This is a genomic window from Rosistilla oblonga (assembly GCF_007751715.1).
Taxonomy (GTDB): domain Bacteria; phylum Planctomycetota; class Planctomycetia; order Pirellulales; family Pirellulaceae; genus Rosistilla; species Rosistilla oblonga.
Window position 1 is genome coordinate 2,710,556 of sequence record NZ_CP036292.1, and the last position, 922,746, is coordinate 3,633,301.

684 protein-coding genes, 2 tRNA genes, 3 other RNA genes and 4 pseudogenes (2 of these 693 only partly in view) are annotated in these 922,746 nt (G+C 57.8%); 341 read left to right on the forward strand and 352 right to left on the reverse strand.

Annotated elements, in window-relative coordinates; all coding sequences use genetic code 11:
- The 4 genes from CA51_RS09535 to CA51_RS09550 form a co-directional block, all read right to left on the reverse strand.
- On the reverse strand, positions 1-817 hold the 5' end (the start) of the coding sequence (locus CA51_RS09535) for a biotin/lipoyl-binding protein (RefSeq protein ID WP_145119995.1). 1,310 nt of this gene lie to the left of the window's left edge; only the first 817 of its 2,127 coding nucleotides appear in the window; the start codon lies at positions 815-817; the stop codon falls past the left edge of the window.
- A gap of 1 nt (position 818) precedes the next feature.
- Positions 819-2,237, reverse strand: coding sequence for an efflux RND transporter periplasmic adaptor subunit (locus CA51_RS09540; protein WP_145119997.1), 1,419 nt, complete (start codon positions 2,235-2,237; stop codon positions 819-821).
- Positions 2,238-2,249: 12 nt separating this feature from the next.
- Entirely contained in the window at positions 2,250-3,149 is a 900-nt protein-coding gene (locus CA51_RS09545) for an efflux RND transporter periplasmic adaptor subunit (protein ID WP_145119999.1), read from the reverse strand.
- 174 nt (positions 3,150-3,323) lie between these two features.
- Positions 3,324-5,078: a TolC family protein gene (locus tag CA51_RS09550; protein ID WP_145120001.1), complete on the reverse strand. Its 1,755-nt coding sequence runs from the start codon at positions 5,076-5,078 to the stop codon at positions 3,324-3,326.
- 274 nt (positions 5,079-5,352) lie between these two features.
- On the opposite strand from CA51_RS09550, the gene CA51_RS09555 reads away from it, so the two are divergent.
- From CA51_RS09555 to aqpZ, 5 genes are all read left to right on the forward strand, one after another.
- Positions 5,353-12,093 carry a DUF4347 domain-containing protein gene (locus tag CA51_RS09555; RefSeq protein ID WP_145120003.1) on the forward strand — a complete coding sequence of 2,247 codons (6,741 nt, stop codon included), beginning with the start codon at positions 5,353-5,355 and terminating at the stop codon, positions 12,091-12,093.
- Positions 12,090-14,531, forward strand: a complete 2,442-nt coding sequence (locus CA51_RS09560) for a diguanylate cyclase (RefSeq protein WP_145120005.1) — start codon at positions 12,090-12,092, stop codon at positions 14,529-14,531. The genes CA51_RS09555 and CA51_RS09560 overlap by 4 nt, the downstream gene beginning before the upstream one ends.
- 695 nt (positions 14,532-15,226) lie before the next feature.
- Positions 15,227-16,711: a BBP7 family outer membrane beta-barrel protein gene (locus CA51_RS09565; RefSeq protein WP_145120007.1), complete on the forward strand. Its 1,485-nt coding sequence runs from the start codon at positions 15,227-15,229 to the stop codon at positions 16,709-16,711.
- Between the two features lie 496 nt (positions 16,712-17,207).
- Positions 17,208-22,139, forward strand: coding sequence for an Ig-like domain-containing protein (locus CA51_RS09570; RefSeq protein ID WP_145120009.1), 4,932 nt, complete (start codon positions 17,208-17,210; stop codon positions 22,137-22,139).
- Positions 22,140-22,370: 231 nt separating this feature from the next.
- On the forward strand, positions 22,371-23,117 hold the full coding sequence (gene aqpZ, locus CA51_RS09575; protein ID WP_145120011.1) for an aquaporin Z: 747 nt from the start codon (positions 22,371-22,373) through the stop codon (positions 23,115-23,117).
- Positions 23,118-23,186: 69 nt separating this feature from the next.
- Here aqpZ and CA51_RS09580 read toward each other — a convergent pair whose 3' ends face one another.
- Positions 23,187-26,144 (reverse strand): CHAT domain-containing protein, encoded by a 2,958-nt coding sequence (locus tag CA51_RS09580; RefSeq protein ID WP_145120013.1) that lies wholly within the window; start codon positions 26,142-26,144, stop codon positions 23,187-23,189.
- A gap of 406 nt (positions 26,145-26,550) precedes the next feature.
- Between CA51_RS09580 and CA51_RS09585 the strand changes: the two genes are divergently transcribed.
- Positions 26,551-27,528, forward strand: a complete 978-nt coding sequence (locus CA51_RS09585; RefSeq protein ID WP_145120015.1) for an AAA family ATPase — start codon at positions 26,551-26,553, stop codon at positions 27,526-27,528.
- Between the two features lie 310 nt (positions 27,529-27,838).
- Here the strand turns inward: CA51_RS09585 and CA51_RS09590 are convergent, their stop codons facing one another.
- Together CA51_RS09590 and CA51_RS09595 are read right to left on the reverse strand one after the other, a co-directional pair.
- Positions 27,839-28,717, reverse strand: coding sequence for a deoxyribonuclease IV (locus tag CA51_RS09590; RefSeq protein WP_231746093.1), 879 nt, complete (start codon positions 28,715-28,717; stop codon positions 27,839-27,841).
- Between the two features lie 102 nt (positions 28,718-28,819).
- Positions 28,820-29,413, reverse strand: a complete 594-nt coding sequence (locus CA51_RS09595; protein ID WP_145120017.1) for a thioredoxin family protein — start codon at positions 29,411-29,413, stop codon at positions 28,820-28,822.
- A 213-nt stretch (positions 29,414-29,626) separates the two neighbouring features.
- Between CA51_RS09595 and CA51_RS09600 the strand changes: the two genes are divergently transcribed.
- Positions 29,627-30,778, forward strand: coding sequence for a 3-dehydroquinate synthase (locus CA51_RS09600; RefSeq protein ID WP_231746094.1), 1,152 nt, complete (start codon positions 29,627-29,629; stop codon positions 30,776-30,778).
- Positions 30,779-31,151: 373 nt separating this feature from the next.
- Entirely contained in the window at positions 31,152-32,360 is a 1,209-nt protein-coding gene (locus CA51_RS09605; RefSeq protein ID WP_145120021.1) for a hypothetical protein, read from the forward strand.
- Positions 32,361-32,512: 152 nt separating this feature from the next.
- Here CA51_RS09605 and CA51_RS09610 read toward each other — a convergent pair whose 3' ends face one another.
- The 3 genes from CA51_RS09610 to CA51_RS09620 all read right to left on the reverse strand — a co-directional run bounded on the left by CA51_RS09610 (position 32,513) and on the right by CA51_RS09620 (position 35,413).
- On the reverse strand, positions 32,513-32,695 hold the full coding sequence (locus tag CA51_RS09610) for a hypothetical protein (RefSeq protein WP_145120022.1): 183 nt from the start codon (positions 32,693-32,695) through the stop codon (positions 32,513-32,515).
- Between the two features lie 197 nt (positions 32,696-32,892).
- A complete protein-coding gene (locus CA51_RS09615; protein WP_145120024.1) occupies positions 32,893-34,155 on the reverse strand; it encodes a beta-ketoacyl-[acyl-carrier-protein] synthase family protein in 1,263 nt (420 codons plus the stop codon).
- A 220-nt stretch (positions 34,156-34,375) separates the two neighbouring features.
- Positions 34,376-35,413 (reverse strand): acyl-CoA desaturase, encoded by a 1,038-nt coding sequence (locus CA51_RS09620; RefSeq protein ID WP_145120026.1) that lies wholly within the window; start codon positions 35,411-35,413, stop codon positions 34,376-34,378.
- A 138-nt stretch (positions 35,414-35,551) separates the two neighbouring features.
- On the opposite strand from CA51_RS09620, the gene CA51_RS09625 reads away from it, so the two are divergent.
- From CA51_RS09625 to CA51_RS09645, 5 genes are all read left to right on the forward strand, one after another.
- Positions 35,552-36,808, forward strand: a complete 1,257-nt coding sequence (locus tag CA51_RS09625; RefSeq protein WP_197451713.1) for a 3-hydroxyacyl-CoA dehydrogenase — start codon at positions 35,552-35,554, stop codon at positions 36,806-36,808.
- Between the two features lie 114 nt (positions 36,809-36,922).
- Complete coding sequence (locus CA51_RS09630) at positions 36,923-37,264, forward strand: phosphoribosyltransferase (protein ID WP_145120030.1); 342 nt, start codon at positions 36,923-36,925, stop codon at positions 37,262-37,264.
- Positions 37,265-37,583: 319 nt separating this feature from the next.
- Positions 37,584-39,209 carry a sigma-70 family RNA polymerase sigma factor gene (locus tag CA51_RS09635; RefSeq protein WP_145120032.1) on the forward strand — a complete coding sequence of 542 codons (1,626 nt, stop codon included), beginning with the start codon at positions 37,584-37,586 and terminating at the stop codon, positions 39,207-39,209.
- A gap of 446 nt (positions 39,210-39,655) precedes the next feature.
- The gene (locus CA51_RS09640; RefSeq protein WP_197451714.1) at positions 39,656-40,909 is read left to right on the forward strand and encodes a DUF1501 domain-containing protein; all 1,254 of its coding nucleotides are present in this window, start codon (positions 39,656-39,658) and stop codon (positions 40,907-40,909) included.
- A 262-nt stretch (positions 40,910-41,171) separates the two neighbouring features.
- Positions 41,172-41,471: a hypothetical protein gene (locus tag CA51_RS09645; RefSeq protein WP_145120036.1), complete on the forward strand. Its 300-nt coding sequence runs from the start codon at positions 41,172-41,174 to the stop codon at positions 41,469-41,471.
- A 100-nt stretch (positions 41,472-41,571) separates the two neighbouring features.
- Here the strand turns inward: CA51_RS09645 and CA51_RS09650 are convergent, their stop codons facing one another.
- The 4 genes from CA51_RS09650 to CA51_RS09665 form a co-directional block, all read right to left on the reverse strand.
- Positions 41,572-43,065, reverse strand: coding sequence for a DUF1501 domain-containing protein (locus CA51_RS09650; protein WP_145120037.1), 1,494 nt, complete (start codon positions 43,063-43,065; stop codon positions 41,572-41,574).
- Between the two features lie 10 nt (positions 43,066-43,075).
- Positions 43,076-45,910 (reverse strand): PSD1 and planctomycete cytochrome C domain-containing protein, encoded by a 2,835-nt coding sequence (locus CA51_RS09655; RefSeq protein WP_231746095.1) that lies wholly within the window; start codon positions 45,908-45,910, stop codon positions 43,076-43,078.
- Positions 45,911-46,028: 118 nt separating this feature from the next.
- Entirely contained in the window at positions 46,029-47,867 is a 1,839-nt protein-coding gene (locus CA51_RS09660) for a LamG domain-containing protein (protein WP_145120041.1), read from the reverse strand.
- Positions 47,864-48,412 carry a sigma-70 family RNA polymerase sigma factor gene (locus CA51_RS09665; RefSeq protein ID WP_145120043.1) on the reverse strand — a complete coding sequence of 183 codons (549 nt, stop codon included), beginning with the start codon at positions 48,410-48,412 and terminating at the stop codon, positions 47,864-47,866. The genes CA51_RS09660 and CA51_RS09665 overlap by 4 nt, the downstream gene beginning before the upstream one ends.
- A 378-nt stretch (positions 48,413-48,790) precedes the next feature.
- Between CA51_RS09665 and CA51_RS09670 the strand changes: the two genes are divergently transcribed.
- From CA51_RS09670 to CA51_RS09685, 4 genes are all read left to right on the forward strand, one after another.
- Positions 48,791-49,819, forward strand: coding sequence for a DUF1559 domain-containing protein (locus CA51_RS09670; RefSeq protein ID WP_145124096.1), 1,029 nt, complete (start codon positions 48,791-48,793; stop codon positions 49,817-49,819).
- Positions 49,820-49,905: 86 nt separating this feature from the next.
- Positions 49,906-50,379 (forward strand): carboxypeptidase-like regulatory domain-containing protein, encoded by a 474-nt coding sequence (locus tag CA51_RS09675; RefSeq protein WP_145120045.1) that lies wholly within the window; start codon positions 49,906-49,908, stop codon positions 50,377-50,379.
- A gap of 341 nt (positions 50,380-50,720) precedes the next feature.
- Complete coding sequence (locus tag CA51_RS09680; RefSeq protein WP_145120047.1) at positions 50,721-51,008, forward strand: hypothetical protein; 288 nt, start codon at positions 50,721-50,723, stop codon at positions 51,006-51,008.
- A 159-nt stretch (positions 51,009-51,167) separates the two neighbouring features.
- On the forward strand, positions 51,168-51,599 hold the full coding sequence (locus CA51_RS09685) for a hypothetical protein (protein ID WP_145120049.1): 432 nt from the start codon (positions 51,168-51,170) through the stop codon (positions 51,597-51,599).
- A 48-nt stretch (positions 51,600-51,647) separates the two neighbouring features.
- Here CA51_RS09685 and CA51_RS09690 read toward each other — a convergent pair whose 3' ends face one another.
- The 3 genes from CA51_RS09690 to greA are packed head-to-tail and all read right to left on the reverse strand — an operon-like array spanning position 51,648 to position 54,341.
- Entirely contained in the window at positions 51,648-53,162 is a 1,515-nt protein-coding gene (locus CA51_RS09690; RefSeq protein WP_145120051.1) for a serine/threonine-protein kinase, read from the reverse strand.
- Positions 53,163-53,170: 8 nt separating this feature from the next.
- The gene (locus CA51_RS09695; RefSeq protein ID WP_145120053.1) at positions 53,171-53,878 is read right to left on the reverse strand and encodes a hypothetical protein; all 708 of its coding nucleotides are present in this window, start codon (positions 53,876-53,878) and stop codon (positions 53,171-53,173) included.
- Positions 53,862-54,341, reverse strand: coding sequence for a transcription elongation factor GreA (gene greA, locus CA51_RS09700; protein ID WP_145124097.1), 480 nt, complete (start codon positions 54,339-54,341; stop codon positions 53,862-53,864). Before greA ends, CA51_RS09695 begins: the two co-directional genes overlap by 17 nt.
- 548 nt (positions 54,342-54,889) lie before the next feature.
- Here greA and typA point away from each other — a divergent pair.
- Positions 54,890-56,710, forward strand: coding sequence for a translational GTPase TypA (gene typA, locus CA51_RS09705; protein ID WP_145120055.1), 1,821 nt, complete (start codon positions 54,890-54,892; stop codon positions 56,708-56,710).
- 58 nt (positions 56,711-56,768) lie between these two features.
- Here typA and epmB read toward each other — a convergent pair whose 3' ends face one another.
- Positions 56,769-57,800 carry an EF-P beta-lysylation protein EpmB gene (gene epmB / locus CA51_RS09710; protein WP_145120057.1) on the reverse strand — a complete coding sequence of 344 codons (1,032 nt, stop codon included), beginning with the start codon at positions 57,798-57,800 and terminating at the stop codon, positions 56,769-56,771.
- Positions 57,801-57,923: 123 nt separating this feature from the next.
- On the opposite strand from epmB, the gene efp reads away from it, so the two are divergent.
- The 6 genes from efp to CA51_RS09740 all read left to right on the forward strand — a co-directional run bounded on the left by efp (position 57,924) and on the right by CA51_RS09740 (position 64,939).
- Positions 57,924-58,493, forward strand: a complete 570-nt coding sequence (gene efp / locus CA51_RS09715; RefSeq protein ID WP_145120059.1) for an elongation factor P — start codon at positions 57,924-57,926, stop codon at positions 58,491-58,493.
- A 52-nt stretch (positions 58,494-58,545) separates the two neighbouring features.
- Positions 58,546-59,160, forward strand: coding sequence for a dTMP kinase (gene tmk, locus CA51_RS09720; protein ID WP_145120061.1), 615 nt, complete (start codon positions 58,546-58,548; stop codon positions 59,158-59,160).
- A 43-nt stretch (positions 59,161-59,203) separates the two neighbouring features.
- A complete protein-coding gene (locus tag CA51_RS09725) occupies positions 59,204-60,214 on the forward strand; it encodes a DNA polymerase III subunit (protein WP_145120063.1) in 1,011 nt (336 codons plus the stop codon).
- 174 nt (positions 60,215-60,388) lie between these two features.
- Complete coding sequence (locus CA51_RS09730) at positions 60,389-61,729, forward strand: L,D-transpeptidase family protein (protein ID WP_145120065.1); 1,341 nt, start codon at positions 60,389-60,391, stop codon at positions 61,727-61,729.
- Between the two features lie 199 nt (positions 61,730-61,928).
- Positions 61,929-62,687 carry an ABC transporter ATP-binding protein gene (locus CA51_RS09735; protein WP_145120067.1) on the forward strand — a complete coding sequence of 253 codons (759 nt, stop codon included), beginning with the start codon at positions 61,929-61,931 and terminating at the stop codon, positions 62,685-62,687.
- The gene (locus CA51_RS09740) at positions 62,684-64,939 is read left to right on the forward strand and encodes an ABC transporter permease subunit/CPBP intramembrane protease (protein ID WP_197451715.1); all 2,256 of its coding nucleotides are present in this window, start codon (positions 62,684-62,686) and stop codon (positions 64,937-64,939) included. The genes CA51_RS09735 and CA51_RS09740 overlap by 4 nt, the downstream gene beginning before the upstream one ends.
- A 698-nt stretch (positions 64,940-65,637) precedes the next feature.
- Here CA51_RS09740 and CA51_RS09745 read toward each other — a convergent pair.
- From CA51_RS09745 to CA51_RS25770, 5 genes are read right to left on the reverse strand one after another with little or no spacing between them, the layout of a single operon-like run.
- Positions 65,638-66,606 (reverse strand): GDP-L-fucose synthase family protein, encoded by a 969-nt coding sequence (locus CA51_RS09745; protein WP_145120071.1) that lies wholly within the window; start codon positions 66,604-66,606, stop codon positions 65,638-65,640.
- A complete protein-coding gene (locus CA51_RS09750) occupies positions 66,603-67,145 on the reverse strand; it encodes a hypothetical protein (RefSeq protein ID WP_145120073.1) in 543 nt (180 codons plus the stop codon). The genes CA51_RS09745 and CA51_RS09750 overlap by 4 nt, the downstream gene beginning before the upstream one ends.
- A 33-nt stretch (positions 67,146-67,178) precedes the next feature.
- Positions 67,179-67,430: a hypothetical protein gene (locus CA51_RS09755; RefSeq protein ID WP_145120075.1), complete on the reverse strand. Its 252-nt coding sequence runs from the start codon at positions 67,428-67,430 to the stop codon at positions 67,179-67,181.
- A 5-nt stretch (positions 67,431-67,435) separates the two neighbouring features.
- A complete protein-coding gene (locus CA51_RS09760; protein WP_197451716.1) occupies positions 67,436-68,164 on the reverse strand; it encodes a YdcF family protein in 729 nt (242 codons plus the stop codon).
- Positions 68,164-68,904 (reverse strand): hypothetical protein, encoded by a 741-nt coding sequence (locus CA51_RS25770; protein WP_197451717.1) that lies wholly within the window; start codon positions 68,902-68,904, stop codon positions 68,164-68,166. The genes CA51_RS09760 and CA51_RS25770 overlap by 1 nt, the downstream gene beginning before the upstream one ends.
- A 226-nt stretch (positions 68,905-69,130) precedes the next feature.
- Here CA51_RS25770 and CA51_RS09765 point away from each other — a divergent pair, with 226 nt between their 5' ends.
- The 5 genes from CA51_RS09765 (at position 69,131) to CA51_RS09785 (ending at position 73,691) form a co-directional block, all read left to right on the forward strand.
- Complete coding sequence (locus CA51_RS09765) at positions 69,131-69,916, forward strand: SDR family NAD(P)-dependent oxidoreductase (RefSeq protein WP_145120078.1); 786 nt, start codon at positions 69,131-69,133, stop codon at positions 69,914-69,916.
- Between the two features lie 201 nt (positions 69,917-70,117).
- Positions 70,118-70,807, forward strand: a complete 690-nt coding sequence (locus tag CA51_RS09770; protein WP_145120080.1) for a class I SAM-dependent methyltransferase — start codon at positions 70,118-70,120, stop codon at positions 70,805-70,807.
- Positions 70,804-71,598 carry a thymidylate synthase gene (locus tag CA51_RS09775; protein WP_145120082.1) on the forward strand — a complete coding sequence of 265 codons (795 nt, stop codon included), beginning with the start codon at positions 70,804-70,806 and terminating at the stop codon, positions 71,596-71,598. Before CA51_RS09770 ends, CA51_RS09775 begins: the two co-directional genes overlap by 4 nt.
- Positions 71,599-71,647: 49 nt before the next feature.
- A complete protein-coding gene (locus CA51_RS09780; RefSeq protein ID WP_145120084.1) occupies positions 71,648-72,532 on the forward strand; it encodes a phytanoyl-CoA dioxygenase family protein in 885 nt (294 codons plus the stop codon).
- Positions 72,533-72,770: 238 nt separating this feature from the next.
- Complete coding sequence (locus CA51_RS09785) at positions 72,771-73,691, forward strand: hypothetical protein (protein ID WP_231746096.1); 921 nt, start codon at positions 72,771-72,773, stop codon at positions 73,689-73,691.
- A gap of 17 nt (positions 73,692-73,708) precedes the next feature.
- On the opposite strand, the gene CA51_RS09790 is transcribed toward CA51_RS09785, so the two are convergent.
- The gene (locus tag CA51_RS09790; RefSeq protein ID WP_145120086.1) at positions 73,709-74,233 is read right to left on the reverse strand and encodes a gamma carbonic anhydrase family protein; all 525 of its coding nucleotides are present in this window, start codon (positions 74,231-74,233) and stop codon (positions 73,709-73,711) included.
- A gap of 483 nt (positions 74,234-74,716) precedes the next feature.
- On the opposite strand from CA51_RS09790, the gene CA51_RS09795 reads away from it, so the two are divergent.
- On the forward strand, positions 74,717-76,387 hold the full coding sequence (locus CA51_RS09795) for an alpha/beta hydrolase (protein ID WP_145120088.1): 1,671 nt from the start codon (positions 74,717-74,719) through the stop codon (positions 76,385-76,387).
- An 11-nt stretch (positions 76,388-76,398) separates the two neighbouring features.
- Here the strand turns inward: CA51_RS09795 and CA51_RS09800 are convergent, their stop codons facing one another.
- The 6 genes from CA51_RS09800 to CA51_RS09825 form a co-directional block, all read right to left on the reverse strand.
- On the reverse strand, positions 76,399-76,962 hold the full coding sequence (locus CA51_RS09800) for an elongation factor P (RefSeq protein ID WP_145120090.1): 564 nt from the start codon (positions 76,960-76,962) through the stop codon (positions 76,399-76,401).
- An 87-nt stretch (positions 76,963-77,049) separates the two neighbouring features.
- A complete protein-coding gene (locus tag CA51_RS09805) occupies positions 77,050-77,292 on the reverse strand; it encodes a hypothetical protein (RefSeq protein ID WP_145120092.1) in 243 nt (80 codons plus the stop codon).
- 88 nt (positions 77,293-77,380) lie between these two features.
- Entirely contained in the window at positions 77,381-78,196 is an 816-nt protein-coding gene (gene proC / locus CA51_RS09810) for a pyrroline-5-carboxylate reductase (protein ID WP_145120094.1), read from the reverse strand.
- A gap of 109 nt (positions 78,197-78,305) precedes the next feature.
- On the reverse strand, positions 78,306-80,414 hold the full coding sequence (locus CA51_RS09815) for a LamG-like jellyroll fold domain-containing protein (RefSeq protein ID WP_197451718.1): 2,109 nt from the start codon (positions 80,412-80,414) through the stop codon (positions 78,306-78,308).
- A 493-nt stretch (positions 80,415-80,907) separates the two neighbouring features.
- Positions 80,908-82,935 (reverse strand): putative bifunctional diguanylate cyclase/phosphodiesterase, encoded by a 2,028-nt coding sequence (locus tag CA51_RS09820; RefSeq protein WP_145120100.1) that lies wholly within the window; start codon positions 82,933-82,935, stop codon positions 80,908-80,910.
- Position 82,936: 1 nt separating this feature from the next.
- Positions 82,937-84,844, reverse strand: a complete 1,908-nt coding sequence (locus CA51_RS09825) for a CHASE4 domain-containing protein (RefSeq protein WP_145120103.1) — start codon at positions 84,842-84,844, stop codon at positions 82,937-82,939.
- Positions 84,845-85,262: 418 nt separating this feature from the next.
- On the opposite strand from CA51_RS09825, the gene rlmN reads away from it, so the two are divergent.
- A complete protein-coding gene (rlmN, locus tag CA51_RS09830) occupies positions 85,263-86,360 on the forward strand; it encodes a dual-specificity RNA methyltransferase RlmN (RefSeq protein ID WP_145120105.1) in 1,098 nt (365 codons plus the stop codon).
- Here rlmN and CA51_RS09835 read toward each other — a convergent pair.
- Positions 86,357-86,854, reverse strand: coding sequence for a CinA family protein (locus CA51_RS09835; protein ID WP_197451719.1), 498 nt, complete (start codon positions 86,852-86,854; stop codon positions 86,357-86,359). The genes rlmN and CA51_RS09835 overlap by 4 nt on opposite strands.
- Before the next feature lie 178 nt (positions 86,855-87,032).
- Between CA51_RS09835 and CA51_RS09840 the strand changes: the two genes are divergently transcribed.
- Together CA51_RS09840 and CA51_RS09845 are read left to right on the forward strand one after the other, a co-directional pair.
- On the forward strand, positions 87,033-87,290 hold the full coding sequence (locus tag CA51_RS09840) for a DUF4404 family protein (protein ID WP_145120109.1): 258 nt from the start codon (positions 87,033-87,035) through the stop codon (positions 87,288-87,290).
- A 35-nt stretch (positions 87,291-87,325) separates the two neighbouring features.
- Complete coding sequence (locus CA51_RS09845) at positions 87,326-88,072, forward strand: class I SAM-dependent DNA methyltransferase (RefSeq protein ID WP_145120111.1); 747 nt, start codon at positions 87,326-87,328, stop codon at positions 88,070-88,072.
- Positions 88,073-88,087: 15 nt separating this feature from the next.
- Here CA51_RS09845 and CA51_RS09850 read toward each other — a convergent pair whose 3' ends face one another.
- The gene (locus tag CA51_RS09850) at positions 88,088-89,554 is read right to left on the reverse strand and encodes a sialidase family protein (RefSeq protein WP_231746097.1); all 1,467 of its coding nucleotides are present in this window, start codon (positions 89,552-89,554) and stop codon (positions 88,088-88,090) included.
- Between the two features lie 580 nt (positions 89,555-90,134).
- Positions 90,135-90,593 (reverse strand): annotated as a pseudogene (locus tag CA51_RS09855) (peroxiredoxin-like family protein); the annotation flags it as partial.
- 653 nt (positions 90,594-91,246) lie between these two features.
- Here CA51_RS09855 and CA51_RS09860 point away from each other — a divergent pair.
- Both CA51_RS09860 and CA51_RS09865 read left to right on the forward strand, forming a co-directional pair.
- Complete coding sequence (locus CA51_RS09860) at positions 91,247-92,320, forward strand: hypothetical protein (RefSeq protein ID WP_145120113.1); 1,074 nt, start codon at positions 91,247-91,249, stop codon at positions 92,318-92,320.
- A gap of 696 nt (positions 92,321-93,016) precedes the next feature.
- A complete protein-coding gene (locus CA51_RS09865; protein WP_145120115.1) occupies positions 93,017-94,093 on the forward strand; it encodes a hypothetical protein in 1,077 nt (358 codons plus the stop codon).
- Between the two features lie 308 nt (positions 94,094-94,401).
- On the opposite strand, the gene CA51_RS09870 is transcribed toward CA51_RS09865, so the two are convergent.
- From CA51_RS09870 to CA51_RS09880, 3 genes are all read right to left on the reverse strand, one after another.
- Positions 94,402-95,583: a sialidase family protein gene (locus CA51_RS09870; protein ID WP_197451720.1), complete on the reverse strand. Its 1,182-nt coding sequence runs from the start codon at positions 95,581-95,583 to the stop codon at positions 94,402-94,404.
- 67 nt (positions 95,584-95,650) lie between these two features.
- Positions 95,651-96,064, reverse strand: coding sequence for a hypothetical protein (locus CA51_RS09875; protein ID WP_145120119.1), 414 nt, complete (start codon positions 96,062-96,064; stop codon positions 95,651-95,653).
- 19 nt (positions 96,065-96,083) lie between these two features.
- Positions 96,084-96,968: a DUF1559 domain-containing protein gene (locus CA51_RS09880; protein WP_231746098.1), complete on the reverse strand. Its 885-nt coding sequence runs from the start codon at positions 96,966-96,968 to the stop codon at positions 96,084-96,086.
- Between the two features lie 374 nt (positions 96,969-97,342).
- Here CA51_RS09880 and CA51_RS09885 point away from each other — a divergent pair, with 374 nt between their 5' ends.
- On the forward strand, positions 97,343-98,527 hold the full coding sequence (locus CA51_RS09885) for an AraC family transcriptional regulator (RefSeq protein ID WP_145120123.1): 1,185 nt from the start codon (positions 97,343-97,345) through the stop codon (positions 98,525-98,527).
- Between the two features lie 267 nt (positions 98,528-98,794).
- On the opposite strand, the gene CA51_RS09890 is transcribed toward CA51_RS09885, so the two are convergent.
- The 6 genes from CA51_RS09890 to CA51_RS09915 all read right to left on the reverse strand — a co-directional run bounded on the left by CA51_RS09890 (position 98,795) and on the right by CA51_RS09915 (position 103,567).
- Positions 98,795-98,867: transfer RNA gene (locus CA51_RS09890), tRNA-Pro, on the reverse strand.
- A gap of 135 nt (positions 98,868-99,002) precedes the next feature.
- Positions 99,003-99,830, reverse strand: coding sequence for a 3'-5' exonuclease (locus CA51_RS09895; protein ID WP_145120125.1), 828 nt, complete (start codon positions 99,828-99,830; stop codon positions 99,003-99,005).
- Positions 99,831-99,887: 57 nt separating this feature from the next.
- Positions 99,888-101,498, reverse strand: coding sequence for an alkaline phosphatase (locus tag CA51_RS09900; protein ID WP_145120127.1), 1,611 nt, complete (start codon positions 101,496-101,498; stop codon positions 99,888-99,890).
- Between the two features lie 961 nt (positions 101,499-102,459).
- Positions 102,460-102,879: RNase P RNA component class A (gene rnpB / locus CA51_RS09905), an RNA gene on the reverse strand.
- A gap of 3 nt (positions 102,880-102,882) precedes the next feature.
- The gene (locus CA51_RS09910; RefSeq protein ID WP_145120129.1) at positions 102,883-103,128 is read right to left on the reverse strand and encodes a hypothetical protein; all 246 of its coding nucleotides are present in this window, start codon (positions 103,126-103,128) and stop codon (positions 102,883-102,885) included.
- A gap of 136 nt (positions 103,129-103,264) precedes the next feature.
- A complete protein-coding gene (locus CA51_RS09915) occupies positions 103,265-103,567 on the reverse strand; it encodes an RNA recognition motif domain-containing protein (protein WP_231746099.1) in 303 nt (100 codons plus the stop codon).
- A gap of 545 nt (positions 103,568-104,112) precedes the next feature.
- On the opposite strand from CA51_RS09915, the gene CA51_RS09920 reads away from it, so the two are divergent.
- From CA51_RS09920 to CA51_RS09935, 4 genes are all read left to right on the forward strand, one after another.
- A complete protein-coding gene (locus CA51_RS09920) occupies positions 104,113-105,540 on the forward strand; it encodes a sensor histidine kinase (RefSeq protein WP_145120133.1) in 1,428 nt (475 codons plus the stop codon).
- 56 nt (positions 105,541-105,596) lie between these two features.
- Positions 105,597-106,979, forward strand: coding sequence for a sigma-54-dependent transcriptional regulator (locus CA51_RS09925; protein ID WP_145120135.1), 1,383 nt, complete (start codon positions 105,597-105,599; stop codon positions 106,977-106,979).
- A gap of 419 nt (positions 106,980-107,398) precedes the next feature.
- Complete coding sequence (locus tag CA51_RS09930) at positions 107,399-108,916, forward strand: Do family serine endopeptidase (protein WP_145120137.1); 1,518 nt, start codon at positions 107,399-107,401, stop codon at positions 108,914-108,916.
- A gap of 155 nt (positions 108,917-109,071) precedes the next feature.
- A complete protein-coding gene (locus CA51_RS09935) occupies positions 109,072-110,388 on the forward strand; it encodes a sigma-70 family RNA polymerase sigma factor (protein WP_145120139.1) in 1,317 nt (438 codons plus the stop codon).
- A gap of 180 nt (positions 110,389-110,568) precedes the next feature.
- On the opposite strand, the gene CA51_RS09940 is transcribed toward CA51_RS09935, so the two are convergent.
- The 4 genes from CA51_RS09940 to CA51_RS09955 all read right to left on the reverse strand — a co-directional run bounded on the left by CA51_RS09940 (position 110,569) and on the right by CA51_RS09955 (position 115,309).
- The gene (locus CA51_RS09940) at positions 110,569-112,077 is read right to left on the reverse strand and encodes an alkaline phosphatase D family protein (protein ID WP_231746100.1); all 1,509 of its coding nucleotides are present in this window, start codon (positions 112,075-112,077) and stop codon (positions 110,569-110,571) included.
- A 185-nt stretch (positions 112,078-112,262) separates the two neighbouring features.
- Complete coding sequence (locus tag CA51_RS09945; RefSeq protein WP_145120141.1) at positions 112,263-112,676, reverse strand: hypothetical protein; 414 nt, start codon at positions 112,674-112,676, stop codon at positions 112,263-112,265.
- 260 nt (positions 112,677-112,936) lie between these two features.
- Positions 112,937-113,941, reverse strand: coding sequence for a CPBP family intramembrane glutamic endopeptidase (locus CA51_RS09950; protein WP_145120143.1), 1,005 nt, complete (start codon positions 113,939-113,941; stop codon positions 112,937-112,939).
- A gap of 81 nt (positions 113,942-114,022) precedes the next feature.
- The gene (locus tag CA51_RS09955) at positions 114,023-115,309 is read right to left on the reverse strand and encodes an APC family permease (RefSeq protein WP_145120145.1); all 1,287 of its coding nucleotides are present in this window, start codon (positions 115,307-115,309) and stop codon (positions 114,023-114,025) included.
- A 225-nt stretch (positions 115,310-115,534) separates the two neighbouring features.
- Here CA51_RS09955 and CA51_RS09960 point away from each other — a divergent pair, with 225 nt between their 5' ends.
- Positions 115,535-116,395: a hypothetical protein gene (locus tag CA51_RS09960; RefSeq protein WP_145120147.1), complete on the forward strand. Its 861-nt coding sequence runs from the start codon at positions 115,535-115,537 to the stop codon at positions 116,393-116,395.
- Positions 116,396-116,473: 78 nt separating this feature from the next.
- Positions 116,474-117,931: a DUF1501 domain-containing protein gene (locus CA51_RS09965; protein ID WP_145120149.1), complete on the forward strand. Its 1,458-nt coding sequence runs from the start codon at positions 116,474-116,476 to the stop codon at positions 117,929-117,931.
- Positions 117,932-117,964: 33 nt separating this feature from the next.
- On the opposite strand, the gene CA51_RS09970 is transcribed toward CA51_RS09965, so the two are convergent.
- Positions 117,965-118,426 carry an Mpo1 family 2-hydroxy fatty acid dioxygenase gene (locus CA51_RS09970; protein WP_145120151.1) on the reverse strand — a complete coding sequence of 154 codons (462 nt, stop codon included), beginning with the start codon at positions 118,424-118,426 and terminating at the stop codon, positions 117,965-117,967.
- Positions 118,427-118,991: 565 nt separating this feature from the next.
- On the opposite strand from CA51_RS09970, the gene CA51_RS09975 reads away from it, so the two are divergent.
- Positions 118,992-119,891: a sugar phosphate isomerase/epimerase family protein gene (locus CA51_RS09975; protein WP_145120153.1), complete on the forward strand. Its 900-nt coding sequence runs from the start codon at positions 118,992-118,994 to the stop codon at positions 119,889-119,891.
- An 86-nt stretch (positions 119,892-119,977) separates the two neighbouring features.
- On the opposite strand, the gene CA51_RS09980 is transcribed toward CA51_RS09975, so the two are convergent.
- Together CA51_RS09980 and CA51_RS09985 are read right to left on the reverse strand one after the other, a co-directional pair.
- Positions 119,978-120,889: an NAD(P)-dependent oxidoreductase gene (locus tag CA51_RS09980; protein ID WP_145120155.1), complete on the reverse strand. Its 912-nt coding sequence runs from the start codon at positions 120,887-120,889 to the stop codon at positions 119,978-119,980.
- A gap of 41 nt (positions 120,890-120,930) precedes the next feature.
- Positions 120,931-122,028: a hypothetical protein gene (locus CA51_RS09985; protein WP_145120157.1), complete on the reverse strand. Its 1,098-nt coding sequence runs from the start codon at positions 122,026-122,028 to the stop codon at positions 120,931-120,933.
- Between the two features lie 1,057 nt (positions 122,029-123,085).
- Between CA51_RS09985 and CA51_RS09990 the strand changes: the two genes are divergently transcribed.
- Together CA51_RS09990 and CA51_RS09995 are read left to right on the forward strand one after the other, a co-directional pair.
- Positions 123,086-124,003 carry an alpha/beta fold hydrolase gene (locus CA51_RS09990; protein ID WP_145120158.1) on the forward strand — a complete coding sequence of 306 codons (918 nt, stop codon included), beginning with the start codon at positions 123,086-123,088 and terminating at the stop codon, positions 124,001-124,003.
- 323 nt (positions 124,004-124,326) lie between these two features.
- The gene (locus CA51_RS09995; RefSeq protein WP_145120160.1) at positions 124,327-125,511 is read left to right on the forward strand and encodes a ribonuclease D; all 1,185 of its coding nucleotides are present in this window, start codon (positions 124,327-124,329) and stop codon (positions 125,509-125,511) included.
- An 85-nt stretch (positions 125,512-125,596) separates the two neighbouring features.
- Here the strand turns inward: CA51_RS09995 and CA51_RS10000 are convergent, their stop codons facing one another.
- Positions 125,597-126,154 (reverse strand): GNAT family N-acetyltransferase, encoded by a 558-nt coding sequence (locus CA51_RS10000; RefSeq protein ID WP_145120163.1) that lies wholly within the window; start codon positions 126,152-126,154, stop codon positions 125,597-125,599.
- A 292-nt stretch (positions 126,155-126,446) separates the two neighbouring features.
- On the opposite strand from CA51_RS10000, the gene CA51_RS10005 reads away from it, so the two are divergent.
- Entirely contained in the window at positions 126,447-127,256 is an 810-nt protein-coding gene (locus CA51_RS10005; protein WP_145120165.1) for an SDR family NAD(P)-dependent oxidoreductase, read from the forward strand.
- A 38-nt stretch (positions 127,257-127,294) separates the two neighbouring features.
- On the opposite strand, the gene CA51_RS10010 is transcribed toward CA51_RS10005, so the two are convergent.
- From CA51_RS10010 to CA51_RS10025, 4 genes are all read right to left on the reverse strand, one after another.
- The gene (locus tag CA51_RS10010; RefSeq protein ID WP_145120167.1) at positions 127,295-127,849 is read right to left on the reverse strand and encodes a hypothetical protein; all 555 of its coding nucleotides are present in this window, start codon (positions 127,847-127,849) and stop codon (positions 127,295-127,297) included.
- A 228-nt stretch (positions 127,850-128,077) separates the two neighbouring features.
- Positions 128,078-128,890, reverse strand: coding sequence for a hypothetical protein (locus tag CA51_RS10015; protein ID WP_145120169.1), 813 nt, complete (start codon positions 128,888-128,890; stop codon positions 128,078-128,080).
- Positions 128,880-130,064 carry a methionine adenosyltransferase gene (gene metK / locus CA51_RS10020; protein ID WP_197451722.1) on the reverse strand — a complete coding sequence of 395 codons (1,185 nt, stop codon included), beginning with the start codon at positions 130,062-130,064 and terminating at the stop codon, positions 128,880-128,882. The genes CA51_RS10015 and metK overlap by 11 nt, the downstream gene beginning before the upstream one ends.
- A complete protein-coding gene (locus tag CA51_RS10025) occupies positions 130,057-130,395 on the reverse strand; it encodes a hypothetical protein (RefSeq protein WP_145120173.1) in 339 nt (112 codons plus the stop codon). Before CA51_RS10025 ends, metK begins: the two co-directional genes overlap by 8 nt.
- Here CA51_RS10025 and CA51_RS10030 point away from each other — a divergent pair.
- The 7 genes from CA51_RS10030 to CA51_RS10065 all read left to right on the forward strand — a co-directional run bounded on the left by CA51_RS10030 (position 130,385) and on the right by CA51_RS10065 (position 135,912).
- A complete protein-coding gene (locus CA51_RS10030; RefSeq protein ID WP_145120175.1) occupies positions 130,385-130,789 on the forward strand; it encodes a hypothetical protein in 405 nt (134 codons plus the stop codon). The two genes, CA51_RS10025 and CA51_RS10030, sit on opposite strands and share 11 nt — an antisense overlap.
- Positions 130,790-131,023: 234 nt before the next feature.
- Positions 131,024-132,067 carry a 3-deoxy-7-phosphoheptulonate synthase gene (gene aroF, locus CA51_RS10035; protein ID WP_145120177.1) on the forward strand — a complete coding sequence of 348 codons (1,044 nt, stop codon included), beginning with the start codon at positions 131,024-131,026 and terminating at the stop codon, positions 132,065-132,067.
- Positions 132,068-132,180: 113 nt separating this feature from the next.
- Entirely contained in the window at positions 132,181-132,933 is a 753-nt protein-coding gene (gene tpiA / locus CA51_RS10040) for a triose-phosphate isomerase (RefSeq protein ID WP_145120179.1), read from the forward strand.
- 118 nt (positions 132,934-133,051) lie between these two features.
- Positions 133,052-133,723 carry a preprotein translocase subunit SecG gene (gene secG, locus CA51_RS25775; RefSeq protein ID WP_197451723.1) on the forward strand — a complete coding sequence of 224 codons (672 nt, stop codon included), beginning with the start codon at positions 133,052-133,054 and terminating at the stop codon, positions 133,721-133,723.
- Between the two features lie 389 nt (positions 133,724-134,112).
- Positions 134,113-134,997, forward strand: a complete 885-nt coding sequence (locus tag CA51_RS10055) for a YicC/YloC family endoribonuclease (RefSeq protein ID WP_231746101.1) — start codon at positions 134,113-134,115, stop codon at positions 134,995-134,997.
- Between the two features lie 64 nt (positions 134,998-135,061).
- Positions 135,062-135,664, forward strand: coding sequence for a guanylate kinase (gene gmk, locus CA51_RS10060; RefSeq protein WP_145120183.1), 603 nt, complete (start codon positions 135,062-135,064; stop codon positions 135,662-135,664).
- Positions 135,649-135,912, forward strand: a complete 264-nt coding sequence (locus CA51_RS10065; protein ID WP_145120185.1) for a DNA-directed RNA polymerase subunit omega — start codon at positions 135,649-135,651, stop codon at positions 135,910-135,912. Before gmk ends, CA51_RS10065 begins: the two co-directional genes overlap by 16 nt.
- Before the next feature lie 251 nt (positions 135,913-136,163).
- Here the strand turns inward: CA51_RS10065 and CA51_RS10070 are convergent, their stop codons facing one another.
- Positions 136,164-137,069 carry a hypothetical protein gene (locus CA51_RS10070; protein ID WP_145120187.1) on the reverse strand — a complete coding sequence of 302 codons (906 nt, stop codon included), beginning with the start codon at positions 137,067-137,069 and terminating at the stop codon, positions 136,164-136,166.
- A 147-nt stretch (positions 137,070-137,216) separates the two neighbouring features.
- Entirely contained in the window at positions 137,217-138,275 is a 1,059-nt protein-coding gene (locus CA51_RS10075) for a methyltransferase (protein ID WP_145120189.1), read from the reverse strand.
- 309 nt (positions 138,276-138,584) lie between these two features.
- Here CA51_RS10075 and CA51_RS10080 point away from each other — a divergent pair, with 309 nt between their 5' ends.
- On the forward strand, positions 138,585-140,156 hold the full coding sequence (locus tag CA51_RS10080; RefSeq protein ID WP_145120191.1) for a protein adenylyltransferase SelO: 1,572 nt from the start codon (positions 138,585-138,587) through the stop codon (positions 140,154-140,156).
- 24 nt (positions 140,157-140,180) lie between these two features.
- On the opposite strand, the gene msrA is transcribed toward CA51_RS10080, so the two are convergent.
- Both msrA and CA51_RS10090 read right to left on the reverse strand, forming a co-directional pair.
- On the reverse strand, positions 140,181-140,690 hold the full coding sequence (msrA, locus tag CA51_RS10085; protein ID WP_145120193.1) for a peptide-methionine (S)-S-oxide reductase MsrA: 510 nt from the start codon (positions 140,688-140,690) through the stop codon (positions 140,181-140,183).
- A 257-nt stretch (positions 140,691-140,947) separates the two neighbouring features.
- A complete protein-coding gene (locus tag CA51_RS10090) occupies positions 140,948-142,384 on the reverse strand; it encodes a porin (RefSeq protein WP_197451724.1) in 1,437 nt (478 codons plus the stop codon).
- Between the two features lie 330 nt (positions 142,385-142,714).
- Here CA51_RS10090 and CA51_RS10095 point away from each other — a divergent pair, with 330 nt between their 5' ends.
- Positions 142,715-144,661, forward strand: coding sequence for an esterase/lipase family protein (locus CA51_RS10095; protein WP_145120197.1), 1,947 nt, complete (start codon positions 142,715-142,717; stop codon positions 144,659-144,661).
- A 104-nt stretch (positions 144,662-144,765) separates the two neighbouring features.
- Here the strand turns inward: CA51_RS10095 and CA51_RS10100 are convergent, their stop codons facing one another.
- Positions 144,766-146,010, reverse strand: a complete 1,245-nt coding sequence (locus CA51_RS10100) for an outer membrane beta-barrel protein (RefSeq protein WP_145120199.1) — start codon at positions 146,008-146,010, stop codon at positions 144,766-144,768.
- 1,103 nt (positions 146,011-147,113) lie between these two features.
- On the opposite strand from CA51_RS10100, the gene rny reads away from it, so the two are divergent.
- Together rny and CA51_RS10110 are read left to right on the forward strand one after the other, a co-directional pair.
- Entirely contained in the window at positions 147,114-148,766 is a 1,653-nt protein-coding gene (rny, locus tag CA51_RS10105) for a ribonuclease Y (protein WP_145120201.1), read from the forward strand.
- Between the two features lie 665 nt (positions 148,767-149,431).
- Positions 149,432-149,710 (forward strand): hypothetical protein, encoded by a 279-nt coding sequence (locus CA51_RS10110; RefSeq protein ID WP_145120203.1) that lies wholly within the window; start codon positions 149,432-149,434, stop codon positions 149,708-149,710.
- Positions 149,711-149,820: 110 nt separating this feature from the next.
- Here CA51_RS10110 and CA51_RS10115 read toward each other — a convergent pair whose 3' ends face one another.
- Positions 149,821-150,984: a helix-turn-helix domain-containing protein gene (locus tag CA51_RS10115; RefSeq protein WP_145120205.1), complete on the reverse strand. Its 1,164-nt coding sequence runs from the start codon at positions 150,982-150,984 to the stop codon at positions 149,821-149,823.
- Positions 150,985-151,243: 259 nt separating this feature from the next.
- Positions 151,244-152,266 (reverse strand): ThiF family adenylyltransferase, encoded by a 1,023-nt coding sequence (locus CA51_RS10120; RefSeq protein WP_145120207.1) that lies wholly within the window; start codon positions 152,264-152,266, stop codon positions 151,244-151,246.
- A gap of 133 nt (positions 152,267-152,399) precedes the next feature.
- Here CA51_RS10120 and CA51_RS10125 point away from each other — a divergent pair, with 133 nt between their 5' ends.
- Positions 152,400-153,386, forward strand: coding sequence for a glycosyltransferase family 2 protein (locus tag CA51_RS10125; protein ID WP_197451725.1), 987 nt, complete (start codon positions 152,400-152,402; stop codon positions 153,384-153,386).
- Positions 153,387-153,391: 5 nt separating this feature from the next.
- Here CA51_RS10125 and CA51_RS10130 read toward each other — a convergent pair whose 3' ends face one another.
- The 3 genes from CA51_RS10130 to CA51_RS10140 all read right to left on the reverse strand — a co-directional run bounded on the left by CA51_RS10130 (position 153,392) and on the right by CA51_RS10140 (position 157,406).
- The gene (locus CA51_RS10130; RefSeq protein WP_145120209.1) at positions 153,392-154,351 is read right to left on the reverse strand and encodes a putative 2-dehydropantoate 2-reductase; all 960 of its coding nucleotides are present in this window, start codon (positions 154,349-154,351) and stop codon (positions 153,392-153,394) included.
- Positions 154,352-154,461: 110 nt separating this feature from the next.
- On the reverse strand, positions 154,462-155,700 hold the full coding sequence (locus tag CA51_RS10135) for a glucuronyl esterase domain-containing protein (RefSeq protein ID WP_145120211.1): 1,239 nt from the start codon (positions 155,698-155,700) through the stop codon (positions 154,462-154,464).
- A gap of 512 nt (positions 155,701-156,212) precedes the next feature.
- A complete protein-coding gene (locus tag CA51_RS10140; protein WP_231746179.1) occupies positions 156,213-157,406 on the reverse strand; it encodes an IS4 family transposase in 1,194 nt (397 codons plus the stop codon).
- Here CA51_RS10140 and CA51_RS26135 point away from each other — a divergent pair.
- Complete coding sequence (locus CA51_RS26135) at positions 157,290-157,760, forward strand: hypothetical protein (RefSeq protein WP_231746245.1); 471 nt, start codon at positions 157,290-157,292, stop codon at positions 157,758-157,760. The two genes, CA51_RS10140 and CA51_RS26135, sit on opposite strands and share 117 nt — an antisense overlap.
- Positions 157,761-157,953: 193 nt before the next feature.
- On the opposite strand, the gene CA51_RS10145 is transcribed toward CA51_RS26135, so the two are convergent.
- Both CA51_RS10145 and CA51_RS10150 read right to left on the reverse strand, forming a co-directional pair.
- Entirely contained in the window at positions 157,954-159,249 is a 1,296-nt protein-coding gene (locus tag CA51_RS10145) for a glucuronyl esterase domain-containing protein (protein ID WP_197451726.1), read from the reverse strand.
- Positions 159,250-159,447: 198 nt separating this feature from the next.
- Positions 159,448-159,804 carry a hypothetical protein gene (locus CA51_RS10150; protein ID WP_145120215.1) on the reverse strand — a complete coding sequence of 119 codons (357 nt, stop codon included), beginning with the start codon at positions 159,802-159,804 and terminating at the stop codon, positions 159,448-159,450.
- A gap of 267 nt (positions 159,805-160,071) precedes the next feature.
- Here CA51_RS10150 and CA51_RS10155 point away from each other — a divergent pair, with 267 nt between their 5' ends.
- On the forward strand, positions 160,072-160,908 hold the full coding sequence (locus CA51_RS10155) for a ThuA domain-containing protein (RefSeq protein ID WP_231746102.1): 837 nt from the start codon (positions 160,072-160,074) through the stop codon (positions 160,906-160,908).
- 15 nt (positions 160,909-160,923) lie between these two features.
- Here CA51_RS10155 and CA51_RS10160 read toward each other — a convergent pair whose 3' ends face one another.
- A complete protein-coding gene (locus CA51_RS10160; protein ID WP_145120218.1) occupies positions 160,924-162,444 on the reverse strand; it encodes a phytoene desaturase in 1,521 nt (506 codons plus the stop codon).
- A gap of 675 nt (positions 162,445-163,119) precedes the next feature.
- On the opposite strand from CA51_RS10160, the gene ssrA reads away from it, so the two are divergent.
- Positions 163,120-163,500: a transfer-messenger RNA gene (gene ssrA, locus CA51_RS10165) on the forward strand.
- A gap of 206 nt (positions 163,501-163,706) precedes the next feature.
- Entirely contained in the window at positions 163,707-165,401 is a 1,695-nt protein-coding gene (locus CA51_RS10170) for a helix-turn-helix domain-containing protein (RefSeq protein WP_145120219.1), read from the forward strand.
- Between the two features lie 186 nt (positions 165,402-165,587).
- Here the strand turns inward: CA51_RS10170 and CA51_RS25780 are convergent, their stop codons facing one another.
- The 12 genes from CA51_RS25780 to CA51_RS10225 all read right to left on the reverse strand — a co-directional run bounded on the left by CA51_RS25780 (position 165,588) and on the right by CA51_RS10225 (position 173,803).
- The gene (locus CA51_RS25780) at positions 165,588-165,728 is read right to left on the reverse strand and encodes a hypothetical protein (RefSeq protein WP_197451727.1); all 141 of its coding nucleotides are present in this window, start codon (positions 165,726-165,728) and stop codon (positions 165,588-165,590) included.
- Between the two features lie 15 nt (positions 165,729-165,743).
- The gene (locus tag CA51_RS10175; protein ID WP_197451728.1) at positions 165,744-166,640 is read right to left on the reverse strand and encodes an ArdC-like ssDNA-binding domain-containing protein; all 897 of its coding nucleotides are present in this window, start codon (positions 166,638-166,640) and stop codon (positions 165,744-165,746) included.
- A gap of 214 nt (positions 166,641-166,854) precedes the next feature.
- A complete protein-coding gene (locus CA51_RS10180; RefSeq protein WP_145120221.1) occupies positions 166,855-167,136 on the reverse strand; it encodes a hypothetical protein in 282 nt (93 codons plus the stop codon).
- 143 nt (positions 167,137-167,279) lie between these two features.
- Complete coding sequence (locus tag CA51_RS10185; RefSeq protein ID WP_145120222.1) at positions 167,280-168,254, reverse strand: DUF932 domain-containing protein; 975 nt, start codon at positions 168,252-168,254, stop codon at positions 167,280-167,282.
- Positions 168,255-168,345: 91 nt separating this feature from the next.
- Positions 168,346-169,041: a recombinase family protein gene (locus CA51_RS10190; protein ID WP_197451729.1), complete on the reverse strand. Its 696-nt coding sequence runs from the start codon at positions 169,039-169,041 to the stop codon at positions 168,346-168,348.
- 179 nt (positions 169,042-169,220) lie between these two features.
- Positions 169,221-169,673, reverse strand: a complete 453-nt coding sequence (locus CA51_RS10195) for a helix-turn-helix transcriptional regulator (protein WP_145120224.1) — start codon at positions 169,671-169,673, stop codon at positions 169,221-169,223.
- A gap of 47 nt (positions 169,674-169,720) precedes the next feature.
- Positions 169,721-170,758, reverse strand: coding sequence for a Holliday junction DNA helicase RuvB C-terminal domain-containing protein (locus CA51_RS10200; protein WP_145120225.1), 1,038 nt, complete (start codon positions 170,756-170,758; stop codon positions 169,721-169,723).
- Between the two features lie 31 nt (positions 170,759-170,789).
- Positions 170,790-171,377 carry a hypothetical protein gene (locus CA51_RS10205; protein ID WP_145120226.1) on the reverse strand — a complete coding sequence of 196 codons (588 nt, stop codon included), beginning with the start codon at positions 171,375-171,377 and terminating at the stop codon, positions 170,790-170,792.
- Positions 171,378-172,055 (reverse strand): hypothetical protein, encoded by a 678-nt coding sequence (locus tag CA51_RS10210; RefSeq protein ID WP_145120227.1) that lies wholly within the window; start codon positions 172,053-172,055, stop codon positions 171,378-171,380.
- A 124-nt stretch (positions 172,056-172,179) separates the two neighbouring features.
- Positions 172,180-172,935, reverse strand: coding sequence for an alpha/beta hydrolase family protein (locus tag CA51_RS10215; RefSeq protein ID WP_145120228.1), 756 nt, complete (start codon positions 172,933-172,935; stop codon positions 172,180-172,182).
- A complete protein-coding gene (locus tag CA51_RS10220; RefSeq protein WP_145120229.1) occupies positions 172,932-173,393 on the reverse strand; it encodes an alpha/beta hydrolase in 462 nt (153 codons plus the stop codon). Before CA51_RS10220 ends, CA51_RS10215 begins: the two co-directional genes overlap by 4 nt.
- Entirely contained in the window at positions 173,390-173,803 is a 414-nt protein-coding gene (locus CA51_RS10225) for a helix-turn-helix domain-containing protein (RefSeq protein ID WP_231746103.1), read from the reverse strand. Before CA51_RS10225 ends, CA51_RS10220 begins: the two co-directional genes overlap by 4 nt.
- A 25-nt stretch (positions 173,804-173,828) precedes the next feature.
- Between CA51_RS10225 and CA51_RS10230 the strand changes: the two genes are divergently transcribed.
- From CA51_RS10230 to CA51_RS10265, 8 genes are all read left to right on the forward strand, one after another.
- A complete protein-coding gene (locus CA51_RS10230) occupies positions 173,829-175,778 on the forward strand; it encodes an ATP-binding protein (protein ID WP_197451730.1) in 1,950 nt (649 codons plus the stop codon).
- A gap of 10 nt (positions 175,779-175,788) precedes the next feature.
- The gene (locus tag CA51_RS10235; protein WP_145120235.1) at positions 175,789-178,620 is read left to right on the forward strand and encodes a type I restriction endonuclease subunit R; all 2,832 of its coding nucleotides are present in this window, start codon (positions 175,789-175,791) and stop codon (positions 178,618-178,620) included.
- On the forward strand, positions 178,617-180,848 hold the full coding sequence (locus CA51_RS10240) for a restriction endonuclease subunit S (RefSeq protein WP_145120237.1): 2,232 nt from the start codon (positions 178,617-178,619) through the stop codon (positions 180,846-180,848). Before CA51_RS10235 ends, CA51_RS10240 begins: the two co-directional genes overlap by 4 nt.
- Positions 180,841-181,806 (forward strand): hypothetical protein, encoded by a 966-nt coding sequence (locus CA51_RS10245; protein WP_145120239.1) that lies wholly within the window; start codon positions 180,841-180,843, stop codon positions 181,804-181,806. Before CA51_RS10240 ends, CA51_RS10245 begins: the two co-directional genes overlap by 8 nt.
- A gap of 2 nt (positions 181,807-181,808) precedes the next feature.
- Positions 181,809-183,197, forward strand: coding sequence for a PDDEXK family nuclease (locus CA51_RS10250; RefSeq protein WP_145120241.1), 1,389 nt, complete (start codon positions 181,809-181,811; stop codon positions 183,195-183,197).
- Between the two features lie 8 nt (positions 183,198-183,205).
- On the forward strand, positions 183,206-184,702 hold the full coding sequence (locus tag CA51_RS10255) for a class I SAM-dependent DNA methyltransferase (protein ID WP_145120243.1): 1,497 nt from the start codon (positions 183,206-183,208) through the stop codon (positions 184,700-184,702).
- 62 nt (positions 184,703-184,764) lie between these two features.
- Positions 184,765-185,721: a hypothetical protein gene (locus CA51_RS10260; protein WP_145120245.1), complete on the forward strand. Its 957-nt coding sequence runs from the start codon at positions 184,765-184,767 to the stop codon at positions 185,719-185,721.
- 14 nt (positions 185,722-185,735) lie between these two features.
- Positions 185,736-186,299, forward strand: a complete 564-nt coding sequence (locus CA51_RS10265; protein ID WP_145120247.1) for a hypothetical protein — start codon at positions 185,736-185,738, stop codon at positions 186,297-186,299.
- A 1,176-nt stretch (positions 186,300-187,475) separates the two neighbouring features.
- Here CA51_RS10265 and CA51_RS10270 read toward each other — a convergent pair.
- A complete protein-coding gene (locus CA51_RS10270) occupies positions 187,476-188,330 on the reverse strand; it encodes a hypothetical protein (protein WP_145120249.1) in 855 nt (284 codons plus the stop codon).
- Between the two features lie 393 nt (positions 188,331-188,723).
- Here CA51_RS10270 and CA51_RS26350 point away from each other — a divergent pair, with 393 nt between their 5' ends.
- Both CA51_RS26350 and ltrA read left to right on the forward strand, forming a co-directional pair.
- Entirely contained in the window at positions 188,724-188,852 is a 129-nt protein-coding gene (locus tag CA51_RS26350) for a hypothetical protein (protein ID WP_261343076.1), read from the forward strand.
- A gap of 751 nt (positions 188,853-189,603) precedes the next feature.
- On the forward strand, positions 189,604-190,872 hold the full coding sequence (ltrA, locus tag CA51_RS10275) for a group II intron reverse transcriptase/maturase (RefSeq protein WP_145120251.1): 1,269 nt from the start codon (positions 189,604-189,606) through the stop codon (positions 190,870-190,872).
- Positions 190,873-191,295: 423 nt separating this feature from the next.
- Here the strand turns inward: ltrA and CA51_RS10280 are convergent, their stop codons facing one another.
- Positions 191,296-192,486: a cellulase family glycosylhydrolase gene (locus CA51_RS10280; protein WP_145120253.1), complete on the reverse strand. Its 1,191-nt coding sequence runs from the start codon at positions 192,484-192,486 to the stop codon at positions 191,296-191,298.
- Positions 192,487-192,749: 263 nt separating this feature from the next.
- Here CA51_RS10280 and CA51_RS10285 point away from each other — a divergent pair, with 263 nt between their 5' ends.
- The 3 genes from CA51_RS10285 (at position 192,750) to CA51_RS10295 (ending at position 197,128) form a co-directional block, all read left to right on the forward strand.
- Complete coding sequence (locus CA51_RS10285) at positions 192,750-194,174, forward strand: IS4 family transposase (protein WP_197451484.1); 1,425 nt, start codon at positions 192,750-192,752, stop codon at positions 194,172-194,174.
- Between the two features lie 343 nt (positions 194,175-194,517).
- Positions 194,518-195,618: a dihydrodipicolinate synthase family protein gene (locus tag CA51_RS10290; protein ID WP_145124103.1), complete on the forward strand. Its 1,101-nt coding sequence runs from the start codon at positions 194,518-194,520 to the stop codon at positions 195,616-195,618.
- 67 nt (positions 195,619-195,685) lie between these two features.
- A complete protein-coding gene (locus CA51_RS10295; RefSeq protein ID WP_231746104.1) occupies positions 195,686-197,128 on the forward strand; it encodes a Gfo/Idh/MocA family protein in 1,443 nt (480 codons plus the stop codon).
- A gap of 122 nt (positions 197,129-197,250) precedes the next feature.
- Here the strand turns inward: CA51_RS10295 and CA51_RS10300 are convergent, their stop codons facing one another.
- The 7 genes from CA51_RS10300 to speA form a co-directional block, all read right to left on the reverse strand.
- Positions 197,251-199,035, reverse strand: coding sequence for a TolC family protein (locus CA51_RS10300; RefSeq protein ID WP_231746105.1), 1,785 nt, complete (start codon positions 199,033-199,035; stop codon positions 197,251-197,253).
- Positions 199,022-199,216, reverse strand: coding sequence for a hypothetical protein (locus CA51_RS10305; RefSeq protein WP_145120257.1), 195 nt, complete (start codon positions 199,214-199,216; stop codon positions 199,022-199,024). Before CA51_RS10305 ends, CA51_RS10300 begins: the two co-directional genes overlap by 14 nt.
- A 251-nt stretch (positions 199,217-199,467) precedes the next feature.
- Complete coding sequence (locus CA51_RS10310; protein ID WP_145120259.1) at positions 199,468-202,929, reverse strand: efflux RND transporter permease subunit; 3,462 nt, start codon at positions 202,927-202,929, stop codon at positions 199,468-199,470.
- A gap of 138 nt (positions 202,930-203,067) precedes the next feature.
- Entirely contained in the window at positions 203,068-204,330 is a 1,263-nt protein-coding gene (locus tag CA51_RS10315) for an efflux RND transporter periplasmic adaptor subunit (protein ID WP_197451731.1), read from the reverse strand.
- 581 nt (positions 204,331-204,911) lie between these two features.
- Positions 204,912-207,371: a hybrid sensor histidine kinase/response regulator gene (locus tag CA51_RS10320; RefSeq protein WP_197451732.1), complete on the reverse strand. Its 2,460-nt coding sequence runs from the start codon at positions 207,369-207,371 to the stop codon at positions 204,912-204,914.
- A 762-nt stretch (positions 207,372-208,133) separates the two neighbouring features.
- Positions 208,134-209,498: an adenylosuccinate lyase gene (gene purB, locus CA51_RS10325; RefSeq protein WP_145120263.1), complete on the reverse strand. Its 1,365-nt coding sequence runs from the start codon at positions 209,496-209,498 to the stop codon at positions 208,134-208,136.
- 149 nt (positions 209,499-209,647) lie between these two features.
- Positions 209,648-211,555: a biosynthetic arginine decarboxylase gene (gene speA / locus CA51_RS10330; RefSeq protein ID WP_145120265.1), complete on the reverse strand. Its 1,908-nt coding sequence runs from the start codon at positions 211,553-211,555 to the stop codon at positions 209,648-209,650.
- A 331-nt stretch (positions 211,556-211,886) separates the two neighbouring features.
- Here speA and CA51_RS10335 point away from each other — a divergent pair, with 331 nt between their 5' ends.
- Entirely contained in the window at positions 211,887-213,212 is a 1,326-nt protein-coding gene (locus CA51_RS10335) for a DUF1501 domain-containing protein (protein WP_145120267.1), read from the forward strand.
- A gap of 245 nt (positions 213,213-213,457) precedes the next feature.
- Here the strand turns inward: CA51_RS10335 and CA51_RS10340 are convergent, their stop codons facing one another.
- Positions 213,458-214,399 carry an RluA family pseudouridine synthase gene (locus CA51_RS10340; RefSeq protein WP_231746106.1) on the reverse strand — a complete coding sequence of 314 codons (942 nt, stop codon included), beginning with the start codon at positions 214,397-214,399 and terminating at the stop codon, positions 213,458-213,460.
- Positions 214,400-214,744: 345 nt separating this feature from the next.
- Positions 214,745-219,004, reverse strand: coding sequence for a spondin domain-containing protein (locus tag CA51_RS10345; RefSeq protein ID WP_145120269.1), 4,260 nt, complete (start codon positions 219,002-219,004; stop codon positions 214,745-214,747).
- 196 nt (positions 219,005-219,200) lie between these two features.
- Here CA51_RS10345 and CA51_RS10350 point away from each other — a divergent pair, with 196 nt between their 5' ends.
- The 4 genes from CA51_RS10350 to CA51_RS10365 all read left to right on the forward strand — a co-directional run bounded on the left by CA51_RS10350 (position 219,201) and on the right by CA51_RS10365 (position 221,261).
- The gene (locus tag CA51_RS10350; protein ID WP_145120271.1) at positions 219,201-219,791 is read left to right on the forward strand and encodes a sigma-70 family RNA polymerase sigma factor; all 591 of its coding nucleotides are present in this window, start codon (positions 219,201-219,203) and stop codon (positions 219,789-219,791) included.
- A complete protein-coding gene (locus tag CA51_RS10355; RefSeq protein ID WP_261343077.1) occupies positions 219,788-220,072 on the forward strand; it encodes a zf-HC2 domain-containing protein in 285 nt (94 codons plus the stop codon). Before CA51_RS10350 ends, CA51_RS10355 begins: the two co-directional genes overlap by 4 nt.
- 59 nt (positions 220,073-220,131) lie before the next feature.
- A complete protein-coding gene (gene trhA / locus CA51_RS10360) occupies positions 220,132-220,821 on the forward strand; it encodes a PAQR family membrane homeostasis protein TrhA (RefSeq protein ID WP_197451733.1) in 690 nt (229 codons plus the stop codon).
- A gap of 107 nt (positions 220,822-220,928) precedes the next feature.
- Positions 220,929-221,261 carry a hypothetical protein gene (locus CA51_RS10365; protein WP_145120277.1) on the forward strand — a complete coding sequence of 111 codons (333 nt, stop codon included), beginning with the start codon at positions 220,929-220,931 and terminating at the stop codon, positions 221,259-221,261.
- Positions 221,262-221,571: 310 nt separating this feature from the next.
- Here CA51_RS10365 and CA51_RS10370 read toward each other — a convergent pair whose 3' ends face one another.
- Together CA51_RS10370 and CA51_RS10375 are read right to left on the reverse strand one after the other, a co-directional pair.
- On the reverse strand, positions 221,572-222,537 hold the full coding sequence (locus CA51_RS10370; protein WP_145120279.1) for an NAD-dependent epimerase/dehydratase family protein: 966 nt from the start codon (positions 222,535-222,537) through the stop codon (positions 221,572-221,574).
- Positions 222,538-222,617: 80 nt separating this feature from the next.
- The gene (locus tag CA51_RS10375) at positions 222,618-224,468 is read right to left on the reverse strand and encodes a polysaccharide biosynthesis protein (RefSeq protein WP_197451734.1); all 1,851 of its coding nucleotides are present in this window, start codon (positions 224,466-224,468) and stop codon (positions 222,618-222,620) included.
- Positions 224,469-224,913: 445 nt separating this feature from the next.
- On the opposite strand from CA51_RS10375, the gene CA51_RS10380 reads away from it, so the two are divergent.
- The 7 genes from CA51_RS10380 to CA51_RS10410 all read left to right on the forward strand — a co-directional run bounded on the left by CA51_RS10380 (position 224,914) and on the right by CA51_RS10410 (position 232,347).
- A complete protein-coding gene (locus CA51_RS10380) occupies positions 224,914-226,512 on the forward strand; it encodes a hypothetical protein (RefSeq protein ID WP_145120283.1) in 1,599 nt (532 codons plus the stop codon).
- Positions 226,513-226,592: 80 nt separating this feature from the next.
- An RNA gene (gene ffs, locus CA51_RS10385) (signal recognition particle sRNA small type) lies at positions 226,593-226,687 on the forward strand.
- 75 nt (positions 226,688-226,762) lie between these two features.
- Positions 226,763-228,757 carry a DNA polymerase III subunit gamma/tau gene (gene dnaX, locus CA51_RS10390; RefSeq protein ID WP_145120285.1) on the forward strand — a complete coding sequence of 665 codons (1,995 nt, stop codon included), beginning with the start codon at positions 226,763-226,765 and terminating at the stop codon, positions 228,755-228,757.
- 230 nt (positions 228,758-228,987) lie between these two features.
- On the forward strand, positions 228,988-229,353 hold the full coding sequence (locus tag CA51_RS10395; RefSeq protein WP_145120287.1) for a YbaB/EbfC family nucleoid-associated protein: 366 nt from the start codon (positions 228,988-228,990) through the stop codon (positions 229,351-229,353).
- Between the two features lies 1 nt (position 229,354).
- Positions 229,355-229,954: a recombination mediator RecR gene (gene recR, locus CA51_RS10400; protein ID WP_145120289.1), complete on the forward strand. Its 600-nt coding sequence runs from the start codon at positions 229,355-229,357 to the stop codon at positions 229,952-229,954.
- Positions 229,955-230,119: 165 nt separating this feature from the next.
- A complete protein-coding gene (rpoN, locus tag CA51_RS10405; protein ID WP_145120291.1) occupies positions 230,120-231,616 on the forward strand; it encodes an RNA polymerase factor sigma-54 in 1,497 nt (498 codons plus the stop codon).
- Positions 231,617-231,675: 59 nt separating this feature from the next.
- Positions 231,676-232,347, forward strand: coding sequence for a hypothetical protein (locus CA51_RS10410; protein WP_145120293.1), 672 nt, complete (start codon positions 231,676-231,678; stop codon positions 232,345-232,347).
- 43 nt (positions 232,348-232,390) lie between these two features.
- On the opposite strand, the gene CA51_RS10415 is transcribed toward CA51_RS10410, so the two are convergent.
- The 6 genes from CA51_RS10415 to CA51_RS10440 all read right to left on the reverse strand — a co-directional run bounded on the left by CA51_RS10415 (position 232,391) and on the right by CA51_RS10440 (position 239,897).
- On the reverse strand, positions 232,391-232,837 hold the full coding sequence (locus tag CA51_RS10415) for a response regulator (RefSeq protein WP_145120295.1): 447 nt from the start codon (positions 232,835-232,837) through the stop codon (positions 232,391-232,393).
- A gap of 82 nt (positions 232,838-232,919) precedes the next feature.
- Complete coding sequence (gene glyA / locus CA51_RS10420; RefSeq protein ID WP_145120297.1) at positions 232,920-234,182, reverse strand: serine hydroxymethyltransferase; 1,263 nt, start codon at positions 234,180-234,182, stop codon at positions 232,920-232,922.
- Positions 234,183-234,352: 170 nt separating this feature from the next.
- Positions 234,353-235,003 (reverse strand): RraA family protein, encoded by a 651-nt coding sequence (locus CA51_RS10425; protein ID WP_145120299.1) that lies wholly within the window; start codon positions 235,001-235,003, stop codon positions 234,353-234,355.
- 217 nt (positions 235,004-235,220) lie between these two features.
- The gene (locus tag CA51_RS10430) at positions 235,221-236,477 is read right to left on the reverse strand and encodes a hypothetical protein (RefSeq protein ID WP_145120301.1); all 1,257 of its coding nucleotides are present in this window, start codon (positions 236,475-236,477) and stop codon (positions 235,221-235,223) included.
- Positions 236,478-236,539: 62 nt separating this feature from the next.
- Entirely contained in the window at positions 236,540-238,990 is a 2,451-nt protein-coding gene (locus CA51_RS10435) for a DUF1549 domain-containing protein (RefSeq protein WP_145120303.1), read from the reverse strand.
- Between the two features lie 82 nt (positions 238,991-239,072).
- Positions 239,073-239,897, reverse strand: a complete 825-nt coding sequence (locus CA51_RS10440) for an enoyl-ACP reductase FabI (protein WP_145120305.1) — start codon at positions 239,895-239,897, stop codon at positions 239,073-239,075.
- A 214-nt stretch (positions 239,898-240,111) separates the two neighbouring features.
- On the opposite strand from CA51_RS10440, the gene CA51_RS10445 reads away from it, so the two are divergent.
- From CA51_RS10445 to CA51_RS10460, 4 genes are all read left to right on the forward strand, one after another.
- On the forward strand, positions 240,112-242,064 hold the full coding sequence (locus CA51_RS10445) for a sigma-54-dependent Fis family transcriptional regulator (RefSeq protein ID WP_145120307.1): 1,953 nt from the start codon (positions 240,112-240,114) through the stop codon (positions 242,062-242,064).
- Positions 242,065-242,422: 358 nt separating this feature from the next.
- Complete coding sequence (locus tag CA51_RS10450) at positions 242,423-243,811, forward strand: IS4 family transposase (RefSeq protein ID WP_231746107.1); 1,389 nt, start codon at positions 242,423-242,425, stop codon at positions 243,809-243,811.
- A 284-nt stretch (positions 243,812-244,095) separates the two neighbouring features.
- Complete coding sequence (locus tag CA51_RS10455; protein ID WP_145120311.1) at positions 244,096-244,527, forward strand: peptidylprolyl isomerase; 432 nt, start codon at positions 244,096-244,098, stop codon at positions 244,525-244,527.
- Positions 244,528-244,537: 10 nt separating this feature from the next.
- Positions 244,538-248,275 (forward strand): CRTAC1 family protein, encoded by a 3,738-nt coding sequence (locus tag CA51_RS10460; RefSeq protein ID WP_145120313.1) that lies wholly within the window; start codon positions 244,538-244,540, stop codon positions 248,273-248,275.
- A 131-nt stretch (positions 248,276-248,406) separates the two neighbouring features.
- Here the strand turns inward: CA51_RS10460 and argF are convergent, their stop codons facing one another.
- From argF to argB, 3 genes are all read right to left on the reverse strand, one after another.
- The gene (gene argF, locus CA51_RS10465; protein ID WP_145120315.1) at positions 248,407-249,342 is read right to left on the reverse strand and encodes an ornithine carbamoyltransferase; all 936 of its coding nucleotides are present in this window, start codon (positions 249,340-249,342) and stop codon (positions 248,407-248,409) included.
- A 36-nt stretch (positions 249,343-249,378) separates the two neighbouring features.
- Positions 249,379-250,590 (reverse strand): aspartate aminotransferase family protein, encoded by a 1,212-nt coding sequence (locus CA51_RS10470; RefSeq protein WP_231746108.1) that lies wholly within the window; start codon positions 250,588-250,590, stop codon positions 249,379-249,381.
- A gap of 86 nt (positions 250,591-250,676) precedes the next feature.
- Positions 250,677-251,558: an acetylglutamate kinase gene (gene argB, locus CA51_RS10475; RefSeq protein WP_145120317.1), complete on the reverse strand. Its 882-nt coding sequence runs from the start codon at positions 251,556-251,558 to the stop codon at positions 250,677-250,679.
- A gap of 456 nt (positions 251,559-252,014) precedes the next feature.
- Between argB and CA51_RS10480 the strand changes: the two genes are divergently transcribed.
- The 6 genes from CA51_RS10480 (at position 252,015) to CA51_RS10505 (ending at position 258,864) form a co-directional block, all read left to right on the forward strand.
- A complete protein-coding gene (locus CA51_RS10480) occupies positions 252,015-252,749 on the forward strand; it encodes an SDR family oxidoreductase (RefSeq protein ID WP_145120319.1) in 735 nt (244 codons plus the stop codon).
- A 116-nt stretch (positions 252,750-252,865) separates the two neighbouring features.
- On the forward strand, positions 252,866-253,819 hold the full coding sequence (gene scpB, locus CA51_RS10485; RefSeq protein WP_145120321.1) for an SMC-Scp complex subunit ScpB: 954 nt from the start codon (positions 252,866-252,868) through the stop codon (positions 253,817-253,819).
- 562 nt (positions 253,820-254,381) lie between these two features.
- Entirely contained in the window at positions 254,382-255,530 is a 1,149-nt protein-coding gene (locus CA51_RS10490; RefSeq protein WP_145120323.1) for a DUF1559 family PulG-like putative transporter, read from the forward strand.
- 283 nt (positions 255,531-255,813) lie between these two features.
- Positions 255,814-256,155 carry a HEAT repeat domain-containing protein gene (locus CA51_RS10495; protein ID WP_145120325.1) on the forward strand — a complete coding sequence of 114 codons (342 nt, stop codon included), beginning with the start codon at positions 255,814-255,816 and terminating at the stop codon, positions 256,153-256,155.
- 141 nt (positions 256,156-256,296) lie between these two features.
- Positions 256,297-257,535: a heparan-alpha-glucosaminide N-acetyltransferase domain-containing protein gene (locus CA51_RS10500; protein ID WP_145120327.1), complete on the forward strand. Its 1,239-nt coding sequence runs from the start codon at positions 256,297-256,299 to the stop codon at positions 257,533-257,535.
- Positions 257,536-257,592: 57 nt separating this feature from the next.
- Positions 257,593-258,864, forward strand: a complete 1,272-nt coding sequence (locus CA51_RS10505; protein WP_145120329.1) for a heparan-alpha-glucosaminide N-acetyltransferase domain-containing protein — start codon at positions 257,593-257,595, stop codon at positions 258,862-258,864.
- Positions 258,865-258,953: 89 nt separating this feature from the next.
- Here the strand turns inward: CA51_RS10505 and CA51_RS10510 are convergent, their stop codons facing one another.
- From CA51_RS10510 to gmd, 4 genes are all read right to left on the reverse strand, one after another.
- The gene (locus CA51_RS10510) at positions 258,954-259,901 is read right to left on the reverse strand and encodes a DUF1559 domain-containing protein (protein WP_145120331.1); all 948 of its coding nucleotides are present in this window, start codon (positions 259,899-259,901) and stop codon (positions 258,954-258,956) included.
- A gap of 178 nt (positions 259,902-260,079) precedes the next feature.
- Positions 260,080-260,463: a hypothetical protein gene (locus CA51_RS10515; protein WP_145120333.1), complete on the reverse strand. Its 384-nt coding sequence runs from the start codon at positions 260,461-260,463 to the stop codon at positions 260,080-260,082.
- Positions 260,464-260,741: 278 nt separating this feature from the next.
- On the reverse strand, positions 260,742-262,079 hold the full coding sequence (gene ahcY, locus CA51_RS10520; RefSeq protein ID WP_145120335.1) for an adenosylhomocysteinase: 1,338 nt from the start codon (positions 262,077-262,079) through the stop codon (positions 260,742-260,744).
- A gap of 329 nt (positions 262,080-262,408) precedes the next feature.
- Entirely contained in the window at positions 262,409-263,437 is a 1,029-nt protein-coding gene (gene gmd, locus CA51_RS10525) for a GDP-mannose 4,6-dehydratase (RefSeq protein ID WP_145120337.1), read from the reverse strand.
- A 296-nt stretch (positions 263,438-263,733) separates the two neighbouring features.
- Here gmd and CA51_RS10530 point away from each other — a divergent pair, with 296 nt between their 5' ends.
- Together CA51_RS10530 and CA51_RS10535 are read left to right on the forward strand one after the other, a co-directional pair.
- Entirely contained in the window at positions 263,734-264,471 is a 738-nt protein-coding gene (locus tag CA51_RS10530; RefSeq protein WP_145120339.1) for a 4'-phosphopantetheinyl transferase family protein, read from the forward strand.
- Positions 264,472-264,505: 34 nt separating this feature from the next.
- Positions 264,506-266,314 (forward strand): glycoside hydrolase family 2 TIM barrel-domain containing protein, encoded by a 1,809-nt coding sequence (locus CA51_RS10535; RefSeq protein ID WP_145120341.1) that lies wholly within the window; start codon positions 264,506-264,508, stop codon positions 266,312-266,314.
- Between the two features lie 149 nt (positions 266,315-266,463).
- On the opposite strand, the gene mgtE is transcribed toward CA51_RS10535, so the two are convergent.
- From mgtE to CA51_RS10555, 4 genes are all read right to left on the reverse strand, one after another.
- On the reverse strand, positions 266,464-267,825 hold the full coding sequence (gene mgtE, locus CA51_RS10540) for a magnesium transporter (RefSeq protein WP_145120343.1): 1,362 nt from the start codon (positions 267,823-267,825) through the stop codon (positions 266,464-266,466).
- Between the two features lie 113 nt (positions 267,826-267,938).
- A complete protein-coding gene (locus CA51_RS10545) occupies positions 267,939-269,084 on the reverse strand; it encodes a trans-sulfuration enzyme family protein (RefSeq protein WP_145120345.1) in 1,146 nt (381 codons plus the stop codon).
- A gap of 60 nt (positions 269,085-269,144) precedes the next feature.
- The gene (locus CA51_RS10550) at positions 269,145-270,383 is read right to left on the reverse strand and encodes a M16 family metallopeptidase (RefSeq protein WP_231746109.1); all 1,239 of its coding nucleotides are present in this window, start codon (positions 270,381-270,383) and stop codon (positions 269,145-269,147) included.
- A gap of 100 nt (positions 270,384-270,483) precedes the next feature.
- On the reverse strand, positions 270,484-271,656 hold the full coding sequence (locus CA51_RS10555) for a M16 family metallopeptidase (RefSeq protein WP_145120347.1): 1,173 nt from the start codon (positions 271,654-271,656) through the stop codon (positions 270,484-270,486).
- Between the two features lie 391 nt (positions 271,657-272,047).
- Here CA51_RS10555 and CA51_RS10560 point away from each other — a divergent pair, with 391 nt between their 5' ends.
- Positions 272,048-272,983 (forward strand): 2-hydroxyacid dehydrogenase, encoded by a 936-nt coding sequence (locus CA51_RS10560; protein ID WP_145120348.1) that lies wholly within the window; start codon positions 272,048-272,050, stop codon positions 272,981-272,983.
- A gap of 495 nt (positions 272,984-273,478) precedes the next feature.
- On the opposite strand, the gene CA51_RS26355 is transcribed toward CA51_RS10560, so the two are convergent.
- The gene (locus CA51_RS26355; protein WP_261343015.1) at positions 273,479-273,601 is read right to left on the reverse strand and encodes a hypothetical protein; all 123 of its coding nucleotides are present in this window, start codon (positions 273,599-273,601) and stop codon (positions 273,479-273,481) included.
- A gap of 53 nt (positions 273,602-273,654) precedes the next feature.
- Between CA51_RS26355 and CA51_RS10565 the strand changes: the two genes are divergently transcribed.
- The 4 genes from CA51_RS10565 (at position 273,655) to CA51_RS10580 (ending at position 277,071) form a co-directional block, all read left to right on the forward strand.
- Positions 273,655-274,635: a DUF1207 domain-containing protein gene (locus tag CA51_RS10565; RefSeq protein WP_231746110.1), complete on the forward strand. Its 981-nt coding sequence runs from the start codon at positions 273,655-273,657 to the stop codon at positions 274,633-274,635.
- 262 nt (positions 274,636-274,897) lie between these two features.
- A complete protein-coding gene (locus CA51_RS10570) occupies positions 274,898-275,809 on the forward strand; it encodes a sugar phosphate isomerase/epimerase family protein (protein ID WP_145120352.1) in 912 nt (303 codons plus the stop codon).
- Positions 275,810-275,821: 12 nt separating this feature from the next.
- The gene (locus CA51_RS10575; RefSeq protein WP_145120355.1) at positions 275,822-276,355 is read left to right on the forward strand and encodes a PH domain-containing protein; all 534 of its coding nucleotides are present in this window, start codon (positions 275,822-275,824) and stop codon (positions 276,353-276,355) included.
- Positions 276,352-277,071: a PH domain-containing protein gene (locus tag CA51_RS10580; protein ID WP_145120357.1), complete on the forward strand. Its 720-nt coding sequence runs from the start codon at positions 276,352-276,354 to the stop codon at positions 277,069-277,071. Before CA51_RS10575 ends, CA51_RS10580 begins: the two co-directional genes overlap by 4 nt.
- Before the next feature lie 76 nt (positions 277,072-277,147).
- Here the strand turns inward: CA51_RS10580 and CA51_RS10585 are convergent, their stop codons facing one another.
- From CA51_RS10585 to CA51_RS10615, 7 genes are all read right to left on the reverse strand, one after another.
- The gene (locus tag CA51_RS10585) at positions 277,148-278,515 is read right to left on the reverse strand and encodes an SGNH/GDSL hydrolase family protein (RefSeq protein WP_197451736.1); all 1,368 of its coding nucleotides are present in this window, start codon (positions 278,513-278,515) and stop codon (positions 277,148-277,150) included.
- 54 nt (positions 278,516-278,569) lie between these two features.
- A complete protein-coding gene (ilvE, locus tag CA51_RS10590) occupies positions 278,570-279,427 on the reverse strand; it encodes a branched-chain-amino-acid transaminase (protein ID WP_145120361.1) in 858 nt (285 codons plus the stop codon).
- Positions 279,428-279,698: 271 nt separating this feature from the next.
- Positions 279,699-281,309 (reverse strand): prenyltransferase/squalene oxidase repeat-containing protein, encoded by a 1,611-nt coding sequence (locus CA51_RS10595; RefSeq protein WP_145120363.1) that lies wholly within the window; start codon positions 281,307-281,309, stop codon positions 279,699-279,701.
- A 592-nt stretch (positions 281,310-281,901) separates the two neighbouring features.
- Entirely contained in the window at positions 281,902-283,686 is a 1,785-nt protein-coding gene (locus tag CA51_RS10600) for a prenyltransferase/squalene oxidase repeat-containing protein (protein WP_197451737.1), read from the reverse strand.
- A gap of 23 nt (positions 283,687-283,709) precedes the next feature.
- Positions 283,710-284,120 carry an ExbD/TolR family protein gene (locus tag CA51_RS10605; RefSeq protein ID WP_145120365.1) on the reverse strand — a complete coding sequence of 137 codons (411 nt, stop codon included), beginning with the start codon at positions 284,118-284,120 and terminating at the stop codon, positions 283,710-283,712.
- Entirely contained in the window at positions 284,120-285,175 is a 1,056-nt protein-coding gene (locus CA51_RS10610; protein ID WP_231746111.1) for a MotA/TolQ/ExbB proton channel family protein, read from the reverse strand. Before CA51_RS10610 ends, CA51_RS10605 begins: the two co-directional genes overlap by 1 nt.
- A complete protein-coding gene (locus CA51_RS10615; RefSeq protein ID WP_145120367.1) occupies positions 285,105-286,985 on the reverse strand; it encodes a tetratricopeptide repeat protein in 1,881 nt (626 codons plus the stop codon). The genes CA51_RS10610 and CA51_RS10615 overlap by 71 nt, the downstream gene beginning before the upstream one ends.
- 839 nt (positions 286,986-287,824) lie before the next feature.
- Between CA51_RS10615 and CA51_RS10620 the strand changes: the two genes are divergently transcribed.
- Positions 287,825-288,823 carry a hypothetical protein gene (locus CA51_RS10620; RefSeq protein WP_145120368.1) on the forward strand — a complete coding sequence of 333 codons (999 nt, stop codon included), beginning with the start codon at positions 287,825-287,827 and terminating at the stop codon, positions 288,821-288,823.
- 268 nt (positions 288,824-289,091) lie between these two features.
- Here CA51_RS10620 and CA51_RS10625 read toward each other — a convergent pair whose 3' ends face one another.
- The 9 genes from CA51_RS10625 to CA51_RS10665 all read right to left on the reverse strand — a co-directional run bounded on the left by CA51_RS10625 (position 289,092) and on the right by CA51_RS10665 (position 306,791).
- The gene (locus CA51_RS10625; RefSeq protein ID WP_145120371.1) at positions 289,092-292,793 is read right to left on the reverse strand and encodes a DEAD/DEAH box helicase family protein; all 3,702 of its coding nucleotides are present in this window, start codon (positions 292,791-292,793) and stop codon (positions 289,092-289,094) included.
- Positions 292,794-293,535: 742 nt separating this feature from the next.
- Positions 293,536-294,324 (reverse strand): SDR family NAD(P)-dependent oxidoreductase, encoded by a 789-nt coding sequence (locus tag CA51_RS10630; RefSeq protein WP_145120373.1) that lies wholly within the window; start codon positions 294,322-294,324, stop codon positions 293,536-293,538.
- Positions 294,325-294,578: 254 nt separating this feature from the next.
- Positions 294,579-295,232 carry a 3-keto-disaccharide hydrolase gene (locus CA51_RS10635; RefSeq protein ID WP_231746112.1) on the reverse strand — a complete coding sequence of 218 codons (654 nt, stop codon included), beginning with the start codon at positions 295,230-295,232 and terminating at the stop codon, positions 294,579-294,581.
- Between the two features lie 1,759 nt (positions 295,233-296,991).
- On the reverse strand, positions 296,992-297,528 hold the full coding sequence (locus tag CA51_RS10640; protein ID WP_145284706.1) for a carboxymuconolactone decarboxylase family protein: 537 nt from the start codon (positions 297,526-297,528) through the stop codon (positions 296,992-296,994).
- 330 nt (positions 297,529-297,858) lie between these two features.
- On the reverse strand, positions 297,859-298,716 hold the full coding sequence (locus CA51_RS10645) for an alpha/beta hydrolase (protein WP_145120377.1): 858 nt from the start codon (positions 298,714-298,716) through the stop codon (positions 297,859-297,861).
- A gap of 67 nt (positions 298,717-298,783) precedes the next feature.
- Complete coding sequence (locus CA51_RS10650; RefSeq protein ID WP_197451739.1) at positions 298,784-300,709, reverse strand: tetratricopeptide repeat protein; 1,926 nt, start codon at positions 300,707-300,709, stop codon at positions 298,784-298,786.
- A 49-nt stretch (positions 300,710-300,758) separates the two neighbouring features.
- Positions 300,759-301,589, reverse strand: a complete 831-nt coding sequence (locus CA51_RS10655) for a PP2C family protein-serine/threonine phosphatase (protein ID WP_145120381.1) — start codon at positions 301,587-301,589, stop codon at positions 300,759-300,761.
- Positions 301,590-301,613: 24 nt separating this feature from the next.
- Positions 301,614-302,903, reverse strand: a complete 1,290-nt coding sequence (locus tag CA51_RS10660) for a serine/threonine protein kinase (protein ID WP_145120383.1) — start codon at positions 302,901-302,903, stop codon at positions 301,614-301,616.
- A 276-nt stretch (positions 302,904-303,179) separates the two neighbouring features.
- Entirely contained in the window at positions 303,180-306,791 is a 3,612-nt protein-coding gene (locus CA51_RS10665; protein ID WP_145120385.1) for a hypothetical protein, read from the reverse strand.
- Positions 306,792-306,961: 170 nt separating this feature from the next.
- On the opposite strand from CA51_RS10665, the gene cutA reads away from it, so the two are divergent.
- The 3 genes from cutA to CA51_RS10685 all read left to right on the forward strand — a co-directional run bounded on the left by cutA (position 306,962) and on the right by CA51_RS10685 (position 310,248).
- Positions 306,962-307,288 carry a divalent-cation tolerance protein CutA gene (gene cutA / locus CA51_RS25785; protein WP_197451740.1) on the forward strand — a complete coding sequence of 109 codons (327 nt, stop codon included), beginning with the start codon at positions 306,962-306,964 and terminating at the stop codon, positions 307,286-307,288.
- Between the two features lie 116 nt (positions 307,289-307,404).
- Positions 307,405-308,613, forward strand: coding sequence for a GIY-YIG nuclease family protein (locus tag CA51_RS10675; protein ID WP_145120389.1), 1,209 nt, complete (start codon positions 307,405-307,407; stop codon positions 308,611-308,613).
- A 909-nt stretch (positions 308,614-309,522) separates the two neighbouring features.
- Positions 309,523-310,248 (forward strand): hypothetical protein, encoded by a 726-nt coding sequence (locus tag CA51_RS10685; protein ID WP_145120392.1) that lies wholly within the window; start codon positions 309,523-309,525, stop codon positions 310,246-310,248.
- Positions 310,249-310,300: 52 nt separating this feature from the next.
- On the opposite strand, the gene CA51_RS10690 is transcribed toward CA51_RS10685, so the two are convergent.
- Entirely contained in the window at positions 310,301-310,951 is a 651-nt protein-coding gene (locus CA51_RS10690; protein WP_145120394.1) for a DUF7691 family protein, read from the reverse strand.
- Between the two features lie 88 nt (positions 310,952-311,039).
- On the opposite strand from CA51_RS10690, the gene CA51_RS10695 reads away from it, so the two are divergent.
- The 5 genes from CA51_RS10695 (at position 311,040) to CA51_RS10710 (ending at position 317,916) form a co-directional block, all read left to right on the forward strand.
- Entirely contained in the window at positions 311,040-313,607 is a 2,568-nt protein-coding gene (locus CA51_RS10695; RefSeq protein ID WP_197451741.1) for an ankyrin repeat domain-containing protein, read from the forward strand.
- A 375-nt stretch (positions 313,608-313,982) separates the two neighbouring features.
- Complete coding sequence (locus CA51_RS10700; protein WP_231746181.1) at positions 313,983-315,437, forward strand: sulfatase family protein; 1,455 nt, start codon at positions 313,983-313,985, stop codon at positions 315,435-315,437.
- A 216-nt stretch (positions 315,438-315,653) separates the two neighbouring features.
- Positions 315,654-315,806 carry a hypothetical protein gene (locus tag CA51_RS25790; RefSeq protein WP_197451742.1) on the forward strand — a complete coding sequence of 51 codons (153 nt, stop codon included), beginning with the start codon at positions 315,654-315,656 and terminating at the stop codon, positions 315,804-315,806.
- 627 nt (positions 315,807-316,433) lie between these two features.
- Positions 316,434-317,603, forward strand: coding sequence for an Lpg1974 family pore-forming outer membrane protein (locus CA51_RS10705; RefSeq protein WP_145120400.1), 1,170 nt, complete (start codon positions 316,434-316,436; stop codon positions 317,601-317,603).
- Positions 317,604-317,661: 58 nt separating this feature from the next.
- On the forward strand, positions 317,662-317,916 hold the full coding sequence (locus tag CA51_RS10710; RefSeq protein WP_145120402.1) for a hypothetical protein: 255 nt from the start codon (positions 317,662-317,664) through the stop codon (positions 317,914-317,916).
- On the opposite strand, the gene CA51_RS25795 is transcribed toward CA51_RS10710, so the two are convergent.
- From CA51_RS25795 to CA51_RS10735, 6 genes are all read right to left on the reverse strand, one after another.
- Positions 317,913-318,074 carry a hypothetical protein gene (locus tag CA51_RS25795; protein WP_197451743.1) on the reverse strand — a complete coding sequence of 54 codons (162 nt, stop codon included), beginning with the start codon at positions 318,072-318,074 and terminating at the stop codon, positions 317,913-317,915. The genes CA51_RS10710 and CA51_RS25795 overlap by 4 nt on opposite strands.
- Positions 318,075-318,136: 62 nt before the next feature.
- Positions 318,137-319,213: a DUF1559 domain-containing protein gene (locus CA51_RS10715; protein WP_145120404.1), complete on the reverse strand. Its 1,077-nt coding sequence runs from the start codon at positions 319,211-319,213 to the stop codon at positions 318,137-318,139.
- Between the two features lie 591 nt (positions 319,214-319,804).
- Positions 319,805-322,108 carry a DUF2339 domain-containing protein gene (locus tag CA51_RS10720; RefSeq protein ID WP_145120405.1) on the reverse strand — a complete coding sequence of 768 codons (2,304 nt, stop codon included), beginning with the start codon at positions 322,106-322,108 and terminating at the stop codon, positions 319,805-319,807.
- On the reverse strand, positions 322,105-323,226 hold the full coding sequence (locus CA51_RS10725; RefSeq protein WP_145120406.1) for a multiheme c-type cytochrome: 1,122 nt from the start codon (positions 323,224-323,226) through the stop codon (positions 322,105-322,107). The genes CA51_RS10720 and CA51_RS10725 overlap by 4 nt, the downstream gene beginning before the upstream one ends.
- A 108-nt stretch (positions 323,227-323,334) precedes the next feature.
- Positions 323,335-325,548, reverse strand: coding sequence for a 1,4-alpha-glucan branching protein GlgB (gene glgB / locus CA51_RS10730; protein ID WP_145120407.1), 2,214 nt, complete (start codon positions 325,546-325,548; stop codon positions 323,335-323,337).
- 282 nt (positions 325,549-325,830) lie between these two features.
- Positions 325,831-326,343, reverse strand: coding sequence for a ribonuclease H family protein (locus CA51_RS10735; protein ID WP_145120408.1), 513 nt, complete (start codon positions 326,341-326,343; stop codon positions 325,831-325,833).
- 373 nt (positions 326,344-326,716) lie between these two features.
- Here CA51_RS10735 and radC point away from each other — a divergent pair, with 373 nt between their 5' ends.
- Positions 326,717-327,691, forward strand: a complete 975-nt coding sequence (radC, locus tag CA51_RS10740; RefSeq protein WP_145120409.1) for a RadC family protein — start codon at positions 326,717-326,719, stop codon at positions 327,689-327,691.
- Positions 327,692-327,840: 149 nt separating this feature from the next.
- On the opposite strand, the gene CA51_RS10745 is transcribed toward radC, so the two are convergent.
- The 3 genes from CA51_RS10745 to CA51_RS10755 all read right to left on the reverse strand — a co-directional run bounded on the left by CA51_RS10745 (position 327,841) and on the right by CA51_RS10755 (position 332,330).
- Positions 327,841-329,088 carry a transposase gene (locus CA51_RS10745; RefSeq protein WP_145120410.1) on the reverse strand — a complete coding sequence of 416 codons (1,248 nt, stop codon included), beginning with the start codon at positions 329,086-329,088 and terminating at the stop codon, positions 327,841-327,843.
- 655 nt (positions 329,089-329,743) lie between these two features.
- Positions 329,744-331,306: a sulfatase gene (locus CA51_RS10750; protein ID WP_145120412.1), complete on the reverse strand. Its 1,563-nt coding sequence runs from the start codon at positions 331,304-331,306 to the stop codon at positions 329,744-329,746.
- A gap of 166 nt (positions 331,307-331,472) precedes the next feature.
- On the reverse strand, positions 331,473-332,330 hold the full coding sequence (locus CA51_RS10755) for an NHL repeat-containing protein (RefSeq protein WP_145120414.1): 858 nt from the start codon (positions 332,328-332,330) through the stop codon (positions 331,473-331,475).
- 175 nt (positions 332,331-332,505) lie between these two features.
- Between CA51_RS10755 and CA51_RS10760 the strand changes: the two genes are divergently transcribed.
- Positions 332,506-333,963, forward strand: coding sequence for a DUF6666 family protein (locus CA51_RS10760; protein ID WP_145120416.1), 1,458 nt, complete (start codon positions 332,506-332,508; stop codon positions 333,961-333,963).
- A 202-nt stretch (positions 333,964-334,165) separates the two neighbouring features.
- On the opposite strand, the gene CA51_RS10765 is transcribed toward CA51_RS10760, so the two are convergent.
- Positions 334,166-334,381 carry a hypothetical protein gene (locus CA51_RS10765; RefSeq protein ID WP_145120418.1) on the reverse strand — a complete coding sequence of 72 codons (216 nt, stop codon included), beginning with the start codon at positions 334,379-334,381 and terminating at the stop codon, positions 334,166-334,168.
- A 504-nt stretch (positions 334,382-334,885) separates the two neighbouring features.
- On the opposite strand from CA51_RS10765, the gene CA51_RS10770 reads away from it, so the two are divergent.
- Both CA51_RS10770 and CA51_RS10775 read left to right on the forward strand, forming a co-directional pair.
- On the forward strand, positions 334,886-335,860 hold the full coding sequence (locus CA51_RS10770; RefSeq protein WP_145120420.1) for an aldo/keto reductase: 975 nt from the start codon (positions 334,886-334,888) through the stop codon (positions 335,858-335,860).
- A gap of 285 nt (positions 335,861-336,145) precedes the next feature.
- Positions 336,146-337,279 carry a cysteine desulfurase family protein gene (locus CA51_RS10775; RefSeq protein WP_231746113.1) on the forward strand — a complete coding sequence of 378 codons (1,134 nt, stop codon included), beginning with the start codon at positions 336,146-336,148 and terminating at the stop codon, positions 337,277-337,279.
- 14 nt (positions 337,280-337,293) lie between these two features.
- Here the strand turns inward: CA51_RS10775 and CA51_RS10780 are convergent, their stop codons facing one another.
- On the reverse strand, positions 337,294-338,268 hold the full coding sequence (locus CA51_RS10780) for a hypothetical protein (protein ID WP_145120422.1): 975 nt from the start codon (positions 338,266-338,268) through the stop codon (positions 337,294-337,296).
- Between the two features lie 675 nt (positions 338,269-338,943).
- Between CA51_RS10780 and CA51_RS10785 the strand changes: the two genes are divergently transcribed.
- The 3 genes from CA51_RS10785 (at position 338,944) to CA51_RS10795 (ending at position 341,264) form a co-directional block, all read left to right on the forward strand.
- Positions 338,944-339,792, forward strand: coding sequence for a glycosyltransferase family 2 protein (locus CA51_RS10785; protein WP_231746114.1), 849 nt, complete (start codon positions 338,944-338,946; stop codon positions 339,790-339,792).
- Positions 339,793-339,862: 70 nt separating this feature from the next.
- Complete coding sequence (locus tag CA51_RS10790) at positions 339,863-340,690, forward strand: alpha/beta hydrolase family protein (RefSeq protein WP_145120424.1); 828 nt, start codon at positions 339,863-339,865, stop codon at positions 340,688-340,690.
- Between the two features lie 501 nt (positions 340,691-341,191).
- Positions 341,192-341,264 (forward strand) — tRNA-Asn (locus tag CA51_RS10795).
- Positions 341,265-342,362: 1,098 nt separating this feature from the next.
- On the opposite strand, the gene CA51_RS10800 is transcribed toward CA51_RS10795, so the two are convergent.
- The 3 genes from CA51_RS10800 to CA51_RS10810 are packed head-to-tail and all read right to left on the reverse strand — an operon-like array spanning position 342,363 to position 344,016.
- On the reverse strand, positions 342,363-342,908 hold the full coding sequence (locus tag CA51_RS10800; protein WP_145120426.1) for a GNAT family N-acetyltransferase: 546 nt from the start codon (positions 342,906-342,908) through the stop codon (positions 342,363-342,365).
- Positions 342,905-343,543 carry a helix-turn-helix domain-containing protein gene (locus CA51_RS10805; protein ID WP_231746115.1) on the reverse strand — a complete coding sequence of 213 codons (639 nt, stop codon included), beginning with the start codon at positions 343,541-343,543 and terminating at the stop codon, positions 342,905-342,907. Before CA51_RS10805 ends, CA51_RS10800 begins: the two co-directional genes overlap by 4 nt.
- A 56-nt stretch (positions 343,544-343,599) precedes the next feature.
- On the reverse strand, positions 343,600-344,016 hold the full coding sequence (locus CA51_RS10810) for a hypothetical protein (protein ID WP_145120430.1): 417 nt from the start codon (positions 344,014-344,016) through the stop codon (positions 343,600-343,602).
- 538 nt (positions 344,017-344,554) lie between these two features.
- On the opposite strand from CA51_RS10810, the gene CA51_RS10820 reads away from it, so the two are divergent.
- From CA51_RS10820 to CA51_RS10845, 6 genes are all read left to right on the forward strand, one after another.
- A complete protein-coding gene (locus tag CA51_RS10820; protein ID WP_261343078.1) occupies positions 344,555-344,830 on the forward strand; it encodes a transposase in 276 nt (91 codons plus the stop codon).
- Between the two features lie 162 nt (positions 344,831-344,992).
- Positions 344,993-346,072: a hypothetical protein gene (locus CA51_RS10825; protein ID WP_231746116.1), complete on the forward strand. Its 1,080-nt coding sequence runs from the start codon at positions 344,993-344,995 to the stop codon at positions 346,070-346,072.
- Positions 346,073-347,057: 985 nt separating this feature from the next.
- A complete protein-coding gene (locus tag CA51_RS10830) occupies positions 347,058-347,363 on the forward strand; it encodes a type II toxin-antitoxin system CcdA family antitoxin (RefSeq protein ID WP_145120436.1) in 306 nt (101 codons plus the stop codon).
- A gap of 62 nt (positions 347,364-347,425) precedes the next feature.
- Positions 347,426-347,725, forward strand: coding sequence for a transposase (locus tag CA51_RS10835; RefSeq protein ID WP_231746117.1), 300 nt, complete (start codon positions 347,426-347,428; stop codon positions 347,723-347,725).
- Entirely contained in the window at positions 347,722-348,600 is an 879-nt protein-coding gene (locus tag CA51_RS10840; RefSeq protein ID WP_145120438.1) for an IS3 family transposase, read from the forward strand. The genes CA51_RS10835 and CA51_RS10840 overlap by 4 nt, the downstream gene beginning before the upstream one ends.
- Positions 348,601-349,170: 570 nt before the next feature.
- Positions 349,171-352,758: a PIN domain-containing protein gene (locus CA51_RS10845; RefSeq protein ID WP_197451745.1), complete on the forward strand. Its 3,588-nt coding sequence runs from the start codon at positions 349,171-349,173 to the stop codon at positions 352,756-352,758.
- A 212-nt stretch (positions 352,759-352,970) separates the two neighbouring features.
- On the opposite strand, the gene CA51_RS10850 is transcribed toward CA51_RS10845, so the two are convergent.
- Positions 352,971-354,227 carry an IS256 family transposase gene (locus tag CA51_RS10850; protein ID WP_145124115.1) on the reverse strand — a complete coding sequence of 419 codons (1,257 nt, stop codon included), beginning with the start codon at positions 354,225-354,227 and terminating at the stop codon, positions 352,971-352,973.
- An 804-nt stretch (positions 354,228-355,031) separates the two neighbouring features.
- On the opposite strand from CA51_RS10850, the gene CA51_RS10855 reads away from it, so the two are divergent.
- The 4 genes from CA51_RS10855 (at position 355,032) to CA51_RS10870 (ending at position 361,090) form a co-directional block, all read left to right on the forward strand.
- Complete coding sequence (locus CA51_RS10855; RefSeq protein WP_145120442.1) at positions 355,032-355,790, forward strand: hypothetical protein; 759 nt, start codon at positions 355,032-355,034, stop codon at positions 355,788-355,790.
- Between the two features lie 696 nt (positions 355,791-356,486).
- On the forward strand, positions 356,487-358,358 hold the full coding sequence (locus CA51_RS10860) for a sodium:solute symporter family protein (RefSeq protein ID WP_197451746.1): 1,872 nt from the start codon (positions 356,487-356,489) through the stop codon (positions 358,356-358,358).
- Between the two features lie 585 nt (positions 358,359-358,943).
- Complete coding sequence (locus tag CA51_RS10865; RefSeq protein ID WP_231746118.1) at positions 358,944-360,026, forward strand: AI-2E family transporter; 1,083 nt, start codon at positions 358,944-358,946, stop codon at positions 360,024-360,026.
- Between the two features lie 239 nt (positions 360,027-360,265).
- Positions 360,266-361,090: a methyltransferase domain-containing protein gene (locus CA51_RS10870; protein ID WP_145120447.1), complete on the forward strand. Its 825-nt coding sequence runs from the start codon at positions 360,266-360,268 to the stop codon at positions 361,088-361,090.
- 171 nt (positions 361,091-361,261) lie between these two features.
- Here the strand turns inward: CA51_RS10870 and hrpB are convergent, their stop codons facing one another.
- The 3 genes from hrpB to CA51_RS10885 form a co-directional block, all read right to left on the reverse strand.
- Positions 361,262-363,820 (reverse strand): ATP-dependent helicase HrpB, encoded by a 2,559-nt coding sequence (hrpB, locus tag CA51_RS10875; protein WP_197451747.1) that lies wholly within the window; start codon positions 363,818-363,820, stop codon positions 361,262-361,264.
- A 192-nt stretch (positions 363,821-364,012) separates the two neighbouring features.
- Positions 364,013-365,437, reverse strand: coding sequence for an IS4 family transposase (locus tag CA51_RS10880; protein ID WP_145120451.1), 1,425 nt, complete (start codon positions 365,435-365,437; stop codon positions 364,013-364,015).
- Positions 365,438-365,553: 116 nt separating this feature from the next.
- A complete protein-coding gene (locus CA51_RS10885) occupies positions 365,554-366,159 on the reverse strand; it encodes a sigma-70 family RNA polymerase sigma factor (RefSeq protein ID WP_145120453.1) in 606 nt (201 codons plus the stop codon).
- A gap of 171 nt (positions 366,160-366,330) precedes the next feature.
- Between CA51_RS10885 and CA51_RS10895 the strand changes: the two genes are divergently transcribed.
- The 4 genes from CA51_RS10895 (at position 366,331) to CA51_RS10910 (ending at position 373,060) form a co-directional block, all read left to right on the forward strand.
- A complete protein-coding gene (locus CA51_RS10895) occupies positions 366,331-369,543 on the forward strand; it encodes a sulfatase-like hydrolase/transferase (protein ID WP_231746119.1) in 3,213 nt (1,070 codons plus the stop codon).
- A gap of 472 nt (positions 369,544-370,015) precedes the next feature.
- Entirely contained in the window at positions 370,016-370,234 is a 219-nt protein-coding gene (locus tag CA51_RS10900) for a hypervirulence associated TUDOR domain-containing protein (protein ID WP_145120455.1), read from the forward strand.
- A gap of 97 nt (positions 370,235-370,331) precedes the next feature.
- Positions 370,332-371,585, forward strand: a complete 1,254-nt coding sequence (locus tag CA51_RS10905; RefSeq protein WP_145120457.1) for a putative DNA modification/repair radical SAM protein — start codon at positions 370,332-370,334, stop codon at positions 371,583-371,585.
- A 71-nt stretch (positions 371,586-371,656) separates the two neighbouring features.
- Positions 371,657-373,060 carry a UdgX family uracil-DNA binding protein gene (locus tag CA51_RS10910; RefSeq protein WP_145120459.1) on the forward strand — a complete coding sequence of 468 codons (1,404 nt, stop codon included), beginning with the start codon at positions 371,657-371,659 and terminating at the stop codon, positions 373,058-373,060.
- 79 nt (positions 373,061-373,139) lie between these two features.
- Here the strand turns inward: CA51_RS10910 and CA51_RS10915 are convergent, their stop codons facing one another.
- Both CA51_RS10915 and CA51_RS10920 read right to left on the reverse strand, forming a co-directional pair.
- The gene (locus CA51_RS10915; RefSeq protein WP_145120461.1) at positions 373,140-373,730 is read right to left on the reverse strand and encodes an N-acetylmuramoyl-L-alanine amidase family protein; all 591 of its coding nucleotides are present in this window, start codon (positions 373,728-373,730) and stop codon (positions 373,140-373,142) included.
- A gap of 86 nt (positions 373,731-373,816) precedes the next feature.
- Positions 373,817-374,116, reverse strand: coding sequence for an MTH1187 family thiamine-binding protein (locus tag CA51_RS10920; protein WP_145124117.1), 300 nt, complete (start codon positions 374,114-374,116; stop codon positions 373,817-373,819).
- Positions 374,117-374,644: 528 nt separating this feature from the next.
- Here CA51_RS10920 and CA51_RS10925 point away from each other — a divergent pair.
- Positions 374,645-375,583: a hypothetical protein gene (locus tag CA51_RS10925; protein WP_231746120.1), complete on the forward strand. Its 939-nt coding sequence runs from the start codon at positions 374,645-374,647 to the stop codon at positions 375,581-375,583.
- A gap of 177 nt (positions 375,584-375,760) precedes the next feature.
- Here the strand turns inward: CA51_RS10925 and CA51_RS10930 are convergent, their stop codons facing one another.
- The 5 genes from CA51_RS10930 to CA51_RS10950 all read right to left on the reverse strand — a co-directional run bounded on the left by CA51_RS10930 (position 375,761) and on the right by CA51_RS10950 (position 379,711).
- A complete protein-coding gene (locus tag CA51_RS10930) occupies positions 375,761-376,615 on the reverse strand; it encodes a M15 family metallopeptidase (RefSeq protein ID WP_145120465.1) in 855 nt (284 codons plus the stop codon).
- Positions 376,616-376,687: 72 nt separating this feature from the next.
- A complete protein-coding gene (locus CA51_RS10935) occupies positions 376,688-378,355 on the reverse strand; it encodes a LamG domain-containing protein (RefSeq protein ID WP_145120467.1) in 1,668 nt (555 codons plus the stop codon).
- 88 nt (positions 378,356-378,443) lie between these two features.
- Entirely contained in the window at positions 378,444-378,716 is a 273-nt protein-coding gene (locus CA51_RS10940) for a hypothetical protein (RefSeq protein WP_145120469.1), read from the reverse strand.
- Between the two features lie 236 nt (positions 378,717-378,952).
- Positions 378,953-379,237, reverse strand: coding sequence for a hypothetical protein (locus CA51_RS10945; protein WP_231746121.1), 285 nt, complete (start codon positions 379,235-379,237; stop codon positions 378,953-378,955).
- A 252-nt stretch (positions 379,238-379,489) separates the two neighbouring features.
- Complete coding sequence (locus CA51_RS10950; RefSeq protein ID WP_145120473.1) at positions 379,490-379,711, reverse strand: glycoside hydrolase domain-containing protein; 222 nt, start codon at positions 379,709-379,711, stop codon at positions 379,490-379,492.
- 746 nt (positions 379,712-380,457) lie between these two features.
- Here CA51_RS10950 and CA51_RS10955 point away from each other — a divergent pair.
- From CA51_RS10955 to CA51_RS10975, 5 genes are all read left to right on the forward strand, one after another.
- On the forward strand, positions 380,458-383,610 hold the full coding sequence (locus CA51_RS10955) for a DEAD/DEAH box helicase (RefSeq protein WP_231746122.1): 3,153 nt from the start codon (positions 380,458-380,460) through the stop codon (positions 383,608-383,610).
- The gene (locus CA51_RS10960) at positions 383,558-383,902 is read left to right on the forward strand and encodes a DUF4357 domain-containing protein (RefSeq protein WP_145120475.1); all 345 of its coding nucleotides are present in this window, start codon (positions 383,558-383,560) and stop codon (positions 383,900-383,902) included. Before CA51_RS10955 ends, CA51_RS10960 begins: the two co-directional genes overlap by 53 nt.
- Positions 383,889-384,110, forward strand: a complete 222-nt coding sequence (locus CA51_RS10965) for a cyclic-phosphate processing receiver domain-containing protein (RefSeq protein WP_197451880.1) — start codon at positions 383,889-383,891, stop codon at positions 384,108-384,110. The genes CA51_RS10960 and CA51_RS10965 overlap by 14 nt, the downstream gene beginning before the upstream one ends.
- Before the next feature lie 196 nt (positions 384,111-384,306).
- Positions 384,307-385,179, forward strand: coding sequence for a TIGR02452 family protein (locus CA51_RS10970; protein WP_145120477.1), 873 nt, complete (start codon positions 384,307-384,309; stop codon positions 385,177-385,179).
- Between the two features lie 233 nt (positions 385,180-385,412).
- Positions 385,413-385,883, forward strand: coding sequence for a rhodanese-like domain-containing protein (locus tag CA51_RS10975; RefSeq protein ID WP_145120479.1), 471 nt, complete (start codon positions 385,413-385,415; stop codon positions 385,881-385,883).
- A gap of 592 nt (positions 385,884-386,475) precedes the next feature.
- Here the strand turns inward: CA51_RS10975 and CA51_RS10980 are convergent.
- Positions 386,476-388,272, reverse strand: coding sequence for an exo-alpha-sialidase (locus tag CA51_RS10980; RefSeq protein ID WP_145120481.1), 1,797 nt, complete (start codon positions 388,270-388,272; stop codon positions 386,476-386,478).
- Between the two features lie 550 nt (positions 388,273-388,822).
- On the opposite strand from CA51_RS10980, the gene thiD reads away from it, so the two are divergent.
- Positions 388,823-389,587: a bifunctional hydroxymethylpyrimidine kinase/phosphomethylpyrimidine kinase gene (gene thiD / locus CA51_RS10985; RefSeq protein ID WP_231746123.1), complete on the forward strand. Its 765-nt coding sequence runs from the start codon at positions 388,823-388,825 to the stop codon at positions 389,585-389,587.
- A gap of 229 nt (positions 389,588-389,816) precedes the next feature.
- Positions 389,817-391,280, forward strand: a complete 1,464-nt coding sequence (locus tag CA51_RS10990; protein WP_145120487.1) for a sulfatase-like hydrolase/transferase — start codon at positions 389,817-389,819, stop codon at positions 391,278-391,280.
- Between the two features lie 32 nt (positions 391,281-391,312).
- Here the strand turns inward: CA51_RS10990 and CA51_RS10995 are convergent, their stop codons facing one another.
- Together CA51_RS10995 and CA51_RS26450 are read right to left on the reverse strand one after the other, a co-directional pair.
- Positions 391,313-392,212, reverse strand: a complete 900-nt coding sequence (locus CA51_RS10995) for a fructosamine kinase family protein (RefSeq protein ID WP_338052352.1) — start codon at positions 392,210-392,212, stop codon at positions 391,313-391,315.
- A 3-nt stretch (positions 392,213-392,215) separates the two neighbouring features.
- The gene (locus CA51_RS26450; RefSeq protein ID WP_145120491.1) at positions 392,216-392,908 is read right to left on the reverse strand and encodes a GTP cyclohydrolase, FolE2/MptA family; all 693 of its coding nucleotides are present in this window, start codon (positions 392,906-392,908) and stop codon (positions 392,216-392,218) included.
- A 110-nt stretch (positions 392,909-393,018) separates the two neighbouring features.
- On the opposite strand from CA51_RS26450, the gene CA51_RS11005 reads away from it, so the two are divergent.
- The gene (locus CA51_RS11005; RefSeq protein WP_145120493.1) at positions 393,019-393,819 is read left to right on the forward strand and encodes an endonuclease/exonuclease/phosphatase family protein; all 801 of its coding nucleotides are present in this window, start codon (positions 393,019-393,021) and stop codon (positions 393,817-393,819) included.
- Between the two features lie 234 nt (positions 393,820-394,053).
- Here the strand turns inward: CA51_RS11005 and CA51_RS11010 are convergent, their stop codons facing one another.
- A complete protein-coding gene (locus CA51_RS11010; RefSeq protein ID WP_145120495.1) occupies positions 394,054-395,154 on the reverse strand; it encodes a DUF1559 domain-containing protein in 1,101 nt (366 codons plus the stop codon).
- Between the two features lie 587 nt (positions 395,155-395,741).
- On the opposite strand from CA51_RS11010, the gene CA51_RS11015 reads away from it, so the two are divergent.
- Complete coding sequence (locus CA51_RS11015; protein ID WP_145120498.1) at positions 395,742-396,218, forward strand: hypothetical protein; 477 nt, start codon at positions 395,742-395,744, stop codon at positions 396,216-396,218.
- Entirely contained in the window at positions 396,215-396,952 is a 738-nt protein-coding gene (locus CA51_RS11020) for an SDR family oxidoreductase (RefSeq protein WP_145120500.1), read from the forward strand. The genes CA51_RS11015 and CA51_RS11020 overlap by 4 nt, the downstream gene beginning before the upstream one ends.
- A gap of 307 nt (positions 396,953-397,259) precedes the next feature.
- On the opposite strand, the gene CA51_RS11025 is transcribed toward CA51_RS11020, so the two are convergent.
- From CA51_RS11025 to CA51_RS11035, 3 genes are all read right to left on the reverse strand, one after another.
- Positions 397,260-398,042 carry a DJ-1/PfpI family protein gene (locus tag CA51_RS11025; protein ID WP_197451752.1) on the reverse strand — a complete coding sequence of 261 codons (783 nt, stop codon included), beginning with the start codon at positions 398,040-398,042 and terminating at the stop codon, positions 397,260-397,262.
- A gap of 33 nt (positions 398,043-398,075) precedes the next feature.
- Positions 398,076-398,840, reverse strand: coding sequence for a DUF1559 family PulG-like putative transporter (locus tag CA51_RS11030; RefSeq protein ID WP_197451753.1), 765 nt, complete (start codon positions 398,838-398,840; stop codon positions 398,076-398,078).
- Positions 398,841-399,035: 195 nt separating this feature from the next.
- Positions 399,036-399,848 (reverse strand): PEP-CTERM sorting domain-containing protein, encoded by an 813-nt coding sequence (locus tag CA51_RS11035; protein ID WP_197451754.1) that lies wholly within the window; start codon positions 399,846-399,848, stop codon positions 399,036-399,038.
- Positions 399,849-402,029: 2,181 nt separating this feature from the next.
- Between CA51_RS11035 and CA51_RS11040 the strand changes: the two genes are divergently transcribed.
- Positions 402,030-402,947 carry a DUF1559 family PulG-like putative transporter gene (locus CA51_RS11040; protein ID WP_145124120.1) on the forward strand — a complete coding sequence of 306 codons (918 nt, stop codon included), beginning with the start codon at positions 402,030-402,032 and terminating at the stop codon, positions 402,945-402,947.
- A 216-nt stretch (positions 402,948-403,163) separates the two neighbouring features.
- Here CA51_RS11040 and CA51_RS11045 read toward each other — a convergent pair whose 3' ends face one another.
- The 3 genes from CA51_RS11045 to CA51_RS11055 form a co-directional block, all read right to left on the reverse strand.
- Complete coding sequence (locus CA51_RS11045) at positions 403,164-404,429, reverse strand: LamG domain-containing protein (RefSeq protein WP_231746124.1); 1,266 nt, start codon at positions 404,427-404,429, stop codon at positions 403,164-403,166.
- A 137-nt stretch (positions 404,430-404,566) separates the two neighbouring features.
- Positions 404,567-407,911, reverse strand: coding sequence for a PVC-type heme-binding CxxCH protein (locus CA51_RS11050; protein WP_145120508.1), 3,345 nt, complete (start codon positions 407,909-407,911; stop codon positions 404,567-404,569).
- A gap of 97 nt (positions 407,912-408,008) precedes the next feature.
- Positions 408,009-409,141 (reverse strand): IS630 family transposase gene (locus tag CA51_RS11055; RefSeq protein WP_145124122.1). Its coding sequence is split into 2 segments (ribosomal slippage): positions 408,009-408,712 and positions 408,712-409,141, totalling 1,134 coding nucleotides; the frame shifts between segments, so codons are not numbered across the junction.
- A gap of 372 nt (positions 409,142-409,513) precedes the next feature.
- Here CA51_RS11055 and CA51_RS11060 point away from each other — a divergent pair.
- Positions 409,514-409,972 carry a hypothetical protein gene (locus CA51_RS11060; protein WP_145120511.1) on the forward strand — a complete coding sequence of 153 codons (459 nt, stop codon included), beginning with the start codon at positions 409,514-409,516 and terminating at the stop codon, positions 409,970-409,972.
- Between the two features lie 84 nt (positions 409,973-410,056).
- Here CA51_RS11060 and CA51_RS11065 read toward each other — a convergent pair whose 3' ends face one another.
- Positions 410,057-410,362, reverse strand: coding sequence for a VF530 family protein (locus CA51_RS11065; RefSeq protein WP_145120513.1), 306 nt, complete (start codon positions 410,360-410,362; stop codon positions 410,057-410,059).
- 443 nt (positions 410,363-410,805) lie between these two features.
- On the opposite strand from CA51_RS11065, the gene CA51_RS11070 reads away from it, so the two are divergent.
- Positions 410,806-412,194 (forward strand): IS4 family transposase, encoded by a 1,389-nt coding sequence (locus tag CA51_RS11070; protein WP_231745945.1) that lies wholly within the window; start codon positions 410,806-410,808, stop codon positions 412,192-412,194.
- Positions 412,195-412,335: 141 nt separating this feature from the next.
- Here CA51_RS11070 and CA51_RS11075 read toward each other — a convergent pair whose 3' ends face one another.
- A complete protein-coding gene (locus CA51_RS11075; RefSeq protein WP_231745712.1) occupies positions 412,336-413,640 on the reverse strand; it encodes an IS256 family transposase in 1,305 nt (434 codons plus the stop codon).
- A gap of 373 nt (positions 413,641-414,013) precedes the next feature.
- On the opposite strand from CA51_RS11075, the gene CA51_RS11080 reads away from it, so the two are divergent.
- Entirely contained in the window at positions 414,014-414,841 is an 828-nt protein-coding gene (locus tag CA51_RS11080) for a CvfB family protein (protein ID WP_145120515.1), read from the forward strand.
- Between the two features lie 128 nt (positions 414,842-414,969).
- Here the strand turns inward: CA51_RS11080 and CA51_RS11085 are convergent, their stop codons facing one another.
- A complete protein-coding gene (locus tag CA51_RS11085) occupies positions 414,970-415,818 on the reverse strand; it encodes an AraC family transcriptional regulator (protein ID WP_231746125.1) in 849 nt (282 codons plus the stop codon).
- 28 nt (positions 415,819-415,846) lie between these two features.
- Here CA51_RS11085 and CA51_RS11090 point away from each other — a divergent pair, with 28 nt between their 5' ends.
- From CA51_RS11090 to CA51_RS11130, 9 genes are all read left to right on the forward strand, one after another.
- Positions 415,847-419,026, forward strand: coding sequence for a DUF1553 domain-containing protein (locus CA51_RS11090; protein WP_145120520.1), 3,180 nt, complete (start codon positions 415,847-415,849; stop codon positions 419,024-419,026).
- 2 nt (positions 419,027-419,028) lie between these two features.
- Positions 419,029-420,477, forward strand: coding sequence for a DUF1501 domain-containing protein (locus tag CA51_RS11095; protein WP_145120522.1), 1,449 nt, complete (start codon positions 419,029-419,031; stop codon positions 420,475-420,477).
- A gap of 691 nt (positions 420,478-421,168) precedes the next feature.
- Positions 421,169-421,588 carry a hypothetical protein gene (locus CA51_RS11100; protein ID WP_231746126.1) on the forward strand — a complete coding sequence of 140 codons (420 nt, stop codon included), beginning with the start codon at positions 421,169-421,171 and terminating at the stop codon, positions 421,586-421,588.
- A gap of 1,117 nt (positions 421,589-422,705) precedes the next feature.
- Positions 422,706-424,307 carry a TolC family protein gene (locus CA51_RS11105; protein ID WP_197451755.1) on the forward strand — a complete coding sequence of 534 codons (1,602 nt, stop codon included), beginning with the start codon at positions 422,706-422,708 and terminating at the stop codon, positions 424,305-424,307.
- 49 nt (positions 424,308-424,356) lie between these two features.
- Positions 424,357-425,817 (forward strand): efflux RND transporter periplasmic adaptor subunit, encoded by a 1,461-nt coding sequence (locus tag CA51_RS11110; protein ID WP_231746127.1) that lies wholly within the window; start codon positions 424,357-424,359, stop codon positions 425,815-425,817.
- A gap of 83 nt (positions 425,818-425,900) precedes the next feature.
- The gene (locus CA51_RS11115) at positions 425,901-428,963 is read left to right on the forward strand and encodes an efflux RND transporter permease subunit (protein ID WP_145124125.1); all 3,063 of its coding nucleotides are present in this window, start codon (positions 425,901-425,903) and stop codon (positions 428,961-428,963) included.
- An 870-nt stretch (positions 428,964-429,833) separates the two neighbouring features.
- On the forward strand, positions 429,834-431,231 hold the full coding sequence (locus CA51_RS11120) for a DUF1254 domain-containing protein (protein WP_145120528.1): 1,398 nt from the start codon (positions 429,834-429,836) through the stop codon (positions 431,229-431,231).
- Positions 431,232-431,462: 231 nt separating this feature from the next.
- Positions 431,463-431,720, forward strand: a complete 258-nt coding sequence (locus CA51_RS11125; RefSeq protein WP_145120530.1) for a hypothetical protein — start codon at positions 431,463-431,465, stop codon at positions 431,718-431,720.
- The gene (locus CA51_RS11130) at positions 431,720-432,022 is read left to right on the forward strand and encodes a type II toxin-antitoxin system RelE/ParE family toxin (protein ID WP_145120532.1); all 303 of its coding nucleotides are present in this window, start codon (positions 431,720-431,722) and stop codon (positions 432,020-432,022) included. Before CA51_RS11125 ends, CA51_RS11130 begins: the two co-directional genes overlap by 1 nt.
- A gap of 283 nt (positions 432,023-432,305) precedes the next feature.
- On the opposite strand, the gene CA51_RS11135 is transcribed toward CA51_RS11130, so the two are convergent.
- Complete coding sequence (locus CA51_RS11135; protein WP_231746129.1) at positions 432,306-433,574, reverse strand: hypothetical protein; 1,269 nt, start codon at positions 433,572-433,574, stop codon at positions 432,306-432,308.
- Positions 433,575-433,962: 388 nt separating this feature from the next.
- On the opposite strand from CA51_RS11135, the gene CA51_RS11140 reads away from it, so the two are divergent.
- The 4 genes from CA51_RS11140 to CA51_RS11155 all read left to right on the forward strand — a co-directional run bounded on the left by CA51_RS11140 (position 433,963) and on the right by CA51_RS11155 (position 438,503).
- Positions 433,963-434,400 carry a RidA family protein gene (locus CA51_RS11140; protein ID WP_145120536.1) on the forward strand — a complete coding sequence of 146 codons (438 nt, stop codon included), beginning with the start codon at positions 433,963-433,965 and terminating at the stop codon, positions 434,398-434,400.
- 321 nt (positions 434,401-434,721) lie between these two features.
- Entirely contained in the window at positions 434,722-436,014 is a 1,293-nt protein-coding gene (locus CA51_RS11145; protein ID WP_145120538.1) for an MFS transporter, read from the forward strand.
- A gap of 155 nt (positions 436,015-436,169) precedes the next feature.
- Complete coding sequence (locus CA51_RS11150) at positions 436,170-437,681, forward strand: sodium:solute symporter family transporter (RefSeq protein ID WP_145120541.1); 1,512 nt, start codon at positions 436,170-436,172, stop codon at positions 437,679-437,681.
- A gap of 60 nt (positions 437,682-437,741) precedes the next feature.
- The gene (locus tag CA51_RS11155) at positions 437,742-438,503 is read left to right on the forward strand and encodes an HpcH/HpaI aldolase family protein (RefSeq protein WP_145120543.1); all 762 of its coding nucleotides are present in this window, start codon (positions 437,742-437,744) and stop codon (positions 438,501-438,503) included.
- 194 nt (positions 438,504-438,697) lie between these two features.
- Here CA51_RS11155 and CA51_RS11160 read toward each other — a convergent pair whose 3' ends face one another.
- A complete protein-coding gene (locus tag CA51_RS11160) occupies positions 438,698-439,543 on the reverse strand; it encodes an amidohydrolase family protein (RefSeq protein ID WP_145120545.1) in 846 nt (281 codons plus the stop codon).
- 244 nt (positions 439,544-439,787) lie between these two features.
- On the opposite strand from CA51_RS11160, the gene CA51_RS11165 reads away from it, so the two are divergent.
- The 6 genes from CA51_RS11165 (at position 439,788) to CA51_RS11190 (ending at position 444,542) form a co-directional block, all read left to right on the forward strand.
- On the forward strand, positions 439,788-440,801 hold the full coding sequence (locus CA51_RS11165) for a Gfo/Idh/MocA family protein (protein WP_145120547.1): 1,014 nt from the start codon (positions 439,788-439,790) through the stop codon (positions 440,799-440,801).
- On the forward strand, positions 440,798-441,592 hold the full coding sequence (locus CA51_RS11170) for an SDR family NAD(P)-dependent oxidoreductase (RefSeq protein ID WP_145120549.1): 795 nt from the start codon (positions 440,798-440,800) through the stop codon (positions 441,590-441,592). The genes CA51_RS11165 and CA51_RS11170 overlap by 4 nt, the downstream gene beginning before the upstream one ends.
- A gap of 189 nt (positions 441,593-441,781) precedes the next feature.
- Positions 441,782-442,648, forward strand: a complete 867-nt coding sequence (locus CA51_RS11175; protein ID WP_197451756.1) for a sugar phosphate isomerase/epimerase family protein — start codon at positions 441,782-441,784, stop codon at positions 442,646-442,648.
- Between the two features lie 324 nt (positions 442,649-442,972).
- The gene (locus CA51_RS11180) at positions 442,973-443,467 is read left to right on the forward strand and encodes a thioredoxin family protein (protein ID WP_231746130.1); all 495 of its coding nucleotides are present in this window, start codon (positions 442,973-442,975) and stop codon (positions 443,465-443,467) included.
- A gap of 104 nt (positions 443,468-443,571) precedes the next feature.
- Positions 443,572-444,102 (forward strand): hypothetical protein, encoded by a 531-nt coding sequence (locus CA51_RS11185; protein WP_145120555.1) that lies wholly within the window; start codon positions 443,572-443,574, stop codon positions 444,100-444,102.
- A 221-nt stretch (positions 444,103-444,323) separates the two neighbouring features.
- Positions 444,324-444,542, forward strand: coding sequence for an addiction module protein (locus CA51_RS11190; RefSeq protein WP_145120557.1), 219 nt, complete (start codon positions 444,324-444,326; stop codon positions 444,540-444,542).
- A gap of 194 nt (positions 444,543-444,736) precedes the next feature.
- Here the strand turns inward: CA51_RS11190 and CA51_RS11195 are convergent, their stop codons facing one another.
- Positions 444,737-447,730, reverse strand: coding sequence for an ABC transporter permease (locus tag CA51_RS11195; protein ID WP_145120559.1), 2,994 nt, complete (start codon positions 447,728-447,730; stop codon positions 444,737-444,739).
- Positions 447,731-448,156: 426 nt separating this feature from the next.
- Between CA51_RS11195 and CA51_RS11200 the strand changes: the two genes are divergently transcribed.
- Both CA51_RS11200 and CA51_RS11205 read left to right on the forward strand, forming a co-directional pair.
- Positions 448,157-448,930: an ABC transporter ATP-binding protein gene (locus CA51_RS11200; protein ID WP_231746131.1), complete on the forward strand. Its 774-nt coding sequence runs from the start codon at positions 448,157-448,159 to the stop codon at positions 448,928-448,930.
- Entirely contained in the window at positions 448,927-451,722 is a 2,796-nt protein-coding gene (locus CA51_RS11205) for an ABC transporter permease (protein WP_145120561.1), read from the forward strand. Before CA51_RS11200 ends, CA51_RS11205 begins: the two co-directional genes overlap by 4 nt.
- Before the next feature lie 117 nt (positions 451,723-451,839).
- Here the strand turns inward: CA51_RS11205 and CA51_RS11210 are convergent, their stop codons facing one another.
- Together CA51_RS11210 and CA51_RS11215 are read right to left on the reverse strand one after the other, a co-directional pair.
- Positions 451,840-452,595 (reverse strand): siderophore-interacting protein, encoded by a 756-nt coding sequence (locus tag CA51_RS11210; RefSeq protein ID WP_145120563.1) that lies wholly within the window; start codon positions 452,593-452,595, stop codon positions 451,840-451,842.
- Positions 452,588-453,049 carry a MarR family winged helix-turn-helix transcriptional regulator gene (locus tag CA51_RS11215; RefSeq protein ID WP_145120565.1) on the reverse strand — a complete coding sequence of 154 codons (462 nt, stop codon included), beginning with the start codon at positions 453,047-453,049 and terminating at the stop codon, positions 452,588-452,590. Before CA51_RS11215 ends, CA51_RS11210 begins: the two co-directional genes overlap by 8 nt.
- A gap of 216 nt (positions 453,050-453,265) precedes the next feature.
- Between CA51_RS11215 and CA51_RS11220 the strand changes: the two genes are divergently transcribed.
- From CA51_RS11220 to CA51_RS11230, 3 genes are all read left to right on the forward strand, one after another.
- Positions 453,266-454,474: an alpha/beta hydrolase fold domain-containing protein gene (locus tag CA51_RS11220; RefSeq protein ID WP_145120567.1), complete on the forward strand. Its 1,209-nt coding sequence runs from the start codon at positions 453,266-453,268 to the stop codon at positions 454,472-454,474.
- 332 nt (positions 454,475-454,806) lie between these two features.
- Complete coding sequence (locus CA51_RS11225; RefSeq protein WP_145120569.1) at positions 454,807-455,373, forward strand: ATPase; 567 nt, start codon at positions 454,807-454,809, stop codon at positions 455,371-455,373.
- Complete coding sequence (locus CA51_RS11230) at positions 455,370-455,570, forward strand: hypothetical protein (RefSeq protein WP_145120571.1); 201 nt, start codon at positions 455,370-455,372, stop codon at positions 455,568-455,570. The genes CA51_RS11225 and CA51_RS11230 overlap by 4 nt, the downstream gene beginning before the upstream one ends.
- A 128-nt stretch (positions 455,571-455,698) precedes the next feature.
- Here the strand turns inward: CA51_RS11230 and CA51_RS11235 are convergent, their stop codons facing one another.
- The 5 genes from CA51_RS11235 to CA51_RS11255 all read right to left on the reverse strand — a co-directional run bounded on the left by CA51_RS11235 (position 455,699) and on the right by CA51_RS11255 (position 462,449).
- Positions 455,699-457,237: a sensor histidine kinase gene (locus CA51_RS11235; RefSeq protein WP_145120573.1), complete on the reverse strand. Its 1,539-nt coding sequence runs from the start codon at positions 457,235-457,237 to the stop codon at positions 455,699-455,701.
- Positions 457,215-457,868: a response regulator transcription factor gene (locus tag CA51_RS11240; RefSeq protein WP_145120575.1), complete on the reverse strand. Its 654-nt coding sequence runs from the start codon at positions 457,866-457,868 to the stop codon at positions 457,215-457,217. The genes CA51_RS11235 and CA51_RS11240 overlap by 23 nt, the downstream gene beginning before the upstream one ends.
- A 3-nt stretch (positions 457,869-457,871) precedes the next feature.
- The gene (locus CA51_RS11245) at positions 457,872-459,032 is read right to left on the reverse strand and encodes a YHYH protein (protein WP_145120577.1); all 1,161 of its coding nucleotides are present in this window, start codon (positions 459,030-459,032) and stop codon (positions 457,872-457,874) included.
- Positions 459,033-459,139: 107 nt separating this feature from the next.
- On the reverse strand, positions 459,140-459,856 hold the full coding sequence (locus CA51_RS11250) for a hypothetical protein (RefSeq protein ID WP_197451757.1): 717 nt from the start codon (positions 459,854-459,856) through the stop codon (positions 459,140-459,142).
- A 172-nt stretch (positions 459,857-460,028) separates the two neighbouring features.
- Positions 460,029-462,449, reverse strand: coding sequence for an outer membrane protein assembly factor BamB family protein (locus CA51_RS11255; protein WP_145120579.1), 2,421 nt, complete (start codon positions 462,447-462,449; stop codon positions 460,029-460,031).
- Between the two features lie 632 nt (positions 462,450-463,081).
- Here CA51_RS11255 and CA51_RS11260 point away from each other — a divergent pair.
- The 5 genes from CA51_RS11260 to CA51_RS11280 all read left to right on the forward strand — a co-directional run bounded on the left by CA51_RS11260 (position 463,082) and on the right by CA51_RS11280 (position 468,520).
- On the forward strand, positions 463,082-463,699 hold the full coding sequence (locus CA51_RS11260; protein ID WP_145120581.1) for an SOUL family heme-binding protein: 618 nt from the start codon (positions 463,082-463,084) through the stop codon (positions 463,697-463,699).
- Positions 463,700-463,825: 126 nt separating this feature from the next.
- On the forward strand, positions 463,826-466,564 hold the full coding sequence (ppc, locus tag CA51_RS11265) for a phosphoenolpyruvate carboxylase (RefSeq protein WP_145120583.1): 2,739 nt from the start codon (positions 463,826-463,828) through the stop codon (positions 466,562-466,564).
- A gap of 32 nt (positions 466,565-466,596) precedes the next feature.
- A complete protein-coding gene (locus CA51_RS11270) occupies positions 466,597-466,830 on the forward strand; it encodes a TolC family protein (RefSeq protein ID WP_145120585.1) in 234 nt (77 codons plus the stop codon).
- A 177-nt stretch (positions 466,831-467,007) separates the two neighbouring features.
- Positions 467,008-468,027 (forward strand): SDR family NAD(P)-dependent oxidoreductase, encoded by a 1,020-nt coding sequence (locus CA51_RS11275; RefSeq protein ID WP_145120587.1) that lies wholly within the window; start codon positions 467,008-467,010, stop codon positions 468,025-468,027.
- 34 nt (positions 468,028-468,061) lie between these two features.
- Complete coding sequence (locus tag CA51_RS11280; RefSeq protein ID WP_145120589.1) at positions 468,062-468,520, forward strand: hypothetical protein; 459 nt, start codon at positions 468,062-468,064, stop codon at positions 468,518-468,520.
- Between the two features lie 85 nt (positions 468,521-468,605).
- Here CA51_RS11280 and CA51_RS11285 read toward each other — a convergent pair whose 3' ends face one another.
- From CA51_RS11285 to CA51_RS11295, 3 genes are all read right to left on the reverse strand, one after another.
- Complete coding sequence (locus CA51_RS11285; RefSeq protein ID WP_231746132.1) at positions 468,606-469,604, reverse strand: DUF1593 domain-containing protein; 999 nt, start codon at positions 469,602-469,604, stop codon at positions 468,606-468,608.
- Positions 469,605-469,913: 309 nt separating this feature from the next.
- Positions 469,914-471,362 (reverse strand): arylsulfatase, encoded by a 1,449-nt coding sequence (locus tag CA51_RS11290; RefSeq protein ID WP_145120591.1) that lies wholly within the window; start codon positions 471,360-471,362, stop codon positions 469,914-469,916.
- Positions 471,359-472,780: a sulfatase family protein gene (locus tag CA51_RS11295; RefSeq protein ID WP_145120593.1), complete on the reverse strand. Its 1,422-nt coding sequence runs from the start codon at positions 472,778-472,780 to the stop codon at positions 471,359-471,361. Before CA51_RS11295 ends, CA51_RS11290 begins: the two co-directional genes overlap by 4 nt.
- Positions 472,781-473,207: 427 nt before the next feature.
- Between CA51_RS11295 and CA51_RS11300 the strand changes: the two genes are divergently transcribed.
- Positions 473,208-474,545, forward strand: coding sequence for a sugar porter family MFS transporter (locus CA51_RS11300; protein ID WP_145120595.1), 1,338 nt, complete (start codon positions 473,208-473,210; stop codon positions 474,543-474,545).
- A 21-nt stretch (positions 474,546-474,566) separates the two neighbouring features.
- Here the strand turns inward: CA51_RS11300 and CA51_RS26470 are convergent, their stop codons facing one another.
- The 5 genes from CA51_RS26470 to groES form a co-directional block, all read right to left on the reverse strand.
- Positions 474,567-476,681: an ABC transporter permease gene (locus CA51_RS26470; protein WP_145120597.1), complete on the reverse strand. Its 2,115-nt coding sequence runs from the start codon at positions 476,679-476,681 to the stop codon at positions 474,567-474,569.
- Between the two features lie 25 nt (positions 476,682-476,706).
- Positions 476,707-478,158 (reverse strand): efflux RND transporter periplasmic adaptor subunit, encoded by a 1,452-nt coding sequence (locus CA51_RS11310; protein WP_145120599.1) that lies wholly within the window; start codon positions 478,156-478,158, stop codon positions 476,707-476,709.
- 631 nt (positions 478,159-478,789) lie between these two features.
- Positions 478,790-480,364 carry a TolC family protein gene (locus tag CA51_RS11315; protein ID WP_145120601.1) on the reverse strand — a complete coding sequence of 525 codons (1,575 nt, stop codon included), beginning with the start codon at positions 480,362-480,364 and terminating at the stop codon, positions 478,790-478,792.
- Between the two features lie 377 nt (positions 480,365-480,741).
- On the reverse strand, positions 480,742-482,358 hold the full coding sequence (groL, locus tag CA51_RS11320; protein ID WP_145120603.1) for a chaperonin GroEL: 1,617 nt from the start codon (positions 482,356-482,358) through the stop codon (positions 480,742-480,744).
- Between the two features lie 137 nt (positions 482,359-482,495).
- Positions 482,496-482,816: a co-chaperone GroES gene (gene groES / locus CA51_RS11325; RefSeq protein ID WP_145120605.1), complete on the reverse strand. Its 321-nt coding sequence runs from the start codon at positions 482,814-482,816 to the stop codon at positions 482,496-482,498.
- Between the two features lie 406 nt (positions 482,817-483,222).
- Here groES and CA51_RS11330 point away from each other — a divergent pair, with 406 nt between their 5' ends.
- Positions 483,223-484,131: an alpha/beta hydrolase gene (locus CA51_RS11330; protein WP_145120607.1), complete on the forward strand. Its 909-nt coding sequence runs from the start codon at positions 483,223-483,225 to the stop codon at positions 484,129-484,131.
- 32 nt (positions 484,132-484,163) lie between these two features.
- Here CA51_RS11330 and CA51_RS11335 read toward each other — a convergent pair whose 3' ends face one another.
- Positions 484,164-485,243 carry a DUF1559 domain-containing protein gene (locus CA51_RS11335; RefSeq protein WP_145120609.1) on the reverse strand — a complete coding sequence of 360 codons (1,080 nt, stop codon included), beginning with the start codon at positions 485,241-485,243 and terminating at the stop codon, positions 484,164-484,166.
- 722 nt (positions 485,244-485,965) lie between these two features.
- Between CA51_RS11335 and CA51_RS11340 the strand changes: the two genes are divergently transcribed.
- Positions 485,966-487,084: a hypothetical protein gene (locus CA51_RS11340; RefSeq protein ID WP_145120611.1), complete on the forward strand. Its 1,119-nt coding sequence runs from the start codon at positions 485,966-485,968 to the stop codon at positions 487,082-487,084.
- A 46-nt stretch (positions 487,085-487,130) separates the two neighbouring features.
- Positions 487,131-490,736 (forward strand): cytochrome c biogenesis protein, encoded by a 3,606-nt coding sequence (locus CA51_RS11345; RefSeq protein WP_145120613.1) that lies wholly within the window; start codon positions 487,131-487,133, stop codon positions 490,734-490,736.
- Between the two features lie 250 nt (positions 490,737-490,986).
- Here CA51_RS11345 and CA51_RS11350 read toward each other — a convergent pair whose 3' ends face one another.
- Positions 490,987-491,295: a hypothetical protein gene (locus CA51_RS11350; protein ID WP_145120615.1), complete on the reverse strand. Its 309-nt coding sequence runs from the start codon at positions 491,293-491,295 to the stop codon at positions 490,987-490,989.
- A gap of 409 nt (positions 491,296-491,704) precedes the next feature.
- Here CA51_RS11350 and CA51_RS26140 point away from each other — a divergent pair, with 409 nt between their 5' ends.
- The 5 genes from CA51_RS26140 to CA51_RS11375 all read left to right on the forward strand — a co-directional run bounded on the left by CA51_RS26140 (position 491,705) and on the right by CA51_RS11375 (position 498,584).
- Entirely contained in the window at positions 491,705-493,663 is a 1,959-nt protein-coding gene (locus CA51_RS26140) for a DNA methyltransferase (RefSeq protein ID WP_145120617.1), read from the forward strand.
- 195 nt (positions 493,664-493,858) lie between these two features.
- A complete protein-coding gene (locus tag CA51_RS11360) occupies positions 493,859-494,812 on the forward strand; it encodes a polysaccharide deacetylase family protein (RefSeq protein ID WP_145120619.1) in 954 nt (317 codons plus the stop codon).
- A gap of 112 nt (positions 494,813-494,924) precedes the next feature.
- Positions 494,925-496,286 (forward strand): serine/threonine protein kinase, encoded by a 1,362-nt coding sequence (locus CA51_RS11365; protein ID WP_145120621.1) that lies wholly within the window; start codon positions 494,925-494,927, stop codon positions 496,284-496,286.
- Positions 496,287-496,436: 150 nt separating this feature from the next.
- Entirely contained in the window at positions 496,437-497,201 is a 765-nt protein-coding gene (locus tag CA51_RS11370; protein ID WP_145120623.1) for a PIG-L deacetylase family protein, read from the forward strand.
- Between the two features lie 810 nt (positions 497,202-498,011).
- Positions 498,012-498,584: a helix-turn-helix domain-containing protein gene (locus tag CA51_RS11375; protein WP_145120627.1), complete on the forward strand. Its 573-nt coding sequence runs from the start codon at positions 498,012-498,014 to the stop codon at positions 498,582-498,584.
- A gap of 108 nt (positions 498,585-498,692) precedes the next feature.
- Here CA51_RS11375 and CA51_RS11380 read toward each other — a convergent pair whose 3' ends face one another.
- Together CA51_RS11380 and CA51_RS11385 are read right to left on the reverse strand one after the other, a co-directional pair.
- On the reverse strand, positions 498,693-499,097 hold the full coding sequence (locus CA51_RS11380; protein WP_145120630.1) for a DUF5615 family PIN-like protein: 405 nt from the start codon (positions 499,095-499,097) through the stop codon (positions 498,693-498,695).
- A complete protein-coding gene (locus CA51_RS11385) occupies positions 499,094-499,324 on the reverse strand; it encodes a DUF433 domain-containing protein (RefSeq protein ID WP_145120632.1) in 231 nt (76 codons plus the stop codon). Before CA51_RS11385 ends, CA51_RS11380 begins: the two co-directional genes overlap by 4 nt.
- 734 nt (positions 499,325-500,058) lie before the next feature.
- Between CA51_RS11385 and thiS the strand changes: the two genes are divergently transcribed.
- The 3 genes from thiS to CA51_RS11400 all read left to right on the forward strand — a co-directional run bounded on the left by thiS (position 500,059) and on the right by CA51_RS11400 (position 502,343).
- A complete protein-coding gene (gene thiS / locus CA51_RS11390; RefSeq protein WP_145120634.1) occupies positions 500,059-500,262 on the forward strand; it encodes a sulfur carrier protein ThiS in 204 nt (67 codons plus the stop codon).
- Positions 500,263-500,335: 73 nt separating this feature from the next.
- Complete coding sequence (locus CA51_RS11395) at positions 500,336-501,190, forward strand: thiazole synthase (RefSeq protein WP_145120636.1); 855 nt, start codon at positions 500,336-500,338, stop codon at positions 501,188-501,190.
- Between the two features lie 226 nt (positions 501,191-501,416).
- Positions 501,417-502,343 carry a metallophosphoesterase family protein gene (locus tag CA51_RS11400; RefSeq protein WP_145120639.1) on the forward strand — a complete coding sequence of 309 codons (927 nt, stop codon included), beginning with the start codon at positions 501,417-501,419 and terminating at the stop codon, positions 502,341-502,343.
- Positions 502,344-502,471: 128 nt separating this feature from the next.
- Here CA51_RS11400 and CA51_RS11405 read toward each other — a convergent pair whose 3' ends face one another.
- From CA51_RS11405 to CA51_RS11430, 7 genes are all read right to left on the reverse strand, one after another.
- Entirely contained in the window at positions 502,472-504,421 is a 1,950-nt protein-coding gene (locus CA51_RS11405) for a DUF4340 domain-containing protein (protein ID WP_145120641.1), read from the reverse strand.
- Positions 504,422-504,471: 50 nt separating this feature from the next.
- A complete protein-coding gene (locus CA51_RS11410) occupies positions 504,472-507,390 on the reverse strand; it encodes a Gldg family protein (protein ID WP_145120643.1) in 2,919 nt (972 codons plus the stop codon).
- Between the two features lie 107 nt (positions 507,391-507,497).
- Positions 507,498-508,241 carry an ABC transporter ATP-binding protein gene (locus tag CA51_RS11415; protein WP_231746133.1) on the reverse strand — a complete coding sequence of 248 codons (744 nt, stop codon included), beginning with the start codon at positions 508,239-508,241 and terminating at the stop codon, positions 507,498-507,500.
- Positions 508,242-508,268: 27 nt separating this feature from the next.
- A complete protein-coding gene (locus CA51_RS25820; RefSeq protein ID WP_197451758.1) occupies positions 508,269-508,409 on the reverse strand; it encodes a hypothetical protein in 141 nt (46 codons plus the stop codon).
- A 434-nt stretch (positions 508,410-508,843) separates the two neighbouring features.
- The gene (locus CA51_RS11420) at positions 508,844-510,988 is read right to left on the reverse strand and encodes a hypothetical protein (protein ID WP_145120645.1); all 2,145 of its coding nucleotides are present in this window, start codon (positions 510,986-510,988) and stop codon (positions 508,844-508,846) included.
- Between the two features lie 444 nt (positions 510,989-511,432).
- On the reverse strand, positions 511,433-514,399 hold the full coding sequence (locus CA51_RS11425; RefSeq protein WP_197451759.1) for a PVC-type heme-binding CxxCH protein: 2,967 nt from the start codon (positions 514,397-514,399) through the stop codon (positions 511,433-511,435).
- A gap of 63 nt (positions 514,400-514,462) precedes the next feature.
- Positions 514,463-514,966: a hypothetical protein gene (locus CA51_RS11430; protein WP_145120649.1), complete on the reverse strand. Its 504-nt coding sequence runs from the start codon at positions 514,964-514,966 to the stop codon at positions 514,463-514,465.
- A 476-nt stretch (positions 514,967-515,442) separates the two neighbouring features.
- Between CA51_RS11430 and CA51_RS11435 the strand changes: the two genes are divergently transcribed.
- The 7 genes from CA51_RS11435 (at position 515,443) to CA51_RS11465 (ending at position 524,782) form a co-directional block, all read left to right on the forward strand.
- Positions 515,443-516,429: an HD-GYP domain-containing protein gene (locus CA51_RS11435; protein WP_145120651.1), complete on the forward strand. Its 987-nt coding sequence runs from the start codon at positions 515,443-515,445 to the stop codon at positions 516,427-516,429.
- 697 nt (positions 516,430-517,126) lie between these two features.
- Positions 517,127-518,083, forward strand: a complete 957-nt coding sequence (locus tag CA51_RS11440; protein WP_145120653.1) for an HD-GYP domain-containing protein — start codon at positions 517,127-517,129, stop codon at positions 518,081-518,083.
- A complete protein-coding gene (locus CA51_RS11445; RefSeq protein ID WP_145120655.1) occupies positions 518,044-518,487 on the forward strand; it encodes a hypothetical protein in 444 nt (147 codons plus the stop codon). The genes CA51_RS11440 and CA51_RS11445 overlap by 40 nt, the downstream gene beginning before the upstream one ends.
- 236 nt (positions 518,488-518,723) lie before the next feature.
- Positions 518,724-519,914 carry a GTPase family protein gene (locus tag CA51_RS11450; RefSeq protein WP_145120657.1) on the forward strand — a complete coding sequence of 397 codons (1,191 nt, stop codon included), beginning with the start codon at positions 518,724-518,726 and terminating at the stop codon, positions 519,912-519,914.
- Complete coding sequence (locus tag CA51_RS11455; protein WP_145120659.1) at positions 519,911-521,500, forward strand: GTPase family protein; 1,590 nt, start codon at positions 519,911-519,913, stop codon at positions 521,498-521,500. The genes CA51_RS11450 and CA51_RS11455 overlap by 4 nt, the downstream gene beginning before the upstream one ends.
- A gap of 784 nt (positions 521,501-522,284) precedes the next feature.
- Entirely contained in the window at positions 522,285-523,610 is a 1,326-nt protein-coding gene (locus CA51_RS11460) for a dipeptidase (RefSeq protein WP_145120661.1), read from the forward strand.
- A gap of 263 nt (positions 523,611-523,873) precedes the next feature.
- On the forward strand, positions 523,874-524,782 hold the full coding sequence (locus tag CA51_RS11465) for a hypothetical protein (protein ID WP_231746134.1): 909 nt from the start codon (positions 523,874-523,876) through the stop codon (positions 524,780-524,782).
- Between the two features lie 65 nt (positions 524,783-524,847).
- Here the strand turns inward: CA51_RS11465 and CA51_RS11470 are convergent, their stop codons facing one another.
- From CA51_RS11470 to tilS, 9 genes are all read right to left on the reverse strand, one after another.
- Positions 524,848-525,678 (reverse strand): sulfite exporter TauE/SafE family protein, encoded by an 831-nt coding sequence (locus CA51_RS11470; RefSeq protein ID WP_145120663.1) that lies wholly within the window; start codon positions 525,676-525,678, stop codon positions 524,848-524,850.
- A 6-nt stretch (positions 525,679-525,684) separates the two neighbouring features.
- On the reverse strand, positions 525,685-526,215 hold the full coding sequence (locus CA51_RS11475; protein ID WP_145120665.1) for a FixH family protein: 531 nt from the start codon (positions 526,213-526,215) through the stop codon (positions 525,685-525,687).
- Positions 526,212-527,648 carry a cytochrome c oxidase accessory protein CcoG gene (ccoG, locus tag CA51_RS11480; RefSeq protein WP_145120667.1) on the reverse strand — a complete coding sequence of 479 codons (1,437 nt, stop codon included), beginning with the start codon at positions 527,646-527,648 and terminating at the stop codon, positions 526,212-526,214. The genes CA51_RS11475 and ccoG overlap by 4 nt, the downstream gene beginning before the upstream one ends.
- A gap of 114 nt (positions 527,649-527,762) precedes the next feature.
- Entirely contained in the window at positions 527,763-528,365 is a 603-nt protein-coding gene (locus tag CA51_RS11485) for a cbb3-type cytochrome c oxidase N-terminal domain-containing protein (protein ID WP_145120670.1), read from the reverse strand.
- Positions 528,355-528,537, reverse strand: coding sequence for a hypothetical protein (locus CA51_RS11490; RefSeq protein ID WP_145095039.1), 183 nt, complete (start codon positions 528,535-528,537; stop codon positions 528,355-528,357). The genes CA51_RS11485 and CA51_RS11490 overlap by 11 nt, the downstream gene beginning before the upstream one ends.
- Before the next feature lie 62 nt (positions 528,538-528,599).
- Entirely contained in the window at positions 528,600-530,963 is a 2,364-nt protein-coding gene (gene ccoN / locus CA51_RS11495) for a cytochrome-c oxidase, cbb3-type subunit I (RefSeq protein ID WP_145120672.1), read from the reverse strand.
- 501 nt (positions 530,964-531,464) lie between these two features.
- Positions 531,465-532,472, reverse strand: a complete 1,008-nt coding sequence (bioB, locus tag CA51_RS11500; protein ID WP_145120674.1) for a biotin synthase BioB — start codon at positions 532,470-532,472, stop codon at positions 531,465-531,467.
- A 195-nt stretch (positions 532,473-532,667) separates the two neighbouring features.
- Positions 532,668-533,165, reverse strand: a complete 498-nt coding sequence (locus tag CA51_RS11505) for a SixA phosphatase family protein (protein WP_197451760.1) — start codon at positions 533,163-533,165, stop codon at positions 532,668-532,670.
- Between the two features lie 112 nt (positions 533,166-533,277).
- Positions 533,278-534,282, reverse strand: a complete 1,005-nt coding sequence (tilS, locus tag CA51_RS11510; RefSeq protein WP_197451761.1) for a tRNA lysidine(34) synthetase TilS — start codon at positions 534,280-534,282, stop codon at positions 533,278-533,280.
- 201 nt (positions 534,283-534,483) lie between these two features.
- On the opposite strand from tilS, the gene CA51_RS11515 reads away from it, so the two are divergent.
- Together CA51_RS11515 and tnpA are read left to right on the forward strand one after the other, a co-directional pair.
- Positions 534,484-535,245 (forward strand): hypothetical protein, encoded by a 762-nt coding sequence (locus tag CA51_RS11515; RefSeq protein ID WP_145120680.1) that lies wholly within the window; start codon positions 534,484-534,486, stop codon positions 535,243-535,245.
- Positions 535,246-535,742: 497 nt separating this feature from the next.
- Complete coding sequence (tnpA, locus tag CA51_RS11520; RefSeq protein WP_231746135.1) at positions 535,743-536,273, forward strand: IS200/IS605 family transposase; 531 nt, start codon at positions 535,743-535,745, stop codon at positions 536,271-536,273.
- A 462-nt stretch (positions 536,274-536,735) separates the two neighbouring features.
- On the opposite strand, the gene CA51_RS11525 is transcribed toward tnpA, so the two are convergent.
- The 3 genes from CA51_RS11525 to queF are packed head-to-tail and all read right to left on the reverse strand — an operon-like array spanning position 536,736 to position 539,305.
- Positions 536,736-537,863 (reverse strand): hypothetical protein, encoded by a 1,128-nt coding sequence (locus tag CA51_RS11525; protein ID WP_145120685.1) that lies wholly within the window; start codon positions 537,861-537,863, stop codon positions 536,736-536,738.
- Between the two features lie 13 nt (positions 537,864-537,876).
- Positions 537,877-538,887, reverse strand: coding sequence for a sugar phosphate isomerase/epimerase family protein (locus tag CA51_RS11530; RefSeq protein WP_145095719.1), 1,011 nt, complete (start codon positions 538,885-538,887; stop codon positions 537,877-537,879).
- A 52-nt stretch (positions 538,888-538,939) separates the two neighbouring features.
- Positions 538,940-539,305 carry a preQ(1) synthase gene (queF, locus tag CA51_RS11535; RefSeq protein ID WP_231746136.1) on the reverse strand — a complete coding sequence of 122 codons (366 nt, stop codon included), beginning with the start codon at positions 539,303-539,305 and terminating at the stop codon, positions 538,940-538,942.
- Positions 539,306-539,369: 64 nt separating this feature from the next.
- On the opposite strand from queF, the gene CA51_RS11540 reads away from it, so the two are divergent.
- Positions 539,370-540,065 carry a 7-carboxy-7-deazaguanine synthase QueE gene (locus CA51_RS11540; RefSeq protein WP_145120689.1) on the forward strand — a complete coding sequence of 232 codons (696 nt, stop codon included), beginning with the start codon at positions 539,370-539,372 and terminating at the stop codon, positions 540,063-540,065.
- Positions 540,066-540,098: 33 nt separating this feature from the next.
- Here the strand turns inward: CA51_RS11540 and CA51_RS11545 are convergent, their stop codons facing one another.
- Positions 540,099-541,529, reverse strand: a complete 1,431-nt coding sequence (locus CA51_RS11545) for a DUF1501 domain-containing protein (RefSeq protein ID WP_145120691.1) — start codon at positions 541,527-541,529, stop codon at positions 540,099-540,101.
- A 6-nt stretch (positions 541,530-541,535) separates the two neighbouring features.
- On the reverse strand, positions 541,536-544,634 hold the full coding sequence (locus CA51_RS11550; protein ID WP_145120693.1) for a DUF1553 domain-containing protein: 3,099 nt from the start codon (positions 544,632-544,634) through the stop codon (positions 541,536-541,538).
- 291 nt (positions 544,635-544,925) lie between these two features.
- Here CA51_RS11550 and CA51_RS11555 point away from each other — a divergent pair, with 291 nt between their 5' ends.
- Positions 544,926-545,360 carry a hypothetical protein gene (locus tag CA51_RS11555; protein WP_145120695.1) on the forward strand — a complete coding sequence of 145 codons (435 nt, stop codon included), beginning with the start codon at positions 544,926-544,928 and terminating at the stop codon, positions 545,358-545,360.
- Between the two features lie 40 nt (positions 545,361-545,400).
- On the opposite strand, the gene CA51_RS11560 is transcribed toward CA51_RS11555, so the two are convergent.
- Positions 545,401-546,522 carry a saccharopine dehydrogenase family protein gene (locus CA51_RS11560; protein WP_145120697.1) on the reverse strand — a complete coding sequence of 374 codons (1,122 nt, stop codon included), beginning with the start codon at positions 546,520-546,522 and terminating at the stop codon, positions 545,401-545,403.
- Positions 546,523-546,606: 84 nt separating this feature from the next.
- Here CA51_RS11560 and CA51_RS11565 point away from each other — a divergent pair, with 84 nt between their 5' ends.
- The gene (locus CA51_RS11565; protein WP_145120699.1) at positions 546,607-547,983 is read left to right on the forward strand and encodes a hypothetical protein; all 1,377 of its coding nucleotides are present in this window, start codon (positions 546,607-546,609) and stop codon (positions 547,981-547,983) included.
- Positions 547,984-548,001: 18 nt separating this feature from the next.
- On the opposite strand, the gene CA51_RS11570 is transcribed toward CA51_RS11565, so the two are convergent.
- Positions 548,002-550,809: a hsp70 family protein gene (locus tag CA51_RS11570; protein ID WP_145120701.1), complete on the reverse strand. Its 2,808-nt coding sequence runs from the start codon at positions 550,807-550,809 to the stop codon at positions 548,002-548,004.
- A 321-nt stretch (positions 550,810-551,130) separates the two neighbouring features.
- Positions 551,131-551,682: a carboxypeptidase-like regulatory domain-containing protein gene (locus CA51_RS11575; RefSeq protein ID WP_145120703.1), complete on the reverse strand. Its 552-nt coding sequence runs from the start codon at positions 551,680-551,682 to the stop codon at positions 551,131-551,133.
- A gap of 344 nt (positions 551,683-552,026) precedes the next feature.
- On the opposite strand from CA51_RS11575, the gene CA51_RS11580 reads away from it, so the two are divergent.
- The 4 genes from CA51_RS11580 (at position 552,027) to CA51_RS11595 (ending at position 559,892) form a co-directional block, all read left to right on the forward strand.
- Complete coding sequence (locus CA51_RS11580) at positions 552,027-552,764, forward strand: 3-keto-disaccharide hydrolase (protein WP_145120705.1); 738 nt, start codon at positions 552,027-552,029, stop codon at positions 552,762-552,764.
- 188 nt (positions 552,765-552,952) lie between these two features.
- Positions 552,953-558,277, forward strand: a complete 5,325-nt coding sequence (locus CA51_RS11585) for a DUF7507 domain-containing protein (RefSeq protein WP_197451762.1) — start codon at positions 552,953-552,955, stop codon at positions 558,275-558,277.
- A 172-nt stretch (positions 558,278-558,449) separates the two neighbouring features.
- A complete protein-coding gene (locus CA51_RS11590; protein WP_231746137.1) occupies positions 558,450-559,436 on the forward strand; it encodes a DUF1559 domain-containing protein in 987 nt (328 codons plus the stop codon).
- 12 nt (positions 559,437-559,448) lie between these two features.
- On the forward strand, positions 559,449-559,892 hold the full coding sequence (locus CA51_RS11595; protein ID WP_145120711.1) for a DUF4198 domain-containing protein: 444 nt from the start codon (positions 559,449-559,451) through the stop codon (positions 559,890-559,892).
- Positions 559,893-559,946: 54 nt separating this feature from the next.
- Here CA51_RS11595 and CA51_RS11600 read toward each other — a convergent pair whose 3' ends face one another.
- Complete coding sequence (locus CA51_RS11600; protein ID WP_145120713.1) at positions 559,947-563,402, reverse strand: WD40 repeat domain-containing serine/threonine protein kinase; 3,456 nt, start codon at positions 563,400-563,402, stop codon at positions 559,947-559,949.
- A 635-nt stretch (positions 563,403-564,037) separates the two neighbouring features.
- Here CA51_RS11600 and CA51_RS11605 point away from each other — a divergent pair.
- The gene (locus CA51_RS11605) at positions 564,038-564,385 is read left to right on the forward strand and encodes an Hpt domain-containing protein (RefSeq protein ID WP_145120715.1); all 348 of its coding nucleotides are present in this window, start codon (positions 564,038-564,040) and stop codon (positions 564,383-564,385) included.
- Between the two features lie 58 nt (positions 564,386-564,443).
- Here CA51_RS11605 and CA51_RS11610 read toward each other — a convergent pair whose 3' ends face one another.
- From CA51_RS11610 to CA51_RS11640, 7 genes are all read right to left on the reverse strand, one after another.
- Positions 564,444-564,692, reverse strand: a complete 249-nt coding sequence (locus CA51_RS11610; protein ID WP_197451763.1) for a hypothetical protein — start codon at positions 564,690-564,692, stop codon at positions 564,444-564,446.
- A 6-nt stretch (positions 564,693-564,698) separates the two neighbouring features.
- On the reverse strand, positions 564,699-565,187 hold the full coding sequence (locus CA51_RS11615; RefSeq protein WP_145120717.1) for a phage holin family protein: 489 nt from the start codon (positions 565,185-565,187) through the stop codon (positions 564,699-564,701).
- Between the two features lie 88 nt (positions 565,188-565,275).
- On the reverse strand, positions 565,276-565,512 hold the full coding sequence (locus tag CA51_RS11620) for a hypothetical protein (protein WP_145120719.1): 237 nt from the start codon (positions 565,510-565,512) through the stop codon (positions 565,276-565,278).
- A gap of 9 nt (positions 565,513-565,521) precedes the next feature.
- A complete protein-coding gene (locus CA51_RS11625; RefSeq protein ID WP_145120721.1) occupies positions 565,522-565,941 on the reverse strand; it encodes a hypothetical protein in 420 nt (139 codons plus the stop codon).
- A 164-nt stretch (positions 565,942-566,105) separates the two neighbouring features.
- Positions 566,106-566,543: a CsbD family protein gene (locus tag CA51_RS11630; RefSeq protein WP_145120723.1), complete on the reverse strand. Its 438-nt coding sequence runs from the start codon at positions 566,541-566,543 to the stop codon at positions 566,106-566,108.
- A gap of 501 nt (positions 566,544-567,044) precedes the next feature.
- The gene (locus tag CA51_RS11635) at positions 567,045-567,614 is read right to left on the reverse strand and encodes a PRC-barrel domain-containing protein (RefSeq protein ID WP_145120725.1); all 570 of its coding nucleotides are present in this window, start codon (positions 567,612-567,614) and stop codon (positions 567,045-567,047) included.
- Between the two features lie 111 nt (positions 567,615-567,725).
- Positions 567,726-567,929, reverse strand: a complete 204-nt coding sequence (locus CA51_RS11640) for a CsbD family protein (RefSeq protein ID WP_145120727.1) — start codon at positions 567,927-567,929, stop codon at positions 567,726-567,728.
- A gap of 556 nt (positions 567,930-568,485) precedes the next feature.
- On the opposite strand from CA51_RS11640, the gene CA51_RS11645 reads away from it, so the two are divergent.
- The gene (locus tag CA51_RS11645; RefSeq protein WP_145120729.1) at positions 568,486-569,061 is read left to right on the forward strand and encodes a Dps family protein; all 576 of its coding nucleotides are present in this window, start codon (positions 568,486-568,488) and stop codon (positions 569,059-569,061) included.
- Between the two features lie 56 nt (positions 569,062-569,117).
- Positions 569,118-569,294, forward strand: a complete 177-nt coding sequence (locus tag CA51_RS25825; protein ID WP_197451764.1) for a hypothetical protein — start codon at positions 569,118-569,120, stop codon at positions 569,292-569,294.
- A 66-nt stretch (positions 569,295-569,360) separates the two neighbouring features.
- Here the strand turns inward: CA51_RS25825 and CA51_RS11650 are convergent, their stop codons facing one another.
- On the reverse strand, positions 569,361-570,518 hold the full coding sequence (locus tag CA51_RS11650) for a hypothetical protein (protein ID WP_145120731.1): 1,158 nt from the start codon (positions 570,516-570,518) through the stop codon (positions 569,361-569,363).
- A gap of 399 nt (positions 570,519-570,917) precedes the next feature.
- Here CA51_RS11650 and CA51_RS11655 point away from each other — a divergent pair, with 399 nt between their 5' ends.
- Entirely contained in the window at positions 570,918-571,868 is a 951-nt protein-coding gene (locus CA51_RS11655) for a ferredoxin--NADP reductase (RefSeq protein WP_231746138.1), read from the forward strand.
- Between the two features lie 5 nt (positions 571,869-571,873).
- On the forward strand, positions 571,874-572,188 hold the full coding sequence (locus tag CA51_RS11660) for a hypothetical protein (protein ID WP_145120733.1): 315 nt from the start codon (positions 571,874-571,876) through the stop codon (positions 572,186-572,188).
- Between the two features lie 27 nt (positions 572,189-572,215).
- Here the strand turns inward: CA51_RS11660 and CA51_RS11665 are convergent, their stop codons facing one another.
- From CA51_RS11665 to CA51_RS11675, 3 genes are all read right to left on the reverse strand, one after another.
- Positions 572,216-573,787 carry a sulfatase family protein gene (locus tag CA51_RS11665; protein WP_145120735.1) on the reverse strand — a complete coding sequence of 524 codons (1,572 nt, stop codon included), beginning with the start codon at positions 573,785-573,787 and terminating at the stop codon, positions 572,216-572,218.
- A gap of 64 nt (positions 573,788-573,851) precedes the next feature.
- On the reverse strand, positions 573,852-576,698 hold the full coding sequence (locus CA51_RS11670) for a c-type cytochrome domain-containing protein (RefSeq protein ID WP_197451765.1): 2,847 nt from the start codon (positions 576,696-576,698) through the stop codon (positions 573,852-573,854).
- Between the two features lie 160 nt (positions 576,699-576,858).
- A complete protein-coding gene (locus tag CA51_RS11675) occupies positions 576,859-577,755 on the reverse strand; it encodes an alpha/beta hydrolase (protein ID WP_145120739.1) in 897 nt (298 codons plus the stop codon).
- A 564-nt stretch (positions 577,756-578,319) separates the two neighbouring features.
- On the opposite strand from CA51_RS11675, the gene CA51_RS11680 reads away from it, so the two are divergent.
- A complete protein-coding gene (locus CA51_RS11680; protein ID WP_145120741.1) occupies positions 578,320-579,531 on the forward strand; it encodes an HD domain-containing phosphohydrolase in 1,212 nt (403 codons plus the stop codon).
- 42 nt (positions 579,532-579,573) lie between these two features.
- Here CA51_RS11680 and CA51_RS11685 read toward each other — a convergent pair whose 3' ends face one another.
- Positions 579,574-581,742, reverse strand: a complete 2,169-nt coding sequence (locus CA51_RS11685; RefSeq protein ID WP_145120743.1) for a tetratricopeptide repeat protein — start codon at positions 581,740-581,742, stop codon at positions 579,574-579,576.
- 422 nt (positions 581,743-582,164) lie between these two features.
- On the opposite strand from CA51_RS11685, the gene CA51_RS11690 reads away from it, so the two are divergent.
- The 3 genes from CA51_RS11690 (at position 582,165) to CA51_RS11700 (ending at position 585,309) form a co-directional block, all read left to right on the forward strand.
- The gene (locus CA51_RS11690; protein WP_145120745.1) at positions 582,165-582,791 is read left to right on the forward strand and encodes an FMN-dependent NADH-azoreductase; all 627 of its coding nucleotides are present in this window, start codon (positions 582,165-582,167) and stop codon (positions 582,789-582,791) included.
- Positions 582,792-582,811: 20 nt separating this feature from the next.
- Positions 582,812-583,723 carry a triphosphoribosyl-dephospho-CoA synthase gene (locus CA51_RS11695; protein WP_197451766.1) on the forward strand — a complete coding sequence of 304 codons (912 nt, stop codon included), beginning with the start codon at positions 582,812-582,814 and terminating at the stop codon, positions 583,721-583,723.
- 161 nt (positions 583,724-583,884) lie between these two features.
- Positions 583,885-585,309 (forward strand): IS4 family transposase, encoded by a 1,425-nt coding sequence (locus CA51_RS11700; RefSeq protein WP_145120749.1) that lies wholly within the window; start codon positions 583,885-583,887, stop codon positions 585,307-585,309.
- Positions 585,310-585,425: 116 nt separating this feature from the next.
- Here CA51_RS11700 and CA51_RS11705 read toward each other — a convergent pair whose 3' ends face one another.
- From CA51_RS11705 to CA51_RS11715, 3 genes are all read right to left on the reverse strand, one after another.
- Positions 585,426-588,509 (reverse strand): valine--tRNA ligase, encoded by a 3,084-nt coding sequence (locus CA51_RS11705; RefSeq protein WP_145120751.1) that lies wholly within the window; start codon positions 588,507-588,509, stop codon positions 585,426-585,428.
- 81 nt (positions 588,510-588,590) lie between these two features.
- Positions 588,591-590,171 (reverse strand): citramalate synthase, encoded by a 1,581-nt coding sequence (gene cimA / locus CA51_RS11710; protein ID WP_145120753.1) that lies wholly within the window; start codon positions 590,169-590,171, stop codon positions 588,591-588,593.
- A 447-nt stretch (positions 590,172-590,618) separates the two neighbouring features.
- A complete protein-coding gene (locus CA51_RS11715) occupies positions 590,619-590,933 on the reverse strand; it encodes a hypothetical protein (protein WP_145120755.1) in 315 nt (104 codons plus the stop codon).
- A gap of 398 nt (positions 590,934-591,331) precedes the next feature.
- Between CA51_RS11715 and CA51_RS11720 the strand changes: the two genes are divergently transcribed.
- Both CA51_RS11720 and CA51_RS11725 read left to right on the forward strand, forming a co-directional pair.
- Positions 591,332-592,015: a TIGR03546 family protein gene (locus CA51_RS11720; RefSeq protein ID WP_145120757.1), complete on the forward strand. Its 684-nt coding sequence runs from the start codon at positions 591,332-591,334 to the stop codon at positions 592,013-592,015.
- Positions 592,012-593,760 (forward strand): TIGR03545 family protein, encoded by a 1,749-nt coding sequence (locus CA51_RS11725; RefSeq protein WP_145120759.1) that lies wholly within the window; start codon positions 592,012-592,014, stop codon positions 593,758-593,760. Before CA51_RS11720 ends, CA51_RS11725 begins: the two co-directional genes overlap by 4 nt.
- Before the next feature lie 212 nt (positions 593,761-593,972).
- On the opposite strand, the gene CA51_RS11730 is transcribed toward CA51_RS11725, so the two are convergent.
- The 22 genes from CA51_RS11730 to rfbA all read right to left on the reverse strand — a co-directional run bounded on the left by CA51_RS11730 (position 593,973) and on the right by rfbA (position 622,298).
- On the reverse strand, positions 593,973-595,439 hold the full coding sequence (locus tag CA51_RS11730) for a tetratricopeptide repeat protein (RefSeq protein WP_145120761.1): 1,467 nt from the start codon (positions 595,437-595,439) through the stop codon (positions 593,973-593,975).
- Positions 595,436-597,157 (reverse strand): exosortase U, encoded by a 1,722-nt coding sequence (xrtU, locus tag CA51_RS11735; RefSeq protein WP_145120763.1) that lies wholly within the window; start codon positions 597,155-597,157, stop codon positions 595,436-595,438. Before xrtU ends, CA51_RS11730 begins: the two co-directional genes overlap by 4 nt.
- A 161-nt stretch (positions 597,158-597,318) precedes the next feature.
- Positions 597,319-598,047, reverse strand: a complete 729-nt coding sequence (locus CA51_RS11740; RefSeq protein ID WP_145120765.1) for a PEP-CTERM sorting domain-containing protein — start codon at positions 598,045-598,047, stop codon at positions 597,319-597,321.
- Between the two features lie 485 nt (positions 598,048-598,532).
- A complete protein-coding gene (locus CA51_RS11745) occupies positions 598,533-599,717 on the reverse strand; it encodes a glycosyltransferase family 4 protein (RefSeq protein WP_197451767.1) in 1,185 nt (394 codons plus the stop codon).
- Positions 599,718-599,752: 35 nt separating this feature from the next.
- Complete coding sequence (locus CA51_RS11750) at positions 599,753-600,916, reverse strand: glycosyltransferase family 4 protein (RefSeq protein WP_145120769.1); 1,164 nt, start codon at positions 600,914-600,916, stop codon at positions 599,753-599,755.
- The gene (locus tag CA51_RS11755; RefSeq protein WP_145120771.1) at positions 600,913-602,367 is read right to left on the reverse strand and encodes an O-antigen ligase family protein; all 1,455 of its coding nucleotides are present in this window, start codon (positions 602,365-602,367) and stop codon (positions 600,913-600,915) included. The genes CA51_RS11750 and CA51_RS11755 overlap by 4 nt, the downstream gene beginning before the upstream one ends.
- A gap of 137 nt (positions 602,368-602,504) precedes the next feature.
- Positions 602,505-603,398 carry a glycosyltransferase family 2 protein gene (locus CA51_RS11760; RefSeq protein WP_197451768.1) on the reverse strand — a complete coding sequence of 298 codons (894 nt, stop codon included), beginning with the start codon at positions 603,396-603,398 and terminating at the stop codon, positions 602,505-602,507.
- The gene (locus CA51_RS11765; protein ID WP_145120774.1) at positions 603,364-604,638 is read right to left on the reverse strand and encodes an acyltransferase family protein; all 1,275 of its coding nucleotides are present in this window, start codon (positions 604,636-604,638) and stop codon (positions 603,364-603,366) included. Before CA51_RS11765 ends, CA51_RS11760 begins: the two co-directional genes overlap by 35 nt.
- Before the next feature lie 180 nt (positions 604,639-604,818).
- The gene (locus CA51_RS11770; protein ID WP_231746185.1) at positions 604,819-605,742 is read right to left on the reverse strand and encodes an ISAzo13 family transposase; all 924 of its coding nucleotides are present in this window, start codon (positions 605,740-605,742) and stop codon (positions 604,819-604,821) included.
- Positions 605,743-606,084: 342 nt separating this feature from the next.
- The gene (locus CA51_RS26145) at positions 606,085-606,282 is read right to left on the reverse strand and encodes a hypothetical protein (RefSeq protein WP_231746139.1); all 198 of its coding nucleotides are present in this window, start codon (positions 606,280-606,282) and stop codon (positions 606,085-606,087) included.
- A 417-nt stretch (positions 606,283-606,699) separates the two neighbouring features.
- On the reverse strand, positions 606,700-607,572 hold the full coding sequence (locus tag CA51_RS11780; RefSeq protein WP_145120778.1) for a sulfotransferase family protein: 873 nt from the start codon (positions 607,570-607,572) through the stop codon (positions 606,700-606,702).
- A gap of 230 nt (positions 607,573-607,802) precedes the next feature.
- Positions 607,803-608,906, reverse strand: coding sequence for a glycosyltransferase family 4 protein (locus CA51_RS11785; RefSeq protein WP_197451769.1), 1,104 nt, complete (start codon positions 608,904-608,906; stop codon positions 607,803-607,805).
- Positions 608,907-608,961: 55 nt separating this feature from the next.
- Positions 608,962-609,276: an acyltransferase gene (locus CA51_RS25830; RefSeq protein ID WP_197451770.1), complete on the reverse strand. Its 315-nt coding sequence runs from the start codon at positions 609,274-609,276 to the stop codon at positions 608,962-608,964.
- A gap of 799 nt (positions 609,277-610,075) precedes the next feature.
- A complete protein-coding gene (gene wecB, locus CA51_RS11795; protein WP_145120784.1) occupies positions 610,076-611,200 on the reverse strand; it encodes a non-hydrolyzing UDP-N-acetylglucosamine 2-epimerase in 1,125 nt (374 codons plus the stop codon).
- Positions 611,201-611,331: 131 nt separating this feature from the next.
- A complete protein-coding gene (locus CA51_RS11800) occupies positions 611,332-612,444 on the reverse strand; it encodes a glycosyltransferase (RefSeq protein ID WP_197451771.1) in 1,113 nt (370 codons plus the stop codon).
- Between the two features lie 732 nt (positions 612,445-613,176).
- Positions 613,177-614,442, reverse strand: coding sequence for a glycosyltransferase family 4 protein (locus CA51_RS11805; protein ID WP_197451772.1), 1,266 nt, complete (start codon positions 614,440-614,442; stop codon positions 613,177-613,179).
- Between the two features lie 483 nt (positions 614,443-614,925).
- On the reverse strand, positions 614,926-616,434 hold the full coding sequence (locus CA51_RS11810; protein ID WP_145120790.1) for an O-antigen translocase: 1,509 nt from the start codon (positions 616,432-616,434) through the stop codon (positions 614,926-614,928).
- Between the two features lie 4 nt (positions 616,435-616,438).
- The gene (locus CA51_RS11815) at positions 616,439-617,317 is read right to left on the reverse strand and encodes a sulfotransferase domain-containing protein (protein WP_145120792.1); all 879 of its coding nucleotides are present in this window, start codon (positions 617,315-617,317) and stop codon (positions 616,439-616,441) included.
- Entirely contained in the window at positions 617,307-618,434 is a 1,128-nt protein-coding gene (locus CA51_RS11820) for a DegT/DnrJ/EryC1/StrS family aminotransferase (RefSeq protein WP_145120794.1), read from the reverse strand. Before CA51_RS11820 ends, CA51_RS11815 begins: the two co-directional genes overlap by 11 nt.
- The gene (locus tag CA51_RS26455) at positions 618,431-619,333 is read right to left on the reverse strand and encodes a WxcM-like domain-containing protein (RefSeq protein ID WP_276528649.1); all 903 of its coding nucleotides are present in this window, start codon (positions 619,331-619,333) and stop codon (positions 618,431-618,433) included. The genes CA51_RS11820 and CA51_RS26455 overlap by 4 nt, the downstream gene beginning before the upstream one ends.
- Positions 619,334-619,431: 98 nt before the next feature.
- Positions 619,432-621,390, reverse strand: a complete 1,959-nt coding sequence (locus CA51_RS11830) for an acyltransferase family protein (protein ID WP_197451773.1) — start codon at positions 621,388-621,390, stop codon at positions 619,432-619,434.
- A gap of 23 nt (positions 621,391-621,413) precedes the next feature.
- On the reverse strand, positions 621,414-622,298 hold the full coding sequence (rfbA, locus tag CA51_RS11835; RefSeq protein WP_338052353.1) for a glucose-1-phosphate thymidylyltransferase RfbA: 885 nt from the start codon (positions 622,296-622,298) through the stop codon (positions 621,414-621,416).
- Between the two features lie 1,550 nt (positions 622,299-623,848).
- On the opposite strand from rfbA, the gene CA51_RS11840 reads away from it, so the two are divergent.
- The 6 genes from CA51_RS11840 (at position 623,849) to CA51_RS11865 (ending at position 629,367) form a co-directional block, all read left to right on the forward strand.
- On the forward strand, positions 623,849-624,292 hold the full coding sequence (locus tag CA51_RS11840; RefSeq protein ID WP_145120800.1) for an Hsp20/alpha crystallin family protein: 444 nt from the start codon (positions 623,849-623,851) through the stop codon (positions 624,290-624,292).
- A 604-nt stretch (positions 624,293-624,896) separates the two neighbouring features.
- On the forward strand, positions 624,897-626,369 hold the full coding sequence (locus CA51_RS11845) for a cytochrome ubiquinol oxidase subunit I (RefSeq protein ID WP_145120802.1): 1,473 nt from the start codon (positions 624,897-624,899) through the stop codon (positions 626,367-626,369).
- A complete protein-coding gene (gene cydB, locus CA51_RS11850) occupies positions 626,366-627,394 on the forward strand; it encodes a cytochrome d ubiquinol oxidase subunit II (protein ID WP_145120804.1) in 1,029 nt (342 codons plus the stop codon). Before CA51_RS11845 ends, cydB begins: the two co-directional genes overlap by 4 nt.
- Before the next feature lie 121 nt (positions 627,395-627,515).
- Complete coding sequence (locus CA51_RS11855; protein ID WP_145120806.1) at positions 627,516-628,079, forward strand: RNA polymerase sigma factor; 564 nt, start codon at positions 627,516-627,518, stop codon at positions 628,077-628,079.
- Complete coding sequence (locus CA51_RS11860) at positions 628,076-628,471, forward strand: hypothetical protein (protein WP_145120808.1); 396 nt, start codon at positions 628,076-628,078, stop codon at positions 628,469-628,471. Before CA51_RS11855 ends, CA51_RS11860 begins: the two co-directional genes overlap by 4 nt.
- A gap of 380 nt (positions 628,472-628,851) precedes the next feature.
- Positions 628,852-629,367: a hypothetical protein gene (locus CA51_RS11865; RefSeq protein ID WP_145120810.1), complete on the forward strand. Its 516-nt coding sequence runs from the start codon at positions 628,852-628,854 to the stop codon at positions 629,365-629,367.
- A gap of 215 nt (positions 629,368-629,582) precedes the next feature.
- Here the strand turns inward: CA51_RS11865 and CA51_RS11870 are convergent, their stop codons facing one another.
- From CA51_RS11870 to ilvN, 3 genes are all read right to left on the reverse strand, one after another.
- Positions 629,583-630,578, reverse strand: coding sequence for a DUF1573 domain-containing protein (locus CA51_RS11870; RefSeq protein WP_197451774.1), 996 nt, complete (start codon positions 630,576-630,578; stop codon positions 629,583-629,585).
- Between the two features lie 530 nt (positions 630,579-631,108).
- Positions 631,109-632,113, reverse strand: coding sequence for a ketol-acid reductoisomerase (ilvC, locus tag CA51_RS11875; protein ID WP_145124131.1), 1,005 nt, complete (start codon positions 632,111-632,113; stop codon positions 631,109-631,111).
- A gap of 133 nt (positions 632,114-632,246) precedes the next feature.
- Positions 632,247-632,750: an acetolactate synthase small subunit gene (gene ilvN, locus CA51_RS11880; protein ID WP_145120814.1), complete on the reverse strand. Its 504-nt coding sequence runs from the start codon at positions 632,748-632,750 to the stop codon at positions 632,247-632,249.
- Between the two features lie 435 nt (positions 632,751-633,185).
- On the opposite strand from ilvN, the gene CA51_RS11885 reads away from it, so the two are divergent.
- From CA51_RS11885 to hemW, 3 genes are read left to right on the forward strand one after another with little or no spacing between them, the layout of a single operon-like run.
- Entirely contained in the window at positions 633,186-633,995 is an 810-nt protein-coding gene (locus CA51_RS11885) for a segregation and condensation protein A (protein WP_145120816.1), read from the forward strand.
- A gap of 8 nt (positions 633,996-634,003) precedes the next feature.
- Positions 634,004-634,843: an MBL fold metallo-hydrolase gene (locus CA51_RS11890; RefSeq protein ID WP_145120818.1), complete on the forward strand. Its 840-nt coding sequence runs from the start codon at positions 634,004-634,006 to the stop codon at positions 634,841-634,843.
- Positions 634,834-636,003 (forward strand): radical SAM family heme chaperone HemW, encoded by a 1,170-nt coding sequence (hemW, locus tag CA51_RS11895; RefSeq protein ID WP_231746140.1) that lies wholly within the window; start codon positions 634,834-634,836, stop codon positions 636,001-636,003. The genes CA51_RS11890 and hemW overlap by 10 nt, the downstream gene beginning before the upstream one ends.
- A gap of 22 nt (positions 636,004-636,025) precedes the next feature.
- Here hemW and CA51_RS11900 read toward each other — a convergent pair whose 3' ends face one another.
- The 6 genes from CA51_RS11900 to CA51_RS26365 form a co-directional block, all read right to left on the reverse strand.
- Positions 636,026-637,336 (reverse strand): HEAT repeat domain-containing protein, encoded by a 1,311-nt coding sequence (locus CA51_RS11900; RefSeq protein WP_145120819.1) that lies wholly within the window; start codon positions 637,334-637,336, stop codon positions 636,026-636,028.
- A gap of 69 nt (positions 637,337-637,405) precedes the next feature.
- The gene (locus tag CA51_RS11905) at positions 637,406-637,891 is read right to left on the reverse strand and encodes an FKBP-type peptidyl-prolyl cis-trans isomerase (RefSeq protein ID WP_145120821.1); all 486 of its coding nucleotides are present in this window, start codon (positions 637,889-637,891) and stop codon (positions 637,406-637,408) included.
- A gap of 270 nt (positions 637,892-638,161) precedes the next feature.
- The gene (ppdK, locus tag CA51_RS11910) at positions 638,162-640,822 is read right to left on the reverse strand and encodes a pyruvate, phosphate dikinase (protein WP_145120823.1); all 2,661 of its coding nucleotides are present in this window, start codon (positions 640,820-640,822) and stop codon (positions 638,162-638,164) included.
- 358 nt (positions 640,823-641,180) lie between these two features.
- On the reverse strand, positions 641,181-642,026 hold the full coding sequence (locus CA51_RS11915; RefSeq protein WP_145120825.1) for an NADP-dependent methylenetetrahydromethanopterin/methylenetetrahydrofolate dehydrogenase: 846 nt from the start codon (positions 642,024-642,026) through the stop codon (positions 641,181-641,183).
- A 246-nt stretch (positions 642,027-642,272) separates the two neighbouring features.
- On the reverse strand, positions 642,273-642,767 hold the full coding sequence (fae, locus tag CA51_RS11920) for a formaldehyde-activating enzyme (protein WP_145120827.1): 495 nt from the start codon (positions 642,765-642,767) through the stop codon (positions 642,273-642,275).
- A gap of 63 nt (positions 642,768-642,830) precedes the next feature.
- Positions 642,831-642,965: a hypothetical protein gene (locus CA51_RS26365; RefSeq protein WP_261342925.1), complete on the reverse strand. Its 135-nt coding sequence runs from the start codon at positions 642,963-642,965 to the stop codon at positions 642,831-642,833.
- 132 nt (positions 642,966-643,097) lie between these two features.
- On the opposite strand from CA51_RS26365, the gene CA51_RS11925 reads away from it, so the two are divergent.
- The gene (locus CA51_RS11925; RefSeq protein WP_197451775.1) at positions 643,098-644,216 is read left to right on the forward strand and encodes an ATP-grasp domain-containing protein; all 1,119 of its coding nucleotides are present in this window, start codon (positions 643,098-643,100) and stop codon (positions 644,214-644,216) included.
- Here CA51_RS11925 and CA51_RS11930 read toward each other — a convergent pair.
- The 9 genes from CA51_RS11930 to CA51_RS11970 all read right to left on the reverse strand — a co-directional run bounded on the left by CA51_RS11930 (position 644,213) and on the right by CA51_RS11970 (position 660,324).
- Positions 644,213-650,077: an Ig-like domain-containing protein gene (locus tag CA51_RS11930; protein ID WP_145120831.1), complete on the reverse strand. Its 5,865-nt coding sequence runs from the start codon at positions 650,075-650,077 to the stop codon at positions 644,213-644,215. The genes CA51_RS11925 and CA51_RS11930 overlap by 4 nt on opposite strands.
- Positions 650,078-650,338: 261 nt before the next feature.
- Positions 650,339-651,829 (reverse strand): arylsulfatase, encoded by a 1,491-nt coding sequence (locus CA51_RS11935; RefSeq protein ID WP_145120833.1) that lies wholly within the window; start codon positions 651,827-651,829, stop codon positions 650,339-650,341.
- A 351-nt stretch (positions 651,830-652,180) separates the two neighbouring features.
- Positions 652,181-652,609 carry a carboxypeptidase regulatory-like domain-containing protein gene (locus CA51_RS11940; protein WP_231746141.1) on the reverse strand — a complete coding sequence of 143 codons (429 nt, stop codon included), beginning with the start codon at positions 652,607-652,609 and terminating at the stop codon, positions 652,181-652,183.
- Positions 652,606-653,625, reverse strand: a complete 1,020-nt coding sequence (locus CA51_RS11945; protein WP_145120835.1) for a DUF1559 domain-containing protein — start codon at positions 653,623-653,625, stop codon at positions 652,606-652,608. The genes CA51_RS11940 and CA51_RS11945 overlap by 4 nt, the downstream gene beginning before the upstream one ends.
- Positions 653,626-653,897: 272 nt before the next feature.
- Entirely contained in the window at positions 653,898-655,466 is a 1,569-nt protein-coding gene (locus CA51_RS11950) for a permease (RefSeq protein WP_145120837.1), read from the reverse strand.
- On the reverse strand, positions 655,463-655,915 hold the full coding sequence (locus CA51_RS11955; protein WP_231746142.1) for a hypothetical protein: 453 nt from the start codon (positions 655,913-655,915) through the stop codon (positions 655,463-655,465). Before CA51_RS11955 ends, CA51_RS11950 begins: the two co-directional genes overlap by 4 nt.
- Complete coding sequence (locus CA51_RS11960; RefSeq protein ID WP_145120839.1) at positions 655,915-656,898, reverse strand: AAA family ATPase; 984 nt, start codon at positions 656,896-656,898, stop codon at positions 655,915-655,917. The genes CA51_RS11955 and CA51_RS11960 overlap by 1 nt, the downstream gene beginning before the upstream one ends.
- Positions 656,895-659,129, reverse strand: a complete 2,235-nt coding sequence (locus tag CA51_RS11965; protein ID WP_145120841.1) for a transglutaminase-like domain-containing protein — start codon at positions 659,127-659,129, stop codon at positions 656,895-656,897. The genes CA51_RS11960 and CA51_RS11965 overlap by 4 nt, the downstream gene beginning before the upstream one ends.
- Positions 659,110-660,324, reverse strand: a complete 1,215-nt coding sequence (locus CA51_RS11970; RefSeq protein WP_145120843.1) for a DUF58 domain-containing protein — start codon at positions 660,322-660,324, stop codon at positions 659,110-659,112. Before CA51_RS11970 ends, CA51_RS11965 begins: the two co-directional genes overlap by 20 nt.
- 939 nt (positions 660,325-661,263) lie before the next feature.
- Between CA51_RS11970 and CA51_RS11975 the strand changes: the two genes are divergently transcribed.
- The 17 genes from CA51_RS11975 to CA51_RS12055 all read left to right on the forward strand — a co-directional run bounded on the left by CA51_RS11975 (position 661,264) and on the right by CA51_RS12055 (position 678,193).
- Positions 661,264-661,596 carry a DUF2946 domain-containing protein gene (locus tag CA51_RS11975; RefSeq protein WP_197451776.1) on the forward strand — a complete coding sequence of 111 codons (333 nt, stop codon included), beginning with the start codon at positions 661,264-661,266 and terminating at the stop codon, positions 661,594-661,596.
- A gap of 430 nt (positions 661,597-662,026) precedes the next feature.
- Positions 662,027-662,347, forward strand: coding sequence for a Flp family type IVb pilin (locus CA51_RS11980; RefSeq protein WP_231746143.1), 321 nt, complete (start codon positions 662,027-662,029; stop codon positions 662,345-662,347).
- A gap of 191 nt (positions 662,348-662,538) precedes the next feature.
- On the forward strand, positions 662,539-662,985 hold the full coding sequence (locus tag CA51_RS11985; protein WP_145120847.1) for a prepilin peptidase: 447 nt from the start codon (positions 662,539-662,541) through the stop codon (positions 662,983-662,985).
- A gap of 126 nt (positions 662,986-663,111) precedes the next feature.
- Complete coding sequence (locus tag CA51_RS11990; protein WP_145120849.1) at positions 663,112-665,712, forward strand: CpaB family protein; 2,601 nt, start codon at positions 663,112-663,114, stop codon at positions 665,710-665,712.
- Positions 665,712-666,899: a CpaE/TadZ family protein gene (locus CA51_RS11995; protein WP_145120851.1), complete on the forward strand. Its 1,188-nt coding sequence runs from the start codon at positions 665,712-665,714 to the stop codon at positions 666,897-666,899. The genes CA51_RS11990 and CA51_RS11995 overlap by 1 nt, the downstream gene beginning before the upstream one ends.
- Complete coding sequence (locus tag CA51_RS12000; protein WP_145120853.1) at positions 666,896-668,329, forward strand: TadA family conjugal transfer-associated ATPase; 1,434 nt, start codon at positions 666,896-666,898, stop codon at positions 668,327-668,329. The genes CA51_RS11995 and CA51_RS12000 overlap by 4 nt, the downstream gene beginning before the upstream one ends.
- A gap of 2 nt (positions 668,330-668,331) precedes the next feature.
- Complete coding sequence (locus CA51_RS12005; RefSeq protein ID WP_145120855.1) at positions 668,332-669,222, forward strand: type II secretion system F family protein; 891 nt, start codon at positions 668,332-668,334, stop codon at positions 669,220-669,222.
- A 4-nt stretch (positions 669,223-669,226) separates the two neighbouring features.
- Entirely contained in the window at positions 669,227-670,153 is a 927-nt protein-coding gene (locus CA51_RS12010) for a type II secretion system F family protein (RefSeq protein ID WP_145120857.1), read from the forward strand.
- A 2-nt stretch (positions 670,154-670,155) separates the two neighbouring features.
- Entirely contained in the window at positions 670,156-670,584 is a 429-nt protein-coding gene (locus CA51_RS12015; protein WP_197451777.1) for a DUF192 domain-containing protein, read from the forward strand.
- Positions 670,585-670,751: 167 nt separating this feature from the next.
- Complete coding sequence (locus CA51_RS25835; protein WP_197451778.1) at positions 670,752-671,054, forward strand: Flp family type IVb pilin; 303 nt, start codon at positions 670,752-670,754, stop codon at positions 671,052-671,054.
- 276 nt (positions 671,055-671,330) lie between these two features.
- Positions 671,331-673,313 (forward strand): tetratricopeptide repeat protein, encoded by a 1,983-nt coding sequence (locus CA51_RS12025; protein ID WP_197451779.1) that lies wholly within the window; start codon positions 671,331-671,333, stop codon positions 673,311-673,313.
- Positions 673,310-674,002 (forward strand): glycosyltransferase family 2 protein, encoded by a 693-nt coding sequence (locus tag CA51_RS12030; protein ID WP_145120863.1) that lies wholly within the window; start codon positions 673,310-673,312, stop codon positions 674,000-674,002. Before CA51_RS12025 ends, CA51_RS12030 begins: the two co-directional genes overlap by 4 nt.
- A complete protein-coding gene (locus CA51_RS12035; protein ID WP_145120865.1) occupies positions 673,999-674,388 on the forward strand; it encodes a DUF2304 domain-containing protein in 390 nt (129 codons plus the stop codon). Before CA51_RS12030 ends, CA51_RS12035 begins: the two co-directional genes overlap by 4 nt.
- Positions 674,389-674,423: 35 nt before the next feature.
- Entirely contained in the window at positions 674,424-675,800 is a 1,377-nt protein-coding gene (locus CA51_RS12040) for a glycosyltransferase family 2 protein (RefSeq protein ID WP_197451780.1), read from the forward strand.
- Positions 675,790-676,785 carry a glycosyltransferase family 2 protein gene (locus CA51_RS12045; protein WP_145120868.1) on the forward strand — a complete coding sequence of 332 codons (996 nt, stop codon included), beginning with the start codon at positions 675,790-675,792 and terminating at the stop codon, positions 676,783-676,785. The genes CA51_RS12040 and CA51_RS12045 overlap by 11 nt, the downstream gene beginning before the upstream one ends.
- Positions 676,786-677,337: 552 nt before the next feature.
- Entirely contained in the window at positions 677,338-677,568 is a 231-nt protein-coding gene (locus CA51_RS26475) for a hypothetical protein (protein WP_231746144.1), read from the forward strand.
- Positions 677,558-678,193 (forward strand): hypothetical protein, encoded by a 636-nt coding sequence (locus CA51_RS12055; protein ID WP_197451781.1) that lies wholly within the window; start codon positions 677,558-677,560, stop codon positions 678,191-678,193. Before CA51_RS26475 ends, CA51_RS12055 begins: the two co-directional genes overlap by 11 nt.
- Here CA51_RS12055 and CA51_RS12060 read toward each other — a convergent pair.
- Positions 678,163-679,395 (reverse strand): lipopolysaccharide biosynthesis protein, encoded by a 1,233-nt coding sequence (locus tag CA51_RS12060; RefSeq protein ID WP_197451782.1) that lies wholly within the window; start codon positions 679,393-679,395, stop codon positions 678,163-678,165. The two genes, CA51_RS12055 and CA51_RS12060, sit on opposite strands and share 31 nt — an antisense overlap.
- Before the next feature lie 572 nt (positions 679,396-679,967).
- On the opposite strand from CA51_RS12060, the gene CA51_RS12065 reads away from it, so the two are divergent.
- Genes CA51_RS12065 through CA51_RS12075 form a run of 3 tightly spaced genes read left to right on the forward strand, consistent with a single transcriptional unit; the run spans position 679,968 to position 683,267 of the window.
- A complete protein-coding gene (locus CA51_RS12065) occupies positions 679,968-681,665 on the forward strand; it encodes a type II and III secretion system protein family protein (RefSeq protein ID WP_197451783.1) in 1,698 nt (565 codons plus the stop codon).
- Complete coding sequence (locus tag CA51_RS25840) at positions 681,665-682,504, forward strand: OmpA family protein (RefSeq protein ID WP_231746145.1); 840 nt, start codon at positions 681,665-681,667, stop codon at positions 682,502-682,504. Before CA51_RS12065 ends, CA51_RS25840 begins: the two co-directional genes overlap by 1 nt.
- A gap of 1 nt (position 682,505) precedes the next feature.
- The gene (locus CA51_RS12075; RefSeq protein WP_145120876.1) at positions 682,506-683,267 is read left to right on the forward strand and encodes a tetratricopeptide repeat protein; all 762 of its coding nucleotides are present in this window, start codon (positions 682,506-682,508) and stop codon (positions 683,265-683,267) included.
- A 599-nt stretch (positions 683,268-683,866) separates the two neighbouring features.
- Here the strand turns inward: CA51_RS12075 and CA51_RS12080 are convergent.
- Positions 683,867-684,220 (reverse strand): cation transporter, encoded by a 354-nt coding sequence (locus CA51_RS12080; protein WP_145120878.1) that lies wholly within the window; start codon positions 684,218-684,220, stop codon positions 683,867-683,869.
- 212 nt (positions 684,221-684,432) lie between these two features.
- Between CA51_RS12080 and CA51_RS12085 the strand changes: the two genes are divergently transcribed.
- Complete coding sequence (locus tag CA51_RS12085) at positions 684,433-685,803, forward strand: CobW family GTP-binding protein (RefSeq protein ID WP_145120880.1); 1,371 nt, start codon at positions 684,433-684,435, stop codon at positions 685,801-685,803.
- A 319-nt stretch (positions 685,804-686,122) separates the two neighbouring features.
- On the opposite strand, the gene CA51_RS12090 is transcribed toward CA51_RS12085, so the two are convergent.
- Entirely contained in the window at positions 686,123-687,547 is a 1,425-nt protein-coding gene (locus tag CA51_RS12090) for an IS4 family transposase (protein WP_145120749.1), read from the reverse strand.
- Positions 687,548-687,999: 452 nt separating this feature from the next.
- Here CA51_RS12090 and CA51_RS12095 point away from each other — a divergent pair, with 452 nt between their 5' ends.
- Both CA51_RS12095 and CA51_RS12100 read left to right on the forward strand, forming a co-directional pair.
- Positions 688,000-689,673 carry a pilus assembly protein gene (locus CA51_RS12095; RefSeq protein WP_145120882.1) on the forward strand — a complete coding sequence of 558 codons (1,674 nt, stop codon included), beginning with the start codon at positions 688,000-688,002 and terminating at the stop codon, positions 689,671-689,673.
- A gap of 194 nt (positions 689,674-689,867) precedes the next feature.
- Positions 689,868-690,575: a HoxN/HupN/NixA family nickel/cobalt transporter gene (locus CA51_RS12100; RefSeq protein ID WP_145120883.1), complete on the forward strand. Its 708-nt coding sequence runs from the start codon at positions 689,868-689,870 to the stop codon at positions 690,573-690,575.
- Between the two features lie 429 nt (positions 690,576-691,004).
- On the opposite strand, the gene CA51_RS12105 is transcribed toward CA51_RS12100, so the two are convergent.
- On the reverse strand, positions 691,005-691,973 hold the full coding sequence (locus CA51_RS12105; RefSeq protein WP_145120885.1) for a ZIP family metal transporter: 969 nt from the start codon (positions 691,971-691,973) through the stop codon (positions 691,005-691,007).
- A 287-nt stretch (positions 691,974-692,260) separates the two neighbouring features.
- Between CA51_RS12105 and CA51_RS25845 the strand changes: the two genes are divergently transcribed.
- The 3 genes from CA51_RS25845 to CA51_RS12115 all read left to right on the forward strand — a co-directional run bounded on the left by CA51_RS25845 (position 692,261) and on the right by CA51_RS12115 (position 693,503).
- On the forward strand, positions 692,261-692,632 hold the full coding sequence (locus tag CA51_RS25845) for an ArsR/SmtB family transcription factor (protein WP_197451785.1): 372 nt from the start codon (positions 692,261-692,263) through the stop codon (positions 692,630-692,632).
- A gap of 28 nt (positions 692,633-692,660) precedes the next feature.
- A complete protein-coding gene (locus tag CA51_RS25850; RefSeq protein WP_197451786.1) occupies positions 692,661-693,008 on the forward strand; it encodes a hypothetical protein in 348 nt (115 codons plus the stop codon).
- 63 nt (positions 693,009-693,071) lie between these two features.
- A complete protein-coding gene (locus CA51_RS12115) occupies positions 693,072-693,503 on the forward strand; it encodes a Fur family transcriptional regulator (protein ID WP_145120887.1) in 432 nt (143 codons plus the stop codon).
- Here the strand turns inward: CA51_RS12115 and CA51_RS12120 are convergent.
- The 3 genes from CA51_RS12120 to CA51_RS12130 form a co-directional block, all read right to left on the reverse strand.
- Positions 693,471-693,890, reverse strand: a complete 420-nt coding sequence (locus tag CA51_RS12120) for a thioredoxin domain-containing protein (RefSeq protein ID WP_197451787.1) — start codon at positions 693,888-693,890, stop codon at positions 693,471-693,473. The genes CA51_RS12115 and CA51_RS12120 overlap by 33 nt on opposite strands.
- A 132-nt stretch (positions 693,891-694,022) precedes the next feature.
- Positions 694,023-694,703, reverse strand: a complete 681-nt coding sequence (locus tag CA51_RS12125; protein ID WP_145120891.1) for a hypothetical protein — start codon at positions 694,701-694,703, stop codon at positions 694,023-694,025.
- A gap of 75 nt (positions 694,704-694,778) precedes the next feature.
- Complete coding sequence (locus CA51_RS12130) at positions 694,779-695,225, reverse strand: hypothetical protein (protein WP_145120893.1); 447 nt, start codon at positions 695,223-695,225, stop codon at positions 694,779-694,781.
- A 190-nt stretch (positions 695,226-695,415) separates the two neighbouring features.
- Between CA51_RS12130 and CA51_RS12135 the strand changes: the two genes are divergently transcribed.
- Complete coding sequence (locus CA51_RS12135) at positions 695,416-696,426, forward strand: CobW family GTP-binding protein (protein WP_145120895.1); 1,011 nt, start codon at positions 695,416-695,418, stop codon at positions 696,424-696,426.
- Positions 696,427-696,500: 74 nt separating this feature from the next.
- Here the strand turns inward: CA51_RS12135 and CA51_RS12140 are convergent, their stop codons facing one another.
- Positions 696,501-697,091: a MerC domain-containing protein gene (locus CA51_RS12140; protein WP_145120898.1), complete on the reverse strand. Its 591-nt coding sequence runs from the start codon at positions 697,089-697,091 to the stop codon at positions 696,501-696,503.
- Positions 697,092-698,161: 1,070 nt separating this feature from the next.
- Here CA51_RS12140 and CA51_RS12145 point away from each other — a divergent pair.
- From CA51_RS12145 to CA51_RS12160, 4 genes are all read left to right on the forward strand, one after another.
- A complete protein-coding gene (locus CA51_RS12145) occupies positions 698,162-699,097 on the forward strand; it encodes a cytochrome c (RefSeq protein WP_145120900.1) in 936 nt (311 codons plus the stop codon).
- A 60-nt stretch (positions 699,098-699,157) separates the two neighbouring features.
- Positions 699,158-700,099 (forward strand): DUF4339 domain-containing protein, encoded by a 942-nt coding sequence (locus CA51_RS12150; RefSeq protein WP_145120902.1) that lies wholly within the window; start codon positions 699,158-699,160, stop codon positions 700,097-700,099.
- A gap of 82 nt (positions 700,100-700,181) precedes the next feature.
- Positions 700,182-701,537: a hypothetical protein gene (locus CA51_RS12155; RefSeq protein ID WP_145120904.1), complete on the forward strand. Its 1,356-nt coding sequence runs from the start codon at positions 700,182-700,184 to the stop codon at positions 701,535-701,537.
- A 224-nt stretch (positions 701,538-701,761) separates the two neighbouring features.
- Positions 701,762-703,483 (forward strand): 30S ribosomal protein S1, encoded by a 1,722-nt coding sequence (locus tag CA51_RS12160; RefSeq protein WP_145120906.1) that lies wholly within the window; start codon positions 701,762-701,764, stop codon positions 703,481-703,483.
- A 38-nt stretch (positions 703,484-703,521) separates the two neighbouring features.
- Here the strand turns inward: CA51_RS12160 and pheA are convergent, their stop codons facing one another.
- On the reverse strand, positions 703,522-704,592 hold the full coding sequence (gene pheA / locus CA51_RS12165; protein ID WP_145120908.1) for a prephenate dehydratase: 1,071 nt from the start codon (positions 704,590-704,592) through the stop codon (positions 703,522-703,524).
- 405 nt (positions 704,593-704,997) lie between these two features.
- On the opposite strand from pheA, the gene dnaK reads away from it, so the two are divergent.
- The gene (gene dnaK, locus CA51_RS12170) at positions 704,998-706,929 is read left to right on the forward strand and encodes a molecular chaperone DnaK (protein ID WP_145120910.1); all 1,932 of its coding nucleotides are present in this window, start codon (positions 704,998-705,000) and stop codon (positions 706,927-706,929) included.
- Between the two features lie 205 nt (positions 706,930-707,134).
- A complete protein-coding gene (gene clpB / locus CA51_RS12175; protein WP_145120912.1) occupies positions 707,135-709,813 on the forward strand; it encodes an ATP-dependent chaperone ClpB in 2,679 nt (892 codons plus the stop codon).
- Between the two features lie 36 nt (positions 709,814-709,849).
- Here clpB and CA51_RS12180 read toward each other — a convergent pair whose 3' ends face one another.
- From CA51_RS12180 to pilM, 3 genes are all read right to left on the reverse strand, one after another.
- Positions 709,850-712,147, reverse strand: a complete 2,298-nt coding sequence (locus CA51_RS12180) for a hypothetical protein (RefSeq protein WP_145120914.1) — start codon at positions 712,145-712,147, stop codon at positions 709,850-709,852.
- Between the two features lie 95 nt (positions 712,148-712,242).
- Entirely contained in the window at positions 712,243-714,057 is a 1,815-nt protein-coding gene (locus CA51_RS25855) for a hypothetical protein (RefSeq protein WP_197451788.1), read from the reverse strand.
- 124 nt (positions 714,058-714,181) lie between these two features.
- Positions 714,182-716,419, reverse strand: a complete 2,238-nt coding sequence (gene pilM / locus CA51_RS12190) for a type IV pilus assembly protein PilM (RefSeq protein ID WP_145120916.1) — start codon at positions 716,417-716,419, stop codon at positions 714,182-714,184.
- A 189-nt stretch (positions 716,420-716,608) separates the two neighbouring features.
- Here pilM and CA51_RS12195 point away from each other — a divergent pair, with 189 nt between their 5' ends.
- Entirely contained in the window at positions 716,609-719,392 is a 2,784-nt protein-coding gene (locus CA51_RS12195) for a hypothetical protein (RefSeq protein WP_145120918.1), read from the forward strand.
- A 65-nt stretch (positions 719,393-719,457) separates the two neighbouring features.
- On the opposite strand, the gene CA51_RS12200 is transcribed toward CA51_RS12195, so the two are convergent.
- Both CA51_RS12200 and CA51_RS12205 read right to left on the reverse strand, forming a co-directional pair.
- Entirely contained in the window at positions 719,458-721,014 is a 1,557-nt protein-coding gene (locus CA51_RS12200) for a mercuric reductase (protein WP_231746146.1), read from the reverse strand.
- A 54-nt stretch (positions 721,015-721,068) separates the two neighbouring features.
- Entirely contained in the window at positions 721,069-721,842 is a 774-nt protein-coding gene (locus CA51_RS12205) for a TVP38/TMEM64 family protein (protein ID WP_145120920.1), read from the reverse strand.
- Positions 721,843-722,251: 409 nt separating this feature from the next.
- On the opposite strand from CA51_RS12205, the gene CA51_RS12210 reads away from it, so the two are divergent.
- Positions 722,252-723,082, forward strand: coding sequence for a DUF547 domain-containing protein (locus tag CA51_RS12210; RefSeq protein WP_145120923.1), 831 nt, complete (start codon positions 722,252-722,254; stop codon positions 723,080-723,082).
- A 121-nt stretch (positions 723,083-723,203) separates the two neighbouring features.
- Here the strand turns inward: CA51_RS12210 and ygfZ are convergent, their stop codons facing one another.
- Positions 723,204-724,145: a CAF17-like 4Fe-4S cluster assembly/insertion protein YgfZ gene (gene ygfZ / locus CA51_RS12215; protein ID WP_145120925.1), complete on the reverse strand. Its 942-nt coding sequence runs from the start codon at positions 724,143-724,145 to the stop codon at positions 723,204-723,206.
- A 16-nt stretch (positions 724,146-724,161) separates the two neighbouring features.
- Positions 724,162-725,391 (reverse strand): lactate racemase domain-containing protein, encoded by a 1,230-nt coding sequence (locus CA51_RS12220; protein WP_145120927.1) that lies wholly within the window; start codon positions 725,389-725,391, stop codon positions 724,162-724,164.
- A gap of 147 nt (positions 725,392-725,538) precedes the next feature.
- Here CA51_RS12220 and CA51_RS12225 point away from each other — a divergent pair, with 147 nt between their 5' ends.
- From CA51_RS12225 to dnaB, 4 genes are all read left to right on the forward strand, one after another.
- The gene (locus tag CA51_RS12225) at positions 725,539-726,969 is read left to right on the forward strand and encodes a hypothetical protein (protein WP_145120929.1); all 1,431 of its coding nucleotides are present in this window, start codon (positions 725,539-725,541) and stop codon (positions 726,967-726,969) included.
- 107 nt (positions 726,970-727,076) lie between these two features.
- The gene (locus CA51_RS12230; RefSeq protein ID WP_145120932.1) at positions 727,077-728,576 is read left to right on the forward strand and encodes a sulfatase family protein; all 1,500 of its coding nucleotides are present in this window, start codon (positions 727,077-727,079) and stop codon (positions 728,574-728,576) included.
- A gap of 6 nt (positions 728,577-728,582) precedes the next feature.
- Positions 728,583-729,455, forward strand: coding sequence for a DUF72 domain-containing protein (locus CA51_RS12235; RefSeq protein ID WP_145120934.1), 873 nt, complete (start codon positions 728,583-728,585; stop codon positions 729,453-729,455).
- 318 nt (positions 729,456-729,773) lie between these two features.
- Positions 729,774-731,234, forward strand: a complete 1,461-nt coding sequence (gene dnaB, locus CA51_RS12240; protein WP_145120936.1) for a replicative DNA helicase — start codon at positions 729,774-729,776, stop codon at positions 731,232-731,234.
- On the opposite strand, the gene CA51_RS12245 is transcribed toward dnaB, so the two are convergent.
- Genes CA51_RS12245 through hpt form a run of 3 tightly spaced genes read right to left on the reverse strand, consistent with a single transcriptional unit; the run spans position 731,228 to position 734,087 of the window.
- Positions 731,228-732,334: a glycosyltransferase gene (locus CA51_RS12245; RefSeq protein WP_145120938.1), complete on the reverse strand. Its 1,107-nt coding sequence runs from the start codon at positions 732,332-732,334 to the stop codon at positions 731,228-731,230. The genes dnaB and CA51_RS12245 overlap by 7 nt on opposite strands.
- On the reverse strand, positions 732,331-733,536 hold the full coding sequence (locus CA51_RS12250; RefSeq protein ID WP_145120940.1) for a glycosyltransferase family 4 protein: 1,206 nt from the start codon (positions 733,534-733,536) through the stop codon (positions 732,331-732,333). The genes CA51_RS12245 and CA51_RS12250 overlap by 4 nt, the downstream gene beginning before the upstream one ends.
- A complete protein-coding gene (gene hpt / locus CA51_RS12255) occupies positions 733,533-734,087 on the reverse strand; it encodes a hypoxanthine phosphoribosyltransferase (protein ID WP_145094715.1) in 555 nt (184 codons plus the stop codon). The genes CA51_RS12250 and hpt overlap by 4 nt, the downstream gene beginning before the upstream one ends.
- 201 nt (positions 734,088-734,288) lie before the next feature.
- Here hpt and CA51_RS12260 point away from each other — a divergent pair, with 201 nt between their 5' ends.
- The 15 genes from CA51_RS12260 (at position 734,289) to CA51_RS12330 (ending at position 753,943) form a co-directional block, all read left to right on the forward strand.
- Positions 734,289-735,653, forward strand: a complete 1,365-nt coding sequence (locus CA51_RS12260; protein WP_145120942.1) for a Gfo/Idh/MocA family protein — start codon at positions 734,289-734,291, stop codon at positions 735,651-735,653.
- 48 nt (positions 735,654-735,701) lie between these two features.
- A complete protein-coding gene (ligA, locus tag CA51_RS12265; RefSeq protein WP_197451789.1) occupies positions 735,702-737,864 on the forward strand; it encodes an NAD-dependent DNA ligase LigA in 2,163 nt (720 codons plus the stop codon).
- 155 nt (positions 737,865-738,019) lie between these two features.
- Positions 738,020-738,985 carry a metallophosphoesterase gene (locus CA51_RS12270; RefSeq protein ID WP_145120946.1) on the forward strand — a complete coding sequence of 322 codons (966 nt, stop codon included), beginning with the start codon at positions 738,020-738,022 and terminating at the stop codon, positions 738,983-738,985.
- Between the two features lie 477 nt (positions 738,986-739,462).
- Positions 739,463-740,422, forward strand: coding sequence for an AAA family ATPase (locus CA51_RS12275; protein ID WP_145120948.1), 960 nt, complete (start codon positions 739,463-739,465; stop codon positions 740,420-740,422).
- A gap of 8 nt (positions 740,423-740,430) precedes the next feature.
- Positions 740,431-741,366 (forward strand): DUF58 domain-containing protein, encoded by a 936-nt coding sequence (locus CA51_RS12280; RefSeq protein WP_145120950.1) that lies wholly within the window; start codon positions 740,431-740,433, stop codon positions 741,364-741,366.
- A gap of 2 nt (positions 741,367-741,368) precedes the next feature.
- Entirely contained in the window at positions 741,369-741,854 is a 486-nt protein-coding gene (locus CA51_RS12285) for a DUF4381 domain-containing protein (RefSeq protein ID WP_145120952.1), read from the forward strand.
- Entirely contained in the window at positions 741,848-742,885 is a 1,038-nt protein-coding gene (locus CA51_RS12290) for a vWA domain-containing protein (protein WP_145120954.1), read from the forward strand. The genes CA51_RS12285 and CA51_RS12290 overlap by 7 nt, the downstream gene beginning before the upstream one ends.
- Positions 742,882-743,814 (forward strand): vWA domain-containing protein, encoded by a 933-nt coding sequence (locus tag CA51_RS12295; protein WP_145120956.1) that lies wholly within the window; start codon positions 742,882-742,884, stop codon positions 743,812-743,814. Before CA51_RS12290 ends, CA51_RS12295 begins: the two co-directional genes overlap by 4 nt.
- A gap of 6 nt (positions 743,815-743,820) precedes the next feature.
- Positions 743,821-744,411: a tetratricopeptide repeat protein gene (locus CA51_RS12300; protein WP_145120958.1), complete on the forward strand. Its 591-nt coding sequence runs from the start codon at positions 743,821-743,823 to the stop codon at positions 744,409-744,411.
- Complete coding sequence (locus CA51_RS12305; protein WP_145120960.1) at positions 744,408-745,682, forward strand: BatD family protein; 1,275 nt, start codon at positions 744,408-744,410, stop codon at positions 745,680-745,682. The genes CA51_RS12300 and CA51_RS12305 overlap by 4 nt, the downstream gene beginning before the upstream one ends.
- A 162-nt stretch (positions 745,683-745,844) precedes the next feature.
- Positions 745,845-747,164, forward strand: coding sequence for an ergothioneine biosynthesis protein EgtB (gene egtB, locus CA51_RS12310; RefSeq protein WP_145120962.1), 1,320 nt, complete (start codon positions 745,845-745,847; stop codon positions 747,162-747,164).
- 141 nt (positions 747,165-747,305) lie between these two features.
- A complete protein-coding gene (locus CA51_RS12315; protein WP_197451790.1) occupies positions 747,306-750,404 on the forward strand; it encodes a c-type cytochrome in 3,099 nt (1,032 codons plus the stop codon).
- 17 nt (positions 750,405-750,421) lie between these two features.
- Positions 750,422-752,011, forward strand: coding sequence for a phosphoenolpyruvate carboxykinase (ATP) (gene pckA / locus CA51_RS12320; protein ID WP_145120966.1), 1,590 nt, complete (start codon positions 750,422-750,424; stop codon positions 752,009-752,011).
- A gap of 192 nt (positions 752,012-752,203) precedes the next feature.
- The gene (locus tag CA51_RS12325; RefSeq protein WP_145120969.1) at positions 752,204-753,310 is read left to right on the forward strand and encodes a hypothetical protein; all 1,107 of its coding nucleotides are present in this window, start codon (positions 752,204-752,206) and stop codon (positions 753,308-753,310) included.
- 246 nt (positions 753,311-753,556) lie between these two features.
- Positions 753,557-753,943, forward strand: coding sequence for a RidA family protein (locus CA51_RS12330; RefSeq protein WP_145120971.1), 387 nt, complete (start codon positions 753,557-753,559; stop codon positions 753,941-753,943).
- A 40-nt stretch (positions 753,944-753,983) separates the two neighbouring features.
- Here CA51_RS12330 and CA51_RS12335 read toward each other — a convergent pair whose 3' ends face one another.
- Positions 753,984-754,577, reverse strand: coding sequence for an HdeD family acid-resistance protein (locus tag CA51_RS12335; protein WP_145120973.1), 594 nt, complete (start codon positions 754,575-754,577; stop codon positions 753,984-753,986).
- Positions 754,578-755,039: 462 nt separating this feature from the next.
- Between CA51_RS12335 and CA51_RS12340 the strand changes: the two genes are divergently transcribed.
- The 3 genes from CA51_RS12340 to CA51_RS12350 all read left to right on the forward strand — a co-directional run bounded on the left by CA51_RS12340 (position 755,040) and on the right by CA51_RS12350 (position 761,710).
- Complete coding sequence (locus CA51_RS12340; protein ID WP_197451791.1) at positions 755,040-755,885, forward strand: glutaminyl-peptide cyclotransferase; 846 nt, start codon at positions 755,040-755,042, stop codon at positions 755,883-755,885.
- A gap of 361 nt (positions 755,886-756,246) precedes the next feature.
- Positions 756,247-760,302, forward strand: coding sequence for a DUF1553 domain-containing protein (locus CA51_RS12345; RefSeq protein WP_197451792.1), 4,056 nt, complete (start codon positions 756,247-756,249; stop codon positions 760,300-760,302).
- Positions 760,292-761,710 carry a DUF1501 domain-containing protein gene (locus CA51_RS12350; RefSeq protein ID WP_145120977.1) on the forward strand — a complete coding sequence of 473 codons (1,419 nt, stop codon included), beginning with the start codon at positions 760,292-760,294 and terminating at the stop codon, positions 761,708-761,710. Before CA51_RS12345 ends, CA51_RS12350 begins: the two co-directional genes overlap by 11 nt.
- Positions 761,711-761,835: 125 nt before the next feature.
- Here CA51_RS12350 and CA51_RS12355 read toward each other — a convergent pair whose 3' ends face one another.
- The 3 genes from CA51_RS12355 to trpC form a co-directional block, all read right to left on the reverse strand.
- Positions 761,836-763,680, reverse strand: coding sequence for an FAD-dependent oxidoreductase (locus tag CA51_RS12355; protein ID WP_231746147.1), 1,845 nt, complete (start codon positions 763,678-763,680; stop codon positions 761,836-761,838).
- Between the two features lie 90 nt (positions 763,681-763,770).
- The gene (locus CA51_RS12360) at positions 763,771-764,658 is read right to left on the reverse strand and encodes a sugar phosphate isomerase/epimerase family protein (protein ID WP_145120981.1); all 888 of its coding nucleotides are present in this window, start codon (positions 764,656-764,658) and stop codon (positions 763,771-763,773) included.
- Positions 764,659-764,716: 58 nt separating this feature from the next.
- Positions 764,717-765,502 carry an indole-3-glycerol phosphate synthase TrpC gene (gene trpC / locus CA51_RS12365; protein WP_145120983.1) on the reverse strand — a complete coding sequence of 262 codons (786 nt, stop codon included), beginning with the start codon at positions 765,500-765,502 and terminating at the stop codon, positions 764,717-764,719.
- Positions 765,503-765,677: 175 nt separating this feature from the next.
- Between trpC and CA51_RS12370 the strand changes: the two genes are divergently transcribed.
- The gene (locus CA51_RS12370) at positions 765,678-767,084 is read left to right on the forward strand and encodes a hypothetical protein (RefSeq protein ID WP_145120985.1); all 1,407 of its coding nucleotides are present in this window, start codon (positions 765,678-765,680) and stop codon (positions 767,082-767,084) included.
- Between the two features lie 129 nt (positions 767,085-767,213).
- Here CA51_RS12370 and CA51_RS12375 read toward each other — a convergent pair whose 3' ends face one another.
- From CA51_RS12375 to CA51_RS12390, 4 genes are all read right to left on the reverse strand, one after another.
- The gene (locus tag CA51_RS12375; RefSeq protein ID WP_145120987.1) at positions 767,214-767,738 is read right to left on the reverse strand and encodes a hypothetical protein; all 525 of its coding nucleotides are present in this window, start codon (positions 767,736-767,738) and stop codon (positions 767,214-767,216) included.
- A gap of 278 nt (positions 767,739-768,016) precedes the next feature.
- Positions 768,017-769,930 carry a hypothetical protein gene (locus CA51_RS12380; RefSeq protein WP_145120989.1) on the reverse strand — a complete coding sequence of 638 codons (1,914 nt, stop codon included), beginning with the start codon at positions 769,928-769,930 and terminating at the stop codon, positions 768,017-768,019.
- 109 nt (positions 769,931-770,039) lie between these two features.
- Positions 770,040-771,797 carry a hypothetical protein gene (locus tag CA51_RS12385; RefSeq protein ID WP_145120991.1) on the reverse strand — a complete coding sequence of 586 codons (1,758 nt, stop codon included), beginning with the start codon at positions 771,795-771,797 and terminating at the stop codon, positions 770,040-770,042.
- Between the two features lie 128 nt (positions 771,798-771,925).
- Positions 771,926-776,167 (reverse strand): serine/threonine-protein kinase, encoded by a 4,242-nt coding sequence (locus CA51_RS12390; RefSeq protein ID WP_197451793.1) that lies wholly within the window; start codon positions 776,165-776,167, stop codon positions 771,926-771,928.
- A gap of 489 nt (positions 776,168-776,656) precedes the next feature.
- Between CA51_RS12390 and CA51_RS12395 the strand changes: the two genes are divergently transcribed.
- The 3 genes from CA51_RS12395 to CA51_RS12405 all read left to right on the forward strand — a co-directional run bounded on the left by CA51_RS12395 (position 776,657) and on the right by CA51_RS12405 (position 780,234).
- A complete protein-coding gene (locus CA51_RS12395; RefSeq protein ID WP_145120995.1) occupies positions 776,657-777,436 on the forward strand; it encodes a class I SAM-dependent DNA methyltransferase in 780 nt (259 codons plus the stop codon).
- A 337-nt stretch (positions 777,437-777,773) separates the two neighbouring features.
- On the forward strand, positions 777,774-778,922 hold the full coding sequence (locus CA51_RS12400; RefSeq protein WP_145120997.1) for a sialidase family protein: 1,149 nt from the start codon (positions 777,774-777,776) through the stop codon (positions 778,920-778,922).
- A gap of 271 nt (positions 778,923-779,193) precedes the next feature.
- Positions 779,194-780,234: a linear amide C-N hydrolase gene (locus CA51_RS12405; RefSeq protein WP_231746148.1), complete on the forward strand. Its 1,041-nt coding sequence runs from the start codon at positions 779,194-779,196 to the stop codon at positions 780,232-780,234.
- 61 nt (positions 780,235-780,295) lie between these two features.
- On the opposite strand, the gene CA51_RS12410 is transcribed toward CA51_RS12405, so the two are convergent.
- Entirely contained in the window at positions 780,296-782,152 is a 1,857-nt protein-coding gene (locus CA51_RS12410; protein WP_145121001.1) for a transketolase, read from the reverse strand.
- Positions 782,153-782,385: 233 nt separating this feature from the next.
- Here CA51_RS12410 and CA51_RS12415 point away from each other — a divergent pair, with 233 nt between their 5' ends.
- Positions 782,386-782,628, forward strand: coding sequence for an acetyltransferase (locus tag CA51_RS12415; protein ID WP_145121003.1), 243 nt, complete (start codon positions 782,386-782,388; stop codon positions 782,626-782,628).
- Positions 782,629-782,639: 11 nt separating this feature from the next.
- Here CA51_RS12415 and CA51_RS12420 read toward each other — a convergent pair whose 3' ends face one another.
- From CA51_RS12420 to CA51_RS12435, 4 genes are all read right to left on the reverse strand, one after another.
- A complete protein-coding gene (locus CA51_RS12420) occupies positions 782,640-783,923 on the reverse strand; it encodes a transaldolase family protein (protein WP_145121005.1) in 1,284 nt (427 codons plus the stop codon).
- Between the two features lie 361 nt (positions 783,924-784,284).
- Positions 784,285-784,869, reverse strand: coding sequence for an exopolysaccharide biosynthesis protein (locus tag CA51_RS12425; RefSeq protein WP_231746149.1), 585 nt, complete (start codon positions 784,867-784,869; stop codon positions 784,285-784,287).
- A gap of 291 nt (positions 784,870-785,160) precedes the next feature.
- Positions 785,161-786,552: a hypothetical protein gene (locus CA51_RS12430; protein ID WP_231746150.1), complete on the reverse strand. Its 1,392-nt coding sequence runs from the start codon at positions 786,550-786,552 to the stop codon at positions 785,161-785,163.
- Positions 786,553-786,691: 139 nt separating this feature from the next.
- Positions 786,692-786,931 carry a hypothetical protein gene (locus CA51_RS12435; protein WP_145121009.1) on the reverse strand — a complete coding sequence of 80 codons (240 nt, stop codon included), beginning with the start codon at positions 786,929-786,931 and terminating at the stop codon, positions 786,692-786,694.
- Positions 786,932-788,008: 1,077 nt separating this feature from the next.
- Here CA51_RS12435 and CA51_RS12440 point away from each other — a divergent pair.
- From CA51_RS12440 to CA51_RS12450, 3 genes are all read left to right on the forward strand, one after another.
- Positions 788,009-788,974: a DUF1559 domain-containing protein gene (locus CA51_RS12440; RefSeq protein WP_145121011.1), complete on the forward strand. Its 966-nt coding sequence runs from the start codon at positions 788,009-788,011 to the stop codon at positions 788,972-788,974.
- Positions 788,975-789,196: 222 nt separating this feature from the next.
- Complete coding sequence (locus CA51_RS12445; RefSeq protein WP_145121013.1) at positions 789,197-789,700, forward strand: MarR family winged helix-turn-helix transcriptional regulator; 504 nt, start codon at positions 789,197-789,199, stop codon at positions 789,698-789,700.
- A 56-nt stretch (positions 789,701-789,756) separates the two neighbouring features.
- Positions 789,757-790,821, forward strand: coding sequence for a sulfite exporter TauE/SafE family protein (locus tag CA51_RS12450; protein WP_145121015.1), 1,065 nt, complete (start codon positions 789,757-789,759; stop codon positions 790,819-790,821).
- A gap of 105 nt (positions 790,822-790,926) precedes the next feature.
- Here the strand turns inward: CA51_RS12450 and CA51_RS12455 are convergent, their stop codons facing one another.
- Both CA51_RS12455 and CA51_RS12460 read right to left on the reverse strand, forming a co-directional pair.
- Entirely contained in the window at positions 790,927-792,180 is a 1,254-nt protein-coding gene (locus CA51_RS12455; RefSeq protein ID WP_145121017.1) for a RimK family alpha-L-glutamate ligase, read from the reverse strand.
- A gap of 64 nt (positions 792,181-792,244) precedes the next feature.
- Positions 792,245-792,712 (reverse strand): ATP-dependent zinc protease family protein, encoded by a 468-nt coding sequence (locus tag CA51_RS12460; RefSeq protein WP_145121019.1) that lies wholly within the window; start codon positions 792,710-792,712, stop codon positions 792,245-792,247.
- 309 nt (positions 792,713-793,021) lie between these two features.
- On the opposite strand from CA51_RS12460, the gene trpS reads away from it, so the two are divergent.
- From trpS to CA51_RS12475, 3 genes are all read left to right on the forward strand, one after another.
- The gene (gene trpS / locus CA51_RS12465; protein WP_145121021.1) at positions 793,022-793,984 is read left to right on the forward strand and encodes a tryptophan--tRNA ligase; all 963 of its coding nucleotides are present in this window, start codon (positions 793,022-793,024) and stop codon (positions 793,982-793,984) included.
- 38 nt (positions 793,985-794,022) lie between these two features.
- Entirely contained in the window at positions 794,023-794,406 is a 384-nt protein-coding gene (gene acpS / locus CA51_RS12470; protein ID WP_145121023.1) for a holo-ACP synthase, read from the forward strand.
- 575 nt (positions 794,407-794,981) lie between these two features.
- A complete protein-coding gene (locus tag CA51_RS12475) occupies positions 794,982-796,241 on the forward strand; it encodes a porin (RefSeq protein ID WP_145121025.1) in 1,260 nt (419 codons plus the stop codon).
- 129 nt (positions 796,242-796,370) lie between these two features.
- Here CA51_RS12475 and CA51_RS12480 read toward each other — a convergent pair whose 3' ends face one another.
- The gene (locus CA51_RS12480) at positions 796,371-797,138 is read right to left on the reverse strand and encodes a DeoR/GlpR family DNA-binding transcription regulator (RefSeq protein WP_145121027.1); all 768 of its coding nucleotides are present in this window, start codon (positions 797,136-797,138) and stop codon (positions 796,371-796,373) included.
- Positions 797,139-797,404: 266 nt separating this feature from the next.
- On the opposite strand from CA51_RS12480, the gene rpe reads away from it, so the two are divergent.
- The 7 genes from rpe (at position 797,405) to CA51_RS12515 (ending at position 806,100) form a co-directional block, all read left to right on the forward strand.
- Positions 797,405-799,060, forward strand: coding sequence for a ribulose-phosphate 3-epimerase (gene rpe, locus CA51_RS12485; protein WP_145121029.1), 1,656 nt, complete (start codon positions 797,405-797,407; stop codon positions 799,058-799,060).
- A 35-nt stretch (positions 799,061-799,095) separates the two neighbouring features.
- Positions 799,096-800,154 (forward strand): galactitol-1-phosphate 5-dehydrogenase, encoded by a 1,059-nt coding sequence (locus CA51_RS12490; RefSeq protein ID WP_145121031.1) that lies wholly within the window; start codon positions 799,096-799,098, stop codon positions 800,152-800,154.
- A 69-nt stretch (positions 800,155-800,223) separates the two neighbouring features.
- Complete coding sequence (locus tag CA51_RS12495; protein ID WP_145121033.1) at positions 800,224-801,330, forward strand: alcohol dehydrogenase catalytic domain-containing protein; 1,107 nt, start codon at positions 800,224-800,226, stop codon at positions 801,328-801,330.
- 124 nt (positions 801,331-801,454) lie between these two features.
- Entirely contained in the window at positions 801,455-802,615 is a 1,161-nt protein-coding gene (gene wecB / locus CA51_RS12500) for a non-hydrolyzing UDP-N-acetylglucosamine 2-epimerase (protein ID WP_145121035.1), read from the forward strand.
- Between the two features lie 223 nt (positions 802,616-802,838).
- The gene (gene rfbB, locus CA51_RS12505; RefSeq protein ID WP_338052348.1) at positions 802,839-803,897 is read left to right on the forward strand and encodes a dTDP-glucose 4,6-dehydratase; all 1,059 of its coding nucleotides are present in this window, start codon (positions 802,839-802,841) and stop codon (positions 803,895-803,897) included.
- Between the two features lie 121 nt (positions 803,898-804,018).
- On the forward strand, positions 804,019-804,996 hold the full coding sequence (locus CA51_RS12510) for a GDP-mannose 4,6-dehydratase (protein WP_145121039.1): 978 nt from the start codon (positions 804,019-804,021) through the stop codon (positions 804,994-804,996).
- Between the two features lie 54 nt (positions 804,997-805,050).
- The gene (locus CA51_RS12515; protein WP_145121041.1) at positions 805,051-806,100 is read left to right on the forward strand and encodes an NAD-dependent epimerase/dehydratase family protein; all 1,050 of its coding nucleotides are present in this window, start codon (positions 805,051-805,053) and stop codon (positions 806,098-806,100) included.
- 70 nt (positions 806,101-806,170) lie between these two features.
- Here CA51_RS12515 and CA51_RS12520 read toward each other — a convergent pair whose 3' ends face one another.
- The 5 genes from CA51_RS12520 to CA51_RS12540 all read right to left on the reverse strand — a co-directional run bounded on the left by CA51_RS12520 (position 806,171) and on the right by CA51_RS12540 (position 812,532).
- On the reverse strand, positions 806,171-807,781 hold the full coding sequence (locus CA51_RS12520) for a hypothetical protein (protein WP_145121043.1): 1,611 nt from the start codon (positions 807,779-807,781) through the stop codon (positions 806,171-806,173).
- On the reverse strand, positions 807,778-808,728 hold the full coding sequence (locus CA51_RS12525) for an ABC transporter ATP-binding protein (RefSeq protein ID WP_145121045.1): 951 nt from the start codon (positions 808,726-808,728) through the stop codon (positions 807,778-807,780). The genes CA51_RS12520 and CA51_RS12525 overlap by 4 nt, the downstream gene beginning before the upstream one ends.
- Positions 808,725-810,938, reverse strand: coding sequence for a hypothetical protein (locus tag CA51_RS12530; protein WP_145121047.1), 2,214 nt, complete (start codon positions 810,936-810,938; stop codon positions 808,725-808,727). Before CA51_RS12530 ends, CA51_RS12525 begins: the two co-directional genes overlap by 4 nt.
- Positions 810,935-811,255, reverse strand: coding sequence for a hypothetical protein (locus tag CA51_RS12535; RefSeq protein WP_145121049.1), 321 nt, complete (start codon positions 811,253-811,255; stop codon positions 810,935-810,937). Before CA51_RS12535 ends, CA51_RS12530 begins: the two co-directional genes overlap by 4 nt.
- Before the next feature lie 170 nt (positions 811,256-811,425).
- Entirely contained in the window at positions 811,426-812,532 is a 1,107-nt protein-coding gene (locus tag CA51_RS12540) for a hypothetical protein (RefSeq protein WP_197451795.1), read from the reverse strand.
- Between the two features lie 194 nt (positions 812,533-812,726).
- On the opposite strand from CA51_RS12540, the gene CA51_RS25860 reads away from it, so the two are divergent.
- The gene (locus CA51_RS25860) at positions 812,727-812,897 is read left to right on the forward strand and encodes a hypothetical protein (RefSeq protein ID WP_197451796.1); all 171 of its coding nucleotides are present in this window, start codon (positions 812,727-812,729) and stop codon (positions 812,895-812,897) included.
- 13 nt (positions 812,898-812,910) lie between these two features.
- Here the strand turns inward: CA51_RS25860 and CA51_RS12545 are convergent, their stop codons facing one another.
- Positions 812,911-813,630, reverse strand: coding sequence for a GDSL-type esterase/lipase family protein (locus CA51_RS12545; protein WP_197451797.1), 720 nt, complete (start codon positions 813,628-813,630; stop codon positions 812,911-812,913).
- A 17-nt stretch (positions 813,631-813,647) separates the two neighbouring features.
- Complete coding sequence (gene ispG / locus CA51_RS12550) at positions 813,648-814,790, reverse strand: (E)-4-hydroxy-3-methylbut-2-enyl-diphosphate synthase (RefSeq protein ID WP_145121054.1); 1,143 nt, start codon at positions 814,788-814,790, stop codon at positions 813,648-813,650.
- 179 nt (positions 814,791-814,969) lie between these two features.
- Here ispG and CA51_RS12555 point away from each other — a divergent pair, with 179 nt between their 5' ends.
- A complete protein-coding gene (locus CA51_RS12555) occupies positions 814,970-816,235 on the forward strand; it encodes a PQQ-binding-like beta-propeller repeat protein (RefSeq protein ID WP_197451798.1) in 1,266 nt (421 codons plus the stop codon).
- A 29-nt stretch (positions 816,236-816,264) separates the two neighbouring features.
- Here CA51_RS12555 and tsaE read toward each other — a convergent pair whose 3' ends face one another.
- Entirely contained in the window at positions 816,265-816,717 is a 453-nt protein-coding gene (gene tsaE / locus CA51_RS12560; RefSeq protein WP_197451799.1) for a tRNA (adenosine(37)-N6)-threonylcarbamoyltransferase complex ATPase subunit type 1 TsaE, read from the reverse strand.
- A 188-nt stretch (positions 816,718-816,905) separates the two neighbouring features.
- On the opposite strand from tsaE, the gene CA51_RS12565 reads away from it, so the two are divergent.
- Both CA51_RS12565 and CA51_RS12570 read left to right on the forward strand, forming a co-directional pair.
- On the forward strand, positions 816,906-817,610 hold the full coding sequence (locus CA51_RS12565) for a hypothetical protein (RefSeq protein ID WP_145121061.1): 705 nt from the start codon (positions 816,906-816,908) through the stop codon (positions 817,608-817,610).
- Entirely contained in the window at positions 817,607-817,804 is a 198-nt protein-coding gene (locus CA51_RS12570; protein ID WP_145121063.1) for a DNA gyrase inhibitor YacG, read from the forward strand. Before CA51_RS12565 ends, CA51_RS12570 begins: the two co-directional genes overlap by 4 nt.
- 84 nt (positions 817,805-817,888) lie before the next feature.
- Here the strand turns inward: CA51_RS12570 and ribD are convergent, their stop codons facing one another.
- Both ribD and CA51_RS12580 read right to left on the reverse strand, forming a co-directional pair.
- Positions 817,889-819,007 (reverse strand): bifunctional diaminohydroxyphosphoribosylaminopyrimidine deaminase/5-amino-6-(5-phosphoribosylamino)uracil reductase RibD, encoded by a 1,119-nt coding sequence (gene ribD, locus CA51_RS12575; RefSeq protein ID WP_145121065.1) that lies wholly within the window; start codon positions 819,005-819,007, stop codon positions 817,889-817,891.
- Complete coding sequence (locus tag CA51_RS12580; protein WP_231746151.1) at positions 819,004-820,404, reverse strand: DEAD/DEAH box helicase; 1,401 nt, start codon at positions 820,402-820,404, stop codon at positions 819,004-819,006. Before CA51_RS12580 ends, ribD begins: the two co-directional genes overlap by 4 nt.
- A gap of 884 nt (positions 820,405-821,288) precedes the next feature.
- Between CA51_RS12580 and CA51_RS12585 the strand changes: the two genes are divergently transcribed.
- The gene (locus CA51_RS12585; RefSeq protein ID WP_145121069.1) at positions 821,289-822,098 is read left to right on the forward strand and encodes a ParA family protein; all 810 of its coding nucleotides are present in this window, start codon (positions 821,289-821,291) and stop codon (positions 822,096-822,098) included.
- A gap of 127 nt (positions 822,099-822,225) precedes the next feature.
- Here the strand turns inward: CA51_RS12585 and CA51_RS12590 are convergent, their stop codons facing one another.
- On the reverse strand, positions 822,226-823,017 hold the full coding sequence (locus tag CA51_RS12590; protein ID WP_145121071.1) for a 3-keto-disaccharide hydrolase: 792 nt from the start codon (positions 823,015-823,017) through the stop codon (positions 822,226-822,228).
- Between the two features lie 134 nt (positions 823,018-823,151).
- On the opposite strand from CA51_RS12590, the gene CA51_RS12595 reads away from it, so the two are divergent.
- From CA51_RS12595 to CA51_RS12605, 3 genes are all read left to right on the forward strand, one after another.
- Positions 823,152-823,820 (forward strand): DUF2293 domain-containing protein, encoded by a 669-nt coding sequence (locus CA51_RS12595; protein WP_145121073.1) that lies wholly within the window; start codon positions 823,152-823,154, stop codon positions 823,818-823,820.
- A gap of 364 nt (positions 823,821-824,184) precedes the next feature.
- Positions 824,185-824,484, forward strand: a complete 300-nt coding sequence (locus CA51_RS12600; RefSeq protein ID WP_145121075.1) for an HPF/RaiA family ribosome-associated protein — start codon at positions 824,185-824,187, stop codon at positions 824,482-824,484.
- Positions 824,485-824,560: 76 nt separating this feature from the next.
- Positions 824,561-824,833, forward strand: a complete 273-nt coding sequence (locus CA51_RS12605) for a hypothetical protein (RefSeq protein ID WP_231746152.1) — start codon at positions 824,561-824,563, stop codon at positions 824,831-824,833.
- Between the two features lie 472 nt (positions 824,834-825,305).
- On the opposite strand, the gene acnA is transcribed toward CA51_RS12605, so the two are convergent.
- On the reverse strand, positions 825,306-828,011 hold the full coding sequence (acnA, locus tag CA51_RS12610) for an aconitate hydratase AcnA (protein WP_145121077.1): 2,706 nt from the start codon (positions 828,009-828,011) through the stop codon (positions 825,306-825,308).
- Positions 828,012-828,344: 333 nt separating this feature from the next.
- Between acnA and CA51_RS12615 the strand changes: the two genes are divergently transcribed.
- The gene (locus CA51_RS12615; protein ID WP_145121079.1) at positions 828,345-829,211 is read left to right on the forward strand and encodes a hypothetical protein; all 867 of its coding nucleotides are present in this window, start codon (positions 828,345-828,347) and stop codon (positions 829,209-829,211) included.
- A gap of 51 nt (positions 829,212-829,262) precedes the next feature.
- On the opposite strand, the gene CA51_RS12620 is transcribed toward CA51_RS12615, so the two are convergent.
- Together CA51_RS12620 and acs are read right to left on the reverse strand one after the other, a co-directional pair.
- The gene (locus CA51_RS12620; RefSeq protein ID WP_145121081.1) at positions 829,263-829,472 is read right to left on the reverse strand and encodes a hypothetical protein; all 210 of its coding nucleotides are present in this window, start codon (positions 829,470-829,472) and stop codon (positions 829,263-829,265) included.
- Positions 829,473-829,711: 239 nt separating this feature from the next.
- Positions 829,712-831,676 carry an acetate--CoA ligase gene (gene acs / locus CA51_RS12625; protein WP_145121083.1) on the reverse strand — a complete coding sequence of 655 codons (1,965 nt, stop codon included), beginning with the start codon at positions 831,674-831,676 and terminating at the stop codon, positions 829,712-829,714.
- Between the two features lie 282 nt (positions 831,677-831,958).
- On the opposite strand from acs, the gene CA51_RS12630 reads away from it, so the two are divergent.
- The 5 genes from CA51_RS12630 to CA51_RS12650 all read left to right on the forward strand — a co-directional run bounded on the left by CA51_RS12630 (position 831,959) and on the right by CA51_RS12650 (position 839,292).
- The gene (locus CA51_RS12630; RefSeq protein WP_145121085.1) at positions 831,959-834,400 is read left to right on the forward strand and encodes an ammonia-forming cytochrome c nitrite reductase subunit c552; all 2,442 of its coding nucleotides are present in this window, start codon (positions 831,959-831,961) and stop codon (positions 834,398-834,400) included.
- Between the two features lie 201 nt (positions 834,401-834,601).
- Positions 834,602-835,228, forward strand: coding sequence for a sigma-70 family RNA polymerase sigma factor (locus CA51_RS12635; protein ID WP_145121087.1), 627 nt, complete (start codon positions 834,602-834,604; stop codon positions 835,226-835,228).
- Positions 835,225-837,555 carry a serine/threonine protein kinase gene (locus CA51_RS12640; RefSeq protein ID WP_145121089.1) on the forward strand — a complete coding sequence of 777 codons (2,331 nt, stop codon included), beginning with the start codon at positions 835,225-835,227 and terminating at the stop codon, positions 837,553-837,555. Before CA51_RS12635 ends, CA51_RS12640 begins: the two co-directional genes overlap by 4 nt.
- On the forward strand, positions 837,552-838,811 hold the full coding sequence (locus CA51_RS12645; protein WP_145121091.1) for a hypothetical protein: 1,260 nt from the start codon (positions 837,552-837,554) through the stop codon (positions 838,809-838,811). The genes CA51_RS12640 and CA51_RS12645 overlap by 4 nt, the downstream gene beginning before the upstream one ends.
- Before the next feature lie 49 nt (positions 838,812-838,860).
- Complete coding sequence (locus CA51_RS12650; RefSeq protein WP_145121093.1) at positions 838,861-839,292, forward strand: gamma-glutamylcyclotransferase family protein; 432 nt, start codon at positions 838,861-838,863, stop codon at positions 839,290-839,292.
- On the opposite strand, the gene CA51_RS12655 is transcribed toward CA51_RS12650, so the two are convergent.
- The 3 genes from CA51_RS12655 to CA51_RS12665 form a co-directional block, all read right to left on the reverse strand.
- A complete protein-coding gene (locus CA51_RS12655; RefSeq protein WP_145121095.1) occupies positions 839,262-840,293 on the reverse strand; it encodes a helix-turn-helix transcriptional regulator in 1,032 nt (343 codons plus the stop codon). The genes CA51_RS12650 and CA51_RS12655 overlap by 31 nt on opposite strands.
- Before the next feature lie 238 nt (positions 840,294-840,531).
- Positions 840,532-840,945, reverse strand: coding sequence for a hypothetical protein (locus CA51_RS12660; RefSeq protein ID WP_145121097.1), 414 nt, complete (start codon positions 840,943-840,945; stop codon positions 840,532-840,534).
- Between the two features lie 17 nt (positions 840,946-840,962).
- Positions 840,963-842,873 (reverse strand): ArnT family glycosyltransferase, encoded by a 1,911-nt coding sequence (locus CA51_RS12665; protein WP_197451800.1) that lies wholly within the window; start codon positions 842,871-842,873, stop codon positions 840,963-840,965.
- Positions 842,874-843,065: 192 nt separating this feature from the next.
- On the opposite strand from CA51_RS12665, the gene CA51_RS12670 reads away from it, so the two are divergent.
- On the forward strand, positions 843,066-844,550 hold the full coding sequence (locus CA51_RS12670) for a sulfatase family protein (protein WP_145121101.1): 1,485 nt from the start codon (positions 843,066-843,068) through the stop codon (positions 844,548-844,550).
- A 350-nt stretch (positions 844,551-844,900) separates the two neighbouring features.
- Here CA51_RS12670 and CA51_RS12675 read toward each other — a convergent pair whose 3' ends face one another.
- Complete coding sequence (locus CA51_RS12675) at positions 844,901-845,308, reverse strand: globin (protein ID WP_145121103.1); 408 nt, start codon at positions 845,306-845,308, stop codon at positions 844,901-844,903.
- A gap of 444 nt (positions 845,309-845,752) precedes the next feature.
- Between CA51_RS12675 and CA51_RS12680 the strand changes: the two genes are divergently transcribed.
- Together CA51_RS12680 and CA51_RS12685 are read left to right on the forward strand one after the other, a co-directional pair.
- Positions 845,753-846,139, forward strand: a complete 387-nt coding sequence (locus CA51_RS12680) for a group II truncated hemoglobin (protein WP_145121105.1) — start codon at positions 845,753-845,755, stop codon at positions 846,137-846,139.
- Between the two features lie 88 nt (positions 846,140-846,227).
- Positions 846,228-847,094 (forward strand): alpha/beta hydrolase, encoded by an 867-nt coding sequence (locus CA51_RS12685; protein WP_145121107.1) that lies wholly within the window; start codon positions 846,228-846,230, stop codon positions 847,092-847,094.
- A 291-nt stretch (positions 847,095-847,385) separates the two neighbouring features.
- Here the strand turns inward: CA51_RS12685 and CA51_RS12690 are convergent, their stop codons facing one another.
- From CA51_RS12690 to CA51_RS12715, 6 genes are all read right to left on the reverse strand, one after another.
- Positions 847,386-848,237 (reverse strand): alpha/beta fold hydrolase, encoded by an 852-nt coding sequence (locus tag CA51_RS12690; RefSeq protein WP_145121109.1) that lies wholly within the window; start codon positions 848,235-848,237, stop codon positions 847,386-847,388.
- A 108-nt stretch (positions 848,238-848,345) separates the two neighbouring features.
- Entirely contained in the window at positions 848,346-849,167 is an 822-nt protein-coding gene (locus CA51_RS12695; RefSeq protein WP_145121111.1) for a haloacid dehalogenase type II, read from the reverse strand.
- Between the two features lie 92 nt (positions 849,168-849,259).
- Positions 849,260-850,006, reverse strand: coding sequence for an SDR family oxidoreductase (locus CA51_RS12700; protein ID WP_145121113.1), 747 nt, complete (start codon positions 850,004-850,006; stop codon positions 849,260-849,262).
- Positions 850,007-850,262: 256 nt separating this feature from the next.
- Complete coding sequence (locus CA51_RS12705) at positions 850,263-850,745, reverse strand: carboxymuconolactone decarboxylase family protein (RefSeq protein WP_231746153.1); 483 nt, start codon at positions 850,743-850,745, stop codon at positions 850,263-850,265.
- Between the two features lie 429 nt (positions 850,746-851,174).
- Positions 851,175-852,218 (reverse strand): zinc-dependent alcohol dehydrogenase family protein, encoded by a 1,044-nt coding sequence (locus CA51_RS12710; RefSeq protein WP_145121115.1) that lies wholly within the window; start codon positions 852,216-852,218, stop codon positions 851,175-851,177.
- A 215-nt stretch (positions 852,219-852,433) separates the two neighbouring features.
- Positions 852,434-852,688 (reverse strand): transposase family protein, encoded by a 255-nt coding sequence (locus CA51_RS12715; protein ID WP_197451801.1) that lies wholly within the window; start codon positions 852,686-852,688, stop codon positions 852,434-852,436.
- 182 nt (positions 852,689-852,870) lie between these two features.
- Here CA51_RS12715 and CA51_RS12720 point away from each other — a divergent pair, with 182 nt between their 5' ends.
- On the forward strand, positions 852,871-853,149 hold the full coding sequence (locus CA51_RS12720; RefSeq protein ID WP_145121120.1) for a metal-sensitive transcriptional regulator: 279 nt from the start codon (positions 852,871-852,873) through the stop codon (positions 853,147-853,149).
- Positions 853,150-853,311: 162 nt separating this feature from the next.
- Here CA51_RS12720 and CA51_RS26170 read toward each other — a convergent pair whose 3' ends face one another.
- The 4 genes from CA51_RS26170 to CA51_RS12740 form a co-directional block, all read right to left on the reverse strand.
- Positions 853,312-854,472 (reverse strand): hypothetical protein, encoded by a 1,161-nt coding sequence (locus CA51_RS26170; RefSeq protein WP_231746154.1) that lies wholly within the window; start codon positions 854,470-854,472, stop codon positions 853,312-853,314.
- Positions 854,473-854,582: 110 nt separating this feature from the next.
- Entirely contained in the window at positions 854,583-858,227 is a 3,645-nt protein-coding gene (locus CA51_RS12730) for an efflux RND transporter permease subunit (protein WP_145121122.1), read from the reverse strand.
- Positions 858,220-858,762, reverse strand: a complete 543-nt coding sequence (locus tag CA51_RS12735) for a four helix bundle protein (protein ID WP_145121124.1) — start codon at positions 858,760-858,762, stop codon at positions 858,220-858,222. Before CA51_RS12735 ends, CA51_RS12730 begins: the two co-directional genes overlap by 8 nt.
- Complete coding sequence (locus tag CA51_RS12740; RefSeq protein WP_197451836.1) at positions 858,755-860,728, reverse strand: heavy metal-binding domain-containing protein; 1,974 nt, start codon at positions 860,726-860,728, stop codon at positions 858,755-858,757. Before CA51_RS12740 ends, CA51_RS12735 begins: the two co-directional genes overlap by 8 nt.
- 1,292 nt (positions 860,729-862,020) lie before the next feature.
- Here CA51_RS12740 and CA51_RS12750 point away from each other — a divergent pair.
- Positions 862,021-863,556, forward strand: coding sequence for a TolC family protein (locus CA51_RS12750; RefSeq protein ID WP_338052349.1), 1,536 nt, complete (start codon positions 862,021-862,023; stop codon positions 863,554-863,556).
- Positions 863,557-863,662: 106 nt separating this feature from the next.
- Here the strand turns inward: CA51_RS12750 and CA51_RS12755 are convergent, their stop codons facing one another.
- From CA51_RS12755 to CA51_RS26375, 6 genes and pseudogenes are all read right to left on the reverse strand, one after another.
- The gene (locus tag CA51_RS12755; protein ID WP_231746155.1) at positions 863,663-864,223 is read right to left on the reverse strand and encodes an RNA polymerase sigma factor; all 561 of its coding nucleotides are present in this window, start codon (positions 864,221-864,223) and stop codon (positions 863,663-863,665) included.
- A gap of 67 nt (positions 864,224-864,290) precedes the next feature.
- On the reverse strand, positions 864,291-868,409 hold the full coding sequence (locus tag CA51_RS12760) for an efflux RND transporter permease subunit (RefSeq protein ID WP_145121134.1): 4,119 nt from the start codon (positions 868,407-868,409) through the stop codon (positions 864,291-864,293).
- 2 nt (positions 868,410-868,411) lie between these two features.
- Entirely contained in the window at positions 868,412-868,765 is a 354-nt protein-coding gene (locus tag CA51_RS12765; protein ID WP_145121136.1) for a four helix bundle protein, read from the reverse strand.
- A 9-nt stretch (positions 868,766-868,774) separates the two neighbouring features.
- Entirely contained in the window at positions 868,775-871,147 is a 2,373-nt protein-coding gene (locus CA51_RS12770) for a heavy metal-binding domain-containing protein (protein WP_145121138.1), read from the reverse strand.
- Between the two features lie 9 nt (positions 871,148-871,156).
- Positions 871,157-871,771 carry an anti-sigma factor gene (locus CA51_RS12775; protein ID WP_231746157.1) on the reverse strand — a complete coding sequence of 205 codons (615 nt, stop codon included), beginning with the start codon at positions 871,769-871,771 and terminating at the stop codon, positions 871,157-871,159.
- Positions 871,772-871,966: 195 nt separating this feature from the next.
- Positions 871,967-872,074 (reverse strand): annotated as a pseudogene (locus tag CA51_RS26375) (zf-HC2 domain-containing protein); the annotation flags it as partial.
- A gap of 184 nt (positions 872,075-872,258) precedes the next feature.
- Here CA51_RS26375 and CA51_RS12780 point away from each other — a divergent pair.
- From CA51_RS12780 to CA51_RS12795, 4 genes are all read left to right on the forward strand, one after another.
- Positions 872,259-872,624 carry a hypothetical protein gene (locus CA51_RS12780; protein ID WP_145121142.1) on the forward strand — a complete coding sequence of 122 codons (366 nt, stop codon included), beginning with the start codon at positions 872,259-872,261 and terminating at the stop codon, positions 872,622-872,624.
- 33 nt (positions 872,625-872,657) lie between these two features.
- Entirely contained in the window at positions 872,658-873,329 is a 672-nt protein-coding gene (locus tag CA51_RS12785) for a class I SAM-dependent methyltransferase (RefSeq protein WP_145121144.1), read from the forward strand.
- Between the two features lie 973 nt (positions 873,330-874,302).
- Entirely contained in the window at positions 874,303-876,369 is a 2,067-nt protein-coding gene (locus CA51_RS12790; protein ID WP_145121147.1) for a PSD1 and planctomycete cytochrome C domain-containing protein, read from the forward strand.
- A 72-nt stretch (positions 876,370-876,441) separates the two neighbouring features.
- A complete protein-coding gene (locus CA51_RS12795) occupies positions 876,442-877,905 on the forward strand; it encodes a DUF1501 domain-containing protein (RefSeq protein WP_145121149.1) in 1,464 nt (487 codons plus the stop codon).
- Between the two features lie 14 nt (positions 877,906-877,919).
- Here CA51_RS12795 and CA51_RS12800 read toward each other — a convergent pair whose 3' ends face one another.
- Positions 877,920-879,191, reverse strand: coding sequence for a lactonase family protein (locus tag CA51_RS12800; protein WP_145121151.1), 1,272 nt, complete (start codon positions 879,189-879,191; stop codon positions 877,920-877,922).
- 337 nt (positions 879,192-879,528) lie between these two features.
- Here CA51_RS12800 and CA51_RS12805 point away from each other — a divergent pair, with 337 nt between their 5' ends.
- The 5 genes from CA51_RS12805 to CA51_RS12825 are packed head-to-tail and all read left to right on the forward strand — an operon-like array spanning position 879,529 to position 889,612.
- Positions 879,529-881,367 carry an AAA family ATPase gene (locus tag CA51_RS12805; RefSeq protein WP_197451802.1) on the forward strand — a complete coding sequence of 613 codons (1,839 nt, stop codon included), beginning with the start codon at positions 879,529-879,531 and terminating at the stop codon, positions 881,365-881,367.
- A complete protein-coding gene (locus CA51_RS12810) occupies positions 881,364-882,002 on the forward strand; it encodes a 4Fe-4S single cluster domain-containing protein (protein ID WP_197451803.1) in 639 nt (212 codons plus the stop codon). The genes CA51_RS12805 and CA51_RS12810 overlap by 4 nt, the downstream gene beginning before the upstream one ends.
- Complete coding sequence (locus tag CA51_RS26380) at positions 881,999-882,898, forward strand: protein kinase domain-containing protein (protein ID WP_145121158.1); 900 nt, start codon at positions 881,999-882,001, stop codon at positions 882,896-882,898. Before CA51_RS12810 ends, CA51_RS26380 begins: the two co-directional genes overlap by 4 nt.
- Complete coding sequence (locus CA51_RS12820) at positions 882,849-888,260, forward strand: AAA domain-containing protein (protein WP_261343086.1); 5,412 nt, start codon at positions 882,849-882,851, stop codon at positions 888,258-888,260. Before CA51_RS26380 ends, CA51_RS12820 begins: the two co-directional genes overlap by 50 nt.
- On the forward strand, positions 888,257-889,612 hold the full coding sequence (locus CA51_RS12825; protein WP_145121162.1) for a coiled-coil domain-containing protein: 1,356 nt from the start codon (positions 888,257-888,259) through the stop codon (positions 889,610-889,612). The genes CA51_RS12820 and CA51_RS12825 overlap by 4 nt, the downstream gene beginning before the upstream one ends.
- A 322-nt stretch (positions 889,613-889,934) precedes the next feature.
- On the opposite strand, the gene CA51_RS12830 is transcribed toward CA51_RS12825, so the two are convergent.
- Positions 889,935-890,528, reverse strand: coding sequence for a peroxiredoxin family protein (locus CA51_RS12830; RefSeq protein ID WP_145121164.1), 594 nt, complete (start codon positions 890,526-890,528; stop codon positions 889,935-889,937).
- 410 nt (positions 890,529-890,938) lie between these two features.
- Between CA51_RS12830 and CA51_RS12835 the strand changes: the two genes are divergently transcribed.
- From CA51_RS12835 to CA51_RS12870, 8 genes and pseudogenes are all read left to right on the forward strand, one after another.
- Complete coding sequence (locus CA51_RS12835) at positions 890,939-891,421, forward strand: MarR family winged helix-turn-helix transcriptional regulator (RefSeq protein WP_145121166.1); 483 nt, start codon at positions 890,939-890,941, stop codon at positions 891,419-891,421.
- A 95-nt stretch (positions 891,422-891,516) separates the two neighbouring features.
- Positions 891,517-892,884, forward strand: coding sequence for an efflux RND transporter periplasmic adaptor subunit (locus tag CA51_RS12840; protein ID WP_145121168.1), 1,368 nt, complete (start codon positions 891,517-891,519; stop codon positions 892,882-892,884).
- Positions 892,881-894,830, forward strand: a pseudogene (locus CA51_RS12845) (efflux RND transporter permease subunit); the annotation flags it as partial. The gene CA51_RS12840 and the pseudogene CA51_RS12845, both read left to right, overlap by 4 nt.
- A gap of 86 nt (positions 894,831-894,916) precedes the next feature.
- Positions 894,917-896,305: an IS4 family transposase gene (locus tag CA51_RS12850; RefSeq protein WP_231745945.1), complete on the forward strand. Its 1,389-nt coding sequence runs from the start codon at positions 894,917-894,919 to the stop codon at positions 896,303-896,305.
- 13 nt (positions 896,306-896,318) lie between these two features.
- Positions 896,319-897,524: pseudogene (locus CA51_RS12855) on the forward strand (efflux RND transporter permease subunit); the annotation flags it as partial.
- A gap of 7 nt (positions 897,525-897,531) precedes the next feature.
- Positions 897,532-898,818 (forward strand): metallophosphoesterase family protein, encoded by a 1,287-nt coding sequence (locus tag CA51_RS12860; protein WP_145121170.1) that lies wholly within the window; start codon positions 897,532-897,534, stop codon positions 898,816-898,818.
- A gap of 80 nt (positions 898,819-898,898) precedes the next feature.
- Positions 898,899-900,398, forward strand: a complete 1,500-nt coding sequence (locus tag CA51_RS12865) for a sulfatase family protein (protein ID WP_145121172.1) — start codon at positions 898,899-898,901, stop codon at positions 900,396-900,398.
- Between the two features lie 218 nt (positions 900,399-900,616).
- Entirely contained in the window at positions 900,617-902,140 is a 1,524-nt protein-coding gene (locus CA51_RS12870; RefSeq protein ID WP_145121174.1) for a hypothetical protein, read from the forward strand.
- Positions 902,141-902,188: 48 nt separating this feature from the next.
- Here CA51_RS12870 and CA51_RS12875 read toward each other — a convergent pair whose 3' ends face one another.
- Positions 902,189-903,427, reverse strand: a complete 1,239-nt coding sequence (locus CA51_RS12875; RefSeq protein WP_145121176.1) for an acyltransferase family protein — start codon at positions 903,425-903,427, stop codon at positions 902,189-902,191.
- Between the two features lie 483 nt (positions 903,428-903,910).
- Here CA51_RS12875 and CA51_RS12880 point away from each other — a divergent pair, with 483 nt between their 5' ends.
- Positions 903,911-906,625 carry a PSD1 and planctomycete cytochrome C domain-containing protein gene (locus CA51_RS12880; RefSeq protein WP_231746159.1) on the forward strand — a complete coding sequence of 905 codons (2,715 nt, stop codon included), beginning with the start codon at positions 903,911-903,913 and terminating at the stop codon, positions 906,623-906,625.
- 26 nt (positions 906,626-906,651) lie between these two features.
- The gene (locus CA51_RS12885) at positions 906,652-908,004 is read left to right on the forward strand and encodes a DUF1501 domain-containing protein (RefSeq protein ID WP_145121181.1); all 1,353 of its coding nucleotides are present in this window, start codon (positions 906,652-906,654) and stop codon (positions 908,002-908,004) included.
- 283 nt (positions 908,005-908,287) lie between these two features.
- Here the strand turns inward: CA51_RS12885 and CA51_RS12890 are convergent, their stop codons facing one another.
- From CA51_RS12890 to CA51_RS12900, 3 genes are all read right to left on the reverse strand, one after another.
- Positions 908,288-908,665 carry a VOC family protein gene (locus tag CA51_RS12890; RefSeq protein WP_145121183.1) on the reverse strand — a complete coding sequence of 126 codons (378 nt, stop codon included), beginning with the start codon at positions 908,663-908,665 and terminating at the stop codon, positions 908,288-908,290.
- 153 nt (positions 908,666-908,818) lie between these two features.
- Complete coding sequence (locus CA51_RS12895; protein WP_145121185.1) at positions 908,819-909,346, reverse strand: hypothetical protein; 528 nt, start codon at positions 909,344-909,346, stop codon at positions 908,819-908,821.
- A gap of 294 nt (positions 909,347-909,640) precedes the next feature.
- Complete coding sequence (locus tag CA51_RS12900; protein WP_145121187.1) at positions 909,641-910,834, reverse strand: IS91 family transposase; 1,194 nt, start codon at positions 910,832-910,834, stop codon at positions 909,641-909,643.
- 360 nt (positions 910,835-911,194) lie between these two features.
- Here CA51_RS12900 and CA51_RS12905 point away from each other — a divergent pair, with 360 nt between their 5' ends.
- On the forward strand, positions 911,195-911,494 hold the full coding sequence (locus tag CA51_RS12905; RefSeq protein ID WP_145121189.1) for a hypothetical protein: 300 nt from the start codon (positions 911,195-911,197) through the stop codon (positions 911,492-911,494).
- 149 nt (positions 911,495-911,643) lie between these two features.
- Here CA51_RS12905 and CA51_RS12910 read toward each other — a convergent pair whose 3' ends face one another.
- From CA51_RS12910 to CA51_RS12955, 10 genes are all read right to left on the reverse strand, one after another.
- Positions 911,644-912,570 (reverse strand): DUF1559 domain-containing protein, encoded by a 927-nt coding sequence (locus CA51_RS12910; protein ID WP_145121191.1) that lies wholly within the window; start codon positions 912,568-912,570, stop codon positions 911,644-911,646.
- A 138-nt stretch (positions 912,571-912,708) separates the two neighbouring features.
- Entirely contained in the window at positions 912,709-913,128 is a 420-nt protein-coding gene (locus CA51_RS12915) for a peptidase associated/transthyretin-like domain-containing protein (RefSeq protein WP_145121193.1), read from the reverse strand.
- A gap of 895 nt (positions 913,129-914,023) precedes the next feature.
- Positions 914,024-914,329, reverse strand: a complete 306-nt coding sequence (locus tag CA51_RS12920; RefSeq protein WP_145121195.1) for a hypothetical protein — start codon at positions 914,327-914,329, stop codon at positions 914,024-914,026.
- Between the two features lie 118 nt (positions 914,330-914,447).
- Complete coding sequence (locus tag CA51_RS12925) at positions 914,448-914,723, reverse strand: hypothetical protein (protein ID WP_145121197.1); 276 nt, start codon at positions 914,721-914,723, stop codon at positions 914,448-914,450.
- Between the two features lie 246 nt (positions 914,724-914,969).
- Entirely contained in the window at positions 914,970-915,215 is a 246-nt protein-coding gene (locus CA51_RS12930) for a hypothetical protein (protein ID WP_145121199.1), read from the reverse strand.
- Positions 915,216-915,309: 94 nt separating this feature from the next.
- Entirely contained in the window at positions 915,310-915,891 is a 582-nt protein-coding gene (locus CA51_RS12935; protein ID WP_197451148.1) for a hypothetical protein, read from the reverse strand.
- Positions 915,892-916,718: 827 nt separating this feature from the next.
- Positions 916,719-917,582 (reverse strand): AbiTii domain-containing protein, encoded by an 864-nt coding sequence (locus tag CA51_RS12940; RefSeq protein WP_145121203.1) that lies wholly within the window; start codon positions 917,580-917,582, stop codon positions 916,719-916,721.
- Between the two features lie 308 nt (positions 917,583-917,890).
- A complete protein-coding gene (locus CA51_RS12945; protein WP_145121205.1) occupies positions 917,891-918,691 on the reverse strand; it encodes a GIY-YIG nuclease family protein in 801 nt (266 codons plus the stop codon).
- Positions 918,692-918,806: 115 nt separating this feature from the next.
- Positions 918,807-919,160, reverse strand: coding sequence for a hypothetical protein (locus CA51_RS12950; RefSeq protein ID WP_145121207.1), 354 nt, complete (start codon positions 919,158-919,160; stop codon positions 918,807-918,809).
- 1,007 nt (positions 919,161-920,167) lie between these two features.
- Positions 920,168-922,746: the end of a dockerin type I domain-containing protein gene (locus CA51_RS12955; protein WP_145121209.1), read on the reverse strand. The gene runs 16,849 nt beyond the window's last position; 2,579 of the gene's 19,428 nt are visible here — the last part of the coding sequence; the start codon falls outside the window, past its right edge; its stop codon occupies positions 920,168-920,170.

Here is a 922,746-nt window from a genome sequence, read left to right on the forward strand (position 1 = left end):
CCAGCAGTGCCAGACCGGCAACCGCCAACTCGACCGCCACGCCGGCAAGGGTTACATGCAACCGCTGCCACCGCGAACGAAACCTCCATGCCGAGGAGACGTCGACGTAGGCGATCGGCATCAGCAGGATGATCGCAAGTCCGGCATCGCGGACCGTACCGCCATACGACTTGCAGGTCCCAGCGTGCGCCGATTCGTGGACGATTTTTAGACCGACCCAAGCGATCGCTAGCCACAGTCCGCGCCAGGGCGTTAACAAGTTCTCGTAGCTGGCGAAGAAGTCGCTCCATTGCCCGGTCATCAACAGCAGACCAAAGACCAGAACCGCTAAACCGGACAACTGCGTCTGCCATGAAAAGAGCCAGCGGCAGCGAGGGACCCAGGCGGTCAGGATCCGATCGGGATCCAACAGCGAAGCTTTCCAAAAATAGCAGCGTCCCAGCAACGCGAGGCATCGCCCCGGCAGCGGTGTCGGGGCGACAGCAGCACCGCCGGTCGCGGCCGCCGTTCCGGTCAATTCATTTTTGATCAGCCACTGGCAAAACGCGGCGGCCGATTCGCGAGACCAATCGCTGGCCGGGCGATCGGCGGTATCGTGTTTCCTCGCATTCCAGACAGCTTCGGGAGTCGCACCGCCGGTCACTGCGGCAAGGAACGCTTGTTCGTCGGGCCCAAGTCGATAGAAGCGATGGTTGTGAGGATCTTCGAGGACACATCCGCCCGCGTCGTCGCTGCGCGGATGCAGGACGAGATCGTCGCGCAATCGCAGGCTCTCTGGCAGGGGCGTCTTCGCTGGCGCTTCGCCGTGGTTTGTCATCTCACCACCCAATCAAACCGCGGAGCGCGTCGTAGGGTCGATGAAACAACAACCAAGCGACCGATCGACGTCCGGCTTGGATACTGGCGGTGCCATGCATCCCGGGGCGAAGTGCAAGGTCTTGATTATCGATGGCAGCTTCGGCGATGAAGACGCTCGCCTCGTCGCGGATTTCGCTGCGTGGATGGATCTGCGTCAGGTGAGCCTGATGATACGCTCCGGCGACGGCGTCCAAGCGGATCGACGTCGGCATGCCGATCTGTACGTTGGCGATGTCCGATTCGGGGATCGCGATCTCGGCGACCAATCGATCCAACGGAGCGATCTCGAACAGATTTTCGCCGACCTGCAACGGGATCCCCTCGGCGCGTTCCAGATCGCCGCTGACGACAACACCTGCGATCGGCGAACGGATTTCGAGATTCTGTTCACGCGACTTGAGCATTTGGATCTCGCTGTGGAGATGTTGCACCTCCAGCCGCTCGAGCTGCGACTTGGAACCATCGCCGCTGGAGAGGGCGGCAGCACGGCGTTGGAGGGCTTGGTCGATCTTGGCTTGCAAGCTGGCGATCTGGGCCAGCAGGTCGCCGCCATCGAGAATCGCAAGGACCTGTCCGGCGTCGACGGAGTCTCCCGGACCAACAAGCGACTGCTGCAGCTTGCCATCAAACGGCGCAACGACAAAACGGCGCAGCGCCGGTTCACAGGTCACGGCGCACTGGATCGAATGCTGCCAAGGAATCGCACCGATCAACAGCGCGGCGAAGCCGATCGCAAGGATCCAGCGAGCGTCTTGCTTTTGCTTGGCAGCCCAGGTGCGAAGGCGTTCGACAAGAGCGAGGTTGGGGGCGGATGCGTTATCGCGCGGCGTGGGCTCGGTGGCGGTGGAGTCGCCCGTTTGCGATGGCGGCACGGATTCCAAGCGATGGATGATCGCTAGATGAGCCGCCGCCAGTTCGACTTCACGCGTCCGCGCTTCGAACCACTGGGCTGCATTGCCGCGGTTTTCACAGCCGAACAGGATCGAAATCGCTTCGGCATCGACGGTCGGCAGGACCGCCGCGACCAGGAACTGTTGCTGGCTGGAGGAGACGATCCGCGATTGAGTCTCGGCTGTCGTCATCGCTTGCAGCGCCAAGGCGGCTGCTTTTTGGCGGATCTCCGGCGAATTGTCGCCTCGCAACGATAGCCCTTTCAATTGCCCGTCGGAGGTCTGCGACCAATGCGTGACGCTGCTCGCGTCGTACCGGGCAAACAGCCGCTGGATCAACGACGCCATCAATTGAACGCTTACCGAACCGCTGGAAGTGCGAATCGGCTCGGGCTGTGGCAATGGCGGGTTCGCTGCGGTTGCGGCGCTACCCAAATTTGGAGTCCGGCGCGGCGCGGCGACGCTGGCTGCCGGGGAGTCGATGACCACGATCTGCCCCGCTTATTTCAGTTGCATGGTGAGTTGTGGCTGATCCGCTGCGTGGGCATTCGGATCCGCGTTGAGATCCAAAAGATGGCATCGCGAACCGGCATTCAGCAAGCGGTCGTCGTTGTCGACGCGAACCTTGACCGTATACGTATTCGTCTCGCCATCGGGGAAGGGAGAGACGAAGTAGATCGAACCTCTTGCCCGACGGTTCGCATCGACAAAGTGCACCGTCGCTTGGCTGCCAACTTGGATCTCGGGACGACGCTCGCGTGGCACCAGGAAATTGACTGACAAGACGTTCAACTGGGCCAGTTCGCAAACTTGAGGGTCGACCGGACCCACATATTCTCCCTCTTCTTTGAGAAATTGAACGATCACGCCATCGAAGGGAGCGGCGATGCAATATTGATCCGCTTCGGCTGTCAGCTTGTTGAACTCGGCCTTTCGTTGCAGCTGCTTCTCTTCCACTGTCAACACATTGGCTTCGGCCAAGGCAACCTGTTCGCGGGCTTGCAGCAGTTCGACGGGAGTGGCGTGCTGGCGATCGGCGAGGGTTTCGATCCGCTGCAGTCGGGTCTGCCGCGCGGCGAGTTCCGCTTGAGCTGTTGCCAATTCACCGCGAGCCTGCATTGCGGTGCGGCTGATTTGAATCAGCTTTTGGTGGACCGAAGAGTCTAGCTTTACCAGGCAGTCGCCCTTGGACACCTCGCTCCCTTCGGCGACGCTGCGGACGTCGACGATCCCGGTCACCGAAGCTGCGACGCGAGCCGATCGGAACGGCTGACTGAAGCCTTCGATCGGGGTGTATTCGTAATCGCTGGTGGTTGGTGGGAACTGCGCCACGGCAACTTGGCCATGGACGCTGACCAGACCGACCACGGCGACCAGGTAGAGGATAGACCTGTTGAACATGGCTCGTTTCGGGTTGGAGTGTTGGGACGGCAACCTTACAAAACGCTGTGTTTTGTTTGCTACCGAAACGTACCGCCCAAATTGGTGAGGACCCGATCGGTTCGCTTAAATGGAACGAAAGCGTGGCGGCTTGCGGCAACGAGTTTGCCGAATGCGCCGGATGTTCCGAACGTCCTAGTTTCCACCGGGGTGGGAGAAGGAGACGAGTGCTCCGGTCGCCCGTTGGACCTCGATCAAGCTGCGATTGTATTGCGTGATCGATTGCAGCAGCGCCAGTTCTTCGCGCAACAAACGGTCTTGGCCGTTGAGAAGATCGTCCAGCTGCAGTTGTCCCAGCCGTGGATCGTTGCCCAGCAGTTGCCAGCGATCCTCGAGGTATTTGATTTCGGCCTGGACCGCGGCAAGCGATTCGCGGCGGCTGATCGCGGCGGCGTGCGACGCGCGGAGATTGCGGATCGCGATCTCCACCTCGGCTCGAATGTTACCCGTCTTTTCGCGAATCAACATCGTCAATTGAGTTAATTCGTATTGCCGCTGACGGACCAAGCTGTGGGCGGTTCGGTTGCGGTAGGGAAGCAGGTATTGCAGCCCTCCGCCAAAACCGGGGCGGCCGTCGGTAAACTGGTTAGCCCAGGCGCCGGCGATATCAGACGATCCCTGCCGCCCGGCCAGCTGGCCTTGGAGGACAAGGTTCAATTGCGGCCTGGTTTGGTCTTGGGCGAGGTTCAAGCGGACCTGCGTCGCGTTGACCAGTTCGTGCAGTTCCAGGATCTCGGGCCGCCGCTGGATAGCCACCGCGACTTCGCTTTCGATGTTGAAGTCGACGGGAACGATCACCGCGGGCTGCGTCGGCAGTAATTCGGCCTGCCCCGATTCGCTGAACGATGGTGCGTTGACCAGCGACCGCAAGCGGGATTCTTGGTTTTTGATATTCGCTTCGGCCAGCGACAGTTCGGCTCTGCGGTTGGCGACCGCTGCTTGGGCTCGCAAAACCTGGCTGCGAACCGAATCGAGCGATTGCCGATGCTTCAATTGTTCGGCGATTCGTTGGGCGCGGTCGAGATGTCGCTGGCGAATCAGTAGATTGGCTCGCTCGACATACAGCGACCAGTAAGCGTTGGCGACATCAAATAACTGGGTCAGGATCGCGTCGGTATATTTGGCTTGGGCCGCGGCGGTGTCGAATTGAGCGGTCAGGATCAGGCTGCGATTGGCGTCGATATGGCGTCCCTGCAACAACGGCTGGCTCCAGTTGGCGAACAGCCCCGCGGAACCTTGGTTGTTGGGTAGGAAGAAGGTGGAATTGCTGTTCTTGTGGCCGATGCTTTGCCCGAAGCCATAGCTGCCGCCGGATTCGGTTTGCCCCCGCAGCCCCGCTTCGGTTCCCAGCAGTTCGTCTTCCAGTCGGGGCGGGCCACCGGTTGTCAGCGTATTTTCAACGGGATCGCTGGTGCTGTTGAGATCGCTGTCGCTGTAGATCAGGGGATCGTAGACGCCTCGCGCCTGTTCGATCTGAGTTCCGCTGATCCATGGCGTTTGCGCGACTGCTTGGACTCGCGCCGAGTGCTGCACGGTTAACGAAAACAGCATCATCAGATCGACTGGGATCGTGTGCGATGCGTGCCGCAGCGGGGTCGAGGTGGGGGCGACCCACCATTCGATCTGGCCGATGGGCGGGATTGCCGGGGCGACGGCAGGATGCGGCAGCGACGCGAGGGGACCGGTATCCGAGGCCCAGGCGGCGAGCATCTGCGATGTTGTGGCCGTGATCGGCTGTCGCGCCGGAGCTGCTGACAGCGTGTTCACCCGCGGCAGCAGCAAGCGAGTCGCCGGAGCATCGGTCTGCGCATTAACGATCCCGGTGCCGCTCACGAAGATCGCGAGCGTCACTATAAGGATGTGCAATTGCGGTAGGTGAACAGATGTCATCTGACTCAGCGGTTCTTGAATAAAAGGCGCGCATGTTCCCTCTTTATCGTCGGTCGAACTACTTCAACTGAGGTAAATGTGACATTCCTAAGAATCGGCTCGGCGAGAACGATCGCCTTAATCGCACCCCTTCCTTTTGAGGCAAGCCATATCCTGAAAAAACGGCAGTGGAACAGGCCGAGTGTCAGCCGCGGTTCGATACCGCGGGCTACGTTTTAACGGCCAAGATTGCGCGCGGTGGGCGATCGCAGGCTGTGCGAATTGGGGCGTTCACGTGCTTAAAAGACTTCTTGCCAATCTGGATCAACGCTTGCGGACCCAATCGGTGTCGGATGTGGATCATGGTGCGTCGCCGCTGATCGATGCGATGCGGTTGGAGGATCGGATCCTCTACAGCGCGGTGCCGATGGGCGATCCCGCACAGGTGCAGGCCGATCACGGAGGAGATGCTGGCGATTCGTTTGACGTTTCAGCGAGTCCCGAAGATTTTTCCGCGACGGCTGAGACCAGCGATTTGGGGGAGGACGTGGTTACGTTCGATGTCGGGACGCTCGCCGATGCGTCGGTCGATCCGACGGTCCGAAACGAGATCGTGTTTATCGATTCGTCGGTCGAAGATTTGGACACATTGTTGGCGGATCTGTTTTCGGATGATCCCGACCGCGACATCGAGGTCGTGTTGTTAGATGCTGGCGAGGACGGAGTCGATCGGATCAGCGAGCATCTGGATCGTCGATCGGGGATCGATGCGGTTCATATAATAAGTCACGGCGACGGCCTGGGAATTCAGTTGGGGGCCACGCGGCTCGATTCGCTGTCGGCGGCGGCTTATGCGGGGCAGATCGCTGGTTGGGCGGGAGCGTTGGATGTCGATGCGGATCTGATGATCTACGGTTGTGACTTGGCCAGCAGTACCGCCGGGCAGGACTTGCTGGCGTCGATCGCCGCGCTGTGCAATTGTGACGTCGCGGCTAGCGATGACGCTACGGGAAGCCGCGAACTTGGCGGCGACTGGGATTTGGAGTATCGCGACGGGGCGATCGAATCCGAGGTCGCGTTGTCGGCGATGGCCCAGGCTCAATGGCAACATACGCTCGATGCCTCCTCTCCCTCGGGCGGATCGATCTGGTTGTCGACCAAAGACGACGACAACGCTTCGGGCTTTGGCGGCAATCTGTTTGTCGACGAGAGCGAGTTTTTGGAGTTGGTCGATCCGGGAGTCCGATTTGGCGACGACTCTGGCGGTTCGGTCGACATTCGGTTGAACCTGAATGCGTTCAGCAGTGCGAAAGCGACGCTCAACGCGCTGCATGTCGTTGGAAGCGACCAGACCGTGGGAGGAACCTTTCATGCGGGGATCGATCTGAAAGCGGGAGATCTGCTGTTTTCGACCGAGGGATCGGTGACGTTGACCAGTCTGAATTCAGTGCATGTCAACGAACACGACCTCGTGCTCTTTTCCCCAACAACGCCGGGAGATTACAGCAGCGGAACGTTTACGATCGTGTTAGACGATTTGGTCGGCGGACCACTGCAAGGCATCACGCTGATCGAACACGAGACACTGATCGGCGATTACACCGTCAACGCGGGAGATTTTCTGTTTGTCAGCAGTCTCTCCGGCAAACAGATCAAGCTGTATCAGACCGAGGATGTCGGTGCCAACACCTCGGGAACCGTCAGCGTGTTGATGGATGTTCGCGATTCCAACGTCGCGATCGACAACGCGATCTACGGGATCGAACTGATCGAAACCGACACGCAAGTTGGCGGGTTCGAGCTCACTTCCGGTCAGATCCTGATGACGACTTTCGGCGAGGGGACGGTGGGGCAAAACGGGTTGGCGACGATGCGGCAGGACATCTTTGTCTTGGACGTTTCGCAGACGACGCTGGTTGCCGGAGTAGACGGCGCCGTGGCGACGGCCGCTCTGTTTTTTGATGGCAGCGATATGTTCCTCGATTCGATCTCCGAGAGTCTCGATGCGATCGCGCTGTTCAACTCCAGTTCGGCACCAACCGATATCGCACCCAACAGCGTGGCGGTCGACGAAAATATCGACACATCGAGCGGATACACCGTGGCGACGCTGACATCGACCGATCCCGATGTGGGCGATACGGCAACCTATTCGATTGTCGGCGGCGCCGATCAAGCGAAGTTCACGATCGGTGGCAGCGATCAATTGATCCTGACCGACGGGATTTTGGATTTCGAAAGCCAGTCGACTTACACGGTCACGGTGCGAGCTACCGATTCGGAGGGATTGTATACCGAGGAACTGCTGACGATCGATGTCAACGACATCCATGAAGCCCCTACGGTGACGACGATCGCCTCGGATTCCAACTTTGTTGAAAACGGAGCGGCGGTCGAGATCTTCGGATCGACAGCCATCGATCCGATCGATACGGGAGACCGTGTCAGCAGCCTGCATTTTTCCGTCGACGGACTGCAGAATGGCGATCGGGAACTCTTGCACGTCGATGGCGAAAGCATCGTCTTGATCGATGGGGGCAACGCGACCACGCTAGCCAACGGATACGACGTCGCGGTGAGTGTGATCGGCGGAACGGCTCAAGTGACGATTTCCAAGGCGGGTGGATTTACGGCGGCCGACGGAGAACAGTTGGTCGATGGATTGCGGTACGAGAACCTCAGCGAAACGCCTCGCGGCGCAACGCGAGCGATCGCATTGATCTATATCCAGGACGATGGTGGCACCGGCGATGGTGGAGACGACGACCGTGTTGTCGAGATCGTATCGACGGTGACTCTGACTGCCGTCAACGACGAACAAGTTCTGGCCACCAACGCTGTCGGTACGATCACCGAGGGATCGGGTGGCAATTCGATCACTCGACTGTTGCTGGAAACTACCGACGTCGATCATTCCGCGGCGGAATTAATCTACACGATCGTAGCCGATGTCGAACACGGAACGCTGTACCGCAGCGGCGTGGCGATCGGTGCTGGCGGCACCTTCTCGCAGGCTGATATCGATGCGGGCTGGATCCATTACGACCACGATGACAGCGAAACCACAGCCGATCATTTCACGTTCACCGTCGACGATGGCGCCGGCAGCGACACGGCATCTAGCTTTCATTGGTCGATCACGCTGGTCAACGACAACTCCGTCACCACGATCGTCGACGGCGATGCTAGCGCCGCGTTGGTTTACGAAGCCGCCGCCGCGGGGACTCCCGTCGGCATCACCGCGTTCGCCAGCGACGCCGATATCGGGGATACGGTAACGTACCGATTGGACGACGATGCGGGAGGGCGTTTTGAGATCGATTCGGCGACGGGAGAGATCACCGTCGCCGATGGCAGCTTGATCGATTTTGAAGTCGCTTCGTCTCACGATCTGCTGGTTCGAGCGACCTCCAGCGACGGATCGTTCGAAACGCAAACCTTCACGGTCGGAGTCCTGAACGTCAACGAATCGCCGCAGATCATGGGGCTCGACGGCGGATCGGTGTCGGCTGATAACAACGGCACGCCGACGCGACTGGACGCTCTGGGGAATGCGACTCTGCACGATCCCGACGGTGCCGCAGATTTCAGCGGTGCTGTGTTGTCGGTCCAGGGAATTGGATTCACGGCGAGCGATCTGTTAGGGTTCGATACCTCGGGAACTGTGTCGCTGTCGGCGGGAATCACCGACGGATCGACGCTTTCGGTCGACGGTATCGTGGTGGCAACGCTATCGGGAACGTCGAACCAGGGGCTGGAGTTGACCTTTGCTGGAACGGCAACGTCGGTTGAGGTCGAAACGGTTTTGCAGTCGTTGAGCTTCCAGTCGACCTCCGCTTCGTTGGGTAGCCGCCAGATTGAAATCGTGTTCGATGATGGCGACGGGACAGCCAACGGCGGCGATCCGGTTAGTTCCACCATCGCGGTCACCGTTTCGGTTGTGCAAGCTCCTCCCGAAGATCGCTTGGTGAGCACGCTTGAAGACGTCCCCTATACCTTCGCGATCGCCGACTTCGACCACACCAACCTCGTCGTCGACGGTAACGCGACGATTAAGATCACGCGATTGCCCGATGAGGGAACGCTGACCCTTGCGGGGAGCGCGGTTGTGTTGGGGGAACAGATCACACAAGCTGATCTAGCCGCGGGGCTGATGGAATTTGTTCCCGAACCCGATGCCAATGGCGCGTTGTACGCTTCGTTTGAATACGAGGTCCATTCCAGCACGACGTTGCTGAGGGTGCTGGTAGGGGAACCCGATGACTTGACGCCCGGTAGCGGATGGCTTGCACCGACCGACGCGATCTTGGCCAACCCGACAAACTTTGGTCCATCCGGGATCGCGGAGGTCAACGTTTCGGTTGTTCCCGCATCGCCGACGATCGACGCCGACTACCTGGCTGAGGGAGGTGTGTTGTTTAACGGTCATGTTGGCGATGCGGAGTGGACGCCCAGCGAGCTGGGAGCGTTGGACACATGGATTCAGGCTGGCGGGCTGTTGATTGCCAACAGCGACACGTCCTCGTTCGACAGCCTGAGCGAATATTTTGGCATGCCGATCGCCGGCGTTGGCAGTGCTAATTGGTACGTCAACGACGCCACGCATCCAATCATCGACGGACCATTTGGTGACGTTAGCAGTATCGGCGTGCCGATCCAAGCTTCCGGAGCGATTGGCTACTTCGACACCAACAGCCTTGCGGATGGCGACCAGGTGTTGGTGAGCGATTCGGGAACGGGGGAACCGACAATCGTTGTGCGCCAGCATGGTGCGGGATGGATTGTCTTCTCCGCCGACGAAGGCATCTTTCGGACAGGGATGACCGGCGATGGTTCGATCGCGACCGCCAACGATGTTCTGGTTGCCAACCTGTTTGCTTGGGTATCGGGACAAGTGCCCGATAAGGCGGCCTATCAAACAAACATCGAAGTCGAAGCCGTCAACGACGCTCCGCTGAATCTCGGCAGCCTGCCCGGTGTGCTTTTTGGCTGGGAAGATACCAGCATCGACGTCGACCTAAGCACTCTGTTGCTGACCGATATCGATTCGGCGGCGGATGAACTTACCCTTACGCTGTCGACTCAATCCGCCGGAACCTTGTCGGCGGTTTCTGGAGCGGGTGTGACAGTTGCCGGCAGCGGCGAGACATCGATTTCTTTGACCGGAACCGCCGCCGATTTAAACGCGTTTCTCGGAGACCTGTCGCGCGTTCAATTCACTGCAGCAAGAGACGCCGGAGGGATCAACGTCGATGCAATTCAGATCGCGTTGGTCGATCTCGGCGGGATGGGAGGCGGCGGAATTGTTTCTGTCGACTTGGGGACCATCGCGGTCGATGTCGAGGCGGTCAACGATGCACCGCAAATCATCACCAATCTCGGTGCCACGGTCGACGAGGGCGTGTTGGGGAGTTCGGTCTTGGTCTCGATGCTCGCCAGTAGCGACGTCGACAATCCCGATGAAGGGTTGGTCTATACAGTGACCACCGCGACGCAGCACGGCACCCTGACGCTGCTTGGATTTGGCGAACTGCAACTGATGGACACGTTCACGCAAGCCGACATCGCTGCGGGGTTGCTGTCCTACAGCCATGATGGCAGCGAGACGCTTGTCGATGTGTTTGAGTTCCTGTTGTCCGACGGTGGAGCCGATGGCGTGCTGCCATCGCTGGGGCAGTTTGTCTTCACGATCTTGCCGATCAACGATCACGCGACCTCGGCGATCACCGATCGCGACGGGTCGCTTGACCTCGTTCTGGAAAACGCTGCGATTGGCACCGAGATCGGTGTCCTGGCGGATGCGGAGGACGCCGATCTGTTGGACACGGTTCGTTATCGTTTGGACGACGACGATGGCGGGCGGTTTGAAATCGATACCTTCAGCGGCGTCGTCCGCGTTGCGGGGCCGATCGATCGCGAGAGCGATGGTGCCAGCCGCAGCATCACGATCCGCGCGACCAGCAGCGACGGTTCGTATCAAACACTGGATGTCGCGATCGCCATCATCGACGTCGATGAATTTGATGTCGGGGCGATCGCCGACATCGATCCCGCGGCCAATCGTGTCGAAGAAAATGCAGCCGGTGGGACGTTGGTCGGTATCACCGCCGCCGCATTGGATCTGGACGCCACCGACAACACGATCGTCTTCTCGTTGTCCAACGATGCTGGCGGGCGATTTGAGATCGATGCGGCGAGCGGAGAAATCAGCGTCGCCGCTGGGGCGGTGCTCGATTTCGAAGCGAGTGCACGTCACAGCGTAGTCGTTTTAGCACGCGGTTCCGATGGCAGCACCAGTTCGCAGACGCTGGTGATTGAGCTGGAGGATGTGGCGGAGCCTGTCGGCGGCTTGTTGACCGGAGACCCTAAATCGCCTGATGGAACCGGCGTGGGAACGGCAGGGGCCAACGGCGATGAGTCAACCGAGCCAACCGAAGGGGCTGGAGCGGAGACCGATGATGGTGGCGCTGTCGGCGACGGGACTTTGACGTCACCGCCGGCGGTCGATGAAGCCAACGATTTGAGGTCGCGTGCATTTCAGTTGCCTGTAGGATCCGAACCCGCAGTTCTATCGCTGGACGCCGCCGAAGACTCGCTGGAAAGCGAGGTGCACTTCCACGGCAACCTGCTGCCGGCAAACCGCTTTCTGGTCGGGCATGCTCTGCGGGAAATGCAACTGATGAACCTCGCCACTGGCGATCGGTTAGGGATTTACGAAACGTTCGACTTCAACCCCGCGTCGTTGACCGGGGCGTTGGATCGGTTTGCCGATCAGGTTGCCGACGACGACGCGACGCTGCAGTTCGTCGCTGGAACGGCAAGCTGTTTGTTTGCCGGAGCCAGCGTCGGGGTCGCTCTGTGGGTTGTCAATTCGACCGCGCTGGTCGGCTTGATGACCGTCACCACTCCCGCCTGGACTCGGTTCGACCCCATTTACATCGTGCAGGATGGAACCGTGTTGAAAGACGATGACGATCTTTCGATCGCTGGCATTATTACTCAAAACAGTCACGCCACGGGCGAGGCGAAAATATGAAAATCAGCACGAAGACCAAGTTGACCGCAAGCATCGTGCTGTTATGCGTGTCGGCGATTTTGTTGGCGAACCTCGCCGACCTGATTCCCGATGAACGCAAGCTGCGATCCAAAGGACGCATCGATCTTTGCGAGGCGTTGGCGACGAGCGTGACGTTTTTGGTCAGCAAACGGGAGTTCGAGCAGGTAGAAACTCAGCTGCAGTTGTTCGCAGATCGCTACGACGATGTTGTTTCGACCGGGCTGCGTTACAACAGCGGCGGCTTGGTGGCGCAGACGGGCGATCACGAACGCAACTGGCAACAGGGTGTGAGCAACCAGGACGATGGTTGTTATGTCGTCGCGATCGATGCGAACAAGGGACGTTGGGGAGCGTTGGAACTGCAATTCACGCCGCTATATGCGGGCATCAATCGCTATGTCAGCGGTTCGTTGATAAAGATGTTGGCGCTGTTGGTGCCGCTGCTGACCCTGGTTTGCTACTTTCACTTGAATCGCATCCTCCGTTTTTTAGATCCCCAGCGAGTTGTACCGAATCGCGTCCGGCAGACTCTCGACAGCTTTGCCGAAGGAGTCGTGTTGTTGGACGCCGAGGACAGGATCGTGCTCTCCAACGATGCGTTTGCCAGGCACCTGAAGGTTCCCGTCGATTCTTTGCTGGGGATTAAGTTTTCGGAACTGCCGTTCGAATCGACCGACGAGGGGAAACGTGGCATCGCGTCGCTGTGGCGCGAGGCCCGCGGCGAATCGGATCTGCGTGGCGTGACGACAAGATTGATCGATGGTGCAGGCAATGTGATCGCGAACTTCTCGGTCAATGTGACGCCCGTGATGGACGATGCGGGGAACTACCAAGGACTGATGGCGGCGTTTGCCGACGTGACGCCTTTGGAACGCAAACGGGCCCAGTTGGCGCTGACGCTAGAGGATCTGCATCGGTCCAAACAAGAGATCAGCATCCAGAACAAGGAATTACGTTATCTGGCGACGCGCGATCCGTTGACCACTTGTTTGAACCGGCGGACGTTTTTCGAACTGTTCGACGAACACTGGAACCGGGCCAAGACCGACGGCGTGCCGCTGTGCGCGATGATGGTCGATATCGATTTCTTCAAACCGATCAACGATAACTACGGTCACAGCATGGGAGATGAGGTGCTGCGGCAAACCGGCGCGCTGCTAAATTCTCTGGCGAGTGAAACCGATGTCGTCTGCCGTTATGGAGGCGAAGAGTTCAGCGTATTGATGCCTGGGGCGACGTTGGAGGAAGCCGAAGCGGCGGCCGAACGGATTCGGATCGGAATGAGCGAACTGCAGTTTCCCGAGTTTTCGATCACCGCCAGCCTGGGGCTGTCGGGCTTCGAACTGGGGGCCGACGATCCACAGGGAATGTTGGATCAAGCCGACAAATGTTTGTACGTCGCCAAACGCAATGGTCGCAATCAGGTCGTCCGCTTCGACACCGTCCCGGCGGACCTGGTTGTCGACGAGTCGAAGATCAGCCGCGAAAAGCAGACACCAGAAGAAACAGCGACACCGCCGGCGATCCCCTTCCCCGCCGTATCGGCTCTGCTGTCGGCGATGTCGTACCGCGACAACCAGACCGCTCAGCACTCGATCCGCGTTTCCAACTACGCCGCGTTGCTGGCCCAACGCGTGCTTGGTCCCAGCGACGTTTACATCGTCGAGATCGCGGCGTTGTTGCACGACATCGGCAAGATCGGCGTTCCCGATGCGATCCTGTTGAAGCCGGGCCCGCTGACGAAAGAGGAATGGCGGCAGATGGAGAAGCACGACCGGATCGGAGTCGAAATCATCAACAAGTCGTTCAAGCACCCTCGGCTAACCGATATCGTTCGGTTCCACCACGTTCGCTTCGACGGCAGCGGGGCGCTTCCCAATGCGCCGGTGGGCGAAGACCTTCCCATTGGAGCGCGGATCTTGACCATCGTCGATTCCTTCGATGCGATGATATCGGATCGTCCCTATCGCAAGGGGATGCCGGTAGCCGATGCGGTTGCGGAACTGCGCCGCTGTGCCGGTTCCCAATTCGATCCGCAATTGGTTGAAACGTTTGTCGACGTGATGTCGGCCGGCGGTTGGACGCTACCTGTCGCTTCGGAGGAAGCGCTGCCATCGGAACTGCTGTTGTCGATTGGCGAACAGGTGGAATGTTTGGTCGAAGCGGCCGATGCAGGGGACCGCAAAACGTTTGTCGCGCTCGCCGAACGGTTGCGGTTGACCGCCGAACACTCCGAAGTCGATTCGCTTGCACAAGCGGCGACCGATGCGATCCAGATCGCCAGCGAGGACGAGCAGCTGGAGCGATTGGTCCAACAGTCGTTTGAGCTGCTGACCGTATGTCGTTCGATGCGATCGAAAATCGCCGCCGACCCGGTCGACTGCAACGCCGCTTCGCTGCCACCAGTCAGCGGATAGGGCGTAATTGCCCATTGGCGGGGCATGATCGCAGCGATCATGCCGATTGGCGATCGCATCGGCAGAGAGTTCGCGATAGTTTTCCATGGGGAGCGGTCACAGTTCCCTTTGCCTGCGGGGCATTTCCGGTTACATTAACGATCCGTTTAGAACATTTGTCCGCATTCCGTTTTGTTGGAGCCAAGAATTGGGAACGAAGAAAACAGGTAAGGGTCGTCGCAAAGTGGGTCGAAAGAAACGGCGTATGCGCGCGAAAATCCGCCATCGCAAGAAGTAGAAATCTCGGTTTGCATGGGCGCATGCCCTTCTGAATAACTCGGCACCGCTGTCTCTTTCAAGGCGTGCCGTTTCTCATGTTAACGCGCTCGGTTATCTCTTTGGTAGCCGAACGGGTCTCGTTACGCACCCGCATGGGTTGCTAGCGTCGATGGAATCGTTCAACTTTTCCTGAGCCTAGCGACCGGAATATGCGAATACGCAAGGCCAATTGTGCCGATAAGTCGGGTGGAAGTGGTCCCAACGAATGCAACGGCGCGTTCTTCCGTCGATCCAATTCGGAACGAACGGCTGTGGGGCTGCAATGAGAACGGGGGGTGCGTTCAACACAATGCGTGTTCGTATTGTGCGCGGTGATCCTTTGCACCCCCGGAACCCCGGACGAGGCATGCAGCCTGGAAGCTGCGGAGAATCACGCGATGCAAATTCGAGCGTTGACGACAACAGGGTTGTGCTTAGGTCTCATATGGGGACTGCTTGCCACGACGACTCAAGGGCAGATGCCATCGATGCAGGGCTATCCTCCGATGGTGTCTCAAACCAGTTTTATGGTCCCTGAAAATATGCCGCCGGGTGTTTCACAGGCGATGTATGCACCGACAGGAGAGATGCCGCCCGGCGCCGTCGCTCAGGTCGGCTTCTGTAGTCCTTTAGGGGGCGGTTCATGTGACTCAGCCTGCGATGGCTACTGTGGCTGTGGAAACGGCGGCGGCAGTTGTGGCGGCGGCGGGTGTGGATGCACCGGTTGCGGCCCAGGCGGCTTGCTGGGGCAGATCTGCCAGGGAGGCAGCCTCAATGGCCTGCAAAACCTGTGTTTATTCTGTCGCGGATCGGGCTGTAGCGTCTGCCAAGCTCCAAGCAACGCAGCAAATATGCTCGGCTGCCTGGGGATGTTGGCTCCCTACACCGAAGCTGGCCTGTGTGCTCAGCGATGGTACGATTTCCAAGCCGAAGCGATCTTTCTGTCGATGAACGGATCGTCCGCAAACCAAGCTTTAACCAGCAGCGGTGTGGGGGCGACCAACATCTTGATGAGCACCGACGATGCGGAGTCGGACAACCTGGGGGCAGGTTTCCGTTTGACAGCCAGCATGATGTTTGGAGCCGGTGGAAATCTGGAAGCTACCTACTTCGGAACCAACCACTTCTCGCACAATCAGGAAGTTGTCGATCCGACCAATAGCCTCTACTCGGCGTTCAGCGACTTTGGCGTCGCGCCGCCCGGTGGCTACAACGAAACCGATCAATCGGCGGTTCATTCGCTGCGTTATTCGTCCGACATCCACAGTGGTGAAGCGAACTATCGCCGCCGCTGGGTCGGTCCCTACTGCCGCTTCCAAGGTTCGTGGTTGCTTGGTTTCCGCTACTTCGATCTCGACGAATCGCTTACCTTTGCAACTCGCAACGAACTGAACTTCTCCACAGCCACCTCGGAATTCCTGAACAGTACCACGCAAACGCGAAACGCGTTGGTGGGAGCTCAATTGGGCGGTGACTTGTGGTGGAACGTTCACCCGGGCATCAACTTCGGCGTCGGCTGGAAGGGAGCGATCTTCGGGAACCGTGCCGAACAGGATACTCACTTGTTCTACAGCGGCGAGACTCTCGTCGGCGGTGTTCCAACCCGAACTCTGATGAATCGCGACGAACAAGCCTCCGATTCGACGACCGCGTTGATGAGCGAATTGCAGGTCCGAATGGCCTACCGCCTGAGCTACTCCTGGACCTTCACCGCCGCGTATTGGTTCATCGGAATCGATGGTGTGGCGTTGGGAGCGGGCAATGTCAACACTTCGCAAGCCAACCGGTTGTTTAATACCAACACGGCTCGCGACGTCAGCATCAACATCGACGATTCGCTGACGATGCAAGGCTTCTCGGTCGGCTTGGAATACCTCTGGTAAAAATCGACTAGCCGACGGCAAACGCCGAAAACCGACTTACATTATTAATGAACGCCCAGGAATTTCCTGGGCGTTTTTTCGTTTGGTCGGTCGGCAGCGACGCTTGACGGTCGCGGCGAGAGATTCTTTATCGTAGGCAAATCGTTGTGTTTGACAGCAAATTCGGAAAATCGTGCGGGCTGGGAATCCGAAAATTCGGATCGATTGGAACTAACGTACAAGCCGCCGCGTCGTAAACCATGCGTTTTGTTGACAGCTGATAGGGCCGAATTAGAATCAAGTTCCCGGCTCATCGAAATCCACGTGAATAAACATCTTCTTGTCAATCACATGAAACCTTTTGGTTTCGATGCCCCCACCGGATCGTTGATCCGTGATTTTGAATAACTTTGGTTGTTGACCATCCGTGCGATGCGATCCGCATCCGTAAACAAAAACGTTTGATACGCTCGAGGTTTTGTCCGTGAAGGCAAAAAAGGCATTTTGGAGTCAGGCAATGCGACGTCGTTCGGATAAAAATCGCAAGCAACTGCGTCGGCGGCTGATTCAATGTGAGTCGCTTGAAGATCGTCGGTTGCTAGCTCCCGTGATCGTTTCCGAACTGGAGCCGAACAATTTTGTTCGCGACGCGCAGGTTCTGAACCTGGGGACGGCACCGGGCAAAACGCCCGAGGTGACAGTTTCGGCGACCTTCGATTCTGGATCGCCGGACTACTATAAATTCGACCTGACCGCGGGCGATGTGTTCAGCAGTCGAATCACCGTCGGCGGCACCAACACGTCGTTCAACGATCTGGACATCAGCTTAGGCAAGGTTAACGCGTCGGGGACGTCGTCGACCGAAGTCCGCGGCAATAACTCGATCGGCGACCTGAGTCTCGCGGGGCAACCGCTTGTTCCCGCTTCGTCTCCCGTACTGACCGGCGGCGATGTCTACTTCAATTACGTGATTACCGAGACCGGAACGTACAGCTTCCGCGTCGGCACGGGCAACTCGGGGGCCAACCCGAACATCACGCCTATCGGTTCCTACCAGATGGAGTTCCAAACGCTCCGTTCGCCTTTGGAAGCGGAACCGATCGGAACCCATCAGGTTCTGTTCCTTGATTTCGATGGTGGATTTGTCGATCTCAACGATCTCGACGACACCCAATTTGGTTCGGTTCGCTTGCCTTCGCTGGCCGAATCGCTGTTTGATCTCGGCTTCGAAGTCACCAACGAAGATCGTTTGATCGACGTGATCATCGCCGAGATGGAAGAGAACTATGGCGATGTCGCGACGTTTGGTGCCAACGGCGATTACGATGCGACTGGCATCCCCGGCCAATACAAGCTGGAAATTCTAAACAGCCGCGACCACGAAGATCCTTGGGGCCTGCCCAACGTCAGCCGCTTGATGATGACGGGTGCTGGAGCCGACATCAATATCGCGGGTGCCTTTGGTATCGCGTCGAGCTTGGACGTCGGAAACTTTGACACCGAAGAGACGGCGTTCATCTTTGCCGAAGAGTTCTTTGGTCTGACCAACGTCGGCGACGTCTTTGCCGTTCCGCATTCGATCAGCGTTTCGACCGTCGATATGCTTGGCAAAGCGATCGGACTTGTCGCGGCTCACGAATCGGGGCACTTCTTCGGTCTTCGCCACACCAACAATGGAAACGCCAGCGATCAGATCATGGATACCGGGGGCAATCTTCCCGGTTTGCTAGGCGTTGGTCCCGACGGAATCTTTGGCACCGTCGACGATGTCGACACCGATTTTGGTACCGATTCTTATACAGCCGGTGAACTCGACACGTTTGGCGTGCAGGATTCGATCAACGCATTGGCCTACAGTCTGGGGACTGGAACCGCCGGCGGATCGATCAGCGGATTTGTCTTCCGCGACTCCAACGGCGATGGCCGCAGCACATCCGATCTCGGATTGGCTGGCGTGACTGTCTTCGGCGATCTCGACAGCGATGGCGTCCTCGATTCGGGTGAACCGCGATCGGTCACCGACGCCAACGGAAATTACGCACTCTCCGCCGCGGCGGGAACGTTCAACATCATCGCTCAGGTTCCAAGTGGTTACGCCGCTACAACACCGACCTCGGTGTCGACGACAACCGGCAGCGGAGCTCTCACCGGGCCAAGCTTCGGATTTAAGAAGGTTGACTTCGACGTCACCGGCGTGAAGTGGAACGACATCAACGGCAATGGTGTTCGCGATGCCGGCGAACCTGGCATCGGGGGCGTTTACATCTACGTCGACATCGATGGCGATGATCGATTGGATCTGTTTGAACCCCAAGCGATCACAGCGGCCGACGGTACCTACAGCCTCGATTTCCCCGGAGCGGATACCTACACCGTTCGCGAAGTTGTGCAGCCTGGTTTCCGCCAGGTCTTCCCGGCTTCGGGTGAACACATCGTGGTGTTCGACGGCACGCAAATCGTTCCTAACCAGAACTTGAACTTCGGTAACCAAGCCGCTCGCGACTTTGGCGATCTGCCCGCACGGTACGGAACTCTCTTGAGTGCCGACGGTGCAAGCCACGGCTTCAGCAGCACGCTGGGGCTGGGAGCGTTGACCGACATCGAAGCCGACGGCGTTCCATCGACCGGCGCCGATGGCGACGACAACAATGGCAGCGATGACGAAGACGGCATCGTCCCTGTCTCGGCTATGGCTCCTGGAGCGACTGTCGATTTTGCTGTGACGGCCCGCAACGCTGGGCAAACGGCTTATCTGCAAGGCTGGATCGATTTCAATAACGACGGTGTCTTCAGTTCCAGCGAACAGGTGTTCAAAAACCAAACGCTGATCAACGGAACGCAGGTCCTGACCACGGACATCGCGGTTCCCGCGGGAACGACTGAAGGAGCGAAATATGCTCGCTTCCGTTATGGACCCGAATTGAACCTGGGGACGACCGGATTCTCGACCGCGGGTGAAGTCGAAGATTATGTCTTCACCGTGCAAACGACAACCGCTCTGGCTCAACCCGATCGCTACGACGATCTGACGCATCCAGCGGTGCAGGACTTCACCGTCACCCGCAACTCGCTCAATGCAGATCTTCGCGTGTTGGCGAACGATTCGATGTTCGACAGTTCGATTCGCGTGGCCCGTGTCGATCCGCTTGTTGGGACAACCGGCACGCTGAACATCGGCACCGGCGGCCAATCGGTCGTCTACACTCCACGCAGCGGTTTCACCGGCGAAGACACTTTCGAATACACCGTCGTCACCGACTCGGGGCTATCCTCGACCACAACAGTCACGGTTAATGTCGTTCCTTTGAACGATGCTCCGGTTGCCGTCGACGATCTGTTCCGAGTTCCTGGGAACTTGAGCACGTCGACCTCGCTATCGGTTCTGTCGAACGATTCGGCGAGCAACCAAGGCGGCTTGCAGATCGTGAGCGTCGGAACCACCGATTTTGGCGGCACCGTCAACTTCAACTCGCAATCGATCTCCTACCTGCCGGCTCCTGGATTCACGGGCACCGAACAGTTCACCTACACCGTTCGCGACAGTTCGGGCTTCTCGGACACCGCGACCGTAACGGTCCAGATCAATCCAAATTCGCTTGCCAACGAAGTTGAATATTCGGTTCGCACGCTCGATCTCAGCGGCAACGCGGTCACTGCGATCAACGTTGGCGACGAGTTCCAAGTTCAGGTGCTTGTCGACGACATCCGCGCCGGTGCTTCGGTCCTGGAACAGGGACTGGCCGCTGCTTATGTCGATCTGTTGTACAGCAAACTGGTCACCACCGTTGCTCCAACCGATCCTGGCAACACCTCATCGTTTGACATCACCTACGGCCCGTTGTTCAACCAATTGAACACCGGCGACGCGTTGGATCCCAACGTGATCAACGAAGTCGGTGGATCGCAGGCATCGATCGGAAACCAACAGGTCCACTCCGGTCCCGCCGTCTTGTTCACACTGACGATGCGAGCGATCGGCCCGGGAACCGCTCTCTTCCAGACCGACCCCGCCGATGCCATCCGCAGCGACGTTGTCTTCTTGAACGATCCATCGGAAGAGGTTCCGACGAATCGGCAGTTGTTTGGCGGTACGTCGTTGAACATCATCCCTGCCGGCTTGCCGATCCCAACGGCTGTCGATGATTCCTACCGCGTCGTTCAAGGCGTGATCGAATCGCCGATGCTTGTTTTGGGTAACGACATCCAAGGTGGTGCCGGTGCTTCGTCGATCGCCGAAATCGGAACTCCCGCACACGGTTCGGCTCGCGTTTCCGGAAATACGATCCTGTATACTCCGCAAGCTGCCTTCACCGGTGTCGATCAATTCACCTACACGATTCTGTCGCCCGATGGATTCCGTAGCACCGCCACGGTAACTGTCTTTGTTGGAACCGACGCTCAGGTCGACGCCAACGATCTGGTCGATTTGCCATTCCAGGTTTTTGACGCTTCGGGAAATGCAATTCTCGATGCCGCAGGCAATCAATTGCGAACCGTTCGCGTTGGCGACGTCTTGACCTTGCAGGTTAATGTCGACGATCTTCGCACCGGGGCGTTCTTGAACACCGGCGTCTTCTCGGCCTATCAGGACATCCTGTACAGTGCCAGCAACCTGTCGGTGGTACCACGCTCGGCGACGCAAACCAGCACGCTGGACTTCAGCGTCGAATTCGGCCAGTTCTACACCAACGTGCAACGCGGCACCGCGGGTACCGTTGGTATTATCAACGAAGTCGGAGCTACACAGACCACCAACAGCGATGGCTCGGGAGCTCCCTTGGGCAGCCAAGTACGAGACTTGATGGCGATCGAATTTGTCGCCACCGCAACCGGTACCGCTACCTTCATCGGCGACCCAGCGGATGTCTCGCCCGACCAAGACACTTTGTTGTTCGAAGCTGCGTCGAAGGTTGTGCCGATCGATCAGATCCGTTACGACCGCAAATCGATCACGATTTCGCCCGCGACGACTGCATCGGGCGAATCGGAGTTCCAGAATCCAGTCAATCGCTACGACGTCAACGACGATGGCAACGTGACGCCAATCGATGCGTTGAGCATCATCAACCAACTGAACTCGAGTGGTTCGGGACAGCTGGCCGCCGAAGGTGAATCGGCCTCCGAGATCCGCCGGTTTGTCGACGTCAACGGTGATCAATTTGTGACCCCAATCGACGCGTTGTTGGTGATCAATGCCCTGAACACGCAAAGTGTTTCGGGTGCCAGCGGTGAAGCTCCCGTTGCGGCAAACAACGCTGCTTCGGAGCCCGAAACGCAAGGCAGCGACGATTTCTTCGCCAGCTTGGGCGAAGAGAAGACATCGCAATTTGGTTCGGCCGCAACGCAAACCGGTTCGGCATCGCAGTGGTTCGACGCGTCGGACAACGATGACGAAGAGGATTCGATCGATACGATCGTCGACGATATCACTCAACAATGGGGGCTCTAAGACCGGCCGTTGCCACCAGCGTTTAACGCTGCCGGCGATGTTCGCTAGCTCTTGGAGCTGCAACCATCGATGAATTACGACCAAGGCGTTCTCGAAAGGGAACGCCTTGTTTCGTGCGCCCGGTGATAAAAATGGCTGTTTCCGCAATGCTGTGCGAGCGATATACTTGCGTGCACGAGCGATCATGTGCATCGCTTTTCTGTGGGAAGGTCCTCATTGTGAGAGTGCGAAATGGCTAGTATTGGTACCCGTTCAGCTGCGGAATTCTTTGGAACGTTTTGGCTGGTCTTCGGTGGATGTGGCAGTGCCGTGCTGGCCGCCAAGGTGATTACGCCCGAGGTCGATACGCCGATCAACATCGGCATCGGATTGGTTGGTGTTTCGTTAGCCTTCGGTTTGACGGTGCTGACGATGGCCTACGCGATCGGGCACATCTCCGGTTGCCATCTAAACCCCGCCGTGACCGTGGGGCTGACCGTTGGTGGGCGTTCCAAGGGGGCTGATCTGATCCCCTACGTGATCGCACAAGTTCTTGGCGCGATCGCCGGAGCCGGGACGCTGTACATGATCGCTTCGGGAAAAGAGGGCTTCGCCATCAACAACGCCGATGCGGGAGCGTTTGCGACCAACGGCTTTGGGGCAATCTCGCCCGGCGGCTATTCGATGCTCGCCTGCTTGGTCGCCGAGATCGTCTTAACCGCCTTCTTCCTGTTCATCATCATGGGAGCGACCGACAAGCGAGCGCCAGCCGGTTTCGCGCCCCTCGCGATCGGGCTGGGGCTGACCCTGATCCATCTGATCGGGATCCCCGTCACCAACCTATCGGTCAATCCGGCTCGCAGCACCGGTCCAGCGCTGTTTGTCGGCGGGATGCAGCTGACTCAGCTGTGGTTCTTCTGGCTCGCACCCATCGCTGGTGGAGTGCTTGGTGCGTTGATCTATCAGGCGATTGCGAAAGAGGAAACCGAGGCGGCTTAATCCGTCGCGGTCGTCGCCCGAAACAACTTGCCGCGGTTGCTGATCGAAGCAACCCGCCGCGGCTTCGCTTTAAGGGCGACGTTCGATGTCTGCCCCGATCATAAGATAACCCGACCAGAACAGCGGATTCGATCCGCTGGCGGGTCCCGCTTTGATATCGCCATCGCTGAGCAGCGGCTCGGTGCTCGGATCGAGCTCCTGATTTCGCAGCAGCACGACGCTTCGCCGCCAGCTGTCCAAGGGGCTCGAAAACTCGACCTCTCCGAGATACTCTCGCAATAGCGACGCGGTGCTCTGGCCACCGACGGCCCATCGCGACATCAGCACCTGTTTGGCTCCTGAAGCTTGCAAGCCACAGGCCATCATGAACATCTCGTCTCCATTGACGGCTCCTCCTGCGGTGCTGATCCCCGATTGAAAACCTGGCATCAGCAGTTCGCCGGGGCCTCCCCATGGGAAGCGGATCCAGCTGGCCAGATCGCCGCCGGGCTTCGATTGATCGTACGCAAAGGGGCTGACCGATAAAGGAGCTTTTGGGTTGGGTTTGATCGGTGCGGCGACCCAGACGCGGCCAAATCGCGGCGCGATCAGGGCTCCGGGCAGGTTCGCTTGGCCCGGCAAACGCTCGGTATCCGCGACTGCGTCGATCAGTTCTTGCGACAGTTGGTCGTTGAGTTCGGCATCGGTCGGCGACAGAAAGCGGCCGGCAATCGCGCCTGTCAGGATCTTGTTCTGCGACAGCGCGGGAGGATTGAGTGCCAAGCCGGGGGTTGGTGCGTAGCTGATCGAGATCGCGTCGCCCATCATCGGCCCCTTAGGATCTTCCGTCGGCAACAGCTCAAACGGCAGATACCAAAGCGTTCCATAGGGAACGATCACCAGCCGCTTGATCGATGTGAGCGTTTCTGGCGGGATGCCGGCGAAAACCTGCTGCCGCAGCGATTGAGCGATCGGTTGCCATTGGTCGGGCGTGGACAGCTGAGCTGCTCCGCCACGTCGCCGCACGACGCCAAGGGTTTTGACCCATTGGGAGATCTGTGGCAACAGGCTCGCAGGCCGCTGGACCGGCCAAGCGGTTACGTTGCCGTTGGTGTAAAGCATGCCGATCAGATCGGGGCCAGCAGGGCAAAACGTCACCACCGCGTGTCCCGGCGTCAGTTGCGGCCACATGCTCTTGTCGCCAATTGCAGGCGGGAAGACGCGTGGAAGTTTCATCCGCTGCACAGCGGCTTGGCCAACCAAGGTTTCGGCCCGATCGGCCGCCGTGGCGAGTTCGGTCCAGTTGGATTGCAGTTGCGTCGCTTGCGGAGCATCGGCAGCTTCGAATGGCATTCCAGCAAGAGTCGTTTGATGATCGGACATCAGCGTCGCGAGAGCGGATATCGCTTTCAGGGTAGCCGTCGGTTTGTCGCGGACCTCCAGGGCGGCTGCGGACAAATGATCTTTGGGAGCCGATAGCAACCATCGGACATCGAGCATCCGTCCGGACAGCGGCAGTTGGGCGCGGAAGCGGTTTCCCAGGACCTCGTCGGCGACCTGCAACGCTTCCTCGTATTTCCGGCGTTGGATCAAGCCCGAAAACCTCATCTGGTCGACCGCTTGATGTGGCCGCGTCGCCGACAACGCGTTGACGGGATCGATCAACCACTGCCCCAACGAAGGGCCGCTCGACAGGGCGGTCAGCAATTCGTCGGCTGTCCGGCCGCCGATCCCTCCACCGGCCATCGCGTTCTGCACGATGGTCAATTGGTACGTGTGGGGGCAGGTCGCCGGAGCGTCACTGAGCGCGAACACCATGACTTTGTCGAGTGCCACCGCAGCGGCTTTGGTGTCACCCTTCTGGAACGCCGTGAGCGCCAAGCAATAATTGGCGTAGGCTTCCAGCCGAGGCAGGACGGTGTTGCGGCGAGACAGGATCGATCGCGCGTCGGCGAGGCTGCGTTGGGCATCTTGCGGTTGGCCGGAATTGGCTGCCGATTCAGCCGCCACCAAATAACTGGTTGCCGCCATCAGCCGCGACTTGCGAGCCATTTGCAATCCGGCGGCGTTGGCTCGTCCAGTCAATGCGCCCGAGCCTTGGCTGGCTAGCGGGCCGACGGCGATTCGCATCGCTTCGGCGGCTATCTCGTATTGGCCAAAGGCAGACGCTGAAATAGCGGCTTCGACGTATTGGGTTGTCGCTTTCGGCTGACCATTGATCAACAGCAGATTTGCACCGACAAGAAGCGCGATCGGAGTCAGCTGATGGTCGAAGCCGCCCTGTAGCGTCGCAGAGCGATCGACCAGACCAACGGCTTGTTGAGGTTGGTTGTCGGCGATCAGGGCGATCGCGCGGATCAGGTCGATCCAGGCCGGACCTGGGCCCGCCGGCAGATTCGTTCGGCCCAGCGATGTGAGCAAGCTTTCGTTTAAAGGGTCGTCGATCGACAGCCCGCCGAGAACCTGGCTGCGGCGATAGACCGCCCACGCCATGCTGCGGACGATCTCAGTCACATCGACTTTCATCAGTTGCGCCGTCTGCAGCGTACCGCCGCTTTGGATCTGGCCGGCGACATCCTGACTGCCCATCATGATCTGCATCGTGTTGGGGATATTCGCCAGCGTCGTGCGACGTCCACTGGACGCCCAGGATCCGGCGTTCAGCGGGGCTTTGACGCCGGCCAAGGATTGCGGCCATTGGACCGATTCGAGCCAGCCCGAATGCCGCAGCATCAAACCGATTGCGGCGTCAAAATTCTGGTGTGCGAGGGGAAGATTCCCCAGCTGATAATTGCATTCTCCCAACATCGCGTAGGCGGGGATCGAATCGATCCACTTTCCCGATGGATCGGTGCGGCCGCTGCGTATCGCGCTTTCGAACAGATCGACCGCGTCGGGCAAGGCTCCTTCGCGGAGCGCCGCCAAGCCGACGTAATATTGTTGCGGGGGATAGGTCCGCGCCGAGTTTTGTGCACGTGCGGGGGTGAACATCGTCAGCAGCAAGCCGCCGCAGAGAACGGGGATCCATGGTCGCACGTTCGTCGTCATCGGGATTTTCCTCGGAATCCGCACTGATAGGCAGCTTCAACGCGAACCGCCTGAACTCAAACCTACCTCCTAATGATACGGCTTGTCAAAAGCTTGCCCAAATCACTGCTTCGATTTGATCTATCAACCGGCCCGCAATCGCGTTCGGTTTCTTTGGACAACGCCTTGCTGGTGCGTGGCGGTTAATATGTCTAAGCACAAACACTTAACAGCCCTGGGCTGCGGTCCACCGTCTACTTTCGACCCGCCCCAGCAAGCGATACGATAGAAAGCTTTGCTGGACTGCGTGCTGCCGGCGCCAGCCTTCGCCAAAGGCAACGCGTGATTGGGCTTCGCTTCGTAGGATTGGATCCGAAGCCCGCGTCACTCTCTCGCGATCACAAACGTCTGACCTTGGATTGAAAACATGAATGCTGAAGCCGCCAAAGGCTTTGTCGAAGTTGACGGCGTCCGATTGAAGCTCTCCGTTCCGCATCAATCGAAAACCCAGTGGATTGGTCAAGGCGAGATCCTGACCCAATTGCTGGCCTGCTGGTTGACTGTCGATCCGACGGACCTTCCGCTGACGCCGCGCTTGGTCGGACCGCCGGGCGTCGGCAAGACGCAGCTGGCGATCGCCGGAGCGCAGCACCGCGAACTGCCGATCTACATCTATCAATGCACCGCCGATACTCGCCCCGAAGATCTCTTGGTCACTCCGGTCTTGGCTCAAGACGGCAAGATCTCCTATCACGCTTCGCCGCTGGTGACAGCGATGCTGTGTGGCGGCGTCTGCATCTTGGACGAAGGCAACCGGATGAACGAGAAGTCGTGGGCTAGCCTTGCCCCGCTGTTCGATCAGCGACGGTATGTCGAATCGATTGTCGCGGGAATCACGATCGGGGCGCATGAAAATTTCCGCGCTGCGGTCACGATGAATCAGGATGAATCGACTTTCGAAATCCCCGACTACATCCTCAGCCGGTTGCAGCCGACGTTGGAAGTTGGTTTCCCCGATCCGCAGGATGAGATGGCGATCCTGCAGTACCATCTGCCGTTTGCCGAAGCCGAAATGCTGGCGTTGACCGTCGATTTCCTGCAACGCTCGCATCAGTTGAAGCTCGATTTTTCGCCGCGCGATGGGATCAACATGCTGCGGTACGCGCTCAAGCGGCTCTCGCAAGACGGCGCTCATCCGCTCAGCCGCGATCAAGCCTGGCACGAAGCGCTGCAGAACTGTCTGGGGCCAGATGCCTTGGATCTCGATTCGTTAGCCGAACGCAAGCAGCGGACGCTCGGTGGGAATTCGGTGCCGATGGGCCTAGCCGACTTCTTCTTCGATCCCAACGATCCACTGCATCCCGACCGCGATGACGAGGTCGATGAAGAGGATCTCGACCTGTAGCTTTGATTGGCGACGCGAGCGCCAGCAACAGTGATCAGCATCCCGGAAGCAAGCTGGGATCGTAGAGTTCCAATCCGATCGAGCGGTTGGACGAAATAGAGATTCTGTTTGCCGGGGGCGCAAAAAAAACGCGGCACTGCTCGGCTTCCACCAAACAGTGCCGCTGCCCCTGTCGTTAACGAGCCGCGGACTCGTTAACAGTCTTTTCGGGAGCCGGGTGCACTCTTGTCGACCCTTTATCCCAAGAAGTATCGAGTTGGCGGAAACTGACAAATCGACGGTGGTTTTCCGTCCCCGCATCTGGGGTTCGTCAGTTCACTGCTAGGCTGCGCAGGGTGTTTAGATTGTTAGTGTCCAAGTCCTCGCCTGTTTCGGGATCGGTTCCCTTGGGAGTCTCCAGATACATCGGACAGACGTTAAACACCGGGTCGGCGAGCACGCGGCGGAAGCCATCCAGAGTGATCATTCCTTGGCCGATATGGTCGTGCCGATCGACTCGCGATCCGCAACCTTTTTTGCTGTCGTTGATATGCACCGCTCGGATCGCTCCGTCCGGCAATTCGCTGTCGATCTCGGCGCTCATCGCTGCATATCCAGCATCGGTCGTGAGATCGTAACCGGCCGCAAAAGCATGGCAGGTGTCAAAACAGACACCAAGGTTTTCTGTGTTGTCGATGCCGCGGAACATCGTGCCCAAGTGAGAGATCGCGTGCCCCAAACAGGACCCTTGGCCGGCGGTGTTTTCTAGCAGCAACCGGCAGTGCTGAGGTTGCACGCGTTCGATGATTTCACGGACCGCGATGACGATCTTCTCCAGACCCTCCGCCTCGCTGCTGTCGGTGAAAGCCCCAGGATGGACGACCAATCCCTCCAACTGCAACTGCTCGGCTCGCTGCCATTCGACGACCAATGCTTCGATCGATTTACGAAACAGTTCGTCGTTGGGGGAAGCCATGTTGATCAGGTACGAAGCGTGCGCGATCGGAGCACCGATCGAATATTCCGCCAACGCCGCCCGCCAGGCTTCGATCGTCGCTTCGGTCAGCGGCTTGGCAGCCCATTGGTTGTTGTTCTTGGTGAAGATTTGCACGACATCGCAGGTCGCATCGTGGGCTCGCTGGACAGCTTTTTCCAGTCCACCGGCGATCGACATGTGAGCGCCTAGACGCAGCGAGGAGGCTTTGGGCATCGATTGCAATTTGGCTTGAGATTGAGAGGGAACAGATCCTGAGTCCCAGTCGCCAGCGCGGCGGACGACTGGGCAGAGATGCGTGTCGGTTGCGACCGGCGTCTAACCGATACCTGCGGAATTAAAGTAGTCGGGTTCGTTGCCCGGTTTCCATTTGATGTTGCAACCGATGCTCGGCTTCTGCGGCTCGGGAACCGCGGCGCTCGACAGGACGGCGTCCATCGCATCGCGAAGATCGCTGCCCGACAAGGGGATATCGTTCTTCGGACGACTGTCGTCCAACTGGCCACGGTAGGCCAACTTTAGCTCCCCATCGAAGAGGAAGAAATCGGGAGTGCAGGCGGCTCGGTACGCCTTGGCTGCCGCTTGGTCGGCATCGTACAAGTAGGGGAAGTCGTACCCCTGTGCCGCCTTCTCTTCGATCATTTTTTCAGGCGAATCGTCGGGGTAGTTTTCGACATCGTTGCTGCTGATCCCGACCGTCGCAATTCCTTTGGCTGCATATTCAGCCGTCAAGCGAGCGAGCTCGGGAGCGACGTGTTTTACGTAAGGGCAGTGATTGCAGAGGAAGATCACCAACAAACCTCGCGAGTTGGTGAAATCGCTGGGCGAAACCAAGTTGCCATCGGTATCGGGCAGCGAAAACGAAGGGGCTGGAGTTCCCAGCGGCAACATCGTGCTTGCGGTGCGGACCATCGCGTTAAATTCCTGTCGACTCGGGTGAATAGGGGGACCGTTGCTTGTCGCCCCTGGTTATCACCCACCCGTTAAATGCAATCAAGTGCCTTGCCGGGGCAGCGCAGCATTGCGCGTTGTTTTGGCGTACAATGGTCCCATGGCCAATCACCATCGGCCAGCTCCCCGTTTGCGATCCTATCCCACCCGCGCCGCACCTCTTCTGCCATGCTGATGAAGTCTTCGGATTCGATTGATATCTCTTTCTCGTTGCCATTGGTGCAGCGTTTGCGTTTCACCGCCGACGTCTTCGGCGATGATGCCCAAGTGCTGATCGACCTGATGGAGCCATCGGGAGACAGCCCCGCGCGAGCTCAAGTTTGGCTGGACCAACAGGTCGCCGATGCCAATCCGGGGATCGACCAGCGGATCGCAGCGACCTTGCAAGGAGCCGCGGATCATGTCTTGCTGACGCAGCCGCCGCAGACTTTGGTCGGAGGCGAAGCTTGCAAAAACGATCCGGCGATCATCGACAACCTGCTGCGTAACTTCAACGACCACGATCTCGATCGCCGCAGTTATGTGATCGTCATCGGTGGCGGTGCGGTCCTGGATACCGTGGGGTATGCGGCGTCGATCGCCCACCGCGGGATCCGCTTGATCCGCATCCCAACGACCACGCTTGCGCAAGCCGATTCGGGAGTTGGGGTCAAGAACGCGGTAAATTGGTTTGGCAAAAAGAACTGGAAGGGAACGTTTAACGTTCCGTGGGGCGTGATCAACGACGCCAAGATCTTGGAAACGCTGCCCGATCGCGATTTCCGCTGCGGGTTCAGCGAAGTGGTCAAGGTTTCGCTGCTGAAGCAAACCGAAGCGTTTGAGCAGGTTTGCCGCGACGCGGAGAAGATTTGCCAGCGTGAACCGCAAGCCGCTGGAGATGCGATTCGCGCCAGCGTGCAGATGCATTTGGATCACATCACGCGGGGCGGAGATCCGTTTGAAACCCGTGAGGCGCGGCCGTTGGACTTTGGCCATTGGTCGGCTCATCGACTCGAATCGCTCACCAACTACGAACTGCGTCATGGCGAAGCGGTCTCGATCGGCCTTGCTATCGATTGCCTGTATTCCGCCCGCGTCCTGGGGCTGCCACAAGCCGATTGCGATCGGATCCTGGATTGTCTGCAGCGGTTGGGCTTGCCGATCCATCACGCCGCACTGGCCGATACCGAGCCGCTGCTGCAGGGCTTGGAAGAGTTCCGCCAGCACTTGGGCGGACGGTTGACGATCACGCTGATCGACGCCATCGGCAGCCCTGTCGACGTCCACGAGATCGATCACGCTGCGATGCGCGAAGCGATCGACGCGACCGCCACTTACGCTCGCTAGGTCACTCGCTGGCATTTGGCTGACACTTCTTTTTCGCATGCGGTCCCGGCATGCGCAGCTAGCACGTCTGAACCTTAATCCCTGTCCAAAGTAGGTGTTTAGGAAATGGCGGATCGCACGCTCACCGCCGTCGATCCGGGGTTTTTGGGAGTGCTAGCAGGTGGGCATTGCGAGGTTTTGACGATTTTGACGCTAGTGCGGTCATTCTCGTTGGATTTTTGTCTCGATCCCAACCGATACTACCCGCACAACCAGAACTTTTGCGTTATACGACGGCGCATCAGCATGGGGCGTCAAATTGGGAACAGCAGCTGATATTGCTGCCGTGCGGATTAAAAAGCACCGCGTGCAAACATCACAAGTGGACAGAGACATGCCAGTACGTAAACTCGCCGCTTTCTTGGTCGCCGTTATTGCAACGGTGGCCGGAGGACATCAGGTCGGAGCTCAGGAGCAGCCACCTGGCACGTGGGGGGAACCCGACGGGATCTTGGAATTCGATACCGACTTTCGTTGGTTCGAAACGGCGTATAACGCAGACATCGAGGAATTAAGTCCTAAGCATCGGGCCAACCACGGTTGGTACGCGACGTTTGATCGGGCTTACATGATGGTCAACCGTTCGGAGACCGAAGCGTCTTATACTCAAGGCGACTACGGTTGGGGTAACCGCCTCGACTTCGGTTATATGGGTGACGATGATCGCGGATGGGCGATGACTTATTGGAGCCTGACGGGCCCCAACGTCTTCGACATCGACGTCGAATATCGGGCCAACGTGATCAACACCGAGGACCCGCAGCTTCCAAGTGCGGAAACGCCTGAAGTGTTCGACGAATATGGCCAGCTGTTGCCACGTCGCGATCGGGATAACCACGAGTATCTCGAGCGGATCTATGAGGTCAAAGACAGCTTAAACGTGATCGAGATGAAGGGCTTCGAGCTGAACCGAACCTGGCGTCTGGAATCGTATCGCAAGGGCGGACTGCTGGAACCAATGATTGGTTTGAAGTATGTCAAGATCCGCGACCATACCGAAAACGACACGTACAATGTTCAACCGGGACTGGCACAACAAGCCGACGGGACGTTTGCAGAATTGATCCAAGAGTCGTTCAACGAACAGATCGATCTCAACGAAAACGAAATGTACGGTGGGCAGTTCGGTTTCCGATACATCAAGTTCTACAATCGGTTCACTAACTCGTTGGATCTGCGAGCCTTTGCGATGCAAAACTTCCAGAACAACGCCTATATCAATCGTACCACCGACACCTACTATGACATCGCTTTGCAGGGAGAGATCGACGGCGAGATCGCCTTTGACGACTCGCGGCACGATACCGTCTACGCTCACGGCAGCGAGTTTGTGTTCGGCTTTGATGTGCGAGCTGAATCGTCTCTGCAACTGACGCGAGACATCAACTTGCGAGCGGGTGTGCAAGTCATCGACTTCGCTCAAGGTATCCTGCGGGGCCAGGTTCGTAATCCCAACGGAACCAGCTTGGTCGGATCGACGGCTGTCAACGATCAGAACGTATGGCTGGTCGGATACACCTTCGGTCTGACGATCAACCGCTAGTTCGATCTTCGAAATCGAACCTATGAAACGCTTCAGGGCGTCTACCATCGACCGATGGTAGACGCCCTGATTTCGTTTGCTGATGAACCGCTCGGCTGACAAACCGTGTGGTTGTCAGTCGATAGCGGAAGAGCGTTTTAATGAGGTGTCAGTTATTTGCTGCTGGCAGCCAAGGCTCGCAATTCATCCAACTCTTGCGACAAGCGATGTCGCAAGGGACTCTCTGGACGCAGTTCGTCCAGCATTTCTTCAACCCGATCAAAGGTCGCTTCGTTCTGTTCGCCGTCGCTTAAAATTCGACGGACGCTTGCTTCAACGGACGACTCAGATAACAACACACACCTCCCACAAAATAATTATTACGCCGACGCTCACACACGCAAAGAGCAACAGCGTGCCAGCGATCAGATCGATGGGCACGTGCTGGCGAGAACAAAACCATTTTATGCCAGCGAGGTTTTGCGCCAAGGCGAATAATCGCGCATTAGAACTTTGGCCGCCCGATTCTTCGATCGCGACGCCTCTGAAAACCCTAATCTTTCCGCAGTACAACGGCGATCGCGTTGCCCGTGGCGCTGTGGTTCGATTGAACTGCCAGGGTCGCATCGGTCGGCCGAGCGGTCGCCGCCAGGTCGATTCCGTATTGAGGTTCTTTCAAGTCTGCATTGACTGTAGGCGGAACAACGCCATGCTTCAGCGCCAAAGCAGCGGTGCACATCTCCATCACACCACATCCGGCTCCCGTGTGACCGGTCGCCCCTTTGGGAGCTGTCACGATCGCGTTGGGCACGATCGAGCCATGGACTTGGGCATCGATCTTGTCGAGCATCGGATCACCCATCGCATGGCTGATGGCGATCCCAATTTCTTCTGGCGTCGCGCCGGCCCGTTCGATCGCGTACTGGATTGCTTGCGTGAGCGCCGCCGCCGAACCACGCTCGCCCGGTGCGGGGGCACCATAATTGCAGGAGTATCCCGCGACTGTGGCGATCACGTTGGCGCCGCGCCGCTCGGCATGCTCGCGAGATTCCAGGATCACCGCCGCCGCACCCTCGCCGCCGATTAGACCATCTCGCTCCGAAGCGAACGGGCGGGAGCTCGACTCTAGCGGATCGCGACGCGAGCCGTAGGGAACGCTTCCTTGGTACAACAGGCGAGTGAGGCTGACTCGCGTTCCGGTCGAACAGGTGACGACGACATCGGCAGCGCCGCGTTGGATCACGCTGATCGATTCGGCGACCGCCGATAATCCCGACGTATCGCCCATTACAATTGTGTTATTGGGCCCCAGTGCACCGATCGCGATTCCGTAATGGCAAGCGGCCATGTTCGGCAGATACTTCAGCATCCACAGCGGAAAGATCTCTTTCATCGCCGATTGGCCCCACAGTTCCGGTTGGAACCGTCCGTCGGGACTGCTGCGAGCGACGGTTGGTTGAATCTCTTCGGGTTCGCCGTAAAGCATCTCTGAACCAAAGACGGTGCCGATTCGTTCTTTGGGAGTTCCGGCGGCGTCGAACCCGCTCTGCTGCGTTGCCATCACGCAAGCGGAGAAGGCTGTTTGCAGCTCGCGACTCATCACCTTCAGCGTTTTCCGCGGCCGCACGTAAGCCTTGGGATCGAAATCGTTTAACTGCCCCCCGTAGGTATAAGGCAGCATCTCGGGGGTGACATGCGTCAGCTCGCGAATCCCACTACGCCCCTCGACTAGACTCGACCAAAATCGATCGACTCCCGTTCCGATCGGCGAGACAACTCCGATTCCAGTGATAACAACGTCTTTGCGAAGAACCATCAGTGTTACGTGCGTAGGATTCGGCGTGGATGCGGACAGCAATAGCGGCTTGTTTGCGACGACAGCTCAGTTGTCAAAGCTCATCCATTCCTCATCGGACGCATCAAGCTGCTCCAACGCCGCTGCCCTAGTATGACCTTTGCTGGCGCATGGTGGCAAGCCGTTGAAGCCTTGGGGCAGCCATTGCCGCGTGAATTTATTCAATCTTTGGGGGATTAAATCACTTTATCGCATCGCTCGACTGGCGATCCGCCCCCGCGGTTGCCACGTTGCCCCGGCGTCGCTGGTGCATTGGCGGAACGATATTAGTCGCCAGCCCACAGATTCCGAACAGTTGGATCACGTAATAGTTGGGGTCCAGTTCCCACCAGCGATGCTGGACCGATGCCGAGGATTGATCGGCGTGGTGGTTGTTGTGCCACCCCTCGCCTCCGGTGATCAGCGAGACGAACCAGTTGTTGCGGCTGTCATCGCTGGTCGCATAATTTCGATATCCAAACATGTGCGACAGCGAATTAACGCTCCACGTGATGTGCCAAACCCAAACGGTTCGAACAAGAACCCCCCAGACGAACAGGCTAGCCGTCAACTGCAACGCTTGCATGTTCGCTCCGTAGATGCCGACCGAGATCGCATACGAGATCGCGAAATACAAGATCGCGTGTCCTATATAGAAGACCGTCATCGGGTAGGGGATCTTCTCCATCCACATGTAATAACGATCGCTGAGGATGTCGCGAGCGTATTTCTGATAGAGCGAGAAGTTTTGTGTGCTCTTGTTTCGGTAGACCAGCCAATTCACGTGGGCCCACAGGAAATTGACCAGTGGGCTGTGCATGTCCTCGCGATGATCGCTGTGCTGATGGTGGATCCGGTGCCAAGCGACCCAGCGAGCTGGCGTCTCTTGAGCGCTGCACAAAGCGAAGGTCACCAGCGTCCGCTCGAACCACTTGGGCGTCTTAAAACTGCGATGAGTCAACAGGCGGTGGTAGCAGATCGGAATCCCCAGTTGGCCGAAGATCACCGTCCCGGCGGCGAATGCGAACACGCCAGCCCAGGAAAAGAACCACGGCAGGAATGCCAGCAGAGCTGCCAAATGGATCACCAGGAACGAGATCGAGTAGCCCCATTGAATGTCTTTCAAGTCGACTCCGCTTGGATGTTCCAAGCGCAACTCGCTCTCCAGGCTGGGCGTATCGGGAGACTCGAGAGCTTCGTCGGCGGAGGGCGCGTCGGTCAGGGCTGGGGAACTGCTCATCGATAGCCTTGTGGTGGGCGAGTAGGAGAATCTAGCGATTGCGTCTAACCTATACAGTACGCGTAATCACAGACCAACACCATTGGCCGATAGAGACCCCGCAAGAGGTGCATGGCCCGCGATGGAGCATCGATTTTCTTGAACGCCCCAACTCATTGGAATATTTCGCTGATCGGAGCCGGAATCGTCGGCCGCGCGATCGCCTGGGATCACCTTCGCTGCAAGATTCCGATCCGCTTGATCGATTCGAATCCGCAGCAGCTTGCCGCAACCGTCGAGTCTCTGCTCGCCGAAACTGGCGGAACCAAGACGGATCCGATCCGCTGGGGCGACGAGGCCTGGGCGACGGAGTTGGTCCCCGCCGGTGCGATGGCACCGCAGCCGACGGATCAGGCGATTGTGATCGAGTCGATCGTCGAGCGACGCGAACCGAAGCAACGCGTCCTGGCGACCGCCGAACAACTCTCTGCCGCCGATACCATCCTCGCCACCAACACGTCGACAATCCCGCTTGCCGACGTAACCCAACAGGTGCAGCAACGCGGCCGCTGTTGCGGTCTGCACTTCTTCATGCCAGTCGACCAACGGCCGCTGATCGAAATCATCACGACCGAAGCGACGACCGACGCCACGGTTGCGATCGCCAAACGTTATGCGGCTGCATTGAACAAGCAGCATCTGATCGTCCGCGACGCGCCGGGCTTTGTCGTGAATCGGATGCTGGTTCCCTATCTCAACGAATCGGTCCAGTTGTTGTGTAGCGGGACCTCGCCGCTGCAGTTGGAACGCGTCGCGATCGATTGCGGGATGCCGATGTCGCCGCTGGAACTGATGGACTGGATCGGAATGGAGACCGGTTTTCATGCCGGCCGCGCGATCTGGCAAGCCTTTCCGAGTCGGATCGAGCCGTCGCCGCTGACCCCGGCAATGGTCAAAGCTAAGTTGATCGGCCGCGCTGGCGGCGAAGGCTTTTATAGTTATCACGACGGCAGTCGGTCGGGCGATCTCGGCCCGACCGCGCAGACTTTGGTCCAGCGTTACACTCGCGATGAGGTCTCGCTATCGGATTGGCAGGTCGCCGCACGGTTGTTTTTTCCGATGCTGATCGAAGCCGCTTGTATCTTGTTGCAAAACGTCGTTGGCGATCTCCAGTCGATCGAGCGGGCGATGGGGGGCGGGCTTGGGTTCCGCGATCCCGATGGTTTTCTCGCTCGCTTCGATCGCATCGGCCCCGAACAATGTCTCGCGGAACTGAATCATCTCGCAACTCTTGGGCGTCGCTTCGCCTCGCCTCCGGAACTGCTCGCCTCGCTGGAGTCCGCAGGTTCGGTCAGCGATGCGTTTGGGATGCTTTGCGGCGCAGACGCCGGTTCGTCGCCAAACGATTCGAAATAACGAACCGCATCCGGCGGAGCTCGTCTGCCTGGCTGTGCTGTATGGCGTGTCGTCGCTTTGCCGCGATCACGCCCGAACCGATCTCCTAACATTCTCTATCTGGAAACCCCAACGATGTCCAAAGCGTTACTGTTATCGACCGACCTGTTTTTCGCGAGCCGCATCAAATCGGCGGCCGTCGAAGCTGGCTATGAAATGTCGATGGGCAAATCGATCGAAAAGGTCACCTTGAAGGAGGGCCTGCAGGTGGTGATCGTCGACCTTTCAACGACTGGCAGCACGGTCGAAGCGATCGCCCAACATGTGCGTGAACAGGCGCCCTCGGCGAGGTTGGTAGCTTTTGGGCCGCACGTTCAGACCGGGCGGCTGGCAGCGGCGCGAGAGGCCGGGTTCGACGTAGTGTTAACTCGAGGCCAGCTGGATCATGGCTTGGGGCAACTGTTCTCGGAAGCTTAAGTGTCGACAAACCCTTCCGCCGGTAGATCGCACTCAGGAGTAAATGCTAGCGTGGTGGACTTGTTAAGCGTATCCGGTAGTTCGATTTGCAAGCATTGAATGAAAGTTTGCATTTTTGAGAAAAAGGACTCGGTTTAGGCGGAATCATGTCTAGTCTGCAAGAGAGATCTGGGTAGAATATTGCTCTTCAGTTCGCCAAGGAAGTGCGACCCGGCTGTTGTGGACTTGACCGCACAAGTCACAACTCAATCCCAATCCCGCAAGGGGCCGACACCCAATCCCGAATACGTGGTGTCGGTGACAAAAATGGAGGTTTGTCATGGAAGTGATGGAGAAGGAACTCGTCGATCTGATCGCCAAGGGGAAGTCCCAAGGTTATTTGACTTACGAAGAGGTCAATAACTATCTACCCGACGAGGACGCAAGCCCAGAAAAGCTGGACAATCTTCTGTTGGCGATCGAGGATCAAGGAATTGAGCTCGTCGATGAATCGCTTGCTGGTGGCATGTTGGCCAAGGGCAAGCTGACCGATGTCGATCCGTTTGTCCCTGCGTCGGAGCTGCCTAAAGCAAGCGACGATCCGATTCGGATGTATCTGAGTCAGATGGCAGAGATCCCGTTGCTGTCCCGCGAGGAAGAGATCAACCTCGCGAAGAAGATCGAAGTCACGCGTCGCCAATTCCGTCGTGCGATCCTCGAATCGGACTTCGCGTTGCGAGCCACTGTCGAAACGCTCCGCAATGTTCATGAGGGCAAGCTGCCGTTTGATCGCACGATCAAAGTCTCGTTGACCGAACGGTTGACCAAGGAACAGGTGAGCGCTCGGATGCCGCACAACCTGCGAACCGTTGGCATCTTGATGGACCAGAACAAGCAAGATTTTGATGTGATCGTGCGGAAGAGCAGCAGCGACGAGGCTCGCGCCGCCGCTCGCTGCAGCTTCATTCGCCGCCGCCGCAAATGTCTGCAGTTGGTTGAAGAGTTGAGCCTTCGCAGTCGTCGCGTGACGCCGCTGATGAAACAGTTGGAAAATTTCTCCTCGCGAATGGACTACATCAAGCAACGTATGACCCAACTGGGCAACGACGCTTTGTCCCGCGACGAAGATGCCGACCTGCGACAAGAACTGCGTGAACTGATCCGCGTAACGCAAGAGAGCCCGACCTCGCTACGCAATCGCGTCGCCAAGTTCCGCAAGCACTTCGAGGCTTACGAAAAAGTCAAACGCGAACTCTCCAGCGGCAACCTTCGTCTGGTCGTTTCGATCGCCAAGAAGTACCGCAACCGTGGGCTCAGCTTCTTGGACCTGATCCAAGAGGGGAACACCGGCCTGATGCGAGCCGTCGACAAATACGAATATCGCCGCGGCTTCAAGTTCAGCACTTACGCGACCTGGTGGATTCGCCAAGCGATCACCCGTGCGATCGCCGATCAAGCTCGCACGATCCGCATCCCGGTTCACATGATCGATGTGCTCAGCAAGCTGCGTCAGGTTCAAAAACGCATGCTGCAAGAATTGCGTCGCGAACCGACGATGGAAGAGATCGCGTTGGAGACCGAGATCCCGGTTGAGGAGGTTCGCCGCGTGATGGACATCGGTCGCCATCCGGTCAGCCTCGACCGTCCTGTTGGCGAAGGGGAAGACAGCAGCTTTGGCGAGTTCATCGAAGACAACGAGAGCGACAACCCGGTCCGCTGTGCCAGCAATGGTATTCTGCGACAGAAGATCGAAGACCTGTTGAAGACGTTGACTTATCGCGAGCGTGAGATCATCAAGCTGCGGTACGGTTTGGTCGATGGCTACAGCTACACGCTCGAAGAAGTCGGCAGGATCTTTAAGGTCACGCGTGAACGCGTTCGCCAAATCGAAGCGAAAGCTGTTCGCAAGCTGCAAAGCCCCAACCGCGCCGACCACTTGGAAGGCTTTTTGAAGACCGAGGTTTAGGCCACGGTTTGTGGAGGCTTGGGCGGCGAAACGCTTGGCTTTGCTGCAACGTGCTCGCCGTTGCGACGCTGTCGCTGGCGAGTCAATTGGCCTGAGCTTCCACCGTCTCGAACGGATCTGGCCGGAGCTAATCGCTGGCTAGGCAAATGCGTTAGGAATGTTGGACCACATCGGCTATAATGTCGCTTCGTAGATGAACGAAGGCGGTTCACCATTTTTGACGAGGTATTGAACGGATGCGCAGATCAGGCATTTGCGGCTCGGCACATGAACGCCATGCATTTGAGTCGTTTGGAGGGACAACCCACGAAGGCCTTTGTTTGGCCAGCCGTCGGAATTTTGTGAAGGCGAGTGCCGCGGGGATCGCTGGGCTCTCTCTGCCAGCGCTTCTGCAACAACGCGCTGCAGCGACACAATCCGGACGCAGTATCTCATCGAACAAGTCGGTGATTCTGCTGTGGATGACCGGTGGTCCCAGCCACATCGACATGTGGGACATGAAGCCCGATCGGCCGCTGAATAATCGCGGTCCCTTCTCGCCGATTCAGACGGCGATCCCGGGCGAATTCATCTGCGAACACCTGCCGCGACAAGCGGCGATGATGGATAAGTTTACGCTCATCCGTTCGGTCGATTGTCGCAGCAGCAGCCATGAACCGAACATGGTCATGCAGACCGGCAACCGCGACGCGGCGCCGCGAACGAATCGGCTCGGCGCCAACTATCCCTCGATCGCTTCGATCATCGCCAAGGAACGCGGGCCCAATCAACCGAACATGCCCGCTTACGTCGCCTTCCAGAAAGCTGCGGGGCACGTCGGGCACGCCGGTTATCTCGGCCACGCCTTCGACCCGTTCCAAGGGAACGCCGCGGCAAAACTGCCGATCTACGACACCGTGGGGAAGGACAGTGGCCGGATCTCCGACGCGCCGATGTTCAACTTCGCGAAGGATTTGAGCTTCGAACGGATCGAACAGCGTCAGCAATTGTTGAAGCAACTGGATCAGGTTCGGCGAAACCTCGACCACTCCCCCGCCGTGCAGACGTTGGATCAGTACCAACAGCAAGCGATCCAGACGCTGACCGGCAGCCATGTCCAGAAGGCATTCGATTTAGAGCAGGAGTCGCAGGCGACTCGCGATGCTTACGGCGATCACTTGTGGTGCCAACAGGCGTTGATGGCGCGGCGGTTAGTTGAATCGGGAGTCTCGTTTGTCACGATCGACCTCAGCTACCATCCCTCCTCGGGAACCTGGGACAACCACGGCGACAACATTCCGCCGTACGGTGGAATCGAACGCGGATTGAAGCCACTGCTGCCGCTGTTCGATCGTTTGATCACGACGCTAGTTTCGGATCTCGATCAGCGGAACATGCTGGACGATGTCTTAGTCGTTGCGATGGGAGAATTTGGCCGGACGCCGAACATGGGAACCCAGGGCAGCACCGATGGCCGCAACCACTGGCCGCAAGTGATGTCGATGTGTTTGGCCGGCGGCGGAATGCGACACGGCCAGATCATCGGCGCCACTGAAAAGGATGGGGGCCAGATCAAGAACCGTCCCGTGACGCCGGGCGACTTGGCGGCGACGATCTATCACCACATGGGCGTGCCGCAAAACGTGACCTACGAGGACACGCGCGGCCGGCCCCACTTTGCTGTCCAAGAGAACGGACGCCCGATCGCCGAACTGATTTAACGCTGCAAATCGGTTGGCGACAGCGGTCGTCGCAGCGGTTCCGGCTGGGATAAACAGCTTGCCTATGGCGGGACAACTGCGAATACTTTGCAGGGCAACAATTGGCGACGCGGCGGAAGCTCACTTGCTAGCGAAGCCGATTTTGGTGTATATCGAAATCGGCCTAACGTCGCAGCGTTGACTAACCGAATCGCGAGGAGTGCTTCGGTGCCCAGCGAAGCCGAAATTTTCGGCGGGGCTCACTGCTTGGAGGATGGAATCGATGGGACGCGTTGGATCATTTTTGTTAGGCGTTGCGGTTGGTGCCGGTACGCTGTATACCGCGATGAATTATCACGTCGTTCGCTCCGAAGGTGGCACTCACCTGGTCCGCAAGACCGAAGTCGGACTCAGCGGCACGTATGCCGATATCCGCCAATACAGCATCAGCGATTGGCGCCAGCGACCGCAGTTGACTCAAGCGATGCTGAAGGCGCAGCGTTCGGACCTGATGGCTGCATCTCCCACGCAGAACTTGCAACAGCGAGTTGGTTCGATCGTGGGAGGCGTCTTTGGGCGTTAAGCTTCGGTCGTCTCTTCGCCTTGCTCGGCGGGGCGGACGTGCAATTGCAAGCTAGTCGTTTTCGGGCGTTGACCTCAGGTCGTCTCTTCTTTAACGCCGGCTAAGCCAAAACGTCTTTGATTAGCGTTGCCGGTTTGACGCCAGTCAGCTTTTGATCGAGCCCCTGGAATGGGAAGCTGAATCGGTTGTGGTCGAAGCCCAACAGATGGAGCATCGTGGCGTGGAAATCGCGCAGCTGCACGGGGTTTATTGCGGCAGAGTAGCCAACGGCATCGGTCTCGCCGTAGGTCATCCCTGGTTTTGTTCCGCCCCCGGCCATCCATAACGTGAAGGCGCCGGGGTTGTGATCGCGTCCCACGAATCGCATTTCGGTGCCGCCGCGGTTCTCTCGCATCGGAGTTCGGCCGAACTCGCCGCTCCAAACTACCAATGTGTCTTTGAGCATGTCGCGTTGTTTTAGGTCGGCTAGCAAGGCGGCGATCGGACGATCGATCTGCTGGCACTTGCTCTTGAATCCTTCGTTGAGCGCTTCATCTTTGCCAGCGCCGTGCGAATCCCAGCCCCAGTCGAACAACTGGATAAAACGGACATCACGCTCGGCCAATCGCCGGGCCAGCAAACAATTGTTGGCAAACGATTCCTTCCCCGGCTGAGTTCCATACATCGCGTGCACGTGTGCCGGTTCGTCATCGATTCTCATCGCGTCGGGGACCGCGGTTTGCATGCGGAACGCCATTTCGTATTGCGCGATCCGGGTTAGAGTTTCGGGATCGCCAAACTCGACGCTAGTCCGCTGGTTCAGCTTGCTCAACGCATCGAGAACCTGGCGTCGTTGATCGCGGGAAACGCCAGCGGGGTTGGAGATGTCGAGGACGGGATCGCCCTGCGACCGACACTGCACTCCTTGGTAGACCGATGGCAGGAAACCGCCGCTCCAAAGAGCTTTGCCGACTCGCGGTTGGCGACCTCCGGAAAGCAGCACCATGAAGCCGGGAAGGTCCTCGTTTTCGGAGCCCAGTCCCCAGGTGGCCCACGAACCGATCGATGGACTTCCCATCCGAGCCTGTCCGGTATGAACCATCAACTGAGCCGGGCCGTGATTAAATTGGTCGGTTACCATCGTTTTGATGAAACAGACATCGTCGACATGTTTTGCGAAGTGGGGCATCCGGTCCGAGACCCACGCCCCACTCTCCCCGTGCTGTTCGAAAGGATATTGCGGCCCCAGCATCTTGGGAGTCCCCTGGATAAACGCAAATCGCTTGCCCTCCAAAAACGATTGGGGGCAATCGTGGCCGTCGAGTCGTTTGAGATCGGGTTTGTAGTCGAACAGCTCCAACTGACTTGGGGCGCCGATCATGTGAAGGAAGATCACACGCTTCGCCTTTGCCGGCAGCGGCGGCTGGATTGGGCTGAGCGGATTGTTGGCATCGTGCACCGGCAGAGCTTGGGAAGGGGCTGCGTATCCCGGTGAGTTCTGCATTGCCAACCACAACGCTCCCAGCCCGGTCGGGCAGCTGCGGAGAAAGTGGCGTCGGGTTTGGTGCTGTAACCTCAACCGTTGCAATTCGCTGGAGACAGATTCATTGTTCATCGAGATCACCCTACTTCATTACGACTTCGTCGAGGTTCAATAGCACCGCCGCTACCGACTGCAATCCGTCCGCTTCGCTGTCGGATCGGGTTTCATTTGCCAAGCTCACCAAAACCTGCACGTCTTCATCTGTTGCTGGCCGGCAGGTCACCAGCCGATACCCGTAACGAATCTGGTTGGCCAGTTCATCATCCGCATCTCGCATCCGCTGCGCCAGGGCATCGATGCACTCGGCAAACGTCTGATCGTTGAGCATCATCAGGGCTTGCAGGGGAGTGTTGGAACGCAAGCGACGCGGTGCACAGAATTCCCGCGACGGCGTGTCGAAGGCGGCAAACATCGGATACGGAATGCTGCGTTTGATATACGTATAGATCGATCGTCGATGGCGATCCGGGGAATCTTGTTTTGCGACCTCCCAGCGATCTCCCGATTGGAAGGGTTGCCAAACGCCAGCGGGAATCGGCGGGTGGACCGGCGGGCCAAACTGTTTGTCGCTCATCAGTCCCGCCAACGCCAATGCTTGGTCGCGGACCGTCTCCGATGGCAATCGATAGCGTGGGCCGCGAGCGAGCAAGCGATTTTCGGGGTCTCGCCGCAGCAGTTCCTCGCTGACATTGGCGGCTTGGCCATAGGTTCGCGATAAAACGATCTCGCGCAGCAACGCCTTCACGCTCCAACGATGTTCGGTCTGAAAACGGACGGCTAGATAATCGAGCAGCTCGGGATGGGAGGGCAATTCGCCCGAAGATCCAAAGTCCTCTTCGGTGGCGACGATTCCAATTCCAAACAACTGGGACCAGAATCGGTTCACCGCGACGCGTGCCGTCAGCGGATTGGTATCCGAGGCCAGCCATTTTGCCAGCGTCAATCGGTTTGCGGGGCCCTCGGGAAGTGGCGGTAACGACTGGGGCGTTCCGGCGGTGACCTGTTCTCCTTTGGTTAGAAACAAGCCGCGCTCGAAAACGTGGGTCGATCGCGAAAGGTGTTGCGGCAGTTCTTGCATCACCGGAACCGAGACCGAGCGGATCGCGGCTCGCTTCTTCTGTAGCGTGGCAAGTTCGTCTCGCCGCGCGGCGAGCGATTCCTCGTGAAGCGAGTTGGTGAACTGATCCGCGTCGGAGACCGCCAAGTCGCCGCGGCGAGTGATCAGCGAAAATGCGGCAAGCAGGTAGACGCGGTGCTTCAGCGTTACTTGCAGTTGTGCTCCCGGAGGAACCTTGGCTGGGGAGCTTAGGATCAACGCGGCTTGCCGAGGATGGTTGATTCGACTGTAGGCCGCAAACCCGCGGTTCGACTTTGGATCGAGACTCAATTGCGGATCGTAAAATGGATCGGGTTCATCGATCAGCAACGATTCGATTTTCAATTCTTCCGACAGCTTCCCCTCGCGATCGACAAGCCTCGCATCGATGCTTGAGATCACAAATCCCCATTCCGAATCGTCGATCGCTTTGGAGGGCTGCAGCGGCATGGCGGTCAATCGTATGGCCGTCAATTGTGTCATGTCATCGGGCAGCGACGCGGTTAGCGTGATGTCGGTGTTGCGGCTGACAGTTCCCACCGTTTGGAATTCGGCGAGATCGTCGAAGCGATTGACTTCCAATTGAGTCTGATTGTTGCTGGTCGCTGTCATCTCTACGATCGGCCGCCAAAGGCTCTTGTTCGACAGCAGTTGGAATTCTTGCTCCCATATCCGCTCTTTCAGCCGATCGATCTGCCGGTCTAAATCCGATGCCTGCGCATATTGCTGTTTATCCAATGGCGCCGCGGCGACGGGCCAATCCTCGTTCAGATCGCAATCGGTAGTGTTGTTGAAGAACGCTGCAAATTGGTAATATTCTTCGTGGCGAAACGGATCGTAGGGATGGCTGTGGCATTGCACACAACCAAACGTTACGCCCTGCCATGTTTGCCACGTCGTGTTGACGCGATCGAGCACAGCGGCGATGCGAAACTCCTCATCGTCGGTTCCACCTTCTTCATTGCTCTGCGTCAACCGATGGGCTGCTGTGGCGATTCGATCTTCCATCGTGGGATTTGGCAGCAAGTCGCCTGCGATCTGTTTGATCGTAAATTGATCGAAGGGGAGATCGCTATTCAGGGAATCGATGACCCAATCGCGATACTTCCAAACCGATCGACGCCCGTCGGCTCCCAGTCCCTTGGAGTCGGCATAGCGAACTTGGTCCAGCCAGACGCTCGCCCATCGTTCGCCAAACGCTGGCGATTGCAGCAATCGATCGACAGCCTCTTGCTTCGCCGTTTCGGGACTCTCCGCATAGCTGATGCAAAATGCATCGAGCTGTTCCAGGGTTGGTGGCAATCCAATCAGGTCCAACGACACCCGCCGCAACCACCGTTCGGGATCGGCGTCGGGGGATGGTTGAAGTCCGTCGGCGTCGAGTCGCGCCATCACAAAGCGATCGATCGGATCGCGAATCCAATTGGGATCCGAGACCTCTGGCAACGCAGGTGATGTTGGCGCTTCGTATGCCCAGTGGCTTGTCTGCCATTTTGCTCCCTCGTCGATCCATTGCGTCAAAAGATCGATCTCGTGCTGCGGCAATGCGGGACCGTGTTCTGCCGGCGGCATCCGCAGTTCCGGATCGCTCTCCAGCACACGTTCGATCAGCAGCGATTCATCCGAATTCCCCGGCTCGACAATCCAACCGTTTGGTGGCAAGACTTGGTCGCGATAGACAAACGAAATGTCGCCCGCTTGCTTGACTCCGCCGTGGCAGGATGTGCAGTGCTTTGCGAAGATCGGCCGAATGTCGTTGTTAAAATCAATCGTTGGCTGAGCGGTTGCCGGCGCATCGCCAAGGCACACAAGGAGAGCCAACGCTAGTAGTGGTTTGTAATGGTGATGCACTGGAACTCGAAGCGATTGAGGTGGGGTTCAAACTGGGGGAACTGCACGCGTCGGCCCGCGCGGCGCGTCGGGCGAAGGTGGCGAGTTGCTAAAACGAAACGGGAGCGAACAGATCGGTGTTTTCGCTGTACATCGTTTGGTAGTGCATCTGGATTTCTTCGGCCGACAATTGCTGTGCGTAGATCGCTAGCTCATCCATGCCGCCGGCGTACTGCCGCCATCCATCAAAGCCCAATTGGCCGACAAGCAGCTGCAGAACGGTGGGATGGTTTGCGTCTTCGATTGCGACCTGCTTGATCAGTTGGCCATTGCAATACATCTCCAACTGCCGGTCTCCTTTGGTCATGACCAAGTGTTGCCAGACCTCGGGAACGCAGATCCCGGGGCTGATCAGATTGGTTCCCTTTCCGTAGTTTTCCGCCGGAGGACTGCGGTGCAAAAAGCGAAACGCTCCCGGTTCATGAATCAAAAAAGTGTCGGTCAAGATCTCGAAGACGTTCAGGTATTGATGCCCGCCGGGGTCGGAGATCGGTGTCAAACCAAAACAGGTAGCGTGCTGTAGATCGTCCGGTTTGATCCAGCATTCGATCGTGTAGCTGCCTCGATTGATCCCTTCGATCGGATCGCGGCTGACCAAATATCGCGACGTGCCACCACGGCGGAACCTTGCGTATCCGTTGCGGATGCTGATCAATTGGTTCTCGGCGGTGCTTCCCACAATTTCCGCCGCCCATTGGTCGTGAAGCTCGTTTTTAACGATGTTGTTGTCCGCCTGTTCAAACCGCCAGTAGATGATCGGTTGTTGCCGCTTCACCATGTCGACATATCGCCGGCTGACGTTCAGACCTCGGTCGTCCGCCAACAGCATCGGAGGAACAATCGTCGAGGCGTTGACCGAATCACTAGCGTCGGCCGTTGGCGTGTTGGATGCCACCTGCGAATCGAACGGCAACAACGAATTGGTGTCGCGGTCGACGCGAACGTGAGACCCTTGTTTCAATCGTTGGCTGACGAGCGTGGTGCCATCATCGGCCAACAGCGAAAGCTCGACTTCGCCTTCGACGACGTCGACCTCGGATGTTTCTCCATTGTCGACTCGCATCGTGAACTCGGTCCCCAAATCAACGACGGCGGTGTCGGGGGCGTTTAATACGAAGCCGCGCGCCCGCTCGGGGACGTTGGCGCGTATCGCTCCGGAAACCAGCATGGCAAAGTCTTTGGATTCGATCTGCAGTTGAGCGGGCCCCGACAGCGCCAACACCGCCCCGCTCATAAATTCCAACTGCACAGTGCCTTGATCGATCGAGAGCATACCGGGGCGAAGGCGTCGGCCGACGGTCAGCCCCGGTTGGCGTACGTTGCGAACATTGACGATCACCGCGGCAACTTTCGCGAGGCTCGCCGCGGCGGCTTGTTCGACATAGACCTCATCGCTTGGTGGTGTCGACGGCGCGACCGTTGTCTCGGCGGGCGGTTCGTTGGACGCAATCATTGTCGCTCCTGGGACGTCTTCCCCAGGGCGATTGGCAACCATCCAAAAGACTCCGATAGCCAAGCACAACGCCGCCGCCCACGCGATTCCCCAATACGCCCGCCTCCGCTGCGACTTCGCCGGATTGCCGGCGACGGTTGAGCGGGAAGCCGAAAATATGCGTTTCAGTGGATTGGGACGCTCGCAAGCACTCGCGATCCCCTGGGATCCAAGATCGCAACTGGGCAGCTGTGGCAGGTTGACACCGCCCCATCGTTGAGTCAGTTCGGAGTGGATTTGGATGTAGCGCAGATAATATTCGCGCGCCGGTTCCGACTCCTGCATCTCCTCCGCCAGCTGACGCGATTCTTCCGGCGTCAACGTGTCGTCGACAAGCTTCTGGACAAGCAGCCGGAAGGCGCGAGGGACTTCGGATTCGTGTGTCGGTTCACTCATGATCGAATTTCACCTGATAGATTTTTCTCAATGCAGCCGAGCAACTGTTCCCGAATGCGGTGCAGTAGAAGGCTGATCGCGTTCACCGATTTCCCAAAGTCCGCTGCGATCGCTTTGACCGACAGCGATTCGGCGTACCGCTGCAGGAGCAGCCCCTGATGTTCCTCTCGCAGCTTTCCCATGCAGTCGCGAAGCGCGGTTTCGCGGCTGCGTTGGAGCTCCGGTTGGAACATCTGTTGATCCATTGCCTCGAGCGTATTGGCGAGGTCCTCGGGGAATACCAGCAGGTCGCGCGTCTGCCGCTTGCGAAAGGCCATGATTTGGAACCTCGCAATCGTAAAGGCCCAGGCCATGAAATTGGTGCCTGGCTGGTATTCGGCGGCGCGGCGACAAAGAACCAAGTTAACCTCCTGCAGAACCTCGTGAGCTTGGTCGGAATTGCCCAGTCGTTTCAGCAGAAAGCCCATTAACCGCGGCTGCGCATCGGTCAACAGCACTACCAATTCACCGTCTAGCTCGAATTTTGATTGTCTTTCGCTGTTCATACTAAGTGGATATAGCGCGGGGGGCGGAATCTTTCATCTTTAAGTCGCGACAAGGCTCCATTAAACGGGGCTTCGCGGGGCGTTATCTGCCTTTTTTCGATTGTTCCCGAAAGATCTTCCAAGTCGCGGCTATCTCCTAGGGCCTTTTCATAACCGTTGCATTGCAAGGAGCTAGCGATTTTGGGCCTCCAGTTGCACCACATGGCAAGTCGGTGGCTTGTCTCAAAGCGAACCGTGCTGTCCGCTTTTTTCTGTCCCAATTTTCGCACCTCCGGCAAACTTGCGATTTTATCCATCGCGGTTCGAAACTCCGGCTTCCGGATGGTTGATCTGCCGCGATGGTTCTCATCTTGTTTTCGTGTTGGGAGATTTTGAGACATGAGACGTCACGCTTTTACGCTCGTCGAGTTGTTGGTTGTCATCGCCATAATTGGGATCTTGGTGGGGCTGCTGCTACCAGCGGTTCAAGCCGCTCGCGAGGCAGCCCGGCGGATGGAGTGCAGTAACAATCTGAAACAGTTTGGGCTGGCTCTTCACAACTATCACGACACGTACCGCAAGTTTCCGGCGGGCGTATTCGCCAGCAACATCCCGCGTGGCGGAGGTCCGACGACAAGCTTTGGCCCTAGCTTTAATGCCGGCTTGCTGCAGTTCATCGAAGGAAACACGCTGTTCGATCAGATGTCTTGGGTCGGTCGGTCGCCAGGTTATGTCAACGAATCGAGCCCCAGCGCCGGACGCGATGTGAATAGCCCGCTGATGCGAAATGTCTTGCTTCCGCACATGCGATGCGCTTCGACAACGATCCCTGAATTCAACGGCTACGAAATGATCAGTTGTTATGTTGGAATCTCCGGCGCAGCATCCGAAGGTGCATCCGATCCGTTCCAAGGCAACCTGCAGCAAACCCGAAGCATCGGCGGATCCAACGGCATTTTGGCCTCAAACGGGATGCTTTCGATGAACGGTTGGTACGGTATGCGCGACTGTCTCGACGGATCTTCGAACGTCATCATCATGTCCGAGATGAGCGGCGTGATGCGGTACGCTGGGAGCGGTGGTTCGCTGGGGCAGATTGTTTTGCGCGGAGCCAGCGGGAGCGACCACGGTTGGCTGATGGGAACTTTGGAACCCAACCGGGCTCCCGGCTTTGTCAACGATGGGAACAACGCGCGTTGCTTCAACATCACAACCATTCGGTATCCCGTCAAAGCGGCTCCCTTTTCAAACACCGTTTATCCCGGGATGGCAAGCAATTACGGGCCTAACAATCCGTTGACCTCCAACCATCCCGGCGGTGCGATGTCGCTTCGGACCGACGGTTCGGTCCAGTTTCTTGCCGAAAGCACGCAGCTTTTGACGCTGAAACGACTAGCATCGCGAGACGATGGAAATCCCGTGAACTAGGTCTTGGCCTGTTCTTATCCTAAATTTTTCAAATCCAACTGTCGTCGCAAGCGGCAGTTTCTGCTTTGCCTAAGGGAGACTTCGTTGTGGTCGATGAAAAAAAGTTCCGCGTCCCATTTCTGCTCGTTCTGTTTCTGTCCGCTGTGCCGTTAGCAATGGGATGTTCATCGAGCGATACCTCCAACACGGGAACCGTCGCGGGAAGCGTCAACTACAACGGTAGCTCTCTCGGCGAGGGAGCGTCGGTCGTCTTCATGGACATGACAACGGGATTCACATGTGCTGGTGTGACCGATGCCGAAGGGAAGTTCCAATTGGAATCGATTAACGATGGCAATCTGCCAATCGGCAGTTACGGAGTAATGGTTCGGCCTGGCGGAACGATGGATATGGCGGCGATGGAACAAGCTTCCAGCGCCGAGGATGCGATGAACGATGCGGGGATCGCCAAGCCAGCGGCCGTGAAATTTCCCTCCAAGTACAATGATCTGGCGACTAGCGGGCTGTCGTTTGAGGTCCAGCAAGGGGCTAACGAAATGCAGATCGAACTCGTCGATTGAGATCAGTTTTGTGCAGCGGTCGGCGGCGGTGGGGCCGGCCATTGGTGTTGCTCGTATCCGGCGAGCGTTTCTCTTCAGCGTGCGATCTTGCGCGCGTCGACGCGTCACAGGGTGGCGCGATCGCTACCAGCGGCCCAAGCGTTATTTCTTAAACCACGTTACCGCGACGGTCGTTGTGATGCCGATGCTGTTAGTGCGAACGGTTTGCTAGCAAGCGGCTGTTCTTCGAGGCCCTTCCCGTCCCAGCGATTTTCGCCCAAGGGTTCATCGCGTGGTTTGATGCAGAGAGTTCCCAAGGCCCCGCCCCTTGGCACGGTTGCCGCAATGAGGTTTTTAGAACGATGAAATTCACACGAAACCACTACTTCCTGATCGGTATCCTGTTGATCTTGTTCGGAATTCAGTTTCGGTTAGTCGATTCGTTTGTGATCAACGAGCGATGCACTCGAGCCCTAGATCGCGTGATGCGGAAGACTCCCGTCGCAAGTAACGATGCGTTTTCGGCGTTTGCAATGCAGGTTCACCCCAACCCCACCAAACGCGTCCAACCGCCGCGCTGGATCGGCGCTGCGATGGTCGTCAGCGGAATCGTCGTCACGCTGCACAGCTTCGCCCTCCGCCGCAGCTGATACCCGCTACATCCGCCCCGCCGCCCCTGCCCCAATTCGCAGCAAGGATTGCTCGCCCACCAACCTACAGCTTCACGTGGCTTCGAAGGAACGAACCACCGACGGCAATCACGACGACCGAAGTTGTTGTGCGATTGATCATCGGAGCCCTTCAAAACCATGTTCTTGCTGCCAATCGTCATTCTGTTGTTTCGCGCTTCCCCAAGCGAACGCCGCTCGGTAGTGAGCCTGATGTTTGCCGCGTTGTTCCTGTTTGGAATCCCCACTTCGGTTGGCTGGGGAGCGGAATTTGAAGACAACAAAGCCGGGAGCCTGCGACGCGAGGGGTCGCAATTGACGGGAGTTGCCGGCGAAGTGATGCCGGTTGGCAATCGTTGGGTGTTTGTTGGCAGCGACCAACGCACCTATCGGCTGCACGAAAACTTGGCTCTGCAGCGAATCGTCCACTCGCTCCGCCGCGACCACGCCGATACGCACTGGACGGTCGACGGCACGATCACCGAGTTCATGGACGAAAACTTTTTGCAACTCTCGCGAGCCACACGAACGTCGCAATCGAAACGAACCGAAAAGAAAACTCCGAAGCCCTAATCGTCGACCGAATCGGCCGATGTCACCGGCAGTGCGATCCCTTCGCCGCTAAAGTTCCAGCCGATCCAAGACGCCTCGCGGAACAGCGATCCGAAACAGGCTTTGCCCTTCGGTCGAGAGTTCTTTCCATTTGCGATTCAACGAGTCGCCCAGTTGAGCCGCTTCGTCGTGCTTGTTCATTCCCCGCAGCGCATTTTCGCACTGCGCCATCGCAATCGCCGTCAGATGCGGCGGCAAGTCGGGATCGTTCATGACCTGCCGAGCGAGGCGTTCGGCGCTTTCGGGCAGGTTCTGTTGATCGTACAGCCGCGCCAGTTGGATGCGTGCTTTGGCTGCGTAGATCTTGTATTCGGCGCTCTCCGATTCGGGAAAGCTGACCCATACAGCTTGCCAGGCCGCCGGCGTGTTGATTCGCATCGCTTCGAAGAACTGCCGCTGGACCGATTCCTGCGGCTGGACCGTCGCCGCTTCGGTGCTCAACAGATCGGCGACATCGCTGCGATGCCTTGCCGAGACGATCCCCGCGGCAAGTCCCATCAGCGGCAGCGCGATCGCGGCCAGCCACAACAGCCGCCGGGCGGTGCTTGTCGGTTCCGACGACATCACGCTCTGCAGCGTCTTGGTCGCTGCCAAGCGGACCGGCAGCGTTCCGAGCGTCTCTTGCCCGCCGGATTGTTCGACTTTCTTGTGCAGGTAATCGACTAGACGTGACGGTGAATCGAATCGCTGTTTAGGATCTTTGGCCATCAATCGGGCGACCACTTCATCGACCCAATCGGGAACGTGGTCGTCCATCCGCATCGCACTGATCCGCGGCGGGGTTTCATGAAGATGACGGACCGCGATCGCCAGCGGCGTTTCGCCTTCGAACGGCGGTCGTCCCGTCAGCACGTGGAACATCGTCACGCCCAGCGAATAGAGATCGCTGCGGACGTCGACCGGTTTGCCTTGAACCTGTTCGGGGCTCATATACAGCGGCGTTCCCAGCGTCAGCCCGACCTGCGTCAGTTCGCTTTGGAAATCGGGATTGGCGATCCGAGCCAATCCAAAGTCGGCGACTTTAACATTCCCTTTGCTGCTGAGCATGATGTTTTCGGGCTTGATGTCACGATGCGTGATCCCTTGCTCCGAAGCGGCATCGAGCGCCGCGGCGACTCCCAGCATCACATCCAACGCCCGTTGCAGCGACAGCGGCCCCTCGCGGTCGACCTGCTCGCGGAGATTGCGGCCGTCGACAAATTCTTGGCTGATGTAATAGCGTCCATCGGAGCGACCGACGTCGTAGACCTGGACGATATTGGGGTGCGACAGTTTCGCTGCGGCGCGGGCTTCGCGACGGAAGCGTTCGACGTAGTTGTTGTCGTTGGCCAGCGAAGCGCGAAGGATCTTGACCGCCACCTGCCGTTCCAACGAAACCTGCTTGGCCAGATAGACGTCCGCCATTCCGCCGCGTCCCAATCGCCGCAGGATCTGCAGGTCGCCCAATTGGCCACCCGTCAAATCGTTGCCGATTTCGTGTGCCGCGAGCGAGTCACCAGGTGGAACGTTGGAGGTGTCGGTCATTGTGCAAGTTACTTCATGCCCGATTTAATACCGGCTTGGATCTGTCGTTGAATGATCGAAACCAGCTTCACATCGTACGTCTTCTCAGGCACCTCGGCGCGGTCGGCGACCAACCCCGCTCGAGCAATAAATTCACGGAGCGCTTCATCGGAAAACTCTTGGTTCAACGAATAGCCTGATTCGTGGTCGGCGGGGGACGAGATCGGTTCGAAGATGTCGGCCATGTCGAACTGAGTCACTTTGTCAAGTTCCGCGCCGCGCTGCAAACGGGACAGCTCGCCTAGAAACTCGACCTTTTCGTCATCGCTGAACGAATCTCGCTGTGCGATGACCGAGCCGACATACTGCAGGTCCCCCCAGCTGATGATCGGTGCACGAACCAATCGCTGCATCACTCCAGCGACCTGCCAGTCTTCGAGCTCTCCCGAACGGCCGCGCTTAATAAATTCGCGGAGCTGGGCGATCGTCGCCTGCTTTTCGTCCGGTTCCAGCCGCGATTGTTCGATCAACGGGATCAGAGTCCCGTCGATCGTCCGCAAGGCGAATTCGCCCCGCTGCTGAAATAGATAATAGGTACCGCCGGCGCAGCTGATAAAAAACAGCATCCCCAGCAGGGCAGCACCGGCGATCAGCGCCGGTGCCCAGGCGGCGCACCCCGAAGGCTCTGCGGGCGCCTGGGGTGCGTTTGTCGGGTCGGTATTATTCTGGGTGTTCAATCTTCACGACTTCAAATTTTTGAATTCCCGCGGGGACACTGATCTCCGCTGTCTGTCCGACCTTTTTGCCCAACAATCCTTGCCCGATGGGACTGGTTACCAGAATCTTACCGGCATCCAGATCATCGTCTCCCACCCCGACGAGCGTAAACTCCTCCTCGTCCTGATAGGTCAGGTCTTTGACTGTCACTTTGCACCCGAAAACAACCTCGTCCTTGGGCAATTGCGAGACATCGACGATGTCGGCCCGGGCGATCTTGCTTTTCAATTCGTTGATCTTCGCCTGCAGCAACCCTTGGTTTTCGCGTTGGGCGTGATATTCGGCGTTTTCCTTCAGGTCTCCCTCTTCTCGCGCGGCCGCCAATTTCTCAGTGATCTCGGGCATCAGCACCCCTTCCAGATGGGCAACCTCCGCTTTCAATCGATTATAACCTTCGCGGGTCATTGGTACCGATCCACTCATGGCACCTGTTCCTTCCTGCTTTAAGTTGGGTTCATTCAAAATTAAAGCGATCGACTCTTGAGTCAAGAAGTCGACCGCTCGATAGACGGAAACTGTCGTGTTCCACGCATTTTCAATGTTTTGTATCCATTGTGCAACCCGCTCGGATGCCAGAGGGACGCCAAAGCAGCGAATGACGCCGATGCAGCGACATGGCAGCGCGATTATCCGCCTTTGCCCGGTTGTTTGGGGCGTGCTTGCCATGCCGGTTAGGGGCTCCACCGGAGCCTCAGGCAGGCCGTTTTGCCGCGATGCTATCACCGCCCCAGCAATTCGGGCGGAACAAAACAGTTGGTCGGTCGGGGGCGGTTCAATCCCCTGAATCGTCTCCGCGCGATGGCAATTCTTGTGCCAAAGAATCGATCTGGCCTAGTCAGCGTCGAAGGGATATGCACAATTTCCTTCATAGGATTCGCGGTGATGTCGCCACCAAACTCGGTGTGCGAAACAGCGGATGCTTGCCGTTGATGCGTTCGCGGCGAACCAACCTTTCTGAAAGCACCTGTCTTATGCGTCGAAACGATCTACGCAACGTCGTCATTATCGCTCACGTGGATCACGGCAAAACGACGCTCGTCGATTGTTTGCTGCGGCAAAGTAGCGAACAACGTGAATCCGATCTCCGCGGTGAACGGATTCTCGATTCGAACGATCTCGAAAAAGAACGTGGGATCACGATCCTTTCGAAGAATATCGCGATCCCTTATCGCGGCGTGAAAATCAACGTCATCGATACCCCTGGTCACGCCGACTTTGGCGGCGAAGTCGAACGCGTCGTCCGGATGGCCGATGGTGCGTTGGTCCTGGTCGACGCTGCCGAAGGCCCAATGCCGCAAACACGCTTCGTGTTGGAGAAGGCGTTGGAGGCGGGAGTCAAGCCGATCGTCGTGATCAACAAGATCGATCGCCCCGACGCCCGTTCGATGGAGGTTCTCGACGAAGCTCTCGAATTGCTGGCTGAACTCGGCGGCGACCACTTTCTCGACGATGCTTCATATGTCTTCGCTTCCAGCAAAGAAGGCTACGCCACCGACGACCCGAGCAAACCGGGAACCGACATGACACCGCTGTTGGATCGTTTGGTCGACGATCTGCCAGGTCCCGATGTCGAAGTCGACGCGCCGTTGCAAATGTTGGTGACCACGCTCGATTGGTCCGAATACGTCGGCCGAATCGCGATCGGACGGATCACTTCGGGAACGATGTCGGCTGAACAGACCGTCGCCGTTCATCAATCGGGCGGCCGAATCGCACGCCGCAAGATCGGCGGACTGTATATCTTTGACAAGCTGGGCCGCGTCGAAGTCGAGAAAGCCTCGGCTGGCGAAGTTGTCGCGATCGTTGGTCTGGATGACGTCGAGATCGGCGATACGATCTGCCACCCCGATCACCCGATGCCGCTGGAGCGATTGAAAGTCGATGAACCGACGTTGGAGATGGTCTTCAGCATCAATTCATCTCCGATGGTTGGACGCGAAGGCAAATACGTCACCACGCGTCAATTGAAGACGCGTCTGGAAAAGGAACTCGAGCGGAACGTCGCCCTCCGCGTCGCACCGATCGAAGGAACGGAAGCTTACGCCGTGCGTGGCCGCGGTGTCTTGCACCTGTCGGTGTTGATCGAAACGATGCGTCGCGAAGGTTATGAATTGAGCGTCGGCAAGCCGCGTGTGGTCTTCCAAGAGATCGACGGCAAGAAGCACGAACCGTACGAAATCCTGAACGTCGAAGTCCCCGAAGAACGGATGGGACCCGTGATGGAATTGGTCGGCCACCGCCGCGGATTGTTGGAAGACATCTCGCCGCGCGGCAGCTACCAATTGTTGCGGTTCAACATCCCCGCTCGCGGTCTGATCGGTTTGCGAACCCGGTTGCTCAACGCAACGCAAGGGACCGCGATCATTCACCATCGCTTCGACAGCTACCGTCCCGTCGAAGGCGAAGTGCCCTCGCGTGGCAACGGCGTGTTGGTCTCGATGACCAGCGGCAAAGCGGTTCCGTTCTCGCTGTTTACGTTGCAAGATCGCAGCGAATTGTTCGTCCGCCCCGGCGACGAGATCTACGAGGGGATGATCGTTGGCGAAAATGTTCGCGACAACGATATGACCGTCAATCCGACCCGCGAGAAGAAGCTGACCAACATGCGAGCTTCGGGAAGCGATGACAACGTCGTCCTCAAACCGGCTCGCGAACTGTTCCTCGAAGCGGCTCTCGAATTCATCGAAGACGATGAACTGGTCGAGATCACTCCGTTGAGCATCCGGTTGCGTAAAGCGGTTTTGCGAGAATCCGATCGCCGTCGCATCGGCCGTTCGGGCTCCAAGGCTTAACGCGAACCGAAACGGAAGCCTCTGCCCGATCGCGGGCAGAGCAAATAGGACCGCCGGTCTAGACGATCGCGGTCTTGGACGGTTGATCGGGCTGTTCGATCACAAATCGCGGGACCGCATACCCGGGCAACCGCGTTCGCAAGCCTTCGATCAGCTCGCAACCTCGTTCTTTCGAGACGTCGAAGTGAGCCGCGCCGGCGACTTGGTCTAGCTTGTGCAGGTAATAAGGCGTCACGCGGAGATCGATCAGCCGCCGGCAGAGATTGGTCAGCGCGTCGAGGTCGTCGTTGACGCCGCGCAACAGAACCGCTTGGTTCAGCACCGGGATTCCCCGATCGATCAACCGCCCCAGTCCCTGCCCGACGGCTTCGTCGAGTTCGTTGGCGTGATTCGAATGCACGACCATCCAGACGGTCAGCCGCGAAGCGGTCAGCATCTCGACGAGGGCATCGTTGACGCGCGACGGCAACACGATCGGCAACCGGCTGTGAATCCTCAGCCGCCGCAGATGCGGAATCGACTGCAACGCGTCGATCAATCGAGCGAGCACCGGATCGGCCAGCATCAGCGGATCGCCGCCACTCAACAAGACTTCTTCGATCGAATCGTCGGCGGCAATTTCATCGAGCGCCGGTTGCCACTGGTCGATCGAGTGCGGAATGTCCGAATAGGGGAAGTGCCTGCGAAAACAATAGCGACAGTGGATCGCACAGGCTCCCGTCGTGACCAACAGCACACGACCTGCATATTTGTGGATCAGACCTCCGCAGCGCGTGAAGCTAGCTTCCTGGAGCGGGTCGCGGCCAAAGCCCTCGACCGCCGCGGTCTCGCTGGCCGCTGGAAAGACTTGTCGCAGCAGCGGATCGGCTGGATCGTCGGGCTGGATCCGCGAGAGAAACTCTCGCGTCACGAAGACGGGGAAATCGGTAGCTGCTTGCGCCGACGGCGCGAGCGTCTGTTGCAGCCCTAGCAACTGGACAAGTTCACGCCCCGATCGGATCGCTTCTTTTAGGCTCGTCTGCCAGCGTTCAGAACTCTCCGACCGGGCGCGGACAGGATTTGTCGGATTCGCTAGAATCGGGACCTTCATTTAGACAGTTCTCGTAGAAACTTGGTGCGGTGAGACTTGAAGCTCCCGCGTGGGAACTGAACGACGGGCTCGGAGGCGAGGCTTGCCGACCTGCATTCAAATCAATTTTGGAGCGTTAGACCAGTGGCAAACTACAATACAAGCGATTTTCGCAAGGGCCTGAAAGTACAGATCGACGGCGAACCCTACCTGATGACCGAAATGAATTTCGTCAAGCCAGGTAAGGGAAACGCGATGTATAAGTGCCGGCTGAAAAACCTCGTTCGAGGCACGTCGCTGGACCGCACCTACAAAGGAGGCGATTCGCTGGAATCGGCCGATGTCGAAGAAATCGACACCCAGTTCCTCTATCGCCAAGGCGATGGGTTTGTCTTCATGGATAGCAAGACCTACGAACAATATGAGCTGACGGCAGATCAGGTCGACGACGCCTGGAAGTACTTGAAGGATGGCATCACCTGCACCGTGACGCTCTACAACGGCAACCCGATCGTGATGAGTCCTCCCAATCACGTCGAGATGGAAATCATCGAGTGCCAACCGGGTGCCAAGGGTGATACCGCGACCAACGTCACCAAACCTGCCAAGGTCGAGACCGGCGCTGAGATCACCGTTCCTGGTTTCATCAAAGAAGGGAACGTGATCAAAATCGATACCCGCACCGGCGAGTATATCGAACGCGTCAGCAACTAAGCTCTCTCACTCTGGTTAACTTTTCTCCTCTGCAATAAGGCTTTGCCGACCCATGTTTTTGTCGATCGATGGCATCGATGGTGCCGGCAAAACGACGCAATTGGAGCGTCTGTGCCAGTGGCTGGAGGAGGCGGGCGAAGCGGTCGAATTCGTTCGCGATCCGGGCAGCACGCCCGCTGGCGAAGCGATTCGAGGGCTGTTGTTGGACAGCGACCTGGAGATGCATCGCCGCTGCGAAGCGCTGCTCTATATGGCGGCTCGGACTCAGTTGGTCGAAGCTCGGATTCGACCAGCGATCGCCGCTCGGAAAACCGTCGTCTCGGATCGATATCTGTTAGCCAACGTCGTCTACCAAAGTGTGGGTGGCGAAGCCGATCCCGAACTGCTGTGGGAACTGGGGCAGATTGCGACCGCGGGGGTCTATCCCGATCTTACGATCCTGTTGGATCTGCCAGCCGACGCGGCGGCGGAGCGGCGCAGCGGGCCGGCCGATCGCGTGGAACGCCGCGGCACCGAATACCTGGAACAGGTCCGGCAAGCGTTCCTGGAACAACTGCCCCGCTGCCAGGGTGCGACTGTGGTGATCGATGCCAGGCAGAACATCGATGCAGTCTGGGCCGATATTCGCAGCGCGGTCCAAGCGACGCTCGACCGACGCGACGTTTGAACCGCTCGGCACCAAATCTCAAGCCAAGGTTGAGGCAGCTTCGATGCAATGGAACGACTATATCGGCCACCAGCAACAGCGGGAGTGGTTTGCCACGGCGCTCCGCAATGGGCGTCTGGGGAGCACGTTTTTGTTTGTCGGTCCCGCTTCGATCGGCAAGCAAACCTTTGCCACGCTGTTGGCCAAAACGCTGCTTTGCGTGACCAATCCGCCGGAACAGATGAATCCCTGCGGGCACTGCGAAAGCTGTCTGTTGGTCGAGGCGGAAACGCATCCCGATCTGTTGCGGGTCGAAAAACCAGCTGACAAGTCGGTGATCCCTGTTGAAAAACTGGTCGGTCCCCGCGAGGCTCGGATGCAGGAGGGGCTGTGCCACGACATCCGCCTGCGAGCCTATTACGGACGCCGAAAAATTGCGATCCTCGACGATGCCGACCACCTCAACCAAGAAGGGGCGAATTGCCTGCTGAAGACGCTCGAAGAGCCGCCAGTCGGATCGATCGTGATCCTGATCGGAACCAGCCTGCAGCGGCAGCTACCCACGATCCGCAGCCGCGCCCAAGCGATTCGGTTTGCTGAACTAAAGCCCGCCGAAGCGAAACTGTTGCTGCAGCGCAGCGAGATCGAAGCGGATGAAGAGGCGATCGAGCAAGCGTTGCAACTTGCCGGCGGCGACCTTTCGCAAGCTGCAGAAATTTTAAATGAGGAATCGCGGCAGTTCCGCACCGCGCTGGCTGATTTGCTGAAACCACAGACGCCCGCGGCGATCGAACTGGCAACTCTCGTTTCCGATTATGTCAACGCAGCTGGACAGGATGCATCGGATCGCCGCAGCCGAATGCGTCAGGTTTTCCGAACGGTGATCGAATTCTATCGCACCCAGATGCGTCAGGCATGTTTGGCGGAACAGGCGGCCGATCCGACGATGGAGATGATGTTGTATCGGATGGATCGCTGCGTCGAAGCGATCAACCAGGTCGATCGCAACGCGAACCAGCAAACGCTTGTCGAAAGCTGGTCGTGGGACCTGCAACGAGGGAAACCGCTGATCTAATTTACTCCGCTTTACTCCGCCACGATCGGGTTGCTGGCGCCGACGGGACCAAGTTGGATCAGCTGTAATTTTTGCACTGGACGCAAACTCGCCGAATTGGCTACCGTTCTTGCTGGACGCTGCGTATCGTGTCCGTGATTTTTGAACCATTGCCGGGTGTCAGGGAGGACGCACGTGCAAACGATAAAAACTGCCGTCGTAACCGTTTTATTGCTTGTTGTCTTGTACGGAGCGTATGTTGCTATCAACACGCCTCCGGTGATGATGCCTGATGAATTGCAGGCATTGGTCGAACAGGATGGTTTGCAAATCGATGATGGTGCGATCGATGTCCCCGAGATCGAAGTGCCGCCGTTTGGCGATTCCTTCGGCGGAACGATCAGCTCCACGCAAAATGGCGTCGTCGCTTCGCTGTCGTCCGATTCCCCCGATTCAACGGGCGAGGATTCTTCGTCCGATTCCGACCCGCTTGCCGCGTTGCCGCCATTGAACTTCGGTTCGGATGATTCCGCGACGACTGAAAGTGAAAGCCGCGACGACGAGGTTTCGGCCGCGCCGTTGATGACTCAGGCTCTTCCCAAGCCGGCTGACAGCAGCCCCGCGATCGCGGCGGATCCCGATCAAACGTACCCCGAAACGCCGATGGCCGGTTTGTCCTTGAGCGGTCCTGCGGGGCCGGCGGGCGACGAAGCCGAATCGGTGCCGTCAGCCGAAGCCTCGCTCTCGGATTCCGGCTCGGGTTTCCAAATGCCTTCGGATCCCAACGCCGCTGCAGCTGAACAACCAGCCGCCGAGACGCCAAGTTCCGATTCGGCAGCAGGTATCGATAACGCAATCCAAACTGCCGATCGCCAAGTCGCCGCCGGTGAACTGCGAGAAGCTCTGTTCACGCTGAGTCTGTTTTATGGCAGCCCCGACCTCACCGATGAACAGGTCCAACAACTGATGCCTCGCCTGAACGCATTGGCTGGTGAAGTCGTTTATTCGCGTCGCCACTTGATCGAATCGGCCTACCGAGTCCAGCCGGGCGATACGCTGCAGTCGATCGCGGATGCTCGTCACGTGCCGGTCCAAGTTCTGGCGAATATCAACGGGATTACCGATCCAGCGAGCCTGGTTCCGGGCACCGAACTCAAAGTCTTTACCGGACCGTTTCGCGCCGAGATCGATCTTTCCAATTCGAAGCTGGCACTCTTCCTGGGCGATCTGTTCGCAGGTGCGTTTGCTGTGAAGACAGGCACCAGTCCGTCGCCTGTCGAGGGAACGTTTGCGATCCAGGCGAAGCAAAAAGCCCGCGCCTACTATGGAATGGACGGGACCACCTTCGCAGCTGGCGATCCACGCAATCCTTATGGAGAGTTTTGGATCGACTTGGGCGATCGGTTGAGCATTCACGGCAGCCCAAGCATGCAGCCAGGTGTCAGTGGACTTGGTTGTATTCAAATGAACACCGCCGACGCGCGGGATGTCTACGGCATCCTATCGGAAGGTTCTTCGGTGACGATCCGTCGCTAATGTGGTTTCGAAAGACTTGATGCATCAGCCGTTGCTGGTGCATTGGACGCTGGTCTCTGCTGAAGGCCAGCGGCAACGCTTCGGAAAATTCTCACAAATTGTCAGCTGTCGATCTCCGCGACCCCCGCGGATAGGATAGAATCGCGTCACGTTCGCCGCAGTGCGAGCGACCTTTTCTCCGCTTTTCCATCGACGCGTTTTGATCTCAGCAAATCAATTAACGAAGCGTTTTGATAACGGCAACCAACAGGTAACGGCCGTCGAGGATCTCTCTTTCGAGGTTCAGCCTGGTCACGTTTTTGGGCTCTTGGGCCCCAACGGCGCCGGTAAAACGACGACGTTACGGATGCTCTTGGGACTGATCGAACCGACCTCGGGCGACGCGCAGATCCATGGCTTTCAAGTCAGTCGCGATGCTGATGAAGTGAAGCGTCGGATCGGTTTTGTTTCAGCCAGCGTGGGGGTCTATCCGTGGCTGACGCCCCGCGAAGTGCTGCATTTTGTGGGCGAACTCTATGGTGTCCGGCACCAGGTTGCGAGCCAGCGAATCGAAGGGCTTTCCGATTTGCTGGGGCTTGGCGAAATTCTCGACCGGCGCTGTGCCGTGCTCAGCACCGGGCAACAGCAGCGAATGAATCTCGCCCGTGCATTGGTTCACGATCCGCCGGTGATGCTGATGGATGAACCGACTCGCGGCTTGGATATTGTCGGCAGCCAAGTTGTCTTCGACTACATCGTTCATTTGCGAAGCGTTGGCAAAGCGGTGATCGTTTGCACACACCGGCTCGATGAAGCCGAACGGTTTTGCGACTCGTTTGGCTTGCTCAATCACGGACAGTTGTGCCAACACGGAAACCTGCAAGATCTGCAATCTCGGACGGGGCGAACGACGTTGACCGAAATGTTTGTCGATCTTTTGGCAGCCGATTCTTCCCAGCCAACGGAGCAACCGACTTGAATTCTTCAGTCCAGGGGCCGGGCGATCGCGACGCGGAACTCGACCATTTGTCAGACCAAACCGCCGACGCGGGACGGTCATCGCGGCCGTCATCGATCCGCACGTCGCGGCTAGCGATCAAAGAGCTTCGCGAGATTCTCCGCGACCGCCGTACGATCATGACTCTGGTGTTGATGCCACTGCTGGTCTATCCGCTGCTTGGCGTGACGGTTCAGAAGTTTCTGCTGAACAGCCTGCAGCAGCAACAGACGACGGTTTACGACATCGGTGTCGCCAACGAACCCGACGGGCATTTGTTGCTGAGCCTGTTGCATCAGGGGAGGATGTTGATCGAGGCGGAGGAGCCGAAGCAGGATGCGGATGATCAAGCGGATCAGCCCGATCAGCTTGCATCGTTGTTGGGTGTCGACGGCGATTCGGCTGTCGATCTGAACATCATTCAACCGTTTGAACCTAGTGGCTCCCGCGACCAGTTGCAGCGATTGATCGCCGATCAGGTTTTGCAGGTGGGAGTCTTGCTGCATTGGTCTGGTGAGCAGGGCGATCCTCAGCGGCAACCGCGGTTTGAACTGATCTACGACAAGCGAATGGCTTCGGCGCGGGCGGCACGCGACGAATTGGTGCTTCGCTTACAAGCCGTCAACGATACCTGGACGCGAAATGTGCTGCGGCAGGCGAAGATCGCTAGCGACGTCCCCGCTCCTTATGACGAACACTTCATCGAATCGCGGGCTCAGTCCTTTTCGATGGTCACGTTTGTTCCGTTGATGCTTGTCTTGATGACGATTACCGGAGCGGTTTATCCGGCGATCGACCTGACCGCGGGGGAGCGTGAACGGGGGACGATGGAGATCTTGATCGCCGCTCCGGTGCCACGCATCTCGCTGCTGATCGGCAAATTTGTCGCCGTGCTGGCCGTCGCGATGCTGACCGCCGTGGTCAACCTGATTGCGATGTTGATCACCGTCTATACGCTGGGGATCGATGGCATGATCTTTGGCGAAGGAGGTGTCTCGGTTATTGTGGTCCTGCAGATCTTGCTGTTGTTGCTCGTCTTTGCGGCTTTCTTTTCGGCGATGATGCTGGGTCTGACCAGCTTCGCGCGATCGTTCAAAGAAGCGCAGGCCTATTTGATCCCGTTGATGCTCGTCGCGCTGGCACCGGGGTTGTTGAGCCTGATGCCCGAACTGAAGCTCAACGCGACGCTGGCGTTGGTACCGTTGGTGAATATTGTTTTGGCCGGACGCGACCTGTTGCAAGGGACTCTGGTACCCGCGCTGTTTGCAATCACGCTGATCTCGACTTCGCTGTACGGGCTGTTGGCGCTTACGCTTGCGGCGCGAGTCTTCGGGACCGATTCGATCCTCTACGGCAGTGGCGGTTCGTGGGCCGATCTGTTCCGCCGGCCCGCGGCGCTGCGGTCCGCTCCGACGATGCCGACAGCGATGTTCTGTCTGGCGGTGTTGTTCCCTGGATTTATCGTGATCGGTGGGATGTCGTCGCGGATTCAGGGGCCGATGAGCAACAAGCTGATCGCCAACGCAATCGTCACGATGCTGTTGTTTGTCGCGCTGCCGTGGCTCTTTGCGCGGCTGAGCCATGTGCGAATCAAGACGGCGTTTTTTCTGCAGCTGCCGCGGTGGTCGACCTTCCTGGCCGCCGTGCTGTTGGGGTGTTCGGTCTGGACGATGGCCTATGAGTTGGAGATTCTTACGCTTTCCTCGGGCCGGATCGAACTGCTCAAACAGATCTTCGAAGCGATGAAGTTCGATTTTGCCGCGATCCCCTGGCCGCTGAAGCTGTTGACGCTGGCGGTGGTCCCGGCGGTCTGTGAGGAGTTCTTTTTTCGCGGCTTCTTGCTCAGCGGCTTCTTGCGCAACGGCAAGCCTTGGGTTGCGATCGTCGCCACGGCTGGCCTGTTTGGCTTGTTTCACGTGATCGTTCGCGATTCTCTGTTGTTCGAACGCTTTCTGCCCAGCTCTCTGATGGGGTTAGTGTTGGGAATCGTTTGTTATCGCTGTGGTAGCCTCTATCCGGGAATCTTGCTGCACGCCTTGCACAATGGAATCCTGGTTTCGATGAGTCACTTCGAAAAGAGCCTTCTTGAACTTGGCGTCGGCGTCGAAGCGAAGTCGCATCTTCCATTGTTGGTCCTGCTCGCGGCAGTGCTTCTGATCGCTGCAGGAGCGGCTCTGCTGGGCTGGTCGACTCGCCAAACAGCCGCGCCTCAGCCCCTGCCAGCGAATTCCTAGCTATGCTTGCATGTGGGGGAGAACTCTCTCGGCTTCTTCTTGTTCATGGTAAATGACAGAATGGAGATGCCGCCTGACGTCATCGCGTGATACAGTGGAATTGTTCGGATGGGGAATCTTTGGGCGGCGAGGCGAGAATTTCCAAGTGTGGGGCGCAACGCTTGCAACGGTTCGGATTATGATTCGTCATCAAACGATTGAGCCCAAATGGTGTCGTCGCTGTCGTGACTTGACCAACCATGAGGTCTACGAAGTCATCCCGCCATGGCTTTTCTGGTCGGCGGTGATCGGGACTCTCGGGCTTGCGTACCCCTTGCTTGTCTCGATTCAGCGTCGCTCACCCAACCAGTGCACTCACTGCGATGCCTGCGACAATGGACGCTACTTTGACAAACTCCGCCGTGAGCGGGCTCACGGTTCAGGTTCCGGTAAAACCAGGCGGCGAGGCAAGCCGCGGCAAATACCAGCACGCAGCGCAAGCAAGTGATTTAAGCACTGCAGAGAATCGCCATACCAGCACGCAGCGCAATCTGCTGATTTAACCACAGCAGAGAATTGCGATACCAGCACGCAGCGCAAGCAAGTGATTGAAAAGCAGCAGCTCCAGTCCAGCGCTTCTTGAACTGGACTGGCATTGCCCCAACCTACTTTCCTCTAATCGCCTGCGGCACCGTTGGCGTGCCATCGCACGGCGCGGATCAGGCTTGCCGCAAACCGCTCTCGGCTTCCTCTTTCAGGAAGCTCGCGTACGTTTGCTTTAGTCCGCGCTCGAGATCGATCTCGTGTCGCCAGCCCATCTCATGCAAGCGGCTGACATCGGTCACCTTCCGCGGCGTTCCGTCGGGCTTGGAGGGATCGGTTTTGATCTCCCCTTCGAACCCGACCACGGCGGCGATCTTTTTCGCGAGCTCAAGAATCGTCAAGTCTTCTCCGGTTCCGACATTCACCCAGTCGGGCGGATGGGAGGCGGACATCAGATGCATCACCGCGTCAGCCAGATCATCGACGTGCAGAAATTCGCGACGCGGCGATCCGCTCCCCCAGATCGTCACGCTACCGCGTTGCTCCTCTTTAGCTTCGTGAAATCGACGCAGCAGCGCCGGCAGGACGTGGCTGTTTTCGGGGTGGTAGTTATCGCCAGGGCCATACAGATTTGTCGGCATCGCTGAATGGAACATCACGCCATACTGTTGCCGGTAAAACTGACACAGCTTTAATCCGGCGATCTTTGCGATCGCATACGCTTCGTTGGTCGATTCGAGCGGCCCCGACAAGAGCGCCGATTCAACCAACGGCTGCGGCGCATCGCGGGGATAGATACATGTGCTGCCGAGGAACAGCAACCGCCTGACGCCATGTTTGTAGGCCGCTTCGACGCAGTTCATCGCGATCTTCATGTTCTGCGACAAGAACTCGACAGGGTATTGGCTGTTCGCATAGATACCTCCCACCTTGGCCGCTGCTACAACAACTGCATTGGGACGGTTGTCGGCATAATATTGATCGACAGCTTCCGCATCGCAGAGGTCGACGACCTCGCGACCGGCGGTCAGGAGTTCGATCGATGGATCGTTGGCAACGCGTCGACAGATCGCGTCGCCAACCATGCCGCGGTGTCCGGCGACAAACAGGCGTTGGTTCGATGGAGCCGAGGTGTCAGCGTTCATTGCGTTTCCAAATAGGTTTCTGGTGTCGAGGAAGGCTGTTGATCGGAGCGATCGCAATCGCAAACCGAGTTCAAAACATCGGCGATTTGTTGAGATGCTATTCTACGTTCGTATTTCGCTTGTACCAGTCGGCGGGCAATTTCGCCACTGGCTTCTAGTCCATGCGGATGTTCGATGCCCCAACAAACATGCTCGACTACCTGCGAAACATTGCCCGGTTCTACCGCGCGACCGACTTGGTGCGATTCGAACTCGCTAGCTACCGAGAACGTATCGGGAGTGATCGCCATCACGGGCGTCCTCGATGCGAGGATGCCGTACAGTTTGCTGGGAGCAAGGCATTCGTGGATGTTGGCAGCCGGCGACTCGACGTGCAAGTCCGCCGCGGGCAAGCTATCGGTCAGGCGTTCGATCGGCTGGTATTCGGTAAAGTGAACGTGTTTGGCTCCCATCCGCCGCGCAATCGGGGCCGCAACGATCGGCAGAAAAAACGGATCCGATTCGCTTACGATTACGTCAAATGATTGAGCCGCTGGCACGCGGCGACCCCAGCGACGTGTTTGCGATGTGAACTACAACACAGTGATCAACCGACCGACCTTCGATCGTTTGGGGCGTGTCGTGGGGGGCAAGCGGTAGATCGTGACGCCATCACGCTTCTGTTGCCCGCGGCGGACAAACTCCTGCCCCGTAAGATTCTTGTTGGGCTGGCCGGCGACGACCGTGATATCCCAACGCTCGAGAGCGCACCGCACAACTGTTCCAACAACTGCCCTGTCGCTTGGACATCGGGACAATAGCAGCGGTTCAGAAATGCGATTCATTGAGATCAAGCTTGTTGTGCCTGCTCGCGATGTAAGTCAAAAATGCGTCGGCGTCGGCGAACCCACAAAACTGCCACTAACGTCGATCCCAACGCGGTTGCAACCACCGCCAAACGCTGCATCGACGTCGAATAGATCGCCATGTAATAACCTAGCTTCAGATATTCGGCTAGGATCTGTTCGAGTCCTTGCTGAGACTGCCACCAAGTCTCCCACACAAACGCGTCCGACGGAGCGCCAACAAAACGGAAGCGTTCCAGTTTTCCACCGTAGATGCGGGCGGCAGCCCAGCGGGCTCGTCGCGTGTGAAAGCGGTTGGTCACGATCGTGATCGTCGCATCGGGATCGGTCTCCAAGATCGATCCGATCAATTCCAAATCGCTGTGCGTCGTGCGAGACTCGCCATCGAGGAAAAACATCCGCTCCTCTGCGATCCCTCGCTCCTGAAAGATACGCTGAGTCATCTCGTGTGTTGGCAGACGCAGCCCCTCTTGGACCGCGTTCGTTTCGGGATTGCGGAGGATCGCCGTCCGTTTGGCAAGGCCCTCGCGGAGGATCACCACGGCGGCAAACGTCCTCGTCTCGGGACCGCCAGGCAAGACGACCACATAGTCGCTCGGCAAGATCGGCTCGCTGACATCTAAACCGTTCGCGACCGCTAGCAACAGTTGCGCATGGCTGGCCCACAGCAGTCCAAAAATCAACAGCATCGCAAACCCAACGCGTCGGATCATCAAGACGCTCCCTGCGGTGAGAGTTCCGGCTGCGGCGGTACGTCGGACAAACGAACGCCTAGCGAACGCAAACGTTGACGGAACGCGTCTTCGTATTCTTGGGGACTCATGTCGTCCGGACGCGGCGTCCCGTCGGGAGAGATCCAGTCGTAAAGCCAAGCGATCGATTGACCATAAAACTCTTTGCAGCCGGTCGTCGAACGCCACCAACGATCGGCGGAATGATCGATCGGATCCAATGGTTTGATTTTCAATCGGCTCGCCGCTTGGTCGGTAAATTTGCGATCGACGATCCGCCGCAGCCGCCCGCTCGCCAGAGCTTCTGCCAGAATACAAACCACGGCATCGGGATTTTGGTCCATCCATTGGCCGAGATATTCGATCCGCTCATAATCATCCCAAGCCGCCCCGGGAACGAGTTCCGTTTGCCCCGATGCCGCCCCTAGTTCCAACAACAACTGCGGCTTGACTTCGTCGGGAGAAGGGGCCGCGCCACACTGCACCGATCGCAAAGTTGCCTCTTGAGGGATCAAGATCGGTTTCCCATCGGACGCCATCGCAATTGCGGTTTCCAGCAGCCGATCGCCATCGAGCAGATACAGATGCGTGATCGAGGATTCATCGATCGCATCGCTGCTGCGGTAGCATCGTGTGACCGCAGAGAGGAGCGGTTGGTGCAGCAGAGCAGCCAAGATCGACGCCACGACCGCAAGAATCAGCCATATTCGTCGTCTCGGCAAATCAAACCCCTTCTTCTATTGTGTACGTTGTGCGAAGCCAAACCATCAAATACTGCGGCGTGAGTCGCCGCAATGCCCCCAGACATACGGGCCGTCCCCGCTTGCAGCTGTTGAGCGCAGGTCGACGACAGCCCGGTGGTTGCCCATCCTAATTGCTCGTTCCCACAACGCCAATCGCCAACCGGACGCGATCGCTCCCCCCACGATTTGAAAAGGAAATATACCCATGGTTCGATGGCGTCCCACGGATGCGACCACGATCGTTACCGGAGCGTCCAGCGGAATCGGCTGGGAAATCGCTCGCCAACTGGCCGATCGAGGTGCCAATGTCGTCGCGGTGGCGCGGCGAACCGAGCGGCTGGAGCAACTGCAGACAAGCGCGTCGGCCGCCCCCGGTGAGATCATCCCCATGGCGGGGGACCTTACCGACCCCGCGTTTCGCCAGCAGATCATCGATCGCGTCGCGGCGATATCGCCTCATCTGGATCTACTGGTCAACAACGCAGGGATCGGCGGGATCGGTCCATTCGCAGAGGCATCGCCGGAGCGTTTGCGTCGAATTATGGAGGTCAATTTCTTCGCCACCGTCGAATTGACGCGGCTCGCCCTGCCGATGCTGCAGGCCAGCGACAACGCGGTAATCTGCAACATCAGCAGCGTCTTGGGGCATCGCGGCGTGCCGGGCAAAAGTGAATATTGTGCTAGCAAGTTTGCGATCCATGGTTGGAGCGACTCGCTGCGGGCGGAACTGGCGCGATCGGGGATCCAGGTCACGCTTGTGAGTCCCAGCACGACGGCGAGCGAGTTTTTTGATGTGGCGATCGAAACCCAGGCGGCTCAGACACAGCACCGCCGCGGCGCGATGAGTCCCGCTCGTGTGGCTCAGTTGGCGATCGCAGCGATCGAAAAACGCCGCGACGAAATTGTGCTCAGCCCCGGCGGCAAGCTGCTCGTCTACCTCGACCGCTGCTGCCCCTGGCTCGCCAACCGCCTGATCGCCCGCTTCGGATAACCCCGATCGCCCGCGGCGTCGATGCTGGAGAATCCATCGCGCTGCCCAAGTCCTGGAACGTCGTGCTGCCCGTCGATGCTAATTACGGAACGCGAGGGCATCTGATATGATGGCCGGCGCCTCGGCCCCCCGTGGCGAACGTCGCGTCGACTCACTGTCGCCTGCTTACCGAACACTCCCGATCCCGCCGCCTGCAAATCCATGCTGCCACGCACGCTCGAACCCGAATCGATGGACGACCCGGCCGAAGCCGCTAGTTACGACGACATGAATCATTCGGCCGTCAACATTCGTTTCGTCGACGACCTGTTGGCGGGCGGATCGATCGGCAACGACATCTTGGACCTGGGGACCGGAACCGCGCAGATTCCGATCCTGTTGTGCGAACGGATGCCCGATATCCGGATCATGGCGCTCGATGCCGCCGCCAGCATGTTGGAACTGGCGATCTACAATATCGAGATCGCCAGCGCCATCGAACGCATCCAGTTGATGCAGGGTGACGCCAAAGCGATGGACGACTTTGAGGACGAGATGTTTGATTGCGTGATGTGCAACAGTCTGATCCATCATCTTCCCGAACCTCAGCCGACGTTTGCTGAGATCCATCGGTTGACTGCGATCGATGGGCGGATCTTCGTTCGCGACCTCTGCCGTCCCGATTCGGCCGACGCGGTGGAAGCGTTAGTCGCCCAATATGCGGGCAAGGAATCGGAAGTCGCGCAACAATTGTTTCGCCAATCGCTGCACGCTGCCCTGACGTTGGACGAAGTCAAGCAGATGGTTTCCGCTGCGGGCATGTCGCCCGACGCGGTGCAGATGACCAGCGACCGTCACTGGACGCTGGATGTTCGCAAGTCCGCCGCTTGCCAAGAAGGGACCGCGTCGTGAAAACCTATCTCGAACTGCTGAACCAGATCATCGAACATGGCACCGACCGGCCCGATCGGACCGGGACGGGGACGCGCAGCCAATTCGGAGCGCAGATGCGATTCGACCTGGCGGCCGGCTTTCCGCTGCTGACGACGAAGCGACTGCACCTGCGGTCCATCTTGTACGAATTGTTGTGGTTCTTGCGTGGCGACACGAATATCGCCTGGCTCAAAGAGAACGGCGTTTCGATTTGGGACGAATGGGCCGACGAGAACGGTGACTTGGGGCCAGTCTACGGACATCAATGGCGCAGCTGGCCTGCCCCCGATGGCGGCACGATCGACCAGATTGCGGAAGTCGAATCGCAGATCCGCGACAATCCCAACTCGCGGCGTTTGATCGTTTCAGCTTGGAACGTTGCCGAAGTCAACAACATGGCGCTGCCGCCGTGCCACTGCCTGTTCCAGTTTTATGTCGCCGACGGACGACTAAGTTGCCAACTGTATCAACGCAGCGCCGACTTCTTCCTCGGTGTTCCCTTCAACATCGCCAGCTACGCCTTGTTGACGATGATGATGGCCCGCGTAACGGGGCTGCAGCCGGGCGACTTTGTCCACACCCTGGGCGATGTGCATCTGTACCACAATCATTTTGAGCAGGCGCGATTGCAATTGAGCCGCGAGCCGCGACCGCTGCCAACGATGCAGATCAGCGGCGATCAGAAAAGTCTGCTCGACTTTAAATTTGAAGACTTCGAATTGATCGGTTACGATCCGCATCCGCACATCAAGGCAGCTGTGGCGGTATAACCATTCGTGATCGATTCTCCATCCCGTCATTCAAACCCTTGGGCAAAACATGGCGACCGATTATTCGACGTTCCACGAACCGACAAGCGACCTGTTCGAGCGGCTTGCCGCCGTCAGCGACCTCTCTCCATTTCGCTTGACCGACGAACAGATCGCTCACTATCACGAGTTTGGATATCTGGCTGGGGTTCGAATTCTCGACGATGCGCAGATCGAACACCTCCGCGCTGAATTGGCGGAATTGGTGCAGCCCGATCACGACGGCCGCTCGCTGTGGTACGAATACAACAGCAACGAATCATCCGATCCCGATCTGGTGTTGTTCCACGCTTTGGGTGCTTGGCGAACGCGGCCCGGTTTCCACGACATGTTGTGGAACCCTGCCTTCCTCGTCGCGGCCAGCCAGTTGTTGGGCGGAGCGGTTCGGTTTTGGCACGACCAACTCTTTTGCAAACCGGCTCACCACGGCGGCGTTGTCGCTTGGCACCAAGATTATTCCTATTGGACGCGGACCCAGCCGATGGCTCATCTGACCTGTTGGATCGGATTGGATGATGCCACCGCCGACAACGGTTGCTTGCAGTATGTGCCCGGCAGCCATCGTTGGCCCCTGCTGCCGATCACCGGGCTGGCCGGCGACATGCAAGCGATCGGGGAAGTGCTCAGCGAACAGCAGATGCATCAGTTGCAAAATCCCACAGCGATCGAGCTGAAGGCGGGAGAGTGCGCGTTCCATCATCCGTTGATGGTCCACGGATCGTTTGCCAATCGGACCGATCGGCCGCGGCGAGCCGCCGTGTTGAACGTGGTCCGCGACGGCGTCTGTTCCGCCGGCGACAAACCGTTGCTCGATGGTACCGATCCGGTCCCGGCGGGGCAGCCTCTTGCCGGCCGCTACTTTCCGCTGCTGTTCGACGGCGAACGATCGCTCTGATTTTGCCGTCCCACCCGCGACTCGATTGCCTAATCGCCAGTTCAACCTATCCGAACGTGACTTTCAGCCGCTTCCCTCGCCTGCTTTCGCTTTACGTTCGCCCGGCGGCGGCCTATCTTTAAAGAACAGGCTTGGCGTTGGGGGCGAAATCGAACGCTCCCCGACTGCCAAAAGCCTGCTCGCAAACGTTTATCAGAGGAAGAAGTAAATGCTCACGTTGCAATCTTGGTTGAAAACCATGTTGTTGGCCATCGGTCTGATCGTTGCATCGCTGGTCGGAGCGGTTGGTGCGTTTGCGCAAGCGGCGGTTGCGCCGGTTGACACCGCGGAACAGGAGAAGGAAGCCGACGCGAAGAAGGCGACCAGCGAATACCTGCGGATCACGAAACTGGACAATGGAAAGCCCGATTCGATGGAGACGTCGATCGTTCGCTTTGAAGGACCGGCGGGAAGCAAATACGCTGGACGCGTGGTCGATCTGATCGGCGTCGTTCACATCGGGCAGAAGGAATATTACGAACAATTGAATCAGCGGTTCGCCGACTACGACCGCGTGCTTTACGAATTGGTCGCTCCCGAAGGAACAACGGTCAGCAAAGAACAGGCGGGCGAAGTCCGCGGCCCGTTGGGAGCGATGCAGTTGGGGATGAAAGACATTCTGAATCTGGACTTCCAGTTGGAGCATATCGATTACGACGCGAAGAACTTCCGCCACGCCGATATGAGTCCCGAGGAATTTGCCGCTGACATGGCCGAGCGTGGGGACAGTGTCATGAAAATGGTGTTCCGCATGTTGGGGTCGGGGATGGCGACGCAAGCGGCCGCTGAACCAGCGGCTTCGGATACCGCGCTACTGTTTGCGTTGTTCGCTCCCGATCGCGCACGACGCATGAAACAGATCATGGCTTCGCAGTTCGAGGATATGGAAATCGCAACCGCTGCGATGGCCGATGCCACTGGCAAGAGCACGATCATCACCGAACGCAACGCAAAAGCGTTCAGCGTCCTGGCCGATGAACTGCAGCGGGGAAGCCGCAAGGTTGCCGTCTTCTATGGCGCCGGGCACCTGCCGGACATGGCCGATCGTTTGCGGGACGACTTCCAAATGAAGAAGACGCAAACCGAGTGGTTTCAAGCTTGGGATCTGCAGAAGAACTAAGGTCTCTGCGAACGGCGTTACGCCAGCCGAACTAGATTCTCGCGATAGTCGCGACTGCGGACGACGTATCGCTCCGCCGTCTTGGCGAGATTCTCGATCTCTTCTTCGGTCAGTTCGCGGACTCGCCGCGCCGGAGCGCCTAGGATTAGCGAGTTCTCCGGGAACGTTTTGCCTTCGGTGATCAGAGCCCCGGCGCCGACCAAAGAATTGCGGCCGATCACGGCGCGGTTGAGCACGATCGCCTGCATCCCGATCAGTGCTCCGTCTTCAATCGTGCAACCGTGCAGCGTCGCTTGGTGTCCGATCGTGACGCCTTCTCCCACGGTCAGCGGGCAGCCTGGGTCGGTGTGCATCACCGTCCCATCTTGGACGCTGCTGCGAGCCCCGATGTCGATCAATTCGATATCGCCTCGCAACACAGCGCTCGGCCAAACGCTCGCCTCCGATCCGATCGCAACCCGACCTATCAACGTCGCCTCCTCGGCAACAAAACAGTCGGGAGCCAGTTCAGGGGTGCGGTCGCCGAGTCGATAGATCGCCATGATTGGAAGGTTCCCAAAGAGTGGAGGTTCGTGGTGCAGAGTCGATGCGACCGCGATTGTACCGCAGTAGCTCAAATCGGGGACCGGTATGAAAAGGACTCGCGCCGACGCCACGCTAGCAATACCAGCACGAAGCGCCAGCGAGTGATTTTTCTTTTAGTCGCCTTTCGCTCTGCGAAAGTGCGTTTGCGGTGCGTTCTTTCGCGGAGCGAAAGACGACCAACCTTGGGACGCTAGCGATACTAGCACGACGCGCCAGCGAGTGATTTTTCTTTTGGAAGCTTCGTTGCGCGTTCACTCGCTTGCGCTTCGTGCTGGTATGGGGATTGTCGCCTTTCGCTCTGCGAAAGTGCGTTTGCGGTGCGTTCTTTCGCGGAGCGAAAGACGACCGAGTGGGATTTGCGGTCGACCTCTGCTGGGCTGGGGTGCTATAGGAGAGGCACGCTGTTTTGTCTCCGATTCGATTCCAGGGAACCTCCTCCGATGTTGCTCACTCACAATCTCCGGAAGACCACCGGTCACCGAGCCTTCGCATTCGCGCTGCTCGGATTGTTTGCGATCGCCAGCGGATGTTCCGAGCGTGCGGCCGAGGAGACGCCGCTGCGGTACGAAAATTACGAGAACCCCGAGGCGGATGCGGCTGCGATGCGGTCCCCCGCTGATTCGCAAGGTCTGCCCGCACCGTCACCAGCTCCATTGGACCCACCACAAATCGCGCGATCCGAATCGCTGCCGAAGTTCGCTCCTTCGGCCAAGGCGCCCACGATGACAAAGGCTCCGCAACCGCAAGCGATGAGAGTTCCCAAAGCGGGTTCTGCAGCCGCAAGTGCGGATGTCGTTACATCTCAGTCACAACGGATCGAATATTCGATAGCTCCAGCCGAGCAGGTGGCTGCCGAACCGAGCGCCCATCTACAGCGGCTGCCGGCGGGAGCGGAGCACGATGCCGAGGCCGGCTTTGCGACTGTCGAGGTCTTTTATGCAACCGATCGCAAACGCACCGACGTGCCTTTGTCGTCGTATCAGATCAGCGGACAGAAGACAGCGTTTATGATGTTCGCCGCAGTGGCGATCGGGTTGGCTCTGCTGGGGCTCTACCAATTGGTTCGCGGCCGCGGCCGGATGGCAGCCGTCTCGATGGTGGCTTCGTGTCTGGTCGGCGTATTGGCCAGTGGATGGATCGCGTTGGGACAAGCCAACATTGAAAAGCAGGGCGTCACGTACAGCGGCGATCGTGGCACGTTAGTTCGCGGAATCTGCGAAGTCACCGTGCCGGACACGCATCAACGCGGGCTGGTCGAACGTCCCAGTCTGTTGCGATTCGAGCTGCGCGAAGATCAGACCAAACACATGGTCCTGACCAGCGCCACCGAACTCGCAGCGGACGACTTTCGTCAGCGGTTGTCGGATCGCGTCGCCAGCGCTCCCGAGAGCGACCTGTTGGTCTTCATCCACGGCTACAACGTCGATTTCGAATCCGCGGTTCAACGGACCGCTCAGATCGCCGTCGATCTTCCCTTCGAAGGCGTTCCCGTTTGCTACAGCTGGCCCAGCCAAGCATCGTTGGTCGGCTACACCATCGACGAAAACAACTCCGAATGGACGATCGCCCACCTAAAAGAATTCCTGCTGGAATTGGTCCATGAAAGTGGTGCGAAGAGCGTCAACGTGGTCGCTCACAGCATGGGGAACCGCCCGATGACAGCGGTGATGCAGCAGATCGGTTGGGAGATGGCGCAGGCAACGGCTCTGTTTGATCGCATTGTGTTGGCCGCTCCCGACGTCGATGCCGATCGCTTCCGCCGCGATCTCGCTCCTTCGCTTTTAAAGGTGGCGAACCAGGTGACGTTGTATGCGTCGAGCGACGATCAAGCGTTGATCGCCAGCAAGAAGGTCCACGGTCATCCGCGAGCGGGAGAGAGTGGAGATCAGATCGTGGTGGTCCCGGGAATCGAGACGATCGACGTCAGCGGAATCGATCTAAGTCTGCTGGGCCACAGCTACTACGGCGATAACGAAACGATGCTTCGCGATCTGTATGAACTCGTCCGCCAACGTCTGCCAGCGCCGCAGCGCGCGATGTTGATCGCGCGGCAAGCTGGCGAACTGGTCTATTGGCAGTTGGCCCAGCAACAAGGTGCTGCGGTCCGCTAGAACGCGGATGCTTAGGCTCGCGAGAGGAACTCGCCGGTGCGTGTGTCGACTTTGATACGCTCGCCGTCTTTGATGTATTCCGGCACTTGGATCACCAGCCCGGTTTCCAGCGTCGCCGGTTTGCTGCGCGACGTGGCGGAATTGCCTTTGACCGCGGGGTCGCACTGCGTGATATCCATCTCGACCGACGCGGGCAATTCCAAGCCGACCGGACCGTCGTTGTAGATCAGAGCGCGGATCCCTTCGAGTCCTTCGGACAAGTAGAGCAATTGGTCGCCGACATCATCCAGGTTCATTGCGTACTGGTTATAGTTTTCGGTATCCATCAGATGGATCTGTTCGGCGTCGCGATACATCACCTGGACATCGCGTTTGTGGAAATCGGCCATCTCCAACGCGTCGGTCCCCTTGAGCGTGAGATCGACCTTCTGCCGGCTGACCAGATTGCGGCCGCGAAACTTGTACAGCGTTGCGGCTCCCCGCGCCGATGGCGTCTGCACCTGAATCCCCAGAATCAACAAAGGGTCGCCATTGTAAACGACGACCGTACCGGTTTTGATTTCTTTTGCTTGCATGTTCTGCTTAGGAAGTTGGAATGGGATCCGAGGGGGAGGGGCGCGTCGAGAACCAACATGTCGGCTATCGTGCTTGCAACGATGCGATTACCAAGGACCATCCTCTTCGCCGGGATCGACTCCGTCGCGCGAACCGTTGATCGATTCGAGCACGCTGTCGCGTTCGGCTCGCGAAGCCCAAACCGATTCGTCCAATTCGAGGCGGACTTCGTATTGGCCTTCGCGGGTGCAGTCCTCTTCGCCACAAAAGTGCGGCGTGTCAGCGACCCACATGATCCGATACAGCGGAACATGCTTGTCGTCGATCAAGATGGTGATTGAATTATTCATGACCGTAACACTCCCTAAAACAAGAATATCGCGTAGCCGAACGGAGTTCAGCAAGCCGCCATCGTCGATTGCGAGAAAAAAATTGCGATCAGCCCTTGCCCAGTTCTTCACCGCGAAGGGCGGCGGCTTGGACAGCGGAGATCAAGGTGTTTCGCAGGGCACCGCGTTCCAAGGCGGCGATCCCCGCGATCGTGGTCCCGCCGGGACTGGCGACAGCGTCTTTAAGGACTGCGGGGTGCGAACCGGTCTGTTGGATAAGGGTCGCGGTCCCTAGCACGGTCTGCGTCGCCAGCTGCATCGCCAGCTCGCGCGGCAGTCCCGACAACACGCCACCATCGGCCAAAGCTTCGATGATCATGCAGACATAGGCTGGCCCGCTGCCGCTGACTCCCGTGACCGCATCCATCAATTTGTCTTCCACGCGGAACGCCTTGCCGACCGAGGAGAGCATTCCGTCGACATAGGCTGCGTCTTCACTGCTGACATCGTCGCCACAGCAGTAGGCGCTGGCACCGGCACCGACCAGAGAAGGGGTGTTTGGCATCACGCGGACAACGCGGCTGCTGCCGAATTGGCGGACCAACGTCCCCAATTGAATCCCCGCCGCGACCGAAATCAGCAGCGACTTGCGGGCTGTTCGTTTTAATTCCGCCACGACCGCCGGAACGCCGTGCGGCTTGATCGCCAACAGGATGACATCGGCCGCTTCCACAGCGGTCTTGCTGTCGGCGGTGACCTTGGCCTGCGGAACGTTCTGTTTCCACCAAGCCTGCGAATCGGTGTTCCGATCTCCCACGGTGACCCGGTCGGCTGTCGTGAAACCGGCGTCGATCATCCCTTGTACCAACGCCCGCCCCATCTTTCCGCCACCAATCAATGCCAGTTGCGGTTTGGTACTTTCCATGGATCGCGATCTTTTTAGAGAGTGCAAGTAGGTTGCCGGCCGGTACATTCCAGGCTGCGCCTATAGCGTACCGGTTCATCGGCAACCGACTCAACACCCCTTGATCCAGCTATTGGACCGGTTCGACCAGCAGCGTTTCGAGCTGTGCCGGCTCGAGAGCCCGATCGAAGATAGCGACCTCGTCGATGCGGCCTTCGAAATTCGAGTCGTTGTCGCTGCGGCCCCCGATGAACAGGTCGCCGACTTGCGAAACGCTAGCCGCCGCTGCGGTGGTCTCGATCTCTGGCTGCTTCGATCCGTTCAGATAGACCCGCACCTTGTCGCCGCTGCGAGTCATCACGACATGGTTCCAACTCCAACGTTCAAGCGTCGTCTGCCCCGTCACCGGCTTGCCGTCGCCGTTGACGAAGATCAACTTGCCAGGATCGGTCGCGGTGCCGCCGATTCCTAGATGCTCGCCAAACGAACTCGTTTGATAGGGACGGTCGCGAGAGACGATCCAGCCGGTTGTCTCGCGGCCATCGTTGGGCATCCCGTTCCAAATCCACATCGCCACGCTGTAGTCGGCTTGGCCGCTTGGCAAACGCGTTTGCAGCCGTCCGCCCGCGAGGTGGATCGCGCGGTTGATCTCATCCGTTTCGCAGACGCCTGGCTGTGCTGGCCCTTCGAGAAACAACGCGTAGCCCGGCGAGACGCTGGCGTCGCGGTGATGCTTCGAACTGTCGATCGCGATCGATCCGTCCATATGATCCAATCGATAAAACGCAAATGGATCGGCCGCTTGGATCGCTTGGGTCAGCTCTCCAGCAGTCTGCACAAACGGACGTCGCGGTTTGCCCGCCAACTGTTCCAACAATTGCAGATTTGCTTCCGTGATCTTCGGCTCGGCCTGAACTTCCAAACCAGCCGAACGCGCTGCCCAGGTGTTGTATCCGCCCAAGTGATGCTGTTCGGGCGGCGGGATATAGCCGTCGCCACCGTTAGCCAATTCGATCACCATCTGTTTGGCAAACGGACTCTGCAGCTTCAACTTCAACCCGGTCAAAGCGTAGGTTTCGGTAGGCGTTGTCGAGATCCCGATGTCGCCGATTCGAATTCCCTGCACGACCACGTCGGTCGACTGCAATTCGTGAAGCAACACCTGTTCGCGAGCGTAGACCTCTTGGATCGTTTTGGGCAACTCGCCTTCCATCGAATCGACGATCTGCTGGGCCCACTGCAAGCGTTGGGCATCGGGCAGCCGGTACATCATCGGCAAGCGGTTTTCCGCCATCGCGATCGAATCGACTGGCTTGTGCTCGATCTTTTTATAGGCTCCGTAGATGAGGTCCAACAATTCGGTCGTGTAGTTTTCCAGCGTTGGGTTGTAGTTGCCATCAGGGCCAGCTGTGTAATCGCGGCGCCAGATATCGCCGCTGCATCCATGCGACATCATCGCGACCATCGACGGCGATGCCCCGGGCTCTTGTTCAGGGGATTTTTCCTTAGCCGCAGTTTCCGACTGAGCAACACGATCTTGGAACGCGTTGCACAACAGTCCGTAGTAGTCGGCGCTGATCTGTGAGTCGCCGAAGTAGTGCATCGAAAAGTTGGCCAACACGGCGATCGGTTGCCCATCGGGCGACGCGAACGAGATCAACGAAACCTCGGGATCTTCGGGGCCCGACGGACCTGTCACGTTTTCGGGGACACGAGCGGCGTGCATGTTGGCGCGAATCGTTGGGTTGCCGAACGGATCGTCATCGATTCGGTCGGGACGACGAATCCAACGCCGCAGCGCCGTGAACTTGTCTGCATCCACTGTTGTCCAGCCGACATGCGCCGGAGCCAAGTTGGCTTCCGCCGATGCGATCGCTTCAGCAAGCTTTTCTCGCAGATAGGGAACGTAGCGTGGATCGGGATCGGTTCCCAAAGCTCCCATCGCCGACGGCGCGGTGTGAGTGTGAGTTGCCGAGATCAGCATCCGATCGGGTTGGATCTTGGTGCGTTGGGAAGCGAGCGCTTTGGCATCATCCAAGAGGAACTGAGGCATCATGCAGCTGTCGACGACAACGATCGCGATCCGTTGGTCGCCATCGTCGATCACCATCGCTCGGGCGCTGATCGGCGTTTTCACTTTGTCGACAGTTCGGGACAAGATGCCGCCGTTGACAATCACGGGCATGTCGGGCGGAGTGACATCGACAACGACCGCACCAACACGCAGTTCAGCGGACACGGGAAGGGCTAGCAGAAGAGTTAAAACGGCAGGTGCAAACAGCGAGAGTGATCTCATGGGATTCCCGAAGCGACGGAGTGGAAGGAAGGAATAGGTGGGGACGGACTGGGCCAGTTTTACCCATGCGCCCCGGCGATTGCAACCAATTTTTGTCTTCGCTACGGCTCGGAGAACGTCTCGGTTTGCCAACCACCGCCGCCTTGACCACCGCTTGGTGCACGAAAGGAACGATTCCTATTTCCGATCGGCGCAGACGTTATGGAGTCGCGGTGGCGCGGACCGCTGAAATGAAAAAGGTCCCGATCCGACCGTAAGCCGAGAGGTGGAGGCTGGCAGTGGAACTTAGCCCGCCGCGATGGCGAATCGCTGCCGATCGTCTGAAAACACCGCGACCGCGGTGTCGTTGAACGGCAACCATCATCGCTGATGCAAGGCCGCTGAGTTTTGAACGCCGGGCGTGGCGACGGTTCGCTGCCAGCGAGCGCGATTGCGGTCAGCAGGACTCGATCGTCGAGTGTCCCGGAGCGTGGGGCGGACCGAGTAAAACGGTCGGAGCGGGCGTTTCGGCTTGTTCCAAACGGTTGATTAACGAGACGACTTCATCGAGCGTTTTGGGTTCAGAGAAATAGTAGCCCTGACCAAGATCACACTCCAGATCGCGGAGCCGCCCGAGTTGCCGCTGGGTCTCGATTCCTTCGGCGATCACGGTGACGCCCAGATTGTGCGCCAAGCTGATGATCGCGTGGATGATCGATTCGTAATCGACATTCGATTCCATCGTCGATACAAACGAGCGATCGATCTTCAGCACATCGATTGGAAACCGATGCAGGCAGCTGAGCGATGAGTGGCCGGTGCCGAAGTCGTCCATGTGCAGTTCGACGCCAAGGTTGCGGATCTCGTGCAAGCGATCGACGATATGTTCGGGGTTCTCCATGATCAACGACTCGGTGATTTCCAGATTGATCAGCTTTCTCGAGATGTCAAAACTCTCGAGGATCTTGCCGAGCATCAGGACAAAACCGGGATCGATGATCTGTCGCTTGGAGACGTTGACGCTTACCGAGATCGGCCGGCGACCCGGATCATGATTCAGTCGCTTGACGGTTCGACACGCCTCTTCGAGCACCCAGCGACCGATCGGGACGATCAACCCGGTCTCCTCGGCGACGGGAATAAAGTCGGCGGGACTGATCAGTCCGTTTTCGGGATGGTGCCATCGCAGCAGCGATTCGACTCCCGTAACCGTGCCGTCTTGGACGTTGAAGATCGGTTGATAGACCATCCGCAACGCGTTGTCCTGCAGCACGGTGCGGAGCGACGCTTCCATCTCCAACTGCTTGAGCACCGACGAATGCATGTTGCGATCGAACACCGCCAGGCAGCGTTTGCCGGAGAATTTGGCGCGGTACATCGCCAGGTCGGCGTTCCGCATCAGGTCTTCGGGCGTGGCGACATCGGCGTTGGCAAACGCGATTCCCAGGCTGGTGCCGACGCTCAATTCTTGGTTCGTCAAGACGTAAGAATTGATCAGGTCGTCGCGGATCGTTTCGGCGAACCGGATCGCCAACGCTTCGGACTCGACGTTGGCTAAGAAGACGACAAACTCATCGCCTCCCAATCGAGCGACCAAGCTGTGTGGCGTGTTCGAATCCTGCCCGATGTTCGCCGCGGAATCGCCACACATTGAAGCGAGCGAATCCTGCAAGCGGTTTGCGATTTGGACCAACAGTTCATCGCCAACGATATGTCCGAGGCTATCGTTGATCAGTTTGAAGTTGTCGAGATCCAAGAAGATCAACGCGTCGCACTTGTCGCTGTTCCGCTCGCGTCGCCGGAACTGTTCGGCCAAGACGGTTTTTAAGTAGTTGCGATTGGGCAGCTTGGTCAAGTGGTCGTGGGTCGCGGCATGCTGCAGTTCGGATTCAGCCGTCTTGCGTTGGCCGATCTCCTCCTGCAACTTGTCGTTGGCGCTTTGCAACTGCTGCAGCCGTAACTGGCTCGCCACGCTTGTGCGATGCTTCTGTGTCATCGCCATCGCCAGCTGCAACACCTCTTCGCTGGCGAACGGTTTTTTCACGAACAGCAAATTGTCGCGGTGCCCCAAGCGCTCGATGATCTGGGGCCAGGAGTAATCCGAAAACGCGGTGCAGATAATGACCTGCAGCATCGGATCGACCTGCCACAACCTGGCGATCGTCTCCAATCCGTCGATCCCCGGCGGCATTCGCATGTCGACAAACGCGACTTCAAACGGATTGTCCTGTTCGATCGCAGCGGTGGTCAGTTCGACAGCTTCCAGTCCCTGCAATGCGTGCGTCAATTCAAACGTCATCAAGCCTTGAGCGTTGCCGGGCGGGGCTGCCGGAGCGGCATCGCCAAACAATTCGGCTTCCAGATCTTGGAGATCGGAATCGTGGCGATTGTTGCTCAGCAACACCGTGCGATAGGCGTCGTGAATCGATTGCTGGTCGTCGACCAGCAGGATGCGACCCGGTCGGTTTGCGGTTTCGATGCTCATTCTACACCGCCTCTGGGACAGAGTTTTTCGGCAACGAAAGCACAAAAGAAGCCCCCAGCCCAGCCCCAGGACTGTGGACGGTCAGCGAGCCTTTCATCTGGCGAGCGGCGTTGGCACAGTAGTGCAGCCCGTGCCCATGTCCCAGCGGTTTCGTGGTGAAGCCACTGGAGAAGACCTTTTCCATATTCTCCGGCGTGATCCCACAGCCGTGATCGACGACTTCGATCCGCAGTTCCTCGGTCTCCGAAAGCGTGACGTCGATCTCGATCTCGCGATTCCTGGCGTCGATGTCTTTGATGGCATCCTTCGCATTGGCGATCAAATTGACCAACACCTGGATCACTTTGCCGCGATCCATGCGGACCTCGGGAAGGTTCCCGCAGCGGACGCTGACGGTCACGTCGTGGCTGTCGAGCGACGCTTGCAGCATCCCGATCGCATCGCTAATCAGTTTCTTTGGCCTCACCGATTCGATCACCTGCGCCCCGGTCGCCAGCTTCTGTTGCGATTCCAGGATTTGGCCGGCGTGCTGCAGATTGGTCGACATCGATTGCAGCTGTTGCAAAATCTCCAGGTGCTCCAGTTCCAAGTGGTCGGTGACTTGGCAGATGTAACCGGGCAGCTTTTGTCCACGAGGATCGGTGGCCAGAAACTCGCTCATCTGATGTTCGTTGGCTCGCAACAGATCGACTGATTTTTTCAGTCCCACCAGCTTCGACTGTTCCAGTCGGTTCGACATCGAACTCGACAGTACATTCACGTTGGTCATCACGTTGCCGACGTTATGCAGTACTCCGGTCGCGACGTCCGACATCCCGGCGCGACGTGAGAGTTCGATCAAGCGGCTTTGCGTATCGGCGAGGTTGTCGACCATTCCGTTGAAGTGCCGAGCGAGATTGCCAAATTCGTCCGATCGACGGACGTTGACGCGGACGCCCAAGTCGCCGGTTTCGCCGATATGACTGGCTCGATCCGAAAGATGGGTCAACGGGCTGATCACAATGCTCTGCAACAGGACCAACAGGATCGTCAGCACGACAAATGCGGCGACCAACAGCGATCCCAAGGCGTAACGCATTGCAACGCGTCCGGTTTGGGTGATGTTTCGATAGACCATCGCATGGGTTCGCAAGATCGGTTGCCCGGTGATGTCCAACAGCATCGATTCGACAGCTAATCGTTCGTCGTCGATCTCCGTGATGGCGATCGGGACGTCGCGATCTTGTGGCGTGATCGAGTCGCTGCTTTGAGGAGTCAGGTTCACGGACAGCGGAGTCACCGTGAATGCGACCGAACTCTGGTCGGCGATCGATTTGACCACCTTCTCATCCAGGAAACGCCCCATGATCAACGTTCCATTGATTGGCGGCAGACCGCCGGTCCGCAGAATCGGCCGCGAAGCGACTTGGATCGGTCCGTATTCGGTCATCAGCAATCCGCCGATCGACGAAGAGTGGGGAGGGCCGTCGGTGCTTTTGTGTTGTAACAACGGGTGCGTCAGCGGCCATTGAACCGCGGGGAAGACAACTGAATCGAGCGGTTCGCTATCGCCCACGTTGCGAAAACTGCGGTGCAGCACATTCCCGTCGGTATCGACGACAGCCAACAGATTCAGGTTCGTATCGCGAAACATCGTGTCGATGTACCGCTCTGCCCCGACGCGACGAGTCGGATCGGCGGTGAATTCATGCAGATCGTCCCACGCGGCGCAGTCGTGAACGAAGAAGTCGAGGTTCTCGATATCGCGTTGGATCGCTTGCTGACAGCGATACAGATTCTGGCTCGCTTCACGCTGCTCGAGCGAAACGAAGCGAGGGAAGATAACCAATTGCTGAATCGCAGCGTCGATCACTACATAGAGTGAAAAGACGGCGATCAGTGTTAATAAAATTTTTAAACGCAGATTCATATTTCAACGCTCGTCTCAAAGACGTCTGGCGATTCGGTGTTGTCCGCAGGGTAATTCGGTCTTTCCGGTTGAGGTCTCCGCCGCCATCGGAGGCCTTCTGGCGGTTGGATCCCCCGCCAGCTGACGCCGGGCGAACCCGCCGCCTGGACGCAGGATCGACTCCGCTCTGGTTCTCTTCTGGGAACTAGCGGTTCCGGAACTCCCACGACCCTCCGAAGACTAGGCCTCAAACCAGACCCTGCGACAGGCTTTCAGAGCAAATTGCGGGCTTTCAAAAGCCGGCTTCCGCAGCGCGCCGTCGCAACCCGAACCACCGTTTCAATCCGCTCTCGCCGCTGACCGCCGTTTGCGTCTTTTCCGACGTTCTGCTTTAATCGATCGGCTTGACGCAACCTTCTATAAAAGCCGACTCTTCCCCATGACTGATACCCCTGGCGACCTGGAAACATCTCCCCCACAACGGCGGAGTCTGTTGGATCTCCATCGCGACGAACTCGTCGGCTGGCTGGCTGAGCAGAAGCAGCCGAAGTTTCGTGCTGCACAGATCCTCCGCTGGGTCTACCAACAGCGGGCGATGTCGTTTGAAGAGATGACCGACCTGCCGGCGAAGCTTCGCCAGCGGTTGGCCGAAGATTTCGATCTGTTTACCGCGAGCGTCGAAGTCGAACAGGTCTCCCACGACGGGACGGAAAAGCTGTTGATCCGGCTCCGCGATGGAGGCGAGGTCGAATGCGTCTTGTTGCGCGATGGCCCGCGGCGCTCGATCTGCGTCAGCAGCCAGGTTGGGTGCGCGATGGGGTGCGTCTTCTGTGCCAGTGGACTCGATGGCGTCAAACGAAATTTGACCCACGGCGAGATCATGGAGCAGATGCTGCGGTTGCAGCGGCGTCTGCCCGCCGACGAACGACTCAGCCACATCGTGATGATGGGGATGGGCGAACCGTTGGCGAACCTCGACAACGTGCTTGCTACGCTCGATATCGCTCGCGATGCCGATGGATTGGGGATCAGTCCACGCCGGATCACGATCAGCACCGTCGGTCTGCCTCCGGCGATCGATCGGCTGGCCCGGCACGGCGTTCCCTACAACCTCGCCGTCAGCCTGCACGCTCCCAACGATGAACTGCGAAATCGCTTGGTCCCCGTCAACGTTAAGGTCGGGATCGACAAGATCCTCGCGTCGGCCGATCGCTATTTTGCCACCAGCGGTCGCCGGTTGACCTACGAATACGTGCTGCTGGGGGGCGTGAACGATTCGATTCAACAAGCCCATGAGCTCGTTCGCTTGTTGCGCGGCCGATCGGCGTTGTTGAACGTCATCCCCTACAATCCCGTGGCAGGCCTACCTTATAAGACGCCTTCAGCCGGCGCGGTCACTCAGTTTCGCGAAGCTCTTGAGCAAGGGGGCGTGAACGTCCAGTTCCGCACGCGGAAAGGGAGCGACATCGATGCGGCATGTGGCCAGTTGCGTCGCAATCGCGAACAGCTGACCGAATCGCAGCTGCCGTTGGCCTAGTCGTCCGCGTCTGCCAACGCGTTCAGCAACTCAGAAAAGACGCAATCGACAGCTTCCCGCTGCCGGTCGATTCTGCCGGTCGCTTCTATTTGATGCCGCGTCGATTGCACCGCCAGGGTTCCATCGGCAGCACGTCGGGCGATCGAGACAAAGACGGCTCCATCCAATTGCGGTGGTGCGTTGGGGCCCAGATGCCCCGTGACCGCTGCCGCGATGTCGGCGTCTTCGGTCCGCCGCAGCACGCCGTCGGCCATCTGATCGGTCACGGTCTGGCTGACGGCTGAAAAGCGTTGCAGGTCTGCGGGGGAAACACCCAACCAAGCGATCTTCATCGATTCGCGATAGGTGACGACCGATCCGCACAACCATTGGGAGATCCCTGGAATCGAGGCTAGCGACGCCGCGACGAGCCCCGCGGTGCAGCTTTCGGCAAACACGACCTTGGTTTGGCGTGCGGTCAGGCGGTCGGCAACTTGCTGGGCGATCTGGTTCATGCCTGTCATAATACCGCAGTGGCGGGCGGGTCGGAAGCGAGTCCCGGTCGCCTGCTTGAATCGCCTTGGGGACGGTGAGTGGTTTTGCTGTGTAGCGTAAAGTTCGCTTGCGGCGTAAACTAACCGAGTTCCCCTCAAATTCCCATCCACGAATTTTAGTCCGATTGAGAGACCACCGATGCCCGAGGATCAACTAGGTCAAGAGCTTGAACGCCTACACGCGATGCTGGCAGCTCAGGAAGAGCTGACCGACGAGCAGCGTGAGAAACTGCAGCAACTAGCCGACGACATCGAAGCGGCACTTGGCAAGTCCGAAGCGTCGAACGATTTCAGCGATCAGATCGACGAATTGATTCGGGACTTCGAAACCCACCATCCGACGGTCACCGATCTGCTGCGTCGCATCGTGGCTGGACTCGCCAATCTCGGCATTTAGTTTCCTCTCTAAATTCCCCCGTTCCATTTCCGACCATGCCGACCGACTGTCAAACCAACACGCTCTATGGTGACGATGTCGCCTACATCCATGACGTCGGTTACAGCGGGCTGTGCGAGAGTTGGGAGGATGGGCTGCTAGAGCTTTTTCGAGCGGCCGGAATCGCTGACGGCAAGATTGTCGATCTCGGTTGCGGTGGTGGCCGTTGGACTCAGCGACTCGCCGCCGCCGGCTACACGCCGGTGGGAGTCGACATTTCGGCGGCGATGATCGATCTGGCGACCAAGCGTTTGCCCTCGGCTGAGTTTCATGTCGCGTCGGTTTGGGATTACCAGTTCCCTCGCTGTCGCGCGGTGACGGCGCTCAGCGAGGTGCTCTGCTATCGATCGCCGACCTGCGACGATCCCGATCTTTCCGACTTGTTCAATCGCGTCTTCACTGCCCTGCAGCCGGGCGGCCTGTTCCTCTTTGACGTTACCGAAATTGGGCTCGATCAGGACGGCCAGCGGACGTTTTCCGAAGGCGATGACTGGGCTTGCTTGGTCCGCTACGAAAACGACGACGCGACTCGGCGGTTGCAGCGTCACATCACCTCGTTCCGCAAAGTGGGCAGCGACTACCGCCGCGCCGCCGAAACACACACGGCGCAGTTGTTTGACGCCGACGAGTTAACCGGCCTACTAAAGCAGGCCGGTTTCGAGGTTCGCATGACTCGAAAGTTTGGTGCCGCCGACCTGCTGCCGTACCGATGCGGGCTGATCGCTCGCAAGCCGCAGCTCTAAATAAGTTAGGTCCGTCTACTTAGGATCGGTTCCAGGACGCGAACCGCTGGAACGCGAGTTCGATGCCGTTGGCGCCGGGATCTCCGAAACGAGAACGGACGTGTCGGGAGCCTCGCCGGAATAGAAAGCGACGTAGTGGTCGCTTCCGATCACGGTGGCGTTTGCGTTCCCCGAATCCCACGTGACAGGACTGGCGATGGCGACTGCCTCCGAAGCTGGCCAGGCGAGCGGATGGTCGAACACGCTGTCCGGATCGACGACTCGCCGCCGCAGGATTCCTCTGCCACGTTCGTAATAATAATTGCTCAGCAAACCCGTTTCGGCGTCCAAGATCAAGCTGGGCGTGGAGGCGCGGACATCAAGGATGTTGGTTTGGGAACGTTTCCAAGTCGCTCCGTAATCGGTCGAGATCAGCTGGAATTGCCCCTGTGCGATCTCTGTCCGTGCGACGGCCAGGATTCTGCCGTCGCCCAGATAAACCGCCGAGGGTTCGGTCGGCCAGTTCGCTTTGGTCAATCCCGATTCGATGGTGTTCTGCGTCCACGTGACTCCGTCGTCGCGGCTGGTCATCGTGCCCCACGATTGCGTCGCATCGTCGCTGTAATTTCCGGCGAACCACAACGACATGAGCCCGACTGTCGGGACTGCGAAGACGTCCGTGATCTGCATCGGTTGAACGGCAAGTTCTGGCGTCGCGACGCGTTCGAACTTTACCCCATCGGTGGTTCGATAGAGGTCGTGATTCCATTGCTTCCCAATTCGCCGCACCCACAGCAGCATCGCCCCAGTGGAATCGAGCCCCTTGGCGACGGTGACCTCGCCATCTCCCGGCGTGTTGGCGACAGTTGTCTCCGCCGTCCAAGTTTTTCCGCCATCGTTGGAGGTGCGTGCGAAGACGGCGCGGGCATCCTCTTTGATCGAATGAGCTGTGCCTCGGCTGTAAACGCAGACAAGTTTCTCGCCGATCGCTTGGATCATCGGCCACGAGTTGTAGCCGCTTACGTCTTGCACAACGTGTGGCTCGGCAAGTGCCGTCAGCGGCGTCACCTTGACCATGGCCAGCCCTGCGGGCCGGGTGAACGAATCGTTAGGATCGCCCGGTTCCCGCTGGATTCGTACCGTCAACGGAGCTTGCGGATCGACTTCGTAATACGATTCCAGAACGATTGTTCGCGAGTAGAACGGCGCGGCGGGAAGCGCTGTTGGAACGGGCTTGCCCAAAAAATACTTGTCGGTGAACGGGGCATTCTCCACCATCTGCGACAGATGGACTCGGTAGACGTCGTTGTATTCGGGGCTGGTTTTTGGATCTGTCGTCGTGACAACGATCTCGACTTTCACCGCGACGCAGTCGTTCGGGAATCCGCTCACGACTCCAGCGACCGACTGCCCCGTTGTGCCACCCGAAAGCGACCAGATGGGAATGTGAGTGGATCCGCTGGACATCAGCACCAACGAGGGCTTGCCCGTCGCGATCGACATCTCGTTCGCCGACAGGTAGACAGGCGAGCCCGCTACCGCTTGATCGCCGGGGGATTTGTCCGGTTCACCTGCGAAGAGATGTGTCGCAAAACTGGCAAGCAGTGCTATAGAAAGGAGGAGGGGCTGTAGCTTTCTCGTAATTGTTGGCAACATCATTTCGTGTGTGTGAGTTGGTGGGCGGCGGGGCGACGGAGGTGTTAGCCATTCGAAGCCCCGTGAGTATCGCCGCGTCGTGATAGGGAGTTCGGTTTTGGTTGCGTTCGGACAACCACTGGATTGCGTATGAGTTGACCATTCTACTCGACGCTGCAGCGATCGTTTACCTTGAGGTTTCGACAGGTGACCGAAAAGGACTGCGGGTGCAAGTGCAGCGGCATTAGCAACCGGAGCTTCTCGTTTTGCGACCGCTTACAGATTCAAAGAACTGTAAAATTGGTTTAGCTCGCGATTGATAGTTGCCCCTGCGTCTCAAGTCGTCGGTTTGTTGAGTCAACTGGAAACCGGCGATAGAGAGTTTTCGGTGGACGACCTCGCCATGGTTGTCACACGCAAACCGCGGCTTGGTATTTTACGACGCGGTTCAGGCGAGTGCCTGCAGCGCGGCGACAATCTCATCGGGCTCGGCTCGTTGCCGATAATCCACGTCGACGAAACGCCAAGTCACGATTCCTTCGCGGTTTATCACGAATGTTGCAGGAATAGGCAACACGCTTCCGTTGCCGCCGTTAATTGTTGCCAGTTCGAGGTTTCGGTCATTCCGCATGTGATCGAGGATCAGTTCAGGGACCTTCCACGCGACGCCGTATTCGGCAGCGACGCGTGCGTCCTGATCCGAGAGGACTGGAAATTCCAGGCTCGCTTGCTCGATTTGTGTCAGTGATTCGGCGGGCAGCTGCGGAGTGATCGCGACCAGTTCGGCGCCAAGGCGACGAAGATCGGGCAGACGCTGCTGCATGGCTCGCAATTGCAAGTTACAGTACGGGCACCAGTTGCCGCGGTAGAAAGTTACGACAACCGGGCCCTTAGCCAACCAGCTTGAAAGCGAAACCGAATCGCCTTGCGGGTTAGGGAGTTCAAATTTGGGGGCCTGTTGTCCGACCTCAGAGCGTTGGCACCAGACTGGAAGACCTCGGCAGACGAAAGCAACGCGTCGACCCGTTTCGCAAACTCTGGATTGTTTTGGCGAGTGTTAGCCATCTTGGCTTCGGTCTGTTCACGAAGAGTGGTCATCTGGTGTCTCCAGGAAGTTTCGATTTCGAGCGAAAGTGTGCACGCTTACGCCCCGCCCAATACGTAATGACGAATCAAATTCTGTCTACATCGTTCGGCGAGATACACGACGCGCGAAGGTAAGCAGCCTTTATAGCACGTTCGTATATGTCCTCCTCCCCTCCCCAACACCCCGCTGCAAGTAGCAGCCCCATTTCCCCCACGTCAGATTCCGCACTCCCTCAGCCTCCATTTTTGTTTAGGACAGGGGTTTTGTTTAGGACAGGCACGTTCCCGTTTTGATTTAGCGTCTTGATTTAGGACAGGCACTTTTGCCGGCCCCCTCGGTGTCTGTAGGTTCGCATTCCCCGCTGGTAGCTCATTGCCGGTGGAACGCCCGTTGAGGACAGGCACGTTTCATTGCCACCAATCATGGTTCGAATACAATAGTTTTACTGGGGCAAAACGAGGAGGGCTTTTCTGATGACGATGGCTCGAAAGTATCTCGTCGATCCAGCGGTGACACGTTGGTATCACTGTATCTCTCGTTGCGTTCGCCAAGCGTTTCTTTTGCACGAGGATGGCAACGAAACGCAATGCGACTGGCGGCAATGGATCGAAGATCGGCTGCAGAAGCTCGATGCTAACTTTGCGATTTCTGTGGGCGGTTTTTCGGTCATGGACAACCATCTTCACGTGCTTTGCAGACTCGACTACGAGGTGGCGGACCGGTGGAGTCCCCAAGAAGTTGTGCGACGATGGATTGCTGTCTATCCGCCCAAGACTCTGAAGTCTAATGACGGAAACGTCGTTCGAAAGTGGATCGCGGATCATGCAAAGGATCAACGCCGCGTGACTCAACTACGCGATCGCCTGAAGAATCTCGGCTGGTTCATGAAATCGCTCAAGGAGCCTTTGGCGAGGCTCGCCAACAAGGCCGATGGCTGCCACGGAACATTCTGGGAGGCACGCTACAAGAGCATTGCGATACTCGACGACGCAGCATTGCTCTCGACGGGTGTTTACATCGACCTAAACCCGCTGGCCGCTGGGATTGCCTCGGCGCCGGAAGAGAGCCTGCACACATCGATTCGGAAACGTGTCCAGCACGTCTGTGAAAAAGGAGAAAAAGAAATCGAGCGGTTGAAGGCGGCCCGTCGGGGGAGTGTCGCGGCGAGCCTCGCTGCCGGTTCGATGGAACAAGATCTTTGGCTGGTTCCGATTGAAGATCGCCGAAACGTAGAGCTGGACGAAGCAGCTCGGAAATCCTGCCGTGAAGGCATGTTGGAATCGTTTCCGCTGGGGAGCTATCTCCTGCTGTTGGACTACACAGGACGTCTGTTCCACGAAGGTAAGGCAAATATGGAAGCGGGCGTGAAAGAGATCTTTGAGCGATTGTCGTCGTCGTTGGAAGCTTGGCAAACTCGAACCGACAGGATGCTCCATTCCAAGAGTCTCCGCGGAAGTTTTTCTGCGTCGAACAACGCGACCGTTGCGGCGATTGCCACCGCCCCTGGGCATCACTTCCGAAACCTCTCTCCACAGCCTCCTGACTAACCCCTTTTCCTGGGGCGTTCTAACGTGTTTTACAAACGACACTTCGATGTCAGTGTAGCCTGCCTCTGAAAACGAAGCTCGCAAACGGACGCGGGGGGCCGAAATTCGTCATCATTCGCGCCAAAGCCATCCCCGAAGCACAGATTAGCCAACCTCCGCACTCTCTGGCAGGATAGTGCGACCACCCGCCAGGTCCGAAATGCCCATTGGAAAAGAGCGTGTCCTTTTTGCGCCTTTTTGTCCTTTTTGCGTCCCTCGCAGTTCGCATTCTCCGTCTCGGACGCCTGCTCTGGAAATTGATTTGGTGTTCAGGCTCAAACTGCCCGTTGTCGTTGGTCTCGGGCCACCAGTGTCGGGGACGCATTCGCTTCGAAAGCCTAGTGAACGTGACAGCGATGTTGAATCACAGTAATATTGCTGTCCCCTAGCGATTCGGCCTCACCCTGGGTTGGTTTACAGTGCCCCTCCGATATGCGTCGGGGCGAGCACTCCATTGTTTGCCTTGAGACGAAGAGCAACTTTGGATTCAGCTTCCCGTAGTGGGACGATTGACTAGCGCCCCACCTTTGGCCAACTCCAGTCAGGGCACGCCCGAATAATGATCGGCATTAAAAATTAGCGCGTGCTGAGCAGGAAGCCGGTCGGTCGCTTGGAATGCCGCCGCTACCATTCGCCGAAGTTTCCGAGTCGTCCGTCTTGGATGGCGAAGAAATCGATGCCGGCGTTCGGGAACAGACGAATGCACACGTCTTGCGTTACCTCCGACCAGTCGAACTCGACCTTCCTCTCTTGAATCCCAGCATCACGTTCTATCAGCACATCATGGAATTGCGATTCACAGCATTGTTTATGGCAATCGTTTCCGGAATTGCCAGTATCACGAATTTCTCGTTGATCTATTTTCCCGAACTTGGAGCGCTAAGCTACGAAGTGTTCAAGAACCCGAGCGGAAAATGGGCGAAACACAAATGGCAGTTGGCTATGGTTCCCATGTTAACGGGGATCGTTGGTGCAGCATGTGCAATCTACTTGCCGTATGGATTCGCCTCCATGATCCTTTCAGTTGGTTTGTCGATCGCGATATTGATCGTTCTTCGGTCTCCGATCGCACCCGCGATTTCGGCAGGTTTCTTTCCCGTTGTCTTGGGAGTTGATACGTGGTGGTATCCTGTGGCGATCCTGGGCGGGACATCATCGCTTGCTTTGACTCGTTACGCGATGGATCGAGTTCAGCCCCCCTCTCCGCTCACGTTTGACCATTCCGAGGTCGAGCCAACAGATGACCAACGAAACAGCGCTCCCCATGTTGGCTCCGCAATCGTTCGGCTTTTGGTCTTCGGGCTGCTAACCATGGCGATAGCCAACTTGTTCGACAACAAGCTGATCCTCTTTCCGCCACTCATTGTGATCGCCTTTGAGTTGTTTCTGCATCCCATCGACTGCCCTTGGTCAACAAGCCTCTGGAAATTGCCAACCACATGCCTTGCGACGGCAACCATCGGCGTACTTGCAGTCGCCTTGCTGGGGCCAGGCGTCATTTCAACTGCGATCACAGTCGTCCTTGGGATCGTGTCACTCAAAGTAATTCGACTCCATATCCCACCAGCTATCGCCGTTGGGCTGATCCCTCAGATTCTGGAGGGCCCCATTCATTGGTATCCATTATCGGTCGGAGTCGGCACGTCCATCTTGGTGGCATATGAGTTGGCTTCTTCCGCCATGTTTCGAATCTACCTAAACAAGACGCGCGTTCAATTCGACTCGCCGCATTGAAGCGGTTTAGAGCTGTTTAGGACAGGCTCTTTGGCTTGCCAGCAGTTCCGGTGTCGATTCGATTGTTGTATAGCCTTCGTAGCGGAACTCTTCAACGGCCTATTGATTTAATCAGCCGTTTGGGCGTTAGCCCCGGTTCAAGCACCGCTAAACCGGGGCTAACGCCCAAACGGCTAATTCAAGAAGTTCGCACGCGATTAAATCAACAGGCCGTCGAGGGTTCCGGAGGGTGGAGACTAGCCGTGGATCGAAAGTCTTGAAGACTTCCGCTGCGCAATCGATCGATGTTCCAGGTCGGGCTACGCGCTCTACGTGTATAGCTGGTCGGTTTTATAGATTCGCAGCGCCACCTCGGAGCCGACTCTTCCCCTGGTGGGACGCGAGTAATAGGCGATCAACACTTCATCATCGACGAAAGTTGCCGAAGGATAAGCGACCTCGTAATTGGCGCGATTGTCGATGTCTTGAACATGCTTCCAAGTTTTCGCTTCATCGTCAGAAATGGCGACGCTGAGCGGATTTCTCGGCCAATTGGAACTCGATCTGACGTTGTTCCAGATCACCATCAAATCGCCGGTGCTGGGAATTCGCTTCAAGAGCGCGGGAGACTCGGGGGAGATCAACACCGTCGGCTCGGGGGTCGACCACGTTACGCCGCCGTCGGTCGAACGACTCGCATACTGTTTCTTGTTCGTATTCCGCATCAGGCAATACAGGCTTCCATCTTTCAGCTCGACGATGGTCGGTTCATGACATCCACGCCCTTGGGCCGTCATGCTGTTTTTGCTGGTCTTCCACGTTTGAAAGCCGTCATCCGAATAATAGACAAACGAATGCAAGTCGCCTCCTTTGTAACGCGTGCCGCCGATATAGCGAGGATCGTACGGACCATGCGCCGGCAAAAGGATCCGCCCCGTGCTCAAGCGAATCGCGCGGTCGGCGTTGTTACAGTACCAGCCCGGCTGTGAGACTTGCACTTGCGCGTCCCACGTTTGGCCATTGTCGAACGACCGCCGCCGAAAGACGTTGCGATCGATCGCCGAATCCCAGCCGACATAGAACATCAAAAGTTCGTTGTCGGAAAGCCGAACCAGATTGGACTGCTTGACGTTGTGTTTCCACTCATTCGGTTGCAGCACGCGTCGGTCGCCCCACGTGCGGCCGCGATCCGACGAAATCATGCTCGAGATCTGACACGAGACTTCGTCCCCGATCCTTGCATTTCCACCCCGCTGCGATGGTCGCGCCGTATTCAAGTAGTATTCCGACCAGACCAACATCAGGCGATCCGAATCCAAGGGCAGGATCGTTTGATGGTCGTTTCGCGGATGCTCCGCCGTCTCGGGACAAATCACCTGGTCGAAAACCGGGCGCAGCAAAGGACGATCTTCGCCATACGATTTTGCCCAGCTGTTCGCCGAAATGCCTGGCAGGGTGCACGCTCCGCCCCAACCTGCCGCCGCTTTGATGAGATTTCGTCGATTCAGCATGGTCGCCATGCCTCCGTTGTTAAAGAGGTAATCGTCTTTTCAGGACTTAGGGGAAAATCGCTCCGAACTAATTCGGCTGAGCGACTTCCAGAGGCAACGCGAACTCGATTTCATCTTGATCGTCGGCCAAGTCGAGCGTCGTTTCGTAGGCTTCAAACAATGCCTTCGGCGGCGCATCGGGGTTACTCGGATCTTTGATCCCGTCAAAGCCCGTGATCCGAACGGAAGTCGGCCCGCTGAGCGCCCCTCGGCCTCCATCAGCCGTATCGAACAGACCGTTTCGGATCGGAGCGAACCCGCCTCCGACACCCTTTTCGATCGGTTCGAATGAAACCATCCCCACTGGCACGGGAGCACCTTCAAAGGTGACGGTGCCAGAAAGATCGAGCCGCTCTACGCCGCTCTTGGGACCGCATCCCAGAGTTCCCAAAACCATCAACGCCATCGCGACCCGCAGGCCGAGTGAATGAAATCGCTTCATAACATTGCTCCAATTCATGTTAGTAGTCGCCGACTGGATTGCCGTCGTTCGGAATGAACAAGTTTTGCCAGACCCGATTGGCATCCGACGGTTGCGAGACGGCTTGGGCTGCCAGGCGGAAGAAGTTCGTGGAGGAACTCGACGGGTAGCTGGTGAGGCTATCGACGTTTTCGCTGACAAAGCTGACCGAGCCATCACAACGAGTGATATTAACGCCACCAGGATGCAAGCTGGTATAGGCGCTCCGCGTATTCAGCGGATCCGACGTGCCCGAGATGTCATCGAGATCGCCAGCATAGGGAGTGTTCGGCGGCCAAGCGGCACGGCCATGGGCCTGGACGTTGCCCCCGGTCCTGCTGCGTCCTGCCCAAATGCCTCCCACGCTACGAAATGGCGTCTCCCCCAGGAAACGCTCACCGTACAAGAGCGTATTGGAAAGGCCATCGGTGATATTGGCCAAGCGACACGCTTGGGTATAACCGCTGTCGTTATACGGCACCCAAAACACACCCTGGCTGGGCTGGTAGTTTGCTTTGCCATAATCGTTGAACGCGAAATTCACATCGGGGCCGGGGTCCGATGGACAGATAAACCCATCGATCCGCGTGGCCAGCAAAGGCTGGACACTCACGTTGGGAATCGCATCCCCTTGAGGATTCAACGCTTCGTGCAATGCCGATTGCTCGATAAATGGCATCAACAAAACGTTTGCTCCCCAGTTCGTCGTTCTACCGTTTTTCCAGACTTCCAGCGGCGGAATCACCTTGAACGTATCGGCATAGTTATGAACCGCCAGACCGAGCTGCTTGAGATTGTTTGTGCATTGCATCCGTCGGGCAGCTTCGCGAGCTGCTTGAACCGCAGGCAACAGCAGCCCAACCAAAATCCCGATGATCGCAATCACAACCAACAACTCAACAAGCGTAAAGCCCGTCGGGCGGACCCGCGTCCAATGATCATTCCGCCTGCGGCGCAGGGGGGGATTCGCAAAACAGTTTTGGTGTGGCATCGCCGGTATAGTCCTCAGAGATTTAAAACGGGAGCGAAAAATAAGCACCAACGCACAACGGCGCAGTCGCCGTGGTTCATAGCACCGCCACATCCTAGTTGCCCAGCGATCGATGGTTCAATTCAGTTTTGCGAATAACTTATTCGTTTTTGCGTCACTTGATGTTTGCCCGATTCACTCTCTCTCGCTAGTTTAGATGCGAGTATTTCAAGCAATCCGAGTTGCTTCGTCCCTGCCTCACGCAGCTTCCTTCCAAGGTGCTATCCGCTATGCAACCGACACCACGCGTCGCCTTGTTTGTCGAAACGTCGCGAGCCTACGGCCGAGGCGTGCTGAAGGGAATCTGGCAACATGTTCAAGAGCACGGTCGTTGGTCGATCTTGTTCCGTCCTCGCGGATTGGAAGAACCGACACCCGCCTGGATGGCTTCCTGGCAAGGCGATGGAATCATCGCGCATGTAACCAACCTGCGAACGGCGGCGGTTCTGAAACGTTCGGCGGCTCCCTGCGTCGACGTTCTTGGTGATATCCCCAACACGGGGTTCCCGGTGGTGAAGACCGATTGCCTGCGGATCGCCGAGTTGGCGTTTGGGCATCTCGCTGGCTTGGGGCTGAAAAACATCGGCATCTGCGGCATGCGCCGCGGCCATCGCCCGCGCCTCGACGAACGTTGTGATGCTTTTCAATCGCTGGCCGAAGAAGCTGGGTACGACGTCAACATTTTTCAGCCACGCGGCGGCGGTAAGTACGGACCGTCGTGGGCGAAAGAACAAAAGCAGTTGGTCGATTGGGTTCGCAGTTTGCCAAAGCCGATTGGGATCTTCGCCTGCAACGACATCCGTGGCCGAGAGACGCTCGATGCCTGCGCGACAGCCGATATTCCGGTTCCCGAACATGTCGCCGTGATCGGAGTCGGCAACGATGAATTGCTGTGCGAATTAAGCGACCAACGACTCACCAGCGTCGACGTCAATCCGATCCGCGTTGGCTACCAAGCCGCCGATCTGCTCAGTCGAATGATGCAGGGGCAAAACGTTCCAGCGAAGTTCAACGTCTCGCCGCGACGCGTTGTCGAAAGGCAATCGACCGACATGCTGGCGGTCGAGGATCCGGAGGTTGCCGATGCGGTGAAATATATTCGGCTGCATGCGTGTGATGCGATCGACGTCAACGATGTCGTGCAGGAAGTGGCCGTGGGCAGGCGCGTGCTGGAGCGTCGGTTCCGCGAGCTGCTGGGACGTTCGCTCAAATCCGAAATCGTTCGCGTCCGTCTGGCCCGGGCTCGAGAACTGTTGATCGAAACATCACTCTCGGCAACAACGATCTCCTACCGATGCGGGTTCAGCAGTCCCGCGTATTTCATGGACCACTTCCACAAGAAAGTCGGAGTGACCACCAAAGAGTTCCGCGAGTCCGCGCGGCGCGAAGAAGACCCGGACCCAGCTGAAGATTGAACCCCAACGATAGTGAAATCCCTCTCGCAATGTTTGAAGCATCGGGGAACAGCGATCGAGCCTGTGCAACCGAAAACGGTTTCATGTCGATTGCAGAAGCGAGAATTCGCTAATTGAACTGCCAATGATATGCAATCATTGGCCACCCCTGATCTCGCCCGGTCGGGCGTTCAGTCAAAGGCAACTGACTAGAGTTTTGCCCAGTTGATTACTTTCGTGATTACATCGCGATTTGGTCGACAGGAAAAAACGCAGTTTTCTTTATAGTCGGGCTGACAGGATTTGAACCTGCGACCTCTTGACCCCCAGTCAAGCGCGCTACCAACTGCGCTACAGCCCGTGTGGTCCATATCGTCGGCGGGAAGTCGCTTTTTGTCAAGCCGGGCTGGCTGTTGGTTTCGGCCGATTTTGCTCGATCAATGTCTGCCGGTTCGCGTCGCAGCGGTTGCACCAATCGTCGGATGGAACGCGGGATCTAGGTTCCCGCGGTCCAAGGGTTTTCCCACTCGCCCCAGCCTTCTAAATAGTCTGCGTAGGCCTGGCAGTCGTCGGCGCGTTCGACGATAAACTGCTTCGCTTTGGCAACCAATTCTTGCTCGCGAGTGACATCGATCCGCCCGCTGATCACGTTAAACCGCAGGAAGACAAAATAAGTATCCAAGACATCGCAGCGGCAATAATCGCTGATCGTCTGCAGTTCCCCCTGTTCGTACAGCCCTTGGACCATGTTCCCGGCAACAACCATCTTGCCCGGTTTGCCGACCAGGTTGGCCGCTAGGTTCAATCCGCCCCGAAACCATGTCGAACCGAAGTTTGTCAACACTTCGTGCAGATCGATGTGCGATTTCATGTTGTATCGGTTGCGGTTTTGGTCGTAGGTCCGCGCCGACATGTTGAACCATTCGGGCAGCTGGATGCCGTGCCGAAACGCCGCCAGTTCCATCAAGGGAATATCGAAACCGCGTCCGTTAAACGTGACCCACGTCGGCTGTTTATAAGCTTGCCAACCGCGCCAGAAATGTTGAGTGATCACGTGCGGTCGATGCAGCGGTTCGTCCAGCGAGACCAAATCCAATAGTTCCAAGTCGGCCGAGACCTTGGCGATCACGACGGCCACCGGCATCTGGAAGGTATAGGGAATGAAGTCCTTGCCCCCTTCGTTTACCAGATCGCTGCGGAACTCTTCGATCGCGTCCCCCGCCTGCATCGTGTCGCTCTTGTAGCGAGCACGGGCGATCAGGTCGCCGTCGGCGACACTCTCCACATCAAAAACCAGATAACGGACGTCGGTTGCAGCTGACATGGGGGCTCAATTCCTTGTTCGTCCGTGCGGTCGGCTGGCTTCGATGCCCGTCGCTCGCTATTGCTTTTTATGGATCAGCGCCTCGGGCTCGCGAAGCACAAAATGGTGCCCGTGATCCGAGGTGACGATCAGCGCGGTGTCGTCCCACGCATCGCGATCATCGATCCAATTGACTGATGCCTGAAACGCGTCTTCACCACTGAAGACGGCGCCGATCGAGCTGTCGATATTGTTGGCGTGGTTAGCCCAATCGATATCGCCCGCTTCGATCATCAACCAAAATCCCTTTTCGCTCGATTGCAGAACCTGCAACGCGGCTTCGGTCATTTCGGCGAGAGTTGGATTTTCGTTGATGTCGGCCGGTTCGTAAACCTCGGTTCCTTTAACATCCTCCGCTGGGTAATAGCGTCCGTCGGCGGTGCGGAAGGGGAGATGAGCTTGGTCGGTGCCAAAAAAGCCTAGCAAGCGACCGTTTTCAGCAACCGCGCGGCGAGCGGCATCGTCGAGCAACCGCGAACCGTTTTTCCCCGCGGTTCGTTGAGCGACGACATAACGGCCTCCGTTGTCGATGTCGCTGCGTCGCAGATCCTCTAGATCGGCGTAGATGTTCCCGGCGGCAAAGTTGCCGCCTTGCCCGGGAGCTTGATCCTGGTGAACGCCCCAACCGGCACCGATCACGACGTCGGCTCCTTCGAGCGGCATGCGATGGCTGGACGACGGCAGTCCCAACAGATCTCTTGTGATGTCCTGGTAGTCGTTGCGGCTGACATTGTTTGCGTAAGCAGCGGCCGGCGTCGCGTGGCTGATCGGAACGCTGGTCACCATCCCGATGCGGAAGCCGTGTTCGCGTTGCAGCCACCGCCCGATCGGTTCGACTTGCTTGCCGTCGACGGTCACGTTGATCGCCGCGTTATAGGTCTTGATGCCGCAGGTCATCGAGGTCGCCGACGATGCTGAATCGGTGACGCAATCGGGCTGTTGGCGATCCTTGCCGATCAGATAGTCGCGCGATTTAGCGGTTTCCCACGGAGCCCGGCCGCCACGCAACGGATCGTATCCCCCTGCGTCGCCCAGTTGGCCGTCGATCACCAGTTGAGCACTGACATCCGTCTTCGCATCGCTGTGATGAGCACTCGTGACGCAATATCCGTAATCCGATGGGACGTTGCGGTAATCAAGGAAAGCCAGCCCCGAACCGCGGCCCTCGGTGAAAGCGACATTTTGTTGCTTGTAGATCGCCGCGGCCTGCGTCGTGTTCCAGTCCATGCCGTCGAAGACCATCAAGATGATATTCTTTTTGCCCGCGGCAAACGCCAACTTCTGCAAGCGATAGATGTCGGTCTGATCGAAGTACTCGGCCTTGGGGTTCAGCGATCCGGTGGGGACGCGACCGTAAAGCTTCTGCAACGCATCGGATCGCCGATACAGGCTCCCTTCGTTTCGCAACACTTCCATATCGAGCCCGAAGGTGTAGATCGGGATCAAGCGATTGGAGTGGTTCGTCCAGGTCGAATAGCGACTTGGATCGGTTCCCCAATAGCCCCACGAAGCCGACTTGGAACGCATCGCATCAGCTTGCATCTGGCGGATCGGATCATCGGCCAAGACCGATGTCAAACTGAGCAACGAACCGAGGACGAGGGTCAAAAAGGCAATGCAGTGTTTCATGAGGGGAAAGGTCCGAGCAGAGTGAACGATCGCATCTGCAGCAGGCGATCGAAGAGCAAAATCTCACAGACCGTAAACGATAGTTATAGCGCGTCATCGCGACCAAGGGGGTAAGCTGCGAATGCCTGGCGTTTTCGCTCGACAAGTCAAATCTTAATATTTCGGCGGGGAGAAATCGCGCCAAACACGCCCCGGCAGGGTGGTTAAGAGGCTGTGTTTAGGCGAATCAGCGCTACCACGGCGTTGTCCAAGAGAACCGTGCGCTAACAGCTTGTCGGTTTAATCAGCCGATTGGGTGTTAGCCTCGGTTTCGCTGCCACTAAACCGGGGATGACGCCCAAACGGCTAACGCAACGAAGCTCGTTGTGACTAAACCGACAAGCCGCTAACGCGCGCCGGTTGATACCCTGTCACTTATACGCAAGTCGCAGACAACGGCGAAAGGGACAGGAACATTCCTCACAGGCCTGGCGCGGGCCGAAGGTCCAGCAATTTGCATAGCCCAGCCTGCAGGGCTGGGTATCAGCCGACGTCGCCCGGTTTCATTTCACAACGGGCGAAGGGGCAACGCCCCGGGGTAGGTGGTGACAATCGACCGGGCCTACAGCCCAACCATGTCAACCATCGCTACTAGACCCCAGGCCGATGGCCTGGGCTATGCAAATGGCCGAGCCTGCGGCCCGGACTCGGATGAATGCGATGTGGAACGGCCTGCGACGAACGAAAGACTTCTCACTAGACTGGCAAGCGTTCGGTCGCGACAACTCACAATGACTTACTTATAACTGCCAGGGTGTGATACACCAGATTCAAAACGCGATTTGCCGCTGGTCCGTTTCACGCCGCGCGATACAACCAGCCGAGATTGACGAAAGCGTTGGCTGGGGCATTTAGATTTGTCGCAGGAGATTCCTGCGACCAGCCAAGTTCTGCAGAAGAACTTGGTGAAGAAGAATGAAAAGATCGAAGCAGGCGTATAAGCCGGGTCCTGTGCAACGCCGAAGCGTCGGACGATCATTTATCTAGGACGGCGATTGCTCGCCGCCTCAAGCAACCTACCCGGAAGTCACAGCGATACGAACCGCATCGCGTCGCAGACCGCTGGCACTTTGCAGCGCTATCGATCTGCGAACGGCTTCCTGTTTGGTCTTGCTCCGGGTGGGGTTTACCAAGCCGCCGAAGTCACCTCCGACGCTGGTGAGCTCTTACCTCACCGTTTCACCCTTACCACGCACCTCTCCACGAGGGAGAGGCCGTTCGGCGGTCTGTTCTCTGCTGCACTTTCCCTAATCTCACGACCGGTCGGCGTTACCGACCACCCTGTCCTGCGGAGCCCGGACTTTCCTCTTGCCTTGCGACAAGCGATCGTCTTGCCCGCTTCGATCTATGCTAGATGTGGATGAACCATTCGCATCGCGGTAAAGCCTTCGCGAGTCAAGGAATAAGCTCCCTTGAAACGCTCTTTGACCAACAGTCCGCGTTCGGTCAATCCCTTCAGGGCGTTGCGGTATCTTTCCAGTTCCGGTCCGTAAAAGCACAGCATTTGGCCTGGGCTCATCAGAAACTCACGAAACGTTTTCAAGACACTCTGTTCCGATTTGGTAAAAGTTTGATCTCGAACGACAGGCATGTAAGTCTCCGTTGTGTAGTTGGCGAATGTTGAGGCGTCATAGACGCCCCACAAACGGTTTCTAAAAATCCTGACCTTCCTTAGTCACTCTGCAACCACGACCCTTTGGCTGAACCGATTCTCTTAATTGTAGATCCTAGTAGCGGCCGCCGCCTCCACCACGATAGCCACCTCCGCCACCACCACGATCTTCGCGTGGGCGGGCTTCGTTGACGACTAGCGATCGTCCTTCGAAGTCTTTTTCGTTGAGGCCTTCGATTGCAGCGGCTGCTTCTTCGGAGCTGGACATTTCAACAAATCCAAACCCCTTGCTGCGACCTGTCTCGCGATCGCTGATCACTTGAGCGCTTTCGACCACGCCAAACTGCCCAAACAACTGCTCTAAGTCGGAACTCGATGCACCAAAAACCAAGTTCCCGCAGTACAGTTTCTTACCCACCATTCGTCTCCTCGGACGCAAACTCGTCGCCCTGTCTCTCCCATAACCAAAGCTCACTGAAGCGAACCGTGGCGTGGAAAAACAGTACAAACACAAAAAAACACCAGCGCTCATCGGTCGATGAACACTGGCCAACGCTGTCGGGACACGAAGCAGATCCGGCGAGCGAAAATTGCTTTCTGCAGCCAAGCACTCACGCCCCAACCGAAAAGCAATATACCCCGTTTTACGGCAGATGTACAGTCCCTGAGCCCTCGGGGGCGGCGGATCTGCGGTGGCTTTAAGCCCCCCGCTGCCCTACAACCGCTTCGCCGCGAGCCGTCGCCACGCCGGTTTTTGCTTGTCCGCCAGCCTCCGCTGTGGCCGCGACTGGTTTTCCAACGGGGCTGCGACTTATCATGGAACCAGCGAACCGGCGGCAGCAGAATTGCCACGGTTTCGCTGCGACACCTCGGGATCGTATCCTCTGTCGATCGCATCCCGATCTGCGCACCCACCCTTTGGCCCCTCCCATTTTTCAGCTTCCCAACCGGTAGACAGCCTGGATGAAAATTGCGATCAAAATGATGTTGGTCTCGCTGTCGGTGATCGCCGCGGTGACCTGGATCCTGTCGTGGTTTTTGCTGCAGCAACAGGAAGACGTCTTCTTGGCGCGAGCCGAAGAGGTCGCCGGACGCTTTGCGATGGAGACGACTGGCACGCTGGCGGAGCGGCCGGCGTCGGAACGACTGAAGATCTGCAACGAATTGACTCGTATTCCCCCCGTCGCGTTCGAGTACCACGCTCGCTGGGTGTGGTTCGATGAGCAGTCCAGCAGCGGAGGGCCGCGGGTTGCTGTCGAGGTGCAATCGCTGCGTCGTCAGGAACTGCAAAGCGTTCCGATCCGTGGCCCCAACGGCCAACTGCATCTGTTCAGCTACATTCCCGTCGAAACCGATCAACAGCGTCCGGGCGGTTTGGAGTTTGTCCAGACGATGGACCAATTGACCCAAGCTCGCCACGATTCGATGCGGGCGATCTGGACGTTGGCCGCGGCCGTGATGATCTCATCGACGCTGGCCGTCGGGTTGGCGAGTATCTATTTCCTGGCCAGTCCGCTGCAGCGGTTGACCAACAAGGTGGCTCGGATTGCCGACGGCGATCTCTCCGCACCGTTGCAAGGACATGCCCGCGACGAACTGGGTGAACTTGCCGACGGGATCAACGCGATGTGCGAACGGTTGTCGGAAACGCAAGCTGCCGTCGACGCGGAAACGGCGGCCAAGGTCTCCGCGATCGAGCAGCTGCGACACGAGGATCGGTTGCGAACCGTCGGCCGCTTGGCTTCCGGGATCGCTCACGAATTGGGGACGCCGTTGAACGTGATCCAGGGCCGGGCTCAATTGATTAAGGGATCCAACGGCGATCCGCAGCGGATCGAGACGAGCGCCGATGAGATCATCAAAGAGAGCAAGCGGATGACGACGATCATTCGCCAGTTGCTCGATTTCGCGCGGCGCGACACACCGCGGCGCGTCGTCTGTTCGCTCAACCAAATCGCCGAGCAAACGATCGTGCTGCTGCAGACGCTCGCCGAGCGTCGCGGGGTTACGCTACGCTACGATCACAGCGACGATGTCGCGGGCGATGTCGATGCGAATCAGATCCAGCAAGTATTGACGAATCTGATCGTCAACGCGATCGATGCCTGCGACGATGGTGGGAATGTGATGGTGCAAGTCTCGCGTTGCGAAGAGACCGCCGTGATCGAAGTCATCGACGATGGGCAAGGGATCGACAACGAAGATATCCAGCAGGTGTTTGAGCCGTTTTATACGACCAAACAAGTTGGCGAGGGGACCGGGCTGGGGCTGTCGATCGTCAGCCGGATCGTGCAGGAGCACGGCGGGCAAATCGATGTCCAAAGCGAACCGGGCGTGCAGACCAAGTTTCGTATCACGCTGCCGATCGTCTCGACCGACGCCGCCGAATAGCCGCCAGCGGATCGAATTTCCATTACGCGTGTTTCATAAAAATCCAGCAACCTTCCATGACCGACAACCCTGCTAACAAGCCGCTGCCACGCGTGCTGGTCGTCGACGATCAGCAAAGTATGTGCGAACTGACCAAAGCCGCGATCGAGCCGTTGGGCTTTGATGTCGAATGGTTTACCGATCCGTTGGAGGCGTTTGCTGCGTTTGAGCGGAGCGAGTTCGACGTCGTGCTGACCGACATGCAGATGAAGGGGCTCAACGGGATCGACCTCTGCCAACGCATCGTCTCCAACCGCGCCGACGTTCCGGTAGTCGTGATGACAGCCTTTGGCAGCATGGAGACGGCGATCAGCGCGATCCGCGCCGGGGCTTACGATTTCGTGACCAAACCGTTGGACTTCGAGATGTTGGCGCTGACGCTGGGCCGTGCGGTCGAGCGTCGCGACATGCAACAACAGATCCGTCTGCTCAGCCAACAGGTGGCCGCGGCGCGACGCGGCAGCTTGGATCAGATCTTGGGCGAGAGCCCCGTGATGCTTCGCTTGGCCGACCAAGTCCGGCAGATCGCCGATTCCGAAGCGTCGGTGTTGATCACCGGCGAGAGTGGATCGGGCAAGGAGATGGCAGCTCAAGCGATCCATCGTTTGAGTCGTCGATCGCAACACGCCTTTGTCCCGCTGAACTGCGCCGCGCTTCCCGAATCGCTGTTGGAGAGCGAGCTGTTTGGGCATGTGAAAGGAGCGTTTACCGATGCGTCGACCGATCGCCAAGGGCTGTTTTTTCAAGCCGATGGCGGCACGATTTTCTTGGACGAATTGGGTGAGATGCCGCTGTCGATGCAGGCCAAGTTACTGCGTGCGCTCGAACAAGGAGCGGCGCGGCCGGTCGGCGGCAGCACCGAACGGGCGTTTGATGTCCGCTTGTTGACCGCCACCAACCGCGATTTGGAAGCAATGGTCGAAGCGGGCACCTTCCGGGAGGATCTGTTCTATCGGATCAACGTGATCCAGATCGAGATGCCGCCGCTGCGCAGTCGCGGAACCGACGTGCTGATTCTGGCTCAACACTTCATCGATCAATTTGCCCAGCAGGCGAACCGACCGATCGGCGGCCTGTCCGAAGCCGCGGCGCAAAAGCTTGTCGATTACAACTGGCCCGGCAACGTCCGCGAACTGCGAAACGTGATCCAACGCGCCGTCGCGCTGACCCGTTACGATCGCATCGCGCCGGAAGACCTTCCCGAAAAGATCCGCAGCCACCGCGGCAAACAAGTTTTGATCGGGGGCGAAGATCCCGCCGAACTGTTGCCGATGGAAGCTGTCGAAGCGCGTTACATCCAGCACGTGTTGGAAGCTGTCGACGGCAACAAGACGACCGCCGCGAAGATCCTCGGCTTCGATCGCAAAACGCTCTATCGCAAGCTCCGCGAAACGCCTTAGCCGCTCGCCAGTTCTCTCGCTGCAAGCATCTCTGGCGCGCCACCTTCTTCGCGCGTCGCACTCTCGCTGCACCGCCAGCTGAATCACCAACCTCCAGGGCTTCAAAGCGGTTGGGGCATTATGCCCCGGCGCTGCATCTTGCCCCGGGGCATCGGGGGGCTATCGCGGTCGCTATCGGTTGCCGCTGGAAACTGCTGCTTTTCTTTTGACCCTGCAAAATGCAGGGTTTTCTTGATGTTTGAGGCTGGTCGCCGGGGGGCAACAGGGGCCGCTGCGGAGGATTGGCACGATCTCTGCTTTAACCTCCTCGCAACAGCTCGCATCACTCAGGGAGTGGTGATTTCGGGCTGCCCCACGGCGACGTGGATTCATCGTTTGTCATAACCACTTTCGGGTGGGTTGAAATTGGAGCACAGAGTATGAGCATTACGAAATTCAGAAAGCACAAAGCGCCGTGGATCACCGGTTTCGCGATCGCGGCGATGATCGGTTCGACAGCGGCGGTTCACCTACAAGCCGAATCGAATCCGCCGCGGGTGACCGCAGCGGTTGCCAACGCAAACTCGTTGAGCGAAGCGTTTCGCGAAACCGCTCGGGTCGTGGCACCGTCGGTCGTCACGATCACGTCGGAGACCGAAGTCGCCAGCCCGGCACCGCGGCAAGGCCAACCGATGAACGACGAGATGATGAAGCGGTTCTTCGGCGAAGGGTCTCCTTTCGGTGAGATGTTCCGCGGTCAACCGCAGATGCAGCCGTTCCACAAGCCGTCGGCTGAATCGAACACTCGCACCGGGATCGGATCGGGAGTGATCATCGACGCTTCGGGGTTGATCCTGACGAACAACCACGTCGTCGCGGATGCTACCAACGTGATGGTGAAATTGGCCGATGGACGCGAGTTCCAAGCTTCGGAAGTCAAAACCGATCCGAAGACCGACCTGGCTGTCTTGAAGATCGATGGAGCCAGCGATTTGGTTGCCGCTCGACTTGGAAATAGCGATCGGATCGAGATCGGCGACTGGGTGTTGGCCTTGGGACAACCCTTCGGTCTCGAAGGAACGGTCACCGCTGGGATCATCAGCGCCAAGAGTCGTGGGATTGGAATCACGGCGCGGGAGAACTTCCTGCAAACCGATGCGGCGATCAACCCTGGAAACAGTGGTGGTCCGTTGGTGAACCTGGCGGGTGAAGTGATCGGTATCAACACCGCGATCTCGTCGCGCAGCGGCGGCAACAACGGTGTCGGATTTGCAATTCCGATCGACGAAGCCAAGTGGGTTAGCGATCAATTGATCAAAGACGGTGTCGTGCGTCGAGCGATGTTGGGCGTTGGAATCCAGAAGGTCAGTCACGAACTGGCTTCTTCGTTCGGCGTCGAATCGAATCACGGCGTGTTGGTTACCGAAGTTGTGAAAGGTTCGCCAGCCGAGAAGGCGGGCCTGAAGTCGGGCGATGTGATCCTGTCGTTCAGTGGACGCGAGGTTCACGATCCACGCGGTTTGCAGAACGTCGTTGAACAGTGTGCTGTCGGTTCGAAGCAGAAGGTCGAGATCATGCGTGACGGCAGCAAGATGACAATCGAAGCTGTCTGCGAAGTTCAGCCCGAAGCGGGATTGTCTAACAAAGCCAGCGAATCCGCTGCTTCGAAGATCGAATCGCTCGGGATGGAGGTCGGTAATTTGACCGAAGACCTGGCGCGGAAACTTGGTGTCAAGGAAGTTGCGGGGGTGGTTATCACCAACGTGGAACCTGGCAGCGTTGCCGACCGTGCGGGATTAAAAGCTGGGAACGTGATCACTCAAGTCGAACGTAAATCGGTCGACTCGGTCGATCAGTTCCAAGCGATGACCAAGGATCACGATCTGTCCGATGCCCTGCTGTTGCTGGTCAAGACGGATCAAGGTTCGCGGTACGTGATTCTGAAGTCGGGAAAATAAAACCGGCAGCTGACAAAGCGCTCCGCTAAGGAGCGCTTGCCGGATCGAAGTCGCAACGGATCGGGTTGCTCCAACCCGCCGTTGCGACTTACGCGATAAGAACTCATCAATTCGTTCAACGCTTGAACGCCCACATATACTGGAGAAGAACTTCCATGGTCCGCTTCGCTACAAAATCGCAATCCAATCGCTGGTTCAGTCAATCCGGCTCGCACAACTCCACGCAATCAAACAACGACAACGAAGGCCTGGAAGAATATTTTGCGGACATCTCCAAGACGCGGCTGCTGACGACTGCCGAAGAGATCGAAGCGACGCAGCGGATCAAAAAGGCGGGGATCGTTTATCGCCACTGCTTGCTGATGCATCCCGAGATCCTGCCACAGATTATCGATTCGTTGGCCACTGTCGACGCCCGCGACGTGCGGATCGACACGGTGGTCGAGGTCGCCCCGAACGATCTGCCGAGGATTCAGTTTTTACGCAAAGCGATCCCGCATGTGATCGAATCGCTGCAACGGATCGACGACGAAAACCGCCGCGATCGCAAGCAGATCGGGATGCGTCGCTGCTCGCAAGTCAAGCGCCAAGCGGCATTGGGCCGAATGCGTCGCCGACGCCACTCGGTTCGTAATCTGGTCAACGAACTACCGATCCGCGTCGCGGTCCTGGAGTCGTTGTTCGACGCTTCGGACGACCGCGTCGCTGCCGGCCAACTGGCTCGCGTCACCCGCCGAGCCGCCGCGTTGCGAGTGCACCTGACGTCGCTGAAGCAAGGATTTATCAGTCACCACCTGCGGTTGGTGATCCCGATCGCCAAACAGTATCGCGGCCGCGGGCTCGGTTTTCTCGACCTGGTTCAGGAGGGGAACGCCGTGCTGATGAAAGCGATCGAAAAATTTGATCCCGACCGCGGGTTCCGTTTCAGCACCTACGCGACCTGGTGGATTCGCCAAGCGATCAGCCGCGCCGTGGCCGTGCAAGGACGTTTGGTACGCGTTCCGCAAGCCGCGTTTTCGGGAGTTAAGCAGGTTCGTCAGACTCAGGAGAGCTTTTATCTACGCCATCGCCGCGATCCCGATCCTCAAGAAATCGCTCGCGACACGGGGATGTCGTTCGAATCGACCAAACGAGCGTTGGGAGCACTTCGCGAGGTCGTGTCGATCCACGACCGGACCGATGACGACCAGATGACTCTCGCCGAAACGCTGCCCGAGGTTTCGGAAACGTCCGACCCGGCGTTCCTCGAGGAACAGCAGAACCTGCGGCCGATGGTGCTGGGGATGCTGAGTCGCTTGGATCCGCGGGAGCGGCGGATCGTCGAGTTGCGGTTTGGAATTAAAGATGGCAAGCCGAGAACGTTGACCCAAGTCAGTTCGGCGATGTCGTTGTCGCGGGAACGGATTCGTCAGATCCAAACCCAAGCGATGTCGAAGCTGGAGGACATGTCCGAAGGGATGGACGACTTCTGATTCGATTCGATCGCGATGAAGGCCAGCCAAACGCGGCGGATTGGATGCCGCGTCGCTGGCCAAACCGTTAACCTCCCCGCGACGCGTGGGCTCTCGTCGGGCGGCTTGCATCGCAAGTCAAACGACGCGGGCCTCGCGTCGCGGTCCTTTTGGCTTAATGAGCCCGGCAAATTCGCTAGCTCATTGAGCCGACTTGCTGGTCTCGTGCAGCAGCACACCCTGTTCATCGCGCCAGCGGAAGTGCAGCGTTGCCGGTTGCGAATCGTCGGCGGCTGGAGTCAGATGGATTTCCAAAAAGCCGCCCGAACGCGGATCTTGCAGGTAGGGTTGTTTGATCAAACCTTCGGGATCGGTGGAAGCTGGATCGCCTGCTTTCCGACCGAGCCTGGAATTGGCGTCGACCAATGCACCACAGGAAAACTCTTCGAATCCCGAGGGATCGATCGCGTGGTATTGCCAATGGCGGTCGCCGCAGACGACAAAGAAGTTGCCTTGGTCGAGCTGCTTCGTTTTCAGCCAGGCAAAAAATTGGTCCCGTTCGGTCCGGAACCCGCCGATGTTGGCGTGGTTGTCGGTCTTGCGTTTGTCATCGGGGCCAACCATCGGCGTCGGCGAGATCAGCAACTTAAACGTCGCGTCGCTCGCTTCGAGAGTCTTCATCAACCACGCTTTCTGCTCGGCACCCCAGATCGTTTTGTCGGGGCCATCCTCGATTTTGTTATCGCTGCGATACATCCGGTTTTCGGTCATCCAGATCTGCAGGTCCTTGCCGATCCGAAACGTGCGGTACGTTTTTGCATCGGCATCGTCGGCTTGAGCGACCGGCAATTGCTCCAACATCAAGCGGCGGCCGAGGACGGGCGAGGGGCTGTAGTTGCCGGAGTTATCGCAATCGTCGCGGCGATAATCGTGATCGTCGATCATCCAATAGGTCGGCACCGCGGCAAACAGATCGCGGAACCGCGGTTGGACAAACTGCTCGTGCCATTTCTGGCGAAGCTCTTCAACGCTCTTCGCCCGCGGTTTATTGGGCGTGTCGTAATAGACGTTGTCGCCGGTGCCGACAAAAAAGTCGGGCTGCAGTTTTAGGATCGATGCCAGCGCGGGGTATCCCAGATGCTTGTCGACTCCTTCATAAGGTGCCGGCAGGTTGGTGTTGTTCTGCACCTTGTGCTGTTTCAAATCGATCCGTTGATCGCCATGGAACTTGGCGTAATTCATCCCCGTGACGACGACAAAACGCACCTCCGCGGGAGCTTCGGTCGCCGGCAGGGTCTTGAAACGAGCGACCGGTCCGGGTTGCGTGATCCCGGCGCTCGATGTGAGTTCGGTTTCGCAGCGGTAGCGAGTCGCGGGATCGAGCGATCGGAAGCTCGCTCGGGCAATAAAGTCTCGCTGCTGGCTGGCCTTTAAAATTTGTTTGCCAACAACCTGGGCACTCCCCTCCTTAAACAATTGAAAGGCAACCGTGCCTGCCAATCCTGGCAAATCGCGATCGACAAGGGTGTCGGTCGAGGTCAGTCGCACTTGGACGTTCGCCGACGCGCTGGTCAATTCGCCGACCATGATTCCCATCCCGGCCTTGGGGACCGCTTTCGGATTCGGCGGTTGAGCCGAGACCGCGACTGCGGAAGCTAACAGGACGATGAACGGAAACGACAGGCGGTTCGGGGTGGTAAGCGATAGCAAGTTAGAACCTCTTCGGATGCCATGCGGAGGAAGGTCACGGGGAAGTGAAACCATTCTAGCAAGTGATGCGACTGAAGCGGAGATCGCTCCAGAGAAAACCAATGCTTGCAGGCCATCGATCGGTTCAATTGAAAACGCGGCGATATCGAGGTGGGACGCCGTCGCTTTTGTCTGGGGTTGGTATATCAGTTGGCGAAGCTCAAGAAGGCGAGCACGCACAACTGAACCAACGCGACACCGCTGGCGGCGAGGTTGGCCAAGTGATGTTTCCAGTGGCTGATCATGAACAGCGATCCGATCGCCAGTACCGTGCCGCCGCACTTCAGGCCGATGAACCGCGCCAAGTGTTCGACGCCCATGCCTTGGATCGAATCGAGATTCAAGATCCCGCGAGCGACGGGGTTCTGTTCCAGGTAAGCCAACGAATCGGCATATTTAATTGTCAAGTAAATGTCGTAGGCCGACACGAGTCCGATCCAGATGGCCAACAGTGCGAGAATAGTTGGCGAGGTTTCGATTGCACGTGCCCAATTTTTTGGCACTTGGAAGAAGCTGTATTGTTCCCAATCCGCTTGCAGTTGGCCTGTTGCGTTACTCATCGGTCGATTTTCCCATGCAAATTTGAACGTGTGGCTTTCGGAGGGTGGTGACTTCCCACACCCCCTGTTCCATTCCGCTCTCAGACAATGCAATTGCCGTGCCGAGAACATCGGGCTCTACGGAGGATATCGCCCTTAAAGTTCAAAATGCATGATGAAAATAGCGTTAAGGTATTTAGTCCGCCGTTGTGCGAAGGGGCCTGGCGGCTACCCCAATCGGTTCAGCGGGATCGGATCACCCCGCTGCGGACCTCCCAACGCTACAATCCTTCCCCCACGACCATGCTGACCGCGGCGACGATCATCGTGATAGCATTCAAGCTAAAGTGCACAATTAGCGACGGCCAAATGCTATGAGTTTGTCGGTAGAGGTATCCGAGCCCTAGGGCGAGGAAGAAGAGGGTCACCGGAGCGGGCCCATGCCCTAGGTGGGCGAGCGCGAAAAATAGACTGCTGACCAAGATCGGCCAGTAGGGAACTCGGCGAGAATCCTCCGCTGCCGTCGTATCGGCGGCAGCTAGGACTGTTGAGGGAATCGCAGCCTCGGATTGCTGCCACTGCGGAGTCCCCTGCTCTGCCGCCGCGGACTGCGGCAGCTGGGAGTCGGTCGGTTGAGGGCCGCCCATCGCTTTGCTTTCCAGCCAGCCTTGCAGCACGACGCGAAACAGGAACTCTTCGGTTAGCGGAGCGACGATGACCGCCACGACGGCCATCGGCAACAGATAGATCGGATCGCCCGATTTCTGCAGCAGTTCCAAAACAGGGTGTTCATATTCGACCCACCAAGCGGTGAGGATCGCTTGCAGCAGATAGATTGGCGGCAGCAACGCGATGACTCCCAACAGCCCCGTCGCCATGTGCGACCAGCGGAGCGCAAAGCCTAGGTCGATCGAACTGGATCGATAGAGGGCAACCAACCAGACTATTAATAGTCCACACGCAACGATTCTCGAACCGCCTTCGATGCTCAACAGCGTCGACATATCCGACAGCGAGATCGGCGTCTGTTGGGGATCTTTGGGGAGTTCGAGCCAGCCGGCTCGCTGGGCGACAAAACTGGCCGCGTTCGCTAACAGGACCACCAACCCCAGGGCGACGATCACGCCATCGACGCCCCAGCCGACGGGAGTCCGGTATTCCAGCGGCAGGATGTCGCCGCCCTGCCAGACTCGTCGCAGTGCGATCGACCAAGCGATCAAACTGGCAGCGATCATCGCCAACACAAACAGGCCAAAGACAGCCGAGAAGATTTCCAGAGGGCTCATCAATAAAGTGCTACAGGTGGGAGTGAGTCGGCTGAGTGGTGTTCTCTGTAAAACTAATTCAAAGTCGCAGCGAAAAACAGGCTACCGCAAGCCCTCGCGTTTGGGCCGCAAGCTGTAGACCACGATCCCCGAAGCCACCACCGCGAGGCTCAACAGCAGGCTGGTCGGACTCTGTTGATAACGATACAGGCAACCGATGACCGCGATTCCCAGCGTCACCGTTCCGAAACTGGCGGGCAACAGCGGCCATAGGATCACTGGCCGTTTCCCCGGCACGCCGCGGAATCTGGGCAGCAACAGGCACAGCACCGTTGCCGCGGCGCTGACCGAGAGCAGAAAGCTTGTGTAGTCCAGCAGATCTTGGATCGAAGCCACGCAGACCAACAGCGTCGCCAATGCGGCTTGCACGAGGATCGCAGTCCGCGGCACGCCATCGCCCGGGATTAACCAGCTTGGCAACATCCCATCTTCCGCCATCTTCACATAGACGCGTGGGCCGGCTTGCAGCATTGCCGAAACGCTAGTCGCCAACGACAGCGCGACCAGCAATTGCACTGCCAATCCAAGCGATTCGCCCCCGAGGTGATCGGCTACGACGGCAGCGATATCGCCGCGACCGACGATCGCATCCGTTGCTGTCGCAAATAAGAAGATCGCGTTGATTAACAAGTAGAGGAGCGACACGCCGAGCGTGGCAAACAACATCGATCGGCGAACCGTTCTGCGTCCCAACTTGGCTTCGCCGGCGACGTAAATCGATGCGTTGAAGCCGGCAAAGCTGAACGAGATCCACATCAATTGGTTCGCGTAGGTAGAAATGCCCGGCCCCGGTGCTGCCGCCGATGCCGACGCCGCGAACTGCGCTGGCCAATCGATCGATGCGACGCCGATGGCGATGAACAGGCTGATCGCCACCAACTTGATGCCAACCAAGATGTTCTGGCCGATCGCGCCGGTGCCGGTTCGAAACAGATGCAGCAGAGCTGCACAGGCGATCAAAGCGACGGCGACGAGCATCTTCTCTTCGTCCGAATCGATCTTCAACTGAGCTGGCAGGTAGTTCACAAACGTGGTGGCGGCGAAGGCGATCGCGCCGGTAAATCCCGCGAGCAGCGAGATCCATCCGGCCATGAACCCGGCCAACGGATGAACGGCTCGCGAGAGGAACAGATATTCCCCGCCGCTGCGGACCAATTGCCGCGATAGCCCGCCGTAACAGATCGCTCCTGCGATGGCGATGATCGCCGCGATCGCCCACATCGCCAACACGCGGATCGGCGAACCCAAGGCCTGCAGCGAATATCCGCTGGTCGTGTATACGCCGGCGCCGATCATATTGGCGACTACCAAACAAACCAGCGACGTCATACCAATCGTTCGTTTGGGTTTTGTCGTGCTATTCAATCGATCGCCCAAAAGAGACTGCAAACCCGCAGTTTTAGGTTCGCCGGTGGGGCCCGTCCAGACCACGACGGGCAACAACGCGTCCGAGTGCGGGAAGATCCGTCGATCGACTACGTCGCCAGCTGAAAAGAGGTTAGTATAGATAGCTGGCGCCGGATGTCGCACCGCAATGGCCAAAGGAACGTGCTTGTGTTACCCAAAGAAGAACTCGTCGAACAGGCTTACTTTTTCCGTATCCTCAGTGAACGGATGGGGGAACGCTTGGCGATGCAAGACCTGCTCAAACAGGTCAAATTCGAATTGCTGACGAGCACCAAGCTGCCGATGGCTGTCGATTTCCTGCTGACCGAACTGCTGCACGGCGGAGCGATGGGGCCGGCGATGCGTCGGATGCAACACTACTTCACATCGTTCCAGACCTATCTGGTCGAGGAAGCTGAATTCGAACGCGGCCGATTTGGAATGCAGACCGCTGTCAAAGTGTTGCAGTTCGATGCCGAATATCGCAGCGGCCAGCCGAGTCGGCAGGGTTGCTTTCTGTACCAATTCGAAGCCCTTTGCCGGAACCGTCTGCGATACGATCAAGGGCTCAAGGCGATGAGCGAGGATCCGATCTACGACGCCGACTGGAAGCAGTGGCTGTTGGAGGTTCGCCATCAAATTGGCTTGGTCGACCTGGCCGATATGATCTTTCTTCGCAGCGAGGAATATGTCCAACGCAAGCGTGCGATCGAAGGCCCTGAATTCGAACCGAAGCTGCCGCCGCTGTTCGGTCAGCACGAGGGGCGGATGGCGATGGCCAATCATCGTAAAGATCCGCTGTTTCTGTTCGCCGCGATGCAGCGTCATCTCGGCTATCCCGCCGTCCCACGCTTGGCACCGCCCGACCCGACGGCGGAGATCGTTCCTCAGTTGCAGCGACGGATGGAGCGATTGGAAACGCGAATGAAGATCATGGAGGAAGAGCAGCGGCACGGGCTCGATATCACCAAGTTTTACGTCGACCCGCACAAACCGCCATCCGATCACGATTCGGACATCGACGATTGAAGCACTGCGGCGATGCGTCCCGTCTCGCAAATCGAGCCGCGTTCCGATTGATCCTTCCTACTGATACCGAACATCGAAATGAGTATCTTCGCCGACCCCACCGCTCCCCGATCGATAGTTCGTCGCGACTTCTTGCGTCAGTTGTCCGCTGCGGGAACCGCGGCGTTGGCGGCCGGTGCGCCGCGGGCTCTGGCGTCCGAAGCGGGCGGCGCGGTAGAGCATCCTCGCCCGACGGCAGACGCTTGTATTCTGTTGTGGATGGGGGGCGGCATGGCGGCGCCAGACACCTTCGATCCCAAACGCTACCTGCCGTACAAACCGGGGCTGAAGGTGGCCGACATGTTGAGCACCTTTCCGGCGATCGATACCGCTGTCGATTCGATCAAGATCTGCGAGGGGCTGGAGAACATCGCCGGCGTGCTGGACCAAGGGACCCTGATTCGATCGCACGTGCAACCCGATCTCGGCAGCATCTTGCACTCTCGCCATCAATACCATTGGCATACCGGCTACGTTCCGCCGCAAACCGTCGCGGCACCGCACATCGGTGCCTGGATGTCGCGGGTGCTGGGACCGCGGAATGACGTCATGCCGGCATTCATTAATATCGGTCAACGGCTGGAGGGAGTCGGGGAGAGCGAAGAGCTGAAGGCGTTCACGACGGCTGGTTTTTTTGGCAGCGAATTTGGCCCGATGAATCTTCCTTATCCCGACCAAGCTGCGGTCTCGGTGCGGCCGCCAAAAGGGATGCAGGCCCAGCGGTTTGCCGATCGCAACCGATTGTTCCGGCGACTTGTCGACGCCAGCCCCAACCGGGATTTCATGAGCGATTACCAGCAGGAATCGATGTTGCGATCGATGGATTCCGCCTATCGATTGTTGAGCAGCCGCGATCGCCAAGCGTTCGACATCACGCGAGAACCGAAGGAGAGCTTCGATCGGTACAACACCGGTCGCTTCGGGCAGGGATGTCTGTTGGCCCGGCGGTTGGTCGAATCGGGAGCTCGGTTTGTCGAAGTCACCACCGAATACGTTCCCTTCCTGCACTGGGACACGCACAACGATGGCCATGTCACACTGCAGCGGATGCATCGCGAGATCGATCGCCCGGTGGCTCAATTGATCACCGATCTGCAACAGCGCGGGCTGTTGGACCGAACGCTTGTGATCTTGGCTTCGGAATTCAGCCGGGATGCTTTGATGGAGGGCCAGCCGGGATCCAATGCCAACGATCAAGCGACCGCCAAAGTCGATGTGTTAAGCGAGTTGAAACACTATGGGTTGCACCGACACTTCACCGGCGGATCGAGCGTCTTGATGTTTGGTGGCGGTATGAAACAGGGCTTCCTGTATGGTGCCACCGCGCCGGAGCGACCGCTGATGGCGATCGAAAATCCCGTATCGATTGAAGATCTGCACGCGACGATCATGACCGCGATGGGGATCAGCCCGCAGACCGGTTTCGATATCGAAGGCCGCCCGTTTTATGTCACCGAAGATGGCAAGGGGCGTGCGGTCCAGGATCTGTTTGCTTGATCGATCGACCGGCGCCAGCTCGCTCGCCCGGATCTACCATCCCATCCGGCGGTAGAAATCTCTCAGCACCCATGCCGGCCCGATCAGTAGAAACTGAAGGTCTTGAAAAAAAGCCGGCTTCTTGCCTTCGATTTGGTGGCCGATGAATTGGCCGATCCAAGCGATCACAAACAGCGCCAGCGATGGGATCCAAAGAGGCGTGGCGAGCGTTTGGCGGTAGGCGATAAAGCCGCAGGCAAGCAGCGCGAAAGCGATCGCCATCCCGATCGCAAGGCGTAGCGACATGCGAATGTAGAAAGCAAAAGCGGCGAGCATCGCGACGATGCTCCAGTTGATCGTGATCCAGGATTGCCGCGGGGCGGGCAGCTCCCACAGCAACCCCAAGAACGCGGCGGCGATCACAGGGACGCAGATCCAATGGATCCGTTTGTTGACCGGGTTGCGGTGACTCAGCTCGTATTCCGCAAACCATTCGTCAGCCGATTTTCCCGCCATCGATTTTTCTCCCAACGACGCGTCATCGCGTGAACCTATTATATGTCAGCCGGCGTGGGGCCGAGGACGTTGGCGACACGTATCCCAGGGCAATTCAGCGTTTCAAACTGAAGCGTCACGCGAAACGGTAACCCGACTCGGGAGCGAGGAATTTGAATGGTGCCTTCTTACGCGTCGGGGTGCCTGTATCGCCAAAGCTCAAACCAGGGCTATTCAGTGTTTCAATTTGAGGTATCAGCCGCCACGCGTTAGCGTCCGGTTTACCTGGAGAACCGGACGCTAACGCGTGGCGGCTAATTTGCCTAAGCACAAACACTGATCAGCCCTGAAGCTCAAACCGTGATTTGCTCAGGCCCGGATCTCGGTGGACGTAAGTTCTCCGGCGGCCATGTCGGTTGGCGCGTCTGGTCGCCTGACCGATACGGGGGCGAAAACTCCCGGTCGGCAGAAGGGACGTTTCCTGCTGTCTGGAGGCCTGATTTTCAATTATCATGGGCGGAAGAAAAATGGCGCCGTTGCGTCTTTCCCGCCTCACGCTAATTAACACGCTCCACAGGATCCCACCATGAGTGCATCGTTTTCCTTTTCTCGTCGCGATCTTTTGCGGACCGCAGCTCCCGTTGCGACCGCTGCAATGTTCGCCCCTTCGGCTTTTGCTTGGCAGAGCAAATCGAAGATCCTCAACACCTTGAAGATCGGGATGGTCAAGATCGATGGGGCGTCGTTGGAAGAGCGTTTCCGCGTCGTCAAAGAAGTTGGATTCGACGGCATCGAGATGAACTCTCCCGGAATGGATGTCGCCGAAACCAAAGCCGCGATCAAAGCGACCGGTCTGGTTGTCGACGGCACCGTTTGCGCTGGTCATTGGGGAATTCGGCACACGAGCCCCGATGCAGCGACCCGCGCCAAGGCGCTCGAAAATTTGAAGATCGCACTTCGCGACACCAAAGCTGTCGGCGGCGACACGGTGCTGTTGGTTGTCGGTAAAGGCGAGGATGGCCCCGAGCAAGAGATCTGGGAGCGCTCGGTCGAGAACATCTCCAAAGCCGTTCCGTTGGCAGAAGAATTGAACATGAAGATCGCTATCGAAAACGTCTGGAATCAATTCCTGTACGATCACGAAGGCGATTCGAATCAATCGGCAGATAAGTTCGTGAAGTATGTCGATGAGTTCAACTCACCCGCCGTTGGCATGCAGTTCGACATCGGCAACCACTGGAAATACGGTAACACCGGCGATTGGATCCGCACGCTTGGCAAGCGGATCGTCAAGCTCGACTCCAAGGGGTTCTCGCGAGCCAACAACCGCTTCACCAAGATCGGCGAAGGCGACATCGATTGGAAAGACGTCCGCGCCGCGCTGACCGAGATCGGTTTCGAGGGTTGGTGTGCAGCCGAAGTTGGCGGTGGTGGAAAAGAGCGTTTGGCCGAGGTGCTGGCCAACATGAAACGAACGCTCGGTTAATCCGCAGCGCCCAAGTACACTCTTGCGGTCGAGGTCGCTATCGCGCCTCGGCCGCTTGCTTGCTTCGTAGAGGCTTGTCGATCGGGTTACCGATTCGACCAATCGATTCCCGACATTTGAGCAAGCGCTGCGATCAACGCTTGGGTGCCATCGCGGCCATGTCCTTGAGCCTTCAGCGCTTCGTACAATTGTTTGCCCAAGGCGAGGCCAGGCATCGAGAGTCCCATCCGATGCGATTCGTCCAACACGATCCCCATGTCTTTGATGAAGTGTTCGACGAAAAATCCGGGGTCGTAATCGTTGTCGATGATCTTCGGCCCAAGGTTGGTCAGCGACCAACTGCCCGCGGCTCCCGACCCTACCGATTTCAGCACGGTAGGCAGATCCAGCCCAGCCTTGTAGCCATACAGCAGGGCTTCGCAGACGCCGATCATACCGGTCGCGATCAACGTCTGGTTGACCATCTTGGTGTGTTGCCCCGAACCGGCTGGCCCTTGGTAGACGATGGTCTTTCCCATCGCGTCCCAGCAGGGTTGCAGCGCGTCGACGACTGGTTTGTCGCCACCGATCATGATCGATAGTCGCGCCTCGCGGGCTCCGATATCGCCACCGCTGACCGGCGCATCGACACTCTGCACGCCGCGCTCCTTCGCCGCCTGGTAGATCTCCACCGCTAGCGATGGTTGGCTGGTCGTCATGTCGATCAAGACGCTTCCAGCAGCCGCATTGGCCAAGGTCCCCTCGGGGCCAAAGGTGACCTGCCGCAGGTCGTCGGGAAAGCCGACGATCGTAAAGATGAGATCGCTCCGTTGGGCAACCTCTTTCGGGCTGCTGACCAAACTGGCTCCCTTGGCGACTAAGGAGCCCGCTTTTTCGGGCGAGCGATTGTAGATGGTCATCGGAAATCCAGCATCGATCAGATGGCCGCACATGCTGCGCCCCATCACTCCGGTTCCAATCCAGCCAATTCGCGTCTTGTTCGCTTCGATCGTGAGCATAAGTCGAGACTTCTTTAATTTGGTGGTGGTTTTTGTTTGTGTTAGGGGCGGTCGGCAACAACCGCTGTCGTCGCATCAAATCGAACCGTCAGTCCGGCTTGCGTGCAGATCGATTCGATGATCGCTGTCGCCAACTGGTCTTCGACCTTCAGGCCGACCGGCCTCTTCAGGTTCTCGGAACTGGCGGCGGAGGTATCCAACGTGAAACCGCTGGCGTTGCAAACGGCTTGCAAAATGGAGGCTGCTGGTTTCATGCCGGGGATTCGCAGCGTAAACCGCCGCATTCCCGGGGCGACGTCTGCCAAGCCGCCATTTTGTTTTGGTTTGGCGGCGGATCGATCGCTGCGAATCCGATGGTGAACCGCCGAGTTGCCGGTGACCCGAATCAACGCTCCCTTTTTTTCCAGCTTGACGTCGGGATCGATCTTTCTGAGTTCGCGAGCCATGCCCGCGGCGACTTTTGTGGAGGGATACTCTAACGCGACGCCGGCGCTCTTTTCAATCCGATCGAATCCAAACGTCGCCTGTTGCGGTTCGTAGTTTGGTGCCAAGTCAAACCCTGCGGCCAAGAGGACGAGTGCGTCGGCAGCATCGACGCCCTGCAACTTGCAGCGATCCCAGAGGTCGTGAGGTAGCGATTCGCCGGCGACGGAAACCTGCCACGCTGCGGCTATCTGTTGCGCGATTTCGGCGGGCGTGCTCAAGCGATCCCACGCGAGGTCTTGGGATTCCAACAGCCGCGTCGCCGCCGAGATCGGAAGCTGTTTCATTTCGGATCGGAGCTTCAGGATCCGCGTCGCCGTATCGATTGCCACGCCTTGCGGAGCGAGGATGACGACGGGGGAGGCGTACCCGACTTCCAGCTGCGATTTCGCGGCGATCGCTTCGAGCGTCTGCTGCAGCGATCCGGCAGCTGCCGACAGCGAAACCGGCGTCGAGGGATCGACGCGGCGATCGATCCAGACATTGATACCGTGAGCGTCGCCGATCCGCTGGGCCACCACGCGCAGCGGCAATTCGGTCCCGACCACGCGGCAGACCGAACGCAACTGGTCGTCAAACGAATCCGCCGCGCAGACCGCCGGCAAAATCGCGGCGGAGAACCAGGCGATCGAAAGCAGGACAGAACGTAGGTTCACCATCATCATGACCAGCGGGCAAAGTGGGCTCGACCTGCCGAACGCTTGGGCGGACACCATCGCCATCACTGCACGTGAAGGAAGCGAATCGCAGGGGATACCAGCTATCTTAAACTCCGCCGCGCTCGCGGTGGAGGGCGAGCATCCTTATATATGACGAACGACAGTAACCACGCCGCTTCATCCGGCCGACCAAGGGCGTTTGGCAAGTCACTTCACCCGCTCGGCGGCAGCCGGGAGGGTCGGAAAACGAGCGTTTAGCAAGTTTTTCGGGGATGGCTTACAGCGATGATCAATCGGCGTGGAATTACCTCTCGTACGTCCCTCCCCGAACCTCGCTTTGCTGGTTCGACCCTCCCTTGCAAACTGCGTTTGCGGGAGGGTGAAGCGAACACTTCACCCGCCCGGCGAAGCCGAGGGAGGGTCGGAAAACGAGCGTTTAGCAAGTTTTTCGGGGATGGCTTACAGCGATGATCAATCGGCGTGGAATTACCTCTCGTACGTCCCTCCCCGAACCTCGCTTCGCTGGTTCGACCCTCCCTTGCAAACTGCGTTTGCGGGCGGGTGAAGCGATCACTTCACCCGCCCGGCGAAGCCGAGGGAGGGTCGGAAAACGAGCGTTTAGCAAGTTTTTCGGGGATGGCTTACAGCGATGATCAATCGGCGTGGAATTACCTCTCGTACGTCCCTCCCCGAACTTCGCTTCGCTAGTTCGACCCTCCCTTGCAAACTGCGTTTGCGGGAGGGTGAAGCGAACACTTGACCCGCCCGGCGAAGCCGAGGGAGGGTCGGAAAACGAGCGTTTAGCAAGTTTTCCGGGGAGGGATGTCCGCGAGTCAAAACGCCCGGACAACGCGGTGCCGGAAAAACACCTCCCCGCTCGTTCGACCCTCCCCTTTAAGCTTCGCTTGGCGGAGGGTGAATTGTCGCGAAGCTGGTGCCGAGCGGGCTTGCGCGAGCGACGGAAATCGGCGCGATCGAGTCGTCACGGCGCATCGGGCGGTTCGTCGGTTTCAACGGCTGACGGATCGGGGATCGATCGCGTATACTTGCCGCGATGAACAGCGACGCAATCTGGCAAAACGAATATCCTTTTACTTCGCGATGGCACGAAGCCGACGGGCATCGTTACCATTTCATCAGCGAAGGGGCTGGCGATCAAACGATCCTAGCGGTTCACGGCAATCCGACGTGGAGCTTTTATTGGCGAAACGTCGTCCAGCGTTTCTCCGATTCGCGGCGCGTTGTGGCTGTCGACCACATCGGTTGCGGGATGAGCGACAAGCCGCAGGAATACGATTATTGCCTGGAAACCCATGCGGCGAACCTGGGCAGCTTGATCGAAGCAGAGGACCTGCGGCAGATCACGCTGCTGGCTCACGATTGGGGCGGTGCGATTGGCCTGTTGGCACTGACTAAGCACGTCGACCGATTCGAGCGGATCGTGTTGCTGAACACCGGCGCATTTCCTCCACCTTACGTCCCTTGGCGGATCGGAGTGCTGCGGTGCCCCGTGCTGGGGCCTTTGGCAATCCGTGGACTCAACGCTTTTGCGGGCCCCGCGGTGACGATGGCGATGTCGCGTCGATCGCTCAGCCCCGAGGCGCGAGCTGGTTTACTGGCCCCTTACAAAAATTGGGCCGATCGGGTGGCGATTGATCGCTTTGTGCAAGACATTCCAATGTCGCCGTCGCATCGCACCTGGCAACCGCTGGAACGTTTAGAGGCCGCGCTGCCGAGCCTCTCGCATCTCCCCACGATGTTAATTTGGGGGATGAAGGACTGGTGCTTCCGCCCCGAATGTATGGACCGAATTAAAAAGTCGATGCCACACGCCCAGACCGTCCCGATCGCGGATGCGGGGCACTATGTGATGGAGGATGCGACGGAAGAGGTGCTCGATTCGATCGGCAGTTTTTTCCAGTCGACCGACGCCCCGTCAGCGACTTCGGCAACGAGCCACCCGTCGACCTAGGATGCCGGCCGATGCGTCATCTCGAATCATCGATTTGAGCTGCGGGCCGCGTCGGACCCGCGTTTCACTACGCTGCCGGTTGGGGTATAATCGGCCGCTCTGGGCATGACAGGTTCACCTTTTACCACCGGTAGATAAGCGCCAGGTGATGCTCGCGTTAGGCTTTGCTGGGGGCCCAGCAGAATGCCTCGATTGACTGCAACCGAGGCGAATCTGTTATTTCCAGCGAAGTGCAATAAACCTTCAGCGGCCGCGGATGTTTCGGCAGACCCGGATGGCTGCCGAACGACGAACCATCGCCACCTTTTCCCACCGGACGCTCGTTGAAGAATCACGAAACAATAACCAGCCGCGAAGGGCTCGATGATTTTTGCCAACGGCTCGCCAAAGAGCCGTTGCTGGCTTTCGATACCGAATTCGTTTCGGAGGATCGCTACCGCCCCGAGCTCTGTTTGTTGCAGGTGGCCGCTGGCGATCTGTTGGCAATCATCGATCCGATCGCGATCGGGACCACTCAGCCCTTTTGGGATCTGATCTCCACTCCTGGCCGAACGGTGATCGTTCATGCGGGACGCGAAGAGATGAGATTTTGCTGGCGTTTTGCCGGCAAGCCGATCGCGGGTTGCTTCGACGTTCAAATGGCTGCCGGATTCGTCGGGATCGAATACCCGGCGTCGCTGGGAACGTTGGTCAAGACGATCTGCGGCAAGACGTTAGGCAAAGGGGAGACGCGGACCGATTGGCGTCGCCGCCCGTTGTCCGATGGCCAGATCGAATACGCGCTTCAGGATGTGATCGATCTCGCCACGCTGCATTCGACGATCGGCAAGATGGTCGACGATCTCGAGCGACGGACTTGGTTGGACGAAGAGATCGCGACGCTGCAAGCGACGATCGCCAACAATGAAGAGAGCGAAAACTGGCACCGCGTTTCGGGCAGCAGCAGCCTGCCGCCGCGTCAGATGGCGATCATCCGCGAACTGTGGCGATGGCGTGAAGCTCGGGCTCAGAAGATCGATCAACCGGCACGCCGCGTTTTGCGCGACGATCTAATCGTCGAACTGGCTCGCCGCGGCAGCCCCGATCCCAAGCGAATCAACAGCATCCGCGGGATGGAGCGTCGAAACTTGCAGCCGCATCACGAAGCGATAGCGCAAGCGATCGGCGTCGCGTTGGATCTGGACGACAGCGAATTGCCGGTCAAGCCGCGTGGCGAACGCCGCGCCAAGGTCCCGATGCTCAGCCAGTTTCTGTCGACTGCGATCGCCTGTGTCTCGCGAACTCACAAGATGGCTCCGGCGATCGTTGGCAACGCCGACGACGTCCGCGAACTGTTGACCTACGAGATGAGCGGCAATAAGAACGCTCCTAAACCGGCGCTGTTACGCGGCTGGCGAGGCGATGTTGTCGGCAAGGCGTTTCGCGACGTGTTGGATGGCAAGCTGGCGATCCGCGTCGCAAACCGGCAGGCGGAACAGCCGCTGGAATTCATCGAAGTCCAGCCCTAGCGGCAGTGACCTGCGGCGCAGCGTCAGTGCAATCAGGCTGCAGCAAAAAGCGACAGCCAAGGAGGCCGGGGCTTTGGTTGGCCGATCAAGCCATCGCGACGTCGGCTGCTTTAAAAACGGTTTTTGCGCGGCGGTAACCGAGTCGCTCGTACAGTCGTAGCGCGGCGGTGTTGTCGGTGGTGACTTCCAGATGCATCCGCGTGAGCCCAATCTTTTGGAAGCCCTGCGTGGCGAGGTTCAGCAGGATCGTCCCCAGTCCCAGACCGCGGTGTGGTTTTGCGATCCCCAAATTCTGTAGGGCTCCCCAGCCTTCGGACTGGATCCCCTGCACCGTTCCGACCGGTTGCGGCTTCCGCGAATCGGGTTCGCGAAACCTCAGTAGCCAGGTCGCTTCGGGGACAAAATTCGATCGGCCGGCGATCTCTTGCATCAACCGCAGGCAGCCATCGCGCTGTCCCAGGCAGGGGAAGACGTTGGCGTCGAGTTCCCACTGGAAGGCTTCGTGTTTCGCCAAGCCGTGCTGGCGGACCAGATCCTCCGACCAGGGAAGGACTTCGTAACCTTCGGGCAAGCGATATTCCGATGGGACAAACCGTTCCAGGTCCAGTTCCATGCGATATCGTTTGAAGTAGGTGATGCCCATCGGTCGCGGTCTCCCGTCGTGGCGGAATCGTAAATTACCGGTCTCCAATTTTACCCCATTTTTGCTGGCTGCCCATCGATAAATCACCGCGGGGAAATTTCGTTTTGATTTTGGGGAGGTGCTAGGAAATTTGAAGCGGTTGCGTCGGTCGACGGGCGGCGCCGCGGCGGGCTAGGCCGGCGCTTGATTGCTCCGGGTTGCATCGCCGGAATGCTTCGGCGACACTTGGAACGCATCCTCCTTCCGCATTTTCCTCTATCGCTTTCCCCCACCCACGACAGGAATTGCAGCCGTGCCATTTGATCTCACCGGTTCGACAACTTTGATCACCGGCGGCACCCAAGGTGTCGGTGCAGCGATCGCGATCGCGATCTCCGGGGCTGGCGGCAACGTGGTATTGCACGGACTGCACGACGACGATGCAGCTCAGCAAACGTTGGCTGCTTGCCGCGATCAGGGCGTGACTGCCGATCTGGTTCTCGGCGACCTCGCCGGCCCGAACGAGGCTTGCATCGAATCGCTGTTCACCGCCGCCACAACCGCTCATCCGCAGATCAACATGTTGGTCAACAACGCCGGGACTTACATCGATCTGCCGTTTTTGGAGATGGATTTCCAGCGGTACCAAAAGACGATGCAGTTGAACGTCGCGGCTGGATTCTTCTTAACCCAGGCCTTCGCGCGGCGATGGGTGGAACAGAAAACACGCGGCCGCGTGCTGTTCACTGGATCGATCAACGGCCAGTTGGCGGAACCCGATCACGTCGCTTACGACAGCAGCAAAGGAGCCGTCTTGGCGATGGTGAAGTCGATGTGCGTGGCGTTGGCTCCGCATGGGATTCGGGTCAACGGCATGGCTCCCGGGCTCGTTAAAACTCCTTTGACCGGCGTCTTGGAAACCGACAGCGACCTCGATGCCTGGATGCGTTTGCACACGCCGAACGGCCAGGTCCCGCAGGCTTCGGCGTGCGGTGGCGCAGCGGTCTTCTTGTTGAGCGACGAAGCGGAGCACGTCCACGGACAGATGCTGTTGGTCGATGGCGGGATGAGTGTCTGGCAACAACCCGATCTACCGTCGCAGCTGCGAGGCAAGCTGTCCTAAGCGTCGCTGCCGGGCGGTTCCGCTCAGTTCATCGCGGTTTAGATTGCTGGCGTGGCGGAGGGATTTTCTGCCAGCTGTGGCCCGGCGATCGCAGGGAAGATCGTCAGGTCGTGTCCCGCCGATGTCAGCGGGCGGCTGTTGGGGTAGAGTCGCTTGATGTAGTGCCGCCGCGAGCTGCTGAGCAGATGCCGCTGCCAGCCCCAACGATCCAACAATCGTTCGGAGATCCGGGCGTTGCTGGCTTCGCAAACGATCGCGTCGCTGCGTTTCAGGTCGGCGATCGCATCGAGTGCCTGCGCGGCGGCTCGCGCCGTCGCAAAGCTGGTTCCCGAGGAGGAGACGACGTATTTGAGGACCAGGAAATTTGGCTGCCGCCACAGTTGATCGTAATACAGTCGGCAGACGTCTTGTTGCGGTTCGGTCGCCCGGCGGCGAGTGTCTTGCCAGACGCGCAGCCGGGTGATCAACGACGGCCACGGACGCAAGCGAATCGAACTCAGGCGGCCGTCGCGAGCTTCGATCACGCCGTGATAACGACGGCGCACTGTCGCCGCATCGCGATCTAAATCCTGGACAGTCTCAAACAGCGGCATCACATCGTTCTCGCTAGAAGTTCCTCGGCAATCCCCCGGCTCCACTGATCGGCGTCGTTCCGCATCGATAGCGTTCGATGCAAACCGGCGCCGCTGGGCGCGGAGTTCTCGGCTTTAAAACATACGCCAGCGCAGCGCGCAGTGACGCCCCGAGGCATCGATTTGAGGCTGACGATCGGGCAGAGGCAAACGGTCGTGTCGATTGCAGCGATCGAGACCGTGCGGAAATTATTGTTGATCCGCAGCGCGAGCGTAGAACTCTACGATCGTCGACGTCTCGCCATCGTCGACCGAATCGCGACGCAGTTCCAGTTCGATCCCTTGGGCATGGATACCGGCGACCGAGACGGTTGCTTCGCTTCCCGCAACCGCTTCAGCTTCGGCGGTGGGAGCGGGCAGCAGCGGCGGTACAAAACCGGCGAACAGGCTGGCAACTCGCTGGCCCGGTTCGTAGCGAACTCGCAACAAACCATGCACTTCGTCGACACCATCGCGGACTCGGCGTTGGATTTGTTGGTCGACATCGTCTTCCAGCGGCGGAGCGTATTCGTCGGCAGCTTCGACCTCGGCAGCGGGCCCGCTAGCGGACAACCCAACGCGTTGTTGGACCGACGCAAGCAGGTCGGGGAAGGCCGATGCAAAGGGCCAATAGATCGCAAGGCAGGCGATTTCGCTGGTCGCCAACAGTAACCAGATGAAAAACGCGGCGATTCCGCTGGGGTGAAGTCCGGTCAGCCAGAGCGTCAGGATCACGGCGGCGGGAGTAAACACGAAGGGAAGCCAACGCGGTTGCGGCGACGCGGCGCCGCGAGAATTGCTGGTCGATCGGATCACCAGCCAACGCGCGGCGTTGGTGATCGCGATCAACAGCATCGCGACCAGCACGATCTGCCAACTGGGAACGTCGACCGATTCGCGTGCTAGGCCGCGGATAAACAAGATCACCGCCACGCCGTTCCAACCCGCCAGCCAGATTGGCCAGCGGGATTCAAGCAGCGTGTTGGCGAGCCGTTGCGGGTCGGTAAGTTTTTTAGACGGCAACGGAAGTGTTCTTGCAAACGGTAGCAAATTCTTCAGCGCGGTCGGTCTTTTCCCACGTGAAACCATCGCCGCTGCGACCGAAGTGGCCGCCTGCTGCGGTCGGACGGAAGATCGGACGACGGAGGTCCAAGTAATCGATGATGCCACCGGGGGTCAGTGGGAAGAACTCGCGGATCGCAGCGCAGATTTGATCGTCCGACAGCGTTCCGGTTCCCTGCGTGTCGACGTGAACGCTGACAGGTTCGGTGACACCGATCGCGTACGCCAATTGGACTTCGCAGCGTTCGGCAACGCCCGAAGCAACGATCGTCTTGGCGATGTGGCGAGCCATGTAGGCAGCGCTGCGATCGACCTTGGTCGCATCTTTACCGCTGAATGCACCGCCACCGTGACGGCCCCAGCCGCCGTAGGTGTCGACGATGATCTTGCGGCCGGTCAGGCCACAGTCGCCGTGAGGTCCGCCGACGACAAACTTGCCGGTCGGGTTGATGTGGTACTTGATGTCGCCCTTGTCCAGTTCGGCTGGCAGGCACGGAGCGATCACCTTCTCGGTAACCTCTTTGACGATCGTCGCGTGATCGACATCGGGGCTGTGTTGCGTCGAAACGACAACGGTATCGATACGGACTGGCTTGTTGCCTTCGTATTCGACGGTGACTTGAGCTTTGTTGTCGGGACGAATCCATCCGATCTCGCCACTCTGGCGGACTTCGGTGATCCGGTTGATGATGCGGTGCGACAGTGCGATCGGCAGCGGCATCAATTCGGGAGTGTCTTTGCAAGCGTAGCCGAACATCAGGCCTTGGTCGCCGGCACCGATCTCTTTTCCGCTGTCGGAGTTTTCGTCGACGCCTTGAGCGATGTCGGGGCTTTGCGCGTCCAGCGAGACCAACACGGCGCAGGTGCTGCCGTTGATGCCCATCTGGTCGTCGGTGTAACCAACTTCGTTGATCACTTGACGCACGACTTCGGAAAATTTGACGTTTGCTTTCGACGAGATCTCACCGGCGATGCAAGCCATTCCGGTGGTGACCATGGTTTCGCAAGCAACGCGGCTGTGGGGGTCTTGTTCCAGCAGCGCGTCGAGGATTCCGTCGGAGATCTGGTCCGCCAGTTTGTCGGGATGCCCCATGCTGACCGATTCACTGGTAAATAAGTATTTGCCACTAGACACGAACGAGACTCCTGAGATTGAGTTGCAAAACATTGAGTGGCTGCAATTCTAGCCAACCTCTGCGAGTTTGTGGAGCCGCGGAAAGATAGGATTTTCCGTGGCCGACGCTTTGCAGTTCCGCGGCGATCGCAATCGGCGAGCAGCGGGGCAGGCCGGCCAGCTGGCGGGAGCCGGAAAGAGGAAATGCTAGCGAAATGTTGATCTTCCCTAAATCTGTCATCTCGATAGAATCCTGCGTCGAAAGCGGATCGTGGCGATAGGATATCAGACCCACCGATTCCGCCCCCGTTACATTTGCATAGGTCAATGGAGAGGCAGCGATGCGGAACATCTTTATCTTGGGAATTCTTGTGGTCGGCGCGTTTATGGCCGGCTGGTTCACGATCGATCGCGACGGTGAACAGACGACGATCAAAATCAATCGCACCGAGATCCGTGAAGACGCCAAGCAGGCAATCGATCGGGGAAAAGAGTATCTAGAGCGTCAAAACTTGGGCGCTCCCCACGAAGAGGGACAGGTCAACGCTCTCTACAACACCGTCGAACAGGCAGCGTCGAAGCTGCGTTACGTTCAACAGGGGGGCGAATACGGGGCTCCCGCCGGTTACCAGCCGCCTGCTTATCAGCCAGCCGGTGCGCCGAACCAGCTGCAATATTCCTATCCCACCGCGAATCAGCCCCAGCCGGCGGGGAACCCCAGCGGATTCACGCCCGCTCGATATTAGCGATTCGGCCGGCAACCAGCCGAGGCTGCCGGTTGCGGGGACCATTCCGATCACCTGCCCTACAATCGATGCAGGCATTTTGATATTCTGTGGCCACACGGGGTGTTCCCCTGCGTGGTTGTAAACGGCCTGCTTCCCCCCGCCGGCGCATTGGGGAAGCGGTGTCACGATTCAACCGAGCGGGGGCGAACTGCCCTTCCCCGTTTCGTCTGTTCCGCGCCAACGGCTACCGTTTTGATTCTGATCCTGAAAAGCGACGCAACCGAACCGCAGATCCAACATGTCATCGAACGTGTCGAATCGCTAGGTTTTGGTGCGCACCTGAGTCGTGGAACGTTCCGTACGATCATCGGCCTAATCGGCGATGAACAGCGTCTGCAGGCTGAACCGCTGAGTGCGATTCCGGGAGTCGCTGAGGTTTTGCCGGTGATGCCCGCCTACAAGCTGGCTTCGCTCGACGCCCATCCGCTCCCCAGCGTGATCGATGTCGGTGGAGTCCCGGTTGGCGGGGGACAGCTTGCCATGATCGCCGGCCCTTGTGCCGTCGAGGAGCCCGATCGGATGCTGCGGATCGCCAAGGCGGTCAAAGCGGCTGGAGCCAATATTTTCCGCGGCGGCGCCTACAAACCACGCACCAGTCCCTACAGCTTCCAAGGTCTGGGAGAAGAGGGACTGAAGATTCTCCGCGACGTCGGCGATGAATGTGGGATGCCGATCGTGACCGAGGTGACCGATCCGCGGAACGTCGAAACCGTTGCCAAATACGCCGATCTGCTGCAGATCGGGGCTCGCAACATGCAGAACTTTGTCCTGCTGACCGAAGCGGGCCAGTCGAGCAAGCCGGTGCTGCTGAAGCGCGGGATGAGCGCGACGATCGTCGATTGGTTGATGAGTGCCGAATATGTGCTGGCACAAGGCAATCCGAACGTGATCCTTTGCGAACGCGGAATCAAAAGCTTCGACCCTTCGACGCGGAACCTGTTCGATGTCGCTGCGGTCCCCGTCGTCAAAGGCTTGAGCCATCTGCCGGTGATCGTCGACCCGAGCCATGCGACCGGCAAACCTGCGTTGATTCCGCCCTGTGCGTTGGCGGGAGTTGCTGCGGGTGCCGATGGGGTTCATATCGAAGTCCACGATCAACCGGAAGTCGCCAAGAGCGATGGACCGCAAGCGTTGCTGCCCGATCAATATGGCGAGGTGGCCCAGCAGATCGCCAAACTGGCGGCGCTGCTTGGCAAAACCATCGCCCCGCTGCCGGCTGGCAAATCCGCTAGCTAACGCGTCGGCGGGTGCGTGACTCAGCCAATTCGTGAGCCGCCGGCTAACAAAACACTGCTTAAAACGAATAACAAAACCTACTCGATACACAAACAACCGACAGAGAGATTGCGATGCGAAAGCCATTCATTTGTGGTAACTGGAAGATGAACACTCGCGGCGAGTGTGGCGTGGCGTTGGCGAAAGCTGTCGCCGCAGGGATTCCCGCCGGCAGCGAAGTGGAAGTCGGCGTTTGCCCTCCCGCCTGTTACCTCGGTGGCGTCGGCGCCGCGATCGCTGGATCGGCTGTCGGACTGGGCGCTCAAAACATGTTGGCTGAAGCCGACGGTGCGTTCACCGGTGAGATCAACCCCGCGATGTTGAACGACCTCGGGTGCCGCTACGTGATCCTCGGACACAGCGAACGCCGCCAGTTCTTCGGCGAAACCAACGAAGGCGTTTCCAAGAAGACCGGCGCCGCATTGGCTGCCGGTTTGGTGCCGATCGTTTGCGTTGGCGAAACGCTGGAACAACGCGAAGGGAATCAAACCGAAGCGGTTGTCGCCGAACAGATCGCCGGCTCGCTGGCTGGTATCTCGGCGGAACAACTGCCGACCGTCGTGATCGCATACGAGCCCGTTTGGGCGATCGGAACCGGTAAAGTCGCATCGCCCGAACAAGCCGAAGCCGTTCACGCTCACATCCGCAAGCTGTTGAGCGACAAGTTTGGTAGCGAAGCGGCTGAAAAAGTCCGCATCCAGTACGGCGGCAGCGTCAAGCCAGGCAATGCGGCGGAACTGTTGGGCCAGCCCAACATCGACGGAGCGTTGGTCGGCGGTGCGAGCCTGAAAGCGGAAGATTTTCTGGGTATTATCGCAGCAGCCTAAGGCGACAGAATCGATTGCTAGCAGGTTCTCGCAGCGAAAGGCTGCGAGATTGCCGCGATCGACGTCAATTCAATAGTGACGGCAAGCGTCAACCATTTCAAAAAACGGATTACTTACGATGACGGCATTGGTATTTGCAAGCATGGCGGGCGTTTTCTTTGGCTTGACGCTCTCGACTCTCTCCCTGTTCCTGATCCTGTTGGTCCTGGTTCAACGAGGCAAAGGGGGCGGTTTGACAGGAGCGTTGGGTGGACCCGGTGGCCAAAGTGCCTTCGGTACCAAAGCGGGCGACCTGTTTACCAAGATCACCTCGGTCGTCGCCTTGGTCTGGATCTTCTTGTGTGGTGCAAGCGTCTACGTCATGGGCAACGCCCTGCCACCTGTCGACAATGCCGTTGTCGTCGAATCGCCTTCTCTGGAAGGTCTCGATGCCGCCGGCGAAATGGTCGATGAATCGGCTGCTGTCGCTCTGCCTGGCGACGATGAAGAAGTTGTCTCGGAAGAACTCGTCGACCAGTCCGACGTCGCTGTTCCTGGCGATAGCGAAGAATCAGCGATGACCGAACAGCCAGCGGCCGAAGCGGCGAAGACTGAAGAACCTGCAGCCGAGGCTCCAAAGGCTGAAGAGCCAGCAGCGGAAGCTCCAAAAACCGAAGAGCCGAAGGCGGAAGCTCCTAAGACGGAAGAAGCCGCAGCCGAAGCAGCGAAGGCCGAAGAGCCAGCACCAGAAGCTCCTAAGGCTGAAGAGCCCAAGGCGGATGCTCCCGAGAGCGAAAAAGCTGGCGAGTAGTGCCGGTTTGGTCTCGAATGCCATTTGACGCGTCGGATTGTTCCGAAGGCTGCAGAAGTCTTCGGAACGTCTCTGACGCGTCGCCGCGGTGCGACGCGTTTTCCATCGCGCCCCGTCTCATTTAAAAGAAAATGTTCTGCCCCGTGGCAGCATTAAACTTCGGGGCGGCTCACATCCGCAACCGTCGATCGGTTGGCGGACGCCGGCGACTGGTTACGGTTTCCGGCGGTGCGACGAGCTAAAATCTTCAGGGCTGGCCCTCTGCCGAGCAAATGAGTCGGCGGCACCGCAATCGGTGGTCGGGCTCATGGGCTCCGTCTTTCGGCACCGTCTTGCGACACGAACGCGGGCCCACTTTTCGTCTCCACTCACAACAAAGCTGTCTACCAATGCTTCAAAGTATGACCGGCCAGGGGCAAGCTCAATCGACGGGCGACCTTGGAACCGTAAGCGTCGAGATTCGCACGGTGAACAACCGCGGCTTGAAGCTGTCTGCTCGGTTGGGAGACCAGTTGAATCGGCTCGAACCGCAGGTTGATGCCGTCGTACGCCAGCATTTGACGCGTGGATCCGTCAATCTAAACGCTCGCTGGCAGCGTGCTAGCGCCGCGTCGGCGTATCGGATCAACGAAGCGGCGCTGACCGAATATCACCGCAGCCTGTCGCAACTGCAAGCGAAGCTCGACGACACCGCGCCGATCGATTTGGCTCAACTGGCCGCCCTGCCTGGCGTGATCCAAGAGGCCGACGATCAGACGATCGACCCCAAGGAACTGTGGGCGCTGCTGCAACCGGTGCTGGTGGCGGCGTTGGAGAATCTGAACCAGATGCGAGCGGCCGAAGGGGCATCGATGCTGACCAGCTTGCAGACCGATCTCGCCCTGATCGCCGAGCATCTCGAAGCGATCTGCAAGTTGGCGCCGCGTGTCGTCGACGGCTATCGCGAGCGGCTGGAGTCGCGGATCGGCGACTTGCTGCGGGAGCGTGGGCTGGAGGTCGCCACCATCGATCTGCTAAAAGAACTGCAGGTATTCGCCGATCGGACCGACATCAGCGAAGAGATCACGCGTTTGCAGAGCCATCTGCAGATGTTCGACGAAACGGTCGCCAGCGAACAGGCCAGCGGGCGACGACTCGATTTTGTGATCCAGGAGATGTTTCGCGAAACGAATACGATCGGATCGAAGGCCAACGATGCCGAGATCGCGATGCACGTCGTCGATATGAAATGTGCTATCGAGCGGATGCGGGAACTGATTCAGAATATTGAGTGAGTTCCGGCGGAAACGCCAGCGAAACAATAATTATGATAGGGGCAAAGGCCAGCGAGGCAGCGGCATGAAAACGAATACCGAGGGACGTTTAGTCATCATTTCCGGTCCCAGCGGCGCCGGGAAATCTACCGTCGTGCAGTCGTTGATCCGGGAATGCCCACTGCCGTTGGTGCTGAGCGTCTCGGCGACCACGCGGCCTCCTCGCCCCAACGAACGCGACGGGCGGGAGTATTATTTCCTCTCGAACCAGCAGTTCGAAGACCTTCGCAAAGACGGGCAGTTCCTGGAGTGCGAAGAGGTGTTTGGGCGTGGTCATTGGTATGGGACGCTCCGTCCCCAAGTGACCACTGGCTTAAAACAGGGTCAATGGGTTATCTTAGAGATCGATGTTCACGGTGCGATGCGCGTGCTGGAGGACAAAGAACTGCAACCGATCACAATCTTTTTGCATCCCGGCGGGATCGAGGAATTGGAAAATCGGCTGCGGGCTCGGGGCACCGAAACGGAAGAGGCGATCACGCGTCGCTTGGAAGTCTCCGTGGGCGAACTGGCTCTGATGCACCGCTACCGCCACGAAGTGATCAATGACACGGTTGACCGTGCGACGTCTGAAATCTGTGAAATACTGAAATCCTACCAGGAGCGGAACGCATGCTCGAAGAGCTGAAAGAGGAAGAGATCGTCAACAAGGTTGGCGGTCGATTCAAGCTGTCTACATTGATTCAGAAGCGATTGGTGCAATTGAACCAAGGCAGTCGCGCGCTGGTAAATGTCGGCACCCACGATCGGATGCAAATCGTTTTGCAAGAGATCGTTCAAGACAAGATCTACTTGAACACGTCCAACGAAGTTCAAACCGTCGACGACATGAACATTATTCCCGAAGGTCCCGATTTGGACGTCAGCGACCTGTAGTCGTCGCCCGGGAAGACCGCGGTGCGGCATCTCAGCCGCCGCCGCAAATCGATGCATTCCGAAAAGGGATCGCCAAGGAACACCTGGCGGTCCCTTTTCTTTTGGTTGACGAGTCGAAGCCCGTCGCCCATACCAGCACGAAGCGCAAGCGAGTGAACGAAGATCCCCCGCGATTCAAGTCAGCGGGCATAAAAACACTCGCTTTCGCGTCGTGCTGGTATTTCGATCCCAACTCCCGCGATCGCGAACGATTATCGAACGGGTTCGAAGATCACCGCTCGAGATCGGTTTGCCGATCGATACGTCGGCTGGCCGGTGGTCTGACGTTGCATCCTGGCGCTGTCCAACAGGTGCGTGTCGGGAGGAACCAACAGGTCGTCCTCGTTCCCCGGGAAAGGGGCTTTCTTTGCCGGCGGCTGTGGCGTTGGAGCGGTTTGTTGTGGCGGAGTCGCCGCTGCGGGAGGCTCGGTGCTGGTCCGTGGTTGGAAGGCGGGCACCTGAGGAGTTTTCGCCTTGGGCGGTTGAACCTCTCGCGGAATGTCCGATGGCGACTGCGGTTCGTTTCGCTGTTGGCTGGGCAGCTTCGGAATCGGCAGCGAGTCCTCGCTGTCGCGCTTGGGAGCGGAAAATAGCGGCGATTCGGCCGGTCGCAGCTCTTCGACTTCCGGAAGTTCTTCGATCTCGAGCGGCGGAGTTTCCACGGTCTCGGGGACGTACAACTGGACGTCTTTCTTGGGGGCGAACTTCCGTTCGGGTTTCGCCTGCGGCTGGTTGTATTCGCTCGGAATACCGATCTCCGCCGGCGAAACGTAATTGGGTTCGGGCGCCGCGAGCATCTGCTCGGTCTGCTGTCCGTGATTCCCCTGATACGCTGGCAGCGATTGCGTCGTTCCGTCGTACGAATAAGTTGTCGGCGTGCCGTGATGGCCCGCCGTTCCGTAGTGCATCGTGCCGCCGGACCGCCCGCAATTGCAAACGCCATTGCAGTTGGGGCAGGCATGGTATCCGGGCCCGTGACCGACGCCATACGTTCGCCCGACCGCGTGCCAAGCTTTGACCAGCGGGTTTTTGCTAGGCCGTTCGTTTGCGTGCAGTTCGATCGCGAGGCCGTGGATCGCTAAACATGCGATCGAGGCGTAAGTCAATGTAGCTCTCATTACCCGGTCCTTCAGGCGCTGATAATACGGATGTTAATGACTGTCATCGGCATCGTTACCCATCAAACCGAAAGCTGCTGGTCAAACGCGAGCAGGATTATTGGCCAGCTGGACTAAGCTGGGCAGACCTCAACGATTGCGAAGCGTTTACGCCGGCTTGGTCGCTATCAGCAGTCCGCAGTGGACGCCAGTCGTCGCGATCGTTTCGCTGCACTTCAGTCCCGCCGCTTCCATCCAGCCACGGTATTCGCCGCCGCTGTACGCTCGCCCTTCGGTCAGCGAAAAGAGCGATGCCGAATAAAGAGCGATCGGTAACGGCCCGTCGAGGGCATCGTTCAGAAAGACATCGTGGATCATCAACCGCCCGCCCGGTGCGAGCGCCGCGGCGCAGCGACCGATCAGGTTTTGGCACTCCGGCAGATCCCAGTCGTGCAAGATGTTTGATAGCAGGATCGCGTCGACGTCCGCCGGCAGCGGATCGGCGAACATGTCTCCGCCAACGAATTTGCAGCGATCCAACACGCCGTATCGCTGCCCCACCTCCTCGGCCACGTGGAGCACTTCGGGACGATCCAACAGAATCGCCTGCAGCGCCGGATGTTTCTGCAGCAGCGCGTAGGAATAGATGCCCGTTCCGCCGCCGATATCCAACAACTGCCGGGCGCCGGTCAGGTCGGCGACCTCTGCAAGTGCGGGAGCCACGTTTTTTGCCCGCCCCGAAAGAGCCAGCGTGAAGTGTCGCGCTGTATCGGCAGCTTCCATCGCCGATGCGATTCCGTCGCGGTAGATAAACGCTGCCCCGTCGCCATCGCTTGCATCGGCGCCGATCGGCCGATTCGATTTCAGCAGCGAGACCATCTGCAGAACCGATGGAGTTTGAGCGGCTAGCCCCAGGTAGTCGCCGCAATCGAAATCGGATCCCGGCACCAAGTGCTCTCGCGCCAGCGGCGTCAATTCCAGTCGTCCTTCGCGAAGTTCCAACAACTTCATCGCGCGCAGCGCGGTCACCAGCACGTTGGCAGGCCGGGCGGCCAAGCCGAGCCGCTGGGCGAGTTCATCGAACGAACAAGGCTGCCGATCGAGACTCCCAAAGAGATCGAAGTGAGCGACCGCAGCGGTCAACAGATCGGAGCCTTGATTGCCGCGAAAGTGTTCGAAGATCGGTGTCGGATCGGTTTCCGGAAAGCGGAGTGCGTTGTGCGTCACGGAGTTTATTCCTATACAAAGATGACGATTTCGGGGAGAGGATCCGCTGCGACTTGCCAACGGCTAGCATCAGCAGGGGCGAGCTATTTTTAGTCGACTGTCCAAGCCAGGGCAATTCGATCGGCGAGCGGGTGGACGGCGCGACTTTTCGTGGGCTAACGCTGCATCGCCGATTTGCCTAGACTCGAAGGTAACAGCTCAGCGTTCATCGAAAACTCTCGGGCGATAAGTTCTAACGCGACGAAGGACCGGGGCTGCCCGCCGCTGGAACGTTCGGCGGCAAACGGATCATTGGAAAGGTAATTAGACGTGCAACTTCAAATCGACGACCACTTCATCCACGCATTGCCTTCCGATCCCGATCGTTCCAATCAGCGACGGCAGGTCCGCGGCGCAGCCTATTCGTTTGTCACGCCGCGGGTTCCTTCGCAACCGACGCTGCTGCATGCGGCTGCTGATGTCGCCGCTATGATCGGATTGTCGGAGGAGGATCTGAAGGCGAAACGCTTCACCGACGTCTTCAGCGGAGCCGTCGTTCCCGAGGGAGCCGATCCGTATGCGATGTGTTACGGCGGGCATCAGTTTGGTAATTGGGCCGGTCAGTTGGGCGACGGTCGAGCGATCAATTTGGCTGAAGTCAGCCACGAAGGCGTGCGGCATACGTTGCAGTTGAAGGGAGCTGGTGAAACGCCTTACTCGCGGATGGCCGATGGACTGGCCGTGCTGCGATCGTCGCTGCGAGAGCATCTGTGCAGCGAAGCGATGTTCCATTTGGGCGTCGCCACCACTCGCTCGCTGTCGTTGATCGCAACGGGCGACGCGGTGCTGCGCGATGTGATGTACGACGGCCACCCGGAATATGAGCCCGGCGCGGTCGTCTGTCGCGTCGCACCAAGCTTCATCCGTTTCGGAAGCTTTGAAATCCTGGCGTCGCGCGGCGAGATCGACCTGCTGCGCCAGCTGGCGGATTACACGATCGGGCACTACTTTCCCACGCTCGATGCCGACGCACCGGACTACATCGAATTCTTCCGCGAGGTTTCTCAGCGGACGATGGCGATGATCGTCGATTGGCAGCGAGTTGGGTTTGTCCACGGTGTCATGAACACCGACAACATGTCGATCCATGGCGTGACGATCGATTATGGGCCCTATGGTTGGTTGGAGGGCTACGATCATGGATGGACGCCTAACACAACCGATCGCCAGCACCGCAGGTATCGGTATGGCAACCAGCCTCAAATTGCACTTTGGAATCTTGCTCAACTAGCCAGCGCGATCTCGCCGCTGGTCGATGATGTCCAACCGCTGCGCGATGTGTTGGAAGATTTTCAGCAGGAGTTTCCGAAGCGGTACTTTGAGATGATGGCTGCGAAGATTGGCTTGGATCGCTTCCAAGCGGGAGACGAAGCGTTGTGCAACGATCTCGAGGACGTCTTGCAGTTGACCGAAACCGATATGACGATCTTCTTCCGCCGGCTGGCATCCATCCCCAGCGATCTCGATCTGCAGCGTGGCGTCGAGTTTTTGCAGCCTGTCGCCGATGCGTTTTATGATCCCGCTCAGGTGACCGGCGAGGTGTTGGAGCGTTGGCGCAGCTGGTTCACGTCGTACACCGAGCGATTGCGGCAGAGCGAAGAAACGCAGCCGGATCGGATGGCGCGGATGAACTCGGTGAATCCGAAATATGTGCTCCGCAACTACATGGCACAAATGGCGATTGACAAGGCGACGCAGGGCGATCTGTCGTTGATCGATGAACTGTACGATCTGCTGCGAGATCCCTACGCCGAACAACCCGACCGGGAAACGTGGTTCGCCAAACGCCCGGACTGGGCGCGGGATAAGGTCGGATGTTCGATGTTGTCGTGCAGTTCGTAAACGCCTGCTCGACAAAGATTCAACTTATTGAGACGCTTCGGGGCGTTGCGGCAGCACCCAATCGGGACGCAGGAAGTGGCAGGTGTATCCGTTGGGATTCCGCAACAGATAATCCTGGTGCTCCGGTTCGGCTTCCCAGAAATCGCCCGCCGGTTCCACCTCGGTGACAACTTGGCCGGGCCAGATTCCCGACGCGTCGACGTCGGCGATCGTCTCGATTGCAACCCGTTTTTGATCGTCGTTGGTGTAGTAGATCGCCGAACGGTAGGAGCTGCCGATGTCGTTTCCCTGGCGGTTGGGCGTCGTGGGATCATGGACTTGGAAGAAAAACTCCAACAGCTTGCGGAAGTTCGTTTGGCTGGGATCGAAGATGACTTCGATCGCTTCGGCGTGTTGACCATGATTGCGATAGGTTGCGTTGGGAACATCACCACCGGTGTAACCGACGCGAGTCGCGACGACGCCAGGCTGTTTGCGGAACAAGTCTTCCATTCCCCAGAAGCACCCGCCTGCCAATACTGCTCGCTCATTCATGGTCTTCGTTCCTTGTTGGCTTTGTTTGATCGAGCATCCGACGGTGGCTGAAAACCGCGGGACGCTTGTCCCCATTTCGTCGCCTTCGCAACGTCGAATCCTTCGCTTTTCGGCAGCGCTAACCCGAGATTCGATGGAAGATTGATTTTGACCTTCGGTGCGAAGATCTGCAACGTGGTCGAAGGCATTTGCCTGCGTCGGGCGGTGAACCCTCTGCGGATGCTTCAGGACGTCGAGTGGCACATTATCCGCAGGGATCAGAAGCTGAATTGCATCTGCGTGCGATACAGCCATCCGCGATCGCCGGGATTGACGTCCAGCGCCGACGAATTGATCGGAGCGCCATCGAGCCGGGTGACGTCGGTGACTATTTTGGCTCGATTGCCGCGCAGATACCATGCAAGTCCCGCCCCGACCTCGTCGGTGCTCTGGTCGCTCGCTCCCAGCGTCCCCGAGTCGCCGTCGACTCGAGACCAACGGGTCAGCACTTGCAGCTTTTCTGGGACGACAAAAAATCCCAATTGAAACCAGAACCCATGGTCTAACAGACTTGGGATCCCTGGCCCCTCGAAATCGCTCAGGTTGCGAAAGTAATACTCCATCGTCGACGACCATCCGCGCCACTTGAACGATGCGTCCAGAGCGAACTGGGAAACGTGATAGCTGTCGACGGCTAGCGGCAGAATCGAGGCAAAGGTCTGACCCGAATCGACGACGCGCGGCGTGTTGAATTCGGTCGATCCGTTGCGGCTGATCGTCGTGCCGGCAAAGGCGCATCCGACTCGCATCGCCAGTCGATCGTGCGATTCAAAATCGGCCAATTGAGAATCGCCCCAGTCGCCGATCGGATAGCCCTGCAGCCGAATCGAATAGGCGAAGTTGTCGTCCAGGTTGCCGCTGCTGCCCGTCTCCGCACCGCCGGTCACAAACCCGTTGAAGATCGCGGTTTCCCATTCGATCGGAATCGCGGTGTGCTTCGATTCTCCAAACAGCCCGACGGCGAGGCTGCGGTTGACGTCGAAGTAGGTGCTCGCAACCGACCGATCGCTGAACTCAAACTCTTTGCCCGACAGCCAGCGAGCCATGGTGAAGGGCATCTTGTATTTGCCGGCGCGGAAACCAAACGTCCCCTTCTCGAATCCGAATTGCGAATGCCCGATGTCGTAGCTGAGATAGAAGTCGAGCAGCCGCATGTCGTCGCCGCTGCTGCTGCGACCGTCGAACTGCGTGAAATAAGTCAGGTCGGGGAGGAACGCGTTGCCGGAAAGGATCAACCGCGCTCGCTTCATTTGGAACTGATTCAGGTCGGTATTGGGGAGAGCCACGTCCGACGCGGTATGACGCAATTGCCCCCATCCGTTGACCTTCAACCGGAACGGAAACGCTTCGGCCTCCAGATCGCGTTCGCGTAGGCTGGCGATCACAAATCCATCGTCGTAGCCGACGCGGATGCTGTCCGAAAAGCGACGCAGTTGGGCGGAGGCAGATACGCCGTCGCCGGGCGTCCAGGGCGAATGCGGGTCAGCGATGTCGCAGATCTGATCCGCCGCGGGGGGCGTCCCAGCGGCAGCCGCGTCGTAACTGGCGGGGACGACCGCGTTGCTAGCGATCATCGATTCCTGACCGATCGCGGGAACGCTATCCTGCGAAACAATCAGTGCGACAATCGATGCGATTACGGGAAGAAAACGCACATCCGGATCCAGAGTCAGAAGTGGTCGATACGGGACAATACTATCCATCGGCATCCACCGTTAGATCCCGCACGATTGACACCAGCGTCGGGACTGGTCGGATTGGGTAAACCGTGCGGAGTCGTGCCCTGCCAGCCGGCCTAGACTCCTACAACCGGAAAACTTTGGGGGACCGCTCCATTTTGCGTCGCTTGACTGTCGATCAGATGTTCCGTGTGACTGTTCGATAACGTAGCTCTGGATCGCCGCTGATCTGCTTCGTTCACTTGAAGTCCCGCAATCGAACATGGAGGTTTCGATTATCGAGATTCTCCATATATAAAGTCGGTTGTGCGCAAGCGTCTGTTTCCAAACCTGTTGTGCCATGCGATTCTGCTGGTCGCGATCACCGGCTGTGGATGCATGCGCTCCGACCGGTTGCGATCGCCGACGCTGGTCAGTCCATCCCTGGCCGCCTGCAGCTATGAAGGATGGCTTGGGCTGGGATCGTTGATCGCGGGCCAGGGAAAGATCGACGACTTTGAGCGTTATCGCCTGCAGGCTTCGCTGCATCCAACTGCAGAATCGTCGACGGCGCTTGGGGAACGAGCCTACGCAGTCGCGGAACGGCTGCACGGCCAATGCGACCACCGCGCTGTCGACTATTGGGCGCAGACGATCGCTTGGCTAGACGATGGCCGCCGGCGTTGTGGCGTCAGTGGCGGGAAAGATCCCAGCGACCGAATCGCCCGCGTCCGCCACAGTGCACTGATTCGGATCCTTTCGTGTGGCCAGAAGTACGGCCGGCTCGACCCCGCATCCCACCTGACGCTACACGCCGACGCGGGGCCGATTCAGGTTCCCATCGTGCACGATGGGTTTGCTTGGCGGCAGAGCGACTTTCAACGCCTGATGGTCTTTGAGTCGCCCGCTTCGGCGCTCGGCAATGTCTGCGGCCGCGGCGTCCCCCTGATCGTGTTCACCTCCAAAAAAGAGGGCCAGCATGCAGCGTCTGGTTGCGGCGACGGCTGCGATACGTGTTGCAGCACCGATCCGTCAACGGACAACCGCTGCGAGAAATTCTTAGATTCACGGCTGCCCTTTGCCGCAACGGCGCTGTTGGATCTGCCGGTCTCGCTGTTTCAAAACCGAGCGGCGTGCGACGACGCGGAAACCGATCGATTCTCCGCGGCGACGATGCGATTGGTCAATCCATTGGCCAGCGACCTGCCGGAGACTTACGCCGGAATTGCCAAGAGCCCCGCGATGCCGCTCTACTACGCGCGTCAGAGCAGTCAGTACAACCCGGTCGTCGCCTTCATCGGAGGCGATAATGGTATCGATCGGCCCGAACTGAAATTCCTCGAACCGTACCAACCCGACAAGATCCCATTGATTCTGGTGCACGGTTTGCTTTCGAATCCGGCTACGTTTCTCGAAGTTGCCGATGCCGTGCGAGCCGATCCGCAGTTGGCTAGCCGCTACCAAATCTGGGTCTTTCGTTATCCCACGGGGGACGAATTTCTGCAGTCGACCGCCGTCATGCGTCAGCAACTCGCCGCAGCATTTGCATGCCACACCGGCGGTTCGCCCGACCAGCGCCACCCGCACCGCGCCGTGATCGTGGGGCACAGTTTGGGCGGCTTGTTATCCAAGCTGCAGGTCACCAGCAGCGGAGATCGGTTGTGGCGTTCGATCGCCGACGTGCCATTGGATCAGTTGCGAGGAACACCGCAATATATCGCCCATCTCCGGCGATCGTTCTTCTTTGAAGCCAGCCCCAATATCGGACGCGTCGTCTACATCGCCACGCCTCACCGTGGATCCCCTTGGGCCGCTCGCTGCATCGGCCGGATTGGATCCTCGTTGGCCGGATATCGTTCCGAGGACAAGCGGGATTTCCAACAGCTGGCCGCAGCCAATCCAGGCGTCTTCTCGGGCGAGTTCTCCGACTCGCTGCCGTCGAGCGTCGATCTGTTGCGTCCTAATAGCCAGTTGTTAGAAGCCCTCGCAGCCACCCCGTCGTCGCCCCATGTGATCGTCAACTCGATCATCGGGGATTGTTTTCGCTTGCCGCGAGCTGGCCCCTCCGACCGCGTCGTTCCCGTCTCCAGCGCCTATCGCAAGGAAGCCGAATCGACAGCGTACGTCGATGCATCGCATACCGCGATCCTGCGTTCGAGCGCGGCGCACGCCGAGTTGCTGAAGATCTTGAGACGCCATCTTCAGGAGACTGCATCCGGCGAATGTCGGTGTCGTCTCGAGCGTCCAGAAATCGAACTCGCCCCCGCGATCTAGGCGGCCAAAATCGGGCGATTGAGCCAGGATGGACGGCCTCGCCAAACGCGATTCGTGACGCCCGCGGCAACGCGGCGACGTTACGTTGTTCCAGCCGATCGGACCTAGAACGTGCGGACCGCGTTCACTGCGTAGGTGAAGAAATCGTCTTCGCTTCCGTCGTCGAAGGGCTGAAGTCCTCCGCCGGCGGCATCCCACCGCACTTCCGGGCGGACGATCCACTGCGACTCGTGATGCCAGTTCAGCCCCAGCGTCAATTCAAAGTAATCACCCGCGTCGGCAGCACTATCGCCAACGCGGACTCCCCCGTCGTCGCGGAACCATTCGACGCGAGTTCCCGCCTGCCAAGCGTCGTTGATTTCAAACATCAGGTACTGAACGATCGCGTACCAGTGAGCGTCGGGGGCGGTGGCTTGGTTCGTGTTTGCACCGAGATCGTTGTGCAGGACATAACTGCAGCGATCGGAGACCTGATGCTCGAGGATCAAGCTGTGGATGTAGATGTCGCCTTCATCGCTGGGCACGCCATCGTGTCCGGTTCCATCGCCCCAGTCGCCAGCCAGCAGCGACCAGGTCAGCGTCGTCTGCTCACTGATGGCCAACGTCGCTCCGCCGAGAAACGTCGACGCGTGCAAATCGTTTGCGAAACTGCTGTCCATTCCCATCGTCCAGCCGCCGCTCAGGGTCAGCCGATCGTTGACGTCGTAGGTCGCCAGGAATCCGCTGTGCGTGTTTGGTTCGGAATAATAGAACGTGTAGCTGTGCGAATAGAAGAAGTTCAGCGGTGCCGGAACGCTTTCCCAACCGATCGGAGTCAGAAAATAGCCGGCTCGGATCGCAAGGTCGTCGATCCGCACGTCGGCATACATTTGAGGGATCGCCGCGCCGTAATCGCGTCCCGAATCCCAACCGAAGTCCCAGGTCTGATCGGCAAACGCTTGGTTGTCCGGCCCATCGGTGCCAAACAACGCGTCGATTCGGAAGCCCCAGTCGAGCCCATCGTCGGCGATCTGCCGCTCGGCAAACATCCAGATCTGATTGACGACGACGCCATCGGAAACGTTGTTGTATCCATACGGTGCGTTCCCGGTTCCGCTGCGATTGCCGTCGCCGTTTAGCGTCAGTCCCGTCGAGATCCAACCGCCCATCGCCACGCCCGACGTTTCTCGACAGTCGTTCAGCAGCGATGCAAGCGAACCGGTCTGGGCGACTGTGTCAGTATCGCACTGCAGCGCGTCGCAATCGGCGGTGACAGGTGTACACTCGGCGGCCGCAGCGGGTTGTCGCGCCGCGGCGATAAACATCACCGCGATGCTAAGCGACCAAAGTCCAACGGTGGATCGAAGCATGACAAGTCCTATCGATAGCGCGAGATCATTGCACGCTCTTGAATCGACACATCCGATTGCAACCGCCTGTCATTTCGATCGCTGCGGCGTTGGATCGCCCCCGGGTATCCGCAACAATCGGAACATTCAGTAAACCAAGGTAATGAAGGCGTGGTTGCTATCAAAAGTTGTTAGCTTCGCACGCGCTGTTCCCCGGCAACTCCTTTCGCTCGTTGGTGCCAGCCGCTACCGGATCTCGGTTGGCCAAGAGAATTTGCGTCGCTGGCGAGGATGCGCGCGTCGAGCGCTTCGGATCGGCTGAACGCCCCGGCGGTGGCGATGGCCGACTCGACAGGTTGCAGCGTTTTTCGGGGCGGAGCGCCGATCGGAGCCGACAATCCGGCGGGGTTTGGCGGCGAAGATGATTGCACTTGTCTGCGATCGCGGGTATCATCCAGGCTAACCTAGGGAGCGGCGGTTAGATCCGCATAGAGATCGCTTTTAGGTTGACTTTTGCGGGTGTTGCCATTCGGCGACGTCCATTCCACTGAATTTGAATAATCGAAGATTTTATAACCTGGGCCTCTGGTTGCTCGCTGGTTTGCTTCGGCAAATTTGGTCGCAAAGCTAAATGATGTATGTATTGATGTTACTGCTACTCTTTGTCCTCGGACTGATCTTCTTGCTCGGCAGTGTTGGGTTCTTGTGTCGGCGTCGCAACATGTTGGCAATCGCCACCGTTTCGACGCTTCGCAGCGGTGCCTTTCCTCGAGCAGCTTGGGCCGAGCAATCGATTTTGTGGCGAAGCCTCCCGCGCGGCCCTGCGCCGTTCGGATTTTTCCTCCCCGCGTCGGTAGATCATTGCGCCGACGGTGCGCCTAAATTGCGTTCCTCGCGAACGCCTATTAGCTTGCTCAAACCGGGATCGCCCACCATACCTACTCCTGCAGAGCTTCACTCTTCTCATTTCAGCCGCTCGATCGCCTCTGCCGCTGCTTTCCAATAGATCCAATAAACCCAAACCGCAGTCCGTGAGCTTGCTCGCGCGATTGGCTCGTTTGCCGTGTTGTTGACAACCACCGCAAAGGTCGTGAGATCTTCCTGATCGATAAAGGGAGTTCGCGATGAACGCGCTAGACAACATCTTGGGGCTCCAGCTCCATCTGCTGGCGACAGTCGATAAGGATTCGGCATCGGAGTTTGGCCTCTGGTTGGTCTCCACATCGACCTTGATTCTGCTCGCCCTCGCCGGGGCGCTGTTCGGTTTCTGCAGCAACTGGCTCTACCAGCGGACGCTCGACAAACGCGGTATCCGCCAGGCGAAGCTCGATTCCGAAGCGATGATCGAAAAGGCGAAGCTGGAGACCGAATCGATCCACAAAAACGCGGCCTTGGAAGCAAAGGAGATCGTGATCCGGCACAAGGCGGAAGCGGACGAGGAGATCAGCCGAGTCAAGGAATCGCTTCGTGAGACGCGTCACGAATTGGAATCTCGCGCCGCCACGCTGGCTCAATCCGAAGAGGGGCTGAAGAAGCAGGAACGAGGGCTCGAGAACACCCAACGGCGGCTGGCTCAACAGCTCGAAGCGGTTAATCGCAAACGCGAGCGGCTGGATCAACTGACCGATGAAAAGCAGAAGATCCTGCAGCAGGCGAGCGGGATGTCGAAGGAGGAGGCGTCGAAGCAGTTGATGCAGACGCTGCAGATGGAACTGGATCAAGAGATCGGTACGGCGATCCTGCACCACGAACGCCACCTCTCCGAATCGCTCGATGCCAAGGCCCGCGAGATGCTTCTGACGGCGATGCAGCGGTACGCCGCGGTGCACACCGCCGAGAACACGACAAGCACCGTCGACATCCCCAACGACGATATGAAGGGGCGGATCATCGGCCGCGAGGGACGCAACATCCGCGCGTTCGAAAAGGCGACCGGGATCGACGTGATCATCGACGATTCTCCCGGCGTGGTGATCGTCAGCGGATTTGATCCGGTTCGCCGCGAACTGGCTCGCCAATCGCTCGACAAACTGATCTCCGACGGCCGCATCCATCCCTCGCGGATCGAGGAAGTCGTCGCACAGACGTCGAAGGATCTCGACGAATTCATCCGTCGCAAGGGAGAAGAAGCTGCCGACGAAGTCAACGTGCCGGGGCTGAACAAGCGGATCATCGAGATGCTCGGCCGCCTGCACTTCCGCACCAGTTACAGCCAAAACGTGTTGCGACACAGCATCGAAGTCGCCTACTTCTCCAGCATGATCGCCGAGATGATCGGCTTGGATCCCGATGTCGCTCGCCGCTGCGGCTTGCTGCACGACATCGGCAAAGCGGCCGACCACGAACTCGAAGGGGGCCACCCCAAGATCGGTGCCGACCTATTAAAGCGGCACAACGAATCGCCCGAAGTCGTCCACGCAGCTTTCGGCCACCACGACGAGATCATCACCGAATTCCCCTACACGGTGCTCGTCGCGACAGCGGATGCTTGCAGCGCCAGTCGCCCCGGTGCTCGACGCGAATCGCTGGAACGGTACGTCAAACGGATGGAAGAGCTCGAATCGATCGCCACCGATTTCGATGGCGTCGAACAAGCGTTTGCGATCCAAGCGGGACGCGAGCTGCGAGTGATCGCCAACTCCAAGATCACCGACGACGCCAAAGCGGCAGCGATCTGCCGCAACATCGCCAAGGCGTTCGAGCAACAGTTGACGTATCCCGGCGAGATCAAAGTCACCGTGGTCCGCGAGAGCCGGTTCACCGAACTAGCCCGCTAGCGATTCACTTCACTCGCCGGGAGGGTGAAGTCGATCACCCGTGTAAGCAGGACTCCACCCGCCCGGCGGCAGCCGGGAGGGTCGGCAAACAAGCGTTTGGCGAGTTTTCCGGGGAGCGGCATCCGCTGTATCGAATACCTCGACTCGCTCAGGCCGACTCCCCTCCCCGAACCTCGCTGCGCTGGTTCGACCCTCCCCGTCAAACTGCGTTTGGGGGAGGGTGAAGGCTGGTGGGGCGCCACGTTTTCTTACACCTGGGACTTGCGTCACCAGGCTAACTCATGGCGTCGCTTCGCGACTGACGCGTTTTCGAGTGGCGAAGCCATGCCATGCAACAGCCTGGGACGCAAGTCCCAGGAAATCGCCCTCCATCACGCCATTTCAAGTCCCCAGTCGCAACGCGACGTCATGCGTTAGCCTGGGACGCAAGTCCCAGGAAATCGCCCTCCATCGCGCCATTTCAAGTCCCCAGTCGCAACGCGACGTCATGCGTTAGCCTCGCGACGCAAGCCTCGGGAACTGGGCCAAGCCCCATCCACGCTTGTTAGTTTAGGCGATCTACAAAGCTCGTGCGTTTTTGACCGATAAAACGCTGGACCGGTTCGAATAAATGCCGATAGGAGGCTTGTAGGATTTGATACAAGAGGAACTCCGGAGCGCACCCGATGTCCAATGCACAACGTTTGGATGAAGTCAGAGCTTTTCTGCAGGCTTGGTTCTCGAAGAGCCATCCGTCCAACGTTTGGAGCGCGACCGAGTCGATCTTGATCAGCGACGGGCATTATTGCGGCCGCCGCTTCGCTTTTGGTCCCTACACTGCGATCTGGTTTGTCGAAGAAAACCAGGTCAAAATCTTCGATCCCGATGGATCGGTCGCCGTTCGCCAAGACTGCAGCGAACTGTTCGGAGAAGAGCCGACGCTTGAAATCCGTCGCGCGGCGTAAAACGCCCGCGCCCCGTAGTGGACGAGGCTACGAGTCCCTCTGTCCCAAAGGAAAATTCCCTATGCGAGGACTCGTGGCCTCGTCCACTACCGTTAGATCGCGTGCCGAACCTAGCCGTTGGAGACGATGCGTCGCTCGATCGCTTTGGCCGACAGTGGCGTGATCTTGGCTGCTGAGGAGACGTTGGTCATCAACAGGTCTTCGCTCTTGGCCTTCGAACCGTCGGTTTCGTATTCGACGATATAAGCACCGATCTGAACGTGCGGTTCTTCGTAAACCGGTGGCCAGAAGGCTTCGCTGCGCGTGGCCAGAGTTTTCGCCAGGTAGCGAGTCGCTCGCCCGGTGAATCCGCTGAGCACCATGTCCAATCGGCCCAAGGCTTCGCGGAAGATGTAGAAGACCAAGGCGACGTCGGAGTTTTGTCCGCCGCCGGCCCATTCCCAGGTGCCGTTGTCGGTCTCGACCCAAAGGCCAGGCTTGTCGGCAGCTTCGGTTTTCGACAGCCGTTCCCCCGCTGTAGAGGATGGTGGTTTGGGATCGAAGTCGCGGTATCGCATGAAGAAAGGACAGGCGCGATCCGAAGCCTTTTCCACGTCGTCTTGCGAAACAAATGGGTCGCAGCCAAACGCTTCCGAGAACAGCACCTCGGCGACCGGATTGCTCTTCACGCTACCGATGCAAACCATCGCTTTGTCGCCGGGGGCACCGGAGAACGATTCGTACACCGAATTCGCACGCAGGTGAGTCTCTTCGGTCGAGACGTGCCCGGGACTCCAGACCAGTGTCTGCAGCAAACGCTCGGGTTGCGGTGGATTCTCTTCCGCCTTGGTGCTGCCGTTGACGCTCGAACCGGCAGCGTGGTGGCGAGCCGATCCGCCGAGAGTCGAGACGCCGTTGAGCAATGCGCCCATCAAAACCGAGTCGGATGCGACGACCCAAGCCTGTTCGGGAGCGTCGTTAACATCCCCCTGGCGGATTCCTACGCATAGTTCCAACTGACGCCGGCGGGCAAGCAATTCCCAGAAGTGTTCGGCACGAACGGCAAATAACGCACCCGGCAATTCGGCTGGCGTCGCATGGCCATGGTCGATCAGATAATCGCAGAGCTTCGAAAGCGCTTCGATTGGAATGTATTTCGCTTCATTTTTCAGCAGCGAAGCAACTTGATGCCTGTCCAGGCCGGTGTGCTCAACGATCGCCTTGATCGTACCCGGACGACGGCGGCGGTCGGGATTATGCCCTAGGAGCTCTGCAAGGCGAAATGCATAACGCATGACGTTCAGTCCTTAACTTTCGTATAGAGTTTTTATAGCCGCGCCCGAGCCAAATCAAAGTTGAGCCGACTAAAGTGCCGAATTTTCCCCTCAAGGTAGAATTCCAATCTAATTAAAGCGGCTGCTCTTCCATAGGGGGGCGGCCCCGCAAAATCGAGATTCACGAAATAATGGCTGCCATTTCCCCCCAGGTGGAAAGTGCTGATCGTTTTTTACTGGACGCGCGATTTGCGAATTTGCGTTGGCTGATCCCCCTTGGCTACTGACCGACGTATTGGGCATACAGCGACCGCGCTTTGGCGACCTCCTCGGTTCCAGCGATGATTGCCCTTCCGTCGGCGAACAGCGTGATCTCGAAGGGATCGACGTTTAAGCGAACCAGGAACCGGTTCTGGTGGACCTCTCCGGTCTCGCGCCACTGGTCGGCGATCCTATCGATCGAAACCGCTCGCCCACCGGGGATCTGCACCGCGTTGCGGCCACATAGAACGATCGGTTGGGCGGCGAAGTCGCCATTGAGGAAATCGAACGAACGCTGCTGGCACAGCGGGCAGTTGGCTTGGGCCGATTTACCGATCTCGATTTGCAACGTTCTTGAGGTCCACAGGTCGATCGATTGCAATTTTCCCTGCAGCGATGCGTTTCCGCTGACGATCCACTGAATCGCTTGACCGACCTGCAGGCTAGCGATCGTATGCGTTGCGGCATTTAAAACCCCCGCGGTATCACAGGTCGCGACCGATCCGGCTTCTGGCAGTTCGGGGACGACGCAGCGGAAGCAGGGGCGATCGACGCCGCGAAAGAATCCGACCTGCCCTTGAGCTCCCACGCATCCGCCGTGAACCCACGGCTTGCCCAACTTGACCGCCGCGTCGTTCAACAGCAAACGCGTCGGAAAGTTGTCGGTTGCATCGATGACCAGATCGATGTCAGACATCAGCCGCAAGATGTTGCCTGGGTCGACGTCGCAGGCCTCCGCCTCGATTTCGATCTCGCTGTTGATTCGTGTCAGCCGCGCCGCGGCCGCCGCTGCTTTGGCGACTTGCAATTCTGCGTCCGATTCCTCGAACAGCGACTGCCGTTGCAGATTGCTCCATTCGACCGTATCGCGATCGACGAGCCGCAGAAATCCGACGCCCGCGCGAGCCAACAGTTCCGCCGCGACGGTTCCCAACGCACCGACTCCCAGCACGAGCACGCGCGCCGCGGCGATCCGCGCTTGCCCACTGGCAGCGATCGGGGCGAATTGAATTTGGCGTGCGTATCGTGTCGAACGAGTCATGGTGTTATCTGTTTTGGGCTGATTTGCAAATCATCGCGGCGCGAATTGGCTGGACAAACGCCGCCGCGATTGACGTTGTTTCAGGGGCCGTCGCTTCGGTAAGCTCTGCGCCTGCAAGCACCCCAAAACACCGTTGAGTCACGACGTGGATCTCTCGATCATTATTCCGATTTTCAACGAGGCCGATAGCGTCCGTCCGCTTTACGATCGGTTGGCGGAGGTGATGCCTCAGTTGCCCGCGGCGACCGAGATCGTCTTCGTCGACGATGGATCGACCGATGGCAGTTCGCAACGGTTGGACCAGATCGCCACCCGCGACGGACGCGTGACAGTCGTTCACTTTCGCCGCAACTACGGCCAGACCGCCGCGATGCAAGCGGGGCTCGAACAGGCCCGCGGCCGCGTGCTTGTCACGCTCGATGGCGATCTGCAAAACGATCCGCACGACATTCCCGCGATGTTGGATGCGATCGACCAAGGGGCCGACCTAGTCCATGGCTGGCGGAAGGATCGCCACGACACTTGGCTCACGCGCAAGCTCCCCTCGCTGATCGCCAACCGCTTGATCTCGCGGGTGACCGGGCTGCCGATCCACGACCTCGGCTGTACGCTCAAAGCGATTCGGGCCGAAGTCGCCGACGAATTGGATCTATACGGCGAGATGCACCGTTTCATCCCGGTGCTGGCGTATGCCCGCGGCGCGCGTTGCCACGAGATGGTCGTCGCCCATCACGCTCGGCAGTTTGGGACCAGCAAATATGGGCTCAGCCGCACGACTCGCGTTGTGTTGGATCTGATCACCGTCAAATTCTTGATCGACTACATGGATCGGCCGATGAAGCTGCTGGGGCGACTGGCTCTGGCGGCCCTTGCGGTCAGCGGTTTCGCGGGCCTCGGCGTTGCGGCGATGAAGCTTTTCAGCGGCATCGACATGACAGGCAATCCGCTGCTGTTGCTGACAGTTTTTATGGGAATCGTCTCGCTGCAGTTCTTCGGGCTGGGGCTGTTGGGAGAAATGAACACGCGACTCTATTATCAGCGCAGCAGTCGCCGCCCCTTTGCGATCCGCAGCATCACCCAATCCGCAAGCCAGACCGTTGCCATGAACCGCGCGGCGTAGATCGATTAGCCGCGCGAGGTATGTTCTTCGGTCCGCCGCCGGTCGAAGAACGTCAGTTGCTGATACAGCATTTCCAGTCGTGGCGATTGGCCGCCGTGACGCTGCAATTCTCGCAACGGGTTGCCCACGATCGCTTCGACCTCTATCGGCCGCCCCTGTTTGAAGTCGACTCGCATGCTGCTGTCGTACGGGACCATCGCCCGCGTATCGTTCATCATCTTATCGACAAATGCTTCACCGATCGACTTGCCGCACTGCATCGCGGCGGCTCGCACGTCGCGGATGATCTGTTCGGCCAACGCTTCCGACGCGGGATGGTTCATGATTTCCGCCGTCGATGCGTCCAACACGACCGACAGTCCGTTGAACGGGATATTCCACATCAGCTTTTGCCAGCGGACCTTGATCAGATCGTCGACAGCTTCGGCGGGGATCGATGCCAGTTTCAGATCGGCTTCGATTTCGCGAGTCCGCTCGCTGATCGGCCGCACCGAGCCGTCGGCGCGGTATTCACCAAACGCGATCCGCCCGTAATCGATGTGGTCGATGTGTCCCGGACCGACTTTGTTACTGCACAAGAAACAGCAGCCACCGAGAACGCGGTCGGGACCGACCACCGCGGCCGAATCCGCTTCGACGTGCAGTCCGTTTTGGAGCACCAGCACGACGCCACCTTCACGCGTTGTGGCAGCCAAAATTTCCGCCAGTTGCTGATTGGCTGTCGTTTTGATCGCCACGATCGTGACGTCGCAGGCCGGCATCTCGGCGGCGCTGCGGTAGGCGTTGACTTGCGGCAAGTGAAAGTTGCCGTTCTTGGAATCGACCTGTAATCCGTGCTGTTGCACGTGATCGAAATCCGAACGCAGCAGAAAGTGAACGTCGAGTCCGGCCCGAGCGAGCAGCCCACCGTAGTAACCGCCGAGCGCTCCGGTACCGATAATTGCATAACTTCGCTTGGAGGACATTCCGTTGCTCGCTTCTAAGTTAAGTTTCGATGGTCGCCTTTCACTCCGCGAAAGAGCGTGGCCCAAACTCGCACTTTCGCACAGCGAAAGGCGACCGACCAGGCCCGCGACTACTTGCCCCAGCGCCGGTCGGCGAAGTCCATGTAGGCGTTCCAATCGAAGTCGGTGACGTCGTGCTTGCCGGTTCGAATGTGATAACCCAACGTGTGCATGATCGGTTTGTTGACCAGCGGCATCTCGGTTTTGCCACCGATTCCATCGGTTCCCAGCAGACGGAAGACGGGCGCTGCATGCACAACCGACAGGAATTCACCACGTGGATCGGCCCACGTATCCTCTTTGGCACTCGCGATGTAGGCGCTGCGTGGTGCGATCAACGCAACCAGTTGATGCTGATCGACGGGGCAAGCTGATTCGTTGTTGCCGTATTGCGAATTGTTATCGCAGAACCAATGCGGGCAGGTTTTGTTGATCTGAGCTACCGTTTCGCCAAACGCACGGCGACTGAGCGCCGCTCCGCCGCACCCCGAATCGTTGGAGATTGTGATCGAAAAACGCGGGTCGCTGGCACCAGCCCACAACGACGCCTTGCCTAGACGTGAGTGGCCGAAGACGGCGACCCGTTTCGTGTCGATCTCGGGATCGGTTTCCAGGTAATCCATCGCCCGACTCAAACCCCAGGCCCATGTTGCGATCGAACCCCAGCCGTCTTTGGCGGGCGGATCGTACAACGCGTGAACGCCGTTCTTGAAACCGTCATCAAAATCGGGGTCGATGTCACCGTAATAGACTGTCGCCAATCCGTAGCCGCGATCGATGATCATCTCCACCGGCCAGCGGCTCGCCAACGCTCCACGACTCGCTTCGGTCGCCCGATGGTCGACAACTCCTTGTTCTTTGTTCGATCGCATCCAACTTTCGGACAACAGGACCGCCGGGTCGTTGGAGATCGTATGATTGCCATAAAAGTTGAGGGACAAGTAGGTCGGAACCGGCTTCTTCGCCTCGACACTTTTCTTGGGCAAGTAGATCAGGATGTCCATCGCCACGGTTTCATCGGCGTCGAAGTAGACACGCACCTGTTTCCGCGTCGCCTTGCCATTGACCGCATCGTCGCTCTGCTCAAAGACTTCAAAATGTAGCCCTTCGGGTTTGCCGGGCGCTTTGCCGTAAACCTCTTCGAGGAACAGCTGCATGATTTCTTCGCGGCGCTTGGGCCATTGCTCCGCCGACGTGACGGGAGTGCCATCGGCCATCACCAACGGATCGGGCAGTGTATAGGCCGGAACCTTGGTTTCATCGTAATTAAAACCGGCCGGCTGGGCCGACAACATCGCTGTCGGTAGCATGAGCGTGAGGCAGAATATTGCGATTTGAAGAGACGTGGTTTTTGAAGTGGTAGGCATCGATGCGGGAGCTCCAGGAAGGGAATTTCAGTCCCACATGATGCTCGGCATCCTCAGGCGATGCAAGTCGCAGGGAAACAATCACAGATTGCCAATCACGATTTCAAATCGAGGTTTCAGCAAGCGCGAGGCTGACAGCAGTATCGGACGCGATGTCGTGGCGGCTGATGCGCGGACAAATGCTCTGGCTGACCAAGGCTGCCCGCGTCGCTATGCCTTGGGCGACAACCAGTCTTGGATCTCCGCTGCTCCACGATTAAACCTCGGACTCCGTTGCGACAGTAACGTGAATCATGCTTTAGCCGCCAAGCCCATCGATACTCCATGGATCCGCCAGTGCCTCGACCTGAAATCGTTCCGGTCGGCACACGCGTGCGGCTTGTCGGTTTAATCAGCCGATTGGGCGTTAGCCCCGGTTCCGCTGCCACTAAACCGGGGCTAACGCCCAATGGCACTCACTTTGACGTTGGGTCTTCTGGATCGTTGGGTTTACTTTTCTTTCTTCGTTTCTGGAAGTGGGTGGTTTTGGGGCGGCGGGCGTAGGCCTCGCGTGGATAACTGCGTCCTGGGCGATTGGGGAGCTTTTGCTTTGAGGCGTAGTGCAGCACGCGACCCAAACGTTCGATCCAACGACCGGGGGCACTGACTTCAATCCCCTGCAGCATGTGACGGTAGACAGACCACACGCCCGTAAAGCTTAATTCCCGTGGCTCACACTCGGCAATCACTGCGGCTTGGCGACGCAATTGGGTCGCCAAATTGTACGCGACCATCGACAAGGCGAACTCTTTGAGAAACATCTCCTTCGACTTCGCTCGGATCTCTTCGGTACCGATTACCAGTTTGATGTTGCGGATATCGACTTCGATATCGTTGCGTTTCCAGTACAGATCGCGCAGTTGCTTGGGCGTCGCATCGATATCCTCGACGAGGTAGAGGCTCTCTTCCCCGATCTTCAATTCATGGATCATCGCCGCTATGACACAGTCGGATGGGAGGTCTGGATTGGTTACCCGTTCCTTGGCCGAAGGAGTCCAGGACACCCGGTAGCTTTTCGAAGTGGCTGTCGAATGGATTAGCTCTGCCCGCTTCCGAATTCGATTGAATCGATCTTTCTTTAGCCGTAGAACAAAATTGTGTCCATTCAAATGGGCATGATAAGCAGTCGAAAATATTCCGAACCCAGCGTCGGCCATGATGATGGATTTAGCCGGGAGTCGCTTCATGAGAGTTTGAGCAAGCCGAGTTTCTGAGACGGCGTTTGGGCCATACATAGCTCCAATCTCCTCAGGCACTGCTGCCCCCGAACTGAGTTCATGTGCGAAAACCACATACGCGATTGGCCACACACTTTCGCCGTACTGGTTAGGGGCGGGTGGGTAAGCGGCCTGAAGCTCGGCCACTGGAGCCAGTGTAAAGGTCGTTCCATCGATCAAGAACACACGCCGGTCACCCCATGTCGGCGCCGTCGAGTTAACGATCGACGACGCGACACGCTCTTGGAACCAATGAGCTGCCTTCAAGCTGAGCCGATGTCGCGCATCGCTGTAACTGCTGCTCTTCGTCGAAAGCGAACCCTCGCGAAGACGCTTGTTCGTCTTGAGTTCCGGGGGAGCCGTTGCGACAAAGTGGAGCACGGCATCTCGCAGACTCGCCTTGGGGTTGAGGCGTTGGAAGAGCATCAGCCACAGAACTACACTTGTTTTATAGACGGCCGCTGGCCCAAGCTCTTCAAACACATCGGCATCGCCGATGTCCGTCCACTGTTTGAGCAGTTCGAAAGCCGCACTAAGGTTCTGAGTTCTTGCATCGCTCGACATGGAATGGCTTTTTCTGGCAGTCAAAAGAAAACCAAACCGCTAGCGCAAATTCAGTGCCAATCACATGTGGTGGGAAGGGAAATGTTACTGGAATGTGAAAATGAGTGCCATTTGGCTAACGCCCAATGGCTAATGCAAGGAAGCTTGTTGAGACTAAACCGACAAGCAGCGTGCGGTGGCTGACGAAGGCTAGATCTGGTTTCATCAACCATGAACGCGATTGCCAAGTTCATGCAAATCGCGTGGAAAAAATCCATAGCCTAGGACTGAAGGGGAACGGGCCGTGAGACCTTCGGCTAGCAGCGAAGGGCGAAACTCGCAACCTGCCTATGGTCCGAAGCGGTTCGTTCAGACCGGCTTTCGACCAAGTCGGCGGCTACTTGCCCCAGCGCCTGTCGGCGAAGTCCATGTAGGCGTTCCAATCGAAGTCGGTGACGTCGTGCTTGCCGGTTCGAATGTGATAACCCAACGTGTGCATGATCGGTTTGTTGACCGGCGGCATCTCGGTTGCGCCGCCGATTCCGTCGGTTCCCAGCAGGCGGTAGACCGGAGCGGCATGCACGGCGGACAGGAATTCGCCGCGTGGATCGGCCCACGTGTCGTCTTCGGCACTGGCAATGTAGACGCTGCGGGGTGCGATCAACGCAACCAGTTGATGCTGATCGACGGGGCAAGCCCCTTCGTTGTCGCTGTACTTCAGATAGTTATCGCAGAACCAGTGCGGGAAGCTCTTGTTGATTCGAGCAACCGTTTCGCCAAACGCACGGCGGCTGAGCGCCGCGCCGCCGCATCCCGAATCATTGGAGATCGTGATCGAGAAACGTGGGTCGCTGGCACCAGCCCACAACGAAGTCTTGCCTAGACGCGAGTGGCCGAAGACGGCGACTCGTTTTGCGTCGATCTCGTCATCGGTTTCGAAATAGTCCATCGCCCGGCTCAATCCCCAGGCCCAAGTCGCAAGCGATCCCCAGCCGTCTTTGGCGGGCGGATCGTACAACGCGTGAACGCCATTTTTGAAACCGTCATCAAAATCGGGATCGATGTCGCCGTAATAGATCGTCGCCAATCCGTACCCGCGATCGATGATCATCTCCACGGGCCAGCGGTTCGCCGACGCACCACGACTCGCTTCGGTCGCACGATTTTTGACGACTCCTTTTTCTTTGCTCGATCGTATCCAACTTTCGGACAACAGGATCGCTGGATCGTTGGAGATCGAATGATTGCCAAAAAAGTTAAGAGTCAAAAAGGTCGGGACCGGCTTGTTGGCTTCGACGCTTTTCTTGGGCAAGTAGATCAAGATGTCCATCGCCACGGTTTCGTCGGCGTCGAAGAAGACGCGAACCTGTTTCCGCGTCGCCTTGCCATTGACCGCATCGTCGCTCTGCTCGACGACCTTAAAGTGCAGCCCCTCAGGCTTGCCGGGGGCTTTGCCGTAAACCTCTTCGAGAAACAACTGCATGATCTCTTCGCGACGTTTGGGCCATTGGTCCGCCGAGGTAACGGGAGTGCCATCGGCCATCACCAACGGATCGGGCAACGTGTAGGCTGGAACTTTGGCTTCGTCGTAATTAAAACCGGCCGGTTGGGCCGACAACATCGCGGCCGGAAGCGCGAGCGCGAGGCAGAATACTGCGATTTGAAGAGACGTGGTTTTTGAAGTGGTAGGCATCGATGCGGGATCTCCAGGTAGGGAATTTCAGTCCCACATGATGTTCGGTATCCCCGGTCGATGCAAGTCGCGGGGATGCAATCGCAGAGCCAAGCAAGATTTCAAAGCGAGGTATCAGCCGCCACGCGTTAGTGCTCGGTTGCCAGCAGAACCTTGAGGTATCAAGTGCTACGCGCCAGCGCGAGGTTGCCAGCCTCGCTACGCCTGTGTTGGCGGCCAGTCCTGGATCACGGCGACTTCGCGGTTTTGTTTGTTCGCCGCATCGCGGGCAACGTGAATCATCCACTTGCCGCCGAACCCATCGATACTCCACAGACCTTGCAGCGTCCCCTCGCCATCAAACGAACCGGGGTAATCGACGTGGTGCGAGCCCAGGTACTGCTTCACCAGCAGTGCTCGTTCCCCTTGCAATTGGCCGCTCAGCGTAAAAACGCCCACGATATCGCGGCCGCCACCAGACACCTGGCCATCGCGGAACGCAATCTGCAAATCTTCCATCGGCTGTCGGCCCAAACCTTGTTGTTCCCACCAGCCCTCGCATCGAAGCCTGCTCATCGTCTGTAAAACCTCCGACCTCTCGAAAACTCTGGCCCCCTGTGACGCCCGCGTTATTATTGCGTCGGTGAGCCGAAAGCCAAGTTTTTTAGGGGCTCGATTCGGCGCGGACTGTTGAAAACGTCGTGGCTGTTGCGATCGCGGCGTCACCCCGGAAGACGATTTTCCACCGCGAAGCAGACGTTGATTTGGCGAGCGACTAAACTGATGGCCTTGATCTGCCCTGCTCCCAACTGGCCTCTATCCAATCTTTTGGAGACTCGATCGATGGTTCGATTGCTAATTTGTTTCAGCCTTGTCGCTTCGACGGCGATGTTTGCGATTGCCGAACCGGCTCGCTTGTTGATGGTTTCGCAAAGCGTCGGGTACCGGCACAGTTCGGTCAATCGCGAGAAGATGCCCCTCTCCCCCGCCGAACGAGCGATCACCGAATTGGGAATCTCCAGCGGGCTATTCCGCGTCGACTGCACGCAAGATGTCGCCACCGACTTTACGAAAGAGAAGCTGCAACATTACGACCTCGTCTTGTTCTACACCACCGGCGACCTGCCGATCGCTCAAGAGGACCTCGACTACTTCTTCAACGACTGGTTGAAGCAGAAGGGACACTGTTTTATCGGCACCCACTCCGCCGCCGACACTTTCCATAACTACAAGCCCTACTGGGACATGATCGGGGGCACCTTCAACGGACATCCTTGGGGTGCGGGATCGACAGTCACGATCTCCGTTCACGATCAAGACCATCCGGCCAGCAAGCCGTGGGGCGAAGAGGTGACGTTAAAAGATGAGATCTATCGCTTCAAGAATTGGCAACCGGAAAAGGTCCGCGTGCTGATGAGCCTGAACATGGCCAAGACCGAATTGAAAGAACCGTACCATGTCCCCGTGTTATGGGTGAAAGAGTATGGCGACGGAAAAGTGATGCACATGAGCCTGGGGCATCGCGAAGACGTCTGGACCAACGAGACTTATCTCGCTTCGCTGTTGGGCGGCATGAAGTGGATGTTGGGCCAAGAGCCGGGCGATGCGACGCCGAACCCCGAACTCTCGGCGGCTCAGGAATTAAAAGCCAAAGCAGACACCGAAGCTGCAAAGAAATAGCCCTTGGGCATTGGTTCATTTCGACGTGGCTGCGGCTGCGTCGATGAAGGACGTGTCGATCCCCAAATCGTTTAACAACAGACGACTTGAAATCCGACTCGATTCATAGATCACCGGCAGCCCGCTGCCGGGATGCGTTCCGCCGCCGACCAGGTAAACGCCGTCGAGTTCCTCGAATCGGTTTTGCGGTCGGCGATGCAACATCTGTCCCAGGTTGTGAGCCAGATTGAAGGTGGCTCCGCGATAGATCTTGTGCTCGCCCGACCAATCGGCCGGCGTGATGATCTTTTCATAGACGATCCGGTCGCGGAGATCGGGCAGACCGATTTGCGACAGACGATCGATCGTCAGTTCTCGGAACCGCGGCGTCTCTTTTGCCCAGTCGATGTTCGGGTGCTCGTGGCTGACTGGGACTAGAACGTACAGCGACCGGTGTCCGGCAGGAGCCAGCGTGGGGTCGGTCACTCCGGGGTTCTGTACATAAAAGGAAGGATCGTCGGAGAGCCGGTGGTCGATTTCGATATCGCGGAGATTCTGTTGGTAATCCCGCGCGATGTGGATGTTGTGGTGAGCGAGTCCGTCGATCTCACCTTGGACGCCCAGATACATCATGAAGGTGGAGCAGGAGTATTTTTTGCCGGCCAGCTTGCGGTCGGCCCACCGTCGCCGCAGTCGGTTTGGCACCAGGTCTCGCATCGCGGCGGCGAAGTCGGCGTTGATCACGATCGCATCGGCCGCGATCGTTTCGGTCGCGGTCTGCACTCCGGTCACTCGCCGCCCTGAAAATTGCAGCCCGGTGACCGGCTGGTTCAACCGAATCTGCACTCCCATCGCCTGAGCGATCTCCGCCATTCGTTCGCTGACCGCCGCGCATCCACCGATCGGATGGTGGACTCCGTATTCGTATTCGAGGAACGAAAGGATGCTGAACAGACTCGGGCAGCGAAACGGAGACATGCCCAGATACTTCGCTTGGAACGAGAGCGCGATCACCAGTCGCGGATCGCTGAAGTAACGCTCCAGTTCGCTCCCCAGCGAACGCATTGGATGCAGCAGTGGAAAGGCCCTTAATACGTCGGGCCGCAGCAGATCCAGCGGCGAGCTGAACGGAGACTCCAGGATCGGGCGGAACCGCGCCAGCTTGACGCGATTGTCGTCCAAGTACCGTTTCAACTTGCCGGCGTCGGCGGGAGCGAACTCGCGAATCTGGCGGTCCATCGCTTCGAGATCGTTCGACGCGTCGATCTGTCCCCCTTGGCCGAAGGTCAGTCGATATTGCGTCTTCAGTTGTCGCATCGGCACCTCGCTGTCGAGGTCGCGGCCGACCGAAGCGAAGATCTCGCGGAGGACTCGCGGATACAAGAAGAAGGTGGGGCCGAGGTCGAATCGGAACCCATCGGCTTCGAGTGCCGAGGTTCTTCCGCCAACTTGGCCGCGGCGTTCCAAGACCGTCACGTTCAGCCCCGCCGCCGCTAACTGCATCGCCGTCGCCAGCCCGCCCGGCCCGGCACCGATAATCACAACGTTTCGCTTCACGAAATTCCCTGTTAACGCAGCCCCGCTCGACTCTTGTTCATTCTGTTCGCCGTCACCCGCGTCAGCGGTCCCCGTACGCCGCAGGTCATTTCAGCTATCCGCCGTGAGGCATCAGCCGCCACGCGATAGCGGCTTGTCGGTTTAGTCACAACGAGCTTCCGTGCATTAGCCGTTTGGGCGTTAGCCCCGGTTTCGTGGCAGCGGAACCGGGGCTAACGCCCAATCGGCTGATTAAACCGACAAGCTGATAGCGTCCGGTTCTCCCGGCAACCCTGTGTACGTATATGCAAAGCGGTCAACTCTTGTTATCCGCTGGCACGCGCCGCCGCGGAGTTCCCCAAAAGGAACGGCAAGCAACTTCCCAATTGCCCCGCCGGATCGGCGTAGCTTTCCAAAGCGTGCCGTCGTCCTCTAACGCAAGCGTCCAGTTGGCCGGAGCAGGCGGATTGGCAACTCGGACGACAAGCGTAAGTCAATTGTGCGATGGGGGATACACCCGGTGGGGCAGGACAAACTTGTTCGATTCGGCGTTGCCTTGGAGCGGAAACAAGCTAGAATTCGGGCGTGACGACAGCGATGGTGTTGCGGGAGCGATCCTGTGGCGGCAAAGCTGAGTCGCGGTTGGAACGCAGTTTTTGTGATTGCGGTTTGACCATCCAAGAGGTCCTCTGAAAAGGGGGCGATCTGGATTCGACCGGATGAATAGAAGCGCGTGCTCGCGTGTCGTGGTTGATCAGTTGGCCACGTAAAAAGCTGATCACAATTTTTAGTTGCAGACGAAAGTTTCGCACTGGCCGCCTAAGAACAGGTAGCCCGGGTCTTTAGATGACCGCCAGAGTCGTCTTCTGTATCCGTCACAATTCTGGATCGCTCGCCGTCCTACTCGAGACGCGGGGAGTTAAAAAAGATTCGAGTTAGCGAACCGGGGAGCCTGTCAGGCAGCGCCTTGGTAAGCGAATAGTCTTCCTCGAGGAGACATAAATAGTTTGACTACACACGTAGACGGTGCCGTGGATGCATCGCGGGACGCGGGTTCAATTCCCGCCGCCTCCACTCTGAAAAGACTTGCGATTCGTCGCAAGTCTTTTTTTGTTAGGTACTTATGGAGAATCCAACGCTACTCATGGATGGCACGAAATAGCAGAAAAACGCCATTCTTCTGATAATTGAGGGTCGTTTTTTCTGATAACTGGTTGCGACTCTTCTGATAGAGCTGTATTATCGGTTTATCAGAAGTGTCATCGAACCCTCGTGGCGGTCCCATGCGTGCAACCGAGCTAAAGGCGAACAAGACCGGTAGTTACGATCGGAACATCGGTTTTCATCCTGCGAAGAATGGACAAAGGCCAACACAACCGAAGTTCTGTCTCGGAAAGAACAAACGAGTTGCTCGTGAACGGCTGGATAAGATTGCAGCAATTTGGCGAAGGATCGAACAGGCGCCGATTCACCCGACAGGAAAGCCTGCATGGGATGAACTGTCATTGAAGATTGCAAAAGCAATCGCTGCCGGAAAGTCGGAGTATCGAGTCGATGCTATTCAGGAGGATGCGTACCAGTATGCTCAATTCGTTGAAGGCATTTCGACCTGTTTCCCTGAGATAACGATTCGCCCTAGTGACGCCGAACTCTACCGAGCAGGCAAGAGCGATGAGCAGGACACTCGGGCAATTACCGAAGACTTAGAAGTCAACATGTTGACCTTGGCGGCTGACATCAAGACGGCTGTGCTTGAGGGGCCAGGCAACGACAAAAAGTACATCGACCTTCTTGGTGACCAAACACTCCACGAGGCGTTGGATGCTTATTCCGTCAAGATCGCTAAAGAAAAGTTTGACGTCTCCGAAGCCGCCGTAAACGACACAGGCAAAACCAAGCAGAACATGATCAAGCAGATCAAGAGCTACGTTGCGAATACGCCTCTCTCGTCGCTTGATGACTTTGAATCTGTTGATCGAGTTTTTGGGACTTTGCGACAGAGGCCGATTACCCATCGTTACAAAGCGCCCATGAAAGTAAAATCCGCCTCCAACCTGATTGGGGAATTGGTTCAGTTTTTCGATTGGCTACACACGTCGAAAAAGTGGGGTTGGCGTGAGCCAACTGACTACCACCGGATTAGCCGCCAACCTCTCATCCTCGAAGGCGATGACGAAAAAGAAGCGGAGGACGTGCCGACGTACTCGATTCAGCAAATTGGTACGCTTCTGGAGTATGCAACTCCGTTAGAGCGACTCTTGGTCCTATTGGCAGTCAACTGTGGATTTGGAGCCGACCAGATCGGACGTTTACGCATTGGCGAAGTAAAGGAAAAAAACGGTACCCACTACATTCGGCGAGTGCGCAAGAAAAAGCGGGTAAAAGGCATCCATCGCCTGTTTGACGCAACACTTTCCGGCATTAAATGGGCAACCATTGGCCGTGAAGATCAGCGGAGTGGGCACGTAATCGTGAATAGCAAAGGGAACCCGCTCTGGCGCAAAACAAAGGGAGGAAATCGAGCACGAGATATTCCGAATGCATGGTATCGATTGCTTGATCGCATTCAGGAGGATGTTGAAGATTTTCCTCGACACGGATTCAATACTCTTCGGGACACATCAGCGAACTTCATTCGCAGGATCGCAGGCGCAGAGATCGCCTCGATTCACCTTACGCACCGGCACCAATCCAGAGATCGCAATCTGCGGAGGTACACAAACCCGCCTTGGAAAGAACTGTACAAGGCACAACGCAAATTGGAGTGCAAGCTTGCAACCGTTCTTGAATACGAAGGCGATCCCTGGGCTGACCGAGAGCACCAATACCTTTCGCAAGTACAAATCAAAAAGATGAAATTCCTTGCTGATCAAGGCACGCCCGTCTCGCAGATCGCAGAGGAAGTCGGCGTTGCAAAGTCTACGGTTTACCGGTGGGTTAAACCAAAGAAAGCGGGTGGAAAGCAAGAGAGTGAATGATAGGCAACGCTACCGCTTGCCCTCATTTACGCCACTTTTAGTGTCGCTTCTGCCACTCCTCATAGATCACCGTCCTTGCAGCAGCTTGTGCCGTCATGCCATCACGAAGGCACTCACGATACCGACTCACAGCAGCATCACCGTAGTCCGATCGCAGTTGGCTCTCGACATGGTCGTCGATCGACGTCACTGATTCATTCGTCCGCTCTCGATTCGCCACGGCTCCAACGCCGCAACCAACAACGACGGCTGCGGCGGCAACAATCGGAAGCCCGCCCAGGGCGCACAAAGCAGCGGCTCCAGTTCCCATATAAACAAGGAAGTCATCTCTTTGTCCTCTAGTTAGCATCGTTGCTCTCCTTCGATGATCGACATGATGAATTGAAACGCCATTCGAGCTTGTTCAGCAGCATGAAACACGAAGCCAGAGTCTCGATCGATCTCCCACAACCAACGCTCCAACCATTTATTTTCGTTGCTTCGACATCGACACGGCGGACAGCCAAGTTCGGATGCGAGCCAGCCACTGCCGATCTCTGCGACAAACTCACGCTCGTACAAATCCGAAATCCACTTGGTTCTAACTTCGGCCCAATGAATGAACTCATGAAGGAGCGTATAGTAGTGTGATGCCATGATCGACCGAAATTCTGGTCGTTGCAGCAAAATGTAATCGCCACGGGAATGATGGGGATACGCAATCCAAGGATTTGGAGGCACGTACCAATCTCCGGCGCCGTGGTTTGCATCGCCAACACCGACTCTGATGTCGGCACCGCTTAGCTCGACAAGCGTCTCGATCTTTGAAAAGTCGGCGCAGTCTGAAACGACGATTGTGTGGTCGTGGACGTGAAGCTGATCGACGTCTGCCCCCGTCACCTGGTCAACGCAATACACTTCGACCGAATGCCACTCGCCATCGAAGACGATCGTCGGCTCTCTCGACAGATCAATGTTTCCACCAAGCCGATCCCAGTCTTGCTGAGTGCCCCACCATCTACCAACGGAATCATGCTGGTGGCTTGCGACTTGAAGCAGCAAGGTAGAGATCGGCGTGAACGGTTTGCCGTTTGCAAAGTTGAGTGGCAAGCCAGCGTTATCGTCGTTTCTGATCGGGTTTTTCCAAGGAATCATGCCAGTTCGCAATGCCGCAGAGATTCGCTCGCTGGCTTGTCTGTTGGCGAGCCATTGTCGTTGCGACCCGATCCGCTGTTCTCGAAGGGAGGAAAAGGTAGGCATGTGAGGAGTCCCAAAGAAAGAAGAAGTGTTATGGTTTGCAAGGCAGGGCATTAGGACTCCGGTCCTCAGCTTTTTAGGCTCCGAATTAAATCGGGGAAATTATGTAACACAATTTGCCAGAATCCGGCTGCAATCCAAGGTACAAGGCAACTGTGCTTCCACCGCTTCCATCACCTTCGGTGACGGAAGCCTGATTCCAGCAGCCACAGCGAGATCAATATTCGTCAGGCAAAAGCAGGCAAGTCGAAGACCTGTCCGCCTCGGTGATCGCCCACACAACTTGGTCGCCAACCGGGTACACGGAGAGGATGCGGCTTCCATCCTTGATCGCCTGTTCGTTCAGACCTCGGTCTTCCTGGTAGATCGTTCCCCAGTCTCCAGTAACATGACGGTTAAGTAGCTGGGCGGCGTTGACGTTGGCTGCTTCCAGCACAGTGAGTGCGCCAGGCGTGGCGACGATCTGACCAAGGGGGAAGAGGGGCTTCGAGTTGGGCATCGGCGTGGTCCTTTCAGGGAGGGAACACGACGAAAGGTACAAGTTAACTGTTCGGGTTTAGGCAAAGCCCCCAGCCTTGCGGCCGGGGGCACGATGAACAAAGAAGAACAAAGCTCCCCGACGAAGTCGGGGAGCATGCGAGATCAGGAAGCCATCGCCACGGCCAAGTCAAACGCCGTCTGCTTGAAATCGGCGGCGGCTCCCATCAGCACCGACGTCATGCGATTCTCTGCACGTTGCCGACCTTGGCCACGCCACGCATAGAAGCGGCCATGATCTACACTTTCCGACACAGAATTGTAAAGCGACCACCAGCTACCCCTGATCGAGGAAATGTTCTGCCGCTCGTTTCGCATAGCCTTGCGAACCTCTTCCACTTTTCGCTCACGGATAGCGGCAGATCGACCGACCTCCTCGGGCTCAGGCAGCAGCGTATTGATGTACTGTCGAGCGTCGTCACGACTATAGCGACGAGTTGCCAAGTTTCGGGCGTTGTCTCGAAAGTCAGTGAACTGACGATCGGCCTGGCTCAACAAGTCGTGAGCCTGTTGCAGCTTGGCGGAAATGTCGCCGGTGTGTCGAATGCCACGCTGGCCACGGATCGCCAAAGCGGCAGTATTGGCACAGACGACTCGCACCGACGTTGGGATGGCATAAATCGCACCAGTGCCATCGTGGCTGTTGAGCCACAAGCAGTAGCGACGGACGGTGTCACCCTCGGCGATCGTGTCCACGCTCGGCATTCGAGCAAGCGCCCAAACTGAACGGCCACCACGCAGTGCCCCAGCACTCTCGAACCGCATGATCCCGTCCTTGAGCAGGTTGTCGAGAAAGCGAAAGCCCTCGGCGTTCTGCACGACACGGTACTTATCGGACACAACGCCGAGATGAGCGCCCGTGTCCATGCGGACGGTCGTGCTGTGACCTTCGATGATGCGGCCGTCAGCGTTGTAAATGGGTTGAGGCTGGACTTCCCAGTCGAGGTGAGCGGCATTGATCATGGTGGCCGAATCGGGGACATGGTCGAGGACATAGTCCGAAGTCGGATCATGCCATGCAGGCTTGAGGGCGGTTGCCAATTCCTTGCGTCCATTAACGACTGAAATTTCGGCTGCCATTGTCGAGTCTCCCAAGTGTGAACTTGTTATGCTGACCACGATGGGCAGCGTTCACACCGGGAAGGTACACCGCAACTCAAGTGAATCTGTCCTATGCTCGAACGCCCCGCAAAATGATTCGGCGTATCGTTCCGGCTTTCCAAGGCTTGCCGCCTCGTGCAAATCGCTCCTGGCTATTCAGCACCTGCGCAATGTCTTCGTATGAACGACGTCTTCCACTCCGAGGTTTGCGGCGCAGCGAAATCATGAGTTCCATCGTTTCCTTCTCGCCGGGTAGTTCACCATATGGCCGTCTGCCTTCGCAACGTCCTATATTTCTTTTGACTCGTTGGCGTGCGGCTCGCAGCTTCAGAACAATAACGCTCTTTTCAAACTGAGCGACTGCACCAAGTATTTGGCGAATGAGAACCTTGGTGGGATCTCCGTCATCAGCAGTCAGGTCGTTACCACTTGCGGCCTCAATCACATGCACGCCTAGCTGCCTGAACTGGCTAATGATCACTTCGCCTACCATCAGGTCACGAGCGATGCGGTCTGCACGCTCAACCAGAACATGTCGCACGCCGTTTGAATCAATTCGGTCAAGCAATGCTGCCAGTCCATCACGATCCGAAAGCTCCGTTGTGCCGGATACACCCTCATCACGAAACTGATCAACAACTTCGATCCGGTTCGCTTGAGCGTAGGTGTAGATTGTTTCCGCTTGGCGAGTGAACCCATCGCCCTTAATCTGCGACCTACCAGAGACACGCAGATACGAAAACGCCTTTAACTGCTTTGATTTCATTGGCTTATGTCGAATGCCAGCGCCATTTCTACAGAAAAGGCGCTGAACGGCCTTTCTCTTGAGGTTGAATGGGGTGAAGTACACACGTAGTGGGACAGGAAGACACGATCTCGAAAGCGGCGGAATTCGTGGAAATACGGCGGCAGAATCCGAACGCATCAAAGTACACAGTTGACCACTCACTCTTGGCGTTTCAAAGCCAAGAACAATTGGCGAATCATTTCGCCGGTATCAGTGTTGGCAGAGTTTGGAAAGTGTTCCGCCACCAACGCAGCGACTTGAGATCCAGTAACATCCAGCCCCAGAGATTGCAGTCCAGTAATAATCTCCGTTTGGTCTGCATCCCTTGCTGGAGTGATTGCAGTTCTGCGATTCGCTCGCACTACTGCACGCTTCTTTCGTTTACGATTGAATGTCACCAACGTACCGTTGGCCCCCACGCCCGTACGTCTGGTTTCAAGGACTTGGGAAATCAATTCTTGGACATAGACAGGGCGCTTCGTCGAATCGGTCATCACGGGCCTGGGTACGAGCCCTCGATCTATCAACGAGTAGAGTCGGGAGCGTGAGAGACCGATCATCTCTGCCATCTGGGTGACTGTTATGGCCGCTGGAATTTGTTGTTCAGGCATGATTGGAGACCAGAAATAGGACAGTTTGTAGACAGATAATGGACGGTCTATTTGCAGTTGCTCTGCACATGTTTACGTCCTTCAGCGGTCAACTCTCGAATTCCCTTGCTGTCCTTTCCAATGAGGCCGAGGCGGACTAACACGCCCTCCAAATCTCGGATCACACCAATGCCAACAGCTAACCGGCTTGCCAGTACGTTGAGTCTGGAGGGGGCGTCCATCAGCACATTCAGGTAATCTTGTTCTGCACGATTGAGACCTAGCGAATCCAACTGTTGAATGCGGCAGGTCTCTTCGAGGTGGCGTAAATCGATAGTGTCACTTCCAGTTGCAATGGCGACACGATACGCCGACTGAAGCAATTTTAATGCACGCCTGGGCTCTTGTTTCGATCGGTCAGCGATCAACGGTAGCACCGCTTCGTGAACGTCCCACGCCAACGACTTAGCTCGTCGATAAACGATTTGAGCAATCTCTTGGAATGTGTAGAGACGGAAGTTGAGTTCGAGGGCCGCACGATTGCGTAGAGGCGGAAGCAAATTCTGAGGATCGGTCGTTGCGAGCAGGATCGTCAACGGCGGCAATTTTATTGGCTGTGGCTGCCGCCCTCCGGTAGGGACATAAACCGTATTTTTGTCGATCACCGAGTACAACAATGTCTGCAATGCAGGACTGAGCAAGTGCGCTTCGTCTAACGTTACGATCGTTTTTTCGTTGCACGCAAGCAGTAACGCATTGAGTTCAGCGGCGCTATTGATTGTTTGAGCCAAGACCTCTTTACAATCGACGCACAATTCAGCAGCGATGACGCTTGAGAAAATCGATTTTCCGGCTGAACTTGGGCCGAGAAGCAATGTGGGGCTCGGAAACGGTTCATTCTTTTGGAATGCGAACGACAACCCAATGTCGATCGCCGCTTTCACTTCGTCTTGTCCAACGAGGTGTGATAATGAAGTTGGTTGTACGGATGGATCAGTGGCGTCCATTGGCGTCCTTTCTTGGATGTTGTCGCCACCGAAGGTAGAACGTAACTGTTCACACAAAAGCGAAACGCCCCCGCCTTGCGGCGGGGCGTTTGTTGACACCGAGATTGATCGTGCAATGTGATCTGAACTATCAGTAGCCCGTATTTCGTTGGCTTACATCGTAGCCAAGACCTTCCTGCACAAGAGTTACTTCCTGATAAATCGACCAGTGGGCGTGGTGGCAGCGATTGCGAAACTCATCCTTGATGACTCTGAACAACTCATCGGTTGTCGTTTCGGGGAAACCCTGCATTGCTTCTCTTGTGCTACTGGTTAAATCTATGTCGGCAACCAAGCAATTCTCAGGGACTTCAACTGACTCGTTGTGAAGGCGGGGCTGTGTAAGCGGACAGATGTCATCTGCGTACCAGTGTGCCCAATCCAACCACAAAGCGAACTCTTCAGGTTTGGACGGTGCAACTTCCTTCTTTTCCAATGTCTTCTCGACAGTATCCAAGTAATTTCGGATTCGTTGTGACGTTTCCCAGGACTTTATGAACGCCATCAATTCTGTTCGGCGTGTCTCTTCAATTTCCTTCTTCTCTTTGACAATCGTACGCCGGGATTCGGCGCTCACTTTCTGCCGTGCACGGCACTCATTGTCGAGCCGACTTGCCCGCTCGCTTTCCAGACTATATGGGGCGAATTCTGTGATGTGTGATCCCACATACATCTGCATTCACTTTTTTTTTCGTTTGCCTTTTACTTTGCGGCCTTCGGAGGATCTTGCTGCCCGCCCGTGGCATTTCTCCTCCATCGCTTTTCGATACACCGCTAACTCAGAACGGCGAAATGACCGATCGACAATGCTCCACTGTTCATCGGTCAAGTGCATTTGAGACCGATCTATCTCAATTTCAAGTCGTGCCATGACAAACATTGCGGGAGTGTGCTCAATCGCTATCTCCCATTCTTCGGCTTTCCATCGAGGCCGTCTCGTCAAATCTCTTGTGAGTGCGAGCAGCGCCTTTCCAGGGAAGTTGTATTCTCGTGTTTTGGCGTGGCTCAGGAACTCTGGAGCAATGACTGATTGCTGAATCATCCATTGGGAATTGGCCGTGGATTCGGCTGTATCGTCTTCGATGATGTGACCAGCAATTCCAGATGCCTTGATCTCAATTACTGCGTAGTCATTGATGTCCTGACACGGCCAAATTTGACTACGTGCGATTGCATCCGTAAGTTGCTCGTCTGAACTGTCGAGAGCAAATATTGTCGGACAGTCTACACCTTCGCCTCTGTTGCGTGGCTCTGTCGTTCCTTTGAGCCCTCTTGCCAAGATTCTGCTGACGTTCTCGACAGCGGTAACGTGATAGTATGTCTTGCTGTTTTTGCGTGATGACTTCTTCTTGCCCATAGATATGCTCACTTTGGTTTTTCAGGTCGAACGTACTCTTTGTTTTGCAACCGATTTTTCGCATTCCTCCAGGGCCACGAAGTTTTCGGAGGCTTCTGTGTACTACCAGTCAACTTCTCCGATTCTATGATTGAATCGCCCGCACAAGTTCGCCAACAGCAGCCATGTACTCGGTCAGGTTAGCTGGGGAGTTCGAGTTGTGGTTGCCGGTAGTGAATCGCACGAATCGTTTCTGCATCGAGCCAGCGCACTCGTTGTTGCGTTCTGCGTGCGAGATGTCGGTCAGGCCATCGTCTTCCGTGTGCATGATGAGCGGCGGATTCGTGTAGCCCGCCAGCTTCTCTTCGTGATCAAAAAGCCGCTTAACCTCAGCGTGAACATCGGCCTCATCGATTCCGGCTGCGGCGAGATCTGCATAGGTGAGGAATCGTTCTGACGGATCAGCGATACCGCTCTCAATGATCAACCCGGCAATGTTTGGCTGGCGATGTGCCAACTCGATTGCGTACAGCGAGCCGATTGACCGACCAAAGACGATTGCTTTCTCAACCGACACGCCAGCGGCTCTCATTGCCGCTTCACGGTCGCCGAGCATCGCAACAAGTTGTGCTCTCCCTGTCGATCCGCCGTACTCCCGATACTCGCCGAAAAGTGAGTCAAGGTTCATGTCTGCTAAGACATCAGACATGAACGGCACGTAGTCGGCAACGGCTTCTCCATTTCCGTGGAAGTGAATCATCGTGAACGCCTCGGGCTCGACGCTCCTCCGATAGCACGCCAATTCAGCGCCATCGACATTGACCATGAAAGGGTCACCAACGGTGCGATCTTGTGGAAACAAGTAGCGACCACTGATTGCGGGATGGTTAAGGATGCTCATGCCAACGCCTCGCACGCTTGCAACATCGCTTGAAGCGGTTCAGGGGCGGCAAGACGATGATCCGTGCCAGGCTCGATCAAGGCATCCGGTGACAAGCCGCTGTTGGCGACCAATTCCTCCGAGTCGGGGAACGGGATCACATCGTCTTGGCGTGAACGCAAGATGACCGTCTGCGCTTTGGCGCTGGTGGCAGAACCCCAGGTCTTCCACGCTGGGCACATCAGAACAAGCGGCGTGTCGCCGCTGTTCAAGTTCATCGCAACTGCACCGCCACGGGACGAGCCCATAATCACGTGAGGATGATGTTCGTCGTATTCTCTTTCGGCAATACGAACTGACACTTCAAAGTCTTCGTCAGGCAGCGCAGGGTTGATCGCTTCGGAGCCGTGCGCATTCAAGAAGGTCGGTTTGCGTCCGCCCACAACGCTTTGCCAGTCATGAAGAAATAGAATTCTCAACTCGCAGCCTTCTTGGCTCTCTTCTTGCCCGCTGCACTATCGAGTATCGCATCCAGTTCCCTGTCATTCATTCCCGCAATGACCCGGAAGGCGTCGGGACGTTCAATGACTCGCTGCCGGATCGTCTCGGGCACCTTTCCTGCAAGCAACAGCAATTCGTGCTCGTCAGCGTGAAGGGCGTCTGCCAGCTTGTGGATCAGCTTGCGTGAAGGCGCATCGCCAAAGTTGAGTTTGCTGTTCTCGATTTTGCTCAGGTATGTGAAGCCAACTCGAACCTGCTCAGCTAATTCACGTAGCGTGAATTCGTTGTCCTGTCGCAGAGATCGAATCTTCTCGCCGAATGTCATGGCCTCACCTGCTTGCTGGTCAGATTCAAAAATTGTAGACTGGTTGCAGTTTTTAGTCAACACGCTGGAGCAACCGGAGGGGCGATCAATGGCAGATCAACAATCGCTGTTTAGCGATCTCCCTGCGTTCTCTGATCGCTTCATGCGAGATCACGCCGGGCAGATCGTTACCGAGCCAAGGACTGCGCTTCTTGAATTGATTGCCAATGCCTACGACGCTGGAGCAACGCACATTCAAGTGCGATGGCCATCCGAGAAGGGAGAGGACTTTTCGGTCAGCGACAACGGGACCGGAATGACGAAGGATGAATTCAAGGTCCGTTGGCAAACCCTCTGTTACCACCGAAACAAGTATCAGGGGATGGAAGTCGTGTTCCCCAAGGGAGTACGCAAGTCTCTGAAGCGAATGGCGTTGGGGCAGAATGGAAAAGGTCGCCATGCCCCGTTTTGTTTTGCTGACAAATACAACGTCAAGACAACCAAGGACGGGACGTGCATTGCGGTTGAAGTCAGCCTTGGCAACAACAGCGACCGGCCATTCACGCTCGAACTGCTGGATGAATCACCGAAGCCCAAAGGCCACGGCACAGTCGTCACCGCAACGGTAGAACGAAAGCTGCTCGACGAAGATGAAGTCCGGCAGTTGATTGGATCAAAGTTCCTCGTTGATCCCTCGCTGCGAATCTCCGTCAACGGCAAAGACGTAGAACTAATGGCGTTGGATGGTCTGGCAACCACTCAGATTGACGTGCTTGACGGCGAAACTGTCACCGTCCATTTCATCGATTCGGTTGAGCATTATCGAACGGCTCGACTTCGAGGCATCACGTGGTGGGTCAATCAGCGAATGGTTGGTGAGCCATGCTGGGATCAATTGGATGCCGAGGGAGCTTACCTTGATGGCCGCACCGAACAAGCCAAGCGATTCAGTTTTGTCGTTGAAGCCAACTGTCTGAAACCAGAGGTAAAGGCCGATTGGACGGCGTTCCATGCAACGAAGAAAGTCAACGCTGTTCGGGATGCAGTCCACGAACACGTCCTGAACAACCTGCGAAGCAAGTTGGCCACCAACCGCAAGGAAAAGAAAAAGGCAGCGTTACAAAACAGTCGGAAGCTACTTGGTGATTTGCCCACGATCTCGAAGAGGACCATTGGCAAGTTCATCGACGAAGTGCAGGAAAAGTGTCCAACGCTCACCAGTCGTGATTTGTCACGCACCGTTCAAGTTTTGGCAAAGCTGGAACAGACACGTTCTGGATACGACTTACTGAAGGAGCTTGCGAGTTGCTCAGCAGATGACCTCGATACATGGAACACGCTGATGCAGCAGTGGACGGCAAGTAACGCTGAGGTCGTCCTGAACGAATTGCAGAAGCGTCTGACTTTGATCGACCGCATGGATGCACTGGTCGAAAGTCCGCTGGCTGATGAACTGCATGATCTTCAACCGCTCTTTGAACGTGGGCTCTGGATCTTCGGCCCGGAATACGAAGCTGTTGACTTTCGATCCAACCGTGGCCTTTCCGAGATCATCGGTAAGTTCCTTGGCGGTGCCGACTACAAGCCGCCGATTCGTCGTCCTGACTTCGTTGTGTTGCCTGAACTTTCAATTGGTACATACTGCGCCGATTCCTACGACGCCGCTGGCGAGATCTCAGGAATTCGCAAAGTGGCGATTCTGGAATTGAAGAAGGGCGGCTTCTGCGTCACACAAGGCGAAGCCGATCAAGCTAGAGACTACTGCAAGGAGATTCGGCAGTCAGGTCGAGTCCAAGCTGACACTGAAATCGTTGCTTACGTGCTGGGAGCTAAGCTCGAACAAGGCTTGGAGACTTTCACGATGGGCAACATCACGGTCATTCCGACGATCTATCAAACAATCTTGCGAAAGGCGCACCAGCGAACTTTCGGGCTGCATGAAAAGTTGAAGACAGCGCAGCCTGTAGATGCCTCAGATGCCGAAGTCGAGGAAGTGTTAAAAAGCGATCCGGGACCGACATTGTTCTCCGATGACGAGCCCACCGAAGAAGTAGCTTGAGAACTCCAGCATGACTCCCGAACAAAAAGCACGACAAGAGATCGACAAGCAGCTTGAGGCTGCTGGTTGGATCGTGCAAGACTTCCGTGATCTTCATATCACGGCGAGTCTTGGTGTTGCTGTGCGTGAGTTTCGATTGAAGACCGGCAATGCGGACTATTTGTTGTACGTTGACGCCCAGATCATCGGCGTCATCGAAGCCAAACCGGAGAATCACACGCTCACCGGAGTAGAAACGCAGTCCGCCAAGTACATGTCGGGGATGCCCGAGGAGTATCCGCACTACCGATTGCCGCTGCCGTTCGCTTACGAATCAACCGGCGCAGTCACTCAGTTCACCAACACCCTGAACCCCGATCCCAGAAGCCGTGAAGTCTTCACGTTCCATCGGCCTGAAGAACTCCTGCGGCTTGTCGAACTTGAAACGCAGGTGCGTGGCCGACTTCAGCAGTTGCCGAAACTGAACACGCAGAGGCTCTGGCCGGTACAGATCAAAGCGATCCAAAAACTGGAGCAGTCACTCGCCCAGAATCGACCACGTGCCCTAATACAAATGGCAACAGGTTCGGGAAAGACGTTCACAGCAGCGTCGTTCATTTATCGACTCATCAAGTTCGCCGATGCAAAGCGTGTGTTGTTTCTGGTGGACCGAGCCAACCTTGGAAGACAAACGCTCCGTGAGTTTCAGCAATACGTTAGTCCCTACAACGGGATGACGTTCACTGACGAATACAACGTCCAGCATTTGAAGAAGAACGCCGTCGATCCGGTCAGCCGAGTCTGCATCAGCACAATTCAGCGAGTCTATTCGATTCTGCAAGGCGACTCAGATTTCGAGGAAGCCAACGAAGAAGGGTCGATGTTCGAGACCGCATGGGTCAAGGAGCCGGTTCCGGTCGGCTACAACCCTTCGTTACCAATCGAGGAATTCGATTTCATCGTTTGCGACGAATGCCACAGGTCGATCTATAACCTTTGGCGTCAAGTGCTCGAATACTTCGACTCGTTCATTATCGGACTGACGGCAACGCCCAGCAAGCAGACCATTGGTTTCTTCAATAACAATCTGGTCATGGACTATGGCCACAATCAGGCCGTCGCCGATGGAGTCAACGTCGGCTTCGATGTCTTCCGAATCAAAACCAAGGTCACAACTGATGGTGCCACGCTGGAAGGCGAACCGGGGCTGTTCATTCCACACCGTGATCGCCGCACCCGGCAACAGGTATTGCGTGAAGTAACTGGGGACTACAAGTACGCAGGGAAGCAACTTGACCGAGATGTCGTCAACCCAAACCAAATTCGGTTGGTAGTCCGCACGTTCCGTGACCGCATGTTTCAGGACATGTTTCCGGGACGCACCGAAGTTCCCAAGACATTGGTGTTTGCCAAAGACGATTCACACGCCGACGACATCACCAAGATCATTCGTGAAGAGTTTGGGCGAGGCAACGACTTCTGCCAGAAGATCACCTACCGAACCGGCTTCGTGCAAGTCACGAAGAAGGTCAAAGACAAAGACGGCAAGGAAGTTGAAAAGACGGTCTGGGAAAAGACAGCCAATCTGAAACCGGAGGAAGTTCTCGCAGAGTTCCGCAACTCTTACAACCCTCGCATCGCTGTCACTGTGGACATGATCTCGACCGGCACCGACGTGAAGCCGCTCGAATGCCTGTTGTTCATGCGAACGATCAACTCATCCAATTACTACGAACAGATGAAGGGTCGTGGCGTGAGGATCATCGACCCCGATGCGCTCATGATGGTGACGCCCGATGCCAAGTGTAAAGATCGGTTCGTACTGGTCGATGCTGTCGGTGTCACCGAACAGAAAAAGTCGGACTCGTCTCCCATTGACCGCAAACCGTCAGTGCCATTGAAGCGAGTCTTGGAGACGGTTGCCAAAGGCGTTGTCGATCCCGACCTGTCATCAACGCTCGCCGCTCGACTGACTCGACTGGAGAAAGGGCTGGATGATGACCAGCGAGAGAAACTGACCGAGCTTGCAGGCGGCAAGAACATCTCGACGCTTGCTCAGAACATCATGACGGCTCTGAATCCTGACGAGCAGACGAACCGGCTGGTGGAGAAAGGTGAAGTGGCCGAAGTCGATGATCCGACTGAAGAGCAATTAGACAAGGCCGAGCGAGAGCTACTCAAGACAGCAATGAAGCCTTTCCTCGATCCGAAGTTGCGGGAAGGAATCCTGCTGGCGAAAAGCATCTGCGATCAGGTAATTGATGAAGTCACGCCGGATGAATTGATCTCAGCCGGTTACGATGAGGCAGCGATGGAGAAAGCTCAATCGCTCGTGCAGGACTTCCAACAGTTCATCGAAGAGAACAAAGACGAACTGGATGCCATCCGAGTCTTCTACAGCCGACCTTACCGGGCTGGACTGTCATTCAAAGCGGTCAAGGAACTGGCATCGGCAATCAAAGCACCGCCGCTATCCGCTGATGCCGACAAGTTGTGGGCGGCATACAGAGCCGTTGAACCGCAGGCCGTCAAAGGTAAGTGCGGCAAGCTGGTTGATCTGATTGCCATTGTTCGCCACGCCATCAACCCGAACCAACCGCTTGTTCCTTACGGCGAAACCGTCGAAGAACAATACACCAATTGGCTATCGGAGCAGGAAGCCGAAGGCGTCACGTTTACATCCGAGCAACGTCAATGGCTCGACGCCATCAAGGATCACATTGCCAGCAGTCTGACGATTGAACGTGATGACTTCGAGTACGCTCCGTTCACTCAACTCGGCGGCTTGGGCAAAGCTCACGATTTGTTTGGTGAGAAGTTGAACGCCATCCTTGCTGAATTGAATGCGAGGTTGGCAGCATGAGCGAAAAAAACGGGCATCTTGACTCCGTGATTCAAGAGTTGAATCAGATTGCCGTTCCTGACGGATGGGTACGCACGCCAATCAATGAAATTGGAGATGTTCGTCTTGGGCGTCAACGGTCGCCTAAGAACAAATCGAAAGAATATCCGACGAAATATCTGCGAGCGGCAAACATTACGTGGCACGGAATCGATGTGTCCGACATCTTGGAGATGGAGTTCCAACCAAAGGAACTCAAATCTTACCGGCTACGCCATGGGGATGTCTTGTTGTCCGAAGCGTCGGGTAGTGCCAGCGAGGTTGGCAAGGCAGCAATCTGGAACGGAGAAATTGAAGATTGCTGTTTTCAAAACACGGTCATCCGATTTCGACCATCAGAAGCGATTCGCCCCCGCTACTCTCTACTGGCCTTCAAACATTTTGCTCGCAACGGTGTCTTTTCACGTGTGGCGAAAGGCGTTGGAATTCAACATCTTTCTGCGGATCGTTTCTCGGCGATTCCATTCATTCTTCCGCCCCTCGCCGAGCAAGATCGAATTGTCGAGCGTGCCGAGGAACTGATCTCAGAACTTGATGCGGGTGTTGCATCTCTCAAGCGAGTGCAAGCCAACTTAAAACGATATCGGGCATCAGTGTTGAAGACTGCGGTGGAAGGAAAAGTCACCGAAGAATGGCGAGCCAAGCACTCGCCGAAAGAAACCGGCGAACAACTGCTCAAACGCACCCTCGAAGAACGCCGTCGAAAATGGGAATCCGCTCAACTCGCCGACTACGAAGCCAAGGGCAAAGAGCCACCAAAGAACTGGCAGGCACGTTACAAAGAGCCTGATGCTCTCGACACATCGCAGTTACCGGCACTCCCTGAGAGTTGGTGTTGGGCAAGGATTAGCCAAGTTGGTCATGTTCAACTTGGTCGTCAACGATCTCCCAAACACCATACCGGCACGCACATGCGACCATACTTGCGTGTCGCCAATGTGTTTGAAGACCGTATCGACACGTCGGATGTCATGGAGATGAACTTCACTCCAGCCGAGTTCGAGAACTATGCGCTTCGACATGGCGACATCCTTCTGAATGAGGGGCAAAGCCACGAACTGGTCGGGCGTCCGGCAATGTATCGTGATGAGGTTCCGGGATGCTGTTTCACGAATACTCTTGTCCGTTTTCGTGTAGCTGACGGCTTGGATCGAGACTTTGCTCTGCGTGTGTTCTTGGCATACCTCAAGAACGGTCGCTTCCAGAAGATCGCAAGCATCACGGTCAATATCGCCCACCTCGGCGCAGGTCGATTTGCCGAACTCGAATTCCCACTGCCGCCAGAAGATGAGCAGGCAGAAATCGTCAGGATCGTTGATGAACTCTTCTCGCAGATCGATGCTGCTGAATTGGCAGTCCAGCACGGGATGAAGAGAGCCGCACGTCTACGGCAGAGCATTCTCAAAGATGCCTTTGAAGGAAAACTGGTCGCTCAAGATCCAGCCGACGAACCGGCATCAAAACTTCTCGCCCGCATCCAAGCCGAACGACAAGCAGCCGCCCCCAAGCCAAAGAAGAAGTCCACTCAGCGCACTCCACGAGTCCCCAAGAAGATCACTCAGCGTCGTGGTGCCATCGTCGCTTACACGATTGCTCATGCGAACGGAAAGGCAACACGCAAGTCGGAAGCACTGGGACGCACCAAACTCGTCAAAGCTCTGTACATCGCACAGACACATGAAGAACTCGATCTTCAATTTGGTTTTCAACGGTACGCCGCTGGTCCGTTTGACGAAGCCTTCTACAAGCTCGAAGGCACGGGCAACAAGAACGACTGGTTCACGACCAAAGAGCGAGACAACTTCGGCGTCACTTACCATCCTGCTGACAACACGGACTCCATGTGTGAGGAAGCGACGGAATTCCTCGGCGACCGCAAAGACAGCATCGACCGCCTGCTAACTCACGTCGCCAAGATGGACATGAAGCAAGCCGAACTCTTCGCCACCACCTATGCCGCATGGAACGACCTTCTGATCGACGGACGAGAAGCCACCGAAGCCAGCATCATCGAAGAGTTCTACGGCTGGGACGAATCCAAGAAGAAGTTCAAAAAGCCAGAGATCAAGAAGCAACTGAAGTGGATGCGTTCCGAAGGCTACGTGCCAACCGGAAAGGGTGAGCGAACGGAGACACGAACAAAAGAGACAAAGCTGCCCTCGAAGCGACGGAGAAAGAACAATGCCTAAAGTGCAGCGGCCAGAATACGAGCCCATCGAATTGGCGTGCGAGAATTACAAGTGCAAGAAGCCATTTTCCAAGTCGCTGACACCATCTGAATTTAGCGAATGGGCTGAAGAGCAGGATGACGAATGTTGGTGCGGATCGTGCGGGGAAGAACTTTCCGTCTCGAACCTGTCTCTCTATTGCTACATCTGTCACGCCGATGTCGATTACATGAGTTTGCCGGACGCTCTTCACTGGCTTGAAGAACGATGCCCGCATTGTGCAGGCAGAGATGTCTGGGAAGCAGACTTCTACTCGGTTAGTGTCGCCGGTTCTTGGTCTCACGTGTACGGCGAATACGACTGGTCGGCCAGCGGAAAACGCAGAGACGAGTTAGAACGAGAAACACGGACAGATTACTGGGAAGGCGTTGTTCATTTCTGCTCTGCGGAAGAATTCATTTCCATCTACAAAGAGCGACGGATCAAGGCAGAGCCGACTGGCCTCTACGGCAGGCGAAATCCCAAAGAAACAAAGGCGGTCTGCCTGAGTGAAACGACGGAACCTAACTGGGAAGAGATCAAAGACATCCATGGTCAGTATGGATTCGTATTTCGCAAACGAGACATGATCGCATTGGAGGGCGCACCTGCGATCTATCTGCCTCAGTCGGTCATCGATGAAATGAAATCGACTGGTGATGTGATTCCACGCAAACTCTGGCCATATCTTTCAAAGCTAAAAATCCCATCGGCCTCGAAAGGAAAGAAACATGATTTCCTTCACGAGCGAGAATGGAGGGTGCCACGGGATATCGACTTCAACAAGACTCGGCCATACGCAGTGACCTTTCCGAAGCGACGACCGGGCATTGAAGAGGAAGAGTTGATTCTCTACGCAGCACAGGAATTCCAAGAGCTTTCCGGTTCTGAATTCAAGGAAGACGCATCACATTCTGACCCGACGCCGGGGGCCTTTTAGACATGATTCTTACTCCCGAGCAACAAAGCCGAGCCATCGAGGTCATGCAGGAATACCTCGCTGCACCGCAAGGCCCAGAAGGTGTAACACCTGCCGAGGCTTCCACAGAACGTGATCGCCAGCGAATCGAATTGATTGAGGGTGAGTTACTGCCTTTGGTCCAAGCCTACTTGGCCGGACAGACTCCGCTGGACGAGTTCAAATCCAAAGTAGATGGCATCAACAAACGAAATGAGCACTGGGGGTTCAAGGGCATCAAAGGGCAGATGTTCTTCAACATGGTCGTCAATGTCTCCAGTGATCCGGGAGAGTGCGATCAGGAACTCAAATCCGCCATTGCTGTTCCGACAAGCGAAGACATGGCCCGCAGCCGTATCAGGACGTTCGCCAGTTACGTTCGCCGACTTGGAGAGGAGCATGTCGAGGGTGGCAGATCGAAGCAGGGACGACCAAAGGCAGGAAGCATTCCATTCTTCCTGTCATATTTCTGGCAGCTTCAGAGTCGTGATGTTTGGCCGGTGTACTACACCAACGGCGTGAAGACGATGAGCGACCTCAATCTCTGGTTGCCAACCGATGACCTCGCTGCGGACTATATCTCGTTCAAACATCTTCACGAAGAATTGGCAGCACTGTTCACCGAGAAGAGCGGGGAGAAGTTTGGGCTGTACGACGTTGAGCACGTCTTCTGGTTCAAAGGAGGGAATCCCTACGGCGGGTCAAAGCCGCTGCCCAAAGAGCAAATCGAACCAACCGTTGAAGAGCCTGACGAGATCATTGTCGCCCCAAAGTTGGATCGACTGCCCGACAGCTACGTTCCTCCAGTGATCGCTGTCTTGCCACGTATCGCTGCGAACGAGGCTGGGTTTGACGACTTGGCAAAGGCATCCGGTATCAGCCTGTCCAGAGCGTTTGAAAAGAACATTCATGCGGCATTCACAATCCTTGGATTCGACGCAAAGTTGCTGGGTCAGGGAGGTGGGCGGGTGCCGGATGGCATTGCTGTTGAACACGACAGTTCCTACGCCCTCATCTGGGATGCCAAGGTTCGTGGTGACGGCTACAGCATGGGCACAGATGACCGGACGATTCGAGAGTACATCACGACTCAAAGCCGGGAGTTGAAACGCCGCCGTTCGATCCGAAACGTCTACTACGTCGTCGTGTCGAGCGAATTCTCCGACGACTTCGACGAATCGATCCGCTCCATGAAGATGGAAACGGAGATCAGCGAAGTGTGCCTCTTGGAAGCATCGGCACTCGTCTCCATTGTGGACGCCAAGTTGCGTGATCCACTTCAGGTCAGCCTCGGACCAGACGGTGTACAACGTCTCTTCAGCACCAGCGGAATAGTAAACGTCGAAACAGTGCGACAAAACCTCATCGGATAGTCCTTGGAATGTCGAATCCCACCAGTCAAATCGTAAACAAAGCATGGAACTTTGCTCATGTTCTCCGTGACGACGGACTGTCGTACATGGGGTACACGGAGCAGATCACGTTCCTTTTGTTTCTGAAGATGGCCGACGAGCAGTCAAAGCCACCATACAACCGTGAACCCATCGTCCCCAAGAAGTTCAACTGGGAGAGCCTGACGAAACGAGACGGCGACGATCTGCTCATTCACTATCGCCACTTGCTGGAAGAGCTTGGCAAGAAGTCGGGAATGCTCGGCGAGATTTTCCGTCGAGCAAGGCCAGAGATTCAGAACCCGTCTATTCTCCGCCGCCTCATCGTTGACTTGATTGAAGCCGAAGACTGGTCGAAGCTCGAAGCCGATGTCAAAGGCGACATCTATGAAGGAATGCTGGCTCGCAGTGCGGCGGAATCACCCAAAGGAGCCGGGCAATACTTTACGCCTCGTGAACTCATCAAGGCCATCGTCGATTGTGTTCAACCGACGCCCGAAGACATTGTTGCAGATCCAGCCGCAGGGACGGGCGGATTTCTCCTGAGTGCTCACCAGTACGTTCTCGACCATCACAAAGACCTCGACCGAGATCAGAAGAAGCACCTGAAGTCAGGTTTCGTCAAAGGATGGGAACTCGTGCCCAACACGGCTCGCCTTTGCATCATGAACCTGTATCTACATGGCGTTGAGAGTGACCCAAGTCCGATCCATTCCGGCGTCGATGCTCTGGCGAGTGAGCCCGGCGAGAAGGATCGCTGCACGTTGTTGCTGACTAATCCGCCGTTCGGCAAGAAAAGCAGTATTGCCATCGTCAACGAGGAAGGCGATCTGGAAAAAGACGATTCAACCTACGAACGAACCGACTTCTACACAACAACTAAGAACAAGCAACTCAACTTTCTTCAACATGCCAAGTCGCTGTTGAAGGTTGGTGGACGCTGCGCCGTTGTCGTACCGGACAATGTTCTGTTCGAGGGTGGTTCCGGTGAAACCGTTCGTCGAAAGCTCCTTCAACAATGCGATGTCCACACACTTCTTCGGTTACCCACGGGCATCTTTTATGCCCAAGGGGTCAAAGCAAACGTTTTATTTTTCGATGCAAAGCCTGCTCAAGAGAAGGCTTGGACCAAACGCCTGTGGGTTTACGACCTGAGAACGAACATGCACTTCACGCTGAAGACAAACCCGTTGAAGCGGAGTGATCTGGATGAGTTCGTCAAGTGTTACAAGCCAGGAGAGCCACGGGACAAACGACGAGCGACATGGTCCGAAGAGAAAGCCGAAGGTCGCTGGCGATCTTACACGCATGACGAGCTTATTAAGCGAGACAAAATCAACCTCGATCTCTTTTGGCTTAAAGACGACAGCCTCGAAAACTCAGCCGACCTGCCAGCCCCAGACATCCTTGCTCAAGAAATTGCTGATGACCTTGAGACGGCGCTGGAACAATTTCAGTCGATTGCGTCCGCACTGAACAAGGAATGAACATGCAAGACAACAATTGATGGATCATGCAACCATGAAACTGCAAACCGAGAGTCACTCCGATGCCAGAATGCGAATTCTCTGAAGACGAATATGAAGATGCGTTGATCGACGAATTGAAGAATCAATATGGGCCTGGCCGTATCCATTTCAAGCCATCACGCACGCTGGAGAATTCACTTGGCTATGACTTTGCGATCGAAACCAATTACGACTATTTCCGTCGTCCTGGCGTCATGCTTGATGACCCTCGCCTGCTAGGTCTCGTTCCACCCCAGCGTCGAGCAATGATCCCAGGCAGGTTCGTTACGGCGCTTGTACAATGCAAAATCCCGTACCATGTGAGCCGAAGACACGCAACAACGCAGCACATCTTTGACTACTGGCGTGAGCCGTACTTCCGGTTTGATCTCGACAGTGAGCAGAATCAAAAGCTCGCTGATACTGAACAGGCTTTGCAAAGCCTTGCTCTTGTTCGTTATGGAACACCCTGTTTTGCGACATTCTCAGAAATCGAAGGATGGTCGGCAGCGAGGTTAGTAACGCAACGCACGCATTTTCAATCCCCTGCCCGCACACTTGGTCATCGACTCTACACCTATGTGTCGCCATTGCGGCCAGGAAGAGCTTACTCCACGCCTGAAGACATCCCACCCGATTTCCTTGCACCAAAACTGGTTCGCTTGGGTGAAAGTGTTCCGAATATGCGTTGGTGTGCATACGTACTTTTGATCTGGCAATCGCTTCTTAGATCTAAGGGCCTGACACAGAGTTTGGGAATTGAAACTGGGGATCTCAACGCTGCCGACCTTGCGCTTGGCCAACTAGCTGATCTGCCGCTCGACCCACTGGGTTTGCTGGACGTTGAGACCCAGATCGGATTTACAAATGCTCTGAACCAAGAAGGGCAATTGGCTTCGCTTCGCTATTATGCGGCTATGATTTTTGCTATTCATAGGATCTTCCGATCACAGCTTCGATGCAAGTGGAACGTTTTCTGGACATCAACTCAAGGCTGACATAGGTAGAATCCATGACTGAAGATGAAGAAGATTGTTACCTCCATTCGAGCGACGAATCATTTTTTGCACAGAGAAAGTTTGATGCCGAGCAACGAATACAGGCTAGCGAACGCAACACAAAAATTGCCGCTCGATATCAAGTGGCAACTCGGGAAGAGATGCAACGGATCACGCCGTTGTGGAGCCACGAACCGTCAAAACTGCATCATAACTTTGAGAATGGGTTCGAGGGTTTCTTCCCAAACGGCTACCTCTTGCTAGAAGCAGATCTGGACGAGATTCTTACTCGACTGCATTCGGACTACTCGGTAGATCCTGAAATACTCTTCCCCGAGAAACGAGAGAGACTCACGATTGCTCAGGTAATCCATGAATGGGAGTCGAAAAAGGCGTTAACCCCACCGCTCATGTGGCACTTAAATGGCACAATTGCCGTTAGTGCAGGTAATCATCGATTGGCGTCTGCGTCGTATCTCGGTACCGAACGCATTCCGTTCTATATCAGATCGGAAGATGAGAGTTTCTTTCTCGCAATTGAATCGGTAGAAGAATTGGACCGTGGTACATGGCCATGACCGACTGCCCATAAAAATGAGGCCAGGCCCAGTTCCGATGAAGAGGCGGATTGTTTTAGCGCATCTTGCTCACGCCCGCTTGCGACGTTTCCCTGCCCCAGCGGGACAACGGTGAACTCAAAGAAGTCGGTCAGGAATTACTCTTTCGCTTGGGGACTTTTCACCGCAAATTCTTGACGCACGAGCTACATGATATGAGCATCGGGCTGGATCTGGTTGCGTTCCTTAATAAGAACGATGAAGCGAACCCGATGCTTTTTCTTGTGCACATAGGAAAGGCCCTCACTTCGCTCGGGCCAGTCCGCTCATGCAAGTCCAACTCTGCTCGCCCACGGCTCAAACGTTTCCCAACGATAGGCCACACGTCGCTGAATCGAGTAGATTGGTTTGTCACACTTGCATCGATCATGCATCCACAATGAGAAAGCAAATGCCTTACGATAATTGAGTCTTAAACGTCGCTCTTTCGCTCTGAAATACTGCCGAATCTCAGCGATGCTTACTGGCCAAAACTTTCCAATGGTTCCGTGTTTCCGCAATCCTGTCTTGGGAACGAAGAGCCGTCGCTTCTTGCGAAAAATGTCTGAGTTCTCACCTTTCGCTACCCTCGCCTTGAGCACGTATCTGGTGCAGAGCCAGGGGTTATCAATCCGCTTAATAGACGTTCTCGAAGGGTCGTCCTTCAATGCGTCCAGGCAGGTCGTCTTAATAACATCTGGTGGCCACGAATTGGTCACGAGTAAGTGATAGTGAACTTTGTTAGACCTTCCCGCCTCACGCACCCAGAACGCAACAATCCCTGCCGCATCAAGTCGTCGCTTCACTCGATTCCAATTGGATCGGACATCGGTCGGTGATTGAAAATCTTTGAAGTTGATCGTGACGTGTTGAAGAAGGCGTATCCCGTACGCTCTTCGAGCACGATCCACACAACGAGCTAATTTCGACGCACAGCGTGTGTAGCTTGGAATCGACTCGGTCCACGATTCCGGTGGAATGTCGTAGCTCGAATAGGGCGAAGGTTCTCTCTGAAAAAGATCGGTGTTTGTACTACTATACATTGTAATCTCCCGGTTACATAACTTGGCCGTCTGCCACGAAGTGGTAGACGGCCTTTGTCTTATAGTAGTAGTGTGTGTTGTGTTTTTTAGATATTAGTTTACTAGCAGCCGTTGTTCACATCGGCGGTATGCCATCATGTAGCGCCGCAAGAGCGTTGATGACGTTATCGATCCGAGTGCCGATTGCAATTGGCTCCAATGACCTAACGGCTCGAAACATTCCAGCCAGTCGAAGCCTTCGTCGTGAAGCATGAGCTTGGCGAACCCAGATCCCACCACCACTTATCCCAACGAATTCGTTGAATTCGAGTCTGACCTGCATTGTCGAGTGTACAGGTGTGCCTAAGACTTTTTCCGGTAGCTCCAAAAGCATGTGATGTTCAGGTGCTTCTGAGTGCTTTGCCGTATCCGCCAGTTCACATCCAATGTTCAGTCGTTGAACGAGCACTGGCAGATGTGGTTGTCCAGCCTGTCCAGCGTCACTTAATAGCAGTGGGAATCCGTAGATCTCGCATTTCCACGCCGGTGATATGGGGGCGACAAGATCACGTTGCGCTATGAATTTCTTTTTCTTGCGAAGTTGCTGCACCGTTGGTTTGCAAAGCTCGAACAGAACGACATCGAGAGTCTTCTCGTCTAGGAAAAATGCCTGCTTGAAGTGAAGAGGAACGCTTTCCTCCCCTCGATCGCTTGGCAGGTGCCGAAAGTGATCGGAGGTCGAAGCAAACCACTCAAAACTGCCAGGGTTGTCGTGCTCGCATGGCCAATCGTGGGCTGCCGTCATCACGAAATGATTGCCCCCAATCTGCAAAAGCAGGCCCGTTCGATCCTGGACAATCGGGTATTCTCCGTCCAACCAAGCGAGCGGCACTGTTGCCAAATGCGGTAGCTCAGAGTGAATAAGACGCCTGCTTTTGTTTCGTCGTCGCAGTCGGCGATGTCGGTTTTGTCTCGCATTGTTATTGCCCATTGGACTACACCTTTTTTCCTTGGACTGAAAAATCAATCTCTTGTTGCGATGACAGGAGTTCGGCGATGTGGATCAGCAGCGATCGAATGTTGTTTGCTGCTACCTTGATTGATGCATTCTACTTTCCGACAGTGAAGGCAATGATTAACAGAATCCATCCGAAAGCAGATTACTAACTGGAATAGGTAGCTTGCTTGGCGGTTTTTCATATCGTAGGGCGGCGGCGATTAGCTCCCACCCTGCGTCCTAAGGAGTCGATCATCTGATAGCAGGCAGCCGATCTTCTGATAAAGAACTTCCCTGCCAGCATGGAGCAGTGCTGCGAATCACCCGTAAAGTATTTGCTGGAAACGACTTGAGGCATTTCCGAACGGCGTTGAGTTAGCTGTAAATATGATTCCCGCCGCCTCCATCAAAAAGCCGCTTGCCAAACTTTGGCAGGCGGCTTTTTTGTTTGCCCAGCGAAGCTGGCAAACCCAGTCGGTGCTTGTCACCGACCAAGCCCTGTTCATGGGGAATTGAATCCGACTCGCAAGGGTTCCGCCGGTGACTGCGGGTCTGAAGGAAGCGATAGGAGGACGATGGAACGTAGCGAAAGCGAACCCGATTCGGCTGCCGGCGGGGGCGAGCGTGCAAAAAGTCGCGATGCCCGATACATGAACAGCCGCCGGAAGTGTTTGGGGACGTCATCATCGTCAGGGAGCCAGTGCAGTAACTGGGGAGACCTGACATTATCCGTGGCCGCGTTAGCTCCCCCAAAGGCGAAGCGTGAGAAGCCGGTAAGGTCGCTTCAAGTGGAAACACAAGAAGCGATCGATGTGGTGTCAGGAGTCAGATGAACCCGTAGTAGTGAATAAGTCGCGGCCCGTGAAAGCTGGTAACAGTCTGGAGGACAAAACCGTGGCGACGACGTGCAAAGCATCGGCGGTAACCGAAGCGAGTCACGCCGGACAGAGATGACTCAAAAGGTCATCACTGGATGCGAAGGGGTGAAGTTTTATTTGTGATTGGAGAGAACACCGAAAACGAACAACCGGCAGCCGACACGATCCGGAGAGATCGAAGACTCCGGGGACCGGTCCACAGTGGCGATGCGAGGAACTGCTAAGCTGCTCGATTCGTCCGTCGGCGTGGAAGTAACTCAGCAAACTCGACGCCTCGCGATTGTCCTTTACTGGAATAGCACACGAGGCGTCGGCTGAGTGAACCGCCACCCTGCCAACCGATTCGACAGAAAGCGATCGACCCAACGAAAGACCACCGACCGACAGTCATGAAGCGAACCTACTACAGCCTCTACGACCGACTGCTTGATCGCCGAGCTTTGGCTCGCGCGTTCGAGAAAGTCCGACGTGCCAAGGGTGCACCTGGCATCGACGGGCAAGCGATCGATGCGTTTGAAGCTGATTTACTGGGGGAGCTGACGCGGTTGGTGAGCGAACTGCGGAGCAAGACTTACCGGCCCAGTGCGGTCCGCCGAGTTTCGATCCCGAAACCGGAAGGCGGCCAGCGGCATCTTGGCATCCCAACAGTTCGCGACCGAGTCGTCCAGCAAGCGTTGCTGGACATCCTGCAGCCGATCTTTGATCCTGACTTTCATCCATCAAGCTACGGTTACCGACCGGGCCGCAGTTGCCAACAGGCAGTCGCCAAAGCAACGATGTTCATCCGGCGATATGGTCTCGACCAAGTCGTCGATATGGATCTCTCGAAATGCTTTGACCGGTTGGATCACGGCTTGATTCTCTCGTCGATCCGTCGTCGGGTGACCGATGGCAGCATTTTGAATCTGATCAAAATGTTTTTGACCAGCGGAGTGATGAACGAAGGTGTCTGGGAGGCGACGGAGCTTGGCAGCCCGCAAGGCGGTGTTGTCAGTCCCCTGATCGCCAATATTTACCTGGATGCTTTCGACCAGGAGATGATGCGTCGTGGTTACCGAATCGTTCGGTATGCCGATGACATTCTGATCCTGTGTCGGAGCAAGCGATCGGCGGCTCATGCGATGAGCGTTGCAGTGGAGATTCTGGAAGGTGATTTGAAGTTGACCGTCAATCGCGATAAGACGCACCTGACTTCAGCCTGTGAGGGTGTGAAGTTCTTGGGCGTCGTGATCGGCAGCATGCACACCCGCATTGCTGCCGAGAAAGTCGCGGCCTTCAAGGCGAAGGTCAAAGTGATCACTCGCAAGAACAGCCCGGTGAACTTGGAGAAGGTCATTGCTGACCTGAATCCGGTGCTTCGCGGCTGGGGCAGCTACTTCCGGATGGCGAACTGCAAAGGTCTGTATCGCGAGTTGGCTAGATGGATTCGGCGACGATTACGGGCCAAGCAACTCGCGTTGTGGAAGAAACCGACGCGTCTGATTCGCCGCTTGCGGCAGGTCGGCGTACGTGGTGACCTCCAGAAGATGCGAATGACCGCGTGGCGTACGTCGCGTAGTTCTTACGCCAGTATGGCCATCAGCAATGGCTTCCTGGCGGAACTTGGCCTGTTTGACTTGACCGAATTGGAGACTGGAGGCCTTCCTGGATTAACCTAGGCAAGTAAAACAGGAGCCGTATACGGACCCGTACGTACGGTTCTGTGAGAGGGCTGAGTCAGCGGTCGCTCCGCTGGCTCACCCTACTCGATCGTTGCCGTCGGGATCTTTGTTACATCAACGCGGCGTTCCCGAAGGGACCCAAGACGGTAGCCGGAGGTCGATGCGTAGCGGCGCACCTCCGGTTTGCGAGGCCCCTTCTCGCGGGGCAATCCCGACGGGATTGCAGATGGCTGTGCGCCCCCGTCAGGGAATGCCGTGCAGCATTTTTTTAAGGCATCGTGGTTCTGACGGTAGCGGAAGTCGTCAAGACTTTCGATTCACGGTGGGTGGCCTCTACGGCGGGTGGGGCCCGAAACTCTTGACGAGTTGCGCTACGGGATTTGCGCATGGTGTTTGCTTGCTCGGTGCCGCGTGCGATTGCTATTTCGTCTTTGTCACTTGCTCGGCCATCGCCTGGAAACGCTGCAGCCAGGAGGCGGTGATGGTTTCAGCGATCGTTGGATTCGATTTTTGATTTAGCTGATCAGCTGTCTTGCCCCAATAGAAACTGATCCAACCGTCGGTGAACTCGGACGATTGCGATACGAATTCCGCGAGTTCTGCTACGGAGCACTTCATCGGAAACATCTCTTCAACTACCAGTGGCTTTCCAATGTCGTAGGCTCGTAATGCGGTGATCGCTTCTTCCACTTGCCCCTTCTCGGGATAGAAGTGGACCGATACGAAATCGAGCCGCTCGCCGACCTCTGGTGAATAGAAGAACGGCTTCCCCCCACCAAATACAAAGACCCACGGGATGACTCCCACGGTGATCATGTGATCTTCATCCTGATCGCGGATCGCGTCGACCATCTGATCGACCCACGCTTTGGCGACTTGCTGACGCGTTCGTCCCGCCAGATCGAGCGCCAAGCGTTGCACAAAGAACTTGCCTCCCAGTTCGCCACCCAGCCACTGCGATTCCGCCGGTTCTCCGGATTTCCTTTTGCCCGGCAGGATCGGTTCGTTCATCAGGTCGTAACAAAACACGGCGGGACTGTTGCGGCAAACCTGGGCAATCGATCCCCAGAACAAGGCCTGTGTTTTCCAACGGTCCTGTTCACTCAGGCGGTCGAACCATTCCGGAACATTGGCTTTGTGGTAACACGCAAGCCCGGTGATATCGAGGTAGAGTCCGGTTTCCTCCGCCAGCTTTAACAGTTTGGCCAGCTGATCCAGTGCGGTTTGATTCGGTTGGTCCGCTGCGTTCATAAACTTGCCGATCTGCAGATGGATCCGGACGCAATTCGCTCCGAGCGCTTTGATCTCTGCAAAGTCTTCGACGACTTCCTCCCAACGCTCAATCCAGTACTCGTCGAGCAGTTCACCTCGACTGTTGTGATCGTAGTTCACACCCCAGACAACAAACCGCTGCTGGGACTCTCCAATCGCAAAGTGTTTGCCGTCATCGGAAACACGCACTCTCTGCAACGGCTGGGCATCCGCTGGAGTCGCAAAAAGAACGACAAGCAAGCCGAGCTGAGCAACTTTTCTGCTAATCCGTCGCAGCAACTGCGTGCGGACTAACACTGCAAGCAATGGACGCGTGTTGGCAGCGATGCAGTTGGACATACAGATGGGTTCCCAAGAACGAGGACGTGATCGAGCGATAATTTCAACGATTCGTCGATGCAGCGTGTCATCGCATAACGGTACAGTGTCCACACTAATCTTCAGGGTAGTGGACGAGGTCACGAGTCCTTTCGCACCAGACATTATGGGGACTCGTAACCTCCTGTTGATTACCCACAAGTCGCCGCAAAAACAGCTCGTTTTGGCACGGTATTTGCGTTTGTAGTATTTCATTTTGCACAATGGAATCTCAAGGTGAAAGCATGCAACCGACCAGTATCGCATACGAATTTCAAGATATTCAACTTGGAGACAAACGTCTCAACGATCGAGCCGAAGCGTTGCTCGCCTCGCTGGCGGCCAACCCTTCGGCCAGTATCAACGAAGCTTGCAGTGGCTGGGACGAAACCAAAGCCGCCTACCGTCTATTCGATAACCCCAACGTCGATCCCGAAGCCATTCTCGGGGCTCACGCTGAAAAGACACTCCAACGAATCAAAGCCCAAGACACCGTTTGCATCGCACAAGATACCACCGAACTGGACTACACCGCGCATCCGCCCGAAGGCGTCCGCAATCTCGATCGCTTAGGCCGCCGTGGACTTTACGATCATTCCCACATCGCCTTCACGCCGGAGAAACTTTGTCTCGGGGTGGTCGGTGTTAAGTTCTACGATCGCGACAAAGAATCGCTCGGCACCAGCAAGAAGCGAGAAGGCCAACCACTACACACCGGCGAAGGGCAACGATGGCTCGATGGTTATCGCAAGGCCTGCGAGATCGCCGGAAAATGTCCTGAAACTCAGATCGTTTCGCTGGCCGATCGCGAAGGAGACATCTACGACATTTTCGTCGAAGCCGATCAGCATGAAACACCGGCTCAGTTCGTCATTCGCTCGCAGCGAAAACGCTCGTTGCCGGAGAAAGACCCCGATGGCGGGCCTGCGGCTTATAAGAAAATGCGTGCCGAAATCGCATCCGCCCAGCCGGTCGCTTACCGCGAAGTCCAGCTTCCCCAAACGCCCGAGCGAACCAAAGGATCAGGAAACAAACAACACCCCGGCCGTGAAGCACGCACTGCGAAGTTAGAAATTCGAGCGAAGCGGATGACTCTTCGTGCGCCACACAACAAGCAGTCTTCGATGCCGCCGGTCGAGATCAGTGTCGTTTGGGTGAGCGAGATCGATGGCCCAGGCGACGGAACCGAAGTCGACTGGCTGTTACTGAGTTCTCTGCCGGTCGACACGATTGCCCAGACGCTGCGGATTGTGGATTTGTATGTGGCTCGTTGGCCAATCGAAGTATTCTTTCGAGTTTTCAAAACTGGCTGCCGGGTCGAAGAGATTCAACTCGAAGCGAGAGACCGACTGATCGGCGCGTTGATGTTTTACAAAGTGATCGCATGGCGGATCATGTTTGTGACCTTCTTAGGCCGCGAGTGTCCAGAGCTTCCCTGTGATGTCGTCTTCAGCGAAGCGGAATGGAAGTCGGTCTGGAAAGTGGTGGAAAAGACGGCTCCCCCAAAGCAAGCTCCTGAGCTGTCACAATTCATCCCGGTCCTTGCGACCCTTGGCGGCTACAATCACCGCCAAGGCGACGGTCCGCCGGGAGCCGAAGTGATCTGGCGAGGCACGCGGCGAATGCTCGACTTCGCCCTCTGCTGGCAAGCCTTCGGACCAGACCAATGACTTGTGGGTAATCGACAGCTCGTAACCTCGTCAACTACCATCAGTCCCAAAATCAAAGTTTGACGAACCGTTAGCCTGCCAAGATCCAAGACTCATACAACGTCTCCGAAAGATCGAGCGTCGCTGGTCGAACTGCTGTTAGCGAGTAATGCGAGGCGCGAAGCGACGGCGACGGCGACGAAGTGGTTGGTCGAGCGATTGGAACCCCGCGTGAGGCTCCCTGGTTTTCGAGTGGCATTGGAACCGGCTGAGCAATCCATTTCTCAATGGATTTGTTTGCTCCGACACAAGCACGATGTTAACGTATTAACCGACATTGATTCTGGCAGCAACGAGGTGGACCATGGATATTGAACGACGGATTTCGCGAAGGACGATCATCAAAGCAACGGCTGCGGGAGGAGCGAGCGTGGCCGCCGGATCTTTGTTTTCGGCGTCTCCTTTGCAGGGGGCAGACGATGCGGCGGTAGCGGATCCCAAGGTCCGCGGGCCCTTCCCCATTTTGTCGACTCCCTTCACCGAATCGGGAGAAGTCGACTACGACGTCCTGGCTCAGCAAGCAAAGTTTGTGTCTTGGGGCGGATGCCCCGGAATGATCTGGCCGCAATCGGGCGACAGCGTCGATCTGTTGACGACGGAAGAGAAGATGAAGGGGATGGAGGTGTTGGCGAAGACCACGCGCGATCTCCCTGCATCGCTCTGCTTAGGCGTCCAGGGTAAAGACACCGCCGAGATGCTCGCCTTCGCCGAGCATGCTGAAAAGCTCGAACCCGAAGCGATCATCTCGCGGCCGCCCGACTCGGGCAAGTCCGAAGAGGATCTGCGGCAATATTGGAAAGCTCTAGCCGCCGTCGCCCGCCGGCCTGTCATCCTGCAAACAACCGGCGGCGTTGCTTATAAGGGACCACTCCCCACACCAGAATTGATGATCGATCTGGCTCGCGAATTTCCGCACTTCGGCTACATCAAAGAAGAAGCTGGCAACGTCCTTGCACGCATGAAAGTCTCGCTGGCCGCGATGCCGCCGGTGCGACGCGTGTTCAGTGCGCGAGGCGGATTTCATTGGTTGCAGGAATCGCGACTGGGCTCCGAGGGTGTGATCACCGAACGGGCTGTCTATGCCGATGTGTTGACTCGGTTTTGGGATCTACAGCAAAGCGGTGATGATCCCGCGGCGCTGCAGGACCTGTTCGATAAGTTCACGCAGATGGTGAGACTGAAGCCGGGCAGCCTGCGAGGCACCAATCTGTACATCTGGAAAAAGCGTGGCGTCTTCAAGAACCTGCTGTCTCGCAACTACGGCCCCAAAAAATCGATCCCCGCCGAGCCGAAGTTGTCGGAATTCAAAATGAGTGAAGCTCAGATTGCGGAAGCGGACGCGAAGTTTGCAGCTCTGGGGCCTTATCTGAAAACGGTCACTCCCGATCTGGACAACCCTGCGTAACGGATTGGATACCCGGCAGCTCGGATTCAGACCAACGAACCCTACCTTGCAAGCGAATTGATCCATGATGAGTCGACCTTCACGGCGGAGTTTTTTGAAGCGAGCGGCGGCAAGCGGATTTGCGGCTTCGGTAACGATCTCCGGAACGAAATCGTCCGGCCAGGTGATCGGAGCTAACGACCGCGTGCGGGTTGCAGTTGCCGGAATCAACGGTCGCGGGCAGATCCACATGGGATCGTTCGCCGCGATCAAAGATGTCGCGGTCACGCATCTCGTCGATCCCGACAGTCGGTTGTTTGCATCGCGTAGCGCGAGGTTGGAGCGACAGACGGGGCAAAAGCCTAAGTGTGTGCAAGACATCCGCCGGGTGCTGGATGATCCGACAGTCGACGCCGTCTCGATCGCCACCCCAAATCATTGGCACGCGCTGATGACGGTTTGGGCGTGTCAGGCGGGGAAAGATGTCTACGTCGAAAAGCCATGCAGCCACAACATTTACGAAGGCCGACGCATGGTGCAGGCGGCGGAAAAGTATAACCGGATCGTCCAACATGGCACGCAGTGGCGTTCGGATCCAAAGTGGAGGACATATACCGCCGATATTCGGGCGGGGAAATATGGGAAGCTGAAAACCGCAAACATTCAAATCTTCCGTCCGCGGAAGAGCATTGGCATCAAGACGCCCGTGACGCCACCGCGCGAGTTGGATTACGACCTGTGGGTTGGCCCCGGCCCGATGAATCCCTTTCGCGACAACTTGGTCCATTACCGCTGGCACTGGATGTGGGAATACGGCAATGGAGAGATCGGAAACTTGGGCTCCCACGAATTCGAAATGGCTCGCTGGGCGATGCCGGAAAATGCCAGCCCGCAGTCGGTGATCAGTCTGGGAGGCCGGTACGGATACAAAGACCAAGCCGAGACACCCAATACTCAGTTAACGCTGTATGACTTTGGCGAAACCAAACTCGTCTGCCAACAGCGTGGGCTTCACTTCGACAAGCCGCTGAAAATGAGCATCGATTTCCATACGGCGGATGGAGTGATCCGAGAGGGGCACTTTTATCCCCATGGAAAGACGCAAGGGGAAGCGATCGTGGGAGCGCCGCCGAGCGGGCTGCCGGAAAATCACGCGCGAGCGCACTTCCAAAACTTCATCGATTGCGTTCGCAGTCGAAACCAAGCGGAACTCGCTTCGGATGTTCTCGACGGGCATCGCACCGCTGTCTTGGCTCATCTCGGCAACATCTCGTACCGCCTTGGCGAGCCGACGTCGTTCAGCGGTTCGCCCGAAGGAATTGCCGCGCACAACATCGCCAGCGAATCGTTCGACGACATGAAACGTCATCTCGTCGACGCCGGGGGAGTCAATCTGTCGAAGGATTCTTATCAGCTTGGGCCGTTGCTTCGGTTCGATGCACAAGCCGAAGAGTTTGTCGCCGCAACGGAGGCGAATCAAATGGCTCGCGGCAGCTACCGTGAATCATTCCAGATGCCAGACATCGTTTAGCAGGAGTGTTTGGCTATTTGGGATCCCTCAAAACGATCGTTTGCAATATTTGGCATCGAGGCGTTGGTTGCCCCGCCCCTTTTTAGTTGCCCGTTTTTGATGGGATGATAACCGCTGATCGATCAGTTGAAGTTCGCTGGTCCGCCGCCGCTGCCGCCGAGGGCTTGGTAGGCGTAGATCGTCGCCGATAACTGTTGCTGCTTGATGTCGATGATCAACATCTTGGCTTCCATCATCTCGCGTTGAGCCAACAGGACTTCGACATATTCCGCTCGGGCGTTTTGGAACAACTTGGTGGCGCTGTCGACCGAAGCTTCCAACGACGCCAATTGCTGCTTCTTGATCTCGATACTCTTACCGTAGTTGGAGACCTTGGTCAGTTGATTGATTACCTCGGTGTAGGCGTTCAGAACGGTTTGTTGATAGTTGTAGACCGCTTGCAGTTGTTTGGCGTTCGCCGTGCGGTACGCCGCCTGGATCGCACGCTTGTTGATCAACGGCGCGACTAGATCGCCGCCGATACTGTAGATCAACGATTCGGGCGTACGGAACAGATACCCGGCAGCGAAGGCTTGGTAGCCGACGCCGGCGTTGAGATTCAGCGACGGATAGAAGCGGGCCTTGGCGACTTTGATGTCCAGTCCGGCAGCTTGCAGTTCGCGTTCCGCTGCGCGAATGTCGGGGCGATTCTGCAACAGTTGAGCCGGGACGCCGGCGCTGATCGATTGAAGCGTCAGGTCGATGTATTCGACTGACATCCGTTGAACGTGCTGCGGGTAGCGACCGACGAGGAAGTTGATGCGGTTTTCGACCTCGACGATCTCTTGCTCGATGATCAACTTTTCGCTCTGGTTCTTTCGCACCTCGGCTTGGAACCGTTGGACCGCTAGCTCGGTCCCGCGTCCAGCTTCCTTCATCGCATCGGCGGTCTTGAGGCTGTTCTGCTGGATCTCGATCGTCTTGTCGAGCGTCATTAAGCGGTTGTCGAGCGCCAACAGTTCGTAGTAGTTCTCGGCGATCTCAGCGACCAAGCCGGTCACGACATAATTACGCCCCTCTTGAGTGCTCAGGTACCGCATCGCCGCGGCGCTTTGTGCGTTCCGCAGCTTCTTCCAGATGTCCAGCTGCCAAGAGACGTTGGCACCGACCAGGAAGTCGGGCAGGGGATCGGGGAAGCCGCGGCCGGGGGCGACTTCCAGTTGATCTTCGACTGCACCGGCACGCGTGTGCTCTCCCGATTTCTCCAATCCAACTCCGGCACCGACATCGACGAACGGCCGGTACTCGCCGCTGCGGGCATAGGTCTCGTTGCAGGCGATCTGAATCTCTTCGGCGAGGATCCGAAGTTCCTGGTTTCCGACGAGTGCTTGATCGATCAGGCCCGCCAGGAAGGGATCGTCGAAGAACTGATGCCAGTCGAATTGGCCGGAGTTTTCGCTGGTATTGGCCAGATCAAAACTGTCGACCGATGGCATCGCAGCGGGAGCGAACAGGCTGATCGGATCGTCGGCGGCTTGGGATACTACCGATTGATCTTCCGAAGGCTTTCCATGTTCGTCTTGGTTCTCGGTCTTATCTTTGTCGTCCGATTTATTTGGTTCGATTTTCGTCGCTTGGCGAAGGAATCCAGCCAGCCGAATCAAGCCGCCTTCGGAGGGCTTCGACTCTTCGGCCGCGTCGACCGTTGGGGGCTCGGTCGGGATCGCGGTTGCGACGTCCCAGTTGACACTTTCGCTGCCGGTCGAAGCGGGGCGAGTGTAGGTTTCCGGCATCGCTTGCCCCGGCTTTGCACCGCGGAGCTGAGGGATACCACAGCCCGGTTGTACCAGCACCGCACCCGTAACGATTGCAGCAAGCAGAGCACGCTGTTTGAGTTGCGATTTGGAGCGTTTATCAGATCGGTTCATCAGTCTTATCCTTGACATCCTGATCCAGGATTTTTAGCCCCTGGTTGCTAACCACTTCCTTGTGGCTCAAACATGTAGTCGTCGCACTTCCGAACGTCAGCGATGCGGTTGCCGCGTCGGATTGTCCAATCGTCGCCGGTCGCGGCGTCTGCAAAATCATGCAGATCCGAACGACCCGCATTACTTCTATTTTCGACAGTCGTTCGGCGACAGCTTTACCGGTTGCATGGGTAAGGCATGCGAGCCGGACAAACGGCACAAAGTACCATCGGCATGTCCTCAAGTTGTTCGATTCGTCGGCGCACCCGCCACCGACGGCCGGGGCTCTGCGGCCCTGGCGGTGACAATTTGATACGTTTCACGCGGTGATTATTTAGTCCGCGCCGGCTTGCGTTTCCGCAGCGTCCTCGTCGGCTATCACATCACGTCGACCTAGGCATTGGGCTCGGGAGGGTTCAGCGGACCGTATTCGATCCGCTCGCTAAGCGGCTGATCCGATTCATCTTTCAACAATTTTTTGCCATCAGCCAGCTTGGCGAAGATGTAATAGAGTCCTGGTATCACCAGCACGCCGGCCAGCGTCCCCATCAGCATTCCGCCGGCAGCCGTCGTTCCGATCGTGCGGTTTCCAATCGCTCCGGCACCGCTGGCGCGGACCAACGGCACCATGCCGACGATGAATGCAAACGAGGTCATCAAGATCGGGCGGAAACGCAAGCGTCCACCCTCGATACCCGCCTCGGCAATCGAAAGTCCATCGTGGCGGCGTTGGACCGCAAACTCGATGATTAGAATCGCATTCTTTCCCAACAGGCCGACTAACATCACCAGACCGATTTGGCAGTAGACATCGTTCGACAATCCCATCGCCTTCAGCAATGCGAAGGCGCCGAAGATGCCGACCGGCAACGACGTAATCACGGCCAGCGGCAGGAGAAAGCTTTCGTATTGCCCGACGAGAACCATATAGACGAAGACGACGACGATCAAAAAGATATAGACCGCCGTGTTCCCCGCGTTGGCTTCGTCGTAAGCAAGCCCCTGCCAGTCGATGCCGAAGCCTTTGGGGAGCGTTTCGGCGGCAACTTCTTTGATCGCCGCGATCGCTTCACCACTGCTGTAACCCTCCGCCGGTGCACCTTGAATCGGAGCGGTTGGATATAGGTTGTAGCGGCTGATCTCGTTCAGCCCCTGCTTCTTCTTGATCTTCATGAACGCGGAATAGGGGACCATCTCCTCGCGATCGTTTTGCACGAACATGTTGTCGAGGTCTTCGGGATATCTGCGGAACTCCGGCGCCGCTTGCACATAGACTTTGTAGAACTGGCCGAAGCGGACAAACCCCTGTTCCCATGTGCTGCCGACGACGATCGATAGATTGTCCATCGCATCGCGAATCGAAACACCCTTCTGCATCGCCACGTCGTTGTCGATGACGATCTCGTATTGCGGGTAATTGGAGGCGAAGAAGGTGAATAGGCCTTTGAGTTCCTTGCGTTTCCCCAACGCTTCCATGAACTTGTCCGTCTCTTCGCCAAGCGTCTGGTAATCGCCGCTGTTTGTCTTATCGAGCAGGTTTACCGAGAAACCGCCGGCGGCACCAAAACCTGGTACGGCGGGAGGCTCAAAAAACTCAAGCTTTACGTTGGCGATGTCCGCCCCTCTTTTCTCCAGTTCCTCGATCACTTGCCGGGATGTCAGTTCGCGATCGGCCCAAGGTTTTAAGTTGATAATACAGGTTCCCGCGTTGGATCCCCGCCCTTCGGTCAGCACCTCGTAACCGGCGATCGAAGAGACGGAGGTGATCTCGTCCATCTGGTTGCATATTTTCTGTAGCTCATGACATTTGGCGTTGGTGTATTCGAGCGTCGAACCGGGGGGCGTCTGCACGATGCCATAGATCATCCCCTGATCCTCCAACGGAATAAATCCAGTCGGCAGGACCTGCGTCACGGTGAGAATTCCATAGACAAATCCGCCCACGACGCCCATCGTCAAGATCCGACGCGGGATGATCCGCCGCAGGATCGCTGCATAGCCACCCGTCACATGTTCCACGCCGCGGTCGAACAGATGCAAAAAGATCCCCAATGGTCCCCGCTTCTTCTTGCTGCCATCGCTTCCCGAAAACATCGCACGGAATGAAAAAATGGATAACAAGGCGCCGCCGCCAACGAGGATCCAGGTGCGAATCGGCGTCAGTTCGATCTGCTCGGAGATCAGTTCGTGGACGAAGTGATTGTGAAGCAGCGTGTAAAGCCCCGCTCCAACGCACAGGCCAAGTAGCGTGCAGAGCAAACCGCGGATGAGAAAGGCGTAGCGCCCTGCGACTTTTGATAGGCCACGATTGATCAGTCCGATCAGCCCACGTTGTTGTTCGTGATCGGCGTGTGGTTTCAGGATCATCGCGCACAGCACGGGGGTGAGCGTCAGCGCGACGACACCGGAGATCACGATCGACATCGCCATCGTCAATGCGAACTGGCGATAGAAGACGCCGACCGGTCCGGTCATGAAAGTCACCGGGATGAAGACCGCGGTCATCACCAACGTGATCGCGATGATCGCTCCGCTGATCTCATGCATCACCTCCTGCGTCGCTTGATAGGGGCCGAGGTGTTTGGTGTGCATCTTTTCGTGCACCGCTTCGACGACCACGATCGCATCGTCGACCACGACGCCGATCGCAAGGACCAACGCAAAAAGCGTGATCAGGTTGATCGACATGCCAAACATCAGCATGAAGAAGAACGTACCGATCAACGATACCGGAACGGCCAGCGTGGGAATCAACGTGCTGCGGACGTCGCCGAGGAACAGGAAGACGACAAGCGAAACGAGGATGAACGCTTCGAACAACGTGTGCAGCACCTTTTCGATCGATGCGTCGAGAAAGTTGGAGACGTCGTAAGTGACGGCATAGTCCATCCCCGGCGGGAACGATTCCTGTTTGATCTGTTCCACCTTCTCCTTCACCTTCTCGATCACCTCCGCCGCGTTGGAGCCCGGAGTTTGTTTGAGTACGATCGCAGCGGATGGCAAGCCGTCGATGTCGGAATAGAGGTCGTAGAAGGATGATCCGAGCGAGACTTTTGCCACATCCTTGATCCGCAGGATCTCTCCTTCGGAATTGGCTTTGAGAATAATGTCCCCGTACTGTTCCGGTGTGTCGTAACGCCCGATCCAGGTCAGCACATACTCCAGCGTTTGTGAAGTTTGCCCTGTCGCTTGTCCCAGCCGCCCCGGCGATCCGATCAAGCTCTGATCGGCGAGCGCCTCCATGACGTCTTCCGCGTCGACCTTATAAGCACGCATCCGGTCGAGGTCCAATTCGACCCGCATGGCGTAGGCGCGGTTGCCAAGAATCGTCGCGCTGCCGATGCCGGGAATCCGTTTGATCTCGTTGAGAACGTTGACGGTGGCGTAGTTGTAGAGAAAGTTTTGGTCGACGTTTGGATCTTTGCTGAAGACATTCACATACATCAACATGCTGGTCATGTTCTGCATCACGATGATCCCTTCCCGCTCCACGATCGGGGGCAGGTTGTTCTTGACCATCTGGACCCGATTGTTGACGTTCATCACCGCCACATTCGGATCGGTCCCGGGTTCAAAGATGACTTGGATCGTTCCCTCGCCGGCACTCGTCGCATCTCCCAGCATGTATCGCATGTTGGGAACACCGTTGATCGCCTGTTCGAGAATCACCATCGTCGAATCGATCAGGATCTTGGCGCTCGCACCAGGATAGGAGACCGAAACGCGGACGCTCGGCGGCGCGACCGACGGGAATTGTGAGATCGGCAACGTGACGATCGCCAGTCCGCCCATCAGTAAGATCAGCAGCGAGACGACGATGGCCAAGGCTGGCCGATGCAAAATTTTCGCGAACATAATTGGAGGTTTTCTTTTCCGGCGATCCAGCGAAGCCGATCGCGAGGGGCCTGGGGTCGGCACAACGCGATGCTGTTGCGTTGGCGAACCGCGTTGGATGTTTATTAAATGGGGATGAGCGGCGCGAGGTGGCGGCCGTTATTCGGCGTGGTGTTTCAGATTCCGAAGGACATCTTCGGGGTCTTGGAATTCGTATTCCACGCGATCGCCGTCGCGGACTTGGCGGATCCCTTCGAGCACGATCTTGTCGGTCGCCGAAAGCCCCTCTTTGATCAAGAAGATGTCGTCTTGTTCGCTCTGGATCGTGATCTCGCGTTGGTGAACCACGTTGTCGTCATCCACAACAAACGCATATTTCTTGGCGAGGATTTCGTAGGTCGCACGCTGAGGAATCACGACAGCTCCGTTGAGCACGCGGCTCAGCAGTACCGTGCCGGTCTGACCGTGCCGCAACAGATGGCTGGGGTTGGGGAAGTCGCCGCGGAAGGCGATGTTGCCGGTTTCGTTGTTGAAGTCGGCTTCGATCGCTCCGATGCGGCCGACCTGCGAAAACTTGTTGCCGTCGGCGAGAAGCAGTTCGACTTTGACATCGTCTTTGTTCGGATCGGCTTGGTAGGCGAGGTACCTCGCTTCGGGGACGTTGAAGTAGGCCCACATCACGCTGTTATCCGACAACGTCGTCAGCATCGCCCCCTCCTCGATCAGACTGCCCAGTTGTTCGTATTGTTTGTCGACGATGCCGTCGAACGGGGCTTTGACGTTTGCAAAGTCCAGCTCCGCCAACGCGAGATTGACTTTCGCTTGCGCCTTCGCCAACTTGGCTCGAGCCAACGCAACCTCCGGCATCGCGACGATGTTCTGGTGATACAGCCGTTCGGTGTTTTGTAACTCGATCTGAGCCAGTTGAGCCTCGGCCTGATCCGATTCCAATCTCGCTTGGTAGAGCGTGGGCAGGATCTTGAACAACAGATCCCCCTGCTTCACGGCTTGCCCTTCGTTGACGGCGATCCGCTCCAGATATCCCCCTTCGAGCGCCTTGACCTCGATGTGCCGCCAGGAGTGGATCTGGCAGACGTATTGTTGGGTGCTGACGACATCCTTGGCGACCGGGCTGGTTACGATGATCTTGTGCACCACGTGATGCCCGCCTTCGGCATGCGCTTCGGAATCGTGTTCCGACGCATGGTGCGAATCTTCAGCATGTCCGGCGTCGGCGTGAGCTGCGGCATGTGTGGTTGGATGACTCGCCGCACCGTGGGGATGCGTGGAGGAGGGGAGCTCGGCCAGCTGAGTTCCGCTGTGCAGCACCGTATCTCGCAGCGCCACGACGTCGTCGCATGCGGGGACGCAAAGGATCAGCGGTAGCATCAAAGTGATGGCGGGAAGAGTAGGCGTTTGCATTGTGTTGGCTGCGTTAAGTGTTGTTCGGGTAGCGGAAGGATTTGCTATCGCCCGGGGCCTGCTCGATCGCTTCGGTAGCCACGGAGAAGGAGAATAATTAAGTCGAAGTTGTCGTTGCCCGAGGCGGAAGAGTGCGTAGGAACCGCGGCATCCAACGCTCGCTGCTGCCGCGTGGGAGCAACGATTTAGCGGACGTTATGACGGCGTTGGGCCTAATAGCACGTTGCGTGCCAATTCGCCGCGCAGGCAGTTCGAAACAAGCGATCCGATCCGCGATCCGCTATCACCGCGGCGGCCGTTCGCCGAAGCATGGCAACGATTTCCAAAGCATGCAAAGCGTTGCACCAACCGCAATTTCCGGGGCGATCAGCCGTTTGGCCGCTCGCAGAACTTCGCTCCAACACCCCCCGGCACAAGTCCGCGCCGCGGCTCGATTCCATTCGCGAAAAGTCGAACCAGACGCTCCAGGAAGCCGGCACCCACCCATTGGGGGCACCACCCAACAAACGCCCCGTCGCCGCGCATTCATGATCCGCAGCGCCAATTTTTTAACCGGTGATCGATTGCAGCTCGGCGGTGGCTTAGCGGGCGTGGGTTGGGTTGGATGCGAGCTTGGCTGCGAGCGTGGAGATCCGGTCGTAGAGCTGTTTGGCTTCGATCGGTTTCGATAGGTAGTCGTCCATGCCGGCGTCGAGGCAGCGTTGGCGATCTCCTTTCATCGCCGAAGCTGTCATCGCGATGATCGGGATCCGCGCCGGAGGTTGTTCGGCGGCGCGGATCGCCGCGGTCGCTTCGAGTCCATCCATGGTCGGCATCTGGACGTCCATTAAGATCAGATCAAACGGCTCGCGCCGAAACGCCTGCAGCGCCTCGCGGCCATCCTCGGCGAGCATCACGCGGTGCTGATACTTCCTCAACATCGCCATGGCAACTTTTTGGTTCACGATGCCATCTTCGACCAGCAGAATTTTCAGCGGCTGGCTGGACTCCGCTGGTTCGACGTCCGCAGGCGAACGCGGCGTGCTGTCGTCGGACGTGCGGATCGATGCCGAATCGGTTTGCTCGGGGACGGCATCTAATTCGTCGGCCGAAGCTTCCGACATCAGTTCGATGATCGTGTCGATCAGTTGCGATTGAATCACCGGCTTGGTGAGATAGCGAGCGATCCCGATCTGGCGACACTTGGCGTGATCCCCCTGCCCCGCGGCGGACGAGATCATCAGCAATTGGCAGTCGCGCAGGCCCGCTTCGTGGCGAATGATTTGAGCCAATTCAAAGCCGTCCATCCCGGGCATCATGCAATCGAGTAGCGCCAGTCGATAGGGGAGTCCCGCGGCGAGCGCCCGCCGCATTTCGGTAAGTGCCGCGGGGCCGCTGTCGACAACCACCGGTTGCAACCGCCACGTCTTGAGAATCTCTTCGAGGATCACGCGGTTGGTGTGGTTATCGTCGACGATCAAGACGGGCAGGCCAGCGAGATCGTCGATCTTCTCCAGGCTGCGAAGTTTGGTCGCGCTGATCTCGAAGCTGGAGGTGAAGTAGAAGGTGGTGCCGGTTCCCTTTTGGCTGTCGGCCCAGATCTTGCCTCCCATCAATTTGACCAATTGGGAGCAGATCGCCAGGCCGAGGCCCGTTCCGCCAAAACGGCGAGTAGTCGAGGCATCCTCTTGGCTGAAGGCCGTAAAGATCGAGTCGAGTTTTTCGGGGGCGATGCCAATTCCCGAATCGCGGACTTCGCACCGCAACAGCAACCGATCGGCGGTCCGCGATTCCTGTTGGACGTTGATCAAGATCTCCCCCTGCTCGGTGAACTTGATCGCGTTGCCAGCGAGATTGATCAGGACTTGGGAGAGTCGTCCGGGGTCGCCGACCAAGGTGTCGGGGAGTGTGGGATCGATCCGGCAACAGATTTCCAGCTGTTTTTCGCTCGCCCGAAAGGTGAGCGTCTGGACCGTTTTTTCGACGCAGTCGCGAAGTCCGAAGCGGATCGATTCGAGTTCCAGCTTGCCAGCTTCGATCTTGGAGAAGTCGAGGATGTCGTTTAACAATCCCAACAGCGACGCCGCCGATTGTTTGACGATCCGCAGATATTCCTGCTGCTGATGATCCAGATCGGTCCCGGCCAAGAGGTCGGTCATGCCGATGATCCCATTCATCGGCGTGCGGATCTCGTGACTCATGTTCGCCAGAAATTCGCTCTTCGAAACCGTCGCCGCTTCGGCCTGCTCCTTCGCCAACAGCAGCTCGTGCGAAGTTTGTTGGCGCTCGATCAGACTGGCCTGCAGCAGGCTGATGATCGATGTCGAAGCGAGCCCGATCGTGACGATCACGGCTAAGAAACCGATAGCGAAACGTCGCGCCCGAGCGATCGCGGCGCCCCAGTCTTGAGCGGCAAAGTCGATCCCCAAGACGGCATCGAGCCGACCGTCGGCGTCGCGGATCGGCGCGTACGCGCTGACCCAATCGCCCCAGCGGTCGCTGGAGATCTTGTCGTCGAAGGCGGCGGTGCCGGCATAGGCTTTCCCAATCGCCGCGTCCTGTTCGACCCACACCTCGCCGATCGCGGTCCGCTGTTCTCGGTCGCCATCGTAGCGGCCGTCGCGGCTGTAATCGGTTTCCGAATCGACGATCAATTGATTGCCCGCGGGTGATTTGCGGAACGTATAGATGTCCGCGACCGCCGGATTGATCTGCAACCAACGGATCTGTTTTTCGATCATCGCCAGATAGAGCGGATCGTCGGGCGCGGTGGCTGTCGTGATCCGCGCGTGTCCCATCGATGCCATTTCATCGGCGTAGGTCGGCGCCAGTCCCTCGATCCGCTTCTGCAACCGAAGCTGCTCGCGGCGGCCAGCTGCGTCGACAAGAAACCATCCTGTCACCAGCACGATCGGCAGCAGCCCCCATGCCATCAGCAGCGTGCGGTTGGTGTGGACGGTCTTCCAGAACCAGAAGGTCAGCAGCAGCAGGGTGAGGACCGACAGCGAGACAAAAAGCGCGTAGTCGAGTTGAGCGATGAGGATTTGGTTGATCGCGACCATAACCCGCCCATTTGTCCTCGTCCAAAGGAGTTGGCCGGCCGCGGATCGCAGCGGGCACACTTCCATTGTAGCCCTGGGCCTAGCGGGTTCCGCAATCCCGCCGCAGAAGAAACCAGGGCTTTTAACTGTCTGAATTTAGGCAAATTAGCCGGCACGCGCTAGCGCTGGCAATTCTACGTAAGTCATGGTGAGTGGTCGCGATCGAACGCTTGCCAGGCCAGTGAGAAGTCTTTCGTTCGTCGAAGACTGTTCCACATCGCATTCATCCTCTTCAGGGCTGCAGGCTCGACCATTTGCATAGCCCAGCCTGCAGGGCTGGGTTCTAGCGGCGATGATTGACATGGTTGGGCTGTAGGCCTGGCGGATTGTCGCCACCTCCCCCCCGGGGCGTTGCCCCTTCGCCCGTTGTGAAATGAAACCGGCCGCCGTTGGCTGTTACCCAGCCCTGCAGGCTGGGCTATGCAAATTGCTGGACCTTCGGCCCGCGCTAGGCATGCCGGGAATGTGCCTGTCCCCTTTCGCCCCTCTCCCCTTTCGACCCGCCTTCACCAAACCGGGGCTAACGCCTAAACGGCTAATGCAAGGAAGCTCGTTGTGACTAAACCGACAAGCCGCCAGGCGTGCCGGCTGATACCTCAAATTGAAACACCGATTCGCCCCGAGAGCGATCGAAGTGAGACGGACGTCTCGGGGGGCGGGGACGCAAACTCGCCGCCAGCGTGCGGTGGGCGGCAGGCTGGCAGCGGCGGTGGTCGGTTGTCGTTAGACGTTTTTCGCCTGTTGGACAGCGGTTCCCAGATAGGTCGACGGCGTCAGCTGCAACAAGCTCGCCTTGGCTTCGGCTGGCAGTTCCAGCGTTTCGATAAACGCAGCAAACGTCTCGGCCGTGACAGCTTGGCCGCGCGTCAACGCTTTCAGCTTTTCGTAAGGCGATTCGATGCCGTACCGACGCATCACGGTTTGGATCGGTTCGGCGAGAACTTCCCAAGCGGAGTTGAGATCTTGTTCCAGTCGCGCCGCATTGAGTTCCAATTTACCCAAGCCCTTGAGGGTCGATTTGTAGGCGATCATGCTGTAGGCCATGCCGACGCCGGTGTTTCGCAGCACTGTCGAATCGGTGAGGTCGCGTTGCCATCGCGAGATCGGCAGTTTGGCGCTCAGGTGCGACAGGACCGCGTTGGCCAGCCCGAGATTGCCTTCGGAGTTTTCGAAGTCGATCGGGTTGACCTTATGCGGCATCGTCGACGATCCGACTTCGCCGGCGATCGTCTTCTGTTTGAAGTAGCCTAGCGAGATGTAGCCCCAGAGGTCGCGATCGAGATCGATCACGATCGTGTTGAAGCGGGCGATCGCATCGAACAGTTCCGCCATGTAATCGTGCGGTTCGATCTGAGTTGTGTAGGGATTCCAGTGCAGGCCCAGCGATTCGACGAACGCGCGAGCGTGCGCGGCCCAGTCGACGTCGGGGTAAGCCGAGAGGTGAGCGTTGTAGTTTCCGACCGCTCCGTTGATCTTGCCCAACAATGGGATCGCTTGCAGTTGCGCCAACTGGCGTTCCAGCCGGGCAACGACGTTGGCGAACTCTTTGCCAACCGTCGTCGGCGATGCGGTTTGGCCGTGGGTTCTCGACAGCATCGGCACCTCGGCAAACGCTATCGCTTTGTCGCGTAGATCGCTGGCAACCTTTTGCATGACCGGCAACAACACATCCAATCCACGACGCAACATCAGAGCGTGCGAAAGGTTGTTGATGTCTTCGGAGGTACAGGCGAAGTGGACAAATTCGCTGATCGCCGTCAGTTCTTGATTCCCTTCAAACCGCTGCTTGATGAAATATTCAACCGCTTTGACATCGTGGTTCGTCGTCGCTTCGATCGACTTGACCGCTTCGGCGTCGGCGAGGCTGAAGTTGTCGACGATCCCCTTGAGCAGCGCCGCGGCTTCGCTCGACAATTGAGGGACTTCGGTGATCTGCGACTGAGACGCGAGAGCCAACAGCCACTGCACTTCGACTTCGACGCGGCATTGGATCAGTCCGTATTCGCTGAACGCTTCGCGCAGCTCCGACGTCTTGCTGGCGTAACGTCCGTCGATTGGTGAAATGGCGGTCAGTTCGGAGAGTTCCATCGTGGATGCTTTGTGGGATAAAAGGTGGAATTGTTGTGGCTTGGCGTGGGATGCGTTCACCGAAAACGAAAAACGAAAAACGCTCCGGAGCCGATTCGCCCCAAGAGCGTTGTGTTGACAGCGGCCGGGGACCGCGTCTTTGAAAGGGATTAGGGAGTTAGATAGGTGTAGCCGGCTAACCGTTGTTCGTAGATCTTCAGGAACTGGCCCGATTCGCGTTCGTCGATGCGACCCTTGCGGACGGCGGCTTCGATCGCCGATTGCAGCCGATCGATCAGCGAGTCCTCGTTGTATTGGACATAACTGAGGACTTCGCGAACGGTGTCTCCCTTAACGATCGATTCGATCTCGACCGCGTTGTCTTCGCCCAGATGAACGTGGACCGCGTGGGTGTCGCCGAACAGGTTGTGCAGGTCGCCGAGGATCTCTTGATAGGCTCCGATCAGGAACGCTCCCAGGTAGTAGGGGCTGCCGTTTTCGGAGTGCAACGGCAGCGTCCGTTTGGTGTCGCGGCGATCGACAAACGAATCGACTTTGCCGTCCGAATCGCAGGTGATGTCGCACAGCACCGCCTGTTGCCCGGGGCGTTCGTTCAAGCGATGGATCGGCATGATCGGGAACAACTGTTTGATCGCCCAGCTGTCGGGCATCGATTGAAACAGCGAGAAGTTGCAGAAGTAGGAATCGGCCAACATCCGCGGCAGCCCCTGCAGATCGTCGGGGACGTATTCCATCTCCGAGGTCAGTTTCAGGATCCGGTGGGCGATCGCAAAAAACATGTTCTCGGCGAGCACGCGTTGTTCCAGCGGCAGATAGCCGGTGCTGAACAGGTTCATCGCCATGTCCAACGCTTGCTGCGCGTCGTGGAACGTCTCTAAAACGTTCCGCGCCGTGAGGTCGTTGTTGGCCATCACGAGGTCGTGCAACGGTTGTTCGTAATCGTCGGGGACCGACGAGGGAACGTCTTTCGAATTGCCTTGCGATGTGATCCCAAGCGTGCTGAAGACCAGCACGCTATGGTACGCCGCCACCGCGCGGCCGCTCTCGGACATGATCGTCGGGTGCGGCACGTTGGCTTCGTCGCAGACGGTTTGGATCTGGTAGACGACGTCGTTAGCGTATTCCTGCAGCGTGTAGTTGATGCTCGATTCGAAGTTGGTTTGGGAGCCGTCGTAGTCGACGCCCAATCCGCCGCCAACGTCCAGGAATTCCAAGCCCATGCCGCGGCGATGCAGATCGACGTAAACGCGGACCGCTTCGTTGATCGCTCCTTTGACTTGGCGGATGTTTGTGATCTGGCTGCCCAGGTGGAAGTGCAGCAGTTTGAAGCAGTCCGACATCCCGCGGCTCTCGAGTTCATCGACGAGACGCAGCACTTCGCTGACCGTCAGCCCAAACTTCGAACGGTAGCCGCCGGAGGATTGCCAGCGTCCGGCGCCGCGCGATGCCAGTTTGACTCGCACGCCCAATTGCGGACGCACTCCCAATTCCTCGCTGTGCCGCAGGATCAGTTCCAATTCGGAGTACTTCTCGATGATCGGAAGGACCGTCCGACCCAGCTTCTGCGCGATCAACGCCATCTCGATGAACTCGTCATCCTTGAATCCGTTGCAGACGATCGGCATCGATTCGTCACCCATCGCCACGACGGCTAACAACTCCGGCTTACTGCCCGCTTCGAGACCAAACCCGAACTCGCGACCATATTCGACGACCTTGCGGATCACGTCGCGCTGCTGGTTGACTTTGACGGGATAGACCAGTCGGTACTGTCCCTTGTAATCGCACGATTCAATCGCGGTGGAGAAGCAGTCGTGGATCTCGCGCAAGCGATCGCGGATGATCCCGTTGAATCGCAGCAGGACCGGCAGTTCGAGGCCGCGATGTTCGATGCGTTCGATCAGCGACTTGAGGTCGATCGATCGGGCGGGATCCCGGTCGGGATGGACAGCCAGTGTCCCCTCGGGCGTGACCGAAAAATAGCCGGCTCCCCAACGTGGGACGTCGTACATTTCGCTCGCATCGTCAATCGTCCATGTTGCCGGAGGCTCGTTCATTGGCTGCTCTAGGTTCTTGTTGAGTTTTTTTGAGGGGGGCCGACCACTTTGACTTGACGTTTGCTGTTGGAAAATCGGGACCCAGGTCGACGGGCCGGACAGTATCGTCACGCGTTTTGGTGGGCGAGAAAAGGGGGGAATGACAGCTTACCACCGATTTCTAGCCAGCAGATCGCTACAACGCCTCTTTCGGTCGCGAACATTTGCCAAACAAACGCCCCGAAGGCTGGCAAAAGATTGCATTAGGGTGGTTTGGGCTATACGCTGGAGACGGTTTGTCGATCCCCTCTGGCAAACGCTCATTCTTATCTTTTCGAATAGGTGACCAGCGATGAATTGGTACAAGGATGCGGTCTCGCGTCGTGCGATGATGCGGTTGGCTGCGTGGCAGTCGTTTGGCGTCAGCGTGCTTTCATTTGCCGGGGGACGTCTGCTGGCCGACGATCCGTTTGCTGAGTTTTCCGATGAAGCGATCGCCGCCAAGCAAGCTGGCGATAAGCCGGCCGAGGCGAAGTCGACCGGGAAGCGTCGCTTGATCTATATCTTTAGCGCCGGGGGAATGAGTCACGTCGACACGTTCGACCCCAAGCCGGGGACCGATTCGCAAGGACCACTGGGAGCGATCGCGACCAATATTTCAGGCGTCCAGTTTGGGCAATCGCTGCCGAAGTTGGCTGCGATGGCCGACAAGCTGGCGGTGATTCGATCGATGTCGACCGAAACCGGAGCTCACGGCCCGGGCAGCTACCTGATGCGGACCGGCCAAAAAGAGATCGCCAGTACGCGGCATCCCGGAATCGGCGCTTGGATGCAACGCTTCAACGGCCGCATCCATCCTGCGCTGCCGCCGAGCGTGAACATCGGCGGCGGGATCGGACCGGGATATTTGGGAGCGAAGTTTGCGCCGGTGCCGATCGGCGACCCGAATCGCGGGCTGCAGAACACCAGCGGGCCCGAATATCTAGCCGACGATCAATTCATGCGGCGGATGTATTTGAGCGCCGCGTTGGATCGCGAGTTCCGCAGCAAGGTGCATCTGAAACAGGTCGATGGTTACGACGATCTGTATCGCGAGGCGATTCGGTTGCTCAAGAGCGACGATTTGAAAGCGTTTGATCTGAACCTGGAGAGCGAAGAGGCGAAGGAGCGATACGGCAAATCGAAGGTCGGCCGCGGTTGTTTGTTGGCCCGGCGGTTGGTCGAAAACGACGTCCAATATGTCGAGGTCCAGGCCGGCGGCTGGGATATGCACAACGATATCGCCGACGCGATGACCAGCCGCGGTAGCGAGCTGGACCAGGCGCTTAGCGCGTTGATCGAAGATCTCACCGCCAGCGGTCTGATTCATGAAACGACGATCGTCGTGGCGACCGAGTTTGGCCGCAATCCATCGATCAATCAAAACGCGGGCCGCGATCACCATCCGGCGGTCTTCTCGTGTGCGATGGCTGGCGCGGGCGTCCGCACCGGCACGATATTGGGATCGAGCGATTCGAAGGGATTTCTCGTCGACGAATACCAGGTCTCGGTCCCCGATTTCATGGCGACGATCGGCAAGGCGTTGCAGTTGCCTGTCGACAAAGAGATCCACAGCCCCGATGGCCGGCCGTTCACCTTTGCCAACGGTGGGATGGCGATCGACGAAGTGCTCGCCTAAGCCTTTGGCTTGCCAGCGGCGGCACCGCAGCGGGCTGTGAGCCGCCTCATCCGCTAGTCGGCACGAGGCATCGCCCGATGCCTGCTGGCTCGGTGGAAACCGCTTTTTCAAGCTGGACCGTCACGGGAAATGGCAACGCGGCGCGTAAGCGATCGTCAGCGTGAATCACTCGCTTACGCGTCGGGTTGCCAATAATGCTGAGACGCAAACGGTCCAGTTACTGGACCTGGCGGGGCGGCGATTGTTTAGCGATGCCGTTGACTGGCGATGAACTTTTCCATCGCTGCGGGGAGCGGTGAATCGATCGTCATCTCCTCGCCGTTGGCTGGATGGACAAAACCGAGGCTCTTGGCGTGCAACGCGATTCGCTTGCGGATCCAACGCGGATGTTTGGCGGCTTCCTTCTTGTAGCGTGGATCTCCCAACACTGGATGCCCGGCGTCGGCGAAGTGGACGCGGATCTGGTTCCGCTTGCCCGTCTCCAATTGGACTTCGACCAGCGTGGTGTCGGCCATCCGTCGCAGCACGCGATAGTGCGTGATCGCCAGTTCGGACTTCTCCGACGGCGGAGCGACATAGCGGTCGAGATTCTTTCCGGTCGCCAGGTGGGATCGGAACGTTCCCTCATCCTGAGCCAACGAACCGGCGACGATTGCCGCGTACAGCCGCTGCGGCTTCCGCTGCTTGAACTGCTGAATCAGCGCCTCGGCAACATCGGGTTGTTTTCCGAAGACCAACAGCCCGCTGACCTCGCGATCCAGGCGATGGACGACGCACGCTTCACGCTTCTTCCGCGAATGGCTCAGATAGATCGAGACCCGCTCGACCAACGTGTTGCGATCGTTGTTGTTATCGGTTGGGACGGTCAGCGAGCCCGCTGATTTGTCGACGACGATCAGGTAGTCGTCTTCGTAGGCGACGGTGAACGTGCGGTCTTCCCAAATCTTCTTCTTTTCGTGGTAGCGCTGATGCGGGTCGTATCGCACAGCAACCTCGTCGCCGACCGAAACGGTTGCGGCGATCGCCGTGCAGGGCTTGCCGTTGATCGAGACACAACCGTGGTCGACCATGCCGCGAACCTGACTGCGCGAAGCTTTGGATAATTCTCGCACTACCAAATCGACGCGGCCCGCATCTTCTGCAGTAATCGTCGTCGAAACCGTCGTCATCGCCATGGTGGAATTCAATCGCTGGAAAAGGTGAGGCCTCGGGGCCAATCAGTTTTCGTCGGGTCGCAAATCAGCCGCCACGCGGTAGCAGCTTGTCGGTTTAATCAGCCGATTGGGCGTTAGCCCCGGGGTCCGCTGCGACTAAACCGGGGCTAACGCCCAAACGGCTAATGCAACGAAGCTCGTTGTGACTAAACCGACAAGCCGTTAGCGTCCGGTTGCATCCGCTTAACTATACGACGGAACCGACGAATTGCTTAAGCGCGCCGGTCGATAACCTCAACCGAAACGCGGATCAGATCCGAAGGGGGCCCATGCCGCGTCGAACGAAGCGGCGGCCTTGTTAGATTTGAATCCCCAAGCCTAGATGAAGTTACTTTCCTGCACCAGTAGTTCATCATCATCGTCGTCGTCGAGTCCCTGGGAGTCGGCGGAAAAGGCGGCAAAAGCAGCATCGGCCGCATTATCGGTCGCCAACCCGCTGCCGCGATTGAGTTGATTGATGACGATCAAGGCATCGATCGGGCTGATCTGATCGTCGTCGCTGACGTCCAGGAACAGGTCCAACGCGCGGGCTTCTTCGGCGATCGAAGGGGTGGTTCCGAAGCGGTTTAAGAAGTTGATGATCAACAGCGCGTCCAACGGTTCGACGGTTCCGCTGTCGTTGACATCCGAAACGATGCGTCGGTTTTGCAGTCCGACGCTGCTAACCGAACAGGCCCCGGTTACTCCGCTGCAGGCATCCGCTTCGGGATCATAAAGAGTGATCGTAATCCGAGCCAAGGGCGTATCGGAGTCAAACGCGGAAGCCAACGTCGTCCCCGTCGGCAGCCCCGTTCCAACGAAATCGTTTAGTCCGGCGTGGCTTCGAATCAGTCCGTTTTCGTCGGCCCCGGAACCTCCTTCGGTCGAAAACGCCGCCCCGCCAGCCGGATCGTTGACTTCGGTCCCGGCGTCCCAGACGCCGCGGCCGGTGATCGTCAGCGACCGGGCGCCTTGAAAGTTGCCGTTGGCATCGAATAGCGAAAACTGACGCGGATCGAGATTCGCGACAAACGCATCGTTCGACGGAATGATCATGCTGGCGTAACTGAAGTAGCGATTGAGTTGCGAATCGGTCACCTCGATCAACTGCGTGACCGATTCGCCCGCTTCGAAGACCGGTGCACCGGCAAAGCCCGCCGGCGACGCGATCACGCTGTCGACGCCGGAGCTTTCGGCGGCAAAGCGGGCCGCCAGTTCGCTGGGATCTCCCTCTTCGGCGATCAATTCCAGCCCACCAAACTGCGACGCGGGGGTGCCGGCGCGGCCGGTCTCGAATCCGCCATCGTGAAACCCGATCCAGAAGGGAGTTTGCGCCAGACCACCGTCGGCGGTTAACGATTCGATTTGGATCTGCAATCGCACCCCGACGTCGACAAAAAACTCGCCGACAGCTTGAGCTTCGTTCCCGTGCGTGAGAGTGTCGCCGACCGCATCGGCGTCGACCGAGATCGCGTAGCGTCCGTTGTCGCGCCCGGTGAACGGACCGTCGTCGGTCTGCACCGTGTAGGTTACTGTAACGCTCCGCGGCGCGGGGCCGTTGGTGGCGTCGTAGACCGCATCGGTCACGACCAGCTGTCGACCCAACGGTCCGCTGACGCGGAGGTCGTCGACGCCGATCCGCGTCAAGTCGATCCCGGCGGGGTCGTTGTAGGTGATCTGAATCCGATGGTTCTCCGTTCCCGCGACCGTCACGTCGGCAGCCTCTTCGAGCGACGCGATCGGGCCGTCGGCATCGATCGGCGTCGACGATCCGCCTGCCAATCCGATCGTGATCCGCGCCAACGGCGTCTGAGCGAAGAAGGCGTTTTCGAGCGTTCCACCGGTCGGCAGCCCCGCGCCGAGAAAATCATCCAGCCCCTGGTGCCGGCCGATCACTCCTCCTTGATCGATCGACGTGCCACCGGCCGTCGCAAACGCAGCCCCGCCGTCGGGATCGTTGACTTCGGTCCCCGCGTCGAGCACGTCGCTGCCGTAGATCGTAATCGTCTGCTGACCTCCGAAGACGCCATCGCTGTCGAACAGCTGATAAGCTCGCGAGTTCAAGTTGGCGAGGAAAGCATCGTTCGACGGGATGATCATGCTGGCAAAGCTGAAGTAGCGATTGACGTTCGTCGAAAACAGTTCGATCGTCTGCGTGGCGGTTTCCCCCGGTTCGAAGACCGGCGCGGCGGCAAACCCGTCGGGCGCTCCGATCACCGTATCGATGCCGCTGGCACTGGCGGCAAACGCCGCCGACAACTGGCTTGCGTCCCCCTCCTCCGCTAACAACTCCAGTCCCACAAACTGGTCGGCTGCGACGCCGGTCCGAGCGACTTCGAAGTTGCCGTCGTGGAAACCGATCCAGAAAGGTGTTTGAGCGAGTCCATCGATCGGCGACAGATTTTCGATCGTCACCTGCAACTTGACTCCAACAAGTACTTCGAACGAGCCCAAACTGGCAGCTTTGCTGGCGTTGCCAAGCGTATCGTTAACAGCGTCCTGGACCACGTTGACATGATAGATGTCGTTGTCGAACGTCGAGAATTCGCCGCTGCGCGGGGCGACGCGATAGGTCGCATGGACGACGTTGGGAGTTGCCCCGGCAGCGGCATCGGTGCTGACCGAAAGGACCTCCAGCGGATCGGTAAACGTTCCCACGACCTGCAGGTCGGCCGCGTCGATGCTGCCGATATCGATCCCCGAAGGATCGCTGTAGGTTACATGCACCTCGTGGAATGCCTCCCCCGCCATCATCAGATCGCCGGCGTCGACGGTCGCCTGTGGCCCGCTGCCGTCGATCGGGTTGGCAGGGATATCGGCTAGGCTGATCGTGATCCTTGCGATCGGGGTGTTCAGATCAAACGCCGACGCCAAATTTTCGCCGGTCGGCAGACCGCTGCCAATAAAGTCGTCCAGTCCATCGTGGCGGCGAACGACTGCATCTTCATCGGCCCCCACGCCGCCGGCCGTCGTAAACGCAGCGCCGCCAGCCGGATCGTTGACCTCGGTTCCCGCGTCCCAGATGTCGCTGCCGTAGATCGTGATCGACCGCGCGCCGGTAAAGTTGCCCGAGCGATCGAACAATTCGAAGCGACGTGGATCCAAGTTGGCAATAAATGCATCGTTCGATGGGATGATCATGCTGGCGTAGCTGAAATAGCGATCCAGTCCTGGCGTGTCGACGTCCAGGAATTGTGATATCGATTCCCCCGGTTCGAAGACCGGTGCGCCAGCGAAGCCGTCGGGGGCGGTCAGCAACGCGTCGACACCACCGGAAGTGGCGGCGAAGCGAGCTGCTAAATCGCTCGCGTCGCCCGTCTCGGCGAGGGCTTCGAGGTCAGCAAAATCGTCTGCCGAAACCCCGCCGCGAGCGACTTCGAATTCGCCGTTGTGAGCCGCGATCCAGAAGGGCGTTTGAGCCAGCCCGCCATCGGCGGAAAGGTTTTCGATCGTGACCTGCAAGCGGACTGGCGCGTCGACGGCGAACTGCCCCAGTTGCTGGCCCGCGACGGTCTGATCAAACGCGTCGCCAACCGCTCCGTCGTGAAGGACGACGGAGTAGCTGCCGTTATCGACCGACGTAAAGCCACCGTTTTCGGGAGCCACGCGATACGTCGCCGTCACGGTTCGCGGGGTCGTCCCGGCGGCGGCATCGGTGCTGACGCTCAACACATCCAGACGCGTCAGAAACGGGCTGGTGACGCGGATATCGTCGACGTCGATGCTGGTCGGGTCGATCCCGGTGGCATCGGTATATGTCACGCTGATTTCGTGGAAATCGACGCGGCTGTCGAGATCGGCAGCATCCAGCACCGCAAGCGGCGCGTCGTCGTCGATCGCTTCGGACGGATCGCTCGCCAAGCTCAACGTGATCCGTGCCAGGGGCGTTTGTGGACTGAACGCGGTTGTGAGGTCGGTCCCGGTCGGAAGCCCCGTTCCGATGAAATCGTCGAGTCCCGTGTGGTGGGTGACGACGCCGTTTTGATCGACCGATGCGCCGCCGAGCGTCGAAAACGCAGCGCCCGCTGAGGCGTCGTTGACTTCGGTACCCGCATCCCAGACTTGGTCGCCGTAGATCACGATCGTCCTGGGCCCGAGGAAACTGCCTGCGGCGTCGAACAGCTCGTACGCCTGCGGATCGAGATTGGCGACAAACGCGTCGTTCGAAGGGATCACCATGCTGGCGAAGCTGAAGAAACGGCTGCTCTGCGTGTCGTCGACGATCAGAGTTTCGATCACCGATTCGCCTGGTTCCAAGACCGGGGCGCCGGCGAATCCGCCGGGGGCCAGCAGGACGGCATCGTTGCCAGCGGCGGCGTCGGCGAAGCGGGAGACGAGCTGGCTGGGATCCCCTTCTTCTGCGATCGATTCCAAGCCACCAAATCCAGCCGCCGATTCGCCGGGGTTGGCGATGTCGAAACTGCCGTCGTGCAGGCTGACCCAAAATGGTGTTTCGGTGAGGCCACCGATCGACGCGAGGTTCTCGATCTCGACTTGCAAGATCTCCGCCGCCAACAGCTGCCTCGACTCCAGCCCTTCGATCTTCAGGTGTCGAGCTTGCGAGCGGTTTTTGCGAACGAGTTTTCGAGTCCGAGACATAAGAGATCTACCATGACCATGAATTGAAGAGGGGCAGGCAGTGGGCCTAGTTGGCAAGCGTCCCGGGGGACGTCACAATCGCAACCTGCAATGAAAGTGCGGTTTTTGAACTTGTTGGTCGCAGCGGTCGTAAGGAATTCACACCCGTTGCGATAATTTGTTTTTCACGCCTCTCCACTCGATCCGCCAGTTCGCGATGTTTGAATCGGACGCAGCAGCCGAAGACGACCTGCCGCCGCCAAGGATCGATCCTGAAAACTGGGTCGATCGGTATGGCGACGCGATGTACCGGTACGCTTACTCCAAGCTCGGCGACCATGGAGTTGCGGAGGAGACGGTGCAGGAGAGTTTTGTCGCGGCGCTGCGGGCTCGCGATTCGTTCCGCGGCGATTCGTCGGTCTCGACCTGGTTGTTTGCGATCCTGCGGCGCAAGATCGTCGATCACTATCGCCGTCGCAATGTCCGCGAAGTGACGTTGGCCGGGGATGGCGAACAGGCGGCGCCGAAGAGCCGGAGTCTCTCGTCGCGACATCGTTGGGGCGACGATCCGGCCGCGATGTTCGAAGAGCAGGAGTTTTGGGAGACGTTCGATCGCTGCGTCGACAAATTGCCGGACAAACTGGCTGAAGTCCATCTGTTGCGGGAGGGGAGCCAACATCGTCCCAAAGAAATTTGTAAAATTCTGGGGATCAGTGCGACCAATCTGTCGATGCGCTTGCATCGCAGTCGTCTCGCCCTTCGCGATTGCTTACAAAAAAATTGGTTTCAAGACGACGGATTCGCGTGAAAGTCTTTTGGTCGCAACTATTACGAGTTCTCACGCTACAGTGCGATGATGCATCGCGCCTGATGTCCGATTCATTGGATCGCCGACTGACCCGCTCCGAACGGCTGGCCGTCGGCGGACACCTGCTCGCCTGCCGCGCCTGCTGCAAGCTGAAAAAGCAGTTTCAACTGATCGGCGCCGCCTGCCACGGGAAAGCTCGCCCCACCCCAGCCAATCCCCCCGCAGGCCTCCCCCCCGAAGCCGCCCAACGGATCCAACAAACCCTCCGCGAACACCTTTGACTTGGCGGTGCCAAATTTTGGATGGCAGGGTATAACGTAGGGATTTGAGAGCGAGTCCTTTGCCCGAAACCGAAACTCCCGACGAGTCAGCGAGTCCGCTTCATATCCCTCACGATGCGCTGATCGTTCCCTACGAACGGTTGAGCGATGGCGAGGAGTTGGCGAACGCGATCACACATGGCAGCGGATGTGCCGCGGCGATCGCGGCGACAGCTTGGGTTGTCGCCACACACCCGATGCCGACTGCGGTGCTGATCGGTTTCCTCGTCTACGCGGCGTCGCTGGCGTTTGTGTTCCTGATGTCGACGCTCTCGCACGTCGTGACCCGACCGGATCGGCTGCATCTGCTGCGGTCGTGGGATCAGGGTGCGATCTATCTGTTGATCGCTGGCACCTACACGCCCGGCGTGGTCGCATTTGCTGGGCCCGCGGTGCGGCCGTGGTTGCTGTTGGCGATCTGGTTGCTAGCGGGGTTCGGTTTCTTGTCGAAGGTTGTCGGCAAGCATCAGATCCACGCGATCGACACCTGGACCTATATCGCGTTGGGTTGGTTGCCGGCGATGATCTTAGCCCCCGGCGTGACGCTGGACTATTTTCTGTGGATGCTGGCTGGCGGGCTGGCTTATTCGTTGGGCGTCTGTTTTCTGCTCAACGACAGCAAAGTCCGCTATTTCCATGCGGTCTGGCATCTGTTGGTGATGCTTGCCGCCGGGATTCACTATTACGCGATCTATTCGTTGGCGCTTTGAGCGGCCGCCCCGCAAGGTTTGCCTAAAGCTCCCGCTCCGCACAACCGATACAGACAAAACGGAAAGACTTCGTTTCGCTTTGTAACTTTGAATCGGGAATCGTCCAGATGCGCGGACTGGTAATTTGCACTGCCCTTATTGGACTGACACTGCTGGGCGGATGCCGAATCTGCGGCAGCGAAGACGATTGCGCTTACCCAGCGTTTGGCGGCAGTTGGGAGCGAACCAATCGCAACCACGGCCGCGTCGGCAGTGTCTTTGCTCCCGCCGGGCACAAGGTCGCTGGCGGCGAATCGCCGCAACCGATCTTCCTGCAGCAACCCGAGTCGCAACCGAGCCGGCCGACCGACATCGACGCCCCTAGCTTGCTGGACGATCTAGAGACGGATATGCCCGAGCTGCAGCAGCCCGAACCGCTGGGCGATATCGATCGAACCTAAGCCGCTAGCAGGCTGTCGCGTTTTGCTTCTCGCTTTTTGCTTCCATCGCCACGCCAGCCGCCAGCTATTTACTGGTTTGGCGGTTTGATATCCGACGCGGTTTCATGGCCGCGATACCGAGGCAAATTCCCGGGCGATCGGCGCCAATCGCTGCTTGAGTCTGATGGCTGTTGGCAACCCGACGCGTAAGCGAGGCGACGTGCAAATCCCTCGCTAAGGCGCCGGGTTACCTTCTTCCGTGCCGCCGCAGAAAAAGCATCTGGTCTGTTCGAGCGGCTGATTCAATTAAGGCGCCGCTTGTTGCGGGCGATCACTCGGCAAAAGAAGCTGCGACGTCGCGGATGATCTGCTCCAAGTCGCGAGTCGGTTTGTAACCGATCAGATCGGCAGCTCGCTGCAGACACGGCACGCGTCGCTGCATGTCCTCGAACCCGTCTCCATAGGCTGCGTCGTAGGAGATCTTTTCGATCTGGCTGCTGCTGCCGGTCAGCTCGACGACTCGCTGGGCCAGTTGGTTGATCGATACCTCTTCGTCGTTGCCGATGTTCACGACCTGCCCGTAGCACTTGGGCGTCGACATGATTTCCACCAAGGCGCCGACGACATCGGCGACGTGCGCGAAACAGCGACTCTGCGTCCCATCGCCGTGCACGACCAGCGGTTTCCCCTTCAAGGCAGACTGGACGAAATTGGGGACAACCATTCCGTATTGCCCGGTCTGCCGCGGCCCGACGGTGTTGAACAGCCGCACGATGGCGACGGGCAACTGCGTCTCGCGGTGATGTGCCAGGGCGAGGAATTCGTCGAGAGTTTTTGAGCAGGCGTAGGCCCAGCGATGGCGGCTGGTCGCTCCGGTTACCAGATCGTCCTCTTCGTGGAACGGGATCTTGGAACCCTTGCCGTAGACTTCGCTGGTGCTGGTGATCAGGACCGGGCGGCGGAAACGGCTGCAGTGCCGCAACACGATCTCGGTCCCGCCGACGATCGTTTCGATCGTTTTGACGGGTTGGTCGATGATCAATTTCACGCCGACCGCGGAAGCGAGGTGGTAGACGACGTCCGATCTCTGGATCAGGTCGGCGACCAACGACTCATTAAAGACGGTATCGATGATGATCTGCACGTCGTCGCGTGGTTCCAACGCGGCGATGTTTTCGAAGCGACCCGTCGAGAGGTCGTCGACGATCGTGACATGCATCCCTTGGGCGAGCAGTTTCTCGGCCAAGTGGCTGCCAATAAAACCCGCCCCGCCAGTAATCAAAGCTCGTTTGGGCATCAGCGTCTACACGTTGCGGGGTCGAGGGAAAAGGAAATTTGCCCCCGACCTCGGCTGTGCTGCAATGCACCAGGCGATCGCTAAGCCGCGCGGCTGGCAGCCGTCGATAGCTTCGATCCGGCAGTTGCCGATTCCGACAGAGGGGCGTCGTATTGGTATCGCGGCACGATCGTTTTCAGTTTGGCCCGAACCGCCGACGAATCGGATTCCGCGGCTTCGACCAGTTCAGCGATATGCCTAATTACGTCTTTGAGTGCCAATTGTTCGCTTTCGGCGATCAAGATTTTCGGGTGCACCGTCTGCAGACGCTTCTCGTCGTCAATATATAGTTCTTCGTACAGCTTCTCGCCAGGACGCAGGCCGGTGAATTTCAGCTCGATGTCCTTATGGACTTCCAGTCCCGAGAGCCGGATCAGGTCCTCGGCCAGCGAGACGATCTTGACCGGTTGGCCCATGTCCAACACAAAGATCTCGCCGCCGCGGCCCATCGCTCCCGCTTGGATCACCAACTGGCTCGCCTCGGGGATCGTCATGAAGTACCGCGTCATATCGGGATGTGTGATCGTAACGGGGCCTCCTTCGGCGATCTGGCGGCGGAAGGTCGGCACGACGCTGCCAGCCGATCCGAGGACGTTGCCGAAGCGAACGGTGACGAAGTGGCAACTGGAATGCGCCGCCTTGGCTTGCACGTACAGTTCCGCAACGCGTTTGCAGCAGCCCATCACGCTTGTCGGATTGACAGCTTTGTCGGTCGAGATCATCACAAACGATTCGACGTCGTACAGGTGAGCCAGGTCGACCAATCCGCACGTCGCCTTGGTGATGTTTTTAACAGCTTCCGACGGGTGCTGTTCCATCAGCGGCACGTGCTTATACGCGGCGGCGTGGAACATGATCGCGGGGCGGTTTTCGCTGACGATCTCTCGCATCCGTTGGGTGTCGGTGATGTCGCCGACGATGACTTCGGCGATTCCCGCGTCGATCGCTTCTTGCAGTTCGTTGCCGAGGTGGAATTGGCCGGTTTCAGATCGGTCGACTAACAACAGCTTGCGCGGAGCGAACTTGAGCAACTGGCGAGCGATCTCCGAACCGATCGATCCGCAGCTGCCGGTGACCATCAAGACGCGGTCGCTGAGCCAGCGATTTAATTGATCTTGGTCGAGGTCGACTGCATCGCGGCCCAACAGGTCTTCGATATCGACCTCGCGGGGGTGGAAACCGACTTGGCCCGCCACGATCCGGCTGACGCTTGGGATCACGCGGACTTCGATCTCATGCTGGCGGCAATCGTTGACGACCGAGCGGAGGTTTTCGGGCGACAGTTCGCCGTCGACAACTAGCACGGTTTCGACGTTGTTTTGTTGGGCGGCGGTGACGATCTCTTGGAAGGTGGCGACGACTGGCACGCCGTTGATTTCACGCCCTACCAATCGGGGCTTTTCCGCGACGATTCCGACGACTTGGAAACTGGCTTCGCTGCCGCGGCGGATCGCTCGCAGGAAGGCTTCGCCGGTTTCGTTCAGTCCCGCAATCAGGACACGTGTTTGCGAGCTGGTATCGATCTTGGCGAGCGTTTTGCGTTCGCGCAGCACCCGCCGAATCGACAGCATGCTGCCGACAAACAGCGTGGTTAAGCAGGCGTCGATCACGATGATGCTGCGCGGCAGCAGACCATTATCCCGGAACATCGAATCGGCCAACGCCAGAAAAGCGGCGCTAACTGCCGTCGCGCGAGCCAGTCGCAGCAGATCGATGAAGGTGACGTAATCGTGCCAGGCGCGGGTCATCCGCAGCAGTCCGAAGACGCAGATCTTGATAGCAACCGCCGCGGGGATCACGATCTGCATCTCCGCCAGGTAGGTGGAGAATGCTGCCGATTCAAATCGCAGCAGGTAGGCTGATAGCGTCGCCAGGGCAAAGGCTGGCGTCAAAAACAAAGCCCCTGAAAAACGAGACCGGAGTCGCGCTAACCAGGGCGATCGGATAGCGTTCCGGGTGAATGTCCTTATATGTCCGCGTTCGGCCATTTCGCTGCCTCAAATTGATTTCTATTAAGGGGTGTGCAACCCGCCCGTTTGCGTGGCGACAGAGCGTCGAGTGCCGCGGCACTCGGAGTCAGACCGTTTCAGTACCGAAACGGGAACGCACCCCCCACTGTTTGCGGGGCGGAGTCTAGAAATTTGCAGCCCCCCGTCACAAGGTCACTTCCAGGGATAAAGCAAACGCTGGCACCAAAGCGGAAAAGCGAAGGGAAGAGTTGGCTTCCGTTGGCCAAGATTTTCCTGTATAACGACAACCACTCCGTTAGCTGGAACTCTGGATTGCAAGACGCCGGACAGCTAACCCGCTTCGATTGCCCGAAGAGCCAACCATACAATGATGTCGGACCACTGGAAATCAATTGCTAAATTCTTGGGAACTCCTGGCCTGCCCGACGATCCGGCGCCGGAAGTAGAACCCCAACCAGCCGTTGATGAGAAAGCTGCAGCCACCAAACCGGTTGGCGCACCAGAAGAAATAACTTCGCAAGCTGACGCCGACGAAATTCGTTGGGACCGCGATGCCGAGAAAAAAGAAGCTCAAGCCGCTGCGATTCTTGGTTCTCCCGAACCTAAAGAAGAACCGCTGCCCGGTTTTGGCGAAACGGAATCCGCCGGCGGCAGCAGCTGGGATAGCTTGGTAGAAAGCTTCGGAATCTCCGCTGCCAAGGAGCCCGAGCCGCAACCGCCAGCCGAAGAGCCTGCTGCTGCAGCGCCTCCCGCTGCGGAAAAACGCCCCTCGCGACCTGCTCGCCGCCAAGAACCTGCTGCTGGTTTTGGTCAGGGACTTGGTTTCGACGACGAACCGACGCGTAAATCCGAACCGACGGCTAAGGCTGAACCGGCCGCCAAGGCTGAACCGAAAGCCGAAGCGATCGATGATCTGGGTGACCTGCCAGGGTTTGGCAAATTGCCCGAAGAAAACAAAGAAGAGAAGGAATCGCCACGCGGGCGACGTGGTCGCGGCCGACGCGACGATTCGCGATCCCGCGACGACGACTCGCGCTCTCGCGATGCGGAACCAAGTTCTCGCAGCGAGGAATCGGAGTCGCGCGGTGAAGAGCCACGTTCTCGCCGCGATGAACCGCGAGCTCGTGGTGGGCGCGGCCGTCGAGGTGCTCGACGCGATGCGGCGCCTCGCGAGGAAGAACTGGTTCAAGAGGAACGCAGCGAAGCGAAGCCGCCGAAGCGAAAGTCGGACGATGGTGGACGCAAGAGCGACAGCGACAAGGGATCTCGCCGTTCGAAGGTCGACGATCTGCTGAACTTCTCCTCCTTCAACGACCTGCCCGAAGAACTCGAAGACATCGATCTGGTCGGCGACGAATCAGGCGATAGTGAAACTGCTGAGGCGGTTGTCGAGAGCCCCGAGTCGAGCGATTCCGAAGGCGACGAAGAGGCGCCAACTCGACGTCGACGTCGCGGACGACGCGGTGGACGGCGTCGCGGACGCGGCGGCAATAACGGCGGATCCGAAGAGACAAACGATTCGGGCGAAGCAGTCGAGGCTCGCGGGGACGAAGCATCCGCCGATGACGCGGAAGTTTCGACGCCGAAGGTCAGCGAATTCGATGACGACCACGAGGACTCCGACGAAGTGATCGCACTGCGTCGCGGCAATCGCCGTCGCCGTGGACGACGCGGGCGTGGCGGTTCGGGCGAAGGCCGTGAATCGGGCTCCGACCGCGAGGAATCGGGCAGCCGCGATGACGTGTCGGCTAAACCGGAAGCGGAAGTCCGCCAATCGTCGCGTCGCTCCGAAGCTGTCGATGACGAGGCTGCCGAAGACATCAAGCCGCGGCAACGCGACATTCCATCGTGGATCGAAACCGTCGATCTGTTGGTCCAACCCAACATCAACGCGCGTGGAAAACGCTCGGGGCCACCACGTGGTCGAACCGGCGGCGGACGCGGCCGGCGTCGCGACAGCGAATAATTGCTGTCAACCCTGTTTGACCTTCTTGGCGTGAAGGTCTAAAACGTGGGGCAGGCGTGGGAATCGCCGATTTGCTTTCAGATGGTGACCCTTGCGATGGGGAACCGTGAAATTGGTCAGGCCTTAACTGGAGCAGCCATAAGCGGGGTACCTTTGTGCAGGGGTTGCCATCCGGAAGCAAATCGAAGCGACCACGCCCGTCTCGCTTCTTGCGTCTCTTCAACAGCTCTGCACCGCGCGGCCCTTTCGGATGTCCGATACTCCCTCGACCGATGCGAAACATGTCGATGATGACAAGTACATCGTCGTCGCCCGCCGCTATCGCCCGCTGCAATTCGATCAACTGGTCGGCCAGGAGAACGCAACGCGGGCGTTGATGAACGCCATCGAAACCGGTCGCGTCGGCCACGCGTACCTGTTCACTGGGGCTCGCGGAGTCGGCAAGACCAGCACCGCTCGGATCTTCGCCAAAGCGTTGAATGCTCCCGAGGGACCGACCGCCACTCCCGATAATTCGTCCGATATCTGCCAAGCGATCGATGCTGGCGAGGATATCGACGTTCTCGAAATCGATGGTGCCAGCAATCGCGGTATCGATGAGATCCGCCAGTTGCGTGCGGGCGTTGGGATGCGTCCCAGCCGAGCTCGCTACAAGATCTACATCATCGATGAAGTTCACATGCTCACCCAGCAGGCGTTTAACGCGCTGCTGAAGACGCTCGAAGAGCCCCCCGAGCATGTGAAGTTCATCTTCTGCACCACCGATCCGGAAAAGATCCCGATCACGGTCCTCAGCCGCTGCCAGCGGTTCGATTTCGCTCCCGTGGAAACCGAAGCGATCCTCGCCCGGCTCGACGAGATCGTGAAGGCCGAGGGATGCGAAGCCGATCAGGACGCGCTGCGTTTGTTGGCTCGGCGTGCCGCCGGGTCGATGCGCGACAGCCAATCTCTGTTGGAACAGGTGCTCAGCTTTGCGACCGGTCGGATTACCGTCGACCAAGTCCATTCGATGTTGGGTACCGCCGACGACACTCGGTTGGCCGCTCTGGCGGTTGGGCTGATCGATCGCGATCCGGCAGCCGTTTTGAAGATGGTCGACGATGCTGTGATGGGAGGCATCGATGCCGGGCAGTTGGCCGAACAGCTGTTGGGCTATTTCCGCGACCTGATGACGGCGACGGTCGGTTGCGGTGTCGACATGCTTCGGCACGCCGCCCCCGCCTCGTACGACGACCTCGCCGCGCAAGGCAAGCAGTTGGGGATCCACACGATTTTGGTGATCGTGGGGATCATCGATCAAGCGATTTCGCGAATGCGCCAAAGTGTCCACAGTCGCGTTTTGCTGGAAGCCGCACTGGTGCAGATCTGCCGCTTGGCCGACCTGCAGGCGATCTCGGACGTCGTCGCCGGCTTGGGCCAAGTCCCCGCTGGTGGATCGGCAGCGAAGCCCGCCGCGGCAGCTGCTGGCGAAAAAAAAAACATTGAACCAGTCGCCAACCGACAGCTAGCATCCGCCACGCCGCCGGCTGAAGCTGCCAAACCAGCCGCCGTCGCCCCTTCGCCGACGCCAGCTCACGTCGCGCCATCGCCAGCCCCCGTCGCGCCGGCGCAAGTTGCTGCAACGCCAGCCCCCGCGGTTGCCCCAACGCCGGCTCCTGCGGCCGCTTCGCCCCCCTCGCGGCCTCAGCCCGTCGCGTCGGCTCCAGCCGCCCCCGCTGCAGCGGTAGCGGCTCCTGCGGCCGTTGCCACGGCGCCGGCTGCCAGTCCGGCTGCTCAGCCCGCGCAGAGCCCCCAGAATGCGACGGCGAGTCCCCCGGCGATCAAGCCGCTGCCGAGTGGCAGTTGGGATGCCGAACGGGTCAAAGCGGTTTGGCGTGGAGCGATCGAATCGTTGGACGACATGACGGCCAACTACGCCAAGAACGCTCAGCGTGTCGAACCGATGGGCGAAGGCTGTATCCGCGTCATCTTTTCGAGCGCCCGCAGCCTCGATAAGGCGAGTTGCGAGAAGCCCGAACGACGCAGTAAATTGGAAGGTGCATTGGCCGCGGTAGCGGGTCGACACGTACAATATGAGTGCGTGTTGGTCGAGGCTCCGCCGACGCAGAAACCGGTTCGTCGGGCGCTGACCAGTGCCGACCGAGCCCGTCGCCAGCGCGAGGTAGAGAACGAGCCGATCATCATGAAAATGATGGAGTTGTTCGACGCGGAAGTCGTTAAGGTGATTCCTCCTAAGGAAGAGTAGACCGGCGGTCGCAGGTCGCGTAAAACCGAAGCGTCGGGAAAGTCGTCGGGGCTTACCTTCGGCGGTCGATCGGCATCGCGGCTGCCACGTCGCTGCGGTCCGATGTCGGGCGAGCAGTTGGCGCTACGGCGGCGGCAAGCGTCGCCAATCCGATTGCGGCAACGACTGGCATCTTTCGCGCCAACACATCCACGCTATTCCATCTCCTAATCCACGGGCAAAACCGATTTATGTTCAAGGGACTGTCAGACATCGCATCGTTGATGCAACAGGCACAGAAGTTGCCGGCCAAGATGGAAGAGCTTAATCGCCAGCTGCAGGCGGAGCGTGTGACCGGATCTGCCGGGGGCGGAATGGTCACGGTCGAGATGAACGGCACGGGCGAGGTGACGGCGGTCCGGATCGAACAGGAATTGATCGATCAGGGGGACCGCGAAATGATCGAGGACCTGTTGCCCGCGGCGATCAACGAAGCCAACGGAAAGGCCAAGGCGAAGCAAGCCGAATCGATGCAGGGGCTGACCGGCGGGATCAATCTGCCGGGCATGGAAGCTGCGTTGTCGAAGTTCACCGGCGGCGGTGGCGGGGCCAGCTGAGATGGCCGAACTGACGCATTCGGTAGCCGACATGATCGACCAGCTGGGGCGGCTGCCCGGGATCGGACGCAAGAGTGCCGAACGGCTCGCCTATCATTTGCTTCGCGTTCCCAAAACGGAGGCTCTGGCGCTGGCCGATTCGATCCGCAGCGTGCGTGAAAACGTTCGCTACTGCGAGCAGTGTTTTAACCTCTCCGAAGCGGCTCGCTGCCCGATCTGTACCGATCCCAACCGCGATACGACGCGGTTGTGCATCGTCGAACAGCCGCGCGACCTGATCTCGCTGGAGCAATCGGGGATGTACCGCGGGCTGTACCATGTGCTGCTTGGGCGGATTGCTCCGTTGGACGGGATTGGCCCCGATCAATTGACAATCGATCCGCTTGTCGATCGCGTCCGCCTGGGGAAGTTTACCGAGGTGATTATGGCGACGAATCCGACGGTCGAAGGGGATGGGACCAGCCTGTATATCTCCAACCTATTGCAGGAGTATCCGGTCGAAATTACTCGACTGGCGCGGGGGATCACCGCCGGTAGTGTGTTAGAATTCACGAACAAAGAGATCCTTGCCGACGCCTTAAATGGCCGGCAAAAGCTGTGACATTGACCGCGCGGCTACGGATGTTTTATGCCAGAATAGATGTTGAAGTCGGGCCGCTCTTGAATCGCCAGCGAAGGATTTGCCGAGCGCCCAGCCGTTGTGACACGTTTAACCCTGCCGCCCGCGTTCACGCGTTGGCCGACAACCTTAAATAAGATTATTCCGATGCGTATTTCAATGGGCTTTGAACAGCGTCAACAACAAGTTCAAAAGCTGGCCCCGCGGATGATCCAGTCGATGGAGATCTTGCAGTTGCCGTTGCTTGCGCTGCAGGAACGTGTCGAGCAGGAGATGAACGAAAACCCGTTGCTGGAGATCCAGGACGACGATCCCCAGATGCCCGACGATCCCGAGGAATCGTACGAGAATCCCGATGCGCCAAGCGAATCGGAACGGGAGCTTGTCGTCGACAACGATCACGACAATCAGGACGATTTCGAGCGCTTGTTGAACATGAAAAACGAGCTGCCCAATACGTTCGACGAACCGTTTCGCAAGTCGTCCAACCAGATGCAGGAAGATGGCGATCGGCGGCACGATCTGATGGCCAATGCGGAAGCCCACCCCGAATCGCTCAACGATTTTCTGCTCCACCAACTCGCCGAACTCGATATCGATACCGATGTCGAATTGATGGCCGAACGCATTATCAGCACCCTGGATGCCCGCGACGGCGGTTATCTGCGGACGCCGCTAAGCGATCTATTGCCATCGAACCATTCGCCCGAAGATCTCGAACTGGCGAAGCGTGCGTTGGCGGTGGTCCAGTCGCTCGAACCGACCGGCATCGCGGCTCGCGATCTCTCCGAATGCCTGCTGCTGCAACTCGCTCCCGACGTGCCGTATTACGAAGAGATGAAGACGCTGATCACCGGGCACTTGGAGGATATCGCCGGCAACCGCTTGCCCGCGATCCAACGCAAAACCGGCTATTCGCTCGACAAGATCCAAAAGGTCAAAGACGAACTCCATTCGCTTAACCCCAAGCCCGGGGCGGCGTTTATGGAAACCTACGTCCCCACCGTCACGCCCGATGTGATCGTCGAACAGGACGAGGATGGGCAGTACAAGGTGCGGCTGGACGATGACCGCGTTCCGACCCTTTTCATCAGCGAATATTATCGCCAGCGGTTGCAGGATCCGTCGGCGACCACCGAGGAGCGGGAGTACATCAAACAGAAGATCAACGGTGCGCAGTGGTTGATCGATTCGATCGAACAACGACGCAGCACGTTGACGAAAGTTTCTCAGGCGATCGTCGATCACCAGAAAGCGTTCCTCGATCTCGGTCCCGAAGCGATCGAACCGCTGAAGATGCAACAGATCGCCGATCGCGTCGGCGTGCACGTGACGACGGTCAGCCGGGCTGTCGACGATAAATGGATCCAGACCGCGCGTGGCATCCTGCCGCTGAAGCGGTTCTTCGTCGGCGGCACGCAAACCGAAGACGGCGACGACGTCGCGTGGGATACGATCCGCATCAAGCTGCAAGAAGTGATCGACAACGAGGACAAGAGCAAGCCGTTGAGCGACGAGGATATCGTCAAAGAGCTGAAGAAGCACGGCATGACGGTCGCTCGCCGAACGGTCACCAAGTACCGCAAGAAAATGGGAATCCCCAGCAGCCGCCAACGTCGCGATTGGATGCTGGAGAACAAGTAGCCGCAAGTCTGGCGGCCGACGATTCGCGAAACCTAGTCCTTCATTTGGAGACCAGCCCGATGTTCGCTCGAGTCTCGCGTTTTGTCCTCTTCCTGGCGGCGATCCTGGTCGCCGCTCCCCCCGCCATGGCCCAGTTGCTTCACACAGCGACGCCGCAGCAGTCGATTGGCGACAGCTACAGCGAACAGCTTGGCATCCGCTGGGGCCTCCGCGGTCCCGGCTGGTTTGTCAACGTTCCCAATGGCGTCGGAAATCCTGCGTTTGGCGGAGCCGATCCCAACGCGGGGCTGACCGGCGGATTTGCCGGCCGACGCGGAAACGTCTCCGGCAGCCTCGGCTTTCAGTGGTACCAGGGGAGCAATCGCTCGATGAGTACCGTCGCCCCGTCGCTGACGACGTTGGACGGTTATCCGGGCAGTATGTTCAGCGGCAGCGTGCGGCCATTTGTGACCAGCGTGACTCCGGCCGTCGGCAGCTTCACTCCGCCCAACGAAGGCATTCGCCAAGCGGGACTGCAGCGGCAACAAGCGACGCTCGATTCGATCGCCAGCCGAAAGGTCGAGATCCACAACGAGAAAGCGGATCAGTACTGGAGTCGTGCTCTTCGCGCCGAACAGCAGGGGAATCTAAAGATGGCGCGAGCTAATTATCGATTGGCTCTGCCGCATGCCAGCGGTTCGCTTCGCGCGGAGATCGTGCAACGCATGGCGGCTCGCGGTTGGACGCCTTGATCGCCGGCAGTGCGCTGCCCGGCGGGCGGTTTCCCGGCGTCGACTATCCGTGCGGCTCGGATTGTTCTTCCATCTCGCGGATGTAGGCACGCAAGCGTTCGAGTTCGTCGCGAGTTCCCTTCAGCTTCAGCATGTTTTCCACGCGTTTGAGCAGCTGGAACTTGTTGACCGGCTTGGTCAAGAAGTCGTCGGTTCCCGATTCGACAGCCCGTTCGATATCGCCCAGTTCGTTCAGCGCGGTCACCATCAGCACGATGATCTGCTGCGTCGCAGGGTTCTGCTTGATCTTTTTACAGACCTCAAACCCGCTCAACTGCGGCATCATCACATCCAACAGGATCAGGTCGGGCGAAAACGATTCGACCTTCGCCATGCAATCGGCGCCGTCGACTGCATGTTCGATCTCGCACTCCACGTTGGCCAGATAGGCATCCAACAGTTCGCGGTTGGCTTCGTTATCATCGGCGATCAGGATCCGATCCGCAGGCATGATGTTAACTCGTTAAATTTGGGCTGACTGACCAATGGATGCGCCGACCGAAACATCGGCCGGCGCGGAATCAAAACACTTGTTACGCGGTAGCCGAAGGAGCGGTTGCGTCGGCTGGCACGGGAAAGCCTTGGCACAGCTCGCTGACCTGGCCGCGAATCGATGCCAACGCCGCTTCGTCGTCGTGCGACTTCAGCGCCTGGATGATCCAGTTGCCGATCGTCCGCATCTGTTCGACTTTCATTCCGCGAGTGGTCAACGCCGGGGTGCCGATGCGAATTCCCGAGGGGTCCATCGGTTTGCGGGTGTCGAACGGAATCATGTTCATGTTGACGGTGATCCCACATTTTTCCAACGCCGCTTCGGCCAGCTTGCCGCCGATTCCGAAAGCTGTGACGTCGACCAAGCACAAGTGGTTGTCGGTGCCGCCGCTGACAAGCGTCAGGCCGCCGGCGATCAATGTCTCGGCCAGGACCTTCGCGTTGTCGACGACTTGTTGGCCGTAGGCACGGAAATCGCCCGATGCGGCTTCCGAGAAACAGACAGCCTTGGCGGCGACGATGTGCATCAACGGGCCCCCTTGGATGCCGGGGAAAACGCTGCGGTTGATGTCTTTGAGATCGTCCTGTTTGCAGAGGATCAATCCGCTGCGTGGGCCGCGCAGAGTCTTGTGCGTCGTGGTGGTGACATAGTCAGCCACGGGGACCGGGTTGTTGTGGATCTTGGCGGCGACCAGACCGGCGTAATGCGCCATGTCGACCATCAATTTGGCGCCGACTTCGTTGGCGATTTCAGCAAACTTGTCGTGCGGAATTTCGCGAGGGTAGGCGCTTGCACCGGCGACGATCATCTTCGGCTTCAGCTCGCGAGCCATCTTGGCGATCTGATCGAAGTCTAAGCGATGGTGTTCGCGGTCGACGCCGTAGCTGTGGAAATCGTACAGCTTGCCGCTGATGTTCAACTTCATGCCGTGCGTCAGGTGACCGCCTTGAGCCAGATCCAAACCGAGGACCTTGTCGCCCGGTTCCAAAACCGTCATGTAGACAGCCGTATTGGCTTGCGATCCGCTGTGCGGTTGCACGTTGGCCGCTTCGGCGCCAAACAGATCGGTCGCCCGTTTGATCGCTGCGCGTTCGACGACATCGGCATATTCGCATCCGCCGTAATAGCGACGTCCTGGATACCCTTCGGCGTATTTGTTTGTCAGCACGCTGCCAGCCGCTTCCATGACCGCGCGGCTGGTGTAGTTCTCGCTGGCGATCATTTCCAAACCATCGCGTTGACGTTCGGCTTCGTTCGCGATGGCTTGCCAGATTTCAGGGTCTTGTTGTTCCAGGATATTCATGCGATTGGATGCTGGTCGTGTTAAAGAAGTCGAGAAGTTGGACCGCCAATTGTCGGTTGATTGCAGCGAATCGTCAATCCGCGTCTCGACAATCGGCGGTGTTCCCGCGTCCACCTCAATCGCCCGACCAGAGGCCGGCCAGGCCTCTGATCTTCCCGCGGCGATGTGGACTATAAAACGCCGTATTTTTCGTATGCTTCGATCGCACCCATTCCCTCTTTGATCGCGTCGCGGGTGACGTTTTCGGCGTGGACTTTGTCCCAAGCTGCCGCCAGGATCTCGTCGCTTTTCGCCTGCGGAACGATCACGACGCCATCTTCGTCGGCGACCACGATATCGCCGCTACAAATCGTCACACCCCCAACTTCCACGGGTTCGTCGATCGAGTTCACCCGTTGGCGATGGCAACTGTCGTAAACGCATCGCGCCGCTGCGAAGACGGGGAACTCCATCGCCCGCATCTTTTGCACGTCGCGGACCGCACCGTCGACGATCACGCCGGCACAGCCGCGGTTCGACGCAGCTGTCGACAGCAATTCGCCCCAGATTCCCGAACGGGTCGAACCGCCAGCCGCCGAGATCACGACGTCGTCGGTTTGGCAGCTATCGACCAACTTCAGTTCCAGTTCGTACGGCGAAGGATCTTCGCTAAAAATGTCTTCCCAGGTGCTGGTTCGGCAGCGGCCGATCATCACGCCGGTTGTGGTCTGTGGTGGCAGCGACAACTGGATGCTTTGATTTCGTAGGCCAAACTGGTCGCAGGCGTCGGCGACAACGGCGCTATACAGTGTCTCTCGCAATTGAGCAAAGGTGCGTTCCATGAGTTGATTCCATTTCAAGAAGGTGGGATGTCTGTAGCGTCTCGTTGACACTGCCCGCTCAATTAGTCGGGGCGATGTCACAACAGGAGCTAATGGTGGGACCTCGGTCGCGTCGCCGAACGGCACGGCGGGACTGTGGAGCAAGTCGCCGATGATACCACATCCAATATAATTGACCATCGCAGCGCAGCCGGTGCAGCGTCGCCGCCCGAAAAGGCTAACGCTTCGATCGCGGCAGCCCATTGAAGCGGAACCGACTCAGTTGCAGCTTCAACTGGTCCTGGTTGCCGATCTCTTGGATGGTTCTTTGGCCGTCGCGGCGGTTGGATGCCGATTGAAGCTCCAGCCGAAATCCACTTGTCAGCTGGCTCTGCTGCAGCACCGCCAAGGCGACGCCCGCCTGGAATCTCGCCTGCGGATAGATCGGCACCGACAGGCAATCGATCGACCAGCGATCCAGGTTCACCTGACGCGTCGACGAACCGGCGGCGATCGGTACGGCATGCTGCTGCAACGAAGCGGGCAACTGATCGACCGAGCGCTCGTCGATCAGCAACCGCACGCGGCTGTTGTGCGGCGCGTACAAACCCCAAGCCAACCAGTGGTCGTAGAATCCAAACGGCTCCAACAGCGGCGCCGCGCTGACCGCCGCCAGCATCACAACCGCCAACGGCTGCAAGTGGCTCCGCGGCTCCGCCCGCGAAACCTTCTCCTCCTCAGCAGTGTTCCTCGCATTGACGCCTTCCACACTCCCAACCTTCCAGAACAGCAAGCCGACCAAAGTCGCTGAGACTAGGTTCCAGATCAGCACGCCCGGTTGATGGTTTAGTCCCAGCGGTCCCAACAGCACAAACAGGATCAGATGCATCGCGATCGCCGCCAGCACAGCCGCTCCGCGGGTGCGAGCGAAGACGAGAGCCACGGCGATCGCCAGCTCGCCGATCGGGAAACTTAGCGTCGCCGCGACCAACAGCGTATCGGGCCAGCCCTCGATTGATTGCCACGCCATGCCGACCAGTCCGCCCAGGAAATCGCGTCCGATGGTGTAGACAAATTGATAGTCGAGTTTGCTGATCCCCGAGAACAGGTAGATGCTCACCACCAGGATCCGCATCATCCGCATCGCAACCGCCGCGCGGCAGCAGGCCATCGCAATCAACATCCAGAAAATTTGGTAAGCCCAGGGCTGCAAGCGATGTTGGTCACCGACAAACAGGAACGCCAGCGAGATCGCAGCGGTCGACAAAGCGATCGTTTGCAGCCGAACCGAACGCAGCGTCAACGCCGCGAGGCCGGCGATTAACATCACTGCCGCAGCGATCGGATCGACCGCTGGTGGCAGGTCGATTGCAATCCTCAACAAGGGGATCTGTGGAAACGGTTCGGGCGAAAACCACAACCGCCACGTAGCCGCAACCAGCACCATCAGACTGACACAAACGGCGCGGCGGACCCAATCGATTCGATGACTCACAAAAACCTAACGTCTCAAACGGGGGCCACAAGAAAATTGGCTCGAACCAAACGGCGATTCGCTTACCGTACTAAAAGGAATTCGGGCAACATGCAGATCGCCCACAAAGCGTCTTGAAGACTGGCTTCGCTTGGTTGCGGGCCGATCGCTTCGGCAAACAAGCTCGCCTCGCCCTCGGTCGGCTGACGCGACAACGCCGCCAGGAACAGCGACCGCACCAAAGCATCGGTCGGCTGTGGCGGCTGCTGCAAAATGCGACGCGCTCCGGCGGCAAAGCTCTCCGCCAACGCGGCGTCGTTGGCCAGATCGATTGCTTCGAGCGTCGTTAATCGATCCGGACGCATCGATACGATCTGTTCTCGCATCGGCCGCCCCAGCGATTTCATCAACGCTGTGTTCTTCATCAACGAAGCCCGAACCGGCGGCAGATCGCCATCTCCCAGAGCGACACGCGCCAACAGCATGCGTCCCTCCGCCTGGATCAGGCTTGTCCATGACGCCACGGCGGGAACAACTTCCGCCGGCTGCCATCGAGTCGGCAGATCGGTAAGTTGCCCCTTGGCTTCTTTGGGCAACGCGTTGCTGAATTGCCAAGAGTCGTCCGATTTCAGCCGCTTCACCGCGCCATCGTCGAGCGTGATTTGAGCCTGGAAATAGAGCCCGGCCGGGTTGGGAGACGAACCCGCATTTTTGGCGATCACCAACAGCGTGTTCTCACCCTTGGTCAGATGCTTCGCCAACGGAACCGTTTGCGGTCGCGTCCAGTTGTCTCCGGCGGCGACGCGGCGTCCGTTGATGAACAGCCGGAATTCGTTGTCGCAGGTGATCATCGCTCCGCCAGCGGCGACGCCGGCGGGCAAGTTGATCGTTTTACGCAGCGCCACCTCGGCCCCTGCCGCGGGCGGTTGGACCTCCGACACGCCCCAGATCCAATCCCCTTCCATGGCGATCGATTCGATCGCGTCCTTCTCGAGATTGCTCCGCACCACGGGAGCGTCAAACTTTTCTGGCCCGCTGCCGGTCAGTTGCCAGATCGCGTCGAGGAATTGTTCCGCCGTCATCCGCCGGGCTCGCGGGCCACGGTAGACGTAGGTCTCCGACGATTCGGGCTGAGCAACCGTTTCCGTTTGCGATTGATAAGCCCGGCTGGTCGCGATCCGTTTTAATGTCGCTTTTAGATCAAAACCGTTGGCGATGAAATCGCTGGCCAGATAGTCTAACAAGTCGATGTTCCAGGGCTCGTTCTGCATCGCGTCCAACGGATGCACGATCCCCCGCCCCATCATCCGGTACCACAAGCGGTTGACGATCGTGCGAGCGAAGCGACCGTTTTCGGGATCGGTCATCAGGTCGGCAAGTTGCTTCAGTCGTTCGTCTCGCGGTGCTGCGGGATCGATCTGACCAAGCTCTGGGAACATCCAAGCCGCTTCGGCCATCTGCCCCGTCGGCTTGTCGCAGCGGTGCAGTTCCAGCGGCCGCGAAGCGTAGATCGCCGCCAGCCCGTACGCATCGCGCAGCGTCCATCGATCGATGAAGCTGTCGTGGCACGAAGCGCACTTCATGTTGATCCCAAGAAACGATTGCGACAGGCTTTGGGCGAACTGGATTTCGAGCGTCTGCCCGGCGCTCACCTCGCCTCGCCATTTGATGCCGTCGATATACCCGCGGCTCTCCGCCGTCGGAGGTGCGATCAATTCGCGAGCCATCTGATCGAACGGCTTGTTCGCCAGCAACGCGTCGTACAGCCAACCGCTGACCTGTTTGCGACCGCCGGTGATGAACCCGGTACCGCTGTAGTCGTTGCGCAGTAGATCGTTAAAGAATGACAGCCAATGTTCGGCGTAAGCGAACCGATCGGCCAGCAGTTCGTCGATCAAACGCTCTCGTTTGTCGGGATCCTGGTCGGCTAGAAATTCCTGTAACCGCTGCGGCGTCGGCAGCAGACCTGTCAGATCCAGATGGATTCTGCGAGCGAAAGTTGCATCGTCGATCGCCGCCGGGCGGGGCAGATCGTTATCGACAAGATAGGCGTCCAGAATGCGATCGATCGGATGATCTCGGCCATGGACCGTCGCAGGCAGCTGCGGCATGCGAGGCTTCAGCGGCGGTTCGTAGCTGTTGATCGCAAACGTCAGCTCTGCGTCCCACGGCAAACCAGCGGCGATCCAACGCCGCAGCATCGCCACTTCGCTCGCCGACAACCGGGCCCGATCCGACGGCGGCATCTGCGCGTCGGGATCGTCGGACGTAATCAATTGGATCAGGTGCGAAGCGTCGGGAGAATCGAGATCGATGATCTGCGATTCGATCAGGTCGCCGCGGGTGTTGATCGAAAAGTCGCCTTCCCGCTCCCGTCCGCCGTGACAGGTGACACAATGCCGCTTCAGAATAGGAGCGACATCGTGGGGAAAGTCGATCTTGGCATCGTCAGCTTGTCCGCCGCCGGGCAATGCCACGACCAGCAGCACGCAGACGGAAAACCGATGGGGAACAAAGCGTCGACGAAACGTCATGCGATTCATTTCCAAAGAGATCCCGTTTGCGCGGCGTTGGAGAAATTAGCGTCACGAATACAAGTAGTGTACTCGAGCCCGCTTAGCTCTGTTGCTGCTTGATCTTTTCCAGCAAGCGGCCGGGGCTGCCCATCGCGTGGTATCCACCATCGATGTGCAAGATCTCGCCGGTGATGCCTTGGCTGGCCGGGCTCAGCAAAAACGCACCCGTCTTGCCGACTTCGCCGTGCGTGATGTTGCGTCCCAGGGGAGCCATGTGTTCGTACAGCGAAAGCATCTCGTCGACGCCCGCCGCCTTGCCGGCCAGGGTTCGGACAGGGCCAGCGCTGAGTGCGTTGACGCGGACGCCTTGTTGTCCCAGATCGTAAGCCAGGTACCGCATGCTCGCTTCGAGAGCGGCTTTGCAGATGCCCATCACGTTGTAACCGGGGACGCACTTTTCGCCGCCGAAGTAGGTCATCGTGGCGACCGATGCGCCATCGGCGAGGATCGAACGAGCCGCGTTGCAGACAGCGATCAAGCTGTAGACGCTGATGTCCATCGCCAGTTTGAAACCGTCGCGGCTGGTCTCGATCGTTTCGCGGCCCAGATCGGCGCGATCGGCAAACGCGATCGAGTGCAGTAGGAAATCGATCGTTCCGAATTCCTCTTTTGCTTTGGCCATGATGCCGGCGATCTGTTCGTCGTTGGAAACGTCCAACGGCTCCAGGAATTTGGCGTTAGGATATTTGTCGGTCAGCTTGCTGACGCGGGTTCGGTTCTTGCGTCGCTCGTCATCGGGACGATCGGGCAGGTGGGTAAAGCCAACTTCGGCGCCCCCCTCGAGCAATTCTTGAGCGATAGCCCAAGCGATCGAATGGTCGTTTGCAACGCCCAATACCAAGCCCTTCTTTCCAGTAAAATCCATCGCGACGTACTGTCCTTTCTTTAAGCAATGCGAAATGCAATTCCAATCCAGGGCGGGGCATTGGTCCCGACATCGCTGGATGCTACCTCGATAAAATCAATCGTTAAGATAACAATCGAGTGCCTAAAACGTCTATCAGGCCAGTCGCGTTAATGACTCTGTCGTCGCCCAAGCTGGCCGGGCGGCTCGTCTCACGCAATCAAGCTCTCGCGAAATGCCAAGCAAAACCGACTATTTTTCGTCACATTGGCCCTCGGTTGTTCGCGAGCTCAGCTGTGAATTACTCCGCCAAGTTGCTGCCGGCGAACCGCTGGCGACAACTTTTTACCCAGCGATCAGCCGCGTCTTGGCCGATTTTCGCCCCGGTGCGATCGCGATCGTTCGCCAACGTGGCATGGACTGGGGGCTGGAACCCGCCTTCGCCGCCGCCTCCGATTTCCGCATCGCCGCGGTCCCCGAAGTCGTGATCTCGTCGGCGCTCGAAGCCCAATTTATCGGTCACGACAGCGGTTGGGTTGCCGCTGCGATCGCGTCGAAGGATCGGGCGCCCAGCGTCCTTGTCGTCCAGTTGCCTCGCGCGGCGGTCGATCAAGTCGATGCGCTGCGTCCGCTGATGATCGGGCTGGCCGAACTGGCGGCGCTGCTGCTGCAAATCGCCGGCGACCAAGCCGCTCGCGCTGCGGAGATCCAGCGGCTGACGACGATGTTGGAGATTGCCGCCACCTGGCAACAGCAACGCGATTGGTCGGAGCTGCTCGAATCGATGGCCGAAGCGGCGACGCAATTGTTGGACGCTCAACGGGCCAGCATCTTCTTGTGGGACCGCCGCCGGTCGCTGTTGGTCGGCCGTCCGGCGATGGGCGTCGAGGGAGGCCAATTGGAAGTCGACGATTCGGCCGGAATCGTGGGGGCGGTGCTCGGTTCGGGAACCGCGAAACGTTGGGATGCGTCGGACAGCGAATCGGAAGTCAATCGCAAGCCGGACGCTCAGTTACAGTTCCAGACGACGTCGTTGGTGGCGGTACCGCTGAACAACCGCAACGGCAAGCGGATGGGAGTCTTCGAGGTGATCAACAAACGCGATGGGCGTTTCACCGATCAAGATGAACAGGTTCTGAAGGAGTTGGCGGTGCATGCAGCCGCGGCGATCGAGAACTCTCAAGAGCGAGAGCGTTTGGCGCAGAACTGCGACAAGCTGGCTCTTGCGGTGGCGGAGAACGTCCAAGTGATCGGGGAGAGTCCAGCGATCGTGACGCTGCGAAAGACGAGCGATCGCGTTGCGAAAACCGATCTGTCGGTCTTGATCCTCGGCGAAAACGGAACCGGCAAAGAGGTCCTGGCCCGTTCGATTCATCTTTCGGGAGCCCGGCGCCACGAGCCATTTATCGCCGTCAACTGCGCCGCGATCGTCGAAACGCTGTTGGAAAGCGAGTTGTTCGGTCACGAGAAGGGAGCGTTCACCGACGCGCACGAAGCGCGCGCCGGCAAGTTCGAGATCGCCAATGGTGGCACGTTGTTTCTGGACGAAATCGGCGACATGAGTCTCAGCGGACAGGCGAAACTGCTGCGTGCGCTCGAGGAAAAGGTGGTCGTTCGCGTCGGCGGCTTCACGCCGATCTCGACCGATGTCCGCGTCTTGGCGGCGACCAATCAACCGCTGGCCGAATTGGTCCGCCAAAAAAGGTTTCGCGAAGACCTCTTCTTCCGCTTGAACGTTGTCACTTTAAAGCTGCCGCCGCTACGCGAACGGGGCGACGACATCTTGCTGCTGGCTCAACATTTTCTGGAAGACTTCGCACACAAGCAGGGACACCGCGTGCCGACGCTTTCAGCCGCCGCCGCCCGCGCGCTGCGATCTCATCTGTGGCCGGGCAACATCCGCGAGCTGCGGAACCTGATCGAACGCGTCAGTTATCTGTGCACATCCGACGTGATCCAGCCGTCGGACCTCAGTTTTTCGCAAAGCCCGAGCGAACAATCCGACGCCCAGCGGTTGGCCAACAAGTCGCTGAACGAAGCGACTCGGCAGTTCCAAATCCAGCACATCCAATCGGCGATCCAACGCGCCGGGCGGAATATGACCGAAGCCGCCGCGATGCTGGGCCTGCACCGCAGCAACCTGTACCGCAAAATGAAGCAATTGGATCTCGAAACGATCGACGATTGAATCCGTCACCCACAGGCACCATCGCAATACCGTTAAACGAAGCGTAGTGGACGAGGCTACGAGTCGTTTTGCATCAGACCAAATCGCCGGGACTCGTAACCTCGTCCACTACGTCCCGCCGCTAATTCTTTCCACGGTCCGAGGCTCCTTCATGGAACGGTATTGGGCCTAATCGGTATTCGAGCTCCAGGTATCAGCCGCTGGCGCGATAGCGGCTTGTCGGTTTAGTCACAACGAGCTTGCTTGCATTAGCCGTTTGGGCGTTAGCCAAATGGCACTCATTTTCACATTCCGGTAACATTTCCCTTCCCACCACATGTGATTGGCACTGAATTTGCGCTAGCGGTTTGGTTTTCTTTTGACTGCCAGAAAAAGCCATTCCATGTCGAGCGATGCAAGAACTCAGAACCTTAGTGCGGCTTTCGAACTGCTCAAACAGTGGACGGACATCGGCGATGCCGATGTGTTTGAAGAGCTTGGGCCAGCGGCCGTCTATAAAACAAGTGTAGTTCTGTGGCTGATGCTCTTCCAACGCCTCAACCCCAAGGCGAGCCTGCGAGATGCCGTGCTCCACTTTATCGCAACGGCTCCCTCGGAACTCAAGACGAACAAGCGACTTCGTGAGGGTTCGCTTTCGACGAAGAGCAGCAGTTACAGTGATGCACGACATCGGCTCAGCTTGAAGGCAGCTCATTGGTTCCAAGAGCGTGTCGCATCGTCGATCGTTAACTCGACGGCGCCGACATGGGGTGACAGGCGTGTGTTCTTGATCGATGGAACGACCTTTACACTGGCTCCAGTGGCCGAGCTTCAGGCCGCTTACCCACCCGCCTCTAACCAGTACGGCGAAAGTGTGTGGCCAATCGCGTATGTGGTTTTCGCACATGAACTCAGCTCGGGGGCAGCAGTGCCTGAGGAGATTGGAGCTATGTATGGCCCAAACGCCGTCTCAGAAACTCGGCTTGCTCAAACTCTCATGAAGCGACTCCCGGCTAAATCCATCATCATGGCCGACGCTGGGTTCGGAATATTTTCGACTGCTTATCATGCCCATTTGAATGGACACAATTTTGTTCTACGGCTAAAGAAAGATCGATTCAATCGAATTCGGAAGCGGGCAGAGCTAATCCATTCGACAGCCACTTCGAAAAGCTACCGGGTGTCCTGGACTCCTTCGGCCAAGGAACGAGTAACCAATCCAGACCTCCCATCCGACTGTGTCATAGCGGCGATGATCCATGAATTGAAGATCGGGGAAGATATCCTCTACCTCGTCGAGGATATCGATGCGACGCCCAAGCAACTGCGCGATCTGTACTGGAAACGCAACGATATCGAAGTCGATATCCGCAACATCAAACTGGTAATCGGTACCGAAGAGATCCGAGCGAAGTCGAAGGAGATGTTTCTCAAAGAGTTCGCCTTGTCGATGGTCGCGTACAATTTGGCGACCCAATTGCGTCGCCAAGCCGCAGTGATTGCCGAGTGTGAGCCACGGGAATTAAGCTTTACGGGCGCGTGGTCTGTCTACCGTCACATGCTGCAGGGGATTGAAGTCAGTGACCCCGGTCGTTGGATCGAACGTTTGGGTCGCGTGCTGCACTACGCCTCAAAGCAAAAGCTCCCCAATCGCCCAGGACGCAGTTATCCACGCGAGGCCTACGCCCGCCGCCCCAAAACCACCCACTTCCAGAAACGAAGAAAGAAAAGTAAACCCAACGATCCAGAAGACCCAACGTCAAAGTGAGTGCCATTGGGCGTTAGCCCCGGTTTATTGGCAGCGGAACCGGGGCTAACGCCCAAACGGCTGATTAAACCGACAAGCTCATAGCGTCCGGTTCATCTGCTAGCCGGACGCTATCGCGCCAGCGGCTGATTTGCTTCGTCGCAATCGCGGTTTCGCCCCGCGGTTGCCGCGGGGGACAGGTTGTCGGTGCCGCCAACACCCTTTAAGCTGACGCCTAAACCAACTCATAATCCACGCTGGCAGAAATTCCCTCTGCCCGTTCAACTCCCAGCCGGAGCGTTCCGTTGAAAATTGCAACGTTTGAAACAACTAAAGGTACCATTCGTATCGAACTGTTCCCCGAACAGACACCAAAGACCGTCGAGAACTTCGAGACCTTGGTCGGCAAAGGTTTTTACGATGGTCTGAGCTTCCATCGCGTGATCCCCGACTTCATGATCCAAGGTGGTTGCCCGCAAGGGACCGGCACCGGCGGACCTGGTTACAACTTCGAAGACGAATTTGTTCCCGAACTGCGTCACGATGGTCCCGGCGTTTTGTCGATGGCCAACGCCGGACCAAACACCAACGGTTCGCAGTTCTTCATCACGCACGTCGCTTGCCCTCACTTGGACGGCAAACACAGCGTGTTCGGTAAAGTCATCGAAGGCCAAGACGTTGTCGATTCGATCGCTCAAGGCGATAAGATGGACAAAGTTACGGTTTCGGACGAATAGAAATCGAACCATGGCGCGTCGAAATCGAAACTCGGCGAAGATGAATCCCCGCAGCGGTGCGGTCTCCAAGCCGCTGTTGGCGGCCCTGGCGATCTTGATCGTCGCCGCCGTTGGGATCTGGTTCTTTACGCGTCCGAGGGTCGATGTCCAGCAGACGTTGACCCAGCTGCGGACCGCCGTCGGGCAGATTGAAAATCTCGAAGTCGATCCGGCGCAACAAACGCTGTTGGCGATCCAACCGCTGTTCCCCGACGATCCCAGTCTGCAGCAGAACCTCGCCGTCAATGCGGTCTCCCGCTTGCGGCAACTGGCTGGGACGATCGACAACGTCAGTCTCGATCCCGAGGTTGTCGAAGCGGCACGCCAGCAGTTTCCTGCCGCGGTCAGCGAGGCCCAGCAGAATATCGACAGCTTCGCCGCATTGGCTGGCGAAAACGCCGTCGCCGCTTGGCTCCACTCACGCCTGCTGCAAGTCCAGGCCTCTCAAGTCGATCCGTCGCAGGCGACGCAGCTGGCCGCGGAAAACGTTCGGTTTCTGACCGACACACTGGCCGAGCATCCCGATTGGTTGACGCTTGTTGGGCCGCTGACGACCGCCTTGGATGAATCGAGCGACGACTCGCTTTCACAAAGCGTTTTGCCGACGCTGATCGCGGCGAGCGAGGCGAATCCTCGCAATCTTTATGCCGTGATGCAGGCGATCAGCGTCGCGGTCAAGCAGCGTGATCCGGCGGCGACGGGACTGTTGCAGCGATCGAAACAGCTAGCCGAACCGCTGGTGCCGGAGACCTCCACAATCGCCGCCTCGTTGGGGATGGAGCCGTTGGATGTTGCCGATCGCGTGATCCAGGCGATCGCCGATGACGATTGGCAGCAGGCCGGACTGTACACAAACTATTGGATCAACCTGCACAAAGGGACGGCTGCCTATCGCACCGACTTGCGACTGGCGACGCCTCACGAACTCGATTTCCTGTCGTTTGATCTGTCGCGGCGACTGGGAGCGCAGTGGGCTGCGGCGGATCGCGAAACCACACCGCCGATTCCGATCGGCTTCGATATTCAAAGCGTCACCGAAACCGCGGGGACTGCGGCGAAGCAAGTCGCTTGGGTCGACTTCGATATCGACGGGACAGCGGAACTGGCGGTCCTCGACGAAGACGGTTTGAGCATCCTGCAACGCGAAGACGAGCGTTGGCAAAGGATCGCCACCGCGACGGTTCCTGCGGACAGCCAGCGTTTTGTCGTCGCCGATCTGTTTCTCGTCGATTCGAGCGATCGCAATCGGTTGCGGAAGTCGCGCGTTCAGACGACGGAAGTGAGCGACGCCCGCCGCGCCAATCAACACGATACGTTTCGCAGCTTCGTCGTCTCCGGCCCCGCCGGGGTGACGGTGTTGCAAGCCAATCCGGAGGCGACCGATCCGCAGCAGCGGTTGCGGGAACCGGAAAAGCCGACGAATCTGGAATCGATCTCCGGCGTGACCGCTTCGATCGCCTGCGATATCGATGCCGATGGCGATATCGATCTCGTCTTCGGGACCGAGACCGAGGGCGTGCAGATCTGGATCAATCGCGGGAACATGACCTTTTTTCCCGTCGCCGCGCACAGCCAATTACCGCCGTCGGACAATCCGGCGATCGATTTTGCGTTTGTCGATTTCGACCGCGATCTCGATCTCGATCTGCTGACCGTTTTGCGCGACGGAACGGTCGGAGTGCTCGAGAATTTGCTGCATTTGCAGTTCCGTTGGCAACCGAAAGATTGGCAATCCGGCGACGGCGGGGTGGCGACAAGGATCGCTGTCGGCGACATCGACGGCAATGTCTCGTGGGATCCGATCATCGCAGCGGGGGACGGGCTGCAGGTGGTCTTCAGCGAAACAAGCGACATCGGCGTTTGGAAAGAGATCGGTCGGGCGAAGTCGCCGTTGGCCGGGGCGCAATTTGTGACCAGCGAGTTTAACAACGACGCTTGGTTGGATCTCGTCGCTTGGAACGAAGCCGGCTTTGCGATCGATAGCCTCGGCTTCGATGGCGTTACCACTTCGCTGGGCGAATTTGCGATCGAATCCGGCGCGGCGATTCGCGACGTCAGCCCAGGCGACTGGGATGGCGATGGACGAATCGATCTGGCGGTCGCCAGCGACGACGGCGTTTGGATCGCCAGCAACACGACGCAGGGAACGGGCAATTATCTGCGAGCCAGTTTTAAGGGGATCGATGACAACGCCAGCGGCCGCGTGAATCATTACGCGATCGGATCGGTTCTGGAACTCCGCTACGGCCCCTACTACCGCGCTCAAGTCATCACCGAGCCGATCTCTCATTTTGGGATGGGGACCGAATCCGAAGCGATCACGCTGCGAGCGATCCTTCCCAATGGAGTCACGCAAAGCGTCGTCCAGCCCGCGGCGAATCAGATCCTTTACGAACAGCAAACGCTCAAGGGATCATGTCCCTATCTTTACAGTTGGGATGGAGAGAAGTTCGCCTTCGTCACCGATTGTCTGTGGGCGGCGCCGCTGGGACTGCAAGTTGCCCCCGGGAAAGTTGTACCCGATCGGCCCTGGGAATATCTGAAAGTCGATGGTCGCTTCGTCCAACCGAGAGATGGATTTTATGAGCTGCGGATCACCGAGGAGCTTTGGGAACTGGCCTACTTCGACCATCTGCAACTGACAGCGATCGATCATCCCGCCGACGTCGAGATCTTTACTAACGAGAAGGTTGGCCCGCCGAGCATCGCCGAGCACAAGATCCACGCGTTGGATCAGGATTGCATCCAACCGGTTCGATCGGCTGTCGATTCCTCGGGGGACGATGTCACCAATTTACTGAAGCACGCCGACGAGGATTACGTCCAAGGATTCCGTGAACAATATTGCCAGGGATTGTGCGTGCCGCACTGGATCGAATTGGATCTGGCCGACATCGACCCGGCCGCCGAACGATTGTCGCTGGTGCTGACCGGATGGATCTTCCCCACCGATACGACACTCAATATCCAGATCGCTCAGAATCCCGATTTGGCGAGCGTCGTGTATCCCGTTTTGGAAGTTCCCGACGGCAATGGCGGCTGGCAGACAGCGATCCCTTACATCGGATTCCCCGGCGGGAAGACGAAGACGATCGTCGTCGACATCACCGGCAAATTGAATCCCGACGATCGCCGAGTGCGGATTCGCACGTCGGCTCAGATCTATTGGGACCAAGCGGTTGTCGCCGTCGATCCGCCCGAAGTCGAGACGCGGCAATACGCTTTGAATCTGCAATCGGCATCGCTCGGCTTCCATGGCTATTCGGCTCAACTGCCGCGGCAATCGACTCAGCCGCATCGCTACGATTACGAGGACGTAGCGACAGCGCCGAAGTGGCCTCCGCTGAGCGGAACGCTAACGCAGTATGGCGACGTGTTGGCGAAGCTGACCAAGTGGGATGACGACATGGTCGTGATGGCGGCTGGCGACGAGATGCGACTCCGCTTTCCCGTTCCCGACGCCCCGATCCCCGCGGGCTGGAAGCGGGATTTTGTTCTGCACTGCGTCGGGTGGGATAAAGATGCCGACCTGCACACGTTGGCTGGCCAAACGACGGGACCGCTACCGTTTCGAGCGATGAGTGCTTACCCGCCACCGATCACTCAGGTAGGCGAAGCGGAAGCGGCACAACAGCGGAATGCCGCGACGCAGACTCGCAGCCAACGGTACCGCGAGTTTTGGCAGCGTCCAGCGGTTCCAGGTCTATAGAGAACCGGGCACCGGGCCGTCGCTGCCGAAACGATTCTGCAAGCGACGGCGATCGAGAAGGAGCTCTCGAGAAGAAACAGGCGAGAGAACGGCGGCTGTTCGACAGCCGCTGTTTCGCATTCACCAAGCGGTTATTTAACGTTTTCCGCGATCCAGTTCGGTTCCAGCAGCCAGACCAGCAGCGCCTTTTGAGCGTGCATGCGGTTGCCTGCTTGTTGCACGATCGCACTCTGCGGGCTTTCGATCACGCCATCGGTGATTTCTTCGCCGCGAACGGCTGGCAGGCAGTGCAGGATCTGACATTCCTTGGGAGCGGCCGCCTGCAGGGCTTCGTTGACTTGGTAGTCTTGGAAGATCTTGACGCGTTCGGCGCGTTCGGCTTCTTGTCCCATGCTGGTCCAGACGTCGGTGTAGATCGCGTCGGCATCAGCGACCGCTGGCATCGGGTCGCGAACCTGTTGGATCTGAGCGTCGGGATATTCGCTGCGAATCCGCTCCAGCCACGGCGCGTCGATCTCGTATCCGGCGGGGCAGGCCAAGGTGAAGCGAGCGTCCAGCATCGCGCAGATCAATGCCAGGCTGCGGGCGACGTTGTTGCCGTCGCCGACAAAGACGATGTGTTTGCCCGAACATGTGCCAAACGTCTCGAGGACCGTCAGCATGTCGGCCAAAGCTTGGCACGGATGCGACAAATCGGTCAGCCCGTTGACGACCGACAACGCATTAAACTGAGCCAGTTCTTCGACGCGGTCGTGAGCCTTGGCTCGGCAGACGACGACGTCCAAATACTGGCCGATCACGCGCGTGAAGTCGCTTGCCGTTTCACGCGTGTTCCATCCGACATCCGAACCGAGGAACAGGCTCGATCCGCCCAGCTGCGCCATCCCGGCTTCAAAGCTAACGCGGGTCCGCAGGCTCGGTTTTTCGAACAGCAGCCCAAGCACACGGCCTGGCAAAATCGGCGTCCGGTCGCCTTCGGCCAGTCGCGTTTTCAGGGTCAGCGCGGTCGCCAGGATTTGTTTGACTTCGGCCGGCGAGAGATCAAATAGCGTGCGTAGGTGACGCATCTTCGGATCCTTAAAATCAGATAATCGGACGGATAATTAGGCTTCGATCGATTCGCGACCAACCGCTTGCAAGGCTTCGGCGATCATATCCAGACCACGCTCCGCATCGGAGAGTTCTAGATTCATCGCGGGCAGCAAACGCAAGATGTTACCTTGGGTGCAATTGATCAACAGACCCTGTTTCATGCATTGAGCGACGATCGGTGCGCCTTCGATATCCAGTTCGATACCGATCATCAACCCGGCAACGCGGACTTGGCGTACGAATTCAAACTGATCGACCAATGCGTTGGCCTTCTCTTCGATCAATTGACTCAATTGCTTCGCATGATCCAACAGCCCCTCGGCTTCGATCGTTTCGATCGCCGCAATTCCCGCGGCTGCCGCGATCGGATTACCGCCAAACGTCGACGCATGCGTGCCTGGTTTCAGGCTGGCGGCGATCTCTGGTCGCGCCATCATTGCCCCGCCGGCGATGCCGCCGCAGAGCGATTTGGCGAGCGTCATGATGTCGGGTTCGACGCCAAAATATTGGTGCCCAAACCACTCGCCGGTCCGGCCGCATCCGGTTTGAACTTCATCAAAAATTAGCACCAGGCCGTGCTCGTCGGCCAACTCTCGCAGCCCTTGCAGGAATCCGTCGGGCGGAAGTTGAACGCCACCTTCTCCTTGGATCGGTTCCAGCATGATCGCACAGGTTTGATCGCCAACCGCTTCGCGAACCGCTGCTAGATCGCCAAACGGGCAATAGGTGAACCCGGCGACCAACGGGCCCAAGCCTTCGTGATACTTTGGTTGGGCGGTAGCGGTCAGGGCGCCAAGAGTTCGGCCGTGGAATCCGCCGGTGAAGGTGATGATCTTGTAGCGTTCCGCGGGCGTGTGCAGCCGCGCCAGTTTGATCGCCGCTTCGTTCGCTTCGGCACCGCTGTTGCAGAAAAACGCTTGGCCGCCAAAGCTCCGCTCGCTCAACATCTGAGCCCATTGGCCCTGCTGTTGCATGTACCAGGTGTTGGGGACGTGGATCAGTTCGGCTACCTGCTTTTGGACCGCTTCGACGATCCGCGGCGGGCAGTGGCCCAACAGGTTGCAGCCCCAACCCGGGAACAGGTCCAGATACTCTTTACCTTCGCTGTCCCAGACCTTCGACCCCTCGCCGCGGACCAAATTCACTGGGTAGCGAACGTAGTTGGGGATCACATATTGATCGAACAATTCCACGGTGTCGGACGACGACAAGTAATCACTCAAAGGACGATGCTCCACGCTCGGAAAATAGGGAAAGCGATAAAGAGGACAAGGGGACGCGGCGGGTTCGCCGAAATTGTCCCGCGACGTTATTGAACCGGCATCCGTTGCTTGACAATCTCGGTCCCGATGCCGCTGGTCGTATAGATTTCCAGCAACAGGGAATGTCGCAGCTTGCCGTCGACGATGTGGACTTTGCCGACGCCGCGGTCGAGCGTCTCGAGACAGGCTTCGACTTTCGGGATCATTCCGGCTTCGATCACGCCCGACGCGATCAGGTCTTTCGCTTCGTCGCTGGTCAGCGAGCGGATCGTGGTGCTGGGATCGTCTTTGTCCATTCGGACGCCGTTGACGTCGCTCAAGAAGATCAACTTCTCAGCCCCCAACGCCTGGGCGACAGCCATCGCCGCGGTGTCGGCATTGACGTTCAGCGGATTGCCGTCGGGGCCCTCGCACATCGAAGGGATCACGGGGACCTGGTTGGTATAAGAGAGGCTCTCGATCACGTGGCGGTCGACATCGGTGACGTAACCGACGGCGCCGAGATCGGCTTCGCCTTCGAGTTGCAGCTTTTTGCCTCGCAAAACGCAGGTCGTATCGAAGCTCAGGTTCATCGCCCGACCTCCCATCCGTTCGACTTCCTGCGTGATCATCGTGTTGGTTTCGCCGGCAAGCACCTTGCGGACGATCTGCAGCGTGGCGGGATCGGTGACGCGGCGTCCTTTAATAAAGACCGGTTCGATTCCCTCGGCGGCCAGCGCACGATTGATCGCCTTGCCGCCGCCGTGCACGATCACGGGGCGCATCCCGACGGTCTCCATAAAGATCACGTCCAACAGGATGTGATGGAGCGCTTCGGTATCGTCCAACAAGCTGCCGCCGAGCTTGATGACGGTCGTCTTACCTCGGAATTGACGGATCCAGCCCATCGCTTCGATTAAGGTGTCCGCTTTGGCAATTGCCTGATCCACACTGGCTCCTTCGCGCCGGAACGTTGACGACGCCGACGGGTGGCCATCGTCGCATTCAATTTGGTCGAGGAAAAACGTGTTAATGTACGCCCCCAATGGTTTCTCTGTCAATCCAGAGCACCCTGCGGCCAGTGCTGTGAAGTGTTTATGATTAGGCAAATTAGCCGGCACGCGTTAACGCGGCGTTGTCCCAGCGAACCGGATGCTAACGCATGCCAGCGGATGCCTCAACTTGCAACCGCTGATTTGCCCTGGACCTCGCGGCGGGGCGACCGCCTGCCGCGGAAACGTTTGGCACTCGATGAGCCCCCGCTGAGCCGGTTCGCTGTTGGCGATCGTCGGTATTCGCGATCTCAACAGTCGCTATATTGAGGACGTTGTCAACAATGGAAGCTCGCGCCAGCGGATTCGCTGGTTTTGTGTAAATTCGTACATCGGGAACAGGGATTCGACAGGATGAGTGTTTTGAAGGATAAGATTGCCGTCGTCGTCGGTGGCGGGACGGGGATTGGCGCGGGGATCGCTCGCGGGTTTGCCGAAGCGGGCTGCCGCGTGGTGATCGCCGGACGTCGGATCGAAACGTTGCAAACATTTGCTGATTCGGTCGCTTCGCCCCACCCGATCGCTGTCCGTTCGGCTGATGTCGCCGATCGCGAGAGCGTCGACTCGCTGTTCGCTTGGGTTGCCGAAACGATCGGCCCTGTCGATATCGTCTGCAACGCGGCGGGGATCAATGTCGCGACCCGTTCGATGGCGCAGATGCAGCCCGAGCAGTGGGACCAGGTTTTGGCGATCAATGCGACCGGCGGGTACAACGTGATGAATGCGGTTTTGCCCGCGATGCGAGCTCGCCGCGATGGACTGATCATCAACATCTCCAGCATCGCCGGCAAGCGCGCGATCCAGCTCGGCGGGATCGCCTACTGTGCCAGCAAGTTCGCCATGACTGCGATGGGAACCGCGGCGTCGAACGAAGTCCGCGACGAGGGCGTGCGGATCACGAACGTCTATCCGGGCGAAGTCAACACGCCGCTGTTGGACAAACGCCCCAATCCGGTCAGCCAAGAGCATCGCGATTCGATCTTGCAACCCGAGGACTTCGGTGCACTGATGGTCTCGATCGCCTCGCTGCCGCCGCGAGCCCATGTGCCGGAAATTGTGCTGAAGCCGACAACACAAGAATGGTTTTAATCCTTTCAACTTTTCAGCTTCTAGCTTCGGCACGCCAGCGTGCAAAGTCTGCGCGGCGCGATGTCGCCGCCGACGATCTTCGTTCCAATCTAGCCCCGCTTAAAGTGTGATCAATCATGGATGACGACAACACTGCCGACGAGGATCAAGAAGGTAAAGCCAAGGTCGACGACGAACTCGTCGATGAGCTAGACGAATTCGAGGAAGACGAAGCAGAAGACGAAGCGGAAGACGAAGCAGACGACGAAGCAGACGACGAAGCAGACGACGAAGCAGACGACGAAGCAGACGACGAAGCAGACGACGAAGCAGACGACGAAGCAGACGACGAAGCAGACGACGAAGCAGACGACGAAGCGGAAGACGAAGCGGAAGACGATTTTTCGTTGGACGATCTCGGCGCCGCTTATGCCGAGGCGATGGTCGAAGCTGGGCTGATACCCGAACCGCCGCCTGCGGAAGAGGCCGACACCGAAGCGGTGGAGGAGGAGGCAGCGGCTGAAATCGATCCGATCGACGAGCAGCTGATCGAACCGCCGACGCCCGAGGGGATCGTCGAAGCCGCGTTGTTCATCGGGCACCCCGAAAACAAGCCGTTGACCGCCAAAGAACTCGCTCGCGTGATGCGCGATGTGAGTCCCAAGGAGGTCGAATCGATCATCGAATCGCTCAACGCGATCTATCGCGAGGATGGGCACGCGATGCGGATCGACAAGGAACAGGGGGGCTACCGGATGTTATTGTCGCCCGAGGTCGATGCGGTTCGCCGCGTCTTTTACGGCAAAGTTCGCGAGGCGCGGCTGTCGCAGGTGGCGTTGGAAATTCTGGCCTTGGTCGCCTACCAGCCCGGCATCTCGGCTCCCGATCTCTCCAATCAACGCGGCCGCGATTGTGGTCCGCTGTTGAATCAATTGGTCCGGCGACGCTTGTTGGACGTCACGCGAGAGAAAGCCGAAGGAGAGGGGCGCGCGGTCCCCAAATATTATCCGACGCAGCGTTTCCTGAACTTATTCGGATTGGGCAGTCTCGAGGATCTGCCGCAGGTCGACGAAGATGTGCTGCCGATGTAAGGCGGCAGTGTTGGTCTGCGCTCGAAGCGTCGTCGAACCGACACCGGACGCAGCTGAAATCGTCGTCGGAATGGGTAGATGAGATGAAGATTGTCTGCTCGGGAAAATTTTTTTTGCCCACCGGTGCGCTCCGTTGGCCGCGCGATGTTGGGCGGCAGCTGGAGAGCGGCGCTGTCTGATTACCGCCGCTGGTCGCGGTACCGTGGGAACCGCTTGAAGGCTGTCGATCCTGGTGGCTCTCCCGCGATTTGCTGGATTTCTAGCAAACACCCGTCCCCACCTTTGGTGTCTGGCGGTAGTGGTTCCTGTTGATTGAGATGTTGGGTTGTGCGCGGTTCTTCTGACTGCAGACTGTCGCCGTCGGAGCATGGCAGCATCACTTCGGGGCATCGCTTTGCGCAGAATTAAAACTTCTGCGGAGAGAAATCTCTTGACTGAAGAGTGTTATCGAATCTAATCAGCGTTGAGATGTCGAGCACGTCGCTTTCTGCGTCGCGTCGACATTCATTGCAAGCGCTCGCTTGACAACTTTTCTATCAATCTATCGATTCGGAGTCATGACATGTCTAGTGTCCAAGGTCCGCGTATTCGAAAGACAGGCTTCACGCTTGTCGAGTTGTTGGTCGTTATTGCGATCATCGGCATTCTTGTTGGATTGTTATTGCCAGCGGTTCAAGCGGCTCGCGAAGCCGCGCGTCGGATGCAGTGCACCAACAACATGAAGCAGTTTGGGATCGCGATGCACACGTTCCACGATGTTTACAGGGCGTTCCCGATGGGCGACGTGCCGCGGGCGGCTGGCGATGGATACATGTATGTGCAAACGCATGCGACGATTGCGTTGCTGCCGTTCATGGAACAGACGGCGTTGCAAGACGCACCTGGCGTCAACGAAGACTGGTACGACGCGGCCGCTAGTTCGGACATCGAAACGGTGGTGTTGGAGACGGCGATCTGTCCTTCGGCGACTAACGGACCGACTAACCCGGTCGCTCAATGGGGGCCTGCGGGAGATGAAATCCATTCGCCGGGCATCGGCGTGCCATCCTTTGGTGCGATGCATTACGCGTTTTGCAAAGGCGTCAACGACGCTTGGGCCGTCGATTGGGATCGCGACGATCAGCAAGCTCCCGGATTCATCCTCGGTGCCGATGGGCGTCCGCAGCGCGGATCGAAGAAAGGCTATTTGAACGGCCCGATTCCGGCTTCCGAAAAAGGGATGTTCAATCGCGGAACAAAGGTCCGGATCGCGGAGGTCACCGACGGAACAAGCAACACGTTTGCGATGGGCGAAGCGGCGGGCGGATCCAGTTGGCCGCTGTGCCGCGGGGTTAACTGCACCGATCCGAACTTCGGAGGTCAGCGATTCGAAGCCAACTTTGGCTGGTTAGTCGGCCAGCCGGGAGATGAGGATCTGCCGAGCGTGCTGGGAACCAACGCGTTTGGTTGCACGATGGAACGCTTGAACAAATGGCCTGTCACCGACAGCTATATGGCTTTGGCGGGCGACCGCAAATCGCAGCAACGCGATGCTCGCAGCAGTGCCAACGGCGGCCTCAACAGCACATCGAACTTCCGTAGCCAGCATCCTGGTGGAGGGATGTTCCTGTTGGCCGATGGAGCTGTGCGGTTCGTCAGCGAGACGATCGACATGACGATCTATCGCGGCAGTTCGACGATCGGCGGCGGCGAAGTCGTCAACGGACTCTAGAGCCAATCACTCGGCACTGCGTTGGATGAACTTGGACAAGCGACCGCCGCATCGACCGACGTATGCGGCGGCCTTTGTCTTGGGGCGAACAGCGTTGTCCATGCGGATGCCGTCGATTGCTTTTCCGTTATTTGAGCCGGCGGGACGCGCCGTCGGCTTCTTTGGCGAGTTTTAAAGCTCGCCATTTATGTTGGCTACAAAAATTCAGGAAGGCCGCTGCGCAATCGCCAGCGGAACGCTGCCGCCGCGTGCGGTTGCGGCATCTTATCGAGGAGATCTATTCATGTTGCGAGTTGTTTTGTTGAGTGCCTTTGTCTTTGCGGGCTTTGGTATCGTTGGGTGTGGTGGAGATCCTGAGCCGACGGCGACCGAGCCTCAGGCGCCGGGGCAGATGGCCAAGAGCGACGATCAGAAGATGGAGTATTTGATCGAGATGCTGCATCGCAAGAATAGCGAAAAGAAGAACGCTCAAGCCGCCCGCGAACTGGGGCGGATGGGAGCGTTTGCGAAGGATGCGATTCCGGAGCTGCAGAAAGCGGTCCAGCAGACGTCGGACGATAAAGTTCGCACCGATGCACAAGCGGCGATCAAAGAGATTGAAACCGCAGCCGCCACCGCGCAATAATAGGCTCCGCAGCAAACCACCCCCGTGGTCCGGCGACTCCGCTGGCGGGGTCGCATTCGCAATCGCGCTGCCGCGTCCAGCCGAACCATCCACGTCTTGCCCCGGCAAGCGACATTCCCTTACCGGGCGAAAAACGTACCCATGACGGCAGCTATTAAAACCACTCCCGCTGCCGCCGAAGGATCGGAAGCACGCAAGCGGATCGTGTCGTTGGATCAGTTCCGCGGCTACACCGTTGTCGGCATGTTGTTAGTCAATTTCCTGGCCAGCTTTTCCGTCTCGCCAGCGGTGTTGAAGCACCACCACGACTACTGCAGTTATGCCGACACGATCATGCCGCAGTTTTTGTTTGCGGTTGGGTTTGCCTTTCGATTGACGTTTGGTCGGCGAGTGCAACGCGATGGCGCCGCGGCGGCCAACTGGCGGATGGTGCGGCGATTGTTGGGGTTGATGCTCGTCTCGATCGTGATCTACAACGTCTCGCCCCCGGCGAGCACCTGGGAAGAATTGGTCGCGTTGGGACCGGCGGGAATCCTGCCGGAACTGCTGAAGCGGAACTGGTTTCAAACGCTGATGCATATCGCGGTGACTTCGCTGTGGATCCTGCCGGTGATCGCCGCCACCGCGCGTGTCCGGTGCTTGTGGATGGTGGGCAGTGCGATCGCGCACGTGCTGCTTTCGTATTGGTTCAACTACGCTTGGGTGAACACCAGCCCCAACGGAATCGATGGCGGGCCGTTGGGCTTCTTGACTTGGTCGGTTCCGACCGTGATGGGGACATTGGTTTGCGACGCTGTCATGGCGGCAGCTGGCCGCGCTCCGCTGCTGCGTCTGGCCAGCTGGGGCTGCGGTTTAATCCTGCTCGGTTATGCGATGTCGTGTGGAACGCGAATGTACGACGTGACGCCGACACTGCCGATCTCGGCGAGCGATTCCAAATTGGCGGACGATCCGGTGCTGCCAACCGCTGCACAGTTTCATCGTTGGTGGGATGCGAAATCGTGGAGCGACCGGCTAGCCGAGCCGCCGTTTGTGGCGCCGCCCGACCAGTCGCATCGCAAATGGAACTACTGGATGATGAGCCAACGCGGCGGGACGCTGTCGTACGTCACGTTCTGCGCTGGAGTTTCGGTGCTGGTTTATCTGCTGTTCTACATCGCGTGCGATCTGTTCACGCTGCGTTGGTCGTTCTTCCAGACGTTTGGAACCAATGCGTTGGCGGCGTATGTGTTGCACGAAATGGTCGGGATGGCGGTCAAGCCGTTTATTCCCAGAGACTCGCCCGGCTGGTATGTCGCATCGGGACTGCTGCTGTTTTTTCTGATCACGTGGACGTTTGTCCGCAGTTTGGAGAAGCAGAAGATCTTTCTGCGGCTGTAGCTTTCTCGGATTCGCGTTTGCCTTGCTTCTTTTCTCTTCTCTCGTCAGGTGCATTCGATGTCTTCAGCCACGGTAGATCCGGTGGCGACCGGGGCTCGGTCGACTCGCGTTGTTTCGATGGACCAGTTCCGTGGCTATGCCGTCGCGGGAATGTTTGTCGTCAATTTTTTGGGCGGACTGTCGATCACGCACCAAGTGCTCAAGCACAATAACACGCACTTCAGCTGGGCCGATTCGATTATGCCCGGTTTCCTGTTCGCCTGCGGGTTTTCCTATCGGCTGTCGGTGATCAAGAAGGTTGCCAAAGCGGGCCGCCGGGCGACGTGGATCGGCATGCTGCGTCGTTCGCTCGGATTGGTGCTACTGTCGTTGGTGCTGTACGGATTGGGCGGCAGTTTCAAAACGTGGGCAGACGTCGATTCGGCGGCGGTGCACAAGTTTATTGCCGAACTGATCAAAGCGGATTTGTGGGAGGTGCTGGCGATCATCGGCGTCACGCAACTGCTGCTGTTACCGGTGATCGAGTGCTCGCCGCGGGTGCGATTGGCGATCGCGATCGGACTGTCGATCGCGCACATCGCGTTGTCGGGATGGTTCAATTATTGGTTCGTCTATGGCCAACCAAACGGGTTTGATGAATGGATGGGAACAACGGGGCGCCGCGCGTGGGACGGCGGTTGCTTTGGCTTGATCAGCTGGAGCGTGGTGATGCTGGCCGGTTCGTTGGTCTACGACCTGATGTCGACTCAATCGATCCGCCGCGCCGTCGGCGTGCTGCTTGTCAGCGGAGCCGTCTTGATCGGGCTGGGCTATGCCGCTTCTTGCCTGACGACGCTTTATGATGTCCGCGAAACGAATGCGGTTCCGGTGGTCAGCGACAAAGACGAAAGGTTTGCCGCGTCGCCGGTCGTCCCGCCGTGGGCGAACCTGGAAGGTCGGTCGTGGGGATCGCTATTGGCGGAAGCTCCGTTTGTGGAGCCGCCGGGAACCGAGCAGCGAAAGCTGAACTACTGGATGATGGACAAGCGTGTTGTCACGCAAAGCTTCATCTGGTTTTCAATCGGAATGACCTGTGTGGTCTACGCGTTTTTTGTGCTCGCCTGTGATCTGGGCTCGCTGCGCGTGGGGCTGTTTACGCTCTTTGGCCAGAACGCTTTGATCGCTTACGTGATCCATCACCCGGTCGCCGAGATGGTTTTGCAGGTCGTCCCCAAAGACTCGCCGCTGTGGTGGGCGACGACGGGGCTGTTGATCTATTTCTTGATCACTTGGTTGCTGGTCTCGGCATTCGCCAAAGCGTTTACGCCGGCGAGGCCAGTAAAGTCTTAACTATTCGCCCGGCAGCGCGATCGGTGTCGCAGCTGTAGCGTTTCCCGACGCCGTTGGTTTTCGAGCGGCGCCGGGATGGAAGCAGCTTGTTAGAAGCTGGCGTTCTGGATCGGTTCGCCACCTTGGCGAGTCGACAGCGCGCGGTAAACGTCCAGGTCGATCGTGTCGCTGATCATTCGGACCGAACCGTCGGCCAGAGTGAAGTGAGCTCCGGTGACATGTTCGCTGCTGAAGTCTTCGAAGTGCATGTGATCCGAATTCGGCGAGTGGTCGGTTACGCCAACGACACGTGCTTCGGGCTCGGCAGCCTCGGGGATGACGCCGTGCCAGATCGCACTTCCCAGGCGCCCGAAGCGTTCGCCAACCATCATCGTGCTGCTGGTGCCATCGACGAAGTCGCGGAAACGCAAGCGGCTGTCGGCGAAAAACGCACCGTCGCCGCGATAGGGATTGTCGTGAATCTCAAACGACCCGAAAACGCCGACGTAGTTCGACTTCGATACGGTGAACAGGTGGGGCCCGTCGTGATCGACGCTTTCAACAATCGCGCTGCTCATCGCATACGAGGTTGGAGCGACGACGCTGGCGCTGTGCGAGTGGACGTGTCCGCCGGAGCCTTCGGCAATCAAGAACTGGTCCGGGGCGATGTCGCTAGGGCAGATGTACATCGAAAGGACCGTTTCGCGAACCGCATCGTGGACGCTGTCTTCGATCGGCAATCGGAAGTCGATCTGCTCATAGACGTTGTTCTGTTCGGCGAACGGCAGGATCGCGGCAGCCCAGCCCCAACCCGGTTCGAACTCGCCTTGGTAGCTGATCCATCCGGCGGGGAACTGGCGGAACGAATCGTGGTAGTTGTGAAGTGCCAGGCCGATTTGTTTGCAGTTGTTTTTGCACTGGGTTCGTCGTGCGGCGGCGCGGGCGGCTTGCACGGCGGGGAGCAACAAGGCGACCAGGATTCCGATGATCGCGATCACGACCAACAGTTCAACCAGCGTAAAGCCGCCGCGAGGGCGTGCGTGTTTTGAGGACAACATCAATGGCTTCTTATCAATGAATGAGATAATAGGTATTCGGATGAACTCGGATCGCAGGAACCAAATTCGGTTTCCTGGGGCGATCGAGCAGCGGCGCGCAGCAGATCTTTGGGGGATCTAAACGGAGGCTATCGCGCAGACAGACTTCCAGCGGATGCGTTAGCATCGCTAGCGATACCTAGACGCGCGGCGGTCCGCGCGGTGAATAAGAAGCAACGTTTTCGTTGGGATACCCTACGGATGTTGTAGGGCCAGCCAGTGCGATCGCGTCGTCCGCAGCAAGCCGCTGCGGTGAGGCGATCGTTGGATTGGCGTGCGAATAGAAATCGCAAAGGGCACAAGCTCCATCGCAGTCTGTCGCAACACCGGCAACCGAATCGGTCGGTGCCGCCTCGTGACAACATCCGTCGTGACAGACGGACTTTTCCGTTGGACAGTTGGCGTGCGAGCAATCGCCGTGACCGTGCAGCCCAAAGATCGGGGCGTAATGCATTCCCGGCCCACCTGCAAATAGCAGGAAGTACAGCAGCAGCGTCGATAATCGAGCGCGTGGGGAATGCAACGGACAGGTCTCGGAGTGAATGAAGCTTCTTTTTAGTATCAACGTGCCGGCTGAGAAGTCAATCGCAGCTGGCTAAGATTTCACGTCGGCCCAGATTGACTTTGGAAGCTTCTACGGCAGCGGGAGCCAAATCGTTCGGGCGGCGGGATCGCGGAGGCTATAAAAACAACGGCCACGCGTTTTGCAACGCGCGGCCGTGTCGTCATTTGGTTAACGCTGGATCGGGCGTCGGAAACGCCCCCAAAAGAAGGCGTTCGCAGGTCCCCGCTCGCAGTCGATTAATAGCGGTAGTGGTCGGGCTTGTAAGGGCCTTCAACTGGCACGCCCATGTATTCCGCTTGGTCTTCGGTCAGCGTCGTCAGCTTCACGCCCAGCTTGTCCAAGTGCAAGCGAGCGACTTCTTCGTCCAAACGCTTCGGCAGCAAGACGGTTTTGACTTCGTATTGATCGGTGTTCGACCACAGTTCCATCTGAGCCAAGCATTGGTTGGTGAACGAGGTGCTCATCACAAAGCTTGGGTGTCCGGTCGCACAGCCCAAGTTAACCAGGCGGCCTTGAGCCAGAACGATGACCGAGTGGCCGTCGGCGAAGGTGTAGCGATCGACGGCACCGATGTCAGCTGGTTTGATGTTCAGCTTGGTGACCTTGCCCGCAGCGACTTCACGCTCCAACCACGCGATGTCGATTTCGGTGTCGAAGTGACCGATGTTGCAGACGATTGCATCGTTGGGCATCGCAGCCATGTGCTCGCCCAGGATGATGTCCTTGTTGCCGGTGGTGGTGACGAACAGGTTGCCTTCTTTGGCGGCGTTGTCCATCGTGGTGACTTCGAAGCCTTCCATCGCAGCTTGCAGCGCGTTGATCGGATCGATTTCGGTGACGATCACGCGGCAACCGTAGCGTTGCAGGCTGTGAGCACAGCCCTTTCCGACGTCACCGTAACCAGCGACGACAGCAACTTTGCCCGCCAACATGATGTCGGTGGCTCGCTTCACGCCGTCAGCCAGCGATTCGCGGCAGCCATACAGGTTGTCGAACTTGCTCTTGGTCGCCGAGTCGTTGACGTTGATCGCAGGAACCTTCAACAGGCCCTTCTTCTCGAGGACTTGCAGGCGGTGGATACCGGCGGTCGTCTCTTCGCTGATACCGCGGATGTCGTCCAGCAGTTCGGGGAAGCGTTCGTGAACCATCGCGGTCAAGTCACCGCCATCGTCCAAGATCATGTTCAGTTTTTCACCGCTTGGGAAAGTCAGCGTTTGTTCGATGCACCAATTGAATTCCTCTTCGGTCATTCCCTTCCAAGCGTAGACCGGGATGCCAGCGGCAGCGATCGCGGCAGCGGCATGGTCTTGGGTGCTGAAGATGTTGCACGAGCTCCAAGTTACGTCGGCGCCCAGTTCGACCAGGGTCTCGATCAAAACGGCGGTTTGGATCGTCATGTGCAAGCAGCCAGCGATGCGAGCGCCAGCCAGAGGCTTCGCTTTGCCGTACTTTTCGCGCAATGCCATCAAGCCTGGCATTTCGTTTTCGGCCAGCATGATCTCTTTGCGACCAAATTCGGCCAGCGAAATATCTTTGACTTTGTAAGCTTCTCTGGTCATTTCAGCTTGTGACATTCGTTTGAACTCCTGAGTCGTGCCCCTTCGGAAAGCATCGTGGCGGTCGAAGGGAAAATTGTAGGAAGATAGACAGCCTCGGTGCAGCCATCGCCTGAACCGCCAGCCGCCTACATTTACCTTACCGGTAAAATTTGAGGGGCTTCACATCGGCAGCATAACACAAAGGTCGCTCGAGGTGCATGGCGGTAAACGCCCGCCGCAACCGCTGGGCGGATTTAGTCGCTTCTAACAAGAAGTCTGCTAGCCAGCCTCGGTCGACTCGCTAGCAGGTTCCGGATCGCCGCAGCGATTCATTTCCCCGCCGTTCCCAGCGGGGACGCTGGTTTCTAGGCGTCGCCAGCGACAAACGTCTTGGCGTGAGCTTCGCGCTGCGCCAGTTCGAGGTCGTGTTCGACCATGATGCGAGCCAGTTCGCGGAGGTCGGTCGACGCGGTCCAGCCCAGCTTTTCCTTCGCTTTGGAGGGATCGCCCAGCAGCAATTCGACTTCGGCTGGTCGGAAGTAACGCGGATCGATCTCCACGTAATCCTCCCAGTTGAGTTCCAGTTGCTCGAAGACCAAGCGAAGGAATTCACGCACCGATTGAGTTTCGCCAGTCGCCAGCACGAAGTCGTCCGGTTCGCTGTGCTGCAGGATCCGCCACATCCCTTCGACGTAATCCTTGGCGTAGCCCCAGTCGCGTTTGGCGTCCAGGTTTCCAAGGTACAGTTTCTTCTGCAGACCCGCTTTGATCCGTGTCGCGGCGCGGGTGATCTTACGGGTTACAAATGTCTCGCCGCGGCGTTCCGATTCATGATTGAACAGGATCCCGTTGCAAGCGAACATGCCGTAGCTTTCGCGATAGTTGACGGTTTGGTGGAACGCGTAAACCTTCGCACAGGCATAAGGGCTCTGTGGGTTGAATGGCGTCGTTTCGGTCTGCGGTGTCTGCAGTACATCACCGTACATTTCCGAACTGGACGCTTGGTAGACGCGGACCTCTTTGATTTTCTGCAGTTGGCGAGCGGCTTCGAGAACGTTGAGCGCTCCTACGCCGACGGTGTGCAAGGTATAGACCGGTTGGTCGAACGAGACCCGCACGTGGCTTTGAGCGCCCAGGTTGTAGATCTCGTCGGGCTTGATATCGAGCACCAAGTTGGTCAACGCCTGGCCGTCGGTCAGGTCGCCGTAGTGCAACATCAGCGTCGGGTTGGCGTGCAAATCCTGGTAGATGTGGTCGATACGCTCGGTGCCAAAAGTGCTGCTTCGGCGTACCAGTCCGTGTACGAGGTAGCCCTTGTCGAGCAGCAATTCAGCCAGATAAGAACCATCTTGGCCGGTGATCCCGGTAATGAGTGCGGACTTCTGGTCTGCCATGAAAGACTGCCTTGGATAGGTAAGTTGGTTAGAATGTTCGGGCAACAGGCCTCGTGTCGGTTAACGATATCAAATTTGTCTTTGTCGGAGCAACCGCTGCGGGGCTTGCGAGATGGACAAATACGCTTTTCCCGATCTCTGCGGCCTTGCGGTGTCTAGGCGGTGCAGTGGCTGCGTCGTTGCAGCGGCTGAATTAGACTAGTCGAAGTGAAAATTACTGTCGCTGGAGGGGCGGGCAAGTCCCCTGGCAGATCCTCCGCTTCTCCGCTTCACGAACCGATAACCGATTGGCTTGGATGTTTACGTCTCCTCCTCTGTCGCCGAACATCGTCCATCTGTGGCGGATCGATCTGGAGCCAAGCGGAGGCCCGTTTCCCGATTGCCTGGTCCCCGAGAACGATCTGCTGGCTCGAGAGGTTTTGTCGGACGAGGAGTTTGCCAAAGCGAGTCGCTTCGTTTCGCAACCGCTGCGATTGCGGTACGCCGCGGCGCACGTGGCGATGCGATTTATTCTCGGCAGCTACCTGGAACGGCCGGCCGCCGAAGTCGTCCTGGCGGTGGAGAAGATGGGCCGGCCGATCGTCGACTTCGCCGCGATGCAGCTCGCCCCGTCGCTCTTCTTTAATCTGTCGCACACCGAAGACATCGCGCTGTTGGCGGTCGGTTCCCAAAATCCGTTGGGCGTCGACATCGAAGCGATCCGCGAGATGAAGTCGCGGCCGGGGATCGACCGCCAGGTTTACACCGAGACCGAACGGCAGCGTTTGCTCGACGCCAATGACTCCCTGTGGTTCGATCACTGGACTGCTAAAGAAGCAGTTCTCAAAGCGACGGGCTACGGCTTTTATCTCAGTCCGCTGCAGATCGAAATCGACCCGAGTCTCCGTTTTGCTGTCGCCAATGAAAGGTCGGGCGCTTCGCGGTGGTTGCTGCATCGCTGTCCTCCTTCATCGCGGTGGTCGGCGACGCTGGCCACATCGTCGCCGATCGAAGCGATCGATCAGCTGGAGTTCCCCTGGCAGCAGATCCTTTGATCCGATCTTTCCACGGTCCTAAACGAGGTCTCTCATGTTCGCAGAACGATCGAAATTGCAAGCTCTCGTTTTGGCGACGCTGTTGGCGTTCATCGCGATCGGGGATGCGGCAGCTCAAGTTCCTGTAACCCCTCACCACGATCAGACCGACGGATTTCGCCTGTTGCGCGGTGGCAAGGACTACGTCGTTCGCGGCGTCGGCGGGACGCAGCACTTGGATCGCTTGTCGGCGGCTGGCGGGAATTCGATCCGCACCTGGTCGACTGAAAATCTCGCTCAATTGCTCGACACCGCTCACAAAAACAACTTGAGTGTCTGCGTTGGATTGTGGTTGGGACATCCGCGACATGGTTTCAACTATCAGAGCGAAGCGGAGGTTGCGGCTCAATTGCAGACCTGTGTCGATGCGATCACAAAATACAAGGACCATCCGGCGGTCTTGATGTGGGGAATCGGCAACGAGATGGAGGGAGACGGTAACAATCCAGCGATCTGGTACGCCGTCGACCACATCGCCCGAGTTTGCAAACAGATCGATCCGGCGCATCCGACGATGACCGTGATCGCCGAACTGGGGCGGGACAAGGTCGGGCAGATCGAACGCTACTGCCCCAACATCGACATCATCGGCGTTAATTCTTATGGCGGGATCGCGTCGCTGGATCAACGGTATCGCGCCGCCGGAGGCAGCAAACCTTATATCGTCACCGAACATGGGCCGCATGGTCCGTGGGAAGTCGAAAAGACGCCGTGGGGTTCGGCGATCGAAGCGACCAGCACCGCCAAGGCGGCTCAATACGCTGTCGGCTTCCGCGAAGCGGCTCGGCAGAGATCGAGACTCTGCCTCGGCTCGTATGCCTTTTTGTGGGGTGACAAACAGGAGACGACGGCGACATGGTTCGGGATGTTGTTACCCGACGGATCGCGGTTGGCCGCTGTCGATGCGATGACCGAGGCGTGGACGGGCAAGCCGCCCGAAAACCGATGCCCTCAAATCGATCGCCTCTCGCTGGAACAGACCGATGGGCTGAAGCCGGGGGACAAAATTCGGGCGACGCTGGTTGCCAGCGATCCCGAATCCGACCCGCTCATAACCAAATGGATCCTGCGACACGATTCGGGAACGGTCGGCGTCGGCGGCGATTGGCAAGCCGAAGAGATTGCGCTGAGCGATGCGGTCGTGGGGGACTCTCGACAAGCGGTCCTAACGGTTCCCGATGCAGGCGGTGGCTATCGATTGTTCGCTTATGTTCGCGACAACAAAGGTGGAGCCGCTGTTGCCAACATCCCGCTGCGCGTCGATGCGCCGATGATCGCGATTGCGTCGCCCAAGCCCAAGCTTCCGTTGATCGTTTACGGTGACGCGATGGAAACCGAGCCCTACGCGGCATCGGGATTCATGGGGAACACGGCGGCTGTCAAAATGACTTTGGACAGCCGCGACAATCCGCACTCGGGGCCAACATGTCTGCAAGTCGAGTACACGGCGGCCGACGATTGGGGAGGTGTTTTATGGCAATCGCCGCCGGGAGATTGGACCGGATCGCAGCCCGGCGGTTTCGATTTATCCGCCGCGGGAGAATTGCAGTTTTGGGTTCGCGGAGCTGCAGGGGGCGAGGTGGTGAACTTTGTCCTGGGAGCGATCGATGGGGACCAGCCCTATCGCGACACCGCCAAGGTGGAACGGAAAGATGTTCGGTTGACCGGCCAGTGGCAGCAGATCCGCATTCCGTTGGAGGGGCGCGATCTGGCTCGGATCAAAACTGGATTCGGTTGGTCGCTGGCGGGGCAAGGGAAACCCGTGACGTTTTATCTCGACGATATCCGCTACGTCGCTCGATGATCATGGCGGCAGTGGCTAGTGGTTTGTCAAACTTTGATTTTAGGACTGATGGTAGTGGACGAGGTCACGAGTCCCAACAATCTCTGGCGCGAGAGGACTCGTGACCTCGTCCACTACCTCAAATTCAAATGTGGATGAAGCACTAGTCGTTATTCCGCGACGCCACTTAGCACGATGCGGGCGACGTTGATGTAGATCATGATCCCTAAAATGTCGACGATCCCCGCGACAAACGGATTGCTCATCAAAGCGGGATCGAGCTCCAAGCGTTTGAACAGCAGCGGCAGCAGGCCGCCGGCGATCGCTCCGCTGCTGATCACCAACAGCACGGTGATCGGGATCGTGATCGCGGCGTACGCGCTGGGGGCGACAAACAACGCAAAGATATATCCGATCGTTCCCAGCGAACCTCCTAACAGCACGCCCATCATGACTTCGCGGCGCGCGACGGTCCGCCAGTCTCCAACTTTCACGTCGCCACTGGTCAGCGCCGTGATCACCAGCGTCGCCGATTGGCTGCCCGTGTTCCCACCGCTACTGATCACCAACGGAATGAACCAGGCCAACCAGATGAATTTTTCCAGCTCGACGTCATAGTGCCTCAGCAGAAGCATCGTCAACATCGCGGCGAAAAAGAGGACGGTCAGCCAGATGCCTCGCTTCCAGGTCAGCGTGAGGATGTTCTCTCGCAGGTAACCTTCATCCAGCGGAGCGACCGCCGCGATCCTTTGAACGTCTTCGGTCAATTCGTCGCGCAACACATCGATCACGTCATCGTGGGTGATGATCCCCATCAGCACGCGGCCCTCGTCGACCACGGGAATCGCCAACAGGTTGTAGCGTTCGACCTTTTCGGCGACCGATTCTTGATCTTCGTCGATCTGCACCGTGACGATATCGGTGTCCATCAGTTCGCCCATCGTGGTGTTGGGCTTTCCCATCGCCGCGATCAACTGACGCCCCGAAACCACCCCACGCAATTGGTGATCTTCGTCGACGACGTACAGATAATAGATCGTCTCGTGATCCGCGGCCTGACGGCTCAGGTCGTCCAACGCCTCGCGAACGGTCAGCGAGGCGGAGAGCCGAACGAAATCGGTCGTCATCAGCGCGCCGGCGGTCTCTTCGGCGTGGCTCTTCAGCCGCATGATGTCGCGGCGTTCGGCCTCGGGCAACAGCGGCAGGATCTCGTTGGCCCGCTCGTCCTCCAGTTCGTGGATCAGGTCGACCCGATCGTCCGAAGGCATCTCGGCGACCAAGTCGGCAAGCCGCTGCGGATCCTCTTGTTCAAGGATCTCTAGCTGACGCTCTTCCTCCAGATAACTGAAAATCTCCGCTCGCAGCGCCACGTCGGCGTGCTGCAAGACCTGCCACGCCTCGTTGGCTGTCAGCCCCTCCATGAACTCAGCCGTGCGGACCGGATGGAGTGCCGTGCAGAACTCTGCAAGATCCGAATCGTTCGATTCGGCAAGCATTTCACGCAGTTCGGGTAGAAATAGAGTATTGACCATGGGGCTCTAAGTGGGCGCGTCGTGGTGTGGCGGACGGTATTACATCGGCGTCAAAAAAGTGGGAGATAGCTTTGGGGGGGGGGAGCTGCGGGCTCGTTTCAGCCAGCGGAAATTCAAACCGATTCGATGGCTTGTTCGATATCTTGTCGTAGATCGTCAAAATCTTCTAGACCCACCGACAGGCGGACCAGCGCGTCGGAGATGCCAGCTTTGGCGCGGTCGGCGGGATCGTAACTGGCGTGCGACATCGATGCAGGTTGTTCGATCAGCGATTCGACCGCCCCCAAACTGACGGCCAAGTGAAACAGGTGCGTCTTGCCCACCATCGCGGCGGTCGCCTTAAAGTCTCCCGCCAGTTCAAAGCCGAGCATCGCACCGTAGATGCCGTCGAATTGGCGCGCGGCCAGTTCGTGGCCGGGATGCGATGTGAGCCCGGGATAATAGACTCGCGAGACACGAGGGTGGGCGGCGAGCCAATCGGCCAATCGCGCCGCGGTTTTACTCTGCTCGCGAATCCGAACGTCCAGCGTCTTGAGCCCGCGGCCGATCAGAAAGCTACTGAACGGATCGAGGACCGCGCCGGTTGCGTTTTGGACAAAATAGAGTCGGTCGTAGAGTTCTTTGTCGGCGACCGAGAGGGTTCCGCCCAAGCAATCGCTGTGGCCACCGAGGTATTTGGTGGCCGAGTGCATGACGATGTCGATCCCAAATTCCAGCGGCCGCACCAAGACGGGCGTTCCGAAGGTGTTGTCGACACCGATCAGGGCGCCGCGGGAATGGGCCAGTTCCGCAAGCGCGGTGAGGTTGGGGATCGAGAACAGCGGGTTGCCGATCGTTTCCGCCCACAGCAGTTTTGTATTCGGTTGGATCGCCGCGGCGACAGCGTCCAGGTCGGTCATGTCGACAAGCGTCACCGAGATCCCGTTGCGATCGCAGATCTTGTGCAGCAAGCGGTAGGTGCCGCCATAGATGTCTTTGCCGGCGACGACATGGTCGCCATTGCCCAACAGCATCGTCACGCAGTGCGTCGCCGCCATCCCGCTGCTGAAAGCCAATGAACCGACAGCACCCTCGAGCGAATTGAGCGTCGCTTGCAGGTTCGATCGCGTCGGATTGCCGCTGCGCGAATAATCGAACTCGCCCCACTCACCCGCCCCGGGTTGGCGAAACGTGCTGGCGAGATGGATCGGCGGCACGACGGCTCCGGTCTGCGGATCGATCGAGTTGCCGTCGTGGATAGCGCGTGTGCGGAATTTCATAATCGTCGTGTCGGTGATGGGATGTGTGTTGTGTAAAGCTGTGATCCGCGAAGCTGTTGGCTACTCCGCCGGTGTCTTGGTGACGGTGCGAACCTCGGTCGTGAACCGCATCGGATATTCGGCAAGCACCCGATGCAGATCTGCTTCGCCAACGCCGCGATATCTCTTCAATTGATCGTCGAGCGTCTCATAAACGCCTCGCATTTGCCAGGCGTTGCCGATCGAAAACATCCGATTGCTCGGCCGCTCGCTCGACAGGATCAGCCCGGCGCACATGCGGTTTTGGGTTTGCTGGATCTCTTCGCTGGTCGGTCCATTTTTAACGAAAACTTCAATCGCTCCATCGACGAGCGCCAGGTTCGATTCGACATCGTCCGGGGCACAACTGAGATAGGTGAACAGCAACCCCGTGTCTTGAAACTCTTGAGTCCACATCGTCGCGACGTCGGCGCGGCCGGTGTCGATCAGGTCCCAGAACAGTCGGCTGCCCCCTTCTTCTCCCATCATCGAGACGAGCATTCGCATCGCGAAGCGGTCGTCGCTGGAGATCGCAGGAGCGGCGCCAACGCGGATCACGTACGTCTGGCTGGAATCGGGTACCTCCAGTTCGACTTTCGCTTCGCCACCGACGGTTGGCGCGGCGATTCGCGGCGGGAGATCAGCCGAGGGCCAATCGCCGGCGAGCGCTTCGACCTGGCGGACGACGGCGTCGAAATCGACGCATCCCGCGACCGACAGCAGCATGTTTTGCGGATCGTAGCGCCGTTCGAAGTACTTCCGCATCGCGCTCGATGTCATCTCGCCGATCGATTCGGGAGTCCCCAGCACGCGGCCGCCCAGCGGATGACCGCCAAAATAGAGTTCCATCGAACGTTCAAACGCACCAAACGGCGGTTGGTCATCGTATTTAGCGATCTCTTCGAGGATCACCTGACGCTCGGTCTGGAAGTCGTCGTCGCGCAGCGCCGGACGCATGATGTCGCATAACAGATCGATTGCCCGGTCCTGGTACTTCGGCAATACGGTCGTGTAATAAACCGTTTGCTCTTCGCTGGTGTAAGCGTTCGCTTGGCCGCCCAGTTCATCCAGCTCACGATTCACGTCGGCAGCCGTTCGCCGCGCGGTCCCCTTGAAGACCATGTGCTCCAGGAAATGGCTCAGCCCCAATTCCTCGGGCTGTTCGTCGCGAGCACCGCTGCGAACGAAGAACCCAAATGCAGCGGTGTAGCCCGCCGGATTGATCTCCGCGATGATTTGCAGGCCGTTGGCAAGCGTGTGCTGTTTGAATTCCAAAGTCATCGTAAATGGGTCACATGCAAGTAGAGGTTGTGTTGTGGGGCAGGTCGGCGGCGGTAAGTGGTGCTGGCGACGTAGCGATTGAATCGGAGGGGCTCGCGGCTTAAGGAACCTTCAACGGTTCGGGGCCAACGGTCACGATCCGCAAGTCTTTTGGCGGATTGCGTTTCCAGTAATCGACGAGATCGGCGGTCGTCAGTGCGTCGATTTTCTTTTGCAATTCGTCGCGCGATTGCACGCGGCCCAACAGGTACCAATCCGAAACGATCGCCGAGGCTCGCGACGCGCTCGATTCCTGTTCCATGATCAGGCTGCTTTGAATCCGCACCTTCAACCGCTCCAGTTCGCCCTCTTCGATTCCGTCGGCGATCCCCTGCAGTTCCTGCAGCGTGACGTCGAGCGTCTCTTGAGCGCGCTCGGCCGTCGTCCCTGCATAACAGAAGACGCCACCCCCTTCGCGGGTCGAATGACAACCGGCGGAGATCGTGTAGCACAGCCCACGCTCCTCGCGGACTCGCGTGAACAACCGACTGCTCATCCCATCGCTCAAAACGCCGACAGCCGCTCGCATCGGGTAGTATTCCGGATCGCCATAGCGAACCGCGGGGAACGCGATTCCGAGGTGCGTCTGTTGCGATGGATGTTCGATGTGTTCGTACCCCGCGCGGCCGACGATCGGTTGATCGGGGGCCGGATCGTGCGGTTGCCAATCGGCAAACAACTTTTCGACGTGGTCGCGGACGACGTCCCAATCGAAATTTCCTGCGACCGACAACATCGCCCCGCGAGGTTGGTAGTGCTGCTGATAAAAACGCCGCAGATCAGCGGCGTCGATCGCCATCAAACCGGCTTCGTCACCTAGCGAAGTCCGCCCCAGGACGTCGCCAAAATGCATCTGCTTCAGACGGTTCATCAGCGTTTGCGGCAGGTCGTCTTCGGCGGCGGCGAGTTCTTGCAAGCACATCAGCCGAGCGTCTTCGATCTGGTCGCCCGGCAGATGCGGGTGACGCACGATATCTGCGTACAGCGTCAGCGCTTCGGGAAGCGATTCGGCTGGCATCGATCCACCGAAACTGCCGTGCGCGGTGGAGATGCTGCTGGATCGGTCCAAACCCAGATTGTCTTGAACGGCGACCAGATCGCGGCTGCTGTAATTGCCCGCGCCGCGTTGGATCATCTCGTTGACGAAACCGGCAAGCCCCAAGCGGTCGTGCGGTTCATATCGGCAGCCAGCGGGCAGCATGAAGGCAAACGCCGCGGAGCGCAGCCAGGGCATTCTCTCGCCTAATAAGACAAGGCCGTTGTCGAGGGTGTGATGGAGCGTTGTTTCGTAAGGCACGGATTGCCGCCAAATTGGGTGTGCAAATGAAATACAGCTGCCGAGATTATGACCGAATTGGAGGTCGGGCAGGAGGGGGAGATGGGCGTTGCGAAAATGGCAACTTCCCCCACTTCGCAGCGAAACGTGGCAGCAATTTGGGCTGCCGGATCGGTCGGTTGTGCGGTTTCGCATTGGTCCGCGGACCCGCCGTTTTCGTGATCGGCGGTTGGTTCTAAATCGCCCTGCTTGCGCAACGCGAAAAAACGGCGACTCAACGCGTCAATAGAGGGCTCAAAATTGGCGCAAGTGACTGCAGCGGGTCGCGACCCGAGATACAATCAGCGGGATGAAAGACATCATTCTCACCGATCCGCTGCCAAAGTTCTTTTTGCCTCCCGCGCAGGTGCGATGTGAACTGCGCTATTTCGATTCGGCAACCGACGCCGACTTCGCCGCCGCTCGCGGTATCTTGGCGTACGGGCACGTCCGGATCGACGCCCCGATGATGGATCGTTGTCCCCAGTTGCGCGTGATCAGCAACCATGGTGTTGGAGTCGATCATATCGATTTGCAGGCTGCCGCGGCGCGAGGTATTCCGGTCGGCAATACGCCCGGATGTGTCGACGCGGCGACCGCCGATCTGACGATCGCCCTGATGTTGGCGACGGCGCGAAGGTTGGTCGTCAGCGATGCCTTTGCCCGCAGCGCGGAATTCACGCAATACAACCCAGCGATCTTGATCGGCCAAGAAGTGACCGGCAGCACGTTGGGAATCGTTGGAATGGGGCGGATCGGATGCGAAGTGGCGCGGCGAGCCAAAGCATTCCAAATGCGGCTGCTGTATCACAACCGGTCCCGCCGTCCCGAAGCCGAAGCCGAGTTTGGCGCCGAGTACCGGTCGCTGGACGATCTGCTGCAAGAGTCCGATTTTGTTTCGCTGAACTGTCCGCTGACGGCGGAGACGACTGGTTTGATCGGCGCGGCGGAACTTGGAAAGATGAAGCCGACCGGGATCCTGTTGAATCTGGCTCGCGGTCAGGTCGTCGATACGCAGGCGTTATACGAAGCGCTCCGCGATGAAAAGATCCAAGCAGCGGGATTGGACGTCACCGATCCCGAACCGTTGCCCCGAGATCATCCGCTGTTGCAGTTGTCCAACGTGATCATCACGCCGCATCTGGGCAGCGCCACCGGCCGCACGCGTCACACGATGATGCAGCGAACGCTCGAAAACCTGTTCGCCGGCCTCGACGGTAAACCGCTGCCCAACGAAGTCAAATAGCCGCTTCGGCTGCTTTGTCGATCTGGCTTTGGATACAAAGCGTCCTGGCGTTTTGATAGTTAAGGCGACGGGGAGTTATCGCGGCGATTGGCGGCGGCGCGACTTGGAATCGGTCCTCGAAGATCGCTAGCGACTGGTGCACTGCGGCAGCAAACGCATTTGCTGGCATTCTTTTCACGTCAAACAAGCTGATGCCAACGATGGCTGTCCGCGCGAGACGTGGCTCACGCAATCGTTCGTTAGCTGTCGCCGCATATGCTAGCGAATCGTATCGAGCGAAATCGCCAGTTGTCCATTTTACCTAAGAACAATGGGCCCGCGACGGCCGATATATCCAAAAGCATCGAGACGCGATCGCAGTGACTTGCGATTCGCTAGCAACCGAGGTGGCGATTGCATCGGGCCGTGGCCCGACCGATGGCGAAGGAAGGGGATGTGGGCATTGCGCCCAACAAATGCGAATGGCTGCCTTGCGGTATGCCAGGAACGCCCGCTCTACGCCGCGACACCACCTACGCTGCTGGTGATTGCCGATGCGGCGGCGAGCTGACGAAGCGGATCGTCCTCGTCGATATCCTTTGTGGGATCGTAACTGAGTTTGTATTGCTTCGAATTCATCAATGCAGGCAAGCTGTTTGTACCATTCAAACTTCTCAAACCGCCTAGTTGCAGTGGCTGGATCCCTTGCCTGGATCTTGGTGCTGCTGACTGCCCCGCAGTCCATTGTCACCGGCGACGATCGAATTGCCGCTGTGTCGTGGAGTGAAGTCGCTGCGCTGGCTGCCGACCCGGTTGTCACCGTCGACGAACCGGCTGTCATTTTTGATCCGGCAGCCCAGCCCATCCCGCCGCTGCCGCCAGCGATGATCACCGCGGCGGCGCCTCGAGACGCGTGGACTTGGCAGACGCTGCCCGAGGGTTTGCTGTGGCACTCATATATGGCGGGGCCTCACGAACCGCGGATCTCGACGGTGCTCTTCAGCGAACATGATGGCGGTGCGTTTTGGGACGCGACGTTAGGTGGCCGCGTCGGCCTGCTGCGTTATGGCTCCAGCGACGCGAAGCACCCCGAGGGTTGGCAATGGGATCTGGAAGGGGCGGTGATCACGCGTTTGGATCTGTACAACTCCGAGGACGTTGAGTCGAACGATTTCCGCTTCGGCACCGAGCTGACAAAAGCTTTGGGAGCCTGGTCGCTGAAGTTTGGCTACTTCCACATCAGCTCACACGTGGGCGACGAATATATGGAGCGGAACCCGACGTTTGAACGGATTAATTACGTCACCGAATCGCTGGTTCTGGGAGCGAGCTACCAAGCCTACGAATCGCTGCGTCTGTACGGCGAAACCGCTTTTGCATTCAAGATGTCTGGCGGTGCGAGGCCTTGGCAATTTCAAACCGGTTTTGAGTTTGTGCCAGCTCCCAAGTCGCTGAAGTGGGGCGGTCCGTTTTCCGCGATGAATCTCGACATCCGCGAAGCGGTTGGGTATTCGCCCAGTTTGACGGCCCAAATGGGCTGGCAAATTCCGGGCAGCCAATCGGGCCGGCGGCTCCGCTGGGGCGCTCAATACACCAACGGCCACAGCAGCCAATTCGAATTCTTCCAACGCAAAGAACAGACGATCGGCGGCGGCATCTGGTTCGATTACTGATGTCGACAGGGCTGATCTCTGTTTGATTTCGGGCATTTATTGGTAACCCGACGCGTAAGCGAGTCACCGCGTGAATTTCTCGCTTACGCGTCGGGTTACCGTTTTCGGCGACGCCTCGGTCTGAAAAAGCGATTCGCCCTTCTGATGCTGAGCAAGTCGCGGGAAGGGAACCGTGGGATCGGTTACAATGTCGGTGCCGGCCTGCTGATGCGATGGCCGCGTGCTGATTATTGTTCTCTCCCAACACCGTGATTGATCTTTCATGCAAGTCTCTCGACGCCAATTTTCCGCCACCTGCGCTGCCGCCGGGGCGGCTCTTGCGCTGCCTCAGTTCGCTCGCGCTGCCAACAGCGGTTTCCAGTTCCGTTACCTGCTCGGTTCGTGCATGTATGGCTATGCACCCGTCGCGGAGATTCTGCCCGAAGTCGCGAAGACCGGTTCGGTCGCATTGGACATCTGGCCCAAGGCTCACGGCGATCAACGCGAGCAGTTAGATGCGATGGGAGAAGAGGCCTTCGCCACGCTGCTGAAACAACACAACGTTCAACTGGGCTGCATCACGCAGTACAAGCTGGGGCCGTTTGGACTGCAAGACGAGATGCGGCTTGCACAACGCCTCGGCTGTTCCACAATCGTAACCGGCGGCAAGGGGCCCAAGGGATTACAGGGAGGTGAACTGAAGCGAGGGGTGGCGAAGTTTGTTGAGCAGATGAAACCGCATCTGGCGGTGGCGGAAGAGACGGGTGTCACGATCGCTATCGAAAACCACGGCAACAATTTGATCGAATCCCCCGATTCGCTGCGGTGGCTGATCGATCTGTGTCCCAGCGATCATCTGGGAATCGCCTTGGCACCGTATCATTTGGACCAAGATTCGAATCTGCTGGCCGAATTGATTCTTGCCCTAGGCGATCGGTTGTCGGTCTTTTATGCCTGGCAATACGGGATGGGCTGCATGAAGAAGCTGCCCAAACGGCAGGAGTTGTTGCAGATGCCGGGTCGAGGCGAGCTCGATTTTGCCCCGCTGGTCGACGCGTTGGTCGAGACGAAGTTCAGCGGCTGGACCGAGATCTTTATGCATCCAGTGCCGCGGGGGATTCCGATTTTGGAATCGACAGACAAGGTGACTACCGAGATCAACCGCTCGCGAGCCTATCTCGAAGACCTTATATAGACGAGGATCGACGTGACCGAATCGCCCCCGCCGACGCAACCCTCCGACGCGATGTTCGACGCGTCGAAGATCACTCGCCCGGACGATTCGCTGTTGGTTTATTACGCGTTGGTCGCGGCGTGCACCGTCATCGGGTTCCCGTTCGTTTTCATTCCGCTGTGGATCCGATTCAAAACGCTCAGCTATCGCTTCGACGATACGGGCGTTTCGATGTGTTGGGGCTACTTTTTTCGGCGCGAGGTTCATCTCACGTACCGGCGGCTGCAAGACATCCATGTCACGCGGAACATTGTCGAACGCTGGATGGGGCTTTCGAAGTTGCCGCTGCAAACCGCTTCGGGAACCGCCGGGGCGACGATGCAGATCGAAGGGATTCGCGATCCCGAACCGCTACGCGATTTCCTATACGCTCAGATGCGTGGGGCGCGGAACGATTCGCTCGATCCCGAATCGGTCGATAGCGACGATCAGGTGCTGGGCGTCTTGACCGAGATCCGCGACGAACTGCGTCGGATTCGCAACGTTCCGGAGGGCGACGACAGATGACAGCTCCCGCTCCTCGGTCGGCTCAGTGGCTCTATCGCGGCGTCTGGAAAATTTTGGTCGACTGCTTTCGCGTTCCCGATCATCCGCCGACGCTGCCGGTTGTCGACGGCGGTTTCTATCGCAGCTTTCAACCCTCGCGGCGATTCTTGAGCTACCTGAAGTTCAATTTTTGGGTTATCGCCGCCGTCATCGACCTCGTGATTGCAGTCGCCTTGGCCGCGGTTGCGATCGAAGAGGAAAAGCTCGCGATGTTGCTGGCGGTACTGGCGATTCCGCTGATCCTTGCTGGGCATCTGGTCGTTTATATCGCGCTCCATCTTCGCTACGACACGATGTGGTATGTGATCACCGACCGCAGCTTGCGAGCGCGGCGTGGGATCTGGGTGATCTACGAACATACGATCACGTTTGAAAATGTGCAGAACGTCTATCTGCGACGCGGGCCGCTGCAGCATCTGTTTGGGATCTCGGAGCTGGTCGTCGAAACCGCGGGTTCCTCGCAGGGGGAGGCGGAGAGTCCATTCGCCAGCGGCAACAAGTTGCTGGTGCAGGGGATCGAAGACGCCGCGGAGCTCCGCGAACAGATCATGTCGCGAGTCAGCCAGTCGCGCTCGGCGGGATTGGGCGACGACCAAACCACATCGCCGACAAGCGGATTTTCGCCGCGTCACGTGGCGATGCTGTGCGAGATCCGCGACGAGATCAAAGGCCTTTGAGGTCGAAGCATCGGATGCGGCGATGACGATTCGATCGCGGTGATCCGCCCCGACGTTTAACCGATTTGCCGAGGGCTCATTCGCCAGCGACTTGGCGGATCGCGATCTTGTGAGTCACCGGTTGCATGGCATCGGCGATCGCATCGGCCAGCGGCTTGCGAACCGCTTCGGTTTCTTTGACGGCGGCGTCGAAGTCTTTTTTCCCCTCGGGGCCGTGGAAGATCTTCTTCACCTGCAGCGTTTCATAAGCTTGCTTTTTGGCGACCGCTGCATCGACGCGGTCGAACGATTCGCTGAACGGGTTTTTGGGAAACTCCCACGCCAAGTTGATCCCTTGGGCGAGTTGATCCGCGTTGTAGGTCTGCGTCTGGTCGCCCCAAGTGATCTCCCACTTTGTGCCATCGGCCGCGTTGACCTTCAACAGAAATCGGTTGAGATCTTCGTTGAAGGGAACCAGCGTCATCCCCGATCGGATCGAGTTTTCGCTGTGCAGCGTGCCGGTCGCACAGAAGGGATACCGCGTGCTGGTGACCGTTGCGACGCCGTCGGCATACGAATCGATCGAGTGTCCGCCGTTGGCGGTCGCCGTGTTTTTGTCGGTATCGATTTCGATCGTTCCCAGGTCGCCGTCCAGTCCCAACGATCGCAATATCGTCCAGGCCATGATCACCTGACCGGCCCAGCCGGGATGGATCCCATCGCTGCCGGCAACGCGGTAGGGCTTCTCTTCGGTGGCGCCGTGTTGAGCCGGTGCGAAGACTTGAGCTTGCAGCATCGGCCAGAAGATATCGGCAAAGCGGACCTGTTCTCGCTCCGCCACGCCGATCGCGATGTCTCGCAAAGCGCACAGGTTCAAGTTGTGTTGTTCCAACGTTCCCGATCGGCTCTTAACCCAAGTCGCGATCTTGCCGGCACAGCCAGGCGACCCGACGACGACGCGGACGTCGTTCGCTTTAAATTTCTGCACGATCGCAGTGTAGTGATCCTCGTACCATTGCCCGTTGGTGACGTCGAACGGTCGGTAGCGGGAATCGTTCATGCCGTACGCCAACGTGGCGATCGTCGGCGAGAAGGTCAGGCAATCCTTTTCCATCCGCCGCAGAAAACCGTCGGTCTTCTCGCCGCTCCAACCGTACTGACGCGCCGTGATCTCCAGTTCCGGAACGCAGACCGTCAGGTAGGTCTCGATCAGCCGCGAGTACATCTTTTGTTCGGTGATCGAATCGCCACAGATCGCCAAACGATCCCCTTTCCGTAACAGAAGCTCACCCGGCTGTGGCGCCCGCCGTGGATTGAAACTCGCAAACGCAGGATCGTCCGGTTTCGTCTCGTACAGGTACGGGCCGAGTTTCGGCGGCGCGGCGGGAGAGGTCGCAGGTTGGCCCAACGCGGTGAAGGCGAACAGCGGGGAGAGGAGCGAACAGAGCGCGAGCGAACGAAACATGGAAACCATCTCGGAATGCGGAATCGAATCGGAAGGTGGTGCGGCAGCGGTCGCCTATTGGCGGACCAGTTTATGGAACGCTTCGAGCAGACGTTTGGTGATCGGCCCCGGTTTGCCATCGCCGATTGGGCGGTTGTCCAACTGGACCACCGGAACGACTTCCGCGGCGCTGCCGGTCAGGAAGCATTCGTCGGCGACAAACAGATCGTGCCGCGTGAGCGTCATCTCGCGGGTCGGAATCCCCAGGTCAGCGGCGATCTCCAGAACGGCGTTGCGAGTGATCCCTTCCAAGATTCCCGAATCGGTCGACGGCGTCTTGAGGACTCCCCGGTCGACGATGAAGACGTTGTCGCCGGTGCATTCGGCGACGTCTCCTTTGTGGTTCAGCATCAGCGCTTCGACGCATCCGGCCTGCAGACCTTCCATCTTGGCGATGATGTTATTCAGATAGTTCAGCGACTTGACACGCGGGCTGAGCGCCGCTGGATGGTTGCGGATCGTCGACGCGGTCACCAAGTGCAAACCGTTTTCGTAATATTCGCTCGGATACAGCGAGATCTTGTCGGCGATGATGATCACTTGCGGATTGGTGCAGCGGTTGGGATCCAGGCCCAGCGAACCGGCACCGCGGGTGACGATCAAACGGATGTAGCCGTCGATGATGTTGTTGGCAGCCAACGTCGCTTTGCAGTCTTCCGCCAGCTGCTCGCGTGTGATCGGCAGCTCCAGACAGATCGCTCGGGCGGAATCCCACAGCCGATCGAGGTGATCGTCCAGCTTAAAGATCTTGCCGGCGTAGCTCCGCATCCCCTCGAACACGCCGTCGCCGTACAGCAACCCGTGGTCGAAAACGCTGATCTTGGCGTCTTCTTTAGGTACCAATTGTCCGTTGAGTGAAATTTGCAGCGACATGAGCGACGTATCAAATGAAGTTGTTTAATTAAATAGAGTTGGCCGGCGTTGGATTCCGGCTGCTTGCCGATCGGTACCAGCGGCAGTCCGCATTTCAAATCGAGGTATCAGCCGGCACGCGACAGCGCCCGGTTCGCCAAGGAACCGTGGGTGCATTCGCGTGCCGACTGACTTGCCTGAACGTAAAAACGAGGCCGCCGCAGCCTTTGATCGGGGCAGCGGATTGTATTGCCAAACGCTTGCCAAGTATAGGTTCTTCGCCGCTGGAACACTACAACGGGAATTCGGCTTCGGCCCACAACGGCAAGTACCGGTAATAGGTTTCCAGGACCAGAGCACACATCGCGGTGCTGTACAGCCGCCCGCCGACGTTGCCAAAGCGGTCGGTGAAGTGCCAGCTGCCGACTTCATGCCCCCGCCGCGATTGCGTTTTCACCAGGTAATCGCGGAGCTTGGCGTTCCATTCGGGGAAGCCGTAATAGCGGGCATGGTGCAGCGTCATCGTGGCGTAATAGTTGAAATAGACGTTCGTTTTCGAGGGGCCCAATTCGTACAGATAATGACAGCCCTCCATGATCGCCGCGTCCCCGGGCGGTTTGCTCAGATACATCTGCAGCAGCAGACCGACAGCTGTCGGCGTCGCTTCGGCGACCGGTTCCAGGTAGCCAAACCGCGAGCCCTGTTGGCTGCCAAGACTGGTGACAAAATCCTCCGCTCGCGAATGGACGCTTGTCGGAAAGGGGAGCCCGCCAATCTGACAGCTTTTGAGCGCCATGATCTGCCATCCGGTGATCGTCATGTCGCCCGGCTGCCCGGGGTTGTATCGCCAGCCTCCCTTTTCGTGCTGAGCCATCACGATGAACGACTGCAGATCGCGAAGCATGCCGACCAGGTCTTCGTCTTTGGTCATCGCGTAGGCTTCGGCGACTGCCAGCGTTGCGATCCCGTGGCCGTACATGCTGCCGTGCATCAATTCGCGGCCAACCGCTGCGTCGCGCAACTGGCTTCTTAGGTAGTAGAGTCCCCGCGAGACGGTTTCGGCATGTTTGCCGCTGCGGTGCGTATACCCGGCTCCCAGAAATGGCAGCAGCGCCAGTCCGGTGGCTGCCGTTTTGGGAGTCGCTTGGCCGTCGGGATTCGATCGTGGATTGCGGCACTGGCCGTTGCAGGGAGCATGGGAGAGGTCGAAGTCCCAGGAGCCGTTGTTTTGTTGGTGAGCGACCAACCAATCCAACGCCGCTTCGACAGCCTGTTCGCTGGCGTCGCTGGCTCCATATTTTTCAGCCAGTTCCTGTCGTTTGCCGGCGACGCGCCCCTCGATCCCCGCATTGCCTCGCATCCGCAGCGCGGGCGTCGACGTCGGCTGTTGCAGTCCATCGATCATCTTCCGGATCGTATCCAGCGGCTTAGTTGGCGCGGTAGCCGTGAGCGCTTCGGGCTTCTCGAACTCGACCGCCTCGACCGCCGCTTCGATCGCGTGGTCGGGCATCGCTTCGGTTTGCCGGATTTCGACGATGGGGCGATCCATCGGCGGCGTCAGCTCGATCGGCATCGGCGCCTCGCGCTCAAACCGCGCTTGGATCGTAAACAAGTTGCTTGTGGTTCCGACGACGGTCCAGAGTGCCAGGAACAGCAGCACGCCGCCGTGCAGCAGGCCGCTGACCAACCAAGCGGGAACCCTCGCGTCGCGCAAAAAAGCTTGAGTCGCAGGCAGTGGTTGCTGGTTCTCTTGCTCATCGGCTAACGAATCGAGCTGTAGCAGTGCGCTGGGGGGCGGAGTGATCGCCGGAGGAGCGGTGGGAGTCGTTTGACGCGCAGCATCCAAACCCGCCGCGGGTGGCGGAGTCGGATCGGGATGCGGCGGAGTCGGGGGAGCGGTCATCGGATTTGGCGCGCGGGTCGAGACGCAGAACAGCACCTTGCATCATAGTCGCCCGTCGGCGAAGTCGGCAGTTTTGCGTCGAATCGAAGCGTCGGGGAGATCCCCAAACATGCGAAGCATAGCTCGCCCCCAGCGCGATGCGCGATCGCAAAACTCCAACCGCTACAACCGTCAAAACCGGAAGGTTTCACCCTCCCCCAAACGAAGTTTGACAGGGGAGGGTCGAACCAGCGCAGCGAAGTTCGGGGAGGGGAGGCGCGCGGCACCGGTGGTGTAAGCCACCAGCATTTAATATGGCGCCGTTCGGGCTCAGGAGACCAACACGCGGGCGGTCATGGTCAGGACGTTGCAGGCCGGAGGCCGACACATCCCCTGCCGGTGGTGTAAGCCACCGGATTTTTAATATGGCGCCGTTCGGGCTTAGGAGACCGACACGCGGGCGGTCATGGTCAGGGCGTTTCAGGCCGGAGGCCGACACATTCCCTGCCGGTGGTGTAAGCCACCGGGACTTTGCACTACTAAGAACCCCAAGGCCGGAGGCCGGCACAATTTGCTGTCGGCCATCGCGTGATGGAGCCCAGAGCCACCGCCGCTACCGCACCAGCGGTCGCACCGCGCCGTTGGCGATCTTTTCGGGGCCTTGGTGCAGCGTCAGGTGTCGGTAGTAGACTTCCAAACACAAACAGCCCATCGCCGTCGTGTAGACTTCGCCGCCGTAGCCGCCCCAGACGCTGGTCGTCGGCCAGCTGCCGTCGCTGCGTTGGGTTGCTAACAGCCGCCGCTTCATCGCTTCGTTCCACCGCGTCCAGGCCGGCGACTGTAACTGATGCAGCGCCAGCGAGGCGTAGTACCAGTAATAAAAATTGTCCTCGCCCATCCCCGGCAGCTCTTGCAAAATGTACGCCTCCGCTTCGGCGATCTCCGCCGGCGGAACGTAATGCCCCAACAACAACCGCGACGCCAATGCTTCTGCGGTCATCGTTCGCGATGGCGGACGCTTGGGGCGATACGACGCCAGCCCGCCGCGGCCGGCGCGGACTGTCGACAGGAAGGTTCGCAACCGGTGGTCGATCTGCGGATCGAGGTTCATCCCTCCCTGCTTGCCACTCTCCATCGCCATCGCTTGCCAACCGAATTGGCTGGTGTCGCCGGTGTCGCCCGGTTGATAACGCCAGCCGCCGGTCGACGGATGTTGGATCCGAGCGGAATAGCTGAGCGCGTCGGCTGTCGCTTGAGCCAGCCGCGGATCGCGGGTCAACGCAAACGCTTCGCCCAATGAAAGGGTGGCGATGCTGTGGCAATACATCCGCGCGTACGTGCCGGCTGGTCCCCCCATCGATCCGTCGTTCGCTTGCCGGTTCAACAACGCTTGCAGGCCACGGGCGACGTTGTCGTTGTACGGTCCTTCGAGATGCGTGTGTCCGCTTCCCATCAGCGACAGCAGCGCCAACCCGGTCAGCCCCGTCTCGGCTCGCTTCCCCGCACCGTTGCGATTCTCACCTAGGGGCATCCGTTCCTGCCCCGCTCCGGTCGTCGTCGGATCCCAGATTCCGTCGGGGCGTTGACGCGAAGCGATGAACCGCAGTCCAGCCGCCACGGCAGCTTCGGTGCGGTCGTCGCCGCCGGTTGCGATCAATGCACTCCGACGCGCCGGGCCGCGACGGTTGGCGAAGTCGTCGGGACGTGGTGATGCGACCGGCGTCGCGACTGTCTGAGTTGGTACGGGGACGCCCGACGCGGCGCTGGCGGGTTGAGCGGCCAGCGGTTCGGTTGGCTGCGGCGTCGCAGCTGCTGGTTTCGGCATCGGTGGCTCGGGCGTCGGCATCGGCTCCGGTGCATCCGCCTGTGAAAGCGTCGCATCAGCCAACAGCAGATCGGTCATCATTTGATCGATCTGCGCGTGCGTCTCGTTCAACTCGATCGGCTCCGCGGCAAACTCGGGCGGATCGGTCGACGTCTGCATCGGCAGCTCCGACGGCGCCGGAGCCGTGACGACAGCCGGCTGCGGATCGGGGGCGGGCGTCGGCAGCTCCAGCGGCGGGACGAAGGTCTCGGGTGTTTCGTCGAGCGAAGCCGATTGGTCGGGATCGAAGGTCTCGACGTCAGCGATCGTGACCATCACCGGAGCGTTGCCGTCGATTGCGCCCGGGGCGTCTCCGGTCCCTTTGCCCGGTTGGTCCTTGGTCGGTACAAACCAGAACAGCGAGCTGTGGATCAGGACCGATAGAACCGCACACGCGATCGCGGCCTTGGGACGTCGGCGGCCCGATTGCCGTCGCCACAGAACCCACGTAGCAACAACCAGTACCATCGCCATCACGGCGAGGAACGCCAACCAGGGCGTTTGCGCGAGCGTTGAATCGGTGATTGACTTCATGCGATGCACGACGAGAGCTGATGCTATCGCTGCATTCGAACAGCGATTCCCATATCGGTGATTCCGGCCTGGCGAACGACTTGCAGGACTTCGGCAATCGCTTGGAAATTGCCTTGCCCATCGCCTCTCACTACTACACTCGTATCGGCATATTGAGCGGCCGCACTCGTTAGGGTTTGCTGCAATTGATTGATAGCAACTGGATTCTTGTCCAGCAACAACGACCCATCGGCGAGGACATCGACAACCCGTTGGTCGGGCCCCCGAGTGATCGATTGCAGATTCCCCACTCCCGGCACGTTAACCTTGATGCTCCCCTCCTGGTCGGTGAACTTCGCCCCGACCATAAAGAAGATCACCAACAGGAAGACGACATCGATCATCGGCGTCAGATTGATCGTCGCCTCTTCGCCACTGCGTCGTTGATATGCCATTATGCAGCCTTTCGTCGCCGCGCCTTCGGCGCCGCTCCGCCGCTTTCGGCCGAGACCGCGTCGATGACTCCCAGTGACAAGCGTTCGATCTCAGCCAGATAGCCGTCGGCTCGCGAGCTGAAATACATGTAGGCCAGGTAGGCGGGGATCGCCACGGACAGCCCGCCGGCGGTCGTCACAAGTGCTTGGCTGATCCCGACGGCTAGCAATTCCGGATGCCCTGCCCCGGCTTCGGACGCCATCGTTTCAAACGCGTCGATCATGCCGAGCACGGTTCCCAGCAGTCCAATCAAAGGAGCGACATTACTGACGGCGTGGAAGACACGCAGATAGCGTCGCAATCCGTCGGCGGTCCGTTCCAACGCGTCGAAGACAGCCGCTTCGATCTCGACCATCGGACGGCCGGTTCGCTTGACCGCCGCGATAAAGACGTCGGCGACGGCGCAGTCGAATTCGTTGCAGACCTCGTTCGCCTCTTCGATGTCCAATTGCCCATCGTCCAGCTTTTCGCGGAACCGGCGGACAAAGGGGCGTGGGATCACGCGGCCGCGGCGCAGCGAGATCAAACGCTCGCAAATCAATCCGATCACGATCAAGCTGCAGATGCCCAGCGGTATCATCAGCAACCCGCCGGCGCTGATCTGAGACTTTAAGCTCGACGCCCATCCCGGCACCCAAGACGACGATTCTTCGCCAGTTTCCTCGGCCGGAGCTTCAGCGGTCGGCTGCGGTTGAGCGGCCGGCGGGATCGATGGGATCGCTGTCGGTTGCGGCGCGAAGCCGCCCTGTTGGCCAAAGCCCTGTTGTTGGAAAGATTGACCCGGTTGGCGGAACTGTTGCGCCGCAGCAATTCCGGGAACGCTAATCGCAAACGCTAGCATCATCGCCAGCGTGGCGATCGAGCGCGCAGCGGTCGGCCTGGCTGCGGCGGTCGTTGCGCAGCGGGGAGCTTGGTTCGGTGCGGCGTGGCTTGCTAGCATCGGTTTAGCGAGTCGTTTCGTTTCCGATCCAGCCGAGGCGGCGGCTGGCCAGACGAGCGTATGGTGATTTGGCATGTTTGTTCAGCAGACTTGTGTAGCAAACGGCGGCGTCGCGAAAGTTACCCATCTTTTCAAACGCCTTGCCGGCTTGCAGCAACGCCGCGGCTCCCCATCCCGATTCGGGGAACAACGTCTCGCAACGGCGGTAGGCGTCGATAGCGGCACGGTAATCTCGCTGCATGAAATAGGTTTCGCCGATCAACCACTGGGCTCGGCCACGCAAGCGTTGATCCGCTGCGGGGGACAGCACCACGGTGTCGAGTAGTTTTCGCGAGCTATCAAAGTCGGCGCGGCGAATGGCCAACTGAGCTGCCACGATCTGGACGTATTGCCGATCGCGAGACGATTCGGCTGCGGCCGTCGCCGCGGCAATCGCCTGTGTAGCTTCATCGACCGAACCGACCTGCACCGCCAGTTCGGATCGCCGCAACAACACTACAAATGTCGGCTCGGAACCGGCCGCCAATCGCGTGAATAAATCATAAGCTGCCTTAGAACTTCCCAAACGCTGCAAACTCTCGGCGATCACAGCTCCCTGGTGTTGGTTGCTAACCAACACCTCGGCTGGCATTTTGGCTGTCGCTTCGGTGATCACCGACCAATGCTGGTGTTCAAACAACCAATCGATGATCGCTCCGGTGACGATGTGCTGCTGCGGATCGATCATCCGTTGCAGACCCGCGTCGGCAAATCGCAGCACGATCTCGTTCCCCGCCGTCTCGCTCAAGCGGTCCAACGTCTGAGCGACCAACTGCGGATCGCCCGCGTTAAAGACGACCGACGCGACCGCTTCGAACTTTGCGTCGTCCCCCGATTTTGCCGCGTCGGCGATCGCCAAGTGCAATACGCTGCGAGCGGCGGGAGTGTCGGTGTGTTGTTGAGCCAAGTGAGCTCGTGTTTCTTGCAGCAGTTCCTCGTCGCCAGCTTTCTGAGCGATCTGGATCAGCAGCGTCAGGCCGTCGACGGTCTCGCTAGCATCGGCGTATTGGGCGTACAAGCGTTGCAGCAACTCGATAGCTACCGGCGTCTGGTCGGCGTCGATCTGCTTCCGTGCTGCAGCTAGCAAAGCTCGCGCGGCGCCGGGCGACTTGGGATAGTTGTCGACGTATTCCAACAACGCATCGGCTGCTTCGGTCGGCGTCGTCGCCAATGCGGCTTGAGCCCAGGCGTAGCCGAGAGCGGCTTCCTGTTTGCCGCGGTCGTCTTGATCGTTTTCCATCTGCCAGCCGAAGGCTTCGCGAGCCGTCTTGGCTTCGCCCTGCTTCAGCGCGTCGGCGGCGACCTTCTTTGCTAGCGAGACGGTGACGTTGGGATCGAGTTCACCCGAGTCGGCTCCTTTCTGCAGATGCAACCAGGCTTCGCTGCATCGCTCGTCTTCGCACAGGGCGGAGATCAGCATCGGATAGGCGGCCGCTCGTTCGCTGGGCGATGTGGAGACCTGGATCGCCTGGTGCGCGTGTTCGGCGGCGGCGGAATAGCGGCCGGCGTGCAGCTGGCACTTGGCGCAACTCAAGCGAATGGGAGCTTCACGCACGCGGTTGCTTCGCCGTTTGAGTGCAGCTTCGAAGACGTCCGCTGCTTCGGCATTGCGTCCCATCGCCGAGAGAGCTTGGCCGTTTCCGCACATCGCTTGGACCGCAGCGGGATGCTCGGGATTCTTCTTGACGAATTCAGCCAGCGTCGCCGCCGCCTTTTCGAACGAACCGGCAGCCAATTCGGCCAGACCGGCCCGAAACGAATCCTCCGCCGTCGCGGAGACGCCCAAGGTGATTAGAAACGCCGTGAAAATCGTGCGAAGATTCAGGAAAAACGCTTGTTTGCGCATCTCTCCCCCAGAGAAAGGGTGGTTGTGGAGCCGAGAGATTGTGATCCGTCACAAAGGTAAACCGGGGGGAGTGTACGCAACAAAAAGGAAGCACGACAACCCCATCAGCCGCTGGCGCGATAGCGGCTTGTCGGTTTAGTCACAACGAGCTTCCATGTATTAGCCGATTGGGCGTTAGCCCCGGTTTAGTGGCCTGTCAGGTATACGTAAGTCATGGTGAGTTATCTCGAGCGAACGCTCGCCAGGCCAGCGAGAAGTCTTTCGTTCGTCGCAGACCGCTTCACATCGCATTCAACCGAGTCAGGGCCGCAGGCACGACCATTTGCATAGCCCAGGCCATCGGCCTGGGGTCTAGCGGCGATGATTGACATGGTTGGGCTGTAGGCCCGGTCGATTGTCACCACCTCCCCCGGGGCGTTGCCCCTTCACCCGTTGTGAAATGAAACCGGGCGACGTCGGCTGGTACCCAGCCCTGCAGGCTGGGCTATGCAAATTGCTGGACCTTCGGCCCGCGACAGGCGTGTGAGGTATGTGCCTGTCCCTTTCGCCGATTGCTTTCGCCGTTGTCTGCGACTTGCGTATAACTGACAGTGGGCGTTAGCCTCGGCTTGCTGGCAGCGGAACCGGGGCTAACGCCCAATCGGCTGACTAAACCGGCGAGCCGCTAGCGTCCGGTTCGTTCGCCAACGACCACACCACACAACCGCGGGCAAGCGTCTTGTGGCTGATTTGCTTCCAGACTCCCTCGCTTCCAGACTCCCTCGCTCCCAGCTCCTCCACTAAACTAGCGAAACGAAACGCACCATCGCAGCTCCTGAAACGAATACGGAATCGAACACATGTCGTGGTTTCAACAATTGACAGGGATCGACGAATCGTCGCCGCAGCAGGTGCGAGCGCAGTTGAGTGTCGATGGCGAGGATCTCGTCTGTCCCGATGGCACTCGCATCGCCTGCGGGCGGTTGGAAACGCCGACGCTAGTTGAACTGCGTGCGCGAGCCGCGGCGACGGACTCGCCCCGCGGACGTTTATCGCTTCGAGAGATCGTCGCCGATGTCCGCCGCTTGCATGCGGATCCGGGCAACGCCAACTCGCTCTTCCAAGTCGCGTCGCAATTTAATCTGTTGGAGATGGCTTCTCCCACGGTGACTCCCGAACGAGGTGTGGGGATCTACGAACACGACCACACACAAGGTCCCGCCTGCGCCGTCGCGTGTGGAGCGGGCACGATCTATCGCAACTACTTTGCAGCGGTGGGAGATTGCGTCGGCCAATCGCGCGACCACCAGATCGATTGCAGCGCCGACCTCGGCCGGCTGCTGGGCAATCGCGAGCAGCAACTTTGGCGAATGCAAAACGGTTACCTCTTTCCGACCGATTCGGGGCTGCGTCAGATCAGCCGGACGTTGGAATCAGCCGCTGCCGGCGAACTCGACAGCTATCGCGACGCGTTGCGTATCGGGCTGCAATGGAACACGGCGGTGACGCTTGCGGGATCCAGCCACCGCGTCTCGCAAGCCTATTGTTCGGCGCTGCCGGTCGCTTACGGAAGCCAACCCGCGGCGGATTGGACAGCGTTTGCGAAACTGGTTCTAGAAGCTGCCTACGAAGCGACGTTGGCCGCAGCGGTCGTCAACCTCGCCGAAACCGGTTCGAACAAGCTCTACCTGACGCTGTTGGGAGGCGGAGTGTTCGGGAACCGGAACGAGTGGATCATTGCAGCCATCGAGCGCGCGGTCGCCAGCTACCGCGAAACCCCGTTGGATATCGCGATCGTCTCCTACGGCGCATCCCATCCCGCCGTAGCCGCCCTCGTCCAACAGTTTTCCAAATCGTAGTGGACGAGGCCACGAGTCCCCCCTCAAAACGATTCGTAGTGGACGAGGCAACGAGTCCCCTCAACAACAATGCCGCATCGCTATTCGTAGTCGACGAGGCCACGAGTCCCCTCAACACAAAACGATTCGTAGTGGACGAGGTCACGAGTCCTCCCTCACCAAAACAAAGGAACCATCGGTCAACCAGTCGCACCGTTGATCTATCCGGTAGGGACCCAAACGCGTGCCGCAGCGGGAAATGATTGCTGCCGCGATCGCGTCAACGGTTTCAAGTTCCCTGCGCCGGATCGATGACGCAGATGAACTCGCCGATGACTCGTAGATCCTCGGCATCTTCTGGCGTTATGTCGATTGGTTTGTAGTCGGGATTGAGTGGTTGCAGCTGGATCGTTGTGTGTTGCCAACCATCCTCGTCGACGCGCTTTGTCGAGTGGTAGCGTTTCACGGTGTATCGACCACCCTCCTCGGGATCGAGATGCGTGTTGACTTGCACCAGCAGGAGTTTACCTTCGCGCGTGCCGGGAGTGATCGGGCGGAACAAGCACCAAGCGTCGTTGGGAATGACAGGCTCCATCGAGTGGCCGATCACATGAGCGGCAAACATTCCCTTTTCCAGCCGCCGATCGTCGACGGCGATCCAACCGATCTCTGCCGGGACACCCTCGGGGCCCCATTGCCCCGCAGCGACGGAAAGATCGTAGACCGGCGCGTGCGTGGTGAATTTTTTGGGATCGGAAATCTCCGGCAAGATTTGCGGAATCTCCGAAGACTCCGTCGTGGCCGGTTCACTCGCATCTGTTGCTTCGACGTCGCATGGTGCTACCGACCATCTTCCGTTCTGACTTTTGAACAGCACGCGGAAGTTGGTCCCTGGCAATCCGGCGTCGGGACCAAACCATGATTTCAATAACTCTCCCAATTGGTTCTTCGTCTCGCCTGCCGGTGCTGCAACGTTGCATGCGATCTTGACCATCTTAAATTCCCACATCGCTCCGTCGGGCAGCTGCATTGGCGTCGGGCCAACAGGGCGGCCGGGGACCTTCGATTTGTCGGGCAGAAACAGGATGGGCCGTCCGCTGGCGTGCGAGACCTTGGCTTCGAATACGATGTGTTCTGGAGATTCGGTTGCAGTCAGACGTCGGCTCCGCGTATAGGCTGCAAGCCGCCAATCGACAAGTTCTTCCGTCATCGATTCGAGAGCAGCTCGCACGTGGACGGGACAGTCGATCGTCGTTTCAAATCGGTCGCCGGAGCGTTTGAACCAGACAGCGTTGTTTTGTGGTGCGAGCCAACGCGAGATCGGCCATTTGATCCACCACTTGGCCCACTCTTGATCGGTCGCCTTATCGTGATCGATCGCATGCTGCGTTCCCTCAAGATCGCGGCGGAGTACGTCGTGCCGCTGCATATACGAACGGCACTGTTTTGCAAAATCGAAGAGGTCGACACCCGCAAACAATTGACCGCTGTCCAGAAGGACTCTCAGCACAACCATCTTGTACGACTTGTTAAGGTTGGTCGTTTCGAGCGTCTTCAGCCAGTCGGTAAACCGCGATACGACTTCGGCTTCGTCGGGATCGAGGTCCTCTTCCGCATGAACAAATTCGAACCAGCTTCCCTCGGCGGCGCTGATCGCACGCGGCAGATAACCACGGCTGAACACCTCCATCGCCGTGGGGCGGCGTCCGAGTTCATCGCGAAGCCCCCGGTAGCCTTCGATCGCCGCGGTCCTTCCCTGAGGAAGAAACTCTTTGAGCATGTCCTTGGCATCGAGCTCAACATCCAACAGGCAACCTTCGGGCAGCTGGAGCGGTTTGCCGGCCAGCCAATCTCTGAGCGATTGCCATTGGTCACATCCCGATTGGAGCGACAATAGGTGGACGATGCGTTGAGCGAAGATGCGATGGTTGCCGACAAAATCGAGGACCAGCAGACGCGACTTCCCCTCGGCCGCGCGGAGCCCACGGCCCAGTTGTTGCAAGAAAATGATTTTTGATTCGGTGGGACGGAGCATCACGACGCGGTCGACCGCGGGAATGTCGAGTCCCTCGTTGAACATGTCGACAACACACAACGCTTGCAGCTTTCCATCACGCAGCTGGTCGAGCGATTCGCCGTAGGCATCGCTCCCGTCGCCAGAAAAGACAGCCGCCGCCGATACTCCTTTTGTTCTCAGCCAATCACGTGCAAACAACGCGTGCCGTCGCGAGCAACAGAAGACCAGGGTCCGTTTGGCCGGATGGTTTTCCATCGCCAGCCAAAGTTTCTGCATCCGTTCGCTTTGCTCGACCTGCACCTCCAACTCTGCGACGTCGAAACGTCCGTTCCGCCACGGAATCTGACGAAAGTCGACGGTGTCTTTGATGCCGACGTAGTGGAACGGCACGAGTGCGTCTTCGGAAATCCCGTCGCCAATCGTCGCGTGATACGCCAAGTTGTCGTCGAAGATCGTCGCGACATCGACCCCGTCGGTTCGTTCCGGAGTGGCGGTCAAACCGAGCGCAAAATCGCAACGGATTTGGGCGAGAACTCGGCGATAGCTTGGGGCGTGCGCGTGGTGTACTTCGTCCATGATCAGGTAATCGAAATGCTCATCGGCCAGCCGCTGCAGTCCTTCGGGACGCGACAGTTTCTGCACCGATGCGACAACCAGCTCTCCTGCAAGTTCGCTGCGGTCGCCGATGTACCAAGCCGTCGATCCCTCCGCGAAACGGTGGTCTAACATTCGCGATACAACTGCTTCCGCTTGGGCCAATATGTGGGCCCGGTGGGCGACGATCAAAACTCGCGGCCGCCGCTTGATCGTCATTCCATATTGGCAGGCATCCAACGCGGCCAACCACGTCTTTCCCATTCCTGTCGCCACGGCGACGAGCGCTCGACGATGCCCGGCGGCGCGGATTTGGGCAAGCGACTTGAGCGCTTCCAGCTGCCATGGACGAGGGTTGGGAATTTCCTGTGCTTCGGGTTGGTTCGGGACAACGTGAGTTTGGTGGTACGTTTTTGCTGCCGCTGTATATTCGGTGACCGAGGCCGGCGTTAGCGGCGACGCGACATCCCACAGCGAATCGAATGCTTCCGAAAATTGGGTGTGCGACGTCGCCGGTTCCTTGGTGCTCGACAACAGATTCCATTCGACACCAGTCAACAAGGCGGGCTTCGACAAGTTGCTGCTGCCAACGGAAATGAAGTCGCTCGCTCCTTCAACGATCCGCCAGGCCTTGGGATGAAACGATGCGGGCCTAGAGGAGAGCTTTGCCGTTTCGATCAGCTTGGCTTGCAGTTGGCCAGCTGGCACGCTTTCGGTCGCCAGGTCGCACCATCCGAGCAGGGTGCGGAGTGCTCGCGGATCGGAGATGTAGAGATAATCGCTGACCAAGATCCGTACGACGGCTTGGTTTGCAATCGCCTCGAAAAGCCGTTCTTCAATGACTTCTAAACCAGACGACTGCACAAACGAGACGAGTACATCGACCGATTTGGCTGCAACGATTCGCCACGCTAGTTGGTCCCAGAGTGGCGATTCGGGATAGCCAATGCTCAACGTGGGCCCCGAGTTCTCCTGGTCGTGGGCTTGAGAATCAGCTGGCGGTGCCAGGTAGTTCGCTTTGTCGGGAATGACGTGTCGGACACCGCCACGGGGATCTTCGACGTCGCCCAGGTATCTTGGGATGACATGGATGTGAACGTGATCGACAGTCTGTCCCGATGCGGCTCCCGAATTAAAACCTACGTTGTATCCATCGGGACGCGGGCGAAGCGTTTCGTCGAGCTTTTCTTTCACGACGTTGACGAGTTCCATCAGCGCGACTTGTTCTGCCGGTGTTGCATCAAACCACGTCGGCACCAGTCGACGTGTAACAACCAACGCATGCCCCGTCGCAACGGGATATCCATCGAAGATCGCAAACGCCAATGCATTGGCGGCGATCCAATCGGCTTGTGCGACTTGAAGGAACGGAGAGGTCATCGTTGAATCAAAGCGGCATCCAAGAAGTGGAAGCCGAATGTGCAGGAAGGGGGCGAGCGAGAGAGAAGTGCGAGCGTGCTGAGCAGAGTAGGATCCTAACTATCGGACCCTACTCTTGTGTCATGCGATCCGCTACAGAACGTAGGCTCTGGAGACTCTGCGGTCAAGCTAGCCGACTGACAGTCGGCCATTGTGTCGACCTCCGGCCTGGGGCGGTTGGCATGTTAGTGACCGGTGGCTAATGCCACCGGCAGGTCGTGTGCCGGCCTCTGGCCTCCGCGCGGTTGGTTGTTGGTGGGGGCGGTCTTGCTTGTCGAGATGACGCGTGCTGGAATTTGGACTTGGGAATGGTTTGGCTGTGGGATGCCAGTGGCTTATGATACCGGCAGTGGGGGTGGCGGCCTTTGGGCTTGCGGGGCGAGTATCTGTTGGTCGGTGGCTTTAGGCCGGAGGCCGGTAAAGGACCTGCCGGTGGTGTAAACCACCGGAACGAATCCTCGTGCGGAAAACACAAGGCCGAAGGCCGGCACAGGTTTTTGTGTCGGCCTCCGGCCTTTAAGAAGGCAGGTTGTTTTGCGGTGACCGGTGGCTTATCCCACCGGCAGGTCGTGTGTCGGCCTTCGGCCTTTTTTACGGCGCGTTGGGAGGCGGTTCTGCCTATAGAAATGAGGCGTGCCGGGCGTCGGCCTCAGCGCTGTGGGGCGATGAGGCGGAGGGGCAGCATTGGAGCCGCGGGGGCTGTTTAGAAGCAGGTGTCGACGAGGCCGCCGTCGCAGCGGAGGGCGGCGCCGGTGGTCGCTGAGGCGCGTTGGCTGACGACGTAGCTGACAAGCGATGCCACTTCTTCGACGCTCGCAAAGCGTTGGATCAACGATCCGCCGCGGGAGTCGCGAAAGAAGTCACGCTTGACCTGTTCGATGTCCTGCTCGCCCGCCAAGCTCTCGACAAACTGTTCCACCCCTTCGCTCCACGTCGGCCCGGGGAGGACGCAGTTGACGGTCACGCCGGTGTCTTTGAGCGTCTTGGCCAAGCCGCGGGAGATCGACAGTTGAGCGGTTTTGGTCATTCCGTAGTGAACCATTTCGGTCGGGATGTTGATCGCCGATTCGCTGGAAATGAAAACGATCCGGCCCCAGCCCCGCTGCTGCATCGATCCCATCACCGCGCGGCTCATCCGCACGCCACTCATCACGTTGACTTCGTAGAACCGCTGCCAATCCTCGTCGCTGATCTCCGCAAACGGCTTCGGTTCAAAGATCCCCGCGTTGTTGATCAGGATGTCGATCGGCGCGATCGCTTCAGCTGCGGCGACCAGTGCCGCGCACCCGTCAGCTGTCGAGACGTCCGCCGCGACGCCATGCAGCGAATCGCCGCCGCCGAGCTCCTTGGTCGCCCGGGCGAGCGAAGTTTGGCTGCGGCCGTTGATCACCACCGTCGCCCCCTCGTCCAACAGCGACTTGGCGATCGCTTGGCCAATCCCCGAGGTCGATCCGGTGATCACGGCGAGCTTGTTCTTGAGTCCCAAATCCATCGCGGAGGTTCCTGTGCAAGAAGGTGAATCAATTCTGGCCTGCGTCGATCCGCCGTCGCAGCCAATGTTTCCACATTCAATAGATCGGATTCCCCCGCCGCCGTCGAGTGTATGCCCGTGGGCCCGCAGCACTGCATCGCGCCTATCAGCCGCTGGTCCTTAGCCCACGGTTTGGTTGCGTCGACGCGGGACGATGGAACCGGACGCTAACGCGTGACGGCTGATCGGGCGGTTGATAACGCGTGTGCTGCCAATCAGTCGGCTAGCGGTTGGACTTCGGCTTGGCGGATCGCGACGGTACTGCCCGGGTCGTGCTGTTGGAAGGCGAAGTGGCCGGGGCCGTAGGTCTTTTCAAAGTCGAGGTATTCGTACAGCTCGTTCCCGTCGACGGTGATCTTGATGCGAGTCATCTCGCGGCCGCGCCAGACGTCGTCGCGAACTTCGATCTCATAGGTGAACCAGGTTCCCGGTTTAACCAATTGTGGATAGACGTGGCAGAAACCGTAGAGCGATCCGGTGCGGATCGGGTCGGTGTGGGTGCTGTCGATTTGAGCTTCGTAGCCGTCGGAGAATCCGGGCCGCCGCGTGGTGCGGAAGTAGAGGCCCGAGTTGCCGCCGTCGTTGATCTTCACCTCGGCGCGATAGCGGAAGTTTTTGTAGGGGCCGGTTGTGTTGACCAGCATCGAAGGCGTTCCCGATCCCCAAATCGCTCCCTCTTTGACTTCCCATTTGCTGCCGTCCGAACCGACCTTCTCCCAGCCCTCCATCGACTTGCCATCGAACAGCGAGATCCAAGCCGCTTCGTCGCCGCTCGATTTGTTCTCTTCGGCGGTCACAGCGACGGTGCTGCAGAGCGCGGCAAAAATCGAAAAAGCGGCAACGGCGGTGTTTCGTGTGAGGCGGTTCATTTGCATCGTGTAGTCTCTCGATATGGAGGTTGAGTTGGTGTCTTTCATTAGGGGGATGAAGAGCCTAATCGGATCGACGATCGACTGCAAATTTTCGGCTGACAAATTTTGCATGGGAGCGATTGGCGATTGAGATGGTAGGGGCGCGTCTTTGCGGCAGCGGTGGTTTGGAAGACCGGAATGATGCACCGCTTCACCCTCCCCAAAACGCAGTTTGTAGGGGAGGGTCGAACCAGCGCAGCGAGGTTCGGGGAGGTGTGTCGCGCGGCAATTCGACGTCGTTCGATCCCATGGGATGGCCCTCCCCGAAAAACTAGCTAAACGCCCGTTTTTCGACCCTCCCAGCTCCGCCGGGCGGGTGAAGTCGTTGGTTGCCGCCGAGGATTCTTGGGACTTGCGTCCCAGGCTGTTGCATGGCGTGGCTACGCCACTGCAACGCACCTCAGTCGCGAAGCGACGAGATGTGTTAGCCTGGTGACGCAAGTCCCAGGTCTAAGAATGAGCGAGCCACCACGAGTCGCGAAGCGACGACATGGGGGCGGTCCTCTTTGCATCACCGGTGGTTTACACCACCGGCATTAGGTGTGCCGCCCTCCGGGCTCAGGAGGTATTTAGTCGGGTAGAAGTACCGGTGGTTTACACCACCGGCATTGGGTTTGCCGCCCGCCGGGCTCCGGATTTAGTGGGCGAGTTTCTTCATCGGTCATTGATCGGTTGTCCTCAGGCCGGAGGCCGACACATTCCCTGCCGGTGGTGTAAACCACCGGATCGAAGCACCAGCAAAAAACACCAGGCCGGAGGCCGGCAGATGTTTGTGTCGGCCTCCGGCCTTTGATGCCGCGGGGCTCTGCGGCACCGGTGGTTTACACCACCGGCATTAGGTGTGCCGCCCTCCGGGCTCCGGAGATAGTAGGCGCGAGATAATGCATTGGGAGTCCTCAGGCCGGAGGCCGACACATTCCCTGCCGGTGGTGTAAACCACCGGAATGATGCCCTAGCAAAGAACACCAGGCCGGAGGCCGGCAGATGTTTGTGTCGGCCTCCGGCCTTTGTGCAGCGCGGCTCAGCGGCACCGGTGGTTTACACCACCGGCATTGGATGTGGCGCCCTCCGGGCTCGGGAGATCTTTGGTCGGGTAGAAGTACCGGTGGTTTACACCACCGGCATTAGGTGTGCCGCCCTCCGGGCTCCGGAGATAGTAGGCGCGAGATAATGCATTGGGAGTCCTCAGGCCGGAGGCCGACACATTCCCTGCCGGTGGTGTAAACCACCGGAATGATGCACTAGCAAAAAGCAGGAGGCTGGAGGCCGGCAGATGTTTGTGTCGGCCTCCGGCCTTTGATGTCGCGCTGCGCTGCGGTACCGGTGGTTTACACCACCGGCATTGGGTGTGCCGCCCTCCGGGCTCCGGAAATTTTAGGCGCGAGGTAATGCATTGGGAGTTTTCAGGCCGGAGGCCGACACATTCTCTGCCGGTGGTGTAAACCACCGGAATGAAGCACCAGAAGAAACACCAGGCCGGAGGCCGGCAGATGTTTGTGTCGGCCTCCGGCCTTTGATGTCGCGCTGCGCTGCGGCACCGGTGGTTTACACCACCGGCATTAGGTATGCCGCCCTCCGGGCTCAGGAGATCGCTGGCCGGGTTGAAGCACTCCGGTGGTTTACAGCACCGGTGTTAGATGTGGCGCCCTCCGGGCTCAGGGGTCGGAGAGCTCACATTTTGATGGGCCGAGGATTCTGGCGACTCTCTCTCCCTCTTTTAAATCTTTTCGGCGGCGGGGAAGTCGAGTTCGGTGCCGTTGACGTGGTTGAACAGGTTCGAGAACGTGGCTAAGCCGATGTAGCCGACGGCTTCGGCGATTTGCCCATCGCTGTAGCCGGCTGATTTGACAGCCTGCAGTTCCTCGTCGCTGACAAATCCCTTGCTGGCGATCACGCGGCGGACGAAGGTTAGTAGCGATTCGTGCTTAGGGTCGCTCGATTGGAACTGGCGGGCGGCGCGGATCGCGTCGTCAGCTAGACCAACCCGCTTGGCCAACATCGCATGCGCCGAGACGCAGTAGTGGCAACCGTTCTGCTCGCTGACCGCCAAGTAGATGATCTCGCGATCCTCCGGCGAGAGATCGCCTTCGGCCAGCGCGGCGGACATCGACAGATAGGCTTTCAAAGCGGCGGGACTGTTTCCCATACCTTGGAAAATGTTGACGACCTTTCCCATCTGGGATGTCAAATCGTCATAGATTTCCTTCAGCGGTGGCTGAGCTTCGTTGGGGCCGATGGTTTTTAGACGTGGCATAGTCGATCTTTCCTTTGCTTGAAAAACAGGGGTGAACGAACTGGGGGAGGGCTGCCGGTCGATTTGCGGTTTGTCTTGCGGCAAACCGGGGTGAGCGCAATCGCGAGCCGTCAGCTGGAGAACCGGAGGCCATCGCGCGGTGGATGGCATCGTTGGTGGGAAACCAGGATCGGAGCTAAATCGCCTTTGAGGAAAACTGCAGCGTCGCCCTTGTGTTCAAGAGATAGACGCGTAACCACCGTCATTCTTACAGGGAAAATTTTCCCGCCAAAACGCGGGCTGCGGCGGGGGAAGCTCTCGGCCGCAGCTAACCTGTTGTCTCTACTGCTTTTAACGCTTTGAAGCGAGATCCTTGCGGATGAACTTTAGCATCAGTGGGTACGCGGGATCGTCCATCCCGCCGTGGTCGTAGCCGTCGAGTTCGAGCAGTTCGGTGTTCGGATGCCCGACGACCTGCATCATCCGCCACAGGTAAGCGTTCTCTTCGTAGCGGCCGAGCATTTCCAATTCGCGATCGCCGGTGATCAGCAACAGCGGCGGAGCGTCTTTGCGAACGTGATACAGCGGGGCGAGGTCGTCGACGACCGGTTGCTTGCCGCCGATTCCACGCTCCTTGCGGATCGTGAAGTGCGTGATCGTATGGCCGCTGAACGGAATCAAGCCAGCGATCTCGTTGGCGTCGATGTCGTGGGCTGCTAGCCAGCGGCGATCGAGGCCGACCATACTGGTCAGATAACCGCCAGCCGAATGCCCGCTGACATAGATCCGATCGCGCGACCCGCCGTAATCGGCGATGTGGTTAAACGTCCAAGCGACCGCTGCGGCGGCGTCTTCGATGTAAGCTGGCGACTTCACCGCCGGCCCCAAGCGATAGTTGACAGCGACAACGGCGATCCCTCGATTCTTCAGGCCTTGCGGAATCGATTTGTTCCCCGCGGTCAGCCCGCCGCCGTGGAACCAGACGACGGTGGCAAAGTCTTTGCGATCGACAGGGTAATAAACGTCCAACCGGCAACGCTGCATGCTCTCGGGCAGATCGTCGCCGCTGCGATAGGGAACGTCTGCGTCGATCTTGTACTCTTGGCTTTGCTTCTCTTTTTGCTGAGCCGAGGCGAGGCTGGGGAATGCGGCGAGCGGCAAGAGGAACAGGATCGCTAGACGTATTGCGGGAGCGAGAGTGCGCTTCATGGTGGTGTGAGTTCTTGGAGTTGTGGTGGCGGGAAGCGTCGCAGGAGGCGGCGCTGTGAACGTGGGGTTAATCCTTGCGAACGGCGGCGTTCTGTTTTTCGCGATGCTCTTGTTGCTTCTCGATGAAGAAATCGAGTTGCCGACGGATCGGCGGCGAGTGAGGTTCCAAGGCGACAGCTTCGCGCTGCGTGCGGACGGCGGCATCGTAGTCGCCCAGAGCGTAATAACAATGCGACAGCGTATCGGTCAGCGACGCTCGCTTGGGCATCAATTCCAACGAACGGCGACTGTAGGCCAACGCCCGTTTGAGGTCGCCGTTCGTGTTCGCCGCCAGCCAGGCGTATTGGTTGCAGTAATGGGAGATGCCGCGGTTGAGTTGTTGTTGGTTCAGCCCGGCGGCTTGGCGTTCTCCCTCGCGGATCATCCGTTCGAATTCGGTCAGCGCCTCGCGGATCGCTCGCTGGGTCTCCTGTTTCCATTTTTCATCGCCGGGGAAACGATACATCGCGATCAAGATGTCGCCATCCAACGGTGCGGCGGCGAGCGCCGATTTCAGCGACGCGGCGGCTTGTTCATTTTCGCCGGCCTGTTGGTGTCCCAAGGCGGCGTTGTAATGCATCCGGGACTCGAAGTCTTCAAACGAATAGATCAGTTCACGCTGCACGATGCGGCGGAAGTCGCGATCCATCATCATCCGCTGGACGCTTGGCTCGAGCAATTCTGCGGCCGGTTGATAGTCCTCGAATTCGCTGAGGATCATCGCCAGTTTCCACCGCGAGTCGGCCGAGCTGGAGGTGTCGATCGGGCTGCGATCGATAACGTATTGGTATTCGCGTTTTGCCCAATCGAAACGCCCGCGGCTAACCAATTCCATCGCGACCAGCATGTGCCGCTGGGTTGCTTGTTGCCGCGCGTCGGCGGTCATCGGGCTGCTGCCGTCTTCGTTCAGCGGCGCCAGCGGGGCTAGCTCTAACGCTTGCGATACCCATCGCTCGCCCTCCGCCGCGTCGCCGGTTTCGGTCAACGCTTCGGCGACCGCATACGACAGCCAGGCGTCGTTTTTAAAGTCGCTTGCATCGCGCTGGAGCAGCTTCAGCACAATCGTCCACATCTGGTGATCCAACGCCCATTCGACGGCGTTGCGGAGCGGTTGTTTGCGGGCTTCGACAAGTTCCAGACTCTCGGTCGCCAGCGCGAGCGATTCGGCTTGCAGCCCATGTTCCATCGCGCGAACGGCGCAGATGCGGTAGAGTTTAAGAACGGCCAGGTCGTCGCTCGAGCGTGTCGTCTGGCTGGCGACTCGGCTCCGTTCGCTCTCGATCAACGCTCGCCACGCGGAGACATTAAATTCGTCGTTGGCTAGATCGCGAGCGTACAGCGTCAACCACTTCGACGCTTCCCGCGAATTCGCGCCCAACGATTCGGCGATCACCGCGCTGTTGCGGCGACGAAGCTCGATCGAATCGGATGTCGGTTGCTGCATGATCAGCAACGCCGCAGCACGACTCAGCCGCAGCTTGGTCTCGAAGCGGACCAATCGGCAGAGCGCGGCAAGCCCTTCGCGTTGAGGCAGCCCCGCCAAGCGATCCATCCGACTCTTGCGTTCGACTTCCGTCTGGGCGCCGTATTCGGAAAGGATCTGGCGGACGTCGGTCGAATCGTCTTCGGTCGACCAACTGACTTGCAAGCTTTCGACGAGATAACGAGCCGCCATCGCGATCTCGCTGTCGTCGTTTAATTGAGCAGCGTGCAACGCGTCGAAGGCCATCAGTCCCATTCGCTGCAGTTCGCCGCGAGCGCGGATCCGTTTGGCGTAGCTTGGATCGCCCAGTTGTTCGATCAGCCGATCGACTTGCGCACGAAGTTCGACGTCGCTTGGTGGAGCGAGCGGAGCGTCGGCAGCGGCCAGCGGCGAACAGCTAAGCCAGACCGACAGCATCGCGATTGCGAGCCCAGCAGTCGTCGTTCGGGCGGAGAGGATTGGCGTTGGCATTGAAAGGACCATCTTTGGACGCATCGTGGGCAAAAGCAGAGTTTACAGTTTAACCGGATTGGCGGCGGAATAGCAAAACCGTCAGGTCGTCCGGTTTGCTGGGCCGGCCTTCGCCGGGGTTCCACATCCGCTGGGTCGCCAGTTCGGTGAGTTCGTTGGCACAGTCGCAGATTTTTCCTTTGCGGATCCGCCGAATCGCCTCTTGAGTCGTGACGTTGTCGGTAAGTCCGTCGCTGGCCAGCATCACGGTATCGCGAGCTGCCAGGCGGATCGCCGATCCGATCTCGATCCGCATCGATGGCGAACCGACGGCGTTCAGGATCACGTGCCGCTCGGCATGGTCCATCGCTTCGCTGGAATCGAGCAGTCCGGCGGCGAGCCCAAAACCGACGGGCGAGTGGGATGTCGTTTCGAGTTTGATCTTGCCTCGCGAGCCGACGACCAACACGACCGAATCGCCCGCGTGGTAGGGACGGACTTCGTTTTGCGAGATTTCGACGACGGCGAGCGTCGTCCCCGAACCGGTTCCCATCGCCTGGACCGCGTCGTTGGCGCGTTCGAATCCGTTGATGATTCCGATTCGCAGCATCTGTTTTTGCTGCAACGCTTCGTTGACCGCTCGGATCATTTCGCGAACCGCCGTCAGCGAAGCGACTTCGCCTGCGGAATGTCCTCCCATCCCATCGGCGACGATCAGCACGCAGGAGTTTTCATCGCAGGGGACGATTGCGGCGACGTCTTCGTTGGGAGTTTCCTTGCAGGGGCTGCGCGACGAAAAGACCGCCGACTCGCCGCCGCCAATGGCATGCGCGACCGACGCGGTCATCCGCCGGTTGCAGTAGATCACCGCGGGGCCTGGATTGCCTGAATTGAGCTCCAACTGAACGTCCTTTTCCGATCGGGTTTAGATGTCCGTGGCGCACCAAGGGCAACAGCTCCAGAATTCGCGACTCACGCCCCAACCACACGATCGGCATTTGTCCTTCGATCCGGTCAAGTTCCACGTCCGCTGGACCCGAGTGTCGCACCAGGGGCAAAATCGCATGAAGGGCATCAAGCGGCCGCCACACTCCTCGTTGTCGCACGAGGTCGTATATCGTTTGTCGGTGAACGAGCGGGTCGATCCGAGTTCGAACTCGGGCCCCTCGCACCACGGGCAGAAGGACCAATCGAGTTTCATGCCCCCTTCGCATCGCGGGCAGACTTGCGGGAACCGCGTTTCGCGGACATGCATCTGTCGGTCGGAACTGCACCACGGGCAGGCGATCATCGATTCGGCGACCGGCCCTTTGCACTTCTTGCACGATCCGTTGACGTCGATCACCTTGCCGTAATTGCGGAGGAATTGTTGGTACCGCAGCGTCCGCCAATCGCGGCCGGTCTTCTTCTTTTTTCCGGCGTTAGCCGTCGCTTCGTTGTTCAGGATCGCGCGAGCTTTCAGTCGGCGAAAGGCCGACAGCATCTGCGTCGCGTTGCGATAGCGGCGCTGTGGTTCCATCTGCAGCGACCGCCGCAGCATCTCGACAAACTCGGGACTCACCCGATCGCAGAGGGCTCGATAATTGGGCGGTGGCCAGGCGAAAGGCCATTCGGGCAACTTGCCGCTGAAGACCCGGTAGAGCACCAAACCCAAGGAGAAGACGTCGCTGCGAAACGACGGTCGCCCCATCGCTTGTTCGGGGGCGATGTAGCCGACGGTGCCGGAGCCGGAGGCGCGAAGCGTTCGCATCGCGATCTTTGCGATCCCAAAGTCGGTCAGCCGCAGGTCGCCGTTGGCAAACAGGACCATGTTTTCAGGCTTCAGATCGCAGTGGATGATCCGCCGCTGGTGAGCGTATGAAACCGCTTCGAGCATCTGTTCGGTGTAGCTGATCCCCTGGGCCATCGACATCCGCTTGGTGATCCGATCGCCCAGCGTCTGTTCGGCCAGAGGGAACGCTAGCACAAAATGCCCCTCGATGAATTCAGCATTTTTCAGCGAAAGGATGTGCGGATGGTCCAAGGAGGCCATCATCCGCACCTCTTTCAGGCATTCCTCCAACGTATCGGAGCTGAGCGATTGGGAATACGGGATCTTCAGCGCAACGCGGACTCCTTCGATCGTGTCGAGCGCACGGTAAACACCAGCGAAGCCGCCTTCGCCGAGCTTCTTTTCGATCTGGTATTTTCCGAGCTTCTGTCGTGACTTGATCATCCAGGTGCAGCAATCAAAGATCCAGGTCGCCGTCGGGCGATTTGAAACCAAGCAAACTCAACATTCGTATGATACTTCATGCCTAGCATATCCAATCGATCGCTTCGCGAAAGCGTGTCGTAATGTTTCTGGCTGCGTGAATCCATAATTCAAATCGAGCTTCCGGCGGCAGCGGGCACCGTGGCGGAGGCACAATCGAGCCGATTGGATGCCGCCGAACGACCCCGGCGGCAGCTACGTCAACTGGCTGATTGTGATTCTTTAGCTGGGCGGGCGTTAGCGATTGCCGAACAGTTTCTGTAGGCCGCGGGAGAGTTCTTTCTGCAACGCATTTTTTGCAGTCTCTTCCAACGCCTTGGTTCCCAGCCGGGTCAGCGATTCGGTCACGCCTCGCGAATCGAGGCTGGGGCGGCTGAACGTGCCGTCGATCGGGATCTGGAAGGTCTGCCCGACCATCCCCGCTTTCCGCATGTCGTTGCCGGCCCAAGCGTCTTCGATCGGGATCTGGGCGTTGATTTCCAGCCGTCCGTCCAACGACGCGCTGCCGCTGGAAACGACTCGCACATCGTCCAACTGCATCATCAGTCGCTGATGCGTGACGACACCGTTTTCCATGACAAAGTCGACCGATTGGGCGGGCAGTTCGATCCATTGGTTGCCGGCGGTCAGCGGCTTGCTTCCTCCCAGCGACGCAAATTGGCCGATCACGCCGACGACGCTGTTAGCGATCGGGCCGGGGCCGACTTGCGCGTGGTCGATCCCCAGTCGTCCGCTGATTTTGTTTCGCGCCGGTGCCATCGGGAAGATCATCGCCTGGTCGATCTCCAGCTTGAAGGTGCCGTTGACGTCGGTCGCGTCGGCCAGCAATGGAGCCACGTATTTCAGCCACGTCCGCGTCATTTCGGTTTCCAGTTGAACCCCTTCGGCGATCAAGCCAGGCGTCGGTTGGATCCAGATCGGATCGTCGCTGTAGCTGGCTTTGCCGGCCAGATTCAAACGCCCCTTAGCCAATTGGATCGTCGTCGGGGCGATTTCAATTTGCCCCGCGGCGGTTTTCACGGGGATCGACGCCGGGCCGATCTCCACGCCGGCGATATTGGCTTGATCCCAAGCCAGAGTTCCCGAAGCGGTGATGTCAGCCGGTTCGTCGCCTTGCATCCGCACCTGCAATTCGATCGGGCCCTCGCTGGTTCCGGACATCTGGATCGGTTGACCGATTAGATCTTGCAACCGGCGAGCGATCTCGTCGCTGCGAATCCGTGCCGGCCCCGACATCGCCACCTGCGTCGTCGTCTCGTCGCCACGGTACTTGCCGGTCAGCGTGGCATCGAGCCACTGGGTGCTGATCTTCAGATCCTTGCCGTCGATGTCTCCATTGGCTTCGTTGTATTGGATCAATCCAACCAGCTTCAGATTCGGTTCTTTCCAGAGCGATTCATGATTCACCTGCAGCGGCATCGGGGGAACATGGTTCGCGAGGTCGACGTGTCCCGAGACGCCAACGTTCTGCAACAGTTCAAGATTCGCCGCGTCGGCGTCGACGTTGGCTTTCCAGATCCCGCCGCTGCCGAGCAATGTCGCCCGGCCTTCGATCGTCCCTTTGATCTGGTAGTTGCTCGCTTCGACTTCCGGTTGCGGAGCGAAGCTTGTCAATTGAATCGGTTGGAACTGCGCAGCGATCGCATCGGTCGACTGACGCAGTCGCTCGACGTCGGCTCGCCAAGCCAGCTCCAGCTCGCTGTTGCCTTCGTATCGATAGTCGCCTTGGGCACTAAGCGCCGCGGCGTTTCCGATCGCTGTCAACGAACGGATCGAAATCGTATCCATCGCCATCGGCAGCTTGCCGTCGAAGTTGACTTTTAATGTGCTTTGGCTGTACCGCGAACCCGACCAAGCGACAGCCGGCTGCTGCATCGAAATCGTGGCACCTCGCAATACGCCGTCACCCATCGCGACGTCGGCGTGTAGCGTGGCGTCGAACTCGCCCTCGGTCGCTCCCATCGCGGTGGGCAACCAGGGACGGATCAGGCCGACGACTGCGGCGATGCGTCCCTTGCCGACCGCTTTGACCGGCAGCAGAGTTTTCGAGGTCGGTTGATCGATCGGTTGTTCCAGTTCGATGTCCCACATCTGCGAAGCGTTACGCAGCGTGATCGCGGCTTGGTTCAGCCGAGCCAGATGGTCGCCACCCCAGATTCCGATCGCGCCAATTTTGAAGTCGACGGCTGGTTCGCGAATCGTTTCGCCGCCGGAGAGTCCGATCGCCAGCATCGCTGCCGTTGCTTGACCATCCAGCCGCCACAGCCCGTCGCGCTCGGCGGTCCAGCGGATGCTGCCCGACGTGCTGCCGCCGAGTTCGGTATCGGAGAGGTCGATCAGCGGCGAGACCATCGCGGTCAAACGGCCTAGGTCGATGTTAAATTCGGCTTGCCCATTCCGCAGGTCGCCGCTGGCCGTTGCGTTGGCGAACATGCTGCGGATCTGCAGCCGTTCGGCCATGATCCAGGCTCCCGAGGGACGCGCCGACAATTGGATCGTCATCGGTTCGATCTGCAGCGGCCGGCCAAACGAGGTGGCGCGAATCGGATCGGATTCTAGATCGATGTTCGTTAGGAAACCGTCGGCGTCTTGGATGCCGGAGAGGCTGCCGCGGAGGATCGCCGATTCGATCGAAGCATTTTCGCGTAGCGGCAGTAGGCCGGGGGCGGCTTTGCTGAGCCGAGCCAGATCGATTTCAAGACCGGCGGTTCCCGAGAGGGCTTCGAGCCAGGCAAACGGATTTTCGGCGAGGTCTGCGGAGACGTCGGCGCTGGCGATCCGGAAGGTGCCGTTCAGATCAGCGACGCCAAAATCGCTGCTCAAGTGCAGCCCCATTCCCTGCAGATGTGTGGCGGTATAGAGGAATGAACCCTCGACGCGGGCGGCTTGGATCGCCCACAGGTTTTCGGACAATCGCGGATCGCCGATCTGCACGTCGCGCAGATTCAGGCTGCGGAAATCGCCGCGGAGTGCACCGCTGGCGTCCAGCGTTAATCGCAGGTCTCCTTCTGCGACACCGCCGACGTGTTGGGGAGCCATGCCGTCATCGGTTGGGAATCGAGTTGCCAGAAGTTTTGCGATCGACAGTGGCAGCGAGGCCAAGGTCGCATCGACTTGCAGCGCGCTTGCGCCACTCTGCTCCGACGCAGCCAGTCGCAGTTCCAACTTGCCCGGTTGTCCCTGTGGATCGACGACGGTCAGCGAGAGGTCTCCACGCGGCAGATCGCTTTCGACTGCGATGTCGGCGGCGATCTCCGCCAGCTTCCAAACTTCTCCGGTCGTCGCATTGGTCACGACCACTTCGGCATCGCGGAGGACGATCTTGACCGATGTCGAAGTGTCTAGCGACGAAGAGTCGTCGTCCGATTCATCCGTTGTGGAATCGGGTTCGCTTTCAAAAGCCGCGAGGTCTTGTTCAAGGCTGCTGGTCCCGGCGTCGACCGCCAGTTCGCTGCGAAGTCCCGTCGCCTGGACGGTCCCAAAATCGGAGCGTCCGGAGATCAGATCGATCAGCGTGACTTCGGTCTCGATCCGGCCTGCGGTCAGCCGCGTTTGTCCGCTGGGGCCGATCAGTTCCAAGTCGTCCAGACGCAGCGGCGTCATCCAACCGAGACGAATTCCGTAGGCCTTGGCTTGCCAGCCATATTTTTCCGCGTTGCTGCCTAACAACGAATCGGCGATCGGCGAATTGCAGACGATCGAAGGACCCATTGCGATCGACAACAGGATCGTCAAGGCGAACGACCCCATCGCGATCCGATAGCGAGTGCGACGGCGCTGACGCATCTGATCGGTCCGCCGACGCGATGTCTCGATTGCTTCGTCCATGTCGTTATCGATGCGTTGCATCACGAGCCTCCTGCTCAATCGGGAATCCGCTGCGTCAAACCCACCCACGGCACATCTGCCCAGGCCGTGCGTTTGGTGTTTGCGCAGGAGCTACCTATCATTATGAAAAGCCCGTCGATTCTAAACAGAATCGATCGCCCAGCCCAACATCATTCTTGGAGTTGATATCATTGGACGGATTCCTGCTAATTACAACTACCACGCCGACGGAGGACGAGGCGCGGCGGATCGCTTCGCGGCTGATCGAGCTGCGTTATGCCGCGTGCGTCCAGGTCGAGGGACCGATCTCGAGCCATTATCGCTGGGAGGGGAGCGTTCACTGCGATCCCGAGTTTCGCTTGAGCATCAAAACCGTCGGCTCGCGGTACGACGTGGTCGAGCGGCTGATCGCGGAGATGCACTCGTATCAACAGCCGCAGATCATCGCGACGCCGATCGTCGCCGGAGCGGAAGGCTATCTGAACTGGTTGACCGAACAGACCCAAACCGAATGCTAGCGGCGTGAGCGGAGGGTTGGACGCGGCGCCGGGTTTGCTAAAATTTGTTGGGGCATTCAACCGTCGACCATCGCGGTTCATCACCAAGGATAGCGAGCTGCCACGCTCGCCAATAAATGGATTTGCATCAACCCACCGGACTATTTGAAGGCTTTGGCCCCAACCCGTTGGACCCGCTCGGGCCGCGGACGACACATCGCGTCGCGGCGACGTCGACTGCCGAATTGCGGACGCTGGTCCGTCAGCAATGTCCTAAGTCTCCGGGCATCTACGGGATGTTGGATCGCAGCGGGCAATTGATCTACGTCGGTAAATCGAAGCGGTTGCGGATCCGTTTGCTGTCGTATTTCAGTCCACGCAATGCGGAGGAGAAAGCTGGCCGGATCATCCAAGCGGCGCAGACCGTCCTCTGGGAAACGCAGCCCAGCGAATTTGCGGCGCTTTTGCGCGAACAGCAATTGATTCGCCGCTGGACGCCGCGTTGGAACGTTCAAGAGATCCCCAAACGCCAGCGGCCAGTCTATCTGTGTCTTGGCGGCGCGCCAGCTCCGTACTTCTTTTTAGACGCGATGCCGCCAGCGGATGTGGTCGCCAGCGAGGGACCGTTTCGGGGTGCAGGCAAGATGCAGCGAGCTGTCGATGCGCTTAACAACTTCTATCGGCTGCGCGATTGCAGCAGCAAACAGGAACTCTATTTCGCCGATCAATTGCAGTTGTTTGAGCTTGAGCAGCGGCCGGGATGCTTGCGATATGAGATCGGTCGCTGCAGCGGTCCCTGCGTCGGGCAGTGCACGCGTCGACAATACTATCAACAGGTGGCGGAGGCGGAGAGTTTTCTCGACGGCTTCCATGCGGCGCCGCTCGAAACCATTCGCGAAACGATCCACCGCGCCGCCGAGATGCGACAGTACGAGTTGGCGGGGCGGATGAGTCGCGATCTGGTTTCGTTGGAATACCTGCATCGCAAACTGATGTTCCTGGCCGCGGCGCGTCGCAAGTACACGTTTGTCTATTCGGTCCCCGGGCACGAAAGCGAACCCGATGCCCAGCAGAACCATCGTGGTGTCTGGTATCTGATCCGTCGCGGGGAGGTTTGTGAATCGATCGTTGCCCCGCGGTGTCCCGAAGAGTTTCAGCGGGCCCGACGCCGGGTGACGCATTGGAAACGGGTGCTCGCCGATCCAGAGAACCATCGCGCGGCCAGCCCGTTTCCATTTACGCTCTCGTTGGTCGCTCAATGGTTGCGCAAACAACCACAGGAACTCGAGCGGACCTTCCATCCCTCGGAGGCCGGTCGGCGGTATCGCGCCCTGGCGCGATCGTAACCGATTGTGTCGGCCTCCGGCCTTTGATGCCGCGCGGCTCTGCGGCACCGGTGGTTTACACCACCGGCATTAGATGTGGCGCCCTCCGGGCTCGGGAAGCAGCAGGTGGGAGGTGGGAGGTGGGAGGTGGGAGGTGGGAGGTGGGAGGTGGGAGGTGGGAGGTGGGAGGTGGGAGGTGGGAGGTGGTGGGATGAAAGTTTTCAGGCCGGAGGCCGGCACATTCTCTGCCGGTGGTGTAAACCACCGGAATGATGCGCCAGCAAAAAACACGAGGCCGGAGGCCGGCACAGGTTTGTGTCGGCCTCCGGCCTTTGATGCCGCGCGGCTCTGCGGCACCGGTGGTTTACACCACCGGCATTAGATGTGGCGCCCTCCGGGCTCGGGAAGCAGCAGGTGGGAGGTGGTGGAATGAAAGTTTTCAGGCCGGAGGCCGGCACATTCTCTGCCGGTGGTGTAAACCACCGGAATGATGCGCCAGCAAAAAACACCAGGCCGGAGGCCGGCACAGGTTTGTGTCGGCCTCCGGCCTTTGATGCCGCGCGGCTCTGCGGCACCGGTGGTTTACACCACCGGCATTAGATGTGGCGCCCTCCGGGCTCAGGAGTTTAAAAGTGCGGAATCACTCTGGTGGTTTACACAACCGGCATTAGATATGCCGCCCTCCGAGCTCGGGAATCAGCAGGTGGGAGGTGGTGGAATGAAAGTTTTCAGGCCGGAGGCCGGCACATTCTCTGCCGGTGGTGTAAACCACCGGAATCATGCACCAGCAAAAAACACCAGGCCGGAGGCCGGCACAGGTTCCCGGCGGTGCAGTTATAGGGGTTGGCAGCATGCAGCGACTTGGTTAGATCCTGTTTTTTTTGAAAACCGCGCGCAATGCACCGCTCCTCGGCGGGCTCTGTCAATTCCATGACGCATTCGATTTGGCTTTCTCCCACCGCGATCTATCTTCTGCTGATTGGGCTCAGCGGACTGCTGGGTGCGTTGGTGCCGGAGTTCTATCAGTGGACTGGATCGGATCAGAGTCGGATGTCGCCGATTGTCGGTTGGGTTGCCGCTGGGATGGCGATCGTCGCGGCGGCGATCTGGAGCGGGTTGCCGTTTGTCACGCTTCGCACCGAAGCGTCGGCATCGGGGCTGATCCGGCCGATCCGTTTCCAGCTGAGAACCTTGTTCCTGTGGACGACAGCGTTGGCGATCGGGTTTGCCGGGCTGATCCGGTTTCCGATGCCGGTCAGCGTTTTTGTTTGTGTTGCCGCCTACCTTCACCTCGCTTGGTTTATCGCCCGGCAGCAACAACATCGCTGGGCCGCGGCGGCATTGATCGGTTGCATGACTCTGCCGTACGTCTGGATCGCTGCGCCCGACGGCACCAACGGGATAGACGTCGGGTGGATCCTGTTATGGATGGCCGGTGGAATGCCAATGCTGTTTCCCGCTGGCTTCGCTGCCAGTTGGCTCGGTCAGAGTCTGAACGATGTCGGTTGGCTGGCGATTGTTATGACCGCGGCACAGCTGGTTCTTGGAACTTGGATCATCCGGTTGGGACCAAAGCGGACGATCGCCTATCTAATCGGTTGTCTGTTGGTATCGACGTTTGGATCGTTCTGTTTGCACGCGATGGTCTTGGCATAACGGATCTCGCGTCAGGCCATTGACTGCCTCAAGGCCTTTGTTCGCCGCGGCGCTACGTGTCGACGCTGACATACAACACGCGGCCGTTTGCTTTTAGTTTATCCAACACCGACATCAGTTCTTCGTAGTCTTCGTCGACCTCCGGATGTCGGCTGTCGCGGAGCGTGGCTTCGGCAGCTTCAAACTGTTCAGCCAACGCGACAACTTCCGCTGGCGAGTGCATGCTGTGCATCGGTTGCCAGGCGTCCCAGTTGAGCCGACCGGAGTGCCAGTACCGAAACGGCCGCGCGCCAAAGTGCGTGATCTCTTTTTCGGTGAGTTGATTTTTGGGTTGGTCGTGGTGCGCTATGGCTTCGCTGACGATGTTCCAGTAGACGCCATCGCTCTCGCATTCAAAGCCAAACGGATTGAGTTCGTCGTCATTACAGAGGTCGACGAACGCCCGCTCCCAAATGTTTTTTCCAATCTCGGAGAGGTCGGCATACCAATCCTTCCGTTGCAAGCGATCGATCAGAATAGGGAGCAGCGATTCGGTATCGCTCGGCCAATCGGCGGCTTCGTCATCGTCCTCAAGCTGCTCGTCGTAGCTGTCCAACAGCTCCGAAACGTTCTCCGCCATCGCGGCCGCTAGATCTTCGCTGGGCGATTCGAGGAACGAATTGAGACTCGGCCAATCGAGCGAATAAAGAAAATAGCCTGCCATCGATTGCTTCCTATCTTGGGGTGAGCGAACATATCGATCCGGTGGGGTGGAGTATAACAGCGCGTCTTTGTGGATGTTGGAGGTGGCGATGAGTCGACTGATGGAACCTATCGAACACGTTTTTGTACGCCACTGCCTGCCAGCGAAGCACGGCGATTTCGAGCGGGTCAAGCCGTTGTTGCGGTCCGGTTTCGATGACTCGGGTTCGATGTCGACGGCGGGCCTGCCAGCACTGGAAGCCTGCGAAGCCAACGGTCGATGGACGATCGCGTGGGAGCAAGCGGGGAGCGCGTGGGTGCTGTTGGACAGCAACGCGGCGGCGGCCGAGACGCTCTACCGCGACAACTGCAAGAGTCGGCGGAGCGAAGTCGTTTGGGTGCGAAGGGCTGGCGATCAATTCGATTTCCATTGGACTGCGGCTCGCAAATGTGTCGTCGATTTTCGCGACTATCCCGGCCAACCGCCCATTGTCAAACACGACGCGGCAAACGAAGCGATCGCCAAATGTTTGCAGGCTGGCAGCGGGCAGGAGATCTTTGCGGCGCTGTGTAAGGTCGCGGAGTTGTTGGTGCCGGCGGAGTCGATCTCGGTGGCGACGCAGCGGTTTCGGATCGTTCCGCCACGCGGCCGCCGGGCCCGCAAATCGCTTCGTGATTTCGTGATCTTCTCGGCTCCTGGGCTGGCGCCGGGCGAAAACGAAGCGGCCGACCGGTTGGCCGAAGCGATCGATGCTGGCGATGTGTCGGCGTTGCGGCAGTCGATCGCTGACGGGGCGTCCTTGGATCAATTGCCCGACCGATCGCTCTCGCCATTGTTGCTGGCGCTCTATCGCTGGGGGACGACGAAGTCCTGGCGGCAGTGCGCTCAAGCATTGATCGACGCCGGTTGTCGCATCGACCCGGCGGATGGTGAGCCGTTGGTGATCGAGGCCTGCAGCCATCTGTTATCCGAGCAGGCGTCGGTGGAGATCCTGCAGTTATTGATCGAAAACGGAGCGGATCTAAACGCGCGGGACCGACGTGGCATGACCGCGCTCGATCTGTCCGCCTCACGCCGCCGCAACCAGGTCGTCGCTTTCCTGATCGAACATGGTGCCGATCCAACGATCGAGACGCGACAGGATCAAACGATCGTCGATGAGATTCGCAACCGCGTCGATCAGGCGGCGCAATACGGCAAGCGGTCGGAATACGCTGAGACGCTCGAACTGTTGACGGGAGTGCCGTATCAAGTTCCCGATTCGCTGCAGCTATCCGATGCCGTCCGCAGCGAAGCGGAGCGGTTTTTGAGCATCGTCGAAGCGCGTCATCTGAGGAAGCTGCTGCCAAAAACTGTAGAGATCCAGCCGATCAAGGCGTCGCGGCTGAACAACTTCGAAACCTTCAAGCCGTGGTGTCGCGAATTGAAGCAGTTGGGTTTTGTCGAAGCCTGCCACGTGATAACTTGTGTTGCATTGCAGGTGCCGCAGACGATTCTGACCGATCCTCAGCGGAGGTTTGATGCGATCTTAGGTGACGACGGACCGCTGGCTCCCGGCGGGCTGCGGCTGGAAATCGTTGCATCAGCCGCTGATGGGCGAATCATTTCGGTCGCCAACAAAGCGCTGCAGGACGATCCGAGATGGCGGCCGACCTTTCTGCAGTCGCATGTCTTGGAGGGGCGGCCGGTGAGCGAATTGGTCGATCGAATGGTCGAACTGACCAAGGGTATACAACTGAACGAAATCGCCGTCGATCAGGCGGGCGACCGCTATCGCGGCGGAGTCGAGCGGTTGATCGATGGGATGCGGCAACGGACGCGCGAGGTGGAACGATCGCGGATCGTCGACGCCGATGGGAACGTGCCCCGGTTCGAGCGGATTGGCGTCTACTTGCAGCCGCGGCTGGGATCCCAACCCGATGACCTCACCTCGTTCAGTGTCGCTCAATCGGCAGAGCGTTCGTTTGCCGACGATTCCGGCGAATCCAAACGCTCCGACCCCGGGCGGGATCTGTGTGAAACGGTTCGCGATGCGGCGGTGTTGGCCGCTCTGGACCATCTGCAGATGGCTGGCGCGTTGCATGATGAGAGTAAGATTGCGGCGGGAATCGACGCGGGGATGGCGTTCTTCCAGGCCTTTCAAGATCCGTCGAGCGAGGCTCGCGACCGTTGGTTGGCTGAACCGCTCTGCCTGATCTTGGCACTTGCCAGTTCGCGCGGTCAGTGGGATGCGGTGCAGGCGATTGCTGGCGGATTGAGTGCCGAATTTCTCGACGCTTCAGCTCGCTTCCCCGACGATCCGCCCGTCGCGATGGCGGAGGTGTTGGCGTTGGTCGCCAATCGATTCGGCAATCAAACGTCTTGGGACGACAGTCAGTTGTTTGCGAGTATCGCTGCCTCGCGGAGCAAACACGCCCAGTTGTTGGCCGCTGTGATATCGGCGATCGACACCGCCGACGCCCCAGGTTTTGAACGCGCATTCACTGAATCGCTTCGCCACGCGAGCAAGCGAAAGCCGCGAGCCGATTGGAGTTTCGACCTCGACCGCGCCGTTGCTTGGTGCGAAACGATCCTGTGGCATCTGGCCGCGCACCGCGAATTGCCGTTGCCCAAGTTGAGCGAAAAACAAAGCGACTGGTTGCTGTGCTGCGAAGCCCCAGCGCGCGGCAGCGATTGATGCAAGGAATGGCTGCCGCAGAAATCGATTCGCCGATCGACTAAGCACTTGTTTCGGTAACCGCGGTGCAGCAGAATTGATTGGGTGCGAGGTAAGCAAGTCCCGCAATCAGCGCGGCGTCGGCGGCGATGGGGCGCGATCGCCCTCCCCTACTCGAATCAGATCATTAAGCGGTCCATTAACATGAAGTTTAGCGACACCAGAGTTGTTGGTTGTAAAGCGTTTCGGCAAGTCGTCTGCATCGCCATTGTGGCTTGGGGACTTGTCCTGGGGGCGTCACCGCTGGCGTGGAGTCAGAGTTCTCGTGAACACGCTGCGACGACGAAGAGCGATGCGACCGGGAAACCGAACCTCGTCGTGATCATCGCCGACGACATGAACTGGAACGACTGTGGAGCCTACGGGCATCCGGCGATTCGGACGCCCAACATCGATCGCCTGGCGAGCGAGGGGCTGCTGTTCCAGCACGCCTACCTGACGACCAATTCGTGTAGTCCCTCGCGGGCGAGCATCCTGACCGGCAGATATCCTCACAACACCGCAGCGGAACAACTGCATTGGCCGCTTCCGGCGGGGACGGCTACGCTGGCGGAACAGCTGCGGCGGCGCGGATACTACACCGCAGCGGCTGGGAAATGGCATTTGGGTGATGCTGTGCGGGGCGACTTTGACAAGATCTATGAGGCGTCGACGGCTGGTTTTGTATTGCCGTCGGGGAAGGATGGCGAGCCGCCGAAAATGATCGCAGCGCAGCCGAGCGGTTGCGAAGATTGGGAGCGATCGCTGGACGATCGGCCTTGCGATCGCCCCTTTTTCCTGTGGCTTGCGGCACTCGATCCGCATCGCGAATATACCGCCGGGGCGCTCGATCCGCCGCACCGCAGCGAAGATGTGATCGTCCCGGAGCATCTGCCCGACACGCCTGAGGTCCGCGAAGACTTGCGTCTTTATTACGACGAGATCGGTCGGTTGGACGGATACGTCGGCAAGGTGCTGGCAAAGCTGAAGCAGCAGGGAGTCGATGAGAACACGTTGGTCTTGTTCATCAGCGACAACGGCCGCCCTTTCCCTCGCGACAAGACGACGTTGTACGACGGTGGCATCCGCACGCCTTGGATTGTCCGATGGCCGGCCAGGATCGCCGCCGGAGAAACAACCGACGCGTTGGTCAGCGCTGTCGATATCGCACCGACCTTCCTGCAGTTGGCTGATCGTGCGACGCCCGCCGCTGGAGATTCAACGCAGCAGACGACCAGAATGTCGCAGAACGAAGGTTCCCAAACGGCAGGCGTAGACGTATGGCAACCCGAAGGCAAAAGCTTTTTGGCGACGCTGTTGGATCCTCGCAAGCGGCACCGCGAGTTCGCTTTTGCCGAAGACCACTGGCACGATTACGAGGACCATGCCCGTTGCGTCGTCGATCGCCGTTTCAAACTGATCCGCAACGACTACCCCGATCTTCCCGCCACGCCATCGGCTGATGCGGGGCGTGGGCTGACCTTGCAAGCGATGCTGAAGCTTCAGCAGCGTGGCGAACTGACAGCCGCACAGCAGAGCTGTTTCCGCTCGCCACGGCCGCGATGGGAGCTGTTCGATCTGCAACGCGATCCCAGCGAATTGGTCAACCGCTTCGACGATCCCGCCTACGCTTCGGTGCGCGATTCGATGCAGCAGGCGTTGCTGCGATGGAGCCAGGAGACGGGCGATTATCTGCCCAATCGGCGGACGCCCGATGAGTTCGACCGCGTCAGCGGAGCGCCCGACCATAGCGTGCGGGTGCGTCCGCGGCCTTCGAAACAAGAGATGTTCGGCACCAACGGGAAGTACTGAGATCGTTTCGCCAGCAGACGCCGAGGTGATTTGATATCGCGCTGCGGCGTAGCTCTCCGCAAGCGGGAAATACTAGCACGAAGCGCAAGCGAGTGATCGATCGCGATTAGGGAAACACTTGCTTGCGCTTCGTGTTGGTAAATGCAGGGAAATCACTCGCTTGCGCTTCGTGCTAGTAAATGCGGGAAATCACTTGCTTGCGCTTCGTGCTGGTAGATGCTGCGATGGAGCCAGGAGACGGGCGATTATCTGCCCAGTCGGCGGACGCCCGATGAGTTCGACCGCGTCAGTGGAGAGCCCGACCATAGCGTGCGGGTGCGTCCGCGGCCTTCGAAACAAGAGATGTTCGGCGCAAACGGGAAGTACTGAGATCGTTTCGCCAGCAGACGCCGAGGTGATTTGATATCGCGCTGCGGCGTAGCCCTCCGCAAGCGGGAAATACTAGCACGAAGCGCAAGCGAGTGATCGATCGCGATTAGGGAAACACTTGCTTGCGCTTCGTGTTGGTAAATGCAGGGAAATCACTCGCTTGCGCTTCGTGCTGGTAAATGCTGCGGCGTAGCCCTCCGCAAGCGGGAAATACTAGCACGAAGCGCCAGCGAGTGATCGATCGCGATTAGGGAATCACTTGCTTGCGCTTCGTGCGCGTTGGTGCGGGAAATCACTCGCTTGCGCTTCGTGCTAGTAAATGCGGGGAATTACTTGATTGCGCTTCGTGCTGGTAGATGCGGGGAATCACTTGCTTGCGCTTCGTGTTGGTAAATGCGGGGAAACACTTGCTTGCGCTTCGTGCTGGTATTTTTGCGGAGGTAGTGGGCTTGTTTGGTAGTTGGGGTGGTGTACGTCGACTGTTCCGTCTTTGTGCACCATAGTGGTGGTGCGGGGTGTAGTTAGTCGATGCATGGTAACGGTTGGGGAAAACTGTTGCATCATCGAAGGTTTGCCTCTCACGCGATCGTGACGGGGGCGCCGCTATCACTACAAGGAACTGGCGATATGGGGACTCGGAATCTACTTTCTGGAATGCTGTTGGCGTGGGGATTTTGCCTGACCGGCGGCGGCGCTGTAACGGTTGCTCAGGAAACGTTCGATCACGTCTACAGGGTGGCGGATCTCGATCGCGACCAGGGTTTGGTGGCTGCGTGGTCCGCTGGCGATTCGTCCGACGTGCAAATACTCTCCCCCGGGATCGACGCATGTGCTGAGTGTACGCAATGCGATTCGCAGGGCTGCGATGGATGTTGTGCAACGCAGGAGTGTCGGTCGCCTTGGTGGGCCCATCGATCGGGATTGTTTGGCGAGTTTTTGTATCTCCGTCCCGGCGATAGCGACATCGTCTATTCGATCGAACAGAACGACACCACGGTAAACGCCTTCCCGACGGGGCCGCTGGGAATCGCGGCGATCGACGCCTCGCCCGGTTACCGGGTTGGATTTTCGCTGGCTAGTTCGCAGACCAGCAGTTTGGTAGCCAGCTATACGCACTGGGACGGCAACACGCAGGATCGATTGGTCCGCAATAACGCTAACGTCTTGAACTCACAAATCATTCACCCAAGCACATTCACGACTGGCGGAAACAGCTTGCAATCATCGGCGGCGACGTCGATTGAATTCGATTTGATCGATGCCGTCTATCGCCACAAATTGATATGCACCGACACCACGATCTTCAATTGGTCGGGAGGCTTCCGCTACGGAACGATCGAACAATCCCTGCTGGCTCAACAAGAAATTTCAGTCGCCACGGGGTTGGTCACCGTCGACACCGACGTCGATTTCAACGGGTTTGGGATCTTGTTGGGCTGCGACGCTGAACGCCGCAGTTGCCAGTCGGGGATGTTGTGTTACAGCAAAGGGGCTGCGTCGTTTCTGGGAGGTGAATGGACTGGCGATTATCGCCAATCGAATCAGTTCACCGGCGGGATCGTCGCAAATCAATACGAAGATTTTCGCATCAGCCCCGTCTTGGAAACCGAGCTGGGGATTGGATGGCAGAGCGAATCGGGTTGCGTCCGCGCCACCGCCGGCTACATGGCCTCCTGGTGGTGCAACGCGGTTTCGACCCGCGAATATGTCGACGGCGTGCGTCGCGGCAACTATCTCGAAATCGACGACACAATCGCCTTCATCGGACTGACAACTCGGTTGGAAGTCCGCTACTAAGCTAGTTGTTCAACGAGCAACCGAAGGCTCTACAGGTGCACCACGTCACCGCGAGTGGATGTTTGCTGCAAACGCTTCAGCGGCAAACATCGCAGCGGTTAAGAACGAATGGCCGGCGGTCGTCTGCACCGGCGACCGCCGGCTCGCTCATCTTGCTGGCCTCGGTCCCGCCGCGTTCTTCTCGCGGGTGGATCGCGTCAAACGTTCAAGTTGGCTTTGCCGAAACGATTTGCGACTTGGTTTATGGTCAAAAAAAAACGCAGCCGAAGCTGCGTTTGTCGTGATCAACGTTTCTGTATTGACGAGGGATTAGTGGCCCGAATTAGCCGCTTTCTCAGCCGCTTCATCGATTGGTTCCAGATCCGTCGTCAGCGCCGGGTCGTTTGCATCTCCCGCTTGTCCCGACGGTGCGCCACCGCAACCGCAGACGGCGAACATGCTAAGAAGAAGGAACCAGCTTGCAATTTTCATCATCAATACCTGTCAAATATCAGTCTTAAGAAACAAGTTGTTAAACAAATCGAACTAGTCGATTAGAGAGTCTCGCCGTACGCTCGGCTGCCCAATGCGATCCAGGTCGCTTGGTCGGTCGTCTCGCCAGCGAAGTTCACCGAAGCGTCGGCACGTAGTGTCATGCAACCGCCTGGGTGATTGGAGCTAGCTTCTTTCATCGAGATATCGGTAACCGATGCATCGTTATCACAGCTTGGACCAGCGTTCGGTCCACGCAGCGTTGTGACGTAAGGGCCACGGAATGCACCGCCCCAAGCCCACCAACGATTTTGTTCATCGCTTTGCCCGTCCCAGCCGCTTCCCGAGTCGTACATGCCAAGGCAGGTATCGAGATAGGTGTTGATTTCGGTGATGAACGCTGGCGTGTTGCGGAAGGTGGTGTTCGTGCCCGAGATCGATTGACGCAGAGCGGTTCCAACGACCACACGGTAACTCTCATCGCGGTTTGGATTCGAGGAATCCCATTGGCCTTGGTTGCGGCCAATCTTCGATTCGGCCATCGCCAAAGTGTTCGACGTGCCATCGGTGATATCGCGGAATCGGCAGAAATACGCCTTGTCGAATACGCCCGGCTCACTTCCGTTGCCTACGTCCCACGAAGTACATGGACCGTGCGAGAATGAATAGCTCGACGGCGCCATATCGGAGGTGTACGAGACGTCCGACCCAGGATCGCTGGGGCAGAGGAAGGCGTCTAGAAGAGTTCGGCGTACCACGGAGCTGTGTTCGGCAACCCCGGCAATGTTTGCAGCGAAGTTGTAGCGGAAGTCGATTTGATCATAAAGCGGCCCCTGCTCGATGAAGGGGAGGATGCTGGCCAAACCGCTCCACGAATTCCAGCCGTCGTATTGGCCAGAGGCGTTTGTCGACAACGTTACGCCAGCACTCGCTGGGAAACTTTGATACGTGTCGTGGTAGTTGTGGAGTGCCAGGCCCAACTGCTTCATATTGTTTGAGCAAGACATACGACGGGCCGCTTCACGAGCAGCTTGGACGGCGGGCAACAACAATCCCACCAAAATACCGATGATGGCAATCACCACCAACAATTCAACTAAGGTGAAGCCTTTGGCGCTTCTCTTTTGAAAACGAACCATATCCAATCCTCCAAGACACAGACAAGAAAAGTAAATCCACAAAACACAAATGAAGTGTGAACGGGTATTAATCGCGACTGGAACGTCGCGGGTTTTGGATCATTGAGAACTCTGAGCCTACACTCTCGAGGATTTAAGGTGGATTGTCAAGTTTTAAACTGCCTCTAAAACCCGATAAGTGCGCATAAGATTCCCGAGGAAGCATTTGGCGTTGGTTTTTCGGTGAATCGAGGGGGGGAGGGCAGTTTGCGTAATGTCTTTTTGGGTGTATGCCTGTGCTCTAGTTATCGCTGCACCAGAATATCCAGCTGTTCAACCCGCCCCAGAAACGAAGGAACAAGCGGCTTGGGAGATGGCAATTGTGATTAATGGACACCTTGGGAAATCCGCACACCCTGCGAGCGGTTTCGAGAATGCGGGGCGAACGCAGTTGGGGTGCGAGGATGCGTAGGCTGGGAGGTGTGCGGGGGATTTCCTGTTTTGCTGAGCTTGTGACGGGAGATCGAATTCTGGACCGCTATCGCCTGGTTCCTGCCTGGAGCAGTTGGCTGCGGTCTGGAGGCGGCGCCTCGCTGGTGCGCCCGGTGGAGGCTAGTTGGCGATCTGGCTGCAAAATGCGGAGATAAGATCGCGTTGCGGCGGAGATGGGGTGCTGTTCAAACTGCGAGTGAAGTCCTGCAGAGCACCGCGGAAATCGCCTGTCTCCAGCCGCAGTAAGCCTCTGTAGAACAAGAGTTCCGCCAGACCGTCGGACCTACCGCTGTCGTGGTCCGAGTCGGCGGACTGCAGTGCTGCGAGGATCGATTCAGGCGGACTCATCGACAGCGTTGCGGCTGTCGTGAGCAGCAGGGAGGTGTTGTTGTTGCCCAGTTTTGCCGTCGTCTGCCTCGCCGCGCCGAAGTCTCCACGCATCAGTTGCTCTCGCGCCGTTTCCTCCAGGCTCTGCAACGCCGGATCGTTTTCGGCAGGGACGTCAACGATCAGCGAACTGCTCTGCCGCACATCCTGCAACGCATCGATAGCTCGCTGCAGTTGATTCCGTTGTTGATTCGTAAGATCGCGGCGACCGAGAAGCCGTTCGCTGTGCGCCAACGCTCGGGATTGATCGATCAACGATGGCGTGCCGGTGAAACGGAGTGTGCGGTGAGCGCTTTCCAGCAGCGCCATCGTGCGCGAGAATTCGGTCGACAGGTGGTTGTCGTTGGGGAGCACGCGTAGCGCAGCATACGGAAATCGAAGGGCTGACAAGACCAAGGCGATCCGCCGCGCATCGGTGGGACCACCAAAGGCGATCGCGCGTTCGAAGTCGACGTTGGGGGCTGGCCGGGGAATTTCTAGGATCGAGAGCAGTTGAGCCGATTCACGCAGCGGGCCGCTCGCGTCGCGATCATCGATCTGCGCAAAGATCACCCGCCGACTATCGATCCCCAATGTCTTCCATGGCGAATCGAGCGAATGTTGGCGGATCGTCGCTAGATCGGCTGCCTCGATGACTACCAACTTTGGATTCCACTGATCGAACCACTCGCCAAATCCGCCCCACTGCCCATCGCTGCGTACGTAGCGATGTTCGCGCCAGCTGCTCCAATCGTTCACGATCATTGCGTATTGCGGGTAGAAGTCGCCGTAGGCGTCCCAGCGGTCGCTGACCACCAATGGATGGACACCGCGATCGTCTTGCAGTTGCCAGTTGGCCGCTCGATCTAGGTTTTGCAACACTGCCGGCCCCGCGAGATTCCACTGCTGCGGATCGATTTGCCGCCGCGACGACAACGCGCTCAAAACGTCGTAGCGTTGCAAGCCGACTTGGGCGATCAGAACCAGCAATGCAACTAGACATGCGGCGCGTCGCCAACGTCTGGCTACCGTTGGCGAAGGAGGCTTGGACGCCGCAAAGTTCTGCGACGACGCGATACAGGCGATCGCCACAGTCGCCAGCCAACTGTAGCGAGCCGAGCCGATCGCCAACGCGGTAAAAACTGCCAGCATCGCGCCATCGGCCATCCGCGGCGATCGAGCGACAACCCACCGCCACCAGCAAGCGAGGATGAATAGCAGCGCCAGCCCATGTGCCCAGCCGAAGTCGGGTGCCTGCCAGGAGACCGAAAGCGAAGGGAGCAGCGTCGCCGGTGGGCGATTCAAAATCGCGGTGATTGGTCGCAATAACGCTGCGAGCAAACCGTGTTGCCAGGCGATCAGGCCAGCTGCGACTAAGCCCAAGACCGCGGCAAGCGTTGCGACCAACGCGGTTTGGCGACGCTCTCGGATCGACTGGAGAATCAACGTGCCGACGACAACAGCCAAGACAAGCAGTGGTATCGTCGCTTCCAGGCTGCTCGCCAACGCAGCCGCACTGAGCGCGCCAACGATCGCAAAAAACATCGCGTGGGAAAGTGGTGGTTCGGCCAGCATGCGATCTCGCAATCGAACGGCAGCATAAACAATCCAGCCCGCCAACAGCCCGTCGTATGGATCGATCAGGCAGAGCCCGGCAACCATCGCGATCGCCGCGACGCCCTCCCCTCGCTGAACCATCCGCTGCCCCAACGCCGCGATCAACAACGCTGCGATCACGCTAGCCAACCAAGTCGGCCAGATGAAAAGCGAGCGGAGCGAATCGAACGTGGAGAGCCACGGATTCCAAGCGTCGGCCCCCGCCATGACACTATTGTCGGGCAGCGGGATCACGGCGATCGGATCGAAGATCTGCGTTGGGTTTGCTGCGATGAACAGCATGCAACAAGCCAACCACCAAACGGCGAACGCGCGGACGTCTAGCGGGATTTGCGAGAAGAACGATCCCCGAGCGGGGACCGACTCGGCGGACGTTGGGGCTGCGTTAACGTTCGGTTTGCGAGACGCGTTGCGGCGCTGCCCAGGCGTTTGCTTGCTCACTTGGACTCCTCGATGTCGTCTCGCACACGGATCCAGTGATCGGTGAAGCGGATGTTCGGATTGGTCGCGACTTTGGGCATGTGGCAACGCAAGCAATCGTCTCGGTTGTCGGCCGCACAAAGCGTGTGTGTCGGTGAATCAGGGTTGTGACACTGCACGCATTGCCAGATCCCTCGCGAATCCTGCGCTGCCAATGATTTGTGTGGGTCGTGGCACGTGGTGCAGCTCATCTCCGATTTGATAAAGCAAGGTGACTGCAGCAGGCCGACCGGTTGAAAGCGAACGATGCCAGGGTTGTCGGTGCGGATCTCACCCGGTGGCTGTTCGTCGGCGTTGCGATGACATTGTCCGCACCGCCGCACGGCGTCGAGGCGATCGGTAGCCATCCAGTCCGAATCGATCACTTCGCCACCCGAAGCGACGTGGGCTTGTTGCGGTCCGTGACAGCGTTGGCAATTGATGCCCGCGACCATCCCGTGGAAATCGATCGATCCGTTTTCCGCGGGCAGATAGCTGGTGTGGCAGGAGAAACAACCGACAGCTTTGGCGCCGTCGAAGAACAGCCCAAATGCGCCGTAGTGCGAATCGCCCGCCTGTTCGGGCTGACCCGGCGTTAGGGCGAAGCTGTTGGTCTGGTGGAACCACGTCCAACGGAACTCCAATTCGTCGGTGTTCCCCAACAGGTCGCCGACGGTCGACGTCCAGGTGTGTGCGTGAGCTCCCGAACCAAAACACCAATCGAGCCGGATCCGACGCGAGATTTCCTGGTCCTGCTGAACCGCAAAGACTCCCGACTCCGGATCGATATCGATCTGCAAACCGTCATCCGCCGCCGAGGCATCGGAATTGACGGAGCTTAGGATCTCGATCGACCTTGGATCGGTTGCCGGTCGCAGCGTCTGAGCGTGCCCGGTCTCGGGATAGCTATCGGCTTCGAAATGACACTCGCGGCAGGATGTTTCATCCGCCCAGCCGTTCAACGTTAGAACCGCGTCGCCGGGGACGGGATCGCGCGACGACGTCAAGCTGGCCGCTGCGACCAGCAGGGCAATCGCCACTACTGCAATCCGAGCCGCCAGCGGCGTGCGTTTATCGGTCGATTTGTTTGTCTCGCTCATTCAAAGCCCGTCCTGTCGTCTGCGCCCTTTGGGGAGCAATCGTAACACAACGGCCGACGAGTTGGCGATCGTGGCGAACGGGATTTGAAGCGAGTCTTCGTTTCCGGATCAGCTTTCGTGCTTCAGGACGACGATTCCCAGTGGCGGAAGATCGATCTTGATCGAATCGGTTCGGCCGTGGTGCGGAATGCCCAACGACTGAGTCATACCTGGATTGACGATGTTGCTACCGCCGTAGATCTCGGCGTCGGAGTTGAAGATCTCCGTCCAACGACCGCTCTGCGTCACGCCGACGTGGTAGCCCTTGCGGACGACGGGTGTGAAGTTGGCACACACCATCAACGCCGGGCCAAACCCATCGGCTTTGCGGACGTAAGCCAACACGCTGTCCTGGGCGTTCATGCAGTCGACCCATTCGAAGCCGGCGGCGGTGAAATCGTCGTGATGCAACGCAGGGTTTTCGACGACCAATTGGTTCAGGTCGCGGACCAAGTTCTGGATCCCGCGGTGCGTGTCGAAATCCAACAGTTCCCACTGGATCGGATCGTCTTCGTTCCACTCGTTCCACTGGCCGAATTCACCCCCCATGAACAACAGCTTCTTGCCGGGGTGGGTCCACATGTACGAATACAGCAGTCGCAAGTTGGCGAACTTCTGCCAAAGGTCGCCCGGCATCTGCGCCAACAACGCCCCTTTACCGTGGACGACTTCGTCGTGCGACAGCGGCAGGGTGAAGTTTTCGGTGAACGCATAGATCAGGCTGAACGTCAGCGCGTCGTGGTGATGGCTGCGGTGAATCGGATCGTTGTGGAAGTAGTCGAGGGTATCGTTCATCCACCCCATGTTCCACTTAAACGTGAACCCGAGGCCACCTTCATAAGTCGGCCGCGAAACGCCTCCCCACGCCGTCGATTCCTCGGCGATCGTGACCGCGCCGGGGTACTTCTCGTGGACGACAACATTAAACTCACGCAGGAAGTCGATCGCTGCGATGTTCTCGCGTCCGCCGTGCTCGTTGGGAATCCACTCGCCATCCTCGCGGCTGTAATCGAGGTACAGCATCGATGCGACCGCGTCGACGCGGAGCCCGTCGATGTGATATTTATCGAGCCAGAAGAGCGCGTTGGAGATCAGGAAATTGCGGACCTCGTTGCGTCCATAATTAAAGATCTTGGTGCCCCAGTCGGGATGTTCACCCTGCCGCGGATCGGCGTGTTCGTAAAGCGCCGAGCCATCGAAGTTGGCCAGCCCGTGTCCATCTTTGGGATAGTGAGCGGGAACCCAATCCAAGATCACACCGATCCCGTTTTGGTGGCAATAGTCGACGAAGTACATAAAATCTTCGGGAGTGCCGTATCGGCTGGTCGCGGCAAAGTAGCCGACCGTTTGATAACCCCAGCTGCCCGTATACGGATGCTCGCTGATCGGCATCAGTTCCAGGTGAGTGAAGTTCATCTCTTGGCAATACGCGACAAGCCGATGGGCGAGTTCGCGGTAGTTCAACCAACCGTGCTCTTGCTCGCCACCCTGCTGCCAGCTGCCCAGGTGCACCTCGTAGATGTTAAACGGCTTTTCCAGCTGGTTCGATTCCCGCCGCGTCTCCATCCAAGCGTCGTCTTGCCAGGTGTGGGTGTCCAGTTCGGTCACGACCGAAGCGGTACGCGGTGGCAATTCAGCGGCAAAGCCCAACGGATCGCTCTTGTCGTTCCAGTGGCCGTCCTGCTGCAGGATGCGGTACTTATAGATGTCGCCCGCTTTGACGCCGGGAATAAACAATTCCCAGACGCCCAGGTTGGGGTGGACCTTCATCGCGTGTTGCGCGCCGTCCCACTCGTTGAAATCGCCGACCACTTGGACCGTCTTGGCGTTGGGGGCCCAAACGCTGAAGTTGACGCCGCTGGTATCGCCAACGGTGCGGATCTGAGCGCCCAATCGCTTGTACAGTTCGTAGTGTCGACCTTCGCCCAAGAGGTAACGGTCGAGTTCTTGCAACAACGGTTCAACGGCGTAGGGATCGGGCATGATGGTGACTTCGCCCGAGTTGCGGGCGACTTTCAAGCGGTAGTTCGAGGAAAGAGCTTCGTTGTCGACGGGGCAAATCGCTTCGTAAAAACCGGCCGGATGCAGGCGACGCATCGGCCGCGGGGCGTCTTCGGGCTGATCGACCAGCCAGACCTGGGTGCTGTCGGGGACAAACGCACGAACGGCGATCGCTTTGCGCCCCTGGTATTCTACCGGATGGGGGCCGAGCAGTTCAGCGGGATTCTCGTGGCGTCCTGCGACCAGGCGTCCGATTCCATCGAGCGGGACCTGAGTGTGCATCGAAGATGACTCGCGTTGTACGAAGGGGGTAAAGGTTTCCATTGCTATTCGACGCGTTGACGTCAAATATACAAGGGGTGAGTTCGGCTGCGGCGGAGAAACTGCGGGTTAAGCACCCTTGGCTTCGGCATCCCACCAGACAAAAGCTAGCGGGGAATCGTTAGTTTTCCGTTGCAAATACAATAAATTCAAAGTTCTCTTTTTTTTCGACGGTACCGTCTCGGAGTGCGGCGAGCGACCGCCGCACTCCAAGTCTCAATGGCTGCTAACGCGGCGTTAGGATTATGCGACGGCAAACGTTGGTGTATCGGCGACCGCTTGTCCGGCGAGCCACTTGCGGATGCGATCCAACGGTGCGGGGCGCGATTCGGGCAGCTGGGCGGCGTTGCGTCCCTGCGACAAAAACGCAGCGCTCAACCAACAGGTGCTCACCTGGTGAATGTCCAAAGCGCGGTCGACTCGTCGCCATAGGTCGGCGTTGGGAATCGTTACCATCCGGCCAAAATGATCCCAGCTGAAACGGGTCTCCCGCCAACTGTTGAGTCCGTTGCGGAGTCCATGGATCACGTAGCGGTTGCTGCACATCATCGTCACGCAACTGGGCCCGTCCAAAGCCTCCAGCCCACGGACGACCGACCACAGCGCCAGCCGATTTAAATCGCACGGTTCATGATCACTCGCTTCAACGACACTCTGTCCCAAAATCGTTTCCAAACTGAATCGCCAGTGATGGCGATCCTCTTCATCCAAACGCGTCTCGCACACCAACAGATATTCCGGTAATGCAGCGACCATACCTTCTCTCCTATTTGGAGTTTGCTTCACAGTTGATACAGGGCTCAACTGCGATGAAATCGAATCCTTTCGCTGCCTAAGTCCGTCGTGGGTGACCGTCACGTCGCTGCTGGCCAAACCGGGAACGCTGGCATTGCAGACCGATCGGGTCGCCCAAGGATCTGATCGGCCAGCTCTCGCTCCGATATACAACCGTTTTGTTTGGAAAGCCTTGCCAAATCGCAAAACACAACCTAACAAGCGCACATTCCGCAAAACCGTCATTCCCCCATGGCCGCGTTCGCGAGCATGCCGCTGTTGCGAGCGGCATCCGCCCCCCTGCCGAAGCTGAAAGTGGTTGCACACCGCGGGGGATCCGTCACAATCGATTGTTATGACAGCTGCCAAACAGCCAACCGATTCCGCGACGCGGCGTTACCAACGCTATCTGCCGGTGATCGAATCGGTCTCGGCTCGGGATGGATTTCCGATCGATGTAGTGCACCGCGCTTGCGATCCCGAAAAACGCGGTTTCGTCACCCGCGTTGTCAACGAACTCGTCGGTCAGGGGTGGTTGCTGCGCGAATCGGAAACCGCCGATCAAACGCTCTATCGCTGGAACACCGGGCTGGGAGAGTTTTCACCGACCCGGTGGCTTGACGAAAAATTGTTTGGCAACCAAGTCAAATTGGCGCCGCAAGAGGATCGGCCGCGGGAGCGTTTGTTGGCTTGGGGAGCGGAGAGTTTGCGGACGGCGGAGTTGTTGGCGATCCTGGTCCGCAGCGGCCGACCGGGGGAATCGGCGATGATGGCTGGCGAGCATTTGGCGAACGAGTTCGCTGGCAAACTGGACCGCTTGCCGACCGCCGGCCGCGGCGAGCTGAAGTCGATTAGTCCAGCCGTCGAGAAGACCGCTTATTGTCAGATTATGGCGGGGATCGAATTAGGGCGGCGGATCGCTGCGCTCGCCGGTCCGCCGAAAACCTCCAAGATTTGCAGCACTGCCGAAGCCGCGGAATTCTGTCGCCGGCATTTCGCTCGTTTGGTCAGCGATCAACGCCGCGAGGAGTTTCATATTGTCACGCTCGATACGAAGAACCAAGTCATCGACACGCATTGCATCACCGTTGGCACGTTGGATGCCAGCTTGGTCCATCCGCGCGAAGTCTTCCGAGCCGCGATCAAAGACGCGGCGCAGTCGATCGTGTTGGTCCACAATCATCCCTCGGGCGATCCGACTCCCAGTCCCGAGGATTTTGCCGTCACGCGGCGTTTGGAATCGGCCGGCGATACGATCGGGATCGGCGTCCTCGACCACATCGTCTTGGGCCGCCAAGGCCACGTAAGCATCCGCCAAGCCGAAAACTGAAGCCCCATGGTCGCCTTTCGCTCCGCGAAAGTGCGCAGTACGACACCAATCCCCATACCAGCACGAAGCGCAAGCGAGTGAATGAACCGGTGTGATCGGGGGAAAACACTCGCTTGCGCGTTTTGATGTTGCGCCGATGGATGCTTTGATCAGGCGACGCACCGGTATTCCTGGGATAAAAGCTCAGTGTAGCGTTTCCTCAGTGTGCGGAGGCCGTGGTTGGTTTTTAGCCGTCGCAGATGCCACTGGTGCTCGCGATAGCGAATGCCTACCAACAACGCCTCGCGGACCGTGTAACTGCGAGCGTGCTTCCAGCATTTGCGCTGCCGATCGTCGATTCGGCGATCGGCCAGCTTGCGGCGACGAGTCCATTCCAGATAGCAGAACGTGATCAACACGATCCCCATCCAGCTCTCGACCGCCTCGAAATCTTTGAAGCTGTACTGGTTCATTCCCAGCGTGCTCTTGAGTTCTTTGAAGAACAACTCGATCTGCCAACGTAGACTGTACAGCTCACACACCTGCCGAGCCGACAAGTGCTTTGCATTGGTCATCAACAACTTCGTCCCTTCACGTTTAATCTTTTTGCCAATCGGCTTACTCGAGGAAAAGACGAGCATGACCATGCCCACATTGTGGACCTCGCTTCTCTCGCTGTGGACGTGATACGTCCGAGTTGACTTCGTCCCGTCGCGGCGGCGTGCCGTTCGATGGCAGGAGGCTCGTCGCTGAGCAGCGCAAGGCCCCGCACCGATCGAAAGACGAATGGTTTGGAAACGTGATGCAGGAAGTTGTTCGATTCGCAAACTCACACGAGGCCGCTTGCCGTGCTTCTTTGCAGCGAAGACGCGATTGGTGTTGACCGGAACGATCCAGAAATAGCCTCGCTCCCGGCAAGCCGCACGCACGCATTTGGCGTCAAATGCGGTGTCTCCGAGCACAATCAGTTCGATGCCAGCGGGTACTTGTGCGTCGCAAATCAACTGCGCCGCAAGCTGCGCCTGCGTCCGATGTTTGATCTTGTGTGCCTTCGCATAAGGCTTGGTGTAGTACGGCAGCCACATCGGTACTCGCAATCCGTCAGGAGTCAGCAGCAATGCGAACACGAAACAGTGGCAACTCTTTCGTTGATACTTGTACTTGGTGTAGCGGCGATTCTTGGCTGGTCGTCGTTTGGAGTTACCGGTGCTGAAGGTGTTTTCGATGGTCTGGCCGGCAGTGGCGACGAGCGTTGAATCGAGCAGCAGGAGATAGCGGCCGTTCCAATCCTGATCACGAAGCATCTTCAGTGTGATCGCCGCGAGCAAATCGGCGATCGCCTGCCGGTACCGTTTAAGGAAGCGTCCGGGTTGTGCCCGATGTCGCGGTTTTCCCTCGATGGCGGAGGCAGCAGACATGCACGAGTTTCGACCGTGCCGCGTAAGAATAGCGATCAAGAATCGCAGCAGCATGCTTCGAAAGTGAGCAGAAACCTGCGTGTTCGGCAGAAACGACTTGATTGCGGGGAGGGAATCTTCCATGATTGCCATCGGTGAGCTCCTGGGCTTTGTTTGTGTGGTAACTCACAAACTCAGGATGTCTCACCTCTTTCTGCAATACCAATTCTCGCTAGCAACCCCATCAACGCGCAACATCAAAACTTGCGCGTCGTGCTAGTATGGCCGCGCTTGAGCGCACTTTCGCGGAGCGAAAGGCGACACTTGCAAGAAGCGCAAGCCAGTGATCGAACGGGGGGATCGTGGGAAAAACACTCGCTTGCGCTTCGTGCTAGTATGGTCGCGCTCGAGCGCACTTTCGCGGAGCGAAAGGCGACACTTGCCGCCAAGTCGAAAATTGAAGACCGATGGTCGCCTTTCGCTCCGCGAAAGTGCGCAGTGCACCCTGCTCCCCAAGTCCCAATACCAGCACGAAGCGCAAGCGAGTGAATAATCGAAGATACTAGCACGAAGCGCAAGCGAGTGATCGAACGGGGTTGATCGTTGGGAAAACACTCGCTTGCGCGTCGTGCTAGTATGGCCGTGCTCGTATCTTCGCGCTCGGCAACTTCGAGCGCTACGGCAATTGAGGAGGTAACGGGGCGCCGGCGTCGTCGACCGGGTAAACCGCTTCGTGTGCGACCAGCGCGTCGATCAAGCCTTGCATCATCCGCTTCAGCTCTTGCGGATGCGACTTCGCGAGGTTCGTCGATTCAAACGGGTCGTCGGCCAGATTGAACAACTCGTAATTGCCATCTTCGAACTGGATGAAACCGCCGGTCGTCGGTTCGTTGGGGAGCGTGTGATAGACAACTTTCCAGTCGCCGTCGCGCCACGAGGTGAAATAGTTGCTGCGATGCGGTCCGTGCGGATAGTGCATCAAAAACTGTTCCTTCCGTTGCGGATCGGGCTTGCCGGTCAACAGCTTCTGTAAACTCAAACCGTCGACCGTGTGATCCTTCGGCGCCGCGGCGCCGGCGACGTCGAGGATCGTCGGCAGCAGATCGGTTACGTCGGCGACCTGACTCTGAATCGCTCCGGCGGGAATCTGCCATTGCTGCTGCAGCGGATTCGCTGGATCGGACTTCGCCCAGGCGGCGATAAACGGGACGCGCATCCCGCCTTCATAATGAGCACCCTTCTTGCCTCTCAGCGGCGCGGCGCACGCGACTTCGTGCTGATGCCCAAGAGGAGCGTCCGAGCCGTTGTCGCCCAAGAAGAAGACAAGCGTCTCCTCGGCGATCCCCAGTTGTTCCAATTGGTCCAACATATCGCCGAGCGATTTGTCCATCCCTTCGATCAACGTGGCAAACGCCTGGGCTTTCGCGGGCTTGCCCGAGTCTTTGTAGTTGGCGGCGAAGCGTGGATCGGAATCGAACGGTGCATGGACCGCGTAGTGTGAGAAGTACAGGTAGAACGGTATGTTGTCGCGAACCGCTTGCGCAACCAACGGCTTCGCCTCCAACGTCAACGCCTCGGTCAAAAACGTATCGCTGCCGTGGTACTTCTCTAACCCCGGGACCGCGTGGTGCTTGCGTTTGGTTTGGTGGCCGTAGCTTTTTTCGCCGTAGTAGCTGCCGGGTGCACCAAACGCTGCGCCGGCGACGTTGATCTCGAAACCAAGGTTCGCCGGATCGGCACCCTCGTGTCCTTCGGGAGCGAAGTGGGCTTTGCCGATATGGATCGTCCGGTATCCGTTGTCGCTCAAGATCCCCGGCAGCGTGACGTCTTGCGGGCTCAATCCGTCCCAATCCCATCGTGGTGCACCGTGTGGACCGGCATTGTTTTTCTGAGGGTTGATCCAGTTGGTCGCTCGATGGCGAGCCGCGTTTTGCCCGGTCATGATCGAGATCCGCGTCGGCGAACAAACGCTCATCGCATAAAACTGGTTGAACCGAATCCCTCGCTCCGCCAACCGCTGCATGCTTGGCGTGCGATAGAAGTCATTTAAAGGATACCGCTGCGGCTGGCCCGCTTCGTCGGTAAGAAACGGTACCGACGTATCCATGATCCCCATGTCGTCGACCAGGAAGACGATGATGTTCGGGCGTTTGGCGGCGACGTTTTCGTCGGCGGCAATCGCTGGTCCAGCGAACAACAGCAGAACGAACAGGCCGAGGGGTGCAGCTGATTTTGGCATCGATTGGATTTCCGGCGGTGATAAAACGTGGAAGGCTTCGAAGCGGCCAAGGAGAGATTGTCGTCTAGTTTAATCGGCTGGGGCGAGCGATTCGCGCGTCGCCTGCCAAACGTCGGCAGAAGACGGTGGTCGCCCTCGGACTGGGCGGCAACGCACATCGACTTCGTTAGTCTTTGATCAGTGGCGTGATCTGTTTACTGTCGATGGCGATCTTATATATGTTCTTCGCGTGCGGATCGGCGACGAACAGGTTCCCCTCGTGGATCGCGAGTCCAACGGGATTGATCAGCGGCGGGCCAGTCAACCATTGTTCCGGTTTGCCGCCAGCGGGAATCCGCCAAATCGCTTTGGCATATCCGTCGGTGACAAACGCGTCTCCCGAATCGGTGACGACAACGTTGTGCGGGAATTGAAACGGGCGATCGCTGACGACCGGCGTCGCTTTGCCCGCCGAATCGATCCGCACCAATTGGTCCTTGTCCTGCGTGACAGCCCACAACTGGCCTTGGGGATCGAGGCTCAGCCCCCGCGTGTTGACCTGCGCGAATGTTTCGACTTTGCCCCCGGCCAAGGGAAAGCGGACGATTGTCCGCGTCTCCAAATCGGCGACGTAGACGTTTTCGTCGGCATCGACGGCGATGCTCATCGGGATTCCGATCCCGCCGGCCGTCAATGGCTTCGGTTCGCCGCCAGCCGCTGCGATTCGATAGACCTCGCGAGTCGGCGTGTCGCCGATCAACAAGTCACCATCGGGAAGGATCGCGACGCACCGCGGTCGGTTCAGCGGTTTGCGAATCCATTTCGATCCGCGGACGAAGAGCGTCGGCTGGCCCTCGGCTGACAACTTCCAAACGCCCGGCAGATCGAGATCGACAACGTACGACTCCGCCGCATCGACTGCGATTGCTAGCGGGTACTTCGGCCGGCTGGGTGTCTCCTCGTCGACGGTTTCTTCTGCGGACAAACCACCGAGCAGTACGACCGACAGGGCGGCTACTTGAGCGAAAGTGCAGGCGAATCTCATGCGATCAGCGGTCCTGTGTGAAGATGTGACGGTTAGGGGAATCTTGACGAATTTAACGATTTTACTGAATGAGCAGAGTTTGCCGCCCGATAACACATAAACAGCTTTCTATCATTCCAGCGGACCGCCGCGCTTTGCGACAACGCTCGGAAGTCAGAACTTTAGGTTTGTTAATATGATCACGACTCAACCGCTTTCTCGAATCCAGTGCTCGCTCGCTCTGGCGTTTGCCTTGATTCTAACGAATCTCGCGACCGCTGCCGAGGATCAAACGGTTCCAACGAACAGCTTGCGTGCACCGGTCAAACCGAAACAAACTTGGGTCCCCGAAGCGAGTCCGGCAGCCGAAGCGGCCGCCGCGCCGCAGACGGTCGAACCACCAGCCGAAGCGCAGACGCTGGTTTCGCATCCCCAGCAACCGACCAACGCTCGGCGACAATACGCTCCCGCACCGCAACCGGCTCGCGTCGGCAGCGGCGCGGCCAGCTCGCGCCCGAACACGGCGGTCCGTCGCCCCGCGGCAAAACCCAATTCACCGAACTGGTTGGGCGTCAAACAGGTCGGCTACAACGAACATTATATCCCCGGCGATGCTGGGATTTACGTCGAAGGCGCTCCGTCGTGCGGTTGCGATTCGTGCAGCGGCGGAATCGGCATGGCTTACGATCCGGGCTGCGGTTTTGAACCCAGTTGTGGTTTTGAACCGAGCTGTGGATTCGAAGGGGCCGGGTGCACCGGCGACGCCTGCGGAATCGGTTGCGGATGCAACGCCTGCGTCGAACCTGGCTGCCCTCCTTGCGATCCGTTTGGATGGTGGGATTGGCGACGAACCGAATTTTTCGTCGGCGTGCAAGGCTTCAAAGGACCACCCAACTTCGCTTCGGGCAACACCGCCGGGCAGCGCGACGGATCGGCCAGCTTCGGTTTTCACCAAGGCTTCAACATGGGCCGGCCGCTGTACTTCATCGGTTGCGGTGAGTTCGGTTGGCAGTTCGGTTTGCGAGCGACGCAGAGCAATCTGAGCGGAGCGGAATTTACGACCGACGAGCGAACCCAGCTGTTCCTGACCGGTGGCGTCTATCGCCGCGTCGATTGCGGATGGCAGGGTGGCGTGGTCGTCGATTACCTGAGCGATCAATGGTACTACGACGTCGATCTGCTGCAGATTCGCGGCGAGCTGAGCTGGAAGGTTTCGCCGGTCAACGAGTTTGGTTTCCGCTTGACGCAGAGCACGCAGACCAGCGGTTCGGTTGCCCAGTTGTTAAACGATGCGGGCGTCAACACGACCACCGAAGCTGGCTTTTTGGCGACCGATCAGTATCGGTTCTTCCACCGCCGCACGATGGGCAACGGAGTCGAAGTCGAAGGCAACGTCGGCTTCAGCGGCAGCTCCGACGTGCTGCTTGGTGCGTCGTTCGACGTTCCGATGGGCCGCTGCTTGGAACTGCGAACCGGATTTGACTACTTGATTCCCGACGATGGCTCTTCGGCCGGCGGAAATCAAGAGGAAGGTTGGAACCTGGGGATCTCGTTTGTCTGGACTCCAGGCGGCCGAATCGCCGGCGGACGCGACTACTACCGACCGCTGTTTAACGTCGCCGACAACGGCAGTTTCATGGTCGACCGTCGCTAGCGTTTCATCCACATTTGAATTTAGGTAGTGGACGAGGTCACGAGTCCTTTCGCGCCAGAGATTATGGGGACTCGTGACCTCGTCCACCACCATCAGTCCGAAAATCAAAGATTGACAAACCACGAGGTCGGCCGTGGTATTCGAATCGACCAGAATTCTACGTCGAGTCGAATCGGACTCCCTCGATCGTCTTCAAATCTTCTCAGCCGGCGCGGCGAGCGTCGGCGCGGCGGCTATGCACAACGGTGATTGCTGCCACAGCGGCGATCGCGACAACAGCCGCCCAACCGATGTGTGCTCCACTGGTCAGGTAGTGCAATGCCGGAGCGGTTTCGCTGGCGACCGATCCGTGACCGGGATGAGCGAACAACGTCGATGGGATCAGGATAGCGGTGGTCAGGGTCAGCAATGGACGCATCGGAATTCTCTTGGGTTGGTTGACGGCATCGACGCGCGTTTGCATGCGTCTGAAATGATTGATGAATGATGTCGTTCGGAAACGCCGGCTCGCGGCATCCCGTTAAGTGTTAGCAATCGCTTCGGGGGCGGCACAAACCGCTGATCTTATTGAACTATCAGCCGCAGCGTTAACCTGCGGTTTGCTGGCACATCCGGACGCTAGCAGCTTGTCGGTTTGATCAGCCGTTTGGGCGTTAGCCCCGGTTCCGCTGCCACTAAACCGGGGCTAACGCCCAAACGGCTAATGCAAGGAAGCTCGTTGTGACTAAACCGACAAGCTGCTAGTGCGTGCCGGTTAATACGGCTGAACTCGATCACCGCTGCAGCGGGAACCGCTTCGCAACATTCGCCGCAAACGATAACATAGGCTCAAGCCGACCGTTATAGCGAGTTGGTCGCGTTTGCCCAGTGGATGTGTTGTCGCGACCCCGCTTGCGACCTCGATCCTGGGAACCACCAAACCATGTCAGCCACCGAACTCCGCCCCTTGGGACAAACCGATATCCGGGTCTCTCCCGTCGCGATGGGCTGCTGGCCGATCGCCGGAATGACCAGTCTAGAGGTGAACGATCCCGACAGCTTGGCGACGCTTGATGCCGCCTTCGACGCCGGCATCAACTTCTTCGACACCGCGTATTGTTACGGTGCCAACGGCGAGAGCGAACGGTTGATCGGCCGCGGTTTGGGAAATCGCCGCGACCAAATCGTGATCGCGACCAAAGGCGGAATCGCTTGGGACGCCGATGGCCAACGCGTCCAAGACGCTTCCCCCGCGACGCTTCGACGGCAGTGCGACGAGAGCCTGCAGCGACTGGGAACCGACCGCGTCGAACTGCTCTATCTGCACGGCCCCGATCCGGATGTTCCCGTGGCCGAATCGGCGGGCGAACTGAAACGTTTGATGGACGCCGGCAAGACCCGCAGCGTCGGCGTTTCGAACTTTAACGTCGAACAATTGGAAGAGTTTCACGCGGTCTGCCCGCTCTCCGCCGTTCAGCCTCATTTCAATATGCTGCAGCAGGAGATCACTCACGACATCCTGCCCTGGTGCGAAGCCAACGGCGCTTCGGCGATCATCTATTGGCCGCTGATGAAGGGGCTGTTGGCGGGCAAATTGTCCCGCGACCACCAGTTCGCTCCCGGCGATGGCCGCGCGAAGTACCCGATGTTCCAGGGGGAGGAGTGGCAGAAGAATCAAGACTTTGTCGACGCGCTACGCCAATTGGCGCTCGAGATCGGCCGAACCGTTTCGGACGTGGTGATCAATTGGACGATTCATCATCCGGGGATCACCGCAGCGCTTTGTGGAGCCAAGCGGCCGTATCAAATCACCGAGACCGCAGCGGCACTCTCGTGGCGATTGTCAGCTGACCAAAGGGCAAGGATCGACCAAGCGATCGCCGACCGCGGCCCGGCAGCCGGACGATCGGCTGTCTAACCAGCCGCTTCAATCGGTACAATCGCGTTGCTGTTTCGCGGAAACTGTCGCTCTGCCAGTCGGCCGCAACGATCACCGAATCGCTCTATCTTAACATGGGGCTACCGGGGCGAATTCGTCGCTCCGCTTCCAGTGCAAATCGGCGAAGGTATCCCCCGCCACGCGCTGCCGTCCGGTTTTTCAAGCGAACCGGACGCTAGCCCGTGGCGGCTGGTACCCGATCCTAAAAACGATTTTCCCTGGCCCCGATTCGCATCGTTTTTGGTTGACGAGGTCACAGTTCCCTTGAGACACATCTATCTAGACTTTAACACCACGACCCCGTTGGCCCCTTCGGTCGGCGAAGCGATGCAGCCGTTTTGGGACGAACATTTTTTGTTACCCACGCAACAGCATCCCGCCGGATTGGCGTTGGGCGAACTCGTCGACACGGCTCGGGAACAGGTAGCCAATCTGTTGGGCTGCGATCCGTTCGAAGTCGTATTCACCTCCGGCGGCACCGAAGCGAACAACCTGGCGATCCTGGGCGTCTGCCGTGCCTGGCAGCAAGCCGGTAAGCCGCCCGGCCGCGTGATCGTGTCGGCCAGCGAGCACGATTCGGTGATCGCCGCCGCAAATTCGTTGCAGTTCGACGGATGGCATATCGAATATCTCGACGTCGATCCCGACGGTCGAGTCGACCCGGAACAGCTCGATGCGATGCTGCAGCACGATACGGCGCTGGTTTGTGTCCAGGCGGCGTGCAGTATTTCCGGCGTCCTGCAGCCGGTTCGCCAAGTCGCCGACATCTGCCACGCCCGCGGCGTACTGCTGCACTGCGACGCGGCTCAATTGGCCGGCAAGCAGCCGATCGATACCGGTTCGTTGCGAGCGGATACGATCGCGATCAGCGGTCACAAAATGTATGGCCCCAAGGGAATCGGAGCCCTCTATGTCCGACGAGGTTTGAAACTGTCACCGATCCTGTATGGCGAAGCTCAAGAGATGGGGCTGCGTCCCGGTTCGGGAAACATCACCGGCGAGATCGGTCTCGGCGCGGCGGCGAAGATGGCCGCGCGTGGTGCCGAGGATGCCGCCGATGCGATGGCCGCACTCCGCGATCGGTTTGAAGATCGACTCCAACAGGCGATATCGCCGACGCCACGGGTGCTGGGAAATCAAGTCTCCCGGCTGCCCAACACGTCGCTAATCACGCTGCCGATTCGCGTCCCATTGCAATTCAATAAAGCGACCTCGGATCTTGTTATCTCACGTCCCCGCTGCGCTCAACCGCAGGACTGGATGACTCGCTGCCTGGTCGCTATCGGGCTCAGCGAACAACAGATCGCTTGCACGCTGCGAGTGAGCGTCGGCTGGACGACGTCGCAAGAATCGGTCGATCAAGCAGCCGACCAGATCATCCGCGCGTTGGAAAACTGATTCGCCGGCAGGATTCAATTGCTGACTAGCAACGCTTCGATCTGCGTCAAAACCTCTGGCGAGGCAACTTTTTTGCCCGTCACCAAATACGAAAAGTTGTCCGCCAAGATCTCCTCCGGATGGATCAAGTATTTGGTGTTCCGTCCCACCTGCGACATGAAGCCGTCCAAGTCTCCCATCGCGTGCCCGACGAAGCTGCCATCGTCACGCAACACCGGTGTCCAGATGCCGTCTTGTTTTTCAAGCTGCACAAACTTGACCTGCAGAAACGCGAAAAAGGACTTCTCGTGGCTGGGATCGAATTCCGCCACGCTGGAAAACAGCACCGGCGCCACATCGACCGACTGGCCATCGACGTCGACGGTGATGTAGTGCTGCACGATCGGGGCGTCGGGATTGGTGATCCGTCGGTTTTGATCCGCCGCCGGCAACTGCACCTCGTCGCACGGCTCGAATCCAATCGTTGCATAGAGTTGATCGCGCCATTGGGGCGACTGACGCGAGGCGATATGAAACAGTTCGTGAGCCAACAGTCGCAGCATATCCTCGGGGCGGCGGACGATCCGTTTTTCGGGCAACACGATCGCATTGCCCCGCGTGTGCGGCGCCCCCGCCTCGGAATTTCCCTTCGTGCAGACCAGTAAGATCTCTTCGGGCAGCGGCAGATTCCACTCGCCCACACGCGCCGCCAACTGCTCCACCGCCGGGCGAACGGTCGCGATAAACGCATCGGTCCACGGTTGGATGTCTTCGGCAGCCGACCGACGATAATCGGTGGAACTCACCTCTTCGCGCGTGTTCAACCGACTCTGCAAATCGAACCGGCTCAATCGCTGCGTGAACGTATCCTCCGCCTGCAAAACCTCCGCCCCCTCGGCGACCGTGGCGAAACGGACGACGCATTCGGGAGTCAGCGGGATCTCTTGTCCGAGCATAATTGAACCTTGGGCTGCCAAGATCAGCGTGATCCAAATTCGAAAGTGCATCATCGATCGGCTCCGTTAATCTGTGGAAAGCGATGCAGGCGGCGCCGCCCGATTCTCGTCGGAATCATTATAGGGCAAGCAAACGCCAGCTTGGGGAGCGGGGCGAAACAGCGCAGGGCTGATCAGTGTTTGTGCTTAGGCAAATTAGCCGCCACGCGTTAGCGTCCGGTTCTCCAGGTAAACCGGACGCTAACGCGTGGCGGCTGATACCTCAAATTGAAACACTGAATAGCCCTGCGAAACAGCGACATTCCATCTTCGTCGCCGCGCAAATCAGCCGCCACGCGCTAGCGGCTTGTCGGTTTAATCAGCCGTTTGGGCGTTAGCCCCGGTTCCGCTGACACCAAACCTGGGCTAACGCCCAAACGGCTAATGCAGGGAAGCTCGTTGTGACTAAACCGACAAGCCGCTAACGTCCGGTTCTGCGAGGTGCCTCGCGCTCCTGCGACGGCGGCCGATCCCAACTAACTCCGCCGACGTCGGTGCAATCGGTGCGTATCCCGCGACCGCTACAAAGCGTCCATCGGGCCCACGCTTTTGGTTTGCCGAGTACCTTGCGACCGCAGCGATTCAAAACCATGTGCAAGAGTTGAACAACGTCCCCGTACCTTGGGTTTCGTTGTATCAGCATCTGCCTCTTTTGGCTATGCGGATCCCACTGCCGGAAGAGAAAGCACGATGAACAAGATCCTGACCGCAACCTCCGCGTCGACTGAAAATCGTCCATCCGCCAACGACAACGCGCGTGGCCGCGGATTCGATAATTCCGAACACTGCATGCATCTGCTCGAAGAGGCGCAGTCGTTGGTCCAGCAGTCGATCGACGACGACCAGCCCGGTGCGCCGGAGCTGTCGGTCGTGATCCCCGTCTTCAACGAACGCGAGACGCTGCCGCAGGTGATCGCCGCGGTCCAAGCCCTGCCGATCACTAAAGAGATCATCATCGTCGACGATGGCAGCAGCGACGGGACCGCCGATTGGCTCCGCAGCCAACGCGGGAAGTCGGGCCTGACGATCGTCTTGCGGCGTCGCAATCGCGGCAAGGGATCCGCGCTGCGAATGGGCTTTCGCCACTGTCGCGGCGCGATCATCGCGATCCAAGATGCCGACCTCGAATACGATCCCCGCGATCTGATGAAAGTCATCCGGCCGATCCAGGATGGGCTGTCCGATATCGCTTACGGTTCCCGCTACCTGGGCAACGAAGTGCAAGACCCTTCGTTCCTGCATCGCCTGGGGAATCGGGTGCTGACCGGTTTAAGTAACGTTACGACCGGGCTGCGGTTGACCGATATGGAGACCTGTTACAAAGCGTTCCGCCGGGAATTGATCCAAGGGGTGACGCTGCGACAGTGCCGGTTTGGATTCGAACCCGAGGTGACCGCCAAGCTGGCTCGCAGCGGCCAACGGTTCATGGAAGTCCCGATCGAATACCAGAGTCGCGGCTACGACGAAGGCAAGAAGATCGGTTGGCGCGATGGTGTTAACGCGATCTACTGCATGTTACGGTACAGCCGCTGGGATTGAGCCGCCGGTTGGTCCTGGCGGTGAGGATCGATATGCGGGGCTGAACAACGAACGCGCTGGAACTCCATCGATGTGGCTTCGCAAACGACTCGCCGACCGCTTCATTCTGCGTCCCTCACGGCACGTTGTCGACGATCCGCAACCCGCCACGCGATTGATCGTCGATGGACCGCAAGGCGACATCGAATGCTTCGCGACGCGAAAGCCTGCCGGCACGCAAGCCGCCGCGCTGTTGGACGTGGATCAACCCCCCGCTGATCTGCTGATCTTAAAGCTCCCCGGAACGGGCGGCCGCGCCGAGCGATCGACAGCTTTTCCCGCCCTCCTCTTCCAGCCGCGCGATGTCGAAGTCTGGACCTGGAATCCGCCCGGCTACGGACTCAGCCAAGGCTCCGCCTCGCTGCGACACATCCCCGCCGCAGTCCTTGCCGTTTGGGATCATCTGCAACAGCACCGCGTCGGCACTAACACAAAAACCTTGATCGTCGGCAACAGCCTCGGATCGGTGACCGCGTTGTATTTGGCCAGCCAACGCGCGGCCGACGCTCTGATGATTCGCAACCCGCCGCCGCTTGTCGATATGGTCCGCGACGGCAACGCCTGGTGGAACGCCCATCGCGGTGGAACCTGGATCGCGGCATCGATCGAAGCGAAGATGGACGCCACGACAACCGCCGGTCACTGCCAATTGCCAGCCTTGTTTGTGCAATCGCAACTCGACGCCTTGGTCCCGGCGAGGCTGCAACAATCGATCATCGACGCCTACGCCGGCCCGCACCGCCTGGTCGTCCTGCCCGAAGCCCAACACGACACACCCTATCGCCCCGACGACCTCGAAGCGATCCAGCTGGGCTTGCAGTGGCTGATCCCCGAATTTTTCGACAAGCCGCTGGAGTAAAGGCTTCAGCCGACCGCGTCCCAAGCGCTGGAGTAAGAGGCTTTAGCCGATTCACGCGCCGCTAGATATCCGCCCACCGCCAGATCAAGTCGCTTAGAGGCTCGACTCCAGCCCCGCCAAATAATCCGTTCTCCGGCCGTCTCACCCAAACACTGCAGCCCCTCCGTCGCGTTCACGCTCGTCAAGCGAGCGTGCAACGAGCGACCGATCGATCGCAAGTCCAGCGTTTCGGCGTGGCGGAGTCAGAAAATTTTCAGCGAGCGATGGTCGTTTGGCGGCTCGGCGGCAGCTTCAAACAAGCGGAAAGTCAAGATTTTCCGGCACGATTGGTACAAACCGTGCTAGGACGACTCAAGTTGTGAAAAAAGCTTGCCGATAGCCCCTAAGGCGACCTTGCGAGGATGAAAGTGATACAGTAAATTTCGGACACGAGAGGAACGCCGCTTTCGGAACCCAAGTCCCCCAAGGACCTGGCGCCCACAGCAGCAATCCGCTCCATATTCCCCTGTAGCTCAGTTGGTAGAGCAGGCGGCTGTTAACCGCCTTGTCAGAGGTTCGAGTCCTCTCGGGGGAGCTTTTTCAGTTTTCTGAAAACTAGCGACAAACCACTCAACGCCCGCGGTAGTGCATGACACCCGCGGGCGTTTTTTCGTTTACGCTCGGTTTTTCGCGGCACTTAAACGCCGCGGCATCCAACCCGCAATGTTCTTGCATGTGCGTCGAGAGTCCCGGGCTGCCGAATCCAATCACCCCGATTCGCCCCAGACCCCCAGAGAACTCTCTGGTTTTCTGTTTAGCTTGGCGAACTGGTTTACGCGGGCGAGCTTTGACTCGGTCAGCATGTAGCGCCCCAAGAACCTTCACGAAGCATCTCGCGGATCACCCCCAAGACTGCATTCAATTTGACTGGGTGGTGTCAGTCTCGATCGCCATTTGCCCAAGGTCGTTTGTTCGACTTCTTCTGCATCGTCGATCACGTGCTTCGCAACTACAACCCCGACTCAGCGTACGTGCAAATTGCAGATTAGAACGGAGTCACTTGCAAATCATCTTGCGACAACGTCACCTGAGATAAAATCCTCGGATGCTGCCAGTGGTGAGGTTGAAGTGAAAGAACTGCTGCCGGACGTCTGGGCCAAACTGCATCCCGAACCGCTCCGCAGCGGAATCGCTAGCACTCGCCGCCCGCCACCGAAAACTAACCAACCGATAGCCGCGTCGAACGTTTACGTTAGATCCATCGTTGCCGCGACCTCCATCACAAGAATCAACGGGCAGAGGCGCATCGTCCGGCTCCAGTAAGCTCTTGGTTATGATACCGTAAGCTGGTGGGATACTCCCAGTTCAGCAGATAAGCATGCCGCTGGCCAGTGCGGCGAATCATTCGTCTGCCGCTTTGTATTTGCGAACAGCAATACGAATGCAGGTCCAATTTGGTGAAGACCAGCTCCGGGTGTCCGCGAAACTTGTTGACCGTCGTGCGGGTCGCTCGGGCGACATGTTGTTCGAGTTCGGCCAGCTCCACTAGCTACGTCTCCGCCCTCTTCTTGATGCGGCCGCGAGTGGACGGCTTCGCCTTATTTTTGGCTTCCCCAGCATCAACGCCAGGCCGCAGGGGTCCAAAATCGTCAAGCATTGTTACTTTATCAATCAAAACAAGACATTGAAGAAGTCACTTGCTGTCGCCATCAGCCTCAGCCAATCGGTGTTTCATCACACCGAGGCCGGGACCGAACGTAACGTCCGGGATCATTTCAAAATCGAAGCGTGCATAGAGCTTCAACGCAGCTACATTGTTAGGATCGACGAGAAGGAGCAGGTACTCCGACGGCTTGGTTCGTTCGCAATTGATCAGGTTTGCTTCGCCAATCAAATGGTTCATAATCTGGCGTGAATATCGCCAATCTGAATCTGGCGGCTGGCCTTGAAATCGCTCATCGATTCCAAGCATTGGGATATAGAGCAGTCGTGTGTAATTGCCATCAGGCATCGGCCACCGCCAGTTTACGAGGCCGAGTGAGCCGTAGCCGACAATTTCTCCTGTTTGTAAGCGATACAACCAAACCGTCGAACCTCGGCTAATCGAATCAAAAGCGCCGGAACCGGTGATCCACTCCGTGCAGAATCTTCCGGACACTGAGTCGCCAGAAGAAAAGCCGACCAAGGCGTCTCGGTCGGCTTCAACAAACCTATCTGCATAAAGCTGAAATTCACTCATTGTCCTCGAGCGTTTTCCTTCCAAGACGGCAGTGCCTGACCTTTAAGCGATGAACGAGGTAGCGAGTCATCGCGAAGAGCATTTGCCATCGCCTCGCTCATTTCCTGACCATCTCGTTCAAATGCTGCCGCTGCATCCAAGTAGTCCATGACTTCGATGTCCGGCCATAGTTCACGAACATCAACGTCAACGGCAGCCGCGATCTTTTCCAGCGTTGCCCTTTGGGGGCGGCATTTTCGGTTGAGCATTTGCGAGATTGCGGGTTGTGAACAATCGATTCGCTTGGCAAGTTCTTGTTGAGTGATGTGTTTATTCTTCATGATTTGTCGCAATCGCTCAGCAAACTGTGCCTCTTGCGAATTCATTTTCTCAACTTCCGATTGCAAGGCTGGAAACTTCTCTGCGGCCCCAGCTTCGGAATGTGCCAGGTCCATTCCGTAGCGGCCCTCGGTATCCGGCAGCAAACGAAACTGGTCCAACAACGTATGCCACGCGCGACCTTTGTCGCCGGGAAGGGACTCGGGATCGTCGATGATTGCCATCAGTCGCTCGGAATTGCTGCGAAGCTGGTCGCTGCATTCGGTTAGCGCAGCGAAGAACGCTTGCTGCTGGGTTCCGTGCAACGAGAGAATCATTCGCATCAGCGAAGTGTTCGTGTTCTCCAGTGGTGCGTCGGGAGTTTCGGTCGTACTCATGGCAATCCAAACGGGTTGTCGTGGCTAATGTGCATTCGCTCCAGAATGACGTTCAAACGCATCTGAAGGATCTCGATCAAAAAGTCTGTTAGCGGTTCATCCAGCATCATCACCGAAAGAATCCAAATTCCGCCTCCAGGTTCGGGTTGAGTGAAGATAACGCGGTAGCCGCTGGCTATCCCGTATCCCTCCTCCACTACCAGTTCCCAGAACGAGGTTTCACCAAGCCTGCGTACCGCGGTATCGAAAACCTGATTGTCCCCCGCTTCCCGCCACTGCAACTTCAATGCCTGGCGCCACAACTGTGCCCGCCCCGCTCGTCGAGGCAGAATCACGTGGGCATCACGGAACGCTGAGAGGCAGAACCGGACATCTTGCCGAAGCGGAAGTTCGTCAGGTTGCATTTCTTCCATCGGTTCGGTATAACAAACTTATAACACAAAAGCGGGGCTGACAAGGGTAATTACCATCTAAGCCATAAATCATGCCCCTTCAAGACGCCATTCAGTGCCTCGAATTCTTTTCTAATAATCAATAGCTGGGGGTGGATATGAGTAATTGTCAATTGTTGTGTTTTGAGAAATTGAATTAGGCGGCGATCTCATCCTGCATGATTCCGTCTTTGAAGGAACGCCCTTCGGTGACGAGAGTGATCTTTTCGTGGCAGTTCAAGAATCAGAGGGGGACATCCACAATACGCTCTCTTCAGTTCGTTGCGGTCGGTGACCACGACCAGCGTCGGAGACTTCATCGCCAGTTGCTGGAAGCGCTTGCCCGCGTAGTAGCACATGGAAATGCTCTTGCTATGGAAATGCTCTTGCTGCTGCCCTGAGTAATCGGAGGGGGACAATCGGAGGGGGACATCCACAAAACGCTCTGGTGTGCTCCCTAGAAACTGTTCCATGAGTCATGAGAGTGTACCGGCCAATGGTGGCCCAGGAGACTCTTGAAATGACGAACGCACGAAAACGGCGTAGGCCGGAACAGATTGTGAAGGCACTTGCCGAAGGCGAAGCCATGCTGGCAGCCGGTAAGTCCGCTGCTGAGGTGTATCAGAAACTTGGCGTTGTCGAATCGACTTGGATGCGATGGAAGAAACAGTTTGGTGGCATGAAGTCGGATGAGGCCAAGCGGCTGCGCGAACTTGAAGTTGAAAACCAGAGGCTTAAGGAGTTGCTGGCCGAAGCGGAACTCGACAAGAAGATGATCGCAGAGGGAAACTTCTAAGCCCGATGGGAGCAGAAGGGGACACCCACAAAAGGGGGGCAGAAGGGGACACCCACAAAATGATTGCCTTCGCGGAGTCGCACACCTAGAATTGCTTAATGCAGTGCCGGAGTAACAATTGCAACGAGATTTGATCTGTTTTCGTAGTCGGAGGGCTTTGGGATGGCTCGACAATCGCGGGGTGAGGTGCTCGATCCCGATCAGGTGCAGATCGTGCACTGTATCGAGCGATGTGTCCGTCGCGCTTTCTTGTGTGGTGAGGATCCCTATACCCGACAGTCGTTCGAGCACCGCCGTCGTTGGATCCGAGAACGACTCGAATTCCTCGCCTCCTGCTTTGCAATCGATTGCCTGACGTTTTCGATCATGAGCAATCACCTGCACTTGGTGCTGCGCAGCCGTCCGGACGTCGTTGCTGTCTTGTCCGATGAAGAAATCGCCAGGCGGTGGCTGCTGCTGTTCCCCAAGCGTCGCAACGATGACGGGGCCCCCGCCGAGCCTTCCCCCACAGAGGTTGCCGCGATCGTTAATAACGAACCGGTGCTGGCTGAGCGCCGTCGTCGGCTATCGGATATCAGTTGGTGGATGCGGTGTACAGCGGAAAACATTGCCCGCCGCAGTAACGCCGAAGATCAGGTGAGTGGTCACTTTTGGGAGGGGCGATTTAAAGCTCAGTTGATTCTCGACGAAGCAAGCCTATTGGCCTGCGCCGCCTACGTCGATTTGAATCCAATTCGCGCTGCGATGGTTCAGACGCTGGAAGCGAGTGAATTCACCGGAGCCAAGGAGAGGATCGATGATATCACTTGCGCATCGGAGCAAGACCGCAAGCACGTTCATGACTGGGAGCGAAGCCGAGTACCGCCCAACAGTGGATGGATGAGTCCAGTGGAGATCGTCGAGCGAGACGATCCGATCGGCGCGGACGTCGATGCGAGCCATCGTCGGTCGAGCTGCAAAGGCTTTTTGTCGATATCTTTGTCCAAGTATCTTGAACTGTTGGATTGGACGGGGCGTCAGTTGCGAGACGACAAGCGAGGCGCGATCCCTGCCGAACTCGCACCTATTCTGACTCGGATCGGACTCGACGCACCGGCCTGGTGCGATTTGGTCAAACGATTCGGGCGTCTGTTCAAACGAGCCGCCGGCACATCGGAGAGTCTCAGCGCAGAAGCCGCTCGTCGCGGGCAAGCATGGATGCAAGCTCCCGGAAACCCATTGGCTGGCCAAGCCCCTCCGTAGATTCCCGCCATCGTCCCTTCAACTGACCCGAAATCCAACCACTTCTGGCCCCAGTCGCAAACTACTACGTGCGGCAAGGCGCCGGAACCGCGTCACCCAAGCTATCCCCCCGATCAAGAAGCCGTTTCAACGCCCCCCAAGTACCTTTCGAAGCCCATATCCCGGCTCTCGCCCCTAAAAAATGAATGCTTGCGCTAGCTCAAAGCTTGGCCGTCCCCAAATGCGTCAATGCTTTTGACAAGATTATCAACACGAAGACGCTCGACGTTTGCAAAGACCCGCATGAATGTGATGGGAATGGCGAAGACGATGATGAGCACGATGATTGACCTAGCTCAAAGCTTGGCTGTCCCCAAATGCGCCCCCTCCGTAGATTCCCGCCATCGTCCCTTCAACTGACCCGAAATCCAACCACTTCTGGCCCCAGTCGCAAACTACTACGTGCGGCAATATCGCCGGAACCGCGTCACCAAAGCTATCCCCCCCGATCAAGAAGCCGTTTCAACGCCCCCAAGTACCTTTCGAAGCCCATATCCCGGCTCTCGCCCCTAAAAAATGAATGCTTGCGCTAGCTCAAAGCTTGGCCGTCCCCAAATGCGTCAATGATTGGATATACTGCAGAGGCGGCGAAGTCCCGCGCAGGACTGAGAACCGCGCACTTGAATGAAAGAGAGCTGGAAAAGATGTAGCATGCTATCTACACCGACAATTTGAATTGACGCGCGAAGCGTCAAGTTGTGCTTCCTCCCAAATACCGCCAACCTGAGCCGTAAGGCTCTTGAACGCAGAGAAGCAGTACTTGTGCCGCGCCCCGAAAGGGGCGCTGGCTAGGTGCTGTTCTCTGCGCCCCTTGGCGGGGGTTGGGAGGTGCGGCCTTAGTTCAGCGCCCTCTCTTCTTGCGGGAGACTACATGACAAGTGACGATGCCGGTGAGTGCAAGGGCGATTCTGCTAGCACAACGAATGTCGTCCAAGGATGTGGTTGCTTGACCGTATTTCTAGGATTGGCGATGTGGTGCTTCGTTTGGCTCAACATGTCAGCCCCTACCGAGGAACAGCTTCAACGAGAACTTGAACAGCAAGAGCTGATCGAGGACATGGAGCGAAGGAAGCAAGAGAACATGAAGGCAATCGTCGCAGCTAAGCGGTTTGTTCTCAGCAAATTGAAGTCACCTTCAACCGCCAGGTTTCCATGGGGAAGCGATGAATACAACGTAGTTTCATCACATGACGGAAAAGAGTGGACGGTCTCGTCGCACGTTGACGCTCAGAATAGCTTCGGAGCCATGTGAGGTGGTGACCTGATCGCGGGCGCGCTCAGGGCTTAGGATGGCCGCTCAAGGAGATTGCCAGAATGAGCAAGAAGCCACTCAAAGACACTAATAAAGCACGGCGTCAGTTCACCGATCAATTCAAGAAAGATGCGGTGCAGATGCTGCTCGACGGGCATGCCGCGAGTTCAATCTTCGACCGTCTCGGCCTGACAGGTACGAACTTGTTGTACCGATGGAAGCGAGAACAGTTGCGTCAAAGCGGCCCCGTTGCTTCGTCGCTCGACAGCCGTGTGAAAGAACTTGAAGCCGAGCTGAAGAGAGTCGAGCGAGAGCGTGACATTTTAAAAAAAGCATTATCTATTTTCAGCCGAAGCGATTGAATGATCGATTCGTCGCTGCGGCAGAAGTCATGGATTCGTCGAATGCAACGGCCACCGAAGTCTGCCAGGTTCTGTCACTCTCGCGAAGCTCGTTCTATCAATTCCAAAAAGCGACTGAACGAGATGAATCAACGCGGGCAGAGGAGCTTGCCCCGATAATCATCGACATCTTCTGGAAGCATCGGCGGCGCTATGGGGCCCGACGAATCAGCAGTGAATTAGCTGATCGAGGCATTGTCGTTTGTCGAAGAACGGTTGCGGAATCGTTGAAAATGCAGGGTTTGAAAGCGATTCAGCCTAAGTCGTTTCAACCAAAGACAACCGACAGTCGGCACCGGTTGGGATATAGTCCGAACTTGCTTCTGGAGCCCTTCGAACTCAACGCGGTCAACAGACTATGGGTCGCCGACATCACCTACATTCCCATGGCGGAGCGTCGTTTCGCCTACTTGTCCATGATCATGGATCGCTTCTCGCGACGACTCATCGGATGGAAATTGGATGTAGCGATGACCGAGCATCTCGTCATTGGAAGTCTGAAGGATGCGATTATGATTCGACAGCCTGGATGTGAATTGATCCATCATAGCGATCGCGGTGGCCAGTACGCCGGCAATCGCTTTCGGCAGATCCTCAAGCGGTCGTCAATTCGACAGAGCATGAGTCGCGCTGGTGACTGCTATGACAACGCATTCATGGAAAGTTGCTTTGGAACCATCAAGACTGAACTGGAGATGACCGAATACGAGACTGTAGCTGAAGGCGAGCGCGAGCTCGGAAGCTACTTCAGCTACTACAACCAAGACCGGAAGCACTCGAGTCTTGGCTACCAAACACCCACCCAGTTTGAATCCACTCACCCAGGGCAAGAATAAGCCCTGAGCGCGCCCGCAATCAGGTCACCACCTCAATGATTCGTTCACGCTGGAAGGTCGAAATGGTCAGTGAGTTAGGTTCGTGGCAAGCAACACGCGTTAATATCGAATGAATTGGTTTTGCGTTTCTCGCAAGATTTACTGCCGAAAGAACTGGTGCTAAGCACTGAGCATGGAACAGCAGAGAATTGCATTATTTTGCGAGACGATCTGACCGACCGCGAATATGCGTCGCTACCGCTGGCTTAAGTGACGAGCTCCGGTCTTTTGATTTCCTCTCCATAGCGAGCATTCAGTGCAACATGCTAAGGTGAGCGTCTGGCAGAGTATGGGGCATAGTCCGAATAGGACTGGCGACCCTCATTCGCTCGTAATGAATTGACCCACCCTGGTACCTACCGCTTGTACGCACGTCACATGCGACTTAGATATCCTCAACCCGGTAACGAAGAGGAGTTCGAGGACTTCTGTCTTCGGTACTACCGCCACTCCTTGGAGAGAGGCGGCCTAGTTCGATACGGCAAGCGAGGTGAGAGACAAGACGGGATCGACATCATTGATCAACACTGCATGAAGCCGCTGTACGTGGTCCAATGCAAGAATCATGAGCCCACTAAGGCAATTCCACCGCAGGAAATTAAGGACGAAGTTGCCAAGCTCGAGCAGACATTGCACCCTGTTGATTTCTACATCATTGCAACAACCGCACGAAAGAGCCGAAACGCGCAGGACGCGGTACTGGCGTTGAACCAACGGAACAATGGTCAACCTCCATTCAAAGTCGAAATCCACTTCTGGGAAGATATCTGTGCACGTTTAGATGAGTTTGGCAAGGCTGTTGCAGACTTCCTTGTCTGGGGTGAGCGAACGTTGGAGGAAACACTTCGGACTATCCAACTTCTTGCTGCCAACACGTCTGCGTTTCCAGACAACGCGAGCACTGTACAGGTCGACGCAACTGAACTCCATTTAGAAATCAGTACATTATTTGATCAGCGGAAAATTGTTGCGGTGGAACACGAAATCGCCAAGTTGGCTGACCCCGAAACTGATTCAGCATTGAGCCGAGAGGAACGCTACTCAATCCTAAGACTCAAGGCCAAGCTTGCTGTTGAGCACCTCAGATTTGATGAGGCGGCGCGTCTGTTCAAGTTGGCGCACCAGGCCTGCCCTGAGATCCCGAAAGCACAGCAAAACTACGTGTTTGCACTTGAGTTAAGCGGAGACAGAAAGACTGCGTTCAAAGAGGCTGAGAAGCTAATTGATCAGAATGCAGACTCGTCGTATCTGGTCAGTTTGCTCATTCGCAACTGTGAAAATGAAACTGATCTTGATCAGTATCGTTCAGTGATTGATGACTTCGCGGAGAAAGAAGAGGACGTCAATCTCGCGCTTGTGACCAAATTCCTTGCCTGGGACGAGCCAGAAAGTGCGGAGAAAGCCGCCAATCGCGCACTTACTCTCTCTCCGACATCAGCACATGCCTTGTTTTGGCGCGGCGCTGTCGATCACCATTGTGGAATGAATGGCGATTGGCGGCTTCGTGCCGACCGATTGAAGAACGCGATCAGTCATTACACAAAGTCGCTAAAAGCTTGTGAACGCGACGGATACCGAGGTCTACTCCCCGAAGTCCTCAATCACCGCGCTCGAGTCAATGGATTTCTTGGCAATAGAACCGAGGCTGAGCGTGACTATCGACGTGCAGTTGAAGTCTCGGAAGAGCAGTTTCTCTACGCGGAGTCTGCGGTTTCATTCTTTCTGCAACATGGCGACTTCGAATCTGCTTGGGAGTTCGTCCCATTGCTCAGTGACTCGTCCAACGAGTCAAGATATTTGACGGGAGTCATTGAATACTACCATGGCCCGAAAAGTAAGAAACGCGAGCTTATCGAGGAATTTGGGGAACTTGCAAGCATCAATTTCGATCGAGCTGTTGATGTGCGGTTCCACTGCGTCGAATGGGCGATCGCACTGCAAGACTACGGTCTCGCGCTTGAGTATGCGCCGAATAGTTTTCTTGAGTCGCATCCGCTTCAGGGGAACACATTGCGAGCATGGATAGCTTTGGAGTCAGGCGATACTGAAGGTTCACATCAGTGGGCAAACAAGGCAATTGAGTCGAGTTCCAGATCTGCAAATCGCCAGGAGATCGCGGTTCTTGCAAACCTGCTAATGCGAATTGGAAGCGATGAGAAGGCATTGCCACTGTGTGAAAAAGCATCGATTCCAGGTGTTTTAAATGACGACTGCAAACGCCTTCTTGAATGTGCACAGCGACTTGATCGACAAGACACCCTTCTGCGAATTTGTTCCGAACTCCGCGAAACCGATCAACAGGACAACCGCATTCGGAGGTTGGAAGTAGAGCTGCTGTCGCACTATGCACCAGAACGAGCTTTCTCGCTTGCAGAGGAATTCACCAGTCACGACCACACCTACTTTTCTGTTGCTCGAAACTACCTGGCTGTTCAACTTGGCGACCCAAGTCAAGTCAAAATCGACAACGAAGCTTTACCCAGCCCAGCGGATTTTCCCCCCGAAGAAGCGTATCTGGTCGTAACGCCATACATCGAAATTGGGCGTTACCTCGATGCTATCGACTTTGCCTACCAACAACTACGGCGTTACTTCTCCAATGAGCGAGCCCACGGGCAATACATTTGGGTGATGCTGGAATACGGTGAGAGTGCAACGATCCCTTCTGAACAGAGCACCGTAACCGACCAAAGCGCCGTTCAGCTCCAAAATCTCACCACAAACGAAGAGCGGTGGCTAATAATCGAAGACGATCAGCCAGACACTGCTCGTAATGAGGTTGCGTCATCCACACCCGCAGCGCAATCGCTAATCGGTAAACGAGTCGGGGATGTCGTCTGTGTCATCGGTGGCTCCCTGCAGCTCCAGTCAGAGACAGTTACTCAAGTTCAGCACAAGTACGTACGACTATTCCAAGAGACGATCGCAAATTTCCAGAATCGGTTTCCCGGTTCAGGAGCGATACAGTCGATTCACCTTGGTAAGCCAGACAGTCCTGATACCACGCCAATCGTCGAGAGTCTCAAGGGACGCCAGAAGCATGTTAAAACGGTAACGGATTACTACCGTGAGAAGCCGTGCTCGTTGCACCTACTGGGAACCAGCCTTGGAGTCAATCTCTACCAACTCATCAGTTTGCTGGCGATTCGGAGTGACATGTTTATTCGGTGCGTCGACTGCTCCCCTGAAGACTTCGACGAGCTCGCTAGTGAAAGACGATCCCAAAATAGGTTCGTTCTTGACTTATCTGCAATCGTGACAATCGCCCTCCTGAATTCTTGGTCAAAACTGCCTTCGAACAACGAGTACCTCATTTCCCGAGCAACCAAGAACACTCTTGCCGAATGGCTTGCAGAACTTGAGGATGGACGACGTTCTAAGACATACGCAACGCTCAGTGACGATGGCCGTTTTTCAATCGAAGATGTTCCGAGAGAACATCTCGACAAAGAACTCAGCGACCTTCGGACGGCCGTTGAACAAATTGACAGTCTCTGTGTGATTCGAGATTCGATGGCGATCTCAGAACTGGATCCTAAGCGTAGGGAACGCTACCTGGATTTCCTAGGAATATGTTCATTGGAATCACTTAGCGTGGCGAAAGACGAGGATGCCCTGATTTGGACGGACGACTTGTGCGTCGCAATTATTGGCGAATCGGACTTTGGTGTTAAACGAACCTGGACACAACAGTTCTTGAAATCCCAAGAACTGAACGGCGATATTGAGTTGGCGACCTACAGGAGACAGACTGCAATGTTGGCAGCCTGGAATTACGCAGAAACAATCTGGAGTGTCGGTGATTTGGTCGCAGCGGGTGAGAAGAGTGGCTGGGACGTTGCAGCTTGGCCATTTCGTGAGTGTCTCGCCCTTATCGGATCCTGTCCGTTGAAAAACGCCCAAAAGGCGCAAGTGCTCTTCGAATTCTTTGGATTGCTTCGTCGATCGTCGTGTGTGGAGCTGAAGCACTCGGTTATTATTCAGACCGCACTAGATCATTTGGGGCATGCAGCTACGGTGCGCTGGATGCTTCGTCGCGTTGATCAGGCGTTCCCAATCGATTTCCCAACTGCGGAATTCCTGAAGGCAGAGTTTGCGTATTGGCTGCGACTACGTTAGCCCCGAGATCGTGATGCCTGAAAGACCGCAATGATCGCTCTCCGCGTAGCTTCCGGTAGCCCACCCCACGCGTACACCAATTCAACCAATTTGTCGCTGTCAGGCAACGAATGCAGGTAGATTGCTTCGGGTTCTGCTTCGCCCTTAGTCGATAGCTGGCTCGTCCCCCGTATTTTGAGTAATTGTCAATTGTTGTGTTTTGAGAAATTGAATTAGGCGGCGATCTCATCCTGCATGATTCCGTCTTTGAAGGAACGTCCTTCGATGACGTGAGTGATCTTTTCGTGGCAGTTCAGGCGTCTCCATTTCTTGGATGCTGATTGGGCGAGCTTGAACATCATCGCCAAGCTTGCTCGCCGGGTTCCACTTCCTTTGGTCTTTCGATGGCGAAGCCGGATCGTCGCGAACGTGGACTCGATCGGGTTGGTCGTTCGGAGGTGACTCCAGTGCTCCGCCGGGAAGTCGTAGAACGCCAACAGCACGTCGCGGTCCTTCTTTAAGCACACGCATGCAGGAGCGTATTTCGCTCCGTACTTTTCAAGGAAGTGATCGAATGCTTTGTTCGCGTCGTCCTTCGTCTCGGCTTGCCAGATTTCATGCAGGTCACCCTTCGCCTTGGGCTGCACGCTCTTGGGCATCTTGTTCAAAACGTTGGACGTCTTGTGGACCCAGCAGCGCTGTTCGCGGGTCTCGGGAAACACTTTCCGAATCGCCGCCCAGAAGCCTAACGCACCGTCACCGATGGCGATCTTCGGAGCCATCTTCAGGCCTCGTTGCTTGAGATCGATGAGCAGTTCACTCCAGCTTTGCTCGCTTTCACGGTAGCCATCGAGGACGGCGATCAGTTCCTTTTTCCCATCGGGAGTTGCTCCCATTAGCACCAGCAAGCACTGCTTTTTGTTGGCATCGTCTTCCAGGCGGACCTTGGCGTGAATGCCATCGGCCCAGACGTAAACGTATTGCTTGTCGGATAAATCACGTTTGCTCCAATCGTCGTACTCGGTACACCACTGTTCCTTCAGCCGACAGACGACGTTGGGACTTAGGTCGGCGGCACGCTCGCCCACAAGCGACTGAAGGGCTTCCACGAAATCACCGGTCGAGATCCCTTTGAGGTACAGCCAAGGAATCAAATCTTCGATGGCCTTGGCCTTTCGCAGGTAGCTTGGCAACACGCTGGGCGAAAACGTGACCAGCCGGTTGCGATCGGGGTCGTTGTCGCGAACTCGCCCTTGGTTGATGGGAATGGATCCAGCACCGGTGAGGATGTCCCGCTCCGGCAAGCTTCCGTTCTTGACGACGAGTCGCCTGCCTCGCTCATCGGTTCGATTGGAATGCATGCCGATGAAGGCTTCGACCTCAGCGTCGATCGCAGCTTGCAGCATTCGCCTGGCTCCTTCGCGAACAATTTCGTCGAGTGGACTTCGCTGGTCAAACAGAGCCCGAAACGAAACCACTTCGGGATCGATCTGGCCGCCCACTGGCACATCGGGCCTGTCTGACTTAGTCTTGGTCACGGCGTATTCCTTTGCCCACTTCGGGCCGTTGGAGGGTAGAAGTTCCAACAGGATGCGCCACCTTTTTCATTCACTCAAGAACACGACTTTCGACAATACCTCGCTATGTGCGATGAACCACAGCTGCGTGGCATTTTGGGCAGAAGCGTAAGCTTGATTCCGTTAACGATGGCGGTGGACCTAACATGTTGGATTCGGTATCGGACAGCAAACGGTCGTAACGGCTGCACCGCCGAACGGTATTACCAGGCCGTTGAACAGCCGGGGCGGTATTGCTAAAAGAGGTTTCGAGCACCAGATATGAGAGTTGTGGTCGTGCCGCTCGGATCTGGCAATTCTGGAATTCCAATCGTGCAGTAGTTCTTCCCCCAGATTTTTAGGACGAAAACGATGTCAGAGTATCAATGGATTGAATTTCGTGCAGTGGACGGGCCGCTCGATGATGCAAGCTTGGAATTCATGCGCCAACAATCCACTCGAGCGGAGATTTCCCGTTGGTCATTCACAAACGAATATCACTTCGGCGATTTTCGCGGTGATGTCGATCAGATGATGCGGCGAGGCTACGACGTTCATGTCCACTATGCTAACTTTGGAATCCGGCGAATCGCTTTCCGAATGCCCGACGGGTTTCCTTTCGCCGATGCGATCAAACCCTATCTGTTCGAGGAGGGAATCTTTTGGGAACCGGATGGAACGGGGACAGCAGGAATTCTGACCTTGGAACCCGAAGGCGACGCGGGGACCTGGGAATGGATGGAGGATGTTCAGAATCTCGCCAGCGACTTGATTCCGATTCGTGAGATGTTGATCGTTGGTGATCTGCGACCGCTGTACATCGCGCATCTCGCATTCAATTGGGACGACGACGCGATTGAGCCGCCAGTACCAGCGGGACTTCGTGACCAACACTACGCGCTAGACCGGTTGCGCAGTTTTTACGAGATTGACCCGGACCTATTGTCGGTCGCGTCCGAAGCATCTCCAGAACGGAACAAGAGCGCAAGCGACGATTCCATGATCGACAATTGGATGGCATCGCTCTCCGAGGCAGAACTGGCGGAGAACTTACGGCGTTGCTTAACCGAGCCGAAACTCGCTGCATCGCAGTTGCTCACAACAATCCGCACCCAGGCGTCTGAGGCTCCAAACCTTGGAACTGGGGAGCGTACATTGGGGCAATTGCGAGAGGCTGTGTCCAAAATCGAAGCCGAACGATTGCGAATCCAACTTGCAGAGGCGGCAAAACGATCGGCAGAACAAAAAGCCGCAGCGGAGAAAGCACTCGAAAAACAATTGGCTTCAATCGCCGAAAATCCCGAACTTACAATCGGTCGCATCGACAGCGCGATCTCCGAAAGAAACCGCCCCGCCTATCAGCGTGCAGCTAAGCAACTAGGCTTGCTTGCTATGGCTTGCGGCAAACCGATGGCGGATGCGAAAGCGGACGCGATTCGGCAAAAGTATCCCACACGCAGCGCATTGAGCAGTGAACTAAAAAAGGAAGGCTTCTAAGGGACGGCTCAAAAATGACTTCCCGATTCAATCTTTCATAACGTGCCAATCGGATGTCTCGTTCTTGGCTGAAGCTCGAGCTGGAACCTTTAAGTTTAACGGACGGGTTTAACACGTTGTGAGGCAATTGTACTTCGAGAGCTTGGCGTCGTGCCGGATGTAGTCTCTGCTCAGAAATCGCTCGGTCGCCTGCACGCCACGCCGATAAATCCGTTTCGAGATTGCGACTTTAACCTGCAGCCCAGTGCTCGTGGCGGTTCGAGCAGGGCTGATCAGTGTTTGTGCTTAGGCAAATCAGCCGCCACGCGCCAGCGTCCGGTTCTCCAGCTAAACCGGACGCTAGCGGCTTGTCGGTTTAGTCACAACGAGCTTCCTTGCATTAGCCGTTTGGGCGTTAGCCCCGGTTTAGTGGCAGCGGAACCGGGGCTAACGCCCAAACGGCTGATTAAACCGACAAGCCGCTAGCGCGTGGCGGCTGATACCTCAAATTGAAACACTGAATAGCCCTGGCCGTCCCTTAGCGATATCCCACGCAGTTTTTTTCCCGATTGCGAAATGATCCAGGGCGATGTCTCGAAGATTCTTAAGCCCCCCTCCCTTTTCCTGCGGAGGCTGAAATCGGCTAACGTATACGGATTCCGCTTCGTCCAGCTCCTTAGATCGTCGCGACGATTCACCCCCAGCCAAGAACCCAATATGATCCTAACCGCTATCGACTATGCGATCATCGGTGCCTACTTCGCCATCACGATTGGGATCGGATTCTGGTTCCGCAATCGAGCCAGCAAGGACATTGCGGAGTATTTTGTCTCTGGACGGTCGTTGCCATGGTGGATTGCCGGGACGTCGATGGTCGCGACAACGTTTGCCGCAGATACGCCGTTGGCCGTAACTGGGCTTACGATTCAGCACGGTCTGGCCGGGAATTGGGTTTGGTGGTCGTTTGCGCTCGGTGGCATGATCACTGTTTTCGTTTATGCCAAGCTGTGGCGAAGGTCGGGCGTGATGACCGACGTCGAGCTCGTCGAGCTACGCTACTCGGGCAAATCGGCGGCCCTGCTGCGTGGTTCCCGGGCGATCTACGTCGCCCTGATCGTCAATCCGATCATCATCGGTTGGGTGACGTCGGCGATGTTCATAGTGTTGGACGAAACTGTCTTGTTCGAACTGCCCGCGTCGACGCTCGAACAAACGGTATTCGGCGATAACGCGCTGTCGGTTCGGCCTTGGTTGATCATCGCTGGAACGCTGATGATGGTGGGCGTCTATGGGACGCTTTCGGGAATGTGGGGCGTTGCAGTCGCTGATGCGCTGCAATTCTGTCTCGCGATGTTCGGCTGTATTGCCTTGGCATGGCTGGCGATCGCGCACTTCGGTGGCGCTTCGCAATTGGAAGCCAAAGTGATCGAGAACTTTGGCGAGGGCGGCACGGCAGCGTTTGATTTGATCCCCGATTTTACAGGTGCCAACGCATGGCTGCCGCTGCATGTATTTTTGTTGCTGCTGTTGGTGCAATGGTGGGCGACATGGTATCCAGGCGCTGAACCCGGCGGTGGCGGATTTATCGTTCAGCGGATGGCGGCTTGCAAAGATGAACGTCATTCGCTGCTCGCGACGCTGTGGTTTCAGATCGCCCACTACTGTGTTCGTCCCTGGCCATGGTTAGTCGTAGCGCTGGCTGCGCTTGCGATGTACCCGGAACTGCGTCAAAGCGAACTTGCCGATCCCGCTTTTAACTCTGGCGTCGGTTTTCCGAGAGTGATGCGCGACCTCAGTCCTCCGGGACTTCGCGGCCTGTTGACTGTCACGTTCTTCGCCGCGTTCATGTCGACGCTCAGCACCCAAATGAACTGGGGCGCATCGTATTTAGTTCGCGATGTCTACCAGCGGTTTATGCGTCCCGATGCAACGGAAAAACAATTAAACCGAGCGTCGCGTTATGCGTCGCTGATCGTGTTGCTGGCCGGTGGCGTCGCGTCGGTGCTGATGTTTGGCCAATCGGTCGACGCTGCTTGGCGGTTGTTATTGGCGTTGGGCGCTGGCACAGGAGCCGTTTTTATGCTGCGTTGGTTTTGGTGGCGGATCAACGCTTGGAGCGAGATCGTTTCGATGTTCGGATCGCTTCTGTTTTTCTTGACAGTCGAACCGATCGCGCTTGCCAGCGGACTGGTGTCCGCCGATGGCGGCGGCCCCATCTTAGGGCCGGAGGTCAAGATGTTTTCTGTTGCCGTGATGACGATCGCGCTGTGGGTGATCGTCACTTGGTTAACGCCCCCCGTCGATGACGCGACGCTCGATAGGTTCTTTCAAATGGTCAGGCCGGGCGGACCGTTTTGGAAGCCGGTCGCCGAACGCAATCCCAACGTCAAGGTCGATACCGACATTGGCCTTTCGATCCTAACCGCCCTCTCCGCAACGGGGATCGTTTACGCGGTGCTGCCGGGAATTGGGAACCTGATCTTTGGGCACTACCAAGCCGCGGCGCTGTGCGGCGGGATCGCCGCCATTTTGACAGCGATCGTTGCCGTTTTGGTGAAGCGATTGACACGAGTCGATTCTCATTCGTAGGAGCAGCAGTAGGGGACATCCACAAAATGATTGCCTTTGGCGTGGCGGTTGGCCTCGAATTGCGTCGCCAGGACGCTGCGGGAAGAACGGGCGTCTAGGCATTTTACTGGGGGCTTGTTGATGTCTCCGCAGGACTGGGACGAGGCGAGCCATCTGGTCGAGCGGTTTGTTCTTTCGTGTGACTCGACTCAGGGGGGCCATTTGTCGCCCCGTCCAATGCAAGTCTTGCTGCTGCCTACCGCAGCGATCGAGAGTCGTTCGCTCGGTTGCAGCTAGAGACAACGACGTCGGGTGCAAGTTGACGCGTCTTGAAGCAACTGACATTAGTGGTCGGGGCCAGGGCAGGAAGAACAAACGCAGAGGCGCCGAGGACGTAGAGTGTCTATCGCCCACAGCCCCTCTGCGATCTCTGCGGCTCCGCGTTTCAATCCCGTCATTTCCTTATGAGGTCAAGCGAACATTTGTATGGGGATCGCATCTTTCGGGGCCGCCATCGCTTCCCGACTGTGGGCGTTCTTGGTATTTTCGTCGTTTATGATTCCCAAGGACCCAACGACAGACACTCGCGTACAAACTGTTTGCCTGATGGCATTGGCTGTCGTTGCAGTCACTTTCTCGATCTATTGGCTCCGCCCGGTATTGGTGCCGCTGGTGGTCGCGCTGATTGTGGTCAGCGGCGTAAGCCCCATTTTGACGACGCTGGAGCGGCGTTTGGGCGTGAACCGGCTCATCGCCGCGGGGCTTACATTTGTCTTCGGCGTGGGACTAATGATTGCGTTTGGGGTCTCCGTTTGGATGTCGATGGTCGACCTGAATGCCAATTCGGAAATGTATCGAATTCGCGTTCAAGAAATTGTCGACTGGGCCGAACTCCGCGTCGAAGAGATCGGCAGTCGCATTGAAGAAGAAGTCGCTTCGTTTTTGCCCACAAAGGAATCGGCAGTCGACGTGACCAAGTCGGCTGGAATCGTGAAAGCCAATGAGCCCCCTGCGCGAGACGCGAGCGAGTTTGTCGACGCATTTATACGGGACGGGATTTCGATCATCTCTCAGGCATTTATCAGTCTTGTGTCGACGTGTGCCATCGTGATGATCTATGTCTTCTTTTTGTTGATCGGCACACCGACGGTCGGCGACGATTGGCCGATGGTCCGCGAGATCGATCAACAAATCCGTTCCTACCTCGGACTCAAGACGATCATCTCCATCTTCACGGGGTTGGCTTTTGGGCTCGCGCTTCGGATGTTCGGCGTCCCGATGGCATTCACCTTTGGCGTTTTGGCGTTCCTCTTAAATTTCGTCCCAAACATCGGGCCGCTCGTTGCCAGCCTGCTTCCGATTCCACTGATCCTGCTTAATCCAGAAGGCAGCATTGGTTGGATGGCGTCGGCGATCGTCGTCACGTGTGGTATTCAGGGCATCAGTGGCAATTTGGTCGAGCCGAAAATCATGGGCAATTCATCGGACCTTCACCCTGTCACGGTGCTGGTTGCACTCATGTTTTGGGGAATGATGTGGGGAGTGATTGGGATGTTTCTCGCAACGCCTATCACTGCGGCCATGAAAATATTGCTGCAACGCATCGATTCCACCAGGCCGCTTGCCGATTTGATGGCTGGGCGATTTTCGGCCAACGGGGATGCTGAAGATCGCAGTTTGGTCGTGTGAAAAGCGTCGATCGCCTGGGGCTCTTTCGGAACCATGTTGATTGGACACGGAATGTCGTTTGCAAAGTAGGTTGAGCGTCTGTTGCCCGACGTGAGCGAACGGGCCTGCGTCTCGGGGAAGGGAGCTGCCGACGATACGGATCGATAACGATTCGGTTCTTGGCCGCAGGACGCGTGACAGAATCCTTGCACGCTGTGAAGCCCCCTGTAAGTTTGTGACTTCGCATTTACAATCGGGCGATGTTTCAACTGCGCTGTACCGTCCGAGATTGTCAAGAATTGCTTGAGCCATGCGAGCGAGGCTTAGCGTGCCGCGCGGGCCATCATTTTGATCAAGCCAAACAGGGCTACTGGAATCTCCTGCAACCTCAGGATAAGAAGTCGAAAAATCCTGGTGATTCGCTGGATGCTGTTTTGGCCCGTCACCGTTGGCTTCAACGTGGGCACGCAACATCTCTGATCGAAACGCTGCGTCCGTGGGTTGCGACGGTCGCCGCGCAGACGAATCAAAGAACGCTTGATTTAGGGTGTGGTGAAGGATCGTTTGGTCCTGCCTTGTTTCCCGACGACGCCGATTCGTACTGCGGTATCGACCTGTCCCGGCGCGCTATCAAGTTGGCTGCTCGCCGGTGGCCTGAGGCGACTTGGGTGCTGGCGAACGCGGATCGCGAGTTGCCAGCGGCCGATCAAAGTGTTCAACGAGTGATCTCACTTTTCGGACGGCGTCCGGTTTCGGAGATCTATCGCGTTCTTGCGCCCGGGGGGATCTGTGTGGTTGCCGTGCCGGGCGAAGATGATTTGATCGAACTTCGCGAGAAAGTCCAGCAAGCTGGCCATCGCCGCAGTCGTTGGGAAATGATTGCCGACGAGATGACGGATGCCGGTCTTGAAGTCGTGGATCGGAAGCATTGGCACATCAACGTCAACCTAGATCCGGACGCGATTGCCGACGCGTTAGCAATGACGTACCGTGCGGTCCGCCATTCCCAGAAGTCTCGCTTGGATGTCGTTCAGGCGATGGACGTCACGCTGGCCGCGGACCTGCTCCTTCTGCGGCGGAATTAGCGTTCTCGGGGCTTCCGCCCCGAGCTACCGACGTGGACTCCTCCGGAGTCAATCCATGTGAGAGGCGGCGATTCCTTTTGTCGTGCAATGCATCAGTAAATCGCCAAGATGAACTTCCCACCTCGCAACGCCAAGTAATTTCGTGTTTACCTGACGGGTACGGTCGGCGGCTTATTTCTTTTCGGGCCTGCGTTGCATGCCGTTGCGGGTCGCTTCGGCCGACAGCGGATCCTCGGGCCAATGGTGTTTGGGGTACCGCCGCCGCAGTTCTTTGCGAACCACGGTATAGGTCGTCTTCCAAAAGTTGGCGAGGTCGTCGGTGATCTGCTGAGGCCGTTGATTGGGGCCCAATAAATGCAATTGCAAGCGGACACGGCCGCCGGCGATCCGCGGCGTGTCGGTCCATCCAAACAGCTCCTGCAGCTTGACTCGCATCACCGGCGGCTTGTCCGGCGTGTATTCGATCGTCCGCCAGTTGCCGCTGGGCACCTGCATCCTCGCGGGCGCATGACGCTCGATCGCTTGCTGCTGCTGATAATCGAAGCTGCCGAGCAAATGGTCCAACCACGGCGCGGAACGCAATTGGGCAAACGAGGTCCGCGATTGGCAAAGCTCGCGCAGCACTTCGTTGATGCGGTCGTCGTCCAGCGGCGGTAATTCTAGGTCGGGGGCGTGGTTGTTGAGGAATGCAACGCGGTGGATCAAGCCAGCGACCTCAGGCTTGTCGGGCGGAAAGACGCGGGCATGCTCGCGAGCCGCTTCGTCGTACAGCAACTGCGCGGTCTCAGGCGAAGGCGCGCAAGCGATCGGAGCCTCCGACAGCAGCAGATCGGAAAAATAGAGGCAGCGCCGCATCTGCACGGCTTGCGATTGCGGATCGAAACGGGGCTGATCGACTCGCCGCACCTGAGCGTCGTCCAACCAGCGGGCGTCGATCTGTGTCGCCATGCGAACTTGAGCTTCGGAGCCCGACGCTTCGACGTCCAAGCAGAGGAACAACTCTCCGCGATCCACCTGCGCAGTCGCCACGTGACAGGCGACCGATCCACGATGCAACCGAACCCCGCGGCCACCCACCATCACGCCCTGCGCGCTGCCGGGCGATCTGCGTCGGGCGACGCGATCGGGAAATGCGGCGAGCAAGGCACGGGCCAGCAAATCGGCGGCGACCGTTGCGCCGTCCGACAACTGCTGTCGCGGCGACGACTTCGACCGTCGATCCGCCAAGCGATCGGCAACCTTCCAGATCGTCTTCACCGCCCCCGGATGCACCCGAACGTTGGCGTTGCCGTCCCGCAGGTCCTTGAGCATCTGCACGCGGAGAGCAACGTCACAACTGCCGACATCCGCTCCCGTTGGCAATGAATCGCGATCAAACGGGCTGCGCTCGGTCAGCAAAGCGGCAGCCAGAGCCGCATCGTCGGCGATCCCCAGCTGTTCGGCTTCGACGAGAAACCGGGCAAGTCGCGGCGATAGCGGTTGGGCAGCCATCTGTTCGCCCATCGAGGTTACCGCGCGATCGGCATCGACTGCGCCCAGCAAGTCCAACAACCGGTACGCCCGGTCGACCGAATCCGAGCGAGGCGGCGTCAGCCATGGAAAGTCGGTCGCGTCGCGTTCACCCCAGGCGGCCAGCGTTAATGCAGCGCCGGAAAAGTCTGCTCGCAAGATTTCCGGCGAGTCGACAGGAGGCCGCGTCCGCTGAAGCGTCTCGGGCCACAATCGCCGGCAGACACCTGGTTCGGTACGCCCGGCTCGCCCGGCCCGCTGCGTCGCCGAAGCCTGCGAGATGTTTTCGATCTGCAGCCGGGGCAGCCCGACGCGGTCGTCGTAGCGCAACACGCGGGCCAATCCGCTGTCGATCACACCGGTCACGCCTGGGATGGTGACCGAGGTTTCGGCGACGTTGGTCGACAAGATCACTTTTCGTTGGCCGCTGGCGGCGATCACACGGTCTTGCTGGTCGGGCCGCAGGTCGCCGTAAAGTTGCATCACCTGGCAATCGCCGGCCAAACCGGCTGCTTCAATTGCATGCTGAGTGCGACGGATCTCACCGACGCCGGGCAGGAACACCAGGATATGTCCGGCAGTGCTGCTCAACATCTCGGGCAACGCGGCCACCACCTGGTTTTCAATCCGATCGGTCGACAGATCGCCCGCATGCGAGATCGCGACGTCGAACGAACGCCCACGACTCTCGATCCCCTCCGAATCCCTTAGGAACTCCACAATCGGCTCCGGCTGCAGCGTGGCCGACATGATGACCAGTCGCAGGTCGTCGCGTAGCGTCCGACGGATTCGGCACAACATCCCAAGTGCGAGATCACCGTCGAGCGAGCGTTCGTGGAATTCGTCGAGGATCACGCAACCGACGTCCTCCAGAAGCGGATCGTCCTGCAGCCGACGCAGTAACATGCCGGTTGTCATCGCGATCAAACGCGTCTCGCTGCTGACTTGGCGATCGAAGCGGACGTGGTAGCCGACTTCGCTGCCAAGTTTGGAGTGCCGCAGCGTTGCCAGGCGAGCGGCGGCGCTGCGGGCTGCCAAGCGACGCGGTTGGACCAACAGAATTCGACCGGACTGGCCGGCCGTCGACTCGGACGCATCAGAACCCAACAGAGCCAACGGCACGCCGGTCGTCTTGCCCGCTCCCGGCGGCGCTTTGAGCACTACCGACCGTTTGCGCGCCAACGCCGCCGTGATTGCATCGATACAATCCGCGATCGGCAATCGTTCTATTTCCCGGTCGGTAATGACTTAATACTCCGTTGCACCTAAGGGCCCTATTCAGCAGCAAGCACAGCGTTTTCACGTTTAACCGCAATACCGTTCCACGAAGCGTCGTGGACGAGGCTACGAGTCCATTTGCATGCATCAGACCAAATCGCTCGGACTCGTAACCTCCTGTCGATTACCCACAAGTCATTGGTCTGGTCCGAAGGCTTGCCAGCAGAGGGCGAAGTCGAGCATTCGCCGCGTGCCTCGCCAGATCACTTCGGCTCCCGGCGGACCGTCGCCTTCACGGTGATTGTAGCCGCCAAGGGTCGCAAGGAGCGGGATGAATTGTGACAGCTCAGGAGCTTGCTTTGGGGGAGCCGTCTTTTCCACCACTTTCCAGACCGACTTCCATTCCGCTTCGCTGGAGACGACATCACAGGGAAGCTCTGGACACTCGCGGCCTAAGAAGGTCACAAACATGATCCGCCATGCGATCACTTTGTAAAACATCAACGCGCGGATCAGTCGGTCTCTCGCTTCGAGTTGAATCTCTTCGACCCGGCAGCCAGTTTTGAAAACTCGAAAGAATACTTCGATTGGCCAACGAGCCACATACAAATCCACAATCCGCAGCGTCTGGGCAATCGTGTCGACCGGCAGAGAACTCAGTAACAGCCAGTCGACTTCGGTTCCGTCGCCTGGGCCATCGATCTCGCTCACCCAAACGACACTGATCTCGACCGGCGGCATCGAAGACTGCTTGTTGTGTGGCGCACGAAGGGTCATCCGCTTCGCTCGAATTTCTAACTTCGCAGTGCGTGCTTCACGGCCGGGGTGTTGTTTGTTTCCTGATCCTTTGGTTCGCTTGGGCGTTTGGGGAAGCTGGACTTCGCGGTAAGCGACCGGCTGGGCGGATGCGATTTCGGCACGCATTTTCTTATAAGCCGCAGGCCCGCCATCGGGGTCTTTCTCCGGCAACGAGCGTTTTCGCTGCGAGCGAATGACGAACTGAGCCGGTGTTTCATGCTGATCGGCTTCGACGAAAATGTCGTAGATGTCTCCTTCGCGATCGGCCAGCGAAACGATCTGAGTTTCAGGACATTTTCCGGCGATCTCGCAGGCCTTGCGGTAACCATCGAGCCATCGTTGCCCTTCGCCGGTGTGTAGGGGTTGGCCTTCTCGCTTCTTGCTGGTGCCGAGCGCTTCTTTGTCGCGATCGTAAAACTTAACACCGACCACCCCGAGACAAAGTTTCTCCGGCGTGAAGGCGATGTGGGAATGATCGTAAAGTCCACGGCGGCCTAAGCGATCGAGATTGCGGACGCCTTCGGGCGGATGCGCGGTGTAGTCCAGTTCGGTGGTATCTTGTGCGATGCAAACGGTGTCTTGGGCTTTGATTCGTTGGAGTGTCTTTTCAGCGTGAGCCCCGAGAATGGCTTCTGGATCGACGTTGGGGTTATCGAATAGACGGTAGGCGGCTTTGGTTTCGTCCCAGCCACTGCAAGCTTCGTTGATACTGGCCGAAGGGTTGGCCGCCAGCGAGGCGAGCAACGCTTCGGCTCGATCGTTGAGACGTTTGTCTCCAAGTTGAATATCTTGAAATTCGTATGCGATACTGGTCGGTTGCATGCTTTCACCTTAAGATTTCATTGTGCAAAATGAAATACTACAAGCGCAAATACCGTGCCAAAACGAGCTGTTTTTGCGGCGACTTGTGGGTAATCAACAGCTCTTGACGAGTTCCGCTACGAGAGAGCCTCCAGTACGACGATGCGGAGGCGTTCCAGCGCTCGCATGTAGCGGATGCTTGCCGCCTTTGGCTTGATGTTCAGTTCAATCGCCACTTCTTGATTGGTTAGCTCTTCAAAGTGACGCAGCGCTAGAACTTCACGATCGATGTCGTTCATGTTCGCGAGCGCTGTCCGCACTTCGGCGATCAGTTCCCCGCGAACCGCGGCTTGGCTGGGCGAAGTCATGTGGGCGATAAAACGCTGCGAAAGGCAAAGCGATGTGTTGCCCCACAGATTGCTACCAGCTGGGGTGGCTTCCCGAGAAGCGTTTCGCGATTCGGTTCCCAAGTGTGTGCGATGGATTTTGCTAAGCGTCTGCCCAGTTATTAGACGCAGCCACAGGAACAGCGACGGGAAGTCGCCATCGATGTAGTGCCGAAGTCGCTTTTCGGCATCCAGGAAGACCTCCTGCACCACATCATCCGGGTCGACGCGCCCACGAATTTTGTCGCTGAGGCGAAAGTGGACGATTTGCCAAATTCGCGGCCGATGCAGCGAGAACAACTCGCCGAACGCGGCAGTGTCGCCATTGTTGAGTCGTTCTTCGAGGTCGTCGGCCATAAAACTTTTCGGATAGGCAGTAGATCGTTCGGAGAACGCGGGTTTATGAGTTCAGGGATCAGCAGTTGAGGCGGAAGCCGCTAAGGCTTCCGAACGGTATTCCTGGATTGAATAACGAAACTGCCGACGAGTTCCGCTACGCCAAACTCATTCTATCAGCGAAAAACGACAATGAAACCAATCCTTACGCTCCGCACATCTGCTCTTCTTCTGTTGACCGCGTTGGCAGGACTATCGGAATCCGACACCGCATCGGCGCAGCGCGATCGATCGGAACCAATGCCGAAACAAAAAAACGTTATCGTCCTGTTGGCCGATGACCTGGGCTGGGGCGACGTCGGTTTTCACGGAGGAGTCGCCGAGACGCCCAACATCGATCGGTTGGCGAGCGAAGGGCTGCAATTGGACCGCTTCTACGCCTACCCCGCCTGCAGCCCCGCTCGGGCAGCGATGCTGACCGGGCGTTTTCCGCATCGTTACGGAATTCGCGGACCGGTTCGTCCCCGCGACGAGGGGCTGCCGATGAGCGAACGGTTGTTGGTAGCGGACTTTCAGGACGCCGGTTACCAAACTGCCTTGGTTGGGAAGTGGCATTTGAGCCGCTCGACAGACGCGGCGCACAACCCAAGTCGTCGCGGCTTCGACCACTTTTACGGTTTCCTGGATGCTTCGATCGACTACTACAAACACACAAATGGAAGAGGCCAGATCGACTGGCAGCGAAATGGTGAGACGATCGACGAAACAGGATACGCCACCGACCTGCTGACGCGCGAAGCGATCCGAATCATCGAAACCCGCCGTAGCGGAAGTCGTCAAGACTTTCGAGTTGAGGATCGTAGCGGAAGTCGTCAAGACTTTCGTCCCAACAACCGCACTGGAAACCGTCAAGACGCTCGACAAGGAACGGAGTCGAACGAAACTCTTGACGAGTTCCGCTACGGGGGAAAGCCGTTGTGTATGGTGGTTGCCTACAACGCTCCGCACAGTCCGTTTCAAGCTCCCAAGGAACTGATTGCCAAGTACCGCGGTCGACTCGATGAACGCAGTGCGACTTATGCCGCGATGGTCGAATCGATGGATCAAGGAATCGGGAAGATCATGGCCGCCATCGAGAGGCAGGGGATGCGCGACGATACGATCATCGTTTTTGCATCGGACAACGGAGCGGCCCGGATGGGAACCAATGCGCCGCTGCGTGGACAGAAGCGGCAGGTTTATGAAGGCGCGATTCGCGTTCCGTGCATCATCCATGCTCCCGGCATCGTCAAGCCAGGGACCGTGTCAGATCAGATGATCGCAATCCATGATCTCCTGCCAACCTTGGCCGGCGCCGTCGGTGTACAACTCGGCAAGGGTAGCGGAAGTCGTCAAGACTTTCGACCGGAGAACCGTCGTAGCGGAAGTCGTCAAGACTTTCGGCGGACCGATGAATCCGAAACTCTTGACGAGTTCCGTTACCGCAAAGGAAACAAAAACAACGAAACTCTTGACGAGTTCCGCTACGGTGGCGAGTACCGCGACAAGCCGCTTGATGGCGAAAACTTGTGGCCCAATCTTGTCAGCGGCAAATCCAAACCACGGCGCATCGTGATCGCCGAAGAAGACTTTGCGATCTTTCAAGACAACTGGAAACTGATTCAATCCGCCGCGGGAGTGGAGCTCTACGACATCGTCGCCGATCCCAGCGAACGGCAAAACCTTGCCCAACGCCACAGCAAAATCGTCGCTCAGTTGGTAGGCGAGCTGGCGGAATTCAAACAACAAATCGCCGCCGACCAACCCGCAACACACGTCGTCGCGGAAGTCGTCAAGACTTTCGACACACCATCGAAACTCTCCACGAGTTCCGCTACAGAAACCAGACCGGGTTCGGCGAAACTCTCCACGAGTTCCGCTAAACGGAATCCGAAACTCTTGACGAGTTCCGCTACGGATAGGAGTATCGTGGAGGGGGCTTCGCTGGCCGGTGTGCAGCTTCAAGGCGATGCCGACTTCGGGATCTTGGGAAACCGACTGACCGAATCCAACGGCAAAGGAATTCGGTTGATGTCGGCCGTCGATCTTAACGGAGACAAGCAGCTTGCCGGTGAAGCTTCGATCATCAGCGACGCCATCAAGCCGCAAGACCGCTGGTACCGCTTCGACATTCTCGGCATGGCTCAAGATGGCTTTGTCGTCGACAAGGACAATTTGTATTTGAAGGTCGAGTTTTTCCAGAAGGGCCGCGCCGGTTCACTCGACTTCATCAAGACGCGAATTTATCCGCAGGTCGTCCAAGAGCGAAAAGATTTTAAGGACGAGGGGACTAATGCGAGCCTTGGGCTGGGAACGTGGCGAACCTACGCGATGGATTTCCGGACTCCCTTCGCTGAGATCGATTCGGTCAAATTGAGCGTCGGATTCACCGATGGAAACGGCAAAGGGAAGCAGGCCGAGTTCTGGGTCAACTCGGTGAACCTGAAACCGATTCCCGTACCTGCCGGGTACGAAGCCCCAGCCAACGCGGACCGACAATTCCCGCAGCCCGAACCGAATTCGCTTGTGGCACTTGGTGGTCGCTGGTACTTCGATCCGCAAGGCGGCTCGAAGCGGCTTCCCAAGCAATTCGATTACACCAATGCCGATCAGTTGCTTTACAGATCGGATCGCTTTGAGGCACCCTTTGCGGGGAACATGTCGTCGTGGCTGCGAGCTGGCTACAAAGATTTTGAAGGCAACATCGTCAAAAAGGATGAGCACAAGCCGTACGCCGTTGTCATCTCGGTGACGAAAGATCACATTGTGATGCGAAGTCGCAATCTGCCTAATCACCCGACCGCTACTTTCCCCGACAAGTGGCGGATGCTGGACGGGAATCCCTCTTACATCCAAGAGAAGGCGAACACTTGGTACTTGCCCAAGGAACCGAAGCTGGCGGCCGATCCGATCGCGATGGACGAAAAGAACGCCAACGGTGCTCTGCCCATGGGCCCCATCGGCGTCGCCACGAATGGAGTGATCTTCTTCAATCCGTTTGATCACATCTTCGAGACCGATGCGGTTTGGCGATTGGATCGTTGCTGTGGCCACCCGAGTCCGCAGAGCGCGTATCACTATCACAAATACCCTGTGTGCGTGAAGACGCCGTGGAGCGACGAAGGCAAGATGCACTCATCGGTGATCGGATTCGCGTTCGACGGCTTGCCAGTCTACGGACCTTATGAAGCCGACGGTTTATTGGCCAAGGATGACCTACAAAACCCACTCAACGATTTCAACTTGCACGACGACGCAGTCCGCGGACCGCACTATCACGTGACGCCGGGCAAGTTCCCACACATCATCGGCGGTTATTGGGGCGAGCTCGACCCGATGAACGGCCGAGGCCGCCGAGCGAGGTAACCCCACAACCGTAGCGGAAGTCGTCAAGACTTTCGTGACCATCGCTAAACCGTAGAGGAAGCCGTCAAGAGATTCGTCATCAACGCGCAGCCGTAGCGGAAGTCGTCAAGACTTTCGTAACCATCGCTAAACCGGAATGGAAGCCGTCAAGAGATTCGTCGCGTTCGAAAGTCTTGACGACTTCCGCTACGAGGCCGTTTGTTTATCGATCTCTCTGCAAGCTTTCCGAACACGTATTCCCGCCAAGTTCCGCGCTGTCGCTTCATCTTTGGAAGGACGCGAGAGCATCGGTCGACGCCGCGAAGCTCGCGAAGTGACCGGTAGATCTTGCGAGCTTGGCTGCTCGTAGGGTGACAACGTACTTGTCCCGATCAATTTGCGGCAGAGGCCAGACCCGGCGTTTGGCATCGGGATTGCACTACTGTCAGGTTTGCGACGCAGTCCGACGTCCAGCGTTCCAGGGAGCAAGAAGATGAGCCAAGAATTTCAGAAGAACCAATCCGTCCAATGGAACTTCGGTACCGGTGTGGGCAAGGGGAAGATCAAAGACGCGTTCAAAAGCAAAGTCACGCGAACCATTAAGGGGAGTGAAGTGACTCGCAATGCAACGGAAGAGGAACCGGCCTACCTGATCGAACAAGACGATGGCGACGAGGTGCTGAAGAGCCAAAGCGAGTTAACGCAGGATTAGTTTTGCGGTTCTATCCGTCTGTCGATTTGCGTGAGTTTCATGCTGTTTGGGACTTGTTGCGAAAACGACCACGGCGATCAATGACCTGGAATATTGAATGGATGTACGAGACAAACTGACGGTTCTGGCCGACGCTGCAAAGTACGATGCGTCGTGCGCCAGCAGCGGTTCCAAAACGACGCGACCGGGCAGCACGATCGGCAGCACCGAGGGGATGGGGATCTGTCACAGCTACACGCCCGATGGACGCTGTGTCTCGCTGTTGAAAATCCTGCTGACCAACTACTGCATCTATGACTGCCAGTACTGCGTCAATCGCATCTCCAGCGACACCCCGCGGGCTCGGTTCACTGTCGATGAAGTCGTGTCGCTGACGATGGAGTTCTACAAACGCAACTACATCGAAGGACTGTTCCTCAGCTCCGGGATCATCCAAACCTCCGACTACACGATGGAGCAATTGATCTCGGTCGCCAAAAAGCTACGAACGGAACAACGTTACGGCGGATACATCCATTTGAAGACGATCCCGAACGCGTCGCAGTCGCTGATCGAGGAAGCCGGTCTGTGGGCGGATCGGTTGAGCGTCAACATCGAACTGCCGACTGAAGGCGATCTGTATAAGTTAGCTCCCGAAAAAAGGAAGCCCCAAATCGAAGGTGCGATGGCGGGCATCCGCGACAAGATCGACGAGACCAAGCAAGAACAAAAGGCTGGATTCAAACCGCCGCGATTTACGCCCGCCGGCCAGAGCACTCAGATGATCGTCGGCGCGACCGACACGCCCGATGTCGAAGTCCTCAAGACCGCATCGCAACTCTACAGTTTGCAGAACTTGCGCCGCGTTTATTATTCCGCCTACAGTCCCATCCCGCATGCCGACGCGCGCCTGCCCGGTCAATCGCCACCTCTGGTTCGCGAGCATCGCCTGTACCAAGCCGATTGGCTGATCCGTTTCTACGGATTCGACGCCAACGAAATCGTGGCCGAAGCGGATCAGAATCTCTCGCTGGACATCGATCCCAAACTGGCTTGGGCTCTGGCTAATCGGCACTACTTTCCAGTCGACGTGAACAAGTCCAGCCGGGAAGAGCTGCTGCGAGTTCCGGGGATTGGTGCGAGGAACGTCAAACGCATCTTGAACATCCGTCGCTTTCAGTCGCTCGCCAGCGGCGACATGAAGAAGTTGCGAGTCGCCTGGAATCGCGCCAAGTTCTTCGTCTTGACCGCCGATCACAACCCCGCGTTGTTGAATCTGGACAAACTGGATTTGCGTTCAAAAGCGAAGCCGAAGACAAAACAGTTGCTGCTGTTCGATGCCGCAAGTTCTGCTCTCTCCGGAGAAGTCTAGCTACAGAGCGGCCGCATTCCATCGGCCCCAAACAAGATGCCTCACGCCGCGTCCCGCTGAAAGTTCCCCTTATGCAATCCATCCACGTCGAAACATTTGACGACTGGCGCGACGCAGCGCGACGTCTATTGGCGTCGGGCGTTTCACCGACCGACGTGCAATGGATCGGGGGTGCAGAGCGATCTCTTTTCGATGATGCGCCATCGCCAACCGCTGCGGGTCTCGGTGGAGAAGGCACAACGCCAAGTGTTCCGAAAGCGTTTTTAGAGCTCGCCCGATACGTCGCCTGCCATCGCGAATCGGGCCGCTGGTCGCTGCTGTATCGAATGTTGTGGCGGCTGACACACGGCGAGCCGCATCTGCTGCAGGTGACCACCGACGACGATGTCCATCAATTGACGCTGATGCGTAAGGGGGTGTCGCGCGACATCCACAAGATGAAAGCCTTTGTGCGGTTTCGCAAACTCGAGACCGGCGGCGCGGAGGAGCAGTTTATTGCTTGGCACCGTCCCGACCATCGGATCGTTCGTTTGGCCGCACCGTTTTTTGCACGTCGTTTCAGCGGCATGCATTGGTCGATCCTAACACCTGACGAATCGGTGACTTGGGATCAGACTTCGTTGCACTACGGACATGGAGTCCCTGTATCGGAAGCTCCCGACGAAGATGCGTTGGAAGATCTGTGGAAGGCCTATTACGCATCGATCTTCAATCCGGCACGCGTGAAGGTCGCCGCGATGAAGCGTGAGATGCCCGTGCGACACTGGCCCACGCTGCCCGAAGCAACGCTGATCGACGACCTGTTGCGACAGGCACCTGCCCGTGCCGACGCGATGATTCAAACCAACGAAGGCTTTGCCGAAACGGCGGCCCACTTCATGCCCGAGCATGGCGACTTGGTGTCGCTGCGCCTTGCGGCCGCCACCTGCCGTGCCTGTTCGTTGCACCAGTGTGCCACGCAAACGGTCTTCGGCGAAGGTTCGCCGTTGGCTCGCATCGTGTTGGTCGGAGAGCAACCAGGCGACCGCGAGGATATCGAGGGGCATCCGTTTGTCGGCCCGGCAGGCAAGCTGCTCGACGAAGCGTTGGAACACGCGGGGATCGATCGCCGCGACGTCTACATCACCAACGTCGTCAAACATTTCAAATTTAGGGAAACCGAGACTCCGCGCGGCAAGCGGCGTTTGCATCAGAAACCGGATTCGCGAGAGATCTACGCCTGTCGGCCTTGGTTGGAGGCGGAGCTTGCCGCGATCGGTCCGCAGGTGGTTGTTTGTCTGGGAGCAACCGCGGCCCAACCGTTGTTTGGTCGCGACTTTGGAATCACAAAGGATCGAGGAAAGGTGATGCGAACCGATTGGTGCGACAGCACGATCGCAACTTGGCATCCGGCAGCGATTCTGCGGATGCAAGATGCGGTGCGACAAGCGCAGATGCGGACGCAGCTTGTCGACGACCTGGCATCGGTTAAGTAGCGGGTCGATGGAGGAACTGGTTTGCGCGCGACTCGGGGGGAGTTCGCCTGAAGGCTCGACTCCAGCACTTGCACCGGGATTAGAGATACGCCTCGATCGCTTCGGCGAGCGCTTCGGCAATCGAGTCTTTGTAACGCGCGTCTTTTAGCCTTCGTTCATCCGATTCGGCGTTCGTCTTTCCGGGGCCGGTGATGAAGCTGATTTCCACCAAACAACGAGCCGTTTTGGCGACGTGATTCTGTGGATTCAAAACGCCCAGCCGTCGCTCATCTTTGATTCCGCGATCCCGATAGCCAGTGGCACCGACTGTCGCTTTCTGAACTAGATTGGCCAACACGTACGACCTTTCTGGCGGCCGGGTGCCTGGCCAGACAAGTGTTTCGGTTCCCTGCACGCTTGGATTGGAAAAGCCGTTGAAGTGGATCGAAAGAAAGACATCCGCCGCTGCGTCTCGAGCAACGTGAGCTCGCGCGGCAATCCCGACGTTCACGTCGGTCTGTCGAGTCATCCGCACGTCGTGCATCGCCGACAGGATTCGCTGCACCCGTTTGGCGATGTCCAAGGTGAGCTCTTTCTCGAGCGTCCCCTCCGGCGCCGTCGCATTGTTCGGGGATGATCCGCCTACTTTTGTGTCACCTCCGTGCCCAGCGTCGATCACGATGATCGCCATAACTTCTTGCCTTGTTTTGTGCGGTTACATGCTGTCGGACACTTCCGTCATGGCCGGGTGGCGTCCGGATCGGGCCGGTGGAGCAATCAAAGATTTCCGTCGGTTACGCTGTCGATTTTATCCTGCATCGTTTGGTCGCGGTCGGTGCGCGTTCCGACCTTGATGCTTGTCGTGATGCGCGGCGCTCCCATCGCATGAACACGCTCGTGGCAACGCTTGATCGCGGCAAAGACATCGTCCCAGTCACCCTCAATATTTGTGCCGTAGGCGTGAAGCTGGTGCTCCAAACCGGCTTCTTGCAATAGCTTCTGGCATTCGGCTACGTACTTGCTGACCGAAACGCCAACTCCCATCGGAACGACGCACAAATCGACGATTACTTTCATTTCAATTGATTCCCCAAGGCACCGGCCTTGTCTTCGGTATTCAAGTTGGATCGTCCGCATCCGGCTGGTTTCGACGGCAAGCACGTCTGCGGATCGGATCATCGCAACCCAACGGTAGGCGAGATCGTGAGCGTAGGCAAAAAATGGTCCCCCGTCTTCCCGTGTAACTGGAGGGCGATCGCTGTGCAAGAGGTCTCGCCGGTTGATGGCTTCTTTGCCGCGCGTGCAGGAAGAGGAGCGATGTCGAGCACCAAGGCGGTTCATTGTTTCGATTTCGGCTGATTTGCGTAAACACAAGCGAACACCTAACAGCGTTGACCGATCGCACAGGTTTTGCATTCGGCTTCCGTATTTGTGATATGTTAATTCGCTTCAGCGGGCTGTCTGCAATGGTTCCGTAGCGTCCGCCTGAAGAACGAATGATCCGCCACTGGGAAAGAACGACGAGGTTCCAGGCATCGCAAGCATGCGAGCGGCGGTTCAGGGTGGAAAACCAGAGCACTCGTAAATAAATGGATGATAACAATGATGAAGTCCGCAGCACTATTGGCCGCTCTGGTCGCCTTCCTCTCCTCTTCAACCGATGCGAGCGATCAGGAAACTACGCACAGTTTCTTGGCATGTGGGCAAAAGACTTACATCATGGACGACGACGGCAAGGTCAGCTGGACGTATCCAGCATCCACTCGCGACGGCTATGTGCTTCGCGACGGTACTGTCGTTCTGACGCTAAGCAAATCGAAGCGTTATCGCGGCGGAGCGGTTGTCAAAATTGCTCCCGACAAAACCGAAACGCTCCTTTGGGAAGGGACACAAACGGAAGTCAACAGCGCCCAGCCAACTCCTGAGGGGAATTTTGTCATCACCGAGGCGGGCGACAAACCACGCCTGCTCGAAATCGATTCGGAGGGTGAGATTGTTTTAGAGTTTCCGTTGGCGTGTCAAATGAAGAACCATCACATGCAGACGCGGATGGCTCGTAAGCTCGCCGATGGAACTTTCCTAGCACCGCATCTGTTGGACTTTGCCGTCTTCCACTATGGCAATGATGGTGAAGTCCTAAACAAGCTGGACACGACCGTGCCCGGTGATACCGAACACAAGATCCACAGCTGGCCGTTCACCGCGATCCGGCACGGCGACGGACACACTCTTGTATGCTGCACAAACGGCAATCGAGTCGTCGATTTCGACAGCGACGGCAAGATCGTTTGGACTCTGACCAACGATGATCTGCCGGGCGCCTGGCTTCAAGATCCCTGCGGCTCTCAGGTGTTGCCTAGCGGCAATATCGTCATCACCAGCTACGCCGCCGGACGCAAAGATCCAAACGCCCCGAAGCTGTTCGAAGTGACACGCGACAAGAAAGTCGTCTGGAAATACGTCGACGGGCAAAAGCCCGGAATCCATCATTTTCAATTGCTCACCACCAATGGCAAGCAGCTGCAAGGGCCTGTGCTTAAGTGAACGAATGACTGGCGAAGATGTATTTATCCTAGCCCAGGGCAAAGCGTTGCAAGCCCGGCGAGCGAAGCGCGGGCCTGCGGGAGCTCATCCGCCGATTACGTCGGCTAATCACCATCGTTTCGCTCGCGAATAACGCAAAGTTACGCGAAACAACGACAGGCAAAGTCTCATCCTGTCTTAGATCGATGTCGTCGCACGCTGCGTTGCTGCGGCGATCTCTTGCTCGATCGCGTCGAGAGGATTTAGGGGGCGAAGTGGTTCGTCGTACGGAGTGACTCGATTGGTTTGCGGATCCCAGTGAACTGGTCCGTAGCGGGCGGGAGCGGGGTGACCGCTGAGGATGTTTCCCATCGCATCGCCTTGGTTGTAATGCCAGAATTCGAACGGGAAGTGCATGAAGCCGTGAGCTTCCATGATTGCGGTGATCTCTAATCGGTTCTGCAGATCAGCGGCCTCGATAAACGGCGACCGCATCGGCGTTCGCTCGCTCATCTCCAGGTAAGGATTGCCACGCCAAACCTCGCTGCCGTCGTCGCGGCGGAAGACCGAGATATCAACAGCCGATCCCGACATGTGCGTCCCGATTTTAGGAATGTTGGCGATCAGTACCGTCGCCCGGCGAAAGACAAGGTCCGTCGGAGGCAGCTGGCCGTCGTTTTCCCAGATGCACTTCTTCAGGATCGCATCAAACAACTCCGGCTTGCGGACCAACTGACTCTGCATGTCCTGGGATCGATAGCCGTCTTCGATCTTCAAAATCCAGCCGCGATCGTTCATCGCACGACCGATGTCCAGCAGTTTGTTGACCAACCCTTCGCGGATGAAGAAGACACGCTCGAGTTCGCCAGCGATCTTCGATTCGGAGAACTGCATCTCGATACCAGCTCGTTCTGCCGCATCGGGCAGCGACGCGAAGCCCTCGCAACATTCGTGAACCTCGAAGGGGATGATCTGTTGGATCAGGTCGTAGCCCAGCTGCATTTGCTGAGCCCAATAGTCACGTCGCGAAGCGGTGTCCGAAGTTGTCTTCAATGGATCAATCCGTGATGTCGATTGGAGTTGTGGTGTCGTGAATGTTGGCCGTTGTACGGCTAAACGATGGTGTTACGGCGATACCGTGTTAGCAAGCTGCTCGATTTCATCATTTGTCAACGCACGATTGTAGACTCGTAGATCGCTCATCTTGCCGTTGAAGTAATCGTGCGCGCCGAAGCCGATCTGCAGCGGGCGGTCGTTTGAAATGTTGTAATCGTTCTCTTTATAAACAGCCGACGTTGCAACTTGTTTGCCGTTGACATGCAGCCGCAATTGCTTCCCGTCGCGTACCGCGGCCAAATGCACCCAACCGCTTGGCAAGGCATGATCGTAGCTGACGTTGCGGCCGATCTCGATCGAATGTACACGCCCCGAAGGCAACGTCCCGGCGAACAACCGGCCTTGGAATACGGCCATCGTCCACGTGCGGCGGTAGCGGACATCGGGTGTGTGATCCAGGCGTCCGACTTGCGTCCAATCTGGTTCGTCGAATCGATAGACTTCGGCCAGAGGCAAGGTGCCGCCATACATCTTGCCGTTGTAGACCATCAGCGGCATCGTCTCCAACTCTTCGCCCAGCTGCCCCGCAGGAAGCCAGTTCTTGCCGCCGCCCCAACGGAAGACTTTAGCGTTGGGCCACTCGCTGACATACAAATCGCCACGGTGCGTTGCAAAGCCATACGTTTGATTGGCACCTTCCAAAATGCCGAGGTGTTCCCATCGCTCGCCATCGTAACGATAGACGGCTCCTTCGTCGTATCCGCTGGCGAAGATCGCACCGTTGTAGACCGTCAGCGATTCGACCCGCTTACCATCGGGCGTGCCGCACGACGTCCACTCGGTCCCTCCTTCGTAGCGAAAGAAGCCAGCGGGAGCGTACAACGATCCGGCGTAGAGCTGTCCGCGATAGACCACCAAGCCGTTGATCGCTTCGGTCTCGGGCAGCGTGCCACAATAGGTCCAACTGTCATCGCCATCGTAGCGATAAACTTTACCGCCAAGGTTGGGGTTCTCCGATTCTTCCAACGACGATCCGCCCAAGCGATACTTGCTGACGCCGGCGTACAGCTTGCCGTCATAGACAGCGAACGCCGAGACCGCGTTGCATTTGTCGGGACTTCCACAATCGGTCCATGTTTTCCCGTCGTAGCGAAACACGCGTCCCGATTGCGTCGGGCCAGCTTCGCATGTTCCCGCAAACAACTGTCCCTGGTAGACCGCCATTCCAAAGATCATCACCGCGTTGCCGAGCTGCCCATGATCGGTCCACTGGCCAACTGGTGATCCGTTGTCGATTCCGAAGTGCAGATGGCGATCGTTCGCTTGCGACGAAGTGACGCCCGAGTAGTTCTGGATGCTGAAGTTGAACCCACGTCGGCTGATCGGATCATATTTACTGACAAGATCGCCCAGCACGTCATCCAATTCCGCGGCGGTATTCACCCACATGCCGATCGAAAAATCGTTCCCTGCAAGATCGAGCGACGGGCTGTCAGCGACTTCGACATAACTTTTGCGGCCATCAAAACCGCCCGCCGTCTCCGCTTTGCCATCGCGTCCGGAGACCTTGAGATCGACGCCACGATTTGTTCCGTGGTTCTCGTGCTCGGAGTGATCAGCAACATCGCCCGACAGTTTCCAGTGTCCGACAGGTCCCGGCGGATCTGCCAACGCAGAGGCTGTACAAAAGCTGCTCACGCAGAGGATCGCTGGAAACAGTTTCTGTCGCACAGTCATCGCAAGATGCTCCTTCAAGGGTAAGTCTCGTTGTCGTCTCGGCTCCGACTATAACCGCTTCGCCCGAAGGATGCGATCAACAACCGCTTTACGGTACAGCCATGCGGCAACGGGGATCTATGGAACGCATCAATGTTGGACGGGATGCTTCACGAAATTCAGCAGCCGCAGCATTTGTATGCGATCGATTCCCTTCGGTGCGCAACACATTCTGCCCTGAATCATTCTGCCCTGAATCATTCTGCCACAAATCATTCTGCCATAACTCATTCTGCCATAACTCATTCTGCCAAGAAATCAAACGAGAAAGCGTTGGCAGAATGAGGGTGGCAGAATGACTTGCATTCTTGGTTGTGGTCACAATAACGGGCCCGTTTGACAAACATCGCCAAGCGATCGCGAGGAAACGATGGTTGCAGAAGCGACCATCGGATCCCGGTTCCCTCAAAACAGAGTCCAGCATCATTTGCCTGCTGGGATTGTTTGCCTGTCCTCTGTTTCGGCTTTCCGAGCTCGAACCGGCGTTTCGGGATCGTTGTTCGCCATCGACGGAACAAGGATCAATTCGAGACCAACAGCGACAGAATCTGCAGCGGATCACGCGGGTTCGGCGAGTACTTTTCCGGTTCGGGCGTCCACGCGGTGCAGCCGACTCACATCTCCCAATGCCCCATCGACGTATTTTAAAGAGACTAACCAATACGGATTGTCGGGCACATTCGCCGCCACCATCTCTCGAAGAATTTCAGGATCGTGCACCCCATTCTCACTGTACAGTTTCGCGTAGAACTCCTGCTCACGACGAAGCTTCGGCGTATCGATGAAGACAGCCGAGCACTTGGTGCCTGGCGGAACGTTGCCGAAGTGATCGATCACAATCATGATCGCGGCTTTTTGATCGATTTCTCTGCTCGTCAACTCTCGCTCCTGACGCTCGACAACTGCGCAACTGAAAACCACAGCCCGCTCCGCAAGCCGTGCTGGCTTTACAGCAGTCTACCACAAACCGTATGCAAGCCAGAGTGAGGCTTCGCGGCCTTGGGCAGGCCGCCTTAGTGAGAGACATCACCATGCAGACGTACAGACTGCTATTACGGAGGCACTGAGTTTTGGTGGCGCGGTATTGAGCATGGATCAGCAGTCGCTGACGCTTACCGACGGCGGGCGCTCGGTGGTCCAGGCGGTCCGTTTGGCGGTCATTTCCAGATGCAGGGTCGCGCCGGCGGCGATGTCTTGCCAGCGAAGGTAGGGACGCTCCAGCGGTTTGCCGTTGAGTGTGGCTGAGGCGACGTATTTACGCTCCGCCGACGTTTCAGGTGCTTCGATCGTGAAGATGCTTCCATTTCCAATCCGCAATTGATCGGATCGGCTCGAACCACAAGGACCAGATTCCGATAGGGAAGACCGCTAAATGTCGACGTCGTATTCCAGTTTGCGTGAGGAATGCGTGCAACTCCCGATAGCAAAGACAGGAACGAATCGAATGAGCACCCTGTGCCCCCATTAGCCAGCAAATCCGCCCGTGGTCGATATCAGGCAAAAGGCAACTTCCGCACCAGTCGCCACTCAATCGCCCAATCTTCGCCCAACAAAACGCCCCAAACCACTGTCGCGGTGGGACTTACAGCGACACAGCAAAATGCAACCAGCAAGATCAAGCCCGTCGGAACCCAGCCCCAGTGCCTAACGAATAGGCACGCCGTTACGCTCCACGAGTCCTTGTAAGCTGCGTTGCCATTTGTTTTCGACGTTACGAATTCATCTGGGGCAAACAGTCCATCGCGTTATTCCAAAGGGGACACGTAGCCCTATCCACGCCTGTCGCACCAGCGCACAGCATGCCCCATAACAATTCCACAGCCAGTCGAGGCTGGAGTAATTCTCGGACGGTTGAAGGCGGGAGTGCACGACAGAAAGGCTGTGCCTGGACGTCACCGGGCATCGCAAACGTTTCGGTTGCCGCGGTAGAGCGATCTGCTTCGCTAGGTTTGTATTCGTTTGCCCGCGAATAACGCGAACATCCGCAAATTTGAACCGCACGCGTAGGCGGCTCTCGCTTTGTTCCCCCTGCATGACCGGTGCCCACGCAGACGTGGTAGACTTTGTCTCAAACAACGAAGATTCATCAACGGTTAGGAAGTTCACAAGTGAAGCCGGGGCTCTACGATCACCTACTGACGGAGGCTATCAAAGCGGAAATTGGTCGATTGGGGGACCCGCGATTGGTTTCGCTCGCACCGGTCGATACCGAAGAATCCCATGCCGCGCTCGCCCAGTATTTGGAACGACTGATCGCTTCACGTTTAGCGATGCATCGTGGTTCGGATGCCGCTGAGAAACAGCGGCAACTTGTCGAACGAATCATTGCGACACTGGCGGCATCACTTAACGAGCCTGCGACGGAAACGTTTAGCATTGCAACGCCGTTGCAGCGACTGCTGGCAATCCATCACTCAGCTGACGTTTCTAGCAACGAGCGTCCCGACAGCCCTTTGTCGCGGTCCACGCTGTTCACCGGAACGCGATTGGATGCGAGCCTGGGCAGCCAGCTGCGTAAGGAGATAGCGACCTGTGATCGCGTCGACGTTCTCTGCTCATTCATAAAGTGGAGCGGCCTGCGAGTCCTGCTTGACAATTTCCGCGAGTTGATTGAAAAGGCGAAAGGCGATGGGCCCGTGCTTCGCGTGATTACGACCAGTTATATGGGAGCTACGGATCCCAAAGCTGTCGAAGTGTTGCGTGAACTGCCCAGAACAGAGATACGTGTCAGCTACGACACGAAGCGAACGCGGTTGCATGCGAAGGCTTATCTCTTTCATCGCAACACCGGTTTCAGCAGCGCCTACGTTGGTTCGGCAAACTTGTCGAATGCAGCATTATCCGAGGGGCTAGAGTGGACTACCAAAATCAGCCAGTACGAACTGTCGTACCTCTGGGACAAGGTGACGGGCACCTTTGAGACGTACTGGCAAGACGATGAGTTTCAAGCATTTGACGAACATGCCATTCCGAGACTGCGTCGGGCGATCCAGCGGGAGCGCAATGTTGGTTCGGATTTAGGATTGGCAATCAATTTCGATTTGCGTCCGTTCCCGTTTCAAGAGGAAATATTGGATATCATTGCGGCCGAGCGTGACGTTCAAGGCAAGCATCGCCATTTGGTAGTTGCCGCGACCGGTACGGGCAAGACGATGCTTGCCGCATTCGACTACGCCCGTGTCGCTCAGCAACTCGGTCGTAAACCTCGGCTGCTATTTGTCGCTCACCGCAAGGAGATTCTCAGTCAGGCACTGACCTCGTTTCGCTGCGTCGTGAGGGATCAGAACTTTGGTGACCTGCTGGTAGATGGCAACGCCCCAGATCAGCACGATCATCTGTTCTGCTCCATCCAAAGCTACAACTCTCGTAATTTGAACGAGGAACCACCAGACCGGTTCGAATACATCGTGGTGGACGAATTTCATCATGCGGCCGCTCCTAGCTATCAAACGTTGCTCGGTCACATCGAACCAAAGATCTTACTCGGACTTACTGCGACGCCTGAACGTTCGGACCAATTGGATGTGCTGAGTTGGTTTGGGGGGCGTGCCAGCGCGGAGATAAGGTTGCCAGACGCGATCAACCGTCGACTGCTATGCCCGTTCCAATACTTCGGTGTCGCCGATTCGGTCGATCTCGCGGGGCTTACTTGGCAGCGTGGCGGGTACCGTGTCGATGATCTGGATCGGCTCTATACGGGGAACGATATCCGGGCCAAGCTGATCCTGGAAAAGCTCACCGATACCGTATTAGACGTTGCCGACCTACGCGGACTGGCGTTTTGCGTCAGTGTTGCCCACGCCGAATTCATGGCGAGATTCTTTGATGAAAATGGTGTGCCTTCGATCGCACTGTCGGCAAAGTCGAGCGATGAAGAACGAAACACTGCTCAACAGAAACTGCGTGACCGCATTGTGAACTTCATTTTCGTTGTCGATCTTTACAACGAGGGTGTCGACATTCCGGAAGTCGACACGGTGTTGTTTCTGCGGCCCACGGAAAGCCTTACCGTGTTCCTTCAGCAACTTGGGCGCGGGCTGCGTTTGCATCCGGATAAGGAGTGCCTGACCGTGCTCGACTTCATCGGAACGCAACGCAAAGAATTTCGTTTCGCCAGTCGTTTCAGAGCTCTAAGTGGGAAGCCTACCGCCAAACTTGATGCCGAGATCGAAGCCGAATTTCCACACCTGCCCAGCGGATGCGTTATCAAGCTCGAAAGGGTCGCTCAACAACGAGTGCTGGAAAACGTTCGCCAATCAATTCGTTTGATTCGCCCACGGATGCTGGGCGCGCTACGAGATTTGAAACAGTACCTTGACCGAACGCCGACGATCGAAGATGCCATCGATTACTTTGACACGTCGTTGGACGAATTGCTGAAACGCGGTTTGTGGTCGCGTTTGCTTGCCGATGCGAAGATCGGCGCCCAAGTTGTTGCTCCCGATGAGCCACAACTCGCCAAAGGACTGTGCCGGCTGAGTCATGTAAATTGTCCCCAACAGATTGCCGAACTGAAAGCGTATTTGGTGTCTTCGCATCCACCATCGCGAACCCAAATGTCTACGCTCATTGAAATGCTGCACACTGCACTATGGGGCACCCAGCATGTAGGAATGTCGCTGGACGAAGCGGACCAACGATTACGAGCGAATCCGTCGGTGGTTCAGGACCTCAGCGATATCCTGGACTATCGCTTGAAGCATTCGCCTCTGATTGTGTCTCCCACCTCGCCGTCCTACGCCCCCTTGGCGATCCACGCAAACTACACGCGCGACGAGATCCTGGTTGGGCTGGGGCACTGGCGATTCAACAATCGGCCGAGCCAGCGTGAAGGCGTTTTGCACATGAAAACGCGGAAGCTTGACGTCTTCTTTGTGACGCTGCAGAAGTCGGAAGACGAGTATTCACCAACGACCATGTACGAGGACTACCTCATCTCGCACGACCTTTTCCACTGGCAATCGCAGAGCAATACGTCGGAGCAATCCCCAACGGGCCAACGATACATCCGACATCGCGAGCGTCACTACACTCCGCTGCTGTTCGTCAGGGAGACGAAAACTCTTACTTCCGGATTAGCTGCCCCCTATCACTTCCTCGGTCCTTGTCACTACGTCAGCCATACCGGCAGTCGCCCCATCAGCATCACTTGGAAACTAGAGCATGCGGTTCCAACTCGCCTGTTGCGGACAATGGCCCGACAGGTCGCGGTTTAGTGGAACAACAACGCGGGTAACAACTTGGACGGTCCGCCTGACGGGGGCCGGGCATGTTGGCTATACCTGTAGCTCTGCGACAGCACTCGTCGACGAAGAGACGCTGGTCGGGCTGTCGGATCAAGGCCTACTCCAGTTCGCCGAAGACGTGTACTTCAATAGTCCCAGTGCCGGTGCGGCGATCGTTGCCGCAGGAAACACCAACGGACGTATCGCTTGGAAAATTGTCGGCACCCGACAAACGTATGGTGAATGGCATCAGGCACAACTCCCAAGTGATGATGACGAATGAAGATCTATCTGACGACGAACGAGCCGCTCCGGATGGCTGGCGACGCGTTTCTTGGCCCGATGAGGTGATCGAGCTACTGAAAGCTGGTGGCGTCAGTGCGATCAGCTTGGATCACGACCTTGGCGACGAAGACCGGGGGACAGGCTGCGATGTGGTACTGTGGATCGAAGACCAGTTGCAATGCACGGGTCTGTGCCTCCAGCGATGAAGGTTTATACGGCAAACGTGTCGGCGAGGACTAAGCACGTCACAATGTGTTTTTCGGTTAAACCGCGAGCGATTCAGGCTGCTCAGAAATTTAAAACGCGGGGCGTTGCCCACGCGGTTAAACTAGAAGACTCCTTGCTGGCTGCATAGGATGGGAAACGGTATCCGAGCGATTGATTCGATGGTGAGATAGCGCGATGAGTAAGCTGCATTTCCTGCCGGTTGTCGATACCGACGAACTGGCTCGCATGAACCAGAGTGTTCTGGAGATTCGTCATGAAACCGCGGAGTCGCTCGGGCGGTCGGCTCTGGAAGCGATCGATCGTGGCGAATACCTCACCGACGCCGGGACCGTTGATTGGGCTGCGTCGATCCAAAAGGCAAAAGCGTCGAAGGTTTCCATTTCGCCAGACGCTTCGCTGCCTCCGGTTGAGAGCAACAGGTATTCGGAAACGCATGTCACCGTTGCCAATCAAACGACGTTCGCTGCCGCTCGCGATCTATTGGACCAAGGCCATCGGCCGTTGGCGTTGAACTTTGCAAACGGTGTCGAGACAGGAGGCGGATTCTTGCGTGGCGCGACGGCTCAGGAGGAAGCGCTCTGCCGCTGCAGTGCGTTGTACGCGACCCTAATCGGCGATCCGATGTATGATTTTCACCGCGAGACCGATCCGGCGGCATCGAGTGCGTGGGCGATCCTGTCGCCCGACGTGCCTGTCTTTCGCGACGACGCGGGGATGGAGTACGATCAACCTTGGTTGCTCAGCTTCCTCACGTGCGCGGCACCGTACGCTCCTGCGATCGGGCGAGCGCGGTCGGCGAAAATGCTACGTCAACGAATCGACCGCGTTCTTGCGATCGCTCAGGCCTATCGATACAACTCACTTGTCCTGGGGGCATGGGGATGTGGCGCGTTTGGCAACGATCCGCTGCAGACGGCGAAGGATTTCCGAGGCGCGTTGGAAGCTGACTTTGCAGGCGTGTTTTCAAGCGTGATCTTTGCCATCGCCGATTGGTCGCAGCAGCGACGGTACCTGCGTCCCTTTAGCGACGTCTTTTCGGAAGCGTGACGCTGTGAGACGATACGATCGACTACCGAACCTCAGGGAGAAGGCAAAACGATGCAGAACGATTCCGACGAACGCCCGCAAAAGCAAGATCCAGTAAAAGCTTCCGTTCCCGCATGTCCGGTCTGTGGTGGTCGCTTGATCGATATCCGAGGCAAGTTGCAATGCACGGTGTGCCATCGAATCTGCGAGACCTGTTGCGAAGGTGGTCGCTGCTAGCGACGCGGTGAATCTTCATGGCAGCTGGCGATATCGTCCTCCGACTCTGCAACGCTTCTTTTGGGGCGATCGAGGCAGTGCGTCGATCGCTTGGACGACCTGGGGTTGAAACGATCTCGACGGCGGAGCTTCACGCCGCAATGAACTCGAGCCAATCGCCGCCGGTGTTGGTCGATGTCCGCAGCGATGCGGAACGAGCCGTCTCTCGGATTCCCGGTGCGATCACGCAGCAGGAATTTGAAGCCACCTCGGATGAAACGCTCGCCGGCCGACGCGTAGTGACCTACTGCACCGTGGGCGGACGCAGCTATTGGTACGCTCGCCGACTGGCTGCCAGCGGCATCGATGCCGCGAACTATCGCGACAGCATTCTAGGTTGGTGCCGCGCAGGCCTTCCGCTCGAATCGCCAGACGGCGAAGCTACCAACGCCGTGCATCCGTATTGGCGGATCTTCCACGTGCCGGATCGATACGATGTGAAGACGTGAACGGTGGTCGATACGAATCATTCTTCTGATAAATCCCCAGGGTCAGGCGTTGCGTTTTGCGAAGGGCCGAATTCCAGAAAGCCTTGCGTTTCGCACCGAGTAGCTGGGAGAATTGGCAGAATGATGGGGGGCGGAATGATTTGCAGCGACGACAAGATGGTTGTGTTGGCGCAAACGCTTCGTTCTCGAGAGCGATCAGCGGATGAAACGTATGGTGAGAGAGCTTGTTTTTGGAGGCTGGCAAGAGATCTTGCAGAACGCCGATGATGGGATTCGCTAACGCCTGCCCCTCGCGGCATCGTCCACACCCTGAATCATTCTGCTCCCATCATTCTGCCAACCAACCCGCACGGTCAGGTCTCGCGTTCTGACAAACGGCCCGATCTCAACAGCTCCCAGCTTCGCAACGGTGAGCCGTGAAGGATTGGCAGAATAATTTGGAGGGACTGCGGGACCATGTGGGAGTTAACATGACCAGCTATTGACAGTGTGAGAACTATGGGGAGTCATTGAACCTTGGGCTAAGGTGCTTCTAATACGATTGCGAAAGCCGAATGCCGTGTGTCGCTTCTAGTACTCGCTGGGGAGATTTCTATTGAAGTGACGCGATCGGAATGATCGCCAGTTCGGCGCTGTTGAGGTTGCCGCGTCGGCCTCCGTTGTTGGAGTAGCCGACGTAGAGGTGCCCGTCGTGTTCGATCGCACATGGATAGGAAAGACTCAGGCTGTCTGCTGATTCGCCCGGTTCGCCAGGGTTCTGGGAACGACGAATCACAAACACCTTTTGAAAGACGTTTTCGCCGGGAGCTGTCACGGCGATCGTAAGTGGAGTGCGCTTGCCGCCGTTGTTTCGGGCTGTGGTGCAGATCAGGTATCGCTGCCCCGTGCTGAGCGTTCCCGCGACGGGCTTCGACGTCGCCATCGGCAGGTTGCTGATTCCCGACGGTGTCCAGGTGCGTCCATAGTCCTCGCTGACCGCGACCAAAGCCGAAGCCCCGCCGCCGTAGCGGGCGATGTTGAATACTCGCTTCCCATCGACAAAATTCGCGGATTCACCCCACATCCGATCGATCCCTTCGCCGGTTGGGATCTCCACATAGTCCCACTTGGTGAAATCGTCGCCGCGACTGATCGCAACCGCCGCCGGAAATATCTTGTTGTTGGAATAGGGGCCTGCGGAGATGCCTGGCATGATCCAGTTACCATCGTCCATCTTCTCAGGCTGGTTCATCGGCCAGAAGCCGTCTCGGATCACGATGCCATGCGGATCCCATTTCCCCGTGGCTTCGTCGAGCGAATAAGCACGCGTGTGGATCTTCTGCATCTTGCCGTAATAGGCTCCGTGGAAGGCCCACAGTTTGCCAGCGTGCGAGAGAAAGACGCCATGGCTGACCGCCAGATCGGGTTCTTCCCCGGCATCGATCACTCGCAGTTCGCTCCAGGTTTGCCCCTGGTCCTCGCTGACGCGATATTGAGCTTCCTCGCTGACCGTATTCTCGGCTCCCTTGTTGTGACCGATCGAGGCGTAGAGTTTGTTCTTGTGCCAGCCGAGTCCCACGCCGTGTAGGAAGGTGTACCCGTCCGCTTCCCGATCCCATTTCTTGATCACATGAAACTTGACGCCTTTGAGCGTGGGGATGTCGGCGGCAACGGGTAGCGGCGAAGCCGCGTCCCAGATTGGAAACGGTTCGGCAAAGTTGGGGATCGGGTGAGTCGCCGTGACCGGTTTGTAGAGGGATGCCATTTCGGACGGCGTGAGCGAGCGATTGAAGAGCATCGCTTCGTCCAACGCTCCCATCATGGTTTGCCTGATTCGGCCGTCATCATCGACGCCGCCGAAGGTCAGCGGAGCGTTTGTCTGCGGGATCGGCTGCGTCAGTTCGACATCGCCGGCCAGTTCGCCATCCAACCACAATTCCGCTTTGTCGTCGGTAACCACAAGCCCCAGCTGGTGCCATGTCCCGGGTTTTAATGTCGCGTCGGATTGGGCAGTCTTCCAACCTCCTTGCTGAACGTACAGTCGCAGCTTCTGGTCGCTGTCGATCATGATGCCCCACTCGCGCTGGTTCAAAGCGTAGCAATTCTTCGCCACGATCATCTGCTGGCCGCGATCGAGATTGTAGGGATTGAACCAGACGACGAAGCTGAACGGCTTGCCGCTGATCGGGACGCTTCCGGAGTCGTTGACTTCCAGCAGCGACTTGCCGCTGAGCACGAGGGATTGGCCGTGGACTCCAACCGCTTGCGAGGGTGAACCACCTTTGTGCCGAAGTTGCGCTGAGCTCGCGGAATCGAGCGGCCAGATCCGATCGGGGGCCGGTTCCGCGGCGACGGCCACAGCCGATGTGAACAAGGCCAACCCCAGTAGATACACAAAACGATCGCTCATCCAATTCCTCTCTATCCTGTCTGTTCAACTACCAAGATCGCCAACATTGGGTTGACGACTTGGGGAAGCGACAGCCACCCTGAATCGTCGCGGCAACGACGTCATACTCGCCACTATCGTCGCGTATAGCGTAATCGAAAATCGCGTTCCGGAGGTGCAACGCTGCGCGGCAACCTCCGGCTTTTCGTCTTGGATCCATTCGGAATGTCGCCCGCAGGAAAAGCTCGCCGTTGAATGCGACGCAAAGGGGACATGCAGCAACGCAAAATCAGTCCGTCTCGAATCATTGCTTCTGAAAAGGGGGTCTCGGTCATTCGTTCTCTCCTGGAAGGATTCTGAATAATCCCCGGCTTGTCCCCGCCAGTCGTGGTCTATCCCAGTCTTCAAGGAATCGAACAGAGGTGATCATCACGCCCTCCTGTTCTCGACTCTTCCAGCCGTGCATCACGTCGCTTCAGAAAACAGATCGCGATAAACTAATCGTGATCGGGGCATGTTCGCATTGCTCCCCAACGCGATTCATCCTCTGTTGCTCTTGGAGCCCCTCACATTGCATGTTGCTTTAACTATCGCTGGCTCGGACCCCTCCGGTGGTGCGGGGTTGCAAGCGGATCTGAAGACATTTCACGCCCATCGGGTCTACGGCACCAGTGTCGTTACCTTGTTGACGGTGCAAAACACACAAACCGTCGACGCCATCGAACAAATGAATCCCGAGTTTGTGCTGGCACAATTGGATGCTGTGCTCGACGATATTCCGCCGACGGCAGCCAAGACGGGGGCACTCGGTAGCGCCGCGATGATCCATGCGGTCGCCGAGCGTGCTTCCTCATTCCACTTTCCCTTGGTGGTCGATCCGGTCATGATCAGCAAGCATCGCGTGCCGCTACTGGACGATGCTTCGATCGATGTGCTCCGTCGCGAATTGTTGCCGCATGCGTTCTTGGTCACCCCCAATCGGATGGAAGCAGCCCGTTTAGCAAACATCGAGGTGGATGATTTGGAGTCGATGCAAATGGCTGCACAGATGATTCATCGATTGGGAGCGAAAAATGTGCTCGTCAAAGGAGGTCAAGTCGGTTCGGAGTCGGTCGATTGGTTGTTCACCGAAAATGAGTTTCATCGCATCGGCGGAGAGCGAATCGATACACGTAGTACTCACGGCACCGGATGCGTTCTTTCCGCAGCGATCACCGCAAGCCTTGCACAGAATATGCCGCTGGTTGAAGCTGTTGAGCAAGCGAAGCTGTATGTTGTCAATGCGATTCGCACGGCCCCCAATCTAGGCAAAGGCTATGGTCCGGTGAATCTATGAAATCGAATCGCCATCTGCCGCGCCTTGCTCGCGATTCCATGGCCGCCGCTCATGAATCGACCGACGCTCTACAGAAACCTGTCCCCCACGGTCCACGCGGCGGTTACTATATCTGTGCCGATCTCCTAGTTGAAATGGACAGCTTGCCATCAACCGCTCCAGCGCCGCGCTGCGTCGCTGGAGCCTTCACCTTCTATTTCAAAATGTTTTGTTCGAAGTGAAACCAGCCATGATCTTTCCAAAGCAAAGCCTGCTTGTCTTGCCGTTTCTGTTGTTCCCGATTCCAGAGCTGCGGGCCAATGAAACCAGGGCTGACAGCACCAGCGAATCGCAGCCGAACATCATTCTTGTCATGGCCGATGACCAGGGATGGGGAGACGTCGGCTACAACGGACATCCGTTTGTTCAGACCCCTGAACTGGACGCGATGGCGGGGGCGGGGTTCGTGTTCGATCGCTTCTACTCCGCTGCACCTGTCTGTTCGCCGACGCGTGCCAGCGTGATGACCGGACGTTCGCCGATTCGCACCAAGGTCACCAACCACGGCCGCTACATGCGTCCTCACGAACAAACGATCGCCGAATCACTGAAGGATGCAGGCTACGTCACGGGAATTTTTGGCAAAGTTCATCTGGGCTCCGGGCAACCCGATTCGCCGTGCAACCCCAGCGGGATGGGTTTCGATGAATGGGTCATCGGGCTCAACTACTTCGACAACGATCCGTATCTAAGTCGCAATGGCAAGATCGAACATCGGCAGGGGAAGGGATCGGTCCTCGCGATGGACGATGCCCTCGAATTCCTGCAGCAACATCAACAGGGCGAGCAGCCGATGTTTGCCGTCGTTTGGTTCCCCTCACCCCACGATCCGCATCAGGAAGTCCCCGAAGGTCCGTCGCTTTATGACGGCGAAAAACAGGCCGGCTATTATCGCGAAATCACCCTGCTGGATCAGCAGCTGGGAAGATTGCGTCGGGAGCTGAAACGCATGGAGATCGCCGACGACACCATCCTCTGGTATTGTAGTGACAACGGCGGCCTCAACGCAGCGACGTCGGGTGGTCGTCAGCGAAAGGGGAGCATCTACGAAGGGGGCCTACGAATTCCGTCGATCATCGAATGGCCCGCTCGCAAACTCAGCGGACGAACCGAGGTGCCAGCCTGGACCTGCGACATCTATCCAACCCTGCTCGCGATGGCTGGGGTTCGATCGACACCTCCACACCCACTCGATGGCATCGACATCCGCGACATTATCGCGGGGCAGACGGCCAAACGGAGCAAGCCGCTCGGGTTCTGGCACAAGTTCCAGCAAGGGCAGTCCACCTATAGCGACCGGATCCAGAAAGCGATCATGGAAAAGCAACAAGCCGGAGCTCCCCTGCCGCACGACGATCCGCGGATCCGAAAAGACGTCGACGAATTTCCGCAGTTCTCCGAAGACGTCGCCACGGGACATGCGGCATGGACCAACTGGCCATGGAAACTCCATCGCATCAACGGCAAAACCTACGAGCTCTACAATTTGGCGGATGATCCGATGGAAGCAACCGATCTTTCCGGTGCCCCCGAGCAACAAGCTCGATTGAAGCGGATGCAGAAGGAACTGAACTCCTGGATGCGTTCGGTGGTACGAAGTCTCAATGGAGACGATTACGCCGGCTTGCACGCAACGGAGAAGACCAAGCTATGAACCCCATCGGGTGATGGTCGATCCCAATCTTTCTAGCGAAGCAATCGACGAGCCGTTGCCTCACAACAGGACAAATAGCCGGCACCAAACAAATTCAGGTGGTTCAGTTGATGATACAGCGTGTAGACTTCGGCCCGCTCGCGCCAGCCTGATCGAAGCGGCCAGCATTTGTTGTACGCTTCATAGAATTCGTTGGGACAATTGCCCATCCATAACAGCATGCCCAACTCCGCTTCGCGATGTCCGTAGTAGACCGCTGGATCCAAGATCACCGGCTGCCCGTCGGAATCGCAAAGATAATTGCCGCTCCAAAGGTCACCATGCAGGAGCACGGGCGGCTCGCTCGCCTCCGCCAGCATCGCTGGCAAACGTTTGATGACACTCTGGACCAATGGAAACAAATCGCGGCTTCCGCTCGATTGCTGCCGAGCCCAATCGATTTGGAACCCCAACCGATGTTTGGCGACGAAGGTCGGCCAGTCGTCGCACCAACCGTTGGGCTGCCGTGCGGAGCCCAAATAGTTGTCGCAGCGGTATCCGAACCGATGGTCCGGTTCGCGTTGGGATAAGCGGTGCAGGCTGGCCAGCTGCTGTCCAAAACGCTTGAAGAAATCGGGAGAGGGTGTGCCGCGGCCAATCGCCTCGGAAACCAAGATCGCTCGATTGCCAACCTTTTCAACCGCCAGCGGCTCGGGAACACGAATCGCGCCGACGGCGCGGAGTTCATCGAGTCCTTGGAATTCGAGTTCGAACGCTGTTTGGAAATGGGCGGCATTGATCTTGGCGACGATTTGGCCATCGGGCAACAGATCGACAAGCCAGGCTTGGCTGATGCTTCCTCCTGATAAAGACCGGCAGTCGCGGATCGCGACGACTTCGCCGCGACGCTCTGACATCAGCCGACAGACCGCTGCTTCAATGGATGGGTCCAGCTTTCAATTCCTTCGTTGGCACGTATGGAAAGTGAGGTAGGACTCCAATATACCAAAGCCGTGCTCACACACCATTTCGCAAACGGTAACGCGCTTGGGGCGACGAAGTAGTCGTGCCAGTACGAATGGCCGCACCGGCGTCCAATCCAGGGACTGGATGTGTCGCCGCAGCGTCAACCGGACGGTCGTGTGAGAAACTTTCGGTCGACACATGGATTTGATGTCCGGTGCGTTTCTACGCTGCCCTCTTATAGAATCATCCACTGCTGTCTCGGAAGATGAAGACGCGCAACCTCGCCTCCGATAGGTTCGCATCTCGATCTGTGCAGATGCGTTGTGCTGGTGGAGCGACTCAAAGTTCTCCGATCCGCAACGGAACCAAGAAATTCTCGGATCCGATTTTAGACTCATCGCGAGATCGCGGACCGAGTCCTCGACGAAATAGGGATTGTCGTAGGACTGTACGTTGGCAAGGACTCGCGTTGTTTTCAGGTAATTTCTGCTCAGCAGGCAGGGGCGTCGATGGTGAGCATCGGGCTTCCCGGTGTAGACTGTCCCCCGTGCTGTCCCGAAAACGTCGTGGACGAGGCGAGAGCCGCCACGAACAACGCGACGGGAATGGATTGATAGGGGCTCGTCACCTCCGTCACAACGATCGCACCAGCCCTTTGCTTGAGGCAATCGCGCCTTGGGCATAAAGCATGCTAGCGCCCCCCTTCCCACACAACATCGACGCTCAGCAGCCGTGCGATGTTCGTTCCAAAATGCTGACGTCAAGATCGGCAAAACAAGGAGTCATGAAAACGATGAAACAGTTTATCAAATATCTCGTGTTGGCAGCGATGGCGCTGTCGCCTGTGTCCGCAAGTTACTCCTCCGAACCGTTGCGTCTGCGAGTGCTCAGCTACAACATCCATCACGGCGCGGGCGTCGACAGCAAGTTGGACCTGCAGCGGATCGCCGACGTGATCCTGTCGGTCAAGCCGGATGTGGTAGCGCTACAAGAAGTCGATAAGAACGTGAAACGATCAGGCGACGTGGATCAGCCTGCGGAACTGGCTCGGCTGACCAAAATGAATGTCGTCTTCGGCGCCAACATCGACCTGCAAGGAGGCCACTACGGCAACGCGATCCTTTCGCGATTCCCTATCATCCGACACGAGAACCATCGGTTACCAAACATCGACGGCGGCGAGCAGCGTGGAATGATCGAGGCGGAGATCGCGCTGCCGAAATCGAATCAGCCGCTGCTTCTGCTGGCAACTCACTTGGATCATCGCCCGGACGAAAGCGAACGCCTCGCTTCGGCGGCATTCATCAACAAACGGCTTGCAGGCAAGCCTCAACATCCCGCTTTGTTAGCGGGTGATATGAATGCCCGCCCCGACAGTGAAACGCTGCGACGGTTGCAGGCGAATTGGACGTCTTCCAATCAAACGCCGATGGCAACCTATCCGGTGACGCAGCCGACGATTCAGATCGACTATATCTTGCACAGCCCCGCCAAACGCTGGAAAGTCATCGAGTTCAAAGTCCTTGATGAAGCAGTCGCATCGGACCATCGCGCGATCTTCGCCATATTGGAACTTCAGACGGACGATGAATAGGTTTGCAGTTGCTTAAATTCAGCTTCTAACCGATCTTTGCGATGCAATTTTGACGTCGACCTTCGCGACGCGAACGCCGATCTGCAAGTCATTCTGCCCCCATCGTTCTGCCACAATTCGCCTGATCGATCGATTGGCAGAATGATAAATGGCAGAATGTTGCAAGATATGACGCGGGCCTCGTCCACGATACGGGGTATCGTAGGCTGGTACCGACGGCGTGGCTGTTGAGGCTTAATATTCGCCCAGCACTTGGCCGTCGTTGCGGAGCATCAGGTTCAGGAAGACACCGATGTCGATGGTTTCGCTGATCGATCGCGCGGAGCCGTCGCACAAGCCGACATTCACAATTCCCGGGTGGAAGCTGTAGGGCTGGCTCTTGTTGGTGTGGTTCATGACGCGAAAGCTGCCACAGGTATCGATGGCCGCTTCCCAAGCGGCGCCAGCGGAACAGTCGGTGGCGTTGTCGGGAACCGTTGGGTCACCCGATGAGGAGATCCCACGGGCGGTATTCGATGTGTCGGCCGTCAAGTTATCCGAAGCATAGGCACGCATCTTCACGCCGTCTCCACGGCCTGCCCAAGCGAGATTGGCTCCGCCGGTGGGAGCGGCGACCGTCCCGCGAACAAACAATTCGGGCGAACCGACACACTCGTAGTACATCATCGTGTTGCTCAAGCCGTCGGTGATGTCGCGAGCTTTGCCACCCTTGTTTAACGGATTGTAATTTCGCGATCCCGACGCAGGCGTCATCGCGGTGCTGAATTGCATTTGAGGTTCGCCGCTCTGGTAATAAAGCGGGTGTCCGACTGGACGCAAAGCGGGGACTCGGGGAGTGGTGTAATCGGAAATACCCAACGCGACTCCGCTGTCTTCAACGGCTCGTGATCCGGTGGCACTCGGACACTCAAACACTGACAAACGGGTTGACGCCGCGACATCTAAATCCGCCTTATTGCTCCAAGCGGTTCCGATTCGGGCGTTGTAACCCCAACGGTATTCGCTGGAGGCCGGATCGTTGTAGTTGGGGTGCTTGGCATCGTTGAAAACGTTTGCCAACGATTCCTGTTCAACGAAGCTGAGGATCCGCCACAGCGATCCGGTTCGCGAATAGGGGTAGTGCCCGAAGGTGTGCTCGTGCATCGACATCCCCAAGGCAATCTGCTTGACGTTGTTCTTGCACTGCATGCGGCGAGCCGCTTCGCGGGCGGATTGGACGGCGGGAAGCAACAGCCCAACTAAAACACCGATGATGGCGATGACCACCAAAAGTTCGACGAGAGTGAAACCGAGGGTTTTGGCGGGGGTAGTTTGGCGGGGGGGCAGGGTAGGCATGGCCAGTCAAATTCAAATTTGGGTGGAACGGATCATGCGCACTAATAGGCGCAACGAAAGGTATCCCACGTAACTGGCTGGCTAATTGAATTGGCTGGCTGACATGAGCGGTGACATTGAGACGCAATATCAACAACAGATGATAAGGACAACTGATAGGATGTCAAGCGGAGGCGTGGTTAAATCGATTGCGGCTCATCGGAGTCGGGCCACAGTCAGCTGTCGCTATCAGCCGAGATGTGCGCCGAAATCCAGTGAATGGACCGGTGGGAATGGGATGCGAAGCCCGGGAATCGTTACCCGATGTGTCTCCGTGCCAACCGCTACGCGTCGCTCACATCGCTTGCGTGATCGCCGACATGCTGTCGTAGGACGCGTTCATCATTTGGCCCGGATCGTTCCCCAGCCGGCCGGGTCCGAGAAGACGAAACGATCCGAGTTCGTGTTGGCCAAGGTTTCTCGACAGTCATCCTCGAGAGGTATTTCTGACGCCATTGACGCCGGGCTACGATAAAGCGTGTCGCGAGCTATCGCCCGCAGCGTTTCGTCTGCGTTCGCTTCTCATCCATCTCATCGAGGAAAATCGCGTGTCTGACTCCGACCCGAAGCTACGCCCACAACTCGCACTTTGCCTGCTATTAATACGTCTTGGCATCACCAGCGTCTTCTTGATGTGGACGATCGACAAGTTCGTCAACCCGGAACATGCAGCCGCGGTGTTCAAGAAGTTTTACATGGTCCCGTCGCTCAGTAGTTCGCTGGCCTACGGTATCGGAGCAATTCAGTTGGCGGTCGTGATCGCGTTTGCTTTAGGTGCGCTGCGCAACATCACCTATCCGATCATCTTGATTCTGCACAGCATTTCAACGTTCAGCTCGTTCAAGCAATACGCCGACCCGTGGACCTACCCGCACCTGTTGTTCTTTGCAGCGATCCCGATGTTGGCAGCATGCTTTACGCTGTGGCTACTGCGTCGCTACGATGACTATTCGATCGACGCAGTTCGATCGCGCGGGTCAGCCGCCACAACGACATTGACACCTGGAGACGGGACCGCAGGATGAACAAGCAATTAAAAACGGCGATCGTCACGGGCGGTTCAGGAGCCATCGGCGGAGCGATTTGCCAAAAGTTGGCGGACGACGGTTTCCAAATCGTTGTTCATTACGGTTCCAACGCAGATGCGGCGACGAAGGTTGTCGAGCAGATCGTTTCTCGCGGCGGCACCGCGATCAAAGCGGCCGCGGATGTTGCCGATCCGCAGCAGGTTCGCAAACTGTTCGAGACGGCTCAAGAAACGTTTGGTGGCGTCGATGCGGTGGTTGTGAATGCAGGGACGATCACCAAATGTCCCATCGTCGACATGACGATCGAGCAATTTGATGCGATGGTTTCAGTCAACTTACGTGGCTCGTTTCTCACGGCTCAAGGAGCTGCGAAGCGACTCCGTCGCAACGGACGATTGATCTTCATCTCTTCCGGTCTCGCCGCCCGGCCGATGGCTGGCACCGCAGTCTATTCCGCGACGAAAGCAGCATTGGATGCGATGACGGTTTCGCTTTCCAAAGAGCTCGGCGACCGCGACATCACTGTCAACGCCGTCCAACCCGGCGCGACGGTCCCGGGAATGTTTGAACAGAGCGGCGACGAAGCGGCGAAAAAATATGCTGCGATGTCACCCTTGGGCCGGCTTGGACACCCCGATGATATTGCGGAAGTCGTCGCATTTGTCGCGAGCGATTCGGGGCGATGGCTGACCGGACAAATCGTCCGCGCCGATGGCGGTTCAATGAATTAGCGCAGCATGGTTGATGCCGACCATTTGCTTTGAACATCCAAGCGTCGAAATCGGGGACGAGCAAGCTTGCAGGCGCGTTTCCGATGACGCTCTGCGCAGGTTACTTCCTTCCGTCGGTTCTCGTTCATCTGACCCCAGCCCTCGCATTCTTTACGGATACCGTCAACCGCCTGTTGATTTAATCGCATGCGAACTTCTTGAATAGCCGTTTGGGCGTTAGCCCCGGTTTAGCGGTACTTGAACCGGAGCTAACGCCCAAACGGCTGACTAAATCGACAGGCCGTCAACGCGTTTTGCCAAGCGACAACTAATTCTTGATACGGGCGATTGCATCTTCGACGTTACGCAAGAACGGATCCGACATCGCTTGCAGCAATTCGACAGCTTCTGGCGATGCTGTTTCTGGGGTTCCTGAGTCGAATGGGGGCTGCGGATCGTACTCCATCATCAGCTGAACGGTCTTGGCGTACTCGTCGTCCTTTAGCAGCGAAGTTAACGTGAGCGCGAAATCGATCCCCGCCGTCACGCCCGCTCCCGTTACGCGGTTGCGGTCGACGACAACTCGCTCGCGGATCGGTTGCGCGCCGAACTGGCGGAGCGTATCCAGAGCTAGCCAATGACAGGTCGCTCGGTAGCCGTCGAGCAGTCCGGCAGCGCCGAGCAGCATGGAACCGGTGCAGACGCTTGTCACATATTTCGCCGTGGCCCCCTTGGTTGCAAGGAAGTCGCGAACCACAGGATCTTCCATTGCTTCGAGCGTTCCATCGGTACCACCTGGTACAAACAAGATCGCTGGATTGTCTTGGCACTGGTCAAACGTCATCGTGGGCGTCACTGGCACTCCCGTATCCGACGTCACAACCGATCGATCTTTCCAAACAAGTCGCGTCTTGAACTCGGGCCCCAGCAGAGCAAAGACATGCTGTGGGCCGATCAGATCGAGTGTTGTGAAGCGAGGGTAGACGAGCATCAGTATCTCGTTCTTCGCGTACCTGATCTCCGCTTTGTCGGTAGATTGTTCCGCCGGTTTGCATCCGGTTATCGCTGTCGCCAGCCCCGCAGCCGCCAACATCGCTCGTCTGCGAGACACTATCCTTTCTTCAATGTCCATCGTTGTTCCTCGTTACCATCGGCCCAAGGGCTGTCTGTTTTGCAGATCGTAAGCTCGCTGCCATACGTCTGCGGAAATATTGGCGGCGACGGACCGTACGCTGCCGTCGCCAAGTGCAATGTTGAGCGTGTCCTGATGACCGCTGCTGAACCAATTCAAACTGCAGTCGCTTCGTTCAGCGATTCCAACATTGGTGGCAAGCGGATGTAGCGGTTCGAGCGGCAGGTAGTTCAGATTCCAGTAGCTCTCAAAATAGGTGCCCGCCCAAGCTCCCCAGGGACCGGTCTCGGGGAAGTTGCACTGCACGACGCGTTCAGCCAGCATGATGGTGTTGGAAGAGCCTTTGCCGCTGAAAGCAGTGGAAAGGTTGTACCGACTGAGTCGGCCCGAGGCAGGATTTGGATTTGGCCCGGGATCAAAAATCGCGTCGTTGGTCGTGTAGGAAGTGATACGTTTTTGTGTCGCCGCCAAATTTGTCACATCACTCGGACAGACAAAGGTCGGCAATTGTGAATCCATCTCGGCGTTCATCGCTTCGATCTGCGACTTCATCAACCAAAACGTGTTCGAGTAGCGATACGGATCGGGCAGATTGAAGCGTTCGTTGCCGGGCAATCGCCGCTCCACAGATTCGAAATTGTGAACCGCCAAGGCGATCTGCTTCATATTGTTTCGACACTGTATATGTCTTGCTGCGGCACGCGCGGCCTGGACCGCTGGTAGCAGCAGCCCGGCAAGTATCGCGATGATACCGATCACGACTAGCAGCTCGATCATGGTTAATCCGTTACGGCGGCGAAGCATCGATTACGATTCCCTATCAACATTTGCTCATTCGAAATCAAAGACACGAGTCCCATACCCAGGATGTCAGCCAAACGCACTGTGACGCGGTTTCGCAAAGGCTTGATTGTCCAGGGCAGGGGCTCGATCGTCCCTGCAGAGACGATCCAATGCAGGCGGTTCAAGAAATCACTTCGACGATTCATTGCCTGATGCGCGTCGGCGCCGGCGCATCAGGGCCGCACTTCCAATTCCCGCCGCTAGCATTAAGGCTGACGATGGTTCGGGAACAGCCGCCGTCTGATGGAGTGTCGCCGTGAAGTTGATGTCGCCAAAATCGGCACCAAGAGAAGTTTGATCAAACGCAGCAAGTGCTTCTCCCACGAGCAGATCGCCACTGATCGAAAGCGTTTCGCCAGCGATGTCGATATTGGGGTTTCCGATCTCTGCGAAGGCCGCATCGACAAAATCAATGTTGCTTGTCAGCACCAGTCTCGACCCTGTGTATCGGAGTGCGAAGTCGCCATATGTCAACGAACCAACGAATGGTCCTGTCCATCGCTGCAGGCTGGTCAACGCGATTTGCTCGCCTAATGTTGAACCACCCACGAACAATCCGTTGTCGTTGGATAGCGACCACGACCCCAGCACGTCAGAGACGTCTTCGATGGTTAAAGTCGTCGATTGACGAGCGCGACCATCGCCAGACAGCGGTATGTCGCCATGCGGTCGAATCGGATCAATGAGAGTGACGCTGCCGCCGTTGTCGATGAAGCCGGCGTTACCGGGGGCAGGATCGCTGAGCGCTTGGCTTCGTGAGGCAAGGTCGTCGAAGTAGGCGTCGAACACCGAAATTGGCAAAGACACGCCTTCGTTGAGCGTAATCTCCGCGGTCCCCGCAGAGACGATCACGTCGGCGTGAACCTGTGGTGCCACAACAAACAGCGACGCAAAGACGAAGGCACGAACAAAACAGCGAACTCGTTGACGCGAACATCTCAATGCGAGGCTCTTTGATTCAAGCGAGCATTTTGGGATCGAATTTTGAGGGTGTGGGGAGTGGATCTTGTATCTCATCGTGGAAAAACTCAATGGAGTGAATTATTTGATATGTGTAGTGGAGAGGGCGCGCACGCTCAGCGACTCCTGCAGAAATCGCGTTCTGAGGATTGATCAACGACCACGCAGCGACATCGCTTCGACGGCAAAGAGGCAACACCACGTTGGTGTGAGGAACGAGCTATCGCTACTCTTCACGTGTGGAAGCGGTATCGAGTTATGCAAGCGAGCGTGGACCTATAGCGTCGTCGCTTTGCGGCGACGTGCAGACGATCAAAAACTTGCTATAGAGACAGCTAGAACTGCCACGAGAGAACGCTACGGAACGGGTGGATCCGGGAGAAGCGGACGAGAGATCCCTAGGCGGTCAACGATTGTGATCCATCCCAGACAAGGAGGTGTGTTCCCGCACAGCGTGTCGTTATCATCAACGTAAACTGCTGCGAGAAGTGACCAGATGTGTTTGATTCCGTGACACTTCGCAGCTTTCCACATCAAGATTGCCGTGACGCGATCGGTTGTACCGACAGATGCTTCGCCGGTTGCGTCTTCCGTCGCTGCGCTATTGCAAAGGCCGGCCGATTTACTTGCGCAACAACAGGCACGGCAGTTTGAAGCGGTAACCGTTTCGCTCGACTTAGCAACGCGAGCGATAAGAAATTCCGGGGGTGTCACTCCGTTTCGTTCAGCCCAACGAAGCTTCTGTTGATCGGAATAGCAACAACACTGGTCCCAGCAATACTCCGCCGACGGGCAGCCACAGGAACAGTGTTCACAGGGGAAGCGTTCGGCGCGTTGCGGACCGGCGGGCGGGACGACGATAACTCCCGTGAGCGCAAAGCTCACGATCAGCAGCAAGAGCCATAGCAGGCGTTGCCTAGGTTTGCCGTCGCGGATAGAGATACGAGTCAGTAATAACAAAGCGGATTGTCGCTAGTCATGTCAGCGGCTCGCTCCTCACGTGATCGATTATTGTCTCAAAGAGTTTTTAGATCAATGATGGCTCGCGCAATGAGACCATTTGCCACACGAGATGCAGGTATCCAGTGATCTCTCGTCGAACAACGACGATTCGATTCGAATGCGTTATCGGTGTGGCAAACCAACACAGCCCGCTGCTCGCCGTTGATCAGTACAATGGCTGAGTGTAGGATCGACCAAGTGAGGAACGAGCGGCGTTGTCCCCCAGGGATTGTCCGTTTTGTTATATTTGATCCATCTTGCCATCCGCGACGGTAAACACCGGCAGACACTTCTATGGTTTCTGACCATGGTTGTTATTTTTGCGTTAACCGGCTTCATTGCGGTTCCTCAGCGGTCCTCGCGGAATAACGCGATTGCGGAACGCTATCCGTGCGAAAGCTGCGTCTGCGGATGTCCAACGGCGGAATATTGCTGGAACGAGTGCTGCTGTTACTCGGACCAAGAGAAGCTTCGCTGGGCGAAACGAAACGGCGTTAGACCTCCCGACTCTCTTGTCGCTCGTATTTCGAGCTCTGCCAACGACGTCGCAAATACTACGCAGCCGTCTTGTTGTTCGAAGACACATGCCGCTGTCGGGTGCGGCACGACGGGAACCGCGGGTTCCTCGAATAGTGAATCCGTGAGTTCACCAAGGGCACCAGTTGCCATCTTGATGTGGAAGGCAGCGGAGTGCCGTGGCAATCAGAACCTGTGGACGCTGCTCGCTTCGCTCTACGTTTCTCCAAGCGATGCTGTCAGTAGTTTCGAGCCCCCGCTTGTCGGCTGGGTTGCTTGCGTCGACGAACATGCTGTTTCGCAACGAAGCGCGCCGGAGCCTCCGGTTCCCTAGCCCATTAGCTGCTGGCGATTTTCTGTCAGCCGTCTTAGCCACCACTAGACAGGCCCTTTGCTTGCCGCTGTCCTGCGGACAAGCACTTGGTTCCCTGGTGCCACGTGCGCCCAGCATCACGCTCCGATCGCCAAAGAGCAGCGTGATCGCCCGTTCATTGCTGCAAGGAGGCTTCGTTCTCTCAGCCGGGAAAACGCGTCGGGCAAACACGACAAGAGTCCTCCGCGAAATCAGTTTTCCGGCGGAGCCGCTGGAGCTGTGCGCTCACTAATCCAACTCACCAAATACAAACTATAGAAATCAAGATCACCATGAATCTATCGCATTCAAAAAAGCAAGTTCGTCCAGCGTTCACTTTAGTTGAACTGCTTGTCGTTATCGCAATCATCGGGATCCTCGTCGGCTTGCTGCTGCCAGCCGTCCAAGCGGCCCGCGAAGCGGCAAGGCAAACGCAATGCAAAAACAATCTCAAACAGATCGGTCTCGCGTTACACATGTACCACGATTCGCTGGGGGCATTGCCGCCTGGGTGGATCGCTCAGCATCCGACGACGCAGAAGCCTTATTGGCTGGGGCAGCCCGGTTGGGGATGGGCCGCTCGCACTCTGCCCTATATCGAACAGGCGAACGTGGGGGACAATTTGATCGATTACGATCGGTTGCTACTCGATCCATTTCATGACGTCGTTCGCACCACGACGATACCAACCTACATCTGCCCATCGGACACCGGCGACACGATCTTTTCATTGGAGCCAGGGCCGATGCCCATGCCGAACTACACAACCGGTTTCACGGCAACAAACGTATCGAAGACAAACTATGTAGGTGTTTTTGGGACGATCCGGATGACCAGCGCCGGCTGCCCGATGGGCGAATGCATTGGCAATGGGAGTTTCGTCTTGCAGCGATCGATGCGGTTTCGCGACTTTACCGATGGACTTTCCAACACCTTTGTCGTGGGCGAACGCAATTCGCAGTTCTCACCATCGACTTGGTTAGGTGTGTTCGCCGGTGCCGCCCACGCTCCCGGCCGGATTGTCGCTGTGGCGGAGACGCCACCGAATTCTGAAATCACGCCGGGCTTTACGTTCAGCAGCTACCATCCGGCGGGCACTCACTTTCTGTCTGCCGATGGTTCGGTGAAGCTGATTGCGGAGACTATTCGCATGGAAACCTATCAAGCACTATGCACCCGCGGTGGCGGCGAAATCATCGGTGAATACTGAGCTCCTTTACGCCGTTGCGAAAGTCAAGCTACAGAGATTGCGTGCGATTCGGTTCTCAATTCGCCGAATCGATGCGTATCGCCCATCCGGGAAGTCGACACGCGTGAGTACCATTGGTTCCCGCGTGTCCCAGATGACAACGCTTCCAGTCGGTTGAACGGGCATGCGGTAGCGACGGGCGTTGACACGTGGTGGAGATGCCGGCTGCTACTGATTTCATCTCAGTGCAGCCAGGGTTTGCAATTCCTTTTCGGAGAGTGCTCGGTCGAAGACGGCGACGCCGCCGATCCAGCCGGTGAATCCGACGCTGCGGGAACTGTGGATGACGCGACCGATGGTAAAGGGACCGCCGCTTTGGTCATCCTTGGGCGTATAGATCCCGTGCGGATACCACCACGGATTCAGACGCAGTGCAACGAGGTCGCGGGCGACTTCTTTGCCGTCTTCCAGAGTGACTTCGATCTTTGTGAAACGGTGCTCGCGCAGCTCCACCCGTTGGCCATCGGACTCGCGAATGACCTTCACACTCAACGGCTCCCCTTCGGGCGGATTGTAATATTGGTCTTTGGGAAAGCTCGGATCTTCGCCAGCTTGTTTGCCCGGCAGCTTGGCGAAGTGCCCCTGCATGTACGCCTTGTACGCATAAGAGATCAGCCCGTCCTTTTTCGGGTTCTCCAGCCAGCGATCCCCCGAGACGCCGTTGAGCCAGCCGGTCAGTTCGTCCTTCTCGTCGTCAAACGTCATCGCAAAACACTGCCACGATGCGTCGAGCTTCTCGGCCGGTGAGTCCGCTGGGACGGCGGGGGATTGGCCGGCGGAGTTGCATTTGTGCAGGGCGTACTTGTTTCGGAACGAACTTGCACCGTTCTCGGAGACGTGGCCGCAAGCGCTTCCCTGTTTGTTCAGTCCCGCAAACAAAGCGTATTGCCGCTGCCCACGTTCCACCTTGGCGATGCTGGCCGTCGATTTCTGTTTCAGGTCGGTTCCTTCGTGCCAGATGCCAGCCAACGCGTGATTGCCACTCTCGCGAATCGCCCACACGACGACCGTGACCGACTTGCCATCCCCTTTGATATCCAACGGCGTGTCGTGCAGCCGCGATCGCGGGATGTAGAGAAAGGGGCGGAAATCGGGATCGGTTTCTTTGACGATTCGGATCGCGTTGCCGAACGGACCGCGGCCCAGTTGCGGGAAATCGGCGTAGGTTGCCTCACGCCCCGTCCCCCAGTAGTCTTTGACGTAGTTCGCGGCGTCGAGTGGATAATCGGTTGGTGAACCTGGCGGGACAACCGCGGTGAAGCGTCCCCCGCCGTCGGGCTCACGCTGAACAAAATCCCAAAACGCGACGAGGCCCGGGGTATCGACAACGACAGAGCGACTTGCGTTTGCATCTTCCGCGACGCTGGCGTCGGGACAGATCCATACCGCCAACAACGCGATGAAAAACTTCTGATCGATCCGTTTCATATTGGTAACAGCCAAAACTCTAAATGCCTTTCGTCTAAATGATCTTAGGGTTCACAATCGTCAACCGCTTGCGCACGCCGGTTGATATCACGATAGGAAACGTGCGTTCCCGACGGACAGCCAACATCTGTCGTGGCAATGCGTCGCGAGACCTACTTGAGTGAGTTGAGGAACGCGACGAGATCTCGCACTTCCAGCGGCGAGAGCGCTTCGGTCATATCGGGCATCAGGGAGACCTTCTGGTCGATGATCTCTTCGATCTCATCCGATGCGATCTTGATCTCTTTCCCGCTACTATCGATGACGATCGTCTCGTCGTCGTTTTCGCTTTTGATACTCCCCTTCACTGCCTGCCCGGAAAGAAGTAACACGACCTGAGTGAAATACTTCGGTTCGATGTCCGCACTCGGGGCAACGACCGCCCGCAGCAGATGGTTCAGATCGCGTTGCTTTCCAATCTTCGTCAACTCGGGACCAATGTTACTCCCGCGTTTGCCAATGCGATGGCAGCGACTGCATTGTGCTCGCAGGTTGGTTTGGAATATCTGCTTCCCACGCGCCACATCGCCCCCGTGCCCCGAGAACGCAAACTTAATTTGGTCCGCCGTGTCGCCCAGCTTCAGTGCCGCCGCGCGTTCGGTTTGCTGGCGAGATAGGCTTTCTTGAATCGAACGCATCGGCGCGGCATCTTCGGCTCGAGCTTGGACCGCTTGGTAGACGTCCAGTGACAACTCGCTAGGCAATGTTCCGTCCAGTAGTTGTGAGGCCAGCTGCTGCAAGATCGCATCGGCATCGCGGTTTGCAATTTTCCCGAGCCCCGCAATGCAAGCTTGTTTCACGGCGATGACGTCCGTTTGCTGCAGCTTGCGTTCCAAGATCGCCAACGCGTCGGATGGGTAGCGATCGGCAAGTGTCTCGATCGCGTAGATGCTGAGTGCAGTGTCGGGAGAATCGGCGCTGGCGACCAACAGATCCTTTGCCGATTCATGATCCATCTGCACGATCGAGCTAAGGGCCTGGACCCTCAGTTCCGTCAGTGCTCTCTCGTTTTCGAGCAAGCCGATCAGGGCGGACGGAGCGATCGCGACGTTCATCATTCTCGCCGCCCGTACTGCAGCAACCACAACATTCGGTTCCCCGGTCGCGGCCAGTTGCCCCAACACGGCGGCCGCTTGAACGCGATCGAATGTGCGGGAATCGACGCTCAAGTCGCGGCGGATTCCTTCGACGCGGTCGAGCACGGGCGGCGCCAGCCACTGACTGAGCGCATTGCACGCGTCGACTCGCAACTCAACCGGGTGCTCTTTGTTCGACGCATAGTCGAGCAACCGACTGGCGGCTGCAGCGGTGCCCAAGCGAAAGTTTGCATTGATCGCTCGGCGGACAAAGGGTTCGCCACGTTTCGCAGAGCCATCAAGAGCAGCGGCTAAGTCGGACATAGCGTTTTCGATCGACAAGTCATCGTGGATCGCACGGGCGGCGGCGGCCGAAACCCACGCCGATGGATCGGCTAAGAATTCGGAGACCATTGGGCTCCCTTGGCGACGCAAAGCGAGGACGCAGACAAGCCGCGTCATCTCGGATTGGTTGTCAGCTTGGGCGGCCAATTGGGAATCACTAGCCGAAGCTGCCAAGGCAGACACAAGCGAATGCCGCAGGTAATGCTGGTCCGTATTCAGCAGGCCGCTTTGCTTTAACAGCGGCGCGACCGCAGTTGGACTCGGCTGGCGTGCGATCGCAAGGCCCGCGTTGACGCGGACGTGCAAATCCGCATCGTCCAACAGATCGATAAGCCCCGGAATGGTCCCATCGGTATCGCCTGAGTCGCGAATCTCACCGATCGTTTTTTCAGCTTGAGCGCGAACCGCTGCATCGGGATCGCTGAACGCATCGACCAGCGCCGGGATGACCGTCTTGTCACCGGAGCGGCCCAGTTGTCCCAAGCCCCAGACGCAATGGAGCTTTGCCAGTTGATCGACTGATTGCGAGCTCAAGTGGCTTTGCAACCTCTTGGCTTGTTGTTTTTCGACCAGCGCAAACTGGGCCCCCATCCGAACACGCATGTCCGCATGACTCAACAAGGCAACTAGTTCATCCACTTCCCGCCCATCGAAGCCCGCGGCAAGCAACTTCTGCACTTCACCGCGAACGGCGAGATCGGCACCGGGCACATCGATGCGAATGACAGAGCCTTTCTCGTCTAACGGATAACCGCCATCCCAGTCGGCACCGTAGAGGGCTCCGTCGGGACCAAACGCCAGTCCAACGATCGCGTTGCCGGAGCCGATTTCATGATCATCGATCATCCGGAAACTGTCCCCGTCGGATTCGACACGGAATGCATACTGATGTCCACGCGGCGCGTTGGTTGCGAAGAAGTGGTTGTAATAGGCGGGGCTGAGCGCGGTGCCGGGATTAAATTTGAAACCCGCCGGACCATCGATGTAGTGACTGATCGGCGGAATGATGTAGGCCGGATGTTGGTCTTCGGCGAGCTGCCAAAGTTTCTCATCGGTCCAAGGGTTGTAATCGCTGCCGCGATACTGGTAGTGGCAACGCCACCCCGCATCCATTCCATCGACGATCGCGATGAACCGCTCGCGTTCGCCCGGTTGATCGGCATCGTTGTCGATCCCGAAAATGTTTCCATATAGGTCGAAGGCAAACTCCTGCACGTTTCGCAGGCCGTGGGCGAAGACCTCGAAATCGCTGCCGTCGGGATTGCACCGCATCACGCCGCCCTCGTTGGGATACGCGATGTTCAATCCTTCTTTTGTCGTGACGTTGATTCCTTTGTCACCGATCGACCAATAGACTTTGCCGTCCGGGCCCAGAGTCAGCCCATGCATGTCGTGACCGGCGTAAGCGATGTGCAGCCCAAAACCCGTCGCCATGATCTCACGTGAATCGGCAACCCCGTCGCCATCCGCGTCGTTCAACTTCCAAACGTCGGGAGCGATCGTCGCCCAGACGTCGCCATCGAGCGCCATCACTCCCGCCGCGATCCCTGTGACTTCGGTGTTAAACCCTTCGGCAAACGTCGTAATCTCATCAGCTGTGCCGTCGCGATCGGAATCGACAAGGCGGAAGATCCGTTCGCTAATCACCGTCAAGTCGCGCCAGTCGTGATGGCCATCCTTATTTAGATCACCAACATGTTTGCTCTGCTGCTTGTCATCGCCACCGATGGCAAGCTTGGAATGGTAGAACTGCCGCTTGTCTTCAACGCTTTTGAAGCCGACGTCATCGGGAATCCAGTCTCGATTGGCGCGGATGTCCAGATCCTGTGATTTTCGACGTCGGGTTTGTGTGACATAAACGCGTCCCTGATCGTCGACACTGATCGCGACGGGGTCGGGAACATTGATCGCCCCACTCCAACGCTGGTACTCCAAAGCGGGACGCTGCGGCTGGTCGGCAGCATCTTGGGCGAGCAGCGACGATGCCAAAAACAGCAGGGCGCAGGTGACGATCCAAGCGGTCGATCGTTGATTCATGAGGTTTGTTTCAGTTCGTAGAGCCAACTTCGGCGGGCAGCCAAAGTGAGCGTGGATGAGGCCGGTGGAGCGGCAAAAAAGGATGACTAGTGCTTTGTCAGGCTTTGATTTTGGGGTAGAGGGATTTTAGTTTTGTTCTCGCATCTTTGACTTGGAATTGCCAGTCAACGCCACGCTGTCTTCTGTTTGAGTGTGAGGACCACGCCTGTGTTTCCTTTCTCAGCGGCGCAATCGTCGCGAATCGACGACCGTTGATACACTGCCGCGTCATTGAACTGAGTTCGTTCTCAGCCGCGTTGAGCCAACTTCCATGCTTGGGTGTGTAACGGAACTCGATGCGACGAACCAAGGCACGGGCTTTTTCTGGCTTAAAGGCCTCGTAGAAGGCGCCTTTGGTGTGGGTATTGAGATTGTCACATACCAGGATGATCTTCTTCGCCTTTTTGTAGCGTGTCGTCAGCAGTGCCTCCATTTCGATGGCCCAATCGACCTTGGTTCGCTTTGGACGCACGGTGACTTCTCTCCATCCGGCCAGCGGCTCGGTGAACATGAACACGCTGGCGGTTCCGCACCGTTCATACTCGTAATCGACGCGTCGAGCATGATTGCGGGTCGCCGGGATCGGCGTTCGCGTCTCTTTGTGAAGCTGGACCGGCTGTTCGTCCATGCACACCACGGGATAGTCCGAATCATACGGTTCTTCGTAGGTATCTAGGACTTCTTCCATGCACGCTACAAATTCGGAGTCGGCGTCGGGTGGAATCACCCAATACTGGATCTTGCGATTGGTCATGCCGTTTGTTTAAGCGTTTGGCGAACGGTTTCGTAGCTGATCGAGTCCACGATCCCCAGTTCTACCACGTGGTCTGCCAACAGACGCAGCGACCAACTCGCGAACCCTTTGGGAGGTTTCCCCAACCGCAAGGCGATCACTTTCGCTTCTTGCTTTCCGTCAAGCGTCTTCTCTCGCGGGGCGCTCAAACGCGGTTTCCCGTGCAGCGCCGTATCGAACCCTTCGGTCACCAAACGTTTGCGAAGATTCTCCACGGTCTGAATCCGACACGCCAAAGCTTCCGCGATTTTGGCGTCGCTCCAGCCAGGTCCTTCCGTGTCAGCTTTGAGAAGGATCATCGCCCGCCGTACCTTCTGCGAGGAGCCTTTCAGCTTCTTTACAATCGCCGTCAGTTCTTCCCGTTCTGTATCCGAAAGCCGAACGATATACTTCTTAATCATCGAATCCTCCGTGACTCGTGGGGCAATCGACCCACAAACTCCCGGATTCTTCCAATTCAGGAAACCCCAATTCCTAAGGCTGACAAAGCACTAGTCTAGCTACACACTTCGTCGTCTGCAAGGAAAACGACGCCTAGTCCGGCGCCTCCGTTCACAGGATCATTTTACCACGGCGGGCTGCGACTGGAGCTATTTAGACTGAGGTTCGAGTGGCTCCCGCCAACGGAGTCGCAAGGCCACTTCAAGTGACCGTTTGGCGTGCAGTTGTTTCCCGCCGGCCTGCGGTTCCTCGATCAGCGGTTGCCGGTTAGGCTGGCATCTCTCGTTCATTTTTAGTCCGGAGCCGTTTGCTTTCCCAATCGAGACATCATGAAAGCTGCCACGATCAGCCAGTTGAAGAAGGAGCTCGTCAAGCTAGAACAAGACGAATTGCTGGACGTTTGTCTTCGCTTGGCCAAGTTCAAAGTCGAGAGCAAAGAATTGCTGACCTATCTGTTGATGAAAGCAGATGACGAGATCGGTTACGCAAACGAGCTGTGCAGCGAGATCGACCTGCAACTCAACACCCCAGGACGGATCCACAAGAAGACGCTTCGCAAGGTGGTTCGGTGGATGGACAAGTCGCTACGGTTCTCGGGGAACAAGGAGACGGAGCTGCATGTGCGGATTCACTTTTGCCGGCGGATTCAAGACAAGCAGATCAGCTTTGGCGATTGCCGCGTCAGCGCGAACCTTTATGCCACGCAACTGAAGAAGATCGACAAGGCAATCGACAAGGTGCATCCAGACCTTCGCTTCGACTACCGTCTGCAGATCTCGGGGCTTTAGAATCGCCGGGGCGTTTTGAAGGTTTCGATCACGGCAGCGGAACGCGGAACTGAATGGCGCTGCGTCCAAGCTGGACGGGCTTCTTTAACTTCGGCGGGCCCGATCCCAAACACTCTCTGTCGGTGTCGGGACGCTCGGTGCAGGCTCGCTCTTCTTTCCCTTCCGCTGGTCGTAGCTGATCGAATTCACATACAGTCGCTCGACTTTGGTTCGGGCCCATTCGGTTTTACGCAGGAATTTCAAACTGCTGCTGATACTCGGATCGCTCTGGAAGCAACGGATTTGAATTCGGTCTCCCAACCGTTCCCAACCATACTCGGCAACCAAGTACTCCAGGATCGCTTTTAACGTGATGCCGTGGAGCGGATTGTTCGGCTGAGATGAATCCATGATTTCCTTAAATAATGAGGTAAGTCGGCCAGCGTCAAAAGAGACTCCGTTTAGCACCACTTCGCCGAGGAATCTGAAGTGCGATTGAGGAGGTCTCGCGATACCGGCTGAAGTTTCGCCTTGGGACCGATCAGCCACTAATCGACGCATCGATGTTAACTTTTCGCAGGCAGCTCCACAATGCAAGGGGCGATGGGCAGCGGGGACAGCATGCGTGAAGCGACTTGCGGATAGTTGGCGTACACGCAAATCAGCCGCAACGCGGGTGCGGCTGGTTCTTCTGGCAACCGGACGCTATCGCGTGGCGGTTTAGTCACAACGAGCTTTCTTGCATTAGCCGTTTGGGCGTTAGCCAAATGGCACTCATTTTCACATTCCAGTAACATTTCCCTTCCCACCACATGCGATTGGCACTGAATTTGCGCTAGCGGTTTGGTTTTCTTTTGACTGCCAGAAAAAGCCATTCCATGTCGAGCGATGCAAGAACTCAGAACCTTAGTGCGGCTTTCGAACTGCTCAAACAGTGGACGGACATCGGCGATGCCGATGTGTTTGAAGAGCTTGGGCCAGCGGCCGTCTATAAAACAAGTGTAGTTCTGTGGCTGATGCTCTTCCAACGCCTCAACCCCAAGGCGAGTCTGCGAGATGCCGTTCTCCACTTTATCGCAACGGCTCCCCCGGAACTCAAGACGAACAAGCGACTTCGTGAGGGTTCGCTTTCGACGAAGAGCAGCAGTTACAGCGATGCACGACATCGGCTCAGCTTGAAGGCAGCTCATTGGTTCCAAGAGCGTGTCGCGTCGTCGATCGTTAACTCGACGGCGCCGACATGGGGTGACCGGCGTGTGTTCTTGATCGATGGAACGACCTTTACACTGGCTCCAGTGGCCGAGCTTCAGGCCGCTTACCCACCCGCCTCTAACCAGTACGGCGAAAGTGTGTGGCCAATCGCGTATGTGGTTTTCGCACATGAACTCAGCTCGGGGGCAGCAGTGCCTGAGGAGATTGGAGCTATGTATGGCCCAAACGCCGTCTCAGAAACTCGGCTTGCTCAAACTCTCATGAAGCGACTCCCGGCTAAATCCATCATCATGGCCGACGCTGGGTTCGGAATATTTTCGACTGCTTATCATGCCCATTTGAATGGACACAATTTTGTTCTACGGCTAAAGAAAGATCGATTCAATCGAATTCGGAAGCGGGCAGAGCTAATCCATTCGACAGCCACTTCGAAAAGCTACCGGGTGTCCTGGACTCCTTCGGCCAAGGAACGAGTAACCAATCCAGACCTCCCATCCGACTGTGTCATAGCGGCGATGATCCATGAATTGAAGATCGGGGAAGAGAGCCTCTACCTCGTCGAGGATATCGATGCGACGCCCAAGCAACTGCGCGATCTGTACTGGAAACGCAACGATATCGAAGTCGATATCCGCAACATCAAACTGGTAATCGGTACCGAAGAGATCCGAGCGAAGTCGAAGGAGATGTTTCTCAAAGAGTTCGCCTTGTCGATGGTAGCGTACAATTTAGCGACCCAATTGCGTCGCCAAGCCGCAGTGATTGCCGAGTGTGAGCCCCGCGAATTAAGCTTTACGGGCGTGTGGTCTGTCTACCGTCACATGCTGCAGGGGATTGAAGTCAGTGACCCCGGTCGTTGGATCGAACGTTTGGATCGCGTGCTGCACTACGCCTCAAAGCAAAAGCTTCCCAACCGCCCAGGCCGCAGTTATCCACGCGAGGCCTACGCCCGCCGCCCCAAAACCACCCACTTCCAGAAACGAAGAAAGAAAAGTAAACCCAACGATCCAGAAGAACCAACGTCAAAGTGAGTGCCATTGGGCGTTAGCCCCGGTTTAGTGGCAGCGGAACCGGGGCTAACGCCCAATCGGCTGATTAAACCGACAAGCTGCTATCGCGTGGCGACTGATACGTCGGAGTAATTGTCAATTGTTGTGTTTTGAGAAATTGAATTAGGCGGCGATCTCATCCTGCATGATTCCGTCTTTGAAGGAACGCCCTTCGGTGACGAGAGTGATCTTTTCGTGGCAGTTCAGGCGTCTCCATTTCTTGGATGCTGATTGGGCGAGCTTGAACATCATCGCCAAGCTTGCTCGCCGGGTTCCACTTCCTTTGGTCTTTCGATGGCGAAGCCGGATCGTCGCGAACGTGGACTCGATCGGGTTGGTCGTTCGGAGGTGACTCCAGTGCTCCGCCGGGAAGTCGTAGAATGCCAGCAGCACGTCACGGTCCTTCATTAAGCACGCGCATGCAGGAGCGTATTTCGCACCGTACTTTTCAAGGAAGTGATCGAACGCTTTGTTCGCTTCGGCCTTCGTCTCGGCTTGCCAAATTTCGTGCAGGTCACCCTTCGCCTTGGGCTGCACGCTCTTGGGCATCTTGTTCAAAACGTTGGCCGTCTTATGGACCCAGCAGCGCTGTTCGCGGGTCTCGGGAAACACTTTCCGAATCGCCGCCCAGAAGCCTAACGCACCGTCACCGATGGCGATCTTCGGAGCCATCTTCAGGCCTCGTTGCTTGAGATCGATGAGCAGTTCACTCCAGCTTTGTTCGCTTTCACGGTAGCCATCGAGGACGGCGATCAGTTCCTTTTTCCCATCGGGAGTTGCTCCCATTAGCACCAGCAAGCACTGCTTTTTGTTGGCATCGTCTTCCAGTCGGACCTTCGCGTGAATGCCATCAGCCCAGACGTAAACGTATTGCTTACCCGAGAGATCGCGTTTGCTCCAGTCGTCGTACTCGCTGCACCACTGCTCTTTGAGACGACAGACGACGTTCGCGCTCAGGCCAGCAGCCCGCTCGCCCACGAGCGATTGAAGCGCTTCTCCCAAATCGCCCGTGGAGATGCCTTTGAGGTACAGCCAAGGGATCAGTTCTTCGATAGCTTTGGTCTTGCGCAGGTAGCTTGGCAGCACGCTGGGCGAGAATGTGACTCGCTTGCTGCGATCCGGAGCGTTGTCGCGAACTCGACCTTGAGTGACCGCGATGGAGCCAGCACCGGTGAGGATTTTTCGCTCCGGCAGGCTGCCGTTCTTGACGACGAGCCTTCTGCCACGCTCGTCGATTCGATCCGCGTGCAAGGAGATAAAGGCTTCGACTTCGGCATCGATCGCCGCTTGCAGCATGCGTCTGGCTCCCTCGCGGACAATCTCGTCGAGCGGGCTTCGCTGGTCGAACTGCGCTCGAAAGGAAACCACTTCGGGATCGATCTGGTTGTCCACTGGCACGTCGGTTCGATCTGCTTTAGTCTGATTCATGGCGTATTCCTTTGCCCACGTCGGGCCGTTGGAGGGTGATAGTTCCAACAGGATGCGCCACCTTTTTCATTCACTCAAGAACACGACTTTCGACAATACCTCGATACGTCGCTGCGAAAGGCTGTGTCGGCTGGTGCTGATCCGCTGTGGCTTCCTCTGCCGCAAGGCTGTCGACTATTATGAGTGCGGCAACCTCGCGTCCAACCCTGTTCTTTGTCGAAGCGTCTTGCTGCGTCGGCGTTGCCGCGACCGTTGGAGGGGGGCATCGCTGGCGGACATTTCTGTCTGCTCGGCGATGGGGGACGTTTACCCAACGCTACAAATAAATTGGCTCCCGCCCACCATCGGCGACAAGCACTGAAGGCTCAAGTTCATGATTCAAATCGGCAGGACGTACACTTTAGAGGTGCTCAAAGAGACGGAATTTGGAGTCTATTTGGACGCCGAAAATCTCGGCGAGATCCTGCTCCCCAACAGACATACACCTCCTGGTTTAGAGCCCGGTGATTCTGTCGAGGTTTTCCTCTACCTCGACTCGGAAGAGCGGCCGATCGCGACGACGCAAACGCCCAAAGCGGAGTTGGGCGAGTTTGCGTATCTGCAAGTCAAAGATTGCACACCGGTCGGGGCGTTCTTGGATTGGGGATTGGATAAGGATGTCTTGGTTCCGTTTGGGGAACAGCATCGTCCGATGGTCGTCGGGAAATCCTACATCGTCCACCTCTATTTGGATAACCAGGAACGGATCACCGCGACGTCGAAGATCGATAAGATTGTGGAGGAGGATGACCAACACGATTTCCGCCCGCAGCAGGCTGTCGATTTAATCATCGGAAACAGCACCGAACTGGGCTACAAAGCGATCGTCGATCAGAGTCATTGGGGGCTGCTGTACAAAGACGAAGTCGATCAACGGATCAGTTTTGGGCAGAGCATTCGCGGTTACATCAAACATATTCGCGACGACGGCAAGATCGACCTGAGTCTAAAAAGCGGTCAAGAAATCCGCGACAGCTACAGCCAAGTGATTCAAGATTATTTGCGCGATCACAACGGGTTTGCTCCGGTTCATGACAAGTCACCGCCAGAACAGATCGCTCAGCTTTTCGGCATGAGCAAGGGACAATTCAAAAAGGCGATCGGTGGCCTGTTCAAGCAGCGAGTGATCACCATCGAAAGCGATGGCATACGCCTGGTTTGATCATGTCGTTAAATCGTCAGTGTCTTTTAGACGCAATGTTAACGTCGCGAGCCGGCAAGATTGGGAATCGATCATTCCCTGTGTCCTGCTGAGTCCAGGCCTCAACGCCTGCGGGGATGCCGCCGTGATCACCGTCGTCGCCGTTCGGTCTTCTTGGTTTCATGGACGTGTTGCGTTTTTGTTCGATAGGCCGAGGGTGACATGTTCATCAGGTTCTTGAAACTGCGGCTGAAATGGGCGTGATCGTAGAATCCGCAACTCAATGCGATCGCGGTAATACTTTGATCGCTACTGCGCAACTTGGTGGCAGCGTTTTCGATCCGAACGCGTATCAGGTACTGTCGTGGCGAGGCGCCAAAAGCCAACCGGAAGCGGCGTTCGAAGTGGCTGACCGATAGCCCCGCCATCGTCGCGAGTTCCTCGCTGGAGAGTGCCTCGGTGAAGTGGTTGTGAATGTACTGGATCACTTCGGCCATCGCGTCGGCGGTTCCCGACTGGATGCGTTCGATCTGGCGTGAAAATCCGGCGACGCCGATCACGCGTCCTCGGCGGTCGCGGAGCGGGATCTTGCTGGTTGCGACCAGACGCGGCGAACCGGCGTCCTCGGGGGCACTTTCGATCCGATTGACGATCGCTTCGCCGGACGACATCACCTGCTCATCGTCTTCGCGGTAAGTGTCGGCTCGCGTCTTGGGAAAGAAGTCGTGATCCGTTTTACCGATCGCTGCCTGTTCGGAAACGACGCCGCAATATTCACACCCGCGGCGATTGAGAGCCATGAATCGCCCGCGGCGATCCTTCACGAAAAATGAGACGTCGGGCAGCAGATCAAACAACGCTAGCGGTTGCTGGCTGGGATCGAGACGTTCAAAAAAACGATTCCGTGAAGCTGTCTTTTTCATGCCGGTTTTATACACCAACTTGATCGCGGCGTACAAGAATTGCTTGGGGTGCCGCGGCATAATTGCAGACGACACTCCAGTTCGCACCGGGTAGCAAACCGTTATGAAACAGAAACCAATCGCCATCCTCGCATTGTTGTGGGGACTGTCGGCGGCAGCCCAATCGCCTGTCAACGCAGCTGAAATCGATTTCAATCGCGACATTCGTCCGATCTTGTCTGACAAGTGCTTTTACTGCCACGGCCCCGATGAAGGGACGCGGGCAGCCGACTTGCGACTGGATCTCCGCGAAGAGGCCGAATATGTGCTCGATTCCGACGATCTGGTCGACCGCGTTCGCAGCGCTGATCGCGACACGGTGATGCCTCCGCCTCATTCAAACCTTTCGCTAAGCGAAGCGGAGAAGGATCTGTTGGAGCGGTGGATCGCAGCCGGTGCACCTTACGCCAAGCATTGGGCGTTTGAGTTGTTGCCAGCGTCGATCGATGTGCCTGAGGTGCAACAGCCGAAGTGGCCCCGGCAGACGCTCGACCGTTTTGTGTTGGCGGGGATCGAAGCGGCTAAGCTGGAACCGAACCCCGAGGCGGTGCCGCTGCGTTGGCTGCGCCGCGTCACGATGGACCTTACCGGGCTGCCACCGACGCCCGAGGAGATTGGTCGTTTTGAATCGCAGTGTGAAACAGACCACGAAGCCGCCTATCGCGCCGCGGTCGACCGGCTGCTCGAATCGACAGCCTTTGGCGAACAGATGGCTGTTGGCTGGTTGGACCTGGCGCGATACGCCGATTCGTATGGCTACCAATCGGACAAATTGAACACGCAATGGCCCTATCGCGACTGGGTCGTTCGGGCGTTCAACGAAAACCTGCCTTACGACGACTTCCTGACTTGGCAAATCGCCGGCGACTTGTTGGACGCTCCGACCACGGACCAACGGCTGGCGACAGCTTTCAACCGGATCCACCGGTTGAACAACGAAGGGGGCGCCGTCTTTAAGGAATGGCGAATCGAAAACGTCGCCGACCGCGTCCACACGTTCGGAACGGCGGTGCTTGGGCTGACGATGGAGTGCTGCCGCTGCCACGATCACAAGTACGATCCGATCTCGATGCGCGATTATTATTCGCTTTCGGCCTTCTTCAATTCGATCGACGAGAGTGGTGTTTACGACCGAACCGAAAAGGTGCCGTGTCCGTCGATGCTGTTGCCAACCGAGGAACAATCGGCGGCGTTGGCAAAAGCGAAAACGCAGCTCGCCGCGGCGGAGCGGACGTATCAATCGCAGGTCGACGCCGCCACGCCGCGTTGGTCAGCGTGGCGCGATGCGTTGGTCGAGGGGAAGTCGCTGACGATTCCCGATCTGCGTGTCGCGATCTCGTTCGACAGCGATTTCGACGATGCGATTAAAGAAATCTATCACCCCTCGGAGGGCGATCGCGGTTGGGCTCCGATGCCCGAATTGGTCGAGGTGCCAGAAATAGCGATCCCGCGCATCGATGCCGACGACGCTGCAGATATCGTGCAAAACAGCGGCAAAGTCTCGCGACGGGCGTTGTCGCTCGATGGCGAGCGTGGCGTGACGGTGCATGGCATCGATCCGCTCGATCGCTGGACGCCATTCAGCGTGGTCGTCACCTTGCGTGAGACTCGGCGAACGGCGCAGCGTAGTCTGATCGCACACCACACACGCGGAACCGACTGCGGTTACAACGGCTGGGACCTGACTATTGTCGACGGTCACGTGGAATCACGGATGGGTCGAGTTTGGCCGGGGAACGCGATCGGAGTTCGCACGACCGATCCTATTCCGGCGGATCAATGGCTTCAGTTGGCTGCGACTTATGACGGATCATCGACGGCAAAAGGGCAGCGCATCTATCTCGACGGCAAGCAGCTGGAAACAACTGTTCTGCGCGATGAGATGAAGAAGAGTGCCAATGTGAAGGTCGACCACGGCGGCGAGTTTGTCGTCGGGCAGCGTTTTCGAGCGCGTGGGCTCGCTGGCGGCTTGATCGATGACGTGCGTCTGTACACCCGCAACCTGACTTCGCCGGAGCTGCGGCTGCTTGCCAGCGGATCGGGGCGAGCGACGGAAGCCTATTACGTTTCGGCGATCGATAAAGCGTGTCGCGAAACGTTCACGCAGCTGGCTGAAGCGCGTCACGCGGTCGTGATGGCAGAGGAAGTCATGCATGAAATCCCCGTCATGTCTGAACTCGACGCGCCGATCGAAACACATCTGCTGGCACGCGGAGAATACGATGCACCGACAGACGAAACGACGCGCGTGATCCGCGATATCCCGGCAAGTCTTTCGCTTCCGTTTTCGGACGACTTGCCGCGCGATCGGCTGGGGCTGGCTCGTTGGGTAACGCATCCATCGCATCCGTTGACCGCGCGTGTTGCGATCAATCATCTCTGGGGGCGGTTCTTTGAATCGCCGTTGATGCGGACGCCTGAGAACTTTGGTTTGCAGGGTGAATTGCCGACGCATCCCGAACTGCTCGACTGGCTCGCTCGCGACTTTATCGACAGCGGTTGGGATGTTAAGCAGGCTTGCCGCAATATCGTGTTGTCGGCCACCTATCGACAGGACTCGGCCATTGAGTTGCATAAGTTGACCGCCGACCCCGAGAACCGGTTGCTAGCCCGCGGACCGGCGCATCGTTATTCGGCTGAACAGATTCGCGACCTTGCGCTCGCCGCTAGTGGCCTGTTGAATCCGCAGCTTGGTGGTCCGCCGGTCTCGCCCTATCAGCCCGGTGAAGATTTGTGGCGGGAGGCGAATGGGATGTCGCCGGCTTGGCAGCAGTCGGTGGGCAAGTCGTTGCATCGCCGTTCAATGTATTCGGTCTGGAAGCGAACCGTTCCGCTGCCGAACATGCTGGCTTTCGATTCGACCACGCGGGAGGTTTGTACGGTCGAGCGGACGCGGACGAATACTCCGCTGCAGGCGCTGGTGCTGCTGAACGACGTGCAGTTTGTGGAAGCCGCTCGCGTGCTGGCGGAAAACACGTTGAACGCATCGGACGTGGACGCCGGAATCGGCCAAGCCTTCCAGCGGTTGACGGGCCGCAAACCGGACGAAACGGAAGCCGAACTGCTCCGCGGCTTGTTCCATCACGAACGCGCCTACTTCACCGAACACGAACCGGCCGCCCGAACGCTGTTGGAACTCGGCGATTCGCCGTTGCAAAGCGACGCGTCGGTTATCGACCTAGCGGCGATGACTGTCACCTGCCAGGCGATTCTAAATCTCGATGCCACGATCTGGAAACGATAACCATGACCACTACTTTTACCGACGCAACTTCCGTCAATCGTAGACTCTTCTTCCGTCGTGGTGCCGCCGGAATCGGGGTGGCAGCACTGGCGAACCTGCTGAAGGAAAACGCTCACGCCGCGGTGGATCAAGCCGATTCGCTGGTGGAAAGCGAAGGACTTCATTTCGCGCCGAAGGCCAAGCGGATCATTTATCTGTGTCAGTCCGGTGGGCCGGCTCAACATGATCTGTTCGATTACAAACCGCTGTTGAACCAACGCAACGGCAGCGAACTGCCAGCTTCGATTCGCGGGCAACAGCGTTTGACGGGGATGTCGGCGAACCAGTCGTCGTTGCCATTGGCTGGGTCGCAATTCAAGTTCGCTCAGCACGGTCAGTCGGGGGCGTGGTTGAGTGAGCTGCTGCCCTATCATCGCGAGATCGTCGACGATGTTTGTTTTGTCAAATCGATGTACACCGAAGCGATCAATCACGACCCGGCGATTACATTTTTCCAAACCGGATCGCAGATCGCGGGCCGTCCGTCGCTGGGGGCGTGGATGTCTTATGGGCTCGGCAGCGAAAACAAGGACCTGCCATCGTTCATCGTGTTGGTGTCGTCCAATCAAGGAGGTCAGCCGCTGTACGGACGCTTGTGGGGCAGCGGATTCTTGGATTCGCGACATCAAGGAATTCAATTCCGCGGAGGTGCCGATCCGGTGCTGTACCTGTCGAACCCGAAAGGTGTTTCTTCAAGCCGTCGGCGATCCCAGTTGGATGTGATCGGCCAGTTGAACCGCCACCAGTTTCAACGAGAGCTGGATCCAGAGATCGAGTCGCGGATCGCGCAATATGAAATGGCGTATCGAATGCAAACCAGCGTCCCCGACGCCGCAAACTTTGCCGACGAACCCGAGTCGACTTTCAAGGCCTACGGCGAAGACGCGCGGACGCCCGGCACGTTCGCAGCTAATTGTTTGTTGGCTCGGCGGCTGGCGCAGCGCGATGTCCGCTTCATACAGGTCTACCATCAAGGCTGGGACCAGCATTCCAATCTGCCAAAACAGATTGCCGGCCAAGCCAAAGAGACCGACCAGGCGTCTGCGGCGTTGGTCAAAGACTTAAAGCAATGCGGCTTACTGAAAGACACGCTCGTGATTTGGGGCGGCGAGTTCGGCCGGACACCCTATTCGCAGGGAACGCTGAAGCCGGGCAACTACGGCCGCGACCATCATCCTCGCTGCTTCACGACCTGGATGGCCGGTGGTGGCATTAAGCCAGGGATCTCGTACGGTGCGACGGATGAGTTCGGATACAACATCACCGAGAAAGGCGTTCACGTTCACGATTTTAATGCGACCATCCTGCATTTGATGGGCATCGACCACGAACGGCTGACCTTCAAATATCAAGGCCGGCGTTTCCGGCTAACCGACGTGCATGGACATGTTGTCAATGAAATAGTGTCATGACCCAAGCGGCGACAGAGCGAGCGAGGCGACCAAACGCAGAGCGACGTCCGACAGGAACTGTATATGTGATCGCCAGCAGGCAAGATAGCTCGTCGCATGCCGCTAAAGAGAATTGCTGCCCCCTGCCTCTCTCGCAGTAATCCGCCTCCAAATTCTGCCCCCATCATTTTGCGAACAAGCCAACGGTCTGGGATCGCATTCTGACGAAGTGCCGGATCTCGAATGGTTGTGCTGCACTTTGGTGCAGCCGTGGAACATTGGCAGAATGATGGGGGGCTGAATGATTTACAGGACGACATTCGCGCGCAAAATGAGCGGTTGGGGATGCGCCATCGTTGCAGGGGACGGCAGGACTATGTGTTGGGGAGTTGCGTTGGGAATCGAGCAGTCCTCTCTCTATCTCCATTGCCCTCATCATTCTGCCCCTATCATTTTGGCAAAAACCCAACGGCCTGGTATCGCATTCTGACGAAGACGACACACGGCTAGGCGTCGCGTTCTAACCAACCGCCGGAAACGAATCTGGCTACCCGTGCTTCGATCTAATCAAATTGACTTCGCCAATCCGGTCTACGAAACTTAGACTCCGTCGTGGAATGTAAAACCAAAAAGTTCTGCGACGTCCTTTCGCTTGCCGCTTTCGCATCGGAATCATCCCCATGAAATTGGTCGGACGTTTGTTGTTTTTGCTTTGGTTCTTGCCACAACTGCTGGCGCTGCGGAGCCTGCGGTTGGTGAGGCTCGAGTAGGTGCGTTGTCGGCGGCGCAGGTGCTGTACTTGGGAAACAGCATTACGCTTCACGGTCCGGCGGCGTTCGTTCGGTTGCTCGCTGAGTTAAAGCGGCATGGCGATCCGGCGATCTTTGTCCGCAGTTCGTTTTGGCCGGATCCAACCAAGGATGGCATCATGCGTCAGGCGACCGCGGATGCCGGGGCGACGTTCATCGACATCCAGGCGCTGGGGCAGGACATGTCGAATCGGGCCAGTGCGGAACAGTATTTTGAGCACGCCGGCGTTGCAGCTCATCCCGGCGACAAAGGGATGCTGGCGACCGCCGATGCGATCGTTGCCGCCATCGAAGCGAAAGCTGGCGATTCACAAAAGCCCTGAGGAATCTGGTCGCGGGGCAAGTATCTCGTGGCGGAACTCGTAAAGAGTTTTGGGGGAGTGCTCTTCGTTTAACCGCGTGCCCAGCGGGCCGCGCGTCAAGTGGTTCCAACGCGCGGGGCGATGCCACCGCGGTTAAACGATTGGCATTCGGCTACGGTTGCTTTCGGAGTGATCGACGAAGGTAGCCGCCGTTTCGTTTAACCGCGTGCACAGCGGGCCGCGCTTCGCGCGGTGCCAGCGCGCGGGGCGATGCCACCGCGGTTAAACGATTGGGGGCCGCTGCGGCTTCGTTCGCAGGGATCGACGAAGGTAGCCGCCGTTTCGTTTAACCGCGTGCCCAGCGGGCCGCGCGTCACGCGTTGCCAACGCGCGGGGCGTTGCCACCGCGGTTAAACGATTGGGTTCCGCTGCGGTTTCTTTCGCAGGGATCGACGAAGGTAGCCGCCGTTGTCGTTTAACCGCGTGCCCAGCGGGCCGCGCGTCGCGCGGTTCCAACGCGCGGGGCGTTGCCACCGCGGTTAAACGATTGGGTTCCGGCCGCGCGTCGCGCGGTGCCAACGTGCGGGGCGATGCCACCGCGGTTAAACGATTGGGTTCCGCCCGGGTGTCGCGCGGCACCAACGCGCGGGGCGTTGCCACCGCGGTTAAACGATTGGGGCCTATCGGGCTGCGCTACAAAAACATCTCGTAGCGAAACTCGGCAACGGCCTGTTGATTTAATCAGCCGTTTGGGCGTTAGCCCCGGTTCAAGCACCGCTAAACCGGGGCTAACGCCCAAACGGCTAATTCAAGGAGTTCGCATGCGATTAAGTCAACAGGCCGGCAGGAATTTCGGAGGAGTGCGTTGTGTGGAACCGGAAGTCTCGACGACTTCGGTTAGGACTTGGCTGGGGGACGCTCAGGGGATTGTTGGATGTGACTTTTGGTAGTCTGGGCAAGATCGTGGGTGACTGAGGGCTTTTGGGGAAACGGGCAAGTGGGGGGCGTGGAAGGTCGAGCTAACAAGTAGACGGCGTCCGATCGTAGGGAACGTCGCGATTGAAGGAATTTTAGCTAGCAATCCATGGCGAATCACGTGGCAGACCAACGGCGCTCAAACTATCGGTCGAATTGCTTAGTGACGGCTGCCGACGCCGCGGACTACCGCCGTGGCATCGCCACCTCGTTCGCGGCGGTGGTGATGCTTTTGCTGCTGTTGTTGCCGCTAGCGGTGTTGGTTGGCTGCGCTAGCAAAGGGCCGATGCCTACTTTCGCTGCTAGTTCGCTGCCGCCGATGTCCGAGAGTGGCGAAACGATTGCACCGGAGCGATGGTGGACGACGTTCGACGATGACGGCTTGGATCGCGAAGTCAATTTGGCTCTCGGCGACAACTTTGATCTCGCCGTCGCACTCAGTCGCCTGCGAGCCGCTCAAGCGGTGACGCGGATCGCTGCGTCGGATTGGTGCTGGGATGTGAACGGATTTTCTGAGTCGTCGCGTACATTTGGACCGGGGCGAGATGCATCGCAGATGACGTGGGGGCTGGATGCGAGCTACCAGGTCGATCTGTTTGGACAAATTCGTTCGCGCGTCGACGCCGAACGCTTTCGGACCGATGCGACTCGTTCGGACTATCAAGCGGTTGCACTGTCACTTTCCGCAGAGGTCGCCCGCACGTGGTACTCGCTGATCGAATCCTACGCTCAGATAAAGCTTCTCGAAGAACAAGTCGAGACGAACCGGGAGGGCTTGAAAGCCGTCGAGTTGCGGTATGCGGAAGTCGGCGAAGGCGGCCCCAACGTTTTGCGTCAGCAACAGTTAGTGCAATCGACGATGGAGCAGATGGTTGTCGTGCGGGCCGGCATCGAAGTGCTCGAACACCAGCTGGCGGTGCTCACCGGGCAACCGCCGCAAACCGCCAGGTACCAACCGGGCGACAAATTGCCCGAACTCCCGCCGATGCCATTCGCCGGTCTGCCCGCGGATCTGCTGAATCGCCGCCCCGATGTCCGCGCCGCCTACTTTGCCTTGGCCGCAGCCGACCGAGATGTGGCTGCCGCCGTTAGCGATCAATACCCGCGGCTGAACCTCGGAGCTTCGATTGTCAATTCGGCTCAGAATCCCGAAACGCTTTTCCGGGACTGGTTCCTTTCGCTCGGCGGACAATTGATCGGCCCGATCATCGACGGCGGCCAGCGACGCGCCGAAGTCGCCAGGACGCAGGCTGTCGTGTGGCAGCGGTTCAGCGAATACCGACAAACGACATTGATCGCGCTGCAGGAAGTCGAAGATGCGTTGGCGCTGGAGCGTCGGCAGATCGAGCGGATCGAATTGCTGGAAGCTCAGCTCGAGAGTGCGGAACTCGCCTCTCAGCAGCTGCTGCAGTACTTTATTACCGGTAATACCAGTTACTTGGACGTTCTCAGCGCTGCTCAGTCTCGCCAAAGCTTGCAACGATCGCTTCTGTCTGCCAGATTGGATCTAATCCAGATCCGTATCGGTTTGTATTTGGCTCTAGCGGGCGCCTTCGACACGCGGCCGATTGAAAACAATGGGTTGCTCTTGGACGCCCCGCGATTAACCTCAGATACTGATTTCGACGATAGCGACGCGGGCGAATTATTGCCCCCTCCTGCCGGGATGCCAGTCGACGCATCTCCCGCCCCTACAGAATTGCCTTCGCCGGCGGCCGGAAGTGGCACGGTGAAGCCCGCCAAAGAATTCGATTTAAATGAGTGAAGCTGGCCATTCCAGACCACGCCGTAGCTGGATCAGTCTCCTTGCCAATATGATCCTGTGTCTCGCGATCCTGGCAGGTTCTGCGGCTGGGGTGTGGTGGATTTACCAGACCGAACCCGAAGCACAGCAGATCAACGCCAAACGCAAATCGGCGGCTCTGGTCGAAACGATCGTTGTCAAACGCGACACCTATTCGCCGAATCTGGTGGTGCTGGGGACCGTTCGCCCCGCTCAGGACATTGTGCTCAGCCCGCGAATTCGCGGCCAAGTGCTCGAGCTCTCCCCCTCCTTCGCTCCCGGCGGCATGGTTCGCGAAGGCGAACTGCTGATGCAGATCGATCCGGCCGACTTCGAGAACACCGTTTCGATTCGCAAAAGTGAATTGGAACAGGTGGAAGCCGATTGGGAAATCGAGTCCGGACGCAAGAAACTGGCCAAGCAAGAGCTGGACCTGTTGGGCGATTCGATTGGCAAGGTCAACGCCGCCCTGGTATTGCGAGAACCCCAATCGGCGTCGCTGCTATCGAGGTTGAACGCCGCCAAAGCGGCTGTCGAACGCGCTATCCTCGATTTGGATCGAACCGAAATCTTGGCTCCCTTCGACGCTCAGATTCTCGACCGGTCCGTCAACGTCGGTTCCCAAGTCGAACCGGGCGATGAGTTGGGGCAACTTGTTGGCATCGATCAGTATTGGGTGATGGCAGCGGTCCCGATTCGCAATTTGCGTTGGGTGCGATTCTCTAGCGATAAGCAACACGGTTCCGAAGCCATCCTGCACAATCCCGATGCATGGGGACACGAAGTGCATCGCGTCGGCCGCGTCGAGCGGATGATTGGCTCGCTGGATGAACAGACTCGACTGGCACGCGTCTTGGTGGTTGTCGAAGATCCATTGGGACTGGAGTCCGACGTGCCGCCGTTGATCCTCGATTCGCTGTTAAAAGTGGAGATCGCCGGCAAAGAGATCGACGACGTGGTCCGACTGCACCGTGAATACGTCCACGATGGCGACACGGTCTGGGTGATGAAAGATGGAGAACTGGAGATCCGCGATACGGAGATCGAGTTTCGCGATCCAGAATTTGCCTACATCAGCAGCGGGCTGGAGACGGGCGATGAAGTCGTGACCACGACGCTTGCGACCGTCGCCAACGGCGTCAAGCTTCGCAAGGTCGACGCCCCCGCGGAGGCGGAAGATGCGGAAACCGGCGACAGCAAGCCCGACGACAGCAAGCCCGACGACAGCAAGACCGACGACAGCAAGCCCGACGACAGCAAGCCCGACGACAGCAAGCCCGACGACAGCAAGCCCGACGACAGCAAGACCGACGACAGCAAGACTGACGACACTAAGACCGGCGACACTAAGACCGGCGACACTAAGACCGGCGACACTAAGACCGGCGACACTAAGACCGGCGACACTAAGACCGGCGACACTAAGACCGGCGACACTAAGACCGGCGACACCAAGACCGGCGACACCAAAACCGCGGAGGCGAGCGAGTGAGCCAGCCTGCCGACGAGATCGAATCGAACGACGACCAACCGATCGATGCGGAGACCTCGGAAACGAGCGGCCCGATCGCGTGGATGGCTCGCAATTCGATCGCCGCTAATCTGCTGATGTTCATCCTGTTGGGCGGAGGCATCTGGTCGGCGATCTCGATGCAAAAAGAGGTCTTCCCGCCATCGCAGCTAGATATCGTCGAGATCGAGGTCGGATACCCCGGCGCGTCTCCGGCGGAAGTCGAGCAGGGAATCTTGCGTCCGATCGAAGGGGCGGTCCGCGGCGTCGATGGGATCCAGCGGATCGATAGCGAAGCCCGCGAGGGACGCGGCACGGTCTTGATCGAATTGGTCGCCGGCCAGAATCGGATGAAAGCGTTCCAGGATATCGACCAAGCGGTCAGCCGGATCCGGACCTTCCCCGATCAGATCGAACAGCCCGAGGTCCGACTGCAGACCGACCAACGCGAAGTCATGCAGGTGTCGATCTACGGATCGATCGACGTCTGGGCACTCCGCAAACTCGCCGAACAACTGCGCGACACGCTGCTGTCGACCGAAGAGATTACGCAAGTCGAACTGCGACGCGTTCCACAATATGTGACGCACATCGAAATCCCTCGGCAACAGCTTCGCGAATACGGGCTGACCCTGCCCGAAGTGGCTGAGATTATTCGCACGTCCAGCCAGGATGTGGCCGCTGGTTCGGTGCAAACCAGCGCCGGGGAAATCCTGCTGCGCGTGAAGGCTCGCAAGCAATGGGCCGACGAATTCGCCAACATCGAAGTCGTCTCCGGTCGCGCCGGTCCCTCGGTGACGCTGGGCGATCTGGCGGTGATTCGCGATGGCTTCGAAGAGGTCGGCTTTCACTCGCAGTTCAGCCAAACGCCTTCGGTGGAACTCGATATTTACCGCGTCGGTTCACAGTCGCCTATCGACATCGCCAACGTTGTCGAAAAGACGATGAGCGATTTTGAAAGCGTGCTGCCGCCGGGCGTGCAGTGGCGAATCGACCGCAACAATGCGGAAGAGTTTCGTCGCCGCTTGGAACTGGTGACCAAAAACGCCCTGCAGGCGGTTGTCATCGTGTTGGTGATCCTGGCATTGTTCCTGGAATTCCGTCTGGCGTTCTGGGTCATGATGGGGATGGTCGTTTCGTTTATCGGCGGCCTGTTGTTCCTGCCGCTGGTTGGCATCAGCATCAATATGATTTCGCTGTTCGGGTTTCTGGTGGTGCTGGGCATCGTCGTCGATGACGCGGTGGTCGTTGGTGAAAACGTCTACGAAGAACGGCAGACAGCTCGCGATTTGGAGCGAGCGGCGATTCATGGAACGCGTGAAGTCGCCTCGCCGGTCGTATTTAGCATCTTGACCAACATCGTCGCCTTTGTGCCGTTGATGTTCATCCCCGGCGAAACCGGAAAGTTCTGGAGCCCGTTGCCGGTGGTGGTGATCATCGTCCTGGCACTGTCGCTGGTCGAATCGCTCTTCATCCTGCCCGCTCACTTGGCCCACACGCCAACGGTCCGACGCACGTTCTGGTTGACGCAGTTTCTGCATCGCGGGCAACAAGCCTTTGGTCGCAGTTTCAATCGCGTGGTGGAGCTGCTTTACGGGCCGGTGCTGCGGCTGTGCTTGCGATTCCGCTACGTCACGGCTTGTGTCGCCGTCGGGTTGTTTCTGCTGGTCGGCGGCTACGCGACGAGTGCTCACATGGGCATGATTCTGATGCCGGAGGTCTCCGCCGACGAGATCGAAGCCGGTGTGCGGATGCCCGTGGGAACGACGCAGGATCAATCGGCGGAGATCGCACGCGTCGTGACCGAAGCCAGCTTGCGAATGTTCGAAGAACACAACTTGTACGAAGTAGCCGAGGGAATCAAAACCAACGTTCGCGGGCAAGACTTTATCGACGTTGAGATTGTGATGCGGCCGCCCGACCAACGCGACATGACGGCCAATGAAGTCATCGAACTGTGGCGCGATTCGATCGGCGATCTGCCGGGTGTCGACCAGGTCACCTTCGAAGCCGAACGTGGGCCCGGCGGGCATCGACGGGACATCAGCATCGCGCTCAGCCACACCGATATCGAGGTGCTTGAGAAAGCTTCCGAAGCGTTTGTCAGCCGAGTGGAACAATATTCGTACGTTCGCGATGTCAACCACAACTACAACCGCGGCAAAGCTCAATACGACTTCCACCTGCGTCCTGAAGGCCGGGCACTGGGGCTGACCGATGAATCGTTGGGCGAACAGCTTCGCGGTGCTTTCTTCGGTTCGCTGGCCCTGCGGTTGCTGCGTGGGACCAACGAAGTCGAGGTCCGAGTTAAGTTGCCCGAGGAGCAACGCGAGGACCTTCACCATTTGGAAGATCTGGTGATTCGCACTCCCAGCGGCGCCGAGGTGCCATTGTTGGATGTTGCCGAGTTGAAAAAGGAAGTTTCCTTTTCTCGCATCAACCGACGCGATGGCCGCCGCGCGATTCGCGTCAGCATGGACGTCGAACCGAAGCGTGCGATCACGCAGGTTATCACCGCGATCAAAAACGAAGCTCTGCCCGAACTGCGGCGCGACTACCCAGGGATCACGTGGAGCTTCGAAGGTAGCGATGCCGAGATGCGTCGCGCGACATCGACTCTGTGGGGCTACTTTGGTCTCGCCTTGGCGGTGATCTACTCGCTGTTGGCGATCGCCTTCCGCGACTACGTGCAACCTCTGATCGTACTCGTCGCGATCCCGTTCGGAATCGTCGGCGCGGTCCTGGGACACATTTGGTTAGGCTACGACATCTCGCTCGTCAGCCTGATGGGTGTGATCGCGCTCTCGGGCGTCGTGATCAATGATTCGCTGATCATGGTCGACTACGCCAACCGTCGTCGCAAGCAGGACTGCACCGCGTTGGAAGCGATCTCCCAAGCCGGCCTGCGTCGTTTCCGCCCGATCCTGTTGACGACTCTGACCACCTTCGGCGGCTTGTTGCCGTTGATTTTTGAAAAATCGCTGCAAGCTCAATACATCGTCCCGATGGCCATCTCGCTCGGCTTCGGCATCCTCTTCTCCACCACGATCGTCCTGGTCCTGATCCCCTGCCTGTACCTGATCCTCGAAGACATCGTCGCGATCTTTAAAACGCAACCGCAAGCGTAAGAAGGCAGGTGATAGGGCTGTTAAGTTTTTGCTAAGACAGTCTAGTCGCCACACGTTAGCGCGGCGCTGTCCGAGGAAACCGGACACTGGGCGCGTGCCGGCTGATACCTGAAATTCGCCCTGCGATGGTAAGCCAGCAAGTTCTCCGCGGAGTCTGCGCGTGTGAAACCGCCGACGCTTAGCGTCTTGTGTGGCGTGTCGGATCGGCTGTCCAAGATCACCGCTGGAACACGTCGCCGAAAAAAAAAGCTGGTAAAGGGTGAACGCAAGCGGTAATCTATCTGCCCGCAATACTCCTGTCTGTTCGCCAAAAGGGCAGGGAAAGCGGGAGCAATAAGAGATCAACTGCCGGTCATCGACTTTCGCCTAGCCTATTCATGCAATGAATAATAGGAGGTCGACCTCGATAATGTTATCAGTAATTGGCTCGCGTCTGACGTCAAAGTCGGGAGTTCGCGGTATGCTTTGCTTCTAGAGTGAACTGTTTTTCTTCTCTGCTTTCATGGCTCGAATTTGCAGTCGAGCGAACACAAGATCTCATCGTTTTGGGTAGAGGGCACCGATAGGTCCTGCCCTTAGAATCACGCTCCAGGCGATCCCGCCGGCAACGTCTGGGTTGCGAACAGTTGGGATCAGATACTTGCCGGGTTCAAACAAGTTCCCGACCGGGCGCTCTCAACCGGCTTTGCCGGCAACACCACCGTGGTTTTCTTCGGCGTGGCCAAACCGGTGCGGACGCCGTTGATTGGACCTGCGAAGTCGCCTTAGTCCGTAGCGGGACCGAAGCGAGCCAACTCACCACCACGATCTTCAAACTGAACAACCATTAACACTTCGAACCACCAAAACTTCTACTTAGGGAATGAATCGATGACTCGAAAACACCTGACCGCTCTCCTGGCGGCAGTCGCCGTGTTTGCTATATCCTCCTCGGGGCAGGCGCAAGACGTCACGCCCGAAGAAGCGCGCGCGATTGCCAAGGAAGCTTACATTTACGGCTACCCGTTGGTCGACAGCTATCGGATTCAGTACGCCTACTTCGTCGACAAGGACGATAAATCGTACAAGGCACCGTGGAACCAGATTAAGAACATTCCGGCTGTCTACACGCCGGCCGACACCGCAATCCAAACTCCTAATTCGGACACGCCCTACTCGTTCGTGGGGCTGGACCTGCGAGCCGAGCCGATCGTGATCAGCGTTCCGGAAATCGAGAAGAGCCGCTACTACAGCGTCCAATTCATCGACGCCTACACGTTCAACTTCGCTTACGTCGGTTCGCGTGCGACGGGAAACAACGCCGGCAATTTCCTGGTCGCTGGTCCAAATTGGAAGGGGGACAAGCCTGCTGGCATCAAGCAGGTGATCCGGTCGGAGACCGATTTCGACATGGTTGTTTTTCGAACCCAGTTGTTCAATCCCGCGGACATTGACAACGTCAAAAAGATCCAGGCCAAGTACAAGGTTCAACCGCTGTCGGCATTCCTCGGCACGCCCACCCCGCCAGCCGCACCGGCCGTCGATTGGGCCAAGCCGCTGACTCAGGAAGAAGAGAAGACGTCGCTTGAATTCTTCAATGTCCTCAATTTCGTGCTCGGCTATTGCCCGGTCGATCCGACCGAAGTCGAGCTGCGGAAACGCTTCGCCAAGATTGGCATCGAAGGGGGCAAGAGCTTCGATCCGGCGAAACTGTCACCCGAATTGAAGACCGCCATCGAGCAGGGGCGGGCCGATGCCTGGGAAGCTTACGCTGGCGACGCCAAACTGCTGGAAGCCGGAAAGATCACTCCCGGTGATTGCTTCGGCACCCGCGAGTACTTGAAGAACAACTTCCTGTACCGCTGGCTTGCGACCATCGGCATCTATGGTAACTCCAAGCAGGAGGCGATGTATCCCGTCTACCAAGTCGATTCCGCGGGGCATCCGTTGAATGGTGCCAATCGTTATACGCTGCGTTTCGCGAAGGGAGAGCTTCCGCCGGTCAAGGCGTTTTGGTCGCTGACGATGTACGATCAGCCCCAGAGTCTGCTGGTGGCCAACCCCATCGATCGTTATCTCATCAACTCGCCGATGCTGCCCGAATTGAAGAAGGACGCCGATGGCGGACTCACGCTTTACATCCAAAACGATTCTCCCGGCAAGGAACGGGAGTCCAATTGGCTGCCCGCTCCCAAGGGCCCGTTTGCGATGTACATGCGGCTCTACTGGCCCGCCGAAGCGGCACTGGATGGCACATGGAAAGCCCCCAAGCTGAATCTCGTCAAATAGCGACGAAACGCTTGAAATTCGATGGGTAATCGCCTGTCCGTCTTGCATGGTATGACGAGACTGCGCAAGCAAACTCAGCGGCAGAAAGGGACATGCACCGATCGTCCCTTACTGCCCGTGCGGTCGGGTGAGTGGTATTGCTGTTGCTGCGTAAGCGGCGTGGCGGATCGAAGTACGGATTTGCTGGTCTAGCGAGCACGCGTCGGGTATACTTGGATCATGAAACCGCAAATGACTCCAGAAATCCGCAGTGCTCTCGACAAACATCCGGTTGGGCCTGTACGCATCGACGGCGATACCGGCGGCGGCCCTGTCTATTTGGTTCGGTTGGATGATATCGCCAACTTACAGGCGCTGGTTGATAGTCGGGTCGGCGAGGCTCTAAGCGAGGCCGATGAAGACATCACCGCAGGTCGGATTGTTGAATGGAATCCCGATGCGATGAAACGCCTCGGTCGCGAACGTTTCTCTGGCTCTGATCAAGACTGATGCCGAGGATTCGGCTTACCGCCTCCGCTCAAGACGACCTTGCGGAGATCTGGCATTACGTTGCCGTTGAGCAGCAAAGCCCGCTCAATGCAGATTCCTTGGCGGATGCCTTTGATGAACGTTTCCAATTGCTCGCTGCGCACCCACATACCGGTGAAGCCGTTGAGCATTTGCGACCGGGTACGCGACGTTCGATCGTCAAAAAACGCTTTCTTGTTTTTTATCAAGCTGAGGCGAAGGGCGTCTTAATTCTACGTGTCCTCCACGGCGCGCGTCTAATCCAACCGGACGATCTTGAGTGACTCTTGGTGGCGTTACATCCATTCGTCGACTATTTCTAACGCAGTCGCTCGAAACTGTTCATTGCGTGCAGGCTGCTGCTCCCGTTGGCACGCATCGGCAATGGGCTAGAAGCGAGACGTTGTCCTACTTTGCCGGATGAGACGTGTACGCAAAGCTTGCGCGATGGAACCCTCTACTGCCAATCTTTCCACGTCTATCGATTGGCAGGCTCTGATTTGTCCAAGCAGACTCAGGGTTTCTGAGTCTTGAACATTGGATTGATCGCGGCAGGCCACGTATTTTTTAGCCGACGACTTTGCTGATATCGATCAGATGCAGTTGGCGGCCTTCGCCCTCGGCAGGCGTATCGATACAGACGAATTTGCCGTCGCGCGATAGCCGCGGATGCGTGTCGACTCGCCACTCGCCCTTGTAGATCGGGGGCAGGTGGAAACCGCCCAGATCGATCCGTCGCCCCGTCGCGACTTCGAACAGGTGCGGGGTCTGCAGACGCGCCTTCCCCTTGGGGTAGGTGTCGTTGAGGATCCACTTGTTGCCAGGCAGATAGCTGAGGTGCCCGCCGCCATCCAGGACGCCGCGGCCAACTTCGCGGACGTCGCCTCCGCCATCGACATCTTCAAACAGGAAGTTGGCCCAATTGTCGTTCCCATCGAAGTGGCGCGACTGGGCGAGGATGTGCGTGTTGTCTCGCCAAATGAAGTGAGACGTATACCCGTTGCCGCAGACGATCCGCAGATCGCTTCCGTCGACGTTGGCGGTAATCATGCGTGTTAACCGAGAGCCATTGGGATAACGCCAGCGGTGCAAGGCGATGAATCGGGAACCATCGGGATTAAACAACAGATGGTTGAAGTAGTGTTTGATTCCAAATTCCGGTTTCGGAATGGCGCCGGTCCGCGCGATGTCGGCGATCGTAATGATCGTTTTCGCTTCGCCGGTGACGAGGTCGACTTGTTGGATACCCGAATCGTCGGGAGCCAAAACTTCGGCGTTCGGATCGGGAAGGCCCGCGTATCCGTATCCGGGACGGACATCGTTGATGCGGCGGAAGTCGGCGGTCACGGCGGTTTTGCCGGTGGGGCTGACACTGTAGACCGGGTACGGAATCGTGCGGGTTTTCTTCGTGTGAACATCCATAATCCGCGACACGAAGCGGTCGCCGCTGCGATCGTTCCAGATGATTTCGGAGTCCGATCCAGGCAGCCACTGCAGCATGCAACCCTGTTGCCACGACCAGGCTTTCGTTTCGCCAAGCTCGATCCAGCGATCGCCGTCGGCCAGATCGACCATCCCGATTTGGATCGTGTCGTCGGCGGTTGGCGAACGGTGTTCAAAGTCGACCTGCATTCCCAACACGTACCGGTTGCTGGGATCGAACTGCAGTTTGTCGTAGTAGCCGAACCAGTGATGCTTTGGCCCGCTGGTGATTTTGCGAACCGGGAACTCGCTCTCCGCCGCTGCCGCGGCAAGAGGCAACGCTCCTAAACCGAGCAACGCAAGCGATGCTTGCTGAGCGATAAATTGACGACGAGGGAGCATTTGATTTGTCATGAGGGTGGGGATTTTTGGAGGGTTCGGGACGGCTGGGGGATACGTCGAACTCCCGAGTGTAACCGGAATCTGTCGGCGCGGAAACATTTTGATTTGAGACGGTTTGTCACAGCATTGCGATGTAGCGACACGGACCGATCTGCACGACCGGCCCGCGTAGGTTTGGTGGATGCTTTTCCGAAGAATGACGGTGGCGACTTGAGGGAGAGCGCAGCCCCCTTGGGTTTGCCAAATTTGGGGGTGCGACGGGGTTCAAAGATAGGTGAAGAACTGTGCTTGGATTGGCAGAAAGGCGTCTGGGCGGTATCCTCTTCGTTCGAGCTTTTCGCCGGCTAGCGGCGTGCCAAACTTCCCACCCTTTCTCGACTTCACGAAAGAAGCCTCTATTATGTCAGCCCAGCAGAAAGCAATCGACCTCGGAATCGACCTCAGCGATCAGCCAAACGGCTATCTGAATCTCTGCATCAAAAGTGGCAACCAGTTGATCACTTCGGGGCACGTCAGCGACATCAAGGGGATTCTTGGCGGTGGTTTGTCGGTCGAAGAGGGCTACAAAGCTGCCCGCGAGTGCGCTGAAAAGATCCTTCGCTCGGTTCGCAACACGCACGGAACGCTGGACGGATTGAAGGTTGTCAAGCTGCTGGGCTGCGTTTATTCGGCTCCCGATTTCACCGATCAGCATTTGGTGATCAACGGCGCATCGGATCTGTTCCACGAATTGTACGGCAAAGATGGCGATGGTTATCACGCCCGCAGCGCCCTCGGTTTTGCCGCGCTGCCGACCGGTGTCGCGGTCGAAGTCGAAGCGGTTTTCGAAATCCTATAGCATCGACAACCTGTCGACGGGACCGGCGATTTCCGCATCGGTGCGATGCGTTTTTGCGCAGCGTAGCATCGCTGCGGTCGCCGGTCGTGCTTTCGTTTGATCTGCACCGTTGGGCGCTCTCGTCGAACGTTGTCTGCCGGCAACCTGCGGTGCAGCGATTTCAACTTTCGGTCGATTCGCGAATCGATCTTCAGCCGCCACGTCGAAGTGGTCGGCTTCCTCCTACCTCATCCCTGGTTTGGGAACCGCCTTTCGGCCCCACCTTTTCCAACCAGGCCCATTCAAAACCGTCGCAGCGACATTTCAACCGAGCGCGAACCTATGACGATGGAATCCGATAGCGAATCCCCTACCCGCATTCGTTATCACGTGATCGGAGCGACCACGCTCGCTGCGGTGATGCTGTATCTGGACCGGATCTGCATCGCAGAGATCGCAAAGCTGCAGGAGTTTCGCCAGGCGCTGCAGTTGTCCGACGAACAAGTTGGGATGGTGATGTCGGCCTTCTTTTTCTCTTACGCCCTCGCTCAGGTCCCTGCGGGTTGGCTGTCGGATCGCTTCGGCGCCCGACGTATGATGCCGATCTATATCGCTGTCTGGTCGATATGTACGCTGTTGACCGGGTTTGCCAATGGGTTTGTGATGTTGCTGGTGGTTCGCTTGCTGTTCGGTCTTTCGCAGGCGGGATGTTACCCGGCGGCGGGCAGTTTGGTGAAGCGCTGGATCGAACTTCCACGTCGCGGTACGGCTAGTAGTATCGTGTCGTTTGGTGGCCGGTTGGGCGGTGCGATCTCGCCGCTGCTGACCGCCTGGTTGCTTAAAGACTATTTGAATTGGCAAGCGGTGTTGGCTCTGTACGGAGTCGGCGGATTGTTTGTCGCCGTCCATTTTTGGCGAGTCTTCCGCGAGACCCCGATGCAGCATCCCGCGTGCAACGCCGCGGAGCGCGAAGTGATCACGCAGTTCGACAGTCCCGACGACGGCGGTTCGAGTGCGGCGTTCCCACCGATCCTAACGCTGGTCGGCAGCGGAACGATGTGGCTGATGTGCGCCCTGCAGTTTGGAATCAATATCGGTTGGGTCTTCCTGGTGACCTGGCTGCCGACCTATCTACAGGATGTGAAACAGGTCGACGCGACGATCGGCGGATTGATGTCGACGATCGTCTTGTTTGCCGGTATTGGCGGGATGTTGTTAGGCGGTCCGCTGACGGATTTCTGTACGCAACGGCTTGGGACGCGATGGGGACGTTCGCTGCCGATCGCCGGTTGTTCAGCAGTCGCCCTGTGCGCCTATCTTTCTTGCCTGCACTTGGAATCGGCCTGGTCGTTTGTCATCGCCGCTTCGATCGTGGCGTTTATGACCGACATGAGCGTTCCCGCGATCTGGGCTTACATGCAAGATGTCGGCGGCAAGAACACGGCAGCCGTCTTTGGATGGGGAAACATGTGGGGCAACTTCGGCGCCGCAGTTACGCCGCTGCTGGTGCCGATCGTGCTGAAGAAGTGGGATCACAATGGCGACTGGCACGAGGCGTTCTATCTGTTTTCAGCCGGCTACCTGGTCGCCGCCCTTTGCGCATTAGGCATCAACGCCCAGCGGAAAATCTCCTAGCGACGCCACCCTACGACCGGCTGGTTTCCGCCACACGGTCACACACAGGTTTTGAATCGACTAAAATCATGTTCCTCACCTCTCTTCCCCCACCGCACGCTCCTCGCGTCTCCTGATCAACCTCTCTCTTCACCTCAAGCAACCCACCTCGAAATATGGCCATCATCGACTGGATTATTTTGTTACTCTATGCCTCGTCCACGATCGGGCTGGGCTGGTATTGCAGTCGCAAGCAAGAGGATACGAGCGCTTATTTTGTCGGCTCCGGGAAGATGAATCCCGTTCTGATCGGCGTCTCGTTGTTTGCCACGCTACTGAGTACGATCAGCTATCTGGCGATCCCTGGCGAAGTGTTGGGGAAGGGGCCGATCTATCTGACCAACTATCTCGCCTACCCTTTTGTCTATCTGTTTGTTGCGTTTGTCCTGCTGCCTGTCTACATGCGTCAGCGGGTCACCAGTGCGTATGAGTTACTGGAGACGCAACTTGGGCTCAGCATTCGGCTTCTCGGCGCGACGATGTTCCTGTTATTGCGACTCGTGTGGATGGCGTTGTTAGTCTATCTGACCGCCAAAGCGCTTGCGATCATGATCGGCGTTGGCGACGAGATGGTCCCCTGGATCGTGTTGGTCACCGGTGTTTTTGCAGTCACCTATACATCGCTTGGCGGCTTGCAAGCGGTCGTGATCACCGACTTGATGCAAACGTTGTTGCTGTATGGCGGCGCACTATTGGTGCTCGGTATCGTAACCTGGGAGATGGGCGGATTGGGGTGGTTACCAACGGAATGGCCAGATGATGCTTGGGACACTCAGCCGATCTTCAGCTTGGATCCAGCGACCCGAGTGACCGTGTTCGGGTCGGCACTTTCCGTCTTTCTGTGGACGGTTTGCACATCGGCTGGCGATCAAGTTTCGGTGCAACGTTTCATGGCGACAAAGGATGTGAAGGCGGCGCGACGCGCCATCGCGATCCAGTTGATCGTCGCGATGGTCGTCGGTGTGACTCTGGGACTTGTCGGGATCGCGCTGCTTGGATATTTCCAGGCCCATCCGGAATTTATGCCCAAAGATCTATCACTCAAAGCACAAGCGGACGGCTTGTTTCCACACTACATCGCTTCACATCTGCCGCCAGTCGTCACCGGTTTAGTCGTATCGGGACTGTTTGCCGCAGCGATGTCCAGTATCGACTCGGGCGTTAATTCGATCACCGCTGTCGTGATGACCGATTTTCTGGATCGCTTCGGCCTGAAACCGACGACCGAAAAGAAACACCTGCTGTTTGCCCGACTGTTGGCCGTCGGTATTGGAACAACGGTCGTCTTGATCAGCACCTTTATGGAATACATCCCTGGTAACTTCATGGCGGTGACAAACAAAACCGTCAACCTGCTTTCAGTCCCGATTGCGTTGCTGTTCTTCTTTGCTCTATTTGTACCATTCTCGAATGCGATTGGAGTTTGGGTTGGCACGGTGGCAAGCGTCGCCGTTGCTGTGACCATTGCGTTTTCTGGAGTGATCTTCGGCGTCGATCCCGATACGGGATTGGACCCGATCAGTTTCCAGTGGATCTCGCCAGCGGCGCTGCTGACGGGGTTGATCGTGGGGACGGCTGCCTGCGTACTTTTTGCACCTTTGTATTCCGCAAAAAACGCCAGCCGTTAGTGACCGGCAGCGCTGAATCTAAATCTCTTTTCTAAACAAACATTACAAGCGACACGGACGATGAGAAAAAGCAAAACGCTCGCGAAAATTCGCCAAGGTGAAGTGATCCGTACATGTGTGATCGGGCACTACATTCCGGCTTATGTCTGCCACGCGGCGCGAGCGGGATACGATTGCATTTGGGTTGACTTGGAACATCGGGCGATGACGAAGCGAGAGGTCGAAGCGCTGCTCGCGTTTTCGCATCTGTACGACATCGACATCATGATGCGTCCGCCAACGTTGGAGAAGACCGGCCTGTACCGCTACCTCGAAGATGGTGCCGCCGGATTGCTGATCCCTCACGTTTCAACGGCGGAACGAGCGAAGATGTTAGTCGACGCTGTCAAGTTTCCGCCTCTCGGCGATCGCGGAATCGACAACGCCGGTTTGGACGCCGACTTCCATATCCACGATGCCGACGAATACGTCGCCTGGGCGAACCGCGAAACGTTCTTGTGCGTGCAAATTGAAACGCCCGAAGGGGTTCACAATGTCGAAGAGATCGCCGCGGTCGAAGGCGTCGACATGATCTTCGTTGGGCCGGGAGATCTTGGACTGCGACTGCGTCAGAGCGGAGAGATGACGCTCGACGAAGCTTGGGAGATCGTTGCTGCAGCTTGCCGTAAACATGGCAAGGCATTTGGCGGACCGACGCTGGCGACCAGTGAGATGCAAAAACGGAAGGACCTCGGGGCGCAACTGTTGGTCAATAGCAGTGAGTTCCAGGGCTGGTCCGCTGCGCTTTCGCAAGACGGTCGGCGCTTCGAAGACCTGACCTGAGCGACAACTGTCGCTCGCAAGTTACCTTTCGAGATCGGCTTGTTTAATGGCAATACCGTTGAACGAAGGAGCCTCGGACCGTCGAAAGAATTAGCGGCGGGATGTAGTGGACGAGGTTACGAGTCCCTGCGATTTGGTCTGATGCAAAAGGACTCGTAACCTCGTCCAATACGCTTCGTTGAACGGAATTGTGTTTAACGGATCCCCAAGATCTCAAAGCCGTCTCGATGGATCAGTTGTTCGATTTTCTGATCGTCTAAACGGGGCAGATTGGTCCCTTCGACCATCGTGTTCAACTTCTGCAGGCCCGCGATCGAATCGTTCACCGTGGTGAAGGGGTAGTCCGAACCGAACAGCAGCTTGTCCCAAACGCCATACTCCTGCACCAGCATCAGGCTGTTGTACAGCTGCCATGGGCGATAGTGCAGCGCACTGATGTCGGCATAGACGTTGGGATGCTTGCGAATCGTCGCAACGCATTCACCTTCGTAGGGATGGCTCAGGTGAGCCAACACAAATCGGATCTGCGGATACCGTGTGGCTACCGGATCGATCAATCTTGGCAACGTGTACTTCAGCGGTGCCTGGCGGATAAACGTGGTCCCAGTATGCAGCAACACGGGTAACGATTTCTGTTGGACATATTTCCACAACGGTTCCAAACGTTCATCGTCGACGCCAAATCCGGCGTACATCGGCAGCAGCTTGACACCGCAAAGCCCCAGTTCCTCGTGACCGTGCCGCAGCTCGCGTTCCCAATCCGATTGAGTTGGATCGATCGAAAGGAAGCCGCGAAGATGTTCGGTGTCTTTTGCGACATATTCCGCGACGTAGTTGTCGTCGACCCACAAGCCGCTCAAGCGAGCTTTGCCGCCGAACACAACCGTCCGCGTTCCCTGCGGTGCTGTGTTGCGGTAGTCTTCCAATCGAATCGTTAGATCGACAACAGCTCCCGCCTTGGCCGCCGAAGCTTGCCGCATGAATTCGTCGTCGAACGCATCGGGGAAGGGCCAGGTGTGGCTGTGGATATCGGTGATCACGGGATTTCCTTATTCACTTTGGGTAACAGCAATACAAACAACCGGGACGCTTGAGTCAGCACTCCGCCGCCATCGTGGTGCGATCGCCAGCACGTTGGTGCAACAATCGGCTAACGCTCTGCAGGTGGCGAAGTCGATGTTTTTAACGAACGTAGCGGAGCGCCGCAGCCTCTTTTTTAAATCGGTCTATTTATAGGCGTTGCCGCCCCGTGTGTCGCGAAACGATCGAGTACAATCGTCGATTATGACAGAAAAACCACGCATTCTCGTTATCGGCGCCGGCTCTATCGGAGAACGCCACCTCCGTTGTTTCCAAACGACAGGCCGCTGCGATTTGGCGTTCTGCGAACCGATGAAAGACCGACGTCTGGAAGTTTCCCAACGCTACGGGATCAACGGTTACCCGTCGTGGGAACAGGCTCTCGAGAACGAACCGCTGTCGGCGGCTGTGATTGCATCGCCAGCTCCGATGCACATCCCGGTGGCCCGCGGGCTGGCCGATCTCGGACTCGATCTGTTGATCGAAAAACCGCTCAGCTTAAAGACCGACGGCATTTCCGAATTGCTCGAAACGGTCCAACAGAAAAAGCTTCGAGTCGGTGTTGGATTTGTCTACCGCGCCCTTCCCGCTTTGCAAAATATGCGAGCTTCGGTTCAGTCGGGGCAGTTCGGCCGGATCGTGCAAGTCCAAGTCACTTCCGGTCAAAACTTTCCGTTCTACCGGCCCGCCTATCGAGACATCTATTATGCCGATCCGGCTCAGGGTGGCGGATTGATCCAAGACAGCTTGCCCCATCAATTGAACGCCGTCGAATGGTTTGCTGGCCCCGCCACGAAGGTTGTCGTCGATGCATCGCACGAAGTGCTCGATGGAGTAGAGGTGGAAGACACGCTGAACCTGATCGCCCGGCATGGCAGCGTGATGTCCAGTATCAGCGTCAATCAGCATCAATATGTCAATGAGTTTGTGCTCACGGTCTTGTGCACCGAAGGAGCTGTTCGCTGGGAACTGAAAGGCCATCGTTGGCTCGCGGCGCGGGAGATCGGCGGCGATTGGACCGAGATGGAATCGTTTGTTCACGAACGCGATGACTACTACATTCGGCAAGCCGATGCATTCTTGGATCTACTGGCAGGGAAGGCCGATCCGTTGTGCTCGTTGGACGATGGTATCAGCACGCTGATGTCGACGCTGGCGATTTTGAAATCACGCGAAACAGGCGGTTGGGAAACGGTACAGCCGGTGGGAAATCGATGAACGATCCAACGATTCAAGAACTTTTTGACCTGCGCGGCCGAGTCGCCTTGATCAGCGGAGCAACCGGTTGGCTTGGCAGCGCGATGGCGCGGGCCCTTGCCGAAGCCGGAGCGTCCGTGGTCGTGACGAGCCGCGATCGAGACAATGGTGCCGCCGCTGCGGCGTCACTCCCCTGCTCCGATGGCGCCCAACATCACTGTGTCGTGATGGATCAATTGGATGACGATTCGATCGAGAGCGGATTTGCCGACGCGATCGCATTGGCCGGCCGCGTCGATATCCTGATCAATAATGGCAACGCTGCCGATGGTCACGATTTGACCGACGTGACCGCGGAACAGTTTAATCGTGTGATGCGGAATGTCACCGGTTACTTCTTGCTGTCGCGATTGCTGCGAGACCATTTGGTCGGGCGTGATGCCTCCGGCAGCATCGTCAACATCGGATCGATGTATGGACTCGTTGGGTCCTACCCGGATGCCTACGAAGGGATCTGCGCTGCCAGTCCCGCTTCGTACCATACGCTCAAGGGAGGCATCATTCAATTGACCCGACATCTCGCCGTTTATTGGGCTCGCGACGGTGTCCGTGTCAATTGTCTCAGCCCCGGTCCCTTCCCGTCGCATAAAGCGCCGCCGGAAATGGTCGAGCGACTGACGACCAAGTCGCCGATGAACCGAATGGGCTTGCCTCACGAACTCAAAGGCGCCCTGCTGTTGTTGGCTAGCGATGCGGGCAGCTACATCACCGGCCAAAATTTGACGGTCGATGGTGGCTGGACCGCTTGGTAACCAATCAGCCGCATCCGCTGTCTGTGGACCGTTTGTGCTAACATTAGCAGCACCGCCGCTTGTTGCCTTCGATCTCTAGAATTACCGAAGCAACTCGCGTTGGTATTCGATGGCGGCGGTCGTTAACTTTGAACGAAACATCAGATGATGTTGTCAATGCAATCACACTTCACCAAGAGCGACAGAAATATGAAACGAAGAGATTTTCTAACGACAACGGCGATTGGCACTGCTGGGGTGCTTGCTTCGCGGCCGCAACTTGTCGCGGCGGCTGAGAAGTCCGAAGGGATGAAACTCGGGCTGGTGACCTACAACTGGGGACGTGACTGGGACGTTCCAACGTTGATTCGCAATTGCGAGGAAACCGGATTCCGCGGCGTCGAACTGCGCAGCACACACAAGCACGGCGTCGAGATCTCGTTGGACGCGGGGCAGCGCCGCGAAGTCGCAAAACAGTTTGCCGATTCGGACGTCGAACTGGTTGGGCTGGGAAGCGCTTGCGAATATCATTCGCCCGATCCAGCGATCGTCAAAAAGAACATCGATGAAACGAAACAGTTCATCAAATTGTGCAAGGACGTCGGCGGCAGCGGTGTCAAAGTGCGGCCCAATGGGATTCCAAAGAATGTTCCTGTCGAAAAGACCTTAACTCAGATCGGATTGTCGTTGCGTGAGGTCGCAAAATTCGGAGCAGACCACGGCGTGGTGATTCGGTTGGAGGTTCACGGACGCGACGGTTCTTCCGAGCTGCCGAACATCCACCGGATGATGGAAGTCGCCGATCATCCTAACGCCGTTGTCTGCTGGAACTGCAATTCCACCGATCTCGCCGGCCAAGGGTTGCAGCACAACTTTGACTTGGTCAAAGAAAAGATCGACGTCGTCCACATCCATGATCTTCGAAACAACAACTACCCGTGGGAACAGATCTTTACGATGTTGAAGCAGTCGCAGTTCGCGGGCTGGACTCTGTTGGAAGACGGCAAAGTTCCCGATGACATCGTCGCCGCGATGCACGAGAATCGCAAAGTCTGGGACGGGCTTGTCGCCAGCTGATTCGGCCTGACTCTTCCCATCAGCCGCAACTTGCGTTGCCAGTAAATCGCCACGCCACTTCCCCTGTCGCGATGTGTACCTATCAACATCGGGCGAACCCAAGTGGCTCACGCTAGTGGCGGCTGGGGATACCGATCGCCTTGCCTACAGCTCTCGCGTTCGTCAGCTCGGCTGCGGTTTTCCAAAAATGTTGCGCCCTCATCGGTTCCGGTTTGTGCCTTATGGAGTGTCCCTGATCTTCTGGACGTCGACGCCCGCACAGGCTGGCTCATGTCGCGTCGCACGACTTTCCTACAAGCGCAACCGATGACCACTGATGATTCCGTGAGTAACGCTTCGTCTCTAACCGATGCTCCGACGAGCGATCCCAGAAAAAGGTTCTTCCACTTTTGGCGGTGCTTCTGGCTGGCCTTCCTCGTCATTTCACTCGGCTACGCTTGGTACTGTTTCTACGTTCCGGCGGACCGCGTCGCTTGGGCCGAAGATTTTGATACGGCGCAAAAACAAGCGGTCGCCGAAGGCAAACCGATGGTTCTCTTTTTCACGAGCCAGTGGTGCGTTCCGTGTCGGATCATGAAGCGCAACGTCTGGGCGGACGACCAGGTTTCGGCGGTCGTCAATGAATCGCTGATCCCTGTGACGATCGACGTTCACGATCCTCGATCGGCTGCGACGATCGATCAATACCGCGTGGCAGCGACTCCGGTCACGGTCGTAACCGACTCGAACGGGAATGTGCTGCAGTGGAAACAGGGAGGCATCTCCAAAGCCGATTTTTTGGAGCTGCTTGTAGCGGCAAAACCGTCCACTGACAGCTAGTTGCCGTCCCGGCGATTTTGCGCGAACGATTGCTGTTGGGATGGTTGGTGCTAGTCGATTACCATCGTTCAACGATGTCAAACAGATAGGAAATTTGAGCTTCCATGAGACAGACCGCCCCGAATCCGTCAGATTCCGAGCCGACGCAGCTGTATCTTTACGAGCGTAAACAGCGACATACCGCATTGGTTCTTTTGCTCAATATGGGCGTGTTGATCGCGATGTATGCTGCCGCTCGCAAGTGGATCGAACCGAGCGAAGCAAGTGATCAGCTCTTTTATTGGGTTAACATCGCAGTCCCCGTGGTCGAGCTTTGTTTGTTTCTTTTAGCCATCTACTTTTGGCTGAAAAATGGCAGATTCCGAATGTCGGTCGACACGAATCGATTCACGGTCGACGATCCGATTTCAAAGACCTATTCGTTTTCGGTGCCGGTGCTCGAGATTGATGGGATTCGTCAAACGTATCGAAATCATACCAACTACACCACGACCGTGATGTATTTGAAATCGGGGGAAACGCTCCAACTCACTCCAAACTACAGCTACAGTCGCCGAGCGCTCTATGACGCATTAAAAGAGGCGAACCCCACGATCCAATTGCCCGAACATCCGTATCGCTTTAAGCAGGTGTGAGCATCAGAAACCGTGCAACGACGATTGCGTCCGGGCCACGCAGCCAGGCAGCGATTCGAAGAAAACGCCGCTATCGACTGACTCGGCGAAGTTGACGCTGTTTGGGGAACGCTGCACACCTGAACGTGGCTGGTCGAGCGTCGTCCGGCGATTGCGTGGCCAGCGAGGCTTGGAATGGAAGGTGGGGCAATCTGCTGATACAATCCTCCTAGAGGAACGCCATGAACCTTGAAACCATTATTGACGGGCTTTCCCGCGATCAACAAATCATCGCGATGGAAATGCTCTGGAAACGGCTTTCACAAAGCCCAGACACCGCCGCCCCACCGTCATGGCACCAGGATATCGTTGCCGAACGTGTCGCGGGGCTTCAGGACGGCACTGAATCTCTTAGCGACTGGGCCGATGCAAAGAAACGCCTCGCCGACCGCTTGCGATGAAGATTCGGATCACCAAGGGGGCCGAACACGATCTCGAACGGGGAGCCAATTTTGCAACCAAATCCGGGCTGAACTAGGAATCTACTTAACGACTGTCTCAACTCGGACATTGGTTGATTTTCTGCTTCTCAACTGGGACATGCGGTTAGTTTCACAGGGTTTGTCGTAAGTCGACGTTTCTCGCTGGCGTTCGCCTACTGCGTCGCCCGGCCCGCTTGAAGTAGCGCCAACGGTTCGGCGCGGCCGGTTCGCATCGCGGGCCATAGGCCGGCGAGCAGGCAGAGGATCAAGGTCAAGGCGAAGCCGAAGCTGAGTTGACTCCAGGGGATGCGGAAGGAAGGGGGCCCGGCGAACCAGCCGCCAAACTGTGCCATCCCGACGCCACACCAACCGGCGACCAGGCCAAAGGTCAGGCTGAGCAAGCAGGCGGCCAGCGCGATCAGCATCGTTTCGGCAAAGACCAGCCGGATCAATTGGCCACGCGTCACGCCGATCGAACGCATCACGCCAAACTCCCATGTTCGCGATCGAACCGACGCGATGATCGTATTGGCAACGGCCATCGACATCACAACCAGTGTGATCAATGGCATGTAGCTCATTCCCCTGATCATCCCGTCGGCATGTTTTCTGATCGCCGTGCGGACCGTTTCCGTTGCCGTCATCCGAGCGAACGGCCGGTACGATTTGACTTCTCCCACACCGGTCGCTTTGAACGTTTCGCCCGCCTGTTCCTCCGCGATCGCCTGGAATCGCGTTTCCATCGTTTTCAGATCGTGCCCCGGTTCAAAATTCACCCAGAAGAATTCGGTCCGCGGCAAGTGAAAGTCGGTTTTCACGGCGGCTCGGTCGGTAAACAAGAGGGTGCCGGTGCGGACAAAATGTCGACGGACGCCCGAGAACTTGGTCATCCATTGCCATCCAGGCAGCGAAACAATCCCGGCGATCTCGTAGCGGACACGCTCCTTTTCGGCAGCGGGTGGAATCAGAGTAACGGTGTCGCCGATCCCCAACCCCGATGCCATCGCAAAGTCTTCCGGGATCACACAGTGCTTGCCGTCGCCCAGCAGATCGATCGCCGACTCGCGGTCGCCTGCCACAAACTGGACATCGGCGAGCGGATGCTCTCCCCCGAAGGCGGCTCGCGGATTGAGTCCAAAGACGATCCCGTTGTCCCCTCCCATGCGCAGCCGCTTCGGTGGTCCCACGTCGCCCCAATCGAACTTCGCCTGCTCGATCGCCAGCGGCATCACGTCGTCCGCTTTCACGCCGTCGACCTCCGCGACCCGCGATTCCTCTCGCTCGGACAGGCCTACCGGATGAAACGCCACCAACGCGTCGGGCATCCAATCGCCCGGCGTGAACGGAACCAGCATCGAATAGCCCCAAGTCTGGGTCGACGCGAACAAGCCCAACCCGACCGACAGCGCCAACGTCGCACCGACGCTGCGCCAAAGGTTGCTGGCCAGTTGAGTCTTCATCATCCGTTGGTCCAATCGCAACAGACGCGTGACCAACGGTGCGAAGATCCGTTCGCACAACACGACGACCGCCGGGGCAAGCAAAATCATGCCGATCAACAGCAAAGGATAGGTAACAAAGGAATAGCACCATTTGCGTGCCTCATCCGACAACGGCAACGCGAAAACGGTGATCGGAGTCGCGGTGACCATCACCAAACCGAGTGCTCCCAATGCGATCCACCAATGGAATCGAGGCGACGCGGTCCGCGGCGACATCGCGTCCAGCGGTTGGATCCGCATCGCACGCCAAGCCGGCACGATCGCGGCTCCGAGCGCTCCGACCAACACGGTCACTCCCGTCAATAAGACGCAGCCCCAACCCAACACGGCGCCGGAGCTGAACAGGCCGGGCAGCAGGCGGCTGCCCACTAACACCATCAGCCACCCCGCCAACAAACCTCCGCCCCAACCGATCATCGCCAGGACAACGCTTTCGATCGCGATGATCCCAGCGATTTGAGACCGCGTTAACGCGACGGCACGCAGCATCGAAAACTCTCGCGCCCGCTCGCTCACGCCCATACTTAGTGTCGAAAAGATGATGAAGATCGCGGCCAGTGAAGCCATCCCGGTCGCGGCCCACGCTTGGGATTGCTGTCCCGAGACGCTGCGACTCGATTCCATCCCGCCGCGGACCGCTTCGAAATCGATAAGTTGCATCGCCGGTCGGTGGGCGTCAAATCGAGCCTGCCAAGCTTCGCGAAACTGATCGACCGTAACGGTGTCGCGCAGCGCAACCTGAAGCACCTCCGGTTGCGCTTCGTACCCGTTGACCTTGGCGGCAACCGCCGGGCGAACATAAAGCGCATCGGTTGCAATTCCCGATCCGAAACCGGTCGGCAATTGGATTTGCGATCCATCCGCTTTGGGGTTTGCTTTCCCGTCTCGTCCGCCAGGGACCGCCGGTCCGTTCGCTTTGCCACCTGCCGGTTTTGCCGATACATCACCGCCGCGCTCCGGACCTCCTTCCCCCTTCTCACCGCGGCCGGCTCCAGAGCGTTTACCGCGCCCGCCTGGAGCATTTAGTGAAGGTGCCAAGCCGACTTGTTCGACGATCCCGATGACGCTCAGGTTGACTTGGTTGCCAAAGCTGGTGACCAGGATCTCGTCTCCCACCGCAACTTTCAATTCCTTGGCAACCTGTTCGGCCACCACCACCGCGTTCGCTTGGTCATCGTCGTCGAGCCAAACGCCGTCGACCATTTCATAAGGTGCTTCAGCCGCCGGGGTGCTGACCAGTTTGGGACCGATCGGCGGGGCCCCGTTGACCGGCGGTCGGCTGCCGATCAACAGCCCCAACGGCGACGTATCCTCTTCGTCGTCCGAAGCCTTCGCGACGCGGGTCGCCGTGACGCGATAGTTGCTGGTCGGGTTGACCTCCAGAACGCCGGCGTCCTGTTCCAGTTCGTCGATCAGCGCCGCCGGAACCGCAGGCGTCGATGCACCGGGAGGACCAGCGGGTTTGGCCATCACCAACACGTCGTAGCGACCAAGATACTTTCCGGCATTCTCATCAAACTGGCTGACCAACGCGTCGTAACCGCTTGCGACCCAGACGACGGCACATGTCGAAGCGATCACGCCGAGCGTCGTGATGACTGCGCGACCCGGATGGCGACGCAGTTGGGACGAGACGAGTTTGAAGAGGAAACGGAGATTGGGCATAAGGGAGAGTCGATTGAAGGTTGGGAATTTTCGAGGGGAGGCACCAAAGCCAACCTCCGCTTTTGCACATCGCGTGCCCAACACCGATGGCGAATCGATTTTGCCGGTCCCTTTCCTACGGCGACACTCCGGCGGCTGGCAAAAATCTCAACCGGTGGTCTGCCTTTTGCATAAGGCTTTCGCTTAACCAGGCTGTCGGTTGGAGCGGAATGGTTTGGCACGCGAATCGCCAGCGTCGTGGCAGGTCCGGTGATAGAAGATCGTTATCAACGTTCCGTCATCGCACCGCCGGTCGCGACGAAATTTCCGCCCCCGGTGGCGAATCTTCCGCCGTGGACATCGCCTGAAGGCTCGACTCCAACGACGGCTATACAAACTCTCATTTGCTTTGTTGTCTCTCCCCATTCAAACCCTCAAGAAACAAACGTGCTTCAATCGAAAATCGCCTCGCAAACGACGCCCCTGGACGTCCAGCAAGTTGTCAAGAAGTATCCACAAGGAGGGACCGTCGTCCACGCTCTGGACGGTGTCAGCCTTTCCGTTGAGCCAGGTGAATTCGTCGCGATCATGGGAGCGAGCGGATCGGGCAAAAGCACGCTGCTGCATGCAATGGCCGGTTTGATCGACGTCGATGCGGGGCGAGTTCTGGTCGCCGGGCAAGATTTGTCGCAGCTGGCCGATGGGCCGCTGACTCGGTTCCGCCGCGACAACCTTGGGATCGTCTTTCAGGCTTACAACTTGATCCCTAGCCTCTCGGCCGAGGACAACATTCGATTGCCAGCCCCGAAGAGCATGGGCAAACAGCTCGACGCGACCGTCGATGAACTCTTCGATCGCTTGGGGATGACCGCGCGACGGCACCACAAGCCGGGAGCGCTCTCCGGGGGCGAACAGCAACGGATCGCGATCGCTCGGGCGCTGATCTGCAATCCGACGATCCTGTTGGCGGACGAACCGACCGGCAGCCTCGATTCGGTGACCGGTACCCAGATTTGTGAATTGCTGCGCGACTTGGTCGACAACCAAGGCCGCTCGATCGTGATGGTCACCCATGAGCCGCATGTTGCGATGTGGGCCGATCGGATCTGCGTCCTCAAAGATGGAACCAACCTCGCGGAGCTGCAGACCGACGGCAGCCGCGATCCGCAGACGGTCGCTCGACAGTACCAAGAGGCACTCGGCGCGGAGACGGTTGCATGAACAAGATCCTACAACTCGCCATCGCCTTCTTGCGCGAACGCAAAGCCCGAACGATCCTGACCACGATTGCAACCGCTGCGGCAGTCAGTATGGTGATTTGGGTCACCAGCAGCTACGAAGCACTTCACAAAACCTATGACGAATACGCCAACCTGGCTCTCGGTCGCTACGAACTGGCGATCGCGCCGATCAGTGGTGAACCGACCGATTTCGTTCCTCCCGAATCGATCGCTCCACTGTTGGATGACCCTGCCGTCCTTGCTGTCGATGCGATGTGGGCCGGACGGATCGCCGTAATGGAACTGAAAGACCAGCCGCTCCCCGGCGACCAACCGGGCGGTGGAGGCGGTTCGGGTTCGGGATCGAATAGCCCCTTGCCGTCGCTGATGTTTCTCGCGACCGATGCTCCCGAACCGCCGTTCGAGATGCTTGAAGGCGAATGGATCGATTCGACGGCAGAGGATGCGAGCGGTGAACTGCCCAGCATCGTTGTTCGTGCCGATGTCGCGAAACGGCGTGGGATTGCCGTCGACGATCGATTGACGCTCGAACTGCCGCGACCAAACCAAGCGGGAGAAACGACGCTAGCGGTTCGCGTCGGTGGGATCGTCAACGCGCCGACGCTCTTCGGAGCTGGCTCGGCGGGCATCCCGATGTTAACGCCCAGCTCGGGGCAAGCATTCCTCTCGGTCCCCCTTGTTGAACGCGTCACCGGCGAGCCGTTTCAAATCAGCTTGTTGGGCGTCGCCGTCGATCCAGAGGCGGACATCACGAAGTTCCGCTTCAGCTGGGGGCCGCGGTTGAGCGACCATTTGGTCCCGCTGCAGTTCCAGCAAGCGTTTGAGATCGAAGAGGCTCTGGACCAAGCTTCGGCCGCTCAAAACGTCCGCATGCAATCGTACGCGGCGACCGGCGTCGCGATGTTGGTTGCGATGCTCGTTATCTTTTGCTCGCTGAGCATGGGCGTGACCGAACGGATTCGCCAATACGCGATCTTGCGAGCTGTCGTGTTGACTCGCGGGCAGGTCGGTCTGCTGATCGTGATCGAAGCGCTTGTGTTGGGCAGCATCGGGCTGGTCGCTGGCATCGCTTTGGGGTGGGGGCTGTTGAAGGTCGTCGAAAGCCTTTTTAGCAGTTTGCTGTATCACGGCGTTGGGTTTGGGACGAGCAGTCTGACCCTGGCGGCGATCGCAGCGATCGGCGGGGCGTTGTTGGCGTCGATCATCCCGGCCTATAACGCGACGCGCGTCAAACCGGTCGACGCGATGGCACCGCGGCAATCGTCGACCGACGCGTCGTCGGTGACGTTACCAAGTCTTGTGATCGGATCGGTGCTGTTGGCGATCGGACCGTTGATTGCGTTTGTCTTTCCGCCGAGCGAAAGCAGGATCTGGCTGGCGATGGCAGCAAGCTTTGCCAGCATCGCGATCGGGTTTGTGGTCCTCGCCCCGTCGATCGTCATCTTCGTCGACCGCTTGCTCGGGCCGCTGCTGGCACGGATCTTCGCTATCGATACGAAGCTGTTGGCCAGCCAAGTCACCAACAATATCTGGCGGACCGTCGGCGCATCGGTCTCTATGGCGTTTGGTCTAGGTCTGTTTGTCGGGATTCAAGTCTGGGGCTTTACGATGTTGGAAGCCTTTGTCCCCGGCGACTGGACGCCCGACGCGATCGCGGTGATCAAGCCAGGGTTGCCGGTCGATCAAGTCGAAAAGATCGCCGCCTTGGCCGATGTCGACGCCAACCGTTGCTTGCCTTTGGTCGTCGAGCAACCGCGGCTGGTCGACGACCTCACCGGCAGCGCCGACCGACCGTCGGTGATTCGGCAGGACAATGTGATCATCGTTGGCTTGGATCCCGAAGGAGCGTTTGCGGGCGATAACCCGTTGTTGCAACTCGACTGGGTCGCAGGAAATCCAGATCAGGCTGTGGCGAGGATGAAGCAGGGGCACGCATGTATCGTCCCCGACCACTTCCTAAAAAAAACCGGTTTGAAGGTCGGCGACACTTTGGCGGTCGATCCGCCTCGCAATGCCGGCGCGACCGCAACCTATACGATCGCCGGAGCCGTGCGGTTACCGGGGTGGCACTGGCAGACGAAGCTGACGGGCTTGAGACCGCGAACCCATCGCGCCGCGGCGCTCATTTTTGCCGACTACGATTCGGTCGCCGACGACTTTGATTTGCCGGTCGCTTCGCACGTCTGGTTTTCTTACGCCGGTGGCGAAGCGGATGTGGAAGCTATCGAACGGGCGATCTCGGGGATGGTCGACGCGTTGGAGATCGAGCGAACCGGAGACGAAGAAATCAGTGCGCGCGTGGTATCGATCGAAAGCATCCGCGCACGGCTGCTCAACGGTGCTCGACGCTGGTTGTGGATGATCAGCGTGCTACCGCTGGTCACGTTGCTGATCGCTTGCATCGGCGTCTTGAACGTGATCCTGGCATCGGTCCGAGCGCGGCGATGGGAGTTTGGCGTGCTGCGTTCGATCGGTTTCACCAGCAGCGAACTGGCCCGCGCGATCCTTGTCGAAGGATTGATGATCGCTTTGGTCGCGGGCGTCTTGAGCATCGGGTTCGGCATCCTCAGCGGATGGTGCGGCGCCGCTTTGGCGCAGTACGTCAGCTTCTTCGGCGGGCTGCATCCACCGATGGTCATCCCCAGGCTTCCGATCGTCATCGGTGTGTTGATCGTCCAGGTGTTGGGCCTCCTGACCGCCGCCTGGCCCGCGATCACGATTCGCCGAACCCGGCCGATGACCCTGTTGCAAGCCGGTGGCGATTTCGCCTGAGTTGACGTCGCGCCGTCCGGCGAATTTACCGACGGGCCGTCGCTGATGCGTGACGGCCCGTCGAGCTGTTGTTGTGGGAAGCGGGGCGGTTCGTATCCGCAAAGCCTTCAACGGGATCTAGAAAACCGCAGCAGCGGCCTGCTCGCTGTCGTTGCGTTTAGCGACTTTGTGTTCGTCTTCGGTTTGGCCGATCTTCCAGTAGCTCGACAGATAGAGATGAGAGTTCGGTAGGTCAGCTCGCTGTTTCAATAGCCGCCTCAGGTTCCGCATGCTGTTGAATTCGCAAGCGGCCCAAACCGCGGGGGTGCCTTCCAGCCATGGCAACGCTTCGACTTTCGACGGCAGGAACTCTCCGTTGGGATCGGGCTGCGGGTTGATCTCCCATCGCAGTTCCATTTTTTCGGGATGGTCTAGCGATTGGATGTCGGATTCGCTGGGCACCTCGATCACAGCGTATCCGACCGCGTCGGCAGGCAGCTTGCTCAAGTTGACGCTGATTGCGGGAAGAGCCGATAGGTCACCTACTAGCAGAAACCAATCGGCCTGATGCTGGATCAACTTCTTCGGCCCTGGTCCACCAACCAGAATACGGTCGCCTGGTTGCGCGTTGGCCGCCCATGTTAAGGCGGGCCCCTTTGCGTCGTGGATGGCAAAGTCGACATCGATCTCCGTCGGACGTTGATTTCGGATCGTGTAGGTTCTCAGAATGGGACGTTTGCCCTCGGCTTGAGGAAAGATCAGTTTGATATAGGCGCTCTCCTGATCTTTCGGAAAGGATGCAAGCAAGTCGCCGCCAAGCGTGACCCGCAACATGTGTTCGGTGAGCGAAGTCGTGCGGATCACCTCGAGTTCGATTGGAGTAGGTTTAGCCATCGCGTTGAGTTCCTCTTTTGGAAGTGCCGCCGTCATCGGAATTCTCCATCATCGCGGCGGCGATGCGGATGAAGGTTTTGATTTCTTTGCTACTTAGACCGTGGGTCATTTGCGCCGCCGCCTGTTTCTCCACCACTTCGAGTTTCGCAAGGATCTGTTTCCCAGCGGATGTTAGAACCAGGAAGTGGCTGCGGCGATCTTGCGGATTCGCCATCTTGTCGATGAGTGCGGCGTCGGTCAGTTCGTTGAGGAGGCGAGCGAGTTGCCCTTTGTCCTGGTTCATTCGCTGGGCAATCGAACTCGCCGTACACTCGGGAATCCGGCCGATACATTTCAGGACGCGGAGCTGGGCGATGGGAAGCGAAATTTGATGCGATTCGATGCCCGCGCGGAGCTTCCGTTTGTAGGCGTGCATTAAGCGGTGCAGGGTATCGCTGAGCGAGGATTCAGTCATGTTGGACTCCACAGATAGTTGACACTGTCAACATTGTTGCATGTCGGTTGACTTTGTCAACTATCTGGTTCTTGCCTGCGTGGCGGCGATCGCGGCAAAAATGGTGCGCCGTTGCAGTGACTACCGGACTGGGCGTCTTTTCGATCGCACGACAATGGAGGTGCTACAATCGGCTTTCCACCGGAACATTCGCCTTCTTTGAGTGTTGATAGGAATATGAAATACAACTTCGCCCTACTGCTTTGTTCTTCATTGATCGCGTCGGCTGGTTTCTGTCAGGAGTCAGAAAGGCCAGCGGGGGCGTCTTCCGATCGCCGGGCGGCTTTTCTGAAACGATTCCCCGAAAGCGATACCAATAAGGATGGCGTCCTGTCGGCTCGCGAATTGGCCGCCCATCTTCAGAAGCAGCGCTCGGGACCGGAGGGAAAAGAGCGACTGAAGCAACTGTTGAAGCGATTCCCCAAGGCCGATGCGAACAAAGATGGCGAATTGAGCTGGGAGGAGGTACGCGACTACCAAGCAGCCAACGCGAAGAACCGGACGCCGCAGACGCGTCGCAATCGCGCCCCCAAGGTCGTCGCCCCGGTTCCCGATGTCGCTTATGGCGATCATCCGTTGCAGCGGTTTGATCTTTGGCCGGTCCCCGATGCCAAACAGCCGACGCCGCTGGTGATCTTCATCCATGGCGGTGGTTTTCGCGGCGGCGACAAATCGCTGATTCGCCGCGACACGATCGACAAGTTTCTCGATGCCGGTGTCGCCGTTGCCGCGATGAATTACCGGCTGTCCAATTCGGGCCCCTATCCGATCATGATGCACGACGCCGCTCGCGGCCTGCAAACAATCCGGCATCGGGCCGACCAATGGAACATCGATCCGCAGCGTGTTGTCTGTTACGGCGGTTCGGCTGGCGCGGGAATCAGTCTCTGGCTTGCATTACACGACGACCTAGCCGCCCCCAACAGCGACGATCCCGTCGCGCGGCAATCGACGCGTATTCTGGCTGCCGGAGCGCTGAACGGCCAACCAGCATACGACATCCACCTGTTTCGCGAGTGGTTCGGGCTCCCCGATCTTCAGCCGGGTCCTGCCCTACCCGCCTTCGTGGGAATCGAAGACGAATCGGAATTCGACAAACCCGAGATCTGCGCGTTGATGAAAGACGCGTCGCCGATTTCGCACCTCTCCGAAGATGACACCGCCGCGGTTTACATGTTCTACAGCCGTCCCAACGTTCCGGTCACTCTCGAGACCGAATCGTCGGTCTGGGTGCATCACGTGCGATTGGGATTGGAGCTTCAGAAAGCGATGGAGCCGCTTGGGCTGCAATGCATCGTCACCGCCCCCGACATCAAGGCCGACAATCCCTACGACTCCTTAGAAGCCTTCCTGGTCGCCAAGGCATTAGGTGCAAGCGGACTGTAGGCGAAAAAGGTGAAGTCGTTGCTGAAGTTATGGTGGACCGCATGGCATATCATTGTCTCCCAGCTGTCAGGTGACGCCTGCACTTGCACTTACTACTGGTTGAGACCAGAGTAATTTGCTGTTTCATTTTGAGTTAACAGTCGGAACACGGTAGTGTCCGGTTCCCTTGCACAACCGTGCCCGAGCTCGCCAGCTAATTCGCCTGGGATCAAACATTTGAGCTCCCCGTCGCTGAGTCGTTTCGCGTTTGTGAATTCCGCTTTGCACAATAGAATGGAATTCAAGGGGCTCGAATCCGTTTGATCGAATCATAAAAGCCAACCGTCTACGTCATCGCCGGACCGAATGGTGCGGGCAAGACAACGTTCGCGCAGGAATACCTGCTTAAACACGCGAACTGCGACGAGTTCGTGAACGCAGACTTGATCGCTGCGGGCTTGTCCCCTTATAAACCTGAATCGCAATCCGTCGCCGCCGGGCGATTGATGCTCGACCGAATCGATGAACTGACATCCGCCAAGCAAATCTTCGCCTTTGAGACGACGCTTGCAGGGCGGGGGCACGTCAAGCGATTGAGGAGGATGCGGAACAAGCAGGGCTACAGAATCGTCGTGTTCTTCATCTGGTTGCCATCCGTGGAGCAAGCAGTTGCACGCGTCGCTGCCCGCGTTCGCGAGGGAGGACACGCAATTCCTGAACCGACCATCCGTCGACGATATCGGCTTGGAATCCAGAATTTCGGCCAACGGTATGCTCCTTTCGTAGATCACTGGCTGGTTTATGATGGATCGAGTCGGCCAGCGGTCATCGTGGTGGAACAAAACGATGCTACCAACACGGTATTTGATGATGACCGCTACGAATTTATTCTCCAGCGAACCCCGGAGTTGCTGCCATGATTCGTGACAACAAGAGCGAGTTTATTAAGAAGGCTGACGCCGCGATGGAGGAAGCCGCTGAGGTCGTCTTGCAGCGTGCTCGCCAGCACAACACGCCCATCGTCGTTTGGCGTGATGGCAAGGTTGTCGAGCTGGATCCGTTTTCTCCAGAGTTCGATCGACAAAAGAGTAACTCGCCCACAGCCAACGAGGACTAGGCGATAAAGCAATCTACTTGCGAACCGAGCTAGCGATCGCTTTATTTGCGGAAGATCTGTCGAAACTTAAACACGGCTGATCAACGCAGCGGATCAGTGCCGGTGTGACGCGCTGTGGTGGAACTATCCTAAATTAGATCGACGGGTTCCTTTGCAGGATCGCGGGGGCGATTGCTGGCGAGCGGGAGATGGACGGTGACCGTGGTTCCTTGATCCAGTTGTGATGCGATCTGCATCGTGCCGCCGTGGTTGGCGATGATTCCTAGAGCGATGGATAAGCCGAGTCCGCTGCCGCCGTGTACCCGCGACCGCGCTTTGTCGGCTCGATAGAAGCGTTCTGCGACGTGAGCGAGGTCGGATTCGCTGATCCCAATTCCGTTGTCCTGCAGGATCAATTCGACCGACGAATCTACGATGGCAACGGAAAGCACCGCTTCCCCATGGGGACGGTTATAGGCGACGCTGTTCTTCAGTAGATTGAAGATGACGCGTTCGATTTGCTTTGGATCGCCCGAAACGATGGCGGGCTCAAGTTCGCTGCGAAGACTCACCTCCGCTTGATATGCCACGGGACGCATCAGGTCGATGCACCGCGCGGCGACAAGATCGACTCGTACCGACGTGCGTTCGGTCGGCTGGCTTGAAAAGTCGAGGCGAGCCAAGGTGAGCAGCGATTCGACGAGATCGGACAGCCGTTCGCTTGCGGAGCTGCAGGTTGTCAGCGTCTTGACGTATTCTTCGGAGGTCCGCTCCCGTTTCAGTGCGAGTTCGATTTGAGACTGGATCACCGCCAAGGGCGTCCGCAATTCGTGCGACGCATCGGCGGCGAACTGCCGTTGTTGATCAAACGAACGTTCCACGCGATCGAAGGCTTCATTGAGGATCGTCGCCAGTTGACCTAGCTCCGACTCGGTCTCCACGACGTTGATCCTCGGCGACATGTCGGCTGCGGAAAAACGAGAGGCGGCATCCGACATCGCCGCGATCGGACGAAGGACCGACCGCGCCAGCCACCATCCTCCGCACAGCCCCGCCGCGAGGATCAGCATTGCAAAGGCAGCGATCCGCATAGCGAGTCGATTTAGCTCGGCAATCTCTCTGCCGATGTCTCGTCCGACTAGGATCAGCGATCCCGCCGGACCAACGATTCGGACCTCGCGAAGGATCGCGTTTGGGCCGTCTCGCTCTGGCGCTTCGGGCTGCGATTGACTCGGTTTCAGCGAAAAGCCGTCCGGCAACCGCTCCGATTTCAGTTGCCGACCATCTTCCAGCCAGATACCGAAGTAGGGGGCAGGGTGGTTGCCGCGTCGGTCCGTAAGCTCCCGAGGAAGGGAGAGCCGCAGATGGTCGTCGGCCGCAAGAAGCTCGTTGAGCGGGCGCTCTGTTTTGTCGAAGCCCCGCAGATCGAAACCGCGGAGGCTGCCGTCGAGAACGCGCGCTGCGGAGGTGAGTTCGGCATCGATTTCATTCAGCCGCGCTCGCCTTGCTTGGAGAAACCACGCCGTGCAAAGTCCCACGACGACGCTGACCAGGATCGCGGCATGCCACATCTGCAGACGCCAGGCGATCGATTGGGTCAACGAACGCCTGGGGTGTTCGCGGGCTGGCAGTTCGCGAGCGTCGACGGAGAGATCGCGGGCGAGTTTACGTTTCGATGATATAGCCATGTCCTCGACGTGTGGTCACGAAGTTCTTGCCAAGCTTCTTGCGAATGTTGTAGATGTGCACGTCGACAAGGTTCGAGAGCGAGTCTTCGTTCTCATCGAAGACATGATCGTAAACGGTGCTGCGCGACACGAGTTCACCTCGATTGAGGGCCAGTAGTTCAACGAGTGTGTATTCCCGAGCCGTTAGGTCGACGGGGCGGCCCTCTTTTTCAACCGTTCGATTGGCCGTGTTGATGACAACCGAACCGATGACGATTTCGGCCTTCGCTTGTCCGTGACTTCGCCGAATCAGAGCTCGAACGCGGGCCGATAGTTCGGAGAGCGAAAAGGGTTTACACAAATAGTCGTCGGCGCCGCGGTCGAGCCCCCGCACTCGGTCCTCCACCGTGTCGCGGGCGGTAAGGATGAGCACCGGCGTGGCGTGCGTCTTCCGCAGTTGGGCGAGCAGTTCCCAGCCGTCGATCTCCGGCAGCATCAAGTCGAGCACGATCGCATCGTAGCTCCACTGCCTCGCCTTCTGCAGACCGGTCCGTCCGTCGGCGGCTTCGTCGACGGCGTAGTGTTCTTCTCGCAGCGACGTTGCAACGGCGTCTCGCAGACCTGGCTCATCTTCGACGACTAGGACTCGCATCAATCATCCTCGGCGTGGAGGCCGACGGTCGTTGGGGCGCGGTGGCGGCGGACCTCCGCCGCGGCGATCGTCTTGGCGGGGACGTCGCTTGTAAGTTTCCGTTCGCGTGTTGCCATCGGGTTCCTTATAGATGAACTTCCATGTCTCCGAATCGACGGGCGAATAGGTGACTGTTCCGGTTTGGCCCCGCAGCCGATACGTCAACACGGATTGTTCTTTTGTCGCCTTGAAATCGGTGATCGTCGCCCCCCGCAGCGGTTGCAAAGCGGGACGTAGCGGTGAGTCGCGCGGCTGTGGTTCGATCTGATCGCCGCGAACCGTCACGACACCTCGCATCCCGCCGTTGATATAAGGATACGTCGTCGTGGCATGATAGTGATATCGCCCCTGGGGATCAAATTGGCCATTGAACTCGTCCAGCTTGCCGACGGGAGAACCATCGGCCTCTGTCAATCCGTAGATCGGAAAGCCATCCAAGGCGAAGGCGATCGGATTGCCGGGGCCCACAATTTTCTGGAGATGAACGGGAGCGACGTGATAGTGGTAGTCGTCGCCTCTGCCGCAGTGGCCGCCGAATTCATCCAGCTCGCCCGCGAGAAAGGCATCGTCCCCGCGGTTGTTGAGTGCATTAAAGATCGGGACTCCGTTGACCGCCAACGCGATCGCACCTCGATAGAGATTGTCTTTCGCGGAGATCGGTTTATCAGCCAACTTCGGATGCAGCGGAATCTGCCAGGCGTTGTTGCCGGTGAAAGGTTGCGGCAGTGGCACTTGTTGTTGCCAAGATCGAATCCCAACCATCATGTTGTGGTCCGGCAAGCCATTGGATTCGACAAACAGGGTGTTTGCATCCCAGCGAACCTTCAGGTCGTCAAATTTCTTAAAGTGTTGGGCAATCGCTGGCTCGTCGTTTTGGGTGCTCACCAATGTCGTCCCGATCAGAATGTATTGAGGCGATGTATTGATTTGCTCGATCGCCCGTTGAACCTCGGGCTGGGGAGCCTGGGAATGATCGCGTTGATCGGAATGGTTGGCGGAAGCGTGCGAATGCTGGTCCGTTGAATGATGGTGACTGTGGCGCTGATGCCATTCGTGCGCCGACACGGAAAGTGGCACAAGCATCGCGACCGCGAAACCGAGCGAGAATCGAAACGTCGATATCATGTTGAGTTCTCTTTCTTATCGAGGGCGAGTTCAATGGTTCTTTCCGCGCGGCAAGCGTTGCCGAGTTGCCGATTCACGCGCGGCGGAACCTTGTGGTTGAGATCAAATCAGTTCGATTCAAGGATGGGAAACCGCTTCGGTTGGCTTCCGTCGGGAGGTGAATCGACTGTCAACCGAAAGAGAACTGTGTTATCGAGTTCTAGATTGTCGGCCCAAATGAACTTCGCCCCTTCGAAATCGTATTGGTAAAAGGGACGCTTGGGTCTTACTGTCTTTTCGTCGTAGGCTTTGGCCGCCTGCCACGAAGAGTCATCGAAATCGATAGCGAACCAGTTCTCGGGGAGCTCTTCGTGGACGACCCGCGGATTGCGGGTGTCTCGGTCGATCGGGCCGAAAGAGACCGACTTGGCCTTCCAATGCGGTCCGGTCACCGTGCCGTCGGCCAGTTTCAGAATGAACCCGCCATCGCCGATCTGCGTGTTGTTGTATTCCATCCCCGTCTTGGCGTCGGCGTTGTCTTTTGCGATCACCGCCAGGGTCATCGGGTACTTTGGGAAGACGTCGACTGAAATCACGTTGTGCGGCATGAACCGGATCGAATCGACAGCGACCAGTTCGCCATTGATGTACAGCGAGAACCAATTGTCGGCGTAGACGTTCAATCGCAGCGTGTCTTCGATCTCCGGTTTTTCGCCTCCGCCGGGCCGAGGTGGGCGGCGACCTTCGCCACGCTGTGCCAAACTGGCCCCTGTCGTCCAAAGGACTGTCGTGGCAATGGCGACCAGCAAAAGGGCTGTCGCTGGATTTCGATACGATTTGTTCATGGGATCACCCAACGCGATGAGGTTTGTTCTGGTCGAGCCTCCGTGGCATCGTTTCAGGTCATCTTAGAACGGCGTACCTGAAGTTGAGATGAAGCGTCGCTGCAAAAATGTTTTCACGACACGCTAGCAAAACAGAGCCGTTAGCCCATTGGTCCGCCAGTTGGCGTTGCGATCATTGTTCCAGCAAGAACTTCCACATCTGCGGCGACTGTGTCCGCCAACTGACCCAGTCGCTACCGGTGGCGGTGGCTTCGGTCGCGACGTCGTGCCCGCCGTCAGCGAGGATCTTTGCGACATTCACAGCCTGGAGGCCCATGTTCCAGTTCTCCGAAGGATTGCGGAATTCATACCGGCTCCTTTGCACAAGAACCCTGCATCGCTCGTTAGGTAATTGGGCGAGTTGCTGGAACATCGGGTGCATCATTTCAAACGCGAACAGGGAATGGCAGCCCACCGCCCCGATCTGATCGCTTACCGGAAGCGTGGCCATCAGCGCGAGCGACGCACCAAATCCGCCGCTCAGGCTCGCACGGTCCTTTCGGTCAGCGGAGGTGCGGTATTCGCGATCGATCATCGGAATCAGCTCTTTGGCAAAGAACTCGGCATAGCCCTTCGCTCCTTGCATCGGATAGAACCGCTTGTCGATGAAAACAACGACGGCCGGACGAACCGTTTTCGATTGGATCAAGCGATCGATGATCGCCACCTGGTTGCCACTTTGCATGGCGGATTTGCCATCGTGGACAAAGACGACGGGGTAGCGGTCCTTCGATTCCGAATAGTTGGGGGGCAGATAGATCGAAAGGTTGACCGTCTGGTTCAGTTCGTCGCTTTGCAATTGTGTCTCATCGATCGAGCCAGCGAGTTTGTCGCTCGGGGCATCGACGTCGGTTGATTCGTCATCGACGACGTTCCCTTTGTCGAACCAGGAAAGTTCAAGCGACGATTTGGCCTTCCGGAAGATCGGCTCCATCTCCCCCGCGACCAGACTGCTGGTGACGTTGCGATCCGAAACCGGATCGAGCACCGGTTGGTAGTCGGCATAAAAGACGTACGAAAGCCGCGTTGCGTCGGGGATGCGGACTCCAAAATAGAACAACTTGGTTCCATCGACGCGTTGCATCACCCGTTCTTGCCGCATTCCAAACAGTTCGCTTGCCACGGCAACGTCGGTGTAGTCGCCTTGCAGGATGAAGTGGACGAAATCGCCGTCGATCAGCGGCAGCGACTTGCCTTTCAAATAGCTGTCGATGACCGCTTGTTTGTTGTCCGCTACGTCGAGGGTTTTCAAGAACGTTGCGAAACCAGGCGACACCTGCGACGCATCGGCGGCGACCGATTCGGCCCGCGTTCCAGGTTGGATATCGATCCGAGCGATCGCGCCGAGGCTGCGCAGATAGATCGAACGGCCCGCGATCGAAGGTAAGGCCCACATCAGTCCATCGGTTCCATCGTCACCCTTTTCAAAGACTTGCACCTTCGTCACTTCGTCGTAGCCATCTTCGGAAACGTCGCCGATGTGCAGCGAGCCATCGATCGTGGCAACAACTAACCTTCCGGCGACGGTCGCCAGGAAACCGTTGCTGGGCGAACGGGTTCGCCATTGTTGGTCGCCTGTCTCGGGATCGACGGCGACGAGGAAACGGGAGGAATACGAACAGAGCAGCCCGCCCGACATGACCGGCACACAGTAGGAGTTGCGAATGTTGCGTCCCGACCAGCGCTCGGTGGCTCCGTCGGTCTGAAGGTTCAGGCTCGTGGAGCCATCTCGCATGTCATTAATAAAGAGTCCTGAACCGGGCAGCGGAACCGGAAGCACAGCCGAGGCTCCGCCGTGCGGTCGGGACCAAATGACTTTTCCTTCGGTTGGTTCGATGGCGAACAGCGTCGTGTTTCCTGCGACGAGTACTGCCGACTTCCCATCGACCTGAACCGGTACGGCGGACTGGAAGGCGACGCCATCTTTGCCCGCTTTCCATTTGACTTCGCCCGTTGCCGTGTCGAATCCCATCACCGCGGTTTCGTCGGATCCGACAGGAAGGATCAGCATGCCGGCGTGCACGATCGGCGACGCTCCAAATCCGTAGACGTTTGAGGCCGCGGAATATTCTTTCTTCAAATCATGTTGCCAAACCACATTTCCATCTTCCAATGCATACGCCGCCAAGATGCCGTGCGGTGAAAGGTGATAGGCGCGAACGCCATCTGCGGCAGGCGTCGCCACTGGGCCGTCGAACGATCCGTTCGCCCCGATCATGACCTTCCCGGTCGGCGTTTTCCAAAGCGTCTCCCCGGTTTCTGTAGACATCGCAAAGACGTATTCCTGGTCGGCTTCCACATCTGCCATCGCAGACACCAGCAGGCCACCCGATTTCACGACACCGGAATAGCCACTGCCGACCGGATGTTTCCAAACAACCTTCAATTGCAATGGACCGCTGGCTAGTTCCGCATCTTCGATTGCCGCCGAACCATCGTGCTGCGGCCCGCGAAGCGAAGGCCAGTCATCTGCGACGCATGCAACCGCAAGCAGCCCGCAGACAAATAGTCCAACCAGGCAGGGACGTGTTAGCTGACTTGTGTTGGTGATCATGAGTAGCGGCCAGTGGGTACGAAGAGAAGAACGTTCCTGCGAACAAGCCTATTGAAACCGGTTCGACACGATCGCGTGTTTTGTTGACATGTCTATTGTTCATGTGTCAGCCGGGCAGTGTCAATCCGACGGGCATGCGTCGACGAACCTAAAGAGGCCTCATTCCGATCCGCGGTTCCGTCTCCCCGTTCTACCGCACGCGGGAGTCCCGTTGCACCACACGCTCGTTCGGAAGTGCTCCAGAGGGGGGGCTTCTCCGCCGGGATGAAAGTTTTTTTCCATCATTTTTCCGTGCGGGTAACCGCCGGTGTCGGTACCCCCAAAGTTGCGGCAGTTGGAGCGGCGATTCACGCCATCGTTACGGCAAGGCAGTGACCGCATGGGCTTCCGCCTCGCTGGCGTGCCGGCCGACGAAACGTGCCGACTGGAGATCGGTTCCCAACAAGGGGGAGTGCTCAGCCCGAGAAGCACCTCAAAGTGTGGGTGGTTTCCGTTGCAAACAATGCCAAGCAAACGCTGGTCAACTTTTGAGTCGCGTCTATGAACCTTCCGAGGGGAAGTCCGGTGAGGCTTCACGACGAGGGAAACGGGCTGAGTTGTCAGACGACCGAGGTATCGCGGAGGATTATGAGATGAGAAAAGCAAAATGGATCGGTGTGACCGCACTCTTGGCGGCGTTGGTATTTGTTGGAAAAGGAAGCGCCGACTATGAAACGGCTGCTTATGGTGTTGTCGAGAAAGAGGGTGAATTCGAGATTCGCGATTACCCCGAGCTTGTCATGGCGAGCACGGCGATGGGAGCTTCCGGCGGCAACGGAAGTTTCATGCGGTTGTTTGGTTACATAAGCGGCTCTAATCAAGCGAAACAAAAAGTTGCGATGACGACGCCTGTATTTATGAAACCGTCTGCTGAACAAGACGCGGGTTCGATGAGTTTTGTCGTTCCGAAGCAAGTCGCCGACGAGGGAACTCCGGCACCTTCGCGGCAGGATGTGAACATAACAAAGCGACCTGCGGGACGGTTCGCGGTGATTCGATTTTCCGGACGCATGAACGACACAATGCGAGAAGAGGCCCAACAGAAACTTCGCGATTGGGTCGAGGCGAAGGGTTTGAAAGCTGGCGAGTCGATGGAATACGCCAGCTACGATCCTCCTTTCACTCCCGCTCCCTTGCGTCGCAACGAAGTCTTTTTACGATTGCAATCCGACGAAGTGCAGACCGAAAGGGTTCAAGTATCGTCACCGTAATCGCAGAAGAAAAGAGATGGGAAATTATCGAGAAGGCGGAAGCTCGATGGATCTCGTAGAACACGAGCCAGATTCGGAACGGCTCGCCTTTTTGATAGACCTCCAGAAAACCAGTTGAAGCTTCGAATGAACCCATCGATAGACAATGTAAAAGACACGCAGCTGCGCGATGAGATCAGTTACCTCGGTGCGATGCTGGGTGAGATCATCCAGGATTTCGAAGGGGAGGAAGCGTTTGAGCTGGTCGAGGAGCTGCGGCGGTTGGCGTGGGAACGTCGCGAGGGGAGCGAGTCGGCGGAGCAAGAGATGCTCAGCCGGATCTCTGAGCTGGACGAGCATCAATCGGCGGTCGTGATCCGGGCGTTCAGTTTGTTCCTGGACTTGATGAACGTCGTCGAGGATCGCGCTCGGGTCCGCGTGCTGAACGAGCGTTCGGCAAAACTGTGGCCCAAACCGGTTCCCGAATCGATCGGCAGCGCTGTCGAAACGCTGCGATCGGGAGGACGCGACGCAACCGCGATGCAATCGATCGTGGACCAATTGCATGTCGAACTGGTCTTCACCGCGCATCCGACCGAAGCGAAGCGGCGATCGCAGCGGACGCATCTATCGCTGCTGCGGACTCTGATGGCGTCGATCGATCGCGAGGCGGACCCACAGCAGAAATCGCGGTTGGAAGAACAGATGCTTCGCCAAGTCGCATTGGCGTGGCAAACCGATCTGACGCGATCGCGGCGACCGACCGTACTGGAAGAGGTCGCTCGGGGGCTCTCCTTTAAACCCGTGCTATGGCGTGAGATCCCGCGGATCACCGAAGAGCTGAACCAATCGCTGTCGGATCAGTTCGGTCCGCAGGTCGCCGCGACGAAGCCATTGATCACTTTCGGTACTTGGATCGGTGGTGACCGCGATGGGCATCCTGGCGTCACGTCACCGGTCACCGAATCGACCTTTGAATGGTTGCGACGCGAGGCGCTCGCCTTTCATTCGCGAACCTGCGAACAATTTTCGTACTCCTTGAGCGTTTCCGAAACGCAGCTCCCCTTGCCGCCAACGCTTCGCGCGGCGATCGACGAAGCGACGCAGCAGTATCCCGAGCTGGAAGAGCACTTGGCTTTCCTGCCCTCGACCGAACTCTGTCGACTGTGGCTCAACACGATTGGCTGGCGGTTGAAGCAGACCGAAAAGATGTCGCTGTCTAGCGGCACCGTAGTCCGCGGCGCGTATGCCAATGCAGAGGGGTTGCTCGCAGACGTCTCGCTGCTCGCCGACGCGATTGGACAGACGGTGGCGGCGAAGTATCTCAGCGAAGACCTGCGAACTTGGGTGACGCAGATCCGCACCTTCGGATTTTATCTGGCTCGGTTGGATGTTCGTCAGAATTCAAAAGTCCATCGCGAAACGCTCGACGAATTGTTGATCGCTACCGGTCTGTGTGAAGCTCCACAAGATTTGACCGAAGCCGAACGCATGGCGCTGTTGGAGAAGACGCTCTCGCCCCAGTTGCAGTTGCCGACTGAAGAAGTCTCAGAGACCGGTCAAGAAGTGTTGGCTACGTTCGATGTCTTGCATCGCGTCTCGACTCGTTATGGTCAGACGGGGATCGGGGCCTTGATCGTCAGCATGACCTCGACGGCCAGCGACATCCTGACGTTGTTGTGGTTGTGGCGGCACACGTCGAAGCCGTCGGTAGGTTACAAGGTCCCGCCGCTGGTACCGTTGTTCGAGACGATCAGCGACCTGCAGGCCGCTCCCGAAATCATGGAGTGTCTGCTGCGATGCGAGTCGTATCGTGAGGCGTTGTCGGCGCATCAAGATCGTCAGTGGATCATGCTCGGTTATTCGGACAGCACCAAAGACGGCGGTTATTTGGCGGCCAGCTGGGATCTCTACAAGGCTCAACAAACGCTGGCCTCGGTCGCCAAAGAACACGATGTGCGGCTGACCTTCTTCCACGGTCGCGGCGGCTCGCTCGGTCGCGGCGGCGGACCCGCGGCGCGCAGCATTCTGTCGCTGCCACATGGGACGTTTGATGGCACGTTGCGATTGACCGAACAAGGGGAAGTGCTGGCCGACCGGTACGACGACCAAGCGATTGCTCATCGGCATCTGGAGCAAGTCGTCTGGTCGTCGCTGTTGGCGGCGGATCACGCACAACGCTCGCCCGAACCGGCGTGGATCGATTGCCTGGATAGCGCCGCACGCGTCTCGTTGGCTCACTACCGCGAACTGTTAGAAGCGGACGATTTCGTCGCCTTCTTCCGCGACACGACGCCATTGACGGAGATCGAACAACTGCCGATCGGATCGCGTCCGTCGCGCCGGAAACCTGAAGGTGGATTGTCCGATCTGCGAGCGATCCCGTGGGTCTTCTCCTGGACGCAGGCCCGCTGTCTGTTGCCGGCGTGGTACGGCGTGGGAACTGCATTGGCGAAATTGAACGCCGATTCGCCCGACGTGGCTCGCGAGATGTATCAACAGTGGTGGTACTTCCGCGATCTTGTCGACAACGCCGAACTGGCGCTCGCTAAATCGGACATGAAGGTATTTCAGCATTACATGCGTTTGACCGCCGGCAGCGCCGGCGAGACTTGGATCGCCGACCGGATCCAGAAGGAATATGAGACCAGTCGCCAGCAGATCCTGGCCCTGAGTGGCGGGAGCGAATTGTTGGATGGGACGCCTTGGTTGAAGGAATCGATCCGCGTTCGCAACCGGTTCATCGATCCACTGAATCTGTTGCAAGTGGAGCTGTTGCGGCGTCGTCGTCAATCGGATCCCGACGCGGCCGCGGCCGACAAACAACAGGTCTTGCTGCGATTGACCGTCAACGGGATTGCCGCAGGGTTGCGGACCAGCGGCTGAGGGAACTCTCGAGACCTATCGCTTTTATCGCCTTGGACGCCGCCTACAATCGGCTGCAACAGGCGGAAGAAGCGACTCGGTTGTCGGACTACATCGCCGACGTCGAACGCCGCAAGTTCGAACTCGGCGAGAGCGACCTGCTGGCCGTCGTGTTACGCGAACAATACGCTATCGAAGCGGCGATCTACGAGATCGATGCCAAGCTGGAATATTACATCGCCCGAGCGGATTACGACGCGGCGATGGCGATCGATTGGCCACAATAGTCGGCCGTAAGTTTCAGCTCTCCAACTCGTCGTCGGCCGCATCCTCGATGCTTCCTTTCTAACGCGAGTTTCTGCGTTCTGCGGATCTGCAACGAACCTTCGCCGATCGAATCGGCACGTCGATTGCATGATGGTGGATGTGAACCAATCAACTCACACATCTCCCGCACGAACTCGATGAATACATTTTCCAAGCTCGCTCTCTCTGCCGCCATTGGCTATACGGGACTCAAAATCACCCGAGCTGTTGCTCGCCGCAAACGAAACTTCGCCTGGCAAAACAAACGCGTCGTCATCAGTGGAGGTTCGCGCGGGCTTGGTTTGGTGATTGCCCGACAGCTGGCCGACCAAGGTGCTCGAATCGCGATCACCGCTCGCGGTGAAGGGGATCTTGCTGCTGCGGCGGACGAGTTACGCGATCGCGGTGCCGAGGTGATCTCGCAAACCTGTGATGTTCGCCAACCGGAACAAGTGACTCGCTTCATCGATCAAGTGGTTCAGCGTTACGGTGGCGTCGATGTCCTGATCAACGTTGCGGGGATCATCACGGTGGGCCCACTGGAAGCGATGGAGTTCGATGACTTCGCCGACTCGATGAACACAAACTGTTGGGGTGCATTGCACACGTCGAAGGCGGTGCTGCCGCACATGCGGTCCGCCGGATGGGGACGAATCGTCAACATCGCTTCGCTCGGCGGCAAGCGAGCCGTGCCACATATGCTCCCCTACGCCGCTAGCAAGTTTGCGTTGGTCGGACTCTCCAACGGGATGCGGGCGGAACTGAAACAAGAGAACATCTTTGTCACGACAGCCTGTCCCGGGTTGATGCGAACTGGGAGCCCACGGAACGCGAACTTCAAGGGCCAGCATCGCGACGAATACGCTTGGTTCAGTATCGGCGATTCTCTACCGGTGATGTCGATGGACGCTGCGACGGCGGCGACGCAGATCTTGGACGCATGCCAGCAAGGACGCGGCGAAGTCTTCATCCACAGTCCGTGGAACATGACGATCGCCCTGCAGAACCTGTGCCCCGAACTGACACAAGAGATCCTCGGCATGGCCGCGACGGTCCTTCCGAAAATGGGTGGCATCGGTCGCGATTCCGCCAAGGGGCACGAGAGCCAATCGGCATGGTCACCGTCGGTACTCACCACGCTGACGCAGCGTGCGGCCGCGATGAACAACCAGTTGTAAGTTGTTTTTTCCCTCACCACAAAGGAGTTTCCTAATGTTGCCCGCCACAAATCAACGCGTCGAAAGTCATACGTGTGAAGCGATCAATCGAGAGATCGCGGAACAGACGCAATCGCGGATCGCCCACTACTCCACCAGATCTTCACGCGAGATCTCCGAGCGGCTTCGCGAACTCGACCACGAATGGGATATCGAACGGGCGTTGGAATGCAACGCTTCGGCCCTCGCCTTCTCAGGCGTCATGCTCTCGGCGACAGTCGACAAGCGATGGTTGATCCTGCCCGGATTGGTGACCGGGTTCCTGTTCCAGCACGCGTTGCAAGGTTGGTGCCCGCCGCTGCCTATCCTGCGACGAATGGGCTTCCGCACTTCGGCTGAAATCAACGAGGAGCGTTACGCACTCAAAGCCCTCCGCGGCGATTTTGAACGCGTCAATTCGAGCGATAGCGGCCAACGCGATCCACGCGCTGCCATGGCCGCCGCGGCTCAGTGAATTGGTGTGCGGGAGAGACGTTGGCCGACAGTGCTGCGATGCGACACGGCATCGCGGCTGTGCGAGAAGTACTGCGACTAACCGGCTAGGGCTTCGTCGCGCGATCCATTCGCTGTTTCCAGTCTTCAAGGTACGCGCGGCGCCAGTTGCTGACAGTTTTGGCTCCGGCGCGGTTGCCCGTGGACAGGCCAGGATCGGGATTGTCGGTCCAGTACTGTTTGCCGTGATCGGTCGCTACGTACGCGCCGCCCCAGTGCGGCGCTGTCGGATCGTTGGCGTCGCCGCGAAGCAAATAGAGCAGCGAAGGCGTGTCTCCCATCTTGATGTCCCGTTTCTTCTGGAAGAAGAGATCGCCGAGCGCGCCGTGCCCCTTCACGTTCCGCTCGACGAATTGAAGGTTGCCCCACTCTCCGTCTTGTACGCCGCCCATGTACATGCCTCGGAAAGTCGTGTCGCTCTCGATCCACCACAGGTCCTTGTGATGCTCGAATAAGTAGTCGCGAGCCGCCGGGTCCTGCACCGTATTCCAAGATCCGATCGAATAGAGGCGTATGTGTTCTTTGATCGAAGGATCGTCGTGGATCGCCTGAGCCACGTCGGTGATGCTCCCCCAAACCAGAATCCATAGCGGCCGTTTGTCGGCGGCATGCGCACGTTCGATGATCCATCGCGAGCCATCGGTCGGTTGGGACCAGCCTTTCCGCGGTGCCTTGTCGTGAGCCCCCTGCTTCGCGATCTTCCGCATCGCATCGGGAGCGGGATAGTCGCTCGAATGAGCTTTGAGGTGCGCGTAATCACGGGCATAAGCATCGATCACTTCGATGATGTCTTTGGTGCGCCCCGCACCGGGCGGAGAGGCGATGATACCTTCCAGATCCAAAACGTCGGCGTAGAGGAGCAGATGGACCAGCGATTGAAAGTCGTCGGGATCGGAACCGCCAATGTCGGTCGAGACGATCAGACGCGGACGTTCCCCCTGCAGAGCGCCTCCCGGCGGGGAAGCCGCCATCGCCGTGCTGCTACCGATGACGAAAACGAACAGAAAGGCGAGCGAGATGGACTGGCTGTGTTGGGGCGTCTTCAATGGAAGCTCCTAAGTATCGCAGGAATGCTGTGACCGATCATTTGTATTGTGCTTCTTTGGCGGCGGGACCGTTCGTCGCCAACCGCTTTGTTACCGTTACGAATGCGGTGGAGTGAACGATCTTGTCGCCACGCTATCCGACTTAACAGGGTGAATGGAGATCCAATCCAATCGGTGAGGCTGGATCCAGAGCGAAGGGAGCGATGGTTGCACTGAAACCGCGGTTTGCTTGTTCGTTGTCTTCCGAAACATTCCGTGGCGGTCACCAAATGTGTCGGAAAGCCGCGAGCGATCCGATCGGCTTGGTGATCACTTCTTCGCTGGAACGCGGCGGCGGACAGTCCAGTTAGGGTGCTCGACATGCGCCTCGGTCATCATCGCCTCAAGTTGTTTGACGACTTCTGGATTCGCATCGGCCACGTCGTTTGTCTCTCCGATGTCGTTGCTCAAATCGTACAACTGAGTCTTTCCGGTCATCCATGGCTTGCGGATCGCTTTCCAGTTTTTGGCACGGACCGCTTGCTTGCCGCCGCGCTCGTAAAACTCCCAATACAAGTATTCGTGTTGCTGTTGCAGTTCCGGGTGGCCGGTGAGAGTAGGAACGAAGCTGATCGAATCGGTTCCCTCGGGCGTCTGCGCACCACTTAGCTCAGCCGCGGTTGCCATGACGTCGCCAAAATAGCCGACGTGATCCGAACTTGAACCTGGCGGTGTCGTGCCGGGCCAACGAACGATCAGCGGAACGCGAATCCCGCCTTCGGTCAGGTCGCGTTTCATTCCACGCAGCGGACCGTTGGGATCGAACCGCTCGGGATCCTGGCCTCCTTCGGCGTGCGGCCCGTTGTCGCTGGAGAAGAGGACGATGGTCTCGTCGTCGATATCCAGTTGCTTCAATAGATCGAGCAACCGCCCGACGTCGGCGTCCATTCGCGTGATCATCGCAGCCTGGCCTTTGTCGGGATTAGGCCAATCTTTGTCGGCGTAGATGCCGTAATCGGGAACCTCTTGGCCGTCGCCGATCCCTCGCGCCGCTTCGTTGTTGGCGTGTGGAATCGTCAGCGACAAATAGAGGAAAAATGGCTTGTGGTTTTCACCGGTCGAGGCGTTCGATTTGATGAAACCCAACGCCTCATCGGCGATCAGGTCGTGACTGTACGCAACTTTTTTGGTCGCCCAACCGCCCATGAAGCCTCCGTGAAGACGGCCCGTCGATTGGACGACGTTTCCCAAATCAACGCGTTCTTCGTTCCGCCAGAGGAATTCGGGATAGTAGTTGTGCGCGTGAACCTGATTGAGGTAGCCGTAGAAATAGTCGAATCCTTGTCGCCGCGGCAGCCCCGACCGTCCACCGGGGGCGTCGTCGCCGAGTCCCCATTTGCCGCACAAACCGGTCGCGTAGCCGGCTGACTTCAGAACTTCGGCCACGGTGATGTCTTCATCTCGCAGCGACTGGATTGCCATGTCCGGGCCACCTGCATTGCCGCGGACGTGCGTGTGCCCCATGTGCTGGCCCGTCATCAACACGCTTCGCGACGGAGCACAGACGGTGTTGCCGGCGTAGAAATTGGTGAATCGCATCCCCTCAGCCGCCATTTGGTCGAGCCGTGGCGTTTGGATCACCTGCTGTCCATAACAGCCCAGATCGCCGTAACCGAGGTCATCGACGAGGATAAAGACGATGTTGGGCTTGGCGGCTTGCGCGATCGACGATGCCAAAAGAGCCAACGCGATGGCGACGATGCGGTAGGAGGTTCTCATTGCTTGGTCTCGTAGTAGGTATTCATTTCGCTCCACCATTGCAGCAACTGCGTCTGCATTTCCGCAGTCCGCTGCTGATGGTTCGCCGCGACGTTTTCCGTCTCGCCGATATCGTTGGCGAGGTCGAACAATTTTAGTTCGCTGCCGTCGGGATTACACAGCAGTTTCCAGTCGTCCTGCCGCATCGCCAACTGGGGGCTGATGTTTTCCGGGGTGCCCGGTTTGATGCTGCCGTGGACTCCGTATTCCCAGAAGATCGGGCGATTGCGCACGGTCGGTTTGCCCAGCAGCGCCGCCGACATGTCCAGTCCGTCCGCACGGTCCATGTCGACTCCCGCGCCGCATAGCTTGGCAATCGTCGGCAACACATCGATCGCTGCCATCACGGTCTGATCGTTGGTCGCACCAGCAGGAATCTTTCCCGGCCAGCGGGCGATGAAAGGCATCCGGATCCCGCCTTCGTAGAGACTCCATTTGCGTCCCCGCAGCGGCCCGGTAAAGCCAGGCGGTTGATGGCCGTCTTTGTAGTATCGCGGCCAGTCGGTCGGCCCGTTGTCGCTGGTGAACAGAACCAACGTATCGTCGGCCAGTTCCAACGCGTCGATCGTTTTCAGCAACCTGCCGATCTGCCGATCGGTTTCATCGAGGACGGCAAAGAAGTCGACATCGGGCGGGTTGTCCGAAGCACCTTCCCACTTCTTGCGTTGTTCGTCCGAAGGTAAATGCCTGTCGTGGACGTCGTTCGGGAAGACGCGAAGATAGAACCGTTGGTCGCGATTTTTCGTCATGAAGTCGATTGCATGATCGACGTAGGTTTCGGTTGTTTTGTGTTTGGGGAGGTCGAGGATCTTGCCCCGTCCATGTTTCCAACTCTGCTCTTGGTTGCCCGTCTTCTGCCACAAAATCCGGTCGCCGAGGCCTTCGAAAGAGACCAACGATTCGTCAAAGCCGTACGCCTGCGGCAGCGGAGCGTCGCCGACGTCTCTTCCTCCGCCCATGTGCCATTTGCCAAAGTGAGCTGTCGCGTAGCCGGCCGACTTCAAAAGCTTGGCCAGTGTTGGCGCGGTGGGATCGAGCCAGTCGGGCATCTTCCGCTGTCGATTCGATTCTCGCGTGGCAAAATACGAATGGATGCGATACCGCTGTTGGTATTGTCCGGTTGTTAAAGCGACTCGCGACGCCGAACAGATCGGCGAATTGACGTAGAAGTTCGTCAACCGAATCCCTTCGGCGGCCAACCGATCGATGTTGGGCGTCTTCATCGCGGGATTGCCAAAACAACTCGGGTCGGCGTATCCCATGTCGTCGATGAAAACAACGACGACGTTTGGCGGACGATCATCAGCAAACGCCGCCGGGCTGCAACATACAGTAAGCAGGCAAGCGATCGCATAAGCGATCCGTTGCAATCGATTCATTCTTCGAGTTCCGTGGGGGAAGTTGTTTGAAGTGGCAGCGCGGCAAGGGCCAACCGCGCTGGCGTCCTGCCGGAACGACTGGATCGCGGGCGATCGATCATGGGCCCAGCTGGATCGTCGTCAGCGGATGCGGTTGCACCAAGGTTGTGTTCCCACGTGATGAATCCGCATCCGGTTTCCATTCCAGCGACCAGCATAACATGAACGATTTGGCGGTGAGTGATTTGTGCCAATCTATCGACGAACGATCTGTCGATCAAACGGCTGCGGTTTGCGAAACCGATGGCGTTCGCGGAGCGGTCGATTTGCCGAACGCAAAACCGGTGCGAACTTGTTGAACGCGAGCCGGCGAGTCACGTTCGGGATTCGCGTAGGGTATCATGCACCGCAGGCACAAATTGGCATCGCAGACAGGAGAGACACTCGCATGAACCCACGGCTCTTTATCTGGTCACTGACGTCTGCGTTGGCAGGTTTCTTGTTTGGGTTCGATACGATTGTGATCTCGGGAGCCGAGCAGGATATCCAAACGCAGTGGCGTCTGGACGGGATGACACATGGGCTGTGCATGAGTGCGGCGCTCTGGGGGACTGTTTTGGGAGCGGTCTTTGGCGGGCTGCCGACCGAACGCTTTGGACGCCGTAAAACGTTGCTCTGGATCGGCTGCCTCTATTTCGTGTCGGCGGGCGGTTCGGCACTCGCCGGCGAACAATACACGTTCATGCTCGCCCGTTTCATCGGCGGCGTTGGTGTCGGCATTGCAACGGTCGCATCGCCACTGTACATCGCGGAGATCTCGCCACCGGGGCTGCGTGGGCGGCTTGCCGGTATGTTTCAGTTCAACATCGTCTTTGGGATTCTAGTCGCGTTTGTCTCCAACTATTTGATCGGCAACTATGTCGACGCGGCGGTCGCTTGGCGATGGATGCTGGGTGTGGAAGCGATCCCCGCGTTAATCTACACGGTGATGTGTTTTACGATTCCCGAGAGTCCCCGTTGGTTGATCACTCACGGCGGACAGCGCGATGCGGGAAGAGAGATCTTCGCAACGGTGAATCCCGACTTATCGGAGCAACAGTTGACGGAGCTTGTCGATTCGGTGCAAGCGGGTGGCGGCGAAGCGTCGACGAAAACGCCGTTCTTTACGGGCCGACTGCAGAAGCCGATCACACTCGCATTCCTGATCGCCTTCTTCAACCAGCTGTCCGGAATCAATGCGATTCTCTACTTCGCGCCGCGGATCTTTGAATGGACCGGGCTGGGCGAAAGCGCCGCGTTGCTGCAGTCCGTGGGGATCGGGATCACGAACCTGATCTTCACCTATCTCGGGCTGTGGTTAATCGATCGGCTGGGACGGCGGACGCTGATGCTGATCGGGTCGTGCGGCTACATCGTCTCGCTTGGACTGTGCACGTGGGCGTTCTGGACCGAAACGTTTCAGATCGTTCCGGCTTGCATCTTCGCCTTTATCGCCGCGCACGCGATCGGTCAGGGAGCCGTGATTTGGGTCTTCATTAGCGAGATCTTCCCGAATCGCCATCGCGCCGCGGGCCAGGCTTTGGGAAGCAGCACGCATTGGTTGTTTGCGGCGCTACTGACGCTGGTCTTCCCGACGCTCGCTGCCCAACTTCCACCGGCGGCGATCTTTGGGTTCTTCGCCGGAATGATGGTCTTGCAGCTGTTCTGGGTGAAGTTCTTCATGCCGGAAACCAAAGGCGTTCCGTTGGAAGAGATGCAGTCGAGGTTGGGGATTCGAGAGGCCTGATTCGCACAGAGCTTCGCTTGCTTATCCGACGTGTCGCAGTGCTTCGATGGGGTTCATCTTGGCAGCTCGCAATGCTGGATAGAGCCCAAACGTCACGCCGACGGCGACGGAGATCCCAAACGCGATCGGGATCGACCAGGGGATGATCACCGGTTGCATCGTGAGCACAACTTCGGGCAGCGAATCCATCATCTCAGGCATCGCTTTTTGAAGAGTCCAACGGAACAGGTCGAGGACTTTTTCGCAGGTCAGGCCGCCCAGGATCCCGGTGATCCCGCCACCGACGGACAACAGCACCGTCTCGATCAGGAACTGCCGGGTGATGTCGCGTCGCCGCGCACCGAGGGCTCGGCGGATTCCGATCTCTCGAGTTCGTTCGGTGACCGTGGCGAGCATGATATTCATGATGCCGATGCCGCCGACGACCAGCGAGATCCCAGCCAATAGGCCCATCATCGCCATGAACATCAGCCGCGTGTTCTGGGCTTGTTCGAGCAGCTTCAGCGGGACGCCGACGGTGAAATCGGCAAACAGATGCGTGCGGCCGAGCGCTTGTTCGATCGCGTGCCCGGTGGCGACGGCGTCGCGTTGATCCTTCAATCGCAGCGTGATTTGCGACAGCGCGCGGCTGCCGTTGTTGCCGCGCGATGTGACTTCGCCAAAGCGGATCCAATACGTTTCCAGTGGGATGTAAACGTTGTCCGAAAATTTCTGCTTGTTGCTTGTCTCTTCGACGCTGTCGAGGTCCTCGCGCGACGCGGCGACGCCAACGACGCGGAAGTAGTCGTCGATTACGTGGATCGACTTTCCGATCGGATCTTCGTGTTTGAACAGCGTGTCGGCGACTTCTTTTGCTAAGACGCAAACGTTGGCTCCGGTCTCGATATCGCGGTCGATCAGGAATCGCCCCGAGACCAGTTCCAACCGGTAGAGGTCTTTGTAATCGGGGGTGCAGGCGTTGATCTCGCCCATCATCATCCGGTCGAGATAGCGGAATTCACGTCCCGATCGGCGGTAGAAGGGAATCGCAAGATCGACCGACGGGATCGAAGTCTCCAGATGATGCCAGTCCTGTTCGGTGAGTCCATAATAGTAGACCCGCTTGCCCTGCAATTCGTCGGCGGGCGGGCGAGCGGTTGTCAGGATGATGTTGTTCGCGCCAAGTTCTTCGATTTGTTGGTTCGCTTTCGCCGCGATCCCTTCGCTGATCGCCAGCAACCAGATCACGCTGGCGACGCCGATGAAGATTCCCAGCACCGTCAGCATCGAACGCAGCGGATGCATCAACAGCGTTTTGAGTCCCACGCGGACGTCTCGCATCCGCATCCGCAGTTGCGACGGGCGCGTGCGATGCAGCGGCGCGTCGACGACGTCGGTCGCTTCAGCGGGCGGTGCGGGATCGCGGAGTCGTTGGTCGAGTTCGACGACGCCATCGCGCAGCCGAACGATCCGGCGGGCGCGTTGAGCGACCTCTTCCTCGTGGGTGACCATCACGATCGTGGCCCCCTGTTGATTCAACTCCTCGAACAACTCGAGGATCTCCTCGGTCGTCGCGGTGTCCAGGTTGCCTGTCGCTTCGTCGGCGAGGATGAATTCGGGGTGATTGATCAAGCTGCGGGCGATGCCAGCTCGCTGCTGTTGTCCGCCGGAGAGTTCGGTCGGGCGGTGCTCGCAGCGTTGGCCCAGTCCCACCAGGTCGGCAAGCGCTTGGCTGCGCTCACGATCCGATGCGCTGATCCCGCCGCTGTAGGCCAGCGGGACCTCGATGTTCTCCAACACATCCAACTGAGGCAGCAGGTTGTAGGCTTGAAAGACAAACCCGATCCGTTTGGCTCGGATCGCCGACAATTCGTCGTCGCTCAGTTTCGCGACGTCACAATCGCCGATCAGGTATTGGCCTGAGGTGGGTGTGTCGAGGCCGCCGAGAAGATTTAGAAGCGTGCTTTTGCCCGATCCCGAGGGGCCCATGATAGCCACATAATCGCCGCGGGGGACCTCCAGTTGGACGCCTTTGAGGACGTGTACCGTCTCGCTGCTTAAGCGATAATCCTTGCAGAGTCCGCGGATGCTGAGCGCGATCTGCGGCGGATCGACGGGACCTTCAACAGGTGCGGTGTCGGATTGAGCGAGCAGCATGGTATCTCTTCGGTAGGCGGTGGACTCACGAAGTTTCGAGGCTAGGCAGATCCATCTGTTCCATTACCTGTTCGGTTCGCACGTTGAGCACGACCTCTTCATTAGCGGACAAACCCGATTCGATGACCAGGTTGGTTTCGTTGGTCGTGCCGACGACAACCTCACGCGTTTCCAGCGTTCCATCTTCGTTTGGCAGTGCACAGAAGTATTGCCCTTCGCGCTCGATCACCGCTTCGATTGGAACTTGCAACGCTTGATCGATCCGTTGCACAAGGATGTTGACTTCGGCTGTCATTCCCGGACGCAAGTCGCGCGGTGGATCGGTGATCTCGACCTCGACGACATATTCCTTGACGTGCGACATGTAGACGCTGATCGCGGGCAACGGATATTCGCTGACCGTCGTCACCTTGCCGGTCAGAGAGAGGTCGGGCATCGCATCGAGCATCAGTTCGGCGGTCAGCCCGGGGCGAACGTGTCCGATCCGCGATTCGTGGACCAACGTCTTAACACGCATCTTTTTGGGATCGGGGAGATTGATGATCGTTTGCCGTTCGCGAACCGGCATCCCCTCTTCGATCATGATCTTGTTGGCACTGCGGGTCTGATTGTTCGCGTAGACAACCTGTCCGGCGACGGGAGCCCAAATGCGGCACTTCTCAATTTGGTCTTCGATCTCTTCGAGCTGGACCTTGTCGAGTTCCCAGGTCTTGGTTCGCGATTGCAAACGCGATTCGGCGGTCCGAATTTCGGCTCGCAACTGAGTTAACATCTTCTCTTTCGTGAAGGTGTTCAAAACGGCGAGTTTCGTTTCGGCAACGCCCAGTTCGTTGCGAGCCTTTTCGACGGCAAACGTATCGGCTTCCAATTGAGCTTCGGGAATGTAACCCCGCTCGGCCAGACGCTTGCTGTAATCGAGGTACTCCTCGGCGCGGCGTTTGTTTTCTTGAGCGACAAAAACCTCGCTCTGCTGTTGAGCCAACTTCTCTTTGAACGTTCCCTCTTCGTATTCGCTCAATTCCAACTTGGTCGAATCGACTTTCGCCTGAGCTTCGATCACCGCCGATTCGCTGTTGCTGCAGACGATCTGTTGTTGGATCAATTGGGTCTGCAGCGCTGAATCGTCCAAGCGGACCAAGAAGTCACCAGCTTCGACCCATGTTCCCTCGGGAACGATCTCGATGATGTTAGTGCCGGCGGAACCCGAGCGGCGATTGACTTCGCAGCGGACCTCGATGTTGCTGGAACTTTCGACTTCGCCCCGTTCGAGCACCGTGTGCACAAACGGTTCCATGGTAGCTGTTGTTGTGAGGTAGACCGGCTTGGGAGCTTCGACAAAAAAGCCTTTCACCGAATCGACCATGCTACCGAAGAACTGGCCGACCACTCCGCAGACCAGGAACATGCCCAGGGTTGCTGCAAAGATGGTGGTACTTGCCGAACCGCGCCGCTGGCGTTTGCTGTTTTGCATTTGCATCGGAGGGTCCACCTGCGGCAAGCAGGCGTCTCAATGGGAGGTGGGGGAGGGTGTGGGTGTCGATGGTTGGCCGCGAGCTACGCGGTCCGGGTGGGACTTCGTCTAGAAGTTCGACTTATTGTAGCACGTCTGGCGAACCCTGTCAGGGCGATTGCGGATGTGACGATTGTTAATTCTAGCCCCCTGAAATCGAATACAACGGCCTCATAAAGCCCAATTCGCCCGTCCCAGTTGCCCTAACCGCTAATACACAAAGCAAAACAAGGGGAGTGGGTGAGAGAACCCGGTGGAACGCCCCCTGAAAATGTCGCAGATTTTGGCGTACGCCCGTGCAGGACCGCTGCGATTGCACCAAACAGAGTGGGACGCGGCGATGTATGACGTCTGGCGTCATGCGGCGCAACAGCTTGCCGCCAACAGAAAGGATATGGAGCTCGAATTCAGATCCGGGGCGAGCGAACGGGCCCGGGGAACCTTCTGCTCTGCTCTGGCGATTAGCAAGCCGCGTTTGCGCGGAGCCCTTGGGCGCTCAAGCCACTGCAGGGCTTATAGAAATGACGCAACGACATCATCAACCGTGAGGCCGATGATGTCGTCGAGACTTTTGTTGCGATGTCGGCGTTTCGGCCGATTATTGACCGCCAAACGAGGCACCGCGAATTCCGTCGCCGTCGGTGTAGTCTTGCGGTGCATCGAGTCCGCCGGTCAGCAGCAGGCCGTCAACCTTTGCGTTGGCTTGAGCCAACTGGCCCTTGGCTTCGATGAATCGCATCATCGAATCGTAGTAGCTGCGGCGAACGATCAAGACCTGCAAGAACTCGAGTTCGCCCGCTTTGTAGCCCTCTTCGGACAGTTCCAGACTCTTGGTCGCTTGCGGGATGATCTCTTGTTGATACTTTTGCACCGACGCCATCGTGGCGTCGTAATCTTGAGCGGTCCGGGCCAAACGCGACTTGATCGATTGTTCAACCCGTTTGACGTTCTGCACCGCGCGGCGATAGTCGGCGTAGGCGGCGGAGATGTTCCCCGCGTTTTTGTTCCAAACCGGAATCGGGGCCGACAGTTGCACGTTGATCATTCCCGAATCGGTGCCGTTGTCGAATCCGGCTCCCAGTTGGCCGGTGACGTTTGGCGTCATCTGCACTTGCTGACGCTTCAGCAACGCAGCCTTCTCGCAGACCAAGGCGTTGGCAACCGACATCTCGGGGCTTTGCGCGACGATCGATCCGTAAGCCGTATCCCAATCGGGAGTGTGAGCCGGTGGTTCGAGTTCTGCTAACAATCGGGCTGGGGTGGATGTCGGTAGACCTGCGATCGCGGCGAGGTCCTGCCAAGCTCCGCGATAGGCAACCTCGGTCCGTTCGGCTGCCAGCGTGATTTCGCTGAGCATCGTCTGGGCCTGCAGGACTTCGATCAGCGTCCCTTCCTCTGCTTCTTGGCGTTGCGTCGCGACGTCGACACCGCGGCGCGCAACCGCTTCGAATTCACGCGTCGCATCGAGCTGCTGTTGGGCGGCGAGAGCTTCGAAGAAGCGGATGCGAACGTCGGTTAAGACGCGGTACCGCTGTGTCTCGGTTTCCCATCGCTGTGCCGATGCGGTATGCGAAAGGACCGATCGGTTCAGTTCCAGTTTGTCGCCACGGACAAACTCCTGTTCGAGAAACAACAGATGTTGGTCGGTTTGTTCGTCGGCCAGCTGTTGCGCCGAATAGCCCATCGTTGGGTTGGGACGCACGCCGACTTGGCGGCGCAGGCCAGCCGCTTTGTTGTTTGCGGCGTAGGCCGCAGCGATCGATGGATTATTGCTGAGCGCCAACTGCTCCAGATCTGCCAGCGTGTAGGCTGGCCCGTTGTAGATCGTGTTATCCGCGGGAACGACCACCGAATCGTTGGTTGGGAATGCCGCTTGGGGAGCGTCGACGGCTGCGGGCACCAACTGGACTGTCGCGGTTGGCTGGGCCGCAGTTGGAATCTCGGTGGCATCTGCAGCGGCGTCCGATTCGGTCGCCTGCTGCCCGAAGCGGTAGGCTACCGTTTCGATCACCGGTTTGTTTGCTACCGCTGGGCCGCCGGCAGATTCCGCAGCGACATAACCTTCGTTTGCGGGGGCTTCGTTTTGGGCGACCCGAGGTTTGGGGCCGGTCCCGGCGCAGCCAGCCAGCGAAAGGGCCAAACAGCTCGTCAAACAGGTTGTGAAGCGTTTCATAGCATCCTTGCCAATGGTCGAGGTAGAGGGAGCGACGAAGTTGGGCCAGCTGCCTTTGCTATCCCGGATCGTTATGTTCGTCGCGAGTCTCTCGTTGAGCGTTATCGGTTTGACTGTCTCAAACCTGAGGTCCGGTGCGACCGGGAGCGGGAAACGGCTAGGGCTCGGGGCGTCGAACCCCGTCGACCGTCACAGCTTGACAACGGCACCACCGGGATGTGGGGGAGGGTCCTGCAAGAGCTTGCAGCAACTGGAGCCGCTTGCCGCATGAGAGCGGTGGTTGCGAAAGAGGAATGGGCTGGGGCGGCGCATAAAAAAACCTCAGCCTATTGAGGGCTGAGGTTTCGCAAAATGAAGTTAGCGTTGCCGCGTGTTCATTAGTACATATCGTGGTCGCCGCCGTGTCCGCCGGCTTTGCCATCCTTCGGCTTCTCGGCGATCAACGCGTCGCTGGTCAGCAACAGCGTCGCGACGCTGGCAGCATTGCCCAGCGCGGTGCGAGTCACCTTGGTCGGGTCGATGACGCCGGCCGAAACCAGGTCTTCGTAGGTGTCGGTCAGGGCGTTGTAACCGTAGTTGCCCTTGGATCCGAGGACCTTTTCGCAGACGACGCCGCCATCTTGGCCAGCGTTTTCGGAGATCATCGTCAAAGGAGCGCGGCAAGCACGCACGACGATGTTGTAACCGACGAGTTCGTCGTCGGAGATCTCGCCTGGCTTGACCTTGCTGCTGGCACGCAACAGAGCGACGCCACCACCTGGCAGGATGCCTTCTTCAACGGCAGCGCGAGTCGCGTGCAACGCATCTTCGACGCGAGCCTTCTTCTCTTTCATTTCGCTTTCGGTCGCAGCACCAACGTTGACCTTGGCGACACCGCCAGCCAACTTGGCCAAACGCTCTTCCAGCTTTTCCTTATCGTAATCGCTAGACGAGTTATCGATTTCGCGACGGATCTGCTCGATGCGTCCCTTGATCTCGCTGCTCTTGCCAGCACCTTCGATCACGGTGGTGTTGTCCTTGTCGACGATGATCTTCTTGGCGCGGCCAAGTTGAGCGATGCCGACGTTTTCCAACTTGGTACCCAAGGCTTCGAAGATCGCTTCGCCACCGGTCAGGATCGCGATATCTTCCATCATCGCCTTGCGACGGTCGCCGTAACCAGGAGCCTTGACGGCAACGCAGTTGAACGTGCCACGCAGGCGGTTGATGACCAAGGTCGCCAACGCTTCGCCGTCGACGTCTTCAGCGACGATCAACAGAGGCTTGCTTTGTTGAACGACTTGTTCCAGGACAGGAACCAGGTCCTTGATGTTGGAGATCTTCTTCTCGAAGACCAAGATGTAAGCGTCTTCGAGGACGGCTTGCATGGTGGTCGAATCGGTGACGAAGTAAGGCGACAGGTAGCCGCGGTCGAACTGCATACCTTCGACCCATTCCTGCTCGGTGTGCAGGCTCTTGCCTTCGTCGACGGTGATCACGCCGTCTTTGCCGACTTTTTCCATCGCGTCGGCCAACAGGCTACCGATTTCGCGATCGTTGTTCGAAGCAACGGTGGCGACGTTCGCCATGTCTTCCTTGCTCTTGACCTTGATTGCCATCTTCTTCAGTTGCTCGGTGATGTCGACAACTGCTTGCTCGATACCGCGCTTCATCTGGATCGGATTGACACCCGCGACGACAGCCTTGAGGCCTTCGTTGAAGATCGCTTCGGCCATCACGGTAGCGGTGGTGGTACCATCGCCGGCGACGTCGCTGGTCTTGCTGGCAACTTCGCGAACCATGCGAGCGCCCATGTTTTCATAGACGTCCTCGAGATCGATCTCCTTGGCGACCGAAACACCGTCCTTGGTGACGGTTGGGCTGCCAAAGCTCTTTTGGATGATGACGTTGCGTCCCTTAGGACCCAAAGTCACTTTAACGGCTCGCGCCAACTTGCTCACGCCGCGACGAATCGCTTCGCGTGCCTCTTGCTCAAATGCGATGATTTTTGCCATCGGTATCTAATCGCTCCAAATAGATGGTGTTTAGGTTGTTCGTTGATAAATGGAAGAGGGATCTGCGTGGTCCGCAATGCCATTAACTGTGTCGACGGCTTGCCGGTTGCATCCGTCCCTCGCTGCGACGCGGCAGACTAGCCTTCGATGACGGCCAAAATGTCGTCTTCACGCATCAACAGGTATTCTTGGTCTTGAGTTTCGACGGTCTCGCCAGCGTAGCTGCTGAAGATCACGCGATCGCCAACTGCCACTTGAGACGCTGCTCGCGTGCCATCGTCCAACAGCTTGCCGTCGCCCAAAGCGACAACAGTTCCGCGGGCGGGCTTCTCTTGTGCCGAACCCGGCAACACGATTCCACCAGCGGTGGTCTCTTCGGATTCTTCACGTTGCACGACCAAACGATCGCCGAGCGGTTGCAGTCCAATCTTTGTCTTCGATTTTGTTGCTGCTGCCATTTCCGTCACACCTCCAGAACGGTTGAGTCAAATTTCATTATCAGTCAATGGCGCGGTCCAATCTCCCCGACGGTGCGGGGTCAGACTAGACCGGTACCAGTTGGCACTCAAAATGCGTTTGCTGCCACCATAAGCAATCGCTGTGCCAAACGCCTTTTCCGGCCGCCGGAAACCGAGCGAAGCCGAAAAAGCCCGTGTTTCGCGGGACAAGTCGAGCGACGCAAGTTTTTGTGCGATCGATCCGACACGCTTTGATGGCGGTTGCTGTCAACTTGGCAGCGTGACACAGGAGACGTTTCTTTGCGTTGCGACATGCGCGTCGCCAGTTGCTGACCAGCCGGCACCGCTGCGGCAACATCGGTCCCGCGGTGTTGCGGCCGTCTCGGCGGCTGCGTAGGCTGATCTGATGAACATTCATCAACTGACATCTGCCGTGCTTCTTGGCGTTCTGGCAATTGGCGCGGTCGCCGCGGCGGAGGATTCCCAGGATCGCGAGCCGGCGGAGTATTCGGTCCGCTTCGATCTGGCATATAAGACCGAGGGCGATCAGTCGCTGTTGGCCGACGTCTACCAGCCGGCGGGCGTCGTCGACAGCTGTCCCATCGTTTTGGTGGTTCACGGCGGGGCTTGGATGAGTGGCGACAAAGCGTTGCCGGCAACCTACGCGCGAATGTTCGCCCAGCACGGGATCGCGGCGGTTTCGATCAATTATCGCCTGGCACCAGCTCATAAGTTCCCCGCTCAATTGGACGACGTCCGCGCCGCGTTGGCGTGGGTTCACGATCACGCGGAGGAGAATCGCTGGGATTTGAAGCGGCTTGGCTTGTTCGGCTACAGTGCCGGTGCCCACCTCAGCTGCATGATCGCGATGCTGGACGACGAACCGGCGGAGACCGTTGCCAAAACGACGCAGTTGTCGGCTGACGATTTGTGCTGGGGCAAGCTGCCTCGCCCGCTGGCTGTCGTCGCCGGCGGGACCCCAGCCGATTTCCGCGATCTGCCGCTGGACAATTCGCTGTTGGCCTACTTCTTCGGCGGCACGCGACGCGAACGTCCCGAGGCTTATGAATTTGGGTCGCCCGCGGTTTTGGTGAGCGGCGGCGATCCGCCGACGCTCTTTTATCATGGCACCCGCGACCTGTTGGTTCCGATCGCCGGTGCCGAATCGCTTTTCCAACGCCAACAGAAATTGAAGATCGACAGCGAGTTTGTCCGCGTCGAGGGGCTGGGGCATCTGTTGTCGTTCATGGACGCCGGGGCCCGGGCGAATGTGCTGAGATTTATGAAATCCCACCTGTCGCCCGCGGCCGATTGACGCTGTCGTTGCCCGCGGTTGGGCCAGGTCGCTTATTGGCTGGAGACCGTTTGGATCTCGCCACCGCCGCGAGTCCAGCTGGCGTGCCATGCATTGAGATCGATCGTGTCGCTGACGTTGCGGACGCTTCCGTCGACCAGGCAAACGACGGCGACACCAGGGTGGTAGCTGCGAGCCGCTGTCATCTTCGACGAACCGACCACCATGTCGGGGACCTCGCTGTTGGGCGTCAGGCTGCCGTTCATGACGGGGCCGCTGGGAACACTGCCCCGCAGCCAGTAGTGGTTTCGATCTCCACGCCACGACGTGATGCTCCCTTGCACTCCGCTGAGTCCGCTCGAATTGGCGAGATTCACGGTCGCGACGTCGACTGTCGACGTGTTGGCGCGGTATTGGCGGACGTCTTGGATCGGCGTTGGCGAAGCGATGTCGGTGCCGACTCCGATCGTCGTCTCGGCAAACGCGATCGTGTTGCTGGTCCCATCGATTACGTCGCGGAATTTGATCTTCGATCCGATCCAGCACAATCCGTTCGATGGCGTGCCGTTGCCCGGATGGAACGCGCCGTCCATCCCGCTCCCTTGGTTCATCGCATAACTGGTTCCCGCGACGTCGATCACCGTCCCCGAGGGTAGAGTCATCGAGTGCAGGTCGGCTCCGACATCGCTGGGACATTCAAACGTGGGGACGCGCGTCGCCGCTGCGGTTCGCAATTCCAGGGGGAGATCTGCGATCGCCGGATGGCCCATGTAGATGTTGAAATCGATAAGGTTCTGCAGGTTCTCTTGTTCCACGTAAGCCAGCAGCTTGGCAAACGGCGAGAAGTCGGCGGGATAGCCACCGGTATAGGACCAGCCGTTGTTCGGGAAGGCTTCGTTATAGGTCGACGCGTAGTTGTGCAACGCCAAGCCGAGCTGCTTCATATTGTTGCCGCACTGCATCCGCCGAGCGGCTTCGCGGGCCGCTTGCACGGCTGGCAGCAACAAGCCGACTAGGATGCCGATGATCGCGATCACGACAAGCAGTTCGACCAAGGTAAAGCCAGCGGTTTTCCGCTGCTTGGCGGTGGAGAGTGTTTTGAAACGATCGTTAAAGAGGAAGCTAGTCGCCATCACAGAGGATCCTTGCAGGGATTGCTAAACGGGTAGATCGCCACCGGCTGTGAATCAACCGTGGCGAAAGAATCCGAGCGTGGCTGGCTGAGGACCGTCGTTTCCTTGGCTTGCTGCGTCGTCGCTATTCATGCTGATATTACGAATCAGTCTCAATTAGAATATTCTGTGCTGCCCAAAATGCACAAGAGGTCAACACTGCTGCGCCGCCAGATTTATGGTGCGGCTGGGGCGACTGGCGGCTGAATGCTGGCGGTGCCGCGACACTTTGACCCCGGTGCGGCGGCGGCGTTTACCCTTACCAATCTAGCGGAGCTCTGATAGATTGCGGTATCAACCCGGGCGACGCGGCTGGAATCAGGTCGCCGAGTCCCGATTTGACAGCTATACTTCAATTTGACGCACATATGGCAATTTCGAGTCCTTAACGGATCGACTGCTGCCTTTTAAGTGCCCCTATGGTTATGATCGTGTTTAGTTGAAGATGCACGGAAGCAATCGCCCCACCCGCCAATCCAAGGCTTGCCGCAGATGGATCTCGCATCCTCCAGGCAGCCTGCCGACAGGATGTCGCCGATTGCGAGCCACCCTCCCCACCTCCGGTTGCACCGAACCTTCCAATCTAATATTCGCGAGGCGTTGCAATCTCTCGCGATGCTAACTTTGGTAATCCCTTGATCCCAAAATTGAATCACCTGCCCCGCTGCTTGGGGCGGCCAGAAATGTCACAATTTGCTTCGGCCGAAGCGAGCCCGCGATCGCCGTTTGCGTTGCGTTGTGCGGCGAGAACGTTTGGCCTTGTCATATTGACTCTGTTGGTTGCCGGTTGCGGCCGCAGCGATCAGATCACCAGCTACACCATTCCTACCACGGTTCCCGAATCGTTGGTCCAGCAGGATCGGATGTTGGGCGGAATTGTGCCCGGGACCGAAAAGGTGTGGTTCTACAAATTGGTCTCCGACGTCGATTCGGTCAGCGCGATCGAAGCTCCTTTTAAAGAGTGGGTCCAGCAGCTGAAGTACGAAGACGGCACGCCGCAGTTGGACGTTCCCGAGGATTGGAAACGGATCGCACCTGGGATGATGCAACACGCCAAGTTCCAGATCCCCGCCGGGGAACGGATGATCGAGATGAGCGTGGCTGAACTCGGGCGAAACGGTGACTGGGACGAACAGGTTCTGGCGAACGTCAATCGCTGGCGCGGCCAGATGGCGTTGCCTCCAGAGACTGAAAAGTACGCCGGCGGCGAAGCGTTGCAGTTGGACGATCCACCTTCGGATGCTCAAGCGATCTGGGTCAGCATCGACGGCGTCTTTAAGTCGGGTCCTTCGATGGGAGGCCGTCCGCCGATGGCGGGTGCTGGCGGGATGGCTCCCCCAGCGTCAGCTCCGGTTGCCGCGGCGACACCGCCGGCCGCAGCGAAATACGAATATGAACTTCCCGAAGGCTGGACCGTAGGAAGCGCTGGCGGGATGCGCTTAGCTGCCTTTAACGTCGAGACCGACGAGGGCGCGGCCGAGGTCACGATGATCGAAGCCGGCGGCGACGTCGAGGCGAACATCGGGATGTGGGTGAGCCAAGTCAATGCGGAGAGCAAGCCGGACGATGCCGCGGCAGTGCTCGAAGCTGGCGAAGAGGTCACCGTGATGGGAATCACCGGCACCCGCTTCCGTCTGTACGGCGAAGAGGGCGGGGAGAAAGCTATCGATGTGACGATGGTCCCGCTGGAAGGCGGATCGAGCTTGTTCATCAAGATGACCGGCGCCCCGGCGGCGGTGAAAGCGGCCGATAAGCCGCTGACGGAGTTCCTGCATACAATTAAACCATCGGCCAACGGCTAATAAAGCCAGCCTTCCGCCGACAGCAATTCAATACAAGGGTCCTCCCATGGCAACCGCAACTGCAGATCGCAACCGCGATACGGGACTGGAAATCAACGCATCGGTGATGTCGGTGCTCACGTTTTTAGGTTCGCTGAAGTGGACCGTGGCGTTGTTTGCACTTTCGATCGTGATCATCTTGGCCGGCACGCTGGCTCAAGATGAAATGAACATGCAGCAAGTCAAAGACGCCTACTTCACCAGCTGGGTGAGCCGCGTTTACATCGACGATTTTGTCCCCCAGCCGTTCTACTTTCACGAACATCGTATCGGGGCCAATTCGTTGATGCCCGACGGTGCCTGGTTCCCCTTCCCCGGCGGCAAACTTATCGGGTTTGCACTGCTGATCAACTTGATCGCTGCCAAGATCACGCGGTTCCATATCCGTGCGACAGGTACGCGGTTGGTCGCCGGAATCGCTGTCTGTGCCGTCGGCGTGGGCGTCCTGTTAGCGATCGTGTTTGGTGCTTCCAACGCCGAAGGATTGCAGGGGCAACCGCCTTCGTACCCGATGGTTTGGTATGGGCTGTGCGCGATGGTCTTCCTGTCGCTGGCCGGATCGGTCGCCGGGATCGTCTCTGCGCCGCGCCGCGGTTGGAAATACGCGTTTGGAGTTCTGGCGATCCTGTTTGGTGCCGGAGCGATCGCGATCCTGCTGGGGTTCACGATCGGCGAACCGGGGCTGCGGATCGTTTGGCAGATGGCTAAGGGCCTTGGCGTAGCCAGCATCCTGTTGGTGGGATGCCTGTTGCTGTTTGGTCAGCAAGGTGGCAATCTGTTGCTGCACTTCGGCGTCGCGCTGTTGATGATCGGCCAGTTTGCCTTTGGCGATCGCCAATTGGAACAACGATTGATTCTCTCGCAACGCGAATCGTCTAACACTTTGATTAACATGGACCAAGTCGAGCTTGCGTTCATGGATAAATCGAAAGAAGGGGAGACGCAGGTGATTGCGATTCCCGATTCGATGCTGGCTTCGTACGAAGGAAGCGATTCGCGAATCAGCGATCCGCGTCTGCCGTTCGAGATCGAAGTCGTCGATTACATGCCCAATTCGCAAGTTACCGACGAGGGAGAGAATCCCGCCGACACGGGACTTGGTCTACGACTGGCTGTCAAAGAGGCAGCTCCGGTGGGCGGTGCCAGCGAAGGGACCAACATTGTATCGGCGTACGTCCGGTTTTATGCCAAGGGGCAGACCGAACCGCTGGGGACGTTCTTGGTGTCGCAATACCTGAACGATGCGGAAAAGCTGTTCAGCGGCGGTTCCTTCACCGACAGCTTTGATATCCTCGAAGCGAACGATAAAGAGTATGGCGTCGGTTTGCGTTACGCTCGTGTTCCCAAACCGTATTGGATCCAATTGTCAGAGGTTCGCCGCGTGAATTACAGCGGCACCGAGACGCCTCGCGATTACAGTTCCTTCATCCGAATCGTCGACCCCGAAACGGGCGAGGATCGCCAAGAGCGGATTTGGATGAACAACCCGCTGCGTTATCGTGGCGAGACGTTTTATCAATCGCAGTATTTGGAATCGCCCGGCGGATCCAAAGCGACAGTTTTGCAAGTCGTCCGCAACGAGGGCTGGTTGATTCCGTACGTCGCCTGCGGCATCGTCGGCTTGGGAATGATGGTCCACTTCATCGGAACCCTCGACCGATTTGTCGGTCGCCGCGAACGCGAAGAAAAAAAGAAACCGGCCCCCGAAAAGTCGGGCAGCCGCTGGCCGATCGTTGCCACGGTGGCGATCGTCGCGTTCTATCAGATCAGCATGTTGGTTCCACCGACAGTTTGGCAGAGCATGTCCAGTCGCGATTCGCAGGCTCGCGAGATGGACATGTACCAAGCCGGCGCGATCCCGATCATGTCGGGTGGCCGCGTGTTGCCGTTGGATCAATTTGCTCGCGACGCGATGAAACTGGTCAGCAACAAAGATTCGCTGCCCACGGCGAAGGCTCCGCAAGCGTTGGTCGATCGCGTCGGCAAGAAGCTGTCGGCGATGGAGTGGTTCTTCGAAGCGATTGGAGACCGCGACGAGATCCTCGATTTCCCAATGATCCGGATCGACGCGACCGAGGTGCTTAGCGAAGTTGGTTTGTCCGAACGAACCGATAAACGCTACAGCTTCCGCGAACTGCAACCTTCGTTTGGCAAGATCGAAACGATCGCCAAGGCGACCCGCGACAAGGAACCTCAATCGCTCAGCTTCAAAGAAAACGCGATCATGCAATTGTATCGCCGCTTGAATCATTTCCTGATGGTCAAGCAGGTCTTCCGCGAACCGTTGCGAGTCGACGACTTGAGCGAGAAGGAGATCCCCGAAGGGATGTCGTTGCGAGATCTTCGCGAAGCGGTGTTGCGAGTCAACACGATGCAGGTTCGCGAAGTGTTACAAGTCGGCGGACCGGCGATCTTCCCACCGCAAGAAAACGCGGACAGCGAAATCGAAGGAACCCAGCCCGAGTGGAAGATGTACGCTCCGGCAGCGTTGGAAGCCTACGCAGCCGAACTGGACGATGCCGATGCGGGGATTCCTGGGCTGGCAGGTTTCGACGCGATGCGAACCGCATACGAACAAGACGATCCGCAAGCGTTTAACGCGGGGCTGGAAACGATGTTGGCTTCGGTCGACGCTGCCAAACCTAGCAACATGCAGCCCTGGCGAGTCCGTTTGGAACGCTGGTTGGTCGGCACGCATTCGAGCGTCGCCGCATTCACCGTCTACGTGCTAGCGCTGCTGATCTCGCTGTATTGTTTGATGATCAAATCGCCGCGAGCGCAGCGGACTGCCTTCTATCTGATCGGTTGTTCGTTGGTCCTGCACACCGTGATCCTCGTCGTTCGGATGATGATTACCGGTCGCGCTCCAGTGATCAATCTCTATTCGTCGGCGGTCTTCATCTCGTGGGCCGGTGTGCTGTTTGGAATGGGATTGGAACGGATCTACCGGCATGGCATCGGCAACGTCGTCGCTGCAATGTGTGGCGTGTTTGGGTTGTTGGTCGCGTACAGCTTAAATTCCGGCGATACGATGCCGGTGTTGCAAGCTGTCTTGGACACCCAGTTCTGGTTGTCGACGCACGTCGTCACGATCACACTCGGTTATACCGCCACCTTCTTGGCGGGCATCCTTGGAATCTTGTATCTGTGCTTCTCAAAACGCATCAGCCCCAAGCTGTTTGCTTATCGCCGCGATATCTACCGGATGATCTACGGCGTCTGCTGCTTTGGAATTCTGTTCAGCTTCATCGGCACCGTGTTGGGCGGCTTGTGGGCCGACGACAGTTGGGGCCGCTTCTGGGGCTGGGATCCGAAAGAGAACGGCGCTCTGCTGATCGTGATCTGGTGCGCTCTGATGTTGCACGCCCGTTGGGACGGCATGGTCGGCGAGCGAGGCTTTGCCACGTTGGCTGTCGGTGGGAATATCATCACCGCGTGGAGCTGGTTCGGAACGAATCAACTCGGTTTCGGCCTGCACTCTTACGGCGGACAGGACAGCGTCAAAATGGCGCTTGTCGCGTTTGTCGCCAGCCAGTTGCTGATCATTGGGCTTGGCGTCGGCGGATCGATGATGAAGTCGAAGAAACCGGCTGACAGTTCGTCGGCAACTTAAGCGAGAGCGATCGGCCCCGCCGACGGAATCGCTGATGGTTCAAAAAAAAGAGACCGCCGAGTTCAACTCGGCGGTCTCTTTTCGCTCGACGACGGCATATTGTTATGGGAGGGTGGTATGCCGTCGGAGTCCTTTGTACGTCGTCGTGGGAGAACGATGCTGGGTTAGCACGGTGGAAGTTCCAAGCCGCGTCGACGTACAAACATGATGCGATCAAATGGGGGCAGAAGCAGGTCGTCGCGTGGTTTAACTATTCAGCTGCGGTGGGGGCGGCGGTTCGCAGGCGAGTGCGACGCTTCTTCTTTTCCGCGCCCCATTCTTTGGTCAGCGATTCAAAGACTTCGGGCGATTCGTAACGGACGACGTTTTTGCCCTCGGGGATGGGGCCGACCAAGCCGCGGAAAACGGGCATGCCGCGGAGTCCCAGATCGGTGCTGCAATCATCGATCCCGATTTGCGAATGCATGTGCAAAATGGGATCGGCGTTGGGAAAGTCGCGGATTTGTAAATTGCCATCGCTGGCTCGCGTTACGATTCGAAATGTGTCTTTGTGCGCCATGACGCCTCCTTAGCGGTTTCGCTGGGATGGAAGGAAGGGGTGACGACCGGCGACGCGTTTGGGAAGGTGCTAATAAAACGCGATTTCAACCGTCACTTTTTATTTATCGGTCGACGCTAGCAAATACAATGACTCGATTGCTCGGCGGCGGTATTGCAGGCAAAACCGGACTGGCATGTCGAGAGCCGCGATACCGGAACCTCCCCGTCGGAGGGGGGGCGGCGTCGAGGCGACGGCAGCGTCGACGTGCGGGTGACCGCGCTGTTGATGCCCGCAAGCGATCCGCTAGGATTACCAAAGTGCTGCGGAACCGAGCGTTTTCGGCTGGCGATTCGCACATCGCCGACGCCCGCTCAAAAACTGAAATGAACAACGTACATACTGAAATCGTGCAAAACAGGGAGGCTCTGTGGCACTGGAATTAAACCGATTGCATCAAGGCGATTGCGTCGAGAAGCTGGCGGAGATCGAAGCGGGGACGATCGACCTCTGCTTCGCCGACCCGCCGTTTAACATCGGATACAAATACGACGTCTATGACGATCGCCAGGACGATGGCGATTATCTCGATTGGTGCCAGCAATGGATGGCGGGAGTCCACCGTGCGCTGCGCCCCGACGGGACGTTCTGGCTGGCGATCGGCGATGAATACGCGGCGGAGCTGAAGGTCCGCGCGACTCGCGAGCTTGGATTTGTCTGCCGCAGCTGGGTGATCTGGTACTACACCTTCGGCGTGAACTGCAAATATGGCTTCAGCCGCTCGCACACGCATCTGTTTCACTTCGTCAAAGATCCCGAAGCGTTTACGTTTAATTCGGACGATCCGGCGATCCGCGTCCCCTCGGCTCGCCAGTTGGTCTATGGCGATGGCCGCGCCAATCCGAAAGGCCGCCTGCCCGATAACACTTGGGTGCTGAGGCCTCAGGATCTGCCCGAGGGATTCCAGAGCGATGGCGATACGTGGTACTTCCCCCGAGTCGCGGGAACCTTCAAGGAGCGCCAAGGCTTCCACGGCTGCCAGATGCCCGAACAGCTGATGGGGCGGATCGTCCGCGCCTGTTCCAATCCTGGCGATACGGTTCTCGATCCCTTTGCCGGCAGCGGGACCACGCTGGTGGTCGCGAAGAAGCTTGGGCGGCAATGGCTGGGATCGGAATTGTCTCCCGAATATGCAGCCCGCATCGAACAACGACTGGACGAAACCGAAGTTGGCGCTCCGTTGAGTGGAGCGGAGAACCCGCTGACCAGCGTTCCCAACACCGCCAACGGCAAACGGCAGCGTGGCATCACCGCCGCCGCGCAGTCGCGCAACGGCAAAGCTGCTGTAAAACCGAAGGCAACAAAGAAGAAGCCCGCAAAAGCGAAGCCAGCGAAAAAGAAGCCGTCGAAAAAGAAGGCTGCTCAGCAGACGCCAGCGAAGAAGAAAGCCGCGGCGCCGAAGAAGGGCACGGCGAAACTGGCGAAAGCGGAATCGCCCTCGAAGAAGCGTCCCGCCAAGAAGACGTCGGCAGTGAAGAAGTCCACTGCAAAGAAGACTGCAGTGAAGAAGACTGCAGTACCGAAGGCCGCGGTGAAGAAGGCCGCAGCGACGAAGACTGTGGTCAAGAAAGCGGTTGCGGCCAAGGTCTCGCCGGAGGCGAAGCCGGCGACGGCGGCCGAGGCGAAGACGAAAAAGGGAGCTGTCAAAAAGAAGGCGATCGCCAAAGCGACGCCCAAGAAGGTAGCCGCTGTTTCGACGCAGTCCGAACCGCCGGCGACTAAGAAGGGGGCAAAAAAGAAAGCCTCGGCGCGGCAGACTACTGCCGCCAAAGCGACGCCGAAGAAGAAGGTTGCGAAGAAGCGGCCGGAAGCAAAATCGACGCCAAAGAAATCTGTGAAGAAGAAGGTGGAGACGAAACAGGTCGCTGCGGCGACGAAGAAATCGAAGCCGAAGAAAGCTGCCAAGTCGACAGCTGCGAAGCAGGTTGCCGCGAAGAAGGTCGTGGTGAAAAAGGTCGCGGTGAAGAAGCGAGTCGCGAAGAAGGCGTCGGCCGCGACGCAGACCGCGGAGGCTCCGCAACCGTCAAGCGAGAGCCGACCGGTCGAGACGACAGCCGCTGCGAAGAAGGCTGCGCCCAAGAAGCGAGCTGTCAAAAAGTCGACGGCGACAAAGAAGGCGTCAAAGCCGGTGGCAGTAAAACAGACGCCAGCGGAAGTCGCGCCGACCAAAAAGCGATCGTCGAAGCGAGCTCAAAAGAAGGCTGCCGGCAAACCGCCGGAAACCGCAACGACGGACGAGTTGAAGCCGCTGGAAACTACGCCGTCGTCAGAAGACACGCCCCAACCCGAGCCCGCTCCCGTCAAGATTCGCCAACCCGAACTCTTCTAGCATCGGGACTGTCGAGGCTGTTCCTCAGGCAGCAATATCGGATGATGTGGGACGCGGAAAATCGTTCCCCAACAACTTCACCCTCCCGGCGGCAGCCCCGGGAGGGCGGTGCTGGCGATTGTGATTATGCTAGGTCTGTTGGTTGGCGAGTCGCCGGCTGATGAACGCTTTCATTTCCCTGTTGCCATTCCGCCGATGTCGCCTCCGATCGCTGACCTTTCGTTAGACCTCGACAATCTGTGGGCCTACCTGCGGACTCATGGCGACGCCCAATGGGAGACGTTTCCATCGTATCTGCCGACCGTTGTGCCTCACTTTCTGGAGATCTTCGACCGGCTGAATCTCCGAGCTACGGTCTTCGTGGTCGGGCAAGACGCTGCGTTAGAAAAGAACCATGGCCCGCTGCGACAGATCGTCGACGCGGGACATGAGATCGGCAACCATTCGTTCAACCACGAACCGTGGCTGCAACGCTACTCTCGCGAACAATTGGTCGACGAGTTCGAGCAGACCGAAGCTGCGCTGGCGAAGCTCACGGACCAGGCGATCGTCGGCTTCCGCGGGCCGGGCTTCAGCCTGTCGGCCGATGTGCTGCAGTTGCTGTGCGAGCGCGGCTATCAATTCGACGGCTCCACCTTTCCGACCTTCCTGGGCCCGATGGCGCGGGCCTACTATTTAATGACATCCTCTTTCTCGTCGGCAGAGAAGGAGGACCGGTCGGAAATGTTCGGCTCGCTGCGCGATGGTCTGCGTCCGCTGAAACCCTACTGGTGGACAACGCCCAGCGGTCGCGTGCTGGAGCTGCCCGTCTCGACGATCCCGATCGTGCGAGCTCCGTTTCACTTCAGCTACCTCTGCTTCTTGGCTCAGGTCTCTCCGCGATTGGCGGAACTCTATTTCCGAATCGCCCTAGCGATCTGTCGGCTAACACGGACCAGCCCGTCGCTGTTGTTACATCCGCTGGACTTCTTGGGGGGCGATGAGGTGCCGCAGATGAGCTTCTTTCCGGGAATGAAACTCACAGGGGACGTGAAGCGTGCGTTTAGCGAGCGGATGTTGGCGATCTACGCTAAGCAATTTGAAGTACTGCCAATGGGGGAACATGCCGTGCGAATCGGTACAAAGGTTACGAACTCGCGAACGTTCTGAGTTTGGATGGCGTGGGGGAAGCATTCGCGTAGCTCTTTGCGTGGCGCACGATGGGGATCGGTTACAATGAATCTCTGCAAAATGCCCCATTGCAACGTCTTATCGAATCCGAATGTCCCATAAAACGCATCTCTCCGACGCCAAGACTGCATTCCAAGCCTCGGCGCTTACCAGCGAATTGATCACTCCGGCCCAGCTGGCCGAAGCTGTCGCCGCCCTCCGTGCCGGTGGGCAGAAGGTCGACGACAAACTATTAGCCGCGGCGCTGGTCCGCGATGGTTTGCTGACCGGTTATCAAGCCGAGCAGTTGAAGGCGGGAAGGACGAAGCTGAACCTTGGCCCCTACATCATCACCGACTTCATCGGCCAGGGAGGGATGGGGCAGGTATTCAAAGGTGTGCATAAGGTGATGGGGCGAGAGTGCGCTGTCAAAGTGCTGCCGCTGCAGAAGGTGACCGATGAGACGCGGAACAACTTTCTGCACGAGATCCGGATGCAAGCGGGACTCGATTGCCAGTATCTGGTCCGCGCGTTTGATGCCGGCAAAGATGGCCAGATCCATTACCTGGTCACCGAATACGTGCCGGGGACCGACCTGCGTCGGCATATCAAGAAGAATGGTGCGTTGCCGGTTTCCGAAGCCGCACTCTACATCCATCAAGCTGCGTTGGGACTCGATTACGCCCACCAACAGGGACTGGTCCATCGCGACGTGAAGCCGGGGAACATCTTGGTGACGCCGCGCGGCCGGGCGAAGGTTTCCGACGTGGGGCTGGCGGCGTGGAGCACGGCGATGTCGAGCGACCCGCGAGCGGGGAAGATCGTCGGCACCGCGGATTATCTGTCTCCCGAGCAGATCCTGACGCCCGACAACATCGGCCCGGCGAGCGATATCTACGGGCTGGGCTGCACGCTTTATTACTGTATCTGCGGCAAGGTCCCCTATCCCGGTGGCAACACGGCGTCGAAGTGCCGGCGGCATTGCGAGGATCTGCCGATGCACCCGCGGAAGTTCGCCGAGGACATCCCGGAGGAATTTGTCGACATCATCGCCGACATGATGGAAAAAGATCCCAACGATCGGATCGCTTCGGCTGCGGAAGTTGCCGCGCGGCTGGAACCTTGGCTGGAGGATGTGCAGGCCTTGGGAGACCGCCCGATCACCCGCGGCCCATGGTTGGAACCGCCGCCGCCCGGCGTCGATCCCTACAGTGGCACAGGGATCGCGGGACAGGGTTCGGGGCAGATTTCCGCCTCCGGCGACGCTAACGATTCAACGGCAGCCAGTGTTGGCGACACGATGAACAGCGCCAGCGGGATCGTCCCGCCGCCACCGATGCCGGGATACGAGATCGCGATCTCGAGCAAGCCGAACACCGGGATGCAAGTAGCGATTGCGCTTGCGATTGCGATCCCGTTTAGTTTGATGATCGGTGCGATCATCGGCTTTTACGTTCACGACAAATTGCAATAATAGAGACTCCGCCCGCCTGAACCGCCACAACTGGCGAGTTCGTGCTTATGATTCGTAGCTGTTGGCCAGACCGCGCTGGCGGCCCTCGCCAAACCTGCAGAATCAAAAACCTTCCTTCCCATCCAATACCTACTCAACGGAGTCTCACCCATGCCATCGGTTCTTGCCATCGCCGCCCATCCAGACGACATCGAATTTGTGATGGCCGGGACGATGTTACAGCTAGCCCGCCGCGGCTGGGATCTGCATTACATGAACGTCTGCGACGGCAGCCGCGGATCGACGCGGTTGAGCGAGACCGAGTGCGCTGCGACTCGCTTGGGTGAAGCTCAACAGGCGGCCAAGGTTTTGGGAGCGACATTTTACGGTCCGGTCGCTCGCGACATGGAAGTGCTGTACCTGCCCGAATATTACAGCAAGATCGCCGCGGTCGTTCGGCGGTCCAAGGCGAGCATCGTGCTGACGCATTCGCCGGTCGACTACATGGAAGATCATGAAACCGTCTGCCGAATGGCGGTTACCGCGGCGTTCATGCACGCCATGCCCAACTTCGTCACCGATCCGCCAGAAGCGACTTACGACGAACCCGTCACGGTTTATCACGCCCAGCCGCACGGCAACAAAACGCCGATGGGCGAACCGGTCGTGCCTCACTTCTACGTCGACACCACCGACGTGATCGACCAGAAGTTCGAAGCGCTTGGGTGCCACGAGAGCCAGCGGGCTTGGTTGGATTCGAGCCAGAAGATGGACTCGTACACCGAGACGATGCGGACGATCGGCCGCGAGGTGGGACGCATGTCGGGCAAGTTCGAATACGCCGAGGGTTGGCGTCGTCGCGAGCACTGGGGCTTCTGCGGTCCCGACGACGATCCGCTGCGAGCGGCATTGGGCGACGTAAGCGTCGACGGCTAAGCGGGCTAGTCGGCGGGGCACCGCTGGCTGTTCGCTAGCGGATTTGCTGGTAGAAGCCTGGGCAACTCTACCGGCTGGGCGAAATGTTGGGGAAGATCCCGGCGTGTCGATTCCGTCAATCGTCCTCCGGCTAAAAATTTTTTTCCCGTTAAATACAACGTCAATTTCATTCAAGCCCAATTTTGGGACATCGGATTCCCTGTGATTCCCTGTGTTTACGGAGGCTACCGCCAAGCGGTGGGCTCCGTTTTTTCTGCGCCTGACGAACGCAACGAGTGTTCCCAATCAAACGCCCTAAAGAATTAGGCCCGTTTATCACGAAACTTACTCTCGGATGGTCTGCTTCGAAACATCTCACAGTGCCAACTGGACCTGTGAGGGAGATCGAAACGGATCGTCCCGTTGGGGGGATTACTGGCCGAGGTCTATTCGTAGATCTCAAAGCGAACGATGCGAGGACTTAACCGGTTCTGGAAGCAGCGGTCGTTCAGCATCTCTTCAGCGCGTTTCACGCCCAAGCTTAGTGGAGTTCGATCGGCGGCGGGATCCTTTGGATTCAGCAATCGATCGGCGTCTTGGATCGCGTTTGCTCACCACGCCAGGTGGGCCAAGCGTCGGTTGTTTGACCCACATCCGCAACCGGCAGGTCTGACCCAGATGGATACAGCTTGCGAGGTCTCCCCACGGACCGAGCCAACGTACCGACTTCCGTTGACAGAGTTGTAGACGACTAAAGGACCAACATACATCGGCGTCTTACCGCGAGCCGTCGATCACGGATGACTATCGAGGCGTTATGGAGAACCTGGAATGAAGGTTTTCACTACAGGACAGGTCGCAAAGATCTGTAAAGTCGCACCGCGAACCGTTTCCAAATGGTTTGATTCGGGGCGTTTAAAAGGATATCGCATCCCAGGCAGTCAGGATCGCCGGATTCCGCGCGAATACCTGATCAAGTTCCTCAAGGAACATGGTATGCCCCTGGGCGATCTTGAAGACGAGGCTATGGCCAAATGTCTGATCGTCGCACAGGACCAAGTATTAATTGAGAACCTCAAACGCGAATTGCCACCAGAGAAGTCGTTTAAGGTAGCTGTTGCTGCCAGCGGATTCGAGGCCGGTATTCAAGCTGAGAGTTTTAGTCCCGACTGTATCATCGTCGATTTCTCGATCGGCAAGGTAGAGGCGGTGCAGATTTGCCAAAATCTGCGACGAAATATGGAGTTCGCTGAAGTGATCCTGATCGCATTGCTGCCCGACGACGGGCAACCAATGAGCTTCGATCGTTCGGCGATCAATGAGACATTCAAGAAGCCGTTTGATGCCCGTCTGTTGGCAGAACGCCTTCAAACTTTGGTCGGAACGAAGAAAGAGCTCGTGTAGCTCCGGATCGCGGTCTGTCCAAACAGAGTGCCTCGGATAAAGAGCGTTGCGTGGAATACACGCAACGCTTTTTTCGTGCGCTGAACTAATCCGTTAGAGCGAGCGGGATCATTGGGGCCCCTCGCTTTCACGAGCCAACTCACGGACGCGAATCGTAACGTCCTCACCGGCGCAATGAGCCACAACGATGAATGGCGGCGTTACGTCGATTGCTTGACGTATCACGCTCTGTGCGAGCGCTATCGTTTTTGCCGGCTGCATGTGGCCCGGACGCAGGTACAGGATTCCGTAGACAGCTTGTCTGCGGCGAATAGCCAAAGCTCCAAAATCGGAGTCGTGCGTTACAACCACTCGCTTGTCTTCGACCGCCAGCTGCAGTAGTTCACCGTCCGGTTTTCCGCTCCAGCCTTCTTCGCGGACCGACTGCACGTCCATCTCCATCGCTCGCAGGGATTCGACCACCCGCGAATGCAGATTTTCGTCCGCCAACAGACGGCAGTCGTTTAGCTTCACGACGCGACTTTGGTCTGTATCACCAAGTTGTCGTGCAGAGCAGCGGCGGCATAGCGGAGCGCTTGCTGAACATCTTCGATCGACAGATGGTCGTATTCGGAAACGATTTCCTCCGGGCTCGCGCCGCTCGCGAGCCATTCGAGAATGATCTCGACGCTGATCCGCGTTCCTTTGACTGTCGGTTTGCCGCTCAGAATTTCCGGATCACAGACGATTCGATCGAACATACAGTAGTCTCCGGTTTGTGTTTTGTTGTTGATGTTCGCGGGGTTACCGTGCCCACCATCGGCCGCTGGTTGTAGCTGGTTGCGCCGATGGGGCCGACGTAGCAGCAATGCCAGCCCCGTTCAGCAACAGCTGCTTATCTAATAGTATAGCGATCAAAATGCTCGACTAGCAGTTGTTAGGAATCGAGGGCCAGGGCTATTCAGTGTTGGCGTTTCGAAAGACTTGTCCGGCACGCACTAGCCGCCGGTGCTCGGAAACAAACTTGACAAGCGGTACCTCCGCCATCGTTTAACCGCGTGCCCAACGGGCCGCGCTTCCCCGCCACCCAATGAGGACGCGCGGGGCGTTGCCGCCGCGGTTAAACGAAGATTGCGGGTGTCGGCTTGTCCGCCGTCGTTTAACCGCGTGCCCAGCGGGCCGCGCTTTTCCGCCGCCCAATGAGGACGCGCGGGGCGTTGCCGCCGCGGTTAAACGAAGGTTTGGGGCGATCGGTGTTTGCGACTGTCTTTTAACCGCGTGCCCATCGGGCCGCGCTTCCCCGTCACCCATCGAGGACGCGCGGGGCGTTGCCGCCGCGGTTAAACGAAGGGAGCGGGGAAGCGAAGCTCGTGGTGTGGTTGGTTTGGTTGCTGGGCTTATCGACGCGTGGTATGGCCCCGGGTACGATGGCGAGTGCCGGAATAATCAGCCCGTGGTTTGGGCTTGGAGGCGGCGTGGAGGAGATGAAAGACCTATGATCGAAGTTACCGTCAACGGCCAGGCTCAACAGATCGAAGGCCCGATGAGCGTCGCAGCGCTGTTGGAGATCGTCGAAATCCCCGGCCCCTATCTGGCCGTCGAACTCAACGAAGACGTGGTGCCGCGCGAACATCACGGTGACCAGCAAGTTGCGGCGGGAGACCGTATCGAAGTCGTCACGCTCGTCGGCGGGGGCTGAGCTTCCGGGCTAGCGCTTCGCTTCCGGGCAGGGCACATTTCAAAAACCGCCCGATCTCGATAGAATCGTGGCCATGTCAACAGCCATTCCTAGCAACGATTCCGCGACCGATCCTCCCTTGGTCGTCGGCAAACATATGCTCGCCAGCCGCTTGATCGTCGGGACGGGACGATACGATACGATGCCGCAGATGGCGGAATCGTTGGAAGCTTCGGGGGCCGATTGCGTCACCGTCGCGGTCCGCCGCGAACGGCTTTACGACCGAAACGGCCAGAACATCCTCGATTTCATCGATCCGGATCGCTACACGCTGCTCCCCAACACCGCCGGCTGCTACAACGCGACCGATGCGATTCGAGCGGCTCGACTGGGGCGCGAGATCCTCCGGAACCTGGGCAATGCCGGCGCCGACTGGGTCAAACTGGAAGTCCTCGGCGACAGCAAAACTCTGCTGCCCGATCCGGTCGAAACACTGAAAGCCTGCGAAGAACTGGTCAAAGAAGGCTTTAGCGTCCTCTGCTACACCAGCGACGATCCGATCATGGCGCGGCGGCTGAAACAAGTCGGTGCGGCCAGCGTAATGCCAGCGGGCAGCCCGATCGGCAGCGGCCAGGGGCTGCTGAACCCGAACAACCTGCGGATCATTCTGGAATACCTGAAGCTGGATGATCCCGATTACCCGGTGATCGTCGACGCGGGAGTCGGCACGGCAAGCGATGTCGCCGAGGCGTTTGAGCTGGGGGCCGATGGCGTTCTATTAAACACAGCGATCGCGCACGCGCGGGATCCGATTCGGATGTCCCGAGCGATGCGAGCCGCCGCCTCCGCCGGCCGCGACGCGTTTCTCGCCGGCCGGATTCCGAAGCGGCTGTACGCTCAAGCGAGCAGCCCAACCGAAGGCGTGATCAGCAGCCGCCCGTATCAATAGACCGGGCGGGCGTTCAGCGTTTGGGTTTGGCACTCTTGGTAACCCGACGCGTAAGCGAGACGCCGCGTGAATTGCTCCCTTGCGCTTCGGGTTACTATTTCCCGAGACGCTCAAGGTTAAAAAATGATTAGCTTTTAGCGTTGCGTCGCGGGGCGCAAACGTCGGTCGGCGGGGTGGTTATAATCGGCACCAAACCCACCCCATTTCCTCTGCCGGAGCCGCCCTCGTGCCGATTCACAAGATCCCTCAATCGCGTCGCCGATTTCTCCAAACGACAGTAGTTGGCGGCGGTGCTGCGCTGCTGATGTCATCGACGCAGCGGCTCGCCGCCGCGGAAGCCGATCCCACCGTGATCGCTCTGCTTTCGGATACACACATCCCCAATTCGCCCGATGTCGAGGCGCGGGGGATCAACATGACCGAAAACCTGCAGCGCGTGATCGGCGAAGTCGTCGACCGCAAGACGCGTCCGTCCGATCTGATCATCAACGGCGACTGTGCCTATCTCAAAGGCCTGCCCGGCGACTATCAAAATCTTGTCAGCTGCCTCGCGCCGCTGGATCGGGCAGGGATCTCGCTGCATCTGACGATGGGCAACCACGACGATCGCCAACCGCTGTACGACGCGCTGTCCAATCAACGCCCTGCTGATGCTCAGGTGACGGCAAAACATGTCAGCGTGATTGAGACGCCGCACGCCAATTTCTTCCTGCTCGATTCATTGTTTCGCGTCAACGTGGTGACGGGAGAAATCGGAGCTGCCCAGATCGATTGGCTCGCTAAACAACTCGATGCTCGCGCCGACAAGCCAGCGATTGTGATGACGCACCACACGCCGCAGTTCGCCGCGCCGGCTGAGGGGAAACCGTGGTCGGGGATCTCCGACACCGCGGCACTAATGGAGGTGCTGGACAGCCGCAAGCATGTCAAAGCCTACCTGTATGGTCACTCGCATCATTGGAATCACAGCCAACGCGGCCACTTCCAGATGATCAACCTGCCGCCGGTCGCCTACGTGTTTAACGACAAGAGTCCCAACGGCTGGGTCGAAGCGGTCCTGACACCCGGCGAGATGCGGCTGGAACTTCAAACGCTCGATCCGAAGCATCCGCTGTCTGGCGAAGTTGTCACGGTTGCGTTGAATCGCGTTTAACCCCTTCGTTCAAGAGCGAGCACTTGCAACGCGTCGCGTCGACACCGGCTTGCACCTACGAAAATAGCCCGCTTCGTGAGAAACGGGCTATTTAAAGCTACATCGATATCGGTGACTGTTCCGCGGGACTAGTTACCAGGAAGACCTGGGATCCCCGGGAAACCTTGTCCGCCCGGCAGACCTGGGACGCCTGGACCAGCTCCCGCGCCCGCTGCACCTTCAGGTTCGGTCCCCTTCTTTTTGATCAATTCGTCGCGAGACAGATGGATCTTGCGGTATTCGCTTTCGGGAACAACGTAGTACCAATCGGCAAAGCGTTCGTTCAGGCTGCGAACCTTCTTCCGCGCCTCTTCCAACTGGTCGTTGCGTTCGTCCAACTTGCGTTGGTTCGCTTTGCGGATCCCTTCCTGGGCGACTTCCAATTCCTCCTGCTTCTCTTCCGCAGTCAGTTCCGGCTTGGCAGCAGGCTTTTCTTCGGCTTCAGCAGCAGCGGCTGGCTTCGCTTCATCCGCAGGCTTCTCTTCCGCTGCGTCGGCGGCTGGCTTTTCAGCTTCGTCGTCCGAGTCGTCTTGCAGCAGCAGAGTCGGCTCGGCTTCATCCGAAGCTTCTTCGTCTTCGCTAGGTGCTTCGCAGCCTTCGGGTTCCTCTTCGCTCGCTTCGGATTCATCCGCATCGGATTCTGAATCTGCGTCGGCGTCAGCATCCGGTTTCGCTGGCTCTTCAGCCTTCTCAGCTTCCGGTTTCGGAGCCGATTCCAACTCGTCAGCAGCTGGCTTTTCGGCTTCCTCGCTCTTCGCAGGCTCCGCCGGTTGGTCGGTCTTCGGTGGCTGGGCCGCTTCGACTTCGGGATGCAACTGCTCCCAAGTTTCAGGAACGGCTTGCAGTTCGGGCTCGGGGAACGTCGCTTCGTTCACCCGCGCGGTAACCAACAGATAGCGGTTGACGCCGGTGACGTCCTCATCGGATCCGTCTTCGGATTCTTCCGGACTGTCCATGCTCTGTTGATCGATCTCACCAAAGCGAAGCAGGTACTCGACACCGTTTTTCAGCGTCGCGATCAGCTCGCCGTTGGCAGCAAAGACTTCGCCCTTGCCATCTTCGGTCGGTTGCGGATAGAAGCCGCGAGCGATCAACGAGCGGACGGCGTCGTCGTTTTTCATGAAGCCCGCGTCGGCTTTCAGATCGCCGGAGAGTCCATCGGGCTTGCGGCGGACATCGACGATCTTGAGGTCGTCCAGGGCGCTTCGCAATTCACCCAGCTTGGTTCCGTCGAGCTCTTGATCGTCGGCGAGCGTTTGCGCAACCGGCTTTCCCTTTTCGTAAACGTCCAATTTCTCCAGCTGCCAGGTATCGTTTTCAGCCAACAAGATGTCGGCGTCAAAGTTCGGCTGCATGCTGGCACCTTGCAGGGTGCGAACGATCGAGTAGTCGCGAATGCCGATCTTTTCGATGTCGAACGAGCTGAGGTCCAGCAGATTGTCTTCGATCCAAGAATCGAATTTGGTCGTCAGCGGAGTGTCGTCGAATTTGACAACATAGGTGACATCCTGAGTTGGGATGCGGACAAACCGCTGATCTTCGGAGTCTTTGACCTTGCTGCCGATGATCAGATTGACAAGGACGTCGCCGTTATCGTTCTCGAATTGGACCAGTCGTCCAACCCCTTCGTCGCCGACTTTCAGACTGGTCGCGTTGGGCTCCAAGACGCCGAACTTCTCGTGATCATCTTTGACTTCGCTGGCGACGTCCAAGATCTCGAGATTCAAAAACGCAGTCGCTGCGTCGCGGATCTGTTCGGTCGCATCGGCGGGATAACCGTCGTGCGATGGGATCGACCACTGGTTGGTTTTCGAATCGCGAGTGACCTCGAACGAACTCAGTTGCCCAAGCTCTTCGTCGAAGCGATCGATTTTCAGCATCGAAACGTCCAACACATCGTTGAACTTTTCGAAGATCGGTTTCCCGATCAAGCCGGCGAGATCGGTCTCGGTCGAGCGAGGCCAAGCAACGATTGCCGCCAAGGCGACCACAACCGATGCGACCAACCAAAAGACGCCTGTCTTTCCACTTTCAGTCACGTTTCTATTCTCCGCAAATCTGTCTTGTTATCGGTGTGTTTGAGTCGGGTTTATCGAAGCCGGCTTTTGGCAATGTTCTCGCGTTCGCGCAATCGACGCGACGCAAAGACGATCACGCCGATCAACAGCGGCGGGATACAGGGGAGCGTCACCGCGGCGGCTTTGACACGATTTTGTCGCGCCCGAACCGTCAGGTCGGCTGCCCGGCGTTCCTTCTGAATCTGACTGTCTCGCTCGCGTTCGAGCTTCTCGCGGCTGACCGTCAACATCCGCTCCAACTGTTGTTGCTTCATCATGAAACGGGTCTGAATCGCTTGGAACGCACCGAGATCGATCTTGCCGTCCTGGTTGTTCTTCTTGGCGTCGTCCAATTCCTTTTGCAGCTTCTGCAGCTCTTCGGTATTCTTCTCTTCGATCTCGCGAACCTTCTCTTTAAAGGCCAGATCGAACTCGGCACCCGCAGCGCTCTCTTTTTCGCGAGCTTCGTTTTCGACTTCTTCGATCCACTGCAGCGTGCTGAACCGCGGTTCGTGTTTGCGGACGTCGATGAACAGACTTTCATCAGCCAACCAATCGACAACGTTTAACACGAAGGTCACGTTCTGAACTCGCAGGTCAACTTCTGCAAACAGCTCTGGCTGAGCGCGGATCGCCAAAAACTCTTGGATCATCAGGTCGGTGTCGGCCACGTAAACCGCCTTGATAGGCCGTTCGCTCGATTCACCACCAGCGGTTTCATCTTTGGCTGCATCGTCACCGCTGGCGTCATCGGCCGTGGAGTCTTCGGTTTTGGCTTCGGCACTAGCGGGACCTTCGATCGCCATCGCAATCGTCTGGATTCCCTTGAAGTCACCCTGCTCGGCTCGCAAAGTATTAGGATCGCGCATCGCAGGTTGCAGTTTGGCCAACGGGATCAACCCGGTCGCCATGCCGGTTTGCACCAACGGAGTGTGCTTCAGAACACTGTCCTTCTTGGCGGTGATCGCACCGGCGTAGATGAACAGGATCTCGCGGAGTCCCGCGGTGATCGGGTTAGCCTCGGAGAGCGCGTCTTCGGCGCCCGGTGCTTCCTCTTTGGCGAACAACCATTGGTCATCCAGTCCCAACGCAGCCATCTTTGGATACGGATTGTATTGCTGCCAGACGATGTCGGGCGAGAAGAGTGCTGTCATGCCGGGCATGCCGGGCGATTCGATCTCCAACACGTCCCACAGCTTGCGAATATCACCCTTTGGAATCGGGCCGCCCTGCTGACCGAACATTCCGCCCGGCGACTGCTTCGGTTCGCCGGTGCCGGGGATTCCGCGGATCGTCATCGGATCCTCGAAGATCGCCATCGGGATTCCAGCTTTGACGCCTTCGACCAAGCGATCGAATTGATCGGGAGCCAGCGACGATGGCTGAACAGCGACCACGGCATCAAACCGCTCGGGGTCCAACGGGGACGACAGGTCGACCTCATCGACTTGATATTGTTTTTCCAGTTCGACAACCAACGGGTGCTTTTCCAGTCGACGCGGCTGGCCGCCAGCCATCGAGAAGCCGCCCATCATGTTGGCGTCGGTGTTGACGATCCCCAAGCGCTTACGCGAGCTCTGCGAAACGGTTTTGATCGATCGCACCAATTCGTATTCGACGGGAATTCCGTAGTCGAAGAAGGGAACGACAACCTTTTCCAATCCGCTGCGGAACGCTGCTCCCAGCAGGATCTCTTGGTTTTCCATCGATCCTTGCGAGCGAACGAATCGGGCGACAGGTTCGATTCCGAAGCGCTCCGAAGCCAGTGCCGCTTCGTCGCTGAACAGCTCCAGATCTTGGTACAGATTGACGTCGATCGTCTTGCCACGCTTGGCAGCTTCGGCGCGGAACTCTTTCAACACGCTTACCAATTCGTAACGCGTGCGAGCATATTGTTCGGGGATATCGGTCGAGATAAACGCATCGACAACGATCGGCCGATCGGCGTCGAGGTTCTTGATCAATTCGATCGTCGCTGGTGCCAGCGAGCTGACGTTGCCTTCGGTCGTGTCGACGCGTTGATCCCAGTTGCGAATCAGCACAACAGCACCGCCGGCCAAGACCATCAACGCCAATGCGCGAGCGGCATAATGCCAGAACATCGTGTTGCCATCTTTGCTTCCCGCCCAGTGCCGACGCCCGATCAGGACCATGCACAGATAGATGCCGATCACGGCGACCAAGACAAAATAGACAGTCGATGAGAGGCTGATCACGCCGCGTCCAAAGTCGTCGAACTGGGCGCTCAGCCCCGAACCGCTGACGATCCGTTGGAACCAGCCGGCCGGGATGATCACGTCGGCCATCGATGCGAAGGCCAGCGGGGCGTTAAACAGAGCTCCCAAAATGAAGCCGACCGTCAGGTTGCCGGTCAGGAACGACGCGACCATACCGATCGCGATCATCGTCAGACCGACGAACCAGTAACCGAGATAGGTCGTGAAAAACAGCCCGGTATCGAGATCGCCATAGCTGAGGACCGCCAGGGTGATGAAGTTCGACAGCTGCGAAAAGATCAGCGAAGCCGTGAAGATCGCCGACGCCGCGAGATACTTTCCCATCACGATGTCGAAGTCATCCGCGGGCAGCGTTAGCAGCAGTTCGTCGGTTCCCTGCCGTTTCTCCTCGGCCCAGATACTCATCGTGATCGCCGGGATGAAGAACAGCATGATCAACGGCAGATAGCGATTCAGCTGGTCCAGCGTCGCCAGGTTGTCGTTGAAGAACTCATAGGGCCAGAAGGCGGCCAGCGACGTCAGGAAGACGAAGATGCAGAGGAACACATATCCGGTTGGATTGCTGAAATAACCGAAGAAGTTACGTCGCAAAACAGCAAATGCGGCTCGCTTGGTGCGAGCGAGGAGACTGATCAGAACAAACAGCACGCCGACGAAGATCAAGTCGATCAGGAGCAGTTTGATCAGGGCCAATAGGAGAGTTACTAGATCCATTCTTCTACACTATTTCAATTGCGAGAACTGGTGAGTTGATTTCAACGGCATGTTCGCGATCACCGCTTGGGAATCGCGAGCTCAGATAGAAACAGAGGTCGGCGGAATCAGCTGACGCTTTCGCCGTGGGTCAGTTTATGGAACGCTTCGTCCAACTGTCCCTTGTGTCCCAAGTCGTCGACGGTGCCGTCGAAGACCTTGCGTCCCTCGTTGATCAAAACGACGCGCGTCGCCATCGCTTCGACCTCTTGCAAAATGTGAGTGCTCAGCAAAATCGTCTTGGTTTCGGCCAGCTTGGCCATCGTCGCGCGAACCCCACGAATCTGGTTCGGATCCAAACCGGCGGTCGGTTCGTCCAAGATCAGCACGTCGGGATCGTGTAACAGTGCCTGGGCCATACCGACGCGTTGCTTAAAACCTTTGGACAGCTTGCTTGTCGCTTTGTGCATCACGGTCGAAAGATCGCAGATCTCGACGACGCGTTCGACGTGCTGCTTGCGTTCGCGAAGCCCCATGCCGCGGGCGTCGGCAAAGAATTCCAACAAGCTGGCCGGCGTCATCTCGGGATACAGCGGGCCGTTCTCGGGCAGATACCCCAGTCGCTTGCTCCCCTCGATCCGATCCGAAAGCATGTTGTGGCCCGCGATTCGAGCCTCCCCTTCGGAAGCGGCGATGTAGCCGGTCAACATTTTCATCGTCGTGCTTTTGCCAGCCCCGTTGGGCCCCAAAAACGCAACAAGTTCCCCTTCATTGACCGTGAAACTGATGTCCCGTGCCGCCGCAAACGGACCGTAGAACTTGCTCAGTCCCACCGCCTCGATCATCGGTCGCTTTCCGTTCGATTCACTCATGTCTTTACTTGTCTTTATCTTCAAAGGTCAATTGTCTTCAAAGGGTTCCGCCATCATGAAACGTCGCGTCCCCATGATCGCAGCGCGTTGCTCGCCATCGATCCCGCTGCGTCGGCGCCGCTGCGAGCACGATCCAGCGCTTCCCACCGCCGGCAACAATCGATTCACCCCGCCGTTGCGTCTTCGGATCCGTTAGCTATCAACGGATCGGTCGACTAAACACGGGGCCCGATTCGTATCAAAGAGGTGGTGGGCGGCAACGTCTCAACCAGCGTCCATAGGGAGACCGCCAAGCGTCTTCCAAAACGCTCAACCGCCCATTAGCAACCGGTTCAAGGCCGCCAATATAGCCGTAATCCCAGCCCACTCAACGGGCGTTGATTCCAGCCATCAAGCAGTTGCGAGGCCGAGCATCGTCAAACGACTTCCGTTTGACACCTTCCTACGCAGCGTGGGGCTGTGCGGTTCGAGAAAAGAACCGAAAAGAAAAGAGCCCCGACGATGCACTCGCCGAGGCTCAAAAACTGAACTTTAATCGTCTCCGCCGCGGAGTTTTGTTCCTCCGTCGCCGGCGGTTACCGTGGCGGATTGCCTAGGTTACCCTAGCGATAGGCGCGGCCGCCGGGTTGAGCGACCTGCGATGGCTGAGCCCAAGGACGGGCGTCGCCGTAGACGCGGCGGTGGTAAACCGAGAGCGCCCGCAGCACGTGCCCCTTCGGTCCCGGTTGCCATTCACGCGTGCGATAGCGGGTGAACGCATTGGTCAGGAACTGAATGCTGCGGACAAAACGTGGGTCTTGCAGTTCATCCTGGTCGGCGGTGAAGATCAACCATTCGATAATATGACCGGTCGTCTGCACCTTGCGATCGAGATCGCGATTGTCCTGCGGCCCCTCGAACCAATTGGTGCTGAACGAACCGTCGCGATTCTGCAGCGACCAGGCGTAGTCGACAAAGTCTTTGATAAACGCGTCGGCTCGAGCCCACTGGCCTTCGATCGGCAGACCTTCGAGCCGTCGCTGCCGCAGGGCGTAACTGAGTCCCATCAAACGGTGCGTTCCGCCGCACGCAGCGCCGACGATCGGCTGAGCCAATTCCTCGGCGAGCAGCGTTTCGAAAGTCCAAACGGTCCCGTCGGACGCTCGCCACTGGGTGTCGGTCGGCAGGTAATGCGACAGCCCGATCAACGAGAATGTCAGCTCTTGCCCGCGGCGACAATCGGCCATCTCCGCCCGAATCAGATCTTCGATCGTAAATCGCGAGCGGCCATCGGTCAGCGGATAGGTCGCTTCGACGTTCACCTGAGCCAACATTGCCAACAGTTGCGCCTGGTGGCCTTGCAAACCTGGACCTTGGCGAATGTATATGCGGCCACTTTTTGTTGTCGTGATCAGACGTTGCCCGCGGAGCGGACGATTGCTGCACAACCACGCGATCGAGTTGTGCAGATTCCTGCCCGATTGCACGTTGGCGTCGGCACCAAATGGAAGCATCATGTGGAACGTGCCCCAAGGGCTGCGTTTCGAGACGTTTTCGGGGCGGCGATGGTAATCGGTCAGCACGCGAGCAACAAAGGGTTGCAAGGTCTGGACGTCGCGAGTCAGCGTGCGGCGCTTTTCGGTCGCCGGAGTTTTGTCGCGGGATTCGACATCGCGATCTGGCGCTCGCGCGGTGCGATCGCTCGGCGAAGTCGCTTCTTCGTCCGATTCGCGTTCCTGTCGCGCTGCCGATCGACCGGGGAAGCTGCGGATCGCGGCCCGCAAACGCTCCAGCGATTCGGCATCGATGTCGCCGTCGGTCTGCTCCTCCTGCGGAACCGGCTCCAGTTCCGTCGGTTCGACCACGTCGACGATCGGTTCGTTGGAATCGGGCGACTGAACCGGCATCAACTTCTTGACTTCGCGTTTGGTGATTTCGCGAGCCCCTTCGGTACTCGAGCTGTTCGTCGAGCGTGAACTCGTCGAACGCTGTTCGGTTTCGTGCCGTGAGATTTCCCGCGTGCTGGTTCGCGTCCGTCGCGAAGTCTCATTCGTGTGAGACTCGGACGATTCGGAAAGCGTCAAGGAACTCGAAGCGGCAGATCGACTCTGATCGCGCAACGTCCCCGGCAGCGGTGCTGGAGCGGGATCGTCGACGGCCGGGCTGAGACGAATTTGCTCGGATTCAGCCGCTGCCATCGGTTGCTTCTCGAAGGCGTTGGTTTTCGATTCGACATGCGTGTCGCGGCGCAGGCTGGGCGGAGTTTGTCCGCCCGGAGCGTTCCCGAGAACGGGAGCCGGTGACTGACTTGTTGCTGCCGATTCGCTGGCGTTTTTCGAGCCGCTGATCGTTTCGCTCTCGGCGGTGCTGGAACGGCGGCCCAGGTCGGGAGTCGTCCAGGGAGTGAAGCTATTGGCTGTCGAAGTCCGCAGCGAACGGGTGCCGCGCGGAATCCAAGTCCCCATCGGCGGCGAAGTGGCTGACGGTGCCGAGGTCGCTGCCGGTGCGGTTGACTTGCTTGGCGATGCCGCAGTCGGCGGGTCGAACCGCTGCGGAGTTTTCCGCTGGGCCGCAGGACGCCGCGACGATTCAAAGCCCGACGAATCGGCGTCGTCCGTAAGTTCCGACGTGGCTTGAACCGGCAGGAAGGTCGGATTGACGTGACTTGGCGTTAACGCCAGCGGCTGATCACCGGCGGCGACGCCCCCAAAACTCCCCCAAGTGATCGTCGTACCGATCGCTAGCGTTTGGAGTAGCAAGGTGCGCATGCGTCGTCGTTTGCGGTTTGTCATCATGAAATCACGGCCTGCTGTGTCGTCAGAACATCCATCGACGCGTCGACCTGAAACGGTCGTGCTGATCGATACGATGGTATTGACTATCGGAACGCCAAGAGCCCCAGTTCAGTACGTCTTGTAATTCCTTCGACAGACGTGTCGGTTAGCCAACCCTAGCGAGATGGAACCCCCGGGAGGTTGGGTCGAGCTGGGGGGATTGCACTCGCCGCGTTAAACCTTGACGGCGATAGCATCGAGAACTTCGCGAATCTTCGCGGCTTTAAGTGAAGTCGCGACCCGCCGCGGCGCCACAAAGCGGGCCGCTCCGTAGTGCACCACCAGAGGGGACCGGCCCCACGAACGCAGCCCCCGTTTCGCGCGCATCGACGAGATCCCTTGCCCCGGAGAGCCCGGGCCGGCTAGCCCGGCGGCAGACTAAGGGGCCGCATGCTTCCGTTGCAGATACCCGATTAAGTCGCGGATATCGGCTTCGCTCATCGGATCCAGCAACCCGCTGGGCATGATCGAGACGGGCGATTCGGTTTGCAGATCGATGTCATCGCGGAGGATCGTGCTGCGATCGTTAACGGTTCGGATCGTGATCGATTGCTCGTCGGACGATTCGACCATCCCCGTGATCACACGGCCATCGATCAACTGCAACACCTGCATCCGATAATCTTTGGCGACCGCCGCGCTCGGATCGACGATATTCTCTAACAGATAGTCGAGGTTGCTGCGTTGGGCTCCGGTGATGTCGGGGCCGATATCCCCGCCGCTGCCAAAGAACTTGTGGCACGTGGCGCAGTTTTTGGTAAACAGCTCGCGGCCGCGATCGGTATCGGCGGTGGCGATCAGTTCATCGGTCAGCCACTTCTTGTAGCTGGCGATCTGTTTCTGGCGATCTTCCCCCGCCGGGCGAGCTTTGCCCCACAACCGATCCAACTGGGCCGATACCTGTTCGTTGTTCAGCGAACGCAGTTGCCGTGCCGTGAACGCTGTCAGGTCGCTGGCGGCGATCTGTTTGGCTTCGATCGCTGCCATCAGTTCGCCAGCCCAATTGCTTCGCGATGCCAGCGTCTGCAAGGCGTCTTGTTGTGTCGCTGAGTCCCATTTGGGATACCCCGCGATTAGCGCGGCCGATGTGCGATCGTTGGCATAGCGAGCCAGACCGCGAATCGCCGCGCGGCGGACATTTGAATCGTCGATCAGCGTCAACAGATCGGCATCAAAATTGGCGGCGCCTCGCGCGACCAAGGCTTCGATCGCTTGTGCGCGATCATCGGTCGCAGCTCCGCCGTCGACGGCGACGCGGCGCAGCAGTTCGATCGCACCGGGATCGTTTAGCGCCAACGCGACCCGAGTCGCAAGCGATCGCACTTCGGCATTGTCGCTGGCTTGAAACGTTGCATAGGCGGCGGGCCAGTTAGGCGGCAGATCGAGCTTGCGACCGCTGAGTCCTTGCAGCGTGCCATCCAACACGTTGGCAACGACCGCGTCGTCGACAGTATCTGCCGATACGCGATCGATCAACAACGGAACGCCTCGGCTCGCCACAGCCGACGACGCAACTCGGCGGGCGACGTTGATCCGCACGCGCGGAATATCAGCTTCCACCGCCAACTGCACAAATCGCGACAGGTCATCGTCGATCAACGGCTCTGCGGCGTACCACAGCATTAGCGGCAGATTTTGGTCGCTCGAATCTTCCGCTCGCTCGCCCAAAGCTTCGACAAGTTCCCAACGCGCGGCCAGCGGCAATCGTTGCAGAGCACTGGTGATCGACAATCGAACCAGCGGTGAATCGCCCGACTTGGCGCAGTTCAGCATCGCCGCGATCGCTGCCGCCGGCGGTTCTCCCGGCTCACATAACAGCGTGATCGCCCACGACCGAATGTCTTCATCGGGATCGTCGATCAATTCGGTCAACCATTGCGGCGACGCTCCGCCGGTGACATGCAGCGCCCAGAGCGCTCGCAACCGCTTTGGCGTGGCGGTCTGCGACTGGAACATGTGATGTAAAACGCGGTGGACCTTCCGCATGTCAGCTCCGGCCGCCGCCCGCTCTTGCAACCGCCGCCGCGCATGGCGGACGTGCCAGTCGTTGTCGTGCAATTGTGCGGCGACCAGTTCATCGTCGTTGTATTGCGAAAGATCGACTTGTGGAATCTTGTCCTGCTTGTAGGTCATCCGAAAGATTCGGCCCGTCTGCCGCTGCGTGTTTCGCACGCTGTGGCACTCGCCGGTGTCGCTCCAGTCGCTGACATAGATCTCACCGGCGGCGCCATACGCCAGCGTAACTCCCATAAACCAAGGGTCTTGCGATCGCATCAGATCGGGACCGTGCGACGCGACGTAGCCCGAACCGCTGCGTCGTGGGATGTCGTTGTTAATCCGGCGGCCATGCAGATTGTTTGTCATCAATGTGTTGCGGTACGGCGCGGGCAGGGCATCGCCGAGATAGATGATCGTGCCGCAGTGAGCGTGTCCGCCGCCGGCAGCATCCTCGTCGGCCGAACCGATCCCGCGGCGGACGTCGCTGATCCCAACATAGTGAAGGTGGTCGGCGATCGTATCGATTCGCTGATACGCGTGCTGACTCGATTTCCGTCCCCGCCACGGTTCGTAGTGCGCCCCCTGGATCACCTGGAACAGATGCGGGTTAACGCAGTTGCAGATGAACGCGTGACCGAGATCGTTCCAATCGATCCCCCAAGGATTAGTCGTCCCGTCGGCATACGCTTCCCAACGATGCTGCACCGGATGGTAGCGATAGACGCCGCCGTCGAATCGCTGCCGGTCGGCTTCGTCGGTTCCGGGGCGGCCGATCATCGACCAATTGGTTCGGCCATGTGTACCGTACAGCCAGCCATCGGGGCCCCAGGCGAAACCGTTTGCCAGGTTGTGGGCGTTGGCGTGATTGCCGAAACCATCGAGGATCACCTGCGGCGGACCATCGGGCTGGTCGTCTGCATCGCGATCGGGAATGAAGAGCATCGATGGTGGAGACATCACCCAGACGCCGCCGAACCCGACTTCGATCCCCGTGACGTAGTTAAGCCCCTCGAAAAAGACGCTTCGCCGATCGTGGCGTCCATCGCCATCGCTGTCCTCGAGGATCACGATCCTGTCGCTTTTGCCCTCGCCATGCACCGGGTAGGCATAAGCTTCGGCGACCCATAATCGGTTGCGATCGTCGATGCAAAAGCCGATCGGTTGCTGCACGGCGGGTTCGCCCGCAAACAACTGGACCTTGAAATCGGGAGGGACCTGCATCGTGCTGGCCGCTTCGGTCGGCGGCAGCGGTGCGGCGGATTCCTGGGACCAACTGGAACCCACAAAGATCAACACGCACGCTAACCAAGAGGTCGACAAAACAAGCGATTGCAAATGCGAAGGCATGGGCATTTTTGCGGGGGAGCGAAAGAGGAAGAAGTCGAAGAACCGCAAGCGCAGCCGCGGCGGTCAAACACCAATCGTTTCGATTCGCTGCAGGCGAGTATCAAATCCGGCCGCAAGTTCGTCGATCAAACCGCTCATTCTGCCGATCGCATCGCGGCTGGTCGCTTCCTGTTTGGTCAAACCGTCCGCCAGTTCGGCGATCGCGGCGGAGGTTTGCAGCAATGTGTTTTCGAGCGCATCGATTTCCCCCGCCTCCCGATCGCTCCACCGCTGCGAATCGAGCAGCGGACTGTTGGCGTCGCCGCTCGATCGAATCGCCTGCAGCAGTTGATCGATCCGCGACTTCAGCCGCTCGCCCACCGCCAAGCTGCTGAGGATTCCTTGATCGACCTGGTGAGCCAAGTGACGGTCGAGCTTTTGTTTACCGCCGACAAGCGTCTCGGAAAGCCTAGCGCGGAACAATCGATCGCTCTCGCATCGATGCAGCGGTTCCTGGTAGCCGCGATTGCATGGAAGCTGCCGCTCGGCATCGCTCTCCCGATCGGCGGGTTTGGTGTCGTAATTCATATCTCAGCGTTATGGCCATCCTGTTCCGTTGAGCCGATTGCGATGGTCCGTCATTAACCATGATGACCTCAAGATAACGTATTTTCCCGCCGCCTGTTTCGCTCGCTTCGATGGGATGCGCCGCGATCGGTCCCGATCGACAGCAACGAGAAGCGATTGTTCCGAATGTTTCGGTCGAACAGGGAACATTCGCAACCCATAGGAAAACTTTGACAATAACAGTCAGCGTGCTAGGTTTGAATCAGCCGAAGGAAAACTCGGCATGCCGTTATTATCGGCACCCAACAGGTTGGGAACGCTGTCGCGATCACGGGCGGAAACGAACCGGTGGCGCTGCGACGACGCGAGCAACGGCAAACCAAACACGAACCGACGCGTGGCTTCGCATCGACAACTGCAATCGATGCGAGCTTCCAGCGGATTCAGATACCAATACATTTTTTACACTTTGTTCGATCGCATCCGGAGCGAGATTCATGTCGGTAACATTGCAGAGCTCCGGAGGGAAAGACGAACTGGTCTCTGGGTACATCCCGATCAGCGTCTCGACCTTGGTCCCCTCAGCGATCGTGGGCATCGATCTGTTCCAGGTGGAACCCGACGAGCAGCGGTATGTCTTGTACCGCGAGAGCGATTATCCGCTGGAACAGACCGATCTGGTGAAGCTGCGGAGCCGCGGGGTCAACAAGCTGTACATTCGCAAAGACGAACAGCCTTCGTATCAGACCTATCTGCGCGAGATGATCGACAATCCGGGCTCCGATGTCCCGGTTTCAGCTCGCGCCGGGGCGTTGAACGAGGTCGTTCGCGATCTGTTGGAATCGGCCTTTCGGGAAGGCGACCCCGACGCATCGGTCAACACAGCCGCCTATCTTGGCGAACAAACTGCCGACATCGTTTGCAACGACCAATTCGCCAGCGTCGATCTGTTCCGCGTTCTGCATCACGACTACGCCACGTTCACACACTCCGCCAACGTCGCCTTCTACGCTGGGATGCTGGCGGCCGAAGTCGGCTTCAGCCAAGCGGAGGTAGCGTTGATCTCCTCCGGGGGCCTGATCCACGATCTGGGCAAATTGCAGATCCCCGACAAGATCCTGTCGAAGCCGGGGCGATTGACCGAACAGGAGTTCCGCGAAATCCAGATGCACCCAGTCACCGGATTCCGCCAACTGGTTCATCGCGAAGACTTGACCGAAGGCCAGTTGATGATGGTCTATCAACATCACGAACGCGTTTGCGGTGGCGGATATCCCGTCGGAATCGCGGGAGACGAGATCCATCCGTGGGCCAAAGTCTGTGCGGTGGTCGACGTCTTCGAAGCGTTGACCAGCAATCGACCCTACCGCACCCCGATGCCGAAGCGGCGGGCGCTCGAGCTTCTGGAGCACGAGCGGGAAGGCTACGAACAAGAATTTTTGGAATGTTGGAAAAAAATCACCAACCGACTTTGGCATAATTGATAGAAAATCCCCCCGTCGGAAGATCGTTCCCGCCGAGCGGCAGGACTATCGTCCGGGGGCTACTGAGGAGCAACTTTCGATCCCTAATTAGGTCGCTTTAAAACCGCATGAATTGGATGCACCGAGTGGTTGAGCGGCCCGCGGCGAGAGTCCGCTGATCGCCCTCGACAAACAAGCGGTCCGTTCCCCGTAACCTGCAAATTGCGGCTTTTACCACTGCGTCGACACACGCAACCGCCGCGCGGCATTCAGTACCCGGAGGCATGAAATCTTGTAGTTTCCCTACCGATAACGCTCGACTTATCTAAACCAGCCGAGCTCCAATCCCGCCCCCCCATAAGGCACTCTAATAGTCTCCGCGATCGGGACGGTCCAACGTGCGGTGATCCGCATAGCCACCTTTGGGGTGTTGCGGCCCGTCCGCATTGACAGTGCTGCGATGCGTGCTAGGGTTGAGAGAATCGAAGTTTCATTCAATCAAAGCTTCTGCCGGAGCGCTCGACGACGACGTCAGATCGCGAGTTCGGAACCGACGGCACTGCAGCGACAATTGATTTGAACCAACGCGCGACTCAAGTCCCCTTTGTTTTCATCGCGTTCGATTCAGTCCTGTCGTATTTTGCAATCCAAACCGCCGCCCCAACCACCAATAAACGGGGCGTGCGTCATGTCGTTAACCGTTCAGGAATCCATCGTAATGGACAACCTCGCTTCGGGTTTTATTCCAATCAGCGTATCGATGTTAGCCCCAGCATCGGTCGTTGGAGTCGAGCTGTTTCAAGCGGAACATAAATCCCGCCGGTACGTGTTGTATCGCGCGAGTGATTATCCGCTGAAACAGACCGACCTGACCAAGCTGCGCCACCGCGGCGTCCACCAGCTGTTTATACGCAAGGGAGCGCAAGCGTCGTATCAATCGTATTTGCGGCAGATGATCGACAATCCCGGCGATGACGTTCCCGTCTCCGCACGCGTGGGCGCTTTAAATGAAGTGGTCCGCGACCTGCTGGACTCCGCGTTTCGAGCTGGCGATACCGACGCGACTGTCTCGACAGCAAACTACTTAGGTCAGCGAACCGCCGACATCGTCTGTAACGATCAATTCACCCGTAGCGATCTATTTCGCGTTTTGCACCACGATTACGCCACATTCACACATTCGGCTAACGTCGCGTTTTACGCGGGCATGTTGGCCGCCGAACTCGGATTCAGCCAAGAGGATGTCGCGGCGATCTCCTCCGGAGGTCTGATCCACGACATCGGCAAGCTAAAGATCCCCGACAAAATTTTATGTAAACCCGGGCGGTTGAGCGAAATGGAATTTCGCGAGATCAAGATGCACCCCGTGACGGGGTTGAATCAATTGGTCCACCGCGAAGGTTTAGTTGAAGGCCAGTTGATGATGGTCTATCAGCACCACGAACGCGTTTGCGGCGGTGGGTATCCAGTTGGGATTGGCGGCGACGATATCCATCCATGGGCCAAACTTTGTGCGGTGGTCGACGTCTTTGAAGCGTTGACCAGCAATCGGCCCTATCGAACCCCAATCCCCAAGCGTCGGGCGATCGAAATGTTGGAACACGAACGAGAAGGCTACGAACAGGAATTCTTGGAATGTTGGAAAAAGATTACAAGCAAACTCTGGCAACGCTAATCGACACTGTCAACTGGGACATCGTGCTACCCGAGGGACACGAGGCTTTCTTTGGCGACAACGGTTCGATTTCACCGTGCACCTACGAATCGCGTTCCTCACCGCGGATGCGCGCTCGCGGACGCGGGATCTTGTACTACGAGGAGACGCTGCGAGCATTTCCCCGCACGCAAGATCCGATGGGAATCTACACGATGGATTTTTCGAAAACCGGAATCGGTTTCGTCGCCTCGTGTCAGTTCCTTCCCGAAGAGGTCGTCCGAATCGTGTTGCCGACCTTTTGGGCTCGGCTGCGAATCACGCGCTGCACGCGGAACAATGACAAACGCTACGATTCCGGCGGCAGCTTGATCACCTGGCATCAACCGAGTCCCGAAGCGTTCGAAACGTTGCAGCCTTCATAGGCCAGCTCAACGGCCGCGCCGCGTCGCCGCCGGGCGAACTTTGCCTGCCTGGCGATGCGGCACCGAATCGGAGTCAACGATTGGCTTTGCTGCAAAACCGCCGAGCCCCAACGCCCAGGGGGCTGTTGGCGACGCCTACAGGTGTCACAATTGTCGATGGAAGTCTCTGTCGGCCGTGGTGGTTTGCAGAGCGTTCATGACAACCACCGGTTCGATACGAGATAGACCGAAGTTCGATGAGCTCAGTTTGGCAGCGCTGGCGGGACAAGACTCCCCAATCCGAACGCGAATACCAGCAACAGATCGATCCGCTGCGGGCAGCCGCACCGGTCCCGGTGTTGTGGTTGTTTGGTAAGACCGGCAGTGGCAAGAGTTCGGTCATCCACTTCTTGACCGGTGCCGAACAGGCGACGATCGGCGAAGGGTTTCGCCCCGAGACGAAGGCGAGCCGGCGGTTCGATTTCCCCGATTCGACCGATCCCCTGATGACCTTTCTCGATACCCGCGGTTTGGGCGAAGCCGCGTACGATCCGATCGAAGACATCGCGGCCTACAGTCAGACAACTCAGTTGATGATCGTGACGGTTCGCGTTTCCGACCACGCGTTGGTCGACGTCTTGGAACCGCTGCGTCGAATCCGCCGTGCCACGCCCCAGCGTCCCGTTTTGTTGGTGCTCACCTGTTTGCATGAAGCGACCGGAGCGATCGATCTCTCCGAGGGAATCGATCCCTTCGACGCACCGCCCGCTAGCGAAGATCCCGCCGCGGCGGAACCGCTGCCGCCGATCCCCGCTGAACTGCAAACCTTGATCGACCGCAAGTCGGAACAGTTTGCTGGGCTCTACGACCACCTGGTCCCCGTCGATCTCACGCGACTCGAAGACGGATTTGGCGATCCCGAATTCGGCGGTCGACGACTGCGGCAAGCGATCCTGCAATATCTTCCGCACGCCTACCGGCAATCGATGTTGTCGTTGGCCAGCGATGCTCAACAACACCGATCCAAACGCCAGCGGCGGGCCCGTTGGCAAATTCTGGCATCGAGCTCGCTGGCTGCAACCGCCGGAGCGGTTCCCGTTCCGTGGGTCGATATCCCCGTCGTCCTGGCGATCCAGTCGCATCTGGCGATCCGGCTGGGCAAGATCTACGAACAAGAGCTGACGGCGTCGCATTGGGCGGCGCTCAGCAGCGCCGCCGGTTCGCGCATCGCCACGCGGATGGCGCTCCGCGAGGTTTTGAAACTGATTCCCTGGGTCGGCATGGCCGCGGGGGCTGCCAGCGCGTTTGCCTTCACGTACGCTTTAGGCATGTCGTGGGATTGGTACTTCGCCAGCTTGCACCAAGGTCGCGCCCCGAGCGTCGACAAGTTGCGGGAGATCTTTGCCGACGAATTGCAACGTGGTCACGAACTCTGGAAAGCCGAATGAATTATCTACGGTTGCTGCGTCCCCGCGCCGTAGTGCTTGTCCTCTTGTGGTGCCTGCCGGTGGCGACCTATCTGATCATCGGCACGCTGGCGGTTTATCGCGCCGGCTGGCTCTCGTCGCTCGCCTGGGTGCTGCCGGCGCTAGGAGCCATCGCGTGGACGGTTGGCAAGGTTTGGAAACCGCGACGCTTAGCTGAATCCAGCTCCGGCGCGGCGATCGTCGCTCCCGATTTCTGGACGCCTCAAGACACCGCCGCGATCGCCGTCGTCGAACAGTTCCGCAGCGAACTGCCCGAGATGAACCGCTTGAACATCGCCGATACCAACCGCTATCTGAACGATGCGCAAGCCATGGCGAAGCGACTGGCGGGGCATTATTGCAGCCGCGGCAGCCAGGACGAACTGCGCCAGCTGACCCTGGTCGAGGTCCTCGCGGTCGTCCACTTGGCGGTCGAAGACATGGAAGACTGGGTCTTGGAAAATGTTCCGCTCAGCAACGTCGCGACCGTCGGGCATCTGCAGTCGTTGCCGGGGATCGCCCGCGCGGTCGAACTGGGACGCTTGGCAAGCTTCTGGACCACCGCGATCGCCAACCCCGCCAAACTGTTGACCTATCCGTTGTGGCAACAGGCGGGCCAGATCGGACTCGATCTGCAAGACGAACTGATCGGCGTCTTCTATCAAGCCTATCTGCGTCGGGTTGGATACTACCTGATCGAAATGTACAGCGGCCGTTTGAAAGGCGGCTCCCGTCGCTACCGTCAGCAGTTTGGGACGCTAGCCAATGCGATGCATCACAGCGGCGGCGATCGGGGAGCGTTCCAACAGTCCGAAAACGTCGAGACCACGATCGCCGTGATCGGCCAGGTGAAAGCGGGTAAGTCGAGTCTGATCAATGCCTTGATGCAGGACGAAGTCGCTCAGACAAGCGTCCTGCCCGAAACTCGCGCAGTGCAACGCTTTGAATATCGATTGCCCGGTTCCAACAACGCGATCGTCCTGCTGGACACTCCCGGCTACAGCGAAGCCGATGTCGATCGGCAGCAACGCAAGGAGCTTCGCACGGCGGCCGAAGCTGCCGATATCGTGCTGTTGGTGATGGCAGCAAATTCGGCGGCGCGGGGCAGCGACGCTCAAGCGATCGCCGAACTTACCGACCACTACCGCAAGCGATCGCACCTCAAACCGCCGACGATCATCGCAGTGCTGACTCATGTCGATCGCCTGCGTCCAGTCCGCGAATGGACGCCGCCGTATGATTGGACGACTCCAACGTGTTTGAAAGAGGAGTCGATGGCTGAAGCTGTCGCATATACCCACGAACTGTTTGGCGACACGATCGCTCAAACGGTCTGTGTCTACGCCGGTGACCAGCATCCCAACAAGTCGGGCGTGGCCGACAACCTCGTGCCGGCGTTGATCGCCAACCTAGACCAAGCACATGCGGCCGCGATCCTCAAAGCGTTTTACAAGCAGTTGAGCCGCAACCGGATCGAACAGCTGCGCGGGCAATTTACCGGGCTACTGAAAACCGTCGGGCGCACTCTCTTCGATTCCGCCATCGGCGACCGCCCAGCCAAACCGTAGCTCGCGCCGCCAAAACGTTTTCCCACACGGCACCTCCCAATCGGACGCCGTCCAATCGCCAGCGTCCCGCCCCAGAATGGCGTTGTCACCCGGTGTGAAGTTAGCACAACACTTCACCCTCCCCAAAACGCAGTTTGAAAGGGGAGGGTCGAACAAGCGAAGCAAAGTTCGGGGAGGGGCGTCGGCGGCAAATCTCTCAGCGTTTGACGCCTCAGACAGCCCTCCCCGAAAAACTCGCTAGACGCTTGTTTTCCGACCCTCCCGGGCTGCCGCCGGGCGGGTGAAGTGTTTGGCTGCGCAGCGTGAAACTTCACCCTCCCAAAACGAAATTTAGGAGAGGGTCGAACGAGCGAAGCGAAGTTCGGGGAGGGGCGTCGGCGGCAAATCTCCCAGCGTTTGACGCCTCAGACAGGCCTCCCCGAAAAACTCGCTAGACGCTTGTTTTACGATCCTCCCGGCTGCCGCCGGGCGGGTGAAGTGTTTGGCTGCGCAGCGCGACACTTCACCCTCCCCAAAACGAAGTTTAGGGGAGGGTCGAACGAGCGAAGCGAAGTTCGGGGAGGGGCGTCCCGCCGCAAATCACGTCACGTTTGACACCTCAGACAGGCCTCCCCGAAAAACTCGCTAGACGCTTGTTTTCCGACCCTCCGAGCTGCCGCCTGGCGGGTGAAGCTGGCATGAACTCAGAGAGAAGCGTTTCGCCGACGAAGCGTCTGTTATCATGGGCTCTCCCACCTATGAAAAACTTTCCGCGAATCCCTCCTTTCGAAAGGCCTATCCTGCCATGCTGCATCGACGACAACTTTTGGGCTCCCTTGGCACTGCGGCGCTGTTGACCGCTGGACTTCGCAATACGGCGCTGTCGGCTGACGATGCAAGCGATCCGGTTGCTGAACTCTCGACGCGTTTGAATCCCAGCATCCAAGCGGCTCGCGAGGCGGGGCTGAAGATTCTTAAACCATCGCCGGCGGAACTCGACCGCGGGCTGCGATTGCACGCCGAATCGATCGTCTTCGATTCTTATGGTTTCTCACCGCGAGCGGCTGTCGATGGCGATGCGATCGCTGCGGCGATCGAGGCGGGGGCGTCGCACGACCAGGTCAAGGACATGCGAGAAGAGATGTCGATGACGCGGTACGTCAGCGATCCCGTCGAGCAGCAGGAGTATCGCGACGCGTGGCGCGCCTCGGGCGTGACTTGCGTTTTTCAGAACGCTGGCGAAGAGGGACAGGATCCGCTGCGACTGATGCGGCGACTGTCGCGGTTCACCTATGCAACGGATCTGATGCGTGGGTTCGTCAGCAAAGCCGCGGTCCCTGGCGATGTGGAGACCGCCAAACGCGAAGGACGCCACTGTCTCTACCTGACCGGCAACGGTGTGCCACTGAGGCAGCAATGGGAATCGATCCCCGACGAACTCCGCTACATGCAGGTCTTCTATCACCTGGGGATCCGGATGATGCACCTGACCTATCAGCGACGCAACATGATCGGCGACGGTTGCGGTGAGAAGAGCGATGCCGGGCTCAGCGACTTCGGCCACGCGGCGATCGCTGAAATGAATCGCTTGGGGATCATCCCCGATTGTGCCCACAGCGGTTGGAAGACGAGTCTCGAAGCGGCGCAGTCCTCTTCGCGGCCGATGGTCGCCAGCCACAGCACATGCGGCGCGATCCATCCACACATTCGCAGCAAACCCGATGAAGTGATTCGGGCGATCGTCGACACCGGCGGTTACATCGGGATCTGTTGTATTCCCAGATACCTTCGCGGCAGCGGTGATATCACCGCGATGTTGGACCACATCGACTATGCTGTCAAAAAATTTGGTCCCGATGCGGTCGCGATCGGGACCGATGTCGCTTACAACTCGCAGAATGCGGGGCGTGAGCTAGCTAAGCTGCCGCGGATGTCGAAGCAATATCAGCCGTTTCGATCGCTGTGGCCGGCGGACGATTACAAAACGCTGCCGGGAGCTGCCCAAAGCATCGCCTGGACCAATTGGCCGCTGTTCACCGTCGGCTTGGTGCAGCGTGGGCACAGCGACGAAGTGATTCGCAAAATCATCGGCGGCAACGTGATGCGGGTGATCAACGCTTCGATGACTTAAACGATTGGGTAACTGAGTCCGCTGATTTCATACAGCTGCCGCGGCGACTGGTCGATACTACACCTCGACGGCCAGTAGCCATTGCGGCATCGCAGTGGATGCAACTAAGCAGCAAGTTTTTTGTTTTAACCGCGTGGGCATTGCCCCGCGTTCTTTGAGCCGCACGCGGCCCGATGGGCTCGCGGTTAAACGAAAAAATACAATACAACCTGCTTATAGGGTCGTCTCGCAGCGGTGATCTTTGAAGCCTGAGGTGTTTGTCTATGTCGTGCGATGTTCGGAACCGGAACGTATCTTCGTTGCTGGCCGGATTGCTAGCGGTTGCCGCGATCCATTGCAGCGGATGCCGCGTGTTGGCTCCCGTTCCGATCCACGTCGAGAGTCAGCAGATGGCTCCCGAATTGGTCGATTCGAAATCACCGCAAGTCGAAATTGGCCGGCCGCAACCGATCATCGACGGGATCGGCTGGGTCGTTGGCATTCCCGACAAGATCCTGCTGTGGGATCGACGAATCGATCGGCACAAGATCTCCGAAGAGACGATCGATTCGACAGTCGATTATTTGCAGGCGAACAACCTGCCGCATATCAAGGTCCGCGCGAACCAATACAATCCGCTGGACGATTGGCATCGGCTGACGCAGAACAAAACCGTCGCTTGGCCTTGGCGGTATTCGTTGGGGGCGCTGTCAGTCGCCGGCGAAACGATCTTCCCTGGCCGAATCATCGGCGGCGATCACTTCAATCCGTTCACCCAGACGATCCATCTGTACAGCGACGTCCCTGCGGTCGCGCTGCACGAAGCCGCTCACGCCAAAGACTTTACGCGGCGGACCTACCAGGGAACCTATGCCGCCGCCTATCTGTTTGTTCCACTGTGGCACGAGACCCTCGCGTCGCAAGACGTCTTTGCGTTCCTGGAAGAACGCGAGGACCGGGCTGGGCTTGTCGAAGCGAATCGCATCCTTTATCCCGCCTACGGCACCTACGTCGGCAGTACGGTCGGCAACTTCTTTCCCGCCTACTCCGCACCGCTCTATTACACCGGCGTGATCGTCGGTCACATCAACGGTCGGATGCTCAACCGGGAACTGGAGCAACAGATGCCTGCGGGACTCGTGGCAGTCAACGAACCGGTGCCGTCACAGCCGAGCGAAACCGAATCGTTTTAAGTCTGTAGGTGGCGCTGCGCTTACCTACGGCTACCGTCTCAAGATCCCTCGGGGATATTCCGATTTCACTTCGTCTCGTCGGCATCTTCTGCCGGCGGAGTGACTTGGCAACAGGGCAGCGGCGTTTTAGCTATCGCTTGGATCTGAGCGTCGATGTCGTCGTTGTTTTCTGCAGACGCTTCAACGGAAGCTTGCAGCGACGTCAGCGAACCGAGGTTGGCGAAGCCGCGCCCCGAAGCGGTGTAGCAACCGCCGACGACCAACATCACCGCGGCAAATGCAGGGATCGCCATCGTGAAGCGTCGCGATAGAAACTGGGTTCCGGCAACCAGAGCGACCAAGGCGGGAACGGTTCCAATCCAGAAGGCGATCATCACGACAGGCCCCATCGTCAGGCTGCCCGTTCCCGCGGCGACGAGTGCGAACAGGTAAAGCCATCCGCAGGGCAGCAGCGTCGTCAACAGACCGGTCGCCAATGCGCGGCCTGGCAGTGGCAGCCGGAAGACATACGGACGCAGCCGAACCAACAGACCGCCGATTCGGGACGGCGTCGGCCCTTCGGTCGCGTCACTTTTCCGAGGGGCGATGATCGAGATCAAGCGATGGATGCCGATCAGGATCATGATCGCGCCGACGACGCGAGCGGCGAGCAATTGGTATCCCATCGCCGCTCCGCCGAAATCGATCAGACTGCCGATCGCCCCGGCGATCAGGCCAGCCAATGCATATGTGATCAAGCGTCCGATGTGATACAACGCGCCGGCGGTCATCACTCGCCGCCGCGAGACGTTTTCGCTGGCACCGCTGGCCCAGATCGCCAACGGTCCGCACATCCCCACGCAGTGCATGCTGCCCAGCAGGCTGGCGGTGACGATCGCGGTCGCAAGAATCCACATCGCAGATCAATCCCGTTCGAGAGTTCGTTGTACAGTGATCCGTTGGTCGTCGTGGCGGATGTTCAAATCGACCTGCCACAGTCCACTGCGCTCCATCGGCGCCAAGACTTGGTATTCCGCATCGCCAACCGGCTGCATGTCGACCGTTTGCACTTCGGCCGCGCGGGCGTGATGGTAGATGTCCGCGGAGACCTGCAGATCATCGATCGGTTTTCCATCGGCGTCGGCGATCGAAACCTGAACCGCTCGCATCCCGCGTCCGTCGGCGACGTTGGAGACATCCAAGTCGACAGTCCAGCCGAGTCGCTTCGCCGCGGTTCGCTCGCTGTGGATCTGGTCCCAGTTGAGGGCCGCCTGATGGTAATTGGGGACGATCGCCGCCGAAGCGTCTCCCGTCGCCAGTTTGATCGCGACGCCACCGATCACCAATTGCAGCCCCAACAAGGCCACAACTAATGAAACCCAGAACCACTTCGCTTTGCGTTCGGCGATCTGTTGTTCGTTGCGTTGCGCGACCGTCGCCTGGTGATTACTCATTGTCGTGGTCCTAACAGATTGAATTGCACGGTCTTGCTGGCGTCTTTACTGCTGGTCACTTCCAGCGTGGCGGGTTGGTTTCCCGTGCCAAAGGTCAGGCTGCCACTGAACTCGGTCGCGACCGGCACCAGCGACGTTCCGCCCGGTTCGAGCGTGAGCCCCGTCGGATCGATCACCTTCAGTTGGACATTCGCCGGCTCGGCGACTTGCAACGCATAGGTCTGCTTTTCGTCGGTTCGATTGACCAAGCGAATCGTAAAACTGTTGGAGATCCGGCCGCGAGCGACTGTCGTGAACGGAGCCCCTTTGCCACGAAGGACCCGCGTGTCGAAGGTCGTTTTCGTCGACAAGGCATAGGCGAAGCCCGACAGCACGGCGGTCAGGATCAATGGGTAGATGATCGTTCGGGGGCGGAACCGCCGCCGCGGTTTGCCCGCGATCCCGTCTTGGGAACCGTAGCGAATCAGACCGCGCGGGCTGCCGACGCGATCCATTACGTCATCGCAGGCGTCGATGCACTGGGTGCAGTTGATGCACTCCATCTGCAAACCGTCGCGAATATCGATCCCCGTCGGGCAGACGACGACGCAGCGGTTGCAATCGACACAGTCGCCCCCGTTATCCTCGGCACGGTGTTTGCCCTTTTTTCGTGGCTCGCCACGGACCGGGTCGTAGGTCACGATCAACGATTGTTCGTCCAGCATGACCGACTGGAAACGCCCGTAAGGACATGCGATCAGACACATCTGTTCACGGAAGATCAGAAAATCGAACAGCATCAAACCGGTCGTTGCGGCCATCACCAGGAACGCCGCTGGATGGTCGATGGGCGAACTCTGGATCCACTGGCTCAATCGTTCCGTGCCGACAAAGTAGGCGAGGAACGTATGCGCTAGAAACATGCTCAACAGAACATAGACCGCCACACGGGCAACTTGTTTCACGCCCGTGAGTGGCTTCTTGGCGTGGCCGCCGCGTCCTGTAGTCCCATCGAACAGCCGATCGATCGGGCGGAATAGGTATTCCATGTAGACGGTTTGCGGGCAGGCCCAACCGCACCATGCGCGGCCGGCGATCGCGGTGATCAGCACGATCCCGAACATCACGCTCAGCATCAATAATGCCAGCAACATCGTGTCGGTCGGCAGGAAGGTCCTGCCAAAAATCGTGAACTGTCGCGCCGGGATGTCCATCAGGATCAGCGGCTTGCCGGCGACTCGCAGGTGCGGGACCGCAACAAAGACGACCATCAAGATGTAGGCGACGACGCGACGTTTTCGCCACCAGCCGCCGGTCGCCAGGTGAGGCATCAACCAACGGCGGCTGCCATCGCGGCGGAGTGTGCTGAGCACGTCGTCATCGTCGTGCGACGTTCCCGCTGCGCCATGTGCAGCGGCGTGAGGAAGAACGGGAAGCGAGCGTTTGTCGTTCATGAGGAACTTACAGTCATCGCAGCCGGTTGGCGTGCGATGCCGATGCCCTGCAGTGTTAGATTCCGATTTAAAAAGTAAACGTTTGGTAGTTTGCAGTCGGCGATGGTCGTCGCGCTAGGGCGTCGCTTCTTTTTCAGGTTCCGGCGGTGCTTCGGGCCATGGCGGAATTTCGCGTCCGTCGGGACCTTTGCCCCCTTCGACGTTTTCACCACGCAGCGAAGCGACGTAAGCCGAGACCAAGACGATCTCGTTCGGATGCAACCGAGTTTTCCAAGCCGGCATCGCATTGCCGCCAGCGCCGTTGGTGACGACCTTGGCGATGTCTTCGACGTTCTGGATGTACTTGAAATATTCGTCGGTCAGGTTCGGACCGACCATTCCTTCGCCGTTGCGTCCGTGGCACGAGATGCAGTTCGTCTTGAAGATGACCTCACCAACACGGACCCAGTTTTTCTTGTGGCTGTAGCGAACGATCGTTTCCGCATTCGGCTCAAGATCGCCGATCTCAGCGAACTGCAGACGGGTGTTTTCGGCTAACGCGACATCATAGATATCGTGAACCGAGCGGCCTTCGGCACCGCCGTGGTAGAAGACCCAGTACATGGGGCTGAAGGCGATCGACGCGACGAACAACCACTTCCACCAACCGGGCAGCGGGTTGTCGTATTCTTCGATGCCATCGTAGCTGTGATCGAGCTTGTGATTGTTATCGGTCATAACGTGGGTCCTCCACCTTGTCGCTCAACGGGATCGATGCGAAGCGGTCGGTTGCATTGCGGCTGAGCCGCATCGTGCCGTAGACCATGACCGCAAACGCGGCGACAAACAGTCCCAACGCGATTTCGGCACAGTTGGAATAATCGAGTGCGGAAACAAGGTCTCTGATCATTTCGATGTCTCAGATTTTGCAGTGATTGCGATTCATTGATTTCACGTCGTGCGACGCGGAGACTATTCCGCAGTTTCGCTTGCGTCGGTCGCTTCGGCGGTTTCAATCTCCGCTTCGACAGCAACTTCCGCGTCGGCGTCGGTTTCACCCTCGGCCGCTTCTTCCGATTCGGCTTCGGGTTCGGGCGTCTTGAACAGGTCGGTTCCCATCCGTTGCAGGTAAGCGATCAACGCGATCACTTGTTTGTTCTGCTTTCCCGCTGGCCCGCCTTGGCGAACGATATCCGCAGCGACCACCTCGGCTTGCCGCCGCGCGACGTTCGCGGTATCGGTCAGATCCTCTTCGCTGTAGGGAGCGCCCAGATAGTGAACGGTCTCCACGAGTGGCTGGATCGCTTCGAACTTCAGGTCCTCTTCGATCAGATGCCGGTAGCTGGGCATCACCGAACCAGGCGATACCAACTCGGGATCTTCGAAGTGAGTCCAGTGCCAGAAGCTACTCTGCTTGCCACCCTCGCGTTGCAAGTCGGGTCCGATCCGGCGGCTGCCCCACTGGAACGGCCGATCGTAGATGAACTCGCCCGGCTTGCTGTATTCACCATAACGTTTCGTCTCGGCAACCATCGGCCGGATCATTTGCGAGTGGCAGTTGTAGCAGCCTTCGGAAACGTAGATGTGTCGGCCGGCAAGCTCCAAAGGAGTGTATGGCGTAACGGTTGCGATCGTTGGCACGTTGGACCGGATCAAGAACGTCGGGATGACTTCGAACAGCGTCGCGATCACGACGGCTAACGTCGTCAGCACGGTGAACTTAACCGGCAGCCGTTCCCAGCGGCGGTGCCAATCCATCTGGCTGAAGACATCCAACTTCTTGCCCAATTCGAGAACCGGTGCGTCTTGCAAAACGCTTGGTGGCAGCGGTTCGTCGTGGTATTCCTTGCTCAATCGCGGTGCGGAGTAGACCGGGACTTCGTAAGTCTTGGGACGATTGGCCCAGGTCATCAGGGCATTGATCGCCAGCATCACGACGCCGCTGAAGTAGATCGTTCCGCCGGCGACACGCAGCCACCATAGCGGCACAATCGATTGGATCGTTTCGACAAAGTCGGGGTAAACCAGGTGCCCGGTGTCGTCCATTGCACGCCACATCAGACCTTGCATCAGTCCCGCAGCGTAGATCGGAACGATGTACAACAGGATTCCGACGGTGCCGGTCCAGAAGTGCAAGCTGACAAGTTTCGGGCTCCAGATCTTGGTTTGGTACAGCCGAGGCATCAGCCAGTACATCATTCCGAAGATCATGAAACCGTTCCACCCCAAGGCACCTGCGTGCACGTGGGCGATCGTCCAGTCGGTGTAATGGCTCAGCGCGTTGATCGCTTTGATCGACAGCATCGGTCCTTCGAAGGTCGCCATTCCGTAGAACGTGATTCCGACGACGAAGAACTTCAGCACCGGGTCGGCGGCAACTTTGTGCCAAGCACCACGCAGCGTCAGCAGGCCGTTGATCATGCCGCCCCAGCTGGGCATCCATAACATCAGACTAAACAACATGCCCAACGTGCTGGCCCATTCGGGCAGCGCGGTGTAATGCAAGTGGTGCGGGCCAGCCCAGATGTAAATGAAGACCAACGACCAGAAGTGGATGATGCTCAATTTGTAACTGAACACCGGCCGTTCAGCCGCTTTGGGCAGGAAGTAATACATCAACCCCAGGAAGGGCGTAGTCAGGAAAAACGCCACCGCATTGTGGCCATACCACCACTGCATGAAGGCGTCCTGAACGCCAGCGTAAACGCTGTATCCATGGAACAAGCCCGACGGGATGACGAGGTTGTTGAAGACGTGCAACAACGCGACGGTGACGATCGTTGCGATGTAGAACCACAACGCGACGTACATGTGCCGTTCGCGGCGGTTGATCAGAGTCATCAGGAAGTTGCCGCCGAAGATCAGCAGCCAAACGATGGCGATTGCGATATCGATCGGCCATTCCAGTTCGGCGTATTCGCGGCTCTGCGTGATCCCCATCGGCAGCGTGATCGCGGCGGCGACGATGATCGCTTGCCAGCCCCAGAAGTGCAGCCGGCTGAGCACATCGCTCCACATCCGCGCCTTGCACAATCGCTGGGTGCTGTAGTAGACCGCGGCGAAGATTCCGTTGCCGGCGAAGGCGAAGATCGCGGCGTTGGTGTGCAGCGGACGCAAGCGGCCAAACGAAATCCAGGGCAGCCCATTGGTCAACCAAGGGAGCACAAGGAACGTGGCGACGATCAGACCGACCAGTGTCGCCACCAGTCCCCAGACAACCGTTGCCGTGGCGAACATCCGTACGATGGTGTCATCGTACGAAAAGTGTTCCAAGTCTCCAGGTTGCGAATCGCCTGATCTCGCGGCATCCTGCGATGTTACGTCGGTAGTAGCCATAGCCGAACAACTTCTCTAACGGTGAGTTCTTGCATACAGAGAGATGCGAGCGCGATAGCCACGCGTCGCAGACCATAGTTTCAGATATTGTGAAGCGTCATTCAACTGCAAAAGAGAGCGGCTAATCGTCACGCCTGCGACACAATGGTCTCATCCAACGATCAATCCGCCCGCAGATCGCGCTTCCGTTTCATACCAGCACGCAGCGCAAGCAAGTGATTAAAACGGTATCACTCTTGCGAGCACGCAACCCAAACAAGTGAAAACGCTGCGTTTTTGCGAGCACGAAGCGCAAGCGAGTGCCGCAATGAAACGGCATTCACTCGCTCGCCCTTCGTGCTCGTATCTCCAGCGCGGCCGAAGAGGTCGATGCGCAAACCGGCGGTAAGGTTGCCCCGGTTTGCGTAGCTTGCCCGACGAGATTCCAACCGGCATGACGCGAGCGAGAGACGCATTTCGAATCACTCGCTCGTGCTTCGTGACCGCAATTGATCGCGCGGGTTACGACGTGACGGTTTCTTCGTTGATCGTGACTTCGAAACCGAGATCGCGGATCATGTCGTAATCGGCCTGCGGCGGTTGACCCTGCGTGGTCAGGTAATCGCCGACGAACATCGAATTGGCAGCGTACAGCCCCAGCGGTTGCAGCGATCGCAGATGGATTTCACGGCCGCCGGAGATCCGCAGTTCGCGGTCGGGATTGACGAAGCGGAACATCGCCAATGCCTTCAGGCAATAGGCGGGTGTAAGTTGATCGTTCCCTTCCAGCGGCGTGCCATCGACGGCATTCAGGAAGTTCAGCGGAATCGATTCGACTTTCAGTTCTCGCAACTCCATCGCCATGTCGACGACGTCCTCGTCGGCCTCTCCCATTCCGATGATCCCACCGCTGCACAGCTCCATCCCCGCGTTGCGGACATGGTGCAGGGTCTCCTTGCGATCGGCAAAGGTGTGCGTGGTGCAGATCTCTTTGTAATGGTTTTCGCTGGTGTTCAGGTTGTGGTTGACGCGGTCGACGCCAGCTGCCTTCAGCCGCTGAGCGTGCTCTTCGGTCAACAACCCTAGGCAAGCACAGATCTTCAGATCGTACTTCGCTTTGATCTCCGGCACGATCGTCTCGACAGCCTTCATCTCGCGCTCGTTGGGACCGCGAGCGGAGATTACCAAGCAGTACGTTTTTGCTTGGCGTTCGGCAGCGACGCGAGCCGCATCCATCAGCTTTTCGCGGTTGAGGATCGTGTACTTCTCGACCGGTGCGTTGGAGATCTTCGACTGCGAGCAGTAGCCGCAATCCTCGGGGCACAGACCGCTCTTGGCGTTCATCAAAAAATACAGCTGCACGGTGTTGCCGTGGTATCGATGGCGGATCCGGTAGGCGGCCGCCAAGATATCGAGCACCTGAGTGTCGTCAGCCCGCAGAATCGACAGCGCCTCGTCGCGTCCGATCGACTCCCCCGCCAACACGCGGTCAGCCAATCCATGCCAAGTCCCAGTCGCTACGTCTTGCATCGTTTTCGAAATCATTTAGGCCAACAGCAAAAAGCGTTTCAAAGAAAAAGCCCCCGCTGCACCGCAGTCGAGGTCGCTATGATAGGCCTGATGTTATAAAGCTTTCCCGCCTGCGGGCAAACTGGTTACCCGGAACAAATCCCGCCGCACGATTCCGCGACGGTGCCGTTTGCCCCCGCCAACGCAAAAACTTGCTCAATCGATCGCTTTGGGACGCGTTGCCGCCAGCGTGATCGCTTGGCTGCTGAGCCGTAGTTTGGACCACTCGGGAATTTCGAAGGCCAGAGCCAGAATCGCTGCGGTCGGGAAGTGGCCGCAGGCACCGCTGAAGTGCCCCGCCAGCATCTCCATTCCCGGATTGTGACCGACCACCATCACTCGCTCCGCCTCCATCGCGTCGCTGGCGACGACCTTGATGATCGTTTCGGGAGCTGCGTGATAGAGCGTGCGGCTGTCGTGAATCGGCACCTCGACCGGCCACTCTCCCGCCACCGCCTCGATCGTCTGCTGGGCGCGGACGGCTGTCGAACAGAGGACCAGATCGGGAACCAGATCTTGCTCCAGAATCCAGCGTCCGATCCGCGGAGCGTCGCGGCGGCCGCGGTTGTTTAATGTCCGGTCGTGATCCGCAAGCGACACCTCGCCCCAGTCGCTTTTGGCGTGCCGCATCATGATCAATTCAAGTCTAGACATCGATTCGCAACCCGCCTGGCTCGAAGGGGTTTTGTTTTTGGGGGGGCGACGGCAGGGTAGCTCGCGGCCGACAGTTCTGTTGCCTGACATCCTACAGCTAAGTTGGCAGCATTTACAGCCGTCGGGTCAGCACGATCTCGTCGTTTGATACCGACACCTGAACCTCCCCCGGAAGATCAAAGCTTAGCGGCTTGCCTTGTGCCCCGCCGCCGAACATCCGCTGCGTTAACAGTTTCCAGTGTCCATGCGACATTTTGCCCCTCGGCCAAGCCATCCGCTTCCAACAACCCTGCAGTAAAGCGACTTTGACTGCTTCCGGAGCCAGCCGCATCGGGCCGACAGCGATTCGCACGGCGCCGGCTTCGTATCGGACAGCCGTCGATTCGAGCTCGGCCGCCATCTGATCGACAGCCGCCTGCAGTTCGCCGACGTTTTGTCCCAATCGCAACAGCGATTCATCGACCTGCGGAAACTGGGCCTTAAGCAGCGGCAGCAGTTCGACTCGCAACCAGTTCCGCGTCCACGTCGGTTCGGCGTTTGTTGGGTCGCTGCGATACGATTGCCCCACCGCCGACATCGCCGATTCGATCTCCTGACGGGATACGTCCAAGAAGGGACGAGCCAAGACGAGGTCCTCTCCCAAGGGGCGGAATGCCGCGATCCCTCGGGCGCCGGATCCGCCGGTGCCACGCAAGATGTTGTGCAGAATCGTTTCGACTTGATCGTTGCGGTTGTGCGCGACAGCGACATAGCGGGCGCCGAGCCGCCGAGCGACCGAGTCGAGAAAATCGTAACGCTCCCCGCGGAGATCGGCTTCGCTGCGCGATGGATCGCGCGATGCGGAACGCCCGAGTTCGAAATCGAGCCCCAAGTCGCGAGCCACCTCTCCGACAAACGCCGCGTCGTCCGCCGAATCGTCGCGAGTCTGATGGTCGTAGTGGGCAATGATCAAATTCGACGATGCCCCGCCGGCCATCTGCGCCAACGTCCGCACTAAGCAGACGCTGTCGGCGCCGCCGCTGACGCCAACCACCACGCGCAGCGAACCCCATCGCTGCACGGGCCAGACGGCGGCGACGCGGTCGCAAATCGGTTGAAGGGGATCGGTTTCAGACACGCGGTTTTTCGAGCTGCGGTGAAGTTGGAGCGCCGTGATGCCGGTCGGAGGCTGCGGGTTGTAGCGATTGTGACGGCGGGAAGCGGGCGTGAAAGTTGGCTTTCTGGCGACAAATCGCTTGCCAATTCGGAACCGGATTATTGTGGAAGGAGGCCAAGCAGACGCCTTTCAACGCAAACGTCCAACCCGCGAGTCTATCCAATGCGATTCCCAAACCTTGCAATTCCCCGTCTGATCGTCGCCACCGTCGTGGTCGCGGTCCAGGGCGTTGCTTGTGGAGCGGATTGGTTGACGCTGCCGAGCACGTACACGCACGACCCGTCGACCGGAGCCCGCGTCGATCAATATGCCGCCAAAGCTCCAGCGGTCTCCCGGGTCGACCCCACTTATCGCGAGAGCGGTTATCGCCAGTATCGCAGCACGCTGCAATATGGCCAAGCAGCAGACAATTACCACAGCGTCGAAAAGTGGGGCGAACCGGTCCGCCCCTACGGCGAATGGCGATTTCCTGTGCGACCCTATTCCGCACCCTACTCGGCTTGGGGAGCCCCATTGGCCGGCATGAACGTCGGCGGCTATTACCCCGGCTGGCAAGGCGGTTATCCAAATCCCGGATACAACGGCGGTGGATATCCGAACGGCGGCGGACCTCCCCACGGCCAACATCACGGCGGAAACGGCAACGGTCACCATGGCGGCAATCATCCCGGCGGCGGCCAGCCCGGTGGAGCTTCCCCTGGCGGTGGACATTCCGGCGGAGGATACCACGGTGGCGGCCATCCCGGCGGCGGATCAGGTTATCCCGGCGGATACGGACAGCCTGGTTTCGGCGGCGCGTCGCTAACGCCTTACCCGCCAACTCAAGCCTATCCAACGCCGCCCTATTATGACGGATCCTACCCGACGTACGGCGAGCAACCGCGAATGAACGACCGCGAGTTCTACCGCAAGCCGAGGCAATAAGAATTGCTGCGCCTAACGCGGTGCCATTTGACAATACAAGTCGCAAAGCGACGGTATGTAAAAGCCAGGGACGCAAGTCCCAAGAATCCAAGCCCGCCGCGAGACCTCAGGCCTCAGTTGCAACGCGACGGCACGCGCCAGCCTGGGACGCAAGTCCCAGGAACGTGAGTCGGCCGCGATACCTCAGGTCCCCAGTCGCAACGCGACGGCATGCGCCAGCCTGGGACGCAAGTCCCAGGAATCCGACCCCGCCGCGATAGCTCAAGCCCCCAGTCGCACCGCGACGACATGATGCGCCGAACACCTGTCGTCGCTTCGCGACTTCGCAACCGGTCCGTTTGAATTCACCTGGGACTTGCGTCCCAGGCTGTCGCATGCCGTCGCTTGCGACTGGCGTACCTTTCCATCTCCTTTGTCCAGATGAGTCCTGGCGTTTTGACTTGTGGATGCCACAAAACCCAGCGGTGTCGGTTAGAATCGTTAGGGACCTGGGGCTTGTGTTCACAGCACATCGAAGGGCCTTTACAACGATTCAGCCGGCGGTGGCAGGGGGAGTCAAGACGATGTCAACGCACCATGGGATTTTGCTTCACGTCATTTTCTCCACGAAATATCGTAGGCGATACCTTCACGATGCGTGGCGTGAAGAGGTGTTTGCGTACATCGGTGGTACGGTCAAGGACCATAAGGCGGCTCTGTTGAAAGCTGGAGGGATCGAAGATCACGTTCACTTGCTGTTACGGATTCATCCCGAGTTTGCTATTTCGAAAACCATTCAGCTCCTCAAAGCCAATGCATCGAAATGGATCAACGAAGAGCGAAAACTGCCCGGGAGGTTTCAGTGGCAACGCGGGTACGGTGCGTTTTCGGTGAGTCAGTCGATGGCAGAGGTTGTGAAGGCGTACATCAGCAACCAGCGAGCACATCACGCCCAACAAACGTTTGAAAGGGAATACATCGGCTTCTTGGATAAACACGAAATCCAATACGACCCGAAATACGTTTTCGAATCGGAGTTCCTGGCGTGATTGTTTCAGTCGCGAAGCGACGGCATGCGACAGCCTGGGACGCAAGTCCCAGGATCGTGAGCCCACCGCGCCATATCATTCCCCAGTCGCGAAGCGACGCCATGCGATGGCCTGGGACGCAAGTCCCCAGGAACGTGAGCCCACCGCGCCATATCATTCCCCAGTTGCGAAGCGACGCCATGCGATGGCCTGGGACGCAAGTCCCAGGATCGTGAGCTCACCGCGCCATATCATTCCCCAGTCGCCAAGCGACGCCATGTGACAGCCTGGGACGCAAGTCCCAGGAACCCGCGGACCGCCACGCCATATTGTTTCCCCCTGTCGCGACGCGACGACACGATGCCCGGAACACATGCCGTCGCCTTGCGACTTCTCGAGTGTCCTCAATCTTTGCACCTGGGACTTGCGTCCCAGGCTGTCACATGTCGTCGCTTCGCGACTACGGCCCCGTCGCTTGGCGGACTACTGGTCTTTGCGCGGTCGCAGGTTCCCGAATAAGAGTTCGGCGCGGCGAACGGCGGTGGGATCTAGCTCGCGGCAGGTCGCTAGGGATTCGGCGGCGTCGGGGCCTGGGGAGGTGCGGAAATAGTTGACGATGTGGATCCGAATCGGATCGGCAGCGGGCAACGCATAGAGTTCCAACAGTCGCGGGCCGACGGTCCAGTCTTCCATGCGAGCCAGGTCGGGGATCACGTAAGCTGCCAAGCGAACGTTCCGCAGCAGAGGATGTAGCGCCGCGGCGAGTTCCGTTTGGTCAAATCGCTTCGTCTCGACGGCGTGAAAACGGATCGCGTTCAGCGCCATGAAAAGCGTTTGCTCGTCATCGCTGCTGCTCAATAACTGCTTCACCTGCTCCAAGCCCGCGGGCCCTGCCAGCGACATGTAACATCCCACCGCTGCGTCCCAACCGATCGCGTTGCGGTCGATCGTCTTGTCGTCGATTACACGCTGGACCAACGCGGCATCTTCCGGCTCGCCACACACGCTCAACAGCGTCCACATCAATCGGATGCGATGCGGTGGTGTCGTGTCGTCTTTCAGATAGGACTGCAGGTTATCAAGCACCCACTGACGGTCGAGCCGATCGCCTAGACCCTGGATGTCGGCGAAAGGAGCTCGTGCGAATTCGTTGTACGCGTCGTCGGCGACATGCCGATCTTCGGCGACAAGAAAGGGCAAGAAGTAGCCGAGGCGATCGCTTCCGGCTTCCGGAGCGGTCTGCAGGCCGTTGAGGTATTTAACGGAAACCGGAGCCAGCGGCAGCGGAGCTGACCACTGTGGCGCATCGGGGTCGCCAAAAGCAAACAGCAGCACGGGGCCGGTCGGTGGCTCGTCGGGCAGGATGTAGGCATCGACTTGCGAACCGATCCGCCCGTCACCTTTGAGCACTTTGGTGACTCGGAATTTTGCCAACTGCATCCCGATGTCGGATGCCGGCGCGGCCGCGTCGCGATCCCATTGAGCGATCACGCACGCGGCCGATTCACGGATATCGTCCGACAACGTGCTTGCCAAGGCTTCGCAGAACAAACATCCCAGCGCGAGCCGTGGGATGGCGAGCAGAATCAGGCAAGCGAGCAGCGGACGCATGGGCGAAACCCGTTTAGATCGAGGCTTTGATATCGTCGAAGGATCGTGTTTCGTAATCGATCCCGACGTAATCAAGTACTCGACACAGGCCACGCATCGCAACGCCAAAGCCGTCGGGTCCGCTGAATCCGCCGAACTGGCCGCCACCCTTCACGTGTGGTTCCAGATCGCAAACAACGCCCGGAGCACCACGCTTGGCCATCCGCGCTTCGACTTCTGGCATGTAAGCCGCCAGGTCGCGCAAGATCGCTTCGTGGCCACAATCGCCGCGGTCGGCGGGGACGAAGTTCTTCAGCGAAGCTTCATCGACGTGATGGATGCGTCCCGTCGGGCTTGGGTCGTGGTAGTCCTTGATGTGCAACCAGCCCAGGCCGGGCTTCATCGCCAGGTACTGTTCGTAAACTTGGTCGGCCGAAAAACCTTGAGTGCTGATGTTGGCACCGTCGAAGATCGTGACCAACGCCGGATGGTTGACGCCTTCGTGCAGTTGAGCCATCAGTTGACCGGTCTGCCCGATCAGATTCGCTTCGACTTCCAAACCGTAAGTCAGCCCGTAGGAGTCGCAGACTTCCGCGATCTTGCCCAGTTGATCGCAAGCTTGGCTCAGGTGTTCTTCGGGCTTGGTCCCCTTGGGGTGGTAATAGGAGAAGCCGCGGATCAGTTTGCAATCGAAAGCGGTTGCCAGTTCGCAGGCGCGGACGACTTCGGTCTTCAAATATTCTTCGAAGGGGACGTAGCGGTTGCTGGTTCCGTCGTCGACGTCTTTCAGTTTCACTTTGCCGATTGGCGAACCGAGCGTTGCGACGCGGAGGCCGTAGGCGTCCATCAGTTCGCGGATCGTCTTGATCTCGGGGTCGGTCAATTGCATCGCGTTTTTGATGCCGTCGCCAGCGTCGATGAATCGCAACGAAAACCATTTCATGCCCAAAGCGGCAAAGGCGGCAAACTGTTGAACGGCGGTCTTGTCGATCGCGGCTTCGTCGGAAAATCCAGAAAGCAGAACGGAAGGAGCGGAGGCAGGCATGACGTGATTACTCGGTTTCAGTTTGAAAAAGGAAAGGTGGGAAGCGGGCGATTTATTCGTCTTCGGAATCAGGATATTCGACCACGATCACGCTGGACAAACCACCGCGTGGCGTCCAACGACTCTCTAAATTCGCCCAACGTGGCTTTACGGCATTCACAAAGTCGTCCATGATCCGATTGGTAATGTGTTCGTAGAAGATACCCTCGTTGCGGTATCGTTGCAGATACATCTTCAAGCTTTTCAGTTCGATACACAGTTCGTTGGGAACGTAAGTGAAGACCAACGTGCCGAAATCGGGCTGTCCCGTCTTCGGACAGACCGAAGTAAATTCGGGGCACGTGTGTTCGATCGTGTAGTTTCGACCAGCGTACGGGTTATCAAACGTTTCTAGCAGATCACCGAAATCAGTGGACACTTCGCATTCTCCTGAATTAAACCGGCCATTGTCGCATTCGCTCTCAAAGGCGAAAGGGGGGACGTTGCGCATTGCCGAACTTTATGCCAGTCGACAAGGCGAGGGCCTTCTAACGGGAACATCCAGCGCATTCATCCGAGTCAGCGGTTGTAACCTCCGCTGCTGGTTCTGCGACACGCCCCACGCCTCTTGGAATCCCGAGGGGGCTCAGCAGTCGATCGACAGCATCGTCGCCGATGTCCTGCGATTGGAGGTCTCCCACGTTGTCTTAACCGGCGGCGAGCCGATGCTTTTCCCCGAAATCGTCACGCTTTGCCAGCATCTGGCCGACCGCGGACTGCATACGACGATCGAAACCGCCGGCACGATCTACCAAGATACAGCCTGCGATCTGATGTCGATCAGCCCCAAACTGGCGGGCAGCCGCCCCCGCGATGGCAGCCTCAGCGAAAAGTGGCAACTGCAGCACGATCGTCGCCGTTGGGCGGTCGATGTCGTTCGTCGATTGATGGTTGAATCGCCCGATTATCAGCTGAAGTTTGTTGTCGACCAGCCGAGCGAACAGTTGGAAGTTCAGCAGATGGTCGATCAATTGCAGCCCGATGTCGATCCGGCGAAGGTCTGGATCATGCCTCAGTCGCGTTCGACGGCGGAGTTGGACGCGCACGAATCGTGGCTGCGTCCCTGGTGCGATCAACAAGGATTCCAGTACTGCGACCGAATGCACCTGCGTTGGTACGGGAACGTCCGAGGGACGTAGGCGATGTGAGCCTTCGGCTCCGTCGCAGCATGACTACGCCAGGATCGGCTTGATTACATGCCCGTGGACATCGGTCAATCGGAACCGGCGGCCTTGGTATCGGAACGTCAACCGCTCGTGATCGATCCCCAATTGATGCAGGATCGTCGCTTGCAGATCGTGGATATGAACCGGGTTTTCGGTGACGTTATAAGAAAAGTCATCGGTCTGGCCGTGCGTGATCCCCGGCTTGATTCCGCCCCCTGCCATCCAGATCGTGAAGCATCGCGGATGGTGATCGCGGCCAAAGTTCGTTGCAGTAAGCTTGCCCTGGCAATAATTGGTCCGACCAAATTCGCCCGCCCAGACGACAAGCGTATCTTCCAATAAGCCACAACGCTTGAGGTCCTGAACCAACGCTGCTGCCGGTTGATCGGTTTCGCTGCACTGCCGCTTGATTCCGCCAGGCAGACCGCCGTGCTGGTCCCAGCCTTGATGGTACAGTTGGATAAAGCGGACGCCGCGCTCGGCCAATCGCCGCGCCAAAAGGCAGTTGGCAGCAAACGTTCCTGGGTTCTTAGCATCGAGACCATACGAATCGATCACCTGCTGACTCTCGTCGGCAAAGTCAGTCGCTTCGGGAACGGAAGCTTGCATCCGAAAGGCGAGTTCGTGTTGAGCGATCCTCGCTTCGATCGCCGGATCGGAAGTCTCCGCGATCTGCATCTCGTGAAGTCCTCGCAGCGTATCGAGCATTGCCCGCCGCGACCCCCGATCGACCCCCGCCGGGTTGTTCAAATAGAGCACCGGATCTTCGCCCGAACGGAACCGAACGCCTTGATGCTGAGCCGGCAGGAATCCGCTGCCCCACAGTCGCGAGACCAACGGCTGCCCACTTTTGTTCTTGGTTACCAAGACCACAAAGGCAGGCAGGTTTTCGTTGTCGCTTCCCAAGCCGTAGCTGAGCCATGCTCCCATGCTAGGGCGGCCGGGGAATTGCGAACCGGTCTGAATAAACGTTACGCCCGGCCCGTGATTAATCGCTTCGGTATGGACCGATTTGATGAAGCAGAGCTCGTCGGCGATCGCGGCGGTATGGGGCAACAGTTCGCTGACCGTGGCTCCCGATTCGCCATACTGCTGAAATTTGAAGGGTGATCCGACCAGCGGCAGCGACGCCTGATTGCCGCTCATCCCGGTTAGTCGCTGCGTGCCCCGAATCTCGTCCGGCAGTTCGCTGCCATGCCGAGCGTTCAGTTCCGGCTTATGATCGAACATGTCGATCTGAGACGGCCCGCCGGCTTGGAACAGGAAAATCACGCGTTTCGCGCGCGGCGCATGATCGATGCCCGACGGCGTCGCGGCGGCGGAGATGTTTGGATTGACCAAGTCGGCCAAGGCGATCGAGCCTAGGCCCATCCCAAACTGCTGCAACAACCGACGCCGCGATGTTCCCAACGGCGATTCAAATCCAGTGCATTTCATCGCTTGTTACCTTCGCATCACGGCGGGATCAAAATTCATCAGTGTCGAAACGACAACGGTCAACGCCGCCCATCGCGGACGCGACAGATCGGCCACCTCGCGGCTACTGCCAACATTTAAAAGCGCTTCGGCCGCCGCAACATCTTGTTCGAACTTGTCGGTCTGCTGTTGCAGCAGCGACAGCACCAGTTCGGCTTCCCGCGGCGTCGGCTTGCGCTGCGTCAGTCGCTGAAAAACGGCGTCGATCCGGGCGGAATCGTCGCTCTCCTGCAACGCCACGTTCATGGCGAGGAATCGCGCGGCTTCGACGAACTGAGGCCCATTCATCAGCACAAACGACTGCAGCGGCGAACTGGTCCGTTCGCGTCGCAGTTGGCAAACGTCTCGCTTCGAGGCATCAAACGTCATCATCGCCGGCGGCGGGCCGGTTCGTTTCCAGTAGGTGTAAACGCTGCGTCGATACAGCCCGGATCCCGCATCAAACGGCTTCGGCTTAAACGACTCGGAGACCTCGTAGGGATTCACCGATGGGCCGCCAAGCGTTTGGTCCAACAGACCACTTGCCTGCAGGTAGCCGTCGCGCAACATTTCGGCTGACAACCGGAAGCGAGGTGCCCGGGCCAGCAGTTTGTTTTCCGGATCGATCCGCCGCGTCTGTTCGCTACACTCGGACGATTGCCGATAGGTCGCCGACATCACGATCTGCTTTAACAGCCGCTTCACATCCCATCCGTTTGCGATGAAGTCGCTGGCCAGCCAGTCGAGCAATTCCGGATGCGTCGGACGCGCCCCTTGCGTTCCAAAATCTTCGGGAGTGCGGACAAGGCCTTCCCCAAACAACATCTGCCAATGACGATTGACCGCCACGCGAGCTGTCAACGGATTGTTTGGATCGGTCACCCAGCGGGCGAGCCCCAGGCGATTGCGAGGCCACTGCGAATCGAAGACCGACAAAGCTTCAGGCGTTGCGGCCGAAACGAGCTCGGCGGGAGCATCGTACAGACCGCGGGAAAGGAGATGCGTTGGCCGCTGCTGGGGCAGTTCGCGCATCACCATGATCTCTTCTGCAGCGTCCTGAATCGCCGCCAGCTTCTCTCTCGCCTGCATTAACCTTTGCCGATGTTCCGCCATCACCGGATCGACGCTCAAAAGGTAGCGGCTGCGAAGTTGCGAATCGTCGACTACGGGCGGTTTTTCGGCGGCGTTAACCGTCGCTAATTGGAGTGCTTCGGCGTGCGAGAGTTGGCGGTCGAAGACGCGGAACTCGTCGACAAGGCCCTGTTTAAAACCACGGTCTCGGAATCGAGCCCCGATGATCACGTTGTCGTTTCCGCCGCCGGTGATCTGCCGCGTCAATTGATCGCGAACGACGGAGGTTGCCATTGGTTTGCCGTCGATGAAAATTTGAATCCCGTCAGCGCGGCTCGATCCGTCGTACGTGATGCTGACAGCCTGCCATTTATCGATTGCGATCGGTTCAACGGTCTGGACACTGATCGCATTCCCGGGCCAGAAATGAATCAGCGAGAACTGCAAACGGCCGTCGAGAATCAGCAGTTCATATCCGCGACTCGCCGCATCGGTCCAGGCACGCGAGCGATGGAAGACGACCGCCCGCTCGAAGGCTTTAGGGCTGTTTATCCACAGGGAAATGGAAAAGGGTTGGAAGCGGCGGAAGTTGCCGACGTCCAACTTGACTTCGTCATCCCCCGTCAGCTTGACTGCATTCCCAACAACGCCGGGCACGCTTTCATCGGCCAACTTCTTTTCGAAATCAAGGTGTTTGATCTGGCCGGGAATGTCCGTTGGCGATTGCGTGCCGATCCACTTCTGAAACTGTGGCTGCTGCGTTTTCGACAGCTCCGCGGCTTGCGATTCCAGTTCCGCGATCTGTTTGCGCAGCGATTCGATTTGTCGTTTCTGGGCGTCGCTGAACAACGACAGCGTCGGCGTGGGAACGGCAGGCGTGAAGTAGGAATAGAGTCCCGCTTCGTCGATGTTGTCGAAGAACGCACTCAGTTCGTAGTAGTTCCGCTGCGACAGCGGATCATATTTGTGGTCGTGGCAACGAGCGCATTCCATCGTCAGGCCAAGGACCGCCGTGGAAAACGTCTGCGTCCGGTCGGCCACGTATTCAATCCGGAACTCTTCGGGAACGCTTCCCCCTTCGACTTTCTGAGGATGCAGTCGGTTAAACGTGGTCGCTAGGATCTGATCGTCGCTGGCGTCGGGCAATAGATCGCCCGCGATCTGTTCGGTCAAGAATTGATCGTAGGGCATGTTTTGGTTGATGGCATCCAACACCCAGTTCCGCCAGGGCCAAACGCGGCGATCGCGATCGACTTGATATCCGTAGGTGTCGGAGTACCGAGCGGCGTCGAGCCATTCGGTGGCCAAACGTTCGCCAAGATCTGGCGAGGCGAGTAGATGGTCGACAAGTCGTTTGTAGGCGTCGGCTTGTTCTTGTTCGCTCTTGCCCCAGCGATTCAGCCAATGCTCCAGCTGCGCCGCGGTCGGTGGCAGCCCGGTCAGGTCGTAATACAGCCGCCGTATCAGCCGTTGCGGCGACGCAGCCGTGGTCCGCTGAAGACCTTCGGATTGCAGTCGACGATCGATAAACCGGTCGATCGGCGATTCCACCGCAGAGGTCTGGTCGGCTAGCGGAGGCGGGATGGTCGGTGATTGGATCGGTTCAAACGACCAGTGCCCTTTCCATGGAGCGCCTTGTTGGATCCAGCTGCGGATCAGCGCGACCTCTTTGGCTGTCAGATTCAAGTTGGAATCTGGCGGCGGCATGACGAGGTCTTCGTCGTCCGAAGTGATCCGCGCGAACAGCTCGCTCGCCGCCGGATCGCCTGGTGTGATCGTCTGCTCTGCGAACACGCCATCGATCGATGCGAAGAGCCCTTCGCGGGTATCGAGCCGCAGATCGGTCGACCGCTGTGCCGCGTCGGGACCATGGCAGACATAACATCGATCGGACAGCAGCGGCTTGATATCCAAATCGAAATCGACGTCGCGTTGCAGCTCTTGGGCAACGCTCGCAGTCGATGAAATGCACGCCAGACTCAGCAGTAAACCGAGTCGAAGGAGGGAGTTTGTCATGCGGCTATTGTAGCGTGCGGCTACATCGCCAGCAAAACCGCGATGCGGTCGGTCCACGATCCGCTGTCTCACAGTTCATGTGGGCGTGCGCGTACCCTGGTGGTTGGCGCAGAATCGCCGCCGCCGGAAACCTTCACTTTTTCTTGCCCCTCTAGCGGTCCAACCTATAGTTCAGAGGACGCTATGCGCTGCGTCTGCAAACTTTGTGTAGGCGCCTTGCTGTGGTACATCGATAACTTGGGCACCGTTGTGGATTTCATTCGTCGTTTTTGGGTATTTGGTCTGATCCTCGTGATGGTGGCGCTTCACGCGTTGATCATCGTGAACGTTCGTAAAGAACTGGTGAAGATCAAGGCGGACGAGTCGCAAGCTGTCGATCTGGGCAGGTTTAGCTTCCAGCGAGTCGACGACAAATCGACTGTCTACCAAGTCCATCTGTACGCTCTGTTGGAGCCGAGCCAAGCGGTGCGAGGTCGCCAGGAACTGCAAAAGAATATCGCGACGTTGAACGAGATCGTTGGTCAGCAGTTGCGTTTGGCGGAGAAGAATTGGTTGGCCGATCCGATCCAAACCGATTTGAAGCATCATCTCAAACAAGAGATCAGCAAGTCGATGAACATCGATTTTCTGGACCAGTTGCTTGTCACCGAGTGGTTGGAACTTCCGGTGGGAATCGCTTCAGGCACAGGGCTGTTGCAAACTCAGTCGCTGGCAAGCGGTTCGTAACGCCCGATCTCTGCCGGCGCGTCTACTTTGCTGCCAATCGCTACGCTGCACCGCCGGCGTCACTGAACTCGGGGTGCTGTCCCGATTGATAGTGCCGCCCGAAGCGGTTCTTAATAAAATCATCGAAGCCGACTTGTTCCTGTCGGACGAATCCCTGGGATGGCAATTCGCCAGCGACATGCATATCGACGACCGCGCATATTGCAGCGGCTGTCGTGATCTGGATCGCGCTCCACTGCTCCCCCTCGATCTGGCGAGCATATATCTTCCGGGCGTCGCTCAACTGAACCAATTGCCCGTTGCGTTGGCCGGTCACGGTACAGAACGTAATCACAAGATCTTGGAACGTCACCGGGACGGCGTGTTCCAAAATGTCTTTCAGCAGTTCGCGGCGCTGGCCCAATTGAAGATCGTTGATCAGGAACGCGACCAAGTCGCGATGCCCAAGGTAGCGGATCGTTTTGTAGTTGAGCGATCCGACGCGGTCGTGCAGCGTGTCGCACAATGTCCCCAGTCCACCGCTGGTATTAAACGCTTCGTAGCGTGCGCCGTCGATCGAAAAATGCTCCAAACCCTCCAGCGGTAGACTGTCGATTCGCTTTCCGCGATAGATCGTTTCGCAGGGATTGCAGTATTCGTTGATCAGGCCGTCGGTCGACCATGTCAGGTTGTACTTCAGTGCGTCGGTTGGATATTGCGGCAGTGCTCCAACTCGCATTCGAACCGATTCCAAGCTGTCGAACTGGCGGCTCAAATGCATCGCGATGATCGAGATGAATCCGGGAGCGAGTCCACACTGCGGCATAAAGATCTGTCCTGCCACAGCGTCTTTGGCGACCGCTTGCACCGCCCGCGTCGTCTGCACATCTTCGGTCAAATCGAAATAGCTGGCTCCCGTCTGCAACGCCACCTCTGCAATCAAGGGATTGAAGCGGAAGCTGAGCGCGGAGATCACGATCGTTCGATCGGCCATCGCTCGCGTTAACGCTGCGCGATCGGTTGCGTCGAGCAACAAGGTGTCTACCGCTTTGCACGGTTTGATCCTCGCCAGCGCGGTCGACTGCGAATCGGCGACTGTTACCATGTAGTCCCCGGTTTCCGCTAAGAATCCGGCGATCATGCGACCGATCTTTCCGGCACCCAACAGCAGCACATTGGTCATCGTCGATTCTCCAAAGGGCCCCAGAAACGGATAATAGGGAAACAGCAAGACTCTGTCATTATAGAACCACAGGGAAGTCGATCCATGGTGAATCTGCATCCATCCGCCGCGAACAATTTCCATTGGCAACCGCAACCCGATGCGTGGCGGTGCATCGCGAGGATTGTGCAAACGTTGGCCGCCGACGAACCTTATATCCAGGACCTTGCCGTTCGGATGCTGTCCGAGACCGGTACGCGATTGATCGATTGGGTCGCGGAAATTCGCTTGCCTTTTGGTTCTCCCGAAGTCGACAATTTGCTGGCCGTTGGGTTTGTCGACGCCGGCGATCCCCAACGCAAACTACTTGTCAATCGCGATGGGATGTTTCCTGTCGTTCATCTGCAAGCCGAATCGTCCAAGCCTTGCCTGGCGATCAAGGTCGAGCGTCTGGCTGATTTTTGCACAGCAAATGGAGGCAGCAATTGGGAGCAGGCCAAAGAGCAGGGGAATGGTTTTCTCAGTTGCACTGCCGTGGTCCACGAAGGGGCGAAGTGTGATTTGGCGGCTGTTGAAAATCATGGTAGTACGCCGCAGCAACCCGTGACGCAGTTGGCCGAACATGTTGCTGCGTTTCGCACGGCGGTTGCGGGGCGGAGCCGTCCGGTCGCGCGAGTCGATGCGGGGGCGGCGTTCGACGCAGCGATCGCGTTGTTTCGCGATGCAGTTGCCAAATTGGGAACCGGTTTGGCGTGCGATCTCTTCTTCCAATCGGAACGCGAGTATTGGCAGGACCGCAACCTCGCGGCTCGGCTTCAAAAGCAGCGGCAGGATGCGTTGGGACTCGGCTGGGGAAACCACGACCATCACACCTACCGATCCAGCCGAGCCGGTTTCCATCGATTGATCGAAGCCTTGGAAGTCCTCGGATTTGTCTGTCGCGAGCGGTTTTACGCCGGAGCGGACGCCGGTTGGGGAGCTCAGGTTTTAGAGCAATCCGATGCGGGCGTGATCGTATTTGCCGACGTCGATCTATCGCCGGATGAGGTCGCTGGCGATTTTGCTCATCAGCCGCTGGAGGATCGATCCGAACTGGGGACGGTCGGATTATGGTGCCGCTTGCATGGCGAAGCCTTCCTGGCGGCGGGAATGCATCATCTGGAATGCCAGTTCGATTTCGATGCCGCCCGGGCGCAGCTGGCTTTGCTGGGGATCGCCACGATGGAACCGTTCACCGACTTTCCCTTCTTGCGGCAAGCGTTCACCGCGGCGGAAACCTGGGCTGTCGATCCCGAGGTGCTTCGCGAAGCGGTCGCCGACGGCGCGATCACCGCTGCGGAAGCGGAGCGGTTCGAAAAACAAGGAGCCAGCGGTTCACATCTCGAGATACTCGAGCGGAACGACGGCTACAAAGGGTTCAATCAAACGGGGATCAGCGACATCATTCAACGGACCGATCCACGGAATTCGTCCGCGGTTTAGCCGTTTCGGTGCACCGTGTTAGCCGAGTCGCAAGCCGCGCGGCAACGCTTCGCCGAACACTTGTTCCTGCTCTTCGTGACTGAACCGTCCCCCTTGGGCAACGATCGAAGTCAGGTGGTCCGAGACTCCGTCGCCAGCCAACGCATCGACGACTTCGTCGCGCGTCGACGGTTCGATGTCGCGGTACCGATCGTCGACGCGACGGCACAATTGAACAAGAGCCAGTTGTTCGGCGGGGCCACGCTGGCGAACCGCTAGCAGTGCGGCGATCCAGGGCTGGATCGCGTCGACCGAAACGACGGTATTCAGCGGCCCGTAAAACGGCTGGCGGGCACCCAAGCGTCCCAACGCCCAGACCATCGCCTCGCGTGGCGATTGCATGCTGTTGCGATTCATCAAGTCGACGATCATGTTGCCGAGATCGACTTTCAGTCGCCCGTCGAGTAGTTCCAGCGAGCCCAACAGACGCCAGACCTCGACCGATTCCTCCGGCTTCAGTGGCGCTGCGTTGCCGAGCGGTCGGCCGAGCGATTTACGATGCATTCCGCGAATCGCAGCGATCCAGTTCTCGGCGATCGCCGCCTGTTGTCCACTGCTGAGCCCCCCGGCGATCCGCCGCCACAGGATCAAGCTTTCGGTTTGAATGTTGCCGCCGTGGTGAGCTAACTTGCCATGGATCGTCCGCCAGGTTTGCGCCACCCGCCAATCGTCGACAGCAAGCCCATACCCGGGACGCAGCGAATAACCTAACAAGTTTAACCAGCGGGCTTCATGGGCGGCGCTCTTGTGACGCCCCGCTTCGAAATCCATCAACGCTTCCCAGATCCGCCGCAGCAGCGACATCGGCCAAGCGTTCCGCGAGCTGCCCATGATCTGGGCGATATGTTTGGCGATCTTGGCCGGTTTGGCGGAGCCGGTTTCGTCGAACACCTCTGCAATTGCATGCCGACACAGCGACCAAGTCTCTTCATCGACGAAGCCTTCGGTTTCGCCGACGGCGACGTGCTGTTGAGTGTCGGTTTGCGTGGTCGACCGCACATCGAACTGCAGCTTCCAACTGCGATTGCTGCCGATCTCGTGGCAGGACAAATCGATCGTGCCGATCTCGGTCAGCCCGATCCGCAAGCGGACCGAAACTTCGCCAGTCTCCTTGCGGTTCTTCGAACGCAATACGGTCCGCACCGGCGGCAGCGACGTCATCTGTTCGACGTCCAGCGGCAGGACCTGCCCCAGTTGATCGGCTAAGCGAATGCTCGACACGTACAACGGGAACTCCACGGGCTGCGAGATCGTCAGCTGGAATGTTTGGTCGAGTTCAAACGTCTCGCCGGGCTGCGCTCCGCCGGGAACCAGACAGACGACTCGCGGTTGTCCGCTGACCGCATCGGCATCGACGCCGATGTAATAGCTGCGGGCGAGCGAGGCGGCGATCTTGACCCCTTCGCCGCGGCGAACCATGCCGTAGTAGGCTGCTCCGCGAGCAACGGCTAAGTCCAATCGATCGTTATCGAGGACGGTCGGAGCTTTCCCCAGCCAATGTTCCAGCCGTTGTAGCACTTCGCTGCGGAGGACTGGCGACGCGAAGAAGCCGCCGTTGAAGAGGACGACGTCGGGCAGGCCGCCTCCTTCCTCGTCGTCGCGGTGAGCCGTAAGGAATGTGCTGAGGTAGCGGGTGATCGCGGAGTCGGTGGCGTATGGCAGCCCGAACTCTTGGAAGCCCGAAGCGTGTTGTGTCGGGGCGTCGGTCAGGTCGCATTCGGGAAGAAAGCCATCGACAAGCAGCGCCCGGACTTCATCTTGCGTCACGTCGGTCTGCAGGCTGCTGGCGATCAATCGCGAACCGCCCGATGGCAGGCTGATCGAAACCTGCTGCGATGCGGCTTCGCCCAGCAACTGCTCCTTCGCGGCGCGGCTGGCCGACAGCAACAGATCCCATTGCCGCGGCGGCAACTTTTTCCCCGGCGTCAGTTTTTGTTCGAGGTGTTTGGCGAGGGCGAGGTCGAGATTATCGCCACCCAAGATTAAGTGTTCGCCGACGGCGACGCGATGGAATTGAATCTGGTCGGGCTCGGTCCGGCTGGCGCGAACGCGGATTAAGGTAAAGTCGCTGGTGCCGCCACCGATGTCGCAAACGAGAATCGTCTGCCCAACATCGACGCGCTGCTGCCAGTCGTTTTGATGCTTGTAGACCCAGGCGTAGAAGGCGGCTTGAGGTTCTTCGATCAGGACGACCCGCGGCAGATTGGCCTGTCGCGCGGCGCGAACTGTCAGCTCGCGGGCGACTTCATCGAACGAAGCGGGCAGCGTGATCACGATGTCTTGATCGGCGAGCGGTGCGTCGGGGAATTGGTCGTCCCAAGCATCGCGGATGTGAGCCAGGTATTGGCTGCTCGCTTCGACTGGTGACATCCGGCGGACATCGTCGACAGCATGCCATGGCAGCAGGTTCGCGGTGCGGTCGACTCCAGCGTGACACAGCCACGATTTCGCCGATGCGATGCCACGCCCAGCAGTCTGCGCTCCCTCCTCGCGAGCCATCACGCCGACGCAGTGATCCGGATCGGTGCGATGCCAGGGCAATCGAAGCGCTTCGCCACTGGCTTGCCCCGTGGCGGGCTGGTAATGGAACGACGGGAGCGTATCGCGTGGTTCGACTTGCCCCGCAGCGACCAATTGAGGAATCGACAACACCCGAATTTGCCAGGGCGTCTGTTGGGTGTCGATGTACGTCACGGCACAATTGGTCGTGCCCAAATCGATGCCGACAACAAACCGACTGGGCAATCGATCGACCAACGGATCGAAACTCGCTTCTGCCTCCGACACGATAGCTATTCACTCTTGAGGATGGGAAACAACAATGCTGCGATGGGCTCGGTGAGCCGTGTGCGTCTATTGTATCGCCGACGCTTCGAATCGCGAACCTGCCGCGAGCTAATGCAGCGCCAGTCAGTGTTTTTGGGGTGGCACACTTGGTAACGCGTCGTGCTGCCATTTTCGAAGAAGCTTCAGCTTGCAAAGGTGCTTTTCGTTGCGAGGCGACTTCAGCGGCAAACGAAAACAGCCCATCGAATCGGTTCGATGGGCTGTTCGTGATTTTTATGGAAGCCGCCGTGGCAGCTTCGGATCGTTGGCGGCAACGCTTGTTCAGCTGGCGTCGTCGTCATCGTCCAAGGCCAGAGGAATCGCGATCGCAGCAGCGATGACAGCGGTCCAGACCAATGGGCTTTTCAGCAGGCGAAGGCACAGGCTTTCGTCGCCACCACGTTCGTCGCATTGGCCGCGGAAGGTCTTGGTGTCGGTGACGCCGATCGCCCCTTTGACGCTTCCTTCAGGAGCCGAATCGGCATTCCACACGCGATAGGTTCGCAGGCCGGCGAAGCTGACGACTTGGTAGACGCCCGGTTTCAGGCCCTTGACCGAATAGACGCCTTCGTCGTTGGTCTTTACCGTGGTGACGTGTTCGGTTTGCTGGCCGATCACAACGGTTGCACCTTGAACTGGCTTGCCGTCGACGTCGACGACCGAACCGTTCAGGTTGCCCTGTTGGTCCAACGCGAGGTCTTGGATGCCGCTGTAGACTTTGACGCCTTCAACCATTGTGAATTGAGGCTGAGCGGCGAAGACAGCTTGTTGCATGCAAACGGCAGCGCACACTACGGCGGCAATTGCTCGTTTGGCTTGAATTGATCGAAACATCGTTTGCTCTCCAATTGGATATCTGGTGGGTCCGTTCCAGCGGGAGAGACTCCCGACTAAGAATGTTGATTACAGTTTTACTGATCGTCCGGATCGCAGCGGGCTCTTAGTCCTTTTGGGAAGAATGGAGCGATTTTTCCGACTGCTAGGTTTACATAGTGTGCGATTGTCCCGTTTCTCTTCAGCTCATGGCCTTGGAGCTGGGGACCGCTATAATTTCCATTCCAAACCAGCTTGGATTACCGTTGGGCCCTGTTTTGCCCAGCTTTCCGCTGCTGATTGGCCCGTGACGGCCCTGCTGCGGAGCTTCTACCATTTACCACCATCTTGAGGAATACCACACCATGCGCACCGTTTTTGCTGCAACCCTTCCACTTCTGTTCGCCGCGTTGCCACTGTTTGCCGACCAACCGACGACTCTTCCGGCGGAGTCGGGCGAGATGACTTCGATCTTCAACGGCAAGGACCTCACCGGCTGGGATGGCGATCCGCGGCTGTGGTCGGTCAAAGATGGCGTGATTCATGGCGAAACGACAGCCGAAAACGTCGCCAACGGGAACACCTTTTTGATCTGGCAGGACGGAAAAACCAAGGACTTCGAACTGCGTTTGTCCTTCCGTTGCAATGCGACCAACAACTCGGGGGTTCAATACCGCTCGCGACACATCACCGATGGCAAGCCTCGTAACCCGTGGGTGATGCGTGGATATCAACACGAGATCCGCAACGAAGAGAACCTGCCCAACGTGTCCGGCTTCATCTACGACGAAGGTGGAAAGCGCGGCCGCATCTGCCTGGTCGGCGAAAAGGCGACTTGGGGCAAAGATGGCAAGAAGGTCGAAGGGAAGTTGATCGACGCGGCGGAATACAAAGAGCTGTTCAATGTCGGGGAATGGAATGAGGTTGCGATCATCGCCAAGGGGAATCACCTGCGTCATTATATGAACGGGCGTTTGGTACTCGATTTCACCGACGCGACACCCGAACTGGCTCTGCTGGACGGAATGCTTGCATTGCAACTGCACGCTGGCAAACCGATGTGGGTCGAATTCAAAGATATCCGCATCCGCGAAATCAAGTAGCCTCAAGCAGGCTGTGCAAGGATCGACGAGCGTTCTAAATCGCTCGGACACCTCCGCTTTCTCGCGACTTTTCCGGTCAGGGACTTGCCCTCGACCGCGTTGCGTGTGACAAATTAGGCCAGTTAGTTGTGTTGTGCAGCCTGGGTGAAATGAAGCGGTGAGGATGTATGGGTCGCTCTAAGGATATCGTGTCGAAAATTCGTGGCCTCTCCAACCGTCGGGTCCGCGATAGCAAACGCCGCGAAAAACAAAGCAGCCGCTTTCGGCCGCGTTTCGAACAGCTCGAATCGCGGCGTCTGCTGGCCGTCGCGACCGACTTGGCCAACATCTCCGGGATCGTCTACGACGATGTCGACGGCAATGGGCTGAGTGCTGGCGAGGAGATCGCCGGGGCGACGGTGAACGTCTACCGCGACAACGGCAACGGAATCTTCGAGCCAGGCGCCGGGGACGGATCGCCCGTGGCGACCGACATCAGCGATGCCAGCGGTCGCTACACGCTGACCGGGCTGACGGCAGGCAGCTATTTTGTGCAACAGCCAGCCCAGACGATCGGCGGCAATTCGCTGAGTCAGCAGGTCAGTCCAGCGCTCACGATCACCGCAGCTCAAGCCGAAGGGGTTTTGGTTCGCACGATCGATTCGTTTGATGGAACGACCGATCTGGTCAGCGACACCGCGAACGACGGCGTCCGCGTCGCCTCCAGCTTGGCCGATGGTGCGGCGTTGGGTGGCGAACGCGATATCTTCGTCAACAAGACCTCGGTCAACGGTTTGGTTCGGATCTCGGTCAACGATCCGTTGCAGCCCGGCATCCTTTCGTTCGACAGCTTTGCTTCGGGCGATGGTCAGTGGAACGTCTCTTGGGATGGAATCGATGGAGACGCGTTGACGCTGGACGACACCGGCCTCGGTGGCGTCGATCTGACTTCAGCCGGTACCGCTGCCGGTTTTCGGTTGCAGATTGGTGCGGATAACCTTGGCGGAACGGCGATCGTTCGCGTCTACAGCGACGATGGCAACGGAGCGACGACGTCGCGATCGAGCCAGACGACGCTGGTGATTCCCGACACGGGCGGTTCAGCAACCAGCACCGAATACATCCCATTCAGCGCGTTCATCGGAACGGCCGATTTCACACAGGTCGGTGCGATCGAACTGGATATCACCGGGGTACCGAACATCAACGGGACGGCGGAACTTGTCGGCGCGATCGGTCCGACGACGATCACGCAGGACTTCGACAATTTCGAACAAGCCGATCTCAGTTTGACGAAGGTCTCCAACACGGCGGCTCCAGTCGTCGGTCAGACCGTTTCGTTTACCGTCTCGGTCACCAACACCGGTCCCAACACGGCGACCGGTGTCGAAGTGCTGGACCAATTGCCAACGGGGATCACGTTTGGCAGCGCCACTCCATCGCAGGGCAGCTACAACAACGCGACGGGGATTTGGACCGTTGGCAGCATCACCAACGGGGCGACCGCGACGCTGCAGATCAGCGGTACGCTGGCAACCGCTGGCGATAAGACCAATACGGCGGAGATCATCGCGGCGGATCAGACCGATCCCGACAGCACTCCGGGGAACGGACTACCCAGCGAAGACGATCAAGCGAGCGTGACGATCGCCCCGCAATTAATCGATCTGTCGTTGCTGAAAGCTGTCGACAACGCGTCGCCGAACGTTGGCGAAGAGGTCACGTTTACGCTGACGATCAACAACGCCGGCCCCAGCACCGCCACGGGAGTTGCCGTGACCGATGCGTTGCCGGGCGGACTGACCTTCGTTTCGGCAAGTCCTTCGCAAGGGAACTTCAGCAGCACCGGAGGTCTATGGACCGTCGGGGATCTGGCCAGCGGCGGAACGGCGACGTTGAACCTGACAGCTCGCGTTATCTCTGCCGGCACGAAGACGAATTCGGCGCAAGTGACAGCGGCCGGGCAAGCTGATATCGACAGCACGCCCAACAACAACGACCCGACCGAAGACGATCAAGCCTCGGTCGCGGTGACTCCGCAGGTTGCCGATCTTTCGTTGACGAAGGTCGCCGATTCGACGTCTCCCAATGTCAGCCAAAACGTCGTCTATACGATCACTCTGAACAACGCTGGCCCGAGCGCCGCGACTGGTGTTCAAGTCACCGATCTGCTCCCCTCGGGAATCGCTTTTGTTTCGGCTCAACCGAGCATCGGTACCTACGACAGCAACAGCGGACTGTGGACCGTTGGTTCGATCGGCAGCAACAACAACCAGACGTTGATCTTGATCGGCCGCGTCGATTCGGTCGGGGCAAAAACAAACGTTGCCGAAGTTATCGCGTCGGACCAGTTCGACAGCGATTCGACTCCCGGTAATGGAGCGACGACCGAAGATGATCGGGCCGAGGTGACGGTGACTCCGCAAACCGCCGACCTCTCGCTCGCGAAGACCGTCAACGATGCGACGCCAAACGTTGGCGAAAACGTGACGTTTACGCTGACCGTTTCCAACAGTGGCCCCAACCAAGCGACCGGCGTTCGCGTTCTGGATGAATTGCCGGCCGGAATGACCTTTGTCTCCTCCTCGGGCAGCCAAGGTGTTTACGACAGCGGGACCGGCGTTTGGAACGTCGGCACGATCTCCAACGGCGGAACGGCAACGCTGCGGATCGTCGCCACGGCAGGCAACGCGGGCTTGAACGCAAACTCCGCAGAGATCATCGCGTCGGATCAATTGGATCCCGATTCGACTCCCGGCAATAGCGTCGCTGGCGAGGACGATACCGCGGAGGTGACGTTCACCGCCGAGATCGTCGACCTATCGCTGGCCAAGACCGTCAACACGGCGCAACCAAACCTTGGCGAAAACGTCACGTTTACGATCACCGTTAACAACGCGGGGCCCGACGCGGCGACCAACGTCGTGGTTGTCGATCGCTTGCCGACGGGGCTGACTTTCGTCTCGGCAACGCCCAGCCAGGGAACGTTCAACACGACGACGCGACAATGGTCGATCCCCACCGTGCCTGCCTTTGGTTCGGTCACGATGACGCTGGTCGCCCGCGTCAACGCTGCGACGACATTGACTAACATTGTCGAGATTCTCGATGCCGACCAACCCGACATCGATTCGACTCCCGGCAACAACGACCCTAGCGAAGACGATCAAGCTGTCGCGTCGATCACGACCCGGCAAGCGGATCTCTCGCTGACGAAGACCGTCGACAACGCCAATCCGAACGTCGGCGATAACGTCACATTTACGATCGACATCAACAATGACGGCCCCGATGCGGCGACTGGTGTCGCGGTTCTCGATACGCTGCCGACGGGGATGACCTTCGTTTCTGCCAGCGCCACCCTGGGTACCTTCGATTCGGCCAGTCGCACCTGGTCGGTTGGGACCGTTCCCAATAATTCGGGCGCCCAATTGGAGATCGTCGCCCGCGTCGATACTCGCGGAATCAAAACCAACACGGCGCAGGTGAGTGCGTCGGAGGTGGCAGATCCCGATTCGACTCCCGGCAATAACTTGACGGCCGAAGACGATCAAGCCAGCGTTTCGCTGACGCCTCAATTGGTCGACCTCGCGCTGACTAAAGGCGTCGACGTGGCACAGCCCAACATCGGCGATAACGTCGTCTACAACTTGGCAATGACAAACACGGGGACCGACACCGCGACGGGCGTTGCGGTGACCGATACGTTGCCAGTCGGAGTGACTTTCATTTCGGCGATCGCCAGTCTTGGGAACTATGACGATGCGACCGGCGTATGGAACGTAGGGTCAGTCGCCCGCGGATCGACGCCAACGTTGGAGATTACGGTCCGCGTCGACACGCCCGATACAAAGACCAACGTAGCGGAGATCACCGCGACAGACCAATTGGATGTCGATTCGACGCCTGGCAACGGGATCACGACCGAAGACGATTACGCCACTGTCGACATCACGCCTCTTTCGGCTGACCTTTCGTTGACCAAAACCGTCGACGATCCGAAGCCCAACGTCGGCGAAAACGTCACCTTCACGATCACGGTTACGAACTCGGGCCCCGACGCAGCGACAGGGATTTTGGTCGAAGACCAGTTGCCACCGGATGTCGTCTTCGTTTCGGCGACCGCATCGCGCGGCAGCTACAACGAGCTGACAGGGATCTGGGATTTGGGGGCGTTGGGAAACACGGGGACTGCGACGTTGCAGATCGTGGCCAACGGAACCAATGTGATCGAGAAGGTCAATCAAGCGGAGATCGTTGCCTCAGACACTCGCGATCCCGATTCGACTCCCGGCAACAATGACAGCAGCGAAGACGATCAGGCTTCGGTTTCGATCGAGCCGCAGGAGATCGATTTGTCGTTGACAAAGACGATCGACAACAATGCACCCAACCGGGGTGAAAACGTCGTCTACACCTTGGTTGTCACCAACGATGGTCCCTCCGACGCGACGGGGATCGAAATCACCGACCGGTTGCCCGAAGGGATGACGTTTGTTTCCGCCGCGGTTGCTCAGGGAGCTTTCAACGCTTCGACGGGTGTATGGACGACGGGCAGCCTAGCACAAGGCGATTCGGCGACGTTGCGGTTGACGGCGACCGTCAATACAACGGGCACGGTGCTCAACACGGCAGAGATCACCGCCGCGGATCAACCCGATACCGACTCGACGCCGGGTAACAACAACATCACCGAAGACGACTTCTCCAGCGCCATCTTCGTCACCCCGGTCGCCGACTTGGGATTGACCAAGATCGTTGCCGATTCGACGCCGCTGGCCAGCGAGGACGTTGTCTTTACGATCACCGTCGTCAACAACGGCCCCGACGATGCGACTGGCGTCGTTGTTCGCGACCTGTTGCCGCCGGGATTGCTGTTCCAATCTTCGACCGAAACCCAAGGAACCTACGATTCGAACACCGGGTTGTGGAACGTCGGTGGGATTCCCAATACGGGAACCGCCACGATGACGATTCGGGCTCGGATCAACAGCGCCGACCCTAGCACCAACACGGCGGAGATCGTTGCGGTAGCGCAGTTCGACCCCGATTCGACTCCCGACAACGGGATCGCGGGGGAAGATGATCAAGCCAGCGTGACGGTGACTCCCGAAGTGAGCGACCTCTCGGTTACCGCGGCGGTCGACAACCCGACACCGGAACTGGGGGACAGCGTCGTGACGACGTTCACCGTCAGTAATGCCGGACCCGATGTGGCGACAAACGTCGTCCTTTCACTGCCGATTCCCCCCGGTTTCACCTTCGTGCGAGCGGATGTCAGCCAAGGAACGTTTGATGCCGCAACGGGACTTTGGACGCTGGGAACTTTGATCGTTGGCGAAACCCGCACAATTCGTATCACCGAACGGGTCGATGCGTTTGGCATCCGTCCGCATAACATCGAAGTCCAATCGGTCGATCAAATCGATCCCGATAGCACGCCGGGGAACATGTCGTTGGTCGAAGACGATTACGCCAGCGTAATGATCCAGGCTCCACGCAACCTTTCGAAGCGGTTGTTCCTTTCGCGCTGAGCGGCGATGTGGTTATTTTGGTGAACTAACCGCCAGATTGTGTATTTATTTGCCCCAGGAGCGGTGCGGTGCTAGGATGGACGCCGTTACGCCGGATCGGCGTTGCGCAATTCTCTTTTTGCAACGCTAATCCTGTTCTTTTCTAGCATTCATTTCTGGAAGGATGAGGGTAATGAAATCCAAGCCATTGGGGTTCACGCTGGTCGAGCTGTTGGTCGTGATTGCGATCATTGGCATCTTAGTTGGTCTATTGCTGCCCGCGGTTCAAGCGGCTCGCGAAGCTGCACGGCGAATGCAATGCAGCAACAATTTCAAGCAGATCGGACTCGCATTTCACAACTATCACGATACCCACCGCAGTTTTCCGGCAGCCTGGTATGCGCATGCTCCAATCCCGCCGTACAACCTGCAGTCGTGTGGCGTTGCTCTGCTGCCGTTTATGGAGCAGCAACCGTTGTACGATCGGTACGACAGTCGGGTGTCGCCAACTAACGAAGGCGGCCCGATCGGTCAAGAAAACGTCGCGGTGATCGCGACGCCGTTGGCCGGATTCGTCTGCCCTTCGTCTCCCGGCGGAATTCAGCGGGTCTACGATGCCAACATTGCCGCCGGTTCGCTGCCCGGGCTGCCGGCGATCAGCTTCACCGCCGCGCCGTCGGACTATTGCGTAACCGGTGGTGTCACCGGAACGTTCGCTGACATCGCCTACAGCGGAAACAAAGGAGGCTCGCGAGAGGGAGCGTTGGTCTTTGTGAGTCCGCAGGATCAAGGCAACAACCGCATCGCGGCGATCCTGGACGGAACGAGCAACACGTTTTTGATGGGGGAACGGACCGGCGGAACCGTGATCTATTCCGGTCGCAACATTATCTCCGTTCCCGCTGCCTTGGCGGAGACCAACGGCGGTGGCTGGGGCGACGCGCTGAACGGCGAACATTGGTTGGTCGGATCGGTTCGTGGAGCGACGACGTTCCCATTCGCCGAAGGCGCCTGCCCGATCAACTGCACCAATCTACGCAGCCAAGGGTTTCATGCGTTTCATCCCGGAGGAGCGATGTTCCTGATGGCCGACGGATCGGTTCAGTTCAATTCCGCAACGGTCGATGCGTTTGCCTTTGCCGCTCGAATCACCCGTGCAAAAGGTGAGGTAGCGCCTTAGGGCCTAAGTGCGATGCGTAATCTGATCACTACACTGCGGCTAGCGCTTTGCAGCTTGCCGCTGTTGGTTGGTTGTGGCCAACAGCAATTTCCCGGGGAACAGCCGGTATTTCCGATCGAGGGCGTCGTCACCGTCGACGGCAAACCTGTCGAGAACATTCAAATCGCGTTGCACCCTGCGGGCGATTTGAACGATGAGAAACCGTTTTATCCACAAGGGTTTACCGATGCCGAGGGGAACGTCAAAGTCTCGACGTACGCCGATGGCGATGGTGCGCCGGCGGGCGATTATCGCGTGACGTTTGTGCTGAAAGAGTACAATCTTTTGTCGCGATCGTTTACCGGTCCCAACCGCTTGTCGGCTCAGTACGCCGATTCCGCGAAGACGCCAATTACCTTATCGGTAGGCCCTGATCAGTCGAACGATTTGGGGAAGTTGGATTTCGAATCGAACTGAACCGACGGAGTCCTGCACGGTTTCAGCCCATGGAAAGTATGGGATGCTGTGCCGTTAGCGCTCTGCTGCATCGAGGTTCTCGATCGAGAACGGAAATGTGGTAGGGCGTACTTTGTTGTTGTTCACGAGATAGACCCAATACCTTCCATCGTCAGAGAACTGGATCTCTGTAATCGTCTCTTTTCCCGTTCCAACGACGACAAATCCCAAATAACGGAGGTCATCCGCATCCCAGATCCCGATCGATCCGTCGCTCCCTCCCGTGAGTAAGCTCTTGCCATCGGGAGTTGCGACGATCGACGAGATCTCGAATTTCGAGGTGAGTCCTCCCGGGGGCGGCGGCCAACGGGCGCTCGTCTGGACGACCTGCCCGTGCGCGTCGTGTTGGCGGACGCGATTGTCGGCGGCGACGGTATAGATGGCGCCGGTCTGGGGCGCAACGCAGGCGGCGTGGAACCGCGTCATTCCCCGTTCCCCGACGATGATATCGTTCTGTCCGAAGGTGAATTGCGAGATCGAATCGCCAAACATCAGGTAGTGCTTGTCATCGCGCAGCACCGCCGCGCGATGGGATACCGGCAGTTGTTGCTCAAAGAGAGGCTTGAGTTTTTCCCCTTCTTTGAGACTGGATTCGGTCGGCAGTTCATAGATACCAAGGACGTTTCCGCCGGCCGTGGAAAATACGACCCGATCATTGCCGGATCCAAAATCGATTGCCGTTGGATAGTTGACACCGGCTTTAACGTAATCAGGGTTATTAACGACGTAACGTCTATTTCCCCGGTGTAGGTCGAAGACGCTTAGATCTCCGCGGAAGTTTCCATTGGCGATCCATCGCCCATCGTCGGAAAGTCTGAGCATTTCCGGGACGGTCTCGCGCGATCGAGGTTGTGACGGTGGCCCGATCGTGACGATGTCGGATGTCGTTGTCTCAACTTTCACGATCGAACAATCATCGAGCGCTACATAGACCGATTGTCCGTTGGGTTCCATGGCGACGCACATGGGGCGAAATTGGAACTCTCTCAAATTTTCCGGTGGTGGTGGCTCAAATTGGCTGATTACAAGCGAACCATCTTCGCCACCGCTAGCGATCGTGCCATGCGATTCAAATGCGATTTCGGTCACCATTGCGGTGTGCAGAATCTGTTTACCCGAGTTGGGCCAGTTTAGTGGCGATTGAGCTTCGCTAGCGTAGTCTTGGGGGAGGTCGCTGAGATCCCATCTGACGATGGCACCGTTTTGAGTTCCCGCAACGATTCGTCGTCCATCGTGGGAGATCGCTACGCAACGGCTGATACCCTCGTTGTGTTGCAGGCGGATACGACGGTTCGGAGTCGTCCGCAAGTCGATCAGATCAAGCGATTGTTGTTGGCTTGGGCAACACACGACCCAATCGCCGTTCCCCGTCCATGCGAGTCGGTCGTACATGATATCCGGTTTGACTTCTTGGATAACATCGCCACCGCGCCAGTCGACCCATCGCACCGAATAGTGATCGAAGAGCATCGACACTTGGTTGCCATCGGCGGAAAACTCGAGGTCTTCGTTGCGCTGATCCGCTGCGACTTCGGCGACCATCGTGCCGGCGCGATAGTCGACGATACGTATCGGTTGGTAGCGGCAACCGACGGCTAACCGGTCTCCAGCGGGTGAAAACGCAAGCGATTCGACTGTCGTGGGCAAGCCGGTCAGTCGATCTGGTGCGGGGGTGTCGTCGAGCGAATAAAACTCAATTTGGTTGAGCGCCTTCAGCCAGCTCCCCTCTTGTTTGATCTGGATGCCGACGGCCAATAGACGCCCATCGGGTGAAGCGGCGATTGAAAACTGGCGGGTGCTGGCCGGAGTGGGGAGTTCGCGTTCGATTTCACCGCTTTCGATATCATGGATCCGAATCGGCCCCTCCTCGCCAGCGACTGCGAATTGTTTCCCGTTGGGTAAAAATAGGACCTCTCGAATCGGTGATGTGTACGCGGGCAGACGCGTCCAGCCCTTTCGCGTCTGGGTCTGCAACAATCGCAGATCGATGCCGATCGGGACGATCCCCGCCGCGTAGTCGGTGATCGATTCCGCGATCTGGAGCGCTCCGGCGAGATTGTTGTGCGACAATGCCTCGTACGCGTGGCGAAGGTCCGACACGTACGCGGTCTTCATGGCGTGTTGTTCGGCGGTGATCGCGAGATCGCGCTGCTCGCGGAACCTTTGGCGAGCGTCGATCGCGCGGTGCTCGCTGGCGCGAACCTCCTCCAACGCCGTTTCAAGCATCGATTGGTGTTCGGTCAAGCGGCGGTTGCTGTGTCCCAAAACAAGGGTTCCAGCGATCAGCAGCAAGATGATCGTTGCCAGTAAACTCGATTCCAGGGGAGAGCGGCGGATCGCGTTCCAAGTCCGCTCGGCAAACGATCGCGGCCGCGCGGTGACCATCATTCCGTGTTGCCAGCGGTGCAGATCATCGCGGAGGTCGACGGCGGATTGGTACCGTTGGGCAGGGTCTTTCGCCAGACACTTCAAGCAGATCGCTTCGAGGTCGCGCGGAATCGAACCGACCAATTCACGTGGCGGTGTCGGCGGGAAGATGCAGATCGCATTAAACAGCTCCACCGGTTTGTCGCCACGATGCGGCAAACATCCGGTCAGCATGCGGTACAGCAACACGCCGATCGCAAAGATATCACAGGCCTTGCCATGCCCCGATTCGTTCTCGAGCACCTGTTCGGGAGACATATACAGCAGCGTGCCGACGAGGCGATAGGGAGCGACGAGTTCGGATTCCGCAAAGATGTCGCGAACCAAGCCAAAGTCGGTCAAGCGTGGCGTCAGCTTCAAGCGTCCGTCGCCGCCGACCGATTCGGAGATCATGATGTTCCCCGGTTTGATGTCGCGGTGAACCAGGCCTTGATCGTGGACGTGGATGATCGCTTCGGTTAGTTCGACGCAGGTGGCACACGTCATTTGCGGATCGATCGGACCTGGATGCGCGGTCAACCAATCGGCAAGCGTCGATCCCAGACACAACTCCGAGACCAGATAGTCAGCCTGTTCATCTTGGAAGACTTCGTACAGCGGCACCAGATTGGGATGGCTCAACCGCGCAGCGGCACGCGCCTCGTGCAGTCGTTTTTCATCCTGCTTGCCATTTGCCTTGCGGCCGCGTCGACGTACCGACTTCAGCGCAACGTCCCGCAACAAGACATCGTCGTGCGCCAGATAAACGGTCGAAAATCCACCAACGCCAATTTTGCGTTCGATCGCAAACCGACCAATCCGAGCCGGCGGTTGGTGCTCTTCGGGATCCTCTTCCTCGCCCACAGCTTGCGTCGCCGAAACATCTCGCGTTCGCTGCTGAAAGAATTGGAGAACCGTATCGAGTCGCGAGTCATCGAGATCGAATGGGTCGAGCGAATGAGAAAATTCGCCCGCAGCTACCTGCTGACGAAACAGTTCGGCCTGCCGCGCAACCTCTTCGTTAGAACCGCTCTCGTTCGCCGCTGGGCCGTCGGGAATTGCCATAAACGTATTGCTAATCGTCCCTGATTCGCTAAGGATGTGCGTGTTGACGAGTTTGTGTGAGATGCCCCATCGAGTTTAGATACCCTTTATGTAAACGACAACGGGAGAGTTTTCGTTATACAGCCCAATCGGACCGTCAGAGGAGCATTTGTCAGATATTTCCGATTACGCATCTCAGTTATGGCACAGCATCTGCAAGGGCTAGCTCCCTGCGGTTCTTTTGTCTCCGGACCGAACCAACGGCGGATCGCAGGTCTCACCCGGCGAAGCACCGGTTTGAGCCCCCCCGGCACGACACGCCGTGTTGAACTGGATTGCTCGATGCAACCTAGTCACGAAATCCGCAGTGCAGCGATTCCGCTGCTTTGGACCACACGAGTTCGCGTTGCGGTTACAGTGTCGGAAGTCAGAACAGTTGCCGGTTTGAACTCGGGGGAGCATGGTGAATCCCCCGGCAGGATGACGGTTATCCCGTGATTGGGTTGGTGTCGCCGCCGTTTTACGCGTGATACTGAAATTACCGCGCGATGCGCTGATCAAAAGGAATCGGAAGAAGATAAAACCTCGGGAGCGCAAAAAGACGATGCTCAGAATCGGAACGACTGTCCGGCCGCCCCAGTACCAAGGAATTTGCGATGAATGAAGAACAATCGGTCCGCTTTGCCACGGCGCTGAAGCGGTTGTCGGGCGACGTCGAACTGTTGAGTTCGATGGCGATGATTGTTTCGGACGACGTTCCGGGGATCGTTGCCGAACTGGAGGAGCAGTTAGAAGCTGGCGACTCGGCGGGTGTCGTCGCTTCGGCACATAAGTTGAAAGGGATGTGCAGCACGTTTGAGACCGGGCACCCCGTGACCGCTCTCGAAGATGTCCTGCACGCCGCGCGCGGAGGAGACGTCGCGACGGCGCGGGAGCTTTATCAACGGTGCCAGCCCGATCTTCGCGAGCTGATGCAAGAGATCAGCAAGCTGGCTCAGTCATGAGGCGTCCAGTACCGGTCGCGACCGTTGCACGATGGCGTCACGATGGCCAGCCGAGCATTTAGGGTCTCAGCTTCCAGCCGACGAACAACCCGAGCCCGAAGCACCATAGAGCGGCCACGTCGGGCTTGTCGCGAGCGTAGTCTTTGGCCAATCCGAGCAGATCTTTTGCCGGTTGCGCGACCAGGTAGTTTGAGCATTCTTGCGAGGCTTCGGATGCCGCGTGCGCGGCTTGGTTGGCGTGACCGCGAACAAAGTCTCCGACCGCCGATGTGCCGTTTTGCTTTGGATTCTTACTGGTTTCGCTCATCGTGATTTACCTCTCGTTATAGACCGGACGTTCGTAAGTGCTAGCTTCTGCGCGATGCGATGGGTTAGGGCCGGGAAACGATTCGGCTCGCAACTGATTCCGTGCCGACGTATCGGGATTGATCAGAACCGCCTTGAGCCACTTCAGGTTCTCGGCGAACTCCGACTTCGTTTCCTGTAAAGCCGCCGATGCGGAAGTGATCGCTTCGGTCGCCGCAAACAACAGCGCGGCAACGATCCCAAACGTGATGCCCGCGACGCACAACAGCGAGGCCCCGACCGACCACTGGGCGTATTCGTGCAGCAGAAAGCTGCCGCCGACCATCGCCGTCGTCAGCGCGGAACCGCCAAGCGTGATACCAGCGGCGGCGGTCACCATCGCTCGTGTCGCTTTCCGCTTCGCCTCTTGGCTGTCGACCGACAGCAGCTGCATCTGAAGTTCGCATAGATCGAGGACATCGCGCGCGACGCGGCCGAATCCCGAGGGGCTATTCATCGTGATCGTCTCTGTATTCGGTTGTGTAAATTGGACGAAGGTAGGCCGCAGCGACGCGACTCGCCGGCTGTCGCCGACCTTCGCTCGGTTAGCGGTTTCCGGATCGTTTCACCAAGCACCCGATGACAACACCCAACACGGTTGCTGTCGCCACGGCTACCATTGGGTAGCGGCCTACCGCGCCGGCAAGGCGTTGGTCGAGCGAGCGTTTGCGGCTGTCGATCAAGCCCTCTTCGGATAGCGATTGATAAGCGATGTCCCACGCTTCGTCTCGCGTCGGAGGTTTTGAGCTGGATTGGAAACGGTTGTTGGCTGGAGCGATCATGGTTTCGTTCTAAAAGGCTTGAGGAGTCGTCGAGTTGTGAGAGCCGAAGCCGCTCGTCCGCGACGTCAGGACTTGGGAAAGCTGCCGCGTCGCCATCGTCATTCCCGATCGCAGGGCGAGCGTGAAAACGGCGCCCATCACGCCACCCAACATGCTTTTCTTGGGAGGCGATGGTGCGGGCTCGTTTACCGCGCTGCGGGTGTGAACTACCGTCTGGCGGCTCGTTTTCGCTGGGACCACGATGTAGCCGACGATGCTCGCCACCGTTAACAGCGGCCACGGATTCTTCCGCATGTGATACCGCCAGTCCAACAGATCGTGAGCCTGAGCGCGGGCCGCGTCGACGTCGTGCGGCAGCGCGGTGCGGATCACCTGCATCTGATGCCGGATTGCCTCGGATTGTTTTCGGGTTGCGAGTGTGTTTGCCACGGGGAAGGTTCCTGTTCCTGAACTGGAGAGTGCGGGCCGCACGGGTGCTGCGGCCTATCGCGCCGCCGGTGCAGCGAGTGTCGCGACGGCGACAGCGGTCAGGCGTGCTGCTGACGACGCGTCGCCGGCGGATGCGGTCTATCGATGCGGGCGGTTGTCGCCCATTAACGGCGACCTTTCATGAAGACGATTGCACCGGCAGCGATCCCCAATCCGAAGGCGATCGCCAGCGATTCGGCGGGCCGTGTTCGGACCGTGTGAGCCAGTCGTTCGCTGTAGTCGCCACTCAGCTCGCTCGCCCGGCGGTAGTTCTCCTTCACGTATTCCCCGGCGTCAGCAGCATATTGGCTGGCGACATCGGCGTACTGTTGCGCTGCTTGCGAGACCTGATCGCCGATGCGACTGCCTTCGCCGACGGCCCGCGACAGGAACTCTTCCACTTCGCGCCGCGACGCTCCGGTCTTCTGCTGTACCACGCCCACCAGCTGTTCGGCCGATCCGCGGGCACGACTCAGATCGTCGTCGGTCAGTTGCCCCCAGTTTTCCTGCAAGCGACCTTTGACCTCGTTCCACTGTCCCTTCAATTCTTCGCGGGTGATCATTTCAGTAACTCCATTAGTTTGATACTTGTTGTTCGGTTCAGCACTTTGCGTGGTGCTCTACACGGGATTGGTAATGCATTTCCCATGCCAACGGTCTGATCCCCGGTAAACGAGTCGGATAGTCGTTGTGATGTGGCCCAAAGTCCGTCACGCTGGCCGACAGTCGATCAACGGTGACGTCTCGGTTACGCCGCAAGCTCGGCTCGCGCGGAGACTTGTCGCGAACCAACAGCTCAAGAACTGTGGCGTATCGATACGGCGAGTTGTCGCCGTGATCCCCGCCGCAATCGGCTGTTGGTAGGTGAGGAGAAGGCTCGTAGCACACGCTCCGGCAACGCAGATATGACGCCGTTACGACAAGCGGTTGGCGCTGGCAAGCCGTCGGGCGGATCGGCGCACGAAAAAAGCCGCGAGCCCGAAGATAGCGGGGCTCGCGGCATGATCTCGACTAAACGTTGCGACATTTCGCAACAGTAGAGTCAGTCGGTTGTGGGGCCGGTATTATTCGTCGCGGTCGCCACGAACATCGACCTTAACTCCATTTCGATTCACGTCGACGTCGACGCGTCCGCTGCCGGTACGATCACGGCGATTGATCTGGTAGCGTTTGTCCAGATCACGCGTGAAGTTCTTGTCGGCGAAGTTAGGCCAGTTTTCTTGGTCGAAGCCTACAGCCCCTTCCATCTGCTGTTGCGTAACGTTCAATACGAAGACCATGTCCCCCTTGTCGCCCGGATCGTCGGGGTTGCGTTTCACCTTGAACGCATCAAACGGGACGGCAAACAACTTGTCGCCCAACCCCAAGAAGCCGCCGTACGTTACCGCCGCATACTTTACTTTGCCGGTGGCAGCATCGAGCACGATATCGTTGATCTCGCCGACGCCTTCACCACGATCGTTCTGGATATCCATCCCGATCAATTGGCTTACGCGAATGTTTGCGCCTTGCAGCTTTTCATCGAACTGGCCAACTCGCTTGCCTTGCGTGCGGTTTTCGTCAGCTGTTGCCGTGAGCATGCCAACGCTCAGCACCATCGCCAACGCTGCTGTCAGACTTGTAAATCGTTTCATCGTTTTCACCTGTTGATTTTGAGTTTGGTTCTGAGAAATGAAGCTCTGTCGCTTCGGTTGTCGTGAATCGCGTCCGACCTGCGATGGCGGGCGGGATCCTTTTTGATTAGTTCAGCAGTTGCAGGAGCCTTCGAATTCGCGGACCTGCTTTTCCGCTTCGTCATTAGCAATCCCGTATCGCTCTTGGACTGTCCCGACCAATTGGTCGCGTCGTCCTTCGATGCGGTCCAGGTCGTCGTCGGTCAAGTCGCCCCACTTCTGTTGCGCCTTGCCTTTGACTTGTTTCCACTTGCCTTGAATTTGATCCCAATTCATCGCAATCTCCATTTTCGTTTGGGGTTCGTTAAACAGTTCCGAACTACCGACACGGTAGGTCGCACTCTGTTTTCGTAAACGTAAAAGCCGTTTGCTTTTCTCGTCTGGCGAAGTTGCGCCGGACGTTGCTGTCGAAGATGCATAGTGCGTGCCAAAAAGATCTGCTGTTTGGAGCCAGCGGTGAGAATCTTCGGCAAGTTGCGGTTTGTCGAGCGTTGCAGTCGAGAAACAGTTGACGATTTGCTTCCGACCCGCAGCGAACGCCTAAAGAGTCGTGACCTTAACGGAAGCATTCGCCGGTGAGGGCTGATCGATTAGCGGTCAGGGCGGCATCGATCGAATCAGACGACGCGTTCGAGTGAGCATTTAGGCGAGCCTGACCTATGCCAGCGCGAATGGCCCGCAGTTTGCATTGTCTTGCCAGTCGAGAAGTTGGCCGCGGCGGTGGACCGCCAGCAATCGCGGGGAACGCCGCGCCGACTCCAACAAATATTTGAGGCCGGCTTCATTGATGAGCCAGCGAACTCTTCTAATCACCAATCCACTGGAGCAACCGATGTCGACGACAACCGAACCCGTCAACGTTAATCCGCAACTGAGTCGAGTCGAAACCGAGGTCCGGCAGACCGAAGAGTTGGTCGACATTCCGATCGGCCTGCCGCGCGACGAGCGCGAGAAGACCGTCTATCAATTGAATCAATTGCTGGCCGACAGCATCATGCTGAAAGACATGTATAAGAAGCATCACTGGCAGGTCGCCGGACCGACGTTCTATCAGATCCATCTGCTTTTGGATCGGCACTACGGCCAACAGGTCGACATCGTAGATACCGTTGCCGAACGCATTCAAGTGCTTGGTGGAGCGGCTCGCGGGATGCCAGCGGATGTCGCGGAGAAGTCGCAGATCACGCATCCACCTCGCGGCCGGGAGGTGTTGACCGATCAACTGACCCGGTTGTTGCAAGCCCATGAAACGATCTGCAACTACTGTCGTTTCATCGCCAAAGCGATCGGAGAACGGGGCGATTTGGGGACTGAAGACATGGTCGTCGGTGATGTGCTGCGAATCAACGAGTTTCAAGCCTGGTTTGTCGCAGAGCACCTAGCACCGGTACCGTTGGAAAACAGCTGAGTCTTCCCGCTCAGTGCGATGAAGGAAAGAATTTTAAACCACTCAGGAGAAATATGATGAGCAGTTCAGCCCACGATTCGACTCACCGATCTACCGTTCCCACGGACAAGAAGAAGCACGACCCGCCGCTCGACAAAAAGGCGCCGGGAGCCGTCTTCCTGCTACCAGCACTCACCTTTATGGTCGTGCTGGTACTGGGAGTCGCAGTGTTTGCACTCTTCCGGGCGTGGTAAACGAAGTAACGATTGATCCCGCGAGCCACGGCGGGTGGAATCGCTGGAGCGGCCGTAGCCGGGCGGCTACATTCCGCCGGGCATACCGGGCGCGATGCCGAACTGTTTCATCATCGGGCCCATTTGTAAAACGACTTGGAAGATGACAGCGTCAAATGCTTGTTGGTCTTGCGCCGCGAGCAAGCCGTCGACAACGGTTTCAATCTGAGCGGCTTGCGCGTTCGCTTGCTCTCCGAAAAACGATTCGAACTGCAGACCGGCCGCTTGCAGATTGTTTGTCCAGTCGTCGGCGATCTTATCGGACACCCAACGCTGTTCGACTTTCGACCAGGTGTTGTTGTAGTCAGCCGCCGGATCTTGGACGGTTCCGTGGGAGTCGTCGGTCTGTTCGATTTGCATCCGTTCGATGTTGGGGGCTTTGGGAGACTTGCCTCGTGTCGCTTCCAACAGCTTCCGCATCGGACCGGCCAACTCGGGCGAAACCTCCGCGATCAGAGCTCCCAACTCGGTCTGGCTGACCTTCTCGTGAGAGAGTTGTCCTTGCTGCATGATCGTCGCCAGTTGGTCGACCAGCGGAGAGACGCCGTCGCGGAGGGAGTCTTTCATTGGCGCTGGAAACGAAGCGAGCATCGAACTGCCCATCAGCAGCGATTGCTTTTCTTGAAGGACTCGAACCACTTTGGTCAGCAGACCGATGCGAGCGTCCCACTGCGATGCGGGGATTTTGCCGGTGAGATCGGTTCGCATCTGATCGATGTCACTTTGGTAACTGGCGGGCAACGCGTCCCAATAAACGCGAAGGTGCCCGCTGGACGATTGATCCAGCAGATGTGCAACCGTCGCTTTCAGATCCATGCCATCGGTCATCGGTTGATACTCAACCACCGCTGGCAGCGTCGACGTCGTTCCGTCGGCATTCGGTTCTGCGGTGGCAGCCATCGCCGCGGCGTCAGCAGCTTGTTGCAGTTCTTCGACACGTTGCATTCGCTTCGCGTCGACCTCCTCGGTCAACTTCTGCAATCGAATCCGACTCTCGGCGTTCATGTTCAACAGCGTGATCGCAGCTCGCCGGCCGTCGGATCGTTCGAAGATCGCCGCCTTGCCCCACATGCCGCGGAACTTCGCTTCGAACTGTTGTCCGTTGAGGGTGGTCCAAGTCTCGGCGTGCGCGGCCGCGCCGCTGGTCAGCAAAAGTGCAATCAACGCACATCGTCGGAAGATCATTGCTTGGTTCTCAAAAATCGAATTTGAAAGGAGTCCGCTAATCGGCGTCTCGGGACAAATTTGCTCTACATCGGACGGAAGCTAATGGAGCGATCGTGCCCGCCAACCGCCGAGTGTCTTGCTCATGGGGATCGAATTCACCGGTATCGAGTCCGGAATGCAGATCGACCTCGCCGTGAGATGACAATTTTACTTAGACTCGCCTCACGAATCAGCCGTCCCGATGGCGATTGGATTCGTATTGTAGGATAATGTTCAGCGATCTGCGTTGTCCACTTTGCTTTCCAGTTGAATTGGCCGCCACGTCACGAAGCTTGGATCGACGGCGATCCAAAGCATCGGGGCACCGATCGAATCCACAGGCACTTGAAGACAGACCGTCGAAAGGGGTTCCGAAGCGTGAACAAGATCGTCGCAACACCGCCAACGCAGGCGGAAATCGAAACTCTTCGCCGTACAACGTACAACGCGACCTTGATTCAACGGATCGATATCCACGAGGATTTGGCGTTGTTTCGGATCAAGCCCGATACGCAAACAGTGCCGTTCCAGCCGGGCCAGTATCTAACCCTTGGATTGGGATACTGGGAGCCACGGGTTCAGCCAACACAAGAGGAACTGCTGGAGCCGAAGAAGTTGCGGAAAGTCGTCAAGCGGGCGTATTCGATCTCCTGCCCGATGTTGGACGGACTGGAGCAGTTGGCACCCTGCAGCGAATTGGACTACTACGAGTTTTATGTCACGCTGGTCCGCCGCGCCGATGCACCGCCAGCTCTCACGCCGCGGCTGTTCCATATGCAGGAAGGGGATCGGATCTTTGCCTCGCCGCGGATCGTCGGGACTTATGTGCTGAGCGGAGTTCAACCGGACGAAGACGTCGTCTTTTTTGCAACCGGGACGGGCGAGGCGCCTCACAACGCGATGAGCGCGGAACTGTTGAGCCGCGGGCATCGGGGGCGGATCGTTTCGGCGACTTGTGTGCGGCTGCGTCGCGATCTCGGCTATCTGGCCGCCCAAATGCGACTGTCGACCAAATACACGAACTACCAATATCTGCATTTCACGACGCGGGAAGCCGAAAACACAAACCCTGGTTTTCCCGGTTTCGTCGGCAAACAGCACCTTCAACAGGTGGTCGAATCGGGGATTTTCGAAGCTGCTGCCGGAATGAAGTTGGATCCCGAACGGACTCACGTCTTCCTGTGCGGCAATCCGGCGATGATCGGCTATCAACCGCCGGGAGCTCCGCCGTTGTCATCCCCTGGAATGCTACAGGTCTTGAAAAAACGCGGCTTCCACGACCATGGCGAGGATGGGCCCGGACAGATTCGATTCGAAAAGTATTGGTAGCAGCGATGGACAGCGAATTAGAGACGTCGACCGACGCGGCGCCGCAGGCGAAACCGCCGCGGTTTCAGATCAGCATTCGAACGATGCTGCTGCTGACGCTGGTCTTCAGCGTGATGTCGGCCGGGTTGTTTCACGCTTCGCGAATTCCGAGCATCAACGCGGAGATCGCGTCGATGTCGCAGCGGGCTGGCAGCGGGCAAGGCTCCGACCGCTTCCTGCAGATCGTCTTCATCATGTTCACCTATTCGATGCCGCTGCTGATGGCGGCTCTGCTGGCAAGCATGTCGACTATTTGGCGGTGGTGGCAGCGAAGTCGCTAGCCTCGCTGCCCCACGATCTGGCCTCCGCTAAGAGGCTTTTTTTGCCTGCGGTTTGCGATTTGCCGCGGGACGTTTTCGTACCCGCGCCGCAGGATCGTCGTCGGTCACTTCGTAAAGCGTTCGCAATCGCTGCAGCTCGTCATGCATCTGGGCCTGCACCTCGGCGTAGTCCGGATTGCCGTAGACGCTTTTCAGTTCGTTAGGATCCTTTTCCAGATCGAACAGTTCCCAGTCGTCGATCGCTTTCCCTTGGTAGGCGTAGAAGTGGATCAGTTTGAATTTGCCGTTGGTCACGCCGTAGTGCCGGGCGACGTTGTGAGCACCGGGGTTTTCGTAATATTGGTAGTAGAACGATTTACGCCAGTCGTCCGGCGTTTCCCCTTGCAACAGCGGCTTCAAGCTGCGGCCTTGCATGTCCGCAGGAATTTCAACGCCCGCCACGTCGAGAAAGGTCTCGGCAAAATCGAGGTTAGAGACGATGTCGTCGTTGGTCGTTCCCGGTTTGACTTTTCCTGGCCAACGGACCAACAGCGGCGTCTTCAGCGACTCCTCGTACATCCAACGCTTGTCGTACCAGCCGTGCTCGCCGAGATACCAACCTTGGTCGGAGGAATAGATCACGATCGTGTTGTCGGCCAATCCGGTTTTGTCCAAATAATCGAGGACCTCGCCGACGCCATCGTCGACACTTTTGACGCATCGCAAATAGTCTTTGACATAACGTTGGTACTTCCAACGAACGAGTTCTTCGGACGTCATCGATTCGCGAGCTTTGCGGAACGCTTCGTTTTTAGGACCGTAAGCCGCATCCCAAACCTTGCGTTGTTCGGCATTCATCGTCCCGTAGCCCGACAGCTTTAGATCGTTGTCGTTTAAGTGTTCTTTGATCGTCATCGTCTGCCGCGATGCCGATGCGGTGCGGCCCGAATAATCGTCCCACATCGTCTCGGGTTCGGGGATCGTGACGTCATCCAACCAGTTGAGATATTTGGGGGCGGGCATCCAATTGCGATGCGGCGCCTTGTGTTGGTACATCAACATGAATGGCTTGTCGGCGTCGCGAGTCTCTTTCAACCATGCGAGCGTCTTGTCGGTGATGATCTCTGTCGTGTATCCGGTATGTCGCCGCGTGACAGGTTGGTTGTCGGGGCCGGCCGTGATCATCGGCGGGTTGTAATAGGGCCCCTGCCCTTTCAGCACGTCGTAATAGTCGAACCCTTGCGGCGTCGATTCGAGATGCCACTTGCCGACGATCGCCGTTTGGTAGCCAGCTTTCCGCAACATCTTGGGAAACGTCGGTTGATCGCCGTTGAAGGCGAACCCGTTTTGCAGGAACCCGTTGATGTGACTGTATTTGCCCGTTTGAATCACCGCCCGACTGGGACCGCAGATCGAATTGGTCACATAGCAGCGGTCGAACCGCATCCCTTCGTTTGCAATCCGGTCGAGGTGCGGCGTCGTGATCCGCGTCGGATCGTAAGCGCTTAACGCTTGTTCGCAGTGATCGTCGGTGAAGATGAACAGGATGTTCGGACGTTCGGCTGCGGTCAAACCCGCGGTCATGCAAAGGGTCGCCAGTAGCAAGTGGAATCGTCTCATGAGAGCTCCTGTGGTGATGGAAGTACGGAAGTCATATCGCTGGCATTATGGTCTGCAAGCCGCGTCAGTGGCGAACCTTTAATAGGATTGGCCACGTCGTCGGATTGCCTTTGACGATCGCCCGCAGGTGAAACAAGCGTTCGGTTTCGGGGACCCACGGGGCTGCGGTGATGAAAAATTCGCGTTCGGTTTGCCCCGCCGGGATCATCAGCCCGTTGAGCCCAATGTTGTCGACGTAGACGCCGTGAGGCAAGTTGCGGCCCGAGTCGGCTTTGCCAAAGTCGATTCGGCCGGTGAAGTCGCCGCGTTGGGCCAGCAGCCGCGCGGTGATCGTCTCTCCCGGATGAATCACCAATTCGAACGGATGATAGGGATCGCGGCGGACCACCGCGGGGGCGTTATCGTTAGACGTGTCGGATTCGTTCTGGCTGTCGGAGGCCGCGGCGTCCCAAGTGATCGGCGCGTTCAAGTCGACTGGCATCAAGTGAACCATCAGCGAATCGTCGGCGACGATCTCCAGTTTTCCCAGCTCGCCGATCGGCGTTCGGACCTCGTCGTCACCGATCATCGCCGACGCGAACAATGTCACCGGTTCAGCATCAGCCGGCGGAGTGGTCGCCGTTGGCAACGCGGTGATCGTACCGATGGCTTCGATCTGTCCGGCTTGAATCGACAGCGGCATCGAGGCGACAAAACCGGCGGGAAGGTTTTCGATCCCGATTTGGATCGGCCCGTCAAAGCCGTCGTGGCGCACCGCGCGGACGACAAACTCGCCACCGGCACCGGGACGAATCTTCAGATCCTTGGAGACTATCGAAACGTCAAACCTCGGATTGGGCCTTCGCACCGTCAGGTCGTAACGGTAATCGTCGCCGCCAAAACGCCGCGCATCGCGGACGCGGATCAGATATTCGCCATCGGATGGCGCTGTAAAGGTGAGCCGCGAATCGCTGCCGGCCCGTCGTTGGGGATCGTCGTCGTTTTCGTAGAACACGGTAAACACGGGCAGCCCATTGGGCAGCGGTTCAGCCGACGGAGGCAGCGGCCGAACGATGTAAGCAGGTTCGCCCAGGGCATGTGATGTTGCGGTGGTTCCAAAATACGTGGTGCGGTTTCCTAAGCCAGGATAGACTTCGAAGCCGGAATCGGGGCCACGCGGATAGAGCCACAGTCGGACGACCTCGCCGCTGCTGTAGAGATATTCGTTCAGCTCCATCTCCTGCCAGTTGTGCAGGCGAAAGTCGCCGGTCTGCGTGCTGTTTTTGCCGCGGAAGGTAAAGTAGCTGTCGCGGACGGCTTGCAATTGCACGCGCCGGATCGCTTCCCCTTTTGCATCGAGGACTTCGATAAACGAATCCAACGGCGACTTCTGTTCCGCCGCGGCGATTTCGATCTGCAGCACGTCGCCCGCCGCCGCATGGACCTTAAAAAAGTCCGATTCGCCGTAGCCGTCGGCCGCCAAACGGATCACTCCGGAAGTCTTCGAGGGCCAGCCGATCGATTGTGCTTGCTTGGGCGAGTCGTTGGGTTCGGTCTCGCTTAGCGGTTCCGGTTCGGCTTCGGAGCCTGGCTTCGGCGCTTCGGCGGGGGCCGCCGGCTCGGTGTCATCTGTTTTGTCTTCGGGTTCGCTCGCCGGAAGCGGGAAGCGGTGCAGCCGGCCATCGGCGGTTGATGCCAGCAGGGTCTTACCGTCGTCGATAAACTGCAGTCCGGTCGCAGGCGTCGGCAGCGCCGGAAACTGGTGCGACAGCCGACACTCGTCGCGCTCCCAAACTTTGATCGAACCATCTTCGGCTGCGGTGCACAGCAGATCGCCAGCCGGATTGATCGCCAACGCGACGATCGGACGCTCGTGAGCAAACCGTGCGATCGCCAACGGGCTGACCTTGGCTTCGCTGTGACTGGCGAGATTCCAGACTCGGATTCGATTGTCCGCACCGGCGCCGATCACCTGCTTGCCATCAGGGGAAAAGCGGACGCAATATTGTTCGGCTAACGGTTGCCCCAGCGTGTCGAGCCGCTTGCCCGACGCGACGTTCCATAATTTGATCGTCTCGTCGCCGCTGGCGGTCGCCAACACCTGACCCGTGGGATCGAAGCGAACCGCGTAGATTGGGCCGTTGTGTCCATCGAGCGTCTTCGTCGGTTTGTCGCTATCGCGGTTCCAGATCCGAACGATTCGATCGTATCCGCCCGCCGCAATCGTTTGATTGTCGCGGGTGATGTCGACGGCATAGATCGTGTCGCTGGGCGTTTCCCAACGGTTGACGAACTTCGCTTGCTGCAGATCCCACAAACCAACCTGCCCCGCCACGCCGGTGATCCCGCTGGCGACAAGTAGGTACTTTTCATCGTGCGAAAATCGGACCGCATTGACTTTACCAGGCAACCCTTCGATCTGAGCGATCAATTGTTCGGAGCCCGCATCGACGATATCGACGCGGCCGAACTTAGCCAATGCCAACTGGTTTTTACCCGCTGCGAAATCGATCGCATCGATCCGCTGCTCGCTTCCCGGAACAGGATCGACTTTGGGGAACATCGGCGCCATCGGCTCAGCCGTTGTAGGTTCGGCTCCCGGCGGCTTCGCTCCCTCGGCCAGCCACAGTTCGATGATTTCCAGATCTGCTTCGGACGGTTGTGGTTGGTCGGCTGGCGGCATCCGCGGTTCGGTTGTCCCACGCATCAGCGCCAACAACTGGCTCGCCGCTGGATCCCCGGGAACGATAAAGGGAGCGTCGCCGACGACTGCGGGAAAGTTATCCCAAACGTCCAACTGGACCTCGCCCGCTGCATCGCTTTCGTTGTGGCATGCGACGCAGTAGCTTTCGAGGATCGGGACGACTTCGCTGCGGAAATCGATAGCTTCGTCGGCGATCGCCGCGACAGATGTCAGAAGCCAGCAGGACATAACAATCGAAACAGCCGGTCTCATCTTGTGAGAACTCCTTCACGGGGACGCGGTATAGGCGGGGAGAGGTCGATGGCCGAATTGGCCGAGGGAATCATCGGGGCGGGGTGGGATCCGACGCGTCGCCGCAGCAACGCGTCGGCAGATCAAAGTTCAGGCGTTAGGGGAGCAGTCCCAAAGAAACCATCCAGTCCTGGCATCGCTGCGGCCACTGGGCGACGGGGTTTTTCGAGGGACGCATTCCGTATCCGTGGCCACCCTTGTGATAAACGTGCAATTCGCAAGGGACGTTGTTCTGCTTCATCAGGATCAACAGCAGCGCCGCACCGATCGCTCGGTCGGCATCGTCGTAGCTGATCGCGACGAAAGTGGGAGGTGTTTCGGAATCGACAGTGACCTGCGGATCGAGTTGAGTTTTGTTTTTCGTGTCGACCAGATAGGCGGGATAGATTGGGATCAGAAAGTCGGGGCGGCAGCTCAATTTGTCCGCTTCATCGATCGGCTCGTAAGTTGTGTCGCGGAAGTGGGTTCCCGCCATGACAGCCAAATGGCCGCCTGCGGAGAAGCCGAGCATGCCGATGCGGTCGGGGTTGATCTTCCAGTCCTTTGCCTTGGATCGGACCAGGCGGACGGCCCGTTGAGCGTCTTTCAGCGGGATCGCATGTGGCGCGTCGGGATTGCGTCGCGGCACGCGGTACTTCAACAGGACCGCCGAAACACCGATCGAATTGAGCCACTCGCAGATCTCCGTCCCCTCGTGGTTGTAGGCCAAGATGTTGTATCCGCCTCCGGGACAGACGATCACTGTGGTGCCAGTCGATGCCGGTTCGGGGGCGGGATAGAAGGTCAGGATCGGTGTCGCGATATCGGTCAAGCGAATGATCGGATTCGGTTCTTCCTGAGGCCGGGTGGGCAATTGCCGTTCGGGCCCGACGGAGCTGGTTTCGCCCGGGGCTTCTTGAGGCCACAGTCGCACCGTCTCAAGCTCCGCTGCGGTTCCCGAACCAATGTTGCAAATCACGAATACACACCCGACAAGCGAGGCCAACAACTTCATTACGATAAACTCCAGGTGACGATAGCGAACCAGTTTGAGGTTTCTGACTATCGTAACCGATCGGGCGTTGATCGTGGCAACGAATTTCAGCTCGCCGCGCTGCGAATCGTGGATTGAACCGCCCCGCAGCAACTGAAGCTGCCGCCGACGTTTCGTTTAACCGCGTGCCCAGCGGGCCGCGCTTTCGAGGTCGGCTAAAGCCTTTACTCCAACGCGCGGGGCGTTGCCGCCGCGGTTAAACGATTGCGGCGGTGGACGCTTCGTTTAACCGCGTGCCCAGCGGGCCGCGCTTCTCGCGAGGTCGGCTAAAGCCTTTACTCCAACGCGCGGCGGTTGAACGAGTTTGCGCAGTGCGGGAGTGGGCGGATCGGCAGCGCTCCGGTGTCCGCGATGCCGCCAATCATATTCGGCAGAACAACCGCAACCGCTAAGACTGTTGCAAACCTTCAGTTTGCGGAGGTTGTCTCGGCGTGAAAGGACAAGATTCGGCGAACATTCAATATTCGTAACCAACAATTCATTCAGGCAACGATAAATCATGTCTCTCCGTTTAGTTTGACATTCATGAGCACGGCAACTCTTCCTCCTCAGCGACCGACCGAATCGGCAGCGCCTCGTCCCGACAGTGGACAGCGTCCGGCAGGTCCTCCCAACGCGAACGGTCAAACCCGTTCGCCGCGGATCATGATCGTCGATGATGTGGAGGTCAACATCCTCACGGTCCAAGGCTATCTAAAGAAGGTTGGTTACCGCGATTTTGTCACGACCAGCAATCCGCACGACGCGTTGAAGCTGATCCACGATGCAAATCCCGATGTGCTGCTGTTGGATATCCAAATGCCCGAGATCAGCGGCTTGGATATTCTTCGCGTGATGGGGGCCGATCCGGTCCTGCAGCATCTTCCGGTCCTCGTCCTAACCGCCGACCAAGACCCTGTCACCAAACAACGAGCACTCGATCTCGGCGCAAACGATTTCTTGCAAAAGCCGATCGATCCGCACGACCTCGTGCCACGCGTTCGCAACGCGCTGGTCCTTAAAGCTCACCACGATCAACTGTCGCGTCAGGCGACTTGGCTGGAACAACAGGTCAAGGCGCGAACCGCGGCGCTGTTGGCATCGCAACAACAATTGATCCTCAGTCTGGCTCGCGCGGCGGAGCATCGCGACAACGACACGGCGAACCATGTGATTCGCGTGGGTCGTTACGCTGGCGTGATCGCGCGAAAGCTGGGCTATCTAAGCAAGCGGATTCCGATGCTGGAACTTGCGGCTCAGCTGCACGATGTTGGCAAGATCGGTATCCCCGACGCGATCCTCTTAAAACCGGGAGCGCTGGAGCCGGACGAATACGAACTGATGAAAAATCACTGCTCGTTTGGCCGCAAGATTATCGCGCCGATCTCGGGCAAGGATCTGGAAGTGCTGAGAACGCACGCCACGCTCGGCAACCAAATCCTCAAAGATCCCTGTTCGCCACTGCTGAAACTGGCCGCCAAGATCGCTCAATGTCATCACGAGCGTTGGGACGGCAAAGGATATCCGTTGGGACTGGCGGGCAACGATATTCCGATCGAAGCCCGAATCGTTTCGATCGCCGATGTCTACGATGCGCTCTCGAGCAAACGGCCCTACAAAGAACCGTTTCCTCGACAGAAGTGCTTCGACATCATTCGCGAAGGCCGCGGTACGCAGTTCGACCCGCAGTTGGTCGATGCGTTTTTCAGCTGCTCCGAAGAGATCATTCAGATCCAGCTGGAACTGATGGACGACTGATCGCCACTTCGATCGCTTCAGAGTCATTTCGCAGGTCGATTATCAGCTGCCGGGAACCCACAGCTTGCTCCCTTCGCCGGGAGTTTGCGGAGGCGTCGGGCTATCGGGAGTCCACAGACCTCCGCCGCCGCCCGCTGGTGGCGCTGGCGGTTCGCTGCCGACGCCCATCGGGGCTCCTCCTTGAGGCGGACCCTGTCGCGGCGATCCATCGGGATTGATCAGGCCCAGTTCGACCAACATCTGTTGCAATTGCCCCATCACGGCAGCATCGTTGCTGAAGTCGGCGATGATCTCTTGCACGACCGATTGGAAGCCTTCGCTGTCTCCCGATTGGACGCGGCGAACGCATTCGTTTAACAGCATCGGTGCGTGAGAGACGCCGTTCGCCTTGGCCCACGTTTTCGCTTCGGCCAACAACTCCATCGCCTTCTCTTCGTCGCTGGTCACGTCGATCAACGAGATGTAAGCGTGAGGTTTGATGCGGACTTCGTCTTCGCCCAAATCGATCGACAGCAATCGCTGTGCGGTAGCGCGTTGGACAGGAGTGCAGCGGAAGTTGCGGGCACGATCCAACAGGATGTAGAGTTGTTGGTGCGTCGCCGATTCGACGTTCACGCGGTACAACGCGTCGACTGGCAGCGAATAGACTTGTTCGTCGTCGCTGATGTCGATCGGCTTCAGTGCGTCGACCTTCAGTGCGGTCCGCAATTGGTCGAGAACGGCGGGATCGTCGTACATCACGTCGTACGATTCGATCACGCGAACCAATGCGGTGCGTTGCAAGCTGAACGCTTCGTCTTCGAGCGTTTCGCCCGGCGTCTTTCCGTCGAACAGCGGCAGTGGCGTAGCCAAAACGCGGTTGACAAATTCACGGTTAGTGACGGCAGCTTGCAGCTTGCGAGCTTCGGCTTGCGTTCCCGCGACACGCATGATCGGCATGTTCACGCTCGCGGCGCTCATCAACGGAATCGTGTCTTCGTTGACTTTCGGTTCGCCCGAGACAGCGCTGAAGGCGGTGAAGAACTTCATCGCTTCGTCCAGCTCGCTGCTGCAAACGCTCAACAGTTCCAACCGTGCGGGGCGATCGGTTTGTTTGCCGAACAGCAACGCGTTGGTCAAGACCAAGGGGGCGACATCGGCAGCGGGCAGTTTGTCGGTTTCGGTCAGTTCGCGATCCAACAGCTGGAAGCCCGAACGCGGTGGGACTTCGTTTTCGTCGGTGTTGCCCGCCATGCGAATCACATCGGGGGGCAGTTGCACGACGCGGCTGCTGGCGATCAGCTCCTGTTCCAGCATCGCGAGGTCTTCGATTTCCCAGGTGTAATTCGAGCAGGGAGTGCAGATTTCGGGTTGGTCGGGAGCCAACAGCACCGAAAGTGCCAGGTCGCGAGCGCGGCGGTCGGCGTCGATCGTGTCGACCTCGCTCAACTTCTTCAAGATCTGCGATTGACGCTTGGCATCGCCACGCCAAATCGCACAGACCAACAGGCCGCGCAAGACGGCTTCTTCTTGCGGATTGCTGCGGGCTAACGATTCGAATTTTGATTCGGCCAGCAGAATCTGGTTTGCTCGCAACAGCACCGAAGCTTCGTCGTAGCGTTCGCGAACCGCTGGCGTCTTCGGTTTGACGTCCAGGGTAGGAACATCTTTCAACATGTTGCTGATTTCGCGCGAACGATTGACCTGCTCGACAGCCATCGATGCCAGGCGTTCGTTTTCGTAGCCTTGAGCGGTCAGCGCCAGGCCGGCGAAGCAGCGCGAAGACAACAGGTTGCCAGCTTGTGCAAACGACAGCGACAACACCGAAGCGACATCGAGGACAAAGGTGTCGACGCCGTGGGAGGATTCGGCCAATGCTTGTAGCAACGATTCAGCTGCCGATTGGGTTTCGCCACACACGCCCCGGTAAGCGGCTTGTTGTGTCAGGGCCAGCGGATTGCTTGGCTGCAAGCGAATGAAACGCTCTGCATTTTCCGCCAACGCTTGGTCCTCCTTGAGTTCCAACAGCAGACGACCGCGGATCGCCAAACACCAAGCCGCATCGGGATGTTCTTCGAGTACTTGGTTCAGACGATCGAGGGCGGCGACCATCTGGCCTCCGCTCATCATCTTCAGTACACGTTCCATCTCGTGGATCGAGTCTTTGCATTTGCAAAACTTAATCTTCTTGCCACTGCCACATGGGCAAACGCTGTATTGGTCGACAGACATGGGCGTGGAAGCCTCCGGTGCTGATTGATTGGGCTTGGCCTTCAGCCAAAGCGATCGGTTGGACCAGGCTCGAGCCTGGCGAATTGAATTATCGATTGAACTTGGCCTCGGCGGTACCCTAACGGTACGCGAGCAACCAATTCTGTGGGCGTTATGTTATCAAAGTTCGCAGTGCCTGACGACGGGACGCCGCCGCGGCGCCCCCTGTTTCCCGTTTTCATTTTGGTGCTGCGATTGGCTGTGTGGGAACGCTATCGATCGACTAACGATACACGCCCCAAGCGCGAATCGAACGTCCCCGCTGCGACGCTGCGAATTTCTTTTCCGTTGAGTTACGCTACTGGAAGCCGCGGCGAATCGGATCGGATATAACTTTTTGCGTTGTCGCTTTGCCGCCTCTCGTTTTTTAGGGAAATCCCGTCGTGTCCAAACTGCTGTATATCGAATCGTCGCCGCGGAAATCGCGTTCCAAATCGATCAAGGTCGCCAAAGCGTTTGTCGACCAGTACCAAGCGTCGCATCCCGAGGACGAGGTGGTGACGATCGATCTTTGGCAAAAGACGCTTCCCGAATTTGATGGGTACACGATCGATGCGAGGTACCAGGTGATGAATGGTCCCGCGCACGACGCCGACCAAGCCGCGGCGTGGAAGAGCGTCGTCGATGTGATCGAGGAATTTAAGTCGGCCGATAAGTATCTGTTCAGTCTGCCTATGTGGAATTTTGGGATCCCTTACAAGCTGAAGCATTACATCGACGTGATCGCTCAACCGGGCCAGACGTTCAGCTTTTCTCCCGACACCGGCTACAGCGGCTTGGTCACCGGTAAACCGGTCACCGTCGTCTACGCCCGCGGCGGTGCTTACGGCAGTGATCAGGCCAAAGGGATGGATTTTCAAACCTCGTACATGCAGATGCTGCTCGGCTTCATCGGTTTCACCGAGATCCAATCGGTGGTGGTCGAGCCGACGATGGCTGCTGCGGACGACCTCGTCAAAATCGAAGCCGCAGCGGTCGAGAAAGCTCAGCAATTGGCAACGACCTTCTAAGCTCAGAACCGTTTCCTTTCGTGAGCTCCAAGGAGTTACCCATTTCGAGTCCAATCCGTCAAACGCCGTTCGATTGGCAGGCGGCCGCGAACCTTTCGGTCGGCGCGGCGGTTGGGCTCGCCTGTACCCTCGAGGCGACAGCTGTCAAAGCTGGCAACGTCTTTCCGGGGCAGGAGTTTCACGATCTGGGCGTCGCCGATTTTTTAGCTGCTGCGGCTGTCTGCAGTTGTGTAATGGATCGCGCCGACGATTTCAGCACCGGCCAGTTGGCGTTGGAATCGGTTCAGCGGAGCCGCGCTGCGACGCGTTCCAACGCCAATCTTGGGATCGTCTTGCTGCTAGCGCCGTTGGCCAAAGCGGCCGCTGCCGGCGGGCGACATTGCGACATCGCCGCATTGCGTCAGCAATTGACGCTGCTGTTGAACAATTTGACGCCCGACGACGGGCGACTTGTTTTTCAAGCGATCCGCGAGGCAGCGGCGGGAGGACTGGGGGACGCCGAATCACATGATGTCAACGCGCCACAGGCCGATGTCGATCTGTTGGAAGCGATGCGGATGGGACGCGACCGCGACAAGATCGCCGAACAATACAGCACCGGTTTCGCATTTGTCTTCGAAACCGTGGCCCCTTGTCTGCAGCGAGCGATCGTCGACGAAGGGGATCTTTTGCGAGGCATCTCGCGGGCGCAGGTCGCTCTGCTGGCGGATCACATCGATACGCTGATCCAGCGGAAGTGTGGCGCCGCGATCGCGGAAGAGGCAAAGCAGCGAGCCCGCATTGTGTATGACGCTGGCGCTTTTGATGTCCGTTCGCCTGAATGGGGCTCGCTCAACGATTGGCTGTGCGGCGACGGAAACCGCCGCAATCCAGGAACCACCGCCGACCTGATCGCGGCGGGGTTGTTTGTCCTGATTCGCAGCGGCTTTTGACAAGCCTAGTGGCTTGTCAACCTTTGATTTCAGGCCTGATGGTAGTGGACGAGGTTACGAGCTGTTGATTACCCACAAGTCGCCGCAAAAACAGCTCGTTTTGGCACGGTATTTGCGCTTGTAGTATTTCATTTTGCACAATGAAATCTTAAGGTGAAAGCATGCAACCGACCAGTATCGCATACGAATTTCAAGATATTCAACTTGGAGACAAACGTCTCAACGATCGAGCCGAAGCGTTGCTCGCCTCGCTGGCGGCCAACCCTTCGGCCAGTATCAACGAAGCTTGCAGTGGCTGGGACGAAACCAAAGCCGCCTACCGTCTATTCGATAACCCCAACGTCGATCCAGAAGCCATTCTCGGGGCTCACGCTGAAAAGACACTCCAACGAATCAAAGCCCAAGACACCGTTTGCATCGCACAAGATACCACCGAACTGGACTACACCGCGCATCCGCCCGAAGGCGTCCGCAATCTCGATCGCTTAGGCCGCCGTGGACTTTACGATCATTCCCACATCGCCTTCACGCCGGAGAAACTTTGTCTCGGGGTGGTCGGTGTTAAGTTCTACGATCGCGACAAAGAAGCGCTCGGCACCAGCAAGAAGCGAGAAGGCCAACCCCTACACACCGGCGAAGGGCAACGATGGCTCGATGGTTATCGCAAGGCCTGCGAGATCGCCGGAAAATGTCCTGAAACTCAGATCGTTTCGCTGGCCGATCGCGAAGGAGACATCTACGACATTTTCGTCGAAGCCGATCAGCATGAAACACCGGCTCAGTTCGTCATTCGCTCGCAGCGAAAACGCTCGTTGCCGGAGAAAGACCCCGATGGCGGGCCTGCGGCTTATAAGAAAATGCGTGCCGAAATCGCATCCGCCCAGCCGGTCGCTTACCGCGAAGTCCAGCTTCCCCAAACGCCCAAGCGAACCAAAGGATCAGGAAACAAACAACACCCCGGCCGTGAAGCACGCACTGCGAAGTTAGAAATTCGAGCGAAGCGGATGACTCTTCGTGCGCCACACAACAAGCAGTCTTCGATGCCGCCGGTCGAGATCAGTGTCGTTTGGGTGCGCGAGATCGATGGCCCAGGCGACGGAACCGAAGTCGACTGGCTGTTACTGAGTTCTCTGCCGGTCGACACGATTGCCCAGACGCTGCGGATTGTGGATTTGTATGTGGCTCGTTGGCCAATCGAAGTATTCTTTCGAGTTTTCAAAACTGGCTGCCGGGTCGAAGAGATTCAACTCGAAGCGAGAGACCGACTGATCCGCGCGTTGATGTTTTACAAAGTGATCGCATGGCGGATCATGTTTGTGACCTTCTTAGGCCGCGAGTGTCCAGAGCTTCCCTGTGATGTCGTCTTCAGCGAAGCGGAATGGAAGTCGGTCTGGAAAGTGGTGGAAAAGACGGCTCCCCCAAAGCAAGCTCCTGAGCTGTCACAATTCATCCCGGTCCTTGCGACCCTTGGCGGCTACAATCACCGCCAAGGCGACGGTCCGCCGGGAGCCGAAGTAATCTGGCGAGGCACGCGGCGAATGCTCGACTTCGCCCTCTGCTGGCAAGCCTTCGGACCAGACCAATGACTTGTGGGTAATCGACAGGAGGTTACGAGTCCCTTCGCGCCCGAGATTATGGGGACTCGTGACCTCGTCCACTACGCTTAATCTTTTGTGCTGACGCTGCACCAGCGCGCTGGCGTTTAAGCCTTGCGGGATTGCAGATCTTTGATCGCCTGTTCGACAGCCGTCCGCTGCTGCTTCAGTTCGCCAAGGCTTTGGCGTTCCTTCTGGACCACCTCCGCCGGAGCGCGATCGACGAAGCTCTCGTTGGCCAGCTTGTTCTGCTTGCCCGAGATCTGTTTGATCAGATTCTCCAACAGCTTGCCGTTGCGTTCGAGTTCGGCATCGACGTCGATGAACTTTTCCAAGTCGACGAAGACGTCGATATCGATCTGCGGCAAAGCGACGTGTGCCGAGGTCTGCGGCGCCGTTACGTCGGGACCAAACGCTGTCGCGTCGGCGTGCGCAAGGGCAGTGAAATACGTTGTCATCGGTTGCAACAATTCAGCCGTCGATGGCGTGCAACGGATTGCAAACGGAACGGTGTCACGCGTGATTCCCTGCCGGCTGCGGATCTCGCGGATCGCTCCCAAGGCCGCTTGGAACGTGGCAAATCGCTCTTCGATCACGGTGTCGATCTGCGATTCATCGGCGACGGGCCACTCGGCTTGCATCAACCACTTCGCCGCCGGTTGCGGATCGGCGAGGCCACGCGTTGGGGCGATCTGCCCCAAGTGTTGCCAGATCGATTCGGTGACAAACGGCATGATCGGATGCAGCAGTCGCAGCAACGTGTCCAACGTGTGAGCAAGGACTTGTTTGGTCGGTCCCGCTTGCGCCGGATCGTTCAACCGCGGCTTGGCCATCTCGACGTAGAAGCTGCAGAACTCGTCCCATGCGAAGTCATACAAGGCTCGTGCCGCATCGGCGTAGCGGTAGTGTTCGAGCGCTTCGGTGACTTGGGCGGTGACGGTCGCCAGACGACTGAGAATCCAACGGTCCTCGGTCTCCAGCGTTTGCACATCCAGCGGAGTCGTCGGGGTATCTTCCAGGTTCAGCATCGCAAACCGAGCTGCATTCCACAGCTTGTTTGTGAAGTTCCGCGCCTGTTCGAACCGCTCGCTGACGACAGCCGCCTTGGGCAGGGCGATGTCCGCTTCGGCTTCGGCCCACTGCGTCGAGAACTCCTTTTTGCAATGCTTGCAAGCGATCCGCGGCAGCTGGCGATTCTTCTTCGTCTGGTCGTTCAGCTTCTCGCAGTGCGGGCACTCGAACTGCACCGGCATCCGAACGTCTTGCGTTTCGGCGGCGATCCAGGCGAGGCCAAAGCGGAGCGAATCGGGGCCGAACTTGTCGATCACGTCGTTGGGGTCGACGCCGTTCCCCTTCGACTTCGACATCGTTTCGCCGTTGCCATCCATGATTTTTGGATGGATGAAAACTTCGCGGAACGGAATTTCGCCGATGTTGTTGAGTCCCATCAGCACCATTCGGGCAACCCACAGCGTGATGATGTCGCGACTGGTGATCAGCGTGCTGGTCGGATAGAAGTACTTCAGCTCATCGGTTTGTTCGGGCCAGCCGAGGGTCGAATGCGGCCACAGGGCACTGCTGAACCACGTATCCAAAACGTCGGGATCTTGAACCAGTCCCAGCGATTCGACCTGTTGTTCGATCTCAGCGTCTTCGGCTTCGATGCAGACGTGGACCGAGTGATCTTCGGCGGTTTGGTGGACCAACTTGCCATCGCTGGCGGCGGCGATCGAGGCAAGTTTTTCGGAGATCGCAGCGGCTTCATCCGCCGATCCGCAGGCCAGCGACCAGATCGGAATTCGATGTCCCCACCAAAGTTGTCGGCTGACGGGCCAGTCGCGTTTTTCGCCCAACCAGTCGAGATAACCCTTGCGATAGCGAGGCGGGAAGATTTGCACGCGCTCGTCGGAGACGGCGTCCATCGCCGATTGAGCCAGCGTGTCCATCTTCACGAACCATTGGTCGGCCAGATAGGGTTCGATCGCTGTCTTGCTGCGATCGCTCAACCCCAGTTCGATCTCGCGGTCCTCGATCTTGACCATCAGCCCCGCCTCTTCCAAATCGGCGACGATTTTGTTGCGGGCTTGTTTGATCGTGAGTCCTTCGTAGGGACCCGCTTCGGCATTCATCGTGCCGTCGGAATTCAAGATGTTGATCATCGGCAGATCCTGCCGCTGTCCAACTTCGTAATCGTTCGGGTCGTGGGCGGGAGTGATCTTTACGCAACCGCTGCCCAGTTCCGGCTTGGCCCATTGGTCGGCGACCAGCGGGATCTCGCGGCCCAACAGCGGCAAACGCAGCTTGCGTCCGGCGGCCGCCATGTCGCGCAGTTGGATCAACAGTGGCAGATGAGTTTTCCGGCGCTCAGCCAACGCTTTGATCTGCGCTTCGACGTCGGGGCGTTCCTTGTCGCTCGCCGCCGCCAGCTTCTCCTGCAGTTCGGCTTCGATCTTATCCAGTTGGTGCGCTGGATCGGGATGGACCGCGACGGCGGTGTCGCCCAACATCGTCTCGGGACGCGTGGTGGCGATCGTTACGCTAGTCGGTTCGCCCGGCTGCGGATCGATCACCGGGTATTGGTAGTGCCAGAAATGTCCCTGCTTGGTTTCGTGAAAGACCTCGTCGTCGCTGACGGCTGTCTGCAGGAAGGTGTCCCAGTTGACTAGCTTTTTGCCGCGGTAGATCAACTGTTTGCCAAACAGGTCAAAAAACGTGGCTCGGACAGCCGCGGCGCAAGTATCGTCCAGCGTGAAGCGAGTCCGCCGCCAGTCGCAACTACAGCCCATGCGTTTCAGTTGTCCCAGGATCCGCGTCTCGTATTGGTCCTTCCACTTCCAGATCCGCGCGACAAGTTCCTCCCGCCCCAGATCGTGGCGGGTCTTGTTCTCCAGCTCCTTCAGGCGACGTTCGACGACCGCTTGCGTGGCGATCCCGGCGTGGTCGGTCCCCGGCATCCAGAGCGCCGCATAGCCTTGCATCCGCCGCATCCGAACCAGCACGTCTTGCAACGTGTTGTTCAGACCGTGCCCCAAGTGCAACGCACCGGTCACGTTTGGCGGCGGAATCACGATCGCAAACGGTTTCTTGTTTGGATCGGGATCGGCGTCGAAGCAACCGGCTTGTTGCCACGCGTCGTAAATCGGCTGACAAGCTTCGGTGTGGTCAAAACGGTTTGGCAGCTCGTGCGTCATTTGTCTGGAGTGGGATAGAGTGACGTGGGGAAAAATACGAATGATCAAACGATCGGAAGCAATCTTGGGCGTCCGTTGCAGCTATTTGGCTGCGTTGTCTGCCAAGTGCAGTTTGTATTCGACGGCATCGACAAGAGCATACCAGCTGGCTTCGATCAGGTTCTCGCTGACGCCGATTGTGCCCCAACGGTTCTTGCCGTCGGTGCTTTCGATATTCACGCGGATGTGGGCGGCGGTTCCTTCGTCGCAGTTGACGACGCGAACTTTGTAGTCGACCAGATGCATTTCATCGAGCATCGGGTAATCGACCTGCAACGCTTTCCGCAGTGCGGTGTCCATCGCATTGATCGGACCCTGCCCTTCGGCAGCTTCGAAGCGAACGTCGTCGCCGACCGACAGCTTGATGATCGCTTCGGCAAACGCGACGTGCGAAGTCGCGTCGCGGTCGCCGGCGACACAGCGGTATTTAATCGGTTGGAAGTGGGGGCGGTATTGGTCGGCGCACCGTTTGACCAGCAGATCAAACGATCCGTCGGCGGTCTCGAATTGATAACCAAGGTTCTCCAAGCGGACAACTTCCGCCAGGATCTTGTCCATCAGTTCGCGATCGGCATCGATGTTGTGCTTGCTCGTCAACGCCGCGATGTTGCTGCGTCCGCTCAGCTCGCTGACCAAGATCCGTCGCTCGTTTCCAACCGATTCGGGATCGATGTGTTCGTAGGTGCTAGTCGCTTTGGCGATCGCGTGGACGTGCATCCCGCCTTTGTGAGCAAACGCGCTCTGGCCAACAAACGGTTGGTTGTTCCGCAGCTGCATGTTAGCGGTTTCGTAGACGAACCGGCTCAGTTCGGTCAGGTGCTGCATCTGGTCGCCACCCAAAACCTCGAAGCCTCGCTTGATTTGCAAGTTGGCCATCACGGAGATCAGGTCGGCGTTGCCGCAGCGTTCGCCGATCCCGTTGATCGTTCCCTGCACTTGATTCGCACCGGCGTCGACGGCGACCAAGGTGTTGGCGACGGCGAGATCGCAATCGTTGTGGCAGTGGATGCCGATTTGAACATCGTATTGCTTGACTGCATCGATCGCGGCGGTAACGATTTCGCGGATCTCTTCGGGCATTGTACCGCCGTTGGTATCGCACAACACGATCCACCCGGCTCCGGCTGACGCAGCGGCTTGGATCGTCTTGGCAGCATACGCCGGATTGGACTTCCAACCGTCAAAGAAATGCTCTGCATCGTAGATCACGTCGCCACACTTCTTCAAAAACGCGGCGCTGTCACCGATCATCTCGAGGTTTTCTTCCAGCGAGACGTTCAGAACCTTCGTCGCGTGGAAGTCGGATGTCTTGCCGACAAAGGTGCAGACTGGCGTTTCCGCTTTTGCCAGCGCGATCATGCCGGGATCGTCGGCTGCCTTGAGGCTGCGGCGACGGGTCATGCCAAACGCGCAGACCTTCGACGCGCCAAGGTTAAGCTTGCGAACCTGCTCGAAAAACGCCACATCCTTTTCGTTCGACAGCGGGTAGCCACCTTCGATGAACTCCACGCCCAATTCCGCCAATCGTTGGGCAATCAGCAGTTTGTCCTGTAACGAGAGGCTAACGCCTTCGCCCTGCGTGCCATCACGCAGCGTGGTGTCGTAGGTTTTGATCGATCGCATGGAATTAAAGGGTGGATGGAAGGTGGTAGATAACAAAAAAACCCCAAAGGCCGGAAGCCTAAGGGGTTTTTAACGTTTGCATTAAAACACAATCCCACTCGGCTCGGCGTCATGTCGACGGAGCAATAATAATGACAGCGATGTCAATGATGGAGTGGGGTTGCATTGCAGCGATTTGGTTTGGTTCTGGGACGCGACGGAATTCCCACCGCGTCGCCTGAGGTTAGCCCCGATCGCCGGGGGTGTCAATGGGATTGAAACCGCCGCTGTGGGGCCCACGGACGTTGGGCCGTTTGGTAATTTGGGGTATGAGCGAAGGGGCTCGCTCTGCCACGGTTTCGATCTCCGCCGGCCGGCACCCGTCATTTAATGACACCCGTCGCGGTTGACGCGTTCGCTGCACCGGCGGGCGAACGCGTCGAAATCCCACGTGTGTGGGGGGGCAGGCTAGCAGGCGCGTTGGACGGTGACAGCGGAGCGACTGGCGTCATTGAGTGCGCTGATCGGCAGCTGGCTGGTTCGCTGCCCATCGGTCCCATAGAAGTAGATCGCTCGGGTTTTCATGTCGCAAACCGCTGTCAGTTTAACGCTTCGAGGCCCGTGCAGGCAGAAGTAGAGGCCGCATGGCGTACCTCCTTTGGCGATCACTCGCTGGGTGACCGGGAAAGCTCCTGGTTCCAGTTGGCCGAGTTCGCTGAGCGTGTTTTGAACCAGGGTGCGGAGGCGGGAAATGTCGATCTGAGCTATGGGATTCGCAATCATCGTCGCGTTGTCACTCCATTGATGCCGGCATAGTTAGGATGGTTCATTTGCCCAGCGGATTGCGGGGGCGGAGTCATTCCGCCCGATGGCCCGGGCAAGTTCTCTATCGTCTCACGCCACCAGCGACCTTAGCCTCGCGAATCAGGGAATCGGATCAGAGTCCTTTCGCCGGCCCAATCCTTCGGATCACGCAGATTGCGAGGGCTAGCGGATTTGGGTGGAACTAGTCGCTTGCCTCAGAGGAATGGAGAGTTGTCGATTGGGGCCGCGGAACAGCTTCCAAAGTAAAACTTTGCCGGTTTTGCTGCATGTAGGGATTTCAGCGGTCGATAGTCATTGCGTAAGGTTCGCGTTGTTGCAGGCTGACTTTCTAATTCTCTTGGCGGGAGCCCTTCGTTGTGATTATTTGGCTGTATCGTCAGATCCAAGGTGTACGCAAAGCGCTTGCCGGGCGCGATAACCCCGAGCAGCTCGCTTGGGCGATGGCTTTGGGGGTGCTGTTGGGAGTGGTTCCGAAGGGGAATCTCACCGCCATGCTGCTTGTCTGTTTGGTTCTCGTGTTGCGTGTCAACCATGCGATGGCCGCCGTCACCGCTGTTGTCGTTAGCATCGCCGCGGTTCTGTTGGACCCGTTCACTCATCAATTGGGCAGCTGGGTGCTTGAGCAGCCCGCGCTGCAAGGCTTTTTCACATGGAGCTGGCAGCAACCGTTGGTGCCTTGGACCGACCTCAACAATACCGTCGTGATGGGCAGTCTGTTGTTTGGTTTGATGACGCTCTTCCCGACCTATAGTCTCGCGCTGCCGGTCTTCCGATCTTTCGCGCCGGAGAAGCCAGAGAGCCCGATCAGTCCCGCTAAGTCGGAAGCGTCGCAGACGCTCGCCGCTGCGACATCGAGTCCCCAGCCGCAAGCGGCTCCGCGTTCGGCAGTAGCACCACCCAGACCCAATCCGCGGCCGCAAGTCGATGTGATTCGAGTTCGCCGCGATCAGCCCGCCGGTGCAAAACCGGCGGCCGGCGGCAAAAGCGACGCGCCTCGTCGCGAAGCTCCCCAGGTTAAGAAGCAGGAGAAGGCAGCATGATTCGTTGGCGCTATCTATTAACTCGTGTTGTGATCGTTGTCGTCGTGATCGCTTTGATCCGGTTGGCACTCGCTCCTGCTGTCCGCTACACAGCCATCCAAGCTTTGCAAAAAGCGACCGGAGGCCGCGTCGATATCGCTGAAACGCATCTCGATCTGTGGCCGCCGCGGATCTATTTTGAACAACTAGCGATCGCCGATCCGAGCAAGGAGCGGGAGGACGCTGTGCAAGTCGAGCTTATCGAGTTTCGGCTGCAACCGTCGGATCTTGTTCGCCGTCGCTGGGTTGTTGAGAAGGCGCGGATCACTGGGCTGAAAATCAACGAAGCCCGGACAACCGACGGCCGCCTGGCACCTCGTGAAACGCCGGTTGCAAGTGGCGAGAGCTTCTCGGGCAAGTTGGCCGGACTGTTGCAAGATTATGCCAAGGACCATGCCACGGCATTTGCTCGCGATCTGCAGACGGTTCAGGTTTCCGAAGAGATCCGCACCCGTTGGAAGAATGAATACGAATCGTTGACAGGTCGGGCCAAGCAGCTCGAGGGAGCGATCCGCGAGGTCCGCGATGGCATCCAAGGAATCGATAACCCGCTCCGCGATCTGCCTCAGTTGCAGCGCGCGTTGGCACAGGCTGAATCGATCCGCCAGGAGCTGTTGGTGGTTCGCAAGGCGATCGACAATCTGCCGCTTGCAGTCCAAGAGGATTTGGCTCGCATGGAAGCGGCTCGCCGAGCCGACGTCGATCGAGTCGCTCAGTACATTCCGCTAGCCGATGGGCAGGAAGCGGATTTCAGTCCGGAGATGTTTCGTCAAGTCGTCACGACCCAGTTGGATCGCGTGCGGTCGTTCCTCGATGGCAGCCGTTCGGTCGCCGATTGGACCGTTGTCAGTCCCGACATGGAGCGTATCCGCGGCAAGGACATCAACTTTATGTTGGGCAAGATGCCGCCAAACTGGCTGGTTCAACTGGCCGAGGTTTCGGGGCAGATCCAAGTCGATGGTGTGAAATACGATTTGCAGGGGGTGATGGAGAACATCACGACCCAGCCGCATTTGGCTAACGGACCGCTGGTCGGCCGGTTGAAGCTGGATGGGCCGCAATTGGTTCGCGTCGACTTCCAACGACACACCGAAGAGCAACGCAGTTGGGACGACGTCACCTTGCATTGGCCTCAGTTGCCAATCAACGCGCTGGCGGTTGGCGAATCGAAGCAGACTTCGATCCGGTTGGAGCCGGGCGGGGTGGAATTGTGGGTGCAGATGTCGGTCGAAGGCGATCAAGTCGACGGCAAGCTGATTTCGAAGATGCGAAACACGCACGTCTCCGCCGAGATCCCGTCGAACAAGTACAACGAAGCGTTGGTTGCATCGCTCTCGGATTCGTTGCAAAACGTCCGCGAAGTGAATGTGGAAGCACGTTTTGGCGGTCGCTGGGATACGATGAAGATCAACGTCGCCAGCAACCTCTCGGGGCTCTTTTCCAACGCGGTTCGCACCGGCGTTGCAGCTCAGACTGCAGCGACCAAGCAGCAGCTGATGGGGCTAGCCGACAACGCCTATCGCGAGCAGGTGGGAGAGTTGCAGGTCTGGCTGACAAAGCAACAGACCGAAGTGCGAAAGACGTTGACCGATGTCGATGGCAGCGTCGAAGAGATCAGCCAAAAGCTGGTCAAGCAACTCGGCGCACCCGACCTCTACCTAGGCCGACTGCAACGGGGCCTAGAAGTCCCGATGCCCAAGTTCTAATCGCCGGCCACATCGGCCCTGCCCACCTTCGTTTAACCGCGTGCCCATCGGGCCGCGCGCTGGAGTGGAGGCTTCAGCCGATAGCTCGAGTGCGTTGCCGCCGCGGCTAAAGGATCGCGCATCTTCGTTTAACCACGTGCCCATCGGGCCGCGCTGGAGTGGAGGCTTCAGCCGAACGCGAGGGGCGTTGCCACCGCGGCTAAACGATCACTTCACTGAGACTTACTGCGGTGCAACTCCGCGATGTCGCTTTTTCCCAGCTTGTCATAGATTACCGCGAGTCGCTCATGGACACGTTTTGGATTTTCGATTCGACCGATGATCGATTCGAAATCACTGCGCGATTCATCCCAACGCTGCAGCTTAAACAGGATCTCGGCATGCGTTGAAATCAGATCGGGATCGCCCGGACGCATTTTTATCGCCGCATCGACAAGCGTTAACGCACGATCGACGTCCTGTGGCTGGATTGCTGCAATGACCCATGCCAGGTTGTTCATGAGCGTGGCGGATTTGAGGTCGCTGCGATAGGCAGCTTCCAAATGAAACAGCGCCTCGTCGAACTGCTCCGCCTTGGCGTAATAGGTCCCGAGGACTAGGTGAATGGTTTCGGGGTGTGGTGTTTCGGTAAGCGCTTGCTTCAAATGGACCTCGTACTTGTCGTCCAGAAACTCATACGGCCCGACGATTCGCGCCAGACGTGCCATTACCTGTAAATTGTTGCCGCGGAACTTCAGCATCTGATCCAACAGGGCTAGTTGCTTCCGCAGGATCTGCAGCGAATAGGTTTCATCGCTCAATCGATCGAACTCTCGCAGCGAGATTCTGACATAGACCTCCGTCAACAGTTCCTTCTGGTCGTCGTTTGCCAACCGCATCCCTTCGTTCAGCAGTTGCGTTGCTTCGGTAAACTCGCCGGCCTGCTGCAACATGTTGGCGAGCGCCGATCGGACGTTGAAATTTTCGGGGTCGATCGCGATTTGCGACTTCAAAAACTGCACTGCGTTTTCGGCATAGCGTTTGGCTGAGGTTTGGTCCTGATTGGCCGCGGCGAGGTGAGCGAGCGTGACGTAGAAATCGCGATGCTGCGTTGCGACGGGCTCCAATGTTTCGATCGCCCCATCGACGCGGCCGGTTTGCGCTAGGATCTGGGCCAACGCTCCGGCGGCATCGCGACTCTCTGGAGCCTTTTCAAAAGCAATCCTGGCGAACGCTTCGCTACTGTTTAACATCGCTCTACGTTGCTCATCGTTTTCGGCGTTTGGCAATGCTTCCATGCGGATCTCGACCGCTAGGAGAGCAGCTTCCACCGCCGTGCCACGGTCGGCGTTGGCAATCACGTCTTGGAGGATTTTGATAGCCACCTCGTGCTCGCCGTCCTGATGCGTGGCTTCCGCCAGGGCCAACTGAACTCGCGGTTCGTCGGGGCGGATCTGCAACGCCCGTTCGAACCAAAGTTTGGCACGGGCGTGATCGTCGACTTGCATCGCCCCGACGCCGGCCCGTTGGTACTGATCGAATCGTTTTATCTGAACCGACTTGGGAGACGACATTCCGACTATCAAACCGACGCTGGCGATACCAAGCAGAGCGGGCACGCCGGCAAGTAGGGAAAAGTAGTTGCGTGTTGTAAACCAATCGCTTGTGAAGGCTCGTAGCGAGGAGAAGATATCGATCATCGTGTGCTTCCTCCATCGTTGGTGTCTGATTTTGTCGACGATGCCATTTCGAGGGGAGCTCGATTCTTTTTCGGTTCGAGTTCGGATCGCAAAACGCTCCGCATCGCAGTGAAGTGACCGACAAGCTGCTCTACCATCTCGGTATCTTTTCCACTGACATTCGAGACAAACAGCTGCACCTGTACGGCGCCGTCGTTTATGTGCAGCCAATCGTTGACGCCGCGGCGAAGGCGGGTGTCGATAGCGCCGGATAACGAGCGTTTTTCTTTTCCAAGAAAGATGCCTCCATCGGTATCAAGGGCGGAGTACAAGACCACGCCTTCGATCCCTCCGGTGCGCTTCATCGAGAGTATCGTCAGGGGCCAGCTTGAGTCGTCGAGTCCCGGTCGCTGTGTGATCTCTTCCATTGTCCATCCGATACCTCGGTAGCAAACCGACAGATCGTGTTGCACCTGCCACAGGTAGTCGATCGACAGACGCCCCGACCAATGCGGCGCCGATGCGGTCCAAGAGCGAGAATGTTTCCCCCACGCGCTCATGAATTCACGTTCGGTGACTGTGTAGCCGTCAATGTTGACGTTGTCCAGTTTTCCCTCTCCTGCGCGGGACCAGAAATTGGCATCCAATAGTTCGTGCAGTCGATCGACGGCGTGGCCATTCGCCAGCCTTGCCGATTGCATCGCGGATCCTGCGGTATTGGCGCCAACGAGGAACATCGCCAATACAATGCCTCCGCAGAGTCCACTCCAGCGAACCAGCGGCGAGATACTGCCGGCCGATGCTGCTTGAAGTTGTGGTTTGTTGATCTGTGATTTGTTCCCCGACGCTGCAAAGCGGTTCCAGATTTTATGGAAAACTGTAGTCGACTGACGGTCGATGAAATCGGCCTTTACTGGACTTAAAAAGAAGGTGACAAGACTTGCTGTCGACCAACACATCCCGATAGCGAAGGCAAAGACAACCAGCCCCAGCAGTTCGTGTTTCCATCCTGTCAAAAGGTCGATCTGCCAGGCATCCCACGCGAAGACTACAGCCACGATGCGGACAACGTTGGTAACCAGAGCCCAAAAAACGCTCACCCCCAACAGGCCGACGCTCACAAACAGCGATCGACGCGTCAAGACGCACAGGACGCCGGTAGCGGCGGCGAGCGAGAAGAGCGAATGGACGCCGGCGCACGCCTCTTCGACAAAAAACGTATGCTCGGGGAGGACTGTCAAATTGCCCCGCATCAAGTGCGATACGCCGATGAAATCCAACAGTTCGGATGAGGCGACAGAGGCAAACCGCTGCAGTTGCTGGATCAGTTGGACATCGAGGCTAAGCGGTGGCGGCAAGATAAGCAGGAACAGCATCGCGGCAGCGACAAGGCTGTTGCGATTGTTCCCTTGTACCCAAAAACTGCCAGCCAGTAGGCTCAGGAATATCGCGACGCCGGATAACCACGCGGGGCCCAGTATCGGCGACAACAGGAGAGCCGCTACGGCGCCGCCGCCGACAGCGAGCGACAAGACGCGATTCCAACCACGGGGCATGGAAAGCTCGAGCGGCCTTGATGCCCAGAAAAAGTAGATGATCGCAGCGACGATTAACGGGAAAAAGCGATAGTGTTCGCGGTTCCAAAGGTAACTTGAAAAGTTCCAAATCGGAAAAGCGAAGACCAGCATTGCGACGGCAATCGCAATGCCTCGCCAATACTTTGGAGAGGTGGGGGACATCGAGTTCTCGTTTACCTCTGCTAGATGATGAATGTTATGCTTTGCTTGGTATCGTGCCAGCCTAATTGCTGCGGGGGCGATCCATGAAAAATCTGGGGGCGCATAAAAAAAGAGAACACCCACGAAGCGATGTTCTCTTCTGAAATTGACGCCTATACAGACTATGCGACCCTCGCTGGCCGCCGCCGGCGATAGCGGCGAACCGCAGCTCCAGAAAGTCCGGCCAAACCTAACAAAGCCATGCTCGAGGGTTCTGGAGTTGCTGTGGCCGAGAAGGAGGTAAGGGTGGTCGCAAAGGGATTTGCTCCTGCGGCCCCGTTAAGCTGCAGGCGTAGCGTGCGAATTCCACTTGCTGAAGCAAAGTTATACGTCGACACGCCGGAGCCATCGACAGAAAGACCGCCTGCCGATCCAGCGATAGGATTTCCGAGGTTGTCATACGCTAGCACGCCGAGCGTGGCGGCTCCTGTCTGGGCGGTTTCGAAGGTTTCCCCGGGCATGCCTTGGGAAACAAAGCCGGTAAAGCTGACAGAACTCGCAAGTATGCTATCGAAGCTTACAAAGGCGAACGCGCTGCCTGGTGCCGCCAGTTGCAATCCGAAAGCTCGGTTGGATGTCGAGTTGTAGAATTGGGAACTGTCTGTGAAGCCTGGCGCAAATAGAGCGCCAGGAGAACCGGCAAATGTGCCCAGTGGCCCTGCGCCAAATGTTGCTTGGAATCCCGGATTGATTCCCGAGACCGCAGTAAAGCTAGCGTCGCCGTCGCTAGCGCCGGTGAAGTTCGTCGAGATGCTTGCATGTGCGGAAATCGCACAAACACACACCAGAACCAGAGAAAGGTTAGTCCGCAACATCTGTACCCCAATCGTGTTAAGTAAAGAAAATGGCATCAATGGTGAACATTGTATCAGTGTAGGAACCGTAGGCAAGCTGTTTTGGCGATATTTTCGGATTCGACGACTGGGGAGTGTAAGCCCTTGTGCGCTAAAGCCTCTGTTGCGGTTGCCCAGAACAGCACTAATAGTTGTCCGGCGACGGGAGAACGCGAGATGCGAAGAGAGGGGGGGAGCGGGCGCCGACGGAGAATCCGTGGGATAAAGAGAGTCCCGTAAGTGAGCGAGACTACTGGCGTCGTCCAGATTCGGAACTACAAGTCGCCGCGATCAGGCGAAAAGAATGAAATGATCGCCCAAAAAAGAGGACGCGGCTGAGCACAAGCAGGCGTTGGAGGAGGCGTTGCTGATCTGCGAGGCTTCGCTCCAGCGAGCGATCTGTGATTCCACACGGCAAATTCGCGCCAGAGTTTACCGAAACCGTTACGGTATTCGGAGTTGGGGGGGCAGCGAGCCCACTGGCTCTATCGAATGCTGCTATCTCACCCGCCGGCGGTGCTGGGGGGCTGTGCTTGTGGGCTCTGATCACCTCTGCAGGAGATCGATGAATAGACCTCCAAGAGTTTCTCGATTCGCGTCGATAGGTTGAACGACATTTCAACCTTCCTGCGGGCTGCAGAGCCCATCTGCTGCCGTTTACAACTGTCGAATAGCAGCGACTGGAGACACTCCGCGAGAGCTTTCACATCGCCGGTTGGAAAGGTGAGGCCGTCCTCGCGATCATTGACGAGGTCGCGATTCCCCGGGATGTCGGAGACAATCGCTGGCAGGCCACACGCTAAGGCTTCAAGGATTGCCAACGGCATCCCTTCCCAGAGTGACGGCAGCACGAATACGTCAAAAGCAGGAAGTAGTTCCGCCACGTCGTCACGCCACCCAAGCAGATGGATGCGATCGCCCGCTCCAGCCTTGTCTATTGCTGCTTCCACCTCTGGCCTCAACTCGCCATCACCTACAAGGACAAAGTGGGCTTCGTCGTGTTTCGCAACTAAATCGATCGCCGCGCGGACAAATGTCAGCGGAGCTTTTTGCGGCCATAGCCGCCCAACCATCACAGCGATCGGTTGATCCGATGGAAGATTGAGTCTCGCACGAAGTGCGTCGCGTTGGGAACTGGAAATCGGCGCGAAGAGTGATAGGTCGACACCGTTCGGCAGTAGCTTCAGTTTTCGCCTGGAGATTCCTAAGTTTTCGGCGATACGGAGGTCATTCGAATTCAAGCAGATGACTACGTCGCAGCACTTCCCGCCGACATATTCCATCCACGCATACAGTTTACGCTTCCAACGAGATTTCTCCGCAGGAAAGGCGAATCCGTGGACCGTGTGTGCGATCACTTCCGTCCCTGCACACCGTGCAGCCAATCGTCCCAGGACCCCGGTCTTCGATGAGTGTGTGTGTACGATATCGAACTTTTCGGATCGCATTAGTCGCCACAGCCGCAACAGCGAGCGGAGGTCGTTCCATGGAGATATCGGACGGGTCAAGGTCGGTACGGTTTCGCAGCGAATTCCTTCCTTTACGGCCAATTCGGTCAGTGGGCCCGTCGTTTGGCAGATCAGGGTTCGTCTGTAAGTGTCGGGAGCCAACGAGGTCAACTCCTGCAACGTCACTCTCTGAACACCACTCAAAAGCGGTAGCAATTGCAGGTGCGCAATTTTAATCACGGGGGAGACTTCGTTTGTGGCGGAACCGGAATGTTTCAATGGACTAAGTCTTCCAACAACTTGCAGATTTTTTGCATTTGTACGGGGCGGTTGTATTCACGCTCTACCCTCAGTCGCCCTTTGTTCCCCATCTGTTTGCGCAAGTCTGCATCACTTCCCAAACGCGCAAGACACTCCAACAGATGGTCGGGTGAATCACCATCGAAGATCAATCCTGTTTCACCATCGACGACTACCTCGGGGATGCCTCCCGCACGCGCTCCAACGACGGGCAACCGACACGCCATCGCTTCTGCGGTGACTTGCCCCATACCTTCATAACGTGATGCAAGGACAAAAATGTCCAGGCTTTGCATCAGGGTTGGGATATCGGAGCGTTGCCCCAAGAAGCGGACTTGGGGATGGTCACGAAACGGCAAGCTCTCGAAATATTGCCTGTCCTCTTCGCTGTCCGTCCAGGAGCCTGCGATCAAGACAACTGCGTTAGGGAGCGTCTGGAGCAATTGTGGCAGAATCTTGAGCACGCGGTCCTGCGCCTTACGGTGGCAGACGGTGCCGACCAGCCCGATGGCAATTTGATCCGAAGAAATCTCAAACCTCGCTCGATCCGCAGGAACTCCATCGAACTGCGTCAAGTCGGCACCATTAGGGACGAGACTTATCTTGTCTCGATACCGCTGGCACTGGCGGGAAGAAAACTTGGAAAGAACCGCTTCGGAGATAATCGCAACGCGATTGACTAACGGTAGTTCGATCCTGTCCAACCATCCGTGCGGTTTGTCCAGTTTGTCCCAGATCATCACCGGGATGCCCAGGCTGCGCGCTGCCACACCCACTGTTAACAAGCCACGCATGTCGTTGCAGAAAACCGCCCGGACATCTTTGTCTTGGAGCGCTTTTCGGAGTTGCCGCAGATAAGCAACGCCTTGAGTACCGTTCCGCAACTTGCCAACGAATCCATCGTCGTAGATCGCTCCCCCATACCGGCTTAATCTCGCAGGTTGGGGAAACTCCCACACCAGATGATCCAAGGAACGCAGCTTGTCGACATAAACGCCACCTCCAGGCGTCATCACGACGGCATCAGCCAGCTTGGAATCCCACTGCGATAACAGCGACAGTAAAGTCCGCTGCTGACCCGCAATCACTTGGGGATAGCTTTCGACGAATAAAACTTGGGCGTGATTGGGACTGTTCATGAATTGGACGCCGCTGTTGGCCGCTGGTAGCCCGAATGATCAACGAAGAAGGGGGTCCACGGTTTTAGCCAAAACGGCAGCTTTAGTGTTCGCGGCGGAGGTACCTTTAGCATGACAAGATTCCCGTAGGCGAACATGAATCCAACAAGAAACCAGATGTTTCGCTGCCGCAGCCCAAGCATGGTGTTGTTGTAAAGCACCAATAAAACCAGCCCGATCAACAGCGCCTTCCCCATCATGCGGTACCAGTGAAAAGGGCACCGCTGAACGGCGATCCAACAAAAACGAGCAGCCTGAAACAGCAGCGCTAAGTGCAGTAAGAGACCAACAATTCCGGTTTCGAGTAACAGGCTAAAGTAGGTGTTGTGTACTTCCCCGTGGGTTTGGGCGACTCTCGCACCCAACTTGGGGCCAGTCCCGAAAACTGGAGTCTTCCAAAATTGTTCCATGGCAACTCTAATCTGTTGCGGACGCGTATTGTCGAGATCGCGTTTTCCAGTGTACGCTTCGATCAATAGCGCTGCCGGTCGCTGCCAGGATGGAGTGCGCATCAATGAATAATTTCCGTCATATGCAGCCCAAGCAACGACAAAATAGCTAACGACAGCAATCGCAAAAAAGAAGGCAAATGAGCGGAGTTGCCCAAGATTGAACAATAGTCTCGCTTTGCTGTCTTGAGTTAGCATGAGACCCAGCGCAACTGCGGCTAGGACCAACATCAAGACCGCCGTTCGGCTGCCAGTACCAAGAGCGGTTAAAAATGCCATGCCAGTCAGTCCCAGCATGGCTACACGCGGCAATAACCCCAGGTGGCGATGGGCGGAAGCCATGATCGGCAGCGTGATCAACGGCAAGATCATCGACGGAACTTGGTTTTCGTTCCGGAGCGTTGAACAGATTCGCCGCGTCCCTTCTTCGTAGGCGAATCCCGGGGCAAGATGAACTGTGGCGAGCGCGCCGACAAGTGATGCAACCGTCATCCCAAGTATCCAGGCAAAAACAGCCCCCGTTAAACGCTCCCATCGATCGATGGCACGAATGACGGTTAATACAATAAGGACTCCGTAGATATAGTTTGCGATCTCCACAAACACACCGGCGTACACTCGGGGCATGTCGATCGTCGTCGCTGGAACGCTCGCAAGTCCAATCATGCCAGAGACGATGCAAGAAAGAACAAACGCAATGGCTAGAGGTTTCACCACGCGGTCACTTGGAAGGTGTCGATGTAACCGAGGCAGTTGGTATGCAAACAGCCAGGTGAGCAGCATGAAAACTTCGGTTGCGGCGAATTTTTCACGTACGACAGGCAGGTGTGGTGTCTTTAAAATTGCGGTGCAGAAAATCGCTGCGTATAGAAAGACGATCGGACGTCGCGCGTTTATCGCGACACACGCTGCGCTGACAATGCCAACGGCCAACAAGACAAGAAGCAGATTATCGTCGAGCACGCTAATTTCCACTTTCGAAGCAATGGCAAGCTTCTTGTGTTTTCCAACGACTATCGTGAGTAATGTTTACGGAGAATCGCATGGATACGGAGCTTAAATGAGTTGCGGAGGCAACGCATGTTAACCGGTTCGGCGAATCAATTGTGTTTTACACGCCGTGGTGGACAAGTTTTTGATTCTGGAACCGCCGTCTCACCTAATCCAAGCGACTTGCGTAATCCGTTTTTCAAACGGTTGGGAAGCATAGGGTAGACGGTGCGTGCCAACGGATAACACTCCATCCAGGTTGGCAGTCCAAACTGTCGACGGGCGACCCGACACAATCGCGAGAGTTCTTTATTTTGTGCCGAAACGCTGAACGATCTCTGAAAAAAGCTTTTTGCATGGGCACGTCGTTTTACGACGGGAATCTGAAGATTTGCTACCTTGTGTTTTGTCGCGACCCGCAAGAAAAATTCAAAGTCGATCAAAAAGGGCTGTTTGGGATCGTAGTTTAGGCCTTCGTCGAGTACGTCACGCCGGAAAGTAATTGCGCTATGGCAGTAAGGAATACATTTTACTGCCATCCGCCGAATGGCTTCGTCTGTTTCTGGATACAGGCGAACGTAGTGTTCATCGCGTTGGGTATCCTCGCGATCTTCACCTCCTCCAACCCAGGCGTGGTCGGGGTGGGAATCGAGGAATTCGGCTTGGGCGGCAAGCCGATCGGGATACGCCTCATCGTCGGCGTCGAGGTTGGCTATGTATCGCCCGGTGGCCAGTTTGACGGCTTGGGCCAGTGCCGCGGCCCGTCCCAATCGACCACAGCGGACAATTTTCAAGCGGTCGTCATCGAATGAGTCCAGGATCGCGGGGGTGTCGTCGTCGCTACCGTCGTCCAGCACCAGGACCTCGATGTCCGCCAAAGATTGATTGAGCAGACTCTCGACCGCGCTGCGGATCCATTGCTGTTCGTTGTAAACGGTGATGATCGCACTCACTCTAGGTGTGTTACGTCTATCCATTGTGAGCGCTCGCTGGTGCGGATTCATTTGGTGAGCTTGGTGATGAAACATTTGATGGCGATGCTCGCATGGGAAGACACCAAGCACGAAGGCCGTTGATCATGCGGATTTCAACAAGGTAATAGAATAGTTGTCCAACAACCAAACAGGCGGCCAAATTCAAAAGTAGGACGACGAGCAACGGAGTTTGGTGGTAAAAGCCTGTTGTTAACCACGCGATGCCCAACACCTTTAATGTTATCGCGGAATGTGAAAGATAGGTTGCGTACGATGCATCACCGATTGCGATTAACCATCTGTGAACGTTTAGCATTCCACGCAGTTCCGCACTTACAATCCCTGTAAACAAAAGCCCACAAGGTACTCCGTAGATGATTGGTCGAGTCAGTCCGAGTTTCCCAGGATGCAGTTGATAGATATGGTCAAAGACAAGCAATCCGAGGCCGACACTTACCAGGGAAACCGAAACGGAAAAACGTAGTTTTGCAAGTCGCTCGCATTGCGTTGCAAGCAAACAGCCAAATGCAAATTCAAACAGTAGGGGATGTGTGACCATCCGGAGCACTGGAATTTCAATGAGTTGATCTGCAAATATAGTCCCCAGGCATCCGAGTGTGACGCTTATCGCAGCCACCGACTGTGCCCGCAGTTTTGTGGAACGGATTGTACACAAGCAGACGGCAAACACAGCATAGAAGAATAGCTCAAAGGACAAGGTCCACCCGGGACCCAAGAGGGGACCAAAATCTTGCGATCCACCTGGCTTATAGGCAGGGAAGAGAAAAATCGACCGGATAATCCAAGGGATTGCGATTGGAAACCGGTCCCCCGCATACATTTCGGACGAAAGTTGCGCGCGGATAACAAGCCCCCCGATCGAAAACAACAAGAAGAACCAGTAGGTCGGGTAGATGCGGATCAGCCGTTTAATCACAAAGTCCCTGCAACCTAGCAAACCTGATTTCGAACGAGACGTGACATAGACGATGATGAAGCCACTGATGATGAAGAACAGGTCAACTCCGCAAGCTCCAACATTAAAGCCGTGTTGTAGCCACTCGGGTGGCTTGATGTCGGCGTGCCGGATTTGTGGACGAAGAGACAATATGATATGGCTTACTACGACAAGTATTGCCGCGACTCCTCTCATTGCCTGAATGGAATTGAGTTGTGCCTGCTTTGGTCTGTCCATTACTTCGTCATCGAGCGTCGAAGTGAAAGAGGTGGGCGTCGAACGAGAGGGTTCAGGAATGTCTTTTTCAGGCATTGGTGGTCTCCATTTCCGCGGTTTTCAACCGTCTACGAAGGTCGAAAGTATTTTCGCAACTGTAGGATCGGTTGTTCAAGCGAATGATAAGACGCCATCGCTGCGAAACTCAGCAAAAGGAAATTGAGCGGGAACTGGGGGTACCAAGGGACGGCTCAGAAATTAATTCCCGGGACGGGGTTAGCCCGTTGTGGTGTAATTGTACTTTGGGAGCTCGGCGTCGTGCCGGATATAATCTCCGTTTAAGAATCGCTCGGTCGCCTGTACTCCACGCCGATAAATCCGTTTCAAAATTGCTACTTTAACCTGCAGCCCCGTGCTCGTGGCTGTTCGAGATGCCGCGTTGCGAATCGCTCCTATGCTGTGAAACACCACGCCTTTGAGTGACCTGGTAACATGGCAGAACAAGCGGTGGTCGATGGGGTTGTATTTCGAGCAATAGGACGGGAGGTGTGCGACGCGAAGCGTGATCCCCAAGTGCTCTGATATCTTCCAGAGTTGTTCATGGAATAGCCGCACGCGGCAACCATTGCTGCCGCCGCTGTCGGCCAGTATCAACATTTGCTTGGCTCCATCGTAACGATACCTCCCCATCCGGTTCCACCACATGCGAATCGAATCTCCCACCAGTTCGCCCGTGTCCGATCCACGCGTGAGCGTCATCAAGGCTGCGTTCGTCCTCACGTCGTATACTCCGTAGGGGATCACTTTCCCTTCGCCGGCAGATGGGAAGTCATGGTCGAAGGTGTGGACGCGTCCACTGGTTCGGCAGACGCCCTGACGATGGAAATTGCCGAGCATTTCCTTCTTTTTTGTATCGATACTAATGATGGGCCAATCGCGCATATGGTAGTGCCTACGGAGTTCGGCGATCCGCTGGAACTGGGCATCACGGTCGGGTGCACTGCCAATTGCAACGTCCTTGAGTGCTTGTCGCCTACCCAACCCAAGCTCTTCGCGGAGCAGACGATCGATCGTGTTGGGCGATACTACGAAGCCGAGCTCTTCAATGATCTTGGACAGATCACGGCATGAGCGATTCGTCCAAAGCTCGCCCGGAGTCACTGGCGAGCCAGCTGTTTCAGTTTCGATCTCTTTTCGGATCGCGTCGAGGAGGCCCGGCTGCGAGCAGCTAGCATTCGGCCTGCCCGCCCCTTTTTTCGGACCCGTCGTTTTGCCTCATCAAAAGGCAACGCTTCGATGTCGCGACTGCCATGTCGGATGGTTTTAGGATCGCAGTCAAACAGTTTCGCGATGTATTCCGTTCCGCCATGCGGAAGTTTTTCCGCCTCGATTGCCGCGTACCGCCGACGGTCCTTTTCGTTGAGCGACTCATATAGGTGTCGCATTTTCGATTCGATAGATTCGCTATACCCAATCATGACCGACTCCTTGCCGTTAGATCCCCGAAGCCCCGCTTGTTCATTCTAGCAGGGATTCAGGGATTTAATTTTTGAGCCGTCCCCAACGAACCGTGCCGGGATCCAGGACCAGCATGTTGTAGACATACAGGCTGTATGAAAGCGTTCCAATATAAACCATTCCACGGGAATCCAGGAAATTTCGGTAGTGGGGAAGCGATAGACCGTGAACACCGATCGAAACGATGACGCAGATCGCGATCAACTCGAGGGAAATTCCCAACGACAGGCGTTGGAGGTCATCAAGTTCCAGATTTGACAGCGGCGACCCTATTAGAATGAAGCCCCGGGAAAGACTTACGAGCATAGGGTAGGGAATGTCGTTTCTTGCTAATGAAAAATCCTCAGCCAGGACTCGCTTTAGATTTTCAGAACGTGTAGTTCAGGAATTGGAGAGCATGCCAAACCCATTCTACTGCATCTCGCTAGCTCCCGGTCGCCGCGGCATTTAGCGAAGTCGGGGCTAGACTGAAGGATGTAATGTTGGAGAAGGATTTTCGGGCTAGACAAGTCGTCAGTGGCTGATCCCCACGTCTTGCTCGTTCCGCTTTTTACCACAGGTTATCGTTGGTAACTACTCGGTCGAGCACTTCTTTGCAATTAGGTGGCCCACCTAAGGCCGATGTCTTCCTAGATCGCATTATGTAGTTCGGGTGTTGTCATGCGAAAATAGCCGTGGCCAAAGTGTGGTTGGGAGATTCCATTCTTGACAGAACTCTGTTATCGGAACAAGTAACTCATCTGCGATCTGCTTTTCCCCTTCGGCCGAAAAGGGGATCGACAAGGGCTTTGAGAATGAAGGAATACGATTGCGAATCCAGGCCATTTTGGATCGTTTCGAGCCCGGCAATTTCTCGTGGAGCCAAAGATAGGCTTTGCTATCTCGTATCACTCGCAGTGGCGAGGGAAGTGGTTTTAGTTGATTCGATTGGTTTTTGGCCACCTGACCGTGTTGCAGTGGGGTTGCTTCGATGTTTAGGAAACGACAAGTACGAGCGAAAACACCCTCGCGATTTGTGATGTACTCCTCAAAAGGTATCACGGCAATTTGTTCCCGTGGAAGCACTTTCAACCAAGCGCCGAGTTGCATCTGGTAGTTGCTGTATTCAACGAGAGTGCGGTCGTGCACGAGCGTTTGATCCGCTGATTGGGGCATGTGCCCTAATCGGTAGAGGAAGTCGTGATGACTAACAGCCCGGGCAATTGGATCTCTAACCAGATAAATGACCCGAAGTTGTTCGCCAAGCAGTGCTCGAGCGTTCTCTGGCACGCCTTGGTAGGTGGGGAGTTTGGTGTAACTTGTGGAAGCCTCGCCCGTAAGCATTCCGTTGGGACAAGGAGTAAATAGCGATTGATATTTCGCCCAACGCCTTGAATCGCTGTAGTTTTGCGGCAGCAATCCATCGGGCTCTTTGACTTCTGGCAGCCAAATCTTGGGATGGGTCGCTAGATCGCTATATAGCGTCGTGGTCCCGGATTTCATCGATCCGATGATCAAAAAGGAGGGAAGCATGGTTGTGGATTAACCTAGAGTGAATAAGGCAATGCTGAAGCTAGGCGATAGACTTTGATCACCGATTACGCGTTTGGAACGCTGGCTGCGTTCGATCAACTGCTTTCTTCGCGGCAGTCTAGTGCACACGTGACGTTTGGATCTCCCGCGGGATTCTTTCTTCAGATTCTCCCTATTGAAGTGGCTTATTTAAAAGTCAATGGCCTCTGCGAAGCTGCGTCTTTACCAAGCTATCGTAGACGCAACTGTCGGTACAGATCCGCGTAGGCGTGTGCCATGCGTTTGACATCAAACTTCTCAGCGACGCGATCGACCAGTGGTTGAAAATCTTTGCGCTCATTTGTTCCAGCCAAAATCGACTGGACTTGATCGCCGAGAGATTGGGAGTCGCCTTCCGTGAAGAACCGCAACACGTCCGATTCTCCCCCTGCCACTTCTTCAAAGACGGGGATCCGACTGGTGACGATCGGGGTCTCGCACAGCATCGCCTCAGCGAACGCCAGCCCAAATCCTTCTTGAACGGAATGCGACGGCATGATTACGCAATCTGCAGCAACCATCTGGTGGATGGCTTCGTTGTGGTCCACCCAGCCGGGCAAGTCAAGGTGCTGGGCAACGCCCATTGATTCCGCTTGCTGCAAGAGTGCATTACGATTCGGGCCCTCGCCCAGGATCACGTATTTCAATTCAGGGTGACGCCGAACTAAATCAGGCAAAGCCGCGATTACCGTCCCGTGTCCTTTTTCAGGAACCAGACGGCCGACCGACAGCAGAACCGGTCCGCTCGTTGGCCGATTCTGAGCGGAGGTTTGTTGAGCTTGCTTGACCACTGCTTGGATGTGTTCGACGTCGATGCCGTTGTAGATCAGGCGGTGTCTTGGATCGTTGCGATCGACCCCGTGTTGGTCGGGATCGAAATCGGGGCGATAGGACTGAGCGACACCTTGTGAGATATACACAATCGCATCGGCGTATTTTTCCGTCCGCCGGACGCCCCATCGCAGTAACGGGTTCATCGAGTCAAACATCTCGTGGCAAGTCGTAACCACGGGAATCTGAAACTGCCGCTTCGCGATCTTGCGAGCCAAGCTTCCTGGAACGCAAAAGTTCGTGTGAACGATCTGTGGGGCGGCTTTTTGGCACCACGACCGGAACTGATGCTTGAAAGATAAGGTCGAGCGTGGATCGGAAGGAAATCGGGATGCGGGAACATCGATGTTTTGTTCCGATACACCTGTCGGGGGCGGCAATGCAGGTCTTTGTCGCCCGTCGCGCATTTTAACATAGGTTGCGCGATGGGAATCCGCGATCATGCTGAGTGCCGTGGCATCCATCAATCGCCAGATCGCATGAGCTCCCGATCGATCAATGTAAGCAATGTGCATGGAGTTAGTTTAGATCCTTGCGTTTCAGGAGTCGCCCTGGACCTGCAACGTAGACATGTCCATCGGGAACGTCTTTGGTAACGACGGCTCCACTGCCGATGATTGCGTTTTCGCCGATATAGTTGACCGAGGGGAGGACGATCGCTCGGCTACCGATCCAACAATTGCGTTTCAGGACCAGAGGGGTGGCCGTCGGTTTGGAACGAGGGTCGTACCCGTGATCGTGGGTGTAAAGGATGGAACCTTCTGAGACCAAGGCACCGTCTTCAATTGTCAGGTCACCTGAATAGTCCAAAATGGTGTGACGTCCAATTTCCACGCCATCACCAATCCAAAGCCTCCCCTGATAGGTTTCGGTTGCAAGGCGAACTCCGCCCCCGAGTACGACTTTTATACCCATCGTGACCGACTTCGGATCCGCGCACCGAACTCCCGGGCCGAGGTGGCCGTACCGCCCCATTGTTATCCCACGCAAACGCCACAATGTGAGAGAGGTTTTACGCCGAATAAAACGCCCCGCACCCGCAATGAACTCAAATGGAAGTGTCCACGCAGACCCGCGTGAAGCGATTCGCTTGAATAGTTTGCTGATAACTTTGTTCTTTCGATCGAGCAACCGCGGAAATCCGCAACGATTGGTCCAGCCGAATCTAGCAACCGCTAGTACTGGTCTAGGTGTACTTTAAACACGCGTTCAGGGGGCTCTTGAGGGTTTCTGCCCGTTGCGTCCGATTTAGAGAGATTCATCTCATATTAGTTAGCACCTGGGAACGACTCTGTGCAGGTGAGAGGCATCTGACAGGCAGCGTAGTGCAGGGGAACGCGGTTACCAGTTTTTCTTTGCATTATTGTGAACGTGTCGCTGGCGGCGAGTGTTGTAGCTTGGCTTGCATCCTTCTAACTGAGTGACGCTCATCCAACGGTTACGGTGCACCCGGGCGAAGGAATTGTTGGTACTTACCTGAAGCAATCAGCACCGAGACGTAAGTGTTTTTGTCTTGATCTGGAAGGGAGGGACTGCTCGTTCTAGTGGATGACGATGTTGATGGTCGAATCGTATTGGAAATCGCTGGCGTTTCGCGCTGAATGCGGCCCCAAGGAAGCGATGTCCCGCGTTTCTAGCAACACCGGGCTATCAAATCCACGATGCGGCTAGCTGCTTTGCCGTCACCATACGGGTTTGTGGCTGGGGCAACTTGGTGTGCCCCTCGCGTTCGTTTCAGCAATCGACTTGATTCACTGATGATTGCACGAGCCGAGGTTCCGATCAGCCTGGCAAGTCCAGATTCGACTGCTTCTGGTCGTTCGGTCGTCTCTCGCATTACCAAAACTTCTTTCTCGAGCGACGGCGCTTCTTCTTGAACTCCACCCGAGTCTGTGAGTACGAAATCGCAGCGGTCCATCAACCAGACAAATTCTGGATACGTTGCGGGGGCCACGAGATGGACGTTGGGAGAGGCACCAATGATTCGATTCACCGGTTCCTGGACATTTGGATTTAGATGAACAGGGAAGATGAACTCGCATTCGGGGAAATCACGAGAAATCGCAAAAATCGCGTTACAGATCGACTCCATGCCATCTCCAAAGCTCTCCCTGCGATGAGCAGTAACGAGGACCATTCGACGGTCCCCAATCATGGAGTATTTCTCGTCCCAGATGCTTGAATTGAGACGTTCTCTTTCAACGGTTTGAAGCAATGCGTCCACAACCGTATTGCCAGTGACATGGACTTGGGATTTGGGGATGCCCTCCGCTAGAAGCGAGCGTTCAGCTCGAACTGTTGGGGCACAATGAATCGTGGTCGCCAGACTCGCGATGCGTCGATTGAACTCCTCTGGCCAGGGCGAGTGAATATTCCCTGTTCTTAGGCCAGCCTCAACATGAACCACTTTGATGGATCGGTAAAATGCGGCGATCGCCGTCGCCATGACCGTGGTCGTGTCTCCTTGAATCACAATGCAGTTTGGGGTGTACTTGCTGATTAGGGCATCGATACCTTCGATGCAGCGTGACGTAAGGCTTGCTAGCGTCTGATTCGTTGACATTAAGTCGAGGTTGGAATCAACACTTATGCCGAAGTACGAAACCACTTGGTCAACCATTTCACGATGTTGTCCGGTCAAGCATACAATAGGGGCCAGTGTTTCGTTCCGACGGTAGCACTCAGAAACAATTGGAGCCATCTTGATTGCTTCTGGACGAGTTCCGAAAACAATGAGAGGTCTGATGTGGTCTGTCATAATGGGAGGTCGCCCTCATTGTTGAGTTAGAGATTGAATAGAATCGCCATGCCGACGCATGATTCGAGAGCTATGGGAATCAAGAGTGGAAGGTAATTACTAAATGCAGACACACTAGCGGTGGTTGCGAACTACGTTTTTTTGAGGCCGCATGGGTCAAGAACCCATGCGGCATGCTTTCCAATATTGGACCAGAGGTGCCGTGCCGCAATTGTTTTTCGGAGCTGCCTTTTACTGGTATCTCTCGATTTGACTTCTTGAATAGCCTTCTTCATTGCAAGAACATAGTCGCCTGGATTGTCCCCGAAATAGATGGCATCCGGGAATCGCATTTGTTCAGGGACTCGCGTTGATACAATGGGCGCACCTATCGCAAGATGGTTCCAAAGTTTTTGGGGGCAGCCCATTCGGTTGAACTCACGATTAGGCTCCGGAATGATTGCAATGTCAAATTCGCTGATGGTTTTCGGCACACCATCCAACGCAACTTTTCCGAGGAACTTAAAATTGGAAAAGCTGTTCTCGAGCCTTTTTAGCTCCATTCGATCTTTTCCGTTGGGTGGCGGCCCATAGAACCGCAATGCGATTTGTTGCCCAAAATGCGAACACACCGCGTGTACTAGATTCCAGTCCACGCGATTGTCAATTGATCCCAGGTAGCCAACGACGAGTTTTTGATCGTTGGGGATTTTAGTTAATGGATTGAGGAAATCTGGAGTGGTCCCATTCGGGACATGGTGGATACGTTCGGAGCATTGAGGGTGACGTAGCTTCAGTTTTTGTGTCAAAGCCGATGAGACAGCAAGGGTGAAGTGTGCGTGATTGACAAGGTAGTCAGAGCGGACGCTTTCAATGTAGTCATCAACAACATTGTAGATTAGTGTTGAATTTTCTGGCAAAAAGTCAACGGTGTCGGAAAGATATGGCATCGTTACAACGAAGTACTGCCTCCTGTGTTCCATGCCTAGTTGCTTGGCCGTGTTGACCAAATACTTAGCCAATTGCCGCGAAAAGAACTTTTTTGCACCCGGAGGAACGAACACCTCTAGATCGGTCGGCGATTCGTGTTCACGATTCCCCCTCTTCGCAAAAACACTCGCCCATTTTTTGAGCGGAGGCTGTTTAGTCAGATTCAAGTGCCTGATGTCGGCACCTCGCGCGTCAGCAACTGAGTTCCACAGTAAGCGACAAGATTGATAAGGCGGTGCAAGCGTGTGGACGATCGTATCATGAGGCCGGAACATCAGCATTTATTCTTGATTAAAGTGTTGTGCTAGCTGGCAACCAATTGGATATCGTCACTCTAGAATGAGAGACAGGATTACCAGGCAGATGATTGAAAGAACTGGAGGTGGTTCAGCGGGGCGCTGATGTAGAGTTGCCACCCCCAAAATGCGGTGTTGAGGTTCGATGAGAAAACATCGTCAACCGGTGGCCATGTCAGGGGAATCCTGTCTATCAAAGTGCTTTATAGTGCTCAGCGTCCAACGGTGCTTGACTGAGAGGCCACACGGGCTTTGACGTTGTTGTACCGTTATTAAACGGGTTGCTGTTCAATATCGGATCAAAATGAAGTTCAGGTTTTGAGCCGCGGCACTTGGGCGATCACTTTGGTGCGCTCATCTTAGAGGTTATGCCACTCGGAAGAGGAACAGTTGGGTTTGATTACCTCTATATGCTGCGACTCGCAGTGAGTGCGCATTGGGACAGAATCGCTTTTTCCTTTAGTCTGCCAAAGCGTTTGATTAAGCGTTATCCCGAAGTCCTTTCAGATTTATGTGTGAGTGGATTTTGCGAATGTTAAGCGAGTGAAAGCAAGACTTTGAACTAGATTTGGATGCCAGTGTGGTTTCGCTCTGCGAGGAAAACCAGCTGTTCTGATAGTACGCCATAAGCAGAACAAGGTATATCTTTGTTGGCTGGATATTGCCCCCCCTCTGCAGGTCGCGGGAATATAAGGATCGGGCGCTTCGCAATTATGAGAGTCTCCTGACGACGTCTAGACGCGATTTCTTTGCTAACTTTTTAAGTAGGTATGCTGCCCATTGTTTGTGGTTTAATGGAGCTAGCTTGGCTTGATTGGTCAGTTCAAGAAATTGTTCGGTTCTCCGATTGATATCGAAGAACATGGCGGCCTCTTTTTCTTGGAAGCACAAGTTCGAATACTCGGTGTCGCTCACTGCAAGAACTCCTGATAGCATTTTGTGAATGGAAATGTCGGGTGAAGTCCCTTCCACATGTTCACCACATGATCCAGGCGGCAACTCGTGGAACCATCCATATGTGGAACTGCTCAAATCGTTCACGATAGCAGGGATGGCGGGAACACCTGCAGCGGCAGCGACAATCAGAGAGGTTCCCATTCCAACAAAAACGCCTGCGGTTTGTAGTAGTTCAATGATTCGATGCTCATCAAGGGTGCCGTGCAACGTTACGTTGTCACGAAGGCCTGACAGTTCGATCCGTTTACACATCTCGGATTTAAGTTCGTTGTCGGATTTATCAACGTCTCCCACGACTTCCCAATGAGCATGAACTCCTTCTGACTTCAGGCGTTTTAAGATGTCAATCATGTAAAGATTGTACGTTTTGAAACTCATCAGGCGGCCTACCGACAGGATTCGCAATCGTTCTGGTTTGCGTTCTATTCGGCGATACCGTTCAACGTCTAGGGGGAGTGGCCAGGTCTTTCCCACCGGCTGATTCAAGTCATGGGTTTTGGCATGTGACAGCCGGATATGCTCAGACATGAACAGTTTGTTCTCGTCAGGGAGGATGTTGCAGAAGACGTTAGATGCATGGTTCTTAGTGGGCGGGGCATGGTATGCCCATGGGTTAAAGACGCCTGCAAGCAGTCTCTTTTTAAGTCGTAGGCGACGCAATAAGCAGTACGAAATCGATAGTGAAGTTTCAGAAAACGCAACGATTGCGTCACTTGTTAATAGAGTCTTTGTGACTTCAGCGGGAATTGCTGTGAACGGGAATGCAAGCTTGTGATAGTTTCGTGAGCCGAGAAGCAATATCGTTGCGCAGTTGGAGAGTTGCTCCATTAGCTCACCCCCTTCGCCCAAAATGATTGTTACGTGATGACCGCGTGCCTGAAGTTGCTGGCACATTCGATGCATGAGCGTCTCGACTCCGCCTGTGATGCATCGCTCGTAAACAAATACGTAAGTTATATGGTTTTTATCAAGCGGCATGGTGTCTGCGATACGCTGTTCTCCGTTGTTGGAGTGCTGCATGTCTTGGGGCAAGCTAGAGATTGAACGAGAGGGCATTACTATGAGCTTTACTCGCGCGGAGTGCAAGTTAACATCGTTATTAGAGGGAAGGTTTCTGAGGCATGTCGAAATGCATGAGGTGACGGCGTGCTAGTGAGTATGGCATGCTTGTTTATTGAGTGATCGCTCTTGGGCGAATTCTTCTGTGATCTGGGAGAGCTTTGGCCATGTCCAGTGTTGGATTGTGGCCAGGTTACGTTGGAGTGAGAATTATGGCTGCAAGATTATCGTTGCGGATAGCTTTGGGGACTGACTGTTCAGCCGAGTTTTATTGACACACCACAAGTGCAGCGTACTGTGATGTACGCAAAGTGCTAGGTGTTTAGGCGCAAGCTTCTCTATTTAGTCGGTTGGTCGTTCAGGAAGTTTTGTGACGTATTTAAGGTGTGCTTCCCACACTCCCGGTTTGTCCCGTTGATAATTGTCGGCCGTCCTGGAGTGCGGCTACAGTCCCCTTAGTAGCCATTTTCCGCCAGGAAGGCCAGTGGTGAATTGTGCAATTCTATTTCCTGGGCCGACGCGAACGATCAGTTGTCGGAGACTGTGCACTCCGCTGCCGATGCTCACCATCATGCAAGGGATAGGACTGAATTCTCGCGGCAAGTACAGGCTCATGAGTAAACATGCGATTGCAACAGGTGCCATCCAATAAAATAGTGCCAGGACAGGTGGGTGCCACATGAACCCTGTGAGGGTGCGGGTGATGAACAACACTGCAGGAACGTGGATTGCGTACAGACCAAAGAAGGCGATGGCGACGCCTGCGACGCCAAACCATCGAACACCCACGACAATTAGTAGAAGATGGATAGCATTGAAGAACGTTTGCGCGAAAGCAAACAGACCGCCTTTTCCTTTTGCAAGCATCGCGAAGCCCATCGGCCATGAAATGATTCGGCCCATGCATCCGAGGATGAACCAACGCAGTAGTTCCGCAGACTGCAGGAACTCCGAAGTGTAGAGGACCCGGATAGCAATCGGTGCGAGTGAAAGCGTTGCCAGTAAACCGGGGAATGCTAGCAGTAGCCCGATTTCGGTCTGCTCGTTAATGAGCACGTTCATTTGTTCATTGTCATTGGAGGCTTGAGTCAGGCGGGGGTAGTAGTCCGCACTCATTGCCTTCAATACAAATTGCACAAATAGGCCTGACAGAGTGAATGCTGCGGCGTAGACCCCGACTGCATCCATGCCAATTTCACGTGCCACAATCGCATTGGTTAGGTAGGTGACGAAAGTTGTTAACAAACCTGTCCAGAGAAACGCGAACCCGAGAGAGAAGAGTCCGCCAGCCAAGGTGAGGCTCTCCATCCAGGTCATGTTAACCTGTGGCACCTCGACCTGTCTCGCGTAAAATGTCGATACCGTGAGTGTGGCTATCGAGATGCATAACATCGCCGGCGCAATCCCATCGATCCCCAGTGTGTAGTATGCAATGCCTGAAATGAATGTTGAGGAAATCGATCCAATGATCGCGATTCTCGCAATATCACCGATGCGTCTGGTGCCTTGGATAATTGCGGCTTGTCCTGCAGTAATGTTGCCTAATAGGAGCGTGAGCCCGATGATACGAATCGAGTTGACGTGATGGTTGTTTTCGAAAGTGTAGTGGCAGATCCAAGGTCCAGCGAAAAAGAGAATCGAAAAGCCAATTAGACCACTGAGCCAGCAGACACGCCGAAGCGTTAAGACCGTCCGCCCGAGTTTTTCTTGGTCGTCTTTTCCCGCAGCAACCGCAACGTCGCGAACTCCACTTTGATGAATGCCCAGTCCTGCGAGTGTCGACGCCAATCCGATTATCGATTGAAAGGCCCCGATGAGCCCAATGCCCGCCGGTCCGATCATCACAGCAATCAACTTGGTTCTTACCAAACCAAAGACCATGTTCACCGCTTGTGAACCGCCGATCAGAGATGAGGCGCGGAGGATTTGAGAATATCGACCGGAATTGGGCATCTTGTTAACGCCGCATCTCGGATGAAACAAAACAGTCTGGTTGTTTCATGAAGAAATCGATGTCCGCACTCAGTTGCTGAGTCACTAGGGCTAGTTCGTTAGTGGTGGGTTCGGGGGCATTAGGGCGTCTGGCAACAATTTTGCGTGTGAATTGCGTCAAGCGAGTCGATCGGAATGCTCTACGTAAGATCCTTGGTACGCGTGAATATTGTTCACGGAGTTTTGGAGGAACAATGGGGGATTGACTGTCAGTGGTGTTGTGCAACGAACGGAAGTTAATTGGGTGATTCGGCACTTCAATGAATCTGAATATTTTCTTGAAAACTGCTTCTGGATTCTTGCTTAATATCGAAGTTTTTATGAATAGTGTGTTTTCCTTGCCGAGTTTTTCGCAGATGGTTGGGCAGAAAGTAGAGTACTGGCTATGTCTTAAGTACCACGGGTAGCAGCCTCTCCTATGGCAGTTGATATCGTAGCCATTTTCTATTTCTTGACGAACTGCAGTTTCCAGGCGTTCTGTTTCATTGCCAATTCGGTACATCCACCGATAGTGGGAAAGGAGGCGTTCGATAGGGTGGCGAATCAGTACTATCGCTTTTGGCTCATCAAGCACCTCAGCTATTCTACTAATCGCCGGTTCCCATACCGCATAAGATGTGCTTGAGTCTCCGAAGCACATTGTGTCGTTCTGTGAATTCTTGAACAGTTTGTTGTGGATGTCCGCTCCGCGAGCGTATTTGTCTGCAAAGGCAAAATGGTGTGGTTCTTTGGGGCGGGACATTTGGATCCGTGGGTGTTGGTCCAAATATTCGTGTAGGCTGCTGGTTCCGCACTTAGCGAAGCCTGGAACGATTAGGTTGCACTTATATTTGCTATTGTTCATCGTTTGTTGACAATGATTCTGTGATTCGTATTGCAATCGACATTGCGTGCGTTGGTGGGAGTTGTGGTCCCATTGGGAGGCTGAGTACTTCGTCGGTAAGCTGGTTGGCAAGGGGAAAGGCGTCTGAGGGGAACCCAAGGTCGCTATAGGCGTCGCTGGCGTGCGGCGGGATGGGGTAGTGGATTTGGGTGCCGATGTCGTGCTGCTGGAGGTGCTCTCGTAACGCGTCACGGTGCGGCGTGCGGATGACAAACAGGTGCCACACCGGATCCGCCCAGTCCGGTACGAAGGGGAGGATGAATTGCGGATCGCGGGGCGTAAGTGGTGCGAGGTCTTCCAGGTAGATGGCCGCGATCCCACGACGACGCTGGTTCCATTCGTCCAGGTGACGTAGTTTCACTCGCAAGAACGCGGCTTGCAGTGCATCGAGTCGCGAGTTGACCCCACATTCATCGTTGTGATAGCGAACGGTCGATCCGTAATTGCGCAACGAGCGAATTCGTTTGGCGACGGTTTCGTCGTTCGTGGTGACTGCACCGCCTTCGCCAAATGCCCCCAGGTTTTTACTGGGGTAGAAACTATGACATTCAATGTCCGCGATCCCCCCCACCGTGCGACCTTTGTATTGTGCACCTTGAGCCTGAGCGTTGTCGATGACCAGCTTGATGTCGGTGTCTTGGGTGCAGTCTCGGATCGCGTCGTAATCAACTGGTTGGCCGTAGAGGTTGACCGGCATGATTGCCTTGGTTCGTTTTGTGATCGCTGCCTGTAACAGTTTAGGATTCAGGTTGTAAGTTCGCTCGTCAGGCTCAACCGGAACAATGGTGGCGCCAACTTGGGTCACGGCCAGCCAGGTGGCAATGTAAGTGTTGGAGGGGACGATGACCTCATCACCGGGACCAATGTCAAGCGAACGAAGTGCTAGCGTCAGTGCATCGAGCCCCGTGCCCACGCCGACGCAGTGGTTGGCTTCGCAATAGGTCGCGTACTCTTGTTCGAAGGAGTCGACTTCTTTGCCCAGTACATACCAGCCCGAATCCATGAATCGATGATAGGCTTCGTCGAGCTCGTCTCGGATTTCCGCGGTGGCAGCCCCGAGATCAAGGAAGGGAATCATTCTCTCACCCCTCGGAATCTGCGAAAGTCGTCATAGTCACGGATGTAGTCGGATTCGTCATAGTTATGAGACGCAAAGACGACCAAAACACAATCAGGCGTGTAGCCGTACTGCGTTGCCCATATTCCTGCGGGAATATGGAGTGCTTTGCGTGAGTCGTTCAGGGTGATTTGCTGTCGCTGCTCGCCATCATCAATGACCACCTCGACTTTGCCACTGATCGCAACCAGAACCTGCTGGCACTCGCGGTGAGCGTGCTCGCCACGGATCTTTTCGGATGGGATACGATGCACAAAGAAGGTGCGTTCAGGAGAATATGGGAGATGTTCGTTCCATTGGGCGATCGTGAGTTTTCCGCGCATATCATTGATCGTGGGCAGCTCAAGCATTCGGCAGCCACCGATCAACTCATTGCCACTGGACGCGGATTCATGAATGGAGTGCGGAGGTGATGGAATCTGCGCGTAGCGTCGAACGGCGGCCGGATTGCCGACGACGACGGATCCGGGAGGGACGTCGGAGGTGACCACCGAACCGGCGCCGACCATCGCATCTTGGCCAATTGTGACGCCCGGCAGTAACGTCGCCCCCCCGCCAATCGAAGCACCGCGTTTTACGATGGTGGATGCAAAGCTCTCGGGGTACTGACGACTGCGTGGAAAACGATCGTTTGTGAACGTGACATTGGGGCCGATGAACGCGTCGTCTTCAATTCGGACACCATCCCACAATTGGACTCCGCTTTTTACGGTCACTCGGTTGCCGATCACGACATCATTTTCAATGAAGCAATGCGAGCAAATGTTGCATTCGGAGCCGATCGTGGCCTCTGGCAACACGACGCTGAATTGCCAAACTCGCGTGTCTTCGCCGATTTGGGTGGATTGGCAATCGGCCAATGGATGAATGGATGGTGGGGGCATGAAGGGGATGCGGAGGTATTGGAGGCTTGTCCATATTGTGACAGGCTGAAACTATAGCGCGTTTCAGTGACGACTTAGTTCTCGATGCCAGTGTGGTCAGGCGTCAGGACGCGTGCTATCTCGCTTTTGTAGAGCTTTGCACCTCGGACGCTCAAATGATCGTCGTCGATGTAATAAATGACATTTCCGTCAGCCAGGACAGCTTTTCCATTTTGTGAATGGTTGTGGTTTGTTGGCACGAACGATGCTCGGCATTTGGTTGCAAAGCCTGATAGTTGGCTCATGCGTTGTTCGTAGTGTTCGGTTCCATAGATCGGTACCTTTAGTGTCGATGATGAAGGAGCTGATTCGCGGAGGTACGCTGCATACCGCAGTGCATTGCTGTCGCCAATGTGAAGGGGAGGGGGTTGGCCAATGATGACTAATTGTTTGCAATGCTTTTGAAGAAGCGATATGAAAACAGGTAGTGATTCAAATTCGCTATTTGACTGCTTTGTCCAGAGCGAAGCAATGCAGATGAAGTCGGGTTTCCAGCTCTTAATGCAGTTAAGGCGGGCTTGGTCAAACATTCGCATTTGCTGCGCAGTGAAGAATGCTGTCTTGCTGCCGCTGCCTTCATTGAAAACCAGAGGGGTGCCACTGGCGGCAAAAAAACACACGGTTTGACCATTCTGTTGGGCAATCTCGTCAATGGTGTCACTCCACATTAATCCATGGGAGTCGCCGAAGACGACGATCTCTGGTGTCTCATTGCCATATCGTTTGATGATGCCCGATTCCCGGTATGTCGTGGAGTTGCGTTTTTCACGCATCGGTGTTTCGATGCCACGCATTCGACTAGCCATCCTGCCCTGCAGAGGTTGCTGGGTCGGGCGGTTGTCGTAAATTTGCCCTAGCCAAACCACGTTGTCGAAACCTTTGACGTCATAGTCTCGCTGGGAATACTGCATGGTGGTGACGACCGTGATGCAGGCAATTGCTAGTGAGGCGTTGATGGAAGCCCATCTCCGGTTGTAGCGGATTGGATTCTCAATCAGGGCATAAGTTGCGACCGACAGAAGGAAGCTGATACCGAGGACGTATGCAACCGGTGGGGTACTAGTCACCATAGCATGACGGAGTAATACAATCACTGGCCAATGCCACAGATACAACGAATACGATAGTTTGCCGATGCTCACCAAAAATGAGGAGGACAGAAGCCGGTTTGTCCAATTGCTACCTGCAGACGTGGCCAGCAGAATTGCAGAACCTGCCACCGGAAGCGATGCCTGGTAGCCCGGAAAGGAACTTGAGTTGCAGACAAAAAAAGAAAGCAAGGTCAATGCTAGGCCCGTTGCAGCCCCTATTTCTAAAAGCGATTGACTGGGGCGAAACCAAACCACTCGTCCAGCGAGTGCGATGACGCACCCGACGAGTAACTCCCAGGCGCGAAATGGCAGCAGGAAAAATGCCCAATGCGGTTTTACCGGTGTGATGGCGATACACGCGATGAAGCTAAAAAGAGCGAAGGCGCCCAAAACGATGACACGTTGCCGAACAGGACGTTTAGCAAGGAGGAATAGAAGAGGCGGTAAGCACAAGTAAAAGTGCTCTTCGACCGCAAGAGACCAGATGTGCAAGAATGGGCTGGATTCTGCTGCGGGGCCCCAATAGTCCCCCCCAAGTCGCATCATCTTGACGTTTGCAAGCAAGAGCAGGCACCACTGGGCTTGCCGAGCAATTTCGAGCCATTGGTCGCTGAAAACGAAAAAGTAAGTCGCAATCAGTGTTGCGATCAGCACGGTAGCGAATACAGGGAACAGACGCTTGATTCGACGACCCCAGAACTTTCGAAAACTAAACGTTCCTTTCTCTAGTTCGGCTGAAATGATGGTCGCCATCAAAAAGCCTGAGATTACGAAGAAAACGTCCACACCTGCAAATCCACCATCCATTCCTGTAACTCCTGCATGGAACAGGATAACCGGTATCACTGCAACAGCCCGAAGGCCATCAATGCTGGGGCGGTATGTGAAGTTGTTTTGAGTCACGTGATTCAATAAGGGAACGGTGTCTAGGCTTTGTTGGCGATCGACAGAAGGTACTCGCCGTAGGCGGTTTTGTTGAGTCGGTCGGCTTGCTCACGGAGCGCGTCGGTCGACAGCCATCCGTGAGTGTGGCCGATCTCTTCCAGACATGCGACTTTGAAGCCCTGGTGGTGCTCGATTGTTTTGACAAACATGGAGGCCTCCAGAAGACTTTCGTGGGTTCCGGTGTCTAGCCACGTGTGCCCACGGCCAAGAATCTCGACGCTCAATTTTCCAGCGTTCAAGTATTCGCGATTGATACAGGTGATCTCCAATTCGCCGCGGGCGGAGGGTTTCACGTTCTTGGCAATCTGGACCACGTCGGCATCATAGAAGTAGAGCCCCGTGACGGCAAAGTTTGACTTGGGTGCCGAGGGTTTCTCTTCCAATGAAATGGCTTTGCCCGAAGCGTCGAATTCAACAATGCCAAATCGATGCGGGTCGTGGACCTCGTATCCAAACACGGTAGCGCCGTCGGTCTGCGACGAGGCTGACTTCAACTTCGGCGAAAACCCTTGCCCGTAAAAAATGTTGTCGCCCAACACCAGTGAAACCGAGTGGCCGTCGATGAAGTCCGCTCCGATTAGGAACGCTTGCGCCAAGCCTTCAGGACGCGGTTGGATCTCGTAGGTGAATTCGACGCCGAACTGTTCCCCCGAACCTAACAGGTTCTTGTAGTGCGGCAGATCCTCCGGCGTGGAGATGATCAAAATGTCTCGGATGCCGGAGAGCATTAGCACGCTGATGGGGTAGTAGACCATCGGCTTGTCGTATACAGGCAACAGCTGCTTACTGATTGCACGCGTCACTGGGTGCAGTCGGGTGCCCGAGCCGCCCGCGAGGACAATACCTTTTCGTGTCATAAGTTGCATTGCTCTGTGGTATGGTGGAACGGTGTTGGTTCGTGGCTTTAACCACAGGATGTACCAGAACGCCACCTGAGTTCAAACTCAGCCAAACCCTTCAAGCAGATGCCCAAATAGAAAGGGAGCTAGGGGAATTACAAGGACGGTCTACTGGGAGTGCTTGGATTTGAGCTGACGCGTGACTCGTCGGATTCTTGGGCTGTGTCAAAGCAGCGCTAGAATCCAGGGCTGAAACTTATCAAAGGGTCGGCGCGGACTTCGTTCCTTTGGGTGACAGGCACCTTCGTTTTCGCAGCCGTTAACTCGTTGGTTTTACTTGTGCATCCATGCATCGGTTCAATTTTTTGTCTTGCGTTCTGCGCACCGTTTTGTAGGCGGGCAAACGTAACGCTACGACGAATACATACCCCGCGCCCAGTCGTTGTGTCGCGAGATTTCGTCTACTGATTTGATTGGCTTATCCTTAATCAAACAAGTCCCCACGTCTATGGATTTGGTAATCGACAGAAGGTTTGTAAAACCCCTCGCTGCCACAGGCCACACAACCGTGCAAACCAGCATCTAGACTACTTCAAGCGGGGGGCGTCTGTGTCCCGAATGGTAACCCCCACGTTCAAATCGCCAGCTGTGGGCAGCGGTACCTGGGGAGGGTACGGTAGAACTTTGTAATTCCCCAGTACTTGTGAATAGACGGTCGCTCCTAAGTGGGGTGGGGCTGCGATTAGCTGTTTCCGATACTACCCTTGTACCGCGGAAACCACAATCAAATCGCGCCAGATTTACTTAACCACCCGCCCCCCCATCTCGCAACTTTGCCCGTCCGACTTCCGTTGGCCAGGTTCGTGCGGCGGGGGGAGCCTCCTTGGAGGCATGTATAATATTTTCAGCGACGGTTCTGAGTAGCTCACCCGCTAGAGTCTCGCGGTTAGGTAACGAACGGTCGGACGCGGACATTAGTGCCGTAAGGTTAAGCCACCACGCTCGTGCGTGTTTGGTGGGACCGCCCGATTTGCAGTGCCTTACATTGGTCTGTCGGCGAGGGCGCAGCTTTTGCTGTTCTTGCTCATTTTCCTTAAATCATCGCACGCCGTTGTCAAGCAATTGATCCTTGTGGGGCCGTGAGCAGCGTCCGCGTAGATGGCCGCACGTAGTGCCCCGGTGGGGTAACGCAATGGAGAGAGGGATTGGCGGGAGCGGCCGGTAATCTGCCCGCGAATGAAGCCAAGATCGCAGATGGACTTTTCTGTGACTAGTTGCGTTGCTCGCTTTTGATCTTTTGAAGGGACGGTCATGTGAAGGAGGTCGCTGTTTGCGTGATTCGTGGGATCTCGCTGTTCGTTTTTGGCCTGTGAGTCGGCGCTATTGTGAGTGGTTCGCTGTTGATCGGGGGCGCGGGCGATTGGGGAAAGAAATCTGGAAGGTGTCGCTGTTGCGTTTGGTATGAATGTTGCAAATAGCTGCCGTTGTCCGCCGCCGACTGTCACTTTTGTCACCGCGTGGTGCCGTGCCGTCGGGGCTGTTGTTTGTTTCAGTTCAAATGTACGGAGGTATGAGCCATGTCTAGTTACAACATGACCCGAGCGCTTGTTCCCAGTGGGTTTGGAATTTCGGGACGCGAGATGGAGGAGCTGTTCGATCGTCTGTTCCATCCCGGCAGTAGCCCTGCTGCAAACCGGTGGACTCCGCCTGCTTCGGTTTGGGAGACGGGTGAGCAGATCCACTTGGAGATGGAGTTGGCTGGAGTCGCTCGCGAGGACATTGATGTCAGCTTTGAAGACGGTTTGTTAAAGATCTCGGCTAAGCGGCCTCAGCCCGATGCGACCGACCGGTCCTATTTGCACGACGAGCGCGCGTGGGGTGAGATGACGCGGACGATGCGTGTCGCCGATTCCGTCGATCCCGATTCGATCGAAGCTTCCTTTCAGAACGGACTGCTCCACATTCAGCTCTGCAAACGAGCCGAAGTGTTGCCAAAACGGATTGAGATCAAGTCGTCCTGATCCTTCTGATGGTGCTTGGCTCCGGCCCTTAGGCGATCGATAGGGAGCGGTAGTGGGATGTGAAGAAACTCCGCGGACGCAATGTCCCGCGGAGTTTCGGTTTTGGACGGTTTCTTGGCTTCACTGCGGAAGGCGAAGCAATTTGTGAGCATTGTTTCTCGCTGCGATGGTGGTTCGTGAACCCAGCGCTCGAGCCCTCCCCGAAAAACTCGCTGAAGGCTCGTTTTTCGACCCTCCCAGCGTTGCTTGGCGGGTGAAGTGTTTTTGTTTATGGGGCTGCGATCTACTACCTTGGGACTAAGTTTGTTTGAGCAGTGTCGTGAGGAAGTTGTTGTGGAGATACTGCCGTATTGCCCTCCCCGAAAAACTCGCTGAAGGCTTGTTTTTCGACCCTCCCAGCGTTGCTGGGCGAGTGAAGTGATCATATAGGCATGTGCGTAAGTTCTGGCGAGCCAGCGGGGCAAAATTCCTTGGTTCCCTACTCCGCGTCAGTGACGTTCTGCCACACCTGTGCAAAGGTGTGCCTGCGGCGACAATGGAGGCTGATAAATCGATCGTCAGCTGATCTATCAGACCCGTCGACTTCGGAGCGTGATGCAGACCCATGGACGTTGAAATACTCAGCCGGTTGCAGTTTGCCGGAACGATTATGTTCCACTACCTGTTCCCGCCTCTTTCGATCGGTTTGGGGCTGCAGTTGTTTCTGTGCGAGCTGGCTTATTACCGGACCCGCAATCCGGCCTGGGAGGCTGCCGCCCGTTTCTGGACTCGCGTCTTCGCTGTCAACTTCGCGATGGGCGTTGCGACTGGGATCGTGATGGAGTTCGAGTTTGGCACAAACTGGGCCGCCTATTCCCGCTTCGTCGGCGATGTCTTTGGTTCGGCGCTGGCGGCCGAAGGGATCTTTGCCTTCTTTCTCGAAAGCGGCTTCTTGGCGGTGCTCGTCTTCGGCTGGGACCGCGTCGGGCCGAAGATGCATCTGTTCAGCACGCTGATGGTCTTTCTCGGTTCGGCGTTCAGCGCCGTATGGATCGTGGTCGCCAACAGCTGGCAACAGACGCCCGCCGGGTACCACATCGTTTGGCACGACGTTCAGGGAGAACAGGTGCCGCGAGCGGAGGTGACCGATTTCTGGGCGATGGTCTTTAATCCCTCCTCCGTCGATCGCTTGACGCATACGCTGGTCGGGGCTCTTGTGCTGGGAGCGTTTTTCGTCGCCTCGGTCTGCTCCTACTACCTGCTGCGAGGAAAGCACGAAGCGATAGCTCGGCGGTGCCTTTCGATCGCTCTGCCGACCTCGCTGTTGTTCACTCTTTTGGCAGCCGCTACCGGGCACGATTCGGCAAAAAAGCTCATCGAAACCCAGCCTGCCAAACTTGCAGCCATCGAAGCTCATTACGAAACGACCGACGAGCCGACCGGGCTGTATCTATTCGGATGGCCCGACGCCGAAAACAAGACGGTTCACTTTGGCGTGCAAATTCCGCGGATGCTGAGCCTGTTGGTCTACAACGACCCGTCGCGGCCGGTTCCGGGCATGGACAAGATCCCCGTCGACCAACGCCCGCCGATCTGGCTCCCCTTTCAAACCTTTCACATCATGGTCGGGCTGGGGACGTTGATGCTGCTCGTCTCCGCGATGGCCTGTTGGTCGTGGTACCGCGGCTTCTATGGTCGGCACCGTTGGTTGCTGTGGACGATCGTGGTGATGCCCGTCGCCGCGATGACCGCCAACCAAGCCGGCTGGATCACGGCGGAGGTCGGCCGCCAACCGTGGGTCGTCTACCCGTCGGTGCAAAACGGCGTCGAGATGATGGGGATGCGGACCGCCGATGGGCTGAGCGAATCGGTGACGGCCGAGCAGGTGCTCGGTTCGATCATCCTGTTCGGGATCATCTATTCGCTGCTGTTTGCAGTTTGGATCTTCGTCCTGAACCAGAAGATCCAGCACGGCCCGGAATCGCCTGAAGAGTTGACCGAATACAAACGGCGGCTGCAGCGTAAGTCGATGTCCGAAACGATCGGGCACGGCGGAACTGCGTATGGTGGATCGTTGATGGACGAGGACTCCCGATGAATTACGAACTGTTGACCTTCATTTGGTTTGTGCTGCTGGGCGTGCTGTTGTGCGGCTACGCGATCCTCGACGGATTCGATCTGGGCGTGGGGATTTTGCATCCGTTCATCGCCAAAGACGATACCCAGCGGCGGTTGGTGATGAATTCGATCGGTCCGTTGTGGGATGGCAACGAGGTCTGGTTGGTGACGTTTGGCGGAGCATTGTTTGCCGCGTTTCCAGTCGCCTACGCCACGGTTTTCAGCAGCTTTTACCTCGCGTTTTTCCTGTTGCTGACCTGTCTGATCGGCCGAGCTGTCAGTCTCGAATTCCGCTCCAAGGTTCAGTCGCCTCGATGGCGAAAAGCCTGGGACTTCGGCTTCTTCGCTTCCTCACTGACCGCGGCGGCGCTGTTGGGGATCGCTGGCGGGAACGTGATGGCGGGGATGGAGTTGGGGCCGCGTTACGTCTATGAAGGCGGGCTGTTGAGCCAGATTTATTGGTATCCGCTGCTGGTCGGCGCGTTGACGGTTTCGCTGTTTGCCATGCACGGAGCGATCTATCTGTACCTAAAGACGGAGGACGAATTGCAGGCGCGAGTCCGCCGGGCGATCCATCCGCTGTTCCTGACCTTTGCGGGGCTGTACGTCGTCGTGACGCTAGCGACTTGGTTGCACGTCCCGCACGCCACCGAAAACATCGCCAACTACCCGGTGCTTTGGATCGTCCCGGTCCTCAACTTCCTGGCGGTGCTGAACATCCCGCGAGCGATGTATCTGAACCGACCCGGATACGCCTTTTTCTCCTCGGCGATGGTGATCTTGGCGTTTGCTTCGCTGTTCAGCGTCGCGATCTTCCCGAACTTGATGCTCTCGACGATCGATCCGGCGTACAGCGTGACGCTGGAGAATGCTCGCAGCAGCCACGCGACGCTCGGCACGATGCTGATCATCGCCGCGATCGGGCTCCCCTGCGTGCTCAGCTACACCGTGATCATCTACTGGATTTTCCACGGCAAAGTGAAGCTCGACCCGCACAGTTATTAGCCCATTCGGACGAGCTTTCGTTGCGTTCCGATCTGTCGCTGCGCAGCCGGCTAGCTGGCGAGGCGAAGATTTTCCCATTTTATTAGACAAATTGGCCGGGATCGCGCATCATGCTTTAACGATGAGTGAACCCGACCCTATTTCCGAGCAAGTTCGCGAGTGTGCCGACCGGATCGCTGAAAGCGGTGCCGCAGCCCTCTCGGGACTCTACGACTTGACCTCCGGGCGGTTGGTTCGCTTCGCCACCACGGTCACTCGCAACCAGCACGATGCCGAAGACGCCGTGCAGTCGGCGCTGGTCAAAGTCGCCGACAACCCGCGGACGCTGCGCCGCGCCGAACGTCCCTGGCCCTATCTGTTGCAGATGGTACGGAACGAATCGCTGCTGATCCTGCGTCGCAAGAAACGCTGGCGATTTGCGACCGGGATCTTCGATCTTTTGACGCGTTGCCCCGTGGATGAACTGGAGCAGGAGGAGACCTATCGCATGGTCTGGTCGGCGATGCGCCGCTTGCCGCCGAAGCAGAGCGAAGTTGTCGCGCTGAAGATTTGGGAGAATTTCACGTTCGCGCAGATCGGCGAGGTCTTGATGATCTCGCCAGCGACCGCCGCCAGCCGTTACCGCTATGGGATCGCCAAGTTGGAGATCGAGTTGCGGGGCGAGGAAGTGGAGGAGCGGCGATGAGAGACGACCACGATTTTGGCGATGCGGAACGAGGGGATTCGCCCGCGATCGAAGCTGTTATCCGCGCTGCCGGCGATTATGTCGTCGTATCGGATGACCTTCGCCCGCGCACGATCGAAGCAGCAATCGAGCGGCAGGGGCTCGCCGTTACCCGCCGCCGCGTCCGTTGGGCTGCATTGGGAGCTGCTTTGTTTTTGGCGGTCTCGATCCCGTGGGTACGTTCCTACGATGGCGGTGGGCTGGAGTCGGTCTCACCGACGACAGCGGAGATCCACCGAGCCGCGTTGCGGTATGCTGCCGAAGCCAACATTACTCCCGATTGGGCTTTGCAGAAGGTGGTCGACGACCTCCGTCGCTCGCAAGCCGAGCGATTGGGACAATCGACACGCTAGCCGCCTAAGCCACGCCGCGAGTCGCAAGCTCAAAAGTACGACGGGGAGCACTCGCCTTCACCCTCTCGCGGCGAAGCCGTGGGAGGGTCGGGAAACTAGCGCCGAGCGAGTTTTCCGAGGAGGGCGTTTTTCAGGGATCTTGTGCTGTGGATTTGGTCTCGACTCCCCTCCCCGAACTTCGCTTCGCTTGTTCGACCCTCCCCTTCAAACTTCGTTTGGGGAGCGGCGAGGCCGTGGGCGACCGCAATGAGAGCTGCAAAAAAAGCGATCTGGACGTGGGGGCTTTCGATTGATGAAAATCTGCGTCGGTCGAGAGACTGCGGAGATGTCGGGCGATCGGAAACATCTCGCTGCGGGGATGCCGAGGAGAGATGGGATCGATGAAAAACGAGAAGAGTGGGATGTGGGCCGAACTGCGCGATGGATGTGCCGCCGTTCGTGAGGTAGCGATCGTCGGCGCGATCGTGCTTTTGTTGGTAGCACCGACTTCGTTTCACAGCATCTTGGAGCGAGCGGGGATCTCGTCGGTCGCAGGCGTTGAGTTCGACCTCGATGCGATTGAAGAGGCAAATCAGCAGACATCGGATGCCGCTTCGGAAGTCGATTACGTCAAAGAGCAGTTGGCGATGCTGCAGCAACAGATCAGTGCGCAAGCGACGCGCAGCCAGTCGCCCGAAATGCTTGGGTTAGCGCGTAGCGTCAACGGACTCGAGAAACGACTCGATCAGGCCAAGAACTCTCTGGGACAAGCTGCCGTAGGAGTCCATAGCTCCGTCCCCGCCAGGCATCGAGCAGGCCTGACGCCGCCAGATGAACTGTTCAAAGCTGGCCCAAGCAGCCCCGAAGTGACGACGAGCCGGTTGCCTACAATCGTCGCGCCTACGGAATCGCGATAGTCGTAGCCTTGCGGAGCTAAAGTCGCCCAGCCGATACGTGGTATTCGCATCGATTGCTCGTGCGTCGGACCCGCGATGCGGCATCGTGGTGTGATGCCGTGCGTGATCCAAAGAATGCGTTCGCCGGTCGAAACGCTTGGCGAATCGACCGGTACGGGCGTGGCTCGCTGGCGGTTGGGGATTGCGACCGCCGCGAGTGTCGAAACCGCTATCAGCTACTTAGCGACGATTTGGCCAGCTACCAGAGCGCTGCCGGTGAGGTCGCCGGGCAGATCGGTATGGACGATCAATCGTTGGCTCTTCGAGCCCGCTTTATCACCCGCGGTGATCTTCAGTGGCAAGACGTGCATCTTCTTCGATTCTGCGTTGGCTTTGTATTCGATGCTGAAGCCTTCGGCCTTGATATCGGTCAAGCGGAACGGTTTATCGCTGCGAACAACCAACCGTTGCTCCGACGATTCGCCTGGTTTCAGGTTGCCGATCGCCATGACTTGCGGGCTGACGATGACTGCGGGTCGGACTTCGTAGGTGACTTCCAAAGGAACACGTGGCATCGCGCGGTCGTTGGTGATCACGACGATGTTCGTGTGTGCTTGGCCCGGTTCGGCGGCACCGTCGAACGCGACATTCAACTTGTAGGAAACGCGGCCTCCGTTGCGGGAAACCTCTTCGAACGCAGCGGCGACGTTGGGCGAAGGCGATTGGACTTCGACGATCTTCCAGTCGCTGCGGCCAGCGTAAGTAACACCGATCTCTTTGTGGACCGATTCACCCTGCATCACCGATCCAAATTCGACTTGTCCGGGATTGAAGACGATGTCGCGGCGGATGTAACCATCGACTCGCAATTGGACTTCGGCATAATACGGCTTGTCGATCACAACGGTCAGGGTCGCTCCCTTCTTGCCGTGGAACGAACCGGTGTTGAAGCGGGCCAGGATATGTCCTGTTTCGCCGGTCTTAAGCGTATGGTTTTCGATGATCGGGGTGGTGCAACCACAGCTAGCCCGAACCGTGGAGACGTGGACGTCTTCCTTATATAGGTTCTTGAACGGGAACCGGAATTCGGTTTTGGCTGCGACCGCGACCGTTCCAAACTCATGCTTCTTGACGGGAAACATGTTGTCAGCCCATTCGACTGCGCCAGCTTGCGGGGCGACCAATGCGATCAGCATCAACCCGCAAACGCCTCGTACCTTCAGAGTGTTCATCGTCTCAAATCCCCATCCAAAATGTTTGTGATCAAAGCCCTCGGTTTCGAGCCAGCATTTGACTGCCCCGGTAAATACGGTTTCCGATCCCTTTCCGGACAGCAACGCCACGGAAACCGTGTCGCGCGATCGCATCCTTGCAACTCAAAAACCCGCCAGAATCAACGAAGTCTAGAACGCTTAGTTGGGTTCCGAGGCTATTGCTACTATTTTACGCAACTATTTTTTTCAAAAAGTGCGTGACGTTTTCGGGAATGAATGTTTTGTCCGCAGCGGGACAGGCAGGATGTAACGACTGGGAGGGATGGTTAGCCTTTCTGTCTGCATGATAGTACCATTCCAGGGGCAACTCAACCATCACTCACGAGATCCTGCGTTGCCCAACATGTGGTCGCTTGGGGGGGAATCCTAAGTCGATTGCAGGTCGAAGAGGTTGTCCGATCGCGCGAAGGCGCCCGGGAAGATTTCACAAAAAAACCCAGATTTCTTGCGAAACCTGGGTGATCGTTTTGAGAGAGCGAAACAAGTGCCTAGACTTGCTTGTCGTCGATCCAGCTCATCAGCGAACGCAGACGCTTGCCGACGTTTTCGATCTCGTGACCTTGCTCCAGACGACGGGTCGTCTTGAACATCGCAGCACCGCCGCGGTTCTCCAAGATCCAGTTGCGAGCGAAGGTGCCGTTTTGGATTTCGGTCAGAACTCGCTTCATCTCTGCCTTGGTTTCAGGCGTGATGATTCGCGGGCCGGTGACGTAGTCGCCGTATTCAGCGGTGTTCGAGATGCTGTAACGCATGTAGCTAAGTCCGCCCTGGTAGAACAGGTCGACGATCAGCTTGACTTCGTGCATGCACTCGAAGTAGGCCATCTCGGGTTGGTAGCCAGCTTCGACAAGCGTTTCGAAGCCCGCTTTGATCAGTTCGCTCAAACCGCCACAGAGAACCACTTGTTCGCCGAACAGGTCGGTCTCGGTCTCTTCTTGGAAGGTCGTCTCGATAACGCCACCACGGGTGCCGCCGATGCCCTTGGCATAAGCCAGACCGATCTGCTTGGTCTCTTCGCTGGCTCCTTCGCCCAAAGCGATCAAGCTGGGGACGCCGCCACCCTTTTCGTATTCGCTACGGACCAAGTGCCCGGGGCCCTTGGGGGCGACCAACAGGGTGTCGACACCGGTTGGCGGTTCGATTTGGCCGAAGTGGATGTTGAAACCGTGCGAGCACATCAGGACGTTGCCTGGCTGCAGGTTGTCGCGGATCTGAGCCTTGTAGATGTCGCCCTGAACTTCGTCGGGGAGCAACAGGTTGACGACGTCGGCCTTGGCGGTCGCTTCGTCAGCGGACATCGGTTCGAAGCCGTGGCTCTTGGCCAAATCGTAGTTTGGTCCGCCGGGGCGTTGGCCGATGATCACATCGCAGCCGCTGTCGCGAAGGTTCTGCGCTTGGGCGTGGCCCTGCGAACCGTAACCAATAATCGCGATCGTCTTGCCTTTCAGGTGGGACAGATCGGCGTCGTTGTCGTAATAAATCGTGGCCGCCATGTGGAGTGTTCCTTGTGCTATCGTGGCGTAAGTCGGTTTGAACAATTGGACGATTTTCGGCTTGTATTCGACGGGGCGTTCCAGCGTCAGCAGACGCTTTGGCTCCATCGATGCCGGCGCGTTGAGAACGCGTTTATTCGACTGGCTCTTCGCTCACCGCACCGCTGCGGACCATGGCGATTCGCCCGGTTCGAACCAGTTCGATGATTCCGTAGGTTCGCATCCGTTCGATGAACGCTTCGACCTTGCTTTCGCGTCCGCTCATCTCGATCGTGATTTCGTCGGGACCGACGTCAACAATCCGGCCGCGGAAGATGTCGACAAGTTCGCGAACTTCCGATCGCGAAGGGCCAGGAGCCGCTTGCACCTTGCACAGCATCAAATCGCGTTCGACGAAATCGGTCGCACTGATATCCATCACGCGGACGACGGTCACAATCTTTTCCAGCTGCTTGCGGACCTGCGCCAGCGTCTTCTCGTCTCCCACCACGACAAAGGTCATGTGAGACAAGTGGGGATCGTCGGTTTCCCCGACTGCCAATGAGTCGATGTTGTATCCGCGCGAGGCCAACATCCCCGAGATGTGCGCGAGCACACCGGGAACATTCTGAACGAGGGCCGATAGAACGTGTCGCATGTTGTGTTTTTGGACCGTGGTTGAATCCAGGCTGAAGCCTGGCCGTGCGAGAAAAGACCGCATCATAGTTGTGGGTTTTCCTGGGGACAAGGGTTGGTAATCCGCCAAACGTGAATGAAAGTGTTTGTCGTTGCTGTGCGCTGCCGGAAATTGCGGCTTTCGCGGTAAATCGACTTGGGCAAACCGTTCGCCGAGGGCGAACTTTGAACGCTTGACTGAGACCCTTGCGGGCGGTTGAGGTTCATGGGATCGTGAGAGCTGCCCCATCGATTTTGAAGCCCGATCTGGCGTTCAAGGCGAAATAACGCCACATTAGTCGTTTGCCAACTATCGTTTTGGCACGCTAGAAAAGAGTCCGGTCGATCGTCGTCGACCCCCGCCGCGCCGGCCCAGTTGCCGCCGCGTCGTCCGGCAAATGCCTCGAAAGCTTTCCCCATGACCTTCCGAATCGATTTGCCAGCCTACCGCGGTCCGTTGGATCTGCTGTTGTATCTGGTCCGCCGCAGCGAGTTGGACATCACGACGATGTCGCTGGCAAATGTGGTCGACCAATACCTGGAATATTTGGAAGTTTTGCAGGATCTCGACGTCAACGGCGTCGGCGATTTCATCGATCTCGCCTCGACCCTGGTCGAATTCAAGAGCAAGGCGGTCCTTCCGCAGGCCGACGACGAACAGGAAGAAGAGGTCCTCGAAGACCCTCAGGAAGAGCTTGTCGAGCGGTTGTTGGAGTACAAGCGATTCCGCGACGCGTCGAGCATCTTGGACGAGATGGGAGAGCAGTGGCAGCAGCGGTATCCGCGGATCGCCGACGATCTTCCCCCCCGACAGATCGATCCCGGCGACCAACCGATCGCCGATCTGGAACTGTGGGATCTGGTCAGTGCTTTTGGCCGGATCATGCGCGAATCCTCGGGGCCCCCGCCAACACAAGTCGTCTACGACGACACGCCGATCCACGTCTACATGCAACGCATCCACGAACAATTGCTGAAGGTCGACGAGGTTCGCTTCTCCGACTTGTTCGACCTGGGGGCTCATAAGTCGGCGATGATTGGTATCTTTCTAGCGATCCTAGAGTTGGCAAGGCATTACGGTGTGTCGACCCGGCAGGAAGCCGGCGGCATTGATATCGTAGTCACCCGAGGTGAACGGTTCGAGACGGAGCTGAATGTAAGCGAGGTCGACAACTACGACGCCAGCGCCGTCGATGAAACGAACTTGCCCATTAAAAAGTCGTCTTGAGAGAGTTGATGTTCGAAAATATTCCGTTGCGGAAGTGTCAGCACGCCGGACTAACCATCGAAGGCTATTCGCGCGCCGCCGTGCAAACGTGTTGGCGCATCCCCGAACTGAAGTGTGGTTTTGATCTCGGCGTGCAGCCCTGGGACTTCATGGGAACGCCGACTTGGTTTGTCAGCCATACCCACCTGGATCACATCGCCGCGCTTGCTGTCTACGTCTCCCGCCGGCGGATGATGAAGATGGATCCGCCGGTGATCTATCTGCCAGCCAATTCGATCGATCACTGCCTGGCGATGCTTCGCAGCTTTACCCGCTTGGACAAAGGGGCGATGCCGTGCGAACTGCTACCGGCCGAGCCGGGGGACGAAATCGAACTCTCTCGCGAACTTGTCGTCAACGTCTTCCCGACCCGCCACACGATCACCTCGGTCGGTTATATGGTCAGCGAGCGGAGGAAGAAGTTAAAAGAAGAGTTTCAGGGACTGCAGGGGACCGAGATTCGCGATCTCCGCATGAAAGGCGTCGAGGTCTCGCACGAGACGCGGATGCCGATCCTCGCCTACACCGGCGACACCCAGCCGCGCGGACTCGATGACAATCCGGAGGTCTTCGATTGCAAGATCTTAATCGCGGAGATGACGTTCATCGCCCCGGACCACCGTAAAGAAAAGATCCATAAGCACGGCCACATGCATCTGGACGACTGGGTTGCGCGGAAGGATCGCTTTAATAATGAACTGATCATCGCGTCGCATTTCAGCACGCGTTACAGCGACCAACAGATTCGCCGGATGGTCGAAAAGAAACTTCCCGGGCTGTTGGGCGGCCGGTTGAACCTGTGGTTATAAGAAACCAAACCGATCTGGAATTGGAGGCTCCGGCGCGATTGGACACGCCGCGAGCGGCGTACGTCCATGTTCCGTTCTGCCAGCACCGTTGTGGGTACTGCAATTTCAGCGTTCTTGCGGGGCGGGACGATCTTGTCGACGCCTACCTCGACGCGTTAGAGGCTGAACTGACGCGATTGGTCGAACCTCGCACCGTCGACACGCTGTTCGTCGGCGGCGGCACTCCGACCCACTTCGACGCCCCTGCCCTTACCCGTTTCCTGCGTCTTGTTGGCCATTGGTTTCCCCTTTCCGGTGGCGCTACCGAGTTCAGTGTCGAAGCGAATCCGAACGATATCACGCAGTCGAAGCTGGATCTTCTGAAGCAATTTGGAGTCGATCGGATCAGTTTGGGAGTGCAGTCGTTCGACGCCGCCAAGCTGAAAATACTCGAGCGGACGCATTCACCCGGCGAAGCGAGGCGGGCGATTCAGTTGGCGGCAGAGACGATCGGGAACGTTTCGATCGACCTGATCTTCGCGACACCCGGCGAAACGCCCGACGCGTGGCGAGGCGATCTTCGCGATGCGGTCGCGATGCCGCTGAGTCATCTGTCGACGTACGGTTTGACGTTTGAAAAGGGGACGCAGTTCTGGAACCGGCTGCAGAAAGCGACGATCGCCACGGTGATCGAAGAGGACCAGTTGCAGATGTTCCGCGATGCGATCGCGATTCCCAAGGCCGCCGGTTTTGAACACTACGAAGTCTCCAACCACGCGATGCCGGGGCGGCGCTGCCAGCACAACATGGCGTATTGGCGGGGCGTTGGATGGTACGCTGCCGGTCCTGGAGCGGCGGCGTTTGTCGACGGTCGCCGCGAGGTCAACCATCGCAGCACGACAACCTATATCAAGCGGTTGTTGCGCGGCGAATCGCCGATCGCTGAGTCGGAGACGTTGACGCAGGAGCAATTGATTCGCGAGCGGGTAGCGTTTGGGCTGCGGATGTTGGCCGGAGTCGAACTGACCGAAGTGGGCCCGCTGCAAGTGATCGACCAGTTGCTAGGGAAGCAGTTTCAGATGCTGACCGAGATCGGGATGTTGACGCGAACCGACAATCGAATCGCTCTGACAGCCCAGGGGCTGTTCGTGAGCGATTCAGTGCTGTCGGAGATTCTCTAGCCGCAACGGTCGCCGCGGCGAGTTATTCCGCCGCCACATCATCCATGCTGGCCAGGTAACCCTTCATCCATTCCAGGATCTCTTCGTTGGAGATCGTCGCTTCGATGACTTCCATCGGTGCGGCGGAGACCGAGTGCAAGCAGCCTGCCAGCGAATCGATGATCTCATCCTCGGTGCGTCGCAGCGCGGTGACCAGGCGTCGGCAGATACTAGGCCCAGCCGGCGCCGCTTGCTCACCATATTCGGCGAGAGCTGCGGAGAGTGGGATCGCGGCGGACCATCGATTTTCGAGAAGATCGCCGACGTGTTCGAAGACGATTTCGTTAGGGTCGATCGCCATCAGCGCGATCCCTGCCGATGCGGCGATCATATCGACGCGGTGGGTCAGCAGATGTTCCAGGGCGGGAGCGGCACTCTGGGCGGCCGGCCCAATCGTGCGAAGCGCCTCGGCCGCGACCAGGACGACCTGTTCATCGCGCGATCGCAACATCTGGATCAACGCGGGAACAAAGGCTTCCCGCGACTCGTCGGTCCGATTGGCAACCTGTTCGGCCGCCAGGAACTGATACGATTCATTGGACGACACCATCTGTTCGGCCAGCTGCTGCATCGAGCTTTGCGGACCGGGAATCGTCGTCGCGTCGATGATCATCGTGCAGGCAGCGGGCATCGACTTCATCGCTTGTTTGAAAGTCACCTGCGCATCGGCTCGCAGCAGTTTTCCCCAAGCGGGATCGGTTTCGTTCCGCAGTCGGGCCAAACAGGCTGCGGCGTAACCGAGGTCGGCCGAGGTCAGGTAACCTAAAGTGCGGAGCGATTTGATGGTGGGAGCTGGCGTGCTGCAACACGATTCTTTGACGCTGCTGTTGCAGACGGCGACGACAAATCCGCCGCAAAGCGTTGCCAGTTCGGTGAGCCATTGTCCCTGATCGGGCATCTCGCGGCTGTCGAACTGTCGCAGGCGGTAGTGCGAGACTTCGTGAGCCAGCGTGGTGACCAACCGCGGCCCGTCGCTCAGTGCTGCTTGAGGGACTCGGACTTTCGGCGCGTCGCCAATTTGGTGAACCGCCGCGTCGGGACCGCCATCAGCGACCTCGATCGGCAAGCCGGAGACATCGACTTGCAACTGTTTGGCGATCCGCTGAGCTACCGTTGGCAGATCTTCGGCGGTCAGCGAGTCGGCGGGCAAAAAGACCGCCGGGTCGGTGACGATGGCCGTCTGTTGCACTACGGGGAGCGTCAACCGATCGACAAGATACCGCATCCGCAGTTCGATCTGCCCGCGTCGCGACGCCGTCAACGGTGGCTTTGCTTTGCCAAATCCAAATAACATCCTCAGCCACCTCTGGAAAACTACGTGATCCTTGCAGACGCCGCGTTGGCGCAACCTCGCGGAAGCGAACTAGTCGTGGTCGTGACCACCGTCACCGTGAGCATGTCCATGCTCGAGCTCTTCAGCTGTCGCGTCGCGGACTTCGCGGATCGTGACGTCGAAGGTCAACGTTTCACCCGCCAGCGGATGATTCCCGTCGACTTTGATCAATTCATCGCCGACCTCGGTGATCGAAAAGATCATCGGCCCGTCGGGCGTGTCGGCTTCGAACTGCATGCCGACTTCAAACTCGTCGACCTCTTCGAACTCATCGCGTGGGACTTCCTGCAACAGTTCGTCGGAACGCAAACCGTATCCGTCTTCTGGCGGAATGGTGATGTTCAGAGTGTCGCCAACCTTAAGTCCTTCGAGCGCCCGCTCGAGGCCTTCGATAATTCCGCCCTGCCCGTGTAGATACAGCAAGGGCTCGTGTCCCTCGGACGAATCGATCAGCTCGCCAGCGTCGTCGGTCAGTTTGTAATCGAACGCGACAACTTTGTCCGCTGTAATTTGCATCGGTTTGCTTTCTTAGAATGAAGTCGATATTGGGACGGGCGTGATTTGCGTCCCACGCCCGACAGGATACCACGAAATGCGATTTCGCATCGTGCGGGCGAGCCACTTTTTGCGACTTTGCCAACGAATCTTGCAACGGCAATATGCCCGAAACGCGTTGGCCGACGTCCGCCACAGTGCCGGATCGCACGGTTCGGATGAGAACAAAAAAACGGCCGACCCGAAGCCGGGCCGGCCGTTGCATTATCGATCGTTAAAAGCTCTCAGCGATTACTTCTTCAGAGCAGCTTGAGCAGCGGCCAGACGTGCGATTGGCACGCGGAATGGGCTGCAGCTGACGTAATCCAAACCAACTTCGTGGCAGAATTGGATCGAAGCTGGGTCGCCACCGTGTTCGCCACAGATGCCGCACTTCAGTCCCTTCTTGCTGCTGCGACCCTTCTTGACGCCCATCTCGACCAATTGGCCGACACCGGTGGTGTCCAGCGATTGGAAGGGGTCGCCGTGCAGGATGTCCTGCTTCAGGTAATCGGGCAGGAAGGTGTTGATATCGTCGCGGCTGTAACCGAACGTCATCTGCGTCAGGTCGTTGGTACCGAAGCTGAAGAAGTCGGCGTCTTGAGCGACTTCGTCGGCGGTCAACGCAGCGCGAGGAATCTCGATCATGGTACCGATCAGGATGTCCAATTCGCCGTCGAACTTCTTGGCGGCCTTGGTCGCTTCGATGGTCGCTTCGACCTTTTCGCGAAGCATCGACAATTCGGCGCGAGTACCAACCAACGGGATCATGATCTCCGCCTTGGCATCGACCTTCTTGTTGACACAAGCGATCGCAGCTTCGGTGATCGCGGTGACCTGCATCTCGAGGATTTCGGGATACGTGACGCTCAAACGGCAACCGCGGTGACCCAACATTGGGTTCATTTCGTGCAGCTGTTCAGCACGCTTCTTGACTTCGGCAGTCGAGATTCCCAACGCTTCGGCCATCTCTTTTTGAGCGGCTTTTTCGTGTGGCAGGAATTCGTGCAATGGTGGATCCAACAGACGGACGGTTACCGGCAGTCCCTTCATCGCGGTGAAGATGCCGACGAAGTCCTTGCGTTGGAACGGCAACAACTTAGCCAATGCCTTGCGGCGATCCTCTTCGGTCGTCGCCAGGATCATCGCACGCATGTGACCGATACGGTCGCCTTCGAAGAACATGTGCTCGGTGCGGCACAGTCCGATGCCTTCTGCGCCAAACGCGCGAGCACGCTTGCTGTCTTCAGGCGTATCGGCGTTGGTGCGAACACCCAGGGTGCGATACTTGTCGGCCCATTCCATCACGGTACCGAAGTCGCCGCCCAACTTAGGCTCTTGGCGATCGACAGCACCTTCCATGACTTCGCCGCTGGTGCCGTCCAGGCTCAACGTGTCGCCAACACCGTAGGTCTTGCCGTTGACGGTGATCTTCTTGGTCTTCTCGTTGATGTCGACATCGCCGGCACCGGCGACGCAGCACTTGCCCCAACCGCGAGCGACAACTGCCGCGTGGCTCGTCATACCACCGGTGCTGGTCAAGATACCCGCAGCGGCGTGCATGCCGTCGACGTCTTCGGGGCTGGTTTCTTTACGGATCAAGAGGACCGATTCGCCAGCTTCCGCACGCGCCTTGGCGTCCGCAGCGGTGAACGCCAATTGGCCAACCGCAGCACCTGGCGAAGCGGGCAGACCCGTTGCCAAGACGTTGGCTTTCTTCTTCGCCGCAGGGATGAAGCTTGGCAGCAGGCACTGGGTCAAGTCGCCAGCGGGGATACGCAGAACAGCGGTCTTCTCGTCGATCAGTCCTTCTTTGACCATGTCGACGGCGATCTTGACGGCAGCGATACCGGTTCGCTTTCCGTCGCGGGTCTGCAGCATGTACAGCTTGCCCTTCTCGATCGTGAACTCGATGTCTTGGACGTCTTTGTAGTGCGATTCCAGCTTGTCTTTGATCGCGATCAGTTCGGCGTGAACAGCTTTGTTCCACTTCTTCATCTCGATCACTGGCAACGGGGTGCGGATACCCGCGACCACGTCTTCGCCTTGAGCGTTGATCAAGAACTCGCCGAAGAACTTGTTTTGACCGCTGGAAGGATCGCGAGTGAACGCAACGCCGGTTCCGCTGTCGTCGCCCATGTTGCCATAGACCATCGATTGAACGTTAACCGCGGTGCCCAACAGGCCGCGGATGTTTTCGATCTCGCGATAGCGAACGGCGCGTTCGGTATTCCAGCTGCCGAAGACAGCTTCGATCGCCAGTTGCAACTGGTGGATTGGATCCTGAGGGAAATCTTCGCCGCCGTGCTTCTTGAAGACAGCTTTGTAAGCTTCGCACAGTTCCTTCAAGCCTTCAGCTGGCACGTCGGTGTCCAGATCGACTTTGTATTTGGTCTTGATCTTGTCGAACGCGTGCTCGAATTCTTCGTGATCGATTCCCATCACGACGTCGCCGTACATGTTGATCAAGCGGCGGTAAGCGTCGTAAGCGAAGCGTGGGTTGTCGGTCGCTTTGGCCAAACCTTCGGTGGCGGCGTCGTTGAGACCCAGGTTCAAGATCGTGTTCATCATACCGGGCATCGAAACCGCAGCACCCGAGCGAACCGAAACCAGCAATGGGTTCTCGTCGTCGCCGAACTTCTTGTCCAATTCCTTTTCCAGGATGGCAACCGCTTCGTTGACTTCGTCCATCAAGCCCTTAGGCAATTGCTTGCCGTTCTTGTAGTACGAATCGCAGCAGGCGGTGGTGATCGTGAAACCGGGAGGAACGGGCAGGCCGATGCGAGTCATCTCTGCCAGGTTGACGCCTTTGCCGCCCAACAATTGCTTGCCTTCGCCTTGGCCTTCGGTCTTGGTCTTACCGAAGTAAAAAACCATTTTGCTGGAAGCACCAGCCGCTTTCTTCTTTGCCATCTTTAATAGCCTCTGCGTGAGTATGGGGTAGTTGTATCGATCAAACGAGTGAAATCTGTACGCTCAGCGCAACGTTGCTGTGGCTAGATAGGGCCGGACGTTCCGAGCGGAACATCGATGAGCGCGATAGAATTTTGTTAAGTTCGCAATCGGAAGCGAATACCTGGTGTCGCGGGTTCGACTTGTTGGGTAATCATCCAAACGGAAATCCGGAGAGCACTCGACGCGATCCCTAAGGCTCTCGAAGGAGCCGATCGCCCCCTTCGGAGGTCCATTAGTTGGGAAAATGTAATTTGTAACGCCAAAGACGTCAATATCCCGCGATTTTGCCCTCTCGCTCCTAAACTGCTTAATCGGCTTAAACGGTTTGCCCGATTGCATAGATTGCTTCGGCATCGAGCTGCTGATCGTTGGATTCGAAGAGTCGCTGGATCGCGGCGCGATGAATTTTCATCTTCGTCCCGCCGACCCCAATCGCTCCATAATCAATCCGGTCTTGCCGCGATTTGCCGCGATCCATCACGTCGATCCCCTCGATGCCAACCGGGGGCACCGCGTTCAGATCGATCGCCAAACGAACGTTTGAGCCAGCCAATTCGTCGGTGCTCAACAGCTGAACTCCCGCCGCGCCGCAGGCAAATACCGCGTCGCAGCCGTCGATCGCTTCGCTGCCGACAACCGCACTCAATCGCTGGCCGCAATCGATTCTCGCGGAAATCGCATCGCAAACCGCCCTCGCGCGATCGATTTGCCGCGAAGACAATCGGACCGTGGCCCCCGCTTGCAGCAGCAGTCGAGCGACGCGTTGCCCCACCGGTCCGGTACCTCCCAGAACCAATGCGGTTGTTTGGCTCAGATCAAGATGTTTTGCGGCGCGCAGCACCGCTGCGGCAGCCGTTGTGTTGGCACCGTTGGAATCGAGCATCACCGAGACCCGCATCGGACCAAAAAAGCACTTCTCAATTCGTTCGTAGACAGCTTCCCCCGCCGCTACGTCGCTGCCACCGACAAAAATTGCTGTGCGATGCAGATCCTCGGGGCCGCGAGTAAACATCGCTCCGTGAACCAGTCCCTCGACGTTTTCAGTGTTTACGTTGCCGTATTGCAGCAGCGTATCGACCCCTGCATCGGTTGCAACCACTGCATCAAACGAACTGGCATGCGAATCGGTGTCGAACTGCAACAGGATCTTTGGCTTGGTCATCGGGAGCTCGATCGGGTTGGCGGGTTGGAAATTGGGCACCAGGCAACAAAAAACCCTCGATGAATCATCACCGAGGGCTTTTACAAGTGCATCTCGCGAGCACGCTGCGGCGGACGAACTGTTCCGACGCGCTCCGTTCTTCGCCGCATCGACGCACGGCTGACGCGCGTCGACGGGGATGCAGAGGGTTGGCAAAGCAGAGGCGGCTGGCAAATCGGCCCACCGCCATCGTCGGTAAGACTTTGCTTAGAAGCCCTTGAACGGATGATCGACATCCTTTTGAGCCAGCATTTCGTCGGCCGATGGCTTGTTGCCCATCGCATTGACGATCGCCATCTTGGTGGCGCTGTAGTTGTAGTCGTAGATCTTCTTGTTGTCTTCGGCTTCGGGGTGAATGAAGACACCGCAGACGATCACGAGGTTTTCAGCTTGGTCGGCTGGGATCACGCCGTCGCCAACCGAATCGGCAACTGCTTTGGCAACCGCAGCTTGTGCGGGGCCAAACATTTGAACCGCTTGCTTCATTCCCTTGATGGTTACTTTGGTGACCATCACGGTAGCTGGTTTGACGGCAACGTTAGGAGCCAAAACGGCCAGCAGGTTGGTGTGACCTTCGCTTTGGTTTGCCAAGGCGTTGGCGAACGCGACGCCAACAGGTCCGTCTTTGCTACCGATCATCAGGTCGATGTGCGCGATTTCGTTGCCATCGCCATCAAGTGCTTCGCCGATGTAAAATTGCATTCGAGTTTTCTCCAGCCAACGGTTGTTGAATTGCTCGCCTGGGAGTCGGCGAAACATGGTGGACTACGAGCCAGCGGCGATCCCCAACAGAAGGTTGGTCAGTCCAAAGATCGTCGGCGAGATTCCCAGCAGAGTTCTGATCGGAATGCCTCGCTCGCGCTTCGGGCTGGTGAAACACAACAAATTGTTGCCTTCCACGGTGACTCCACTCAGCTACTAAGAACCACAAAAGTTACCAGAGTCGCTGGCCACTGCAAATCCCCGAAGCTCGCGATTTCCACCTCTTGCGGTGCAAAACAACCAACAGCCCTCGTTATTGAAGTACCAGTCGTGTCATCTTCCGCCGCCGGGAATATCGTTTTCGTGGGAGCAACCGCCCGCGCCGCGGCTCAGTCCGCACGCCGCAGCGGGCTGCGCGTCGCTGCGATCGATCTCTTTGGCGACCGCGATCTACGCGAGGCCTGCGATCGTTGGTCTCCGCTGCGAAGCGACCGATCGCTTACCGAACAGTTAGCTGGCGAGTCCGTCGACGCGGTGGTTCCGCTGGGCGGACTGGAAAGTCGTCTTCTCGAACTCGATGCGTTGCGGAAGACGCATCGTCTGTTCGGCGCTACCGCGCAACAGATCCGCCAGTTAAACGATCCTGCTTGGCTCGATCGAGCTGCCGAAGTCGCGGACCTCGCGCGTCCGCCGCGTTGCACGCACAAGCCGTTGCCGACCAGCGGATGGCTTTTCAAACGAGCGTTCTCCACCGGCGGGCTCGGCGTTTTCCCCGCCACTCAAATGCCAGCGGGCTCCGATCCAAGCGCTTGGTTCGAATGCCAGATTCCCGGTCGCAGCTTCGGCGTCAACTTTCTCGCATCCCGCGACCGTGTCGACTCGATTGGTGTCGCGGCGAGTTTGCGAAGCCGCCAGCGGCCGAAGCCGTTTCAATACGAGGGATCGATCGGTCTGCTGACGCTTCCTGATTCGCTGCAGCAACGTGTGCAGAGGCTGGCGGAATACATCGTCCAAGAAACCCAACTCCGCGGTCTGTTTGGGATCGATGTGATCGTCGATCCGGCGAAACGGATCTGGTTGTTGGAGCTGAATCCGCGCTGGACCGCGTCGATGGAATTGTTCGATCGCGGCTCCACTTCGCTGCTGCAACGTCACATCGCTGCATGCAAGGAGGAGGAAGTTGCGGCGATCGAAAAATCGAAAACGCTGATCGGGAAACGCGTATTGTACGCCGATCACGCGATCCGGTTTGCGTATCAGCCGCTTCGCGACGCGTTGCCCGATGCGATTGAGATCGCCGACATCCCTGCGGATAGCAGCGAGATACTCGCTGGCGACCCGGTCTTCACGCTGATCGCGTCGGGACCAAGCCCGCGCGAGATCGCCAATCGGTTGGCGGTCGCGCGGCAAATCAGCCAGCGAATCATCGAACCGCTGGGCTCGAATTAAAACATCTCCTGCAGTGCTCGATCGACATCGTCGGCCGATGGCGTCCGTCGCGTTCCAGCCTCCAAGGTCTCCGACATCAGCGGGCTGTCGCCATGATCTAAGCCGAGCGCATGCGCCTGTTCGTGCAAGATCACCGACAACAGGTCGATCGCACCGGAGACCTCGGATTGGCTGCCCGGTTCAAATTCTTCGTCGTCCAACGGCGTGGCGTCGACGAACCATCCGAACCCTGCGGCATCCGAATCGATAGCGATCCGATCGTTGAGAGCGCGTCCCAACACGTCCCCTTGGAGGTCAGCGACTTCGATTGAAAGAGAACGCAAGCGATCGAGTCCCGAAGCACTCAAGCCGGCTTGTTGCCATACGTCCAAGCTGGCCGCGTAGAGTCCGCTCAGCTCAGCTTGCGAAACCTCAGCGGGAGCGATCGCCGAAGGCGTTCCGGCGGCTCGCAGCGGGTACGAGACACCATCTTCGTTGCGAATCGTAATCGTCGTCGACGCGTTGGCACCAACCGCTTCGATTTGGATCACGCGGTCTGCGTTTTCGATCTCCTGGTTATTGATCGCTTGGATCAAGATCGACGCTGACGTCGCGTCGGCTGGGATCACGATCCGCTGGCTTTGCATCGTGAAGTGCTGGCCAGGGATCGCCGAGCCAGAGAAGCTGAGTTCGACGACGGTTTCGGTCTGCAGAGCCGACGAGAGGACAGCGGTCAGCCGGCTGTAGCCGCCATCTTCGATGATCTCTGCAAATTGAGCGACCAGAGAAACCGTGGGGGCATCGTCGTCGACGATCGTCACGCTCAGCGGTGTCTGCGCCGCGGCGGTTGCTCCGCTGGCGGAGAAGATCTCGACGTTCACCGTTTCGGCGTTATCGTCCAACAAATCGTCGATCGATGTCGCGGTAACCGAACCTGTCAGATTCCCCGCGGGGATCACGATCTGCGTTGGGGTGATGTAGTCGGCGTCGCGAGTTGCGGTTCCGCTGAACGCCAATTCGACGATCACGTCGTTTGCGGAAGCCGAATCGAGCGTGGCGGTGAAGGTCACCGAACCACCATTCTCGGGCATCGAAGTCGCCGAAGCCGACAACTGGACGACCGGTGGCGTGGCATCGACGTCGACGAGGTTGATCGTCGTCGATTGCAGCCCCAGTTCCGACGCTCCGCTGGTTCCCAACACGTCGACGATGATCGCTTCATCGGGTTCGTCGATGCCGTCGGCGACGGTCAACAAGTTCAGCGAAGCTGTCGTCTGGCCAGCGGGAATCGTCAGCACCGCGGCGCCGTTGAAATCTTCACCACGCGTTGCCGTTCCGGAATCGTAGCCCAGCGAGACGATCACATCTTGATCGGTCGCCCGCGAAAGAGTCGCCGTCACCGTCGCGGCGTCTCCTTCGATCACCGACGCGGGTGTCGAAGAGATCTGCAGCGTTGGCACCTGTTCATCATCGTCGTCGATGATCGTGACAGTCGCCTGTTGTTGCCCGTTTTCGGTTGCACCAACGACGTCGTCGATCGTCAACGCGATAAGCTCGCCATCCCCTTCGTCGATCTCATCGTTCAGGCTGGCGATCGTTGCGGTGGCTGTCAATGAACCGGCGGGAATCGTCAACTGGGTTGTGGAGATCGTGTAGTCGGCGTTGCGTGTCGCCGCTCCGGCAAGCCCCAGCGTGACGGTGACTCCTGTTTCTAAAACCTCCGACAGTCTGACGGTGACGACCGATGTATTGGAGTTTGCGTTTTCGGTAATCGCAGTTTGTGAGACCGACATCGAAACGGTAGCCGTTGGGCTGACCGCGTATTGGAAATTGCCAAAGTCGTTGTCGACCGCAGCATCGCCATCGTCGAGCGTCAGCAGATAAAATCCAGGATCGTCCGAGACGGTGGTGGTGTGGATGTTGACACCGCCAGCGGCAAAGGCGACGACGTAATCGAGTTGGTCGTCGCCGTCGAGATTCGCCACGGCAATCGATTTGGCGAGCATCGGGTTGAAGTTAGGAATCGTCTGCCCCAGCTGCTGCGACGAATGGGGGAACGTCCCATCGCCATCGTTGAGCCACAGCGATTCGCCGCCGACGCGATTGGCGATCAACAGATCGGGGGCTCCATCGCGATTGAAATCGGTGACATCGATCGCTTCGGGACGCTCTCGCAGGTCGTCGACCTCACCGGTGTTGACGGCTTTGGTTTCGAGTGCTGTAAAGCCGCCGCTGCCATTGCCTCGGTAGCTGCGGACGGTATCGGTTCCCGAGTCGGCGACAACCAGGTCGTCGTTGCCGTCCCCATCGATATCGACCAACCGGACGTCGGTCGGATTGGTCAGCCCGGTGATCGAATTGCGGAGTGCAAACGCGCCGCCAGATCCCGTGTAAATCGAAACGCTGCCGGATCGGTAGTTGGCAACCGCCAGGATATCGCCAGCCCCGCTCGCCAATTCACCGAGTGACAAAGAGACCGGTTCGTCGCCGGCGGCCAATGGAATCGGCGATGTGAAGCTGCCGCCGCCGAGTCCCATTAGGATCGATAGATTGTCGGAACGGTGGTTGGTGACAACGAGATCGACGTTGCCGTCACCATCGAAATCGCGAGCCGCAAGATCCGAGGGACCATCGCCCGCCGGAATGAACTGCCATGAAGGATTGAAACCCGCGCCGGTGCCGACAAACATCTGCAGCCCGTTTGCGCCAGCCGCGCCGCCAGGGATTCCCGCCGATGCAACGACCAGGTCGACGATCCCGTCGCCGGTAAAGTCGCGGTCGGCGACAACCGCGTGCGGACGTGCGTCCCGGGGCAGAGCCAGAGTCGATTGAGCGAAATTGCCGCTTCCGTTGTTGGTCAGCAACGCGATGTTCGATTCGCGGAGCTTGGAGTTGGAGTATTCGTTGGCGACGATCACGTCGAGGTCGCCATCGGCATCGATGTCGGCGACCGTCGTAAACCCAGCATAATCGCCGGTGTCGATCGAAATCGAGTCGCTGTTGATCATCTGCGGATAGCTCTGTCGCCAGCCGGTTTGAGCGAGCTCGCGGACGCTGTAATCACCCGCCAACAGGTCTTCAAATAGGTAAGCACCTTGGGCATCGGTCAGCGTTGTCGGTTCGCCGGTGTCCAGGCTTCCGTTGTTGTTCAGATCCAAATAGATCGTCCAATCGGGGAGCGTCGGTTCGCCGGCGTCGCGAGCTCCGTTGTCGTTCAAGTCGTGGAACTTGACACCGCTGATCGACGCGGTGCCGCCCGTTCCGCCGCCACCGGTGTTGGTGATCGTAACGGTGACGGTTCCGACAGCTTCGAGGCCAAATTGATCGGCGACGGTATAGGTGAAGGTCTCGGTCCCGGTGATGCCTGCAACGGGCGTGTAGTTCACTCCCATCGCCCCCGCGGCGACGCTAACCGTTGCACCGCGGCTTCCATCGCTGACCTGGCTGATCTGGACCGTCTCGCCGGGAACACCTGCCTCACCAAGCCCTGGGCTGATAACGCTGGAAAGATCGATCATGATCGAACTGGTCGTCGTGGTGTTGATCGTTGCCGATCGATCGCCCGCCACCGGTTCGTCGTTGATGCTCAAGATATCGATCGTGACAATCGCTTGCTCGCTCGGATTGCTGCCATCGGTCATCGTGTAGCGGAAGGAATCGGCAGCCGTTCCGAACTGGTTTTCGGGCGGCGTATAGACAAACGTTCCGTTGGCTTGCAGCGCGACAGTCCCCTGCGTCCCCGCGGTATCGATCGACACCAAACGCTTCGTGCCCGTGGTGATCGTGTCGTTATCAAGCAGCGCCGCGGCGACGCTGAACGTCGTCGCAGTGTCTTCGTTGACCATCAGGGTGTCGGGTTCCGCCACCGGCCTGCCCGCATTGATGATCACGACGTCGATCACCGTGTTGCCGGTATCGATCCCATCGGAGAAGGTGACGGCGATCTGATCGGATGTGGCGGCGGTGTCGGGAGCTCGATAGACCAAGTTGCCACCGGTCGAATCGACAGCTTGCCCCAGCGTTGCGGAAACCTCGGTGATACTGATGCCGCGGGCTTCGTTGGCTGGTTGAGGCAGCAAAAACGAGGTGTAGGGAATCGCGATCGTTTCGCCGCGAGGAACGGTCACGGTGATCCGTTCGGCGGTTGGCGGATCGTTGATCGAACGGACGTCGACGACCACGGTTCCGGTGGCAAACTGAGTCCCGTTGCTGATCTCGTACGTGAACGTGTCGCTGCCAAAATAGTTGGCGGCTGGTTGATAGAAGACTTCCCCTTGCACGATGCTTGCCGTGCCGTGGCTGGCTGGCCCGACCGACAACAGATTCAAAACATCGGGCGACGGCAGGTCGTTGGCTAAGACATCGATCGGCGTCGCAGCTGCATCCTCGTCGATCGAGACATTGTCCGTGACCGCGGTCAGTGACAATTGAGTTGGAATCACGAACCGACCGACCGCCAGTCCGGTCCGTTCGTCTTGGGGCGTTATCGGATCGTCGACCAACCCGATCGAGATCATGTCGGGCGTTAATGCGATATCCGAACTGGCGCTGGAACCGTACAGCGAGATCTCCGATCCGATCGGATTGTCGGGCAGATCGAGCGTGAAGCGGACGTTGTCTTGTGCCCGAACCGCCTGCATTTCGATGCTGAATGCTTCGAAACGATCTAGCAGCGTTGGATTGTTGGGATCGTACAGACCATTGGTTTGAGCGGGCCCCACGCCGCCGATCTCGTCGAATGTCTCGAGGTTTCCCGGGTTGTAGACGCCCGAACGAACGTCGCCGTAAACGACCCTGTCGTTCATCGACGAGCTACGGAAATCGATGTTGTAGAGCAGAGAGTTGGGATTGATCTGCGTATTGTCGGGACTCGTGTAGACAGGGACTTCGGTAACGTTTTGGGTCACCGTCGCACCGGTCAAGGTGTTTGTATTGACAAGCAAATTGGGGATGTTGACAAATTCGGCGCTCTCGCCGGTAAAGCGAATGATATAGCGGAACGGATCGCCGGTGCCGACGATCGGGACGCCTCCGCCATCGATATCGCGAGAGGACCGCGCCGCTTGGCTTACCGAAACCGTATCCGCTCCTAAACCAAGCCCTTCTTCGATCGCAAATTCGATCGCCCGCTCGGGATCGTTGGTCAGCGTCGGCACGTTGGGATCGGTGCTGCTGACAAGGACCTCGGCGATCCGATCGGGCTGGTTGTCGAACGCCAACGTCAGCGAACCGCCAGCATCGACAAGGTTTTCCGATAGTTCGATGATCTGCGTTTCGCTGAGCACCGGTCGGAATGAATCGATACCGGTCGCCAAGATGTCGACGTACAGCGAAAACGCGCCGAATCGGTTTTCGAAGATCGAACGCTGATCGGTGTAGCGGACCTCGAGATCAAACTTGTCGCCAACGTTGACTTCGAAGTTGCGCGAGCCGTCGGCTAACAGCGAAGTCCCATCCTGCGTGACGTCGAGCTCGATATCCAACAATGGATCGGGTTCGGCTTCGCCAAGCGTCAAGCGGTTGATCACGATCAACGCATCCAATGGCGTCAGGCGTCCATCGGCGTTGACGTCGGTGAAACGATGCGCCGCGGAGTCGTTCGGATCGGATTCCCCTTCGCCGCCGCGAGCCAATTGGTTCAGAACGATCAGCGCATCGCTGGGGGTGATTCGGAAGTCGGCGTTGACGTCTTCTGCGACCAGATAATTGTGGTTGGATACCATCGACGTCGGTGCCAGGTCGGCGGCGAGCAATTGTCGCGGTTCGAGTGACTCGGCGACCAAACGACGCAGCTGATTCAGCTTGCGACGCGGCCCGGCTGCTCGGTTCGACTTGCGATCGCTGCCGTTGCCAAAGAGGCGTCCTTTATTGTTCACCGCCATAACGTCTTTTGCCTGTCTATATTTAGGTGGATTTGGGCCGCCGAGAGCAGCACGCCTCGCGGAAACCGAGGCTTTTGCAAGTTCCTGGGACAAATCAGGAGGGACCGGAACAGCGCGGACGGGGGGATTCCGAAGTGCGCACGGCCCGTGGCACAATCTAATCAAAGGTGGGGATTAAAGCACCGGATTTGCCGGAAAAAATCCTCTAACCGGACTGTTTTGCTGAGTGCTCGTGCACTCAGACGCTGCGAATTTGCAGGATTACAGCCGTGGAGACTGCCAGCTTGGAATCCCCTGATCCTGCTTCTGACGCTCAAACGCGACGTGAAACGGCCGCGTCTTGGACATCGGAGCCGTCTCGTTGACCATCATCGGACGGGTCTTTTGCCACCAAGCGTCGTACGCGTCGCGCATCGCTTGGACGACTTCCGGATGCTGGTCGATCACGTTTGTCTTCTGCCCCGGATCGGCTTGCATGTCATATAAAGCCTTCCCCTCGACCAAGCGGAACCGCTGATTGCGAACCGAAAAGTTTTTCCATTGAGATTCGTTTGGCTCCTCGCCCGTTTTCCAGCGACCCTTGTGAGTGAACAGATAGCGATCCTCCCAATCGGCCTGCGGGTTTTCGATCAGCGGCAGCAGGCTGCGTCCTTCGACCTGTCCCTTTGGCAGCGTTCCACCAGCCAATGCGACAAGCGTCGGAAAGACGTCCAGGTGAGCTGCGATCCGGTCGACGTCTTGCCCCGCCGCGACATGTCCATCCCAGCGGACGAAAAACGGCACGCGGCAGCCGCCTTCGTCGACACTCCCTTTCAGCCCCTTCATGCCAGCGTTGTAGGGACGCATCAATGTCCCATCGGCCAGCGTTCCCATCGGTTGGTTGCCGCGGCCCGATCCGCCGCCGGTCATCCCGTTGTCGCTCATGAAGATCAACAGCGTATCTTCCTTCATGTTCCATTGCTCCATCTTCGCCAGCAGCTTGCCGACATTTTCGTCGATGTTTTCGATCATCCCGTAGAACCCCGCTTGGTCGTCGGTGAAACCGAGGTCGGTAAAGCGTTTCGCGTTTTTGGCGGGGGCGATAAATGGACTGTGCGGCGCGTTGGTCACGATGTAGGCGAAGAACGGCTGCTTCTGATCGTGCTGCTTTTTGATCCAGCCCAACGCGGCGTCGAAGAACAGATCGGTGCAGTAGCCATCGGTTTGAACGAACTTCCCGTTGTGTCGCAGCACGGGATCGAAGTACTTGTTGCCGGGGGCGTCGGCGCAACTGCAGTCGTACGCTTGGCCGATCCCACCGGCGCCGTGGATGAACGCTTCGTCAAAGCCACGGTTTTGGGGCTGATATTCATCCTCGTCCCCCAGGTGCCACTTACCGAAGATCCCCGATCGATAGCCCGCTTGGCCAAGTACCTGAGGCAGCGTGGTCGCATCCAACGTCATCCGCTCGCGTTCGAGAATCGTATGCGTGACGCCGTTTTGCATCGGGTGCCGGCCGGTCATCAACGCCGATCGCGTTGGCGCACATGTCGGTGCGACTAACATCCGCGTAAACCGGGTGCTCTGATCGTAGAGAGCGTCGAGGTTGGGAGTCTGAATCCAGGGATGCCCATGACGGCCGACGGGACCGTAACCCTGGTCATCGGTCATGACCAGAATGATGTTCGGTTTGGAATCGGCCAATGGTGCCGCGGCGGATATGCCTTGGCAGAGTGTCACTACAGCGGCTGTCACTAAAAAGGGGCGAATCATAGGTATACGGACTCCGCAATAAGTCGTGAGTAAGGCATGGGAGAATTGCAAAACCGTCGCAACGGGCTTTGCGGAAGACACTCTGCCCGTATCAAGGGAGGGTGATCTGCCTATCGTAGCCAACGCCGCCCGGCAAAACAAACTCCCGGGCGAAGAGGTCAGGGCGAGGGATCCCGGCCGCTATCGACAGCAAGATGCATCCACTGGGGGGCCGGCCGCTGTGGCTTCGATGCAAAAGAAATCGTGGTCTCAAGAATGCCACCGAGAACGTATGTTCCCGATCGACCCGTTAGTCACTTGTCGATGACATGGATCGATCCTAGCGGGATGATCCGCTGGCATTGCTGATTGTCATTCGTCGCCGGTGGCGAGAGTTACCAGCAGTGGTGTAGTGTCTGCAACACCGCGGGTTGTTGTTAGCCCGCTAGTATAGTAGTCGGCGTAGCGACGTGGGACGGTGCCACCGTGCTGGTGGGCGTCGGCTGCGAGGTCTTCGGTCAATACGATCTGCACGACGACGATTTCGTATTCACCAGGTGGGCAACGAGGCTCGCCATCTTGATCGGTCAAGGTGAAGCTGCCGTCGGTTCCGATGCGACTTGCGTACCGCGAACCATCGGCGACCGATCGAAACTCGACGCTACCCGATCGCACCGGGGTGCCATCGTCGAACCTGACGAAGCCAGCGGAGGAATTGTCTGCGTTTCCGCAACCGCTGACGAAAGCTAAGATTGCGATGCCGCAACATAGAAAACGCCAGTTATTCGCCTTGCTGTTCACTGTTGCAACTCCACGACACGTGCGTCCCCGCGGTTGGCCAACGATCCGAGAGTCTTCGTGTCGGTCGTTGGACTGAACATCCGTACGCTGCCATCGACCAGGGCGAAGTGGACGCCGGCGGGATGCCAGCTGCCAAACGAAAACATGTCGGCCAGCACGTCCCGGGGCCCGCTGGCCAGCCGCAGTCCCGGACCCGCCAGGCGGCAAGAGGCTGGCAGGTGATCGCCATCGTAGGCGGGAGAGTCCTCGGGGAATTGAGCGAGCCCGTCGAGAGGGACAAACTTCTCACCAAACAGGAACGTGCTGGAGGTTCCGTCGCTGACTGAGGCCATGCGGATGCGATCCGACGGACCTATTGCTTTTCCATCTTTGCAAGTCGGACGGACGCTGATGATGACTCCCGTCCCGTTGCCGCCGTAATAGAAGTCGGTCGGTGCGCCGGTGGATCCGGGAGTCAGGTCGCCATGGTTTCCTGCATAGTCGCAAAGCGCTCCGGGAACATTGACAGCGACATCGTCGGTGCGTGGCGGAAGCGGGCAACCGCACGGCAACCTTCCACCACCTCCATTGACCGTCGTTCGCAAATTACGTGTACCAATCGGTTGCGTGCCCGCCCGTCGCGAAGGGCACAGGAAAATATCGGGGACGACAGTCCGTACACTTTCGTCGTGTTGGTGCCACGGTTTGGAAAAGTCCCATTGATCGCCGAGCGAGACTTGTTCGATGAACGGCATCACGCGGGCCAGCCAAGTTGGCGTCTCCAATCCGCATTGATTCGACGGATCGGCATCGGGACGCGATTCGTAACGCGCCGGCGGAAAGTAGCGAAAAACATCGTGGTGCATGTGCGTCGCAACGGCCAATTGCCGCACACGGTTCGCACAATCGGTACGCCGCGCCGCTTCTCGCGCAGCCTGCACGGCTGGCAACAGCAAGGCGACCAAGATACCGATGATCGATATCACGACCAGCAGCTCGATGAGTGTAAAGCCGAGGCGCGAATGAGCCGTTTTCATAGATTTGGTCCAGAGCTTCGTTCACAGAAGGATTCCGGTCCGACCGCAGAACAATATAGTTCATCGATCGCGGCGGTGGGCAAAACCGACAGATATCGGCGTTTTAAACAGCAAGTAAGGAGTTCTCCTCGTTTAACCGCGTGGGCATCGCCCCGCGTCTATAAAGGCCGCGCGGCCCGATGGGCACGCGGTTAAACGAAGCAAAGCCAATACGATCTGCTTAATCCGACGAAATCATCCGGAACACTAAACCTTTTCTCGCCTCGCAAAACCTACGATGGATCGCGAAAGCTTTGCACCCAACGCGAATTGGTTGCAAAAATTCCTCGCACCGCCGCCTTCACCTCTTCCGGCTCGTAGGGATCATGCTCCAATTCGTGTTCCAGCAGTTCCAACTTCTTGCGGATCAGGTATCCCTGCATACTCTGGTATCGCCGGAGTTCACCGCGACGCAGAAAGGTTCCCACCTCTAGCCGCCGGCTCCATTCTTCCCAAACCGGCAACCAGAACAATGCGTGCTCCTTGTCGCCGCTGTTGGCTGCCGACAAACACTCGCTGCGAGCCAACGCGATTTCCTCCAAGCATTCTTCGGGTGAGGGATAATAGGCGTAACAGGCGACGACGCTCAGAGCGACCAAGCCAGCGAGCATCGTCGCGCCAATGACGCTTCGCGGCACCAGGATGTCGAACCCTCGAGGCGGAGCCGCTTCGGTTGGTTCGGGCGCGGTCGTCACCAAACGTGCCTCATCGATCCCCAATCCCCGCAATATCAATCCGACCAGCGCCAGCAGGGCGACGAAGCCCACCGCGATGCTGCCCGCAATGTCCAGATGTTTGTCGATCGCTTCGTTCGCCTTCTGCCAAACGTTGCCCTCATTGGGAGGAATGGGATTGGCGTAGATGTCGAACGCGTGGGTGTGCCCGGCCGGTTCGACTCCCGGCGGCACGAGCGGTTTGTTGATGCCGTAGGAAATACCGAGGACTATCAATAACAAGCCGGTCATCCAGACGGCAGACGCTTTCCAACCGAAATGTTTGCCAAACCAATACGGCGTGGCGAGATTCATCCCCGTGCCGAGAATCAATAGCGTAAAGGCGGCGCCGGGGGAGTTGGCGTGTTGGAACATCATCCCCATTTGGCTCATCGCCAACATCGGTGTCGCGTAAACGGGAACGGCGACAAACAACATCGTCAACGGTGCCAAGGGATCATCGCGTTCGACACTGTGTTGCATCGCGCCGTAGGGTAACACTACGGCCAGCAGGCCAAGTCCTAAGAGTGCCAACAGCGTCAGTGCCATCGGTATTCCGGAGGCGTCGCGCGACATCTGAACGACCATCGCTGCCAGCCGACGCGGGCCAATCAAACTGAGGTCGCCGCTGTCGGAGGTCGGCGTTGCCTCCTCCGCTTGTTTGCGTCGATCCAAGGCATCCCACAACAATCCCAACGCCGTCACGATAATCAAAGATCCGACGGCAAACAGGATGATCACCAGCGGGCGACTGAGCGTCAGTCCGTACAACAACGACAGGGGATTAAAGAGCGGAGCGGACAAAGCGAATGCCGACAACGCTCCCGGTTTGACTCCCGATCGTCGCATCTGGATCAGGATCGGCAACACGCCGATCGAACAGACCGGCAGCAGCATGCCGATCAACCACGATTGGGGAAGCGAGCGCAGCGAATCGCCGCCGAACAACCGCCGCGTGCCATCGCGTCCTAGGTAGTAGCGTAGGATCCCCGCGATCAACAACCCAACCAATAAGGTCGGCGCGACCGCGATGAAGCCTTGGGCGATACGTACCAGTCCGCCTACAAACATTGCCGAGGGAGAATTCATTGCGAGGGTCCTTGCGGCGATGGGAAGGGGGCGGGAAGTTTTGCGATCGCTTCTTCGATCAGCTCGCAAAACGCAACGGTTTGCTTGCGATTGGCGTCGGTCAATTCGTTGCCGCTGGATCGAAGATTCGCCATCAGCGATTCCGCTGCATTGTCCAACGGAATCCAGTCCTGTTCGGAAAGATCCGTGTCGGCGGCAATCTCAGGAACCCAACTGACGATATCCGCAATTTCAGCCTCCGCCTGTTTCGCATCGGCCGTTTCGTCGGTCGACACATCGAGCCGCTGGCGCAGCTTGACCGCAGCGTCGGCAAAATCGTCGGGCCAATGTTCGGCCACTTCGTGATCGTGTTCAAAGAGCGATGTCTTGGCGGTTTGTTCGTCGCCACATCCCGCCAACAACAGGAGTCCCGTTAAGACGATGCCGTTGCAAATTGTTTGGAAACGCATCACTTGTACTCCGGAGCGGGGACCGAGTTCATGATTCGATCGATCGCGTTGTCGACGGTTTCACCGCGGGTGAGCAAACGGACCGAAAGAACGGGCTGAGCGACATCGGCGACATCGGTCGGGGTGACAAAGTCGCGTCCCTTTAACATCGCCCACGCTTGAGCGATCGCTTGCCAGCACATCATGCCACGCGGGCTAACGCCCAATTCGACCGATTCGTCCGCGCGACTCGCTTCGACCAGGTCGATCAGGTAGTCGGCGACGCGGGGATGTACGACGACCGATTGGGCCTTTTGCTGCAACCGTTGCAGGTCGTTCAGCGAAAGCGGCGAGCTTGCTTTGCGATACTCGCCGTTGTTCGCTCCATTGGAATCGCGGACCTCGCGTTGCAAGATCTGACGCTGGGCCTCGCGGTCGGGGTATCCGATCCGCAGCTTGATCGCAAACCGATCCAGCTGAGCTTCGGGCAATGGATAGGCACCGTGGGAATCGATCGGGTTCTGAGTCGCGATCACAAAAAAGGTGGGGGACAGCGGATGCGGATTTCCGTCGATCGTGACTTGCCGCTCCGCCATCGCTTCCAGCAGCGCACTCTGTGTACGCGGAGTCGTCCGATTCAACTCATCGGCCAACATCACATCGGCGAACACCGGGCCGGGATGGAATTCGAACTCGCGCGACTTCTGGTTGAACATACTGAAGCCGGTGATGTCGGCGGGCATCAAGTCGGGCGTGCATTGCACACGGGACAAGCGGCCGTGAATCCCATCGGCGATCGCTTTGGCAAGCGTGGTCTTTCCCGTCCCCGGCAAATCGTCCAACAGCAGGTGCCCACGCGACAGAAGGCATGCGATGACTAGATCGATCCGGTCTTCTTTGCCTAAGAGAACGCTGCGTAGGAAATCGCGCAGAGGGGAGACGTTGGGGGACGCATCGGCGTTGGCCGGTTGCGTGGAGGAAATCGTATCGGCGGACGCGTTCATGACGTCGCCTCCTTGGATAGTGCGGTGATAGTGCGGACGTGGAGAAGATCGACCAACCCGGTCGCATCGTGGTCCGTCGGTTCGTTGCCGTGACCGAAGAACAAGCGATCGGCGGCATCAAAAAACTTTTCTGTGGCGTGGGCGATCGTTGCGTCGGTGCGCGTCAGTTGCTCCAACCAGGCTCGCTGAGACCTTCCAACCGGACGACGCTTGCCGGCCAACCGGGCCCGCGCTTCGATGATTCCAATCGCCAAACGAATTCGATGGCGCGGGCGAAGCCAACGACCAAACGTCCAGATCACGGTCAACAGCCAGTCGCCCCAATAGGATCGCGAAAGGTACCCGATCACCATTGCCAGCCCGAAGCCAACGAAGGTGGTCCAATAGGTTGCCGCAAACCGTTGGGCAACTAGCCGCCATGAAGGGCGATAGTGAGGTTGTTGGAAACCGGGGGTCGGTTCGATCTCAAACCACCGACCGTCCTCCAATTGCACTTCCGCCCATACATGGACATCTTGCGGCAGAACGGAGGAATGACCGGCGGAGATGTCAAACGCATCGGGACGGACGTAGAAGCCAGTGACCAGGCGAGTCTGCATGCCGATCTGTCGCGCCATCAGCGCCGCAGTGGTGGCAAAAAGATGATCGCCACCGCTACGCGACTGCAGGAAATCGGATAACGATGTTGCTGTTGATTCCCCGTCGCGGTCGTAGCTGAATTCGCTACGAAGGTGCGATACGATCAACTGCAACTTTTCGTAGGTGTCGGTTTCGTCGCCGACAATTTCTTGAACCAGCGGATCGATCTCGGGGACCACGGCGGCTGGCGGTTCTCGCACTTCAAGGCCGTCTCGGATTTCATCCTCCATCAAACTAAGGCTCGCCACGTGGACAACCGTCAGAGGCGGAACCCGCTCGCGGCCAGGCATGAAGAAACTGCCGTCCTCCGAGAGGGCAAAGAAGTCCGGTCGATCGATCTCTTTGATATGGATCCCGGCAGTCAGCATGGGAACGGGCAGCCGAAGCGAATCGAGACGAATCACCTTCAGCAAGCCAACCGAGGCGGCGGCGGGATCGCTCGACAGCACACGCCGAAGGACGGGATCGAAGAACCAGGCGGCTTCATCGATCACGACCGGTGTCAGTTTATCGTTTTTGAAATTGGCAGTCTGCGACCAATCGTGCCCATCGAACGTGTCGTACCGATGCATCGCCAAACGGATCCCGGTGGGACCGTCCCATTGGACCACGCTGGCGTCTTTGGCATCTTTGAAATGGTGATGCTTCTTCGGCGGCAGCCGATCAGTCGAGAAGGTCCCGCCACCCTGCTCGCTCTTAGCATTGCGTTCATGCGACTGGATGAAGTTGTCGGGCCCCATCGCCTGGGCGCGTTCCTGCTTTTTGTTTTTTTCCTTCGGCTCGCCAATCATGTCGTTGAACATGTCGAACAGCGACGATTCGGTCGATTCGAGCATGATGTCCGAATCGACGGCGCCAAACGATTCGGCATGATCTTTGGCAGCGATCGCTGCATCGCCGGTTCCAACGCCGCCACGTGCTGCGGGGTCGGACCATTCGCTGCCGCCACTTGTCGGCATCAAACCGAGCGTAAGCCGTTGCAGTCCCGCGCTACTGTCCCTGACCAGATACGCTCCGACAGCCAGCACCAACAACGTGACGATCATGATCTTTGGACGCAGCGACCAGGTCCGCTGAACCGAATCGGGCATCGCTAGGTCGAGTCGTTCCCAATGGTTGGCGATCAAGTGCCAAACACAGGCGAGCATCCACAGCAACGGCAAGGCGACGGCGTAATCGGAATCCGATATCGATGCGCTGAACAAGACCAGGAATCCACTGAGGATCAGCGACAGCGAACGCGTTTTATTCGTGCGGGCCGTAATCGCCATTGCGAGCGAAACCGCGCCAAATGTTGTTAAGGCGGACATCTCAAACGCGATCGGCGAACCGATCATGCGGCCGACGATTGCGAAGACCACCGGTAGAACGCCCAACCCGACGGTGGCGTTATCGATCGATCGTCGCGCCCTTATCCCATTGCCACCGAAAGCGCGCACGCCTTCGGCGACCAGAAAGGCGATCGCTAGCGCTGCCATCTCCGCTGGAAACCACGTCGCCGATTCAACGTAGCAACGCAGAGGAATGACCGAACTGATCGCTAACACCGCCAAAGCGATCGTCTCGGTACGTCTACGCGACCAAGTTGACATCGCGCACCTCCGTCCAAAACGAAAGCAACTGCTTCGCCAAGCCGCGATCGCGATGAATCATGCGGTGCGAGTGACCGTCGGCCGAACGCGGATTGACCGCCGGATCGGAAACACAAACGGTAATCTCCGCATCGCGACTCGAAGCGATCGCAATCGTCGCTCGGTTCCGCGATGGATAATGCATGGGAGCTTCGAGCTCTCCTTCGGCAGGCACCTCAGCTAACGCATCCATGATTTGCACGAACCCATCCCAGCCGCGCCGCACCTGAACCGAATTCTTGCCGATGTGAACGCGCAACGGGACGGCCGATTGATGCAGGTTGGCCAGCAGACTGGCAGCAACGCGAATCCGATCGGCCAATGGCTCGCGTGCCGAACGCCCGACGTCGACGATCACGTCGACACTTGGGCACTGCGGACCGCTGCGTTCGGTGACGATCAGATCTCCCGACCGCGCCGTCGCGACCCAATTGACTTGGCGTGCGCTATCGCCGTGACGGTACTCGCGAACACCCAGGAAATCACCGCTGCGACCACTGCGGTTGCCGTCCCCCGATTCGGCAGCGCGGCGTCCGGTCATCGCCGTGCTTCCGGCAACCGGATAGACCTTGGGCCAGACGGTGACGGGCGATACGTTTTTCAGCTTCCGCTTGGCGGTCCAAATCCCGAATGGAAACGAACATGTCAGCAGGGCGTCTTCGTTTGGATAGCGGCCTCGCAGTTCCGGGCGGATCGAAAACCGATAGGTCGAGATCGCCAGACCGCGAACAAACGCAAGGGCGACGGTGGGAACTGCCGCTTCGGCGTCGCTGTCGCATCGCCGATCCAAGAAGCCTTCGACCGCCAAGCCCCAGACTGGGATCGGCAACCGGTTCCGCACAGCGAGTTGCAGTTCGCACGGCTCTCCTTCATGGACTTGCGATTGGCTCGGCTTCAGCGAACTTTCCACCGCGCGGACCGCAACCGCTGGCCAGGCCATCCCGACAACAATCACTGCAGCGAGCGCCGCGGCGAGAGTCCATCCGATGGGAGCGAGGTAGATTCCAACGATCACGCTAATCGCGGTGGCGAGCGCAAACCAGCCCACCGGTTCCTTCAACCAATAGACAAAACGATTCGCCCACGGACAGAAATCGGTTGTGAGTAAACGCGACAGCCGACTGGGTTCTTGGGACGCAACAAGGTCAAACGACATGACGTACGCACCTTCGGTACGAGGATCATTCAGAGCGGATTGTCGGCTTGGAATCTGCCGACACGAGCATTCGCACATCAGCCAAAACAATGGCTGCGCACGTTCACGCGCTCGGAGGTCCTCGGACAGAAAGTCCGTTCAAAGAAAGCGATTCGATCGACATCACGTCGCGGCGAAAACGAAGACGTTCGGTTGCCAGCGGCGTCCAAACGACCGTATCGGCGTTTGCGATCGCGGCAAAACGCGATGCGAAGAAACTCTGGCAGACACTGCAGCGATCCGAATCGTGTTCGGGTGTCGCGTCGGAATGCCGATCGGACTGTTCGCCCGTTGGACCGGAATGGCAATGATGCTGGCAACCGCAAGCATGCGTTGCCGCGGCAGCGGGATCTGCGGAAGCAAGATCGGCTGGATGACAGCAGCCGACGTGCAACCAACCTGCGACGTTACTCAGCAGCATCGCCACGAGCAGAGCGTAAGTCGTCAGGATCCGCCGAGAAGCCAAGGTGGGTAAACCATCGATGATTAAGAAACAGCGGACGCCAGACACGACGTCGCGCAAGTGTTGTTCAACGGTCCGACCAAGGATGTTGTGATTGTTTACCAAACATACGGCTTGTCAAGCAACACGGTTCGGATCCGCGACGGATTCATGACAGCTTCATCGAAACCGTGCATTGCAACCCGAGTCTCCAAGCCTTGAAAGTGTGGTCGCCGGCTTGGATTGCCTTTCGTCCCTGAAGAAAACTTTTTCGTCGACTTGACGAACCGGGAATGTTGGTTCATCGTAGGAAACGCAACAGTCTTTGGTCGGACCATTTTGCAACTCACCTCACTCTAGAAAACGAAACGTCCACGATGTATTCGTCGGTCCGGCCTATCTTATCGAGCATGCTCTGCTGCGTGATTGCCTTTGGGCACACACCGGCATGGATGCACGTGGCCACATGCGACGGCGATTGCAAGGTCTTGGACGCGGCGATTGTTCAAGCCCGTTCGGTTTGTTCGCACGGCTGCGATCATCACGTTGTCGCCCACGAATCGACGGACAACTCCGCCGACTCTCCTTCTTCGGCACCGGCTGAAGATCACGATTCCGATACCTGCGTGATCTGTCAGTCGCTAGCCAATTCCTGTGGTCCTGTTTCGCTCGACCTGCAGCTGCTCGCACCTGAATATGCATGCGAGCCAGCCTACGAACTTGCGACCCCATTGCCGATCGACGCTTCGATCGCAATTGCCCAACCTCGTGGACCGCCTGCCGCGGCCTGATCGCTCCCATCGTCTTCGGGCGACTCGAGGTGTCTGCCTCGGTTCGCGCGATCGTGAATGCTTGGAAGCCGATCCCACGATGATTCCATTCCATTTGGATTAACGGGGCTCGCCTTGCGCGCACCACGACCTTGCATGGGTGCCATGACACTATGTCCCGCCGCGCGGCGTGTTCGGTCATACGGTCCGACCAAACCCGATCGGTCTCGTCTGCGCGGTGGGGCTCCTTTTGTTTGAACTAGATAAGTGCCGTGCCGCTGTTTCCCAGCGTGTTGCGGATCGATCGCAGGCGAATCGCCTGTGTTACCACAGAAACAATCGTGTGCGGATCGTTCGTCGCCGCCGCACACGGCCTGCACTGGTCATGCGGAACCTTTGGTCAGGCGACACAACATGTTTTGAGTAACTCGTTTTCTTGAAGGAAACAAAAATGCGTAAGTTGTTTAAGAACAAGAAGGGCCAAGGCCTGGTTGAATACGGTATCCTCGTCGGCGGCATCGCTCTGGTTGCCCTGGCTGCCACCGCGATCTTGGGTCACAAGACGACCGATCTGATCGGTACCGTCGCCGGTGCATTGCCAGGTGCCCACGACGAAGACAATGGCGCGATCGTCAGCGGTCAGTTGGTCAACACAACCACCTCGGGACAAGACGGATTCGTTTTGGATGGATCGGATCCTGGTTCGTTCAGCGAAAACCTGGGAATCGACGTCGACGGTTTGATCGTCGAACCCGAAGGACACGATCACTAAGATCGGGGCGTGTTGAAACAACCGCGACTTGGATCGCCAAGGGGCTACGCGGTAGCAGATGTCGCTGCCTGGCGGAGTCAATTCCGCCAGGCGGTCTTTTTGTTTCAGATACGTTGCGGCGGTGAACAAGTGGGCGGTTCCAAGCAGCTCGCAAGCCGATCACCTGCGGCGTAACAGCTGAGTGAAGTGCAATGACGATCGGCGAAAGCCTCCTGTGGTGGCTGCCCGCAATGGCGTGCGGTGTCGCCGTTTATCACGACGTACGGACTCGAGAGATTCCCGATTGGTTGCCAATCATGCTGGTCGTTTTGGTACCGGTGCGGATGGTTGTTGCGGGGAGCGTAGGGGCTTGGTGGCAACACCTGGCCGGTGGACTCCTTGCCTTGGCGATTGGACTTCTGATCGGTCGTGGCGATCGGTTTGGCGGCGGAGATATCAAACTGTTTGCAGCGATTGTGCTGTGGTTTGGCTTGATGTCACTGGTTCCTTTGGCGTTGTGGATTGCAATCGCAGGGCTGCCATTTGCTGTACTCGCAGCGGCAAAGGAGCAGCAAGACTTTGCTTACGCCCCGGCGATACTTGTTGGCGTTTGCGTTTATTCGATCGCTCCCGATCTGCTTCAGCGGATCATGGGATAGCATCGCGAGTGGTTGTCTCCGATACAGCCCTAAGCTGTTTTGATATCGATCAACTAATTGAATCCTTAACGAACGATGGAACGCGATGGATCAGCCAGGAAGGCTTGAGCTACACAAGAGTTTCTTATGGCAAAACAACGGCGTTCCGCCGCTCGCGGCTCCTACCTACCGATCATCTTGATGGCCGTCACCGTCGTCGGAATGCTCGGATTTTCCGGCGTGGCGGTTGCCTGGACGTTGGGCTATTTCGACGTCGCCGCGAAAGCCAAGGTGGCGAAGGTCGATCGCACGGGACAGCTTGCCTTTCCAGCGATCGCTCACCCGATGAAGGCTCACGAAGCGGTAACTCGCGATGATTTCATCAACCCACAAACGAAACAACTAAATGTCGTCTGGCTGCCCGAAGCGACGGCAGAGGTTGTATCCCGCAAAATGTCTGACCTGATCGGGCGCGTGCTGCGCCGCGATAAGCAGGCCGGAATGGTGCTCAGCGAAGCGGACTTTTATGAAAAGGGAACGCGGCCTGGGCTGGTCGCGGGAATCCCTGCCGGCAAATTTGCGATGTCGATTCCCGCCAGTGGGATTGCGGGACTCGATCAGTTGCGCGGCGGAGATCGCTTCGACCTGTTGGTTTCGCTGCCGATGCAAGAAGGCGAAAACCTGATCGCCAACAGCGAACCGGCAGCGCTTTTTGGCGGTATCAAGCCGCCGTCGCTGCGCGTCGGCCAACTCTCTCGACGCCACGGAGTGAAACATTTGGTGACCGATGGCATGCTGGTCACGTTGTTTAGCGGAAAGGAGCGTTCGACAAGCGGTCCGAGTGGATTGACCGTCACTCCCGGTGGCAGCAAATCCAAAAAGGCCACAACGTCCACCGTCTTTGCCGAACTGGCGGTCGCCCCCGATGAAATCGGTCCTCTTACCGAAGCGATTTCGCTTGGCACTCAACTGACCTGCGTCCTCCGCAGCGGATTGCCGGGAGACGATGGCAGCGACGCGATGTCGATCGAGGGGATGGTGCCGGTGATCACAACCGCCACCGCAGTCAACGCCTTCACGGCACTGACCGACGAAAACCTGATGGATGAATCGACCGGGCAATTGCATTACTACTATTTCCCAGCAGACAAAGTATCGGATCAATGGTTGACCGATCCGGCGAAGGTTTATGGACGCGTCGTCAGCCGCCCACTGCGTCGCGGTGCATTCCTTACTGAAAGCGATCTGTTGCCCGTCGGCACGCGACCTGGAATCTCCGCCGGTTTGCCACCCGGAATGGCAGGGATGGCCCTGTCGAAAGCGAACGTTCAAGGGTTTGAAACCCTTTCGGTCGGGGACCACTTTTCTTTGCTAACTCGCGTCCCCGAGGAGGTTCCTGCGGCCACGGCATCGACGACTTGGGCAGCGCTGCAAGGCGGGCGGTTTTCGGACGATGACGCCCGCATCGTTGAAATGGTGCGGACAGGAATTCGCGAAGTGGTCCACGAAGCGCTCTACCTTTCCGCGACCGACGCGGACAACGTGATCATCGGGGTTCCCGAGATGGAGGTTGCCAAGCTTGCGCAGCTGATTCGCGACAAAGCCGAAGTCTTTGCCGTGGCTCGATCGAATCAGCACACATCCAATATCAAAACGGCAGAAGCCAAATCGCTCCAACCTGAGAAGCAGCGACCTGCGGTAACACCACAGCCGCCGACGGCGCCCTCCCCGTTTCCCGAAGCGCGTCGCGAAAATCAGGACACCCCATTCCGTTTGGTTGCACAAATCGATTCGCCACGCGATGTTGACGGGCGGGGCGCAAGCGTGGCTGTTCCGATCTTGGTCAAGGATGTCCCCGCGTATCAAGAACTTTCGATCGAAGACTTTGTCGATCCAGCCACCGGCCGGGTGCAAACACTGTTTTTCGATACTTCCGATTTCGATTCTGCTTGGGAGACCGATATCCGCAAACTAATCGATCGCGTCCCGCTGCGGCCGTTACGCGCCGGACGGCCCGTGCGCACTCAGGATCTCGCACCGGTTGGATCGCCGGCGGGACCGGCGATCGGACTAGCACCTGGAATGCGAGCGATCACCGTCAACGCGGCGCAAATCGTGGGACTCGACAGCGTTCGGGTTGGTACAGTCTTCGATCTCGTCTCCGCCCGCGGCGTGGAAGTCGCCAGCCTCGCCGATAGCGTCCGGCCTTCGATTTCCAGCCCCGATGCAGTGCAGGAAGCGACCAAGTTGCCTGGGGGCCGCGTGGCGGCATCGCGAATTATCGCAACCGAGGTCGAGCTATTGTCGAACATCGGTGTTGTCCAAATTGCGGTTCCGACTTCCACCGGACCGGGTGAGACCCAACGCCAAACACAACTTAACGCGGATGGGTCCACCGTCACCGAAACGGTTCGAACCGCGCCCGTCGTTTTTGAACAGCGGAACGTTCAACAGTTTGTCCTTGCCGTCCCACAAGAGGCTGTCGGATCGATCCTGGGACTGCTCGATACCGACAATCCCTTGCAGGTCGCAATACGCCCCCCATCGCAAGATCCCGTTTCCAACGCAACCGCCGATCGGGAATATCCGACGAACCACGCGGATGGCGCATCGGCTGCCGTCCGCGCCGTGCTACAAGAACATGTCCGCGGAACCAAAATCGACACCGAAGTCTTTCTCACCGATCGCCCTGGCTCGTTCGCCCTCTTGGACCTCCCTGCCGATCGCGGTGCGGACGAGGTGCAGTGATGACCGAAACAAAATTCGCGCCCCGGGTACTGATCTTTGCGCACGATGAAGCGGTCGGTGGCGAGATCCGCGATGCCATTCGCAACGGTGCTGCCGATGGTCCGATCAATCTTTACGTCACAACCGATTTGACCCAAGCGGTCGATACCGTGCGGGATCGTGAGCCCAACGCGGTGATCATCGAACTGTCCGGCGACCTCTCCCACGACCGGACGCGGATCGGCGAACTCCGCTCGATCCATCCGAACCTGATGATCGTGGGAGTCTACAGCGCCGAATCGAACAGCGCCAGCATTCCCTCCGGCTACATGGTCGAACTCGTGCGACTGGGGGTCAGCGATTTTCTGCGTCGGCCGATCGCCGACGGTGAACTGAACGGCTTCATGTCGCGTTTGGCGCCTCAGCACAATTCCAATGAGCCGTCGCGAAATGGAACCTGCGTCGCATTTATCAGTAATAAAGGAGGCGTTGGCAAATCGAGCTTGGCAGTCAACACCGCCACCGCGCTGTCGATGCAGTATCCCGACGAAGTGCTGCTGATCGACGCTTCGTTGCAGATGGGCGTCTGCGCCCCGATGTTAAACCTGAGTCCCGAAACCTCGTTGCTCGATGCGTTTCAGCAACGCGAACGTTTGGACAGCACGCTGATCCGGCAATTGGCAACGCCCCACGAATCGGGCTTGTTGCTTCTGGCGGCCCCATCGGACCCCGTCGCCGCGGCGGACATCGATGATCAATCGATCGTACGCGTGCTGAACCTGGCTCGCCGTACATTTCGATTTGTTGTTGTCGACACCTTTCCGCTGTTCGACCAAGTGGTAATGAGTGTCTTGGACATTGCTACGCGATCTTATGTTGTTTTGGACAACGTTGTCCCCACGGTTCTAAGCGTCGTTCATTTGTTGCGGCTGCTGGAAGATCTGCAGTACCCACAAGAGCGACTGCGGATCGTCGTCAATCGTTATCAGCAATTGGCTGGCAATCCTTTGATCGATGATATCTCGCGTTCCCTGCGGATGAAGGTCGATCACGTGCTACCGTACAACCGAAGGATGATCACCGCGGCGAACGTGGGGCGTCCCTGCGCCATGGACTTCGTGCGATGGTCCAAATTGCACCGAGAACTGAAACAACTTGCAAGCGAGATCATCGCGTTGCAGCCGATTCAAGCGGAGGGGAGCCGATGAGCGACGAACCCCAAAGCGATGCCGAAAAAGACGAATCGGGCAGACTCGCCCGGCAACGATTGTCGAAGGTCCGTTTCCAAGTTCCCAAAGACAGAGCGTTGGAGCGAGAGACGTCGAAAAATGCGTTCAGCGTTTCGACCGAAGCCGCCCCTAAAAAGAAGACCGTCGACTATGTCACGGTGAAAACGAGCCTTCATCAGCGGTTGTTGGATCTGCTCAACGAAACCCGTTTTGTCGGCGCCTCGGATGACCTTCTCGAAGAGGCTGTCAAAGAGTTCGTCGAACGGATTCTCGAAACCGAAGACCTGCCACTTAATGCGGCGGAACAGCGACAACTCGCGGACGATCTGACCGAAGAAACCTTGGGAGTTGGACCGCTCGCGCCGTTGTTGGGCGATCCCGCCGTAACCGATATTCTTGTCAATCGTTTCGACCAGATCTACATCGAACGCTTTGGCAAGCTTGAAACAGCCGACGTTCGCTTTCGCGACAACGAACACTTGGTTCGCATCATCCAACGGATTGCAGCGCGGGTCGGACGGCGGATCGATGAGAGCTCGCCGATGGTCGATGCCCGTTTGGCCGATGGCAGCCGTGTCAACGCGACGCTCCCGCCGGTCACGATCGATGGGCCAACGCTTTCGATTCGGCGGTTCGGCAAGCGGCGATTGCGACAGGACGATCTGATGCGTCTTGGGATGTTTTCATCCGCGATGCGCGACTTTATGTATTGGATGGTGCAGGCGCGCAGCAACGTCCTGGTGGCTGGCGGTACCGGGGCGGGCAAGTCGACCTTCCTTGGCGCTTTATGCGAAGCGATCCCCGATTCGGAGCGGATCGTCACGATCGAAGATGCCGCCGAATTGCTCCTGGACCAGGTGCATGTTGTCCGCATGGAGACTCGGCCTGCCAACCTGGAGGGATCCGGACGCATCGCGGCCCGAGAATTGGTGATCAATGCGCTGCGGATGCGCCCCGACCGAATCATCGTGGGCGAGGTGCGCGGCGGCGAAGCGCTCGACATGCTGCAGGCAATGAACACCGGACACGATGGAAGTTTAACGACCGTCCATGCCAACAGTCCCCGCGATGCCGTTGCGCGTTTGGAGACGATGGTGTTGATGGCGGGGATCGATCTCCCTTCGCGGGCGATCCGCGAACAGATCGCTTCGGCGGTCGACCTGATCATTTCGGTTCGTCGCTACGACGACGGAATCCGCCGCGTCGAAGCGATCTCCGAACTGACCGGGATGGAAGAGTTGACACCGCAGTTGCAAGAGATCTTCGTCTTCAAACAGCGCGGCCGCAAGGATCGCCAGATCATCGGCGAATACCAGCCAACGGGCATTGTCCCTCGACGGGTGCACGATCTTCGCGAGCGAGGGTTTGATATTCCGTTGGAGATGTTTCGCAGCGCGAGCGAGGGGTAGTCGTGGCAACTTTTCTGTTCACTCTATTTGGCCTGATGTTGGTCGGGGGAATAGCCGCTGTCGGCGTCGCGTTGTATCGCAGCCAACAGGCCACCACCGCGCGCCGCCGGTTGTTCGAACAGGTGAAGTTGGTCGATAGCACCGCGGACAACGACGAGGTGCAAGAATATTCGGTGCGCCATCGCCGCAGCCCTGTGCTGATGCGGTATTGGTGGATTGGGATCCCGGTCGCCATCACCATCGTCGGTCTGGCTTGGTTTTGGCTCTCGATCCCCTGGCCCTACCTGTTGGCCTTTTTTGTCATGATCCTGCTGTGCGCCGGGCAACTCGATGCGATCTTTGTGCAGATGCGGGTTCAGAAGCTGGAACAGCAACTGGCCGATTCGATCGACATGATGGTCGCCGCGGTGAAATCTGGAGCCGGACTGCAGTCGGCTTTGGAATCGAGCGTGAAACAAGCTCGCCGTCCGTGGTTGACCGAAGCGGAACAGTTGACCCGCGCGGTTCGCTATGGCGACGATCCGGTCGACGCGTTGGGGGACCTGTCCGAGCGTCTTCCTCTGGAAAGCGTGCTCCTGTTCTCGCAAACGCTCGCCGTCAATTGGCGCGTCGGGGGACGTTTGGCGTTGACCTTGGCAAACGTCGGCCGCACGGTGCGCGATCGGATCGAGCTGTCGCGACGCATGAATGCGATGACGACCCAAGCGCGATTGTCGGTCGTGAGTGTGATCGTGGTCACGTACTTTATCGGTGCGTTGATTTGGCGAAATGACCCCGAAAGGATGACGGGCTTTCTGACAAGCATGATCGGTCAGGCGATGGTCTCGATCGGCATGATGCTGCAAGCTGTCGGGACGGTTTGGATCTCGTGGATGAGCAAGCCGAGGTTCTAACGCGATGACAGTTGTCCAGATATTCGTTCTCTGTTTGTTGGTGATCGGCTTGCCGATCGGCCTCTGGGCAATGCGTTGGTTGTGGCTGCTCATGCAGAGCGAACAACGGCTCGCTGCCGGGACTGCGGCGATCGACACACGCGGCGCCGACGAGCTTCCCACGCAAAGGTCCTGGCTGGGGTGGTGGTTGTTTCAGGCAGGCTTTCGCAAGCCCAATGCGGTTGCGTTGTTCCTTATGGCGACGGTCCTATCGACGCTTCTGGCGGTCCTTTTTGCGTATGCAATTTATCAAAGCCAAGTGATCACCGTGTTGGAAATGGTGCTGCGGGCGATCCCTGGAAACGTGGGTGAAGTCTTTTTGCCGATTGCTTGGCTCAGTCCCGTTGCCGCGATTTTTGTGCTCGCCGCTTTGCCAGCGGTGATTGTGCGAGGTCGTCGTCGCAAACGAATCACTGCGATCGAACAGGACCTGCCACTGACACTCGACCTGCTGGCGACGCTTGCCGAAGCAGGGCTAAGTTTTGACGCGGCGCTCGATCGCGTGTTGGAAACACAGCGGCAACAACGCCCGTTGACGCAAGACTTCCGGCTGTTCCGATTGGAAATTTTGACCGGCCGTGGACGTGTCGATGCACTGCAGCGATTGAATCGATACGTCAACGTTCCCTGGTTTGGAATCTTTATTTCCGCGCTGATCCATGCCGAACAAGTTGGCTCGGGGTTGGCCGCCACGCTGCGAGCCCAAGCGGACGACCTCCGCGGCCGTCGTCGCGAACGCGCCTTGGCGATGGCGATGGCGGTGCCGGTGAAGCTGCTGTTTCCGCTGATCACCTGTTTTCTGCCGGGCATCATGATCGCGTCGCTAGGACCGATCATCTTCCAGATCGTGCAAGTGCTCGATCAATTCACTCGATCCGCGTTCGGAGGTTAGCCGTGCGATTTCCGATATTGGGGCGATGGGAGGATGCGGAGACCGGCGAAGTCTTGGCCAAACGTTTGTACGTAGCAGAAACGTTTTGGCAGCGTTTGCGAGGACTACAGTTCGCCCAGCCATTGGATCCAGGCTGCGGCCTGCTGCTGCGTAATTGTGGCTCGGTTCACACGATGTGGATGCGATTCCCGATCGATTTATTTTTCTTGGATGAAGATTGGAGCGTGCTGGAGGTTCGAAGCTGCGTGAAGCCTTGGCGAGTTGTCATCCCGAAAGCGAAGCGTGTCTCTCACGTGATTGAAGTCACGTCAGGCCAATCATTAGAGGCCTTCAAAGGAAGACGAACCAAAGTGGCTGCGTGCGATGATTTCCCGATCGTCGCATCGGGGAAGCGAGGCAAGGAGGTGCGCGATGCTGCAGCGGCTGGATAATTGGCACACCTGCAACGCGATGCACCTGCACGCGATGTGCATGTGGCTATGCTGTGTCTCTAGTTCGTTACGACGAATGCGGGACCGGTCGATAGTCGCTGCCGGTCGCAACAAGTGATAGCAGGCGACGCAAGCGTTCAACGTCTTCCAAAACAGAGAGAATCAAAATGCGTAAGTTGTTTAAGAACAAAAAGGGCCAAGGGTTGGTCGAGTACGGCATCCTGGTCGGTGGCATCGCATTGGTCAGCCTGGCTGCTACCGCGATTTTGGGGCACAAGACGACCGATCTACTGGGAACGGTCGCGGCATGTCTGCCTTGTGCACACGAAGATCACTCGGGGCCGATTGTCAGTGGTACTCTTGTCCAGGTCACCTCGAGCGGCGGGTCTGGTTTTCGTTTGGCTGGCACACCAGGTTCATTCAGCGAGAACCTTGGTATCGAAGTTGACGGTTTGATTGTCGAGCCGTAGTGGCAAAGGGTTAAGCAATCGCAAGCTGGCTGTTTGACCTTGTCGCGTCGTTCGGTGTTTTTACTGGCACCGAGCGGCGTGCAAGAACGCAGAGCGCCTCTTGCCTGAGGATTGCGAATGCAGAGCGGTGGCACAACACACGAATTTGCAAAAGCCGCTTTTACAATGGGTTGATTTGAGTTAATGAACAGCTTTTCAGCACCTACCGAGAAACACTCCCCGGGCCCGGGTGTGCCATTCGTGGTTGGGCTTGCGCTGATCATGGTCGCAGGCTGGATGTTCGTTTGGAGAAGCTCGCTCGATGGGGTCTTTCATTTCGACGACTTTGGGAACATCGTCGATAACGAGCGAATACTGCAACTGTGGCCACTGGACGATTTTCTGACCAACAATCGCCCGATCGGCTTGTATTCATTTGCGATCAACTATCATTTTTCGGGCACCGATCCGTTTGCCTACCATGTGACCAATCTCACGATTCATATCGCGAGTGGGCTGTTCTTGATGACTGGCTGCCTGCTGGCTTGGCGACTGTATCGCAAGCACTGGGCGAACGATACGCAACCGCAATGGACCTATTCCGCGATTCTGACCGCCGCGCTTATCTCGACCGTATGGGCAATTCACCCGCTGACAACGCAAGCTGTCACCAACGTCGTCCAACGCTACGAATCGCTCGCGTCGATGGGATATCTTGGTGTTTGGGTCGGTATGCTGCTGTATCTCGACGGGCGCCGCTGGTTGGGCATGGTGATCGTGTTGCCGTCGGCTTGGATCGGTTTGATGTCGAAGGAGGTCTTCGCCACCGCGCCGCTAGCGGTGTTGCTATTGGATCGCTTGCTGACTCGGCAAACGTGGTTTTCGATCGCTCGCCTTCGTTGGCTCCCCTACGCGTTGATGCTGTCACCTTATGTTTGGTTTGTGCCCAGCGTTTCCAGGTTCTTCGATCCCGAGCGGACGCGCAGCAGTTCGATGGGACTGGGGATGGACCGCATCACTCCCTGGGAATATTTGCGCACCCAAGCCGAGGTGATTTGGCATTACATCGGACTGGTCGTTTGGCCAAAGGACCTATGCTTTGACTATCTCTGGCGGATTGAAACCAGTCCTTGGAACTATCTACCACTTGGAGCCGCCATCGTTGCGGTGATTGTTGTTGCGATGGTTTGTTATGGACGAGGCATTCGCCAAACGGCGAATGCCTCGGCTCGCACATTCTCGATCGGATTGGCTGGATGGATGGGACTGAGCTTCTTTTTTATCCTCGCCCCCACGTCCAGCTTGATGCCGATCGCCGACATCGCCGTCGAACATCGGATGTATCTCGCTTCGGCCACGGTGATTGCCGCGATCGTGTTATCGATGCAGTGGTTGTTCACAGCCGGGATACGACACAGCGACCACCCGTTGGTTCTGCGCGCGGCCGCCGCCTGTATCGTTGTCGCCTGCATCAGCCTGTTGGCTTGGCGAACGCACCTGCGGAATCAGGACTATTGCAACGGATGGGTGCTTTGGAGCACCGCGGCGCGGATCTCTCCCCAGAACCCGCGCGCCTGGTACAACGTCGGTCGCGAGCTATATACCGTTGGCAACTATCGCGGTGCCTTGCCTCCTTTGATCAGCGCTGTTGGTTTATCCAGTGTCAGCGTGCCGATGTTCGATGCCGGGCTCGCCGATTGCTTGCGGCGTACCGGTCGGTTCGACGATGCGGTCACGTTGTTCCGACGCGCGATCGAAAAGGACGCCGACAACGCCCTCTATCACAACGATCTTGGTGTTACCTACCTGCAGCAGGAACAGTACGAGCTGGCCGAGCAAGAGTTTCTGGTCGCGTTGGGTTTGCAACATGCGATGGCAAAGTTCAATTTGGCCTTGGTTTATCAGCGGCAAGGCAAACCGGCAGCCGCGATACGGCTGTGGGATCAGGTGTTGGCCGAGGATCCCCAATTGCATTCCGCGGCCCGGCACTTGGCGTGGACGTTGGCAACGACCAGCGTGGCCGGTTTGACGGATGTCGCACGCGCCGAAACCCTGCTGCGCCAGCACTACGACCTCAGCACCACGCAGAGCGCATACGTGCTGGACACGTTGGCGGCGATCTACGCGAGACGTGAGCAGTTCGACGCCGCCGAGAAATCGGTCCATGCGGCCATCGAGCGAGCCCGCGCCGTGGCCAATCGACAATTGATTCCCAAACTCAACCAACGCCTTGCCCTGTATCAAAATCGCAAGCCGTGTATCGATGGAGTACAGCCATGACGCGCACAGCCGATGAGCGACGGGATGTTTGGATCGTGATCGCCGCCTACAACGAAGGCAGTCGACTGGCCGCCACGCTGCAATCGATCAACGGTCGAGGTTCGATCGTCGTTGTCGATGACGGATCGCGCGACGACACCTACGACGTCGCGTGCGGCTTTCCGGTGTGGGTTCTGCAGCATCCGATCAATTGTGGCCAAGGGGCCGCTTTGCAAACGGGGATCGATTTTGCGCTGTCCCGGGGAGCTCGGGCGATCGTCACCTTCGACGCCGACGGCCAACACGATCCGGCCGACCTGTCAAACATGTTGCAGCCGGTGCTAAACGGCCAAGCCGACGTAACCCTGGGATCACGATTCCTCGGCTCGACACAAAACATGCCCACCTCGCGTCGCGTTGTGTTGAAGCTGGCGATTTGGTTCACGCGGCTGACCAATGGGTTGATGCTTACCGATACGCACAATGGATTTCGAGTCCTGTCGCGCACCGCCGCCGGGAGGATTCGGATTCGCCAACCGCGGATGGCCCACGCTTCGGAAATCCTCGACCAAATTGCCAAGTATCAATTGTGTTATGTCGAAGTTCCGGTGACGGTCCGGTACCACGCCGCGACGCTTGCCAAGGGCCAGAGCTCCTGGGATGCGTTTCGAATCACCGGTCACTTGTTGGCGGGGAGGTTCTGGCAATGAACCTGTTTCAATGGATCACCGTCTCCGCGCTCGGCCTGTTGGCCATCTTGGAGATCCGGGCCTACTTTAAAAATCGCCAACCAATCCATCTTCTTCGAGAACTGGTTTGGCTCTCGGCGATCGTGATGATCCTGTTCCCGGGACTGACGACGCGTGTGGCTGGCTTGCTGGGGATCGGTCGCGGCACCGACTTGGTGTTTTATGCCTTCATGTTGCTGGCGACCGGTGGGTTCTTTCACTTCTACGGGCGAACCTACGTCATGCGTCGCGACATCGTCGAACTGGCTCGCCGCGACGCGCTCCGCACGGCAACGCCGGGGCACGGACTGGACCACTCCACCGCGCCGCCAGCAGCCGCTCCCCATGACGACGGAGGCGACCGATGACCTCCCCCACCAAAGATTCCCCAACGATCGCCCTAGTGATTCCCGGCCGCAACTGCGCCGCCACGCTCGACCGCTGCCTCCAATCCGTCGTCCCGTTGCTATCCTCCCTAAGCCGTAGTGGACGAGGCAACGAGTCCCCAACGCAAGAAGATCGTAGTGGACGAGGCGACGAGTCCCCAACGCAAGAAGATCGTAGTGGACGAGGCGACGAGTCCCCAACGAAAGAAGATCGTAGCAAACGAGGCAACGAGTCTCCAACGAAAGAAGATCGTAGTGGACGAGGCAACGAGTCCCTGGTCCCGACCAGCCCCAAAGGCCAATGCGACGACGCCGACCGCGATGGACTCGTAGCCTCGTCCACTACGGCCGAAGACCAACCGGGAAAACTGCAAGAGATCCTCTTCGTCGACGACGGCTCGACCGACGCGACGGCCGAGATCGCGGCGCGGTATCCGGTGCGGGTGATCCAGGGAACGGGACAAGGCCCCGGCGCGGCACGCAACCTGGGCTGGCGAGCGACCGACGCCGACTTGGTGTGGTTCATCGACAGCGATTGCGTGGCCCAGCCCGACGCCTTGGCAAAGTTGTTGTCTGTTATGAACGATCAATCATTCGACAACGTAGTGGACGAGGCAACGAGTCCCCAAACAGGGGGGCTCGTGACCTCGTCCACTACCATTAATGGCATCGCCGGCGTCGGCGGCAGCTACAGCAATCTCTATCCCGACTCCCTAATCGCCACGCTGATCCACGAAGAGATCGTCGCTCGGCACCGGCGGATGCCAAGAGAAGTCGATTTCCTTGCAACCTTCAACGTCATCTATCGCCGTGATGTGTTGGCCGAAGTCGACGGTTTCAATGAAGAGCTAAAACTTGCCCAGGATGCGGAGCTCGCCTACCGCATTCGCGCCGCCGGTCACCGCTTAAACTTCGAACTCGATTCCCGCGTCGGCCACCATCACCCGCGAAACTTCTGGCGTTATCTGAAAACACAGGCCCGCCAAGGCTACTACCGAGTCAAGCTCTACCGCCAACATCCTACAAAGATCAGCGGTGATTCATACGCGAGCCTCCTCGATTATCTGCAACCGCCACTGGCGGTGGTGATCCTGAGTTCGCTTCCGCTGTGGATCTTTTGCAACGAGATGATCGTACCCATCGCGATTTGCGCTGTCTTCCTGTTGCTGATGCAATTGCCGTTGGCCGGCCACGTCTTTCCAAAGCTTGGGAAACAATGGTTCGGCTTTCTTGTCTTCGGTACAGTTCGTTCATTTGCGCGTGGAATCGGGATGCTGCTTGGCGGAGTGACTGCACTGCAAGAATGGCTTGTCCAATCTGAACGGTCAGTGACTGCATCTACAACTGGCGCTGCCGCATTGGAATCGTTCGGAGGCCGTGGTCATGAGCGATAGTTCGAGGCAGCCTTTGATTACGGTAGTCATTCCAACGCGAGATCGGCATGCGAAAATGTTGGGCTGCTTAGAATCGTTGACTCGGCAGACCTTTATCAATTTTGAGGTCATCGTTGTCGATGATGGTTCGAAAGATGAGACGCGAGAGAAGCTAGAACAGTTTGCCACAGAACATACCACGCTCGATCTTCGAATCATTTATCACCAGAATCCCCACGGCGCTAACCCCAGCCGCAACAAAGCGATTCGCGCTGGACGAGGAGACCTGTATGCGTTCATCGATGACGATTGTGCCGCCGAACCGCAGTGGCTCGAAAGGTTGCAAGAGCCTTTGGAGAACGAAGTCGTTGCTGCCGTTTCGGGACACGTCGAGAATGTCGCGTTGTCCAACATTTGGGAGCTTTTCTTCGTTGGCCAGCACCGGGTTACATCGCGTCCGATCGATGGTATTCGTGTGGCGAATCGAATCGTCGCTGGGAACTTGTTGGTACGTGCAGAGTTTCTTAGCGATGCTCTCGATGAAGACAGAGCGAGCGTTTCGACCGACGTCGCCACATCTGCTCGCGGTGATGAAGAAGGATTGCGGATCAAAATCCAACGCGCCGGAAAAGTGATCGCTCATGTCCCGGAAGCTATCTGCTACCACGATCATCCATATGGCCTCCACGCATTCTGTCGCCAAGCGTTCCGTAGCGGATGCTCCGCCGCACGACTGGCGTTGAAATTTGGATTAGCCCCGCGTTGGGAACTCATCGCGTTGTTGACGGCTCTCTTGTTGTTGTTTCTCGCACCGTGGAGATTCGAAGCGATGGTGATGTCTTCTATCGCCTTCGCTTTGTTTCTGCTTGCTGTGCTCTACAACGAATTGGCATTGAAAGCTAAGACGGTTGGTCAAACGATTCAAACTTTTCCGTCGCTTGTTTTGTATTACCTGCTGAGGACAGCAGGCTACGTCACCACTCATCTCCTTGCGTTCAGGCGGTAGCTCATGATGTCAATAACAGCTTGCATCAAGCATGCTGCTGGCAAGAATACACTCGTTCGTCGCTGGCATATCATCCGCACGGGACGCCGTTTGTTCCGGGCGCATCCGGAGTGGAAACGATTTGCAGATGATTGGTATCGTTCGCGACTGGACGGACGTTCCTCGCTCGTAGACCAACGACCTTGGTTGACGTATCCGACGCTGCAATGGCTTGCGGAAACCGACTGGTCGGGAAAACGCGTCTTTGAATGGGGCGGAGGTGGCTCGACGTTGTTCTTTCTTCGTGCGGGGGCAGTCGTCGTTACAGTCGAACACGATCGACAATGGGGCGATCAAATTGAAGCAGCCGCAAATGCTCACGGCTACGAGAGCCTTGATCTGCGTCTACACGAACCGATCGCTACGACAAACGGTTCGGGTTGCCAGCCGTACACCTCGACGAATGCCCGATATCAGAAACTCAGCTTTGAACCCTACGTCAAAACGATCGATGAGTTCCCTGATAATTCGTTCGACTTGATTCTCGTCGATGGCCGATCCCGATGTGCTTGTTTGAATCACGCGATTTCAAAGGTCGCCGACGGCGGAGTGATACTCTTTGATAACGCCGAGCGCGAAGCTTATCAAGATGCCATTGAACATACATCGACACGTCGTTTGACGAATTGGAAACAGATCGATCTGAGCGGGCCAACGCCCTACCTGTGGGATGCTCAGGCGAGCACTTTGGCATGGTGCCGAATTTCTGGAATCGACGCGGAGCGCTTCAACGATGCGAAATAGAGACACGCGATTTTCGAACATCTTTGTCCTGGGGACAGGTCGCTGCGGAACCGTCTCCTTTTTCAAGGCATGCCGACATATTAAAAACTACTCCGCCGGGCATGAAACCCGATCGGGTTCGATCGGCCCCCAGCGTTTGAACTACCCGCACGCTCATATCGAAGCAGACAACCGTTTGACCTGGTTTTTGGGGCGAATGGACCGGCAATTTGGCAACGATGCCTATTACGTTCACCTGCGCCGTGATCCGATCAAGACGGCGGAGAGTTTTGCTAAACGGTATACCCGTGGTATCATCGCTGGCTACCGTTCTTCGGTTTTGTTGAATCCATCTCGATCTGAATTGCCGATCGATGTTTGCTTGGATTACGTCGAGACCGTTACTGACAACGTTTCGCACTTTCTGAAAGACAAATCGCATCAGATTGAGATGGATATCGATCGACCGGACGAAACATTCGGGCGGTTCTGGTCCGAGATCGGAGCACAGGGAGATGATGCGGCGGCGATGCAAGAGTTGCGTGTTCGGCACAATGCCTCGCCAAAACTGTTTTCCCGCGTAGGATTGACCAACCTTGCCTTCAGCATCTGTCCTCAACTGAATCGACTATCACGCTGCCGGTAGAGCAAGTTGACTGCCATGGTGGCTGAGGAGGCTAGCAGAGCCAATGCCATCTGGTTTCGTCCGCAGACCGGCAAAGGAATCACAAGTGCGATGGCAAATACAGCAACGCCCACGATCGCGATCGCAACTAACGCTTGTTCACTGTATTGAGCAACCAAGTACATGTTGCCGACGACGCCTGCCACGCGAACCGTTCCTGCTAATAAAACAATAGCAATCGTGATTCGGGATGCCTGATATTCGCTTGGCAGGAAAAATGCTAACGCCACTTCGCTACATGCAAATGCCGCGGTCGTGACAAGCAAGGTCACCCCACCAAAGGCGGCGAACACGCGACGTGCGAACGAGGGTGTCTCACCAGTCGCACTGACGACGTGCGGAAAGACAGTTCGAGTAAGCAGACCAATCACTGTCACGTGAGAACGCAGTACAAATGCAGCGATCGCAAACAGTCCCGCTTCGCCTGCGCCAAACAGGATTCGGGTCAGTGAGACCCCAAGCGATAGTGGTGCGACGTTTAGGGTTGTCGCGATCGACATCATCCGTGCGGATTTCCACAACGAGCTAGCTTGGGACCAATCAAATGACGGTCGGAAATCAGCATTTCGAACTGCGAGATCGGTGAGCGAAGCGGCGGCCACCAGAGTCCATTTGCCCGCAACCAAAGATGCAGCTATCGGTACCGAGATCATTTCCAGTCCAAAGAGGGCGGAAGTGAGCATGACCGCGATCACATCGACGCAAGCGGCGATCGACGCGCCGCGCACCTGTTGCCCCTTGGCGTCGTAAATCGCGTTTGGGATAAGGCAGGCGCCGACGTGTCCTATTGAGATCACAAGGTAAGCCATACGCTCGCCGCTATCGATCGGAACTAGCAAGCTCGCAATGGCAAGCAGGAAGACCATCACTAAGCCGATGCCGCCTGAAAGGAACAAGTAGGAGCCGGTGATGGCGTTTTGTTGCTCCGGGTGCTTAACAAGTTCGCGGATCACCACGTTCCGAAATCCAGAGACACTGAGCGTAGAAAAGAATTGTTGAAAGAACATGGCACCGCTGAGTTTGCCAAAGTCTGCTGTGCCGAGTGAATTGGCAAATAGCAGGAAGGTCGCGGCTGCGCACGTCTGCGAGACGACCGTGCAAATCACGAGGCCGATCATCACCGAGGCAACCCGACGTTCGCCTGCAGTCTTGAGTCGTTTCAACGGTGATTTGGGTAGCATGTTCCAGTTTCGGTAGCACTATCAGCGAGCCACGTTGGCAAGGGCAAGGGGCATTTCACCAACTTTAATATTTCCGCGAGCACGCCGAACGACGAGCTCGTTGATCCCAACGCGAATCGCTTGCAAACTTCGCTTGATTATAGCCATCCGGTTTGTTTTCTCGACATGGGACGAACCATTGCACAGCGGCGCCGGCGTGACGTCACGACACCTCTGTGTATCCAAGCTTGAGACTATCTCGCCAACTGGCGGGCACTATTTTGTGTCCCCGCGATCGAATCGGTACAGCCGCTACAACCGCTCAAGTCGACGGCCGAGGGTGCCGATATTGAAAGCAACCGACGGGGTTGGTCGCCCGGCTGGATTGGCCCTCAAACCCGTTTCTATCAAGGTGATGCATGCCTGGCTTGGGCACACTTCAACGAATACCGCTCCGGCTAACCGCCGCCGGCTTGCTTGCATTCGCGTGGCTGCCGTCCTCCGCTATAGGGCAGGCCCCGGCGACTCCTGAAAACGCGGGCCAGTCGCTGCCGGCCCCGCTCTCCCCGTCGACGATGCCGCAGCCGCGCAAAGCACCTGCCGCGTACACGCTCAATTCTTCGCCACCCAGCGCGTTGAGTGCGAAAGAGCAGCGTTTTCTTGCGGAACGGATCGATCCCGAACGGACGCTCGACGTGACCGTCGGCCGCCCCTCGATTCTGCGTTTTAAAGTGCCCGCGTTTCGCGACCAGGTTGGCGATCCCACGATCGTCGATGTGTTGAGTCTGACCGAAACGGAACTGAGCGTCACCGGGAAAACGGTCGGTTCGACCGTGTTGAACCTGTGGTTCGAAGACCCTAGTGCTCCGAGCGGCCAAGAGGTACTGAGCTACCTGGTCCGAGTCTCCGAGGATCCAGAACGCTCGCGGCAGTACGATATCCTGTTGGAAAATTTGGAACGCGACCTCAATCGAGGTTTTCCCAACAGCGTGGTCGACTTGAGCTACGTCGGTTCTCAGGTTGTGGTGCGTGGCAAAGCACGCGATATCGAAGAGGCAACCCAGATCTTGCGGATCGTATCGCAGAGTTTGCCTACCGAGGATCAGGTCGAGCAATCGGCGAGCGTTATCCCCGCTGTGTCCCAAAATCCCACTGCGTCGAGTTTGTTCCAGCCCAATGCGATCCAGCCCACGTCGTTTCAGTCGGTCGATGGATTTACGATCGATGAGATCACCAATGCGGGCGGGGTGGAGTCGATATTTCGTGGCGACACGGTCACCGGTGCCAACGCCACCCAGATCAACAACCGCGTGGTCAACATGCTGGAGATCGCGGGCATCCATCAGGTGATGTTGAAGGTCACCTTGGCGGAAGTCGTTCGCGATTCGGGACGCAGTCTGATCGCCACCACACGGTTCGGCGTCGATTCGGACGACACCAGCGACATCAGCTTTACACACACATCGGGACTGGGGCGACTGACCTTTCAAACCGATCAATTTTTCTTGCGATTCGACGCGCTCAAGCGACTGGGAATGGCGCGTTCGCTCTCCGAACCCAACCTCACCACGCTCAGCGGCCAGCCGGCGAATTTCCTCGTCGGCGGCGAGTTCCCGATCCTCGAATCGGTATCGACTGTCGCCGCGGTAAACCAGAACATCACCTACGTTCCGTTTGGCGTTCAGTTGTCCGTCCTGCCGACCGTCACCGATGGGGATCGGATCCGGTTGCAGTTGCAGGCGACGATCTCCGAGACCGACGGCGGCGGCGGTGACGACAGCGATCCGAGCCAACCACCGAGCCTGACAACGCGGACGGTCACATCGACGGTGGAATTACGCGACACCGAATCATTGGCGCTTGCTGGTTTGATTCGAAGCTCATTGAGCAGCTCCTCCGCCCGAGTGCCCTTCCTCGGCGACCTGCCGTACGTTGGCAACCTGTTCTCGCAGAAGTCTTCCGATTTCCAGGAACAGGAATTGATGGTCATCGTGACGCCTTATTTGGTTTCACCTCTTCCCGCCACGATGCCGTTGCCCCTGCCCGGGAGCGACACCTTTGAACCGGACGATCTCGATTTTTTCCTACGAGGATTGATGTACGGCACCATCCCCGAGGACTATCGCACGCCGGTACGCAGCGATGTGTCAAAGATGCACGCATTCCGCCGCAGCGAACAAAAATACATCATTGGAATGCCCGGCCATGCGTCCGGCCGCCCGTTGCCCGATTGTGCATCGCCCGCCAACCAGCTGCTGCGTGAGGTCCCCTGATGGTCTCAATCGCATCGATGTTGAAGGCAGAGACGGCTAACAAATTTGCATGGGAACGACGAGGGCAGACGATGATTCAACACAACACGCCAACACAAAAACACCAACGCACGATGCGGCGACGTCGCAAGCTGGCTGCATACATCATGTCGATGCACGTGGCGCTGTTGTGCGGATGTTCGCACATGTCGCCCTATGGGCAACGGGATCGATGTTGTCCCGATGGTCAGGCAAACTGTTTGCCTGTCGACGCGGGCACTGTTCCACCGGCGGCTTCGATCCATCTCGCCAATCGTTGTGTCGATCCGGTACCTTGCGAAGCCGTCCCCGCGCCATTGGGAACGTACGTCGCTCAGTGGCAAGGCGCGATGGCTCAACGGGCGCAGGAACACCACTGGATGGTGACGCGGAACGAATGGTTCGATGGTGGCAGCCAGCTGGGCCCCAAAGGCAAGCAGCACGTCCAGCGGATCGCGGAATGTCTGAGAAACCAGCCACAACTTGTCGTCATCGAAAAAGAACCGCTCGCACTCGCATTGGGCGAAACCTATGAACAGGCGGTTCAGTCGAATCAGCAATTGCAGTTCGACCGTCGCAACGCGGTGATCGAAGCGCTTGCAGAAGCAGGGGTTCCCGACGCTCCCGAATGGGTCGGCTTCGCCGATGATCGCGCTGTCGGCGTTCGCGGTATCGAAGCTCCCCAAATCTACAACACCCAATTCACTGGAACCGGGACGGGCAACCGCGGTGGGGTTGGACAAGGGCAAGGTAATAGTTTTGGTGGCGGCAACAGTTTTGGTGGCGGCGGCAGCGGGTTTGGCGGCGGAGGTATCTTCTAGGATGATCAAACCGCAAATACTGGGACTGGTGCTGCTTTGTACCCTCGGTTGCGCTGGCTTGCCGCGTTGGGACCGCAGCGGCCTATCACGCGTCCCGAGCGAAACGAAGCCATCGCCGACGAATTCCAAGGTGCTTGCCGATCCTAGCGATCAAGAGCTTGCAATCGCGTGGGAGACCGCTCAGCTGGCCGAACAGCGTGGGATGGATCGCGAGGCGATCGAAGCCTATCTGGAGGTCCGCAAGCACGATCCGACGAAGCCCGATGTCGCCCATGCCTTGGCGGTTCTTTACGACCGATCGGGGATGACCGACGCAGCTTCACGCGAATACAAAACAGCGTTGCAGCAGCGTCCCAACAATCCCGATCTGCATTGCGACTACGGCTATTTCCTCTATTCAACCGGCGACTATAGCGGAGCCGAGGCGAGTTTGCGGGAAGCTTTGCGGCTGCAACCCGATCACACGCAAGCGACGATCAATCTAGCGGTGGTGATTGGAGCTCATGGTCGATACGACGAAGCCCAAGCGTTGTTTACCGAGGCGATTGGTCCGGCAGCCGCGATGCATAACATCGGAATGCTGCGTCTGCGGGCTGGCGAAGTCGAAGCTGCAAAGTCGCTGCTGGCCGAAGCGAGTCGCCGCGATCCGAGTATCGATGTCGGCCAGCCAGTGCTCGATCGATTGGCGGCCTCTCCGCAATTCGCCACGGCTCCAGAGGGGAGCAGTTTCGCGGTCCCACCAGCCGGCAATCCGATACGTTGATGTCGCGGGGAGCGTTCGAGTGAACGCCAAGTGGCTGATATGATGCAAGAGAGCGATAAGGCTCTCCCCGGCACTGCCGTTTGGGAAGCATTTTGCATCCCCGACCGAGTCGCTTGTCACCCAGCTGTCGTGTTTCGAAATGGCTGGCACCTGCCCCCGCGGTATTCTCCACGTCGCTGGCTGCAGGGGGAATAATTGCTGAAGTAGCCGACACCGAAACTGCAAGTGTCGTGATACTTTTCCAATCGATCGCCTGCGATTTGCAGAGAATGGGCAGTGCGTATCGGCCCGGGGAAATCTCTTCGGTGTTGTTGCAGGCAAATCGGTCCGCCGGAACCGCCCGGTCGGACGTCGACCTCTTCGGAATGCAATCCGATCGCCCTTAGTTGCACTTTGGCCACAGCAAGGTTGCGACTCAAAGTCGGAGAACCGGGCGACGCACAGCCCGTTCCGGTTCGGGTAAGCTTGCTAGGATCGAGTCGCCTTGTTCGACCAATCCGTCACGCCGCATCGCCGCGCTGCCGCGGGCGTAGGCCAATTCGACTTGCAGCACATCCGGGGAACGATTCACTTTCGGAGACGCGAATCCGGCCGCAACGCTAATTCTTCTTTGGTTTGGACGTGAATGTGCCGTCGGGGCCGACCAGTTTTAATGGGTGCTTACCGATGCTCTCCATGGTTTCCCAAAGTTTTGCGGGACTCAGGCGAATATTCTTCGCGGGGTATAGCACCACGGATTTGGTTTGGATATCGCAATGGATCTTCGCAACTTCTTTTACCTTGTCAAAACGCGCGATGATCTGCTTGACGCATCCACCACACATTTCGCCGACGGTGATCGTTGTCGTCACTCGCGACTTCGTTTCGGCATGCGATTGCGAGGACGCAAGCAAAGCGATCAAGAGAGCTGCGCTGATCGAAACATAGCTGGTTCGTTTTACAATCGTCGACATCAGAAGCTCCTGTTGTTGGTGGAGGTGCACACGCTGAACCCGGTCCCATTTACATGGGACCGATACACGAGTTCAATACGCACTTGCAATCAACATGCAAAAGTAAGCTTCCAAAAATGGTTCGTCAACCGCAAGTGCAATCCTTTTGCAGGAAGGGTGCTTTGAGGTTAGCAACGGCTGCAGATTTATAAGAGCAAGAAGGTATAGGTTAAATGAGCGATTCAGAGTGCAACAGTGGTTCCCCGAAATCGAATGAAAACGACATCCCATCGAGGCAATCGAGCGTGCCCACACTGTCGATCCTCAAGACATTGCCGACCACCCAGGAGGTCAAGGCAAGGATTCCGGTGACAGTGCTTTCTGGGTTCCTCGGTGCCGGCAAGACAACCTTGCTGAGTCACGTGCTCAACAATCGCCAAGGGTTGCGCGTCGCATTGATTGTCAACGACATGAGCGACATCAATATCGATTCGCAACTGGTGAAGGGCGGAGGTGCGAGCTTAAATCGTGCCGAGGAGAAGCTGATCGAGCTTTCAAGCGGCTGCATTTGCTGCACTTTGCGGGAAGACTTGCTTCAAGAAGTTGGCCGGTTGGCAGCCGAGGGCCGCTTCGATTACTTGCTAATCGAATCGACGGGCATCTCCGAACCGCTGCCTGTCGCAGAAACGTTCATCTATGAAGACGAAGACGGTCGTAGCCTGAGCAACGCGGCGCAATTGGATACGCTGGTGACCGTCGTGGATGGAGTGAATTTCCTCGAAGACTTCAATTCGGTCGACGAATTGCGTGATCGCAGCCTGGGCATGAGCGAAGACGATGATCGAGATGTTCCGCAGTTGCTCGTCAACCAAATCGAGTTTGCAAACGTCATCGTCCTCAACAAGATCGATCTTCTTACCGACGAACAGCGAGGCCTGTTACGGCGGATGATTGGTAGCTTCAATCCTCAAGCCAAGCTCTTGGAGGCCTCTTTTGGGCAAGTTGAACTGACGGAGATCCTCAACACAGGTTTGTTCACGGAGGAGTGGGCCGATACGCTGCCGAATTGGTTGGAAAATCCTGGGGAAGGGATGGATGTTGATGCGGAAAAGTATGGCTTCGAGTCGTTCATCTTTGAATCGCGACGACCGTTTCATCCCGCCAGATTCTTTGAGTTCTTCTCCAAGGGGGGCTTCAAAGGTGCCGTGCGTTCCAAAGGGAGCGTCTGGCTGGCAACTCGGATGGACCTCGCCGGACTTTGGCAGCAAGCGGGGCGGCTCGGATCGTTGCAGTGCTCGGGAGAATGGTGGTCTGCGGTGCCAGAAGAGGAGAGGCCGGACGACCCTGAGTTGCAGCAGTACATCGCAGCAATTTCAGCGGAACCTTTCGGAGATCGCCGTCAGGAATTGGTCATCATCGGACACAATCTGAACGAGGCGGACTTCCGAGAGAAGATCGAGCGATGTTTGCTGACGGATGAAGAATTTGAGGCGGGACCGGAGGCGTGGCTTCAATTCGAGGATCCAATTCCTGCCTGGGAACTCGTTGACCACCATCACGGCCACGGCCACGACCACGACCATCATCACGATCACGACCATTAGCGAACGCGACTCATTTGTTTCGCCGGTTCCGGTTTGAAAACGTTTGCGCGGTGATCGCAGATTGCTAAATAGGTTGACGCGCGGCGGCGAAATCGACTGCCGCGTGGCAGCCAAATCGCAACAAGTCCTCGCATAAACCGATCCCATCGGTAGTGGACGACGCGACGAGTCCCGGCATAAACCGCCCCCGCCGGTAGTGGACGAGGCAACGTGTCCCGGCATAAACCGATCCCGCCGGTAGTGGACGAGTCAACGAGTCCCGGCACAAACCGATCCCGCCGGTAGTGGACGAGGCAACGAGCTGTCGATTACCCACAAGTCATTGGTCTGGTCCGAAGGCTTGCCAGCAGAGGGCGAAGTCGAGCATTCGCCGCGTGCCTCGCCAGATTACTTCGGCTCCCGGCGGACCGTCGCCTTGGCGGTGATTGTAGCCGCCAAGGGTCGCAAGGACCGGGATGAATTGTGACAGCTCAGGAGCTTGCTTTGGGGGAGCCGTCTTTTCCACCACTTTCCAGACCGACTTCCATTCCGCTTCGCTGAAGACGACATCACAGGGAAGCTCTGGACACTCGCGGCCTAAGAAGGTCACAAACATGATCCGCCATGCGATCACTTTGTAAAACATCAACGCGCGGATCAGTCGGTCTCTCGCTTCGAGTTGAATCTCTTCGACCCGGCAGCCAGTTTTGAAAACTCGAAAGAATACTTCGATTGGCCAACGAGCCACATACAAATCCACAATCCGCAGCGTCTGGGCAATCGTGTCGACCGGCAGAGAACTCAGTAACAGCCAGTCGACTTCGGTTCCGTCGCCTGGGCCATCGATCTCGCGCACCCAAACGACACTGATCTCGACCGGCGGCATCGAAGACTGCTTGTTGTGTGGCGCACGAAGAGTCATCCGCTTCGCTCGAATTTCTAACTTCGCAGTGCGTGCTTCACGGCCGGGGTGTTGTTTGTTTCCTGATCCTTTGGTTCGCTTGGGCGTTTGGGGAAGCTGGACTTCGCGGTAAGCGACCGGCTGGGCGGATGCGATTTCGGCACGCATTTTCTTATAAGCCGCAGGCCCGCCATCGGGGTCTTTCTCCGGCAACGAGCGTTTTCGCTGCGAGCGAATGACGAACTGAGCCGGTGTTTCATGCTGATCGGCTTCGACGAAAATGTCGTAGATGTCTCCTTCGCGATCGGCCAGCGAAACGATCTGAGTTTCAGGACATTTTCCGGCGATCTCGCAGGCCTTGCGATAACCATCGAGCCATCGTTGCCCTTCGCCGGTGTGTAGGGGTTGGCCTTCTCGCTTCTTGCTGGTGCCGAGCGCTTCTTTGTCGCGATCGTAGAACTTAACACCGACCACCCCGAGACAAAGTTTCTCCGGCGTGAAGGCGATGTGGGAATGATCGTAAAGTCCACGGCGGCCTAAGCGATCGAGATTGCGGACGCCTTCGGGCGGATGCGCGGTGTAGTCCAGTTCGGTGGTATCTTGTGCGATGCAAACGGTGTCTTGGGCTTTGATTCGTTGGAGTGTCTTTTCAGCGTGAGCCCCGAGAATGGCTTCTGGATCGACGTTGGGGTTATCGAATAGACGGTAGGCGGCTTTGGTTTCGTCCCAGCCACTGCAAGCTTCGTTGATACTGGCCGAAGGGTTGGCCGCCAGCGAGGCGAGCAACGCTTCGGCTCGATCGTTGAGACGTTTGTCTCCAAGTTGAATATCTTGAAATTCGTATGCGATACTGGTCGGTTGCATGCTTTCACCTTAAGATTTCATTGTGCAAAATGAAATACTACAAGCGCAAATACCGTGCCAAAACGAGCTGTTTTTGCGGCGACTTGTGGGTAATCAACAGGAGGCAACGAGTCCCGGCACAAACCGATTCCCCCGGTAGTGGACGAGGCAACGAGTCCCGGCACAAACCGATCCCGCCGGTAGTGGACGAGGCAACGAGTCCTTTCAGCATCGATTCGTTGCTCCTTTCGTTTCCTAGCGATGCCCCGAAGGGAGTTTTGTCATTGGTCACGGGAACGAGCGCAGCGCCATCAAGCGGCTCCGATCGCAAGCAAGACCTGCATCCCCCACCGGGAGGGGAGGGCATCGTTCGCTGTGTTCAAACCACCGGGCGCGGCAAGTTATTGCCGGGGCCGAAGGTGCGATCTACAATGCAAACAAACTGCATTTGCAAGTCCTCGCGAGCCCATCCAATGATAAACCGAACAACTGCAGCCCGCACGAACCCGCGAGCCGCCCGCTCCGGTCAAGCGCTGGTCGAGTTTGCGATCATCAGCTTTGTCTTGACCGCAATGCTGGCCGGGTTCTTGGGGCTGATCGTTCTCGGGTTGGGATCGTTTCAAAACAACATCGCGACGGAAAACGCGGGGCGGGTGCTGGACGAACATCCTGTGTTGATCAGGGAGCATTTCGTCACCCACTTCAGCGACTCCATGTCGGACGATTTTTTTGACCCCAACAACCACGACTTTGAAAACGTCACCGCCCGGCAGGTCTTTCGATTTTTGACTGAGTATCAAATCGCGTACGACCTGAATGGCGAAACGGAAATGCTTCCGTTGTACGACGAAAGTTTGTTGATTCTTAGTCCTGACCGTTGGCGTTATCTAACGGACCCAGACGATCCGGGCAACACGAAAGAGATTCCTGAGATAAATCGATCTCTTCTACCAAGCTATATCTTCGATCCTGATGTCGCTCTCAATGGGGAAGCTGAACAGGGAGCCTACCGCTACCCGGGGGCTGTGGTAGAGCGGACCACTGCGGACGGTGAAACGTACCAAACCGTTCTGATTCCGATCCTGGATGACACCTTGAACGGTGAGCCAGTGAATGGCGTTGAACGAACGTTCAACATCAAACCTTTAGAACTCACGGAAGCACATCCCGTCGCACGAAACTGGGTGGCTCCGGTGACAGTCGTCCGAAGTATCGAAAGCAGTGGAGCTAAAGGGCCTACGTTTAAGCTCGTAATATTCTATCCGTCTCAACCGGCCTCGATGATCGACCTTGCGGTCGTCAGGGATAGCGAAAATAGGATTACATCGCAAGCACCTGAGGCGTTAAACGCTGGTACGACGCACAGCGAATTTGAAACACTTCCTGCTGGCTATCAGTTTCCCGAAACTGCCTTCACAGCGAACCCAAAGTTCGGCGCATCGTCTTCGCGTGGCAAATATGGATTGGGCGAGAGTTTTGCTTTTGTCACAACGGTTCGGCCCTACCGCGCCGTATTCGAGGCAAGTTCGTTGTTTCGATTGGAACCGACGCCGGCCGTGGTGAAGTACGAAGCGGATGAGAGCGACGTTCTTCAGTTGGATGATGAGTTCGACCTGTCGGAGGAACCACCGACCTCGGATACCCCGGTCGCCCCATTCTCTGTCTACCAAGATAACCACGATCAACCGCTTGATTTCGAAGTACATGTAGCCGATCGGTTCAGTGACGGGCTGCAACGCTACTTCACTGATTTCCCAATTGTTCCACCTCCATCTGCGGATAACGATTTCGTAACGAATGTGCTTCAATTACTGCCCCACGATGACGGCGTATGGCGGGTTTCGGTTGCAGCGGAGTTTGAGGCAAATGTACCTTGGGCAGTCAACCACGTTCTTCAGCTTTGGCTCTACAAGAACGGTGTGCGTGAATCGCTGATCGCCGCGCATAAGGTTGCGATGGGGCACAGTGAGCGAATCTCAATCAGTGGCCAAACACTCATCAAGGTTGATGAGGGAGATATATTGCAAGTCCGTGTATTCACCGATGAGGACGGAGTCCCCGAAGCTCAAACAAATGCAAGCATCTCCGTCTCTTTAACAGGACAACCCGAAACGAACTGGGTTTCCTTCGAGCGAATTGAGGACTAGCGGCCAACCTGTCGCATTCTCGATATTGACGAAACCTTGACATGAAAATGGCTGCGGCGTACAGAGGCACGCACGCGGACAGCCCGACTTTGCCTACGATCCTTCGTGTCTCTTGGTCCGAAGCAAAACCACGACAAGAAGCCTGATACGGCATTTTCTGAACCGACGGGCGGTTTTCGGCGTACGATAGAGCTATGCACGATCACGCCCACCAACTGACCCTCGGCTTGGCTTTTGGCCTCGGCGCACTGCACGCCTTGGAGCCTGGCCACGGAAAAACTGCGATGTTGGTCTATCTGTCGGGCGAACGACGCAGTATTTGGCATCCGTTGGTGATGGGCGTCTCCAGTGGGTTGGCCCATTCGGTCTCGTTGATTGCGATCGCGATGGCGGTCCACCTGACGCACCACTTGGTCACCGGCGACCATCATCACGATGACGCAGTTGTTACGGGTGCGTTGCAGTGGATCAGTGCTGCGTTGGTGATATGCGTTGGCCTCTGGATGCTTTGGGCGGCGTGGCGATCGAAGCCAGCGACGTGCGGGTGCAAGTCGCATCGTGAAGGAAGTTGTGATTCGCAGCCGGTTTCCAAACGCTCGAGCTACTCGATGAGTGCGTTGCTGGGCGTTGCCTTTGGACTTCTACCCTGTCCCTCTGCCCTGGCTGCCTACTTCACCAGCATGTCGGCTGGAACGCCGGTCGCCGCCTACGCCGTGATCGGCTTGTTCGCCGCTGGCATCGCGAGCAGCCTGACGCTCGTCGGTATCCTCTTGCAACGCTTTGGCGGGAGCCTGATCGGCAAGGAGAGTCGACTGGCCCGCTTGCCTTGGCCCTACATTCGCGCCTCGCTGATCATGGCGGTCGGATTGTTCTATTGCGGGCGGATGATCGTCGCCGGCTGATCTTCGGTCCCCGCGTCACGCCCCTTCCCGAACGACGCTTCGCTCGTTCGCCCCTCCCCCGCAAACTTCGTTTGGGGAGGGTGAATTCCAGATCACAGCGGCCCCCAACTTCACCCGCCCGGCGGAGCTGGGAGGGTCGAAAAACAAGCGTCGAGCGAGTTTTTCGGGGAGGGTTCACACGCCGCGTCGCTCGCTGTGGATTGACACCGGACGCCCCTCCCTGAACAACGCTTCGCTCGTTCGACCCTCCCCCGCAAACTTCGTTTGGGGAGGGTAAATTTACGGTCACAGCGGCCCAACAAAGTCACCCGCCCGGCGGAGCTGGGAGGGTCGAGAAACAAGCGTCAAGCGAGTTTTTCGGGGAGGGTTTACGCGCCGGTTCGCTCGCCGTCGATTAACCTTGGACGCCCCTTGCGTTGGTGTCGCTCTTTAGTGATCGTGTCCGTCGTGGTCGTGAGCATGACCGTGGTCGTGATCATGACCGTGGTCGTGATCATGGCTGTGGGATGCCTCGTGGCCGCCGGAGTGATGGTCGTGATTGTGACCGGGCAGGTTTTCGATCCCGACCGCGATCGCGATCCCGAACAGGAACGCCGTGGTCAACTTGCCGCGATCGTGGTGGTGGAAAGCGACTTCCGGCAGTAAGTCGGCAAGGGCGATCCCGATAAAGAAACCGGCTGAAACGGCCAGCCCCCAGCCGAGGATTTCGGAGTTGGCGGCGAACATGGTCGCTCCGAAATAGAAGGCCAACGCACCGGCCGGGCAGGCCAGAGAGAATGCAGCGTTGGCGGCATTCTGCGCCGGTTTGGGCCAGTTTTGCTTTCCCATCACCGACGTGATCGCAAACGCATCCAACGGCTTGTGTAGCAAAACGGCCAAAAACGTTCCCAGCCCTGCCAGTCCCAACCAACTGCCATGGGCGGCGTCGGCCAACACGCTGCTCGCTAGAGCCACCCCGTCGACGAGCGTGTGAAGCAAGAGGCCAAAGAACAGGCCCGCCCAGCTGATCCCCTTGGCGTCACCATGATGATGCCCGTGGGAACAATGATCGTGATCGGCGTGGTGGTGCCCTGGCGTCTCTGCGTCCAAGTCGCTGCTTCCGTTGTCTTCGGTCACTGGAATGGAGTGATCGTGGGTGTGGAACAAGCGGATCATCAGGAACATCACCGTCAAACCCGCCAGCGCTCCAGCGCCGGCCTTCGAGTGCGATTGCAGCAGCTCGCCACCATGAGGCAACAGATGCAGCAGCGCAATGCCCAGCATCAGCCCCCCGACACCACTCATCAACAACTGGGTCCGCAGATGCGTCATCCGCAGCAGCGACGACAGCTTGCCTCCGGCCAGCGAAGCGATCGCGATCAAGAGGCAATAGACAATCAACAAAACAGAGGGTGTCATAAAGTCAGCAGTTTGGGAAAGGGAATCAAAATGCAGATTTTAAGCTTTTGCATCGAATGTGCATATGCGTCCGTCAGGGGGAAGCAACGTGGAGTCGGCAGAAGGGAAAGTTCCTTCCCATTTCACCGTCTGCGGGCCTGAGCCCCCAGCCCGGGAATCGAGTCGATGAGGCGTTGTTTCCCTCCGATTCGCCCACTTTTTCCCGGCGCCGCCCAACCTCCGAGTTGACATTGGCCACGTCGTGCTGCATACTTGCATAGTCCTGCAATTGTTAAACCGTTGTCATTATGCATTCTGAAGCGAAAAACCGACCGACCGACGATGATTCGCCGAGCTGCCAAGACGGTGACCACGATCATTATCCGGTAAAGATTGACGATACTGCCTGTGAGCGGGCGGCGGCGATCTTTCGTGCCTTAGGGGATCCGCAGCGATTGCGGCTGCTGATCATGCTCGAGGCGCGTTCGTGCTGCGTTTCGGAGCTCGCCGATGCTCTGGCGGAACCGTTGCCGGCCATTTCCCAGCGGTTGCGTGTCCTTAAAAGCGAACGGATCGTCCGATCTCGCCGCGAGGGCAAGCACGTGTTTTATAGTTTGGCCGACGGACACATTTCGCGCTTGGTGACCAATGGGGTCATGCACGCGATGGAAGATTGCTGATGTTTCAGTTCAAACCAGGAGCAGTAAGATGAGCCACGTTCACGAAAATCACGACCACAAGCACGGCCCCGATTGCGAACACACCGGGATTCAGCACGGTGATCACGTCGACTATTTGCACGACGGTCACTTGCATCATGTGGCCGATGACGGAAGCGTCGTCGAGCACAAGCTTGAAGTGACCGAGTCGAACCCGGCCACCTGCACTCCCGCGCATTCTTGCAGCGGACACGAACCTGGCCATGTCCACGGTCCTGGTTGTGGGCACGAACCGGTGCCGCACGGCGATCACATCGACTATCTGGTCGACGGCCATCTGCATCATCCCCACGGGGACCACTGCGATGACCACGGCCCGGTTGCCGTTGTCAAATAACGCGGCAACGCATGCCGCGAATCACACGTCCCCCGTTGTCAACGCAGTCCCTACGTCAAATCCATGAAGCACTCACCCTCCGCTACCGATTCGATTAAGGATGCGATCCGCGCGGTCGGTCTGCGGGCGACCCCGGCGCGACTCGCAACGCTACAAATGCTTCGCGGAGCGGTTTCACCGCTCACGCACGCAGATGTCGCTGAGAAGCTGGCCGAAAGCGGAGTGGATAAGGCGACCGCGTTCCGCAACCTGAACGACCTGACCGAAGCTGGCCTGCTTCGGCGTACCGAATTGGGCGATCACGTTTATCGTTTCGAGGAAGTCCGCCCCGGTGAAGGTGAATCGGAAGGGCACCCGCATTTCTTGTGCACTGTCTGCGGCACCGTCTCCTGCCTCGACGATGTCAAACTGACCGCGGGAAGCCAACGTGCAAGCCAACAAGTTGGAAAGGTGACGGAAATTCTACTGCGCGGTCGGTGCAACGACTGCGAGTAGGCCTTCGACTTCACGCTCTATCAGATCCAGCGAGACGGGAAAGCTTCTTGTCACCACCGGCTCTCCATTTTGAAACAGAACATAGGTCGGGCAAATCGTTCCGCCCAGCTGTGCGACAAGCCTCGCGTTGGTGTTGAAGTCGACTCGGACGACATCGACTCGCCGATCCAAACGTTTCGACAGGGCAACGACATCGGATTTGACTTGCTGGCATCTCGGGCAGTTGAAATCGACGCCGAACTCAACCAAAACTGGCAATTCACTGTCGCGAACGTATGTCGACAAGTGCGTACCGCTGACGACCGGTAGAGATGCTTCGTCGAAACTTAAATTGGTGGACGTGTCGGCTGGTGGCGAACAGCCCAGTGTGATGCATACCGTCGTCATTGCGATGATCGATCGGCCGAGGCATTCAGAAACAAAACTATGCATTTCAGTCTCCCACGACTTCCGCTTGAGGTCACTCGAACCAGGAAATGGCTTGCTGCTTTGATTGGCGTCCAAGTCACCTAGGATTCGCTAGGCAACGTGTTCGGCAGGCAATAGACGCCCGCTTGCAGATAACAAACTAATCTTTCGCCACGCAGGCATCATCTGTTCGGCAGGCAAGTAGAATCGTTTGCCATTGTTCCATTGCCGCAGTGACGCGGGTCGATAAGCTGGTCCCCTTCGCTGACGAACATACCGTTCGTAGTCGACGATCCACTCGATCAGACTCAGCATCAACAACCGACATGCAATGGCTTGCTTCTCGTTACCCGGTGGCTTCATCGGTGGCAGGTCTTCGCACGACCAAGCGTCGGTGTCTAGTGTCGACTGCGATGTGAGCTGAGGCGAAAAACCAAACCGTTCGACAAATATGCCTCCGTGGCGGTCATCTCCAAAAAAGACGCCAAAGCCCCGCAGAACAATCCGTTGATCACACGGTAATTCCAGCCGATACATGCTCGCACAATTTTTCTGTTCATCCGGCGGCGACGTGCGTTGGAAGCCGAACTCAAGAAGCAAGTTGCCCTTGGGATGTTTGATATCCTGGCCCCAGCACCAGAGCTGCTGGTTCAGCAACCCGGCTGCGAAAGTACGAGCCTGCTCGCAGGACTCGCGTTCGGGGCAGAGACTCAACTGATCAATAGTCGCGACACATGAATCCTGCATACTTTCCGCACCTTCCTTCGAGTTAGCACCAGCTAATTCCCCCACCCGGTAGTGGACGAGGGCACGAGCCCCTTCCCCACTCAGTACTCATTACCACGTCCGCAAGGCCAGTGATTCCTTTTATTGCAACATCGCAATCAGCGATTGCTTTTGCGACTCTTGCACGCGTTTCAGCCGAGCGCGCGGTGAAGGCAGCGCAACCGGAACAACTTTCAGGCCGTGGTTTGCCAGCCGTTCACGATAGATTGCCTCGATCGGCAACTCCTCAATAGGCGCATAGACAAAGCACTTGGCTTCGAGCATCCGCTTGATCGGCATCCTCACGCCATCGCCACCGGCGACCACCAAGCCTCGGCGATCAAACAGACTTTCCGCAGGCGCGTCGACCCACTTCACAATCCGAACAAGCAATCGCTCGTTCGCGACGATAGTCGCGATGCTGTTCGCCTCGGAGAATCCATCAACAGGGTCCACCGCTATCCGCTCAGTCGGCTCGTCAGCGGAGGCCAGCGAACTGAAACCAAAAAACACTGCCACGAAACAAAGCGATCGAATCAAATGCGACATGGGAAAACGCCTTTCGGTTGAGGAGGAAGAAAGGTAACCTGATGCATACATGCAATACGGTTGCAATAGCGGTTGGTTCGCCCAGCAACGCGAAAATCCTGGTTTTCCAGAGAGGCATCGAAACATGGCTGGCAAACTTCGTGGGCTACGATTCGGCAACTTCCTTCACGTTCGATGAAACGTCCCTTTTATGAAACAGATCCCCACCAACTTGATTACCGGATTTCTTGGCTGCGGCAAGACGACGGCAATCAATGAATTGTTGAAGCACCGCCCGGATAGCGAGCGTTGGTCGATCTTTGTCAATGAATATGGCATGGTGACCATTGATGAAATGCTAATCGACTCGGCGACCCCCGAGGTCAACGTGCAAGAACTTGGCGGTGGTTGTTTATGCTGTACCGTTGCGATGGTGTTCGATCCGCTGTTTGACCAGTTCATCCGTCGCAGCAAGCCAGACCGCATCTTGTTGGAGCCGAGCGGTGCGGGGCATCCGGCGGCGCTCGTCGATCGACTGCGCGGTGAAAAGTTTAGCGAGCTAATCGACTTGCGAGCCACGATCTGTCTGATCGATCCACAGGATTGGGACAAGCCGCAATGGCGTGATTCGGCCGTCTTTCACGACCAAATTCAGATGGCCGATGTCGTGGCCATCACGTTCGCTGACAAAAGAGCATCCGAGCAGACGCAGCGATGCCGCCGGTGGATCGAATCGTTTGACCCGCCCAAACTGTTAGTTGTCGAAACCAGCTACGGAAAGATAGAACCCGAGTGGCTCGACCTGCGGCAAACCGTCGTTCGACCGCCCAAATTCGGCGACGCGCACGATCACGACCGACTCGCTTCGCAGCACCAGCACGGCATCAGCGAGCTGACAGAAATCGAAACTCCGCCAAGAGTTGGCAAGCCGAGGCGATTTGAAAACAAGGGAGATGAACAATGGGCGTGCGGCTGGATCTTCTCAGTCGACGAGATTTTTGATCGCGATCAATTACTCGATCTATTGGGTTACCTTCAGCCCGTCGTCCGTCTCAAGGGTGTGTTCCGATGCCGGGATGATTGGTGGGTGATCAACCGCAGTAAAAACGAAACGTCATTCCAAACAACTACCTACCGTCGCGACAGTCGTCTCGAAATCATCACCGACATTCCGACCTCCGGCTGGCCCGAGTTGGAACAGATGATTTTGAAATGCCAGTGATCCTGAAATGCCGCAGCCAGAACCGATCGCAAATACGCCAAGCCGGAGCATGGGCGCGCCGGTAGAACCGCAATTCAGTTGTCAATTTCGCAACAGCCACATCGGCAACCGTACCGGCGATTGAGCAGGTGACCGCAAACGAGCAGGCATCCACCGAGTGGCGTGACCCAGGGAATCAGCCACGTCGGAACATTCAGAATGTTGGCGTTGGTCGTGTTCGCCGCCACCAGATTCGCTTGTTGAGTCGCGTCGGTAGCACAGTGTGAACAGCAAGCATCGGTGCAGGCGGTTGCGGCGGCGGTGGCCGTTTCGCAGGAGGCACAGCAATCCCCCGTCATCCCAAACGCTGCACTGGTGATGACGGTGATCCCCATGAAGGCGATCACAGCTGGAGTCAGTCGCCGGTGCTTTCGCCAGCCGGGAACGAACGCCGCCAGGGCGATCACGAAACAGGCTAGCGCCATCCACTTGTGGAACGCTTCGTCGGCTAGGAAACTCAAACCAAGTGCCGGCAGAAACGCAATCACAAACGGCATCGCCGCGCAGTGAATCGCACACGCGACCGACGCCACGATGCCAATCCAATCTTTCCAAGCGGACGTGGCGGTTGTCGGCACAGCCGCCTGATCAAGTCCAACGGGCAGGGAATACGGTTGATCGCTCATGCGGACACCTCGGATATATCTTCTGGAAATTTGGGCGAGATTGCTTTTGCATAAACGATGGTCGGAAAGGCGTCGTCACTGAAACACTGGAAAAACAGAGAACCGTCACTGAATTCTCCAGGTTTTCCTCGCGTCCTTCCCGTCGTCGCTGCAAGTGATCGCAGGCAAAACAAAATCGGTGCATATGCAAAGGGTGTGCAAGTATGCCAATTCGAAGGCGAGGTGTCAACTCAATCTGCGCCGAGAGATAACACTATCCTCCGTCGTATTTCCCAATTCCACTATTGGGACAGCAAGCACAAAAGCATTCCGACCTGGGAGATCACCAAAGCTCTGACAGCGACTTCCACGTTGAGATGGCACTGGCTTCTAACATCGTGTTGTGGTGTGCCACTCGCTTCGGCGGTGCCTTTAATTAGCGAAGCAATCGATCTCGACGTCCTTGTGTACTTTCTAATACATGCAGCGGGATGCGATGGCACCCTTGCGGGCATCTGTAGGCTCCGTCGCGGCCCCTCGGTAGAAAAGGTTTCCATGGCACAAAAGAAGATTTGAGTCCTGAATCTTTTTCTGCCCGCCAAATCTCCGCGGTGCATTGGGCATCCTGTCCCCAGCGCGTTCGCGGTGTGCATCATGCTGGGACTTCAAGCCTTCGCAAGCTTCGATTCAGATAGTTCGCGAGGGCGGTTACGACAACAGAGTATCACTTCATGGCGTTTTGCGAGCGGATAGTTTCGCGGGCCTAACGCGGTGGGGGCGTTCCTTTCGGGCGGCGAACCGTGTTGCGAGAGAGTACTCCGTGAATCTATTTGAGCCGAACTGCCGTTGTATTCCGCGCCGGAGATCTTCGTTCCACCGTACCATTTGGAGGAAGTGGACGGTTTATGCGCCCGCGACGCGGCAAAACGAGCGCTGATCTCGCACAATTGCTCGATTGCGGCGAGCTCGAGATGTTGTTTGGCGGCAGAGTTGGCTTCATAATAGGTACACGCCCGACGGCAGAGTTTTTCGACTCCAGTACCCTTTGAACAGGCCACGTTGGCCGCTTGCGTTGTGGGATCCAAGATTTGATGTTTCGATCAAAATCGATAGTGTTTGTCTGTTTGCTTGGGCTGTTGATCGCTCCGGTGATCGCAAAAGAGCGGCGAGCGAAGCCGCCGAGATTCGGCGCCGATTCTTTCCGCGGCGTCTTTTTCGAAGACATCTCCGAATCGGTTGCCGCATCGCGTCCGAACGTCCAAGCGCTGCGAGGGATCCGTCCGCAGGTGGCTGGAGCGGAAACGAAGGATGACGAGGAGACCGAAGACGTCGGCGGTGCCTGGAATAAACTGGCCAGCGCTCAGAGTATCGAAGACGAGATCAAACGACAGAAGCTGTTGTTCGATTCGGACGTCTCGCAGCCAGGCGCCTTCAAGAGCGGAGGCTATGTCGCGGCGCGGACCGAGCTGTCGATCCTGGCAACGTTGTTTGGCGTCGTCCACTACTACGAAGGCGATATTCGCTGGAAAGAGCAGGCCGAGGCGGCTCGGAATTTGTTGGCTCGCACCGCTGGCAACTGTAACTCCGGATCGATCCAGGTCTTCAACGAATGTAAAAGTCGCAAGCAAGATCTCGACGACCTGCTCGGCGGCAGCTCGCTGTCGAGCCCGCCAGCGGCTACGGAAACCGAATGGTCTCGGATCGCCGACCGCTCGGTCTTGATGAGCTATCTGGAAACGCTCTCCAAAGAAAAGCTCCCCGATCTGACCAACGACGCGTCGGGCGTCAAAGACAGTCCCGACAAAGTGAAGCAGTTCAGCGACATGGTCGCGTTGGTCGGCAGCATTTTGATCCAAGAGGGAATGGACGAAGCGGACGACGAGGAATACGTCAACCTTTCCAAACAGATGCTCGATGCAGCGTTGTTGGTCGGTCAGGCGGCGCAAAAGGGGGACGCCGACGGAGCGCGGAAAGCTGTCGGAATGATCAACCAAGCGTGTGACGCCTGCCACGAACAGTACCGCTAGTCGCGTCCAACTTCCTACCATCGTCGCGGCACCGCCGACGCTTCTAATCCCGGGTGAGCAATGGGAATTCGGTTTCACTGCCATGAATGTCAGCATCGCTTGAACGTCAAGGAATTCCTGGCGGGCAAGCGGGGCAAGTGCCCCCGTTGCAAAGTGTCGTTTCGGATCCCGATGGGCGACCAAGAATTGTCCATCCCGATCGATCTCGATTCGCCTGAATCCAACGACTCGCCAGCGAGTGACGATTCAGCGGCCGACGAAGCCGCCGCCGCCGCTGCCGAGAAGACGTCGCCCGCTCCCGATCCAGCACCGGCGAAGCCCGCCACCGCTTCTTCGGTCGATCGGGCCCCGGTCTCGGCGGCACCTGAATCTTCGCCAGCGAAAGTTTCCCGGGGCGATCAATCCGCCAAAAATGCTGCTCCGTCGCCGGAGCCCGCTGAGATCGCGGCGGTTTCCGAACCAGCAGTTTCTAAATCAAACGTTCCGACCGATCCGCCGCCGCCATCGATTGCGACGCCCGATCAATCGCAGCATGAAACCTCGCAAGACGAATCGTCGCCGATGGCGGTCGCCGGCGACGTCGTCTGGTATGTGCGGCCTCCTAGCGGCGGGCAATATGGTCCGGCGGGAGGTTCGTTGCTGCAGCAGTGGATCAAGGAGCACCGCGTCGTTCCCGGATCGCTTGTCTGGCGCGACGGTTGGGCGCAGTGGCGAGCCGCCGAAGAGGTCTTTGGCCCCAAGTTCGCGACGCTGGGAGTTGCGGATATCGATCTCAATGCCGACCTTCCCGAATCACCTCTCGCCGTAAATGAACCGATCCGGTCGACGGATTCCTCGGCCGCGGTCGATCTCCAGCCACAACCATCGCCGTCGGAATTCGAACGGCGGCAAATGGCCAAACGCAAGCGGCGGACGCGGATGATCGCTATGCTTGCTGGCGTGAGTCTGTTTCTGATCGTTGTGATCATCCTCGTTGTCGTCAGTAAAAGCGTCGACGCTTGATCGTGGTCTACTCGCCAATCCTTCCTGTTACCCTGCCTCCCCACCGTTCTCCTTTCTCCCTCCCCCCTGAATGAGTCCTCCCATGTTTCGCTACTGCGCGTTGTTGTGTCTGTTGTTGACTAGCGGTGTCGTCGCCGCCGAATCCGATCAGCTCCGCTTGGCGACCTTCGCCGCCGACATCACGATTCCGCTGGGGCATCGTTGTATGGGCGTCCTGCCGATCAAAGCGCAACGCATCGAAGATCCCTTGGAAGCGAGAGGCTTGGTTCTGTTGGGCTCGGGCAAGCCGGTCGTGATCGTGGCGTTGGATTGGTGCGAAGTACGCAACGGCGCCTACGACCAGTGGCGCGATCAGCTGGCCGCTGCTGCCAAGACGGACCGCAACCGCGTGATGGTTTGTTCGCTGCACCAGCACGACGCACCGGTCACCGACAGCGGAGCACAAGCGTTGTTGGACAGCGTTGGCATGCAGGGGGAACTCTACGATGTCGCCTTTCACGCCGACTGTATCGCGCGAGTCAGCGACGCGGTTCGGACTGCGATCGCATCGGCTCAGCCGCTGACCCACGTCGCAGCCAGCGAAGCGAAGGTCGCCCAGATCGCATCGAACCGCCGTGTCGAATATCCCGACGGCCGAGTCGGATACAACCGCGGCAGCCGGATGGATCCGAAATCTGCTGAGGCGGAATCGGATGCGGGCGAGATCGATCCGTTTCTGAAGTCGATTCACTTCTACAATGGAGACCGCGAACTGGCGACGCTGACTTCGTACGCTACGCATCCGATGAGCTATTACGGTCGGGGAGGCGTGACCGCCGACTTTGTTGGCATGGCGCGGCGGCGTCGACAATTGGACACCGAAGGGAGCATGCAGATCTACCTGACTGGGTGCAGCGGCGACGTGACCGCGGGTAAATACAACGACGGGGCGCCGGCGACGCGCGGCATTCTGGCTGATCGACTGTATCGCGCGATGGTCGAAGCGGCTGCGGCGGCCAAGCGTCAACCGATCACCGAATACGACTTCCGTTGCGGCGAGTTGCAGTTGCCGTTTCACGAGGGAGAGGAGTTCACGAAGGAAGCGATGACTGCTGTGCTACAAGACGACACGGCGAGCGAGAAGTCGCGGATCTTGGCGGCGATGGGACTTAGTTCGCTGGAGCGACTGGAGACGCAGCCGATCGATCTCCCCTGCCTCGATTTGGGAATCGCGCAGATCGTGCTGTTGCCCGGCGAAGCATTTGTTGGATACCAGTTGATGGCCCAACGGCTGCGACCGGATTCCTTTGTGATGGCTGTCGGGTTTGGCGAGAGTTGGACCGGGTACATTCCAACCAAACGCGCGTTCGACGAAGGCTTTGGCCACAGCTGGCGTTGGGTCGGTCGCGGGAGCGAAGCGATCATTCGCGAGCAGTTGACGCGGGTGTTGGCGGAATAACCTGCCGACGACCCGCTATTTGCTGGCCGACTTGACCGCCGATGCCGGTTATGATCCTAGCCGCAAGGCATCTTTATGGTAGAATCCCAGGCGTGAACCATTGTCTGCGAGTTCATTCATGGCCGCTATTGGCGGCCGTCGGGGCGAAACTCTACCCACGATCGACGATGCTCGCAGCATCCCATCTCTTTTTGTTTGAATCTGTGCTTAATCGGTTTTGATTGATGAACGAAACTAACGCTGAAAACCTGGAAAACGTTGTTCCACCGCAATCCCCCACCGCCGACGCACAGCCACCTGGCGAGCCCGAGCCACAACAATCCGCTCCGGTAGCCGCCGACGACGCGACGTTGTCCGATGCCACCGCCGCGTTATCCGCCGCATCGGATGCCAAGCCGTCGAAGCCAACCAGCGGTCCGCTGTCGGGACGCCCAAGCGGCCCCTTGGCTCGACGTCAGCCAGCCAATCAACCGAATTCTCCGCCACCATCGGCGGGCCGGCCCGGTTCACCCGCTCCCGTTCCCCAGCGTCCAACGGCTAAAAAAGAAGCGGCGCCAGCGGCGGAAGCTGCAGCTCCGGCAGCGGTGAGCGATTCGGCAAAGTCCGAAAAGCCGAAGCACGATGGAAAAGGAAAAGGCAAGGAAAAGTATCCGCCACGCGGCAAGCAGATCGCGCCGCCGCCGAAGCCGCGGATCAGCGTGCCGAGCAAACGGGCTCCGCTGTCGGACGATCTCGAGGAGATGCTCGCTCGCGAACTCGATGGTTCCGGGCTCGAAGAGATCCTCGGCGGCCAGGCTGGAATGCCGATGCGCGAAGCGCTGAGCGAAGGCCAACGCGTGCAAGGGCGTGTCATTAAGAAAAGCGTCGATGCTGTCTTCGTTTCGTTGGGTGGCCCCGACGAAGGAGCTGTCGCGTTTGAACAATTCAAAGAAGAGCCCGAGATCGGTGCGACGATCGAAGTCATCGTCCGCGGCTTTAATAATGACGACGGCATGTACATGCTGGCCCTTCCCGGCCAAGCGTTGGACGCGAGCGATTGGGACGAATTGGAAGAAGGGGACGTTGTCGAAGCCTATGTCGAAGCTGTCTGCAACGGCGGCGTCGAAGTGAAGGTCGGTTCGATCCGCGGCTTCATCCCGATCAGCCAGTTGTCGGAGTTCCGCATCGAAGACGCTGCCGAATTCGTCGACAAGAAACTGTTGTGCGTTGTCAATGAATGCAACGCGCGACGCAAGAATCTGGTTCTCAGCCACCGTGCGATTCTCGAGCGGGAACGCGAGGAACGGCGAGTCGAACAGATGGCCAAGATCGCTGTCGGCGACGTCTTGGAAGGAACCGTCCGCAACGTCCTCGACTTCGGCGCGTTTGTCGACCTCGGCGGCGTCGAAGGTTTGATCCACATCAGCAAGCTCAGCTGGGATCGGATCAAGCACCCCAGCGAAGTCATCGAAGCGGGCCAAAAGGTCAAGGTTCGGATCGACAAGATCGACGAAAACACCGGCAAGATCGGACTCTCCTATCGCGACCTGATCGAACAACCTTGGGACGATATCGATTCCAAGTTCCCGATCGGTTCGACAGCGACGGGGACCGTTACGCGGACCGCTGATTTCGGAGCGTTTGTTCGCTTGGGAACCGGCATCGAAGGCCTGATCCACATCTCCGAACTGGCTCACCATCGCGTCTTCAAGGTCGACAACATCGTCAAGGTTGGAGACGAGATCGAAGTCAAGATCCTCTCGGTCGACGAAGAATCGCAGCGGATCGGTCTGTCGCTGAAGGCGACTCAGGTCAAACCGCAGACCGAAGAAGAGAAGGCGAAAGAAGCGGCAGAGGAAGTCGATGAACCGGCACCCGAGCCGTACATCAAGAAGCGTCACGTCGGTCCACTCAAGGGTGGCAAAGACGCTGACGCCGGCGGGGCCAAGTTTGGCCTGAAGTGGTAGCCCGCGTCGCTTCTCAAAATCGAAGCCGTTGTGGATGGTTAAGTCCCGGCGGCTGATTTGCTCTCGGCCGTTTCTCGGCCTCTTGGGTACGATCCCAACACATCGCGGCGAATCGTAAGAGCCTTCAGGTCTTCGATCGCCGCCATCACGGTCACGTCCTGTTTATGCCCCTCGAGTTCGAGGAAAAACAGATACTCGTTGGGACCTGCTGGCATTGGATACGATTCGATCCAGGTCAGATTCAAGTTGTGGGTCTTAAAGACGTTCATCACATCGGCCAGTGCGCCGGGGCGATGGATGATCTGCAGCACGAGTGCCGTTTTGTCATCGCCGCTAGAACTCGGTTCGTGCCCACCCAAAACCGCAAACCGGGTGACGTTGTTGGGGTTGTCCTCGATGCTCGCTGCGATCACGTTCAGCCCATACTCTCGCCCGGCCGCTTCGCTAGCGATCGCGGCAACACCAGGCTGTTCGGCCGCCAATTTGGCTGCCGCGGCGGTGCTCGAAAGCTCCTTTAAATGAACATCGGGCATATGTTGTGCAAGCCAACCACGGCATTGCGACAGCGCCTGCGGCTTGCTGTAGATCTCGACGATCTGATCTCTCGGCGTGCTGCTCAGCAGATAGTGGTGGATTGGCAGCAGCACCTCGCCACAGATATTGACGGGATTCTGCACAAACATCCCCAGCGTATCGACGACGCGGCCGTCGGTCGAATTTTCTACAGGGACGATCCCCATGGCAGCTTGGCCGCGGACGACGGCATCAAAAACGGCGGCGATCGTCGATTCGGGCGTCAACATCGCGGCGTCGCCAAAGTACTTCAGCGCGGCCAGATGGCTGTAACTGTGCTGTGGCCCGAGGTATGCGACTCGGCGAGGTTCGAGTTCGGCAGCCGATAGGCTAGCGACGTGTCGCAGCAGCGTCCGCAGTCGCTCGGGATCGATCTGGTGGTCGGTCGCGGTTCGATCGACGGCAGCTTGGATCCGCGCATTGGCTTCCGCTGGCAGTTCCGCTCCGCCGGCTTGCCGCAAGATATCGATGCGTTGGGCAACGAGGTCGAGGATCGAAGTATCGATTGCGTTGAGACGTTCGGGGTCGCGCGGCATGGGGGAATTGCTCTTCGAGGGTGTCAGGATGGCTGAGTCGCGTGGGACCTCGCGTCGCGACAAAAAACGTTCGGGCGAAGTCTGTCATTTTGACGGGCGCGGCAACGACCATCGAAACCGAAACTGGGTTAAAAGTCAAATTGCGGCCGCCGCGACAGCTAATTATCGACTATTGAAGCGATAAAACGATGCCCGATGAACCGAAACGTACCGGAAATGGAGATTTTTGGAAGCCGTGGTTTGTTTCTGGCACGGTCTTTGCTTTTCATCACATTCGTTCGCGTGACAGCCAAACATGTCAGCGACCCCAACGAGACGCGGGACGACATCAGACGCGCCATCTGGCGAGCTTTGTCGGACAACGAATTGACTAAAATTCTGACGATATGACTGGAGGAGAAATCCATGGCACAAGGCGAAAAAATTATTGGTATCGACTTGGGAACCACCAACAGCGTCGTTGCCATCATGGAAGGTAACGATCCTAAGGTGATTCCCAACGCGGAAGGCAACCGTTTGACTCCCAGCGTCGTTGCGTTCACCGACAAAGCGGAGACGATCGTCGGCGAACCTGCTCGTCGCCAAGCGGTGACCAACCCGACGCGGACGATCTATTCGGCCAAGCGATTCATGGGCCGTCGACACAACGAAGTCCATTCCGAAGAGAAGATCGTTCCCTACGGTGTGACCGGCGCAGAATCGGACTTTGTTAAGATCAAGGTCGGCGACAAAGAATACACGCCGCAAGAGATCTCGGCGAAGGTGCTTCGCAAGCTGAAGGAAGCTTCGGAGTCCTACCTAGGCCACAAGGTCAACAAGGCGGTTATCACCGTACCGGCTTACTTTAACGACAGCCAACGTCAAGCGACCAAAGATGCCGGCGAGATCGCTGGTCTCGAGGTAATGCGGATCATCAACGAGCCAACCGCGGCGGCGATCGCTTACGGTCTGGACAAGACGAAAGACGAAAAGATCATCGTCTTCGATCTCGGTGGTGGTACGTTCGACGTGTCGGTTCTTGAAGTTGCCGATTCGGGCGACGACGAGAGTTCGACTCGGGTCTTCCAAGTTGTCAGCACCAGCGGTGACACTCACCTTGGTGGCGATGACTTCGACGAAGCTCTGATCGATTACGTCGCTAGCGAGTTCAAGAAGGACAACGCGATCGATCTGCGTAACGATCCGATGGCACTGCAGCGTTTGCAAGAGGCGTGCGAGAAGGCGAAGAAGGAACTCAGTTCGCTGCCAGAGACCGACATCAACCTGCCATTTATCACGATGGATCAATCCGGTCCCAAGCACCTGACAATGAAGGTGACTCGGGCGAAGTTTGAAGAGTTGATCGCCGAGCTGATCCAACGCTGCCGCAAACCAGTACTGCAAGCGCTCGAAGACGCCGGCATGAAACCGAGCGACATCGACGAAGTCGTTCTGGTTGGTGGTAGCACGCGGGTGCCAAAGGTTCGCGAAGTTGTCAAAGAGATCTTCGGCAAGGAACCACACCAAGGTGTGAACCCCGACGAAGTTGTGGCGATCGGTGCAGCGATCCAAGGCAGTGTCTTGGCCGGCGACCGAACCGACGTTTTGCTGTTGGACGTTTGTCCGCTGACTCTCGGTATCGAAACCGAAGGTGGCGTGATGACTCCACTGGTCGAACGCAACACCACGATCCCCGTCGAAAAGAAGAACACCTTCAGCACCGCTGCGGACAACCAAACCGCGGTTACCGTTCGCGTATTCCAAGGTGAACGGAAGATGGCGGCGCAAAACCGATTGTTGGGCGACTTCAACCTCGAGGGGATCCCACCACAACCACGCGGTATGCCTCAGATCGAAGTCAAATTCGACATTGATCAAAACGGCATCCTGAACGTGAGTGCAAAGGATCTCAATTCGGGCAAAGAAGCCAAGGTTCAGATCGAACAATCGGGCGGTTTGGACGATTCCGAGATCGAACGCATGAAGAAGGACGCCGAAGAGCATGCCGATGAAGATCGCAAGCTGTTCGAGTTGGCCGAAGCTCGTAACAAAGCCAACAGCCTGATTCATGAATCGGAAAAGCAACTCAAGGAAAACGAAGAGAAGCTGACCGATGCCGACAAGGAACCGATGAACGCAGTGATCGAGAAGGTTCGCGCTGCCGTTGCTGGCGACGATGCCGCCGCGATCACCACGGTGACCGGCGAATTGGAGCAAGCTTGGCAGGCGTTCAGCAAGGTGCTTTACGAAAAGACCGGTGCCGAGGGTGCTGCTGCTGCGGGAGCCAGCGATGGCGAACCCGCTGCTTCGGCTGACGACGATGCCATCGATGCGGAGTTCGAAGTGAAAGACAAGTAAGGTCTTAGATTATCAATCGCCCGCCGGTTCGCACGAACCGGCGGCGATTTTTACGCGGGCCACAGGCGATTATTCCAACACGCGATAGTGACCAATTGGTTGCAAGCGTGTCTTCAACGGCTGTGGCTTTTTCGTGCGCTGATCGCAACTTTTGGATGCGGTCTCAAATTTTCGCCAGTCGGCATCTGACCAAGGAGTACAAACAATGGCATTTCGATTTGACAAACTCACTCACAAATCTCAAGAAGCGGTCAGCCTAGCTCAAGGACTGGCGACTGAAGCGGGGAACCCGGAGATCACTCCGCTGCACCTGCTGTCCAGCATGCTCGACGGAGGACAGGGGATCGTTCGCCCGATGCTGCAAAAGATCGGCGTCGATATCGATCAATTGACTCAGATGTTGACCGGCGAATTGGGGCGATTGCCCAAGAGTTCCGGCGGTCGGCAGTCGGGCGTCGGCCCCGAATTGCAGAAGGTCTTCGAAGCGGCGGCCCGACGGGCGGAGTCGATGAAAGATGAATTTGTCAGCAGCGAACATCTGTTGCTGGCGATGACCGATACCGACAACAAAGCCAAGAATCTGTTGCAGCTGGTCGGCGTTGGCACCGACGATGTCTTGGCTGCTCTGAAAGAAGTACGAGGGAGTGCGCGGGTGACCGATCAAAATGCAGAGGACAGCTACCAAGCGTTGGAAAAGTACGGCATCGATCTTGTCCATTTGGCAACGCAGGGCAAGCTGGATCCCGTCATTGGCCGCGACGCGGAGATTCGCCGTGTTATCCAGGTCCTCTCGCGGCGTACCAAAAACAATCCCGTCCTGATCGGGCAACCGGGCGTCGGTAAGACGGCGATCGCCGAGGGGCTTGCACTGCGGATTGTCGAAGGCGATGTCCCGACCAGCCTGAAGGACAAACGCGTGATCTCGTTGGACATGGGTGCACTGGTCGCCGGAGCGAAGTTTCGTGGCGACTTTGAAGAGCGTCTGAAAGCGGTTCTGCGAGAGGTCAAAGAGAGCGCCGGTAGCGTGATTCTGTTCATCGACGAATTGCATCTCGTCGTCGGTGCGGGCAAAGCGGAGGGATCGGCTGACGCCGCCAACCTGCTGAAACCCGAACTGGCTCGCGGTTCGTTGCGCTGCATCGGTGCAACGACTCTCGACGAATATCGCCAGCATATCGAAAAGGACGCGGCTCTTGAGCGGCGGTTCCAGCCTGTCTTCGTCGACGAACCCAACGTGGAAGACACGATCGCGATCCTGCGTGGTTTGAAGCCGCGTTACGAAGCGCACCACGGCGTGCGGATCACCGATTCGGCCTTGGTCGCAGCGGCGAAACTGTCGCATCGCTACATCGCCGATCGGTTCCTGCCCGACAAGGCGATCGATCTGGTCGATGAAGCTGCCAGCCGTTTGGCGATGGAGAAGGAGAGCGTTCCCGAACCGATCGACGAGGTTCAGCGGCGGTTGCGTCAACTGGAACTGGCCGCTCGACAGCTCGAACGCGAAGAGGATCCGTCGGCGAAGTCTCGCTTGGACGAGGTGAACGCGGAGATGCAGCAGCAGAAAGCGGAACTCGCATCGCTTCGCGAACAATGGGAAGCCGAGAAACTGGGACTTGACGATGTTCAGAGCATTCGGAAACAGATCGACCAGATCGATCACGAGTTTCGCACGCTCGATGGCGAGATCCGGCGGAAGCAGTCCAGTGGCGAAGCGGTCTCGGAGACGGAGTTCCAGCAGTTGTATGAACTCGATAAACGTCGCAGCGATCTGACGGCGCGAGCTGAACAGCAAGCCGAGTCACAGGCGGAAGCACCCGCCGAGGCGGACGATCCGGCTCATGGTGCGCGACGCTTGTTGCGGCAGGACGTTACCGACGAAGAGATCGCAGAGGTCGTCAGCGCGTGGACTGGAATTCCCGTCCATCGCATGTTGGAAACCGAACGGGCGAAGCTGTTGGTGATGGAAGAACGTCTGCATCAACAGGTCGTTGGCCAAGATGCTGCCGTCGCGGCGGTCTCCAACGCGGTGCGTCGCAGTCGCAGCGGATTGCAAGATCCGCACCGGCCGATCGGATCGTTCCTGTTCCTCGGGCCAACCGGCGTCGGCAAGACCGAACTCTGCAAGGCTCTGGCTCGGATTATGTTCGACGATCCCAACGCGATGGTCCGCTTGGATATGAGCGAGTTCATGGAACGGCACAGCGTCAGCCGCTTGATCGGTGCACCTCCCGGCTACGTCGGATACGAAGAGGGAGGCAAGTTGACCGAAGCGGTTCGGCGACGTCCCTATTGCGTGATCCTGCTGGACGAGATGGAGAAGGCGCATCCAGACGTCTTTAACGTGCTGTTGCAAGTTCTCGACGACGGGCGGCTGACCGACGGCCAGGGACGGACTGTCGATTTTGCCAACACGGTGATCGCGATGACAAGCAACGTCGGCAGCCAAGTGATCCAACAGATCGCATCGGCTGGCGGGACGGAGACCGAGCTTGAGGAAGCGGTTCAGGAATCGTTGAAAGCGAAATTCCTGCCCGAGTTCCTCAACCGGATCGACGACACGATCGTCTTCCAACCGCTACGGCTCGACCAGATCCGTAAGATCGTCCGGATCCAATTGGATGAATTGGCGGGGAGATTGGCGGCCAACGAGATCGGATTGGAAGTGACCGATGCGGCGATCGACGCGATCGCAGACCGCGGATTCGATCCGACCTACGGAGCGCGTCCGCTGAAGCGAGAGATCCAACGCGGACTCGAAAACCGCTTGGCGACCGAGTTGCTGAGGAACCAATACCCGGCTGGATCGAAGGTTCGAGTCGACTTCGCAGACTCCGACTACACGTTTGAGATGCAACCAGCGGATTTGGACGTCGCGGCGGAATAACCGCTCGCGACAATCCGGATTGTCGGACCGACGAGCCTACTGTGGCCCAAACGCGTCGGACATATATCCCTCACCCATGCCCATGCCCGCTTCGGGCATGGCCGTGGCGGCTTGAGCCTTCTGAAGTTTCTCGCGTTCATCGGCAAAGGTATAGCGACGGAATCGGAACGCGTCTTCGATTTCGTGCTGTACCACCAGGTTCCCCTGAGCGTCGAACAGCAACATCTTGCCGGGAGCGACCATCGGTTCCTCTTCCTCGTCGACAACGGCCAGATTTTCACCGCCGGCGATATCGACCAAGACGCCACGCGACTTGACCGAAGCACCATCCAACTGCTTGATCGACAACGTCGAAGGATTGACGATCTCGTCGGTGAACGAAGCTTTGTCGAGGACCGAACCACGTGTGGCGGTTTCGAACTCAGCTGTCCGTTCGGTCGCAAAACCCCAGTCCCAATTGACTGCCACGATGTCAGCTGTCGCAGGCGACTTCTCGAAGGTCTTCCCTTCCAGCGTCGTCGTCGTTTCGGGTTTGATCGACCCGCCAGCGAACCAGGTGAGTTCTGGCAGCGATGCGGGTGGACTTGGTTCGCTCCATGCAGACCACAGATATCCCGAGCGGTAGGTGGATCCATGTTGCTTGGTGATCACTGCGTCTTCGGCGGTTCGACGTTGAACTCGGTCGAGGACCTCGGGATCGAGAGTCTTCAGCGGCGGGGCGAACCGACCGTTGATCGGATAGTTCGGATCTTCGACAGCAACCTGGATGCGATAGACATATTTGCGACCTGGTTGCGGGCCGTTTTCGTTGCGGCGGGGACTGTCGCGGAAATCGTAGAACCGAATCAACTTGTATTCCGACGCGACGACAACCGTCGATCCCATCATGCCGCCAGGGCCCATCATCCCCTCGGAACCCATCATCATTTCCGGAGGCATCATCCCTTCGGAGCCCATCATCATCTCGGCTCCCATCATTCCCTCGGAACCCATCATGCCTTCGGCGCCCATCATCCCCGATCCCATGCCTGGATTTCCCGGTCGGCGCTGGTTGAGCGCTCCGATGTCCAAGCGGGTGCCGGTGGCGGGGCCGGTGAGTTCGGGACCGACTTCGACCACTTCCTCTTCGACTTCGGCGGTGTCACGCTTTTTCTGGCCTGCCAGCGGGACTTGAGGATGGACCGCAAACTTCATGTAGTCTTGGATCAACAGCGGCGGAATCGGCATCGTCAAAACCGAATCCATGTAGGCGGGGGAGATCACTTCAGGCGAATACCCTGCCCAGTGTTTGATATACATCCGGTTCATGAATCCGTCGCTTGTCGTGACGACCCAGTCCCCTTCTTTGGCCTCGATCTTCGCGTCGTTCGGCTCTTCCAATTGATCGACCGAACGATCGGTCACATCCGCTCGGATCACGCGAAACGCGATATAGCGAGGACGGTCGCGGCGCGGGTCGAATCCCGTCGCGTCGCCGAGGGCGTCCTGGAACGCTTCGTTCAACAATTCGTTCGGCATCACGGCGGTACCCGCGATGAATTGGTGGGTATATGCGATCGGTTTCTGAGCGGTGCTGCCTCGCGGACCACCCGGCCCGCTGCCCATCATCTCTCCCATTCCCATGCCCGACCCCATTCCCGAAACGCGATAACCGCGGTCGTATTTAGGGTCGAGTTTTCGTGCCATCGATGTGCCGGTCATTCCCATGCCTCCCTCGCCGGAGCCCATTTCGGGCATCATCATCTCGGGCATCATCATTTCCGGCATCATGCCTTCCATGCCACTTCCGGCACCTTCGCCACCGCGGGCAGGACGGCGAGGCTTACGACGCTTGGGCTTCTTCTCCTCTTCGATTTCCATCTTCGGCGCATCTTCCAACGCGTCAAACGGATCGGGAGTTCCCGCCGGAGGATTCAGACTGAAGGCGCCCAGGACCGAAACGAGTTGAATGTTTTGCGGAGCGTATTCGGGGGCATCGATATCGGGATCGCGACGCTTGATCTTCGAACGGCTCTTGGGGAAACCCTTCTCTTTGAACTGCAAGCCAGCGTCGATCGAATCGCGGCTAAGCTCGACGTTCTTTTCGTACTTCACCGTCGCCACGCGAGGCTCTTCGGTTTCGATAGCTTCCCAGTGCGTCGTCTCCAGCTCGGTCATCACCTGTTTTGCTGTCGAAGTCAGATTTTCCGGGTTCTTCGACTCCGCAAATGGCTCGATGCTGACCCCCTTGTAGACAAGCAGCCCAAACACAACAACGACCAGCCCGAGGACTACCTTCTCCACATGGTTGATCGCGAGCTTCTTGATCGCGTCGCCGTCCATCTTGCCTTTCATAATCGAATCTCCGTTTACTTCTGCCGTCGGTCGTTGGGTCGTTGTTTATCGGAAGAGGAGGATATTCCCATCCCCCTGTTGTGTTTAACTGAATCTTAAGGCGTAGCTGCCGCAGGGGCATCCGCAGCCGCTGGTGGAGCGGCTGCTGCCGGGGGAGCTTCCCCAGCCGCTGGATCTGCTGCAGGGGCCGGGGCAGCCGCTGGGGCCGCAGCGGGTGGTTCAGCAGCAGGTACTGCCCCATCTGCGGGAGGATCCGCTGCAGCGGGAGCATCGGCTGCCGCTGGAACTGGATCGGCCGCCGCCGCTGGAGCGGCTGCGGGGGCTGCTGCAACCGGCGCCTCGCCGATCGATTGATCGTTGACGACGGTTTCGGTCGTCACCTCCTCGACCCCCAATTTTTCGAGGTCGGGTGGATTGTAGATGTAGATCACTCCGTAGACCTCGATCGGAAGGTCGAACGGATACTCATCGGCTCGGCCTCCACCGACAGCACCGCCACCCATGCCTAGTTCACCGAAGCCGGAGCCCATGCCGCCCATTTCCATGCCGCCCATCTCCATACCCATTCCCATCTCCATGCCGCCGCCCATGCCCATTCCGCCAGACGCAGCACCGCCTCCGCCGGAGGTGTTGATGCGGACTTGGCGAACTTCGACCATCAAGGGAGCGTTGCCGCAGGCTGCCAGCAATTGTGGCAGTTTGCGTTGGTCCATCTTCAGAGTCAGCTTGACCGGCAAGCGTTTGGCAACGTTCAAGAAAGCGTTTTCTGGGCTGGGACTCTCCATCGCCGAACGCAATTCGCTGGCGGAGATCGGTTCATAAGCTGTGTTGACGTAGCGGTTTTCGGCTGGATCGACGGCTTCCATCCCGCCGTCGCCCATCCCCATGCCCATCTCGCTTCCCATCCCCATGCCCATATCCATTCCCGCGCCCATGTCCATTCCCATGCCCATCTCGCTACCCATGCCCATTCCCATGCCGTCGCCGCCTGCCATTTGCATCGCAGCTTTGGAAACGCGGCCGACACGGCCGGCAACGGCGCGGCCGAGTTGGATCTCGACGATCTCATGGACTGTCGCTTGGAACGGTTTGGTCGCCTTGCCGTTGACGGTGGAAACGATCTGCAACAGGTTCTTCAATACCCACAGATCCTCTTGGGAATACAGCACGTCCAAGGTCGATGGGGCTTCTTTGGTACGCCATGGGAAAACTTGTTCCAGCAGCGTCGCTTGGCTGCCGGTCGACCAAGTGACAAGCGTTTCGGGGTCTTTGCTGACCGTGGGGCCCATGCCCATCTCGGCTCCCATCCCGCCGCTGCCCATCATCGCTTCGGGCATGCCCATTTCCATGCCGCCGGATCCCATTCCCATGCCCATTCCACCCGCGGTCGACGCGGCCTTGAAGTCGGCGGTCCACTTCGCACCGACAACTTCAGCGAGTCCGGGCAACTGGCCTTCGATGTACTCTTTGTAACGTTTTCGCAGCGTTTGAACGACTTCTTCATTCTCCGGCATCGGGAACTCGGTCGTCGTTTCGATCGGCAGGTATTTGCTGAACGCATCGACAAAGTCGTTGGTCCCGATCATGTTCAATTCGGTAGGCCATACCAAGATCTTCTCTTGGTATTCCCACTGCCGCTCCCACGCTGCCAAGACATCCTGCTGCAAGATGTCGACACGCTTTTCCATCTCGGTATGCGAGTGGGGATTGGGGTGCGTCGATGCGGTGCCACGGATCTGAGTCAGCGTGCTGTAGGCGCCGTCGATCGCCGATTTTTGCGACTCGGTGTTCGCCATCAACGAAGACGTCGCGACCCACCAGATCGCGATCGATACGATCATCACCAAAGCCCACACGCCCCAGAAGGCATATTTGATCGCCGGTCCTAGTTTTTCTTTCAGCTTGTCCATAATTCAGTCCTCGGATTTGGGACGGGTGTCTCGGCCGGCGAATAAAGTTTGGTGTTGTAAATCGTGGTTAAATCGGAGTGTCGCGGCGAGGCGAATCGCTTCCGCGAGCGCCGCTCGCAAGCGACTATATCTCGTTCGCGGGTTCTTCGGATTCCATCGCCTCGGCTTCTTCTTCGGCTAGCGCCGCAGCTTCGGCTTCCGCTTCAGCCCGCAGTTGCAATCTAAGCGATCGCGATTTGGGCTGCCAGCAAAACTGGAACGTGACAGCGTATTTCTTGGCTTCAAACGATGGCGGTTGCTTGGGGCCGTCGTCCGCTGCGGCTTTGTCCTTGGGGGCGACTTCGACTTCGCCAAACACGTTGGTGCTGGCTTGTCCACCGCCCCCCATCATCGCCCCGGCCATCATTCCGCCCCCCTGGCCTGCAGGGGCACCTTCGTATTCGGGATTCGGGATCTTGACCTCTTCCAAACCGGGATCGTTCAGTAGCAACGGGTAAGAGATTCCCATCTCTTTGGTCGTGAACGTTTCGGGAGTGATCAGATTGTTCGAATCGGTCAACGGAATGTTGACGGCTCCGTTCAAGAAGTTCTCGGTGAGGTATTTTCGAACGTGGTTACCAGCTTCTTGACCGATGATGTCGTTGTAGTAATGGAAGCCTTTGAGTTCGACGACCCAGCCTGGACCCTCGGGCCCGGTCAACGCCATCAGTTCCTCTTCGAACTGCGCCCGTTGTTCCTCGGTCGCTTGCTCGCGACGGGTGATCCGGAACCAGTTCCTCATCTCCAAGCGATAACGTTCAGCGATCGTATCGGTGTACCATTCCGACAGGTCGTCGAAGTATTGCGTTTCGATCGAATCGATGTAGATATCGGGTCGCTTCGAATAAGGCAGTTCCAGCGGGCTGGGGTACTGCGACGGCGATTGGTAATCGGGATGGTGCGGCATCAAGCCGTCGAGCATCGTCAGAAACTCGATCCAGATCAGCCGCCGTTCGCCGTTGCCCGACAACTCTTGACCGACGTTTTTCAGATACGCCAACTTGCTGATGTAATCGCTGTCGGTGCTCTTGTGTGTCGTCGCGTACGATTGCGGTTGCGCCGACTGAGAGATCGCCGACGACCAACGCTCTTCGCGAACGACCGACCAATCGCGTTGCACGAACAGGTAGTGCCCGACAAAGCCAGCCATCAGCGCCGCGGCACAGGCCAAAGCCCAAGGCTTTTTGGCGCGGATGATCCGATCGGTAAGGATCTCCTTCGGGACCAACGTCGTTTCGATCGGGCCCAGCCCCAACGCCTGCAGGCACAGCCCGTAACAGACGCCAAACGTGTATTGGTTCTCTTTGAAAACGGGCGAAGAGAGGACTTCGGGCCCCTGCAGCCGTTGGAAACCGTCGAGGACTTCCAAGGTGTAGCCGAGGTTTTTGCCGAGGTAGGGTCCCAGTCCCGGCAGTTTGACTGTGTTGCCGGTCAACAACAACTTGTCGATCGTCGCCTCTTTGTGGATCGATTGGAAGAAGCCGATCGAGCGTTGGATCTCGGTGACCAGATCGTTGAAGACCGGACGCATCGTTTGGATGATCAGCTTCGGATCTTCGGCGTCGCGCGTGTTCCGCTTCAGATGCTCCGCCTTGGCGAAGGTCATCTTCAGGTCTTTAGTCAACTGGCGCGTGAAGTGGTTACCGCCCAACGGCATGCTGCGCTGCCAGACGCGGAAACCGTTGCTGATGATCAAGTCGGTCGAATCGGTACCCAAGGAAACCATCACGGTCGACGTGGGCGGGTTCTCGACGTCGAAGTCGTTTGCTTCCAAGCGATCGTTCATCCGATCGTAGGCGAGCATGTTGTACATCGCGATCGGCGCAAGCTGGATTAGATCGACTTCGAGCTCGGCGGTGTCGAAGGGCTTCAGTTGCTTGTAGACCTGATCGCGTTTCATCGCAAACAGACCGACCTCGGTCTCCAACGCGTAGCCCTCTTCGATCGTGCTACCGGGCATCATCTGGAAATCCCAGACGACGTCATCGAGATCAAACGGGATCTGTTGGCGGGCTTCGTAGCGAACGATGTCGCCGACCTTCTTCGCTTCGACGGGTGGCGGCTTGAAGAACTTCGACAGACCGCTTTGTCCGGGGACGCTGACGGCAACGCGATAGCCCCGAGTCTCGTTCCGCTCGAGAAATGTTTGCAGTGCGTCGCGAACCAACTCTTCAGGATCCGCTTCGGGATGGCTCAAGATCTTCGGGTATTCGATGTAGTCGAAGGCGTTGGCGACAACTTCGCCCCCATCGATCTCGCAGCGAAGGGCTTTTAAAGCTGTCTGGCCAACTTCGATACCCCATACACTCGCATTGCTTGCCATGTGTTAATATCCTTGATCAACCTTCGACCGGCGAAAATGGTCTAGGTCCTATCGGTCGCGATTTTAGTGTCGGAAAAGAGTGAAAAGCACAGTCTATCCTACGGGTGCGGAAAAGATGAGAGTAAAATACATTGCACCCAGACTTATTTAATTTATCGAGGTCGCTATCCCAATGTCAAATTTTCTCAGATGACAAATTCCGTTTTTTCCAAAGCCCACGCCCCTCGTGAGGCTTATGTGCTGTTGCCGTGCCACAGTCTCGAAGACTTTCCAACGCAGTTGAGAGGCGATGACGCTCACGGATTGCTGGTCGGTTGGTCAGTCTTATGGCACCCCGCGGTGATTGCGCTGACCGGTAAGATGCCCTCTTGGCACCGCGCCGATTCCCCGCCCGAAGACCTCTCCGGTTCGATCGTGATCGTCCCAAGTGCGTCTGAATCGGATTTGCCGACTGGAACGAAAGCGAGGGCTGAAGCGGCTACCGACTGCCTGTACGTCCCCGTCGCGGGAGAGTCTCGCGACGAAATCGCCGACCGCTTGCTCGCCGAACCACTGCCGCGAACCGATCGCGTCGCCGACTTCTATTCGCTAGCGTACGCCTATCTGCAAGTCCAATTGATGACCCGGCAGTTGCGCTACAGCAGCAATCTCGACGACGCATATTTCGAACTGCAACTGACCACCGCCGCCTTGGCTTGGCAGGCCGGAGACGACGACGCGACCAAAGACGCGCTGCACAATTGCTTCGATCTGATCGCTCAGGAACGCGACCACTCCTTCTCCGCCGATCCCTATCTCGTCGACCTGACGCTGCTGGCCGAAACCACCTTGGGCGACGATCTCGCCACCAGCCTTCACGCCGACCACCCGGCGAACCTGTTGGCTAACGTGAATCTGCTGAGTCGTTTGCGAAGCGAAAATCCAGCGGTCTTCGAATCGGTGAAGTCGCGGCTGGTCGACGGCAAGATCGGTTTGGCCGGCGGTACGATCGATGACTCACTCTCGCTGGACCTGCTGACCTGTAGTTCGGCGATCGAATATCTCAGCGAAGCGCGGAAGGAATACTTCGAACTGTTGGGCGTCGCTCCACATGCGTTCGGACGTTTTTCTGGCGGCTTGCCAGGCGATCTGCCGGTTCTGCTCAGCCAGCTCGGATACGAGGGAGCGATTTTCGCCGACTTCGCTGGCGGCAACGATTACGCTCAGGACGAAGCCAAACTGATGTGGCAATCGGGCGACGCGGAGATCCAAGCGATCTGTTCGACGCCGCTGGATGCATCGGACCCACACGTCTTTTTGGGGCTCGGCCCACGCTTGGGCGAAGCTGTCGATGCGGGGCAGATCGCCACGGCGCTGCTGGTCCATTGGCCCGGCGATGAGTGTTTCGCCTACAACGATCTCCGCCGCGCCAGCACCTGGGGCTTGGCGTTGGGTAAGTTCCAATCGCTCGGAGAATACTTCAGCGAGAGCGAACGCCCGTACCATTCCTTCCAACCCTCTTCGGGCGCCAGCGGTGGCGGCCAGTGGTTAGCCGACCTGGTCGTCGAGAAGAAACAAGATCCGCTGTCGTCGTTGGCTCGGATCACGCGTGACCAGATCGCTCGCGAGACGACACTGACCCTGCGAGCCTTGGCCGGTGCGGTTTCGGGCAAACCCGTCGCCGCGGCAGGCGATGGTTCGACCGACACAGCGGCTGACGATCGCCAAGAGCTGATCGACGCGAGCGCTGCGTTTTGCAAGACCCTTGGGATCGAAGTAGCCGCCGAATCTGGCGACGCCCAATCGACGGTGCTTGTTAATCCGCATACCGCTGCGGTTCGGCAGCATGTTGCGATGAACGGGTTTCCGCCGGCCAGTGGCGGTCCAGTCTACGCCGGACACAGCACGCCCAGCGGTTCGATCGCCGTGATCGATGTCCCCAGCTGTGGATTTGCGGTGGCGACGCCGGGCGATCGCGAGCCGCGGCAGAAGTGGTTCCGCGGTCCCAAGCCGTTAGCGGATGCCGAGGGGCTGCGAAACGATTTCTTCGATGTCGCCATGCACCCGCAAACCGGCGGGATCCTTTCGGTTCATACGCCGCAAACGCGCAGCAACCGTTTTTCGCTGCAACTGGTCGCCGCGCATCCAAACAGCGCCGGAGAGCATTGCTCGACGATGCGGCTGCGAAACAGCCGGGTGCTGCGCGCCGACACGACGTGCGGGGAAATCTGCAACGACGTCGAGATCCTCTCGCCCGAAGGCGAAGCGGTCGCCAACGCTACGATCATCTATCGGCTGCAACTCGGATCGCGACAATTGCAACTGGACATCCAGTTCGATCCGCTGCGTGAGTTGGAACCGCAAGCGTGGCAGTCCTATCTGGGCGTGCGGATCGCGTGGGCGATGGAAGCATCGACCCCCAAGGTGATCGTTCGCGATCAGATGCAACCGTGCAGCGGTCGCCATCTGCTCGCGCCACAGGGCGTCTGGATCGATGAAGCCGGACAATCGACGCTGGTCCTCGCCGATGGCATGCCAGCCCATCGCCGCGTCGGCAAGCACATGTTGGACACGTTGTTAGTCGTCGCCGAAGAAACCCAGCGGAAGTTCTCGCTCTCCTACGGCTTCGACGTCAAGAACCCGGTCGCCGCGTCGCGGCAATCGCTCGCACCGCCGACGCAGCATCGCTGCCAAAAGACGCCAGCGGTCAACACCGGTTGGCTGTTCCACGTCGATTCGCCGACGGTCCTCGCCAGCGATTGGCAGACGACGTTCGAAGGTGATCGCCGCTTCGTTTCGATCCGTCTGGTCGAAACGATGGGCAGGTCGACGAATTGTTCGCTCAGTTGTTTCACCGACATCGCCTCGGCTAACATCGTCGACTTCTTGGGAAAGAAGCTTCGCGAGCTCAAGCCAACCGGCGACGCTGTCAACTTGAAACTGACAGGGCATCAGATCGTCACCGTGCAGATCGAACTCGCCAGCGACGCCTAACGCCCGCTGCCCAGTCGATCAAACGCATCGGCGGTCGTAGGAAAGCTGGAGCCGGGAAACCGGTCTCAGCTGCCGACGTTGATGCCGCGGAGGATGTCGAGGATCTTTTTGCTCAGCGGCGTCAATCGCGTGCGGCTGTACTGATCGCCCAGTTTGCGAATCGCTTCGGCTTGCGTCGGATAGGGGTGGATCGTGCTGCCGATCTTGCCCAAGCCCAGCCCGGCGGTCATCGCCAGGGTGATCTCGGAGATCATGTCGCCCGCGTTCTCCGCGACGATCGTGGCACCAACGATTTTGTCGGTCCCTCGCCGCGTGTGAACCTTCACGAAACCATCCTCTTGCCCTTCCAAGATCGCACGGTCGACGTCGGCGAAGTGTTGGGTATAGGTGTCGATTTCGATTCCGGCCTCTTTTGCGTCGTGTTCGTACAGCCCAACGTGAGCGACTTCCGGCGAGGTGTAAGTCGCCCACGGGATCGTTAGTCCACTGGCTCGCTTTTTTCCAAACGGCCCGATCGAAAACAATGCGTTTTGGATCACGATCCGGGCCTGGAAGTCGGCGGCGTGCGTGAACTTGTATTTCGAACAGATGTCGCCGGCGGCAAAGATCCTCGGATTGGTGGTCTGCAAAAAGTCATCGACTTCGATTCCCGATTGGTCGTGTTTCACGTCGACAGCTTCCAGGTTCAATCCGGCGGTATTGGGAGCCCGACCGACGGCGACCAGCAATTGATCGACGACGACTTCGTGCGGCTTGCCTTGCTGCACCATTTGAACGCAGATCGCACCGTCGTCGGCGGGGCGAACCTGCAGATCTTTGGCCCCGAACAGCATTTGTATGCCATCTTTTTCGAAGTGCTTTTGCACGACCGCCGCCGCGTCGGGATCCTCGCGCGGCAGCAGCTTTTCGCTTCGCTCAAACAGGAACACCTCGCTGCCAAACCTTGCAAACGTTTGAGCCATTTCGCTGCCGATCGGTCCGCTGCCGATCACTCCCAGCCGTTTCGGAAGCTCGGTCAACGAAAACAGATTCTCGTTTGTGAGGTAGGAGACGCTGTCGAGCCCCGGAATGGGAGGTGCCGATGCGCGAGCTCCCGCAGCAATCACAGCCTTCTTGTAGTTCAGCTGGACAACCGAACCGTCGGACGCCGTTACGCCCAGGGTTCCGGCGTCGATAAAGCTCGCCTTACCAAAGTAGACATCGATGCCCATCTCGGCAAAACGTTGAGCCGAATCGTTGGGGCTGATCTGTGCCCGCAGTCGTCGCATCCGCTGCATCGCTTTGCCGAAATCGAATCCCACGCCCTGAGGCACTTCGACGCCGAAGGATTCCGCATCGCGGACCGCCGCGGCAACGCGAGCCGCGCGGATCACGCCTTTCGACGGGACACAGCCGACGTTTAAACAATCGCCGCCCATCAATTCGCGTTCGACTAACGCAACGCGTGCTCCCAGCCCCGCCGCGCCGGCGGCGGTCACTAAACCCGCGGTCCCCGCGCCGACAACAACCAACTGGTACGGTTGCGTCGGTGTCGGGTTACTCCACTGCTGTGGATGGACATTCGCTTCGAGGACTTGGTTGTATTCGTCGTTTGGTTGCAGTTGGATCAGTGGAGCGGACATCGCTTGCTTTCGTATCGAGAAGAGTTTTGATTTTGGTGTGGTGAACGGGACGAGTCATTCGGCTGGCGAATCGACCGCATGTTGTGGAGTGCCACGATGGATGAACTTCATCGCAAATCGAACGATCAGCGGGAACAGGCCCAACAGCACAAATGCGAATACGATCTGCGACAGTTGACTAGGCGAAAAGACCGCGCCGATCCCGCTGTCGGCTAGTGTCTGCAGGTTGGGAACGCTTGCTCCGGCGTAAACATAAACGACCGTCGCGGCTAACATCCCCAACTGGCTGACCCACCAAAAGGTTCGGACGTGGATCGGCGTCAGCCCCATCACCGCATTGATGACAAAAAATGGGACCGCCGGGATCAACCGCAGCGTGAAGAGGAAGAACGGACCTTCTTTTTCTAAGGACTGGTTGAAGTTCTCGAGCCGTTTGCCGAATCGCTTCTGAATCGAATCGCGGAACAGAAATCGACTCAACAGAAACGCCACGGTGGCTCCCGCCGTCGATGCGAAACTAACCAAGACAACGCCGCGGGCGAGACCGAAGTACCAACCATAGACCAGCGTCAGTACCGCCGCACCAGGCAGCGAAAGTCCCGCGACCGCAACGTAGATTAGAAAAGCGGCTCCGTAGACCAGGACCGGATGGTCGGACTGGAACGCCCGCAACTGAGCCTCCTGTTTCGCCAGGTTTTCCAAACTTAATAGTTCGCCAAACTGTGTGTAGGCGATCGCGACGATAGCGATTACGAGCACCAACAGCCCGATCTTCACGCCAATTCCAGACGGCTTGGATTCGTCCTGCGGTTCACTGTCGGTCGTCATGGTTTACCTTGCTTTCACGGATAAGGGGCGTCGGCTGTTGACAAGCTGCACGCCATCGGCGGCTCACCATTTGGACGGTCGGTAACAAACATCCTTACAAACACTTTACGAAATTTCATACCGACGCACCTGTCTAGTATGCATAGCATGTCGAGGCTATGTGGGCGAGCCGGTTATTTTTTGCGACTTCGGAAGAATCGAAGCCCCGGTCGTGAATAGCGGCCAAGTCGTGGACCGGATTGGATTTTTAGAGCGATCTTCGGCGGCAGACTCCCTTCGGTTGTGGAACTGCGGTTCGACCAGCGGTAAAGCAACAAGAATTTTTGTAAGCGAATCGCGGTTACCGCGTCTCCGTTGTAGGCGTTGAAACCCGAATGAAAACCCAACAGGATGTCACTGGAAAACTTTCATGATTCACAAAACAACTAAACTTGCCATCTTCGCTTTCCTGACGTTCACCGCGAGCAGTTCGCCAGCGTGGGCGGGATCGGCGGTCTACGTCGGAACACGTGTCGCGCAATCCCGTCAGGTATCGATCGACAAGATCGATCATGCCGCCTGGGATGCGATAACTCGCAAATATGTCGACACCAATGGAATGGTGAACTATCGCGGCTTAAAGGCTTCGGCGGCCGATATGCAAGCGTTGGCGAGGTACTTGAATTTGCTGTCGACAGCAAACCCCAGCCTCCCCGCTTCGCCCGATGCGACGCTGGCGTTTTGGATCAACGCCTACAATGCGGTCACGGTGCACGGCATCTTGCGGGAATATCCAACGACCAGCATCCGCAACCACACCGCCAAGTTGTGGGGCTACAACATCTGGAAAGACCTACAACTGTACGTCGGTGGCAAGCCCTATTCGCTGGACCAGATCGAACACGAGGTGCTCCGCAAGAAAGGCGACCCGCGAATTCACTTCGCCATCGTCTGCGCTTCGATCGGTTGTCCCCGCCTGTTGAACGAAGCGTATGTGCCCGATCGGCTGCAGGAACAATTGCAGCTGAACGCGAAGGACTTCTTCGCTCGTTCGCAAAACTTCCGCTACGATCCCGCCAACCGACGCATGCAGTTGTCGTCGATTCTCGATTGGTTTGGAGAGGATTTTGGCGGGAACCAAGCGGCTCAGTTGAAGCGAATCGCCGAATGGTTGCCGAGTCAAGCGGCGCAAGCCGCGGCGCGACAGAATGCCGTCTCGGTCAGCTATCTCGACTACAACTGGAACCTCAACTCGCAATAACCACCAGTCGTCAGCCGGCAACTGGCGGGCTTCATTTCGCGCCCGCAGCCGTTACGTTTGTCTGACCGCTATGACGACCAAGCGTTTGAGCTTTCTCAATGCCCCACCGCCGTCGACCTTCTTAAAGGACGGTGGCGGTTTGATCCGAATCGGCGACTTGCAGCTGCGATCCCGCGTCGAACCACTTGCGGCGGACGTAGCCGATGGCGATCACTTGGCCGTCGGTGGGCGATACGATTGCCGACCGGATCTCGCCGCACGGCTTGTCCGCATCGATCAGCTTGGTTCCCGTCGCGGGAACCGCGTCGCCGCTGATTTGCATTTTCACCAGCTTCTTTTGCACCTGCCCCAAAGCGTCCAAGCGAGCGATCGTTTCCTGGCCGAGGTAGCAGCCTTTGGTGAAGCTGATCGTTTGCTCGTTGCGGTCGACTTCCTGCGGCAAGTTGGCGTCGCTGCAATCGATGCCAAAACGAGGCCAGCCGGCGGCGATTCGCGCCGATTCCAAGACCTGTCCATCGACGACGGGAAAACCTTGCTCGGTCAACCACTTTTCAACGGCTTCGGCAGCGTTGGCGCTGGCGAGAACCAAGCAATCACGGTCGCTTGTCCATGGCATTTGGAACCACGATGCCGAGGCATCGCCGATTGCCAACGAACCACATGCAAGTCGAGGCGCTTCCGCGGGCGTGAAGCCTTCGATCGCTGGCGTCTGCTGGCCGCTGATCAACCAACCGACGAAGGCTTCGCTGCGATCGGTGATCACGGCGTCTTCGCGGATGATGTAGCGATCGATATGCGACGCCAAGGTTTCTCCCTGCGAACCGCATCCTAACATCAGCATTCGCTGGGATTCATTGAATCCGCAGACGTGACCGATCGCGCGGCCGCGGACATCGGTGATGAAGGTCTCCCAGCCGTGGTCGACTTCCAACCGCTTGAAGTCGTTGGTGGTCAAGTTGTTCAGGACGGTTGTGCGATCGTCGCCGGTCATTTCAACGACACACAGGTCGTCGATCCGCACGCACGCGCGGCCCGCGGTAAAGGCTTCGTATTCGGTCGTCATCGGATGTTGCTCGTGTTTAGTTTTCGTCAGCTTCGCCCACGGTCGCGACACAGAATTGTGCGGCCCGCACGACGACGGTGTGTGAATATTGGTCGACCAGGTTTTGCAGCTGCTCGCGAGTTTCGATCGCTCCTAGCCCCATCTCCTCCAACGGTTCGCGAGGCAGTCCGCTGGCCACGACGATCCGCGATTCCTCACGGGCTCGCAACAGAACGTTGGCGATCATTCCCTCGCGGGTGAGATCCTTGCGAGTTGCTTTCTGCAGATCTTCGTACGAAGCATCCGACGCCAATCGACGCAGCGCCGGGCCGGGCGTGTCGGTCAGATCGCAGCAGATCGCGATCGCACCGCCGACTTCGACCAGCCCACGGGCGACGTGTAACGCCCGGGCGACGTTGTTCCAATTCTGTTGTTGGTCGTCTCCGTCGATACAGGCGATGACCAATGAAGGAGGATTGGGCGCCGAGCGTTGCCACGATGATTCGATCGACGATGTCAGTTTCCGCCGCACGCCACCGGGTGTTCCCGCGACGATCTCCGCCGCGCGGGCATCGACGGTCGGCAAGACCTCGACGACCATCTGGATCCCCAGCAACCAAGCCGCTTCGTCGGCCTGCTTCCGAGCCGTGTTTGGAGCGGCTTCCGAGGGACGCCCGAAGAACTGAGCGTCTCGCACCCGCTGTTGGCTGCGGCGATCGGCAAACTGAGGAAACACGCCACCCGCTTCGCAGCGAGGGTCCAATGCCCCATCGGGACGGGCGATCGCTAGCGGGATGACAAAGTCGGCTTCCAGGATCATGCGGTTCAAATAGATCGGGTCGGCAGCTTCGGAGGCCGCCAGATAGCCCAGCGTCGCTTGATCGTCGGGATCGTGCCGGTGGACCTTCGCTTGGTTGCCGACGACTTCGGTCAACCGCTGCAGCGTCGCCTCGCTAGCATCCTCCCCCAGAACCACTTCGATCTCACCGTTTGCGTCCGAAGCGATCGCGTCCAAAACGCCGGCGACACAGTCGAAAAGACTTGGCAGATTCGGATCGACAACCACCGCGATCCGATCTCCCGGTACGATCGCTTGATGGATCGGTGGGTAATCCTCGGCGTGCTGCAGCGCGTCGCGGATCGACCGCCGCGGATCGGGCAACGCTTGCAAATCGACGGGTGCTAGCGTCAGCACCTCCGCTTCACAGCCGCCGTGGATTGCTAGCGGGCCATCCTGCCAGAATCTGTGAGGTTCCGGGGTAGACATCAAATCTTCGGGCTCCAGGGTGACGATAGTAGGAATTATCGGGTTTAAGCATGCGAATTCAAACGGCGGCCGTTGCCGCCTGTTGCCAGCATCTTAGAACTGGGTGGTTCGAAGCGGTAGGGCAGGCCAACCTTTGAGGATTTAATGGTGCAGATCAAGACATTCGGTTCGTGGATGATGGTGGCGTGTCTGATCGGCGCGATCGGTTGCAGTTCGTCCACGCAGTCGCCGACCGCCGCGTCGGGCGAGGGCTCCGGCACCGCTGCGGAAGCTCGCGCGCTGATCGATCTGACAGCCAACGCCTACCAAACCGCATCGGCTTATCGCGACAAGGGCTACGTGCGGCTGGCCTATTCGCTGGCGGGCGAACCGTTCGACGACCGGGCTCCGCTGGCGGTCAGCTTCCAAGCCCCCAACCTGCTATCGATCGACGCCTACGCGGTTCAGCTGTCCAGCGACGGCAAGCGGCTGCAGGCGACGATCGAGGATCCGCAGACGAATCATTTTGATGGCCAGTGCCTGTCGGTTCCGGTTTCCGATCGACTGACATTAGAAGAGGTCTACGCCGACCCGATGGTCGCTCAGTTTGCGGGTTCGGGCATGGGCGGTCCGGCCCCTCAGTTGGAGCTGCTGCTGTCGGACAATCCGCTCGCCGCATGGCTGCAAGCTCCGGCGGAACTCGCTTTGGGCGAACGCCAATCGGTCGACGGGCACGCCTGCCAATCGGTCGTGATCGACGCCGAACCTCTCCGCTACGTCTTGTGGATCGACGTCGAAGATTATTTGATCCGCCGGTTGGAGCTGCCCTGGCAGGCGATCGCTCCTGGATTGGCTAACGATCCGCAGTTGACCGACGCTTCGCTTACGATCGAATTGGCAGGTGCGGAATTTGAACGACGGTTGCCAGCGAAGGTGTTCGCCCTGCAAACGCCGCCGATGTCGGTTCAGGTGACGACGCTAATCAATCCGCCACCCGCGGCGCCGCACGCGTTGGTCGGTTCTCGCGTCAGCAGTTTTCGTTTGCCCGAATCGACCGGACGCTTTGACGTCAACGAATCGGGGAGCGGACGTGCGGCGACCGTCTTGATGTGGATCGCCAACCACGGTTCGTCGCAGCAAGCGGCGGTGGCGTTGCAACAGGCGATCGACGCGTTGCCGCAAGAGGTTCAACAGCGGATCCATCCCGCGGTCGTGATGGCGGAACCGCAATCGTCGGCCGACACCGGAAGGATGCTGCGGTCGTGGGGCGTGGGTATGCCGTGGATCGATGACACGCAGGCCGTTGGCCGCGACGTCTTCCAGATCACCGAAGCCCCTTGTTTGGTCGTGATGGGAGCCGATGGTTCGATCGAACTGCATCAGCAGCGTTTGAATGACGCCCTGCTGCAAGTTCTGCCGGCGATCTTGACCGAAGTCGCCGATCGCCAACCGGTCGGCCGTCGGGCTCGGGAGCAATATATTGCCAGCCAAGCCAGTTATCGCCGTCTGTTGTCGCAGCGCAGCGGGCTGCAGTTCCCGTTGTCGACCGAATCGAACCTGTTGACCGCAAAGATTCGATCGAACCAGAACCTTCGTTAAGCTAAGGTTTAATGCTGGCTTGTCGCGGCGGAGAGATTTATCTTAAGTGGTCTCATATTCGACTCCGCTCCCTCGCGACTTTAGAACCGACAACCAGGCAAACTCCGATGATTCGTTCGACCGTGCGTTGCTTATTCCTTGCTCTTTGCTTCTCGCCTTGTATTGTCAACGCTGCTGACGCGCGGCCCAATGTGATCGTCTTCATCGCCGACGACGTCAGTTGGAACGATTTCGGCTGCTATGGAAATCCGCAAGCTCGCACGCCGAACATCGATCGCTTGGCTGCCGGCGGGCTGCGGTTGGATCAAGCCTATCTGACCGCCAGCAGTTGCAGCCCGTCGCGGGCGAGCATGATCACCGGACGCTATCCGCACAACAACGGCCCGGCGTCGGAACTTCATCTTCCGATCGCTGCCAATCTCCCTTGGTTCCCAGAACGGCTCCGCGACGCAGGCTACTACACCGCGTTGTCGGGCAAAAATCACATGTCGGTCGGGAAGTTGAAACCGGGCCAATCGGCGCGGCCCAAAGCGTTCGATTTGGTCGATCGAGGACGCAACAAAAATAACGGCGGCGGGCATGCGAACTGGGTTCGAATCGCCAAGGATCGCCCGCGCGACAAACCTTTCTTCTTCTGGTACGCAGCGTACGACGCCCATCGCGCTTGGGATGGGGACAGTCAGTGGGATGCAAAAAAATACGGTCCCCGTCACACGCCTGAGAGCGTTCGCGTTCCGAAGTTTCTCGTCGACGATCTGCCGACACGCCAGGATCTCGCATCTTATTACAACGAGGTGACGCGGTTCGATTATTTCGTCGGCGAAGTGGTGCAGGAGTTGGCCGAGCAAAATGTGTTGGATAACACGTTGATTCTGGTGTTGGCCGACAATGGCCGCCCCTTCCCACGCGCCAAAACGCGGCTGCACGATTCGGGGATGAAGACTGCGCTTGTCGCCCATTGGCCCGCGACGATCAAACCGGGAGAGGGCAGCAACAGTCTGGTCAGCGCGATCGACATCGCGCCGACGGTGCTGAGCGTTGCGGGAGCGGAGATTCCCGAAACGGTGCAAGGTGTCAGCATGTTGCCCTTGTTTACCGATCCATCGGCGACGATCCGACGATACGCCTTCTCCGAACACAACTGGCACGATTTCGAAGCCCACGGCCGCAGCATCCGCGACGGACGTTTTTTGTTTATCCAAAACAACCGCCCACAGTTTCCTTGGCAGGGTCCCGCCGATTCGGTTAACTCCCCATCGCACGAACAACTGCGTTTGCAACGCGACGCCAACAAACTGACCGCCGCACAACAGGATGTCTTCACCGCACCGCGACCCGCCGAAGAGTTGTATCTTGTCGACGCGGATCCCGATCAGTTGAACAATTTGATCGACGACAAGCGTTACGCTGCGGATGCCGACCGATTGCGCAAGCTGTTGGACGAGTGGTCGGTCGCGACGGGGGATACGGTACCCGATCAGATCTCGTCCGATTCGTTTGATCGCGAAACGGGAGATCGGCTGCCGATCGCAAAGAACGCTTTCCGTGGAACGCCTGCCGGGACCCAGCGGAATGCGACAACGGTCAACAACCCAGGTCCAAGGTAACCGCGCGTGAGCCCACTCTATCGACTCGGATGTCCGCTGTGGGCCTGCCCGGATTGGCAAGGCAGCCTCTACAAACCTGGTGCTCCCGCTGCGCAGTGGTTGAGTCAATACAGCCGCGTCTTCAGAACCGTCGAAGAACCGATCAGCCGCGATGGCAAATCCGATCTGCGAAAAGTGAAGCGTTGGTGCCGATCGACGCCCGACGATTTCCGGTTTGTCTTGCCCTTCCCACGCAGCGTCACCGACGACGCGATGCTGCAAGGGGAACTGTTGGATCTCGATCCGTTTTTGGATCTCTTAAGCGTGTTGCAAGATCACGATCGCTTGGGCCCTTCGCGCCTGCAGTTGCCGCCGGCGTTCGACGGCCCGAAGCTACCTGTGTTGGAACATTTTCTCGAGTCGATGCCGGTCGAGTTTCCGATCGCGGTGGAAGCGCAGCATCCCGACTTCTTCGCCGACGCACCGGCCGGTCGCAAGATGCATCGGTTGCTGAAACGGCTGCGACTGGATCGGGCGATCGTGGCGGAGTGGGATCCGGACGACCCGATCACGGAGGCCGCGGCCAACGAATCGCGGCGGATCCGCTTTCCCGAACAAGTTCGCTGCGATGCGACCGGCCCGATGCCGATGTTACGACTTTGCGGTGCCAGGTTGGATCAGCTTTTGGTCCCCACTTGGCTCGACGTGTGGGCCGATGTCGTCGCCGACTGGATCGTGAAAAAGAAGCGACCCTACGTGTTCATCGACGTCGAAAATGTGAGCGACGGACCGGTGATCGCAGAGATGTTTCACGAGCGGGTGCAAGCTCTGTTGCCCGAGGTGGGGGCGATGCCTCGATGGCCCGGCCGCGGGCTGGCGGTGCAGTTGCAGCTTTTCTAAGCCATTGAAAAAGTACAGAATTGAAGATTGGGGACGCGGCCGCGACAGGAAATTCGCTGGCCGGTTCGGCTGCGGCTGGCGAATCTCTTCATCGCGACAGCGGCTTCCGTTTTCGAACACTTTGTCCACCGCAGCGGTTCCCGCATTTGCAGCGGACCGAATATTGGAAATTAGTTTTTACCCTGATATTTGTCGGCCGGAATCGTCGCAGTCGACGGCCGCCGGGGAATCCGAGGGCCGTCGGGCTTGTCAATCGACGCCCGACACGACAGCATAATTAGACTCAACGGAATCGACTCGCTCAGGAGGCAGGCAGCTGTGATTGCAGAAGGCAACGACGACAAATTCAAAGGTTCACGCCGCGACAAGAAGAAGCCCAAGTCGACAGCTAGCGAAATTCTGCAACGCCAGCCACCATTTGACTTGGAAGCCGAGATGGGCGTGCTGGGCAGTATTCTCCTGCTGCCGGAATGCTTGGATGACCTGGCGACGCTGCTGCGTCCCGACGATTTCTACGACGATGCCAATCGGATCCTGTTCACCCAGCTGCAAGAGATGCACGACATGGGTGAGAAGATCGACGTGACGCTGTTGGTCAGTCGATTGAAGAAGGCGAAGCAATACGATCTGATGGGCGGGCCGGCCTATCTTGGACGGCTGAGTACGTCGGTCGCCAATGCGGCTCACGCGGTCTATTACGCCAAGATCGTCAACGAAAAAGCGATCTACCGCAAGCTGATCGAATCGAGCACCGACATTCTGCGCGACGCCTACGATCAGACGCAGGAAGCTCGCGAATTGGTCGCCAGTGCGGAACAGAAGGTGTTTGCCATCATGGACGGCAAACAATCCAATTCGGTCAACAGCATCAGCGATATTCTGCACCAGGCGATGGATCGCATCGACGCCCGTCTGCGAGGCGAGCACACCGATGGCGGTTGCGATACGCTGTACACCGATTTCGATGCGATGACCGGTGGCTTGCACAACGGTGAATTGGCGATTCTGGCGGCTCGGCCTTCGATGGGTAAGACCGCGTTTGCGATGAACATCGCCGAAAACGTTTCGATGCAGCTCCGCTACCCCGTGTTGTTCCTGAGCTTGGAAATGTCGGGGATCGAGTTGGCGGATCGTATGTTGTGTTCGATCTCCCGCGTCAGCGGTCACAAGCTGCGAAACGGTACGATCAGCAGCGAGGAGCGCGAACGCTTGGTGGAGAAGGCGAACGAGATCCACTCCGCGCCACTATTCGTCGACGATTCGCCTAGCCGAACGGTCAGCGAAATCGCCGCGGCGGGGCGGCGTATTAAACGTCGCGACGGCGCGTTGGGATTGATCGTGATCGATTACCTGCAGTTGATCGAGCCCGACAACTCGCGCGATCCGCGGCAGGAGCAGGTTGCGAAAATCGCGCGGCGTCTGAAAGGTATGGCTCGTGAATTGGAAGTCCCCGTGTTGTGCCTGTCCCAGTTGAACCGGCAGTCGGAAGAGGGCAAAGATCACCGGCCAAAGCTGAGCCATCTGCGGGAATCGGGGGCGATCGAGCAGGATGCGGATATCGTGATGTTTGTGCATCGCGAAGAGTATTACCATCGCGGCGAAGACAAGGAACAATACGCGGGCCAGGCGGAAATCATCATCGCCAAGCAGCGTAACGGACCTGTCGGCGATGTCGAACTGACCTGGGAAGGAGCGTTCACTCGCTTCCACAACAAGGCTCCCGAACGGCACAGCGAATTCGACCAGTACGCCGAGTTCAGCGGACCGACCGATTATTGATCCAGCAGTTCGCTGTACAGATTGACGTGCCGGTCGATCATCTGGGCGACGGTGAAGTCGCTAGCGATTCGTTCCTGCCCGGCCTGACCCAGTCGGGCCGCACGCTCGGTGTCGGTGAACAATAACTGGTAGGCGTTTTTGGCAAACTCGGCCGATTCGCCGACCGGAGCGAGCATCCCCGTGACGCCGTTTTCGATCAGATCGCGATTGCCTGGAATGTCCGACGCCACGACCGGCAGTCCGGCCTGCATCGCTTCGATCAAGGCGTTGCTCTGCCCTTCGTAACCGCTGCCGATCCAGAACAGATCGAAGTGCGGAAGCAGTTCGGCGACGTCGTCGCGTGCCCCCGCAAACGTAACAGCTTGGCCTGTCGTAACCGAATCGCGGAACCGCTGCAGTTCGCCCATCTGAGGCCCATCGCCGATGATGACAAAGGTCGAATCGTTGCGAGCCGATTCCATCAGCTGAGCTGCCCAGATCAGATCGCGAAGTCGTTTCTGAGGCCACAGTCGGCCGACGGCAACGATCAGGCGGCGGCTGGGATCGATGCCCAGTCGCCGGCAAGCCTCTTCCCGCGTGATCGTGCTCGCTGTGCGAGGCGGAATCCCGTTGGGGATCACTCGAAATAGATCGGGATCGATTCCGTGAGCCGCATAAAAATCGCGGACTCCACTGCTGTTGGTGACGATCGCGTCGGTCCGTTTCGCCAACGCGCGGTCGATCACAAAATGACGCGTGGTCTTCCATTGATCGACGCAGCGTTCACCGGCAACGATCCGCCGGACGCCCAGACTGCGAGCGGCCGCGCGTCCGTAGGAGTTCGCCGCGAACAGCCAGGTGTGGACGAGATCAGGGGAGAGTTTTTTGAGCGTTCGCTTCAAGCGAAAGTAGGCCGACGGATCGGCTTTGAATCGCTTGCCGACCACAGTGACTTCGATTCCCGCCGCTTCCAAGGTCGCTCGCAACGGACCGTCGTGAGTTAACACGACGACGTGCACGTCGAAGCGGTCACGCGGCAAACCGCTGGCCAGAAGAGCCAGTTGTTTCTCGGCACCGCCGCGAACCAAGGTCGGGATGATATGGCAAATCCGTTGGGTCATCCCGTTGCTCCACTCACATTTTTGGCGGATGAATTGCCCGCCAAGCGTTCAAATAACTGGACATGTCGGCGGATCGTATCGGAGAACGACGCCGCCGCCGACAACTGGCTGCGCATCCGCTGGGCTCCCGCGGCCGCCATCGGTAGATCGTCCAAGACGTTTTGGACCGCTTCCCGCATCTTGTCGGTCGAATCGGCCGGAAAGCTGTGTAGTTCAGAAAACGCTGCCATCGCAAAGGCGCGCGTGTCGGCGCAATCGACCACCGCGGTGGGGAGCGCCGCGGCGATCGCCGCCGGCCAAAACGACTCCGCTCCGCTAGCCGCCGATGGCAGCACAAACATATCCGCAGCTTGCATTAGTTCTTCCACATGATCAAAGTTGCCCGGCAGAAACGCCGCTCGGCCGACGCCGTTATGTTTTAAGTCGTTAAAAATTTTCTGACGCCACGGTCCGTCGCCGATCATCCACAACCGCAGGTCGGGCTGAGCCTCCAACAGCGGCCAAAGGGCCGACGCCAAGGTCAAAACGCCTCCTTCGGGCGACAGCCGATTCATGCACAGAATGACTTTGCCATCGACCGGCACCATCAGGTCGTGATTCATATTGCCGAGCGTCAGACGCGCTGCTTTACACGATTCGGGAGTGCGACGGATCGGATCGCCAATGCCGTCGGCGATCCGCACGATCGTTGCCGCTTTAGCGCCGGCGACCAATAACGCTTGCTGGCACGACGCGCGGGGAGCGATCACGGCGTCGGCGGCAAAGCTGCGGACAAAGGTGTTCCGCCGCGCACGCAGAGACGCTTGCCAGACGATATCGCGCGTTCCCATCATCGTGCCACATCGGACGACGCTTGGCACGCCGACTTGTCGGGCGGTCTCGACGACCGCAGCCGCCTCTTCCCGCATCATGTCGCAGTAGACGAGATCGAACCGCGGCAATTGCTCTCGCAACCACTTCCCCAAGTTCCGCACATAACGAGCCATCGACCATTCGCCTCGCGGTGCAGCCAGCGGACGCAGCACCGGTATCTCGCGATGTTGGAATTCCGCCGGCCAAGTCGCTTGGTAGCGTGGCGTTAAGACGGTTGGGTAACATCCTTGGCGGCGAAGGCCGCTGACAAGCGCGGTCAAGCGACTGCTGGCATCATCGCAATGCGGCCAGTAGCGTCGAGTGACGATCAGCACTTGGAATCGTTTCATCGATCGATGGCCGGTCCGTGCAACGCGTGGTGGCGGTCGAGATCGGCTTGTTCCAACACGCCCAGATAAGGCAGGTTGCGATACATGTCCTCGTAATCCAATCCGTAACCGACGACAAATTCGTCGGGGATTTCAAAGGCGACAAAATCGGGGCGGACCTGCACGTCGTGCTGGCGATTCTTCTGCAGCAGCACCGCACTTTTGACGTCCTGGGCACCCATCTGTCGCATGTCTTCCAATAATCGTTCCAGCGTCCGGCCGGTGTCGAAGATGTCGTCGATCAACAGCACCTCGCGGTCGCGGATGTTGATCAACATCGCCGCGTTGACCAACAGTTCGCCGCTGCGGGTGCCGCCGCGGTAACTGCTGGCCTGAACAACACCCACCCGGATGGGCATGTTCAACCGGCGAATCAGATCGGCTAGCAGAATCAAACTGCCCGTCATCACCGCGACAACCGTCAGCGGCCGCGAGCCGTAGTGATCGTTGATCCGTTGAGCCAATTCGCTGACACCGCGCTCCAACTGTTGTTCGTCAAGCAATGTCTTCATATTTAACAGTCGAGGGTGCGAAAAAGCGGTGATGTCAGGCGGAATCCGAGCCGGCCAGGGAACACGCCGACATCTTAACATGTTGCCCCACGGTTGAACCAGTTGATTGAAAAAACGATGGCTGGCCGCTAAGATTGACTCGGGCATGAAGCCCTCCCAAGACTCCGCTCGCCTCTCTCCAGCTGGTAATCGATAACGCCGATGTCGAAACCCGATCGCACAAAGAAAACAGTCTCCACCGACGCCACGCGTTCGGATTCATCGCGACGGAAGTTCATGCAAAGCTCCAGCCTGTTACTGGCTGGCGGTGCGGTTGCGGGCGGGCTGAGCGTGGCTCGCGCGGCCCACAGCTTCGGCAGCGACACGATCCGCGTCGGGTTGATCGGATGTGGCGGACGGGGAACCGGCGCGGTGACTCAGGCATTGAGCACCGTCGATGGCGAAGTTCGTTTGACGGCGATGGGAGATCTGTTCGAAGACCGCATGCAGACAGCGTTTCGGACGATCAAGAGCAAGCATCCCGACCGCGTCGATGTCACCCGTGACACGCGGTTCGTCGGCTTCGACGCCTATCAAAAAGTGCTGCAAGCCGATGTCGACGTCGTGATCCTGGCGACCCCTCCCGGTTTCCGGCCCTTGCATTTCGAAGCGGCTGTTGACGCCGGCAAACATGTCTTCATGGAGAAGCCGGTCGCCACCGATGCTCCGGGCGTGCGACGCGTGCTGGCGGCCAACGCAATTGCAAAACATAACGGTCTGGCGGTCAGCGTCGGCCTACAACGCCACCACGAAGCCCGCTATCGCCAGTGCGTCGCTCAACTGCACGGCGGCATGATCGGCGACGTGATCATGTCCCGCGCCTACTGGAACGGATCGGGAATTTGGGTCCGGCCGCGGCAGCAAAACGATACCGAACTGCAGTACCAGTGTCGCAACTGGTACTACTTCAACTGGCTCTGCGGCGATCACATCACCGAACAGCACGTCCATAATCTCGACGTGATCAACTGGGTGATGGACGGTTTCCCCGTGGAAGCTCAAGGCCAAGGAGGCCGCCAAGTTCGGACCGGCGAGGATACCGGTCAGATCTTCGACCACCACTTTGTCGAATACACCTACGACGGTGGGGCGAAACTGATCAGCCAATGCCGGCACATGAAAGGCTGTTGGAACAGCGTCGGCGAATACGTTCACGGCACCCGCGGTTATGCGATTGTCAACAAAGCCGAAATCTACGATCACCAAGACAATCTGATCTGGAAGAGCGATGCGGCGGTCGAACAGGGGAAGGGCTGGCAGCAACAGCATCACGATCTGTTCGCCGCGCTGCGACGCGGCGAATCGCCGAACGAAGCCGATTATGGTGCGCACAGCACGATGACCGCGATCATGGGGCGAATGGCCACCTACGGCGGTAAAGTTGTCCGCTGGGACGATGCGATTCACAGCGACATCGCCTTGGCCGATTTCGATTCCTTGCGATCGTGGGACGATGTTCCGCCGGTCCTGCCTGCCGACGACGGCTCGTATCCCGTCGCGGTGCCGGGTAAAACCATCGTCGTCTGATCGATCAGAACGACATTCCCTAAGGCTTCAAGGACGAGGAACACCGCTGTGGCGAAAGCGACAAAGCAATCCGATCGCGTGCAAACGCTGGAACGGATCATCGCCCATCTGGACACGCAGTACGAACAAGGGATCGCGTGTACGCATCCCGACACCGGCGTGTTGGTCAGCGATGGCGAATACGATGCGCTGCGTCGCGAACTGCAGACGCTGAATCCTCAGTCGACGCTTTTCGAGACAGCGACCGCGTCGCAGTTGGAGAGTGCGGTTGCGAAGGTCGTCCACGATCCGCCGCTGACGTCGATCGAAAAGGCGAGCCACGAAGATCTTGCCGTGCAGCAGCAGATGCTGTTCAAATGGCTCCGCGGCGCCGACGACGCAGCCGTCGCGGAAGCTCCCGCCGGCGAACTGTTTGCCGACACGTTGCCCGACGATCTGATCACCGTCGACGGGATGAGCTACGACGGCCAGCCAGTCGTCTACAGTCCCGATCGGTTCTACGCGGCTTACAAGCTCGATGGCGTGGCGATCGCTCTTTATTACGAACAGGGAAAACTGGTCCGCGCCGGGCTGCGACCGCGCGACGGGATCAACGGCGAAGATGTCACGGCGCAGGTGCGTTATGTTGCCGGCGTTCCGGATAGGCTTCCCAAGAAGATCAGTTGCTCGATCCGGGGCGAACTGATCTGCAAGCTCTCCGACTTCGAAAAGGTGCAGTCCGAGTTGGCCGACGAAGGGGAGAAGTTGCGAGCGAATCCGCGGAACCACACCGCCGGTGGGATTCGCCAATTCAAGAACCCCGAAAAAACCGCGCGGATGCGGATCAGCTTCATCGCTTACACGATCGAAGCGCTCGACCATCCACCTTATAAGACCGAGATCGAGCGGGCTCGATGGTGTCAGGAAACGTTGGGGATCAACTATATCGAGCCCCAACCGTTTCGCTTCGAGAACCTGCAGGCGATGGAAGATGCCGTGCCAACTCTCGATTTCGAAGTCGACGGCGTCGTGATCGGAGTCAACAATCTCGAGGATCAGGAACAACTGGGACGCCACGGCGATCCGCGGACTGGCAATCCGAAAGGGAAGATCGCCTGGAAGTTTCGCGAGGAGGAAGCGACGCCGGTGATCCGCGACATCCAGTGGCAGACCGGTCGGACCGGCAAGATCGTCGCCGTGGCGATCTTCGATCCGGTCCGTTTGGCCGGCACCAACGTGACCCGTGCGACACTGCACAACGCCGGATTTATGCTCCGCAATCAGATCACGATCGGGTCGACGATCGCCGTTCGCAAAGCGGGGAAGATCATCCCCAAAGTGACCGGCGTGATCGCGGGGCAAGGGGAGCCGCAGTTTCCCGAACAGTGTCCGGCTTGCAAAGCGAAGACCCAGCTGCAGCAAGGGGGAACCGAAGAGATGCTGGAACTGGTCTGCCCCAACCCCGATTGCTCGGCGCAAAACGTCCACGGGCTGTGTCATTATCTGAGCACCTTTGGCGTCGTCGGCTTAGGGGAGAGCCGCGTGCGGACGATGGTCGAAGGGGGCAAGGTCGCGACGCACGCCGATTTCTATCGCTTGGAATTGGAAGACGCGATGGAATGTGGGCTGACGGAACGTCAGTCGCTGTTGGCACTGGCGGCGGTCCACATGATCCCTGCTCCCGACAAGATGAAAAACGACGAGCTGGGGATCGCGATCGCGACGGCTCGGCAATCGAAGAAACAGGTTCCGTTGTGGCAGCTGTTTGCGGCGTTTGGCATCGAAGCGGCGGGCAAGTCGGCTGGCAAAGCGCTCGAAGATCACTTCAGCAGCTTCGATGCGATCCGCGCCGCCACGGTCCAGCAACTTATCGAAGTTGGCGACGTCGGCGAAAAGACAGCCGAGACGGTCTCCAGCTACTTGTCGACCAACGCCGCAGCGATCGACGACCTGCTGAATTACGTCGAACCTCAGTCGCCGAAAACGGGGCTGCTGACCGGCAAGAACTTCTGCTTCAGCGGCGGCTTTCCCGAGGGGAAGCGTCACTGGGAACAGCGCGTCGAAGAACTCGGCGGCAAGTGTTCCGGCAGCGTCTCTAAGAAGACTCACTACCTGGTCGCCGGAACCGCCAGCGGATCGAAGAGCGAAAAAGCGGAGAAGCTTGGGATCCCAATCATCGATACCGACCAGCTGCAGAAGATGATCCAGGCTGGCGCGGAAACCGATGCATAGGCAAAAACTTTTCACGCGTTAGAGTTCTTCTGCTTGGACTCGAAACGCTACACTAATTTGTTCGGCTGTAGATGATGGCCGCGACGAAGCCGCCTAACTGCCGCAAGTTTCCTGTCCACGCAACCCCATCCCGGCCATCGAGGGTCGCCAACACGATGCAATATTTTTTAAGACTCTCGGTCCTGGTCTGTATCGCCACGAGTGGTTTCTGCACTGCGGAAGAGCCTGCCGACAAAACCAATGCCCGCTTCCAACAGGCGGCCGATCGAACGTTTAAAGCCTTCGATCGCGAGGAGGAACAAACGTGGCAGCGTCCGTTCTTCTTTATGCAAATGGCCGATACGCAGTACGGCTTCTTCAGCGGCAACAAGGGCTTCGATCAAGAAGTTGATCTGGTGCGCCGGGCTGTCGAGCATATCAACCGCCTGCGGCCGCGGTTTGTGATCGTCTGTGGCGATCTCACAAATGCGACGCCAGAGCATCCGCGTTATCGAGAACAGGTTGCCCAGTACCATCGCGACTTTTCCGAAGTCGATGCGGAGATCCCGTTGGTCTGTGTGTGTGGGAATCACGACGTCGGCAACCGACCTACTGCCCAGTCGATCGCCCATTACAAGGAAAACTTCGGCGACGACTATTTTTCGTTTTGGGTCGGCGGCGTCTGCAACATCGTCCTCAACTCCAGCGTCCTCAAAGATCCCAAAGACGCTCCCGAGGTCTTGGCCGCTCAGCAAACGTGGCTCCAACAACAACTGCAAGAAGCAAACGCGGCAAAGGCGAAACACATCCTGATGTTTCAGCATCACCCGCTGTTTCTGGCGGAAGAGGATGAGCCCGATCAATACTTCAACATTCCGCTGCAGCGGCGAACGCCTTTGCTGGCCCAACTGAAGCAGGCAGATGTCCGCGCGGTCTTCGCCGGACACTACCACCGCAACGCTTACGGCACCGCCGGATCGATGGAAATGATCACCACCGGTCCCGTCGGCCGTCCGCTGGGGAAAGATCTGTCGGGCTTTCGCATCGTGACGGTGCATGAGACGGGAATCGAACATCGATACTGGGGGATGGACGACGTCCCAGAGAAGATCGAAATCGAGACGACATCCGACGCGCGATAGGTCTGACGCACGTCGTTGTTGCTGCAAAATTGGGTGCGACTCGGCACCGGTTGCGGATCCATATCGATAAATTGTTCTGTCGTTGTAGCCACCGAGCGGTGGGACGTTAAACTCAATACGGTTCAGCGAAGGAGCCTCGGACCGTCGAAAGAATTAGCGGCGGGATGTCGCGGACGAGGTTACGAGTCCCAGCGATTTGGTCTGATGCAAAAGGACTCGTAACCTCGTCCACTACACGCTTCGTTGAACGGTATTGCGTTTAACCGCGTGCCCAGCAGGCCGCGCGTCCACCGCGACAAACGCATGTCGTAAACGCGCGGGGCGTTGCCACCGCGGTTAAACGAAGCGTAGTGAACGGTGGGGCGTTAAACTGACAACCTCGAATCCCCAAAAGTCGAGGCGCAACACGCCGCTCCAATGAAGTACGTCTCTTCGGGGCGCTGGCGGTGAATTCTCTGGAAAAGGATGGAGTGAGTGATGGAGCCGCGCGAGGCAATACTGAAAATTTCCGCCGCCATGAATGCGGCGGTGATCGGCCAGCAAGAGGTGGTGGAGCGGATCCTGATTGCGCTGTTGGCCGACGGGCATGTTTTGATGGAAGGTTTTCCCGGGACGGCAAAAACGCGGTCTGTCAAGACGTTGTCGAAGCTTGTCGAAAGCGATTTCGGCCGCGTCCAATTCACTCCCGACCTGCTTCCTTCGGACGTCACCGGATCGGAGATCTACCGCGAGCAGGATGGATCGTTTGAGTTCCAACCCGGGCCGATCTTCGGCAATCTGATCCTCGCCGATGAGATCAACCGGGCTCCGGCAAAGGTCCAATCGGCGCTGCTCGAAGCGATGGAAGAACGCCAGGTGACGGTCGCTGCCAAGTCGCACGCGTTGCCCGAGTTGTTCCTCGTCCTGGCGACGCAAAACCCGATCGAGCAAGAGGGAACGTACCCGTTGCCCGAAGCTCAGATGGACCGCTTCCTGTTGTACGTTCGCGTCGATTACCCGGTCGGCGACAACGAAACCGCAATCCTGCGTCTGGTCCGTGGCGAGAAGTCGGGGGCAGCGGCCGAGCCGATCGCACCGCTGTCGCAAGAGGTGATCTTCGCCGCCAGAAAAGAGGTCTATGCGGTGCACGTCGCCGAGCCGGCGGAGAAATATATCGTCGACCTGATCCTCGCGACGCGGAATCCGAAACAGTACGGCGATCAACTGGCGCGATGGATTCGCTTGGGGGCGAGCCCGCGGGGGACGCTGGCGTTGGACGCCGCAGCGCGAGCCCACGCTTGGTTGCAGGGGCAGGATTTCGTCTCGCCCGACAACATCCGCGCCGTCGCCGCCGCCTGCTTGGCGCATCGCATTCACCTAACCTACGAAGCCGAAGCGGCGGGTGTTACGCGGGTCGAAGTGATCGAAGAACTGTTAAAGAACGTCGTCCCTGTATGAGCCAGCCGATGAAAGCCCGGGTGACGATTACGCTCGAAGACTTGATGATGCTCAAAGCCGATGCGCGCGGCTTTTCGCTGACGCCTCGCCAGCCGGTCGGTTCGCTGCTGGCCGGTCGGCATGCGTCGCGGCTGCGCGGGCGCGGGCTGATGTTCGAAGAACTGCGTCACTATCACCAAGGGGACGACATCCGGTTGATGGACTGGAAAGCGACAGCACGGCTGCGATCGCCCCACGTCCGCGTCTATTCTGAAGAACGCGAGCGGCCCGTTTTGATGGTCGTCGATCAACGGTCGCCGATGTTTTTTGGCAGCCGTCGGGCGATGAAGTCGGTCGCGGCGGCAGAGGTCGCGGCGCTGGGATCTTGGCGTGCCTTGGACAGTGGCGATCGCGTCGGCGGTCTGGTCTTCAACGACCACGAGATCGCCGAGGTGCGTCCGCATCGCAGCCAAAACCGCGTGCTGCAATTGTTCCACGAAGTCGTTCGATTGAATCAGCAGCTGGCGGATCCGAGCGCCAAGCAAAACGAAACCGCTGCCGGCGAGCAACCGATCCAACTGAACGCCGTTCTGGAACATGCGTTGCAGGTTGTGAAGCACGATCATTTGGTGGTCGTGATCAGCGATCTCGACGGTGCCGACGACCAGACGCAACAGCTGACCAGCCGGTTGGCGGCACACAACGATGTCTTAATCGTGGCGGTCTACGATCCGCTGGGGATCTCGATCAACGGGGCTCCAGGAATGCTGGCCCATGATCGCGGTCGGGTTTGGGAAATTTCGAACAGCCCCGGTTTTCGAGACGAGTTCCAAGCCTCGTTTCAACGGCTGCTGGATCATTGGAAAGAGATCTTTCACGGCTTGCGAGTCCCGGTGTTGCCGATCTCCACCGCCTCGCCCGTCGCTCCGCAGATCCGGTCCCTCTTTGGCAATCAATCACGGTAACGATGGACGACGCAACTAGCCTAGACCGTTTGCACGATATCGTCGTTCCGCCAGAGGTCCCTTGGTGGCCGCCGGCTCCGGGCTGGTACGCCGTGATGATCCTTGTCGCCGCAGGCGTGTTGGCGATCGCTTATCGTTCGTGGCGTCATTGGCAAGCGAATCGCTATCGGCGGGCGGCACTGCAAGAGCTGCAGTCGGCCGATTCGGCGGCCTCGGTCTCGGAGATCTTGCGTCGAACCGCGCTGGCGATCCAACCGCGAGCCGAGATCGCCGATCTCGTCGGCGATCTTTGGGCGGCTTGGTTATCCGAAGCCGCTCCACTGCCGATGCCGGCCCAGGTCCGCGAGCAATTGGCATCGGCGATCTATCGCAAATCGGAAACGACCGACGAACTGAATTCGCTACGGGAATACGCCAGCGGCTGGATTCAAACGCATGAGATTCCGGCCGCCACGAACCCATTGCCGGAGGACCGCCACGGATGCTGACCTTCGACTACCTCTGGGTTTTCCTGCTGTTTCCCCTGCCGTGGTTGTTGCGCGCGTTGCTGCCGCCACGCCAGTCACAACAAGTATCGGTACGCGTTCCGTTTGGCAATCGCTTGGCCGAAGCGATGGCCCGCAGTCCCGTTGCCGTGATCGCTGCGGCAGCGCCGACGCGTTGGATTCTGCCAGCGATTCTCTGGACGCTGGTCCTCGCCGCCGCCGCGCGGCCACAGTGGATCGAGCCGCCAATTACCAAGGAACTACCAACGCGCGATCTTCTGCTGTTGGTCGATCTGTCGGGATCGATGGACCAAAAAGACTTTACGAATAAGAGCGGTCAGAAAGTCGATCGGCTGGCGGCGGTCAAAGAGGTGCTGGGAGAGTTTCTCGACCGGCGTCAGGGAGATCGCGTCGGGTTAGTCGTCTTCGGCGACGCGGCCTATCTGCAAGCTCCGTTTTCGACCGACCTGGAGTTGTCGCGGCGTTTGTTGGACGAATGCCAAGTCGGCATGGCGGGGCCACGGACCGCGTTGGGAGACGCCATCGGTTTAGGAGTTGGTTTGTTTGACGAGAGCGATGCTCAGGCGAAGACGATCATCGCGCTGACCGATGGCAACGACACCAAGAGCAAGATTCCGCCGATCGAAGCGGCACGCGTCGCGGCGCAACGCGACATCCACATCCATACCGTCGCGATCGGCGATCCGACGACGGTCGGCGAGGATGTGTTGGACGAACAAGCGCTCCGCGACGTCGCATCGGCCACCGGCGGGGCTTACTTTTTTGCTGCCGATAGGAAGAGCTTGGTGGGGATCTACGACGAATTGGACAAAATCGAAACTCGGAAAGTCAAAACGGTCAGCCATCGCCCACGCACCGATATTTACTACGTGCCGCTAGCGGTGGCGCTGCTGCTTTCGATGGCCAGCAAATTTGCCGCCGCCCTCTCTCGCCGGACTCCTCCGGAACTGGCCGCCCAAACGACAAGGATCCACGTCAATCCGATCACTGGCAGTTTGGAGGTCGACGGATGATGGGACTCTTGCACAACTTTCATTTCGTCCGCCCACTTGGCCTGGCGCTGATTCCAATCGCGATCGCGGTCTGGTGGTATTGGCAGCGACAGATCGATCCGCTGCGCGGTTGGCGGCAACAGATCGATCACGACCTATTGGAAGCGTTGGTTGACGATCGCGATACGAAGCGCGATCCCATGCGTTACGCGATGGTGGCCGCTTGGATCGTCGCCGCGATCGCGATCGCCGGGCCGACTTGGAAACTGGAACCCAATCCCTTCGCCGAAGACGCTCCGCCATTGATGATCGTCTTGAAAGCGAGCGAGAGCATGTTGCAGTCTCCCCCTTCGCCGTCGCGGATGGAGCGTGCTCAACTGAAGATCAACGATCTGGCGAAGGCGCGCAAAGGAGATCCGTTGGGACTGCTCGCGTATTCCGGTTCGGCCCACCTGGTCCTTCCGCCGACGCAAGACACCGCCGTGATCGGTGAGATGGCGGCGGAGATCAGCCCCGATGTGATGCCGGTTCCCGGCGATCGTTTGGACTTGGCGATCGCCGCTGCGGGTGGCTTGTTGCGAGAACAGGGATCGGGTGGCTCGCTGTTGGTCGTCGCCGATACCGCGGATATCGATCCGTCGGAAGTGGCCCAAGCCCATCGTTCCGTCGGATCACCGCCAACGGAGTTCCTTGCATTGACCGATCCCGATTCGGCGGAGACGCAATCGCTTCGCGACGTCGCTGCGGCGATCGGTGGTTCGGTCGAATCGCTTTCGATCGAAGACGACGACATCCAACAGATCCTCAGCTTCGCTCAACGACGCGCCGCCGCAGGCGTCTCGGGCGAGAGCAACCGCTGGCAGGAGGCTGGTTATTGGTTGACGCCGCTGTTGGCTTTGTTTGTCGCTGTCTCGTTTCGACGCCAAAAATCTTCGCAGCCCAAGGAGTAGCCCGTGATGATTTGGAAAACCGGAGCTGCCGTGGTCGCCATCTCCTGGATCGGTCTTTGGATGACCGGCGATCAACATGGCGATCGCTTGATGCGAGCGGAAAAGTTTGCCGACGCAGCGGCCGTTTACAACGATCCAATGCGGCAGGGAGTCGCTTGGTATCGCGCGGGGGAATTCGAAAAAGCGACTCAAGCGTTTGCTCGTCTTGCGACGCCGGAAGCCGAATTCAACCAAGGGAACTGTTGGTTGATGTTGGGTAAATACGACAAAGCGGTCGCCAGTTATGAACAAGCGATCGATCAGCGCCCCGATTGGAAGCAGGCGCTGGAGAATCGCGACCTCGCCGCCGCGCGGGCCAAGATGCTCGAGTTGAAAGGGGGCGATCTGGGCGATCAGCAGGTTGGAGCCGACAAGATCGTCTTCGACAAAAAGAAGGACGATCAGGGACAGGAGACTGAAATCGCGGGGGACCAAGCCGCGTCCGATGCCACGGTTCAAGCGGTCTGGTTGCGCCAAGTGCAAACCAAACCGGCCGATTTCCTGAGGTCGAAGTTTGCGTTCCAACAAGCGGAGCAGGACGCAGGAGAGACGCAATGAGGGTGCCGCGTGGGATGACGTTTGGGCTGGTCGTGGTCACACTCTGGGCGATGACCTTTGCCGCCGCGGCGCCGGCGGCGGATGACGATCCCGTTTCGATCGACGTGCCGAACAAAGAGGCTTGGATGGGACAGCGGCTGCCGATTTTTGTGCAGCTGCGCGGCAACGGTCCGTTTGTCGGAGCCGCTAGTTTTTCGATCCCCGAGATTCCCCGAGCCCTGTTGGTGAAGGTCGGCAGCCCGGTCGTCTCGTCGGAGGAAAAGGGGGACACGTCGTGGTTCATGCAAACGCACGAGTTCGCGTTGTTCTCGCAGGCAGCCGGAAAAGTCACGGTCCCCGCGTTCGAAGTCCGCTTCACCCACCGCGACGGCTTCACCGGTCCTAACCAGGCACATGTGGAACAGGTGCCGGCGACCGATCTGCAGATCAAACGGCCGCCGGGATTGCCGGAGTCGGTCTTTCTGGTGACGACTGAGAAGCTAGAGATCAGCGAAACGTGGACTCCCGAACCGGGATCGGCGAAGCAGGGAGATGTCTTCCGTCGCACGATCGCTCAGAGTGCCCAACAGACATCGGGCATGGCGCTCGCTCCGCCATCCACCACGGCTCCCGAAGGAATCAGCGTCTACGTCGGCAAACCGATTGTCGACGACAAGACTCAGCGAGGTGAGTTTAGCGGCACGCGCAGTGACACGATCACCTACATGCTGAAAGGAGCGGGGACGCTCACGATCCCGGGAATCAAATACATCTGGTGGAATCCGAAATCGGAAGAGTTTGGGACCAAGACGCTTCCCCCGATGACGTTCGAAGTGGCTGCCGCACCCAAGCCAGCTCCCCCGCCTCCTCCGCCACCAAGTCGGAGGCGAATCGCGTTGATTGCGTTTCTGTGCATCGCGATGTTGGGACTCGTGGTCTGGCAATTCGATCGGATCCGATCTTGGACGTTGAACATGTGGCGGCGTTTGAATCCCGCCGATCGAGTCGCCGCCCGACATCTGATCCGCGCCTGTCATCGCAACGATGCCGCGGCCGCCGAAGCGGCATGGACCGATTGGCAAAATACTCAGCCTGCAAGTTACCAACCCTCAGCCGAACTGTTGGCTGCCGCGGCGGAACTGCATCGCACGCGCTACGGTCAGCGCGCCGAAGCGTCGGCAGCATGGCAAGGTCAGCCGCTTGCCCAAGCATTCCGCAAAGCGACAGCCACATCGTCTGCGACGCAAAACCAGCAACCGCCACTGCCGCCACTGAATCCTCGTTCGACCTAGCTGTTGCTGAGATTGGTCTCCCACATCGGCTGCTGCCCTTGTCGCCGGGCGCAGAGGCGAAAACAATGTTGATTCGCCTCGTCAATTTGCAAGCGATAGCGTGTTGACACGAAGAAGTGCGAAAATGCTCAACGGCCCGAGAGTTCAATCAGGAGCGGTGAAATGAATCTTGCGACATCCAACGGCGACGCGTTTGCCGAACCGTCGGTCGACCTCAGCGAACTCGCAGACGCCTTTCGGAACGCTCGTGCCTTCACCGCCACGCTGTGCGAGCCGATGGAGATCGAGGACATGGTCGCTCAGTCGACGCCCGACGCCAGTCCCGTCGTTTGGCATCTGGCGCATACGACTTGGTTCTTCGAAACGTTTCTACTGAAGCCGTTTTGCCCCGGATACGAACCGTTCCATCCACAGTTCGAATACCTGTTCAACTCCTACTACAACGCCGTGGGTGAGCAGTTCACCCGCGCCGACCGTGGGCTGCTGACGCGGCCGACCGTCGCTCAGGTGCGCCAGTATCGCGAGTCGGTTGAAGGCTGCGTGAATGAATTTTTGGCGGCCGGTAGGTTCGACGATGCCGCGTCAGTGCGAGCGACGGTTGAACTGGGAATTCAGCACGAACAACAACATCAAGAACTGATCCTGACCGACCTGAAACATTTGCTCAGCCGCAACCCGTTGGCCCCCGCCTATCGCTCGAATCCGGATGCCACCCAGTCTTCCGATGGCATGATGACGGAAAGTTCCGTGGCGACAGCCGCTCCGATTCGCTTCGTCGAATTCCCGGAACAACTCGCCTGGATCGGACACGATGGCGACGAGTTTGCCTTCGATAACGAACGGCCTCGCCACCGCCAGTTCGTCGAAGCGTTTGGCATCGCCGATCGGTTGGTGACCAATGCCGAGTATCTCGAGTTTATGGAAGCTGGCGGCTACAAACGCCCCGAATATTGGTTGTCGATGGGCTGGGGGGCGGTCTGCGAAAACCGATGGCAATCGCCGCTCTATTGGACGCAGCGCGATGGTCGATGGTGCGAATTCACGCTCGATGGTATCCAGCCGTTGCAGATGAACGCCCCGGTCTGTCACATCAGCTATTTCGAAGCCGACGCATACGCGCGGTTTGCGGGGCTGCGATTGCCGACGGAAGCCGAGTGGGAGATCGTCGCCGGTCAGACGCCAGTCGAAGGTCACTTTGCTGAATCGCTGCGTTTGCATCCCGCCCCGGCGGCTGGCGACGACGGGATCGATCAGATGTTTGGCGACTGTTGGCAATGGACGGCCAGTCCCTATATCGGCTATCCCGGCTATCGGCCAACTAGCGGTGCGATCGGTGAATACAACGGCAAATTCATGTGCAATCAATACGTTCTGCGAGGCGGTAGCGTCGCGACCAGCCGATCGCATATCCGGGCCAGCTATCGCAACTTCTTCCCTCCGCAAGCGCGGTGGCAGTTCACGGGCATCCGCTTGGCGAAGTAGACCCCGTCAGCGAAGTGCAACTCGCAAGGGAAGCGATAATCTCGCCGAACCCACCCCTACGGCTGCTTCGGCATTATACTGTGGCTTCGAACTTCCGATCCGCTTCCACGTCTTTGATTCACCTCGATGAACATGCTTGCGATGAATAGACTCTCCCTGCTCCTTTCCGTACTGCTTTCTTCCGCGGTCTTCGAACTCTCCGACGCATCCGCTCAAGGTTCCAAAAAACTTGCCTGGTTGAAGACCAAGCCGGAGGCCCAGTGGATCTGGTCCGAAGGGGAGATCACCGCGCAGCAACCGATCTATGTCCGCAAGTCGTTCGAGATCGCCGGGCCGGTGAAATCGGCGAAGGTCTTCACGACCTGTGACAACCGAATGACACTGTGGATCAATGGCAAGGAAGTCGGAAAGAGTCCCGATTGGCCGAATCCAATCCGCAAGGATGTTGCGAAGCTATTGCAATCGGGGCGGAATACCATCGCGATCGCTGGGCAAAACAACGGTGGGACCGCTGCGTTGGTTTTCAAACTCGCGATCAATGCCGAAGCTAAAGGCAGCTCGCAAACCATCGTTTCGGACGGATCGTGGAAGCTTTCGAAATCAGCACCCGCCGACGGATGGACCGACACCGCCTTCAATGATTCCGGATGGGCTGACAAGGTCAAAGTCATCCGGCCGCTTGGTGGTGCTCCTTGGGGAATCCCTGGTGCCAACGGATCGCCCAGCGCCGGTGAAGTCACTGCGCCGGAAGATCTGAACGTCGCCGACGGATTTGCTGTCGAACTGATCTACACGGTTCCCAAAGACGACCAGGGCTCTTGGGTCGTGTTGGACAAAGGTCCCGACGGTTCGCTGATCGCCTGCGACCAGGGAGGCAAAGGGCTCTATTCGATCCAGATCAAAGAATCGGCCGACGGCCCGCAAGCCGATGTGCAACCGATGAACATCGCCAATCCCGACGGCAACGGCACGCTCTCCGGAGCCCAAGGTTTGTTGTGGGCGTTTGATGCACTTTGGTTCCACAAGAATGGAGGTCATCTGTATCGGATCACCGACAGCGATGGCGATGGCAAGCTGGACAAGAGCGAGCAACTGCCAAGCAAAACCGGCGGCGGTGAACATGGCAACCACGCGTTGATCCTTAGCGAAGATGGCAAGTCGATCTATATGGATGGCGGCAATCATGCTCCGTTGCACGACGTCACTCGCCGGCGCGTGCAATCGTGGCAGGAAGATCATCTGCTGACGCGGATGTGGGACGCCCGTGGGCATGCTCGCGGCGTGATGGCTCCCGGCGGCTGGGTCACTCAGCTCGATCCTGTCAGCCTGCAGCAGGAACTCGTCTGCATCGGTTTCCGCAATCAATACGACATCGCGATGAATGGTTTCGGCGACATCTTCACCTTCGATGCCGACATGGAATGGGATCTGGGGATGCCGTGGTATCGCCCGACGCGGATCTGCCATGTGGTCAGCGGCGCCGACTTCGGCTGGCGAAGCGGAACGGGCAAATGGCCAACGTATTATGAAGACAGCTTGCCACCGACGCTGGAGATCGGCCCCGGTTCGCCGACCGGAGTCGCGTCGGGCGTGGGAGCAAAATTCCCCGCGAAATATCAAGACGCGATCTTTGCATTGGATTGGACCTTTGGAACGATCTACGCGATCCATCCGACTCCCGAAGGGGCCAGCTACACCGCGACAAGCGAAGCCTTTGTCACCGGCGTCCCGTTGCCAGTGACCGATGCGACCGTCGGCGTCGACGGAAACTTGTACTTCACCGTCGGCGGACGCGGCACGCAATCGGGGCTGTATCGCGTGCGATACGTTGGCAGCGAAAGCACCGCTGCGAACCAGACCGAAGCGTTGCCAAGCGACGTCGCTGAGGCTCGGGCTATCCGCAAGCAGTTGGAAGAATTTCATGGGCGTCACGATGCGACAGCTGTCGACACGGCGTGGCCTCATTTGAGCAGCACCGACCGTTTCATCCGCAACGCCGCCCGCGTTGCGATCGAATCGCAGCCGACCGACCAATGGGCTGAACGGGCGATGAACGAATCCGATCCGCAAGCTCGGATCACCGCCGCCGTAGCGTTGGCTCGCATGGGCGACGCCAAATTGCAGCAGCCATTGATCGAAAGCTTGTTGGAATTGAATCCCGTCAAGCTTTCCGTATCGCAAACGCTCGGATTGTTGCGCGCCTACGCGTTGACTTTCATTCGCATGGGCCGCCCGTCTTCGGAGCTCGCCGATAGCGTGATCGATCGTTTGAACCCGCACCTGCCGAATGAAAATGCTGATGTCAACACGGAACTGGTCCGCGTGTTGACCTATCTCGAAACGCCGCAGATCGTTGCCAAGACGCTTCAGTTGATCGAGGATCGCTCGGCGCCAGAGGTTCCCGATTGGTCGGAATTGGCCGACCGCAACGCTGGCTACGGCGGGACGGTTCGCGCGGTCTTGGAGAATCATCCGCCATCGCGTGAGATCGGGTATGCCTTGATGCTGCGGAACCTTCGCAACGGCTGGACCGTCGATCAACGCCGCAGCTACTTTGAGTTCTTGAACGCGGCGGCGAAGGGATCGGGCGGCGCGAGCTTCCCCGGATTCATGACGAACATCCGGGAGGAGGCGTTGGAGAATTCGACGAACGAGCAACGGGCAGCGGTCGCCGATATCACGGGCGAAGATTTTAATCCCGTTCCCGATTTTGAAATCAAGCCGATCGAAGGGCCGGGGAGAAAGTGGACGACCGAAACCGCGATCCAACAATCGGCGAACAAGTTCAATCAAGCCGATTTCGAGCGCGGCCGCAGCCTCTATTTCGCAACCAGCTGTGGCAAGTGCCATCGCGTCGGTGGCTTGGGCGGCAGCATCGGGCCCGATCTGACGAGCATCCGAAATAAGTTCGATGTCCGCTACTTGGTCGAACACATAATCGAACCGAGCAAGGTGATCTCGGATCAATACCAATCGTCGGTCGTGCTGACTCTCGATGGGCGTTCGATAACCGGCTTGGTCTCCGAGGAGGATGGGAAGCTGGTGATCTTCCCCGCCGACGCCAATGCCGACCCGGTGGTTGTCGATGCGGACGATGTCGATGAAGTCCGGTCTTCACCTGTGTCGCAAATGCCGGTAGGCTTAATCGACGGCTTAAACCCCGATGAGCTTCGCGATCTGCTTGCTTATCTAATGAGCGGCGGCGATCCGAAGGAGACCAAAGTCTACGGAAAACGCTAACGATTGGATTGACGGGCATGACCACGATCGACCTGAAGGAACTTGGGATCACGGTTCAAGACATCAAGCGCAACACAGCGCCGTCGGAACTGTACGAAGAAGCGATTCGACGCGAACCGGGGACGACGATCTCCGATCTGGGAGCGTTGATCGCCTACTCGGGGACGAAAACAGGTCGATCCCCATCGGACAAGCGGATCACCCGATCGCCGGAGGCGGAGGATGAAGTCTGGTGGGGCAGCGTCAATATTTCGCTGGAGAAGCACAGCTTTGAAGTCAATCGCGAGCGTGCCAGCGATTACTTGAACACCCTGGATCGGTTGTACGTCTTCGATGGCTACGCCGGTTGGGATCCGAAGTATCGGATCAAAGTTCGCGTGATCTGTGGCCGGCCCTACCACGCGTTGTTCATGCACAACATGCTGATTCGGCCGACGCCGGAAGAACTCGCCGATTTCGGCGAGCCCGATTGCACGATCCTCAACGCCGGTGCCTTCCCCGCCAATCGCTATACCACGGGAATGACATCCAAGACCAGCGTCGATCTGGACCTGGCGACCCGCGAAGTTGTGATCCTGGGGACCGAATACGCGGGCGAGATGAAGAAGGCTGTCTTCACGCTGATGAATTATTTGATGCCCAAGCAGGGCGTCCTCTCGATGCACTGCTCGGCCACGGTCGATCCCGAGCGGACGCATTCGACGATCCTGTTTGGTCTGTCGGGAACCGGCAAGACGACTCTCTCCGCCGATCCGCACCGCTTGTTGGTTGGCGACGATGAACACTGTTGGTCCGACGACGGCGTCTTTAATATCGAAGGGGGCTGTTACGCCAAAGCGATCTATTTGACGCGCGAAGCTGAGCCGCAGATCTTCGACGCGCTGCGGTTTGGCGCGGTGCTGGAGAACGTGGTCTACGACAAAGCCGATCATCACGTCGACTTCGACAATACCTCGATCACCGAAAACACGCGAGGTGCTTATCCGATCGAGTTCATCGACAACGCAGCGATCCCCTGCGTTGCGCCTCATCCAACCAACATCATCTTCCTGACGTGTGATGCCTTTGGTGTTCTGCCGCCGGTGGCCAAGTTGACCGCCGAACAAGCGGAGTATCATTTCATCAGTGGTTACACAGCCAAAGTGGCTGGAACGGAAGTTGGGGTGACCGAGCCTCAGGCGACGTTTTCACCCTGCTTCGGCGGCCCGTTTTTGGTCTGGCATCCGGGCAAATATGCCGAACTGTTGTCCAGCAAGATCGCCCAGCACAACGTCAACGTCTGGCTGATCAACACCGGCTGGACCGGCGGTGCTTACGGCACCGGATCGCGAATTCGATTGAAGCATACCCGCGCGATCATCGATGCGATTCACGCCGGATCTTTAAGCGACGCTCCGACCAGCACCGATCCATGGTTCGGATTCCAGACGCTTCGCGACGTCCCGGGCGTGCCTGAAGAGATCCTCGCGCCGCAGGCGACGTGGAGCGATCCGGCAGCCTACGACCAAGCCGCAGCCAAATTGGTCGAGCTGTTCCGCAACAACTTCAAGAGCTACGAATCGGGCGTCCGCGCCGACGTCTTAGCCGCTGGACCGAAAGCGAAATAGGACGCCAGCGGACCCGACAGTCGGCAGCCCGCAGCGCCAGCTGTGGCGCCGTCGAGTTGCGTGGTCGACTGATTGCTGGCGCCCTGCTGCGGCAGCGATGAAAATTGCCGAGTGATAGAACTTGCGGGGTGGTGCGCGTGATATACTCGCGGGGTGAAAAAACTCCCCACCTCGTTACAAGGAATCTGTCGGATGTCGATTCGCAATGGTCGTTTTGGTGTCATGCTCGCCGCGCTGCTGGCAATCTCACTCGGCTCGGCGACAAGCTACGCCGCCAGTGGACTTTCTCCTGGCCCCGTTGAACTGCAGTCGTTGGGCCCGATGACTTTCGCCACCTCCGGCGTTCTGATCGTTGGCGATCCGAAAGCTGCCGCTGTGTATGCGATCGCGACCGAGGACAAACAGGTCGATGGCGATCTGCAAAAAGCGTTGCCCAAGGATCTGCGAGGCCAGCTGGCTGCGGCGATCGGGGCCGAATCCGACGCGCTCGAAATCGGCGATATGGCGGTCAATCCCGAAACCGGCAACGTGACCTTTTCGGTGAAAGCAAACAATCGCTGTGGACTGGTTCGCATGAATCGCGACGGACAGTTTCAGAAGATCAACTTGGACAAAATCGATCACGGCCGCAAGCAGCTGCCCAATCCACCCGCCGACAAGATCAGCGGCGAGGGACGACGCAAACGCAACCTCCGCGATCAATCGATCACCGACGTCGCCTACTTCGACGGCAAGGTGATCGTCTCGGGGCTGTCGGCTGGCGATTCCCCTTCGGCAGTGGTTGAGTTCCCGTTCCCATTCGCCGACAACACGATCGTCTCCAACGTCGAGATCTTCCACGCCGCGCATGGCCGCGTCGAAGATGCAGCGATCCAAACCTTTGTCCCGCTGAACATCGATGGGGAACCGTCGCTGCTGGCCGGATTCACTTGTACGCCATTGGTCAACTTCCCGATTGGCAAGTTGGATGGGGGTGAAAAAGTTCGTGGCAAGACCGTCGCTGAGCTCGGCAATCGCAATCGCCCGATCGATATGATCGTCTACGAAAAGGAAGGCGTCACGCACTTGCTGCTCAGCAACACTGCACGCGGCGTGATGAAGGTCAGCACCGAAAAGATCGACGACGGCCCCGGCCTGACCGAACCGGTTCGTGGCGGCGGGACGGCTGGCCAACCTTTTGAAAAGATCGACACGCTTGTTGATGTCACTCAAATGGACAAGCTGAGCGAAACGCATGGCATCGCGTTGATCGGCAAGCCAGGCGACACGCAGCGGTTGCAGATCTTCGAGCTGCCATAATCAAGGCGACTCCGCAGAACGCTGAATCACATGGTCGTCGCCTTTTGCATATCGCTCGAGGCGACGACATCTGGTCGCTGTGGCTCGACCTATGTGTTGGGGCCGGATTTCATCTCGAGGCGGCCGCATTCGCATCTGCCGAATCTGGGGAATGCCGAACTCCAAAGGGACACGCGGTGGTGAATCGGATCGATTTCACTATGCTGGTTGGAAATTTCCAACTCCAAGCATCTGAGTAGTCTCCCGATGAAGCCGTTTAAGACAATCCAGAATCCCGATGTGCCGGTCAGCCATCTTCCTTTCAGTCCGGCCGTTCAAGTCGGCCAGTTCGTCTTCGTCTCCGGCCAAGCGTCGGTCGATGACACGGGCAAGCTGATCACTGACACGTTTGAAGGCGAAATGCGTCGCAGTCTTGAAAACATCCGCAAGGTGCTGGCTGGCGCCGGGTTAACCTTTCAAGACATCGTGCAGACCCGCAACTACGTCGGCTCACAGGAAGACCTCGCTGAATTCAACAGGATCTACGCCGAATACTTCGAACAGCCCTATCCGGCACGGACGACCTTGATGGGCTGTTTGGGAACGCTGTTGAAATTCGAGATCGACGTCGTCGCCGTAGCACCGCAGAGCTAACGCAAGTTGGGCTGGCAGGGCGACGATAGGATCGCTGGCGTTACACGCTCTTCAGCTTGCGGAACTGGAAGGCACAATAGATCGCGACAAGGCCAAACAGGATGGCAAAGCCACCGCTGAAGCGGATCAGCAGGCTGGCCGAAAAGAGCGGAGCCAGGGCGAGAACGATACCAAACAGGATCGAGAAAACGCCGTCCAGGATCATCCATCCCTCGCCCTCGATCGCTTTGCGTTCGCGAATCGCGACGACGATCTCCAGGATGCCGCTGAAGATCGAACCGGCAGCGATCAACAGCACGACGGTCACCGCTGCTACGGTACCGATCAACGCCGGATGCCCCGCAGCAAAACCGCCGGCGACGAGCGCTAACACGCCGCGGAGGATCGTCCAGCCGCGCGATTCGGTCCAACCGGCGAGACCCGCGACGATTGCCAAAATTCCGTCAGCGATCAAAAAGCAACCGATCATGAAGGCCCACGCCAGTAGCGTCAGGCCTGGATTGAACAGAGCGTACAGGCCCAAAACGATCAGCAGGATGCCGCGCAACAGCAGGATCCACCAGGTGGATCCAATTGCGTTCAGGATCGGATTTTCGGTGCTGACGGGGGCGGGGCTGTCGTTTGTCGATGACATTGTTTCGGCTTCCTAATGAGTGATTTGTGCGTTACCGCAGATGGACGACTTGGTTGCTGACATATAGTCCAAGCGAGCGGCTTACGTTAGCTCGTTCCCACGTTGCGCTCGTCTCGCGAGAGAGCAGATTGCGTGGCGGTCGCTGGCTGCCCGGTTTCGGAGCTTGAGGCTGGTTGGGATACGCGGTGATTGGAGGTTCCAACGTGGTGGAATCATACCTCCCATTAGCAGATTGGGCGAACCCAAACGTCCTTTGGGAAAACGAACCGGCAGAAATCCGGCGCGATAGCAGTTCAATCGCACGATTGGAGCGGATTTGTTGGTGACGTCGGTTGGCATTGGCTGTCCTGGCGCCGCGACCGGAGCACGAATCGGGAGCGGTTTGGAACCGTAAACCGCCCGGCTTCACTTTTCATCGAATCGACGATCGTTTAGAAACAGGGTTGAAAGGAACCTCTGCCCGTGACCGACTCAAATACATCCATCGAAACGAAGCCCGCCGCGCCAACGATCGGTTGGTCGGGGTACCGTTGGCTGCTGACCGCTGCCGTGGGACTATTGACCCTCGGATGCGTAGCGATGTTGTTGTCGGCGAATCAGTCGACGACGACGCCGATCGCGACGTTTGAGGTCGTCAATGTTTATCCGCACGACCCGGCAGCGTTCACGCAAGGTTTGGCCATCGACGGCGGGCGGATGTACGAGGGGACGGGGCAATACGGCAGCAGTTCGCTGCGGCGCGTCGAGCTTGCGTCGGGCAAGGTGCTGCAGAGTATCTCGCTGAACCGCGATCTGTTTGGTGAAGGGATCACGGTCTGGAAAGATTCGATCATTCAATTGACGTGGAAGAAACGCCGTGCTTTTGTCTTCGATCGCGATACCTTTCAACATCGCAAGACGCTGCGGTACGCCGGCGAAGGCTGGGGGCTGACCCATGACGGCACGCATCTGATCATGAGCGATGGGTCGTCGCGGTTGCGGTTTCTCGATCCCGAGACATTCCGCGAGGTGCGACAGATCACGGTTCACGATGGCCGACGTCGGATCGACGACCTCAACGAACTGGAGTTTGTCGAAGGGGAGATCTTTGCGAACGTCTGGTACAACGATTCGATCGCCCGCATCTCGCCTCAAGACGGTCGCATTCTCGGCTGGATCGATCTCCATAATCTATGGCCAGCCAGGCAACGGCCAACCCGAGAACACGTTCTCAACGGGATCGCTTACGATCGCGAAGCAAAGCGATTGTACGTCACCGGAAAAAATTGGCCCAAGCTGTACGAAGTCCGGATCGTCGACGCGAACTGAATCCGCTCGATCCGCTGCGGTTTGCAGCGTCGCCATTCACTGCGAGGGTCTGTCTCGCGGCAAGTCGGCCGAAAACCACGCTCGCGGGCTTAACTAAATAGAAGACCAGTGGCTCTTCGCAGCTGGCGGTTTCTATTCGCGGCGTGATGCATGATCCGTTACACTGGGGAGAACCGTTACTAACGCGAGTGATTCACGTTAGCCCCCCCAGAGTCCCCTTGAGTCGACGTTAAAGTAGCCGACGATGCCGCAGTTGCGGTGGCCGCTTGCCGTGGAACTCGAGGCCCGCATGGATCGAATTGCACAGGCAAGCCGCATGAACCGAATGCGTTCGTTCGCTTTTGGCGTACTTTTTCTAGCGATGCTTCGTTGCTCATCAGCTGCCGACGAGGCGACGCCCGAGCAGATCGAGTTCTTCGAAGCGAAGATCCGCCCGGTTTTGGTGGAACATTGTTACGAATGTCATAACAGCGATTCAATGGCTGAGGCGGAGTTCGCGCTCGATTGGCGAGAACCTCTGCGGCGCGGCGGCGACTCCGGTCCGGCGCTTGCCGAAACGCCAGACGCCAGCTTTCTGTTGCAGGTGATGCGGCATGAGGTCGATGGGGTGGAGATGCCTGAAGGAGGCGTCAAGCTGAGCGACGCGATCCTGGCCGACTTTGAAAAATGGATCGCGATGGGGGCTCCAGATCCTCGCGACGAGCCACCGTCGGCCGACGAATTGGCCAAGTCGACTTCGTGGGAAGCGGTTCGCAACAAGCGAGCAAAGTGGTGGAGTTTCCAACCGATCGGAAACATTGCACCACCGGCTGGTGACAATGGATGGTCGGACCTTGCGATCGATCGCTTCACCTATGCGAAAATGCATGCAGCGGGATTGCAGCCCGCCGCGCCGGCTGATCGCGTGACGTTGGTCCGGCGGCTCTATTTCGCTTTGACGGGCCTTCCGCCAACGCCCGATCAGATCGATGCGTTTGTCGACGATACAGCCGACGACGCCTATGAAAGACTTGTCGATGAATTGTTGCAATCGCCTCATTTTGGCGAGCGTTGGGCGCGGCATTGGATGGATTGGTTCCGATACGCTCAATCGCACGGCAGCGAGGGAGACCCAGCGATCGCCGGGGCGACGCTCTACCGCGACTACCTGATCCGCGCGCTCAACGCCGACGTTCGCTACGACCAACTGGTCCGCGAGCACATCGCGGGAGATCAATTGCCCGAACCGCGGATCAACGAATCGCTTGGCATCAACGAATCGCTGATCGGCACGGCGCATTGGCGGATGGTTTTCCATGGCTTTACTCCGACCGACGCCTTAGACGAACGAGTCCGGTTTAACGACGACGCGATCGACGTTGTCAGCAAAGCATTTTTGGGACTGACGGTATCGTGTGCCCGCTGCCACAACCACAAGTTCGATGCGATCAGCCAAGCCGACTACTACGCCTTTGCCGGGATTGTCGACTCGACCCGCCCTGGTCGCGCGGCGATCGATCTCCCCAGTCGCTTGAATCTTCATCGCGACACCTTGGCGAACTTAAAGCCGCGAATTCGCGAGGCGATCGCGGCCGACTGGCAACCCGCGGTCGCTGCGCTTGCCGAGCGGCTGCAGTCGACGCCGCCGAGTGAATCGGATGCTAAAGAGGCTAATTCGGTGTTGAACCCTTTGGCAACGATACAACGCGCGATCGCTGACGGTACCACGTTCGAGGCAGCTTGGAATCAGAGCGTCGCGGAATTTGAAATGCTGCAAACTCAACGGGCTGCGTTTGAGGAACAGTCGTTGGCGGAAGATTGGCGACTCGATCGGGCACCGCCCGAAGGTCAGTGGTTTGCGTACGGCAACGGTCTTGTTGGAGTTGCCGAGCAAGCAGACGATCGACAACCCGAACCAAACGCCGCCGGCGAATTTGCGATCGCCGAATCGGGAGACGCACTGCGTGGCATCTATCCGGCCAGCGTCGTGACGCATGGGATCAGCAATAAACATGGCGGTCGTTTGACGTCGCGGGACTTTCTCGCGTCGGAGGATCAGCGACTGTGGTTGCAGATTGCGGGCGATGGGGCGTCGTCGAGTCGCTTTGTTGTGCAAAACTACCCACGCAATGGAACCGTCTATCCGGTTACCAACCTCTCGGGCGATAAGGCAGCCCGGTGGCATTGGCAACAATACGACCTGAGCTATTGGAGCGGAGATGATCTGCATATCGAATTAGCGACAGCCCGCGATGGGCCGTTGTTGGTCAAACCGAACGATCGGTCGTGGTTCGGAATTCGTAGAGCCGTTGTCACCGCAGCCGGGCAGCAACCGCCAAGCGATTGGCGCGAACATCTCTCTCCGCTGTTTCAGATCGCCGGTGAGCAACCGCCAAAGTCGGCGAGCGATCTCGCGGAGCTTTATGCCGCGGCGATCGGCCAGGCGATCGAGGCTTGGCAATCCGGAAGGATGACCGATCCTCAAGCTCTGCTGTTGGACGCGTGCGTGCAGCAAAAACTGCTCCCCAACGCGTTGGACAACTTGCCGTCGGCGAAACCGCTGATCGAGGAATACCGCCGCTTGGAGGCGGAGATCCCGGTGGCGACGCGTTTGCCGACGCTGTCCGAATGGCGTGGCAGCGACCATCCGCTCTATATTCGTGGCGATCACAAGCAACCCGATCGTCCGATCCCCCGCCGGTACTTGGAAGCCTTTGATGCGGAACCCTACGCGACGCAGCTCAGCGGCCGCGAACAGCTCGCCGAGGATCTGGTCCGCGCCGACAATCCGTTGACCTCGCGCGTGATCGTCAATCGGATCTGGCACCATCTGTTTGGCCGCGGGATCGTCGCCACGACCGATAACTTCGGCCGGCTCGGCACGCAACCGACACATCCGCAGCTGTTGGACTACTTGTCCGGCGAGTTCCGCGATCGGGGCTGGTCGATCAAACAACTGATCCGCCAGATTGTGACCAGTCAAACATGGCGGCAACAATCGACGCCATCGGCCAAGGCACTGGATGTCGATCCTGAAAACTTGCTGCTGTCGTACCGTACGACGACGCGGTTGGAAGCCGAAGCGATCCGAGATTCGTTGCTGGCTGTGTCGGGACGTTTGCAGCCGCTGGCTCCCGAAGGTGCTGTTCGTGGCGACAGCGACCGTCGCTCGGTCTACGTCAATGTGATCCGCAATTCGTTGGATCCCTTTTTGAGCAGCTTTGACGCGCCCGTTCCGTTCAGCTGCAAAGGCCGGCGCGACGTCACAAACGTTCCAGCTCAAGCTCTGATGATGCTGAACAATCCGTTTGTTATCAAAGCAGCCGAGCAGCTTGCTGCAGGCATTCTGGCCGACGATTCGCTGCACGATCCAGCGCAGCAGGTCGCTGCGATCTGGCGACGCTGCTTTGGGCGGACGCCAAGTGAATCGCAGCTGCAGGCGGCGACGGCGTTTCTGGAACAGAGCCGAGCCGGGAATGAAACGATCCGCCAGCAGATCGCCCAATGGGATCGTCAGATCGCGGAACATCGCTCTCAAATCGATGCGATCACCACGCCAGCACGCGAGAAATTGATGGCGGCGCTCGCAGGCGAGTCTTCGGTTCCCTCGGCGGCTGACGCAACGTCGCCGTCGCCATTACGAGAGTGGCAGTTTTCCAAACTGTCGCCCGACCCAGCAGCCAAAGATCATCTGACGCTTCACGGAACGGCGCGGCTGGAAGACGACGCGTTGATCGTCGATGGCGGTGGTTGGGCGGCATCGCCTGCGCTGCCGATGGAGATCGCCACGAAATCGCTCGAGGTTGTCGTGCAGCTGGACGACTTGGACCAACGCGGCGGCGCTGCGATTTCGATTCAGTCGACCGACGGCAACTTGTTCGATGCGATCGTGTTCGCCGAACGCGAGCCGCGGCGTTGGATGAGCGGCAGTGACCATGGGCGACGGACGCAGAGCTTCCGCGCGGATGAAGAGCAGCAGGCGCAACAACAGCCTGTCCATCTGGTAATCACCTACAACGGCGACGGGACGATCGTTTGTTATCGCGATGGCCAGCCCTACGGAACGGCTTACAAAACGGGCGTTCAAACGTTCCCTGCAGGGCGGACTCAAGTGATTTTTGGAATGCGTCACGGCACGCGGACAACCAACGGTCGAATGTTGAAGGGGCGGATCTACGAAGCGCGGCTGTACGACCAAGCGTTAACGGCAACGCAGGTTCAATCGTTGGCAACACGATCCGTCCACGCGGTTTCTCACGAGCAGATGGTCGCAGCGTTGGAGCCCGCCGAGCGTGAGAAGCTGCTTCTTTTAGATCAGCAGATGGCCACGCTGCAGCGAAAACGCGACGCGAGTCCGCCCTCGCCGGTACCGCAACAACACTGGATCGATTTCGCTCATTCGCTGCTGAACATGAAGGAGTTCCTCTATGTCCGCTAATACATCGCACCTAAGCGTCGGCTCGCGGAGACGCTGGTTGCAAACATGCAGCAGCGGATTTGGGATGCTTGCCCTGTCGAGCATGCAACGCCAAGCGACGGCCGCCGCCACGGTACCGGTTGTCAATCCAAAAGCCAAAAGCGTGATCCTGTGTTACATGTCCGGCGGCGTGTCGCATGTCGATTCGTTTGACCCCAAGCCGCAACTGGTCAAAGATCATGGTAAATCGATGCCGGTCAAAGTCGAACGGACTCAGTTCAACAACAACGGCAAGATCTTCGGCAGCCCGTTTGCCTTCAAGCCTTATGGCGAAAGCGGATTGGAGATCAGCGAAATCTTTCCGGAGATCGGCAGTTGTGCCGACCATTTGGCGGTTGTCCGTTCGGCAACAACTAATGTGAACGAACACGCGCAAGGCAACTTTGCGATTCATACCGGCTTTCCCTTTCTGGGGCATCCGAGCGCCGGTGCTTGGATCAGTTATGGCTTAGGGGCGGCGAATGAGAACCTGCCCAGCTACGTCGTGTTGCAGAGCGGCGGCGCGGTACCACCGCACGGCGGCGTGGGGCTGTTCAGCAGCGGTTACCTGCCGGCTCAACATCAGGCTTCGATATTGCAAGCCGACAAACCCGACGCGGTCCCTAACATCCGCCCCGCACAAACGTTGGCGATGCAGCGACAGCGACTCGACTTTGTGCGTCAGATCGATTCTCAGTTTGCCGACTCCGCCCAGAACCGGCAGGTCGATGCGGCGATCGAAAACTATGAAACTGCGTTTCGGATGCAGTCGGCCGTCCCCGAGCTGTGCGATATTTCCGACGAAACCGCAGCAACGATGAATCTGTATGGGATCGATTCTGGCGATCAGGCACTGGCCGCTTACGGACGCCAAGCTCTGTTGGCGCGGAAACTCGTCGAACAAGGCGTCCGCTTTATCGAACTCTCCTGCATCACGCGCGGCATCGGCGCCGGCGGCGCGGCGAATCCCTGGGACCAACATGGCGACTTGGAGAAGGGGCACCGTGCGATGGCGGAACAGGTCGACCGACCGATCGCCGCGTTGATCAAGGACTTGGAGGCCCGTGGGCTGTTGGATGAAACGCTGATCGTCTTCACCGGAGAGTTCGGTCGAACGCCATTTTCGCAGGGGGCCGGTGGCCGCGATCACAATCCGTTTGGTTTCAGTTTATGGCTGGCTGGCGGCGGTATCCGCGGCGGGACAGCCTACGGAGCGACCGACGAACTCGGCTACCGCGCCGTCGAAAAGCCCTGCACGATCTATGATGTTTGGGCGACGGTGCTGCATCAATTGGGGATCGACCACGAAAAGTTGACCTTCCGCTCCGGCGGCCGCGACTTCCGGCTGACCGATGTCCACGGCAACGTCTTAACTGAGATCATCGCCTGAGTTTTCCAGACGTTGCCCGCACGGTCTGTGACTTTTCCGGCAGTTACAGCACAACGTAAACAGGCAGGGAGGGCATTGTCGTCTAATACGATGAATGCGCAACCCGTACGTCGGTACGGAAAAATCTAGTTGCCGGCGACGTTATGGCGCCAGGCGGCGCGGATCCAGTCGCGTCGAGCTTGTTTCGAAGCGGTGTCCGGTATTGTTGTGTCTGCAGGCAGTAGTTTTAGCCAACGCTTGTGCAGCGCGTCGGTGACGGGGGTGTCCAGTTCGGCGGCGTGGCCGGGGAAGGCGGCGTTGTATTGGCTGCCGAGCGATTTGGGGCGTGGTTGTTTCGCGGGGGCCAAGCCGTGCAAGCCGCCTCGTGTTCCCCACCACTGCAAGGCGGCAAAGTCTTCGGAATCGGGAGGTACATCGGTGACGTAAATCGTCGCGCTGCCGTCGGCATGCAGTCGCTGCTGTAAGTGCGGGACATCGATCGCTTGAACTGGCAGGTCTTGTTCGATCGCGGTCGCAGCGGCCCATCCGGCGGCTTGGCCCAAAGAGGTCCAGATCGGTTCGAGCCGCAAGGCGCCAAAGCCGAAGTGGCTGGCTGAACATGCGACAGGAACCAGCAGGTTTTCGGTAACCGCAGGCACGATGACGCCGTAGGGAATTTGGTACGGCGGGACTTTCTTGTAGAACTCCCCCTCGTGCTGGCCGTCGAATCGAGATCCGGTGCGACCTGTGCCGTGGCAGTTGTGGACGTAGTCGCCGATGGCGATGCTGTCGCGATGCAGGACCGCGCGGGCGTCGCCGTCGGCTTGCTCGGTATCTCGGGCGGTGAAAACGTGTTGGCCGACCATTCGCCGCGCCTCGCGAATATACAGCTGTGGCGGAATGCCTGCGGTTCCGGGAAATTCATCGCGGCAAAAGCCCCAACGGCGAGCGTCCTTGCGAATCGCTGGCGGGACCGCCGCGTCGTGCTGCAGAAAGTAGAGCAGCCCTAGGTTGTAAGCGTAGTGTGCCGCGACGATCTTCGCTCGCGTTGCTCGATCGCCATCGGGATAAGCATCGTTGATATCGGGCATCGACAGCCGAACCGCGGCGTGCGGCGTGTCGTTGATATCGGCTTTGTCGTTGGGCATTCCCGGGGCGTGAGCGCGATAGATGCCGCTGTGGTCCGATGCAAAGACGCGTTTCAGCTTACCGCTTTCAAACGCCTGCAACACATCGACAAAATCGTCGCGGTTGTAGCTTTCGGGCTGAACCGGTTCACGCATGTTTGTGGTGTCGGTTGTCATGATCAATCGCAGGTTGTAACCCTGCACTTGACCATCGGCTTGGCCTTGTGGATTGCCTGCCATCGGTTCGCCATATTGGCTGCTTGATTCGCGTCCGACGTGGTAACTCTCCCCCGCCGCCGCCAGCAGATCGCCTTCATAACTGGCGTCGATGAACGCTCGCGCATCGATCTGTTGCGATTGACCGTCGGGACCCGCAAAGGTCGCGGAAACGATGCGCCGCCGACCAAGTTGGCTGTCCGTCGTCGCGACCTCTTCCAAAACAAGCTGCTTGAGCGTTTGAATCGCCGGATATTCGGCCAGCATCTGCTGCAAGATCCGCAGATTGACCGAGGGCTCGCCGTGCGTGCCGCGGAACGCCGCGACAACTTGTTCGGAGTCGGCACCGTAACGGGCGACATAGTCGGCGTCGGCGCGTTGGGCAAAGTCGAGGAAGAATCCGGTCAACGCTTCGAACGAGCGGAAGTCGGTGTGGGAGAGACCGCTGGTCAACATCCCGCCGATGTGATCGGTCGGTTCGACCAACAGAACGCTGCGGCCCGCTTTGGCTGCGCTGACCGCAGCGGCGATTCCCGCCGGCGTGCTACCGTAGACGCATACATCGGTTTGCCGCGGGGCGTCGGCCGCGATCGAAAACGTGCTGCTGATGGCGATTGAAACAACGATCAACAATCTTAAGATGCGCATCATAAGGCTTTGGATAGGCGGTTGGGACGCTTGATGCCGCGATCGATGCGACGCTGGCGTTTACTAAGGAAGAGCGAATTGAGGGACGCTTTAGGCGGGCCAGTATTCGGCGATCTTGCGTTTCAGGAAGTCGACGCTGCGAGCCAATTGGTCCATCCCGTCGACTCCGTCTTCGATGCTGACCCAGCCATCGAAACCAACGCTGCGAAGTTCGCTGAAGATCGCGTCATAATCGTTCAATCCCTTGCCGATCTCGCCGTGGGAGAGTCGTTTGGCGTATCCCGTTGCGCCTCCCTCTTCGCGTCGCAGGTCCTCCAGAGTCCCTTCCTTCAGATACCTGTCGCTGGCATGCATTGTGACGACGCGGCGGGAGACTCGCTTGAGCAGTTCGATCGGATCCTCGCCAGCGAGGTAGGTGTTACTGGGATCGTAGTTGACGCCGAAATTGGGATGGTCGATGCGGTCGACCAGCATGCAGAAGACATCCATCTGCTGCGCGAATTCCGGAAACTCCCAGAAGTCGTCTTTGTAGTGATTCTCGATGATCAGCGTGGTGCCTTGGTCCTGAGCGTACGGCAAACAGGCCTCGATCGAATCAGCCGCCAATTGGACGCCTTGTTCGATCGAGAGTTCAGGGCGACGCTGGCCGCTGAGCACGCGGCAATACGATCCGCCAAGTGCAGCGGTCATGTCGATCCATCGCTTTTGTTTGGCGATCTCCGCGTCGCGAAAGGCCGCGTCGGGATGGGTGAAGTCGGGGGAACAGCACATCATCGGGATCACCATCCCGTGCCCTTCGACTTCGCTTCGAAAGCGTGCCCAGTTCGACTGGTCGGCCATTTCCAGAAAACCGGCGTACCACTCCAATCCCTGGACGTCCAGCTTCGACGCCAGGTCGATCCATTGGGAGACCGTCATCGTGCCATCTTTGCACAACGCTTGCATGAAGGCTTTTGGGAACGCGGCTAGTTTAGGCATGGTCGACTCGGTGGCTGGTGGTTGAAATGCGGTGACGTGGGAACGGTTTGCTGTTGGCTTACGCGGTCCCCAACAGCGAACGGACGGCTTCGCCGATGTTGGCTTGCCGCATCAGCGACTCGCCAACCAAGATCGCCTTGACGCCCGCCGCCCCTAGCATCTTCACATCCTCGTAAGTGCGAATGCCGCTCTCGCCGACAAGCAGCCGGTCGGTTGGAATTTGCGATCGCATGCGGACGGTATGCTGTAGATCGGTATGGAAGGTGCGAAGGTCGCGGTTGTTGACACCGACCAAGCGGCCATCGGTCGCCAGTACGGCGGGCAGATTTTCGTCGTCGTAGAATTCGATCAACGTCTGCAGTCCCAGTTCAGCGGCTTGGCGATGCAGCGTGATCAGTTCTTCGGAGCTCAGGCATTCTGCGATCAGCAACACGCAATCGGCTCCCGCGGCTCGCGCTTCGAGCAATTGGTAGCGGTCGATGATGAAGTCTTTTCGCAGCAACGGGATCTCGACTGCGGCCCGGATCTGTCGCAGGAAATCCAACGAGCCTTGGAAGAAAGTCTCGTCGGTCAGGACGCTGATGCAAGCGGCACCGGATTGAGCGTACGCGGTGGCGATCGCGACTGGATCGAAGTCCTCGCGGATGATCCCCGCCGAAGGGCTGGCCTTCTTGACCTCCGCGATCAACCGCACGTCGGGCGTGGCGGCGAGGGCTGCGGTAAAGTCCAAGGTCGGCGGTGCGGCGGCGGCCAACGCCTCCAGCTTCTCAATTGGTTGAACCAGCTTTGCTGCCGCGACTTCTTGGTGCTTCTTGGCGATGATCGTGTCGAGGATGGTGCTCATACGGGCAAATGTCCAGTCGTCCAACGTGAAAATAGGGGCAGAGAATCCCGCATTCTAAATCAGCGCCACGGGACAGCAAGCGTGGCGGCCTTTCATTTGCCCAAACCTCGACGATAATTACAGTTGGCATCCAATGTAATCGTGTTCCCCCACCGGCAGAACGAAGTAGGCAACGATGAACCAACCAAAACAAAACCTTTCCGAATGGGCCAGCGAGTTCCTTGAAGAGCGCCTGTCGCAAGCGGCGGCGACGATGCGGAAGCCCGAGTTAGTCAACGATTTGAAACTTAAGATCGGCGACGTGATGAACCATCTTCCCGGTTCGGCGGCTCGCGAGGTGGAGCGTTTACTAGACGCCGCGCGGCAGCACGCCGCCGCGTTGGCCGATCTGATCCATCCCGACAATTCGATCAACACCGCGTCGATCAACGCCAGCGGCACACTGTTTTCGGGCGACTGTGGCGTGCCATCGTCGGTTGCGGTCCAGCATCCGTTGATGTTTCACGCGACGCATCAAAACCAGACGGCGCGAAAAGGTGTTCAGCGGGCGCTGCAAACGGTGGCGATGAAGTTGTTGGGGCAACACGCGTTGGCCGCCGACAGCGTCGAGGCGGCGATTGTTGCGGTGGCCAAAGCAGAGCGGCCGTCGGTGAAAATTGTTGTTCCTCGATGCCAAGCGATCGGATTGCCGTCGGGGATCAGTCTGCCCGATCTGTTGCGTTCGGCGGGATGTGAAGTGATCGAAGTCGGCACCGTCGATCGTTGGTCGGTCGATGGCCTCCGCCGCGAACTTGGGGACGATCTCGGTCATTGCGCGCTGGTGACAGCGGACCGAATCGTCGACGGCGCGGTTCGCGATCCGAATCCCGACGGTCGGCTCCATCAGATCATGCCCGAACTGCGCCGGTTGATGCACGTTACGTCTTACGTGGCACCTCGGTCGTTGGAGGAACTGGTGCAGCCCTGTCTGATGACGTTGCAAGAAGCTTGTCGCGGCACGCTGCTTGTCACCGGAGGCGACGGATTATTAGGCGGCCCGCCCCTGGGAATGTTGTTCGGCGACAACGCTCGTTTACAAGAGATCACGCAAACGCGCGATTGGTGTTGGCTGCAAGCCGATCTGACATCTCAGGCGACGATGACGTTGGCGATGAATTCCTGGGGCGATGGGCCCGCGCCCGAGGGATCGCTGTTGGCGATGTTGGAAACAACCCATGCCAACTTGATCGATCGCGCGATGCGGTTGAAAAATCGGCTGGAACAAGCTGGCTACCAGGCGACGGTTCGCAGCGATGAAGTCGAAGCAAGGCTGTGGCCGGTCGGCAGTTGGACGCTTCCGACGGTGGAAATCGCAATTCAACGGGCAGCCGATGCGGAGGAGTCAGCCGAAGAGTTTGCCGATCGGCTGAAACGATCGCGGCCGATGCTGCTCGCCAAATCGAGCGGAGAAACGCTGGTGATCGATCTTCGTTGGGTTGCACCGGCGCTCGATGCAAAACTCGCCAAGACGATCATCGGAACTTGCGAGTCACCTACAGAGGATTCGGCGACCGAAAATGTTGCCGAATCAGCAACGACCTGAATCAGTTCCATATCGCGCGGCAGATACCTGCCGCCGGACTTTTGCAATCGGTTGCTCTACGGAAAACGCCCGACATAAAGTCTCTCCGCGGATCGGTTGCTTCGATCCGCGAAAGCGTCGCTGAAGCGATCAGCTGGCGTCGTCTTTGTTATTGCTGACGGCGATCGGAATTACGATCGCTGCGGCGATGACGAGACCGATCAACAGCGGATGCAGCAGCGCCGAGACGGGTTGCTGGCCGCGAGCGATCATCGCATCTTGCGAGATCAAGATCTGCTTTACTGCGTTTTTCGGAGCGGTTGCGGCGGGGAAACAGGTCACAAACGCAGCGGCATCGGTGCTGGCGATTTGATAGTCGCCCGGCTTTTCGATGGTGAACTGGAATCGTCCCGATTCGTCGGCTGTCGTCTTGGCCAGGACTTTTCCCTTTTGTCCCAACACTACGGTCCCACCGGATGCTGGTTTTCCATCGCGAGTGATCGATGTCCCTTGCAATGTTCGGTCAGCGACCAAGAGGACTGGGATCGAAGTCATTTCTGGAGCTGCGGCAATCGCTTGTGGCGGTTGTTGGGCGGCTAAAGTGGCGATCGGCATGTGCCACGAAACAACGGTTCCAATCAACAAAAAGTGCAGCGCACGCTTTGTGAGGTCCATCGAATGCATCCTTGCAAGTTGGTGAGGGCGGATGTAAACCGCCATCGAAAGGGGAGGAAATCAGACGCTCCGGCGCGGGGAGGCATCGATCTGCGTGTCGCGCGTGGGAACGTTATTGTGTCGGTTCAGTCTTGCCGCTTCGCCGAAGCCAAGCGGCAATGGTCTCCTAACCAAAAGACTGGTGTGAGCAAAGGTTAATTGAGTTTGCTCGAGAGAAAAAGAGTGATTTGCCGTTAACGACAAAATTTGCTGGCACATGCGAGCAATAGCATTCCCGTTTATGGGAGCATGCGGTCGCCTTGCAGGCCCGCGTTGAGCCAACCGCCGGCGGTTTGGACCTTGGAAACTGTCAACGTTCCCAGCCGCTTCACCGGATCGGGTAGCTTGGTGGCGGGGATCGGTTCGAACTTGAATTCGGCTGGCAGTTCGGCCAGCAGGCGTCGCTGCAGCACATTCATCTGTTGGATGAAGCGGCCACCTCGCATCCCTTCGGGCGCGGTCACTTGGACATCGTCGCTGCGGACGGCGACGTACATTCCGTCGCGTTGTTCCAACGTGTAACCGAAGCGAACGTTCATCGCCACCAACGGCGTCTTGTCCAAGAACCAAGTTTGGCCGCGCAACACGATCGAGATCTTGTTCGCTTCGAATTCGACCTCGATCGGTCGGTCGTCGGCGAAATGAATTCCCATCCCCTCGGGGATCTGTTCTTTGTCTTTCTCCGATAGCTTGATTCCCAGCACTTGGAACTCGCGGCGGATGTCGTCGATCTTGCGTCCCGCATAGATCCGCTCGCAAATGCTGCCGAGCGTCGATTCGTGCATCGTCACTCCGATGTCGCCCGCGGCCAGCTGAGGCAGGACCGAATGAGCGGGCTGTGCGAGTCCGGCATCAAACCGCATCGCGACGGTCAGCTTGCTGGGGTCGGTCAAGAAGTCGAGCGTCCGCGGCTGAAGGTTCAACCGCAACAGCGACCGCTGCACCTCGAGATCGAAGTCGCGACGCGCCTCGGCGATCTCTTCGACGATATCTTCGTCGAACCGTTTCAGGAACGAATCGCTCGAACGTCGGGAGAGGTCGTTGCGCGCCTGCGGCTGTTCCTTGGCAATTTCCTTCGAAGCGATCTTGCGGACCAACTTGCCGATCCCGCCGCGGAATTTGCTGCACACCTGATCGGTACGGAGATTTGAATTCGCTTGAACGGTCCCTGCGAGCGTCAGGAAGTGGTCCTCGGCGAAGATCACTCGTTTTTGCGCCGTCAACACCGTGTCGCCGCTAAGCCTAAAGGAGACCGGCCCCTGACGGCCGTTCATTGTCGATTGAACTGTTCCCTGAAAACGGACCTCGCATTCGCCCGGCGACTGGCCGCTGATCGGGTGCATCGTTGCCACTCCGGTCAGCACCGCCTGACCCGTCACCTGGACCTTGTCCTTGTTTTCACGAATAGGTTCCACCTCGGTCACATGCCGCATCGTGATCGTCGAAAGCGCCGGAGCCGATACGTCGACTTGAGTGTTGGCGCGGCCGAAGCGATCGGCGATACGGGGCAACACGTCGGTCAACTGTTCGTGCGATTGGAACCATGCCGTCAGTTCCGCCACGCGCCGCATATCCGCTGGCGTCCCCGCGCTCTTCATTTTGTCCAACAGTTCGGCAAACTCAGATCGCCGATCGTCGAACACTTGCTGCAGCGTGGTGGGACGTTCGCCGAGAAGCTCCGGATCGTCGGGGAACTGTTCGAGATCGAGTTGATGCTGAGCAAGCTTTTCGGCCGAATCGAGTTGACGGCGAGCCAGAATCAGACCGCGTCGCAAGTCGACCAATTGAGTTCGTAAACGCGTCAGTTGTGGCCGCTCGATCCCATCGTGCAGCCCCGCCAAGCGATACATCGTTGCCGTCACAGCTTGGATTGCATCTTCGTCGACTGCGTCGCTAGCCAAAGCGTCATGCAACGGATCGAACAACAAATAGTCTCGCCATGATGGTCCGCTGCCAGCGTGCTGCAACATGCTCTCAGCTTGTCCCAAGGCGTCGCTTGCCGCGTCGCGACGCTGCTGCAACGTGGCGTCCGAAATCGGCTGGAACGCCGCTTGTCGAATCCGATCGGCTATATCATCTGCGGTCGCAGTTTGTGTCACGATCGCAAACCAACACAAGTAGAGCAACGGCAGGGCGCAACGATAAAACTTCATGGTGCAGATTCAAGTAGGAGATCAAGTTGTAAAGTCAAGTCGATGTTGCGTGCGGCATGCGGGACGCCGCGGCAGAGGTTCGCAGGATTTCACTGCGGAACCGCACGAATCAATCGGTCTTCTGGCGGTCGAAAGCGCCGATCACGATCGTCCATCCCGAATCGGTCAGGTTGCCGACGCTACCGATCATCCCAAAGTACTGTTGGACGTCGGCAAAGGGTGGAAGTTTGGAGAAGTCGGTGTCGGGCTGCGGCCGCCCCTCGTCGGACTTTAGAAGCATCAACAACATGTTCCCGTACATGCTCTCGGCGCGTTTTAGTCCGTCGAGTCCCTCGCTGCGGAGCACTTCATAACTGTGGCGGATATCGCGATCGCCGCGAACAAAGCCGCGCATAAACGACTGGTCTGTCGTCCAAGGCTGCATGCGTTGGGTAAGCGCCGTAAACTCTTGGCTCTCGGACAACGGATTCCCCTCCGCGCCGAGGACGACGTCTTGGACCATCGTGGCGTGAGTTGAAATCCACAACCGACCATTGGCGACCATGATTCCGGCGCGGGTGAATGTGGAGTTGCCCTGTTTGTCTTGCAGTACGATTTCCCAGAGATCGTATTTTTGCCGCGGTAGACGCGAACGAATCGCTTTATTGTCGTTGCGTAGGAAGCGATAGATCAACGATGCGACGCGACGCTCCTGCAGCTTGGGATTTTGGATCGGGATCGCGATCAACGTTCGCTCCTGCTTTGCGTCGACCACGTAATCGCTGTGCGTAACGAGTTCGGGTTCCAGCATCGGCAGCAAACCATCGATCAGATCGAAACCGAGATCGTTTTTCCAATCGTCCAGCGTCGCCACCCAAGCGCCCGGGGCATCGGTAATGTCGTCGTAGACGTCGCCGATGTTGGCCAGCATCGATCGCAAGTTCCAACGGTTGACCATCGTGTTGCTGGTCGTGTCGTGAACAAATGCGGGTGGCGTCAGATCGCCAGCGTTGAAATCGAGCGACTTCAGCGCCTGCTGGCGTGGCGGCGGCGCATCGATCTGAACGTCGTTCAAAAAGTCGAAACCGTCGTCGCTGACCCAGCCAAATCCGCCGATACCTTGGATGCCCGCAAATCCATGACGCAGTGGGAACGGGGGGCGATCGGGATGAGCGCTCGATACGGTCCCTTCCTTTTTGTTCATCACAACTGCTAACCGGATCACGTCGGCGAACCAACGAATATCGGCGACGCCGTCGCGTGGTGGCGCGGCGGTCATGCGTTGGTAAGCGGCAACCGATTGCAGGCTCTTCCAATTGGCAGCGTCGGCCCAGCCCGAAACGATCCGCGTTGCAATCGCGACATCGCCACTGATCAACAAACCGTGATCGGTGTATGCGTAAAGAACCTGTTGATCGTCGGGCAGGTCGTAGATCTTCGCCGCGATCGGAAAGCTGGTGTCGCTGGTGCGTCCGCCATCGGCCACGATCTGCTCTCCCGCCTCATCGATCATCTTTTGGGCGCTCTCCGCGGACATCTCGATCAAGAAGCTCATCGACAATTCGTCCGGCTTCGATTCGAGTCCCGCGACGGTGAACGTTCCGGTGGCGTACTTCTTCAGCTGTTTGTCGTCGAAGCCGTAGGCGCGGCGCAAGCGAGCGGAGAAGTCCTGTTGGCTGTCGGTAAACTCGGATCGGAAGTCCGCCATCGGTGGACTGTTCCACAGCTTTCCCATGCTCGTGGCGGACAACTTTTCTTGAAAGCTTTTGAAGTTAGCGATCGATACGAACAGTCGCGTATCGTCTGGAAAACGCTCGGCCGGATCGGCAGCCACGGCGGTGGCGACCAACAACAGAATTAGCAATGATTGGGAAGCGTGTCGCAGCATCGGAGCAGCACTTTTTTGATGGTGTAAATCATAGATGTCGAACTCTGTCGCCGCGCGGTCGCAAACGCTCCGCAAGGCGGCAGCCCGCTATTGTAGTTGCGAAAGTGCCCCAAGGAAGGCAGTTGCCGCTATTGGATTGGTTTCGTTTGCAGAGCGTCCCGAGCCATCTGGAGATAGAGTTCGGGGACCTGGTCCGCACGGTCGAACACGTATTGCTGCAGGATCTCGCGTCCGAGCTCAAGTTTGCCGTGGTGCTTGATCATTTGGATCGAGAAAACCAAGGCCAAACCCGAGGTTAGCGGCGGATCGTCAAATCGCTGCACCAGCTCTTCAAACGTCTTGCTGTTCCAATCGACTCCCGACCATGCCCCCACGATGAACTGCATCTCCCGCTGGAAAAAGTCTCCATCTTGGAAGTGGTCGATCAGCGAGATGCATTGGTTGTAGAGAATCGAATCGACCTCGGGGTACTGTTCGAGCGTTTCGTCCCCTTCGTAGGCGATCTGCAAAATCGCTTGATACAGGATCATATTCAGCGGCAGCAAAAAGACGTCGCGCATCGAATCCTGTCGCAGTAGTTTCGCTCGCCCGATCCGTCGGCCGCGCGGTCCGCTATGGACGTGCGAGGAGATTTCTTCGATCCACTCCGGCGGGATCTTTTCGCTGCGGAGGATGATGTTCAACAGGACGCGATCGTCGACTCCCGATCCTCCCAGCACCGCCTCCATCACTTTCCGCATCTCACCGGGGCGGTATCCGTCGGACCAACAGACAAGGATCGGTTCGGCGTTAAATGCTTCCAGAACCATCGGCACGCCCGAGATGCTGGAGAGTTCCAGCGGCGTCGGCCAGCCCTTGTGCCAATTCCGAATTCGGCCTTCGAGCCAAGCCTTGTTCGCGCCCTCGAGGTCGCCTTGATCCTCGAGGATGATTCCCAATATCCCGCAGGCTTCGCTGAAGTGCGAATAGTGAATTCCTTCGATCGGCGTCTTCGGATCCACACGCTGCAGGAACGCTTCGATATCGCGCCGCGCGGCTGTGAGGTCTTCTTGAGCGTATGCGATCCGCGCACGGTCGATCAATAAGGGGAGATGGGCCGATGGGATCGCATCGATCTCTTTGTCCAACCTGGGGCTGATCGCTTGTGACGCTTCGTCGTACTGTTCTTCCAAAATCAACATCCAAACGAGATCGCTGAGCATCGCTGCCCGTTCGATTTCGTCGGGTTGTGGCAGTCGATCGATCTCGTCCAACAGCGTTCGAATTTCCGGGATCGCTTGAAGCCGGGCTTCGTGAGGCGTCAGACTGCGGTCGCAACGAATCACATCGCACCAACGCCAAACCGCCATCCGCCGCCACGTTGGATCCTCGCTGAACAGATCGATCGCTGAACGCAGCGCGTCGGCATCGCCTTCGGTCAGAAACGCAATCCGCGACCGCTGGCCAGCTTTCACAAGCATCTTGGAGAACTGAAGTTTGTCCGACGCGGGGATCATCCGCTGGACATCTTCCATCGAATACAGCGTCTGCAATTTGTCGTGAAGATACGACATCCGAACGCGCAGCACAGGCGTGTCGGCGTAGACAGCCAACAATCGCACCGCGGCAATCAGATACCAGCGCGAGGCGTTTTCATCGTCCGAACCGCTGGGGGAGTAGTTCTCGACGATCTGTTCGAGTCGTTGGAGATATTCCTCTGGGTAGTTGAACTCGTAGGTTAAGGCCAGCTTGAACAACGCTTCGACGTCGTGCGGCCGTTTCGCATAGTGGGTTCGAGCACCGCTGATGTCGTCGGCCGCAAACGCTTCGTCGCCCAGCTGAATCTCGCGATCGCCGACCAGCGACGTCTCATCGGTCACCTGGTATTCCATAAGCGGGAGATTCACCGTCGCGGATGGTGGACAGATTAGCCCCAGTTCTCCAGGATGTTTGGGGCTGAGCGGAAAGGGATCTTGGAACTCCATCGCATCGCTCCCGCCGACGGAAAAGCTGAGTGCCATCAAGCCCTGTCGTCGCGCTCGTAGACGCAGATCGTCCTGCAACTTGATCGGTTGCCGGCGTAGAATGCTGTCGCCCCGCAGCGGATCCTTGCGGATGATGTACATGCGCACGCGATCGAGTCGGTTGGATTCCTCCAGGGTTATCAAATCGTCGGGGAGATACGACGGGTCGTAGTCTTGGTCGGCGACAACAAACTGATACCCCCGTTCCTCATCGGAATTGATCAACAGCCCGATCATCGGAGTCTGCAGCGATTCGACGCCAAAGTCGACGGTAAGCGAGACGTTTCCTTGGGGATTCGCCTGCAACGGAAGCGTCCACTCGTCGCTGAAATCGACAGGTTGACGGACCCAGACTCCAGCGTTTTCGGAAAACGAGTCTTCGGGATACGCTTCGGCGACCAATGGCCGCCACTGTTGCAGCCGTGTTTCCAAACGCTGGCGAATGCGAGCGTCCGTCGCGAGGAACTCTTCGGAATCGGACCATGGATATTCGCTGGCGACACGCTCCAGTTCGGCTTCGATCTGCGATTCGATTGCAAGCGTCAGTTCGCGTTGGTCCAACAGCAGGTTGATTGGGTTGGTCCAGACATTCAACAACCGCGTCCGCCGCAGGTCGTCGGTCGCAGGTTCTCCGACGCGTTGTCGCAGCGATTCGATTTCATCGAGCGTACCCATCAGCGTTTGCGCAAGCTGTGGTTCCAATTGCATCTGGGCCACCGGCAGCGTCGGTTCGCTCTGCCGCCGCTCTTCGACCACGATCAAGCCATCGTATTGTTGTTCCGCTTGCGACAGCGCCAACTGATCTTGCAGTTTGATGTTCGCTTGCTCGACAGCCCGCTGCGCCGTTTTGGTTTCCTCCAGCGCGTTTAAAGAGATCACCGTTGCTGTCGATGTGGCGAGTGCGATCACAAAGGTCGAACCGATCAATGCCGCACTTAAGCTGCGATTTTTGCGAGCCCAACGCCCTGCCCTGCCGAATAACGATTCCTCGACAACCGATACGCGTTCATCGGCAAGGTAGCGGTCGACATCGTCGGCCAACTCGCGCGCCGTCTTGTAGCGACGCTTGCGATCGGGATCCATCGCAGCCATGCAGATCGCCACCAACGGTTTAGGCAGGTCGCTGCGAATCGTACGCGGCGATGGTACGTTCCCGTTGCGAACCTCCTGCAGCAAATCGGCGACCGAAGCAAAGCCTTGGTTCGAAAACGGTGCTATGCCGGTCAACAATTGATACAGCGTCGCACCGAGGCTGTAGACATCCGCTTGCGGACCCATCTGTTGCGAATCGCCCTTGGCTTGTTCGGGCGACATGTAATAAGGCGTGCCGATCACAGCTCCCTGCTGTGTGTGCGCCCCGCCGGATCCGGAGAGCGGAACGGGTTGTCCCGGATCGGCATCTTCGGTCGCGTGGTCGCTCGCCTTCGCCAAGCCCCAGTCGACGACCAGGTTCTCGCCGTATTCTCCCAGCATGATGTTTGCCGGCTTCAAATCGCGATGCAACACGCCGCGACTGTGGGCGTATTCGATCGTATTGCAGACGCTTTGGAAACGATTCAGCAGACTTCGCAGCCGCCCCGTGAATTGCTCTGCATTCTCGGCTGCATGCAGCGTTGTTATCTCGTCGGCTAGACTCTTGCCGGTGATGAAACGCATCGCGTAATAGGGGCGACCGTCGTCGTATCGGCCCAGCGCGTAGACCGGCACGATCCCGGGATGCTCCAAGCGGCCGGTGATTTCCGCTTCGTAGATAAACCGATTCTGGCTGTCGAGGATGTCGGCAAACCGCTCCTTGATCTCCTTGATCGCCACGCCCCGGCCGAAGTCGAGGTCTTCGGCAAGCGAGACTATTCCCAAGCCACCTTCGGCATGCTTGTGCAGTTTGCGAAAGCGGTCGTGCCCGTGAGAGGTCACCTCACGCGTCGGCCCAAGATCCGGGTTGGGCATCGTTTGGTAGGGATCCACTTCGCCGCCGGCGTCGCTCGGGATCGTACTAAACGGATCGTCTTCGACGGGCGTCGTTTGCTTCGGGTTTTGCTCGACCGAATCGAGTTGAGAATCGGTGAGGGTGTCGTGTTGGCTCGCGTCGGAGGACGCACTCTCGGGAGAGATCGTCTGCAGCGCGTCGTCGATAAACGCTTGCACGTCGTCCGGAGAGGCGGACTCGGGGAGCGAATCGAGCATCTGGCGGAGAACCGCCGATTGTGACGGATCGATCGCGCCGTCGGACTCGAGTCGTTGCAGAACCGCATCGATCGATCGTCCCTCGGCGACCGAGTCGGCTAAAAATTCGCGATGCGCGTCGGTAGACGCTCCCATTTGCTGTAAGGCTGCGACCAGTCGGTCGAGGTCAATCTGGTGGCTCATGGCCGCCAATATAGCAAGTCGATAGCCCCCCGGGTAGAAATGACCTCCCGATTTTTCATCGGGCATGCTTTGCGAGGGGCGATCGAAGCGTTGGTCCCCAACCGCGACGGGAACTGGATGTTGACTGCGGACTCGTCGCTTCGGCAACGTGGGCTTCAGAGTGCTTCGAACACGTTACAAGCAAGTCTAAAGAGCATCGGCAGAGACTATCGTTTGTGGCGGCAAACGGATTTGGGAGTCCCGCTTCGCCATTTGTTAACACTCCGCGGCGGCTGCCCCGGATTCCCTGTCGACCATCGTCGCGTACAATGATCGGGCAAGCAGAGGGTTCGACGTGGTTCGGGTTCCGAGCAGCAGAACCGAACACGGACGAACCATTCAATGCACCCGCGCGGCCACGTCGGGCGTTTTTGACTACCTTTTTCTCGCTGCCGCCGAAAAATTGGAACCGATATGCCATTGATGGCAACTCAACCCTGTACAGGACACATGCCTCACCGACACCGAATTCAATTTCCGCCACACGATGCCAACAACCTCGAACAAGACGAAGTCACGTTTCACGTGGTGGAGGGGGAGCGGCGACTGGAACTCCGCTTTCACGACTACGACCAAATCTACCTGCGGCCAGGGCTTTACGAGCAGGTCTTCTACGATCGATTGAAGTGCACCTCGCCCAAGAAAGTTGGCGAACTGCTCAAGCGAACGCTCGACGGCAGCGAAAAGAACTTTACCGAGATGCGGGTTCTGGATTTGGGAGCCGGCAATGGCATGATGGGCGAGCTTCTGAAGTCCTATGGCGTCGCTCGGTTGGTAGGTGCGGACATTATTCCCGAGGCGAAAGACGCCTGCTATCGCGATCGTCCGGGAGTTTACGACGAATATTACGTCGCCGATTTCACAAACCTGAAACCGGAACTGGTCGAAGAAATTTCCGATTGGTCGATCGATTGCCTGACCTCCGTTGCTGCGTTGGGTTTCGGAGACATCCCGCCTGAAGCGTTCTTCCAATCGCTGCAGTTTGTCGCCAAGGGAGGCTGGGTTGCGTTTAATATCAAAGAAACGTTCCTCGACCGTTCCGACACCTCCGGGTTCTCGCGTTTCATCCGCGAGCTGATCTTCTCGAAGTACCTCGACATCCACCACATCGAACGTTACCGACACCGGTTGTCGATGGAAGGAACGCCGCTGTATTACTTTGCCTTGGTCGCGCAAAAGACGGCTGACATCCCCAACGATTTCCTGCAGGCCAATGGGATCGGCAGCTGAGTCGAGGCGGGAACGATTGAGTCCAGCCCACCGCCGCTTGGCTTTGCAGACGTCGCGTCGCGATCTGCAACCGCCGGCGCTGTCAAACGTTTTGGTGGACCTCGGCGAATGCTAAATGCCTGGAGACGCTAGTCCCAGGCGTGGTCGTCCCGATTCAAATTATGATTTGCGCTAACGTTGGCTCACCAGTTGTTTGCACCACTCTCCATGCGGTGGTAGAAACTTGCCATCGGTAATGATTGTTTTTGGGGAGGGCGTTCGCCGTTCCATTGAAACTAAAAGTACGCGGGCACCGCTCGGTGCCGCGTAGCAAACGCAGTGGGATTGAGAGATAGCGATGAGGAAGTGGAATATTTCAAGTGCCGCTTGCGTCGGTACCGTCTTCGCCTGGTTGTGTAGCGTCGCGGTGGCGGGCGATGCGATCCCAACTGTCGATATTTCAAGCGAGTCCGATCGGCACTCGTTTGTCGCTCAAGGAACGACCGAGGTTTACCAAGGCCATCCCTGCACCGTGTTGTTGCCCGATGGCAAGACGATGTTCTGCGCCTGGTCGATCAATCACGCGGGCTTTCTGGGGCCGTTGTCCCGAAGCGATGACGGTGGGAAGACGTGGAGTCAACCGCTGGCGGTTCCCGGCAATTGGCGGCAGGTAACCAAGACAACGCCCACACTCCACCGCCTTGTCGATCCCGAGGGTGTCGCGCGGCTGTTTGTCTTCGGCGGTTGCGACTTTCCCGGTCGACTGCGGCAGGCCTATTCCGAAGACAACGGCAAGACGTGGACGCCGATGCGAGATACGGGACTGGCGGCTGAATGTGCCCCGAAGACCGTGATGGCGTTCGACGACGGTAAACGGTTGGTGATGTGGTGCGATCGGCGCGGCCCCTTCGCTGCCAATCAACCGCATGCCGACCCTTACATTTGGCAAGCCGAATCGTTGGATGGAGGGCTGACGTGGTCGCCCGAACAGCCGATTCTGAAGACTGAATCGCGATGGGGGCAACCGGCGGTAATTCGATCTCCCGATGGCAACCAGTTGTTGATGCTGCTGCGGAATGAAGAGTCGCATTCGTTGTTTTCGGTCAGCGATGATGATGGCAAAACTTGGGCGCCGGTCCGTCCGCTACCAGCCACGTTGACGGGGCATCGCCACAAAATGTTGTATGCACCCGACGGACGTCTTGTCGTGGTAATGCGGAACAAAGATGCCGAATCGCAATCGCATGGGCACTTCGTCGCATGGGTCGGAACCTATGACGACATCCTCGCCGGACGCGACGGGCAGTACCAGATCAAATTGCTGCACAGCCACGCTCGGTGGGATTGTGGTTATTCGGGCTTCGAATTGCTCCCCGACGGGACCTTTGTCGCGACGACGTACATCAAGTATAAACCGGGACCCGAAAAGCATTCCGTCGTCACAACACGGTTCAAGATCACCGAGACCGACCAAAAGTTGGAAGACGCCAAAAAACTCGTCCAGTAGTTCTCGCAAGCTGTTGGGCAGCGGCTTTACGGTCGTGTAAACGGGAGCAGTTTTCAGTGCAACTGTCCGACGGCGACCGCAGGACAGTTGCGCTCGACACGATCGCTGGCGACCGTTGCCCGGGACAAATCACGGTTTCAAACCGAGGCATCCGCCGCAAGGCGTGATCGCTTGACGGCTGATTTGCCTAAGCACGAACACTTCACAACTCTGTATCACAGCTAGAACAAGCTGGCTTCACCACTGATCGAAACATAACATGAGGAATTCGATGAACGGAATCTATTTGACCTGTTTGAGCATTTTGGCCCTGGCGATGGCTGCCGGGACGGTCCAGGCATGCACCCGTGTCTTGTGGAACAACAATAAGTTGGCGGTCGTCGTTTCGCGAACGATGGACTGGCCGACTACGACCGAACCGATCCTGACGCTGTTGCCGCGCGGGCTGCAACACGACGGCGGTAGAATCGGGCCCGAAGTGCTCGTCAAAGAGAACCCGGCGCGGTGGACTTCGAAGTACGGCAGCCTCGTGACGACGGTCTATGGGATCGGCACCGCTGATGGCTTCAACGAGAAGGGATTGGGCGTTCACATGCTGTATCTCACTGCGACCAATTTTGGCGAGCGCGACGAGAACAAGCCGGCCGTTCACGCGGGGCTGTGGGGACAGTATCTGTTGGACAACGCGGCCAGCGTGAAGGAAGCACTGCAGTTGCAGGAAGCGATTCAGATCGTGATGGTCGAAGCGAAGGGCCGCATGGCGACGGTCCATCTTGCGATCGAAGACGCCAGTGGCGATTCGGCGATCCTGGAATTCATCGACGGCAAGTTGGTCGTTCATCACGGACGCCAGTTCCAAGTTATGACCAACGATCCCACCTACGATCAACAGCTGGAACTGCTCGACAAGCTTGATTTTTCCAATCCCAGCAGCGAAACGCCATTGCCCGGAAACGTCAAGCCAACCGATCGCTTTCAACGAGCGAGCTATTACACGGCGCTGCTGCCCGAACCGAAGGACGAGCGCCAAGCTGTTGCCGGCGTGCTGGCGATCGCTCGCAACGTATCGGTTCCTTTTGGTGCTCCCTACAAAGGTTTTGGGATCTACAACACGGAATATCGCACCGTCATGAACCTGACCAAGCTGCGTTACTTCTTCGAACTGACGACCAGCCCTAATGTTATCTGGGCCGATCTATTGAAGTTCGATCTCAATCCCGGCGCCCCGGTGAAAGTTTTGGATCCCGATAACATCGATCTCTCGGGCGATGTGAGCTCGCAATTCAAAACGCTTGAGACTCCGCCGTTCTAATGCCGCCCAGTTGCGGTGGACTCGATAAGGAATCGTCGAACGGTGCAGCGTTCGCGTCGAATTAGTTCGAGTCGGCAACGGCTTTGACGGCCGCGACGATTCTTTCCGCCGAAAGCCCCTGGTCGTCGAGTAAACGTTCGCTCGCTCCGCTCAATGGTCGCTTGCGAACGGCCAGACATCGGACCGGGGTTCGGTGGTCCGAGAGACTGGTCAAAACCGCTTCGCCGATTCCCCCTTCGGGAACGTGGTCTTCGATCGTGAACAGGACCTCGGTTGCATCGGCCGCCTTGCGGATCGTCGCGTGGTCCAACGGCTTGATCGAATAGAGATCGATCACGCGGACGGTGATCGCTTCTTCAAGAAGGATCGAATGCGCCGCAAGCGCTTCGTGAAGCGTGATCCCCGCTGCGATCAGGGTGTAGCGATCCCGATCGCTTTGACGCAGCACTTTGCAGCCACCGATCTCGAACTGTTCATCGCAGGCGTAGATCACGGGAGTCTCGCCACGCGTCGTTCGCAAATAGGAGATCCCGCGGTGGTTCATCATCGATTCGACCAACCGCTGGGTCGAGACAGCGTCGGATGCATAGAGGACGACGCTCTCTTGAACGCTGCGGAACATCGCGATGTCTTCGAGTCCCATCTGCGAAGGGCCGTCGGCGCCGATCGACACACCGCAGTGTGAGCCTACGAATTTGACGTTGGCGTCGCTATGACGGGCCATCCGAATCTGATCAAACGCCCGCGTTAAGAAAGCGGCGAAGGTGGAGACGAACGGTATCTTACCGCGCTGCCCCAATCCAACCGCCGCTCCAACCATGTTCTGTTCCGCGATGAACATCTCGAAAAAACGATTGGGATAGGAGTCGGCAAAAAACTTGGCTCGCGTCGAATTGCTTACCTCCGCATCCAGAGCGACCATCTCGGGATACTGCGGCGCCAACCGCTTGATCGCATCTCCATAAGCGGTTCGCGTTGCAACTTCTTCGCCGAGACGATGTTCCAATTGCTCCGCATCCGCTGGCAACACGGTCAGCGGTTGCCGGTCGTTTGGCGCGGTGAGTTCGCCGCGAATATTGGGATCGCCCAGGCCGACTTCCTCTAGTGCGGCGTGCATCTGGTCGTCGTCGAGTGCTTTGCCGTGCCATCCGTCTTCGTCTTCGAGAAACGAAACGCCCTTCCCTTTGGTGGTGCTGGCGATCAACATCGTCGGTTGTTCCGCTGACGCTGCGGCGCGATGGTAGGCTTCGGAAAGCTCCGCAAAGTCATGTCCGTCTCCAACTACAACCGTTTGCCATCCGAAGGCCTCGACCTTTTTCTGATACTGGTGAAGGTCTGCTCCATACATCGTCTCGCCGCGTTGGCCGAGCCGATTGACATCGATCACTCCGACCAAGTTGTTCAAACGATACTGAGCCGCGATTTGGATCGCCTCCCACTGCGACCCCTCCGCCATTTCGCTATCGCCTAACAACACAAACGTTCGGTAATCGAGCTGATCCATCTTTGCAGCCAACGCTAGCCCGACGCCGACCGACAGCCCCTGCCCCAGCGAACCTGTAGCCGCTTCGGTGAGCGGGAAGCGGGAGGTCGGATGCCCCTCCAGAAGACTACCGAATTGCCGGTAGTTCTCCAGTCGCTGGCGATCGACTTGCCCGGCGGCGGTCCAAAGCGCATAGTACAAGGGTGAAGCGTGTCCCTTGGAAAAGATCAATCGATCGTTATTGGGAGCGTCGGGATGGTGCACATCAAACCGGAAGTGGCCGCCAAAAAGCAACTCCGCCATCAACTCTACCGCGGAGAGCGAAGAGGTTGCGTGCCCCGAGCCAGCGTTGGTTGTTATCTGCAGGATCCAACGTCGCAGCTGAATCGCAATCTGTTGGCGTTTCTCCAAACTGTTGTCTGTGGCCGTCGCCATGAAATCTCTCCTGTAAAACGGTTTGTTGTTTGCGTTGGCTACCGATGCGCCGTCGCCTTGGTTTGGTTAACACGGCTTCCCCGCGGAAGGACTTCTGTGAAATCGGCAGTCAGTCGCTGCTGTGCCGCGCCGTGTCGGTTACTCCGCACTACTGAGCAATCACTGTGCCTGGAACGAAGATTGCACAACAGTTGTTTGAGCAAAGTTTCTATCTCTAACGAAGGAGGTTTCCGATGTTTGTCAAAGAAAGAGCGACAGGTGACTTGGTGAGGATCGATCGCATCGATCAACTCGCCAATCCGCAATCGAGTGAGGTTCTCGGCTGGCGGCAGGCAGGCGAGGAGGAGCAGGGAGAGACGCCGTTCCTGAAATCCGGTCTTGCCTTCCCATCCGACGAACCGCTGCCGCAGTGTTGGTGTGATCCGCACTACCAGTGCAGCGGAGATGCAAAGCAGTGTGTGCCAGCCGACAGATGACTTCTGACCGGTCAGGCCAGTTGTTCGCGAATCCGCCGATCCAGTTGCGACTGGTCGGCGGCGAATGCGGCGAGACCAGCCAATGTCATCAGGCTGTCGATCGCAAGGCTTCCGTCACGGATTCGTTCCTGCCAATGGGCGTGGACGGGGACCTTGCCTTCGTCGGCGATCGTTTGCAGTTGTTCTTGTGTCATCTGCGGAAACAGATCGTCGATACCGTGATCGACAGCCAGTTGGCGTAACTGATGTGGCGTTAGGCTTTGCTTCTCGGCTGCGGCTCCGACGAACTGCCGTTCCAAGTCGGTGACGTCCCACAGTTTATCGACGCTCACAGATTCTCGATCGACATTTGGGGCGAGTTCGGCCGCATGTACATGTTGCAGTTGACTCTGCCACGGATCGTACAAAACATCCATTGCTTGGCGAGCAACATCCGGTGGCATCGTGATCACATCGATTCCGGCAAGAAGCGGCAGTTGAGTCGCATCGCGCAGACTTGCAGCGATCTGTCGCGTCCGCCTGGTGGGCTTGTTTTCCGAACATGCGGAAATTGCCGCCTGACTCGCCAACGCTGTTTTTTCGCCGATAAACTCACCACTCCCCAGGTCATTCGCTTCGATGTAGGAGTTCAAACGGCCAAGGAAGACGTTCACGAAAGCGGGCCGTGCGAATTGGGTGGCGAGATAGTTTTGGCGAGCGCTAAAACCAAGGGTGCAGTTCACGCGGATCCCCTCGCCACTCAACTGCTTGATCGCAACCAGTCCAGCGGGCGTCAGCGGAATCTTGACGACAAAATTCTCCGGACAAACTTTGTGGCATCGTCGTGCGTACGCAAGCGTCGATTCGAGATCGTTTGCGACGTCCGTGTGCAGCTCGACACTCACATCGCACTGAAACCTATCGACTAGCTTCAACGCGTGACGCACGTTGAGGATGAACGCGATTTCCCGGACGCGAGCAGTCTCGGAAATTCCGGGCAACAGCTTCGCCGCTTCGGGGACTAAGTGGTCGTAGTTTCCACGTTGTATCTCTTGATTCAAGAGCGAATTGTTTGTTGTTAGCCCACTGAACTGAGCATTCCAAAGCGAATCGATCGTGGTAATGTCTCCGCTGTCGATCCACAACTGCGTTTCGGTAGGGTTTATCCTTTTCCAAAAGGCACCGTCAGCTGTCGCCCGTAGGGAATCATCCGATCGAATGTCTCTACCGATAAACTCCGCGATCTGTTTCGCTTGTTCGGTATCGGGGTGAATGGTTTCGGTTACCGTTCCCGTCGGATGCGTATTGGTTGACATTGGAATTCACTCTTCCGATTTGTAGTTTGAACCAGCGCGACGTCCACCTCCGCATTTTGTTCCGCGTGACATTGGCGATCTTTGCAGGGCTCGTGATGGAGCATTGCAAACCCCGCACCCTTGTGGTGCGAATTTGACAAAAGGCCGGGAGCAATTGTCTGGACGACGGATCGTCTGTCTTTAATGGAGGGAGAGCCTTCCACTTGGTGTGAGCGGACTCCAACCGACATGGTTGATTAAAGCGCAGTCGGGTGATCGATTAGCGTCATCGCAGCAGGCCTGACAGATATTCGGGTTCATATCGCGATCGATTCCAGACACGTAGCTCGATCCCAGGCGGGGGCCGCTGACTGCGAGACTGTTACTGGAATAGACCCCACGCGACCAAAGCGACCATGGCAACCGAAAAGAAGATCGCGACGCCGGCCAGCAGACCATCCTTCGAAAGCACTGCGAGTGCAAAGGTCGCGATCGCAGCGCCCGCGACGTTGGCACTCATCGGGACAAACTCCAACAGTGGCGTCGTCAATGCGATCAGAATGCATGCGATCGCGACGATGCCGCCGCCGGCGTGACGCAACAGCCATGAATAGCGAGGCTTTGTGATGCGGTCCAATCGTTGTGCCCACGGCATGATGTGATCGATCATTGTGTGGACGCGTTTGCTGCGGATTTTGCGGCGCTCGATCCACAGAGGAACCCAAACATGTTTCCGACCGATCAAAATCTGCGCGGCGACGATTACGATCAGAACCCCTAACACCACCGGAACGCCAGGGATATCGGCAGGGCCGGGGGCCATCATGATCAATCCGATGGTTAATAAGATCGGTGCAAATGAATGCTGTCCTGCCGCATCCAATGCGTTGCCAAACGAGATCGTCTCTTGCTCTTTCGTTAGTGAATCGATACGACGCAAGATCGTACTCAAAGGTGCATTGGGCACGTTTTGTTCTGCGCGATGGGACCGCCGAATCGTCGATTGATACGAACGTTCGCTCATCATCTGCTCCCGTGTGCGAGACTCGTGCGACGCACAGGATCTCTAATTTCGAGTGTTCAATGTCGGGAGAGCTCTTGGGCGTCACACGCTTGCTGGTGAAAGGTTTTCACAAACTGCAGCTTCCATACCGAGTGGATGGAGGATCGTGACGGGCAAATCAAAAGTGCGGCGATATTCCCGTAGTTCGACGATTCGCAGTTGGCATTTCGCGCGATGCGGCGATGCTCCGGATGGCTATTCGGTCGCGGCGATATCTTGGAGGTCGAGCCGGTAGAGGATTTGGTTGTAATTGTGTCGCGGTGTACCTTGTTTTGTTCCTGAAAACGTCTTGGTGTAGGTCGCTTCGAACAACAACATCGCGGAACCCGGCGCAGTAAACTTGGGATGTAGCTTCGGATTGTAGAAAGTGTAATCGTCGTGTGTTACGACGTGGACCGCGTCGGTCCAAGGGCCTGTCGGCGCATCGGCTTCGGCATACCAGATTTCCCCCAACAGCGACGTTTGCCCGCCGTGCTGCGTAAAAATCGCGACCCACTTTTTGCGATATTCGTTCCAAGCGATCGAGCCGCGATGCGGGCGAACCTGTTTCTCCGACTCGCCAGCTCTAGTTGCAACTGTCGTTTGTGGCGTGATCGACTGCCATTGGCTCCGATCGAGCAACGCTTCGTAAGTCGCCGGGATCTTGAGTGTTGGGAATGGATCGCCGAACAACACCCAATCCCCGCCTGCCGGATCGGTCCAGCGAGTTGAATGTCCGTGCGGAACCATTGGCGGATCTGGTGTCGCGTCGGACCGTCGCCAAAGCACCTTTGTTGGTTCGAAGTTAGCAGAGGTTTCGTCCCAGGTGCAGAATCCAATTTCGTAGACGGCTAACGGGGGTACGATCTTCGAATAGGTGGCCACAAGCTGCGGCTGCCCCTCGCGGTTGGGAAGACTGACGTAGCCGCCGAGCCAGGTCGGCCCGTCCCCAGGCATCACCGCGATGTTGCGCGGCGTTTGCGTCTCGTCGACAACGTAGTCATAACGCAGTCGGATTGGCGGCTCGAAGGTCTGCAATGGTTGCGGTTCGGTGGTCGCTCCGATCGTGTGAAATCGACCCAGCGGATGTTGGGGTAAAGTCGTGTCGCCCCAGCCCCAATGCAGGCGGCCGTCGTGTAACGCGGTTTGCACAGAATCACAGCCGAGAATACCTTGATCGCGCCAGTCGAGTTCGGTTCCAAGTTTCTGGCATTCTGAAAACAGACCGCCTCCGGTGATTCGCCCCAGTCGCTTCGCAGGCAATTGACGCTGGACCTCGACAGTCAGCGTGGCACCGGGCTGTGGTCGTAGTCGAACTCCGCGATAGCCAAAAACATCTGGGGGCACGGAGTACCCATGTCCGCGAACATGGAACCAGGTTTCGGTAGCCAGCAGTTCGGGCAGCTCGAAAGCGATCACCCCGGCGTTGTCCGACACAAAGCGAACACCGTGTGTCGTAGTCAGTTCGACTAGCGGAACCGGCCAACCGTTGGACTTGTCAATGATCTCGATCCGGCAGGGCTTGATTGCCAGCAGCGGCGTCTCGCTTCCCACCAGCAAGAGAACCACAATCCAAGCACTGTGACGCAAATTCATCGCGATCGACATCGACAGACTCCCATGCATGTTTCCGCGTCAATGTGGTGGAGCTTCACGCAACGCTCCGCACGGGCGGTGGGACAATTGTAGTCACACTCCCCGATGGAGATCGAACTGTTGATAGTCCCAAGGCAGACCGAGCAAAGGGTTACTCCCGCATCGGGCGGCAGAATGATCGGGCGGCAGGATGATTGCGGCAGGATGATTGCGGCAGGATGATTGCGGCAGGATGATTGCGGCAGGATGATTGCGGCAGGATGATTGCGGCAGGATGATTGCGGCAGGATGATTGCGGCAGGATGATTGCGGCAGGATGATTGCGGCAGGACAGGTAAACACTGGGTATGCAATCGAGCACGCTGGTTGAGTATTTCGTGGATGTCATCATCGAACGCCTTTCGCATCTGTTGCTTCAGCCGCGACAGCGGCGGCAGCATTTAGCTGCGGGTATAAACCCGCAGACCACTGTCAGGCGAGATTCCTGTCGACCCGGACGACTGGGGATGTCGCTTCGCATTCGCGCAACCTGATCCGCGAGACCTGGTATTCGATTCGTTGGGCGCGTTCGTAAGTCGTTACGCAGAAACAGCTTGTGAACCAATGGTGTTGTGCCTGTCCTTTTCTCGAGCGTTCCATCGGGGGATTCCAATCCCCTGCTGTGGATTCTGGCCTTTCGCTGAGGAATCGCGGGGGGCAATGGTCGCGGTCGGTAGGGTTCCGGTGCCGATTCGCTGCATTGTGATGCGTCGATTCCCGTCGTAAGTCTCATGATGGCAGTGACTTGCGTGACGCTGGTCGAGATGCCTGTCCTTTTGCTAATCACTTTTGTATCTGTTGCTTCAGCCGCGATAGCGGCGGCAGCTCACTGTGGCAATGTGCGTGGCGGCCGGGACGACTGGGGATGTCGCTTCGCATTCGCGCAGCCGGAGCCGCGAGACCCGGCATTCGATTCGTTGGTTGGGACCGTAAGTTGTTACGCTGAAACAGCTTGTGAACCAATGGTGTTGTGCCTGTCCTTTTCCCGAGTGTTCCAACGGGGGATTCCATTCCCCTGCTGTGGATTCTTGCCTTTCGCTGAGGAATCGCGGGGGGGAATGGACGCGGTCGGTAGGGTTGCGGGGCCGATTCGCTGTCGTTTGATGCATCGCATCCCGTCGTAAATCTCATGATGGCAGGGACTTGCGTGACGCTGGTTGAGATGCCTGTCCTTTTGCTTGATCACGGATCAGGGGCTCTCCGGGGGGGGCGGGCCGACATGGGCTTGAGGGCGGTGACTGGCCAGGTTGGTGGGGGGAGGACTTGCGGAGTGGGGACGCAGCGATTCTACTGTTGTGATTGAGTCTCAGTTGCAGCTACCAAGCAAGCCCGGGCCGATGGTTTCCCTCCGTCGTTTTCCCTTCGCCAGCCAGGAACGCGTCAACGCCCCAACCCGCTGACCCACCTACCGATCTAGGGAACCCCACCGATGCGCAAACGGTCTATCCGTTCTGGCTTTACGCTCGTTGAATTGCTTGTTGTGATCGCCATCATTGGCATTCTGGTTGGCTTGTTGTTGCCAGCCGTGCAAGCTGCTCGCGAAGCCGCTCGCCGGATGCAGTGTACCAACAATGTTCGCCAAATCGGTTTGGCGTGCCATAACTACCACTCCACTCTCCGCCGTATGCCTCCGGGACGTCTCGTCTATGACGGCACCAGTTCAGCCGGTGCCCCGACGAAGGTTGTTACCGGTTTTCTTGCGATGCTGCTGCCTTATATGGAAGGCTCCAACCTGCACGACATCTATGATCAAACCTACGGGTTTGATGATGTCGCCAACCAGACAGCAGTCAACATGGAGGTGCCCGCCTTCACCTGTCCGTCGACTCCCGGCGATCGCACGATGCCGATCTACGCAGGATGGAACATGGGCTGGACAACCGATCCGGCAGCACTCGATCCCAATCTGACCGGCTTCGAGACTTCCTACCAAGGCGTTCGCGGAATCCATCGTTTGCAAGGCGATCCGCTGGTCAGTGGCTTCGATTCGGACTGTGGAATTCTCAACGAGACGGGGAGCCGGTTTGCGGACATCACCGACGGGACAAGCAACACGCTGCTGCTGTTTGAAATGACTGGCAAGCCAAGCCATTGGTTGCTCGGCAAACAACAGCCCTCGGTAACAAACGCTCAGTTCTACGCTTACGGACCTTGGGCAGGAAACAATGGTATTGGGATCTATAACTGGTCCGACGACGGTTTGAGCAAGGGCTGCAACACCTGCACCAAATACATTAACGTCGACAACACCGCCTCGCCGTACGGGTTTCATCCCGGAGTTGTCGCAATCGTCTTAGCCGATGGTTCGACTCGCACACTCGCCGAAACCGTCGATGCCGAGATCTTCATCAACTTATGCCGTAAACAAGACGGCAACGTCGTCGGCGACTATTAGTCCAGCGCCGTTGGTTCTTTGCCAGTTGCAGCGGCGAGATTAGGATCGATGATCCGCCGCGTTTGCCAGCGAGTATCGACACCTTAGCTCCCCGTACTGCGCCCGAGTTCCGATCCCCTGAGCTCCGCAAAGCTCCTCTCCTGCTCGCGTTGTAGCAATCAATCGTCTCGTCGAAACAACAGTTGTCTTGACAAGTGTTGTTCTGCGGTGCATGATGCCGTAATGGCAACTCCCACAAACTCTCCAACGTCGCAGAAAGTCGGCTTCGATTCCCCGGAGCAGGAGGTTTTCCTGCAGCTGTGGCGTACGTACGACTGCCTCAAAACGCTCGAAGAGCAGCTGTTTGCCCAGCACGATCTCTCCCCGCAGCAATACAACGCGCTCCGCTTGCTGCAGCAGGTCGCTCCCGCAGGAATGCAGACGATGGAGCTGGGTCGGCAGCTGATATCCCGCGCTCCCGACACGACGCGGATGTTGGATCGGCTGCAGAAACGAGGGCTGGTCGCGCGAAACCGCCGGGCCGAGAACCGCCGTGTTGTTGAGATCGCACTTACCGAAGCGGGACATGCATTGTTGGCGGAGCTATCCGGTTCGGTGCTGCAAATGCATCATCAGCAATTGGGGCATCTGGACGCGTCGCAGCGCGGCGACTTGATCGACCTACTGAAGCGGGCGCGGCGTCCGCACGAAGATTCCAGTTGTGATTGGTTGGAAGACGGAACGTAAATCGGGCGGCGGCCAAACCGTCGGCGTTACCAAGGGCCTCATGAAAAGGGTTTTGAATGTCGTTTCGATCGATGACAAAGATGTGGCCCTTTGCGCTATGGCTGGCCGTCTTCTATTGCTGCTGGTTGGGCCTTGTCGCTTGGGGTGACGATTGGTCGACAGTCATCTCGCATTGGCCGATCGCGATGGCGATGGCATTGGGATCGTACGTTGCCGGATCGACTCCGATGGGCGGCGGGACAGTCGGGTTTCCGGTGCTCGTGTTGTGGTTCGATATGCCAGGATCGTTGGGACGCAACTTTGGACTCGCGGTTCAATCGATCGGAATGGTCTCGGCGAGCATCTATATCCTCAACGCCCGTCGTCCGATCGATTGGGCATTGCTGAGGCCCGCGCTGCTGGGCGCATTGATCGGGACGCCGCTAGGTGCTTGGTTGGTCGCTCCCTATGTTCCCGATCTGTGGATCAAGCTGACGTTTGCCGTCGTCTGGTGCAGTTTTGGGATCATGCACCTGATCAAAATCCGCGAACTTGTCGCGACCGAAGGAGTCAGTGACCGCTGGCGGCACCTGGATCGATGGATTGGACTAGGCGTTGGATTCACCGGCGGTATCATCGCGTCGCTGACCGGCGTCGGGATCGATATGTTCGTCTATGCCACCCTGGTGTTGCTGTACCGCGCCGATCTGAAGATCGCGATTCCCACATCGGTTGTGATCATGGCGTTCACGTCGGTCGTCGGGATTACGGCGAACGTCGCCTTGTCGCGAATCAACCCCAGCCTCTATTACATCGATCCAGAAGTCTACGCCAACTGGTTGGCTGCGGCCCCGGTAGTCGCTCTCGGTGCTCCGTTTGGTGCGTTGATCGTCAACCTGATCTCGCGAACACCAACGTTGTTAGCCGTATCGATGCTCTGCATCCTGCAGTTCGTTTGGACAATCGTGCAAGAAGGATTGAGTGGGTTGCCGCTGTTAGGAGCGATCGCGTCGGTGTTAGCCGTCAACGGGCTCTTTCACCTGCTGTACCAATGCGGCAACAACCGGCCGATTCTCGAGGACCTGCAACTAGACTTGCCCGGCGGCGAACCGCCACTCGATTTGGCCGACGCCGAAGATTAGCAACAAACTATCGCGCAGACGTCGTTCCCCGGTTCTCGGTTGCTGGGTGATGCTCTGCAACCGTGTCTCGCCATCCCAGTCGCGTGAGCGCAGATCCCGTTCGGATCAATGTTCCTCTTCCGGCGCTACGACAGGTTCGTCCTGCGCCGCAGCAGCCGTTTCGGAATCGGCGCGGTCGGAATTGGGAGGCAGCACCTTGACGACCGGGCGACGCTTGCGGCGAGTTCGCTCGGGAACCATGCTTCGCATATGATCCAGCTTGCCAAAACACAACAGTCGGTCGCTTGGTTCCAGCGATCGCTTCAGTCGTGGGTTGGGGATCACCGTCGTTCCGCGATACAGCGTCAACACGTTGATGTCCATCTCGGGCAGCCCCGATTCGTCGATCGTTTTCCCGACGTATTCGGACCCTTCGGGGATGTAGATTTCGGTCACTCCGTACCCGCGGCTGACCGTCAAGCGTTGGCGTAGATCGATCTCGGGGAAGTCGACCTGAGCGGCCATGTAGTCGATGATCGCACCGGCGATGTCCAACTGTGTGCAGCTCTCGATGCCTTCGAGCCCCGGTGAGGAATTGACTTCCATCACCTGCGGTCCGTCGTTCCCTTCAAGCATATCGACGCCGGCGACGCGGAGCCCCATGATCTGGGCGGCGCGGATCGCGACTTGGCAATACGTTTCGTCCAGCTCGACCGGCTCGGTGCGTCCGCCGCGATGAACGTTGCTGCGAAATTCGGAGCCTTGGGCGACGCGCCGCATTGCGGCAACGACTTGGTCGCCGACGACAAACGCGCGGATATCGCGTCCTTTACTCTCGGAGACAAACTTTTGGACCAACACGTTTTGACGCGTGCTGTGCAGCGTTTCGATGATCGCTTCGGCAACCTTGACGTTGTCGGCGAGGATCACGCCAACGCCCTGAGTTCCCTCGAGCAGCTTGATAATCACCGGTGCTCCACCGATTCGATCGATCGCCGGCAAGACATCCTTGCGGTCGCGAACGAAGGTCGTTTGCGGGATCCCGATCTGATGGCGGCTGAGGATTTGCAAGCTGCGCAGCTTGTCGCGCGAGTTCGAGATGCCGTTGGACGAGTTCGCACAGAAGACATCCATCTGCTCAAACTGACGGACGACCGCCGTGCCAAAATAGGTGATCGACGATCCGATCCGCGGCAGCACCGCGTCGTAGTGGCTCAGTCGTTTGCTGCGGAAGTAGAGCTCGGGGACTCCCTGTTCGACATCGATCGAGAACTTCAAAGTGTTGAGCACTTTGACCGAGTGGCCGCGAGCGATCGCCGACTCGCGCAGTCGCCGGGTACTGTAACAGCCGAGACTGCAGGAAAGGATGGCGAGTTTCATTGTGAACCTAAGGCGTTTGAGAGGACGGTTGTAATGTTATGTCTGAAAAGCGGGGTCGTGTGTGTCAACGTGACGGCGGGCGACGCTTGGGCTTGCCGCCATAATAGGACTTGCCGGCATCGACCAGCATCCGACCGCGAAATGCCTCGCGTCCCAGCAGCATGCGAAAGCCCATCGACGTGCGGTTGGCCAGCGTTAGTTCGATCGGCCAACGTTGGCCCAAGATTCCGACGTTGGTTAAGATCACCGGCCGCGAGGAAGCTTTGCCACTGCTGCTGCGGACATGGCGATATTCGAGTAGTTTGGCCGAGACCTCGACAAACCGCTCTTTGCGTTGGGCCGGCAGCACTTTGAACTGTAAATACGTCACGCCGTCGCGAACCTGTTCGACGATATCGATCGCGTGCAAGCTGCTGGAACGCGCCCCGGTATCGACCTTGGCCTTGATCCGGCCGATCCCAAGTTCAGGCAGCGATACCCATTCTCGCCATCCAATCACCGGCTGTTGCGGTGTGTCATCCGTCCTCTGCATCCCCGCCTCCTACGATCGAGCAATGATATCCCTCAGTCTACCGCTTTGTCGGCCGACGGTAAGTCGCCAGCGGATAATTCAGCAGGGCAATTAGGTGTTTGTGCTCCGCCGAATCATCCGGCACTCGCAAGCGCGGCGTCGCCAAAGGAAAGCTGACACTAACGCGTGCCGGACAATACGTCGGATTGAACCACTGCGTTGCCACCGTACAAATCAGAGACCGCATCTGGTCAAAACGCAACCGCCAAGGTACGGTAGGCCCAGCAAATTCAATACATTTTCTGTCGCCTTCAACCCAGCGTAGTTTGCATGCGAGTGTTATCAGGAATCCAACCGACGGGCCGCTTCCACTGGGGCAACTTTTTTGGTGCGATTCGGCAGTACATCGATCTGCAGCACACGCACGACGGGTTCTATTTTATCGCCGATCTGCACGCGTTGACGACTGTTCGCGATCCGCAGGTTTTGCGTCAGAACGTACGCGATGCGGCTCTGGATCTGTTGGCCCTTGGGCTGGATCCGGAGAAGGCGACGCTCTTCTTGCAGTCGGATGTGCCGGAAGTCTCCGAGCTGTCGTGGCTGCTGATGACCGGTACGCCGATGGGACTGCTGGAACGCTGCCACGCCTACAAAGAAAAGAAGGAACGCGGCATCAAAGCCGACGCCGGCCTGTTCACCTACCCGGTCTTGATGGCGGCTGACATCTTGGCCTACGACTCCGATCTCGTTCCCGTTGGGGCCGATCAGATCCAACACATCGAAGTCTGTCGCGATTTGGCTGGCAGTTTTAATCACGCTTACGGTGAGACGTTTGTGTTGCCCAAAGCCAAGGTCCTGGAAGATTCGGCCAAGGTGCCCGGGACCGATGGGCAGAAGATGAGCAAGAGCTACGACAATACGTTGCCGTTGTTTGGTGAGACCAAAGCGATCCGCAAGCAGATCATGCGGATCACGACGGACAGCCGACCGATGGAAGATCCCAAGGATCCCGAAGGGGACCACTTGTTCGATCTGTTACGTCTGGTCGGCAGCCAATCCGATATCGATGCGATGGCGGAGACCTACCGTCGCGGCGGGTTTGGTTATGGCGAAGTCAAAAAGGCGGTTGCTGCGGCTAGCGAAGAATATTTTGCGGCGGCGCGGCAGCGACGGTCCGATTTGGAACAGAACCTCGATTACGTCGACCAAGTGCTCCGCGGCGGTGCCGAGAAGGCGCGTGGGACGGCAGCCGATGTGTTGTCGCGTGCCCAACACGCCTGCGGCTTGCGTTAATCCGATCGGCAAATCCACCCTTGTCTTGAGCCCCGCCAATGAACGTCCTTGGGATCGGTACCGACATCGTCGAATGCGAGCGTATCGAAAAGATGATCCAGAAGCATGGCGAGCTGTTTTTGAATCGGGTCTACACGTCGGGTGAGATCCAGTATTGCAGCGAGCGGAAGGCGGCGACTGAGCACTATGCGGGGCGTTGGGCGGCCAAAGAGGCGGTTCTGAAGGCGTTGGGCACCGGATGGTCTCGCGGAATCCGTTGGACCGATATCGAAGTCCGCAACGAACCGGGGGGCAAACCTCGGATCGCCTTGGCCGGCGAAGCTCGCAAGCTTTGTGAGGAACTTCGTCTAAACGAGGTTCAGATCTCGATCTCGCACTGCCGCTCGCATGCGACGGCCTTCGCAATCGCCGTCGGGGCCTAACCGCTCGGCATACACACTCGCTTGCGGTAGACGAATCTCCCGGTCTACCGCCAATCCGGTCCGACAAATCTCTATCTGCGGCACCCTTACCCAGGCGGAACGGAAGCTCCATCGAAACGCCCCAACCCGCCGGCGAATGCGGAACTCAGTTCGGATTCCGGCTAATGCGGCTGCTGTCGGATGGCCAGCAGGCGGGGTTTATGTCGGGCGGCAGAGCTTTGAGGGCGTGGTCCGAATTGGGCCTCCGGAACGCCCGTCGATGCTTCGGCATTGAATTCTAGGGCTCGGGTAGCTCGGTGTCTTGCGTGTCGCAACCGGCACAGTTTACCGAATCGGGCGGTGGCGACGTTAGCGAACGCAATAAATTTGCGTGTCGATCTGGTTGGCGCGATTATCCGGGCCGATACCAAGCTACATCGATGCGGAACCCGAGGGGCAAATTCGGCTTCCGCCATACATTTCAGTGTGACGGTTTTGGGGGGCGGACCAAGGCTGGTCTAGCCATGTCTATTGGAGTCGAGTCAATGCTTCGATCAATTTTTCCACTCGCGTTGGCGACCCTACTGCCTAACGCAATGCTTCTCGCACAAGCTCCTTTCAGCTCGATTGCACAGGTTGGGCACACCGCTCAATGCAGTTGCGGTGAAGCGGTTTGCGGCTGCGAAGCCTCTTACAGCGATCCAACTTGTGGTGTTTCGGAACCGTCATCGGATTGCGATTCGATCTGCGATAGTGGTTGCGATAGCATGTCGGGCGGAGCGTTCAGTTGCCTCACTTCGGGCAAAAATGGCGGCTGCTTCTCCGGTGGCGGTGAAGATCCCTTCTCGCTCTTCGGATGCACTCCCTGCGGTCTGACGGTATCGGGTTGGACGGAAATCGGTTACTTCACCAAGGGCAGCGACTACCGATTTAACAGCCGTCCCAATGAAGTGCAACTTCAGCAGGCGTGGCTCACGATCGACAAAGCGATCGATACTTCCGAAGGCTTCGACATCGGCGGACGCATCGATTACATCTACGGTACCGACGGCCCGGATACTCAAGCTTTTGGTATCTCGAATAACCATTGGGACAACTCGTTCGACAATGGCGGCGACTACGGATCGGCGATCCCGCAAGCCTATGTGGAAATGGGATACGGCGATTTGTCGGTGAAGATGGGGCACTTCTACACGATCATCGGTTGGGAAGTCGTTCAAGCACCCGACAACTTCTTCTACAGCCACACCTATACGATGTACAACAGCGAGCCGTTTACCCACACCGGTGCGTTGGCAACCTTGGCCGTCGGCGATGACACCGAGATCTTTGGTGGCTACACACTTGGTTGGGACAGCGGATTCGAAGACAACGGCGACAACTTCATCGGTGGTGTTAGTACTGCGTTGTCCGACAACATCAACTTCACCTACGCGACAGTCTTTGGTCGGTTTGTCGAAGAGACTCAAGAGCGTGGATACATGCAAAGCGTTGTGTTTGACGTCACGCTGACCGAAAACCTGCAGTACATCTTCCAATCGGATTGGTTGGATACCGAAAATGCCAGCGGCGCTGCAGTGCGTGAATCGATTGGCATCAACCAATACTGGATCTACGACGTCAACGATTGTTTGTCGGTTGGCGGTCGCTTCGAATGGTGGAACAATCTCGACACCACCACCGGCAACAGAGCCGATGTCTACGACCTGACCTTGGGCTGCAACGTCAAACCCCACTCGAACATCATCGTCCGTCCCGAAATCCGCTGGGACTGGGACAGCGATCAACTGGGTGTCAACGAAAACGACGCGAAACGTCAAGCAACCTTCGGCATCGATTCGATCGTGTTGTTTTAAGAACAGCCGCCGGCGCCGCGACGTCCTAAGTCAATCACAAAAGCCCAGAGTGCGGATCTCGTACTCAGGGCTTTGTTGTTTGATACACACGTCAAAACGCGGTGTCTGCGGACCGCGGCGGTGATTCGGCTATTCCGCCACTAGGACCTCGACCCCGGCGTTCTCAAACGCTTCCAATGCGTCTGCAGTATCGGGATGGCGGTTGGTCACGATCACATCGATCTCATCGAGCCCGGCGATGTGACACATCGAGTGTTTGCCAATCTTTGTGTGATCGGCTAACACGACCACGCGGTCGGCACCGGCTATCATCAAACGCTCGCTCTCGACCACGTGTTCGTTATCGTTATAGAGCCCCGATTGGTTGATGCCGCTGACCGAAAGCATCGTCCATTGGGCGTGGTACTGTGAGATCGAAGCCTGGGCGCTTGGGCCGACCAGCAGCCCCGTTCCCGGGAATAGAAAACCGCCGGTTAGGAAGAGTTCATGGACGGCGCGTCGAGTTGATTGCGATTCGATTGCCGCCGCCAGACGCAGCGAGTTTGTTATCAACCGCAACGGAATCCCAGGCAAGCAGCTGCCAATCTGCAGCGTAGTTGTCCCGCCATCGATAAAGACGACGTTGCCTGGGGCTAACATCGTCACCGCCTCGCGCGCGATTGCCAACTTCGCCTCGCGCTGCTGGACCTCGCGGATCGCGATCGGCATCGTCTGTTCGTTGTGCAAGACTTGGATCCCACCACGGACGCGGCGGACCAAGTTAGCTTCTGCCATCTCGACAAAATCGCGTCGGACGGTCGCCACGCTTGCACCAAATCTCGCCACTGCTTCCTCGACCGACAACGTCCCCGATTCGGCTAAGACTTTCATGATCTCTTCGTGACGATTTGTCTTCATCGTGGATCCCGTAACTTGCTCGGATGATGCATTGCGATCAATGACGCCCGCTCGCCGTGCGGCTTTTGAGCGAAACGACTGCGCGTTCCGTGATTGTTCGTGCGCGTTGATTGATTACTTTTGATCGACTTGCTACCCTTTGTCAAGCGTTTGGCCGCGGGCGCGGCAACTTCGGTCGGCCGAATCACACGCCGCCCGAACGCGCCGGGACACCACCGGCCGCTAATTTGATGCTTCGAAATGTTTGCCTGAAGAGAGACCAATAGATGGCCGTTGAACTGCGATTGGGCGTTAAGTCCGACATGATCGAATACCGCTACTCGCACCAGTGGCTGTTTCGAATTCTCGCCGAAGAAGGGGCGAGATATGTCCAATTGGGTTCGCAGTTGGAGACTTATCACCTTCCGGATGCCTATTTTCATGACCTGCGGAAGCAAGCTGATGATGCGGGAGTTGAGATCGATAGCACGTTTACAACGCACCGCGAATTGGGCGGTTTCTTTCGCACAGAGCCCGGTTTTGAACAGGTTGCTCGAAAGAACTACGAACGCTACATCGAAGTCGGCGGAATTCTCGGGGCGACCAGTGTGGGCAGCAACCCCGGTGCGGTTCTGCGCGACCAGATGGGGACCAAGCAGGCGGGGATGAAGCGTTACATCAAGCACATGAAAGAGCTGATGCATTACGCCTACGAGCACGGCCTGAAGTGGCTGACTGTCGAACCGATGAGTTGTTTGGCTGAACCGCCGACACTTCCCGAAGAGATCGCGGCCCTTGGACAGGAACTGACCGAATACCACAACGCAAACTCTGACTCCACGGTTCAGGTCGGCTATTGCACCGACATCGCTCACGGCTACGCCGACCGCGACGGAAAGATCATCTTCGATCAATACGATTTGTTCGAGGCGTGTGTTCCTTGGATGTACGAGGTGCATCTGAAGAACACCGACAGCATCTTCAATTCGACGTTTGGCTTCACCGCCGCCGAACGCGAAAAGGGAATCATCGATGTTCCTCACTTCCGACAATTGTTGATCGACGCGTCGGATCGATTGCCAGTCGATAGAATGGCCGGCTATTTGGAAGTCGGTGGGCCCAAACTGGGACGCGACTACAGCGACCATCAATTAGAAGCATCGCTGCGAGAATCGCTTCAATATCTGCAAACCGCATTCATGCAGTCGTCGGCTCCCGCACCAATCCCATCCAAAAATGCGGTATCAGAAAAAAAGCCGGTGCTGATCTCGCCATCGATGATGTGCGTCGATCCGCTGAACTTTGAATCGGCGTTGCGACGCGTCGAGGCGTTGGGAGTCGATATGTTGCACATCGACATCATGGACGGACACTTCGTCCCCAATGCTCCGATGGGCCTAGGGATTCTCGAAGCGCTGGGGCCGAAGACCGATCTGCCGATCGACGTTCATCTAATGGTTCAAGACAACGACTTCTTTGTCGAGCTGTTGGAACCGATGCGCGTCGATCAGATTTCTGTGCACGTCGAATCGTGTACGCACCTCGATCGGACCTTAGCCAGGATTCGAGAGATCGGCGCCAAAGCGGGCGTGGCGATCAATCCAGCGACGCCGCTGTCGGCGATCGAATACGTCTTGGAGCGGATCGATTACGTCCTGGTAATGACAGTGAACCCCGGTTACGCGGGGCAGAAGATGACTCCTGCATCGATCCGCAAGATCGCCGACTGCCGAAAAATGCTCGACGATGCGGGCTACGGTGAAGTTCCGATCCAAGTCGATGGCAACGTTAGCTTCGAGAACATTCCCGCGATGGTCCGCGCCGGTGGCGTTAATCTTGTCGCTGGGACCAGCAGCATCTTCCATCGCGATGCTTCCTGGAGCGAAAACGTTGTCAATATGAAGCAGACGATCGCCGCCGGATTAACCGCCAGTTGCCAGTAGACGCTAAAAGAACCATCCGCAAAAGAGAAGTTAGAATGTCAAAACAAGCAATGGACGCCATCGTGCTGCATGGCGTATCGGATCTGCGTTTCGAACAGGTTCCGGTTCCCGAGGTTCCAGCGGGAAAGGTCCGCGTGCGAATCGGATTCTGCGGCGTTTGTGGCAGCGATATTCCACGCTGCTTCAGCAAGGGAACCTACAACTTTCCAACGATTTGCGGGCACGAATTTGCCGGCACGGTGGAAGCGTGTGGAGCGGAGGTGATCGATTTCGCAGTCGGTGATCGCGTCGCGGTCTTCCCCTTGATTTGGAACGACGACCACCCTGCCTGTGAAGTCGGCAAATACGCTCAAAGCGATGGCTATGACTATCTGGGCAGCCGCAGCGACGGAGCGTTCAGCGAATTCGTGAACGCGCCGCAGCGGAACCTGATCAAGGTTCCCGACAACGTGTCGTTGGAAGAGGCTGCGATGACCGAACCAGCTGCCGTGGCGTTGCATGCAGTCCGCCGCGCCCAACTGCGGTTGGGCGATAGCGTTGCAATCTTTGGATTGGGACCAATCGGTTTGATGGTCGCTCAGTGGGCCCGCGCGATGGGGGCCTCGCAGATCGCTCTGTTCGACATCCTCCCCGAGAAATTGGAGCTCGCCCGGCAGTTGGGATTCGAGCACGTCTTCGACAGTCGAGACGAAGCACCCGCGGAGGTCGCCGAACGGTTGACCGGCGGCCGCGGGGTGCATGTCGCTATCGAAAGTGCCGGCGTTCCGCCAACGATGACCGCCGCTTTGCAAGCGACACGTCGCTCGGGACGCTGCGTTTTATTGGGCAATCCCGCCGCAGACGTCACGCTGCCAGCCGCGTTGATCTCGCAATGCATGCGACGCGAGATCGACATTTTGGGGACATGGAACAGCGACTTCAGCGTCTTTGGCGACGACGACGATTGGCGGACCGTGCTCGATGCGATGAGCAGCGGTGTGCTGAATCTAAAGCCTTTGATCACCCATCGCGTTCCGCTTTCGCAAGGCATCGCGGCATTGGAGATGATCCGCGATCAGAGTGAATTCTACGCCAAAGTTCTGCTGCATCCGTAAACCGGTTCCCGCCGAACACGATCTGTCGACATTGCTCAGTAACTACCAATAGTCCCCGAAGCGACGACCATGCAAAACTCAATCTACTATCTCGACAAACCGGGCGGAACATTTACGCTCGCCCAGGAATCGATCGGCGAACCCGGCCCCGGCGAAGTTCGCTTGCGGACCAGCAAGACATCGGTCTGCCAATCCGACGTGGTGATCTACAACGTGGGCTTACCGCGGATTTTGTCATGGCCCGCGATCCTGTTGCACGAGGTTGCTTGTATTGTCGACGCAGTTGGCCCGGGCGTAGAAAAGTTTTCGCCGGGCGACTTGGTGGGACTCGGTTGCGACATTCCCTGCGGCGATACCGAATGTATCTATTGCGGAACGTCGGGAACCGGCGATTGGACCAGTTGTCCCAACACGCAGGCAACGGGACACGAATTTCCCGGCTTTGCTCGCTCCCACGCGATCCTGCCGAAGTGGTTTGTCGACGATGGGCCGATCGTGAAGTTCCCCGCCGGCTTCAATCCCAACCACGCTTGCCAGTTGGAACCGCTGGCCTGCTGTCTCGAAGGGATGACGCGAGTTAACAACTGTATCGAAAACCGAATCGTTGTACTGATCGGTGCGGGATCGCAGAGCACCTACGCACTGCAGTGCGCTCAAGCGATGAATGCCAAGAAGATCATTCTTATCAATCGTGGCAAAGAGCGTCTGGAACGAGTGCTTGCAGATTTCGGTGACGACCGCGTCGTCGGTGTCCGCTGGGACGAAAACGTTGTCGAAAACACCCTGGCGCATTGCAAACCGTACAACGAACCACACTTTGTGATGGTCAACGCTCCCGTGCGCGAAGCCTATGACTTGGCACCAAAGTTGATGGGCTATGGAACCGTGCTCGATGGGCACGCTGGCGTGAAGGGAGCCGATGGGAAGCCACGGATCGCTCACGAAATCGATCTCAATAACGACATTCACTACCGGCTACAATGCTACCAAGCGACTCATGGCAGCAGCATGCACGGCATTCGTTTGGCTCATAAGTTCCTGTCCGAAGGGTTGTTGCCAAACATCGACAAGATGACCAACGAGACCGAGGTCTTTGCGCAGGATCAGATTCCTGCGGCGATCGCGCGGGCTGCGGACAAAGACAGCCTGAAAGTGATCATCGACTGGGATCGATAACCGGTTCGATTTCAACTATCATCGCAACTCGCGGACTTGCTGAAACGAAAGTTTTCGCCGCGAGCAAACTGCGGGCGACGAGTTGTTGCCGACGGCTTCGAACACGATCGATAGACAAACTTTTATGCGAGACCTGTGCATCGTCGTAGGGACGCGTCCCGAAGCTATCAAGATGGCGCCGGTTTATTTTGCGCTGCAGGAATCGTCGGTGCTGCATCCAGTCCTGCTGTCGACTGGACAGCATCGTGAGATGCTAGACCAAGCGTTTGCGTCGTTTTCGTTGGTCCCCGACCACGATCTCCATCTGATGCAACCAGGGCAAAGCCTTGCCGACATTACGGCTCGGGTGATATCACGCGTTCACGATTACCTTACCGAAACGCGGCCGGCCGCCGTTTTGGTGCAAGGGGATACCACAACGGTCTTGGCCACCGCGATGGCTGCTTTCTACGCGGGCATCCCCGTTGGTCATGTCGAAGCCGGCCTGCGAACCTACGATCCGCAGAACCCTTGGCCCGAAGAGATGAACCGCCGCCTGGTTGCTCCGATCGCCCAGTGGCACTTCTGTCCCACGCAGCAAAGTCGAGAGCAGCTACTTAGTGAACGGATCGAGGAATCGAAGTGTTACGTGACCGGGAACACCGTCATCGATGCACTGTTGTGGATACGCAACAAATTGGTCCGCGAGAACCGAACGTCTGACGAGGTTGCCGCTCGCGTTGGGATCAGCGATGCGTTCAACCAGCGGTTCCTGAGCGACGATGCGAGTCGATGGATCTTGGTGACGGGGCACCGCCGCGAATCGCATGGCTCTGGTTTCGTACAAATGTGCGATGGGATATTGAGGATCGTTGCGGAACATCCCGACGTCGGGATCTTATTTCCGGTGCACCTCAACCCGCATGTTCGGCAACCGGTGATGGAGAAGTTGGGGAATCATGATCGGATCGAACTGGTCGATCCCGCTGGATATGAAGACTTCGTTTGGCTGATGGATCGCGGCTTGTTCCTGTTGAGCGACAGCGGTGGCGTGCAAGAGGAATCGCCTAGTTTGGGTAAACCGGTGTTAGTCACTCGCGATACGACCGAACGCCCCGAAGGTGTCGCGGCCGGGACCTGCCGCTTGGTCGGGACCGATCCGCAAAAGATCTTCGCCGAAGCGGATCTCTTATTGAGCGACAGCAACGAACTCGCGCGCCGCAGGGGGCTCAAGAATCCCTATGGGGATGGCTCAGCGGCCCAACAGATCCGGACTGTGTTGGAACGCTCGCTCTGCGATCGCTGAAATCGATAATTATTTGTGAAATCTAGCAACGAATCGTAGGTTCGATCGACAGCACCGTTGACGCCACTGGGTGAGCGAACGACCATATTTTGAGCTCGTTTGCGTCGTTAACGGTCATGAGAAACCAAACCTGCCGCGTCGCAAAAGCTTCGCGGCGAACGCTTGTTTCCCGATCGCACTGCTGCCGATCATCCGATAGCCCTCGATTTTCACTCCAGAAATCATGAAAATACTTATCACCGGCGGCGCTGGTTTCATTGGTTCCAACCTCGTTCGGCATCTACTGGCGGAGACCGATCACGAAGTCGTCAATCTGGACAAGCTGACGTACGCCGGCAACCTCGCGTCGTTGACCGATATCCAGTCGAATCCGCGGTATCGGTTTACGCAGGTCGATCTGTGTGATGCCGACGCTGTCAAAAGCGTCTTCCATGAGCACGATCCCGATCGCGTGATGCATTTGGCGGCGGAGAGTCATGTCGATCGGTCGATCGATTCCCCCGGAGACTTCATTCAGACCAACGTCGTCGGCACCTATAATCTGCTGCACGCGAGTTTGCACCACTACCAACAACTGGACACACCGCGACGCGACGGTTTCCGGTTTCTGCACGTTTCGACCGACGAGGTCTTCGGATCGTTGGGGATGGACGATCCTGGCTTCAACGAAACGACACCTTACGATCCGCATTCGCCCTATTCGGCTAGCAAAGCTTCGTCGGATCACCTGGCTCGCGCCTGGCACGATACGTTTGGTCTGCCCGTGCTTGTCACCAATTGCTCCAACAACTACGGACCTTACCAGTTTCCGGAGAAGCTGATTCCGGTGGTGATCCTGAAGTGTTTGCGCGGCGAGCCGATCCCCGTGTACGGCGCTGGAGCGAATGTCCGCGACTGGTTGTATGTCGAGGATCACTGCCGAGCGTTATCGCGCGTGCTAGATGCCGGAACCGTCGGCGAAACCTACAATATCGGTGGCAACAACGAACGATCAAACCTCGACTTGGTCAAGATGCTCTGCAGCCTGTTGGACGAGATGCATCCGTCGTCCGACGGAAAGCGGTATGAAGAGAACATTCAGTTTGTGACCGATCGTCCCGGACACGATATGCGTTATGCGATCGACGCCACGAAGATCGGTCGGGAGCTCGACTGGCAGCCCGCCGAAGATTTTGACAGCGGTTTTCGCAAGACGGTCCGCTGGTACTTGGAGAACCAAACCTGGTGGCAGAATATCCTCTCGGGCGATTACCGTTTAGAGCGTTTGGGAGAAAAAGCGTAAACGCTGGGGCTTCACCGTCTGCAGAACGCAGATTGATCCCTCTTGGATTTCTCGGTATCCTACCCGTTTTGCCAGCGACGGCGAGACCACATCGAGGTCCCTCAGGGATAAGATCAAACGCATGCGTAAAGCACTGATAACGGGCATTTCGGGACAAGATGGCAGCTATTTGACCGAGTTGTTGTTGGCCAAAGGGTACGAGGTTCATGGCCTCGTTCGCCGCACCAGTAGCACCGTCCGCACGCGGTTGGAACATCTGTTTAGCGATCCGTCGATCTACAACGAAACGCTGTTCCTGCACTACGCCGATATCGATGACGCGACGACGATTCGTCGGTTGTTGATGCGGATCCAGCCGCAGGAGGTCTACCATCTCGCGGGGCAGAGTCACGTCGGTGCGAGTTTTGAGATCCCCGAATCGACGTGTGAGTTCACGGCGATGGGGACGCTGCGGTTGTTGGAGGTGCTTCGCGATCTGCCCGAACGGCCGCGGATGATGCAGATCAGTAGTAGCGAGATTTTCGGACGTCCGGCGGTCGCTCCGCAAAACGAATCGACGCCGCTGAATCCCGTTTCACCCTATGGCGTCGCAAAAGCGTTTGCGACCCACATGATCCGCGTCTATCGCGATTCGTTTGGGTTCTTTGCCTGCAACGCGATCTGTTATAATCATGAATCGCCACGTCGCGGTGAGAGCTTCGTCACGCGAAAGATCTCGCTCGCGGCGGCTCGGATTAAACTGGGGCTGCAAAAAAGTCTGACCCTTGGAAATCTCGACGCGCAGCGCGACTGGGGCTATGCTCCTGAATACGTCGACGCGTTTTGGCGGATCCTGCAGCACGATACCCCCGACGACTATGTCATCGCGACGGGGCAGAGTCATACGCTGGGCGACTTCTTGGATGCGGCTTTTGGTGCCGTCGATCTGAATTGGCAAGACTACGTTCGCACCGACCCCAAATACATGCGTCCGGCGGAATCGCACCAATTGGTTGGCAACCCAGCTCATGCGATCAAAACGCTCGATTGGCATCCGCACACGAAGGCTCCCGAATTGGCGGCGCTGATGGTGGAGCACGACATGGCGGCGCTGAGTTAACATCGCCGAACCGGCATTCACGAACCTCCCATATCCAACCACTGGTCGAACGCGATGAAAAAGCTGCTTGTCACCGGTTCTTCGGGACTGATCGGTTCGGAAGTCTGTCTATATTTCGCTGCTGCAGGCTGGAAAATCCACGGCGTCGACAACAACCAACGGGCCGTCTTTTTCGGGCCTCAAGGTGACACGCGGTGGAACCAACAGCGGTTGGCTGGACGAATCGAAGGCTTTGAACACCACGAAGTCGACATTCGCGACCGCGAAGCCGTGCTCGCATTGGTCGACAAGGTACGCCCCGATGCGATCGTCCACACCGCGGCGCAGCCCAGTCACGACCGCGCCGCCGCGATCCCGTTCGCCGACTTCGACACCAACGCCGTGGGAACGCTGAATCTTCTCGAAGCGACGCGTCGGGCTTGTCCCGAATCTCCGTTTGCTCATATGTCGACGAACAAGGTCTACGGTGATCGCCCGAATTCGATCGCTTTAGAAGAGCTTGAAACGCGATGGGACTACGCCGATCCGCAGTACGCGAACGGTATTCCCGAGAGCTTCTCGATCGACCAATCGAAGCACTCGCTGTTTGGGGCATCGAAAGTCGCCGCCGACGTGATGGTTCAAGAATACGGTCGGTATTTTAACCTCCCCACCTGCTGCCTTCGCGGCGGTTGCTTGACCGGTCCAAATCACAGCGGAGTCGAGCTGCACGGCTTCCTCAGCTACCTGGTCAAATGCAACTTGGAAGGGAAACCGTATACCGTTTTTGGTTACAAAGGCAAACAGGTCCGAGACAACATCCACAGTGAGGACGTTGCCCGCTTCATCGCCGCCTTTATCGAGACGCCTCGCGTCGCGGAGGTCTACAACATCGGTGGCGGTAAAGCCAACAGTTGCTCGATTCTCGAAGCGTTCCAGATCACTCAACGTTTCACCGGACGCGAGCAACAATACAGCTACAGCGATGAGAATCGGATCGGCGATCACATCTGCTATTACAGCGATCTTGCCAAGATGCGAGCCGATTACCCAGGCTGGGATATCACGATCAGTCTCGAAGATACGATCGAACAAATCGTCGCGGCGTGGAAGCAACGCCCGTAGCATGTTCCGCTAATGATTTTTTGTTAAGCCTTCCGGGTCCACCGCGATCCGCTGCGGGCGGCTAGCCGTTTCATCCGGCGGGCGAGGCTTCGTCTTGGGTCACGCGGGGCGGTGTCGCGACGTGGCGGAAGGAAAACTCGCGGAACAACAGGAATAGGTTAAGCATCGCCAACGAGCCTCCCAAAACCAAAGTCGCGGCCACGACAGCTTCGTCCAATTTCTGATCGTCGAAAACGCGGTAGATCGTCCACATCCAATTAGTTGTTTCCTGGACGCCATAAAACGATGACGGTGCACCGGTAACGATCGCCATAAAGACCGATGGCACGACGATTCCCAGCACCAACAAGCTGCACATCGCCGCGAGCGCCAGGCCCATCGAATTTCCAAATCGCCGCTCAAGGACCAGCATGATCAAGCGGACGGCTGACAGATACATTAATAGGTATCCAATCAGCAACATCGCAAACACAAACGGCTGGATCGATCCGCCGACAATCAGACTGCACATCCCAAACGCCAGAATCCCCGTCGCCGACGTTGTCAAAGCGAACATGTAACCGGTGCCGGGGCCGGGAATCATCCACAACAGAAACATCCGGCCCAACGTCGTTTCGGGTAGCGTGCGAAGAACGCGGGGACTCAAGTCGACCGACTCGCCCAACATCAAGGTTCCCATCAACAGCCAATAGCCGGCCAACATGAGACAGCCGAACATCAGCACATCGTCGTCGTTGGACCAAAGAGCAAACGTGGCGATGCTGCCGATCCAGATCAATTGTTGCGCAAACATGATCCAACGCAACGGTGTCGAGCGGTTTTCCGTGACGGGAGCGATCCGCGACGCCGCTGCTTTGACAAACAAGACCATGCACGAAACCGCGACCAGTCCAAACAGTCCCGTGAACAACAACGCTTCGAGGTCCCAGATCAATTGCTGGGTATAGACAGCGCTTAAGACGAAGATCGCCGAAAAGATCTCAGCAAAAAAGATCGTCACCAACAGCATCAGTAGGGTCAGCATCTGCGTCGCTCGCGTTTGCGCGATCGTCGACAACAGCAGCCCCCAGGTCGTCAATAAAATCGAAACGGTAAAGACAACCACGATCGTCGTTGCGATCATCGGCAAGTCGACGCCACGCAACAGGTAACAAAAGGCGAAGCACGGGACCAGTACCGCAAAATAGACAAGCATTTGCAACAGCGCACTTCCCAGCTTTCCCGTCACGATCCGCAGCGCCGAGAGCTTTGTGATCGCCAACATCTCAAACGTTCCCTCGTCCAATTCGGATGCCAAGGAACGGTGAGCGGCTAAGGGGACCATCGCCAGCATCGGAATAGCTAGCAGGAAATAGTAGCCGGTCATCATGTAGACACCTGACGGAACGTAATAGATGTCGGGCGCAAGCGTGACGACGCCAACGGTCATCCAAAACAGCGAGGCGATCAGCAGTAAGAAAAACGTTCCACTGAACTGACGACTCTTCAGCGATTGCCGAGCTTCTTTGATCAAAATCGGATTCAGCCAGCGCGCGGCACGATCGCTCCATCGATCGATCGTTCCCCAAAAACCGGTTTGATCGGTGTCGCAAACGTAGCGATGGTAAGCGTCATTAGCTTCGCCCGGTTCCGTCGTTGCGACTTCCGCAGTGACTAATTCAGCAGTGATCGGGTCGTTCATTGCACCTGCCCCTTGGTCACTTGAAGGAACACGTCTTCCAGGGAGTTATGCTGCGGCGTGTATTCCAAGACTTCGATCCGCGCGTCGCATAACGCGTGCAAGATCGCAACCTGATCCGCCTCGTCTCCTGCAATCGAGAACCGAATCGCTCCATCGATCACGCGAACGTTGGTCGCCCGCGAATCGGAGCGCAGCAGTTGGAGAGCCCGGGCGTCGTCGGACGCCACGCGAACCAAAAGTTCACGCGTCGGTTGCAGCGTGCGGCGAATGTCATCAACGCTTCCGGTCGCCAACAACTTGCCTCGCTCGATGATCCCGATTCGGTCGCACATCTCCGCCAGTTCGGTCAGGATATGGCTGCTGATTAGGATCGTCTTGCCATCGGCTGCCAGCGCCCGAATGATCTGCCGCAATTCGATGCGAGCTCGCGGATCCAGCCCCGCCGCCGGTTCGTCCAACACCAACACCGCCGGGTCGTGAATCAACGCACGGCCCAGACACAGCCGCTGGCGCATCCCCTTGCTGAGCCCGCGCATCGGCTTGGTCGCCAAAGGTCGCAGCCCGGTGAACTCCATCACCCAACGCAACCGCCTCGTTCGATCGCGACCGACCAAACCATAAGATCGGGCAAAGAAGTCGAGGTATTCGATGCAGTTGGTGTCGCCGTAGGTACCGAAGCTGTCGGGCATAAATCCCAACCGACCGCGCACGCGATCGGGATCGTTCACGCTGGAAAGTCCTTCGACAAGTGCGTCGCCGGAGGTGGGCAGTTCGAGCGTCGCGAGGATTCGCATACTGGTCGTCTTGCCGGCTCCGTTGGGACCGATGTAGCCGAACACGCTGCCACGAGGAACTTCAAACGAAACGTGGTCGACAGCTTGCGTGTCGCCAAAGCTGCGGCAGAGGTCGCGGACCTCGATCATCGGTCCGTCGTATCCGGTGGTCATGGCAGCTCTCCCATGATCACGTGCACGCTTCCCTCGGTGCGAGCGTCGCTGACGCCCAACGCATCGCTCTGCAACTGCGTCGTCGCCATAAAATGATCGTTGGGTAGCGAACCAAGCCATTGATTCAACTGCCGCTCCAACAGCGTCAGCTCTGCATTGGTCGAATGATTGGTGTAGCCATCGTTATTAAGAACGGGGACCGGCGAATCGATAAGCAATGGGGCGACGTCGATCAAAGTGTTGGGCGAGGCGGTTTGCGAGCGATTCATTGCCGCCGATTCGCCCGCAGGAACGTCGCGTGAAACCCATAACTGGCCCTTTGTATCGGCGGCGATTACGCACGACAACGGATGCGGGGAATCGTTGCGGACGGTCAACGAATCGTCCGACCGATCGAAGCCGATCATCGTCGGAGTTGCTTGCGGTTGCAGTGTCATGTATTGCACCTGAGTCCGCGCTGGCAAGAACTGCCCCGTGTAGCGGTAATTGGATTCCGATGCGTAGATCCAGCGCCGCGACCGTTGGTTGTTAGGCGGGCGATAGCGACTCTGCACCGCGGCATTTCGGATCGGAAACAGCGCCGTCTGCTCCGGCAACTGAATCCCATCGGCGCGACCAAACGACGAAAAATAGGTCTGTCGGTTTTGCGAAACACGATAGCCGGCTTCGGCGTCCTGCCAAGTGAGTTGCCGCGCCCGGATACGAGTCTGCAGACCATCGGCCATCAAGGCGTAAGCAAACAATCCCAACGTCAACAACGATGCCAGAGCGGGAGCGAAAAAGAGCAGCAAGTGCAGCCGCGCGTGTCTGCGGAAAAACAGATAACCAACCGGTCCAATCACGATCACAAACAAAGTGTTCAGCGCGAAGAACAACTTCACCGGCGGTCCACCAACCGCTTCGATCAACCACTTCCAATAATGATCGTCACCACGACGCACATCGATTCCATTTCGCTGCGTCCAAACAAGTTGCTTGGGATCGTAGAGATCGCGAACGGTCTGCCACAACTGGAACGAACCGGGAAACGGATAGGGAACGTCGATCGCGGTGATCGTCCCCAAACCAAACCGGGTCGTCCTCAACAACGCGCTCAGTTCGGCTGGCGTTTGAATCGCCGCGGCGGGATGCTTCTTCTGCTCCATCGCATCGAAGACCTCTTTTCGCTGCGTCAGTTCCACGTCAAGCTGCTGCCATTCCCAATTCTGTGACTGTTTTGTCACTTCGCCCCAATGTTCCATCTCCAAAGGGGTCGTATCGTTAGCCGCATTCAGATCGAGCGTCCGCCGGACCGCGACCAGGTCGGGAACTCGTCCCGCGGCGACAGGGTTTAAGGTCACGCTGTCGCCAGGGAATTCAAAGCCTTTGGCGTCGTAGATCCATAGACTTCCGCCGGCGGCGATCCAATCGGTCAGCGCATTGAAAGGCTCCGCATGGCGAGCGACATCCTCGAGCGTCGCCGCTTGGACGATGATCGCGTCCAACTGCGAATACCCCAACCAAGATTGGTACATCGACTGCGGATCGCTGTCGATCGCGCGGAACTGCACCCAAGCCGACTGGACTTTTGTCGCGAGTTCTCGCAACTCCTTGTCGCTAAGGTTTGCCTGGTCGGTCGATTCGTCGAGCGGTCCTTCGCCAAGCAGCGTGACCAGCGACCGAACGTCGGGATAGCGAGTCGCCGAGGCTCCCTTGTTTGCGTTTCTCGCGTTGCCGGAAGGATGCAAGATGCCAACCGAAGTATGCTGTTCGGCGTAACGCGTTTCCAAGCTATCGACGGAATACATTTTACGCCCGTTCTCAATCCGCTGTCCCGCTTCGGAGAGTTCGACAGTAAACTGGCTCCAGGGAACATAATAAGGAACGTAGACGACAAACCGTTCGCCCGTTGAATTCTGCGGAACGGTGCAGCGGACATGGAAATCGATATCGAGCTGCGTACTGTCATTGCCGCGCGGCGAGAAGACAACATCAAAGGTTCGGTCGGCAGCAAACGCTTTTGCCTTCGGATAGAACCGCAGGTGCAGCGGTTGATAGCCGTTGGCAGCTAGTTTGGGAGTCGTAATCGACAGCGCAAAACCGCTCGCCCGCGTACCTATCGATAGCGTCCCGACGTGAGCCAATCCGGCGTCATCCTGGCCAAAAGAGAGGCTGGTGCCGGCGATAATTGTCGTCAGAAGTATCCAAACGAAACAGATGCTGCGGATCACTGTGGCTCCTCCGCTGCATCGCGCTGCTCAACCGCAGGGGGATGGAATCGCGAACGCGTCGGCTGCAAGATCGATCCGGTCATCGACGCGAACAGTGACGCCAGAGCAAAGGCCAAGGCGTACATCGCAAAGCAACCGATCGCCGTCGCCAGAACGACAGCGACACATTGAGCCCAGAAAACGTTTTCGATGATCGCGGCCCGAAAGACCCACATCAACATCGCCGATAGCGTGACCAGCAGCATCAGAAAACGTAGCGACCACTGCGGCATCGCTCGCTCTGACGATGCGGTAGGTTCCGATGGGATGTTGGACATGGCAGACGCTATCGACGCGTGGATCGATCCGAAAAGAAGCGTCTAGTGTAGCGTGTTCTGCCGAAACATGCTCGCATGGAACCGTGGCAGACGCGTCGTCTGCCTTGCCTTTTTCAATGGACAGACGCAGAGGTCTGCCCAAGGTTTCGATCGCATAGTCGCAGCGGCGACTAGACTTCGTTTGTTGCCAGAGCTTGCAAGCCGCTGATCACCTTCAGCACCGTCTCTTGCGAGACGTCGCCCCACTGAGCCGCCTTGTGACGCAGGATCGCCAACTTGAACATCTCAAGCGCTTCGGACATGTCCGGTGGCAGTTCGGGAAGGCCGGCGAACGGCTGAGCGACGGGAGCGGCTTCGACGTCTTCGCCCTTTTCGAAATCAGCGGTCGGCAGCGGCTTGCCGCCCAGGTCCTGTTCATCCTCGTCGCCAAAGTCGGGACCTTCGGGAGCCGGTCCGGCCGCGATATCTCCCGATTCGTCATCGAACTTCGTGTTGCTGCCACCTTGAGCCGGTAGGACGACATCTTCATCGGGGTCGGCTGTGACGATGTCAGCGGCTTGCGGGCGGTCCTGGTCGACAGCTCCCATCGATTGCCAACGCTGTTCACGCATCCCCGAAACGGACCAACCGCTTCGCATCGCTCCTTCGAGCCACATCGGTGCGTCGTCCCAATCGAGAGCCGCCAGGAAGTGGCTCCAGTACAGACCGGGATAAGTTTCATACGACGAACCGAAGGTCTCGTGAACGCGTCGCAGTCGACCGACGTGCGGGCTGGTGACGCCGCCGACGCGCTTCGCCCACGCTTCGTCGGAGTATTCAGTCGCGGGAGCGTCCGATTCGATCAACGCTTCCCGCCATTCATGGATGATCCGTCCCTTTTCCCAGTTGGTCGTGCTGATCAGATTTTGCCAACGACCGACAAACGGCTCGCTTGCCGAATCGAGCTCTTCGAAACTGGAGATCGCGATGACGTCCGGTTCCCCCGCCTGATCATCCTCCGCGGCGTCCGAAGCCACCTCGGTGACATCTTCATCGCTCGCATCCGATTCGTTCATCGCGACAACTGCAACGTTGGAATCATCATCGCTGGAGACTTCCATTTCGCCGGAGGCTGCAACTTCGTTTGAGCTCACGTTGTCGTTGCTCAAATCGCTTGCGGTGTCGCTGGAAACCACTTCGGTCGCCGTTGCACTAACCTGGTCGGTGGTATTCGCTTCGGCAGACGTATCGGTGCTGCTTGTTTCGATGTCCTGGTTGGTCGGGATCGCGTTTTCCATACCTGATTCTGCTCTTCCTGTTTGGATGTCGTTAACGTGTTGCTGGGGTCGCGTGGGAACCTCTTCAAGCCGATCTTCGCACTTCGGCAACCGCACACTAAGGCTAGGGAAATCGAAGCCTGGCGGGAACCAGCAAGTTCAGCTTCTCCGGCCGCATCGCGGCAAATTCCACTTCGCCGACGATGGTTGTTCCAGTGAGTGAAACCTTGTCGTCGGACAGCATAGGCGGCGGGCAGACCGGGGATTGCGGCGGCAGTTCCCGATCGCTTCGGATCGCGCCGATGGTCGCGATTCCGCTAGTGAAACCGGATTGGGCGGCGGTGCTGCTGCCGAATGCAATAGCCGAAAAGGGCCTGCAGCAGTAAAGCGTAGAATGGCTTACCAGCCAAGTGTTTTTCGGACTCTAGCGGTCCAGCGCTCGTAACCCGCCGGAGTCATGTGCAGTCCATCTTTGGCGAACAATGCGGGATCGGGCTTCCCATCGTCGCCGAACATGTCGGGCGAAATGTCAATGAAATCCAGCTTCGGATCGGCCTCGCAGATCGCCGCGATCCCGTCGTTGGCCGCCTTCATCGTCGGCCACAACTTCCAGCGGCTGATGCTCGGTTTGATCGCCAAAAAAGCGATCTTGGTCTCCGGCAACGCCGTAGAAATCGTGTTGACGAATTGTTGGAAGTCTTCGATCACCGCCGCGGCGTCTTTCCCTTTGGCGATATCGTTGTCGCCAGCGTACAAAACGATCTGTCGCGGCTTGTGAGGGATCAGGAATCGGGGAGCAAATTCAGTCGAATCGGCGATCTCGGAACCACCAAAACCGCGGTTCACCAACTGCAGTTCGGGGAAGCTCTTCTTCAAGTCCCACATCCGCACACTCGAGCTGCCGGTGAAGACGATCCCGCCGGGTTGAGGCGGATTTTTGGCGTCGACCGCTTCGAATCCAGCGATCGTCTTTTCCCAGCGGCTCGCTTTTGGTTGCGCCTCGGCGACGCTAATTCCGCCGACGACAAAGAGAATGGCCAGGGCAACGATTCGGCGAGGACTGAGGATCACTTCGAAGACTCCAAGTGGGCTGTGGATCGATTGGGCAGGGGATTTCAACGAGGCCGAGTATAGTCTCAGCCGGCGTGGTGTGCCGCAATTAATTGGTCGAGTTCCTGCTTCAATACCGGCAGGATCTCATCGTATTTGTAAGCCCCCAAAGCTTCGGGGCCCCGTTTCAGATTGACATGGTTCGGACCGCACCAAAGCCCCAGATCGGCATCGTCGGTCTCGCCCGGCCCGTTTACGCGGCAGCCCATCACGGCGATCGTGATCGCGTGCTCCTTGGCATACGCTGTCATCTCTTTGACCTTGGCGGCCAGATCGACGAAGGCTTCGTTTTCGACCCGCGAGCAGCTGGGACAGCTGATGATGTTCAACGAATTGCGATCGAAGACGACGACGCTGCGGACGCGTCCCGACGCGATGTCGTCGACGATTCCGCGGCCCGCTTCGATCTCTTCGTGCTTGCGATCGTTGGGAACTGTCAACGAAACGCGAACGGTGTCGCCAATCCCGTGGCCGATCAATTGCTCAAACGCGATCCGCGTCTTGATTATTCCGTCAGGCGGCATGCCCGCTTCGGTCACTCCCAGGTGCAGCGGCACGTCGGGGCGCTTTTCCGCAAACCGCCGATTCACCTCGACGACCTTATCGGGATCGCTGTCCTTGAGCGAAACGACGTAGCGATCGAAGCCCAACGAATCGACGAATTCGCAATGCTCCCAGGCGCTCTCGAGCATCGGCGTGATCGAATCCTCGGGATCGTATTTGTTCGCCTTCTCCGGGTCGACGCTGCCACAATTGACCCCGATCCGAATCGCACAATCGTGGCGTTTGGCTTGATTGATGATGAACTCCACCTTCTCCTGCCAAGGCTTATCCTTTTGGTGGTGGTAGAGATGCCCCGGGTTGTAGCGGATCTTGTCGACATGGGGGGCGACAAGTTCGGCCAGGCGGAAGTTCTCCTGCAGATCGACGGCCAAGTTCGCTTTGGTCAGTTTGCGAATCTCCGCCAGCGCGGCGACATCTTTTTCGCTGTCGACGGCGATTCGCACCACATCCGCTCCGGCGGCGTGCAATGCGTTTGCCTGAGCGGCCGTCGCTTCGACGTTCTGCGTTTTCGTGGCCGTCATGCTTTGAACTGCGATCCGGTTGCCGTCGCCCACAACGACGCTGCCGATTTGCACGCGGCGGGTTGGATTGCGTTGAATAGTCACAAAAAATCAACCTGTTCTGATATGCTGAAATGAATCGCCACCGCGGGGGCAGCCGCCAACCATTCTAATCGATATCCGATTCTCGGGCAGTCGGGCTAGCGGCAGCGATTATCATGATCCCGAGGTGTTTCGCCAACGCTACGTCACCATCCATTCCCGCCGCCGCCAATAATCCTGCGATGAATATCTCTCCTTCCCAAACGACAACCCGCTGCAATTCCGAAGCTTGCGGTCGACGCTCGCCCTGGCTGTTGTTGATGTCGCTACTTTTGAGCCCGCTCGGTCTGGCCGACGTCAGTGGCGACGATTGGCCATTTTGGCGAGGCCCCGATCGCGACGGAGTCTCGCGGGAATCATTGCCGGCGGAAAAGCTGACCGCTGACGGGCTGGAAGTTCGTTGGCGCGGCGAGGTGGGGACGGGGTTCTCGTCCCTTGTCGTCGCTGATGGCAATGCTCTGACGATCGGCAATTCCGAATCGGTCGACACGCTATTCTGTTTCGACGCCGAGACAGGAAAGTTGAAGTGGCAGCATTCTTATGATGCCCCGTTGGATGATCGCGATTTCGAAGGGGGCCCCACGTCGACGCCGACCGTCCACGAAGGGAGAGTCTACGTTTTGGCGCGTCAGGGAGATCTTTTCTGCATCGACTTGGCGACCGGCAAAGTCGTCTGGCAGCAACAGATCGTCGACGCTACGAATATCCGAATCCCCGGCTGGGGGTTTGGCGGATCGCCGCAAGTGCATGGCGATCGGTTGCTGCTGACCGTCGGCGAAGCGGGCGTTGCGGTCGACCTCGCCGACGGCAAATTGGTTTGGCAATCGGGGGACAAAGAGGCGGGTTACGCTTCGCCCGTGATTTTCGACTGGCAGGGCAAGACGCAAGCGATGTTCCCTTCGGGACGCAGCTTTTCGGCTGTCGATGTGGCGACCGGGGAAACGATCTGGCAGCAACGGTGGCTGACAAGTTTTGGCTGCAACGCGGCCGATCCGATCATTCACGACGGGCACGTCTTCCTCTGTTCGGGCTACAACCGCGGCAGCGCGCTGCTGCGATTGACCGAAGAAAAGCCGGAGATCGTTTGGAAACATAAGCTGATGCAAAATCAGATGAATGGCTGTGTCCGGATCGGCGACGCGCTGTATGGTGTCGACGGCGATCTGGAGGCGGAGCCAACGCTCAAATGCATCGACTGGGCCAGTGGCGAAGTCCATTGGGCCGACGATTCGATTCGCCCCGGAGCGATCGCTGCGACGCGCGAGCACTTGATCGTGCTCACGACCGAGGGAGCGTTGTTGATCGGCAATGCATCGACCACAGGTTTTAAACCGCTGACCGAACTGAAGGTGCTCGACGGTAAGTGTTGGACCGTGCCGGTGCTGGCCAATGGATCGATCTACTGTCGCACCGCCAGCGGCAGCGTCGTCTGTGTCGGCTTGAAATAGTAGCTTCTCGAGCGGCGAAGCTTTGGGAATTAGAGGCTGTTGGAAAACAGCGACTCCCAAACCGCCGGATCGCCGAAGAAGGTCACCTCGCGCTGCGTCGGGCTAACGACTTCGATCTGCAACCACAGCGTCTCCGCTGGGAAAACATCGGCCACGCGATCGCCCCATTCGACGAAGACCCAAGCCCCCGGTTCCTCCATCAACTCTTCGATCCCCAGTTCCAGGAACTCGTCGAGATCGTTCACTCGGTAGGCATCGACGTGGTAGATCCGCCGGTTCGCCGCGTGGTAAGGCTGGATCAGTGTAAACGTCGGGCTGGTTGCCGTTCCCTCGGGGACGCCGATCGCGGCGGCGACGCTCTGCACTAACCGCGTCTTGCCAGCACCCAATGTGCCGACCAAGCCGATCGTGGTGCGGTCGGGCAACCGCTGGGCGAGCATTCGCCCCAGACGATCGGTGTCGTCCAGCGAGTGGATCGACATGCGACATAGTTGATGGTTGTGCATCGGATAGGAAGAGACTCCGCGGGTAGTCTTAATACTTGACTGGGAAGCGTTTGGAACGGGAGCAAAAAACTTCGAGGCGGCCACTGACAAACAATAGCGGCAACGTCCCATGTGGGGACGGATCCGGTAGGATGGAAAGGGGCATCGAGGAAAGGATTGGAACTATGATTACCGTAAAATCGCGTCGATGCAACGCTGCGCTTGCAATTGTCGTGGCGGCCTGGGCGTCGATAGCCTCTGCCGTCGAGGATCCCGACGCGGGCCCGAACCTGTCGAAATGGACGCTCGAACTGCGTGGCACGCTCAAACGCGAAGCGACAACTCGCGAGACGGCGGCGCATTCGGCGGCGGTGGTCCAGCTGTGCGAAATGTGTGCAGCGATGCGAAGCGACGATCGCTACCCGACCAGCGAGGTCCTGCAAGGACTGGCGACGCGGGCCCGTCGGCGACTGTTGGACGTCCGCTACGACATCCAAGTCGCTTTAAAAAGAGACGGGATCGAAAAACCGGCCGGCTTCGATCAGCAGCTGCAAAAATTGGAGCGGTTGCTGGACGAGCGGACTGCGGCGGGAAAGCGGTTGACGCCGGAAACGCTTCCGTCAACGGCGGCAAATGCGGCTGGCAAGGGTTCGGCAGACGGTCAGCAAACGCGTCTGCCCGGTGGCGGATTTGCTCCCGGTCCCGATAATGGATTTCTGTTGATCGAACTGATCACGCGGACGGTATCTCCCGATTTTTGGAGCGCTCAAGGTGGGCCGGGAGCCGTTCATTATTATGGCATGCACCGCGTGATGGTCGTTCGGGCGACGTCGCGCGTTCACGAAGACATCCAGTCCCTGCTGCACGCGCTTGGAGGATTCCCGCAATGACACCTGAAACGCCCCAATGGGTCAGCTGTCCCACCTGCCAAACTCGGTTTGTGATGGACGAAACCGAAACGCCGCCGTTCTGCAGCGAACGCTGCCAATTGGTCGACCTCGGCCGCTGGTTGGAAGAAGAGCACGGCTTGCCACACGAAGGCGACCCCGGCGACGTGCCGGTAGAATATCGCAACGAAGAGTGATCCGAATGCTGTCGGTGGCGGTGGGCGATGCGTATCAAGACGCTACACCGTAACCGTTTTTCGACGCCGGAGGCCGGCCGCATGTTAGCGGTTGGTCCGGCGGGTGGTGATGAAAAGATCGCCGTCGATCGATTCGACCTGCAGCGGTTCCATGGCCGGTGATTCTGCAATCGTCGCAAGTCCCTGCCCACCGAGTGGACCGGGAGCTGCGGAGCCGCCGATCAGTTTTGGTGCGACGTAGACATGGTATTCATCGATCGCATCGGCTTCGAAAAAGCTGGCCATCGCTCCCGCGCCAGCTTCCAGGAACAGATTGGTCATTCCTTGATCGTGGCACCAAGTCAGCAGTTGTTCGACGCCGCCGGATCGGGTTCCCGATTCGTTAACGATCACGCCGACGCCAGCTTTCCGTAGGGCATCGATCCGCTGTTGCGGAGCGTCGCTGCGGACGACTGCGTAGACTGGAGCGGTCTCGCGAGTTTTTATGAGCGTGGAATTGAGCGGCAGTTCGGCTTTGTCATCCAACACGATCCGAGCGGCGGTTCGTGGTCCGGGAGGCCTCGCGGTCAGGGTCGGATCGTCGGCCAAGACGCTGCCGATCCCCGTCACGATCGCGTCGACTTGGCTGCGGACTTCGTGAACTCGGCGGCGACTCGCTTCGCCGCTGATCCATTGGCTGTTGCCGCTGTGCGTTGCGATCTTGCCATCGAGAGTCATCGCCCACTTTGCGATCACCCATGGTTTTTGCTGTCGCACGCGTTTGATAAACGGAGCGTTCAAGCGGTTGGCTTCGGCTTCGCAGACGCCGACTTCGACGTCGATTCCGGCAGCGCGGATCTGAGCGATCCCGCCACCGGCGACTTTCGGAAATGGATCGACAGCCGCAATCACGACCCGCTGTGGACGAGCGGCGATGACGGCGTCGCTGCAAGGCGGCGTCTTACCGGTGTGGCAGCAGGGTTCCAGCGTCACATACCAAGTGGCGCCAGCGGGATCGCAATCCGCTGGCAAGGCAGCTAACGCTTGGCGTTCGGCGTGAGGACCGCCGAACTTTTCGTGATAGCCTTTGGCCAATGGTTTGGCGTCGCGAACGATCACGCAGCCGACCATCGGATTGGGCTCAACAAAGCCCTTCCCGCGAGCGGCTAATGCAAGCGCGTGACGCATCCATTGCTGATCGTTGGGAAGGATCGGTTGGGTCATACCACTTCAGCCCACATGCTTGCAGGACGGACACGCTTTTTCTTCGCCTTCGGTTTTGCAGCATTCTTTGCTGCGGCAATCACGGCTGCCGCGCCGGTTTGCTGCGAGTTACCTTGGCCGGCAGCGGCGGGACGCTTGTTCGAGCGCGGCTTCGCCGATCGCGGATGTCCCGATGCGGGAGTTGCCGATCGAGGACCGCTTGAGCGGCGCGAACCGCTTGGGCGACGCGAGTTGGTTCGCATCTCGTGTCGTTCGGCAGCCGATACCGGTTTGGGTTGTTCGCCACTGACCTGCAATTTTTGGCCGATCAGTTTTTCGATCGCATGCAGTTCGCCGCGCTCTGCGGCGGTGCAGAACGAAACCGCCAGTCCGTCGGCACCCGCACGCCCGGTGCGACCGATGCGGTGGACATAACTTTCCGGTTCGGTTGGCATGTCGAAGTTGACAACGTGGGTGACGCCATCGATATCGATTCCGCGAGCCGCGACGTCGGTCGCAACAAGTACTTGAACCTGTCGGGTACGGAAGGCTTCCAGGGCTCGCTGGCGTGCGCCTTGCGATTTGTTGCCGTGGATGGCAGCCGATGCGATTCCGCTCTTGACCAGTTTTTCAGCCAACGTGTTGGCACCACGCTTGGTTCGCGTGAAGACGATCGCGCGGTCGACATCGTCGCCCGAAAGGATCTTGCGAAGCATCGATTGCTTGTCGCTGCGTTCGGCGAAGATCACGCGTTGTTCGATTCGTTCGACGCTTGTCGTTTTCGGTGTCACGTTAACGCTGACGGGATCGTGCAACAAACGCTGGGTCAGTTCGACGATCTTCGGCGGCATCGTAGCCGAGAAGAAGAGCGATTGGCGACGCGAAGGCAGCTTGCTGATGATCCGCTTCAGGTCGGGCAAAAAGCCCATGTCGAGCATCCGGTCGGCTTCGTCGAGAACAAAGACTTCCAAGCGATCCAGTTGGATGTGGCCTTGGGTCATCAGGTCCAACAGACGGCCGGGAGTCGCGACAAGGACGTGTACGCCACGCTGCATATCGCGGACTTGTTTGTGTTGGCCAACACCACCGTAAACCAGGGCGTGGCGTAGCTTCAGATGTTTGCCGTAGGTGGCAAAGCTGTCGCCGATCTGGATCGCCAGTTCGCGAGTTGGTGCCAAGACCAGAACCGCCGGACGACCGGGCTGTGTCTTGCGCGGTTGCGAGCCCAAGCGATTGAGGATCGGCAAGGCAAATGCGGCTGTTTTGCCGGTGCCGGTTTGGGCACATCCGAGCACATCGCGCTCGTCGAGCGCCGCCGGAATGGTTTGCGCCTGGATCGGCGTTGGGATTTCGTAGTTTTCATCGGCCAGAGCGCGTTGCAGGGGAGCGATCAGGTCGAGTTCTTGGAAAGTTTTCAAGGTTGTTCCTAGCAGAGATGTCGTGAACCGAACGCAAGCCATTGAGGCTGGGGATCGATCCGCGGGTTCGCGCCGTCAAAATCGGCAGCGAGAGGTGTGTCTGAATGAAACCGCAGTCGAAGCGGTCGATGCGAACAACTGGAACGCGGGAGACTTCATTGAAACCGGCGGACAAGCCAACGCATTTGCCGCACGTGCGGCGATTCTGGACAAACAAGAAAGTCGCAGAATTTTGCATCCCATTGGGGAGGCGGGCGACTTTCCAGAGCGGTTTACATCAACCGGTGGAGGCCGCGGTATGCGGAGTGCGGCGAATTTGCCAGCACGCGTCGGGCAGGGTTTGCAGGAGCATCCAGCCCCATCACAGCATATCCTGTTGGCCCGGAAAACGTTTCCAATTCAGATGAACAACGTTACTCGTTTGTTCCGCGGCCAGCGATCACCAGCTCGTTGAAGAACGGGGATCTGCGGAAAGCGTATACTATAGAACGTGGTTAAGCAAGCGATAAGCTGCCGATTGCCGGGCTAAACCGTGGTTCTATTGGAGGAATCGACCGGTATGCGCGTGCGTCCGGTCCGGTTGGACAACGACCCGCTAGCGGATTGTCGGTTTAGTCACAACGAGCTTCCTTGCATTAGCCGTTTGGGCGTTAGCCCCGGTTTAGAGGCTGCGGAACCGGGGCTAACGCCCAAACGGCTAATTAGACCGACAAGCTGCTAGCGTGTGCCGGCTGATTCGGCTGAGTACAAAACATTGTTGCCCCGCTGAGGGTTTGCCAGATCAGACCGCTGCGTAAATGCTATGGCATGATAGCGGTGGTCGATGGTATAAACCGGCCAGCTGAAACAATCGGTCCACATCGCTCACGGAGGAGTCGTCGGATATGCGTACGATCGCAATCATCAATCAAAAAGGTGGAGTCGGGAAGACAACCACCGCGGTCAATTTGTCCGCAGCGTTGGCCGAAGCGGGCAAACGCGTCTGCGTGGTCGACCTCGATCCCCAAGCGCACGCTTCGCTGCATCTGGGAATCTCGGTTCTCGACGGCAAGCCAAGCACCTACGAAGTCCTTTGTGGCGAGATCAGCTTGGCGCATTCGCGGCAATGGGTCAGCGAGAACCTAGCCGTTGTTCCCGCTCACCTCGACTTGGCTGCTGCCGAAATGGAACTGTCGGGCGAAGTTGGCCGCGAGATGATCCTTCGCGACAAGGTCGCCGAAGACGATGAACAATTCGATTACATGATCCTCGATTGCCCGCCGTCGCTGGGCGTCCTGACGCTTAACGCGTTGGTTGCCGTCGAAGAGGTCTTCCTGCCGCTGCAACCTCACTTCTTGGCGTTGCACGGTTTGAGCAAGCTGTTGCGTACCGTCGAGATCGTTTCGATGCGATTAAACGAATCGCTGCGGATGAGCGGTGTCGTGCTGTGCATGTACGATTCGACAACACGACTGGCAGCCGAAGTTTCCAGCGATGTCGAGCAGTTCTTTAACACCTCCCAAGGTGGACGCCACATTCTCGATGGCGCGAAGTTCTTCGACACTCGGATTCGCCGCAACATCCGTTTGGCCGAAGCTCCCAGCTTTGGGCAATCGATCTTGGAATACGCTTCGGCTTCCAACGGTGCCGAGGATTACCGCTCGTTGGCTAGTGAAGTCCAAGCACAGATGGCTCGCGTCGCTGCCGCAGCGTAAAGCGTTTGCGGCGGCCAGCGTAGAGCCGATGCTCGCGTAACAACGCCCCTGAGGCTTTCGGCAATCGATGTCGGAAACCGCCAAGGGCGAATGTTCGATCAGTCGTTTCGGTCGCTGTGCGGGCGGGCTACTCGACTGGTTTTTCGTTTCCTTTGCCATCGCGAAGGAACGGTTCGCGTTCCTGTTCGCCTTGTGCGGGTTGCAGTTCGCGAACCCAGATGTTGCGGAAGCGAACCGGATTGCCGTGGTCTTGCAGGCGGATCGGCAATCGTTCGGCGTGCTGTTTGTATTCCGGTGGCCGATGATAGGGAGTGTCTCCCTTCAATTCAAAGTGGTTCTGAATCACGACGCCGTTTTGCAACGCGGTGATATAGGCGGGCGACTTCAGCGTGCCATCTTCGTTAAAACGTGGCGCGGTCCAAATCACGTCGTACACGTTCCACTCTCCCGGCGGCCGCGTCGCGTTGACCTCAGGCGGCGTCTGTTTGTAGATCGCGCCGGCTTGGCCATCGTGGTAGGTTTCGTTGTCGTACGAATCGAGGATCTGCAGTTCGTAGGTGTTCATCAAAAACAGCCCGCTGTTGCCGCGGCCCTGACCGCTGCCAGTCGCTGGCGTCGGGGCGGACCATTCGATGTGCAACTGGCAATCGCCGAAGGCTTGTTTGCTGCGGATGTCTCCCTTGCCCGAGACCGCCGCGCCGTCGACGATCTTCCAATTGTCGGTCCCCTTCCAAGCCGACAGATCGGTGCCGTCGAACAACACGATCGCATCGGACGGCGGCTTGTTCGCTTCACCGGGAGTCACGACAGCTGGCGGTTGCCACTTGATTCCGTTGAGGTATTCATCAGCCGACGCCAGCGGAGCCAACGACACTGCGAGAGCGGCGGTGTAAAGGACGGTTTGATTCAATCGTTTCATTTGGGGTATCCTGCGAGGCTTCAAAATTGAGTCAGCGGGGGACGCGGCAGAGGGTTGGATTTCCCAGCCCTCCCATACCGCGAGGTCCACCAAGATAAACACCGCAACATGGTCACGCTAGGAAGAATATCCAGATGTTTAGCCCCGGTCCCCGCCCCGATACGGTCCGCACCCCCGATGGCACCATTATGTCGGTTCCGGAGGGTTGGGAGCTGTTGCCGCCGGGCGACGCGGGGCTGACCCGCCGCGTCAAAGCCGCCGGCACGCACTGGGTTGTGCAGGAGAAGAAGGGACGCAAGATGTTCTCCCGCGGCGTCTGGGCTCCTGCAGCAACCATCGCTCGAATTCGCGCCGATTTAGTCGCCGAGCGATCGACAGACGCCTACGCCAAACGCCAGGCGTCGAGCGCTCGTCGCCGTGAGAAGGTGCAGACTGAATACGTGGAAGACTTCTATGCGGCGGTCGTCGAGTTCTTGGACTTCGACAGTCGCCACGCCGCGTTGGCGGAGCGATTGGCGAAAGCGGTCACCCAACATGCGACTCCCGTTGGCAGCGGCACCGTCGCGCGAACGCAGCGGATTCCGGTGCAGCAGCGGGCCCAAGCCGCCGTGATCGCTTGGATGCGACACCAAACGACAGCTTATGATTCGATGAAGATCCCGCGGGAGAAGGGGAAGCGACGCGAGGTCCGCCGGATGCTGGCGGCGCGGTCCAACGAACTGCTTGCACAATACCGCCGCGGCGATCCCACATCGACACATTGCCCGTTGCTCAAAGCCCTCTCGAGTCCTCCCGCCGTTTGATCGCTGCGCGGCGTGGGACGCGACGAAATGGAAGCGATGCTACGGAGCTGGTCCGTGCGCTACGGATTCTTTTGATGGGGGAGTTCATGGCCACTCCTTGTCCACATGTGGTCATCGGTTGAGCGAAACCGAACCACACCGTGCACACATCGGTTGTGTCCCGCACATCCTTTTGGTGTGTGCACATCCGCTGTTTGCAGTGGCATCTCGAGTGTGAGCTGGAAGGCGGGTGGAATCGCTGTGCGAACCGGCTCGTTCAAATATTTGGCACGGAAACTGCATCAGCTATCGACGCCGTTCTATAGTCTTCCGACTGGCTGTCGAGCCATCTACAACTGGCCACGCATTCGAGGTTGCCGTTCCGATGCCAATGCAAATCCATCTCGTCGATGAATCGTCCAACGCCGAACTGGCGGACTACCTGCGGAATCGAATCGCGTCGGCGGTGGGTTCGCTGAAACATCCGTTGGAATATGTCGAGGTCGAACTGCGTGACGACCCAGCGCAGCCCGATCGGATGCGTGTCTGCGACATCGACATGAAGTTGTTCCCGCGTGGTTGGATCTACGTCAACGCGCGCAGCGACGACTTCCACAATGCGATCGATTTGGCGGTCGCGCGAGCCGGCGAAGTGATCAAACGCACGGTCGTCGGCGAGGCTTGATCTGCAGAACCGCCAGCTGATGAGTGCACCAGTGGTTGACCAATTCGAATCCCTACGATAACAAACAGTACAAATAATGAACGGCAGCGGAAGATTGCCGTGTTACCAAATCATCAGGGAGAAGAATAAAGTGACGATCACGCGAGTTGGCAGCAATGAAGCTTATGCCGATGGCTGGAGCAAAGCATTCAGTAGCGGCAAGGCAACAAAGAAAGCCGCAACGAAGAAAGCTACTAAGAAAGTAGCGACAGCTCGAGGCACGAAGAAGGCTGCCACCAAGAAAACGGCTACCAAAAAAGTTGCAGTGAAAGCCGCTGCTAAAAAGACGACCAAGAAAAAGAAGCGATAGGGTCGCAGCCGAGCGTCGCGATGACGCTCCCCTTCGCCAGCACCTCGATCACTTGGTGCGTGGCGGCTCTGCCACTCGGCGGCTGATTCCATCGCCGCCCTCCTGTCGCGCGACAGCCGCGGATTGCCGATCGCAATCTGCGGCCGACGCCCTCTCTAAGATCCCCGCTGCTCGCTGGGACGCGCCTGCGACAATAACGCTCGATGCGTTGGACGAGTGCGCAGCGAGTGCGGCCATCGCCAAACATCGATGGTTGCTTGGCAGTCATTCCAGCGGAACGGACTGGCAAGAATAAGGCAGTCGGTTAGATGTAAACGACCGATCTTCCAACAGCGAAGTGAAACCTGGCTGCGTTTCGGTCGGCGCGGTTGGTCGCGCAAAGAGAAAGGCTGCACCTCGCGAACGTGGTACAGCCTTCTGTGCATTAAACGCCGCCCGTCGCGGGCGACGCTCTATTATTTAAGCCTGCTGGCTACTCTTTCGCCAAGCTTCGCAGAACCGTTGGCAGGATGCCTTCGTTGCGGTAGTAGACCATTTCGACGGGCGTATCGATGCGGACCAAGCATTCGAATTCCGTGACCTTACCGCTGGCATCGGTCGCTTTGACGGTGACCTTCGAACGTGGCTCCAGATCGTTGGAGAGTCCTTCGATGTCGTAGGTCTCTTCGCCGCTCAGCCCCAGCGATTGCCAGTCGTTGCCTTCGACCATCTGCAATGGCAAGACGCCCATGCCGACCAAGTTGCTGCGGTGGATACGTTCGTAGCTGGTCGCGATCACGGCTTTAACGCCCAACAGCAGCGTTCCCTTAGCAGCCCAGTCGCGGCTGCTGCCGGTGCCGTATTCGGCTCCCGCGATCACGATCAATGGAGTCCCTTCCTGTTGGTACTTCATCGATGCGTCGTAGATCGACATCGTGTCGCCGGCGGGCAGGTAGCGGGTCACGCCACCTTCGGTACCCGGAGCGATCTGATTGCGGATCCGGATGTTGGCGAAGGTGCCGCGAACCATCACGCGATCGTTGCCGCGGCGGCTGCCAAAGCTGTTGAACTCTTTTGGTCCAACGCCATGCTCTTGCAAGAATCGGCCCGCGGGTCCGTCCTTTGCGATCGCACCGGCAGGTGAGATGTGATCGGTCGTGACCGAATCGTTCAACAATGCCAGCACTCGAGCACCGCGGATCGGTTGGATATCGGGAACATCAGCGGTGACAGACGACAGGAATGGCGGTTCCTGGATGTAGGTGCTCGCTTCGGACCATTCATAGAGATCGCCGCCGGAGACTTCGATCGCATTCCAACGCTCGTTGCCGGTCACAGCTTGGGCGTATTGGCGAGTGAACATCTCGGGTTGGACCGCTTCGTCGATGACCTGGCGAACCTCTTCGGTCGATGGCCAGATGTCCTTCAAGAAGACAGGCTGTCCGTCTTTGCCCGTTCCCAGCGGTTCGGTCGCCATGTCGATGTCGGTCGTTCCGGCCAACGCGAATGCGACGACCAACGGAGGGCTGGCCAGGTAGTTCGCTTTGGTGTGTGGATTGACGCGACCTTCGAAGTTGCGATTGCCGCTGAGCACGCTCGAAGCGACCAAGTCGGCTTCGACGATCGCTGCCGAAACGGGTTCGGGCAGCGGGCCGCTGTTACCGATGCAGGTTGTGCATCCGTAGCCGACGGTCTGGAAGCCCAATGCGTCCAAGCTTTCGCTGACGCCCGCTTTGTCCAGGTAGTCGGTGACGACGCGCGATCCGGGCGCCAAGCTGGTTTTGACAAACGGTTTGACCGACAGTCCCGCCTCGACAGCTCGCTTGGCCAACAGGCCTGCACCCAGCATTACCGAAGGGTTGCTGGTGTTGGTGCAACTGGTGATCGCAGCGATCACAACCGATCCGTGAGTGATTTCGGAAGTCTTTCCGTTGTCGTTGACGGTTGCGGTCTTGTTCAACTGAGTCGCATCCAAGCCGAAGCCCTTGGCACCAACGGGTGCTGTCAGCGATGTGTTGAAGTCGGCTTTCATGTCGGCCAGGCGGACCCGGTCTTGCGGACGCTTTGGACCAGCCAACGCGGGTTCGACTGTCGACAGATCCAACGACAGACGCTTGGTGTATTGGCACTTGTCGGCGTCGTTGCGCCACAGTCCCTGTTCCTTGCAATAGCGTTCGACCAATTGCACTTGCGGTTCGGGGCGACCGGTGCGGCGCAGATAGTTCAACGTCTCCGCATCGACGGGGAAGAAGCCCATCGTCGCTCCGTATTCGGGAGCCATGTTGGCGAGAGTGGCACGATCGGCCAAGGTCATCGCTTCCATTCCTTCGCCGAAGTATTCGACGAACTTGCCGACAACACCTTCGGCTCGCAGCACCTCGGTGACTCGCAGCACCAGGTCGGTCGCGGTCGCACCCGGTGGCAGCGCACCGGTCAGCTCCATGCCGATGACTTCTGGCATCAGCATGTACAGCGGTTGGCCCAGCATCGACGCTTCGGCTTCGATACCGCCAACGCCCCAACCGAGTACGCCCAGGCCGTTGATCATCGTGGTGTGGCTGTCGGTGCCGACCAGCGTATCGGGAACCGCGATCGGTCCGTGCTCGTCTTCTCGCAACCAAACAACGTTGGCCAAATATTCCAGGTTCACCTGGTGGACGATACCGACATTTGGCGGCACGACGCGGAAGTTATCGAAGGCTTGTTGCCCCCAACGCAGGAACTCGTAGCGTTCGCCGTTGCGTTGGAATTCCATGTCGACGTTTTGTTGCAGCGATTGCGAGCTGCCGAAGTAGTCGACTTGGACGCTGTGATCGATCACCAGGTCGACGGGAATCAATGGATTGATCCGCTTGGGATCGCCACCCAGACGGCCCATCGCCGAACGCATCGCAGCGAGATCGACAACCGCGGGAACGCCGGTGAAGTCTTGCAGAACGACGCGCGATGGCTTGAACGGAATTTCTTGAGGAGCCGGAGCGGCGGCGTTCCAGGCGGCCAGGTTCTTCACGTCCTGTTCGGTCACGCTGAACCCGTCGCAGCCACGCAGTACGGCTTCCAATAGGATGCGGATCGAATAGGGAAGTCGACTGACATCGCCAAGTCCAGCATCTTCCAAGCGGCTGATGCGGTAGATACCAGCAGTTCCGCTGCCGGTGTTAAACGTGTCGCGAGCGTTAAATGGATCGGTTTTCGTCACGGAGGTAACCTAATGGAGTGTCTTAAAAGCAAGCCAAAAATGGAATCTACACGACTCGAAACCGCGAGGGGGTTTAAGGCAGTACCCTTCCGCCTTAATGGACGTGTTAGTGTCATTCCCAACCATGCGGAGTATAGCGTTTTGCAATTTAGTTGTCTGCTAGGGCGCACCCGCACGAATGTCACAATAGGGGCACTAGGGAGGGTTTTTGTAATTTTCTGATTCTGCGGCTCGCCCGGATTGTTCTGTTGCCGCAGGCTCTGCCGTTCCGATCGATTAAATCAATAACACGATCGATCAACGATCAGCTTGAATTGATGGAGCGACGAAGCGATGAGACCTCAGATGATCAATGCCCACGGAAAACTACAAGCCTCGGTTACCGCCGTCGCAGTCTTTGCCCTACTGGTTGGTTCCAGCATCGCGACTGGCACCGCATCGGCCCAGTCCCACGACGGCAGCGTGCAGCATTGCTCTTGCAAACTGTTGACGGGGCTGTGGGCCGGCTATCGCGGCGGAAAGTCCGGCGGATGCGACGCCTGCGACGCCTGCGACGCCGGTCACGAACCAACTTGCGGTTGCGAACAACCGAGCTGTGGTTGCGAACCGGCAACCTGCGGCATCGAACAACCGGCCTGCGGTTGTGAACCAACTTGCGATGGCGGTTGCGACGGATGCAGCGGCGGCAAATCGGGCTGCGGTCTGCTCTCGGGCAGCTCCGAATTCCTCAGCAAGTTTAAGAACAAGATGGGGAAGATGCTCCGCCCAACACCAAGCGATTGCAATTGCTGCCGAGCCAACACGCCGGCAACAAAAACTTGTGGATGCGGCAAACGGTCGCACGGCCACTCCAACACGATGCACTACCGTCACAACGAGCCGCAACCGATGTTTCCACCGGCAGCGCCAATGATCGTCGCCCCGGTGGCTCCGGAGATGCACATGGAGGGAGCGCCGCATCGGCACTACGAACAGCAAGACCTGCCGGCTCCCAAAGCTGACGCCGTCAACGATCCTTTTCGCGACGATTCGGTTCGGGTGCGACGGACTCCGGTTCCAGCGAAGCACGCATCGGTAGGCCATCTGCAGCCGGTCCAACACCGCGATGAAGCGACACTTCGCCCAGCGGTTTTCCAACAGGCGGAAGCGGGCGATCGTTGGTCGGCACCTCTGCATGTCGCTCGGCTGCAAGTCAAATAGTGCAAGGCCGATCGTAGCGTAGCGAGGTCCTTAAAAAGAAGCGATTGTCGCTCAGGCGATCGAACCGGCTTCCTCGCGATAGAAACGCCGGTCCGACGGATGCCACAACGGCAGTCCCTGTTGGACTCGGCATTGAAGGACGTCCAATTTTTCAGCACTCCCAGGAAGCGCCGCGGTCGGTTCGTACTGCTCTTCGTCGCAGGGCAGCGGCTCGAAGGCCCAATCGCCATCTTGGACAGCTTCAAGAATGGAACGTCTCATCTCGCGAGTCTCCGCAACAATTATGTCGTACCACGATGTTCGAACTAGCGACTTGCTGACATGAGCTATCAGCCGCAGTGAGCGTCCGGTGAATCTTGCCACGATCGGCTCGAATTCCAAACGGTTGCGGCGGTGGTGCTCGCCATCCGTCGCAACAAGTATCGAGCGGTCGAAGGGCAAAGTCAAGCAACGCAAGGTTGCTTGACCGTGCCAAGATGTCGCATCACCCGCGGTGGTGATTAGCTCTCGTCGTTCTCGCGGAGCTTCGCGATCACTGCATAATCTTCCAGAGTGCTGGTGTCGCCAGCGGTCTCGTTTCCTGCGGCGATGTCTCGCAGCAAGCGTCGCATGATCTTACCGCTACGCGTTTTCGGAACCGCGGCGGCGAAGCGAATTTCGTCGGGCTGAGCCAACGCGCCGATCTCTTTGCGAACGTGCAGACGGAGTTCTTTTCGCAGTTCATCGGTTGGTTCTCCCGACTTCAGAGTGACGAAGGCGGCGATTCCCTGCCCCTTGATTTCGTCGGGGCGGCCAACGACAGCAGCCTCCGCAACGGCGGGGTGACTGACCAGAGCGCTCTCGACTTCGATCGTGCTCAAGCGGTGACCCGAGACGTTGATCACGTCGTCGATACGTCCCATGATCCAGTAGTAGCCATCGGGGTCGCGACGGGCGTTGTCCCCGGTCAGATACTTGTCGGGGAATTTGCTCCAGTACTGTTCGACATATCGTTCTTCGTCACCCCAGATGCCGCGCAACATGCCCGGCCAAGGTTGAGCGATGCACAACATGCCGCCTTGATCGACATCCAGTTCGGTTCCCGATTCGTCGACGACAACTGGCACCACGCCTGGCAGGGGCCGCGTGCAACTGCCCGGTTTCGTTGCGGTAACGCCCGGCAGTGGACTCATCATGATCCCGCCGGTTTCGGTCTGCCACCACGTGTCGACGATTGGGCAACGCTTGCCGCCAATCTTCTCGTGGTACCACATCCACGCTTCGGGATTGATTCCTTCGCCGACCGAACCGAGCAGACGCAAGCTGCTGAGGTCGTGCTTGTCGACGTGCTCGTCGCCCCACTTGATGAACGCGCGGATCGCCGTCGGTGCGGTGTAAAGAATCGTGACCTTATACTTCTCGATCAGATCCCAGAAGCGATCCTCGGCAGGATGGTTGGGAGCGCCTTCGTACATCATGCAGGTCGCGCCGGCAGCCAGCGGACCGTAGACGAGGTAGCTGTGCCCGGTGATCCAACCACAGTCGGCGGTGCACCAATAGACATCGTCGTCGCGGTGATCGAAGACCCATTCGAAGGTCCGTTTCGCCCACAGGTTGTAGCCAGCGGTTGTGTGCCGGATGCCCTTCGGTTTGCCGGTGCTGCCGCTGGTGTAGAGGATGAATAGCGAGGCTTCGCTGTCCAACGGAACCGCAGGAAAATCTTCGGGTTGGTCGGCAACGAGGTCGTGCCACCAGATGTCCCGTCCTTCGACCATCGGTGTCGCTTGGTCTTCGATCCGTTGCAGGACGACGCACTTTTCGATCGTCGGCGATTTTGCCAACGCTTGGTCGACAGTTTCCTTCAGTGGCAGAACCTTGCCGCGGCGATAGAGTCCGTTGGCGGTCAGGACAACTTTGGCTTTTGCGTCGTTGTTGCGATCGGCGATCGCTTCGGCGCTAAAGCCGGCGAAGACGACCGAGTGGACTGCACCGATCCGGGCGCAACCAAGCATGGCGATCACCAACTCGGGCGTCATCGGCATATAGATGCTGACGACGTCGCCCTGTTGGACGCCGATCGATTGCAGACCAGCGGCGAACTTGGAGACTTCCTTTTGCAGATCGGAGAAGGTCAATGTGCGGGTATCGCCCGGTTCGCCTTCCCAGATCAAAGCAGCTTTGTCGCCGCGACCAGCCGCGACATGGCGATCGACGCAGTTGTAGCAGGCGTTGGTCTTGCCGCCGACGAACCACTCGACGTTGGGGCTGTTCCAGTTCAGGACCCTGGTGAAAGGTTCGAACCAATGCAGGTGCTCTTTCGCTTCGGCACCCCAAAAACCTTCGGGGTCGTTCTTAGCGGCTTCGTAGAGCGCTTCGTATTGGGCTTGAGATTTGATTACTGCCTGATCGGTGAATTCCGCGGGAGGCGGAAACAGCCGAGATTCGGTTAACACGTGATCGAGGTTGCCACCGGCGGATTCTGACATGCGTATTCTCTGAGCGTCGAAACGGTAGGATTGAGAGGGGGTGAAGGCAAGATTCTAAATTGCAAGCATCTGAACTGTCAACGAACAGAGAGAATCGAGCCCACGTTCTTACCGCTAAGGGTGTCGGTCTGCCCAAAACGACCTGAATATCCCGCACGGTTTGTCGCCGACTTGGTCACCACCCCATTTTGCGGCTAGACTTGAGAGCCCAACCGCAGTGATCCCATCGCGCGATCGGTTGGTGCCTGTTCATCGACTGCCCCCATTTCGAGTGCCCCCCGAGTGAATCGCATCGACCCTTCATCCACCAGCGGTTCCCGCCCCTTCCTTTCCGGCAAACGCCGCTGGATGCTGGGTCTCGCGGCCTTCTTCATCGCGATCGCCGGTGGCGTCTTTGCCGATTATTGGTCGGCGATGCCGATCGATGCCAAAGCCAGCTTTACCGGCCGCGACGCCTGTATCCAGTGCCATCAAAAAGAAGCCGAACTGTTTGCCGGATCGCACCACGATTTGGCGATGGATCTGGCAACTGACGAGTCGGTGATCGGCGACTTTAGTGGCGTGGAATTTGCCCATCACGGGATCACAAGCCGGATGTTCCGCGACGGCGATCGGTTCATGATCCATACCGAGGGGCCCGATGGCGAGATGGCAGATTTCGAGATCAAGTACGTCTTCGGCGTCGATCCGCTGCAGCAGTACATGGTCGAGTTTGATCGCACGGCGGAGATGTCCGAAAACGAGGTTGGTCGGCTGCAAGTGCTGCGTGTCAGCTGGGATACGCACGCGAAAAAATGGTTCTATCTGGAACCGCCAGATGTCCACGAGAAACTTGCTCCCGACGACGATCTCCACTGGACCGGCATCGCACAGCGTTGGAACACGATGTGCGCCGAGTGCCATTCGACCAACCTGCAGAAAAATTTTGATCCCAAGACCGCTAGATACCACACGAGCTGGTCGGAGATCGATGTCAGCTGTGAAGCCTGTCACGGACCGGGCAGCCTGCATGTCGAACTGGCGCAAAGCAAGTCGCTGTTCTGGGATCGCCATCACGGGATGGGATTGGCCGAATTGAAAGGCGCCGATGCGATTCCGCAGATCGAAGCGTGCGCGCCGTGCCACAGTCGCCGCCGCGTGCTGAAGTCCGGTTTCCAGCCGGGGCAACGCTTCTGCGACTTCTACGAACCCGAACTGCTGCAGGAATCGACCTATCACGCCAACGGCGAGATCTTGGACGAGGTCTACGTCTATGGGTCGTTCATCCAAAGCAAGATGTACCACAAGGGGATCCGGTGCAGCGATTGCCACGACCCGCATTCGCTGAAGCTGAAGCAACCCGGCAACGCGACCTGCACCTCGTGCCACGCTCACCCGGCGGGCAAATACGACACGCCATCGCACCACCGGCACGAACCCGGCACGGCGGGGGCTTCGTGTGTCGAATGCCATATGCCCGAGACGACTTATATGGCCGTCGACCCGCGACGCGATCACAGTATTCGGATCCCACGCCCCGATCTGTCGGTCGCGTTGGGAACGCCCAACGCTTGCACTGGCTGCCATGTGGAGTTGGAGAAGGAGAAGCAGCCCGAAGAGATCCGCAAGCGATTGCCCAAGTTTGCTGAGTTCGTCGCGTCCAGCGAACAACTGCCCAGCGATTCGTATTCCAAATTGACTGAATACGCGAAGTGGTTGGAACAAGCTCGCGGAGGCGACACAAAAATCAAAGCGGTACTGCACGAGATCGATCAGTGGTGTGATGACGCTTGCGATCGCTGGTACGGCGATCAACGCAAACGCCCCGATCACTTCGCCACGGCGCTGCATGCCGCTCGCACGCAACAGCCCGACGCGCTGCAGCAACTGGCAAACGTCGCGCTCTCCAAAGAAGGTGTCCCCGATCTGGCTCGCGCCACCGCGATCCAAGAACTGAGCCGCGCCGACAGCGGTGCCGACGCGACCCGCGTCGCTCGCGAAGCTTTAAAAGATCCGAATCCGATCGTTCGCGTGGCGGCGGTCCGCGTCTTCGAAGGTCGCGATCCGAGCCAGATTCGGCGGACGATCGTTCCGATGTTGACCGATGATTCGCGGCTGGTCCGCAGCGAAGCGGGGCGGATTCTGTCGACGGTCCCCGCGGACAGCTTGTCGGCCGGGCAACGCGAGCAACTGCGATCTGCGTTGGATGAGTACCACGAATCGTTGATGGAGACGTCCGATCGCGGCAGCGCACACTTGGTTTGGGCCGTTGTTCTGGAAAACCAAGGCCGCTATGGCGAAGCGATCGAGTCATACGAGACGGCGATTCGTGTGCAACCTGGCGCCGTCGGACCGCGCAGCAACTTGGCGGCGCTGTTGGAGTCGATGGCTCAATCGGGACAATTACCTCCCGCCGAGGCGGCGGAGGTTCAAGCACGCGTCACAAAATTGCGAGCGGATGAATTGCCGTTGCTGCAGCGCGACGCCAATCTCGCTCCCGACAACGGCCCGCTGCAATATCGACTCGGCCTGGCGTTGTACCTGCAAGGCGATGCGGAAGCCGGATTGCAACGGATTGAAAAATCGGTCGCATTGGAACCGGAGAACGAGCAGTTCCTGCTGGCTCTGGTTCTGTTGTTACAAAAGCTGGAGCGGATCGACGATGCGAAAGCGGCTTGCCAGCGACTGCTGGATCTGTCGCCCAACAATCCTCAGTACCAAAACCTGATGCGACAGCTGGAGTAAGGCCGATCAGTACGACCGCTACACGCAACGGTAAGGACGCGTTCCCCGGGCGGTGGGGGTGGAAATGCTGGATTTTTATCGTTCGGCTCGGTAGAATGCACTACCTTGTCTCACCACCTATTCGGGCCCTCTCTGTAAGGGGGCCTCGGTGGCATCTAGCACTTCTTTGCGGCCATTGGCCCTGCGAATTGCACCTCCATAATGGCCAAGCCTTTGCAATTTGACGAAGCCTTTTCGAAAGCCCGCGAGGGGGAAACCGAAGCCTTGGGCGGGTTGTTGGAGACGTATCGCAGCTATTTGCGTGTGCTGGCGGCTTCGCAGATCAGCCATCGGTTGGGGCAACGCGTCAGCGCGTCGGATATCGTCCAAGACACGATGCTTGCGGCGCACCGCGACTTTGGCGATTTTCGCGGCCGGTCGCCGGAGCAGTTTTCGGCTTGGCTGCGGGTGATCTTGTCGCGGAATCTGTTTCGCGCGATCGAGCGTCATATGAAAGCCGACAAACGCGACGTCCGCCGCGAGGTCTCGCTGGATCAAGTCGCAGGATCGGTCGATTCGAGTGCCGCCGGTCTGGCGAATCTGCTTGCCTCGGATCAATCGACGGCCAGTCGGATCGTCAGCCGAGGTGAAGAGACGCGGCGATTGGTCGACCTGTTGGTCGAATTGCCCGAACACTATCAGCAGGTGATCATGCTGCGGAACTTTCAGAATCTGCGGTTCGACGAAGTCGCACAAGAGATGGGGCGGACCGCCACCGCCACGCGGTTGCTGTGGTTGCGGGCGTTGAAGAAGTTGCGCGAGTTGTACGATGCGGAGACGCCCGCGTGACGCCTAGCCCCGACGATTCGACAGCTTGCTTGGACGGACTCTCTCCCGCCGACCAGGACCGTCTCGTCGAACTGCTCGATCAATATATGATCGATAGCGAAGAGGGACGGCAGCCCGATATCGAAGCGATCGTCGCTGAACATCGGCATCTGGAGAAACCGCTTCGCCAATATCTGGCCGGTTTGAACCTGATCCAACAAGCCAGCGACGCGCAGGTCCGGCAATCGTTCTCGGAAAACGATCGGGCCAGCCGACTTGTCGATTACGAACTTGGGCCCGAGATCGGGCGCGGAGCGATGGGAATCGTTTACGCCGCGACCGACAAGCGATCTGGTGCAGCGGTCGCCTTAAAAATCCTGGCCTTTGGTTCGTCGTTGGATGCTGGCCTGATCGAACGCTTTGCTCGCGAAGCCCGCGCGGCGCAGTCGTTATCTCATCCGAACATCGTGCCGGTCTACGAGATCGGTTGCGACGACGCCGTTCATTATTATTCGATGCAGCGGATCGATGGCGATTCGTTGGACCAACACATCGCGGCGGCTCGCTCACGCCGACGCGACGCTGCGGATTCGGCCGGCGGTTCGCTGCTGAGTGGAGCGGGTCGCTTCCGACAGATTGCTTTGCGTTGTGCGGAGATCGCCGACGCGCTGCACCAAGCTCATCTGAACGGGATCGTTCACCGCGACGTGAAACCTTCAAATGTGATCCGCGATCGCGATGGCAAGCTCTGGCTGACCGACTTTGGATTGGTTCGGATTCATCAAGAGCAGAGTTTGACCAAGACGGGCGATCTGATCGGCACCTACCGTTATATGAGTCCGGAGCAGGCGCGGGGGCGCGTCGATCTGATCGGGCCGCACACCGATGTCTACGGTTTGGGAGCAACGCTGTATGAAATGTTGGCGCTGCGACCGCTGTTCCGCGGCGACGACAGCGCTCGTTTGTTGCGGCGGATCGATCAGAACACGCCTCAGCCGCCGCGGCATTGGGATCCGCGGATCCCACGCGATCTGGAAACGATCGTTCTGAAATCGATCCGCGCCGACCACACCCAGCGGTATGCGTCGGCCAAAGAGTTTGCCGACGATCTGACTCGCTTCGCCGAAGGGAACCGCATCCTCGCCCGCCGGGAAAGCGTAGCCGTTCGCGCAGCTCGGCGACTGCGACGGCACGCGCGTCCGCTGATTGGAATCGCCGCGGCGTCGATCCTGCTATTGGGCGTAGGGTTCGGAGCGAAGCAAATGTTGTCTATCGCTCGGACGTCCGCGGCGGGCGGAGTGGATCCCGTGATGCAACTGCGAATCGCGGAACTGCAACTGAGTGAGTTGATGCAAGCGGAATCCGCTGGCGAAACGCTCGACGATGAATATCGGCAACTGATCGAATCGCTCGACGATCGCGACGGGCGACTCGATCGACGACGGTTGCGTTGCCGCGCGCAGAACCAATGGGCTGCGGTCTGCATCGATCGCGGTGATTTGCAAACTGCAGAGACCCTGTTGCAGGAAGCTGTCGCGGCGGCCGAGGGCTTGCCGGAAATGGAGGTCAATCGACCGGTGAAGGGGCTGACGTCGGTGAACCTCGCTCGGCTGCGGGTTGCTCAAGACGATCTGGACGGCGCGCGACAGGCGTTTGCCAAAGTGAGCGGCACGTTGTCCCGGCGAATCGATACCGATGCACTCACCTCGGGCCAATTGATCGTCGCGCTCAACGATCTATGTATGGAGTTCAAGCAGCGTGGGGCAACCGATGCGGCGATCGAGGTCGCTGGCGACCTGAACCTGTTGTGCAACTGGGACGACAAGCGGCGCGATCGCTCGATGGCACAACTGCGCCAGGGGGCGATTGCACGAAACAACTTGGGGGCGTTGCTGTTCGAAACCGACGACTTCGCCGCCAGCGCCGTCGCCTACAACGACTCGATCGGTTTGTTCGAACGGATGCTCGAAGCCTTCCCGTGGAACCACGACCTCCGCCGCGAATATGCCGTCGCGTTGAACAATTTGGGGCGATCGCAAGCTGCGGCCGGCGAAGCGGATGCGGCGGAAGAGACATTCCAAAAAGCGATATCGATCATCGATCCGCTGTATCAATCCGACGACAGCGACGCGGAATTGGCTTACCAGGCGGGCGGGATTTGGAGCAATCTGAGCGTTTTGAAGCGGGGGACGGGCGATTTGCAAGCGGCTGAAGCTGCGTCGACTGAGGCTCGGGAACGCTTGCAGCGAGCTGTCGGTTTGCAACCCCAGGCGTTGCATTATCGTCAGGCATTGAGCAGAATTGAGAAGAACTTAAACGCGGCATCGCGAGTGGATCCCAAGTTATGAAAAAGTCAGCAGCAACCAAACGGCGATCGTTTCGCATCGAATCGTTGGAATCACGGTCGATGTTGGCCGCCGATGGGTTGATCCTCGACTCGGGATCGCACATCGATCAAGAGCTGGGACCGCCACGCGTTTTGGGGACCGTCGATGTACGAGTCGCCGATTCGGTGATGACCTTCGACGTCTTCGCGGCTCGCGGATTCCGCAGCGTTCCCTCGTCGGACGCACGTCCCGACTGGCACGGAAGACCATCCGGTTCCGGCGGCGACGCAAGCGTTTTACGCCCGCAGTATACGTTTGTTGCGCTTCCCGAATTGCAAGATCGCCTGGCGATGATCGCTCAAGCCTCCAACGGGGCACCGATCGGATTGCAGTTCGATTGGAGCGATTCGCTGTGGAGCGGATCGATGAGCATCGAATCGCCCGGATCCAAACCGTTGCCCGTTCACGTCGAACCTCCCACCGGACCTGGTGGCGGTTCAGCCGACGACATGCTTGCCGATTTGACAGCTGGTTCCGAGGGCGAACGGGGCCCTGAGAGCGGCGATCAAGGGCCGCACTTGGGATCGGACGCATCGATCCTGGCGGCAACTTCGACACCGCAGGCTGACGTCGAAACTAGCGACAGTGAAACGGCGGCTCGCATCGATCGTGCGATCCTCGAACTGACCGACGAGAGCGTTGCTGAATCAGCCATGGGAGAAGCGAATCCGGCCGATCGTGATGGTGTGACCCTTGAGGCCGCAGCTTGGTCGTCAGCTTTCAAACAACACCTTGCTCCGCTGACCGCGGGACAATTGCTGTTTGCCGACGGCATGCGGAAGCTCGATGCGAACACCGCCGCAGATCTAATCGCCAACCTGCGAAGCGACCTGCAGCAGGAGCGTGTCTGGAATGCGGGCAGCGATCGCAACGGCGACTTCTTGGATGGTTGGATCGTTCAGAATTCCGATCTCGAGCAGCAGCTGTCCCAGTTGGCGCGAAGCGAGATGATCGACTTAAACACCGACTTCAGCAACGATCTCGTCGGAACCGCGTATTCCTACGGCGGGCTGAAGATGACGCAATTGTTTGTCGCCGCCGATGGGGATGTTGGCAGCGAAGGCGTTGCGGAACAGCCGACTCAGTTGGCGATCGTCTTCGATTCCTTGGCGACTCATCATCGCTTAGCCTCCGCCGTGGGCGTGATCGCCGTCGCCTCGTGCCTAGCGCTGCGTCAACGTTCCGAACAACCGTTGGGCATGGTTCCCAAACGCTGAAGCCGCCGCTAGCTCGCTGCCGCCAGGCGGACGATGGAGTTGAGATTCGATGGACGCTGCGGTCAACTTCTTTGTCTACGGAACGCTGAAGCGAGGCGAGTGCCGCGAGCGAATGTGGCCGCACGCTCCGCTTCAAATCCAGGCCGCGTTTGTGCGGGGCTGCTTGTACGACCTTGGGCCCTACCCCGCGATGATCGCCGGGGGCGACTGGGTCGCGGGAGAGGTGTGGTCGATCGCACCACAGCACGTGCAACAGACACTGGCGGTGCTGGACGAGATCGAAGATTATGACGCCAGCCGCGCTAACAATCTCTACAACCGCCTGCAGGTTCCCTGGCACTTGCGGCCCGATGCTGCCGCTGCGGACTCGAAGGCATACACCTACCACTACGCTCGGACCGAATATTTGATGGCAGGCCAGCGGATCAAATCGCCCGCCGACGATCCGGTTCAATGGCCGTCGCTTGGTTCGACAGCGTAGGTCTTCGCCAACCGAGCGATCACGTCGGTGACGGCTGTGCGGAACGATTCGGGCCCGATCACCTCCGCCTCGGCGCCCAGCGACAGTAGTTTCGGCATCAGTTCCCGAGGGTGAGCCGATGAGACGGTGAGGATCGCACCGCCGTCGGGTTGCATATCCAATTGCTGTTCGGTATGCCAGGGATCTTCGCGAACCCAAGCTGCGCCAAACGAGGACAAACGGATTTGAACGCTTTCGGTCGCCTCGCCCGAGAAGATTCCAAAGCTGCGATTGAGATGGGTTTGGATGTCCACATCGGGATCGGGCTTAAACCATTCGTCCAACGCCGTCGCTTTGGTGAACCGGTCCAACTTCCAGTGCCGCATTCGCTCTTTGGGATCTTCGACTTCTTCAGCTGCCGCGATCACGTAGATACTGGATTGATAGATCGCCAATCCGTACGGTTCGATCCGCCGCGTCGAACCGGCCCGGCCTGGCGACTGGTAATCGATTTCGACGATCCGGTGCTCGACGATCGCGCGATTGATCGTCCGCAGGATTCCCGCGTGCTTCTCGTAGGTCTTCGTTGGCACGCCGTAGACGCACAGCGTTTCGCGGAACTTGGAATAGTGGTCGTAGACGCCGTTGGGGACCTCTTCCTCCAACTTGTTCCAAAACGATTCGACCCCCTGCCAATACTGGGTTCCCGCCAACGGGTTCAAAAGATCGCGGCCGATCGATAGCGCGATCAATTCCGTCGCGGTCGCACTGATCTTATGGATGCCACGATCGACGCGGCCCAATTTCCAGACCTTGCCGCGTTGATTGGTTTCGACATCGAGATCGTAGCCGGCCGATTGCAACGCTTCGATATCGCGGCGGACCGTTCGTTCGTGAAGCTTCGACAGCCCCAGATCGGTGATCAGATCGTCGCGGATTTCATCCAACGTCCGCCCGTACCTGGCATCTTCCAACAGTTGCAGGATCTTGTGCTGCCGAATCAGTTGCTCGTTTCTCGCCATCCATGAACCCGTGTTGCGATCGGATCGATTTAGTCAGCGGTCACAGCCCGCCTGCGCCGCTGCAATCCATCCTAACGCCTCCGCCGCTCAGGGAAAGGAGAGGTTTTGATGCCAGCATTGGGGCCCGCCTGAACGAGTCCCCACCGATGCTCGACAGACGACGTCGAGCGATCTCACGCCCCCCCCGGCACCAGCGTAGGGAACTCCGGCTTGCGGCTCGAAGCCCCGCAAACGTCGGTTAATAAGGATGCTTTTGTTGCAGGAAGTCGCCGACGGTACTGATAGGACGCGGTTCTTCGGCCGGCTTAGTCAACTTGCTGAGAAAACTCTCCGACTTCTTCTTTTTCTTCGGCTTATCGTCGAAGGGGTTCAGGAAGTCGGTCGTCTTGTCCCAAGCCGATCGAGTGCTTGTGCCGACGCTGCTCCAAAAGCCGGGCTGCTTCGACTTGGTAACCTTCTTCTTTTGCGAGACGGTCGGAAACTTAATGCTTGGCATTTTAGGAGCGGACCAATTCAGCGGATTCAATTTGCTGAAAACCGACGGCCCATCGGCTTCGATCTTTGGCGGTTGTGCCATCACCGAGCTTGGGGCGCAGGCCAACGAGACGAGACTGACAAGCGTCAGGAAAATTGGGAACATTCGAGGGACCATGATGACCTCCTTTGAGGTTAGTAGTTTGGGGTTGTTTCTTCTTGAGGATTTGCTGTGATACGAGCGGGGGAGGCGTTTAATCGAACCGCGACCCAGTCGTCTTTTGTCAAAAATCCGCGAGCTCGCGAGACGACGTCCATCGATTCGGAACCAAATCGGTTCGTCATATGGCTGGTCAGCCGCGACATCTGTTCGCCGCGGACCAAGGCGACCGAACCCTCGGATTCTTGCAGGTGGTCCGATAGCCGATTGAGCCATCGCCCGTTGTCGTCGATTTCGACGGCGGGCAAAGCGCCGTCGGCGTAGAACACCCAGCTCGGTTCGATGTTACCAGCGACGATGATCTCGTCGCGCGAGTGATCGGACAGCTGTTGCATCAACAGATTCAATTCGCTGCGGTGGTTGTCCGCCAATCGGGGCCCCAATGAGAAGAGCAGCCCGGTGGCTAATACGCCGCCGACAACAAACGATCGGATCCCGAGATCGGCATGTTTTTCGACGGTCAACGCTGCGCCGATACAACTGGCGACGGCCAGCACGATCCCCGCGATGCCAACGATCGACGCGTCGGGCAGGATCTCGGTTGCCGGACCGGCTAATCCGATCGCGATCCCAATTCCCACGGCGATGCCACATAAATAGCCAGCCTTCAGCCAGCGTGGACGGTCGAATTGCGACTCGCCCACGCGATGCAGGAACCAGCCGATGCAGAGAGCCACGCCCGGGTAGCAGGGGGTGATATAACTGGGGAGTTTCGTCGCGGCGATCGAGAAGAAGCCGACGTAGACGGCGGCCCAGCAAGCTGACAGGACGATAGCCGGGCGGACTTCGGGTTGCTTCTTGTAGCCGTCGTACGCTGCGATCACGATCGGGATCGCAAACATCGACCAGGGAAAGGTGCCGACAAGCAGCGTGGCCAAGTAGAACAGGATGGGCGGGCCGTCGTGCCCCTCCATTGGGCTGAGGGCACGGCTGACATTGTGTTCCAGAAAAAACTCGCGCAACCAGACACCATCGGTTGCCCGCCCCACGGCGACATACCAAGGCCCGGCGACTAACAGCACAACGGCTATCGCGAGGAAGGGGTGCATCCGCCATGCGGTGGTGATCGCAGCGATGACAAAGCGGACGACGGCCATGAATACAGACGCCAGCCGAGTGGCACTCCGACGGATGGTTCCGCCCTGCCCCGTTCCAGAAAGGGACAGGCATCGTTTCGATTCCGAAGAGGACAGGCATCGATTTGAATCGCCGATTTCGGGCGAATCCGAAAAGGACAGGCATCTTTGCGACGCTTCATTTTTCAAGCGATTTAATTGCCAGATCGCGTGCAGTCCGATCACACATCCGGGTAATAACAGCCCGATCGGCCCCTTGGCCAGAACCGCAAGTCCGCAGGCTGCATAAACGGCGACCCACCCGAAAGTATTAGGCCAGTGGAATTCGACTCCGCCGGGTGCTTCGGGCCCCACCACGCGATGCGAAAGGTGAACGTAGATCGCGATCGCCAAGGTCGAGCAAAAGATCAGTGGCCCATCCGGGGTCGCGGCGCGCGACGCGAGGACAAACATCAACGACGTCCCTAGCGAGATGCCGACCCATGGAGCAACGCGGCGGCCGAGCAAGCGCGTGGCGATCGAAATCGTCAGCAAAACGGTTCCCAGCCCGCAGAGGGCTGACGGCAGCCGGGCGGAAAACTCGTTGACGCCGAAGACTTGATAGCTCGCCATCTGCATCCAATACAGCAGCGGCGGCTTGTGCGACCTTAGTTCACCAGCGAACGTTGGCACGATCCAGTCGCCATTTTGGAGCATTTCCGCAGCGCAGCGGGCGTTGCGCGGTTCATCGCGGTCCCACAGGCGGGCTCCGCCGAGATCGGCAAGCAACACGATCGCACAAAAACAGCTGACAATGATCCATGATCGCAATGGAACGGACTCCCGAGAGGTAAAACGCATCTAGACAGATAGCAATACTCAATTTCCTGTCTCCGAATAAAGACCAGATTCCCTCGGTTGGATGCTGAAAAGGCCACCGCGCAGCGTTAGCATAGGCAGTGCACAAGGCGGAAGAATCCAGACGTTATCTAGTTCGCATTGCCCCACCTCGAAAGCCCTCCCATGCCACGCACCCTTTTGAATGCTTGCATTGCTTTGGCGTTGTACCTCGCCGCTCACACCCTGCCGCTGCCGTTGACCAATACTGTCGATGCGGCGGCTGACGAAAAACGCCCACCGAACTTCATCATCATCTACTGCGACAACCTCGGTTACGGCGATATCGAACCGTTTGGTTCGACGCTGCATCGCACTCCGAATCTGAATCGGATGGCTCGCCAGGGACGCAAGTTCACGCACTTTTGTGTCACCGCCGGAGTCTGCACGCCCTCGCGCAGCAGCATCATCACCGGTTGCTATTCGCAGCGAGTTGGGATGCATATGAATCCACGCGACGGTTGGGTGCTGCGTCCCGTTTCGCGTTACGGACTCAACCCCGAAGAGCAGACGATCGCGGAGGTCCTGAAACAGCAAGGCTATGCGACCGCGATGGTTGGTAAATGGCATCTCGGCGATCAACCTCAGTTCATGCCGACTCGCCAGGGATTTGATTGGTTCTTCGGTGTTCCCTATTCCGACGACATGACCGAGCGGGTTTGGGATAAGGATGGATCGCAGTGGCCGCCATTGCCTCTGATGGAGAACGACACGGTGATCGAAGCGCCGTGCGATCGCGACGGTCTCACCAAACGCTACACCGAAAAGGCGATGGAGTGGATCGCTAACCATAAAGACGAGCCGTTCTTCCTCTATTTCCCGCAGGCGATGCCCGGCAGTACAAGCACACCGTTTTCGAGCGACGCGTTTCGGGGCAAAAGTAAAAACGGCCCCTGGGGCGATTCGATCGAAGAACTCGATTGGTCGATGGGGCAAATGTTAGATCAGTTGGAAGAACTTGGGATCGCCGAAAACACGCTTGTCGTCTGGACCAGCGACAACGGCGCTCCGATCAATCGCAACCCAGCCGACCTCAGCCGCGGTTCGAATCTCCCGCTGCACGGCCGCGGCTACACGACCAGCGAAGGAGCGTTCCGCGTGCCGACGATCGTTTGGCAACCGGGCAAGGTTCCGGCGGGAAGCGTTTGCGAGGAACTCGCCACGACGATGGACCTGCTGCCGACTTTTGCCAAGCTTGCTGGTGGCGCTCCGCCGACCGATCGCAAGATCGACGGCCACGACATCGCGCCGCTACTGTATGGCGAATCGGGAGCGACAACTCCTTACAAAGCCTTCTACTATTACCATCAAGATCAATTGCACGCGGTCCGCAGTGGAGAATGGAAATTGTTTCTACCCGAGGCCAAAGTTTCTGGGCACCCTCACTTCAGTAGCAAACTGCCGCCACAACCGCTGTTGTTCAACGTCGTCACCGATATCGGATGCGATAAAAACGTCGCCGCGGAACATCCCGAGATCGTGGCGCGACTGAGCCAATTGGCGGACGAAGCCCGCGCCGATCTGGGAGACTTGGGCGTTGCCGGAGCGGGACAGCGCCAACGGGGCGAATTGGCTAAGGGAGTTGAGCCAGTACCACAACTGTTGCAGTAGTCGACACGGCTGGCTGTTCGATTCACGCGTTTTTGCCGCGTTGCCTTCTTCGGTAGCGCGGCGGCGCGTCTGTCGGCCTGAGCGCTGCAAGCTGAACGGTGCCGCCAGTTCCCGCTCGCCGCATCGAGCCTCATTACGCTGAAGACGATGTCTCACTGCGAGCAACGATGGAAATGCGAAACCTGGGTAGTCGTCGCAATGAGGCCTCCTTCTTAATGGACCGGGCAGTTTCCAATGAGTGGCGGCACGCGAGAACGTGGCGCTAGGTTATCCGTTGATGTTAACCGCGTCTGGACGTGCCATAACATCGGTGGTGCGACGGTTTGCTCTGTATCGCCTGGCGACTTTGTTCAGTACTTCCGAATCATGTGTTTCACGACGTGACTGAGCACGCGTCGCCAAGCCGCTTCGATTGCATCGGACCACTGATCGTCGTATTCGGCTGCGGTTTCGATGATCGTATCGACCCAGATGTCGTAAAATCGCGGTTCGATGTTTAGGTGATCGCGATCGTGCGTCTTCGCACGCGCGGTGAGCTCAGCGAGCGCTTCGGGCGTGCCTGCTATCGCAAACGCACACATTTCCAAGGAGCGTTTGAGCGCTTTGTTTTGTTGTTCAAAGTCGGTGAATCGAAATTTTGCCCGGATCTCGTCCGAAGCGGATGTGAACCGGTCGTAGAACGCGGGGATGAACGCAGCCGACGCGGTGCAACGAGCGACGCTTTGTAGGAACAGATCCTTGGGAGGGAGGTCGTCCATTATCGGCCTGGGGATGTGAGTATGTGGGACCAGCGAACCGAAAGTTTTCAACGCCGCGTTGTGTCATATGGCAGAAAACGACCGCTCCCAGAGGCACTTGAAAAGCCGGGGTTCGCGGTTTGACTTGCGTTTGCGTCTTTATCTGCGGTCGCTCTGCAGGTGCAGGGCGGTGCGGCAAGACGGGGGGGCGGCTAGATTCTTGCGGATCGCGTGGCGAGATGCAAGCGATTGGCCTAAATGTAGTTAATCGACCGCAGATGTAAGCGAATTAGGCGGGCGGACCTATCCGCGGGCTCGAACTCGATCGTCGTCCGATGCATCGCATCTAAACTGACTTGCAATCCACGGTTTGGGGCGGTTGCGTCGAGTCCGATGCTCGGCTTAAAACCTGGGATTTGTCGGAAGCTGAATTCGCTTTCTCGCTCCACCCACAGGAACAATAGAATGGATCCCGAAACAACTTACACTCAATTGGGAGGAGCCGACGGGGTGCGGCGGTTGGTCGATCGGTTTTACGACCTGATGGATGAACTGCCGGCGGCGGAGACGATTCGCAAGATGCATGCCGATGATATGAGCGAGTCGCGCGACAAGCTGTTCAAGTTTCTCTCCGGCTTTTTCGGCGGGCCGTCGCTGTACATTAAAGAATACGGCCACCCGATGCTCCGCGCCCGACATATGCCCTTTTCAATTGGTCAGTCGGAACGGGATCAATGGCTTTTGTGCATGAATCAAGCGATCGACGAATTGGTCGAAGACATCCATCTCGCCGCGCAACTGAAACACTCGTTCTACCGAACGGCCGACCATATGCGGAATCGCCAGGAATAGGAACTCACGCAGTCCAAGCTCGCCGCGATGCAGTTACAATGGCGAGCAAATCTCTCTAGTTTCCCTCCCCTAAAAATCCGGCGGTGTTATGACACGATTGCTTGCGTTTGGTTGCGTTTTGAGTCTCTCGGTTTTCTGTTTCGTACAAACGTCCGCCGCCCAGTCGCCGGCCAAGATTCCACTCTGGGCCGACGGAGCTCCTGGTTCGGTCGACCGGATGAATGAACCGGAGAAGGTGGAAGGGACCAACGTCAGCAACGTGCACCATCCCTCGATCACTCCCTATTTACCCGCCGAAGGTGAAGCGACCGGGACGGCGATCTTGATCGCGCCCGGTGGTGGGCACAGTAAGCTTTGCTTGGGGCACGAAGGTGACGCGTTGGCGGAGTGGTTTGCGGAGCATGGGATCGCTGCGTTTGTGATGCGATATCGATTGTGCCGCGAGCCCGATTCCCACTACACGTTGGAAGGGCATGCGATGGACGACACTCGCCGGGCGATCCGTACGGTGCGAGCCAATGCGAAGGCGTGGAAGATCGATCCCAATCGGATCGGCATCGTCGGCTTCTCCGCCGGGGGAGAACTGGCCGCTTACGCAGCAATGCACCCCGAAGCAGGCGATCCGAAGAGCGATGATCCGATCGAACGTGTCAGCAGTCGCCCCGACTTCCAAGGATTGATCTATCCCGGCAAGTCGGCGACCTTCACCGTTGAGCCCGGCATGCCGCCGGCCTTTATCGCGTTTGGGTATCACGACCGCGAAGACATCGCCGTTGGAATGGCCAATGTCTATCTGCAATACAAAGCGGCTGGCGTTCCTTGCGAGATGCACGTCTACAGCAACGCAGGCCACGGATTCGGCTTCCGCCCCGGCACCACAACTGCCGCCGGAGACTGGCCCAAGCGGCTGTGCGAATGGCTAGTCGATACGAAGCTGTTAACGAAACAGCCGTAGGTCCTCGACGGAACTTAAACAACAAATCGACAGGGGAGGGAGTCTGTGAGCGGACGCTACAAAGATTGATTATCTTCCTGGAACACCGCCCACCCCCGAGCCAAGGCATTTCCAAGACACATCCACCAATCGTTTGCTCACCATTTGGCGTACCCAAGAACAAAACGACGCGATAAGCAGACACTTGCGGCGTATGTCTGTGGATGGGCTCGCCGTGGCCTCGCAACAGTCGCAACGCTATTTGGGTAGCGCGTAAAGGAACCCAACATGGCTTTTATCGGAACGATGGAATCAGCCAACATGGTCCAGAAATTCGAGCACCGCGCCGGCGAACTCTTCGGGAGCGTCTTGGGGGACCCAGTGGGAACAGTTTTCAACAGCATGCAATTTTGCATTGGGCATATCTTTGACCAACTGTTCCGCCGTGGAGACAGGCTGCCACTGATCGTCGACGCCCCACAGCAGCAGCGTGGGTTGCGTCAACTGTTTTATGCGGTCTGTTAACTTCGTGGTGTGGTTGGTGTTTAGGCTCGCGGCGTTGCGAACCAAGCTGACGATTCCATCGGGTTCTAGATAAGGCTTCGCGATGCCTGTTCGGAATTCGTCGGTCAGTCGGTCCGGTCGCGATAGTCCAACATCGAGCGCCTTCTCCATCAACTGCTTCACGTCCTCCGGGGCCATCTTCGCGTTGCGAGGGTGTCCTAGCTGGAGCATCTCGTCGATGGGCCAGCTGTCGTACGCGACGCTGTTTGAAAGTACCATTGTACGGACGAGGTCCGGCGACCGATCGGCTAAGATTAGCGCGACACCGCCACCAATGTCATGGGCGACGAAATGTGCGGTGGGTATGCCGAGCTTGTCGAGGAAGCGTTCGATCATGTCGGCTTGAACCTCGATCGACCGGTCGAAGCGATCGCGGTGGTCGCTGTATCCATATCCGATTAGGTCCGGAGCGATAACGCGGTAGCGCTGCGACAGCGGATCGATAATCTCATGAAAGAGGAACGACCACGTTGGTATGCCGTGCAACAACAGCAACGGCTCGCCGACGCCGACGTCCGTATAGGCGACGGTCACCGGTTCGTCGATGATCCCGTCGATCGTGATGTTCTTTTGACGTTGTCGGAAGGTTTGAAAATCCATGCTGGAACTCCTGTCACAAGATTGAGGTTTCGAATCGCAGATGCGCTAACGGCGTGACGGGAGCGTGCAGACACAATCGCCTGCACGAAGAGGAGATGCGAAGGCTCGCTACTTCGCCGCCACAGGTTTAGTCTTCTGCAAAACCTGCACCAGTTCCGAAAGATCTTTGACGACGTAGTCGGGTCGTGGGGCGTTGGGATACAGCGTCTTGCCTGGGCGAGCGACGAAGGCGGTCTGTAGACCTACGTTGGTCGCTCCCGCAATATCCCAGGCATGCGCGGCGACCATCAAAACCTCTTCGGGGCGGACGCCGAGATCTTTTAGTACCATCCGGTAGGTATCGGGATGCGGTTTGTACTTTTTGAGACTCTCAACCGTGTAACGCTTTTCAAACAGCTCGGTCAGCCCCGCGTTATTGAACTGCGTTTCAACCCCCGCAGCCGATGAATTGGTAAGGCTGACGATCTTGTATCCCGACTTCGACAGCGAAGTGATTCCGACGACGACGTCGGCGTGTGGCGGCAGCGAGCGAAGCGGCGTTACGATCGCGGCTTTGGCAGTGTCGTAATCGAGGTCGATTCCCTGCGTCTTGGCCACCATCATCAGCGCCGCGGTACCGATCTCGCCGAAGTGGTGATAGTTGTCGGTGAGTGTTTCGACCAACGAGTAGTGCAACATCGTCGAGAACCACAGCGGCAGGAGGTCTTCGCGACCGCCGAGAGCCTTGCCAACTGAAGTCTTCAACGGCGAGAGATCGAGCAACGTTTCGTTGACGTCGAAGATGATGACTTTGGGCCTGGGCATCTCGGCTCCTGATTCGTTTGCCGTGCTCGACGACTTGTCGGTCGGGGCGTCTTGAGCGCGAGTGGTGTTACTGGTGAGTGCCAGTGCACAGAATGTCAGTGCGATCGTGAAAAGTGTGCGTTTCATAATGGTCTTGCAATTTGCCGGTAAGGAATCGTGAGTTGACTGAATCCTGCGTGTGAAACGCAGGACCGTTTGGTATTCGAGAGTGCGTGAAATTACGCGGGGCTCTCTTGCATGTCCGCTTCGATGACATTTTCGGAGAAGCTTTGGTAGGCACCGCCGATCTGTTGGGCGACGGGATCGGGCCAAGCGTGGAACCGCCCTTCCGCAAGGGCGTTGAAAATTTCGGTTGCTACCGACGACGGCGACGCGGCATCGTCGAACCCGGCTGCCGCCCCCATGTCGGTATCGATCGGGCCGGGATGGACGCTCACTACCTGAGTGCCCTGTTCCCGCAATGTTTCACGCAGCCCTTGGGTGATCGAATAACTGGCTGCCTTCGAGGCGCAGTAGGTGGCGAAATCGGCGAAGGTCTTGACCGATGCGACGCTATTGAGTTGCACGAACGCTCCACCGCCGTTGGCTTTTAGGACGGGAGCAAACGCTTGGGCGACGCGGAGCAAACCGTAGACGTTGGCGTTCATTTCGAACTGCAACGATTCCACCGCATCGGCTGCGACTGCCGAAGAAGTTTTGAGGACGCCCGCATTATTTATGACAACGTCGACGTCGGTTGCGGTTTCAGCGGCCGCAGTGATCGATGAGGGATCATCGAGGTCGATGCGGATCGGAACGACCTTGTCGCCATGCTCGGCGACGAGTGACGCCGCCGAATCCACGTTTCGAACCGCTGCGTAGACCTTGGCGGCTCCTCGATGCAAAGCCTCTTCCAAGATCGCTTTGCCAATTCCGCGATTCGCACCGGTAACCAAAACTGTCTTGTTTGTTACGTCAAATGTCATTTTGTTTCTCCAAGAGGAAGCTCGACTGAGCACTGTGTAGTTGGTGTGGACTCGTAAAATTGGAAACTCTTCCCCCTCTTCAAACGTCAGTTGGAGGAGGGTCTAACTAGCGAAGCGATGTTCGGGGAGGCGCGTCGCCGTCGCTTCCGTTGTGCTTGTTGTCTTATTCAGCCCTCCGCGCAAAACTCGCTAAACGCTCGTTTTTCGACCCTCCCTGCTTCGCCAGGTGGGTGAAGTGTGTTGGCATGTGCAATTGTCACTGGACGCGTTCGGTTTCGGCGGTCCATTCGTTTTTCGCGAACGCAGCGTCTACAGGCGTTTGGGCGACGTGGTTTGTGTAGTTGGAAAGGACCTTGTAAGCCGTTCCGACGATTACATCGAAGACCGTCTGTTTGGTGCATCCAGCGGCCAACAACGCATCGATGTCGCTCTGCTCGATCCAGCCCCGTTTTTCGTTGACCTGTTCCGCAAAGACTCGCAGTGCTTCCAGCTTTGGATCCGCAATCGGTGTGCCATCGCGGAGTGCGGTGATCACATCGTCGGGAACCTTACCCGCCTGCATGATCGACGTGTGGGCAGCCATGCAGTACGTGCAACCGTTGAGCCGATTGTTGGTCATCGCGATGATCTGCCGCTCGGTCGTGCTGAGGTCGGTTTTTGTGTCAAAGATCGCGGAGACCGTACGGTAGGCTTCCAACAACGCTGGCGATTCCGCCATCACGCCGTGCAGATTCGGCACAAAGCCATATAGTCTTCTGGCTATGTTCCAGTTGTGGCTTGCTCGCTTGAGGAGCGGACTCGATCGTGTGGACGTTGAAGTCGGTCATCGTTAAGTTCTCCGTTGTTTGGACTGCTCGGTACAGACTTGCTGAAAAAAAGAGGTGACCCCGCCGGTATCCTCTTGGCTTTGCTGCGTCGCACGTGGGGAAAACGCTTCTCTCGCTACTAATTCACTCTATGGAGTCTGTACCGAGCGGTCAAGACTTTAGCTGAAGGAAGGCGAATCTCGCAGCACCGAACGTTGCGAAGCAGATGCCGAGCCGAAGGTCTGCGAAATGAGAGGCGATGGAGCCGGACAGTTGGGTTATGGACGAACTTCAGCCTAGTGATACTTTCATAAGGCTCGGCGAGTGACGTTTTGGAACCTCGGCTGCAGCGCGAGCTGACGCTATGCAAAGCGATCGATGATCGTGACGCCAGTCCCTTGATGTCGATCCATCGCCGGCAGTGCGTTGACGGCGTCGGACAAGGGGATCCTGGATCCAATCAGTTTTTCCGGTTTCAGTTTTCCAGCGGCGATCATTGCAAGCATCGCCGGATAGCGGTGCGCTTGCATCCCGTGGCTCCCCAGAATTTCCAACTCGCCAGCGATGACTTTGTCCATCGGAACCGCAGGATGTTTGTGGTCGGCAAGCATTAATCCAACCTGCACGTGTTTGCCTCGCTTTCGCAGGCAAGCGACTGAGTTGAAGCAAGTTGTTGGGCTTCCTAGAGCGTCGATCGAGACATCGGCTCCCCCGCCGGTGATCGCTTGAATTTCAGCGACAACGTCCTCCGTGTTTTGCGCATTGACGGTCGCGACTGCGCCGACGGTTCGCGCAAATTCCAGCTTTTGATCGTCGATATCGATCGCGATCGCATGGGCACCCATTGCGTTTGCGATCATGATCGCGGAGAGTCCGACGCCACCGGCTCCATGTACGGCGACCCATTGTCCGCCGCGAACCTGCCCCTGATCGACGATCGCTCGGAACGCGGTGGCAAACCGGCAGCCCAGACTGGCGGCGGTCGCGAAATCGATCGTCTCGGGAATTGCGACGAGATTCGCGTCGGCGTAATCGATCGCGACGTATTGGGCAAAGCTGCCCCAGTGCGTGAATCCGGGTTGGAACTGACGGTCGCAGACCTGTTGGTGTCCGGCGGAACATTGCGGACAACTGCCGCAACCGCAGACAAAAGGAAGCGTCACGCGTTGGCCGACTCGCCAAGAACCAACGTCGCTGCCGACCGCTTCGATCACTCCGGCCAACTCGTGCCCCGGGACATGTGGCAACCGGATATCGGGATCGTGCCCCATCCAGCCGTGCCAGTCGCTGCGGCACAGTCCGGTAGCTTCGACGCGGATCACGACCCCTCGCTTGGTCGGCGTCGGATCGGGCACGGTCTCGATCGATATCGGACCGCCAAACTCGCTGTAGATCGCTGCTTTCATCGTCTCTCTGGTTCCTGTTAATTCCACGCTCGACTTGCAACACCGAGCATCGTACGCCAGGCAAAAAATGATTGCACCGTCGGTGCGGACGCCCCGTGAGCCTGGCACGGACGGATGATAGCTGAAATTAAAACATTGATTTGCCCTGATCGCGAACCGACGCATCGCAAGGGCTATTCAGTCCTGCAAGATGGATATGATTTCCATCGGTTTGGTCACAAGCCGAGCAATACATCTCTAAAACAGTTTGATGTTGGCGGCTTTCTTGTGAAGCCAATCGAATGCCAAAACTCCGGTTCTTGATCGTGCAACCATTGAGCAATCGCAGTGCATCCTTTTGCTCCGGTTAAGAGCCCACAAATGATCGCCGCCAGCATGGCAGCTAAAGAATGGCGTCGTCCCTTTCGCCCGCGATAGTCGGGAATTGCTGCCAAGATGGCCAGCAAACTACCAGCAGCGGGAACTTTCACAGTCGTCTCTCCGCAGGTTGAATGCAACTCCATTAACCTCGACGGAGAACACTACGCAGCAAGTCCCACAAATGCAAACACTGAATAGCCCTGTGATCAAATCGAGCCCCATCTAACGACGATCGCCCTATCACGCTAAAATCGGGCTTCTTGCAGAGCCAGCCTATCTAAAGTTCCCACGCATGCTTTCTGACGACGAGAAAAAGAAGCTCAACAACCGACTCCGGCGTGTCATCGGACAAGTCGAAGCGGTTGGTCGTATGATCGAGGACGAAGAGTATTGCGTCGACATTTTGATGCAGTTGTCGGCTGCGACGGGAGCACTCAATAAGGTCGGCCAGATCGTGCTGGAACAACACGTCAAGAGCTGCGTCAGCGATGCGATCGAACGTGGAAACGCCCAAGACCGCGACGAGAAGATCGAAGAGCTGATGAAGGTGTTTCGTAAGTACTCCGAGTGAGCAGAGCGGGGCAGGGAGCTGAAAAAGGCAGGGACGGCGTGGTGACGTCATCACTTGCGTGAATCAGCCGCGACACCGTCCCCGCGTAGACGAGATCGGGAGTCGTGAGTGGGGGAGTCTGGGAGAACAATTTGCTCCCCATCTCCCCCACTCCCAGCTCCCCTACTTAATCAGCGGAGCTTCGACTCCTTTTGATTTCAAGACAGCCAACCACTTGTTCGGCTCGGCTGCGATCTTCTTTGCGCAACCGGGGCAACAGATGTAGATCGCTTTACCGGCCGCGTTCACTTTGTATGGTCCGCCCATCGCATCGAGCGGTTCGTCCATCACGGGGCACTTTTTCTGTGCTGCAATGAAAGGTGCGTCGGCCGCGACCACTTTGAAGATGCCCTCACGAACTTGTTCGGTTCCTGCAACAACACTCCCGGACTCCTCGGTTCCCCCACTCCCCATCTGCTTTCCGTAAACCATCGCCAGATACTTCGCAGGCTCGGCTTGAACCTTCTTGATACAGCCTTTGCAGCAAAGATAGATTGGTTTGCCGCCAACCATGACCTTGATCGGGGTTCCCATGCCACCGAGCGGTTCGTCCATCACGGGGCAAGCCTTCTGGGCAGCGATGGCCGCAGCGTCGGCTTGTGTCGCCGTGGTGACCGTGATTTGTGGACGACCGGTGGCATACTTAGCCGGGTTTGATTTAACTGCGTCGACGCAGCCCGCACAGCAAACGTAGAGTTTCTGCCCATTGATATCGACGGCGACGGGATCGCCCATGCTGCCGAGCGGCTTGCCGCTGACGGGACATATCTTTTGACGCCCAATCGCGGCAGCGGCCAATTGCTGTTCGCTGGCAGGAACCGTGGCGACTTCGTTGAAACTAACGACGCTTCCGCCCGCCGCTTTCATCCCGACCAACTGAATTTCGACGTCAATCTGTCGCCCAGCAAGCTGTGAAAGATTGACTGGAGCGGTCAGGGCCCCTTTGCCGTCGGGAAGCAAGTCGTAGCGATAGCGTTTCGCATGACCCTCGACTCGAACCGAGGCGGCTCCCCGTCCTTGATCGACTGAGACGGGGTGACCGGTTCGGTCGTAGACGAACATTCGCAGCCCCCCCTGTGAAACAATCGTTTCGATTTGCAAGTTGTCGGTTTGCTTCAAGCTGCCACCATGCGGCCCCGCTTGATTTATTTCGCGAGCCTTCGTCGTGCCGGTCGTCGCATGGTTGTGTCCCGCGTGATGATCCTGCGACTGAATCGTTTGCCCAAACACTGACGATGTGGAAATCGCGAGTGAGAAAGCAGTGATAATGAGTGTCCGTTTCATGTGAGAACTCCGTTGTGAAAGTTAGGACCCATCCGTTGCGTCCGTCGATCTAGGTGAGGTTGATTGATTGGATGCCCGAGTTGTGACTTTCTTCACGGGCAAACTGAAAATTAGGTATGAGTCGGGAGTGAAGGAGAGGGGAGTAATCGTGCATCTCGTTCTCTCCCAACTCCCACTTCCCTTGCTTCCTCAAAAAGCTCGTCTTGAAATCCGAATCGCATTTTTAATTCCAGATATCCGCTATAAAGCGTCGGCACGATGAAAGAGGTGAACGGTTCGGCAAGCATGCCACCGAACACCGGGATCGCCATCGCTCGGGCAACGTCAGCACCGCGGCCCGTCGCAATCAAGACCGGGAGCAACGCGGCGAGCGTCGTCACCGTCGTCATCATGCAGGGGCGAATACGTTTTAGGCCCGCTTCATAAACCACATTGCGAATGTCTTCGACCGATTTGATTTTGCGTTTCTTCAGAAGTTGATGGATGTAGGTTGCCATCACGACGCCATCGTCGACCGCGAGCCCGAATAGCGCGATGAAACCCACCCACACCGCCGTGTTGAGTTCCACGTCCATCGTGGCGACCGCGATCATCCCGCCCGCGAACGCGACGGGGATACCGGAAAAAACAGCCAACGAAATCGCGAAGTTTCGGAACTCAAGATAAATCAACAGCAAGTTGATGCTGATCACCAATGGAATGATCCACATCAGTCGCAGGTTTGCTTCAATCTGGTTTCGGAAACTGCCAACGGCTTCGAGGGAATACCCGGCGGGGAGGTTTAGAGTGGGAGCCGGAGAGTCGCGGAGACTGGTACCACCCGAGTCGTCTCCCACTCTCCCCATCTCCCATTGCTCGCCTTTCCCCATCTGCGCTTCCCTTAACTGATCTTCAATTGCTTCAACCGACTCCAGATCCCCTTTAACGCCGTTGGTCATGAAGGAAACATGAGCAACCAACCGTCCGTTTTCGCTGTTGATCGCCCCCGGCCCCCAAGTCGTCTCGAGCTTCGCGAATTCTTCTAGCGGGACAACGGCGCCGGATTGCGTGACGATTGGCAAACGTTTTAGGCCGTCGATCTGTTCACGCAGGTCGCGGTTGTATCGAAGCCGCACGGGATAACGCTCTCGCCCTTCGACCGTCTTAATAAGATTCATTCCACCGAGCGCCGTTTCGATGACTTGGTTCACCATCGACGAACTCATTCCGTACCGCGATGCCGCCTCGCGATCGACAGTGAACTCGACGTACGGTTTGCCGAGTACGATGTCGGGATTGACGGTGCCGGCGTTGATCAACGGTGACTTCTTTAGCTCTGCGGCAACGTCCATCGCGGCGTCGGCAAGCGTCTCCAACTCATCTCCATACACACGGATGGCCATTGGAGCCTTGATTCCCGATTGCAACATCACAACGCGGCCTTCGATCGGTTGCAGCGCCGAAGCGGGTGTGACGCCCGGTAGGGTTGCGACGCGGTTGATTTCTTCCCACACATCGCGGGCGGTCACCCCTTCTCGCCACTCGCTTTCGGGTTTCAGCATCACATACGTTTCGACCATCGCCGCCGGAGCGGGATCGAGTGCAGACTCCACACGGCCGATCTTGCCTAGCACATCTTTGACCTCGGGAATTTGGCCGATCAGAACATCCTGCGTCTGCAGCACCTGCATCGCTTGCGAAAAACTGGCCGCTGGGTAAAGCGTCGGCATGTAAAACCAACTTCCTTCGTCCAGCGCGATCCAGTCGTCGCTTTGCAAACCGGTGAAGACATGCTTGGCATCAACGTAGCCAGGAAAATCATTCAGATCAGCACCAAACAGATTCGCAACTTTCTCGATGGGGCGCAGCACGGTCGGCATCCCGACGTAGGCCCCTACGCCGACGACCAACAGCACAGCCGGAAAAGAGAGAGCAATTGCTTTGTAATTCAGAGCATGTCGCAGTCGCGCCGCGTATATCCAGCGGACAAAGCGGCTCGACGGAATCTCTTCGATCGGCCGAATCCGTTCTCGCATCAACTGCCAACCGCCAATGAAGCCGATTGTGGCTGCGATCGCGGTCACAATCCAAGTCTCGAAGCCAAACCGTTCTGCAAGTCGCGATCCCCATAGAAAATGCGCCGCGGCACCGAGCAATCCGGAGAGCGACAACGCAGCAACCAACGCGGTTGTTTTACGACGCACATTGCTTCGCAGCATCAAACGACACAATGCCGGTACGATCGTGACGGCAACGATCATTGCTGCAGCGATCGCAAAAGTCTTGGTGTAAGCCAGGGGGGAAAACAGTTTGTAATCGCGGCCGGTCAAAAAGAAGACTGGCAGGAAGCTGACGATGGTTGTCGCCACGGCGGTCACGACGGCGGGTGCGACTTCGATGGTCGCGTCGTAGACGACGGCTGCGCGAGTAGGGGAGGTGGGAGGTGGGAGTGAGGGAGAGGCTTCCTGACTCCCAACTCCTCCTCTGCCAACTCGCTTTTCCCACTCAGCCAGATGCTGGTAGATGTTCTCCGAAACGATGATCGCCATGTCGACCATGGTTCCAATCGCGATCGCGATCCCCGCTAGCGACATAATGTTCGCACCAACGCCGACAACTCGCATCGCAATGAACGACATCAGCACGGCTGCTGGTAAACAAATTGCGACAACAAAGCTGCTGCGGATGTGCAACAAGAACAACAGGATGATGATCGCTGTGATGATGATTTCGTCGCGCAACGCGTGCGTAAGAGTCTCCATCGTTTCGTCGATCAGGCCGCTGCGATCGTAGACGCCATGGATCGTCACGCCTTGCAGCGATGGCGTGATCGCAGCAATCTTCTCTTTCACTCGGTCGATCACAACTCGCGGGTTCTCGCCGTAACGCATCACTACCACGCCACCAACCGCTTCAACTCCGTTGTAGTCCAACGCACCGCGGCGAAAGTCCGGGCCGATCTGCACATCGGCGACGTCGCGAACACGAACGGGAACCCCGTCGCGCTGCATGATGACGGTCTCTTCGATATCCTCGACCGCTTTGTCCTTGTCACCGCCAGATCCGAGGAAACCCTTGCTGCGGACGATAAACTCCATACCGGTCGTTTCAACTGTCTTCGCCCCGACGTCCAAGTTCGATCCATTGATCGCCATCGCCAGCTTATCTAACGACACGTTGTGAAAGCGAAGCTTGTCGGGATCGACTTCGATTTGATACTGGCGAACGTAACCGCCAATCGAAGCAACTTCGCTGACGCCCTCGACAGCTTGCAATTCATATTTCACGACGAAGTCTTGCATGCTGCGAAGTTCTGCCAGGCCCATGCCTGCGTCGGGTGGCTGTAACGTGTAGTAATAGACCTGGCCGAGTCCCGTCGCGTCGGGGCCAAGTTGCGGAACGACGCCATCGGGAAGCTGAGACGCGGCGCTGCCCAATTGCTCGGAGACGCGGCTGCGAGCCCAATAGAAATCGATCTCGTCTTTGAATGTCACCTGCACAAAGCTGTAACCGAACATACTCTTGCCACGCACCGATTCAGCACCGGGAACAGCAAGCAGTGAAACACTCAATGGATACGTGACTTGGTCCTCGATGTCCTTGGGGGACCGTCCAGGCCAAGGCGTCAACACGATGACTTGGTTCTCGCCGATGTTCGGAATCGCGTCGATTGGGATGGACTTGAAACTGATCCAGCCGGCGATGCTGAGACCGACGGTTAGCAAGACGACGAGCCAGGGTTCTTTCACGCAGAAGCGAATCAGGTGGTTAAGCATCTTTGGACTCCGCTGCAGAGGAGGGGGAGTCAGGGAGATCGGGAGATGGGGAGAGCAGCGCGTATTGATCGATCACTCGAGATTCATGCGCGATTCCATAACGGCTCTCAGATTCCCGTACTCCCTCCCTGCCAGCCTTCCCCGCTTCTCTGCTTTTCAAGTCACACCAATTCGATGAACCGTGAATCATCTTCACGATCATCCGAAGAATCTCTTCGTAGTATGCACTCGCTTTGGAAGCAGTCTCGTCATCAATGTAGCCATGCGCACTGGCGTATTCGATCCAAACTTGCGTTTCGGCGGCTTCGGCTTCGGCGATATTTAACGTGCTGCAAAAGTGTTTTTGATAACGTCGCTTTCGCCATGCCTCAGCGATGTTGGCACTCACGCTACGCGAAGACCTCCGCACTTGATCCGTCAGCGAATACATCTCCTCGCGAGGGAACGTCTGCGACAATTCAAACACTCGCTTCCCCGCCGCAAACGACTTCTGATACACGATCAAATCGCGATGGCTATAGATACGATCACTCATTTCGACTCACCTCCCCATCTCCCCATCTCCCCATCTCCCCATCTCCCCATCTCCCCATCTCCCCATCTCCCCATCTCCCCGACTCCCCGACTAACTCCCCACACGTCAGCATCTCGCTGCCCCAATACGGGTTCTGCAATTCGCCGCCGGGTTGCATCCAGTCGCCTCCGCCGCCAGGAACCATCGGGCAGTAGTAATGCGTAAGCTTCTCGGCCGTCTTCTGGCCGCGAACAACCGTAGCCGCTTTCAACATCGCGTGGCTGACGCCACGATAGGCTTCGCGAGCGGTTTCCAGCGAGCCGTCCATGCGAGAGGCTGCGCGGCGAGCGGTCGCGAAGTTACGTTGCGCTCCATCGGGAACTTCGGGCGCCATTTCCAGTTCACGAAGTCCTGCGATAAGTGAATTCAGCACGACGGGCGGAGGCGTTTGGTCGGCGGCCATCGCACGTTGAATCTCAAAGTAGGCATCGTAAGTTCGATCGAGCGATTTCCCCGTGTCGTTAGTCAGCACAACGGGGTTGGCTTGAGGAAGTTCGAGTGGTCCTGGCGAATAGCTCGGTGCTTTTGTTGGGTCCATCAACGATGGATTTCCGGCGAGTTGCATTTGCGAGTCGATCAGGAAATTACCGCCTGTCGCAACCGTCTCACCAGCGGCCAATCCTTCGACAATGACCGCTTCCTTGCGATTCATCGGACCAACAGTGATTCGGCGAATCTCAAACCGTCCAGGCTCGGTCTCGACGTAGATCACACTGTTTTCACCGGCCAACAAGACGGCGTCTCGCGGAACGGTGACGACTTGCTGCATCGGCAACGGTTTATCCGCGAATCCGAGCTGCGATGTCGGAACCAAATCCATATCGCAAAGTGGGCATTTGCCTGGATCGTCGCGGATGACTTGCGGATGCATTGGGCTGATATATTTGTTCGCAAGCGCCGGATCGTAAACTTGATCCATCGGGATCGCGGGGACGGTGACGCGAGCCGTCGCGTAGTCCCCCGGTCGCAGCTTGCCATCAAAATTCATGATCTCGACGCGGACACGAACGGTTCGCGTCTTCGGGTTAACCGTCGGGTCGATGAAAGCAACTCGCCCGGTAAAGATTTCGCCCGGCATCGATTGGATTTCCGCTTCCACCTGCTGGCCAAATCGAACCGCCGAGGCGTCGTCGGGAAACAGATCCAACATCATCCAAACGCTACTCAGGTCGGCCACTCGGTAGAGCTTTTGTCCCGTTTTGACGTAGTCTCCTTCAACAGCTGACTTTTCGATTACCGTTCCACTCTGCGGGCTCTTGATGCGAACCCGCGACATGGGTTTGCCTGACTGCGCAAGTTGGTCGATCTGCGACTGCGTCATTCCAAGTTCTGCCAAATTCTCGCGAGCCATCGCGTTAAGGTCGCCGTCGTCCAACTGGAACCGACCGACCTTTCCGCCGCTGTTCATGCTGCTCACAAATTCGGTTTGCGCTGTGTACAGCTGTGGGCTGTAGAGCAACGCAAGGTCGTCGCCCTCGTTGACTTTCACGCCGGCGTAGTTGGCGTACATCTTTTCCAAACGCCCGTCGACGTAGGCACTGATCGTCGACAACCGGCTTTCATCGAAGTCGATCGATCCGATCGTGCGAATCGTTCGATTGACTTCACCCATGGTGGACATGGCGGTTTGAATGCCAACGAGCCGGCGGGCAGATGGTTCAATCGTGACCGAAATGCCGTCGCCTCCTCCGCCGCCGGTTGCTTCAACCAATTCCATCGCACAAACCGGGCAACGGCCTGGCTCCGTCGACGGTGGCGTACACATCATCGGACAAATGTATCGCTTGTCTTCGCCACCGCCGACTTCCGCCACGGCTGCGTCTTTGCCGCCCGAGAAACCATCAGCGGTCAACCACTTCGTTCGCTGTGCGACACCGAGCAAGAAGAACACGAGCCCGGCGACGACAACAACAGTTGCGGCCTGCACGCCAGTGCGCAACAGCCATGTCAAAGTGGAGGGGGAGTCTGGGAGTGAAGAAGTTTGGGAGACTGGGAGTGAAGGAGACGGGGAGCCCGTGGGCGCAACGTCTTCCAGACTCCCCCGCTCCCCATCTCCCTGACTCCCCGTCTTCTCATCTCCCATACTTCCCACAGCCACATCCGTGATGTCGGGTTCCGGTTCTTCGGTTCGCTTGTCTTCTTCCTGATTCATGTCAGTTCTCTATGCGTTCTACGGCACACGATGGTTCCAGCCACAATCGCCAATCGGTTTGGCGACTGATCCGCGATCTGCTATGCAGCGCCGATCGCAAACCAACCAATCACTTGACGGATTGGGTCGGTGGTTCTAATTGCTGTGGTAACGCGAAATGGATCGCGCAGGAATGCAACTCGGAAGGCCTCCGGCAGGATGAGCGCGCAGCATCGATCGCTGGAAAGCCAAGTTGGTGGTGAAGAACTGCGAGCGCGCAGTTCTCTCAAAGAGACGGCGCTAAATGCGCCAGATGCAGAGAATCCGCTGCGAGAAATGTGGAGACAGACTACCGATCGGCAATCGTAAGTTTCCATGGTCGGACAGGAGCGAAAAACCCGCTTCGGATTCGTTGTGATCCAAATAGGCAATCACCACCAAGTCTCGCTCTTGTGACACAGGCGACCGCTGAGGCGCAGGTGCTATCGGCTCCGAACGCACCCCACACCGGCAGGATGAAAACGAAGGTTGGCCGTTTGTCAAATCTTCGCCGTCACCCGGCGACAGCTTGCCAACCGAACCTTCGGAAGTGTCGTCGCGGTGCTCTTTTCCAGGCGTCTTGTCGCAGCAACCGCCCGGCTTGGACTCGATTCGGCTGCAGCAACCGCACAAGCCGCCATCGGTTCCGACTTCACAGCTTTTGCAAGCGTTGCAGCGAGTCTGTGCGTTACAGCACGCTCCATGAGCACATCCGGCGTGCGCAATCGCCATCGGCTGAATCACCATTGCAGCGATCAGGCAGAGATTAACGACGGTGCGAATTATGGGGGAGTTGCTCAATGTGACCTTCCGAAAAAGATACCCATGCCAGGTATATCAAATGTATCGCAAAATCGGCTGCTTTGTTCAAGGGGAAACAGCCAGTTAGGCAAACTTTGACTCCGTTCAGTATAGTTCATCAGGATGTGCACGCCATGGATCGGCAAATTACGCAGCCCACGACGAAACTCGCGAAACGCTTGCTTTTGACAGCATTGATCGCCTCATCGGCGTCTGGCTGCGCTTCGCAACGGGACGTTGGCGTCGCGATGGCACCTCCGCAAGTCGCTCCGACCAACTCGGTCGCAGCCCGCGCGATCGATTGTCAGCAAGTCCCCAGTGAACGAGAAACAGCGACCATTCGGCCCGTCGGCTACAACGATGGCGTCGTCTTCGCAGCCCCTACCCTCATCGCGCAAGCCCCCGCGGAAACTGACGAGCGCAGTACCGGAAAAGGACTGCAGCTCGACCCGCCTGAGGCAGATGGGGAGTTGGGAGTGGGGGAGTTGGGAGATGGGAGTGAAGGAGACAAGGAAACGGTAGGCAAGGAAGACGGTAATGAAGCGGCTGCGGAGAAAAAGGAAGCCAACTCCCCTTCTCCCAACTCCCCCCCTGCTTCAGTCGACTACTTCATCAGCACGGCACTCGCGCGTCACCCCAAGTTGCTTGCTGCGCGTCATCGCGTCGCCGCTGCGACCTATGTAATACCACAAGCCAAAGCCTTACCCGACCCGACGTTCAACAACACTTTCTGGCCAATCCAAGATCAGGCGTTGGAGACCGCTGCAGGGCGGGTCGGTCACCAGATGTCGGTCAACCAGATGGTTCCATTTCCGAAAAAGCTACAAACCAAAGCGGCAATTGCAAGTCGTGAAGTTCAGATCGCGCAGGCGGAGGTCGATCTGATTGCGCGCGAGATCACCGAATCGGTACGGCTCGCCTATTACGAAGTCTGGTTCGCTGGCCGAGCGATCGCGATCATCGAAGAGACGAAAGACCTCGTCGCCGATCTAACCGATGTTGCAGAGGCGAGGTATCGCAGCGGTGGATCCCAACAAGATGTTTTGCGAGCTCAACTCGAAACCGATCGCCTCGACGAACAATTGATCTCGCTTCGCAAACAAAAGCAGATTGCTCAAGCGGATCTCGCCACGCTGTTGCAACAGCCAGTGGGGCTCGTCCCCGAAACGGTAGACAAGCTCGACATCGCCGACACGCCCCAGCAGATCGAATCGCTGATCTCGCTAGCCGAACAGTGCAATCCGAAGCTGCGTGGCCTGGCTTGGGAGATCCAACGCGATCGAGAAAAGCAACGTCTGGCCTGTTTGCAGAAGTACCCCGACTTTACCGTTGGCGTGAATTGGGGATTGATCAGCGACAGCAGCAGCGTGCTCAGTCCCGTTGCCAACGGCCACGACAACATCAGTTTCAATTTAGGCACGACGCTTCCTATTTGGCGCGATAAGATCGACGCTGGGATCCGCGAAGCGTCGCATCGCACCAGCAGCACAACCCGCCGTCTGGAAGCCGAACGGGATGAGCTTTATGGCAAGATCCGTCGCTTGATCGCCCAAGCGGATGCGTTGAGTGAACAACGCGACATCTACGAAGACCGTATCATTCCTCGCACCGAGGACACCTTGAAACTGTCGATCGCCGACTACCGAGGCAAACGGACCGACTTCTTCACGCTGATCGAAACCTACCGCGAACTCCTCATGTTCGAGACCCAGCTAGCCCGCATCGACGCCACTCTGGCCGGCACGATCGCTCAGTTGGATCGCACGGTGGGCTGCCCTTATTAGGAAGTGGGGGAGTTGGGAGTGAGGGAGTTGGGAGAATGCAACTCCTTCACTCCCAGCTCCTTCACTCCCAGCTCCTTCACTCCCAGCTCCCTCACTCCCAACTCCCCTACTCCAAAAGCTTCCGCAGTTCCCGGCGCGCCCGGTTCAGCCGCGAACCGACGGTCCCTTCGGGGATGCCAAGGGCCTGGGCAATCTCTTGGTACGACAACCCGCTCTCTTCTTTGAGCGTGAAGATCGCTCGCAGCTCGGGATCGAGTTGGTCGAGGGCCTGGCGGAGCATCGCGATTCGTTCGTCTTGCTCGACGTGGTCGGTTGCCAGCATCGTTGGCTCAACGATCAACTGCTTCGTCCGGCGATGCTTCTCGCGTCGCAGATGCTGCAAAGCTTCATTCGTCGCTAGTCGGTATAGCCAGGTCTCGAACTTCGATTGGCCGCTGAACTGGGCGAGCCGCGTGAACGCTCGGACAAAAGTTTGTTGCGTCAGGTCATCGGCGTCCTGTGGGCCGACCATCCGAACCATCAAACGGAAGACGCGATCCGATGTTGTTTCGTAGATGCTTCGTAGCGCAGCGCGATCCCCGGCCGCACCGGCATTTACCGTTTCGCCGTCAATTGGTTCATCTTCGCTGCGTTCATTCCGATGCTGCATTCCGCAAATTGTAGTCATACCCCACGGGGGTACCAGCTGCCTTGCGTGGACTGCGGAAATCCAGACTCTCAGGCTCCTTTCAGATTCAAGCGTTCTCGGCGAACCGCTCATCCTTAATGCCCAGCCGCAACTTCCACTCCATCGCGCTGCAGTACAGCACCGGGACGACCAGCATCGTCATGATCTCGATCGTCATGCCGCCAAAGCTGGGGATCGCCATCGGAACCATGATGTCGCTACCGCGGCCGGTTGACGTGAGCACGGGGATCAGGGCGAGCAGCGTGGTCGCGGTAGTCATCAAGCAGGGTCGAACGCGGCGCATGCCGGCGGTGACCGTGGCTTCGCGAGCTTGCTGAGCGTTTTCGATGCGATCCTTCCGGAAACTCTCGTCCAGGTACGATGCGATCACCACACCGTCGTCGCTGGCGATGCCAAACAGGGCGAGGAAGCCGACCCAAACGGCGACGCTGAGATTGATCGTCTTGACTTGGAACAAATCACGCATGTCGGTTCGGAAAATGCTGAAGTCCAGGAACCATGTGGTGCCGTATAACCACAGCATGATGAAGCCCCCGGCCCACGCGATCAGGATGCCACTGAAAACCAGCGATGTCGTGATCGCCGATTTGAACTGCAAGTACAGGATCAAGAAGATGATCCCGAGGGCCAGTGGCAGCACGATCGCCAAAGTCTTCTGGGATCGAATTTGGTTTTCATAGTTGCCAGCGAAGGTGTACGTCACGCCTGCCGGCAACGTGAACTCGCCGGATTCGATCTTGGCTTGCAGGAACGCTTGAGCGTGCTCGACGACATCGACCTCCGCTTCACCGGGTTTCTTGTCAAACAGAACGTAACCGAGCAAGAACGTGTCTTCGCTCTTGATGACTTGTGGGCCGCGCGTGTAGCGGATGTCGGCGAGTTGGCCGAGCGGAATCTGGGCACCCGATGGCGTTGGGACCAATATCCGCTCGAGCGATTCGAGGTCGTCGCGCAACTCGCGAGCATAACGCACGCGGACAGGAAACCGTTCGCGGCCCTCAACGGTTGTTGTGATTTGCCGGCCGCCGATCGCGACTTCGATCACGTCCTGAACGCTGCGGATATGCAATCCGTACCGCTTGATCGCATCGCGGTCGATGTCGATTTCCAAATACGGCTTGCCGACGATTCGGTCGGCGATGACAGCGGACGATTGAACGGTGGGAATCTGTTTCAGCAGCGATTCCAATTCCAAGGCAACCCGTTCGATCGTTTCCAGGTCCGGGCCTTTGACCTTCATTCCCATTGGCGCACGCATACCGCTTTGCAGCATCACGATCCGCGCCGCGATCGGTTGCAGCTTGGGGGCCGATGTCGTGCCAGGAATCTGGGCCGCCGTCGTGATCGCTTGCCAAATGTCATCCGACTTGCGAATCTCATCACGCCATTGTCGAAACGGTCGGCCGCCGGCATCGGGGATCAGGTCACCCGCTTCGCCGCGGACGAAATCTTCGGTTGCGTTGTCGAAACGAAAGTTCAGCCGATGCCCATCTTTATCGGTTTTGTATTCCGACTTGTACGTGATGTAGGTTTCGATCATCGAAACGGGAGCCGGATCGAGCGGGGTGTCGGCGCGACCGATCTTGCCGACGACCGATTCGACTTCGGGAATCGAGACTAACAGTTGATTCTGTAACTGCAACACGTCCATCGCTTCGCCGATCGAAGCGTGCGGCATCGTTGTTGGCATGTAAAGGAACGACCCTTCATCGAGCGGCGGCATGAACTCTTTGCCAAGTCCCGGCAGCGTATTCGTTGCAGCCACCCACGGTCCGGATTGCCGAACTGTCGATTCGGACACGCCAGCTACGGCGAGCGTTTTGGGGATGAACCCGAACACTTTGTCGAATCCCAGCCACGCCGATCCGCCGAACAGCAGGATCGCGGTTGGCAGCATCAGAAACGCAAGCTTGTGATCCAGGCACCAACGCAGGATCGGTTCGTACAGGAATCGTTGAAAGAGGGTGAAGAACCCGAGGATGCCACCGATCAATCCACCAACGAACAAAAGATTCAACAGCAAACCTTTCTGCGGTCCCAGCGGCAACCATTCTTGAGTCAACAACACGCCGACGACCAACGCCGCGAGAGCGCTTGCCGCGTAGGGTCCATAGCGTTCGAATCGCAGCGGAATGCGTTCTTCAAATAATTTGTAAGCGGACAGGCCGATAAGGATCGCTCCTACCCACCACGTCAACATGATCGACGCGGCGATGCCCAGAATCAGCAACGCGAACCAAGCTCCACGACGCAGGCTCTTTGATTCAATCCGTCCCCCCATCAGGACGTGGGCGGCTGGCGGGATGATGGTCAACGCCACGATGACGGACGCTGCAAGTGCAAACGTTTTGGTGAACGCGAGCGGCCGAAATAGCTTGCCTTCCGCACCGATCATCGTGAAGACCGGCAGGAAACTGACCACGGTCGTTGTCACAGCGGTCAGCACCGCACCGGCCACCTCGTGCGAGGCACGAAAGATCAGGTTGAGGGTTGAGGGTTGGGAGTCGAGGGTTGAGAGTGAAGAGTTGAGCGTTCTTGACTTGTCGCTCTCGACTCTCAATCCTCGACCCTCAACTTCAGCCTCGCTCCCACCTCTCAACTCTCGACTCTCATCCAAATACTTGAGAATATTCTCAGTAACAATGATCCCCATATCGACCATCGTCCCGATCGCAATCGCGATACCTGACAGAGCGACGATATTGGCATCCACACCGAACGTCTTCATCGCGATGAAGCACATCAGCACGGCCAGCGGTAGCAATGCGCTAATCAGGAACGAGCTGCGTAAATGGATGACCATCACCAGGATTACGATGATCGTGACGAGGATTTCTTCGAAGAGCGCCGTGTTCAGCGTGCCCAGTGTCTCGTAGATCAATCCAGTCCGATCGTAGAATGGTACAACCGCAACTTGACTGGTCGTGATCCATGCTGGCCACTGTTCTCGTGGCAAGCCACGAAGATGGGTAACGAGTTGACTGTTGAGAGTCGAGGGTTGAGAGAGAGAAGAAATGATGTCTTCGTCGCTCTCCACTCTCAACCCTAAACTCTCGACCCAATCTTCCACCTCATCGGCCGACGTCTTTGTGTAGTCGACGAGTACCTTCGATGGCAAACCGGGCGAAACCTCTTTGATGCGTTGCTTGATGTTCTTGATTGCCGCCAAAGGGTTGTACCCATAACGCACGACCGCGATGCCGCCGACCGCTTCGGCACCGGCTTTGTCCAACGCACCACGCCGCTGCGCCGGACCAAGCGACACGTTCCCAACGTCGGCCACCGTGATCGGCACGTTATCGGTCACCTTCACGACTGTCTTTTCGATGTCTTCGATGCTTTCGATGAAACCGAGACCGCGGATGACATATTCAGCCTTGTTCAGTTCGATCGTCCGAGCACCGACATCGACGTTTGTCATCCGAATCGATTCGAACACATTGGCTAGCGTCACACCCGCGGCCCTCATCGCGTCGGGGTCGACGTCGATTTGGTATTCCTGAACGAAGCCACCGATCGACGCAACTTCACTGATCCCTTCGGCCGAAGTCAACGCGTAGCGAACGTAATAGTCCTGGATCGTTCGCAGTTCGCGCAGATCCCAACCACCTGTTGGATTGCCATCGGGATCCTGACCTTCGAGCGTGTAGAGATAAATCTGGCCAAGTGCCGTCGCGTCGGGGCCCAGCGTTGGTTGAACACTTTCCGGCAGTGTTCCAGCGGGAAGGCTGTTGAGCTTTTCCAGCACTCGCGTTCGCGACCAATAGAAGTCAGCGTCTTCCCCAAAGATGATGTAGATCGACGAGAAGCCGAACATCGAATAACTGCGGATCGTCTTGACTTCTGGGATTCCCAGCAGAGCGACCGTCAGGGGATAACCGATCTGATCCTCCACATCCTGCGGGCTGCGCCCCATCCACTGCGTGAAAACGATCTGCTGGTTCTCCCCGATGTCAGGAATCGCATCGACGGGGACCGGATCGCGGGGAAATGCTCCGGTGTCCCAATCGAATGGAGCGACCATAACGCCCCAACCAAGCGTCGCAATGACCAGCAACAAGATGACCAGCTTGTTGGTCATGCAGAACCAGATCAGCCGGCCAAGCGGACTTCGCTTCGCCGCGTCTAGTTGAGAGTCGAGGGTCGAGGGTTGAGAGTTGGGCATGTTTAGATGCCCAAGCTTCGTTTTAGTCCGCTGGTCATTCGTGCGATCTCTTCGCAGTCCTTGTAGAGTTTGCGTGCATCTTCTTTCGCGATGAATTCTTGCCTTTGAGCGATATGGAGCTGAGAAACAACCTCCATCGTGGATCCGTAGGCGATCTGAAGGAAGCGCGCAAAATCCTTCTTTGAGTCGCGAGCACTTCCCTCTGCGATATTGGATGAGATTGACACCGCAGCTCGCCGCATCTGATTTGCCAGTCCAAACTTTTCGTAGTCCGGAAATTCGCAAGTCAGGCGATAAACTTGATCGGCCAAGTCGACTGATTTCTGCCAAACGTCGAGCTTCTCAAATCCGAACATTACCCCTCCCTATTTGCTCTCAACTCTCGACCCTAAACTCTCGACTCGATCCGCACAGCGGAGCATCGACGCGCCGTAGTACGGATTGCGAACCGCGTCATCGGATTGAAGCCACGATGCACCGCGGCCCTCGAAGGCCATCGGACAATGAAGCTCATAAAGTGTTTGGTCGGTCGGCAGTCCGAACATTCGCTCGAGACTCAACATCTGCTCGGACAGTAAAGCGAACCCGCTACGCAAAGCGGCGAGATTGTTCGCATCCTGCAAGCTTGCAACGATCTCGGACAAGTCGCGTTTCTCTTTGCTCCATATTTCGACCGCTTTGGCGTCGGAAACGATCTGCGGCAAGCCGGCCAATCGCTGATGCAACGGCTCGACAGCCTGTTTCGCAGCGTCCAAATCGTCGGCAGCGAGAGCAGTGCTAAGCTTCAAATAGGGAGTAATGAAGCCGCTGAGTTGTTCCGTAACCTCCGGCGGAGCATCCATGTTCGCCATCGCTGGCATCTGCATTTCGTCGTGCGACATCGGCAACGGAAACTGAGCTTTCATCTGATCGACGTGCTGACGAGTCAACGCGAACACACGATCGGCGTCACGCATGGAATTGACCTCGCGCCCTTCGGTAACGTCGTTGCGAAGCAGCATCGCGACCTCGAACCATTGCGGTCGCATTTGCGGACCGATCAAATCTGCCGGCACCACCTCGACAGCTTTCCCCAGTTGGTCGTAGCCCGCGCGAATCTCTGCGAGGTTCGCCGTTTCGACTTTTTCTCGAATCGCTTTAAAACGCTTCACGAGTTCCTGGAACGCGTTTTGAAGAGGGGGAGCGAGGGAGTCTGGAAGTGTGGCAGCGGAACCACGTTCCATATCTCCCCCACTCCCAGACTTCCCGTCTCCCTTGCTTCCCATCTGACCGTGATTGTGTCCTCCCCCGCCGCCACCTTGCGGCGTCATCATCGAGGGCTTCGCAGAAATTTGCAGCGCACTATCGAGTTTGAAGTTGCCGTTGGTCACGACAAGATCGCCTTCTTCGAGTCCGGACTTCACAAGATAGAAGTCCCCCGCTCGCGCACCGATCACGATCTCGCGACCTTCATAAGTCGGCTTATCTGCATCGGGAATCTGCACGTACACAATCGCTCGCGTGCCAGTCAGCAACACCGCCGAGACGGGGACAACCAACGGCTTCGTCGCCTTGGTTGGTTCCGCGGTGACGTATCCCAGCGATTCCGCGCGAACTAGCGGCATGCCACAGATATCACAGTTGCCTGGCTTGTCCTTCACGATCTCTGGATGCATCGGACTGATCCACTTGCCAGCAAGCGATGCATCCATCACTCGTCCCCCCGACGCGACGTGGCTTTTGACGACCGCCCGCACAAACATCTCAGGTTTTAAGCGACCATCGTCGTTCGGTACGTTGACTCGTACCTTCACCGTTCGCGTATCCTCGTTTAACATCGGGTCGATGAACGCGATTTGGCCACGGAACACATCCCCCGGATACGCTTCCGTCGAAAACTCGACATTTTGCCCGTAGCGCAACCAAGCCAAGTCCGATTCGTAGGCATCCATCTGGACCCACAAACGACTCAAATCCGCGACGGTGTAGATTCGATCGCCCGTTTGAACGCGGTCACCTTCTTGCTTGTTCTTCGAAACCACCACGGCGCCGACGGGCGAGTAGATCGTCACGGTTTCGGATGACTTGCCGCGTTGTTCGATCGTTTGAATCTGCTCCGTCGTTAAACCGAGCAAACGCAGTTTCTCGCGAGCGGACTCAGCAAGGTCCAGGGGGGCGATGAACCGCGAAGAATTCTGCGGGCGATCACGTTTGGTAACCGCCAACAGTTCCTCCTGTGCGGTGTAGAGTGCCTCGCTGTAGATTTGCACCATGTGGTCTCCCTTCTTCACCGCGACGCCAGTGAAGTCGACGAACATGCGTTCCAATCGACCGGGGACCCAAGCGGTGATGTGAGCAAGACGTGTTTCATCGTATTCGACCTTGCCAACCATGCGAACGTCGGCAGTCACGTATTGGCGACGCACCGGGCTGACTTGCAGGTTCATCAGGCTCTTGATCGCGGGGCTGACCGAAACCGTGCGAACTCCATCGACCGAATCCCTGACCGGCACCAAGGCCATGCCGCAAATCGGACAATTGCCCGGACCATCGCGACGTATTTGCGGGTGCATCGCGCAAGTCCAAATCGACGGCTTACTTTGCGTCCCACCGGAATTCGACGTCGCAGAAGTCGTTGAGACATTCGGCCCGTCCACCCCGCCACGAAACCACGATGCAACGAAGGCACCGAGCAGCACAAACGCCACCGCTTGAGCAACCCAGAGTTTTCCGCGGTGGCGTTTGAAGAATTCGTTCATGAGCACCCTTTAGGATTTGTCCAACCAGGTCACCAGCTTCGCCACTTCGTCTTGGTCGCGAACGCCTACTGCCGTGACGCTTCGCGAACCCTGTTTCCAGGTTGCCGCAATACTGGAATCGAGATCGACAAGGCAGCAATTTTTGTCGCCACACATCGCCATCGTCTGGCGGCGACCGCCAAACCAAGCCGTCTCTTCGTCGTCGTGTTCAAATAGAACCAGCGTCGAACCGTCACTCCGTTTGCAAACCGCCTTCACACAGGTGCAACACGGCATTTTCAAAACGCTCGTCGATGCCAACGAATAACCCTCTGGCAAACCACCCGAAACAATCGGTCGATAACCGACCAACCTCACCGCGCCGTCCGCGTCGACGTCTTCACCGTCGTACTTTGCCTGCAGCATCCGTTCGGCTCCTTCCGGATCGCGAGGCAGTTGCCGCAAATAGTCATCCATCACACTAACAAATTCGGCCATGTGTTCAGCCGACATTTCACCATCGTGCGTATGTCCTTTGCTGCCGTGCATCACCATCGCACCCTGGCCCCCCATCTCCTTCACTCCTCGGCTATCTCCACCGTACCAGAGCCCAAAGCCAAGCACCAACAAAATCGACGCGACCATCGACACCAACCCCGCACCATACGGCGACTCACGAATCCAAATGCCGAACCGATGCGACAGTGTCACCGGCCCTGGGGCGGCCGGAAGCTCGCGCTCAATCTGAAGCCAAAGCTCAGCCGGTTTGGCGGGGATAGGAGTCTTTGCGAAAGCGGCTCCGAGTGATTCGAACGCGCGCAACTCTGCCGCGCATGATTCGCATGACTCAACATGGTGCGCCACAGTTGCCGCTTGTCCAGCCGCAAGCTCACCGTCGTGATAAGCCGACAGGAATGGCTGCACCGTTTTGCAATCGATGGTTGACATAGCCCACTCACTCTCTGGGAAACGCTTCTGCTGAACTGGTTTTGATGCCCGATGTTAGCGTTTCTTCACGCATTTAGGCGGAATAGAAGAATTCTCGTCGTGCCGCGTGAAGAAAGCGACCGCCCAAGCATCCAAATCGACGTCAACGAAAGAAATCCCCCTCCTCATCCCCGAAGGCCCCCTCATGCGAGTCTCGATATTTGCCCCCGTCCTTCTCGGAGGGCTGCTCATTCTCGGCATCTACGGTTGCAGTTCGACCGAACCTGATCAGGTGACGCCAACTGCGGCTCCCGCTAGCGACGCGGCTGACGATCACGCCGACGCCAAGTCGCCAATGGACAAGATGATGCCGGGGCTGAATGAACTTTCGCCGCAGGACTACAAGGCCGCGATGGCCCAACACATCTGTCCCGTTAGCGGCGAGATGCTGGGCACGATGGGAGCCCCAAAAAAGGTCGACGTCGATGGCGAGGCAGTTTGGATTTGCTGTGACGGCTGCAAAGCCAAACTGCTCGCCGAGCCCGACAAACACCTCGCCAAATTGAAGTAACTAGCACCGAAATAGCGTTTGCCGAAAGTGCCTATGCCAACGACTGCACTTCTGAAACGGGTTTTCTCAAAGCGACCAACAAGCACGCTTCAAAGCGCCTTGAGCGTCTACGACGACTACCTGTTCGATAAACGATATCGACTGGAGACTCGATCCGAGGTCGCGATCAACGACCTCGATATCAGTCAAGAAGACAAGCAGCACGCCGACAAATACAAACCGACGCGATCGAGATACTTTCGCAAGATCATGGAGAAGGTCGACCTCTCACGCGAGGGAGTGTTCGTTGATGTTGGCTGCGGCAAAGGCCGTGTTCTGTTGCTCGCCGCAGAGCATGGGTTCTCGCAAGTCCTTGGCTTGGAAATCTCGCCCGCGTTATGTCGGCTCGCGAAGCAAAACGTGCAGGCCTTCGGGAAGGTCTGTCCCAACGCCGAATCGATCAAAGTCATCTGCACCAATATTCTCGACTACCAGTTGGACGGAAGCGAAACCGTCTTCTTTCTGTATTCACCCTTCGACTACTCGGTGACCGATCGCTTCCTCCAGATGTTACGCCGGTCGCTCGAGGAACACCCAAGAGATCTCTGCCTGATCATCGACGAATTCCGCTTTCCCGAATTGCTGGCCAACGACGATTATTTTCAACAAACGCTAACCTACAAGTACGGGGCAGCCGTATTTCATGTGTATTCCCACGTCAGTTGAAGCAACTTGGGCGAGTTCGCTGCCCCAATACTTGTTCATGATAGGTCGCTGGCACGGAAGATCCTTGCTCGGAATTGGCTCGAGACCTTCATGACGCTGGGATTGGTCTTTGGGGAGTATTCCAGGGCTCCGTCCGATTGCAACTTCGTCTCTTCAAAAATTTCGTTGCGTTCGGCATCCAATTGACAAGCAACTTACAGCTTCAGCGATTCCCTTTCCGACTGAAGCTGGCGATGCGGTATACGCAACTCCAACTCGTTCGCGCACCGTATTGAGCGTCTCCGCCAGTTCCTTCAGTTGTGCGTCACGATCAGCAATCTCAACCGCGACCGCGACCGCAGCCTTTTGATTTGCCTCGGCTGAAAAAGAGACTCGCTGCTCTTCAACACGTAATTGGATCTGTTCATCCAGGTCAAAAATAGGCCCTGGGCGCGCCCGGAATCGAGTCACCACCTCGCTGCTTCAACTCTGGTTGGTTGTCTTTCAATGCGACCAAATAATCACCGCCAAAATCGGTAATCTGTTAACAGATATCCCGCTGGCAAATCACTGCGTCGGACGTCACCATTCGTCCCTCCAAGACAACGCTGCGCAAAAGCTGAATCGCCGACGTGTGTTCATTGGTATGACCTAGTATGTCTGCCTGAGTGATCACGCCGCCAGCATGGCAGCTAATGAATGGCGGCGTCCCTTTCGCCCTCGATAGTCGGGAATTGCGGCCAAGATGGCCAACAAACTCCCAGCAGCGGGAACTTTCACAGTGGTCTCTCCGTAGGTTGAAACCAACTCCATTAACCTCGACGGAGAATACTACGCAGCAAGTCCCCACAAATTCAAACACGGGTTAGCCCTGATTGGCCCTGCTGGCCGACCGGCAAACGGCTTGGTTTCGTGTTATGATGGAGGCTCGTTCCGCCTCACGTCCCCTGCGGCGTCCCCCTCCCATCACACGTAATCGTTGGCCCTGATCAGCATGAAATACGTGCACTTTCGCTATTCAGATCGTCGCATGACCATCGCGTTGATCGGCTTGTTGCTCGGCGGCATCCCGGTACTCTCGGCGGCGGAAGTCGAATTCAATCGCGATGTTCGCCCGATTCTGGCGGAGACCTGTTACGCCTGCCACGGGTTCGACGAAGCCGCACGCGAAGGCGATCTTCGGCTGGACACGTTTTCCGGTGCCACCGGTGCCGATGGCGGTTCGACAGCGATCGTTCCCGGCGATCCCGACGACAGCGAGTTGATGCTTCGTGTTTTGTCGGACGATCCCGACACCGTGATGCCGCCGCACGAATCGGGCAAACAACTGACAGCCGCTCAAAAACAGACGCTCCGCGATTGGATCGCTCAAGGGGCGACCTACGATCAACACTGGGCCTTCGCGCCGCCGCACCGCAGTCCATTGCCCGAAACGTCCGCCGCGCAACATCCGGTCGATAGGTTTGTTCAAGCTCGGTTGACGGACGCCGGGCTCACGCCATCGGATCGCGCGGCTCCGGAGACTCTGATTCGGCGGATCGGTTTGGACTTGATCGGCCTGCCGCCGACGCCCGCCGAAGTCGATGCGTTTGTCGCGGCGGCCGAAGTAGATTTCGATTCTGCATATCGCGACCTTGTCGAACGCTTGCTGGCAAGCCCTCACTACGGAGAACGCTGGGGCCGTTGGTGGCTGGATCAAGCGAGGTATGCCGACAGCAACGGTTACTCGATCGACGCCCCGCGTCAGATCTGGAGCTACCGCGACTGGGTGATCGACGCGCTGAACAACGATATGCCCTTCGACACCTTCACGATCGAACAATTGGCGGGCGACCTGTTGCCCGATGCGACCCAGGACCAGAAGATCGCTACCGGTTTCCATCGCAACACCCAAATCAACCAAGAGGGAGGGATCGACAAGGAACAGTTCCGTGTCGACAGCATCTTCGACCGCGTCGCCACAACGGGAACCGTTTGGCTGGGACTGACTGTCGGATGTGCCCAGTGCCACGACCATAAGTTCGATCCGATTACGCAAGTCGAATATTACCAGATGTTCGCCTTCCTAAATAATCAGGACGAACCGACGCTGAAGCTGGACGAGAAACGGTCGACGATGGTGATGAAAGAACGTGCCAAGCCGCGGACGACGACCGTACTGATCAAAGGCGACTTCACGCGTCCCGATGCGGAGGTCGCTCCTGGAACGCCATCGATCTTGCATCCGATGCAGACCGGCGATGGTCCGGCGAATCGGCTCGATCTAGCCCGCTGGATCATGAGTCCCGAGAATCCGCTGACGGCTCGCGTGATCGTCAATCGAATCTGGCAGCATTACTTTGGCCGCGGTTTATCGGAGATCGACAACGACTTCGGCTTGCAAGGAAGTTCGCCGTCGCACCCAGAGCTGTTGGATTGGTTGGCGATCGAATTTGTCGAGCGCGGTTGGAGCATGAAAGAGATGCATCGCTTGATCGTCAGTAGCAAAACCTACCAACAGTCATCGCTTCGACGCCAAGATCTCGACGAAATCGATCCACACAACTATCTATTGGGACGCCAACAACGGTTGCGGTTGGATGCGGAGATCGTCCGCGACGTGGCATTGGTCGCTAGCGGATTGTTGTCGCCGACGTTAGGCGGTCCGCCGGTATATCCCCCCATTCCCGATGGGATCATGGGACAGGGGCAGGTGAAGCGATCGTGGCGGACCAGCAAGGGAGAGGCCCGGTTTCGCCGCGGGATCTATACGTTTAAGTTCCGCGCCACGCCGCCGCCGTCGTTGAATGTCTTCGACGCTCCCGATGGGCTGAGCAGTTGCACGCGGCGGATCCGCAGCAACACTCCGCTGCAAGCGTTGACGCTGATGAACGATCCGGCGTTCTTCGAATTCGCCGAAGCACTCGAAGAGATCATCCGGCGTGATGGTCTGCAGGCCGCGTTCCGCCGCTGTACTTCGCGATCGGCATCGTCCGATGAGCTTGCGATTTTGCAGCGTCTGGACACGCTCGGCGCAGCCCGCGCGATGTTGAATCTGGACGAAACGATCACACGGGAATAAACGGCCAGCGGCGATGCGGCCGCAGCTCGACGTCGACGCAAACAATAGAAACTTTCAGCGACGGAACCACCGATGCCAGCTCAAACGAACTCACCCGCCGATCTGCTTCGCGATCAAACGCGTCGCCACTTCTTCAGCCGCTGCTCGATGGGACTCGGTTCGATCGCGTTGTCGTCGCTGATGGCGGAACGTAGCCAGGCGGAAGTGGCAGAGAGTTCGCAGAACCCGATGTCGCCGAAGCCGAGCCACTTTCCGGGCAAAGCGAAAAACGTAATCTTCCTGTTCATGGCGGGCGGGCCAACTCAGCTGGAAACGTTTGAATACAAGCCAAAGTTGACCGAGCTGAATGGCGAGCCGATTCCCGAAAGCCTCGTCGCGGGAAAACGGTTTGCGTTTATGGACAGCAGCCACCGCAGCAATCTGCTTGGTCCCACGCAGAAGTTCCAACAGTATGGCCAAAACGGAACGTGGGTCAGCGATCTATTGCCGCATACAGCAAAGATCGTCGACGAATTGACGATCGTCAAAACCTGCAAGACCGATCTGTTTAATCACGCCCCGGCCAAGCTGTTTATGAACACCGGCAGCGGCCAGTTCGGGCGACCGAGCATGGGATCTTGGATCACATACGGTTTGGGGAGCGAGTGCGACGATCTACCCGGCTTCCTGGTGTTGCAAAGCGGACCGCGGGGGCCACGCGGCGGGGCGGTGCTGTGGGGAAGCGGCGTGCTGCCGACGACCTATCAAGGGGTGCCGCTGCGCAGCCAAGGCGATCCGATCCTGAATCTGTCGACGCCATCATCGATCAGCGACGCCCAGCAGCGGCAATTGATCGACAGCGTTCGCGAGCTGAACCTGAAGCGTTTGGTAGAAACCGGCGACCAAGAGATCGCGACGCGGATCAATGCTTACGAGCTAGCTTACAAGATGCAAAGCTCTGCCCCGGAACTGATGGACACGACCGACGAAAGCGCTGAGACGCTGGAGCTTTATGGGATCAAAGACCCCAATGAATCGAGCTACGCGCGGAACTGTTTGTTGGCCCGGCGGTTGGTCGAACGAGGCGTCCGCTGCATCCAGCTGTATCACACCAACTGGGATCACCACGGCGGGCCGACGGAAAATTTGCAGCAGCATCTGCCCCAAAACTGCAAGGAGATCGATCAAGCCTCGGCCGCGCTGGTCATGGACCTCAAACAACGCGGGCTGTTGGAGGATACGATCGTGATCTGGGGTGGCGAATTTGGCCGGACGCCGATGGGCGAAGTCCGCCAGAACACCGGCCGGAACCATCACATCGATGCCTTCACGATGTGGTTTGCTGGGGGCGGGTTTAAGCCGGGATTGGTCTACGGCGAAACCGACGAATTTGGTTTTGGTCCGATCGAAAACCCCGTGCATGTCCACGACATCCATGCCACACTTTTGCACTTGTTAGGTTTCGATCACCACCGTTTGTCGGTCCGCTTCCAAGGCCTCGACTTCCGCCTGACGGGAGTCGACCCGGCTCGCGTCGTCCACGATCTGCTCGCCTAGCTGCGGCAGCTCGCTCAGTCGACTTTGGCAAGGTCCAAGAAGGTGATCATCGACGGATTTCCGACCGGGACGTATTGGTCGGTGAAGTCGAGCTTGCCGGTCTTTTTATCGACCTTGAAGACAGTGACGTGATCGGCTCGCTGGTTGCAACAATACAAGAACTCACCGGTCGGGTCGAAGTTAAAGCTGCGTGGATAATTGCCCCGCGTCCACTCTTCGCCAACGTAGCTGAGCGTTCCATCGTCGCTGATCGCAAAAATTCCAATGCTGTCGTGCAGTCGATTGCCCGCGTAGACGTATCGTCCGTCGGCAGAGACCAAGATCTCGGAGCAGAAATTGCTGCCGGTGAAGCTAGGCGGCAGCGTCGAGATCGTTTGTCTTGGCGTTAACCGCCCCGCTTGGGAATCGTAATCGAACAGAGCGATCGTCGATCCTTCCTCCTGAATCGAATAGAACCAACGCCCGTCGGGATGGAAGTAAAAGTGTCGCGGGCCGTCGCCCGGCGGCAAGTCGACACCGGCGGGATCGTTCGCGTGCAAGGTTCCCGTTTTGGCATCGAACTTCCAGACGTAGATCTTGTCCAAACCGAGGTCGACGTGCAGGACAAACCGCCCCGATGGATCGGCTTCGATCATATGAGCATGCGTCCGGTCGTGACCGCTGATCGCGAAGCTCCCCTCCGGCGCGTTAGTCGCCTTCGTTGGACCGATCGGTCCCTCGTCGACTTTCGTGTCGCTCGCCTCGCCCAAACGGCCGTCTTCCAAGATCGGCATCACCGAAACGGAGCCACCAAAATAATTGGCGACCAACAGGAATTTGCCGGTGGGATGGATGCTGACGTAGGTTGGCCCTGCACCGCCGGCCGGAACGGTGTTCAAGAGTTTCAGCTGCCCATCGGCTGGGTCGATCGCAAACGCGCTGACCGTCCCCTGCTTGTCCGCTCCCACACGATCGGTTTCGTTGGCCGAATAGAGCCGCGTTCCGGCCGCGTTGACGACCAGACAACTGGGACTGGTCCCCAGCGGATAGTCTCCCGCAGCCGTCAGCGCTCCGGTCGCCCGGTCGACGCGAAACGTATGGATTCCTCGACCGTTCCCCGGTGGCAGATCGACTTGCGTTGGCAGCACGTCCTGCAACGGCGAACTGAACGTGCCGACGTACGCCATCAAAGGCCGCTCCTTCGCAGCGGGCTCAGCGGCTCGCAGCCCTTTGGCCAAGGGAAGCGTCCCCGCCAATGCGATCGATGTTTGCAGGAAGCGGCGTCGGGAAGGGGCGGAGTGCGTCATAGCGGTCTTGCTTCAAAAGGGTGGGAATCGGGGGATGAGTAAAGGAGGGAGAAGCCATGATATTCAGACGACATCATGAAATGCAACGCATCGGGCTGCCAGCATGCGAACCTTTGAGATGTTTTTCAGCTTCCGTTTAGGCTCGTGTGGGCTGGTCTTGCTTTGAGTTCGTCTGTTTGCTGCGTACCGGTGGTTGACACCACCGGCATTGGATGTGACGCCCTCCGGGCTGGCCGCGTTGCTGCGCGGTTTGCAGTTTTAGGGGGAGACGCGGCGGAGCGAATTCTTGGTACGATAGCGGCTTTGACGACTTTGGTTTGATGCCAGGATGCGCTGTATGGAATCGCCGCAAGCTCTGCCTCGTTGGGCGTTGGATCTCGCTCGCTTTTTGCCGCTGAAGAGCCAGTTTTTGCTGAGCGGTAATGTGCGCGACCGCTACCCCTGGGCGGTCGCCGACGATCGCTACGCGCCGCTGCCGCTGACAAGCTTTCTGGCGGAGTTGTTGCGCAGCCGTGGCATCGCACATGTGTTGGCCTTCGATCCGCTGAACGGTTTCTCCGTTCCTCTGGTCAGCGGAATCGACATCGCGGCGGAACAGCAGTTCTTCAGCGATCGATTCGACCTGCGTTGGAACGACAACCTCGGCTCGCCTGCCAGCGTCGCACGGTTCTTCGAACTGTTTCCCGACTTCGTGCGCAGCGAACCCGAACCGATCGCGGTGCTCGCCGATTTTTCGTCCCGTTATCTGGTGCGCCCCGACTTACAGACCGACGACGAACACCATTGGTTCACCGCCTCGTTGATCCTCAGTTTAGACGTCGCCGCGCGACCCTGCGGTCCCGATGCGAGCACGCTCTTTAATCCAATCGTTTGGATCGCCGATCAGGAAGGCGACCTACCGCCATGGTTTGTCGTCGGCAATCCGCGTCTGCGTCCGATCGCGTTGCCCGTCCCCGATCGGACGACGCGAGGGCTGATCGCAAAGAGTCTGATTCCCGGAATCCCCGGCGCGCGTCAGGCGAGCGAGGAACAGATCGCAGCGGCGGAGCGATCGTTGGTCGAACAGACTCACGGATTGATGCTGTTGGATATGATTTCGATCACCGAACTGTGCCGCAACGAAGAGGTCCCGATCGATCGCCTGGACGATGGCGTGCGTCGTTTCAAACTGGGCGTGACCGAAAATCCTTGGGCCAAGCTGGATCGCGAAAAGATTGCAAGCGCCGACAGCTTTGTCGCACGGCGGTTGAAGGGGCAGGATCACGCGGTCACCAAGATGCTGGACATCATCAAGCGATCGGTGATCGGACTCTCCGGAAACGAAGGCCGATCGGGACGTCCCCGCGGCGTCGCGTTTCTGGCTGGGCCGACCGGAACCGGAAAGACTGAACTGGCGAAGACCGTGACGGAACTGTTGTTCGGCGACGAGAGTGCCTACATCCGCTTTGACATGAGCGAATTTGCGGCGGAACATTCCGACCAACGCTTGATCGGCGCGCCTCCGGGCTACGTCGGCTATGACACCGGCGGGGAACTGACCAATGCAATTCGCGAGAAACCATTCAGCGTGGTGTTGTTCGACGAGATCGAAAAAGCCCACCCGCGGATCCTGGACAAATTCCTGCAAGTCCTCGATGACGGCGTCCTGACATCGGGCCGTGGCGAACGCGTCTACTTCTCCGAAGCGTTCTTGATCTTCACTTCGAACCTCGGCTTGTATCGGATCGATGAACGGGGCAAACGTGTCCCCAACGCAACACCTGCCGACGACCTGCCATCGATGCAAGCGAAGGTGCGAGCGGAGATTGATCGTTTCTTCAAGTTAGAGATCGGTCGTCCGGAAATCTTGAATCGGATCGGCGAAAACATCGTTGTCTTCGACTTCATCCGAGACGATGTCGTGGCGGAGATCTTCGACATGATGTTGGCAGGAATTTGCAGGCAGGTCGAAACCGCGACGGGGCGGCCGATCGATGTCGAAGATTCTGCACGGCGGTCGCTGCAGGAGCTTTGTCTCGCCGACCTTTCCAACGGCGGCCGCGGCGTCCGCAATCAATTGGAAGCCCATTTCATCAACCCGCTGGCGCGCGCGTTGTTCGACGCTCCCGATTCGCCAGCGATCATCGTTCGGCGGATCGATCACCGCGATGGTTTGACAACGGTGGAGCTGGCGTGACGCAATCGATTTCGATCAACCGAATTCATTACCCGATCCATTCATTGGGATTTGGCGCCCGCGTGGGCGTCTGGTTTCAAGGCTGCCAGATTCAGTGCCCAGGATGTATCAGCCGCGATACTTGGGAGTCGGGGACCAACGCAATCCAGCTGGATGAACTGACGCAAACCCTGCTCCCGTGGACGGCCGCCGCCGATGGGCTGACAATTTCCGGTGGTGAACCTTTTGACCAGCCCGACGCCGTCGCGGCGTTGGTGAAATGGTGGCGTACAAAAAACAAGGGCGACGTGTTGCTCTTCTCCGGCTATTCGGCGGAGTTGTTGTGGGATCGGTATCCCGCAATCGTGGCGCAACTGGATGTGTTGATCAGCGAACCCTACGACGCCAAGCAACCGCAGACCCAACCGCTGCGTGGATCGGACAATCAGCGTATGCATTTGCTGACGCCGACCGCGGCGCAGCGGTATGCAAACCTGGACGAAGCCCCAACGCTCGATCTCTGTTTCGATGACGATACGGTTTGGATTGCGGGAATTCCCAAACCCAACGCGATGGCTGAAATTCGTCGACGTCTGACCGCGATGGGCTTTGCTGCGGGGACATCGGATCAACTGTTGGATGGTGTGCGCGGATGAGTTTGGTCAAGATCTGCCCTAAATGCGGCCACCCCAATGACCTCGCCGAGATGTATTGCAGTGGCGAGGGAACGACTGGAAACGGCTGCGGGTTTAGTGTCGCCACGATTGCTGCGACAGTTCCCAATTCGGCAGGCACCACGCATGAAGGCCCAGACGAAGATCAGCCCCAAGCTGACGACCGCCGCTGTGTAAACGGACACGCGATGTTCCCGGACGACCTGGTTTGCATCGAGTGCGGTGGCGACGTGGCGACCGAAACCGCCGAGCAACAGCCCGCGGACGACGCGTCGCTCATATTCGGCGCTCGATATCGGGTCGTACAGACGCTTGAACAGGAAGATGCTACAGCGGATCGGTATCTTGTCGAATCGACTGTCGGTAACGAGGCAACGGATCGCAAAGAGCTTCTGCTGTGCAAGCATTACCCGCTGGGAGTCGATCGCGACGAAGAAGTCCAGTCGATCCTACGGTCGCTGAATTCGCCCCGTTGCTTGCGGTTGATCGATGTTGGTGATCGAGATCACCGCAGCTTTGAAGTCTACGAATCCTGTCCTCAGGAAACGCTTGTCGACCTCGCGATCGAAAGCCCTTTCGACGAAACGTTTTGCCGCGACTTGGTCGATCAAATTTCGACGGCGTTGAACGATCTGCATGATACAGGCTTACTGCATCGCGACTTACATCCGGAAAACATCGGGGTGCGAACTTCGGATCCGATCGATCTCGTCGTATCGAACTATAACGCCGCTGCGGTTGCGGAACTGGAAATCCACGTCGCTCCCAATCCACGTCGCTCCCAATCCACGGACGTCGCACTACACGGCACCGGAACGTTTTGCGGGGATCAGTACGTTTGCATCGGATTGGTGGAGCCTTGGAGTGCTCCTGCTTGAACGGCTCACCGGCGGCAACTTGTTCGAAGAGATCGATTCACGTGCGTTCCAATTATTGATCCTCACGCGCCCCGTTCCGATTCCCGAAGAGCTCGACGACAGCTGGCAGACGTTATTGAAGGGCCTTTTAACGCGCGACCATTCGCGTCGCTGGGGGCACGAGCAGGTGGCGGCTTGGCTGGCAGGTGAAACGGATCTGCAGCACTACTTCGAAAGCGATCTCGACGCCGACGATCAGGGCGCTGCGATTCGCTTGGGTGACGAGGACTACCGATCCCCAACGCGATACGCTTTGGCCGCCGCATTGCCAGAACACTGGCAAGACGCTGTCGCTCAATTGGCCAGTGGTGAACTGGGGACTTGGTTGACAGAGGGGAAGTTGGACGATCGCGCCGGGGAAAACTGGGATGCAATTATCGAAGACCACTCGCTCGCCAACGACCAACAACTGATGTTGGCCTTGTTGGTGATGAACGATCAACTGCCGCTCTGTTTCGACGGCGCGATCGTCTCGCCAGCATCGTTCGCCGCGACGGCGGTTCGCAGTCTCGCTTGGCTGCGGGGTTCGATTGCGTCGCACTTAATGCGGCTCAGCCGCGAATTGTGGTTCGTCGACGTTACCGAGCGTCGCGAAGCGGCCGAACGTCTGATTCAAAAGCGTGAGATCCCAATCGATTCGGCGAGGTTCGATGCCTTGTCGTTGGTCGTCGATCGTGAAACGCTCCTGCAACAGTGGACTCGCCGGCAGGCTGATTGGCCCGAATCACGGCACCCTGCGCTGGCTCATCTGCTGTCGAAGCATTCGTTAAGCGAAGCGGAGCTGTTGGTCTTGCTAGCCGCTCCGCTGACGGAGTTCCGATCGGCGGACGACTTGTTGGATGAAGCCGAACGCGAAGCCAACGCCGCCGGCATCGAAACGTTTTGGGATCGCGAAGCGGCGCGGCAAGGATTGCAACAAGGACGCCGCGAAGTTTTCGAAACCCTCAGCGATCGCTTGTCCGACTTCGTTCGCTGCGGGGTCGCCACCGCCGATCAGTGGGCCGACACGTTTCGGTTTGAACATCGGATCTCATTGGCCCGAGCCGTGGCGCTGTTGTGCGTTCCGGTCGAGCAATGGCAAAAGCCGGAGGGGGGCGAACATTGGCGGTTGCTGATGGACTTCTTCCGCCGCAAGGTGTTGTCGAGCGTCCAACGCGGTCCTTTGATGTCGCTGAGGATTAGCAAAAATTCAGCACGGATCGATGTCGCTCAATTGGGGAGCGGAGCGATTCCGGCCGATTCGCTGATCGACGCGATCATCGGTAACGATGGCAACCCATCGCGCGTCGACCCGAGCGTGTTGGCGGGCGATCCCATTCTGCAACGGCGGCTGCGTCGATTGCGGAACAACTGTGAAAACTATCAACGCGATACCGGGATCTCGTCGCTGCACCTCGGTTTTCCCTTCCTGGTCCGCCGCGATGTCGATGCAGGGCAAAGTCGCCCACGTTTTGTTCCATTGTTGCTGTGGCCGGTGAAGTTGGACTATGCCGAAGGGCAGAACACGTCGCTACGCATCGCTGCCGATCGCGAACAAGAACGCGTTCGATTGAATCCAGCCTACGGCGTTTTGCTGACTCAAGAAAAGAAGCAACGTTTTGCCGATGCGCTGCTTGAAATTCAGAGTCGCGATTCGATCACGGGGGAACAGTTGATCGAGGTTCTGCAGCCGCTGTTTGCCGACGCACACGAGCAGGTCCTTGCCGAGTCGGCGCCGCTGCCAGCCGAGCCTTCGTTGCCGGAGGACGTTCATTGCCGCCTCGTCGCCAGCGGCGTGATCTTCCAATGCGACTTTGCCGGACAGGAACTAGCCGACGAATTGGACAAGCTCCAAAACCTTCCATTTGATGCGTCACCGGCGGCGACGCTGCTGCGATTGGACCGCGCGGAGGATGTTGAACCAGCTCCCATCCCTCCGACCGAGCAACGGTTTCTGGTCACCGAAGCCGACCCGTCACAGGAGGCTGCGGTCTTTGCAGCCCGCAATCCGCCGGGGCTTCTGATCCAAGGACCGCCTGGAACGGGCAAGAGTCAGACGATCGTGAACATCGTTGCCGACGCGGTTGCTCGCGGGCAAACCGTCCTGGTTGTCTGCCAAAAGCAAGCGGCGTTAGAGGTGGTCGGGCATCGCTTGGAATCGTCGGGGCTAGGCGATCGAACGGTTTTAATTGGGGATCCGTCGCGCGACCGGAAACCTTTTCTCGCAAGATTGCGGGCGGAATTGGCGGAGCTGCGTGGGCAATTGGGACGCGAGTCGGCGGCTGCGAGACATCGGACGCAGGCGGCAGAAGTTGGCCGATTGGAGGCGGAACTCGATCGCATCCACGAAGCGATGATGCATCCTGTGCTGCAGAGCGGTTTGACCTACGAACAGGTCATCGCGGATTTAATCGAACATGGCAATCAGCCCAAGACGGTTTCGGTGCCAACGCTCCGTCCCCTGTTGCAACCGCTGGCGATTGCATCGGTAAAAGCGATCGGACAACAGATCGAATCGATCGCCCCGCTTTGGTTAGCCGCACGTTATGAAAACAGCAGCCTGCATGCCCTAAAAAGATTCTCCGCTGACCGGGAGACCATCGTTGCGGTGAAGCATGCATTGGATGCTTTCATCCAGTGCGAAGGGATACGGCACGAAGAGCTGGAAGCAACGACGCGCGTCGTCGACATCAACCAGTTCGACATGCGTGCGATGGAAGGCTGGCTATCGGAGCATCAAACGGCTATCGAGGCGACATCCGAACCGACGTTGGCGACGACGGGGAAATGGGTGGAGCTGTTTGAAAGTGGAGTCGCCGACGCAGAGCTCCATCGATTGACCGGACTCGCCGCAGACGCTCAATCCAACCTGGCTCCCGAGCGCGAGCTGCGTTTGCGTACGAAGCTCGCGCCGTTAGCCGACGCCGAAATCGACGCATTGCACCACGACAGTCGAAAGGTCGCGCGTTGGCAGCGTTCTTGGCTGCGAAAGATTTGGCCCCCCTATCACGGCGCCGTATCGCGGATTGCGCAGTTCTGCGGATCCGACGCAGCCCAAGTTGGCGAAGAGATCGCCGCGATCGGCGATGCGCTGCAATACGAAGCGGCGGCACGCGCGGGCTGCCGCGGATACGAACAGGCCCGCATGCGGTTGCAGTTGGGAGCTCCCGTGGTGAATCTCTCTTCGCAGCAGCTTGCCGACAAGGTTCGGTCTCTTATGACAAGCTTGCAGGATGCTAAAGCACTTATCGATCGGGGGAACAACTGTCCCTGTCGCGATCATTACCATTTAGCCCTCCGAGCAGGAACCTCGTTGGCGATTCGTGAATTCTTAATTGCCGCGAGCCAAGGCGTTCGATTGGATCGATTGCGGAATGAGAGTCTCGAAACGCTGCAACCATTAGAAGCATGGTTCGAGACGGCGTGGGTCGATCGCGTAACGGGGTTGCTGCGATTGGGAGAACCGACAAACCAGTCGACCGATGGAATCGTTGCCGCTTGGGATTCGTTAGCAGCATTCCAAACGTTGCGCTTGCGCGCCGATTCGATCCCCCAACTCGAACTGTCGGTCTTGGCGGCGATGGCCTCCAAGCGAGAGATTTGGGAATCGCTGCCACCAGAATCGGCTGGAGATTTGATGCGGCAAACGGTGGAGCGCGAGGCGTTGCTGGCGTGGCGTGCCAATGCGGAGGAACAATGGCCGTGGTTGTTGATCGGTCGCGAAGAGTTTGAAAGCAAAGTGGAACAGCTGCGAGACGGTTGCAAAGCGTTGGGCGACTCAGTCCGTCGGCTGGTGCCTCAGCTGCCCGCGGTCGACAAGATCGCCCGACGCAACCGCTGGGACGACATCCTGATGTTCACCGGGCCGCGCGCGAAGAAGCTGCGTGAAACCGTCGACATGGGACGGGAATTTGGGCTGTATCAAATGCGGCCGATCTGGCTGGCCAATCCCGATACCGTATCGCGGATCTTTCCGCTGCAGCAGGGATTGTTTGACGTGGTGGTGTTCGACGAAGCGTCTCAATTGCCGGTCGAATACGCGCTGCCAGCGATCTACCGCGGCAAGACGATCGTCGTGAGCGGTGATGAAAAGCAATTGCCGCCCGCGAAATTTTTTGCCGCTGCGTTTGACGATGAGGATGAAACGCCGACCGACTTGGAGGGAGAGGAGTTGGAGGATGCGATTGAGAGCCAAGGGAAACGCCGCGAGGTGAAAGATTGCGGCGATCTGTTGGAGCTCGCCTCGCCGGTCTTCCCCAAGGTGATGCTGAACGTTCATTATCGATCGAAGTACCGCCAGCTGATCGATTTCTCCAATGCGGCCTATTACGAAAACGGCTTGAGCGTTCCGGTGCTGCATCCGCCTGAGAAGGTGGCGGAGCTGAAGCCGATCGAGTTCGTCGAAGTCGACGGAGTGTATGAGAACCAATCGAACGAGATCGAAGCGGATCGGGTCGTCGAATCGATCCGAGCCCTATGGGCGTCGATGCCGATCGAGGCAACACCAACCATCGGCGTGGTGACTTTCAACTTGAAGCAGGCCGAGCTGATCGAAGACAAACTGGAGCTGTTGGCCGAACAGGACGAAGCGTTTCGGCAAGCGTTGATGCAACAGCGGAATCGCGTGCACGACGGCGAGCGTTGCGGTTTCTTTGTCAAGAACGTCGAAAGCGTGCAGGGAGACGAACGGGACTGGATGATCTTTTCGACGACGTTTGGCAACAACGCCCAGGGGAGCTTCCGACGCAATTTTGGCGTGCTCGGGCAACGAGGAGGCGAACGGCGGTTGAACGTCGCGACGACCCGAGCGAAACATCGGATGGTGATCTATTCGTCGATGCCACTCGAACGAATCAGCGACACACGTCAAAGTCTGGTCGCGCCGCAAACACCTCGCGATTATCTGCAAGCCTATTTGATGTACGCCAAAGCGGTTTCCGATGCTCGCTTCGAAGATGCCACTCGGATTCTAGGGGCCTTCGGCCCGCGGAGGTCGACGCGGTCGCTGACCGATGCGCACGCGGACTCCTTCGTGATCGAAGTGCGAACGTTTTTGGAGTCCGAAGGATATGTCGTGGAAAGCCCTCGGGCGAACGACGCGTTTCGATTCGACCTTGCGATCCGCCGCCCCAAGGATGGCATGTTTGCAATCGCGATCGAATGCGATTCGCCACGCCATCCCGATTTGAAATACGCGCGGCACCGCGAGTTGTGGCGCCGAGATGTGCTCAAGGCAACAGTCCCCACGATCTACCGGGTTTGGTCGCGGATGTGGTTGGTCGATGAAACGACGGAGCGAAAACGATTACTCGAAGCTGTTAAGAGGGCGGTAGGCAAAACATGAGTGGTCCCAAAGTTGTCGATGTTCGGGCGATCCGAGCCGCTCAAGAACGCGAGTTTCGGAAGCTGCGATATCGCATCGAAAAACAGTTTCGCAAGATCCAAACGATGCTTGAAGCTACCGAGGATGAGCCCCTTCAGCGGGTCTTCGGTTCGTTGACCAATGCGCTGGCGCGCCTTGACGCCGACCGGCAAGCGACCGCATTGCCGCGATCCCTGGATGCGATACTCGATCAAGCAAACGCAACGTTGGAATGCGCGGTGCAATTGAAATCGAAGCTCGAAGAAAAACGTATCGCCTCGGTTGCGGAGCGGCTTGGTCGGCAGCGTTCGATCGCCACCGCAATCGCGGCGACGGTCTTGCGGCTCGACGCAGCGAACCTCGCAACGATGAAAGCGGATCTGCTGGCCAAGCCGGACGAGGTCCAATTGCAGATCGCATTGGACGCGTTGGCGATGGAAGCGCAGCGGCGAGCTGACGCCGATTTGCAAGGCGTCACTCATTCGTTGGCGGGGTCACAGGGAACGATCTCCGTTAACGATTGGCTGGCCGATCGACCGGCTGAAAAATCGTCGGCGGACGAACGGTTGGAACAACTTGCGGCGAAGGTCTCCGTGCTCGATGGTCTTGGCGATGCTTCGCAATGGCTGACGCGGATCGCGGAAGTTCGTCAAATCGACGACGCGGCGCGACAGCGATTGCAGACCGATTCGTTGATCATCCAATTGGGCGAAGAACTCGATCGGCGGCGCGCGTTGGAACGCCGAGCCGAACTTCTCGACGGGTTGGAAGCGGAACTGGCAGCGTTCGACGCCGACGCGGATTTGCTGCGGCAACGGATCGAGCGTGCTTGCGGAGACGAAACTGCGGACATCGCCGAACTGCAAGCCGAAGTCGCCGCGTGGACCGAAGCGGAAGCAAAGCGAATCGATCGGGATGCAAGTCGCGCGGCGATCCTTTCGGTACTGCAATCGATGGGATACGACGTGCGCGAATCGATGGCGACCGGCTGGGCCGAAGATGGCAAGGTCGTCGTCCAGGCTCCGGGCAGCCAAGACTATGCCGTCGAGCTGAGCACGGTCGCTGGAGATCGTTTAAAGACACAGCTCGTTCGTTTCGGCGAACCAGGTTCCAGCAACGCCATGCAGCAGCAACGCGATGTTGAAATGGAAACCACGTGGTGCAAGTCGCATGCGGAAGTCATGGGTGAGCTGGACCGGCGGGGTTTGGAAACGAAGGTCCTCACCGCCCGTCCGATCGGATCGACGCCAATCGCCGTCATCCCCAAGACGGATGAACGGCGATCGCAAATCGAAACGACGGTCAAGAAACAGGAACGACAGCAACACCGTTAGCAGATCGGAGAAACCGATCCGGTTGGAGTAAAGCCTTTAGGCGACTGATGCTGGATAAAAATCGGCTGAAGCCTCGACTCCAGCGCGTTCGTGGCGTCGAGCCTTTAGTAGGTGAAGCATGCGGCACGTCCACACGCGCCCTCTAGAACTCACCGACCACTCCGCCACCGCACCGGGTTCCCAACGCGTTGGAAGCATGGTCATCCGGTCGGCACACATCGCGGCGGAACGTCGCTTCGCGTTGGCGAGGATTCACTAACGGTTGGTCCAATGATCCGTATGAACGATGCATGCCGGTGCTGGCAAGCTGACTCAAACGTTCTTACAACGCTTCGAGAACTTCGGCGGCCGAAGAACGACCACGATGTGTTTCGCTGATCTTAACGAACTGGATCTTGCCCGCTTCATCGAGGACCAGCGTCGTTGGATAGGCTGTCTCGCGTGGCGCGTCCCAACGCAGACCGTAAGCGTTTGTGAAGGTGTAACCTGGATCTAAGAGGAAGGTGAGCGGAGCGGGGAGCTTGGTTCCCTGCAGGAATTCGTCAGCGCGTTGATCCAGCTGCGACTTCGGGCCCGGATAGATCAGCAACACCTTGGTCTTCTTGGCGGCGAACTTGCTTGCGTTCTTTACAAAGTCACCTACCTGTGCCGAACAGGCGGGGCACTGCGAACCGGGGAAGCCCCGCAAAACCACGACAACGACCTTTCCATCGGCATTGACGTCGCTCAATTTGACTTTGCCGGAGAGTTCTCCGCCGACCGACTGCAATTGAAAGTCCTTGGCGGTTTGCCCGATGGCCAACGCATTTTTGGCGGCCTGCACGGGGGCGGGCGATTCGGCCTGCACGCTAGCAGGGATCGAAACCGCGATAAGAGACAACACACATAATGCATTCAACTGTTGCAAGATTCGCATGAACTTCACACCTCGTTCATTTTGAGTAGGGGATGGCAAGTCGCGGGCTGCCGCTGCTTGCCGGTGACGTATACTGGTCATAGATTGTGACTGTGCGGGTCGACAATGTGAAGCCAACTCGCTTCAAGACATGAAGAAATCAAGCACCTGTCGCCGCCTGGCGGTCACGGGAATTGACAGTTGGCAACTCGCGTTGACGGCCGTTCGCTTAACCCCGCCCGAATCACACCCACCGAAGCCGATTGAGTCGCGTCACCGAAGACCCCGCACATGGCTGAGATGCCACCGCGGAAGGTGGCGGTCTGCTCAATCAATATCAACGTAAACGCCTTGAAGCAACTATTGACGCATAATATCTCACTAGTAAGCTATTGACAGATACACGTCCTTGCAATCAGTGAAAAGATCGCATGAAGCTGCAGGAAGAACTCCATCGCCCGGTCCCGTTTATTTCGCTTCAGCAAGAGGCGTTGCTGAATCTGTTGCGCATCGGCGACCAGTTGGAAGTTCGACTGTCTCGTTACTTTCGCGAGCACGGGCTGACGCTATCGCGGTTCAACGTGTTGCGGAGTCTGTTGTTGGCCGACCGGCCGTTGACGTGCGGCGAGATTGGCGAGCGGATGATCCAAGTCGTTCCGGCGATTACTTCGCTTGTCGATCACCTGGAAAACCAAGGTCTGGTGCAGCGAGAGCGATGTGACGAAGATCGCCGCGTGGTGCATGTGCGAATCACCAAGGCGGGCCGAAAGCTGGCCGACACAGCGATGAAACCACTCAAGGGCATGGAGACGGATCTGTTTGCCAAACTGAATTCGACGGAACTGAAGAGCCTAATTGGGCTAGCGGAAAAGGTCAGGGAATCGTTTGTCGAATACGACAAATTGCCCTCTTAAATCAAAATATTCGGGGAATTGGAGACAACGTGTCTAAATCGTTGACGAATCGGGAATTGCGACTCTTTCGGAGTTTCGCTCCCGCACGCCACCCAATGCCGCTGCAAGTGGCGTTTCTGTTGATGCTGACCGCGGTTCTGGTCACCGGTTGTAAAAAGCAGCCCGCGGGCAAACCTCCTGCGATGGTGCAAACCGTCACCGTGGCATCACCGATCACGAAACAGATCGTCGAATGGGATGCGTACACCGGCCGTTTGGAAGCTGTCGATTTCGTCGAGATCCGAGCCCGTGTTGGCGGGTATCTTCAGTCGATCTATTTCGATGAAGGGCAAGTCGTCCAAGCGGGCGATCTGTTGTTCACGATCGACCCGCGTCCCTTCCAGGCTGAACTGAATGCGGCCAAGGCGCGGCTGCGACAATCGCAATCGCAACTGAAGCAGACCGAAGCGATGATCAACGAGGCGAAGGCTCGCGCGTTGCAATCCGAAGCCAAGTTGGAGCTTGCCAGTTTGCGGTATAAGCGAACGCAAGCGTTGACGCGGCAGAGCGCCGCGTCGCAAGAAGAGTTGGACGAACGCGAAGCCGAATTCTTGCAAGCCAAAGCGGACATCGAGGGAGTCCAGGCAGGGATCAGTTCGGCCGAAGCGGCTCACGCGACAGCCGAAGCGGCGATCGAAGTCGCGCAGGCCGGCGTGGAGACTGCGGAGTTGAATTTGCAGTACACGCAAATCACGGCTCCTGTTACCGGGCGGATCAGTCGCCAGTACGTGACCGAAGGGAACTTGATCGCCGGCGGATCGTCGACCTCATCGCTGTTGACCACGATCACCTCGATGAACCCGATCTACTGTGTCTTCGACGCAAACGAACAAGACGTTCTGAAGTATTCGCGATTGGCAAAATCGGGCGAACGCGAAAGTTCGCGGGTCGCCAAAAATCCGGTCTTCTTGGGGCTGGTCGATGAAAACGGATTCCCGCATCACGGACATATGGACTTTGTCGACAACCGCTTCGATCCCAACACGGCCAGTATGCGTGCACGTTGCGTCTTCCCCAACGAAGACAATCTGTTGTTGCCCGGTATGTTCGGCCGGATTCGCATCCCCGGCAGCGCGGCGAAACAAGCGGTTTTGATTCCCGATTCCGCGATTGGTACCGATCAATCGACGCAATATGTCTACGTGGTTGACGGCGACATGATTAAACGGCGAGCAATTAAGACAGGTCCGATCGTCGACGGGTTGCGAGTGATCCGCGAAGGATTGGTTGGCGATGAAACGTTGGTGATCGAAGGCCTGCTGCAAGCACGCCCCGATCTCAAGGTGAAAACTGTCGAAGGGACGATCGAAGTCGTCGAGGACGGGTTGCCCGACGATTACGAACCGGTACCTGCGGATCAATGGATCTCGCCGAAGCCCGACGAACTACCTGTGGCGATCGCTTCTGGTGAGGTGTCCTCATGAAATTCCCTCACTTCTTTATCGAACGACCGATCTTTGCGGCAGTGCTGTCGTTTTTGATCGTGTTGGTGGGTGGGATCACCTACCTGACGCTACCCGTCTCCCAGTACCCAAGCGTCGCCCCGCCGACGGTTTTGGTCCGAGCGACCTATCCCGGTGCGACGCCGCAAGTGATCGCCGATACCGTGGCGACGCCGATCGAGCAGGAAATGAACGGCGTCGACGACATGTTGTACATGGAATCGTCGTCCAGTTCCGACGGCACGATGCAGCTGACGGTGACGTTCAAACTGGGCACCGATGTCGATGACGCTCAGGTTCTTGTCCAGAACCGCGTCTCGATCGCTGAAACGCGTTTGCCCGAACAGGTTCGCCAGATCGGAATCACGACGCAGAAACAGATTCCCGACATGTTGATGGTCGTTCACTTGAACTCACCCGACAACAGTCGCGATCAGTTGTACATCAGTAACTTTGCCTTCCTCCGGATTCGCGACGCGCTGATGCGGCTGGACGGAGTCGGTGAGATCCGTATCGCGGGCGGCAACGAATACGCGATGCGGGTTTGGCTGGACATCGAGAAGATGACCCACGTCGATCTGACAGCTGGCGACGTCGTGGCGGCGATTCGCGGTCAAAACGTGCAAGTCGCAGCGGGCGTGATCGGCCAGCCGCCAAACGACGACACCGGCGATTTCCAGTTGAACGTGACGACCCAAGGGCGGTTGATCGAGACCGAAGAGTTCGGCGACATCATCGTCAAGCGAGGCGACAACGGCCGGGTCACGCGGTTGCGCGACGTGGCGCGGATCGAACTGGGAGCCCAAGACTATTCGCGGCGCAGCTATCTGGATGGAAAGCCTGCCGTCGCGGTCTTGATCTATCAACGCCCAGGTACCAACGCTGTCGATACCGCCAAAGAAGTTAAACGCGTGATGGCGGAGATGGGCCAAGATTTCCCTGAGGGAATGGGATATGAGATCGCTTACAACCCAACCGATTATGTCGAGGAGTCGATCAACGAGGTTTTCGAAACGCTGTTGATCACCACCGTATTTGTTGTCTTCACGGTCTTTCTGTTCCTGCACGGCTGGCGTCCGACGATCATTCCTGTGATCGCGATTCCGATCTCTTTGATCGGAACGTTTGCCGTGATGCAGTTCATCGGCGTTACGCTCAACACGTTGTCGCTGTTCGGATTGGTGTTGGCGATCGGTATTGTTGTCGACGACGCGATCGTGGTGGTCGAAAACGTGGAACGTTTGATCGCTGAAGGGATGACGCCGCGAGAAGCGACGCACAAGGCGATGGACGAGGTCGGTTCGGCTCTGATCGCAACGACCCTTGTTTTGATCGCGGTCTTTGTGCCGACGGTCTTCGTGCCAGGAATCAGCGGCCAGTTCTATCAGCAGTTTGCCCTAACGATTTCGATCTCCACGGCGATTTCAACCTTTGTCTCGCTGACGCTCAGCCCCGCGTTGTGCGCGCTTTTGTTGCGTCCCAAAGGTGAGGAAAAGCATGGGCTTTCGAAATTGGGACACGTTACGTTCGGTTGGTTCGCTCGCTTGTTCAATCGAACGTTTGATATCACCAGCAACGCCTACGCCGCCGTGATCGGTCGGCTTGTGAAAAAGAGTGGCTTTGCCGTTGTGCTGTATCTCGTTCTGTTGGTCTGTACCGGGCTCAGTTTTGGCTTGGTGCCGACTGGCTTTATTCCGGATCAGGATCAAGGCTATGTGATCGTCAGCATCCGCTTGCCCGATGGTGCGTCGTTGTCGCGGACCGATGAAGTGGTCAAGCGCGTTGCCGAAATCGGAGGCAAGATCGACGGTGTCGCGCACGCCGTTGGTATCGCGGGACTCTCGGGAGCGACCTTTACGATCAGTCCCAACGCGGCGGTGACCTTCCTGCCACTTGAAGACGCGAAGGAACGGGCGGCGCGAGGGAAATGGCACTCATTTTCACATTCCAGTAACATTTCCCTTCCCACCACATGCGATTGGCACTGAATTTGCGCTAGCGGTTTGGTTTTCTTTTGACTGCCAGAAAAAGCCATTCCATGTCGAGCGATGCAAGAACTCAGAACCTTAGTGCGGCTTTCGAACTGCTCAAACAGTGGACGGACATCGGCGATGCCGATGTGTTTGAAGAGCTTGGGCCAGCGGCCGTCTATAAAACAAGTGTAGTTCTGTGGCTGATGCTCTTCCAGCGCCTCAACCCCAAGGCGAGTCTGCGAGATGCCGTTCTCCACTTTATCGCAACGGCTCCCCCGGAACTCAAGACGAACAAGCGACTTCGTGAGGGTTCGCTTTCGACGAAGAGCAGCAGTTACAGCGATGCACGACATCGGCTCAGCTTGAAGGCAGCTCATTGGTTCCAAGAGCGTGTCGCGTCGTCGATCGTTAACTCGACGGCGCCGACATGGGGTGACCGGCGTGTGTTCTTGATCGATGGAACGACCTTTACACTGGCTCCAGTGGCCGAGCTTCAGGCCGCTTACCCACCCGCCTCTAACCAGTACGGCGAAAGTGTGTGGCCAATCGCGTATGTGGTTTTCGCACATGAACTCAGCTCGGGGGCAGCAGTGCCTGAGGAGATTGGAGCTATGTATGGCCCAAACGCCGTCTCAGAAACTCGGCTTGCTCAAACTCTCATGAAGCGACTCCCGGCTAAATCCATCATCATGGCCGACGCTGGGTTCGGAATATTTTCGACTGCTTATCATGCCCATTTGAATGGACACAATTTTGTTCTACGGCTAAAGAAAGATCGATTCAATCGAATTCGGAAGCGGGCAGAGCTAATCCATTCGACAGCCACTTCGAAAAGCTACCGGGTGTCCTGGACTCCTTCGGCCAAGGAACGAGTAACCAATCCAGACCTCCCATCCGACTGTGTCATAGCGGCGATGATCCATGAATTGAAGATCGGGGAAGAGAGCCTCTACCTCGTCGAGGATATCGATGCGACGCCCAAGCAACTGCGCGATCTGTACTGGAAACGCAACGATATCGAAGTCGATATCCGCAACATCAAACTGGTAATCGGTACCGAAGAGATCCGAGCGAAGTCGAAGGAGATGTTTCTCAAAGAGTTCGCCTTGTCGATGGTAGCGTACAATTTAGCGACCCAATTGCGTCGCCAAGCCGCAGTGATTGCCGAGTGTGAGCCCCGCGAATTAAGCTTTACGGGCGTGTGGTCTGTCTACCGTCACATGCTGCAGGGGATTGAAGTCAGTGACCCCGGTCGTTGGATCGAACGTTTGGATCGCGTGCTGCACTACGCCTCAAAGCAAAAGCTTCCCAACCGCCCAGGCCGCAGTTATCCACGCGAGGCCTACGCCCGCCGCCCCAAAACCACCCACTTCCAGAAACGAAGAAAGAAAAGTAAACCCAACGATCCAGAAGAACCAACGTCAAAGTGAGTGCCATTGGGCGCGAGGGCGTGGTATCCACGAGATCGTTGCCGACATGCGGCGAGAGGTTTCGAGCATCAACGAAGCTCAGATTTTCATCATCCCGCCGCCGCCTATTCGCGGTATCGGCCGTGGTGGTGGTTTTAAGATGTATGTCCAAGATCGCAGCGGCGCGGGTGTCGAAGCGCTGAACGAAGTGACGGGCACGATGTTGGCCGCTGCCAACCAGCAGCCCGGCGTCGCGCAGGTCTTCACCAACCTGCACATGAACGTTCCGCAAGTCTATGCAGACGTCGACCGCACGAAGGCCCAGATGTTGGACGTTCCGGTCAACAACATCTTCGAAGCGCTGCAGATCTATCTCGGATCGGTCTACGTCAACGACTTCAACTTCCTGGGGCGTACCTATCGGGTGACGGCGCAAGCCGAACCGGAATTCCGCGATGACGCGAGCGATATTTTGCACATGCGAACCCGCAGCGCTGGCGGTGCAACCGTTTCGCTGGGTTCGGTCGTGAACGTCTCGCAGATCGCAGGTCCCGACCGTTTGGTCCGCTTCAACCTCTATCCGGCAGCCGATTTGAACGGCACCACGGTTCCTGGATTCAGTACCGGACAATCGCTGCAGACGATGGAGGAGCTTGCCGAAGAACTGCTTCCGCCCGGCTTCGGTTACGAATGGACCGAGATTGCGTTTCAGGAAAAGCAGGCCGGCAACACGATCGTGTTCCTGTTTCCCTTGGCGGTTTTGTTCGTCTTCCTGGCGTTGGCCGCTCAATACGAGAGCTGGTTGTTGCCGTTGGCGATCATTTTGATCGTGCCGTTGTGCTTGCTGTTCGCATTGGTCGGAGTCTGGTTCCGCGATATGGACAACAACATCCTCACCCAGATCGGCTTTATCGTATTGATTGGATTGGCGTGTAAGAACGCGATTCTGATCGTCGAATTTGCCAAGGCGGAAGAGGATGCAGGCAAGGACCGTTTCGAAGCCGCGGTCGCCGCCTGCCGGTTGCGTTTGCGTCCGATTCTCATGACCGCGTTTTCGTTTATCCTGGGTGTTGTGCCGTTGTTGATTGCAACCGGTGCTGGTTACGAAATGCGCCGTGTGCTCGGGACCGCCGTCTTCGGCGGGATGTTGGGCGTGACGCTGTTTGGTCTGTTTTTGACTCCAGTCTTCTACGTTCTGCTGCGTCGGTTTGGCAGGAAACGGGTGGCTGAAACCACTTGAGGTTCGGATGGTTGATCGACGTCAGTTTATCGGTTCGATTCCCGTTAGCGCGATGGCGATCTCCGCGATCGCGCTGGCTCGCCCCGCAGCCTCCCAGGATGCGGCGGCGGAAGATTCGCCGAGCGATTCGTTGATCGCCAGTCCTCCCGTGGTGCAAAACCCACGCGGCGACAGTTTTGGCGTCAGCATCGCCGTCGATCAGTTGGCGACCGCTTGGGTTGAATACGGCCTGGATCGCGATGACCTGAAGTTCACAGCGATCGCCAGCCAGCACGGATTGGTCAGCGCGGATGACCGGGCGTTGCACGTTCGCGTGCAACACGTTCACCCTTTTCCGGTCGGCCAACCAATTTTCTACCGCGTCGTCGTCCAACCGCTGTCATATAAGAACGCCTACGTTTTACAGCGGGGCGAGCCACAGGCGACCGACGTCTACGCGTTGCGGTTGCCCGATCCCGGCGCCAAGCGGGTGCGAGTTGTCAGCATTAACGACACGCACGAAAATCTGGAAACGATCCGCCAGCTGCATGCTCAGATCGAAGCGTTGGATCCCGACCTGCTGATCTGGAACGGCGATACCTGCAACGACTTCGACGCGTCGGATCAGCCGGCTCAGATTATGCTGAACCCGGCAAAAGACCGAAGCATGTCTTGGGCTAGTACGCGGCCGCTGGTCTTCAGCAACGGGAATCATGACGTCCGCGGCCAACGGGCTCGCGAAACGATCGACTGTTTTGTCGGCTGCCCCGAGTCTTCGGAACTCCCCTACAACCAAGCCGTTCGCATCGGTCCGCTGGCGCTCGTGACGATGGATACGGGAGAAGACAAACCCGATCGCCATCCGGTCTTCGCCGGCACGGCAGCTTATGAACCCTACCGATCGCGTCAGGCGACATGGTTGCAACAGGCTGTCAATCAACCCGAGGTCCGCGACGCTCCCTTCAAGATCGTTGCCTGTCACATCCCTTTGCGCGGACTCCCTGGCCAGAACGACGGCACGACGCTCGCAGGCTATGCCAGCTTTAGCGGCTTTGGCGCCAAGTTGTGGTTGCCAACACTTGCCGAAAGTGGCTTCCAAGCAGTCCTCTCGGGACACATGCACCGCGACCGTTTGGATCCCGCAACCGAAGAGATGCCAATTCTGCAATTTATCGGCGGCGGGCCGACCGCGGAAAAGGCGACGCTAACAATCATCGACGCCGAGCAAAACGCAGCCGATCCGTCGATGGAGATTCGGATTACCGATCTGGGCGGGAAGGTGTTGCACCAGCAGACTTGGAACGGCAAACGATAGGCGATCGAGCTTGGTACAATGGCGTCGCACTTTTGCGCCAACGTACGCTCATCCCTCTCCTCGCTTTCAAGTGTTCCGATATGAAAAGCAACTCGACGCTTCTCGTCGCGACCCTCTTCCTGTTCGCGATGTCTACCGGCGAGAACCTGAACGCCGCCGATCCAAACGTCCCTCCCAACATCGTCTGGATCATTCCCGACGACATGTCGGCGGAGTTCTCCTGCTACGGCGAGACGGCGATCGAGACGCCCAACGTCGACAGTTTGGCAACGGCTGGCGTGAAGTTCACCAACGCCTACGTGACCGCTCCGGTCTGTTCGACTTGCCGATCGGCCTTCATCACCGGGATGTATCAAACCAGCATCGGAGCGCATCATCATCGCAGCGGTCGCGGGACAAAGAAGATCGAATTGCCGGACGGCGTTGCGATGGTCCCCAAGTTGTTCCAAGAGGCGGGCTATCACACATCGATCACCGGTTGGCCGATGAACGGTAAGCTCGGCAAGACCGATTACAACTTCCAGTGGGACAAGTCGATCTACGACAGCAACGACTGGAGCGATCGCCAGCCCGGTCAACCGTTCTTCGCGCAGATCCAAACTCAGGGCGGGAAGCTGCGAGGCAAAGACGTTCGTGGTTGGGAAAAGGTCGCGATGTCGGCGGAGAAGCAACTGGGCAGCCGGACGCCGATCAGCGCTGTCACCTTGCCACCTTATTATCCCAACCATCCCGACATCGTCCGCGACTGGGCGGCGTATCTCGATTCGGTGCGGATGACCGATGCGATGGTAGGGGAAGTGGTCGCGAGACTTGAAGCCGAAGGAGTCCGCGACAATACGTTGATCCTGTTCATGACCGATCATGGGATCAGCCACGCCCGTGGAAAACAGTTTTTGTACGACGAAGGGTTACATGTGCCGCTGGTGATCGCCGGTCCGGGAATCGCAGCGGGAACAGTTCGCAAAGATCTCGTCGAACACATCGACATCGCCGCGCTGTCGCTTGCTGCTGCAGGGATTCCGATTCCCGCGAACATGCAGGCTCGCGACATTTTGGCGGCCGATTACCAACCGCGAACGGCGGTCTTTGCCGCCCGCGACCGCTGCGACGAAACCGTTGAACATATCCGATCGGTGAGGACAGAGGATTTCAAATACATCCGCAACTTCCTGCCGAACCGACCTTACCTGCAGCCGTGTGCCTACAAAGACGCCAAGCAGATCTTGATCGCACTGCGGCAGTGGCACGCGGCGGGGAAGTTGAACGCGACGCAAGAGCTGCTGTTTCAGGAAACTCGCCCGCCGGAAGAGCTCTACGACCTGAAGAACGATCCCCACGAGATCGACAACCTCGCCGACGATCCCGCGTTTGCAGAGCAACTGAAATCGCTGCGTGGCCAACTGGATCAATGGATGGAGACAACCGGCGACCAGGGACGGCAACCGGAATCGGCAGCGATGTACGACAGCGACATGGCGGTCTACCTCGACTCGGTACAGCGGCGCGGCACTGCCGAGTACCTGCAGGCACTTCAGAAGAACATCGCACTGATGAAACGCTGGGCCGCCGAAGGTAAATAGTCACGCGGTTGTTCGGGCGAATGAGCGGCGTCCGGTAAAGCCCCACGCTTCGCTGGATCGGTTCGCTTTTGGTGTGTGACGCCCCTTATAATGACAGTCACCACATCAGACTGATTCAGTGCCAAATGCTTGGGCGGGTTACGGTTCATCACCGGAATCGTGATTGGGCCGCCGCGGCGCCGTTTAGTGTTCAGTTGCCAACCGAAGGAGACGATCCGATGCAGATTCCTCAGCGACGACAGTTCTTCAAAACGGTGGGAGCCACAGGAGCAGTGCTTGCGTTGCACGAGCTCGATTTCCTGGGCCGTTTGCCGGTTGTCTCGGCTGCCGAATCGCAACTGCCTTCGACGGCAGTCCAATTTTCTCCCGATATCGAGCCGTTGGTTCGGTTGTTGGAAGAGACGCCGCGGGAGAAGGTGATCGAACGCTTTGCATCGCAAATCCAATCGGGAACCAGTTACCAGGAAGTGCTTGCGGCGCTGTTGTTGGCTGGCGTTCGAAACATCCAACCGCGTCCAAGCGTTGGTTTCAAGTTCCACGCTGTCCTGGTTGTCAATTCAGCTCACTTGGCCAGCGTCGCCGCTCCCGACACCGACCGTTGGCTGCCGATCTTTTGGGCGCTCGACTATTTTAAGTCGGCTCAGGCCCGCGACGTCCGCGAGGGAGATTGGACCATGGCGGCCGTCGACGAGGCGAAACTGCCGCCGTCGCATCGCGCGAACCAGGCGTTTCGGGAGGCGATGGACGCATGGGATGTCGAAGCGGCTGACGTCGCGATCACCGCGCTCTGCCGATCGGCAAGCGCCGCCGAAGTCTTCGATCTGTTGTCTCACTACGGTTGCCGCGACTATCGCAGTATTGGCCACAAGGCGATCTATGTCGCAAACTCTTACCGGACGCTGCAATGCATTGGATGGCGGTACGCCGAACCAGTCCTACGCTCGCTCGCGTACGCTCTGCTGAATCACAACGGCGAACCAAATCCTGCGGATCACGAACTGGGCCCCGACGCCGCATGGCGGGTGACGCAGCAAAAACTTTCCACTCTGGACGAAAGCTGGAGCCATGGAAGGCTCGATTCCGCCGCAACGTTATCTTTATTAGACACGTTGCGCAGCGCGTCGCCCGATGAAGCTGTCGACGCCAGCGTGCAGATGCTTGCCGAGGGGATCGCGCCGCAATCGATTGCCGATGCGATCTTCTTGTCCGCCGGTGAGATGATCGGCCAACAGCCGGGTATCATCGCGCTGCATTCGGCAACCACGACCAACGCGATGCAGTATGCATATCGAACGGCGTACCGCGATAAGACGCGTCGCGAACTGTTGCTGCAAAACGCAGCGTTTGTTCCCTACTTCCGCGAATCGATGCGGTCGCGGGGAAAGATCGCCGATCTGCGGATCGATGCCACGCCAGTAGAGGTCGATGCAAACGCCGACACCGATCTCGAAACGATCTTCCAGACTGTCTCAAACGACCGCAAGCAAGCGGCCACGCAAATGCTGGGGTATCTCAACGGCGGCGGCCCGCCCGAATCGGTGATCAACGCCGCGCGGCGGTTGGTCTTCCTGAAAGGGAACGATTCGCACGACTACAAGTTTAGTTCGGCGGTGCTGGAAGACGTCTATGCGGTCTCGCCCGCATTTCGCAACGCCTTCCTCGCCAACGCAGCGTTCCTGTTGCCGGGGAGCGATGATCGCGACAACGGGCTCGTGACGAAGGTCCGCGACGCGTTGGGGTGATTGCCGCGATGCGCCGTTGGATTAGCAGCCGTCGCGTTTCGTCGCGGCTCAGTTTGCCGGAACGTTCGTCGGTACAAAAACGCCCGCGGTGGACTTTTTGTTTTTGCGAGCGGCCGCGTCTTCGGATCCATCGGTTGGGAACCAACGTTTTAGTTGCAGACAGTGGCGTTCCAACACGTTCCAGCTGAGCACCGCGGCGGCGTAAGTCAGGATGAACATCACGCCGATGTACAGCATGTTCGCAAGCAGCGGTCCGCCGACAAGCGTTTCAAACGCAGCGACGGAAACGACAGCTGACGTGAGCGGGATCAACGGATTTTGGAAGACGTACATCGCGTAGCTGAATTTGCCAAGCGTCCGCAGGAACTTGAGGTTGAAGAATCGAGCTAGCGGTGCCGAGCGATTCGCCGTGAGCAACCAGATCAGAATCCCTCCCCAAACGATCGGCCAGATCGTCAGCGGGATCGTGAAGAACCGCTTCTCCGTGACTCCGCAAGCCAACACGAACAGCCCGCCGATCACTGTCGTTATCGGCAGCCAACGTTTGAGCGGTTCAAGACCTCGTGGCTGGCGAGCGATCAACGCGATCGCCGCTCCGATCAACAACGCGTCGCAGCGAAAGAGCGTCAGGACATCGGGGGCGACTCCGTTGTCGGTCAGTAGTACAAACGCGAGCCGCGCGGTGGCACTAACGATCGCCAAACCAACGGCCGTCCGTAGAGCGACTTTGCTGGAGATCAGGTACAGGACAAACGGCCAGACCAGGTAAAAATGCTCTTCGACCGCCAGCGACCAAAAATGGTCGAGGTATCCAAAACACCACTGATCGGCGACGCTCATCTTCACGTTGACCAGGTAGGTCCACAGGTAGAATTGATTGTCGATCGCATCGTGGAACATCGACCGCATCGCGGGTATCAAGTGGCTGGCGACGACCAACGCGATCAACGTAGCGAAATAGAGTGGGAAGATCCGCAGGCTGCGTCGTGCTATGAAGTTGCGGAAGTAGTGAGGCTGGTCCTTTGCGTCGATCAAGATCCCGGTGATCAGGAAACCCGAGAGGACAAAAAACAGCTCGACGCCGCGACTGCCGAAGCTGGCCCCGAGGTGCATGAAATGCCCCAGCACCGAATCGGTCGGAATCTCTTTGGAGAATCGATAGAGCGTCACGATCAAGATCGCGAAGCCCCGCAATCCATCTAGCTCCGCTACATGCTTGCCGACTCGCCAGACGCGGTCCAACCCCACGGCGGGGCAGATGTCAGTTTGTGTTGCGAGGGAAGCCATTTTGGGTCGCTGGCAGGAACAAAGGAACGATGGAACGACGCAGAACGTTACCTAGCAAAAGAGAGCATGGCAACCAAATTTGGGGGAGTTGCCAAAGTCCCGCCAGCACGTCTTCGTTACAACACAAACGTCCGGCATATCCCGCTGCTGGCTGCCGGTTGTGCAGATCTTTGCAGGTTCGGGCGCAAAGGTAGTCCGGATTCGAACTGCGACTTGGATTCAGATCCTCGCAGCGTTGCGATTGCTGTTCAAAACAGAAGCCGAGACGTTGAATGACGCGTGACTTGCAATTTCGGACTCCGTATAATCGGATCGACTGTCGATGCGGACTTCGGTTTTCGCTCGAGAGATGACTTGTCGAACAATGCTGTTCGGCGTCGCGGGCGTTGGCTTAAAAGCACGCTTCGCAATGCCTCGGCGCAGTCCGCCGACAAGTCCTGAAATGCGAATTTCCTCGGCGTTCGATCCATGGAGTGTTTGCGAGTGGTATCTACTGTTGCTACGCGTTTTGCGTTGGTGCTTGCAACACTTTCGTTGTCGTCGACGGCTTCGTCAGACGACGCGGCCAGCTTCTTTCGTGGACTGAATCTCAATGGCCCCGCGGTATTGATCGACGGGAATCGTTGGGAGGGGAAGGATTCGGAAAACTACGAGTGCAAGGACAAAGCCTTTGAACAACAAGGCGTTGCACTCGTCCCTGCGACCGATCCACAGCGGGCGCAGATGATTCGCAGCAGCCGCTGGAATGGGAATCGCGTGCTGCTGAAGAATCTGCCCAACGAAACGTTTACAGTCTTCTTGTATGTCTGGGAGGACAACCGCGGCGAAACGTTTGACATCAGTTTGGATGGCAAGACGGTTGTCTCTCAGTATTCCAGCGGTGCCGCCGGGCATTGGCAACGGCTCGGTCCGTGGTATGTCGACGTCACTAAAGGGACGATCGAACTGACAAGCCGCGGTGGCGCAGCGAACTTCTCCGGCGTCGAACTTTGGCGCGGCAAACACGACGGATCGCAAGACGTTCCTATCTCGGAGGATCAACTCACGTTCTTCGAGAATCGGATCCGACCGCTGTTAGTAAAGCATTGTTACGAATGCCATAGCAGCGAAAGCGACGATCTGCAGGGCGGTTTGTTAGTCGATTCGCGGCCGACGCTGCGACGCGGTGGAACCAATGGACCGGCGGTTGTCCCCGGCGATGTCGATCACAGTCTTCTGATCCAAGCGGTACGGTACGCCGACGGGATGGAGATGCCGCCGGACGAAAAACTATCAGCCGCGGAGGTCGCCGATTTGGAACGCTGGGTCGCGATGGGAGCTCCCGACCCGCGAGCGACAGCGACACGCTTCGTGCGTAAGAAGATCGATGTCGAAAAGGCGAGACAGTTCTGGTCGCTTCGACCGCTGGCCGATCCGCCGGTTCCTTCGCCAGCTGATGCGGACTGGGCGACGACTGAAATCGATCGCTTCATTGCGGCGAAGCTCGACAGCAGCGGGCTGGTTCCAACTGGCGATGCGGACAAGCGAACGCTGATCCGGCGTGCCACGTTTGATCTGACCGGACTGCCCCCTTCGCCGCAAGAGATCGAAGCCTTTGTGGCGGACGATTCGGCGGAAGCTTTTGCCAAGGTCGTCGATCGCTTGCTCAAATCACCTCGTTACGGCGAGCGATGGGGGCGGCATTGGATGGATCTCGTTCGGTATGCCGACACCGCCGGCGACAACTCCGACTTCCCCATCCCCGAAGCCTACCTGTACCGCAACTACATCATCGATTCGTTTAACGCCGACAAACCGTACGATCGCTTTATACAAGAGCAGATCGCCGGGGATCTGATGCCGGCCGAAAGCGATGCGGAGAAGAACGAGCAGACGATTGCGACCGGCTATCTAGCGAGTTCGCGGCGATTTGGCTCGGTCATTAAGAACTACCCGCAACATTTGACGATCGAGGATACGATCGACAACCTCGGTCGCACGGTGCTTGGGATGACTGTCGCATGTGCTCGCTGTCACGACCACAAGTTCGATCCGATCTCGCAAGACGATTACTACGGTTTGTATGGCATCTTCGCCAGCACGCGGTATCCGTTTCCGGGGATCGAGCTAGATCAGAAGCCTCGCGATTTTGTAGCACTTGTCGACGGCGGCAAACCCGGAAAGGAGTTGGCTTATTCGATGGCCGATGGGAATCCGCGAGACGTTCCATTGCAACAGCGCGGCGAACCCGATCAACCTGGCGATGTGATCCCTCGCAAGTTTCTGGAGGTCCTCGGCGGTCAGATGCTTCCCGAACAGGCGACGCAGTCGAGCGGTCGTTTGCAGCTGGCCCAGTGGATGACGGCCGCCGACAATCCGTTGACCGCAAGAGTGATGGCGAACCGGATCTGGCAGTATCACTTCGGCAGCGGACTTGTGAAGACGCCCAGCGACTTCGGGATCCGCGGCGTGGCTCCCAGCCATCCGGAACTGCTCGATTGGTTGGCGTCGCGGTTCATCGAAGAGGGTTGGTCGATCAGATCGCTTCACCGCCGGATCATGCTCAGCCGCACCTATCGGCTGAATTCGCAAGCCGATGGCAACACAAAAGCTCTGGCTGTCGATCCGAACAACGAACTCCGCTGGCGTTTCGACCGACAACGAATGGATGCGGAGACGCTGCGCGACACGATGCTGTTATTGAGCGGCGAGTTGGATTTGGAGATGCCTCGTGAACCGCATCCGTTTCCACCGGCGGAGAAGTGGAAGTACACGCAACACCATCCTTTTCGCGACAGCTACGATTCGCAAAAGCGGAGCGTCTATCTGATGATGGCGCGTCTGAACGCACGCCCCTTCTTCACCACGTTTGACGGCCCCGATCAGAACGCCAGCACCGCCTCACGCGATAGCAGCGTCACGACGGTCCAGTCGCTGTATCTGATCAACGATCCTTTTGTGCATGAACAGGCTGAAAAATTTGCGGCGCGATCGATCGCGGAACGAAAGGAGTCGGGCGAACGGCTGACCTACGCCTTTGAGCTGGCTTTTGGACGCCCGCCGTCGCAGTCCGAACGCGATGGCGTGGCGGAGTGGTTGCGTTCGCTGGACGATCAATTGGATGATTCAGTGGGTGAGGCGGCCGAGCGCGAACAGGCGGCTTGGACCGCGCTGGCGCGATCGCTGTTCCGCACCAACGAGTTCTTGTACGTCGATTAAGCAAATACCTTTGAAGGTTGGATGTTATGAATTCTATCGAACCAACGCGTCGGCAATGCCTTCGGTCGCTGATTGGCAGCTCGATCCTGTTCCCTGCGGTTCTGTCCGACTTGGCGGCGGCAGAAGCTCCCGCCATGGGACCGCTGACGCCCAAGGCACCCCATTTTCCCGCGAAGGCGAAACGGGTGATCATGGTCTTTGCCACCGGGGGCGTTTCGCACATCGACAGCTTCGATCCGAAGTCGTCGGAAAAGGGACGCGATGGAAGCGGCAAGGACAAGTTGATGGGATGTGTCTTCCCGACAAACGCCGACAAGAAAACGGGGACCGTCGTCAGCGATCTGTTCCCGCACCTCCGCGATTCGATGGAGGATATCTGTTTGATTCGATCGATGAAGTCGGCTCACTTCGACCATACCGAAGCGGCTGTTGGGATGCACACCGGTTCGCCGACGTTCGCCCGGCCGAGCATGGGATCGTGGCTCAGTTACGGCTTGGGGACGGTCAACCAGAATCTGCCTTCCTTCATCGTGATCGCACCCCATCTTCCTTATGGCGGCACTCAGGTTTACGCCAGCGATTTCTTGCCAGCTTATCATCAAGGAACACGCGTCATTCCTGGGACCGAACCGATCGCGAACCTGGCGCCGCGAACCACCCGGCAAAAGGTCCAACAGATGGAACTGTCGCTTGTCGATTCGCTGAACCAAAAGCATTTGGAGAGCCGCCGCGACGATTCACAATTGGCCGCGCGGATCAAGAGCTATGAGACCGCCTTTCAAATGCAAACCGCGGGGCCCGAGGCGTTTGATTTGAGCAAGGAGGATGAACCGACATTGTCGATGTATGGGCTGAAGCCAGGCGAGACGAGCAGCTTTGCTTGGCAGTGCATCATCGCGCGGCGATTAGCCGAGCGGGGCGTGCGGTTCATCGAACTTGTCGACAGCGGGTCGCGACCAAACTGGGATTCGCACGGCGACATGAAAGAGCATCAACCGTTGGCCAAAGCTTCGGATCAACCGTTGGCCGCGCTGATCCAAGATCTCAAGCAGCGTGGAATGTTGGACGAGACGTTGATCGTGTGGGCCACTGAGTTTGGCCGGACACCGACTAAAGAAGGCAAGTTCGGCCGCGGACATCACGGCGATTGCTTTTCGATCTGGTTGGCCGGCGGCGGCGTAAAAGCTGGCTTTGTGCTCGGCGAGACCGATGAACTGGGCAAAGCAATCATCCGCGATAAGATCGACGTCCACGATTTACACGCCACGATCCTGCATCAGATGGGGATCGACCACAAACGATTGACCTACCGGCACGCCGGCCGCGATTTTCGACTGACCGATGTGCATGGCCGGATCGTCAAGGAGGTCCTGGCGTAGCCGCAACCGCGCTTGCGATGCAAGCACTTTAACAGCCGCATAAGCTGAAGCTCGCGTTCAATTTGACGCAGCAGCTGGCACGCGCGGTGGCGTCCGGCTTCCTTAGAAAATGGCACGTTATCGCGCTGCTGCGCGTTCGCCTACGCACAAACACGTAAGAGCGTCTGGGATACGTTCCGAGGATTGCTTTGATTCGCCCGGAGCAGGGAGAATCTCGCTGTCCATTTCAAATTCGGCAGCAAGCCGCGCGCTCCATGTGTACCCCATCGCTATCCGCCGTCTGCTATTGCATGGAATGGAGGCCAAACATATTGCCTTCGGTATCGATAGCGAGCGCGAACGCCCCAAATTCCTCGATGCTCATCTTCGGGCTTTTGATTTCCCCGCCGGCCGCTTCGACGCGTGAAGCTTCGACGGCGCAATCTTCGCAGCCAAAGTAGACGATCGTGCCGCCGGATCCTGATTCAAACCCGTCCATCTTCGTCAGCGCTCCCGACGCACCGGGGCGTTCCATGTCGAGCGGAAAGGCCATCATTTCCATTCCCGGCACAGGGGCTTCGAGCTTGTTGAGCTTTATGCCGAGCACTGTCTCGTAGAACTTCGTAGCACGGCAAATGTCTTGCACGTAGATTTCAAACCAGCCGACGGGATTCGTTTCCATTTTGAACTTTCGAGAGAATTGGGAGTTGAGGAAGTGTGTTCGAGTGCATTTGAACTTCACGATTCAGCGGGCGGCGGCGAGAGACTCAGCAATTGCCAAAACGGCGACCACCGCCGCTCCGTTGCAATCGATGGTTCTGCTCTTGCGTTCGGGTTAAGGAATGACAAAGTGAGTAGCCGAGAGCAAGGTTAGCAGCGTCGACGTGTCAATGCAAATCCGATGAGAGAAAGGCGTACCAGCGAAAATGTTGGTCAGGAACGACGTGACGAGCAGCAGAGCAAATGCGGCAGCCACGGTGTGTTCGAGTTGGGCCAAGGTACAGAGTCCGTGAATTTGAGAATCCCAGAGCTGCGGGAAGCCGGGTGGCAGTAGAACCAGCAACCAGAACAAATGCCAAACAGCGAAGAAGATCAGGAACGTAGTAGTGCAGGTCCGAATCGTGTCGCCGTTATCGGCTGTGACCAAGCGCCAACGATGATACGGAGGTTTGGGTTGTCCATTGGTTCGTGCCAAAAGCAATGCGAACGCGGAGAGCACCAGATAGTGAATTGCCGTAATTCCGATTGCCACAAGCAATGCAAAAACGCCAAGCCACATCCCAATTGCAGAAACGGTAACGATCGCAAAGAGCGTGCGAGTATTGAACGAGAATGGCGTGTTGACGCGACGTTTGATTCTCATTCCGAGGTGAGTGTTTCCTTCGTGGCAGAACGTTTAAGCTCACCGGTTTCGCGGTGTAGACGTAGATTCTTGTGACGCGTGACGGCGAAATCCGGTGCAGCGTCTGGTTGCACTTTTTAATTTAGTCGAGTGTCAGCGATTCTTAGCTGTTGTGGTCTTTAGAGTTTTACCACTTCGATGGTGCCCCTGCAAACAATTCTGGTCGCCATGCCAGCATGGCGACTGCGTGGTTCGAGTGGACCTTCGGACCGCTGGGTGACGCGAGGTTGGTGTGGGCGAAGTTCTGCAGCAGCTTCATGCGACCTGTCCGGGAAAGCGACGTCGAAATGCGGAGCGGGGCGGACCGCGTCCGGCAGGAAACGAGGAATGTGAAACGAGTGTCGCGCCACATTGTTTGCAGCGCGAGGCTGCGGTGTACCCCGATGCAACGCATCGTTCTTGCCACGTCATCCGCTGCTGCGGCAATGGTTCTAACGGCCGAAGTCCCAGGCTTTCGCGGGCAGTGGTGAGCTGACTGTGTTGATTGCCACAGTACAGACCGCTTCCTCGAACCGTTTGCATCCGCCGCGGTGGGACATGTTCGAGCCAGCGTCGAATGAAGCTTTCAACCGGCAACTGCGCGATACCTTGCCGCTTCCCGTCGCCCCCTTCCAGAGCGCTCAACCGATATCGAAACTCGACCTTGCCGTCGCGAATTTCCAGCAGTCGAGCGCGGCCCATCGGCCCCCCCTTGATGTACCTCGCCAGGTAGATCGCGACACTCTCGCCACGCAGGTACGCTTCGTGAATCTTGACGTTCCAGGGGAGGCTGCCAACGCTTTGAAGCAATCCCAGGAACCCGGCGGAGCTGAGTTGCGGCGGTAGCCGCAACAGTCTCTTGGCGACCCTCTCGCGGAGAAACGCCCTGAACTTGCCACGAAACTTGATCATCACCACCTTCCTGGGCAACAGGCACTTCCTTTGCGATTTGACCCATTGCTTTCGGGGCCCTAAACCTCCTGCGGTGACCAACACATGCAGATGCACATGGACATCGAGCTTTTGATTCCAGGTATGCAGGGCGGCCAAGATGCCAGGCACCGCACCGAGATACTTCGGGTCGGCGAGCAGTTCGTGCAGCGTCTCGAAAGCAGCGTCGAACAACAACTTGCTGAACTGGACTTTGTTGAATCGCCACAACTCGTTGAGTGAATGCGGGACAGTAAAGACGATGTGATGATGCGGCGTGGGAAGCAGTCGTCGCTTCCATCCGGCGAGCCACTGCTCGCGCGGCAACCACGCGCACTGCGGGCAACTTCGGTGCATACAGGAGTTGTAAGCGACCTGACAGACGTGTCCGACTGGGCAGCTGTTAACATGTCCGCCGAGCTCGCGAGTACGGCAATGCCGGACAGCCCAGGCGGCCCGATACATGTCACTCGACAAGCGACGCTTGGCAGCTACCGCATCAAAATGTTGCCTGAATACTTGTTGCAGCGTGATTCCCATCACTCCTCACAACACCTCCCCCGAAGGCCAGTGCAACTATGTTGTTCACCTGCACGTCCGGGTGGAAATATAGGATTCTCACCTGTTATCACCGGTCGTGGCTGAGAATCAGTGCTGCGTTTGCGAACTGATGACGAGCCCGTTGCTGCGTGTTAGCAAGCAGTTTGTTCCCACCAGTCGAGTCGACTGGCGATAATTGGCCGGTTGCTGCATTTAAGCGGCGGCTATTCTTACCCGTTATGGGGGCGGTGTCAACATTTGGCGTTTTGAGTCCGGCGTGAATCAGCGTGTCAAACTGGAGCGATGGGGGGGCTCAGCCGTTTCAGGGGGGCTTTGGTAAACCGGACCGCGATCAGACCAGTGACACACCGGATTCGTTCGGTCTCCCAATTCCAAAGCAACTTGATCGATTCGCTGCAGACAAGAATTGCCGTTGAGTTTGATCTCGATGCCGGATTCCACCGTCAATCTGCGGACGAGGCGACACAGCATGTAATGCCGGTTGATCGCAGCTCGGGCAACGCTTGGCATAGCGAAAATCGACTTGGCTTGCGCCAGATCCGAAAGAATCTCGCTGGCGGGCATTCGCCCGCTAGCGAGGATCTGTTCCAACGCATCGATGAACCGACTGAGATGACGAAGGTGACGTCAAACCTTTGACCTCAGTCGACAGCAAAGCCGATGAGTTTGGCGATCGTACATACCACAAATGAAGGCTATGGGCTGGCTGTGTGGCGAGCGCATTCAAGGGTGCCGAACACCTTGAATGCGTTTTTCTGAAGACCGCAGCCCTTCCCGGGCGTGACTCACTATTCAGAGATCACTTCGCCACCTTGAGTCGTGCTCATCGCTCGGTACGTATTGAGGTCGATCGTTTCGCTGATAAACCGAACCGATGCGTCACAGCGGGAAACCTGAACTCCGCCCGGATGCCGACTTCGTGCGGCAAACATGATAGGGTTAGCGGTCGTTGCTAGAGCGCAAGGAAGCTTCAAGACTGGCTTGTTTTCGAAATAGGATGTGCTGTGCATCCGGTCAGGCAAGGTCGTGTTGGGGGGCAAATAGGTGGTGAAGTTGTTGTTCAGCCCCCACCATGTCAATCCACGCAGATCCGTACCTTGCCCTTGAAGGATTTCGCCAAACATGAAGGTGTTGCTGGTTCCGTCGATGATATCACGGAACTTCTTCATCTTGCTCGCCTCTCCCTGCAAGATAATCTCGAACGGTGCTCCGTTGTACTGAACGCCATTTAGCGAAGCTAACTGCTTATAGCCATTGGCAGAGTCCAGCCCCGTGTTGCCAAAGTTTGCGCCGTAGTTATGCAACGTCATATTGCTGTACACGTTGGGGAGGTCGCTGGGGCAAGTGTGCGCCGACAGCCGCTGTTCGGTCACCTGACGATTAACTGTCGAACTGTAACGCCCCGAACTATTCGGAATGTCAAACTTATTCCCTTGGTTGTACAGTTGATACAAATTGTCTTGTTCAATGTACGGCAGCGTTGCCACGACCCAAGAGCCCCATCCCCAACCCCAGTTGCCAGCCGGGAAGCTTTGGTAGGTATCGTGATAATTGTGCATCGACAAACCAATCTGCTTCAAGTTATTACTGCACTGCATTCGCCTGGCCGCTTCCCGGGCCGCTTGAACCGCAGGCAATAGCAGACCAACCAAGATGCCAATGATCGCGATCACGACCAACAATTCAACGAGTGTAAAACCACTTTTACGTTTCATATTTCAATTCACCTGAGAACGCGTACAAAACAAAAACAACAAACTCGGATCTCAAAACCTTCTCGCCTAATAAATCCACGTCCTGCTAAGAACGTTATATCCAGTAAATCTCAAGACCTGCTTTCAACGGGTGCGCCGTTACGGAATATCTACGTCGTAGACATTCTCCTTGTCGGCGGTAAGTTCGGTGGTTAATTTGCTTTGCAAATTGTACTCCTCGGGGATCATTTCCTCGCGTGGCGAAAACGCGCCCGGATCGCCGGGAGCCTCCCCAGCGACGGGCTTTGGCGCAGCAGCATCGTCACCCGCCTTGGAGACACGAACCGTGTACTCCCCCGGAATTACGCCGGTCTCGGCAGGTACCGAATATTTGCCATCGGTGATCGCCGCACCGGTCATCCCGGAGCCATCGACAGCGTCGAATTGAATGTTGCCGCTATCGAGCGGCTGGCCTTGAAAAGTGACGGTTCCCGTCACGCCGACTCGTCCTCCGGTGTCGGGACCACAACCGGAGATCATCAGCGTGAGCGCTACGGTGACTAAGAAACAACGTGACAAAATGACTACCTCTGGCTAAGGACTGGAAAGAAAACCACTAAATCGATTGGCATGATAGTTCCGACATGTTGAACCATGTTCAGGCAAGGTGAATTGACGTAGCTCAAGCAAAGATGCCGGATGAGTTTTATGAGATTGCGATTTGTCATCTTTCCCCGGAAGCAGCGGTTGGTCCCAATCGTGGCCGATGTGTGGTTGACCATTACAGGGGCCGGGGTGTGATCTGGTAGGTGTTGGTTACCGGAATTCGCTGGTGAGACGTGCCGGAGGGAATAGGGTGCAGGCGTGTGACCGTTCGCGTTCGATTACGTGACGGGCAGGGGGCGGGGGCGTCATTTGTTCTTCCAAACAACTACTTGTTTCAGCAGGGCGACCGGGCGGGAATAAACGAGTTGCAGCTGATGTTATTGGTCGTCGCTGAGCATTGGTGCCGCTTTGCCGCAAACCGATCAGAGTTTCTTGCGGTGCATGGGGCGATAGGAACCCTATTGCCCCTCTGCGATCGAGTCGCCTGGCAGCACGTTACCGTTCTTTTATTGTGGCGGGGCCCGATTCTAGCAGTTCAGGGGAGGCGGTGTCAACGTTTTGCGTTCGGATCCCAGTGCGGGACACTTTTTCAAACTGAACGTCTGAGGAAATAGCAACCCGACGCGCAATCAAGGAAATCAAGCGATGCATCGCTAACGCGTCGGATTACCAATCGTGCCCAGAGACAAACAACGCGCTGCACTGCGGCGCACCCTTCGCTTGACGCAACGGAACGGATCAATTCAAAGGCGGCACAACACTACGATAAACGGGGCTGCTAGATGAGGCCTGCCACCTCTAATTCGTCCGCCATCAGAACAATGGCACCATCCTCGGCTTTTCCGATAGCCAGGTTGGCAGCATGCTGTTACCGCATCATCTTGTCGAAAGTCTTCAGCACATGAGGCGATGTGAAACTCTTACCGCCATCGTTGGAAACCGACACAGCGGGGCAACCGTCACCATTGACGTGTTTCCTACCCACGATGTAGGCGACGACAATGCTGCCATCATCCGCTTTGATGACTTTTGCCGACGATAAGTGACAATACCGGGCGACTTCGGGTGCCGGTACGATGATCTGAGTGGGACTGCCCTCACCTGCGACCGCCGACTGGACGCCCATCATTGTCACTGCGCCTAACAGTAATCCTGTAAAAGTATTGAGTTTCATTCGAACCTCTCTTTTCCGGCCCAACGCTTTCCAGCACCGGGCACGGTGGAACGATTTGCCATTAGCAACGACCTTGCAAGCCGTGCTCCGCTGAATGGCTTGGTTATCTGCATGCCAATTAGCTTGCGTCGGATGTTTCTGCAGGTTTCATGTTAGGCAAGTCCTTGTTGAACGAAATGGTTGTAACGATAAGCAGGTTTGAACGCGATCTAGAAAGCTTCTCGCCGTCCGCCGTTTCATACTGCGAAAATTGGTTCTCCAGCTGTGTCTCGATATCTTCGACTCGATCACCCATAATCCGGATTGCTTCGGACAGATCCGCAGTGTGTTTACCAGCGGTAATCGCGATCAATCCGGTTGGCATCTCAACCGTCATTCCTACGGGATTTGCCATAGGTGCAGACTGTTTTCCGAGGGTCCCTGGAACTAGCGTACAAGCGAGGACTTCATTCTTGGATAGCGGCGACGACGTACACCACGTAAGCATTCCCATTGCCGCACCCGATTTAGACATGATGTAGTCCATTCGCTGCGCCAAGTGGTCAGTTACATTGCGAACATCTCGCACTTTCCTGAGGGTTTCGCGTTCCGCTTTTGAAACTGGGGTATCATCTCGCATCACAGAATGAGGCAACAGCTTCTACAACGCACTGAACCGGTCAATCGAATCCACGATAGCCCATGCGTCCAGTAACGCTGGAACGTACAGTTCGCGGCAGGACGCACTTTCTAAGTCGCCATTCGGGATAGTGGTCAGCATCGCCTTTAGCCGTTGATAGGCGAAAGCAGTGATTTCATATGACTTGCCAATCCCATCAAGGAACAGCACTTGCTTCCGATCAAGCGCACTGGGGAGTTCCCGAAAGACACTATTGGGTTTGAGCATATTGATTAGGATAGCGTTACGCGTAACCGGGAACGCGCCGGAATGTTTATAACGGCCAAATCAGTTAGCTCGCGTTCTCCGGTTCACGCGTTCGTTATCCGCAGGGTCGGATGTTTGAGTCGATTCCCATTAACTTCTGCCCGCGTGATCGAACTTTCTTATTAGCCCCCATCGCAATGATTAAGCCACTACAAAGAAAGGCCAGCGATGAAGGTTCGGGTACCGCTGTGGCATGTGTACCCGTTGTAAACACAAAATCGTGGTTGGGTGCGGGGGTGCCCGACGAGCCAAAGGCAATACCACCTGCGTACGGATTTGTGTCGGCACCATCAACAACCAAAAAGCCCGTTGTAATTGGCGTAAGTTTCAGAGTGTAAGCATTGCCGACAATTAATGCCTGTGACTGCAAAAAGTCAAAATGATGAGTTGACCCTGATCCGGGGGTTAAAGTGAGCAATGAACTCGATGTCAGCAAAGGGCTGTTGTACGCACCACCATCAAGCAAGTCTAATCTTACGGTGATGTCCCCGATAAGCCTAAACTCCGCAGCGTCAATTTTAGTGGCATTCGCAGTGAAGCTTTGAGCTGGACCCAACAGTCCGATGTAATGTGGATAAATCAGACTGGACACTCCAATTCCTCCGGAGCCATTTTGTTGGTCGATTGTTGTAATCAATCCGGCCTGAGCCTTGCAGCTTAGAAACAGAAGTGCCAGCCCAACGGACGCGAATCGAAAGGCAAAGCATCGATTGCGAAGTGACAAGCGAAACGTAGCTGTTTGCATTGGAGGAGAACCTGATCTTTAGAGGAAATATTGGTTTGAACAGACTATAGCTAAAGCGTCTCAAGCAGCAAGCTGATTGGTCGGATAACTATGTTTTTCACCTGAACGACGGGGGGGAATAATAGGTTGCTGGTCTGTTATCACCCGTCGTGTCTGAGAAGCAGTGCGGCGCTTGCAACCTGCTCTCAACCTGTTGCTGAGCCTTTAGCAGGCAGTTTGTTCACACCTGTCGAATCGACGGGGGCGAACTCGCCGCTCATCGCTTCACTGGCGGCCATTCTAACCCGCTCGGGGGGGCGGTGTCAACATTTGGCGTTCGCCGTTCAGGGCAAATCAGGTGATTCAAAGAGGAACGGCAGAGGCAAAGGTGACGCAACGCCTAGGCGAGGAATTAACGTGGTGCCTCGCTTACGCGTCGGGTTACCAATGATGGCCAAAGTAGACCAGTGTTTTGCCTTGCTCCTAGGACTTCGCGACCGAAGGGGGACGACCAATTCAAGACGCAGAGAACGCAGAGCTGGTACGCAACAGGGCTCTGCGTTCTCCACGCCTCTGCGTTAAAGAAATCGGCGCAACAATTGGTGAACAATAGTAGCAGTCAAAGCGAATGATGAAGGACGAAAAAGCTCAAAGCTGTCAACCACAGTGCTTAACTGGGGGGCAAAGAGTCCTGACAACTTGATTCGGCCTGCTTTATGCTGCGCGACGGCCCTTGGTGATCAAAAGTCGTAGTAAAGCTGCAACGCCGTCGCGAGAAGTTCGCCTGCGGCACCTATCCCAATTTGCCAACTACCGTCGGCTGCCTTCATTGTCATCTTCCCAACCCACTTGCTTACCTCTGGGCCGAGATTCCTATCACGTGCGCCATCTTTGGTTATTGCGTCTTCAAGCTCTGCGATCTCAGCGTCTCCAACACCTTTCTCTTTCAGGGTGCGCGTCAGACTGGTGATGTCGCCGATCTGCATTTTCAGGTTCAGGGTGCTGGACTTTACGTCACCAAGCACGCCCTGAAAATTCGTGATCGTGATAGATGAATGGGCCTTCTCTTTCTCTTGCTTTGAGAATGTCATGTTTTCCCCTAAAATGCCTTGTGATTCGAGTTCGAGTGACCAATTGAGCACTTTCGTTCGGATCGCGTCAAGTATTTGCGAAACGTGATTCTTTCCAATGACGACGATAGGCTCAAGAGGCATCGGCAACTCTTGTATTTGCATCAGGTACGTCTTCATCTCATGTGGAATGCTTGCGACGACCTCGGTCCCGTTGCTTTCACTTATCAGAGCATACAAATCCGAGACGCCGGAAGAACAAGGTGACGTCGTAATCAGTAGGTCCATATCAGCGTCACCGATATGAAAAGGAATCGCCCCACGGTAAGGGTGCCTCGCGCGGAGTGTGCCGCGAATTTTTCGGTACGCTGGAACAATAGTGTTGGGATAGCCGTTCAACTCATTGTCAATCCAAGATGCGAATTCCGGAAGTCCAAGTTTCTTTGCAACAATCAATGCCTTGCGCAGCAGCTCGGGTAGCGATGTCGCATCTTCGCTGGCGAGTCTCTGAAGTTCTAAAACTAAACTTTGCATTTTCCGTTTTGCTTAGTCGAAAGGGTGTTCATTAATTGGATATGCAGAATGGCGGTAACCGCAGCGAAGTCAATGAACACTGCGTCAACGTTCTGCCACGCGCAAGCCGATATGTCGGTGAGCGTTAGTCGTCGAACAGCAATCGAGTGACGGGTTCCTTCCGTCGGCTAGCGCTACGCATCAGCGGGGACGGGCGAAAGACTTACAAATATACCAGATTGCCTACCACCCGTCCTCCGTTGCATGCGATGGTTATTCGACCGCACGAACCGCGGAATAGCCGGTTGCGGAGTCACGTGAGCGGAAAACTAGTCCGAGGTTGCGTCTCGGTACAGGTCATCTCGCGATTCACAAGAGGTGATCCACTGAACATCTTGGTGTGTGAGTGAAAACCATTCGCCACGTAATCTTACGTCCTTGTATTTGCGATGTAGATGCTTCTCGTCTTCGTTCGTGCCCTCCATCTTCCACTTAAGTGAAACTTCCGGTTCCTGGGATTGCAATGTACGTTCCCGGTATCTTGGCGACTTTGATCGTCCAATTTTGTAGTATCCATTCAGTTCGTTTTTCATTAGATAGACGAACATTTGGGGTTCGCTGGATTCCACGACTTGGCATGGAGGATTTGTTTCAGCGGTTGTTGTCCCTGGGTGTTTCGGAACGGGGGGGCCATGGGCGAACTGCGTCTTTTTCTCGCTTGCTGTTTCTTCGGCTGCCCCCACTGCGACGAGGAAAAGCAAAATTACGCCACCGATAAACAGGAACGGGTGCCTAAATGGGAACGCAATGACCCAACCTACCGCTGCAACAGTAAGCTTCACGCCGAAATAGAGTAGGCAACAGACCGCCGCGATTGCAAGCGTTACCATTAGAGTCCGAAAAGAAAATGACCAAACAGATGCTACAACACTCGGTGGTCCAAACAGAGTTGCGATCGTGACGGCAGCAAGCACAATGGGAATGATCGCGGTCACCGCGATGTTAGTTGAAAGCGTCCAGCAAAGTGCCGCGGACCAGACCAGTACAGCGAAAGGCGCAACCATTTTCAGGATGCCGCGCAGTTCGTCCCATCCCGTGTTGTCGTTGATGGCTGTCGCAGGGTCGTGCATATTAGATCAAGCGTCAAGTCGAATAACGGCAGTGATCACCGAGTCGCCGGAGTGATCATTGCTTCAAAAAACGCGCCGTCGGCGACTTCGGTGCATCACATTGTTATGCCACGATCTATTCGAGTTGAAGCATCGCGCCACTCTCACGCACGATCTCTACACGCATGCCGTGAAATCCTTCGGATTCAAGAACGGTGATTCCATCGCGAAAAATCCGCCCAGACAGTTCACCAAGATCGTTGTATCCGCATTTAGCAAGATCATACGCCATCAACACTGGTAACTTTAGAACAGTCGGTGGGGTTCCGTGTTGACCAAAGTATTCGGCTTCTGCATCAATAATTAGATGGAGTGTTTCAGTACCAGTTGGCATTTGGTTGGGATTCCTATGTTTGGTACGACGGGCAATTTTCGCACAGGTCGAATCGATGGTAATGGCAATCAGTATTTGGCGGACATACTGTGCCAAGCAGTTTTGTTGCGTCGGATGCCATCTGTATGCGAGTGGGCGCATCGGTTTTGAGGCAACACATCGCAACCGGTTCAGACCACAGGTTCGGAGTCAATTGTTGAGGTGGCGTGACGTCGAGGTGGTTACAATCTCGCATAACGTGTCCTTAGTGGCATAACGGTACGGATCACCGAGCGGCGGGAGTTCGGTCACCATTTGAAAAAGCTCTCCACCGCCGCTTCGTGTGCATCCGATGGTTCCCCACTCGCCTGGATCAGCGTTTACACGGGATCCATGCATCATCGGTGAGCTTCAGCTAACAGAGGAACCACCATAGCACTGGCTCCAACAGACCAAAACAAGTTTAGAACGCCGTGAACCAGTAAAAACAAAAAGTTTCTTGCACCTACCATAGCTACCTCCTTCTCTTCAAATGGAACGTTCAACAGTAACGAAAGAAGATCTCGGCCGAAGCCGACGACAGAAAGAACAATGGAGCCAGCAACCATAATGGGAATTGAACCCAAATCTGAAAGCTCTGTTAGCTGAAAATCACCTCATGAGCATGGACGTTTCGGATGCCTCGATTATTCAAAGTTGACTGCGACCTGAAAACGGACTCAGGCAATGTGGGGAACTATGTTGTTCACCTGCACGTCGGGGTGGGAATATAGGATTATCGCCTGTTATTGCCGGTCGTGGCTGAGAATTAGTGCGACGTTTGCAACCTGCTCTCGACCTGTTGCTGAGCCTTGGCAGGCAATTTGTTCTCACCGGTCGAGTTAACGGGGGCGAACTTGCTGCTTCTCCGGCGGCCAATCTTACCCGTTGTGGGGGCGGTGTCAACATTTGGCGTTCAAAGCCTTTGCTTTGCAACGGGTGCCAGGAGTTAACTGACAAATTGCGACGCGTTGACGATTGTGTCTCGCAATTCAGTGGTATCACGGTGGTGTTGCTCGACGTGGACTTTCTACGGGGCGCGGTCGCAGGTTTCATGTGCCGCGCGTTGCAGCGTTTAAGGTCGCCTAGTTGTTAAACTCACCCAACGCCGTGTCGATCAGCTCATGCCACTCTTCCTGCGATGTCGGCTCGTCGTCGGTTAATGCAGCGTCCACCGCATCGACGGGGATCGAATCCGAGTATCGGTTTGCTGTGGGGGCGGGGTACTGCGTTGCTTTGTCGACGCGCAAAAAACTGGCCGACGATTGTTGATCGATCAGCTCAGCCTCTTCAAACGCCTCACCCTCGCTGTTCTCAGAAACGGGGGGCGTGATGGACTCGTCTGTGCTGCTGTGCAGTTGTTCCGCGTTCAGGATGTTCAGCACTCGCAGGGCATCGATTGGCGTTAAGCGTTGATCGCCGTTGACGTCGAGCAGCCCTTCGGATTCGGTGCGTTGCGCTGGAAGCGACTGGAATGTGCGAGAGCGTAGGCCGTCGAGTATCAAGTCGGCATCGACCGCGGTAACCACCCCGTCTTGATTGACGTCGGTTTGATTGATCGCGTTTTGCCAGATGCTTCTGTCGGAATGGGCTCGCAGGGCAAACGTTGTACTCGAATATTTGACGGGCGTCCCACGATCGATCGCCGTGACGATAATCGACCACGAGCCGTCGCTGGGGATGTGAGTCGCATCGAATGACAAAGCGTCTGGGTTGAACGAAAGCCAGCTTGGCAGTGGCGATCCATCGGTCAACCGCGCGTCGTAGATCAACGAATCGTCCGAATCGTGGTCGACAAATGGGTCGTCGGCAATATCGAAAGTGAACCGCTGGCCCACGGTTGCGACAAAGCTTGGCAGTTTGTCGACCAATTCGGGAGCCGCGTTGTTGTCGGAGACGACAAGCGGTGCGCCCGCGAGATTCAGGCGGGCAAGATTCGATGCCGTTGGCGTTGCCGCCACCTCGAAGGCTTGGAACAGGTATTCCTTTCCAATGGCTGACAACGGGATCGGTACGGTCCCCGTTGCGTTGCCGTTGGCATCGGTCGTTGCGACGATCGCAACCGAAGGATCGGCAATGCTCAGAATGACTCCGAATTCCGAAAGCAGGCTGAGCCCCGGTTCAAATCCCCAAGCGAACATGATCGAGCTGTTCGGGGTGAGTCCGGATGCTTCAAACCAAGCGCCTTCGGCAAGGATTGCGCCAAAGACGATGTCGGGATCGTTGTCGATCGCAAGCGGGTTGCCCTGTCGCGCGGCGTCTTCTGCCACGTTCTTCAACAGCGGACTGAAAACTTTGCCCACGGTTCCAAAGACCAATTGTTTGAGTCGTTGCAGCGGAGCCTGTTTGGGCAGATCGTCGCCCCGCGATCGGGCGTCGTTAACGCCAGTGCCACCGTCGATCGTGTCGACGCCCCCATCACCACCGTAGACGAGATCGTCCCCCTCTTCGCCGTAAAGAGTGTCGTCGCGGTGCTGCCCATACAGCGAGTCGTTACCCAGGCCACCGTAAATCAGATCGTTGCTGATTTCGGACATTCCGCCATCACGGCGGTATTGCGTCGCGAGTTCAAAGTTTTCACGCCACAGATACTCAAACTCCACCGCTCCAGGATCGGGATAATCGTAGAGCAAGTCGGGCGTCTCGGATAAATGGACGGTGAGGATCGCAAGGCTATCGCCCAAGATCACGTCGTCGCCCGCGTCGCCATGCATGACGTCGTTGCCCGCCAGTATCTTCACTTCCTGCGAAGTGCCACCGCGGTGGGCAAATTCTGGATGCGAGTAGCGTGCGTGCAGATCGTCGAAGTCGAATTCGTGATGTCGTTCGATCAGGAAGTCATGCACGTCATTCAGAAGATCCGACAGGTTGTTGTCCAGTTGGTCGGATTCGGCGGGCGTCGAAGGGTTCTGCAAAACAACGGGGTTAATCAGTATCCCGAAGTCGCCAATCAAGGTGTCGTCGCCCAGATTGCCGCGGATCGTATCGTCGCCGATTTGCAATTCGTAGCGATAATCAGCGATGATGTTGGCCAGTGCCGATTCCACAATCGTCCGTGAATCACGATTGTGATCGGTCTCGATATGCGATGTCAGCCCGCTGTGCACTAACGTCTGTTGTGCGGTCAGAGCATCGCGAGCCGCTTGCCACACCGAGGCATCGATCGGTGAATCGAGCTCGACTTGATCGAGCCGCTGACCATTGACCGCTGGCGTTAGGATCGTCCCCCGGTCGCCGATCACCAGGTCATCGCCCAGCTGACCGTCGATGGTATCGTTGCCGATCAGCAAATCATGATGACCATGATCTGCGCCGCTACTGATATTCGCTGCGAGCAGTTGATTGAGGACTTGATAATGCGCTTCGAACAGCACGTTCTCGAGGTCGATTGCCGCATGCTGCAGATCGCGTAGAGATTGATGCTTGTCCAGAGCGGCGTCGACGAAGTCCGATTCCGCAACGGGCAAACCAGTGATAAACGAAGCGACGATCTGGCCATCGTCACCAATGATTTGGTCCGCTCCGTTGCCGCCAACGATATTGTCTCTGCCGATTTCAATCGTTTTTGTGTCGGCGATTAGATTGATATCGTGTTGAACGTGGTCGAAGTCGATCGCCAGCGTGCTGAGTGTGTGCTTGACCGCGGCCAAAGCGTCTTGCGCGT

Coding starts and splice junctions, on each gene's coding strand:
- CA51_RS09545 (WP_145119999.1), bottom strand. CDS start 3,149: ATGTTCAACAGGTCTATCCTCTACCTGGTCGCCGTGGTCGGTCTGGTC.
- CA51_RS09550 (WP_145120001.1), bottom strand. CDS start 5,078: ATGACATCTGTTCACCTACCGCAATTGCACATCCTTATAGTGACGCTC.
- CA51_RS09560 (WP_145120005.1), top strand. CDS start 12,090: ATGAAAATCAGCACGAAGACCAAGTTGACCGCAAGCATCGTGCTGTTA.
- CA51_RS09565 (WP_145120007.1), top strand. CDS start 15,227: ATGCAAATTCGAGCGTTGACGACAACAGGGTTGTGCTTAGGTCTCATA.
- CA51_RS09570 (WP_145120009.1), top strand. CDS start 17,208: ATGCGACGTCGTTCGGATAAAAATCGCAAGCAACTGCGTCGGCGGCTG.
- aqpZ (WP_145120011.1), top strand. CDS start 22,371: ATGGCTAGTATTGGTACCCGTTCAGCTGCGGAATTCTTTGGAACGTTT.
- CA51_RS09580 (WP_145120013.1), bottom strand. CDS start 26,144: ATGACGACGAACGTGCGACCATGGATCCCCGTTCTCTGCGGCGGCTTG.
- CA51_RS09585 (WP_145120015.1), top strand. CDS start 26,551: ATGAATGCTGAAGCCGCCAAAGGCTTTGTCGAAGTTGACGGCGTCCGA.
- CA51_RS09590 (WP_231746093.1), bottom strand. CDS start 28,717: ATGCCCAAAGCCTCCTCGCTGCGTCTAGGCGCTCACATGTCGATCGCC.
- CA51_RS09595 (WP_145120017.1), bottom strand. CDS start 29,413: ATGGTCCGCACCGCAAGCACGATGTTGCCGCTGGGAACTCCAGCCCCT.
- CA51_RS09600 (WP_231746094.1), top strand. CDS start 29,627: ATGAAGTCTTCGGATTCGATTGATATCTCTTTCTCGTTGCCATTGGTG.
- CA51_RS09605 (WP_145120021.1), top strand. CDS start 31,152: ATGCCAGTACGTAAACTCGCCGCTTTCTTGGTCGCCGTTATTGCAACG.
- CA51_RS09615 (WP_145120024.1), bottom strand. CDS start 34,155: ATGGTTCTTCGCAAAGACGTTGTTATCACTGGAATCGGAGTTGTCTCG.
- CA51_RS09620 (WP_145120026.1), bottom strand. CDS start 35,413: ATGAGCAGTTCCCCAGCCCTGACCGACGCGCCCTCCGCCGACGAAGCT.
- CA51_RS09630 (WP_145120030.1), top strand. CDS start 36,923: ATGTCCAAAGCGTTACTGTTATCGACCGACCTGTTTTTCGCGAGCCGC.
- CA51_RS09635 (WP_145120032.1), top strand. CDS start 37,584: ATGGAAGTGATGGAGAAGGAACTCGTCGATCTGATCGCCAAGGGGAAG.
- CA51_RS09645 (WP_145120036.1), top strand. CDS start 41,172: ATGGGACGCGTTGGATCATTTTTGTTAGGCGTTGCGGTTGGTGCCGGT.
- CA51_RS09650 (WP_145120037.1), bottom strand. CDS start 43,065: ATGAACAATGAATCTGTCTCCAGCGAATTGCAACGGTTGAGGTTACAG.
- CA51_RS09660 (WP_145120041.1), bottom strand. CDS start 47,867: ATGAGTGAACCGACACACGAATCCGAAGTCCCTCGCGCCTTCCGGCTG.
- CA51_RS09665 (WP_145120043.1), bottom strand. CDS start 48,412: ATGAACAGCGAAAGACAATCAAAATTCGAGCTAGACGGTGAATTGGTA.
- CA51_RS09670 (WP_145124096.1), top strand. CDS start 48,791: ATGAGACGTCACGCTTTTACGCTCGTCGAGTTGTTGGTTGTCATCGCC.
- CA51_RS09680 (WP_145120047.1), top strand. CDS start 50,721: ATGAAATTCACACGAAACCACTACTTCCTGATCGGTATCCTGTTGATC.
- CA51_RS09685 (WP_145120049.1), top strand. CDS start 51,168: ATGTTCTTGCTGCCAATCGTCATTCTGTTGTTTCGCGCTTCCCCAAGC.
- CA51_RS09690 (WP_145120051.1), bottom strand. CDS start 53,162: ATGACCGACACCTCCAACGTTCCACCTGGTGACTCGCTCGCGGCACAC.
- greA (WP_145124097.1), bottom strand. CDS start 54,341: ATGAGTGGATCGGTACCAATGACCCGCGAAGGTTATAATCGATTGAAA.
- typA (WP_145120055.1), top strand. CDS start 54,890: ATGCGTCGAAACGATCTACGCAACGTCGTCATTATCGCTCACGTGGAT.
- epmB (WP_145120057.1), bottom strand. CDS start 57,800: ATGAAGGTCCCGATTCTAGCGAATCCGACAAATCCTGTCCGCGCCCGG.
- tmk (WP_145120061.1), top strand. CDS start 58,546: ATGTTTTTGTCGATCGATGGCATCGATGGTGCCGGCAAAACGACGCAA.
- CA51_RS09725 (WP_145120063.1), top strand. CDS start 59,204: ATGCAATGGAACGACTATATCGGCCACCAGCAACAGCGGGAGTGGTTT.
- CA51_RS09745 (WP_145120071.1), bottom strand. CDS start 66,606: ATGAACGCTGACACCTCGGCTCCATCGAACCAACGCCTGTTTGTCGCC.
- CA51_RS09755 (WP_145120075.1), bottom strand. CDS start 67,430: ATGAATCGCATTTCTGAACCGCTGCTATTGTCCCGATGTCCAAGCGAC.
- CA51_RS09760 (WP_197451716.1), bottom strand. CDS start 68,164: ATGATCCGACGCGTTGGGTTTGCGATGCTGTTGATTTTTGGACTGCTG.
- CA51_RS09765 (WP_145120078.1), top strand. CDS start 69,131: ATGGTTCGATGGCGTCCCACGGATGCGACCACGATCGTTACCGGAGCG.
- CA51_RS09770 (WP_145120080.1), top strand. CDS start 70,118: ATGCTGCCACGCACGCTCGAACCCGAATCGATGGACGACCCGGCCGAA.
- CA51_RS09780 (WP_145120084.1), top strand. CDS start 71,648: ATGGCGACCGATTATTCGACGTTCCACGAACCGACAAGCGACCTGTTC.
- CA51_RS09785 (WP_231746096.1), top strand. CDS start 72,771: ATGTTGTTGGCCATCGGTCTGATCGTTGCATCGCTGGTCGGAGCGGTT.
- CA51_RS09790 (WP_145120086.1), bottom strand. CDS start 74,233: ATGGCGATCTATCGACTCGGCGACCGCACCCCTGAACTGGCTCCCGAC.
- CA51_RS09795 (WP_145120088.1), top strand. CDS start 74,717: ATGTTGCTCACTCACAATCTCCGGAAGACCACCGGTCACCGAGCCTTC.
- CA51_RS09800 (WP_145120090.1), bottom strand. CDS start 76,962: ATGCAAGCAAAAGAAATCAAAACCGGTACGGTCGTCGTTTACAATGGC.
- CA51_RS09805 (WP_145120092.1), bottom strand. CDS start 77,292: ATGAATAATTCAATCACCATCTTGATCGACGACAAGCATGTTCCGCTG.
- proC (WP_145120094.1), bottom strand. CDS start 78,196: ATGGAAAGTACCAAACCGCAACTGGCATTGATTGGTGGCGGAAAGATG.
- CA51_RS09820 (WP_145120100.1), bottom strand. CDS start 82,935: ATGAGCATCGAAACCGCAAACCGACCGGGTCGCATCCTGCTGGTCGAC.
- CA51_RS09825 (WP_145120103.1), bottom strand. CDS start 84,844: ATGAATCTGCGTTTAAAAATTTTATTAACACTGATCGCCGTCTTTTCA.
- rlmN (WP_145120105.1), top strand. CDS start 85,263: ATGACTGATACCCCTGGCGACCTGGAAACATCTCCCCCACAACGGCGG.
- CA51_RS09835 (WP_197451719.1), bottom strand. CDS start 86,854: ATGAACCAGATCGCCCAGCAAGTTGCCGACCGCCTGACCGCACGCCAA.
- CA51_RS09840 (WP_145120109.1), top strand. CDS start 87,033: ATGCCCGAGGATCAACTAGGTCAAGAGCTTGAACGCCTACACGCGATG.
- CA51_RS09845 (WP_145120111.1), top strand. CDS start 87,326: ATGCCGACCGACTGTCAAACCAACACGCTCTATGGTGACGATGTCGCC.
- CA51_RS09850 (WP_231746097.1), bottom strand. CDS start 89,554: ATGTCGATCGCGACGGGCAAGCCCTCGTTGGTGCTGATGTCCAGCGGA.
- CA51_RS09860 (WP_145120113.1), top strand. CDS start 91,247: ATGACGATGGCTCGAAAGTATCTCGTCGATCCAGCGGTGACACGTTGG.
- CA51_RS09870 (WP_197451720.1), bottom strand. CDS start 95,583: ATGCTGAATCGACGAAATCTCATCAAAGCGGCGGCAGGTTGGGGCGGA.
- CA51_RS09875 (WP_145120119.1), bottom strand. CDS start 96,064: ATGAAGCGATTTCATTCACTCGGCCTGCGGGTCGCGATGGCGTTGATG.
- CA51_RS09885 (WP_145120123.1), top strand. CDS start 97,343: ATGCAACCGACACCACGCGTCGCCTTGTTTGTCGAAACGTCGCGAGCC.
- CA51_RS09895 (WP_145120125.1), bottom strand. CDS start 99,830: ATGTCAGCTGCAACCGACGTCCGTTATCTGGTTTTTGATGTGGAGAGT.
- CA51_RS09900 (WP_145120127.1), bottom strand. CDS start 101,498: ATGAAACACTGCATTGCCTTTTTGACCCTCGTCCTCGGTTCGTTGCTC.
- CA51_RS09910 (WP_145120129.1), bottom strand. CDS start 103,128: ATGCCTGTCGTTCGAGATCAAACTTTTACCAAATCGGAACAGAGTGTC.
- CA51_RS09920 (WP_145120133.1), top strand. CDS start 104,113: ATGAAAATTGCGATCAAAATGATGTTGGTCTCGCTGTCGGTGATCGCC.
- CA51_RS09925 (WP_145120135.1), top strand. CDS start 105,597: ATGACCGACAACCCTGCTAACAAGCCGCTGCCACGCGTGCTGGTCGTC.
- CA51_RS09930 (WP_145120137.1), top strand. CDS start 107,399: ATGAGCATTACGAAATTCAGAAAGCACAAAGCGCCGTGGATCACCGGT.
- CA51_RS09935 (WP_145120139.1), top strand. CDS start 109,072: ATGGTCCGCTTCGCTACAAAATCGCAATCCAATCGCTGGTTCAGTCAA.
- CA51_RS09945 (WP_145120141.1), bottom strand. CDS start 112,676: ATGAGTAACGCAACAGGCCAACTGCAAGCGGATTGGGAACAATACAGC.
- CA51_RS09950 (WP_145120143.1), bottom strand. CDS start 113,941: ATGAGCCCTCTGGAAATCTTCTCGGCTGTCTTTGGCCTGTTTGTGTTG.
- CA51_RS09955 (WP_145120145.1), bottom strand. CDS start 115,309: ATGACGTCGCTGGTTTGTTTGGTAGTCGCCAATATGATCGGCGCCGGC.
- CA51_RS09965 (WP_145120149.1), top strand. CDS start 116,474: ATGAGTATCTTCGCCGACCCCACCGCTCCCCGATCGATAGTTCGTCGC.
- CA51_RS09970 (WP_145120151.1), bottom strand. CDS start 118,426: ATGGCGGGAAAATCGGCTGACGAATGGTTTGCGGAATACGAGCTGAGT.
- CA51_RS09975 (WP_145120153.1), top strand. CDS start 118,992: ATGAGTGCATCGTTTTCCTTTTCTCGTCGCGATCTTTTGCGGACCGCA.
- CA51_RS09980 (WP_145120155.1), bottom strand. CDS start 120,889: ATGCTCACGATCGAAGCGAACAAGACGCGAATTGGCTGGATTGGAACC.
- CA51_RS09990 (WP_145120158.1), top strand. CDS start 123,086: ATGAACAGCGACGCAATCTGGCAAAACGAATATCCTTTTACTTCGCGA.
- CA51_RS10000 (WP_145120163.1), bottom strand. CDS start 126,154: ATGGGCATCACCTACTTCAAACGATATCGCATGGAACTGGACCTGGAA.
- CA51_RS10010 (WP_145120167.1), bottom strand. CDS start 127,849: ATGCCGCTGTTTGAGACTGTCCAGGATTTAGATCGCGATGCGGCGACA.
- CA51_RS10030 (WP_145120175.1), top strand. CDS start 130,385: ATGCGGAACATCTTTATCTTGGGAATTCTTGTGGTCGGCGCGTTTATG.
- CA51_RS10025 (WP_145120173.1), bottom strand. CDS start 130,395: ATGTTCCGCATCGCTGCCTCTCCATTGACCTATGCAAATGTAACGGGG.
- tpiA (WP_145120179.1), top strand. CDS start 132,181: ATGCGAAAGCCATTCATTTGTGGTAACTGGAAGATGAACACTCGCGGC.
- secG (WP_197451723.1), top strand. CDS start 133,052: ATGACGGCATTGGTATTTGCAAGCATGGCGGGCGTTTTCTTTGGCTTG.
- CA51_RS10055 (WP_231746101.1), top strand. CDS start 134,113: ATGCTTCAAAGTATGACCGGCCAGGGGCAAGCTCAATCGACGGGCGAC.
- gmk (WP_145120183.1), top strand. CDS start 135,062: ATGAAAACGAATACCGAGGGACGTTTAGTCATCATTTCCGGTCCCAGC.
- CA51_RS10065 (WP_145120185.1), top strand. CDS start 135,649: ATGCTCGAAGAGCTGAAAGAGGAAGAGATCGTCAACAAGGTTGGCGGT.
- CA51_RS10070 (WP_145120187.1), bottom strand. CDS start 137,069: ATGAGAGCTACATTGACTTACGCCTCGATCGCATGTTTAGCGATCCAC.
- msrA (WP_145120193.1), bottom strand. CDS start 140,690: ATGAATGAGCGAGCAGTATTGGCAGGCGGGTGCTTCTGGGGAATGGAA.
- CA51_RS10100 (WP_145120199.1), bottom strand. CDS start 146,010: ATGCTTCGATCCACCGTTGGACTTTGGTCGCTTAGCATCGCGGTGATG.
- rny (WP_145120201.1), top strand. CDS start 147,114: ATGAACGCGCTAGACAACATCTTGGGGCTCCAGCTCCATCTGCTGGCG.
- CA51_RS10110 (WP_145120203.1), top strand. CDS start 149,432: ATGTCCAATGCACAACGTTTGGATGAAGTCAGAGCTTTTCTGCAGGCT.
- CA51_RS10115 (WP_145120205.1), bottom strand. CDS start 150,984: ATGCGTTATGCATTTCGCCTTGCAGAGCTCCTAGGGCATAATCCCGAC.
- CA51_RS10120 (WP_145120207.1), bottom strand. CDS start 152,266: ATGACTCGTTCGACACGATACGCACGCCAAATTCAATTCGCCCCGATC.
- CA51_RS10130 (WP_145120209.1), bottom strand. CDS start 154,351: ATGTCCTCCAAGCGAAGTTATGCAATTATCGGTACCGGAGCGCTCGGC.
- CA51_RS10135 (WP_145120211.1), bottom strand. CDS start 155,700: ATGCTACCGACAGCGATGTTGTCGGCCCAGCCGGCCGGTTTTAATTAC.
- CA51_RS26135 (WP_231746245.1), top strand. CDS start 157,290: ATGTCGCGCATCGCTGTAACTGCTGCTCTTCGTCGAAAGCGAACCCTC.
- CA51_RS10145 (WP_197451726.1), bottom strand. CDS start 159,249: ATGCCTACCACTTCAAAAACCACGTCTCTTCAAATCGCAGTATTCTGC.
- CA51_RS10150 (WP_145120215.1), bottom strand. CDS start 159,804: ATGAGCAGGCTTCGATGCGAGGGCTGGTGGGAACAACAAGGTTTGGGC.
- CA51_RS10155 (WP_231746102.1), top strand. CDS start 160,072: ATGGTTCGATTGCTAATTTGTTTCAGCCTTGTCGCTTCGACGGCGATG.
- CA51_RS10170 (WP_145120219.1), top strand. CDS start 163,707: ATGCGTGCAACCGAGCTAAAGGCGAACAAGACCGGTAGTTACGATCGG.
- CA51_RS25780 (WP_197451727.1), bottom strand. CDS start 165,728: ATGACTTCCTTGTTTATATGGGAACTGGAGCCGCTGCTTTGTGCGCCC.
- CA51_RS10175 (WP_197451728.1), bottom strand. CDS start 166,640: ATGCCTACCTTTTCCTCCCTTCGAGAACAGCGGATCGGGTCGCAACGA.
- CA51_RS10180 (WP_145120221.1), bottom strand. CDS start 167,136: ATGCCCAACTCGAAGCCCCTCTTCCCCCTTGGTCAGATCGTCGCCACG.
- CA51_RS10185 (WP_145120222.1), bottom strand. CDS start 168,254: ATGGCAGCCGAAATTTCAGTCGTTAATGGACGCAAGGAATTGGCAACC.
- CA51_RS10190 (WP_197451729.1), bottom strand. CDS start 169,041: ATGAAATCAAAGCAGTTAAAGGCGTTTTCGTATCTGCGTGTCTCTGGT.
- CA51_RS10195 (WP_145120224.1), bottom strand. CDS start 169,673: ATGCCTGAACAACAAATTCCAGCGGCCATAACAGTCACCCAGATGGCA.
- CA51_RS10205 (WP_145120226.1), bottom strand. CDS start 171,377: ATGCAGATGTATGTGGGATCACACATCACAGAATTCGCCCCATATAGT.
- CA51_RS10210 (WP_145120227.1), bottom strand. CDS start 172,055: ATGGGCAAGAAGAAGTCATCACGCAAAAACAGCAAGACATACTATCAC.
- CA51_RS10215 (WP_145120228.1), bottom strand. CDS start 172,935: ATGAGCATCCTTAACCATCCCGCAATCAGTGGTCGCTACTTGTTTCCA.
- CA51_RS10230 (WP_197451730.1), top strand. CDS start 173,829: ATGGCAGATCAACAATCGCTGTTTAGCGATCTCCCTGCGTTCTCTGAT.
- CA51_RS10235 (WP_145120235.1), top strand. CDS start 175,789: ATGACTCCCGAACAAAAAGCACGACAAGAGATCGACAAGCAGCTTGAG.
- CA51_RS10240 (WP_145120237.1), top strand. CDS start 178,617: ATGAGCGAAAAAAACGGGCATCTTGACTCCGTGATTCAAGAGTTGAAT.
- CA51_RS10245 (WP_145120239.1), top strand. CDS start 180,841: ATGCCTAAAGTGCAGCGGCCAGAATACGAGCCCATCGAATTGGCGTGC.
- CA51_RS10250 (WP_145120241.1), top strand. CDS start 181,809: ATGATTCTTACTCCCGAGCAACAAAGCCGAGCCATCGAGGTCATGCAG.
- CA51_RS10255 (WP_145120243.1), top strand. CDS start 183,206: ATGTCGAATCCCACCAGTCAAATCGTAAACAAAGCATGGAACTTTGCT.
- CA51_RS10260 (WP_145120245.1), top strand. CDS start 184,765: ATGCCAGAATGCGAATTCTCTGAAGACGAATATGAAGATGCGTTGATC.
- CA51_RS10265 (WP_145120247.1), top strand. CDS start 185,736: ATGACTGAAGATGAAGAAGATTGTTACCTCCATTCGAGCGACGAATCA.
- CA51_RS10270 (WP_145120249.1), bottom strand. CDS start 188,330: ATGGGCAATAACAATGCGAGACAAAACCGACATCGCCGACTGCGACGA.
- CA51_RS26350 (WP_261343076.1), top strand. CDS start 188,724: ATGATTCCCGCCGCCTCCATCAAAAAGCCGCTTGCCAAACTTTGGCAG.
- ltrA (WP_145120251.1), top strand. CDS start 189,604: ATGAAGCGAACCTACTACAGCCTCTACGACCGACTGCTTGATCGCCGA.
- CA51_RS10280 (WP_145120253.1), bottom strand. CDS start 192,486: ATGTCCAACTGCATCGCTGCCAACACGCGTCCATTGCTTGCAGTGTTA.
- CA51_RS10285 (WP_197451484.1), top strand. CDS start 192,750: ATGCAACCGACCAGTATCGCATACGAATTTCAAGATATTCAACTTGGA.
- CA51_RS10290 (WP_145124103.1), top strand. CDS start 194,518: ATGGATATTGAACGACGGATTTCGCGAAGGACGATCATCAAAGCAACG.
- CA51_RS10295 (WP_231746104.1), top strand. CDS start 195,686: ATGAGTCGACCTTCACGGCGGAGTTTTTTGAAGCGAGCGGCGGCAAGC.
- CA51_RS10300 (WP_231746105.1), bottom strand. CDS start 199,035: ATGAACCGATCTGATAAACGCTCCAAATCGCAACTCAAACAGCGTGCT.
- CA51_RS10305 (WP_145120257.1), bottom strand. CDS start 199,216: ATGCGGGTCGTTCGGATCTGCATGATTTTGCAGACGCCGCGACCGGCG.
- CA51_RS10310 (WP_145120259.1), bottom strand. CDS start 202,929: ATGTTCGCGAAAATTTTGCATCGGCCAGCCTTGGCCATCGTCGTCTCG.
- CA51_RS10315 (WP_197451731.1), bottom strand. CDS start 204,330: ATGCAAACGCCTACTCTTCCCGCCATCACTTTGATGCTACCGCTGATC.
- CA51_RS10320 (WP_197451732.1), bottom strand. CDS start 207,371: ATGGTCGCGATCAACCAAATCCTCATCGCTCAACTCGACTACGCGCTT.
- purB (WP_145120263.1), bottom strand. CDS start 209,498: ATGGAACTCTCCGAACTGACCGCCATTTCACCAATCGACGGACGTTAC.
- speA (WP_145120265.1), bottom strand. CDS start 211,555: ATGAACGAGCCTCCGGCAACATGGACGATTGACGATGCGAGCGAAATG.
- CA51_RS10335 (WP_145120267.1), top strand. CDS start 211,887: ATGAATTGGTACAAGGATGCGGTCTCGCGTCGTGCGATGATGCGGTTG.
- CA51_RS10345 (WP_145120269.1), bottom strand. CDS start 219,004: ATGTCTCGGACTCGAAAACTCGTTCGCAAAAACCGCTCGCAAGCTCGA.
- CA51_RS10350 (WP_145120271.1), top strand. CDS start 219,201: ATGTTTGAATCGGACGCAGCAGCCGAAGACGACCTGCCGCCGCCAAGG.
- CA51_RS10365 (WP_145120277.1), top strand. CDS start 220,929: ATGCGCGGACTGGTAATTTGCACTGCCCTTATTGGACTGACACTGCTG.
- CA51_RS10370 (WP_145120279.1), bottom strand. CDS start 222,537: ATGCCCAAACGAGCTTTGATTACTGGCGGGGCGGGTTTTATTGGCAGC.
- CA51_RS10380 (WP_145120283.1), top strand. CDS start 224,914: ATGATGTCGGACCACTGGAAATCAATTGCTAAATTCTTGGGAACTCCT.
- dnaX (WP_145120285.1), top strand. CDS start 226,763: ATGTCCGATACTCCCTCGACCGATGCGAAACATGTCGATGATGACAAG.
- CA51_RS10395 (WP_145120287.1), top strand. CDS start 228,988: ATGTTCAAGGGACTGTCAGACATCGCATCGTTGATGCAACAGGCACAG.
- recR (WP_145120289.1), top strand. CDS start 229,355: ATGGCCGAACTGACGCATTCGGTAGCCGACATGATCGACCAGCTGGGG.
- rpoN (WP_145120291.1), top strand. CDS start 230,120: ATGCGTATTTCAATGGGCTTTGAACAGCGTCAACAACAAGTTCAAAAG.
- CA51_RS10410 (WP_145120293.1), top strand. CDS start 231,676: ATGTTCGCTCGAGTCTCGCGTTTTGTCCTCTTCCTGGCGGCGATCCTG.
- CA51_RS10415 (WP_145120295.1), bottom strand. CDS start 232,837: ATGCCTGCGGATCGGATCCTGATCGCCGATGATAACGAAGCCAACCGC.
- glyA (WP_145120297.1), bottom strand. CDS start 234,182: ATGAATATCCTGGAACAACAAGACCCTGAAATCTGGCAAGCCATCGCG.
- CA51_RS10425 (WP_145120299.1), bottom strand. CDS start 235,003: ATGGAACGCACCTTTGCTCAATTGCGAGAGACACTGTATAGCGCCGTT.
- CA51_RS10435 (WP_145120303.1), bottom strand. CDS start 238,990: ATGACGTTTCGTCGACGCTTTGTTCCCCATCGGTTTTCCGTCTGCGTG.
- CA51_RS10440 (WP_145120305.1), bottom strand. CDS start 239,897: ATGGATTTTACTGGAAAGAAGGGCTTGGTATTGGGCGTTGCAAACGAC.
- CA51_RS10445 (WP_145120307.1), top strand. CDS start 240,112: ATGCCAAGCAAAACCGACTATTTTTCGTCACATTGGCCCTCGGTTGTT.
- CA51_RS10460 (WP_145120313.1), top strand. CDS start 244,538: ATGGCGCGTCGAAATCGAAACTCGGCGAAGATGAATCCCCGCAGCGGT.
- argF (WP_145120315.1), bottom strand. CDS start 249,342: ATGCGTCACCTACGCACGCTATTTGATCTCTCGCCGGCCGAAGTCAAA.
- CA51_RS10480 (WP_145120319.1), top strand. CDS start 252,015: ATGAGTGTTTTGAAGGATAAGATTGCCGTCGTCGTCGGTGGCGGGACG.
- scpB (WP_145120321.1), top strand. CDS start 252,866: ATGGATGACGACAACACTGCCGACGAGGATCAAGAAGGTAAAGCCAAG.
- CA51_RS10490 (WP_145120323.1), top strand. CDS start 254,382: ATGTCTAGTGTCCAAGGTCCGCGTATTCGAAAGACAGGCTTCACGCTT.
- CA51_RS10495 (WP_145120325.1), top strand. CDS start 255,814: ATGTTGCGAGTTGTTTTGTTGAGTGCCTTTGTCTTTGCGGGCTTTGGT.
- CA51_RS10500 (WP_145120327.1), top strand. CDS start 256,297: ATGACGGCAGCTATTAAAACCACTCCCGCTGCCGCCGAAGGATCGGAA.
- CA51_RS10505 (WP_145120329.1), top strand. CDS start 257,593: ATGTCTTCAGCCACGGTAGATCCGGTGGCGACCGGGGCTCGGTCGACT.
- CA51_RS10510 (WP_145120331.1), bottom strand. CDS start 259,901: ATGTTGTCCTCAAAACACGCACGCCCTCGCGGCGGCTTTACGCTGGTT.
- ahcY (WP_145120335.1), bottom strand. CDS start 262,079: ATGTCACAAGCTGAAATGACCAGAGAAGCTTACAAAGTCAAAGATATT.
- gmd (WP_145120337.1), bottom strand. CDS start 263,437: ATGGCAGACCAGAAGTCCGCACTCATTACCGGGATCACCGGCCAAGAT.
- CA51_RS10530 (WP_145120339.1), top strand. CDS start 263,734: ATGTTTACGTCTCCTCCTCTGTCGCCGAACATCGTCCATCTGTGGCGG.
- CA51_RS10535 (WP_145120341.1), top strand. CDS start 264,506: ATGTTCGCAGAACGATCGAAATTGCAAGCTCTCGTTTTGGCGACGCTG.
- mgtE (WP_145120343.1), bottom strand. CDS start 267,825: ATGGTCAATACTCTATTTCTACCCGAACTGCGTGAAATGCTTGCCGAA.
- CA51_RS10545 (WP_145120345.1), bottom strand. CDS start 269,084: ATGAAATTCCGCACACGCGCTATCCACGACGGCAACTCGATCGATCCG.
- CA51_RS10550 (WP_231746109.1), bottom strand. CDS start 270,383: ATGACTTTGGAATTCAAACAGCACACGCTTGCCAACGGCCTGCAAATC.
- CA51_RS10555 (WP_145120347.1), bottom strand. CDS start 271,656: ATGCCCTGGCTGCGCTCCGCGGCGTTTGCCTTCATGCTGCCCGCTGGC.
- CA51_RS10560 (WP_145120348.1), top strand. CDS start 272,048: ATGAAAGACATCATTCTCACCGATCCGCTGCCAAAGTTCTTTTTGCCT.
- CA51_RS26355 (WP_261343015.1), bottom strand. CDS start 273,601: ATGAATTCGAAGCAATACAAACTCAGTTACGATCCCACAAAGGATATC.
- CA51_RS10570 (WP_145120352.1), top strand. CDS start 274,898: ATGCAAGTCTCTCGACGCCAATTTTCCGCCACCTGCGCTGCCGCCGGG.
- CA51_RS10580 (WP_145120357.1), top strand. CDS start 276,352: ATGACAGCTCCCGCTCCTCGGTCGGCTCAGTGGCTCTATCGCGGCGTC.
- CA51_RS10585 (WP_197451736.1), bottom strand. CDS start 278,515: ATGTTTCGTTCGCTCGCGCTCTGTTCGCTCCTCTCCCCGCTGTTCGCC.
- ilvE (WP_145120361.1), bottom strand. CDS start 279,427: ATGTCGCTGCAAATTTCACTCAACGGACAATTGGTACCTAAAGAAGAC.
- CA51_RS10595 (WP_145120363.1), bottom strand. CDS start 281,309: ATGACCGCTCCCCCGACTCCGCCGCATCCCGATCCGACTCCGCCACCC.
- CA51_RS10600 (WP_197451737.1), bottom strand. CDS start 283,686: ATGAAGTCAATCACCGATTCAACGCTCGCGCAAACGCCCTGGTTGGCG.
- CA51_RS10605 (WP_145120365.1), bottom strand. CDS start 284,120: ATGGCATATCAACGACGCAGTGGCGAAGAGGCGACGATCAATCTGACG.
- CA51_RS10610 (WP_231746111.1), bottom strand. CDS start 285,175: ATGCCAAATCACCATACGCTCGTCTGGCCAGCCGCCGCCTCGGCTGGA.
- CA51_RS10615 (WP_145120367.1), bottom strand. CDS start 286,985: ATGCGCAAACAAGCGTTTTTCCTGAATCTTCGCACGATTTTCACGGCG.
- CA51_RS10620 (WP_145120368.1), top strand. CDS start 287,825: ATGTCGTGGTTTCAACAATTGACAGGGATCGACGAATCGTCGCCGCAG.
- CA51_RS10625 (WP_145120371.1), bottom strand. CDS start 292,793: ATGACCTCTCCGTTCCTTCAAGTCGCACAAGCCGATTGGATCGCCGCC.
- CA51_RS10630 (WP_145120373.1), bottom strand. CDS start 294,324: ATGGATTTGGGACTCAAGAACAAGCTCGCCGTGATCACCGGATCGACC.
- CA51_RS10635 (WP_231746112.1), bottom strand. CDS start 295,232: ATGAACCGCCTCACACGAAACACCGCCGTTGCCGCTTTTTCGATTTTT.
- CA51_RS10640 (WP_145284706.1), bottom strand. CDS start 297,528: ATGCCACGTCTAAAAACCATCGGCCCCAACGAAGCTCAGCCACCGCTG.
- CA51_RS10645 (WP_145120377.1), bottom strand. CDS start 298,716: ATGAAGCGCACTCTCGCTCCCGCAATACGTCTAGCGATCCTGTTCCTC.
- CA51_RS10650 (WP_197451739.1), bottom strand. CDS start 300,709: ATGCCAACGCCAATCCTCTCCGCCCGAACGACGACTGCTGGGCTCGCA.
- CA51_RS10660 (WP_145120383.1), bottom strand. CDS start 302,903: ATGATCAAGTCACGACAGAAGCTCGGAAAATACCAGATCGAAAAGAAG.
- CA51_RS10665 (WP_145120385.1), bottom strand. CDS start 306,791: ATGCAACGCATCGATAACGACATGGACGAAGCAATCGAGACATCGCGT.
- CA51_RS10675 (WP_145120389.1), top strand. CDS start 307,405: ATGGATTTGCATCAACCCACCGGACTATTTGAAGGCTTTGGCCCCAAC.
- CA51_RS10685 (WP_145120392.1), top strand. CDS start 309,523: ATGACGCATTCGATTTGGCTTTCTCCCACCGCGATCTATCTTCTGCTG.
- CA51_RS10690 (WP_145120394.1), bottom strand. CDS start 310,951: ATGGCAGGCTATTTTCTTTATTCGCTCGATTGGCCGAGTCTCAATTCG.
- CA51_RS10695 (WP_197451741.1), top strand. CDS start 311,040: ATGAGTCGACTGATGGAACCTATCGAACACGTTTTTGTACGCCACTGC.
- CA51_RS10700 (WP_231746181.1), top strand. CDS start 313,983: ATGAACTGGAACGACTGTGGAGCCTACGGGCATCCGGCGATTCGGACG.
- CA51_RS25790 (WP_197451742.1), top strand. CDS start 315,654: ATGCTGCGATGGAGCCAGGAGACGGGCGATTATCTGCCCAGTCGGCGG.
- CA51_RS10705 (WP_145120400.1), top strand. CDS start 316,434: ATGGGGACTCGGAATCTACTTTCTGGAATGCTGTTGGCGTGGGGATTT.
- CA51_RS10710 (WP_145120402.1), top strand. CDS start 317,662: ATGTTTGCTGCAAACGCTTCAGCGGCAAACATCGCAGCGGTTAAGAAC.
- CA51_RS25795 (WP_197451743.1), bottom strand. CDS start 318,074: ATGAAAATTGCAAGCTGGTTCCTTCTTCTTAGCATGTTCGCCGTCTGC.
- CA51_RS10715 (WP_145120404.1), bottom strand. CDS start 319,213: ATGGTTCGTTTTCAAAAGAGAAGCGCCAAAGGCTTCACCTTAGTTGAA.
- CA51_RS10725 (WP_145120406.1), bottom strand. CDS start 323,226: ATGAGCGAGACAAACAAATCGACCGATAAACGCACGCCGCTGGCGGCT.
- glgB (WP_145120407.1), bottom strand. CDS start 325,548: ATGCACACTCAGGTCCCGCTCGATGGAATCGGACGCCTGGTCGCAGGA.
- CA51_RS10735 (WP_145120408.1), bottom strand. CDS start 326,343: ATGGTCGCTGCATTACCGGAATATCTGTTGGTGTGCGAGACGCGTTTG.
- radC (WP_145120409.1), top strand. CDS start 326,717: ATGACAGCTGCCAAACAGCCAACCGATTCCGCGACGCGGCGTTACCAA.
- CA51_RS10745 (WP_145120410.1), bottom strand. CDS start 329,088: ATGTCTGCTGCCTCCGCCATCGAGGGAAAACCGCGACATCGGGCACAA.
- CA51_RS10750 (WP_145120412.1), bottom strand. CDS start 331,306: ATGCCAAAATCAGCTGCACCCCTCGGCCTGTTCGTTCTGCTGTTGTTC.
- CA51_RS10755 (WP_145120414.1), bottom strand. CDS start 332,330: ATGAGATTCGCCTGCACTTTCGCTCAAGTAGCCGCCCTGTCGGTCGTA.
- CA51_RS10760 (WP_145120416.1), top strand. CDS start 332,506: ATGATCACGACTCAACCGCTTTCTCGAATCCAGTGCTCGCTCGCTCTG.
- CA51_RS10765 (WP_145120418.1), bottom strand. CDS start 334,381: ATGCGTCCATTGCTGACCCTGACCACCGCTATCCTGATCCCATCGACG.
- CA51_RS10770 (WP_145120420.1), top strand. CDS start 334,886: ATGTCAGCCACCGAACTCCGCCCCTTGGGACAAACCGATATCCGGGTC.
- CA51_RS10780 (WP_145120422.1), bottom strand. CDS start 338,268: ATGATGCACTTTCGAATTTGGATCACGCTGATCTTGGCAGCCCAAGGT.
- CA51_RS10785 (WP_231746114.1), top strand. CDS start 338,944: ATGAACAAGATCCTGACCGCAACCTCCGCGTCGACTGAAAATCGTCCA.
- CA51_RS10790 (WP_145120424.1), top strand. CDS start 339,863: ATGTGGCTTCGCAAACGACTCGCCGACCGCTTCATTCTGCGTCCCTCA.
- CA51_RS10800 (WP_145120426.1), bottom strand. CDS start 342,908: ATGAGTGAATTTCAGCTTTATGCAGATAGGTTTGTTGAAGCCGACCGA.
- CA51_RS10805 (WP_231746115.1), bottom strand. CDS start 343,543: ATGATTCTCTCGTTGCACGGAACCCAGCAGCAAGCGTTCTTCGCTGCG.
- CA51_RS10810 (WP_145120430.1), bottom strand. CDS start 344,016: ATGGAAGAAATGCAACCTGACGAACTTCCGCTTCGGCAAGATGTCCGG.
- CA51_RS10820 (WP_261343078.1), top strand. CDS start 344,555: ATGACGAACGCACGAAAACGGCGTAGGCCGGAACAGATTGTGAAGGCA.
- CA51_RS10825 (WP_231746116.1), top strand. CDS start 344,993: ATGGCTCGACAATCGCGGGGTGAGGTGCTCGATCCCGATCAGGTGCAG.
- CA51_RS10835 (WP_231746117.1), top strand. CDS start 347,426: ATGAGCAAGAAGCCACTCAAAGACACTAATAAAGCACGGCGTCAGTTC.
- CA51_RS10845 (WP_197451745.1), top strand. CDS start 349,171: ATGAAGCCGCTGTACGTGGTCCAATGCAAGAATCATGAGCCCACTAAG.
- CA51_RS10855 (WP_145120442.1), top strand. CDS start 355,032: ATGGAGGATGTTCAGAATCTCGCCAGCGACTTGATTCCGATTCGTGAG.
- CA51_RS10860 (WP_197451746.1), top strand. CDS start 356,487: ATGATCCTAACCGCTATCGACTATGCGATCATCGGTGCCTACTTCGCC.
- CA51_RS10865 (WP_231746118.1), top strand. CDS start 358,944: ATGGCATTGGCTGTCGTTGCAGTCACTTTCTCGATCTATTGGCTCCGC.
- CA51_RS10870 (WP_145120447.1), top strand. CDS start 360,266: ATGTTTCAACTGCGCTGTACCGTCCGAGATTGTCAAGAATTGCTTGAG.
- CA51_RS10880 (WP_145120451.1), bottom strand. CDS start 365,437: ATGCAACCGACCAGTATCGCATACGAATTTCAAGATATTCAACTTGGA.
- CA51_RS10885 (WP_145120453.1), bottom strand. CDS start 366,159: ATGGCCGACGACCTCGAAGAACGACTCAACAATGGCGACACTGCCGCG.
- CA51_RS10895 (WP_231746119.1), top strand. CDS start 366,331: ATGAAACCAATCCTTACGCTCCGCACATCTGCTCTTCTTCTGTTGACC.
- CA51_RS10900 (WP_145120455.1), top strand. CDS start 370,016: ATGAGCCAAGAATTTCAGAAGAACCAATCCGTCCAATGGAACTTCGGT.
- CA51_RS10905 (WP_145120457.1), top strand. CDS start 370,332: ATGGATGTACGAGACAAACTGACGGTTCTGGCCGACGCTGCAAAGTAC.
- CA51_RS10910 (WP_145120459.1), top strand. CDS start 371,657: ATGCAATCCATCCACGTCGAAACATTTGACGACTGGCGCGACGCAGCG.
- CA51_RS10915 (WP_145120461.1), bottom strand. CDS start 373,730: ATGGCGATCATCGTGATCGACGCTGGGCACGGAGGTGACACAAAAGTA.
- CA51_RS10920 (WP_145124117.1), bottom strand. CDS start 374,116: ATGAAAGTAATCGTCGATTTGTGCGTCGTTCCGATGGGAGTTGGCGTT.
- CA51_RS10925 (WP_231746120.1), top strand. CDS start 374,645: ATGAAGTCCGCAGCACTATTGGCCGCTCTGGTCGCCTTCCTCTCCTCT.
- CA51_RS10935 (WP_145120467.1), bottom strand. CDS start 378,355: ATGACTGTGCGACAGAAACTGTTTCCAGCGATCCTCTGCGTGAGCAGC.
- CA51_RS10945 (WP_231746121.1), bottom strand. CDS start 379,237: ATGATTGTGATCGATCACTTCGGCAACGTTCCGCCAGGCACCAAGTGC.
- CA51_RS10960 (WP_145120475.1), top strand. CDS start 383,558: ATGCGGTTCCAACTCGCCTGTTGCGGACAATGGCCCGACAGGTCGCGG.
- CA51_RS10965 (WP_197451880.1), top strand. CDS start 383,889: ATGATGACGAATGAAGATCTATCTGACGACGAACGAGCCGCTCCGGAT.
- CA51_RS10970 (WP_145120477.1), top strand. CDS start 384,307: ATGAGTAAGCTGCATTTCCTGCCGGTTGTCGATACCGACGAACTGGCT.
- CA51_RS10975 (WP_145120479.1), top strand. CDS start 385,413: ATGGCAGCTGGCGATATCGTCCTCCGACTCTGCAACGCTTCTTTTGGG.
- CA51_RS10980 (WP_145120481.1), bottom strand. CDS start 388,272: ATGAGCGATCGTTTTGTGTATCTACTGGGGTTGGCCTTGTTCACATCG.
- CA51_RS10990 (WP_145120487.1), top strand. CDS start 389,817: ATGATCTTTCCAAAGCAAAGCCTGCTTGTCTTGCCGTTTCTGTTGTTC.
- CA51_RS26450 (WP_145120491.1), bottom strand. CDS start 392,908: ATGCCCAAGGCGCGATTGCCTCAAGCAAAGGGCTGGTGCGATCGTTGT.
- CA51_RS11005 (WP_145120493.1), top strand. CDS start 393,019: ATGAAACAGTTTATCAAATATCTCGTGTTGGCAGCGATGGCGCTGTCG.
- CA51_RS11010 (WP_145120495.1), bottom strand. CDS start 395,154: ATGCCTACCCTGCCCCCCCGCCAAACTACCCCCGCCAAAACCCTCGGT.
- CA51_RS11020 (WP_145120500.1), top strand. CDS start 396,215: ATGAACAAGCAATTAAAAACGGCGATCGTCACGGGCGGTTCAGGAGCC.
- CA51_RS11030 (WP_197451753.1), bottom strand. CDS start 398,840: ATGATCGAGCTGCTAGTCGTGATCGGTATCATCGCGATACTTGCCGGG.
- CA51_RS11040 (WP_145124120.1), top strand. CDS start 402,030: ATGAATCTATCGCATTCAAAAAAGCAAGTTCGTCCAGCGTTCACTTTA.
- CA51_RS11050 (WP_145120508.1), bottom strand. CDS start 407,911: ATGAATCAACGATCGACCGCTTGGATCGTCACCTGCGCCCTGCTGTTT.
- CA51_RS11060 (WP_145120511.1), top strand. CDS start 409,514: ATGAAAGCTGCCACGATCAGCCAGTTGAAGAAGGAGCTCGTCAAGCTA.
- CA51_RS11065 (WP_145120513.1), bottom strand. CDS start 410,362: ATGGATTCATCTCAGCCGAACAATCCGCTCCACGGCATCACGTTAAAA.
- CA51_RS11075 (WP_231745712.1), bottom strand. CDS start 413,640: ATGAATCAGACTAAAGCAGATCGAACCGACGTGCCAGTGGACAACCAG.
- CA51_RS11080 (WP_145120515.1), top strand. CDS start 414,014: ATGATTCAAATCGGCAGGACGTACACTTTAGAGGTGCTCAAAGAGACG.
- CA51_RS11090 (WP_145120520.1), top strand. CDS start 415,847: ATGAAACAGAAACCAATCGCCATCCTCGCATTGTTGTGGGGACTGTCG.
- CA51_RS11095 (WP_145120522.1), top strand. CDS start 419,029: ATGACCACTACTTTTACCGACGCAACTTCCGTCAATCGTAGACTCTTC.
- CA51_RS11110 (WP_231746127.1), top strand. CDS start 424,357: ATGATCCTGTGTCTCGCGATCCTGGCAGGTTCTGCGGCTGGGGTGTGG.
- CA51_RS11115 (WP_145124125.1), top strand. CDS start 425,901: ATGGCTCGCAATTCGATCGCCGCTAATCTGCTGATGTTCATCCTGTTG.
- CA51_RS11120 (WP_145120528.1), top strand. CDS start 429,834: ATGACTCGAAAACACCTGACCGCTCTCCTGGCGGCAGTCGCCGTGTTT.
- CA51_RS11125 (WP_145120530.1), top strand. CDS start 431,463: ATGACTCCAGAAATCCGCAGTGCTCTCGACAAACATCCGGTTGGGCCT.
- CA51_RS11130 (WP_145120532.1), top strand. CDS start 431,720: ATGCCGAGGATTCGGCTTACCGCCTCCGCTCAAGACGACCTTGCGGAG.
- CA51_RS11135 (WP_231746129.1), bottom strand. CDS start 433,574: ATGACAAATCAAATGCTCCCTCGTCGTCAATTTATCGCTCAGCAAGCA.
- CA51_RS11140 (WP_145120536.1), top strand. CDS start 433,963: ATGTCAGCCCAGCAGAAAGCAATCGACCTCGGAATCGACCTCAGCGAT.
- CA51_RS11145 (WP_145120538.1), top strand. CDS start 434,722: ATGACGATGGAATCCGATAGCGAATCCCCTACCCGCATTCGTTATCAC.
- CA51_RS11150 (WP_145120541.1), top strand. CDS start 436,170: ATGGCCATCATCGACTGGATTATTTTGTTACTCTATGCCTCGTCCACG.
- CA51_RS11155 (WP_145120543.1), top strand. CDS start 437,742: ATGAGAAAAAGCAAAACGCTCGCGAAAATTCGCCAAGGTGAAGTGATC.
- CA51_RS11165 (WP_145120547.1), top strand. CDS start 439,788: ATGACAGAAAAACCACGCATTCTCGTTATCGGCGCCGGCTCTATCGGA.
- CA51_RS11170 (WP_145120549.1), top strand. CDS start 440,798: ATGAACGATCCAACGATTCAAGAACTTTTTGACCTGCGCGGCCGAGTC.
- CA51_RS11175 (WP_197451756.1), top strand. CDS start 441,782: ATGAAACGAAGAGATTTTCTAACGACAACGGCGATTGGCACTGCTGGG.
- CA51_RS11185 (WP_145120555.1), top strand. CDS start 443,572: ATGAGACAGACCGCCCCGAATCCGTCAGATTCCGAGCCGACGCAGCTG.
- CA51_RS11190 (WP_145120557.1), top strand. CDS start 444,324: ATGAACCTTGAAACCATTATTGACGGGCTTTCCCGCGATCAACAAATC.
- CA51_RS11195 (WP_145120559.1), bottom strand. CDS start 447,730: ATGCCCAATCTCCGTTTCCTCTTCAAACTCGTCTCGTCCCAACTGCGT.
- CA51_RS11205 (WP_145120561.1), top strand. CDS start 448,927: ATGAACAAGATCCTACAACTCGCCATCGCCTTCTTGCGCGAACGCAAA.
- CA51_RS11210 (WP_145120563.1), bottom strand. CDS start 452,595: ATGGCTAAACCTACTCCAATCGAACTCGAGGTGATCCGCACGACTTCG.
- CA51_RS11215 (WP_145120565.1), bottom strand. CDS start 453,049: ATGACTGAATCCTCGCTCAGCGATACCCTGCACCGCTTAATGCACGCC.
- CA51_RS11220 (WP_145120567.1), top strand. CDS start 453,266: ATGAAATACAACTTCGCCCTACTGCTTTGTTCTTCATTGATCGCGTCG.
- CA51_RS11230 (WP_145120571.1), top strand. CDS start 455,370: ATGATTCGTGACAACAAGAGCGAGTTTATTAAGAAGGCTGACGCCGCG.
- CA51_RS11235 (WP_145120573.1), bottom strand. CDS start 457,237: ATGGCTATATCATCGAAACGTAAACTCGCCCGCGATCTCTCCGTCGAC.
- CA51_RS11240 (WP_145120575.1), bottom strand. CDS start 457,868: ATGCGAGTCCTAGTCGTCGAAGATGAGCCAGGTCTGCGAGACGCCGTT.
- CA51_RS11245 (WP_145120577.1), bottom strand. CDS start 459,032: ATGATATCGACGTTTCGATTCTCGCTCGGTTTCGCGGTCGCGATGCTT.
- CA51_RS11250 (WP_197451757.1), bottom strand. CDS start 459,856: ATGAACAAATCGTATCGAAATCCAGCGACAGCCCTTTTGCTGGTCGCC.
- CA51_RS11255 (WP_145120579.1), bottom strand. CDS start 462,449: ATGATCACCAACACAAGTCAGCTAACACGTCCCTGCCTGGTTGGACTA.
- CA51_RS11260 (WP_145120581.1), top strand. CDS start 463,082: ATGAGAAAAGCAAAATGGATCGGTGTGACCGCACTCTTGGCGGCGTTG.
- ppc (WP_145120583.1), top strand. CDS start 463,826: ATGAACCCATCGATAGACAATGTAAAAGACACGCAGCTGCGCGATGAG.
- CA51_RS11275 (WP_145120587.1), top strand. CDS start 467,008: ATGAATACATTTTCCAAGCTCGCTCTCTCTGCCGCCATTGGCTATACG.
- CA51_RS11280 (WP_145120589.1), top strand. CDS start 468,062: ATGTTGCCCGCCACAAATCAACGCGTCGAAAGTCATACGTGTGAAGCG.
- CA51_RS11290 (WP_145120591.1), bottom strand. CDS start 471,362: ATGAGAACCTCCTACCGCATCGTCGCCATCGCGTTGGCTCTTTTGGCA.
- CA51_RS11295 (WP_145120593.1), bottom strand. CDS start 472,780: ATGAATCGATTGCAACGGATCGCTTATGCGATCGCTTGCCTGCTTACT.
- CA51_RS11300 (WP_145120595.1), top strand. CDS start 473,208: ATGAACCCACGGCTCTTTATCTGGTCACTGACGTCTGCGTTGGCAGGT.
- CA51_RS26470 (WP_145120597.1), bottom strand. CDS start 476,681: ATGCTGCTCGCTCAATCCGACACCGCACCTGTTGAAGGTCCCGTCGAT.
- CA51_RS11310 (WP_145120599.1), bottom strand. CDS start 478,158: ATGCAAATGCAAAACAGCAAACGCCAGCGGCGCGGTTCGGCAAGTACC.
- CA51_RS11315 (WP_145120601.1), bottom strand. CDS start 480,364: ATGAAACGCTTCACAACCTGTTTGACGAGCTGTTTGGCCCTTTCGCTG.
- groL (WP_145120603.1), bottom strand. CDS start 482,358: ATGGCAAAAATCATCGCATTTGAGCAAGAGGCACGCGAAGCGATTCGT.
- groES (WP_145120605.1), bottom strand. CDS start 482,816: ATGGCAGCAGCAACAAAATCGAAGACAAAGATTGGACTGCAACCGCTC.
- CA51_RS11330 (WP_145120607.1), top strand. CDS start 483,223: ATGAACATTCATCAACTGACATCTGCCGTGCTTCTTGGCGTTCTGGCA.
- CA51_RS11335 (WP_145120609.1), bottom strand. CDS start 485,243: ATGGCGACTAGCTTCCTCTTTAACGATCGTTTCAAAACACTCTCCACC.
- CA51_RS11340 (WP_145120611.1), top strand. CDS start 485,966: ATGTCACAATTTGCTTCGGCCGAAGCGAGCCCGCGATCGCCGTTTGCG.
- CA51_RS11345 (WP_145120613.1), top strand. CDS start 487,131: ATGGCAACCGCAACTGCAGATCGCAACCGCGATACGGGACTGGAAATC.
- CA51_RS11350 (WP_145120615.1), bottom strand. CDS start 491,295: ATGGCGCACAAAGACACATTTCGAATCGTAACGCGAGCCAGCGATGGC.
- CA51_RS11360 (WP_145120619.1), top strand. CDS start 493,859: ATGTCGCCTCCGATCGCTGACCTTTCGTTAGACCTCGACAATCTGTGG.
- CA51_RS11365 (WP_145120621.1), top strand. CDS start 494,925: ATGTCCCATAAAACGCATCTCTCCGACGCCAAGACTGCATTCCAAGCC.
- CA51_RS11370 (WP_145120623.1), top strand. CDS start 496,437: ATGCCATCGGTTCTTGCCATCGCCGCCCATCCAGACGACATCGAATTT.
- CA51_RS11375 (WP_145120627.1), top strand. CDS start 498,012: ATGAAGGTTTTCACTACAGGACAGGTCGCAAAGATCTGTAAAGTCGCA.
- CA51_RS11385 (WP_145120632.1), bottom strand. CDS start 499,324: ATGTTCGATCGAATCGTCTGTGATCCGGAAATTCTGAGCGGCAAACCG.
- thiS (WP_145120634.1), top strand. CDS start 500,059: ATGATCGAAGTTACCGTCAACGGCCAGGCTCAACAGATCGAAGGCCCG.
- CA51_RS11395 (WP_145120636.1), top strand. CDS start 500,336: ATGTCAACAGCCATTCCTAGCAACGATTCCGCGACCGATCCTCCCTTG.
- CA51_RS11410 (WP_145120643.1), bottom strand. CDS start 507,390: ATGGATCTAGTAACTCTCCTATTGGCCCTGATCAAACTGCTCCTGATC.
- CA51_RS11415 (WP_231746133.1), bottom strand. CDS start 508,241: ATGAGTGAATCGAACGGAAAGCGACCGATGATCGAGGCGGTGGGACTG.
- CA51_RS11420 (WP_145120645.1), bottom strand. CDS start 510,988: ATGCGCACCTTGCTACTCCAAACGCTAGCGATCGGTACGACGATCACT.
- CA51_RS11425 (WP_197451759.1), bottom strand. CDS start 514,399: ATGCCTTCGCATTTGCAATCGCTTGTTTTGTCGACCTCTTGGTTAGCG.
- CA51_RS11430 (WP_145120649.1), bottom strand. CDS start 514,966: ATGAATTACGACACCAAACCCGCCGATCGGGAGAGCGATGCCGAGCGG.
- CA51_RS11435 (WP_145120651.1), top strand. CDS start 515,443: ATGTCGGTAACATTGCAGAGCTCCGGAGGGAAAGACGAACTGGTCTCT.
- CA51_RS11440 (WP_145120653.1), top strand. CDS start 517,127: ATGGACAACCTCGCTTCGGGTTTTATTCCAATCAGCGTATCGATGTTA.
- CA51_RS11445 (WP_145120655.1), top strand. CDS start 518,044: ATGTTGGAAAAAGATTACAAGCAAACTCTGGCAACGCTAATCGACACT.
- CA51_RS11450 (WP_145120657.1), top strand. CDS start 518,724: ATGAGCTCAGTTTGGCAGCGCTGGCGGGACAAGACTCCCCAATCCGAA.
- CA51_RS11455 (WP_145120659.1), top strand. CDS start 519,911: ATGAATTATCTACGGTTGCTGCGTCCCCGCGCCGTAGTGCTTGTCCTC.
- CA51_RS11460 (WP_145120661.1), top strand. CDS start 522,285: ATGCTGCATCGACGACAACTTTTGGGCTCCCTTGGCACTGCGGCGCTG.
- CA51_RS11465 (WP_231746134.1), top strand. CDS start 523,874: ATGTCGTGCGATGTTCGGAACCGGAACGTATCTTCGTTGCTGGCCGGA.
- CA51_RS11470 (WP_145120663.1), bottom strand. CDS start 525,678: ATGTGGATTCTTGCGACCGCGATCGTCACCGCCAGCCTGCTGGGCAGC.
- CA51_RS11475 (WP_145120665.1), bottom strand. CDS start 526,215: ATGAGTAATCACCAGGCGACGGTCGCGCAACGCAACGAACAACAGATC.
- ccoG (WP_145120667.1), bottom strand. CDS start 527,648: ATGAACGACAAACGCTCGCTTCCCGTTCTTCCTCACGCCGCTGCACAT.
- CA51_RS11485 (WP_145120670.1), bottom strand. CDS start 528,365: ATGACCGATAACAATCACAAGCTCGATCACAGCTACGATGGCATCGAA.
- CA51_RS11490 (WP_145095039.1), bottom strand. CDS start 528,537: ATGATCAGAGACCTTGTTTCCGCACTCGATTATTCCAACTGTGCCGAA.
- ccoN (WP_145120672.1), bottom strand. CDS start 530,963: ATGGCTACTACCGACGTAACATCGCAGGATGCCGCGAGATCAGGCGAT.
- bioB (WP_145120674.1), bottom strand. CDS start 532,472: ATGCAAGACGTAGCGACTGGGACTTGGCATGGATTGGCTGACCGCGTG.
- CA51_RS11505 (WP_197451760.1), bottom strand. CDS start 533,165: ATGTCTAGACTTGAATTGATCATGATGCGGCACGCCAAAAGCGACTGG.
- CA51_RS11515 (WP_145120680.1), top strand. CDS start 534,484: ATGCGATTCCCAAACCTTGCAATTCCCCGTCTGATCGTCGCCACCGTC.
- CA51_RS11525 (WP_145120685.1), bottom strand. CDS start 537,863: ATGCGTCCGCTGCTCGCTTGCCTGATTCTGCTCGCCATCCCACGGCTC.
- CA51_RS11530 (WP_145095719.1), bottom strand. CDS start 538,887: ATGCCTGCCTCCGCTCCTTCCGTTCTGCTTTCTGGATTTTCCGACGAA.
- CA51_RS11545 (WP_145120691.1), bottom strand. CDS start 541,529: ATGAAATGCACTGGATTTGAATCGCCGTTGGGAACATCGCGGCGTCGG.
- CA51_RS11550 (WP_145120693.1), bottom strand. CDS start 544,634: ATGACAAACTCCCTCCTTCGACTCGGTTTACTGCTGAGTCTGGCGTGC.
- CA51_RS11560 (WP_145120697.1), bottom strand. CDS start 546,522: ATGACCAATGTGCTGCTGTTGGGTGCCGGAAAGATCGGTCGCATGATC.
- CA51_RS11565 (WP_145120699.1), top strand. CDS start 546,607: ATGGTGAATCTGCATCCATCCGCCGCGAACAATTTCCATTGGCAACCG.
- CA51_RS11575 (WP_145120703.1), bottom strand. CDS start 551,682: ATGTTTCGATCAATTCAAGCCAAACGAGCAATTGCCGCCGTAGTGTGC.
- CA51_RS11580 (WP_145120705.1), top strand. CDS start 552,027: ATGCGCACCGTTTTTGCTGCAACCCTTCCACTTCTGTTCGCCGCGTTG.
- CA51_RS11590 (WP_231746137.1), top strand. CDS start 558,450: ATGAAATCCAAGCCATTGGGGTTCACGCTGGTCGAGCTGTTGGTCGTG.
- CA51_RS11595 (WP_145120711.1), top strand. CDS start 559,449: ATGCGTAATCTGATCACTACACTGCGGCTAGCGCTTTGCAGCTTGCCG.
- CA51_RS11600 (WP_145120713.1), bottom strand. CDS start 563,402: ATGGCAATTCCCGACGGCCCAGCGGCGAACGAGAGCGGTTCTAACGAA.
- CA51_RS11605 (WP_145120715.1), top strand. CDS start 564,038: ATGAATGAAGAACAATCGGTCCGCTTTGCCACGGCGCTGAAGCGGTTG.
- CA51_RS11610 (WP_197451763.1), bottom strand. CDS start 564,692: ATGAGCGAAACCAGTAAGAATCCAAAGCAAAACGGCACATCGGCGGTC.
- CA51_RS11615 (WP_145120717.1), bottom strand. CDS start 565,187: ATGAATAGCCCCTCGGGATTCGGCCGCGTCGCGCGCGATGTCCTCGAT.
- CA51_RS11620 (WP_145120719.1), bottom strand. CDS start 565,512: ATGATCGCTCCAGCCAACAACCGTTTCCAATCCAGCTCAAAACCTCCG.
- CA51_RS11630 (WP_145120723.1), bottom strand. CDS start 566,543: ATGATCACCCGCGAAGAATTGAAGGGACAGTGGAACGAGGTCAAAGGT.
- CA51_RS11635 (WP_145120725.1), bottom strand. CDS start 567,614: ATGAAACGATTTACAAGTCTGACAGCAGCGTTGGCGATGGTGCTGAGC.
- CA51_RS11640 (WP_145120727.1), bottom strand. CDS start 567,929: ATGAATTGGGATCAAATTCAAGGCAAGTGGAAACAAGTCAAAGGCAAG.
- CA51_RS11645 (WP_145120729.1), top strand. CDS start 568,486: ATGTCGACGACAACCGAACCCGTCAACGTTAATCCGCAACTGAGTCGA.
- CA51_RS25825 (WP_197451764.1), top strand. CDS start 569,118: ATGAGCAGTTCAGCCCACGATTCGACTCACCGATCTACCGTTCCCACG.
- CA51_RS11650 (WP_145120731.1), bottom strand. CDS start 570,518: ATGATCTTCCGACGATGTGCGTTGATTGCACTTTTGCTGACCAGCGGC.
- CA51_RS11660 (WP_145120733.1), top strand. CDS start 571,874: ATGGACAGCGAATTAGAGACGTCGACCGACGCGGCGCCGCAGGCGAAA.
- CA51_RS11665 (WP_145120735.1), bottom strand. CDS start 573,787: ATGAGACGATTCCACTTGCTACTGGCGACCCTTTGCATGACCGCGGGT.
- CA51_RS11670 (WP_197451765.1), bottom strand. CDS start 576,698: ATGTCCTGCTGGCTTCTGACATCTGTCGCGGCGATCGCCGACGAAGCT.
- CA51_RS11675 (WP_145120739.1), bottom strand. CDS start 577,755: ATGAAGTTGTTGGCCTCGCTTGTCGGGTGTGTATTCGTGATTTGCAAC.
- CA51_RS11680 (WP_145120741.1), top strand. CDS start 578,320: ATGAGCACGGCAACTCTTCCTCCTCAGCGACCGACCGAATCGGCAGCG.
- CA51_RS11685 (WP_145120743.1), bottom strand. CDS start 581,742: ATGTCTGTCGACCAATACAGCGTTTGCCCATGTGGCAGTGGCAAGAAG.
- CA51_RS11700 (WP_145120749.1), top strand. CDS start 583,885: ATGCAACCGACCAGTATCGCATACGAATTTCAAGATATTCAACTTGGA.
- CA51_RS11705 (WP_145120751.1), bottom strand. CDS start 588,509: ATGACGCACGAGCTGCCAAACCGTTTTGACCACACCGAAGCTTGTCAG.
- cimA (WP_145120753.1), bottom strand. CDS start 590,171: ATGCGATCGATCAAAACCTACGACACCACGCTGCGTGATGGCACGCAG.
- CA51_RS11715 (WP_145120755.1), bottom strand. CDS start 590,933: ATGATTGCGAATCCCATAGCTCAGATCGACATTTCCCGCCTCCGCACC.
- CA51_RS11725 (WP_145120759.1), top strand. CDS start 592,012: ATGATTCGTTGGCGCTATCTATTAACTCGTGTTGTGATCGTTGTCGTC.
- CA51_RS11730 (WP_145120761.1), bottom strand. CDS start 595,439: ATGATCGATATCTTCTCCTCGCTACGAGCCTTCACAAGCGATTGGTTT.
- xrtU (WP_145120763.1), bottom strand. CDS start 597,157: ATGTCCCCCACCTCTCCAAAGTATTGGCGAGGCATTGCGATTGCCGTC.
- CA51_RS11740 (WP_145120765.1), bottom strand. CDS start 598,047: ATGCCATTTTCTTTACTTAACACGATTGGGGTACAGATGTTGCGGACT.
- CA51_RS11750 (WP_145120769.1), bottom strand. CDS start 600,916: ATGAACAGTCCCAATCACGCCCAAGTTTTATTCGTCGAAAGCTATCCC.
- CA51_RS11760 (WP_197451768.1), bottom strand. CDS start 603,398: ATGAATCCGCACCAGCGAGCGCTCACAATGGATAGACGTAACACACCT.
- CA51_RS11765 (WP_145120774.1), bottom strand. CDS start 604,638: ATGCCTGAAAAAGACATTCCTGAACCCTCTCGTTCGACGCCCACCTCT.
- CA51_RS11780 (WP_145120778.1), bottom strand. CDS start 607,572: ATGCTTCCCTCCTTTTTGATCATCGGATCGATGAAATCCGGGACCACG.
- CA51_RS11785 (WP_197451769.1), bottom strand. CDS start 608,906: ATGGATGCCACGGCACTCAGCATGATCGCGGATTCCCATCGCGCAACC.
- wecB (WP_145120784.1), bottom strand. CDS start 611,200: ATGACAGACCACATCAGACCTCTCATTGTTTTCGGAACTCGTCCAGAA.
- CA51_RS11800 (WP_197451771.1), bottom strand. CDS start 612,444: ATGTTCCGGCCTCATGATACGATCGTCCACACGCTTGCACCGCCTTAT.
- CA51_RS11805 (WP_197451772.1), bottom strand. CDS start 614,442: ATGCAGCACTCCAACAACGGAGAACAGCGTATCGCAGACACCATGCCG.
- CA51_RS11810 (WP_145120790.1), bottom strand. CDS start 616,434: ATGCCCAATTCCGGTCGATATTCTCAAATCCTCCGCGCCTCATCTCTG.
- CA51_RS11815 (WP_145120792.1), bottom strand. CDS start 617,317: ATGAACAATAGCAAATATAAGTGCAACCTAATCGTTCCAGGCTTCGCT.
- CA51_RS11820 (WP_145120794.1), bottom strand. CDS start 618,434: ATGATTCCCTTCCTTGATCTCGGGGCTGCCACCGCGGAAATCCGAGAC.
- rfbA (WP_338052353.1), bottom strand. CDS start 622,298: ATGCAACTTATGACACGAAAAGGTATTGTCCTCGCGGGCGGCTCGGGC.
- CA51_RS11840 (WP_145120800.1), top strand. CDS start 623,849: ATGTCTAGTTACAACATGACCCGAGCGCTTGTTCCCAGTGGGTTTGGA.
- CA51_RS11845 (WP_145120802.1), top strand. CDS start 624,897: ATGGACGTTGAAATACTCAGCCGGTTGCAGTTTGCCGGAACGATTATG.
- cydB (WP_145120804.1), top strand. CDS start 626,366: ATGAATTACGAACTGTTGACCTTCATTTGGTTTGTGCTGCTGGGCGTG.
- CA51_RS11855 (WP_145120806.1), top strand. CDS start 627,516: ATGAGTGAACCCGACCCTATTTCCGAGCAAGTTCGCGAGTGTGCCGAC.
- CA51_RS11860 (WP_145120808.1), top strand. CDS start 628,076: ATGAGAGACGACCACGATTTTGGCGATGCGGAACGAGGGGATTCGCCC.
- CA51_RS11865 (WP_145120810.1), top strand. CDS start 628,852: ATGAAAAACGAGAAGAGTGGGATGTGGGCCGAACTGCGCGATGGATGT.
- CA51_RS11870 (WP_197451774.1), bottom strand. CDS start 630,578: ATGAACACTCTGAAGGTACGAGGCGTTTGCGGGTTGATGCTGATCGCA.
- ilvC (WP_145124131.1), bottom strand. CDS start 632,113: ATGGCGGCCACGATTTATTACGACAACGACGCCGATCTGTCCCACCTG.
- ilvN (WP_145120814.1), bottom strand. CDS start 632,750: ATGCGACACGTTCTATCGGCCCTCGTTCAGAATGTTCCCGGTGTGCTC.
- CA51_RS11885 (WP_145120816.1), top strand. CDS start 633,186: ATGACCTTCCGAATCGATTTGCCAGCCTACCGCGGTCCGTTGGATCTG.
- CA51_RS11890 (WP_145120818.1), top strand. CDS start 634,004: ATGTTCGAAAATATTCCGTTGCGGAAGTGTCAGCACGCCGGACTAACC.
- CA51_RS11900 (WP_145120819.1), bottom strand. CDS start 637,336: ATGTTATTTGGATTTGGCAAAGCAAAGCCACCGTTGACGGCGTCGCGA.
- CA51_RS11905 (WP_145120821.1), bottom strand. CDS start 637,891: ATGCAAATTACAGCGGACAAAGTTGTCGCGTTCGATTACAAACTGACC.
- ppdK (WP_145120823.1), bottom strand. CDS start 640,822: ATGGCAAAGAAGAAAGCGGCTGGTGCTTCCAGCAAAATGGTTTTTTAC.
- CA51_RS11915 (WP_145120825.1), bottom strand. CDS start 642,026: ATGACCAAGCCAAAGATCCTGTTGCAGTTCGACACCGATTCGCATGCC.
- fae (WP_145120827.1), bottom strand. CDS start 642,767: ATGCAATTTTACATCGGCGAAGCACTTGATGGCGATGGCAACGAAATC.
- CA51_RS11930 (WP_145120831.1), bottom strand. CDS start 650,077: ATGGCGGTGAACAATAAAGGACGCCTCTTTGGCAACGGCAGCGATCGC.
- CA51_RS11935 (WP_145120833.1), bottom strand. CDS start 651,829: ATGATTCGCCCCTTTTTAGTGACAGCCGCTGTAGTGACACTCTGCCAA.
- CA51_RS11945 (WP_145120835.1), bottom strand. CDS start 653,625: ATGAAAACGGCTCATTCGCGCCTCGGCTTTACACTCATCGAGCTGCTG.
- CA51_RS11950 (WP_145120837.1), bottom strand. CDS start 655,466: ATGAATTCTCCCTCGGCAATGTTTGTAGGCGGACTGGTACGTATCGCC.
- CA51_RS11955 (WP_231746142.1), bottom strand. CDS start 655,915: ATGCGTTTCCAAACAATTTGCAACGGCATCGTCTTAACGGGACTCCTG.
- CA51_RS11960 (WP_145120839.1), bottom strand. CDS start 656,898: ATGAACGCGTCCGCCGATACGATTTCCTCCACGCAACCGGCCAACGCC.
- CA51_RS11965 (WP_145120841.1), bottom strand. CDS start 659,129: ATGTCAACTTGGTCGCGTAGACGTACCGAGACGATCGCTTTGGCGGTG.
- CA51_RS11970 (WP_145120843.1), bottom strand. CDS start 660,324: ATGTCGTTTGACCTTGTTGCGTCCCAAGAACCCAGTCGGCTGTCGCGT.
- CA51_RS11980 (WP_231746143.1), top strand. CDS start 662,027: ATGCGTAAGTTGTTTAAGAACAAGAAGGGCCAAGGCCTGGTTGAATAC.
- CA51_RS11985 (WP_145120847.1), top strand. CDS start 662,539: ATGACGATCGGCGAAAGCCTCCTGTGGTGGCTGCCCGCAATGGCGTGC.
- CA51_RS11990 (WP_145120849.1), top strand. CDS start 663,112: ATGGCAAAACAACGGCGTTCCGCCGCTCGCGGCTCCTACCTACCGATC.
- CA51_RS11995 (WP_145120851.1), top strand. CDS start 665,712: ATGACCGAAACAAAATTCGCGCCCCGGGTACTGATCTTTGCGCACGAT.
- CA51_RS12000 (WP_145120853.1), top strand. CDS start 666,896: ATGAGCGACGAACCCCAAAGCGATGCCGAAAAAGACGAATCGGGCAGA.
- CA51_RS12010 (WP_145120857.1), top strand. CDS start 669,227: ATGACAGTTGTCCAGATATTCGTTCTCTGTTTGTTGGTGATCGGCTTG.
- CA51_RS25835 (WP_197451778.1), top strand. CDS start 670,752: ATGCGTAAGTTGTTTAAGAACAAAAAGGGCCAAGGGTTGGTCGAGTAC.
- CA51_RS12025 (WP_197451779.1), top strand. CDS start 671,331: ATGTTCGTTTGGAGAAGCTCGCTCGATGGGGTCTTTCATTTCGACGAC.
- CA51_RS12030 (WP_145120863.1), top strand. CDS start 673,310: ATGACGCGCACAGCCGATGAGCGACGGGATGTTTGGATCGTGATCGCC.
- CA51_RS12035 (WP_145120865.1), top strand. CDS start 673,999: ATGAACCTGTTTCAATGGATCACCGTCTCCGCGCTCGGCCTGTTGGCC.
- CA51_RS12045 (WP_145120868.1), top strand. CDS start 675,790: ATGAGCGATAGTTCGAGGCAGCCTTTGATTACGGTAGTCATTCCAACG.
- CA51_RS12055 (WP_197451781.1), top strand. CDS start 677,558: ATGCGAAATAGAGACACGCGATTTTCGAACATCTTTGTCCTGGGGACA.
- CA51_RS12065 (WP_197451783.1), top strand. CDS start 679,968: ATGCCGCAGCCGCGCAAAGCACCTGCCGCGTACACGCTCAATTCTTCG.
- CA51_RS25840 (WP_231746145.1), top strand. CDS start 681,665: ATGGTCTCAATCGCATCGATGTTGAAGGCAGAGACGGCTAACAAATTT.
- CA51_RS12075 (WP_145120876.1), top strand. CDS start 682,506: ATGATCAAACCGCAAATACTGGGACTGGTGCTGCTTTGTACCCTCGGT.
- CA51_RS12080 (WP_145120878.1), bottom strand. CDS start 684,220: ATGTCGACGATTGTAAAACGAACCAGCTATGTTTCGATCAGCGCAGCT.
- CA51_RS12085 (WP_145120880.1), top strand. CDS start 684,433: ATGAGCGATTCAGAGTGCAACAGTGGTTCCCCGAAATCGAATGAAAAC.
- CA51_RS12090 (WP_145120749.1), bottom strand. CDS start 687,547: ATGCAACCGACCAGTATCGCATACGAATTTCAAGATATTCAACTTGGA.
- CA51_RS12095 (WP_145120882.1), top strand. CDS start 688,000: ATGATAAACCGAACAACTGCAGCCCGCACGAACCCGCGAGCCGCCCGC.
- CA51_RS12100 (WP_145120883.1), top strand. CDS start 689,868: ATGCACGATCACGCCCACCAACTGACCCTCGGCTTGGCTTTTGGCCTC.
- CA51_RS12105 (WP_145120885.1), bottom strand. CDS start 691,973: ATGACACCCTCTGTTTTGTTGATTGTCTATTGCCTCTTGATCGCGATC.
- CA51_RS25845 (WP_197451785.1), top strand. CDS start 692,261: ATGCATTCTGAAGCGAAAAACCGACCGACCGACGATGATTCGCCGAGC.
- CA51_RS25850 (WP_197451786.1), top strand. CDS start 692,661: ATGAGCCACGTTCACGAAAATCACGACCACAAGCACGGCCCCGATTGC.
- CA51_RS12115 (WP_145120887.1), top strand. CDS start 693,072: ATGAAGCACTCACCCTCCGCTACCGATTCGATTAAGGATGCGATCCGC.
- CA51_RS12120 (WP_197451787.1), bottom strand. CDS start 693,890: ATGACGACGGTATGCATCACACTGGGCTGTTCGCCACCAGCCGACACG.
- CA51_RS12130 (WP_145120893.1), bottom strand. CDS start 695,225: ATGTCGCATTTGATTCGATCGCTTTGTTTCGTGGCAGTGTTTTTTGGT.
- CA51_RS12135 (WP_145120895.1), top strand. CDS start 695,416: ATGAAACAGATCCCCACCAACTTGATTACCGGATTTCTTGGCTGCGGC.
- CA51_RS12140 (WP_145120898.1), bottom strand. CDS start 697,091: ATGAGCGATCAACCGTATTCCCTGCCCGTTGGACTTGATCAGGCGGCT.
- CA51_RS12145 (WP_145120900.1), top strand. CDS start 698,162: ATGTTTCGATCAAAATCGATAGTGTTTGTCTGTTTGCTTGGGCTGTTG.
- CA51_RS12150 (WP_145120902.1), top strand. CDS start 699,158: ATGGGAATTCGGTTTCACTGCCATGAATGTCAGCATCGCTTGAACGTC.
- CA51_RS12155 (WP_145120904.1), top strand. CDS start 700,182: ATGTTTCGCTACTGCGCGTTGTTGTGTCTGTTGTTGACTAGCGGTGTC.
- CA51_RS12160 (WP_145120906.1), top strand. CDS start 701,762: ATGAACGAAACTAACGCTGAAAACCTGGAAAACGTTGTTCCACCGCAA.
- pheA (WP_145120908.1), bottom strand. CDS start 704,592: ATGCCGCGCGACCCCGAACGTCTCAACGCAATCGATACTTCGATCCTC.
- dnaK (WP_145120910.1), top strand. CDS start 704,998: ATGGCACAAGGCGAAAAAATTATTGGTATCGACTTGGGAACCACCAAC.
- clpB (WP_145120912.1), top strand. CDS start 707,135: ATGGCATTTCGATTTGACAAACTCACTCACAAATCTCAAGAAGCGGTC.
- CA51_RS12180 (WP_145120914.1), bottom strand. CDS start 712,147: ATGAAAGGCAAGATGGACGGCGACGCGATCAAGAAGCTCGCGATCAAC.
- CA51_RS25855 (WP_197451788.1), bottom strand. CDS start 714,057: ATGGACAAGCTGAAAGAAAAACTAGGACCGGCGATCAAATATGCCTTC.
- pilM (WP_145120916.1), bottom strand. CDS start 716,419: ATGGCAAGCAATGCGAGTGTATGGGGTATCGAAGTTGGCCAGACAGCT.
- CA51_RS12195 (WP_145120918.1), top strand. CDS start 716,609: ATGACAAATTCCGTTTTTTCCAAAGCCCACGCCCCTCGTGAGGCTTAT.
- CA51_RS12200 (WP_231746146.1), bottom strand. CDS start 721,014: ATGTCCGCTCCACTGATCCAACTGCAACCAAACGACGAATACAACCAA.
- CA51_RS12205 (WP_145120920.1), bottom strand. CDS start 721,842: ATGACGACCGACAGTGAACCGCAGGACGAATCCAAGCCGTCTGGAATT.
- CA51_RS12210 (WP_145120923.1), top strand. CDS start 722,252: ATGATTCACAAAACAACTAAACTTGCCATCTTCGCTTTCCTGACGTTC.
- ygfZ (WP_145120925.1), bottom strand. CDS start 724,145: ATGACGACCGAATACGAAGCCTTTACCGCGGGCCGCGCGTGCGTGCGG.
- CA51_RS12220 (WP_145120927.1), bottom strand. CDS start 725,391: ATGTCTACCCCGGAACCTCACAGATTCTGGCAGGATGGCCCGCTAGCA.
- CA51_RS12230 (WP_145120932.1), top strand. CDS start 727,077: ATGATTCGTTCGACCGTGCGTTGCTTATTCCTTGCTCTTTGCTTCTCG.
- CA51_RS12245 (WP_145120938.1), bottom strand. CDS start 732,334: ATGACCCAACGGATTTGCCATATCATCCCGACCTTGGTTCGCGGCGGT.
- CA51_RS12250 (WP_145120940.1), bottom strand. CDS start 733,536: ATGAAACGATTCCAAGTGCTGATCGTCACTCGACGCTACTGGCCGCAT.
- hpt (WP_145094715.1), bottom strand. CDS start 734,087: ATGAAGACATTGCTTGACGAACAACAGTTGGAGCGCGGTGTCAGCGAA.
- CA51_RS12260 (WP_145120942.1), top strand. CDS start 734,289: ATGTCGAAACCCGATCGCACAAAGAAAACAGTCTCCACCGACGCCACG.
- CA51_RS12270 (WP_145120946.1), top strand. CDS start 738,020: ATGCAATATTTTTTAAGACTCTCGGTCCTGGTCTGTATCGCCACGAGT.
- CA51_RS12275 (WP_145120948.1), top strand. CDS start 739,463: ATGGAGCCGCGCGAGGCAATACTGAAAATTTCCGCCGCCATGAATGCG.
- CA51_RS12280 (WP_145120950.1), top strand. CDS start 740,431: ATGAAAGCCCGGGTGACGATTACGCTCGAAGACTTGATGATGCTCAAA.
- CA51_RS12285 (WP_145120952.1), top strand. CDS start 741,369: ATGGACGACGCAACTAGCCTAGACCGTTTGCACGATATCGTCGTTCCG.
- CA51_RS12290 (WP_145120954.1), top strand. CDS start 741,848: ATGCTGACCTTCGACTACCTCTGGGTTTTCCTGCTGTTTCCCCTGCCG.
- CA51_RS12295 (WP_145120956.1), top strand. CDS start 742,882: ATGATGGGACTCTTGCACAACTTTCATTTCGTCCGCCCACTTGGCCTG.
- CA51_RS12300 (WP_145120958.1), top strand. CDS start 743,821: ATGATTTGGAAAACCGGAGCTGCCGTGGTCGCCATCTCCTGGATCGGT.
- CA51_RS12305 (WP_145120960.1), top strand. CDS start 744,408: ATGAGGGTGCCGCGTGGGATGACGTTTGGGCTGGTCGTGGTCACACTC.
- egtB (WP_145120962.1), top strand. CDS start 745,845: ATGAATCTTGCGACATCCAACGGCGACGCGTTTGCCGAACCGTCGGTC.
- CA51_RS12315 (WP_197451790.1), top strand. CDS start 747,306: ATGAATAGACTCTCCCTGCTCCTTTCCGTACTGCTTTCTTCCGCGGTC.
- pckA (WP_145120966.1), top strand. CDS start 750,422: ATGACCACGATCGACCTGAAGGAACTTGGGATCACGGTTCAAGACATC.
- CA51_RS12325 (WP_145120969.1), top strand. CDS start 752,204: ATGTCGATTCGCAATGGTCGTTTTGGTGTCATGCTCGCCGCGCTGCTG.
- CA51_RS12330 (WP_145120971.1), top strand. CDS start 753,557: ATGAAGCCGTTTAAGACAATCCAGAATCCCGATGTGCCGGTCAGCCAT.
- CA51_RS12335 (WP_145120973.1), bottom strand. CDS start 754,577: ATGTCATCGACAAACGACAGCCCCGCCCCCGTCAGCACCGAAAATCCG.
- CA51_RS12345 (WP_197451792.1), top strand. CDS start 756,247: ATGCTTCGTTGCTCATCAGCTGCCGACGAGGCGACGCCCGAGCAGATC.
- CA51_RS12350 (WP_145120977.1), top strand. CDS start 760,292: ATGTCCGCTAATACATCGCACCTAAGCGTCGGCTCGCGGAGACGCTGG.
- CA51_RS12355 (WP_231746147.1), bottom strand. CDS start 763,680: ATGCGCATCTTAAGATTGTTGATCGTTGTTTCAATCGCCATCAGCAGC.
- CA51_RS12360 (WP_145120981.1), bottom strand. CDS start 764,658: ATGCCTAAACTAGCCGCGTTCCCAAAAGCCTTCATGCAAGCGTTGTGC.
- trpC (WP_145120983.1), bottom strand. CDS start 765,502: ATGAGCACCATCCTCGACACGATCATCGCCAAGAAGCACCAAGAAGTC.
- CA51_RS12370 (WP_145120985.1), top strand. CDS start 765,678: ATGAACCAACCAAAACAAAACCTTTCCGAATGGGCCAGCGAGTTCCTT.
- CA51_RS12375 (WP_145120987.1), bottom strand. CDS start 767,738: ATGGACCTCACAAAGCGTGCGCTGCACTTTTTGTTGATTGGAACCGTT.
- CA51_RS12380 (WP_145120989.1), bottom strand. CDS start 769,930: ATGAAGTTTTATCGTTGCGCCCTGCCGTTGCTCTACTTGTGTTGGTTT.
- CA51_RS12385 (WP_145120991.1), bottom strand. CDS start 771,797: ATGCTGCGACACGCTTCCCAATCATTGCTAATTCTGTTGTTGGTCGCC.
- CA51_RS12390 (WP_197451793.1), bottom strand. CDS start 776,167: ATGAGCCACCAGATTGACCTCGACCGACTGGTCGCAGCCTTACAGCAA.
- CA51_RS12395 (WP_145120995.1), top strand. CDS start 776,657: ATGCCTCACCGACACCGAATTCAATTTCCGCCACACGATGCCAACAAC.
- CA51_RS12400 (WP_145120997.1), top strand. CDS start 777,774: ATGAGGAAGTGGAATATTTCAAGTGCCGCTTGCGTCGGTACCGTCTTC.
- CA51_RS12405 (WP_231746148.1), top strand. CDS start 779,194: ATGAACGGAATCTATTTGACCTGTTTGAGCATTTTGGCCCTGGCGATG.
- CA51_RS12410 (WP_145121001.1), bottom strand. CDS start 782,152: ATGGCGACGGCCACAGACAACAGTTTGGAGAAACGCCAACAGATTGCG.
- CA51_RS12415 (WP_145121003.1), top strand. CDS start 782,386: ATGTTTGTCAAAGAAAGAGCGACAGGTGACTTGGTGAGGATCGATCGC.
- CA51_RS12420 (WP_145121005.1), bottom strand. CDS start 783,923: ATGTCAACCAATACGCATCCGACGGGAACGGTAACCGAAACCATTCAC.
- CA51_RS12430 (WP_231746150.1), bottom strand. CDS start 786,552: ATGTCGATCGCGATGAATTTGCGTCACAGTGCTTGGATTGTGGTTCTC.
- CA51_RS12435 (WP_145121009.1), bottom strand. CDS start 786,931: ATGATGACATCCACGAAATACTCAACCAGCGTGCTCGATTGCATACCC.
- CA51_RS12440 (WP_145121011.1), top strand. CDS start 788,009: ATGCGCAAACGGTCTATCCGTTCTGGCTTTACGCTCGTTGAATTGCTT.
- CA51_RS12445 (WP_145121013.1), top strand. CDS start 789,197: ATGGCAACTCCCACAAACTCTCCAACGTCGCAGAAAGTCGGCTTCGAT.
- CA51_RS12450 (WP_145121015.1), top strand. CDS start 789,757: ATGTCGTTTCGATCGATGACAAAGATGTGGCCCTTTGCGCTATGGCTG.
- CA51_RS12455 (WP_145121017.1), bottom strand. CDS start 792,180: ATGAAACTCGCCATCCTTTCCTGCAGTCTCGGCTGTTACAGTACCCGG.
- CA51_RS12460 (WP_145121019.1), bottom strand. CDS start 792,712: ATGCAGAGGACGGATGACACACCGCAACAGCCGGTGATTGGATGGCGA.
- trpS (WP_145121021.1), top strand. CDS start 793,022: ATGCGAGTGTTATCAGGAATCCAACCGACGGGCCGCTTCCACTGGGGC.
- acpS (WP_145121023.1), top strand. CDS start 794,023: ATGAACGTCCTTGGGATCGGTACCGACATCGTCGAATGCGAGCGTATC.
- CA51_RS12475 (WP_145121025.1), top strand. CDS start 794,982: ATGCTTCTCGCACAAGCTCCTTTCAGCTCGATTGCACAGGTTGGGCAC.
- CA51_RS12480 (WP_145121027.1), bottom strand. CDS start 797,138: ATGAAGACAAATCGTCACGAAGAGATCATGAAAGTCTTAGCCGAATCG.
- rpe (WP_145121029.1), top strand. CDS start 797,405: ATGGCCGTTGAACTGCGATTGGGCGTTAAGTCCGACATGATCGAATAC.
- CA51_RS12490 (WP_145121031.1), top strand. CDS start 799,096: ATGTCAAAACAAGCAATGGACGCCATCGTGCTGCATGGCGTATCGGAT.
- CA51_RS12495 (WP_145121033.1), top strand. CDS start 800,224: ATGCAAAACTCAATCTACTATCTCGACAAACCGGGCGGAACATTTACG.
- wecB (WP_145121035.1), top strand. CDS start 801,455: ATGCGAGACCTGTGCATCGTCGTAGGGACGCGTCCCGAAGCTATCAAG.
- rfbB (WP_338052348.1), top strand. CDS start 802,839: ATGAAAATACTTATCACCGGCGGCGCTGGTTTCATTGGTTCCAACCTC.
- CA51_RS12510 (WP_145121039.1), top strand. CDS start 804,019: ATGCGTAAAGCACTGATAACGGGCATTTCGGGACAAGATGGCAGCTAT.
- CA51_RS12515 (WP_145121041.1), top strand. CDS start 805,051: ATGAAAAAGCTGCTTGTCACCGGTTCTTCGGGACTGATCGGTTCGGAA.
- CA51_RS12520 (WP_145121043.1), bottom strand. CDS start 807,781: ATGAACGACCCGATCACTGCTGAATTAGTCACTGCGGAAGTCGCAACG.
- CA51_RS12525 (WP_145121045.1), bottom strand. CDS start 808,728: ATGACCACCGGATACGACGGACCGATGATCGAGGTCCGCGACCTCTGC.
- CA51_RS12535 (WP_145121049.1), bottom strand. CDS start 811,255: ATGTCCAACATCCCATCGGAACCTACCGCATCGTCAGAGCGAGCGATG.
- CA51_RS12540 (WP_197451795.1), bottom strand. CDS start 812,532: ATGGAAAACGCGATCCCGACCAACCAGGACATCGAAACAAGCAGCACC.
- CA51_RS12555 (WP_197451798.1), top strand. CDS start 814,970: ATGAATATCTCTCCTTCCCAAACGACAACCCGCTGCAATTCCGAAGCT.
- tsaE (WP_197451799.1), bottom strand. CDS start 816,717: ATGTCGATCCACTCGCTGGACGACACCGATCGTCTGGGGCGAATGCTC.
- CA51_RS12565 (WP_145121061.1), top strand. CDS start 816,906: ATGATTACCGTAAAATCGCGTCGATGCAACGCTGCGCTTGCAATTGTC.
- CA51_RS12570 (WP_145121063.1), top strand. CDS start 817,607: ATGACACCTGAAACGCCCCAATGGGTCAGCTGTCCCACCTGCCAAACT.
- ribD (WP_145121065.1), bottom strand. CDS start 819,007: ATGACCCAACCGATCCTTCCCAACGATCAGCAATGGATGCGTCACGCG.
- CA51_RS12585 (WP_145121069.1), top strand. CDS start 821,289: ATGCGTACGATCGCAATCATCAATCAAAAAGGTGGAGTCGGGAAGACA.
- CA51_RS12590 (WP_145121071.1), bottom strand. CDS start 823,017: ATGAAACGATTGAATCAAACCGTCCTTTACACCGCCGCTCTCGCAGTG.
- CA51_RS12595 (WP_145121073.1), top strand. CDS start 823,152: ATGTTTAGCCCCGGTCCCCGCCCCGATACGGTCCGCACCCCCGATGGC.
- CA51_RS12600 (WP_145121075.1), top strand. CDS start 824,185: ATGCCAATGCAAATCCATCTCGTCGATGAATCGTCCAACGCCGAACTG.
- CA51_RS12605 (WP_231746152.1), top strand. CDS start 824,561: ATGAACGGCAGCGGAAGATTGCCGTGTTACCAAATCATCAGGGAGAAG.
- CA51_RS12615 (WP_145121079.1), top strand. CDS start 828,345: ATGAGACCTCAGATGATCAATGCCCACGGAAAACTACAAGCCTCGGTT.
- CA51_RS12620 (WP_145121081.1), bottom strand. CDS start 829,472: ATGAGACGTTCCATTCTTGAAGCTGTCCAAGATGGCGATTGGGCCTTC.
- acs (WP_145121083.1), bottom strand. CDS start 831,676: ATGTCAGAATCCGCCGGTGGCAACCTCGATCACGTGTTAACCGAATCT.
- CA51_RS12635 (WP_145121087.1), top strand. CDS start 834,602: ATGGCCAAGCCTTTGCAATTTGACGAAGCCTTTTCGAAAGCCCGCGAG.
- CA51_RS12645 (WP_145121091.1), top strand. CDS start 837,552: ATGAAAAAGTCAGCAGCAACCAAACGGCGATCGTTTCGCATCGAATCG.
- CA51_RS12650 (WP_145121093.1), top strand. CDS start 838,861: ATGGACGCTGCGGTCAACTTCTTTGTCTACGGAACGCTGAAGCGAGGC.
- CA51_RS12655 (WP_145121095.1), bottom strand. CDS start 840,293: ATGGCGAGAAACGAGCAACTGATTCGGCAGCACAAGATCCTGCAACTG.
- CA51_RS12660 (WP_145121097.1), bottom strand. CDS start 840,945: ATGGTCCCTCGAATGTTCCCAATTTTCCTGACGCTTGTCAGTCTCGTC.
- CA51_RS12670 (WP_145121101.1), top strand. CDS start 843,066: ATGCCACGCACCCTTTTGAATGCTTGCATTGCTTTGGCGTTGTACCTC.
- CA51_RS12675 (WP_145121103.1), bottom strand. CDS start 845,308: ATGGACGACCTCCCTCCCAAGGATCTGTTCCTACAAAGCGTCGCTCGT.
- CA51_RS12680 (WP_145121105.1), top strand. CDS start 845,753: ATGGATCCCGAAACAACTTACACTCAATTGGGAGGAGCCGACGGGGTG.
- CA51_RS12685 (WP_145121107.1), top strand. CDS start 846,228: ATGACACGATTGCTTGCGTTTGGTTGCGTTTTGAGTCTCTCGGTTTTC.
- CA51_RS12690 (WP_145121109.1), bottom strand. CDS start 848,237: ATGGATTTTCAAACCTTCCGACAACGTCAAAAGAACATCACGATCGAC.
- CA51_RS12695 (WP_145121111.1), bottom strand. CDS start 849,167: ATGAAACGCACACTTTTCACGATCGCACTGACATTCTGTGCACTGGCA.
- CA51_RS12700 (WP_145121113.1), bottom strand. CDS start 850,006: ATGACATTTGACGTAACAAACAAGACAGTTTTGGTTACCGGTGCGAAT.
- CA51_RS12710 (WP_145121115.1), bottom strand. CDS start 852,218: ATGAAAGCAGCGATCTACAGCGAGTTTGGCGGTCCGATATCGATCGAG.
- CA51_RS12720 (WP_145121120.1), top strand. CDS start 852,871: ATGCTTTCTGACGACGAGAAAAAGAAGCTCAACAACCGACTCCGGCGT.
- CA51_RS26170 (WP_231746154.1), bottom strand. CDS start 854,472: ATGAAACGGACACTCATTATCACTGCTTTCTCACTCGCGATTTCCACA.
- CA51_RS12730 (WP_145121122.1), bottom strand. CDS start 858,227: ATGCTTAACCACCTGATTCGCTTCTGCGTGAAAGAACCCTGGCTCGTC.
- CA51_RS12735 (WP_145121124.1), bottom strand. CDS start 858,762: ATGAGTGATCGTATCTATAGCCATCGCGATTTGATCGTGTATCAGAAG.
- CA51_RS12750 (WP_338052349.1), top strand. CDS start 862,021: ATGGCACCTCCGCAAGTCGCTCCGACCAACTCGGTCGCAGCCCGCGCG.
- CA51_RS12755 (WP_231746155.1), bottom strand. CDS start 864,223: ATGACTACAATTTGCGGAATGCAGCATCGGAATGAACGCAGCGAAGAT.
- CA51_RS12760 (WP_145121134.1), bottom strand. CDS start 868,409: ATGCCCAACTCTCAACCCTCGACCCTCGACTCTCAACTAGACGCGGCG.
- CA51_RS12765 (WP_145121136.1), bottom strand. CDS start 868,765: ATGTTCGGATTTGAGAAGCTCGACGTTTGGCAGAAATCAGTCGACTTG.
- CA51_RS12770 (WP_145121138.1), bottom strand. CDS start 871,147: ATGAACGAATTCTTCAAACGCCACCGCGGAAAACTCTGGGTTGCTCAA.
- CA51_RS12775 (WP_231746157.1), bottom strand. CDS start 871,771: ATGGTCGCGTCGATTTTGTTGGTGCTTGGCTTTGGGCTCTGGTACGGT.
- CA51_RS12780 (WP_145121142.1), top strand. CDS start 872,259: ATGCGAGTCTCGATATTTGCCCCCGTCCTTCTCGGAGGGCTGCTCATT.
- CA51_RS12785 (WP_145121144.1), top strand. CDS start 872,658: ATGCCAACGACTGCACTTCTGAAACGGGTTTTCTCAAAGCGACCAACA.
- CA51_RS12790 (WP_145121147.1), top strand. CDS start 874,303: ATGAAATACGTGCACTTTCGCTATTCAGATCGTCGCATGACCATCGCG.
- CA51_RS12795 (WP_145121149.1), top strand. CDS start 876,442: ATGCCAGCTCAAACGAACTCACCCGCCGATCTGCTTCGCGATCAAACG.
- CA51_RS12800 (WP_145121151.1), bottom strand. CDS start 879,191: ATGACGCACTCCGCCCCTTCCCGACGCCGCTTCCTGCAAACATCGATC.
- CA51_RS12805 (WP_197451802.1), top strand. CDS start 879,529: ATGGAATCGCCGCAAGCTCTGCCTCGTTGGGCGTTGGATCTCGCTCGC.
- CA51_RS26380 (WP_145121158.1), top strand. CDS start 881,999: ATGAGTTTGGTCAAGATCTGCCCTAAATGCGGCCACCCCAATGACCTC.
- CA51_RS12825 (WP_145121162.1), top strand. CDS start 888,257: ATGAGTGGTCCCAAAGTTGTCGATGTTCGGGCGATCCGAGCCGCTCAA.
- CA51_RS12830 (WP_145121164.1), bottom strand. CDS start 890,528: ATGCGAATCTTGCAACAGTTGAATGCATTATGTGTGTTGTCTCTTATC.
- CA51_RS12835 (WP_145121166.1), top strand. CDS start 890,939: ATGAAGCTGCAGGAAGAACTCCATCGCCCGGTCCCGTTTATTTCGCTT.
- CA51_RS12840 (WP_145121168.1), top strand. CDS start 891,517: ATGCCGCTGCAAGTGGCGTTTCTGTTGATGCTGACCGCGGTTCTGGTC.
- CA51_RS12860 (WP_145121170.1), top strand. CDS start 897,532: ATGGTTGATCGACGTCAGTTTATCGGTTCGATTCCCGTTAGCGCGATG.
- CA51_RS12865 (WP_145121172.1), top strand. CDS start 898,899: ATGAAAAGCAACTCGACGCTTCTCGTCGCGACCCTCTTCCTGTTCGCG.
- CA51_RS12870 (WP_145121174.1), top strand. CDS start 900,617: ATGCAGATTCCTCAGCGACGACAGTTCTTCAAAACGGTGGGAGCCACA.
- CA51_RS12875 (WP_145121176.1), bottom strand. CDS start 903,427: ATGGCTTCCCTCGCAACACAAACTGACATCTGCCCCGCCGTGGGGTTG.
- CA51_RS12885 (WP_145121181.1), top strand. CDS start 906,652: ATGAATTCTATCGAACCAACGCGTCGGCAATGCCTTCGGTCGCTGATT.
- CA51_RS12890 (WP_145121183.1), bottom strand. CDS start 908,665: ATGGAAACGAATCCCGTCGGCTGGTTTGAAATCTACGTGCAAGACATT.
- CA51_RS12895 (WP_145121185.1), bottom strand. CDS start 909,346: ATGAGAATCAAACGTCGCGTCAACACGCCATTCTCGTTCAATACTCGC.
- CA51_RS12900 (WP_145121187.1), bottom strand. CDS start 910,834: ATGGGAATCACGCTGCAACAAGTATTCAGGCAACATTTTGATGCGGTA.
- CA51_RS12910 (WP_145121191.1), bottom strand. CDS start 912,570: ATGAAACGTAAAAGTGGTTTTACACTCGTTGAATTGTTGGTCGTGATC.
- CA51_RS12920 (WP_145121195.1), bottom strand. CDS start 914,329: ATGAAACTCAATACTTTTACAGGATTACTGTTAGGCGCAGTGACAATG.
- CA51_RS12925 (WP_145121197.1), bottom strand. CDS start 914,723: ATGGCAAATCCCGTAGGAATGACGGTTGAGATGCCAACCGGATTGATC.
- CA51_RS12930 (WP_145121199.1), bottom strand. CDS start 915,215: ATGCTCAAACCCAATAGTGTCTTTCGGGAACTCCCCAGTGCGCTTGAT.
- CA51_RS12940 (WP_145121203.1), bottom strand. CDS start 917,582: ATGCAAAGTTTAGTTTTAGAACTTCAGAGACTCGCCAGCGAAGATGCG.
- CA51_RS12945 (WP_145121205.1), bottom strand. CDS start 918,691: ATGCACGACCCTGCGACAGCCATCAACGACAACACGGGATGGGACGAA.